We start from the raw sequence: 878,130 nt of genomic DNA on the forward strand, positions 1-878,130 counted from the left end.
GCTGCTCTTGACCCGGCCGGTGGCCTCGTCGTAACGGTCGGTCGTCTGCACGAACTTGGCCCCGGTCAGCTCCGTCGACCGGGTCAGAGTGCTCAGCTCGTACAGGTTGGTATAGCCCGACTGGATGGCGTAGTAGCTGACGTCGCCGTAGTTGGTTGCCAACTGGTCGGCCATCGCGTATGTCTGGTCGTACTTGTAGGTCAACACCTCCTGGTCGAGTCCACCGACCGCCGGAAGAGTGACCGTATTGGGCGAACCGTCGGCCAGGTAGCTGGCCTTTGCGGTGAAACTGCAGGTGGTAGCGGCGGCACCACAGAAGCTCGCCTGCGAGGGCGGCAGGGTCAGTTTGGTCTGCGTCGGCCGGTACAGGGCGTCCACGGTGACCGTCTCGGTGCGGTACTCGTCCGTGCCGATCCAGCGGGAAGACGACTTGGTCAGACCCTTGAGCGGCAGGTCGTAGGTGTTCTCGATGCGCTTCTGGCCCGTCAGACTGGTCTCGCGGACGGTCTCCGGGCGACCCAGACGGTCGTAGGTGTAGTACAGGTCAGGGGTGGTCGGCCGAGAATCGCTGGTCTGCTCCACCTCACCCCGGCTGTTGTAGGTGAGAGTCGTGGTCCCGGCGTCCGGGTCCGTCGACGAGGTCATTCGACCCTGGATGTCGTAGGTGTACGACCAGGAGTTGCCCGAGGCGTCCTGCACCGATGCCAACTGGCCCACCGGGTGGTAGGTGTACTTGGTCTCGTCGTACGTGCCGGTCGCAGTTCGGCCGTGGTACTGCCACAGCTTCTCCATCCGGCCGTGCGGGTCGGTCCACGCGGTCGTCGCCGACTCACCGGCCGAGGGCACGACGGTCGTGTGATCGCCGTGGAAGGTGGTCGACGTTCGCGCCTTCTCCACCTGCACGCTCGACTCGGACGCCAACAGCAGCGAGTGCGCGGGACGGCCCGCACCGTCGAACAGCGTCCTGGTCTGGCTCGGGACGTCCCGGTCCAGCCCGGAGTAGAGCGTCGTACCCGGTGCCGCGCTGTTGTGATAGGCGGCATTGGCCTTGTAGATCCGGCCCGCCGCGTCGTAGAAGGTGTCGGTCAGGATGCGACCGCCACCATAACCGGCCTCCTGCGTCTGCCGGGGACGGCCGAGCGCGTCCATCAGCTCGTACGAGGTGTTGTACCCGCCTCTGGCGTTCACCGACCGGGACGTGACCGACGAGGGTGCCGACTTGGACAGGTCGTAGCTGAAGCTGGAGGACGGGTCCAACGGGAAGGTCGCCCTGTCCCGTCCCGGGATCCACACCGCCGTGGTCCGCCCCATGGCGTCGTAGGCCACCTCGGTGACCCGGCTGTTGGCGTCGGTGCTCTTGATCGTCAGCCCGGTGGCCGGGTCGATCTCGGCGGTGTCGGTCCAGAGCAACGGGTTGGTCGAGACAACCTTGGTGACCGGGCCGCCGGTAGCCGGCGTGTATGCCGTCGTCGACTTCTCACCGGCGATGTCCGTGGACTCGATGACCCGGCCGAAGGCGTCGTACTTGGCAGTGGAGACCTGCTGGTAACCACGGACGCCGCCGGTGAAGCTCTTGATCGTCTCAATCGCGGTTATCAGACCGTCGGTCGGGGCGCTGCCGTAGCCGAGTGAGTCGAAGCTGAACCTCGTGTCGGCGGTGATCTGGTTCTCCGCGGTCGGGGCAGTGGCACACGGCCCCGCCCAGCCGTGCGTCCGCTTGACCGGGGTCAACAACCAGTCGGCGGTGTTGCGGGCGTACTCGGTCTGCACGCACCCCTCGTCGCCGGTCGTGGCGTCGTCGCCGCCATCCTGCACGCTCGTCGGCATGCCGTAGCCGTCGAAGGTCGTGGTGGTGGTGGACCGGCGAGTTCCGGTGTCGGTCTTGGTACGGCTCTTGACAACCGCGACCCGTGCGTAGCGGGCCTCCGCGACCGGCGTTCCGGCGCGGGTCGCGGTCGGCGGGTCAGAGCGCCACATCTCGTTGACCGAGGCGGCGAGGACCGTCGAGCCGAGCCAGGTGATCTGCTCCCGTGGCGTGCCCGAATAGTGGTCGTAGTCGTTGGCCTTACCACCCTCCAGGCCTTCGACCTGGGTGGTACGAGTGCCGCCGGCGGCGAGCTTGTCGCCGTACATGCCGCGGAAGTAGAGCGTCTCGGACTTGACCCGCTCGGCACCCTCGCCAATGTAGGTGATCACCGTGGGATAGCCCCGCCACTGGGACCAGGTCTTCCGGTCGTCCGGGCTGAGCCCGTCATCGTCGTCGTAGTGCCACAGCGGCTGGCTCTTGGTGTCGTACTCGTAGGCGGTCCGCAGCGGGCGGGCGCCACCGGTGTGGTCGATCTGCTGGACCTCGGTCACCACGTACTTGTGGAAGTAGTCGGTGAGCGGGTCCACCTTGCCCTGCGGGATCCACCTGACCGGGTAGCAGCGCAGGCCGTTGTTGTCGAGGGCGGTTGGCATCGTGCCGCCCTTGGCGCACTGCGGCGGGCTGTAGGTCACGTAGATCTCGCCGCCGGTCTCCAACCTGATGGAGTTGACACGCCACCAGTTCATGGCGAGCGCCCAGTCACTACCGGTGGCGTCGACCCGGTTCTGCATCTGCTTACCGCTGAAGGTGACCTCCGGAGCCGTCACCGTCGTTCCGTTGAGACCCCGGTGCGTGATCCCGTCCAACCAGAGGCCGGCACGGGTGCCGTCGCCCGGGTCGGGGAAGCTCTGTCGCAACGTCCACGAGTCAACGGGCTGGTACGACGAGGTGGCGGCCTTCCACGCCTTGGTGGTGACCACCGTCGTCCGCTTCGCCGACCAGAAGGTGGGAGCCCCGAACAGGCAGGGGTTTGTCGTCGCCGTGCACTCCTGGTCCCAGGGAGTATCGGGCCAGGTGGTGGCGTCCTTCGTAGTGCAGTTGGACAGACACCGATCGACGTTTGTGAACTCCACTCGACCCGGGGCGTTCTGGACGTACGGGCTGGTCGAGGAGTACTCGGTGCCGTCCCGGCTGTCGGTGCCGTAGTCGATTCTCGTGAGGTATCCCGCCCGGTCGTACGACACGGGTGACGTTCGGTTCTGGTTCTTGGCGTAGTAGTTGGTCTCCTTGGTCCACCAGAGAGACATCGTGTTGCCGTGGACGTCCTGGACGTAGTCCAGATTCCACCGCCACGCCTGCTTCTTGCCGCCGCAGTCGGACGACGCGAAGCTCGCGGCGTGGCACGGTTCGTTGGGGTTGTTGCCAAACACCGGCACGGTCAGGGTGGAGTTGGTGACCGGACGGTCGGTGCTCCAACCGGGCAGTTGGTGCCGTCCGAACCAGTACTGCGTCCCGTCGACGCTGGTGACCTTCCAGTACTCGTTGTCGTCGTCGCCATTGCCGTAGGCGGGCGACTTCAACAACTCGATCTTCGAGCCGTCCTCCTTGCGAGGGTGCCACCTCCCGTCGCTGTCCTTGAGCAGTTCCATGGACGAGCCGCCCAGGGAGAGAACCGCGTTCTCCGGACCCCAGCAGAGATCGCTCGTCTCGGTGGTGTTGTTGGCGTTTCCGCCCATGTCGTCGAGGCAGGTCTTGTACCGACGCTCGACGAAGCCCGGCTGGTAGTCGAAGCCTTCGCCGATGGCGCCGGGCTGGTTGTTCGTCGCCGCCTGCCGACCGTCCACCGACTGCGACGAGTAGGAGAGGCCGAGGCTCGGAGAGGGACCTCCCGGACCAGGGGGCACGCTCATCGGATAGGACCACTGGAAGCTGCCGGTGGAGCCACTGTGCTCCCAGGACGAGGCGGGAGCGAGACTGGAGGCGGAGTAGTTGCCCGCACCACCCTGACTGCCCGCGACCAGGGCGACCATGGTGCCGGCCATGGCCGTGGCGGACCCCAGACCCAGTCGCTTCGCGTCCGTCGTCGACATCGCCGGCCTGAATGCCGCCGCCGCCACCGAGGCTGATGCCGTCTGGGTTCGCACATCGTTGCGCGACTCCAACGGCGACAGCTCACAACCCTTCGTGCCGGGCGTGGTCAGGGCACACTCCGGCACCTGCACGAGGCGCAGGCGCGACGACCAGTCCGCGCCGTACGCCGAGGCGAACCCGGAGTAGTCCACGCCCACCTCGACCGGACCGGCCGACGTCTCCCCGTCCGTACGCCCGACGCGCAGCAGCAGACCGCCGCGCACACCGGCCGCCTCCGCCTCTGCCCTCGGCAGCACCTCGACGCGTACCTTGCCCGGTGGGGTCGCCCCGGCCCGGGCGGAAGCCGCTGTGGTCACCGGCCGTACCGTCACCGGCAGCGCGCCGGCGCGGACGGCTGCGGCGTCCCCGGTGGTGCGGGCACCCGTGGCGGCGGGCAGGCTCACCTCGGCGGCACCGGCGGCCGGCCACGCCGGCGCCGGGCGCCGGACCTTGGCCGCCTCCTCCTCCGGCTCGGGGCCGGGCTTCGTGGCCTTGACGGGCTGCACGGGTACGGATTCGTAGCGCTGCGCCTCGAGCCGCTTGGCCTCCGCGACCTGCTGTGCCTGTGCGGGCACCTGCCCGATGAGCGTGCTGGCGAGCACCGCGAGCAGGCCGGCAGAGATGATCTTCCGGCCCTTCGCATCCGCGGCGCCGAATGTCGGTCTGGGCCGCCAGGGGCGGCGTGATCGACTGGATCTGACCGTGTTCATCGTTTCCTTTCCAGGGGGTGACAACACGCCGCCAGGGGGTTGTGCGGCGTGGTGGACGAGGGGGTGGGTCGGGATGGCGGCGACGCCACGGCACCCCGACCCACCGGCTGCGGTTACGCCTCCGCGAACAACGCCGCGATGTCGGCGTCGGAGAGGGCGCCCTGCCAGGCACGGACCCGGTCGATGTCGCCCGGGAAGTGGTCCGCGAGCACCACGTACTTCCCGCGGCCGACGGTGAAGGCGCCCTCGGCGCTCCACGGCGCCGGGACACTGACGGCGCCGGACAGTTGGCCGTTGACGTAGAGGCTGAGTTTCTGGGCCGTGACGTCCTGCACGGCGGTGAGATGGGCCCAACTGTTCGCGACGCAGTCGCTGCCGTAGACCGTTCGGGAGGAGCTCGACGTCGAGTCGGCCGTCCGGTTCATCAGTGACCACTTGGGACGGCCGGTCGGGTCGTTTCGACACGTCAGGAAGAAGCCGGAGATCTGGCCGCCATCCTGGGCGAACACCGTGCGCGGGCCGGCCCCACCATTCCAGCGCGCCCACCCGGACACCGTGTACGACTGGTCGGTGCGCAGGACCGGAGCGTCGGTAGCCGCGTGGCCAGAAAGTCCATCCACGGCCAGACCGCTGGAGAAGTTGTAGCCGGCGTTGGCCGACCAGTCGGCAGCGGGAGCGTCGGTCAGCGTGAGTGGGCGCTGGTAGCCGGAGCCGTCCGCCTCCTGTCGTGGCGCGTCGTAGTCGAAGTCCTCCATCTCCCACTGGCCCACCAGCACGGGCTCGACCAGAGGTCGAAGATCGATTTCCGGGTCCACGACGCGGTCCCAGATCCGGACCTCGCTGACCAGGCCGTTGAACCAGCCGGTGAGGATGCCGGCGCGGGCGACGCCGATCAACAACGGACCACCGGAGGACCACACCGGCGCGGTGGATCCCGTGCCCTTGCGGACCCCGTTCACGTAGAGGGACAGCTGGTTGGCCGAGCCGGCGTCGTACACGCCGGTCAGGTGCACCCAGACTCCGACCTGAACGGGTTCGGCCGTGCAGGCGGGGGCTGCCGTCGCGCCCGCGTTCGAGAGGTCCGCCACGTAGGTGACGAAGCACCAGCGTTCCTTCGCCGGGAAATACTGCAGCTCAAAGGGGCTCTTCTTGGTGCCCGGCTGCGACACGACGACTCCGCCGACCGCGTCGGCGCGAACCCAGGCAGAGATCGAGAAACTGCGCGCGGTGTCGACCACCGCACTGGAGGTGCCTGCGTAGTCCGAGGCGCCGCGGAACTTGACCGCCCAGTCCTTGCCCCGGTTCTTGTGCGTACCGCGCAGGCGGGAGTCGGACCAGGAGGGGTTGGGGGTCAGGGTGGCGGACTGCCCGCCGTCGATCCGGTTCGTCAGGGTGGTGCCGGTGCCCTCGTCGATCGCCCAGTGTGCCCTCGGTGCCGAGGGGCTGTCGACGAGGAAGACGTAGTCGTACGCCTCGGTGGTGTTGCCGGCCTGGTCGCGGCTCTTGACGCTCAGCACGTTCTCGCCGATCGAGTTCGGGGTGACCCAGACCGTGGCCGTGCCACCCAGCGTCGCTGCCCGCACCACCTGCTCCGCGCCGCCATCGACCCGGTAGAGGTAGTCGTAGACGTCGGCGGCGCCGTTGGCGGAGAAGGTGAACCGTCCGGAGTAGCCGACCGAGCCGCGCACGTCCTGGTTCGTGCCCAGCGGCGGCGACTCCAGGTAGAGAGCGTCTTCCGGCGTCACCTTCGGCTTCGACGTGGGCGCGGCGTAGTCGACGTAGAACTCGCACCAGGGCGACAGGCCCGAGATGCCATCGAGGCCGTCCTTGGTCTGCACCTGCCACCGGTACACGTCGCCGCTTGCGGTCTTGGTGGTCAGCTGCACCTCGGCCCTGGCCCCCGGTGCGACCCCGGCATCGGTCTTGGGAAAGCCGGTCGCCGTGGTCCAGGTGCCGTTCACCTGCTTCTGCAGGGTGAACACGCCGGACAGGCTGCCGCCGTTACTGCCGTCGGGATCGCTCAGGGTCGCCTTCAACCACGGGTAGTCCGACCGCACCATCGGGCGGGTCGCGCCGCTCACGCACGCCTGTGCCCCGGCGGTGTAGTCGGCGTGGGTGGACAACTGGGCCGCCGTCGGGGTGTTCGGGTTGCTGTTGTACTCGACCGACAGCTTGGTCATCGCCGGGTCGAACTTCTTCCACCAGGTCGACTCGGATTCCGACGTACCGTCGGCCTGTCGGGCGGCCAGGGCGAGGGTGTATTTGGCATTCCCGCGGTTGCTGGAAACGTCGTCCTTCAGCTTGGCGAACTCCATCGGCAGGTCCGGCTGCGGGTCGTTCGAGCAGTTCGGCGCGGCCGGCGGCTTGTGCGCGTGCCCGGACCGCTCCTCCAACCAGGTGATGAGCTTCGGGCTGCCGTCCCACGTCTGCTTGCCGGAGCTGCCCAGCTCGGCGGTCCGGTAGAGGTTCACCGGCGTGGAGGCACACGACCAGGAGTGGGTCATCTCGGTCAGGAACTTGGCCGAGCGGATCGTCTTGCCCGACAGCGCCGAGAGGTTGAACCGGAAGAACGAGCGGAAGTTCCCGGAACCGTCCGGGTTCCTACCCACCCGGGCCACCCCGTCGTCGCGGGTCGCGTCCGTCGAGCCGGCGTATCCCCACAGCGCCTTGTTGACCGTCGTCCACGGGTCGATGGCCACCGGATACGCGGTCTTCGGGCCACGGAGCAGCGTGAGATCCGGACGGATGACGAGGTCACCGTCCCGCACGTCGGTCGCCAACTCGGCCTTGCGCGCCCGGTCCGGCACCATCCGCAGCGCGTCGCGCTTCTCCTGGGCCGCGAAGGCCGACAATGCCTTGCTGCTCTTCGCCTGGGCCGTCGTCGTGAGGCCGGACGAGTCCCACATCAACGCGTTCCCGGCGGAGAGGACTTCCCGTCCCGCGCCGTTGACGACCTGGAAGCCGCCGCCGGCGCGCGCTCTGCTGGACAGACCGGGGGTGTCGAGGCGGAACCGCAGAGTCTCCAACGCGGGGTTCGTCGCCGCGCTTGCCGACTTCACCACGAGCACCCAGCTGAACCCGTCGCGCAGCGCACGCATCCGCAGGTCGACGTCAGGTAACACCGACTCGTAGATCGCCGTGTCGCCCTCAAGACGGGGGGCGGGCAAAGTGCTGGGCCAGGAGAGGGACACCTCCCCACCCTCGACCGGAAGGCGCACGACCGCGGCGGTGCCGCCAGCGGAGAACGACACGTCCGCCACCGTCGCCACCGGCGCGACAGACCCGTCCGCCCCCGTCACCAGCGACGTGTCGATGGTCCGCCAGCCACCTCCGTCCCGCCGGTTCACCCACTGCGGAACGGGGTACGACTCCATGACCAGGGACCCCTTCGGGGATGCCAGGACACGGGAGTTCTCCGACTTCAGCGTCGTGACCTCGACGGCGCGACCGGATCGTTTCGCGGCGGCGAGAGCCTCGGCTTCGGACAGTGCGGCGGTCGTCGGGCGAGCATCAGGCCCGGGTTCCGCCGGTTCGGCTCGCACCCGATGCGGAGCGGAGGCGACGCCAGCCACGGCGATCGCCGCCGCCAGGAGTGCGTACCCCCATTTTCGCGAACGGGTGCGGATATGCGCACGAGAGAAGGTCACTGCGGACTCCTGTTCTGCGGTTCAGGGGGATGACGAGGGGCCTGTTCCGGGGCCGGCGGGCAGGCCGCCGGCCCCGGAGCGGTTTCATTCAGGGAGCGCTACACCTCATTGGCGAGGGAGAGGATCTCCGCAGAGGAGAGGGCGCCCTGCCACACCCTGACCCGGCTGATGGCGCCCTTCACGTAGTCCCCGGAGTCGGACGAGCCGATGCGAAGCGACCCGGTGGTGGCGAAGGGCGGCGGGATGGTCTTCTTCTCACCGACGAGAGCACCGTCGACGTAGAGCCTGAGCGTCCTGGTGCCCGACTCGTAGGTCGCGGCGAGGTGGACCCCCTGGTTGAGGACCGGCGTGCCGCTCCACTTGACCGTGGTGTAGGCAACGTTCGGCTCGGATTGGTCCCGGTCCGGCACCACGATGGCCCAACCTGGCGTGGACCCGGCCTGGCGTTGCAGGTAGAAGGCACAGCGCAGCGTCCCGCACTGGGAGACCACCGTGTGGAAGCCGGTGAACGCCGACGGCTTCACCCACGCCGAGACGGTCCACGATCCCTCGGTGCGCAGCACCTGACCCTGCGTCTTCGCGGTGCCGCTGATCCCGTCCAGGCAGAGTGCGTAGGCGCCGTTCGGGCCGGCGTTCTCACAGACGGTCGCGCTCGGGGCAGCGGTGAGGCCGACCGGCCGGTTGTAGCCCGAGGAGTCGCCCTGCTGCTGGATCGTGGCCAGGTCCGGGTCATCCAGGAGCCACTCGCCGGTGAGTTTGGGCGTGACGATCTCCTCGAGGTCCCTCTCGTCGACGACCCGGTCCCACAGCCGGACGTCGTCGATGTCGCCGTCGAAGTAGTTGCCCTCGACGGCGTTGTAGCGCACCCGACCGATCTGCATGATGCCGGTGGACTTCCAGAGGGCACTCAACGGCTGGGTGCCGACCTTCTCACCGTTGACGAAGATCCGGATCTCCTTCGCGCCTGCGTCGTACACCCCGGCGATGTGCTGCCAGGTGCCGATCGGCGCCCATTCCTTCGAGACGACCGAGGTACGGGTGTGGGTGGGGCTGTCGCCGGAGAAGGTGTGGAAGTACCAACTGCCGCCCTTGTCCCGCTGCAACTGCCAGGCGCCGTTGTTGGTGCCGCTCACGGCCACCACCGAACCGAAGGTGCTCGTGCTGGTGATGCGCGCCCACGCCGCCACGCTGAAGCTGCGCGACGAATCGATCGGAGGTGCCGTTGAGGTCGCCGCCCAGCCCTTGTTGGTACCGAAACCCAACGCGCGATCGGGTGTCGTGTTCTTCCGGGTGCCGTACGTCCAACTTCCCGTCCAGCCCACATTGCTGGTGAGGGTGAGGTTGGGGCCACCTGCCGGGGTGGTGGCGGCCGTGGTGCCCGCCCCCTCGTCCATCTTCCAGATGGCCTTCGGCGCCGAGTAGTTGTCGACCAGGAACGTGTAGTCGTAGGGGGCCGACGAGTTGCCGGCCTGGTCCCGACTGCGCACGCTGAGCACGTTCTCGCCCATTACCTTCGGCGTCACCCACACCTCGGCCTGGCCGCCCAGCGTGGCCGCCCTCACCGTCATCTGCTGTCCGCCCTGGAGCTGGTAGACGTAGTCGTAGACGTCGGCGACACCGTTCGCGGAGAGGGTGAACTTGCCGGACAGGCCGATCGACCCGTGGAAGTCCTGGTTGGTGCCGAAGGGGGGCGACTCGAGGTAGGGGACGTCACCGGCCACCGTCACCTTGGGCTTCTGTGCCGGGGCCGAATAGTCGATGTAGAACTCGCACCACGGTGAGCCCAGGGACGCGCCCCCGAGGGTGTCCTTGGTCTGCACCTGCCACCGGTAGACCTCACCGTCGGCGGTCTTGGTGGTCAGCTGCACCTCCGCCCTCGCCCCCGTGGCCACGCCGGAATCCGTCTTCGGCCAACCGGACACGCCGGTCCAGGCCCCACTGACCAGCTTCTGGAGGGTGAAGGCCCCACTCAGCGACCCGCCGTTGCTGCCATCGGGATCGGTGAGGATCGCCTTCAGCCACGGATAGTCCGAGCGCACCATGGGCCGCGAGGTTCCCGTGACGCAGGCCTGCGCGGGGGCGGTGAAGTCGGCGTGCGTCGACAACTGGGCCGCGGTGGGCGTGTTCGGGTTGGTGTTGTACTCGACCGACAGCTTGGTGACACCCGGGTCGAACTTCTTCCACCAGTTGCTCGTCGACTCCGAGGAACCGTCCGACTGCCGGGTGGACAGGGCCAGCGTGTAGTTGCTCTCGCCGCGCGCGGCGGACACGTCCGTGCCCAGCTTGCTGCCCGAGAACTCCATGGGCAGGTCCGGCTGCGGATCGTTGGAGCAGCCCGCCCCGCCCGACGGCTTGTGCGCGTGCCCGGACCGCTCCTCCAGCCACAGCGCCAGGTTGGGACCGTCCCAGCTCTGCTTGCCGGCGCTGGTCAGGTCGGCCGACCGCCAGAGGTTGACCGGCGTGTTCGCGCAGTCCCAGGAGTGGGTCATCTCGGTCAGGAACTTCGCCGACCGGACGGTCTTCCCCGCGAGGGAGGAGAGGTTGAAGGCGAAGAAGGATCGGAAGGTTCCACTGCCTGCTGGATCGGCTCCGACCCGAGCGACGCCGTCGTCCCGGGTCGCGTTCTCCGAACCGGTGTAACCCCAGCGCAGCTTGTTGATCGTCGACCACGGGTCGATCACGACGGGGAACACGGCGTTCTTGTTGCGCAGCAGCGACAGATCCGGCCGGATCACAAGATCGCTGCCCTGGATCCTCGCCGGCAGCTCCGCCTTGCGCGCCAGATCCGGTGCCGACCGTACGACGTCCCGGTTCGCCTGAAGCGCCGACGCCGTGCCGCCCGCCTTCGCCGCCGCTTTCGATGAGGTGACACCGGAGGAGTCCCACATCAGGGCGCTACCGGCGGAGAGCCGGAGCTGGCCCGAGCCGTCCACGACCTCGAAGCCCCCGCCGGCGCGCTCCCGCTTGGTCAGCCCCGGCGTGTCGAGGCGGAACCGCAACGCTTCCAGGGCCGGGTTCGCCGCCGCCTGCGGTGACCTCACCACCAGCACCCAGGTGAATCCGTCGACCAGCGCCCGTAGCCGGAGGTCCACCTCCGGCAGCACCGACTCGTAGATCGCGGTGTCGCCCTCGATCCGGGGTGCCGGCAGCGCGCCCGGCCACGTCAGCGAGACCTCGCCGGGGCCGACCGGCAGGCGAACCGCGGGAGCCGCACCGCCCGCCGAGAACCGCACGTCGGCCAACGTCGCCACCGGGGCGACCGTCCCGTCCGCGTTCTGCCGCAGGTGGGTGTCGATGTCCCGCCACCCACCGCCATCGGGCTTCTTCGTCCAGCGCGGAGTGGCGTACGACTCCAGGATCAGCGTTCCCTGGGGCGTCGCCACCACACGGGAACTCTCCGACCTCGACCGGGACGCTTCGACGGCTCGACCCGACCGCGCGGCAGCCGCGATCGCGTCAGGCTCGGAGAGGCCGGTGATCGCACTGTCGGCCCCCGGCGGGGTGGGTTCCTGCGCGCCGGCCGGCGGAGGCAGGAGGGAGACGGTGGACATGGCCAAAGCGGTGGCCACCACCGTGATCCCCAGCCGGCGCCAAGGGGCGACAGCGGCTGTGTGCGGTTCTTGCACTCGAATTCTCCTGAGTAAAAGTGATGAGGGCTCGCCGCAGGGTTCACCCACGGAGAAATTGCGTGGAGGCACGAAGAAAAGGCCGCCTTCGACGGCGGCTGGACTGCCGACGACGCCGGTCGGCGCGTCGAAACAGTCAGACGATTACGTGGCTGAGGCGGCGCGGGCGCATCTTTTCGACACGAGCCGACCACAGCATTTCAGAATTGAGGCGTTCCGAATGACAACGCGGCCGACCAAAGCCGGGCGCACCACCGCCGAGAAACTCAGTGGAATGGCAGCTTGCCGGTCCGCCCATTAGCTGACGACGAAGCCCGACGGCTCACATCCCGCCCGACCTGATCATCACCAGTGCGCCTAAGTCGCTGGTAGATGGCTATCTGCACAGCGTTACCCAGCACGTCCTCCCCCGTCCTCCAAGTGGGATGAAGGTAAGGACCGCTGACGGGCTGTGTCAAACGCACCACCCAGCGCTACTTTGGGTAATCCCTGAAAGGGGCCTGAACAGGGCGCTTTCCGCCCGCCGGCACCCACCGTTACCACCAACAAGACCGGCCGGGGGCGATGGAAGCGTCGCGAGCCCGTCACTTTCCGCGATTCTCGGATCTTGTTGCGGATAATGGCCGAGCGCACCAATTCGTTACCCGGAAGCAACTCGACGCATTATTGAAGGCTTTGACACCGCTACGCACGCAACAATTAATCCGCCGCTCCGCCAGCAACCAAGCATCGGGCACACCTGCCTCTCAGTCGAACCCGGGCCACCACGACGGCGTCGGCGCACCTGCCCAGACCGCCCGATCAACGCCCCGGCCGACGGCTCCGGTTCACCTACCGATCAAGGAATACGCGTTGGCCCAGGATCGCGGACAAGGTGACGGCGCAGACCGGGCCGGCGAGTGGGAGCGCCTAGGCTCATCAGCATGGCGAGGTACTACGACGTGCACCCGGAGAACCCCCAGCCCCGAATCATCGGCCAGGTCGCCGACCTGATCCGAGGTGGTGGGCTGGTCGCCTACCCGACGGACTCCTGCTACGCGCTCGGCGTCCAGCTGGGCAACGCGGACGGGCTGGACCGGATCCGCCAGATCCGCCACCTCGACGACCGGCACCACTTCACGCTGGTCTGCCGGGACTTCGCGCAGCTCGGTCAGTTCGTGCAGATCAGCAACTCGGTCTTCCGTCTGGTGAAGGCGTCCACCCCGGGCAGCTACACCTTCATCCTGCCGGCCACCAAGGAGGTGCCGCGCCGGATGTTGCACCCGAAGAAGCGCACCGTCGGTGTCCGCGTACCCCGGCACACCGTCACCCAGGCGCTGCTGGCCGAGCTGGCCGAACCACTGGTGTCGAGCACCCTGGTCCTGCCCGGCGACGACGAGCCGATGACCCAGGGGTGGGAGATCAAGGAACGGCTCGACCACCAGCTCGACGCGGTCCTCGACGCCGGCGACTGCGGCAAGGAGCCGACGACCGTGATCGATCTGTCCGGCCCCGAGCCGGAGATCCTGCGTCGGGGTGCCGGGGACGTGTCCCGCTTCGAGTAACGCGCCGGTCCGGGTCGGGTGCCGGACCGTACCGGGCCACGCCGGTGTCACCGGTCGTACGCTCGGGGATCGGCACCGGCGAGCATTGGACACCCGGCATGCCCGACGCGGACGACATCGACGCCCTGGCCCGGTCCGCCGCGCACGGCGACCCGGCGGCGCTGGACGCCCTGCTGGTGGCGGTGCGCCCCGAGGTGCTGCGGCTGTGCGCCCGGTTCCTGCCCAACCGGGAGGACGCCGAGGAGGCCTGCCAGGACACGCTGCTGGCGCTGGCCAACGGCATCGCCCGGTTCGAGGGGCGCTCCTCGTTCCGCACCTGGCTGCACCGGCTGACCGCCAACCGGTCCCGCTCGACCTACCGCACGCTGCGCCGCCGCTGGCGGCTGGAGGCCGGCGGCGTACCGCTGCCCGACCGGGCCGACCCGCGGCGGACCAGCGTGGTCGCGGGCACCCGCCTCGACCTGCTGGACGCCTTCGACTCGGTCCATCCCGACCTCGCCGAGGTGGTGGCCCTGCGCGACGTCCTCGGGCTGAGCTACCCCGAGATCGCCGCCCTGCTCGACGTGCCGGTGGGCACCGTGAAGTCCCGGTTGCACCTGGCCCGCCGACAGGTCCGGCAACGGCTCGGCGCCGAGTGAACGCGGCATCGTTCCGCCGGCTCGTCGTCGTCCTCGCGGCCACCGCGGGGGTCGCCGCCTGCGGCGCCGACGCCGTCTCGCCCCTGCCCGTCCAACCGCCCGGCCCGAGCCGTTCTTCGACGCCGACACCCGCCACCCCCGCCACGACCACCATGCCCGCCACGACCCCCACGACCCCCGCGACCGCCGGGTCGCCGACGCGACCGCCGCCGACCAGCGCGCGCCCGGTCCCGGCACCGCCCGAACCCACCCGGACCAGGGGTACGCCCCGCACGACTCCCCCGCCGGCCGACGCGACGCCGGCCTGCCAGGGCGCGGTCCGCTACGACCTGCCGCTCGCCGAGACCGAGATCGAGTTGCTGCGATCGCTCTGCTTCGCCACCGGTGCGGTGCTGCGGATCCAGGGCATCGGGCCGGGGCTCGTCACCGTGGACCGTCCAGAGTTGGTCTCGCAGCAGTACGAGGCGGGCGTGGTGGACATCCGCTTCGTCCGCCCCGGCACCGTCGCTGTGACGATCCCCAAGGACGGCCGGGAGCACACCATCACCGTGGTGGTCCGCTAGCGCGCCTACCCCAGGCGTACGCCAGCGAGCAGGGTGTCCACGAAGTCGGGTCCGCTGCCCGCGGGCGGGCTTATCTGCACGTACACCAAGGCGGGCCGGCCCGGGTGCGTGGCGGCCGACTCGATGATCTGCGGCCGACCTCGGTCGCAGCGGTACGCCACCACCGTCCACTCGACACCCGCCGGCCGGATGAGCCGGGACGGCGCGGGCGCGCAGTCACCGTGGGTGCGCTCGGCCAGGAACCCGGCCGGCGTGGCGCGTGCCGCCGTGGTGGCGGAGAGGCCCACGAACGCGCCGGGCAGACGAGGGTCGGCGGCCCACCGGCGGGGTTGGGGTGACATCACCAGCGCCGGTTCGGGTTGGCCGTCGGCACCGTACTGACCGGCCCAGGTCGCCCCGGTGGCGGACCAGCCGGGTGGCAACACCACGGTCAGCGGCCCGGTCGTGTACGTGCCGCCGACCGGCCGCGCCGACCCGACTCCACCCGGCTCGGCACCCACCGCACCCACCAGGACTGCCACGACAGCGGCCCCGGCCACCCGCAGCAGCCAGTACCGACGGCGCACGGGACCGGTCGCCACAGCCAGCCCCACCTGGTCGCTCACGCGGGTCAGCGCGGTGTGCAGGGCCGCGGCGTCGGGATAGCGGTCGGCAGGGTGGTGGGCGGTGGCCTGGGCGAGCACCGCCGCGACCGCTGGCGGCACGTCTGCCCGCAGTCGGATCTCCGGGGCGTACCCGGGCGGGTCGGCGCCCAGCAGCCGGATGCCGAGCCGGCCGAGCCCGTACACGTCGGCGCGGGTGTCGATCACCGCGCCCGGGTTGTCCTGCTCGGGGGCCATGTAACCCGGGGTACCGGCTCGGGCGGTCAGCCCGGAGGCGGCGGCGAGCGCCTTGGCCAGGCCGAGGTCGGCGATCAGCACCTTCTCGGTGTCGGGGTCGTCCGGACCGGCGGAGTGGAACAGGATGTTGCCCGGGGTGAGATCACGGTGCACGACGCCGTGCCGGTGCAGCACGGCAACCCCCGCGCAGATCTCGCCGAGCAGCCGCAACGCCGTGGGCGTGGGGATCTCACCGGCGGCCAGGCGGTCCCGCAGGCTCCCCCCGTCCGCCCAGGCCAGGACCGCGTACGGCCGGCCGTCGGGCAACTCACCGACGGCGTGCACCCGGATCAGCCGCTCGTGCTCCAGCCGGCGCAGCAGCCGGGCCTCGTCGCGGAAGCGTTCCCGGACCCGCAGGTCGTGGCTCCAGTTCTCGGCCAGCACCTTGATCGCCACGTGCGCGTCGAGCGCCCGGTCGTAGCCCAGCCAGACGGTCGCGAACGATCCGACGCCGAGCAGTCGCTCGATGGCGTAGGGCCCGATCCGCAGTGGAGCCGTCACCGCGTCACCCCCGGCCGGCGTTTCCTTGGAGAGTAGACCGGGTCGGTCGCAAACCCGACGAACCGTTGGCCCCGGCGCGGTGACTAACAGGGCAGGAGACCCATCACCGAAGGAGCCACCATGAACCGTCCCACGATCCTCCTCACCACCGCCGCGCTGGCGTTCGGCACGCTCGTCCCGGTGGCCGTCGCCGGCCCGGCGGCGGCAGCGCCCCGGACCGGCGGCACCGCATCCGCCTCGGCGCGCGGCCCGCTCGCCGCCGCTGTCGAGCACAGCCACCCGCAGGTGCTCAGCGTCGCCGGCGCCGGTGTGTACCGGATCGGCGCCAGCCTGAGCACGCTGACCGCGAACGGGCACATCGGCTGGACCGCTCCTGCCTGCGGCGGGGTGGTGCACGCGGGATCGACCGGTTCCTGGGCCGGCGTGTTCGTGCTGGCCTTCCGCGACGGGCGACTGGTGGAGGTCGGTACGGCCACCGCACCGCCGCAGTCCCCCGCCGGCGCCACGGTCGGTATGTCGTTCGACGAGTTGGAGGCGATCTACGGCCGGCGGGGTTCGTTGATCCGCAACGACGCGGGGGACGCCGAGGCGTACCTCGTGCGGCTCGGCTCGCGGGTGGAGCTGTTCACCGGGCACCCGATCCGGCCGGGCGTGGGCTACTTCCAGGTCGGTCCGGCCAGCTTCGTCGAGCGGAACTTCCGGGCGGGTCCGGCCTGCTGAACAGCGTCAACCGTCGGGGCGCCCGGTTTCTGCCGGGCGCCCCGCGTGCTGCCCGGCACACCAGTCTGCGAGCGACACGATGATGTCCCGGTAGACAACACTGTGTGGCACACAGTATGGTGTGACACATGGTTAGCGAGGACGTTCTACGGACGCACCTACAGGAGTTGCGTCGAGGCACCGTCGTGGTGGCCAGCCTGGTCGCGCTGCGCCGACCGGACTACGGCTACGCACTGCTGCAACGGCTCACCGACCACGGCTTCCCGGTGGACGCCAACACGCTCTACCCGCTGCTGCGCCGCCTGGAGGACCAGGGGCTGCTGACCAGCGAGTGGAACACCGAGGAGAGCCGACCGCGCAAGTTCTACCGAACCAGCGACGAGGGCGAGTCGATGCTGAACCGGCTGCTCGACGACCTCGCCGCCGTGCAGGCCTCCATCACCGGGCTGATCCAAGGAGTGGACCGATGAACACCCTGACCAACCGCTACCTCGCCGCCACCCTGCGCTCGGTGCCCGCCCCGCGTCGTGACGAGATCGCCACCGAGCTGCGGGCCTCCATCGACGACATGATCGAGGGCCGGACCGACGGTGGCGCGGACCCGGTCACCGCCGAGCGGGCGGTGCTCACCGAGCTGGGCAACCCGGACGTGCTGGCCGCCCGGTACGCCGACCGTCGGCTCCAGCTGATCGGCCCGACCTACTACCTGCTCTGGCTGCGGCTGTTGAAGCTGCTGCTCAGCTTCATCCCGGCGCTCGTCGGCACGATCGTCACCGTGGTCGACGCGGCCGAGGGAAAGGGTTTCGGGGCCATCGGGCCGGGCATCGTCGTGGCCATGCAGGTGGCCGTGCAGATCGCCTTCTGGCTCACCCTGACCTTCGCCATCATCGAGCGCACCCAGACGGCCGTTGACCTGCCGGAGTGGACTGTCGACCAGCTGCCCGACGTCCCGGCGCACCGTGACGTGTCCCTCGCCGACACCATCGCGTCGGCGGTCTTTCTGGTGGCCACGATCGGTTACCTGCCGTTGCAGCACTACCACTCCTGGGTCCGCGACACCGACGGCGACAACATCCCGGTCCTCGACCCGGCGCTGTGGTCCTTCTGGCTGCCGGCACTGATCGTCGTCCTGCTCGGCAGCCTGGTGTTCGAGATCGTCAAGTACCGGATCGGGCATTGGACCTGGGCGCTGTTCGGGACCAAGGCGCTTGTCAACCTCGCGTTCTCGGTGCCGGTGGTATCGCTGGCGCTGTCCGACCGGCTGCTCAACCCCGCCCTCGGCGAGCGGCTGAGCTGGCTGGCGGACGCGGACAACCGCAACACCATCGGGGTCGCCATCGCGGTGGGCACGGCGGCGATCCTGGTCTGGGACCTGATCGACACCGCTCTGAAGACGCGCCGTCAGACGGCGTGAGTGAGAGCCCATCTCCGGCGGCCCGGCGCGTACCTCGCGTCGGGCCGCCGCCCGTGGCCCGGGTCCGACGGCACCGGTCCGCCCACTGGACGGGCGTGGCGGGCGACGTGGCATCGTTCCCGGATGACCGTGGCACCGCGAGACGAATGGCGCCGACCGGGTCCGACCACCCAGCAGCGCCGCAAGGACCTGTGGCTCGGCCTGGGGATGACCGTGCTGGCGCTGGTCAGCCTCACCCTGGCCCACAGCACCGGGGCGTTCCTGCTGGGCTCGCCGCCGTCCGGGGCGGAGCAACTGTTCTGGACCGTCGCGGTGACGGTGCCGCTGATCTGGCGGCGGCGCTGGCCGGTGACGACCCTGCTGATCGTCTCGGTGGGGTTCATCGCCGCGCAGGCCCGATCGGCCCCGGAGACCCAGTTCTCCTCCTGGGCGTTGTTCTGCGCCCTCTACACCGTCGGCGCCTGGGGGCAGGACCGTCGCCTCGCCCGGCGGCTGCGCATCGGCGTGATCACCACGATGTTCGCCTGGCTGGGGATCTACTACGCGATCACGATCGACCAGATTCCACCCGGGGCCTTCGACGACGCGGCCGGGCCGGTGCCACCCGTGCTCGCCGCGATGGTCACCGGTGTCCTGCTCAACGTGCTGGTCTTCGGCTTCGCGTACTTCTTCGGTGAGACCGCCTGGGTGGCCGCTCGTCGCGAACACGAGCTGCGGACCCAGGCCGAGGACCTGCGCCGGTCGCAGACCGAGTCCCGGGAACGGGCGGTGCTCGGCGAACGGGTCCGGATCGCCCGGGAACTGCACGACGTGGTCGCCCACCACGTGTCGGTGATGGGAGTGCAGGCGTCCGCCTGCCGCCGGGTGTTCGACCGTGACCCCGCCAAGGCCCGCACCGCGCTCACCGCCATCGAGCAGAGCGCCCGCACCGCGGTCGACGAGCTACGCCGGATGCTGGGGGTGCTGCGGACCACCGGCACGGCCGACGCCGCGCCGCCGGCCGGCGGCGACGTCGACCGGATCGGTGAGCTGGTCGAGCGGGCTCGGGCCGCGGGCCTGACGGCAACCCTCGGGGTGTACGGCGACCCGGTCGCGCTGCCCGAATCGGTCTCGCAGGCGCTGTATCGGGTGACGCAGGAGGCGGTGACCAACACCCTGAAGCACGCCGGTGCGGACCTGCTGGACGTGCGGGTCCGCTACCTGGCCCGGGAGGTGGAGGTCGACGTGACCGACAACGGGCGAGCCGGCGGCCGGGTCGACGCCGTCGGGCTGGGCCTGATCGGGATGCGCGAACGGGTCACCGCGCACGACGGCGACCTGGAGGCCGGACCGCGTGCCGGCGGCGGATGGCGGGTACGCGCCCGCTTCCCGCTGGCGGCGACCGACCCACCGGTCGGCGCGCAGCGGGAGCCGCACGACGAACACCAGCCGGCCGTCGACACGGAGGTGACGGCATGAGTGCCGCGCCAGCCCACGAGAGGTCGGGACCGGATCGGACCATCCGGGTGCTGCTCGCCGACGACCAGCACCTCGTCCGCACCGGCTTCCGGGTCATCCTGGAGGTGGAGGACGACATCGAGGTGGTCGGCGAGGCCGCCGACGGCGAACGGGCCGTCGCCATGACCCGGGCCACCCGCCCCGACGTCGTACTCATGGACGTGGAGATGCCCGGGATGGACGGCCTGGAGGCCACCCGGCAGATCACCGCCGACGGACCCGGTGGGCCGGCCGTGCTGATCCTCACGACCTTCGACCGCGACGACTACCTGTTCGCCGCGCTGCGTGCCGGGGCCAGCGGTTTCCTGTTGAAGAACGGCACACCGGAGGAGCTGATCGAGGCGATCCAGGTGCTGGCCAGGGGCGACGGCCTGCTCGCCCCGGAGATCACCCGCCGGGTGATCTCCACGTTCGCCCGTCCCGGAGACCCGGCGGGCACCGCCCACCGGGGGCCGGAGGCGGACGCCGCGCTGGCCGGGCTGACCCCACGGGAACGGGAGGTGCTGGTGCTGCTCGCCGCCGGATCGAGCAACGCGGAGATCGCCGCTGCCATCCACCTGGGCGAGGCGACCGTGAAGACCCACGTCAGTCGGGTGCTGGCCAAACTCGGCCTGCGCGACCGGGTGCAGGCGGTGGTGTTCGCGTACGAGAACGGGGTGGTCCGGCCCGGCGGGTGACCGCCATCCGCCGCGCGACGGACCGCCCGCTCACCCACCGGGCGGACGGCGGGGCGGGGTGTTCGATCTAGCGTGGACTGGTGACCAGAACGCTTCGCCTCGACGGCGTCGACCGTAGCTTCGGCGACCGGCAGGTGCTCAAGAACGTGTCCTTCGAGGTGGCCGCCGGCCGGATGACCGGCTTCGTGGGCGCCAACGGCGCCGGCAAGACCACCACCATGCGCATCATCCTGGGTGTGCTCGCCCCCGACGCCGGTGAGGTGAGCTGGGGCGGCAGCACGTTGACCCCGCGGGACCGGCGGCGCTTCGGCTACATGCCGGAGGAGCGGGGCCTCTACCCCAAGATGACCACCCGGGAGCAGGTGACGTACCTGGGCCGGCTGCACGGCCTGGACGCGCCCGCCGCCCGGCGGGCCACCGACGCGCTGCTGGACCGGGTCGGCCTCGGTGAACGCGGTGACGACCTGCTGGAGACGCTGTCGCTGGGCAACCAGCAACGCGCGCAGATCGCGGCCGCCCTGGTGCACGACCCCGAGGTGCTGGTGCTCGACGAGCCGTTCTCCGGCCTCGACCCCCTCGCCGTCGACACCGTCGTCACCGTGCTGCGGGAACGGGCCTCGGCCGGCGTGCCGGTGCTGTTCTCCAGCCACCAGCTCGACGTCGTGGAACGCCTCTGCGACGACCTGGTGATCATCGGGGACGGGACGATCCGGGCCGCCGGCAGCCGACAGCAGCTGCGCGAGTCCTACACCGTGCCCCGCTACGAGTTGGTGGTGGCGACCGACGCCGGTTGGGTACGCGACCAACCCGGGGTGACCCTGGTCGAGCTGGACGGCCCGCGGGTGGTCTTCGACCTGCCGGCCGACGCCGACGAACAGCCCGTGTTGCAGGCGGCCCTCGCGCGCGGCCCGGTGCGCGCCTTCCGCCCGGTCAGCCCCTCGCTCACCGAGATCTTCCGAGAGGTCACCCAGTGAACATCACCCAGGCCACCCGGCTGGTCGCCGAACGGGAGATCCGCGTCAAGCTGCGCGACCGTACCTTCCTGTTCGGCACGCTCTTCTTCCTGCTGATCGCCGCGGCGGGCACCATCCTGCCGCCGCTGCTCTCCGGCGGTCCGGACACGGTGGCCGTCACCCAGAAGGCGGCCGGGCCGCTGCGGGACGCCGGACTCGACGTCCGGGTGGTGGCCGACGACCGGGCCGCCGAGCAGGCCGTCCGCGACGGTGACGTGGACGCGGCGGTGGTCGCCGGTCCGAAGGTTCTCGCGATGGACGAGTCCCCCACCGACGTGGTCCAGGCGCTGAGCAGCTCGCCGCCGGTGCAGTTGCTCGACCCGGACGCGGTCGACCCGGTGGTGGCGTTCCTGGTGCCGTTCGTCTTCGCGTTCGTCTTCTTCATCACCTCGCAGACCTTCGGCCTGCAGATCGCGCAGAGCGTCACCGAGGAGAAGCAGACCCGCATCGTGGAGATCCTCGTCGCGGCGGTGCCGGTACGGGCGTTGCTGGCCGGCAAGGTGGTGGCCGGCGGCATCCTGGCGTTCGCACAGATCGCGCTCATCGCCGTGGTGGCGGTGATCGGCATGCAGATCGGCGACAGCGGCGACCTGCTCAGCCTGCTCGCCCCGGCGATCGGCTGGTTCGTGCCGTTCTTCCTGTTCGGTTTCGTGCTGCTCGCCGCGATGTGGGCGGCAGCCGGAGCGCTCGCCAACCGGCAGGAGGACCTCGCCGCCGTGTCGACACCCGTGCAGCTCGCCGTCATGCTGCCGTTCTTCGCGGTGATCTTCCTGAACGACAACGCGACAGCGATGCGGGTGCTGTCGTACCTGCCGTTCTCGTCGCCCACGGCCATGCCGTTGCGGCTGTTCACCGGCGACGCGGCCGGTTGGGAGCCGTTCGTCTCGCTTGTCGTCCTGCTGCTCGCCACCGGCGCGTTCCTGCTCGCCGGCGCCCGGGTGTACGAGGGATCGCTGCTGCGCACCAACGGCCGCACCTCCCTGCGGACCGCGTGGCGGGAGCGGGAGACGATCGGCTGAGTCTTGGGTTCGCCCAGCGGGCGTCGGTGTCCTCAAGGGACACCGGCGCCCGCTGTGTGCGGCAGCGTTCCGACCGTTGTTCGCAGGCCGTGAACAGGGCGAACGCTCCTACGGTGAGCCGATCCTCACGGCAACGACCTCGTCGTCGCCGGTCCCGGACCGGAAAGGCTCTCGATGAACCCACCGATCGACCCGCGGCACCACAACCACGGACGGCAACTCCGTCGCCTGCTCAGCATGCTGCTCGCAGTCGTCCTCGCCAGCACCCTCGCGGCCCTCGTCCGGCCCGCGCCGGCCGCCGCCGCCCCGGGCGACCTCATCCTCAACGGCACGTTCGACAACGGCAGCACCCAGCCCTGGTGGACCCGCCTCGCCTCGACCAGCACGACGGTCAACGCCGGGCAGCTGCGCATCCGCACCAGCGCGACAGTCGACGACCCCACCTACGAGGACCTGGTCGGCCACTTCGAGTTCGGGGTGACGGCCGCGCAGCCGTACCGGCTGCAGTTTGACGCCTCCGCCGACGTCAGCCGCCCGCTGCGCGTCTCGGTCTCCCGGGCGAACACGCCCTTCACCTCCGCGGTCGACCAGAACGTCACGCTGACGTCCACGATGCGCCGGTTCACCTTCGACTTCGCCTCGCCGTTCGGTGACCCCAGAGCGGTGCTCCTGTTCCACTTCGGCGGGCATGCCGCCTCGACGGTCCGGTTGGACAACATCTCGCTCACACCGTTGGCCGTCGACCCGAACACCGACCCTGTCCTGTACTGGAACGGCATCCTGCTGGACACCTTCAAGGGTCTGCCTTTACCGCCCACCGCCCTGTCCCGACAGGCGGCCATCCTGCACGCGGCGATGCACGACGCCGCCGTCTCGGTCACCGGGGTCGGCAATCCCTACCGGGTACGGGTGCCGGTCAGCTACCCGGGCACCATGGACAACGTCGTGGCACCGTCCCTGCACGCGGCCATCGACCAGGCGGCGCACGACGTGCTGACCGCTCTGTACGACCGCTCCTTCTCCTCGGCCATGGATCGGGCCGTTGCCCGCCGGCCGTCCGGCGTGAATGGCGCAGAGGTCACGCGAGGCAACACGGTCGGCGCCGCAGCCGCCGCCGCGAACCTTCAGGCCCGCACCAACGACGGCTCCGACAACGAGGATCCGTACCAGGTGGAGGGGGTGCCGGGGTCGTGGCGACCCACCGACGGCGAGGACGCGATCAGCCCGAAGTGGGGCCTGGTCACCCCGTTCGCGCTGACCTCCGGCGACCAGTTCCGGCCGGACCTACCCGCCGACGCCGTCGACTACGAGGACCTGCTCGGCAAGCAGGAGTACGTCGACCAGGTCGAGGAGGTCCGCGCATACGGCGCCAAGGGACAGTCTCTGCGCACCTCCGACCAGACGCAGATCGCGTTCTTCTGGGCCAACGACCTCGCGGCCACCTACCGGCCACCGGGCCAACTCTTCGAGCACACCCAGATCGTTGCCAAGCAGCGGAAACTCGGCATCCTGGCCAACGCTCGGCTCTTCGGGCTGGTCGCCCTGGCACTCGCCGACGCCGCCATCGCCGCCTGGGACGCCAAGTACCTGACCGAGATCGACCTGTGGCGGCCGGAGAGCGCGATCGGCGGCGGATGGCAGCCGCTGTCGCAGGACACGAACGGCGTCTCGTTCTCGCCGGCCTTCCCGGCCTACGTCTCCGGGCACGCCACCTTCGCCGGGGCCTGGGCGGCGGTGATGCGCAGGTTCTTCGGCACCGACGCGATCGCCTTCGACGCCACCACCGACGATCCGCACGCAGAGGGCGTCGTCCGGCGTATGAGCGGCTTCGGTCATGCCGCCGAGGAGAACGCGCTAAGCCGGATCTACCTGGGCGTGCACTACCGATTCGACGCCGAAGCCGGGATCGCCACCGGCGACGCCGTCGGGGCGTACGTCTACGCCAACCGCCTGCGGCCGTGAGCCGTCAGTCGGTGTGAACGGGGGGACGCTCCCCGTCCGGTCCACGGGCCGAACGGGGAGCGTCACCCACCCGCCGTAGGTGCTTGCCGATCCGGTCCTCCGGCCAGGTCGCCGGCACGATCGGCTCGCCCGACAATGCGTCCAGCACCCGCCCATCCACTGTCCCACTCACCGGCAGGCCACCCAGCGCCTGGAAGGCGATCACCCGGCTGGTGGTGTCCGAGCCGAACCAGCCGTCCGCCGGCACCTCCAGCCCGCCGCACCGGGTAGCAGCGCACCGGAGATCCCGACCGTCAGCACGCCGAGCACCGCGAGCGTCGCCAGACGGAGCCAGCGACGGGACGGCCAGGGCGCCCCGGGTCGCGGCGTTGCCGGTCCGACGCTGGGGCCGACGCCCACCTGGGCGGTCGCGGACGGGGCGACGTCGGTCGGTGCCGCGTGGCTCTCTGACCGATCCCGCTCGCTGAGGCGCGCCTCGAGGCCCCTCCGCATCTCCACCCATCGGTCGACCTCGGCCGCCGTCATGCCGCAGGCCACCAGCAGCGACAGGACGATACGCTCCCGAGGCAGCGTTGTCCGCCCCAGCATCGAGGCGAGGGTGCTCGGCGGCAGCCAGTGTCCCGCCGCCGAGGCGCGTCGGGCGATCTCCCGATAGGTCAGGCCGGAGCGCCGTCGCACGTCCCTGAGCAACGCCACGTACTCGCTCGCCGTGGCCACCTGTGGCACCGGATCCCGGGCAGCGTCATCCATCAAGTCCCCCCGTGTTGTCGATTCGTCCGGCTCGGACCGGTGCGGGTCCGAGCCCACCGGCCATCCGCGACCAGCGGCACGGCCATCGAGAAAAGACGCTAGATAAGCCCTTCCACGAGAACAATGCCCTGCTCGAGGGGCTGCGATGTCCAGGCAGCTCAGGGCGGCTTGTCCGGGTCTTGTCCGACCATCTCGGACAGTCGCTCGACGTTGACTTGCCACCGACCCGCCGATATCAGGAGAATTGGACGATGACCACGGGGGAACTTCGACCGGACGAGGCGGCCGACCCGACCGAGTTCATCGAGATGCTGCGTCAGCTCAAGGACCGGTCGCGACTCACGTACCGGCAACTGGAGCAGCGCGCCTCGGCGGCGGGTGACGTGCTGGCTCGCAGCACCGCGGCGGACATCCTGCGCCGCTCCACATTGCCGCGACCGGAGGTGGTGGCCGCGTTCGTTCGCGCCTGCGGTGCCGAGGATCAGGTCGAGACATGGCTACGGGCGCGGCACCGTCTCGCGGTGGGTGCGTACACACCGACCGGGCCGGACCAGCAGCCGACCGACGACGACACCACCTCGGACCCGTCGCCGTCGACCAGCAGCACTGCCGAGGGCCGGCCGAGCGGCAGCACCGCACCCGTGGTGGAGCGCGAAACCCCGGACCGGGCGCGCTGGTTCGCCCGGCGTACGCCGCTGACGCTCGTCGTCGTCGGGGCCCTGCTGGCGGTGCTCGGTCTGGGCTTCTGGATCCAGCGCCCCGACGACGACCAGGACACCGGCCAGCGCGGCGCACCGGCCAGTTCGACATCCGACGGTCCCTCGGCCACCCCGGACGTCGACACCAGTCCGACGATCGGGCCGAACGCACGCCTGAGCCAGATCCGCCCAGCCCGCAGCCCGCAGCTCTGCCTCAGCGAGGGGCACGACCGCACCGGCCGCTATCGGAGCGAGGTGATGGTGCAGCGTCCCTGCGCGGACGCCACCCCACCCGACACCTACCTGGAGCCGGCGGCCGGCGGGCTGTACTTCATCAAGTGGGACCACCCGGAGCACGGGACGGGCTGCCTGAGCGTCATCGACGGCAACCCCGGCCAGAACCTGCTCGAACCAACGCAGAGGTGCAGCACGACCGACCCGTTCCAACTGTTCCGCTTCGAGCCGACCGCGGCCGCGCCGGCCTCGTACCGCATCCGGCTGACCAGTTCGGACCTGTGCGTCGGGCTCCGCGACGACGACACCGAGGTGTCGGCCGAGGCGCTCGTCGAGCGGTGCACCAACGGCGCGGACCAGATGTTCCTGGTCGACGGCCTGCCGGGAGGCTGACGACTCCGGTGGATCGACGGCCGCTCAGCGGGCTGGCGGCACCCGATCCCAGCCGGCGGGCAGCGGCGACGCCGACCAGGCCGGGTCGGGCTGCCACGCCGCCCACGCCGGATCCCACCAGCGCTGCCCCGCGTCGAGCAGCGCCGCGATCCGGTCACCCTCGGCCTGGATGGCATCCCCCATGCCCGGATAGCGGCCCTCGACGAGACGCTGGGCGAAGATCTCCACGTCCTTCCAGACGTAGGAGTCGGCGTCCGCGCCCCACCACAGGTCCAACTCGTGGTCCAGCGTGTCCACCCCGATCGGCGTACGCCGGACCGGGTCCTGGAGGTTGAAGTACCAACCGGCGAAGTCGCGCCCGGGGCCGGTCCAGAAGACGTCGACGGAGTGCGCCTCACCGGGGCGTTGCAGCATCAGCTTGCCGTGCCCCGACCAGGAGCGGTGCCCGGCGGTCTCCCACGGGTGACGCCCACACGGGAAGACGCCAGCGGTGGGGAAGCCGAACTCGGCGCCCGGCGGAAGGTAGAGGGCGAGCAGGTCGGGCGAATCCTCGACGACGATCGTCGGGCAGCCGAACCACACCTCGCCGCGCAGGATCTCACGCCGCACGACCACGTCGCCCGGCGCGAACCGGTCCAGCACCAACTCCGCCAGCACGTCCTCGCTCACCGACGGATCGTACCGAGTCGCGGGGCGCCGGGCGGCGCGGACGCTCCGCCCGGGTTGACGGCGGAGCAGGTCGGGCCGCTGACTCCCGCCGGGCGACGGGTGGCCCGGCGGGAATCAGCGCGACCGTACGTGGGTCAGGCGTCGACCGCGGCCATCACGTCGTCGCTGACGTCGAAGTTCGCGTAGACGTTCTGCACGTCGTCGCAGTCTTCCAGGACGTCGATCAGCTTGAAGATCTTGCGGGCGCCGTCCTCGTCCAGCGGCACGTTCATGCTGGGGACGAGAGAGGACTCGGCCGACTCGTACTCGATGCCGGCGTCCTGCAACGCGGTGCGCACTCCGACGAGGTCGGTCGGCTCGGAGACCACCTCGTACGCCTCACCGAGGTCGTTGACCTCCTCGGCGCCGGCGTCGAGGACGGCCATCATCACGTCCTCCTCGGACGTGGCCTCCTTCGGCACGATCACCACGCCCTTGCGGGAGAACATGTACGACACCGAGCCGGCGTCGGCGAGCGAGCCGCCGTTGCGGGTCAGCGCGGTACGCACCTCGGTCGCCGCCCGGTTGCGGTTGTCGGTGAGGCACTCGATCAGCAGGGCGACGCCGTTGGGCCCGTAGCCCTCATACATGATCGTCTGCCAGTCGGCGCCGCCTGCCTCCAGGCCGGAGCCCCGCTTGACCGCGCGGTCGATGTTGTCGTTCGGCACCGAACTCTTCTTCGCCTTCTGGATGGCGTCGAAGAGCGTCGGGTTGCCGGTGGGGTCGCCGCCGCCGATCCGTGCGGCCACCTCGACGTTCTTGATCAGCTTGGCGAACATCTTGCCGCGCTTGGCGTCGATGACGGCCTTCTTGTGCTTGGTCGTCGCCCACTTTGAGTGGCCGGACATCTTCTACCTCCGTTGCTAGCCGCCGGCTGCATCGACCGCACCGCTCACGCCCCGCTCCCGCCGGCGCACGCGGAGGTGCCGGTCAGCTCTGGTGGAAGCCGTGGCGGGCAGATGGCCCTGCCGAATCTCCGCAATCCTACCGACGTCCCCCGGGTCGCTGTCATGCACCGCGCGCGGCGACGTCCCCACGCCCGCCCGAATCGGGCAGACGTGGGGAAAACGGAGTCACATCCCGAATCCGTACGACCCCGTCACCGTGCACTCGACCATCGACCGTTCGTCGCACCGATCATCCAGCCCGGCCCGGTAGCGCCGGAACGACTCCATTGCGGGCAGCGGGCCGGGCAGGTCCGGACCCAGCACGACCTCGACGAAACTCCGGCCACCGTCGAGCCGCAACGTCAGGTAGCGCAGCCCGGCGGGGTTGGTCCGGGCCAACTCCTCGTGGACGGCCCCGAGCAGCCGCAGATGTTCGGCCAGGTGCTCGGGACGCACCCGGTACCGGATCAGCATGGTCTCCATCTCAGCCCACCAGCTCCGCGGCACCGGCCGCCACCCGTGCCGGGTCGACCGAACGCCGCGCTCGGGACCAGGTCACGACCTCGGCGAGCATGGTGGACAACTCCGCCTCCCGGCCGTCACCCGGCGCGAACCGGCCGGCGGTCGGGTCACCCGGGTCGGCCCCGGTGGAGTCGAAGTCGGTGAAGATCGACAGGGCCACTCCGGTCGGCACCACCACCGTCCGTACCTCGGTCAGAATCGCCCGCAGGTGGTCGGCTGCCCGGTTACCGCCCTGCACGCCGTAGCTCAGCACCCCGGCCACCTTGTCGGTCCACTCCGCGTACAGGTAGTCGATGCCGTTCTTGAGCGCGGCCGGGATCGAGCGGTTGTAGTCCGGGGTGACGAAGACGAAGGCGTCGCAGGCGTCCACCACCGCCGCCCACCGCCGGGTGTGCGGGTGCCGGTAGTCGCCGAACAGTGCCGGCACCGGCTCGTCGAGCAGTGGCAACTCCTGCTCCGCGAGGTCGACGAGCGTGCAGACGGCGTCCCCGGCGCGGACCGCCTCGTGCCGCTCGGTGACCTCCATGGCCCACCGGGCGATCGCCGCGCCGCGCCGGCCGGGACGGGTGCTGCCCACGATCAGACCGATCCGCAGCGGTCCTGGGCTCTGTGCGTTTGTCATGACCACGATCCTGTGCGCGACGGGACGGGCCGGGGAGACCGCCGCGAGGATGGCCCTGCCAGGGACACCCATCGGCCAGCGCCGGCTGCCAGACTGGGTCGGTGATGGACGGAGAGCTGGGCGCGTTCCTGCGCAGTCGCCGCGAGGCGCGGCAACCGGCCGAGGTCGGTCTCGCCGAGGGGCCGCGCCGACGCACCCCGGGGCTGCGCCGGGCCGAGCTGGCGACGTTGGCGCAGGTCAGCGTGGAGTACCTGACCCGGCTGGAGCAGGGCCGCGACACCCGGCCGTCGCCGGAGATCCTCGCCGCGCTCGCCGACGCGCTGCGCCTGGACAGCGCCGACCGGGAACACCTGCGGCAGCTCGCCTCGGCCCAGCACGCCCGGCACCTCTGCTCGGGCGACCGGCCGGCGGTGTCCCGCACCGTACGGCCAACGGTCCGCGCCATGCTCGACGCGCTACGCGACACCCCGGCGTACGTGCTCAACCGACTCGGCGACGTGCTGGCCTGGAACGAACCGTTCGACCGGCTGGCCCGCCCGCTCGGCCTGCTGGACGGATCGCAACCGAACCTGGTGTGGTTCGTGCTGACCGACGAGCGGGCCCGCGAGCACTACCCGCAGTGGTCGGCGGTGGCCGACCAGCAGGTCGCGCAGCTGCACCTGCTGCGCCGCGGCGACCCGGCCAGCGACGCGTTCGCCGAGCGGCTGGCCCGGACCGTGGGAGCGCCGTTCACCGACCGCTGGCGGCGGCGACCGGTGACCGCCGCACGGGCCGGCCTGCTGACGGTGCGCCACCCGGACGCGGGGCTGCTCCGCCTCGACGTCGAGACGCTGGAGCTGGCCGAGGCCGACCCGCAGCGACTGGTGGTGCAGTTGCCCGCCGACGCCGCCACGGCGACCGCGCTCGACGAGTTGGCGGGCCGCCGCCCGGGGCACCTGCGCGCGGTCGCCGGCTGAGCGACGGGTCACGCCGAAGCGGTGCGGACCAGATCCACGAAGTACGCGTGCACGCGTAGGTCACCGGTCAGCTCCGGGTGGAACGAGGTGGCCAGCAGGTTGCCCTGGCGGACCGCCACGATCCGGTCGGCCGCCGGCCCACCGGTCACCGACCCGATCACCTGCACCCCGGCGCCGACCCGCTCGACCCACGGCGCCCGGATGAAGACCGCGTGGAACGGCTCACCCGCCACCCCGGTGATGGTCACCGGCGCCTCGAACGAGTCGACCTGCCGGCCGAACGCGTTGCGCCGCACGGTCATGTCGATACCGGCGAAGCCCCGCTGGTCGGGTCGACCGTCGAGCACCTCGGTCGCCAACATGATCATGCCCGCGCAGGAGCCGTAGACCGGCATGCCGTCGGCGACGCGCTTGTCGATCGGCTCGCGCATCTCGAAGATGTCGGCGAGTTTGCTGATGGTGGTGGACTCACCGCCGGGGACGACCAGGCCGTCCACCGCGTCCAGTTCCGTCGGACGGCGGACCGGGCGGGCGTCCGCGCCCGCCGCGGCCAACGCCGCCAGGTGCTCCCGGACATCGCCCTGGAGCGCGAGCACACCGATGGTGGGTGCGCCCATGCCTACCAACCCCGCTCGGCCAGGCGGTGCGGCTGCGGGATCTCGTCGACGTTGATGCCGACCATGGCCTCGCCCAGACCACGGGAGACCTTCGCCAGCACGTCCGGGTCGTCGTGGAAGGTGGTGGCCTTGACGATCGCGGCGGCCCGCTGAGCCGGGTTGCCCGTCTTGAAGATGCCGGAACCGACGAACACGCCCTCCGCGCCGAGCTGCATCATCATCGCCGCGTCGGCCGGGGTGGCGATCCCGCCGGCGGTGAACAGCACCACCGGCAGCTTGCCGCTCTCGGCGACCTCCTTGACCAGCTCGTACGGGGCCTGCAACTCCTTGGCCGCGACGTACAGCTCGTCGGCCGGCAGCGACGACAGCCGGGCGATCTCCTGACGGATCTTCCGCATGTGGGTGGTGGCGTTGGAGACGTCGCCGGTGCCCGCCTCACCCTTGGAGCGGATCATGGCCGCCCCCTCGGTGATCCGCCGCAGCGCCTCGCCCAGGTTGGTCGCGCCACAGACGAAGGGCACCGTGAACGCCCACTTGTCGATGTGGTTGGCGTAGTCGGCCGGGGTCAGCACCTCGGACTCGTCGACGTAGTCCACCCCGAGCGACTGGAGGATCCGCGCCTCCACGAAGTGGCCGATGCGGGCCTTGGCCATCACCGGGATGGAGACCGCCCCGATGATCCCGTCGATCATGTCGGGGTCGCTCATCCGGGACACCCCGCCCTGCGCGCGGATGTCGGCGGGCACCCGCTCCAGGGCCATCACCGCGACCGCGCCCGCGTCCTCAGCGATCTTGGCCTGCTCGGCGTTGACCACATCCATGATCACGCCGCCCTTGAGCATCTCGGCCATGCCACGCTTCACGCGGGCCGTTCCGACGACGGGGGCGGTACCGGCGTTCGACGCGGTGTTCTCGGGCACGGGTCATCGCTCCTTGGACGGGCTCCGGCGGGGGCAGGAAAAATGCTACGCGCGGGTCAACGCCGTACCGACAGCCAATCAGACCCCCGGTGGCCTGCCCTGTGGCCCTGGTCACCGGCTCCCCGGCGACCGCCCGGGTCAGCTCGCGGGAACGTCCGCCGGGACGGTGAGGGTCGGATCGTCGATGTCGAAGTAACGCGGCCACTCCCGGCCCCGTCCCATCCGCAACAACCGCACCAACGGGCGACTCCGCGCCGAGCGGGCGTCCCGGACCAGGTCCGTGTGCACCTGCCGGGACAGCGCGAGCCGGCGACTGGCGGCGATGACCGACCCACAGTCCGGATCACCCGGATCCAACTGGACACCCCGCAACTGCCGGGTCAGGTCGTTCTCCGCCGCCTCCCGCTCGTCCGGGCTGGCGTCCAGGGCGATCCGGGCCGCCGCGTACAACTCGACACCGAAGCGCCGCTCGGCCAACACGGCGGCCGCCGCGGCCCGGCGCAGCAGGTGGGCGTCGAGTGCCCGCGCCGCCAGTTCCGCACGGCCCTGCAACCGCTGCACCCGACCGGCGGTCCAGACGAGGTACGCCACGACCAGCCCCAGGACCACGATCGCGGCCACCACCCACCACATGTGCGGCATCGTAGTGCTGCTCCGTTTCGCCTCCGATTGGGCGCGGCCACACCGGTCACCCCGGTCGTCGTCCGCACCATCCGTCCCACCGGCTCAGCCCAGCCCCACCCATTCCTGGTCGATGACCCGCCCGTCGGTTGCCTCGATCGCCGCTGCGTATACCTCCACAACGCGGCGAGCAACCACCGGCCAGTCGAAATTCGCCACGACCTGATCGCCGCACGCGCTCAACGCGGCCCGCGCGGCCTGGTCGTCCAGCAACTCGGTCACCGCGTCACGCAACCCCACCGGGTCGCCCGTGGGAAAGAGCCGACCGGCCCGCCCGCCGTCGAGCACCCGCCGGAACGCGTCCAGGTCGCTGGCCACCACCGTGGTACCCGCGGCCAACGCCTCGGTGAGGATCATGCCGAACGACTCGCCGCCGGTGTTCGGTGCCACGTAGAGGTGCACACTGCGCAACATCCGCGCCTTGTCCGGTTCGGTGACCAGCCCCAGGAACGTGACCCGCTCGTGCAGGTCGGCCGGGAACTGGTCGTACAGGTCGTCGGGGTCGCCCGGGCCGGCGACCAGCAACCGCAGCCCCGGCCGGGTCGCGGCCAACGCCACGAACGCGTCGCGCAGCACCGGGAAGCCCTTGCGCGCCTCGGTGAACCGGCCCAGGAAGCCCAGGGTGCCGCCGGTGCCCGGGGCGCACTCCCCCGGCCAGCCCGGCAACGGCTCGACGTCGGCGAACTTCGCCACGGCCACCCCGTTGGGGATCTCCACCGCCCCGCCGTCCATGTGCTCGACCTGCACCTTGCGGGCCAACGCACTGACCGCGATCCGGGCGGTGATCCGCTCCAACACGATCTGCAACACACCCTGCGCGGCGGCCAGCACCCGGGACCGGGTCATCGCGGTGTGGAAGGTCGCCACCACCGGGCCGCGCGCGGAGAGCACGGCCAGCAGCGACAGGCTCAGCGTGAGCGGCTCGTGCACGTGCAGCACGTCGAAGTCGCCGTTGATGATCCAACGCCGGACCCGGGCGGTGGAGACCGGGCCGAACGCGATCCGGGCCACCGAACCGTTGTACGGCAGCGGCACGGCACGACCGGCGGACACCACGTACTCCGGCAGCGGCGAATCCTCGTCGGCCGGGGCGAGCACGCTGACCTCGTGGCCGAGCGCGATCAACGCCTCGGCCAGGTCCATCACGTGGTTCTGCACCCCGCCGGGGACGTCGAAGGAGTACGGGCACACGATGCCGATCCGCATGCGTCAGCGCCCCCCGCCCACGACCGCGGCACACCGTCCCACCGTGCCCACCACCTCCTCAGGCCGGACCGGCGGCCGAGGAGGGCAGCGCCGTGCCGTCCCCCGACCCCCGCTGGTCCAGCCACATCCGCTGCAACATGTGCCAGTCTTCCGGATGCCGGGCGATACCCGCCGCCAGACCGTCGGCGATCAGCTGGGTCAGCGACCGGACCCGCTGGTCCAGGGGCCCCGCCTCGGGCCCCGGCACCGGCAGCGGGCCGGCGAGCGACGCGCACGCCGCATCCGATTCGTACCACATCGAGGCCACGTACAGCGGCGCTCCGGTGTGCAACGCGAGCAGCGCCGGCCCGGCCGGCATCCGGGTCCTACCGCCGAAGAAGTCCACCTCCACCCCCCGGGCGGAGAGGTCCCGGTCGGCGAGCAACGGCACCACGGCACCGGCACGCACCCGGTCCAGCAGCACGTCGAACGCCGGACGCGACCCCCCGTGGGTGGGCAGGATCTCCATGCCCACGCTTCCCCGGAAGGCCACGAAACGCTTGTACACGCCCTCCGGCTTGAGCCGTTCCATCACCGTGGTGATCGGCCAGCCGGTGGCCGCCACCCAGGCGCCCGCGGCGTCGTAGTTGCCGGCGTGGGGAAGGGCCACCACGGCGCCCCGGCCCGCGGCCACGTCGGCGGCGAGCAGCTCGGCGCCGTCGAGTCGGAAGCCGGACAGGATCTGCGCCCGACTCAACGCGGGCAGCCGGAACGCCTCCATCCAGTACCTGGCGTACGAGCGGAGCCCTCGCTTCACGAGATCGTCCAGCTCGGCCTCGGGCAGCTCCGGGCCGACCACCCGGCGCAGGTTCGCGCGCAGTCGGGCCGTACCCCCTCCGCCGCGGCGGTGGGCGCGGTCCGCGCCCGCCTGGAACGCCGCCGCCACCAGCGGCCGGGGTAGCGCGCGGACCACCCGCCAGCCGGCGACGTAGCCCAGCTCGGTGAGGTTCACGCGGCCCGGCCGCCGGTCGCCCGGCGCGGGGCCGTGGACGCGCCGCTCACGCCTGGCCGTCCGGCTGGAGCTGCTGGGCCTGGCGGTAGACGTGCGCCATCCGCTGCCCCACCGTGAAGATCGACACGGCGGCGAGCAGCCAGAGCGCGATCTCCAGCGCCGGCTTCACGTCCAGGCCGGTGAGGATGCCGCCGACCCCGACGATCAGCAGCCGCTCGGTGCGCTCGGCGATGCCCACGTTGCAGGTCATGCCGAGCCCCTCGGCGCGTGCCTTGACGTAGGAGACCAGGCTGCCGGCGGCCAGGCAGACCAACGCGGCGGCCACCCCGGAGTAGTTGCCCTGGGTGGCCAGCCAGTACGCGACGGCACCGAAGACGGCGCTGTCGGCGACCCGGTCCATGCTTGAGTCGAGGAACGCGCCGAACCTGGTGGAGCCGCCGCTCATCCGGGCCATCGTCCCGTCGAGCAGGTCGGTGAGCGCGAACAGGGTGACGATCAACGCGCCCGCGACCAGATGGCCGCGGGCACCGAGGCCGAGCGCGCCGACGAGCACACCAACGGTGCCCGCGACGGTGACGGCATTGGGGGTGACGCCCGCGCGCAGCAGGGCACGGGCAATCGGCTCGACGACGCGGGTCATCCCCGCGCGGGCCGACACTTGGAAGATCTTCGCCATGGCGGTCCCCACGATAACGGTCCGCCCAGGTCCGCCGATACGGCCGCCCCTCCGACCCGCCCGGGAGAGGCTTGTGCCTACCCGGCAACGGGTGTGAGATCGAGGCGGAGGGTGAGCCAGCTCACCCGCCCACCCGTCCCGTTCCCGCTGTGCACGAGACCACCGGAGGATACTGCCGCGCACTCGCCCCGGGCCGCTTACCGTCGCGCGGCGGTCGCCACCCACCACCGGCTGAGGGAGGTGCGCCCCATGGCGCAGAAGCATGAGAAGGGTTCCACCGGCGGCGCGCCGGTGGTGACCGAGCCCGCGCGGGTTCGCAACGTGGTGCTCGTCGGGCATTCCGGCGCGGGCAAGACGACGCTTGTCGAGGCCCTGCTCGCGGCCACCGGCACGATCGGCCGGGCCGGCGCCGTGGTCGACGGCACGACGGTCGGCGACCACGACCCCGCCGCGGTCCGCCAACAGCGGTCGGTCAGCCTGTCCTGCGCGCCGCTGCTGCACAACGGCATCAAGGTCAACCTGCTGGACACCCCCGGGTACGCCGACTTCGTGGGCGAACTGCGCGCCGGGCTGCGGGCCGCCGACGCCGCCCTCTTCGTCGTCTCCGCGGCGGGCGGCATGGACGCGGCCACCGTCGCGCTGTGGGAGGAGTGCGCGGCGGTCGACCTGCCCCGCGCGGTCGCGGTCTCCCGACTGGACCAGCCCCGCGCCGACGTCGACGAGACGGTGGCGCTCTGCCAGCGCCTCTTCGGCGACAACGTGATGCCCCTCTACCTGCCGATGCTCGGCGACGACGGCGTGTCCACCGAGGGTCTGCTCGGCCTGATCACCCGCCGGGTATTCGACTACTCCGCCGGACTGCCCGCCGACGTCCGCGACCCAGACCCGGAGCACCAGCGGGCCATCGACGAGTCCCGCGACGAGCTGATCGAGGGGATCATCGCCGAGAGCGAGGACGAGACCCTCATGGACCGCTACCTCGACGGCGAGGAGATCAGCACCGAGGTGCTCATCGACGACCTGGAGAAGGCCGTCGCGCGGGGGCACTTCTACCCGGTGGTACCGGTCTGCGCCGAGACCGGGGTGGGGCTGGACGTGCTGCTGGAGGTGCTCACCGCCGCGTTCCCGTCGCCGTTGGAGCACGAGTTGCCGGCGGTGACCGGCGTCGACGGCTCGCCGCGTCCGCCGCTGACCTGCGACCCGGCCGGGCCGCTCGTCGCGGAGGTCGTCAAGACCACCATCGACCGCCACGTCGGCCGGGTCTCGCTGGTCCGGGTCTTCTCCGGCACGCTGCGCCCCGACCAGACCATGCACGTGTCCGGTCACGGCATGGCCGAACGCGGGCACCCCGACCACGACGCCGACGAGCGGGTCGGGCACATCTTCACCCCGCTGGGCGCCACCCTGCGGGAGGTGCCGCTCTGCGTGGCCGGCGACATCTGCGCGATCACCAAGTCGGGCAGCGCCGAGACCGGCGACACCATCTCCGCCCGGGACGAACCGCTGCTGATCGCCCCCTGGGAGATGCCGGAGCCGCTGCTGCCGGTGGCGGTCGTCGCCCACCGCCGCGCCGACGAGGACGCCCTGGCCCGCAACCTCGCCCGCCTGGTCGCCGGCGACCCCACGCTGCGGCTGGAGCGCAACCCGGAGACCCACCAGCTGGTGCTCTGGTGCATGGGCGAGGCCCACGCCGACGTGGTGCTCGACCGGCTGCGCGCCGGCGGTGTCGAGCTGGACACCGAGCCGGTCACGGTGTCGCTGCGCGAGACGCTCACCGTGCCCGCGACGGGGCACGGCCGGCACGTCAAGCAGTCCGGTGGGCACGGCCAGTACGCGGTCTGCGACATCGAGGTCGAGCCCCTGCCCCCGGGCAGCGGCGTCGAGTTCGTCGACCGGGTCGTCGGCGGCGCGGTGCCGCACAACTACATCCCGTCGGTGGAGAAGGGCGTCCGCGCCCAACTGGAGCGCGGCCTGGTCGCCGGCCACCCGGTGGTGGACCTGCGGGTGACCCTGGTCGACGGCAAGGCGCACAGCGTCGACTCCTCCGACGCGGCCTTCCAGACCGCCGGCGCGCTGGCACTGCGGGACGCCGCCGACCGTGGTCAGCCCGCGCTACTGGAGCCGATCGACGAGGTCACCATCCGGGTGCCGGACGGCTCGGTGGGCGCGGTGCTGGGCGACCTGTCCAGCCGGCGCGGTCGGGTGCTCGGCACCGAACCGGACCCGGACACCGAGGGCCGCACCCTCGTGCGCGCCGAGGTGCCGGCCACCGAGTTGCTGCGCTACGCCGTCGAGTTGCGCTCCCTGACGGCTGGCACCGGCACCTTCCGCCGTCAGTACGTCCGCCACGACCCCATGCCCGCCCACCTGGCCGACCAGATCCGCAAGGAACACACCCCCTGACCCTCGCCCCGCCTCAGGGGTGGACGGTGGGGTGCGCGGGAGGGGGCCGGTGGGGGCGGTCGGCGTCCAGCAGGGCGGCGGTGCGCAGGGCCGCCAACTGGCGCTCCACCTCGACGAACTGGTCCGCCGGCAACGGACCCCGGTGCAGCGCGGCGGCGTTCTCCTCGACCTGGGCGACCGTACGGCAGCCGGGGATCGGGATGGTGCGGCCGCTGCGCGCCCAGATCCAGCCCAGCGCCCCCTGGGCGAGGGTGCGCCCATCGGCGGTGAGCGCCGCGCGGACCGCCCCGACCCGGCGCAGCCACTCCGGTGCGGGCCGGCCACCGCGGAACCACTCCAACCACCCGGGGGTCAACCCGCGTACGTCGTCGCGGGGCAGCACCGACCCGGCCGAGTACTTGCCGGTGAGCAGGCCCATCCCCAGCGGTCCCCGGTTGACGCTGGCCAGGTCGTACTTGTCGCAGACCGCGAGCAACTCGGGGGCGTCCCGCAGCACCGACAGGGTGTGCTGCACGGCGGTGGCACCGGCGGCGCCGTGACCGAAGGCGGTGGCCCGGTCGACCCGGTCGGTGCTCCACCCGTACGCCCGGATCAGGCCCTCGGCGACCAGGTCCTCGCAGGTGCCGACCAGCGCCTGCGCCCGCGGCACCGACAGGTCGGCCAGGTGCAACTGGTAGAGGTCGATCCGGTCGGTGCCCAACCGCCGCAGCGAGTCCGTCACGGCCCGGCGCAGGTACGTCGGCGACGCGTCCTCCCCGGTGGCCTGCCGGCTCGCCTCGTCGAAGGTGTAACCCCACTTGGTGGCGATCACCGCCTCGTCCCGGCGGCCCGCGAGCGCGCGGCCGAGGACCCGCTCGCCGTGCCCGGCGCCGTACGTGTCGGCGGTGTCGAAGAGGGTGATGCCCTCCTCGAGCGCCCGGCGGACCGCCCGCACGGACTCGTCGTCGTCGACCGCGCCCCAGCCCAGCGGTTGCGTGCCCTCCGCCCAGGGGCCGCCGATCGCCCAGCACCCCATGCCGAGGGCGCTGACCTCGATGCCGCTGCGTCCCAACGTCCGCGTCGTGACTGCCATCGGCCGATCGTGCCACCTTCACCTGGTCGGGACGAGCAGATCCGCGGGCGGATACGCGGGCCCACGGAGACGGTCCGGGTGCGGCATGATCGGCGCGGCGACTGACCGCGCCCGGGGCGGACGGCCGCGTGCCCGGCCGTCGCGCGGCCGGCGGTCAGGACGGCCAGGCGCGGGCGAGGAGGTCGCGGGTGTCGCCGAGCAGTTGCGGCAGGACCTTGGTACGGCCGATCACCGGCATGAAGTTGGCGTCGCCGCCCCAGCGCGGCACCACGTGCTGGTGCAGGTGCGCGGCGATGCCGGCGCCGGCCACCCCGCCCTGGTTCATGCCCAGGTTGAAGCCGTGCGCGTTGCTCACCTTGCGGATCACCCGCATGGCGGTCTGGGTGTACGACGCCAGCTCGGTGGTCTCCGGCAGGTCCAGGTCGGTGTAGTCGGCGACGTGCCGGTAGGGGCAGACCAGCAGGTGCCCTGGATTGTACGGATAGAGGTTGAGCACCACGAACACGTGCTCACCACGGGCCACCACCAGGCTGTCCTCCGGCGGCAGCTTGGGTGCCCGGCAGAAGGGGCAGCCGGTGGGCTTCTCGTAGCCCTCGGCCGGGCGGTCCTCGCCGGAGATGTAGGTCATCCGGTGCGGCGTCCAGAGCCGATCCAGACCGTCCGCCATGCCGTCGATGTCCGTGTGCCGTTCCGCCCCTGTCACGAGCCGATCCTACGGAGCCGTCCCGTCGGACCGCGACACCCGTCGCCGGGAAACCCGGGTGCTGCACATTCTTGACGGATCAATGCCAAGCCCTGAAGATTCCATACATCCAGATCCGTGCATGTATCGATGGAGGGTCACCCATGATCCGACGGCTCGGCCGGCTCCTCGCGGCACTCGCCCTGACCGCCGCCACCACAGTGGCCGGCATCACCCTCACCGCCGGCGCCGCACAGGCGGACGGCTGTTACACCTGGGGTCGCACCCTGTCCCAGGGGGCGTCCGGCGACGACGTCCGGCAACTCCAGATCCGGGTCGCCGGCTACCCCGGCTACGGTGCGGTGCTCACCATCGACGGCGCGTTCGGCCCCGCCACCCGGTCGGCGGTGATCCGCTTCCAGCAGGCGTACGGGCTGCCCGCGGACGGCATCGCCGGCCCACAGACGTTCAACCGGCTCTACGCCCTCCAGGACGACGACTGCACACCCGCCAACTTCAGCTATCCCGAGCTGAACAGGTGCAACAGCGACTGGTCCGGCGGTGCGGTCGCGGCGAGCACCGCGCGAGCCAACGCGCTCGTCTCGATGTGGAAGCTCCAAGCCCTGCGGCACGCCCTCGGCGGCGTGGCCATCTCGATCAGCAGCAGCTTCCGCAGCTACGCCTGCAACAGCGCGGTCGGCGGGGCGTCCAACAGCCGGCACCTGTACGGAGACGCGGTGGACCTCGTCGGGTCACCGTCGCTCTGCCGACTGGCCCAGCAGGCCCGCTACCACGGCTTCGGGCAGATCCTCGGCCCCGGCTACCCGGACCACAACGACCACACCCACGTAGCGGCCGTCGGCGGCTGGTCCGCACCGACCTGCGGTATCTGACACCCACGCCGCGTCCGGGCGCTACGTCCCGGGGAAGATCGCGCTCGAACGTGGATGTAGTGGCCTCCCTCGGCGAGGAGGCCACTACATCCCGGATCGAGCGCGATCATGCGGGACGCGGGCGGGCCGCGAGCGGGACGCGGGCCGCGGCGGTTCCGTTACTCGGCGGCGGCGGCGGACGGGCCGATGTTCGTCCGCGAGCTGACCACGTCCAGGATGTGGGTCACCGCCTCGGCGACCGGCACCCCGTTGCGCTGGGAGCCGTCGCGGTAGCGGAAGGAGACCGTGCCGGCGGCCACGTCGTCGTCGCCGGCGATCACCATGAACGGGATCTTCTGCTGCTGCGCCGTACGGATCTTCTTCTGCATCCGGTCGTCGCCCGCGTCCACCTGCGCCCGGATGCCCTCGGCGCGCAGCGCCGCGACGAAGCCGTGCAGGTAGTCGGTGTGGTCCTCGCGGATCGGGATGCCGACCACCTGCACCGGGGCCAGCCAGGCCGGGAACGCGCCCGCGTAGTGCTCGGTGAGCACCCCGAAGAACCGCTCGATCGACCCGAACAGCGCCCGGTGGATCATCACGGGCCGCTGGCGGGTGCCGTCGGCGGCCTGGTACTCCAACCCGAACCGCTCCGGCTGGTTGAAGTCGACCTGGATGGTCGACATCTGCCACGTCCGGCCGATCGCGTCGCGGGCCTGCACGGAGATCTTCGGCCCGTAGAACGCCGCGCCGCCCGGGTCGGGCACCAGGTCCAGGCCGGAGGTCGCGGCGGCGGTCCGCAGCGCCTCGGTCGCCTCCGCCCAGTCCTCCTCGGCCCCGATGAACTTGGGCGAGTCGTCGCGGGTCGACAGCTCCAGGTAGAAGTCGTCCAGGCCGTAGTCGCGCAGCAGGTCCAGCACGAAGCTGAGCAGCGCGGACAGCTCCCCGGCCATCTGCTCGCGGGTGCAGTAGATGTGCGAGTCGTCCTGGGTCAGACCGCGGACCCGGGTGAGGCCGTGCACGACGCCGGACTTCTCGTACCGGTAGACCGTGCCGAACTCGAACATCCGCAGCGGCAACTCCCGGTACGACCGCCCGCGCGACCTGAAGATCAGGTTGTGCATCGGGCAGTTCATCGCCTTGAGGTAGTAGTCCGCGCCCTCCAGCTGCATGGGCGGGAACATGGTGTCCGCGTAGTACGGCAGGTGACCGGACGTCTGGAACAGCTGCGCCTTGGTGATGTGTGGGGTGTTGACGAACTCGTACCCCGCCGCCTCGTGCCGCTGGCGCGAGTAGTGCTCCATCTCGCGGCGGATGATGCCGCCCTTGGGGTGGAAGACCGCCAGGCCGGAGCCGATCTCGTCGGGGAAGCTGAACAGGTCGAGGTCCGCGCCGAGCTTGCGGTGGTCGCGCCGGGCGGCCTCCTCCAACAGCTTCAGGTACGCCTTGAGCTCGTCGCGGGTCGGCCACGCCGTGCCGTACACCCGCTGTAGTTGGGGGTTCTTCTCCGACCCCCGCCAGTACGCGGCGGCCGAGCGCATCAGCTTGAACGCGCCGATCAGGCGGGTGGTCGGCAGGTGCGGGCCCCGGCACAGGTCCGACCAGCAGACCTTGTCCTCCTTGGCGTCGAGGTTGTCGTAGATGGTCAGCTCGCCGCCGCCCACCTCCATCACCTCGTCGGTGTCCAGGCCCTCGCCCTTGACCTCGATCAGCTCCAGCTTGAACGGCTCGTCGGCCAGCTCGGAGCGCGCCTCGTCCAGGCTGCCGAAGCGGCGGCGACGGAACCGCTGCCCGGACTTGATGATCTCCTGCATGCGCTTCTCGAGCTTGCTGAGGTCATCGGGCTGGAACGGCTTGTCGACGTCGAAGTCGTAGTAGAAGCCGTTCTCGATGGGCGGGCCGATGCCCAGCTTGGCCTCGGGGAAGATGTCCTGCACGGCCTGGGCGAGCACGTGCGCGGTGGAGTGGCGCAGCACGTTCAGCCCGTCGGGCGAGTCCAGGCTGACCGGCTCGACGACGGTCTCCTCGGCCGGCGCCCAGTCCAGGTCGCGGAGCTGACCCTGCGGGTCGCGGACCACGACGATCGCCTTGGGGCCGTTCGCGGGCAGTCCGGCCGCGGCCACCGCGTCGGCCGCCGTGGTCCCGGCGGCGACGACGACGGGGTCGGCCACGGCGGGGGTACGGGGTGCGGACACGGTGACTCCTCCAAGTGGTACGAAACGGTGCCGATCCTCGGCTCCTGCCGATGCTATCGGTCGGCCCGCCCCCGACCGGGAACGGCACCTTCCTTACCGCCGGCGTTGAACCTTTCGCGCCCCGGAGCCGAACTAGAAGGTGTGGCCGGAAACCGGTGCCGGTCGCGTCGACAGGGATGGGGACACGAGATGGCGAGCACGCACGGTGGTGGACGTCGGCGGCGGATCGCGGCGGTGACCGCGGTGACCGCCGCCGGGCTGCTGCTCTGGCCCGGCGCGGCACGCGCGGTGGACGTGACGACCACTCCGAGCGAGGCCCGACAGGGCGACGCCGTACGCCTGGAGTTCACCGTCCCCGAGGAGCGGGCCGGCACGAAGACCAACCAGATCGAGGTCCGGTTGCCGGCCGACGCGCCGATCGCCGAGGTCTACCCCATGTCGGTGAACGGTTGGGCGCCCCGGATCAGCTCCCGCACCCTGGACAAGCCGGTGGCCGGCATCCACTCCTCCGGAGTGAGCACGGTGACCACGGCGGTGACCTGGGTCCGGGTGGGCGAGAGCGAGCCCGGCCCGGCCCGGCTGGCGCTGTCCATGGGGCCGATGCCGCAGGCGGAGCGGCTCACCTTCGAGGTCGTCCAGACGTACGCCGACGGCACGGTGGTCCGGTGGGCGGACGCCGCCGGCCCGCACCGGGCGCCGGCGCTCACCCTGCTGCCGGCGGCGCCCGGCGCGGCGGGTCCGGCCGCACACGGCGGGCACGGCGGTCCGGCGGCGGGCGGTCCGGCTGCCGCGGACAACGGTGCCGACGCCGCGCCGCCGGCCCGGTCGGGCGGTGCCGACGAGGGCAGCGCCGACGGGATGTTGGCCGCCGGTCTGCTGGCCGGGCTGGGTGGCGGCGCGGCGATCGGTTGGCTGGTCAGCCGGTGGCGCCGACGCGACCCGGACGAGGCCGCGGCGCTCGCCGAGGTGACCGGCGACCCGGACGAGGCCGCGACCCTGGCCGAGATCACCGGCCGCACGAACGAGACCGCCGCACCCGCCGAGATCACCGACCGCGCGGACAACATCGCCGCGCCCACCGAGGTCACCGGCCGCGCGAACGACATCGCCGCGCCCACCGACCCCCAGCCCGGCGATCTCCAGCCCGCTGGTCCCCAGCCCGCCGATCCCCAGGCCGCTGTGCCCGCAGCGGCGCGGTGATCCACTCCGGTTACCGAAAACCGCGGCATCCAGGCCGCACGGACAGCCCGATTTAGCGGTGATCCACTCGGCTTTCCGGAAACCGTGCCATCCACGCCGCGCGGAAGCACCGAGTTGCAGGAAGCCGAGTTGATCGTGGCCAGGGCAGCCCGCGCCGACGCAGGCCAGCCCGCAGGGCGGCAGGCCAACCCGCAGGCGCAGGCCGCCCACCAGGCGCAGGCCGCCCACCAGGCGCGGAGCGACCCCCTTTGTCAGGGAAGCCAGGTAGGTAGCGGCTCGCGGGCGGCCAGCCACGACTCGGGCACCCCGCCCGGGGTGCCGACACCCGTGTACGCGGCCACGATCGCTCCGACGATGGCGGCCGTGGTGTCCATGTCACCGCCGGCCCGGACACACGTCCGGATCGCCGTCGGGTAGTCGTCGAGGTGGGTCGCGGCGACCCAGAGGGTGAATCCGACGGTGTCCTGCGCCGTCACCCGGGAGCCGTTGCCGAGTTCCGCCACCACCCGTTCCGCCGGTCGGCCGAGCAGCCCAGCCGCCCGGCTCACGCTCCGGTGCACCTCGGTGCCCGGGTCCAGCGCGGCGGCGATCCCGGCGAGCAGGCGGTCCGGTGCCGGCCGGTGCCCGTCGAGGCGGCCCCGGGCGGCCAGCGCGGCGGCCACGGCCACCGCGACGGCGCCGGCGATGCCTTCGGGGTGCGCGTGGGTCACCTCGGCCGAGGCGCGGGCCTGCGCCGCGGCACGAGCGGTGGAGTCGGCGAAGTACGCGCCCAGCGGACCGACGCGCATCGCCGCGCCGTTGCCGCAGGAGCCCTGGCCGTCGAAGGCGGACGCGGCGGCCAGTGGCCAGGGGGTGCCGGTGCGGATCAGCTCCAGGATCGCCATCGCGCCAGCCCCGTAGCCCCGGCGTGGAGCACACCGCTCGGCGAAGGACAGGGCCAGTCGGTCGCGGTCGACGCCACCGGAGTGGTCCAGCTCGGCGAGGACCGAGCAGGCCATCTCGGTGTCGTCGGTCCACTCCCAGGGGGCCGGCGGCAGCGCGTCCGCGGTGATGTCCGAGGGCGCCGCCCCCGGCGCGAAGTACTGCGCGCCGAGCGCGTCGCCGGTCGAGAGACCGGCGAGGCTGTCCCGGGCGAGCGCCAGACGGGCATCGACGAACAGGGTGAACGACATCGTCGTACCAGCTTGCCCGCTCGCCGGGCACGCCGCAATGCGATCAACTTGCCAGGCCAAGTACGGTCTTGTCGTGGCCTCCGTGCTCCTGGTCGAAGACGATCACGTCGTACGCGGCGCGATGCTGCGGTCCCTCACCGACCGGGGGCACGCCGTGCACGCCGTGGGCACGGCGTTGGACGCTCTGCGTCGGGTCGCCGCGGAGACACCCGACCTGGTGGTGCTCGACCTCGGCCTGCCCGATCTGGACGGCTCGGACGCGCTGCGGATGCTGCGCGGCATCACCGACGTCCCGATCATCATCGCGACCGCCCGCGACGACGAGCAGTCGGTGGTCAAACTGCTGCGTGCCGGTGCCGACGACTACATGGTCAAGCCGTTCACCGGGGCGCACCTGGACGCGCGGATCACCACCGTGCTGCGGCGGGCCGGACGGGCCAGCCGGACGGTGCAGCCCGCGGTGCACAGCGTCGGCGGGCTGCGGGTGGACGTGGGCGAGCGCAGCGCCCAACTCGACGGGGAGCCGCTGGCGCTGACCCGCAAGGAATTCGACCTGTTGGCGTATCTCGCCGCACGACCTGGGCGGGTAGTGTCCCGCCGGGAACTCTTGGAGGAGGTATGGCGGCAGCCATCGGTCGGCGAGGATCAGACCATCGACGTTCACCTGTACTGGCTCCGCAGAAAGATGGGCGAGTCCGCGGCGAAGCCGCGCTACCTGCGCACCGTGCGGGGGGTCGGATTCCGGCTGGTGGCACCGGACTGAGGACGGCGCTGGCCCTGCTCACGGCCAGCATGTGCAGTCTCGTCGCGCTCGCGTTCCTGATCCCGCTCGGGCTCAGCCTGCGGGAGCAGAGCCGGGACGAGGCGATCGCCGACGCGGCCCGACGCAGCGCGTTGGTCACCGGCGCGCTGGCGGTGAGCACCGACCCGGCGGTCGTCGAGCGGGCCGTGGTGGCGAGCGCCGAGGGCGCGCCGACCCGGCCCGTGGTGCACGGTCTGGGTCTGGACGAGTCGGCCGGTCGAGCCACCGGCGGCGACCTGGACCGGGCCCGGGCCGACCGACGGTCGCGGGTCGTCGACGTGGACGGGGGCGTGATCCGGCTCGACCCGGTCGTTCTCGGTGACCGCACGGCCGTGGTCGAGGTGTTCCTTCCGGAGTCGACGCTGGGCGAGGGTGCCGGTGGCACCTGGCTGCTGCTGTTCGCGGTCGGCGCGGCGATGGCCGGCGCGGCGGTGCTGGTGGTCGACCGGGTCGCCGCCCGCGCGGTGGACTCGACCCGAGGTCTGGTCCGGGCCGCGCTGTCCATCGGCGACGGCGACCTGGGGGTGCGCGTCGAGCCGACCGGTCCGCGCGAGCTGGCCGAGGCCGGGTACGCCTTCAACCGGATGGCCGACCGGCTGGACGCGGCCCGCACCGACGAGCGGGAGCTGGTGGCTGATCTGTCGCATCGTCTGCGTACCCCGTTGACCGTGCTGCGCCTGGACGCGGAGGCGTTGGAGTCCGACGACACGAGCGTGGGGTCGTTCAGCCCGGCGGAGCTGGACCGGCTGCGCGGCATCCGGCGGATCCGGCAGGCGATCGTCACCCTGGAGGGTGAGATCGACGTGCTGATCAAGACGACCCGCAAGTCGGTGGCGCACGAGGCCGGGCCGGCGATGTGTGACGTCAGCGAGGTGGTCCGGGACCGGATGGTGTTCTGGGCGGCCCTCGCTGGCGACCAGAACCGACCACACCGGGTGAACGGCGCGCAACTGCGCATCCCCGCGCCGGTGCCCCGGGCCGAGTTGGCCGCCGCGCTGGACGCGGTGATCGGCAACGTCTTCCGGTACACCCCGCAGGGCACGGCGTTCGAGGTGGCCGTGTCGCGGCGCGACGGTTACGTGGCGATCCGGATCGACGACGCCGGCCCCGGCATCGCCAACCCGGACCGGGCGCTGCGACGGGGCACCAGTGACCAGGGCTCGACCGGGCTCGGCCTGGACATCGCCAAGCGGGTGGCGTTGCAGGCCAACGGGTCGGTGAGCATCGACCGGGCCCGGCTGGGCGGGGCCAGCGTGGTGATGCTCCTCGCCGATCCGGAGGCGACGCCGCGGCAGGTCAGCCGCTTCGGTCTGGTCGGACGGATGGCCCGCGACGCCCGGGACACCAAGGGTGCGGGACGGCGCTGGCCGCGTCAGCGTCCCACCGACGACTGACCGGGTTGTGGGCCGTCGCAAGTCTTCCTTAGATCGCGGTTAACGACCGGGCTGGACCGGCCACCAGCTGACAGGATCAGTACACGAACCCACCAGTTTCACCGGTCGTAGCGCGCCTCCGTGCACCCACGACCGGTGAAGCCGCGCGCGCGGCGGGAGTCTCAGGTCCCCCCACACCCACGCTCCCGCCGCGCGCCCCGCTCCTCCCGACCCGCCCCCTCGCTCAGCCGGCGGCGAGGTACGCGTCGATCTCGGCCGTGATCCGCTGCTTGCCGTCGGGGTCGAGGAAGGACGCGGTCACCGCGTTGCGGGCCAGTCCGGCCAGCCCCTCGGGGCCGACCCCGAGCAGGCGGGCCGCCACCGCGTACTCGTCGTTCAGGGTGGTGCCGAACATCGGCGGGTCGTCGGAGTTGATGGTGACCAGCAGCCCCGCCTCGACCAGCTTTGGCAGGGGGTGCTCGTCGAGGGTGGCCACCGCGCGGGTCCGGACGTTCGACGTCGGACAGATCTCCATGCCGATCTGCCGCTCGGCCAGGTACGCGAGCAGCTCCGGGTCCTGCGCGGCGGAGATGCCGTGCCCGATCCGCTCGGCGCCCAGCTCGTGCAGCGCGTCCCAGACGGTCTGCGGGCCGGTGGTCTCCCCCGCGTGCGGCACCGAACGCAGCCCGGCGGCGCGGGCCTGGTCGAAGTAGGGCCGGAACTGCGGCCGGGGTACCCCGATCTCCGGGCCACCCAGACCGAAGCTGACCAGCCCGTCCGGGCGCTCCTGAAGGGCGATGCGCAGCGTCTCCTCGGCCGCGGGCAGGCCCGCCTCGCCCGGGATGTCGAAGCACCAGCGCAGCTCGATGCCGAAGTCGGCCGTCGCGCGCTTGCGGGCGTCCTCGATCGCCTCGCAGAACGCCGGCGCGGGGATGCCCCGCCGCACGTGCGAGTACGGGGTGATCGTCAGCTCCGCGTAGCGGACCTGTTGGCGGGCCAGCTCCCGGGCCACCTCGTGGGTGAGGATCCAGACGTCCTCCGGGTCCCGGATGAGGTCCACGACGCTCAGGTAGACCTCGATGAAGTGCGCGAAGTCGCGGAACTTGAAGTAGTCGGCGAGCGCCTCCGGGTCGGCCGGCACGGGGGTGCGTCCCTCGTGGCGGGCGGCCAGCTCGGCGACGATCCGGGGCGAGGCGGAGCCGACGTGGTGCACGTGCAGCTCCACCTTGGGCAGGCCGGCGATGAAGGCGGACGGGTCGGTCACGGACTCTCCTCTGCACGGTCGCCGGTGCGGGCGACGACGAAGACGCGGCGGAACGGGAAGTACACCTGACCCTGCCGGACCGGGTAGGCGGCGGCGAGGCGTACCCCCAGCTCGGCCCGGAAGGCCGACCAGCCGGCGGCGTCCAGCGCGGCCCGGACCGGACGCAGCGCGGTGCCTTCCATCCAGGCCAGCACCGGGTGGTCGGCGGCGGGCCGGGCGGGCAGCAGGTGCACGTAGGTAGTCTCCCAGGCGTCCACCGCGCACCCGGCGGCGGTCAGCAGTGCCGCGTAGTCGGCCGGGTCGTCGACCGGGTCGGCGCGCAGCAGCGGGGCGATCTCGGCCCGCCAGGCCGGCCCGTCGGCGACCTGGCGCAACGCCCGGTGGGAGGCGGCGGTGAAGTTGCCGGGGACCTGCATGGCGAGCCACGCGCCGGCGGGCAGCTCGGTGGCCCAGCGACGCAGCAGCTCCTGGTGGCCGGGCACCCACTGGAGCGCCGCGTTGCTGACCACCACGTCCTCGTCACCGGTGGGCCGCCAGTCGCGCAGGTCGGCGACGGCGAAGTCGACGGGGGCGCCGAGGGCGGCGGCTCGGTCGATCATCTCGGGCGAGGAGTCCAGGCCGCGTACCCGGCTCGCCGGCCAGCGTTCGGCGAGGGTGGCGGTGAGCTGGCCGGGGCCGCAGCCGAGGTCGACGATCGTCCGGGGCCGGTCGGCCGGGATCCGCGCGACCAGGTCGTGGAACGGCCGGGATCGCTCGTCGCCGTAGCGCAGGTAGGTCGTCGGGTCCCACATCACTGCCTCCCAAACCGTACGTCCGTCTTGTTAGCGTACGGCTCCCGTGGCAGGCCGGCAACCCGATCACTAGGCTCGGGGTATGGAACAGCGCAGCTTCAACCGGCTCGGCCGGACCGTCGGAGCGGTCGGCCTGGGCGCCTGGCAACTCGGCGCAGACTGGGGCACCGTCAGCGAGGCCGACGCGATGGCGGTGCTCGCCGCCGCCGTGGACGACGGGGTCACCTTCCTCGACACCGCCGACGTGTACGGCGACGGCCGCAGCGAGCAGCTGATCGGCCGCTTCCTGCGCACCCGACCCGACGCCGGGCTGACCGTCGCCACCAAGATGGGCCGTCGCGTCGAGCAGCGGCCGGAGGCGTACACCCTGGACAACTTCCGGCAGTGGACCGACCGGTCCCGAGCCAACCTGGGCGTGGACACCCTGGACCTGGTCCAGCTGCACTGCCCACCCACCGCCGTCTTCTCCTCCGACGAGGTCTTCGACGGCCTGGACACCCTCGTCGCCGAGAAGGCCATCGCCGGGTACGGCGTCAGCGTCGAGACCTGCGACCAGGCCCTCACCGCGATCGCCCGGCCAGGGGTGGCGAGCGTGCAGATCATCCTCAACGCGGTCCGCCACAAGCCCCTGGAGCGTGTCCTCCCGGCGGCCGCCGCGGCCGGCGTGGGCATCATCGCCCGGGTGCCGCTGGCCAGCGGCCTGCTCTCCGGCCGCTACGACGAGCACACCGAGTTCCCCGCCGACGACCACCGCAACTACAACCGGCACGGCGCGGCCTTCGACGTCGGGGAGACGTTCTCCGGGGTCGACTACGAGCGGGGCCTGGCCGCCGTACGCCGGCTGGCGCCGCTCGTCGACGCGGACCGCACGATGGCGCAGTTCGCCCTGCGCTGGGTGCTGGACCAGCCGGGCGTCACCGTCGTCATCCCCGGCGCCCGCGACGCGGAGCAGGCCCGGCGCAACGCCCAGACGGCGGCCCTGTCGCCGCTCACCGACGGCCAACTGGCCGCCGTCCGCGAGATCTACGACGAGCTGATCCGCCCGCAGGTGCACGACCGCTGGTGACTGGCACGCCCGGGCTCGCGCCGCGCAGTCCGAGCGGCGATGCTGGAGGACGACGCGCCGCTCCGGGCGGCGGAGAGGGGATGCGATGAGGGGTTGGCTTCCGCTCACCCTCGGCCTGTTGGCCGTGGTGATCGGTGCGGTGTGGACGGTGCAGGGCCTCGGCTACGTCAGCGGCAGCGTCATGACCGACGAGAAGATCTGGGCGGTGATCGGTCCGCTGGTGACGTTGGCCGGGCTGGTGGTGCTCTGGCTCGGCCTGCGCTCACGCCGCCGGAACTGACCCACCGGTCCACACTGGCGTCCGACCGCAGCAAGGACGAAGCCCCGTATCCCGGACGGGATACGGGGCTTCGCAAACGACCCGGACCGGATCGTCCCCCTGGCCGGCCGGAGCCGACCAGCTCACTCAGATGGGACGGACCTGCTCGGCCTGCGGGCCCTTCTGACCCTGTGCAATCTCGAACTCCACCCGCTGGTTCTCCTCCAGCGAGCGGTAGCCGCTGGTCTGGATGGCCGAGAAGTGGACGAACACGTCAGCACCCCCACCATCGACGGTGATGAAGCCGAAGCCCTTGTCAGCGTTGAACCACTTCACGGTTCCCTGAGCCATGTGTATCTCCTTCTAAAAACTGGTGGCCGTGCACGCCGTCCGGCCATTTGGCCGTTTTCGAGCAGCGGCGTCTGAGGCGGCCCCACGAAGGAGACTTCTCTCAACCCACGCCATCTCGCAACAGCGTGGACCAGCAAATCACGGAGGCAAAAAGTCTGTCACGACCTCTCCGACGAATTTCTCCGACATGTGACCTGACGGATGCCTCAGTTGCGCTGGGCGGCGTCCGAAGCCATGCGAAAGCCCCCTTCCCATCGATGCGGGAAGAGGGCTGACGTCACCGGGTGGTCAGTCCGGCCAGCTGCCGGTCATCCGGCGGACGCCGACCGCACCGCCCCGGTCCACAGCGGCCCGGACGACCGCGAAGATGGCCCCCTGCAACGCCGCGGCTGCGAGGATCTCGCCCCAGCCGCGATCCTCGTCGGTGGCGTTGGGCGCCTCACCATCGCCCGCGGTGACCTTCCAGACCTGCCGGAAGATCGCCCCGGCCACCGTGCCCGCGGCGATACCCAACAGCACGCCGACCGGCCGGTACGCGACCCTGCCGATTTTCTTGCTCACCGACGCCTCCCCCGCACGATCATCAACACCACCACGGTGGCCACCGCACCCGCGGCGACGACCGCCCACGGCATCGGGTTGCGGCGTACCAACTCGCCCTTGTCGTACGCCTGCGCGCGCACCAACCCGCCCTTCTCGTAGGCCTGTGCCCGCGCCATCCCGGCGCCCCGCACGGCCTGCCCGCGAACCCGGGCGACGGTCTGCGCCGCCTGCTCGCGCATCCGCTCCTTCGCCTGCTCGGCGGACTCCTTCAGGCGGGCCTTGACGTCGGCCTTGGCGGCCAACGCCTCCATCGTCTCGCCCAACTCGACCCGGGTACGACGGATCTCCTCGCGGAGGGCCTCCGTGTCCCCGGTCCCGTTGCCCGTCATTGCCGCCCCCTGTCCTTCACCGCGGCGGTGACGGTGTCCACGTCGGCCCGGAGGCTGCGGACCGTGGCCGCCGGCATCGGCGGAACGGCCCGACTGACCTGCTTCTTGCCCACCAGGGCGAGAATGCCGGCCACCAGGAAGCAGGCCACCGCCACGATCAGCGCGGCGGCCCAGGCGGGCAGCACCAGGTCGAGCAGCAGGATCGCCGTGGCGACAAGCGCGCCCAGGCCGAAGAACGCCAGCGCGCCACCGCCGCCGAACAGGCCGATCCCGATGCCCGCGTGTTTGCCCTTCTGGGTCAACTCCGCCCGGGCCAGCGTCAGTTCGTCCCGTACCAGACGGGAGATCTGCTCGGTGGCCCGCTGCACCAACTCGGCGGTGGAGGGCTCGCTCCCGTTGTGGGATGTGCGGGCGTTCGCCACGTCAGCCATGCTGTCCTCCTTTCCCTATCACCGCGCTGTATGCCCGGAGTTGCCGCCCGTCAATCCTAAAACGCGACGAGCGGCCCACCGTTCCCGTTGTCCGGACGCCGCGCCGAAGAGTCGGCTCAACCGATCACGCCAGAGACGTCCGGCAGCACATCCCCCGCCCAAGCCCGACCAAACCTCGCGGTCAGGTGCGGGCTTCCTCGGGACCCACGAAGGCCTCGCTGCGGGCGTCGCCGTCGTCGCTGCCGCCGAAGACGCGGGCGTCGTCAGGCGCCTCGGTGTCGGCCGGGCGGCGTGCCGGTCGCCTCGGCTGCACCCACTGCCAGGGCAGGTTGCTGGTGGCGTCGCCCAGCTCGGTGCGTACCCGGGGCATGGCCGTCGGGCGGTTGTCCCGGATCCAGCCGACCAGGTGCTCCCGGACGAGGCAGCGCAGGTCCCACAGACTGCCCGCGTCGGCGGCGCTGACCAGAGCCCGCATCCGGACCATCCCGCCGGTGGCGTCGGTGACCTGCAGGACGCAGACCCGCCCGTCCCACAGGTCGGTGCCCTCGACCAGCCGGCGCAGTTCCTCGCGCATGGTCTGCACCGGCACCGCCCAGTCGACGTCGAACTCGGCGGTGCCGAGCACCGCCGCCTCGGTACGGGTCCAGTTCTGGAAGGGCTTGCTGGTGAAGTACGAGGTGGGCAGGATCAACCGGCGGTCGTCCCAGATCTGCACCACGACGTAGCTGAGGGTCAACTCCTCGATCCGACCCCACTCCCCCTCGACGACGACCACGTCGTCGAGCCGGACGGCGTCGCTGAAGGCGAGTTGGAGGCCGGCGAAGACGTTGCCGAGCAGGCTCTGCGCGGCGAGCGCGGCCACCACACCCACCACCCCGGCGGAGGTCAGCACACCGGCGCCGATGCCCCGCACGGCGGGGAAGGTCATCAGCATCACGCCGACGGTCAGGATGACGATCACCGCGATGGTCAGCCGGCGCAGCATCACCACCTGGGTCCGGACCCGCCGGGCGTGCCGATTGTCCGGTACGTCGACCCGGAACCGGGCCAGCGCGGTGTCCTCCACGACGACCAGCAAGGAGGCGACGAGCCACGCCGTGGTGGCGATGACGCCGAGGATGAGCAGGTGCAGCAGCAGCCGCCGCCAGCTCTCGCCGACCGCGTACCCGGTGCTGAAGCGGACGGCGAACTGCACGGCGACGACCACGCCGGCGACCTGGAACGGGCGGTGCGAGTGATCGGTCAACTCGGTCAACAGCAGTGACCGGCGGCCGAACCGCCGGGTGAGTCGGTGGACGATCTCCACCAGGAACAGGGCGACCGCCGCCGCGACGAGCGCGGCGACGGCCGTTTCGAGATAGTTCTGCACGGCTTGGATGCTTCCCTTCGACCAGGCGTCGGGCACTCCGGGCAAAAGCCCAAGAGTGCCCGACAACCCGGATATCGACCAGCTCAGACCTTGCGGTACCGGGACTGGAGGAAGCAGAAGACGCCGAAGGCGGCGATGCCCAAGGCGACGAGGGTCAGCAGGAACACGCCGTACGACTGCTCGCGCAGCAGGTGCAGGGCGGCGTCCAGACCACGGGCCTTCTCCGGGTCGTAGTTGACCGCCGCCACGATGATCAGCAGACCGGCGATGCCGTACGCGACGCCCTTGGCGATGTAGCCGGCCATGCCCAGCCGACGGGCCAGCGTACGGGTCTTGGCGCTCATCTCGCCGGTCTTCAGGTGCTTCTCGAACCGCTTGACCGCCCCGTAGATCACCAGTCCGACACCGATCGCGGCGAGCACCAGCCCGGCCAGGCCGACCAGCCAACGGCCGCCGCTGGAGGTCATCAACTTGCCGGTCAACGCCTCCTGCTGGTCGGCGCTGTTCGACCCGACATCCTTGAAGACCTTGAAGGCGGTCCAGGCGAAGTAGAGGTAGACGATCGTCCGGCCGGCCGAGGCGAGTCGCTCGGTGACCCGCTCCTTGCCACGCTCGGCGCGGTGCCCGACCGCCGCCTCCAGCGCCTGCCAGATCGCCATGGCGAGCAGGCCGACCGCGACGGCGATCACCAGGAACTTGCCCAGGGGCTGTTCGGAGAGGGTGCGCAGCGCGCCGGACTGGTCGCCGTCGTCGGACGACGTGCCGAACGCGATCTGCAACGCCAGCCAGGCGAAGAGGAGGTGGACGATGCCGTAGCCGACGAAGCCGGCCCGGGCGAGGACTTCCAGCCACCGGCTGTCCGCCGTACGGGAGGCGGTGGCTTCGGCGCTACGGGTGAGTGACATGGCGTCACAATCTCCGATTTCGAAGATTCCCAAACGTCGGCCACCGCCACCCGCCAGGTCAGCTACCCGGGTTGCGCGACACGCGAATCTTGACCTGCTGGTCGGTCACGCTGTCCAGGGTGACCGCGAAGCCACCGGCCTCGGCGGCCTGCTGGCCGGTGGTGAGGGTGAGCTGCTCACCGGCGACCTCGACGGTCACCTGGTCACCCTCGGCGCCGACCAGCTTGGCCTCGATGCCGAAGATGGTGGCGCTCGCGTCGACGCCCCGCTCGAAGGTGACCGTGCAGGCGTCCAGTCCGCAGTCGGTGGAGGCGCCCTGGGAGCTGCACCCGGCGAGCACGGCGAGGCCGAGCGCCAGACCGGCGAAGAGACCGGCGACGCGACGGACGGGGGGAATGGGCATGGTGGCGGGTCGGTTCGTCACCTCGCCAAGAGTACGAGACATCCGCGACGCCCCGCCCCCTGGTGATCCACCCGCCGGCCGAGGGGGGCAGCGGGAGCACCGGCTAGGGTCCGGGACATGCCGTTCGACATCGCCCGTACCCGGGCCGCGTACCCCGCCCTGACCGAGGGCTTCGTCCACTTCGACGGTGCCGGGGGCACCCAGACCGCGATCGGTGTGATCGACGCGGTCACCGACGCCATGCGGACGGCGGTCGGCAACCGCACTGCCGCCAACGTAGCGGGTCGCCGGTCGTTGGAGCTGGTGGCCGAGGCCCGCTCGGCGGTGGCCGACCTGCTCGGCGCCGACCCGGCCGGGGTGGTGCTCGGCCCGAGTGCCACCGCGCTGACGTACACGCTGGCCCGCACGCTCGGCGCGACCTGGCGCCCCGGTGACGAGGTGGTGGTCTCCCGGCTCGACCACGACGCGAACGTCCGGCCGTGGGTGCAGGCGGCCGAGGCGGCCGGCGCGACCGTGCGCTGGGCCGAGGTCGACCGGCACACCGGCGAGCTGCCCGCCGCCCAGTACACCGACCTGGTCGGCGAGCGGACCCGGCTGGTCGCGGTGACCGCCGGCAGCAACGCCATCGGCACCGTGCCGGACGTGCCGGCGATCGCCAAGATCGCGCACGCGGTCGGCGCGCTGGTCTGCGTCGACGGGGTGCACTCGGTTCCGCACGGGCCGACCGACCTGGCCTCGCTCGGCGCCGACGTGCTGGTCACCAGCGCGTACAAGTGGTCCGGTCCGCACCTGGCGGCGATGGTGGCCGACCCGGCCCGGTGGGCGGCGCTGCGCCCGGCGAAGCTGGTGCCGTCCTCCGACGCGGTGCCGGACCGGTTCGAGTACGGCACCCCCAGCTTCCCGCTGCTGGCCGGCGTGACCGCCGCGGTGGACCACCTGGCGGGGCTGGACCCGGACGCGGTCGGCGACCGGCGGGCGCGGCTGCGCGCCGGGCTGGCCGCCGCCCAGGCGCACGAGGAGGCGCTGCTGGACCGGCTGCTCGCCGGGCTGGCGCAACGCCCGGCGATCACCGTCTACGGCTCGCCGGCCCGGCGCTGCCCGACGGTGTCGTTCCGCGTCGCCGGGGTGTCACCGGCGGCCACCCAGGAGGCGCTGGGCGCCGCCGGGTTCTGCCTCTCCGTCGGCGACTACTACGCCTACGAGTACTTCCAGCTGATGGGCCTGCGCGACAGCGGCGGCGCGGTGCGGGCCAGCATCTACCACTACAACACCGCCGACGAGGTGGACCTGTTGCTCGGCGAACTGGACGCGGTGGCCGCCGGCGCGGGGAGAATGGCCGGATGAGCACCCTGGTCGAGGACAACCCGGCGAAGCACCGCTTCGAGATCCTGGTCGACGACGCGCTGGCCGGCTTCACCGCGTACCTGATGCGCGGGGAGGTCCTGGTCTTCACGCACACCGAGGTGGACCGGGGCTTCCAGGGCAGGGGCGTGGGCGGCGCGTTGATCCGGGGCACCCTGGACCAGGTCCGCGCCCGAGGCGGCACGGTGGTGCCGCAGTGCCCGTTCATGGCCGCGTTCATCGACAAGCACCCCGAGTACGCCGACCTGGTCGCCGACCTGCCGTAGGCGGGCCGGTCGGCTCAGCGGGCTCCGGTCAACACCTCGGCGGCGGCCCGGCCACTGGCCCGGGTGGCGCCGTGGGTGGCCAGGTGCACCGCCCCGGTGACCACCTCGGGCACGCCCAGCTCGACCACGACCGCGTCCGGCCGGGCGGCGAGGGCGCGTTGCACGGCGGATCGCATCCACTCGTGCCGGTGCAGATCACGGACCACCAGGACCAGCGGGCGGGTCCCCGCCCCGGCAGCCGGGTCGGCCGGCACGTCGGGTTCGGCGTAGCGGACCGTGCTCGTGCCGGGCAGCAGCTCGCCCAGCGGTGCGCCGATGCCCCACGGGGTCTCCGCGCCGATGGCGATGTTGCGCATCGGCTCGAACTCGACGACGTGCGCCGCGCGGGTCAACGGCAGCGCGTCCGGCGCGGTCCCGGTGGCGGTGATCCGGACGGCCCGACGGGCGGCGACGAGCCCGACGTCGGCGGCGTCGCGTGCTCCGGCCAGGCCGGTGGTGCGGGCGGCCATCGTCCAGGCGGCGAGTTGGCCGACGCGCTTGGCCGCCTCGGCCAGGCGTTCCTCGGGCAGCTCACCGGAGACGACCGCGGCCACGATGGCGTCGCGCAGTTCGCGGGCCGCCTGCTCGTCGGACCGTTCGCCGCCGACGCAGATCGCGTCGGCCCCGGCGGCGAGGGCGCGGACCGTCGCCCCGGCGAAGCCATACCGGTCGGCGACCGCGCGCATCTCCACCGCGTCGGTCACCACCACCCCGGAGAAGCCCATCTCGTCGCGGAGCAGCCCGCCCAGGATGCGCTGACTCAGGGTGGCCGGCAGCCGCGGGTCGAGCGCGGGCACCAGCAGATGGCCGGTCATCACCGCCTGCACCCCGGCCGCGACGGCGGCCCGGAACGGGACCAACTCGCAGGTGTCCAGCCGCTCCCGGTCGGCGGTGATCCGGGGCAGGTCGTGGTGGGAGTCGACGCGGGTGTCGCCGTGCCCGGGGAAGTGCTTCGCGCAGGCCGCCACCCCGCCGGCCTGGAGCCCGCGAACCCAGGCGGCGGTGTGCCGCGCGACCAACGCCGGGTCGGCGCCGAACGAGCGGACGCCGATCACCGGGTTCGCCGGGTTGGAGTTGACGTCGGCGTCCGGGGCGTAGTTGAGGGTGACCCCCGCCGCGGCCAGCTCGACGCCGAGGTCCCGGGCGACCGCCTCGGTCAACTCGGGGTCGTCGACCACTCCGAGGGCGAAGTTGCCGGGCCGGGAGCTGCCCTGGACCGACTCCAGCCGGGTGACGTCGCCGGCCTCCTCGTCGATCGCCACGATGACGTCCGGACGCTCGGCGCGCAGCGTCGCGGTGAGCGTCGCCACCTGCTCGGGGTCGACGACGTTGCGGGCGAAGAGCACCACCGAGCCGAGGCCCTCGCCGAGCCAGCGGCACACCCAGGGTGGCGGGGTGATGCCCACGAACCCGGGCTGGAGGACGGCGGCGGCGAGGGCCGGGAGGTGCCCGGTGGGAGTGGTCACGCCACCCCCTCCTGGCGCTCGGCGTCGATCACCGGCGTCGGTACGCCCCCGTCGGCCCACTGGTTGCGCTCGCTCATGCGGCCCCCGTACCCCATCTCTCGCGCGCCCTCGGCGCACCGCCACCGGCAGGCGGTCCTGCCATGGTCACACTGAGCGATTCAATAGTCAATAAACCTTACAGTTGCCCGGCGGCCCGCTCCCGGGGAGAGTGCGGGGATGGACCCCGCCCTGCTGGCCGACGCGACGAGCCCGGCCGACATCCCCGGCGTACGCCTGCTCGGCCTGGTGGTCGGCGCCCTGCTGCTGCTCGCCGCGATCCGGGCGATGTTCGGCCGGCGCTGAGCGCCCCGCACCGCGCGCCCGGCCCGGCGCGTCGGGTGTGGCCGACCACGACCGGGGTACGGCTTCCCCATCAGCAGGTACGCGCCGAAGGGGAGAGCCATGAAGATCGGATATTTTCTGTCCAGTGAGGAGTTCACGCCGGCCGAGCTGCTGGAGCAGGCGCGCGGTGCCGAACGCGCCGGCTTCGAGGCGCTGTGGATCTCCGACCACTACCACCCCTGGGTGGACGCGCAGGGCCAGAGCCCGTTCGTCTGGTCGATGATCGGCGCGCTCAGCCAGGTCTGTTCCCTGCCGGTGACCACCGCCGTGACCTGCCCGACGGTACGGATCCACCCGGCCGTGATCGCCCAGGCGGCGGCGACCAGCGCGGTGCTGCACGGCGGGCGTTTCGTGCTCGGCGTCGGCACCGGCGAGGCCCTCAACGAGCACATCTTCGGCGACGCCTGGCCGCAGGCCGACGTCCGGCTGGAGATGCTGGAGGAGGCCGTCGAGGTGCTGCGCAAGCTGTGGGACGGCGGCTTCGTCAACCACCGCGGCACGCACTACACCGTGGAGAACGCCCGGATCTACACGCTGCCCGACACCCCACCGTCGATCTACGTCTCCGGCTTCGGACCGAAGGCCATCGACCTGGCCGCCCGGATCGGCGACGGCTACGTGAGCACCATGCCCGACGGCGACATGGTCCGGCGCTTCCGCGAGAACGGCGGCGGCGACAAGCCGTGCCAGGCCGGGTTCAAGGCGGCGTACGCCGACAGCGAGGACGAGGGCGTCCGCATCGCGTACGAGCGCTGGCCCAACGCCGGGGTGCCGGGCGAGTTGTCCCAGGTGCTGCCCTCGCCGCGACACTTCGAGCAGGCCGCCGAGCTGGTCAAGCCGGAGATGGTCAAGGAGGCGTTCGTCTGCGGCAACAGCGTCGACGCGCACCTGGAGATGATCGACAAGTACGCCAAGGCCGGCTTCGACGAGATCTACGTCGCCAACACCGGCCCGCACTACCAGGGCCTTTTCGACCTCTACCAGCGCGAGGTGCTGCCCCGGCTGCGCTGAGCCCGGGATCAGACGAGCCCATGATCGTCCGGGATGCGTTTCGGCGGTCATGGGCTCGGGTACCTCCGGCCCTCGATGAAACTGTCCACGCACTCGATGACGTTGCGCCGCGCGGCCCGCAGCCTTTTCGGCTGGAAGGCGCTGCGGCCCAACCAACTGGCCGCCATGCGCGCGGTCATGAAGCGACGCGACGCCCTGGTGGTGTTGCCCACCGGCGCCGGCAAGTCGGCCATCTACCAGATCCCGGCCAGCCTGATCCCCGGCCCCACCGTGGTGATCTCCCCGCTGCTGGCCCTCCAGCAGGACCAGATCGCCTCGCTCAACGAGCGGCAACGTCCGGAGCTGCGGGCGGTGCGGATCAGCTCGAACGAGTCGCCCAGCCAACAGGCCCAGGCGATCACCGAGGTCCGCGAGGGCCGGGCGGAGTTCCTGTTCATCACGCCGGAGCAGCTGAGCAACCCGGACCGGATGGCGGAGGTCGCCGCGCTGAAACCGGCGCTGGTGGCGATCGACGAGGCGCACTGCATCTCGGCCTGGGGGCACGACTTCCGGCCCGACTACCTGGCGCTCGGGCACCTGATCGACGGCATCGGCCGGCCGCCGGTGGTCGCGCTGACCGCCACCGCGTCCCCGCCGGTACGCGACGACATCATCGCCCGGCTGCGGCTGCGCGACCCGGAGGTGGTGGTCTCCGGGCTGGACCGGCCCAACCTGTTCATCGAGGTGGCACACTGCCCCGCCGAGGACTACCGGTGGCGGCGCCTGATGACGCTGCTGCGCGACGAGGGGCGGCCGGGAATCATCTACGTGCCGACCCGCCGCGCCGCCGAGGAACTGGCCACCCGGTTGACCGACGCCGACTTCCCGGCGCAGTTCTACCACGGTGGGATGCCGGCCGGCGCGCGCGCCGAGCTGCACGAGGCGTTCCTCGCCGACCAGGTCCCCATCATGGTGGCGACCTCGGCGTTCGGCATGGGCATCGACAAGCCGAACATCGCCTGGGTGGTGCACATGGCACTGCCCGACTCGCCGGACAGCTACTTCCAGGAGATCGGCCGGGCCGGCCGCGACGGGCAGCCGGCCCGGGTGCTGCTGCTCTGGCGGGCCGAGGACGTCGGCCTGCAACGCTTCTTCAGTGGCGGCCTGCCGGACGCGGACGAGCTGCGGGACCTGGCCGCACTGCTGCGCAAGAAGCCGGCCACCAAGACCGAGCTGCGCGAGACCACCGGCCTCGGGCCGCGCAAGCTGGGCCAGTACCTCTCCCTGCTGGAGCAGATCGGCGCGGCCGAGCCGCGGGCCCGGCAGCGCATCGGCGCCCCGCGCTACTCCCCCGCCGCGACCGAGGCCGCCGCGGCGGCGGTGGCCGAGGCGGAGCGCCAGCAGACGGTGACCCGGTCCCGCACCGACATGATGCGGGCCTTCGCCGAGACCAACGCGTGTCGGATGCAGACCCTGCTCGCCTACTTCGGTGAGCAGATGACCGAGGTCTGCGGGCACTGCGACAACTGCCACGCCGGCACCAGCGTCGCCGACCAGGGCGCGGTCGGGCCGTTCCCGGTGCACAGCCACGTGCGTCACCCGGAGTGGGGAAGCGGCATGGTGCTCTCCTACGAGGAGGACAAGATGACTGTTCTCTTCGACGAGGTCGGTTACAAGACGTTGTCGGTGCGCGTGGTGTCCGAACAGGGCCTGCTGACCCTGGACTAGCCTGACCCGGGCGCCGCCGCGCGCCCGGTGGATCCACCAGACAGAGCACCGATTGATCAAGTAGAGCAGGGCGGAAGGGGCGTGGCCGTGATCGAGCAGCCGGCGTACACCGGGTTCGGTTTCTCCGACGGCGAGTGGGGGCTGCTGGTCGGCCTTCCCCAGTCGGTGCTGACCGCGGCGAGCGCCGCCGAGTCCGACGGCACCCGCCGGACCATGGCGGAGAACGCGGCCGGACTGGAGACCATCGCCGCCGGCCGGGAGTCGGCCAGCCCGCTGGTCGCCGCCGTGGCCGGCGAGATCGTCACCCGGGTCGGTGACCCGGACACCGGTGAGGAATTGCCGGCCATCGCGCCCGCCGACCCGGGGGCGTACATCGACGACGTGCTGGTGCGGGCCGGCCAGGCCGCCGCTCTGCTGGCCGGCCGCGTCGACGAGGGTGAGGCCGGCGCGTACAAGCACTGGCTCGTGAAGATCGCCGAGCAGGTGGTGGGTGCCGCGTCCAGCGGTGGGCTGCTGGGCATCGGCGGCGAGTCGGTCAGCGACTCCGAGCGGCGTTTCCGCGACCGGCTCGCGCACGTGCTCACCGACTGACCGACGACAACGAGACATCGGCGGGACCGGCCGGCTCGGCGGCGAGCGCCGTGGGGTCGGCCGGTCGGACGCCGCGCAGCGTGGTCAGCGCGGCCGCCGCGCCCAGCAGCATCGCCACCATCGCGGCGATCGCGGCCAGGTGCATCCCGTCGGTGAACGCGACTCCGGCGGCGTGCCGCACCGCGTCGGCCAGGTCCGCCGGCAGTCCCTGGGCGACCGCGAGCGCACCGGCCAGGGTCTCCTCGGCCGCGACGCCGGCCTCGGCGGGCAGTCCGGCCGGCAGGCCGCCGACGATCTCGCGGTGGTAGACCGCCGCTCCCACGCTGCCGAGGATCGCCATGCCCAGCGCGCCGCCCAGTTCGCTGCTGGACTCGGTGAGCGCCGACGCGACACCCGCCTGCTCGGGCGGTGCCGCGCCGAGGACCACCTCGGTGACGAGTGACATGACCATCACCAGGCCGCCCGCGTAGATGCTCGCGCCGACCAGCAGCACCCACAGCGCCGAGTCCGGTGTGACCCGGGTCAGCACCACGAAGCCGAGCACGGCGATCGCGAACCCCGCGCCGATCAGGTAGGCGCGCTCGACGCGCTGGGCGAGCGCGGCGGCGGCCGGCGCGACCCCACCCACGGCGAGGGACGGCACCAGGCTCCACAGTGCCGCCCGCAGCGGGCTCAGGCCGAGCACCAGTTGGAGGTGCTGGGTGGTGAAGATGGCGAAGCCGACGATGGCGAACATCGCCAGCAGGTTGACCGCGAGCGATCCGGCGAAGCCGCGACGGCGGAACAACGCGAGATCGACCATCGGGTACGCCCGGGTCCGCTGCCGGTGCAGGAACAGCGCGCCCACCAGCAGGCCGCCGACGATGGCGAGCACCCGAACCGGGCTGACGCCTTCGCGGGCCATCTCCTTGATGCCGTAGATCACCGGCAGCAGGGCACCGAGCGACAGGGCCGCGCTGACCAGGTCGAACCGCCCGGTCGCGGGGTTGCGGAACTCGGGCACCAACGGCGGGGCGAGCAGGAGCAGCAGCAGCATCGCCGGGATGTTGATCAGGAAGATCGAGCCCCACCAGAAGTGCTCCAGCAGGATGCCGCTGAGCACCGGGCCGATCGCGATGCCGCCGGTGAGGGTGGCGGTCCAGATGCCGATGGCGGTGCCGCGCTGCTTGGCGTCGGGGAACATGTTGCGCACCAGGGCGAGCGTCGAGGGCATCAGGGTGGCCCCACCGACGCCGAGCACGGCGCGCGCGGCGATCAGCGTCGCGGTGCTGTCGGCGTACGCGGCCAGCAGCGACGCCGCTCCGAACGCGGTGGCCCCGATGAGCAGGAGCCGGCGTCGGCCGATCCGGTCACCGAGGGCGCCCATGGTGATGAGCAGCCCGGCCAGCACGAAGCCGTAGATGTCGAAGATCCAGAGCTGCTGGGTGGCGGTCGGACGCAACTCCGCGCTGATGAACGGGACGGCGAAGTAGAGCACCGACACGTCCATCGAGACCAGCAGCAGCGGCAACATCAACACCGTGAGCCCGATCCACTCGCGTCGGCCCGCCCGTGGTGCAGGTGTGGTCGTCGTCGTCGTCATGATCAATTTCCTCTCTGCGTATGACGTACGCTGTTATGCGTAGACCATACGCAGAACTAGGATGGCCGGGCAAGGAGGAAAATGTGGCGGCGACGACAGACGACAACGAGCCGGTGCTCCCACCGGCTATCGAGAACGCGTGGGGGCTGCGGGACCGCCCACCCAAGGGCCCGCGGCCGGGCATGAGCGTGCCCGCCATCGTGGACGCCGCCGTCCGGGTGGCCGACGCCGACGGGCTGGCCGCCGTCTCGATGAGCCGGGTGGCCAAGGAACTGGGCGCCGCCACCATGGCCCTCTACCGCTACGTCGGCTCGAAGGACGAGCTGCTGATGCTCATGGTGGACGTCGGGTACGGCCCGTCGCCCGGCCCACCCCCACCGGGCACCGACTGGCGCGCCGGGCTGACCCGCTGGGCCTGGGCCGAACACGACGCCCTGCGGCAACGGTCCTGGCTGCTGCACGTGCCCATCACCGGCCCGCCGATCACCCCCCAGCAGCTCGGCTGGATGGAGGACGGGCTGCGCTGCCTGGACGGCTCCACGCTCGCCGAGAGCGAGAAGATGTCGGTGCTCCTGTTGCTCACCGGGTACGTCCGCAACGAGGCCACCCTCACCTCGCAGGTCGCCGAGGGCAGCCGGGCCACAGGCGTCGAACCGAGCGAGATGATGCCGGCGTACGGCCGACTGGTGGCCCGGCTCATCGACCCGGCCCGCTTCCCGGCCCTGCACCGCGTGCTGGCCGCCGGCGTGCTCAACCAGGACGACGATCCCGACGACGAGTTCACCTTCGGCCTGGACCGGATCCTCGACGGCGTCGAGGCGCTGATCCAGCGTCGAGCGGGCTGAGGGATTGCGATGCTACCGAGAGACACCATCGACACCACCGTCCTGCCACCGGGCGAACGGTTCGGCATGTGGCTGGACCTGGTGGCGCGCACCTCGGCACCGCTGCGCATCCGGTCCGCGCACAGCGGCGACTTCGCCGCTCGCGCCGACTTCACCGCGCTCGGCCCGATCGAGCTGGTGCAGTACGAGTACCCGTCCCTGGACGCCACCCGGACCCGGAAGCTGGTCCAGCGGTCCGACCCGGAGCTGTACATCCTCGCCCTCACCACCGGGGGCGTCGGCGCGTCCAGCCAGGACGGGCGCCGCAGCGAGATCCTGGCCGGCGAGTTCACCTTCTACGACGGGTCGCGGCCGCACGACGTCTGTCACCACGCCACCGAGCCGGAGCAGGACCAGGCCACTTCGATCATCACGCTGATCCCGCACGCCGCGCTGCCGCTGCCACCGCAGCGGATGGCCGCCCTCTACGGCGGCCGGATGTCCGGCAGTGAGGGCATCGGGGCGCTGCTGGCGCAGTTCCTGCTCCAGGTGACCGGGCACCCCGAGCAGTACCACGCGGCCGACGCCAGCCGGCTCGGCGCGGTGGGGCTCGACCTGGCCACCACGATGCTCGGCCGGCACCTCGTCACCGAGGACGCCGTGCCCACCGAGGTCCGCCGTCGGGCGCTGCTCACCCAGGTGCAGTCGTACATCCACCGCCACCTCGGCGACGCGACGCTCGGCCCACAGGTCGTCGCCGACGCCCACCACATCTCGGTGCGGTCCCTGCACCGGTTGTTCGAGGCCGAGGACGCCACGGTGGCGTCGTACATCCGGGATCTGCGGCTGGCCCGCTGTCGGCGCGACCTGACCGACCCGGCCCTGCGCGGCCTGCCCGTGCAGGCCGTCGCGGCGCGGTGGGGGTTTCCCGACAAGGCCCACTTCAGCCGGGCGTTCCGCGCCGCGTACGGCACCACCCCGCAGGAACACCGCGACGGTGGCTCGGATTTGGCGCGGATTCTCAACCGCCAGGCATCCATGGTCAACTCGCTGCCGGCAGACTGACACCAGGGCGGCCGGCCATCGCCAGGTGGGCCGCCAACGGGGGCCGTGGCGAGGCGCCCGCCGCGCGAGCGGCGGGCGGCCGCCCGGTGGCACCCGGTGATGCCGAGGCTCCGGCCCCGTCGTGCGCATCCCCCAGAATCGCCGACGGGGCCGGTCAGGCTTTCTCCAGCAACTCCAGGACCACCCGCTCGGCCTCCGCACGGGGTGCCCGCGGGTCCACCGACGCCACCACCCCGTCGTGGTACAGGTCGACCACCCGCGGGTCCACATACGACGCGCGAGCCACCGTCGCGGTGTTGCCCAGCAGCTCGGCCACCTCCCGCATCACGGCGACCACCGCCCTGCGCCGGGCCGTCACCGAGCGGGCCGGGCCGGCGGTGGCCAACTCGGTGGCGGCGAGCACGGTGGCGTGCCAGGTGCGGAAGTCCTTGGCGGTCATCTCCCCGCCGCTGGCGTCCCGCAGGTAGCCGTTGACCTCGTCGCTGCGCACGTCGCGCCACTCCCGGCCGTCCCAGTAGCCGAACAACCGATCCGCCCGTCGCCGGCGGCGGCGCAGATTGGCCAACACCTGACACAGCTCCGGGTCCTCGATCCGGCGTACCTGCTCGATGCCACCCTTCGCGGGAAACACCAGGACCACGCAGCCGCGCCGGGTCCGGGCGTGCTCGGGGCGCAGCGTGGACACCCCGTACGTCGGGTCGTCGCCGGCCGCGTACTGGTCGCTGCCGACCCGGAACATGCCCATGTCCAACAGTCGGGCGACAGTGGCCAGCACCCGGTCCCGGCCCAGCCCACGGCCGTCCAGGTCACGGCCCACCCGCTCCCGCAACACCGGCAGGCGCCGGGCCACCTCCAGCATCCGGTCGAACTTCGCCTCGTCCTGCTGCTCCCGCCACTGCGGGTGGTAGACGTACTGCTTGCGCCCGGCCGCGTCGATCCCGATCGCCTGGATGTGGCCGTTCGCGTGCGGCGCGATCCAGACGCTCTGCCAGGCCGGGGGGATGACCAGCTCCCGCAGCCGGGCCAGCACCTCCGGATCCCGGACCGGATCACCGGTCGGGTCCACGAAGAGCCAGCCCCGACCGCGCCGACGCCGCCCGTACCCCGGTCGCCCCGGGTCGCTACGCCGCAACCGCACCGGAGACCCGCACCACCTTCGCCACCTCAGCCACGGCGGCCAGCACCTCGTCGAGGCGCAGGGCCGCCATCGTCGGGTGGCTTCCTACCCCGTCCCACCTCGGCCAATCTCTCGCGCCGGCCCAGAGCACCCGGTGCCGGGGTCGGTCCACCGGCGGCCCCCAGTGCGCCGGCGGCACCGGCCCGAAGAGGACGACCGACGGGGTGCCGAACCCGGTGGCCAGGTGGGCCACCCCGGTGTCCCCGCTGACCACCACCCGGGCGTTGGCCACCAACGCGGCGAGCGCGCCGAGGTCGGTCCGCCCGGCCAGCACGGCGTCGGACGACAGGCCGGCCGCGTCGGCCACCTGTGCGACCAGCGCCCGCTCGTCGGCCGAGCCGGTGAGCAGGACCCGGTGCCCCTGGTCGGTGAGCGCCCGGGCCAGCGCGGCGAACCGCTCGGCGGGCCACCGTTTGGCGGGGACCTTGCTGCCGGGATGCAGCACCGTGACACCGGTGGGCAACCCGGTCGCCCCGGGCCGACGCAGACCGAGGTCGGTGCCGTCGGCCGGAATGTCGTACCAGGACAGCAGCCGGCACCACCTGTCCACCTCGTGCTCGTCGACGGACCACGGCGGGCCGTCGCCGCAGCCGGCCTCGGCGTTGGCGAAGGCCAGCAGCCGATCCGGCCGGGTGGCCGCCAGCAACCGGTGCGACCCCGGACCCCGGCCGTGCAGGTTCACCGCGACCGACACCGCCGCGCCGGTCCGCAGGGGCCGCCCCAGCCCGGTGGTGTCCACCAGCCGGTCGACGCCGCCGACCAGGTCGACGAGCGGGGACAGCCAGGCGGGCGCGGCGAGCGCCAACTCCGGACCGGGGTACGCGGCCCGCAGCGCCCGCAGCGCGGGCACCGCGGTGAGCAGGTCGCCGACGCCCAGCGCGCGCAGCACGAGGATCACGGGTACGAGGTCTCCTGCTCGGCGCAGACCACGAGCTCCCGCACGGCGCAGCCGGGCGGCTGGTTGAGCGCGAACATGATCGCCGCGGCCGTGTCGGCGGGGTCGTTGAGGATCGCGTCCGGCCCCGGCTTGTACTGCGGGTCGCGCTCGTCGAAGAACGACGTGCGCATCCCGCCCGGAATGAGCAGCGTGACGCCGACCTGACCGGCCAGCTCGGCGGCGAGGGCGCGGGTGAACCCCACCACTCCGAACTTCGCCGCGCAGTACGCGGTGGCGTCGCTGACCGCCTTGACGCCCAGCGTGGAGGCGACCGTGACGATGCGGCCCCGCGACGTCAGCAGGAACGGCAGGGCGGCCCGGATCACCGCCGCGGTGGCGAGCAGGTCCACGGCGATGATCCGGTCCCAGGTCTCCCCCGGCACGTCGGCGAGCCGACCGGGCACGTCCGTGCCGGCGGCCGTGACCACCGCGTCCAGGCCGCCGGCCTGCTCGGCGAGGTGTTGGGTGGCCACCTCGGCAGCCCGGGTGTCGGCCAGGTCGCACTCCGTCCAGGACACCCCGTCGGCCGGCGGTTGCCGGTCCAGCACGATGGGCCGGCCACCGGAGGCGGCCACCGCGGCGACCACCGCCGCGCCGAGCCCGCTCGCGCCGCCGGTGACCAGGACTGTCGGTCCGGCGCCGGGCCGCGTGGCGGTCATCGGGTGCGCTCCCCGCCGGAGCGAACGATCAGGTCGGTGGTGGAGCGGCCGTCGAGGTAGGGCACCACCACCGTGTTCCCACCCCATCGGCGCAAAACCTCCGCCTCCGGCAGGGTGGCGGCGGCGTCGCCGCCGCCGGTGGCGTAGTCGCCACCCTTGACCCAGATGTCCGGTCGGACCCAGGACAGCGCCGCGTCCGGGGTCGGCTCGTCGAAGATGAGGACCGCGTCGACGCAGCTCAGCGCGGCCAGCAGCCGACTGCGGTCACCCTCGGACATCACCGGCCGGTCCGGTCCCTTCAACCCGGCCACGCTGTCGTCCGAGTTCACGCACACGATCAGGCAGTCACCGAGTTGCCGGGCCGCCTGCAGGGTGGCCACGTGCCCGGCGTGCAGCAGGTCGAAGCAACCGCCGGTGGCCACCACCGTGCCGCCCGCGGCGCGTACCTCACCGAGCAGCGTGGCGACCGCCGCGACGCCCACCCGGTCGCCGCCCGGACCGGCGACGCTCGTCGGCGTGGGACGCACCGGCGGTGGCAGGGCCGCCGCCACTCCCCCACCGGCCACGTACGCGGACGCCTCCGCGACCGCCGCCTGCACCGCCTCGGAGACCAGCGCGCCCTGGGCCAACGCGAGGCTGGCGGCGGCCGCGAACCGGTCGCCCGCCCCGCACGTGTCCCCCTCGGCGCTGCCCGGGGTCGGCACCACCAACGGTGTCGACCCGGCATGGCAGAGCAGCGCGCCGTCCCCACCCAGCGTCACCGCGACCGCACCGGCCCGCCAGCGTCGCCGCAGGCCCTGCGCGCCCCGCGACGCGGTGGCCAGCCGGGAGGCGCCGGGCAGCGCGGGGACCAGCTCGCGCACCTCCGACTCGTTCGGGGTGGCCAGATGGACGCCGGGGACAGCCGCCGGACCGCGCGGGTGCGGGTCCCACACCACCGGCGCGCGGGTGGCGGACAACGCGGCACGCAGCGCCGGCTGCCGGGCCACCCCCCGGCCGTAGTCGCTGACCAGCACCGCCGACGCTCCGGCGATCACCCGAAGCACCTCGTCGGAGGGCTGCCCCGGCTCCCCGGACGCCCCGCCCCGGTCGTGGCGCAGCAGCACCCGACCCCGAGCCCGCAGCCGGATCTTCTCCGGCGTCGCACCGGACAGGGCCAGCGGGTACACCTGCACGCCGGCGGCGGCGAGCAGCGCGCTCAGTCGGGCGCCGCCGGCGTCGTCGGCGAGCGCGGTCACCAGCACCACCTCGGCACCCTGCGCGGCGGCGAACACCGCCGCCAGACCGGCGCCACCGGGTCGGTCGCTGGCGGCGGTCTCGTCCAGGACCGGCACCGGGGAGTCCGGGCAGAGCCGGTTCACCACCCCCTCCACGTCCCGGTCGAGCAGGGTGTCGCCGAGCACCACCACCGGTCCCCTCACGCCTACCTCCCCATCCCTCACGCGTCGACCTGCTGTCCGGATTCACCGTCGAGCACCACTTCGACCCCGGCCCGCACCGGCGCCGGCACGTCGTGGCCGAGCGCCGGGTCGGTGGTCGCGGCCAACTCCTGTTCGAGGTACTCGCAGAGCAGATGACTGGTCACGAGGTGCAACTCCTGCACGACCTGGGTGTCCGGCGACGCGACGGCCAGCACCTCGTCGCACGCGTCGGCGAGGGGATTCGGGGTGGCGCCGGTGAGGGCCCACGTGGTCAGGCCGGCGTCGCGGGCGGCCTGGGCGGCGCTGACCAGATTGGGGCTGCTGCCGCTGGTGCTGAGCAGCAGCAGGACGTCGCCGCGGCGGCCGTGCGCGCGCACCTGACGGGCGTACACGTCGGTGTAGCCGTAGTCGTTGGCGATGGCGGTGAGCGCGCTCGTCTCGGCGTGCAGCGCGATCGCCGACAGCGGCTGGCGGTCGTCGTGCAGCTTGCCGACCAGCTCGGCCGTGAGGTGCTGGGCCTCGGCGGCGCTGCCACCGTTACCGGCCACCAGCAGGCGTCCCCCGGCGGCCAGCCGGTGGGCCAGGTCCGCGCCCCAGCGGGCCAGCTGCGACTCACAGCGCCGGTACGGCACCAGCGCCGCGGCGAGGTTCGTCAGGTGGGTGTCGAGCAGGCTGCCGGCCGGCATCAGGCCACCACCCGGGCCGGTCGACGGACGGCGGAAACCTCGCTGTAGACCTCGACCAGCCGCTCGGCGGTGACCGCCCACGAGTACCGCGTGCGGGCCCGCTCGCGGGCCGCCGTGGCGTACGCGAAGCGCCTGATCCGGTCGTCGAGCAGGCCCTGGATCGCGCCGGCCAGCGCCTGCGGGTCCCGGGCCGGCACGAGGTCGCCCGTCGTCCCGTCGACCACGGTGTCCCGGATGCCGCCGACGGCGGTGCCGACGACCGGCACCCCACAGGCCATCGCCTCCAGCGGGGTCAACCCGAACGGCTCGTACCAGGGTGCGGCGACCAGCAGGTCCGCCGAGCGGTACCAGCGGCCCATCTCCTCGCGGGGTACCGCGCCGACCAGGTGCACCCGGTCGGCCACCCCGCAGGTCTCGGCCAGGGCCCGCAGCCGCCGGGCGTACGGGTCGGTCTCCAGCAGCCCCTCGGGCGGGCCGCCGACCACCACGCACTCGGCGTCACCGACCAGGGCCATCGCGCGGATCACGGTCTGGAAGCCCTTGCGTTCGACGAGCCGGCCCACGGTGAGGATCCGGGCCCGTCCCGGCTCCCGGTCGGCGGCCGGCCCGAGCGGGGCGAACGTGGCGAGGTTGACTCCCGAGGGCACCACTGTCATCCGGGAGCGGGGCACGCCCATCCGGACCAGTTCGCCGACCTCGTCGCGGCACTGCGCGACGATCCGGTCCACCGAGCTGCCCAACTCGCGCTCGTAGGAGACCCGTCGGGCCGGGCTGGTGTCCTGCACGCCCTGGTAGCGGCGCTTCACGGTGCCCAGCGCGTGGTACGTCTGCACCACCGGCACCCCGGTCTGCCGGCCTGCGGTCAGCGCCGCCAGACCACTCATCCAGAAGTGCGCGTGGATCACCTCGGGCACCCAGTCCCCGCCCCGCCAGCGTTCGATCAGCCAACTACTGAAGTCGCGCATGTGCGGCAGCAACGCGTCCTTGGCCACCGGCTCGGCCGGGCCGGCCGGCACGTGCACCACGTCGTACCCGTCCGGGCTGCGTACGGTCACCGGCAGGTCGGGCGCGTCCCGGCGGGTGTAGACCCGCACCTCGTGCCCGGCGGCGGCGAGCGCGGCGGACAGCTCCGCGACGTGCGTGTTCTGGCCGCCGGCGTCCTCCCCTCCGAGGACGGCGAGCGGGCTGGCGTGCTCCGAGATCATCGCGATCCGCATACTTCCTCCTCCAGCAGCCGGTCCCAGTCAGCGAGGAAACGGTCGAGGCCGTACCTGTCCCGCGCGGCGGCACGCGCCGCCGCGCCGGCCTGGCGCGCGGTCGCCGGTTCGGCGATGAACCGGCGGGCGGCGTCGAGCAGGACGTCGGTCCGGGTGGCGAGGGCGCCCGCCTCCGGGGGCACCGCCGTCACCGCCTCGGTGGTGGCGAGCGCGACGACCGGCATGCCGATCGCCATCGCCTCGATGAGGCTGAGCCCGAGCGAGGTCCACCGGCACAGGTGCAGGTACGCGCGCCGCCGGGCCAGCTCGGCGTGCATCCGGTCCTGGGGCACGTCGTCGTGGCTGACGAGCCGGTCGGCGGGCAGCCCGAGGTGGTCGGCCAGACCGGCGACGCCCATCCCGAACACGTCCAGCGGCGCGATCTCGGCGAACCGGGGCAGCAGGTCGGTGCCGGTGACCCGACCCCGCCGAACCGGCTCGTTGATCACCACGGCGAGCCGGTCGAGTTCGCCGGTGTAGGAGACGGCGGGTGCGACGATGCCGTGGTCGACCACCGTGGTGCGGGTGGCCCCGGTGTCCCAGAAGATCTGGTTGAACCCGGTGACGTGGGCGATGAGCAGGTCGTCGCGGTCGGCCATCGGGTGCCGGGTGTTCGGCACGTCGCCCTTCGGTGTGTTGTGTTCGACGTAGACGGCCGGGATGTCGCGACCCGGGCGGCGACGCAGCCACGCCTCGGCCCGGTCGATCTCCTCGGGACGTTGCAGGATGACCAGGTCGACGTCGGCGCCCGGCAGGTCCTCCGGGAAGACCTCGACCGCGCTGTCCGGCCAGGGGTAGGTGCGGGCCCGGCCGAGGCCGTAGGGGCCGCGGTCGGGTGTGGTGGGGATCAGGTAGCGGTGGCTGCCGTGCACGAACGACGTGGTCCAGGATCCGTGCACGTGCCAGAGCAGGATGTTCATCGCGGGCCACCACCACCGCTGACGGTGAGCGTGCGCAGCGCGTCGACCACCTCGTCCGGGTCGATGCCGCTCAGGCAGGGGTGCCCGGGGACCGGGCAGTTGGTCGCGCGGGTGTCCCGACAGGGTGCGGCGGCGTCACCGAGCCGGACGGTGGGCACCCGGTAGGGCCCCCACTGGCCGAACGGGACGGTCGGCGCGAAGAGGCTCACCACGGGCACGCCGGCCGCGGCGGCCAGGTGTGCGGGACCCGTGTTGCCGACCACGACCGCGCTGGCGTCCGCCATGATCCCCGCCAGTCCGGCCAGGTCGGTTCGACCACCCAGGTCGGTGCCGCCGGCCGCCGCCACCCGGGCGGTGACCGCGCGCTCGTCCGGGCCGCCGGTGACCAGCACCCGGTGCCCGGCGGCGGTGAGCGCCCCGGCGATCCGGGTCGCCACCTCCGGCGGGCAGGCCCGGGTCGACGCGGCCGACCCGGGGTGCAGCACCACGTACCCCGGGTCGCCGAGAGCGGCCGGGCGCGGCGGCACGGCGTCGCGGCGCAGCCGGAGCACGGGCTCGTCGTTGTCGGGCAACCGGTGGCCGGCGGCGGCGGCGAGGGAGAGGGCACGTTCGGGTTCGGGAACGCCCACCGGCACCCGGTGCCGGACGTCCAGCAGCGAACCCGGGTAGTCGTCGCTGATCGCCGCGATCCGGCCGACCCCCGCCATCCGCAGCAGCAACGCCAGCGGCAGCGCCGACTGGTGGAACGAGGTGAACACCACGGCCTGGTCCGCACCGACCGCGCCGAGGCGCGCGGTCAGGCTCCGCACCGCCTCCGGGTCGACCGGCCCCGGCATCGGGTCGATCCACGGCAGCGGGTGCTCGATGATCTCGTCGACGCCGGGCAGCAGATCGGCGGCGGCCCGGCCGCGTGGCCCACACAGCAGCACCACCCGCTGCGCTCCGGCCGCGACGGCGCGGATCGCCGGCCCGGTGACCAGCACGTCCCCCGCCGAATCCGAGCGGACCACCAACGCCGTCCGCACCTGGTCGCCCGACGAGGCCGCGGGACGCACCGCCTGTTGGCGGCGCAGGATCTCGTCCACCGCCGCCGGGAGATCGGTGGCCACCCAGCCGGCCGCGGCGATCTCCTCCGGTCGCGTCACCGGGGTGGGTACCAGCACTCCCGCCGCCCCCGCGGCCAACGCGGCGGCGACGTCCCGGCCGATGTCGCCCACCAGCACGCACCGCGACGCGGTCGTGCCCAGCTCCCGGGCGGCGGCGTACACCAGGCCGGGCGCCGGCTTGCGACAGTCACAGCCGTCGGCGTCGTCGTGCGGACACACCAGCCACGCGTCGAACCGGCCCAGCAGCTCCTCGACCCGGGCGTGCACGGCCCGCATCTGCTCCGCGCTGAAATATCCCCGGGCCAGGCCCGACTGGTTCGTCACGACCGCCAGGCGCAGCCCGGCCGCCCGCAACCGGTCCAGCGCCGCCCGCGCCCCCGGCACCGGCCGCACCTTCTCCGGGTCGCCGTTGTACGGCACGTCCTCGATCAGGGTGCCGTCGCGGTCCAGCAACACCGCGTCGTAGAGGACGGGTCGAGCGCTCCCGCCGGGAGTGCGCCCGGACCCGGCGGAACCGGCGCGGTCAGCAGCGGCGTAAACCGGGGCTGACCTGCGCTGATACGGATCCTCCTGGTCCTGTCGCACAGGCGGCGGGTTCCCTGCGCCCGAAGGAGTAAACGTCGTCGGTCAGGGGGTGGGCAGCGCCGCCAGCGGTGTCCCAGGTCGGCCTTACCCGCCGTCCGGGAGAAGCTAACCCGCCGGTCGTTAGCCCTCGCCCCACCGGGGGTATGGGAGCCCAGTGGCGATTGTGGAGAAAGTGATCGAAGCTCCCCCGCAGCAGGTGTTCGACGTGCTCGCCGACGGGTGGACGTACAGCGACTGGGTGGTGGGCACGGCACACGTGCGGGCCGTGGACGACGCCTGGCCCCGGGTGGGCAGCCAGCTGCACCACCGGGCCGGGCCGTGGCCGTTCTCCTTGCAGGACGCGTCGACGGTGCTGGTCTGCGAGCCCCCGCACCGGCTCGTGCTGAAGGCGGGCCTCTGGCCGGCCGGCGAGGCGATAGTCGCCTTCACGCTGCAACCCGTCGACGGGGGCGCCACCCGGGTCCGCCTCGGGGAGGACTTCGCCGCCGGACCGCTGCACTGGGTCCGCAACAAGGTCAACGACCTGGTGCTGCACCTGCGCAACCGGGAGACGCTGGACCGGCTCGCCGACATCGCCACCCGACAGAAGGGGCCGCGATGACACCGACGGTGGTGGTGACCGGAGCAAGCGCCGGCGTCGGTCGGGCCGTGGCCCACGCGTACGCGGCCCGGGGCGCCCGACTGGCGCTGCTGGCGCGGGGAGAGGCGGGCCTGGCCGCCGCCGAACGGGAGTGCCGACAGCGCGGCGCCACCGACGTCCGCGCCTACCGGGTGGACGTGGCCGACGCGGGCGCGGTGCAGCAGGCCGCTGACGACGTGGTGCACCGCTGGGGCGGCATCGACGTGTGGATCAACAACGCCATGGTGTCGGTGTTCGCGCCGGCCTGGGAGATCCCGGCGCGGGAGTTCCGCCGGGTCACCGAGGTGAACTACCTGGGCACGGTGCACGGCACCCTGGCGGCGCTGCGGCACATGCGGGCGCACGCGCGGGGCACGATCGTGCAGGTGGGCTCCGCGTTGGCCTACCGGGGGATCCCGTTGCAGTCGGCGTACTGCGCGAGCAAGCACGCCATCCAGGGATTCAACGACTCGCTGCGCGCCGAACTGCTGCACGACTGCCCGGGGGTGAAGCTGACGATGGTGCAGCTACCCGCCGTCAACACCCCGCAGTTCTCCTGGGTACGCACCCGGCTGCCGCGGCATCCGCAGCCGGTGCCGCCGATCTTCACCCCGGAGCTGGCCGCCAGGGCGATCGTGTGGGCCGCCGACCGTGGCACCCGGGAGCTGAACGTGGGCGGCCCGACGTGGCAGGCCCGGCTGGCCGACATCCTCTTTCCCGGTCTGCTCGACCGGAAGCTGGCCCGCGACGGCTACGACAGCCAGCAGACCGGCGACGAGATCGATCCACACACCTGGCGGGACAATCTGGACCACCCCGGCGACGAGGAGACGGATCGGGGCACGGCGGGCGTGTTCCGCGAGCGGGCCCGCAACCGGTCGGCGGCGCTGTGGGTCGGCACCCACAAACCGGTGGTGTCCGGTGTCGCGCTCGCCGCGGTGGCGCTCGGCCTCACCGCCGTGACCCGTCGCCGACGGTGACCGCCCCGCGGCGGCATCGACGCCGTCGCAGGCGCTGACTCGCTCGTCGCGGCCACCGGCACGCACCAGCCACGACCAGCGGGATCGATGCCCGCACCCGCCGTGGCACCGCCGTCCGCAACGCCCGGAAGGGGTGCCTCTTCAACCCGAATGTGACAACTGGATACCCTTTCCGGGAGCCCCTCTCCGCAAACCGAGGATGTCCACATGATCGAGCCTGTGCAGCTGCCGTCGCCGTGGCGGGACGCACGCCTGACCGTTGTCGTGCCCACCTACAACGAGGCGGGCAACCTGCCCACGCTTGTGGAGCGGGTCCTCGCCCTGCCGCTGCCCGGCCTGCGCATCCTCGTCGCCGACGACAACTCCCCCGACGGCACCGGCGACGTGGCCGACAAGCTGGCCATCGAGCATCCGGACCGGGTGGAGGTCGTGCACCGGGCCGGCAAGGAGGGCCTCGGCCGGGCGTACGTCGACGGGATGACCCGGGCGGTCGAGGGCGGCGCCGAGTACGTGGCGCAGATGGACGCGGACCTGTCGCACCCGCCGGAGGCGCTGCCGGGGATGCTGGGCGCGCTGCTGTCCACCCAGGCGAGCGTGGTGATCGGTTCCCGCTACGTGCCCGGTGGGGAGCTGGACGAGAACTGGCCGCTCTACCGTCGGGCCCTCAGCGGCTGGGCGAACCTCTACGTGCACACCCTGTTGCGGGTGCGCATCCGGGACCTGACCGCCGGTTTCAAGATCTGGCGCGCGGACGCGTTGCGTGACATCGATCTGGGCCGGGTGCAGTCCAACGGCTACAGCTTCCAGGTGGAGATGCACTACCTCGCCACCAAGTTGGGCCACACCATCCTGGAGGTGCCGATCCGCTTCGAGGAGCGGCGCGACGGCATCTCCAAGATGACCACGGCGACCAAGGTGGAGAGCGCCCTGATGCCCTTCCGCCTCCGCAACAAACACCGCAACATCACCCGCTAACCCCCAACCCCCACCCCACCCCACCCCACCCACCCCACCTCGGTTGATCAAGAGGTTTGCGTCACCGACGCCCTCGGATCTGACGCAAACCTCTTGATCAACGGGGCGGACGGCGGAGTGGGGGTGGGGGCAGGGGGTGGGGGGCAGGGGGTGGTGTTAGTTGGGGTAGATGGCGCGGTGGGCTGCGGCGATGGCGGCGGCGTAGGCGCGGCCGGTGAGGGCGCGGTCTCGGGCCAGCGCCGCGCGGGCCGCGTTCGCGCCCGGTGCCCCGTGGACACCGCCGCCGGGGTGCGCCGACGCGCTGGCCAGGAAGAGCCGGTCCACCGGGGTGTCCGCCCGGCCCAGGCCGGGGATCGGGCGTAGGAACAGCTGCTGGTACGCGGCGGCGGTGCCCCCGCCGAGCGCACCTCCGACCAGGCTCGGGTTGTCCCGTTCCAGGTCGGCCGGCCCGGCCACGTGCCGGCCGACGACGAGCTGCCGGAAACCCGGCGCCGCCGCTTCCAGTACGTCCTCCATGCGCTGCACGTGCCCGGCGACGTCCTCGGCCCGCCAGTCCCGCCGGAACGGCAGGTGCGTGTACGCCCAGAGCGACTCGGTGCCCGGCGGGGAGTGGCTGGGTTCGGCCACCGACATCTGCCCGACCAGCAGGAACGGGTCACGGGGCAGCTCGCCACGGGCCAACTCCCCCGCGTAGTGGGTCAACCCGTCGAGGTCCGCGCCGAGGTGCACGGTGCCGGCGCCGGCCAGCTCCCGGTTGGTCCAGGGCACCGGCGCGGAGAGAGCCCAGTCCACCTTCAGCGTCGACCCGTCCCACCGGAAGTGCGCCAGGTCCTCCACCAGCCGCGACGGCAGGGCCGCCGCGCCGACCAGGTCGAGGAACAACGCGGGGGCGGGCACGTCGGCGAGCACGGCCCGGCGGGCGCGCCACAGCGTGCCGCCCTCGGTGCGTACCCCCATCGCCCGGCCGCGGGCGGTGAGCACCCGGTCGACGCGGGCGCCGTAGAGGATCGTCCCCCCGCGCTCCTGGAACCGGGCCACCAGCGCGTTGGTGATCTGCTGCGCGCCGCCCTCGGGCACCGGCCAGCCGATCTGTTGGCCGAGCATGGCCAGCAGCCAGCCGTACACCCCGGAGCCGGCCTCCTCCGGCGCGAGGTCGGTGTGCAGGGCGCAGCCGGCCAGCAGGGCCGGCCCCCCGGCGCCGTCGAAGAGTTCGTCGCCGAGCTTGCGGACCGGCACCACCAGGCGTCGCGCCAGTCGCAGCGCACCGGCGACGCGCAGCTGACGCAGCAGGCCCAGCCCGCCGCGTACCGGTGGGAACGGCGTGGTGATCGCCGTCAGCATCGGCTCGGCCACCTCGCACCAGTCGGTGTAGGCGTTGAGCCAGCGCTTGCCGTCGCCGGGGGCGAACTGCTCAAGGGAGGCGGCCGTGACGTCCGGGTCCCGGTTGATCACCGCGGCCCGACCGTCCGGCAGCAGGTGCGCCAGTACGTCCGGCGCATGCCGCCAGGACAGGCCGTGCCGACCCAGGTCGAGGCCGCGCAGCACCGGTGAGGCGTACCCCAGGGGGTAGAAGGAGCTGTAGAGGTCGCTCAGGTAGCCGGGCGCGGTCACCTCGGCGGAGCGGATCGCGCCGCCGGGCACCGCTGTCGCCTCCAGGACCACCACCTCCCAGCCGGCGTCCGCCAGCAGGTTGGCCGCCACCAGACCGTTGTGACCGGCCCCGACGACGACGGCGTCCACGCTCTGCGCGGCGGTGGTTGTCATCCGATCCGCCTACCCGGCGCGCAACCGGGCGAAACGCGTTTGCCCGGCCGGGGCCGGGGCATGCAGCGCCGCATGTACACGGTTGCGCAGTTGGTGGGTGGGGTGTGGGGCGCGGGCGGCGACGGCGGTGAACTGGTGGTGCGCGACCCGGCGGACGACTCGCCGGTCAGCACGGTGCCGGTGGCCACCGCCGACGAGGTCGGCAAGGCGACGCAGGCGGCCCGCAACGCGGCCGCCCAGTGGGCGGCGACCGCGCCGGCCGAGCGGGCCGCCGCGCTGCACCGGGCCGCGGACGCCGTGGCGGAGGTCGTCGAGGAGCTGTCGGCGGCGGTCACCGCCGAGATGGGCAAGCCGTTGGCGGACGCCCGCGGCGGCGTCGAGGCGGGTATCGGCACCCTGCGACAGTACGCAGAGCTGGCTCCGCTGCGCGGCGGGCGGACGCTGAACGGCGCACCGGACGCGCTGGACTTCATGACCCCGCAGCCGCGCGGTGTGGTGGCCGTGCTGACGCCCTGGAACGACCCGGTGGCGGTCTCCTGCGGGCTGTTGGGTGCCGCCCTGGTGACCGGCAACGTGGTGCTCTACAAACCGAGCGAGCGGGCTCCCGCGACGGGTTGGCTGCTGGCCCGGGCCCTGGACGAGGCGTTGCCGGCCGGCGTGTTGTCGCTGCTCACCGGCGGCCCCGAGGTCGGTGCGGCGCTGGCCGCCCAGGAGGTCGACGTGGTGGCGCACGTGGGATCCACGGCGACCGGGCGGGCGATCGCCGCCGCCGCGGCCCGCACCGGCGCGAAGGTGGTGCTGGAGAACGGGGGCAGTGATCCGTTGATCGTGGACGCGGGCGTGGACCCGGAGTGGGCGGCGGAGCAGGCCGCGCTGGGCGCGTTCGCCAACGCGGGGCAGCTCTGTGTGGCGGTGGAGCGGATCTACGTACACCGCGAGGTGGCCGAGGACTTCGTGGCCGCGCTGGTGCGGCGTGCCACCGCCCTGCGGGTCGGGCCGGGCATGGACCCGGAGACCGAGCTGGGTCCACTCGTCGACCGGCGGCACCGGGATCAGGTCCACGGGCAGGTCGCGGCGGCGGTGGCGGCCGGCGCCCGGGTGCGGGTGGGCGGCGAGGTGCCCGGCGGGCCGGGGGCGTTCTATCCGGCCACCGTCGTCACCGACTGCCGGCACGACATGCCGCTGGTACGGGAGGAGACGTTCGGGCCGGTCGCCCCGGTCGTGGTCGTCGACTCGTTCGACGAGGCGCTGCGCTGTGCCGCGGACTCCCCGTACGGGCTGGCCGCCACGGTCCTGACCACGTCGATGAGTCACGCGCAGCGGGCCTGGCGGGAGCTGCCGGTGGGCACCGTGAAGGTCAACGCGGTGTTCGGGGGCGCGCCGGGAGGGGCCGCGCACCCACGACGGGGCAGTGGGCAGGGCTTCGGCTACGGTCCGGAGCTGCTGGACGAGTTCACCGCCACCAAGGCGGTGCACATCGGGGCGCCCGGCGGCGGGCACTGGTGAACGGTACGGGCGGACGCAGGGGTGGCGCGTCCGCCCGTACCGTGTCGGTGTTGTCGGCCGCGGTGGTGGTCAGTCCCCGCGAGCCTTGCGGGTGGCTCGGTCGTTGGCCTTCTCGATCGCCGTGACCAGGTCCGATTTGGTCATGCTGGACCGGCCGGGCACGTCGAGTTTGCGGGCCACCGCCATGAGGTGGTCCTTGCTGGCGTTGGCGTCGACTCCACCGGCGGTGGGGGCTCGCCGTTCCGGCCCGCCGCCGGCGGCCTGCTGGTCGCTGGGGCCCTTGCGGCCCTTCGGCTCCCAGTGGTCGCCCACCTTCTCGAACTGGTGCTTCACCGCGGCGAAGGCGGTGCGGTGCGACCGCTCCCCCTCGCCGTAGGTCTCCACCGCCGAGTCGTGCGTCTTCTCCCAGGTGCGCTGCGCCTTCTCCGGGGAGCGTCGCAGCGTGCTGGGCAGGTCCTCGCGCCCGGGCATCTCGTCCTCCTCCGTGCCGACAGGGTCACCCTGACCGTTCCCCGCCGACGCGGCGGCAAACCATACGTGCGGCGAGCGCGACGCCGCCGAGTTTCTCGATTTCCCGATCCGGGTATCGGTGGCCAGGCCCGACCGGACGACCGGTCATACCGGTGGCCGGGGCGCAGGGAGCGGGCATGACGACCACGGAGCCCGGTACGACGCGCGACGACACGCGCGGCACGCATGTTCCCCGCCGGATGCGGCAGTTGAGCTGGCGGACCTGGCGTGGGGTGCTGGTCCGCAGTGTGCAGAACTTCGTCAACGACAACTGCTCCGACTGGGCCGCCGCGCTCACCTACTACGGGGTCCTGGCGCTCTTTCCGTCCGCCATCGTGGTGGTCGCCCTGGTCGGGCTGGTCTCCGACGGCGAGCGGACCCTGGACACGGTTGTCGACCTCGCCAACCAGGTGGGCGCCGGGTCGGTGCTGACCAACGACGACGGCGGCGTGGTCGGCGTGCTCCGGTCGGTGGTGGTCCAGGAACACAACGCCAAGGTGCTGCTGAGCTTCGGTCTGCTCGGCGCGCTGTGGTCCGCGTCGGGATTCATCGGCGCGTTCACCCGGGCCTCCAACTCCATCTACGGGGTGACCGAGGGCCGGCCGGTGTGGAAGTTGCGGCCGATACAGATCGGCCTGGCCGCGGTGACGCTCGTGCTGCTCGCGGTGGTCGCCCTCGCGCTGATCGTCAGCGGCCCGGTCACCGACGCGGTGGGTGATCTGATCAACGCCGGTGGCCTGGCCCGAACGGTGTGGAGCGTGGCGAAGTGGCCGGTGCTCGCCATGGTCATGATGGTGCTGCTGTCGCTGCTGTTCTGGATCGCGCCGAACGTGCGCCAACCCCGCTTCCGCTGGCTCACCCCCGGCGGCGCGGTGGCCCTGGTCTCCTGGACGGCGGTCTCCTTCGGCTTCGGCTTCTACGTGGCGACCTTCGCCTCGTACAAGACGACCTACGGCAGCCTGGGCGCGGCCATCGCGTTCCTGGTCTGGCTCTACCTGTCCAACTCGGCGCTGATGCTGGGGGTGCAGATCAACGCCGAGGTGCAGCGCGGGCGGCAGTTGCAGGCCGGCGACCCCGACCCGGACGAGCCGGTGCTGCCGCCCCGCAAGCCCGCCGACGACTGAGCGCCGGTTGTCGCCCGGATGTCGGGCCTGCGGGCCGGTTCGTGGCCCGGTGCCGGTTTACCGGGCGGGGTGCCGGGTAGCGCAGAAGGCATGGAGCGTGGCAACAGCAAGCACGGACCGAGAATCGACGAACAGATGAGTCAGGAGGTCAGCGGCCTCGTACAGGGGCCGGGGACCGGCGGCTCTCGGGTCGACGAGTCGCGGGTGCCGGAGCCGGCTGGCGAGGACCAGCCGGAGACGACCACCGCCCCGGCCGGAGACCTGCGCACCGGCACCCCGCAGGGGATGAGTTCCACGGACGTCGAGCAGCGCAGCCGGCTGGGCCGGTTCATCTCGATGAGCGCGCTGCCGGGCGACCGCCTGGTGCTCATCGCCAGTGCCCGGGAGAACGAGGCGCCGGACGACATCGTGGCGGCGTTGGAGCGACTGCCCGAGGGCACCCTCTACCAGACGGTCTCCGAGGTGTGGGCCGCTCTCGGCAACAAGAACGAGACAACTCGCTGGTGACGGGTCGTCCCCCGACCCGATGACCACCGGCGGCTGAAGGAGGTTCTCAGATGAGTGGCGTGACCGAACATGTGGACGTCTCCGTGCCCGTACGCACCGCGTACGACCAGTGGACGCAGTTCGAGGAGTTCCCCCAGTTCATGGAGGGCGTGTCGGAGGTCCGGCAGCTCTCCGACACGATGACCCACTGGACCGTGGACATCGCCGGGGTGAAGCGCGAGTTCGACGCCGAGATCACCGAACAGCTTCCCGACGAGCGGGTCGCCTGGCGCTCGACCGACGGCACCCAGCAGGCCGGCGTGGTGACCTTCCACCGGCTCGACGCGGACAAGACGCGGGTCACCCTCCAGCTCGAGTTCGAGCCGCACGGCGTGGTCGAGCAGGCCGGCGACAAGCTCGGCATCGTCGACCGGCGTGCCAAGGGCGACCTGGAGCGGTTCAAGACCTACATCGAGCGGCGCGGTCAGGAGACCGGCGCGTGGCGCGGTTCGGTGGACCGTCCGCAGCCGTGATCCCCGCACGACACCCGATGGCCGCCGGAATCCCGGCGGCCATCGCCGTGTCCGAGCCTTGTCGCCCGTTTGCGATCATCGCGCCCGGGTACCGCTGAAGACATGACCGACGACAACATCAGGGTGTGGCGGGACGAGGAACGGCTTCCGCTGGAGGAGCTGGAGAAGGCGGTGTCGGGCTCCAGCCTCGACGGGCAGGCCGACGACGTGACCGGCAACGACGCCGGCGAGGAAGCCGCGTTCGGGCACGGGCCGGCCGCCGCGGACCGGGACGGGCAGGCCCAGGGCAACAGCCGCGAGGCGACCGACCCGGAGCGCCCCTACCGTCCCTCCACCACCGGCCGGACCGGTCCGGACGTCTGACCCTCCCCGCCGGGTTGAGCCGGCACGGCCCTGCCGGTCGCGCCACGGGCGCCCCACTCGTAGAGCGCGATCAACGCCAGCGCGAGCACCACCAGGGCCGAGCCCAGCACCTGCACCGACGTGTTGCCGATCACCACACCCAGGCCGGCTGGGGCGAGCGCCGCGCCGATGCCGGAGGCACCGATCTGTAGGCCGATGGCCCGGTCGGCGTGGGCCGCGCCGACCCGGTCGGCGGTGGTGAGGGTGAGCAGGGGAAACACCGGCGCGGCGGCGAACCCCACCACGACCAGGCCGAGCACCGCCAGCGCGCCCGGCCCGGGGGCGGCGATCAACCCCGCGCCCACGGCCATTCCGACGAGACTGACGCGCAACACCAGCGCCGCCCCCAGGCGCTCGGCCACCACGCCCTGCACGACCCGGCCGACGAAGAGGCTCCCCCAGTACGCGGAGACGCAGCCGCCGGCCACCGCCGCGCTCAGGCCCCGACCCTCGGTCAGCAGCAGGAACGCCCACAGGCCGGCGGACACCTCGATGGCGACGTACAGCGCGAAGGCGAGCGTGCCGGACCACACCGCCGGCAGCCGCAGGGTCGCCCGGATCGGCACCCGGACGGCCGCGGCGGGCTCGGCTCCCGGGGCGGCGCCCTCGGTGGCGGCCGGGCTGCCGCGTCGCCAGGCCCGCACGGTGAACGCGAACGCGACGGCGAGGGCGAACTGGGCGGCGGCCACGATGCCGTACCCCCACCGCCAGGACAGCCCGGCGCTCAGTGCCCCCGTCATGATCAGCGGACCGATCGCCACGCCCAGGCCGAAGAAGGCGTGCAACCAGTTCATGTGGCGCGGCCCGAAGGCCCCGGCGGCGTACGCGTTGAGCCCGGAGTCGACCGCGCCGGACCCGAGCCCGACCAGCAGCGCACAGCCCACCAGCACGGCCAGCACCGGGCTCAGGACGTAGCCGCCCAGGGCCAGGCTGGCCAGCAGGGTGCTGGCGGCGAGCAGCGCGCCCACGCCGACCCGGGCCAGCGTGAACCCGGCCAGCACGCTGGAGGTCAGGTAGCCGACGGTGCCCGCGGTGAGCACCAGACCGACGGCCTCGGTCGGTACGTGGAAGTCGTCCCGGATCGAGGGCCAGGCGACACCGAGCAGGCCGTCGGGCAGGCCGAGGCTGACGAACGCGAGGTAGGCCAGCAGGAGCAGGGCGGCGCGGGGGCGGGCGGGCGCGGTGGACACGGGACACCATCCTGCCGCAGGGGCACTTTAGTGCCGTCGGCGCCCGATCGCCCGCCGCGCAAAGAAGTCGTGTCCGGACGGTCGAGAAAACGGACAGCTCATCCAGAATCGGCCGATCGGAGGACGGCAAACGGACTGACTCGCGTAAGAATTTCGGAATGCATCAAGGCTCCGGAATCCTCTCGTCGCGTCAGCGCCGGCTCGCCTGGCTCGGCTTCCTGCTCGCCGCCCTGCAGGCACCCGTGTCCGCCCGGCTGGTCGCCGACGACTCGTGGCTGTTCAGCCTCTGCGTCGCGCTGATGGTGGCGACCGTGATCATCGCCGACGACGCGGCGCGGCGGCGCCCGGCCGACGCGACAACCGACTGACCCACGCTGCCCGGCCGGTCCGTCCGGCCGCTGTCCCGCTGCCTGCCTTCCTGTCCTGCAACGCCCGTGGTTCTCCCGTTGGCCCGTCTGGGCGGATCGACCCCCGCGGTCAGCACCGAACGGCCAGTGGCGCAGCCGACATCCGCCGAGTGACCGACGGCGACACCGTCACCCGTCGGTTAGCCTCGGTCACCATGCGTGTGCCGTTCAACCGGGTCGCCACCCGTACCGCCGTCGACTCGGCGCGGTCCACCCTGGCCGCCCTCACCGTGTCCCTCGGCACCGTCGGGCTCGCAGCCGCCGCCGCGCGACCGGGGCTGCTGGCCCTCGTCGACCAGCACGCGGCTGCCGTGCGGGACAGCCTCGACGGTGACCGCCAGCCGCTGACCGCCGCGGCCCTCGCCGGCTACGCCGAGGGCGTCCGCGCCGCCGCGCTGGAGCACGGGTGGGTCCCGCCGGACGGGCCGGTGGACTGGAGCAACCCGGAGTGGCTGCTCACCCGGCTGCTCGCGGTCTGCGCGCTGGCCCGCCCGCTCGACGGCGCCTGACGGGACGCGGGGAGGGCACCCCGCGCATCGCTGCGCGGAGCACCCTCCCCAACCTGCCGTGCCGTTCCGCCTCGCTACGAGCGGTACTGCGGAGCTTCCTCGTCCACCCGAGGCATCGCCTGGGTACGGTCGCCCCCGCGGTCGGCCATCTGCCGCTCCACGTCGCTGCGCCCGGCCGCATTGGCCTGACGCTGCTGTTGCACCGCCCGAGCTTCCCGGGCGGCCCGGTCCAGCCAGCCGTCCCAGCGGTTCTGCATCGGCTTCACGAGACCGCCACCGACACCGACGATCAGGATGCCGGCCACCGTGGCGAGCACCGCGATCAGCACCGGGGTCGTCACCGTGGTGGCGATACCCACCTGGTTCAGTGCGGCGATCACGCCGAGCGCGATGACGAAGATCGCCGCGAGGTCGGCCAGGACCTTGCCGTACGACAGACCGCCCAGCGCCCCGGTGACCAGATCCCGGACGGCGTTGGCGATCGCAGCCGCCACCACCACGATGACGATCGCGACGAACGCCCGCGGCAGCCAGGACACCACGCCACTGATCAGGTCACTGATCGCGTTGGGCCCCCAGACTCCGAACGCGAACTGCAGCGTGAACAGCAGTACGGCGTAGTACGCCAGTCTGGCCAGAATGTCGGAGGCGTCGTACTTCGTTCTCTCCAGGGCCCGTTTGATACCGCCACGTTCGACGGCTTGGTCGAAGTGCACCCGTTCCAGCACCGTATCCACGATCTTGAGGACGGCTCTGGCGATGAGCCAGCCGACCACCAGGATGACGATGAAGGCCACTGCCTTCGGGATGAAGAGCAGCACCGACCTCCAGGTGTCGGCGATGGCATCGCCGATGTCGGCCTGCCGAACCGCGAGGGTTTTCAGCATGATGTCCCTCCTGTCGCATGGACTGCGCCGGGCGCTTACCCGGCTACCGGTCCGGCAGTCCGCGCAACGCGCCGCGTTTTTCCCGGCCGTCCGACGAGCAGGGGTCCTGAACTGCCCAGATGGGCAGCGCGGCGGTCGCGGCGACGCCCCGCCGCCATGATCGGATGCCTTTTCCGACGAGCCGACTAGGCTGCGAACATGCCAGGAACGGTCGGGCGAGTCCCCACGCCAGCAACTCCGGTCCCGGGTACGTCCACCGGCGCCGGTACGTCCGCTGCCGTGCTCGCCCACGACTGGGCCGGCACTCCGCTGGGTCCACCCGAGGGCTGGGACGTCGCGGTGCGGGCGGTGATCGAGCTGATCCTCGCCTCGCCGATGCCGATGGCCCTGGCATACGGAGACGACCTCGTCCTGCTCTACAACGCCGGCTACGCCGAACTGCTGGGCACCAAACACCCGAGCGCCCTCGGCCGCCCGGCCGCCGAGGTGTTCGCCGAGATCTGGGCGCTGCCCGGCGTCGGTCAGGTGTTCGAGCGCACCTACCGGCAGGGCGAGCCGTTCCTGGAGAAGGAGTCCACACTGCCGCTGGTGCGGGGGCACTCCGCGACGGTGGAGCAGGCGGTCTTCACCCGGGGCTACTCGCCGGTGCGGGACAGCACCGGGAAGATCGTCGGCACGTTGACGGTCGCGGCCGAGACCACCCACGTCACCGAGCAGTTGCAGAGCCTCAGCGAGGTGGCCGCGGCGCTCGCCGGCACGCTCACCCTCGACGACGTGGCCCGGGTGGCGCTGCGGTACGCGATCACCACGTTCGACCCGGACCAGGCCTCGTTCGCGGTCGACGAGGGCGGCGGCGGTTGGCGCATGGTGCGCCGGGTCCGCGGCGAGTTGCTGGACGAGGCCGACGAGCGGCTTCCTCCGCTCTGGCGGCGCGCTCCGGCGGACTGGTCGGCCCCGGTGGTGCAGGCGGCCCGCTCCGCCGGCCCGTTCTTCGTCCGCGACGGGCAGCCGCTGCGGGAGATCGCGGTGGACCGCCACGATCAGAAGATCCGCTCGATGGCGGCCCTGCCCCTGGGTACCTCGGTGGTGCGCGGCGGGCTCGCGGTCGGCTACCAGGTGCCGCACACCTGGTCGCCCGCCGAGCGGGCGCTGCTGGCCGCCTCGGTCGAGCTGATCGGCCAGGCCGCGGAGCGGGCCCGCCGCTTCGAGACCCAGCACGGCACGGCCCAGTTGTTGCAACGCAGCATGTTGCCGGAGCACCTGCCGGACCTGCCCCGGTTGCGGGTGGCGGCCCGCTACGACCCGGGGGTGGACGGCAACGCCGCCGGCGGTGACTTCTACGACGCGTTCCTCCTGCCCGGCGGCGCGCTCGGCGTGGTGCTGGGCGACGTCGCGGGCCACGACGTGCAGGCCGCCGCGCGAATGGGACAGGTCCGGGCAGCGCTGCGCGCGCTCGCCCTGGCCGATCCGGCGCCCGACGCGGTGCTGGCCGGACTGGACCGGCTGGTCACCAGCCTGGGCGCGGAGGCCAGCACCCACGAACTGTTCGTCACCGTGGCGTTCGGGGTCATCGACGCGGAGCGGCGGGAGCTGACCCTGGCCAGCGCCGGGCACCCCGCGCCGCTGATCCGCCGCAGCGACCCGACGGGCCGCAGCTACGCCGAGTACGTCGACGTGCCGGCCGGCCCGCCGCTGGGTCTGGGCAGCCGACCCGGCACCACGATTGTCCCGTTCCGTCCCGGTGACACCCTGCTGCTGTTCAGCGACGGGGTGGTGGAGCGTCGTCGGCAGAGCCTCACCGCCGGGTTGGCCGGCCTCAGCGACGCCGTCGCCAAGGCCGGCAGTGGCGACCCCCGTGCCCTCTGCGCCGTGGCCACGGCGGCGGTGCCCGGCGGCACCGAGGACGACGTGGCCGTGCTCGCGGTCGAGCACGCGCTCAAGCCGAGCCGCTCGGCGAGCATGGAGGTACCCGCGGAGCCGACCGCCCCCAGCCGCGTGCGGCACTGGATGACCGGTCAGCTCACCGAATGGCAGGTGGCCGAGTCGGTGATCGGGGCGGCGGTGCTGTGCACCAGCGAACTGACCACAAACGCGTTGCTGCACGCCGGCACCGCCGCCCGGGTGGAGATCGACCTCAGCCCCGAGCGTCTCCTGGTCTCGGTCGCCGACTCCGGCACCCGGGGCACCGTGACCCGGACCCGCACCGACACGTTGAGCAGCCGTGGGCGTGGCCTGGGCCTGATCGAGGAGCTCAGCGACGCCTGGGGCACCGACCCGTCGGTCCGCGGCTCCACGGTCTGGTTCGAGATTCTGACGCCGCCGACCGCGCATCCCTGAGCCGCCCGACGGGTAGGAGGGCGCCATGCGTAGCGAACAGCCGGCCGGAGTTCTCTTCGACGTCGACGGGACCCTGGTGGACACCACGTACCTGCACACCGTGAGTTGGTGGGAGGCGTTGCGTCAGACCGACCAGCCGGTGCCGATGGCGGTGGTGCACCGCTCGATCGGGATGGGTTCGGACAAGCTCCTCGACCACCTGCTCGGCCCCGAACGGGACCGGGACGCCGACGCGAAGCTGACTGACGCGCACGACACCCTGTACGCCGAGTACTGGGATCGCCTCACCCCGCTGCCCCGGGCCGCGGACCTGCTGCGCGCCTGCGCCGAGCGCGGCCTGCGGGTGGTGCTCGCCACCTCCGCCTCCGAGTCCGAGGTGGGCGCACTGCGCCGGGCGCTGGCCGCCGACGACGTGATCGACACGGTCACCTCCTCGGCGGACGCCCAGCAGAGCAAGCCGGCCCCGGACATCCTGGTCGCCGCGCTGGAGCAGTCCGGGTTGGCCGCCGAGCGGGTGGTCTTCGTCGGCGACTCGGTGTGGGACGTCGTCGCGGCCGGCAAGCTCAACATTCCGTGCGTCGGGGTGACCTGCGGCGGCACCAGCCGCGGCGAACTCGCCGGCGCCGGCGCGGTGGCGGTGTACGACGACCCGGCCGCGCTGCTCGACGAATTGGCGGACTCGCCACTGACCCGACCGCGCTGAGGATCACTCGGGTTCACCGGCACGTACGCGCATAGCCGGTGCCGTTGCGGGGCAAGGTCTGTCACCACCTGCCCGCGCCCCGCGGGTGCGGCCGAAAGGTGGTGCCGTGGAGCCGGTAGACGTGGCGTTCGCGCTTGTGGGCCTGGGCGCTCTGCTCGCGGGCATCCTGCCCCGGGTCCTGGAGCAGCGTCCGCTGTCCATGCCGATCGCCTTCCTCGCCCTCGGCATGCTGGTGTTCCTGCTGCCGGTCGGGCTGCCGACACCGGACCCGCTGGCCCACCCGGAGCTGACCACCCATCTCACCGAGATCGGCGTGATCGTTGCGCTGATGGGCGCCGGGCTCAAGATCGACCGACCGTTGAGTTGGCAGCGGTGGTCGTCCACCTGGCGGCTGCTGGCCATCGCCATGCCCCTGTGCATCGCGGCGGTGACCCTGCTCGGCTGGTGGTGGGCGGGCCTGGTGCCGGCCGCCGCCCTGTTGTTGGGCGCCGCGCTGGCCCCGACCGATCCGGTGCTCGCCGCCGACGTGCAGGTCGGCGAGCCGACGGACGTGGAGGACTCCGAGGACGAAGTCCGCTTCGCGTTGACCTCGGAAGCCGGCCTCAACGACGGGCTGGCGTTCCCGTTCGTCTACGCCGCCATCGCCATCGCCTCGACCAGCCTCGCCCCGGGCGACTGGATGGCCGAGTGGTTCACCGTCGACGTGCTCTGGAAGGTGGGCGTCGGGGTCGGCGGTGGGCTGCTGATCGGCTGGTTGCTCGGCAAGCTGTTCTTCCGCGCGCCCAGTGAGCTGCGGCTGGCCCGGCACGCCGAGGGCTTCCTGGCGCTGGCCGCCACGTTCCTGGCGTACGGGCTGGTCGAGGTCGTCGGCGGGTACGGCTTCCTGGCGGTGTTCGTGGCCGCGCGGGCCATCCGGGCCGCCGAGCGGACCCACCAGTTCCACTCGGTGCTGCACGACTTCGCCGAGCAGGTCGAACGGCTGCTCACCCTGGTGCTGTTGCTGCTGCTCGGCGGCGCGATCGTGGGTGGTCTGCTGGCGCCGCTGACCTGGCCGGCGGCCGCCGTCGGGTTGGCGCTGGTGTTCCTGATCCGGCCGCTGTTCGGCTGGTTGTCGCTGCGGGGCGCGCCGGGGCGACCGGCCGAGCACTGGGTGATCTCGTTGTTCGGCATCCGCGGTGTCGGCTCGTTCTACTACCTCGCGTACGCCACCACGAAGGCGGACTTCCCGCAGGCCGAGCTGCTGTGGGCGACCGTCGGGCTGGTGGTGCTCGTGTCCGTGGTGGTGCACGGCATCACGGCGACCCCGGTCATGCAGCTGCTCGACCGGGAGGGCGAACGCACCTCCGACCCGGCCGAGCGGGACGCCGACGCCCGGCCGGTCGCCGCAGCCGGCCACTCCTGAACGAACAGGTCAGGCCAGGCGGGCGGCGATGGCGCGGCCCAGGTCCCGACCGGAGCGCCAGGCACTCTGCACCCGAGGTTTGCCGAACGCGTCGCCGGCCAGGCCGATCCCGTCGGCATCCAGGTGGTAGGTGGCACCGGTGGCACCGCTTGAAGGCTTCGCGTACGTCCAGCGGTGCACCCGCACGTCGACGGCCTGTTCGGGCAACCCCAACAGGTCCCGGACGGCCTGCTCGACGGCCGGGGCGGCACCGGTGGGCTGGGCCAGGTGCCCGGCGGCGAATTCCGGCACCGTGTGCGCGACGAGCACCGGAGCGCCGTCACCGCGCCGGTCGCCGTCGTCGCAGACGAGATTGACGACGGGATGGCCGTTGACGAACGCGCCGCGGAAGTCCGGCCACCGCCGGGTCGGGAAGCGCAGCACCACGGCCAGGGACGGTGACCAGCGTTGTGCCTGCACGGCGCGGGTGGCGTCGGTCAGCGCCGGGTCGAGCAGCAGGGCGGCCTGCGGACCGGGCATGGCCAGCGCGACCGCGGCGCACGGTTCGCCGTCCACGGCCGGGCCGGGCTCCACGCCGAGCACCAGCCGATCCACGGTCACCGGCACCTCGCTGGCCAGGTGTTCGACAAGCGAACGCAGCCCACGCGGGGCGGCGAAGCGCATCGGGCCGGGCACGTCGTGGCGCCCGTTCTCGTCGTACGCCTGGAAGGTGTCGGTCCACTCCCGGACCAGACCGGCGGCGCGCCACTGCTCGGTGACGGCGACGAAGTCCGGGTCGGTGGCGGTGAAGTACGCCGCCCCGATGTCCGCGGGTCGTCCCTCGAAGCGCTTGCTGGCCATGCGGCCACCGCAGACGTGCCCTCGCTCCCGGACCCGCACCGGCACCCCGGCCCGTGTCAACTCCACCGCACAGGCCACCCCGGCGATGCCCGCCCCGACCACCACCACACCCGACCGGTCCACGCTCATTCGATGATCGTAGGTGGCGGTGTTCGGGCATGAACCACCGATGACCTGGGTACTGGCACAACTGTTCGAAAGAAAGGGTGATGAGTGATGACGGACCGCCGCACCGAGCAGGCCGACCAGAACGCCGCGATCAAGGACCCGGACGAGTGGGTCACCGGTGACGAGCCGCCGACCGCCGCCCAGGAGTCCTACCTGGGCACGCTGGCTCGGGAGGCCCACGCGGATCTCCCGGACGACCTGACCAAGGCCGAGGCCTCCAAGCGCATCGACGAGCTCCAGGCCAAGACCGGCCGAGGCCAGTAACCCCGGGTTGCGGGGGCGGTCAGGGACGGGGCAGGGCGTGCAGGCGCACCTCGGTCAGGCTGCCCCCGTGTACCTCGGCGGTGAGGTAGGTGGCGTGGGGTTGGGAACGCCGGTCGGTGGGCGAGCCGGGGTTGAGCAGGCGCAGACCACCGGGCGCCTCGGTGTCCCAGGGGATGTGCGAGTGCCCGAAGACCAGCACGTCGACATCGGGAAACCGGGCCGCACACCGCTTCTCCCGACCGGTGCGTGGCCCGGTCTCGTGCACCACGGCGACGCACAGGCCGTCGAGGTCGACCCGGGCCACCTCCGGCAGCCGGGCGCGCAGCACCGGCCCGTCGTTGTTGCCGTACACCCCGACCAGCCGGCGCGACCGCGCGGTCATCGCGTCGAGCAGCGCCGCGTCCACCCAGTCACCGGCGTGCACCACCACGTCCGCGGCCTCGATCGCCGCCCAGAGCGGGTCGGGCAGGTCCCGGGCCCGCTTCGGTACGTGGGTGTCCGCCGTGAGCACCAACCGCATCCGGCCATTCTCCCGCGTGCCCCGACGACCCGCCCGGCTAACGACCCGTCGGGGTGAAGTACGCCGGGGGCATCCCGCACTCGCGCAACGTCGGGTTCCGCTCGACGTCGGTGAGCACTCCGGCGGCATTGATCAGGCCGATGTGCGAGAACGCCTGCGGGAAGTTGCCCAACTGCTCCCCGGTCTGTTGATTGATCTGCTCGGCGAACAGGCCCAGGTCGTTGACCCGACCAGCCAGATCGCGAAACAACTCGTGCGCCCGGTCCCGCTCGCCGGCCAACGCCAGGCAACTCACCAGCCAGAACGAACAGATGACGAAGCCCGCCGGGTCACCGTCCCAGCGCCGCAGCAGGCCGTCGTGCGACAGCCCCCGTTCCACCGCGCGGACCGTCGCGCGCATCCGCGGGTCGTCGGCCCGCAGGAAACCCACCAGCGGCATCACCAGCACGGACGCGTCCAGCTCGTCGGAGTCGAAGATCCCGGTGTACGACTGGAGCCGGTCGCTCCACCCCCGCGTGAGGATCGCCGCGCGCACCTCGTCCCGGGCCGCCGTCCAGCGGGCCAGGTCCTGCGGCTCGCCGAGCTGGTCGCCGAAGCGGACCGCCCGGTCCAGGGCGACCCAGCACTCCACCTTCGAGGACACGTGGTGGTGTTGGACGCCTCGCTCCTCCCACATCCCCGCGTCGGGCTGTCTCCAGTCCTGCTCGGCCTGGTCGGCGAGCACCCGGAGCAGGTGGTAGACCTCCGGGTCGAACGGCTCCAACTGGTCCCGCATCAGCCAGGCGGCGTCCATGGCCGCGCCGTAGATGTCGTTCTGCCGCTGCCGCCACGCGTCGTTACCGGTCACCACCGGCGGGCTGTGGCGGTATCCGCCGAGTTGGTCGAGCCGGTGTTCGGTGAGGTCCCGCTCCCCCAGCACCCCGTACATGATGGGTACCGGCTGGTCGTCGATCCGGCCCATGGCCCGCCCCAACCAGGCGAACTGTCGCCGCACCTCGTCGAAGCACGCCGACCGCCACAGTGCCCGCAGGGTGTGGCTGAAGTCGCGCACCCAGACGTAGCGGTAGTCGTAGTTGCGGTCTCCGCCGAGCTCCTCCGGCAGCGAGGTGGTCACCGAGGCCACCACGGCGCCACTGGGCCGGTACGTCATGCCCTGTATAACCAGCCCGCTGCGCCGCACCTCCTCGGCGTAGAGGCCCTCGTAGTGGTGCTCGTCGGCCCAGGACTGCCAACCGGCGACGGTGTCGGCGATCGTCTGGTCGGCGTCCGGCACCTCCGGCAGGGGGGCGTCGTAGGTCGGGGCGTACCCGAGGGTGAAGTTGTGGGTCGCGCCGGCGCGGACGGTGAACGTCGCCGTGGCATCGCCGTCCTCGCCGCACGTCAACCGCACGCTGCTGCGGAAGGTGAGCCGCGCGGCCCCGGCGATGGCTTCGAGCATGTCCGCGCGCTCGACCAGGTACGCGATGGTGCGCCCGTACTCGAAGCGCGGCCGGTAGTGCACCCGCATCGGCACCGCGCCGGTGAGCCCCTGCACGCTGCGGACCAGCACCTGCGGGGAGCGCATCCCGATGTCGTGACCACGGCTGCCGGGCTCGAAGGCGAGCGCGTCGGTGAGCGCGACGTCCCCCTGCGCGGTGCGGAAGACGGTCCGCAGCACGAGGGTGTTGTCGAGGTAGCAACGTTCGACTGTGAAATCGGCCTCCGGCCGGATCGACCAGTGTCCAGCGCCCTCGTCGAGCAGCCGGCCGAACACCGACGGGGCGTCGAACCGCCCCGGGCACCACCAGTTAACCGAGCCCAGGGAGTCCACCAGCGCCGCGCTGCGTCCGTCGGCGAGAAACCCGTAGTCGCTGATCTGTCCGTTCTCCACCCGCCTGGCTACCCGGGCCGCCCGCCCCCATTCCTCCGAGCCGGGGACGGCACTCCGCGTGCTGGCCGGCGTTACCGCTCGGCACGGGCGGGAACCCGGAGGGCTGACGAGGGAGGATGCTCATGACGTCAGCTTCGGGGCCGACCGCCGCGTGGCGGCCCGGCACACAGGATGACGACCTGCTTCCAACCGGGCCGGCCGGCCGCCTGTCGACACCGGGTGGTGACGGCCACGGGCCGGAGACCGGCGCGCCGACCGTGACGATCGGCTCGTACCCGGACTATCCGGCTGCACAGCGGGTCGTCGACTATCTGGCCGACAATCGCTTTCCGGTGGAGCACACCGCCATCGTCGGCACCAACCTCACCCTGGTGGAGACGGTGCTCGGGCGGATGACCACCGGTCGAGCCGCACTGCTCGGCGCCGGCACCGGCGCCTGGTTCGGACTCTTCATCGGCCTGCTGTTCGGCATCTTCACCGTCGGCAACTGGCTGGCGGTGATCCTGGTCGGGCTGGTCATCGGCGCGATCTGGGGTGCCGTGTTCGGTGCGGTCGCGCACGCGATGACGGGCGGGCAGCGGGACTTCACCTCGGCCAGCTCGCTACGCGCCGGCCAGTACGCGGTGACCGTCGACGCGCAGCTCGCCGACCAGGCCCGACAGCTGATGGGTCGGATGCAGATGCCCGGCGGGGCCGCCAACCGCTGAGCGACGATCGACCGGCCGCCCGTCCCGGCACCATCCGGGGCGGGCGGCCGTTCAGTCGTGGTACGCCAGCTCGCCGGCGCGGATCTCGACCTCGACCCGGTTCTCCGGCGGCGCCAGGGGGCACGCCCAGCGGTCGTCGTACGCGCAGCTGGGGTTGTAGAGGTAGTTGGCGTCCAGTCGGACCCGGTCGCCGGGCAGCAGCTCGACGCCTCGACCGAAGGTGCCCTTCACCGTGTCGGTGAGGTAGCGGCCTCCCCCGTAGGTCTCCCGCCCGCAGGTGCCGTCGCGCAGCGGCACGAACAGCCCGCCGCCGTACGCCTCGATCCACCACAGGGTCAGCGGCCCCCACGGCGTCTCGGCCACCGCCACCCGCCGGTACGCGACCACTCCGTCCGGGCCTCCGGTGTCGATCCGCAGCTCGCCGCTGGCCGACCGTAGGGGTGCCTCGACCACGGCCTCCGGGTTGGGCGGGAAGTAGCGCACCCCGGCGAAGCCCGGCCGTTCCGCCGCGGGGATCGGGCTCTGCGAGTGGGTGGCGAACAGGTCGTCGCGGCCGGCCCGGAACCCGGTCAGGTCGGCGTCGGACAGGTACAGCCGGGCCACCCGCTCCCGCCAGTCGGCCAGTTCCAGTTGATCCACGTGTCCGAGCCTAGGCCGTCGCGGTGGGGCAGCTCAGCGCGACGGCCAGTTGCTCAGAACCGCGTCGAGGGCGTCCAGGGTGCGCGACCACGAGTCGTCCGTCGCCCGCGGGGTGTGCCGGAAGCCGCCGGTGCGCTCCAGGCTGACGAACCCGTGGAACGTGCTGTGCATCATCCGGACGGCGTCGGTCTGGTCGGGCTCGACGAGCCGGTAGCCACGCAGGATCGCCCGGGTCATCTCGGCGTGTCGGACGCCCGCGCTCGCCGCGGCGGTCTCCGGGTCCAGGTCGATCTGCATGGCGGCGTACCGGCCCGGGTGCTGTGTCGCGTAGTCCCGGTAGGCGTTGGCGAAGGCCACCAGCGCGTCCTTGCCGGCGCGGCCGGCGAGCGCGGCGCCCACCCGGTCGGCCAGTTCCGCCAGCGCCAGCAGGGCGATGCGGACCCGCAGGTCCTGTGCGTTCCTGAGGTGGAAGTACAGGCTCGCGTCCTTCACCCCGAAACGGCGGGCGAGCGCGGCGACTGTCACGTTGTCCACGCCCACCTCGTCGGCCAGCTCGGCCCCGGCCAGCGTCAGCCGTTCGACGGTCACCCCGGCACGTGGCATGCAGCACTCTCCCAACCTAGCCATAATATTCGCTTGCCTACGAGAGCTAGGCTACTACCTATGTTGGTCCTGACCGAATCCGCCATCCGCGCGTCCTTCGTCAACTGCAGCCGGGGCGAGGCGAAGCGGCTCACCGTACCCAACGATCTTGCGATGCGTCCCTGGGACGACCTCGACTTCCTCGGCTGGCGGGACCCCTCCGCTCCGCAGCGGGCCTACCTGGTCGCCGAGACCGACGGCAAGCTGGCCGGGGTGGTGCTGCGGGCCGCGAAGCACCAGATGGGGCGCGTGCGGCACAGCATGTGCTCGTTCTGCCTGACCACGCACCTCGGCGGCGGCGTCTCGCTGATGACCGCCCCCAAGGCTGGTCCAAGCGGACGGCAGGGTGACTCCGTGGGCACGTACCTGTGCTCGGACCTGGCCTGTTCGCTGTATCTGCGCGGGAAGAAGCACGCCGGGCCTCCCGCGCCCGAGCCACTGCCCCTGCCGGAGCGGATCGAGCGCGTCCAGACCGCCCTCGCGACCTTCCTCCGCAAGGTCACCGAGTGACGGCTCGGCGCGACCGGGCCGAAACGTGTGCGGACCCCGACTACCTGTCGGTCGACAGACGGGCGTGCAGGTGCTCGTCGTAGCGGCGGCCGTCACCGTAGCGGTACGACTCGCGCAGCGTGCCCTCGGCGGGGTAGCCGGCGCGCTCGGCGACCCGGCAGGACGCCGGGTTGGCCACCGCGTGACACAGCTCCAACCGGTGCAACCGCAGGTCGCTGAACGCCCAGTCGGTGAGCCGGACGACGGCCCGCACCGCCACCTGCCGCCCGCGCGCCGCCGGCGCCGTCCAGTAACCGATGGACGCGTCGCCGTGGTGGATGCTGTGCAGCGACACCGAGCCCAGCAGCTTCCCGTCGGCCGCCGAGGCCACCGCCAGAGAGACGTGGTCACCGGCGGACCAGTCGGCCCGGCGGCGGACCCAGAGCAGCGCGGCCTGATCGTCGATCGGGCCGCCACCCTGCGGGTTCCACTGGGCGATGGCCGGATCGAGCAGGGCTTCGCGCACCGCCGGCGCGTCCTCGTCTCGCCAGGGGCGCAGCAGCAGGTCGGCGGTGGTGAGCTCCAGGTGTTCCACGAGGCCGGAGTCTGGCACATCGCGCCGCCGTCGCACCGCTGATTTTGCATCCACTTCCTTCAAGTTTGCAGAAACCGGCGGCTCGGCGGCCCGAACGTGACCCAGGCAACGCTCAACAGCAGTAGTTAAATTTTGAACAAGTGCTATCGTCGTGGTCATGACTGAGAGCCTGGGCCGCACCCGAGAGGCCGCCTGGCGCACCTACATCGAGGCCAGCCAGCGTCTCTACACCCAGTTGGAAGAGGATCTGCGCGCCGACAGCGAGCTGACCTTCGCCGACTACCACGTGCTGGTCCTGCTCTCCGAGGCACCGGGGCAACGGCTGCGGATGGGCGAGTTGGCCAACCGGCTGATCTTCTCGCCCAGCCGACTGACGTACCAGATCTCCTCCATGCAGCGCCGCGGCCTGGTCAGCAAGGAACCCTGCCCGGACGACCGACGCGGCAGCGAGGCGGTGCTCACCGCCGCCGGGCTGCTCGCCCTGTCCGAAGCCGCACCGCACCACCTGGCGTCGGTTCGCGCCCACCTCATGGACGACCTCGACGACGCCGAGGTCGCCTGCCTCACCCGGGTCTTCGACCGGCTCGGCCGCCGCCTGCGCGCGGCCCGGACCGCCTCGTCCACCCACGCCACCCGTTAAGGAGCCTCCGATGCCCGCGATCACCGTCGACAACGTCGTTGTCCTGCCGCGCCTGCCCCACCTCGGCGAGAGCACCGCATTCCGCAAGGTCCGCACGGTGACCACCGCGCCCAGCGGCTTCGAGGGTGAGGGCTTCCCGGTCCGTCGCGCCTTCGCCGGGGTGTCGACCACCGACCTGGACCCGTTCATCCACCTCGACCAGATGGGCGAGGTGGACTACGCGCCGGGCGAGCCCAAGGGCACCCCGTGGCACCCGCACCGCGGCTTCGAGACCGTCACGTACATCATCGACGGCATCTTCGACCACCAGGACTCCAACGGCGGTGGCGGCACCATCACCGACGGCGACACGCAGTGGATGACGGCGGGCAGCGGCCTGCTGCACATCGAGGCGCCGCCGGAGCACCTGGTGATGAGCGGTGGGCTCTTCCACGGCACCCAGCTCTGGGTCAACCTGCCCCGCTCGGCCAAGATGAACCCGCCCCGCTACCAGGACATCCGGGGCCGGCAGTCGGCGCTGCTCACCACGCCCGACGGCGGCGCGCTGATCCGCGTCATCGCCGGTGAGATCGCCGGGCACCGCGGCCCGGGGTCGACCTTCACGCCGATCACCATCACCCACGTCACGGTGCAGCCCGGGGCGCAGGTCGACCTGCCCTGGCAGCCCGACTTCAACGCCCTGGTGTACGTGCTCGGCGGTCGCGGCACGGTCGGCACCGAGCGGCGGCCGGTCCGCACCGGTCAGCTCGCGGTGCACGGCCCGGGCGACGCGCTGCGCTTCGGCGCGGACACCGCGCAGGACAGCAACACCCCGGCGCTGGATCTCTACATCATGGGTGGCAAGCCGATCCGGGAGCCGGTGGCGCAGTACGGCCCGTTCGTGATGAACACCCGCGACGAACTGCTCCAGGCGTTCGACGACTTCAAGGCCGGTCGACTCGGCGTAATCCCCACCGAGCGGCTGCCGCACACCGGCGGCCAGGGCGCCCGGCCCTGACCCTTCGTCGGCACTGAGGTCGGCGCCGGCGCCCCCGGTTCACCACGGGCGCGCCGGCGCCGCCTCAGGAGACCGCAAAAATCCCAGCCACACCAAGAATCACCATCACCAACACCGCTACCAGCGCACCCCGTTCGCTCTCCACCGCCGGCTCGCGGTACTCGGTCACGGGGTTCGTTGTGTCGCGGGGCATGGTGTGGCCTCCTCGGCTGTTGTCGCGTGGCTGCGATGGCGTTGGCCAGGTCACCGGTCTGCCGGGCTGGCGTGCGGACCCGCGTCGGGGGTCCTACCGTGAGGACGTTGCCGACCTCCAGGGGGGCTGGACGTTGCCGTCGCAGGACTGGTTCCTCACCGCGCAGGAACGCGCCAACCCGGTGTCTGGGTTACCCGTCTGGACCAGGGGAAACCTCGCTGAGCCGCTGATTCACGGTGCCGCCTACTTCGACCGGCTGGTCGACGAGGTGGAGGCACTGGGGCCTGGCGACCACCTGTTCTTCACCGACTGGCGCGGTGACCCGGACGAGCGGCTGCGTCCCGACGGCCCGACCGTGGCCCAACTCTTCGCCCAGGCCGCCCAGCGCGGCGTGGTGGTCAAGGGACTGATCTGGCGCTCGCACCTCGACGTGCTCGCCTACAGCGAGGCGGAAAATCGCGACCTCAGCGAGACGATCTCCGCGGCCGGTGGCGAGGTGCTGCTCGACCAGCGGGTCCGCCGTGGCGGCTCGCACCACCAGAAGCTCGTGGTGCTGCGGCACCTGGACGCACCCGAACGGGACGTCGCGTTCGCCGGCGGGATCGACCTGTGCCACAGCCGGCGCGACGACGCCGCTCACCACGGTGATCCGCAGCCGGTCCAGATGTCCCCCCGGTACGGCCCCAACCCGCCCTGGCACGACGTCCAGCTCGCGGTGCGGGGCCCGGTGGTCGGTGCGCTGGACACGCTGTTCCGGGAACGCTGGACCGACCCGATGCCGCTGGACTCGGAAAACCCGATGGCCTACCTGCGGGACCGGTTGCGCGGCGCGGACCTGCGGCCGGATCCGCTGCCCGAGCAACCCGCCGACCCGCCCGAATGTGGTCCCCACCAGATCCAGGTGCTGCGCACCTACCCCGCCGTCCGCCCGCGTTACTCGTTCGCGCCCGACGGCGAGCGGACCGTGGCCCGGGGTTACACCAAGGCGGTACGTCGCGCCCGCCGACTCATCTACCTGGAGGACCAGTACCTGTGGTCGGCCGAGGTGGCGGACCTGTTCGCGCACGCACTGCGGGACAACCCGGAGCTGCACCTGATCGCCGTGGTGCCCCGACACCCGGACGTGGACGGCAGGTTCGCGCTGCCACCGAACATGGTCGGCCGCGAGCAGGCGCTGTCGCTGTGCGAACGGGCCGCACCGGACCGGGTGCACGTGTTCGACGTGGAGAACCACGCCGGCGATCCGGTCTACGTGCACGCCAAGGTGTGCGTGGTGGACGACGTCTGGGCCAGCGTCGGCAGCGACAACTTCAACCGCCGGTCCTGGACGCACGACAGCGAGTTGTCCTGCGCGGTGCTCGACGACACCCGCGACGAGCGGGCGCCCACCGACCCGGCGGGCCAGGGCGACGGCGCGCGGGCCTTCGCCCGGGACCTGCGACTACGGCTCTGGCGTGAGCACCTCGACCGGGATCCGGACGGCGCGGACGACGCCGACCTGCTCGACCCGGCGGACGCCGTCGCGGCTGTCACGGCCGCCGCCGACGCGCTGCAACGCTGGTACGACGACGGCCAGGTGGGTGAGCGACCGCCCGGCCGGCTGCGCCCGCACCGCCCCGAGCGGCTGCCGTGGTACACCCGTGCCTGGGCACTGCCGGTGTACCGGCTGGTCTACGACCCGGACGGCAGGCCGCTGCGGGCGAGGCTGGCCGGCACCTGGTGAGTCGACCGGAGCGGCTCCGCCGCGGCGGCGACCGGATGCACGCTCAACCCACCGGGGTAGGCGAATGAGGAGCGCGGCGAGTAGTAGCCGAAGCCGATGGTCAGCGGGTTGGCCGGGCGGAGCGCGTACATCGGATGCCCCGGCTGGAGGAACTCCACCGACTCGATCTCGAACGGGGCCACCGGTTCGGCGACGAAGGGGTAGACCGAGCTGAGGAGCTGGCCGTCGCGGCGGGTGAAGTAGCGGTGGTGACCGCTGCTGATCGCGTGGCCGGTCTCCCCCACCCGGCACCGTGCCCGGATCAACGTCGTCCCGTCGATGTCCGTCTCGGAGAGCAGGGCCTCGCCGCGCACCTCGATCCGGGTCCGGCCGGTCAACACCGGGGCGCCGCGGGCGGCCGCGTACTCACGGACCACGGTGCTGGAGGCCACGTAGGTGGTCCACCAGCCGCCCGGGTTGAGCCCACCGGGCGCGTCGACGCCGAGGAGCGAGACGCCGAGATAGGTGAGCGAGTACGCGCCGAAGCCGGAGGTCTGCGTCTCGTCCTCGACGATGTACTGGTTGAGGAACACCTGGTGGTCGGGGCGCGGGCACAGGCCCGGTGGGACCAGTGCGGCGACGGCGTCCGGGTCGGCCGGGATCCAGCTGAAGTAGAGCGTGCGACTGTTCACGACGAGCTGGGGAGCGGCTGGATCGAGCACGGTGCCTCCGAACCGGGTGTGTACACGCGACGCTACGGCCGGTCCCACCGGCGGGACAACGACGGATAGTCGACACTTCTGTTCACCTGTCGGATTCCATGTTGACCACTCGGCCGATGGGTAAGGGTGCTCACAGCTCTCCCCATTTGCGCCCTATTTGCACTTTTTGCTCCACGACACGCCTTAAGTGCATCAGCCTTTCGGCTAGATTTCGGGGAGACGATCAGGCTAAGGTGAGTCCCGAACGGCCCATTGAAAGCTAAACCAAAGCGTCACACCTTTTTGTCCGCGGACGAGGTGCAGGGAGGACCACCCATGACCGCGCCAACGATCACCGAGCAGCCGAGCACCACGGCGAAGGCCAGCACCAAGCTTGACCCCCGCGCGCTCACCGACAGCGCCGCCGACCTGCTCAACGCCATGGCGGCCCTGCCCGCCAACCACCCGTCGCGCGCCGCACTGCGGGACCGCGCCATCGAGGCCTGGCTGCCGCTGGCCAACCACCTGGCCCACCGCTACAGCGGCCGCGGCGAGCCGACCGACGACCTGGCCCAGACCGCCGCGGTCGGCCTGATCAAGGCCATCGACAAGTTCGACCCGTCCCGCGGTGTCGACTTCGCCGGGTACGCGATCCCCACCATCATCGGCGAGCTCAAGCGGCACTTCCGGGACCGCACCTGGGACATCCGGGTGCCCCGCCGGCTCCAGGAGCTGCGGCTGGCCATCTCCGACGCCAACAGCTCGCTGCTGCAGACCCTCGGCCGCTCGCCGACGGTCGCCGACATCGCCGCCCACCTCAAGCTCACCGAGGAAGAGGTCCTGGAGGGCCTGGAGGGCGCCCGCGCCTACAACGCGGTGTCGCTGTCCACCCCGACCGGTGACGGCGAGCGCGCCACCGAGCTGGGTGACATGCTCGGCGGCGAGGACAACGAGTTCGAGCTGGCGGAGCTGCGGGTCGCTCTCGGCCCGGCGCTGGCCACCCTCGACGAGCGCGAGCAGAAGATCCTCACGCTGCGCTTCTACGGCAACCTGACCCAGTCGCAGATCGCCGACCAGATCGGTGTCTCGCAGATGCACGTCTCCCGGCTGTTGACCCGCGCGCTGACCAAGCTGCGCGGCCAGCTCGACGGCACGTACTGAGGTAGCGACGACGGTGGGCCGGGTCGACAGACCCGGCCCACCGTCGTACCCGGAGGCACCCGCGCCGGTGCGAGACTGGGCCGTGCTCTCCGACGTAACCCTGGACCTGCCGGTACGCCCGGTGCTGCCGGCGCTTGTCGCGGCACTCGACGCGGCCGGGGCCGGCGTCCTGGTCGCTCCGCCGGGCACCGGCAAGACCACCCTCGCGCCACTGGCCGTGGCCGACCGGGTGAGCGGTCGGGTGGTGATCGCGCAACCCCGTCGGGTGGCCGCGCGCGCCGCCGCCCGACGGATGGCCGAGTTGCTCGGTGAACGGGTCGGCGACCGCGTCGGCTACGCGGTGCGCGGCGAGCGTCGGGTCAGCTCCGCGACGCGGGTGGAGGTGGTCACCACCGGCCTGCTGGTCCGCCGGCTGCACCACGACCCGGAGCTGTCCGGCACGGGCGCGGTGCTGCTCGACGAGTGCCACGAGCGGCAACTCGACGCCGACCTGGCGCTGGCCTTCACGGTGGAGGCGCGGGCCGCGCTGCGGCCGGATCTGTGGCTGCTGGCGATGTCCGCCACCCCGGACACCGACCGCTTCGCCGCGCTGCTCGGCGGGTCCGCCCCGGCCCCGGTGGTACGGGCCGACTCGGCACTGCACCCGGTTGAGCGGATCTGGGCCCCGCCGGCGCGCCCGATCGTCACCTCCGGTGCCGGGCCGGTGGATCGGGCACTGCTCGACCACGTGGCCGCGACCGTCCGGCGGGCGCTGCGCGAACGCGCCGGTGACGTGCTGGTCTTCCTGCCCGGCGCCGGCGAGATCGCGGCGGTCAGCGGGCGGCTGGCCGACCTGCGGGACACCGTCGCCCTGTTGCCGCTGCACGGCCGGCAGCGGGGCGCCGAGCAGGACGCGGCCCTGCGTCCCGCCGACCGACGCCGGGTCGTGCTGGCCACCGCGCTGGCCGAGACCAGCCTGACCGTGCCGGGCGTACGGGTGGTGGTGGACGCCGGGCTGTCCCGTGTGCCCCGCATCGACCTGGCCCGTGGGCTGGGCGCGCTGGTCACCGTGCCGGTCTCCCGAGCCGCCGCCACCCAGCGGGCCGGTCGGGCCGGTCGGGAGGCCCCCGGGTACGTCTACCGCTGCTGGTCCGCGGCGACCCACGAACGGTTGCCCGCCCGCGCCGAGCCGGAGATCGCCACCGCCGACCTGACCGGCTTCGCACTGGAGCTGGCCGCCTGGGGCCGGCCGGACGGCGTCGGGCTCGCGCTGCCCGACGCGCCACCGGCTGCCGCGCTGACGGTGGCCCGGGACACCCTGCTCACCCTGGGCGCGGTCGACGTCGACGGTCGGATCACCGCGCGGGGGCGGGCGATCGCCGCCGCCGGCGCGCACCCACGGCTGGCCAGGGCGCTGCTCGACGGCGCCGGTCGGGTCGGCGCGGACCGGGCGGCCGAGGTGGTCGCCCTGCTCGCCGAGGAGGGCGCGGCCGGCCCCGGCGACGACCTGGTCGCCGGTTGGCGTCGGCTGCGCGCCGGCGTCGACGCGGGGGCGACCGCCCGCTGGCGCACCGAGGTACGCCGGTTGCGGGCCGCGTTACCCACCGGCTCCCCGACCGACGGCCGCGCCGCCCCCGGCTCGGGTGGGCTGAGCGACGATCTCGCCGCCGGGCTCCTCGTCGGTCTGGCGTACCCGGAGCGGTTGGCCCGGGTGCGGCGGCCGGGCGGATCGTCGTACCTGATGACCGGCGGGACCGCCGCGGAGCTGACGGCCGGGTCGGGGCTGGCCGGGTCCGACTGGCTGGCGGTGGCCGTCGCGGACCGCAACCCCGGCGCGCCGTCGGCCCGGATCCGCCGGGCCTCGCCGGTGGACGAGGCGACGGCCCGGGAGGCGGCCGGCCCGCTGCTCCGGACGAGTCGCGAGGTGGGCTGGTCCGACGGTGACGTGGTGGCCCGGGAGGTGACCCGACTGGGCGCGATCGAGCTGCTCCAGCGGCGGCTGGACCGGCCGGAGCGGGCGGAGGTGGCGGCGGCCGTGTTGACCGGTCTTCGCCAGGAGGGGCTGGGGCTGCTGACCTGGACACCGGCGGCGCGGGCGCTGCGGGAGCGCCTCGGGTTCCTCCGGCACCACCTGGGCGACCCGTGGCCGGAGGTCAGCGACGAGGCGTTGCTCGACGCCGCCGCGACCTGGCTGGGTCCCGAGCTGGCCGGGGCTCGCCGTCGGGCCGACCTGGCCCGGGTGGACGTGCCGTCGGCACTGCGCCGGTTACTGCCCTGGGCGCAGGCCGCCCGCCTGGACGAGCTGGCCCCGGAGCGGATCGAGGTGCCGAGCGGGTCCCGGGTACGGGTGGACTACACCGATCCGGCCGCGCCGGTGCTCGCCGTGAAGCTCCAGGAGACGTTCGGCTGGTCGGCGGCCCCCCGCATCGGTGCCGGGCGGACACCGGTGCTGCTGCACCTGCTCTCCCCCGCCGGCCGGCCGGTGGCGGTCACCGCCGACCTGGACTCGTTCTGGCGTACCGGCTACCCGCAGGTGCGCGCCGAGTTGCGCGGGCGCTATCCCCGGCATCCGTGGCCGGAGGATCCTCGGACGGCGACCCCCACCCGGCGCGCCGCGCCACGCCGACGCTGAGCGCCGGCGCTACTCCTCCAGGACGTCGGCCACCACGACACTCACGTTGTCCGGTGCGCCGGCGTGCAGTGCCAGATCGATCAGCTTGCCCGTGCAGGCGGTCCGATCGGGATAGTCCCTGAGCACCTCGGTGAGGGTGTCCGGGCGGACGACGTTGGAGAGGCCGTCGCTGCACAGCAGCCAGCGGTCGCCGACCCGGGGCACCATGGTCGAGTACGACGGGTTGACCTCCTCACCCTGGAGCGCCTGGGTGACGACGGCGCGGCGCGGATGGCTGCTGGCCTGGTCCGCGGTGATCACGCCCTGGTCCACCAGCATCTGGACGAACGTGTCGTCCCGGGTGACCTGCTTGAGCACGCCCTCGCGGAACAGGTAGGCCCGGGAGTCGCCGACGTGCGCGAGGGCCAGGCAACTGCCGGTCCGGGCGAACAGCAGGGCGGTGAGTGTGGTGCCCATGCCCTGGCGCTCGGGATCCTCGGCGACCGCCTGCCGGATCCGGGAGGTGGCCAGCGCGATGCCACCTTCGAGCGCGGCCACCAGGGCGTCCTCGGGGGTTTCCAGGTCCAGCGGAGCCAGCGCGTCGATGGTGAGGGCGCTGGCCAGGTCGCCGGCGGCCATCCCGCCCATGCCGTCGGCGACGGCGACGAGCCAGTTCCCGGCGTGCAGGGCGTCCTGGTTTCCGCTGCGGATCAGCCCACGGTCGCTCGTTCCCACGGAACGCAGCTTCAGGGTCATGGGAGGCAGCCTGCCAGGCGAAGGGCGCAGTTGTCTCTAGGAGATCAGGACGACGGCGCGTGGCGCGGCCAATCTCACGTCCACACGCCGGTGTCCCGGGCCGAGCCGGGCGCGGCGGTCGCCCTCGTCGCGCGCCAGAACCCATCCAGTCAGATCAATTGACACGCGGTGCCGCCGCTGGAAACATCGAGCCGTTACCTGGGAGCGCTCCCAGGTTTTCGGTCACCACCACCGTCCCCCACCCGTCCGGAAGGACTCCCCGTGACGAGATCCCGACGCCGCCTCCTGTTGGCCGCGGCGACCACCCTGGCCCTCACCGGCGCGGGCGCCGGCGCGGCCCACGCCGCGCCACCGCCGGATGCCCCCGAGCAGATCGACAACGGCGACTTCAGCGAGGGGGTGAGCCCCTGGTTCTCGTTCGGCACCGGCGCACTCGCGGTCACCGACGGGCAGCTCTGCACCACCGTGGCGGGCGGGCTGGCCAACCCCTGGGACGCCGGCATCGGCCAGGACGGGGTGCCGCTGATCGCGGGCGCCGAATACACCCTCGGCTTCGCCGTCTCCGCCACCCCCGGCGCCGCCGTCAAGGCCGTGCTGCAACTGGGCAGTGCCCCGTACACGACGTACGCGGCCGTCGACGCCACCGCGACCGGCACCCTCCAGCGGGTCGAGCAGACCTTCACCGTCCCGGACGACAATTCCAACGCCCAACTGATCTTCCAGGTCGGCGGCTCCGCCCAGACGCAGACCATCTGCCTCGACGACGTCTCGCTGCGCGGCGGCGAACCGCCCGAGCCGTACGTTCCGGACACCGGGCCGCGGGTGCGCGTCAACCAGGTCGGCTACCTGCCCGGCGGGCCGAAGAACGCCACAGTCGTCACCGAGTCCACCAGCGCGCTGCCGTGGCAGCTGCGCAGCGCTGCCGGTGCCGTCGTGGCCAGTGGCACCACCACCGCACGCGGTGTCGACGCCGCCTCCGGCCAGAACGTGCAGACCGTCGACTTCTCCAGCTACCGCACCCCCGGCAGCGGACTGACCCTCACCGTCGACGGCGAGACCAGTCACCCGTTCGACATCTCCGGCGCCGTCTACGACCAACTGCGCTCCGACTCGCTGCAGTTCTTCTACGCCCAGCGCAGCGGCATCGCGATCGACGGCGACCTGATCGGCGACGAGTACGCCCGCCCCGCCGGACACCTCGACGTGGCACCCAACAAGGGCGACACCAACGTGCCCTGCCAGCCGGGCGTCTGCGACTACTCGCTGGACGTGCGCGGCGGCTGGTACGACGCCGGCGACCACGGCAAGTACGTGGTCAACGGCGGCATCGCCACCTACCAACTGTTGAACACCTTCGAGCGCACCAAGACCGCGGCGACCGCCGACGGCGGCGCCGAACTCGCCGACAGCACGCTGCGGGTGCCGGAACGCGACAACGGTGTGCCGGACATCCTCGACGAGGCCCGCTGGGAGCTGGAGTTCCTGCTGCGCATGCAGGTACCAGCCGGCAAGCCACTGGCCGGGATGGTCCACCACAAGATCCACGACCAGAACTGGACCGGGCTGCCGCTCGCGCCGCAGGACGACCCACAACCGCGTGAGCTGCACCCGCCGTCGACCGCGGCCACCCTCAACCTGGCCGCCACCGCCGCCCAGTGCGCGCGACTGTTCGCCCCCTACGACGCGGCGTTCGCGACCCGCTGCGGCACCGCCGCGACCACGGCCTACGCCGCGGCCAAGGCCCACCCCGCGGTGTACGCCAGCCCGACCGACGGCACCGGTGGCGGCGCGTACGACGACAGCAACGTCACCGACGAGTTCTACTGGGCGGCGTCCGAGCTGTACCTCAGCACCGGCGCGGCGACCTACCTGACCGACCTGACCGCGTCGCCGCACCACACCGGAGACGTGTTCGAGGCGCGGGGCTTCGGCTGGCAGAGCGTGGCCGCGCTGGGCCGCCTCGACCTGGCCACCGTGCCGAACGGGCTGCCCGCCGCCGACCTCACCCGGGTCCGCGCCTCGGTCACCACCGCGGCCGACGCGTACCTCGCGGAGCTGCGCCGGCAGGCGTACGGGCTGCCGATGCCCGGTGACGCCAACAGCTACTTCTGGGGCGGCAACAGCAACGTCATCAACAACGCCGTCGTGCTGGCCACCGCGTTCGACCTGACCCGGAACCCCGCCTACCGCGACGGGGCCGTGCAGGCGATGGACTACATCTTCGGCCGCAACGCCCTGAACATCTCCTACGTCACCGGGTGGGGCGAGCACGCCGCGCAGAACCAGCACAGTCGGATCTTCGGCCACCAGCTCGACCCGAACCTGCCCCGACCGCCGGCCGGCTCCATCGCCGGTGGACCGAACGCCGCCCTGCAGGATCCGTTCGTGGCACAGCTGCTCGCCGGCTGCAAGCCGATGTTCTGCTACGTCGACGACATCAACTCGTACTCGACGAACGAGGTGGCGATCAACTGGAACTCGGCGCTGACCTGGATCGCCTCGTTCCTGGCCGACCAGGGTGACGCCGGCGCGGTGCCGGCCAGCACCTGCTCGGTGAGCTACAGCAACTACGGCACCTGGCAGGGCGGCACCGGGTTCACCGCACAGCTGACCATCCGCAACACCGGTGCCACGGCCGTCAACGGCTGGAACGTGCGCTTCGCGTTCACCGGCGGCCAGCGGGTACGCGAGGCGTGGTTGGCGAAGGTCACCCAGTCGGGTGCGACGGTGACCGCGAAGAACGAGTCACACAACGCCAAGATCAATCCCGGCGGCACCGTGACGTTCGGCTTCAACGCGACGACCTCCGGCGGCGCCAACCCGAACCCGGGCCTGGTCACCGTCAACGGGAATCCCTGCTCGCTGTCCTGAGCACGCACGCCTGGTGGCCGCCCTCCCCCCGGGCGGCCACCAGCTCCGCTGGACCCGGGTACCTACCATCGCGAGCATGGATGGACGAGTGTGGATCCCGGTCGGGGTGGCCGCCCTGCTGCTCGCCGTACTCCTGGTGGCCGCGCTGCTGGTCGGGGCGCGACGCCGTCGTCGCGCCCCGACCGGAGCCGACGAGACGATGCGTCGGGCGCGCCAGGCGATCGCGGCGAGCGGGCACCGTCAGCGCCGCCAACGCCGGGGCACCATGCGCGGCAAGGGCTACGGCGGCAACGACAGCCAGGCCTACAACAGTGGTCACGCCAGCGACTCCGGCGGCGGGCCCTGACCGCCCGCCTCGATCGTCGACGTGGCGGGCGGCGACCCGGACCCCGGCCGGAGTTCGGGCCGTCTCAGCGTGCGCCCGGGCCCGCGTCTCACGCCCGGTGCCTACCTGCCTTCGGAGGTGGAGCCGTGCCCATGGACGACGGACCCGTGACGCCAGCGCTCCTGATCTGGACCGCACAACGGGTGATCAACCAGCATCGCAAGCCGCCGAGCCGCTGCGCGCAGTGCCAGGACGACGGGTGCGAGATGTTGACGTGGGCGCGCAACGCGCTCAAGGTCGGCAGGCACGAATAGCCTCCCCACGCGCGGGTCGCCGAAGTTGTCGTACACCTGTTCTATTCTCGGTGGGTGTTCGAGGAGTTGGCGCAGGCGGAGGCGGCGGTCGCCGCCTGCGCCGACGCGCCGGCCTGGGCTCTCACCGAGCCCGACCTCGTCGCGGCTCTCGACGCCGCGCACCGGCTTGAGAGCCGTCTGGCGGCCGTGCGACTGACCCTGGTGCGTGAGCTGGACGGCCGGGGCACGGCGGTGGCGCAGGACGCGTCCTCGACGGCGGTCTGGCTGCGCGACCGGCTACGGCTCACGGTCCCCGCCGCCCGCCGACTTGTCGACCTCGCCGGCGCGCTGGACACCGGCCCACCGGGGGTGCGCGCAGCTCTGGCCAGTGGGGCCATCAGTGTGGAGCAGGCCCGGGTCATCGGCGCGACGGTCGGCGACGTGCACGCCGCCGCCGGCGCCGAGGCCGCCGACAAGGCGGTCGATGTGCTGGTCGAGTGGGCCGGGCAGTTCGAGCCGACCCTGCTGCGCAAACTCGGCACCCGGATCCTCGACCACGTCGCCCCGGAGGTTGCCGACACCGCCGCCGAGGCCGCGCTACGGGCATCGGAGTCGCGGGCCGCCCGCGACCGGCACGTCATCGTCAGCGAGCAGCCCGACGGCCGGCTCCGCCTCACCGGCATCCTCAACACCGAAGCCGCAGCCGCGTTCCGCGCCGCCATCGACCCACTGACCACGCCCAGCGGCCCCGACGACACCCGCACCCCGGGCCAGCGCCGCCACGACGCCCTCACCGACGTGTGCCGGCTCGCCCTGCGCACCGGCGAGCTACCCGAGAACGGCGGCGACCCCGTCCAGGTCGTCGTCACCACCAGCTACGACGGGTTGACCCAGCAGTTGGGCACCGGCGCTCTCGACACCGGCCAGCAGATCAGCGCCGAGACGGTGCGCGAGCTCGCCTGCGACGCCGCCATCCTGCCCGCCGTCCTCAACAGCACCGGTCAGGTCCTCGACGTCGGCCGGCAACGCCGCCTCATCACCGGCCCGCTCCGCCGCGCCCTGGTGCTGCGCGACCGAGGCTGCGCCTTCCCCGGCTGCGACCGCCCGCCCCGCTGGTGCGACGGCCACCACATCCGACACTGGGCCGACGGCGGCCCGACCAGCCTCGACAACGCCGTCCTGCTCTGCGGCCACCACCACCGACATCTCCACCACAGCGAGTGGGTCGTGCGGCTCGGCGGCGACGGGCATCCCGAATTCGTGCCACCCGCCTGGCTCGACCCCGAACAGATCCCCCGCCGAAACCACTACCACCGGCGGACGTGATCGCCCGCGCCGATCCGAATCGGGCGAACGCAGTGCGGCCGACGAACACGCCAGGCCCAGAGGCCGGCTGAGAGCGATGGGCACGACGCGTCGCAAGATACCGGGCACCCCCGATAGGTCCATGAATGCCCCCGACGTACGGGGTGAGACCGAGGATGCCTGGCGTCAGCGGTTCGACCTACACGGACCAAGGTGTTCTCCCAGCGGGTAACAGTGACCTGGCTGGTTCAGAACGGCGGGGTGGGGTCGAACGTGGATGGCTTGCGACGCAGGAACGGTAACCAACGCTTCAAGCCCCTGTACTTGGCCGGATGGAAGATTACACGCTCGGGTGGATCTCCCAACGTCCGCGTCCAGCGAAGACCTGCGACATCAGTGAACTCGACCGTGACCAAGGCTTCTCGCGGATCATACGAGCCGTAGTCGAGAGCCAACGGTGGATCACACTGCACGACCCCCGAGGCTTGCCCCTCGATTACCTCGCCCCACCTTTCTTCCGTCCACCCATCGATCGAGACGACGGCATCGAAGATCGGCGCTTGGCTGTGGTTCTTGACCCGCCAGTGCACCCCGACCATCGTGCCGACGGGATAGCCAGTTTCCTTATCGGTGCCGGCCATCTCTAGGCCAGCGATCTGAGCGACGACCAACCGCGCCTGCGCTGCCTCGCTGTCGCGCTGCTCATCACGACGTACACGGATCTCGTGGCGGAATAGCAGGCCGGTGAAAATCACGGCTGCGGTCGACATCACCAGACCGGCGAGGCTCCCCCACGCCTGCATCCAGTCGGTGATCTTCGGAGCCTCAGCAGCAAGCACCCGGCCAGGGTAGGGCCATCTGTCCACTCTGGCCTTCGTCCGCCATCCTGACGAGGTGACCACTCCCCTGCAGCCTGCCACCTCGACCCGGTCCCTCGCCCGAGACGTCTTGGTCAACGTCCTGGCCAACCTCATAGCTGCCGCGATCGTCTACGTCTTGGCAGTTCTTGGCGGCTACCTGAAGTCGAACCCGCTTATCCTTGGGCTGGCATTCGCAGTCCTGGCGCTTGCGGGCATACCCGCCGTGTTGTACATGACCCTCTGGTCCGACCGACGCCACACGAGAATTGGCGACTATTTGACCTTTGCAGTCATTGCATGCCTGGTGGCCGCAATCGCCATGTGGAAGATTGGCACAATGCCTTAGCAATGGTTCACACGCTCGACAGGCGCTGACATGGCAGTCCCGCCAGATGAAGACGACGTCTCAGACCAGATGGGAAGGTATTAGGAATGGTCAGGACTCCTCTTACGTGGGCTGGACAACGGTCCAACTGGCCACGGAGGACAGCCATGGCCGAATCGACCAAGCCCGCTGCCACCACCGCCAAGGCGACCGAGGACCGATGATCACCCGATGGCCCACACAGACACGCTCAACGACTGACCCGTGCGGGGATAGAGGCCGATATGACTTAGGCCGTTACGCGCGAACTGGACCGCCTCGGTTGCACACCCGCCGGGGCGGTTCGCCGTTGGATGACAATCCCGGCCCTCATGACGTACAGCTCGCGCCTGGCCGTAGCCAGCCACTTCGCGTCGAGTACGTACCCGATTATCCACATCCAGCCGTTGTACGGGTCGACCTCGCCGACCAGCACCAGCCGGACCCGTAGCGCTCGGTCGCCGGTGAACTGCGGCGAGCAGGCAGCGCCGATCAGCACGACGTCTCCGGCCTTCACGCTAGCCACCGGAGGAACCTGCGGCACACGGCGTCGGCGGGAGCCCAGGACATGCCCTGCGTTGCTGCCACCAGGTGCGGCCCCAGGTAGATCCGGAGGACTACCGACGACGGGGCGTACTCCCCGAACAGCTCCCCGCGGCGCGTGGCACAGGGCCAGGGCCGGTCGCATCCCTCGCACAGCCACAGCGGGAGGACCGGCCCGTGCGCGGTCATCGGTTCTCACCCGGCCAGTGGCCCCGGTTGATCGGGACCTTGTGTCTCGTCCGGCAGGGCAGCTCGTTCCCGCACTTGCAGACGTTCCGCCACTTGACCCACGACCACACCGGCTGATGCCTGCGAGCCAGGGTCATGGCTACTGCCGCCAAGTATTCGCCGTAGGGCACGTGTCGGGTCATGCGTCCACGGTCGTCGCCCCGGTCGGATTAGTCAACTGGCAATATCCGAAAGGAAAGGGCGAGTCGCTTTACGTTCGGGCTATGGACCGAGGGCCAGGGCAGCTCATGGGGCCGTACGAAATCGCCGAGCGCCTGGGCGTCTCGCGGCAGCGGTTCCAGCAGCTCGCCCGGTACCCCACCTTCCCGAAGCCGTACCAGGAGCTACGGGGAACGAAGGTCTGGCTGGCCGAGGACGTCGAGGCGTGGATCAAGAAGTACCGCCAACCGCGCCCAACCGAGGACGACACCCCGGACTGACCGGGCAGGACGTAGCCCGCCCGGCCACCCGTCACACGGCTACCCACGCCATCAGCGGACCAGCCGCGGCGACGGGTTCGATGCTGGACAGTCCCACGTGCCACATGACACCTCGGGAGCGCTGGGGCAACGGATGCGCCCGTAGGCGGGCTGTGACGGGCGCCGCAGCGCTCGGGGCATCGACACCCACGCGTCGGATCTAGGGTCGGACGTGTGGGCATCCGGGCGGGGATTCGGGGCCGCTGGCGGTCGCTGTCGCCGCTGCCGCCGCCGGGCCGGCTGCGTACCCTGTCGCTGGCCACGCTCGCCAACACCGTCGGGACCGGGCTGTGGGTGACCGGCTCGGCGCTCTAACGGTGATCTACACCCTGGGCGACCTGTGGCATGCCGGGGCCGGGGCGGCGCTGGCCTACGACCTCGCCGCCCCGGACGCCGTTGGGGCCTACCAGGGGGTCGACACCCTGCTCGCCGGGCTGGCCCGCGCGGCGGGGCCGGCGGTGCTGACCTGGCTGATCCTCGGCGGTGGTCCGCTCGGCTGGCTGGCCCTGGCCGGGCTCCTCGCCGGCACCGGCCTGGCCGTGCCACCGCTGACCCGGTGGGCCCTGACCAACCGCAGCGGTCAGCCGATCTCCTCGTCGACGTAGCACCAGCGCCAGGTCTCGCCCGGCTGCACCGACCGGATCACCGGGTGGGCGGAGGACTCGAAGTGCTTCGTCGCGTGCTGGTACGGCGACGAGTCGCAGCAGCCGACGTGCCCGCAGCTCAGGCAGGCCCGCAGGTGCACCCAGTCGGCGTTGCCGATGGCGACGCAGTCCGGGCACTCCTCGGTGGTGCGTGGCTCCACCGCGTCCGCCTCGGCCAGATGCTGGCAGCTCACTTCTCGACCTCCCGCAGCAACGACTCTTCCAGGTCCAGGTCACGATAGGCCCGCACCAGCACCTCCTCGGGGATCCGGCCGGAGTCCCGGGCAGCCCGGAAGACATCCCGCTCGGCGTCGATCATCTTCTGTCGTAGCCGACCGTACGCCTGCGACGGCGTTTCCCGCTCGGCGCCTCCGAGCCGCTCCCAGGCCAGGTTGTTGCGATCTTCCAGCGCGCGGCGCAACCGGTCGACCACCGCGTCGGGGGCGCTGTCGGCCAGCTCGTCGAGGCGATCCTGGGCGGCACGGCTGGCCTGTTGCTGCACCCCGGCAGCCGACAACGCGTCCTGCACCGGGTCGTCCTGGGGCAGCTTCAACCGGCGGGCGACCAGCGGCAGGGTGGCGCCCTGGCCGACCAGGGTGACCACGATCACCGCGAAGGCCAACCAGATGAACAGTGCCCGGGGGTACGGCTCGTCGCCGGCCAGGGTCAGCGGCAGGGCCAACGCGGCGGCCAGCGTCACCACGCCCCGCATGCCGGCCCAGCCGATGACGATCGGGAACCGGGGTGACGGGGCCGGGTCCCGGCGGCGGACCCGGGGGACCAGCCGGGCCAGGTAGGTGGCCGGGAAGAGCCAGACGAAGCGGGTCAGGACGACCGTGGCGAGCACCGCGACGGTGATCAGCGCGAGCGACCCGGCCGGTTCGTCGAGGTCGCGAAGCACCTCCCGCAGTTGCAGGCCGACCAGGAGGAAGACGAGCCCTTCCAGCAGGAACTGGACCAGCCGCCAGAACGCGGCGGTCTGCAACCGGGAGGCCGCCGAGAGCAGTTGGGACAGCTTGTGGCCGAGCGCCAGCCCGGTGACCACCACGGCGACCACGCCGGAGGAGTGCACCGCCTCGGCGGCGAACACCACCGCGAACGGAATGATCAACGAGAGGGCGTTGTCCAGCAGGGGGTCGGTGATCCGCCGGTGCAGGTAGCCGAAGACCACCGCGCCGAGTGCGCCGATCAGGATGCCGCCGCCGGTTGCCCGCAGCACCTCGATGGTGACGTCGGCGGTGCCGACCGCCGAGCCGGCGGTGGCCATGGTGGCGACCCGCAGCAGCACCAGCGCGGTGGCGTCGTTGACCAGGCTCTCCCCCTCCAGGATGGTGACCACCCGGCGGGGCAGCCCGACCCGGCGCGCGACCGCGGTGGCGGCCACCGCGTCCGGCGGGGCGACCACCGCGCCGAGCGCCAGGCAGATCGCGAACGGCACCTGCGGCAGCAGCAGGTGCAGCACGAACCCGACCACGAACGCGGTGAACAACACCAGGCCGACCGCGAGTAACAGGATCGGCCGGATGTTGTTCTTGAACGCCGGCACCGAGGTCTCCAGCGCCGCGACGTACAGCAGCGGCGGCAGGATGCCGACGAGCACCAGCTCCGGGTCGAGTTCGACGTGCGGGACGCCGGGCACGAAGGAGAGCGCCAGGCCGAGCACGACCAGCACGATCGGCGCGAGCAGGCCGAGTCGGCGGGCCAGCGCGGCGCCGAAGGTGGCGATCGCCAGGAAGACGACGACCGGAAACAGGCTTTCCATGGGGTACGAGCCTAGGGGTCCGCGGATCCGTCCCTCGATCAGCCGGTCGGCCGCAACTTCGGCAGCACCTCCGCGCCGAACGCATCGATGAAGCCGCGCTGCTCCTGCCCGACGTGGTGCAGGGCGATCTGGTCGAAGCCGAGCTGCGCGTACTCCTCCAGCCAGCCGACGTGCCGGCCCAGGTCGGCCGAGATGTTCACCATCTCGGCGACCCGTTGCTTCGGCACGTCGGCGGAGACCACGTCGAAGTGCTCGACGGTCTCCAGGTCCCAGCAGACCGGCGGGGCGAAGACGTTGCTGCGCCACTGGTCGTACGCGAGCGCCTCGGCCTGCTCCTGCTCCGGCGCCCAGGAGACGTGCACCTGCAGGTGCAGCGGGCCGCGCCCGCCGGCGCCCCGGTACGCGTCGATCATCTCGCGCAGGTGTGCCACCGGGGCGTTCACGGTGATCAGACCGTCCGCCCACTCGGCGCACCAGCGGGCGGTGGCCACACTGACGGCGGCGCCGACGAGCGCGGGCGGCTCCTCGGGGCGGGTCCACAGCCGCGCCCGGTCCACCCGGACCAGGCCGTCGTGGCTGACCTCCTCGCCGGCCAGCAGCGCCCGGATCACGTCCACGCACTCCCGCAGGCGCGCGGCGCGGACGTCCTTGCGCGGCCACGGGTCGCCGGTGATGTGCTCGTTGCTGGCCTCACCGGTGCCCAGGGCGGCCCAGAACCGGCCCGGGTACATCGCGCCGAGGGTGCCGATCGCCTGCGCGATGATCGCCGGGTGGTACCGCTGGCCGGGCGCGTTCACGACCCCGAACGGCAGGCCGGTGGCCTGCAACGCCGAGCCGAGCCAGGACCAGGCGAAGCCGGACTCGCCCTGCCGGGCGCTCCACGGGGAGAAGTGGTCGGAGCACATGGCGGCGTCGAAGCCGGCTCGCTCGGCGTGTTTCACCGCCTCCAACAGGGCGCGCGGACCGATCTGCTCATGCGAGGCGTGGAATCCGAACAGCGTCATGGGCGCACTTCCTACCCATGACGGCACCGGCTGATGCCTGCAAGCTACTCGGCGTGCGCGCCGGCTCCAGCCGAGGCGGCACCCTCGCCCACCCAGACCGTCTTGGTGTTGCAGAACTCCCGCATGCCCAGCGCCGACAGCTCGCGCCCGTAGCCGGAGTTCTTCACACCGCCGAACGGCAACTCCGGATAGGAGGTGGTCATGCCGTTGATGAAGACGTTGCCGGCGTCCAGGTCGGTGGCGAAACGTTCCTGCTCGGCCGGGTCCCGGGTCCAGGCGTTCGAGCCGAGCCCGAAGTTGGTGCCGTTGGCGACCTCGATCGCCTCCTCGTACGACGACACCCGGAACAGGCCGGCGACCGGGCCGAAGACCTCCTCGGACCACATCCGCATCGTCGGGGTGAGGTCGGTGACCACGGTCGGCGGGTAGAACCAACCCTCGCCGGTCGGCAGTTCGCCACCGCAGAGCACGGTCGCCCCGTTGTCCACGGCGTCGCGGACCTGGGCGTGCACCTCGTCGCGGCCACGCTCGCTGGCCAGCGGCCCCACGTCGGTGTCCGGGTCCATCGGGTCGCCGACCCGCAGCGCGGCCATGTTCGCGGCGAACTTCTCGGCGAACGCGTCGAAGACGTCGGTGTGCACGATGAACCGCTTCGCGGCGATGCAGGACTGGCCGTTGTTCTGACAGCGGGCGGTGGTGGCCACCTCGGCGGCCCGGTCCACGTCGGCGGAGGGCATCACCACGAACGGGTCACTGCCGCCGAGTTCCAGGACTGTCTTCTTCAGCTCCCGTCCGGCGATCTGGGCGATGGAGCGGCCGGCCGGCTCACTGCCGGTGAGCGTGGCGGCGCGCACCCGAGGGTCGGCCAGGATCGTCTCGACCGCGTCCGAGCCGACCAGCACGGTGGTGAACGCTCCCTCGGGGAAGCCGGCCCGGCGAAACACGTCCTCCAGCAGCAGTGCGGTCTGGGGCACGTTCGAGGCGTGCTTGAGCAGGCCGGTGTTGCCGGCCATCAGCGCCGGCGCGGCGAAGCGCATCACCTGCCAGAGCGGGAAGTTCCACGGCATCACCGCGAGCACCACACCGATCGGCTGGTAGCGGATGAACGCCCGGGTCGCCTTCACGGCGTCGGCGTCGGCCGGCTCGTCGGCGAGGAACCCCGGGGCCTTGTCGGCGTAGAAGCGGGCGGCCGTGGCGCACTTGGTCACCTCGGCCTGCGCCGAGGCGTACGTCTTGCCCATCTCCGTGGTCATGATCCGGGCGATCTCGTCGCGCTCGGCGTCGAGCAGGTCGGCGGCGACGGTCATCCACCGGGCACGCTGGTCGACGGTCGTCGTCCGGAGCTGCTGGTACGCGAGGTCGGTGCGCTCGATGGCACCGTCGAGCTGCTCGGTGGACATCGCCTCGTAGGTCTTGAGCACCTGGCCGGTGGCGGGGTTGGTGGTGGCGATATCGGGCATCTCGTCCTCCTGTCACTCGAACAACGAGTGTCGTACGCCCGGCTCCTCGCGGTGCCGGGCGGCGCGGCGGCGCTGGATCACGACCAGGTCGACCACGGCGACCACGGCGAAGATCGCGCAGAGTACGCCGAGCCAGGCGATGCCGGCCCAGAACGCCAGCACCGCGAAGAGCACCATGATCACCAGCCCGAAGCCGGCGAGGGTGAGCCGGAGGTTCAGCGCGCTGTACGCGTGCCCGACCGTGCCACGGGCACGCCGGGGCTGCGATCTCGTCATGCCCAGGGACCTACCCCCGATCGCCAGCGTTAACCGGCCTCGGACACCTCGGTCAGTCGCGCCAGGCGCCGCGCGAGGCCGCCTCGGCCGCGTACGCCGAGAAGTCGCGCGAGTCGCGACCGGTCAGCCGGCGCACGGTGTCGGTGGGCTCGGCGTGGCCGAGGTCGCGCAGGGCCGCGAAGGCCACGATCTGTTGCTCGATCTCCTCGGCGGGGACGCCCAGCGGACCCAGCGCGGCCCGGTAGTCGTCGGCCGTGCCGAGGTGGCGCACCGGTCGGGCCGCCGCTCGGCTGATGATCTCGGTCGCCTCCGCGAAGGTGATCGCCCGAGGCCCGGTGACCTCGTAGACCGCGCCAGCGTGCCCGGGCTCGGTGAGAGCGGTCACCGCGACGGCGGCGATGTCGTCGGCGTCGACGAACGCCTGGCGTGCCCCGCCGACCGGCACGGCGACCTCGCCGGCCAGCACCGCGTCCCGGAACACGCCCTCGTCGAAGTTCTGGTCGAACCAGTCCGCCCGCAGGATCGTCCAGTCGGCGTCGGCCTCGCGGACCGTCCGTTCGGCGGCCAGCAGGCGCTCGTCGCCCATCGCCTCGATCGCCCGGCTGGAGAGCAGCACCACGTGCCGCACCCCCTGCTCGACCGCCAACCGGACGAGGGCCGGCTCGACCGGCTGGCCGTCCGGTGCCATCAGGTAGACCCCGGACGCGCCGGCCAGTGCGGGCGCCCACGTCGACTCGACCGACCAGTCGAAGCGCACCGGGCCGCCGCGGGAGGCGGCGCGGACCCGGACGCCCAACGCCCGCAGCCGGTCGGCCACCCGTCGCCCGGTGGTGCCCGTCGCGCCGAGCACGAGGATCGCGCTGTCGTCCATGTGCCCGAGTAGACCATCGACCACCGACAGGTTCCGACCGATCGGCTCCCCAGGCGGACGGCACCGGTGTGCTCGATTACATCCGTTCGCGTCGCGGCCCCCACTGCCCCCACGATGGGCGCATGTCAATGACCCTCGCCGTGCCGGTGACCGTCGCCATCGCCCGCCGTGTCGACCCGGCCCGGTCCAGCGAGATGGTGGCCTGGATGCGGGCCGGCACCGCGCTGGCCGAGGCGTTCCCCGGTTTCCTCGGCGCCGGCTGGGTGCAGAGCGGTCCCGGTTCGCCGGAGTGGCACATGCTCTACCGCTTCGCCGACGCCGAGACGCTGCGCCGGTGGGAGGAGTCGCCGCAGCGGCACTGGTGGCTCAGCTCGGCTCAGGGGATCGTCGAGCACACCCGGGTCGAGCGGCGTACCGGCATCGAGGGCTGGTTCGACCCGCCGCTGGAGCACTCGGTGGAGCCGGTGGCGCCGGTCGGGCCGGCGTCGCCGCCGAGGTGGAAGCAGGCGGTGACGATCTGGTTGGCGTTCTTCCCGCTGAGCCTGAGCGCCACCCTGCTGACCAGTCACTTCCTCGCCGCCGTGCCGTTGGCGGCGCGGGTGCTGCTGATGACGCTCTGCCTGACCCCGCTGATGACCTATCTGGTGCTGCCCCGGATCACCCGGGCGCTGCACGGGTGGCTGCACGGCCAGCCGGCACCCCGGCTGGATTAAAGCACCTCGCCGCCCGGCCATCGACACTCTGCCGCATACCCGACAGCAACTTCCCGATGAACCACCTCCTACGCATAGAGTTACCGCGCTGTCGCTCTGCGCTGCGGAACGGGGGACGTCATGCCTCGACGGTGGGTCGCCGCGCTGGCCTGTCTCGTCGCGCTCGTCGCGTTGGCCTGCGAGGGCGGCACGTCCACGACACCCCGCCCCACGAAGAGCGCACCGCCGTCGAGCGGGCCGGGCGGCATCGCCTCCCTCGGTGACTCGATCAGCACCGGCTTCGCCTCCTGCCTGGTGCTCACCTCCTGCGAACGCAACTCCTGGTCCACGGGCGACGGGCTGCGGGTGGAGAGCCACTACCGGCGGCTGCTCGACCAGAATTCGGCGATCCGCGACCGGACGTACAACCACGCCCGGGCCGGGGCTCGCGCGGACGCGCTCGAAGGTCAGGCCCGGGCGGCGGTACGCGACCGTCCCGACTACGTCACGGTGCTCATCGGCGCCAACGACATCTGCCGGGGCGGGGTGGACGCGATGACACCGGTGGCGCGGTTTCGGGCCGACGTGGACCGGGGGATGCAGGTGCTGCGGACCGGCCGGCCCAAGGCCCGGGTGCTGGTGGTGAGCATCCCCGACCTGTACCGGCTCTGGGAGGTCGGGCACGAGGATCCGCGGGCGGTCCGCGCGTGGCGGCGGGGCGTCTGCCCGGCCCTACTGGCCGAGGCCACCTCGACGGCGCCCGCCGACCAGGAGCGCCGGGTGGCCGTCCGGGATCGGATCGACGCGTACAACGCCGAGCTGGTCGCGGCCTGCCGGGCGTACGGCTCACGCTGCCGCCACGACGGCGGCGCGGCGCACAAGGTCCGGTTCACCCTGGACCTGCTCAACCCGCTGGACTGGTTCCACCCCAACGCCAGCGGCCAGGACCGGCTCGCCGAGGTGACGTGGCGACCCTCCGGGATGGCCGGTTGACCCTCCCGGAGGGGCGGTCAGGGTTGGCGGGGTCCCGGCAGCGCGCTGCCCCGGGGGCGGTAGAGCGCCCGGGAACGCTGCGCGAGGTCCTTCGTGGCCGACGAGTTGGCCCAGGTGCCGAGCACGATGGCCGCGCCCGGGACGATCTTGGCGACGATCCGCTTGGCGGCTCGGACTCCGGCCATCTGGGCCAGCCGGACGCCGAGTTGCAGCATCACCCGACCGAGTGGACGCTGGCCGCCCAGGCCGAAGAGCGCGTCGGCGCGTTCCCGACCGGCGGCCACGCCGAGCGCCAGTCGGGCGCTCTCGGCGACCTTGTGCACGCGCTGCAGCACCAGCAGGTCGGTGGCCCGGTCGCTGTGCAGCGGATCGACGTCGTACGCGGCGGCGATGTGCAACACCATCCGCGCCTGGGTCCAGGCCAGGACACCCACGTCGATCACGGCGCCGGGTAGTCCGGCCACGCCGGAGACCGCGCCGGACAGCCGGGCCAGGTTGACGAACTTGCGGGCCGCCTGATCGGCCAGGGCGTCGGACGACACCCCGGGCTGCTCGGCACGGGCCCGGTCGGCCCACTGCTCGGCTTCCGGCCCGAGCCGGCGCACCGCCTCCAGGGCGAGGTGCTCCGGGGCGTACTGGGGGTCGTCGCGCATCCGGTCCCAGAGACGGGCCGGCGGACCCTCGGGGGCGTCCGCCGGCCCGGCGGGCAGATCGACGGACGGCTGGGGAGTAGGGGCGGGCTGGCCGCCGGCGGGCGGAGTGTCGGTCACCGGGTCTCCCCTGGAATGGGAATGGCGGACAGGGCGGCCGATGGAGCGGTCAGCGGCGGCGGTTGGAGAACCGGGCGGCCAGACCCTTGAGCTTCTGCTGGTTGGCGGGCTTGGCCATCTCCTGACGACCCCGCTGAACCAACTGCTGCCCCTTCGGCGATCTCAAGAACGTGGTGATCCGCTGCATCAGTGACATGGCGTCCTCCTGTCGATGGTCCCTCAGTCATGTGTACCCCGAACCCGCAACACATGTACCCGGGATGCGACAGCCTCAACCCTGACCGTCCACAGTGGCCGGAAGACTACCGTCCCGCCGGCGCGATGGCGTCGACGACCCGGTTGGCCCGCCATTCGTGCTGCTGGTAGAACTCGGGGTACGCGGAGACCTGCACCGCCTGGGCCGCGTCGGTGAGTCGCATCCGCTCCCAGCCGGGCACCTGCTCCAGCGCGGAGAGGAACTGCCGGGTGGCGAACTCGGGGTCCATCAGCCGGCCGACCGGACCCCAGCCGCTGCTGGAACGCTGCTGGAACAAGCCGACCGAGTCGTGGTCCCAGCCGACGCCCTGGTGCGGGTAGTCCTGCGACTCGGGCAGCACACCGCTCGCCACGTTGTAGAGGTTGCTCTCCTGCATGGCGGTGGCGACCGCGATCACCAGACCCCGGCGGGGCACCCCCATCTTGCGGCCGGCGCGCACGATCGCCTCGGCGTTCTCCATCTGGTCCTCGTCCAGCCCGGCCACGGGCGCCGGCTTGGTCGGGCGGGCCGGAGCGGCCTTGCGGGCGGGTGCCGCGGTGTCCGGGTCGCCGGGGGTCGCCGAGGCGGACGGCGCCGGGACAGCGGCGCGGTCGAGACCACGCGAGGCGACGCCCTGCTCGGCCCGCTGGGCCAGCTCCGCGCTGGCGGGCCGGCCGGAGCGGGTCGCCGCGCCGGGCTTCTCGTCGCAGACCTGGGCCACGACGGTCAGGCCGAGGCAGCAGACCACGCCGGTGGCCAGGGCCAGCTGGGTCCGGCGTCGACCGGTCAGGCCCCGGGCGTACGCCCGGAGTCGACTCGCGGCGGTTGTCCGTTCGGCTGAGGTGCCATCCTCCGTATCGGCAGTAGGGCTGCTCGGGGCGTACGGGTCGTCGAGGGTGCCGTCGTCACGCATCAACCGAGGCTAGGCACGGCGGTAGTCCGATCACGCACGGTGATCACGTGGTGATCGCCACAGATCGGGGCCGCACTGGTGGACGTCGCGGGCGGGTCGACCCGCCCGGGGAACGTACCTCGCGTACCGGATGAACCCGGCGGCGCACGCAGGCCGGCACGGCCGGTGTCAGGCCCGGACATCGGGCCTGCGGTCCTAACATGATCGACAAACTGGGCCGATGGGTCGAACCACCCATCGGCCGATCGGCTGACCACCGCCGCCTGGCGGCGTAATCAGGCGAATAGTCCGGTCACGCCCATCCCCCGGGCGACGAATCGCCCGGCGCAGGAATGCGCCAGGATGGCGGGTACGTTGCCCGAACGGGTGCCCTCCGTCGCGTCGGCGCCCCGCAGGCACATTTCAGGGAGGTCCGCACCGGTGCTCGACCCACACGAGCTCTACCAGCTCACCGACGATTTGCCCGATCTCGGGCAACCGGTCCTGATCCAGGCCCTCACCGGGTTCGTGGACGCCGGCAACGCCAGCCGGCTGGCGCGCGAGCAACTGCTCACCTCGCTGGAGGGTCGACCGATCGCCACGTTCGACGTCGACCAACTCTTCGACTACCGGTCGCGACGACCGGTGATGACCTTCGTCGAGGACCACTGGGAGAGCGTCGACGCGCCCAAGCTGGAGCTGCACCTGCTGCAGGACGACGACGAAACCCCGTTCCTGCTGCTCACCGGCCCCGAGCCGGACCTGCAGTGGGAGCGGTTCGTGGCCGCCGTGGCCGGGCTGGCCACCCGCCTGGGCGTCCGGCTCACCGTGGGGCTCAACTCGATCCCGATGGCGGTGCCGCACACCCGTCCGACCGGCGTGACGGCGCACGCCACCCGCCCCGAGCTGATCGCCGGATACGAGCCCTGGCTGCAACGCGTCCAGGTGCCCGGCAGCGTCGGCCACCTGCTGGAGTTCCGCCTCGGCGAGCAGGGCCGCGACGCGTTGGGCTTCGCCGCCCACGTGCCGCACTACGTGGCGCAGACCGAGTACCCGGCCGCCGCCGAGGTGCTGCTCACCTCCGTGTCCCGCAGCACCGGGCTGCTGCTGCCCGGCGACGGGCTCCGCTCGGCCGCCGAGGTGGTCCGGGTGGAGATCGACCGCCAGGTCGCCCAGACCGAGGACGCCGCCGCCCTGGTCCAGGCCCTGGAGGAGCAGTACGACGCGTTCGCTCGTGGTCGGGGCGAGAAGAGCCTGCTCGCCCCGGACGCCGGGCCGCTGCCCACGGCCGACGAACTCGGCGCGGAACTGGAGCGGTTCCTCGCCGAACAGACCCGTCCCGGCGACACCCCGGGCAGCTGACCCGGCGTACCCGGGACGGATGCGGCAGGCTAAGGGCATGCGCCTGGCGACCTGGAACGTCAACTCGGTGAAGGCCCGCCTCCCCCGGCTGCTGGAGTGGCTGGCCGACACCGGGCCGGACGTCGTCTGCCTGCAGGAGACCAAGTGCCCGGACGGCGCCTTCCCGGTGACCGAGGTGGGCGCGTTGGGCTACACCGTGGCCAGCCACAGCGACGGCCGGTGGAACGGCGTCGCCATCCTGTCGCGGGTCGGGCTGGACGACGTCCGGGTCGGGTTCGCCGGCGAGCCCGGCTTTCCCGACCCGGAGGCCCGCGCCATCTCCGCCACCTGCGACGGAGTGCGGGTCTGGTCGGTGTACGTGCCCAACGGCCGGACACCGGACGACCCGCACTACGCGTACAAGCTGGCCTGGTTCGCGGCTCTGCGCGACGCGGTGGAGGCCGAGCTGTCCGGCGGGCTCCCACTCGCCGTCTGCGGTGACTTCAACGTCGCCCCGACCGACGCCGACGTCTGGGACCCGGCGGTCTTCACCCACTCCACCCACGTCACCCCGGCCGAGCGCGCGGCCCTCGCGGCACTGCGCGACCTGGGCCTCGTCGACGTGGTGCCGACCCCGATGAAGGGGCCGCACCCCTTCACCTACTGGGACTACCGGGCCGGGATGTTCCACCAGAACAAGGGCATGAGAATCGACCTGGTGTACGCGTCCGCGCCCTTCGCCCGCGCGGTCGGTTCGGCCTACGTGGACCGGGAGGCCCGCAAGGGCAAAGGCCCCTCCGACCACGCCCCGATCGTGGTCGACGCGGAGCTGGTGCCCGCGGTGGAGGGGTTCTGAGTGGCTAGGGTGGGCAGATGGCAGTCGTGAAGATCAACGCAATCGACGTACCGCCCGGCGCCGGCGCGGAGTTGGAGAAGCGGTTCGCCGCCCGGGCCGGCACGGTGGAGAACTCCCCCGGCTTCCTCGGCTTCGAGCTGCTCCGCCCGGTGGCCGGCGAGACCCGCTACTTCGTCTACACGAAGTGGGAGAGCGAGGAGGCGTACCAGGCGTGGGCCGCCGGTCCCTCGCGCGCCGCCCACGCCGCCGCGCCCGGCGAGAAGCCCCGACCACCGGTCGCCAGCGGGGCCAGCCTGCTGGAGTTCGAGGTGGCGCTGCACGTCCCGCAGCCCTAGCCACCCCTCGCGGTGCTGCCAGCCCGCACCACAGCCGAATCGCACCGGGCCGGACGTCTCCGTTGATAGCGTCGAGACGGCCCGAGCGGTAGCCGGCCATCAGTCGCCCTGCCTGCCGTTGCACGCCGTTCGCTCAGGGCACATCCCACGGTGCGGGGGTCCTGGCGCACCTCATGTGGCATCAGGTCGCGCCGCGTCTTGCCGAGCACTTCACGGTCGTCGCCACCGACCTGCGGGGTTGGGGCGACAGCGGCACACCGTCGAGCACGCCCGACCACGAGCCGTACGGCATGCGCGCCATCGCCCGCGACCAGGTCGAGGTGATGCGGAGTCTGGGGTACGAGCGGTTCCACCTCGTCGGCCACGATCGCGGCGCCCGCTGCGCGTACCGTCTCGCGCTGGACGCGCCGGACGCCGTCACCCGGCTGGCCGTCCTGGACGTCGTGCCGGTCGGGGACGTCTACAACCGCGCCGACCGGGCGTTCAGCCTCTCCTACTGGGTCTGGTCCTTCCTGGCCGCGCCGGCGCCGGTGCCCGAGCGGTTCATCGACGCGGCGCCCGCCGTGCTCGTCGACTTCATGCTCGACACCTGGCCCGAGGTGAAGGACGCCTTCCCGGCCGAGGTGCGGGCGGCGTACGTCAGGCAGTTCAGCGATCCCGCCCGGGTCCACGCGATCTGCGAGGAGTTCCGGGCGGCCGCGACGCTGGACTACCAGCAGGACGAGGCGGACCGCGGCAACCGGAAGATCGGCTGCCCGATGCTGTTCCTCTGGAGTCAACGTGGTCAGGTCGCGAAGCTCTACGACGACCCGCTCGCCATCTGGCGCGAGTGGGCCGACGACGTACGCGGCGAGCCGGTCGGAGTGGGGCACTTCATTCCGGAGGAGGCCCCCGACGAGACCACCCGCCAACTCCTCGCCTTCCTCAGCTGACGCAGGGCCGGGCTCGGGTCAGGGCTTGCGGGAGGACTGGAGGGTGGCGAAGGCGATCACGTTGTCGGCGTAGCCGGTGCGACCGCCGATGAACTGGCCGCCGCAGGTGATCAGCCGCAGCCCGGCGGGCCCGTCGTCACCGTAGATGCGGTCGGCGGGCAGCCGGTCCTTCGGGAAGTGCTCGACGGTGTCGACCTTGAAGACCACGGTCGACCGGTCCGCCCGGGCCACCTCGACGAGGTCGCCGGGCTTGAGCTTGCCCAGGTCGTAGAAGACCGACGGCCCGCTCTTGGTATCCACGTGGCCGACGATCACCGCCGGACCGGGTTCACCGGGCGTGGGACCGCGGTCGTACCAGCCGGTCTCGTTGTGCCGCTCCAGCGGCGGTACGGCGATCGAGCCGTCCCGCGCCTGCCCGACGGGTGCCACGGGCGCGGACACCTTGATCGCCGGGACGCTGAGGCGGACCGGGCGGCTGGCCGACAGTCCGGCCGACTCGCTGCGTGCCGGCCGGTCGCCACCGGCCGGGGCCAGGTCGAACGGGCCGACCGAGCGGCCCAGCCCCGCCCCGGTGGCGAAGACCCCGACCAGGACCAGCACCACGGCCAGCGGCACCGACCAGGGGCTGCGTCCGGGCGGACGACTGCGCCGCGGCGTCACCGCGGTCGCCGGACGGGCAGCCACCGACGGGCGACCCGAGGCCGGCGGGCGCTCGTCGTCCGGCCAGCGGGAGCCGGTCGGCGGTGGCGTGGGGCGGAAGATCTCCACGGCGGTCAGTGGAGTCCGATGCCACGGGCGGCACGTGGTCGGCGCAGCGCCACCACGGCGAGGATCAGGCCGGTGACCGTCAACGCCGCGCCGACGGGCAGCAGCAGTTTGCCGGTCACGCCACCGGCACCGCCACCGAAGCCGGTGGCGGGACCGCGACTCGGGTGGGCCGGGACCTTCTTCACCACCTGGAGCATGGTCGAGGCGGTCTCGCCGTCGCGGCACTCCAGCTTGACCCGGTAGTTGCCGGGGCGGGTGCGCTCCCGCACCATCGGCGCGGCGGTGAGCACCCCACCCTGCGGCTGGACGCCGACCGCGCCGAAGGCGTCGGAGACGACGGTGGCGCCCACCGAGTTGTCCTGGCAACTGGCCCGGATCCCCACCAGGTAGCCGGGCTGCACCGTGCTGGGGCTCACCTCGACGAAGATGTCGATCGGCGGGTTGGGCTGCGGCTGACCAGCCGACGGGCCAGGCTGCGGCGCGGCGAACACCGGCGCGGCGAACACCGGCGCGGCGAACACCGGCGCGGCGGCCACCGGGACGGCGGCGTACGAAGGGGCTGCACTCAGCAGGGGGCCGGCGAGAACGGTCAACACCGACAGGGTCACGCCGCCGCGGGTCACTGCCACGATGCCCCCTCTCGACGCCGCGCGGCCGAGTCGGGCAGCGGAGCACCCGACCTGCCGTACCAGTTGGATCCTCTCATTTCCGGTCGCACATCACATCCGATTCGCTGGCGAGGTCGCGTACGCTCGATTGGCTGTGACCGCCACCGACCATGACCCCGCCGTCCCGCCCGTGAGCCGGACGATTCGAACGTTCCACCCCCGCCGGGGTCGGATGAGCGACCGGCAGACCGACGCGCTGAGCCGGCTCTGGCCCGCGTACGGCCTGGATGTGCCGGACGGACCGGTCGCGCCCGTCGACCTGGCCGACCTGTTCGGTCGTCGGGCGCCGGTGGTGCTGGAGATCGGTTCGGGCATGGGTGACAGCACCGCCGTGATGGCTGCCGCCGACCCGGATCGAGATTATCTGGCGGTCGAGGTGCACACGCCGGGAATCGCCAACCTGCTCGACCTGGTGGAGCGCGGCGGCCTGCGCAACGTGCGGGTGGCGCGGGGCGACGCGTTGTCCCTGGTCAGCGGCCTGCCCGAGGGTGTGTTGGACGCGGTGCACGTCTTCTTCCCGGACCCGTGGCCGAAGTCCCGGCACCACAAGCGGCGGATCATCCAGCCGGCGCACGTGGCGCTGCTGAGGTCCCGGCTGCGCTCCGGCGGCACGCTGCACTGCGCGACCGACTGGGCCGAGTACGCCGAGGCGATGCGGGAGACCCTCGACGCGGACCCGGAGCTGGTGGACACGTACGGCGGCTTCGCGCCGCGTCCGGCGCACCGGCCGGTGACGAAGTTCGAGCGGCGGGCGATCACGGCCGGCCGACCGGTGGCCGACCTGCTCTACCGCCGACGGTGACGCGCTGGCCCGTCCCGCCGACCCGCACCCGCCGGCCCGGACGGGGGTCCGGTGGACGCCGGGTTGGCGTAGCGGGGCATGATCCAGGCACCATGGACGGGATATGACGCTCACCGCCGCGCTGCCGACAAGCGCCGACCCCGACACCCTGTTCGACGCGTTCGCCGGCTGGGCGAAGGAGCGCGGCCTCGACCTCTACCCCCATCAGGAGGAGGCGGTCATCGAGATCGTCTCCGGCGCCAACCTGATCATGAACACGCCCACCGGCTCGGGTAAGAGCCTGGTGGCCATCGCCGCGCACTTCGCGGCCCTCGCCGACAGCCGGACGACCTTCTACACCGCGCCGATCAAGGCCCTCGTGTCGGAGAAGTTCTTCGCGCTCTGCGAGGTCTTCGGCGCCGAGAACGTCGGCATGCTCACCGGCGACGCCAGCGTCAACGCCGACGCCCCGATCATCTGCTGCACGGCGGAGATCCTGGCCAACCTGGCGCTGCGCGAGGGCACGAAGGCCGACGTCGGCCAGGTGATCATGGACGAGTTCCACTTCTACGCCGAGCCCGACCGGGGCTGGGCGTGGCAGGTGCCGATCATCGAGCTGCCGCAGGCCCAGTTCATCCTGATGTCCGCCACCCTGGGGGACACCACCCGGTTCGTCGACGACCTGACCCGGCGTACCGGGCGGGCGACCGCCGTCGTGCGCACGGCGGAGCGCCCGGTCCCGCTGATCTTCTCGTACGCCATGACGCCGCTGCACGAGACACTCGAGGAACTGCTGGAGACCAAGCAGGCCCCGGTGTACGTGGTGCACTTCACCCAGGCCGCCGCGCTGGAACGCGCCCAGGCGCTGATGAGCGTCAACGTCTGCTCCCGGGCCGAGAAGGACATGATCGCCGAGGCGATCGGTGCCTTCCGGTTCACCTCCGGTTTCGGCAAGACGCTCTCCCGGCTGGTCCGGCACGGCATCGGCGTACACCACGCCGGCATGCTGCCCAAGTACCGCCGCCTGGTGGAGACCCTCGCCCAGGCCGGCCTGCTCAAGGTCATCTGCGGCACCGACACCCTCGGCGTCGGCATCAACGTGCCGATCCGGACGGTGCTGTTCACCGGCCTGTCCAAGTACGACGGGGTCCGCACCCGGCTGCTCAAGAACCGGGAGTTCCACCAGATCGCCGGGCGGGCCGGTCGCGCCGGTTACGACACCATCGGCCGGGTCGTGGTGCAGGCCCCCGAGCACGTCATCGACAACGAGAAGGCCCTCGCCAAGGCCGGCGACGACCCGAAGAAGCGGCGCAAGGTGGTCCGCAAGAAGCCGCCGGAGGGCTCGATCGGTTGGGGCCAGCCCACCTTCGACCGACTCGTCGACGCCGAGCCGGAGCCGCTGACCTCCAGCTTCCAGGTCAGCCACTCGATGCTGCTCAACGTCATCGGCCGACCCGGGGACGCGTTCACCGCGATGCGGCACCTGCTCACCGACAACCACGAGGAGCCCCACGCCCAGCGCCGGCACATCCGCCGGGCGATCGCCATCTACCGGGCGTTGCGCGCCGGTGGGGTCGTGGAGGAGCTGCCCGAGCCGGACGAGACCGGCCGGCGGATCCGGCTCACCGTCGACCTCCAGCTCGACTTCGCGCTCAACCAGCCGCTCTCGCCCCTCGCGCTGGCCACCATCGAGCTGCTCGACGCCGAGTCCCCGTCGTACGCGCTCGACGTGCTGAGCGTGATCGAGTCGATCCTCGACGACCCCCGGCAGATCCTGTCCGCGCAGCAGTTCAAGGCGCGCGGCGAGGCGGTCGCCGCGATGAAGGCCGAGGGCATCGAGTACGAGGCCCGCCTGGAACTGCTCGACGACGTGACCCACCCGAAGCCCCTGGCGGAGCTGCTGGAGGCCGCGTACGAGATGTACCGGCAGGGCCACCCGTGGGTCGCCGACCACCAGCTCTCCCCCAAGGCCGTCGTCCGCGACATGTTCGAGCGCGCGATGACCTTCACCGAGTACGTGCAGTTCTACGGACTGACCCGCTCGGAGGGCCTGGTCCTGCGCTACCTGGCCGACGCGTACAAGACGCTGCGCCAGACCGTGCCCGAGGACGCCAAGACCGAGGAGCTGATCGACCTCATCGAGTGGTTGGGTGAGCTGGTCCGCCAGGTCGACTCCAGCCTGATCGACGAGTGGGAACGGCTGCGCAACCCGTCGGACGTGGCCGAGGTGGCCCAGGCGCACGCCTCCCTGACCGACCGGCCGCCCGCGGTGACCCGCAACGCGCGGGCGTTCCGGGTGCTGGTGCGCAACGCGCTGTTCCGCCGCGTGGAGCTGGCCGCGCTGCGCCGCTGGGACCTGCTCGCCGAGTTGGACGGCGGCGACGGCTGGGACTACGACGCGTGGGCCGACGCGCTCGCGCCCTACTTCGAGGAGTACGACTCGATCGGCGTCGGTCCCGACGCGCGTGGGCCGGCGCTGCTCATGATCGAGCAGGGGCGGGAGCGGTGGACCGTCCGGCAGAGCTTCGACGACCCCAACGGCGACCACGACTGGGGCATCAGCGCCGAGATCGACCTGGTGGCCTCCGACGAGGTCGGCGCCGCGGTCGTCCGGATCACCGACGTCGGCCAGCTCTAGCGACCATCTCGACCCGGGCCGTTCCCAGCAGGAGCTGCCCGTTCAGCGGGCGTCGGCGAAATGGACGCTGCGGGCGGTCGGTTCCCAGGCCAGGAACTCGGCGCGGGCTTGCTCCAGGCTGGCCGAGATCGCGTCTGCCGCATCGTTGCCGAGGACCAGCCGCAGCGGGGTCGCGTCAGCGTCGAGTGCGGCGAGGATGGCGGTGGCGGCCTTGGCGGGGTCGCCGGGCTGCCGGCCGTCGGCCGCGTCCAGGTTCGCCGCGACCGCCCCCACGCTGTCGGCGTACGCGTCGATCGCAGGAGCGCGCAGCATGGCCCCGGCGGCGTTGAGGTTCGTCCGGAAGGCTCCCGGCTCGACGATCAGTACCTTGATCCCGAACGGAGCCACCTCGGCCGCCAGTGCCTCGGAGAGTCCCTCCAGGGCGAACTTGGTCGCCGAGTAGGCGGCGACTCCGGCGAAGGACATCCGCCCGCCCATGCTGCTGAGCTGCACGATGGAACCCGAACCCCGCCGGCGCATGTGCGGCAGCACCTCCCGGGTCAGGGCCGCAGGACCGAAGAAGTGCAGGTCCATCAGGTCCCGTAGCTGCCGGTCGGTGGTCGCCTCGACCGCGCCGACCAGAGCGCGGCCGGCGTTGTTGACCAGGACGTCGATCCGGCCGTACCGGAGGATGACCTGGGTGACCACCGCGGTGATCCGGGCTGCGTCCGTAACGTCGAGTTCGAGCAGGCATACCCGGTCGGGGTGGGCCGCGGCCAGGTCCTGGAGCGTCGGCGGGCGGCGGGCGGTTGCCACGACGGTGTCACCGGCGCTCAGTGCCGCCTCGGCGATCGTCCGGCCGAAGCCCGAGGAGGTCCCGGTGATCAGCCAGACCCGGCCGGTCGGCGGGCGGGGGGACGGGGTTTCGGTGGACATCTCGGCCTCCAGTGGCGCGATGAGCTGAAAACAGTGTGGCCAGCGGCTACCTGGCGCGTCCAAGACAGAAGATCGTTCAGGCCATAAGGCCGATTTATGATTCCGGGATGGAGCTGCGCCAACTGCGCTACCTGGTGGCGATCGACGAGGCCGGGAATCTGGGCCGGGCCGCCCAGGGGCTCTACGTCAGCCAGCCCGCTCTCTCCTACGCTCTGCGCAAACTGGAGGCGGAGATCGGCGTGCGGCTCTTCGACCGGCACGCAGGGGGCGTGACGCCGACCGCCGCCGGGCGCGACGTGATCACCGAGGCGCGCCGTACGCTCCGGCAGGTCGACCGGATCACGGCCGTGGCGCAGCGGCACCGGCGCGGCCAGACCGGGGTGCTGCGGGTGGGCTTCGAGGCGAGCGGCGCGGGCGAGCTGACGACGCGTTCCCGGGCGGAGTTCGCCCGCCGGTATCCGGGCGTACGGGTGGAGCCAAGGCGATTCGACTGGGGCGAGGAGGCCGGCGCGCTGCGCGATGGCCGGGTCGACGTCGCCTTCGTCTGGCTCCCGAACGACCTCACCGGTATGCGTGTCGAGGTGGTGCAGACCGAGCATCGGCTGCTTGCCGTGGCCCGGGAACACCCACTCGCCGGTCGGGACAGCGTCTCGATCCTGGACACCAACGACGAGCCGTTGGTGTGGACCGAGCGGGCGCCGCGCGAGTGGGTGGACTGGTGGGCGGTGAACCCGCGGCCGGACGGGTCGAGCCCTCGCTGGGGCCCGACCAGCAACAACGTCGAGGAGATGTTGGAGCAGGTGGCGGAGGGGACGGCCATCTGCTTCGTGCCGGAGAGCATGGCGAGCTACTACGCCCGTCCCGACCTCGCCTGGGTGCCGCTGATCGACGTCGAACCGCTCCGGATCGCCCTCGCCTGGCCCGACCGCACCGACACCCGACTCGTTGGCGGTTTTGCCCATGTGGTCCGGGAACTCGCCGCCGAGAGAGCCTAGCCGGACCGTTGCGGTGTGCGGCCGACCATCTCCACCAGGGGGGTCGCCGGCACGCCGGACGGCCCCCTTTGTCGCGTTTTCCGCACCCCCGTTTTCACTGGGCGATGTCAGACCCGTCGATTAGAATGTATGTACTAATCGAGTTCCTGACCTGCAGGATTACGACTAGGGAGGACGCCCGTGACCGCTCCCGCCTCCACGCCCCTCACCCCGTACGCCACGCTGCTCGGTTTCACCCGCTACGTCGACCGCACCGGCCCCACCAAGGCGACCTTCGTGGGCGGGCTGCGCAAGCAGCGCGCCAGTCGATCCGGCTTCAACCCGCACGGCCAGTTCGTCAAGGCCCTCAAGGCCGACATCGCCTTCCACACCGGCGGCACGCACCTGAGCGGGGTGGTCGATCTGGTCAAGCCACGCTGGCGCCCGCTCTACCAGGCGCTCGTCCCCGGGGCCACGACCTGGTTGCACTCCCTCGGCGAGCCGGCCGCCGTCGACCTCGCCCAGACCCGCGACGCCCTGGCCATGCTGGGCGACCTGCCCGTCAAGATCAACCCCCACTTCGGCGTACGCCACAGCGACGGTCGCGCCGAAGCGGTCCGCCTGCACTTCGACGAGACCCCACCGAGCGAGGAATCGGTGCTCGCCACCCTGCACCTGATGGCCCGCCACATGGACGCGGTGCTCCCGCACGCCGAGCCGGTCCTGGTCGACGTCCGCCGTGGCCAGGCCCACCGCATGCCCGGCGACGCCAAGCCCGACCAGATCGAACGCTGGCTGTCCGGCGAAGCCGCCGCCTTCCGCGCCATCTGGTCCACCGCCGCCTAACCCGACACCCCTCCACCCACCCATCCCCACGCCAACCCACCCCCACGGGTAACTCGGCAAGATCACGCTCGATGCAGGATGTAGTGGCCTCGCCTACCCGGGAGGCCACTACCTCCCTGTTCGAGCACGATCATGCGTACGGCCGCCGACGCACGATCCATGGTTATCCACAGGGGCAGCGTGGCGGGCGGCTGATCGGCCAGCCTGGAGCGCATGCCGAAAGCTCCGCGACGCCCGCCGCAGTTGCGTGGTCGGGTCTTCCGCGGCTCGATCGCCGTCTCGCGCGGCCTGCTGAGCCGAAACGACTTACGCAGTTCCGCCTGGAGACCACTGTTCCGAGACATCTACGCCGATGCCGGGGTCCGGGTCACGCACGGCATCAGGTGCGCCGCCGTCGATCGTTGGCTGATTCCGCCAGGAGCGGCCATCGCGGGCCGCTCCGCTGCGGCCCTGTACGGCTGCCCGGCACCCGCCGCGAGCGAGCCGGTGGACGTGCTGATTCCCCGGGCGACCCGGGTCGGGCCGACCGCCGGGCTCCGGATCCACCGCGGGGAGTTCGACCCCGGCGACGCGGTGGACAGGGCCGGACTCAGGGTGACAAGTCCGGAGCGCACCTGCTGGGATCTCGCCCGATGGCTCGACGTGGTCGAGGCGGTGGTACTCCTCGACGGCATGCTGGCCAGGCGGCTCACCGATGTGCCCGCCCTCCGCGAATACGCCCTGAACCGGGCCGGTCGACGCGGCTGGCGGTCCCTGCTGCGTGCCGTCGATCTGGCGGACGCCGGCGCGGAGTCACCCCAGGAGTCGCGGACCCGCGTACGGCTGGTGCTCGCCGGCCTGCCCCGCCCTCAGACGCAGTGGGTCGTCGCCGAGCAGGGTCGGTTCGTGGCCCGACTCGACCTGGCCTGGCCCGAGTTCAAGGTGGCGGTGGAATATGACGGGCTCTGGCACGACGATCCCGAGCAGTTTCAGCGGGACCGCCGACGGCTGAACCGACTGCTCGGCAACGAGTGGATCGTGCTGCACGTCACCGCCAAACGCCTCCGGGACGACTTCGACGGATTCCTCGCCGAGGTCAGGGCCGCCCTACGAGCGCGATCCCGCGCCATCCGGTCGCGATGATCGTGCTCGAACATGGATGTAGTGGCTTCCCTGCGCAGGGAAGCCACTACATCCTGGATCGAGCGCGATCATGCGCGGGGCGGGGCGGGGCGGTGCGGGGCTCCGGGGGGCTTGTCAGGCGGCGGGGAGGTACTTGGCCAGATCGTCGAGGATCTTGTTGGCGGCGCCGACGCCGATGCCGGTCATCCAGACCTCGTCGGAGACGGAGTACGCCTTGCCGGCCTTGACGGCGCTGAGGCCCTTCCAGAGGGTCCCGCCCGCGACCTTGGCCTGCTCGGCGGCGGCCTTGTCGCCGTACGCGGTCACGAAGATGACGTCACCGTCGACCTCGTTGACCCGCTCGGGGCTGACCAGGTCGAAGCGCTTGTCCTCCTTGTTGGCGAGCAACTGCCGCTCGGGGCGCCCGAGCCCGGTGTCGCCCAGGACGATGCCGGAGAAGGAGTCCGGGCCGTACACCCGGATGTTGCCGGGCAGGAACCGCACGATCGACACCCTGCGGGCGGCGGCGTCGCCGAGGGTGGCGCCGAAGTCCTTGGCCCGCTTCTCGTACGCGCCGAGCAGGTCCTTGGCCTGCTGCTCACGCCCGAGCGCCCGGCCGTCGAGGAGGAAGTTGTCCTTCCAGGTGATGCCCACCTTGTCGGTGAACACGGTCGGCGCGATGGCGGACAGTTCGTCGTAGAACTTCTCCTGGCGGAACTTGCTGCCGAGGATGAGGTCGGGCTTGAGCGCGTTGATCGCCTCCAGGTCGGGCTCGGCGAGCACCCCGACCGTCTTGATGCTGGCGAGCTTGTCCGCGCCGAAGTAGGTCGGCCAGCTCTTGGCCTCACCGGCCGTGGCGGCGCCGACGGGCGTGACGCCCAGCGAGAGCGCTGTGTCGATCTTGTCAGTGTCGAGCACGACGACACGCTTGGGCTCGGCCGGGACCTTTGTGGTGCCCATGGCGTGGGTGATCTCCCGGGTGTCCCCGGTGGTGGAGCCGGCGACCGGGTCGCTCTCACCGCAGGCGGTGAGACCGACGCCGAGGGCGACGGTCGCGGCGAGAGCGGCGACGAGACGACGCATCAGAGTCCTTTCGAGGGGTACGAGCCGACGAGCGGGATGGCCGCGTCGCCGGTGGGGCGGGGGTCAGGCGGAGTTGCCGCCGCTGTACGCGGGTACCACCAGCGGCGCGCCGGTGACCGGGCAGGGCACGACCACGCAGGCCAGCCCGAAGACGTCGCGGACCAGGTCGGCGGTGAGGATCTCCCGGGGCGGTCCGGCGGCCACCACGGCACCGTCGCGCATCGCGACCAGGTGGTCGGCGTAGCGGGCGGCCTGGTTCAGGTCGTGCAACACGGCGACCACGGTGCGGCCCCGCTCGACGCGTAGCCGGTGCAGGAGGTCCAGCACCTCCACCTGGTGGGCCAGGTCGAGGAAGGTGGTCGGCTCGTCCAGCAGCAGGGCGTCGGTGTCCTGGGCGAGCGTCATGGCGATCCACACCCGCTGCCGCTGCCCGCCGGAGAGGCTGTCCACCGGCCGGTGGGCCAGGTCGGTCACGTCGGCCAGGGTCATCGCCCGGTCGACGGCCGCGCCGTCCTCCGGCGACCACTGCCGCCACCACCGCTGGTAGGGCTGCCGGCCGCGCCCGACCAGGTCAGCCACGGTGACGCCCTCGGGCACCAGCGGGCTCTGCGGCAGGACGCCGAGGCGGCGGGCCACCTCCCGGGTGGGCAGCTCGCGGATCGCGGTGCCGTCCAGCAGGACCGTGCCCCGGCGCGGGCTGAGCAGCCGGGCCATGGTGCGCAACAGGGTGGACTTGCCGCACGCGTTCGGGCCGACGATCACGGTGAACGCGTCGGTGGGCAGATCCAGGTCGAGCCCGTCGAGCACGGTCCGCTCGTCGTAGCCGGCGACCAGGTCGCGGGTGGAGAGCATCACACGACTCCTTGAGGCGTCACGACGACCGCCGCCGTCCGCGCAGCAGCAGGAAGATCAGGTACGGGCCGCCGATCGCGGCGGTCAGCACACCGGCGGGCAGTTGGGTGGGTGCGAGCAGGCGTCGGCCGGCCAGGTCGGCCAGCACCAGCAGCAGCGCGCCGAGCAGCGCGGCGCAGACCAGCGGTGGCCGTTCGGCGCGGACCAGTCGACGGGCCACCTGGGGCGCGACCAGCGCGACGAAGTCGACGGCGCCGACCTGGGCGGTGACCATCGCGGCGACGAGGACGCCGGCGCCGGCCAGGCCGATCCGGCGGGCCACCGGGCGCAGCCCGACGCCGCGGGCGGTGTCGTCGTCCAGGGCGGTGCTGTTCAGCGCCCAACCGGCCCAGGCCAGCACCGGCAGCAGCACCAGCAGGGTGCCGGCGATCCAGGCGGCCTCGGTCCAGCCCTTGCCGGCCAGGGTGCCGATCAGCCAGATCTGCGCGCGCAGCCCGTCGATCGGGTCGGCGGTGAGCATGACCACCTCGGTCAGTGCCCGGAAGGCGAACGCCACCGCCACGCCGGCGAGGACGAACCGCTGCGCGGCCAGCCCGTGCCGGGCGCCCAGGGCGAACAGCAGCACCGCCGCGAGCAGCCCGCCCACCAGCGCGGTGGGTGCCACCAGCACCGCCGCCATGCCGCTGGTCAGGGCCACCGTCGCGGCAAGACCGGCGCCCTGGGTGATGCCGATGACGTCCGGGCTGGCGAGCGGGTTGCGGGCCACGCTCTGGATCAGGGTGCCGGCGATGCCGAAGGCCGCGCCGGCCGTCGCCGCCAGCACGACCCGCGGCAACCGAAGATCAAAGACCACGAGGTCGTACGGGGTGCCGGCGCCGGAGAGGGCGCGCAACACGTCGGCCGGGGCGACGTACGGGGTGCCCAGGGAGAGGCTGAGCACGACGGCCAGCAGCAGCAGCACGGTCAGCACGGCGGCGCCCAGCACCGCGCGACGGCGGATGACCAGGCTGACCGGGCCGAGCCGCAGCAGCGACCGTCCGGCCAGCCGGGCGTCGCCGTTGGTGGGTGACAGGCCGGCCGGGGCGGACGAACCCGCGGAGCGCTGGGTGGTGGTCACGCGGTCACCACCCGGGCGCGGCGGACCAGGACGGCCAGCAGCGGCGCGCCGATCAGCGCGGTGACGATCCCGGCCGGTATCTCGCCGGGTGGGGCGACGAGCCGGCCGACGACGTCGGCGCCGAGCAGCAGCGCCGGGCCGAGCAGGGCGGAGACGGCGAGGGTCCAGCGGTGGTCCGCGCCGACCAGGGCGCGGGCCAGGTGTGGCACGGCCAACCCGACGAAGGCGACCGGTCCGGCTGCCGCCACCGCCGCGCCGGTCAGCAGCACGGCGGCGAGACCACCGCCGAGGCGGACCAGGCCGATGCGGTGGCCGAGGCCGCGGGCCACGTCGTCGCCGAGGGCCAGCGCGTCCAGACCTCGGGCCACCAGGGCGGCAAGCACCAGCCCGGCGAGGACGAAGGGCAGCACCTGCGCGGCGACCGAGAGGTCGCGGCCGGCCAGCCCGCCGACCACCCAGAACCGGTACTCCTCGAAGGTGCGGGCGTCGATGCTGAGCAGCGCGTACACCCCGGAGGCCAGGCTGGCGTCGAGGGCCGCGCCGACGAGCGCGAGGGTGACCGGGCTGGCGCCCTCGCGGGCGCGGGTGGCGATGGCGAAGACCAGCAGGCCGGCGATCAGCGCCCCGGCGATGCCGAACCAGACGTACCCGGCGAGCGTGCTGACGCCGAAGACGGAGATGGCGAGCACCACACCGAACGACGCGCCCGCGCTGATGCCGAGGATGCGCGGCTCGGCCAGCGGGTTGCGGGTGAGCGCCTGGAACAACACGCCGGCCACGGCGAGGGCGAGACCGACGGTGAGGCCGAGCGCGGTACGCGGCATCCGCAACTCGCGCACGATGGTGCTGGCCTCGCCGCCGTCCGGTGCGACGAGAGCGTGCCAGACCTGGTCGACGCCGAGGTCCCGACTGCCGAGCGCGAAGCTGGCCAGCACGGCGAGCAGCAGCACCAGCGCGGAGCCGACGGTGACGGCCACCCGGCGGCCGGTGCGGGTGCCGGACCGGCCGCGGACCTGGGTCGGCCGGCTGGCGAGCGCGGTCACGAATCTCCCTGCACGATCGGGCTTAGGTTCGCCTAACCTTAGCCGACCTGCGGAAAGTGACCTAACCGGCGTCGGTCGATGCCGTCGAGGGCTCCTCCGGTACGCCCGGCGCGCCACCGTCGCCGGTCTCCGCGCCGCCGCGCGGCAGTACGGTCAGCGGCCGCATCATCTCGTTGTCCTCGTGCTCCAAGAGGTGGCAGTGCCAGGCATAGCGGCCCGGCAGGTCGAAGTGCGCCTTGATCCGGGTCACCTCCCACGGGTACGCGAGCACCGTGTCCATCCGCCCCCGGTGTCCCGGGCCGGGCCGCGCCCGGCCGGACTGCCCCTGGCCCAGCAACTCGAACTGGACCTGGTGCAGGTGGACCGGGTGCACGTGGCGGGTGAAGTTGCGCACCTCCCACACCTCGGTCGTGCCGAGGGTGGGCTGTTCGGTCACCGGGTCGCTCCAGCGCAGCGGCAGACCACGGCCACGCTCGTCGAGGACGCCGAGGAGCATGGTCATCGAGCCGTCGGACGTCCGCTCGTTGAGCGACAGCCGGCGGACCCGTTGGGCCGTTCCGAGCCGCGGTTGCCCCGGCAGCCGCAGCTGCTCCGGCGGCACGCTCGGGTCCACCTCGGCCGTATCGGTGACCACGAAGCGCAGCACCTGCCCGGTGGTCCGCGGGTCGGCCGGCGCGAAGTCCACACCCGGCCGGCCGCCGCCGTACATCCCGTCGGGTCCCTCGTTGACGAGGTACAGCTCGGTGCCGGCCGGCACGTCGGTGAAGTCGACGATCGCGTCGACCCGCTGGGCGGGGCCGAGCGCCACGCGCTCGTGCGGCACCGGCTCGGGCAGGAAGCCGCCGTCGCTGCCGATCTGCCAGACCGGGAGCACTGGACGGGCCGGCCGCGCGGTGGCGTTGGCGGTCACGCTGAGCAGCAGGAAGCGGCTGTTGCAGGCGTTCAGCAACCGGAATCGGTAACGCCGGCGCCGCACCGTGAGCGTGGGCCAGGTACGACCGTTGACCACCATGGTGGAGGCGGAGAACCCGGGCACCCAGGTCGGCGGCCCGTCGCCGCCGCCGGAGTATCGCCGCGGGTAGCGCAGCTCGCCGTCGGCGGTGAAACTGCGGTCCTGGATCATCAGCGGGATGTCGTGGTGTGCGGTGTGCGGCGCGTCGGCGCGGGCCGGCGCCGGGCCGGGCAGCACCCCGTCCGGCAGGTCGTCCCCACCGCCGCCGAGCAGGTAGAACCCGGCCGGCCCGGCGTAGACGTTCGCCCGGGTGAGCCCAAGCGTGTGGTCGTGGTACCAGAGGGTGCAGGGCCGCTGGTCGTTGGCGTACTCGAAGGTGGCCGAACCCGGCGCCCAGCGCAGGCCGGAGCGTTCGGCGAAGCGGGACCGGAACTCGCGGTACGCGCCGCCGGCCACGGCGAAGTCGGGCGGTAGGTCGCGGGCCACCGGCAGGTACCACGCCTCGGAGTGCCCGTCGCTCTCCTGCGTGCTGTGCCCACCGTGCAGGTGCACCACCTGCGGCACCGGCCCGCGGTATCCCTGCGGGCTGCCGTCCGAGTGCCCGTGTCGGTCGCGGCCCTCGACGCCACCGGCCGGGTTGGCCCAGTGCAGGGTGGGGTCCACCGGCAGCAGGTGCGGCAGGTAGTCGCCCCGGCCGTCGACGAGCTGGTTGACCCAGGTCACCCGCACCGGGCGGCCGACCCGCGCCACGATGCTCGGGGCGGGGTAGCCGAAGCTGTCGGGATGGGCGGTGGAGCCGTAACCCCACACGGTGGTGCGCGGCCACGACGGCGGCAGGATCTGCTGGCGGAACTGTCGCACCGCGATCTCGTACGTGTCGCGCTCCGGGTCGGTCGCCACCGCTGGCATGGCCGGCGGGATCCGCAGCGGTGTGACGTACTTCGGGATGTCACGGGCGTCCAGCGTCGCCAGCGCGGTGGCCGCCCGGCCGGACGTCGTCCAACCCGCCGGACCCAGCAGCGCGGCGCTGCCGGCGGCACCAGCCGCGAACAGCCGTCGTCTGGTGACCATGGCGCACCTCCACGTGTTCGCGACCCGGACAGAAGAAGAATGGGTTTCGCGGAGTGCCACCGGATGGGCAGAAGGCGGATCAGACCCATAAGAGGGACAAACCGCACCAGTCGCGTCCTAGGGTGTGGGCATGCGATTCGACCAGCACACGGTCGTCCTGCTCCTCCGACCGGCGGACCCGCCGGAGTTGCCGCAGGACGCGATCGACCGGTTGCAGGACGCGCATCTGGCCCACCAGGCGGGGCTGGTCGAGCAGGGGTTGGTGCTCGCGACCGGGCCGTTCCTGCACCCCGACGATGACCTGCTGCGGGGTTTCGTCGTGCTCTCCATCGCCCCGGACGAGGCGCGTGACCTCTACGCCAACGATCCGGCGGTGCGGGCCGGACGCCTGGTCGCGCAGGTGGCGAGCTGGCTGGTGCCGGAGGGCAACGTGCGGTTCGAGGGCGTGCCGATCCCCCGGTCGATGCTGGAGGCGGCGGCGGGCGACTGACTCAGCCGGCCAACGAACCGATCTCGACCACCCGCAGCGCGTCCAGCTCTCCGGTGATCACGCGCAGCGCCGGAAAGTAGTCGGCCAGCACCTGCCGGCAGTCGCCGCACGGCTCGCTGACGGCGCGGCCCCGGTCGGCGACCGTGACGATTGTCTCCAACTCGGTGACTCCCTGCGTGGCGGCCGTGCCGATCACCACGAGTTCGGCGCAGGACCCACCGGTGGCGTGTTGGACGTTCACGCCGGTGAAGACCCTCCCGTCGGCGGTCCGGGCGGCCGACGCGACGGTGTGGTGCTGGCTGCGGCAGCGCAGCTTGGCGACCGCGGTGGCGGCCTGCACCAACGCGCGGTCGGTGTCCCGCAGCTCCATCTCGGCCCCCAGCGCTCGACGTCGAGCGCCCACTCTAGGTGCCACCCCCGGACGTCGACGGACCGGCCGCGCGGTAACCCAGGGGCGGTACGCCGTCGGGCTGCCTATCCTTGGGCACGACATGCAGAATCCAATCGCCTCCGTCGCGACCGACCCGGTTCGCGAGCTGCACCGCCGCCTGCTCCCTCTGATGTTCCGCGACCAGCGCCGGCTCCAGCGGCGGCTGGACGGTGCCCGCAAGCTGCGCGACCCGCAGCGCCGGGAGGCGGCGCTCGCCGAGATCACCGCCGACCTGGTCCGGGCCGAACAGCGGCTCGCCACCCGCCAGGCCGCGGTGCCGGTGATCACGTACCCGGCGGGGTTGCCGGTCAGTGAGCGCAAGGACGACATCGCCGCCGCCATCCGCGACCACCAGGTGGTGATCGTCGCGGGTGAGACCGGCTCCGGCAAGACCACCCAGTTGCCCAAGATCTGCCTGGAGTTGGGGCGCGGGGTGCACGGCCTGATCGGGCACACCCAGCCCCGGCGGTTGGCGGCCCGGACGGTGGCCGACCGGATCGCCGAGGAACTGGGCACCGAGCTGGGTGACGTGGTCGGCTACAAGGTGCGCTTCAGCGACCAGGTCAGCGAGCGCAGCCTGGTCAAGCTGATGACCGACGGCATCCTGCTGGCCGAGTTGCAGACCGACCGGATGCTGCGCCAGTACGACACATTGATCATCGACGAGGCGCACGAGCGCAGCCTCAACATCGACTTCATCCTCGGGTACCTGCGGGAGCTGCTGCCCCGCCGACCCGACCTCAAGGTGATCATCACCTCGGCGACCATCGAGACCGACCGGTTCGCCCGGCACTTCGCCGGGCCACCGACGGCCGACGAACCGGAGGGCGTGCCCGCACCGGTGGTCGAGGTCTCCGGGCGCACCTACCCGGTGGAGGTGCGCTACCGGCCGCTGCTCGAACTGGCCGAGGGCGAGGAGGACGGCGACGGCGACGAGGAGAACGTCCGCGACCAGATCCAGGCCATCGGCGACGCCGTCGAGGAACTGGCCGGCGAGGGTCCCGGCGACATCCTGGTCTTCCTCAGCGGCGAACGCGAGATCCGGGACACCGCGGACGCGCTCGCCAAACTGGTGCAGACCAAGCGCTCCCTGCTCGGCACCGAGATCCTGCCGCTGTACGCGCGGCTCTCCAGCGCCGAGCAGCACCGCGTCTTCGCCGCGCACACCTCGCGTCGGGTGGTGCTCGCCACGAACGTCGCGGAGACCTCGCTGACCGTGCCCGGCATCAAGTACGTGGTGGACCCGGGCACCGCCCGGATCTCCCGCTACTCCAGCCGGCTCAAGGTGCAGCGGCTGCCGATCGAGCCGGTGTCCCAGGCGTCGGCCAACCAGCGCAAGGGTCGCTGTGGGCGTACCTCGGACGGCATCTGCATCCGCCTCTACGACGAGCAGGACTTCCTCTCCCGGCCCGAGTTCACCGACCCGGAGATCCTGCGCACCAACCTGGCGTCGGTCATCCTCCAGATGACCGCGATCGGGCTCGGCGACCTGGCCGCGTTCCCGTTCATCGACCCGCCGGACAAGCGCAACATCACCGACGGCGTCAACCTGCTGCACGAGCTGGGCGCGTTGGACCCGACCGAGGCCGACCCGGCGAAGCGGCTCACCGCGCTGGGCCGTCGCCTGGCCCAGTTGCCCGTCGACCCGCGGCTGGCCCGGATGGTGGTCGAGGGCGAACGCAACGGCTGCGCCACCGAGGTGCTGGTGATCGCCGCCGCGCTCTCCATCCAGGACCCGCGCGAGCGGCCGGCGGAGAAGCAGGCCCAGGCCGACCAGGCGCACGCCCGGTTCGCCGACAAGGAGTCGGACTTCGTCGCCTACCTCAACCTGTGGCGTTACCTGCGGGAGCAGCAGCGGGAGCTGTCCTCCAGCGCGTTCCGCCGGATGTGCAAGGCGGAATACCTCAACTACCTGCGGATCCGCGAGTGGCAGGACATCGTCGGCCAGTTGCGTCAGGTGTTGCGTACCCCGCCGCAGGAGGGTGATCGGCGCGGCGGGCGACCGGCGCGCGACACCGCCGACGGCGCGGACGCCGGCCGGGGGGAGAGCCGGCGCGGCGGCGCGGACCTGCCGGAGGAGATCGACACCCCGAAGGTGCACCAGTCGCTGCTTCCCGGCCTGCTGTCCCACGTCGGGCTCAAGGACGCCCAGAAACACGAGTACCTGGGGGCGCGGGGCGCGAAGTTCGGGATCTTCCCCGGATCGGCGCTGTTCAAGAAGCCGCCACGGTGGGTGATGGCCGCCGAGCTGGTGGAGACCTCCCGGCTGTGGGGCCGCATCGCCGGCCGGGTCGAGCCGGAGTGGGTCGAGCCGCTGGCGCAGCACCTGGTCAAGCGCAGCTACAGCGAGCCGCACTGGGAGAAGAAGCAGGCCGCGGTGATGGCCTACGAGAAGGTCACCCTGTACGGAGTCCCGCTCGTCACCTCCCGCAAGGTCAACTTCGGTCGGATCGACCCGGTGCTGAGCCGCGAGCTGTTCATCAGGCACGCCCTCGTCGAGGGCGACTGGCAGACCCACCACCAGTTCTGGGCGGACAACAAGCGGCTGCTCGCCGAGATCGAGGAGTTGGAGAGCCGGGCGAGACGCCGGGACATCCTGGTCGACGACGAGACCATCTTCGGCTTCTACGACCAGCGGATCCCCGCCGACGTGTCCTCCGGCCGGCACTTCGACAGCTGGTGGAAGAAGACCCGCCGGGAGCAGCCCGACCTGCTCACCTTCACCCGCGACGTGCTGGTCAACGACGGCCGGCCGGGGGTGGACGAGGACGACTACCCGGACGAGTGGCAGGCCGACGGGGTGCGCCTGCCGCTGACGTACCGGTTCGAGCCGGGCACGCCGGACGACGGCGTCACCGTGGACATCCCGCTTCCCCTGCTCAACCAGGTGCCGGCGGAGAGCTTCGACTGGCAGGTGCCGGGGCTGCGCGAGGAGACGGTGATCGCGCTGATCCGATCGCTGCCCAAGGCGATCCGCCGCAACTTCGTTCCGGTGCCGGACTACGCCCGCGCCGCCCTGGCGGCGATCACCCCCGGCGAGACGTCGCTGCTGGACGCGCTCACCCGTGAGCTGCGCCGGATGACCGGGGTCACCGTGCCCCGCGACGCCTGGGAGCCGGACAGGCTCCCCGCCCACCTCCGGGTGACCTTCCGGGTGCTCGGCGACGACGACAAACCGGTCGCCGAGGGCAAGGACCTGCCGGCCCTGCAACGTCAACTCCGCCAGGAGGTACGCCAGGTGGTGGCGGCCGCCGCGCCGGAGATCGCCCGTACCGGGCTGCGGGAGTGGAGCCTGGGCGCCCTGCCGAGGACCATCGAGCAGGTGCGCGCCGGATACGCGGTGACCGCGTACCCGGCGCTCGTCGACGAGGGCGCCACGGTCGGGGTGAAGGTGTTCGACTCCCCCGCCGAGGCGGAGGCGGCCCACTGGGCCGGCACCCGCCGGCTGCTGCGGCTCACCGTGCCCTCCCCGGCCCGGTTCCTACAGGGTCGGCTCAGCAACGAGGCGAAGCTGGCGCTCAGTCGCAACCCGCACGGCGGCGTGCAGGAGCTGATCGAGGACGCGGCCGGCGCGGCGATCGACCGGCTGATCGGCGACGCCGGCGGACCGGCCTGGGACGCCGAGGGGTTCGCGGCGCTGCGCGAGAAGGTCCGGGCCGACCTGGTCGACACCGTGGTCGAGGTGATGGACCGGGCCCGCCGGGTGCTCGCCGCCGCGTACGCCGTGGAACAGCGGCTCGGCGCGACCCGCAACCTCGCCGTGGTGGCCGCGCTCGCCGACATCCGCAAGCAGCTCGCCGGTCTGGTGCACGCCGGGTTCATCACCGAGGCCGGATACGCCCGGCTGCCCGACCTGTTGCGCTACCTCACCGCCATCGAGCGTCGACTGGACCGCCTCGGCGGCAACCCGCAGCGCGACCGCCAGCAGCAGGACCGCGTCGCGGTGGTGCAGAAGGAGTACGACGACCTGCTCGCCGCGCTGCCGCCGGCCCGCCGACAGGCGACCGCCGTGCGGCAGATCCGCTGGATGATCGAGGAGTTGCGGGTGAACGTCTTCGCCCAGGCGCTGGGTACCCCGTACCCCGTCTCGGAACAGCGGATCTACCGCGCGATGGACGACGCCGAGGGCCGCTGACACCGGCGGCCGCTGCGGTCAGCGCGCCTGGATGGAGAGCCCGCGGGCGCCCGCGGCGGTCCGCACGGTGCTGGTCAGCGCCGTGCCACGCGGGGGTGCGGCGGCGGCCGACCACCAGGCCCGGTTCTCCCGGTACCAGTGGAAGACCTCGCTCAGCCCATCCTCGAACCGGATCTGCGGCTCGAAGCCGAGCTCGTCGGTGATCTTGCGGTAGTCCAGCGAGTAGCGCTGGTCCTGCACCTTGCGGTCGGGTACGTGCCGGACCCGTTCCCAGCCGGCGCCGGCCAGCCGCAGGATCCGCTCGGCGAGGGCACGGTTGGTGAGTTCGAGGTCGCCACCGATGTTGTAGACCTCGCCGGCCCGGCCCTTGGCCAGCACCAGCGCGATGGCCCGGCAGTGGTCGTCCACGTGCAGCCACTCGCGCACCGCGCTGCCGTCGCCGTGCAGGGTGATGTCCTGACCGGTGAGCAGGCTGGTGACGAATCGCGGGATGACCTTCTCCACGTGCTGGTACGGGCCGTAGTTGTTGGCGCAGCGGGTGATCGACACGTCCACGTCGTAGGTGCGCCAGTAGGACCGGACCACGCAGTCGCTCGCGGCCTTCGACGCCGCGTACGGGGAGTTGGGCTCCAGCACGCAGGTCTCGTTCCAGGAACCGGCGCTGATCGAGCCGTACACCTCGTCGGTGGAGACGTGCACGACCCGGCCGACGCCTCCGCGTGCGCACGCGGCAAGCAGGTGGTGCGAACCCATCACGTTGGTCTCGAAGAACGGCGCCGGGTCGTCGATGGATCGGTCGACGTGGGATTCGGCGGCGAAGTGCACCACGGCGTCATGCCCCGGCACCACGTCGGCGAGCAACTGGCGGTCGCAGATGTCCCCGCGGACGAACGTCAGGCGGGGGTGCGCGGCCGGCAGGTTGGCCCGGTCACTGGCGTAGGTCAGCTTGTCGAGGACGGTCACGTCGCAGTGCTCGAACCCGGTGTAGCGCCCGCCGAGCAGACTCCGCGCGAAGTGCGATCCGATGAAGCCAGCACCGCCGGTAACCAGGATCCTCATGGATGGCCTCCCTGCCGGCGAGAAAGGCCGTCGGCGCGCTGAGACGAATGGGGCTTTTGCCCGCAAGGAACCACCTTAGGGGACCAGTGTCGGCACCATCGCTGATATCTACGCCTTAAGCATTATTTAACCCATCGGGTCGATTACCGGACCCGATCAGAGCGGATCCACGCCCGGCGGGAGGTCGTCACCGTCGATCGCCGACTGGATGTAGTCGAGCAGGATCCGCCGGAGCTCCCGGCCGGCGTGGGTCGGCACGACGTCGCGACGCCGGGCGACCGCGATCGTCCGCCGCACCCCGGGCGGGGCCAGCGGAGTGGCCCGCACGGCCGGGCGACGCGCCAGCACGATGCCCGGCACCAACGCGATGCCGAGTCCCGCCTCGACGAAGCTCAGCACCGCGTCCATCTCCCCGCCGTCCACCGCGAAGGTCGGTTCGAAGCCCGCGTCGCGGCACGCCTGGATGGTGGCGTCGCGCAGGTCGTACCCCTCCCGGAACATCACCATCGGCTGGTCGCGCAGGTCGGTGATGTGCAGGTCGCCGGTCACCGAGGCGGTCGGCACCTCCCCCACCGAGGCCACCACCAGGCTCTCCCGCAGGATCGGGTCGACGCGCAGGCCCGGGTCGGCGCCCTGGGCCGGCATGATGATCAGCGCCAGGTCGAGGTCGCCGCGCAGCAGGTCGCGGACGAGGTCCTGGGAGCCACTCTCCTCGACGCGCAGGTCGATGGTGGGGTGGGCGTCGCGGAACCGGCGCAGCACCGGCGGGGCGAGTGAGGTGGCCAGACTCGGGGTGGCCCCGAGCCGGACGCGGCCGCGGCGCAGCCCGACCAGCTCCTGCACCTCCCGGGTGGCGGTCTCCACGTCGGCGAGGATCCGGGTGGCCAGTGGCAGCAGCACCTCGCCCGCCGCGGTGAGGGCGATGTTGCCCCTTACCCGCTCGAACAACGGTGCCCCGAGGTCGGCCTCCAGAGCGTGAATTTGCTTACTGAGAGAAGGCTGAGTGATGCCCACGAGATCGGCGGCTTGGGTGAAATGTCGTACTTCGGCCACCGCGACGAAGTACCGGAGCTGATGGAGCTGCATCTACATAGCCTACGGCTATCAACACTGCGAGTTTGATGCATTGGACGACTGATCGAAGTGCTCCTAGCGTCGGTCCTGTGGTAATCACGAAAACTCGGTCGCCCATCCGCTCGAACGTCGGCCTCAAGGCCGTCATGGCGGTGACGGGCATCCTGCTGGCGCTGTTCCTCATCGCGCACATGTTCGGAAACCTGAAGGTGTTCACGGGGGAGACCTCGTTCGACCACTACGCGCACTGGCTGCGCGACATCGGCAAGCCGTTGCTGCCCGGCGTCTGGTTCCTGTGGATCCTGCGCACCGTGCTGGTGGTGGCGGTCGTCGCCCACATCGTGGCCGCCACCGTGCTGGCCCGGCGCGCCCGCGCGGCCCGCCCGGTCAGGTACGCCCACCGCAAGAAGGTCAACGGCAGCTACGCCGCCCGCACCATGCGCTGGGGTGGCGTGATCATCCTGCTCTTCGTGATCTACCACCTGCTGGACCTGACCACCGGCACGCTGAACCCGGTCGGCGACGCCAGCAAGCCGTACGGCAACGTCGTCGCCGACTTCGCGCCCGAGCGCTGGTACGTCACGCTCTTCTACACCCTCGCCATCCTCGCGGTCGGCTTCCACCTGCGCCACGGCGCGTTCAGCGCGTTCCGCAGCCTCGGCCAGCAGACACCGCGCGGCGAGCGCCGGGCGCGTACCGCCGCGCTGGTCTTCGCCGTGCTGCTCTGCGCCGGATACCTGGTGGTCCCGTTCGCCGTACTCACCGGATTGGTGTCCTGACATGGAACTCTTCACCGAGGGCGACCCGATCGCCGACACCAGGGCTCCCGCCGGCCCGGTCGAGAAGCGTTGGGAGACCCGGCGCTTCGAGGCCAAGCTGGTCAACCCCGCCAACCGCCGCAAGATGACCGTGATCGTGGTCGGCACCGGCCTGGCCGGCGGCTCCGCCGCCGCGACCCTGGCCGAGCAGGGCTACCACGTCAAGTCCTACTGCTACCAGGACAGCCCGCGCCGGGCGCACTCCATCGCGGCACAGGGCGGCATCAACGCGGCGAAGAACTACCGCAACGACGGCGACTCCGTGCACCGGCTGTTCTACGACACCGTCAAGGGCGGCGACTTCCGCTCCCGCGAGTCGAACGTGCACCGGCTCGCCGAGGTGTCGGTCAACATCATCGACCAGTGCGTCGCCCAGGGGGTGCCGTTCGCCCGCGAGTACGGCGGTCTGCTCGACACCCGCTCCTTCGGTGGCGCCCAGGTGCAGCGCACCTTCTACGCCCGGGGCCAGACGGGCCAGCAGCTCCTGCTCGGCGCGTACCAGGCCCTGGAGCGGCAGATCGGCCTCGGCAACGTCGAGATGAACGCCCGGCACGAGATGCTGGAACTGGTCCTCGTCGACGGCAAGGCCCGCGGCATCGTGGTCCGGGACCTGGTCACCGGCGAGATCAGCACCGAGATGGCCGACGCCGTGGTGCTCGCCTCCGGCGGGTACGGCAACGTCTTCTACCTCTCCACCAACGCCAAGGGCTGCAACGTCACCGCCACCTGGCGCGCGCACCGCAAGGGCGCGTACTTCGCCAACCCCTGCTACACGCAGATCCACCCGACCTGCATCCCGGTCTCCGGCGACCACCAGTCGAAGCTGACCCTGATGAGCGAGTCGCTGCGCAACGACGGCCGGGTCTGGGTGCCGAAGACCAAGGGTGACGACCGCAGCCCGAAGGACATCCCGGAGGACGAGCGGGACTACTACCTGGAGCGGATCTACCCCTCCTTCGGCAACCTGGTCCCCCGCGACATCGCCTCCCGCGCCGCCAAGAACGTCTGCGACGAGGGCCGGGGTGTCGGCCCGACGAAGCTCGGCGTCTACCTCGACTTCGCCGACGCCATCGGCCGGCTGGGCCGCAAGGCCATCGAGGCCAAGTACGGCAACCTCTTCGAGATGTACGAGCGGATCACCGGCGAGGACCCGTACGAGGTGCCGATGCGCATCTACCCCGCCGTGCACTACACGATGGGCGGCCTGTGGGTCGACTACGACCTCCAGTCGAACATCCCCGGCCTGTTCGTGATCGGCGAGGCGAACTTCTCCGACCACGGCGCGAACCGACTCGGCGCCTCGGCGCTGATGCAGGGCCTCGCCGACGGCTACTTCGTGCTGCCCACCACGATCGCCAACTACCTGGCGTCGGGCGGCCTGGAGAAGGTCGACGCCAGCCACCCGGCGGCCGTCGAGGCGCGTACCGAGGTCGAGAACCGCGTCCAGCGGCTGCTCGCGGTCGACGGCGACCGGACCGTGGACTCGTTCCACCGGGAGCTGGGCCAGATCATGTGGGAACACTGCGGCATGGAGCGCAGCGAGGCCGGTCTGCGCAAGGCGATCGACGAGATCCGTGCCCTGCGCGAGCAGTTCTGGCAGCGCGTCAAGGTGTCCGGCACCGGCGAGGAACTCAACCAGTCGCTGGAGAAGGCCGGCCGCGTCGCCGACTTCTTCGAACTGGCCGAGCTGATGTGCATCGACGCCCTGCACCGCGAGGAGTCCTGCGGCGGCCACTTCCGGGCCGAGCACCAGACCCCCGACGGTGAGGCGCAGCGCGACGACGACCGGTTCGCGTACGTGGCGGCCTGGGAGTTCACCGCCACCGGTGAGCCCTCCGTGCTGCACAAGGAAGACCTGAAGTTCGAATACGTCCACCCCACGCAGCGGAGCTACAAGTGAACCTGACCCTGCGCATCTGGCGCCAGAAGGGCCCTGAGGACAAGGGTCGGATGGTGACCTACCCGGTCGACGACGTGTCCCCGGACATGTCGTTCCTGGAGATGCTCGACGTGCTCAACGATCGGCTCATCCTCGCCGGCGAGGACCCGGTCGCCTTCGACCACGACTGCCGCGAGGGCATCTGCGGCATGTGCGGCCTGATGATCAACGGTGACGCGCACGGGCCGCAGCGCGGCACGACCGCCTGCCAGCTGCACATGCGACAGTTCACCGACGGCGAGACGATCGACATCGAGCCGTGGCGGGCCAGCGCCTTCCCGGTGATCAAGGACCTGGTGGTCAACCGGGGCGCCTTCGACAAGATCATCGCCGCCGGCGGTTACATCACCGCCCCGACCGGCAGCGCGCCCGAGGCGCACTCCACCCCGGTCGCCAAGGCCAACGCGGACGCCGCCTTCGAGTCGGCGGCCTGCATCGGCTGCGGCGCGTGCGTGGCGGCCTGCCCGAACGGCTCCGGCATGCTCTTCACCGCCGCCAAGCTCACCCAGCTCTCGCTGCTGCCGCAGGGCCAGCCGGAGCGCTACACCCGGGTCATCGGCATGGTCGACGCGCACGACGAGGCCGGCTTCGGCGGCTGCACCAACGCCGGCGAGTGCACCCCGGCCTGCCCGAAGGGCATCCCGCTGAACACCATCGGCCGCCTCAACCGCGACTACCTCGCGGCCACCGCCAAGGGCGCCGGCAACACCCCCGGTTCCTGACCGTCCGCCGCACCGACCGCCGTATCCCGCTCTCCCAGGGGGTACGGCGGTTTGGCGTTTGTCCTCCCGGCGGCATCGCCCCCGAACTGCTTGATCCACTCGGACTTCTTGAAGTCGGGCTGTCATCGCACCTCGGATACCGCGACTTCAAGGAACACGAGTCGATCAACCCGAGATCGGCCCGCGGCAGCTCCTCGAGAGCACGATCAATGGAGCAAGACGGGCATATCGACGCGTGATGGTCGGCAAACCGACCGGCGTACCCGAGCCCGACGGACAGCGGCCACCCACGGGGCTGGGGGCGACCGTTCCCGGCGGAGGGATCAAGCCTGACCGCCCGGAGCCGGGGACGGTCGCCCCCAGCCCCCCTACCGCAACCACCGACCGAGACGCCGCCCTCCAGCCCTCGACCGCAACCACCGAGACACAGCCCGAGTCGACAACAACCCGGACGTCGGAGGCGCGCTGGTTCAAGTGCCCGAGCCCGGGTAGCAGTCTTCGGAGACGGTAGTGAGAAGGGATGAGGGACATGAAGGCACTGACCTGGCAGGGCAAGCGGGACGTACGGGTCGAGGAGGTGCCGGACCCTCGGATCGAGGAGCCCACCGACGCGATCGTCAAGATCACTTCGACCGCGATCTGCGGCTCCGACCTGCACCTGTACGAGGTTCTCGGGCCGTACCTGAAGCCCGGTGACGTCCTGGGCCACGAACCGATGGGTATCGTCCAGGAGGTCGGGTCCGAGGTGACCGGGCTGAAGCCGGGCGACCGGGTGGTGGTGCCGTTCAACATCTCCTGCGGGAGTTGCTGGATGTGCCAACGCCAGCTCTACGCCCAGTGCGAGACCACCCAGGTGACCAGCGAGGGCAAGGGCGCCTCGCTGTTCGGTTACACCTCGCTCTACGGTTCGGTGCCCGGTGGGCAGGCCGAGTACCTGCGCGTCCCGCAGGCCCACTTCGGCCCGATCGTCGTCCCGCCGACCGGCGCCGACGAGCGCTACCTCTACCTGTCCGACATCCTGCCCACCGCGTGGCAGGCGGTGAAGTACGCGGACACCCCGCCCGGTGGCACCCTGGCCGTCTTCGGGTTGGGTCCGGTCGGGCAGTTCTGCGCCCGGATCGGCCGCCACCTCGGCGCCGGCCGGGTGATCGGGCTGGACCTGGTGCCCGAGCGGCTGGAGCTGGCCCGTCGGCACGGCATCGAGGTGCTCGACGTCCGTGAACTGTCCGACGTGCCGGGCGCGCTCATCGACCTGGTCGACGGACGCGGCCCGGACGCGGTGATCGACGCCGTCGGCATGGAGGCACACGGCTCGCCGGGCGGCAAGCTGGCCCACGCCGCCGTCGGGCTGCTGCCGGACAAGCTGGCCCAGGTGATGACCGACAAGGCCGCCATGGACCGGCTGTCCGTCCTGCACGCCGCGCTCAAGGCGGTCCGCCGCGGCGGCACCGTGTCGATCTCCGGGGTCTACGGCGGTGAGGTGGATCCGATGCCGCTGATGGAGATGTTCGACCGGGGCATCCAACTGCGGATGGGGCAGTGCCACGTGCGCCGGTGGACCGACGAAATCCTGCCGCTGCTCGCCGGTGACGACGACCCGCTGGGCGTGGAGGACCTGCGTACCCACCGGGTGCCGCTGGCCCGCGCGCCGCAGGCGTACGAGATGTTCCAGAAGAAGGAGGACGGCTGCATCAAGGTCGTGCTCGAACCGTGAGTCGGGTGGTGGTGGTCGTCGGCGCGAGCAGCGGGATCGGCCGGGCGACAGCCCGGGCGTTCGCCGAGCGCGGCGACCGCCTCGTCCTCGCCGCCCGGGCCACCACCACCCTGGCCGAGGTACGCGCGGAGTGCGCCGACGTCGACGTGCTGACCGTGCCGACCGACGTCACCGAGCCGGGCGCGTTGGAGGCGCTCGCGGACGCGGCCATCGATCGGTTCGGCCGGATCGACGTCTGGGTGCACACGGCGGCCGTGATGGCGTACGGGCGCTTCGACGAGTTGCCCGAGCAGGTCTTCGACCAGGTGGTACGGACCGACCTGCTCGGCGCCGCCGGCTCGGTACGGGTGGCGGTGCGGCACTTCCGGGCCGCCGGGGCCGGCGTGGTCATCCTCACCGGTTCGGTGCTCGGGCACATCACCGCGCCGTACATGAGCGCGTACGTGGCGAGCAAGTGGGGTTTGCAGGGTCTGGTCCGCACGGTGCAGCAGGAACTACGCGACAGTCCGGAGATCCAGCTGTGTCTGATCAACCCGGGCAGTGTGGACACACCCGTCTACCAGCAGGCGGCCAACTATCTGGGCCGGGTCGGCCGGCCCCCACCGCCGGTCACCAGCCCGCAACGGGTGGCCCGCGCCATCGTGGACTGTGGGGACCGGCCGCGCCGCGAGGTCTCGGTGGGCCGGCTCAACGTGGTGCTGCGAGCCGGGTTCACCGTGCTGCCGGGCGTCTACGACGTCCTGGTGGGGCCGCTGATGCGGCTGGCCGGCCTGAGTGGACGGCCGGTGGCCGCGACCGACGGTAGCGTCTTCGTCGCGAACCCGGCCGGCGAGTCGGTGCGCGGTGGTCACCTGCCCGACCTGCGGCAACTCGTGTCCGGGCCGGTGAGCGCGGTCGGTGCCGCGCTGCGCCGACGCCTCGGCTGATCTGTTCGGGACTGTTCGGGACAGTTTGGAGTCGTTGTGCGTCGATCAACTCGCCTAGGGTGGTGGGCCAGCAAGCGCTCTGGCGCTCCACTATGGGGGAGACGATCGACCATGCGACTCAATCGCAGAACGGCACTCGGCTTGGGAACGATGGCTACCGCCGGGACGGTGTTGGGCGCCGCGTCGCCCGCGAGCGCCGCGACTCCGGCGAGCACCAACGAGGCCACACCGACCACGCCCGCCCGGGCCGCCCGGCGGATCGCCTCCGTGTTCACCAGGCACAGCACCGAGGTCGGTGGCAACTGGCAGGCGTACATCAGCGTCGCCGACCCGGCCGGCGCGCCGGTGGTCGCGGTGACGGCCGACGCCGACCGGCGGATCGAGGCGTACAGCGTCAACAAGATCGCGGTTGCCACCGCGGTGCTCGACAAGGTCGACCGGGGGCTGCTCACCCTGGACCAGCAGGTCGAGGTGACCGCGGCGATCGTCGTGCCCGGCGGTGACGGCATCTTCAGCCTGGACGGCGCGTACCCCAGCAAGGTGACCATCGGGCACGTGCTGGCCAACCTGCTGACCGTCTCGGACGACACCGCGGTGCGACTGTGCGGGCTGGTCGCCCCGGCCGCCGAGATCAATTCCATCCTGGTCGCCAAGGGCTTCCCGAACACCCAGGTCGAGCCGGTGGCCAACCCGAACCGGTTCTTCCTCGGCACCAGCACCCCCCGGGAGACGCACGACCTGCTGCGCGCCCTGGTCGGCGGCACGCTGCTCTCCCCCGCCTCGACGACGTACCTGCTGGGCATCCTGCGTTCCCCGGTGGCGTTCACCGACGGCATCCGGCGCACGATGTCCTCCGACGAGCGGGCGCGGATCGCCACGAAGGCCGGCTGGTACGGCGACGCCCGGCACGAGGCCGGCGTGATCTTCGACGGCTCCGGCGCGGCGGTGCTCACCTACGCGCTCTTCGCCGACGGGCAGGCCGACCCGGACAACTTCGGCGCCACCCACCCGGCGGTGCAGGCCCGCGCCGCCATGGGTCCCAAGTTCCTGGCCGCGGTGGACCGGATCGCGGGCGTCGGCAAGACGTTCCGGATCACCGCCCGCCGTCCCAGCAACGGCGGCTAGGGTACCCACCGCACCGTTCCGGGTCGGTCGCCGCTGCCGGCGGCCGGCCCGGCGTGGCGACCGCCGAGGCACGCTCCGGCGCGGGTGACTACCGTGTAGGGCGGACACGGCGGAGGGACGGCAATGGCACGAGTGCGGAGCACGGACGTCGAACGGTCGCTCGGTCGGCGGATGCGGGGGGCGGCGGGACTGGCCGCGCTGGCCGGCCTGGCCTGGGTCGCCCGGGATGTGCCGGCGGCCCTCGGTGGCCGGCTCAGCGGAGCCCGGGCCGAACGGGCGGCCCGCTCGCCCCAGTTCCGCGAGGGCACCTTCCACAACCGGGCCGGCACCCGCACGATGGTCACCGAGCCGGGGCGCAACCTGCTCCGCGAGCTGATCTTCGGCAAGCAGAAGCGGCGACCCACCGCGCCGGTGCCGCTGCTGCGCCCCACCGGAGGGCCGGAGGCCGCCGACACCGCCGACGAGCTCAACATCGTCTGGTACGGCCACGCCTCGACGCTCATCGAGATCGAGGGCCGGCGGGTGCTGCTCGACCCCATCTGGAGCGACCGCTGCTCACCGTCGGGCCTGGTCGGTCCGCGCCGGCTGCACGAGCCGCCGGTGGGCATCGACGAGTTGCCCCCGCTGGACGCCATCCTCATCTCGCACGACCACTACGACCACCTCGACATGGCCACCGTGCGAGCGCTGCTCGCCGGGCAGTCCGCGCCGTTCTTGGTGCCGCTCGGCGTGGGCGCGCACCTGGACCGCTGGGGCGTACCCGCCGAGCGGATCATCGAACTGGACTGGTCCGAGTCGCACCACGTCGCCGGGCTGGAGATCACCGCCACCGCCGCCCAGCACTTCTCCGGTCGAGGCTTGCGCCGCGACGGCACGCTCTGGAGCTCCTGGGTGGTGGCCGGGGCGCGCCGCACGGTCTTCTACACCGGCGACTCCGGCTACTTCGAGGGGTACGCGGAGATCGGTGCCGAGCACGGCCCGTTCGACGTGACGCTGATGCAGATCGGCGCGTACGACAGCGCCTGGCCGACGATCCACATGTTCCCCGAGGAGGCCGTCGCCGCCCACCTCGACCTGCGCGGTGGCCTGCTCGTGCCGGTGCACTGGGCGACGTTCAACCTGGCCCTGCACGACTGGTCCGAGCCGGTCGACCGGTTGTGGGCCGAGGCGAAGGCCCGCGACGTGCGGCTCGCCGTGCCCCGCCCGGGTGAGCGGGTCGTGGTCGACGAGCCGCCCGCCGTCGACGGGTGGTGGCAGGCCGTCGCCTGAGCCTGGGTCAGGCTCGACTGGGGCAGGCCGTGGGCTTGGCTCAGAGCACGAACGCGTCGGTCCAGAGCGCACCCGAGCGGCCGGAGAGCGCGTCCAGCATGGCCACCGCCTGACCGTCGGTGAGCTGCGCGACGAAATCCACGATGGCTCGGCCCCGGGCCCGTCCGATCCGGTCCGGGGTACGCGGGTGCAGCTCCGCCTCGGCCAACTCGACCAGGTCGTGCAGCCGGCGGGGCAACCGGGACTCCTCCTCCGGGTCGAGCAGCCACTCCCAGAGCGCCTCGACCAGGGTGCCCAGCAGCCGGGCCTGGCCGCGCTGGTGCAGGGCGAGATCCGGGCGGGCCAGCACGAACCGGTGGTGGACGAACTTGAGCACCTGCACCTCGTGCCACTGCGCGCAGCCCAGCAGCACGTACCCGGAGCGCACCGACGGCTGGTCGGTCACCGTGATCGCCTCGACGAAGCGGGTGGACCAGCGGGCGGAGAACCGCGCCACGTACTGCTCGGCCTCGATCGAGCCGTCGAACGGCATCGCCAGCAGCCCGTCGACCAGCTCCTCGCGGACGTGCTCGACGGCGGCGGCGAAGGCGTCGTCGTCGGCGATCCAGGCGTCCTTGCGGTGCAACTGCCGACGGAGCCGCTCGATCGCCGCACCGGGTCGTCGCGCCGCGGTGGCCAGCGCCGAGTCGGTGATCGCCCGGAGCTGCCCGCTCTCGCGCTGCCAGGCCATCAGCTCCGCGGAGACCGACCCCTGCTGGAGCACGCCGACCCGGTAGAAGTCCTCCACGTCGTGGATGGCGTACGCGATGTCGTCGGCGGTGTCCATCACCGACGCCTCCACGGTCTGCTGCCAGTCCGGGATGCGCCCGGCGAACGGCTCCCGCGCCTGCCGCAGGTCGTCCAGCTCGGTGCGGTACGCGCCGAACTTCGACGAGCCGCTCTCCGGGTCGTCCGGCGGCGGGGTGGCGCCACGCGGCGGCGGGTCCATCGTGCGGGGGTGCGGGTCGGGGTGGTCCAGGCGCGTCCACGGGTACTTCAACATCGCGGCGCGGACCGCCGCGGTCAGGTCCAAGCCGGTGGTGGCGGCGCCGCGGATCTCGGTGCTGGTGACGATCCGGTACGACTGGGCGTTGCCCTCGAACCCGTCGGTGAGGCCGAGGCGCTGACGGGCCAGCCGGTCCAGCACCCGCTCCCCCAGGTGCCCGAACGGCGGGTGGCCGAGGTCGTGGGCGAGCGCGGCGGCCTCCACCACGTCGGGTGAGCAGCCACCAAGCTTGTCCAGCAGGTCACGCGTGTGCTCGTCGGCCGTCAGCCGCTCGGCGATCGACCGGCCCACCTGGGCGACCTTCAGGCTGTGGGTGAGCCGGTTGTGCACCAGCAGCCCGGAACCGACCGGGCTGATGACCTGGGTGACGCCGCCGAGGCGGGCGAAGAACGGCGAGCCCACGATCCGGTCCCGGTCGGCGCGGAACGGGTCGGCGGCGAGATCGCCGAGGGCGCGGGCGCTGCCGCCGAAGAGCCGACGGGCGCGCGGCTCCGCAGGTGTTTCCATGATCGCAACGCTAGCGCAGGCCCGAGGGGGCCGTCCGGGGGTCGCCCGGCCGGGCGCGGTGGTTCGGTCCTCCGCCCCGGCCGGGCGCGGCGACAGCGCCCCGGCCGGCCCGGCAGAATGCAGGCGTACCCACTCCCGAAGGCGGATCGAGATCGTGACCCAGTCTGTTCATCAGCGGATCGCCGACGAGCTCGGCGTGGCCGAGCGTCAGGTGCGGGCGGCCGTGGAGCTGCTCGACGGCGGCGCCACCGTGCCGTTCATCGCCCGTTACCGCAAGGAGGCCACCGGCCTGCTCGACGACACCCAGCTGCGCACCCTGGAGGAGCGGCTGCGCTATCTGCGCGAGCTGGACGAGCGGCGGACGGCGGTGCTGGAGTCGATCCGCGGCCAGGGCAAGCTGGACGAGGCGCTGGAAGCGCAGATCATGGCGGCCGACTCGAAGTCCCGGCTGGAGGACATCTACCTGCCGTACAAGCCGAAGCGACGCACCCGGGCGCAGATCGCCCGCGAGGCCGGGCTCGCGCCGCTGGCCGAGACGCTGCTGGCCGACCCCACCCAGGACCCACGGGCCACCGCCGCCGGGTTCGTCGATGCGGAGAAGGGCGTCGCCGACGCCGCCGCCGCGCTGGAGGGCGCCCGCGCCATCCTGATCGAGACGTTCGCGGAGGACGCCGACCTGATCGGCACGCTGCGCGAGCAGATGTGGTCGCGGGGCCGTCTGGTGTCCCGGGTACGCGAGGGCCAGGAGGCCGCCGGCGCCAAGTTCGCCGACTACTTCGACTTCTCCGAGCCGTACCCGAAGCTGCCCTCGCACCGGATCCTGGCGATGTTCCGGGGTGAGAAGGAGGGCGTGCTCGACCTGACCATGGAGTCGGAGGAGGCGGGCGAGGCGGACGCCGTACCCACCGGCCCGACCCGGTACGAGGCGGCGATCGCCGGCCGGTTCGGAGTCTCCGACGCGGGCCGCCCGGCCGACCGCTGGCTGGCCGACACGGTCCGCTGGGCGTGGCGTACCCGGATCCTCATCCACCTGGGCGCGGACCTGCGGATGCGGCTGTGGCAGGCGGCCGAGGAGGAGGCGGTCCGCGTCTTCGCCACCAATCTCCGCGACCTGCTGCTGGCCGCCCCCGCCGGCACCCGTCCGACGATGGGCCTGGACCCCGGCCTGCGCACCGGGGTGAAGGTGGCCGTGGTGGACGCCACCGGCAAGGTGCTCGCCACCGACACCATCTACCCGCACGAGCCGCGCCGGCAGTGGGACGCCTCGGTCGAGACCCTCGCCCGGCTGGCCGGGGCGCACGGGGTGGAGCTGATCGCGATCGGTAACGGCACCGCCTCCCGGGAGACCGACAAGCTGGCCGGCGACCTGATCGCGCGGCACCCGCAGCTCAACCTGACCAAGGTGATGGTCTCCGAGGCCGGCGCGTCGGTCTACTCCGCCTCCGCGTACGCCTCGCAGGAGCTGCCGGGGATGGACGTGTCACTGCGCGGCGCGGTGTCCATCGCCCGCCGCCTCCAGGACCCGCTCGCCGAGCTGGTCAAGATCGACCCGCGGTCGATCGGCGTCGGCCAGTACCAGCACGACCTGTCCGAGGTGAAGCTGTCCCGGTCGCTGGACGCGGTCGTCGAGGACTGCGTCAACGCGGTCGGGGTGGACGTCAACACCGCCTCCGCGCCGCTGCTGACCCGGGTCTCCGGGATCGGCGCCGGCCTGGCCGAGAACATCGTGCTGCACCGGGACGCCAACGGGCCGTTCCGTACGCGTACCGACCTGAAGAAGGTGGCGCGGCTCGGGCCGAAGGCGTTCGAGCAGTGCGCCGGCTTCCTGCGCATCCCGGACGGCACCGACCCGCTGGACTCCTCCAGCGTGCACCCCGAGGCGTACCCGGTGGTGCGCCGCATCCTCTCCACCACCGGGCAGGACCTGCGCTCGGTGATCGGTAAGAGCGGCATCCTGCGCGGGCTGCGGGCCACCGACTTCGTCGACGACCGGTTCGGCCTGCCCACCGTCACCGACATCCTCGCCGAGCTGGAGAAGCCGGGCCGGGATCCCCGGCCGGAGTTCCGCACCGCCACCTTCGTCGAGGGCGTGGAGAAGATCAGCGACCTGACCTCGGGCATGGTGCTGGAGGGCGTGGTCACCAACGTGGCCGCGTTCGGTGCGTTCGTCGACGTCGGCGTGCACCAGGACGGCCTGGTGCACGTGTCGGCGATGTCCCGGACGTTCGTGAAGGACCCCCGCGAGGTGGTCAAGTCCGGCGACGTGGTCAAGGTCCGGGTGCTCGACGTGGACGTACCCCGTAAGCGGATCTCGCTGACCCTGCGCCTGGAGGACGAGCCGGCCGCCGCCGGTGGCGGTGGTCGGACGAGTCAGGAGGGGCGCGGTGGCCCCGCGCAGGGCGGACGCGGCGGGCAGGATGGTCGCGGCGGCGCCGCTGGCGGCCAGGGCGGGTCCGGTGGTGGCGGCAGGTCCGGCGGGTCCGGTGGGCGCGGCGGGCAAGGCGGGTCCGGCGGACAAGGCGGGTCCGGCGGACAAGGCGGGTCCGGCGGACAAGGCGGTCGCGGCGGCCAGGGCGCACGGGGCGGGCAGCAGCGGCAGGGCGCACCGGCGCCGGCCAACGACGCGATGGCGGAGGCTCTGCGCCGCGCCGGGTTGGCCTGATCCCGGGGCCGGCGCGAGGAAGCGACCGGGACGCCCGGCGGGGCGGCGACCTTCGGCGCCTCCCGGGCCGGACGCGCGCTGACCGACTCGGCGGGCGGACAGCGAGTGTCCAAGATCTGGAGTTGTCGGAGATTCCTGTCGAGCACGCCCCAGATCTGGGGCGTGCTCGAGAGGGCGCATCCAAAGGTTGGGGTCTGAGCGCGGCCATCCGCGACCGGTCCAGCCATCGGCGGGCGGCAGGCGCGCACGGGCGGCGAGAAATCGGGTCGCGTGTCTGCGGGGCTTGGGCGATGATCTCGCGGTGCGGATGCATGCCGACCAGGTGGATGTGAGCGTGGACGTCGTTGCCGCGCTGGTGGCCGAACAGTTTCCGCGCTGGCGGGAGCTGCCGGTGCGCCCCCTCCGTTCGGCCGGCACGGTGAACGCGCTGTTCCGGCTCGGGCCGGAGATCGTGCTGCGGTTTCCGCTGCGGCCCTTCGCCGATCCCGACCTGCGCGCCGAACTTCGGCGGGAGCAGGAACACGCCGTGCTGCTCGCGGCGCACCTGCCGGTCGCGGTGCCCGAACCGCTCGCCCTCGGTGCGCCCGGCGAGGGGTACCCCGGGTCGTGGACGGCGTACCGGTTCATTCCCGGGGAGACGGCGCAGCCCGATCGGATCGAGGATCCGGAGCTCTTCGCCCGTGACCTGGCCGCTGTCGTGGTCGCCCTGCGCGGCATCGACGCCGGAGGGCGGTCGTGGCCGGGGTACGGCCGGGGCGGGCCACTGGCGGGCGAGGACGTCGACGTGCGGGCCGCCCTCGCGGTCAGCGGTGAACTCATCGACACCGCCGCGCTCGCCGAGGTGTGGGACAGGTGCCGGGACGCACGCCGGGACGATCCGGCCGACGTGTGGATCCACGCCGACCTGATGCCGGGCAACCTGCTGGTCCGCGACGGGCGACTGGCCGCGGTCATCGACCTGGAGGCAGTCAAGCTCGGTGACCCGGCGGTGGATCTGATGCCGGCGTGGAACCTGTTGGACCCCGGCTCGCGGGAGACGTACCGGCGGGCGTTGGGCGTGGACGACGCCACCTGGGAGCGGGGGCGCGGCTGGGCCCTGGCGCAGGCGATCGTCGCGCTGCCGTACTACGTCGAGACCAACCCGGTGATGGCCGGCATCGCCCGGCACACGCTGCTGGCCGTACTCGACTGAGTCGGGTCGCGTACCGTCGGCTCGTGGGTGAGGACGACGACCGCGAGTGGCGGGAGCGGCAGCGGCAGGCGGTGCGGGCACACGCCGACGCGGACGCCCGCCGACGGGCCGCCGAGCAGGCGGAAGCGGCGGAGTTGGTGGCCTGGTTCGTGGCCGAGGCGACCCGTCGAGGGCTGCCCACCACCCGACTGGTCGCCCGGGGCTACGACGGGCGCGGGCGCTACCGGACCAGGCTGACCGGTTGGTACGTCGACCGGGCCGGCACCCGGGCGGTGGACGTGGCCGGCCGGTTCCACCTGTTGACGGTGCCCGGCGGCGTGCGCGCCCGGCTGTTCGGGGTCGACCCGCAGCCCAGCCCGGCGCCGTTGGTGGTCGGCGCGGGAGGCCGCGACGGCGAGTCGATCCCGTTGCGGACGTTGCTCACCCGGCTGCTGGACGACGGGACCGGCGGGCCAGGTTCCACCACCAGGCCTGCTGCACCACGAGGGTGAGCAGTCCGGCCAGGACGATCGCACAGATGTTGATCACCAGTTGGAGGGCCGAGCCGCCCGCCTCGTCCCACACCCCGTAGGCGGCGGCGACCGCCACGTTCGCCGCGGCTGGCACGGTGGTCACCGAGATCAGCACCCCGACCAGGCTGCCGGACTTCTTCGACGTCAACGACAGCATGCCGGCCACACCGGCGAGCAGACCGACCACCCAGGACAACGCGTCCGGACGCCAGATGAAGTCGGTGAGGGGTCGCTTGGCGAGCAGCATCTCCTCGCTGACCAGGCCGGCGGCGGTCAGCGCCCAGGTGCTCAGCACGGTCGCCACCATGGCCGCCAGGAAGCCCACCGAGAGCGCCTGCACCGAGCGGCCGATCACCCCGAACCTACGGCGTAGCAGCGCCACGCAGAGCGCGGCGAGAGGGCCGAACTCCGGGCCGACCACCATCGCCCCGACGATGAGGATCGGCTGGTCCAGCAGCACACCGATGCCAGCGATCATGGTCGCCACCACGATCAGAACGAGGTAGGTGCCGGACAGCTCGGTCTGCTCGCCGGTCTTCGCGGCGATCTCGTCCCAGACCACCGCGTCGGCGCCGCTGCCGGGGGCCCGGCGGGCGGCCCGGTCGGCCGCTCTCGACAGGGTCAGCTCGACGTCGTCGGCCGCGATGCCGCCGCTGGTGTCCACACCGATCCGCTGCAAGCCCTGCAACACCTGGTCGGCACTCTCCCGCACCACGTCACAGAGGATGAGGTCGCCTTTCGGCTGCCGGGCCGCACCGGGCAGCACGGCCAGGTGCGTCACCCCCGCCTGGGCGGTGAGCAGATCGACGACCTCGGTCGACCGATCCGCCGGGGCAATCACCCTCAGGTGCAGCACTCGTTCTCCCTGGTGTGGACGTATCGCCAGCGCGGCCGGCAGCACTCTACCGGCCACGTCCGGTGACCAGCCGAACGCGAGGACCGATCGGGTGGATTCGTCGCACAAACGGCGGAAAGCCCCGCTCAGTCCCATAACGCCTGATACAACAATCGTGGTCTTCCCTATCGACCGATCGGAGGCGCCATCCGTGGAGCTGATCCACCACCGTCCGCCCGTGGCGCGCAGCGGCGGTCCCGGCGTTGCCGACCCGGTCTTCCTGTCCCCGCCCGACGTGGGCGAGTTGGAGGAGTCCTACCTGCTGCGGGCCATCCGGGCCGGGCGCTTCGACCCGGACGGGCCGGAACTGGGCGCGTTCGAACGGGAGCTCGCCGCGCGGGTCGGCGTCGGCTACGCGCTGGGGCTCTCCTCCGGCACGGCCGCCCTGCACCTGGCACTGCTCGCCGTCGGCGCGGGACCGGAGACGGTGGTGGTCGTGCCCACGCTCACCTTCGCCGCCACCGCCAACGCGGTCACCTACACCGGCGCCGAACCGGTCTTCGTGGACTGTGACGCCGCCACCGGCAATCTCGACGTCGACCTGCTCGCCGACCTGCTCGGTCGTCTCGTCGACGCGGGCCGACGGGTCGCCGCCGTACTGACCGTGGACATCAACGGCCGGTGCGCCGACTACGACAGGTTGTTGCCGCTCTGCGCGGCCGTCGGTGTCCCGGTGGTGGAGGACGCGGCGCAGGCGCTCGGCTCGACCTACCGGGGGCGGTGTGCCGGCACGTTCGGCCGGGTCGGGATCTACTCGTTCAGCCACAACAAGGTGATGACCACCACGGGCGGCGGGATGCTGGTCTCCGACGACCCCGCGCTTGTCGCCCGAGCCCGACACCTGGCCACCCAGGCCCGCGAGCCGGTGTCGCACTACGAGCACCGCGACGTGGGCTACAACTACCGGCTCAGCACGTTGCTGGCCGCGCTCGGCCGCGCCCAGCTCACCCGACTGGACGCCATGGTCGCCCGACGGCGGGCGCTGCGCGACAGGTACGCCCGGCTCTTCAGCGGCGTGCCCGGCACTCGGATCCTCGGCGCCGGTGACCCCGGCTCGAACTGTTGGTTGACCTCCGTGGTCGTCGAACCGGAGCGCACCGGCTGGCAGCCCGGCCAACTCGCCGAGCACCTGGCCGGCCACGGCGTGGAGTGCCGCCCGATGTGGAAACCGATGCACCGCCAACCGGTGTACGCCGACCGGCAGGTCGCCCAGACCGGTGCCGCCGACCGCCTGTTCGCCACCAGCCTGTCCCTGCCCAGCGGCTCCGCCCTCGCCGACGACCAGGTCGAGCGCGTGCTCGCCGCCACCACCGAGTTTCTGGACGGACACCGATGAACCGGCCCTACGACACCGTCAAACGGATGCTGGACGTGGTTCTGGCCGCCACCGGCCTGCTGCTCGCGACGCCGGTGCTCGCCGCGGTGGCGCTAGCCGTGCTGGTCACCATGGGTCGGCCCGTGCTGTTCCGGCAGGCCCGCCCGGGTCGGCACGGTCGACTGTTCCGCCTGGTCAAGTTCCGTTCGATGACCGTTGGCGGCGAGGACCAGGCACCCGCCAACGACGCCGTCCGACTCACCAGCTTCGGCCGCTGGCTGCGGACGACAAGTCTCGACGAGTTGCCCCAACTGTGGAACGTGCTGCGCGGCGAGATGAGCCTGGTCGGGCCGCGTCCCCTGCTGCCGGCGTACCTGAGCCGCTACAGCCCGGAGCAGCTCCGCCGGCACGAGGTGCGCCCCGGCATCACCGGTCTCCAGCAGGCGTACGGGCGCAACGCGCTGAGCTGGGACGAGCGTTTCGCTCTCGACGTGCAGTACGTGCGGCACCGCTCGCTCGTGCTGGACGTGCGGATCCTGCTGCGCACGGTACGAACAGTCCTGCTCCGGGAGGGGATCACCGCGGCCGGCGCGGCCACCGCCCACGAGTTCCTCGGCCCGGCCGAGCTGGCCACTGCCGGCGGTCGCGGACCGGCAGAGGGCCGCCGGTGAGCCTGGACATCGTCATCGTCGGCTGCGGCGGGCACGGCCGCGAGGTGCTCGGCATCGTCCGGGCCGTCAACGCCGCCGCCCGTGGTGGCCCGGTGTGGCGGGTGCGGGGCTTCGTCGACGACCAGCCCAGCGAGGTCAACCTGAAACGGGTGCAGCGGCTGGAGGTGCCCTACCTCGGTGGCAGTGCCCGCCTGGGCGAGCAGCCCGCCGGCACCCACCTGGCGCTGGGCATCGGGGATCCGGCCGCGCGACGGTCGGTGGATCAGCGGCTGACCGCGTACCGGCTGCCGGCGGCGGTGCTGGTGCACCCGGACGCCACCGTCGGCCCGGACACCGTGTACGGCGAAGGCCTGATCGTGTTTCCGGGCGCGCGGGTCACCACGAACGTCACGCTGGGCCGGCACGTGCACCTCAACCAGAACAGCGCGGTGGCGCACGACTGCGCGCTGGGCGACCACGTGTCGGTCAACCCGTTGGGGGCGGTCTCCGGCGACTGCCACCTGGGCGACGGGGTGCTGATCGGGGCCGGTGCCGTGGTGTTGCAGAGGCTGCGGGTCGGCGCGGGCGCCACGGTCGGCGCCGGGGCCTGCGTGGTCCGCGACGTACCCGCCGGCGCGGTGGTCAAGGGAGTCCCGGCCCGGTGAGCGTCGGTCCCCGCGCGAGCCGGCCGCTCGGCGTCCGCCAGCTCCGGATCGCGGTGCTGGTCAAGACCAGTACCGGCGGGATGTGGCTGCTGCCGCAGGTCGAGGAGTTGCGGCACCGGGGGCACGAGGTGACAGTCGTGCTGCCGCGCGGAGCCGGCCGACTCACCGACGAGTTGGAGCGCCGCGGGGTCGACGTGCTCAGCTCCCCGTACGACTTCACCATGGGCCGGTACGCGCCCATCGGGCTGTTGCTGCTGCGCGCGCTGCTGCGCCGGTTGCGCCCGGACGTGGTGCAGTACCACCTGATCGCCTCGGCGTACGCGGTGCGACTGGCCACGCTGGGCCTGCCGCTCCGCCGGGTGCACATGGTGGCCAACCCGGCGTACCTGGAATCCCGGTTGGTCCGCTCGGCGGAGTGGTTGCTGTGGCGGCTGGACGACGTGCTGATCTGCGGCTGCCGCTACGCCTCCGCCCGCTACGGCGAGTTGGGGTGTCCGCCGCAGCGTCGCCCGGTCGCCGTGTACGGGGTGGACACCGACGCGTTCAGCCCGGACGCCACCGGCCCGGACCAGCGGGCGAAGCTCCGCGCCGAGCTGGGCATCGACCAGGGCGTGTTCCTGGTGGTGATGGTCGCGCACGTCTACCCGCCGAGGTGGTTCATCCACTCGGGTCGGGGGGTCAAGGGGCACGACGTGCTGCTGGACGCCTGGCGGACGTTTCGTCGCCGGCACCCGGACGCGCACCTGCTGCTGGTCGGTGGCGGCTGGACGGCTGCCGGTGAGGACTACCGGCGGCAGCTCGAGGATCGCTTCGGCGTCGCCGGTGACCCCGGGATCACCTGGGTGGAGTCGGTCCCGGACGTGCGGCCCTGTTACGCCGCCGCGGATGTCAGCGTGTCCCCGTCCCTCGGCGACGGCCCCGGCGCGGCGGTACAGGCTGGCGCGATGGGTGTGCCGAGCATCGTCAGCGCGGCCGGTGGTCTGCCCGAGGCGGTGACCGAGCGGTCCGGTTGGGTCGTCCCGCCGGGTGATCCGACGGCTCTGGTGGCGGCGCTGGACTCGGCGTACCAGGGGTGGGTCGCGGGCCGGCTCAGCCTGTGCGGCCGGTTGGCCCGCCGCCACGTCCTGACGTCCTTCGACGACCTGCGGGCGGCGGCCGAGGTGGCGGACATCGTCGAGGACGTGGCGGGCCGGCGGCGTTGAGCACGCCGCGGGGCGGCCGGTGGCCGGTCCCGCCGGACCACCGACCGCCCGTGGTGGCGGCTCAGTGCCGGATGCCGGCCCAGTCGTGGTGCCGGCGCACGGTGGAGAGGATGAAGTCGACCACCCGCCGCGAGGTGTCCGGCACCTGGTAGTCGGCCGGGCAGGGCACGCCGTCCGCCGCGACCTGCGCCACCGTGACCTCGACCGCCTCGACCACCCCCTGCGGGTCGAGACCGGTCATGATGATCCCGCCCGCGTCGAGCGCCTCGGGGCGTTCGATGGACTCCCGCAGGGTCACCGCGGGGAAGCCGAGGATGGCGGCCTCCTCACTTATCGTCCCGCTGTCGGACAGGGTGCAGAACGCCTTCGTCTGCAGGTGCACGTAGTCGAGCAGACCGAACGGGTCGTGGAAGGCGATGCCGTCCAGCGCGGTGGCGTCCGGGGCGAGGGCCTCCAACCGCTTGCGGGTGCGCGGGTGGGTGGAGACCAGCACCGGGTAGCCCCAGCGGTCGCGGACCGCGACCAGGCAGTCCAGCAGCCGCCGCAGCCGGTCGGGCCGGTCCACGTTCTCCTCCCGGTGGGCGCTGACCAGGAAGTACCGGCCGTCGTCCAGCTCCAGTTGCCGGAGGATGGTCGAGCTGGCGATCGGTGCCCGGTAGTGCTCCAGCACCTCCCGCATCGGTGAGCCGGTGTGCAGGATCCGGCGCGGGTGCAGGCCCTCGGCGAGCAGGTTACGCCTGGCGTGTTCGGTGTAGACCAGGTTGAAGTCGGCGACGTGGTCGACGAGTCGCCGGTTCGTCTCCTCCGGCACGTTGAGGTCGAAGCAGCGGTTGCCGGCCTCCATGTGGTAGACCGGCACTCGCATCCGCCGGGCCATCAGCGCCGCGATGCAGCTGTTGGTGTCGCCGAGCACGAGCAGCGCGTCCGGTCGCAGCTCGGCGATCGCCGCCTCCATGCCGACCAGGACGCCGCCGAGCACCCGGCCCAACGAGGTGGTGTCGACGCGCAGGAACCGGTCCGGTTCGCGGAGTCGCAGCTCCTTGAAGAACACGTCGGAGAGGGTGGTGTCCCAGTTCTGCCCGGTGTGCACGAGCACGTGGTCGACGGTGTCGTCCAACCGGCTGAGCACCCGGGACAGTCGGATGATCTCGGGACGGGTGCCGACGACGGTCATCACCCTGGTCATGTGGTCTCCCTCCGCCTGTCACTCACCGGGCGCCCACCGGCACCAGGTGTTCGTCGCCGACCGGCTCCGGCCACGTGTCGGGCCGTTCCGGGTCGAACAGCTCGTTGGTCCAGAAGAGGGTGAGCAGCTCGTCCGGGCCGGTGTTGGTGATGTTGTGCGCCCACATGGTCGGCATGTCGACGACCACGGGCTGGTCGCCGCTGACCGGAAACCGGACGACGTCGGTGTCGCCGACGCGGCGCAGGCTGATCTCGGCGGTGCCGCGCAACACCACGAACCGCTCCACCTTGGCCAGGTGGAAGTGCTCACCCCGGGTGATCCCGGGCCGGGTGGTCGAGCAGAAGGTCTGCCCCGCTCCGCCGTGCGCCTTGACCGTCTCGACGAGGGCACCCCGGGCGTCGGCCCGGGTGGGCAGGGCCAACGGGTAGTGCGCCGGGAAGCAGTGCGACCGGTAGGTGTTGAACAGCCGCACGTCGTGCCGGTCGCGCAGCGGCGGGATCTCGCCGGTGCGGTAGACGCCGGCGTACGAGGTGAGCTGGTCGGCGAGGTCGCGGACGCCGATCCGCAGGGCCGGCAGCGCCGGGTCCCAGGAGCCGGCCGCCGCGACGCCGGCCAGTCGGGCGGCGGCGTCGGTGACGTGCACCAGGTCCAGCTGTCGGTCGGCGTGCACCTCCGGCCGGCCGCCCTCGGCGAGGACCCGGCAGAAGGTGGCGACGGCCGAGTTGTACCAGGGTCGGCCGTGCTCGCCGTACAGGTTGGGCAGCAGCACGTCGTCCAGGGGTACGCCGGTCTCGGCGAGGATGCCGGCGGCGGTGGCCTTGGCGTCGCCGTAGGGGGTGCCGTTGCCGGCCTGCACGGAGTTGGCGAAGACCACCCCGATGGGCGGGTCCGGGCAGGCGCGCAGGCCGTTGGCGAGCTGGGCGGCGAGCTGGACGTTGCCGGCCGCCACGTCGGCGGGCTCCCCCCGGTTGACCCCGGCCAGGTGCAGCACCCGGTCCACCCCGGCGATCTTGCGGGCGACCACCGCCGGGTCGGCCAGATCGGTACGGGTCAGCACGGTCGGCTCGGGCCAGCCGAGCGCGCGCAGCAGGACCCGCACGTGCCAGCCGAGGAAACCGCCGGCGCCGGTGACGGCGAGGCTCAGCACGCCAGCACCGGATCCCGCAGCGCCAGCTCCGCGCGGATCTCCGGCAGCGACTTGAGCAGCCGCACCACATCGGGTACGCCGAGCCGGGTGGCGTTCGCCGAGTTGAAGTCCGCGCCGGGCCGCTCGCCCAGCTCGCCCTCGGAGACGTACAGCGCGTAGTTGAGGTCGCGCGCGTCCAGCGGCACCCGGTAGAAGTCCCCGAAGTCGTCGGCCTGGGCCAACTCCTCCCGGCTCGCGAGGGTCTCGTGCGACTTCTCGCTGTGCCGTACGCCGATGATGTCCAGCTTGAACGGCACGTCGAACAACTGGCAGACGGCCTCGGCGAGGTCGCTGATCGTGCAGGCGGCGGCCTTGCGGATGAACACGTCGCCGGGGCGGGCGTGGTGGAAGGCGTGCTCGACCAGGTCGACGGAGTCGGCGAGCGACATCAGGAAGCGGGTCATGGCCGGGTCGGTGACGGTGGGCGCGCGGCCGGCCTTGATCTGCTCGATGAAGAGCGGGATGACCGAGCCACGCGAGTACATCACGTTGCCGTACCGGACGCAGGACACGGTGGTGGCGCTGTTCGGGTTGTTGCGGGCGTACGCCTGGGCGACCTTCTCCATCAGCGCCTTGCTCATGCCCATGGCGTTGACCGGGTAGACGGCCTTGTCGGTGCTGAGCACGACGACCGAGCTGACGCCGTTGTGCGCGGCGGCCTCGACCACGTTGCCGCTGCCGAGGATGTTGGTGCGCACCGCCTCCAGGGGGAAGAACTCGCAGGACGGCACCTGCTTGAGCGCCGCCGCGTGGAAGACGAAGTCGACGCCCCGCGTGGCCCGCAGCACCGTGTCGATGTCCCGGACGTCGCCGACGTGGTAGCGCATCCGCTCGTCGCCGATGGAACGCCGCATGGCGTCCTGCTTGGCCTCGTCCCGGCTGAGGATCCGCACCTCGGCGACGTCGCGGTCGAGCAGTCGCCGCGCCATGGTCTGTCCAAAGGATCCGGTCCCACCGGTGATCAGCACCCGGCGGCCCGCGGTCATCACGCTCATTGACTCTCCCGTTCGTCACCCGACGGGCGGTTCTCACCCGTCGACCCGGCGCGCACAGCCGCTGCGCGCTGTGGCACGGGCGCCGGTCTCCGGTGGTCAGGCGGAAGCCCCGCCGGATGCGGCACCCGGGTCAACGAGGGGCCTCAGCAGCAGATACGTGTATGGGCGGCAAACGGGCCAAACGAGCTATAGGGCACTCAGAAAACATGTCGGTGTATGCAGTGATTTGGCCACTTCGCACCGTCGCACCTGGTAGAAACGGTTCCGTGCCTCGCCGAGCCTGTCCAGACGGGCGCGGGGCGCACACGCTGGCCGACGCGCCGCCGCGACACCACCCGACCCACGCCCCGCGACACCACCACACCGCCGGTGCCCAACTGGTGCCCGCCCCGTTGGCCCCACCCGGACGGCGACCCGCGGCACAGCCCGGCCCCTCGCCGGCCGCGCCCACCGGCAGCCTGCCCGCCGTGCTGGTCCTGTGTGTCGCCGCCTACCTGGTGGCCCGGCCACCGTGGTGGTCGTTCAACTACGTGGCGATCCTCGCCGTGTTGGCCGTCGTGCTGAGCGGCCGGCTGCCCCGGCTGCGGTCGGTCGACACCGTCGCGCTGCTCACCGCCGGCTGGGCCGCCGCCAGCCTGCTCTGGACCAGCCACCCCGACATCACCGGACCCGCCGCCTACCGGTACGTCTCGGTCAGCCTGCTCTTCGTGGCCTGCCGACACGTCGTCCGGGGCCGCCGGGACCTGCTGCTGGTCGGTTGGACCTTCCTGCTCGGCTGCGCGGTGGTCGCCGTCGAGGTGGCGACCGGCGCCCGGTCCCAGGGGCAGGTGGTCCTCTTCGCCGAGCGCTACGGCATCGACGGTCGGGAGGTGAACGGCACGGCGTACACCCTGGCCGCCGGCGTGGTGCTGGCCCTGGTGCTCGCCGCGGCCGGCGCGCACCGGCCGGTCCTGCGTCTCGCGCCGCTGGCCCTGGCCGTGCTGCTCGGGTACGGCGTGCTGCTCACCGGCTCGCGTGGCGCGGCCATCGGCATCGTGGCCGGTCTCGTCGGCGCGCTGGCCACCCGCGTGGCGCCTCGACTGACCGGGGTCACCGTCGCCGGGCTCGCCGCCACGCTCATCGTCCTAGTGCCGTTCGGGCTGACGCCGAGGGCGGAGCTGCTCTGGCTCGACGGCCTGTACGGACGACCCACCGGCGACATCTCCGGACGCCTCTGGATCTGGCCCTACGCGTTGTCGACCTGGTCGGAGTCACCGCTGAACGGATCCGGCGCGGGAGTCTTTCTCAGCACCAACCCGTACGAGATCGGGCCACACAACCTGCTCCTCACCGTCGGCAACGACCTGGGGCTGGTCGGCGTGCTGCTCTACTTCGGCGCGATGACCGCGGCGCTCGTCGTCGCGGCCCGCACCGGCCGAGCCGGACTGCTGCTGGCCTGCGCGTTCACCGGCGTCATGCTGCCGATCTGGCTGACCGGCCAGTGGGAGACGTCCCTCGCCTTCTGGCTGGTGCTGGCGCTGGTCACCGTACTGCCGGGGATCTGGGGTCCGCCGGCGGCGCCCCGGCACTCCCGCGCCCGCCGCCACCGCCCGGCCCCGGCCGCGCTCGTCGGCAGCGGCGACGGCCGGACGGTCCAGGCTGGCCTCCACCGCTGACGGGCCGGTCGGCGCGTCAGTCGGCGTCCGCCAGCGCCCCGGCCCGCCCGGATCGGGGCACCGGTGGCCGGTCGACCGGACAGGTCGCCGCCTCCCGCAGCACCTCGGCGAAGCGGGCCGCCACCTGGTCGGTGCGGTGGTGCCGCACCGCGTACGCCAGCGCCCGCCCGCCGAGCCGGGCCCGTAACCCGGCGTCGGCGCAGAGCGGGGTGAGCGCCCCCACGAGTGCCGCCGGGTCGTCGGTTCCGACCACCGCGCCGGCGTCGGCCGCCGCCAGGTGCGCCATCGAGGCCAGTTCGGCCGGGCCGAATCCGACGACGGGACGGCCGGATGCCAGGTACTGCGGGATCTTGGTGGACAGCGAGTAGCGGGTGTAGCGACGGTGCTCGGCGGCGAACGACTCGACGTGCACCAACACGTCGGAGCGGCGCAGCACAGCGGCGACCTCGTCGCTGGCCAACGATCGGCCCAGGCGCACCGCGGACAGCCCGGTGAACGCGCCGGCGTACCGCGCGAGGTCGGTCGCCGGGGCGTGCACGGTCAGCCGGGCCGGTGTCCCCTGGTCCGCCAGGCGAACGACGGCCTCGCCGACGCGGCGCAGTGACCGCCACCGGTCCAGGTGCAACCCGCCCACGTAGACCAACTCGACAGGCGCCCCGACCGGGCGGTCCGGCGCGGGCCGGTCCGGGTCGGCGAAGTCCGCGGCGTCCACGCAGTTGCCGAAGGCGGCGAAGGGCAACCCGTAACGGCGTTCGAACTCCCGCGCCATCGCCACGCTGATCCCCATTCCGTACGAGGCGTGCCGCAGGACGTCCCGGAAGCCGGCACGGACCGCGAGCCGGGGCAGCCCCAGCACCTGACCGCCGGTGTAGAGCGTGGTGGGCCAGTCGTCCATGAAGTGCGGCACCAGGGGCACCCGGCACTCCTGCGCGGCGGCGACGGCGAGGCGCATCATCCGGATGCTGCCCAGCGTGGTGTAGATGACGTCCGGCCGCTGCTCCCGCAGCCACCGACGGACGTCGTCGGGAACACGGACCGGGCTGAGGTCGACGAAGGCACGGAGTTGGGTGCGCAGCCGGGCACGCACCGGGCCGGGCCCGGGATCGCGCGCCACGCCGGTCGGGCCGGCGGCGCCTGGCGCACCGGTCGCGCCGAGCAGCACGGACCGGACCGGTCGGCGGACGCGTTCCCACTGCCGGAACAGGTGGTACTCCACCGGAGCGTTGCGCGGCGCGAACCGGGCGAACGTGCCGACGGCGTCCGGACCCGGGGCGCGGTCCTCGGCGTAGAGCTGGGCGAGGCGGTCCCCCGGCCAGCCGGTGAACAGGTTCGACAGGGTGATGCCGGTGCCGGTGGAGCGATCGAACACGGCCGCGCTCACCACCAACACGCGGGGATAGTCGTCAGCGCGCATGGTCGGACACCAATCTCCGCTCGATGGTCGGGCCACGGTGCAGCCGCAGCGTCCGGCGATATCCGTACAGCGCCGCCGGCACGACGGTCAGCGCGTAGCCGACCGCGCCGACCCAGGGCACGGCGGCGACGGCGATGCGGTCGGCGGCGTACCACTTGCCGAGCACCGACAACACCAGGAACGCCGCCCAGCCGCACAACTGCGGGACGAGGACGCCGCCGGCGTTCTGCACCATGAACCGGGGCGAGAGCGCCGACTGGAGCAGCCACCAGACGCCCAGCCCGGCCAGCAGCCACCGGTCACCGCCCATCGGCACCGGCAGCCAGGCCGCGAACAGCCACTCACCGAAGGCGACGAGCACGGCGGCCGGCAGACCGGCGGCGAGCACGGACAACACGGTCATCCGTCGGGTGGTGCGGCGGACCCAGTCCACCTGGCCCTGGGCCAACGCCTCGCCGTTGGCCGGCCACAGTGGCACGTTGACCAGGACGACGAGCTGGCCGAGTTGGGACAGCAGCTTCGCGGGCACCACGTACCCGGCGACGGCGGACAGGCCGAGCGCGTGCGCGATGATCAGCGTGTCGGCGTTGGTGGCGAACGAGATGACCACGGTCAGCACGAAGAACAGCCCACTGAGCCGGGTCAGCTCCAGGGCGGCGTGCGCCTGCACGGCCCTCGGCGTGGGTCGGATCCGCGGCTCCTGCCGGCCGAAGAACCAGAGCGTGTTGAGCAGGTTGACCAGCAGCGGCGCGGCCACCGACAGGGCGACCACCAGGAGCGGCGACCAGCCGGCCCAGACCACGCCGAGCACCGCGCCGAGCGCGGCCAGACTGCCCGCGGTCTGCCACACGTTGCTCCGACCGACCTGCTGGTAGGCGTACTGGACGCGGGCGATCAGGCTGAGTGGGATGTTGAGCGCGAACGCGGTGAGACAGATCAACGAGATCATCCGGGTCTGCTCCGGGCTGACCTGACCTGTCACGTTGAACAGCGCCGACCAGGGCACGGCACCGGCGAAGACCCAGAGCAGGCCGGTGAGGGCGAGCGCGAGCCCCGACAGGGTCAGGTACGCGCTGGAGATGTAGCGACGGGCCTGCGCGGTGTCGCCGTGGGCGTAGCAGGGGGCGAGCTTCGTCATCAGCCCGCTGCCCAGCCCCAGGTCGGCGAAGGCGGCCATGCCGGCCAGCGCGGCCACCGCCATCCACAGGCCGTACAGGTCGTTGCCGAAGTAGGGCAGCGTCACCGGCACCAGGACGATCGGCACGATGAGCCCCGCCGCCCGGCTGAGCAGCGCCGTCGCCACCCCGGAGACGAGCCGGCGACCACGGTCGGGAAGTCGACGGTGCGTTCCCGGTCGGCGGGCGCGCCGGGTCCGCTCGACGACCCCGGACGACATCGACGGCCCTACTGACTCGCGAGCACGTGACCCGCCATCCAGGACACCGTGCGCTCCAGGCCGGTGCGCAGCGGCACCGGCCGCACCCCGGGGAACAGCTCTCCCAGGCGGGTGCAGTCGGCCTGCGAGTCCCGTACGTCGCCCGGGCGCGGCGCCTCGTGCACGACCGGCAGCGGCCGGCCCATGATGTCCTCCAGCTCGGCGATCAGGTCGAGCAGGGAGACCCGCGCGCCGAAGGCCAGGTTCACCACGTCGGTGGTGGACACCCGACGGACGACGGCGTCGACGATCACCGAGGTGACACTGCCGACGAACGTGAAGTCGCGGGCCTGCCGACCGTCGCCGTGCACGCGCAGCGGCTCGCCGGCGAGCGCGGCGGTGACGAAGCGGGGCAGTACCGCGGCGTACGCGTGGTGCGCCGCCTGCCGGGGACCGTAGACGTTGAAGAAGCGGAACGGCAGCACACCCAGGTCGTAGCAGGCGGCGTAGGCGACCGCGTACGCCTCGGCGGCCAACTTGGAGACCGCGTACGGGGACACCGGGATCGGGCGCAGCTCCTCCTGGCGGGGCAGCACCGGGTTGGCGCCGTAGACCGACGACGAGGACGCGAGGATCACCTGTGGGACGTGGTGCCGGCGAGCCGCCTCCAGCACCAGCAACGTCCCGGTGGCATTGGCGTGGTGGCTGGGCAGCGGCCGGTCGATCGAGCGCGGCACGGAGCCGAGAGCGGCCAGGTGCACCACGGTGGCCGCCCCGGCGAACGCCTCGTCCAGCAGGTCCGGGTCGAGCACGGAGCCCCGGTGCAGCCGGACGGGCTGGTCGTGCAGGTTGTCCAGCAGGCCGGTGGAGAGGTCGTCGACCACCACGACGTCGGTCACCTGGGGTGCCTCGTCGAGCGCCCGTACCAGGTTGGCGCCGATGAACCCGGCGCCGCCGGTCACGACTACCTTCAACGCGTCTCCCCGTTCGGCTCGGCCCCGGGCGGCGGGCGCTGGGGGTGCCCGCTCGGTGGGGCCGTGGCAGCGCCGCTGGGGCCACTAGTGTGACAACGAGCGCTGTTGCCGCAAGTCACGCGAAGCGGACACCGACCCGCGTGTCCTTCATTCCCTTCCGTCAGTTGTCTGCCCAGGTGGACGAGTTGACGTCGACGGGAGTGCCGGGCACATGCGAATCGGACTGATCAGTCAGTGGTACCCGCCGGAGAGCGCCTTCGTGCCGGGTCAACTGGCCACGGAGTTGGCCCGACGCGGTCACGAGGTGCGGGTGCTGACCACCTTCCCGAGCCTGCCGCTCGGGCGGACCTACCCGGGTTGGCGGCAACGCTGGAACCACCGGGCCACCGATCGCGGGGTGACCGTCCGACGGGTGCCCGCGTACCCGAGTCACGACCGATCCGGTCTGCGCCGGGCGGCGAGCTATCTCTCCTTCGCCGCCACCAGCACCCTGGCGGCCCCGCGCCACCTGCACGGCGTCGACGCGCTCTACGTCTACCATCCGCCACCCACCGCGTACGCCGCCGCCGGTCTGCTGCGGTTGTTGCGTGGCGTCCCGGCGGTGCTGCACGTGCAGGACCTGTGGCCGGAGTCGGTGACCGCGTCCGGGATGGCCCCGCCGGGGCTGGCCGGGCAGGCCATGGACCGGGTCCTGACCGGCATGATGCGCCGCATCTACCGCGCCTGCGCCGGCATCGCGGTGATCGCGCCCGCCATGGCGGAACAGGTGGTCGAGCGGGGTGTCGACCCCGGCGCGGTGCGCACCGTCTTCAACTGGACCGACGAGGCGCTGTTCCGGCCGGTGGCCGGCACCGATTCGGCCCGGGCGACGATCGGGCACCGGGGGCGGGTGACGGTGATGTTCGCCGGCAACCTGGGTGTGTTGCAGGGCGTCGACGTTGCCATCCGCGCGGCCGCGGCGGCGCCGGACGCGGTGGACCTGGTCTTCGTCGGCACCGGGCTGGGTGCGGAACAGGCCCGGCGACTCGCCGACGAGTTGGACGCGGACAACGTGCGGTTCGTCGGTCGCCGTCCGGCCGCCGAGATGGCCGAGCTGTACGCCGCCGCCGACTACCAGTTGGTCATGCTGCGCGACCTGCCCTGGTTGCGCGGGACGGTGCCCTCGAAGTTGCAGGCCGCGCTGGCCTGCGGCGCCCCGGTGCTGATGTCGGCCGACGGCGACGCCGCCGCGCTGGTCAGCGCGGGCGGGGCGGGTCTGGTCTGCCCGCCGGACGACTGGCGGGCGTTGGCCGACCAGTTCGCCGCCGCCGCCCGGGTGCCGGCCGAGCAGCGGATCGCGATGGGCCGGCGGGGTCGCCAGCTCTACCTGGACCGGATGTCGTTGCGGGTCGGCGTCGACCAGATCGAGGACCTGCTCAGCAAGGCGGCGGCGCGCGGCCGGGGCTGAGTGGCGCGCCCGTCGGGCGGCCCGGCCAGCCCGGCGAGGAAGTCGCGCACGCGGCGACCCTGTGCGACCGGGTTACGCGTCTCCCGCACGAAACGGGCCCCGCCGGCGCCCAGCGCCCGGGCCTCGTCCGCCGGCAGCGCCAACACCCGTGCGACGGCTGTCCGCAGCCCGTCGGCGGTGTCCGGCTCGGCGAAGGACAGCCACGGCGCGTACTCCCCGGGAATGCCGGGCAGTCGGGTGCTCACCACCGGCACCCCGGCGGCGAGATACTCGATGATCTTCGACGGGAAGGACCAGCGGACGAAGTCCTGGTCCACCGGACGCGGGTTCACCAGCACGGCCGCCCGGGCCAGCCGCGGCAGCAACTCCGGCCGGGGCAGCAACTCCGGAGGCACGATGCGCCGATCCACGGCGGCCTGGTCGCGCAGCCAACCCGCCAGTTCGCCCCGGCCGTACACGCACAGCCGCAGGTCGTCCCCGGGCAGACCGCGGAACGCCTCGACCAGCCGGTCGACGCCGTAGGCACGGCTCAGGCCCCCCGCGTACACGATGTCCCTGGTCGCACCGGGCGGCAGCACCGCCCGGGCGCCCTCGCGCAGCTCAAGCGGATCGGCCGAACAGATGCCCTCGAGCACCAGCCGGGGCCGGCCGGGCGCGAAGTCCTCGGCGAGCGCGGCGGTCAGCGCGATCACCCCCGAGCAGCGGGCGAGGGCGGCCCGGACCAGCGCGACGTCGAGCCCGCGCAGCAACCGGACCAGCCGACCGTCGCCGGGCAGCGCGACACCCGGCGGGTCGGTGAGCACCGGCACCACGTGGACGCCGCGGCGGCGCAGCACACCGAACCAGAGGAACGGCGAGTGCACGCCGTGCACCAGCAGGACGTCGGCGTCCCGCTCGCGCAGCGCCCGACCGCCGGTACGCCAGGCGGCCACGAACCGGGTGAGGTGCTTGAGGCCGAGCAGGTTGACGAACGCCAGCAGCTGCCCGTCCACGTCGTCCTGCCGGAACCGGCCCGCCCGGAAGCGGACCTGCCCGTTGCCCGGCCAGGTGGACACCGGCGCGGCGGAGAGCAGGTGCACCGGGCAGTCGGCGGCCCGCAGGCTCCGCACCACGCTCCAGGCGAAGGTGTGCGTCTGGGTGGGCAGGTGGGTGTCCCGGGCGATGATCTCGGCGAGCAGGTCGTCCGGCACGGTGAAGCCCAGCAGGGTGACCCGGGGGCCGCGTCGCTGCGTCACCGTCCCTCCCCGAGGATCTGCTGATAGACCCGATCGAGGCGACCGAGCATGACGTCGAGGCCGTAGTCCTCGGCCACCACCTTGCGACCCAACTCCCCCACGTGGCGTCGTTCGGCGGCGTCGTCCAGCAGCGGGATCAGTGCCGCGGCCAGGGCATCCGGGTCACCGGCCGGCACCAGCCGGCCGCCGCCGGAGCGCAGCACCTCGACGTTGCCGCCCACCGCCGAGGCGACCACCGGCAGTCCGTACGCCATCGCTTCGAGCAGCGCGTTGGAGAGGTTCTCGTGCAGGGTCGGGAAGACGAAGAGGTCCGCCGCGGCGAGCAGGTCCGGTACGTCGAGACGATTGCCGAGCAGGCGCACCTCGACCTGGCCGGCGTCGGCCAGCGCCGCCGCGATGCCGTCGCGGTCCGGCCCGTCGCCGGCGACCAGCAGCACCCGGCGGGTGGCCGACGGCGGCAGCCGGCGTACCGCGTCGGCGAGGACGCCGTACCCCTTCTCCCAGGTCAGCCGGGACACCGCGATCATCGCGACGTCGTCGGGGCGCAGGCCCAGCTCGGCGCGGACCCGGTCCCGGGCGGCGTGTGGACGGGTCGGCAGCGGCACCCCGTTGGGGATCACCCCGACGAACTTCGCGCCCAGGCCGGACAGGAAGTCCCGGCCGGCGGCGTACGCGCAGACGGTGCCGACGTGGCTGGCCAGCCGCAGCGTCAGGGGCTCAGCCCCGTGCACGAGCAGTCGTCGCCGCCAGGGACGACCCGGCTGACGCAGGTCCCGTACGGTGCCGTGGACGGTGACCAGGACCCGTGGGCAGCCGGCGAGGCGGGCGGCGAGCACGCCGTGGAACCCCTCGTTCTGCAGACCCCGCACGTGCACCAGATCCGGGCGGACCCGTCGCAGCAGGCGCACCCACTCCCGCAGCAGCGGCAGGTTCAGGCTGCCGTTGCCGGCGTGCTGGTGCATCCGGACGAACTCGTACCGGTCGGCCAGGGGCGAGGCGAGCACCCGTTGCACGGCGGTCAGCGGGCCGTTGGCCCCGGGGGCGCCAGCCGAGTGCTGCACCACCACCGGTCGGCTCACGACGGCACTCCGGCCGACGCGAGCCGGCGCCGGACGTCGCGCACGGCTGCACGCTGCATGTCTCCTCATTTCGACGGCCCGCCTAGACTAAGCAGTCATAATGGCACAAATCACTTGGATCTCCTGAGGGGGTGGAGCGTGGGCGAGCCCACCACCAGCACGGACCTGATCCCCGCCCTGCGGCCCACCGCTACGCCCGCGGTGCTGGCGCTGGCCGCGTACCGGTTTCCGCACGGCGACGCGATGTCCAACCGGCTCCTGCAACTCGTCCGGTCCGCCACCCCGCCGGGGGGCGTGGCCCTGGTGGTCAACGACTGGCCCGACGACGGGTCGCGCCCACCCTCCCCCGTGGACCTGCCACCCGACGTCCGCCTGATCACGCTGCCCCGCCGCCGCCGGGGCGGTGGGGCGCTCGGCCGCTGGTCGCACCGGCGACTCCGCCCGCTGCGGGTGCTGGCCGCGCTGCGCCGCGCGGGCGTCCGTCCGGGCGACCTGGCCGGCGTGCACCTGCCGCTCGGGCTGTGGGACCTGGCGACCTGGGCGGTGCTGCGGGTGGCGGTGCGGTGCCCGGTGACGGTGGACGTGCTGGAGCAGCACGACCGGGCCCAGTTCCCCCGCGGCTGGCGGACGCCGTACTTCCTCCGGCACCGCTGGGCGTCCTTCTGGGCCGGACGACTCGCCGACCAGGTCATCGTCATCTCCGAGCTGCTGGAGCGGCACTTCGTACGCCAGGGCCGGCCGACCCTTGTGGTGCCGCCCCAGGTGGACCGCGCCGACTACGCCGACCCCGCACCACCCGCACTCGACGACGGGCTCCGACTGCTCTACGCCGGGTCGGCAGGTGCGAAGGACCAGTTGGCCGTGGTCCTGGAGGGCATCCGTCTCCTCCCGCCCGCCGACCGGGCCCGGGTGCACCTGGTGATCGCCGGGATCAGCCGGGAGCGGGCCGGCCAGCTCTCCGACCTGGACGAGGCCGGGCTGGCCGCCCTCGACGACCAGGTGAGTTTCCTGGGTCGGGTCTCCCGCGACCGGGTGCTCGCCGAGCTGCGCCGGGCGCACTTCTCCGTGCTGGTCCGCCCGCCGCTCGGATACGCGCAGGCGGGCTTCCCCTCCAAGGTGCCGGAGAGCCTCGCCGCCGGGTGCCCGGTGCTGCTCAACCTGACGAGTGATCTCCGGCGGTACCTCGTGGACGGCCGCGAGGGCATCGTCCTCGACGGCGCGGCGGCGGAGGACGTCCGGCGCGGGATCGAGCGCGCGCTTCGGCTCGACGACCCGGCCTGGCGGGCGATGAGTCGCGCCGCCCGCGAGCGGTCCCACTGCTTCGACTATCGCGCCTGGAGGCCGGTGGTCAGCGACTTCGTCACGGGCGTCGGACGCGGCTCGGGCACCGGCAGCTCGGCGAGACCGGCCAACTCGGCGGCGGTCAGCCGCCGCGCGGCCGGGTAGAGCTGCCGCTCGTGGTCCCGAATGGTCTCCACCGGCCACCGCAGGCGGATCACCCGGGCCGGGTTGCCGGCGGCCACCGCGTACGGCGGCACCGACCGGGTGACCACCGCACCGGCTCCGATCACCGCGCCCCGGCCGATCGTCACCCCGTGCAGGATCACCGCCCGGGTGCCCACCCACACGTCGTCGCCGATGGTCACACCCCGGTCGTGGGTGTCGTCGCCGGCCTCCTTGTCGACCGCGATCATCGGTACGCCGACCTGGTCGATGCGGTGGTTGCCACCCCGGATCGTCACCTCGGGGCCGAACATCACGTTGTCACCGATGCGGATCCGACTCCGGGCCGCCATCAGGATCGGTCGGTGCCCGAGATCAACGTTGTGGCCGACCTCGATCGACCCGCAGGTGTACACACCGTCCGGGTCGAACGTGAAGTTGTCTCCCCGGGCGGCGAAGCGGTCGGCGAGGGCAAGGCCCCGGATCGCCCGTCGGACCCGTGCCCCCGAGCGCAGGAGACGGTCGAGCGTCCCGATCACCGGGCCGAACAGCTTTCCAGGTTGATCGAGGCGGACGCGCATCAGACTCCCGTCCCGACGCCGGCCCGCTCGGGCACCACGCGCATGTCGCCTCCCGCATCTCCGCCGGTCGTCCAGGTCGATCCAGGGGCCGATGGTAGCCTCGCCAAATTCCATAATAGGTGCATATCCCTCGAAGTCTCCGTCCGCGCAGAGAGTCCGAGATGACCAGAATCCTGATCCTGAGCGACTACCGCGGCACGTTCTACTCCACCGCCCGTACCCAACACGGGCTGTGCACGATGGACCTCGGCCGGATCACCGGGCAACTCACCCGCGCCGGTTTCGAACCGGAGGTCATCGGCTTCGCCGACCTGGACCTGAGCGACGATCTGCGCGGGGTCCCGGTGCTCTACACCTCCTCGGAGGATCGCGGGCTGCACTACAAGAGCTGGATCGAGGACCTGGTGCTGGCGTTGGAGACCGCCGGCGCCCGGGTCACTCCGGCCTACCGCTACCTGCGCGCGCACCACAACAAGGTGATGATGGAGGCGCTGCGCGCCCAACTCTTCCCGCGCGACGCCCAACGGCTGGGCACCCGCACCTTCGGCACGTACGAGGAACTCGCCGACGCGGCGCTGGACGGGCCGTGGCCGAAGGTGCTCAAGTCCGCCTACGGCGCCGGTTCCCAGTTCGTGGCCCGCGCGGCCAACCGACCGGAACTGCTGCGCACGGCCCGTGCCTTCAGCCGCACCCACGACCACGCGGAGACCGTCCGCGAGCATGGCCGGCGACTGCTTCGCCGAGACCACCACCCGCGCTCGACGCACCGACAGAAGTTCCTGGTGCAGGCGTTGATTCCGGGGCTGAGCGGTGACTTCAAGGTGCTCCGGATGGGTACGCGCTACTACACCCTCTACCGGCGTAACCGCCCCGGTGACTTCCGGGCCAGTGGCAGCGGCGACTTCGACTTCGAGGACCTGGCGGGCGTCGACCGTGCCGCGCTGCTCACCTACGCGGAGCAGGTCGCCGACATCCTCGGCACCCCGCTCACGTCGCTGGACATCGGCCACGACGGCGACCGCTTCCACCTGATCGAGTTTCAGTGCCTGCACTTCGGCACCGTCACCGCGGAGAGGTCGAGCGGCTACCACGTCCGGGCGGGCCAGGCGTGGCAGCACGTCGAAGAGGAGTGCGACATCGAGGCGGTGTTCTGCGAGGCGATCGTCGGCCACCTTCGACGCCCGGCGCCCGCACTGCCGGCGCAGCCGGCGCGATCGGCCACCTCGCGGCCCTCGCCGTACTGACGTCGAGCGCGTCCCGTTGGCGACCTGAGCACCGGCACGATCCCCCCGCCGAAGGGGCCGCCCCTCCCCCAACCGACCGGCCAGTTTTCCCCTCGCCCGACCGGCCGTTGCGACGCTCACCGTTCGTGCGGTGGATCACCGGACCGCAGAAGGCTGCCGAGCCGGCCGTGTCCGTCTGCGAGTTTCGGGGTTGATCGGGGGAATGCTGGCCGACTGTCGCCTATCGGCGCGGTCATCCGGTTTCTACCCGGTCAGGACGTGTACCGAGCGTTACGCCGACGCTACTGGAGGTGGGATCGTGCCGATGCCTGGTGGTCTCGTGATCGACGGTGCCCGATGAGTGGCACCGTGTACCTGTCGCCCCCCGACATCGGGCCGCTCGAGGAGTCGTACCTGATCGCCGCACTGCGCTCGGGCTGGGTCGCCCCGGTCGGCCCGGACCTCCAGGCGTTCGAGCAGGACGTCGCCGCGCGGGTCGGCGCCGTCGGAGCCGTGGCCGTCAACTCCGGGACGGCGGCTCTGCACCTCGCCCTGCTCGGTGTCGGTGTCGGCCCCGGCGACGTGGTCATCGTGCCCACGCTCACCTTCGTCGCCACCGCCAACGCGGCCCGCTACATCGGGGCGCGGCCGGTCTTCGTCGACTGCGACCCCCGGACCGGCAACGTGGACGTCGCCCTCGTCGACGAGGCGCTGCGACGGCTGCGGTCGCGCGGCGAGCGGGTCGGCGCGGTCGTTCCCGTCGACATGTTCGGCAGCTGCGCCGACTACCGGGCCCTGGTCCCGGTCTGCGCGGACGCCGACGTCCCAGTGGTGGAGGACGCCGCGGAGGCCCTGGGCGCCCGCCACCGCGGGCAGGCCGCCGGCTCCTTCGGGCGTGTCGGCGTGCTCTCCTTCAACGGCAACAAGATCATGACCACCTCCGGCGGCGGGATGCTGGTGTCCGACGACGCCGCGCTGCTCACCCGTGCCCGCCACCTCGCCAGCCAGGCGCGCGAACCGACGCGGCACTACGAGCACCGCGAGACGGGGTACAACTACCGGCTCAGCAACCTGCTCGCGGCGCTCGGTCGAGCCCAGTTGCTTCGGCTGGACGCGATGATCGCCCGCCGCCGGCACCTGCGCGACCACTACGCCAAACTCTTCGCCCCGGTGCCGGGCGTCGGGCTGCTCGGGGCGGAGGACGGCGAGTCCAACTGTTGGCTCACCGTCATCACCGTCGATCCGGAGCGGTGCGGCTGGCGGGCCGACGACCTGGCGGTCCACCTGGCCGAGCGGGACATCGAGACCCGGCCGGTGTGGAAGCCCATGCACCTGCAACCCATGCACGACGGCGCGGAGAGCCTGCTCACCGGCGCGGCGGAGCGGCTGTTCACCGATGGGCTCACGCTGCCCAGCGGAAGCGCCCTGACCGAGCCGCAGATCGCCCGGGTGTCCGTCGCGATCGAGGAGTTCCTGAGCCTCCGGACGGGAGCCCGCCCGGTGTGACGACCGGACGACGCGGGAGCGATGCCGGTGCGTTATTCACCCGAAATCACTCATAAACACGAGACTGCCTGTAACAAGAACAAAGGGCGTTTAGTCCCTTCCGCCGTACGCGGCGGTTGCGGTCGGAGACGGGTCAGGGAGCCAGCACATGTCGCAGGAGACCGAGCACACGGAGCACGCGGACCGCTCGACACGGCGGGCCCGGGCTCGCCGCCGCACCGCGGGCTTCCTCGCCACCGACACCACCGCCTGGGTCAGCGGCTTCGCCGCAGCCGTGTGGACCCGGTTCGAGTTCGACCTCCCGGCGGGCCAACTGGGCCGGGCCGCGGCGATCGGCCTGCTCGCGGCAGTCGCACACGTCGCCGTGGCGGCGGTACGCCGGCTCTACTCCGGACGACACCCGCTGGGCAGCCTGCAGGAGGTCCAGGGTGTCGCCGGCACCGCCATCCTGACGGCGGCCATCGTGCTGCTCGCCCTGCTGTCGTCAGGTGAGCGGCCGGTGCCGGCGAGCACCCCGTTGGTCGGCGGCGCACTCGCCCTGCTCCTGATGCTCGGTGCCCGGTTCGCGTACCGGCACCGGCGCGATCTCTCCATGCGTCCCGACGTCCGGTCGTCGACACCGGTGCTGCTGTTCGGGATGGGCAACGCCGGCCAGGAGCTGCTGCGGGCGATGCTCGGCGACCCGCGCGGCCGGTACCTGCCGGTGGGCGCCCTCGACGACGATCCCGACAAGCGCGACCTGCGCATCCGGCGGGTGCGGGTGCTCGGCGGGCGGCGCGACATCGATGCCGTGATCCGCCGTACCGGCGCGAAGGCGGTCATCTTCTCGGTGGCCAACGCCGACGCGGCGCTGATCCGCCAGATCCGCGAGGCCACGCTCACCGCCGGGGCGGTGTTCAAGGTGCTGCCCCCCGTGCGGGATCTCGTCGACCACCGGATCACCGTCACCGACGTCCGGGACGTGCAGATCGGCGACCTGCTCGGCCGCCACCAGGTGATCGGTGACCTGCCGCTGAAGACGAACAGCCTGACCGGGCGGCGGGTCCTGGTCACCGGTGCCGGCGGTTCGATCGGCTCGGAGCTCTGCCGCCAGGTGATGAAGGCCGATCCGGGTGAGCTGATGATGCTGGACCGGGACGAGTCGGCCCTGCACGGCCTGCAGATGTCGCTCTCCGGCCGCGCCATGCTGGACAGCCCGGAGCTGATCCTCGCCGACCTGCGCGACGACGAGGGCCTCCGCCGGATCATCCGGGAACGCCGTCCGGAGGTCATCCTGCACGCGGCGGCGCTCAAGCACCTGACCCTGTTGCAGCGGTACCCCGGCGAGGCGGTCAAGACGAACGTCTGGGGCACCCTGTCGGTGCTGGACGCCTGCCAGGACGTCGCCAAATTCGTCAACATCTCCACCGACAAGGCGGCCGACCCGATCAGTGTGCTCGGGTACTCGAAGCGGATCACCGAGCGACTGACCGCGCACGCCGCGTCCCGGTTCCCGGGGACCTTCCTCAGCGTCCGGTTCGGCAACGTGCTCAGCAGTCGCGGCTCGGTGGTGACGGCCTTCCAGCGACAGATCGAGGACGCCAGGCCGCTGACCGTCACCCACCCGGACGTCACCCGCTACCTGATGACCGTCCAGGAGGCGGTCCACCTGGTCCTCCAGGCCGCCGAGATCGGGCGGGACGGGGAGGCGCTGGTGCTGGACATGGGTGAGCCCGTCCGCATCGCCGACCTGGCCCGGCAGATGGCCGAGCAGGCGTCCAGCAGGGTGCCGATCGTCTACACCGGCCTTCGTCCCGGCGAGAAGCTGCACGAGGACCTGTTCGGCACCGGCGAGGTGGACACCCGACCGTTCCACCCGCTGGTGTCCCACGTCGCCGTGCCGGCGCTCGACCCGATGGAGGTGAGCGGGCTCGACCCGTACGACGACGCGGTGAAGCTCACCGAGCACCTGGCGATGCTCTGCGCCCAGCCGATCGACCCGACGGTGGGCGGTCCGGTGGGCGTACCCCTGCAGTCCCGGTGACCGGCGCGGCGGACGGTGACCAGTGCCGCACCCAAACCCCCGCACCGGCAGTTATGACCGTAGGGAACCCCAGCGCGAGGCCGCGACGCGGCAGCCGCGTCCCTCCGGCGTTCGCCGCGAAGCGATAGGACCGACAGATGCGGACCCGGGACGGCAGGTCTCAGCGGTACGAGCCGCTGCACGCCGCATCGCCCAGGTCGCGGCGGGCCGTCCAGACGTTGGAGCCACCCGCTACGGTCGACGCCGCTCCCCCCGGCCCGAGCCGCGCTCGTCGACTGCTGTCCTGGATCGCCACCGCGGCGCTGAGCCGGGCGGTCAGCGCTCTCGTACCACTCGTCCTCCTCCCCGTGACCCTGTCCTACCTGGGCACCGACCTGTACGGGCTCTGGGCCGCGGTGCTCGCCGTCACCGGGATGGTCGCCTTCGCGGACCTGGGTGTCGGCCTCGGGCTCATGACGAGGCTCGCGCCCTGTCGGGTGGACGGCGACTCGGACACGGCCCGGCGGTACGTCTCCAGCGCCTACGCGGCGGTGTGCGGGGTGGCGCTCCCGACGTGTGGCCTGCTCTTTCTGCTCGGTGGATTCGTCCCGTGGCCGCTGCTGTTCAACGCGACCGGGACGGCGGCGCGGGACGCCCACCTCGTCGCCCTGGTGTGCCTGACCGCGTTCCTGCTCAACATTCCGCTGTCGCTTGTCGCCCGCGTCCAGTACGCGTATCAGCAGGTGGCGGCCAGCAATGTCTGGCAGGCGACGGCGAGCGCGCTCTCGTTACCCCTCGCGCTCGGCGCGGTGTACGCGAAACTGCCCCCGATAGCGGTGATCGCCAGCATCGCCATCGGCCCGTTGCTCGTCAACATCGCCAACACGGTCTGGACGTTCGGCTGGCGGCTGCCGCACCTGGCGCCCCGCCTGAGATTCGTCGACGGTCGGGGAGTCCGGGAGCTGTTCGGCCTGGGCGGCATGTTCTTCCTGGTCACCCTGATCATGGTCCTGGCGGACAACGCCGACCCATTGATCATCGCGCACCTGCTGGGCCTCGCCAGCGTCACCGCGTACGCGGTGCCGGCCAGATTGTTCAACCAGCTCGGCGCGCTCGTGACACTTGTCAACCAACCACTGTGGCCGATGCACGGTGAGGCCCTGGCGCGCGGCGACCTCGACTGGATTCGCCGCACCGTGCGCCGGATGACGATCGTCTCGACGCTCATCGCCCTCCTGCCGTCGACCATCCTGGTGCTGTTCGGCGAGCAGATTCTCGCCGCCTGGCTTCCCATTTCGATCGGGAACCGCTCACTGCTGCTGGGCCTCGCCTGCTGGTGGATCGTGCTGGCGGCGATCTCACCACGGTTCATGGTGCAGAACGCGGCCGGAGTCGTCCGCCCCCAGTTGTGCGGCTATCTGCTGTACCTACCGCTGTCCATTGTCGGAAAACTGCTCGGAGTGCACTGGTGGGGAGTGGCCGCGGCACCGTACGCCGCCGTTGTCATCTACACCGTGACCGTTGTCCCGGCGGCCATCTTCGGCTACCGGCGGGCGCTGAGAATTCGGACCACATGAGAGAGGTGGAGGCACCAATGGTGTTCGACGAGGAATTCCCACGGGTACTGGTGGTGAGCCACACGCCCTTCAGCCGCGTCAGCGGCACCGCCCTGACCCTGTCGAACCTCTTCTCCGGCTGGCCCAAGGACCGCCTCGCCCAGGTGCACACCGGGAACATCACGCCGACCACGGACGTGTGCGAGAACTTCTTCCACTTTCCGCCGCGCGACCACTACCTGCCGATCCAGTACTACGCCATGCGGATGTCGGGCTGGAACGGTCGCACGCCGCTGCAACAGAGCCGGCCGATCGCCGCCGTACACGCCGCGGCGGAGAACCGGCCCGCCCTGGCCAAGATCTACGCGCAACTGCGGGCGACCGCCGATCTCAGCCCGATCCGCGTTCCCCCGGCGCTGATCGAGTGGATGCGGGGCTTCCGGCCGGATGTCGTCTACTCGATGCTCGGCAGTGTGCGGCTGACGAGGATCACGGCGCTCGCGGCGCGTACCTGCGGCGTCCCGGTCGTGCCGCACTTCACCGACGACTGGCCGGCGACCCTGTACGACAACGGTGAACTCTTCGGCCGGGCCGACCGGTCCGTCCAGGAGACGGTCGCACGACTCATCAGCCGGGCACCGCTCGGCATGGTCATCAGTGCGCCGATGGCCCAGGAGTACGCCCGGCGGTACGGCGTCCCGTTCAGCCCGTTCGCGAACTGCGTCGACGAGACCTTCTTCGCCCCACCCCGGGGCGCGGCGGAGCAGCGGGCGACGACGGAGCTGGTCTACGTCGGCGCCCTGCACCTCAACCGCTGGGAGTCGCTGCGCGACATCGGCGCCGCACTGGACGACCTGGCCGCGGCTGGTCTGCCCGTCCGGCTGACCATCCACGCTCCGGAGCAGGACCTCACCCGCCACGCGCCACACTTCGCGTCGCTGGCGCGGGTACGGCTGGGGCCGTCGCTGACCAGCGACGAGGTGCCCGCCGCGCTGCACGGCGCGGACGTGCTCGTCCACATCGAGTCCTTCGACGAGGAGATCCGCCGCTACACCCGTTACTCGGTCTCGACGAAGATCCCCCAGTACCTCGCCTCGGGCCGGCCGATCCTCGGCTACGGGCCGGCCGAGGTGGCCTCGATGCACCACATCCAGGAGGCCGATGCGGGCGTCATCGTCGGCACCGACGACACGGCGGCGCTCGTCCGCGGCCTGACCGACCTCTGCCGGGACGCGGCCCTGCGGGAACGGCTGGCCCGCAACGGGACCGCGTTCGCACGGCAGGAGCACGCCAAGGAGAACGTGGCCGCGCGGTTCGCCGCCACGTTGGGCTCGGCGGCACGAACCGGATCCACCACCGCCGGGGTCGCCGGCCGGCAACTGACCTAGATGGGTGCTGCGATGAGACGTACCGGATGGGTTGCCTGTGTGGGTCCGTTCCTCTTCCCGTGGGGGGAGGCGGGGTCCCGGCGGGTCTACGGCCTGGTGGCGTCGCTGGCCGCCGCCGGCTACGACGTGGTGGTCGCCGGCGGCGGACCGGAGCCGCTCACCAGCACGGCGCTGCCGGGCGTCGACGGACCGGGCTCGATCTCCCACCTCGGTCTCGCGGAGCGGCCGTCGCCGGAGGCGGGGCCGCTCGGCAGTTCGGTGCAGACGCTCGTGCGCTGGGGTCAGCGGACGGTCCGGTGGCTCGACGCCCAGCCGACCAAGCCGTCCCACGTGCTGGTGCACGGCGGTCAGGCGCAGTACATGTTCCATCTCCAGCGCTGGTGTCGCCGGCACCGGGTGCCGCTGATCGTCGACGTCGTCGACTGGTTCAACGGCCGCCACGTGCGCGGTGGCTACCTCGGCCCGCTGCACGTCAGCATGAAGCTGGCCCTGCGCCACTACTACCCGCGGTGCGACGGCATCATCGCGATCAGCTCCTACCTGGAAGACCACTACCGGCGCAGCGGCAGACCCGTCCTGCGGGTGCCACCCACTCTCGACGTCAAGGGCCTGACGTTGGAGGCACGGCAGACCGCGGGCGACGCACCTCCGCTCACGCTCGCCTACGCGGGAAACCCGCACGGGAACAAGAAGGATCTCCTGGGCACCGTCATCGAGGCGGTGGGCAACGTCCAACGCGACGGCGCGAGTGTCGAGCTGCGCGTCTACGGCCCGACGCTGGACGAGGTGCGCCGCCTCTTCGACGGTCGGCCGCTGCCGGACGGGGTGCGGTGCCTGGGGCGGCTACCGCAGGCCGAGGTGTCCAACGCCCTACAGGAAGCGGATTTCACGGTGCTCGTCCGCAGGCCGGAGCGGGCGGCGGACGCGGGCTTCTCGACGAAGTTCTGCGAGAGCCTCGCCAGCGGCACACCGGTGATCGCCAACCTCACCAGCGACATGGGCAGATACCTGCGCCCCCACCGGGAGGGCCTGGTCTGCCGGGACCACTCGGTCGCCGAGGTCACCGGGGCGTTCCGTGCGGCGGCGGGGTTGAGCTCCGCGCAGCGCAGCATGATGCGCCAGGCCGCGCGCGGCCAGGCGCTCGAATCGTTCGACTACCGGGCGTACGCGGAACCGCTCGGCAGGTTCTTCCGGCAGTGGGGCTGACGGCGCACCCGCGCCGCCCAGCCCGGGCGGGCGTGGCGCCTACCTGTTGGCAGCCCGTGCGGTGAAGGTCGGACCCGGGGCGGGCGCCCGATGTTCGCCGAAGATCGACCGCAGCACGTGCAGGGCCAGGAGCGTGGCCATCCCGACAATGGATTCCGGCGCCATCCCGAGCTGGTTGTTCGCCGGCACGTAGAAGACGAGAATGCAGAGCTGCGCGAAGATCAGCGACGGGACCACCCGGCGGGACGACACCGCCGCACGCCACGAGCCGGCGAAGAGCCACCCGACCAACCCCATGAACAGCGCCGCACCGGGGAAGGTGAGGTCCGAGGCGAGCCACGGATAGATGGTGGCCCAGTACATGCGCGCCGGCCACCCCATCTCGTTCTCCGTCCGGTCGGGGAAGCTCGGATGGTCGGTGAGGTCCACGTCGAGAGTCTGCTCGGCGAAGATCGCCGCGGACGGCGCGCTGCCGAGACCACGGGACCACTCGAAGGGCACCTGCAGGTTGTAGGACAACCCGAGGTAGCCGTGCGTCGGGTAACCGATCATCGCGGCGATGCCCTCGGCCATCGGTTTACCCAGGACACGTTCCACCGACGGGTTCACGCGCACCACGTCGCCCGTGGTGCCGAACTCGGCCGCCCGCGTCGCGTGATTGTGGATCATGTAGGTGGCCAGGAGCACGAACGCCGCGACGACGAGCAGGAGCGCCCGACGCCGGCGCGAGTAGGTCCGCGGCCGGTGCCGGACCGACGCCCACGCGATCAACATTCCGGCCGCGAGCATGATGACGACGTCGCCGAGGCCCTTCATCGTGCCGATGAAGAGGTAGAACGCGATGTGCGTGGTCGTCGCGCCCACGCCGGCGAGTCGCAGCCAGCCGGGCAGACTGCGCCAGTGCACGACCAGCAGCGGTACGAGGGCAACGCTGAGCACGCCGAGCGGGAAGAGCGCGGTCATCCACGGGCTCGTGCTGCCGAACCCCTGCTGATAGACGTCGAACTTGTTGACGTATCCGGCGGCGGGTGCCTGGATGTTCGCCCACACGCTGCTGGGGCCGGTGGCGCCGAACTGGGTCAGCCGCGTCAGGCTCACGACGACGTAGTAGACCGCGCTGGCCAGGACCAGTTGACGCACCAGCCGGACGCGGCCGATGGAGTGTGTCGCGGCGGCCAGCGAGGGCGGACGGCGGGCCATCTGCGCCACGTACCCACCGGCGAACAGCGCCGTCGCCAGGAGCACGAAGGCGGAGAGCTGGTAGGGGTTGGTGACATCGCGGGCCAGTCGCGTCGACCAGAACACGGCGAACGTGCCGAGCATCCACGACAGCGCCAGCACCAGCGGCAGCCAGGTGACCGTGTGACCGGCCGGTGCCGCGCGGAGCGCCGCCCCGGTCGGGGGTACCCGGTGCTCAGGTCGCGGCGCGGCCAGGAGTTGCAGGTCGCCGACCGGCGAGCGGTGTCGGCCACGACTGATTCCGTCGACGGTGGTCACCGAGGACCACTCCCGGCCGGGCGGCCAGCCCCGGACGGTCGCGGGTCGACCCGGCCAGGATTCCGCGGTTGCACTCGCCGACCCTCCACACTGTTGAGCACCCGACGCCCGTACGCGGCCCGTCGTCGTGCCAGGCCAGGTTTCGGCGGCGCGGACGGTCGCTCCGCGGCGTCGTGGTCCAAATCGCTGGCTCTCAGAAGTCACTGAACGAGCCAACGATCGGGTGGTCACCGGGTGATGGCCCCCGGCCAGTCCAGAACTGTCGCCCCGGCCGGACGTCCGGCGGCGCGGACCCGCACCGGACCCGGCAGGCCTGTCGCTCGCCGCCCGGGGTCGCCCGCCCGGCGACGGCCGGCGACCTGGACCGGCAGCATCGACAGCAGGGCGAGTACCAGCCACGGCCCCCGCTCGAACTCCCACACTCCGGTCAGCCAGAGCGGAAATCCCCCCACCAGGAACAGCCCGGCGACCCGGAGCCCGACCGGGCACTGCGCCGCCCGCCGGGCGAGCACCACCCCGAACAGGGCCGCGACGCCCAGCAGGCCCAGCAGACCCAGGTCCACGGCGACGGCGAGCACGGCGTTGTGCGGGCGGATGCCCAACGGATTCCAGAGCTCGAAGGTGCCCGCGCCGCCGCCCACCCAGAGGGCCTCCCACCAGTAGGAGGACGCGTACCGCCACAACTCGACACGGCTCAGCACGTCGCCGGTCGCCGCCGAGCCGATGAGATCGTCGGCCCACGTCAACGCGCTCTGCCCCAGACCGAGCGGCACCGTCACCAGCAGCGTCGGCACCACGGCGACCGCGGCCACCCAGGTCACCCGGGAGTTGAGTTCGCTGAGCAGTGCGTACACCACCACGAGCAGCAGGGCGACCAGGGCACCCTTGGTCCGGTTCAGGAAGATCCCGGACGCCAGCACCGGCAACGCGGTGATCAGACCGATGGTGAAGAGCCGCCGTTGACCGCGGATCTTCAACAGGCCCAGCGCCAGGACGAACGCGGTGACGCTGGAGTAGGCCGTGAAGTTGATGTTCGTGCCCTCGATGCCGAAGCGCACCGCCATGTCCATCGCGCTGGCCTGTCCCCCGGCTCCGCGCGCCTCGATGATCAGGTGCCACGCGGCGATGGCGCATCCGACGATGTAGGAACCCCCGACCGCGAGCAGGTGCGTCGGCGTCGTGGCGACGTGGCGGACCGCGACGAACAGCAGAGCGGCCGAGGTGTACGCGAGGGCCACGCTCCGCGTCTGCGCGACGTCGCTGGACCAGACGACGGTGAGCTGCGCCCAGGCCGCTACCGCGACCGCCAGCGCGTCGGGCAGTCGGGGGCGCGGAAGGCGGCAACTGAGCAGGATCGCCGCGGCGGAGGCTTGCAGGACGGTCAGCCAGGCGTTCGCCGACGACGCCTGGAAGGCCGCGACACACAGCAGCGCGACGGCGAGAGTCGTCATCCTCGTCCGCCGGCCACCCCGTCCGGCCACGGCCACGGCCCGACCTCCGGGGCGTGATCCGGCACCGGCCGGAGGCGGCACCGGCGTACGGGGGCCGAGCGGCGCCCGGGTTTGCGCTGTCACGACCACTCCTTCTCGTCCCTGCGGCGGCATCCGCGGACGTCGTCACCGGCGGTGTCGTCACTGATGCGGCACCGGCGGCGTTGGACAGACGACAGTCCGACGACCCGCCCCGACCGGCGCGCCCCACCACGACCCGGGCACCACCGAAGAGCGTCCTAAATGCCCGATTTGATCTGCGCTTGCAGCTTCCTACACCCACGGTCCCGGTCGGGACGAAACGACGGAATCGCCATTGCCCAAGGGGACGTCGAAGGTGAAACCCGATCTCCGCGCGATCGCCGTGGACATGCGCGCGCTGGGCCTGTCGGCACCGCTGCGCGCGGCGTACGAGGCATCCAAGCGCACCGGATTCCACGCGGTCCTGTTCCGCGGCGAGGCGCACCGGCACCACCCGGCCGCGTCGGTGCCGCTGACCGGCGTGCGGCCGATCGGCGACGGCGCACGGCAGCGCTGCCTGGACGACGCCGGCCAGGTGCTGAACGACGGGCTCCGGGTCTTCGGCGCCCGCGTGGCGACGGGTGTGTCGGCACCGTGGAGCACCGACCCGCTGACCGGACGGCAGTGGCCGGCGGACGACCCGTGGTGGCGCATCGACATCCGCTCCGAGGCTCGCCTGTCCGACGTGAAGCACACCTGGGAGGCGGCACGCCACCGTGACCTGGTGATCCTGGCCCGCGCGGCCCGCCTCGACCCGACCGGCCCGTGGCAGGGCGGCCTCGACGAACTGCTGCGAGCCTGGTGTACGCAGTCCCCGCCGGAGCGGGGCGTCAACTGGTACTCCAGCCTCGAACTCGCCCTGCGCGCCATCGCCTGGAACCAGATCCTCGCGCTCGTCGGCGATCGACTACCCGGCGACGTCGGGACCGCCATGGAACGGCTGCTGCTGTCCAGCGCCCGACACCTGATGGTCGAGCTGCCCTACACGTTGAGCAGCATGCGCAACAACCACCTGCTCGGTGACGCGCTCGGGCTCATGCTGCTCGCCCGGATGTTCCCCGCGGCGCGGCGCGCCCGCTGGTGGGCGCGTACCGGCGAGAAGATGTTCGCCGCCCAGCAACGCCGACACTTCGGCGCCGACGGCCGGATGATCGAGGACTCGCTGTCGTACCACCGGTTCGTCCTCGAAATGCTCATCGTGCGGGTGCTGCTCGGCGGCGCGCCGCCCAGCGTCCGCCGGGATCTGCACGCCGCCAGCCTGCACCTCGCCCGGCTCGGCGTGTTCGACGGAGACGTCCCGCAGTACGGCGACTGGGACGAGGGACGGGTGCTCGCGTCCTCCGGCGACCCGCTCGACGTGGCCGGCTCCGCCGCGCTCGGGCTCGCGCTGTGCGGCGAACGGCTGCCGGCGCGGTGGTACGCCGAATTCGACGAACTGGCGTGGTACGCGCCCCCGCACGGCCCGGAGTCCACCGCGGAGGAGTTCGGCGCGACGACGCGCCAGCGGTCGACCGCGACGACCTCCGGAGGCATCGCGCGTGTCGACCGGGGGCCGTGGCGCGTGTGGTTCAAGGTGGACGGCGGCCCCTCGCACGGCCACGCCGACCTGACCTCGGTCTGGATCACACACGACGGCAGGTGGCTGATCGCCGACCCGGGCACGGGCACCTACAACGGCCCGCTTGAGATCCGCAACGGGTTGCGTACCTCCGCCGCCCACCCGGTACGCCGGCCGGACGGGCAGGACCAGCTCGTCCCACACCGGGCGTTCCGCTGGCTCACCACCGGCCATGGCCACCTCGGCACACCGCTCGTCCTGGCGGACCGCACGATCCTCTTCGGCTGGCACGACGCGTACGCGCGCGGCGAGCACCCGGTGCGCGTCGGCCGGGCGGTCGTGGTGGCCGAGCAGTACGTGGCGATCGTCGAGTTCGCCGACCCGCCGGCGACCGCCCGGTCCTGGTCGCTCACCGTCCCGCTGCACCCCGACGTCGTGGTGGACGACGACACGCTCATCCTCGACGGGACCAAGCTCGACCTCTTCGGACTCGACGGGCACCAGGCGGTACGCGGCCGGTCGACGCCCTTCGCGGGCTGGCACAGCCGAACGTACGGACGCTGGGAGCCGGCGACGTGGCTCACGGCCCAGAGTCGGGCCGACACCGCGCTGTGGGGGCTCGGCGCGGTACCCGGGCCGCCACCCGAACCGGACGCGCTCGACGGCTTCCGCTACCAGGCGGCCTGGAGCGACGCGGGCGCCTCCCTCACCGTCACCCACCTCGGATCAGGGGATGTCCACCACGTGCGAGCACCACGATGAACCCCCGCAGAGTCCTCGTCCTCAACCACTTCGCCGTGCCCCCGGGCCATCCCGGCGGCACCCGGCACGTCGAGTTGTTCAGCCGGCTGCCCGGCTGGACGCACGTGATCATCGCGAGCCGCCGCAACATGATCACCGGCCGGCCGCAGCGCGCGGAGCCGGGCTTTCACCTGGTCGCCGTGACGCCGTACCGGGGCAACGGTCTGGGCCGGGTGGTCAACTGGGCCAGCTACGCGGTGACGGCCACGGTGGCCAGCCTGCGCCAACCCCGACCCGACGTGGTCTACGCCTCGTCGCCGCACCTCCTGGCCGGCCTCTCCGGCTGCGTCGTGGCGACACTCCGGCGCACGCCGTTCGTCCTGGAGGTCCGGGACCTGTGGCCGCGGGTGCTCGTCGAGATGGGCACGCTGTCGGAGACGTCGGTGGCGTACCGGGCGTTGGAGCGCCTCGAACGGTTCCTGTACCGGCGCGCCGACCGCGTGGTGATCATGGCGCCCGGTGTCCGGGCGGCGATCGAGGGCAAGGGCGTGGCGCCCGAGAAGATCGCCTTCATCCCCAACGCGGCGGACCCCGAGGACTTCGTACCCAGCCGACCCCGCGCCGAACTGCGGGAGCGATACCGGTTCACCCGCCGGACCGCCGTCTACGCCGGTGCACACGGCCCGGCCAACGGACTCGACCTGCTGCTGGCCGCCGCCGAGGCGGTGCCCGAGATCGACGTCGTACTGGTGGGCGCGGGAGTGGAGAAGGCACGCCTTCAAGCGAAGGCCCGCGCCATCCCCAACGTCCGCTTCCTCGACCCGGTGCCGAAGTCGGAGATCCCCGACCTCCTGCACGCCGCGGACGTCGGCGTGCACGTCCTCGCCGACGTCGAGCTGTTCCGGGCCGGAGTCAGCCCCAACAAGGTGTTCGACTACATGGCCGCCGGGCTGCCGATCGTCACCAACAGCCCGGGGACCGTCGGCGACCTCGTGCTGGGCGCGGACTCCGGACACGTGACCCCGCCGGGCCACCTCGCCCACGGCCTCGCTCAGATCACCCAGGCGAGCCCGGACGAACTGGCCAAGATGGGCGCCGCCGGCCGGAGTTGGATCCGGGCGAACCAGTCGCGTACCGCGATGGCCCACGCCCTCGGCCGGCTGCTCGCGCTGCTCGTCGACGGCGACGCGCCGCGCTGACCCGGGCCGCCCCGCGCTGACCCAGGCCGCCCCGCGCTGACCCGTCGCGCCCGGTGCGCCCGGCCGCCGGGCGCGGGGGTGTCACGAGGTCGAGCCGGCCCGCACGCTCTCCAGGTCGACCTGGGTGGGCAGCCGCGACGGGTGTTCCTGGATGCCGGCCAGGGCGGCGATCGCGGACAGCGCGGCCCTCGTCGTGCCGAAGGAGGCGTCGAGGTCCCGGTCGTCGGGCACGTTCCCGGCGATCACCGCTCGGGTGCGGGCGAGCAACTCCTGGTGTCCCTTGCCGCCAGGAACCCGCTTCACCTCCCGGCCGTCGATCTCCAGACGCCGGAAGTCGTCGATCACCACCGTGTGCCCGCGACCGAGGACCTCCAGGCGCTCCTTGGGCGTCCGCCGGTGCCCCCGGGTGGAGTACGTGATCGTCGCCGTGGACCCGTCCGGGTATCCGAGCAGGACACTCACGTCCTCCTCCAGACCCGGCTCGCCGCGCCCGCTGCCGTACGCGTGCACGACCCGCGGCTGCTCGCCCACCAGCCACGACGCGAGGTCCATGAAGTGGCACACCTCGCCCCGGATGCGGCCACCCTGGCGTCGGTCGTGATACCAGTGGGCGGCGGGCAGTTGCCCGGCGTTGACCCGGTAGGCGACGGTGATCGGCCCGGACCCGGACGCCAGGGCCGACTTGGCGTGCACGACCATCGGCGCGTGTCGACGGTTGAACCCGACGAACAGGTGGCCGGAGTTGCGGTCGTAGGCGGCCCGGACCTCGTCGAGTTCGTCCTGGGTCAGCGCGAGCGGCTTCTCCACGAAGACGTGCTTGCCGGCGTCGAGCGCCTGCGCCACCAGGCGGGCGTGCGAGTCGTGGCGACTGAGGATGAACACCACGTCGACGTCGTCGCGCACCAGCAGGTCCTCGACTGTCGGTGCGACCACGGCGATGCCGTTGCGCTCGGCCGCGTGCCGCGCGGACAGGCCCCGGGCCGACGTGATGGCGACCAGGTCGTCTCCCCAGCCCGCCGCCTTGAGCGCGGGCAGGAACGTCGCCTTGGCGTAGGCGCCGGCCCCGATCAGGCCGCCCCGTGGCGACGTCGAGGTGCGGCGCGGCCGGAGGGTGATCGTCTGCCGGAACGGCTGTGCGGGAGCCGAGTAGCTGAGCTGCACCGCGAGGGAGCGCGGGTCGGAGGCCAGCACGTCGTAGGCCGCCGTCGCGCGCTCCACCTCGTACACGTGCGTCACCAGGTCGTCGACCGCGACCCGACCGCTGGCCACCAGGTCGAGGTACGCCTCGATGTTGCGCCGTGCCGTCCAGCGCACGTGGCCGATCGGATAGTCGATGCCCCACTCCTCGTAGGCCCGGTCGTGGCGGCCGGGACCGTAGCTGCGCGCGAACCGGAGATCCAGCTCACGCTCGTAGAAAGGTCGACGGTCGAGGTCCAGACCGACGTCACCGACCACGACCAGTCGGGCGCGGTCGCGGGCGATCTCGGTGCTGCGCGCCACCGGCTCCGACGAGGGTGTCGCCGCCGTGATCAGGACCGCGTCGACGCCCCGGCCACGGGTCAGTTCCATGATCTGCTCGGTGGTCGCCGCACCGGCCTCGACCAGGCCGACGGCCCCGCACTCGCCGGCCAACTGAGCGGTCCAGTCGCGCAGGTCGATGCCGATGACGTGCAGGCCCGAGGCGAGCGCCAGTCGTACCGTCAGCTGCCCCACCAGGCCGAGACCGACGACCGCGACCGAGCCACCCAGACCCACCTCGGCCTGCCGCAGGCCCTGCATGGCGATCGCCGCCACCGCGCCGAAGGCGGCCGCCTGGTCGGACACCGACTCCGGTACGGGTACCGCGAGCAGACCCGGCACCGCCTGGTACTCGGCGTGCCCCACCGACGCGGTGGCGACCCGCATTCCGGGTCGGATGCCGTCGGTGGCGGCGCCGGCCGTGACGACGACACCCGCGGCGCTGTAGCCGAGCGGCATGTCCTCGTCGAGCCGGCTGCGCACCGCGGCGAGCGTCGAGCGGACTCCCCCGGTGCGGGCCCGGTTGACGACCTGGCGGACCAGATCCGGCCGGGCCCGCGCCTTGCGCAGCAGGCTCGCCGACGCCAGCTCGCGCACGGCGCGCTCGGTTCCCGCCGAGAGCAGGGACCTGCGCGTGGCGACGAGCACCTCGGTGGCACCAGGCTCCGGTTGGGGAACGTCGACGATGCGCAATTCTCCGCCGGACACCGATTGGACGATCTGCTTCACGCGGCTCTGCCTGCCTTCGGAATTGAGAACATCATTCACGGCAGGTCACCGGTCCGGGCGACGCACACCGCAATGCATCCGTCATTCGGCATTCTATGACGATTAGATGCCTTAAACTGGATAACTTGTACTATTGGCGCGCCGCCGTTGATTCGCACCGAATTTCCGAGGAGAGCCATGCCAGCCGACGCCGTTCTGCACGTCGCGGGTGCACGTCCCAACTTCCCCAAGGCAGCACCGGTGATCCGCGCGCTGGAGCGGCACGGCGTGACGCAGCGCCTCGTCCACACCGGACAGCACTACGACGAGCGGATGTCCGAGGTGTTCTTCCGGCAGCTGGGCCTGCCCGAGCCGGACATCAACCTGGGAGTCGGTTCGGGAAGCCACGCGAGCCAGACCGCGAGCGTCATGACCGGCCTGGAAGAACTGATGATCGCCGACCGCCCGGCCCTCACCGTCGTCTACGGCGACGTCAACTCCGCACTCGCCGCCGCCCTCGTCGCGTCGAAGCTGGGCATCCCGGTCGCGCACGTCGAGGCAGGGCTACGCAGCTTCGATCGGTCCATGCCCGAAGAGATCAACCGGATCGTCGTCGACCACGTGTCCGACCTGTTGTTCGCCACCAGCCCCGACGCCGTGTCGCACCTCGGGACCGAGGGCGTCCCGGCGGAGAAGATCCATCTGGTCGGCAACCCGATGATCGACACCCTGCTGGCCAATCTCGACCGCTTCGACGTCGCCGGCATCCGGGCGACGCTCGCGCTGCCCGACCGCTACGTGGTGGCCACGCTGCACCGACCGGGCAATGTCGACGATGCGACAGACGTCGTCGACCTGGTCAAGGCGTTGCACGCGGTCGCCGACCAACTCCCGGTCATCCTGCCGCTGCACCCGCGCGGCCGGCGACACCTCGAAAGCGCGGGCCTGCTCTCGCATCGCGCGCTGCGGGTCGTCGCCCCGCTGGGTTACCTCGAGTTCGTCAGCCTGGTGCGCGGCGCCGCCGTCGTCGTCACCGACTCCGGCGGGGTGCAGGAGGAGACGACGATGCTCGGCGTGCCCTGCCTGACGCTGCGGCCCAACACCGAACGCCCGATCACGATCACGCACGGCACGAACCGCCTCGTCACCCGGTCGACGCTCGCCGAGACCGTGGCGAGCACGGTGGCCGCGCCTCGACCCGCCAGCTGGCCCACCCCGCCGATGTGGGACGGCGCGGCGGGTGACCGCATCGCGGACATCATCTCGGCGACACTCCGGTAGCCAGTCCACCACACGATCACAGGCGGCACCCACACCAACACGGGCAGCCACCTCGCGCCCATTGAACTATTGACATCGTTCACGCCGCACCGAAGGCTCGCGCCTACAGGTCCTTCACCCAAGGAGGCGCGAATGAGACCGAGACGACTGGCGATCGCCGGCGTGCTCACCCTGCTCGGCGCACTGGCGTTGACCCCGCCGGCCAGCGCGAAGCCACCGTCCGACCCGGTCGCACGCGACGGCTTGGAGGTGTACGTCGGCACGGTCGACGCGAAACAGCGGGACCAACTGCGCGCGGCGGGGGTCGACCTCGGCCACGACGCGAAGACCGACGCGGCCGGACAGACCACAGTCGAGACGGTGCTCAGCCGCCGGCAGGCCAAGAGGCTCACCGACCAGGGCGTCCCCCTGTCGGTGAAGAAGGTTCGCGGCAAGGACGCCTCGCAGGCGCTGCGGGAGCAGGCCGCGGCCGGCTGGACGGCGTTCCGTCCCTACGGAGAGCCGGGCGGCCTCCGGGACGAGCTGAACGCCACCGCGGCCCGTCATCCCAAGCTGGCCAAGGTGGAGACGATCGGCCGCACCCAGCAGGGCCAGCCGATCCTCGCCGTCAAGGTCACCAAGAACGCGCGAACCGTCGAGGACGGTAAGCGACCGGCGGTGCTCTACGCCGGTGCGCAGCACGCCCGCGAGTGGATCACGCCGGAGATGAACCGCCGGCTGATGCACCACGTGCTGGACAGCTACGGCACCGACCGGGAGATCACCCGCCTGTTGGACACCACCGAGCTGTGGTTCCTGCCGGTCGCCAACCCGGACGGCTACGACCACACCTTCACCCCCGGCAACCGGCTGTGGCGCAAGAACCTGCGGGACAACAACGGCGACGGGCAGATCACCTCGGGTGACGGCGTCGACCTCAACCGCAACTTCAGCTACAAGTGGGGGTACGACAACGAGGGCTCGTCACCGGAGCCGAACAGCGAGACCTACCGGGGTCCGAGCCCCAACTCGGAGCCGGAGACCAAGGCCCTGGACCGGCTCTTCAAGCGGGTCGGGTTCGAGTTCTTCGTCAACTACCACTCGGCGGCCCAGTTGCTGCTCTACGGCGTCGGCTGGCAGGTGAGCACCCCCACCCCGGACGACGTGATCTACGAGGCGATGGCCGGTGACGACGCGCACCCGGCGGTGCCCGGCTACGACCCGGACATCTCCGCCGAGCTGTACACCACCAACGGTGACACCGACAGCCACGCCACCGTCAAGTACGGCACGTTGGGCTTCACGCCGGAGATGTCCACCTGCGAGGCCGCCTCGGCGGTCGACCCGGACGACCAGTGGCGCCCGGAGGACTGCGCGAGCGAGTTCATCTTCCCCGACGACGAGGCCCTCATCGCCGGTGAGGTGCAGAAGAACCTGCCGTTCGCGCTGGCCGTGGCCCGATCCGCGGCGGACCCGGACGACCCGGTGTCGGTGGTCGGCCGCAGCACCCCGGACTTCGTGGTGGACGCGTTCGACACCTCGTACGGGCGCACCCAGCAGGTCGCCTCGATCACCCGCCGGGCGCTGAAGAACGTCCGGATGCACTACACGGTCAACGGCGGGCGACCGAAGACGGTCGCGGTCCGCGAGTGGCGCGGCGGCGAGCGGTACGGCGACACGCACGACGACTACTACGCCGAGCTGCGCGGCACGGTCACCGGCGCGAAGCCGGGTGACCGGGTGGAGGTCTGGTTCACCGGCAACAAACCCCGGGCCGGGGTGGTCGCCAGTCAACACTTCACCTACCAGGTGCACCGCGACATCGGCGGCGACGTGCTGGTCCTCGCGATGGAGGACGTCACCGGCCTCAGCCCGACGCAGACCGGCACCACCGCGAAGTACGCCGACGAGGTCGCGGCGTCGCTGAGCGCCGCCGGGCGCAGCAGCGACGTGTACGACTTCGACGCGATGGAGCGCGCGGCACCCCACCCGCTGGGCGTGCTGTCGCACTACAAGACGGTGGTCTGGGAGACCGGCGACGACATCATCGTGCGCTCCCCCGACCAGGTGCCCGGCACCACGGCCAAGGCGGCGCTGACCACCGAACTGGCCGTGCGGGACTACCTCAACGAGGGCGGCAAGCTCCTGATCAGCGGCCAGTACGCGCTGTACGCCCAGGGCGCCAACGGGTCGTACGTCTACCACCCGGACGCGCCGCCCGAGTGCACCGACGCCGAGTCCGCCGCCTGCCTGCCGTTGTTGAACGACTTCCAGCAGTACTGGCTGGGCGCGTACACCTACGTCAGCGACGGCGGCACCTCCCCGGAGGGGGGACCGTATCCGGTCGCCGGCACCGACGGCGCGTTCGCCGGCTTCAGCGGGCAGCTCAACGCACCCGGGTCGGCGCAGAACCAGGAGCACGGCGCGTCGTTCCTGACCACGTCGGGCTTCCTGCCGCCGGACGAGTTCCCCCAGTTCGCCAGCTCCGCGCCGGTGGGCTGGACCCGGCCGGGCGGCGCGCCGTTCGATCCGCGTACCGGTGAGTGGTATCTGCACAGCGGGCAGAGCGACGAGTCGTACAAGCGGCTCACCCGCACGGTGGACCTGACCGGGGCGAGCAGTGCGGAGTTGCGCTTCTTCACCTCGTACGACATCGAGCAGGACTGGGACTTCCTCTTCGTCGAGGCGCACGAGGTGGGCACCGACAACTGGACGACCCTGCCGGACGTCAACGGCAAGACCAGCACGTCCACCGGGGAGAGCTGTGCCAGCGACTGGGTCGGGCTGCACCCGTTCCTCGCCCACTACCAGGGTGCGGACTGCTCGCCCACCGGGAGCACCGGCAGCTGGAACGCGGCGTCCGGCGCCTCCGGCGGCTGGAAGGAGTTCGTGACGGACCTGTCCGGTTACGCCGGCAAGCAGGTCGAGGTGTCGATCACGTACGCCTCGGACTGGGCCACCCAGGGGCTGGGCGTCTTCGTGGACGACGCCCGGGTGCTCGTCGACGGGGCGACCGTGGCGGAGACCTCGTTCGAGTCGGCCGACCTGGACGGCTGGACGGTCGCCGGTCCGCCGGCCGGATCCGGTGGCAACGCCACCGACTGGTCGCGCAGCCAGCGGGCGTTCGAGGAGGGCTCCGTGGTGGCCACCGCCGACACGGTCTACCTGGGCTTCGGGTTGGAGGGGCTGCCCCCGGCGGCCCGCGACGACCTGGTCGCCCGCTCGCTGAGGCACCTCAGCGGTCAACCCCGACCCTGACGGCGGCGAGGTGCGCCGACGGTCCCCGGACCGTCGGCGCACCTTCGCGGTACGCCGGGTGCGGCCACCGCGAATGTGGTGAGCTGTACGGGTGTCGGGGCTGGGACTTGTGCTGCACCCCACCCGGGATGTCACCGAGGTGGTCGGGATCATCGAACGGTGGGCGACGCGCCACCACAAGACGCTGATGGTGCGCGAGGAGGACCAGCACCGCGTACCGTCCTGCGTCGAACCGGTGCCGGCCGAGGAGGTCGCCACCCGCTCCAACGCGTTGATCAGCATCGGCGGCGACGGCACCATGCTGGGTGCGCTACGTTCCGCCATCCGTGACCCGAAGCCGGTGCTCGGCGTACACCTGGGTCATCTGGGGTTTCTCGTGGAGATCGAGCCGCCGGAGCTGCCCGACGCGCTGAGCCGGCTGCTGTCGAAGGACTTCACCGTCGAGTCGCACGCCTGCCTCGCCTGCGACGTCTGCGGTGACGACGTCGTGGCGTTCAACGACATCGCGTTGGTCCGCCAGCCCGGCTCCGGCTTCGTCAGCGTCACCCTCGGCATCGACGGCCAGCAGTACGGCTACTACCGCAGCGACGCCGTGGTGGTGAGCACCCCGATCGGCTCGACGGCGTACAGCTACGCGGCCGGTGGCCCACTGATCTCCCCCGCCGCGGACTCGGTGGTGATCACGCCGTCGGCGCCGATGGCCGGTATCTCCCGGTCGGTGGTGCTCTCGCCGGACGAGAAGATCCGGTTGGAACTCCGGCCCGACTCGTCGCCGGTCGTGGTGGAGATGGACGGGCTGGTGTTCCGCGACGCCGCGACGGAGGGGGCCGTGGACATCACGTACCGCCGCAACGCCGGCCTGGTGGTCCGCTTCGACCCGCTGCGCTACCAGGAACGCAACCAGCTGAAGATGACCCTGCTCGACCTGCCGTTCCTGCCGGAGCAGCTCCGCGAACTGCTCCCCGAAGAACTACGACGAAGAGCCCAACAAGAAATCCCCCCACCCTGCTAACCCCCCTGCCCTGCCACCCCCCACCCCACCCTCAGCCCCGTTGATCAAGAGGTTTGCGTCACCCGCGCGGCGTGTCCTGACGCAAACTTCTTGATCAACTTGGGCAAGGCGGACCCGGAGGGGGCAGGGGTTAGGGGGTTAGGGGGTTAGGGGGTTAGGGCCTGGTCTACCAGGTTTTTGGCTTCTTCTTGGATCTGCTTGAGGTGGTCGGGGCCCTGGAAGGACTCGGCGTAGATCTTGTAGACGTCCTCGGTGCCGGACGGGCGCGCGGCGAACCAGCCGGACTTCGTGCTGACCTTGAGGCCGCCGATCGGGGCGTTGTTGCCGGGGGCGGTCGTCAACGTCGCGGTGATCGGCTCACCGGCGAGCTCGGTCGCGGTGACCTGGTCCGGGGAGAGCTTTCCGAGCACGGCCTTCTGCTCCCGGGTGGCCGGGGCGTCGATCCGGGCGTACGAGGGCGCGCCGAACCGCTCGGCCAACTCCGCCCAGTGCTCGCTCGGGCTGCGCCCGGTGGTGGCCAGGATCTCGGCGGCGAGCAGGCAGAGCAGGAGGCCGTCCTTGTCGGTGGTCCAGGTGGAGCCGTCGCGGCGCAGGAACGACGCCCCGGCGCTCTCCTCACCGCCGAAGCCGACCGCTCCGTCGAGCAGCCCGGGCACGAACCACTTGAAGCCGACCGGTACCTCCAGCAGCGGCCGACCCAGGTCCGCGGCGACCCGGTCGATCATCGACGAGGAGACGAGCGTCTTGCCCACCGCGGCGTTCGGACCCCATTCGGTACGGGTCCGGAACAGGTGATCGATCGCCACCGCCAGGTAGTGGTTGGGGTTCATCAGGCCCGCGTCCGGGGTGACGATGCCGTGCCGGTCGGCGTCGGCGTCGTTGCCGGTGGAGATCTGATAGTCGGCGCGGGCGGCGATCAGCGACGCCATGGCGTTGGGCGAGGAGCAGTCCATCCGGATCTTGCCGTCGCCGTCCAGGGTCATGAACCGCCAGGTCGGGTCGACCGTCGGGTTGACCACGGTCAGGTCCAGCCGGTGCCGCTCGGCGATCTCACCCCAGTACGCCACGCTCGCCCCGCCCAGCGGGTCCGCGCCGATCCGGATCCCGGCGTCGCGGATGGCGTCGATGTCGATCGCCGAGGGCAGGTCGTCGACGTAGTGGGCGAGGAAGTCGTACTCCCCGGTGGTGTCGGCGGCCCGCGCCCGCGCGTGGGTGATCCGGCGGACCTCCTTGAGCCCGGCGGCCAGGATCGCGTTGGCGCGGTCCTGGATCCACCGGGTCACGTCGGTGTCGGCCGGCCCGCCGTTCGTGGGGTTGTACTTGAAACCGCCGTCGTCCGGCGGGTTGTGCGACGGGGTGATGACGATCCCGTCGGCGAGCCCACTGGTGCGTCCCCGGTTGTGGGTGAGGATCGCGTGCGACAGCGCCGGGGTGGGGGTGTAACCGTCGCGGCTGTCGACGAGCACGGTGACGTCGTTGGCGGCGAGCACCTCCAGGGCGTCCACGGCGGCCGGCGCGGACAGCGCGTGGGTGTCCCGGGCGAGGAAGAGCGGCCCGTCCAGCCCCTGCTCCCGTCGGTAGTCGCAGAGCGCCTGGGTGACGGCCAGGATGTGGTCGGAGTTGAACGCGTTGCGCAGGCTGGAGCCGCGGTGGCCGGAGGTGCCGAAGGAGACCTGCTGGGCCGGGTCCGTGGGGTCCGGATGCTCGGCGTAGTAGGCGGTCACCAGGCGCGGCACGTCGACCAGGTCGGCGGGCTCGGCGGGCTGGCCGGCACGGGGGTGGGTCACTGCGGAATCCTCCTCGGGGAGTGCCTGTCGCTCACGGCTCGACCTTCTGGCCCTTGCCGATCACCACGATGCCATTGTCGGAGACGGTGTAGCGCTGCCGGTCCTTCTCCAGGTCGACGCCGATCTCGACGCCCTCCGGGACGAACACGTTCTTGTCCAGGATGGCCCGCCGGACCACCGCGTGCCGGCCGATCTCCACACCCTCCATCAGCACCGAGCCCTCGACGTGCGCCCAGGAGTGCACCCGCACCTTCGGCGAGACGATCGAGTTCTCCACCAGCGAACCGGAGATCACCACACCGGGCGAGACCATCGAGCCGACCGCCCGGCCGACGCGCTCACCCCACTGGTGGACGAACTTCGCCGGCGGCCACGGCGGCTGCTCGGTGTAGATCGGCCAGTCGAAGTTGTAGAGGTTGAAGACGGGGTGCACGTTGATCAGATCCATGTGCGCGTCGTAGAACGAGTCGAGCGTCCCCACGTCCCGCCAGTAGCCGCGGTCCCGGTCGTTGCTGCCCGGCACCTCGTTGTCGCGGAAGTCGTAGACGTTCGCCTCGCCCCGCTCGACGAGCATCGGGATGATGCTGCCGCCCATGTCGTGCTTGCTCGACTTGTCGGCCGCGTCGCGCTCGACCGCCTCGCAGAGCGCACGGGTGGTGAAGACGTAGTTGCCCATCGAGGCGTAGATCTCGTCCGGCGCGTCCGGCAGACCGACCGCGTCGGTGGGCTTCTCGCGGAACGCCCGGATCTTCCGGCCGTCCTCGCCGACCTCGATGACGCCGAACTGGTCGGCCATCGACAGCGGCTGGCGGATGCCGGCGACGGTGACCGCGGCACCGGAGGCGATGTGGTCCTCCACCATCTGCCGCGGGTCCATCCGGTAGATGTGGTCGGCGCCGAAGACGATCACGTAGTCGGGCTGCTCGTCGTTGATGAGGTTGAAGCTCTGGTAGATGGCGTCGGCCGAGCCGGCGAACCACCACGGGCCACGACGCTGCTGCGCGGGCACCGGGGTGACGTAGTTGCCGAGCAGCGTGGACATCCGCCAGGTCTTGGTGATGTGCCGGTCGAGGGAATGGGACTTGTACTGGGTCAGCACGACAATCTTGAGATAGCCGGCGTTTGCCAGGTTGGAGAGGACGAAGTCGACCATGCGGTACATCCCGCCGAACGGGACGGCCGGCTTGGCCCGGTCCGTGGTGAGTGGCATCAGGCGCTTGCCCTCACCACCCGCCAGGACGATCGCGAGCACCTTGGCAGCCATGCCACGACGCTATCCACCCGCGTCGGACTTCACCACTCGTACGGGGACTCTTCTGCATTAGGGTGCGGGGTCATGACGGAACCCACCCCGCTGCGCGTCGATCTGCTCACCCGCGAGTACCCGCCGGAGGTCTACGGCGGCGCCGGGGTGCACGTCGAGTACCTGGCCCGGGAGTTGCGCCGCCGCGCCGACGTCCGGGTGCACTGCTTCGGTCTGCCGCGCACCGAGCCGGGCGTCACCGCGTACCCCGAACCGCCCGGCCTGACCGGCGCGAACGCCGCGCTGCGCACGATGGGCGTGGACCTGGAGATGGCCGCCGGCACGGCCGGCGCCGACGTGGTGCACAGCCACACCTGGTACGCGAACCTGGCCGGCCACACCGCGAAACTGCTCCACGGGGTGCCGCACGTGGTGACCGCGCACAGCCTGGAGCCGCTGCGGCCGTGGAAGGCCGAACAGCTCGGAGGCGGTTACGCGCTCTCCTCCTGGATCGAGCGCACCGCGATGGAGGCCGCCGACGCGGTGATCGCCGTCAGTGGCGGGATGCGCAACGACGTGCTCACCGCCTACCCGCAGATCGACCCGGACCGGGTCCGGGTGGTCTACAACGGCATCGACACCATTCAGTACGCGCCGGATCAGGCGACCGACGTGCTCGACCGGCTCGGCATCGACCCGTCCCGACCCAGCGTCGTCTACGTGGGAAGGATCACTCGACAGAAGGGGCTGCCCTACCTGTTGCGGGCCGCGCGGGAGCTGCCGGCGGACACCCAGCTCGTGCTGCTCGCCGGCGCACCGGACACCGCCGAGATCGCCGCCGAGGTGGCGGGCCTGGTCGCCGAGCTGCGGGCCAACCGCTCCGGCGTGGTCTGGGTCGCCGAGATGCTGCCCAAGCCCGAGGTGATCCAGGTGCTCACCCACGCCACCGTCTTCGTCTGCCCGTCGATCTATGAGCCGATGGGCATCGTCAACCTGGAGGCGATGGCCTGCGAGACGGCCGTGGTGGCGACCGCGACCGGCGGCATCCCCGAGGTGGTGGCCGACGGCGAGACGGGCCTGCTGGTGCCGATCGAGCAGGTCAGCGACGGGTCGGGGACCCCGTTGGAACCGGGGACGTTCGTCGCCGACCTGGCGGCGGCGATCAACACGCTGCTCGCCGATCCGGCGCGTACCGGGCGGTTCGGCCTGGCCGGTCGCCAGCGCGCGGTGGACCACTTCTCCTGGGACGCCATCGCGGGTCAGACCCTCGACGTGTACCGCTCCGTCGGCGCGGGCTGACGGGGCGAGCCTCGGCGCGGGCTGCGGGTGGCGGGCTGACGGTCATCACCGCCTCAGACCGCCGTACCCGGAGGGGACTTGAGCAACGACGTCACCTCGGCGGAATGGCCACCACGCCCGGTGCGGAGCGCGCTGGCCGCGATGCGGATGAGGTCGATGTTGACCCCGGCGGCACCGCTGGGGTCGTGCACCGTCAGCTTCACGTCGAGGCTCACCGCTGTCTCGCCCCAACCCTGCGCCTCGATGTTGAGGTGAGCCACCTTCTGCGAGCGCAGGTGCGGCAGGTAGCCGAGCGGAGCCACCTCGACCCTGCCGGCGGCGGGTCGCTCGGCAGCGGGTTGCTCGGCGGCGGGTCGACCGGCGGGGTGGCCTTCCGTCAGGGCGTTGAGCTTGGACTGCTTCTTCGTGTTGGGGTTGGCGACCAGGTTGCGGAAGTCCTCGGTGCCGCCCAGGTTGACCTGGTACGAGCTGACCAGCGTGAGGCCCCGCTCCTCGAGCAGCCGCAGCAGCGCTTTGTGCAGCACCGAGGTGCCGAACTGGCTGGCCAGGTCATCGCCGAATAGCGGCAGTCCGGCCGCCGTGAACCTGTCCAGCAGGTGCGGGACGCGGGCGACCGGGTCGGAGGTGGTGTTGATGAAGGCGACGCCGGCGGTGTGCGCCGCCTCGGCGTACGCCCGCGCGGTCTCCGGCCGGCCACTCGGCGCCGAGTAGAGCAGCACCTCCGCACCGGCCAACGCCGCCGCGACCCGCGGCACCCCGGTCGCGTCGACGAGGCCCTTCGTGACGGGCACACCTGCTCGGGGCAGGTCGCAGTTCAGCCGGGGGAAGTTGTTGGGCGGCACGAAGATCGCCTCGGTCAGATCCCGACCGATCTTCTCCGCGGAGGTGGCGAAGGCCGCCACGACGTCGATGTCGCCCACCCCGAGCCCGTCGATCGTCGGCCGGCGGATGCCGACCAGGCTGCCGCTCTGGCGGTAGAGAGCAAGCCCCTGCACCAACGCCGACGTGTTGTTGCCGACACCAACGACCGCGACCCTCACCCGTTCGATCATGGCGGGAGGTTACGTCACCTCCGCGCATTCCGGTGGTCCTGATGATCGGCCTGCGGCGGGACGATCAACGACACCGGAAAGTGTCGTACAGGCGTTCTAATCTCCACCTGTGATCGATGCGTTGGAGCAGGCCGAGGCCGCAGTGGCGGCCTGCTTCGACACGCCCGTCTGGGCCGCCGGCGAGCGCGATCTCGTGGTGGCGCTGGACGCGGTGCACCGCGTCGAGCAACGGCTGGCCGCGGTCAAGCTGGCCCTCGTGCGGGAGTTGGACGGCCGCGGCACCGCGACGACCCAGGGCGCGTCCTCGACGGCGGTGTGGCTGCGGGACCGGCTGCGCCTCGGGGTCGGCGCCGCCCGCCGTCTGGTCGAGCTGGCCGCGACGCTTGACACCGCCCCGCCCGGGGTGCGGGACGCGTTGGCCGGCGGTTCGGTCGACGTGGAGCAGGTCCGGGTCATCGCCGCGACGGTCGAGACCGTCCACGCCGCCGCCGGCACGGAGGCTGCCGACAAGGCCGTCGGTGTCCTCGTCGAGTGGGCGGCGCAGTTCGACGCCGCCCTGCTGCGCAAGCTCGGCACCCGGATCCTCGACCACGTCGCCCCGGAAGTCGCCGACGCCGCCGCCGAGGCTGCCCTGCGGGCCCAGGAGTCGCGGGCCATGCGGGACCGGCACGTCACGATCAGCGAGCAGACCGACGGCCGAATCCGCCTCACCGGCGTCCTCGACACCGAAGCCGCCGCCGCGCTGCGCGCCGCCATCGACCCCCTCACCACACCCACCTGCCCCGACGACGCCCGCACCCCAGGCCAACGCCGCCACGACGCCCTCGCCGACATCTGCCGACTCGCCCTACGCACCGGCGACATCCCCCAAAACGGCGGTGACCTCGCTCAGGTCGTCGTCACCACCACCTATGACGAGTTGACCCGACAGCTGACCAACGGCGCTCTCGACACCGGCCTACACCTCACACCCGAGGCCGTGCGCCGGCTCGCCTGCGACGCGGCAATCCTGCCCGCCGTCCTCGGCGGCACCGGCCAACCACTCGACGTCGGCCGACAACGCCGACTCATCACCGGCTCACTACGACGCGCCCTGGTGCTGCGAGACCGGGGCTGCGCCTTCCCCGGCTGCGACCGACCACCCCGCTGGTGCGACGCCCACCACATCCACCACTGGGCCGACGGCGGCACCACCAACCTCGACAATGCCGTCCTACTCTGCGGCCACCACCACCGCCACGTGCACCACAGCGACTGGGCCGTCCGGCTCGGCGACAACGGGCACCCCGAGTTCATCCCACCCGCCTGGCTCGACCCCGAACAACTCCCCCGCCGCAACCACTACCACCGACGCAACTAGCCAGACAGCCGGCCGAGTGTCAGCCAGAACGATCGGCGCACAGGCGGTCCCGGCAGAAGTCCCGGAAGGATCGTGGCGTACGACCTGTCACGTCTGCGACGGTCGACGTCGTCCGGTCCTCCGCGCCTGCCGCGATCGCCGTGTCCAGGCTCGCGAGGAAGCGGGCGAAGTCCGGCGGTATGCCGTTGGCGCTGTGGCGTTCGGCCAGTTCCGCCGCGTCGATCGCACGGTGCCGGACCGGCCGGCCGCCGGCCTCGGTGAGGATGGCGGCGACAGCGTCGTAGCTCAGCGCCTCTGGGCCGGTGATGATGTGGTCGGTGTTGTGCGCCGTCGGGTCCGTGAGAGCGCGCACCGCCACCTCGGCGATGTCGGCAGGGTCGACGAAGCCGACCCGGGCGGTGCCGGTGGCGCTGACGATCTCGCCATGGTCGCGGGCGCTCACGGCGTACGGCTGCTCACCCACGAAGTTCTCCATGAACCAGGACGGTCGCAGCACCGCCCACTCCCCGAACAGCTCACCGAGGCGTGCGTGCACCAGGCCCAGCCCGTGCTCGGCGGGCGGGACGGCCGAGGAGCTGAGCAGGACCACCCGGCGGACACCGGCGTCGCGTGCCCGCTCGAGGAAGGGCAGCATGATCGGCGCCGGGTCGACCTCGCCGACCGGGGGGATGGCGTAGATCGCGCGCACGCCACCCAGCACGTCTGAGTGGGTGGTCGGGTCGCGCCAGTCGAAGCGGACCCCTCCGGCGGTGGGGCGTCGGCTGGCGATCCGGGTGGGGTGACCGCGCTCGGCAAGCGTGGCGGCGACGATGCGGCCGGTGGTCCCGGTGCCACCGATGACCAGGATCATGAGCGCACCAGGCCGCCACCGAGCAGCTCCTGTGCGGCGATCGGATCCCAGTAGTCGCGATAGTGCACGAGCCGCCCGTGACGGATGGTCAGGACGGCGATGTAGCGCACCTCGTACGGCCGACCCGTCGCGACGACGAAGCCGGAGGCGACGAACTCGACGACGATGACCTCGGGGTCCCTGGTCTCGTGCACGGTTCGATCGCGGATCTCGCGGACGTCGAGCAGCGCGGGGTAGTTGATCAGGTAATCGTGCAGCTCGGCGCGCCCGGCTACCCGACGCGGCTGGCCGGGCGGCGCGAACGGGAGCTCCAGCACCGCATCCTCGGCAAACAGCGCGATGAACCTGGCCATGTCCTTGGCGAGCAGCAGCTCCATGCCGCGATGGAACACGGCGGTGGGGTGGTCCGACATGATCGTCCTTTCGTCGTCCGGTACGGTCGCGCTAAGATGCGGACCGCCGGTCCGCTTAAACTATACGGACCGCTAGTCCGTTTGGCGAGAGGGGTGTCCGGTGCGGGCCGATGCGCTACGCAACAGGGAGTCGGTGCTGGCCGCCGCCGGGCGTCTCTTCGACACCGCAGCCGACCCCGACCAGGTGTCCATGGACGACATCGCCACCGCAGCCGGGGTCGGCAAGGGCACCCTGTTCCGGCGCTTCGGCGACCGCATCGGGCTCATCCGCGCCCTCTACGAGCAACGGGGACTGCGGTTGCAGGCTGCGCTCGCGGTGTCACCCCACCGGCCGGCGGCGGAGCAGGCCGTCGAACTGCTGCGGGCCATGCTGCGCTTCAAGCTCGACAACCGGGTGCTCACGCTGGCGCTCGAGAGCGCCGGGAGCGGCAGCCCGTACCGCAATGAGGCGTACGACCACTGGCACGCCCTGCTGGCCGGCCTCGTCGCGGAGGCACGCGGCCCGCAGGCGGCGGACTATCTGGCCCATGCCCTGCTCGCTGCCGTCCGCAGCGACCTGGTCGAGCACCTGCGCGACTGGCCCGAAGCGCGGTGGCACGCCGGCCTGGACGCACTTGTCGACTCCGTGTTCGGACACGACGGCCAGTCCGAGCTCCCCGCAGGTCCACCGCGCTGAGCTGGTTCTCAGTGGGCCAGCCGACGTACCCCACGCTGGACCTTGTCCACCCAACTCGTCGACTTGCCCAGCCGGTCGGCGAACTGCTGCTGCGTCATGTTGCGCCGCACCCACTCGGGTTTCCGGAGACCGCTCGAACCAGGATCTAGTGGCATCGCCGACGCGCCGAGACCACTACAACCAGGATTCTGTGCGAGCTTGCAGCCTGCGGATCGTCGCGACGGGGCAGGGCAGGCGAGGTGCTTGGCCGCGCGCAAGCGGGCGACCGCCGGACGACGGGAGCGGCGGTCAGCGGCCCGGTGTGGTCAGTCGTCCGGCGTGGTCAGCGTCAGGCCCCTGTCACGTGTCTCACACGACACGCGACACAAGCCCGACACGGTGCGTCTCCTGCGTCTCGGGTATTGGCTCGACGCCTGGATGGTCGGCTGCCAGGATGCTGAGCCATGGCGGACGACGGGTCGAGCAGCCCACCGCAGCTCGCGGCGTGGGCGGATGTCGACCCGGCGCGATACCCGTTCGACCCGGTCGAGATGTCGGTGGCGGTCCGGGCGTTGGTCCCTCCGCCGCCTCCCCCGCCGGCCTTCCGCGACGGCGGGTGGGTCGGGGGAGCAGAGGCCTTCGCCTGGGTCGATTCCGTCAGCACTCTGCTGTCCGACCGGTACGGCCCGTGGGCCTATCGCTGGCACTGGGGGCCCCGGGAGAGGGAGCATGTGGGCTTCGTGACCGACCGCATCCCGGCCCCGGCGGACGCGCCGACGTTCGTCGCCGACGCGCTGCTGGCCTGGCGGCGCTGGTTGGAGAGCCTGGCTGAGCGGTTCGACCACCTTCTGCCGTCGCTCGATCCGGGGCGGGCCGGCGACGCGGCGGAGGTCGTCGCCTGGGAGGTCGCCGGCGAGCAGTTGATGACCTTCGTCGCCGCCCCCGTCGTCGACAACGACGGCTGGCAGGGGTACTCCCAACTCACCCTGCAGTGGTTCCTCACCGCCACAGGCATACCGCCGGAACAGGCGCGGGTGGTGGTCGGCGGAGCCCTCAAAGGGTTCGGCTGGTGGGCGCCGCTGACCGCGGTGGAGATCGGCGAGATCGGCGGCAGGGTCGCCCGAGACGTGCTCGGCCTCACCGGGAGCGTGCCGCCCGGCCGAGTCGACGACTGGCCCGACACCTGGCCACACGGTTGGCCGACCTGGCGGGCGACGAACACCAGCGCGGGCGCCGGGCCGCCGCCCGACCGTGGGCGCTACAGGTGATCTGCCCCTCACCGACGCCACGAAGACGCGCACAACGTCGGAGGGTGACGCCGCGCGGCAGCACGTACCCCCGAACGTGCACGGATCTTGACGCGCAACCCCGGGGTAGGGCGGACCGGCGGGCTTGGCCGCGCGCGAACGGATCTCGCGCAGTAGGTTGGCGGGGTGACTGGACGGTTCCCGATCGAAGACGTCTCCCCTGTCGTCTCGTGCGGGCGGTACCCGGCCAAGGCGGTGGTCGACGAACCGGTCCCGGTGTCGGCCCGCGCCTACCGGGAGGGGCACGACGCGCTCGGCTGCAACGTGGTCTGGATGGGTCCGGATGGCGTCACCAGGCCGTTCACCCGGATGCGCCCCGGCGAGCCCGGCCAGGACCGGTGGCACGCCACCATCCGGCCGGACGCCGTCGGCTCCTGGGCCTTCGCCGTCGAGGCGTTCCAGGACCCGTACCTGACCTGGCAGAACGCGGTGACGAAGAAGATCGCCGCCGGGCAGGGGTCGGAGGACCTGGCCAACGACCTGGCCGAGGGCGCGCGGGTGCTCGCCGCCGCCCGGGACCTGGTCCCGACCGCCGAGCGGCCCCGGATCGCCGACGCGCTCACCGCGCTCGTCGAGACCGACCTGCCGCTGCCGCAGCGGGTCGGCCCGGCCCTGGCGCTGGCCGACCTGCTCTGGGAGCACCCGGTGCGGGAGCTGGTCACCTCCGGTGACACGTACTCGATCTGGGTGGACCGCAAGCGGGCGCTCTACTCGGCCTGGTACGAGTTCTTCCCCCGCTCGGAGGGGGCGACGCAGGACCGGTCCGGCACCTTCGCGACCGCCACCGAGCGGCTGCCGGGCGTCGCCGCGATGGGCTTCGACGTGCTCTACCTGCCGCCGATCCACCCGATCGGCCGGGTCAACCGCAAGGGCCGCAACAACGCGCTCACCGCCGGGCCGACCGACGTGGGCTCGCCGTGGGCGATCGGCGCCGCCGAGGGCGGCCACGACACGATCCACCCCGACCTGGGTACGCCTGCGGACTTCCGCGCCTTCGTCGAGGCGGCGGCGGCGCAGGGCCTGGAGGTGGCGATGGACCTGGCGTTGCAGTGCGCGCCGGACCACCCGTGGGTCACCGAGCACCCGGAGTGGTTCACCACCCGGGCCGACGGCAGCATCGCGTACGCGGAGAACCCGCCGAAGAAGTACCAGGACATCTACCCGGTCAACTTCGACAACGACCCGGAGGGCATCCGGGCCGAGGTGCTGCGGGTCGTGCTGCACTGGGTGGGCGAGGGCATCCGGATCTTCCGGGTGGACAACCCGCACACCAAGCCGTTCGACTTCTGGCGCTGGCTGATCGCCGAGGTGAAGAAGGTCGACCCGGACGTGCTGTTCCTGGCTGAGGCGTTCACCCGGCCGGCCATCATGCACGGCCTGGGCAAGATCGGCTTCACGCAGTCGTACACCTATTTCACCTGGCGCACGACGGCCGCGCAGATGCGGGAGTACTGCGAGGAGCTGGTCGCGTCGGCCGACCACATGCGGCCGAACTTCTGGCCGAACACCCCGGACATCCTGCACGAGTCGTTGCAGCACGGCGGCCCGCCGATGTTCAAGATCCGGGCGGTGCTGGCCGCGCTGCTCTCCCCCTCCTGGGGCATGTACGCCGGTTTCGAGCTGTTCGAGCACGTGGCCCGGCCGGGCGCGGAGGAATACCTGGACAACGAGAAGTACGAGCTGCGCCCCCGCGACTGGGCGGGCGCCGAGGCGCAGGGCCGATCGCTGGCGCCGTTCCTGGCCACCCTCAACCGGGTACGCCGCGACAACCCGGCCCTGCACCAGCTCCGCAACCTGCGCTTCCACGAGATCGACAACCCGTCGCTGCTCTGCTGGTCCAAGCACGACCCGGACACCGGCAACACCGTCATCGTGATCTGCTCGTTCGACTCACGTGTGGTGCAGTGGGGTAACACGACCCTGGACATGCCGGAGCTGGGGTTCGACTGGCACGAGCGGTTCACCGTGTACGACGAGCTGACCGGCACCAGCTACGACTGGGGGCAGCGCAACGCGGTGCGGCTCGACCCGTACCTGCAACCGGCGCACGTGCTGACGGTCCGCCGCCCGGCCGCGCCCTCCGCGCCGGAGCCCGCCGGCGTAGAACCGGCGGACCTCACCGTCACCGACGTCCCCACCGAACTCTCCGGCGGTACCGCGCCGACCGCCCCCGCCCCGAAGGACGACCGATGGACCAGCTGATCACCGGCGCGACGCACGACCCGCACGCGCTGCTCGGCGCGCACCCCGCCGAGGGCTCGACGACGATCCGCACGATGCGCCGGGGCGCCGGTGACGTGGTGCTGCTCGTCGGCGACGAACGGCACCCCATGAAGCGGGTGCACGACGCGGGTGTCTTCGAGACCCAGGTCGACGGCACCGTGCTCGACTACCGGGTGGAGGTCGACGGCACCGCGCACGACGACCCGTACCGCTATCCACCGACGCTCGGTGAGCTGGACCTGCACCTGATCCGGGAGGGCCGGCACGAGCGGCTGTGGGACGCGCTGGGCGCGCGGGTATTCGACGAGGGCGTCGCCTTCAGCGTGTGGGCGCCCAACGCCCGCGGCGTGCGGGTGGTCGGCGACTTCACCGGCTGGTCCCCGGACGACGGCTGGCCGATGCGTTCGCTCGGCTCCAGCGGCGTGTGGGAGCTGTTCGTCCCCAACGCCCGCGTCGGGGCGCGCTACAAGTACCGGGTGCTGGGCGCCGACGGGCAGTGGCGGGACAAGGCCGACCCCCTGGCCGCGTACGCGGAGGTGCCGCCGGCGACCGCCTCGGTGGTGCACCACTCGACGTACCGGTGGAACGACGCGGACTGGCTGGCCCGACGGGCCGAGCGGCAGCCGCACCAGGAGCCGATGAGCGTCTACGAGGTGCACCTCGGTTCGTGGCGACCCGGGTTGGGCTACCGCGAGCTGGCCGACCAGCTCACCGCGTACGTCACCGAGATGGGCTTCACGCACGTGGAGTTCCTGCCGGTGATGGAGCACCCGTTCGGCGGTTCCTGGGGCTACCAGGTGACCGGCTACTACGCGCCGACCTCCCGCTTCGGTGATCCGGACGACTTCCGGCACCTGGTCGACCGGCTGCACGCCGCCGGCATCGGCGTGCTCCTCGACTGGGTGCCCGCGCACTTCCCCAAGGACGAGTGGGCCCTCGCGCGCTTCGACGGCACCCCGCTCTACGAGCACCCGGACCCGCGCCGGGGCGAGCACCCGGACTGGGGCACGTACGTCTTCGACTTCGGCCGCAACGAGGTCCGCAACTTCCTGGTCGCCAATGCGCTCTACTGGTGCGACCAGTTCCACGTCGACGGGCTGCGGGTGGACGCGGTCGCCTCGATGCTCTACCTGGACTACTCCCGGGAGCACGGGCAGTGGACCCCGAACCAGTACGGCGGCCGGGAGAACCTGGAGGCCATCGCGCTCATGCAGGAGGTGACCGCGACCGTCTACAAGCACCACGCCGGGGTCGTGATGATCGCCGAGGAGTCCACCGCCTGGCCGGGTGTCACCAGCTCCACCACGGAGGGCGGGCTGGGCTTCGGGTTCAAGTGGAACATGGGCTGGATGCACGACACCCTGCTCTACACCTCGAAGGACCCGATCTACCGCCAGCACCACCACCACCAGCTCACCTTCTCCCTGGCGTACGCGTGGAGCGAGAACTACGTGCTGCCGATCAGCCACGACGAGGTGGTGCACGGCAAGGGCTCGCTGGCCGGCAAGATGCCCGGCGACACCTGGCAGCGGCTGGCCAACGTGCGGGCGCTGCTGGCGTACATGTGGGCGCACCCCGGCAAGCAACTGCTGTTCATGGGTTCCGAGTTGGCCGACGACCGGGAGTGGAGCGAGGAGCGCGGCCTGGACTGGTACCTGCTGCACGACCCGGCCCGCGCCGGCGTGCAGCGTCTCGTCGCCGACCTCAACCGGGTCTACCGGGACACCCCGGCGCTCTGGGCGCAGGACACCGAACCGGCCGGGTTCCGCTGGATCGCCGGCGACGACGTCGCCAACAACACCGTGTCGTTCGTCCGGATCGCCCCGGACGGCTCGACCCTGGTGTGCGTGGCGAACTTCTCCGCCCAGCCGCTGCACGACTACCGGATCGGCCTGCCGGCCGGTGGTACGTGGACCGAGGTGCTCAACACCGACGCCCACCACTACGGCGGCTCCGGGGTGGGCAACCTGGGCGCGGTGCGCGCCGAGGACGTGCCGTGGCACGGGATGGTCGCCTCGGCTGCCCTCCAGGTGCCACCGCTGGGTGCCGTCTGGCTGCGCCAGGGCTGAGAAAGTTACCTCAAACGCCATCGGGCGCCGCTTCACGACTTTCAAGGTGTTGTGGAACCCGAATCCGACTGGTTGGTGCGATTCAGACACCCAGACGATCACCGACGAAGCTGGAACTGGGCGGCAATAAGCCGGTTAGCAGCGCTGGCGAAGTTCCACGTGTCTCGCCACACTCGACCTTAAGGGGGCGACAACCGACCACCGGAAAATTGGGGCACTACGACGCCGTCGCACCCAGCCGTTCCTGCCCGTATTCCAGCGTGGGCATCCTGGTTTGCGCCCCGTCTCGCCCAGGAGTCGCACCGCCAATCGCGCCCGCTGGGTTCTGCCTCGTAGATCTTGGTGTTCGGGGACGGCGCGTAGCCAGTCAAGGGTTTCGACCAGGTCGAGAGCGGCCTGGAAGTGGGTAGCTAGTTTGTCGAGGCCGCTCCAGTGTTTGCGTCGGTTGAAGCCGCGCCCATACCGTTCGGGCAGGTCACGCCATGATGAACCGATCCGTCTGACCCAGCAGATCGCGTTGATGACCTGTCGATGATCGCGCCACTGGTCACCTCGGACCGGTTGCGTCCGCAGCGGTGGCGCCAGCACAACCCACTCGTGGTTCGTCAGATCTCCTCGTGCCACACGGGCCTAACGAGCGAGATCCATGATCTGCGAGACGGAACCTAGCGGAGTCACGTCAGCGCGAGCACACGCTTCGGTCGGGACGTCCCATCCTCCCGAAGCCGCGCGATCTAAACCACAACAAACTCCCAGGCCTGAAACTTCCACGCCTGAGAGTCGAAGCATGACAAGCGGTCCCCCTAGCGCTAAGGTTTTGGGTCCGGCATACTTCGAAGGAGCCGCCAGGCTGCCGCTATTCACATGGTTGCAGAGCAGGGGAATCCATGGCATATCGGGTCGCTGTCATCCAGAATGAGAGCGAGCTGATGCGTTATTCGTATGCCGATGCCAGACACCTGCTTTCCAAGGCTGATTACGAGTGGCTGTACTTCACTTCTGAAAATATTGAAGCATTAACGTCAATGCTGGACCAGTGTGATGCACTCATAATCACCACCAACTCTTGCAACAATCCCCGCATTCTGGCTTGGCTGGAGCGCAGTCAGGCCAAAATATCTTCCTTCCTGCGCGATCGGAATCGCGGTCTACTGATCATGTTCCAGATGGCCCTGGCAGATATGCGCGGTTCCGCGCGGCCCTATCCGTTCCTCTCTTCCAACTACAAATTGAGAGGCAACTACAGATTCGCCTCGGGTGAACAAGCCGCAGATGGGACCTTCGCGGTCTCCAACGGAAGCAGTAGGCACCCACTACTTCGTTTCCCGAACAGGATCGATGTCGACATACTCGAGGGACGGAGCAGAACCAACAACAATGCACCGGGACTCTACTGGGGTTACTACAATGAGTTCGCGGAGAATACATACGACGTTGTCATAGAAGATCCTAGCTTCGACACTCGCCGGCCATTGCTTTTAGCTACGCGAGACGCGGTGGGCCCCCGCATTGTAGCCTCGTCCTTGGTATTTGACTGGCAGCGTCAGGACGATCTATGGGAGAACGCTGTTCGATTTGTGGTCGAGGGCCTAAATGAGGTAGCAATAGTCCGGCGACGAGGAACCTCCTCCTTCAATATGGACCTCTTAGAGCATGCCCTTAGAGAGAGGAGAGTCCCCTTCTCGGTTTACTCAGCCAGTGTTTTGTCGGACTGGAAGGACGAGGATCAACTCTTCCCTTCTGTCGTGTTTGATCCCTCCTGGAGCCGATCAGAAGTAGCGAATGCCTTAAAGTCGAACTTTGAGCAAGATGGCCAGACGTCGACGCACAATTTTTATTTCTTCGATGCAATAACGCCAGCGATACAGGCTACATCAGTTATCCCCCGGACGTCCGAATATAGATCGATTGTTGAGTCGGCGATATCGTGGTTAATCTCCTTGTGGGATGGCCAGCAATGGGAAAAGTCCTTCTGGAGTTCGTACGACGTCATCGACCTACTCTCGACGGTTAAGCTGACCGTCGAGCCCTACAAGGCCGGCCTAATCTCAGATATCAAATCCCGGCTCCAACCGAACGGTAGCTATGACGACGTCTTCGGAGCCACGTGTGCCGTACTGCAAATGTTCTCGTGGCTAGATTACCGCCATGACGACTTCGACAAGGCCCTCGCTTGGGTTTGCGGAACAATTGCCTCCCAAAATCTCTATAATGCGGCAACAGCGGTGGAAGTACTCAAGCGCGTATCGCCGCATTCACTCGATGACGGCACAACCCGCCGAATCGTCGATCAGATCGTGCAGGCGGTCCCCCACTGGGAAGAAGGCCTAGAGACCCTACGCTATATGAAGACTCTCCTGGCCGTCGGTAACCATGAAATTGCTAAAGGCCAAATTGCCAGGCTACTGCCGGCAGCCAGCGGTAAACAAGAGTGGTTAACTGTATTCGGTGCGGCTGAAACGGTCAGCATACTCCTCCAGATATACACCACTGACCAAGGCCGAGGAGACGATATTGAACGCCTCCTTTTCAAGGGTATCGAGTATTTGCTAGATCAGTACGACCGTGATTCGGGGACATGGAGAAACAATGTTGTCGCGACAGCCAAAGCAGCCAAGGCGGTAGCAGAGTTTGATTCCAAGGCATCGCCAGCGATCGTCGATGCCATTCGCTCGATCACCTCACACCGAGGGCAGACAGCTGCGACGCGTGCGACTGATTCTCTTCTGGCTCGCAATAGAACCTTGACCGAGGACTTGGTTGAGATGAGAACCGCCCGCGTCTCCAACCAAGCGAAGCTTGGCAAGCTACAACAGACGACAAGAAAGCTCCAAAATTGGAGCATAGCAACGATAGTGGCCATATACGCCATGGTGATACTGGTCGGCCTTCTCTCGTTAAGCGTCTTTTCCGTGCTCGACAACGCCCTTAAATGGGCTGCCGACTGGCAAGAAGCTTCCGTTCCCTTGGCTCTTTGCCTTCTGCTTCTCCCGCTACTCATGGTCACCGTAGCGCTAACGCAGTTCGGCCGAGATCCGACATGGCTTAGATTTGCGCGCAAACATTTGAGATTCCTCAACTCCGTTGTTGGCCCTGACAATCGCCAAGGAGACCGCAGCGATGCTTAGGTATGCGAGTGAGGTGTTGTCGGCGTCCTGGAAATTCTCAGGACGTTCTCGTGGTGCATTTTGGGCAGCAACTACGCAACGTTGCGGCGCATCGTTTCGAGTTGATCGAGGTGTTCGTATAAGAAACTCGCACAAAATATGCGTGGGAAATCACTGCTGGCTTAAAGAGTCAGTGATCCTCGATGGTCGAACTAACAGAGATACCGGCATACGCATAGGTGACGATGTAATAATTCGCGCCGGATCATATATCGATGCATACGGCGATTGCGGTTACGTGCACATCGGAGATCGCGTTGGCGTTGGTCAGTACGTATACATCGGTGGAAATGGGGGTGTCACCCTCGAAGACGACGTGATGATATCAGGCCACAGTTACCTGGTATCGGCAACTAGGTACACGGACCCCAACAACGCCTACCCTTACAGCAAGCAGGGTGAGGCGAGGCTCGGCATAGTGGTTAGGCGCAATGCTTGGATTGCAGCAAACTGCACCATTCTAGATGGTGTCGAGATCGGGGAGGGCGCCGTCGTCGGCGCCGGTTCCGTTGTAACTAGAGACGTTCCACCCGCAGTCGTAGTGGCTGGAAATCCAGCCAGAAAGATACGACTAGTTAAAGACGAGCGCACCCGTTTGGGTTACAAGTTGAACGAACTAAAGGAGAACCCTGGCAATGAAGGCTGAGCTAGTGCTCCGCAATGCGCGAATCCAATCGCGTGGTGGACTTATCGATCCGGGATTCCTGGCTGTATCTGAAGGAAGACTGGTGGCTATTGGGCGCGACGAAGATGCGCTTAGTATTGAGGCAGACACTGAGGTTGATTGCGGTGGACGCACCCTAACACCTGGCTTGATAGACGTCCAAGTCAATGGCGGCGGGGGGTACATGTTCTCAATGGCCGATGAGCGTAGTCAATACGAAGAAATCGCCCGAGCGCATGCAAGGCTTGGTGTGACTACGATCTGCCCGACTATTGTGACCGGCCCACCGGAACAAATGTTGCGGGCTGTCGAGTTGGCGGCCTCGCTTTGCGCAGAGGACCCGTCCGATCGAGCACGGTGCGCTGGAATCCACGTTGAAGGGCCGTTTCTTGACTACGAGAAGCGTGGCGGCCACACGCCGCGATACCTGCGTGCGCCATCCTTGGAGTTCGCTGAAGAGCTCTTGGACCGAGGCGATGGCTGGATTAAGATCGTGACACTCGCGCCGGAGCTTCCGGGCGCAATGCAGCTCGTCGACTTTTTTGCCGCTAGAGGGGTATTCGTCTCAGCAGGCCACACTGGCGCCGATGCTCGAGTAATGCATGAAGCTGCTGGCCGGGGCATGAGTGGGGTAACCCATATCTTCAACGGCATGGAGGGGCTTCACAATCGGGTCCCCGGAGTCGCCGGAGTCGCCCTAAGCAACGATAGTTTGACGGTAGGCCTCATTGCAGATCTACTTCACGTGAGCCCTGAAGTTTGCACGATGGTCCTGCGTGCAAAGCCAAAAGAGAAATTGTATCTCACGACGGATGCGGTTAGTCCGATGGGCTCCACTCAAGGCTCATTCGACCTCTATGGGGTCACTGTGACTGTGCGAGACGGCGGCTGCTACACAGACGGAGGCGTGCTGGCGGGAACCGCTACTCCTCTAGCCAGAATGGTCGGGAATGTAAAGGACAAGCTCGGGTTCGGCGAGAGAGAGGCTCTTCAACTGGCGACGACTACTCCCGCGACGGTCGTCGGCCGCAACGCCGACCTGGGTGTTTTGTGCGTAGGAGCGATAGCCGATATTGCTATATTTGACCGCGATTTCAATCCGTGGAAAGTTTTCGTCGGAGGAAAGAATATAGAAATAGGCAACTAGCCTTGCTCGGCGGAGAGGGACTGAGTGGTGCCAGAGCATTTTTTGACGACAGAGCGTACCGGTACCTTGGGGAAAGTGCCTGGATCACCGATATCGAGTTGGTCGACGACCTGGTCGAGCCCCTGCAAGGCATGAAAAAAGTACTCGACGTATGTTCGGGTCCATCGGTTTTGGCTGATGCCGCGAGACATCGGGACGCCCGCACCGTAGCCCTAGACTTGAGCTTACGCATGCTGATGCAGGGACCGGCAGACATTGCCCGAGTGTGCGGCGACGCTCAGTCACTTCCATTTCAGGAGAAGTGCTTCGACACAGCACTTTGCCGTCAAGGGCTTCATTATGCCCAGAATCCCCGCGGTGTTGTTGAAGAAATGATTAGAGTCACTAAAGGCGAGGTGCGCTTTTCCAACGTTGTGATGCTGCAGGCGGAAGATCTGCCCTTCTGGGAGTCATACGCCTACTTGGTGACTCCTGCGCGCCGGCAATACTTCCTTCAAGGTGATTTGGCAAGGCTGGCCACGCACCTGGGTTGCGACGTCGTGAGACATCGCATATTCGAGTACAGCACTTCTGTCGCTCCATCGGTTCAACATCTTGATCCAGACGCCCAACAGGCTGTTAGGGACTTGTTCCTTAAACAGCCTGACCACATTACGTCGTCGTATCAGATTCGCCCCTTCGCGACTGACGTCAGCTACGTCGTGCGGTGGGAATCAGTGCACGCTAGGGTTCCCGACTGGCCTCGCGCGCTGGACAGCCGTGATTGGGAGCGTCGTTGATCTCGCGCCACGCTGTCGAGGGACCTGACCAGACAACCATCGGGAACATTGGTTGTTCGCTCACAGCAGTGGCGCGTCGTTTCGCTACCGATCAAGCGCCCATCAGGACGGCCAGCTTATGACGGTGTTGCAAGGTTCGTCCGCCGGAAACCGGGGTGCCTATTTTCGGACGTTAGCAGTGGCAGATTTATGGTCAGACCAGGTTGGCGTCGCGCAGCAGTTGCCACAGGCCGGCGCCGTCCGGCGCGGACAGCCACTTCTGCCCCACCGGCCCCGACGACGGGCGACCCGCCGGGGCGGGCAGGGTGCCGGCCAGCACGGACTGCGTCGGGGAGAGCCGGCGGATCGCCACCCCGGCGACGTTCTCCGGGTGGGCGGCGGCGAACTCCCGGTAGATCTCCTGGTCATGCTGGCCGTCGTCGCCGACCAGCAGCCAGCGCACGTCGGGGAACTCCCGGGCCAGCCGGGCCAGGGTGACCCGCTTGTGTTCCATTCCGCTGCGGAACCAGCGGTCGGCGGTCGGCCCCCAGTCGGTGAGCAGCAGCGGCCCGGCCGGGTAGAGGTGCCGGGACAGGAAGCGGGTCAGGGTGGGTGCCACGTTCCACGCGCCGGTGGAGAGGTAGAAGACCGGCGCGCCGGGGTGCGCGGTGACCAGCCGCTCGTAGAGCACGGCCATGCCGGGCACGGCGTTGCGGGCGTGCTCGTCGAGCACGAACGTGTTCCACGCGGCGAGCAGCGGTCGGGGCAGCGCGGTCACCATCACCGTGTCGTCGATGTCGGAGATGATGCCGAACTTGACCTCCGGGTCGAGGATGCGCACCGGCGCGTCGACCGGCTCGGCGTCCGGAACGCTGAGCCGGACCGTGCCCCAGCCGGGTGGCAGGTCGGCCTCGACGAGTGTGTCGACGAAGCCGCTGCGGTCGGCCTGCGTCTCGTGCCGTACCCCACCGGCCTCGATGGTCACCGTGACGTGCTTGTTGGGCAGGGTGGTGAAGCTGCGCCAGCCCCGGACCTTGTCGAGCCGACCCCGCTGCCGGGTGTCCGGTCGGCCCAGCAGCACCCGACACATCACCCGCACCCAGCCCGGGGCGCCGTAACCGGTGTAGGCGACGATGTTGACCCGCCAGCCGGTTCGCCGCAGCCGGCGCTGGACGAGCTGGTGCACGGCGTCCTCGATCCGCGCAGCCCGGTGCAGGTTCGGAACGGCCAGTTGACCGGCGGGAGTGGGTGGCACGCGCCAACCCTGCCACACGTTGACAGCCACGGCCACGCGAGCCGACCCCGGCCGTGCCGCTGCGGCCCGGCCACCGCGGAGCCGGCCCAGACAACCCCGGCTGCGCCGATCCACCTCGGCGGCCCGTCCGGTCGTGAAACACTCCGGTCGGGACGACGACGGGGGCGTTGGTCGTGTCGCATCCAGAGCAGCACCGTGGGCGATGGCGCCCGCGACTCGACCGGCCGGCGCTCGTCGCGCTGCTGTTCGGGCTGGCCGGGGTCGTCTACCGGCTGGTCCTGACGCTGTACACGGTGCCGGTGTCGAACAGCGACGAGGCCACCTTCGGCCTCGCCGCGCTGCACATCGGGCAGGGCCGGGAACGCCCGGTCTTCCTGTACGGCCAGCACTACATGGGGATGTTGGAGTCGTACCTGGCCGCGCCGCTGGTGGCGGTGGCCGGGCCGAGCTGGCCGGTGTTGCGGCTGCCGATGCTCGCGCTGTACGCGCTGTTCCTCTACCTGATCCACCGGCTGACCCGCCGGCTCTGCGCGCCCTGGTTCGCCACCTTCGTGGTGGGCCTGCTCGCGCTCGGTGGTGAGCGGGTGGTCCGCGACCAGCTCACCGTCGTCGGGGGACGGCCGGAGGTGAAGCCGGCGGTGCTGCTGATGCTGCTGATCACGGTGGGGCTGGCGACCGGCACCGTACGCCGTCGGCGGCTCGCCGTCGCGCTGTTCGGCCTGCTCGTCGGGCTCGCCGCCTGGTCGGACTGGCTGATCCTGCCGTACCTGGCGGTGGCCGGGCTGGCGCTGGTGTGGGCGCTGCGGCGCGAGCTTCTCGGCTGGTCCGGCCTGCTGCTGGTGGCGGGCGTCGTGGTCGGGATCGCGCCGATGGTCTGGGACAACCTGCGCGCCGGGCCGGGTGAGGACTCGTGGACCGTGTTCCGGGAGGTCAGCACCAAGGCGGGGCCGTCGCCGCCGTGGTCGGAGCGGCTCCGGGGCGGCCTGCTGGAGGGAGTGCCGCTGGCGCACGGGCTCTGCCCGGTGGACGGCTGCGGACGCTGGCAACAGTGGTTCGGGGTGGTGTATCCGCTGCTGCTGCTGGTCGGCGCGGTGCTCGCGGTGCTCGCGTACCGCCGGGCCGCCGCGAGCCCGCGCGGGGAGCGGGTCGGGCCGGTCGTACAACTCGCGCTGGTCGCCGGTGCCGCGTTGACCCTGTTGTCGTACGTCCGCAGTCCGCTCGCCGCGACCAGCCCACTGGACAACGCCCGCTACCTGTCGGTGCTGCAACTGTCGCTGCCGGCGGTGCTCTGGCCGCTCTGGGTGGCGGCGCTGACCGCCTGGCGGGGCACCAGCAGCGTGCTGGGGCGGTTCACCGGAGCGCTGTCCGCCGCCGCGCTCGTCGCTCTGACCGCCACCACGCTCGTGGTCACCGTGCTCTTCGCGGCCACCGGCACCGCCGCCTCGCGGACCGAGGAACGCCAGGCCCGGGAGTTGGCCGCCGCGCTGCGCGCCGACGGACCCCACGAGGTGTACGGGGACTACTGGACCTGCAACCGACTGATCTTCAACACGGACGAGACGGTGGTCTGCGCGGTGCTCGACGGTGACCTGTCCCCCGGGCAGAACCGCTACCGGCCGTACTGGCGGCAGGTCGGGCGGGCTCCACGGCCCGGCTACGTGGTGGAGGCCGGTTCCCCGATGGATCGGCGGCTGCGCCGGCTGCTCGCCGACCGGGCCGACGCCACACCGGTGCGCGAGGTGGGCGGCTATCGCGTGTACCACCCCGAGACCCCGGTGCGGCCCTGGCGCTGAGGGCGGGTCGTACGCTGGCCGGGCCGCCGTCCCGCCCGTCGAGGAGACCCGATGCTCATCCTGCTGCCGCCCTCGGAGGGCAAGGCCGACGCCGGCACCGGGCGGCGCTGGGCCCCGGACCGGCTCTCGCTGCCCGAGCTGAACCCGGCCCGGGAGCGGGTGGTGGACGCGCTGGTGGCGCTGAGCGCTGGGCCGGACGAGGCGACGGCGCGGGCGGCGCTCGGCCTCAGCGAGGGCCAGCGGGACGAGCTGCGCCGCAACGCCCGGCTGCGGGAGGCGGCCACCGCGCCGGCGGAACGGCTCTACACCGGGGTGCTCTACGAGGCGCTGGAGCTGACCTCGTTGCCGGTCGCGGCGCAGCGGGCGGCCCGTCGGTCGATCCTGATCAGCTCCGGGCTGTGGGGCGCGGTCCGGCTGGCGGACCGGATCCCCCCGTACCGCTGCCCGATCGGCGCCCGCCTGCCGGGCGTCGGGGCGTTGTCGGCGTACTGGCGTGGGGAGCTGACGCAGGCGTTGGACGCCGCCGCCGGCCGCGGTCCGGTGCTGGACCTGCGCTCCGGCGCGTACGCGGCCACCTGGACGCCGCGGGGAGGGCTGGCCGAACGGACCGTCAGCGTGCGGGTGCTGCACGAGCGGGAGGTCGACGGCGTGCCGGTCCGCTCTGTGGTCAGCCACTTCAACAAGGCGACCAAGGGCCGGCTGGTCCGTGATCTCCTCGTCGCCGGCGCCAGACCGCGCTCGGCGGCGGAGCTGCTCGGCACGCTGCGGGAGTTGAAGTACACGGTCGAGGAGCAGGCCGCCGCGCCGGGCCGGGTGCGTCAGGTGGACCTGGTGGTCACCGACCTGTAGCGGTGCGAACAGTCGCAAGATTTGCTCAAGGCTGGGCCGGAAGAGTTCCGTAACGACGAAGCAGGGGCCACGGTAGGGGCACCCAGACTCCGACGAGGGAGCCTTCGTTGACCCGCGAAACCGCCCTGCTCGACCGGCCGCGCTCGTCGGCGCCGCCGCCCCCGCTGGACTGGCTGACGCTCGGCGACGCGTTCGAGGCCGCCTGCCTGCTGCGCTGCACGCCGCCGCCGACCACCGCCCGGCCGAACCCGGCGCACGCGCCGGGGGTGGAGTTCAACCGGGAGGACGCCGCGCAGCGGATGCGGCAGTTGCTCGCCCGCCTGGATATTCCGGTCACGCACGAGGTCGCCGTCGGGGGCCTGCGCCGCCGCTACGAACTGCACCGGCTCTGGGTGCCCCAGGAGCAGCAGGGCACGTACGCCCGGCTGTTGGAGGCGGGCTGGTGGCAGGGGCGGCGCGCGCTGCTGGGCGGCCCACCCCCCGGCACCTCGCCGGCCCGCCGGCAGTTGGTGACCCGACTCGCGGCGGCGGCCTGGCGGTCGGCGCTGCTGGCCGCCGGCCGACACGTTCGCCGACACATCCTCGGCGTTCGGCTCACCGACCGGGAGTTGGCTGCCGTGCTGATTCGCAGCGCCGCCGTGCTCGACGTCCCGGCCCGGCTTCGAGCGGGCACCGGCTGTTTTCTGGTCAGCGTGGCCGACGGTCCGGACCGGGCGCGGATCCTGAGCAACGCGGCGCTGGAGCCGGCCCGCCCGACCTGCTGACCGGCGCTCGGTCCACACCCACTCGGCACACCTGTCGGCAGGGAGGTTGCGCGCACCGGTCCGACGGCGCACAGTGCACCGCGTGAGACGTACCTCATCCCGCCGGCCCCGGCGTCATGCCGCGGGACTGGCGGCCCTGTTGACGGTGCTGCTGACCGCGACCACGAGCACCGCCGGTTGCCAGGACGCCCCCACCGAGCAGGTGCTGATCCGGATCGCCACCGGCAGCCCCACCGCCGTCTACTACGCGTTCGGGCAGTCGCTCGCGGCCATCCTCAACCGGGAACTGCCCGACGTCGACGCCCGCGTGGTGGTCACCGCCGCCTCCGCGGAGAACGTCCAACTGGTCCGGTCCGGGAGCGCGGAGCTGGGCTTCACCCAGGCCGACGTGCTGCCGGCGAACGCCGAGGAAAGCAGCTCGGTCAAGGCGATCGCCCGGGTGTACGACGACCAACTCCACCTGGTCACCACGAGTGGAGGGCCGGTGCGCACACTCGACGACCTGCGAGGCCGGCGGGTCTCCGTCGGCGCACCCCGATCGGGCACCGAGATCACCACGACGAGGCTGCTGGAGGTGGCCGACCTCGGTGGCGACGCGGTACGCCGTACGCGGCTCGGCCTGGACGACTCGGTGGAGGCGCTGCGCTCGGGGCAGATCGACGCGTTCTTCTTCTCCGGTGGGCTGCCGGTGTGGGGCATCGAGAACCTGGCCCGGCAGCGTGCCACCCGGATCGTGGACCTCAGCGACTGGACCGAGCGGCTGCGCTCACGCTACGGCCAGGTGTACGTCTCCCGGGACATCCCCCGCTCGGTGTACGGGGTGGACGCGGTGACCACGGTGGCCGACCCGAACTATCTGATCGTCAGCGCCAGCCTGCCGGAGCCGTTGGTCCGGGAGGTGACCCGCCTGCTGATGGACGGGCGGGCCGAGTTGGCCGCCGCGCATCCCGCGGCGGGGCGGATGAGCCCTCGCTCGGCGATCGCCACCGCGCCGCTGACGTTGCACCCCGGCGCCGCCGCCTGGTACCGGGAGGACAAACCCTGACGGCGGGTGCTACCGCGTCAGGGTGGGCCGGCGGTCGGTGGCCGGCTCGTCGTCCGCCGGCTCGCCGTCCACCGGCTCGGTCGCCGGGTCCTGGTCCGGGGCGGGAAACCACAGGGCCGCGACCAGCCCGCGCGTCTCCCCCGGGCGCATGGTGAGCCGTCCGTCAGACGCGTCCACCAGCACGGCGGCGATGGTCAGGCCGAGCCCCGCGCCCTCCACGTTCTGCGCGTCCGGCGCCCGCCAGAACCGCTCGGTCGCCTGGCCGAGCTGACTGCCCGTCATGCCCGGGCCGGAGTCGCGCACCTCCAGGGCCACCCCGTCGTCGCGGCGGGCCACGGTCACCGTCACCGCCCCGCCCGCCCCGCTGAACTTCACCGCGTTGTCGATGAGCGCGTCCAGCGCCTGGTCGACGGCGGTCGGCACGGTCTGCGCGTACGCCGGGGCGTCGGTGCTGGTCAGCCGCAACGTGACCGAACGGTGCCGGGCCAGCGGCGCCCACGCGGACACCCGGGACGCGGCCACCGCGGCGGCGTCCACGGTGACCCTCTCGTTCTCCTCCCGTTCGGCGCGGGCGAGGGTCAGCAGCGCGTCGAGCACCAACGCCAGCCGATCGGTCTCCTCCAGGGCCAGCTGGTGCTCCGCGCGGCCCTCCGGGTCGGTGAGACTGGGACCCAGTTCCTCCACCCGCAGCCGCAGCGCGGTGAGCGGGTTGCGCAGCTGGTGGCTGGCGTGCGCGACGAAGGCGCGCTGCCGGTCCATCACGTCGGAGACCACGTCCGCCATGTGGTTGAAGCTGGCCGCGAGGCGACGCAGCTCCGGCGGACCCAGGCGGTGCTGCACCCGGGCGCCCCGGTCGCCCTCGGCGATCTCGTGGGTGACCGCGTCCAGCTCGGTGACCGGGCGCAGCACCCAACCCGCCAGCCCGAACGCGGTGAGCACGCAGGCCAGCACGGCGAGCAGGCCGGCCAGGGCGAGCAGTGACCACCACACGGCGACCTCCCGGCGGATCGGGTCGGCCGGGGTCACGATCACCACCGCGCCGAGCACCTCACCACCGTCGTTGATCGGCACCGCCACCACCACCGGGCCGGTCCTCCACGGCCAGACCGACTCCGGGGCGCTCGTCTGCTGCCCGGCCAGCGCCATGTCCAGCGTCGCCGCGGTCCCCGGGCCGGGTTGGTACCGGGGCGACGCGAACAGGGTGCTCCGGTCCCGGTCGACGATCGCGGCGCCGATCCCGTACAGGTCGTCGTAGCTGGTCAGCTCCGACTCGATCGGACCCGGTCCACCGTCGCGCAGCGCGGGCCCGGCCAGCGAGGCGAACCGGGTCGCGTCGGCGAGCCGGTCGGCCCGGACCTGTTCGGTTTCGCGGCTGGCCATGGTGGCCGCCAGCGGCGTCTCCAACGCGATGAGGACGAGCACCATCAGCAGCAGATAGCTGATCACCAGTCGACGACGCACGTCAGCCCCTCACGCGTCGCGCAGCCGGTAGCCGACGCCACGGACGGTCTCCACCAGGCGGGCGTCGCCGAGTTTGCCGCGCAGGGACCCGACGTGCACCTCGACGGTGTGCCGGTCGGCCCAGGTGGTGCCCCAGGCGTCCAGTAGGATGCGGTCGCGGGGCACCGCCACCCCCGGTTGGCGGGCCAACGAGAGCAGCACGTCGAACTCCTTGCGGGTCAACGTGACGGCGCGGCCGTCCACGGCCACCGTCCGAGCGGCCACGTCGATGCGCACCGAACCGGCCTGGATGACGTGCCGCTCCGGTGTGGCGTTCGCGGCCCGGCGCAGCACCGCCTCGATCCGGGCCTGCAACTCCACCATCGAGAACGGCTTGACGACGTAGTCGTCGGCGCCGAGACGCAGGCCCAGCACCCGGTCGCGTTCCTCACCGCGGGCGGTCACCGCGATGATGCCGAGCTGGCTGCTCCGCCGGCGCAGCTCCCGGCACAGGTCGGTGCCGTCGCCGTCGGGCAGGGTCAGATCGAGCAGCACCAGGTCACACGGGGCGGCGGAGAGCGCGGCCGCGACGGTGGCGGCGTGCTCGACCTCGTAGCCCCGGCGGGTCAGGGCGGAGGAGAGCGCGGCGGCCACCCGGCGGTCGTCCTCCACCAGCAGGATCCGCACCCGTGCCCCCGTTCGTCGCAGCGCTGTTCTGCGAATGGTGGCAGAAGCGCACGCCCGGCGGGAAGCCGCGTGTCGGGTCGGACCTACAAGCCGAAGACGTCGTCGGCGGTGGCGTCCCGGACGCCGTCGGTGAAGCCGCGGAAACCCGGGTCCTCGTGGCTGGCCGGCACGCTGGTGACGGTGACCCCGCTGGCCTGGGTGACCGCGTCGACCAGAGGCGGGTAGTCGATCTCGGCGTCGTTGAAGGCGTCGTCGTCCGCCTCGGCCAGGTTGATCACGTGCTGTACGTCATCGGACGGAGTGTCCGGATCTTCGGCCCACTCGCCGCCAGCCCGGTAGCACTCGTCGTACAGCGCGCGCTGACTGTCGGTCCAGTCGTCGTCGTAGCTCTGCATCGCCCATCCCTCCGCGGCCCGTGACCTGAGCATGCCCGGCCCGGGGCGACGGGCGCGGCGGTACCGGCGAAAACCGGGCGAGCGGGCCGCCGGCGTCCCCGTAGGCTGCGGTGGTGATCTACAAACTGTTGTCGACCACGGAATGGGACGACGCCCTCGCCGCCGGCGCCTTCGCCGGCTCCGCCGTGGACCGGCAGGACGGCTTCATCCACCTCTCCGGCGGTGACCAGGTGGTGGAGACGGCGCGGCGGCACTTCGCCGGGGCGACCGGGTTGACCCTGCTCAGCGTCGAGGAGGAGCGACTGGGTGACGCGCTGCGGTGGGAACCGTCGCGCGGCGGGCAACTCTTTCCACACGTGTACGGCCCGCTGCCGGTTGCGGCGGTCGTCGCGGCGCAGGCGTTGCCGGCGGACACTCCGGCCGCCGACGCGGTGGCCGCCCTGCTGGGCTGAGCCGGTCGCGCCCGGCCCGAGCGATGTCGGGCCGGGCGCGCAACGCACAACGGAGGGCTCAGCGGCTGAGCCGCACAACAGTGCTCAGCGGCAGAGCCGGGAGATCTCCTCCTGGAACCGGTCCATCGGGTTCGCCTCGGCCGGACCGAGCAGGTAGGTCTTCAGCTCCCGACGGGCCTCGGTCATCGGGTCGTCGCCGGCCCGGGTCAGTGCCACGATCTTCTCCAGCTCACCGCAGTCCTTGGAGAGCAGGTACGCGGCCCGAGCCGTCGGGTACTCCCGGCGGAAGTCGTCTTCCGACAGGCCGGACGGGTTGGCCACCACGTACGGCCGCTGGCTCTGCACGAAGTCGGAGACCACACTGGACACGTCGCTGATCAGCAGGTCGGTCTGATTGAAGCAGTCGAACAGCGCCGGTGTGCGGCCGGTGACCACCAGGTGCGCGGTGCCGTCCAGGGAGGACGCGTTCGGGTCGCCGCCGGCGGCGCGGATGGCCGCCACGACCCGGTCGTGCACCGCCCTGGCCGCCCGGGACCGCGACCCGGTGAGCGGGTGCGGCTTGTAGATCAGGCGCAGCCGGGGCGTCGTGGCGAGCAGTCCCTTGACGATCCGCTCGCCCATCAGCACCAGCGAGGTGTGGTACGGGTCGTCGTCGAGCCAGCCCTCCCAGGTGGGGGCGTAGAGCACGGTGAACGGCCGGTCCACCGACTCGGCACCGAAGGTGTGCACACCGGCGAGCTGCGGGCGGCCGATCTCGACGATGTCCGAGTCGAGGACACCCACACCGGCTCGGGCGTAACGCTCCCGGCCGGCCAGGCCGGCGACCCAGACCTCGTCGTACACCTTGCTGTACGGGTTGACGCTCGCCTGCTTGTCGCTGTCGCCGTGCCCCACGAAGACGTGCTTGGTGCTCGGCTCACGCAGCATGTGGATGTTCGCGCCGACGTTCGCGGCGTAGAGCGCCGCACGGATGTTGCGCAGATCGAGGTTCATGAAGTCGACACCGGTCGGTACGCAGATCACCGGCAGCCGGGTGTCGGCCAACTCGAGGAACGCGTCCCGGCTGCGCAGCAGCACCACCGCGCGCTGCTGGAGCGCCTCGGTCGGGGCGAGCCACATGTTGGCCTGGTAGACGTCCTTGGCCGGCCCGGCGAAGTAGAGCGCCACCTCGGGCCGGTAGTTGTCCAGCCACCGCTGCACGGCGGGCAGCAGCGGGCCCTCCCCCGTGCTCCGGCCCCGACCCCGCAGCCAGGTCAGCGCGGTGATGGCGCCCACCACACCGGTCGCCACGACCGCCACCGCGGCGGCGGCGAAGAACGGCGTCAGGTCGTGTCGCACCGCCGCGGCCACGGCGGCCGGGACCAGAAGCAGGTTGAGCAGCGGCATCCGGTCACCGGCCACCGTCGCCACCCAGCCCGGCAGTTGGGGAGCGGAGCGCAGCTCACCCAACTCGATGTTGCGCACCATGGCGGAGAGTGGGTTACGACGCTCGATCATGACGGAGAGCGCCCCGGCGAAGACCGACACGACCCACACCAAGGCCGGCAGCGCCAGCAGCAGGGTCAGCTCACCGCTGCTGAGCCGCACCTCGGCGGCGACGAGCAGCACGGCCGCGAGGTCCCGGGTCAGCTGCCGGTACGACCAGTGCAGACCCACCTTCTCCAGCAACAGCTGCGACGTCGGCGACCAGCGGGCGGCGGCGAACTCGCCGATCACGGCGGCCAGTCCGGCGACGGCGAACAGGCCCACCCAGCCGAAGACACCCGCGACGAGCATGACCAGGTAGGCCAGCACCAGCAGCGCGGCGCTGGCGGCCACTCCGATGCGACCTGAGAACGTGCCGAACAACGAGTTCGCTCCCTACGATTTCCGTATCGGGTTGGGCTGGGTCTGCGCGGACCAGGAGCCGAGACCGAAGCCCCTGGTGGACGCTCGTCCCGTCACGGCAGCCCTCGGCGGACGAACGTGCCTGCGACCCTAACGCGAGACCGCCTGATGGTATCGAGCGGGTATCCGTACGGAAAACCGACCAAACCGACCGCCAACCCGACCCGCCTCAGGATCCGCCGGTGGGCGAGCCGGGGCGATAGCAGACCATCGCGCCCGGCGCCTTGCGCGACGCGAAGGGCGTCAGCCCCAGGGCGGGAGTCGCCGCCGCGCTGGCGGTGTTGCCCTTCCACAGGCACACCATGCCCACGCCGACCCTGGCCATAGCCTCGGCGACCGCGGGAACGGAGACGGGCTCCGTGCCGTCGGCGAACCTCGCCAGCAGCAGCCTGTCCTGCGCGAACGGCGTCTCGGGTCCGTAGTCGGTGAGATACAGGTCGCGGGGCAGCACCACGCGGACCTCCGAGGTGACCTGCGGAAGCGACCGCATCACCGACGACGGTGCGAGGACCAGGCCGGCGGGGCGGTCCAGCCTCTCGATCCAGAAGGAGGCGGCCTTGCGGTTCTCCGGCATCCGCCAGGTCGGCGTCGTCTGGATCACCTGCCCCTCCCACATCGGCTTTCCCTGGGTGAAGAAGAGGAACACCAGGACGACGGGAAGGGCGAAGGCGAGGACCCGGCTCGTCCGGGCCAGCCCGGGCAGGCGGATGACCGCGAGGACGCCGACGAGCGCCGGCACGGGCAGGATCCACGGCACCCGCCAGAGCACGGCCGTCAGTCCGCTGAGATCACCGCCGAACTTCAACACGCCGGGGACCATCAGCACCGTGGTCGCCAGCGCGGCGCCGGCGGCCAGTTGCTGCGGCACACCGCGACGGAGCAGGAGGGGCGACCACCAGACGGCGAGCCCACCGATCACGCCGAGGACGCCGAGCCACAGCGTCAGCTCGTAGATGGTCCGCAGCGGCAACAGCGGGGAGTACGTCGCGGCGGCCTCCTCCACCCCACCGCGCAGGACCTGGACGAGCACGCCGGACAGCAGGGGGTAGACCGAGAGGACCGCGAAGCACACGATGGCCTCGCGTGTGCGCCGCGTGGCGAGCAGCACCGCGCCGGCCGCCGCGGCGAGCAGCGGCAGCAGGAAGACCGCGGTGGTGGTGTAGCCGACAGCAGCGACGGAGAGCAGGGTGAGCAGGAGCAGTGCCCGCCGCGAGCGGTGCTCCAGGTAGTCGGTGAGGTACACCCAGGCGAGTGGGATCAGCGCGTGGACGAACACGCTCTTGCCCTGGGTCAGCCGGGGTAGGTGGTAGGTGTTCAGGGCGTCGGCGTAGTAGGCCACGAGCAGGATGTAGGCCGCCGCGACGCCGAACGCGACGAGCGGGCGTCGCGGGGCCCAGCGCAGCACGAGCCGCCACAGCGCGAAGACCGCGAAGACGGCCAGCACCGGCAGGAGCAGGTACCACATCACCGACGCCGTGTGCACGTGCAGGGCGCGGGCGAGCGCCCCGATGAACACCTCGAAGGAGGGCAGCGGCGGGTTCGCCGAACCGCCCGGCAGCACGCCCTCGGTGAACAGGAAGTCCTTGAACGGGATGTTGTCCCGGTCGGCGACCCAGACCGACTTGCCGACGTAGAAGACATCGTCGAGCGACACCCGGTCGATCAACGTGGCGAAGTAGGCGGCGGCCAGGGACACGACGATGACCACGTACCCCTGCACGGGGGTGGTCCGCTGGCCGGCCGGCGCGGCGACCGCGTCGGTCGCCCCGCCGCGGCGGGGCAGGGTCAGCCAGGCGGAGACGACCGAGACCAGGCCGAGCCCGGCGGCCAACCACCAACTCACCGCGCCACGACCGAGGGCGGCGAACAACGCCGCGCCGAGTGCGGCACCGACCGGCAGCGCGTACCGACGCAGCAGCGCCGCGCGGTCGGCGGGCACCTCGGTCGGGGCGGGGGCGGCCTCGTCGTCGGCCTGCCGCGCCACCGGGTCGTGACGGCGCAGCCGCCAGGCCGCGTACGCCGCGACCGGCTGCAGGACGACCCAGATGAGGAAGACGACGGACGGGCGCAGGTCGAGGCCGAGGTTGAGGTGGTAGAGCAGCGTCCAGATGGCGAAACTCACCACCGCCGCGTCGGTGCACACCACGGGTGCGGCCGCCACCGCGGCGTTGAACCGCCCGATCAGACCGCGGCCCCGTCCGGGTCGGGCACCCGCGCTCGGGGTGTCCTTCTGGCTGCCTGCCGCTGAGGCCACAACAGCGTCTTCGACTTGCGTCACGGGGCGTCCTTGTCGTCCGGCGGCGGGTTGGGGGCGAGAAGCGGATGTCTGACCGGTGACCGGCCGGGGGTCAGGGGGCAGCGTAGCGGAATCGGACAGCGGGACCGCCGCTGCGGGAGGCGGAGTGTCGGAGGCTGGTCAACCCGATATCGGGGCTGTTCGGGGACGGGGTAGGGCGCTGTCGGCGCCGAGCCCGGCGGCCACGGATTCGACCAGGTTGTCGAGGTAGCTGTCGGTGAGCGGGAGACGGGCGATGGCCAGCCGCCAGTAGAGCGGGCCCACGATGAGGTCGACCGCCGCGTCCGGGTCGGTGTCGGTGGGCAGTTCGCCGCGCTGCACGGCGCGGGCGACCAGGCGACCGCCGATCTCCTGCTGACGGGCGTGCAGCACCTGCCGCAGGGTCGCGTCGATGCTGGGGTTGCGCGCCGCCTCGGCCAGCAGGTCCGGGATGATCTGCGACGCCAGCGGGTGGCGCAGCGCGTGTGCCACCGCCTGGAACAGCAGGGCGAGGTCGCCGCGCAGGGTGCCGGTGTCCAGGGCCGGCAGCTTGCCGTGGGCCGCCGCGGCGACGATCTCCAGCACCAGGTCGAGCTTGGAGTTCCACCGCCGGTAGATCGCGGTCTTGCTGACACCGGCACGACGCGCCACCGCCTCGATGGAGAGCCGGCCGTAGCCGACCGCGGCGAGCTCCTGCGTCAGCGCACGCCGGATGGCCGTGGTGATCTCGCCACGGAGCACTGCCGCACCGGCCGGGGCGCGCCTCTTCTCGGTGGTCACCAGGGACTCTTATCGCAGGTCACGGTGCCCAGGGTAGCGCAACGACGATACGGTTGCGTCCCGACGTGTTTCGGACTACTGTCCTCGCAGCGACGAGGCGGCGCCCCGCGCACATCTCCCACTAGGATTCCATCGTCGTGAGCCACCCGTCTGCACGAAAGATCGGAGCGCCATTTCCATGGCCACCACCGCGCTGGTCGACCCCGACACGGGCCTGACCCAGGCGCAGCTGGCCGCTCGGCACGGGCTACGGGTCGCCGGTGAGCGACCGACCCTCGTCGAGTACAGCCGCCAATTGTGGGCCTACCGGCACTTCATCGCCGCGTACGCCAACGCCAAGCTGGTCGCCTCTTACAGCAACGCCAAGCTGGGCCAGCTCTGGCAGGTGCTCACCCCGCTGACCAACGCGGCGGTCTACTACCTGATCTTCGGGGTGGTGCTGAGTCAGAACGAGATTCCGAACTACATCGCCTACCTGACCACCGGGTTGTTCATCTTCAACTTCACCCAGAGCGCGGTCCTGGCCGGCACCCAGTCGATCAGCAGCAACCTGGGGCTGATCCGGGCGCTGCACTTCCCCCGGGCCAGCCTGCCGCTGTCCACGACGATGACCCAGTTCCAGCAACTGCTGGCGTCGATGGTGGTGCTGATCGGCATCGTGCTGGTCACCGGGGAACCGATCACGCTGGAGTGGCTGCTGCTGGTGCCGGCCCTGCTCCTACAGGCGGTGTTCAACGCCGGCGTCGTCCTCGTGGCGGCGCGGTTGGGCAGCAAGTCGAGCGACCTGAAGCAGGTCATGCCGTTCATCATGCGCACCTGGATGTACGGCTCCGGCGTCCTCTACAGCGTCAGTCTCTTCGAGCAGCTGCCGAGCTGGGCGACGACGCTCGTGCAGTACAACCCGCTGCTCGTCTACATCGAGCTCGCGCGCTACACGCTGCTGGAGGAAGCACCGCTGCTCAACGAGTCGCTGGCCCAGCTCTGGCTGGTCGGCGGCGGGTGGGCACTGCTCGCCGGCTTGGGCGGTTTCATCTACTTCTGGCGCGGCGAACAGGAGTACGGCCGTGGTTGAGCACTTCGAGGCCCCCACCGAGGCGACCGCGACGATGACGTCGACGCAGGAGCGCATCCCGACCGTGGTGGTCGACGACGCGCACATCATCTACCGGGTGCACCAGGGCGCCGGCGGTGGCACCACCCCGGTGGCCGCGCTGCGCCGGCTGGTCAAGCGCACCAACGCCCCGAACATCCGGGAGGTGCACGCGGTCAAGGGTGTCTCCTTCACCGCGTACCGGGGTGAGGCGATCGGGCTGATCGGCAGCAACGGCTCCGGCAAGTCCACCATCCTGCGGGCCATCGCCGGCCTGCTGCCGGTCAACCGGGGCGCGATCCACACCCAGGGACAACCGTCGCTGCTGGGGGTGAACGCCGCCCTGCTCAACGACCTCTCCGGCGAGCGCAACGTCACCCTCGGTTGCCTGGCTATGGGCATGCACCCGGACGACGTGGCCCAGCAGGCCGCCGGCATCATCGAGTTCTCCGGGATCAACGACCGGGGCGACTTCGCCAGCCTGCCGATGCGGACGTACTCCTCGGGGATGGCGGCCCGGCTGCGGTTCTCCATCGCCGCCGCGAAGAAGCATGATGTGCTGCTCATCGACGAGGCGCTCGCCACCGGTGACAAGGGCTTCCGCAAGCGCAGCGAGCAGCGGGTACGGGAGCTGCGGGAGGGCGCGGGCACGGTGTTCCTCGTCAGCCACCAACTCTCCTCGGTCCGCGACACCTGCGAACGAACGATCTGGCTGGAATCGGGCGTCCTGCGGATGGACGGACCCACCGACGAGGTCATCCGGGCCTACGAGGCGTACGCGAACAGCAAGTAGAGCGCCGGCGAACACCCGGCATCGACACGGCGCCATGGACCGCGTCGCCCGCGTTGGGGCGGCGCGGTCCGCGCGTTAAGGTTCATTCCGTCGCCGCTCGGGCGGAACCTTCCGTTAACGCATCCCTGAGAGTGAGGATCCGGCAATGACGCAGGACCAGACCACTGGCCCGGACGCCGCAGCGGAGACCCCGACGCCGTGGCGGCCCTCGCGGACGGTGGCCGTGGTTCTGGCCGGCGGCACCGGGACCCGGTTGGGCCTCGGCATCCCCAAGCAGCTACTCAAGATCGCCGGCAAGCCGATCATCGAGCACACCCTGGCGGTCTTCGAGGCGGCACCGGAGATCGACGAGATCATCGTGCTGATGGCGACCGGCCACGTCGACGACGCCCGGCAGATCGTCGAGAAGGCCGGCCTGCGCAAGGTCACCAAGGTGATCGAGGGCGGTGACACCCGCAACGCCACCACCCGCATCGCGCTGGACGCGGTCGGCCCGGAGGACTGCAACATCCTCTTCCACGACGCGGTACGCCCACTGCTCAGCGGGCGGATCGTGCGCGAGTGCGTCAACGCGCTCTGGACGTACGACGCCGTGGACGTGGCCATCCCGTCCGCCGACACGATCATCCAGGTGGACGACAACGACTGCATCACCGACATCCCGGTACGCTCCCGGCTGCGCCGCGGGCAGACCCCGCAGGCGTTCCGCTCCCCCACCATCCGGGAGGCGTACCGGATCGCCGAGAACGACAAGGACTTCGCCGCCACCGACGACTGCGGCGTGGTGCTGCGCTACCTGCCCGGCACCCCGATCAAGGTGATCGACGGCTCGGACGAGAACATCAAGGTCACCCACCCGGTCGACGTGCACCTGGCGGACAAGCTCTTCCAGCTCGCCGCGGCGCAGGCGCCCCGGCTGACCGACCACCGCAGCTACTCGGAGGAGCTGACCGGCCGCACCATCGTCGTGTTCGGCGGCAGCTACGGCATCGGTCACGAACTGGCCGAGCTGGCCCGACGCTACGGCGCACAGGTCTTCCCGTTCAGCCGTTCCAGCACCGGCACCCACGTGGAGCGGGCCGCCGACGTCGAGGCCGCGCTGACGACCGCCTTCGAGGCCACCGGCCGGATCGACCACGTGGTGGTCACCGCCGGGGTGCTGGAGAAGGGCGCCCTCGCCGAGATGGACGAGGAGACGATGGACCGGGTACTCCAGGTCAACTTCGTCGGCCCGGTGACCATCGCCCGGCAGGCGCTGCCCTACCTCCAGCAGACCAAGGGCCAACTGCTGCTCTACACGTCCAGCTCCTACACCCGGGGGCGAGCCCGCTACGCGCTGTACTCGGCCACCAAGGCGGCCCTGGTCAACCTCACCCAGGCGCTCGCCGACGAGTGGGCCGACGTCGGCGTCCGCGTCAACTGCATCAACCCGGAGCGCACCGCCACGCCGATGCGCACGCGGGCCTTCGGCGAGGAGCCGGAGCACACCCTGCTCGCCGCCGAGGCCGTCGCCCAGTCGTCACTCGACGTGCTGATCTCCGACCTGACCGGCCAGGTCATCGACGTACGCCGAGCGCCCGGCGACGGTCCCACGCCGAGCGTGCCGGCCCAGACCGGTCAGGTCGACGCGCCGGTCGGCGCGGCGTCGACGAACTGACCCCGGCCGGCGGCGGAACCACGAACGGAGCGACATGCGCGGCGACCTGGTCCGAAAGCTGGCCGCCCGGTGCCTGAGCACCGGACTGGCCGTGCTGGCCTTTGCCGTGCTGGCGCTCACCGGCGCCACCGGCTGGGGGCTGGCGCTGGCCGTCGCCGCGCTGGCCGCCTCGGCCGCCGAGCAGCGGATCCGGCCCAACGCCGACCTCGTCGCGGAGACGACGCTGATCGCGGCCGCGATCCTGGTCGGTTACTCCCGGCGGTTGGACGACGGGCTCCACCTCACGCTCGTCGCCACCGCCCTGGTGCTGCTGGGACTGGTGCTGCTGGTGGGGCCCCTGCGTACCGCCGGCAACCTGGAGATCCGCACGGCCAACCTGCCGGTCCGGGCCTGGACGCCACTGATCGCCGACCGGCTCGGCACCGCCCTGCTCGGGCTGCTCGCCGTCCTGGCGCTCGCCGCCGCGCTCACCCTGCCGGCCGGCGTGGCGTTGGCCGCCAGCCTGCTGGTCGCCGCGGGCACCGGAGTGGTCGCCCTGGACCTGGCCCGGCGGCGGTTCCGGCCGGGAGCCGGCGGCGGGCCGGCGGCCCGGGCACTGCGCCGGCACCAACCGGAGTTCCTGCTCTACTTCTCCGCGCCGCCCGGCTCGGAATACCAGGTCACCATGTGGCTGCCGTACCTGGAGCGAATCGGCCGGCCGTTCCTGGTCGTGCTGCGCGAGCCGGAGTTCCTGGCCCCGATCGCCGCGGCCACCGACGCGCCGGTGGTCTACTGCCCCACCCTGCGGGCCATGGACGAGGCGCTGGTGCCGAGCCTGCGGGCGGCGTTCTACGTCAACCACGGCGCGAAGAACAGCCACTGCATCCGCTTCACCCAGCTCACCCACGTCCAGTTGCACCACGGCGACAGCGACAAGGCGCCGAGCGCCAACCCGGTGTCCGGGATCTTCGACCGGATCTTCGTGGCCGGCCCGGCGGCGATCGACAGGTACGCCCGCGCCGGGGTGCGGATCCCGGCGGACAAGTTCGTGGTGGTGGGCCGCCCGCAGGTGGAGTCGATCGAGGTACGCCCCGAGCCGGCCCGGGGGTTGACGACGCCGACCGTGCTCTACACCCCGACCTGGACCGGGCACCACGCCGACGCCGACTACTGCTCGCTGCCGGTCGCCGAGGGGCTGCTGCGGCGGCTGCTGGAGCGCGGCGCGACGGTGATCCTGCGGTCCCACCCGTACACGGCGCAGAACCCGGCCTCGGCACGGCAGTTGGGCCGGCTGACCGAGATGCTCGTCGCCGATCGTGCCCGCAGCGGACGCCAGCACGTCGTCGGTGCGACGGCCCGCGAGCTGAGCCTGACCGAGTGCGTGAACCGGTCCGACGCGCTGATCTCCGACGTGTCCGGGGTGATCTCGGACTACCTCTACTCCAGCAAGCCGTACGCGGTCACCGACATGGGCGACGAGGGCGACCGGTTCACCGAGCGGTTCCCGCTGGCCGCGTCGGGTTACGTGCTGCGCCGCGATCTGTCCAACGTGGACGAGGTGTTGACCGCGCTGCTGGACACCGACCCGCTGGCCGCGGAGCGCTGGGCCACCCGCCGGCGTTACCTGGGTGACTTCCCCGCCACGTCGTACGCCGAGGCGTTCCTGACCGCCGCGCGCCGGGAGCTGACGGCGTCGGAGGACCCCGCGGCCGAACGCTCGCCGCAGCTCTCCCCCCTCGCCTGACCCGGGCTGACGGCCCAAACCCTCAGCGGTACGCGTCGAGCAGCGCCAGCACGGCCGCCGGGTTCTCCACGTGCGCGTTGTGCCCGAGACCGGGCAGCGTGGCGACCGGCACGCCGTACTCCTTGAGCTGCGCGTCGGTGACCATCGGGTCGTGCTCGCCGCGCGCCAGCAGCACCGGTACGTCGGTCGCCGTCAGCAGTCCGGTCAGGTCGGGCTCGCCGACGGCGAAGGCGTTCGGATCCATGGCGAGCCGCCACCGGCCGTCGACCTGACGGAGGCCGGCGTCCACCACCGGGTGGTCCGGCGGGAGCAGGCCGGCCAGCCCGGAGACGCGCAGGTAGCGGCGGGCCGCCTCGGTACGGCTGGCGAACCAGCTCACCGGGCGGGCGGCCAGTTCGGCGGCCCGTTCCAGTTCGGCGGGCGACCAGAGCGCCTTGATCCCCAAGCCGACCACCGCGTCCACCGGCATACCGGCGTCGCGCGCGGCCAACGCGAGGCCCACCACGCCACCCAGCGAGTGCCCGAGCACGACGAGCCGGTCGTCGGGGGCGAGGGCCGGCGCGATCCGCTCGGCGAAGCCGGCGAAGGAGTACGACGGCAGCGGCGACGCCCAGCCGTGGCCCGCGAGGTCCGGTGCCAGCCACCGGCCGGGCCAGTGTTGCTCCAGGTACGGCGCCCAGGGCAACCACACGTCACCGGTGGCCCCCAGGCCGTGCAACAGCAGCAGGACCGGCCGTCGACCGGCGTGACCACCCGATTCATCCACCACGGCCGCAGTCTCCCACGGTTCACGGCCAGGGACGAGAGTCGTCGACGGGGGCGTACCGCCGTGGAGGACGCGACGGGCGCCGGCCCCTCGTGAGGGACGGCGCCCGTGGCGGTCAGCGTGCCGGGTCAGGCGGAGTAGCCCCGGCTGGCGATCCAGTTGGCCAGGTCGATGGTGGTGACCCAGTACGACGGGTCGGCCGGGTTCGCCGAGTCGGCGATGCGTACCGTGCGGCCGTTGTCCTTGTAACCCACGACGGCGATGTAGTGGCCGCCGCCGTAGGAGTGCCAGGAGCCGTCGGTGTCGGTGGCGTCCCCGACGACGTTGGCGACCACGCCGCGGCCGTCGGTGATGGCCTTGACGACGTCGGCCTGGAGGCGGTCCATCTGCGCCGGGCTGGGCGCGCCGACGAACATCCGGGTCCGGTACGGGGAGCCCTTCACCTCGGCGTTGAGCACCCGGGTGGTGTCCTCGGCCGAGTTGGTGCCCATCTCGGTGGTGCCCAGTTCGGCGCCGAGTTCCTCCTGGGTCCGGTCGATCCCGGTGGCGCTGAGCGCGTTGCGGGTGGCCGCCGGGCCGCAGTTGTAGTACGTGTTCTGCGCCTCGTACTCGTAGTCGAGCACCTTTGTCGCGGGCGGCTTCGGCCGCTCCGGCTTCCGGGTCAGGTCCGGGTTGCTGCTGGCCTTGGCGGCGGGCGCCGCGGCGCTGGTGGCCGGGGCGGCGCTGCTCGGCGCGGCGCTCGCCGACGGAGACGCGTCCCGCACCTCGCCCCGGGAGGCGGCGACGTCGGTGCGCATCTCGGCGACAGTGGTCGCGGTGCGCTGGCCGGCCGGCGCGTCGTCGGCGGTGGCGAGCAGGGTGCCGGTGGTGGCGGCGAGCACGAGGGCCGCGGCGGAGGCGGCGACGATCTGGTACGGGCGCTCGGTCGCGAGGCGGCGGAGCTGACGCTGCATGGTGTGCTTCACGGGGTCCTCCACGGTCGGGGGGAGAGCGGCACACCGGGGCCGGACCGGTATCCGGGCAGGCGCCATCGCGCGGACGGTGGTCCGCGGGTGGTGAACCGCTCAGGGGAACGCCCGGCGTGGCCGGGCGGTGAGGCGATGACCCGGGGGGTCAGCTCACCGTCACTGGACGGATGAGCGGGGGCACCGCTGTGCCGTGGAGGCGAGGGAACAGCCGAGGGGTGGAGAGGTGCTGCACGAGGATGGAACTCCTTCCGACACCGCCTACCGGGTTAGCTGACGGATTCGGGCGGGAAGATCGCCCTACCGCGGGCCGTGGCTCGCGGATTCACCCCGGACGTACTGATGGGTCCCCGGTTCGTTCATGACGATTGAGCGGGTCGGCGCGGCGTCGCCTGTTGCGATCGGTTACCGCACCGGACGGGACGACACTACTGGCCCGTTCACACCATGCCAAGCCAGGTTCACCTGCGTAAACCCGAATCGGCGCGACAATTTCTGCGCGTTCTGCCGCTGATGTGACTCGATGGGACAAGCGGTTACGGTGACGCCTGTGGGCGACAACCGGACAGGTCGCCGAAACTGCGGTCAGAATCCCGGGAACAATCGCGCCGAACGTGCCGGACGCCCGATTCCACATTCCGTGACCGGGCTCACACAACAGATCGGGCTCAACCCGCGCGGGCCGGGCGCCAGCGTGCCACCACGGCGGGACGGGCCGCCCCGCGCACCAGCCGGCGGGCGGGTGCCCGACTCGGCCGCAGCCGGGCCGTTGCCGCGCACGCCTCCTCGGCAAGGGTGCGCGCCGACTCGGCGGCCAGTTCCGCAGCCCGCCAGGCGGCCCGCTCCGCGCTGGCGGCGGCCTGGTGGTCGGCCCGTCTCGCGTCCCGGATCGACCGGCTGAGCAGCGCTTCCTGCTCGACCGGGTGCCGCCGGGGATCCCAGCCGTGCCGGTGCCCGAACACGTCGCTGAGCTGCGCCATGCTCAGGTCGCCCCGCCAGTACGCCGCCGTGGCCGCGCGGTGCAGGTAGCGCTCCCGGGCGGCGTACTCGGCGGGGGTGCGGGGCGTGGCCGGGCTGGGCAGCGCCCCGGACCCCGCGAAGCGGCGCGCGGCGGTGTCCGCCTCGTCGTAGCGCGCCCAGGCGCGTTCGGCCTGCTCCTGACTGGCCAGCCAGGCATCGCGTCGCCGCTGGGCCGTCCGGGCCGCGCCGGCCGCCGCGACGGCCACCTCCTCGGCGTACCGGCGCCGGTCGACGATCGCGGCCGCCGCCACCTCACGCGCGGTCGGCACGGCCGGGGACGGGTCGGCGGTGGGCCGGTCCTCTTCGGGCCGGGCGACAAGCACGGCGAGCACGCCGAGCGCCAGCAGGAACAGGGCCGACCAGATGGCAGCGGCCTGCGGTACCTCGGTTACGAACTGGTAGAAGACGGTGGTCTCCATGGTCGGCACCTCGCTGAGGAAGCAGAGCGATGGGGAGCCCCGTCGGCCACCTGGCCACGGTGAGCGCGACCGGAAGCCACGTCCCCACGCTACCGTCGTGCCGACCCGGGCGCATCGACCGCGGGCGTGTCGACGCGCGCCGCGCCGAGCCCCCTGACCAGGGTGGACGGTGTCAGCGGGTGTCCGCGTACGTTGATCGACTGTCGGTCTGGTCGGGTCCGCCGGTGTCGGGGGCGACGTCGCCGGTGGCCCGGGTTCCGGCCGTGCGTTGTCCGGGGACGGACGCCGATCGGGCCGGGCGGCGCGGCGCGAGCCGGCGCATCATCGGGGTTTCGACGTAGCGATGCAGCAGCGCGGCGAGGAGCAGGGTCACCAGCAGGAAGCCGAGCACCACGGCCGGCCCGCGCCACCCCTCGAAGCCGATCCCCCAGTCGCCGGTGAAGCGCAGCACGCTCGTCATCACCAGCACGTGGACCAGGTAGAAGGCGAAGGAGACCTCACCGAGCCAGACCAGCGGCCGCGACCGCCACGGCGACCGCCGGTCCCGCACGTCCGCGTCCGCGGCGGCGGTGATCACCAACAGGTACGCGACCGCGAGCAGCGTGGTCCACAGCTCCGCGGGAATCCACTGCGCGGCCGCTGCCCAGACGCCCACGAAGATGACGCTGGCCCAGGTCAGCCCGGGGCCACGCCAGAGACCCCGGCGCATCAGCTCGGCCGCCACCGCGCCCAACCAGAACTCCAGCGACCGGACCGGCGGGAAGATCTGGGTGAACCACCACCGGCTCACCTCCGGCACCAGGTGTTGGGCCGGCCAGAGCGCGAGGATCAGCAGTGGCATCGCGACGACCAGCGCCCAGAGCAGCTTCGGCCGGGCCCGGCGCAGCAGCGGCAGCACCAACGGTAGGCAGAGATAGAAGAAGAACTCGCAGGACAGCGACCAGCTCACCGTGTTGATGCTGTAGAACCAGCCCGGCCGGGGGTCCCAGGCCTGCAACAGCAGCAGGTTCTCCAGCGCGGCGGCCGGCAGGACCGGGTCGGCGAACCACCAGGCGACAAGCACCGTCGCCATGAACAGCACCAGGTGGTTGGGGTAGATCTTGGCAACCCGTCGCCGCCAGAAGGTGCGCCGGGAGTCGCCGGGGCGGGCCGACCAGACCAGCACGAACCCGCTGAGGATGAAGAAGAACTGCACCCCGGACAGGCCGAGGCTGAACACCTTGTCGACAACGGCCTTGACGTCCGGCTCGGCGATGATCCGCATGGTGCCCGCGTGGAACCCGAAGACCAGCAGCGCGGCGATCCAGCGCAGCCCGGTCAGCGAGGGCAGCCGGGACGGTGCGGGGGCGGGCCGGGCGGTCGACGCCGCGGCGGCGCTCGTCATCGGCGGATACCGAGGCTTGGCAGGGTCACCAGCACGTTCGTATCCTCCTCGGCGCGGCGTGGACGGCACGACGGCGACGCCCGCGACGGCCCGGCGGGGCCGCACCGGGGCACCCTACCGGGTCACTCCCGGGTGAACCGGACGAGTCCCGCCCGTCGCGGGCCTGGTCCCGCCGGCCGGCGTTAACCTTCTGCTGGGCGGGAGTTCAGCGACTCCACCATCCGCGGTCACGCGCGGTTCCGGGGCCGGCCATCCGGGTCGTCGAAGGTGGCGGGCGTGGTCAATGAGCCGACGCACGCACCGCTGCTGAGCATCGTCGTGCCCGTGTACGGCGTCGAGGCGTACCTGTACCAGTGCCTCGAGTCGATCCGGGCCGACATCCCGGCCGGGGAGTCGGACGCGGTCGAGTTGATCGCCGTCGACGACGCCTCCCCGGACGGCTGCGGCGACATGCTCCGCTCGTACGCCGCCGGCCACGACCGCGTCCGCGTCGTGCACCTGAGCAGCAACGTGGGTCTGGGTCTGGCCCGCAACGCCGGGCTCGACGTGGCCACCGGCCGGTACGTCTGGTTCATCGACAGCGACGACTGGGTGCCGACGGGCACGATCGCGGCCGTGCTGGACCGGCTGCGCCAGCACCAGCCCGACGTGCTGATGCTCGACCACCTGCGGGTGCACGAGGACGGCCGGCGGGAGATCGACGCGAGCAGTCACCTGCTGCACGGGATCGCCGGCGTGACCCGCCTGGACGACCAGCCGCAACTGCTGCGGGTGCAGCACACCGCCTGGAACAAGGTGGTCCGCCGGGACTTCCTGGACCGGTTGGAGCTGCGGTTCTTCCCCGGCTGGTACGAGGACATCCCGTTCAGCCATCCGCTGCTGATCGGCGCGGAGAAGATCTCCGTGCTGAACCGGGTCTGCTACCTGTACCGGCAGGGCCGACAGGGCGCGATCACCTCCACCCGCAGTGGTCGGCACTTCGACGCCTTCGCCCAGTACGAGCGCCTGCTGGACTGGGTCGCCCGCAGGCACCCGGACGAGCGGTTGCAGGCCGAACTGTTCCAGCTGATGATCAGCCACTACCTGGTGGTGGTGGGCAACGACGACCGGTTGCACCCGCACCTGCGGCGGGACTTCTTCCACCGGGCCGCCGAGCACTACCGCCGGTACCTGCCCACCGGCGGCTATCCGCTGCCCGCCGGGGCGACCGGGCTCAAGCACCGCCTCGTCGGTCGCGGTGACTGGCTGGCGTACTCGGCGCTGCGCCAGGCGCACCGGATCGCCGGTCGCCTGCGCCGCGGCGGCCCGGCCGGTGGGGCCGGCTCCGGAGCCGGTCCGGTCACTGCCGACGAGGACCCGGGTCGAGGGGCGGACGTCGCGACGACGCGGGGCGGCGGGATCGCGACGGAGCGGCGGGACGCGCTGGCCGGGGGTCGACTGCCGTGACCGCGACCAGCGCACAGCACGCGGGTTTTCCAGGTCGTTCACCCGCCGGGTGGACGACGACAGCAGCACCACCGCACGCGGGTGCGGGCATACCTGAGCAGAGGTCGGAATGACGGCGACAATCAAGATCGGACCACACCTGGTCGGTGCCGGGGAGCGACCGTTCGTGGTGGCCGAGATGTCCGGCAACCACAACGGTGACCTGAACCGGGCGTTGTCCATCGTCGACGCGGTGGCCGAGAGCGGGGCGCACGCGCTGAAGCTCCAGACGTACCGGCCGGACACGATCACCATCGACGTCGACACTCCGGCGTTCCGGATCTCCGGCGGGCACGAGTTGTGGGGCGGGGAGAACCTGTACCGCCTCTACGAGCGGGCGCACACCCCGTACGAGTGGCACGCCCCGATCTTCGAGCGGGCGCGGGAGCACGGGCTGACCGTCTTCTCGTCCCCGTTCGACGCGACCGCCGTGCGACTGCTGGAGTCGCTGGACGCGCCGGCGTACAAGATCGCTTCTTCGGAGCTGGTCGACCTGCCGCTGATCCGGCTCGTGGCCAGCACCGGCAAGCCGATGGTGATCTCCACGGGGATGGCGACGGTCGCCGAGATCGACGCCGCGGTGCGCACCGCCCGTGCCGGCGGCGCGGCGGGCATCGTCCTGTTGGCCTGTACCGCGTCCTACCCGGCGCCACCGGCCGACAGCAACCTGCGCCGACTGCCGGTGCTCGCCGGCGCGTTCGACGTGCCGGTCGGGCTCTCCGACCACACGCCCGGCATCGGGGTGGCGGTCGCCTCGGTGGCGCTCGGCGCCTGCTTCATCGAGAAGCACGTCACGCTGGACCGGGCCGACGGCGGCGTGGACTCGGACTTCTCGCTGAACCCGGCGGAGCTGACGGCGCTCGTCGCCGAGTCCGGCCGGGCGTACGAGGCGCTGGGTGGCACCGCGATCGGCCCGACCCCGGCGGAGCGGGAGGGGCTACGGTTCCGCCGCTCCCTGTTCGTGGTCGAGGACGTCCGCGCCGGTGACCAGGTGTCCGCGCAGAACGTGCGGTCGATCCGACCGGCCGGCGGCCTACCTCCCGTGGAGATCGACCGGGTGCTGGGCCGCACCTTCACCGCCGACGTCTCCCGGGGCACTCCCCTGAGCTGGGACCTGATCTGACCGTCGTCCGAGGCCGGGTCGCCGAGTGGGTGCGGCCCGGCCCGGTGCACGCCCCTAGGCGCCGGCAGCAGCGCCCCGACCGTCGGGCACGAAGCCGACGGTGACCACCAGGTCGGCCAGCCAGAGGGTCCGCCAGACCGCGGACCCGTCGGCCGGCGTACTCAGTCCGTGGCGACGCCACCACGCCGCCACCGGCACGTTGGTCAGCTTGCAGCAGCACTCGGCGCGGGTCCACCGCGCCCAGAAGTCCTCCACACCGAACCGGCGGGCCAGCGCCGGGGGCACCGGGGCGTCGGCCCGTTCCGCGTCGATGGCCACCCGCCACCCCGGCGTCCGCGGGCCGTACCAGCCGACGCAGCGTCCGTCGTCCAGGTGACTGCGGGTCACCGCGTCGGTCAGGGCGGCGGGAGCACCGATACGCAGGTGTCGTTCGGCGACGGCCAGCAGCCCCGGCACCGGACGGGGCCGGAGCAGCCGGTCCAGGTCAGATGGCGGCGGCACCGTCCACCACGATGACCTGGCCGTTGATGTTGGTGTGCTCCCGCAGCAGCATCCGCACCACGGGCGTGACCTCCGCCGGCTCGGTCAGGTGACCGGTCGGCGTGCGGCGCACGATCTGGTCGAGCTGGGTCGGGCCGAGCACCGCGGACATCTCCGAGGCGAAGAAGCCGGGGGCGACCGAGTTGACGAGCATCCGGCCGCCCAACTCCCGGGCGAGCGAGCGGGTGGCGGCGTCCATGCCGCCCTTGGTGGCGGAGTACGCGACCAGACCCGGGAAACCGCGCTGCCCGCAGATCGAGGTGATGTTGACGATCCGCCCGCGCATGCCCTTGCCGAGCATCCGGCGGACCACCAGCCGGGTCAACTGCAACGGGGCGGTCAGGTTGGTCTCGATGATCCGGGCGATGTCGTCGGTGGCGGTGTGCACGTGCAGCGAGTCCTGCCCGACGGCGGCGTTGTTGACGATGCCGTCGATCGGGCCGAGGCGTTGCTCCACCTCGCGGACGAAGCTCTGCGCGGCCCGCAGGTCGGTGACGTCCACCGAGCCGACGTGCACCCGGTCGGGGTGCTCGGCGGCGAGTTTCGCCAACTCGGGCGTGACGGTACGGGCGAACGCCGCCACCCGTACGCCCGCGTCGAGCAGGTCGGTGACGATGGCCAGGCCCAGCCCACGGGAGCCGCCGGAGACGAGGACGACGGTGCTGGGCGGGACGAGTGGGGTGACGGCGGGATCAGACATCGCTCTTCAGGGTCTCCTTGACGGGAATCTCGGTGAGCACGCGGATCCGGCGGGGCACCGCGTACTCGGGAAGCTGGTCCGCGCACCAGCGGACCAGCGCGGCCTCGTCGGGCACACCGGTGCCGACCGAAGGCGGGCTGGCGGGGTGGGTGGGGTTGAGGACCACCTCGGCGACCACCATCCGGCCGAGCACCGGGGCGCGGCGTCCGGTCACCCGGGCCCAGGCCACCGCCGGATGTCCGGCGAGCACACCGCGGACCACCCCGGCGGAGACCTTGCTGCCGCCGACGTTGATCTCGTCGGAGTCGAGGCGGCCGGTGATCAGCACCCGGTCGTCGAGGATCTGCACCCGGTCCCCGGTGCGGATCGGGCCGGACAGCCCGGCCCCGTGGTGCGGGGAGGTCACCACCAGCTCGTCGTCCACAACGGACAGCGTCGGCCGGCCCGGGGTCTCTCGGTCCAGCCAGTCGACCGGGAAGCCGGCCCGCCCGTCGTGCACCACGATGGATGCCCCCACCTCGGACGAGGCGTAGATCCAGGAGATCCGGGCGGCGGGGAACACCTCCCGGAGCTGGTCCAGGATCGCCTGGTCCACCGGCTCCCCGCCGAGGGTGAGCTGCCGCAGCGGCACCCGGGCCAGGGCGGCGGCGTCGCGGTGGAGGGTGCGACGCCAGAAGGTCGGGGTGCCGGAGGCGGCGTCCACCCCGTGCGCGGCCGCGACGGCGGGCCAGTCGTCCAGCTCGTCGGGCTCGACCACCACGAGGTGCTGGCCGGGCTGGGTCAGTGACAGGGTGACCACCTGCCACCAGGCGTACGTGCCGGGCGCGTACGGGCAGAGCCAGGTCCGGTCGGGCTGCTCGGCCCGCACGGTGGTCAGTGTGTCCAGGGTGTGCCCGACCCGTTTGGGACGCCCCGTCGAGCCCGACGTCAGCAGCCACAGCCGGCCGGGCTCGGCGGCTCGGGGCCGGGCCGGCACGCTCCGCTGCACGCCGCCGTCGTCGAGGACGCCGACGGTGAACCCGGCCTCCAGCAACTCCGTCCGCATCGTCGAGTCGACTCGACTCGGCGTGCTGAGCAGCAGCTCAGTGCCGTGCACGGCGTGCTGCCGAGCGGCGGCGAGCGCGTGCACGCCACGGTGGGCGAGCACCGCTGCCGGATCGGGCAGCGTCGGCGTCGGTAGTGCCCGCCAGGTCAGCGCGGCGCCACCGACGACGATCCGGTTGTCGACGCCCGCCGGCTCCCGGGGCGCGGGTGCGCGGTCGCGCGCCGTCGCGACTGTCACTGGTGTTGAAGCTCGACGAGGAAGTCGAGGACGTCTCCGACGGTGGCGATGCGGCGCAGGCCGGGGGCGTCGAAGTTGAGCTCCTCCCCCGTCTCGTCCTCGACCCGCAGGGCCAACTCGGAGAAGTCGAGCGACCGGAAACCGATCTCCCGCAACTGCGCCGCGTCGTCCGCGGGCAGCTCCTTGTCCTGGTTCTTCAGCACCTGAGCCATGAGGTCGCGGATCTGCGCGCGACTCAATTCGTTCATGCGGCGCAGTCTACAACCCATCGAATGCATATCTGCTTTCCCGGTGCGCCCGGGTAAGGTGCTCCGACCGGACGTGAACAGCTAAGAAAGCGAGACGCACGTGCTGCGCGAAGCGACGGCGGACGACGTTCACCTGATGTTGTCCTGGCGTAATCAGGAAACCAACCGACAGGTCAGCAAGACCAGCCACGAGATCACCGCCGACGAGCACGCCCGGTGGTGGTCGGCGGTCCGCGACGACAGGTCCCGGCGCGTGCTGGTGTACGTCCGCGACGACCGGCCCTGCGGCGTGGTCACCTTCTTCGACCTGCGGTTCGACCGCCCTCGCACCGGGGCGTGGGGCTTCTATCTGGACGCCGACGGGCTGGCCGGCCGGGACGAGACGCTGCCCGCCTGGCTGGGGGTCATGCGGGAGGCCGTCGAGTACGCGTTCGACGGGTTGCACCTGGACCGGCTCGACGGCGAGGTGCTCGGTCACAATACCGTCGTACGACAGATGAACCGGCGTTTCCGATTCGTCGAGGGCACCCCGAGACAGGAGCTGTCCGACGGGCGGGAAATCACCGTCATCCCGATTTCCCTGGCTCGGGCCGACCGCCGCCAACGCTGATTGTCGGACCCATTCGGATAATGGCCCCGAATCATTAACCGATGGTGTTCCCGGTGGACATCCGCCGTTCACGAATAGCGGCGCCCGGCCGGGTCAGCCCCGCCGCCAGGCCGCCCAGTGCTGCACCGGGTTGCCGCCGAGCCGGACGAAGCCGTACGCGGTGCCGTCCCAGTCGTCCGGCTGACCGGGCGCCCAGCGGGCGAACACCACCTGCGCCGCCGCCGGCGGCTGCTCGCCGAACCACCGGACGTCGGTCCAGGTCACCTGGTGGCTCAGGTTGAACCGCAGGACGTAGTGCACGCCGGTCGAGGCCCAGACCCGCTCGCCGGGGCGTACGCCGACGTCGGCCACCCGGGGCGTCGGCGCGGTGCTCGCGACGGCCGGCCGCACGATGCGGTGCTCGATGACCTGCATGGTGACCAGGTTGACCACGACGAGCACGCCGAACATCGGCAACCGCAGTCGGGGCACCAGCGCGGCGGCGACGAGCAGCAGGCAACCGCCGATCCCGACAAGTGACCCGAGCACCGGGCGCATCTCCCGCCAGCCCCCGGTCAACGCCACCAGGTCCGGCGCGCTGAAACCGCCGTAGCGCAACCGGTGGCCCTGGCTGGCCACGTACGCGAGGCGGGCGGCGATCAGCGCTCCACCGCCGACCAGCAGGGCCACCGCGACGGCCGCCCGGCGCAGCACCACCCGGCGGCCGGCGGTGAGCAGCACCCCGAGGCCGACCAGCAGCCAGAACGGCGCCAGCATCTGCACGTAGCGGCCGTAGATCGCGTCCAGGGGCTTGCCGGTGATGCCGGCCAGGATCACCGACGCGCCGCCGGCCACCCCGACGGTCACCACGAGCGCCACGCCCATCGTCCAGCGGGCCGCGTCGCCGTGCCGTGGACGCCACAGTTCGCGCACGGCCGCGGCCCAGGCCACTCCGGCCATCCCGAACGTGATCACCACGAGGTACCAGAGTTGGGTGGTGACGCCCGCGCCGACGCGGACCACGCCCCGCACGGAGGCGACCGCCTCGACCGTGCCGCCGCCGGGGGTGCTGCCCAGCAGGTAGACCCTGTCGCCGAGGTGGTGGATGACGGCGGCGTTGAGCAGCGCCAGGGCGAGCACCGGCAGCAGCGCCGCGAGCACCGCGGGCGGGCCGATCCGGCGGCGGACCAGCAGCAGCAGGACCAATCCGGCGTGCACCGCCACGATCACCAGGCCACGCGAGTGCAGCAGGTGGAACCCGCCGACCAGCAGGCCGACGGTGGCGGCGGCGAGCGGGCCGGGCCGGGAGATCCAGCGGTGCACGGCGAGCAGCCAGGCGACGACCAGCGGGGCCATCACTGTGTCGATCATGGCGATGCCCGCGTAGAAGGCGGTGGCCGGCAGGGTCGCCGCCGCGACCGCGCCGAGCAGCGCGTACGACCGGCGCAGCCCGAGCAGGCGGCGACCGAGCAGGTACGCCAGCGGCAACAGCGTCGAGTTCGCCATCGCGTTGACCAGCTGGACGATCCGGTAGCTGTCGCCGAAGTCCCGGTCCCCGAGGAACGCCGGTGAGATCAACATCGGGTAGCCGACCCGGCGCAGCAGGTCGTTCTCACTGCTGAACCCGCCCGGCCCGCCGACCAGCGCGCGGGCGGTGTTCAGGTAGCTGTCCTCGTCGGTGTGCGCGATCGGCAGCACGATGTGCCGGGACAGCCACATCCGCCAGGCGACGCTGAGCACCCAACCGACGACGAGCAGCACCGGCACCAGCCAGCGCCGCGCCGGTGCGGCGTCGGACGTCGTCGCCACCACCTCCGGCCGTTCGATCACGTCGCTACCGGATGCCATCAACGCCTCCAGATCTGCCGGTCGGACCGGTCCCCGCGTGGACCGGCAGGGGCTGTCGGTCCGCGCCGGTGACGCGTGGGGTGACCCGCTCGCACCGAGCCGATGCGGATGTCGGGTGAACGCGGAACCGGCCGCGAAGCGGGGCTGGCGGGTCACTCGCGCGGGTCACTGTAACGGCCCAATGTGGCCAGGTCAGGCCGGTTACGGGCCGGACGGAAGTGTTTGCCTACGCGGTGCTCGGCATTCACAGGAGCAGGGGGTGCGGTTAACCCGCGAGCGTCGGGGAGTTAACCCGCCATGGCTAGCGTCTCACCCCGGTCGGCCGGCCGAAGGCCGCCCGTTCATCCACGATCACGGGAGCACCAAATTGAGTGAGTTGAATGGATCGTCCATTCTGATCACCGGGGGAACGGGTTCCTTCGGCAGGACCTTCCTCCGGCACATCCTCACCGAGGCCGACCCCGCGCGCGTGGTCGTGTTCTCCCGCGACGAGCTCAAGCAGTACGAGCTGCGCCAGCAACTCGGCGACGACCCACGGCTGCGCTGGTTCATCGGCGACATCCGGGACCGCCACCGCCTCACCCGGGCCATGCACGGGGTGGACCACGTGGTGCACGCCGCCGCGCTCAAGCAGGTGGACACCGCGGAGTACAACCCCTCCGAGTACATCGCCACGAACATCACCGGCTCCCAGCACGTCGTCGACGCCGCGATCGAGGCCGGCGTCAAGAAGGTCATCGCGCTCTCCACCGACAAGGCGTCCAGCCCGATCAACCTGTACGGCGCGACGAAGCTGGTCGGCGACAAGCTGTTCGTCTCGGCCAACCACTACGCCGCCCAGCACCCCACCCGGTTCTCCGTGGTGCGCTACGGCAACGTGGTGGGCAGCCGCGGCTCGGTCGTCCCGCTGTTCCGCCGGCTGGCCGCCGAGGGCAAGAGCCTGCCGATCACCGACAAGCGGATGACCCGCTTCTGGATCACGCTCGACCAGGCCGTGCAGTTCGTCATGGACTCGTTCGACCAGATGCAGGGTGGCGAGTTGTTCGTGCCCCGCATCCCGAGCATGCGCATCCTCGACCTGGTCGAGGCCGTGGCCCCGGACGCCACCACCCACGAGATCGGCATCCGGCCGGGCGAGAAGCTGCACGAGGAGATGATCGCGCCCGACGACAGCCGCCGCACGCTGCGTGCCGACGGCCGGTTCATCGTCCAGCCGACCATCGCCACCTGGGGCTACCAGCCGCCGGTCGACTGCGACCCGGTGCCGGACGGCTTCGCCTACCAGTCGGACACCAACGACGAGTGGCTCACCGTCGAGCAACTGCGCGACATGCTCGGCCTCACCGCATGACGGGGATGCTCCCGTACGGCCGGCATTCGATCACCGAGGACGACATCGCCGCCGTCGCCGACGTGCTGCGCGGCGACTGGCTCACCACCGGCCCGCAGGTCGACGCCTTCGAGGCCGACCTCGCCACCTGGACCGGCGGGGTCGGCGTCGCCGCCGTCGCCAACGGCACCGCCGCGCTGCACGTGGCGTACGCGGCGGCCGGCGTGGGACCGGGCGACGAGGTGGTCGTCCCACCGATGACCTTCGTGGCGACCGCCAGCAGCGCGGTCGCCCTCGGCGCGAAGATCGTGTTCGCCGACGTCGACGACGAGACGTTCTGCCTCGACCCGGCCGCGGCCGCCGCCGCCGTCACCGCGCGGACGAAGGTCGTCGCCGCGGTCGACTACGCCGGCCACCCCGCCGACTACGACGCGCTGCGCACGTCGGTCGACGGCAGCGACGCGCTGCTGCTCGCCGACGCGGCGCACTCGATCGGCGGGACGTACCACGGTCGACCGGTGGGCTCGCTCGCCGACCTGACCACGTTCTCGTTCTTCCCCACCAAGAACCTCACCACCGCCGAGGGTGGCGCCGTCGCCGCGCTGGACCCGCGGATCCTCACGCGGGCCCGCCGCTTCCGTGGCGTCGGGATGGTCCGCGAACGCGACGAGTTCCGCTTCGCCGACGAGGGCGGCTGGCATCAGGAGGTGCACGAGTTCGGGCTGAACTACCGCCTGCCCGACGTGCTCTGCGCCCTGGGCCGCAGTCAACTGCGCCGGCTCGCCGAGTTCACGGCGCGGCGGGCCGCCCTGGCCGCCCGCTACGACGAGGCACTGGCCGACCTCGACGGCGTACTCCGGCCGAACCGCAGGTCGTGGGCCGACCCGGCCTGGCACCTCTACCCGATCCGGGTGCTCGACGGGCGTCGCCGCGAGGTGTACGACCGGATGCGCGCCGCCGGCATCGGCGTCCAGGTCAACTACATCCCGGTGCACTGGCACCCGGCCTTCGCCGACCTCGGCTACCGGCGCGGATCCTGCCCGGTGGCCGAGTCGTTCTACTCCCAGCAACTGTCCCTGCCGCTCTACCCGGGACTCAGCGACACCGACCAGGATCGCGTCATCGACGCGCTGACCACGGCCCTGCGGTACGGCTCGGTGCGTTCCGCCGCCTGATGGGAACCTGATGCACCACGCCAACCACTTCTACGGCCACGCGCACGTACTGGCCCGCTACGCCGGTCTCGGCGACCGGCACCCACCGCGGATCAACGGGTACGTGCAGCACGGCTGGAACATCGGTGACGGCCTGGCCCCCGGTCACCCGTACGCCGAGCGCTCCCCCAGCCTGCTCTGGTCGGAGCAGACCCGCCGGCGGGCCTGGTCGGTGGGGCGGCGCAACGTGGTGGTCATCGGCGCTCCGTTCGCCTACCTGCTGGCCCTGCGACCCGAGCAACCGGCGGTCGAGGAGCGGGAGGGCACCATCTGGTACCCGTTCCACGGGTGGGAGGGCCAGCACGTCAAGGGCGACCACCGGAAGTTGATCGCGCTCATCCAGGACACCGAGCCCGGCCCGGTCACCGTCTGCCTCTACTGGCACGAGTACCGGATGCGCAGCGTCCGCCGGCTCTACGAGCGCGCCGGCTTCCGGGTGATCTGCCACGGCTACCGGGGACACTGGTGGAAGGACACCGACCCGGAGTTCCTCGACAAGCAGTTGACCGAGCTGCGTCGACACCGGCGGGTAGCATCCAACCGGCTGACCAGCGCGATCTTCTACGGCATCGCTGCCGGCTGCGAATCGGCGGTCTACGGCGACCCGATGATCCTGTCCAACGAGGACCCGACCTTCGGCGGGACGGCCCGCATCCGACGGCAGTGGCCGCAGTTACACGGCACCGAGGTCGACCTGCCCACCGCGGTCGAGATCGCCCGCGCCGAGTTGGGGACCGACCACCGCTGCACGCCGGCAGAGCTGCGCGAGCTGCTCGGTTGGGCGAACCTCCAGGAGGAAGAGGACCACCGTGACGACTGAGACGGCACCCGCCGGCCGGATCACCCTGCCCGGCGGCGAGATGCTGGCCTGGTCCGACCTGCCGCAGCAGCGCCTGGCCGACGGTGGACCCCTCGCCGCGCTGGCCGCCCGGCTCGTGCCGCCCGGCGCCCGGGTGCTGGTGGCCGGCCCGCACGACCCGGCCCTGCTCGACCAACTCGGCCACGCCGAGGTGACATGCCTGCTGCGCAGCCACCCGGACGCGGTCGCGCTCGCCCAGCGCGCCGCCCACCTGGTGGTGGGCGGCCCGGCCGGGTTGCCCGACGACGAGACGTACGACGTGGTGATCGCCGCCGCCGGACTGGACCCGGTCGAGTCGGTGGAGGGCACCCGCCTCGGTTGGGACGGCGTGCTGGCGCGACTGGTCGCCGCCCTGCGGCCGGGCGGTGCGCTGCTGCTGCGCGTGGACAACCCGCTCGGCCTGCACCGACTCGTCGCCACCACCCCCTGGTACGCCGGCCGGGAGGACTCGGCGTGGACCATCGGCGGGGTCCTCGACCGGACCCACCCGGCCAACCGGGAGCAGCTGCGCGAGCGGCTCACCGCGGCGGGGCTGCGGGCGGGCGCCTGCTGGGCCGCGTACCCCGACGCCGGCACCCCGACGGCGCTGCTCGACGCCGACCACCTCGACTCCGACGCGGGCTCCGGCCTCTTCGACGCGGTGCTGCACGGCGCGTGCGCCGGCGGTTTCACCGGCGACACCGTGCTCCAGGACCCGGCCCGGCTGGCGGTGGACGCGCTGTACGCCGGCCGCGCCGCCGACCTCGCGCCCGGTTGGCTGGTGCTCGCCCACCGGCCCGACGACCCGGCGGATCCGGGCACGCCGCCCGTCGACGGGGATCTGCCGGTGGCGCTGGTGCAGACCGGGCGGCCCGGGATCGGCGTGCTGGAGGTGCGGCACGGTCCGTCGGGATGGCGGTGGGGACGCCTCGCGACCACCGGCACGGACCTGCCGGCCGCCGCGCCGTTCGCCAGCCGCGAGGCCGCGTACCGGGACGCGGACGCGCTGTCCGGGCCGGTGCCGGCCGGCCGGCTGCTGCGTACCCTGCTGCTCGACGCGGCCCTGCGCCGCGACCTGGCCGCCCTGCGCACGCTGCTGCACGGGTACGCGGGCTGGCTCGCCGACCAGGCCGACACCGACGGCCGGATCGCCGGCGCGGCGGCGCTGGCCGGCACCGACAACGTGGTCGTCGACGGCGAGCGGTACGCGGTGCTCGACCCGAGCTGGCGGGCCACCGATCCGCTGCCCGCCGACGTGGTGCTGGCCCGCGGGCTGTGGCGTTTCGCGGCGGGCCTGCTCACCGGCGGGTACGCCCACCCGTGGTCGTCCACCCTCGACGTCGCCGGCCTGACCGTGGTGCTCGGTGGCCTCGCCGGCCACGACCTGGACCGCGCGACCGTCGCCGAGGCGGTGGAGGCCGAGGCCGCCATCGCCGCGGCGCTGCACGGATTGGACACCGACGGCAGGGCCCACCTCGCCACCGAGCTGCACGCCGTCACGCCGACCGACCCGCCGGTCGGTGCGGCGCGCAGCTACCAACAGCTGCACGAGGCATGGCTGCGCCAACGCGAGGAACTCGCCCGGCTGGCGGCACTGACCGCGTGGACCGAGGAGCTGCTCACCTCCCGGGAACGGGCACTGCGGCGGGCCGAGACGACGATCGGCCTGCTCAGCGGATCGCTCAGCTACCGGGTGGGCCGGCTCGCCATCACCCCGGCCCGGCTGGCCAAGCGGGGCGCCCGCGCCGCCAAACGCCGGGCCACCGCGGTGCTCGCCCCCAAACAGGAGGAGCAGCAGTGACCGCCGTACCGGTGCCCGGAGTCGCCCCGGACGACGCCGGACCACGGATCGTCGGCATCGTGCAGGCGCGCATGGGTTCGTCCCGGCTGCCCGGCAAGGTGCTCCGCCCGCTCGCCGGGCGTTCCGTGCTGGGCCGGGTGGTGCGCGCCGCCCGCGACAGCGGCGTCCTGGCCGACCTGGTGGTCGCCACCAGCACGGACGCGGTCGACGACGCGGTGGTGGCCGAGTGCGCGCGGCTGGGCGTGGCGTGTCACCGCGGGCCGGTCGACGACGTGCTGGGCCGGTTCGTGGGTGCGCTCGCGGCGCACCCGGGCGACGCGGTCCTGCGGTTCACCGCCGACTGCCCGCTGCTCGACCCGGAGATCATCACCCTGGTCGCGTCGGTGTACCGGGCGGTCCCAGGGCTCGACTACGCGAGCACGTCGATCGCCCGCACCCTGCCCCGCGGGCTCGACGTCGAGATCATCCGGGCGGAGACGCTGCGCACCCTGGACCGGCTCGCCACCGATCACCACCGGGTGCACGTGACCTCGTACGCGTACACCTATCCGGAGCTGTTCCGGGTGCTCGGGGTGACGCTCACCCCGGACCGGTCGGCGCTGCGGCTGACCCTCGACACCGAGCGGGACTGGGCACTGGTCAGCGCGGTCGTCGACCACTTCGGCGACGTCAGCGTGCCACTGGCCACGCTCACCGACTGGCTGCACGGGCAACCCCACCTGCGCGCGCTCAACGCCGACGTCCGACAGAAGCAACTGGAGGAGTGCTGAGCACGCCGCGGGTCGGGTTGCGCTGCGACGCCAGCCCACGGCGGGGCGTCGGCCACCTCGTCCGCTGCCTGGCCCTCGCCGAGGAGTTCCTCGCCCGGGGCGTCCACGTCGCCGTGTTCGGCACCGTCGAACGGCTCCCCTGGGCCACCGCGGAACTGGCCGCCCGGGGCATCCCCCTGCACCCGGGTCCGGACTCGCCGGCCGAGTTGGTCGAGGCGGCCCGCCGACACCAGCTGGACGTGCTGGTCCTCGACTCCTACGAGCTGGACCCGGCCGGCGCGGGCGCGCTGCGTGCCGCCGGCGTCTTCACCCTCGCCGTGATCGACGGGGACAGCCGGGGCCAGGTCGCCGACCTCTACCTCGACCAGAACTTCGGCGCGGAGCTGCCGGGGCTGCCGGGCCGGCTGCTCGCCGGCAGCGGGTACGCCCTGCTGCGCGACTCCGTGATCACCGCCCGGCCGTCGGCGCCTCCGCCCGTCACGACGGTCAGCCGACCCCGGGTGCTGGCCTTCTTCGGCGGCACCGACGCGGTCGGCGCGGCACCGGTGCTGACCCGGGTGCTCGTCGCCACCGGCCATCCGATGGACCTCACGGTCATCGTCGGCCGACCCGAGATCGAGGCCGAGGTCGAGGACGTCGCCCCCGGCCGGGGACAGGTCATCCGGCCGGTGCCACCCACCGGCGCGCTGCCGGCACTGATCACCGAAGCCGACCTGGTGGTCAGCGCCGCCGGCACGTCCACCTGGGAACTCTGCTGCCTGGGCGCGCCCGCCGCGCTCGTGTGCGTGGTCGACAACCAACGTGAGTCGTACACCCGGGTGGTGCGGCACGGCCTGGCCGCCGGCCTCGGCGAACTGCCGGAGCTGACCGCCGCCGGCGTCGCCGGACGGGCCGCCCGCGCGGCGGCGGCACGGACCCTGCACGGGCTGCTCAGCTCACCGCAGCGCCGCGCGACGCTCGCCGCGCAGGCCTGGTCGACCGTCGACGGGCAGGGCCGGGCGCGGGTCGTGGACGCGGTGCTCGACGCCGTACGCGCCGCCGCCGTTCCGGGCTGAGCCCAGCCGACCAGCGCGGCCCGCACCTAGCACGGGTGTACGAAAGTGCTGCTAGGGTGGCTGGATGACGCAGGCCGCCTACCAGCCGTCGATGCTCGACCTCGCCGACGCCGGGCCGACCCTGGGGTCCCTGCCCGGTCTGATCCGCCGGCACCAGCTCAGCCGCAGCGCCTGGGTCGACCACCTTCCCGGGTGGGTGCACGGCTCCGACGCGGTCCTCGACACCCTGCTCACCGAGGTCCCCTGGCGGGCCGAGCGGCGCACCATGTACGACAGCGAGGTCGACGTGCCCCGCCTGCTCTGCTGGTACGACGGCGACCGGCACCTGCCCCACCCGGTGCTCACCGAGGCACGGGCCGCGCTGACCCGGCACTACGCCCCCGAGCTGGGCGAGCCCTTCGTCACCGCGGGCATGTGCCTCTACCGGTCCGGCCGGGACAGCGTCGCCTGGCACGGCGACACCATCGGCCGTTCCGCACACACCGACACCATCGTCGCGATCATCTCCTTCGGCGCGCCCCGACCCCTGCTCCTGCGCCCTCGCGGCGGCGGCGACAGCCTCCGCTTCCCGGTGGGCCACGGCGACCTGATCGTGATGGGTGGTTCCTGCCAACGCACCTGGGAGCACGCCATCCCGAAGACCACCCGCCCGGTCGGCCCCCGGGTGAGCGTCCAGTTCCGCCCGGTCGGCGTGGCCTGATTCCCACCCGGGTCCGCCCCGGCCTGCTCTACAGCAGGCCGGCGAGTTTGTAGAGGACCAGCGATCCGGCGACGGCGACGTTCAGGCTCTGGCCGTGCCCGACCATGGGAATCTCCACGGCCGCGTCCAGGTGGTCGAGGGCCTCGGGCGGGATGCCCGTCGACTCGCGCCCGAGCAGCACCACGGTGCGGCCCCGAGCGGCGGGCAGGTCACCGAGCCGAACGGCCTCGTCGGCCAACTCCACCCCGAGGATCCGGGTGCCGGCGGCCCGTTCGGCGGCCAGCCATCGCAGCGGACTGCCGACCCGGTGGACGCAGCCCGGCCGGCGCAGGGTGTTGCCACGGGCCAGGGCCTCGTCCACCCACCGGAAGGGCGGCACGGCCAGGCAGGCACCGACCGCGTCGCAGGTACGCAGCAGGGTGCCCAGGTTCGCGCCGTGCAGCGGCCAGAGCGGGGCGGCGATCAGATGACCCCAGCAGCGATGCTGGCGGGGTCGGCGGGCGGCACGCAGCTCGCGCCTGGGCCGGACCCGGATGGCGGCGCTCACGCCGCGTCGGCGACTCCGCCGGACAAGATAAAGATCATGTGAGAGGTGCTTGGCGGCGCACCCGGGCCATCACCGAGAACAGGAGCCCTCACCATACCCCGCGCACGCGCCCTCTCCGCATGATCGTGCTCCATCCAGGATCGAGTGGTATCGCCGCGTCGGTGATGCCACTACTTCCCGGATCGAGCACGATCTTCCCCCACCTGCGCGGCTCTTGGGGAAGGGCGCGCGGGCGGGTCGGGCGCGCGGCGTGGCAACCCGATCAATCGCGTTCGATGAGGTGGCCGACCACCGTTGGGCCGAGCATCACGGCGAAGCCGGAACCGTCGCGGCGGGGATCCGCCGCCGGCAGTTCCACCGGATCACCGGTGCCGGTCGCGCCGACCGGGCGCGGACCCACCCAGGCGACGACCACGTCCGTCTCACCCTTGAGGAAGCGGTGTGCGCGCACGCCGCCGGTCGACCGGCCCTTCGCCGGGTACGCCTTGAACGGCGTGACCTTGACCGTCGCCCCGGTGGAGGTGACCACCATCGGCTCACCATGCCCCGGGTCGTCGGTGCGGACCGCGCCGAAGAACGCCACCCGCGCCCCGGCCGGCACGTTGATGCCGGCCATCCCGCCGCCCTTGAGGCCCTGCGGACGGACCAGCCCGGCGGGGAAACGCAGCAGCGACGCCTCCGACGTGACGAAGGTGAGCGATTCGGTGCCGTCGGCCAACCACGTCGCACCGACCACCTCGTCGCCGTCCCGCAGACCGATCACCTCGAACTCGTCGGAGCGCACCGGCCACTCCGGCGCGCAGATCTTCACCACGCCCTGCCGGGTGCCCAACGCCAACCCCGGTGAGCCCTCCGCCTGCCCACCCAACGGGGCCAGGCCGACGACGGTCTCCCCCGCCGCCAACGGGACCAACTCGGCCGCGGACATGCCACCGCGCAGCGACACCGTGCCGGCCTGCTCGGGCAGCACCGGCAGCGGCAGCACGTCGACCTTGAAGGCCCGACCCGCGCTGGTCAGCAACAACACCCGACCACGGGCCGTCGAGTGCACGATGGCGCGTACCGTGTCGTGCTTGACCCGGCCGTTGCGCCGACGCCCCTCGGCGCTCTCCTCCGACTCGGCCGCGGTACGGGCGACCAGCCCGGTCGCGGAAAGGATCACCTGGCACGGGTCGTCGGCGACCTCCAACGGGCCGGCCGGCGCGGACGCCGCCAGGACCTCCTTCAGGTCGCCGTCGACGAGCGTCGTCCGACGTTCGGTACCGAACTGCTTGACCACCGAGGCCAACTCGTCGGAGACCAGCTTTCGCAGCACCCGCTCGTCGTCGAGGATCTTGCTCAACTCGGCGATCTCGCCGCGCAGCCGCTCCTGCTCGGTCTCCAGCTCGATCCGGTCGAACTTGGTCAGCCGACGCAACGGGGTGTCCAGGATGTAGGTGGCCTGGATGTCGGACAGACCGAACCGGCTCATCAGCCCGTCCTTCGCGGCCTGCGCGTCGTCGCTGCCCCGGATGAGCCGGACCACCTCGTCGATGTCCAGCAGGGCGATCAGCAGACCGTCGACCAGGTGCAGCCGCTCCTGACGCTTGCGCCGCCGGTACGAGGTGCGTCGGGTGACCACCTCGTACCGGTGCGCCAGGAAGACCTCCAGCAGCGCCTTGAGCCCCAGCGTGCGCGGCTGCCCGTCGACCAGGACCAGGTTGTTGACGCCGAACGACTGCTCCAGCGGGGTCAGCCGGTAGAGGTCGGCGAGCAACGCCTGCGGGTTGACCCCGACCTTGCACTCGACGACGAGTCGGGTGCCGCTCTCCCGGTCGGTGAGGTCCTTGACGTCGGCGATGCCGGTCAGCCGCTTGGTCTTGGTGACCTCGTTGGTGATCGCCGCGATGACCTTCTCCGCGCCGACGCCGTAGGGCAGCTCGACCACGGTGATCGCCTGGCGGCCACGGCTGCCCTCGATCGGGCCGATCTCCACCTTGCCGCGCATCCGCACCACACCGCGCCCGGTCTCGTACGCCCGGCGCACCTCGTCCAGGCCGAGCAGCACCCCGCCGCTGGGCAGGTCGGGGCCGGGGACGAACTCCATGAGCTTGTCCAGGGTGGCGTCCGGGTGGTTGATCAGCCAGCGGGCCGCGGAGACGACCTCGGCGAGGTTGTGCGGGATCATGTTGGTGGCCATCCCGACCGCGATCCCGGACGCGCCGTTGACCAGCAGGTTGGGGAAGGCGGCCGGCAGCACGGTCGGCTGGGTCAGCGACCCGTCGTAGTTGGGCTCGACGTCGACGGTGTCCTCGCCCAGCTCACCGACCAGCAGCATGGCCTCGCGGGACATTCGCGCTTCCGTGTAACGCGAGGCAGCCGGGCCATCGTCTGGGGAGCCAAAGTTTCCATGCCCGTCGATGAGAGGCACGTTGAGCGAGAAGTCCTGCGCGAGGCGGACCATGGCGTCATAGATCGCCGTGTCGCCGTGTGGATGGTACTTTCCCATCGCATCCCCGACAATTCGGGCAGACTTCACGTGCGCGCGGTCCGGGCGGTAGCCCTGCTCGTACATCGACCAGAGGATGCGCCGGTGCACGGGCTTGAGGCCGTCGCGCGCGTCGGGCAGGGCGCGGGAGTGGATGACCGAGAACGCGTACTCCAGGTAGGAGTCGGACACCTCGGTGACCAGCGGGTTGTCGAAGACCCGCGCGCCGGCCTGGTCGAACGAGGAGAGGTCGACCTTGTTTTCCTTACGGCGTGCCATGACTCAGCTCTCCACTGGAACTGCAACGGAACGGGCGCTCATGCGTCGATCGCATCCCGGTCGACCCGGTCGGCGGAGTCGATGAGCCAGTTGCGGCGCGGCTCGACCTTCTCGCCCATCAGGAGTTCGAGGATGCGTTCGGCGGCGTCGACGTCGTCGAGGGTGATCCGGCGTACGGCCCGGGTGGCCGGGTTCATCGTGGTGTCCCACAACTCGTCGGCGTCCATCTCACCGAGACCCTTGAACCGTGGGATGGGCGTGACGATCTGCTTGCCGGCCTTCTCCAGCTTGCGGACCGTCGTCTCCATCTCGGCCTGGGTGTAGGTGTAGACCGTCTGCGGGCTGCGCCCCCTGGTGGTGATCTTGTGCAGGGGCGGCATCGCGGCGTAGAGCCGACCGGCCTCGATCAGTGGCCGCATGTACCGGGCGAAGAGAGTGATCAGCAGCGTCCGGATGTGCGCGCCGTCCACGTCGGCGTCGGCCATGATCAGCACCCGCCCATAGCGCAGCGCGGAGAGGTCGAAGGTGCGCCCCGAGCCGGCGCCGAGGACCTGCACGATGGACGCACACTCGGCATTGTCCAGAACCTGCTGGAGGTTGGCCTTCTGCACGTTGAGGATCTTGCCTCGGATCGGCAGCAGCGCCTGGTATTCCGAGGAGCGAGCCATGCGACTCGTTCCCAAGGCGCTGTCTCCCTCGACGATGAACAGCTCGCTCCGTTCCACACCGGTGGCCCGGCAGTCGACGAGCTTCGGCGGCATCGACGCGCCCTCCAGGGCGGTCTTGCGCCGGGCGGCGTCCTTCTGCTGCTTCTGGGTGAGCCGTACCCGGGCCGCGTCGACGATCTTCTGCAGGACGGTGCGGGCCTCGGCCTTGGTGCGCCGGTCCTCCAGCCAAGCCTTCACGTGCGCGTCGACCAGGCTCTGGAGCACCTTGGTGATCCCCGGGGTGGAGAGCTCGTCCTTGGTCTGCGAGGTGAACTGCGGCTCGGGGATGCGCACGTGCACCACGGCGGTCATCCCCTCCAGGACGTCGTCCAGCAGGGGCGGCTCCTCCTTGGCCTTGAGCAGGCCGCGGGTGTTGCGGACGGCGTCGGCGAGGGCGCGGACGAGAGCCCGCTCGAAGCCCTTGCGGTGGGTGCCGCCGTGCGCGTTGCGGATGGTGTTGGTGAAGCACTCGACGGTGCGGTCGTAGCCGGTGCCCCACCGGAACGCCACCTCGACCTCGGCGCGCCGCTGCACGTTGGACTGCATCACGCCGTTGGCGTCGGCGGCGTTCTCCCGGTAGGTGCCCTCGCCGTTGACCAGCAGGGTGCCGGAGACGGGCCGGTCGCCGGCCGGGGCGAGGAACTCCACCATGTCGCTGAGCCCGTTGGGGTAGTGGAACCGCTCCTCGGCGGGCGCCTCGCCGGTCAGGTCGCGCAGCAGGTAGGTCACACCGGGGACCAGGAACGCGGTGTTCCGCAGCTTGGTGCGGACCGCGTCCACGTCGAGTGCGGCGCCGGTCTCGAAGTAGCGGGCGTCGTGCCACCAGCGGATCGAGGTGCCGGTGCGTTGGCCGCGCTTCATCGCGCCGATGACCTGGAGGCCGGGACCGGCGGTGAAGGGCGCGTCCGGCCCGGCGCCGTCGAAGATGCCCGGTACGCCGTGCCGGAACGACATCGTGTGGATCTTGCCGGCTCGACGGACGGTCACGTCGAACCGTCGGGACAGCGCGTTGACCGCCGAGGCGCCGACGCCGTGCAGGCCGCCGGAGGTCTTGTAGCCGGAGCCGCCGAACTTGCCGCCGGCGTGCAGCCGGGTGAGCACCAGCTCGACGCCGGAGATGCCGGATTTGGCGTGCACGTCGGTGGGGATGCCCCGCCCGTCGTCGTCGACCTGCACCGAGCCGTCGGCGTGCAGGATCACCTCGACGGCGCTGGCGTGACCGGCGACACCCTCGTCGGTGGAGTTGTCGAGGATCTCGTTGACGAGGTGACCCACGCCACGGCTGTCGGTGGAGCCGATGTACATGCCGGGCCGCTTGCGGACAGCGTCCAGCCCCTCAAGGTGGGTGAGGTCATCGGCCCCGTACAGGGTGTCAGGCTCTGCGGTCAACTGGTCGTACTCCCCGGTCTCGGCTGTGTGCTGCCGGTCACCGGCGACATCAGCCGGCGTGGCGCGCCGCAGCGAGCCTAGCCCGAGGCTAGGACAACTCCCGGAGGACCTACGCGACCCGCCGCGCGGCAGCCGCCGGACGTGAGCCACGGAACAGTCAACCAGTGCGCACGGGACCACGCACAGACACCCCTTTTCAGCCGGCGGGGCCGCGTGTCTTTCATCGAACGATTCTGTTACGGGCCATTGACGCCCGTTGCACAGGGGTGATCTGATCGCGCTCTCAGAGAATCTTTCATCTTTCGATGGATGGGGGCCCCATGCCCAGGTTCCGCCGTACCGCGCTCGCCGCGGGACTAACGATCGCCATGGCCGCGCTGTCGACAGCCGTCGCGCTGCCCGGACCCGCGTCCGCCGCGCTGCCCACCGCCGCGGTGGCACTCGGGGACAGCTTCATCAGCGGTGAGGGCGCCGGGGCGTACACCCCGGTGGTCGACGTCAACGGCGTCGCCCAGGGCTTCCCCGGCTGGACGGCCGCGAACAACAACGCGTACTTCTGCCACCGTTCCGCGAACGCCTCGCTCAACCAGGCCAACCTGCCGGGCATCCAGAACCGGTTCAACCTGGCCTGCTCCGGCGGTCAGCCGCACGACATCGCCAACGCCTCGCAGGCGCGGACCAACGGCCGTACCGTGGCCGCGCAGCTCGACCAGCTCCGCGCCGTCGCGCAGACCCAGGACATCGACCTGGTGCTGATCGGCCTGGGTTCCAACAACAGCTCGTTCACCTTCGGCAGCGTCGCGGAGAAGTGCGCCAACCGGTTCATCGCCGACGCGTGGACCGGCTGGTGGGAGTTCTGGGCGTACCTCAACGGCCCGGTCGAGCAGAAGCCGTGCAGCGACGCCGACCTGGCCACCGCCGCCCAGATCAGCGCCGCGACCGCGGAGACCACCGCCGCCGTCCGCCAGGTGCTGACCACGTTGGACCAGATCGACGCGGACGGACAGCACCGGGTGGTGTTCCAGGACTACACGAACCCGCTGCCGCTGGACCTGAACCCGGCGTACCACGAGGAGGACGGCCGGGACGACACCCGGGACAAGTTCCGTGACCTCGGTGCCGAGCGCTACGCGGGCGGCTGCCCGATCCACCGCGCCAGCCTGGCGCCGGGCCACCGGTTCTCCCAGGGCCTGGGCGCCATCGTGCAGTCCACCCGGGACACCCTGGCCGCCGAGTTCCCCGCCGACGACCTGGTGTACCTGAACGTGCAGCAGGCCTTCAACGGCGCCCGGCTCTGCGAGCAGACGGGCAGCCCGACGGGCACGCTGGCCACGCCGATCCGGCTCCAGGACGGCGCGACCGGCACCTTCGTCACCAGCCTCGCCGGCAAGGACAAGATCGCCATTCAGCGCATCGCCAACACCTGCGTCAGCTACTTCCAGACCTGCCAGGAGTCGTGGCACCCGAACGCCACCGGGCACCAGGTCCTCGGCCAGTGCCTGAGCGGCGCGGCCTCCACCAGCGCCCGGTCGGTGGCTTGCGTCCGGGCCGGCAACGGGACGATCTCCGTCTCCTGATCGCCGCGTCAACTCGGAGGCCCCGCCGGTCGGCGGGGCCTCCGTCGCGCCCGACCACTCTGCGGCTACCCGCCAGTAACGTCAGGCCGTAAGCTGGGCCGATGAACGGGGAGCCGGAGTACGCACAGGAGTTCGTCGAGGTCGCCGGTGGTCGGCTGGGTGTGCAGATCTATCCGGAGCCAACCGGTGTGACCGATGCGCCGGTGGCCGTGATCTGGCCCGCGATGGGGGTCCGCGCCCGTTACTACCGGCCCTTCGCCGCCGAGCTGCGCGCCGCCGGACTGGCCGTGGTCGTCGCCGACCTGCGCGGAAACGGGGCGAGCACCCCGACGCCGAGCCGGGCCGACCGCTACGGTTACGCCGACCTGGCCGACGACGTCGGCGCCGTGCTGTCCGCGCTCAAGCCACGACTGGACGGGCGTACCCGGCTGCTGGTCGGGCACTCGCTCGGCGGGCAGGCCGCGCTGCTGCACCTCGCCCTGCACGGCGGCGACGACGTGGACGCGTTGGCGCTGATCGCGGTCGGCATCCCGTACTGGCGAAGCTACCCGGGTCTGCGCGGCCTGGGCGTGCTGCCGTACACCCAGGGGATCGCCGCCACCACGGCCCTGCTCGGGGTCTGGCCGGGTTGGGGCTTCGGCGGCCGGCAGGCACGCGGCGTGATCCGCGACTGGGCCCAGACCGCGCGGACCGGCCGTTTCCCCCGACTGAACGGTACGGACACCGAGGCGGCGGTACGCGCGGTGCGCACACCGGTGTTGGCGGTCAGTGTGGACGACGACCAGTTCACCCCGCACGAGACGATGGACGCGCTCTGCGCGAAGCTCGCCGCCGCCCCACTCACCCGCGAGCGCTACACCTCGGCGCAGGCCGGCGCCGCTCTGGACCACTTCACCTGGGTCCGCGCGAGCACCCCGCTGGCGCGGCGGATCGCCGGTTTCGTCGGCGACCTGCCGTCCCGCTGAGCCGCACCGGACCGCCCGGACGGATCACTCGTCCTGGTCCAGCGGCACCAGCTCACCGTCGCGCTCCACCTGGATCTCCGCGTGGTCCTTGCGGGGCGCGACCTCCGCGGTGTTCCGGTGTGGGTCGTTGTCCGGGTGCATGAGCACCGCGTCGGTTTTCGGGGTCTTCTCCCGACTTTCGTCCGGCTGCGACATCCCGTTCCCCTCTCCGTCAGCGTCGCTCGGGATCTACCCGCCACCGCGCGGACGACTCCTGCCGGCGGCCGTGGACCCCGTCGAAACCCGAACGTCCCGGTCGTACCGGCGCGGCGCGGATCAGCCCCCGGACGACGGGGTTAGCCGCCCGGGCGGCGGGTAAGCCGCAGCGCCCAACACGGCGGAAGGGGATCACATGTCCGAACGGCATACCGCACTGCGCTCGATGCACGATCTGGGTCTCGCGGCCTGGTTCGGCGGCTCCCTCATGGGTGCCTTCGGCGTCAACGGCGCAGCCGGGAAGATCAGCGACTCGACGCAGCGACTCTCGGTCGCGTCGGCGGGATGGTCCAGATGGACCCCGGTCAACGCGGCCGCCATCGGCGCGCACCTGGCCGGTGCGGTCGGCGAACTGGTGACCGAGAGCCCACGCGTGGCGGCCCAGTCCGGGGTGGGCCGGACCAGCGCCATCAAGACGGCGTTGACGATCGGCGCGCTCGCCGTGACCGGCTACAGCCGGTTGATCGGCATGCGCCTGGAGAAGGCCGGTGCGTCACCGGTCAGCGGGACCACCGAGCCGAACCACCAGACTCCGGCGAGCGTGGCCTCCTCGCAGCGGCAGATGAAGTTGCTCCAGTGGGCCATCCCGGCGCTGACCGGGGCCCTGGTGGTGGTCACCGCGTACATGGGTGAGCAGCAGAAGCCCGGCCAGGTCTTCAAGGGGATTCTCGGCCGGGGCGGCACCATGAAGGGCGCCTCGAAAGGCATGATCAAGATGGCCGGCATGAGCAACGGCAAGCGACCGATGGCGATGGCCGGACGCTGAACGCCGGGCCGGCCGGCGTCCCGCCGCCCTCTCGACGGCGGGGCGCAGGCCGGCCCTGCGCGCTCAGCGTTGCGACAAGGTCGGGTGACGACACCGCGCGGCCGGAGATCAGCACACCGTCCGCCGACCGCGGCGGACCGAGGAGCGGGGTGGCCATGACGGCGCACAAGGGACGCAGCGGCGACAACGACCGGCAGGAGCCGGAGGCGACTCAGCCGTGGGGTGGCGGCGACGGCTTCGACGCCGACGCGCCCTGGGGCACCGATGCGGACTCGCCGATGGACGAGGGCAGCGAGGAGACCGCGGTGCCCGAGGGACGACGCGGGGAGCGGCGGGCGGGCGCGTCGGCGGGCCGGACCGATCCGGCGGGACGGCACGGCTTCGGTTCGGTGGAGCCGACCCGCACGACGATGGCCGGACCCGGTGCCCCACCGGACCCGGCGCCCAGTGGCCGGACCTTCCCGGACGACGCCGACATCGGCGAGTCGACGCAGGACGCGCTGCGCAGCCGGGGCCGACGCTCCTGACACCAACGTGGACGGTCAGCCGGTCGACCCGGCCGGGACACTCCGATCGGCGATCATCGTCTCGGTGAGCAGTTGCGCCAGCCGGGTGGCGTCGCGCTGGGCCTGACCGGCGCAGCAGTTGTTGAACAGCACGTGCAGGTCGTCAGCCGGGCGGGCGAGGTCAGCCAGCAGCCCGGCCCAGTGCCGAAGCTCGTCGTCGCCGTAGGCGTACCGGAACTTGTCCTGCTTGTCGCCGTCACCCCAGGCCGGGCTGTGGCCGTGAAAGCGGACGATCGCCGGCTCGGCGGTCCTGGTCAGGATCGGCGGCACCGACGACGGGTGCCCCTGTGGCATGTCGACGCAGACCAGGGACAGATCGTGCGCGCGCAGCAGGTCCAGCGTCTCGACCGCCGCCGGACCGTCGAACCAGGAGGCGTGCCGCAGTTCCACGCCGACCCGCCACGGCCGGCAGCGCTGCGCCAGCTCGACGATCCGGCGTTCGGCCGCGGCACCGCGGGCCAGCCATGGTGGGAACTGCAACAGCACCGCGCCCAGCTTGCCGGCCGCCGCGATCGGCGCGAGCGCCGCGCGGAACCGGGTCCACAGTTCGTCGTACGCGCGCTCGGGCAGGTCACGACGGCGGATCCGACTCGGGCCGCCGGCCGGACGCAGGTCCCGGGGAAGCGCGGCGACCGGCGTCGGATGGCCGGTGAAGAGACTGAACGCCTTGACGTCGAAGGTGAAGTCGTCAGGTGTGGCGTCGACCCAGCCCGACGTGGTCTCCGGAACCGGGACCGCGTAGTACGACGTGTCCACCTCGACCAACGGGAACCGGCCGGCGTAGAAACCGAGTCGACGGGCCGGCGTGTTGGCCGAGCGTGGATACCACCCGGAGCGCAGCAGCGACTGGTCGGCCCAGGACGACGTGCCCACCTTGATCACACCCATGTCATTCAGTGGACCGCCACCGACGCGAATCGGCAACCGCTGGCGACTCACATGTCGCACCTGGTGTGCGACGCCGGAAGTGTCGGTGCCTCGCCCTAGGGTGACAGCTGGTGAACATCGACGAAGGGTGGCGGCATGACCAGCACGGAGCAGCTCACCGGTGAGCGGGCCGATCTCCTGCAGACGCTCCGCCGGCACCGGGGTTTCCTCCTGCACACGGTGGGCGGGCTCACCGACGAGCAGGCCGCCGCCCGTCCCACGGCCAGCGAGCTGAGCCTCGGCGGCCTGATCAAGCACGTCGCCGGCGTCGAGCACCGGTGGATGCTCTTCGCCGTGGGCGGAGCGGAGGCGATGCAGCGCGAGGAGATCGACTGGGTCGGTCAGTTCCGGATGACGCCGGGCGAGACCCTGGCCGGTCTGGTCGCGCGGTTCCAGGAGGTGGCCGACCAGACCGACGCGCTGGTCGCCACCCTCGACCTGGACTCGGCGCATCCGCTGCCGCAGGCGCCCTGGTTCGAGCCGGGGGCAAGGTGGACGGTCCGCCGGGTGCTGCTGCACCTGATCGCCGAGACAGCCCAGCACGCCGGGCACGCCGATATTCTGCGGGAGTCGATCGACGGCGCGAAGACGATGGGCTGAGGTCCTACCGACCGGCCCCGGTGGACGCGTCGGCCTCGAGCAGGCCGCGCACGTAGGCGGCCTGGCCCGCGTGTTGCAGGTCGTCGTCGACGATGCTGACCAGCCGGACGCCGAGGGTGACCGGCGGGTCCCACGACTCGTCGACCACCCGGTCCAGGTCCGCCGGGCGCAGGCCGGCCAGGAACGATCCGGTCCGCGACGCCACCGCCTCGTAGTAGTCGACGAGCGCCTGCGCGCTCTCCGGCCGCACCGTCTCGACCTGGACGGCCGAGTGACCGTAGCCGGTGTTGTCCGGGTCGGCGGTGAGCCCGAACCGGCCCGCCCAGTCGCCGCTCACCCAGACCTGGTCGGCGTCGAGCAGGTCGGCGACGTGGTGATCCTGCACCCGGGTGAGGTGCCAGACGAGCCAGCCGATCGAGTTGGCGCCCGGGCCGGGCGCCCAGCGCAGGTGCTCGGGGCTGAGGCCGTCGACGGCCGCGCGCACGAGGTCGGGCAGTCGGTCGTACGCCTCGGTCAGCAGGTCACTCACGTCCACTGGCACGCCCTTCGGGTCGGTGTCCCCCTCAGGTACCGCTGGCGCGTGCGATCAAACCTCGGCCACTACTGTGATCGGGTGGTCGCCGCGTTGGAGTTGTATCTGGACCCGGACGCCACCCGGCGGATCCGGGCGCTCTGGGACGCCCTGGAGGCTGAGGGCGTGCAGAGCATGCGTTCCCTGTTGGAGCGACGCCACCGGCCGCACGTCTCGCTCGCGGTGGCGCCCCGCTTCAACCCCGAGCAGGTCGCCGAGGCGCTGCGCGGGACTGTCGTCGCGGCCCCGCTGCGACTGGACTTCCAGCACGCCGGGCAGTTCGTCGGCCGGGTGCTCTGGCTCGGCCCGGCCCCCACCGCGGAGTTGCTGACCCACCAGCGGATGGTGTCCGATCGGCTCATCGCCGCCGGCATCCCGCTGGCCGAGCACTACCGGCCGGGCCGCTGGGTGCCGCACTGCACACTCTCCATGCGGGTGCCGAACGTGCTGATGGCCGCGGCGGTGCGCCGCTGTCTTGAGGTGTTGCCGCTGGCCGCGACGGTGGTCGGCGCGGCGCTCACCGACCACGCCCGGGGCATCGCCCACCCGTTGCCCTGACCACCGACGGCCCACGTGGACGCGTGTGTTCACCTGTCGCGCCACTGCCGCGCGGAGACCGCCGCCACCACCGCGGCGGCGAGCGTGACCGACGCTCCGGCGACCAACAGCAGGCGCGGACCCAGCGGGGCGAGCACCCCGGCCAACCCGGTGCCGAGCGAGGCGGCGGCAACCTTGATCGCCGCCGTCGACACGAACACCTGCGCCCGCACGGCGTCCGGCGCGTACGCCGATCGAGCCGCCAGGGTGGCCGCGAAGAGCGGCGCGGTCGCTGCCCCGGCCAGGGCGAACGCGACGACCGCCAACGGAAAGCTGGGCACGGCCGCGCAGAGCGCGATCCCCACCGCGCCGAGGGCCGCCCAGCGGACGGTGAGTCGCTCCGGCGCACCGGTCAGCGGGAACGCCGTGACCAGAAGCGCGGCGGCGAGGTTTCCACCGCCGTAGACCGCCGCCAGCAGCGCGCCGGAGACCGTCTGCCGGCCGAGGTCCGCTGCCAGCGCGACGGCAAGCACCGAGATCGCCCCACCGGTCAGCGCGGCGACCGTGGTGACCCCGGTGACCCGGCGCAGCGGCCCGGGGCCGAGCACGGCCCGCAGCGCGCCCCGCGCCGGTGGCCCGACCCGCGCTGGCGAGTCCCGAGCGGGCACCCGCGGCGGCAGTGTGCCCACCAGGGCCGCCGCGAGCAGGGTGGCGGCGCCCAACCCGACCAGGGACATCCGGGGTCCGACCAGCGCGGCGAGGGTCGCCACCACGGCCGGGCCGGCGCTGGCGCCGATCCCGTACGTCACCGCGTCCCAGCCCTGACCCCGACGTTGCGCCCGCTCGTCCGGAGCGAGCAGCGCGGCGAGCCGGCTGCTCAGTCCCCCGGTCAGCAGCGGCCCGCAAGCCCCGGCCGCGATCAGCAGGGCCACGGGCACGCCGACGGGCACCCGACCGAGCAGCAGCCCGGCCGCCGCGACCGCCGCGGCGTACGTGACGAAGCCGACGGCCAGCCGGCCCCGGCCGTCCTCGGCCCGGTCCAGCCACCGGGCCAGCAGCGGCCCGAGCAGGTGCGGTGCCGTCAGGCAGGTGGCCAACAACCCGCCGAGCAGCGCCGGACGGGTCGCCCCCACCGCCGGCAGGGTGGCCAGCAGCACCACTCCCACCGCCCCGCCGGCGTCCGCGCCTCGGGCGAGCGTCGCGGCGACGAGGTAGCGGGGCAACGCTCGGCGAGCGGGGACGACGGACGAGACCATCTCCGCAGCTCGGCTCACCCGGTCTCCCTACCCAGTCGACCACTCTCGACAACGCTGATGCGTTATGTCCGGTTTGGCAGGCCGCAGTCGGAAACCCGAAAACAAGCGGTGCGAATACGGCCGGGCGTGGGAAAGTTCGAGGTGGCTGTCGTACCGGTGTGACCCGCCAGCGCGTGGATCGCCCGACCGGTGGCGCGCTGACGCCGCGCCACCGACGACGGCGTCGACGAGGAGAGGCGGGGCCCATGCAGGCTCAGCGCAGACCAGCACGTGCGGAGCGGAGCCAGGCCCGGGACGACCGGACCGGCGGCGGCATGACCGGGGCGGCGACGCCGCTGACGATCTGGGCCGCGGCCGTCCTTCTCGGCCGGATCGCCGCCGGTGACGACGACGTCGAGGACGAACGGCACATCCTGCGCGGCATCGAGTGATCCGGGGCGGGTGGCTCACAGCCAGCCGCGCCGCTTGAAGATCACGTAGAGGGTGCCGCAGACCAGCAGCATCAGCAGCAACGCGAACAGATAGCCGAAACGCCAGTTCAACTCCGGCATGTGGACGAAGTTCATCCCGTACACGGTGCCGATGAGTGTGGGCGCGAACAGGATCGCCGCCCAGGACGAGACCTTCTTCAGTTCCTCGTTCTGCGCGTAGCTCGCCGCGGTCAGGCTGCGCATCTCCTCGTTCTGCTGCTGCGAGACGAGGGTGGCGTTGACGGTGAGGATGTTCTGCAACAGGTGCCGGAAACCGTCCACCCGCTCCACCACCTGGGTCAGGTGGTCGGTCACGTCCCGCAGGTAGCGGCGCAGCTCCTCGTCCGTGCCGGCACTGCTGGCGCCGTCGGCAAGTGCGTCGAGTACGGCGAGCAGGGGCCGGGCGGCCCGCTGGAACTGGATGACCTCGCGGCTCAGGCCGTAGATGCGCCGGCTGGCGTTCGGGTCGCCGCCGAACACCTGGGTCTCGATCTCGTCGATGTCGTTCTCCAGCCCGGCCACCACCGGCGCGTACCCGTCGACGACCTGGTCGAGGATCGCGTACAGGACCGCCTCCGGTCCCCGGGCGAGAATCGGCGCGTCGGTCTCCATCCGCCGCCGCACCGCGGCCAGGTCCGGGACCTCACCGTGCCGGACGGTGACCACGAAGCCCGGCCCGATGAACAGGTGCAGCTCGGAGAACTCGACCTCCTCGCGCAGGTCGTCGTAGCGGGCGGCGCGCAGCACCACGAACAGGGTGTGCCCGTACCGTTCCAGCTTGGGGCGCTGGTGGGCGTTGATCGCGTCCTCGACCGCCAGGTCGTGCAGCCGGAACTCCCGGGCCAGCGAGGTGATCTGCTCGATGTCGGGCCGGTACAACCCGATCCAGGCCATCGCGGCGTCCTGCTCCTGCAGGCAGCGGTACGTCTCGGCGAGCCCGGACGGTGAGGCGAAGCGGTGCCCTCGGACGTAGACCGCGCTGTCCACCAGACCGCCGGTGGGCGGGTCGGGCGACACCGTCGACGGCGGCACGCCATCCGTGCTCTCGTGCTCGTCAAGTTGGCGACCGAAGCCACCACCGGGGCGGAATCGACGGCCACCGACCATGCCTGTCCCCTCCCCCGGCGCCGTCCGGCCCGGTGCGCTCCCGCCGATCCGGGAGGGCTGCATCCCCCGTGCCCACGACCCGAAACCAGCCCGCCGACGGGTGGGTTCCGGGCACCCGGGGACGGGCGCGGCCCGACGGGCGGATACTCACGGTGACCATGGGCGGATGACGGGGGACGCGCCGATGGAGGTGGACAGACGCGGCGGTCGGCTGCGGGGGTGGTTGCTCGACGCGGGCTCGGACCACGCCGTGCGGCACCCGGGGCCGCACGGACGCCCGCCGGAGCACCGGCAGCATCCGTGGTGGAAGGTGATGTGCCTGACCGGCGTCGACTACTTCTCCACCCTGGGCTACCAGCCGGGCATCGCGGCGCTGGCCGCCGGGGCGCTGTCGCCGGTGGCGACCCTGGTGCTGGTGCTGGTGACGCTCCTGGGCGCCCTGCCGGTCTACCGGCGGGTGGCCGTGGAGAGCCCGCACGGTGAGGGTTCCATCGCGATGTTGGTACGCCTGCTGAGCTACTGGCCGGGCAAGTTGCTGGTGCTGGTGCTGCTCGGTTTCGCGGCCACCGACTTCATCATCACCATCACCCTGTCGGCCGCCGACGCGACCGCGCACATCGACGAGAACCCGTTCTGGCCGGACGGGTTCAAGGGGCACGAGGTACTTGTCACGCTGCTGCTGGTGGCCCTGTTGGGCGCGGTGTTCCTCAAGGGATTCACCGAGGCCATCGGCATCGCCGTCGTGCTGGTGGCGGCCTACCTGGCGCTGAACGCGGTGGTGGTGGTCGACGCGCTGTGGCGGGTGGTGACGCACCCGAGCGCCGTCGGGGACTGGACGACCATGCTGACCACCGGGCACGGCGATCCCTGGCTGGTGGTCGGGTTGTCGCTGCTGGTCTTTCCGAAACTGGCGTTGGGCCTGTCCGGCTTCGAGACCGGGGTGGCCGTGATGCCGAGCGTACGGGGCGACCCACAGGACTCCGAGGATCGACCGTTGGGCCGGATCCGCGGCGCGCGCCGGCTGCTCACCACCGCCGCGGTGATCATGAGTGTCTTCCTGATCACCAGCAGCGTGACGACCACCATCCTGATCCCGGCGGAGGACTTCCGGCCGGGCGGGCCGGCGAACGGCCGGGCGCTGGCCTACCTGGCGCACCAGCACCTCGGGGAGGTGTTCGGCACCGTCTACGACCTGTCCACCATCGGGATCCTGTGGTTCGCGGGGGCGTCCGCGATGGCCGGACTGCTCAACCTCGTCCCCCGTTACCTGCCCCGCTACGGCATGGCACCGGCCTGGGCGCGGGCCGTCCGGCCGCTCGTGCTGGTCTTCACCACGGTGGCCTTCCTGATCACGGTCGTCTTCGATGCCAGCGTGGACGCGCAGGGCGGCGCGTACGCAACAGGTGTGCTGGTGTTGATCACGTCCGCGGCGACGGCGGTGACGCTCGCGGCGGCCCGGCGGCGTCAGCGCGGTCGCACCGTCGCGTTCGGCGTCATCGCGGTGGTCTTCGTCTACACCACCCTGGCGAACGTGGTGGAACGCCCCGACGGCGTCAAGATCGCGGCCTGTTTCATCGGCGGGATCATCGTGGTCTCGGTGCTGTCCCGGGTGTCTCGGGCCTACGAGCTGCGGGTGGACCGGATCGAGCTGGATCCGGTCGCCACCCGGATGATCGACGAACGCGCCGGACGGCGAATCCGGCTCGTCGCCCACGAGCCCGACCGGCACGACGAGGCCGAGTACCGCGCGAAGTTGGCACAGACGATGGCGGACAACGACTTCCCCGACGACAGCGACGTGATCTTCGTCGAGGTGCACGTCACCGACCCGTCGGACTTCCAGACCGAGTTGCTGGTACGCGGCGGCCTGGCCGACGACAGCTTCGCGGTGCTCAGTCTGACCAGCTCCTCGGTGCCCAACGCGCTCGCCGTCCTGCTGCTGGAGATCCGCGACCGCACGGGGCGGCGACCGCACATCTACTTCGAGTGGAGCGAGGGCGGCCCGGCCCGCAACTTCCTGCGCTACCTGGCGTTCGGGCAGGGCGCGATCGCCTCGGTCACCCGGGAGATCCTGCGCCGCCAGGAACCCGACCCGTGTCGCCGGCCGCACGTGCACGCCGGCTGACCTGCGGGCCGAGCATCCTCCGCGCACGGTGAGCGTGGTCATAACGACTGGACGATCCACCCGTGCGTGCTGCTAGCCTCGCTGCAGGTCATGAGTGCCAGCGCGAAGCCCCGGCTCGCTGGCCGGCAACCCTCCTCCGCGGTGGGGTGCCCCGGGTGAAGACCAGGCACCGGCACGACGTCGGTGCAAGCGTGGCCTGGCACCCAGGTCAGCACAGACCCGGGAGACCCATGCGCATCCTCAGCACCGCCCCACCGACCGATGTCGCGCAACTCCGCGCCGGTCAGCCCACGCCGGCACTGACCCGGCGGCGGCACGTGGACATGATGCGAATGTGCAGCGCCGCGTGTCGACGCGGCCCTCGGCACTAACTAGCACACCTCTCTTTTTCCGAGCCTTTCCAGCGGTACGCCCATCGGGCGCACCGTCGGCGGCACACGTCCGTGCCCGCCGAGACATGACCCCTTTCGGAGACACCCGTGCGAATCCTTCCTGCCCTGACCCGTGCCGCAGCCCTGGGCGCGGCCACGATCCTGGCCGCCACCGCTCTCACCGCCTGCGGCGACGACACCTCGTCCGACGCCACCGCCAACCCGTACGGCCTGGCGCAGCCGGGCGTGCTGCGGGCCGGCACGCTGACCGACGCCCCGCCGAACGTGTACCTCAAGGACGGCAGGTTCACCGGCTTCGACAACGACCTGCTGACCGCCGTGGCCGGCAGGCTCGGCCTCACTGTCGAGTTCGTCGGCACCGACTTCTCCGCGCTGCTGTCCCAGGTCAACAACCACAAGTTCGACGTGGGCAGCTCCTCGATCACCATCACCGAGGCGCGCAAGAAGACCGTCGACTTCGGCAACGGCTACGACTTCGGCTACTTCGGCCTGGACGTGCCGGCCGGCTCGCCGATCACCGGCTTCGACCAGCTCGCCGGCAAGCGGGTCGTGGTGGTGCAGGGCACTGTGCAGGACGACTACGCCACCGGTCAGCAGCTCGACCCGGTCCGGGTGCCGGACTACAACGGCGCGATCAACCAGCTCAAGGCCGGCACCGCCGACGCGTGGATCGCTCCGGCCGAAATCGGCGAGAAGTCGGCCGCCGACAGCACCGGCAAGATCACCGTGGCGGCCAAGCAGCTCAGCCCGGCGCCGACCGCGTACGCCGTGGCCAAGGGCAGCGACAAGCTGCGCGAGGCGCTGAACAAGGGCCTCGACGAGGTCATCGCGGACGGCACCTGGAGCCGGTTGCAGGCGCAGTACTACCCCGGTCGGCCGATCCCGGCGGACTTCACGCCGGGCAGCGGCACCGTGTCGGCACCGACCGCGTCGGGCACGTCGTCGAAGCCGTCGGCGTCCGCGTCGGCCGTGCCGTCGGCGTCCGCGTCGGCCGTGCCGTCGGCGTCCGCGTCGGCCGCGTCCTGACCCGGTGACGAGCGAGCAGGGCGGTAGGAGAGGCGACCGATGGATCCGTTGAGCACGCTGTGGGAGACCTTCTTCGACATCGACGCGATGCGCGAGGCGCTGCCCGAGATGCTGACCGTCGGGTTGCCCAACACACTGATCCTGGCGGTCTCCGCCGCCCTGCTCGGCTCGGTGCTGGGCCTGCTGTTGGCCGTCGCCGGCATCTCGCGCAGCCGTTGGCTGCGCTGGCCGGCGCGGGTCTACACCGACGTGTTCCGAGGACTTCCGGCCGCGGCGACGATCCTGCTGATCGGCGTCGGGCTGGCGCCGCTGGGCATGCAGGTCTGGGGACCGGACCCCTACCCGTTGGGCATCCTGGCGCTGTCGCTGATCGCGGCCGCGTACATCGGGGAGATCTTCCGGTCCGGCATCCAGTCGGTGGAGGCCGCCCAACTGGAGGGCGCCCGCGCCCTCGGCTTCTCCTGGACCGACGCGATGCGGCTGGTGATCATCCCGCAGGGCATCCGGCGGGTGTTGCCGGCCTGGGTGAATCAGCTCATCGCCCTGATCAAGGACTCCAGCCTGGTCTACTTCCTCGGCCTGGTGGCCAGTCAACGGGAGCTGTTCCGGATCGGGCAGGACTACGCCGCCACCACCGGAAACGAGTCGGCGCTGCTGCTGGCCGGGCTCTGTTACCTGGTGTTGACCGTCCCACTGACGCACGTCGTCAACTGGATCGACCGGCGGCTGCGCAACGGCCGGCCGGCGACCGCACCGACAGACGAGGACGACGACGACACCGCTTCGGCGTACGCCGCGACGGAAGGACACCGGTGATGACCACCGACACGACCACCTCGGTCAGCCTCGACGTACGCGACGTGCACCTTGCCTTCGGACCGAACCGGGTGCTGCGCGGCGTCGACCTCACGGTGCCGCGCGGCGCGACGGCCTGCGTGATCGGCCCGTCCGGGTCGGGCAAGTCGACGCTGCTGCGCACCATCAACCGACTGATCGAGCCGGACCACGGCGACGTGCTGCTGGACGGGCGCAGCGTGCTGGGCGACGACCCGGACGCGCTGCGGCAGCGGGTGGGCATGGTCTTCCAGCAGTTCAACCTCTTCCCGCACATGAGCGTGCTGCGCAACGTCACCCTCGCGCTGCGCCGGCTCCGCAAGCTCGGCGAGGACGAGGCGGAAACCGTCGCGCGGAACCAGTTGGACCTGGTGGGATTGGCCGGCAAGGCCGACGCACGACCGGCGCAGCTCTCCGGCGGTCAGCAGCAACGCGTGGCGATCGCCCGGGCGCTGGCCCTGCGGCCGGAGGTGATGCTCTTCGACGAGGCCACCTCGGCGCTCGACCCGGAGTTGGTCAAGGGTGTCCTCGGGGTGATGGCCGACCTGTCCGCCGCGGGCATGACCATGGTGGTGGTCACCCATGAGATGGGCTTCGCCCGGCAGGTCGCCGACACCGTCGCCTTCATGGACCGGGGCGTGGTGTTGGAGGCCGGCCCGCCCGAGGCGATCTTCGAACGGGCCGAGCATCCTCGGCTGCGCCGGTTCCTCGCGCAGGTGCTCTGACGAGGCGGCCGATCAGTCGTTGGGCCCGCGCCCCAGCAACCGGATCTCCTCGTTGTCCAGCGCGGCCTGGAGTTCCTGCAAGACCAGGTCGTCGATCTCCCGGTTGTCGCGCAGTCGGGTGACCTCCCGCCGCTTGTGCGCGAGGACCCCGAGGCGCAGGCGATGTTCCAGGCGACGTTCCTCGGCGCTGTTCCCTCCGGTCTCGTTGACGTCCGCCAGGTGCCGCTGGTACTCGGCCTGCAACCGGCGTACCGACTCCTCGCGGGCACCGACCTCGGCGGCGACCTGCGGTAGGGCGGCCAGACCCGCCTCGGTGGCCCGCCGCCGGGCATGCCGGGTCTCGTCGACGCGTTCCGGGTCACCGACCAGCCCCGCCCAGCGCACCACGAGCGGCAGGGTGGTGCCCTGAACCAGCATGATCAGCACGATCACCAACGCGGTGACGAAGATGATCAGGTCTCGTTCGACCACCGGCCGACCGGAGACCGTCATCGTCGGGACGGCCAGGGCGGCGGCGAGCGACACCGCCCCCCGGAAACCGGACCAGCCGGCGACGGTCCCCACCCGCCAACTGGGCGGACCTGAGTCCTCGTCCATCATCCGGCGACGCCGCAGCCGCGCCGACTGCGCGGTGAGGTAGATGAAGACCAGCCGGGTGGCCACGACGACCACCGTGACCACCAGCACGATCACCAGCGCCCGCTCGGGCGAGGTGCTGGTGATGCCCCGCACCGCCCGGGGTATCTGCGTGCCGAGCAGGACGAACAGCCCGCCGTTGATCAGGAACGTGGTCAGGTCCCAGAACGCGTACGCGAGCACCCGGGACCGGGCGCGGATCACCCGTGGGCCGGCGTAGGCCAGCACCAGCCCGGCGACCACCACCGCCAGTACGCCGCTGGCGTGTACCGAGTCGGCGAGCAGGAAGGCCCCGAACGGTGTCAGCACACTCAGCGCGCCCTCGCGCAGCGGATCGTCGAGCCGCTTGCGGATCAGCACCACGGCCGCCCCCACCAGCAGACCGGCGAGGACACCGCCGACGCTGGCGCCGACGAACTCCTCGCTGATGCCCAGCACACCCGGCTTGGCGCTCTGACTGAGCAGACCCACCGCCACCGCGAAGACCACAAGTGCCGTGCCGTCGTTGATCAGGCTCTCCGCGTGCAGGGTGGTGAGGAGCTTGCGGGGCAACCGTTTGGCCAGGCCGGTGACCGCGGCGGCGTCGGTCGGCGCGAGGACCGCGCCGAGCACCCAGGCGGCGGCCGGGTTCACGCCGAACGCCTGCGCGGTGAACGACACCGTCACCATGGTGAGCACCACGAGCACCACCGCGAGCAGCCCGATCACCGGCAGGTTGGCACGGATCTCCCGCAGGCTGATGGTGAGGCTCTCCCGGTACAGGATCGCCGGCAGGAAGATCAGCAGCACCAGGTCCGGTTCCAGGGTCACCTCGGACAGCGGCGGCGTGAGCCCGAGCAGCACCCCGAACGCGATGAGCAGAACCGGCGGCGCGACCCGGTACCGACCACCGAGGGTGGTGCCGATCAGGACGGTGCCGCCCAGCACCACGATCAGGACGAGCACCTCCACGCGTACCCCCTCGATCGTTGGCGCGACGGTGGACGCGCCGGTGCTTCAATCTGACCGCACTCGCCGGCTGGTTCCAGCGGAAACCGGCAAGTCGCCGGGTAGCCCGGGGATGTCGGTGCCGTCTGCAAGGCTGCTCACGATGAATGCGATCAAGCGGAGAGGGGGCGCGAGATGAGCGCGAAGGCTGACGGAACGTTTGAACTCACCTCATTCGAGCCGGAGGTGCTCGACGAAGGCCCGGGGGCCGCGCTTGGCCAGGTGCGGATCACCAAGACCTTCCAGGGTGGCCTGGCCGGCAGCAGTACGGTGACCATGCTGTCGGTGGCCGACATCGAGGGCAGCCCCGCTGCTTATGTCGCAGTGGAGCGATTCACCGGCGAACTCGACGGCCGCAAAGGCTCGTTCGTCCTCCAACACAGCGCACCCGGCAGCCACGGTGAGCACCTCGCGATCCGCGTCGTCCCGGGAACGGGCTCCGGTGACCTCACCGGGATCGTGGGAACCTTCGAGATCATCCAGTCCGACGACGGCGGCCACTCCTATGTCCTGGAGTACACCCTGGCCTTCGACACCAGTCAGTCTCCGTCGAGATAGGGCGCTACGGCCTCTCGGGTGTCGGCGCTGCTCACCACCGGAACGATCTCGAATGTGACGCCCGCGCCGCCGCGCGCTCAGGTCGGGTCGTCGGCGCGGGCGCGCGCGGTGAGCGCGCGGGCGGTACGGCGGTGCCCGGCGGCCTCCTCGTCGCGACCCAGAGCGCTGGCCATCTCGGCGAGGTGCCCCGCCACCGGGCCGGCGGTGACCATCCCGCTGCCGGCGGCCAGTTCGGCGGCGGCCGGCCGGAGCACGGTGGCGACGCGCTCCATGGTGGGCCGGTCGCCGATGGCGAGCGCCGCCCGAGCGGTGAGGCACAGCCGCACCTCCCGCAGCAGGTCGTGCGGCCCGTCCGGGAGTGCCCGCAGCGCCGCTCCGGTAGCGACCCGGTCGCCGGCGGCGGCGAGCAGCAGTGGTCGGACCCAGGGCTCGTGTGGCCCCCAGTCCAGTTGCGCCCAGCCCTCGTCCGGCCCGGGGATCGGGCGCTGACGTCCGGGAACGAGCCGGGCCTCGCTGACCGCGTCGGCCAGTCGCAGGCCGAGCAGGGCGAGCGGCAGCAGCCCTCGGGCCAGTCCCGGCATGGCGTCGGCGGGCAGGCGTTCGGCGGCGGCCCGGTACGCGGTCACCGCGGCGTCCTGGTCACCGCTCACCGCCAGGCGCAGCGCGGCGTACCAGCCGGTGAAGACCCCGACCAGCGGCAACTCGTACCGCTGCGCGAGTCGGTCGGCGGCGCGGGCGTGCGCGTCCGCGCCGGCCCGGTCGGCCCGCGCGCAGCAGGCCTGGACCAGGACGAGATGACCCAGCACCTCGAAGGTCACCAACTGACGGGGAGCGGCCAGGTCGACCAGCTCCGCGCCGATCCGGGCCCGCTCGTCGGCCAGCCCGACCCGGTGGAAGGCGTGCATGAAACGCGCGTTGAGCGCGAACGCCAGCAGCCCCGGATCCCCGACGGTCCGGGCGATCCGCTCGGCCTCGACCGCGGCCCGGCGGCCCCGGTCGCCGGTGCTCCCCCGCAGCTCCAGCGCGAGCGTGCTCAGCAGCCGGCTGCGCTGCGCCGAGCCGGTCGGGCCGAGGCCGGTCAGGGCGTGCTCGGCGGCGCGAACGATCCGCTCGGAGAGCGCCTCGTCGTCGTTGCGGGTCCAGACGGCGGGTACGTCGAATCCGGCGAGCACCTCGGCGGTCAGCCGCGGGTCACCCACCGCCTCGGCGTCGGTGATCGCCGCGGCACGGTACCGCCGCGCCTCGGCCAACCGACCCGTCACCGCCAGCCCGCGCCCGAGACCGAGCACCGCGCTGAGTCGCTCGCGCCGCTCGTCCCGCCCGGCCCGGTCGTACGCGTCGAGCACCTGCGCCCAGAGCCGGGCCGCCTCGTGCGGGTTGCCGTCGCGTTCGGCCTGTTCGGCAGCGGTTCGGGCGTAGCCGGCGGCGCGGTGGGCGGCTTCCCGCCCTCCGGCGTGCAGCAGGTGGTGGGCGAGCGCGGCGGGGTCGACGGGCTGCTGCCGTCGCATCGCCTCGGCCACGGCGGCGTGCCAGGCCGCGCGACGCGACGCGGACAGGTCGGCGTAGAGCGTGTCGCGGACCAGGATGTGGGTGAACCGTAGTCGTCCGTCGGGCTCCTGCTCGCTCAGGAACCCGGCCTGCAACCCCCGGTCCACGGCGTCCAGAAGCGCCGCCGGGTCGCCCGCCAGCTCGCCGAGCACCACCGGATCGAGGTCCCGGCCGAGGACCGCCGCCTGCCGCAGCACGGTACGGGTCGGCGCGGGCAGCTGGGCGAGGCGGTGCCGGATCACGTCGCGTACCCCCGGTGGTACCGCCGCCAGCGCAGCCTGACCCGAACTCGCGGACAACTGGGCCAGCTCCCGGACGAAGAACGGGTTGCCGCCGCTGCGATGGTGGATCAGCCGGACGGTGGGCGGGTCCAGCTCCGGCCCTGCGACGGCACGGGCCAACTCGCCGGTCGCCTCCACGGACAGTCCGCCGAGGTATTCCCGCACCGGTTCGAGTCCGGCCGCGCGGGCCAGCGCGGCGGTCAGCTCCGGGTTGATCTCGGTGGCCCGGTAGGTGCCGAGGACCAGCATCGGGCCGGTGGCCGGCTGCGGGCCGGCGAGCAGGCCGGTGAGCAGATCCAACGTGTCCCCGTCGGCGCGGTGCAGATCATCCAGGACCAGCAGCAGGGGTCCGCGGCCGGCGACGGCGGAGACCAGCGCCGCCACCGCGCGGTGCCGACGGAAGCGGGCCACGGCGGGATCACCCGGGCCATCGGCCACCACCGGCTCGGCCAGCCCGCCACCCACCGATCCGGCCGGCCCGGTGAGCGCGTCGGTGATCTGGGTCCACGGCCAGGCGGCCGGTGCGCCGTCGTACTCGGGGCTGCGACCCCAGGCCGTGCTCCAGCCTTCGGCGGCGAGCTGCCGGCCCAGCTCCTCGGCCAGGGCGGACTTGCCGGCGCCCGGGTCCCCACTGAGCAGGGCGAGCGTCGGCCGTCCGGCCTGGGTGGCGGCCTCGGCGGCGTGCCGCAGCCGCGCCAACTCCGCGTCCCGCCCGACGAACGGTCGCGATTCGGGCCCGCCACCTGGAACGCGTCCGGCCGCGCCGGCCACCACGGGGGTGGGGGTGAGGTGTGCCGCCTGGGCCAGGATGTCGGCCTCCAGCCTGCGCAGCTCGGGCCCCGGGTCCACCCCGAGCGCGGACACCACGGCGTCGCGGGCGTCGCGCAGCGCGGCCAGCGCCTCGCCCTGCCGCCCGGCCCGGTAGCGCGCCAACGCGAGCAGCCGCCAGGCGTCCTCCCGCAACGGATGGCCGGCGAGGTGGGCGGGCAGGTCGGCGGCGGCCTCGTCCGGCCGACCCAGCGCGAGCAACGCCTCGGCCCGCCGTTCGACGGCGAGCATCCGCAGCTCGTCCAGCCGGTTGATCTCCGCGACGGCCCAGAGTGCGCCCGCACAGTCCGCGTACGCGGGTCCGCGCCAGAGCCCGAGCGCCGTGTCCAGCGCGGCCAGGGCCGGTGCGGGCAGTCCGGCTGTGAGCAGTCGTCCCGCCTCGCCGACGGCCGCCTCGAAGCGTTCGGCGTCCACCGCGTCCGGGGCGGCCCGCAGCGCGTACCCCGGGGGTTCGGTGACCAGGAGGCGGGGCGGCTGCCGGGGCGGCCGGTCGGGCTCCAGCGCCCGGCGCAGGTCGGCGACGAAGGTCCGGATCGCGCCCACCGCGCCGTCGGACGGAACCTCCCACAGGTCGTCGACGAGGCGGTCGACCGGCACCACCCGGCCGTGGGCGATCACCAACCGGGCCAGCACCAGGCGCTGCCGGTGCCCCCGCAGCGGGACCGGGCCGTCCTCGGTGGCGGCGGTCACCGGCCCGAGTACGCCGAACGTCACCTCCATCGGCGACGTCGGTTGCCTGGTCATGACACCAATCTAGGCGGCCGTGCAGGCGGGCACTGATGCGGCGCTGACCGGCTGCTGATCACCACCGGGCAGGCTCGACACCGTACGACGGCGACGGGTCACCGCCCGCGCCGACCCTGCTCACCAGGAAGGTTCCCCGTGGAGCCGAGGATCAACGGATTCGACTACCAGCGCGTCACCGTCGCCGACGGCGTGACGCTCGCCGCCGCCGTGGGCGGCTCCGGGCCACCGATCGTGCTGTTGCACGGCTTTCCGCAGACCCACCTCATGTGGCGGCACGTCGCGGCCGACCTGGCCGCCGACCACACGGTCATCTGCCCCGACCTGCGCGGCTACGGCGACAGCGACAAGCCGGTGGACGCCGACGGCACGGCGTACGCCAAGCGGACCATGGCCGCCGACGTGGTGGCGCTGGCCGGCGCGCTCGGTCACGAGCGCTTCGCCCTGGCCGGGCACGACCGGGGCGCCCTTGTCGCGTTCCGCGCCGGCCTCGACCACCCGGCGGCGATCAGCCACCTCGCCCTGCTCGACGTGCTGCCCACCCTGGACATGTGGGACGTGCTGCACGGCGTCAACGCGGCGGTCGCCTTCCACCTGTACCTGATGGCGCAGCCGCCCGGACTGCCGGAGGAGCTGATCGGCGCCAGCCCGGACGCCTTCTTCGGCCACTTCCTGGACGTCTGGACCCGCGACCCGGGTGCCCTGCCGGCCGAGGTACGCGCCACCTACCTGCGCGCGTCCCGCGACGCGGTCACCTCGATCGTGGCCGACTACCGGGCGTCCGCCGGGATCGACGTCACCCACGACACCGCCGACCGGGCGGCGGGCAACCAACTGCGGATGCCGGTGACCGTGCTCCAGCAGGACTGGGGCGCGGCGCTCGGCTACGACGCGGCCGGAGTGTGGCGGGCCTGGGCGCCCGACCTCGACCACCAGACGGTCACCTGCGGGCACTTCATGGCGGAGGAGGCCCCCGCGGTGGTGGTCGGGGCGCTGCGCGACCTGCTGCGCCGGTGACCGGTCGCCTCTGACCTGCGGAAATGCGACTAAGCGCGGGTGGACGCGAACCGCCCGGCGGTGATAAACAGGCAGATATCGGCAGCCAACGGCGGCGCGTCGTCCATCGACCGTCTTCCTGCACCGCCGCCTCGGGCTTCGCCGCACGGACCGCCACGCGGCCGCGACCCACCCCACGGCTCAAGCCCCGGTGGCGGGCTGGTGAGCACGGTCATCGACCAAGGAGTCGCCGTGGGGCATCTGCGTAACCGCGCCAAGCACCAACCGTTCGAGGTGGCCGCGCTGATCACGACGCCCGTCTGTGGGGTCCTACTGCTCGCGCTCGACGTCCGACCACCGTCGGTACAGCTGTCCATGCCGGAACCCATCCAGCTCGGCTGGGAGGTCGCCCTCATCGCCGTCGGTGTGGGCGGGCTGCTGGGCATCCTGTGGCCCGGTCGGCTCTCCACCGGTCTCGGCATCGAGTTCGCGTCCGTGCTGATGCTCGGCACCATCACCGGCATGTACGCGGTGGCGCTGGTGGCGGTGGCGGGCCAGCAGGGCATCGTCGCCGCGTCGTTGATCAGCGCGGTACCGCTGGGGTCCTTCTGGCGGATCGCCCAGATCGCCGTCGACCTCCGCTGCCTGGCCTACGGGCACCAGTGCGCGACCCACCGACGGGTCGTGGGAGGTGTCACGTGATCTCGGTATCGACACCCGAGGCGCCGCACTGGGTGCAGGTGTTACTCAGTCTGCTCGGCGTCCTCGGCGGCACGACCGGCCTGGCCGCCATCGCCACGGTCGTGTCGCAGCGGGGCAAGTTCAAGGCCGACGCCGCCGACACGCTCACCGAGGCCGCCCTGACGCTCGTGCAGCCCCTCCAGATGCGGATCACCGAGTTGGAGAGCGAGGCGGTGAGCGCCCGGTCGGAACTGGGGCTGCTGCGCGAGCAGGTCAACCAGTTGCAGTTCGTCGTCCGGGTGCTGACCCGCACGCTCGACAGGTGGCGTACCGCCGTGCACGCCCCCGACGCCACCCTGCGCAAGATCCGCACGGTGGTCGCGGAGTCCGAGCGACTGTCCGAGGACCGGTGAGGGCTCATTCGCCGTCCGGGACGCGCAACCGGCCGGCGAGTTCCCGCAGGGCCGCCCGGAACTCGGGCGCGGACTCGTCCGGGTGGTGCCCGCGCAGGGGTGGCGGTCGACGCTTCCCCGGCGGAGGCAGCAGGTCCCGCGGATCGCGCAGCCTCCGGTCGACCCGCCCGGCCGGGTCGGCGGCGTCCGGCGGCGGATCGCCGGGCCGGTGCGCGGCGAAGATCCAGCCGCCGACCGGGTCCGTGTCGCGCCAGAGGTTGAGCCACCGCCAGCCGATCCGCTCCCCCACCTCACGCAGCACGGTCTCGTTCAGGTACGCCGGGAAGAGCCGGGCGTAGAGGCGGTCCAGCGGGGAGCCGTAGGTGAGCAGCGCGACCCGTCGGCGGGTACGCGGAGGCAGCCGCAGCACCGCGAGGGCCAGCAACGCCGAGCCGTGGCTGTGCCCGCACAGCAGCACCCCGGCGTGCCGGTCGGCCAGGTAGGTGATCCGGTCGGCCAGCTCCGGCACCGCGCGGTCGGCGTAGCTGGGAGGCGCGAAAGGGTGGGCGGCCCGGGGCCAGAAGGTGCCCAGGTCCCACAGGATCCCGACGTGCCGGCGGAACCATGGCGTCCGGTAGGCGAACACACCGCCCGACAGCAGGACGAGGCCCACCGCGGTGACGAGGTAGGTGCCCCCCGTGAGCGCCATTCCGACGAACCAGGTCGGCAGCCCGAGGACCTGCCACGCCACCTCGCCCGGTTCCCGCCCGAACTGCCCGAGCAGACTCGTGGCCAGCCCGATCACCGCGAGCGCCGCGTACACGGTGGCCAGCCGACCCAGCCACTCGGTGAACCGCGCCCGGGCCACGGCCCTGCTGACCTCCCGCAGCCGCCCGGTCGCCTCCGGCGGCGAGGTGGGAAAGTCGCGGGCGGTGATGTCCTCCGCCGCACGGCGCCGGCGGCCCCGGGACAGCAGGGTCACCGCGCCGCACGCCAGCACCGCCGCGGCCACGTGCAGGAACACCGCCAGGATCGTCCACCGGTACGGCAGTGCCGGCCCACCGTCACTGCGAAAGCCGCCGAGCAGGCCCCCCGTCTGGTAGACGAGGCCGGCGGAGAGCGCACCGGTCAGGCCGACCGCGATGGCCGCGATGACCGTCGCGCCCAGTCCGCGCGGCAGGGCGGAGCGGTCCCGGGCGCGACCGAGAGGCCACAGCACCAGCCCGCAGAGCAGCACCAGCAGCACCATCTGGCCGAGTAGCGCCGCGCCCGTGATCGCGCCGTAGCCGGGGAGCGCGGTCGACGACGGCCAGCCCCGCTCGTCGCTCGCGACAGCGACGAGGGTGGCCACGGTCAGCGCGGCCGCCACCACGCCCACCGCGCGGGCGGCCCAGGTGGACATCCGCGCCGTCGTCGCGCGGTCGATCAGCCCTGGCACGGCGAGCAGACCGACGCTGGCCAGCAGGACCGCCGCGCTGAGCGTCAGCAGCAGCGTCGTCGCGGGCGTCGCGCCGCCGCCGCGACGGGCCGTGAGCAACAGGAGATCGAGGACGGCGAGCGCGGCGGCGACGTGGATCGCCCGCAGCCGCCCCACCAGCGGCTCCACCGCCCACAGGGGGTTGCCGGACGGGCGGGACCGGCGGGTCCCGAGCAGCCGCAGGAGCGCGACCGCGGCGATCGGCAGCAGCGCCAGCACGGCCAGCCGCTGCCCGACGTGTCGGTCGTCGAAGCCGGCCGGCGTGTCGAAGGGCGCCCGGCAGTGGGCCGCGCCGAGACACCGCCAGGCCAGCAGGTCGAGGGCGACCCCGGCGATGGACACCACGTACACCACGGTGAGGTTCAGCGCGAGCAGCCGGCACAGGACGGTGACCCCGGCGGCGGCGCGGCCGGCGGGCCGCATCCACACCGCCAGGTTGCTGAGCATGAACGGCAGCAGGAAGACCATGGAGAGCGTCCGAGCCACGGTGCCCGAGGGCAGGTCACCCCAGCGGTACGCCTCCAGCGTCAGCCCGTCCGGGTCGGTGCCGTCGGGTCCGGCGCGGCGGTGGAAGCCCCCGCTGTCGTCGCCCGCGACCTGCCGCACCCGCGTCTCGTGCAGCACGACCGAGGGTCGGGCCCCCGACACGCCGTGCACCCGCAACTCCACCAGGTCGTCGCGTCGGGGCTGGTCGCCGTGCCGGGCTGGCCTCTGCGGCATCGGGCGGCTACCCGGCCGCGACCAGCTCGGCCGCCACGTCCCAGAGCCGCTGCGCGTTGGCCGGATCGACCGCGTACGCCGCCACCCCGGTGTAGTCGGCGGGCCGCTCGGTGACGACCGGCGCCTCGGCGCAGTCCTCGAAGTAGCGACCGCCGACGCCGTCGAGCAGCGGGGACGCGGCGAGCAGCGCCGAGGTCGCGGCGCCCTGCTGCGGGGTCTTGTGCATCTCCTTCGGCGACTTGAGCCCGCCGGTGTGCTTCTGCAGTCCGGTGGCGATCGCACCCGGGTTGAGCGCGTTGGCGTAGATGCCCTCGCCGGACCAGCGGCGGGTCGCCTCGACGGCGAGCAGGGCCTCGGCGCTCTTGGACTGCCCGTAGGCCAGCAGCGGGTCGTACGGCCGGAACGCGAAGTGCAGATCGTCGAAGATCACCGGGGAGAAGAGGTTGCCACTGGAGCTGACCGACACGACCCGGGCGCCACCGGCGGCGGCGAGCGCGTCGTGCAGGCCGACGGTCAACGCGTAGTGCCCCATGAAGTTGGTGGCGAACTGCATCTCCCAGCCCTCGGCGGTGCGCTCCAACTCGGGCAGCGCCATGATCCCGGCGTTGTTGACCAGGATGTGCAGCGGCTGGTCCCAACCGGCAACGAACCGGCGTACCGAATCCTGGTTGGCCAGGTCCAGCTCGCGGACGGTGACCCGCTCCGCGCCGAGACCGGCCGCGATGTCGGCCGCGGCCTGCTCGCCGGCGCTGACCCGACGTACCGCGAGCACCACCTCGGCACCGGCGGCGGCCAGCGAGCGGGCGGTCTCGACGCCGATGCCGGCGGCGCCTCCGGTGATGACGGCCCGTTTGCCGCTCAGGTCGACTCCGGCGAGGACCTCGTCGGCCGTCGAGGCGAAGCCGAACGGTGTCGTGATTCGCTCGCTCATCTGTCCCATCTCTCGTTGACGCCTACGCCACAAACTGTCACCCCGGCGGCCGGCGCTAGCCGGGTTCCTGGTTTTCCTGGTAGTGGCAGGACCAGGATGGGCGGCCGTCGGCCGCTCCTACGATGGGTTGGTGCGCACGGCCGGTCCGCTCGGCGAGTACCTGCGTGCCCGGCGCGAGCTGATCAGACCGGGCGACGTCGGGCTGCCCGCGCACGGCCGTCGGCGGGTGCCCGGCCTGCGGCGCGAGGAGTTGGCGCTGTTGGCCGGGATCAGCGCCGACTACTACCTGCGGCTGGAGCAGGGGCGGGACCGGCACCCGTCGACGCAGGTGCTCGACGCGCTGGCCCGGGCCCTACGGCTGGACGCGGCGGCCACGACGCACCTGCGCCGGCTGGGTGAGCAGGCGTCGACCCGCCGCCCGGCGCGACGGCCGGAACGCGTACCGGTGGGAATCCGACAGTTGGTCGGTTCGTGGACGCAGACCCCCGCCCTGGTGCACGGCCGGCACCTGGACGTCCTCTTCGCCAACCCGGTGGCGACCGCGCTGGCGCCGATCTACGCGGTCGGCGTGAACCTGCTGCGCGCGGTCTTCCTGGACCCGGTCGTGCCGTCGCTCTACCCCGCCTCGGAGGCGGTCGCGGCCAACGCGGTGGCCGGCCTGCGCGCGCAGGTCGGCGCCGAGGTCGACGACCCCCGGCTCACCGACCTGGTCGAGGAGCTGTCCGCCGGCAGTGAACGGTTCCGGCGGCTGTGGGCCCGGCACGACGTGGCCGCCCGCGCCAGTGGCGGGGTCCGGGTGTTCCGTCATCCCCGGGTGGGTGAGCTGGAGCTGCGCTACGAGAAGCTCACGATCGCCGGCACGACCCAGTCGCTCGTCGTCTACCACGCCGAGCCGGGCAGCCCGTCGGCGCGCGCGCTCGCCCGGCTGGCCCGGCACGCGGCCGGCGGGACGCCCCGCCCGGCCGGGTCAACGCCCTAGCCGGCGATGGCCCGTTCGGCGACCACCACCGAGATCCCGTCGAGGACGCGTTGCAGGCCGAACTCGAAGGCGTACTCCGGGCCGTAGGCGGCACCGTGCTGCTGGCCGGCCGCGGTGCCGACCCGGGAGGCGGTCGGGTACGCCCCGGCCGTCAGGAACGTCTCCAGCCAGGGCGCGTGCGACTGCCACCACTGGCCGTCGGACATGCCGGTCTCCCGCTCCAGGTCGACCACCTCGGAGGCGGCGCGGGCGGCACTCTTCACGTGCCCGAGCACGAGCGTGAGCACCGCGTCCATCTCGACGTCGGTGAGCCCGATGTCGGCGACGGTGTTCAGCTCGCGGTCGTACTTGGCGATCAGGTGGGGGCCGAGCACGGGCCGGGTCGTCTCGGCCCGCAGCATCCACGGATGCCGCTGGTAGAGCGCGAGATTGTCGCGGGCGACCCGCTCCAGCCGGGCCCGCCAGTCCCCCTCGGCGGCGGGGCGTGGCATCTCGCCGTACGCGGTGTCGATCATGACGGCGACGAGTTCGGCCTTGCCCGGCACGTAGGTGTAGACCGACATGGTGCCGACGCCCAACGCCTCGCCGACCCGGCGCATGGTCAGCGCGTCGAGGCCCTCGGTGTCGGCGATGTCGATCGCGGCCCGGACGATCCGGTCGACGCTGAGCCCCGGGCCGGCGCTGCGGCTCGTCGGCTCCCGGGTGCGCCAGAGGATGGCCAGGCTGCGGGCCGGGTCCGCGGTCGCCTTGCGTTCACTCGCCATGGTCCGGCCATCCTAACAACGCCGACGTACGCCGTACGTCGGCCGCCGGCCCGACCTCTGGCCGAGATCACAGCTCTTCGCGGTCGTCGGACAACGTCGGGCCGGCGGCGGCGGGCACGAGGTGCCGCACCTCCGGTTCGCCGTCGGTCAACTCCCGGGCCCGTTCCTCGGCCGCGCGATCCTCGCCGGTCAACCGACCGCCGTGCTGACGCAGGTGTTCGTCCCAGGACGGCACCAGGTACACCTCGACGAACCGGTCCGTCGTCTCGGCCGGCCGGAACAGTCCCCACCGCATCGCGCCGGTCCGCTGCCGCGCCCCGCGCACCTGGTCCATCGCCGCGAGGAACGACCCGGCCCGCTCCGGCCGGACGGTGTACTCCACCGTCACCAGCACCGGCCCCACCCCCGGGTCCGGTTCCTGCGCCAGGTGCAGTTGCGGCCAGTAGGCCGCCGGCTCACGGTTGACCGACCGCAGGTCCGGCAACGGCCAGAGCCGGCTGGACGCGGTGCCGACGAGCATCAGCGCCGCCGCCGCGAGATAGGCGAGGACCAGCCCGGCCATGTCGGCCACCAGTCCCCAGATCAGCGCGCCGACCGCCTGCCCACCGGCGAAACACACCTGGTAGACGGCCAGGCCGCGGGCCCGTACCCAGCTGGGCAGGAAGAGCTGCATCTCGGCGTTGACGTTGGCCAGCACCGTCACCCAGGCCATCCCGGCGGGCAGCAGGGCGAGGAGCACCAGGGGTACCACCCGCACGGTGCCGAGCACTGTCAACGCCACGGTGAACAGCACGCCGGCGATCAGCAGGAGCTGGTTGGCCGACAGCCGGGTGCGGATCACCGCCAGCAGCACACCGCCGGTGATCGCGCCCACGCCGAGAGCCGCCAGCAGCAGCCCGTACCCGCCGGAACCCAACCCCAGCCGCCGGGCGGCCACCAGCGGCAGCAACGCCCACAGCGCGCTGGCCGGGACCACGAAGACCAGCGCACGACGCAGGAGCCGGCGCACGGTCGGCGAGTGGCGTACGTACCGACTGCCGGCGCGCAGGGCGGCCGTGAACCGCTCGGGCACCTCGACCGCGCGGGCGTTGCGGGGCCGCCAGCGCCACAGCGCGTACGCGAAGATCCCGAAGGCGACCGCGTTGATGCCGAAGACCGGGGCGACGCCGGTACGGGCGATCAGCACGCCGGCCACCGCGGGCCCGACGGCCCTCGCCACGTTCACGCTTATCGAACCGAGCGCGGACGCCGACCGGAGCTGGTCCTGCGGCACCAGCTCCGGGATCACCGCCGCCCAGGCCGGCAGGGTCAACGCCTGCCCGACCCCGAACGCGAAGGTGAGGGTGAGCAGCAACGCCGGCGGCATCCGGTCGGTCAGGGTGAGCAGCGTCAACGTCACCGCCACCGCGACCAGGAACAGCTGCACGGCGATCAGCAGGTGCCGGCGGTCGAAGTTGTCGGCCAGCACCCCGGCGGGCAACGCCAGCAGCAGCACCGGCAGCAGGCTGGCGGTCTGGACCAGCGCAACGAGAGTGGACGCGTTGGAGTGGTGGATCAGCAGCCACTGGGCGCCGACCGTCTGCATCCAGGTGCCGATGTTGGCGGCGAGCAGGGCCAACCACAGGTTGCGGTAGACCGCGGTCCGCAGCGGTGCCCAGGCCGACGCCGGACGTTCGTCGGGTCCGGCTCCGGCCGTCACCACCGCCCGTCCGCGCGCAGCACGCGCTCACCGGACACGTAGAGATCGTCGGGTGCGAGCAGCAGCAACCGGACGACCTCGGTGGCGACCTGTTCCGGCAAGGCGTACACCTCGTCCAGGAACTCGGCACCCACCCGTTCCTGCAACCGCGTCGGCATCGGCCCGGGGTGCAACTGCATCACCTTCACCCGGTTGCTGTGCTGCGCCTCGGCCAGCGAGTCGACGAGGCTGTTCCCGTAGCTCTTGGTGGCCCGGTAGACGGGGATGCCGGGCCGGGGGGCCGCCAGCGCCAGTGCGCCGATGTACACGACATTCCCGTGGCCCTGCCGGTGCAGGTGCCCCACCACCTCCCGCAGCAGGTACGTGAGGCCCAGGACGTTGATCTCCACGGCTCGGCGGATGTGCTCCACCGACAGGTCCCCCAGCTCGCCGCCCGCCCACATCGAGGCGCAGGCCGCCACCCCGTCGATCGTGCCGTAGCGCTCGACCACCTCGGCGAACCCGTCGCGGACCTGCTCGTAGGAGGAGATGTCACAGACCGCGCCGTCGCACCCCAGCTCGTCGGTCGCGGCGGCGACCTCGGCCGGCACGTTGCCGAACACCACCACCTGATGCTCGTCGACGAGCAGCCGAGCCACCGCGAGGCCGAGGCCGCTGGTACCGCCGACAACCACGAAGGTCCTGGCACCCATGTCTCTCCAGCCGCCGACCGAAACAGGTCACGTACGCCGCGTTCTTCCCGTTTCCGGAGGCCGCACACGCGATGGGTCGGTAGTGCTGGACCTACCTCGGAAAGTCGATCTGGACGGCTGGGGCGCCCCGTCGTCCGCGATTAGCGTTTGCGGCATGACCACGGAACCCCCCACTCGGCTGGCCGAGGCGCTGCGTCGCCGCGACTGGCTGATCTCCGTCTGGCCCTGGCGGGCACTCGCCTACGCGATCAGCACCCTGCCGATCGCGGGCATCCTCGCCACCGGACTGCTCATCATCGGCGCACCGCTGCTGGCCGCCGCCAACGGGTTGCTGCTGCACGGCCGGCCGCCCGGCGTCGCGCTCCTGCTGTTCCTGGCCGTCGGCAGCCTCAGCCTGCTGGCGGTGGCGCCGATCGTGAGCTTCCCGGTGGCCGTCATCGAGCGGTGGCGGCTCCGGCTCGTGGACGACCGCCCGCTGCCCGCACCGCCGTGGCCGGGTCTGGTCGCCCGCTACCGCAGCGCCGGGGCCTGGCGCGAGGTGGCGTACCTGTTCTGTCTGGGCGGGTTCGTGCCTGTCGTGTACTGGGTGTTCCTGCTGCTGGTGCTACTCGACCTCGGGATGATCACCAGCCCCTGGCTGGCCGGCGACGCCGAGCCGGTCGTCATCTGGCAGCCGATCGAGACCACCGGGGAAGCCATCCCGTACGCGATCGTGGCGGTGCTGCTGCTGCCGGTCCTCTGCTACGCGGCCGGCCTGATCGCCGTCGCCCAGGCAGAGGTGACCCGCTGGGCACTGGCCTGGCCGGTCGACGCGACGGCGCTGCGCGAGGTCGCCCGGTCACGCACCCGACTGGTCGGCGCGTACGAGGCCGAGCGGCGACGGATCGAACGGGACCTGCACGACGGCGCGCAACCACGACTGACCAGCCTCAGCCTTCAGCTGGGCCTGGCCCGGTTGGACGTACCCGAGGACTCCCCGGCCGCCCGGCCCCTCGCCGTGGCACACGACCAGGCTCAGGGCCTGATGGTGATGTTGCGACAGTTGGTGCACGGCATCCGTCCGCAGAGCCTCACCGACCTCGGTCTGGCCGGCGCCGCGAGCGAGCTGGCCGACGTCGCCACCATCCCGGTCACCGTGCACGCCGACGTCGAGGGCGAGTTGCCGGAGATCGTCGAGACCACCGCCTACTTCGTGGTGTCCGAGGCGCTGGGCAACGTCGCCCGACACGCCCGGGCGACCCACGCCGAGGTGCGCCTCAGCCAGGCCGGCGGGGACCTCGTCGTCGAGGTGAGCGACGACGGCCGTGGCGGCGCCGACCCCACCCGGGGCACCGGCCTGACCGGTCTCGCCGACCGGGTCGCCGCCGTGGACGGCCGGCTGCTGCTGTCCAGCCCGCCTGGCGGGCCTACCCTGGTCCGGGTGGAGCTACCGTGTCGTCGATGACCCGAGTGGTCCTCGCGGAGGACGAGGTGCTGCTGCGCGAGGGCCTGGTCGCGCTCCTGACCCGCTTCGAGTTCACGGTGTGCGCCGCCGTCGGCTCCGCGCCCGACCTGCTGGACGCGGCCCGGGAGCACACACCGGACCTGGTGCTCACCGACATCCGGATGCCGCCGGGCCGCCACGACGACGGGCTGCGGGCAGCCGTCGCGTTACGCGCCGAGCGACCCCACCTGCCGGTGGTGGTGCTCAGCCAGTACGTGCAGACCGGGTACGCGGCGGCGCTGCTGGACAGTGGCGACGGTCAGCGGGTCGGCTACCTGCTCAAGGACCGGGTGGCCGAGGTCACCGAGTTCGTCGACACGCTGCGCCGGGTCGCGGCCGGCGGCACCGCCATCGACCCGGACGTGGTGCGCCAGCTACTGCACCGACCGCGTGATCCGCTCGCCGCGCTCTCCGCCCGGGAACGCGAGGTGCTGGCGCTGCTGGCCGAGGGCCGGTCGAACGCCTCGATCGCCGGCCGACTGCACGTCAGCGAAGCGGCGGTCGGCAAGCACGTCGGCAACATCCTGCTGAAGCTCGACCTGCCACCGAGCGACGACACCAACCGGCGAGTGCTCGCGGTGCTCACCTACCTGCGCAGCGACCCGGTGGGCTGACCAGCGCCGGACCGAGGGTGGGGCGTAGATTCGGCGAGCGGTACCGCCGCCGGCGAGGGGCGCGGGCCGGCGAGACGGGGGTACGGCATGACGGAGGCGCTGCGGGTCGGTCTGCTGGGGTACGGGCTGGCGGGTCGGGTGTTCCACGCACCGCTGATCGCCGCGACCCCCGGGCTGCGGCTGGACGCCATCGTGACCCGCGATCCGCAGCGGCGCGAGCAGGCCCGGCAGCACTTCCCGGACGCCCGCCTGGTCGACGACGCCGACGAGCTGTGGCGTACGCCGGACGCCCTGGACCTGGTCGTGGTGGCGACGCCGAACCGGCTGCACGTGCCGATGGCCCGCGCGGCGCTGGCCGCCGGGCTGCCGGTCGTCGTGGACAAGCCCCTCTCCCCGACCGCCGCGGAGGGCCGCGCGCTGATCGGCGAGGCGACCGAGCGCGGGGTGCCGCTGACGGTCTTCCAGAACCGGCGCTGGGATGGCGACTTCCGGACCGCTCGCCGGCTGGTGGAGCAGGGCGAGTTGGGGCGGGTGCTGCGCTTCGAGTCCCGGTTCGAGCGGTTCCGTCCGACGATCAAGCCGGGCTGGCGGGAGCTTGCCGGTCCCGAGGAGGCCGGCGGCGCCCTCTTCGACCTCGGCGCCCACCTCGTCGACCAGGCGGTGCAGCTGTTCGGCCGGGTCGACCGCGTCTACGCGGAGGTGGACCGCCGCCGCGCGGGTGCGGCCGTGGACGACGACGCCTTCGTGGCGTTGACCCATGCCAACGGGGTGCGCTCGCACCTGTGGATGGGCGCGGTGACCGCGCAGCTCGGGCCGCGGCTGCGGGTGCTGGGCGACCGGGCCGGCTACACGTCGTACGGCCTGGACGTGCAGGAGGCGGCGCTGCACGGGGGCGGCCGACCGGACCAGGCGGGTTGGGGCGAGGTTCCGCCGGAGCGGTACGGCCTGCTCGGCGTCGACGGTGACCTGCGGCCGGTGCCGACCGAGCCCGGCGCGTACCAGAGCTTCTACGCCCAGGTGGCGACGGCCCTGCGCGACGGCACGCCGATGCCGGTGGACCCTCGGGACTCGGTCGCCACTGTCGAGTTGATCGAGCTGGCGCACCGGTCGGCCGCCGAGGGCGCGGTACTGCCGGTCCCGACCACCTGACCGGGCCGACCGCCTGCGACTCGTCCCGCCACGTCGATGATCGACTCGGCTTCCGTGATGTCGGGGTGTCAGACCGCCCCGGATACCCCGATGTCACCGAAGCCGAGTGGATCTACAGGTCGGCGTCCGGCTCGGAAAGTGCCTCGTCTGGCTCGGAGAGGAACTCCTCCGGCTCGGGAGGGGCGTCGTCCTGCTCGGAGGGGGCCTCGTCCGGCGCCCGGGCGTCGTCGTCGGTCAGCGCGTCGTCCGACGAGGTGCCGAGGTTGCCGAGCCGACGCTCGGCCTCCCGGACCTCCTCGTCGAGGCCGGGGTTCTCCTCGTCGGGGCTCTGCGACATTGGCGACCTCCATCGGGCACGACCGGCAGGTCTCCGTGTACCCGGCCTGAGGGCGGGAACACGGGCCACCTGGGGCGTCCCTTGATCAGCTACGGCGCCCCTTGATCAGGTGCACCGACGTCCTCGGCGACCCACAGGCCACGGCCCTGAAGACCCACCACCAGGCCACGTGTCTGAAGAACGATGATCGCCCTCTGCACCGTGGTCACGCTGACGTCGTAGAGGCCCGCGAGTTCGTTGTAGGTGGGCAGACGCTCGCCTGCCGCGTACTCCCCGCTCTTGATCCGGGCGGCGAGGTCCTCGGCCACCTCGCGGTATCCGCCGGTAGGTATGGGCATGTGAAGGTTCCTTCGTTCGGCACCCTCCATCCGACCACGCCGACCATTGCTCTTCAAGACCATCATTGCCTTAGGTACTAAAGGTCTCTAACATCGGTGGATGTGGTCGGTTCCTTCGTTCGGCAAGCGGCGGATCGTGCCACCCTTGCTCAGTGCGGCGGAGACGTCGCCTGGGCGGGGCCTGATCGTGTCTACGAAGGGGATCGACGATGTCGATCGATGAGCCCGTATCCACGGCGACCGAGTTGTTCACCGCGGAACGGGTACTGGATTCGCACTGGACGCGGGCTCTCGACCGGCCGTGGCGAGCGGGCGGCTGCTTCGAGTGCAGAGGTCGCTACGACTGCCCACAGCTTGACTGGGCGCTGGCGCTGATGGCACACGTCGCTTCGGTGATGCTCCAGAAGCGGTGAGGTGCACGTCGCCGGCTGGCCGAAGAGCCGAGCGCCGGGCCGGCCGGGGAGCGCACCGGGCGGGGAACCCAGGAGCGTTGCCGGCCCGGCCCGGTGCCGGATCAGCGCTGCTTCAGCTCGCGCCAGGATGGGTGGGTGCCGCGCCACGCATCGGCGAGGATGGCCGCCGAGGCCCGGCTTGGGCACTGCTGCACCCGCTCACGACCCGACGCCCCACCGATCTGGGCGCGGACCTCCCAACCCTGCCCGTCAGTACGGATATACACGTCCCGGCGTCCGCGCGGGGTCGTGTCTCCGTTCCACCAATGCTCCTCGACCTTCATTCGCCGACCGTATAGCAAATTTTGCGCCGAGGGTACGGCGCAGGTGGGCTTATACCAGGGCGATAGCCGTAATTCCGGCGCATTTCGGCCTATGCGTTGACGGAGAGGACCCGCAACGGCAGGTCCTCCCCGTCCTGAGCGACCAATCAGGGCGCGCTCACATGTCGCTGAGTACGCCGGCCAGGGTGTTGGCCAACGCGTCCTGGCCTGCTGGGCTGGGATGCGGCGAACCACCCTCGGCGGTGATCTGGATGTCACCGGGCGTGAACGGCGGCGGGAACGCCACCCGCACGGCCGGATCGAACGGGACGCCGAGCTGGACCGCCCAGTTGAGATCGTTGATCACGGTTCGCACGGTGCCCACCCACAGCGGGTCGATGAGCGGTTGCAGCGTCGACACCGGGGCCGCCGGGACGTAGGACTGCAACCCGGTCGGCAGCAACGACTTGAGCTTCGCCCAAGAATACTGGCCGATGTCGACGTTGGCCGGGGTGATGTCGTAATACAGCATCCAGACGACCTTGTCCGCGCCGGCGGCCAGCAACGAGTTGACGATGAAGGTGGCGTCGGCGGTGATGCCGGCGTACTGGGCCGGGCCGTTGTAACGCGGCACCCCGATGTTGATGTAGTAGTCCTCGCCGGCCGGCAGGTCGATCCAGAAGTTGCAGCCACCACCGTTGGTGACGATGCCCTGCTTGCCGCCGACCGCCGCCCACTCGAAGCGGAACAGTCCGGTGGGGTTCAGGCTCTCCCCGGCGAACTCCAGCGCGCGACACATGGCCAGCCGGATCAACACGGTGTTCCAGTTGGTGTTGTTCACGCCGCCGGTGGTGGCGTGGTAGGCGTGGTGCCCGTCCGCCTTGGCCTTCGCGATCCGCGCGGTGGCGAGGCCGAGCGGGCTGGCCACCCGACCCCAGGCGTTTCCGCAGGCGTCGGGGCCGGCGCGGCCGGCGATGATGTCCCCGGTGCCGTACCCGGTGCGCGCGTAGTTGTCGTAGTCGACGACGCTGGTGTCCAGATCGAAGTACCGCCGGCCGTAGCTGTAGACGCCGTTGTTGCCGGGCATGCCACGGCCGTCGAACGAGGTCATCGGGCAGCCCGGACCCACCCCGAAACCGAACTGGTGGTGCGCGGAACTGATCGAGTCCCCGGTCAGGGTCAGCACCGTGTCGTCCGTGACCGTCTGCACCTCGCGGCAGCGGATCCGGTCCTTGTTGGCGTCCACCAGGGTGGGATTGCCGGCCACGTTGGGGCAGCCGGTCGGCGGCGGGGGTGGCGGCGATGGCGGCCCGCCGGTGGGCCCGGTGGGCGGGTCGGTCGGGTTGGGCGGGTCGGTCGGCTCCGGCGAGCCGCTGCCGCTGGGCGACGCGGACCCGGACGGCGACGCGCTACCGGACGGCGAGGAACTGCCCGACGGGGACGCACTGCCCGACGGCGAAGAGCTGCCCGACGGCGACGCGCTGCCGGATGGCGAGGAACTCCCCGACGGGGACGCGCTGCCCGACGGGGAGGAACTGCCGGACGGCGACGCGCTGCCCGACGGCGAAGAGCTGCCCGACGGCGACGCGCTGCCCGACGGGGAGGAACTGCCGGACGGCGACGCACTGCCCGAGGGGGACGCGCTGCCGGACGGCGACGCGCTGCCGGAGGGGCAGGGCGTTCCGGTGGGCGAGGCTGTCGAGCTGGGTGACGCCGTCGAGCTGGGTGAGCCCGTCGTGGTGGGTGCGGTCGCGGTGGCGGCGGGGGCACGCTTCGCGACCGGCTCCGCCGTGACGGGCGGCCGGGTCGCCCGGGTCGGCGCGGTCGAGGCCGACGGCGTTCCGGTCGGGTCCGGGCAGTCGGCAGCGGCGGCCGCCTTCTGGGTACGGATCTGCGCGAGCCGCGCCTCGACCTCCACCGGAAGTTTCCCGCCCGGCTTGACGCACGGGTCGAGCAACCAGGTCGTCCCCTCCAACTCGCGGGTGCACGGCGGCTCGTCGTACGACGCCCGTTCCGCGCTGGCGGCGGGGGCGGCCGGTGCGCCGCCGGCGGCCGGGGCGACAAGTGCGGTGACCATGGCCACCGACAACGCCACCCCGGCGGCGAAGAGAGCATTGTGGACGCGGGGCGACCTTGTGGGTCGCGGTCCTGGCGGTCCACCCAGGTGCAGTTGGCTCATGCCGTCCTCCAGGGACTGAGGTGCGCCGGTAGTTGTTACCGCACGGTAGGCAGGCGTGCGGTAACCCGGTAGATCAGTCGCCCTTACCTACTGTGGAGGCCGGATCGCACCCGGTGACCTGTCCGGCGCCCCCGGTCGGTCGTGGCCGAGCACCACGGCCAACTCCCGGCGGTTGCGCACACCCAGTTTCGTGAAGACGCGGGCCAGGTTGTTGTTGACGGTGTTGACCGACAGTCCCAACCGGTCGGCGATGCCGCGACTCGGCAGCGTCACCGCGAGCAGGGCCACGTCCCGCTCCCGACGGGTCAGCGTCGCCTCCTCGGTGCCCGCGGCGGTCGCGGTGAGCAGGGGCGTCCGAACCCCTCGGCAGTCCCGGGCCAGCGTCGCGGCCCGCTGCGTCACCGCCACCCGGGGTCGGCCGCGCCGCGCGTACGCCCGGGCGGCGGCACCGAGCACCTCGGCGGCGAGCAGGGTGTGCCCACGGGCGACGAGGTCACCCGCGGCGGTCTCCAGTGCCGGCCCGTCATCGCGTACCAGACCGTCGGCCGCGCCGGCGAGCGTCGACGCCAGCCCGCCGAGCCGGTCGGCGAGAGCGCCCAACCTCTCCCGTACCGACTCGGGCGCGCCCAGCCGCGCGCACTCGTAGAGCGCCACCGCCTCGATCGTCGGCTGCTCGCTGCCCCGCGCCAGGTCGGCGGCGGTACGGGCGGTACGGATCGCGGCGGTGAGATCACCCTCGGCCACCTGCACCCAGGCGCGGTCCAGCTCCACCCACGGGTGGAAGATCCGGTTCGCGGCGCGCTCCCGCGCGTCCGCGGCGGCCAGCCAGCGGCGGGCGCCGGACGGGTCACCGGCCAGCGCGCGGACTCCCGCCAGCGCCGCCCAGTACGTGCGCACCAGGTGGTACTGGTCGTTCTCCTCGACGAGCGCGATGGCCTCCCGCAGGTTCGCCTCGGCGGCGTCGAGCCGTCCCTGGGTCTTGGCGACGATCCCCCGGAATCCGGCCCACACGGCGACCATGCCCCGCGCGTCGCTGGCCACCGCCGCGGAGTAGCCGTGATCGGCCAGGTCGGCGGCGCCGGCCAGCTCGCCGGCAGCGTACCGGGCGTAGCAGAGCCCCAGCCCGACCTGCGCCTCGTTCCACGGCATCCGCTCGGGTTCGGCGGCGAGCACCGCCCGGCCCCGTTCCGCCAGCTCGGCGGCGAGCCCGAGCCGGCCGAGCATCCCGGCCGCCGACGCCGCGCCCATGGTCGCCCAACTGGCCGCCCGTACGCCGGTGTCGGGCCGGGCCAACACGGCCTGGCCGACGGACAGCGCGGCCTCGCACCGGCCGTCGTAGAACAGCACCCACGACCGGGTGGCCTCGGTCAGGTCGTGGCCGGGTGAGCCCGCCGGCACCATCCGCAGCGTCTCGTGCGCCTCGTCGATCCGGTCCAGGCCCCAGTAGAGCAGGCCGGCACGGGTGATCGCCCAGATGGCGAGGCGCTTGCTGCCCGGCGGTGGGGCCGGCGGGAGCATGTCCAGCGCCTCCTGGCTGCGCGCCTGGTACTGCAACACCCGGGCCAGCAGCCACTGCGCCTCCCAGCCCGGCGCGGCGTCGTACGCGGTGCGGGCCAACCGCTCGGCCAGGTCGATGTCGAACCTGTCGATCGCCTGTCGGGCGGCGGCCAGCGCGATGCCCGGATGCCGGACGCTGCCGGACCGGAGCTGCCACACCCCGGCGACCAGCGCGTCGTCCCGCCGGCGCAGCGGCATGCTCGCCAGCACGTCGGCGAGTTGCCCGAACACGGTGCGGGACCGGCTGGCCGGCATGCTGGCGCGCAGCGCCTCCCCGTAGAGGGGGTGGGCCATGCGCAGGGCGGTACGGGCGCCGGAGCGTTCCGCGACCACCATGCCGCTGCGTTCGGCGGCCTCGATCGCGACCGGGTCGGTGAACCGTTCCAGCAGCGCCAGGGAGAGCGGTTCGCCGCAGGCGACCACCTCCAGCACCTGCCGGGCGGCCGGTTCCAGGGCGCGCAGTCGGGCACTGACCAGCTCGGCCAACCGGGGGCTGCCCGACGCAGTGCCGCGCCACCGCCAGACCCCCCGCGACTCGCGGAGCCCGCCGGTGTCCATGGCGTCGGCCAGCAACTCCCGCAGCAGCAGCGGGTTGCCGTCGGCGAGCCGGGTCAGCCGGCGGCGGCTGATCGCGTCGAGCGGACCGGGCGCGGCCTCGTCGAGCAGATGCTCCACGGCGGTGGCCGGCAGCGGGCGTACGTCGAGTCGCCGGCCGGAACCGGCCCACAGCGAGGTGAGCGCGTCGGAGAGCGGAAGGCCCGCCCGGACGGTCGCCACCGCCACGGCCAGGCCGTGCACGGCGAGCTGGTGCAGCAGCCCGGCCGAGGGTTCGTCGAGCAGGTGGGCGTCGTCGATGCCGATCACGATCGGGCGGCCACCGCCGCGCCGGGCGAAGTCGCGTTCGACGGTGACGACAAGCCCCACCGGATCGGCACGCGGTCGGGTCTGCGCGGGGATCAGGTGCGAGACCGCGCCGAACGGAATCGACCGGGCCGCCCCGGTGGCGGAGACCCAGTGACACTCCACGCCGTCCTGAGCCGCGCGGGCGAGCGCCTCCCGCAGCAGCCGCGTCTTCCCCACCCCGGCGTCACCGACCAGCACCAGCCCCGGCATCCGCGACGACACGACGTCCTCGATGATTTTCAGCTCGTCGTCGCGGCCGACGAGCGTCCATTCGCCACGTCCCGGCATGACGACCCTCACCTCGCCCTCGGGCAGCCCTACCGCTCACCCTAGGGGGAGTTCCGGCACTCCCGCTCGACAGCGGTCGATGCGACGCCGGACGCGCCGGGCGTGGGGCTCAGCCCTGGGTGGTCAGCAGGTAGTCGTCGGCTTCGGGGCTCCACCGCAGGTCGACCGCGCCGCTGGTGGCCGCCGCCTTGCAGAACTGCAGGAAGCTGCGGTAGCCGAGCTTCTTCTCACTGAAGTCGGGCCGGGCCCGCCGCAGCTGGTTCTTCAAGCCGGACAGCGCCACCGGGTTACCGCTGCTGCCCAGCTCCGCCACCACGCCACGCAGCAGGCCGAACGCCACCTCGCGGTCGCCGTGCTCGGGCAGCGAGACCTCGGGGTCACCCTTCGCGGGACCCTCCGCCAGCTCGATCACCGTGTGCTCGGCGAGGTGCCGCAGCAGTTCCCCGAAGGTGCGGAAACCGTAGTCGGACTCGCTGAACGTCGGGTCCTTGCGCAGCAGGGTGCGCTTGAGCCGGGACGCGGTGACCGCACCGTTGGCACTGCCCTGCAACCCGGCCACCGTCTGGGCGACGAGCACGGCGAGCGCGTCGACGTCGCGTCCGGGCTCCTCACCGGCGGGCCGGCGGCCCACCTCCGGCTCCGGCTCGCGCTCCAACTCCGGCTCGGGCGGGCGCTGCTCCGTGCCGGCCGGCCGGGTCGGGCGACCGCGCCGGCTGCGGGTCGGCGGGATGTCCACACCCTCCAGCCGGTCGTAGTAGAGGAACTCGTCGCAGGCCGGCGGGAGCAGCGCCGACGTCGACCCCTCGACCCCGACGCCGATGACCCGCTTGTTCAACTCGCGAAGCTTGTGCACGAGCGGGGTGAAGTCGCTGTCGCCACTGCAGATCACGAACGTGGAGATGTAGTCGCGCTCGAACGCCAACTCGATCGCGTCGACAGCCATTTTGATGTCCGCGGCGTTCTTCCGGGACGCGCCCATCCGCTGCGGAATCTCGATCAGCTCGACGTGGGACCGGGTGAGCATCCGGCGGTCCTCGTCGAAGTAGGACCAGTCGGCGTACGCGCGGCGGACCACCACCCGACCCCGTTCGGCGAGCGCGTCGGCGATCGGCCGGAAGTCGAACTCCGCGCCGCCACGGTGATCACGCGCCCCCAACGCGAGGTTCTCGTAGTCGAGGAACAGGGCGATCCGATCTTCTTGATCCACGCGGCCCAGCGTACGCCGGCCGTGGGCGGTCGCGGCGCAGGCGAGGCGCGACACCTCAACTCACCGATCGTCCATTTCTTGCGGTCTAATGGTCGTCTATTTTCGTACTTCGATTGTCGTCTTGCAGTGGGATGGTCGGTGCTGCATCATGACGATCAATGTCGGGCGTCGGGGGAAGCGCCGGGCGGACCTCCACCACCACCACCCACCCAGGAGGGTCACCGATGATTCACAGCCTCATGTCGGCCCGGGGACGACCCGGCCGACCTGCCGGCACCGCCGTGGCGCTCGCGGCCGGCCTCGCCGTGCTCGTCGCCGTGCCCACCGTGGCCGTCGCCGGCCCATCCGCGCCCGCCGGCGCGCGGCCGGTGGTCACCCGCGCCGCCCTCGACCCGGCACTCGTCGCCGGGCGCGGCGCCGACGTCGACTTCGTCGAACAGGAGGCGGAGAACGCGCGCACCAACGGCGAGATCATCGGCCCCGACCGGTCGGCCTACACGCTGCCCGCCGAGGCCTCCGGCCGCCGGGCGGTCCGGCTCACCCCCGGGGAGTACGTGGAGTTCGTCCTACCCAGCGCGGCGAACGCGATAAGCGTGCGGTACAGCATCCCGGACGCGCCGCAAGGCGGTGGGATCACCGCTCCGCTGCGCGTCGCGGTCAACGGCAAGCACGCGCGCACCATGACGCTGACCTCGCAGTACTCGTGGCTCTACAACCAGTACCCGTTCACCAACGACCCCCAGGCCGGGCTGCTGCACCCGGACTGGTGGATCACCGAGTGCCAGTGCGTGCCGGCGGCCACCACCCCGGCCCCGGTCATCGACAAGCCGTTCCGGCCCACCCACTTCTACGACGAGCAACGCCTGCTGCTCGGGCGCACCTACCGGGCCGGCGACCGGATCCGCCTGACCGCGCCGACCGGCAGCGCCGCCGCCTGGACCGTCGTCGACCTGCTCGACTCCGAGTTGGTCGCGCCGCCGCGCGTCCGGCTGCTCGCGGCGAACGTGCTCGCCTTCGGCGCCGACCCCACCGGACGACGGGACTCCGCCGACGCCATCGACCGCGCCATCGCCTTCGCCCGGCGCGCCCACCTCAAGGTGTACCTCCCGCCGGGCACCTACCAGGTCAACCGGCACATCATCGTCGACGACGTGACCATCGAGGGCGCCGGCAACTGGCACACCATCATCAAGGGCCGCGAGGTCGCCCTGCCGACCCCCGCACCGGACGGCTCGGTGCACACCGGCGTCGGGTTCTACGGCCGTGACGCCGCCGACGGCGGCAGCCGCAACGTCCACCTCTCCGGCTTCACCATCGAGGGGGACGTCCGGGAGCGCATCGACACCGACCAGGTCAACGCGATCGGTGGGGCGATGAGCGACTCCACGATCGACGGGCTCTACCTGCGCCACACCAAGGCCGGCCTGTGGTTCGACGGGCCGATGCGCAACGTCCGCGTCACCAACAACATCGTCGTCGACCAGATCGCCGACGCGCTCAACTTCCACACCGGCGTGACCGACTCCCTCGTGGCGCACAACTTCGTCCGCAACACCGGCGACGACGGTCTGGCGATGTGGTCGGAGAAGACGGCGAACGCGCGCAACACGTTCGACCACAACACCGTGCAGTCACCGACCCTGGCCAACGGCATCGCCATCTACGGCGGTACGGACACCACCGTCTCGCACAACCTCGTCGCCGACCCGGTCCGCGAGGGCAGCGGCATCCACGTCGGCGCCCGCTTCGGCGCGGAGCCCTTCACCGGGCACCTGCGGATCACCGACAACACCACCGCCCGCGCCGGCACGTACGACCTGAACTGGAACATCGGGCTGGGCGCCATCTGGTTCTTCGCCCTGGACCGCAGCATCGACGCGGCCATCGAGGTGACCGGCGACGCGTACCTCGACAGCACCTACAACGCGATCATGCTGGTGAGCGACTGGCCGGTGAAGGACCTCTACTCGATCTCCAACGTACGGTTCCGGGACATCCGGGTCGACGGCACCGGCACCTCGGTGGTCAGCGCCCGCGCGGCGGGGTCCGCCTCGTTCGCCAACGTGGACGCCCGCCACGTGGGCGCGGTGGCTGTCAACAACTGCGGTTCGTTCCACTTCACCCCGGCCGGTTCGGAGTTCACACTGACCGACCTCGGCGGCAACGACGGCGGGTGGCTCGCGCCGTGGCTGCTGCCCAACACGATCACCTGCGACGACCGGCCGCCCGTGTCGCCGCCCCCGCCTCCGGCGCAGTGGTGAACGCGGTGGGCGGCCGGACTCGTCGGGCCGCCCACCGCACGCTCAGCGCGTCCGGACGTACGCCAGTGGCACGCTCGTCGGTTGCCCGCTCCAACTGCCGAGCAGGGCCGCCCCGGCGGCCTCGGCGGCACCGGGGCGGCGGACGACGACCAACTCGACGGTGTCGGTGACGACGAGCGTGCTGTCCTCGTCGACCACCCGGCGCACGGGACCGACCGGTGCCGCGTCGGCGTCCACGGCGCCGCTGGCGGTGATCGTCACACTTGGCTCGCGCACCTCACGCCGACCGTCCACCTCGAAGTACTGCTCTGCCTGGCCGGCGCCGGTGCGGATCGCGTGGGCGAGCGCGGCGGCGTACACGTGGTCCACGCAGCCGTCGTACACCCAGCGCCGGCCGAGCACCGAGTGGTCGGTGGTGCCGACCAGCCAGGCGTCCGCACCGTCCAGGGGACCGGCCCGGTAGGTGAGCGGGACGTGATGGACCGGCCCGTCGGGGGTGCTGACCAGGATGGTCTCGATGCCGACCTCGCCGGCCGGATCGTCGAAGCGGTAGGCGCCTCGGCTCACCAGCTCGACGCCGGCGGACCCGGCGTACCAGGGTCGGTCGGGAAGCCAGGTCGCCAGCAGGTCGAGCTTCGTGGGGTTCAGGGTCGCCTTGTGCAGCAGTGCCATGCCGGCAGCCTAGTCAGAGGCCCGCGCAGGGTTGCCCCCCGATCGTGCAGCTCTCCGGTTGCCGGGCCTTCGGCCGGCTGTCGCGGACGTCGAAGCTGATCGTCTGCGAGCCTCCGGCCACCACCGCGGCGCCGGTGAAGGTGATCGACCTCCCGTCCTGTCGCCAGTTCGCGCCGTCGACGTCGTCGACGGTGGTGCCCTCGCCGAGAGTGACCACCACGGCCCAGTCCGCCACCGGTACGCCGCTCGGGTTCTCGACCACGACCGCACCGGTGTAGCCGAACAGGCGGCTGGAGTCGGTCTCGTAGCGGGCCACCATGGGCACCGGCGACGCCGGCGGCGGGGGTGGCACAGCGGACGCGGCCGGACTCGGGGGCGTGGCCGTCGCCGTCGGGGTCGGACTCGGGCGGGTGGTCGCGGACGCGGTGCTCCGCGAGGGGCGTACCGACGGGGTCGCCTTACGGGCGGCGGCGGTCGTGCCGGCCGTACCGGACGGCGACGGCGCGCCTGCCGATGCCGGCGCGGCGGTGGGTGTCGACTCGGGCGGCAACGTTATCCAGGCCGCCGTCCCCGCCAGCAGCGCGGCCCCGCCGATCAGGGCGACGAGGGTCCGACGCCGACGGCGGGTGCGCCCGGACGTGCGGAGCGCGATCAGCGGCAGCTCGGTGGTCATCGCACCGTCGCCGCGGCGCAGGTCGACCTGCTGGAACGCGAGCCAGTCGAGGATGGCCGGGAGTCGTACGGTGAGCGCCTGCCGCACCTGCTGCTCACGTGGGTCGTGCTGCTCGGCGGACCACGCGCCGTGCGTCGTGACCTCCCGCACCTCCAGCCGGCAGCCCTGGCTGGTGGCCGTGACCACGCAGGTCAGCTCACTGAGCCGGCCGGCCTCGTCGCAGGCCAGCACGAGGAGTGCCGCTTCCCGCCGCTCGGTCACCTCGACCTCGACGTCGGCCTCGAAGCCGGGCAACTCGGCCGTGCGCAGCAGCAGCCGGTCCGCCACGCCCTCGACGGTGTCGGCCTCGGCGAACCACCGTCCGAGCAGCTTCCGGTCGGTCAGTGCGAGCCAGACCCGGTCGGGCGGGTGGGACAGGTCGACCTGCGCACCGATCTCGATCACGGCGGAACTCTACGGGTTTCCCGACCGGCCCGTCCCGCCCCACCCGAGGCCGCCGGTCAGCCCCAGCGTGCCGACCGCTCGACCACCGCCGCCAGCGCGGCTCGGGCACCGGCGCTCACCTCGGTGACCACGTCGGCTGCCGGCAGCTCCCGGGCGAGGGGGTGCGCCTGCCCCGCCCACAGGTTCGCCACCGACGCGTCGCCGTCGCGCCGGGCGGCGGCCAGCAGCGGACGCGTCAGGTGCAGCACCTGGGGATAACCGGTCGGCGCCGACGCGTCGTGCTGGCGCAGGAAGTCGTTGGCCACCCCCCGAGCTCGCTTACCGGTGTACGACCGGGTCAGCGCGGTCGGCGCGGCCCCGGCCACCGCTGCCCGGTGCATCGCCGAACTGCCCGCCTCCGGGCAGCGCAGGAAGGCCGTGCCGAGCTGCGCGGCGGCGGCACCGGCGGCCAGCGCGGCGGCCAGCGCGGGACCGTCGACGATGCCGCCCGCGGCCACCAGGGGCAGGTCGCAGCGGGCGGCGACCAGCCGGAGCAGGGGCAACAGCGCGTAGTCGTCGTCGTCCGGCAGGCCACCCCGATGCCCACCGGCCTCGGTGCCCTGCACCACCACCGCGTCCACACCCAGGTCGGCGGCGACCGTCGCCGCGTCCGGGCGGGTGACGGTGGCCCACACCTCGGTGCCCCGCTCGCGCAGGGCGCGCACCGTCGCCCGGTCCGGCAGCCCGAACACGAAGGACACGACCGGGACCGGGTCCGCGAGCAGCGCGGCCACCTTCTCCGGGTACGCGTCGTCGCCGCCGACCGGCTCGCCCAGGCTCACCCCGCGCTCGGCGGCCTGCGGGGCGAGCCGTTCCGCGTACGCCCGGACGGCGGCGTCGTCCACGCCACCGGGGTCGGGCAGGAAGACGTTGACGCCGAACGGCCGGTCGGTGCGCGCGCGGACCTGCGCGACGTCGGTGGCCAACCGCTCGGTGTCGATCATCCCGGCGGCCAGGAAGCCCAGTCCACCGGCGGCGGAGACGGCTGCCACGAGCGCCGGCGTGGACGGGCCACCGGCCATCGGAGCCGCGATGATCGGGTGACGCAACGTGGACAGCACGGACATCCCACCATCCTGCCGCACCGCCGACGTTCGCTCACCGGCGCGCCGTGTGCCGCCAGCGCAGCACGCCGGCCAGGCCGAGCAGCGCCACGAGTGTTCCGGCCCCGGCCGCCAGCACCCAGGTCCGGCGGCTCAGGCCGGTGGTGTCCTCGGCGATGGGACGAACGAGGGTGGGCAACTCCGACGCGGCTGGCCCCGTCGGACGCGCGGTGGTTGCCGGTCCGTCCGTGGTCGGGTAGCGCAGGATCGTCGGGCGGGTGCCCGGTGGCTGGTCGGCGGATTCGGAGACGGTGAGCAACGACCTGCCGTCGCGGCTGTAGGTGACCGACTCACCCTGGGGCTCGTCCGGCAACGGGGTGACCCGCGCGGTGCCCGCGGTCAGCGCGCGGACCACCTCGCCATCGGGCACGTCGTACTCGAAGGCGTCGGCGTAGCTGCGCAGCACCACCCGACGCCCGTCCGGTGCGCTCGCCGCCCCGGTGATCACACCCCGTCCGAGGAACGAGAACGGGTTGCTGGTGCTCGTCGTCGGCAGGGTCACCTGGCCGACCGAGGCCAGCGGCGTCGTCGCCCCCGGCCGCAGTGCGGCGGTCGGGGCGTACAGGAAGACGGTGCCACTGCCGCCCTTCGTGATGATCAGCGGCCGACCGGACGCGTCCAGCAGCAACGCCTCCGCGTCGTGCGGGCGGTCCGGGTAGGTCATCCGGTGCAGCACCGGCTCGTCCGCTCCGGGAGCGAGTCGCCAGATGGCGATCGTCGACCGGGAGTGGTCGTTGTCGCCGATGTCGGCGACCCAGACGGTGCCGTCGCGACCGATGGCCAGGTCCTCGGTGTCGCGGGGCCGGGACGGGAAGGCCACCGCCCGGACCACCGCGCATCGCTCGTCGAGGAAGAAGATCCGGCGGCGGGCCTCGTCGTCGGCACCGTCGTTGATCATGACGTACCCGTCGTCGGTGGCGACCATCCCGGAGATCTCGCGGAGCCGGTCGTCACGCACCTGGCACACCGGCGTCCCGGCCGCCACCGCACCCGCCGCCACTGCCGGTGTCAGCGCGATGGTCGACGCCCCCGCGCCGGCGAGCAGCGCCGCCAGCGCCGCACCCGCACGGGCTCGCCGCCCCCAGGTCAACCGCCCGCGTACCCGCATCGCCCACCCTCCTCGTCACGGCCGCGCCCCGGGCCACCTGCCCATCCTGGCCGATCCGGGCCACCGGCGGGGTCAGCGCGCGGACGTGGCCGGGCCTGTCGTCGAGGAAAGGCCACCCCGGCCGGTCACTCGTTGCCAGCGGCTCGGATCGAAGCGGCAGGTCTGAGTTCCGCGATGCCGGGTAGGCAGTGGCCCGGCGGCACGTCGACACCCGCCGGGTGGGAGGCTCCGATGAGCACGTACCGGGACGACCAGGGCGACACGTTTCCTCCCCCGGAGGCGGACGCCCAGGAGCAGCGACAGGACGCCGTCGACTACGGGCCGCCGGACCGGGTGTCGGGTGACGTCGACCCGGAGGCGTCCGAGGCCGACCTGGCCGAGCAGGGCGCCCTTCCGGCCGGCACGCTCGAAGAGGTGACGTCACTGCCGGCCGACGCCAACCCGGCGGACGCCCTGGAACAGCGCCAGGAGATCCCCACCCGCGACGAGGGCCGGCGCACCTGACCGCGCGCACCACCGGCCCGGCCGCCCGAAGCCGGGGGCAGGGTCGCCAACGCGTCTGATGCCTGTGAGTCATCAAGATGACTCACAGGCATCACGCTCGGGCGGACGTCCGCATCTGGACGGCTGGCCAGCGAGCCGGCCAGCCGGCTTAACCGGCCACGCCGGCTCAGCCGGCGGTTACCTGCCAGAGCAGGAACGCGTTGAGCGCGACCACCAGTACGGCCACCAGCGACGCGGCCGCGGTGGTGAGCGGATGGTTGACCAGGTTGCCCATCAGGTCGCGCCGCCGGGTGAAGGCGACCACCGGGATCAGCGCGAACGGGATGCCGAAACTGAGGATGACCTGGGACAGGACCAGGGCTCGGGTGGGGTCGAGGCCGATGGCGAGCACGGCCAGGGCCGGCACCAGGGTGACCAGCCGGCGCAGCAGCAGTGGGACCCGCCGCCGCAGGAAGCCCTGCATGATCACCTCGCCGGCGTAGGTGCCGACGCTCGTGGAGGCCAGCCCGGACACCAGCAGGGCGACGGCGAACCCGAACGCCGCGGCGGTGCCGATGCTCTGGCCGAGCCCGGCGTGCACACCCTCCAGGCTGTCCGCGCCACCCGGGCCGCCGCCGCGGAAGCTGGCCGCCGCGATCAGCAGCATGGCGAGGTTCACCGCGCCGGCCGCGCTCAGGGCGAGCAGTACGTCGGTGCGCTGGCCCCGGAACAGGACCCGACGCTCGGTGTCGTCGGTGGCCGGGATGCGGTCGCGGGTCAGCGCGGAGTGCACGTAGATGACGTGCGGCATGACGGTGGCGCCCAGGATGCCGGCGGCCAGCAGCACACTGTCGGTGCCCTGGAGCCGGGGCACCAGACCGGCCACGGCGGAGCCGGGGTCGGAGCCGGAGGCGAGCAGGTTGGCGGTGAAGGCCAGGACGATCACACCGAGCAGTACGGCGATGGCGATCTCGAAGGCGCGGAACCCGCGCGAGCGCAGGGCGAGCACGGCGAACGCCGCCGTGCCGATGATGAGCCCGCCGGGCAGCAGCGGGATGCCGAAGAGCAGGTAGAGGGCGACCGCGCCACCGATCACCTCGGCCAGGTCGGTGGCCATGGCGACCAACTCGGCCTGCACCCACATCAGCCGGTTCAGCGGCCGGGGCAGCCGCTCCCGGCACAGCTCGGGCAGGCTGCGCCCGGTGGCCAGACCCAACTTGGCGGTGAGGGTCTGCACCAGCATCGCCATCAGGTTGGCCACCACCACGACCCAGACCAGCAGGTAGCCGTAGCGGGCGCCGGCGGCGGAGTTGGTGGCGAAGTTGCCGGGGTCGACGTAGGCGACGGCGGCGACGAACGCCGGGCCGAGCAGGATCAGCCGGCCGCGTACCCGCCCCCGGGCGCGAGCCACCTGTAGTGGAGTCGCTGTCGACGTCGCCACGTCGTTGGTGACCATCGAACACCTCTCCGTCGACACGACTTTCGTGCCGGTCCCTTCCCGTTTGGTTGGCCCGTTGGTGCCAACCTCTGGCCCGCCGGTGCCACCGAGACCGACGCGCCGGATGCATCGCGACGCGCCGCGCGCTTGACAGCGGCGGGGGTCCCCGACGAAGCTGTCTATTAGTCCTACTGTCGTAGGACAACAGGAAGGATCATCCCGAGTGATCGAGTTCGTGTTGGACAGCCGGTCGAAGGTGAACACCTACATGCAGCTCGTGCAGCAGGTGAAGCAGGCGCTGCGCGTCGGTCTGCTGACGCCGGGCGACCAGTTGCCGAAGGTCCGGGACGTCGCGCAGTCACTGGCGATCAACCCGAACACGGTGCTGAAGGCGTACCGGGAGTTGGAGATCGAGGGTCTGGTCGGCGGCCGACCCGGGGTGGGCACGTTCGTCCAGCGCACCCTGGCCGGCGCGTCCCTGCCCAACCAGGCCGAGCTCCGCGAGGACCTGGTCGCCTGGTTGCACCGCGCGCAGACCGCGGGCCTCTCGGCCGAGGACGTCATCGCCCTGGTGGAGACCACGCTGCGCGCCACCCTCGCCGACGACGCCCCGCAGAAGGAGCCCGCCTGAGCGTGCCCGGCAAGCGAACCACCAGGCACCGAAGCAACGGCTGCTCCCCCACCGCGGGCGCAGCCGGATCGAGAGGACAGAGGATGGACATGGTCTTGGAGGCCGACCGGCTGGGCAAGCGGTACGGCAGCACCTGGGCGTTGCGGGACTGCTCGCTGCACCTGCCGGCCGGCCGGATCGCCGCGCTGGTCGGGCCGAACGGCGCGGGCAAGAGCACCCTGCTGCACCTGGCCGTCGGGTTGCTCAAGCCCGACGCGGGCGCGGTCCGGGTCTTCGGCAGATCCCCCTACGGCGACACGGAGGGGCTGGCCGACATCGGGTTCGTCGCCCAGGACACCCCGCTCTACCGGGACTTCACCGCGGCCGAGCTGGTCATCGCCGGCGGCAAGCTGAACAAGCGGTGGGACGCCACGTTGGCCCGTCAGCGGTTGGCCCAGCTCGGCATCCCCCCGGACCGACCGGTCGGCAAACTCTCCGGCGGCCAACGGGCCCAGGTGGCGCTCGCCCTCGCGTTGGCCAAGCAGCCCCGGCTGCTGCTGCTCGACGAACCGGTGGCCAGCCTCGACCCCCTGGCCCGACGGGAGTTCCTCCAGTCGCTGATGGGCAGCGTCGCGGAATCCGGCACCACGGTCCTGCTCTCCTCGCACCTGCTGGCCGACCTGGAGCGGGTCTGCGACTACCTGATCGTGCTGAACTCCGCCCAGGTGCAGCTCACCGGCGCGGTCGACGACCTGGTCGCCGAGCACCGCCAACTGGTCGGCCCCCGGCACGACGACGGCGTCATCGGGGGCGTCGCCGCCGTGGTCCGGGCCAGCCACACCGATCGGCAGTCCACGCTGCTGGTCCGCACCGACGGCCCGGTCACCGACCCGGCCTGGACGGTCCGCGAGGTCAGCCTGGAGGACGTCGTGCTGGCCTACCTGGCCGACGGCACCACGCAGACCCGGCACAGCGAGTGGGGAGTGGCAGCATGATCTGGTTGACCTGGCGGCAACACCGCAAGCAGGCGCTCTACACCCTGCTGGGGCTCGTGGCGCTCGCCGCCCTGCTGGTGCCCATCGGCCTGGCCATGCGGAACACCTTCGCCGACCTCGGGCTGACGGACTGCGCCAGCCAACTCGCCCGCGCCGACGTGGCCCAGACGACCCGGGAGACCTGCGATGCGGGCTTCCGGCGCTTCGGCAACCAGTACGGCAGTCTCAGTCTGGTGGCCGTACTGCTGATCACCCTGCCGGCCCTTGTCGGCCTCTTCTGGGGCGCCCCACTGGTCGCCCGCGAGGTGGAGCACGGCACGCACCGGTTCGTCTGGACCCAGGGCGTCGGCCGGACCCGCTGGGCGCTGGTGAAGTTCGGGCTGGTGAGCGGGGCCGTCCTGGTCCTCGCGACGATCTACGGGCTGGGCATGTCCTGGTGGGTCGATCCGCTCACCCAGGCCGCGCACGAGGGCCGGTTCGGCATGATCGTCTTCGATCTGCAGGGCATCGTCCCGATCGGGTACACCCTGTTCGCCGTGGCGCTCGGCGTCTTCGCCGGCACCGTCTGGAAGCGGATGCTGCCCGCCATGGGCATCACCCTCGCCGGTTTCATCGGCGTCCGGACGGCGGTGGAGCTGCTGGCCCGACGGCACTACCAGCCGGCCCACACCCAGACCTTCCCGATCGAGGGGGAAGGGCCACCGGAGATCAGCCGGGGCGACTGGGTCCTCGCCCAGGGCGTCCGGAACCCCGACGGCACGATGATCTCGGAGGGCGGCCGGATCCAGTGTCCGCCGGGCGGTAAGGGGCCGGAGGGTCGGGTCTGCGGTGCGGAACTGGGACTCGAGCCGGGCGCGTACAACTGGCAGCTGTACCAGCCGGCGGACCGGTTCTGGCTGTTCCAGGGAATCGAGACCGGCATCTTCGTCGCCCTGGCCCTGCTCCTGCTCTACCTCGCCATCCGCCGGGTGCGCCGGATCGCGTAGTCGACGAGCGGGTGATCGCCGGGCCACGGGGGCTCGGCGATCACCCGTCCGGGCCGGTGGGTCGACCACCGGCGGCCCGTCCGTCGGGCGGGTCAGCCGGCCAGTCGGCGGTAGCGGGCGACCGAGAGCGGCAGGAAGACCGCGACCAGGACGACCGGCCAGAGCACCGCCAGCAACGGGTAGTGCTGCGCCGCCCAGGAGTCACCACCCCAGCCGGGGTTGCCGAACAACTCCCGGGTGGCCCCGACGGTCGCCGACAGCGGGTTCCAGGCCGCCACCGCACCGAGCCACGCAGGCATGGTGGACGGTGCGACGAACGCGTTGGAGAGGAAGCCGAGCGGAAACTCCAGGGTCTGCACGGCCACCACGGCCGTCTGCCCGCGGGTGACCAGCCCGAGGAAGATGCCGACCCAGATCAGGGCGAAGCGCAGCAGCAGGATCAGCCCCACCGCCGCGAGGGTGGCACCGGCCCCGCCGTACGCCCGCCAGCCGATCGCGAGACCGGTCAGCAGCAGGATCCCGAGGGTGACCACGGCGAACAGCATGTCGGCCACGGCCCGGGCCGCCAGCGGGGCCAGCGGTGCGACGGGCATCGACCGGAGGCGGTCGGTCACCCCGCGCTCCAGGTCCTCGGCGACAGCGATCGTGGTGAGGCTGATGCCGAACACCATCGTCATCACGTACATGCCGGGCATCAGGAACTCCCGGTAGCTGCCACCGCCGGGCACCTGCAACGCGCCACCGAACAGGTACGCGAACATCAGCACGATCAGGATGTTGAAGCCGAGCGAGGCGATCAGCGGGCCGGGGTCGCGTCGCCACCGGGCCAGGCCGCGCCAGATCAACGTGGCGCTGTCGGCCAGGAGGGCGGGCCGGCCGGGCGTCAGGTCCACCCCCGGGACCGGCGTGCTCACCGCGCTCATGCGGCCACCTCCTCGGTGGCCCGGGTGCGGTGCCCGGTGAGGTGCAGGAACACGTCGTCCAGGGTGGGCCGGCGCAGTGCGACGTCCGCCACCGGTACGTGCTCGGCGTCCAACGCCCGCAACACGTCGACGAGCGCGCCCGCCCGGTGACCGACCTGGACGCTCACCATTCGCCGGTCCACGTCGACGGTCGGTTCGTCGCCGGCCACCCGGCGTACCTGGGCGACGGCGGCGGCGAGGTCGGCCGGGGCCGCGACGACCACCTCGATCCGGTCGCCACCGAGGCGGGTCTTGAGGTCGTCCGGAGTGCCCTCGGCGATCACCCGGCCGGCCTCGACCACCGAGATCCGGTCGGCGAGTTGGTCGGCCTCGTCCAGGTGCTGGGTGGTGAGCAACACGGTGGTGCCGGTACGCACCAACTCCCGGACCGACTCCCACACCTCGTTGCGGCCCCGCGGGTCCAGCCCGGTGGTGGGTTCGTCGAGGAAGAGGACCGCGGGGGCCAGGATCATGCCGGCCGCCAGGTCGAGCCGGCGCCGCATGCCCCCCGAGTACGTGCGGACCGGCTGCTCGGCCGCATCGGCGAGACCGAAGCGCTCCAGCAGCTCGACCGCTCGCTGCCGGGCACGGCGGCGGCCCAGGTGGAACAGCCGGCCGAAGAGCACCAGATTCTGTCGGCCGCTCAGGGCCTCGTCGAGCGCGGGATGCTGCCCCACCAGCCCGATCCGGTAGCGCACCTCGTCGGGCTGGCGGGTCACGTCGAACCCGGCGACCTCGGCACGCCCCCCGTCCAGCCGGAGCAGGGTGGACAGGATCCGTACCGAGGTGGTCTTGCCGGCCCCGTTCGGGCCGAGCAGACCACACACCGTCCCCGGCCGCACCCGCAGGTCGAAGCCGTCCAGCGCGTAGCGGTCCCGATACCGCTTACGCAGCCCGTCCGCCACTATCGCGTCACCTCTTGTCGGCACAGCGCTCCCCTTCCGCAGGCGTTCAACCGCGCTACCGTACAACATACGGTAGGGATTACGGGAACGATGCTTCGACTAGGTTCGGCAGATGACGATCTCGATCTCCGTGGACGGTCGGCGGTTCCGGGCCGTGGCAGACGTGGTGGCCGGTGAGGTGGGCACGCAGACCGTCTTCACGTACCACGAGCGGGCCGGCGAGGTGTGGGCCGAGTACGCCGGCGGGTCCATCCGGCGCGGCCACCTCGTCGGCACCCGGGAGGGCGACCGACTGGACTTCCGGTACGTCCTGCTCAACGCCGACGGTCAGACGTCCTCGGGGCACTGCGTCTCGGAGGTGTCGGTGCTGCCCGACGGCCGGGTGCGGCTGCACGAGACCTGGTCCTGGGAGTCCCGGCCGGGCAGCGGCAGCAGCGTGGTGGAAGAGGTGCCGAGTCCCTGACGGTTCGTCGACGGGGGCGGTCGCGGCTACGCGGGCTCGGTGGTCCCGACCTGGCCCGCGACGCCGACGTTCAGCGGATCGGCCAGGAGTTTGTCGAAGGCCAGCTCGGCCGCCCCGATCAGGACGGCGTCGCGGCCGAGTGCCGCCGCCCGCAGGCGCAGGTGCTCGCGGGAGGCCGGCAGCGGCATCGTGTCCAACCGCTCGCGGACGACGTCCGCTCCGGCGGTGAAGATGTCGCGAAGCGACCCGCCGAACACCACGGCGTCGGGGTTGACCACGTTGACCAGGTTCGCCACGCCGAAGCCGAGCCACCCGGCGACCTGCTCGACGGCGGCCCGGGCGGTTCGGTCGCCGTCGGCCGCCGCGCGCAGCACCTCGGCCACCGCCGCGCGGTCGCTCGGATCCCGGCCCGCGTGCCGCAACAGGGCGGCCTCGGAGATCTCGGTCTCCCAACAGCCACGTGAGCCGCAGCCGCAGGGCAGGCCGTTCGGGTTGACGACCATGTGGCCGACCTTGCCGCTGTGCCCGCGGTGCCCGATCACCAGCCGGCCACCGACGATGATGCCGGCGCTGATGCCCAGGTCGCCGTGCAGGTAGATGACGTCGTCGATGCCCACCGCCACGCCCCGGACGTGCTCGGCCAGCCCGGCGATGTCGGCCAGGTCACCGGCCACGAAACCGGGGCCGCCGCTGAACTCCGCCTCCAGCGCGACGCCGAGCGTCTCGTCGATGCTGGCGATCCGGATCCGGCCGTCCTGACCACGGGTGGTGTCGGTGACCGCGGCGGCGCCGCCGACCAGCAGCGCGTCGGTGACCACGGACCGTTCCATGTCCCGGACCAGGTCGGCGAGGGGCCGGACGGCGTCGATCGCCGACAGGCCGCTGGGTCGCGGGATCTCCCGCCGATCGAGGATCTGCCCACCGAGGCCGACTCGTGCGGCGCGGAGCCGGTCCGCGTCGATGCTCAACGCGTGGGCGTAGACCCGGTCGGAGCGGGGACTGACCACGAGTGAGGGCCGGCCGGCGCGGCGGGCGGTGGTCGGCGCCTCCTCGGTGACCAGGCCGCCGGCGACCAGGTCGGCCGCGAGCGCGCCGATGGTGCTCCGGTTGAGGCCGAGCCGGCTCGTCAGTTCGGCCCGGGACGTCGGCCCGTGCACGTGGACGTAGCGCAGCACGGCGCCGAGATTCTGCCGCCGGATCTCCTCCTGGCTGGCGCCGGGGACCGACGGCAGCGGAGGTTCGGTCTGGCGTCCGACGCCGGCAGGCCTGGACCGGACGGGTGTTGCCACGGTCAGACCTCCTTCCGGGTCGGTGCCGGGTGGCGCGGGGCAGTCCGGACGACGATGGGTCCCGGAAGAGGAGATCCGGGACCCATCGGCCTTGCTGCCTACCGTGCGGTGATTACTTGGTGAGCGGCGCGAGCTTCGGGTCGTTGGCGTACGCCTCGGCCGCGTTCGCCTTGGTGACGGCGACCGGCGGGAGCAGGTACGTGTCGACGACCTTGCTGCCGTTGTTGTAGGACTTGGTGTCGTTCACCTGCGGGGCGTTACCGGCCTGGAGAGCCTTGACCATGTTGATGGTCTCCTTCACCAGGTTGCGGGTGTCCTTGTTGATCGTCATGTACTGCTCGCCCTTGACGATCGACTTGACCGACTCGACCTCGGAGTCCTGGCCGGTGACGATCGGGGTCGGCTTACCAGCGCCCTTGACCGAGGTCAGGATGGCGCGGGCCAGCGTGTCGTTCGGGGAGAGGACGCCGTCCAGCTCCTTGCTGCCGTACGTCGAGGTCAGCAGCTGGTCCATGCGGGCCTGCGCACCCTCGGCCTTCCAGCCCTGGATGGCGGTCTGCTTGACGTCCTTCTGACCCGAGGCGACGACCACGTTGCCCTTGTCGATCTCCGGCTTCAGCACGCTCATCGCGCCGTCGAAGAAGACACCGGCGTTGTTGTCGTCCGGCGAGCCGGAGAACAGCTCGATGTTGTACGGGCCGTTCGGCTTCTTGGCCTTCATGCCGTCCAGCAGGGCCTGGCCCTGGAGCTGGCCGACCTTGAAGTTGTCGAACGCGACGTAGTAGTCGAGGTCCGGGGTGTTCTTGATCAGCCGGTCGTAGGCGATGACCTTCACACCGGCGGCGTGCGCCGCCGCGACCTGGGTCGACAGCTGCGCGGCGTCGGTCGCGCCGATGACGATGACCTTGGCGCCCTTGGTCACCATGGAGGTGATCTGCGCCTGCTGGTCGGCGACGGTGGTCGACGCGCCGGCGTACTGCACGTTGCCCTCGAAGCCGGCCTCCTTGAGGCCGTTGCTGAACAGGTCACCGGCGAGGACCCAGTTCTCGGAGGTCTTGGCCGGCAGGGCCACGCCGATCAGCGAGTTGGCCGGGAAACCCTTGGCGGCGTCGCCCTTGGAACCGGAGTCGCCGTCACGGCCGGAGCCGCAACCGGCGAGGGCCAGCATCGCGGCGGCGCTGATGGCGACCACCGACGTGCCGAAGAATTTACGCATGGTGAGGACTTGCCTTTCTGGATGTGTAACGGGGTGGTGAGGGGTCGGTGACCGTCAGCTGGACACCGCTGCCTTGGCGGGCTCGCGCTCCGCGTCCGGCGGTGAGGCGGGTGGAGCGGAGTCCTCGCGGCGGAACGGCCGCATCAGGCTCCCGATGATGGAGAAGCGCCCCTGGCTCTTGTTGTAGACGTCGATCGCGACGGCCAGCAGCAGGACCAGGCCCTTGATGATCTGGACCTTGTCGGTGCCCACGCCCTGCAGCTGGAGGCCGTTGTTGAGCACGGCCATCACGAGACCACCGACGATCGACCCACTGATGGTGCCGATACCGCCGGCGACAGCCGCGCCACCGATGAAGACCGCGGCGATCGCGTCCAGCTCCCAGCCGTTGCCGTCCTGCGGTCCGGAGGCCGCCGAACGGGCCACGAAGATCATGCCGGCCAGCGCGGCCAGGACGGACATGTTCATCATGACGAAGAAGTTGACCCGCTTGAGCTTCACGCCGGACAGCTCGGCCGCCCGGGAGTTGCCGCCCACCGCGTAGATGTGCCGGCCACCGGCCGTGTTGCGGGTGTAGAAGGAGTACGCGATGACCAGCAGCAGCAGGATGATGCCGGAGATCGGGAAGCTGGTGCCGACCCGACCGCTGGCGAAGCGCAGCGAGGCGAAGGCGATCACGCCGACCATGACGGCCATTCGCAGGACCGAGATCCACATGGGTGCCGGGTCGGCGTCCATGGCCCGCCGGGTCTTACGGGCCTGAAGCTCGCGCCACACCACGGCCACCGCGGCGGCCAGGCCGAGCAGCAGCGTCGCGTTGTTGTAGCCGGTGTCCGGCCCGAACTCGGGCAGGAAGCCGGAGCCGATGTCCCGGAAGCCCTCCGGCACCGGAATGCTCTGCGCGTTGCCGATGAACTGGTTGCCGCCGCGGAAGAGCAGCATGCCGGCCAGGGTGACGATGAACGCCGGCACCCCGACGTACGCCACCCAGAAGCCCTGCCAGGCGCCGATCACCGCGCCGATGGCGAGACCGAACACGATGGCGGCGGGCCACGGCAGGTCCCACTCGGTCATCGACTTGGCGACCAGGATGCCGGTGAAGGCCGCGACCGAGCCGACCGACAGGTCGATGTGCCCGGCGACGATCACCATGAGCATGCCGATGGCCAGAATCAGGATGTACGAGTTCTGCTGGAACAGCGCGATCAGGTTGTCCGAGCGCAGCGTCAGCCCGTTGGTCCAGATCTGGAAGATCAGGACGATCGCCACCAGGGTGAAGATCATCCCGAACTGGCGCGCGTTGGAGGTCGTACCTCCAAACAGATTCTTCTGAAGGTCCTTGATACGGCTCATCGGGAGGCCAACTTCTTCGTCGAGGTCATCTGCTTCATGAGGTTTTCCGGGGTGGCGTCCGCCCGAGCGATCTCGCCCGTGATGGCGCCTTCGAACACGGTGTAGATGCGGTCGCAGAGCCCGATCAGCTCAGGCAACTCCGAGGAGATGACGACGACGCCCTTCCCCTGGTCGGCGAGCCGCTGGATGATGCCGTAGATCTCGTACTTGGCGCCGACGTCGATGCCGCGCGTCGGCTCGTCGAGGATCAGCAGGTCCGGGTCGGTGAACATCCACTTCGCCAGCACGACCTTCTGCTGGTTGCCGCCGGAGAGCTTCGAGACGCCCTCGTCGACCGTCGGGGCCTTGGTCCGCAACTCCTTGCGGTACGCCTCGGCCGCCTGGTACTCCTCGACCTCGTTCAGGACGCCGTGGTGCCGGATCTTGGACAGCTTGGCGGCCACCGTCGACGTCTTGATGTCGTCGAGCAGGTTGAGGCCGATCGCCTTGCGGTCCTCGCTGACGTACGCGAGGCCGTTGTCGATCGCGTCCGCGACCGACTTCAGGACGATCTCCTTGCCGTCCTTGATGATGGTGCCCGACTCGTACACCCCGTAGGAGCGGCCGAAGACACTCATCGCGAGTTCCGTGCGGCCCGCGCCCATGAGACCGGCGAAGCCGACGATCTCGCCGCGGCGCACCACGAAGCTCTCGTTCTTGCAGACCTGCCGGTCGGCGGAGATCGGGTGCCGGACGTTCCAGTTGCGGACCTCGAAGAAGACGTCACCGATCTTCGGGGTGTGGTCCGGGAACCGGCTGCCCAGCTCACGGCCGACCATCCCCCGCACGATCCGGTCCTCGTCGACCCCGTCCGCCTTGACGTCGAGGGTCTCCACGGTCCGGCCGTCGCGCAGGATGGTGATCTGGTCGGCGATCGCCTCGATCTCGTTCAGCTTGTGCGAGATCATGATCGAGGTGATGCCGCGGGAGCGGAAGCCGCGCAGCAGGTCCAGCAGGTGCCGGGAATCCGCCTCGTTCAGCGCGGCCGTCGGCTCGTCCAGGATGAGCAGCTTCACGTCCTTGGCGAACGCCTTGGCGATCTCCACGAGTTGCTGCTTGCCGACACCGATGTCCTTGATCAGGGTGTCCGGGTCCTCCTGGAGACCGACCCGGGCCATCAGGTCCAGCGCCATCCGGTTCGCGGCCTTCCAGTCGATCGCGCCCCGCTTGCGCGGCTCGTTGCCGAGGAAGATGTTCTCGGCGATCGACATGCCTGGAATGAGCGCGAGCTCCTGGTGGATGATCACGATTCCGGCGCTCTCGCTGGCCCGGATGTCGGAGAACTTGGTCTCCGACCCCTGGTAGACGATCTGGCCGTCATAGCTGCCGTACGGGTAGACCCCGCTGAGGACCTTCATCAGCGTGGACTTGCCCGCACCGTTCTCGCCGCAGATGGCATGGATCTCACCGGCGCGAACCACCAGGTTGACGTCGGAGAGGGCCTTGACTCCGGGGAACTCCTTGGTGATGGAGCGCATCTCAAGGAGGGTCGGCACGTTGCTCATCGCTCGTACCACCTCGCCAACGTCATCGGTTGCCTCCGGAAGGTTGAACCTTCACTTGGTTTTGTTGTTGTCGGCAACGTATTGCGGCCGAAGGGCCATCCGCAAGGCGAGGGACTGTTGAAAATGTAACAATCCGGCAATATCGACGACGCACAGTTTTCGCCTGTCACAGCCGCCTCCGCAGCCCCTCCCGGCACCTTGGCCCGTCGGTGGCAACGTTGTCAAATGGAGACAACGCCGCGCCCGGCTCCCCTGTTCCTCGACAGGCCCGCGACCAGCCACGATCCGCGGCAGGCCGGAAAGGGGGTGCCACGCCGCGCGCTCGGCACCATCGAATGATCATGATGAAACCGCGACACCGACGCCGCGCCCGGAACGGCCCGGCGACCGCCGGGCAGGGGTGTGACCCGCGCCTCAATCGCCGGGACGGATCGACGATGATCGTCGCCTCAGGGCCGCCACCAGGAGACGGATCCGTGGCTTAACGTCCCTTAAGGGCGGATCGGGGGCCATCCGACCGGGCTCACGCCCCGGTGCCGACCGGTCAACTCGGGCGCAGCACCGCCTTGATCACCCCGTCGTCGCGGCGGTCGAAGCGGCGGTACAACTCCGGCGCGTCGGCCAGGGTGCCGTGGTGGGTCACGACGACGCTGGGCCGGGCGCGACCGGCGACGACCAGGTCGCGCAGCAGGACGGTGTAGCGGCGGTCGTGGGTGCGGCCGAACCGGACGGCGACGCCCTTGGCGAACAGCGTCCCCCACGGTGCGACAAGATCCTCGTGGGCGTCCGCGCCGGGTCCGGGGCGCAGGTCCTTCTCCGGATAGACGCCCGCGACCGCGATCGCCCCGGCGGGGTTGACCAGCCGGGCGGCGTCCGCGATGACCTGGTCCGGGCGTTCCCGGTCGGGGCGCTCCCGGTCGCGGGCCTGGAACCCGACCGCGTCGATCACCTTGTCGACTCCGCCCAGCTTCTCCTCCCCGAGCGGCAGCCCCACCCGCGCCCGGTCGGCGCGGATCTGCTCGACCGGATCCCCCCGGCGGAAGTCGACGGGCACGGCACCGATCTCCCCGGCCTTGTCCAGCCGAGCGTCGACACCGTCGACGCAGTAGACGACCCGGGCGCCCCGCAGCAGCGCCGCGTAGGCGCCGAGCAGGCCGATGGTTCCGGCCCCGAAGACGGCCACCGTGTCACCGGGCTCGACCCCGGCGAGGGTGGCGGCGGCGTGCCACCCCGTGACGAACGCGTCGGCCAGCAGCACGAAGTCGTCCTCGTACCCGTCCCCCGGCTCACCGGGCACGGGTACGCAGTTGGCGTCGGCCCACGGCACGCGCAGCAGGTCGGCCTGGGCACCGCGATAGGGGCCCATCCCGGCGTAGCCGTACGCCGCGCCCGGCCCCTCCGCCCGCGCCCGCAGACAGGCAGCCGAGAGCCCTCGGGCGCACATCACACACGTCCCGCAGAACAGGTGCGTGGGGATCACCACCCGGGTGCCCGGCCGGACCGTCTGCACCGCCCGGCCCACCTCCCGCACCACGCCCAGTGGCTCGTGGCCGAGCACCAGCCCGGGGGTGGCACCGGTCCGTCCGTCGTACATGTGCAGGTCGGTGCCGCACAGCGCGGTGGAGGTGATGCGCACGAGCGCGTCGGTCTCCGCCTCCAGCGTCGCGTCGGGCACCTCCCGCACCGCGACGGTCCGGACGTCGGTGTAGACGACGGCTCGCATCCCGGGTCTCCTGTTCGGTGACGAAAGAGCCGGTCTTCCCCCGACCGGGCCGTTCATGCCCGGGGGCGTTGGAGCGCGGTGCTATCTTAGGGCTCCTAAGTTACTTCCTAGCGAGACAAAGGTTCGGGATGCCACGGCAGGGACTCACCAGCGCGCGCGTGTCGGCCGCCGCGGCCGAACTGGCGGACGCGGTCGGCCTGTCCCGGTTGACCGTCGCGGCCGTGGCCCGGCACTTCGGCGTCTCGGACGCCGCGCTGTACGTGCACGTCCGCAGTCGCGACGCGTTGATCGAGCAGGTCGCCGTCCGGGCGGCGGCCGCGCTCGCCGACGAGCTCGCGATGGCCGTGGCCGGACGATCGGGCCACCGGGCTCTCGTCGGGTTCGCCGACGCCTGGCGCGCGTTCGCCGTGGCGCGCCCGGGGCAGTACGCCGCGACGCAGCTCCCGCTTCCGCCCGAGGTCGGCACGAGTTCGGCCGGGCATCTGCGCCTGATCGAGCTGAGCTACGCGATGCTGCGCGGCTACGGGCTCGACGAGCCGGCGCTGACCGACGCGATGCGGTTCGTCCGCAGCACCCTGCACGGCTTCGCGAGTCTCGAAGTCGTCGACGGATTCGGGCATCCGCGCGCCGTGGACGCGTCGTGGCACTCGATCCTCGACGCGGTCCACACCACCTTGAGCACCTGGCCAACCCACAGACGGGAGCAGCAGTGAACAGTCGTGACCAGTCGACCGAGTCGGCCGACGGCACCCGCCTGGTGGTGCGACGCCTGGGCGTCGGAGACCCCGTCATCCTGGTGCACGGCTCGGGTGGCGGGCTGCACTCCTGGGCCACGGTGGCTGAGCACCTCGCCCACGACCACGAGGTGTGGCTGCCGGCGCGGCGCGGCTACGGCCCCAGTGACGTCCCGGCCGGCACCAAATCCTTCCGGGACGAGACCGCCGACCTGCACGCCGTCATCGAGGCGGCCCGCCAATCCTCGAGTCGACCGGTCCATCTCGTCGGCGCGTCCTACGGAGCGACGGTGGCGCTGCACACCGCCCTGGCCGATCCGCGCCACGTCCGCTCCCTGGCCATCTTCGAACCACCGCTCTTCGCGGCCGGGGCGGAGATCGTGCCGCTGCTCGACCGGTACCGTGCCGCCTTCGAGCGCGACGACGCCGCCGCGATGGCAGCGGTTCTGAACGACGTGACGCGGGTCCCGGCCGAGATCGTCGCCGCGATCGCCGCCGGCGCGGCCGATCGGGTGCCCGACCCGGTCGAGGCGCGCCGCTCGGCGATCGGCTGGCTGCACGATCTCGAGGCCCTCGCGCAGGACAGCACCGACATCGCGCGGTGGTCCGCGATCGCCGTGCCGACTCTCCTGTTGGCAGGCGCGGACACCTGGGAGCCGATGCCCACCACGATGAACGCTCTCGCCAGGACGATTCCGGCAGCCCGCCACGTCGTCTGGCCGGGCCAGTCGCACTTCGTGACCATGACGGCACCCACCCTGGTCGCCGACGCCCTGCGGCAGTTCTTCGCCGGTGACTCCGCGAAACGGTGACCGCCGTCAGCCCATCGAACGCACCCGGTCGGGCTCGATGGTGAGGATGATCCGGACCTGGTCCCGGCCACCGAACCACGGGTACGGCCCACCGAGGTAGCGCTGCGCCAACGTGTCGATGTGCTCGGCGGCGCCCTCGGTGCTGGCCCCCACCACCCGCCCCCGAACCTCGTGGTAGCGGCCCGGCTTCTGCGGGTCGGAGATCGCCACCGCCACCCGTGGGTCCCGCCGGACGTTCCGCGTCTTCTGGTGGGATTCCACCGTGTTGATCAATATGTACGTGCCGTCGGTGTCCACCCAGGTCTGGGTGAGCTGTGGCGAGCCGTCGGGCATCAGCGTCGTGACGAAGCAGGTGCTCGGCTCGCGCAGCAGCGTGAGCAGGTCATCGGGCAGATCCACGAGACAGTCCCCTTCCGCGTGACCAACCGTGTGGTGATCACCGGCCAACGGTCGCACAAAACTGCGTTGTCACTCAGTAGCATCGGCAGGGGACGATGTTCGTGCGGACCACTCCCCCGACCGGATCGGGCACCCGACATGACGACCGAGCAGACCACCTCTCCGTCACGTACCGGCGTCGGCATCGCCGCCAGTGCCCTGGGCCAGAGCGTCCGGGGCGGTCGCCAGATCCTGGCCGACGTCTCGCTGGCCATCGCACCTGGCGAACTGGTCGCGATCATCGGCGCCAGCGGGGCCGGCAAGACCAGTCTGCTGGAGCTGCTGGCCGGGGTACGGCGACCGACGGCGGGCGCCGTGACCTACGACGGCACCGCCCCGGCGGGAGCGATCGGTTTCGTCCCGCAGGACGACATCATCCACCGCGAGCTACCCCTGGCCCGCACCCTGCGCTACGCCGCCCGGCTGCGTCTGGCGCCCGGCACCGGGCCGGCCGAGGCCACCCACCGAGTCGCGGAGGTGCTCGCCGAGTTGCGCCTCACCGACCGGGCCGACACCCCGGTGGGCCTGCTCAGCGGTGGCGAGCGCAAACGCGCCAGCATCGCCGTCGAGCTGCTCACCCGGCCCGGCGTGTTCTTCCTGGACGAACCCACCTCGGGGTTGGACCCGGCGATCGCCGTGGAGTTGCTCCGAGTGCTGCGTACGCTCGCCGACTCCGGGACCACTGTGGTGCTCACCACCCACCAGATCACCGACGTGGACCGCTGCGACCGGGTTGTCGTGCTGACCCGTCAGGGCCGTCTGGCGTTCACCGGCACGCCCGCCGCCGCCCGGGAGTTCTTCGACCTGCCGTCCCTCGTCGAGGTGCACCTGCGGCTCGACGAGGCGGCACATCCGGCCGAGTGGCCCGACCGCTTCGCCGCGCGGCGTGACGCCAGCCCGGCGGCCGGTGCGATCGGCGACGGTGACAGCGCCCTGCCAACGCCCCGGCGGGTCGGCCGGCTGCGCCAGTGGGCCGTCCTCACCGCGCGCAACGTGGAGATCGTCGTCCGCAGTCGACTGACCCTGGCGATCCTGCTCGGCTCACCGGTGCTGGTGCTCGGCATGTTCGCGCTGCTGTTCCGTCCGGGGGCGTTCGAGCCCACCCGACCGAGCCCGACCGTGACCGTGATGATCCTGTTCTGGATCGCGTTCGGCGGCTTCTTCTTCGGGCTGACCTACGGGCTACTGCAGATCTGCACCGAGCTGCCGATCCTGCGCCGGGAGCGACTGGCGGGTGTCCGGCTGCTGCCGTACCTGCTGGGTAAGGTCGCGGTGCTGCTGCCGCTGCTGGCCCTGGTGGACCTGGCGCTGCTCGGGGTGTTGCGCGGGATCGACCGGCTGCCGCCGGTCGTCGGCACCGACTTCGCGGCCCTGTACGCGACCCTGTTGCTCTCCTCGGCGGCGGCGCTCACCCTCGGCCTGCTGTGCTCGGCGGCGGTCTCCGACGCGGCCCAGGCGACGCTGCTGCTGCCGATGCTCTGCTTTCCGCAGGTGCTCTTCGTCGGTGCCATCCTGCCGGTGCCGGCCATGGCGGTCGGCGGTCAGTGGCTCAGTGTCGCGATGTCGAACCGCTGGGCGTTCGAGGGTCTGGGGCACACCGCCGGGGTGGAACGGCTCTGGCGCGACGGCGGCTCCCCGCTCGGCCCGCCGCTGCTGGCCACGTACGGTGACAGCTTCTCCCGGCCGGTCTGGGTGAACTGGCTGGTGCTCGGCGGCTTCACGGTGCTCTTCCTCGTCGCCGCCTGGGCGGTGCTGGCCCGACGGGACTCCCGTCATGCGTCCTGAACTGATCCCGCACGCCTCCCCCGCGGCGCTGCCGGGATACGCCGCCACCGGCCGGATCGACGAGCTGCGCGCCACCGAGTACCGCCACCTGGACACCGCCGGGCAGGTGTACCTCGACTACGCCGGTGCCGGGGTCGTGGCGCGAGCCCAGGTACGCGAGCATCACGACCGGCTGCTGGCCGGCCTGTACGGCAACCCGCACTCGGAGAACCCCGGCAGCGCGGCGGCCGGTTCCCTGGTGGAGTCGGCACGACGCGCGGTTCTCGATTTCTTCCACGCGGACCCGTCCGAGTACGCGGTGGTCTTCACACCGAACGCCAGCGGCGCCTGCCGACTGGTCGGTGAGGCGTACGACTTCGGCCGCACCGCTCCGCTCGTGCTGACCTGGGACAACCACAACTCGGTGAACGGCATCCGCGAGTACGCCCGCGCGGCCGGCGCGGCCGTACGTTACGTACCGCTGAGTGGGCCGGAGCTGCGGGTCGCGGAGTCGGACCTGGCCACGGTGCTGCACGCCGGCCGTGGCGCGCGGCGGGGTCGGGGCCTGTTCGCCTACCCGGCGCAGAGCAACTTCTCCGGCGTGCGGCACCCGCTGGACTGGGTGGAGGTGGCCCACCAGCACGGCTACGACGTGCTGCTCGACGCTGCCGCCTTCGCGCCGACGAATCGGCTGGATCTCCGCGTCGTCCGGCCGGAGTTCGTGTGTCTGAGCTGGTACAAGCTCTTCGGCTACCCGACCGGGATCGGCGCGCTGCTGGCCCGCCGCGACGCGCTGGCCCGACTGCGCCGGCCGTGGTTCGCCGGTGGCACGATCCGCGCGGTCAGCGTGCAGGGTGACTGGCACCGGTCGATGGACGACGAGTCGGCGTTCGAGGACGGCACGCTCAACTTCCTGAGCATCCCGGACGTGGAGTTCGGACTGCGGTGGCTGGACACGATCGGCGTGGACCTCGTGCACGCCCGGGTCGGTCTGCTCACCGAGTGGCTGCTGGCGCGGCTGACCACGCTGCGGCACGCCAGCGGTCAACCCCTGGTGCAGGTGTACGGGCCGACGACGGGCGCGGGCCGTGGCGGCACGGTGACGTTCAACCTGCGCGACCCGGACGGTGCCCTGGTCGACGAGCGGTTGGTCGCGCGGGAGTCGGCGGAGGCCGGCTTCGCCCTGCGAACCGGCTGCTTCTGCAACCCGGGCGCGGGCGAGGGCGCGTTCGGCATCAGCCGGGACTCGGTGCGGCGGCGGCTGTTGGCGCAGGTCGACACGATCGACCAGTACCTTGCCGCGCTGCGCCTGCCGACGGGCGGCGCCGTCCGTGTCTCGTTCGGGCTGGCGTCCACCGCGACCGACGCGGAACGGTTCGTCGCCTTCGTCCAGTCGACCTACCTGGACCGTGGTGCCGGCGTCGAGGCGTCGCTGCCACCGCGGTTGCGGTGTTGACGCGGACGAGGCGGCGCGGCTAGCTGACCTGGACCACCGGTGCCGGGCGGTGCCTGATCTCCTCCATGAACGGGAACTGGGCGGTGAGTTCGGCGATGGTCAGCCCGGCCTGCCAGGCCGCGGCCACCTTGGCGACCTGCAACAGGTCCATCACGTCGCCGCGCGCCAGCACCTCGCCGGACACCCGCAGATCGATCATGAAGTAGCGGGCCTGCGATCCCAGCTTCACGCAGACCTCGCCCTGCCCGGAGTGCAACTCCGCGCAGGTGAAACGGCCCCGCCCCTGCTCGGGGGCGGTGACCTGGCCGAGTTCGAGCCCGTGGCGGGCAGCGGTGTCGATGAGCGCGGGGGCCAGACCACCTCGCTCGACCAGATCCGGGTAGAGGCGCACACCCAGCGCCGTCGACGCGTCGCTCATGACTGACTCCCACTTCCTTGTGACAGAGACCAGCAGCGCGCGGGTTACGAGAAGGTTTCCCGCACGCCTCGCCATCCTGTCCCGGGTGGACACCCCACGGCAATAGGAAGGGTCGATTCGACCGCTATCGAGTAACCCCCGCCCGACGACGACGGCGACGGCGCGAAGGGCGTTGCGGGCGTATTGGAAACACTCTTGACAGAAAGACTTGATATCGACATGCTTCTCTACGGAGAGCGCTCTCCGCCCTTCGCCGCGCAGCCTCCACCACTCCCCGCCGAGGAGCCTCCCGTGTTCACAGCCCGCACCCGGTCTCGTCCCCTCGTACTCCTGGCGGTCGCCCTCGTCGCGACCGCCGCGGCGCTCGTCCCGGCCCATCCCGACCGAGCCGAGGCCGCCATCGGCTCGATCAGCTGGCAGGACGAGTTCAACTCCCCGGCCGGCACGCCCGTCGACCAGAACAAGTGGCGCTTCGACATCGGCGGCAGTGGTTGGGGCAACAACGAGCGGCAGTACTACACCAGCAGCACCAGCAACGCCGTCCACGACGGCCAGGGCAACCTGGTCATCACGGCCCGCCGGGACAATCCCGCCAACTACCAGTGCCACTACGGGCGCTGCGAGTACACGTCGGCGCGGCTGCTGTCGGCGGCCACCTTCACCCAGACGTACGGCCGGTTCGAGGCCCGGATCAAGATTCCACGCGGCCAGGGCATCTGGCCGGCGTTCTGGATGCTCGGCACAGGCGGTGGATGGCCCGACGCCGGCGAGATCGACATCATGGAGAACATCGGCCGGGAGCCCAACACCGTGTACGGCACCGTGCACGGGCCCGGCTACTCCGGCGGCGGCGGCATCACCGGCAGCCGCAATATCGGGGCGCCGCTCGCCGACGGCTTCCACACCTACCGGGTGGACTGGGAGCCGAACGTGATCACCTGGTACCTGGACGGGGTCCAGTACCACCGGGTCGACCCCGCGCGGCTCGGCGGCAACCGCTGGGTGTTCGATCACCCCTTCTTCATGATTCTCAACGTGGCGGTGGGCGGCAACTGGCCCGGCTACCCGGACGGCTCCACGCAGTTCCCGCAGCAGATGCTCGTCGACTACGTCCGGGTGTCCAGCTACACCTCCGGCGGCGGCGAGCCGACTCCCGGCACCAGCCGGATCCGGGGCGCGCAGAGCGGGCGGTGCATCGACATCCCCAGCGCCAACCCGGTCGAGGGCGCCAAGCTCCAGATCTGGGACTGCAACACCACCGCGGCCCAGTCCTGGACCTTCGCCTCCGACGGGACGGTCCGCGCGATGGGCAAGTGCATGGACCCCGCCTGGGCCGGCACGGCGAACGGCACCGAGGTCAACCTGGTCAGTTGCAACGGCAACACCGCGCAGCGCTTCACCCTCAACGGCGCCGGCGACCTGGTCAACGTCAACGCCAACAGGTGTGTGGACGTGCGGGAGGCCAATCCCAACAACGGCGGCAAGCTGCACCTGTGGGACTGCATCGGGGCCGCCAACCAGAAGTGGTCCCGCGTCTGAGGACACCGACACGAGCGGGTGGGCCGTCCGACAGCACCTCCGGATGGCCCACCACCGTCCGGTGCTCGGGTTTACCTCGATAGGACAAAGGACCGCGTGACGCCCCGCTATGTTCGGATACGTCCAGAATCCGGCATTTCGGGAGTCAGCTCATGTCGCACCATCTCGACACCCCCCTCGCCGCGCAGGGCGGCCAGCTCTACATCGACGATCTGTACGTCTTCAACGGCGACCGCGCCACGGTGTTCGTCATGGATGTCAACAGCTCGGTGACGAAGGCGGACATCAAGCGCGGCTTCCACGCCGAGGCGCGGTACGAGATCAAGATCCACTTCAACGGCGCGGAGATGGAGGGGCTGACCTACCGGTTCGCCTTCGGCGAGCCCGACGGCAACGGCAGGCAGACCTTCCAGTTGTACGAGCTCGCCGGCGCGGATGCCCGCGACGACGCCGCGATGGGCACTCCCATCGCCGAGGGACACACCGGCGAGGTGTCGACCGGCGGCAACGTCCGGATCTGGGCCGGGCGGATCACCGACCCGTTCTACGTCGACCTCGACGAACTCGCCACCATCAACGGCGCGATCAAGAACGGCGCCCGGGTGGACCGGTCGGCCTGGCGGATGGACCAGGCCAAGAACAGCTTCGCCGGTACGACAGTCGAGTCGATCGTCCTCGAGGTCTCCCACGACGAGCCGCTGTTGCGCGACGGCACCGACATCGGCGTCTGGTGCCGCACGATGCTGGCCACCGACGCCGGCGGGTGGCGACAGATCAACCGCGCCGGCCACCCGATGATGTGGCCCCTGTTCTGGCCGCACGACACCGACTTCTCCGACCCCGCCAACGTCCGGCACCCCAGCAAGGACCTCTCCGAGAACGGCGAGGAGATCGCGAGCGCCGTCGCCGGCGTCGTCAAGGCGAACGGCACCGCCCCCGACCCGCAGGCGTACGGGTGGAGCGTCGCCCGGCAGCTCTACCCCGACCTACTCTCGTACCGGGTCGGCACGGCGGCCAACTATGGCTTCGCGGTCCGCAACGGGCGCGGCATGGCCGACAACGCACCGGAGGTGATGTTCTCCCTGGTGCTCAACACGGGCACCACGTCCGGCCTCACCCCGGAGGTCACCAAGGCCGCCCGCGCCGCCAGCTTCCCGTACGTGGTGCCGGCCTGACCTTCATCTCGCTCGGGCCCATGGTCCCTCGATGGGCGAATGCATCCTATTTATCCGGTATTAGGCTCCTTGCGCACATAGTCTTCTCGGTGCATCCCATGGGGGATTTCAGGATGAAGGAGACTTGATGCGCAGGAAAGTTCTCGCCGCCGGCCTGGCCGGTATCGCCGCAGCCGCCGCCCTCGCGGGGCCAGCCGCCGCGGACACGACCGGCGACACGATCGTGACCCTCACCGTCAACGCCGCCGGCGGCCTCTCGATCACGGTGCCCGCGACGGCGAACATCGGAAACGGCGTGGAGGGCACGACCGTCTCCGGCCAGCTGGGTCCGGTCACCGTGCTGGACCAGCGCGGTTCGCTCACGCCGAACTGGACCGCCACCGTCGTCTCCACGGACTTCGTCACCGGCGGCGGCAGCTCCGGAGAGACGATCCCGTCCATCAACGTCCTGTACTGGTCGGGTAACGCGACCGGAACGGCCGGCACCGGCACCTTCACGCCGGGGCAGCCGACCGCGGCCCAGGCGGTAATCATCAATGTCCCCCGGACGGCGTTCAGCAAGACGGGTGGTACCGGCAACAACTTCGCGAGCTGGAACCCCACGCTGCAGGTGAACATTCCGGACGGAACCGTCGAGGGTGTCTACACCGGGACGGTGACACATTCGGTGGTCTGAGCCGCTCGGCCGGCTGGTGCTGCTGGCCTCGGTCGCTCTCGTAGCGGTCGGGGCGTCGGCGGCACCAGCCGTTGCCGCGCGGGAGCAGCGATACGAGCCGGGGGACGATCCGGCCGCGATCAGCCTCCAACTGCTGGACATCCCCGCCAAACGGGCCGAGGACCCGCGCGCCCGGGTCTACATCATCGACCACCTCAAGCCGGGCGCGACGATCAGCCGGCGGGTCGAGGTGCGCAACGATTCCCCGGTGTCACAGAAGATCGAGCTCTACGCCGGGGCAGCGTCGGTCGAGGAGAACGCCTTCACCATTCCCGATGACCGCACGGGCAACGAGCTCAGCGGCTGGATCACGTTGAAGACGCACGCTGTCGACCTCGCCCCAGGCGAGCGGCAGCCGGTCGCGGTCGACATCGCCGTCCCGAAGAGCGCGTCCAAGGGCGAGCGGTACGCCGCCATCTGGGCGCAGGTGACCAGCGCGACGAAGCCGAACGGCAACGTCGTGCAGGTGCACCGGGTGGGTGTCCGTGTCTACCTCGACATCGGTCCGGGCGGTGAGCCGCCGACGGACTTTCGCATCGACGAGCTGGGCGCAGAGCGCGGGACAGGCGGGTTGCCCGTGGTCACCGCGCTCGTCACCAACACCGGCGAGCGGGCGCTGGACATGACCGGACGCCTGACGTTGAGCAAGGGAGCGGTCCAGGCCGGGCCGTTCAAGGTCACCAACGGCGTGACGATCCTGCCGGGCCAGAACGGCATGGTCCGCATCGAGGTCAACCAGTCCCTGCCAGCGGGCGTCTGGGACGCACAGGTGCTCCTCGCCAGCGGGCTGGTGGAACGGAAGGCGGAGGGACGGATCACCCTGCCCGTCGCGGCACCGATGGCGGTCGCGAAGTCCCCGAGAGCGGTCTGGCTCGCCTACGCGGTCGGCATCGTGGCACTGCTGGTGCTGGTCGCGCTGGTCGGCTGGTATCTCGCCCGTCGACAACGGGCACGAAGCACGCCTGTTCGCCGGTTGGGCTGACGCGGACTGACCTCGTCGGCGCAGCCGAGGAGGTCAGTCCGCGAAGGGGCGGTCAGCCCTCGATGTCGCGGGGGTCGCGGCTGCGGGGGTAGGTGTTCTTCTCCCCGATCGTGCCGTCCTGCTTCTTCACCACGTGTTCGACGCCACGGTCGGCAGCCATCTCCCGGCCCTGGGCCTGCGCGTCAGCCTTCACGTCATGCGTGCTGCTGGCCCGCTCGTTGCCCTCCGCCTTGTTCTTCCACTGCCCGTCCTCGTGGTACGTGTCGACGTCACCCTTGACCATGGCCGGCTCCTCTCCGCGTCTGAACTGTCCCCCCAGTCAGTGCCCCGAGCCGGGCCGGGCAAACCGCGGTCCTCAGGAGACGGCCGGGCAGTTGTTGCTCACCCGCCGGAGGATCTGTTCACGTTCGTCGGTGGTGATGCCCGACGCCGTGCCGTCGAAGTACGTCTCGACCTTGTCCCAGCCGCGCCGCTGCTCGTAGTGCAGGTGCGGCGCGCCGGAGTTGCCGGTGCTGCCGAGCCGCCCGAGCTGGTCACCCTGGGCGACCTTCTGACCGACAGCGACCAGGGGCGGTTCGAGCATGTGCAGGTACTGCGTCTCCCACTTGCCGCCGTGGTCGATCTTCACCCAGTAGCCGCCACCGCGCCCCCGTGGGCCGTCCGGGTTCTCCGGGGTGCGGTCGCCCAACGACCCGTTGATGCCCGCCACCGTGACCGTGCCGGCGGCGGAGGCGAGCACCGGCCGCCCCCACGCCTCGCCCTCGATCGGAAAGAAGTCCACGTCGTAGTCGTCGTGACCGGGGTAGGTGCTGAGCTGCCACGTCTCGCCACAGGAGACCGGCATCTGGAAGAGCGGGCGCGGGCCGGCCGGTCGCAGCATCGGCACCGCGACCACCGCGATGCCCAGGACGGCCGCCACCGCGACGAGCGCGAGGAGGATGCGAAGGGCGCGACTGCGAGGACGGCGGTGGGAAGGGGCTCTGGGCGGGCGGCCGGTCGTCATCGAGCCGAGCATGGCAGATCCCGGCAACACCTCGGCCCCCGGTCTCCCCGCCGCGTCGGACGCCACGGTCGGCTGCTGGTAGCCCGGCTCGGGGACTCGTCACCGTAACGTCACCGGCAAACATCGATTCGCCCCGCCGGCACGGCGACGGCCGTCCGAGTCGCCTAGGTCCTCGGCAGAGGCGCCGGCTCCAGCGGTAATACCATTCGCGGGTCTGCACTATGTCCACTTTGGCAGTGCGCAGGGATCACGGCCGATAGGCTCGGTACAAGGAGACGCAGCGGATTAGCACGTGATGACGGGAACAACAATGCGCAGGCCCTTTGAACTGACCGTGGCAATCGGAGCGGCATGCCTGGTGGCTTGTCCCACGCCCGCCCGGGCCGACAGCACCGGCGACGTCACGGCCACCGTCGTCGTCGCCGGCGGCGAACTCTCCATCATCGTGCCGGCGAGCACAGATCTCGGGCAGGGGTCGCCCGACGAGGGCATCTCCGGTCAGCTCGGCACGGTCACCGTCGTCGACGATCGCGCACAGCTCGCGGCGACCTGGGTGGCGACCGTGACAGCGACTGACTTCACCACCGGTGGCGGGACGCCGGAAGAGACGATCCCGGCCAGCACGATCGACTACTGGTCCGGACCAGCTACGCAGGACGTCGGCACCGGCGTCCTCGTACCGGGTCAGCCCACCGCGGCCGAGGCGGTGCCACTCGCCACGGAACCCAGGGCGTTCAGCAGGACCACCGGTGACGGACTGAACAGGGCCAGCTGGAACCCGACCTTGATCTTTGAGCTGTCACCGTCCACGGTGGTAGGCGTCTACACCGGAACGGTGACCCACTCGGTCGGCTGATCGGCGCCGTACGACAAGCGCCGGCTCGGCAACCGCCTCTCGGCGGCCGACGCGGCTCGAGGCTCGCTCAATCCAGACTGACCGCGCCGGCCATTCGGTCGGTGCTCTCGGTCGGTCGGGACGCCGAGTGGGCGGGCACGGGCGCAACCCGGCGTCGGCGGTGGCGAAGCAGGACGATCGCGCCCAGGCCGACGATGAGCAGCGCCACCACCGCACCTGCGGACCAGAGCCAGGACATGCCGGAGCGCTCGGCGGCCGGGGCGACGGCGCCGGCCGGGAGCAGATCGGAGTGGGTCGCGCAGACGAGTGGCTTCTTGCCGTCCTTGGCGGTGGCACACGCGACCGTGGCGAGTCGCAGAAGATCCTTTGGCGTCTCACCGACCCGGGCCACAGTGGTGAAGGTGGACTCCTGACCCACAGTGAGGTCGGTGTCCCAGGTGACCGCGCCGTCCCGAGACTTGCCTCCGCGGTCGGCGGAGACGAGGGTCAACCCGGTCGGCAGGCTCTGCGAGACCTTGATGTCCGCCACTTTGGTGGTGCCGAGATTGCGGACGGTGAGCCGGTATGTCAGCTCGTCGCCGGCGGCGACCTCGGTCCGGCCGTCGTCCACCGTGATGCTGAGCAGCGGGCCGGGCGGCGAGGCCGACGCGGACGGCTTCGGCGTCGGGGCCGCCGCCTGCGCCGGGGCGACCGCTGGCCCGGCCAGCACCCAGGCGGCCAGTGCGGTCGCCAGGACAGGGATCCTTCGCATGATGCTCCTCAGGCTGTTACTCGGTAATCGCCACGTACTCCAACGTCGTGGAGTACTCGTCGGCTACGACCGCGGGAATGCTGACCTCGTAGTCGTTGCCGATCGCGTCCCCGCCCGGCGCCGACGGCCCGGGCTGGCGGTGCACCACCACCGGCGTCACGTCGGAGAGTTCGCGGAAGACGCTGGTACCGCTCTCCCGTACCCTCAGGTTCTCGATCGGGATCGTGTACGGATTCTCGGGATTCGCCCCGACCAGTTCGGGCGCCAGCCCGCGCACTGTCACGGCGTATCCGGTGGGGCTGTTGGTGGTGACGGTCATCGTGACCGCCTCGGGCCGACCGACCACCTGCTGAGGCCGGCCGGTCAGGGCGAACCCGGCCGGCAGGCCAGACAACGTGATCGACTGCGCGGCCACGACGACCGTTGCGGTGCATGCTGCGCCGCCCTCACCCGCCGGGCAGGTATTACCGAGGGTGGTGGAGGCCACGGTGTTGACCAGGGTCCCGTCGCCGGAGACCGGCTGGTTGACGGTGACGCTGTAGGTGATCGCGGCGGTGGCGCCAACCGGCAGGTCACCGGTCCAGGTGAGCACCGGGGCGGTGTAGGACAGCACGCCCGTGGTGGTCACGGCGTCACCGACGTAGACGGCGTCGTCGAGGACGTCGACGAGCGAGTCGGTGACGGTGGCGCCACTGTAGGGCGTCTGCCCACTGTTGGTGATCAGCACCGAGTACCGCACAGTCCCGCCGGCGACGACCGTGCCGGTGTCGGCGGTCTTGGTGATGCTCAGTTCGGGGATCCGGACCGCGACCGTGGTGGTGCAGGCCGACGATCCCGGGCAGTCGGCGCCCACGGTGCTGGAGCTGACGGTGTTCACCAGAGTCCGGTCCCCGCTGTCCGGGAAGTTGACCGTGACCGAGTAGGTGATCACCGCGACCGCCGCGACCGGGAGATCACCGGTCCACGTCAGCACCGGCGTGGCGTACGAGACCACACCGGAACTGGCGGTGGCGTCCGCGTTGTAGACGGCGTCGTCGAGCACACCGGCGAGCGAGTCCGCGACTGTCGCACCGGTGTACGGCGACTGCCCGGTGTTGGTGACCGTGATCGTGTACGTGACCGTGCCGCCGGCGGTGACCGTGGCGGTGTCCGCGGCCTTGGTGATGCCCAGCCCCGGGATCAGGATGGCGACCTGGGTGCTGCACCTCGGGTCGGTGCTGCCGACCGCGCAGTTGTTGGCCTGCGCCCCGGAGGTGACCGTGTTGACGAGGGTGCGCCCGGCGACCTGGCTGTCGCTGACCGTCAGGGTGTAGGTGATCGTCACGGCGGTGCCGACGGGCAGGTCACCGCGCCAGGTCAGCACCGGCGCCGTGTAGGAGACCACCCCGGAACTGGCGGTGGCGTCGGCGTTGTAGACCGCGTCACCGAGCAGGCCGGCGAGCGAGTCGGTGATCGTCGTGTCGACGTACCCCGTCTCCCCGGTGTTCGTGGCGGTGATGGTGTACGTGACGGTGCCACCCGGCGTGATGGTGGGGTTGTCGGCGGTCTTGTCGATGGCGAGGCCGGGCAGCAGCACGGCGACACTGACTGTGCAGGCGGGACCGGGCGCCGCGGGCGGGCAGTTGCTACCGGGCGCGTTGCTGGTGACGGTGTTGGCCATGACCCGGTTGCCGGTGTCCGGGTTGTTGACCGTGACCGTGCCGGTGATGACGACTTCCCCGCCGATCGGGATGTCGCCGGTCCAGGTGACGACCGTGCCGACCACGGTCAACGTGCCGGAGCTGGCGACCTGGTCCCCATTGGGCCGGGAGTCGTCAAAGCGGTTCGCGAGGTTGGTCGTCCCCTGGATGCCGACGTACGGGGTGGGCCCGGTGTTGGTCAGGGTGACAGTGAACCGGACGACGCTGCCGGGCGTGGTGGTGGCCACGTCGGCGACGTTGGTGATGGTGAGCGCCGGGATGAGCACGGTGACGGTGACGGTGCAGCCCGGGTCGGTTCCCCCGGCCGGGCAGTTGCTGCCCGGCGTGGTGGAGGTGACGGCGTTGGTCATGCTCCGGTCACCGTCGGAGGGGTTGTGCACCGCTACCGAGTAGGTGATCACGGCGCTGCCGCCGACCGCGAGGTCACCGGTCCAGGTCAGGGTCGGCGCGGCGTACGACACCACGCCGCCGGTGGCGACCGCGTCGTTGTTGAAGGTCGCGTCGTCGAGCACGGCGGCGAGGCTGTCGCTCAGGGTGGCCCCGGTGTAGTCGGTCTGGCCGCTGTTGGTGACGGTGATGGTGTAGCCCACCGTGCCGCCCGGGGTGGTGGTGCCGACGTTGGCGTGCTTGCTGATGCTCAGGGCCGGCAGCAGCACCTGGACGGTCGCCGTGCAGGCCGGATCCGAGCCTCCGGGCGGGCAGTTGTTGCCCGCGGCGGTGGAGCTGACCGTGTTGACCAGGACGCGGCCGCCGGTCTGCGGATCGTCGGCGGTGATGGTGTAGGTGATCGTGACCGATCCGTCGATCGCGAGGTCACCGGTCCAGCTGAGGGTCGACGCGGCGTAGGTGACGACACCCGAGCTGGCGACGGCGTCGCCGTTGTAGGTGGCGTCGTTGAGCAGGATGGCCAGGTCGTCGGTGACGGTGGCACCGGTGTACGGGGTCTCGCCGGTGTTGGTGACGGTGATCGTGTAGCCGACGATGCCACCGGGGACGGTGCTGGCCCGGTCCGCGGTCTTCGAAACGGTCAGCGCCGGGATGAGGATCGTGGTCGTCGCCGTACACAACGGGTCGGTGCCGCCGGGCGGGCAGTTGTTACCGGGTACGGCGGAGCTGACGACCGAGGTCATGATCTGGTTGCCCAGGTCCGGGTTGTTCACCGTGAAGGAGCCGGTGACGGTGAGCACCGCACCGACCGCCAGGTCACCGGTCCACCGGATCGATGCCGTACCCGGCACCAGGACCAGAGTGCCGGTCGAGGCCGCCGCGTCGCCGGTATAGGTGGCGTCGTCGACCGAGCCGGCGAAGTCGGCCACGATCTCGATCGCGGTCAACGGGGTGGTCCCGGTGTTGGTCGCCGTGGTGGTGAATCGGACCGTGCCGCCGGGCACCGCGCTCGACGGGGCCACGCTGTTGACGATGCTGAGCACCGAAACCGTCACGGTGGCCGTACACGCCGGGTTGGTGCTGTCGACGACGCAGCTACTACCGGCCGCCGCGGAGCTGACCCGGCTGGTCAGGAGACGATCGCCGCCGTCCGGACTGGCTACCGACACGGAGTAGGTGACCGTGGCCGTCGCCCCCGGGGCGAGGGTGCCGGACCACTGTAGGTTCGGGCTGGTGAAGGTGACCGTGCCGGTGCTCGCGACGGCGTCGCCGTTGTAGGTCGCGTCGTCCAGCAGCCCGGCCAACGAGTTGGTCACCGTGACGCCCGTCTGCGCGGTCTGCCCGGTGTTGACGATGGCGATGGTGTAGCCCACCTGCGCGCCGGGCGCCGTGCTGGCCGTGCCGGCGGTGATGGTGATGCCCAGACCCGGGGTGAGTACAGGCACCAGCACCGAGCAGTCCGGGTTGGAGCTGGCCGGCGGGCAGGTGCTGCCAGCCTCGGTCGAGGAGACGGCGTTCACCATCGTCTTGTCGCCCGGGTCGGGGCTGAACACCGTCATGGTGTACGTGATGACGGCGCTCTGCCCCGCCGCGAGGCCTCCGGTCCAGGTGAGCGTCGGCGCCGCGTACGACAGAACGCCCGCGGTGGCGGTGGCGTCGTTGCCGAAGCTCGCGTCGTCCAGCGCGCCGGTGAGGTCGTCGGTGACCACCGCGCCCACGTACGGTGCGGTGCCGGTGTTGTTGACGGTGATGGTGTAGCCGACCGTGCTGCCGGGTGTGGTGACGGGTGTGTTGGCGACCTTGACGATGCTCAGCGCCGGCACCAGCACGTCGACCCGGACGGTGCAGCGCGGATCGGTGCCGTCGACCGGGCAATTGTTGCCCTGGATCGCCGAGGTGGCCGTACTTGTGATGATCTTGTCGCCCGGGTCCGGATTGCGGACGCGGAAGGTGCTGGCGATGGTCACCACACCGCCCACCGGCAGGTCGCCGGTCCACGCGAGACCGTCCGGGCCGACCACGAGGCCGCCGGAGGTGACCGTGTCGCCGATCGGCACGGCGTCGTCGAGCAGGTTGGCGCCGCCCAGGTTGACGACCGCGCCGAAGTAGGCGGTGCCGCCGTCGTTGGTGATGGTGGTGGTGAGGACGACCGTTCCGCCCGGCAGCACGGTGGCCATGTCGGCGGTGTTCAGGATGGTCACCTGCGACACGGTGACCCGCGTGGTGCACCTCGGGTCGACGCTGCCGGCGGCACAGTTACCGCCGTCGGAGTCGGAGACCAGGGTGTTGACCATCAGGTTGTCACCGGTGACCGGCTGCACCGTCACGCTGTAGGTGATGGTCACCGACCCGGCCGCCGGCACGTCACCGGTCCAGGAGAGCACCGGGGCGGTGTAGGCGATGGTGCCGACCCCGCCGGCCGAGGCGTCGTTGTTGTAGACGGCGTTGCCGAGCACGTCGGCCAGCGAGTCGTCGAAGGCCGCGCCGAGGTACGGGGTGAGCCCGGAGTTGGAAACCACCACCGTGTACGTGACCACCGACCCGACGGTGGCCGAGGCCACGCTCGCGGTCTTGGCGAACGTCAGTTGAGACTGGTCGACGATCGCGACGGTGACCGTGCACTGGGGGTCGGCGCCGCCCACCGGGCAGTTGGCACCAGCCGCAGCGGAGGTGACGACGTTGGTGAGCACGTCGTCACCGGTGGCAGGATTGTCGACGGTCGCGCTGTAGGTGATCGTCACGGTGGCGCCGACGGCCAGGTCGCCGGTCCAGGTGAGCACCGGCTCGGCGTAGGAGACCGTGCCGGCCGTGGCGCTGGCGTCCGCGTTGTAGGCGGCGTCGTCAAGGATCCCGGTCAGGTCGTCGGCGACGCTCGCGGCGCTGTAGTCGACCTGACCCGAGTTGGTGATGGTCAACGTGTAGGGCACCGCAGTGCCCGGCAGCGCGGTCGTGGCAGTCGTCGACTTGGCGATGGTCAGCGCCGGGGTGAGGACGAGCACGGTCGAGCTGCACCCGGGCGCCTGGGCGGTCGCGGTACAGGAACTGCCGACGGCGGTGGACTGCAGGGTGTTGACCATGATCTTGTTGCCCGGGTCGGGCGAGCGCACCACCACCGAGTAGGTGATCGTGACGACCGCGCCGACCGCCAGGTCACCGCTCCAGGTGAGGGTGGTGCCGGCGAAGGTCAGGGTTCCGGCGCTGGTCACCGCATCGCCGTTGTACGTCGCGTCGGTCAGGACCGACGCCAGCGAGTTGGCCACACTGATCGCGCTGTACGGCGAGGTCCCCGAGTTGGTGATCGTCACGGTGTAACCGACGGTCTGCCCCGGTACGGCGGTCGTCGTGTCCGCGACGACGTCCAGTGCGAGGCCCGGCACCAGCACGGCCACGCTGAAGACGCAGCGCGGATCCGTACTCGCGGGTGGACAGTTGTTGCCAGCGGCCGAGGAGAACGCGCGGCCGCTGATCTGTCGGTCGCCGGTGTCCGGGTCGAGCACGGTCGCGGTGCCGGTCAGCGTGATGGTCTGCCCCACCGCGATGTCACCGGTCCAGACCGCACCGCCACCGCCTGCGGTCAACGTCCCCGAGGAGGCGGTCTGGTCACCGGTGGGCAGCACGTCGTCGATGAAGCCGCCGAAGTCGAGATTCACCCTGGTGTTCAGGTAGGGGACCTGGCCGGTGTTCGTGAAGGTCGCGCCGACCCGGATCACCCCACCCGGCGTGACGGTGGCCGGTTCGGCGTCCAACGCGATCACCAGCCGGGCCACCGGCACGGTGACTGTGCAGCGGGCGTCGCTGCCGCCCACGGTCGGGCAGTTGCTGCCCGCCGCTGTCGAGCTGACCCGGTTGCTGAGGATCAGGTCACCGGCGACCGGATCGTGCACCGTCACCGAGTAGGTGATCGTCACTGACCCGCCGACGGCCAGGGGCCCGGTCCAGATCAGGTTGGGGCTGACGAAGCCGACCGTGCCGGCGGAGGCCACCGCGTTGTTGTTGTAGGCCGCGTCGTCCAGCACGCCGGCCAGCGCGTCGGTGACGGTCAGCGTCGGGTACGCCGTCTGCCCGGTGTTGCTGATGGTGACGGTGTAGCCGACAGTCGCGCCCGGCGTGGTGGTCGGCACGCCGGAGGTCTTGGTGATGGTCAGTGCCGGCACCAGCACCTGCACGGTGGCGGTGCACCGCGCGTCGCTGCTGCCCGTCGCGCAGTTGCTGCCCGGGGTGGTGGAGACCACCGTGTTGACCATCGACTTGTCGCCCGGGTCCGGGTCGAGGATCGTCATCGAGTACGTGATGGTCGCGGCGGCGCCGATGCCCAGTGCGCCCACCCAGCTCAGGTTGGGCGAGGCGTAGCTGACCGTGCCGGACGAGGCGGTCGCGTCACCGTTGTAGGTGGCGTCGTTGAGCGGGTTGGCCAGCGAGTCGGTGAACGCTGCCGCCGCGTACGTCGTCTCGCCGGTGTTCGTCACGGTGATGGTGTAGGTGACCACGCCACCGGGGACGGTGGTGGCGCTGTTGGCGGTCTTGACGATGGTCAGCCCGGGCCGCAACACCGTGACAGTGGCCGTGCAGGCCGCGGCGGGCGTGCCGGCCGGGCAGTTGTTGCCGGCCGCCGTCGAGCTGAGGGTCGAGGTCAGCACCCGGTTTCCGGCGTCGGGGTTCTGCACGGTCACGGAGAAGCGAACGGTGGCAGTCGCTCCCACCGCGAGCGCGCCGGTCCAGGTCAGCACCGCCCCGGACACGTCGACGGTCCCGCTGTCGGCCGTGGCGTCCGAGTTGTAGACGGCATCGTCGAGCACGCCGGCCAGCGGGTTCGTGACACTTGTCGTCGCCGGGTACGCCGTCTCCCCGGTGTTGGCGATGGTGATGGTGTAGCCGACGGTGTCGCCGGGGATGGCGGTGGCCGCGCTCGGGGTGTTGGTAAGGGTCAGCCCGGGCAGCAGCACGGCGACCGTCGCCGAGCAGCGGGTGTCGACGCTGCCGGTGGCGCAGTTGGCGCCCGGTGTCGGGGAGACCAACCGGTTGGTCATCGACCGGTCACCGGTGGCGGGATTGCCGACGGTCACCGAGTACGTGATCGTGGCGGATGCGCCGACGGCGAGGTCACCGCTCCAGGAGATGGTCGGGCTGGTGTAGGTGACGGTCCCCGAGGTGGTGGCGGCGTCACCGTTGTAGGCGGCATCGTCGAGCACCCCGGCCAGCGAGTCGGTGAAGCTCGCCCCCAGGTAGGCGGACTGGCCGGTGTTGGTCACCACGATCTCGTAGGCCACCACCGCGCCGGGCGTCGCGCTCGGCACGCTCGCCGTCTTGAGCAGCGTCAACCCGGGGATGAGGATGGTGACCGACGCCGTGCACCGCGGGTCGATGCTGCCGGGGGCGCAGTTGTTGCCGACCGCCGAGGACGAGACCACGCTGGTCAGCACCGGGTCGCCGGTGGTCGCCGGGCTGACCGTCACGCTGAACGTCACGGTCACCGTCGCGCCGACCGCTAGGTCACCGGTCCAGGTCAGGATCGGGCTGGTGTACGACAGCGCCCCGGCGGTGGTGGTCGCGTCGTTGTTGTACGTGGCCCGGCCGAGCACCCCGGCCAGTGAGGTGGCGACACTGATCCCCGTGTACGCGGTCTGCCCACTGTTGGTGATGGTGACCGTGTAGCCGACGGTGGAGTTGGGTGTCGTGTTCGCGGTGCTCGCGGTGTTGGTCAGGACCAGGCCGGGCACCAGCACGGTGACGGTCGCGGTGCAACGGGAGTCGTTGGCGGCGGCCGGGCAGTTGCTGCCGAGGCTGCCGGAACTGACCGTGTTGGTCATGACCTTGTCGCCGGGGTCCGGAGCGCGAACGGTCATCGTGTAGGTGATGGTGGCGCTGGCGCCGACGGCCAGGGCGCCGGTCCAGGTCAGGTTCGGCGAGCTGAAGGAGACCGCACCGGTCGTCGCCGCCGCGTCGTTGTTGTAGACCGCGTCGTCGAGTGCCGCGCCCATCGCGTCGGTGAGGCTGGCGGCCGGGTAGGCGGCCTGCCCGGTGTTGGTGACCGCGATGGTGTAACTGACCACGTCGCCGGGCGTCGCGGTGGTCCTGTTCGCCGTCTTGACGATGGTGAGCGCGGAGACCGGAACGTTGACCGTGCACCGGGCGTCGAGACTGCCGGTGCTGCAGTTGGTGCCGAGCGTGGGCGAGGTGACCGTGTTGGTCAACATCAGGTTGCCGGTCGGCGGGCTGGCCACGGTGACCGAGTAGCTGATGGTCACGGCCGCGCCCGCGGCCAGGTTGCCGGTCCAGCTCAGGGTTGGGCTGACGAACGACACGGTGCCCGAGGTGGCGGTCGCGTCGGCGTTGTAGACCGCGTCGTCGAGCACCCCGCCGAGCGGGTCGGTGATGGTGACGCCGCTGAGCGCGACCGCGGCGGTGTTGGTCACGCTGATCGTGTAGTTCACCGTCCCGCCGGCCGCCACGGTGTTCACGTTCGAGGTCTTCGTCACGACCAGCGGCCCGGTGGTGATCACCAGGGTGACCGGTGCGGTCGCCTGCTGACCGGCGGCGTCGACGACCCGCACCGTGAAGCTGGAACTACCCTCGGTGGTGGGGGTACCGGAGAGCAGACCGGTGCTGGGGTTCAGGCTCAGACCCGGCGGCAGCGTGCCCGCGCTGACCGACCACACGAACGGCGCGGTTCCGCCGTTCACCGTGAGCTGGGTGCTGTACGGGACGCCGACCTGGCCGGGCGGTGGCGGCGGGAACGTCAGCGTCGGTGAGGCGGTGATGCCGAGGGCGACCGTCCTGGTGGCGGCCTGGCCGAAGGAGTCGACCACCCGGACGGTGAACGAGAAGTTGCCGCCGAGGGTGGGGGTGCCGGAGAGCAGACCGGTACTCGGGTTCAGGGTCACCCCGGGCGGCAGGCTGCCCGCGCTCACCGACCAGACGAACGGGCCGGTGCCCCCGTTCACCGTGAGCTGGGTGCTGTAGGCGATGCCGACCTGCCCCTGCGGCGGCGGCGGGAAGGTCAGCGTGGGCAGCGGCGCGATGACGATGCTCAGCGCCTGGGTGGCTGCCTGGCTGCTGGCGTCGAGCACCCGGACGGTGAAGTCGAAGGTCCCGGCGGTGGTGGGGGTGCCGGAGAGCAGACCGGTGCTCGCGTTGATGGTCACCCCGGGCGGCAGGCTGCCCGCACTGATCGACCAGGCGAACGGTGCCGTACCGCCGTTAACGGTGAGCTGGTTGCTGTAGGGGACGCTGACCTCGCCGGCGGGCGGCGCGGGGTTGGTGAGGCTGGGCGACTGGTTCGGGATGACCGGCGCGGACTGCGCCGACGGTGGTCCAGCGCCGCCCGCGTTGCGGGCCGTCACCGTGAAGGTGTAGGCGGTGCCCGGCGTCAACCCGGTCACCGTCTGGGTGGTTGCCGCGCTGGCGAAGGTCTGCGGGGTCTGCGCCACCCCGCCGATGTACGGGGTGATGACGTAGGAGGTGATCGGGCTGCCGCCGGTGCTGGGTGCGGTCCAGGTCAGCCGGGCCGACGAGTCGCCAGCGCTGGCTGCCGTGATGGTGGGTGCCCCGGGCACCGCGTAAGGCACCACCGCGTTGGACGCCGGACTCGTCGCGCTGGTGCCGATCGAGTTGATCGCCGCGACGGTGAACGTGTAGGTCGCTCCGAGGGTCAGCCCGGAGATGACCCGGCTGGTGGTGGACGTGTCGTAGGTGATCGGGGTCTGCGCCACCCCGTTGCGGATCGGGGTGACGACGTAGCTGGTGATCGGGCTGCCGTTGCTCGCCGGTGCCGTCCAGTTCACCGTGGCGCTGGCCAGGCCGGCGGTCGCGGTGGGCGCGGCCGGGGTGGCCGGTACGTCGGTGTAGACGTAGCTGGCGGCGGCGGCGACGCCCCGGGTGACCACTGTGACGTTCACCGTGGCGGCGCTGCTGCGCGCGGGCATGGACGAGATGCTCAGCGTCCCGTCACCGTTGACCGTGAAGCAACCCGCCGCCGGGCCGGACGGGCAGGGCAGGAGGACGACCGGCGTACCGGCCTGCTGCTGCGCCGTGGTGCCGATTTCGATGGCGGTCGCCCCGGCGATGTTCGTCCCGCCGACCGTCACCGCGACGCCACCGGCAATCGTGCTCGTCGCGGGTGAGACGGTGATTCCGCTCGGTGTCGTCGGCGGCGTACCCACGACCGTGGTGGTGGAGATTCCGGGATTGCCGTCGATGGACGAGGCGGTGACCGTCGACTGGGTTTGGATGATCGACGGTGTGACGGCGGACCCGGTGACGATGCCGACCACCGAGATCGGTGGCAGCGAGGTCCCGTTGGCGAAGGGTCCGTTGCTGTTGGTGCAGGTGACGGTCTGCCCCGTTGGCGCCGCGCAGACCCAACCGCTTCCGAACGCGCCGACCGGCACGACACCCGTCGGCGTGGTCGCGGTCATCGAGACCGGGGCGGTTTCGTTGGCGCCGACGGCGACCGAGGGAACCACCGTGTAGTTGACCGGATCACCGGGTTGGGGGTTCGGGCCGGTGTAGCTCGTCTGCGTGACGTTCAGGTCGGGCACCGGGTTGAAGGTCACCACCTTGGTGTTGTCGACCTCGTGGTTGTCCACCACCGAGCCGGTGGACGCCACCCAGCCGAAGGCGAGCTGACGCGGGATGCCGTTGCTGTTCAGCCAGCTCGGTGAGGGGTAGAGGCCGGCGGCGACCGCGGGCAGCGCCCCCTCCAGCACCCGCGAGACGCTCGCGCCGACCGGCCGGAAGACCACCATGTAACGTCCGGCCGCCACCACCAGACCGGAGTCGGTGGTGAACGAGGAGGTGGTCGGGTTGATGACCACCTCGACCGGTACGACCGAGCCGGCGCGGTTGTTGGCCCGCAGTGGGACCACTGGCGACGATCCGTTGGTGGCGGTGCTGTTCAGGCCGCAGTAGCCGACCGTGCCCCGGCCGGGCCCCCGGACGAGCACCTGACCCGGAATCCTGGACGCGGTGACGAAGGCTGGGTCGGTACAGCCGCTCCCCTGGTAGGTGGTGGTGCTGTAGTTGCCGAAGACGTCGAACCCGATGCCCAGGTAGCCGTTGGCCAGACCAGGCAGTGTCCGCGTACCCGTGTAACCCAGCCCTCCCCCGGACTGGCCGATGGTGGCCGGCGCGGCCGGGTTGGCGGGGTCGACCGCCGCGAGGACGAGGGTCATCCCGTCCGCACCGCCGGTGTTGCCGTACTGGTAGAGGTTGAAGGTCATGTCCAGCCCGGACGCGGTGGGCACGCTGGTCGCCCCGAAGAGCCCACCGGTCCGGTTGAGGGTGGCGTCGGTGAGTCGCAGCTTGCCGCTGCCGGGCGCGTCGGTCTGCGTCGCACAACTGTGCAGGGCTCCGGTGCTGACGTTGCCGGAGGCGCTCAGGCAGGCGAAGTTCGGGGTGGTGGACGCTGCGGGTAGGGCCGGCAGGACGATCGGACCGAGTCCGTCCGGGGTGTTGTTGTGGAAGGGCTGGTTGAACAGGACGGTGCCGGCTGCCTCGGCGACGACCGGGTTGAGCACGGCGACCAGAGTGGCCAGCAGGGTGCCCACCACGCCAACTGCGGTTCGGCGTCGGACCTCACGGCGACCGAACAGTCGCGAGGACCGGGTGCGGGTGTTCAACGGGCCACGTCCGTGCTGTCGACGATTGCGACAGTCAACGAGGGGCGCACGCCGTTCGTCGCGGCACCGCTCCGACCCCGTCTCGCCGTAAAGCCATTCACCATCGTCACGGACATGCGTCAACCCCCCATAAGACGCACTAAGGCTATGTCAGCCGATGAGCCGCTTTCGGGCGTAATCGGGAAATATAGGACGAATCGGCACACGGACCGGACCTGAGCGTGATTTCGTGAATCGTGAAAGACGCTCGGCGGATGGCGATCGGCCCGCCGGCCAGACCAATCGGGACGGACCGAGGGATAGCACGTGGCCTACCGGGTCAGGTCGTCAAGAACCGACGCCGGCAGCGCCGGATGCGCTGCGTCACCCGCCACCGTGGACGGCGCCGGTGTCGCCGCAGCGGTACCGCCCCGGCGACGCCGGAGCATCCAGCCGAGCAGGAGCAGGATGACGAGGCCCCCCACCGTCGGACCGATGAGGTGCAGCGGAAGGATGACGACCGTCGCCTGCGCGCTCCCCGCCCGGCCGTCCGGGTTCGGCACCGCGACTGTCACCCGACAGACGCAGATGAAGGGTGGATCGTCCCACCGGGCGCTGACCTGTCGGCTGCCGTCGCGCAGCAGGGTGAAGTCGGGGAACGTCACGTCCTCCCCTGCCACCCGGGCCCGTAACCGGTCGGCCGCGACGAAATTGCGGCGAAGGGTGCCGACGTTGCGTACCGTCGCGGTGAGCGCCAGCGGACCACGCAGCGCGAAACCGGGCGCATCGACGTCGCTTACCTGCACCGACTCGATCGCGTCGCCCGGCACCGTGACATAGATCGGCGCGCCGACACTGCGGCGGATGCTCGTCCCGGCTGCATTGGCCGGCGGTGGTGCCGAGAAGATCACCGCTACCTGGTGCTCGCCGGGTTCGGCGTTCGCCGGTAACGCGATCCGGATGTCCACCGGTTCGGTCGCACCGGGGGCGAGCCGAAGGCGCTTCGGGTTCACCGTGACCCAGTCGATCGCCGTGTGTGCCACGTCCGAGCGGAACGTCAACACCCCCGCAGGATCCACCGCGAAGCTCGCCGTTCGCATCGAGACGTCGATCGCCGACTGACCACGGTTGGTCACGGTGAACTGTCGCGGCTGCCCGATCTCGTGGGCTGGTACGACCATCCGGCTGGGGCTGACGGTCAACGAGAAGTCCGACTGGTCCGGCGAAACGGTGTTGGCCGGCACGATCGGCGTCAATGCCAGCAGTACCGGCAGCACGGCACCCGAAATGTGAGGCAAAATCGACACCTTTTCAGGGTGAATTGGGGTAGAAAATGGGGGTCTTATCCTAACCAGACCGTGCCGTCGCCGAGCCGCGAATGGACTGTTCGCAACTGGGCGAACGCGCTACTCAGAGCGAGTCTCGTGGCTGAGCGCCAGGCGCCCGCTGGCCAGCGCGGTCAGCAGCTCGATCGCGTGAGGCTCGTAGAGCCCCAGCCGCACGGTTTCCGGATCGGGTGTCTCGCGTACGGCGGTGGCCAGCGCTGTTGCATTGCAGTCGCATCGCAAAAGAGGTATGGTCGTTTCAATGCAGTCGCATTGCAACGAGGGTGGGTCGCCATGCACGTGATCGCGTTGTCCGAGGTGACCGCCGCCATGACCGCAGTGGTCGGCGGCAAGGCAGCCGGGCTGGGCGAGCTGATCCGGCACGGCGAGCAGGTCCCCGACGGTTTCTGCGTCACCACCGAGGCGCACGGACTCGGGGTCGTCCCGACGGCCGAGGTCGTCGCCGCGTACCAGCGGCTCGGCGCCGGCCCGGTGGCGGTGCGCTCCAGCGCCACCGCCGAGGACCTGCCGGACGCGAGCTTCGCCGGGCAGCAGGACACCGTCCTCAACGTCACCGGCACCGCCGAGCTGATCGCCGCCATCGAGAGGTGCTGGGCTTCGCTGCACAGCGACCGCGCGACCGCCTACCGCGAGGCCCACGGCATCGATCATCGAACGGTGCTGATGGCCGTCGTCGTGCAGCGCATGGTCACCCCCACGGTGGCGGGGGTGCTGTTCACCGCGAACCCGCTGACCGGGCGCCGCGACGAGATGGCCGTCGACGCCGCCGCCGGCCTCGGCACGACAGTGGTGGACGGCGCCACCGCCGTCGACCACTACCTCCTCGACGACGTCACGCGCGACGAGGCCGGCTGCCTGACGGCGGCCCAACTGGCCCGCCTCCGCGCCACCGGCGAACGGTTGCAGGCGCACTTCGGCTGCCCGCAGGATGTCGAGTGGGCCATCGACGCGGACGACGTGCTGTGGCTCCTCCAGTCCCGGCCGATCACCAGCCTGTTCCCCGCCCCGCCGCCGAGCGGGAAGCCCCTCCCCCGCGTCTACCTGGAGTTCGGGCACGTCCAGGGCATGCGGCAACCGGTCACCCCGATGGGCATGTCGACCCTGCGGGCGCAGATCGCCGCGATGCTCGCCGCGCTCGGGGTGCGGGTCGAGATCGTCGACATCGGCGGCCGCCTCTACGGCGATTTGACCGACCTCGCGCGGGACCGATCGTCCCGTAAGCGACTGGTGCGGCTCCTGGCTGTCGACTTCGGGCCGCGCGCCCAGGCGGTGATGCAGCACGTGCTCGCGGATCCCCGGTTCGCCCCGACCAAGGGCGGCGCCACGCGCGGCCGGGCACCGGGGGCCGCGTCGCTGCGGACGGCCGGCCGCGCGGTGGTGGGGATCCTGCGGGCGCTGGCCCGTCCCGAGGCCGCGCGGACCCGGATGTTCGAGGCGATCGAGCAGTTGAGAGTTCGCTCGGCCGCCCCCGCCGACCTGCGTACCGCCGCCGACCGGCTGCGCTTCGTCCAGGCCACTGAGGCCGACGCCGACGACACCGCCGACGCGATCATGTGGCCGATCGTCGCCGGAATGCTCGCCACCGCGTTGCCGACCGCCCTGCTCAAGGGTGTCGCCGGCCCGGACGAGATCCACGCCGTGCTGGGCGGGATGCCGCACAACATCACCATCGAGATGGACCTGGCCCTCTGGCGACTCGCCCAGGGCGCGGGTGACCACCGTCAGCTCCTGCTCGACACCCCGCCGGCCGAGTTGGCCGAACGCCACCGGCACGGGACGCTGCCCGACATCGGCATGACCGCCTTCCTGGACGCCTACGGTCACCGGGGCGTCGCCGAGGTCGACCTCGGGGTGCCGCGCTGGGCGGAGGATCCCACCCCGGTCTTCGCCGCGCTCGCCAACTACCTGCGGGTCACCGATCCCCGGCAGGGTCCCGACCAGCGCTTCCAGCGAGCCAGCGCGGCAGCGGAGGCGGCGCTGCGGGAGCTGGTCGGGCGAGCCCGCCGTCGGCGGCCGGTGCGGGGCAGCATCGCCGGGTTCCTGCTGCGCCGGGCGCGGTCACTCGCCGGCCTGCGCGAGGCCGGCAAGTTCGCCGGGCTGTACCCGCTGCGCGAGACGCGCCGCCAACTGCTGCTCGTCGGCGCCGACCTGCACGACTCCGGGCTGCTGGACCAACCCGACGACATCATGTTCCTGACCCTCGACGAGGCGCACGCGGCCGTACACCAGGGTGTCGACCCGCGCGCGACGGTCACCTCCCGACGGGCCACGCACCGCCGGGAGCTGCGCCGCCGGAACGTGCCGGTGGCGCTGCTGTCCGACGGCACCGACGTCGAGACCATCCTGCCGGCGGTGCCCGCCGTCGACGGGACGCTGATCGGTGTGGGCGCGTCGGCGGGCCGGGTGACCGGCCCCGCCCGGGTCGTGCACGACCCGGCCACCGCCCATGTCGAACCCGGCGACGTCCTGGTGGCCGCGACCACGGACCCGGGCTGGACCCCGCTGTTCCTCACCGCGGCGGCGCTGGTCACCGAGACCGGCGCGATCATGGCGCACGGCCCGACGGTGGCCCGCGAGTACGGCATTCCCGCCGTCATCTGCGTTCCGGACGCCACCCGGACGATCACGACCGGACAACTCGTCACCGTGGACGGTGGCGCCGGAACCGTCACCGTCCACAGACCGCCGGCTCCCAACCGAGAAGGACGACCATGACCGACACGTTGGCACCGACCAGGACGCGGGTGGGTCCACTGCTGCGCCGGGCCGCCGAGGCCGAGGCCGCGATGTGGCGCAGCCTGTACGTCTGGGCCCGCCGCCGTCCCCTGCCGCTGGGACCGGGCGACGAACCGTTCGGCTACCGGGGCGTGGTCACGCCGATCCTGGGCATCTTCATCGGCCTGTCGGTCGTGGAGATCCCCATCTTCGATGTGGTCGTCACCCACGTGGTGCCGTGGCGGCCGGCCCGCTGGATCGTGCTCGGCCTCGGCATCTGGGGCCTGCTCTGGATGATCGGCCTCCTCGCCAGCATGACGATCCACCCGCACGTGGTGGGCGACCGGGGCCTGCGCGTACGCCTCAGCTCGGGCATCGACATCTGGATCCCGTGGACCGACGTCGAGGCCCTGCGCAAGCGTTACCGCTCGCTGCCGTCGAGCAGATCGGTGCAGGTCGAGCAGGAGGGTGACCGCCGGGTGGTGTCCATCTCGGTCGGCAGCCAGACCAGTGTCGACGTCCTGCTGCGCCGACCGCTGACCTTCGACCTGGCGCAGACCGGGACCCTGCCGATGAACGAGCTGCGCCTGTACGCCGACGACCCGGACGGCCTCCTGCGCAGCGCGCGGGGCGCCCCCGCGAGCGCCCCCGCCAGCCGGTGACCGCGCCGCTGGCGGGCTGTCCGGGCCACCCACTGTGAAACGATCGAGGCCATGCCCAAGAAGGTCGATCACCAGGAGCGACGCACCCTCATCGCGGACGCGCTGATGCGGGTCGCCGCCGATCAGGGCCTGGAGGCCGTCAGCCTCCGCCACGTGGCCGCCGAGGCGGGGGTGTCCGCCGGGATGGTCCAGCACTACTTCCGGACCAAGGACGAGATGATGGCGTTCGCGTTGAGCGTGGTGCGGGAACGCAACCAGATCAGGGTCACCGAGGCGCTGGCGCGACTGGGTGTGGACCCGCCGCCCCGGCTGCTGCTGCGCACGATGATCGCCGCCCTGTTGCCCCTGGACGAGGGGACCCGCGACGACGGGCGGGTGGCGCTCGCGTTCCTCGCCTACACGGCGGTACGTCCGGCCGCCGCGCCCAGCCTCCGGGAGGGCACCCGGCAGCTCACCGGATTCATCGCCGGCGTTCTGCCCGACCGGCACGGCGACGCCGCCGCGGCCGCGGCCGGACTGCTGGCGCTCATGGAAGGGCTCGGCGTCTACCTGCTGGGCGGGCAGTACACCGCCGAGCAGGCACTGGACGCGCTGGACGCCCACCTCGACCTGCTCTTCGCCTGATCCGGCGGAGCTGACCGTTGGCCCCCGGACGAGGGGTGACACCGGCCAGGATGAGCGGATGAGCCGCATCCGCCGGTCCCGGCCGGTGCTGGTCGAGGAGGCACACCGGGCCACCACCTTCGAGATCTTCTTCGACCTGGTCCTGGTCTTCGCGCTGACGCGGCTCATCGGTTTCATGGCGGAGTCGCTGGGACCGCTCACCCTCTACCAGGGGATGCTGCTCCTGCTCTGGTTCTGGTACGCGTGGAGCTGCTACGCCTGGCTGGGCAATCAGGTCCGCGCGGACAACGGCCCCGTGCTGGCCGGAATGCTCGCGGCGATGGCCGCCATCTTCGTGGCCGCCCTGGTGATCCCGGGAGCCTGGCAGCGCCACGACGGCGCGTTGAGCCCGCCGCTCACCCTGGCCATCGCCTACATCGCGGTCCGCGGGGTGCACCTCACCCTGATGACCTACGCCTCGTCCGGCAACCCGCAGTACCGCCGGCAGACCCTGCGCTTCGCCGTGTCCACCACACTCGCCTGGGTCCCGCTCCTGGTGGGCGCCGTCCTCGGCGGGACCGCGCAGACCGTGCTGTGGACCGTGGCGTTCCTCGTCGACTACGGCGGTGGCCGGATCGCCACCGCCGCCAGCTTCGGGGAGGTCCGCAGCGGGGCGCACTTCGCCGAACGCCACGGTCTGGTGCTGATCATCGTGCTCGGTGAGTCCCTGCTGTCGGCCGGGGCCGGTGTGGGCCGGGCCACGATCGCCTGGCCGGTGCTGGTGGCCGCGGTGTTCGGCTTCGCCGCGACCGTGTGCCTGTGGTGGCTCTACTTCGTGGGCGTCGCCCCGGCGGCCGCGAAGGTGCTGACCTCGGCCTCGCCGCGTACCCGCCGCCGTCAGCAACTGGCGTCGGACGCGTACACGCTGGCGCACCTGCCGCTGGTCGCCGGGGTCGTCTACTTCGCCCTGGGCATCCACCTGATCCTCGCGAACCTGACGGATCAGCCCCGACACCCCGCCGGTGAGCCGATGGGATGGCCGGCGACGACGGTGCTCTACGGCGGTGCCGCGCTCTACCTCGTCGGTCGTCTGCTGTTCCTCCGGCTGACCGTCGGCGGCTCGCTGGGCCAGCTCGCCGCGATCGGCGTCGTCCTCCTGTTGCTGCCGGCGGCACGGATCCTGCCCGCGCTGGCCGCCCTCGGCCTGCTGGCGGCCCTCCTCACCGCCCTGGTCCGGTACGAGCGGCCACCCCGGGCCGGCTGACCCCTCCCCGACCGGGAGGTGTCAGACGACCCGGGTCGACGGGGTCAGCTCGCCCTGGTGCCCCGCGCCTTCAGGCGGCGCAGCTCGTCGGCGGACAGCAGCCAGGTCGAGTTCGTCGCGCCCAACCCGAGGAGCACCTGGTCGAAGGCGTTTCCGTCGTTGTCGTCGGTGTAGCACAGGCTCACCTCGCCCCAGGGCGACGAGGCGATGGCCAGGTGCTCCTGCCGACCCGTCGTGGTCTGGCTCAGCGCCTGGGCCGCCAGCCGGCCGGTGGAGGTGCCGTCCGGGTTGAGACCACGCGCCCAGACGTCCGGATTGGCGCCCGACACCGTCCAGCCCACCACCACGTTGTCCTGGTCGTCGATGCCGACCCCGGGTGCGACGGCCCCGGCCCCGGTGGAGACCTGGACCTCGTCGTGCCGGGCGGTGCCGGCGGCGGTGAACGAGCGCGCCCAGACGCCTCGGGTACCGCTGTGGTCGGATTCCCACCCGACGGTGAAGTCTCCGACGACGTTCGCCGCGACCGAGGGGCGCTGCTGCTGCCCGCCGCTCTGCGTGTTGGCGGTCCGCCGCGACAGCACCACCGCGCCGTTGGACCGGGCCAGGCGGGTCAACCCGATGTTGTACGACCCGTTCGCGTCGGCGTCCTCGTCCCAGACCACCAGCGCCTCACCGGTGGCGGACACCGCCACGTCGGGGCGGTGGTGCGTGCCCGTGGTCTGCGAGGCGGTCACCTCGTACCCCTTGGTGGTGGCCGCGGTGTAGCCGGCGGCCTTGACGGTGGCCGGAGCGGTCCCCTGGATGTCCTCCCAGACGACGGTGAACCCGACCGCGCCGGTGGTCGGCGCGCCGTCCGGGTCGACGGCCACCTTCGGCCAGATCTGCTGCCCGGCGTCGCTGGCGTTGGCCTGCCCCGAGCCGAGCACGGTGCCGGTGGGCGACACCACCCGGTACTGGATGTTGTAGACGCCGTTGCCGTCGCCGTCGGTGGCCCAGACCACCACGGCGTTGCCCCGGTCGTCGAGCCCCACGTCGGGGCTGATGTGCCGCCAGGCGGCCCCGCTGGTGCCCCCGCCGGAGAGCTTGAGCTCGTACGCGGGTGTGCCGTCGCGAAACAGTCGCAGGTAGATCTCGCTGTGGGTGTCGTCCTCGGGCGCGGTGCTGTCCCGGTCGTCCTCCCACACCACGGCGACGTGGCCGTTGCGGTTCGTGGCGATGCCGGGCAGGTCCTGGTCACCGGTGGCCACGCTGTTCGCGGGGGTCCAGGTGATCGCCTCGGCGGTGACCGCGATCGGGGCCGGTGCCAGGTTTCCGACCAGCAGGGAGGCGGCGAGCAGTGTCGTGAGTGCGGTCATGGTGGGTCTCCTTCTACCCGGCCTGCAGGCCGGGCTGGCCGTCGAGGATGACGAACGAGCGGGCGGTGGCCGCCGCGGCGCCGTGCTCGGTCACCGTGTTCACCGTGCGGAAGTCCGCGCGCACCTGGCTGCGACCGATCGTGGTCCGCACGTAGCCGCGCCGGTCCGAGTAGAACTTCAGGTGCGGGTTGGCCGCCGCGTTCGGGACCGTGGTGCTGCCACTGCCGTTGCCGGTCGAGGTGATCGAGGTGCAGACCAGTTCGGTGCCGATGGTGGCCGAGGCGGGGTTGGCGTAGTCGGCCTTGAGGTCGTTGGCCCACGACCGGTGCACGTCCCCGGTGAGCACCAGCGGGTTGCGTACCCCGCGCTGCTGCCAGCCGTTCTGGATCCGGCTGCGGGAGGCCCGGTAGCCATCCCAGGCGTCCATGCTCGCCGCCCCGCTCGCGTCGAGCTGTTGGGCGAAGAAGACCTGTTGGCCGAGGATGTCCCAGGTGCCGTAGCGCTGGGCAAGTCCGTCGAGCAGCCACGCCTCCTGGGTCGCGCCGGTCAGGGACCGGGAGGCCAGGTCCGCGTCCGCGCAGACCTTCCAACCGTCCCCGCACGCCTGGTCGTCGCGGAACTGCCGGGTGTCGAGCATGTGGAAGGTGGCGAGCTGACCCCACCGGATGCGCCGGTACAGCGGGATGCTGTTGCCGCTGGCGGCGGACGCCGGCCGCAGCGGCATGTTCTCGTAGTAGGCCCGGTACGCGGCGGTCCGCCGGGCGGTCCACTGGGCGGCGGTCAGCGTCGGGCTGCTGTCGTTGCGCACCATGTTGGCGTAGTTGTTCTCCACCTCGTGGTCGTCCGGCACCACCAGCCAGGGTGCCGCCGCGTGTGCCGCCTGCAGGTCCGGGTCGGACTTGTAGAGCGCGTACCGGCGGCGGTAGTCGGCAAGTGACACGATCTCGGCGCCGACGTGCTGCCGGACCGTGGAGCTGCCGACGCCGCCCTCGTAGATGTAGTCGCCGAGGTGCAGGATCAGCCCCGGGTTGTCCTCGGCCATCCGCCGGTACGCGGTGTAGTAGCCGGCCTCGTAGTGGGCGCAGGAGGCGAAGGCCATCACCAGGTCGCGGCCGAAGGCGCTGGGCGCCGGGGCGGTCCGCGTCCGTCCGACCGGCGAGATCTGGCCCTGTGCCCGGAACCGGTAGTAGTAGTCCGAGTCGGCGGCGAGCCCGCCCGCGATGGCGTGCACGGAGTGCGCGTCGGCGTAGCGGGCGACCACCGACCCGGAGGCGACGAGCGAGGTGAACCGGTCGGTGGTGGACACCTGCCACTCGACTGGCACGTCGGCGTTGGCCATGCCGCCCTGCCCGTCGGCGTTGAGTGGGGACGGTGCCAGCCGGGTCCAGAGGACCACGCTGTCGGGCGCCGGGTCACCGGACGCCACGCCGAGTTTGAAGGGGTACGGCACCGCGGCGCGGGCGCCCTGGCGGGGGGTCACCGCGACTCCGGCGGTCACCAGTCCACCGAGGACGAAGATGCGACGGCTCAACCTTGTCATGGTCAACAGCCTTGAGAACGTCGATGAACGGCGATGGGTGCGGCGCGGAATCCCGCATGACGGGAGGCTGTCCGCACCAAGGCGGTCAGGTGTCCGGGCCGCCCGGCAGCCGGACCGTCAGCTCAGCGGTGCCGGGGACTCCGCGCCCGGGATGGTCAGCTTCGGCGTACCGGACCCGTCGGCCGGGACACTCCAGACGTCGGGCTGGCCGTCGCTCTGGCGTCTCGTGTAGGCGAGTGTCCGGCCGTCCAGCCAGGCGGCCTGGTCGTCGACGCTGCTGGTCTCGGCAGTCGCGGTGACCCGCATGCTCGCCAGGTCGAGGACCGACAGCCGCCAGCCCTTCGCCGGGTCGGCGTCGACGGCCTCCTTGAAGGCGATCCGGGTGCCGTCGGGGGACAGCGACGGGCACTCGACGTTCTCCTTCACCGTCTCGACCGTCCGGGCCGCGACGTCACCGCGGACGAGGTAGCGCTTGCCTGCCGTGGACATGGTCGCGTAGAAGCGGTTGTCGTCGGCGGTGAAGGTGACGCCCCAGTAGTTGACGTCCGGGCTGCGGTAGCTCCGGCCGTCCCGCGTGACGGCGAACTCTTCGAGCGAGGTCACCGTGGCGCCGGTGGTGGTGTCGAGGATCCCGGTACGGGTGGAGAAGCCGCTGGCGGTGTAGGAGTCCCCGCCGACGAACGTCGTCCAGGAGACCATCCGGCCGGAGGCCGAGACCCGGGCCCGGTTCGGCAGGCCCGGCACGCCGACCGTCCGCGTCTGCCGCAGCGCCGCGTCGAGCACGACGACCTGGTACGACCAGGCGGTCTCCGGTTTCAGGCAGACACCGGTGCCGGCCGCGGCGTACACCCGCAGGCATTCCAGGCCGGAGACCGTGCGCGGCCCGGTGGGGTCGGCCGTGGCGACGGTGGACAGGTGCCGGTCGGTGATGGCCAGCAGGCGCGGGCCGGGCGTCAGGGTGACCGCCTGGTCGCCGGAGGCAGGGGGCGGTGTCGGGGCGGGTTCCGCGGCCATGGCCACGTAACCGGCCGCCACGCTGCCCAGCAGCACGGCCGAGGCGACCACCACGCCGATCTTCGCTCGGGTCGACATCGCGGTCATTGGGGCACCTTCCGGGTGGTCAGTCGGGATGGGTCGGTCAGCAGGAGCAGCGTGCCGACCAGCACGCAGGCGACGGCCACGGCCGCCGCGCGGATCGCCGCCTCCGGCCCCCACGCCTGCCAGGCGAGACCGAACAGGACGGAGGAGACGAGGTACGCGAGGGCCTGCCCGGTCTGCACCAGCGCGATGCCGGTGGTGCGCAGCCGTGCCGGCAGCACCGGTCCGGCGAGCGCGATGAGCACCCCGTCGGTCGCGGCGTAGAACGCGCCGTACAGCCCCAGGGTCAGCACGATCAGCGGCCATCCGTCGACCGGACCGGCCAGCAGCAGGTACGTGGCACCGAGGGCGGTGTAGCCGCCGAGCACCACCGGGAGCCGGCCGATCCGATCGGCGAGTACGCCCAGCGGGGCGGCGAGCAGCAGGTAGGCCAGGCTGGTTCCCACCGCGAGCAGCGGGAACCAGCGCAGACCGAGGTCCTCGCGGCGTTGCAGCAGCAGGTAGACGAAACCGTCGCCGATGGTGGCCAGCCCGAGCATCGCCGCGGCCAGCACGAGCCGGCGAGCCGGTCCCCCGCCCAGCAGGCCGAACGCCTCCCGCACGGAGACCGCCGGCTCGTCCGGGCCGGCCGTCGCCTGCTCGGCGGGGCGTTCCCGGACGAAGAGCACGAGCACGACGACGGCCAGCGCGGCGACGCAGAAGCTGGTGACGAAGACCGCGTCGTACGACTGCCCGACGACCAGCAGCACCGCGAACGCGGCGAGCGGCCCGAGGAACGCCCCCACGCTGTCCATCGCCCGGTGCACCCCGAACGCCCGGCCCAGCGCCTCGGGCGGCGTGGACAGCGTGATGAGCGCGTCGCGCGGGGCGTTGCGCACGCCCTTGCCGAGCCGGTCGACGGCGATGACCGCGCCGATCGCGGGTATCGACCGGCCGGCGAGCAGCAGGCCGAGCTTCGCGACCGCCGAGAGGGTGTAGCCGATGCCGGCGATCAGCTTGCGCCGCCGGAACCGGTCGGCGGCGAACCCACCGACGACCCGCAGGAGCGCGGTGGCGCCGGTGTGGACGCCGTCGAGCACGCCGAAGGCCACCGGGCTGAGCTGGAGGCCCAGCACCAGATAGAGCGGCAGGACGGCGGCCACCATCTCGGCGGAGATGTCGGTGATCAGGCTGACCGTGCCGAGTGCGACCACGTTGCCGCTGACCAGGGCGAGTCGTCGACGCCGTGGCCCGGATCCGGGCGGGTCGGCGACCGGCCGGGAAACGGTCGACAGGTACACGAGCATCTCCTCGGGTCGACGACTGACGGTCAGCCATCGTGGCGACCGGGTCCGAAGGGTCGCAAGGGACCGTGGGCGTCAAGCAGACATGCGACGGGTGAACAAGCGACAAACATCGAGGAGTTTCGTTGTTCGAGCGTACTGTTCATCTGGCGGCAGCGCGCCGGTTCATCGGCCTTCCTACATTCCTTGCGCTCTCCACCCGCAGAGAAGGGATCCTGGATGGACATTCGAATCACCCGCCCACCGCTGACGCTGGGAACGGTCGCGGTGCTCGTCGTCGCCAGCGCCGCCGTCGTCCTCACCGGCTCGGTCGCGGCGTCGGCGGCGAGCGTGACGTTCACGCCGGTCGCCGACACCTACGTTCAGAGCGACACGGCCGCCACCAACTACGGCACGTCCACGCAGGTCGTGGTCGACAACTCGCCGGTGCGGCGCTCGTTCCTGCGCTTCACGGTGAGCGGGGTCAGCGGCACGGTGACCAGCGCCAAGCTACGACTGCGCACCATCAGCGGCAACAGCGGCAGCGATGCCGGCGGCACGTTCCGCCGGATGTCCAACACGACGTGGTCGGAGACCGGCACCACCTGGAACAACCAGCCGACGATCGACGGGGCCACGCTCGGCACCATCGGCGCGGTCAGCGGCAACACCTGGTACGAGGTCGACGTCACGGCCGCCGTCACCGGCATCGGGACGTACAGCTTCGGTGCGACCTCCGCCAGCGGCGACGGCGCCTACTACGACACGCGCGAGAGCGGCGCGGACGCCCCGCAGTTGGTGGTCGCGACCGGCACCACCACACCGCCGTCCGGGGATCCGGTGTTCGTCGGTGCCGGCGACATCGCCGACTCCGGCTCCGGCGACAGCGCCACCGCCACGCTGCTCGACAACATCCCGGGCACGGTCTTCACCACCGGCGACAACGTCTACGACAGCGGCACCGCGTCGCAGTTCAGCAGCTACTACGAGCCCACCTGGGGTCGGCACAAGTCCCGCACCCGCCCGTCCCCGGGCAACCACGACTACAACACGTCGGGCGCGACCGGCTACTACAACTACTTCGGTACGTCGGCCGGCCCGAGCGGGCGCGGCTACTACTCGTTCGACCTCGGCAACTGGCACGTCGTGTCGTTGAACTCGAACATCAGCATGTCCGCCGGCTCGACCCAGGAGCAGTGGCTGCGGGCCGACCTGGCCGCCAGCAGCAAGCCGTGCACGATCGCGTACTGGCACCACCCGCTGTTCACGTCCAGCTCCAACCACGCGCCGTCGACGTCCACGCGTCCGCTGTACCAGGCGCTCTACGACTACAACGCCGACGTCGTGGTGTGGGGACACAACCACGTGTACGAGCGCTTCGCGCCGATGAACCCGTCCGGCGGCGCCGACACCAGCCGGGGCATGCGCAGCTTCGTCGCCGGCATGGGCGGTGCGAGCCACTACGGCTTCGGCACCATCCAGCCCAACAGCGAGGCACGCAACAGCTCGGCCTGGGGAGTCCTGAAGTTCACCCTGCACTCCAACAGCTACGACTGGCAGTTCGTACCGGTGGCCGGCCAGACCTACACCGACAGCGGCACCGCCAACTGCCACTGACCGCGTGACTCCGCCGATCTTGCACTTCCTGTCCCGACTTTCTGCTGCATAAGCCGCAGATCGCCGACACAAAGTGCAAGATCGCGGAGTTGGTCGGTACGACCGTGGCCCCTGACCGCAGAGCAGTCAGGGGCCACGTTCGGTTCCGGCGTCAGCGGGCCGTGCCGGCCCGGCGCTTGTTGTAGACGTCGAAGGCGACCGCGACGAGCAGGACGAGGCCCTTCACCACCGACTGGGTCGACTGGTCGATGCCCATCAGCTGCATGCCGTTGCTCATCACCGCCATGATCAGACCGCCGACCATCGCGCCCACCACGGTGCCCACCCCGCCCGTGACCGCCGCACCGCCGATGAAGGCCGCGGCGATCGCGTCCAGCTCGAACATGTTGCCGGCGGCGGGCTGAGCGCCGTTCGACCGCGACGAGTAGATGACGCCGGCCACCGCCGCCAGGAAGCCCATGTTGACGAACATCCAGAAGTTGACGGTACGGACCTTCACCCCGGACAGCGCCGCCGCCGACAGGTTGCCGCCGATCGCGTAGACCTGGCGACCGAAGACGGTGCGCCGGGTGAGCAGGCCGTAGACCAGGACGAGCACCGCCAGGATGATCAGCACGATCGGCAGGCCGCGGGCGTGCGCCAACTGCCAGGCGAAGTACATGATGACCGCGCCGACCAGCACGACCCGGGCGACGAACAAGGGGAACGACTCGACGGGCTGCTGGTAGCGGATGCGCGCCACGCGGGTGCGGAAACCACTCACCGCGTACCCGGCCACGGCGACCGCGCCGATCAGCAGCGTGAAGGCGTCGAAGCCCTGCCCGCCGAGCAGACCGTTCAGGAAGCCCGCCGCGACCTTCTGGTATTCGGCCGGGAACGGCGACAGCGAGATGTTGTCGAGCACCCGGAGGGTGAGACCCCGGAACAGCAGCATCCCGGCCAGGGTCACGATGAAGGCCGGAATGCCGGCGTACGCCACCCAGAAGCCATGCCACGCGCCAACCGCGACGCCGACGGCGATCGCCGCCACGACACCTACCCACCACGGATAGCCCTGCTGGATCACCAGTACGGCGGAGACCGCTCCGGTCAGCGCGACGACCGATCCGACCGACAGGTCGATGTGCCCGCCGATGATCAGGATGACCATCCCGATCGCGAGGACCAGGATGTACGAGTACTGCAGGACGATGTTGGTGATGTTGCCGGGGCTCAGCAGCACCCCGTCGGTCAGGATCGCGAAGAACGCGACGATGACGACCAGGGCGACGTAGATCCCGCTCTGCCGCAGGTTGTTCAACACCAGCGCCCGCAGGTCGTTCGTCCCGCTGTGCAGTGCGGCGGCGGGTGTGCCGTCCGGAGTCGCCGGACTCTCCGTCGGAGGGGTCTTGATGGTGGTCACGCCACGAGCTCCTTGTCCTTGGTCATCAGCTCCATGAGGCTCTCCTGGGTCGCCTCGGCCACCGGCATCTCACCGGTGATCCGGCCGGCGGAGAGGGTGTAGATGCGGTCGCACATCCCGAGCAACTCCGGCAGTTCCGAGGAGATGACGATCACCGCCTTGCCCGCGGCCACCAGCCGGTTGATGATCGTGTAGATCTCGTACTTCGCGCCGACGTCGATCCCCCGGGTGGGTTCGTCCAGGATCAGCACATCCGGGTCGGTGAACAGCCACTTCGACAGGACGACCTTCTGCTGGTTGCCGCCGGAGAGCTTCCCGACCACCGCCATGACGCTCGTCGTCCGGATGTTCATCTCCCGCCGGCTGTCCTCGGCAACCTTGATCTCCTCGTTGCCGTTCACCCAGCCCAGGCGGGACAGTCGGTCCAACGCGGCGGCGGAGACGTTGCGGCGGACGTCGTCGATGAGGTTGAGCCCGTACCGCTTGCGGTCCTCGGTGACGTAGGCGATGCCGTTGTCGATCGCCTCGGCGACGGTGCGTGCCTGCACCTCCCGACCGCGCACGAAGAGTCGGCCCCGGATGTCGCGCCCGTACGACCTACCGAACACGCTCATCGCCAGCTCGGTGCGCCCCGCGCCCATCAGGCCCGCGATGCCGACGACCTCGCCGGCGCGGACGGACAGGGCGACGTCCTCGACGACCATCCGGTCCTGCACCGGGTGCCGCACGGTCCAGTCCTCGATCCGGAGGACCTCCTCGCCGGGGGACGACTCGCGGTCGGGGTAGAAGCTGTCCAGGTCGCGCCCGACCATGCCCCGGATGATCCGCTGCTGGGTCACCTCGTCGGAGCGCATGTCGAGGGTCTCCACCGCGCGCCCGTCCCGGATGACGGTGGTCGAGTCGGCGATGGCGGTGATCTCGTTGAGCTTGTGCGAGATCATGATGCAGGTGATGCCCTGGTCGCGGAGCGCCCGCAGCAGGTCGAGCAGGTGAGCCGAGTCGATGTCGTTGAGCGCGGCCGTCGGCTCGTCCAGGATGAGCAGACGCACCTTCTTCGACAGCGCCTTGGCGATCTCCACCAACTGCTGCTTGCCGACGCCGAGCTGGATGACCGGGGTGACCGGGTTCTCGTGCAGCCCGACGGACGCCAGCAACTTGGCGGCGTCGGCGTTGGCCAGGTTCCAGTCGATGAGCCCGAGGCGGTTGCGCCGTTCGCTGCCGAGGAAGATGTTCTCCGCGATCGACAGGTACGGCACCAGGGCGAGCTCCTGGTGGATGATGACGATGCCGTTGGCCTCGCTGTCGCGGATGCCACGGAACTGCATCGGCTTGCCGTCGAAGAGGATCTCGCCGTCGTACGAGCCGGACGGGTAGACGCCGGACAGCACCTTCATCAGGGTGGACTTGCCGGCGCCGTTCTCACCGCAGATGGCGTGGATCTCCCCACGGCGCACTGCGAGGGTGACGTCCTCCAGCGCGGTCACGCCGGGGAAGGTCTTGGTGATGCGACGCATCTCGAGGATGGTGTCGTCCATGGTCACTGTCCTCCGTCAGGTCTGGACACGGTACGCCCAGACGTCGGGCCCGGCGGCGACCGCCGGGCCCGACGATAGGCTTACTTCTTGGCCTGACCGGCGGCGACCTCTTCCGCCGTCCAGTAGCCGGAGTCGATCAGCGCGGTCTTGATGTCGTCCTTGTAGACCGTGACGATCGGGAGCAGGTACGACGGGACGACCTTGACACCGTTGTTGTACGTCTTGGTGTCGTTGGCCTCCGGCTCCTTCTTCTGCAGGAACGCCTCGGCGGCGTTCACGGCCTGGTCGGCCAGCAGACGGGTGTCCTTGAAGACCGTGGAGCTCTGCACGCCGTCGTTGATCAGCTTGATCGAGGCGATCTCGGCGTCCTGGCCGGTCACCACCGGGAGCTTCTTCGCGCCGGTGCCGTAGCCGGCGTTCTGCAGGGCGGTGATGATGCCCCGGGAGATGCCGTCGTACGGCGACAGCACACCGTCGACCTTCGAGCCGTCGTTGTAGCTGGAGGTCAGCAGGTTCTCCATGCGCTTCTGCGCGGTCTCCTGCTGCCACCGCAGGGTGGCGACCTGCTCGGGGGTGGTCTGCTTGGACTTGACGACGAGCGTGCCGTCGTCGACGAACGGCTTGAGCGTGTCCATCGCGCCGCTGAAGAAGAACTGCGTGTTGTTGTCGTCCAGCGAGCCCGCGAAGAGCTCGACGTTCAGCGGCCCCTTGGCGGTGCCCTTCGAGCCGTCCTTGTTCAGCAGGCCGAGCCCGACGAGCAGCGCGGTGCCCTGGGCGACGCCGACCTTGTAGTTGTCGAAGCTGACGTAGAAGTCGACGTCCTTGCTACCGCGGATCAGCCGGTCGTAGGAGATGACCGGGATCTTCGCGGACGCGGCGGCCTGCAGCTGGCTGCTGAGCGCGGTGCCGTCGATCGCCGCGATGATCAGGACGTCAGCGCCCTGGGTGATCATCTGGTCGACCTGCTGCGACTGGGTGGGGATGTCGTCGCCGGCGTACTGGAGGTCGACCTTGTAGCCCTTGCCCTCAAGCTTGGACTTCACCGCGTTGCCGTCGGCGATCCACCGCTCCGAGGTCTGGGTCGGCATCGACACACCGATGGTCAGGTCGCCAGGCTTCGCGCTGCTCTTGTCGTCACCGCTGCCGGCACCCCCGCCACTGCACGCTGCCATACTCAGCGTCAGCATCGCGCCGCCGAGAGCAACCAGGAATCTCCTGCCCACGGGCTTCTCCTCTCTGGACTCCCCCGTCGAGTGCCGGGGCCAAAACTGTCACCTTTCGGGGTAGTGTTAGCGCTCACATCCGGCACGTCAACACTTGATCCGAAATACCGGTGTCACGGTCTCGTAACGGAGGCGTCTCCACGGACGGGACCAGCGCTCGGAGGTGCCCGGACCTGGGAGCACAGCGGTGACCGGCGCCGGAGCGAACAGCCGTCGGGCGGGACCGTCGACCGCGCCGAACCACCCGGCCCGGACCGCCGCCGCGCACGACCGCCGCGCCAGAACGGCCGCGGCGTGGCAGAACCGCCGGCCCGGCCGGCCGGCGGACGCGACGGTGCCCGCGGACGACGGGGGTCGTCCGCGGGCACCGGGGGTGGAACCGGATCAGGTGGGCTGCCGCGACCTGGTCGGTCGACGGGCCCGGTCGGCTATCGCTGCGTCCACCGCTGGTTGGCCGCCGCGGTGCAGTTCCAGAGGATCACCGTGGTGCCGTTGGCCGTGCCGTTGCCGTTGACGTCGAGGCAGAGCCCGGACTGGGCGCCGCTGATCGTGCCGTTGGCGTTGATGGTCCACCGCTGGTTGGCCCCACCGTTGCAGTCCCAGATCTGCACCTTGGAACCGGCCGCGGCGTTCGTGGGCGCGTCCAGGCACTTGCCGAGCGCCTGGAGGGTCTGACCGTTGACGGTCCAGCGCTGGTTGGCGGCACCGTTGCAGTCCCAGATCACCGGCTGGGTGCCGTTGGTGGTGTTGCTGTTCGGAACGTCCAGGCAGCGGCCGGAGGCGGCGCTGGCGAGCGCGCTCGACGTGCCCGGCGGCGGGGTGGTCGGCGGCGTGGTCGTCGGAGGAGTCGTCCCCCCACCGCTGACCCGGTAGACCACCGTGCCGTGCGCCGGAACGCTGGCGCTGATGGTGCCGCTGCTGGAGGTGGTGGCACCGGACCACGCCTCAACCAGCGTGAACGAGCTCCCGGACTTGCCGACGGCGGCGGCCGTGGTCGAGATCGTCGTCGTCGAGCCACCCTGGTTGAACAGGGCGACGGCGACGTCACCGTTGGCGAGCCGCTTGGCCAGCACCCGGCGGGTGCCGTCGAACGACACCTGCGTCCCCTGCAACCCGAGCGAGTCCTGGTTGATCGCGATCAGGTTGGCGTTCTTGAGGATGGTCTGCGTCGCGGAGTTCATGTTCCGGACGTCGTTGCCGGCGATCAGCGGAGACGCCATGATCGCCCACATGGCGAAGTGGCTGCGCATCTCCGTGTCGTTCATGCCGCCGCGACCGACCTCCATCATGTCCGGGTCGTTGAACCCGCCCGGCCTCGCGTAGGACGCCAACGGAACGGTCACGTTGATGATGTTCTGGATGCCCATCGGGTAGCCGTTGGTCTGGCCGGTGTCCCAGGCGTTGGTGATGTCCTCGGTGGTGCGCCACATGTTGGCCACGTCGCCCCAGTTGCGCTGCGGGCCGGTCTTGGCGTGGATGCTGTTCGAGTTGATGCTGTAGACGATCGGTCGGCCGGTGGCGGCCAGCGCGTCACGCATCTTGGCGAAGGTCGCCACCTGGTCGTTGATGCTGCCCTCCGGCGAGCACCAGTCGTACTTGAGGAAGTCGACGCCCCAGGCGGCGAACTGGCGTGCGTCCTGCACCTCGTGGCCCCGGCTGCCGGTTGCTCCGGGGTAGGCGCCGAAGTACTGGGCGCAGGTCTTGTCGACGGGCACCTGGTAGATGCCGAACTTCAGGTCCCGGGCGTGCAGGTAGTCGCCGAGCGCCTTCATCCCGCTGGGGAACCGGGTGGGGTCGCCCTGGATGTTGCCGGAGCTGTCCCGGTTGGGGTTGAACCAGCAGTCGTCGACCACGACGTAGTTGTAGCCCAGGTCCCGCATGCCGCTGCTGACGATCGCGTCCGCCGTCTGCCGGATCAGCGCCTCGTTGATGTTGCAGCCGAACGAGTTCCACGAATTCCAGCCCATGGGGGGAGTACGCGCCACCCCGTTGTCCAGTGCCTGCGCCGCCGGGGCGCGGAGGCCGACCAGAGCACCGGCGACAAGCACTCCGGCCGCCAGTACGCTCCCCCAGCGTCGACCTCGGGTGATGCGGTTCATCGAGCCTCCTTGTCGGTGGCGCCCGCCCGTGACTACGATCTGACTGGTGGGGCGATAGCTGGACGCCAAATCTTGTTAGCGTTAACAGAGACGTCCATCATGTTACGGCCACATTTCACGAGGTTCAATACTTCGTCGGTAGTTGCATTGCCCTCGGTCGATGAAAAAAATCAGCTCCCGATTGAGCGGCGTCTTACCGACGGTGACGAGCCAGCAGCACGGCGAGGTGCGCGAACGCCGGTCACTCCGCCCAACAGCCTTCGGCTGGGACCGACGTCAACTCCGCGGTGGGGCGACGCTCTCGCGGGCGACCAGGGCCGGGGCGATGGTCTGCCGCATTGCCCCGCCGGTGCCCGTCTCGATCTGGGCCAGCAGCATCTGCAGGCTCGCCCGCGCCACCGCGTCGAAGTCGGGGCGGACAGTGGTCAACGGCGGAATGAAGTACGCCGCCTCCGGCACGTCGTCGAAGCCGACCACGCTGATGTCGTGCGGTACCCGTCTGCCGAACTCGTGCAACGCCCGCAGCACGCCCAGCGCGAGATGGTCGTTCGAGGTGAAGACCGCCGTGACCTCCGGCATCCTCGCCAGCATCTGCCCGCACCGGTAACCCGATGCGGCGGACCAGTCCCCCGGCATCAGCGGCGGCGGGTCCACCCCGGCCGCCAGCAGCGCCTCCCGCCAACCGTCGATCCGGCCGACACTGTCGAACCAGTCGAACGGCCCGGAGACGTGCCAGACGGTGCGGTGCCCCGCGTCGAGCAGATGCTGGGTCGCCGCCCGGGCGCCCGCCACCTGGTCGACCGTCACCAACGGGACCGGCCGGCTCGGGTCGCCGTCGACCGTGACCAGCGGGACATCCTGCGGCAGGTGTTCCAACGCCTCACCCGCCGACTCCACCGGCGCGATGACCACGATGCCGGCGACCCGGTGCGACAGGTGTCGTTCGACGGCGGCCGAGATGGAGCGGTGGTCCAGGTTTCGCACGCTGCCGACACTCACCGCGAAACCCTCTTCGGCGGCGGTCTGCTCCAACGCGGCCAACATCGAGGCCGGACCGTAGAGCGTCGTGTTCTGTGCGACCACCCCGATGACCTGGGATCGGCCGGTCACCAGGGCACGAGCGGCGCCGTTGGGGCGATAGCCGAGTTCGGCGATCGCCGCCCGCACCCGAAGCCGGGTCTGCTCACGAACGTTGGGGTGCCCGTTGAGCACCCGCGACACCGTCTGATGGGAGACACCGGCCAGACGAGCGACATCTGTCATCGCGGGACCGTGGACGGCCATTTCACTCTCCCCGCTACGTCTCCGGCCCGCGGCCCGTCGACGTCGACTGGAGCGGCCCGGCCCGATCCCCCTCGCTCAGCCACCACGCCGGTGCTGAATCCCAGGTGACCAGCGCTGAATCGCCGTCAGTCTACGCCAGCATCCGCTTCGAATACGGGACGGCTGTGCCCGGATGTGCTACGCATCGAAAGCCGCGCAAGGCTTTTCCCACGCGCCGTACGCGGGCATCCGGCTCGCGGTTACGGGCTGCGGTGGCTCGCCAGCCTGCTCCACGCTCCTGGAGAGAGCGTGGAGCAGGGCCGACTGGAACATGACCTGGTGGCGCCGACTCCATGTGCCGGCTGGGCCGGCGCTCGTCGACGCCACCGGTCAAACCGATCGCTGTGTGACCGGCGTCACGGCGTCGTCAGGTCGAATCGACGGACCGTGACCGCGCCGCCGAGCGCCGACGTCGCGTGGTTGAAGATGGCGAACCGGTAGCCCATGAAGAACTGCCAGTTGTTCGCCAACGTCAGGGTGTTGCCGAACGAGGTGAAGTTGACCCCGTCCGTGCTGTACGAGAAGCGGGCCTGCCGGCCGGACCCGGGTCTGATGTCGGCGTTGGCCCGCAACCAGATCCGGCCACCGGAGACCGCGGTGCTCGCCACCTCACTGCCGGTGCTCGTGGTGTTCCAACTGCCGTCCATCGTGAGCCCGTTCTGCATCACCAGACGGGTGGATCCGTTGTCCCGCCGGACCCCGATCCAGGCCGACGAGTTGCGCAGCACCGCCAGGCCGGTGCGATCTCCGTCGCGCATCGTGGAGTAGTCCAACTCGATGGTGGCGGTCGAGGTGGGTCCCTGGATCCGGTGGGTCAGCGTGTTGCGCGCCTTGTACAGGTCGCCGGTGACGGTGGCGGTCTGCAGGTTCAGCCCGTTGTTCACCGACCACTTGCTGTTGTCGGGGTTGTGGTTCCACTCCCACTGCGGACCGAGGGTGGTGCCGGCGAACGTGTCGGTGCCGGTGAGCGGCTTGACCGCTCGCGGCGGCGCCGGCAGGTTCGGCTTCGGGTACGTGGTGCCCCACGTGCCGTTGACCGTCTGCAGCACCGGCCAGCCGTCGCCGGTCCACGTGATCGGGGCCAAGGCCGGCATCCGACCACCGGGGTACGCGTCGACGAAGGACATGTAGTACCAGTCGCCGTTCTGGGTCTGCACCAGTCCGCCCTGGTGCGGCACGCCGCCACCGGAGATCGGGCCGGGCAGGTTGAGCAGCACCTGCCGCTGCTCGTACGGGCCGAACGGGCCGTTCGTCGACTTCAGCACGTACTGGCCGTTGGCCGGGCGGGTGAGCCAGATGTAGTAAGCGCCGTTGCGCTTGTAGAAGCGGGCGCCCTCCAGCGTCCCGATGCTCGACGGCGTCTGGTACACCTGCTGGGCGCGGACCTGCGACTTCCCGTCCGCGGACAGCTGGGCGACGCTGATGGTGCCGTTGCCGTACGCGACGTACGGGGTGTCGTTGTCGTCGAACAGCAGGCCGGCGTCGTAGTAGCAGTTGGGGATGGTGGTGTGCTTGCTCCACGTGCTGTCGACGGCGGACGCGGTGTAGATGTGGGTCTGCGCGAAGTCGATGCACCCGGCCCAGTAGTACGTCTTGTTGCTCGGCCGGTAGTTCAGCGTCGACGCCCAGATCCCGTCGACGTACGCGTTACTGCCGCCGCTCATGTCGTACTTCGAGCCGAAGTCGAGCTTGGGCACCGAGTGTCCGGCGAACTCCCAGTTGACCAGGTCGTACGAGCGCAGCACCGGCGCGCCCGGCGAGTAGTGCATGGTGGACGCCGACATGTAGTAGGCGTTGTCCACCCGGATGATGTCGACGTCGGCGAAGTCCTGCCAGACCACCGGGTTCGTGTACGTCCCGTTCGACGGGGGCGGCGTGGTGGTGGGCGGTGGCGTCGTGGGGTTGGTCCCGCCGTCGACGCGAACGAGCTGCCACTGCTGGTTGGTGCCGTTCCAGTCGGCGTACTGCACGATGTTGCCGCCGTCGGCGGTCGAGGCGCCCTGCACCTCCATCGCCTTGTTGCTGTTGCGGTTGATCAACCGGACGTACCCGCCGTCCGAGTCGGCCAGCCGGAACTGCTGGTTGGTGCCGTTGTTGTCAGACCACTGCACGATCGGCCCGCCGTCGGCGGTCGAGCGGCCGGAGACGTCCAGCACCTTGCCCGACAACCTCGACTTGAGCCGGTAGTAGCCGCTTCCGGAGTCGACGAACTGCCACTGCTGCTGGTTGCCGTTGTTGCGCGTCCACTGGGTGATCCGCGCGCCGTCGTTCGTGGCCATGTTGTACACGTCCACTGCCTTGCCACTGTTGCGGTTCACCAACACGTACCACGCGCTGGTGTCGACCGTGGCCGCTGACGCGGGCGACGAGGCGACGGCCGCAGCCGCGCCACCGACCACCAGCACCATCGCGGCGACGGCGAGTCTCGTAAGCCACCCACGCCGTGGTGCACCCCGGGGAACCCGACCGATGGAAAGCATGATCCTCCTCTGCTGACGCGAACCGTGCGGTCTGGGTCGGCGTCCGCGGCACCGGGCGGGGCACCGAGCTGACCACGCCCGGCCATGTGATCGCTAACACCGGTTGCCCGACCGTCACGGTGACGAGGTGCCGAAACCGCGGGGTAGGACGCGCGCGCGGCCGGACCAGCCAACGACATCGACCATCTTGGCTATAGACTGTGAGCGATAACATGCTGTTAGTCAAGGCGTAACACAATCGCCTCGTGGCCCTGCTGACGCAGACGCGAACGGGTGGCCCACCGCCGGCCCGCAGGCCGAGATGGACCACCCGTCATGGACGCGGCCGGGCCGCGCCGGTCAGAAGCCGCGGGCCAACCGGTAGTAGGCCTGGTTCCAGCGAATCTCGTCGGCGAAGCGGCGGGGCTCGGTGTCCGCGTCGATGACGACGAGTTCGGTACGGCTCATCTCGGCCAGGTCGTGCAACTCCTCCACGCCCACCGCCTGCGACAGCACCGTGTGGTGCGGTGCCCCGGCGGTGATCCACGACTCGGCCGAAACGGGCAGGTCCGGCCGCGGACGCCAGACGGCACGGGCCACCGGCAGTCGACGCAACGGCTGCGGCGGCGTCACCACGTCGATCTCGTTGGCCACCAACCGGAACCGCTCGCCCATGTCGGCGAGCCCGAGCACCACCGCCGGGCCGGGGGCGGCGTCGAACACCAGCCGGACCGGGTCCTCCCGACCGCCGATGCTCAGGGGGTGGATCTCCACGTTGGGTACGTCGGAGGCGATGGTCGGGCAGACCTCCAGCATGTGGGCGCCGAGCACCAACTCCTCGCCCGGGGTGAGGTCGTAGGTGTAGTCCTCCATGAACGACGTGCCGCCGTCCACGCCCACCGACATCGCCTTGAGCGTGTGCACCAGGACGGACGTCTTCCAGTCGCCCTCGCCACCGAAGCCGTAGCCGTCGGCCATCAGCCGCTGCACGGCGATGCCCGGCAGCTGACGCAGGCCCCCGAGGTCCTCGAAGTTCGTGGTGAAGGCCCGGAACCCGCCCGTGTCCAGGAACGTGCGCATGCCCAACTCCAGGCGGGCCGCGTACCGCAACGAGTCGTGCCGGTCACCGCCGGGCAGCAGGTCGCCGCCGATGCGGTAGGTGTCCTGGTACTCCTTGACCAGGTCGTCCACCTGCGCGTCGGTGACCTCACCGACCACCTCGACCAGGTCGTTGACGCCGTAGGTGTTGACCGAGACCCCGAACCGCAGCTCCGCCTCGACCTTGTCGCCCTCGGTCACCGCGACGTCGCGCATGTTGTCACCGAAGCGGGCCAGGCGCAGCGACCGCATCGCCGACCAGCCGAGCGCGGCACGTGCCCACGCCCCGACCCGAGCGGTGACCCGCGGGTCGCTGACGTGCCCGGCCACCGTCTTGCGGGCCACACCGAGACGGGTCTGGATGTACCCGAACTCCCGGTCGCCGTGGGCGGCCTGGTTCAGGTTCATGAAGTCCATGTCGATGTCGTTCCAGGGCAGCAGCACGTTGGCCTGGGTGTGCAGGTGCAGCAGCGGCGTCTGCAGCGCGTCCAGACCGGAGATCCACATCTTCGCCGGCGAGAAGGTGTGCATCCAGGCGATGACCCCGACGGCACCCTGGGCGGCGGCCTCCCGGCAGACCTGCAGGATCTCACCACTGTTGGTCAGGACGGGCTTCCAGACCACCCGGGCGGGAATCTGCGGCGAGTCGTCGAGCGCGGCCGCGATCTGGCGGGACTGCTCGGCGACCTGCCGGAGCGTCTCCTCGCCGTACATGCCTTGGCTGCCGGTGAGGAACCAGATCTCGGGCTGGGTTTGTGGTGCCATGGGGTTGCCTTCCGCGAGAGGAACTGTCACTTGTAACGGATTCCGATGAGGCGCTGGAGGAGGATGAACGCGAAGAGCAGACCGCCGATCACGATCTTGGTCCACCAGGAGTTGAGGCTCCCATCGAAGGTGATGAGGGTCTGGATCACGCCCAGGACCAGCACGCCCAGCACCGTTCCGAAGACGTAACCCGCGCCCCCGGTGAGCACCGTGCCGCCGATGACGACGGCGGCGATGACGTCCAGCTCCATGCCGACGGCGATCAGTGGCGCACCGGAGAGGGTGTAGAAGGACAACAGGATCCCACCGATCGCGGAGCACAGGCCGCTGATCGTGTAGACGGCGATCCGGGTCCGCCCCACCGGCAGACCCATCAGCAGGGCCGACTGCGGGTTGCCGCCGATGGCGTACACGTTGCGGCCCAGCCGGGTGTAGGCCAGCACGTACGCGGCGACGGCGACCACGACGAAGGCGATCAGCACGCTGATCGACACGAAGTTGCCCTGCGGGTTACCGATCCGCTCCTGGGACATCGAGGTCCAGAACCCGTCGGTGATCGGGATGGACGAGCCGGAGATGAACGTGCACATGCCCCGGGCGAAGAACATCCCGGCGAGCGTGACGATGAACGGCTGGATCTCGAAGAAGTGGATGGCGCAACCCATCAGCAGACCGAGCGTCGGGCCGATGAGCAGGGCGATGACGAGTACCAGTGCCGCCGGCATGCCGTCCTGCAGCAGCGCGGCCGACACCATCGCCGTCATGGCGACGACCGACCCGACCGACAGGTCGATGCCACCGGTGAGGATCACGAAGGTCATACCCACCGCGACGACGAGCAGGAAGCCGTTGTCGATGAAGACGTTGAAGATGACCTGCACGTTGGAGAACGCCGTGTACTGCGACACCCCGATGGCGTACATCACCAGCAGCAGGGCGAGCGTCGCGAGGACTGGTATCTGCTTCCTCGGCAGCCGGAACCGGGTACGACCGGCGGTAAGCGTTCCAGTGGTCATGCCGGCACCTGCTCCTTCGGCTTGTCGGCGATGGGGGCGGACGGCGGAACGCTGCGCCTGCGGCGGGCGAACCGGGCCCGGAAGGCCGGCGCCTGGATGAGGCAGACGGCGATGACGACGACCGCCTTGAACAGCAGCGAGGTCTGCGGCGAGATGTTCATGGCGTACACCGAGGTGGTCAGGGTCTGGATGATCAGCGCGCCGAGGATGGTGCCGCTCAGGAAGTAGCGGCCGCCGGCGAGGGACGTGCCACCGATGACGACCGCGAGGATGGCGTCCAACTCCACCCAGAGACCGACGGCGTTGCCGTCGGCGCTGGAGACGTTGGCCGTCATCATGAAGCCGGCGACCGCCGCGCAGACGGCGCTGACGACGTACGCGAGGAAGATGACCCGGCCGGAGCGGATACCGGCGAGTCGGCTCGCCTCCGCGTTGCCGCCCACCGACTCGATGATCATGCCGAGTGCGGTGCGGCGGGTGAACGCGGCGACGAGCACCGCCGCGGCAAGGGCGATGAAGATGGCCAGCGGAAGGGTCAGCAGGTGACCCAGCCCGATCGTCCGGAACGGCCCGGAGTTGATGGTGATGATCTGCCCCTGGGTGATCAGCTGGGCGAGACCCCGGCCGGCCACCATCAGGATCAGGGTGGCGATGATCGGTTGGATCCCGATCACGGCCACCAGCACCCCGTTCCAGACGCCCAGCACGAGCGCGACCCCCAACGCCATCGCGAGGGCGGTCAGCACCACGGTGAGACTGTTCTGGTCGGGCTGCTTGCTGATGTACATGCAGGCCATCGCGCCGCTGATCGCGCAGACCGAGCCGACCGACAGGTCGATGCCGCCGGTCGAGATGACCAGGGTCATGCCCAGCGCGACGAGGATCAACGGCGCGCTCAACCGCAGGATGTCGATCGGCGAGCCGTAGAGGTGCCCGTCCTTGAGTTCGATGGACAGGAACCCGGGCCGGTAGATCGTGTTCGCGGCGAGCATGGCGACCAGCACGGCCGCAGGCCAGAACAGCCGGTGACCGGTGATCGTCCGGTAGCGGCTCACGGTGTCGCTCATCGGTCTGCCTCCTCGCGGTGGGACCCACTCGCGATGGTCTGCATGATGCGGTCGGCGTTGAGGCTGTCGTCGTTGGCGAGCTGCGCGACCATCTGGCGGTCCCGCATGACGGCCACCTTGTGGCTGAGGCGCAGCACCTCCTCCAACTCGGCAGAGATGAACAGCACCGCCATGCCACCGTCGGACAGCTGCGTCACCAGCTTCTGGATCTCGGTCTTCGCGCCGATGTCGATGCCCCGGGTCGGCTCGTCGAGGATCAACAGCCGCGGCTCGGTGATCAGCCACCGGGCCAGGAGCACCTTCTGCTGGTTGCCACCGGAGAGGTTGCGGACCGGAACCTCCGGGTCCGCGGGCCGGATGTTGAGTGCCTTGATGTACTTGTCGACCAGCTCGTCCTGGCGACGACGCGGGATGGGACGCAGCCAGCCACGGGCCGCCTGCATGGCGAGGATGATGTTCTCCCGGACCGACAGGTCGGCGACGATGCCCTCGGCGCGGCGGTTCTCCGAACAGAAGCCGACGCCGTGGTCGATGGCCTGCGCGGGGGTCCGCAGGCTACTCGACGTGCCGTCCACCACGACCTGACCGCCGTCGGTCCGGTCCGCGCCGAACAACAACCGCGCGACCTCGGTACGCCCCGAGCCCAGCAGGCCGGCCAGGCCCACCACCTCGCCGGCGTGGATGGTGAGGCTGAACGGCTCGACCGCCCCCGCCCGGCCGAAGTCCGACACCGCCACCAGCGGGGTGCCCTTCTCCACCGCGGCGAGGTCCCGTCGGGAGTGCTCCTCAATGCCCTCGAGGACGTCGAGTTCCTTGCCGATCATCTTCTCCACCAGGGAGAGCTGGGGCAGCTCGGTGGTCAGGTACTCGCCGACGAGCCCACCGTTGCGCAGCACGGTGATGCGGTCCGCGATGTCGTAGACCTGGTCGAGGAAGTGGGTCACGAACAGGATCGCGATGCCCTCGTCGCGCAGTTGCCGCATGATGCGGAACAGCTGCGCCACCTCGCCGGCGTCGAGGCTGGACGTCGGCTCGTCCAGGATCAGCACCCGGGCCTTGATGTCGATGGCGCGGGCGATGGCGACCATCTGCTGGATCGCCAGCGAGTACGAGCCGAGCGGCGCGCTGACGTCGAGGTCGAGGTCGAGGCGGGTGAGCAGGGCTCGGGCGCGGCGGCGAACCTCGCCCCAGCGGACGGCGCCGAGGAGCCGGGGCTCACGGCCGATGAAGATGTTCTCCGCCACCGACAGGTTGGTGCAGAGGTTGACCTCCTGGAACACGGTGCTGACGCCGTGGGCGGTCGCCTGCATCGGCCCGCTGAAGGACACCGCCTCGCCGTCCAGGGTGATCGCGCCCTCGTCGGTGTCGTAGACGCCGGTCAGCACCTTGATGAGGGTCGACTTGCCGGCGCCGTTCTCGCCCATCAGGGCGTGCACCTCGCCGGGAAAGAGCCGGAAGTTTACGTCGTGGAGTGCGCGCACCCCGGGAAAGGACTTGCTTATCCCGGTCATCGTCAGGACCGGACGGCTATCCGTCATCCCATCAGACCTCTTCTGGGGGTTGTCGACGCGGAAGGGCCGCTGCGCTCCCACCGCGCACGCCCGGCCGCCCCTGCGGGGGGCTCGGGCGGGCGTGGCACGGGTCATCGCGGGTCATGCCCGGTCCGTTCGGGTTTATGGGGGGACGAGGCGGGGCCGCCACGCGAGCGCGGCGGCCCCCCGACGTCGATCAGTACTTGCGGGTGGGCAGAGCCTCCTTGGCCTGCGCCTGGGTGAAGGTGGTCTCCTGGGTCTCGATCCGAGCCGGAACCTCTTCGCCCGCGTGGACCTTCTTGGCCAGGTCCATCAGCTGCGGGCCGAGCAGCGGGCTGCACTCCGCGATGAAGTTGAACTTCCCGTCGGCGAGGGCCTGCATACCATCCTTGACGGCGTCGACCGTGATGATGGTGATGTCCTTGCCCGGCACCTTGCCGGCGGCGGTGATCGCCTCGAGCGCACCCAGGCCCATGTCGTCGTTGTGCGCGAACAGCACGTCGATCTGCTTGTTGGCCTTGAGGAACTGCTCCATGACCTGCTTGCCACCGGCGCGGGTGAAGTCACCCGGCTGGGAGGCGATGATCTTCAGGTTCGGGTTGGCGGCGATCGCCTCGCCGAAGCCCTTCTTACGGTCGTTCGCCGGCGCCGCACCGGTGTTGCCCTGCAGCTCGACGATGTTCACCGGGCCGGTGGCGGTCTTCTTCTGCTCGACCAGCCACTCACCGGCGAGCTTGCCCTCCTTGACGAAGTCCGAGCCGAGGAACGACTTGTACAGCGACTTGTCGGCCGAGTCCACCGAGCGGTCGGTCAGGATGACCGGGATGTTGGCGTCCTTGGCCTCCTTGAGCACGGTGTCCCAACCGGACTCCACCACCGGCGAGAAGGCGATCACGTCGACCTTCTGCTGGATGTAGTTGCGGATCGCCTTGATCTGGTTTTCCTGCTTCTGCTGCGCGTCGTCGAACTTCAGCTCGATGCCCGCCGAGGCGGCGGACTCCTTGATCGAGGTGGTGTTCGCGGTACGCCAGCCGCTCTCCGCGCCGACCTGCGAGAAGCCCATCGTGATCTTGCCGTCGTCCTTGGTGTCGCCGCCGCCGCCGGTGTCGCTGTTGCCGCAGGCCGCCATGCTGCCGACGAGCAGCACACTGGCGAGGACCGTGGCAGCGCGCCACGGAGCGGAGTGCATTCGCATCTTGCGCATCGAATCTCCTTGGCTCGGTGTGGTGGGGAACCGCGCCAACCGCCGATGTGCAAGGAGCGGCGTACGCGGGTGTTGCGTGCTGCTACTTCGGGGTGGTGCAGACCGGCGGGTCGGGTGTGGCCGCAGAGGGTCAGGAACCCGCCGGTGGGACTGGTTGGCGACCGGAGACGTTCCGCCCGCCGGCCGCTGTCACGCGACGACCTCCAGCGCGGCCTCCTGGGTGGCCGTGGCGGTCTCGGCGGCCGCGTTGCGGATCGCCCGCAGGCGGAGCATGACGTCGTTGCCGCCGCGACCGAAGTGGTCGTGCAGCGCCCGGTACTCGGCGTACAGGGCGTCGTAGGCGCGCGCCCGGTCCGGGTCCGGTCGGTAGACCGCCTCGTGCACCCGGCCCATCGCCTGCGACGCCTCGTGGATCGACGGGAACTCACCGGCGGCGACGGCGGCATGGATCGCCGACCCGAGGGCCGGCCCCTGCGCGGACGCGATGATGTTCAACGGTCGCCGGGTCACGTCGGCGTAGATCTGCATCAGCAGCGCGTTGTTGGTGAGACCACCGGCGATCACCAGGTCGTTCACGGCCACACCGGCATCGACGAACGCCTCGATGATCATCCGCGTGCCGAAGGCCGTGGACTCCAGCAACGCCCGGTAGATGTCCTGCGGCCGGGTGGCCAGGGTCATTCCGACGATCATCCCGCTGAGGTCGTGGTTGACCAGCAGCGAGCGGTTGCCGTTCCACCAGTCCAGCGCGACGAGCCCGTGCGCACCGACCGGTTGGCTCGCGGCCAGCTCGGTGAGCTGTTCGTGCGAGTCGATGCCGGCCGGGGCGGCGTGCTTGACGAACCAGCCGAAGATGTCGCCGACACCGCTCTGCCCGGCCTCGTAACCCCACGCGCCGGGGCTGATGCCGCCGTCCACCACACCGCACATGCCGGCCACCTCGGCGACCTGCGCGCCGTTGACGACGTGGCAGGTCGAGGTGCCCATGATGGCGACGAGACGGCCGGGCTCCACGGCCTGCGCGGACGCCGCGGTGACGTGCGCGTCGACGTTGCCGACGGCCACCGCGATCCCCTCCGGCAGGCCGGTCCACGCGGCGGCCTGGGCGGTGAGCGCGCCGGCCCGGGCGCCGAGCGGCAGCAACGGACCGTCGAGCTTGGTCACGAAGTCGCCGAAGTCGGGGTTGAGCGCGGTCAGGAAGCCCTCGGACGGGTAGTGACCGTCCTGGAGGATGCCCTTGTAGCCCGCGGTGCAGACGTTGCGGGTCTCGGTGCCGCAGAGCTGCCAGACGATCCAGTCGGCCGCCTCGACGAAGCGCTCGGCCCGGTCGTAGACCTCGGGGTCCTCCTCGAGGATCTGCAGGCCCTTGGCGTACTGCCACTCGGCGGAGATCTTGCCGCCGTAGCGGCCGATCCACGGCTCGGCCCGCTCGTGGGCCAGCGCGTTGATCCGGTCGGCGTGCGGCTGCGCGGCGTGGTGCTTCCACAGCTTGACCCAGGCGTGCGGCCGGTCGCGCAACTCGGGCGTCTCGCACAGTGGGGTGCCGTCGGCAAGCGTCGGCAGCACCGTGCAGGCGGTGAAGTCGATGCCGATGCCGACCACCGCGGCGGGATCCACCCCCGCGGCGGACACCGCTGCCGGGACGGCGTTGCGCAGCACGTCGCGGTAGTCGTCCGGGTTCTGCAGAGCCCAGTCCGGAGGCAGCGCTCGGCCTCCTGGAAGCGCCGTGCTGATCACGCCGTCGCCGTACTCGTGCACCGCGGTCCCCAACTCGGCACCATCACCGACACGGACCACCAGAGCTCGCCCGGACAGGGTGCCGAAGTCGACACCGACGACGTAGCGGTCGTCAGCTCCGTCCACACGGTTCATGTTCACCTCCACCGTTAACGGGGATAGTGTTAACGCTCACATCCAGCCTCGTCAAGACATCTAGGCGCAACAGCTCCGTAACGGAACGCGGAAGCCGAGCCGACTCGGGCGCGTCGCTGGCGGACCGCCACAAAGCACGCGAATCCGGTGTCGGCCCCCGATCCGGCACCGAGAACGCGGCCTGCCGCACGGATCGGCCACCGACCGAACGCTCCTCGGCGGGCCGGGCGACAGGTACCGCACCACCCTCACCACGGGACGCCCGCCGAGCACCGGCGCCTGATGATGTTGGCGATAACATCACCGGGTCGCCGCGCTCCCATGGTCGGACCTCTGGCATGGCTGCCGGCATCGCGATGGCTCGCAAGCGAGCGCTCCCCCGGCGACTACGGGCTCACCTCGTGGCCTCGGGACGGGCGGGTGTTATCGATAACATTCGACGTTTGAGTCCTACCCGGAGCGGTCCGCGAGCCCGCCGGACGGACGGGTGGCGGGCCGGGCTGATCCACTCGCGTTCCTTGAAATCGGGGGGTCCCAGCGCGGGAGACCGGCCGACTCCAAGAAATCCGAGTCGATCAAGCCCTCGCGACGGACCGCCGTCGGGCCGCGCCGCGCGACATGGACAGCCGGCGACTCGGCCCCGTGGGCCGAGTCGCCGGCTGTCCGTCGCGATGGCGGGACGTCGGGCGGGGGTGCCGGGATCAGGTGGCCCGACTGCGGTTGTACAGCGACTTGGCCCAGAAGAAGCAGCCCACGGTGATGACGACGCACCAGACGACCGCGACGATCCCGTTGGCGCCGATCCCGGTGCCGAGCAGCAGACCGCGAAGGGTCTCCATGACGGGCGTGAAGGGCTGGTAGTCGGCGAACCACCGCACCGGGGTCGGCATGGAGTCGGTGGGGACGAAGCCGCTGCCGAGGAACGGCAGGAGGATCAGCGGCATGGGCAGGTTGCTGGCCGTCTCGACACTCTCGCTCACCAGACCGAGGGCCACCGACAGCCAGGTGAGCGCAAAGGTGATCATGGCGAGGACGCCGATCGCCGCGAGCCATTCGACCGGGTTGGCCGTGGGCCGGAACCCGACGAGCAGCGCCACGCCGATGACGGCTGCGAGGCTGAGCAGGGTCTGCACCAGGCTGCCCAGTACGTGGCCGGTGAGCACCGACGGTCGGAAGATCGCCATCGTCCGGAACCGGGCGATGATGCCCTCGGTCATGTCCATCGCGACCGAGATGGCGGTGCCCTGCGCCGCGCTGACCACCGTGATGAGCAGGATGCCGGGGGTGACGTAGTTGGCGTACTGGGAGCGACCGCCGGACGGGCCGAGGCCGGCGCCGAGCGTGCCGCCGAACACGTAGACGAAGAGCAACAGGATGATGATCGGAATGCCGATGAGCAGCATGGTCATCGACGGGTACCGCCGCATGTGCAGGAGGTTGCGTCGCAGCATGGTGCTCGAGTCGCGCACGGCGAGGGAGACGGTGCTCATCGCGCTGGAGCCCTTTCCTGGTCGGGTCGGCCGGCGCGGGAGTCCGGCTGGCCGGTGAGGGTGAGGAAGACGTCGTCGAGGTCGGGGGTGTGCACGGAGAGCCCGGCCACGCTGATCGAGGCACGGTCGAGGTGGTCGAGAAGCGAACGCAGCGACCCGACCCCTCCGTCGCTCGGCACCTGGAGGGTGAGTGCCGCGTCGTCCCGCCTGCCGGCGGCGAACGTACGGGCCGCCGATTCGAGCCCGTCCTGGTCGGCGAACTGCAGCACCACGTGGCCACCCGGGATGAGCCGCTTGAGTTCACGTGGGGTGCCCTCGGCGATCAGCCGGCCGTGGTCGAGGAACGCGACGCGATCGGCGAGCTGGTCGGCCTCCTCCAGGTACTGGGTGGTGAGCAGGATGGTGACGCCCTCGGCGACGAGCGCGCGGATGATCTGCCACATGGCCCGACGGCTGCGCGGGTCGAGACCGGTGGTCGGCTCGTCGAGGAAGATCACGCGGGGCGCGCCGACCAGGGTCATCGCGAGGTCGAGCCTCCGCCGCATGCCTCCCGAGTACGTCGACACCGGCTTGCCGGCCGCCTCGGTCAGGTCGAACTGGTCGAGCAGCTCGGTGATCCGTCGCCGGCCGACACTCTTGTCCAGGTGACACAGGTCGGCCATCAGGAGAAGGTTCTCCCGGCCGGTGAGCAGGTTGTCGACGGCGGAGAACTGGCCGGTGACGCCGATCAGTTCGCGTACCGCGTCGGGGTCTCGGGCCAGGTCGTGGCCGAAGACGCGGGCGTGCCCGCCGTCGGCGTTGATCAGGGTGGAGAGAATCTGCACAGTGGTGGTCTTGCCGGCGCCGTTGGGGCCGAGCAGCGCGAAGATCGTTCCCTCGCTGATCATCAGGTCGATGCCGTCCAGCACGACCTTGTCACCGTAGGACTTCCGCAGGTCGGTGGCGACGATCGCGGGCTTCGTGGAGCTGGTCATGGTCTCCTCCTTCGTGGTCGCGGTGGGCGGGTCAGGCGCGGCGGATCATGATGTCGCCGTAGGAGGTGTTCGCCCGGACCTCGACCGTCTCGTCGGTCTGCGCCGGGCCGTCGGTCGTCTCCAGGGCGTTGTGGACGCGGCCGTGCTTGGAGCTGACGTCGAGCCAGGCGGCGGTCCCACGCCGGATGCCGACCTCGATGGCGCCGTAGGAGGTGTTCAGCTCGATCGCCCCTCGGACGACCTCGCCCAACCGGACGTTGCCGTAGGCGGTGCGGGCCGTCACCGAGGCCAGCGGCGCGTCGAGGGTGATGTCGCCGTACGCGGTGTTGACCCGGACGTCGCCGCCGCTGCGGCCGATCCAGCAGTCACCGGAGGAGTTCTTGATCTCGGCGGAGCCGTCGACCGCCCCGATGCGGACCTTGCCGGAGGAGACCTTCACCCGGGCCGAGCCCGTGACCCGCTCCACCGCGACCTCGCCGTGGCTGCTGTCGATGTCCAACGGCCCGGTCTCGTCGAGCCGGATCCCGCTCCCCGTCTTGATCCGGCACTCGCCCAGCCGACCCTCGCAGCGGAACGCCGCCCAGGACGACTCGCCGTGCACTCGCGACCCGGCCGGCAGCTCGATCAGGACGTCGACCGACGGCCCGGAACCGAAGCCGTAGCGGCGCCAACTCTTCGACACCCTGATCAGCAGTTGTCCTGCGGCGTACTGGACGGTGGTCTGTTCCGCGGTGCTCACGTCGGCCTTGCTCGACGGGTCGCGGGGCCGCACCGTCACCACGGTGTCGGTGCGGTCGGTCGCTTTGATCCAGACATCTCCCACGGGCAGCTCGACCCGGACGGCGATGGGTTCTGGCGTTTCGAAAACAGGCATGGTGGTCTCCCGAAAGGTGGTCGGCGACTGTCGCCGCTGGTCAGCGGCGGGAAAACAAGGGGGTACGGAGAGTCAGCGGGCCCAGCCGGTGAGGTGCTGGCCGGAGCGTGGCTCCACCCGGCGGGGCGGGCGACGCTCCGTCTCGCCGGCGCTGACGGCACCGGCGACGGCGCGTACCAGCCAGGCGTTGACCGAGAGCCCGGCCCGCCCGGCGGCCTCCTCGACGCTTGCCTTGAGGTGGTCGGGGAGTCGGAGGTTGATCCGCGAGGTGCCACCGTCCTCCCCCTCCGGCGCGGGGGCTGGCGTGGCGAGCGGCGGCGGGCCGCTGGCCTCACTCACCTCGTCGACGAGCGGGCTGGCCGGCGTCACCACGAAGTCCGGCTCGCGCCCGCGCAACCGGACGTGCACCGAACCCGGCGCGAGATCGCGGGTGATCTCGTCGGCGGCGTCGGACAGGGCCTCGAGCAACGTGAGACGGGTCGCCGCCTCCAACTGGGCGAAGAGCCGCTCGGCCAGCATCCGGGCCTCGGGGTCGACCCCCTCGGCAGCAATGGCGAACTCGTCTCGCAGGTTCTCGACGTATGACCTCAGCTCCATGGCACCATCATGGCACCACTTTGGCTCAGAACGCAACAGGCGTGGCTCACAATGGTGCCGACCGATCAGGCCCGCCGCGGCACGCCGGGTGCTTCCAGCTCGCCGAACATGCCCCGGACCAGGTGATTCGCCTCTGCCTGAGTCAGCCCGGAGGCCACCAGCAGGTCGCTGACGGTCGTCCGGACCTGTGCCACCACCACCGCCCCGGAGAAGCCGACCCCCTCCCGATAGGCCGCACCGGCCGTCCGGACCGCCCGCAGCGCCTGCTCACGTGCCCGGTTCGGCTCGACCGCGGCGGCGAACTGCCGCTTGAGCAACCGGACGGCCTCGGCGAGATCGGCCACCGCCCCCGGCAGCGCGTCCGGGACCGGTTCACCGTCCTCGATCAGCGTCACCGACCGGCGGATGAGGGTCCCGCTGTTGCGCATCGCCCGGTCGATCGGCTCTGCCGCCTGCGCGTACCGGCTCACCGGACCGTGCCGTTCGCGCCAGTGCACCGGCGACAGGACGCTGGCCTCCCGGGCGCCCTGGGTCGCCTCGACGAACGCCTGCACCTGGCCCTTGTTCTGCCGCAGTTCGCTGCGGGCGGTGCGGGCCCGATCAGCGTCCCGCTCGGCCAGCGCGCCGGCGGTCGCGTCGAGTTGGGTGGCGAGGAGGTCCAACGCCGGCCGCGCGGCCCGGTTGAGCACCCGCAGCGGGTTCAGCGGCAGCAGCACGGTGGTGATCAGCAGCGCCAGCCCGCCCCCGACGAGCGCGTCCACGAACCGAGGGATCTCCAGATCACGGATGGACGGACTGAGCGTGGCGATCAGCACCGCCGTCGCTCCGGCCTGGACCACCACCGCCGCACTGCCCACGAGGAACAGCGCGACCACGATCGCGAGCACGACGATCAGGACGAGTTGCCACCACCCGGTGCCGATCAGCACGAGCAGCAGATCGCCGATCAGCACCCCCACGGTGACACCGATGATCAGTTCGACGGTACGGCGGAGCCGTTGGCCGACGGACGCGGCGAGAGTCGAGACCGCGGAGATCGGTGCGAAGATCGGCTGCGACACGTGCAGCAGCTCGTGCGCCACGAACCACGCCAGCGCCGCGGCCAGACCGGCCTGCACCGCGAGCCCGCCGAAGGCCCGTACCCGACGCATCCGGTCGCGCAGCGTGGCCACCACGCGGTCCCAGAGCCGGACCACGATCGGAGCGCGGCCGTCCGCTCCGTGCCGACCGGCAGCGACCATGGCGGCACCTACCCCGCCAGCACCCGATCAATCCCCCGCGCCGGTGCGTCGACCTCCCCGCCCGAGCGTGTGCGCGGCGCCGACCACGACGAAGGGCAGCCACGGCGTCCGTCGCGGCGTGGGCGGGCCGCGATTGAGGCCGTCCGGTTCGGGTAGACCGCGGTCTGCCGCCGTCCGGGTGGCGGCCCCGGCACGGCGGGCTGGCAGGGCTGGCCTCGGGTGGATCGTGTGCCCGAGGGCTGCCGAGACGCCTCGGGGGGCATTCGGATGGACCAGCGCGGTTGAGCGAGCCAGACACCACCGGCGGCATCGTCGAGCTGCGGGTGCACGGCGTCTCCGGCGCGAACGCCGAAGAGGTGCTGGACCTGCGGCAGGTCTCGCAGGTGGCGGGTGACCGCAACGGAGGCTTCTACCGGCCGCGTCCCCGGTACTCGGACGCCACCGGCGCGCACGGGCTGACGCTGGAGTCGTACCGCTGGGGTGATCTGCCCGCCGGGACCGTGGTCCGCGCCCTGGGGTTGGTCTTCCTGCTGCCGTTCATGCTGGTCAACGTGGCGATCTGGATGCGTCCCGCGAACTCCGGTTCCGAGGCGACGGTCAGGTCGCTGTGCCGGTTGCTGGCGCTCACGCTCACCGTGCTCTACGTGCTCGGCATCGCCGGCGTCGCCCTGGATCTCGTGGGTTGGAAGTGTCTGAACTCGGCGAACTGCCTCGCCGGACGCAGCTGGCTGTCCTGGTTGAGCGGCCGGCCGGTCGGGGTGCGACTGGCGGTACTCGCGCTGGTCCCGGCCACCGCGATCGGCCTGATCTGGCGGATCAGCAACCGGCCGGGGCGGACGTTCGAGGCGTTTCGCGCACCCGAGCAGGTCTCCGGGCATCGGCTCGGCGCGGTCGGTCAGTGGGACGCCGAGCCGCTGGTCGGGCGGCTGCGCTCGATCCACGTCGCCGCCGCGTTCGCGACGCTGGACCTCACCCTGCTCCTGGCCCGGGTCGCCAGCGGCGCCACCGCCATCGGCGTCGCGTTGACGGTGGCCACCGTGGTGGTCCTGGCCGCCTGCGTGGGATCGCTCTGCACTCCCCCGCTGATCGACCGGGCCGCGACGGATCGGCGCCTCGACGGGATCACCCACGCGCTACGGTCCAGCGCCATCGTCCTGACCGTCCTCGTGGTGGCCTACGTGCTGGCCAGTCCGCAGCCGTGGGACGGACGTCGCGAGCTGCCCGGCTACGACATGACCCTGGCCGGGCTGTTCGTCGCACAGACCACCCTGCTGGCCGCACTGGCCGTGGTGCTGCTCCGGCGCCGGGACCGGCAGCGAGGTGCGACGCCGCTGTTCGGGTTGGGTGGGCTCGCGATCGCGGCCGCCGGGATCAGCGTGGCGGTGGCGTACTCCGCCGAGGTGGTCTACCGGGCGGCGGACTTCCTCGACCGGGACACGCCAACCGGTGCGGGCATCGCCGCCGGTCCACCCCGCGCGTACACGTGGGTGATCTTCGGCTTCCTGCGCGCGATCGTGGTCACGCTTGTCGTCGCCGGTCTGGTCATCGTGATCTCCCGCCGGGGCCGGCGTCGCGACGCCGCGGCGATCGTCGCCCACGACTACCCGGACCCGCCGCCGGAGGCCAGCACCCGACTGCGGCAGGTCCGCGACGCGATAGCCCGGGCCCGGTTCACCGAGAAGCTGGTGCCGCTGGCGGTGCTCTTCGGCTGCCTCGCCGGCCTCGCCACGGCCAACACCACCATCGGCCTGCTGGGACAGTTCCCGAGCGACGTGGTCGAGAGAAACATCGGGTTGCCGGCGGACGTGGTCACCTTCGCCATCGCGTTCGGCAGTTGGCTGATCGCCGCGATCATCCTCGGCATGATCGTCGGCAGCGTCTTCGCCTACCGGACCATCCCGTTCCGGCGGCACGTGGGCGTGCTCTGGGACCTCGGCACGTTCTGGCCCCGAGCCGCCCACCCCTTCGCACCGCCCTGCTACGCCGAACGCGCCGTGCCGGAGCTGACCCGCCGGATCACGTACCTCGTCGAGAGCGGCCATGCCGTGCTGCTCACCGGGCACAGCCACGGCTCGGTGCTGCTCGCCGCGACGGTGCTCCAACTGCCGCCGGAGGTCGGCAGCCGGGTCGCCCTGCTCACCCACGGGTCACCGCTGCGTCGCCTCTACGCGCGGCTCTTTCCCGCCTACATCGACGATGCGGCACTGCACGACATCGGCCACCGGGTCGGTTGGCGGTGGGTGAACCTGTGGCGCGACACCGACCCGATCGGCGGCTGGGTCTTCTCCCCCCACCGGTCACCCCGGGCGGCTGCGGGAAGCGACCCGGCCGACACCGTCGATCGTCGACAACGCGATCCCCGGGACGTGGTGACGCCGGCCAGCGACAGCGTTCCCCCTCCGATCCACGGCCACTGGCCGGACGAGGCGGACGAGTCGTTCACCGCGGCGGTGCGGGAGTTGGTGCGGCGTCTGGGTGGGCGGGCGGACCCACCCGTCGCGGCCGGGTAGCGGCCGGCTCACCCGGCCCGGGTACGCCAGTCGTCGAGGCTCGTGGTGGCGATGCGGGCGCCGTCGGCGGGGACCAGCGAGCGTTCGCCAAGCGTGGCACCGAAGTACCGGGCACCCGGGTCGGCCACCACCGACCGGGGATCCTGCTGGGACGCGAGGATGGATCGGCCCAGTTCGTCGAGGCGGAACTGCTCCGGGCCAGCGATCTCGACCACCGCGTTTGTCGGCGCACCGACCACGACGTCGGCGACCGCGGCCGCGACGTCGTCCGCCGCCATCGGTTGGATGAGGACCGGCGCGAGGTGCACGGTGTCGCCGTCCGTGGCGGCGTCGATGATCCCCTGGAGAAATTCGAAGAACTGCGTGGCGTGCACCACGGAGTACGGGATCCCGGCCGCGACGATGAGCTTTTCCTGGGCGACCTTCGCCCGCATGTACCCGCTGTCCGGGATCCGGTCGCACCCCACGATCGAGAGCGCCGCGTAGTGGCCCACCCCGGCCGCCGCCGCGGCGGCGAGGAGATTGCGGGTGGACGTCTCGAAGAACTCCAGAACGGCGGCGGCCTCGAACGACGGCGAATTCGACACGTCGACCACGACATCGGCACCGGCGAGCGCCTCGGCCACTCCCTCGCCGGTCAGTGTGTTGACGCCGGTCTTTGGTGACGCCGGCACCGCTTCGTGCCCCTGGGCGCCGAGATTGTCCACGAGCTTGGAGCCGATGAGGCCGCTGCCACCGATGACGACGATCTTCATGGTCGAACACGTCCTGTCTGCGGTGGGTCTGCAACCGCTGCCCACCAGTAAGACGGAAACCGTGCACCGATGCAGGACAATCGCCCAAGAACAGTGCGACGAGAATCAGCCGGTCCCCTGGAGGTCTGACGTGGCCGTGGTGTCCCATCCGGTGTTCGCCCGGGTGTACGAGAGGCTCAGCGTCGCCATGGACCGCGCCGGCACGGCGGAGTTCCGACGGGACCTGGTTGCTGGCCTGTCCGGCCGGGTGATCGAGATCGGCGCGGGCAACGGCAGGATGTTCGCCCACTATCCACCCGCGGTGACCGAGGTCGTCGCCGTCGAGCCGGAACGTCGACTGCGCGCCGCCGCCGAGCGGGCGGCACCGAGCGCACCGGTGCCGGTCACCGTCGTCGACGGTCTGGCGGACGCCCTGCCCGCGGGTGACGGCGAGTTCGACGCGGCCGTCGTCGCGCTCGTGTTGTGCACCGTGCCGGATCAGGCGAGCGCGCTCGCGGAGGTCAGCCGGGTGCTGCGCCCCGGCGGCCAGCTGCGCTTCTTCGAACACGTCGCCGCCGAGCAGAGCAGCCGCCTGCACCGGACCCAACGCCTGCTCGACGCGACACTGTGGCCGAAGTTGTTCGCCGGCTGCCACACCAACCGCGACACCGTCGCCGCCATCGGTGCCGAAGGGTTCGTGATCGAGGAGCTGCGTCGGTTCCGCTTCCCGGCCACCAGCAACGGCCCGTCCTCACCCTGCGTGCACGGCCGGGCGATCCGGCCCGCGCCGACACACCAGCACTGAGGACGACCGTTGGCCTGGGAAGAGTTTCGCCTGTCGATCGACGAGCGGCCACTTCTCGCGAAGGTGGCGGCGCGGGAGTAGGCGTCGGGCAATCACAGGGCGTAATAGGGAAAACATGAATATGAATGGCTATTGCGCTCCGGTTCGTACGCAATATCCCGTTTTGTGGGTATACGCGCCGATGACGTGATGTGGTGGTCACCGCACTTTGTCCACGTCATCACGGCAGTTTCGCGCAGGGCGCGGCCCACCAGGCGCCCCCTGCGAAGTAGTACCCACGGAGGGTGTTCTGTGACAGCGAAACCCAGTCATCATCGTCTTCGCCGACGTCTCCTACCGGCGCTCGCGGCGGCTGCGGCGGCCGCCGTCGCAGCCGGCCTCCTGCTGGTCAACACGACACCAGCCGTTGCCGCAGACGCACCGGTGAACATGGGGACAGCCGGCAACTTCTCCGTCCTCGCCGGCGCCGAGCCGACCAACACCGGCCCCAGCTTCCTCGCCCAGAGCCTCGGACGATACCCGGGGAACACCGCAATGGGCTTCGGGACGGCAACCATCGGCGGCGAGATCCACCTCGGCGACGCGGTCGCTCTCCAGGCCCAGAGCGACCTGACGATCGCCTTCAACGACGCCGCCGGCCGGACGCCGTTCACCGTCATCCCGTCGGAGTTGGGCGGCAACACCCTCAACCCGGGCGTCTACCGAATCGGAGCCGCACAACTGACCGGGACGCTGACGCTCAACGCCCAGGCCGACCCTTCGGCCGTGTTCATCTTCCAGATCGACTCCTCGCTGACGACGGCGTCGGACAGCACCGTCGTACTGACCAACGGCGCCTCGGCCTGCAACGTGTTCTGGAAGGTCGGCAGCTCGGCGACGATCGGCACGGGAACCACAATGGTCGGCAACGTCATGGCGCTCGCCTCGGTCACGATGGCCACGGAGGCGACCCTGCAGGGCCGCGCGCTGGCGCGAACCGCCGCCGTGACTCTCGACGACAACGACATCACCGCGCCGCTGTGCGCCGGCCCCACCGGCCCACCCGGACCGACAGGTCCACCCGGGCCCACCGGTCCTCCCGGCCCGTCCGGCCCGCCCGGCAGCCCCGGAGCACCCGGCAGCCCAGGCGCGCCCGGTAGCCCAGGCGCGCCCGGTAGCCCAGGCGCGCCCGGTAGCCCAGGCGCGCCCGGTAGCCCAGGCGCGCCCGGTAGCCCAGGCGCACCGGGCAGCCCCGGCGCACCCGGCAGCCCCGGCGCACCCGGCAGCCCCGGCGCACCCGGCAGCCCAGGCGCACCCGGCAGCCCAGGCGCACCCGGCAGCCCCGGCGCACGCGGAGAACCCGGCGCACCCGGCGCACCTGGCAGCCCTGGGGCGCCCGGTAGCCCCGGCGCACCCGGAGCACCCGGAGCACCCGGAGCACCCGGTAGTCCCGGAGCACCCGGTAGCCCAGGCGCACCCGGTAGCCCAGGCGCACCCGGTAGCCCTGGGGCACCCGGCAGTCCCGGAGCACCCGGCAGCCCCGGGGACGGCAGGAGACCCATCCTGCCGGTGACCGGCAGTGGCGCGGTCCCGGCCATGACGGGCATCGGAAGTGCGCTTGTCGTGCTGGGCGCGTTCGCGTTCTTCCTCGCCCGGCGTCGTACCCGGGAGTCCTGATCGAGGGCCCGGCCGGTGACCTGCCGGCCGGGCGCCCTCGGAACTGACCATGCGCGACACCGGCGGCCCACTCCCCAGCGGGGAGTGAGCCGCCGGTTGGTGTGCCGGTCATCGGGGCCGGGCTCCGCAGGGACGGTCACCTGTGCGCTGCGGAGACCGAACTGCCCGGTCATCGCGGTGTGCCGCTCGTCGAGGGCGGCCCGGTACGCGGCGTCGTTGGTGATGGCGGTCGCTGCACTCGGACCACCCTCGATGTAGGTCGGGGCGTAACTCGCGGGTATGCCAGGCGGTGTTCGGCGCGGCGGCGTGGCTCTGAATCCTGACCGGCGTCACCGGTTCGGTAGGCCCGCCAACCAGTCATCCAGGCCCGCCGGACTCGTGAACAGCACCACCGGCGGCCCGGCCGGGTCGGCCTGCCAGGCCCGCATTCGCCGCCGTTCCCGGCCGAACGCGGAGGCGTGCCAGACCAGGATCGAGTCCGGGGACAACACACTGCCCAGCGATTCCCGGTTTCCGTTGCAGATCACCTCGCCCGTGCCCAGGCGACGCAGGGTGCGACGCAGCATCCACCAGAACGAGCGCCACCACGGGTAGTCCAGGGCCACCACCAGGTCGGCACGGGCCAGCGGCACGTCCCGCCATCCGTGGTACGCGCCGTCGAGGATCCAGGTGTCCCGACGGCAGATCTCCTCGATGCGCCCGCGCTGCTGCGCGACCGGCACCTCGACCCACCCCGGCAGCCACAACAGGTCGTCCACCGGATACCACGGCAACCCGAGGCGCTCGGCCAGGCGCTCGGCGAGAGTGGACTTGCCCGAGCCATGCACCCCGTAGACCAGGATGCGACGCGGTGCGGTCATCGCGGCAGCGTACGCCGCGACCGAAAATCGTTTGCCGTACGGGACGGGCTGCCCGAGAGTGACGTCCATGACGTACTGACGGAACCACCCCGCGCATTCGCCCCCGGTGACACCTCCCGGAGGGCCGTGCTGTCGTCCGTTCCCGCGTCTGCGTACGAAGTGAGTCTCCTTGTTGCAGCACCACTCCCCTCGGGAGTCCCTGCCCCCGTCCACCCCGGCCACCGTCACGGTGTTCGCCTCGCCCGCGAGCTGGATCGAGTCCGCCGCGCTCGACCAGTGCCAGCAGGTTGCCGCCCTCGACGGCATGATCCACGTCGCGGCGATGCCGGATCTGCACCCCGGCAAGGGCGCACCCATCGGTGCGGCCATGGCGTCGAGGGTGCTCTACCCGTTCCTGGTTGGCTCCGACATCGGCTGCGGCATCGCCGTGTTCCCCATCAAGCTCAAGCGTGCCGTGCCGGAGCGCCTCGCCGCCCGGTTCCCCGACCTCGACCGCGCGTTGGACCCGGATCAGGACGCCGACGACCCGGCCTGGGCGGTCGTCCAGGGTGACGTTCCGGCCGGTCACCTGGACGGTCTCGGGACGGTTGGCCGTGGCAACCACTTCGTGGAGTTGGCGCGCGTCGACACCGTCCTCGACGCGAACCACGCGAGTCGGCTCGGGCTCGACGCCGGTGATCTCGTGCTGATCGTGCACAGTGGTTCCCGTGGTCTCGGTGAACGGATTCTGCGGGCGCACACCGAGGTGCACGGCGCCGGGGCCGCTCCCGATCCCGCCGCCTACCTGACGAGGCACGACGACGCCGTGCGCTGGGGATCGCTCAACCGGCGGGTGCTGGCGGCCCGGGTCGCGTACGCGTTGGGGGCCGAACCCACCCCGCCGATCGTCGATCAGTGCCACAACCTGGTCGAGGTCTCCGACGGGGTCTACCTGCACCGCAAGGGCGCGGCGCCGGGCGACGGCCGCGACGTCCTCGTGGCCGGCACCCGGGGCACAGCCTCCTATCTGGTGGCCGCCCACGCCGGGCCGGAGGCCAACTATTCGGTGGCGCACGGCGCCGGTCGCAAGATGTCGCGCGCCGACGCCCTGCGACGGGGCCGGGCCAAGCACACGGTCGAGGAACTACGTCGCACGCCCGTGGGCTCGCTCGTGGTGTGCGGCGACCGCCAGCTGCTGTTCGAGGAGGCGCCCACGGCGTACAAGCGCATCGAGCAGGTGATCGCCGATCTCGCCGAGCACCGGTTGGCCACCCCGGTGGTCAGCACGACTCCCCTGGTCACCTACAAGACGCCCGATCTCGGGTCCGCCTCCCGCACTCAGCGGCGGGGTCACCGCGACGGACGGGGCCGGTCGTGAGCGTGCTCCTGCTGCTGTCCGCCGGCCGTGGCCCGAGTGAGTGCGCCTGGGCGCTGGCCCAGCTCCTGCATCGGCTGACCGGAGCTGGCACCCGCCGAGGTCTGACGATCGAACAGGTTCAGGTGACAGCCGGCGATCGGACCGGCACCTACCGCTCGGCGCTCATCCGGATCACCGGCGCGGACGCCGAGGCGTTCGCGGCCTCGTGGACCGGGACGCTGTGCTGGCAGGCCCCGAGTCCGTACCGGGCGAGCACGGGCCGCAAGAACTGGTACGTCACCGCGCAGCCGCCCTCACCCGACGCGGCGCCGACGCCGTTCGCCGAGGCGGACGTCGACATCGTCGGTTGCCGTACCGGCGGTCCGGGTGGTCAGCACCGCAACAAGGCCAGCACGGCGGTCCGCGCGACGCACCGCCCGTCGGGCCTGGTCGTCGTGGTGGACGAGGAACGGCAGTTCAGCCTCAACCGCCGGATCGCCCTGCGACTGCTGCGGCAACGCGTCGAGCAGGACGACGAGGCGGCCCGCAGTGCCGTCACCACCGCCCGGTGGCGGGTGCACGACACCCTGGTGCGCGGCGACCCGGTGCGGGTGGAACGTCCGGAGCCCCAGCGATCGGGCCGCCGAGGGTAGCGGCCCGGTCAGACGTCCCGGACCGCGTCGGCGAACGCCTGGGGCGCCTCCTGGGGCAGGTTGTGCCCCACGCCGCCGCCCACGGTCCGGTGTTCGTACTGCCCGGCGAACTGCTTGCCGTAGACGGCGGGTTCCAGGTGCGGCGCGCCGTTGGCATCCCCCTCCAGCGAGATGCTGGGCACCATGATCTTCGGTTTCGCGGCCAGTCGCTTCTCCACCTCGTCGTACTGCGACTCGCCGGGGGCGAGGGCCAGCCGCCACCGGTAGTTGTGGATCACGATGTCCACGTGGTCGGGGTTGTCGAACGCGGCCGCGCTGCGGTCGAATGTCGCGTCGTCGAACGACCACTTCGGGGACGCGGTGTGCCAGATCAGCCTGGCGAAGTCGCGCCGGTTCCGGTCGTAACCGTCCCGGCCGCGTTCGGTGGCGAAGTAGTACTGGTACCACCAGGCCAGTTCCGCCTTCGGGGGCAGCGGCACCTTTCCCGATGCCTGGCCGTCGATCAGGTAGCCGCTCACCGAGACCAGCCCCCGGCAGCGCTCGGGCCACAGCGCGGCCACGACGTCTGCCGTACGCGCACCCCAGTCGAACCCGGCCAGCTTCGCGCTGTCGATCTTCAGGGCGTCCATGAGGGCGATGAGGTCGAGCCCCATGGCTGCCGGTTCGCCGTTGCGCATGGTGTCGTCGGAGAGGAACCGGGTCGTGCCGTAGCCCCGCAGGTACGGCACGACGACCCGGTAGCCGGCGTCGGTGAGCAGCGGCACGACGTCGGCGAAGCTGTGGATGTCGTACGGCCAGCCGTGCAGCAGGATCACCGCCGGACCGTCGGACGGCCCAGCGTCGACGTACCCGATGGTCAGGACCCCGGCGTCGACCTGTCGCACGTCACCGAACGATGCCCCCATGCCGGACCTCTCCTCGCGTTCTCACCCTCGGACGTGCTGACCACGCCTCAATCTAGGGACCCGCCGGGTGGTCGATCAGGGTTTGCCGGTGATCGACCCCGGCCCGATCCGGGCTGGCTAGGATGCACACAGCGTCGCCCTGCGCGACTCCGGGTGGGGACACGACCGTAGGGTGATGGCATGGCTGAGCGACCTCTGACCTTGATGGCGGTGCACGCCCACCCCGACGACGAGGCGACGAGCACCGGTGGCGTCCTTGCCCGCTACGCTGCGGAGGGGATCACGACGGTCCTGGTGACCTGCACCGACGGGCGGTGCGGTGACGGCCCGGGTGGGGTCAAGCCGGGTGACCCGAAGCACGACCCCGCCGCTGTCGTGGCGATGCGCCAGGCCGAGTTGGAAGCCAGCTGCGCGGTGTTGAAGGTCAGCCACCTGGAAACCCTCGGTTACGCCGACTCCGGGATGATGGGCTGGCCGACGAACGACCAGCCCGGCGCGTTCTGGACGACGCCGGTGGCAGAGGCGGCGGACCGACTCGCCGAGCTGATCCGGCAGTACCAGCCGGACGTGATCGTCACGTACGACGAGAACGGCTTCTACGGCCACCCGGACCACATCCAGGCGCACCGGATCACCATGGCCGCCGTGGAGCAGACGGACACCCCGGCGAAGGTGTACTGGACCACGGTGCCGCGCACCGCGTTCGAGCAGTTCGGCCAGATCATGCAGGAGCTCGGCGTCGAGTGGGACGCACCGGACCCGGAGGCGGAGGCGGAGCCGATGCCGCAGCTCGGCCTGCCCGACGACGAGATCAGCACCTGGGTGGACACGAGCAGCTTCGGGGCGCAGAAGTTCGACGCCCTGGCCACCCACGCCAGCCAGACCGAGAACATCTTCTTCCTGCAACTGGGCCGGGAGCGGTTCACGGAGCTGATGGGGGTGGAGACCTTCGTTCGGGTGCGCGACCGCACCGACGCGCCGATCCCCGAGGACGACCTCTTCGCCGGCCTGCGCTGACCCGCCCAGGTCAACTCTCGTAGCGACGCCCGAGATCGTCGGCCACCCGGTCGGCGATCTCGGCAGCGTGGCCGCGACTTGCCGCCGGTCCCCGGAAGTTTCGCGAGCATCTCCGGCGAGCCCCCGCAGGTCATATGACGAATTTCCGGAAGTTTTCAGCGTTGACGCCCGGACATTGACGGCCTTAACGTTTCGAGCAGGTTTCCGGTCACCGGCCGGCACCACCGGCCCTCCGGCCCCGAGCCAGGGCGCTCGACCACCAACCCCGCTCCCATCCGCCAACACCGGACCCGCACCTTGTTGATCGACAGTTGTCGATCAAGGTCTGGAAAGGAAGGCACATGAAGCTGAGACAGTGGACCACCGTCGGCGTGGTTGCCGTCCTCACCGTTGCGGCGCTGAACACGGTGCCCGCCACCGCCGGTCGGCCGTACGACCCCACGGCGCAGAGCCTCGGCGCCCTCGGCCTGCGCCACGGCCTCCAGGTCGGCACCGCGGTCAACATGGATGCCCTCAACGACGCCGGTGACCCGCAGTACCGCGCGCTGGCCTCCTCGGAGTTCACCTCCGTCACCGCCGAGAACGTGATGAAGTGGGAGGTCCTGGAGCCCACCCGCGGCACCTACGACTGGGCCGCGGCCGACCAGCTCATCGATTTCGCCAAGCGCAACCGGCAGAGCGTCCGCGGCCACGTGCTCGTCTGGCACAACCAACTACCCGCCTGGCTGACCAGCGGTGTCGCCGACGGCTCCATCAACAAGCAGGAGCTGCGTGAGCTGCTGCGCAAGCACATCACCACGGTCGCCAACCGGTACAAGGGCAAGATCTGGCAGTGGGACGTGGTCAACGAGGCGGTCAGCGACCCCTGGGACACCCCGTCGACCCTGCACTACAAGGGCTTCTGGGCGGAGAACCTCGGGCCCGGCTACATCGCCGACGCGTTCCGCTGGGCGCGGGCGGCCGATCCCAAGGCCCTGCTGTTCTACAACGACTACAACATCGAGGCGTTCGGCTCCGGCAACCCGGCGGACGACAAGACCCAGTTCGTCTACGAGATGACCAGGGGCCTACGCGCACAGGGCGTGCCGATCGACGGCGTCGGATCCCAGGGTCACCTCGGCACCCAGTACGGCAACTTCGACACCCTCCAGGTGACCGCCGCGCTGAAGAAGTTCAGTGGGCTCGGCGTCGCCACCGCGTTCACCGAGGTCGACGTCCGCAGCCAGATGACGGCGGGTGTCCAGGCCGGCAACGCGGAGGAGATCAACCCCCGGTTGCAGGCCTCGGCGGCGAACTTCAGCGTGCTGATGAAGGCGTGCCTCGCCGTCCGGAGCTGCCTGTCGTACACGGTGTGGGGTTTCAGTGACAGGCACTCCTGGGTGCCGGACTGGTTCGACGACCCGCCGGAGGGCCTGGCCACGATCTACGACGAGAACTACCAGCCCAAGCGGGCGTACCAGGAGCTGAAGTCGGACCTGATCCTCGCGGGACCGCCGTACGTCCAGCCGCGCAGCACACCCCGGCCACGCCGCTGACCCTCGGGTCGCGGCTCACTCGACGGCAGGTCCGTCGGCGTAGGGCCGTGTGGGGCACGGCGGAGCCCCACACGGCCGATACGTCACCACGGTCGTCGACGTTCGACTCACGTTCAGCCGCCTCGAGTGGCCGTACGGACGCCATTGGAGTATTGATGCCGGTTCTACCTGCTTATTGATGGTGTTGGTGTAACCATAGTGGGCGTGGGAACTGCGAAAACTGCCATGCCTGCGATCTCGCCGCTCACCGGCGATCCAATCAAGCGGGCCGATGCCGAACGACTCGCGGGGGTGCTGAAGGCCTTCGCCGATCCGGCGCGACTGCGTCTGCTCAGCCTGATCCAGTCCGCGCCCGAAGGTGAGGCGTCCGTCAGTGACCTCACCGGGGCGCTCAACCTGTCCCAGCCGACCGTGAGTCATCACCTGCGGATCCTCACCGAGGCCGGCCTACTCGAACGCGACAAGCGGGGGGTGTGGGCCTACTACCGCCTGGTGCCCGCCGCGATCGCACAGATCGCCGACCTGTTGACGCCGCCCCGGAAGCGGGCCACGAAGAAGACCCGCTGACCCCTCACATCCGCTCCGGGGTTCGGACGCCGAGCAGGTGCAGCCCCTGCCGCAGCGTCCGGGCCGTCAGCTCGGCCAGCAGCAGCCGGCTCTCCCGCAGCTCGTCCGGGGCCCGCAGCACCGGGCAGCGCTCGTAGAACGCGTTGAACGCGGTGGCAAGCCGGTGCAGGTAACCGGCGAGGTGGTGGAACTCGAGGCTTCGCTCCACCTCGCCGACCACCGCGGCGAAGCCGAGCAGCTCGATCGCGAGCGCCCGCTCCGCCGGCGACGTGAGCGCGATCGGCGCGTCCGGCCGGGCCGTCGTCCCGGCGCGCCGGAACATCGACCGGATCCGGGCGTACACGTACTGGAGGTACGGCGCGGTGTTGCCCTCCAGGGCGAGCATCCGCTCCCAGTCCAGGACGTAGTCCTTGGTTCGATCGGTGGACAGGTCGGCGTACTTCACCGCGCCGATCCCCACCGCGCGACCGATCTCGGCTGCGGCTTCGGCATCCAGCTCCGGGTTCCTGCGCCGGGCCAGGTCCGTGGCCCGGGTGACCGCCTCCTCCAGCAGCCCGACCAGCTTCACCGACTCACCAGCCCGGCTGCGCAGCATCCGCCCGTCGCCGCCGAGGATCGACCCGAAGCCCAGATGCTCGGCCCGCGCCGGCGGGCACAGCCACCCGGCCGCCCGGGCGACCGCGAACACCATCGCGAAGTGCTGCCGCTGCGGCAGCCCGACGACGTACAGCAAGCGGGTTGCGCCCAGTTCGCCGACACGCTGCCGTAGCGCGGCCAGATCGGTCGCCGGATAGCCGTACCCCCCGTCGCTCTTGCGCACGATGAGCGGAGTCGGCTCGCCGTCCCGGCCACTGAAGCCGGGCGGGAAGACGCAGTCGGCCCCGCCGCTGGGCACCAGCACGCCCAACCGGTCCAGGTCGTCGACGACCCCCGCCAGCAGATCGTTGTAGGCGCTCTCGCCCCGAAAGTCGTCCTCGGACAACGTCACGTCGAGCAGGTCGTAGACGGTCAGGAAGTACCGCTCGGACTGCGCCACCAGCAGCCGCCACCACCGCAGCGTCTGCTCGTCGCCGCCCTGCAAGGCGACCACCCGCAGCCGCGAGCGTTCCCGGAACGTCTCGTCGGAGTCGAACTTCGCCCGCGCCTCCCGATAGAAGCCGTCCAGGTCGCCCATCGACAACTCGTGCGCCGCCCCGGCCTCGCCGAGGTCGACCAGGTGCTCGATCAGCATGCCGAACGGTGTCCCCCAGTCACCCAGGTGGTTGACCCGCACCACCCGGTGCCCCAGCCAGTCCAGCAGCCGTACCGCCGCGTCGCCGATGACTGTGGAGCGGAGATGCCCGACGTGCATCTCCTTCGCCACGTTCGGCGCCGAGTAGTCGACCACCACGGTCTGCGGGGCCGCCGTCACCGGCACGCCGAGCCGGGCGTCGCCGGCCAGCCCGGAGACCAGGTCGGCAAGGGCCGCGTCGGCGACGGTGAGGTTGAGAAACCCCGGCCCGGAGACCTCCGCCGACACGCAGACGTCGTCGAGGACCGCGTCTGCCAGCACCTCGGCCGCGATGTCGCGCGGCGGACGGCCGAGCCGCCGACCCAAAGCCAGCGCCGCGTCGGATTGGAAATCCGCTCGCGGGGAGCGCCGCACGAGCGGGTCGACCGGTCCGCCGGCCACCGCCGCGAACGCCGGTGCCAGCCGGTCGGCCAACAACCTTTCAAGATCCATGAGTACGCCGATCTCACTCGGACCCGCGCTGCCAGGCGGGCCTCAGACGACAGGAGATGCGGGCGGATCGAGGACGACCAGCGCACGACCGGCGGCTCGATCCGCCGGTCGCAGAAAACAGGTCAGCGCGGGCGGGCGACGGATCGCCGGCGTCGCCGAGCACCGACCTGGACGTCACACGACGCTCCGGTGCACTTGGCGATCACGCTGGTCATGCGGGCAGCTTAGCGGGCCGGCGAATGTGTCGACATCCCGATTACCACCGCTGGGGCGAGCGTCCGGCGCGGCGAACAGTCGTTTGGGACGGTACGCCACCGGGAACTGCTCCGACATCGACGAAAGGTGATCATGAGCCGACACACACCGCTACCGCCGGCCCGTACGCGACGCGTGCTTGCGCTGATCCCGCTGCTGGGCACCATCGCACTTGCCACGGCCTGCACCACCACCGAAGACCCGCCCGCCTCGACCCCGTCGGGTGCGGCGCCGACCTCCGCTGCGGCGGCCGTGGATCCGACGGGCCAGCCCTCGTCGAGCGCCAGCGGCCCGACGACCATCCCGACGTCGGCGTTCGTCGAGCTGCCGACCGAGCTGCGGAAGTCTCCACGCCGGACGGTGCCCGTCGAGGAGGCTCTGCCGAAGCTCTGCGGAAACGAGTTCGGCACCGGAGGCCGTCAGGTGACGGCGAGCGCCGCGATGACAGTCACCTACAAGAAGGCCGACGACAATGCCGGCAACACGCCCCAGGGGATGATCCACCAGACCATCTTCACGTTCGACGGCACCGGCGCCACGGACTACATGGGGCGTCTGCGCACCGCCTTGGAGGCGTGTCCCTCCTTCCAGCACGACGGGAGCCGAGCGACCGCCAAGAGTGAGGCTCTGCCCGGCGTCGGTGACGAAGCGCTGCTGCTGAACCTGACCTGGCCCGCGACCAGCCTCAACGGAGAACACACCGGCGGCACCGAGTCCAGCCAGATCGCGGTGGCCCGCGTCGACACGGTGGTGACGGTGTTCAACGACCAGGGGTGGGAGGGTTCCAGCGGCAATCCCACCATTCTGGACCGGGTCGTCCGCGACGCTGTCCGGACCATCGACACCTGGCAGCGGTAGCCCCACCATGGGCTCCGCACCCGCCGATCCGCTCGACCTGCACGGCGTGCGACGGGCCTACGACATCGTCGCCGAGGACTACGCCACCTTTCTGCCGGACACCCGCGCCGAGTCCCCACTCGACCTCGCCATGGTCGACGCGTTCGCCGCGGCGGTGACGTCGGGCGGTGACACCCGGGTCCTCGACGCCGGCTGCGGTCCGGGCCGGATGAGCAGGTACCTCACCAACCGTGGGTGCCTGGTGTACGGGGTCGACCTGTCGCCGGGCATGATCGTCCGGGCACGCCGGGACCACCCTGGCCTGATGGTCACCGTGGGCTCGTTGACCGCTCTCCCCTACCCGGACGGCCGGTTCGCCGGTGTCCTGCTCTGGTACTCCACCATCCACACGCCCCCTGCCGGGCAGGCACGCGTCTTCGCGGAAGCGGCCCGGGTGCTCCGACCCTCGGGTCACCTGCTCGTCGGCTTCCAGGCCGGTGAAGGTACGCGTGACCTGTCCGGGCCCTACCGCCGCCGCTTCGGTCACGAGATCCGTCTGGAGCGACACCGTTACACGGTGGACCAGGTCGCCGCCGAGATCGAGGCTGCCGGCCTGCGGGAGGAGTGCCGCCTGGTGCGGCGGGCGCGCGGCACCGAGCGGGATGATCAGGCGTTCCTGCTGGCCACGACGGGTCGCGTCAGCGGTTGAAGGCCAGGTACAGGCCGAGGCCGAAGTTGACCATCAGGATGATCGCGCCGATGACGGCGAACCCGCGTTGCCAGGCCGTCCACCGGACCGTCCGCTGGGACTCGACGATGCCCGCCTCCTCCACCCGGACCTCCGCGATCCTGTCCCGCTCCTTGGTGTCCCGGAGAGCCGCGGTCGCGCCAGCACTGAACAGGGCGGCGTTGGAACGAAGCTCCTCGGTGAGACTCTGCAACGCCTGGGTCATCGAGTCGATCGAGCCGTTGATGTGCCGCAGGTGCTCGTCGTGCCCCTGTAGACGCTGTTCGATCCGGCCCGCGTCGACACCACGGTTGTAGGCGGCCTCCTTCTCCTCGCTGGCCTCCGGGCTCGTCACCACGGTGTCATCGCCGGCGGTGACACGGCATCGAGCCCGTCCACGGCCCGTGACAAGGACCGGGGTCGCTGCGGGGACGTGCTAGGTGCGATACGCAAGGCAAGACCTCCTCCTGCCGCCGCACCGTCCGGCCAAGCGACGCACCAGTCGTACCACCCGCGGGGCCGGAAGGCCACTGCCGGGATCCGACAGATCCGCAGGTCAGAGCCATCTTTGCCGCTCTCCGCACGCGGGTTACGGGTGCCGTTCGTCGATCGGGCACCTGTCCGGTTGCCGACAGAGCGGTGGTGGCGGTGGTACGTCGGAGACCCCGGGAGACGACTGCGGCGGTATGCCGCCGCGGACGCGTACCTCCCGGGTTGTGGGTCTTTTGGCAACTCCGGCCTGACGACCGGTGCACGCTGCGCTACCTACGCTGCCACCGGTAGCTGTCACACCGTCGAAGGGAACCCCTGATGTCCGTCCGTCATCTGCTCGTCGCCGCCGTGGCCGCCCCGCCCGCCGGGACCGAGCTGGTCGTCCACGCCTCGGCCCAGCCGGCCGCGGCCACCGCTCTCGCCATGAGCTCCGGGCGAGCCGGTGCGAGCGTCGGCGTCCTGCTGGGGTTGGTCGGTGTCGTCGTCGGCGGGCTGGCCCTGGCCCGCCCCGCCCGCCGCGTCGGCTCCAGCTCGGCGCGACTCGGAGCCGTCCTGGCCCTGACCTTGGGACTGGCCGGCATGGTGCTCGGCGGGGTGGTGGTCGCCACCTCCGACAGCGGCATCGGTACGGGTAACGGGCGCGGCGGCGCGTTCGTGGCCCTGGCGATCGGACTGGTCGGCGTCGTCCTCGGTGGACTGGCCCTGGCCCGGAGCGCCCGGCTGGCCGCCTGATCACGGTCAGGAGCGGGTGAGCCAACCGGGAACGGTCAGGCCGGACTCGTAGGCGAGGATCACCAGTTGGGCGCGGTCCCGGACCTGCGTCTTGGTCATGATCCGGCTGACATGGGTCTTGGCGGTGGCCGGGCTCAGCACCAACCGCGCGGCGATCTCGTCGTTCGACAGGCCCGCGGCGACAAGTACGAGCACCTCGCGCTCGCGGGTGGTGAGCACACTCAGTCGCGGCCCGGGGTCCGGATGCGTGGCCCGTGCACTGAACTCGGCGATCAACCGACGGGTGATCGACGGCGCGATCAGCGCGTCGCCACGGGCGACCACCCGCACCCCGTGGATCAGCTCCGCCGGCTCGGTGTCCTTGACCAGGAAGCCGCTCGCGCCGGCCCGGAGCGCCCCGTAGACGTAGTCGTCCAGGTCGAACGTGGTCAGGATGATCACCCGGGCCGCGCAGGTCGCGATGATCTGTCGGGTCGCGGCGAGGCCGTCCAGTACGGGCATCCGGATGTCCATGAGGACGACCTTCGGACGAAGCTGCGCGGTGAGGCGCACCGCCTCGGCGCCATCGGCGGCCTCGCCGACCACCTCGATGCCATCCTCACCGTCCAGGATGGAGCGGAAGCCGGCGCGGACCAGGGTCTGGTCGTCGGCGAGCAGCAGTCGGATCACGCCGACTCCCCCGCCGTCGTCGAGCCGGGCCGCAGCGGCAGGCGGGCGCGGACCCGGAAGCCACCGTCCGGGCGCGTACCCGTGGTCAGTGAGCCGCCGAGCGCGCTCACTCGCTCGCGCATGCCGATGATCCCGCTGCCCGGCGCGCCGGGTGTGGTGGTGCCGTCGTCCTCCACCTCCACCAGCACGTCGTCGCGGTCGGCCCGTACCCGGACCACCGCGGCGGTGGCGTCCGCGTGCCGGGCCACGTTGGTGAGTGCCTCCTGGACGATCCGGTACACCGCCAGGTCGACCTCCGGGGGCAACGACCTGGTCTCGGCGAGTTCGGTGCTGATCGTCAGTTCGGGCCGTCCGGCCGTCCGGACCAGATCGTAGAGGCGACCGAGGCCGGCGCTGGGCACGGTCGGCGCCTCGCCCTCGCGCCGCAGCACGCCGAGCGTCGTCCGCAGCTCCCGCAACGTCTCCTTGCTCGTCTGTTTGATCGCGGTGAGCGCCTGCTCGGAGCGGACCGGGTCCGGCCGGTGCAACGCCGCACTGGCCTGCACATTGATCAGCGAGAGGTGGTGGCCGAGGACATCGTGCACCTCGCGGGCGATGCGCAGCCGCTCCTCGGTGGCCCGCCGCCGGGCCTCCTCCTCCATCCGCTGTTCGACGACGATCGCGTGGGCCTGCGCCTCGGCGAGGTAGGCGCGGCGGTTGCGGGTCACGCCGACGATGACCGCGACGAGCCAACCGGCGTGCAGCAGCGTTGCCCCGTTCATGGTGTCCGGGGATCGGTTGTCGCTGTCCGCGGCGGCGAAGGCGATCACCGAGGCGAGACCGAGACCGATGGCGATCCAGAGATGTCCCTCGTCGACAACCGTGTAGAGCGCCACGACGAAGACCAACATGATCGGGCCGGGCTTGTGCAGCAACGCCCCGTACGCGCCGACGGCGACCAACGCCACCACACCCACCGGCACCGGATGGCGGCGGCGGACGGACAGCCCGGCGGAGGAGGCGAGCACCACCAGCAGCGCCGTCCACTCGGCGGTGGTGTCGATGCCGCGCGACTGCACCACCAGACCGACGAGGGCGACCAGACCGACGGCGAGCACCAGGGCGACGTTCGCCGTCCGGTCACGCCATCGCGCCCCTGACATACGCCGAAGCCTAGCCCTCCGTTCGCCTACGGACGATCGCCCGAACCGGCGGGCACCCGGGCTCAGTCTCCCCAGTCGAGCTGGGGCTCGGGCACGCCGACCGACCTGCCGTACGCCTTGGCGTGAGCCTCGCCGGCCGGATCGCCCAGCGGATACCGGAATGCCTTGCCGGCAAAGACGACGAACCTTTCCGCGTCGGTCCGGAAATCGGCGTACCAGCCGCCCGTCGGTGACAGGCAGTCGGCGAGCGCGGCGGCGAGCCGCTCCACCTCCGCGTCCGGCGCGGTGAACTCGATCAACGTCCAGGTGGCGGGCTGCGCGGCGGTGGCGCTGGCGGTGTCGACCCGCCAGATCTTCTCCACCCGCAACGGTACGGTCAGCTCCGCGCCGGTTCGCAGGCTCTCACTGATCAGCAGGCCCCTGAGCATGCGTACTCCTCTCCGCGGTGCTCGATTCCCTCAATCCTCGTGCTGTTCGTCGAGGCGCGCTCGCAGCGCTGCCGCGATCTCGCCCGCCGCGAGGATCTGCTCGGGCGTGAGGGCGTCGACGAAGAGCTCTCGGATGGCGCGCAGGTGGGGAAATGTCGCGGTGCTGAACGCCTCGGCTCCGGCCGCGGTGAGCAGCACCTCCGCCCCCCGGGGGACGGTCGGGCACTCCTGGCGGCGGATGAGGCCACGCCGCTCCATCCGCCCCAGGTGGTGGGAGAGCCGGCTGCGCTCCCAGCCGATGTGCGCCGCGAGCGCGGACGAGCGCATCGCCTGGTCCGGCGCCTCGCTGAGAGCGAGCAGGACGGCGTAGTCCCCGGTGGAGAGGGAGGAGTCGCCCTGGAGGCGGGACTCCAGCCGGCCACTCAGCGCCGCCGTCGTCTCGATGAAGTTCCGCCAGATCCGCAGCTCCTCGGCCGTCGGCAGTTGGCGCCCTCCCCGCCGGGCAGGTGTGGTCTCCGTCATCTCATTCTCCCGGGAATTGACGTGTCAATCGCCAAGTTAGCATCATTGACACGTCAACCGGTAGGTCCGCTCCCGCGGGTCGCCGGCGGAAGCACCGAGGAGGACACCATGACAGCTACCGGATTCGAACTGGGGCTCAACTCGTTCGGGGAGGTGGCCACCGACGGCGACCGGGTGCTGAGCGACGCCGAGACCGTACGACTCCTCGTGGACGAGGCACGACTCGCCGAGTCGGTCGGACTCGACGTGTTCAGCCTCGGTGAGCACTACCGGGAGGGCCACAACGACTCGGCGACACCCGTGTTGCTCGCGGCGGCCGCGACGGCGACCGAGCGGATCCGCCTCGGCACCTCGGTGACCGTGCTCAGCACGAACGACCCGGTCCGCCTCTACCACGAGTTCTCCACCCTCGACGCCGTGTCGAACGGCCGCGCCCAGTTGGTCCTCGGACGCGCGTCGGCGACCGAGTCGTTCCCGCTGTTCGGCTACGACCTGGCCGACTACGAGCGGTTGTTCGAGGAGAAGCTCGACCTCTTCCTGCGGCTCCGGCGCGACGAGACGGTCACCTGGTCCGGAACCGTGCGAAGCTCCCTGACCGAACAGCGCCTGCACCCACGGATGCGGCCCGGTGGGATCCCGACGTGGATCGGCGTCGGGGGCAGCCCGAACTCGGTGGTCCGCGCCGCCCGGCACGGTCTCCCGCTCATGATGGCGATCATCGGTGGACGACCCCAACGGTTCGCCGGCCACGTCGACCTCTACACCAAAGCGCTCGACCAGTTCGGGCATACCCCGCAGCCAATCGGGCAGCACTCACTCGGCCTTGTCGCAGACACCGACGAGGAGGCGGTGGAGACGTGGTGGCGATACTGGCAGCCGGTCGCGGCGGCGCTCGCCGCGGAACGCGGCTTCTACAAACCGGACCGCGCACGCTACGAGGCCGAAATCGACCACGGAGCGCTCTTCGTCGGGTCACCCGAGACGGTGGCGCAGAAGATCGCCACGGTCGCCCGCGACCTGCGACTGAACCGCTTCGACCTGAAGTACGACATCATGCACCTGCCCCGCGAGGCACGCGCGCGCACCATCCAACTGCTGGGCAGTGAGGTCGCGCCGCGGGTCCGGGAGCTGCTGGCGAAGGAGCCCACCCATGTCTGACCTCTTGTTCGGCCTCGACACGTTCGGCGACGTACCGGAGGACGACTCCGGCAAGCTCGTCTCCCACGCCGCGGCGATCCGTCAGGTGGTCGACGAGGCGGTGCTCGCCGACCAGCTCGGCGTCGACGTCATCGCGCTGGGCGAGCACCACCGGCCGGAGTACTCGGTGTCGACGCCGGAGACGGTGCTGGCGGGCATCGCCACCCGTACGTCCCGGATCCGGTTGGCCTCCGGGGTGACCGTGCTGAGCTCGGACGACCCGGTCCGGGTGTTCCAGCGGTTCGCCACGGTGGACGCGCTGTCGCACGGCCGGGCCGAGGTCATCCTCGGTCGCGGCTCGTTCACCGAGTCGTTCCCCCTGTTCGGCTACGACCTGCGCGACTACGACACGCTGTTCGAGGAGAAGATCGAGCTGTTCGTCAAGTTGTTGGACGAGAAGCCGGTCACCTGGAGCGGCACCCTGCGTGCCCCGTTGGAGAACGCCGACGTCTTTCCCAAGACCGAGTCGGGACACCTGAGCACCTGGGTCGGCGTGGGTGGCTCACCGCAGTCGGTCGTCCGCACCGCCCAGTACGGGCTCCCACTCATGCTCGCCATCATCGGCGGCGCCCCCGAGCGTTTCGCGCCGTACCTGGACCTCTACCGCAGGGCGGCCGAGCAACTCGGTACGACCGCACACCCGGTCGGCATGCACTCGCCCGGCTTCATCGCCGACACCGACGAGGAGGCGAAGGAAATCTACTGGCCGCACTACCGGATCATGCGAGACCGGATCGGCAAACTGCGGGGCTGGCCACCGATCCGCCGCCAGGAGTTCGACTCCGAGGTGGAGAACGGCTCGCTCTACATCGGCTCACCCGAGACGGTGGCCCGCCGGATGGCGCGCGCGATCCGCAGCCTCGGAGTCGGCCGGTTCGACCTCATCTACTCCGCTGGAGCGCAACCGGTGAGCGCCCGGATGCGCGCCGTGGAACTGTACGGCTCCCGGGTGATCCCCATGGTCCGCGAGCTGCTGGCCTGATCACCACATGAACCGAGAGGACGACATGTTCGACAACGACCGGCCCCAGACCCTTGGTGTGCTCGGGGCCGGCAAGGTGGGCACGGTGCTCGCCCGGCTCGCCGTCGCCGCCGGCTACCGCGTGCTGGTCGCCGGCTCCGGCGATCCGGCGAAGATCGCCCTCACCGTCGAGGTGCTCGCTCCGGGGGCGGCGGCCACCACGGCGGCCGACGCGGTGGCCGCCGCCGACATCGTGATCCTGGCCCTGCCGCTGGGTAGGTACCGCAGTGTTCCCGCCGAGGCGCTGCGCGGAAAGCTCGTCGTCGACGCGATGAACTACTGGTGGGAGATCGACGGCATCCGGGACGACCTCACCGACGCGCGTACCTCGTCGAGCGAGATCGTCCGGGCCTACCTGTCCGGGTCCCGGGTGGTGAAGGCGTTCAACCACATGGGCTACCACGATCTCGAGGACGGGGCGCGGGCGACCGGATCGCCGGACCGGAAGGCCATCGCGATCGCCGGCGACGACGCCAGTGACCTCGCCGCGGTCGCGACCCTGGTGGACGCGCTGGGCTTCGATCCGGTGGTCGCCGGCGCCCTGGCCGAGGGCGTACGACTCGAACCAGGCAGCGAGCTGTTCGGCGCCAACGTGAGCGCCGACGAGGTTCGTACCATGCTCGACCGCTTTCCGGAGTCCGAGCGTGGACGGACCATTGCCGCTGCCCGCGCCTCGGCCTGACCGATCAGGAATCGAGAAGCCCGGCCGGTGTCACCCGGTCTAGCCTTTTCCCAGGTCACCGGCAGCACGCCGAACCCGGAACGAGGAGAGGGAGCCCCCGCATGTCCGCGAAGACCACCACGACCAGGTCCGACGGTTTCAGCGCCGAGGAGCGGGCCGCGATGCAGGAGCGCGCCGCCGAGTTGCGCGCCGAGGGCAAGAAGGGCGCCAAGAAGGCCGACGGGCTGCAGGCGCTCCTCGACCGGATCGCGCAGATGGAGCCGGACGATCGTGCGCTCGCCGAGCGCGTCCACGTGGCGGTGACCGCTGCCGCGCCCGAGTTGTCGCCGAAGACCTGGTACGGGATGCCCGCGTACGCGGACGCCGCCGGAAAGATCGTCGTCTTCTTCCAGGACTCCGGCAAGTTCAACTACCGGTACTCGACCCTGGGGTTCCAGGACGCGGCCAACCTCGACGACGGCGACCTGTGGCCGGTGGCGTACGCGCTGCAGAAGTGGAGCCCCGCGGTGGAGAAGAGGGTCGGCGAGCTGGTGCGGGCGGCGGTGTCCTGACCGTCGCCCACCTATGGTTCGGGTATGTCGATCACCGATCACGCGCTGGCGATCGCGGCGGCGGAAGCCGGAGCCGCGGTCGTCCGCGCGCAGTACGGATCATCGCTGGCCCGACTCATGAAGACCGCGGACGACTTCGCCACCACGGCGGACGTCGAGGCCGAGAAGGCCATCCTCGACGTCCTGCGCGCCGGACGTCCGCATGACGGCGTGCTGGCGGAGGAGAGCGGGCGCACCGGCACCGGCGAGAACGGGCGCACGTGGTTGGTCGACCCGTTGTGCGGAACGCTGAACTATGCCGTGCGGACCATGCTGACCTCGGTCAACGTCGCGCTGCGGGCAGGGGCACGGGTCCGTGTGGCCGCCTCGGCGGACCCGTTCACCAACGAGGTGTTCTGGACCGACGGCATCGCCGCGTATACCCGCCGTGGTGGCGTCGACGAGCCACTCACCCCGTCGGCGGAGTCCCGCCTTGTCGACGTCAATCTCGACCCGCCGTTTCCCAACCGGCACGTCTTCCTCGCCGCTCGGATGCTCGGCGACGAGGGGTTCATCGAACAGTTCCGCCCCCGCGTCGTCTCCACCACGCTGGCCGTTGCCTGGGTGGCTGCCGGTCGCCGCGCGGGCTACGTGACGGATGGTGAGCACCTGTGCGACAGCGTCCACTTCGCGGCCGGAATCGCCCTCGGTCAGGCGGCGGGTTGTGTGGTCACCGGGATCGACGGCAGGCCGGTTCACCCCGCCGGAAAGGGTCTCGTCGTCGCCGCCGACGAGCGGACGCACGCTGCCCTCCTGGCTCTCATCAGAAACCAGCGGTGACCATCGGCCCGGCGGCCACCGCGCGTGCTGCTCGGGAAGACCGAGGAGATCTCGAAAATCTTCTGGGAGACCAAGCAGCGCTGACCAACCGCCGAGGTACGCGGCGCAGGCTCCCTCATGGACACGTCGCCGGCCGCCTGGCGCTCGCGGGCGGGCGGTCCGGTGGCGGGTTACCGGCGGGCGTCGCCCGCGTCGGGCGCACCGTCGGCGGGACCGCCTCCGACGAGCACCGACTCCTGACCCTCCTGCCGACCCTCCTGGCGGGCGCGGGCGAGCAGCCCCGCCAGCCGACGTCGGCGGTGACGGACCGCCGCCCGCAGGCCGACGAGCAGTGCGGCGAGGAGGCCCAGCAGCGCGAGCTGCGCCCACGGGACGACCCAGGTGGTGACGGTGGCCGAGACCGGTCGGAGGTCGGCACCGGCGGCCTGCCCGTCGCCGAGCAGGGTCGGTGACGTGGTGACTGTCGTGCGGAGACGTCCCAGTGCCCAGACGCCGTCGGCGCGGGTCGCCATCTCCCGGCTGCCGCCCGGAAGCAGCTCCTCGACCGCGCCTGTGGCGTCGTGGCTGGTCCGGCCGAAGAGGTCGGACACCGCCACCCGGCTCGTTCCGCTGACCCAGACGTTGCCGTCGTTGCCGACGGTGTAGCGGACCCGAAGCGTGCCACCGGCGAAGGGATTCCACGACGGCGTGTACCTCGCGGTGAGGCCCTGAACGGGCAGGGTCGCCTGGACGGTCCCGTTGACCCGGACCATGACCCGGAAACCCACTCGGCTCTCGACGTTGACCGTGCCACCGGTGCTGGTGACGGTCGCCGCGATGCCGGCCGGATGATCCCCCGGCGCGGCACCCTTGGGCACCGTGATCGTGAACGGCACCACCCTCGTCTCGCCAGGGCCGACGGTGACCTTCTCCTGCACGTCGATCCAGGTGCCACCGTCGACCGAGGGGCGGTCCGACGAGAGCATGTTGAAGCGACCCTTGTCGGTGAGGTAGCCGTCGGCGGCCTTCAGCGAGAAGGCGACCGCGTTCTTGCTGAAGTTGCGGACCGCCAGATGCTCGGTCACGACCTGCCCCGGGTCGAGGCTGGCATTGATCCACCGGCGTTGGTCGGGGCCGCTCGGGGTGGCCGGCTGGACCGTCCAGGTCAGCGCCTTCGGGTCTGGCTCCGCCGCCGCCACGGCCGGCGCGGCCGTCACCGCGAGGGTCACGACGGCGAGAACGGTGAGCACCCGGCGCAGCGGGGGAACGGTCATGACGATGAGCCCTTCGGCAGGGGGTGTGGCGGGGGCCCGGTGCGGACCCCCGCCACAGCACTACTCGAACAGGGAGAGCGTGAGCGTCGAGCTGTAGGCGCCGGCGGCGACCTCCGCCGGGGTACGCAGGTACAGGTCGGCGTTGACGGAGTACGAGTCGTTGGCCACGGCCTCGGAGTCGAAGGCCGAGACCAGCAGTTCCTGGTCGACGAGGCCGACGTTGTTGCCCGGCTGAGTCGCCTCGTCCAGCGCGGTCACCACCTCCTCGCCCTCGGTGACCAGGCCGGTCTCCCCGCCGTCGAGCAGCCGGGGCTTCCAGCCGAGGTGGTCGGCGGTGATCGGCGCCTGGCCGGAGTTGCCCGCGAAGTCGGTCGCGCTGCCGAGCACCGCCCAGCTGGCACCGTCGGGAACCTCGTCGGCGACGCGGGTGTCGGTGACCGTCACCGTCGGCAGCGTACCGACGAACTGGCGCACCAGCAGGGTCGAGCCGTCCTCGGACAGCGCGACGGCGTCACCGGCGACGGACAGGGCGAGGACACCCGGCTCCCTGATCTCGTCGATGTCGACAGTGACCCGCACGCTGGCGTCGTCGTCCGGCTCGGCCAGCGCGGGCGACGGCAGCACCGCTGCCCCGACCAGCACCGCGCCGACGGCACCGGCCGCGAGCAACTGCCGCCGTTTGTCTGTGTTCATGTGGTCTCCGTTCTCAGCCATCAAGGGTTATCCGCCGCAGGTGCCGGCGGGATGTTGCACGGTGCGGACCGTCGTCACGTCCTGTCCACCCACCGTCCCGGTCACCCGGACCGTCGCCGAACCCGCGGGCACCGAGACGGCACGCGTGCTGAACGACTGGTACGCGTTCGCACCCGGCGCGACGGCCGCGAACGAGCGCTCGCCGTACGGGGTCTCGAGAGCGATCGCCACTGGCGCGTCATGGTCGTTGCGGGCCTGCACGGCCACGTGGACCTTGCCGCCCACGCACCGCGCCGACGCGGTGGCCGTGACGGGCAGTTCGAGGGTGGCCGCCTGGAAGGCCCAGGTGTCGATCTCGAAGAGGTCGGCGCCCGCCGGGCCGGTGTAGGTGAAGTAGACGTCGTGCACGCCGCTGACGCCGGCAAGCTGGGCGGTCACCTCGGCCCACTGGCCGACCGGCGTGTCGACCGCGACCGTGCCGACAACGGGACCGGTCGCGGTGTCCAGGCGGACCTGGATCTGCCCGCCGGCGGCGAGCGCCCGCACCTTCGCCGTCACGCTCTGCGCGCCGTTGTCGCCGAAGTCCACCGACGACAGCGCGGTCCAGTCGCCGTTGTCGATGTCGCGGACCACCAGGTTCGGTGCCGCGCCGCCGAACTGGGCGGAGCTGCCGTCGACCTTTGTGGTCGCGACACCCTTGCTCCAGCCGAAGGTCTCGGCCTCGAAGACGCGGTACGGGTCGAAGTCGCGGACCTGGTTCACCCCGGCGTAGGTGCCGACGACCTGCTGGATCGTGCCGTCCGGGTTGAAGGCCAACTCCTGGATGTGCGGGCTGCGGTACCCCTGGGTCGTGTTGCCGTTGATGCGCTTGTTCAACGTCGGCGCGTGGTAGGTGAAGTAGTGCTTGCCCTCGAACTCGAACACCGACTGGTGGTTGTTGCCGCCGGTGCCGCTGCCGAAGAACTGCGACTGGTTCGGGAAGAGCACACCGGCGTAGGTCTCCTTCGGCCACGACATCGGGTTGTCGGAGATCATGTAGCCGATCTGGCCGCCACCGGGGTAGCCGGGCAGCGGCTGCTGGCTACCACCGAAGTCGTTCCCGCCGAAGTGCGACGAGTACGAGAAGTAGTACTTGCCGTCGCGCTTGAAGACGTGACCCGCCTCGAACGCGACCGGGGCGTCGACCACGGCGGCCGTTCCCTGGGTCGCGACCATCGTGTCGTCGAGTTCGATCGCCCGGATGTTCTTCGGGTTGTTGAAGCGCTCGGCCGGCGGCATGCTCGTCGACGCGGGGCCACCACCGAAGTAGAGGTACGGCTGGCCGTCGTCGTCCACGAACGGGGCCGGGTCGAACTTCCACGCGACGTTCTCGGCACCGGGGGTGCGACCGTCGATCAGCGTGCTCGTGCGCTCGCTGGTCCACGGGCCGAGTGGCGAGGCACCCGTGATCACGTTGCTGGAGCCACCGCCGTTGGCGTAGTAGAGGAAGAACTTCTCCACGCCGTTCACCACCTTCTTGGTGATGCCCGGAGCCCACGAGTTGGCGGTGAACGGGGCCACCCCGTTCGGGCCGGCGACCTGGATCTCACCGTGGTCGGTCCAGTTCACCAGGTCCGCCGAGGAGATCACCGTGATCTGGTTGATGTCGCCGTAGTTGATCCCCGGCGAGACGCCCGTGGTCGGGTTCGGGGCGTAGCCCTGGGTGTCGTTCGTCATGTACATGTACACCCGGCCGTCGTGCACGAGGCCGAAGCCGTCGGCGCCGAACTTGTGCCCGATCAACGGGTTGTGCTCCCCGGGCAGCTTCCCGACGACCTCGATCGTCTTCGATGCCGGCGCGGGCGGCGCGGCGCCGACCACCGACACGTCGTCGAGCGTGAAGTCCATGAGGTGCAGGTCCGGGTCGGTGGCCGGGGTGGCCGTCCAGGGGGTCTCGAAGAACAGCCGCGCCGTCGACACGGTCTGCGTCGCCGGGATCGTGAACGTCCCGTTGAACTGCGCCCACTGACCCTTCGTCGCGGTCACGCTGACGAGGTTGGTGTAGGTGCCACCGCCGTAGTGCATGGTGGCGAAGAACTGCTTGGTGGCCGGTCCGCTCGCGTTCTCGTACTTGATGCGGGCCGTCAGGGTGTAGGCCTGGCCGGCCTGCACCTTGCCGCTGAGGTCCTGCATCGGCCCGGATCCGGTCGTCGCCCGGCCGGTCACGAGCGCGGCGTTCGCACCGGCGTAGGCATCCGCGGTGGCCGACAACTGCGCGCCGTCGCTGGCGTTTCCGTTGTTGACGAACCAGTTGGTCAGGCCGTCCTCGAACCCGCCGTTGACGATGAGATTCGTGTCGGCGGCCTGGACCGGCGCCGCCCCGGTGGCGAACCCTGCGGCCAGCATCAGGCCGACCGTCGCGATCGCGGCGACCCGTCCTCGGGTCGCGCGTCGCATTCGTTGTTCCACGAGACATCCTCCTTCATCTCTGACGTGCGGTCATCGGTGTGCGGGGGATCGGTGGTGGTAGGTGGTCCGGACATCAGGGGTCGACCGCCGCCACCGGCTCGACCTCGGCCGGCGGCGCGGGACAGGTCGCTGTTCCGCGCCACACGGCCGGTCGCCGGTGGGTGCTGGTCGGTGAGCCTGAGGCTCGTGGTGGGGTTATTCGCCGCAGGCGGTGGCGGGGTGCTGAGCGGAGTGCACGGTGGTGACGTCCCGGCCGGCGACCGCCCCGGTGGCCCGGACCGTCACCGAACCGGCCGGCACCGCCGCCGCGCGCGTGGGGAACGACTGGTAGACGTTGGCCCCCGGCGCCACGGCCGCGAACGACCGGTTCCCGTACGGGGTCTCCAGGGTGATCCCGACCGGTGCGTCCGAGTCGTTGCGCGCCCGCACCGCCACGTACGCCCTGCCAGCCAGACACCGCACCTCGGCGCTGGCCGTGACCGGCAGTGCCGCGAGCACGCCGAGCCGGGCCAGTTGGTAGCTGAGCGCGCGCTCCGGGGCGTCGATCTGGTTCTGGGTGCCGAGCTGTCCGGCCCGCACCGACGTCGCCGCCGCGAGTGCGGACTGCGTCGCGGCCCAGGCGTCGGGCGGGTAGTGACGCGCGTCGAGCGTGTGCGCGTGGGCGATCGCCGCGTCGAGGGCGACGGTGTCCAGCGGTCGGGCCTGCGCGGTCAGCGTGTCGCTGAGCAGGTAGTTGTCGAAGTCGACGTGCCCGCCGGTCTCCTGCGTCGCGTAGGTGAACAGCCCGACCCGGTGACCCATGAAGTGGGCGAGGCTGCCGTCCAGCGTCTGCGGGCCGACCCGGTTGCCGAGCCGGGTCCACGTCGACCCGTCCAGGCTGTAGTAGAACGTCGTCCACAACTGGCCGACCGGCGAGGCGAAGTCGAGGTCCGCCTTCACGTGCACCTCGGTCGCGTCTCCCAACGCCACGGTGGTGCCCGCCACGAAGTTCTCCAACGTCGCCTGGTCCAGGTCGACAGCGAACGGCTGGGACCGGTTGACGACGCCGAGGGTGTTCACGCCATCGACGCGCTTGACCGCCACGTACGAGAATCCGCGGTTGTAGGCGGCCAGGCCGGCGACGTCACCGTTCTTCAGCGCGGAGATGTCCATCCGCGTCTGCACCGACTGCCGTGGCCCGAACGTACGTTGCGAGAGGGTGTTGCGGGCTTCCTCGAACCACGCCAACTCGGCCCGGTTGGACAGCTTCGTGTAGACGTACTGGCCGGTGACCACCTTGCCGGCGGTCAACCGCAGCCAGCCGTCGCGGTCGGTGAGCGACCAGTACCTGTTGTCCGGTGCGTGGTTCCACTCCCACGCCAGGTCCAGTCGTGAGCCGTTGGGGGCGATCTCCGCCGGGTCGAGCGGCGCGGGGACCGTCCACTGCTCGTCCTGGTACGCCCTGTGCGGCGCGTCGTTGGCGAAGTCGTCCGAGGCGACGATGCTCTTCTGCCGCTCGAAGACCTCCTCGGCCGGGCTGAGCCGGATCGGCTTGTCGAACAGGCCGTTGACCGGCACGACCCCGTTGGTGCCGAAGGTCGGCCATCCGTCCTGCCAGGTGGCGGGGATGAGCGCCGGGATCCGCCCGATCGGGAACGTGTCGCGGAAGAACATGCCGTGCCAGTCGGTCCGGCCGTCGGCGCGGCTGATCGGCACCAGGCTGCCCTGTGCGAAGCCGTTGGAGTTGAGCACGCCACGCGCCTCGTAGGTGTTGACTCCGCCGGCCGAGGTGTAGCGCCCGAGCAGGTCCTTCGACCGGAACATCACGACCTGGCGTCCCTGCCCGGACGGCCAGGTGATGATGACGGCGTAGTACCAGCCGTCGATGTGGTAGACCTGCGCGCCCTCGAACAGTCCGCCGATGAACGGCTGCCCGGCGTAGTTGTTCGCGGTGAAGATGTTCGGGTAGTCCTGCGCGATGGCCGTCAGGTCGGCGTTGAGGCGTACCGCGCTGGTGCCGCCGGAGCCGTAGAAGATGTACGGCGTGCCGTCGACGTCGAAGAAGAGCGACGGGTCGTGCAGACCACGGCCGAGGGCGGTGCGCTGCCACGCGCCGTTCTCGATGTCGTCGGTGCGGTAGAGGTACGCCCCGTTGAGGTTGTTGGTGTTGAAGACGGCGTAGAACATGCCGTCGCGGTAGCGCAGCGACGACGCCCACTGGCCCTGACCGTACGAGTTCTGGCCGTTGCGCAGGGAGAACGAGTCGCCGATGCTCGCCCGGTCGAAGACGTAGTTGACGATCTCCCAGTTGACCAGGTCGTACGACTTCATGATCGGCGCGCCCGGGCTCAGGTGCATCGTGGTGCTGATCATGTAGTAGAGGTCGCGGCCCTCGTCGTTCTCGGCGGCGGGCACCCGCTCGACGCTGATGTCCGGCACGTCGGCGTTGAGCAGCGGCACCGAGTAGGTGCCGGCGCCGGTGTCGGTCGAGGTGTACGACGAGCGGGGCGACCACGGGTCGGCGGCCTGCGCGGCGGCGGGTGTGACCACCACCAGGCCCGCTGCGACGAGGACGGCGATGGATGCGAGCGTGCGCAGCCGGCCGGGCGGACGGGTGTGGACTGTGGAGTCGGGTCGGGTCAACGCGTCGGCGAGGCGGTCGAGCACGGCGCTCGGGCTGACCGGCAGCAAGCTGCGGATGAGGCTGGAAGCTCGCAGGCGGATCGACACGGCCAAGGTGGACTCCAGACGCGAGAGCGGCGTGAAGCCCATCGTGTTATCGCTAACAATGCCTGTCAAGAGCATCAATGAAACCTGCCCGAAGTATCCCCGTAACACCGCGCACCAGACGGACGGGCTGTTGCGGTGGTGAGCCGCCGGGCCACCGCAAGCGGAACCGGGCTGGGGCGAGAGCGCCCCAGCCCGGACCCGGTGCCATCCGACGTTACGTCAGCTGCGTACCGTCCACCGCTGGTTGGTGCCACCGCTGCAGGCCCAGAGGATCAACTTCGTGCCGTTCGCCGTCGCGGCGCCGTTCGCGTCGAGGCAGAGACCCGACTGCACGCCCGTGATGGTGCCGTTGGAGTTGATGTTCCACTGCTGGTTGACACCACCGTTGCAGTCCCAGATCACCACCTTCGTGCCGTTGACGGTGCCCTGGCCGGAGGCGTCCAGGCACTTGGTGCCGTAGATCATGAGCTGCCGGCTCGCGGTGTGGGTCCACCGCTGGTTGGCGGCGTTGCTGATGCAGTCCCAGATCTGGGCCTGCGTGCCGTTGGTCGTGCTGGAGTTGCCGATCTCGGCGCAACGACCCGACTGAGCGCCCACGAGCTGCACGTTCTGCGGGTTGGTGCTGCCGCCGCTCTGCACGCCGGCGTTGTTGATCACCGTCTGCGCGCCGGACGGCCAGTTGCCGTTGCTGACCGTGACGTTGTTGTTGACGACGTTGCCGCGGTCACCGTTCGTCACGTTCGTGCCGCTGCTGGTCGACCAGTTGTTGGTGACCGTGAAGTTGCCCATGTTCTCGGCGTAGTAGTAGTTGGCGGTTGCCCAGGTGCCGGTGGAGGAGAACACGTTGTTCCGGGCGGTGTAGTAGCGCGAGCCCTCGTCGAAGTAGAGCCCGAACCATCCGTTGGTCCGCAGGCAGTAGTTCTCGGCGATCAACCCGCCCGGGTTCGCCGACAGCGAGTAGATGCACCCGCCGTCGGTCATCTGCTGCATGACGTCGTGCACGTAGTTGCCGATGACCTGGTTGTTGGCCGCGGTGGTCGCCGTGGAGTAGCGCGGCTGGTAGTTGTACAGGCCACGGTTGGCGTAGTGCTGGCTGCCGCCGGCGTCGTTGGCGCCCCAGCCGTAGCCGATCGACATGCCGGTGTACGGCATGTTGTAGACCTCGTTGTGCGAGACCAGCGAGGTGTTCACGTAGGTCGTCAGGATCGAGACCACGCCCCGGTACTCCAGGCCGAGATCGTGCACCTTGTTGTTGCTGATCGTGACGTTGCGGTTGACCATCCGCTGGTCACTGGGGTGGTGGGCGTCGGCCCGCACGCCGCCGACCACGACGCCGCCGGCGGAGTTGCGGGCGATCTCGGAGCGGGTGACGGTGATGTTGTTGACGCCCAGGCCGACACCGCTGGCGTGGGCGTTGGCGTCGTTACCGATACCGATCGCCGTCTGCCCCAGGTTGACGAACTGGGAGTCGCTGAAGCTGATGGTGTTGGCGGCGGAGACCTGCACCGCGGCCGGCATCTGCGCCCAGCTCGGGCGGGTGGCCTCGAACAGCGAGCAGCCCTCCTGGCAGGAGGTCAGCGCGTCGGACGGACGGGCCCAGGTGCCGACGATGTGCGCACCGGTCTGCTGGTCGGCGAAGCCGTTGTTGCTGCTCGGGCCGAGCCAGCTGGTGCCGGTGAACGTGATCCCGCTGAACGAGATGTGGTGCGCCGGCGCGTCGTAGGTGCCGCCGACGTTCACCAGGGACTGCAGCTGCGGCAGCTCCACGCTGACCGAGCTCATGTTCTGTCCGGCGAGCGGGATGTAGTTGAGCTGGCCGCTGCTGGGGTTGAGGTACCACTCCCCCGCCGAGTCCAGGAACTCGTACGCGTTGGCCAGGTAGAACGGGCCGGCGCGGTGCGGACGGGACAGCGTGTCGAAGCCGAAGGTGTTGTTGTTCCAGGCCGGCTGCTGCATCGTCAGGAAGTTGCCGCTGATGCTCTGCACCGGCGAGTACCGGTCGGTGAACGACCCGACGCTCTCCACCTCGACGCGGCTCTGGTTGCCGAGGTTGTTCAGGTAGTTGAGCGCGCTGTTGGTGAACCGCATCCCGGACGTGGTGAAGGTGAAGTCGGCGCGGTTCACGGCGGTACGCGCCCGGGTGGCGACGGCCCCGTTGACGTAGAGCTGACGGGAGTCGAGCCCGGCGGGAACGTTGGCCCGCCAGATGTTCTTCCCGGCGTCGACGAGCGACCAGCCGGTCACCGCCCGGGCACCGGTGATCGACGGACGGGCGCCGGCGGCGGCGCGCCAGATCACCTGGTAGCCGTTGTTGCCGGAGTCGGCCGCGGTCAGCCGCATCGGCGCCGACAGCCGGTACGCGCCGTCGGCCAGCTCGACCACGATGTCACCGGACATCGTGGTGTTGGCGGCCCGCACGGCGGTCTGCGCGGCGGACAGTGAACACGGTTGGCTGGCCGAGCAACTGGTGCCGGAGCCGCTGGGCGACGCGTAGAGGGTGGTGGTGGCCGCGAGCGCGGGGGACGCCGAGGCGGTCACCGCGACCAGCGCGGTCAACGCTGACGCGGCGGCGCCGGCCAACAGTCGCCGCAGCGGGGGACTGGACGAGACAGACACGGGACGGTGCTCCTGACTCTAGAGGGGGGTGGCGGGCAGAGCCCGGGGGCCGGGGCCTCGGTGGGTGGGGGCGGTCACCCGAGGATCTCCCGGAGATAGCGCAGGCCGTCCGTGGCGAGACGGTCCTGCGAGGGGGCCAACGGACGCCAGATCGCCGCGGCGACCGCGATGGCCTCGTTCTCACCGGTGAACGACTCGATGCAGATCGCACCCTGGTAACCGGTGTCCCGCAGGACGGTGAAGAAGCGGGGCCAGTCGAAGTGGTCCGCACCGGGTGCGCCCCGATTGGAGCCGCTGACCTGCACGTGCTTGATGTGCGGGCCGGCGACCGCCAGAGCCGCGTAGGGGTCGGCCTCCTCGATGTTCATGTGATACGTATCGATCATGATGCCGACGTTCGACGGGAGCCCGTCGATCAACTCGACCGTCTGCTCGATCGTGTTGACGACGCTCGTCTCGTAGCGGTTCAACGCCTCGACACCGATGGTCACGCCCAACTCGCCGGCCTGCTCGGCAACCGGCGCCAGGGCCCGCCGGAAATCCGCGTAGCAGGCCGCGCGAGCCGCCGGCGACATCCGCCAGGTGCGGCCGACCGAGGCGTACACCGGGCCGCCGACGCATCCAGCGCCGACGGCCGCGGCGCTCGCCACGCAGCCCTTGAGGTACGCCACCGTCGACTCGACCACCGCTGGCGCGGCGTCGACCAGCTCCCGCCCCGGCGAGAGGGCCGCGCAGACGCCGGCGGCGACGAGGCCGTGCGCCGCCAACAGATCCCGGGTACGGACCGGGTCCCAGTCGCCGGGCTGCTCGATCGGCAGCTCGACCGCGTCGAAGCCGAACGAGGCGATCCGTGGGATCAGCTCGGCCAGGGCCTCGTCGTCGACAGGCGAGGCCCACACCCAGGGGTTGACGCCGATGGCGTACATCAGGTCCTACTTCCAGCGCTGCGGGTAGCCGGGCAGGTCGGTGCAGCCGCACATCGCGTAGTGCAGCGGCGGCATGTTCGCGTCGAGGTACTTGTCCAGGTTGTCCTGGGTGACGGTCGGCTGCGGCAGCTTCCACGGGTTGGAGACCTGCTCGCCGTCGAGGATCCGCAGCGCCGCGATGATCGGCGTACGCCACTGGTAGGTCGGGTAGGTCGGTGCGATCGCGGTGAGCTGCTTGTCCTTCCAGATCTTCAGGAAGTCGAGCTGGTCCTCACCGTTCATCGGCGGAACGGGCTTGCCCGCGTCCTGGAACGCCTCGACCGCCGCGACCGCCACGGCACCGGCGTCCATCCAGACGCCGTCGATCGTGCCGTACCGCTGGATGTAGTCGTCGACGATCTTCTTGGTCTTGGCCGGGTCGCCGTCGGTGAACTCGACACCCACGACGTCGACCTTCGCCTTGTCGAACGCCACCTTCGCCGCCGACCAGCGGGTCTCCAGGACGTCCACACCCGGCAGGATCCGCAGAGCGAGAACCTTACCTCCGGGCTTCATCTTCTGACTGACGAACTCGGCGCCGACGTGGCCGAACCCGTAGCCGCCGATGGGGTTGATGAACGTCACCGGGCACTTCGTGTTGACACCACGGTCGAAGACGACGACCGGCAGCCCCGCCTGGCAGGCGGCCTCGACGGCCGGGGTCAGCGTGGCGGTGGTGTTCGGCGAGACGATCAGCGCGTCACAGCCCTTGCCGAGCAGGTCGTTGATGTCCGCGATCTGCTTCTGGTCCTTGCCTTCGGCGTCGACGTGCACGAACTCCTTGATGCGGCTCTTCTGCGCCTCGACCTCGGCCTGCATGGTCTTGAACCCGACCTGCCGCCACGGGTTGTTGAGTGCCGCGTTCGAGAAGCAGATCTTGTGCGGGCCGCTCTTCTTGAACTTGGCGGTGTCCACCAGCTTCGGGTTGAGCACCTGCTCCCACGGCTTGTCGGCCGGGCCCGTCGCGGTCGCGCTGAGCAGTGCGAGCTCGGCGTCGTAGTCGGCCTGCACGAAGAACTTCGACTGCTCCCCGGTGCCCGATCCGGCGGCGGTGGAGGCACCGCCCGAGGGGCTCGCGGAGGGCTCGTCGGTGGCACAGGCGGTGAGGGACAGCAGGGTGACAGCGGCCAAGGCCGCCATGGAACGTCGCACTATGGATTCCCCTTTATCTCGACGAAGAACGCGTTGCCGAGACCGCCACGGCGAGCAGGATGATCCCGCCCTGGACGGTCGACCTGAGGGCGCCGGAGACGCCGTAGAAATTCATGAGGGCGAACAGCAGCTCAAGGGTCAGCGCACCGAGCATCGCGCCGACGACCGAACCGCGCCCCCCGCCCAGCGCGACGCCACCGAGGACGACAGCGGTGATCGCACCGAACTCCAGGCCGGCGCCGGCCTGGAACGACACGCCGCTGTAGCCGCCCAGCAGGATCGCCGCGGCCGCCGCCGCGAGCCCGCTGAGGATGAAGGCGATCGTGCGGGTACGCCAGACGCGTACACCGCTCAGCTCGGCGGTGCGCGGGTTGTCGCCGACGGCAACGAGCGTCCGGCCGAAGTCGGACCGCATCAGCAGCACGGCCACCACCGCCAGCGCCACCAGGACCAGCAACGCGAACGGCACGCGACCGAGCACCGGCACGTCCTCGAAGGCCCGCCGGCCGAACCGCCGGAACTCCTCGGAGAGGCCACCCTTCGGGGCACCGTCGGACCAGAGGTAGACCGCGCCGACCAGGATCAGGAACATGCCGAGGGTGGTGATGAACGACGGCACCCGCAGCCGTGTCGTGATCAGGCCGTTGACCAGCCCGACAAGCGCACCGAAGGCGAGCAGCAGCAGCACCACGGGCCAGGTACGCGCCGGGTCGCTGTCGATGAGCCGGGCGGCCACGACCACCTGCGCGGTGACCAGGGAGCCGACCGAGAGGTCGAATTCGCCGGAGACGATCACGAAGTACTGGCCGGCGGCGAGCAGGATGATCGGCGCCGAACGCCCGAGGAACGACATCAGCGACGGAGGGGAGAGGAAGTCGGGCTGTCGAATGCCGACGAGCACCACCAACACCGCGAGAATCGCGAGGATCGGCAGGATGCCACCGGGACGGACCCGCGGAAGACGCAGCGGCAGCGTACGGCGCTGAACGGTCTGCATGACTAGACAGCCGCCTTTCGCATGGCCCGGCGGGCGTAGACGGCCACCGCGGCGATGATGATCGCGCCCCGGATCACCTGCTTGAAGAAGGCGTCGACCTCCAACTGGTTGAAGATCGCGTCGATGCTGGCGAGCAGCAGCACACCCCCGACCGTGCCGATGACGCCACCGCGCCCACCGGCGAGGGCGGTGCCGCCGATCACCACCGCGGCAATCGACTCCAGGTCGTAGAGGCCCTCGGTGCCCACGCGGGGCGCGCCCGAGCCGAGCCGACTGGCGAGGTAGATACCGGCGAGCCCGGCACACATCGAGCACAGCACGTGGGCGGTGACGAGGACCCGGTCGTTGCGGACGCCGGAGAGCCGAGCCACCTCCGGGTCCCCGCCGACGGCGACCAGGTGATGGCCGAAGCGGGTCTTCGAGAGCGCGAACCAGGCCGCCGCGGTCACCGCGACCAGCAGCAGGAACGACACCGGCACCGGGCCGATGCGCTGGTAGCCGAGCGCCTGCACGAGCGACGGCGCGGTGGTGCCGGCCGGCCCGTCGTAGCCGTTGTCGAGGTAGCCCTTGAGCAGCAGCCCGACGCCGAGGGTCGCGATGAACGCGTTGACCCGGAGTTTGGTGACGAGGAGCCCGTTGAACAGCCCGATGCCGGCGCTGACGACGAGCACCAGGCCGATCGCCGGCAGCACCGCGCCGTCGCTGCCGTTCATCGTCTCGGCGGCGACGAGGGTGCTGAGGCTGATCACGTACGCCACCGACAGGTCGAGCGACCCACCCAGGATGACAAGTGTCTGGCCGACGGCGACGAGCCCGAGGCCGGCCGCCACGTGCAGCAGACTCACCGTCGTGCTCTGGTTGAAGAGCTGGCCACCGTCGACGAGGACGACAAGCCAGCCGATCGCGAGGGTGAGGGTCAGGGCCACGAAGACGCCCGGTACGGGGCGCCGGGCCGGCAGGAGCGACAGGGCGCTCATGCGGCGGCCGCCGGGACGGCGCCGACCGCCAGGGTGACGACCTCTTCCTCGCTCGCGCCGGCGGGCAACTCGCCCGCGACACGGCCGTCCCGCATGACGATGATGCGGTCACTCATACCCAGCAGCTCCGGCAGGTCAGACGAGATCATCAGCACGGCCGCCCCGTCGCGGGCGAGGCGGCGGACGAGGTCGTGGATGGCCGACTTCGCGCCCACGTCGATGCCGCGGGTCGGCTCGTCGAAGAGCAGGATCCGCGGGTTGAGCGCGAGCCAGCGGGCCAGCACGACCTTCTGCTGGTTGCCGCCGGACAGGAACCGGATCTCCTGGTCGTCGCCCGCACCACGGACCTCCACGGCGTTGAGCAGCTCGCGCACCCGAACGGTCCGGGCCGCACGGCCGGACCGGGCCGCGAAGACGGCCCGACTGGCGAGCAGCGCGTTGTCGAGCACCGACTGTCGGGGGACGATCCCCTCGCCCTTGCGGTCCTCGGTGACGTAGGCGATGCCGGCCCGCATCGCGGTGCGGGGCGAGCGCAGTCGGACCGGCCGGTCGTCGAGCGTGACGTCGCCGGTCGTGAACGGCGACACCCCGAAGATCGCACGGGCCAGCGCGGACCGCCCGGAGCCCTGGAGGCCGCCGATGCCGAGCACCTCGCCGGCGCGCAACTGGAGGTTGATGTCACTCAGCTTCCGGTTGCCCACGTCGCGAAGGTTGAGCCGCACCGGACCCCGGTCCTCGGGTGCGGCCCGGTCCGGGTAGTAGCTGGACAGTTCCCGGCCGACCATGTGCCGCACCAACTCGTCGCCGGTGGTGCTCGCGGTGTCCACGGTGGTCACACGGCGGCCGTCCTTCAGGACCGTGATCCGACTGGACAGGTCGAAGACCTCGGCGAGCCGGTGCGAGACGTACAGCAGGCCGATGCCCCGCTCCTGGAGTCGGCGCACCAACCCGTAGAGCAGCTCGACCTCGTGGTCGGCGAGCGCCGCGGTCGGCTCGTCCATGATGAGCAGCCGCGCGTCCAGGGCGAGCGCCTTGGCGATCTCGACGACCTGTTGCTGGGCGACGCCGAGCTGCCCCACCCGGGCGTCGGCGGGCAACGTGGTCTCCCCGATCGAGGCGAGCAGGCGCGTGGTGCGGTCGAGCATCTCCCGACGGTCGACCAGCCCGCGCCGGACCGGCTCGTGGCCCAGGTAGACGTTCTCCGCCACGGTGCGCTCCGGCAGCAGGTTGAACTCCTGGTGGATGATGCCGACGCCGGCGCGCTGGGCGTCGCGCGGGCCACGGAACGTGCGCGACTCACCGGCGAACTCGACGGTGCCCTCGTCCGGGGCGTACCCGCCCGAGACGATCTTCATGAGGGTCGACTTGCCGGCGCCGTTCTCACCGACGACGGCGTGGACCTCGCCGGGCGTGACATCGAGGTCGACACCGTCGAGAACGCGTACCCCGAGGAAGGACTTGCCGATGCCCCGCAGGGTGAGCAGCGGCGACGGCGGTGGATCTGACATCCCGAAAGCCCTCACAGATAGTAGTCATCAACAAGGTGCACAGGCCAGCGTCCGACCCGCTCGCGGCCGGACTCGGAACTTTCGCAGCTAGCTGCGAAGACTTCCGTTTTTATGTTGCGAACATTCTCTTGACATCGACGAAACATCACACGTATGAAGAACATAGATGTTTGGATGCAGGTCCGCAATCCTCGACCGGGGCTGATTGCCAGGGCCATCACTCGGCCGGCAGCGACGCCGTGCGCGAGTGATTCGGACATGGCCGTCGTCATCAGGGCAAGACGTCGGACGTCACCCCATTCATTGACAGCCGTTAATCTCTAGCTCATCCTGACCTTGTGGACCACGGGACACGAACCACAGCCGCCATCACCCTCTGTGATGTCCCGCGGGTCTGACTGCCGTTTCGGCGAACGGCACGAGGACAGACCAGCGCACTCGTGTCCACCATGCGACCAGGCACAACCTGACGCAGGGTGAGCCCGTGGACGCACTCGGAGTTGTCCGTCCAACCTAGGAGACGCCATGCGTCGCAATACGATGATCATCTCGGTGATCGCGGGCCTGTTACTGGCTCTCGGACTCGCCCCACCGGCGTCGGCTGCCCCAGCCTTCCGCGCCCTGGTGTTCAGCAAGACCACCGGCTACCGGCACGACTCGATCCCCGCCGCGATCGCTATGGTCCAGCAGCAGGCCACAGCGAACAACTTCGAGGTGGTGGCGACCGAGGACTCGAGCGTCTTCACCGCTGCCAACCTGGCGACCTTCGACGTCATCGTGATGCTCCAGACCTCCGGCATGGTCTGGACCTCGACCGCCCAGCGCCAGGCGGTGGAGGGCTACCTCGCCAGCGGCAAGGGCATCGTGGCCGTCCACAATGCCACCGACATGGGCATCGACACCGAATACCCGTGGTGGGACAACACCATCAACGGCGGCGCCCACATGCCGGAGCACTCCCCCGGCGTGCTGCCCGGCACCGCCATCGTCGCCGACAAGCAGCACCCGTCGACGGCCGGTCTGCCGGATCGGTGGAACCGCAGCGAGGAGTGGTACAACTTCGACTCCAACCCGCGCGGCAAGGTGCACGTGCTGGTGACCGCCGACGAGCGCACGTACAACCCCGGCGCCCGGGCGATGGGCCCGGACCACCCGATTTCCTGGTGTCGCAACACCGGCGGCGGACGGGTGTGGGCCACCGCGATGGGCCACGCGATCGCCTCCTACAGCGAGACGAACTTCCGCAACCACGTCCTCGGCGGAATCCAGTGGGCCGCCGGCAACCTTCCCGGCGACTGCGGCGGCACCGTCTGGAGCAACTTCGAGAAGCGCACCCTGGACGACAACACCGTCGACCCGATGGCGATGGCGGTGGCCCCGGACGGGCGGGTGTTCTACGCCCAGCGCGGCGGGCAGCTGAAGATCTTCAAGCCCTCCACCAACAGCACGGTGACCGCCGGGACGCTGAGCGTCTACACCGGCGGCGAGGACGGCCTCACCGGCATGGCGCTGGACCCCAACTTCGCCACCAACGGGTACGTGTACCTCTACCACTCGCCGGCGAGCAGCTCGACCGACATCAACCGCGTCTCCCGCTTCACGATGAGCGGTGACACGCTGAACACGTCCAGTGGCGTGACGATCATCGACATCCCGGCGTACCGGGACCGGACCTTCCCGGAGCCCGGCCACACCGGCGGGTACATCGAGTTCGGTCCGGACGGCAACCTCTACATCGGCACCGGCGACGACACGCCGCCGAACCTCGACCCCAACTGGCAGGGCTACGCCCCGCTGGACTGGCGCTCGGGCAAGTCCAACCTGGACGCCGCCCGGACCGCGGGCAACACCAACGACCTGCGCGGCAAGCTGCTGCGCATCCGTCCCGGAGCCAGCGGCAGCTACACCATCCCGAGCGGCAATCTCTACCCCCAGGGCACGGCGCAGACCAAGCCGGAAATCTACGCCATGGGCTTCCGCAACCCGTTCCGCTTCTCGATCGACCCCGCCAACGGCTGGGTCTACCTGGCGGACTACGGACCGGACCGCAACCCGCCGACCACCAACCGTGGTCCCGAGGGCCTGGTCGAGCTCAACGTGATCAAGACGCCCGGCAACTACGGCTGGCCGTTCTGCCACGGCAACAACCAGCCCTACGCGCCGTACAACCCGGACACCGGCGTCGTCGGCTCGAAGTTCAACTGCTCGGCACCTGTCAACAACTCGCCGAACAACACCGGCCTGACCAGCCTGAAGCCAGTCGTCATGCCGAACATCTGGTACGGCTACCCCGCCTCGACGACCTTCCCGGAGCTGGGCTCCGGCGGCTCCGCCCCGATGGGCGGCCCGGTCTACCGCTACGACGCGTCGAACCCGTCCCAGACGAAGTTCCCGTCCTACTACGACGGCGTGCACTTCTTCTACGAGTGGTCGCGCAACTACATCAAGGAGGTGCACTTCGACTCCTCCTCGGCGGTGACCCGCACCAACTCGTTCCTGCCCGGCGGTAACTTCAACAAGCCGATGGACATGGAGTTCGGCAAGGACGGCTCGCTCTACCTGCTGGAGTGGGGCACCAACTTCGGTGGCGGCAACAGCGACTCCGGGCTCTACCGGATCGACTACATCCAGGGCGGCCGGTCACCGATCGCCAAGGCCACCGGCACACCCACCAGCGGCTCCTCGCCGCTGACCGTCCAGTTCAGCAGCGCGGGCACGTCCGACCCGGACGGCAACACGCTGAGCTACCTGTGGACGTTCGGCGACGGCACCACCTCGACGGCGGCCAACCCGTCGAAGACGTACACCTCCAACGGCAACTACACGGCCCAGTTGAAGGTCACCGACAGCACCGGTAAGACCGGCTTCGCCAACGTCCCGATCACCGTCGGCAACAGCGCCCCGGTGGTCACCATCACCACACCGGGCAACGGAGGCATGCTGACCTTCGGTGACAAGGTGTCGTACCAGATCACGGTGACCGATCCGGACGGCGGCACCGTCGACTGTTCGAAGGTCATCCTCAACCCGGCGCTGGGTCACGACGACCACGCGCACGAGACCACCGAATACCCGGGCTGCTCGGGCACCATCTCCACCGACCTGCTCGGTGGGCATCCCGATGGCGCCAACCTGTTCTACGTGCTGAACGCGCGGTACACCGACAACGGTGGTTCGGGGGGCGGGTCCCCGCTCACCGGCACCGCGCAGGCGATCCTGCAACCGAAGCACAAGCAGTCCGAGTACTTCAGCAGCCAGTCCGGCATCCGGGTCATCGACCAGGCCGCCGCGGAGAGCACCAAGCGCATCGGTGACATCTCCACCAACGACTGGATCGCGTTCAGCCCGATGAACCTGTCCGGCATCTCGACGGTCAGCTACCGGGTGTCGTCGCCATCCGGTGGCGGTTCGATCGAGCTGCGCGCCGGCTCGCCGACCGGCACCCTGCTGGCCACCACCACGGTGCCCAATACGGGCGGCTGGGACAACTACCAGTCCACGACTCCGGTGAGCGTCGCCGCCTCCAGCGGGACACAGACGCTCTACATGGTGTTCAAGGGCAGCAGCAACTCGTTCGATCTGGACTCGCACACCTTCGGCGGGAACGGCGTCGGGACACCCGGCACCGGCACCGGCGGTGGCCTGGCGGGCAAGACCTACACGGTCACGGCGCAGCACAGCAACAAGCTGATGGACGTCAGCGGTGTCTCCACCGCCGACGGCGCCCAGATCACCCAGTGGGCCAACACCGGTGCCAACAACCAGAGGTGGCAGGCCGTCGACGCCGGTAACGGCGCGCTCTACCTCAAGGCGGTGCACAGCGGCAAGTGCGTCGAGGTGGTCGGCAGTTCGACCGCGGCGGGTGCCTTCCTCCAGCAGGCCACCTGCAACAACGGCAACCAGCAGAAGTTCACCGCCACCGCGACGGGCACCTCCGGCGTGTACACGGTGAAGAGTGTGCTGAGCGGCCTCTGCGTCGACGTCAACGGCGCGGCCACCACCGACGGCGCCCGACTGTTGCAGTGGACCTGCCACAGCGCGGCCAACCAGCAGTGGCGGTTCACCGCGGTGTGACCTGTCGCGGTAACAGATGACGTCCCGGTCGGGACCGGTGTCCGGAAATCGGAGCCGGTCCCGGCCGGGACGTTTTTGTCAGTTCGGTTGGTCCGCCGTGCCCGGACCGGGCGCCACGGCGAGCAACCCAGCCGCCGTCAGGGCGCCCCACAGATCCTCCGGTACGGCGACGTCGGACCGTCGTACCGTCTCGGTCACCTGTGCCTCGGTGCGGACGCCGACCACCGTCGACACCACGGCCGGGTGCCTGCGGACGAAGGCGAGTGCCGCCTGCGGCAGGGTCACCCCGTACGTCTCGCAGACCGCCGCGATCCGCCGCGCCCGCTCGATCACCTCGGGTGGGGCCTGCTGGTAGTTGTAGACGGCGTCGGCCGGCGGCTGGTCCCGCGACAGCAACCCCGAGTTGTAGACGCCCGCGATGACCACGCCCACCCCCCGGTTCTCCGCGATCGGCAACAGTTCGTCGGCCGCACCCTGTTCGAGCAGGGTGTACCGCCCGGCGCACATCATCACGTCGACGTCGGTCTCCCGGATGAACCGCGCCAGCATCGCCGACTGGTTCATCCCGGCGCCGATGGCACCCACGACGCCCTGGTCACGCAGGTCGAGCAGGGCCGGCACGGCCTCGTGCGCGGCCTGCTCCCAGTGCTCGTCGGGGTCGTGCAGGTAGACGATGTCGATCCGGTCCAGCCCGCTGCGCTCGAGGCTGGCCTCGATCGAGCGAAGAACACCGTCGCGGCTGAAGTCCCACACCCGGCGGTGGCTGGCGGGAACGTCGAAACCCTCGGAGTCCCGCTGGTGCGCGTTCTCGGGTGACGGGACCAGCAGTCGTCCGACCTTCGTCGACACGACGTACTCGTCGCGCGGCCGCTGACGCAACGCGGCGCCGAGGCGGCGTTCGGACAGCCCGAGTCCGTAGTGCGGCGCGGTGTCGTAGTACCGGACGCCCGCCGCCCACGCCGCGTCGACCGCCGCGGCGAACTCCTCGTCCGTCGTCGCCCGATACAGGTTGCCGCCCTGGGCCGCGCCGAACCCCAGCTCGGTGAGGCGCACCTGCGGGCGACGCGGCAGCGCTCGCGTCCTCATGACGCCGCCAGCCCGGGTACCCGGCGAACGGGCTCGCCGCCGACGCTCACCAGGGGCACCGGCCCGCCCGTCATCGGCCCATCCAGCCGCCGTCGACGGGTAGCACGACCCCGTTGACGTAGTCCGACGCCGAGGACGCCAGGAACACCGTGGCACCGCCGAGATCGTCGGCGCGACCCCACCGGGCCGCCGGAATCCGGGCGAGGATCGCCTGGTTGCGGTCGGGGTCGTCGCGCAGCGCCTGGGTGTTGTCGGTGGCGATGTAGCCGGGGGCGATGGCGTTGACGTTCACCCCGTGGGCCGCCCACTCGTTGGCCAGCGCCTTGGTGAGCCCGGCGATGCCCGACTTCGACGCGGCGTAGCCGGGGACGGTGATGCCGCCCTGGAAACTCAACAGCGAGGCGGTGAAGATGATCTTCCCGCGGCCACGCTCCACCATCGTCCGGCCGATCTCCCGGCTCAGGACGAACTGGCTGCTGAGGTTCACCTCGATGACGTGGTCCCACATCTCGTCCGGGTGCTCGGCGGCCGGGGTGCGGGCGATCGTGCCGCCGTTGTTCACCAGGATGTCGATCGGCCCGAGAGCGGTGAGATCCCGGGCCAACTGGTGTACGGCCGTCCGGTCGCCGAGGTCGGCACGCAGCGCGGTGAACTGGCGGCCGGCGGCGCGCACCCGGCGCTCGACCTCACTGCCATCCGATTCGAGCTGGGCCGAGACGCCCACGATGTCGGCACCGGCCAGCGCCAAGGCCTCGGCCATGGCGAGGCCGATGCCGCGCCGGGCGCCGGTGACCACGGCGACGCGTCCGGACAGGTCGAACAGGGCCGTCACTGGTTTCCCTCCCGCAGATCGAGCAGCACCTTCATCACGCCGCCACCCTCCAGGGCCGTGAAGGCGGCGCTGGCCGCCTCGACCGGTTCCACCCGGGAGATGAGCTGTCGCGCCGGGATCTCGCCCGAGGCGACCAACCGGATCGCCTCCACCATGTCGTCGCGCTGGTACAACCGCGCGCCGAGCAGTTCCAGCTCACGCCAGAAGAACCGGTGCAGGTTGACCTCGCGGGGCCGGGGGTGGATCGCCACCATCACCAGCCGACCGCGGGTGGTGAGGACGTCGACCGCGGTGGTGACGCCGCCGGCGGAGCCGGACACCTCGAAGGCGATGTCGGCGCCCGCGCCGTTGGTGCGCTCGTTGACAAGTGCCACGACGTCTGTCGCGCCCGGGTCGACGGCCTCGATTCCGATCCCGGCCGCCACCTCGCGACGGAACGAGTCCGGCTCGACGAGGAGCACCCGCGCGCCGCGACCCTGCGCGACGACGGCGATGAGCGCCCCCACCGGCCCACCGCCGACCACGACCACCTGGTCGTCGGCCGTCACGTTGCCCCGGCGGACGTCGTGCACGGCGACCGCGACCGGCTCGACGAGCGCCGCGTGGTCCAGCGGCAGATCCTCCGGGAGCGGCAGGACCAGCTCCGCCGGCACGGTCCAGTAGGACTGCATGGCACCCGGCGAGTCGATGCCGAGGAAGTTCATGGCGTGACACACGTGGGAGTGCCCGCGCTGGCAGGCAGCGCACGTTCCACACGGCCGGGTCGGCAGCACGGTGACGGGCTGCCCGATGCTCCAGCCGGTGGTGTCCGGCCCGACGGCCGCGATCCGGCCGGACATCTCGTGCCCGATGATCGCGGAGTCACCGACCCGAGCGTCCATGTCGCCGTGGTAGATGTGCAGATCGGTGCCGCAGATCCCGGTGTACGCCACCTCGATCCGCACCTGGCCGGGACCCGGCGGGACCGGGTCGCGATCCTCGATTCCGAGGTCTCGCGCCCCCCGGTAGACGACTGCCTTCATCGATCCTCCGTCTCGACGGCCGGCACGTCGTTCGTGCCGACCGGACATGGCCGTGGGTGCACCGCGATGGCGGTGCACCCACGCGTTCCCTGTTTCTGGCGGTCAGCTCAGTGCCGCCCGGTGGGCGACACCTCGTTGCGGTAGTTCAGCGGCACGACGGGCACCTGGCGGGCGGGGACGACCCCGTCGATTCCGCCCAACAGCCGCCGACCGGCGCGTTCCGGCCGGACGTTGGGGCTCTCGGCCGTCTGCGCCTGCGGGCGGTGGTTGGCCGTCCGGATCCGCTCCTCGTCGATGCGGACACCCAGCCCGGGTGCGTCGCCGAGAATGAAGGCGCCGTCCTCGACGTGCAGGTCGACGGAGACGCCGACCGGCGGGTGCAGGTCCTGCAACTCACTCGTCAGGTGGTTCGGCACCGAGGTCGCGGCGTGCAGCAGACCGATCGGGCTGTTGCCGATCGGGCTGACCGGCAGGTCGTAGGCGTGCGCCAGGGCGGACGCCCGCAGGAAGTGGGTGACCCCCCAGACGGCGGCCATCTGGACGACGTCGACCGCGCCGGCGGCGAGCAGCGGGCGGTACTGTTCGAGCCCGGTGAGATTCTCCCCGGTGGCGACCGACGCGCAGACTCCTCGGCTGACGGCGGCGAGGCCCTCCGCGTCCCAGCGTCGGACGGGCTCCTCGATCCAGATGAGGTCGAGGGAGCGTTCGAGTTCGCAGACGTGCCGGACGGCCTGCTTGCGCGTCCAGGCCTCGTTGACGTCGAGCATGAGACCCGGTCGCCGGCCGTGCCCCGCCTCGGTCAGGACCTCCTTGACCAGGGTGAGGCGGTGCCGGTCGCGCTCGATGTCGAGACCGCCCTTGAGCTTCGCGGCACGCAGGCCGTGACTGGCGTAGACCTCGTACTCCGCGACGAGTTCGTCGTCGGTGAGCCCGATGTCCAGTCCGGACGCGTAGGCGTTGACCCGCCGGTCACGTCCGCCCAGCAGCCGCCACAGCGGCTCGCCGGCGGCCTGCGCCTTGATGTCCCAGAGCGCGGTGTCCAGTGCGCCGATGGTGCCGAACACCGGGCCGGCGTGGCCCGCCTTGAAGGTGTGCCGCAACATGCGGTCGTACAGGGTCGTCACGGCACGGGGGTCTTCGCCCTCGATGGCTGCGAAGATCCGCTCGATCTCGACGTGGGGCCCGAGGCCGACTCCCGAGACGCCCTCGTCGGTGTCGACGATGACGATCGAGACCGGAACCACCCCGTCGGGGAACACCCCGTTGGCATCGCCGACGGGCCGCCCCCATTCCTGGACCGTGGTGAGCGTCCGATATCCCGTGATCCGCATGTCAACCCTTCGTGGAACCGGCGGCTACACCGTCGGCAATTTGGCGCTGGAGGAACAGGTAAACCAACAGGACGGGAATGGCGGCGATCAGCACCCCGGAGGCGAAGGTGGGAATGTTGTCGGAGTACTGCCCCCGCAGGGAGGTCACCCCGATCATGAGCGTCCGGTGATCGGCCGAGGGCATCATCACCAGCGCCATGAGGACGTCGTTCCAGCAGAACAGGGCGTTGAGGATGCCGACCGACAGCAGTGCCGGCCTTCCCAGCGGCAACATGATCCGGCGGTACACGCCGTACACGGTGTTGCCGTCGATCCGGGCCGCGTCGACGATCTCCGGTGGGATGCCCCGGTAGTAGCTCGTCATCAGGAACACGGTGAAGGGCAGGAACTGGGCCACGTAGACGAGGATCAGACCGGGGTACGTGTCGATCAGCCCCGCGTCGGCCATGATCCGGGACAGCGGCACCATGATCACCTGGAACGGGATGAAGAGCCCCGCGAGGCAACCCAGGAACAACGCCGACGAGCCACGGAACCGCAGTTGGCTCAGCGCGAAGCCGGCCATCGACCCAAGCAGCAGCAGCAGGAGCACCGACACCGTCACCACGAGCAGCGAGTTGACGAAGTAGCGGCCCATGCCGACGCTGTTCCACGCCGTGCTGATGTTCTCCCAGCGCAGGGCGTCGGTCAGGGAGAACCGGTCGAGGATGTAGTCACGGCGGGTCTTCATCGCGACGTTGGCGGTGAAGAGCAGTGGGTAGATCGTCGCCAGCGCGAGCAGTGACATGGGGATGGCGATCAGCCACCATCCCAGGCGGGCCCGAGACATCAATCCTCCTTTCCGGATCGTTCGAGCAGCTTGATCTGCAACAGCCCCACCACGAGCATGATCATGAAGAGGATCGTCGACGCGGCCGACGCGAGAGCGGGACGGTTCATCTGGCCCTGCTGCTTCCAGATGTAGAACTCCGGCAGGTACGTCGACCCCTCCGGCCCCCCGCTGGTCATGATGTAGAGCAGCCCGAACATCGAGGTCAGCATCCCGATCATCGTGGTCACGAAGACGAACTGGATGGTGCGCGAGAGGGCCGGAACGATCACGTGCCAGACCACCTGGCGCAGCGACGCCCCATCGACGCGGGCGGCGTCCAGCAGCGCGGGGTCCAGCGTGGCGAAGCCGGAGAGGAACACCACCAGGGCCATCCCGAAGGTGGCCCAGATGTGCACGCCCACCACCATGAACATCGCCAGGTCCGGGTCACCGAGCCAGTCCACCGGAGTGATGCCGAACGACCCGAGGATGGCGTTGAGAGGGCCGTCGAAGGCGAGCAGCAGGTTGAAGATCGCGCCGACGATGACCGGCGAGAGCACCGCGGGGAAGAAGTACACGCTGCGGTAGAAGCGGTGGCCGGGCACCCGCAGGTAGATGAACGTCGCGAGCAGGCCGGGGATGGCCACCGCCACCGGGAGCAACAGCACCAGCAGCCCGACGTTGCTCAGCGCGGTCCGGAACAGCGGGTCGTGGAACAGCTCGCGGTAGTTGCCGAATCCGACAGCCGTCCCGTTTTGCGCACCGTCGCCGGTGAAGGAGAAGTTGACGCCGAGGAGCAGCGGATAGAGCCGCAGCACCACGATGATCAGGATGGCCGGAGCGACGAGGACGTAGGGGGCGAAGCGTTCGGCCCGCAGACCGCCGCGGGTGCGACGAGACTGCGCACCATGCCGATGGGCGGCGGGGGTGGGCCCCGCCCCGCCGGCCCGTCCGGCCTGAGCCAGACGGACCGACGGTTGCGTGTTTCCAATTGACACGAGGTCAGCCCGCCTGGTCGGAAGCGGCCAACTGCTTCACCACCTCGTCGACGGTGATCGAACCGCTGAGCAGTTGCTGGGAGAGGCGGCCCATCAGGTCGAGCGTCTTCGAGGAGAGCGCGACGTGCAGCGCGGGCTTGCCACTCTTCAGCTCGCCGACGATCGTGGAGACCGCGGGCCCGCCCGCGGACACGTCGATGGTGGTGTCGGCGGCGATCGCGCCGGCGTCGGCGTAGAAGGCCTTCAACGCGTCGGCCGAGCTCAGGGAGCGCACCAGGTCGGCGGCCACCTTCGGGTCCTTCGTCCACTTGGCGACCGCGTAGCCGATGCCACCGTCGTACGGGAGGCTCGGGGTGGTGCCAGCGGTGACGACCGGGGCCTTCATGACGCCGAGCTTCTCCGGGGTGAGGAACTCGTTGAAGTCCTGCCAGTGCCCCACGTCCGACATCAGACCCATGACGTGCGCGGCCTTACCGGACTGGAAGAGCGCGAACGAGTCGTTGAACATGGCGGTCGAGTTGGCCCCGTCGCTGTTCATCTTCTTGTCGCCGGACTCCTTCCAGGTCTGGAAGATCCGCTTGACGTTGGGGGAGTTCCAGTCGCGCTTGCCGGCGATCCAGGCGTCGTACTCCGCGGCGGTGAGGGTGGTCGAGCCCAGGCTGGAGAGCCAGAACTGGATGCCGACGCCCTCCTTGTTGCCGAGGGCGAAGCACTTGGAGCCGGCCTTGGAGATGGCGGCGCAGTCGGCGACGAACTTGTCCCAGGTGGCGGCCGGGGTCGCCGGGTCGAGGCCGGCCTTGCGGTAGACCTCCTTGTTGTAGTAGATCGGGTAGCCCTGGAGGGTCACCGGGGCGGCGTAGACCTTGCCGTCCTTGCTGAACGCCTCCCAACCGGCCAACCGCTGCTTGTCCTCGGCCACGTAGTCGGTGATCGGCACCAGCGCGTCAACGCGGTCGCGGATCTGGCCACCACCGTTGAACAGCATGACGTCCGGGCCCTTGCCGGACTGGATCGCCGCACCGAGCAGCGTGTAGTACTGGTCGAAGGGCTGCGCTACGAACTCGACCTCGACCTTTGCGTGCTTCTTCTTGAAGTCGGCCTTAGCCTTGTCCAGATAGGATTTGGCGAACGGCTCGCCGGACTTCCAGTCCCACACGACGAGCTTGCTGTCCGACCCGCTTGACGAACTCGAATCGCTAGCACTTCCACAACCGGCCAGGGCCAGGCCCACAACGAGGACGGCCGACCATATTGCGCGCTGTCTCATCAGTTGTCACCTCAGAAAGTGGGGTGGCCGGCGGACGCGCCGCCGTGCCAATGTTGCCCGGAACGTAACTCGTATGACGTGTGACGTCAATACTCAGCCGTACACTGAGCCAGACGTCGTGCCACGGCGAGCCTTTCGGAGGGGACATGACGCCATCGCAGGAGACGGCCCTGAACAGCCCGGTGACACCGGCATGGGTGCGTCGACCGACCAACCTGGCCCGAGCGGTCACCGCCGAACTGGTGGAGCGCATCGTACGCGGCGTACACCCGTCCGGGACGTCCCTACCGCCCGAGCCGATCCTCTGCGAGACCTTCTCGGTGAGCCGGACCGTCGTCCGGGAGGCGGTCAAGATCCTGCAGGAGAAGGGGCTGGTGCAGGTGCGTCAGGGCGCCGGCACCATGGTCACCCCCGCGGCGCAGTGGGACATGCTCGACGAACTCGTCCTCGGGGCCACCATCGCCCAGGACGACAGCCTCGCCATCCTCGACGATCTCGTCGTCACCCGGCGCGTGCTGGAATCCGACATGGCGAACGTCGCCGCCCGGCTCGCCGACGCGCAGACCATCGACCGGCTGAGCGCCATGGTCGACCGGATGGACCAGCTCGTCGACGACCACGTCACCTACCACGAGCATGACCGGGCCTTCCACGACGCGATCATGCAGACGTCCGGGAACCGCATCGCTCGCGGCGTCGTGCGGGCACTGGAGAGTCAGGTCATCAACACCGCCCGTTACATGGGCCGGACCGAGCGCTCCCTGTGCGTGGCGTCCAACCGGGGCCACCGGCGCATCTACGAGCGCATCGCGGCGCACGACTCCGAGGGTGCCGCCGCGGCGATGTTCACCCACATCACCGAGGCCTGGCTGGTCCGCCGCAGCGGTTCCGGCAAGCCGGTTCGTCTGCAACGCTGACCGGCCGAACGACGAAGCGGCGCCCACCCCCGGGCTACGGGGGCAGGCGCCGCCAGCGGCCGACCAGGTCGGCAACGCGGGTCAGGAGAACTGGGCGAAGAACCTCCAGATCTCACCCTTGGTCCAGGTCGTGATGCCGCTCTCGGCATAGGTGCCGTCGACCGGACCGGGCATGTGACCGTTGTCGTACGCGGCCCACTGCACCGGGTAACCGGAACGGCAGCCCGAGTACGTGGTGGTGACGTGCGTGCGGCTGCCGGCCGCCGGCTCACGCGGGCTCTGCGCGGTGCAGCCGTTGTTCCGGACGAACGTGTCGCGCAACGCCCGGCCACCGGAGATGCCCAGGACGTTGTCCGAGATGCCGTGCAGCCCGAAGTAGGCGATGGGCTGCGTACCGCCACTGCAACCGCTGATCTGCCCACCGGAGATGACCGCGACGGCGCGGAAGACGTTGGCCCGCGCGCAGGCGACGGCGTAGCTCATGCCGCCACCCCAGCTGAAGCCGAGGGCGAACCGCTGCCTCGGGTTGACGCAGAGGCTGCTCTCGATCCGGCTGATCATGTCATCGACGAAGACGATGTCCTCACCACCGGCGTTGCCCCAGCCGTTGCCGAACCCCTGGGGCGCGACCAGGATCGCGCTGTTGTTCGACTGCTCCTGCTGCCCGTAGTAGGACCACGGGGTCCCGCTGGTGCCGCCGGAGGCGATCTCCTGCATCGTGCCGCCGCGCCAGTGGAACGCGAAGATCAGCCGGTAGGGGTTGCTGTTGTTGTAGTTGGCGGGTACCCGCAGGATGAAGGTGCGGGTCTTGCCATTGCTCTGGATCGTGTGCGTGCCGCTGGCCAGCGTCGGTGCCTTGCCGCACCCGCTGCCACCCGACGGCGGGTTGCTGCCGTCGACGCGGACGAGTTGCCACTGCTGGTTGGTGCCGTTCCAGTCGGCGTACTGCACGATGTTGGCGCCGTCGGCGGTGGATGCGCCCTGCACCTCAACGGCCTTGTTGCTGTTGCGGTTGATCAGCCGGACGTAGCCGCCGTCCGAGTCGGCCAGCCGGAACTGCTGGTTCGTCCCGTTGAGGTCGGACCACTGCACGATCGCCCCGCCGTCGGCGGTGGAGAAGCCACTGACATCGAGCACCTTGCCGGAGTGCCGGGACTTCAGCCGGTAGAAGCCGCCGCCGGAGTCCACGAACTGCCACTGCTGGTTCGCGCCGCTGTTCCGCGTCCACTGGCTGATCCGGGCGCCGTCGGTGGTGGCCGAGGAGACCAGATCCAGCGCCTTGCCGCTGTTGCGGTTCACCAGGGCGTACCAGGCGTTGGTGTCCACTGTCGCCGCCGCCGCGGGTGCCGCGTTGACCGCGACGAGTGTGCCGGCCGCCATGATCGCGGCCGCCGCGGCGGCCAACCCTGACCGCCAACGACGTCTCGGTGGAGAGGCGGAACGAACCTCACCGATGGACTTCATGGTCCACTCCTTCGATCGGGGTCACCCACGAGCAGAACGCCCGCGCGTGGACTGGGGGTGTGCCAGCGTCTGGTGGTGGCGTCGGCACGTCGGGGGTGCGCAGGCGGGATGCGGCCGCCGGAACAGGTGCCCGGTCAGGCCAGCGATCGACCTTGCCGCCGCGCCGCCCGCGGGTGGAAAATTAGCGCTAACGACGTCATACGTCAAACGACCGACGTCTATCGGAACCGCTGTCCGAGACGGCCACCACGGCCGCCAGCAGGGGCTCGGGTAGCTGGCGGAAACCCACAGCCTCGGCGGCCCGGGACGACCTGACGCCTGTCCTGTTATCGCTCACAGTCGATGGACGAGGTTCGCTGACGGTCGTAGCGGCCCGCCCCGATGAATGGGGCGGGCCGCTACGGTGTCCCGCTAGTTCATGACTGTCGTCATCCGATGCGGACGAGTTGCCACTGCTGGTTGTTGCCGCCCCAGTCGGCGTACTGCACGATGTTGCCCCCGTCGGCGGTGGACGAGCCCTGCACCTCGACGGCCTTGTTGCTGTTGCGGTTGATCAGCCGCACATAGCCGCCGCTCGACTCGGCGAGCCGGAACTGCTGGTTGGTGCCGTTGTTGTCGGACCACTGCACGATCGCACCGCCGTCGGCGGTCGAGCGGCCGCTGACGTCGAGGACCTTGCCCGAGAGCCGGGACTTCACCCGGTAGAAGCCACCGCCGGAGTCGGTGAACTGCCACTGCTGGTTGGTGCCGTTGTTCCGTGACCACTGGCTGATCCGGGCACCGTCGTTGGTGGCCGAGGCGTACAGGTCGAGCGCCTTACCGCTGTTGCGGTTGAGCAACACGTACCAGGCGCTGGTGTCCACCCCGGTGCCCGGCGGGGGCGTGGTGGGCGTGGTCGAGCCGGAGTTGAGGGTGTCCAGGACGGAGTTGTACGCCGCCTTCTTGTTGCCCGACCGGTCGAAGAGCAGGGCGTTGTCGTCGCCGCGCCAGGAGTCGCTGTCGCGCACACCCCACGTGGTGATGCCCGTGCAGCGCGCAACGGCCAGGCAGGCCCGAGTGACCCCGGCGTAGATGTTGGCCTGGTTGCCGCCGGTCATCACGTCCAGCTCGGTGATCTGCACGTCCACACCGAGATCGGCGAAACGCTGCAGATTGGCCTGGTAGTCACTGGACAACGACGTGCCCAGGTGCGACTGGAACCCCACACAGTCGATCGGCACACCACGGGACTTGAAGTCCCGCACCATGTTGTAGATACCCGTCGACTTCGCGTTGATCCCGTCGGTGTTGTAGTCGTTGTAACACAACTTCGCACCCGGATCCGCGGCCCGCGCCGCCCGGAACGCCGCCTCGATCCAGTCGTTGCCCGTGCGCTGCAGGTTCGAGTCACGCCGCGCACCGCTGTTACCGTCGGCGAACGCCTCGTTCACCACGTCCCACGAATGGATCTTGCCCTTGAAGTGGGTCGCGACCTGCGTGACGTGGTTCATCATCGCGCTGCGCAACGGACTGCCGGACATGTTCTGCGCCCAACCCGGCTGCTGCTGATACCACAACAGCGCATGGCCCCGCACACTCTGACTATTGGCCTGCGCGTGCGCGACCAGCCGGTCACCACCGGTGTAGTTGAACCGACCCTGCTGCGGCTCGGTCGCGTCCCACTTCATGTCGTTCTCGGCCACGACACTGTTGAACTCGCGGTTCAGAATCGTCACGTACTGATTGTCGGAAAGCTTTTGCCCCGCGACGGCCGCACCGAAGTAACGGCCCTTCTCGGCCGCCGCCGCCTTCAGGGTCGTGCCGGCGCCGCTGGCCGTGGGGGCGAGCACCGCCGTCATGCCCGCGGTGAGTGCGACGGCGAGGGACGCCGCCGCCAGCAGAGTTCTCTTGGGTTTCATGTCGTTCCTTCTCAGTGGTGGTCGCAATGGTGGTGGTGACGTGCCACTTTCTTGCCAGAGTCGGTCCGGGAGGGCTGGTCCTGATCACGACGCGCACGGAGCGGGTTGGCGGCGGCGCGGTCGGTGTCGACGGCGTCGGTGAGCGCACTGACACCTGTCGTCCGGCGGGCTGACAGCGCTGCCGAGGGCGCTTGATCGACGTCCGCATGCCCTGAGGGACGTCGTGATCGTGAGGTGCGACAGCGGCTCGCCCGGTGAACCATCGCTGGCGTCCTCAATATCGAGGGTGAGCGATAACATGCCGTTCGTCAAGACGTAACATACGCCCGGATCGATACCGTGGGGGCTGACCTCCGCCGATGCCTGCCTCGTCAGCGCCGCCCGGTGCGCAGCCCTGGCCAGGGGCTGATGCGCGTCGCGACCCCCTCGCCGACGCGAGTATCCCGGTGAAACTGTTATCGCTCACAGCACAACGGAGCATGACCCACCGTCAGCAGACGGCTGCGCCGTGCGCCGGACCCGCCGGGTCCTCGTCGGGGCGTACTCCGGCGAGGATGTCGGCGGTGGTGTGGGCCTCGATGCCGGGCGGCTCGTGGTCGGTGAACCGCGAGACGACAGCCCGGACGTGCCGCTCGGCAGGTGCCGCCAGGCCGTCGTAGACGGCCTCGAACAACTCCCGCGCCGGCCTCCGCAGCCAGTTCTTCGGCAGGAGTTCCAGGGGCAGCTGCGGATCGAGGACGGGGAAGCGCCGGAAGGTGTCCATCACCTCGGTCCGGGCCCGCACCGCGGCCGCTCCGTCGATCTCCCCCGCCGCCACCCGCGGCAACACCGCCGTCCAGTGCGCAAGGAACGCCTGGTAGCTCCGGCCGATCTCGGTGATGTCCCAGGCCTCGATCGGGGCGCGGTGGATGGCGGACTCGATCGCGGTCTGCCGTCCGCGGAACACCGTGACGGCACCAAGGGTGAGCTGGTCGAGCTGGGTACGAGCGGCAGGGGTCAGCTCGTCCGGCGAGATCCACAGTCCGTCGTACAACGGCGCGTATCCGAGCCACCGCAGTTGGGCACGAAGGGCCCGGCGCTGGGCACTCCGGTCCTGCGGCAGCGAGAACGCGACGATCGTCCAGCACCCGTCCCAGGGCACGGTCGAGCTGGTCGAGGCGAGGATCCAGTGGCCGCCGGCGGAGAGGTTGACAGCGGCCGCGCGGCTGAGTCGGTAGGAGCTGCGCCGCCCACGTCGGCTGCCCTCCAGGACGCCGCGACGGGCCAGTCGGCTGATCGCGGTACGCGCGCCGGCCGCGCTCACCCCCGTCTCCGCGAGCAGCGCGACGATGGCGGCGGACGGGATCGCGGCACGAGTCCGCAGGGTGTAATCAGCCAGCAGGGTCACCGCCACGCCCTGCGGCGAGTTGCCGACCTGCCGCCGGGGCAGCCGGAGCGGTTGGTCTCCGTCGTCGGGATAGATCTCGTCGATGTCGAACGGGCTTGCCACAGGCGCTCCGTGCTCTTCAGGGACGGTGTGACGACTGTAGACGGAATACCGCCGAACGAGCGTCGCGGTCGACAGGCGATAGAAGAGCCTCGATTGACACTTGTTGGTCCGAGGAGAACACTAATCGCCACGCGATGTGGTCCGGAGTCGGGCAGGGCGAGCCACCGGTAGCGGGCATCGCGCGATCACCGCGGGCCTCGGGCATCCCCGCGAGGCAGATCGTGCGGCCATCCACAGCCTGCACAGGCAATCGAAGGAGTCGTCCGTTGAGAATCAGAAGGAAACTGCTGCTCACCCTGGCCGTGCCGCTGCTGGCGGCCGGCCTGGCGGTCCCCGCGATCCCACCCGCGTACGCGGCGTCGCTGACCGAGGTGACCAGCTTCGGTGACAACCCGGGTCGGATGCGGATGCACGTCTACGTGCCGGACAACCGCCCGGCCCGGCCGGCGACCATCGTGGCGATGCACGGCTGCGGTGGGTCCGGCCCCGGCTTCTACTCCGGCAGCGAGTTCGCCGGCCTGGCCGACCGCTACGGATTTATCGTGATCTACCCGTCCGCGACCCAGCAGGCCGGATTCGGCAACTGCTTCGACGTCTGGTCGGACGCGGCCAAGCGGCGCGGCGGCGGCAGTGACCCGGTGTCCATCGTCTCGATGGTCCGGCACGTGCAACAGCAGTACGCCGCCGATCCGGACCGCGTCTACGCCACCGGCAGTTCCTCCGGCGGCATGATGACCAACCACATGCTGGCCCTCTATCCCGACGTGTTCAAGGCCGGCGCCGCGTTCATGGGGGTGCCGTTCAACTGCTTCGCCAACGCGGCCGACTTCCCACCCACCAGCAGCCAGTGCACCGGCGGAAACATGAACCGGACGCCGCAGCAGTGGGGTGACGCGGTCCGCCAGGCGTACCCCGGGTATTCCGGACCCCGCCCGCGCATCCAGTTGTGGCACGGCACCAACGACACCCTCGTGCCGTACTCGCTCTTGCAGGAGTCGATCGAGCAGTGGACGAACGTGTTCGGGCTGAGCCAGACACCCACCTCGACCGACACTCCGCAGCCGAACTGGAACCGGCGCAGGTACGCCGACAGCAGCGGCACGGTTCAGGTCGAGGCGTACAGCATCCAGGGCGCCGGGCACAGTCTGCCCGCCAGCGGCATGGCCGCGTCCGCCATCGGGTTCTTCGGCCTGACCAGCCCGCCCAACCCGACGACGCCACCGCCCAACCCGACCACCCCACCGCCGAACCCGACCACCCCGCCGCCGAACCCGACCACCCCGCCGCCGGACTCCGGCGGCTGCCGGGTGACCGTCACGGTCAACGCCTGGAACAGCGGGCTGACCGAGAACATCACCGTCACCAACACCGGCACCGGTGCCGTCAACGGCTGGTCCCTGGTGTTCACCCTGCCCGGCGGGCAGAGCATCACCTCGGGCTGGAACGCCTCCTACTCCCCGAACTCGGGGCAGGTGACGGCCAGGAATGTCGCCTACAACGCCGGCATACCCGCCAACGGATCGGTGACCGTCGGCTTCCAGGCCACGCACACCGGTAACACCGCCAAGCCGAGCGCGTTCACGCTCAACGGCGCGAGCTGCTCGGTGGCCTGACACCGAACGGCACTCCGGGGACGGCGCGCACCCGTACCTCCTCGGAGCCTCGCCGGCCGTGACCGCCGGCCTGAGCCGGCGGGCGTCGACGAGGGTGTGCGCCGGTCACCACCGCGGTGGTGACCGGCGCACGTGTCGTTCAGACGCCGCTGCCGGGGTCAGCGGTAGCCGGCGCTCACGATGCTCGCCTGCACCGCGGCCTCGGTCGCGTCGGACGGGTAGCCGGCGACCATGGCCCCCTCGTAGAAGGTGCCGGCGCTCAGGTTCGCGCCGCCGTCGGGCTTGCAGCAGTCACCGCCACTGCCCAGGATGATCGCACCCTGCTTCTTCATCGGGCTGTAGCCGGGCGGGAGCGAGCCGTCGTACAGCGTGTAGAGGCTGCCGGACGTGGCGTCGCTGCCCTTGATGGCGAAGCGGGAGGTGCCGTTGTTCTTGAGGGTCGCGGTCACGAACTTGCTGGTGAAGGCGCGCTGGTTCGGGTTCCAGCTCTGGCTGCCACCGGGGAAGAGACCCCACTCGAGGTCCGCCTGCACCCAGGGTCCGCTGCCGGAGCAGCCACCGAACCAGCACTGCTTGCTGAAGTTGATGGCGTCCATCGCACCGGCGGCGTCGGCCTTGCGGGTCGTCTCGCTGTTGCCGTAGTCGAAGCAGCAGCCGTTGTTGACGTGGGTGCCGCTGGTGACCATGTACATGCCCTCGGGGGCGGCGCCGGTCGGCACCCCGGTGAGGTGCCCGTCGCGCCAGTAGCTGTTGCCGGGGTTGATGTAGAGCGAGTACGCCTTGGCGCCACCCACGGTCAGCGACTCCGACGTCGCGATCGCCGGCCTGCTCTGCGGCGATCCCGGAACCACGCTCGACCCCTGGTACCAGAGGTCGTTGCCGCGCCCGGACTGGTCGAAGACCACGGTGATCACGCAGGTGGTGCCGGTGCAGAAGGAATCCTGCGTCGCCGCGTTGGCGGTGCCACCCGCGCCGGTCAGCCCGACGTTGCGGGTCGTGTTGTCCGACGAGCGCCGGACCTGGTAGAGGTTGCCGGAGTACGCCGCGTAGAGCGCCCGCGTCGTGCTGTGCGCCGCGACGCACGCAGTGCCGCCCGAGGCGTAGATGTCGCAGGGGCGCGCACCGCTCGGCGGCGGACTGGTCGGCGGTGCCGAGGTCGGCGGCACCGAGGTCGGCGGCGTGTTCGGCGAGGCCCACTGCTGGTTGGCGCCACCGTTGCAGGCCCAGAGGATGACCTTGGTGCCGTTCGCGGTGGCGGCGGCGTTGGCGTCGAGGCAGAGCCCGGACTGCACGCCGGTGATGGTGCCGTTGCTGTTGACGTTCCACTGCTGGTTGTTCTGGCCGTTGCAGTCCCAGATGATCGCCTGGGTCCCGTTGGTGGTGCCCCGGCCGGAGGCGTCCAGGCACTTGTTGCCGTACACCTGGAGCTGCTTGCTCGACGTCCAGGTCCAGGTCTGGCCGGCGGCGCCGTTGCAGTCCCAGAGTTGCGTCTGGGTGCCGTTGGTGGTGCTGGAGTTGGGCACCTCGAGGCAGCGACCGGACGGCGTGCCGACGATCCGGGTGCTCTGCCCCGGCTGGATGGTGGCCGCCACGGCGGCCTCGGCGGCGAAGGGCGAGCCGGTGGGGGTGGTGCCGACGCCGATGCCCACGACGACGAGCACCCCGGCCAGGACACCGGCCAGGAGGGTCAGACGTCGGACGCGTTGACGTCTCGGGATGAGGTCGCGGGCTGTGTCTGGCCCGCTGCGGGACGGGATTCGCACGAGGTGGCTCCTCGGAGTCGGGGAAGTGCGGGGTAATCGTCGACGCGCCACGGGCGGGTGGTGGCATGGCGAATCGCAGCGAATCGTATGACCTTTATTTTATTCATGTCAATGAATGTAGTTGCCGGGTGGCGCGCTGGCCGCTGGGCGGGGCAGCCAGCGCGTCACCTCCCCCGGGACGACTACCGCCCCAGGATCCGCCATGTCTGGTTCAGGGTGCCGCCCTGGTTGACCGCCTTGCAGGTCCACTGGTGGACGAGTGCGCCGGCCGCCGTGGAGACGCCACTGACATCGACACACTTGCCGCTGTGTCGGGCGACGAGTTGGTAGTCGTGCGAGTCGTTGCCCGAGTAGGTCACCTTGCGAAGAGTGAACTGCTGGTTGGAGCTGTTCAGGCAGGTCCACTGGTGCACGGCAGCGCCGTCGGCGGTGGACACGCCACTGACGTCGAGGCACTTGCCGCTCTGCTGGTTGACCACGGTGTACGTGTTGGCCACGCCCGCGACCGGACGGAAGTTCCAGAGCTGCTGGTCGCCGCCGTCGCAGTAGTTCTGCTGTTGGACGTTGCCGTCGGCGGTGCTCAGGCCGACGTTGTTGAGGCACTGCTGGGAGTGCTGGGCCACCGCCACCGACTGGAAGCCACCGTCCGACGGGGGCAGCAGGGTGATCGTGTAGGTGTCGGTCTGGTTGGTGTACGGCACGGACACGGTGGCGTTGTTGTTGGACACGTTGACCACGCTGTTCGAGACCGTGATCGGCCCCGGCACGGCGCCGCCGCCGTTGTGCGGGATGCGTTGGGTGAGGACCCGGACCTGGTTGTTCGCCACGATGCCGCTGGTGGTGTCCAGGCGTTGCAGGTTGACGGTCAGGTTCCCGGTGGTACGACCACCGCCGATGAGGACCTTCGCCGTGCCGGTCGCCTTCGTGGCGAACGCGTCGTACGACTGGCTGGGGGTGACCGCGGCGATCTGTCCGGTCTGGGAGGCGTAGTAGCGGTAGTTCCACCACTCACCCTTGGGCTGGTGCTGCCCGGCCGAGTTGCGGATCAACAGGTTGCCGAGGTCGTTGTGCAGGCTGCCTCCGCTGGCCCAGTTCGCGCGCAGGCCGTCGGCCCGGGCGCGTTCCAGCCGCGCGATGTACCAGGCGCCGTCGGCCGGGTTCTGCTCGTCGGGCGCGCCGTACTCGTTGATCTGGTAGGGCCGTGGGTGGGGGATGCCACGGGGGTCGAGGGTGGCGTTGGCGGCGGCGACGTTGGCGACCGGGTCGCCCGGCAGCGAGTGCCAGCTGATGATGTCCGGCACCGTGTTGGTCGAGCGGACGAAGTCCAGGTACTGGTTCCAGAAGGCGTGGTTGGTCGACGGGACGCAGGCACAGCTCGGCCCGACGATGAGCTGGTTGGGGAACTCCACCCGGAGGCGCTGGTAGGTGCGGCGCCACAGTTCGAGGTACTGGGAGATCGGGCGGTTCCAGAAGATGGTGATGTTGGGTTCGTTCCAGATGTCCCACTGCACGTTCAGCCCGGACGCCCGGACGTCGGTGATCAGCCGGGTCAGGAAGTTGTCGTAGTCGGTCCAGTTGCCGTTGTCGCCGGGGAAGCGCGAGATTCCGGCGCCGTCGGCACCCCACAGGTCGTGCGGCAGGATGATGAACTTCCCGCCGAGGGCGGTGGTCCGACGTGCCTGGGCGAGGGTGGAGTTCCACCGGCGGTCGTAGGTGCCGCCGACCCAGCCGCTGCCCGGCAGCTGCGCGCCACCGGCACGCATGGACTGGAACTTGACGTCTCGGTAGAAGTGGTCGGCCGGACCGCTGGCGTTCTCGGTCATGCCGTAGATCCAGCCGGACGCGCGGTAGGTCGGCGTGCCGTTGTCCGTGGCGAAGTTGACGCTTATCGACTCGTCGGCGGCCTGGGCCGGGGACGCGGCGACGGTTACGGCGGCGGTGGCGGCGAGCAGGCCGACCACGAGTCGGGCGACGAGCGCGTGCGCTCGTCCTGACCTGCCGGGGGACGGGGTTTTCACGGGCGGCTCCTTGGTGGGGCGCGGGGGACGCTCTCCGGAGGGCTGCGCTTGCGAATCGATTCGCTGGGATCGTAGGACCAGGAACTGAACGATGTCAATGAAGTGACGGCGCGGTGAAGGTGGCGTTTCACAGCGCAACCTTCAGAACGCCCGATCATCTCTTGACCAGCCGGCAACGACGGACCTATCTTCGTGCGAACCGATTTGTCGAATCGGTTCGCCTCATGGTCGGACGTCGTCCGACCCGCGACGGTCAACCCGCACACCCCACCCTGACGATCGACTGAAGTGAGGCAACACATGACAGGACTCAGTCGTCGACGGCGCCTGGCCGCCGTCGCCGTGATAGCGCTCGCCGCGGTGACCGGCAGCGCCTGCTCATCGTCGTCCGGCGACGGACCCGGCGACGGCGGCGCCTACCTCGTCTGGGACCCGTATCCGCAGTTCGCCGCCGACTCCGAGTGGGTCGCACTGCTCAAGAAGTGCGGCACCTCGGCGGGGGCGGCGAGCGTCGAGCGGACCGGCTACGACACCACCGACCTGACCAACAAGGCTCTGCTCGCCGCCCAGCAGGGCAACTCACCGGACGTGCTGATCGTGGACAACCCGGTCATCTCGACACTGGCCGAGGCCGGCGCGCTCACCACCACCGACGACAACAAGCTCGACGTCTCGGCCATGGCGCCGAACCTGCTCGGCGCCGGCCAGAGCGGGGGCAAGACGTACGGGGTGCCGATCGGGGCGAACACGCTCGCCCTCTACTACAACAAGGACCTGCTGAAGGCCGCTGGCGTCGATCCGGCCTCGATCAAGGACTGGGCGTCGCTGACCACGGCACTGAACGCGGTCAAGGCCAAGGGGAAGAAGGGCATCACCTTCTCCGCGATCGGCACCGAGGAGGGCAGCTTCCAGTTCCTGCCCTGGTTCTGGGGTTCGGGAGCCCAGCTGACCAGCCTGGACTCGCCGCAGGCCGTGTCCGCGTTGACGCTCTGGACCGACTGGCTCAAGCAGGGCCTCGCGCCGAACTCGGTCATCAACAACACCCAGACCACGAGCTGGCAGGAGTTCGCCACCGGCGACTTCGCGTTCGCCGAGAACGGCACCTGGCAGTTGGCCAACGCGGAGAAGCTCGGCTTCTCCTACGGCACCATCGCGATCCCGGCCAGCGCGGGCGGCCCGGCGCCGGCGCCCACCGGCGGTGAGTTCGTCTCCATCCCGGTGCAGAAGAAGACCGACAGGTACGAGACGTCGCAGAAGATCGTCGCCTGCCTCACCAACGCCGACAACCTGCTCACCACCGACACCACGCTGTCCTACGTGGCACCCGTCGCCGCCGTGCAGGATCGGCAGGCCGCCGACCCCAAGCTCAAGGTCTGGGTGGAGGCGGTCCGGGCAGCCAAGGGCCGCACCGGTGACAACCTCGGCACGAAGTACCCGAAGATCTCGGAATCCCTGTGGACCGCGGTGCAGTCGGCGCTCAGCGGTGGGAAGTCACCGAAGGACGCACTGACCGCCGCTCAGGCCGCGACCAGGTAACCGCGCCGAACCGACACCATGCTCCCCTCGACACACAGCTCCACTGCCGTACCGGATCCGGGTGAGGCGGCGAAGTCCGCCCCACCCGGTCCTCCGCCGTCCCGCGCCCGCCGGCCCAACCGTTGGCTGGCGTGGGGCTTCCTGGCCCCGGCGACCCTCTACCTGGTGGCCTTCTACGCCTACCCCCTCTACCGCAATCTCGAGTTGAGCCTGCGCGAGTACACCGTCCGGTCGTTCGTGCAGGGTGGCGCGCCCTTCGCCGGCCTCGACAACTACCGGACGGTCCTGACCGATCCGGCCTTCGGGTCCACGCTGACGCACACCCTGGTCTTCACTGGTGCCTCACTGGTCTTCCAGTTCACGATCGGCATGGCCCTGGCGCTCTTCTTCCACCAGCACTTCCCCCTGTCGCGCACGTTGCGGGCGTTGATCCTCGTACCGTGGTTGCTGCCGCTGATCGTCTCGGCCTCGACCTGGTCGTGGCTTCTCAACAGCGATTCCGGGTTGGTCAACGCGGCGCTCGGCGTCGTCGGCATCGACCAGGTCAACTGGCTCACCTCGCCGGGCTGGTCGCTCGCCTCGGTGATCATCGCGAACATCTGGATCGGCATCCCGTTCAACCTGGTGGTGTTGTACAGCGGGCTACAGGCGATCCCGGTCGAGATGTACGAGGCGTCCGCGCTGGACGGCGCGTCGAGCTGGCAACGGTTCTGGGGGATCACCTTTCCGCTGCTGCGCCCCGTCTCCGCGATCACGCTGCTGCTGGGGCTGATCTACACGCTGAAGGTCTTCGACATCATCTGGATCATGACGAAGGGTGGCCCGACCAACTCCTCCGCCACGCTCGCGACCTGGTCCTACCGACTCGGCTTCGGCAACCTGCTGCCCGAGTTCGGTCCGGGTGCCGCCGTCGGCAACCTGCTCATCGTGATGGCCCTGATCGCCGGGCTCGTCTACATCCGGATCCAGCGGAGGCAGAACCTGCCATGACCACCTCCACACCTCGGGTCTGGTGGAAGACCGTCGTCGGTCTGGTGCTGACCGGGCTGATGCTCTTCCCCGTCTACTGGATGATCAATGTGTCGTTCACCCGGGACCAGGACATGCGGGCCGATCCCCCGCACCTGTTCCCGACCAACGGCACGCTGGACGGCTACCGGGCCGTGCTCGACCAGCAGTTGCCGTACCTCGGCACCAGCTTCCTGGTCGGTCTCGGCACGGTGGCGCTGACCGTGGCGCTGGCCGCCCCCGCCGGGTACGCGCTGGCGAAACTGCGGCCACCCGGCGGCACGGCACTGAGTTTCGTCCTGCTGATCGCGCAGATGATCCCGGGCATCATCATGGCGATGGGCTTCTACGCCATCTATCTCAGTCTCGGCGTCCTGAACACGCTGCCCGGCCTGATCCTGGCCGACTCGACGCTCGCGGTGCCGTTCGCTGTGCTGATCTTCACGGCCTTCATGTCCGGCATACCCGACGAGCTGCTCCAGGCCGCCGTGGTCGACGGCGCTGGCCGGCTGCGAACCTTCTGGTCGATCGTGCTCCCGGTCAGCCGCAACTCGATCGTCACGGTGTCCCTGTTCGCGTTCCTCTGGTCGTGGTCGGACTTCATCTTCGCCTCGACACTCGCCGGCGGCGGCGACCACCAGCCGATCACCCTCGGCATCTACCACTACATCGGCAACAACAACCAGCAGTGGAACGCCATCATGGCCACCGCTGTTGTCGCCTCCATCCCCGCCGCGGTGCTGCTGATCCTGGCCCAGCGCTACGTCTCGATGGGCGTGACCGCCGGCGCCGTCAAGGACTGACCACCCGCACCACAGAAAGGCACCCGCCACCCATGACCGTCGCCCCGTCCGGTCCGGAGTTCCCCGTCCAGGACATCCCGTTCAGCTACCGAGGAGCCTGGTTCAACATCTCCCCGGTGGTCGCCGAGAAGACGTACGCCGACGATCTGCACCTGGTCTCCCACCAGACCGGGCTGCACCCCGTACTGCGGCTCTCCCCCGCGGCGGCCGACGCCACGATCGTCGCCACACCCGCGCTGCTGACCTGGCGGAACGGCGCCGACCGGATCGAGGCTGTCTACGACGGCCCGGACACCCTGCGGATCCGGGGCCGACGGCTCGGCCTGCGGGTGGCCGCGGCCACGCCCACCCTCACCCCGTTCAGCGGCACCTACCTCTACCACGACCCGCTCGACGGCTCCCACGTGTTCACCTCGTACGAGACCGGTCGCCGCTACCGGATCACCGTGCTCTCCGGTGCTCTCCGGCGCACCGACGGCGTCGAGGCGCTCGGCACCGCGGACCGGTACGTCGACCTCCCCGGTGACCAGCCATGGGAGATCGCGATCGAGGAGTACGCCACCGCCCGCCGCCCGTACGCCGGGTCCGTCCCCTTCGACCAGCTGTGCCGCGACCGGGCCGCCGAGTTCAGCGCGTTCGTCGACGCGGTCGCACCGTGGCGGGGTGCGGAAACGCCGGCCGCCGAGCTGGCCGCCTACGTCCTGTGGTCGGCCACCGTCGCCCCGGCGGGCTTCGTCACCCGGCCCGCGGTCCTGATGTCCAAGCACTGGATGGACAAGGTGTGGAGCTGGGACCACTGCTTCAACGCGATCGCCCTGGCCGCCGGCGAGCCCGAGCTGGCCTGGCACCAGTTCCAGCTGCCCTTCGACCACCAGGACGAGGCCGGCGCCCTACCCGACTCGGTCACGCACTCCGAGGTCCTGCACAACTACGTCAAGCCTCCCATCCACGGCTGGGCCCTGCGGCACCTGCGTCGACGCCTTCCCCAGCCACCGGACCGCGCGGCGTTGGCGCAGACGTACGACCGGTTGGCCCGCTGGACCCGGTTCTGGCTCGACGCCCGCCGGGCCCCCGGCCAGGAGCTGCCCCACTACCAGCACGGCAACGACAGCGGCTGGGACAACGCGACCACCTTCGACGGCAACCGAGTCCTCCAGACGGCCGACCTCGCCGCGTTCCTGGTGTCCCAGCTTCGCTGCCTCGCCGACCTCGCCACCGAGCTGGGTGAGCCCGCCGAACAGTGGTCCCGGGAGGCCGACCGGATCCACGGCGCCATGCTGCGGGACCTGTGGGACGGCGAACGCTTCACCGCCCGCAACCCGCACACCGGCGATCGGCGGGCGAGCCGAAGCCTGCTCGACCTGATGCCCGTCTCGCTCGGCGCCGACCTGCCCGCTCCGGTCGCCGCCACGCTGGCCCGGGGCGTCGAAACCCACCTGACCACCCACGGGCTGGCCACCGAGCCGGTCGACTCGGCGCACTATCTCGCCGACGGCTACTGGCGTGGCCCGATCTGGGCACCCTCCACCGTCCTGGTCGAGGACGGCCTGCGGCGGGCCGGGCAGACCAGGATCGCCGACGAGATCGGTCGACGGTTCCTGGCGCTGTGTGAGAAGTCCGGATTCGCGGAGAACTTCGACGCCGAGACCGGGGCCGGGCTCCGGGACCGGGCGTACACCTGGACCGCCAGCAGCTATCTCATTCTGGCCGCCGGTCAGGAGGAACGGCGGATCACGAAGGAGTAGCAGCCCGCACCGGACCGGTGCTGGAGCGCAACGAGATGGGCGGGCTGTACAGCCGGTGACGTGGCACGGCGCCGGGGGCGGCGATGCTCTCCAACAGCAGCGACACGGCCTCGGCGCCCATCTCGACCATCGGCACGTCCGCGGCCGTCAACGGCGGACGGAAGTCCTCCGCCCAGTGCTGGGCGGCGACACCGGTGACGGAGAAGTCGCGGGGCACGGACAGGCCGGCGCCGGTCAGCGCCCGCTGCATTCCGGGCAGCGCGGCCTCGTTGATGGTGGCGATGGCCGTGACGTCGGGATGGGTCACGAGCAGCTGTTCCACGCACGCCTCGCCGGAGGCGGTGTCGTCGCCGCAGCAGACCTCCACACCGGTCAGGCCCCGCTCCACCGCCGCCGCCCGGAAGCCGGCCAGCGCCCGATGGCTGGGGCCGTAACCCGCGGCCACCAGCTCGGCGGAGCGGTTCACCAGCGCCACGTGCCGGTGCCCCAGGTCGGCCAGGTGGTGCACGCAGCGGGCGATCAGCCCGGAGTAGTCGATGTCGATCCAACTCATGTCCTGCGGCTCGGCTATCCGCCCGATCGTGACGAACGGCAGACCGGCCCTGGTCAGGCGGGTCACGCGGTCGTCGGCGAGGCGGATCTCCATCAGGACCACGCCGTCCACCCGACGCCCGGTGACGATCCGCTCGAAGGACCGGTCGTGGTCACCACCGGACGGGGACAGCAGCACATCGAGGTCGTGGCGAGCGGCCGCCTCCACGACGCTGGCGACGAAACCCAACTGCATGTCGGTCAGCCGCTGACTCGCCGGGGGGATCACCAGGCCGAGGGTGCGGGTGCGTCCCTCCTTCAGCGCGCGGGCACTGGCGTTGGGTCGGTAGTCCAGCTCGTCGATGACCGCCTGGATCCGCTGCCGGGTCGTCTCCGACACGGTCCGCTTACCGCTCAGCACGTAGGACACGGTGCTGCGGGACACCCCCGCCCGACGGGCGATCTCCCCGATGTTCATACCGCGCCCTCGAATCGATTATTGCCCCGACACGGGGACGCACCGTTGTTCGCTGCTGAGCATATCCGTCCTGGATCGCAGGCCCGCGTCAGGAAGTCCGCAGCAGCAAGGGCTGCGGCAGCTGGCGCAATACATGGACGCGCATTAATGTAAAAAGGTGTGACGTGTGATGTCGCTTATCACCGCACCCACCACACCGCCGAGAGGATCCGATGAATGTGAAGAGACGCTTGCGTCGCCTGATGGCCGCCGCGGGGACCGTGCTGGTTCTCGCCCTCGGCGCCAGCATCTACGTGGTCTCGGACGCGCCGGGAGTCGCCCGCGCCGCCGGCACCGGACCGTGCGACATCTACGCCTCGGGTGGCACCCCGTGCGTGGCCGCGCACAGCACCACCCGCGCGCTGTACGGCGCGTACAACGGCCCGCTCTACCAGGTCCGGCGCTCCTCGGACAACACCACCCGCGACATCGGTGTGCTGAGCGAGGGTGGCTACGTCAACGCCGCCACGCAGGACTCGTTCTGCGCCAACACCAACTGCGTCATCACCATCCTCTACGACCAGTCCGGCCGCAACAACCGCCTGACCCAGGCGCCTCCCGGCTACTTCGTCGGGCCCGCTCCCGGCGGATGGGACAACCTCGCCGACGCGAAGGCGGCACCGATCACCGTCGGCGGTCAGAAGGCGTACGGGGTCTACATCGCCCCCGGCACCGGCTACCGCAACAACAACACCAACGGCGTCGCCACCGGCGACCAGCCCGAGGGCATCTACGCCGTCGTGGACGGCACGCACTACAACCAGTGGTGCTGCTTCGACTACGGCAACGCGCAGACGAACAACCTGGCCGACGAGCGCGCCATCATGGAGACCGTCTACTTCGGGGCCAACAAGCAGTGGGGCTACGGCGCCGGCGCCGGACCCTGGATCATGGCCGACCTGGAGTGGGGGCTGTTCTCCGGGGTGAACGCGGGGTACAACAACATCGCGCCCATCAACCACCGGTTCGTCACGGCCATGGTCAAGGGCGAGCCGAACCACTGGGCGATCCGGGGCGGCAGCGCGCAGTCGGGCGGCCTGACCACCTACTTCGACGGGCGTCGCCCCAACGGCTACCACCCGATGAAGAAGGAGGGGGCCATCCTGCTCGGCATTGGCGGCGACAACAGCATCACCGGGCGTGGCACCTTCTTCGAGGGTGTGTTGACCTACGGCTACCCGACGGCCGCGACCGAGGACGCCGTGCAGGCCAACATCGCCGCCGCCGGCTACGCACCGGCCGGTGGCGGTAACCCGCAACAGGGCGTCCAGATCGTCGGCGGCCAGTCCGGCCGCTGCGTCGACGTGCCGAACGGCACCACCACCAACGGCACCCAGGTGCAACTCTGGGACTGCGTCGGCAACACCGCGCAGCGCTGGACCTCCACCGCCGGCAAACAACTCCAGGTGTACGGCAACAAGTGCCTCGACGCCAGCGGCCGGGGCACCACCAACGGCACCCAGGTGATCATCTGGGACTGCAACGGCGGCACCAACCAACAGTGGAACATCAACTCCAACGGCACCATCACCGGCGTCCAGTCCGGGCTCTGCCTCGACGCCAACGGCGCCGGCACCGCGAACGGCACCAAGCTCCTCCTCTGGGCCTGCAACGGACAACAGAACCAGCAGTGGTCCACCCGTAGCTGACCCCTCGCCACCACCCGATCGGTCGGGCCGTCTCCGCGCAATCCGCGGGGGCGGCACCGCCCGGCAGCCGACGGCCCGCCGCATCGCGGTCGAAGGTCCACGGCCCGACCCGCTGCCCCGGTACGTTGGGCAGTCATGGCCACCACCGCCGACATCCGCTCCGAACTCGCCAGCCTCGCCGACCCGCACCGAGCGGAGGCGTCGCGCCGGTTCCTCCAGATGACCCCGGGCGGGTACGGCGAGGGTGACCGCACGATCGGCGTCTCCGTGCCGCAACAGCGTGAGGTGGCCTCCCGCTACTGGCGCGACCTTCCCCTGTCCGAGACGGCGGACCTGCTGGCCAGCGGCGTGCACGAGGAGAGGCTGACGTCGTTGTTCATCCTGGTGCGCAAGTTCGCCAAGGGCGACGACCAGGAGCGGGGCCGGATCTTCGACCTCGTCCTGACCAACACCGACCGCATCAACAACTGGGACCTGGTGGACTCGTCCGCGCCGTACATCGTCGGGCCCTGGCTGCTCGACAGGGACCGGAGCGTCCTGGACCGGCTGGCCGCGTCGGGCCTGGTGTGGGACCGCCGGATCGCGATCATGGCAACGTTCGCCTTCATCAAGGCCGGCGACTTCCAGTGGACCTTCCGGATCGGTGATCAGCTCCTGCACGACCCGCACGACCTCGTGCAGAAGGCGGTGGGTTGGATGCTGCGCGAGGTGGGCAACCGTGACCGGGCGGCGGAGGAACAGTTCCTCACCGGGCGCTACCGGGGCATGCCACGGGTCATGCTGCGGTACGCGATCGAGAAGTTCGAGCCGCCGCGACGTCGGATGTACCTGACCGGTGCGGCCTAGCAAAGCCAGCGCAACGACGCGTCAGCGGTGCGTCGGACCGAGAATGTCGTCCCGGCTGTCGATCCGGAGCCCCGCTGGCTCGTCGTCAGAGTAGGGGCCACCACCGATGGGGCCAGCACACGATGGGACACGAGACATGGCCAAGTACATGATCCTGATCTACGGTGACGCGCAGCAGTGGGACGCGATGACCGACGAGCAGTGGAAGGCGCACGACGCCGCCCACATAGCGTTCGTGGCCGAGGCCGGCGCGCGGGTCCTCGGCGGGCACCAGCTGGAACCGGCGCCCACCGCCACCTCGCTGCGCGCGGACGCGGTCGGCCAGCTCGACACGACCGACGGTCCGTTCCTGGAGACCAAGGAGGCCCTCGGCGGCTACTACCTGCTGGAGGCGGCCGACCTGGACGAGGTGCTGTCGCTGGCGGCGCTGCTACCCGAGGTGCGCGCGGCACACAGCGGTGTGGAGATCCGTCCGGTGGTCGACCACGGATGAACGACACGGTCGTCGCGGCGGTCGCGCAGGCGCACCGCCGCGACTGGGCCCAGGTGTTCAGCACCACCGCCCAACTGACCCGCGACCTCGATCTCGCCGAGGAGTGCACCCAGGACGCGTTCGCCCAGGCCCTGGAGACCTGGGCCGAGAGTGGCATTCCCGACCGGCCGGGCGCGTGGCTCACCACCATCGCTCGCAACCGTGCCCGGGACGTCCTGCGCCGCGAGTCGGTGTTCCGTCGCAAGATGCCACTGCTCGTCGCGGACGAGACGACGCCGGGCCCCGAGGATGGTCTGGTCGACGACCGACTGCGCCTCATCTTCACCTGCGTCCACCCCGCGCTGTCCCGGCAGGCGCAGGTCGCGCTGACCCTGCGCCTGGTGTGCGGGCTGTCCACCCCCGAGGTGGCCCGCGCGTTCCTGGTGCCGCCGACCACCATGGCCGCCCGGATCACCCGGGCGAAGAGGAAGATCGCCACGGCCCGCATCCCGTACCGGGTGCCGGGCCCGGACCAACTCGGCGAGCGGGTCAGCGCCGTCCTCGAGGTCGTCCATCTCATCTTCACCACCGGCCACACCGCACCGGTGGGCGCACACCTGGTGCGCCAGGACCTGGTGGACTGCGCGATCGGTCTGGCTCGCATGCTGCACCTGCTCATGCCGACCGACGCCGAGATCAGCGCCCTGCTGGCACTGCTGCTGCTCACCGCGGCACGCCAGGACACCCGCGTGTCCGTCGACGGGCGGCTGGTGCTGTTGTCCGAGCAGGACCGCACACGCTGGAACTGGCAGCTCATCGACGAGGGAAGGTCGTTGTTGACCGACGCGCTGCGCCGAAGGCCACCGACCCGGTACGCCCTGGAGGCCGCGATAGCTGCCGTGCACGCCGACGCGCCAACCTGGCCCGACACCGACTGGAACCAGATCGTCGGGCTCTACGACACCCTGCTCCGGCTGTGGCCCTCGCCCGTCGTCGGCCTCAATCGCGCCGTCGCGATCGGGCTGCGCGACGGCCCCGAGGCCGGACTCGACGCGCTCACGCCGATGCTCGCCGATCCGGCCCTGTCCACCTACGGATATCTGAGCGCCTCGCGCGCCGACTTCCTGCGTCAGCTGCGGCGGTGGCCCCAAGCCGTGACGGCCTACGAAGAGGCGCTGACCCTTACCGACAACGACGTGGAGCGCGCCTTCCTCACCGAACGGCTGACGGACGTCAGGCGGCATCTGCCCGGGTCAGCGCCTCCGGCGCCGTAGCCGGCCTCAGGCATCCTGGTTCCTCGGCACCGTCGCGCCCCGGTTGGCCATGGCGGCTGTCGCCGCCGCCCCCAGCAGCAGGGCCGGAAGGACGAACCAGAGACCGATGCCGAGGCCCAGCAGGAGCGCCCACACCAGCATGACCAGCGCCCCGACCGTCGTGGTCGTGGCGACAGCACGGTGGGCCAGGTCCGCGATGAGGGGACAGACGGCCGCAACCACAGGTACGCCCAGCAGATAGCCGGCGGCAGCGCCGCTGTCGTCGATGGTGAACGGCGCCAGCGCAATGACGATCCAGGCCGTGGCGGCGAGGGCGAGGAGTCTCAGTAGCAGACCGACGGCACCGGATGCCGGAGCCCGCCCCCGTAGGCGCACGAACGCAGCGGCAGCAATGAAGAGCGCGACAACGCCGCCGGCGATGGTAGCCACGTTCACTTCGCTTCCTCCGTCCTCAGGACGTCAGCGAGCCTCGCCTCGTACACGTGGACCGGCCACTTCTTCCGCAACGGGTCGGCGAGCTGGCGCAGGTGTTCGTCCTGCACGGTACGCGGTCAGCACCGATTTCACACTGCCGGCGGCCGCAATCACATCGATGAGATGCTATCTTTTGGCGCGGGAGTGCAGGGCACGCTCCCGATCACCCTGAGTCGATCGACAACGGCACGCCGAGGGCGACGCCCTCCGGCCGCCCTTGCCAGTCGGTGACCAGTCCGGGCCGCTCCGCCAATGCAGGCGACCGCGCGGTTGCCGGCCAATCTCGGTCCGGCTGCATGCCCCAGCTTCCAAGGAGCCGCATTCCGGCACCGGGGAGCGCCACCGCCATCCGTCACCATCGCACCGCCCCGTCCGCCCGACGAGCCGCCCTCCGGCCCGGTGTTCGCCGGACGCGGTCGGCGGTCTCCGAGGCCGGTACCCCCACCACCACCGCACGACCAGTGGCAAGGAGTCACGCAATGACACGACATCGACAACTCTTCTCGCTCATCGCGGGCGCGGCGGTCCTGATCGCGGCGACCGCCGGCGGCGTGTTGAACGGCGGCCTGGGTGGAGCGGCGGTGGCCGCGACGAACGGCACGCTCGCGGCCACCGCCGGCTGCGGCAAGGCCCCCACGCTCGCCAACGGGACACGCACCATTCAGAGCAGCGGACAGAGCCGCACCTACATCCTGCGGATCCCGGACGGTTACGACCGGAACAACCCGTACCGGCTGGTGTTCGGCTTCCACTGGCTGAACGGCTCGGCCAGCAACGTCGCCTCAGCCGGCTACTACGGGCTCGCGCCGCTGTCGAACAACACCACGATCTTCGTCGCACCCCAGGGCATCAACGCCGGGTGGGCCAACACCAACGGCCGCGACCTGACCCTCTTCGACGACATCTCCCGGCAGATCGAGAACGACCTCTGCGTCGACACGACCCAGCGTTTCGCCCTGGGCTGGAGCTACGGCGGGGCGATGAGCTACGCCGTGGCCTGCACCCGACCCACCGTCATCCGCGCGGTCGCCGTCCTCTCCGGCGCCAATCTCAGTGGGTGTAGCGGTGGCACCCAGGCCGTTCCCTACTTCGGGATCCACGGCATCTACGACAGCGTGCTGAACATCTCCCAGGGCCGGTCTTTGCGGGACACCTTCGTGCGGAACAACGGCTGCACCGCGCAGAGCCCGCGCGAACCAGCTCGGGGCAGTCTCACCCACATCACCACCACCTACGCGGGCTGCCGAGCGGGGTATCCCGTGCAGTGGGCCGCGTTCGACGGGGACCACACCCCCAGCCCGGTCGACGGATCGTCCAGCCCGAACGACAGCAGGACCTGGACGTCGGGCGAGATCTGGAGATTCTTCAGTCAGTTCCAGTCCACCACCCCGCCCACGACCGCACCGCCGACCACGCCCCCACCGACCACGCCTCCGCCGACCACGCCCCCGCCGACGACCCCGCCCCCGACCGGGCAGCCGGGCGACTGTGCCGCCACCTACCGCCTGATCAACAGCTGGCCGGGCGGCTTCCAGGGTGAGGTCACCGTCGCCAACACCGCCGCCGCCACGGTCAACGGCTGGACCGTCGGCCTGACCCTGGCCAGCGGCCAGGCCATCAGCAGCCTCTGGGGCGGCACCAACACGGGCACCACCGGCACCGTCACCGTCCGCAACGCCGCCTACAACGGCACGTTGGCCCCGAACGCGTCGACCACCTTCGGGTTCACCGCCACCGGCAACGGCGCCGCCCCGCCCGGGACCATCACCTGCACCAGCCCCTGAGCGCAGGGCGACACCGGAGGCCCGGAGCCACTGGCTCCGGGCCTCCGGCCGCCGGCGACAGACCCACCTCGGCGACCATCGACGTGCCGGCAGCAACGGCTGACCGCCAGGTTGGCGCCCGCCGGACAGGTCTGCCGTGGACTCGGCGACCGGGGCGGTCACGGTCGTCTCCGCGGCGTGCACCGGAGCCGCGTACCTGGTCCCGGTGTTCCGCGTCTACGCCGGTGACGCGCTGGTCAGCGCGGCGACCCGGTCCGCGCCGCGGCCCGGAGGATGCCGTCGAGGCCCTCCTCGAACAGCAGGTCGTCGTTCCATCGGGTGTCGTCGAGGTGACCGGAGGCGTCGAGGGTCGGGTACTCGTCGGCCCTCGCGGCGATGTGGTCCCGGGCCGCGGCCCGGGCCTGCGGGTCCCCGGTCTGGTGCCACGTCGCTTCGGTGAGCGCGGCGCCGATCACGTAGTTGGCCAGCATCCGCGTGGCCACCGCGAGCTGAAGGTCGCGACAGCCGCCGCGCATCAGCGCCGCCTGCAGGAATTCGGTGCGGGCGAGGACGTTGGGCCCGAGCATCGGACGTCCGACCAGATTCGGTGCCCAGGAATGGCGCAGCATGGCGGAGCGCCATGCTCGGACGAGGAGGCGGGCGTCCTCCAGCCAGTTGTCGCTCACGTCCGGGATGGGCACGTCACCGAAGATCCGGTCAACGGCCAGGTCCAGGACGTCATCCTTCGTCTTCACGTGCCAGTACAGGGCGGTCGCCGTCACGTCGAGCTGCTGGGCGAGGCAGCGCATGGTCAGACCCTCGACGCCACGCTCGTCCAGCAGGGTCACCGCCGCGTCCACGATGCGCCCGAGGGTCAGGGGTGCCTTCCGTCGCGTACGGGACGGCTCCGCGCGTAGCCATACCGGCGCGGACGTGCGGCTGTCTCGTCGCCCGGCCGGGAGGGTCGGCGGTACGCCCGGCTCTGCGCTGGTCATGGCACCACTCTAGTCCCTTGGGAAAGCAACTTAACGTCGGTAAGCTAACTGAACACAGAACAGCGGCCGCCACGTCGGCAAGGAGGTTGGCGAATGCCTCTACTGCGGGTCCACCTGGACAGCGACCGGATCACCGCCCGTCGCGTTCTCCAGTTGCACCGGGACGGCAGGACGCACCACGAGTCGCGGGAAGCAGCCCGGGAGGAGGCGTGGCGCCAGGGTCGCACCCCGGCCGGTGACCCGATTTTCGTCGGCATCACCAACGGGCGCCGCCACGTGCAACTGCTCTACGACGTGGAGGTCTACTCCGACACGGCCGGTTGAGCGGCGGCCCCCCGCGCGGAGGGAGCTCACTCCCCTGCGCCGGGGAGGAGGGCTCGTCCCTCGCCGCCGATCATCAACTCATGGCTGCCGACGTGTGGCGGCTGATTGCCGAGACGGACGGTCCGCGTCTCGACCCTCGCCCGGCGAGCAGGCACAACACCGTCCATAGAGGAGCGACATGTCCGACCGTACCGTTGGCCCGCAGCGACCCGCAGCCGCCGACCGGGTGAGACCGTGGGCGTTGGCGTGCGGCCTCTTCCTCGTCGGCGAGGTGGCGCTGCGCCTGTACTGGATCGCCGGCGGCCGGTGGGCGTACACCGCCTGCGACCGGACCGATCTGGTCGATCCGGCCGGGGGATGCGGTGCCGACCGCGTCCAGACGCTGCCGTTCGGGGCGGGCTGGGGAGCGCTGGCGGTCGGCGTCGTCCTCGCGCTGGTGGTCGTGGGCGCGGTCCGCTTTCCCGGCCGCGCCGCGACCACGGCCGGCTGGCTCGCGGCGGCACTGCTATTGGTCACCTCGTTCCCACTGCACCTGCTCTTCGAGGTCCCGGCGGCGTTGACGGGGCGCCCCTCGGACTGGCGTGACCTCGGCGCCCGGCTCGCGCTGCTGGCCGGTGGCATCGTGTTCGCCGGGCTGGCGAACGCGTCCGGTCCCCGCCGGGGACCGGTGACTCCCGACTACCGGCCGGTGCCCCGTTGGACGCGCCGCTGGGCGTACGTGGCGGTCGCGCTGCCGGTGGTCGGCTGGGCCGTGCCACACGGGCTCTGGGTGCTCGGGGTTCCGTTCGGCATCTCCGCACGGAAACTGAACGACATCCACAACGACCTCTCGACGTCGACGGGAGTGGCGATCACCGTCGTCCCACCGCTCGCCGGCCTGCTCGTTCTCGGGCTGGTGCAGCGGTGGGGGCAGCAGTTTCCGCGCTGGGTGCCGGGGTTGGGTGGTCGACCGGTTCCCCGACTGCTGGCGCTGATCCCGGCCGGGACCGTGGCGCTCACGCTCGTCACCTACGGCGTGCTGAGCAGCGCGGTGTTCGTCAGCCGACTCTTCTCCGGCGAAATGCCGTGGTCGGAGGTGTGGGACGGTTGGGCGGTGACCGCCACGCTGCTGGTGTTCCTCGGCTGGGGAGTGGCGCTCGGCGTCACGACCGCCGGCTACGCCCTCAGCACCCGGTCGCGTCCGGAGCCGTTGGCAGACGCCGGCACCGCCTCGGGAGCCCTCGGCCGAGCATGACAGGCACCGGGCGGGATGCGACCATCGGTCAATGGACGACGAGCGGCCGCACGTTCTGGAGCCCGACGGGACCCCGCCGGCGACCCACAATCCTCCACCACCGGTGCTGAGCGAAGGGGCCTTCGTCTCGCGGTTCCGGGCGGTCACGGCGGCGTCCAACGGCCACAGCGGCCACCTGCCGGGCGGCATGGTCGACTGTTGGCGGGCGTGGGTGGACGCCTGCCTGGCCGGATACGACGACTCGCTCGAGGAGTACACCGCCGACCTGGGACTCCGGGCGGTGCTGGAGGCGGTGCTCAACCACCCGGAGCTGCAGGAGTATCCCGAGATGGGCTGGGTCCGGGAGCAGGTGGCCGAGTCCGACCGGCGCTTCCGGGCGATGCTGCGGGACGACCCGATCCCCCAGCTCGCCGGCTGGCCGTGGTGGGAGAGCCACCCGCCCCGGTACGCCGGCCCGGAACTGGCTGCGGACTTCCAGGCCAGCTACGGCGTCCACGTGGACGTGCGCGAGACCTGACCCTTCCGTCGCCCTGGCCGGCGGTGTCAGCGGTGCTCCAGGCCCCGCAGGATCAGCAGGCGGGTGGATCCCATGCCGACGTGGTCGACCTCGCCGGAGATGTCAGCGACCGCACGAACGATGGGCTCGACGTCCACCCCGCGTCCGCGCGCCTGTGCACACAGCTCCCAGATCCCGACGAGTTCGTCGCGGGGGTCCTCCGACTGGTCCCGAGCCGAGATGTGGACCAGCCGTCGGCGAAACTCGGCGGCGGCGGATGGCCACCGACCCGTGAGGCCGACCCCCCAGCTGAAGGCCCCGTGTGCCCGGAAGATCTGGCGGACCTCGCCCCTGACCCCCTCGTCACCGGACTCGTAGGCGTCCAGCAGAGCCGTCAGGGCCGCGGACGCCTCAGCCACCACCCCGGCCTCCTCCACCGGCGGCAGCCGGGCGGACAGCTTCGCCGGCCAGTCCGGATCGGTCAGGTCGACCGGACGCTGAGCGATGTCCCGAAGCAGGATGTCGATGACGGCGACGTCTTCCCGAATCGCGGCGAGATTCATGCCGGCAATTGTCCTCCCGACGGCACGGCCCGGCGCCCCGCTCTCGCGTGGGTGTACTCGAACGTCACCAGCCCATACATTGACACTTATCGTTATCGCAGTGATAGTAACTGCATACAGCTCCCATCGGATCGACCGCGGGGACCGTGGTCGGGTGGCCGACGCGCCCACCTCGATCTGACCCGCGGCCGGCGCTGACCACCGTGGTCGACGGCAGGCACAGCCGCCACGCCGCCACACCGGGAGCGCGATCGACGCATCCGCTGGAGGGGTCAATGAGGAAGAGATCGAAGATCTGCGTGGGACTGGCGGCCGCCGTCGTCCCGATCACCTCCGTGATCATGGCGCTCGGCGCGACACCGGCTGATGCCGCGGTCGGCGGTTCCGGTCCCTATCCCGCCGACTACGAGACCTCGGCCACCCTGGCCAACCACACCATCTTCCGGCCGCAGACACTTCCGTCCGAACGCCTTCCGATCGTCGTCTGGGGCAACGGCGGCTGCTCAGCCAACGGTCTCTCCCAGGGCAACTTCCTCCGCGAGATCGCCTCCCACGGCTTCCTCGCCATCGCCAACGGGGCGCCGAACGGATCCGGCTCGACCACCTCCCAGCAGCTCACCCAGTCCATCGACTGGGCCATCGCGGAGAACTCCCGGCAGGGCAGCAAGTACTACAACAGGATCGACACGACGAAGGTCGCCGTCGCCGGCTTCTCCTGCGGAGGCCTGGAGGCCTACGCCGTCTCCAACGACCCGCGCGTCACCACGACCGGCATCTTCAGCAGCGGTCTGTTGAACGATGCCGACGACTACCAACTCCGGAGACTGACCAAGCCGATCGCCTACTTCGTCGGCGGGCCCAGCGACATCGCGTATCCGAACGCCATCGACGACTGGGGCAAGCTGCCCGCCGGCCTGCCCGCCTTCATGGGCAACCTGAACGTCGGGCACGGCGGCACGTACGACCAGCCCAACGGCGGCGAGTTCGGCCGGGTGGCGGTGCTCTACCTCAAGTGGCGGCTGAAGGGCGACACCACCGCCGGCGCCACCTTCGTTGGCCCCGACTGCGGTCTGTGCCGCAGCCAGTGGAGCGTCCAGCAGAAGAACCTGACCCTCGACGGCGGCACGCCGCCCACCACACCGCCCCCGACAACGCCACCGCCCACCACGCCACCACCGACGACTCCACCACCCGGCGGCACGCCCACGTGCACAGCGGTCTATGCCGTTCAGGACCAGTGGAACGGTGGATTCGTCGCCAACGTCACCGTCACCGCGGGCACCACCGCTCTCACCGCCTGGCGAGTCTCCCTCACCCTGCCGAGCGGGGCTTCGATCACCTCGGTGTGGAACGGCGTCGCCAGCGGCAGCAGCGGCACGATCACCGTCGCGAACCAGAGCTACAACGGGCGAGTGGCCGCGGGTCAGACCACCAGTTTCGGCTTCCAGGGCACCGGAAACGGCACGGGCACCTCGGCCACCTGCACCGGCAGCTGAAGCCCCACCGGATCGACCGGGCCGCCTGGCGGGCCGCTGCCACAGCGGCCCGCCGAGGGCCTCCCTGGCCGTGGTCTGGTCCGGCGCCTCCCGAGGCATCCGACGGCCAGGTGACCCGAACGTCACAGTGCAGCGCTAGCGCAATTCCGCGATCCTGGCCCGGGTCTGGGCCGGCGCCTCGGGGTGCCCGCGCTCGACGTCGGCCCGGACGTCAGCCACGGTCCTGCCGGCCAACTCCCGCCGCCAGGCCAGCTCGGCACCCCGCATGGCCTGGGCGAACGCGCAGGACTGCCGATAGTCGACACCCGCATGCTCCCCCGGCCCCTTGCGCAGGATCTGGTCGCACTGGAACAGCTCCTCCGGGCCCTCGATCGCGGCGACGATGTCCAGCAGGGAGACCGCCTCGGGTGCGCGGGCCAGCTGGAAGCCCCCGCGCGGCCCCGAGGTCGACGCCAGGATTCCGGCCCGGACCAGGGCCTGAAGCAACTTGTTCAGGTACGCCGGCGGCAGCTCGTAGAACGCCGCGAGGGCGCCCGTTGGCACCGGCGTGTCCAGCCAGCTCAGGTTGAGACACGTGTGGAGGGCCCGCTCGACACCCTGACTCATCCGCATAATCCTGGACTCTACCTGTCCAGAATTTGGGAGGAATGTCATTCTCCCTCGCCAGGAATAATTCTGGACATCTAATGTCTAGGAATCAACGATGATCGAGGGAGTCGACAATGACACTGGTACGCGCGGCCCAGGCCGAGGTCCTCGACAGTGACCCAGCCAGCGTGATCACCCTGCTGCTCGACCCGGAGCACACCGACGGCGCCCTGACCAGCAACCGCACGCTGCTCAAGCACGGCACCGCTGGCGCGCCACCACACCTGCACACCCACTCCGGCGAGCTGTTCTTCGTGCTCGACGGCGCCCTGGAGATGCTCGTCGGCGATCAACTGCACACCCTGCACACTGGAGACACGCTCTTCGTACCGCCGAACACCCCGCATGCCTTCGCCCCCGCCGACGGGCGGGACGCCGACTTTCTCGTGGTGATCACCCCCGGCAAGCCCCGGTTCGACTACTACCGACTCCTCGACAGGGTGCACCGGGGCGAAGCCACCTGGCAGGACGTCGGCGAGACCCAGGATCACTACGACAACCACTACGTGGAAAGCCCGTTGTGGGCAGGCCGACGCGGCTGACCACGAGGCGTGAACCGGAGGCGGCGGTTCAATGACACCTGTTCGGCGGTGGACGTTCGCACGGCACGACGGGACAAGAGCCAGCATGGCGTGGCCAACGATCTGACCACGCCATGCTGGTTCACCCGAACCGAGGGTCAGCAGCCGATCCGGCTGGACCCGACCGCGACGTCGTCGTACCAGAGGGTGTCGGCCCCGCCGCCGTAGCTCTCCCAACCCAGCTTGAGGTCGGTGAGCTGCGGCCGCCAGGTGCGGTTGTACCACTGGCCGTCGATGTCGTGCGTTGGTACGCCGTCCGCGGTGAGGCCGGCGATCGCGGTGCCGTCCAGCCAGGTACGGAGCTGACCGGCCGAGCCGTCCACCATGAACTCCAGGCACGCCCACCGGTTGGTGGGTAGCGCAACGCTCTGCGCCACCCCCGCCGGGCTCTGCTCGGGCAGGGTCGCGTCGTCGGAGGCGCGGTTCCACTGCAGGGCACCGTTCTGGCCGCCGATCCGCAGGTCCTTGTTGCCGTCGGCGGCGTCGGTCATCGCCATCATCGTGGTGTGTTCGGTGGGCTGAGCGGTGGTGTGCCGTACCCAGATTCGGCCGTACCGGACACTGCCCAGGCTGCCGAGATTCTTGGTGGATCTGATGAAGACGTGGTTGCAGTAGCCAGCCGCGCCGCTGATCCGGACCGCCCGGTTGCCGCTGTGGGTGGTGGCCGTGTCGATGGCGGCCGTGCCGGCGCCGGAACAGTCCGGGTTCACCACGGTCCAGTCGCCGGACGGCGTCGAGCCGGTCTGGTTCTCGAAGCCGTCGCAGAGCAGCGCCCCGGCACACCCGGTCGGCGGCGGGGTGGTGGGCGGCGGCGTCGTGGGCGGCGCACTGGTGGGCGGCGGCGTCGTGGGCGGCGCACTGGTGGGCGGCGGCGTGGTCGGCGGCGCACTGGTGGGCGGCGGCGTCGTCGGCACCGTCGTGGTGGGCACGCCGGTCGGAGTCGGGCCGGTGCCGTTGCACGGCACGCCGTTCAGGCTGAACCCGGTCGGCGCGCCGCCGCTGGAGCCGTACGTGCCCTGCACGCCGAACTCGGTGGTCCCGGCGGCCGGGATGCTGCCGTTGTACGACATGTTGCGGGCGGTCACCGTCGCGCCGGACTGGCTGACCGTGGCGTTCCAGCCGTTCGTGATGCGTTCGTCCCCGGCGTACGTCCAGGTGACGGTCCAACTGGAGACGGCGGTGTCGCCGGGGAACACCTTCACGTTGGCGGTGAATCCGCCGGGCCACTGGTTGGGCGTGTAGTCGACCCGGCAGCCCTGGGCGGCTGCGGCCGGGCTGGTGAGCAGGGCCGTTCCGGTCGCGGTCACGGCCGCCAGTGCGGCGACGACCGCCAGGGTCGGACCGGGGCGGGCGCGGAGAATCGTCATGAGTGGTCCTTCTGCCATCGAGCTGGTGGGTGGCGGCGTGGCGACGCGCGTCCTGGACGGAGGCGGCACGCCAGTGCGCCCTGGGTGCGGCGCGGCGACGCGCCACAACGGCTGGTCGGTGCGTACGACCGCGGTGCCCGGCTCGGGATGGACCTGTCAGTCGCCGACGGCCCGGTCACCCGGACCTCGGCGGCGCCCACCGTCAATCTATTGACGTCAGGCGATGTAATCAAGCCGGCGTCACGACGGGGAACGACCGACCGACCGGAGCACGGCGATGCGAGGACCCGAGACCGGCTCTACCGGTGCGCTCCGCCTGTCCCGTGCGCGCGGCGAGCCGTACTGAACCGCCGTTGGTAGGCGGCGGGACTGATCGACAGCTTCCTGGCGAAGACCCGTCGCATGCTCTCGTAGCTGGGGAACCCGGCAAGGGTCGCGGCCTGCGTCGCGGTGTGGCCCTGGTCGAGCAGCGCCCGGGCCAGGTCGAATCGGATGTTCTCCACGTAGCGAGCCGGCGTCGCGGACAGTTCGTCGTGGAAGAGCCGGGTGAGCTGCCGGGTGCTCACGTTGAGGTGTCTCGCGAGTTGACCGAGCGAGTGGTCGCCGCGGGGGTCGGCCGTCACCACGTCGATGATTCGCCGCAGGGCTGGCGAGCGGGGCGGCGGCCCCTGCAACGGGGCGGAGAACTGGGACTGACCGCCGGCCCGCTGCATGTACACCACCAGGGCGCGGGCGACCTCACGCGTCAGGTCGGGTCCGTGGTCCTCTTCGACGAGAGCGAGCGCCAGATCGATGCCGGCCGTCACTCCCGCCGAGGTGTACGTGGTGCCGTCGCGTACGTAGATCGCGTCGGGCTCGACCCGGCAGGTCGGACACCGGGCGGCGAGCTCGTGCGCGACCTGCCAGTGCGTGGTCGCGCGCTTGCCGTCGAGGACGCCGGCGGCGGCGAGAACGAACGCTCCGGTGCAGATCGACGCGACCCGGCCAGCCGCGGCCGCCGGTATCCGGACGACGTCGGCCAGGTCGGCGGGGACGGGGGTCCGCGGATAGTGATCGGAGCCGGCCACCAGCAGGGTGTCGAAGGCCGGCCCCGGGGAGACGGCGCCGTCGACCGCCATCCGGATCCCGAGACTTGACGTGACGTCCGCGCCGGTCGGCGACAGCAGCACGATCCGGTAGTCGGCCCCGAACCGGTTCGCCTCCTTGAACACCTCCGCCGGGCCGGCGACGTCCAGCAATGTCACTCCGTCGTAGACGAGGATCGCGACGGAATGGGAGCCTCCGTTGTTCACCACCGCGGTCTGCTCGGCCCGGACGCGTGGGATGGGCGGCCAGGCCCGGACGGTCGCGACCGCCACTGGGCCGGCGAATCGGAGGAATGGACACCATTCATTGGTAGCACGCCGCTGTGTGACCGGCCGCACCTCTGCGATCTCAGCCTGTCCGGAAATGAGGGATTCGTGGCCGGAGGAAGGCGGCGGCGTACGAAGATTGGGAGGCAGCATGGTGTCGCAAGCAGCTACCGACACTTTCCCGAAAGGTCAGGGGCCATGCCAGAGGTCATCGCGGGGTTGGCGATTCCGGACACCACAGCCGTCGCGGAGGCGACGAGGCACATCCAGAAAACGACCACGCCTCTCCTCTACCACCACTCCCGCAGGGTCTACCTTTTCGGCCTTGTTCACGCGCACCGGCTTGGCGCGGAACCGGACCCGGAATTGCTCTATCTGGCGGCGATGTTCCACGATTCCGGCCTACTGACCCCCTTTTCCGACGTCGAGCAGCGCTTCGAGATCGATGGCGCCGACCACGCCCGCAAGTTCCTCCTGGACCGGGGTTTCTCGACGGGCGCCGCCGAGACCGTCTGGACGGCGATCGCGCTGCACACCACTCCGGGTGTTCCGGACCGGATGGGTCCGGAGATCGCGACCACCTACCTCGGTGTCCTGACCGACGTCCTCGGCCTCGGCCTGGACGGGCTGGACCGCGATCAGCTGGACGAAATCCTCGCCGCCCATCCGCGGGGTGACTTCAAGGACGAGTTTCTACGAGCCCACGTCGACGGGCTGAAGAACCGGCCCGACACCACGAACGGCACCGTGAACTCGGACATCCTCGAACACTTCGTTCCCGGCTTTCAGCGGGTGACGACGGTCGAGCGCATCGTCGGATCGCCCTGGCCGAGCTGACCCGCGGACCGCCACGGCCACGGCCACGGCCACCGACGAACTCTCCTGGAAAGGATCCGAGCATGCGAGCGATCACCGTACGCGACCGTAGCGCGGGTGTCAGCGGGCTCACCCTCACCGACATGCCCTACCCGCACGCCGCGGAGAACGACGTCATCGTGCGTGTGCACGCCGCCGGCTTCACGCCCGGGGAGCTCGACTGGCCCGCAACATGGACCGATCGCGCCGGCCGCGACCGAACCCCCACCATCCCGGGGCACGAGCTGTCCGGGGTCGTGGTCGACCTCGGCTACGGAACCACCGGCCTCACCGTGGGCCAGCGGGTGTTCGGACTGACCGACTGGGCCCGCGACGGATCCCTGGCCGAATACACCGCGGTGGAGGCGCGCAACCTTGCCCCGCTCCCGGCCGGGATCGACCACACCGTGGCCGCCGCGCTGCCCATCTCCGGACTGACCGCGTGGCAGGCACTCTTCGACCACGCTCATCTCACGACCGGCCAGACTGTCCTCATCCACGGCGCCGCGGGTGGCGTCGGCTCGATCGCCGTCCAACTCGCCCGGGAGGTAGGCGCCCACGTCATCGGGACCGGCCGAGCCGACGACCGGGCCGTCGCGCTCGCCCTCGGCGCGCAGACCTTCGTGGATCTGACCGCCGACGAGTTGCGGCACGTCGGCGAGGTGGACGTGGTGCTCGACGTCATCGGCGGCGACATCCTCGAACGATCGACCGAACTGGTACGCCCCGGCGGCACCCTCGTCACGATCGCCGCGCCGCCCACCGTTCAGCCGAGGAACGGGCGAGCCATCTTCTTCGTCGTCGAACCCGATCGCGTCCGGTTGACCGACCTCGCTCAGCGCCTCCGGGACGGGCGGATCAAACCCCTCGTCGGCGCGGTGCGCCCGCTTCCCGAAACGGCCGCCGCGTTCGCTCCCACCCACCGCACACCCGGCAAGACGATCATCCAGCTGGTGGACGGGCAAGAGGCGTCGCGGTCGTGACCCGTCCGCGACTGAGCCGGGCCGCACGCCGCTGAGGACATCGGGGACGCGGGATCGGTCATGCCACAACGGACCGCACAGATACCCGGAAGGTGATTCGCCGCCACCTAGGCTGTGGTGAACACACCGACCCCTGAGGAGTGCGCCCTGATGCCCTCGACGACGATCCTGCTGGACCGCCTGCTCGCGGCCGGGATGGAGGTCGTCACGGTGGAGCCGGTGACCGGTGGGGTGGCGGCGGTCGCGGGCATAGCCACCCGCCGGGACGCGCCGCCGGTGTTCGTCAAGGCCTTCGCCGACACACCCGCCGACGGGGTCTTCCGGACGGAGGCCGAAGGGCTGGCCGCGCTGCGCGACCTCGGCGGCGTACCGACACCGGAGGTGCTCCGGGCGGACCGTGGACTGCTCGTGTTGTCGGTGTTGCACCCGAGGCCGCGCAGCGAGGTCTTCTGGGAGCGGCTCGCGCACCTGCTCGCCGACATGCACCTGACGACGACCCATCCCCGTTTCGGGTGGCACCACGACAACTGGCTGGGCCGCCGCCGCCAGGTCAACACGTGGCAGGACGACGGCCACACGTTCTTCGCGGAGCACCGGCTGCTCCGGTGGCTCGGGGAGCCCCGGGTGGAGGCGGCTCTCGACGCCGAAGACCGAGCGGCCCTGGAACGGCTCTGTCACCGACTGCCCGACTTTTTGCCGGACCGACCCGCGTGCCTGACGCACGGCGACCTGTGGACCCAGAACATCCTGGCCACCGCGGACGGGCGGCCCGCGCTGATCGACCCGGCGGTGTCCTACCTGTGGGCCGAGGTCGACCTCGCTCACGTGTGGTCCACCTCTCCCCCGCCCGAGGCGCGACGGTTCTTCGAGGTCTACGCGGACCGGACCGCGCTCGACGACGGCTGGCGGGACCGGATGCCGATCGTCCAGCTACGACAACACCTCGCCGTACTGGCGCAGTTCGACGACGACTGGGGCGCGGCCGACCAGATCCGGGCCGTGCTCGCCCCGTTCCGGACGCGATCCTGACCTGAGGCATCCATGCCGTTGGTGTCCGTCGGGAGCGCACCGGCCCGATGGCCAGCCGGACTCAGTCGCGGACAACGGACCTGAGATCGACGGGAATCGCCGTTCGAGCGGACGGGCGGCGGGACAGGAGGTACCCGGTCAGTGCGGCGGCCAGGCCGGCGAGCCCGGCCGCCGCGAACCCGCCCGCCGGCACGGAGAGGTCGATCGCCGCGCCGACGAGCGGGGAGCCGAGGGCGAAACCGGCGCTCTGCGCCGACGATTGCAGACCCGTCACCTCGCCCCGCACACCGGGTGGCGCGAGTCGGCTCACCGCGTCGGCCACCGTGGAGAGGGTCGGCGCGGTGAGGAGCCCGCTGGCGACGACGGCCACGCACAGCCAGCGCCAGTCATGGGCGAGCCCGACGGGAATCGTCACGAGCCCGAGCAGGCCGAGCAGCAGCCACGTGGGCAGCGGCCAGGTCAGCGTGCCGTAGATCAGTCCGCCGACGACGGACGAGACGCCGAACACCACGACGACCACCGCGGCCCAGGGCACCTGACCGACTTCCCGCAGCGTGGCGACGATGGCGAGGTCGACGCCGCTGAGCAGCGTCGTGGCGCCGAACGCCATCGTCAGCGCGGCGATCATCGGGGCGCGCAGCCACTGCCGACGCGAGGGTCGCACCCCGGCTGCGGCGTCCGCCTCGCTCTCGGCGTGCATCGGTGGGTCGAGCAGGGCGATGCCGACGCCGCCGGCCAGGATCGCGGCACCGACCCCCCACGCCACCACGTCGGGGGACGTCGTGGCCGCGCCCAGGATCACCACCGCCGGCCCCACGATGTACGACAGCTCGCCCTGCACCGATTCCAGCGCGAACGCGGGTCGGCGCTGCTCCGGCGTCGTCATCGCGGCTATCGCCTGCCTGCTCACCGCCTGCGCCGGCACCATCAGCAGGCCCGCGACCAGACTGGCCACCAGCAGGAACTCGTACGGCAGGACCGGCACGCCCAGCCAGAACACGACCTGCGCGGTAACCGTCACCAGCAGGATGAGGCGCAGGCCCCGCGAGTCGACAACGCGGCCGAGCAGCGGCCCGCCGAGCGCCACTCCGGCGGTCAACGCCGCGGCCACGCCACCCGCCGCCGCGTAGCTCAGCTCCAGGTCCAGGACGACAAAGAGCGTCAGTGCCATCACATCAGCAGTTATCGCGGTGCGGGCGAGCAGCGAGACACCCAGCAGCGGTGCCATTCCTGGCACGGCGAGCACCTGCCGGTAGCCGGTCACCCGATCGACGCTAATTCGCTCCAGACGTCATCAGAAGACGTCAGTTTGTTGCGGCCGGCATAATGAATCCTTATGGCCAGGGTTCTTGAGACGGCTCTGCTGCGGTCGTTCGTCGCCGCCGTGCGGGAGGGCAGCATCAGCCGTGCCGCGACCGCGATCGGGCACACCCAGCCCGGTCTCAGCCAGCAGTTGCGCAGGCTCGAGGGCGTCGTCGGCCGTCCGCTGCTGCACCGGTCGTCGACTGGCGTCTCACCGACCCGGGCGGGGGAGGAACTCCTGCCCTACGCCGAACGCATCCTCGCACTCTCCGCACAGGCCCTCGCCGAAACCGGACGTACGCTCACCGGTCACTGCGGCGTCGGGTTACTCGAGGACCTCGCCGCGTCCCAGCTCCCGCAGGCACTCGCCGACCTCGCCCGGCTGCACCCCGGCGCGACGCTGGAGGTGCTCAGCTGTTCCAACTCCGCCATGCGGGAGGCCTACGACGCCGGCCGGGTCCACCTCGTCCTCGACGCGTTGCCGGACATCCCCGGGCCGCCGCGCTGGACGGTGCGATCCCCGCTGGTCTGGGCGACCGGGCAGGGTGTGGACGTGGCCGCCGATCCGCTGCCGGTGGTGTTGTTCTCCAACCCCTGCTCCTGGCGTACGTCCGTGCTCGACACGCTGGAGCGCGCCGATCGGCGCTGGCGGGTCGCGTTCGAGAGCAACAGCCTGGTCGGAGTGCTCGCCGCGGTGCGGGCCGGGCTCGGCGTCGCGGCGCTCATGCCGGCGAACCTCGAACCGGTCATGATCTGCCGGGACAGCGATACCCTGCCCGTCCTGCCGGACGTCGAGTTCGGCCTCGCACGGCACCCACGGACCGAGGGTGATCCGCTGATCGACGCCGTGGAGACCGCGCTCCGTCGCATCGTCTGAGCACCCGCCCGCGTCGTCGGGCCGGCGGGTCACCCACCCCCTGAGCTGACGACCGCCATCATGATCAACATGCGCCGCCGCCGCTGACTCAGCAGCGCGAAACAGGCGGTGAGCACCACCAGTTCCGCCTCGGCCCACTCGCCGGTGACGTCGACGCGGATCGGCCCACCCGATCGGCGAGAAAGACGCACCGCGACGCGGTGCCCGTCGCGTACCAGCTCACCGCCGCCACGACCGGGCGACCAGCGCGCCACCCCGCCGGGCCCCGGCACGTGTGACCGACTCGGGTCGAGCCGCACCGCCACGCCGTGCTCGCCCCGGGCGATGAACCCGATGCGTCGGGGGCCGGTCGGTTCGACCGTCCAGAGGCCGGTGCCGGTGCGGATCTCACCGCACCGCCAGGTCCAGCCGGTACGCAGCGAGGCGCGCGGCCCGGAGTCGAGGACGAAGGCCCCATCCTGCTTGCGTACGGTCAGCGCGGTCATCGGTCCAGCCCCTTCGGGCGCGGCCGGGACAGGCCGAGGATGACAACGACGCCGACGCTCAGGTGCAGCAGCGCGAGGGTCGCCATCGCTCCCCCGCCGACGCCACTCGGCGGCCCGACCACGAGCGACAACAACAGGACCGCGACCGCGACCGAGGTCCACCAGACCCGGGGTCGGGTGGTCCGGCGTTCCAGTACCGCGAGCAGCGCCCAACCGGCCAGCGCCGCGACCGCGGCGGCCACGACGACCGCGGCCACGGTGATCTGCCGGGTCGAACTGCCAGATCTGACCGTCAGGTCGACGCCCGCCACCGAGTGCAGGAGCGCGAACTCGGCCGCCGCCACCAGGATCGCGCCGGCCACCACCGTGGCTCGTCGCGGAAACACATTGTTCGTCATGCTCCGAGTGTGTGGAGCGGGGTCGGTTGGAAACGTCGGTCCGGACGCCGCGGCGGGTACGTCCGCTGGCGCTTGGGCGTACTACTAAAGGAGGTGGTCCGCCCCGTCGCGAGCCCAGTAGCCTGCGCGAATGGATGCGGCGACGTGCGAGGTAGCGCAGCCGAGGACGTGGCGTTTCGTCCCGGTGGGTGTGACGACCGCGGCGATCGGCGTCCTCGTCGCGACCATGCTGTGGTCCGCCGTCCGTTCCAGCTCCGCCGCCCTGGTCGGCATCGACGTCGCGCTGGCGGTGGCCGCGCTGACCCTCGTCCCGGTGGTCGTCCGCCGCCCGGAGATCGGTGGCGTGCTGGCCGGCCTGCTTGTCGCGCTCTCTCCGGTGGCCACGCCGGTGGCCAGCTTCGCGGTGCTGTTCACGGCCCGCAACCGGCCGTTTCGGCAGGCAGCGGCGACAGCGGCGGTCGGCGTGGCGGGCGAGGCGGCGCAGGCGCTCTGGCGGCCGGTGCCCAGCCTGCCGTACGGCTGGCGGCTGCTGCTGATGGCGATCGCCTACGCGGCCCTGCTCGGCTGGGGCACCTGGGCGCAGGCCCGGCACGCCCTGCTGGCAGCGCTGCGGGATCGGGCCCGGCGGGCCGAGCAGGAGCAGGAACGACGGGTCGTCGAGGCGCGGGCGGCCGAGCGCAACCGGATCGCGCGGGAGATGCACGACGTGCTGGCCCACCGGCTGTCACTGCTGGCGGCGGCCGCCGGCGCGATGGAGTACCGGCCGGACGCCGCGCCCGAGCGGCTCAGCGCCGCCGCCGGGGTGATCCGGGCCAGCGCGCATCACGCCCTCGACGAGCTGCGCGAGGTCATCACGCTGCTGCGCAGCGACGACGCCGAGTCGCCGACCGACGCGCCACCCGGGCAGACCCTCGCCGACCTGCCGCGCCTGATCGACGAGGCTCGGGCCGCCGGGCAACAGATCGACGTCGACGACCCGCTCGGCCCGCCGGTCGAGATTCCCGCGGCGGTGGGCCGCACCGCGTACCGGATCGCCCAGGAGGCACTGACCAACGCCCGCAAGCACGCAGCCGGCCAACCGGTCCGGCTGGTGCTCGGCGGCGCGCCCGGCTCCGGTCTGCGCATCGCGGTGAGCAACCCGACCACGCCCGGCAGCGGTGCCACCGGCAGCGTCGGCACGGGCCTGATCGGACTCGCCGAACGGGCCGCGCTCACCGGTGGTCGCGTCGCACACCACGTCGACGCCGCGGGGCGGTTCCACCTCACCGCGTGGCTGCCATGGCCGACGTGACGGGTCCGATCCGGGTCGTCATCGTCGACGACGATCCCCTCGTCCGGGGAATGCTCACACTGATGCTCGACGGCGCCGACGGAATCGTCGTCGTGGGCGAGGCCGCCGACGGCGCCACGGCGATCACCGCCGTGGACAGGCATAAGCCCGACGTGGTGCTGATGGACATCAGGATGCCCGGCGTCAACGGCATCACCGCCACCGAGCGCCTGCGTCGCCGCCACCGGCCGCCCGAGATCATCGTGCTCACCACGTTCGACACCGACGAGCACGTGGTGCGCGCCCTCCGCGCCGGGGCCAGCGGCTTCCTGCTCAAGGACACCCCGCCGGAGCAGATCAGCCAGGCGGTCCGCGCGGTCGCCGCCGGCAACCCGATGCTGTCTCCGGGCGTGACGCGCCGCCTCATGCAGCGGGTCGCGTCCGGCGCCGCGTCCCAGGAGCGGGCGCGCGAGCGGTTGGCCCTGCTCACGCCCCGGGAACGGGACGTCGTGCTGGCCATCGCGCAGGGGCGCGCCAACGCCGAGATCGCCAGCGAACTACTGATGAGCGTGACGACGGTGAAGGCCCACGTCTCGCACATCCTGACCAAGCTGGATCTCGACAACCGTACCCAGATCGCCCTGCTCGCCCACGACGGCGGGCTCCTCTGACCGGTCCGCCGCGCTCGGACCCGGGGTGCGACCGGGGAATGGCGGGGCCATCCGCACCCCAACGGATCGGGGATACTTCCGCCGTGCACAACGACCTCGACCAGATCGAAGCGGCATTCGTCGGCACGCCACTTGCCGGTCTGCCGATCGGGCACGGCCCGTCGGGCAGCGTCCTCGTCGCCGACGTCGACCCCGAGCGCCTGCGGGATGCCTGGCAGGCAGCCGACGCACTGGTGCCGGTCATCGGACGGCTGCCGGTTCTGGTCACCGACGACGTCGACGACGAGATGACAATTCGGCAGGAGCCCGAGCGGGGTCCGTCGGTGTCGGAGCTGCGCGCGTTCGTCGAGGCCGCGCGGTCCTCCGAGCCCTGGCTGGCCTACCGCCACCACAGCGAGGACCACGTGGCCGACGAGGGCGAGGTGGAGTACCACGCGCGGGGCGCGGCCGGTGTCGACCTGATGGCCCTGGTGTCGGATGTGGTGCTGCCGACTCCGGTCCCCGAGCTGGAGCGGACGCTGTACGAGCGACTGCTCACCGACACCGACCTGCACGCCCAGGTGCTGGACAGCGTGCGGTTGGTGACGCAGTTCGACTACTGGTACACCCCGGACAGCGTTCTGCTCATGTTGCTGCCCACCACCGACGTCCGCGCTTGCGCGTACTGGCTGGACTTCTTCGGTGCGCTGACCCTGGAGGACCAACAGGAGCTCGCCGAGGTGCTGACGCAGTGGCGGCACCGGTGGGATGCCCGTCTGGTCGCGTCGTGGGGCACCATGCTCCAGTTCCAGGTGGGTCGTCGCCCGACGCCGGGCGACGACGCGTGGGTCGCCGCCGGTCAGCTCCAAGCGCTCGCCCCGAACCTCGAGCTGAGCCGGTGGGAGGTCGCCGTTGCCCTGTCGGCCGGCGACGCGTGGTTCGTGCACAATCGCCCCTGACCTGGACGTGCATCCGAACGGCGCCTCGTTCTTCCTGAAACCGGGGTGTCCGGGCTCGACGGACACCCCGGTTTCACCAAAGCCGTGCCGATGCCGAGGTCCTGGATCAGGAGTCGACGGGGACGCTGGTCGTAGTGCCGTCGGCGCCGGTGACACGGACGTCGGTGGCGCTGGCGGGTAGGAGTGCCGCGTTACGGCCGGCGTCCTGCCACTGACCGTCGCCGACCCGGTAACTCAGCGCCGACCCCTCGGCGGCGACGAAGGTGCCCTGGTCGTCGGGCAGTCCCAGCCGGACCGGCAGGGGTGCCCGCCAGTCCACGGTCGCGCTGGCCACCGCCTCGAAGGGCAGGTTTCTGCCGGCGAGCAGGGCGATGACACGGGAGGGGTCGTCGTCGTACTGGATGGTTTCCACGAGGAGCCGCCGACCGTCGGGGGTCGCCCCGTAGACCGACAGACGGGGTGATCCGTTGTACGTGTGCACGCCCACCGGGTCGAGGTAGTCGGCGATGGCCTCGGCGGGCGCGCTCACCTCTTCGGCAGCCGGATCGACTCCCCACACCTGCTCGGTGCCGGGCAACGTGTGGCGGAGAAGCGGTGCCGCCGGCCGGTCCTTCCCATCGGGAAAGAGGATCAGCGACGTGTTGCCGATGTGGAGCGCGTTCATCCGGCTCACTGGCGTCCTGGCGAGCGCGACGGTGAGCTTCGTGCGCTGTGGGGGCACCGACAGCGCTGCCGCACCGTCGCGGAACGCCACCGGCGTGAACGTCCGCTCGACCTTGCCACCGGGCAGATAGCGCAGTTCCGCGGAGAACTCCACCGCCTGTCCGAAGTCGAGGACGAGGAGCACGTCGCGTTGGGATCCGAGCAGTGTGGCCTGTTCGAGGCCATCTGTTCCCGAACCGTCAAGCCGCGTCAGGGTGCCGATGCGTGGGCCGTCGGCGGTGGGTTCGACGAACCCCACCGACCTGTCGTTCGTGGTGTCCCCGGCGACGTAGGCGGCCGGGCCAGCGGGTGTGTTACCGGCCCAGACAACGTGCGGCTCGCCGCGCGTCCCCTCTCCGATCTGCTTGAGATGACGCTCCCACGCCTCGCGGACCTGCCGCAGGTATCCGTCGTCGGCGGCCAGGTCACCGCGTGTGGGCTCGTCGAACAGCGGCGCGACGACCGGCGCCTCACCTCCTTCACCGGTCAGCCGGAGCCCACCGGCCACGGGGATGGCCACCACGGCCGCGCAGACGGCCGCCAACACGGCCCGGCGGCGCACCACCCGGCGCCGCCCGCCCCGGCGCACCGCACCGAGCAGACCCGCCGGGGCGACCAGGTCGTCCGTCGCGCGTTGCAAGATCTCGCGCACGTCAGTGTCGTTCCTCGTCATCGCGAACCCCCGCTTTCCGTGATGGGCATGGCGAGACTCGACTCCGCCAGCACCTCCCGCAGCCGCGCCAACCCTCGGGAGGCGTGACTCTTCACCGCGCCCTCGGAGCAGGCCATCGCCGCCGCGACGTCGGCGACCGGCAGATCCTCCAGGTAACGGAGCACGACCACGGCCCGCTGCCGGGCCGGCAACGTCCGCAGCGCCCCGACGACCAGCTCGCGAACCGCGACGGCGTCGGCATGGTCTCCGGCAACCCCGTCGTGGTCACCGAGCGCCCGTTCCGGACGTCGGGCACGCCAACGCCATCGATTGATCGACCGATTGACCAGCGCACGTCGGGCGTACGCCTCCGGGCTGCTCTGCACCCGACGCCAGCGGACGTACACCTGCTCCAGCACCTCCTGAAGCAGGTCCTCCGCCGCGTGCCGATCCCCGGTCAACAGGAAGGCGACCCGTAACAGCACCACCGACCGGGCGCGCACGAAGTCATCGAACTCCGCCCCACGCGAATCACTCATCCGACCTCCCGGGCCTCGTCAACCAGCAAGACACCGCGTCGGCCCACGAGGTTTACCGGTCCGGCGAATCCATCTCCTCGGCCCACCGCCGCCCGATCCGGTCGGGGGCACCCACTCATACCAGGAGTGTCAGCCACGGACCACGAGCAGACCGGTCGCGGGGTTTCGCCGGCTGTCGCTGGCGGGTAGCGGATGGTTCATGAACCGCAATCTCGTCAAGGCCCTCCAGGTTGCCTGGGAGCTGCCCGAGTTCCGCAGCGGGCTGCGCCACCTCATCGATCTCGACGAGGTGGCGCTGCTGCTGGCCACGCTGTCCGTCGCGGACCACGATCGTGAGGTCGAGCGCAGCCTGTTGAACCTGCTGCGGTCCGCCCTGGACACGACCGAGATTCGGGGAGCCGTGCTGCTGCTACTGGAGCAGGACGAGGTACGTCGGCCGCTCGTCGCGGCGGCGGTGGAGCCGCTTGCGGACCGGCCGGGTCAGGCTGCCGCCATCGCCTCGGCGGCGGAGGATCCCGTGGTGCGGCGTGAGATGCGCGCGGTGCTGGACAGCGCCAAGGTACGCGAGCTGATCTGGCAGGCGATCGACAACCAGGTCGGCGACAACCGGTTCGGCCTGATCCGGCAGGTGGCGGTGCTGTTCGTACGGCATCCGAGCGTCCGGCGGCTGGTGTGGGCCATGCGCCGGCACGGGGTGTTGCGCGAACTACGCCGTAACCCCTGAGCTGCGTCGGTCCACCCAGCGGACGGCGGACGACCGTGAGCTGACGGCCTCTCATTCCGGCCGGCCGAAGTGGTGCGTGAGCGAGGCGCGCAGCGTGTCGGCGTCTCCGGCGGACCAGGCGACGAAGCAGTCGGGGCGCACGAGCAACGCCGTCGCGGTCGTGCCCTCCAGCGCGCCGGTGACCACGTCGACGCGGTCTCGCCACGGTGCGGCGACCTCGGCGTAGGCACCCGTGGAGTCCAGCAGCAGCGGCCGGGCGGCGCGGGTCAGCTCGGCGAGGCGCACCGGGCCGTGGTGACCGTGCACGACCACGTCGGGTGCCGAGCGACCGGCCAACGGGTCGGCGGGGTCGGCGGGGTAGCGAACGTCCGCGCCGGACATCAACGCCGCGATGTGCCCGGTCACCTCCGGCTTGCGCAGCAGTTCGGCGAAGAGTTCCCGCAGGCCGGTGATCTCGTCGCCGGGACCGATGAGCGCCGACTGTGCCTGGGTGGACATGACGACCCGTTCGGCGACCGGGCGACGCTCGCTCTCGTACGTGTCGAGCAGGCCCTGCGGCGCCCAGCCGCGGACCGTGGCGGCAAGCTTCCAACCCAGGTTGACGGCGTCCTGCAGGCCCAGGTTGAGGCCGGGACCGCCGATCGCGGGGTGCACGTGCGCGGCGTCGCCGACCAGCAGCACCCGGCCGGCGCGGTAGCGACCGGCGATGCGGGTGTTCTGACCGGTCAGCCGCCGCAGCAGGCCGGGGCCGTCCGGCGCGCCGACCGGGACGTCGGCGCCGAGCACCCGGGCGACGCTGGCGCGTAGCTCCACCAGGCTCATCGGGGTCTCGTCGGTCGGCTGCGTGTCGAGCCACTCCGTCGTGCTCAGGATCGCCGGACGGCCGGGGAACGGCGCCCACACGATCAGACCGCGTGCGGTGCGGGTGTGCAGGAACGGCGGGACGACGCCGAAGCCGGGGACGCTCAGACCGCCGGTCTCGGGATCGAGGGATGACGCGGGGATGGTCACGGTCGCGGTGCGGGAGACCGACCGGTCGTTCGTGACGCCGGGAAAGTCGATGCCGGCGAGGCGGCGCACCGCGCTGCGGCCACCGTCGGCGCCGACGAGGAAGCGGGCGCTGAGCTGCGTACCGTCGGCAAGGCTTACCTCGACCGCGTCGGTGCGTTGGCGGAGGTCGACGACCTCGTGGCCGCGGCGCAGGTCGACGCCGAGCTCGGCGGCCCGGGCGGTGAGGGCGGCCTCGAGCTGGGCCTGCGGTGCGCCGAGCACGTAGTGCGGGTTCTCCGCGAGCATCGTGAGATCCAGCGGAAACGCGCCGAAGGTGAAGGCTGGTTGCGGGCTCGGCGGGGTGCTCCCGCCGCTGAGCCGCGCGTAGAGGCCGCGGCGGTCGAGCAGGCGGACGACCTGGCCGACGAGACCGTTGGCGCGGGGCTCGCCGGTGGGCGTGGCCTGACGTTCGAGGACGACGGGGTGGACGCCGGCGAGGGCCAGTTCGCCGGCGAGCATGAGACCGTTGGGACCGGCTCCGACGATGAGGACATCGATCACTGTGGTGATCCTTTCGGGGCATGCGTCATCGCCACGGCAGGCGCGGCACGCGGCCGGCCCGCCGCGGGGTGACGCGGCTGAGGACGTGGGTGAGGCGGTACGTGAGCGGAGGCCGGGCCTCAGCGGGGCGGCGCCGGGAGGCCGGCGGCGAGCTGGGTGAAGGCGTCGGTGATGAGGCGCTCGATTGGGGTGGGCGGGTCGGCGCTGTCGAGATAGTGCTGCATGGCGACGGCGACGGCGGCACTGGTGGCAGCCGCGACGAGCCTCGGATACATGTCGGTGGCGAGGTCGGTGCCGGTGCGCTCGGCGACCGCGGCGGCCAGCTCGGCCTCGGCGACCGCGACGGCCCGCAGCCGCTCGCCCTGGAGTGCGGGCTCGGCGAGCATGGTACGGACGCCGGCCACCCACTGGGCGTGCGCGGGGGATGGCATCGCCTCGACCTCGGGGCCGCGGGTGAACTGCTCCAGCGCGGCCTGAGTGAGCGCCGCCCAGAGCGGCTCGTCGGCCGGGCGTTCGCGCAGCGCGGCGGCGGTGCGCAGACTGCGGTCGAGATGGCGGGAGGCGATCGCCTCGGCCTTGCTGGAAAAGTAGTTGTTGAAGGTACGCGGGGACACCCCGGCCGCCTCGGCGATGTCCTCGACGCGGACGTTGTCGTAGCCGCGCTCGGCGGTGAGGTGGATCGCGGCCCAGCCGAGCGCCGCCCGCGTCTCGGCCTTCTTGCGCTCCCGCAGCCCCGTCATGCCACCACGGTAGCACTTCTTGCGCGGCACGCAAATATGCGTACCACGCAAAATTGTTCCGACCGCCTCAGCGGTCCGCCTCCGGCTGACCGGAGTCGCGGATCGCCTCCACGCATCTGGCCAGCAGGTCACGGAGTTGGAGGCGCTCGGCGGGGCTCAGCGCGTCGGCGATCCGCCGTTCGATGCGCACCGCTTCGCGATCGCACCGCTGCAGCGTGGTGTGACCCTTATCGGTGAGGCTGGTCTCCAGAACGTGCCGGTGCCAGGGGTGCGCCGAGCGTCGCACCAGCCCTCGATCCTCCAGCGCCTTGAGGACGCCGGTCATGGCCTGGGGCGTCACCAGGCAGGCTCGCGCCAGCGCGGCTCCGGACATACCGGGGTTGTCGGCGAGGGCGAACAGTGCCGCGTACTGAGCGACAGTCAGCTCGGCCGGACGCAGCGCCGCGGCCTTGGCCGCCATCAGCGCCTGTTCGGCGCGCTTGATGTCGAAGCCAAGGCGCTCGTCGGCAGGCATTTCCACCAGCAGATGGTAGCGGGATTGAACAGTTGTCAAGAGGATTGCTATCGTCAAGGTCTTGATAGGCATCAAGATGCGGAGGCATTGTGCGAGACAGGGTCGTACTGATCACCGGCGCCACCAGCGGCGTCGGCTACCACCTCGGCCGTGACCTCGCCGTGCGAGGAGCCACGCTGCTGCTGCACGGCCGGGACCAGACCCGGCTCGACGCCGTCGCCCGCGAGCTGCGCGCGTTGACGCCGGACGTGCGTACATACCTGGCGGACCTGGCCGACCTCGACCAGGTCCGCGCTCTGGCAGCACGCGTACGCGAACGCGAACATCGGCTTGACGTACTGGTCAACAACGCGGCCGTCGGCGCGACCGACCCGACCCGACGCGACGTGAGCCGACAGGGCCACGAGCTGCTTCTGGCCGTGAACCATCTCGCGCCCTACCTGCTCACCACCGAACTGTTGCCGCTCCTGACCGCGTCCGCCCCGGCCCGTGTCGTGAACGTGGCGTCGATGGGTCAGGCCCGCGTCGACCTCGACGACCTCGGCTTCGAGAACGGCACCTACGACGCGGTCGTCGCGTACTGCCGGGCGAAGCTCGCGATGATCATGTCCACCTTCGACCTGGCGGCCGAGGTCCCGGCCGACGTCGTGACAGTCAATGCCGTGCACCCCGCCCACCTCATGGACACCCGAATGGTGCACGCGAGCGGCTTCACCCCGATCACCACCGTCGACGCCGGGGTGCTGCCGACACTGCGGCTTGTCGCGGACCCAGCTCTGGACGGAGTGTCCGGCCGCTACTTCGATCGCTTCGACGACGCGCCGGCCCACCAACAGGCCTACGACCTGGCCGCTCGGCAGCGCCTCGCCGCCGCGACCCAGGCGCTCGTGGCCGCGCGCTAGTAGGTGAAGGTCCAGAGGAAGTAGAAACCGGGTGCGTTGGGGCCGTACTGCCGGTACTCGCAGTAGTACCAGCTCCACAGACCGGTCCGGACGCCCTCGCTGCCATAGCTGTTGCAGAACTGGCCGTCGGAGTAGACATTGCGCAGCGTGCCGCCCTGCGGGTCCGCCGCAGCCGGAGTGGCGCCGGTCCCGACCAGCCCACCCAGTGTGAGCGTCACCGCCACCACCAGGGTCGCCCATCTGCGTCCGCGCATGAAGTCTCCTCCCACCACCGTCCGCGGCGCACCGACGCTCCCCGTCGAGCCAGGGCCGGGACATCGAAGTTTGTGAAAGTAAGGCTTACATGGACGTGCGCGATCCGATTCCCGACAACGGGCGACGCTACCGCGATGATCCGCCAGCGTGATCTCCATCGAACGGCCATCCGCCCTGGCCACGCCGCGTCAGCCCGAGACGCTCACCGCGCCGCCAGCAGTACGGTGGGCCGCGACCAGCGCGGGTACGATCCGAGCCACCGTCGCGACAGGAGCGGGGAAGGACCGGCTGATGAGCACCGATGAAACGCTCGCCCGCATCAACGAGGGCGTGCAGTTGCATCACCAGCACGGCCAGCGTGAAGCCGCTCGTGACCTGTTCGCAGAGATCTGGGACGACATCGGCGGCGAGGGAGGCGATCCCCTGCATGTCTGCGTCCTCGCGCACTCGATGGCCGACGTGCAGGACGACGCCCGCCAGGAGTTGGTCTGGGACCAGCGAGCGCTCGCGGCGGCCGATCTGCTCACCGAGGCGCGAGTCGCGCAGGCCGGCGTGCCGATGTCCGTGGCGGCCCTGTACCCGTCGTTGCATCTCAACCTGGCGGACTGCTATCGCAAGCTCGGCGACCTCGGCCGTGCCCGCGACCACCTCCAGCGTGCCGAGGCGGGGATCGACGCGCTTGGCGATGACGAGTACGGGGAGCTGATCAGGAGCGGCCGGGATCGGCTGGCGCACCAGCTGGCGACCACTGAGTAGGCGTATCGCCGGCAGACCCCGGGTGGAAGCTGCTCCCCCGGTGGCCGAGGCGCGAGCAGGCGGGAGGGGTCAGGCTCGGTCGATGAGATCGAGGCCCGTCAGGTCGGCCGAGAGCGCCCAGAGCCGGGCCGCCGTACTGCTGTCGTCGGGGCTGCCGTCGGTGACCTGGCAGTCCGCGCAGTAGTCGCCGCCGTACGCGTCGAGGTGGGGTGAGGTGGCGGCCCAGACCTGGGTCGCCGCGCCCTGCTCGACGGTCTTGAACAGGCCCGGCGCGGGAGTGCCGTCCGCGTCGATCCAGCCGGCGGCGACCATCTCCTCGACCGTGAGGTGTCGTTGCAGCGGCGTCTGGATGTAGCCCGGGTTGACGGAGAAGGCGCGGACCCGGTGCGGTCTGCCGAGCAGGCCGAGGTGGCGGGCGAACAGGATGTTCGCGAGCTTGGACTGCGTGTAGGCCTCCCATTTGTCGTAGCCGCGCTCGAACTGCACGTCGTCCCACCGAATCCGCCACGACGGGTCGCGGCCGGAAGCGACCGAGACGACACGGGCAGCACCGGAGGCGGCGAGCGCCGGCCACAGCAGATTCACCAGCGCGTAGTGACCGAGGTGGTTGATCGCGAACTGCGCCTCCCAGCCGGGCCCCACCCGCGTCTCCGGGCACGCCATGACCCCTGCTCCCGCGACCAGGATGTCGAGGGCCGGATGCCTGCGGAGAAACCGTTCGGCGAACGCCCGGACGGAGGCGAGGTCGGCGAGATCGACCTGGTCGACCTCGACCCCGGCTGCGCCGGCGAGCGCCTGCCGGGCCGCGTCCGGCCGACGGGCGGGGACGACGACGCGAGCCCCGGCCTGGGTGAGCGCGCGGGTGGTGGCGAGACCGAGGCCGGAGTAGCCGCCCGTGACGACGGCGGTCCTGCCGGTGAGGTCGACGCCGGCGAGGACGTCTCCGGTCGTGCTGTGGGCGCCGAACCTGGTGTGGGTCATCTCGCTGGTCATGCCGGCGACGCTAGGCGCTAGACCGTGGTCTAGGTCAACGGGCTACGGGCTACCGACTACGGTCGGGGCTGTGTCGGACAGGGACCTGAGCATCGGACAGGTGGCGCAGCGCACCGGGTTGAGCGTGCACACCCTTCGGCTCTACGAGCGTAAGGGTCTGCTGGCCAGCGAGGTGCGGCGGGACGGATCCGGCAGACGTGTCTACAGCACCTGGGATGTGCAGTGGTTGGCGAACTGCGTGAAGTTCCGCGCCTCCGGGATGCCGCTCGCGACGATCGGCCGCCTGGCCCAGCTCGTCCGCGAGGGCAGCGGCAACGAGGCCGAACGACTCGAACTGCTCCGCGATCACCAGCGGCACATCGCCGAGCAGCTCGCGCAGCTGAGCGACTGCCTCGATCTCGTCAACGGCAAAGTGGCCAGCTATGAGGAACACCTCGCCGCCGGCGCGACCGGAGATCCCTGGCAGTAGCAACCTCGGCCCGCAGCGCACGCGCAACGGTGCGGAACCGCGCCTTGGTCGACGTCCACATCCGCAGCTGTCCGGGCAGAATCTCGGGATGAGTAACCGCGAAGAGGTGTTGCAGGGGAACGTCACCAGCGGGGTCGTGCGAGTCGGCGACACCGTTCGACGACCCGTCGGACCCTGGACGGAGATGGTCGACCTGCTGCTCGACCACCTGCACGCCGTCGGGTTCACGGCGTGCCCTCGCCCGCTGGGCCGGGACGAGCAGGGCAGGCAGGTGCTGGAATACGTCCCGGGCGAGATGGGTGCCGAGTCCGGCACCTACCCCGCCACGGAACTGCGCTCGATCGGGCGGCTGCTGGCGCACCTGCACGAGGCGCTGGCCAGCTTCGTACCGCCGGCCGGCGGGAGCTGGAACCAGGTCATCCCGCCGGACCGGGAAGAGATGATCTGCCACAACGATGTAGCACCATGGAACCTGGTCAGGTCGGATCGGGGCTGGGTGCTGATCGACTGGGACGGGGCCGCGCCAGGCTCGCGACTGTGGGACCTCGCGTACGCGGCCCAGAGCATGGCCGGCCTCCGCGCGGACCGGCCGGTGCCGCAGTCCGCGGCACGGCTGCGCGCGTTCGTCGACGGCTACGGCCTCGATGACGCATCCCGTCCGGCGCTGGCCGTCCTGTTGGGCCGCCGCGCCAGAGCCATGTACGACCTGCTGCGCGAGGGCGCCCGCCACCAGCGTCAGCCGTGGGCCAGGATCTGGACCGAGGACGGTCCCTACTGGCTGGCAACTGCCGACTACCTCGACGCGCACCGCGACGCCTGGCTCGCCGGGCTGGAGTGAGCAGAGCGGGGTCGGCGGTACCCAGGCGCCGCACCGATGCCGGACGATGTGCGGTGGTTCGGCACCGGGACCGCCGCGAGCCGCGAGGATCCACACGCACGATGAGAGGATTTCAGACGTGGCAGCCGATGCACCGCGCACTCCACAGCAGCGCAAGCGGGACACCCTCGCCCGCCTCGACCGCGACCTGGACGCGTGGGTCGCCTCAGCCGACCGGGACGGCAACGCCCACCTGGTGCCGCTCTCCTTCCTCTGGGACGGCGTGACCCTCACCCTGGCCACAACCGAGTCCAGTCCGACCGCGCGCAATCTGCGTGCCTCGGGACGAGTGCGGATGTCGGTAGGCACGACCCGCGACGTGGTGCTCATCGACGGCACCGTCGAGACGTTCTCGCGCGTGACCGTACCGGTCGATCTGGCCAACGCCTTCGCCGCGAAGCTCTGGGACGCTCGGGTCGGCGCAACCCCCTACGCGTACTTGCGAGTGACGCCTCGCCGGATTCAGGCGTGGCGGGAGGAGAACGAACTTGCCGGTCGGGACCTGATGCGTGCCGGTCAGTGGCTCGTCTGAGCGTCGGACCCGGCGGTTATCGGAGATGACGTCGCATCCAGGCCAGTGTGGCGTCGGCGATCGCACGCCAGCCGGTGTCGATCGGCATCGAGTGCCCGCGGTCGGGGAACTCCTGGTAGTCGGTGACCGCCGAGGAGGCGCGATACCGCTCGACCGTGGCCCTGACGACGGCCGCGGGCGCACTGTGGTCCCTACCGCCGGCCACCATGAGCAGTGGTCCCCGGGCCGGGTTGGCAGCGTCGATCGCGGCCGGTGAACGTCGGGAGAGGTTCGCGGACACCAGCTCGAACACCGGCCTGCCGGGTGACGGGATGACCCACTGCCGGTACAACCGGTCGGATTCGAGTGCGGTGAGCGCGTTGCCGTGGCTGTAGCGGAACTGCCGATCGGTCAGCGATACCGCCCCCCGCCGGTTGGCCGGGTTGCGCAGCAGGGGCCAGCCCACCGGAATGCTCGACGGCGCGCGGTTCGCCACACCTCTGATGGGTGGAGGTTGCAGCGCCACCGCCGCCGCCGCGAGGTCCTGATCGAGGAGGCGCTGCGCCACCAGGCCGCCGGTCGAGTGGCCGACGACGACCGGCCGTTCGCCGAGCGTGCCGATGATCTGCGCGTAGTGCGCGACGATGTCGTCGATGCCGACACCAGCGACCCGGTCCGGCTCGTGCCGCGCTTCTGCGACCGTGCTCGGTTCACCCGGCCAGCCTGGATTCAGGGGGTCATGTCCCGCCGTCCGGAACAGCTCGACCCAGCTGGCCCAGGACGTGGCGTGCAGGAACATGCCATGGACGAACACCACGGGCGTACCTGTCGCTGCCATCTCTCCCCCTCCCGAGGGCACCCACCCTACGAACCGGCGTGGCGGGATGTCGTCCCTCGGCCGAGGGACGACATCCCGCAGACGGGTGACGGCAGGCACGCCGCGCGGTCCGCGACAGACCCGGATGTACGCGTCGGGTCGGGCCCGTCGAGGTGAGCCGTACGATCCTGGGCATGCCTGACGCCGCGGCGCGGTTCGCTCAACTCGCCAACGAGTACGAGCCCCGGAAGCGGGCAGCGACCGCACTCGTGGAGGTCTGGGACTGGTACACCTGGCCGGGCCTCGATCTGCGCCCGCTGCGCTTCGAGCGGGCCCTGCTCAGGCCCGGGCGTCGGCTGGAGGCCCGCCCCTCGGGGGATGTGGACGTCCTGCGACTCGGGTTCGATGCTCAGGGCCGGGTGTCCGTGGTCGAGGAGTACAGCGGTTTCCTGCACGGCCGCCTGCACCAGGAGACGTTCTTCCGGCACGGCGACGAGGTTGTCGAGGTGGCGCACTTCGACACGGACGGGCCGATCTACCTGCACGAGTACCGCTTCGACGACGGGTTGATGCGCTCGGCGGACATGGTCGCGCGCCGGGGCTCGGGCCGGGAGTCGTACGCGTACACCGACGGGCGGATCAGTCGCGTCGAGGTCGAGCACCACGGCCGCCCGCCTGCCGTACTCCTTGCCGAGCATGACGACGACGGCCTGCTCCGGCTCGTCGAGGCCACGGGCAGGCAGTCGCGGGAGCTCTACGTCCGACCACCGGCGGGCTTCGATCTCGACACGGCGTGCCACGCCCTGGAAGACATGTTGGTGGCACTGATTCCGGCCGCGGCGGCACGGCTGCCCGTCGACGATCCCATCGCCTGCCTCGCCCTCGGCTACGCCGGGCCGGCGCAGCTGTCGCTCGGAATCAGCGCCGCCACCGCGGCGGAACGGGCCGACCTGCGCACGGTGGACGCCCGCGCAGCCTGGTCGCCGGAGGACTTCGAGGCCAGCACCGACATCGACCTCGACGACACCGGACCGGCGCGGCTGATCCGGCAGGAACTCACCCTCCTCGACGCCGACGACCCGGACGTCTCGGCCGGATCCGAGATCCTCCGACGACTGTGCTGCTCGGCCGCGGCTCGGCTGAACCTGCGCGACTGGTCGGCGACGCTGCCAGTCACCGACGATTTCGTCGTGTACGCCGTCGACCTCGAACTGGTCGACCTGGACCGGAACCTGACCAGCTGCCTGCCACCGGACCGACTCGCCCTGCTCCGCGAGCGGGGCCTGTGGTAGCGGCTCACCCCGCCCGTCGGACTTCTTACCGAACCGTGACGTGCCCGGCGACCGTTGACCGTTGACCGCGCGTCGGCCCGTACCGACTGGGGACAGCACATCACCGGAGCCGTTTACGGCTTTGAGGAGATTCCGATGAACCGCAGGAAGAACGGGACCGCACTGGTCCAGACCCGGCCGGTCCGGATCGCGCTGGCCGTGATGGTGCTGGCGGCCACCGGTGCGCTCACCGCCACCTTCGTCTCCAGTGGCGGCAAGGGCACCGCGGACGCCGCCACCAGCCTCGACCAGTTCGTGCCGATCGAGAACGTGCCACCGAACGTGCGGAACCCGAGGCCGGCCGCCGGCGCGTCGACCGGCCGGTTCACCGTCGACTGCGGCACGAACAGGAACGGCAAGTTCAGCCCGGACAATCCGGTGGCCCAGCCCGGCATCCGCAACGGCGCCGAACACGTCCACGACTTCGTCGGCAACCTGGCCATCACCGCGAACTCCTCGGACGCCGATCTGGACGCCGCCGGCACCACCTGCCGCAACGGCGACAAGTCGTCCTACTTCTGGCCCGTGGTACGCATCGACAAGACCGTCCGCAGCGGCAGACAGGTCCAGCAGGCCCTCGCCCAGACCCAGCCCATGGTCGTCTGTCCCTCGGCCGGCAGGAGATTGCGGGCCGTCCCCAGCTCGGCCCGCAACACCGTCGACCGTCTGCTGGCCGAGCTGGATCGCCAGCAGGCCGCCGCGAACCAGCGGATGACCGCCAGCCGGGGCCGGATCGACGCCGCGTTCAACCGGGAGGTCATCGACGCGCTGCGGGCCCGCCGGGCCGTACTGCTCAAGGAGATCAGCACCACGATCACCGCCGGCGGTGGCAATCAGCCCGGCCTGGTCTCGCTTGTCGACTGTGACGTCAGCTACGACGACATGCACGCCCGCATGCCCGACAGCGCCCACCGGGCGAGCGCCAACGCCGCCCAGGCCGCGAATCCGCGGATTCAGTGCCCGGCCGTACGGGACCGGCTGCCTGGCGTACCCAATCGGGCTCTCGCCGAGGTGAACCGCAACCTCGACGAGCTCGACCGGCAGCTCTCCGAGGCCAACGAGCGCCTCGTCGGCAGCCGCGGCCAGGGCGGCCCGGCCTTCGTCGACAACGCCATCCTCGGGCCGCTGCGCGCCAAGCGGGCCGCGGCGCTCGACCGGATCGCCATCGCGATCGGGCGGCAGGCCGCCCGCCCGGCGGGTCTCGACGCACTCGCCGCCTGCAGGCTGGACCAGGCCCCCGCCACCCCGGCGGCACCGAGCAGCGCGCCCAGCGCACCCGCGGCGCTGCCCGATCCGCAGGGGCCCAACTTCGAACTACCCGGCAACACCGGCGGCATCGTCCGCCCGGCGCAGGTGTTGATCGAGTACCGCGGCAACCCGGTCAGCAAGGTGGTGCCGATGCCGAAGTTCCTCCGGGCTCTCACCGGCGACGCCAAGCCCACCAGCCGCGGTCCGGCCAACGCCCGTGCCACCTGGACCTGTTCCGGCTTCACCGACCGGCTCTCCGACAAGTACCCGATCTGCCCCACGGGCAGCCAGGTGCAGCGCGTCCATGACTTCCCCGGCTGCTGGGACGGTAGGAACATCGACAGCGACAACCACCGCAACCACGTCGCGTTCGCCGACAAGGCCACCGGCGCGTGCCCGCAGGGCTTCCAGGCGATCCCACAACTGCGGGTCACCGTGGCCTACGACATCGCCCGCAGCGTGCAGGTCAAAGGCCAGTACGCCCTCGACTCCTTCCCCGAGGAGAACCACAACCCGTTCTCCGACCACAACGACTTCGTCAACGTCAACTCCGTCCAGGCCATGCAGCGCATCGCCACTTGCATCAACAAGGGCAAGAACTGCTCCTGATGCCCCCGGGAAGTCTCCGCCCGCGCACTCGCACCATCCGGGGTACGGCTGGCACGGATGCTGAGCTTCCCGCTGCGCGGGCAGACCAGTCGGGGCGGAAAACAACCATCCCGATCGCTACACTCGCCGCAACGCCGGCACCGCCCGTGGACCTCGACCTGCGCCAATCCCCGACGAATGGAGACGCCTGTGACCCTCGACAAGGCGGCACCCCCCGGCATCGACCCCAACATTCCCAGCGTGGCCCGGGTCTATGACTTCTTCCTGGGCGGCAAGGACAATTTCGAGGTCGACCGCAAGGTCGCCGAGCACGCCCTGCGGATAACGCCGGACGGGCCGGCAGCCGGCCAGGCGAACCGTGCCTTCCTGCGTCGGGTGATTCGCTTCCTGGTCGCCGAGGCGGGCATCGACCAGTTCCTCGACATCGGATCGGGACTGCCCACCCAGGGCAACGTGCACGAGGTCGCCACCGAGCAGAACCCGAAGGCTCAGGTGGTGTATGTGGACAATGATCCCATCGTCCTGACCCATGGCCGGGCACTGCTCGCCGCGGAGGGCACCGCGACGGTGATCCAGGCGGACGCTCGCGCACCGCAGGAGATCCTCAACCATCCGGACGTACGTCGGGCCCTCGATTTTGACCGGCCGATCGGGCTGCTGCTGTTCGCGATCCTGCACCACCTCGGCGACGACGAGGATCCGCGAGCGGTGGCGGCGGCATTGATCGACGCGCTGCCCTCCGGCAGCTACGTGGCGATCTCGCACTTCCGCGACCCGGGCGACCGAGACCCCGAGGGCTCCCGCAAGGCCCGCGAGGTCGAGCGGGTCTTCAACGAGTCGCTGGGCACCGGCCGCTGGCGTACCGACGAGGAGATCCTCTCGTTCGCCGACGGACTCACGGTCCTGGAACCAGGACTGGTGCCGCTGGCCGAGTGGCGTCCAGATCCGGGTGCCCCCGCTCCCCAGCAGACCGACACCTATCACACGTTTGTCGGGCTCCTGGCCCGCAAGCCGTAGGCACCGATCCGGGGAGGTCCGTCGGCGGGAGCGCGCTCCGCCGGCGGACACACCGCCCTGCTTCCTGTCCACGACTCGTCCGCTGCTTGGAAACGCGACAGCCGACCAGCGCGAAGCCGGCCAGATAGTTCGTCAGCGCGCGCGAATGCCCCAACTCGTGGTGTGCGGCAACCGTCTCCCGACGTTAACTACGCCCACGCGGGCCTCGAGCTCCGGAGCCCCGACGGTAAGACGTTCCACTTCGCCGGGGAGGACAATCCCGACGAGGCCGTCGATGAGATCGCCGATCTGATTATCGACCTGCGACAGTTGATGATCGAAGACGACAGCGAGCCGTGGTACGGGTTCTCCATGACCGCACAGCGTGACGGCACCTTCACGGCCGACTTCTCGTACGAGCCTCCAACCGACTGATCAGCGCGGTTGTCGAAGGTATTGTCACCGGCATGTCGCTACCTGATCTGGTGCCGATTGCCCACGAACCGGGTTACCGCACCGACAGGGTGGGGCGGTACGCCGAGGGTCAGTTCTACGCGGGGATACACGGCGCCCATCGCGACGACGACCACGCGTCGGATCCGGACCGGGAACGGATCCGCTGGTACGCCTACCTGCACCTGTTCGACGCCGAGGGCCGCCACCGCCGGTCCGACATCTCGCTCGTGGCCACCGCTCCGTACCTTCGAGGCGAGCTTGGCGACCAGGCCGAGGCCCACGTGGAGGGCCTGCTCGATCAGCTACCGGATCGACAGTACGGCGACATCGCCATCCAGCTGTTTCGTGTGGTCCAGGACGGCGTCACGTTCGGTCTGATCGACGAGTCTGACGCTGAGCGAGGCGACAGGGCCGAGTTGTACCCGGACCGCCTCGGGTTCACCGAACCGTGGGACGGGCTCTACAGCACCTGATCGCAGCCGCTCCACACAGGACCGGTCGAGCGGCCGACGGCACGATCGATGCGGCCGGAGGGGATATCGGCTGACGGGACCGGCTGTCGTGGCCCATGCTGTGGGCGTGATCGTCATCCAGCGGGTACGGGTGCGATGGAGCGCGGCCGGGCGCGGCGCCCCACAGGCCAACGCCCGTCGGGGACTCGACCGCCCGGTGATACTTCCTGCGCCGCTGCCAGCAGGCGATGTGGTGGTCCACGACGTCCTGGCCGATGAGGCCGCCAGCTACTCGCTTCGCGGCGACGTACTGAGCGGTGGCGTGAGCATCGCCCGCGACCTGGCCCTGTGGCTCGCCTTCGAGGGCTCGGCGGTCACCGTCGAGCGTCTGCCCGGCAGCGCGGCGTTTCCCCGGACGGGAGTGTCGACCCGCCTGTTCACCCTCGCCCCGGGGCAGGTTGGCCGGTACCGGGCCAATTTCCGGCTCATCGGGTGCGAGTGCGACCCGAGCTGGTACTACGAGGACTGGATAGTCCACGTCAGCAACGGCAGTGCCACAGGCGACCGGTTTCTGCGCGGCGATCCGGACTGCGTCGTCGACAACCGTGTCCACCTCTATGGTGGCCTCGCCCCGCGAGCCAAACGCTAGCGAGATGGTCATGAGCGCGCAGGACGTGGTGGGCGTGCTCGAGTCGGCCCCGGGAGCAATGCGAGCCCTACCCGTCGACCGTGGACGCGATATCGCACTGACCCGAGACGGCGACGTGCGGCTGGAGATCTGAACACCCTCGTCGGTACTGGCTTCGGTGGGTACGACATGAGTCAGGCCTGCTCGTCCTGCGGGATGCGTACGGTGAAGGTGGTGCCCTCACCCGGCACCGAGCTCACCTCGGCCGTCCCACCGTGCGCCTCGGCGATCGCCGCGACGATGGCAAGGCCGATGCCAGAGCCCTCCCGCTGCCGGCCGCGCGAGGTCGCGCTGCGGTAGAAGCGTTCGAAGACCCGTCGGCTGTCCTCCTCGGTCAGGCCCGGGCCGTCGTCGGCCACCTCGATCACCGCGGTGCGGTTCGAGGTGGAGAGCCGGATCTCGGCGGCGGTCCCCGGCGGAGTGTGCCGGCGTACGTTGGACAACAGGTTGGCCAGCAACTGCCGCAAGCGCAACTCGTCGCCGGAGACCACGAGCGAGCCCGGCGCCTGCACGCTCAGCGAGCGGCCGGGCGCGATGGCCCGGGCGTCCGCCGCTGCCTCGGTGACCAGATGGGTCAGATCCACCTGCTCCCGGTCCAGCGGGCGGCCCTCGTCCAGCTTCACCAGGACCAACAGTTCGTTGACCAGCTGGCCCATCCGCGTCGCCTCGGACTCGATGCGTCGCATCGCGACCTCGAGGTCTGCCGGCCGGGCACCGGCACCGTGCCGGAACAGCTCGGCATACCCGCGGATGGTCGCCACCGGGGTGTTGAGCTCGTGCGAGGCGTCGGCGACGAACCGGCGCAGCCGCTCCTCCGAGGTCTGCCTCTCCTTGAAGGCGGTCTGGATCTGCACCAGCATCGCGTTGAGCGCCGCGCTGAGCCGCCCGATCTCGGTGTTCGGCCGGCCCGGGCGCACCCGACGGTCCAGGTGCCCGGCGCCGATGTCTGCGGCCACCTCGGCGATCCGTTCCAGCGGGCGGGTGCCCAGGCCGATCAGCCACCAGGCGATCAGCACCATGGTGGCCAGGATGACCGCCGTGGCGGCCGCCTGGGTACGGATGAGCTGGCGGTTCGCCACGTCGTAGTCGGTGAGCGGCAGACCGACCTGCAGGATCGCCCGCCTGTCGGGCAGCCAGCCGGACCGCACCCGCCACTGGTTCGGCTGCTGATCTGTCAGCGTGACGGTCGCGTACACCGCGCCGTCCGGTGTGCTCGTGCTGGGATCCTTCGGCTGCAGCCGGATCGCGGGCGCCTGCCCGCCCGGATTCTGCAGGTCCAGCATCGGGGTCCCGTCCGGGGACAGGATCCGCAGAAGCACGAACGGCTGACCGCCCGCGCTGGCCAGTCGGTCGCTGCCGGTGCCGGACGGGCTCAGCCCGGTGCCGTTGTTCATCTGCGTCACGACCGCCGCGCTCAGCTGATCGAGCTGGGTGTCGGTGCGGGTGACCAGGAAATACCGCAGCGCGGCCAAGGTGGCCAGTGCGGCCACGCTCATTCCGGCCGCCAGGAGCACCGCGACCAGGACGATGAGCCGGCCCCGCAGGCTCATCCCGCTCACTCGGCCGGCAGTCGCAGCGTGTAGCCGACCCGGGGAATGGTCTGGATCAGCGGCGGATCGAACTGGTCGATCTTGCGGCGTAGGTAGCTGATGTACGTCGAGACCACGCCGTGGTTGCCGCCGAAGTCGTACTCCCACACCTGGTCGACTATCTGCTGCTTGGACATCACTCGGCCGGCGTTCTGCACCAGATAGCGCAGCAGGTTGAACTCGGTGGGGCTCAGGTCGATCACCACGTTCTGCCGGCGCACCACGTGCGCCTCCTGGTCGATCACCAGGTCGGCGTAGCGCAACCCGCCGGTTTCCTCCCGCGGTGGCGCGGGCGCGGCCAGTTGCGACCGGCGCAGGATCGCCCGTGCCCGGGCGACCAGTTCGTCCAGGCTGAACGGCTTGGTGAGGTAGTCGTCACCGCCGACGCTCAGCCCCTCGACCTTGTCGGCGACCGCCCGCCGCGCGGTCAGGAAGATCACCGGAGCGAGGACGCCCTTCTCCCGTAGCCGCCGGCACAGGTCGATGCCGGAGCCGTCGGGAAGCAGCACGTCCAGGATGATCAGATCGGGCCGCTCCCGCGCCACGGTGGCCTCCGCCTCTGCGCAGTCCCCGGCCGTGGTCGAGGCGAAACCCGCGTAACGCAGCGCGGAAGCGACCAGGTCCGCCAGGAAGAGTTCGTCATCGACGACCAGGACCCGTGGTGGGGTGTCACTGGTCGCGGAGCCGTCGGCCGTCCGATCCGGCGTCACCACAACTCGTCTCCCTGAGCGGTTCAATGCTCGCAGCGCTGGCCCGACCCATTCTGCCCGTGCCGTGCGTCTCCGGGACCCTGCGCCGTTGTGAGTTCGCCGGGAAAACCGTGTGAAAAAAATGAGGATGACGTACGGCTGTCCCCGGTTCCGCGCATCCTCGTCCGCACCCGCCGTCCGGGCCGCCCCAAACTCGCGCAGAACCTGAAAGGCCAGCACACGGCCGCTTCAACTCCGCGTGATCGGCTGAATCACGCACCGGCAGACGACGTGGTGGCCGGCCGAGGGGTTGGAAAGGACGAGACTGATGTACGCGAAATTGGCACGAGGCGTGGTCCGTAACCCATGGCGGACGATCACTGCCTGGCTGGTCGTCGCGACAATCGTCGGGTTCTTCGGACCGGGTCTGTCCGCCAGCGGTGATCAGGCCGACTTCCTGCCATCCCACTACGAGTCCGTCCAGGCCGGCAAGGTGCAGGAGACGGCCTTCGCGGAGAGCGGGGGCGGCAGCGCCGCGACGTTCGTGGTGCGGCGCCACGACGGCGCCGCGCTGACCAGCGCCGATCAGCAGCTCGTCGAGCAGGTCGCCGGACAGCTTCGGGACAAGGCGATCCCGCACGTGACCGAGGTGCAGGCCAGCGAGGCGACGGTGTCGGAGAACGGCCTCGTCCAACTCCTCCAGGTCACCGTCGACGGCCCACAGAGCGATCCCGGCACCGAGGAGGCCGGGCGGGCGCTGCGGGCCGCCGCCGGGCCGTTGTTCGAGGACACCGACCTGAAGGCGGGCATGACCGGTGACGTCGGCATCGTGATCGACGCGCAGGACGCCTTCGCCTCGGCCGAGCAGGTCATCGCCCTTGCCACGGTCGTCCTGATCATCGTGCTACAGCTGCTGATCTTCCGGAGCCCGGTTGCCGCCCTGCTTCCCATGGTGACCATCGGTGTCCTGGTCTTCGTCTCGGTGAAGCTGATCGGCATCGCCCAGCGGATCTTCGACCTGACCGCGGAGCAGTCGGTCACGGTCTGGGTGACCGTCGTACTGTTCGGCGTCGGCACCGACTACATCCTCTTCCTGCTCTTCCGATACCGCGAACAGTTGCGCACCGGCGAGCACCCGCGTACGGCGCTGATCCACGCGACCGCCCGGGTGGCCAAGGTGATCACCTCAGCCGGCGCGGCGATCGTGATCGCGTTCAGCAGCCTGGCGTTCTCCTCGTTCGGCTCGTTCAAGGCGCAGGGTCCGGCTCTGGCCATCGCGGTCGCCGCCACGGTGGCCACCGCGCTCACCCTGATCCCGGCAATCGTCTCGCTGCTCGGACCGAAGGTATTTTGGCCTTCCAAGAGCTGGCAGCGGCAGCCGCGGGCGCGGGCGTCGGCCAAACTCAGCGACCTGATCGTGCACCGTGCCGGCGTGCTGGCCGCCGCCGCGGTCGTCGTCCTCGCACTGCTCTCCCTGGGCACGCTGCGCTTCCAGGCCAGCTACGACTACAACGCCGGTCTCCCGCAGGACACCGAGTCGGCGATCGCCCTGCGGGACCTGCAGCGCGGCTTCCCGGTCGGCGCCCTCAACCCGACCTCCGTGCTGCTGGTCAGCGACACCGGGCAGCCGCTGGACGAGGCAGGCGTGAACAGCTTCCGGTCGCGGCTGTCCGGCCTCGACGGGGTCGGCCAGGCCGGCCCCGCGGGCTACAGCTCGGACCGCACCGTCGCCACGATCAGCATGCTGCTCGACCACGACTCCGGCAGCCCCGAGGCGGTGGACACGGTCGCGGACACGCTGCGGCCGACCGCGCACCATGCGGCCCCGGCCGGCACCCACGCCCTGGTGGGCGGCCCGACCGCGACCTTCGCCGACATCCGCAGCGCGGTCAACCAGGACTACTCGCTGGTCTTCCCGCTCGCCGCCGGGCTCACCGCGCTCGTTCTGCTCGCCCTGCTGCGCAGCATCGTCGCCGCGACACTGCTGATGGTCCTGGTCGGGCTCAGCTATCTGGCCACGCTCGGCGCGTCGGTGTTCGTGATGCAGGACGGGCTGGGCAAGGCCGGGATCATCTTCAACGTCCCCATCTTCATGTACCTGTTCGTGGTCGCCATCGGCACCGACTACAACATTCTGATGGTGGACCGGCTGCGCGAGGAGACGCGCGAGGGCCGCGACCCCGGCGAGGCCGCACGCCTGGCCATCCGGCACACCGGCCCGACGGCGGTGGCCGCGGCCGTCATCCTGGCCGGCACGTTCTCCTCGCTCATGCTCGCCGGTGTCGCCCTGCTCGCCGAGATGGGCTTCGCGGTCGCCGCCGGCATCCTGATCTCCGCACTGCTGGTGTCGTCGCTGCTGGTGCCGACGCTTACGGTGCTGATGGGCCGCGGGTTCTGGTGGCCCGCCCGGCTCACCCCGGCCGGGCGTACGCAGCCGATGGCCGGCTCCGACCCGGACGGCCCGGCCCCGCCGGCCGCCGACCGGCCGGCAGTGAAGACCGCCGTGGACTCCGGGGAAACCTGGGACCACCGATGATCGAGCTTTCGCACCTGACGGCCGAGCTCGATCAGATGGTAAGGCCGAGTTACTACCGGGCTCTGGTGACGGGAGGATCTGTCCACGCGGACTTCACCGACCACCTCGTCGACGGATTCTTCGGCCGCCGGCCCTCGATGCCACCCACCTGACGCCAGCGACAGCTCTCTGTCCACAGCGGATGGCATTCGAGGCCGTGACCGGGATCGAACCGGCGTGTGCGGTTTTGCAGACCGCCCCCTCACCACTCGGGCACACGACCAGGCAGAAGCACCCGCGGAGGGAATCGAACCCCCGACACCCAGCTCCGGAAGCTGGTGCTCTGTCCCCTGAGCTACACGGGCAAGCGTGGGAGTGGAGAGATTCGAACTCCCTGAGCGCGAACGCACCGGGGTTACAGCCCGGCCCACCTCATCATCGGTGGCGCACTCCCTTGGGGTGACTGGCGGGGCTCGAACCCGCGAACCTCCCGGGCCACAACCGGGCGCTCTACCACTGAGCTACAGCCACAACTGCGGCCCGAAGGCCAGTGCCCGCACCTGGGATCGAACCAGGGGCCTCCCGGGTGTGAACCGGGCGCTCGTTCCGCTGAGCTACACGGGCTTGGCTCCCCTGCCTGGACTCGAACCAAGATCAGCCGGTTAACAGCCGGCCGCTCTACCTTTGAGCTACAGGGGAATGGGCAGCGCGGACGGGACTCGAACCCGCACGTGTCCCGGGTGAAAGCCGGGCGACTCTTCCAATTCGTCCACCGCGCCAGGTGGTGTGCGTGCCCCGAGCTGGGATCGAACCAGCGGCCCCCGGTTTGTCGAACCGGTGCTCTCCCACTGAGCTACCAGGGCGCGAGTTGGGGGCTGGTCGCGGAGTGTGTGCCGCGCTTACGCCTGGCACTCTCTGTGCCAGGGCCAACCCGAACGGACAGGACCGTTGGGAGCGGGACCGGGATTCGAACCCGGGAACCTCTGGGTTATGAGCCCAGATTATGATGAAGGACATGGAGACTGACACCTGCCGAACATGCGGTGAGACCAAACCGCTCGATATGTTCATGAAGGACGGGAGCAGGCCAACTGGCCGGCGGCACAAATGTAAAGCTTGTGCCGCAAAGTATTACCAATCTTGGCAAAGCCGAAACCCGGAGCGGGCGGCCCAGTTGCGTCGCGAGGCAGTCCGTCGCTACTCCCAACGGGTCGGCTGGCGAAAGCGTCGCTACGGGCTTAACGATGACGACTTCGAAGCCCACCTCATGGCGCAGGGCGACGCCTGTGCCATCTGCCAGAGGCCATTTGAACAAATCTGCACCGATCACATTAAGGGGACCAAGTTCGTTCGTGGCTTGCTCTGCCACGACTGCAACCGGGCGATCGGACTTCTTCGTGACAACCCGGAGGTCATCGAACGGGCAGCCGTTTACGTGCGTGAGCGAGTGCCCGGGTGGCAACTGCCGGAGGTTGGTGGCGGGGGCGGGATTTGAACCACGCGATCTCCGGCTTATGAGGCCGGCGAGGACGACCGAACTCCTCTACCCCGCAAGTGGGCCGCCGGGGACTCGAACCCCGAACCTACTGATTAAAAGTCAGCAGCTCTACGCCATTGAGCTAGCGGCCCGTGTGGTGCCCCGCACTGGATTCGAACCAGCGACACGCAGTTTAGGAAACTGCTGCTCTTTCCCCTGAGCTAGCGGGGCGAAGTGGTACGCCGTGCAGGGATCGAACCTGCGACATTCCGATTAAGAGTCGGAAGCTCTACCAACTGAGCTAACGGCGCATGGCGGAAGGTTGACGAGTCGAACGCGAGGGCTTGCACCCCCCTCCGGTTTTCAAGACCGGCTGGCCCCCACGGGCCGGAACCCTCCATGAGTCGGGTACGAGGGAATTGAACCCCCGGCCTCCGCGTCCCGAACGCGGCGCTCTCCCAAGCTGAGCTAGTACCCGTTGAGTCGGGACGGCCGGATTCGAACCGACGGCCTCCGGCCCCCAGCCGGATGCGCTACCAAACTGCGCCACGTCCCGAAAGAGCCCCCGACTGGAATCGAACCAGCGACTCCGACGTCCGTAGCGTCGCGCTCTATCCACTGAGCTACGGCGGCATGTTGTGCGTGCCGCGAGGGAAGCCGGCCGGTACGCCGGGTTCTGTCCCACCCCGGCGGCCCGGTGGTGGGGGCGACCACCCATCTCGGCCTACCGTCGCCGGCAGGCTCTAGCGGCCAACCCGCACGCATCAGGCGGGCCGCCCGCGTGCTTTCGCCGGGTTCCCGTTAGGAACCACCCTGCCCTGCGGAGCCCGGACGTTCCTCGGCGAGCTGGTGGCTCGACGCGGTCGCCTGGCTGGCATTCTCGCTGCGTGCCGACGGCTGGATTTGAACCAGCGGCCCCCGACTTATCAGGTCGGTGCTCTTACCGGGCTGAGCTACGACGGCTTGGCGAAGGGTGAGGGATTCGAACTCCCGGCGGTGTGACCCGCTCCGCGTTAGCAACGCGGCGCCATCGACCAGACTCGGCCAACCCTTCATGTGCGCTGACGACGGGACTTGAACCCGCGGCCTTCCGGCTGACAACCGGATGCTCTCGCCACTGAGCTACGCCAGCATGGTCCCGGCCGATGGCCGGGAGAGTGGAGTCGGACGGAATCGAACCGACGGCCTTCGCGGTGCGAATGCGACGCTCTACCAACTGAGCTACGACCCCAAGACCCGGGCGGATTCGAACCGCACCTCCCCGTTGTCGCGGGGCGGTGGCACCCATCCACCTTCCGGGCAGTCCCGGTCACCGCGCCGCGTCCGCACGGTGTTGCCGGGTTCCGCGTTCGCCCTCGACACCGCCCCGCCGGGCCGTGCTTGGCTGGGCCGCGGCGGGCCTGTCGTGCGCTCGGGGAGAGTCGAACTCCCATGCCTTTCGGCACACGGGTCTGAGCCGTGCGTGTCTACCAAGTTCCACCACGAGCGCGTGATGTGCGTGCCGACGCCCGGTGTCGAACCGGGGGCCTGCCGGTTATGAGCCGGCCGCTCTACCACCTGAGCTACGTCGGCGAGAGGAGAGCCAGCGGCGGGAGTCGAACCCGCTTCCTCACCCTTACGAGGGGTGCGCTCTGCCTGGTGAGCTTCGCTGGCGTGGAGCCGGCGACCGGAATCGAACCGGCCCGCTCGCGCTTACAAGGCGCGTGCTCTACCAACTGAGCTACGCCGGCTTGGTGCCCTCGACAGGATTCGAACCTGCCCTGTACGGCCCCTCAGACCGTCGCCTCTACCGCTGGGCTACGAGGGCGGGCTCTACACGTGGAACGCACCGTACTTTCGATCAAGTGTCAGCGACCTTGCGCCGCCGGTGGTGCCTGGAGCGGCTGACCCGGATCGAACGGGCGACCTCGACGTTGGCAACGTCGCGCTCTACCAGCTGAGCTACAACCGCGTGAAGCCGCCGGCCGGAGTCGAACCGGCGACCTGCTCCCTACCATGGAGCTGCTCTACCGACTGAGCTACGACGGCGTGGTGTGCTGCGTACCCCGAGCGGGATTCGAACCCGCACTGTGCGCGTTTTGAATGCGCTGCCTCCTACCGGTTGGGCTACCGGGGCAGGCCTCCGCAGAGCTGCGGCATCGACCCTTTGATCATCCGTCGAGCGGCAGTCGAAGTTCGGATCTGCGACCCCCACGACGACCGTCCGCTGGTCGATTGCGAGCTCCGGGAGCAGGAATCGAACCTGCGTCTGTACCGGGATCCAAAGTCCCGTCGCCCCTGCCAGCAGAGCATCCCGGAACGGTTGAGCGGCCGGCGGGCACCGACCCCGCTTCTTCGGTTTGGAAGACCGACGTGTCCGCCGAGTTCACCACGACCGCCTGGCATTTCCTTGCGTAGGCCGTACGGGGCTCGAACCCGTAACCTCCTGGCTGAGAACCAGGTGAGCTGCCACCTTGCTCCAACGGCCCATCGAGCTACTCCCGTGCGCCACCGGTTACGTCCGGAGGGCACGGATGCGTGGAGTAGAAGGGATTCGAACCCTCGACCTCCGGTCTGCCGAACCGGCGCTCTCCCAGCTGAGCTACAACCCCATGTGTCCGGGACCGGGGTGTCGAACCCCGTGTCTCTCGCTCCCAAAGCGAGCGGGTCAGCCGTCTCCCTCGTCCCGGAGGTAGTGCCCCCGGCCGGCCCAGACAGGCGCCGGCCGGGGTCTTGCTCATGCCATCCACTGTGGAGTTGAGAATCTGCGACGCCGCCGGCCGCAGCCGTGACGAAAAGCAGGGGCGGCAGGACTCGAACCTGCAACCTTCGGTTTTGGAGACCGGCGCTCTACCAGTTGAGCTACGCCCCTGTGACGTTGTTCCGGTAACGAAAAAGCCGCCCTATCCCGGTCGGGGTGGGCGGCTTCGCAGCTTGCGCTGGCGCTATTCGCGCCGCCACCCCGGCTTCCAATTTTGCTCACTCGCGCACAGATCGTGGGCTCGCCCGATCGAGGGCAGCACGACACCGCCGCGCGGCGTGAACCGCGTGGTTTCGGTGGAGGCGTACTGCATCACGGGGAACTCCTTGGTGTGGTCGGGACTGCCTTGCTCATTCAAGGTAGGCGCTGTGCCGATCGAATGGCAACGGATATTCCGAGCCGTCTTCGTGTGACTGGCCGCTGGCGATCAAGGCGGGTGACCCGCTGAACCCGATCACTCGGCAAGGTCGACGTGATCAGCACCGTTGTCGAAGACCACATCGCAGGTCGTGTGCGGCAGGTGCTTCGCCCGATAGGCAAGCTCCGAACGTTCCCACACATCCCACAGAGCAGAGTCATAGATCCCCCGCCGCAGGTCCCGCTGTTTGGCCCTCTCCCGGGCCGCCTCCATCGGCGCGTCGACCCAGATCCGAAGGTCGTAGTAGCGCCACAGCTCACCGAGGTACGCGGACACGCCCTCCACGATCAGGTACCGCACCGCCGGGACCCGTACCTGCCTACCCGGGCCGCCCTCTAGCCCCGTCAGCGTCCGATACTCCGTGAGCTCTCCGCGCCACGCCGGCTCCAACACACGACGGACGAACTCCGCGCGATCGAAGTCGCTCTTGTCCTCGTCGCTGATTACGCCCTCGACGAGGAACTCATCCAGGTGCACCAGATGGGTACGGCCCAGCGCGTGGGCGAGCCGTCGAGCGAACACCGTCTTGCCGGCTCCCCCGAACCCCTCCACCCCCACCAGCGTCGGCCGGCCCACCGACGCAATACCGCTGGCCAGGGCCACGATCGCCGTCAGGTCCAGCCGCGCCGCGGCGCCCGCACCGCGCTCCGCCCGATCCGAAGCGGGCACCTCAGCCGTCACCACGACCACACCCCTTCGGACGACAGTGGCCTACCCGCGAGAGACAAACCACATCGAATCATCCCAAGGCTTGAAGGCGGGCGCGCCACGCTCAGCGGGCACGGGCAAGCCGTCCGGTACGGATCAACGCGGAGAGACTGTTGGTCGGACCCGGTCGACTGCCGTCAACCGGCTCCGACCGACCAGGCCGGCGTCCAGGCCCGGAGCCGGTGGCTCCGGGCCTGGTCAGCGTGCTGGGGCGCGCTGGGCCGGTACGTGTCGCCGGTCAGGGGCTGGTGCAGGAGAGGCCGCCGGGCGCCGTGTTGCTGCCGCCGTTGACCAGGAAACCGAAGGTGGTCGAGGCGTTCGCGCCGAGAGACCTGTTGTATTCGGCGTTACGGACGCTGACCGCCCCACTGGTGCCGGTGTTGATGCCGCTCCAGACGTTGGCGATGGTCTGCCCGCTGGCCAGCGTAAGCCGTACGGTCCAGCCGTTGAGGGTGGTGGAGCCGTTGTTGGCCACGGTGACCTCGCCCTGGAAGCCACCGTTCCAGCTGTTGACCATGCGGTACGTCGCGGTGCAGGCACCGGGCGGCGGCGTGGTCGGTGGCGCGGTCGTCGGCGGCGCAGTCGTCGGCGGAGCGGTCGTCGGCGGCGCAGTCGTCGGCGGAGCCGTGGTCGGCGGAGCGGTCGTCGGTGGGGTCCCCGGCACGGTGGTGGAGGCGGCGTTGAGAGCGTTGAGGACGGCGGTGTACGCCGCCTTGGGGTTGCTGTTGCGGTCGAAGAGCAGCGGGTTCTCGTTGCCGCGCCAGGAGTCGCTGTCCCGAATGCCCCACGTCGTGATGCCGACGCAGCGGGGGACGTTCATGCAGGCCTGGGTCAGGCCCTGGTACTGACTGGTCGAGGCGTTGGTGACGTCGGCCTCGGTCAACGCCACGTCGACCCCGAGGGCGGCGAAGCTGGACAGCGTCTGCTGGAAGTTGCCCGGCAGCGAACTGCCACCGGTGAAGTGGGTCTGGAGGCCCACGCAGTCCACCGGGACGCCCCGGGACTTGAAGTCCCTGATCATGTTGTAGACGCCCTGCGTCTTGGCGTACGTCCAGTTCTCGATGTTGTAGTCGTTGTAGCACAGCTTCACGCTCGGGTCGGCGGCGCGCGCGGTCCGGAACGCCACCTCGATCCAGTCGTTCCCGGTGGACTGCAGGTTCGACGACCGCCGGCTGCCGTTCTCGGCGAAGGCCTCGTTCACCACGTCCCAGGCGTAGAACTTGCCCTTGTAGTGGGCCATGACGCCGTTGATGTGGTCGATCATCGCGGTCCGCAGGGCGCTGCCGCTGAGACTTCCCCAGAACCTCGGCTGCTGAGCGTGCCAGGCCAGGGTGTGACCACGGAATCGCATGCCCTGCTGGGTCGCCCAGTTGTAGATCGCGTCACCGCGGCGGAAGTCGAACTGACCCGGGTTGGGCTGGGTCGCGTCGGGCTTCATCTCGTTGACGGCCGTCATCATGTCGAACTCGCGGTTCGCGATGGTCAGGAAGCCGGAGTCGGTGAGACGGTCCGCCCCCATGGCGGCGCCGAAGTACCGGCCGCTGCGCTCGGCGGCAGCTTGCAGGGTGGTCCCGGGCGGTCCGCTGAGGTCGGCGCGGGCGAAGGTCGCCAGGGCCATCGAGGACACGGTGATCGCGATGGCGCAGGCTCCGCCCAGAAGCAGCCTGGCGGCACCCCTGGTACGGCGTTTCGGTTGAGCGGGTACGTCGTTCATCGGTGCCTTCTCCTCGGAGTTCTGACTGGTCCGTTACCGATGCGAGGCGCGGAATCGACGATCGCCGAGGGTCGACGAACGGAGCACCGCACTCGCCGCGGGGACCAGCACGCAGCAGGTGACGCCGAGCCGGCGTCAACCCGGCCGCGCCCGAAACGGATGCCACCGCCGGCTGCCCGGTCCGTCCGGTGGATGGCGAGACTCCGCGCCGTACGCCCGTGCGGAGTGACTGCCCTGCCCCGATGTTATATCGAATTGATTCGATTCGCCTGCCGCCGGCCCGGCGCGATGGCGAGGCTGAGCCGCGACGGCTGGGCTCGATCTCGGGTCACTCCTCCGGGGCGATCAGCCGGTCGTCGGTGGCGTCGCGGACCGTGATCGCCTCGACCGGGCACGAGTTGGCCGCGTCGAGGATGACCTCGGCCGGGGTGGCGACGTCGGCCAGCGGCGCGGACCGGCCGTCGACCAGGCGGAAGTGCTCGGGCGCGGTGCCGGCGCAGATGCTCGTGCCGATACAGCGGTGCGAGTCCACCCCGATCCGCCATGCGGCACTCACCAGGCCACCGGCATGCCGAGCAGGCCCCGCACCAGCATGCCCCGCTTCCACTCCAGCTCGGCTTCCGGGACGGCGAGACGCAATCCGGGCAGGCGAGTCACGAGGGTGGCGACGACGACCTGCAACTCCATGCGGGCCAACTGCGCGCCGACACAGTGGTGTACGCCGTGCCCGAAGCCCAGGTGCGGGTGCTGCTCGCGGTCGAGATCCAGCCGGTCCGGGTCGGCAAAGACGGTACCGTCCCGATTCGCCGACGACAGTGAGCCGAGGACCGGCTCACCCGCCCGGACCAGCACCCCGCCGACCTCGACGTCCTCTTTGGCGTACCGGGCGAAGGAGGCGCCGACGCCGAGCGGTACGTACCGCAGCAGTTCCTCCACCGCGGCCGGCACCAGCGACGGATCGGTCCGCAGCCGAGCGAGCTGGTCCGGATTGTGCAGCAGGACGTAGACGAAGTTGGGGATCTGGGTCACCGTGGTCTCGTGGCCGGCCGCGAGCAGCCCTCCGGCCAGCTCCACCAGCTCGGTCTCGCTGAGCCGATCCTGATTCTCGTCGCGGGCCTGCACCAACGCGCCGAGCAGGTCGTCGATCCCCGGCTCGCGGCGGCGCTCGGCGACCAGAGCGCCCATGTAGCCCCAGAGATTGTTCAGGTACTCCTGGATCGTTTCCACGGGCAGGGACGTGGTCGAGACGATCGCCTCGGACCACATGTGGAAGCGGTCGCGGTCGGCGTACGGGACCCCGAGCAGCTCGCAGATCACCTGGATCGGCAGCGGTGTGGCGACGTGCTCCACCAGGTCGGCTGGAGGACCGAGCCGCACCATGTCGTCGACGAGTGCGTCGGCGATCTCCTGGGTCCGGGGGCGCAGCGCCTCTACCCGACGCGCGGTGAACGCCTTCGCGACCAGCCGGCGCAGCCGGGTGTGATCGGGCGGGTCCATGGTCAGCATGCCGCTGGACTGCTGGCGCGACGTGAGCCTGGGCTCGTCACGCTGAACGGCCGGGGCGCGGCCGAACCGCACGTCGCCGAGGACCGTACGGACGTCCTCGTACCGGGTGGCGAGCCACGCCTCCTCCCCGTAGGGAAGCTGCACCCGGGTCATCGGCTCGTTCTCGCGCAACTCGCCATAGGTCGGATCGACGACGAGGCGGTCGGGCACACTGAACGGGTACGGCCGCGCGGGCGGAACGGCTCGGCTTCCGATGGTCTGCGCACTGTCCGTCATCCGGATGTCCTTCGTCGAGACGGCGTGATCCTCAGGTCGGCACCACGTTCGAGGCGGCGCCGGATTGCGAGCGTCCAGGGCCTTGCGAACAGCACGCATCAACGCTCAGTGACTCATCGATATCGGATCGTAGCGGCAGATGTCGATGATCGCCATGGAGGTCGGTCCGCGCCCACCCCGAACGCTCGTCCGTGACTGGATGCGACAGCTGGCCTCGCCGGTCGCCCCGGGCAGCGGTGGAAGGTACGCACAGCCAGGCCGCAGCAACAGCGACCTCCATCGATGTTGCAATCATGGACTCAGATGTGCTGGAATGGCTCATATCGCCGCAGCACGGGGGCAACCGTGCTGAGAACGGCCAGCACGGGAGCACCGCAGGGCCAGCGATGCGTCACTGTGACAGACGCTCGCACGCCCCACCGCCGGGCCATCGCCCTGAGGACGAGCATCGTGCCGGGCAGACGTTTCTCGCCCGCCGCATGCATCCCCGGCCACCGTCCACGACGGCCGACGCGCTCGACGCCTGACGCGCCCGGGTGCAGCCACCGCTCGCACCCCACGTCCAAGAGGGCGGCGGCTTCCACCTCCGCGGAGATGGCCGCTGGCACGACGTGGCGGCCGGGGGCCGACCACGCCGGACTGCCGAGCAGGGTACGTGGACACGGCAAAGATCCGACGATCCGGGACAGCTCGCTCCACATCCACCCATACATAGATCAGCATTGATATTTGAGTGGATAGATGCAACAGTGGCCTTGGGAGCGTTCCCACACTGATGTTTCGTACCGAGGAACGGAGGATGAACAGTGCGTTTACACAAGCCCGATCAATCCGGCGGACGACCCCGGTCAACCGTCCGTCGATCCCTCCAGGCGCTCGTCCTGATGTTCGCGATGGTGATCGGTACGCTGCCCTGGACCGGCGCTGCTCAGGCACACGGGACCGTCATCAATCCGGCGACTCGCGCGTACCAGTGCTGGAAGGCCTGGGGCAGCCAGCACATGAACCCGGCCATGCAGCAGCAGGACCCGATGTGCTGGCAGGCGTTCCAGGCCAACCCGGACACCATGTGGAACTGGATGAGCCAGCTGCGCGACGGTCTCGGCGGCCAGTACCAGGCCAAAACCCCGGATGGGCAACTGTGCAGCAACGGCCTCTCCAGGAACAACGCCGTGAACCAGCCCGGGGCGTGGAAGACGACCCCCGTCAGCCGCAACCTCACGGTCCAGATGTACGACCAGGCCAGCCACGGTGCTGACTACTTCCAGGTCTACGTCACCAAGCAGGGGTTCAACCCGGCCACCCAACGGCTCGGGTGGGGCAACCTCGACCTGATCACGACGACCGGGCGATACGCGCCAGCGCAGAACATCTCGTTCAACGTGTCGCTCCCCGCACGCAGCGGGAACCAGATCCTGTTCGTGCTCTGGAGGGCGTCACACCTGGACCAGACCTACATGTGGTGCAGCGACATCACCATCTCCTGATCGGCAGGTCCGACCGGCACGGCACCACTCCGGCCCAGGGTGCGTAGGCGCCCTGGGCCGGCCCGCTCCCAGACACACCCTCCGCCCACCTGCTCGAGGAGCTGAACATGCAGCGACGGCGTTATCGCCCGGCCACCATGCTGGCAGGGCTGCTCATCCTGACCCTGTCCGCGCTTCTGTTGCCACCGCCGGTGGCAAGCACCGCGGCAGCCGGCACAGTCCACACCCGTGCCGCGCCACTAGCCGAGCTGACCGTGGTGTCCGAACGGGTGGCGTTCGGGCTGCAGCGCCCGATCGCCATTACCGGACTGCCGGACGGTCGGATGCTGATCGCGGAGAAGAGCGGCACCGTCCGCGCGTACCACCCCGACACCGGCCTGGCCGCGGAGCCGGTGCTCGACCTGACCGCCCGGATCGACACGTCGGACAACGAGCGGGGCCTGCTCGGCATCACGCCCGCGCCGAACTTCGCGCGGACCGGGATCCTCTACGTGGCCTACACGAGCCTGCCGGCCGGCGCGCTGACCCTGGCGCGAGTGCCCATCGGTGCTCCCGACCGGCTGCAGGTGCTGCTCACCCAGGAGCACGCCGAGTTCGGCAACCACAACGGCGGACAGGTGGCCTTCGGCCGCGACGGCTACCTCTACTGGTCCCTCGGCGACGGCGGCAACGCGAACGACCCGTTCAAGAGCGGCCAGAACCTCGGCACCCTGCTCGGCAAGATTCTCCGGATCGACGTCAACCGTTCCTGCGGGGGCAAGCGCTACTGCGTACCCTCCGACAACCCGTTCGTCCGCACGCCGGGCGCGCGACCGGAGATCTGGGTCTACGGGCTGCGTAACGCGTGGAAGTTCTCCATCGACCCGGTCGACAACTCGCTGTGGATCGGTGACGTCGGCCAGGGTCTGATCGAGGAGATCAACCACGTCCGCCCGTGGCAGCGTGGAGCGAACCTCGGTTGGTCGTGCCGAGAGGGCACGCCGGTCTTCGACGAGACGCAGTGCCGGCCGGGCGTACGGCTCACCGACCCGGTCGTCGAGTACGACCACTACATGACGGAGAACTGCTCCATCATCGGCGGCCTGGTGTACCGGGGTTCCGTCACCCCGGAGGCGCGCGGGACCTACATCGCGAGCGACTACTGCTCGACCCGCGCGTTCGCCGTGCGTCCCAAGTCCACGGGTGGCTACGAGTCCGCCGAGATCGGCACCTTCCCCACCCAGCCGACGGCGTTCGGCGCCGATGTGCACGGCGAGCTGTACGTGCTCAGTGACCTCCCGGGATGGCTGAGCCGGGTACGGTTCGAGCGGGTCCCGCTCAACAGGTAAGCCGTCTCTACGCAGAGGCCCGTCACCAGCAACTCCAGTGACGGGCCTCTGCGTACGAGCCTCGGTGGGCTTGCGACGAACCCCCAGCCCACGAGCGCCACGCTCTATCCCGCGTCCAACTCGTACGGCAACGGCCTGAGCCCCTCCTCGCCCTGCCACCAGCGCGAGTCCTTGCCGTAGTAGATGGTACGAGCCCACTCGTCGGGTGATTCGTGGAAGATCAGGTCCTTGTCGCCGATGTGGTCGATGTGTCCCCAAGCCTGATTCACCCGACCCACCGCCTCGTCCCGAGTGATCGGAAATCGCACCAGCATCTCGTGCAGTACCTGCTCGACGAAATCCCGTGCCTTGTCGGACATCCGCAGTTGCAGCTCCACGGCGCACTCCCTCGTTCCCCGCACCGGACGTCTATCCATCATCCCCGATGAGCAGTGGCCACCCGGCGATGACAAGTACGGCCCTGGACTTTGCTGGCGTGGCAGCGGGTGAGCGCGTCGTGCGAAGGTCTGCCGATGGTTATACCCCTTGCGTACGGCGGCCGGCGGTTCCAGGTCATGGCCTACCACGACGCCATACGGCATGACGGCCCGGCGCTTGAGCTGGCGGAACTGGTGGACGACGAGCTGGGTCCGGCTCTCGTGACTGTCACGTTCGCCGGCGAGAACGCCGGTGGTGCCGAGGTCTTCCTGACCGACGCTGGCCTGCCACTACCGATACTGAGGGCATTCGTGGAGGAGGCCGTGCGGGAAGAACGTCGTACCTCTGGGGTGGATCTGCCCCACTTCCGACCATGAACGCCCACCGCTCGTCGGCCCCGCCCCTACCCGTGGCCCGGGACCGCCGGCGATGCCGCACCAAGGCTGGGAACGAGGCCGGCCATCAGGTCGGCGACGGTCAGCGCGGTCCAGGGCGTGCCGGCCCGGCCCTCGATCAGCAGAGCCGCCGATCCCCCGGCGACGTCGGCGCCGACTGTCGATTCCAGTCGAACGGTGTCCACCATGGACGCGAGCACCCTCGACCCGACGAATGAGGTGAGCACGCCGAGATCGCCCGGCTCGGCCGCCGCCGCCCGAATCGCCGCCACGGTCGCCGCCGGAGCGCCGGTCGGCACCTCCGTGGCGGTGCCATCGGCGTGGGTGACGAGGATCCGGTCGCTGCGGGCCGCCGCGTGCCACGCGACGAGGTCGAGCACGCTGGCCCGGGTACCCGCCTCGAAGTGCTCCCACAGGTCCGCGGCGACCCGACCGAGCCGTGGACCGTACTGGCCGACACTGTGCCCGTAGCCCCGGGTCGACAGGCTCGCGTCGACCCACATCACCTGGCCCGTGCGCACGTTGAGGACCAGCGGCGCCAGGGACCGGGCATCTCCACGCAGCCCGAACCGCTGCATGACCCGGGCGGCGTCGAACGCGGCACCCTGTTCCTGCGGCAGGGAGAACCCCGCGAAGGCCGCCGTCAGCGCCTCGAAGGGGACGTCGTTGTAGCTCAACACGACCGGTACGGCCCACACGACCCCGGCCGCCCGGAGCGCGGCCTGGTTCAGGTCGAGGAACTCCGTCGCGCCCAGCGGGGCCGGGGCGGAGGTGAGGTCACCGGAATGGACGGCGGCCGTCGCGTTGAACCGCAGCCGGGTGTAGTCGCAGTGCCCTACCGGTGTCCAGGCCTCGTCGTAGAAGGCACACGACAGGTCGAGGTCGACCCGGGAGGACCCGGCGTCGACCCAGTGCAGGAACAGCCGCACCACCTCGTGACCGTCGAGTGCGCGGACACTGCCGCGGGACCAGCCGGCCAGTTGCTCCGAGCCGGCGCGCTCGCGCATGGGAGCGGGAACGTGCGCCAGCTCAGCGTCGAGAACGGCGACGTCGAACCGGTCGTGCCGGCCGGCCCGCTCGGCGAGTTCCCCATCGACGGTCACCCGGACGCGCGTAACCGCGTCGGCGGGCAGCCTCCGGCGCCGCTCCGGAGCCGTCCAGGTGCGTACGACGTCGCCCTTGGGAAAGAACGTCCGCCGTGGGGTGCCTGGCTCGGGGCCGCGCGCCGGCACCGGTGACACGACCGCGCCGCGGGCCGGCCCGCCCATGCCCAGCGCGCGGCGCAGCGCGGCACCGACGGCGCCCATCCCGGTCGCGCTGCCGGCCGCGGCCACGTCGGCGACCGAGGCGTCGGCGGCCACGGCGGCCCGCGCCTCTGCCGTCTCGACGGCGATGGTCGTGTCCCGGCCGTGGAGGGCAGCGGCCGCGCTGGCGAGGACCATCGGTGCGACCATCGGCGCGACCCGCGCGGCGGCGTCGAGCACGGACTGCTCGGCCGCCGGGTCGTCGGCGAGGCGCAGCAGGTGATCGATACGCCGCCACAGGTCGCCCGGACGGTCGGCGAGGAGGGCGGCGGCCGCGACGGCGTCATCGCCGGCGACGGCCTGCTCGACAAGTGCAGCGAAGGTTCGCACCCGCACCGAGACGGTGCCGTCGGCGTGACTCGACAGGATCAACCGCTCCGGCCGGCGGGCGCTGACCGCCGCCAGGGTCCGACCCAGGGAGCTGACGGCCGGGACGCGGGTGGCACGCAGCGTGGCGAACACGACCGCGGCCCGCGGATACGCGCTGGCCCACTCGAACGGGTGCAGCCGCTCGGCGAGCCGCTTCCACACGACCGGGTGGCGCGCCAGGTCCTCGGCGGCGGTGGCCGGGTCGAGCGAGTCAAGGAAAGCCAGTACGGCGCGGCGCAGCGGCCGGGGCAGGGCCCGGACCCTTGGGACCTCCACCGTCACGCGCGGCTCGTCGACCGCCCGATAGGCCTCCAACGGCCCACCTGTCTCGCGCGGGCGCGGCAGGACCAGTCCGGGGTCGCCGCCCGAGTAGGCCCACAGCGTGCGCGCCACGTCGGTGGCCGTGCGCCACCGGGCGGTGGCGTCCGCGAGCACCTGCCCGGCGGTGTCGGTGAGCGCCGTGGCGTGCAGCGCCCAGGCGATGACCCCGGCCAGGGTCTCCCGCGCCGGCACGACGTCCGGCAGCCAGTCGAGCCGCCCTGGTGCGGTGGCGGCGACGAGCGTCCGCAGATCAGCCAGGTCCGCCGCGCCGAGCGCTGCCGGGCGGGCCACCAGACTGTCCCGCAGGCGCACGGCGGTGACCTCGGGGGTCACATCGAGGGTGAGCCGCCGCAGGCACACCGGTGCGGCGGTGGTCGCGTACCCCGATCGGGACGCCGGCCCGGTCCGCGGGGTGGGGATCAGCGGCAGGTAGGTGTTGTCGGCGGTGAGCCGCCGGCCGCAGATCGGGCATGCGGTGTAAACCTCGGGTGCGAAGCAGCTGGCGCATACGAGATGGCCGCACGGGTCGAGCGGCTGCACGCTGCCGACCGTCCCGCACAGGATGCACGGCGCCGCGGCCGTCTGTAGCAGGTGGACGATGAGCCGCTCGACGTAGAGCGCCTCCGGGGCGGTCGGCGTGTCGGGAAACCGGCGGAAGAGCGGTACGTGGTCACGGTCGGCGCCGACGACCTCGTCGGCCACCGCCGACAGCCAGTCCGCCCAGCGCATGCGCGTCAGCGGGTCAAGCGACGCGAACCGCTCTCGCAGCGCCGCGTCGAGCAGCCAACCCCGGGCCGCGAGGTCGGCTTCGAGGGCAGTGACCCACGCCGGGCCGTCGGCGGGGGTCTGCGAACCCGCCGTCGGGAGTGGAACCGCCCCGATTCGGCGAAGCACCACCGTGGCACCCGCGTCCATCGGCCCTCCTTCCCCGTCGATCCGGGGGCACCGGCCGTTACCGGGCCCGGAGAAAGATGAGAGCCGGGTCGGAGAGTCGGCACGCTAGTTCCAGGACAAGGGTCAGAAGGAAGCGCACCTGGGAGCCGACCCGGCTCGTGGATCGTACGGTGGGGGCCGTTCCGTCCGCACACCGTTATCCGGCCCAACCGGCCCTCCCCCTGCTCCCCGGAGACTGGGACCGGAGCTGACGGCCGCCGGCCATCGGTGCGTTGCCAGGCGCAGCGTAGATTCGACACGTGGCGGATGGGTGGGGACTAACCGTGACCACGGACATAGCGCGACAGGTCAGGCAGTGGCGGGCTGAGGGCTACACATGGCGCGCCATCGCTGCCGTCGCCGACGACACCTGGGGCACCGACTCCGGTGGCAATCAGCTGTTCGGCGAGGACCTGTGTCTGGAGAGCGCGCGGTTGCTCGGTGAGAATCCGAACGCCGATCCCTGGAACTGACCCGGGATTGACGACCGCCCCCGGCGATGCCGTTCCACCGCCGCGAACGCCTGGCATGATCCGCCTGAACGCGCCTGCTATCGGACGCCCCCGGACGAAACCCGAGCTAGCCCGGAGTAGCAACGTGTGGCGCGCGGATCGCGGGTAGCGGAGGCACCACGCGGATCGGCGCCCAAAGATACTGTGGATCGACGGTCGGCGGTCTTGGCGCCGTCCCGTGCCGCCGATGCGGCTGCCGTCACCGAGGAGACGCCGTGACCAGCGAAACAACCCGATCGCCGCTCGTCCTGTCGGTCTCGTGGGGTCGGATGGACGTCGAGGACCTTGGAGTTGGCAAGGACTTCAAGCTCTACCCCGGCGGTGGCCGCCCGTGGGACTGGTCCGAAACCGGTACCCGTCACAACCCCGGCGTCCAACCGGACGACGTCGAGGAACTTCTCTCTCATGGCGCCGAGGCCGTCGTTCTGTCGCGTGGCATGCAACTGCAACTGCAGGTCGACGCACGTACGCTCAGGCTGCTCGAGGAGCGCGGGGTGGCCGTTCACGTGGCCCAGACGACCGAGGCAGTCCAGATCTACAACGCCCTCGCCACCAGTGGCACCGCCGTCGCAGGGCTGTTCCACTCGACCTGCTAGTGCGGTGACCACGTACGTCTACCGGCATGGTGGTCCCGCGGTGAGTTTGTCGCCACTGCTGCCGGGCAGGCCGGTTTACCATCGCGGCATGAAGATCGTCGTGGATGACCTGTCCGGGCCTAAGATCCAGGCGCTTTTGCAGGAGCACCTCGATGAAATGCGAGCGGTCAGCTCGCCCGAGAGTAAGCATGCCCTTGACCTCGACGGGCTGCGCCAGCCCGCAGTGACCTTCTGGTCGGTCTACGACGGTGACGAACTCGTGGGCTGTGGAGCTCTCAAGAAGCTGGACAACACGAGCGCCGAACTCAAGTCGATGCGGACCGCCCGGACCGCGAAGCGGCGGGGAGTGGCCTCCGCGCTTCTCCAACACGTCTTGGCAGAGGCCCGCCGTCGCGGCTTCACCCGGCTATACCTGGAGACCGGCGCGGATGACCATTTTGCGCCGGCGCGGGCGCTCTACGCGAAGTACGGATTCACCCGATGCGAGCCGTTCGCCGACTACCCAGAGGACCCGAACAGCGTGCATATGACCAAAATCTTGTAGTCGAGGCTGTCACAGGGCCCGATATTCAGGCGGCTTCCTGCGGGGGCGGCCCCAGCGTTGCTGGCGTTCACTGCGGAGGCGGGCACGTTCGCGGCGTTGCGCGGCCAAGACGTCCGGGTGGCGGGCGTTGGCGTAGCGCCAGCGTAGGTATTTGTGCAGCTCGCGGGCCAGGACCATGTGATTGGGGTGGTTCGAGTTGGCCATCGTGAACATGCGTAGCGGCCCGAACGGGGCCTCGATGGGGTTGGCCCAGGACGCACTGGTCGGGGTGAGACACGGCTCGACGTTGGTGCGGGCGGCCGGGTGGCCGGGGTCGTCGCCGAGGCTGTAGCAGCCGTGGAAGTACCGGATGCCGTGCGTGCGGTGATACGTCGCCGCCAGCCGGTCCGGATGCGACTGCGGAGCCCAGCCGCGGCCGTGGTGCGGTCGGATCGACAGTGGCCCGAACTGGTCGAAGGCGAAACAACGCGTGGATCACGTCGCGCACGGTGTCCTCGTGCCCGGCGATCAGCCGGGCGATCGCCGGGACAGGTGTCCCGGACGCCGACGCCATGATGATCAACGCCCGCCGAACCCGTACTGAATCGTGCTTGCCCCGGCGGACGAGTTGTTGCAGCTTACGGCCTTCTTCGTGCGTCAACCGCCGTGCCCGTACCGGCTCGGACAACTGGACGACTGCACCGCCGAGCAGATTGCCGCGTTTGCCGCGTCCGCGACCTACTTCGAACTCGACGACGTCGCCGATCTGATCGGCCGCCTCGATCCGGATGACGCGCTCAACCACGAATACTGGGATCTCAGCAGTTCGTTCGGCGAGGACGCCTCGCTGATCCGCGACGCGCTTCGATGCAAACTCGTCGAGGCCCCCGAGGACTGGGGCTAGCGACTGCCGCGCCTTGTCAGCGAGACATATGGATGCGTTGGTCGCCAACCGGCCGGGCGTGCACCTGGTCGGGTACTTCGGCGTCACTTCTCCATAGCGCGATCGACTACTGCGCCCAGTAGTGGGTTGCTGGTGGCTTGTTAAGGGCGGCGGGTGACGGGCCGGTATTCGCGGTCAGCACTCGTCGGTTGTCTCGTCACCCGCCGCCTCGACGAATGTGCGGAGCAGTCGCCCCAGTTCGCGCCGCTGCTCGGAGGTCAGGGCGCCGAAGATCTCGTCGCTGATCTCTGCCTGCAGGATGCTGAGGTTCTCGGCTCGGCTGGCGCCGAGTCCGGTGAGGACCAGCTTGAAGGCGCGCCGGTCGGTCGGGTCGACCACCCGCGAAACTAGACCGTCGTTGGCCAGGCTGTCGGTGATCGGCGTGAGAGCCCGGGCTGTCACACCAAGCCGCTTGGCCAGGTCCCCCATCCGGCTGTCCGGCTCAGCGGCCAGCGCCAGCAGCAGGCGCACACTCGCCGCGGACAGCCCGGATTCAGCGAAGCGGGCCTGCCCCAGCCTCGAGAAGGTTCGCCAGGACCGGCCAAGCAGTTCGCCGAGACGAACCGCGTCGCTGTCTCCAGTCTGCGGACGGCTTGACACTCGACACCTCCATCGAAATACTCCACGTAGTAATAGTGAACCAGGTAAGTTTCACCTAGTTCATCAATAGCATACCGGCTCACCGTCGACACGAAGGAGTGCCATGTCAACCGAGCCAACGCCGAACCGGCCCGCACCTGTGATTCTGGTCATCGGCGCGACGGGTAACCAAGGCGGCGCGGTCGTCGACGCGCTGCTGCGCACCCGCGCCTGGACCGTTCGCGCCCTCACCCGCGACCCCGCCGGCCGCGCGGCCCGCGCCCTGGCCAAACGGGGGGTCACCATCGCAGCCGGCGACATGGACGACGCGGAATCTCTGAAGGGGGCAATCGCCGGAACGTACGGTGTGTTCAGCGTGCAGAACAGCCGCACCGCCGGCCGTTCCGGTGAAGTCCGCCAGGGCAGGAACGTCATCGACGCCGCAGAGGCAGCCGGCAGCCGGCATCTCGTCTACACCTCCGTGGGCGGCGCCGAACGTGTGCGCGGCATCCCCCACTTCGACACCAAATGGGAAATCGAACAACACCTCCGCACGACCGGCCTCAGCTGGACGATTCTGCGGCCCACCACGTTCACCAGCGTCTTCACCCTGCGCGGGGCCAGCGTCGGCCTGAGCATGATGGCCGCCGCCCTCGGCCCGACCAAAACCCTCCAGACGATCGCGGTACCCGACATCGGTGTCTTCGCCCGACTCGCCTTCGAACGACCCGAGCAGTTCGCCGGACAAGCCCTCGAACTCGCCGGCGACGAACTCACCATCGCGCAGATCGCCCAGACCCTGCGCGGCGCAGGACGCCGCATCCGCTACACCCGCCTGCCGAAGCCCCTACTGAAGCTGGCAGGCCCCGAGGCGAAAATGCTGTTCTGGTTCGGTGAAACCGGCTATGCGGCCAACATCCCCGCACTCCGCCGGATCCATCCCGGACTCCTGACACTCGACCAATGGCTCACCCAACCGCGGGACTGACCGGCATCCGCCGATCCGACCACCCGGCCTCGTGATTGGCGCCGACAGGCCCCAGTTCAACAGCCGGCACCACGCCAGTGCTGGCTCCGAAGCCGCATCGGTCGATCGGGCAGCACGCTCACGAACGCTGCGCCTTGTCAGCGACAGATGAGCATCGCGTGGTGTCTCAGCGGGGTCCCCGACGTGCCGCGGCAATCTCGGCGTGGTGGTCGACTGCCCAGTCGGCCAGCGCGGAGAGCGGCTCTAGAAGGCTGACGCCGAGCGGCGTCAGCCGGTACTCGACGCTCGGCGGCAACGTCGGAAACACTTCCCGCTCGACCAGACCGTCGCTCTCCAGCGTGCGTAACGTCCGGGTGAGCATGCGCGGACTGATGCCCTCCACGGCCCGATGCAACTCGTTGAACCGGTACGGATGCCGGCCGAGCAGGGTGACCAGCAACAGCGTCCACTTGTCACTCACCCGCCGCAGCACGTCGGTGACCGGACAGTGCTCGTACTCGCCGACCGGAACGGGTGTCGGCAGCTGATGGTCGTGTAGCGAGGCACTCACACCGGTGTTACTTGTGGACATAAAAATGCCTTCTTTCGCCTCCGCCGACCGGCTGCCCAGAATGAGCACGTCAATGAGCAACGATAATGGGGAACGACATGGGCGTCGTGGTAGTCAGTGGCGGCACGAACGGGATGGGACGCGCGTTGGCCCTGGGGCGGGCCGAACGCGGCGACCGGGTCCTGGTACTCGGCCGCAGCCGCGAACGCGGCGAGGCCCTAGCCGGCGGCTCGATCGCCTTCCTTCCCGTCGACCTGTCCAGCATGGCCGAGACGCGGCAGGTCATCGAGCACATCCTTACCGAGAACCAGGTCGTGGACGCGCTGGCGCTGTTCGCCAATGCTGTGACGCCGCGACGCATCATGACCGTCGAGGGCTTGGAGCACACATTCGCGCTCTACTACCTCAGTCGATATCTGCTCAGCTTCGGCCTGCGTCCGGCCCTGGACCGGGCTACCGCGCCGGTGATCGTGAACGTCGCTGGTGTCGGGGTCACCAAAGGGAAGGTGCACTGGGCCGACCCGCAGCTGAAGTCGGGCTACTCGGCCATCGCCGCACAGCTGCAGGCCGGTCGAGCCAACGACCTGCTCGGCGTGGGCTTCGGCCAGCGGTCCGGCAGCCGCGCCCGATACGTGCTCTACCATCCCGGATTCACCAAGAGCGGCGATCGAAGCGCACTCCCGCTGATGGTCCGAGGACTGCTGGCGGTTGCGGCGGTGGCGGCCCGACCTGTCGCAGACGCGGTGGCGCCGATTCACCAGTTCCTGGATGCGCCGCCGGCCGCGCCGGTGACCGCCATCGACCGGGGGAAGCGACTTCCGCCCAGTTTCCCGACCCTCGACCCCCGCGACGCCGAGCGGCTGATGGACCTCACGGAAAAGCTTCTGAGCTGAGGCCCGCCGGTCCCGGAACGACCGACGCGGCCGCCTGCGGCTGGTCGGCAGTGCCGGGACCGGCACCTCGGAGGTCAGGGCCGGAGCCACCAGGGGCTGGTGTAGGCCACCGCGAAGTCGTTACACGGGTGACCGGCTGGGCCGGGGGTGCCGTTGGGTAGGGACGGATCGGAGATCCGGAGCACCACCCAGTCGCCGTCGGCGACGTCGAGCGGCACGGTGAAGTCGGTGACCTGACCGTTGACGGTGTCGATGACGTCGACGACGGTCGGCGCCGAGGTGCCGGGACGCAGGACCTGGATCCGCAGGGGCTTGCCGTCCCAGGCCGAGCCGCGGTCCAGGTCCAGCAGGAACCGGACGTCACCGGAGGTCACGTTCAACACCCCACCCATGCGTACGCCATTGGCCGTGGCGTCCACCCGCAGCCCCGAGACGCGGGTGGCGAAGGAACGGCGAGCGGCCATCGCCTCGAACACCGCGGCGCGGGTGTTCTCGGCGACCCACAGACCGCTACGGCCCTTGCCCTCGTGGAAGCCCCAACTGGTGCCGTGCTCGTCGGTGACGCCGGTCAGAGCCGGCCGCCAACCGGCGTTCAGGCAAGCCACCAGGGGCGACGTTACGCCCGACGACCAGCCCTCGAAGAGGAAGTCGTCGGTCCGGTTGAACATCTCCAGCCCCACGAGCTGATCACGGGCCGAGGCGTTGAAGGAGAAGTTGTTGAACCGGCCCGCCTCCCGACCGGGGTGATTGAAGCTCGCCAGACCCCCGGGTCGGCCGGTGAGCCAGTTGTACAGGCTGCCGGGGCTGCCGGCCCGCAACAGGTCGGCGAAGTCGGAGGTGTTCCAGACGTTGATGTGCCCCTGCAGCGGATGCGACCACTCGAACCCGCGGATCGCGGTGAACTGACCTGGGTCATTGGCCGCGTTGGCCAGGTCACCGGTGGTCCGCCACTCCGACGAGCTGAGACCTTCAATGGCGAAGAGCGTCGCGTGATCGGTCAGCGCGGCCACGTCCAGACCGGCCTCGCGCATCGAGGCGAACGCGGCCTCGGCGCTGCCGTCACCATCCGACATGACCGTGTGGTTGTGCATGTCCGCGTGGACCAGCGTCGTGCCCTGGGTGATCGAGGATGACCGTCCGGCGCCGACCGCCGCGGTCGGGGCGCCGGCCATCGTCGTGTTGGCCGCCCGCGCCGCGGTCGGCAGCGCGGCCAGCATCAGCGTCCCGCCGGCTCCGGCCAGAAGCGCCCGTCGGCCGAAGCCTGCGGGGACCTCAACCTGGCCGTACGGGAGAGTGTCGTCGGGTCCATGGTCGTGGTGGCAGTGGTGCGGGTGATGTCCAGTCATGGCTATATAGATGGTGATGGAGCTGACCGAGACGTCGCGCCGAGTCGTCGGTCAGGCGAACACTGCGGTACGCCTCGTGCCGCATCGGCCGCACCACGGAGGGGAGCCTGGCCCCGGTCGGTGGCCGACAACCTGTCCTCGTGTTTCCGGGCCTACATCGCGTGCTGCTGGCCCGCGGAGCTACCTTCGACCGAACGGCGTGGATCAGGCGAGCGGGCTGACAGCGATCGATCGGTGGCGGCCGCCCAGCGTCCGCCCGAGAGCGTCGGACCATCGATCCGCACCCCCGACCGAGGCCCAGACGCGTGCTCTTTGGCGTCTAGGCTCCGGGCGTTCGATTCGACCGTCTGGTCGCGTATTCCAGCACGTCGGTGGACGTTCGACGCGTCCCGCGAGGGTCTGTATGACCTGCACGACCTGGACGGGATCAACCTCGGCACACGAATCACCTCCCAGCGCCGAAGCCGGCGGGCGGCACCGTGAGCGCGGCCGTGTGGACGACGCAACGCAAGCGAACGTGAGGGCAGCCGGGCTGGCCCACTCACACGCGGTACGGTCGGCCTACGGGGAGCGTTCACTCACCATCGCGCGGTGCCGGCGCAAGCAGCCGCAAGGGCGCGACATCGGCCAGTGGTTCAGCATCGGGGCTGGGTATCGTGCGCGGCAACAGCGCCGCGAGACCGGCGCGTGTGGCCAGCACGATCAGCCGGTCGGTGCGGACCAGTGGCCGACGTTCCGGCAACGACCAGATGGTCTGTCCCGTCCGACCGGTCCGCACCGCGATCACCCTCACTGCGCCCGGCTGGTTGACGTCGTGGCAGTACCGTCCCTCGAGCTCGGACCCGGCGCCCACGGGGAACTCGGCCACCAGCAATACCCGGCGGCCGACCGAGATGGTGTCGATGACCTGCTGGCCCATCATGGCGGCTGCGAACGCCGGCGCTGCCAAGGATGAAACGCTACGCGATTCGTTAATGCCTAGTATGCGCTGCGTGCGTTCCGCGAAGCCGTCGTCGAACAGCCGTAACACCACCCGCAATGGGGGCCTGGTCGCTGCCGACCGTGCTCGGTCCGCCTCATGCGAGGACCGCCCGGACAGGGCGGTCTCCAGGTTGGTCACATCGTCGTCGGTCAACGCCACCAGCGCCCGGCAGGTGTGTACGGACGCGGCTCGCAGTGTCTCGGGCCGGGTCGCGTCGCCGACAATCACCGGCAGACCCAGCTCACGGGCGACACCGATTCCTCGTGCCGACTCGGTGCGGTCGACGGCGACCACGGAGATGCCGACGGAATGCAGTTCTTCCAGGACCCTGGTGCCGATGTTGCCGAGTCCCACCAACACGACATGGTTGTCGATCGGTTCGATCATGCCGCCGGCGGCGACCGCCAGCCGGGCGCGCACCAGTGAGTCCACCACCAGGGCCGTGACGGTGGGAAGTAGCGCCACCCCGGTGGCCACCAGCACCACCGCTGTCACCTTTTCGGTGAGCGGTGCGGCGGAGTCGACCTCGGCGGCTCCCATCGCGGTCAGCAGCGTCAGGTAGGCGGCCTCCGCGAGGTTCACGCCGCGGGTGTACGCCAGCAGGACGCTGGCCGCGGCGAGTATCGCGGCCGTGCCGACCAACGCCAGTCGCAGATTGCGGCTGAACACCAGGCCGAGGGCCCGAAGCAGGCGCGGTCGTCGACGCGGCGGGTCCGATCGGGGCTGTCCGTATGCGCGGACGAGCACCAGGTCTGCCGAATCCTGGTCTACTGGAAGGACGACCGGCTCCGTGCCGGTCGTGTCGGCCAAGCCGCAAACCACATCCGCACCGGCCGGGTCAACGGCGCTGCGCATCACGCTACGCAGCAGCTCACCGTCGCGCAGCCGCACGTACGTCGGCGTCGCGTCCCCGAGCGTGGCGGCAACGAACGCCGGTGCGGCGATCTCGGATCCGGAGAGTACGGCGCAGTCCCCGAGCATCGTGGCCACGCCCTCGCCGAGCACCGGGTTGAACAGTCTGACCACGAGCCGAGCATCGGGAGCCAGGTCCCTGGTGATCATGGCGGCATCCACATTTGTCACGTCGTCGAGGCCGACAAACGCCACGGCCGCAGCGTCCCGGACCCCAGCCTGATCGAGCACCTCCCCGGTCAGGCGACGGGCCATGATGATCTCCGGCTGTCCCTCGGCCACGCTGAATTCCGAAGCGAGGTCAGCAAGGTCGGGTAGGTGGTGGTCGCTCGCCGACGGCAGGACCACGGTGACCGCGACACCGTAGCGGTCTGCCAGTTCAGTGACCAGACGGCGGGCCACCGCACCGTCCCCACAGACAACAAACCGCTGCCGAGCTGGCTCCGCGGTGGAGCTCTGCCTGGTGTCTTCGGACACCATCGAATGGTAAACGACGAGGCCCAGGGTGGCGTCGACCACGAGGGTGGATTCGGCGTGGAGGTGGTCGCCGATCCAGCGCATCTGTACGGCCGCGGACGCCGCGCAATGCGCGCAGAGCCTTCTCAGCGTGGTCGACGATGCCTGGTTCGACAGCGTCCGGCCGGCGGCGTCGGGGCGGCCCACGTCGAACAGCACGCCATAACGGGGGTAGATGCGCCGATCGTGAAGGTTCTATGGCGGTGAGGCGGACAGCAGCAACACGCAGAACGGGGATTGATCGTCGTTGGCCGCCGGGCAGCGGAAGTCGCACCGGACCGCCGACCGCTAGTGAACTGCCGGCCAGTACCTTGGTGCGCCCGCACTGGCTCCCGCAGCCGCATCGGTCGATCGGGAAGCACGTCCACGAACGCGCCTCGTCAGCGGTGTCGGGGATGTGCCGACATTGTCGGTGCGCGGCGCTGCGGGCGTGTCGGCTGCCTGGAGTTCTAGGGTGCCCGCATGCCCTCCGACGCCCAGGAATTCACCGCTGGCCTTCCGCGTAAGCGAATGGCGGCCGGACTGTTGATCACCGATTCGCAGGATCGGGTTCTGCTGGTCGAGCCGGCGTACAAAACGGATTGGGAGATTCCCGGAGGCAGTGTTGAGGCCGGCGAGTCGCCGTGGCAGGCGGCGGTCCGGGAGTGCCGCGAAGAGCTCGGCGTGCGCCTGACGCCGGGTCGGCTGCTCGTCGTGGACTGGGTGCCGGCCCGTGCTGGCCGTACCGACGGTGTGATGCTCGTCTTCGACGGCGGTGTCCTGGACGCGGTTCAGGCGCAGCGGATCGTCGTGCCGCCCGCCGAGTTGAAGGGTTGGGCGTGGTCTGCCCCGCCGCAGACGCGCCAGCGGTTGCAGCCGTTGCTGGCCCGGCGCGTCAGCGAATGCCTCCAGGCGCGTGCCGACGGGTCGACCCGCTACCTCGAAGACGGCGTGCCGGTCTCCTGATCTCGACCTGCCGTATCCCAGAACGGGTCGACGCCCGTCGCGGTCGGCCGGCTGCTCACCTGACATTCGCTCGTGGGAGGAGATGCCCTCGTGGGACCTGAAGGCAGAACGACCGGGGCGTTGACGGCGGAGGACGCTCGCCGGCAGCTGGTCGACCAGCTGCGCAGTCAGGGTTGGATCACCCGACCGGAGGTGGCGGCGGCGTTCACCGCAGTACCGCGGCACCTGTTCGCCCCGGCCGGCACCAGCATCGAGACCGCGTACGCGAATGATGTTGTCGTCACCCGACGCGGCTCGGACGGGAAGGCGACCAGTTCGATCTCCGCGCCGTGGTTGCAGGCGTACATGGTGGAAACCGCCGGGTTGAGGCCTGGAGCCCGGGTCCTGGAAATCGGCTCAGGAGGGTACAACGCCGCGCTGATCGCCGAGGTCGTCGGCCCGACCGGAACGGTCGTCAGCGTCGACATCGACGTGCAGGTCGTCACCCACGCGCGAGAGGCGCTGGCACAGGCCGGCTACCCGCAGGTCGAGGTGGTCCACGCCGATGGCGTCCACGGCCATCCCGCCGACGGGTTGTGGGACGCGGTGCTCGTCACGGTCGAGGCCAGTGACCTCCCACCCGCGTGGACCGACCAGCTCGCACCAGCCGGCAGACTGGTGGTGCCCTTGCGGATGCGCGGCAACACCCGCTGCCTCACCCTGCAGTCCGCAGGTGACCACCTGGCCGCGACAGCATCCGTGCAGTGCGGCTTCGTCGCGATGCAAGGCCACGGACGGGGCCCGGCCCGCCGGGTGCCGCTGCGCGGCGACGACGCCGTTCTCACCCTGGACGACGACACCACCACCACCAACACCGAGGCCCTCCGCGCTGCCCTTGACGGCCCACGGGTCGAGGTGTCCTCGCCGGTGACCCTGGACATGAGCATGAGCACCTGCCTCGAGAGCCTGCACCTCTGGCTGGCCAGTCAACCCCGCCCGTACGGCGTGCTCAGAGTCGACCGGGACCGCACCGCCGGCCTGCTGGATCCACAGGACTGCTTCTTCTGCCCCACCCTGCTGACCGGTGACAGCCTTGCCTACCTGACCATGCGCGGCCACGACACGACGACGTGGCAGCTCGGCGGGCACGGCTTCGGTCCGCACGCCACCAGACTGACTGACGATTTGATGGCACTGACAGTGGCCTGGGACCGGCAGGTCCGCGCCGGCGCCGGCCCGGACATCACCGTGCACCCGGCCGGCACGCGACTGCCCGACACTGGACGGTTGCGGCTGCTCGTGCCCCGCCGCCACACGCTGACCGCGATCACCTGGCCGGAGACAGACCGATGAGCAACACCGAGTTGCCGATCTTGATCTGCCTCCGCGGGAACTCCGGCTCCGGTAAGAGCACCATCGCCCGTGAGTTGCGGTATCGGCACGGCCGCGGCTGCGCCCTCGTCGGCCAAGATCATATTAGGCGGATCCTGCTCAGGGAACGTGACAAGCCAGGTGGTCTCGCACCCACGCTCATGGCGCAGAACGTCCGCTTCTGTCTCGACCACGGCTACCACGTGATCCTGGAAGGAATCATGCACACCGCCCGGTACCGGAGCATGCTCACCGAGCTGCGCGACGCGCACCGCGGGCGAACGCTCTTCGTCTACCTCGACGTGTCGCTGCCTGAGACCCTACGGCGCCACGAAACGCGTCCCATGGCGGCGGAGGTGTCGCCGGAAAACCTGCGCAGCTGGTACACCCCACGCGACGTCCTCGGCTGGCCCGACGAACTCGTCCTCCCCGAGACCACCACCCTGGAGCAGGCGATCGAGCGCATCGCCACCACCGCCGGCCTGCCGTTGACCGGCCGCGACGACGACCTGATCCCGGCAGTCCCATGACCGCGCCGACAAGGCCGTCGTCGCCACCGGCCATCGACGACCCGTACTGGGCAGGCCGGCGCCAGCACGAGCTACGCGTGTACGGACTGTTCACTGATCAGCCGCCCCCATGCGCGTACCCAGGCATCACCGAGCAGCATGAGCACGAGAATCCCGACGAGCACCTGGACGGCGAACCGGTTGATGGCCAGGCTCCAGACGATCTCCGCCCGCCGCCTGGACCGCACTTCCGTTTAGCGGCCGCACCTGGTGGCTTACACCACAGCACTCTTGATCCGGACAACATGGACGGTTCACGCTGTGGCGCTCTCAATCTTCGCCGGCGATCAGCCGGAGCGGGCCAACCCTGGTTCGCCACGCCTTGCGCCGAGCCCGTCTCGGACCTTCGACCGGCCGATTCAGGTACCACCGCGACGCCAGGGCGCCGCAGACCGCCTGGCTGTAGGGCAGCCACGAGGCTGCTGTTGTCGGAGCCCTCATGAGACTGCCGGAGCTTGCACCGGAACGGTGATGGTCGAACGATCGGGGCATCGGACTGCCCGGTAGCCGCCGGCAGGACTACCCACCCAGAGCCGCTGCTCCCAACGTAAGCCGCACATACCGCAAAGCCCGTTACCGACTATCTCGGCAACGGGCTTCTGAACTGCAAAAACTGAGAGTGGGCGATGCTGGTATCGAACCAGCGACCTCTTCGGTGTGAACGAAGCGCTCTCCCACTGAGCTAATCGCCCTCAGCGCCACTGACTCTACCCGATCGTGGAACGAGACCGGAAATCCGGGGTCAGTGCGTCGCGAGGTACTGCATCACCTTGGCAACCAGGTCGATGCCGAGGCTGAACTTGAGCGACAGCCAGACCACGGTGGCCACGAAGACCAGGCCGACGGACCCGAGGACGATTCGCACCAGCAGTGACTGTCGAGTCACCCACTGTGTCCAGCCGTAGACGTGTCGGCGGGTGAAGCCGAGCAGCCGGCGCGCCCAGTGGTATTCCACGGCCCAGATGCCCAATCCGGCGATCACCAGCAGCCAGCCGGGGCCGGGTAGGGGGATGAGAGCGATGCCGATGGTCACCACGATCGCTCCCGCGATCGCAATGAAGATCTTGAGGGCGATCCGGCCGGTGGGGTTGGCCCGGATGAGGTCGAGTGTCAGCGCGATCCGTTCCCGCCAGCGGGGGCGGCGCGGCGGTTCCCCGACGACGAGGACGCCGCCGGGACGATCGGCGCCGGACGTTGGCCGATCGGCGCGTTCGGGCTGCTCCATCGGTGTTCCGTACCCCTGCTTTTCGGCTGCTCGGACCGCGACCTTCGGCGGGCTGGGCGCCGCGGGCCGATCCACTGAGGATTTCTTCGCCACCATTTCACCCCCCAGTGTCGCTCAGGCCCGTCACTGCAACGGCCGACTGGACGTTACCGGAGTAAGTCGACGACTGAACCACCCGATGCCGGGCGGGATCACGCACTGGGCAGAACCGGAAATCCTACATGAATGCTCACATTCACGCGGTCTTTCCGTCCCCCTTCCCACCACTGGGTGAAGTCAGCGTATGGCGGAGCGTAGCCAGGAGTAGCACCTGAGTATGGGAAAAGCGGGACACGCGCGTTCCGCAGCGGTGCCGGGGGGAGAACGTCCATGAGTGTCATCCGACCGACGACCGTAGAGGTCGAGACGTCGCTAAGGCTCGTCGCACCTGACGCCACCGCCTTGCCGGTGCGTGCCAGTCTGCGTTACGACCCTGCTGACCCGTATGCGGTCCATGTCCTGTTCCATGCCGAATCGGCAGGGGGCGAGGCGGTGAGTTGGTCGTTCGCTCGCGAACTTCTGGTCACCGGCCTGGACGAGCCGGCCGGCATCGGTGATGTTCGGGTCTGGCCCTGGGCCACACCGCGCGGCGACTTCGTCGCGCTGGCCCTCTCGTCACCGGACGGCAACGCCCTCTTCGAGGTGCCGCGCAGCGTTCTGGTGCGTTTCCTTCGACGGACGTACGTCGTCGTCCCGCGCGGCCGCGAAGCCGAGCACCTGGACGTCGACACCGCGGTGAACCGGCTGCTCGCCGGTCGCTGAGCACCGCCTGAACGGGCAACACCGGCCATACCGGGGCCGCGCGGATCTGCCGAGTCCGCGCGGCCCCGGCACACCCGGGGGTACGCGGGCAGCCCGACCCGGGGTGGCCGGTGCTCAGCCGTGGGTGGTGATGCCGCCGTCGACGGGGATGACCGCACCGGTGAGGTAGGCGCCCGCCCGCGACGACAGGTAGATGGCTGTGCCGGCCATGTCCTCGGGGCGTCCGATGCGGCCCAGCGGCACCTGCTGCTCGATGGCGGCCCGGCTGGCGGGGTCCTCCAGCGCGAAGGCCATCATCTTGCTCTCGAACGGGCCAGGCGCGATCGCGTTGACGGTGATCTGCTCGGCGGCGAGTTGGTGGGCCAGGCTGCGGGTGAGCATGTGCACGGCCGCCTTGGTGGCCGAGTACGCGTACACCTCCATCCACGGCACCCGGATGCCGTCGATCGACCCGATGTTGATCACGCGGGCCGGGTCGTCGGCGCTGGCGGCGGCGCGTAGCGCCGGCAGCAGCGCGGTGGTGAGCCGGAAGACGGCCTTGACGTTGACGGCCCAGAGCTTGTCGAACGCGGCCTCCGGGTAGGTTTCCAGCGGTGCGCCCCAGGTCGCGCCAGCGTTGTTGACGAGCACGTCGAGACGGCCGAAGCGCTCACGTACGGCGGCGGCCAGCGCCTCGGCACCGGCGTCGTCGCCGAGATCGGCGGGGATGGCGTCGCACCGGCCCTCGGCGGAGAGTTCCTTGGCGACCGCCTCGCAGACGTCGGCCTTCCGGGACGAGATGATCACGTGTGCGCCGGCCCGCACGAAGCCCTGGGCGATCATCAGACCGATCCCCCGCGACCCGCCGGTGACCAGGACCGTCTTACCTTCGACCGAGAACAGCTGCGTCATGCCCATCCCATCGCGAGTCGGCGGGTCCGCCGACCGGTCTGGCGGCCGGCGGAGCGCCGGGCGGACCGCGGACCGGACGGCACTACCGCCGGGTAACGTAGCCCGGCCGCCGGGACGGCGACAAGCCCCGCGGGCGGCGCCGATTCTCCGACCCACGTCGATTGGGATGCGGTGACCTGCGGTTCGGACTACCGTCGCAGGCGATGGTCTTCACCGGTCCCTCCCCCGCGCCACCGATCGGTTCGGCTCCACCCGTACCCGACGAGATCGCCACGTTCGCGCTGGCCGCCCTTGCCGGTGACCCGGGCTGGCGTCGGCCGGTGATCGTCGAGCAGGAGTTGCTGATCCTCACCACGCGTGGGCACGGCGACGCGGAACTCGACTTCCACCTCCTGCCGTGCCGGCCCGGCACACTGCTGCGGGTCCGCGCCGGCCAGGCGCTGCGCTGCGCCGGCCCGCAGTTCGACGCCACGGTGGTCTCCTGGGACCCCGAGGCGCTGCGCGGCTTCGACGTCGACCCGGACGCGCCGGTCACCTGGCGGCAGCTGGCCGGCGAGGACGAGGACGCGGTGATCACCGAGGTGAGCCAGTTGGCGGTGGACTGCCAGCGGCACCCCGACGACCGCACCGCCCGCGCGCTGCTCCGCCACCAACTGGCCGTGCTGCTGCTGCGACTCACCCTGGCCGGTGCCGACCGCCCGACCCCCCGGCCCGAGGATGAGACGTTCCACCGGTTCCGCCAGGAGGTGGAGCACCGCTACCCGCACACCCGACGGGTGGAGGACTATGCCGCCGATCTCCGCTGCTCGGTGCGTACCCTGACCCGGGCGTGCCTGGCCGTCACCGGCCGCAGCGCCAAGCAGGTCATCGACGAGCGGGTCGCCTTGCAGGCCGGGCGGCTGCTCGCCGCGACCGACCAGCCGATCGCCCAGATCGGCCGGCAGCTCGGCTTCTCCGAGCCGACGAACTTCGGCCGCTTCTTCACCCGGGAGGTCGGGGTCAGCCCCGGCGCGTTCCGGGCCGCCCGCGACCACCGGGCGACCGGCCGGGTGGTCCGGCCTCGACCGCCCGTCGAGCCGACGGGCGCCAACGTTGGTGGCAGATTCCGCGCCGGCGCGCTCGGCGAAGCGGCCAACGGCGGCCACGCCGGGCCGTCCGGGTCGCCCACCGGACCGGCCCGCGGCACCGGCCGGGCATGATGACAGGGTGCAGATCTCCGCGCGCGGCGACTACGCGGTACGGGCGGCACTGAGCCTCGCCACCGCGTACCCCTCGCTGCTGTCCACCCAGGCCATCGCCGGGGAGCAGGACATGCCCCGCAAGTTCCTGGAGGCGGTCCTGGCGGATCTGCGCCGGGCCGGCATCGTCCGCGCCCAGCGCGGTGCCGAGGGCGGCTACACACTGGCCCGTCCGCCGCGCGAGGTGACCGTCGGCGCGGTGCTGCGGGCGGTGGACGGCCCGCTGGCCGGGGTGCGCGGCCTGCGCCCCGAGGAGACCCGGTACGAGGGCGCGGCGGAGAACCTGCCCGGCCTGTGGGTGGCGGTGCGGGCGGCAGTCCGGCGCGTGGTCGACGAGGTGAGCCTCGCCGAGATCGTCAGTGGTCGACTGCCCGCCCACGTGCGCAAGCTCACCGCACTGCCCGACGCGTGGGAGCCACGCTGATCCACCCGCGCCTGGGAGCCACGCTGATCCACTGGCGTGTCAGAGCGTCTGGACCACGTCCTCGGTGGTCAGCCGGGGCAGCCGATCCTGCCAGGAGCCCGGGCCGGGACGGCCCACGTTCATGACCAGCAGCGCCTCGTGCCGCCCGTCGGGGAAGAACTCGCGGGTCACGCCCGCCGCGTCGAACCCGGCCATCGGACCGGCGGCGAGCCCCGCCGCGCGTACGCCCACCAGCAGGTAGCCGATCTGCAGGGTCGCACTGAACCGGGCCTGCTCGACCCGCGTCGCCCGATCGGCGAGCCAGTCGCGGGCCTGTGGGCGGTGCGGGTACAGCTCGGGCAGCCGCTCGTGGAAGTCCACGTCGGCGGCGAGCACCGCCACCAGCGGAGCGCTGGCGGTCTTCGCCCGGTTGCTCGACGACAGGTGGGGCAGCAGTCGCGCCCGGGCCGCCGCGCTGCGCAGTACCAGCACCCGCAGCGGTTGACCGTTGTACGCGGTCGGCCCGTACCGGATCAGGTCGTGGATCGCCGCGACCTGGGCGTCGGTGACCGGCTCGTCGGTGAACGTGTTGGCGGTGCGGGCCGCCCGGAACAGCAGGTCCTGGGCGGCCCGGTCCAACGCGAGCAGGTCCGGTGCGGTCGCTGCCGTCACCGGGGTACCGGCGCGGTGTAGCCGCCGCGGTGGTGCACCAGTGGCGTGCCGTCGCCGCCATCGCCGAGCGCCAGGGGCTCGGCGATGACGAGCGTGTGGTCGCCGGCGGGCACCCGGTGCACCACCCGGCAGAACAGTCGGGCCAGCACGCCGGTCAGCAGCGGCACCCCGAATGGTCCAGGCGTCCAGTCCGGGTACGCGGCGAACCGGTCGATGCCACTGGTGGCGAAGATCGTCGCGGCGTCCCGCTGCCCCGCGGTCAGCAGGTGTACCGCGACGTGCTCGGCGCGGGCCAGCACCGGCCAGCTCGACGACGCCGTCCCGAGGCAGAACGAGACGAGCGGAGGGTCCAGCGACACCGACGTGAACGAGGTGGCGGTGAAACCGGCCCGGATCGCCGCGCCGATCCCACCCCGGCGGGCGGGGTCGGTGGCGCGGGCGACAGCGGTGACCACTGTGACACTGGTGGCCTGTCGACGCAGCAGGGCACGGAACAGGTCCGAACTCACCGGTCGCAGCTCGGCCGCGTCCACCTGTGGACGCTCCACCGTGGTCATGCCGACACCTGGGCCGGCGCCGGGTTCGCGAGGGTCTGTTGGGGAGCGCCGGAGCAGCGGAGCGCGGCGGCGATCGGGGCGTCGGCGAAACGAGGTGGGGACATGCGCAGTCTCCTGATCTGTCCACGGTGGGAGGCGGGGACGCTCGGAGGGGGTGGGGAGGCACGCTGCTCCGCGTTGAGCGGGCCGGCGGTGTGAGTGTGACGCTGGAGCCGAGCCGGGTGGACCGGTCAGCTCAACAGAGCGCGCTCGCGTGCCGGACCAGGTCGACGTGCACACGAGCGGTGAGGTGAAGCTCATCCCGCTGCGACATGACCTCATGTTGCCGGGACGGGATCGGCCGGTCAACGGTCTTCCAGAAGGTGAGAATTGCACCGTAGCCGATGCAACAAAGCGCCCCTAGCAGTGCCTACCGTGGCAGAACACCTATCTGTTGAATAGAGATTGGCGGTGCGCGACCGGCACTGTCCAGGACGGACGGCGAGAGGGTTTCAAAAGTTGTCGGTTCGGGCATGTTCGATCTCGACACGGCAGGGAACGGTGACGAGGGGAGACCTCCGATGGGCCTCATGTTTCGCAAGCGCAAGAAGTACGGTCCGATCATCCTGAACTTCACCGAGAACGGCTTCTCCTCGTGGAGCATCAAGATCGGGCGCTGGTCCTGGAACTCCAAGGCCCGTGCGCACCGGGTCGACCTGCCGGGTCCGCTGTCCTGGAAGCAGGACAAGTCCCGGTCGTAGCCTCCCGGGAGTCGAGCGGGGTGCCGGTGATTCACCGGCACCCCGCTCGGCGTCTGCGGGCTCTCAACTCCCGGCCCGGGGGGGGGACGGGCCTGGTCAGCTGGGCGTTATCAGCTCGTCACCGGCGAGCTTGCCGGCCTCGCGGTCGCGTCGCACGTCGCCCGCGTCGAGCAGGTCGGCCAGCGCCCGGATGGCGTCGGCGGCACGGTAGACGGTCGCGGTGAGGGTGTGCCGACGCAGCTCGGTGACCGACCGTGGTCCGCCCCGCCGCAGCTCCGCCAGCAGCTCGCGGGCCAGCGGTTCGAGGTCGGGATCGCCGGCCACGTCGACCGTCGCGCCGGCCGGGTCGCGGTAGCGCACGCCGAGGTCCGCGCCGACCGCCCAGAGCGCGTCGCGGACCGCCTCCAGACTCCGGTCCGAGCGACTGCCGAACGCGATCACGCCGGCGGCCTCGCCATCCGGCAGCACCGGCGCCAACTCGGCGACCAGGGGAAAGCCGACCGCGAGGAGCGCGTGACGGGCACTGCCGCCCGCGTGCAGCAGCACCTCCCCGGTACGGCCGTTCGCGGCGGCGGTGAGCAGGTCCCGGCTCACCTCGCCGGGCACGTCCACGAAGGAGAACAGCGGCGAGCCGGCCGCGCCGGCCGCCTTCAGGGCGACCGGCAGCCGGTCCGGGGCGCCGGGCAGCAGGTGCACGGTGACCTCGGCGGGCAGCTCCGCCTCGACCGGGCCGAGGCGGGCCGGCAGGTCGGGTGCGCCGTCGGCCAGCACCAGCACCGTCACCTGCCGCCCGCGCAGCTGGTCGGCGTGCGCGGCGACCAGCTGCAGCGCGGCCACCGCGCCGCCCGCGTCGGTGCCGGCGAGCGCCACGGTGGCCCGCCGGGAGCGGTGCAGGGCGGTGGGCAGCCAGGTGGTCAGCTGGCGGACCAGCAGCGCGCGGAGGAAATCGGTGGTCCGGTCGGTCGACATCGGTCCGTTCTACCGTACGGCCTGGTCAGGCCGGCACGGAGATCCCCACCCCGCCCCGGGTCTGCCCGCCGTAGCGCTGCCGCTCGGCGTCCAGGTCGAGCCGACCGATCTGCTTGCGGGCGGTCAGCGCGGCGTCGTCGAGCAGGTTGGCGGGGACCAGCCAGACGATCTCGAACTCCAGGCCGTCCGGGTCCTGCCCGTAGAGGCTCTTGGTCGTGCCGTGGTCGGAGGTGCCGACCAGCGCACCCGCGGCGGCGAGCCGCTCGGCGGTGACGGCCAACTCGTCGAGGGTGTCCACCTCCCAGGCGAGGTGGTAGAGGCCGACGGTGGCCCGGCCGGCGGTCGACCGTCCGGCTCCGGCACCGATCTCGAACAGGCCGAGGTCGTGGTCGTTCGTGGAGTCGGGGGCCTGGAGGAAGGTGGCGCCCCGGAAGCCGTCCGGGGTCATCGCCACCGCACGGAAGCCCAGCACGTCCCGGTAGAACGCGACGCTGCGGGCGAGGTCACTGACGTAGAGGACCGCGTGGTTGAGCCGGTGGATACCCATGCCCCCAGGCTAGCGCGGTTTGGTTGAACGTTCAACCAACTGAGCTATGATGGCCGTCATGACCCGCTGGCTGGACCCCGACGAACAGCGCACGTGGCGCGCGTACCTCGCCGCGTCCCGGATGCTGATGGACACCCTCGACCGCGAGCTGCAGCGCGAGGCGGGCATGCCGCACGCGTACTACGAGATCCTGGTCCGGCTTTCTGAGGCCCCCGGCCGCCAACTACGGATGAGCGACCTGGCCGAGGCCGCGGGGTCGTCGCGCAGCCGGCTCTCGCACGCGGTGGCCCGGCTGGAGGCGGCCGGATGGGTGCGTCGCGAGGACTGCCCCACCGACCGGCGTGGGCAGGTCGCGCTGCTCACCGACGTGGGTTTCGCCACCCTCGCGGCCGCCGCGCCCGGCCACGTCGAGGGGGTACGCCGACACCTGTTCGACGCGTTGAGCCCCGCCCAGGTCGACCAGTTGCGCCGAATCAGCGAAACCCTGGCCGACCACCTGAGGAGATCCTGACCAATCGACACCGGCGCGGGTCTTGTACTTACCGTCGTCGAATGAGCACGATGGGGCGTGTCTTCCGGCTTCGGCGAACTGACTGACCAGGCGCACCACCTCGTGTCGGCCGGCGATCTGGCCGGCGCGCAGCAACTGCTCGCCGACGCGCTCACCGACGCCGACCCCCGCCCGGCCAACGCCACCGGAGAGTTGGCCGAGGCGGCCAGCCTCCAGGCGCGAGTCTTGGTCGCCCTCGGTGAGCCGCACTCGGCCCGAGGATGGGCCGCCTTCGCGTACGCGGCCACCACCCGGCTGCACGGCCGTTCCGACCCGCGCACGGTGGCCGCCGCGGCGACCCTGGCCGCGGTGTTGCACCGGGTCGGCAGCCACTCCCGGGCCGCGCGGCTCTACCAGGAAGTGATCATCGAGCTGACCGCGCAGGACGGCCCCGAGTCGCTGCGGGTGCTCGCTGCACACGCCGACCTGGCCACCGTCGAGTACGCCCGGGGCCAGTGCACGCTCGCCCGGGACCGGCTCCAGGACGCCTGGGAGCTGCACCGGGAGATCTACGGCGACGGGCACCCCAGCGGCATCAAGATGCTGGCGCGGCTCGGGGCGATGCAGCGCGACTGCGGGCAGTTCACCGAGGCGCACGACAACCTGGCGCTGGCCCGCGAGCTGTGCCGGCAGCACCTGCCCGCCGACGATCCGCTGGCCGCACAGGTGGCGGCCCTGGCTCGGGCGGCGGCCAATCCCGACCACGCCTGCGCCGACAACCCACCCACCGCCCGGGACACGCCTGTGGTGCCGGCCGCCCGCGTCCCACCGCACGACGACGACCCGATCGAGCCCGACCACCAGCCACCGGCCCCCCACCAGGGCGGGTCGACGGCCGGCGGCACGGTTCCGAATCCGCGAACACCCGCCGACGAGCCGGTCGGGTCGACGGGCACCAGGTGGCCACCCGAGACGGCGGACGAACCCTCGTCCCACCACGCCGACCCACCGGTGCCCCCGTCGGTGATCGGGCTGGCCGGCGGCGCCGAGGAGCAGCCCGGGGTGTACCGGCTGCACCGCCCCGCCACGCCGTCCGACCCGTACACGCCGTCCGACCCGTACACGCCGTCCGACCCGTACATGCCGCCCGACCCGAACGCTGCGGCCGACCCGTACACGCCGGCTGACCCGTACGCGCCGGTTGAGCCCTACACGCCGTCGCGTCTGCTGCCGGTCCCCGTACACCGGGCACCGGCGGCACAGCGCAACCGGCTGGTGCCCGTGCTGGTGGCCGGCGTGGTCGTGGTGCTGCTCGGCGCGGCCGCGGTGATCGCCGGGGTGGCCGGGGTCGACGGCGACGACGAGCCGACTCCGCCGCCGGCGAGCGGCTCCCCCACCGCCAGCGCGCCCGCCGCCCCCGCGCCCAGCTCGGGCAGTGCCGCGCCCACGCCGGCTGACGCCGGGGCGCCGCCCGGCAGTCCGCCCGGCGCGGTGAGCCTGCGCGACACCCGGGACAGCATCGCGCTGAACTGGACCTACCCGGCCGGCAGCGAGGGTCCAGTGGTCATCGCGGGTGGCCGTACCGGTCAGGACCGCAACGTCTTCGCGACCCTGCCCGCGGGCACCACCAGCTACGTCATCTACGCGCTCAACCGCACCAACGACTACTGCTTCACCGTCGCCGTGGTCTGGTCCACCGACACCGTCGCCAACTCCGAGCAGGTCTGCACCCGCCGCCGCTGACCTGACAGGCTGACGGACCGTGACCGCTGGCCTGGCGATTCAGATGTGACAGCGCGTCACAAAGGCCACGCCGACGGCATGCCGAAGTGGGTGAGCGGGGGCACCAGCGCCATCACGGTGCGTCAACCATGTGCCCCGGAGACGCCTCGGCCGGTGCAGCCGGCAGCAGCAGGCACACCCGGAGCCCGTGCTGCTCCGGGGCGTCGGTGAGGGTGATGCTGCCGCCGGCGCGTCGTACCAACTCCCGGACGATGGCCAGCCCCAGGCCGGCGCCGCCGTCGTCGCGGGCGCGGCCGTCGTCCAGGCGGGTGAACCGGTCGAACACCCGCTCCCGATCGGCCGCCGGGATCCCCGGGCCGTCGTCGGTCACCGTCACCAGGTGGTACGCCCCGACGCCAGCCCCGATCCGCTGCCGCGCCGCCGACGCCGCCTCGGCGGCGAGCACCACCTCGCCGGACGCGTGCCGTACCGCGTTGTCGACCAGGTTGGCCAGCACGCGCCGTAACTCGTCGGCGTTGCCGATCGTCCACAGCGGCCCCGGCGGCATGGCCACCCGCACCGGCGACGCCGGGTAGCGGGCGGCGACCTCGGTCAGCAGCCCGCCCAACTCCACCGCGCCGGTCCCCCGGGCCGGTGGAGCCTCGTCCAGGCGGGCCAGCAGCAGGAGGTCGTCGACCAGCCGGCTCAGCCGGTCGGTGTCGGCCAGCAGGTTGGCGGTCACCGCCGTCCAGTCCGTGCGGTCCGCGAGGCGCTGCGCCACCTCCAACTCGGTCCGGATGTTTGTCAACGGGCTGCGCAGCTCGTGCGCGGCATCGGAGACGAACGCCCGTTGACGTGCTCGGCCGGACTCCAGCCGGTCCAGCATGCCGTTGAGGGTGACCGCCAGCCGGTGGATCTCGTCGGCCGACGCGGGCACCGGCAACCGACCGGTACCGGCCCGCCCGGTGATCTCCTCGGCGCCCCGACGTAACGCCTCGACCGGCCGCAGCGTCGCGCCCACCACCCGCCACGCCACGCCGGCCAGCACGGCCACCAGTAGCGGGAAGGCCACCAGGAGGATGACCCGGACCACGTGGGTGCTCTGCCGCACGTCGGCCATCGAGCGGGCGACCAGGACGGTGAGCGGGTCGTCCGCCGTGCCGGCCGGCACGGTCACCACCCGCACCGGGCCGGCGAGCCCGACCCGCTCCGCCGGCACGTCCAACTGCTGCCGACGGTCCCGGTGCAGCCGCTCCGGGCGGACCATCGGGACGAGCCGGTCGGCGTCGATCGAGGCGGCCCTGATCCGTCCCTGCCCGTCAACGACCTGGACGCGAACCTGCCCACCGGCCACCGGCAACGGGTCGGGCAGCACGTCCTCGGCGGCGAGCAGGGCGACCGCGTCGGCGGTCCGGAATGCCTCGGTGTCGACGTTTCGCTGGAGCACGAAGCGCAGCGCGCCGAGCAGCACCACCCCACCCAGGGCCAGCCCGATGGTGAGGCCGAACACTCCGATCGCCAGGAGCCGCCCCCGCAGCCCCAGCACCGGCAGCCAGCCGCCCCCTGCGCGACGGGCCGGCGCTGGCCCGCCCGTGGTCACGTCGCCAGCCGGTAACCGACGCCCCGGACCGTCTCCAACCGGTCCCGGCCGAGCTTGCGGCGCAGGTAGCCGACGTACACCTCGACGATGTTCGGCGCGGTCTCCAGGCTCGCGTTCCAGACGTGGTCCAGCAGTTCGATCTTGGAGATCACCTGACCCGGCCGGCGCATCAGGTAGTTCAGCAGCGCGAACTCCCGTGCGGTGAGCGTCACCTCGGCGTCGGCCCGGGTCACCCGTCGGCGGGCCGGGTCCAGTCGCAGGTCACCGACCGCCAGCACCGCCGGGCGTTCCGGCGCGCCCCGACGCAGCAGCGCCCGCAGCCGGGCCAGCAACACCACGTACGAGAAGGGCTTGGTCAGGTAGTCGTCCGCGCCGCAGTCGAGGCCATCGGCCTGGTCGTACTCGCCGTCCTTGGCGGAGAGCATCAGCACCGGCAACCAGTGCTGCTCGGCTCGCAGGGTGCGGACCAGCTCGTAGCCGGAGAGGCCGGGCAGCATCACGTCCAGGATCATCGCGTCGTACCCGCCGTGCCGGGCCGCGTCCAGGCCGGCCGGGCCGGTCCGCGCCACGTCCACCGCGAACCCCTCGGCCCGCAGGCCGCGTTGTAGGGCATCCGCCAACCGGGCCTCGTCCTCCACCACCAGCAACCGCACGGTTCAAGGGTGCCACCCGGGTCAACAGGTGCCGACTCGGCGTCCTCAGCACGTTCTCAGGCCCGAGGGAGGAGGATGGCAGCAGGAGGTGCCACCATGTCCGTCCTGAGAAGCCGTCCCGTCCTTCGTTGGCTGGTTCCGGCCACCGCAGCCGTCGCCGTCATCGGCGGTGGAGCTGCGATCGGCACGTTCGCCGCCGAGGCTGAGCCGAGCCTGCCGCCGCGTACCGCCGCCCAACTCCTGGTCGACCTGCAGACCTCCCGGCTGGAGGGGGTCTCCGGGACCGTCGTGCAGCGCGCCGACCTCGGCCTGCCGTCACTCGTCGGGCTGATTCCCGGCAACGACCTGACCAGCATGTTGACCGGCACGCACACCCTGCGGGTCTGGTACTCCGGCCCGGAGCGGCAGCGGGTCGCGCTGCTGGACACCCTCGGCGAGCAGGACGTGATCCGCAACGGCCGGGACGTGTGGACCTGGGAGAGCCGGACCAACACCGCCCGGCACCGCACGCTTGGCGACGCCGAGACCGGACGGGCGGCGCCCGAGGCGCGCCCGAGCCTGCCGGCCACTCCGCAGCAGGCCGCCGACCTGGCGTTGGCCGCGATCGACCCGAGCACCCAGGTGAGCGTCGGCCGCTCGGCGACCGTCGCCGGTCAGGACGCGTACGAGCTGGTGCTCCAGCCGCGCGACGAGGGCTCCCTGGTGCACCAGCTGCGGATCGCCATCGACGCCAAGCAGCACGTGCCGCTGCGCTTCGAGGTGCTCGCGAAGGGCAGCGACCAGCCGGCGTTCGAGATGGCCTTCACCCAGATCGACTACCGCCGGCCCGCAGCGGACCAGTTCACCTTCAACCCACCGCCCGGCGTGACCGTCACCGAGGAGAAGGCCGAGCGGCCGGGCGCGGGCAGGCCGGACCACGTCGAGCCGGCGGGCGATCCACAGGTGCGCGCGGTGGGCACCGGCTGGACGACCGTGCTGGTCGCCCGCCTCGACGAGGCGATGGGCGGTAAGCCGGCCGTGGGCGGTAAGCCGGCCGACGCGAAGCCGGCCGTGCCACCGGCCGACGCCGCACCCGACATGGACCTGTCGAAGCTGCTCGGCGGGCTCGCGGCGGTCAAGGGCGACTGGGGTAGCGGTCGTCTACTCACCAGCAAGCTGTTCAGTGTGCTGCTCACCGACGACGGCCGGGTCCTCGCCGGCGCGGTCACTCCCGAGCGGCTCTACGAGGCTGCTCGCGGCTGATCCTCCGATGTCCGCGCCGGGTCGACCCTCGTGGTTGGCCCGGCGTCATCGTGTCCGGTCCTCGCGCGCAGGCGGGCGCTCGATCAGCGGCCGGACGCGCCGGGTGCTGAGTCAGCCGGCGCCGAGGGCGCTGAGACAGGCGTCGGCGAGGACCGCGTGGCCGGGCAGGTACGGGTGCACGCGGTCGTCGGCCCAGCGCGTCGACGGGCTGACCGCGAGCACCCGGTCGAACGCCGCCTGGTTGGGCACGTGCACCGCGTCGAACTCGGCGGCCAGCCTCGCCACCACCGCCGCGTACCGGTCGGTGTCGGCGCGTTGCGGGACACCACGGTCGGCCTCGATGAGGAACGGGTCACCGAGGATCAGCCGGCAGCCGGTCGCGGTGACCGCTCGCCCCAGCAGGTCGCGCAGGGTGCGCTCGTACTCCTCGATCCCCACGGCCTCCTCCGGCCGGTCGCCGTAGTGCCGCCAAATGTCGTTGATGCCGATCAGCACCGCGAGCCAGTCGGGGCGCTCGGCGATGGCGTCGTCGTCCCAGCGGGCGGCCAGGTCCCGTACCGTGTCGCCGCCCACACCCCGGTTGACCCAGGTCAGCTCCAGCTCCGGGTGCCGGGCGTCGACGAACGCGCGGACAAGGCTGACGTAACCGGAGCCGTAGGGCGCGGCGACGTCGCGCCGACCACAATCGGTGATGCTGTCGCCGATGAAGACGACGCGTTGCCCGGCCCGCAGGATCATCGGACGCCACCTCGCGATCACCGGCGCCGACCCGCCGGGCTTGGTGAGAACCGGCGGAACGCGCTATCTTCAACAGTTCGAGGACACAAAAAAGAACGGCTAAAAGCCGTTCCTGCAAAGGATTCTAATCTTTAGGGAGACGGCTTGTCAAGGCACTCCGGCGGTTCCGGCGAATTGCCGCTCGACGACGAGATCGGTCGCGAGCAGGAGTACGTCTCGATGCTCTACGACCGGCTGGACGGGCTACGTGAGCAGGCCGCCCACCGGCTCACGGCCGAACTGCGCAACACCGGCGGGACCCTCCAGGACCGCTCGCAGCGCGACAGCTCGGTAGCGATGTACGCCGATCAGGTCGAGCAGTTCTCCGCCGTGGAGAACGGGCTCTGCTTTGGCCGTCTCGACGGTGACGACGACTCCCGCCACTACATCGGCCGGATCGGCATCTTCGACACCACAGGTGACTACGATCCGCTGCTGATGGACTGGCGGGCCCCCGCCGCCCGCGCCTTCTACCTCGCCACCGCCGCCAACCCCCAGGGCGTACGCCGCCGCCGGCACCTGCGGACCCGGCAGCGCAAGGTGACCGGGCTCAACGACGAGGTGCTCGACATCGACAGCGCCTCCCCCGGCGGCCACGAGGAGCTGACCGGCGAGGCGTCCCTGCTCGCGGCGCTCAACGCGGGCCGGACCGGCCGGATGCGCGACATCGTCGAGACCATCCAGGCCGAACAGGACGAGATCATCCGGGCGGAGTTGCCGGGCGTCATGGTGGTGCAGGGCGGCCCCGGCACCGGCAAGACCGCCGTCGCGCTGCACCGGGCGGCGTACCTGCTCTACACCCACCGCCGGGAACTCTCCAGCCGCGGCGTGCTGCTGGTCGGCCCGAACGCGACCTTCCTGCGCTACATCTCCCAGGTGCTGCCGACGCTGGCCGAGACGGGCGTGCTGCTGCGTACCCAGGGTGATCTTTTCCCCGGAGTGAGCGCGCAACGGACCGAACCGGCCGAGACCGCGGCGCTCAAGGGCCGGGGCGTGTTGGCGGAGGTTTTGGCGCTGGCGGTACGGGACCGGCAGTGGGTGCCGGACGAGCCGCTGGAGATCGAGGTCGAGCGGGAGGCGCTGCGCCTCGACCCGGAAACGGTGCGCACCGCCCGGGACCGGGTCCGGCGCGTCGACCGGCCGCACAACCTGGCCCGCACGCTGTTCGCGACGGAGATCGTGCACGCGCTCGCCGACCAGGTGGCGGAACGGATCGGCGCCGACCCGCTGGGCGGGGACAACCTGCTCGACGAGGCCGACCGGGCCGAGATCCGCCGCGAGCTGCGCGAGGAGTCGGAGGTCCAGGCCGCCCTCGACCGGCTGTGGCCGGTGCTCACCCCGCAACGCCTGCTCGCCGACCTGTACGCCGATCCGGACCGGATCGCCGCCGCCGCGCCGATGCTCACCGACGACGAGCGGGCGCTGCTGCACCGCGAGCCGGGTGGCTGGACGCCGGCCGACGTACCGCTGCTGGACGAGGCCGCCGAGCTGCTCGGCGAGGACGAGCGGGCCGCTGCCGCCCGGCGGGACCGGATCCGGATGATGGAACGGGAGTACGCCGAGGGCGTGCTGGAGATCGCCCGGGGTTCCCGCTCGATCGACGTCGAGGACGAGGCCGAGGGCGGTGAGATCCTCGGCGTGACCGACCTGATCGACGCGGACCGGCTGCTGGAGCGGCAGGAGGAGGCCGACCGGTTGACCACCGCGCAGCGGGCCGCCGCCGACCGGACCTGGGCGTTCGGTCACGTGATCGTGGACGAGGCGCAGGAGCTGTCCCCGATGGCCTGGCGGCTGCTGATGCGCCGCTGCCCGAGCCGGTCGATGACGATCGTCGGGGACGTGGCACAGACCGGCGCGCTCAGCGGCACGCCGTCCTGGGCGGACGCCCTCGCCCCGTACGTGGCGCAGCGGTGGCGGCTGACCGAGTTGACGGTCAGCTACCGCACCCCGGCCGAGATCATGGCGGTCGCCGCCGATGTCCTGGCGGAGATCGACCCGACGCTGCGTCCGCCGCGCTCGGTGCGGGAGGGCGGCGTACCCCCGTGGGACCGGACGGTGCCCGCCGAGCGGTTGGCGGCGGAACTCGTCGCGGAGGCCACCCGGGAGGCGACCGCGCTGACCGAGGGTCGGCTCGGGGTGCTCGTGCCGGCCGGCCGGGTGGGCGAGCTGGGCTCCGCGGTGACCGCCGCGCTGCCGGAGGCCGCCGTCGGCGAGCATCCGGAGTTGGAGAGCCGGGTGGTGGTGCTGACCGTCGCGCAGGCCAAGGGGTTGGAGTTCGACTCGGTGCTGGTCGTCGACCCGGACCGGATGGTGGCCGAGTCCCCCCGCGGCCGCAGCGACCTGTACGTGGCCCTGACCCGAGCCACCCAACGCCTGGGCGTCCTCCGCCCCACCCAGTGAGTCGATCATGAGGTTGACGTGGACGGTGATCTCTCACCGCCACGTCAACCTCATGATCACGCCGCCAAGGGGGGCGGTCAGTCGGTGGTGGAGTGGTCTCGGACCGACTTGGCTGGTTCTGGCGCGGACGTGGACTGGTCGCTGGTGTTGCCGCTCAGCGGCGTGCTCAGGCCGCCGGTGGTGGCGTCGCCGGTCGTCGTCGGGGCGACCTTGCCCCGGTGTCGCTCCGGCTGGCGGGCCACCCGTCGCACGCTCGCCGGACCGGCGGTGCCACCGGTGGTGGTCACCGCGCCCTGCCCGCCGACCGGTCCGCCGTCGCGCAGCACCTGCGGGTCGATCCGTTCCTTCGCCGGATCGAACGGGTCGTCGCGCTGGATCTGACTCTGCACATCGGTACGGGGAAGCGTCACCTCGTCGACCGCACCCTTGCCGTACACGCCTCCGGCGATCCGATCCTCGGCCTGGCGGGCGGCGTCCTGCCGCATGTCGTCCTCACGCACGATCATCACCTCGCAGAAGCTGTGGAACTGACTGCGTGCCCGACCTCCGGCCGACCAAACCCGGGGTGACCGGGAGGTCGTCCACGGTGGTTCACCGCCGCGCCGCCCGCTGGCCGCCTGCCCGCCGCCCGAGATGTCCATGCTGTCCGGCGACCGGCGGGAGATGCCCACCGGCAGAGGGGATGACAGCGTGCGCACAGTACGCCGTACCGCCGTCGCGGCCCTGGTGGCCGCGACGGTGACGACCGGGCTCGCGGTGCCCGCCCAGGCGAAGCCGCGACCGGACCGGACATTCGACGTGCAGGCCCACCGCGGCGGCCTCGGGTTGCGGGTGGAGAACACCCTCGCGTCCTTCGGCAACGCCCTCCAACTGGGGGTGACCACCCTCGAACTGGACGTGCAGATCACCGAGGACGGCCAGGCCGTCGTCACCCACGACCGGAAGGTCAGTGGCGCCAAGTGCGTCGACACCGCCCCGGTGACGCCCGGTGACCCGGAGTTCCCGTACGTCGGGAAGTACGTCAACACGCTCAGCCTGGCCCAGGTGCGCTCGCTCGACTGCGGCTCGAAGACGCTGCCGGACAAGCCCGGTCAGCTCGCCGTCCCGGGCGCCCGGATGCCGATGCTGCGTGAGGTCTTCGCCCTGGTCAACCGCTACCGGGCGAAGGACGTGACGCTCAACGTCGAGACCAAGGTGGAGGCCGGGGCACCGACCGAGACCGCGCCCCGCGACCAGTTCGTCCGGGTCAGCGCGGCGGAGATCCGTGCCGCCGGGCTGCTCAAGCAGGTCACCATCCAGAGCTTCGACTGGGGCGCGCTGATGCGCATGCGCCAGGTCGAACCGAAGCTGCCGCTCGTCGCCCTGACCAACTACGACTTCCTGCAGACCGGACAGCCGGGCGCCTCGCCGTGGCTGGGCGGGCTGGACATCGACGACTTCGGCGGCGACCCGATCAGGGCGATCCGCAGCTTCGGCGCCAGCGCCTTCTCACCGGTGCACGGCATGCCGCAGAACGGCACGGTCACCGACCCGGGCTACCAGCCGTACGTCACCAAGGAGATGGTCGCCGAGGCGCACCGCTACGGGATCAAGGTGATCCCGTGGACCGTCGACGACGTGCCGACCATGGCCAAGCTGATCGACGACGGCGTGGACGGCATGATCACCGACTACCCGGACCGGCTGCGGGGCCTGCTGGCGCAGCGCGGTTACCGGCTGCCGAAGGCGTACACCGCGCCGTTCGACATCCAGGCGCACCGGGGCGGCCGGGCCACCCGGCCGGAGAACACCCTGCCGGCCTTCTCCAACGCGCTGTCCAACCGGGCCATCTCCACGCTGGAGTTGGACACCGGCGTGACCGCCGACGGCAAACTCGTGGTGCTGCACGACCGCACCGTCAACGGGTCACACTGCGTCGACACCAAGCCGGTGCGCCGCGGTGACCCGACGTTCCCGTACGTGGGCAAGCCGGTGCACGAGCTGACCCTGGCGCAGCTCAAGACCGTGGACTGCGGCACGAAGACGCTGCCCGAGCTGCCCGCGCAGGTGCCCGCGCCGGGTGCCCGGATCCCGACCCTGGACGAGGTCTTCGCCCTGGTGAAGGCCAGTGGCCGCAGCGACATCGGGATGAACATCGAGACGAAGATCAGCCCGGTGGTGAACGACACCGAGCCGTACCGCAGCTTCACCCGCAAGCTGGTCGACGCCATCCAGCGCGCCGGCTTCACCAACCGGGCCACCATCCAGTCGTTCGACTGGCGCACCATCACGTACGCGCGGCAGCTCGACCGGCGGATCGGCACGGTCGCGCTGGTCTGGCAGTACGGCCCGGCCGAGTGCGCGACCCTCGCCGACGAGTGCTCGTTGCAGGCGGCGTACGGCAACCCGTCGGTGAAGAGCCCGTGGACCGGTGGGCTGGACTGGTGGAAGTACCAGGACCTCGGCAAGCTGACCCGGGCCGCCGGTGCCGGCACGGTGTCGGCCAACTGGCAGGTGCACGACCCGAAGCAGGGCACCGTCGCCTCGGACGACTGGTACCTGCGGGAGAACCCGGCATACTTCCACGGACCGGACGTACGCACGCTTCAGGTGCGCGACGGACTGAAGGTGATCCCGTACACCGTCGATGACGCGACGGTGATGCAGCGGGTCATCGACCTCGGCGTCGACGGCATGATCACCGACAACCCGGACCTTCTGGTGAGCGTGGCCAGGCGCAACGGCCTGCGCTGACCCGGTCGTCCACCCGATCGCCGGCCGGATTTTCCGGCCGGCGATCGGTGTTACCTGCTCCCGGGCCTCGGGTAGTCGGGGGTTGTCCCCGCCACGAATGCGAACCGTGCCGTGGCCGAAACGCGGTAGCGGGGCGAGGGAATGCAGGTACGACTCATCGCATCCTGAGGAGGACCAGATGAGCACGCAGGCTGCTTCCACCCGGCCGATGAACCGGCCCATGAACGACCCGCAGAATCCCGCGTCGATGCGGGACATGCAGACCCAGCAGATGCCGGTCATGCATGACGGGCGTCGCAACGACATGCAGGCACCCGGTACGGAGACCAAGCAGGCGTTCAAGACCACCGAGTTCTGGATCTACCTGATCGCGGTGGCCGCCGTACTGGGCGCGTCGCAGGTCGTCGGTCAGAACTCCGCTGGGGTGGACATCTTCCGGGCCGACAACGCCTGGTTCCTGATCACCCTGCTGACGCTTGGCTACCTCGGTAGCCGTGGCCTCTCGAAGGCCGGCAGCAACTGGCGCAGCGGCGAGGAGCGCAAGGCCCGGCACTGACCGGTTCACAGCGCGGTGGCCTCCGGGAGATCCTCCCGGAGGCCACCGTCGTGTTCGGATCGGCTACTCGTCGCCGCCGAAGTCGCCGCCGAAGTCGCCCTCGAACGCGTCCTCGATCATCTCGCCGGCGACCATGCCGCCGGCGACGCCGAGCGCCGCGCCGGCCACCATGCCGCCCATGCCGTGCCCGCGGCTGTGACCGTGACCGCGGCCCGAGCCGTACTGGGACCGCAGGCTGCCGTAGCGGGACGTGGTCTCGCGCAACCACCCGTCGACGACCTGCGCCCAGTCCACCCGGTCGACGTCGGTGTGCGACACCTGGAATCGGCCGAACGCGTCGTGCCCGGCGCTGAGGAAGCCGCCGCGCTTGTCGCACTCCAGGATGACCTCGACGCCGCGCTGGCTGGTCACGAAGGTCAGCTCGACCTCGTTGATCGTGCTCGCGTACTGCGGCGCGGCGAAGAACTCGATCTCCTGGTAGAACGGCAGCGTCTGCTGCACGCCCCGGATGTGGCCGCGCTCCAGGTCGGCGTGCTTGAACCGGAAGCCGAGCCGCTGGAACGCCTCGAGGATCCGCTCGTGCACCGGCAGCGGGTGCACCGCCACCTGGTCCAGGTCGCTCTTGTCGACCGCGCGGGCGATCGCCAACTCGGTACGCAGACCCATCGTCATGCCGTGCAGGCGCTGGCCGTACACGTCGGTGATCGGGGTCTCCCACGGCACGGGGAGCTGGAACGGGATCGAGAGCTGCTGCTTCGGGGCGAGCAGGAACGCGCCGCTGACCGCCATCCGGTGAAACTCGAGGGTGCCGGAGTATTCGGCGTCGTGCCCCTCGACCTCCACCCGGGTCACCAGACCGACCACCACCTGCTCGATGGCCGCCTCAGCGTCGCCGCCGACGAGGTTGACCTGCCCGTCGAGGGTCAGGCCGGGCCGGGTGTTGGGGTTGGTCAGCACAGTGTCCACACTGGGACCGCCCACACCGAACGCGCTCAACATCTTCTTGAAGACCATCGGAACTCCTGTGCGACGCCGACCGCTCCTGGTTGGAGTCGGACGTTGACTCGACCGGCACCCTATCCAGCACCCCTGTGAGGTGGCTGTGAAGCGCCCGCCAGGGTGCCGCCGCTTGATCGACTCGCTTTCCTGAAAGTCGCGGCATCACCACGACCGGGACACCCCGACTTCCGTGAAGCCGAGTCGATCAGCGTTCAGGCGGCGAAATCGCCGTCCTTGACCCCGTTGACGAAGGCCATCCAACCGCCGGCCGGGTAGACCAGGGTCGCCGCCGCGCGATCCTTGCTGTCGCGCACCGCCACCCGGCCGGAACCATCCAGGACCGGCCCCGCCTCGACACAGCTACCACCGTTGCTGTTGCTGCGGGTGCTCACATGCCAGGCCACTACGGGCAAGGCTTCACTCATGCAGTCCCTCCTTGATCTCCGCGATCAGCTCGGCCGCCTCGCGCCGATCCAATGCGACAGCACGAAGCCGATCGTACGCAAGCGCGTAACGTTTCGACGTTGGAGATTCCATGAAACGACGCCCGCCCAGCGTCTCGGCATAGGCGACCTCCGGGTAAGGCTTGGGCATCCCGAAGAGTACGAACGAGCCATCGAGACCGGCATGCAGCCCGACCCTTGCCGGCAGCACGCGGACATCAATGTTCGGCTGCCCGATCAGGTCACCCAGGTGGTTCAGTTGGCCGCGCATCACGGCAGAACCACCGACGGGTCGGCGCAGTACGCTCTCATCGATGATCGCCGCCACGCGGACCGACGGGTCCCGCGCGAGCACACGTTGGCGGTCGATCCTGAGTTGTAGCCACTTGCCGACCGAGAAATCTGTCGCACTCTCCCCCTCAGCATTGCGGATCACCGCCTCCGCGTATGCCGGCGTTTGCATGAGGCCCGGCATGAGGAAGGCATCCCACGAGTAGATGCGCTCGGCCCTGCTTTCCAGCCAGGGAAAATCGATGAATGAGGCGTCAACCAACTCGTCATAGTCCGCGTCCCACCGATCCGTTCGCCAGGCGTCCTCGGCGAGCTGGATGAAGCGGTTCCGCTCGCGCCCGTCGTGCTCGCCGTAGAGGTCCAGCAGCGACACGACAACGCCACGTCGGAACGGCCACTCGGCGCGCTCCCAGCGGGCGATGGAGGAAAAATCCCGCTCCAGGAACTCGGCGGCCTGCTTCAGGGTGATGCCGCGTTGCTCCCGTAGCTGCCGCATCTGTTGGCCGAGCCACTGAGCGCGCAATGTCTGAACGAACGATTCACGCCTGACGGGCATGGTGCCCCTCTCCTCGCGGACCCTCAAGACGAATTTTGTTGGTGTCGTTGCACCAATACCGAGACCACTGGAAACGTGGCCTTCGGGTGAGGGTGATCGCCGGCCCCCGGGGAAGCCCGGTGCAAACACGGCAACCGCGGCTGCGCCAACAGCCGAGAAGGTGACGAGAGACGGCCTCGCGAGTGGCAGTCGCATACCGGGTCTCGTCGGGTCTCAACTAGAGCGTCGGGAGGTGCGACTCCCGGCTCCGAACCGACTTGACGACATACCTACCACTTCAAGGGGCGCCGTCGCGACCCTGACTCACCCATTTACCGACGACGAGAGGTGACCGATGACCAGAGGCACGCTGTACGACGGCAGCCGGCTGCATCCGCGGCACGTCCGCGACCGTCAGTTCGCCACGGTCGGCTTCGGCCGGCGTGGGCTCAACCCCGCCGAGGTGCGGCGGTTCCTGCATCGGGTCGCGCTCGACCTGACCGCGCTGCACCACGACCTGGCGCAGCTCTGTGCGGAGAACGCCCGGATGAAGCGGGCGCTGCGTGCCCGGCAGAGTGCCTGGTCCGAGAGGCGCCGGCCGTGATCCCGCCGTACCAGCCGCCCGGCGGGATCTTCGTGCCGCTGCCTCGGGCGGCCGTGCTGGCGTTCACCGAGTCGACGGAACCGCCACCCCGACACGTGATCCACCTGCCGGTGACGGTCCCCGATCTGGCCGGGGCGCTGGATCTGGCCCGTACGCTCGCCCGGTCGCTGACCTCGACGCCACAGGTCGACGTCGCCGGCATCGCGGTCTCGGCGGAGGACGCGCAGCACGTACGACACTGGGTCTTCTGCGACCGGATCATGCCCGATCGCCGCCGCTGCGCGCGGCAGGCCGACCACGACGAAGCCTGCTCGCCCGTAGACGATCCTTAGATCGACTCGGGCTTTTGGATACTGCGGTGTCCAGGTGGCCGGGACGCCCCGGTTTTCAGGAAGCCGAGTCGATCAAGGTTCGGCACAGGCGACGTCTGACCCTAACCGACCTCTACGATGACCAGCTCGCCCACCTGTTCGCCGATCGTGGTGCGTGCCTCCGTCGGCAAGCCCACGTCGGTGATCAGCACGTCGGCGGCCTCCAGGGGAGCGATCGTGGCGATGCCGATGGTCTCCCACTTGGTGTGGTCGGCGAGCACCACGAGCCGGCGGGCGGCACCGATCAGGCACCTGTTGACGCCGGCCTCCAGCAGGTTGGGCGTGGTGAATCCGGTGCGCGGGCTGAGCCCGTGTACGCCGAGGAAGAGCAGGTCGACGTTGAGCGCGCTGATCGCCGCCTCGGCCACCGGCCCGGTCAACGCGTCCGACGGGGTGCGGATGCCGCCGGTCAAGACGACCGTCTGGTCGGCGCGCGGGTCCTGGTAGAGCGCGTCGGCCACCGGGATCGAGTTGGTGACGACGGTCAGCCCTCGCACGTCGGAGAGCAGGGTGGCCAGCGCGGCGGTGGTGGTGCCGGCGGAGAGCGCGATCGCCATCCCCGGCTCCACCATCGTCGCCGCCCGCTCGGCGATGGCACGCTTCTCCGCCTGCTGGCGGATCGACTTCGCGGCGAAGCCGGGCTCCTCGGCCGAACCCGGCCCGGCGAGTGTCGCGCCGCCGTGCACCTTGTCCACCAGGCCGCGCTCGGCCAACGCCTCCAGGTCACGGCGGATCGTCATGTCGGACACGCCGAACCGGCTGACCAGGTGGCTCACCCGTACGCCGCCACGTTGGCGGATCAGATCGAGGATGGCGGTCTGCCGCTGCTGGGCGAGCATGGGGAGAGCTCCTTCGCGCCGTGAACTGTCGTCAGAGTCAGGTCCGATCCTCACGGACGACCGCCACCGCACCGGCCGGCAGCGTCAGCTCACCGGAGCACCGTTCGCCGGTCAACAGCTCGGTGCCGGTCGCCGGGAGCCGGACCTCCGTCTCGGTGTGGTTGAGGACGAACAACCACGTGCGTTCGCCGTCGCGCCGACGTACCACCTCCACGCCGGGCGGCGCCGGCGCCGCCGGGCGCACGCCGGCCTCGTCGACGAGCCGGGCGACCAGCCGGTCGGTGGCCGCGTCGTCCAACCGGGTGCCGACATACCAGGCGGCGCCGTCGCCGACCCGGTGGCGGGTCAGCGCCGGCACACCCGGCAGGGGGCCATCGGTGTACGAGGCGAGCACCTCCGCGCCGTTCGGGTGCAGCCACTCGGTCCACACGTCGGCGGTGCTGCCGTCGTCGAGGCGGACCTGCTCGCCCTCGCGCAGCGGGAAGAACTCCTCGGTCCGTACGCCGAGCAGCTCCCGGAACGCGCCGGGGTAGCCGCCGAGGCGGATGTGGTCGTTCTCGTCGACGATGCCGCTGAAGTAGGTCACCGCCGCCGTGCCGCCGCCCTCGACAAAGCGGTGCAGTGCCGCGACGTCGGCGTCCCGGACCAGGTAGAGGGTCGGCACCAGCACCAGCCGGTAGCCGCTGAGGTCAGCCGACGGGTGGATGATGTCGGCGGTCACGCCGGCCCGCCAGAGGGACCGGTAGAGGGCGGTCAGTCGGTCGTCGTAGGTGACGTCGGCGCTGGGGTGGGAATCCAGCTCGACACCCCACCAGGCCTCCCAGTCGAACAGGATGGCCACGTCGGCGTCCACCCGGCTGCCGCGTACCTCGGCGAGGGCCTTGAGGTCGGCGCCGAGTTGGCAGACCTCGCGGAACACCTTGGTGTCGGGGCCGGCGTGCGGCACCAGCGCGGAGTGGAACTTCTCGGCGCCAACCCGGGAGGCGCGCCACTGGAAGAACAGCACGCCGTCGGCGCCGCGGGCGACGTGCGCCAGGCTGTTGCGGCGTAGCTGACCGGGCTGCTTGGCGACGTTGCGCGGCTGCCATTGGACGGCGCTCGTGGAGTGCTCCATCAGCAGCCACGGGTCACCGCCGGCGACACCCCGGGTGTGGTCGGCGGCGAGCGACAGACCGAGGTGCGCCTGCGGGTCGGCGGCGGTCAGGTAGTGGTCGTTGGACACCAGGTCCACATCGTCGGCCCAGGACTGGTAGTCCATGTGCTTGACGCCCATGCCGATCATGAAGTTGGTGGTGATCGGCTGGCGGACCAGAGTCTTGAGCACCTCGCGTTCGGCGCGCAGTTGGGCGCGCAGCTCGTCGGAGGAGAAGCGCAGGAAGTCGAGCTGCTGCGTGGGGTTGGCGAAGGCCGTCACCGTGCGCGGCGGGTTGATCTCGGCCCAGTCGCCGTAGCGCTGACTCCAGAACGCGGTGCCCCAGGCGTCGTTGAGCCGCGCCAGGTCGCCGTAGCGCTCCCGCAGCCAGCCACGGAACGCCTCGGCACTGACGTCGCAGTAGCAATTCGCGTTGTGGCAGCCCAGCTCGTTGGAGACGTGCCACATCACCACGGCGGGGTGCTCGGCGTACCGACCGGCGACCGCCCGCACCAACTCCAGCGATCGTTCGCGGAAGATGGGCGAGCTGGGGCAGTACGCCTGCCGGCCGCCCGGCCAGAGGATCGTGCCGTCGTCGCGGCGGGGCAACGTCTCCGGGTGAGCCCTGGCCAGCCACGGTGGCGGGCTGGCGGTGGCGGTGGCCAGGTCCACCTGGATCCCGCCACTGTGCAGGAGGTCCAGCACCCGGTCCAGCCAACCGAACTCGTATCGGCCCGGAGTGGGCTCCAGCAGTGCCCAGGAGAAGATGCCGACGGAGACCAGGTTGACCCCGGCTCGGCGCATCAACTCGACGTCCTCGGACCAGGTCTGCTCGGGCCACTGCTCAGGGTTGTAGTCGCCGCCGAAAGAGATGCCGTTCCCGTGCCATTGCCGCATGAGAGCTGAGGGTGCACCCCGCACGACGCGGAAGTCAACAGGTTCCAACATCGATTCATTTTCCACCGTTGACCGCGTTACGGCCTTATCACACTGGGTTATCGAAGGTGAACTGCCCTCTTGACAGCGCTCGACTGAGGGGTAACTTGAGGCCCCACTGGTCGTTCGTGTTGACCAATGTGGATTCTCGGTGGATCCCGATGGGTGATCACGGCCGCCTGACCTTGGGAGCCTCAAAGGGATGAGCATCCTGCACCTGCGCCGCGCGCGGACCAGCCTGGTGCTCGACGCGCGCGGCCCGGGACTGCCCCGGATCGTGCACTGGGGCGGCGACGTCGGCGACCTCGACGACGACGGCCTGAACCAGCTCGCCGAGGCGACGGTGCCGCCGGTGGTGCCGAGCAGCTTCGACGAGCCGCCCGTGCTGTCGCTGCTGCCGGAGGCGAGCGCGGGGTGGAGTGGCCGGCCGGGGCTGGCCGGGCACCGCGACGGACGAGACTGGTCCACCTCCTTCCGCCTCGACGGGTGGGACGTGCGGGACATCGGCACCGACCCGGGCCACCCGGCCGGTGGCGGCGAGGCGGTGGGCGTACTCCCGGCCGACGGCGGGCCCGGCGGACCCGGGGCGGCGCTGCTGACCGTGCGGGCGTCGGACCCGGCCGCCGGGCTGACCCTGACCAGCGAGATCACCCTGGACCCGCACGGCCTGCTGACCGTTCGCCATCGGCTGCGCAACGACGGCGACACGGCGTACGAGCTGCGGGAGCTGACGCCGGTGCTGCCGGTGCCGGCGGTCGCCACCGAGTTGCTCGACCTGACCGGCCGGTGGTGCCGGGAACGGTCGCCGCAGCGGCACCCGTGGCCGCACGGCGCCTGGGTCCGCGAGGGTCGGCACGGCCGGACCGGGCACGACGCCACGCTGCTGCTGGTGGCCGGCACCGCCGGGTTCGGCTTCGGCCACGGCGAGGTGTGGGCGGTGCACACCGCGTGGAGCGGCGACCACGTCACCGTCGCCGAACGCCGGCCCACCGGCGAGTCGACCCTCGGCGGCGGTGAGCTGCTGGCCCCCGGCGAGATCCGGCTCGGCCCTGGCGAGTCGTACGACACTCCCCTGCTCTACGCGGTCTGGTCCGACGTCGGGCTGGACGGGCTCAGCGACGTACTCCATTCGCACCTGCGGGCCCGGCCCGGACACCCACGCTCCCCCCGGCCGGTGACCCTCAACGTCTGGGAGGCGGTCTACTTCGACCACGACCTGGACCGGCTGCGGGCGCTCGCCGACCGGGCCGCGCAGATCGGCGTGGAGCGGTTCGTGCTCGACGACGGTTGGTTCCGCGGCCGGCGCGACGACACCGCCGGTCTCGGTGACTGGTACGTCGACGAGCGCGTCTGGCCCGACGGCCTGCAACCGTTGATCGACCACGTGACCGGCCGGGGCCTTCAGTTCGGTCTGTGGGTCGAGCCGGAGATGGTCAACCCGGACTCCGACCTGTTCCGGGCGCACCCGGACTGGCTGCTGGCGGTGCCGGGTCGGCTGCCACCGGCGTGGCGCAACCAGCAGGTGCTCGACCTGGGCCGCCCGGAGACCTACGCCTACCTGCTGGAACGCCTCGACACGCTGCTCGCCGACCATCCCGCCATCAGCTACCTCAAGTGGGACCAGAACCGGGACCTCACCGAGGCCGGGCACCACGGCCGTCCCGGCGTGCACGGGCAGACCCTGGCGGTCTACCGGCTGCTCGACGAGGTGCGCCGCCGGCATCCCGGCGTGGAGATCGAGAGCTGCTCGTCCGGCGGGGCACGGGTGGACCTGGCCATCCTGGCCCGCACCGACCGGGTCTGGGCCAGCGACTGCAACGACGCCCTGGAACGGCTCAGCATCCAGCGCTGGACCGGGCTGCTGCTACCACCGGAGCTGATCGGCACGCACATCGGCCCGCATCGCTCGCACACCACCAACCGCGTGCACGACCTGGGCTTCCGGGCGGCGACCGCGCTCTTCGGCCACCACGGCATCGAGTGGGACATCGCCTCGATCAGCGCCGCCGAGCAGACCGAACTGGCCGCCTGGGTGGCGCTGCACAAGCGGCTGCGGCCGCTGCTGCACGCCGGCCGGGTGGTCCGGGTCGACCACCCGGACCCGGCCGTCTGGGCACACGGCGTGGTCGATCACGACAACACCAAGGCGGTGTACGCGGTGGCGCGCCTGAGCACCTCGGTGACGCAGACCCCGGGCGCGGTCCGACTGCCCGGCCTGGACCCCGGGCGGCGTTACCGGGTGCGACAGGTGGCGGGCGTACCGGCCCCGGCGACGATCGAGCGGTCCGCGCCGGCCTGGCTGGCGAGCGGTGTCACCCTCAGCGGGGCGGCGCTGGCCCGGGTGGGGGTGCAACTGCCCGCCCTGCACCCGGAACAGAGCCTGGTGCTGGAGGTCGACGCCGTCGCCTGAAAAGATTCTGGGAAATCTTCGGTCGGGGTGTCGAGAAGGGCTTTGCCTGTTTCTACCTCAGGGTGAGAGCACCGACGACGACGGTGCCCAGGCGTGAGGAGCCACCAATGAAGTACATGCTGCTGATGCAGTTCAGCGCCGCGGGGACCGACTTCCCGAGCATCGACACCTGGACGCAGGACGAGGTCCGGGCGCACATCGCGTTCATGGGCGAGGTCAACGACAAGCTCACCGCCGCCGGGGAGTGGGTCGACGCGCAGGGCCTCGGCGGCCCGCAACAGGCCCGGATCGTGCGCGCCGGCGACGGCGGAGCGCCGGTGGTCACCGAGGGGCCGTTCGCCGAGACGAAGGAGTTCCTCGCCGGCTACTGGATCGTCGACTGCGACAGCCCGGAGCGGGCGGTGGAACTGGCCGCGTACATCTCCACCGCACCCGGCCCCGGCGGCCAGCCGCTGAACATGCCGATCGAGGTGCACCCGGTGATGTCCGCCCCACCTCAGGAGCTGTGACGGCTGATCACCGATGCCCGCACCGAGGACCTGCTGCGCGAGTTGGCGCCGCAGGTCCTCGGCGTGCTCGCCCGCCGTTTCGGTGACTTCGCCACCGCCGAGGACGCGGTGCAGGAGGCGTTGCTGGCCGCCGCCACCCAGTGGCCCACCGAGGGGTTGCCGGCGAACCCGCGCGGCTGGCTGATCCAGGTCGGTTACCGCCGGATGATCGAGCTGGTCCGTGGTGAGCAGGCCCGACGCCGCCGGGAGGACCTGGTCGCCCGCCGCGACCCGGACGACCGGCAGTACGCACCGGCCGCGGACGAGGAGTTGACCGCCGAGCGCGACGACACCCTGGTCCTGCTGATGCTCTGCTGCCATCCGGCACTCGCCCCGACGTCGGCCGTGGCGCTGACCCTGCGCGCCGTCGGCGGCCTGAGCACCGCCGAGATCGCCCGCGCGTTCCTGGTGCCCGAGGCGACGATGGCGCAACGGATCAGCCGGGCCAAGCAGCGCATCCGCGCGTCCGGGCTGCCGTTCCGAATGCCGGACGAGGCGGAGCGCGCCGACCGGCTCACCAGCGTCCGGCAGGTGCTCTACCTGGTCTTCACCGAGGGACACACCAGCACTGCCGGCCCCGACCTACGGCGGATCGACCTCGCGGCCGAGGCGATCCGGCTGACCCGAGCACTGCACACGCTGCTGCCCGACGACAGCGAATCGACCGGGCTGCTGGCATTGATGCTGCTCACCGAGGCACGCGGTCCGGCGCGGACCGGACCCTCCGGTGAGCTGATCTCACTGGCCGACCAGGACCGCAGCCGCTGGGACGCGGCGGCGATCGCCGAGGGCGTAGCCCTGGTCACCCATGCGCTGCCGCGTGGGCCGGTCGGCCCGTACCAGGTGCAGGCCGCGATCGCCGCCCTGCACGACGAGGCGCCGAGCACGTCGCAGACCGACTGGCCGCAGATCCTGGCGCTCTACGAGGTGTTGGAACGGCTCGTCGGCAGCCCGGTGGTGGCGCTCAACCGGGCCGTGGCGACCGCCATGGTGCACGGACCGGCGGCCGGACTGGCCGCTCTCGACGCGCTGGCCGACGACCCCCGACTGGCCGGGCACCACCGGCTGCCCGCCGCCCGCGCCCACCTGCACGAGATGGCCGGCGACCGGGAGCGGGCGATGGCGGGCTACCGCGCCGCCGCCGCACGCACGAGCAGCCTGCCCGAACAGCGCTATCTGCAGATGCGGGCAGCCCGACTGGCAGCCGAGCCCGTCGACCTCCCGTGACGACTCGGTCCAACTGCCAATCTTGGACACTTTCCGTCAGCGCGGCGGGCTCAACTGGTGGTTGCAACACCCTTCCGTGATCATCGACGACCAGGGGGACACGTGGCGTACGTGCTGTTGGGGATCGCCATCCTCGCCGAGGTGCTGGCGACCAGCCTGATCAAGAGCACCGCCGGGTTCAGCCGCCTCTGGCCGACGGTGGCGTGCCTCGGCGGGTACGCGCTGGCGTTCCTCCTGCTGGCCCAGGCCGTCAAGGAGATACCTGTCGGTGTCGCGTACGCCCTCTGGTCGGGTCTGGGCACCGCGGCCATCGTGGCGATCGGAGCGGTGTTCCTGGGTGAGTCGGTCGGGCTGGCCAAGCTCACCGGCATCGCGCTGATCATCGCCGGCGTGATCATCGTGAACCTGACCGGGGAACACTGACCGCAGCCGAACGCGATGGCCGGCCCCCGGTGCGGGACCGGCCACCTGGCGTCGGTCAGCCTGCCGTGCAGCTCACCTCCGGCGTGGGGTTGCTGCCGGTCCAACTGCCGAGGAAGCCGAAGCTGGCGCTGGCACCGGCGGCCAGCCGGCCGTTGTAGTCCGTGTTGCGCGCGGTCACCGTGGTTCCGCTGCTGGTCACCGTCGCGTTCCAGGACTGGGTGACGCTCTGGCCGTTGGCGAGAGTCCACCGGGTGGTCCAGCCGGTGACCCCGGCGGCACCGGCGGTCACCCGCACCTCGGCCTGGAAGCCACCCTGCCACTGGTTGGTCACCGTGTACGTTGCCGTGCAACCACCGACCGGCGGCGGCGTGGTGGGTGGTGGCGTCGTGGGCGGTGGCGTCGTGGGCGGGGGCGTCGTGGGCGGGGGCGTCGTGGGCGGGGGCGTCGTGGGCGGGGGCGTCGTCGTCGGCGGGGTGCCGCCGAAGACGCTTGCCTCCCGGGCGGTCTGCCGGATGCCGTTGGCGCCGTTGAAGAGCCGCTGGCCCCAGGTGGTCAGGCTGGCCGCGTTGAAGTTGGTGGCGAGGTCGAGATATTCCACCCCGCCGCCGTTGCCACTCCACGACCAGCCCAACCAGCCGATCCCGTTGGCCTGGCTGTACGCGAGGATGGTGTCCTCGTCCGGGTCCCCGTCGGAGTGGTTGAAACCGAACTCACCGACCACGATCGGCAGGCCGGCGGCACGGAACCGACCCAGATAGTCGCTGATCTCCGCGGCGGTGTCGAAGACCCCGTACATGTGGACGGAGAAGACGGTGTTGCGGGCCGGGTCGGCGGCGAACACCGACGCGGCGTTGTCCCGCATCGTGAAGGACCAGTCCTGACCCCAGTTCGGCGCGTCCACCATGATCGTGTGGGTCAACCCGCCGGCCCGCAGGCGCTTGATCGCGTTGGCGTTGTCGGTGGCCCAGGAGCCGTAGTTCTGGTTGCCGTACGGCTCGTTGCCGATGTTGACGATGACGTATCTTTCCTGGCCGACGAGGACGTCGGCGAGGCTGAGCCAGTAGTCGACGGCCCGGTCCAGGGTGATGGCCCCGCTCTGCTCGCCGTACCCGGTGGTGTCGTGCACCTCGAGCACGCAGATCAGCCGGTTGGCCCTGCACGTCGAGATGACGGTGGCGACGTCGGCGTTGGTGTTGCGGGTCCACCGGTCCCCGCTGGACAGCACCACCCGCACGGTGTTCGCGCCGAGCGCCTTGACGTCGGCGAAGGAGTTGGTCTGCTGCGGGTACCAGGTGTGTGCGTGGTTGACACCCCGCATGACGAATTCGGTGCCGTTGGCGTCGTACAGCCTGCCGTTCGCGACGGAAAAACCGGCCGCGGCGTGTGCCGGCTGGCCGAACGCCAGCACGGCGACGAGCAACGCGAGCAGGGCCGCGCCGGCGGCGGTGAGTCGAGTCTTCATGGTCTTCCTCAGGGAGGACCCCCGGTGCCCGACAGGGGTGGGACGTGACAGGGGGAAGGGCGACTGCAGCCCGGCAGCCGCGCCCGACGCCCGGCGCGCACGCATCAGCGTATGGCGATGGATTGGCCCTCGCAACCGGTTCAGTTGAGCGGCCCGCTCCCCGGACAGCCGCAACGGCCCACGCGAGCGCGGGCCGTCGCGGGGCGGTCATCCCCACCACAGGATGTGCGCCACCTCCGGTTCTTAACCGGTTAAGACCGACGGTAGGCAGGTCACCCGTCATCCGTCAAGCACTGCCCATCCCGAACCGGACGGGAGGGTTGACGGCGGCCGAGCGGGGTATCCCGGGAACGATCAGCCAGTGAGAGGGGATACCAGGATGGTCAGCGTCGGCTACACCCTGATGGGCGAACAGGCCGGTCCCAAGCAGTTGGTCGACCACGCGGTCCGGGCCGAGGCGGCCGGCTTCGACCAGTTGGTGATGTCCGACCACTACTACCCCTGGCTGGACTCCCAGGGCCACTCCCCGTACGCCTGGTCGGTGCTCGGCGCGGTCGCCCACGCCACCTCCCGCGCCCAGCTGATGTCGTTCGTGACCTGCCCGATCCGCCGCTACCACCCGGCCGTGGTCGCGCAGAAGGCCAGCACGATCGGGGCGCTCTCGGACGGCCGGTTCACCCTCGGCCTGGGCGCCGGGGAGAACCTGAACGAGCACGTGGTCGGTGGCTGGCCGCACGTGCAGCAGCGGCACGAGATGTTCGAGGAGGCGTTGCAGATCATCCGGCCGCTGCTCAACGGAGAGACGTTGACCTTCTCCGGCAACCACTTCGACGTGCCCGACGCCTACGTCTGGGACCGCCCGGAACGGCCGGTGCCGATGGCCGTGGCCGCGTCCGGCCGGCAGTCCGCGACGTTGGCCGCGGAGTACGGCAACGGCATCATCTCCACCGAACCCGACCGGCACATCATCGAGATGTACGACGACGCCGGCGGCGCCGGCCAGCCCCGGTACGGGCAGGTGGCCATCTGCTACGGCCCCGACGAGGCCGAGTGCCGCAAGATCGTGCACGACCAGTTCCGCTGGTTCGGGATGGGTTGGAAGGTCAACGCCGACCTGCCCGGCCCGGAGTCCTTCGCCGCCGCCACCCAGTTCGTCCGGGAGGAGGACGTCGCCGAGGGCGTCCCCTGCGGGCCGGACATCGACGCGCACGTCGAGGCGTTCCGCAAGTTCGTCGACGCCGGCTTCACCCACGTGGCGATCATCCAGGTCGGCGGAGAGACCCAGCCGATGTTCCTGGACTGGGCGCAGGAGCAGCTCCTGCCCCGGCTGCGGGAGTTGTGACGTCGATGCGCGGCGGTCACTTCGGTCCGACCGATCTGCGGCTCGCCATGGCCGCGCCCCGGTCGGCCGCCGGGTTGACGAGTGAGTGGCGGCTCGTCGACGGGCTGCGCACCCACACCCGGCGCAGTACGACCCCGGGGACCGGGACGCCGCCCGTGGTGCTGGTGCACGGCCTGGCCGTCTCCCACCGTTACCTCACCCCGCTGGCCGTCGCGCTCGCCACCACCCACCCGGTGTACGTGCCGGACCTGCCCGGCTTCGGGCTTACCGAACACCCCGACGGCGCGTACGACGTCCACCGGCACGCCGCGCACCTGGCCGCCTGGCTGGCCGCGTACCGGCTGCCGCCGGTGTGCCTGCTGGGGCACTCGTTCGGCGCCGAGGTGGCCGCCTCGGTCGCCGCGAACCACCCGGACGCGGTACGCGCGCTGGTGCTGGCCGGACCGACGAGTGACCCGTCCGCCCGGTCCCACGGTGGCCTGTTCGGCAGGTGGCTGGTGGACTGCCTGCGCGAGGCGCCGTTGCAGGCGCCGATCCTGGTCCGCGACGTCTGGAACGCCCGGCCCCGGCGGGTCCTCGCGACCGTGTCGCACTCCGTGCGCAACCCGATCGAGCGGGACCTCGTCCGCGTCACCGCGCCCACCCTCGTCGTGACCGGAGCCCGCGACCCGGTCGTACCGGCGCCCTGGCGCGACGAGGCGACCCGGCTCGTGCCGGACGCGAACCTGCTGGTGGTCCCCGGCGTCGCGCACAACGTGGTCACGACCGCCCCGACGCAGGTCGCGGACGCGGTCCGCCGCCTGCTCGCCCCGCAACCCGCACTCTCGGACAGGTGAACCCCATGCGCTTCGGCAACACGGAGATCCGCCCGCTCGGCGGCGGCCTCGGCTGCCTCCTGATGATCCTCTTCTCGATCGTCGCCTCGGTGGTGCTCACCGTGCTGCTCAACCTGGTGCTGTGAGGACGACGGCGAGCACGCCCTGACCGGCGCGCACCTCGGGCGGGTCAGCGCGAGAAAGGCCGCGGCCCGGTCAGCGGCGTAGGCCCAGGGCGCCGAGCACCTCACGGGAGGCCAGCCGCGCCGGGTCGAGCACCGACCGGCGGGTCCACCGGGCGGCGGGCGCGACGGTGGCCCGCCAGGCCGCCCGGATGCCGTGCGCCACCGGCACGACCGTCACCGACCAGGCCCACCGGGCTCCCCGCAGCAGTGGGTGCACGGCGTGCCGCCACACCCAGCGCAGCCCGTGCCCGAGCGGGCGCAGCAACAGGCGGTAGAACTGCCGCAGCACCCACCCGGCCGCCCGCCACGCACCGACCACCACGGCGACGAGCAACCGGCCGAACCCCACGACGACCCACCAGATCCCCCGGCCCAACCCGGTGAGCGCGGCGCTCACCGCCCCGCCGAGTGCGCGGACGCCACGCCACACCAGCCGTCCGGCGGGGGTCAGCGCCACGCCCAGCCAGCGCAGCGGCCGTCGGACCAGGTACTCGGCCAGCCACACCAGCACGCGCCCCAGCGCGACGAGAGGCGGACGCAGCCCCCGACGGGCAAGCCAGAGCAGCGGTGCCCAGAGCAGCGTGCGGGCCACCCACGTGAGGCCCCGCCCCAGCCAGACCAGCGGGAGCCAGACGAGGACCCGGGCCGCCCAGCGCGCCGGAACCCAGAGCAGGTTACGGGCGCCCCAGACCAGCGGCAGCCACAGGAGTCGGTGCAGCGCCCAGGACAGCGGAGACAACAACCAGCGTCCCAGGAACCGCCCGACGGGGGTCAGCAGACTCCGGTACGCCAGCCGGCCGGCAGCCGCGACCAGCTCCCAGAGCAGGCGTACCGGAAGCACCACGACCAACGCCACACCCCGCGCGACGGCCGCGACGAGCGGGAGCGCGACGGCGGCCGGTTCGGCCGGGTCCACAGCGGACGGTGCCGGCCGCGCCGCCGTTGGTGCGGTGGGGCGCCCACCCGGCGGGTCGGGCAGCGGCGGGCGGGCCGGCAGGGGGTCGGTCACGGTGGGCACGGTAACCGGCCCGCGCCACGGCCTCAGCCGTCGGTTGCGGCCGGATCGAGGTCGAGTGTGGTGAGCAGCGGATAGTGGTCCGAGGCGGTGTCCGCCGTCCCGCCCCGGACGACCCGGCACTCCCGCGTCCGCCGCGCCACCTCGCGGGTGCCGAGCAGGTAGTCCAGTCGCATCCCGGCGAACTCGGCCCCACCGAAGCGGGTGGGGACGGTCCGGCCCTCGGCCTCGGCCGCCCCGGCGTTGACCGACGGCCAGAGGTCGACCAGGTCGGCGGCGAGCAACCGGCCGATCGCGCGGGTGTCCACGTCGCCGCCGCGGCGGCGCAGGTGCCGCCGCCGGTAGAGGGTCGGCATCCCGGCCAGCCGCTCGGTGTGGTCCACGCTCGGGTCGAGCGCGTTGAGGTCACCGGTGACGAGCGTCAACGGACCCGGGGCACGTCGCACGGCCCGGACCAGCCAGTCGGCCTCCATCCGCCGCCGTCCACCCGAGTACGGGTAGAGGTGGGCACCGAGCACGGTGAGCGGGCCGGCGGTGGTCGCCACCACGACACGGGCGGCGGCGTGGTGGAACGGCCGGCGCACTGCCCCCGCGTCGATGACCCGGTACGGGGGCCGGACCAGCACCGCCACCGGCTGTCCGAGACAGGACCGGGCCAGGTACGGCGTCATCCCCACCCGACCCGCCACGCTGGCCATCAGCCCGTCGCGGTCGAAGCCGCGCAGCTCCTGCAGGGCCAGCACGTCCGGCGCCTGCTCGTCGATGACCTGGAGCACCTGATCCAGCCGGTCGCCGCCGCGGTCCCGACCGCCGGTGCGGATGTTCCAGGTCATCAACCGCAGCACGGTGACGGTCAGTCGGCTCTGCCGGCGCGCGCCAGCTCGTCGTCGAGGGTGCTCACGTCCTCCGACTCGATGGTCGGTTGGTTGCCTTCCTTCAGGTCGGCGTTCGGGCGGACGACGAGGTAGAGCAGCCCGATCCAGAGCGCGGAGAGCAGGATCGCGCCCATGAAGTCGGTCGGGTGGTGCATTCCCCGGTACATCCGGGAGGTGGCGACCCCGATCGGCATGATCACGGCCAGCGCCACGAAGATCCAACGCCACCACCTGTCGGTACGCGGGAACACGATGACCGTGATGGCCAGCCAGACGCAGATGGTGGCCGCGATGTGCCCCGACGGGAACGACGAGGTGGGCATCTGCCCGTCGAGGTTCTCCACCGCCGGGCGCGGTCGGTCGACGGCGCGGGCCGAGGCGAGGAACAGGGTCAGCTCACCGACCATGGCCAGCGCCAGGAAGAGCACCGGACGCCAGCGCCGCCAGACCGCCAGGATCAGCGGGCAGAAGACCAGCGAGATGATCAGGATCGCGTGGGTGTCGCCGAACTTGCTCCACCACCAACTCACGTCGGTCAACACGTCGGTGTGCCGCTCGGCGAACCACCGCGGCACGTCCGTGTCGAGGGTGTCGAAGAGGGTGCCCTTGGCGTGGTAGCTGACGTACGTGCCGAAGCTGTAGAGCGCCCCGAACACGAGCACCCAGCCCACCAGCAGCTCGGCCACCGCCGAGCGGGGGTGCGCCAGCACGTGCTCCTCCGCCGGGGCGGGGGCGATGTCGTGCCCGGCCTCGGGCTCCAGGCCCTCGCTCAGCGGCGGTACCGACCGCCCGCGCTCACGCCGCCACAGCCGGAAGGCGTACGCGGTGACGCCGAGCCAGGCCGCACCGAGCAGCCAGCCGGCCAGCACGTCGGAGACGTAGTGCACGCCCAACGCGATCCGGGTCAGGCCGATCACCGCCACCAGCAGGCTGAAGCCGACGATCGCGGGCTTGCGCCAGCGCGGCGCCATGGCCGGCAGGAACACCAGCAGCAGAGCCCCGTACGCGACGATCGAGCCCAGCGCGTGCCCGCTCGGGAAGCTGTTTCCCGGTGCGCTGGCGATCGGCACGTCCACCACGGGGCGGAGCCGTCCGACAAGCGTCTTCAGCGACGGGTCGAGGATCAGGCCACCGATGCCGGTGACGATCAGGTAGACGGCCAGCCGTGGCTGTTTGCGAATGAGGAGCCCGACCACGGCGACGCTGACCAACCAGATGTAGATCGGTCGGCCACCCAGGTCGGTCACCGCCTGCAGGACGGTGACCAGGGCGTGGTGCGGGGCGACGAGCCCGTTGAACCACTCGGCGACGGCGTGGTCGCCGTCCTGCAACGGGCTCCACCGTACCCGGACGAGTAGCAACAGCAGCCCGAAGGCCACCCCGGCGCCGGTGATGGCCGCCAGACCCGCGATGCTCCGCTCGGCGAAGTGACCGATCGGACGTCGCGCCATCTCCTTGACCGCGGTCACCCCGCACCTCCTTGTTCGGCTCTGGCGGGGCCGCTTTACCCGATCCGCGTTCGTCGTACACGCCGCGTTGCTAGAGCGCCGTCATGTCCCCGGTGTCGACCAGTTCGGCACGGTCGGTGTCGGGCTCCCAGAGGTCGGGTTGGGCCGGCTCTCGCGCACCGATGCGCAGCGCCTCCAACTGGGCGGCGAAGGACAGCCCGCCGAAGAGCGCCATCCCGGTCAGGTTGGCCCAGAGCAGCAGCGCCATCATGCCGGTCAACGCGCCGTAGGTCTGCCCGAAGCCGTCACTGAACCGCACGTACGCGGCGAGCAGCAGGCTGGCCAACCACCACAGGACCGTGGCGATGCCGGCACCGAAGAACAGCCAGGACAGGCCCGGCTGGTTGCGTCGTGGCGCGTGCCGGAACAGCACGGCGACGGCGAGGACGGTCAGGCCGAGGCTCAGGGGGAAGCGGACCACGTCCCAGATGCCGTTGGCGACCGCACCCCACTCGTAGTGCTTGCGCACCGAGTCACCCATCGCGCCGCCACCGACCAGGATCAGGAAACCGGCGAGCGCGGGCAGGCCGGCGGTGACGGCAAGTATCGCGGCGCGGAGGTACTTCCGCAGTGCGGGGCGGTCCCGCTCGACGCCGTAGATCCGGTTGGCTCCGCGTTCGATCTGGGCCATCGTGGTGGTCAGCGCGAACAGACCGGTGAGCAGACCGAGGGTGAGTGCGAGCTCTCCTGCGTCCTCGACGCGTTCGCCCTCACCCAGCAGCTCGGCGACCATCTGGGCGCTCTGGCCCGGGGTCAGCGCCAGCACGGTGTCGGCCACCACCTGACCGCCCTCCTCGACGCCCAGCTCGCTGATCAGGCCGGTGAGGGCGATCAGGAACGGCACCACGGCGAGGCAGAGTTGCAGCGCGAAGGCCCGCGAGTGGCTGAACCCGTCGCCGTAGCGGAACCGGATGAAGGCGTCCCGCAGAAGGTGCCAGCCGCCCTGCCGGCTCAGCGTGTGCCAGGCGTCGTCGGCGGACAGCTCCTCGTCGGCCATCAGCCGGGTCTCCGGCACGATCCGGGTGCTACTCACGGCGCGCATCCTCGATCAGCTGCTCGCCCCGCTCCCCGGCGCCCTGCGCGTCGACGGCCAGGTCGGGGGCGTCCTCGGGTTGGGGGACGCAGAGCCAGAGCGCCTCGGGCCGAACTTCCGCCTGAAGCCGCCGGCCCGGGGAGATGAGGTCGCCGTCCAGTTCCCTGGGCTGGGCCCGGTTGCTGCTGACCACCACGCGTTTGCCCCGGAACACCTCCATCCGCGGCACCTGGCCGCTGCGGCGGACCACCGCCCAGCCGAGCGCCAGCCAGTGCCGCAGGCTGCGCGGGGTGAGCACGGCGACGTCGAGCCAGCCGTCGTCCGGCTCGGCCTCGGTGAGCAGGGTCACCCCGCCCTGGAGGCGGCCGACGTTGGCGATCAGGACCGAGCGGGCCCGGCGGCGCACCGGCGGGCGGTCGTCGATGCGGATCTGCACCCGCATCGGCCGGTCCCGCAGGTGGCGGGCGGCGCCCATGACGTACGCCGGCCAGCCGATGCGGGCCTTGGTGGTCTCGTTGGTGGCCTCGAGCATCTGGGCGTCGAAGCCCATGCCGGCCATCACGGTGAAGTACTTGTCCTCGACGGCGCCGACGTCGAGCAGTCGGCGGCCCCGCTCGACGGCGACCTGCAGCCCGGCGGCCAGGTCGGTGGAGAGACCGAGGTTGGCGGCGAGCAGGTTGCCGGTGCCCTGTGGCAGCACGGCGAGGGCCACGTCGGTGCCGACGAGCGCGCTGACGCAGGACATCACGGTGCCGTCGCCACCGCAGGCGAAGACCAGGTCGACGCCGGCCTTGACGGCCTGCTCGGCCTGACCGCGGCCGGGGTCGTCGACGGTGGTTTCGTACCACTGCGGCTCGGGCCAGCCCGCCGCGCTGAGCGCGTCGTTCACGGTACGGCGCAGCTCGTCGAGATCGTCGACCTTCACCGGGTTGACCACCACGGCGGAGCGCAACCCGCCGTCGCCCCCCGAGGGCCGCCTGTCCTGTCCAGCATCCACGGGCGCCAGTGTGCAGCACCGGGGCACCTTCAGCGACCCAGCGGGGGGCTCGCGTCGAAAGTGCCACAGACACGTTTCAACGCGAGCACGCCCGTCAGGCCGCCGCCCGTAGCGCGCTCTCCACCCGGCGGCGCAGATCGTCGAGGTCGATGCCGGACTCGGTGAGCACCAACGCGCCCAACCCGTGCCCCTCCCGGAGCACCCCGAGCAGGATGTGCTCGGTGCCGATGTGTTTGTGGCGCAGGCGCAGCGCCTCGCGCAGGGACAGTTCCAGCGCTTTCTTGGACCGGGGCGAGAACGGCCCGCCGAGGTAGCGCTTGCGCCCCCACCGGCGGCGCGGCGCCGGCACGGCCTCGCGCAGCGCGTCCGGGCCGAAGGACTGCTCGATGCGGGCCACGATCGCGGCCAGGTCGATGCCGATCTCCCGCAGGGCCGCCGCGTCCGCGTCGCCGAGGCCGGCGCCCCCGCCGACGGTGTGTCGGCGGACGCGCTCGCGCAGGTCGTCGGCGCGTACGCCCGCGTCGGCCAGCACCCGGCTGGCCAGACCGGCATCGTCGGCGAGCAGGGCGAGCAACAGGTGCTCGGTGCCGACCGGCCGTTGGCCCTCGGCCCGCGCCTCCTCCAGCGCCCGATGCACCACGCCGCGCGCCCGGTCGGTGAACCGTTCGAACATCACGCCTCCCAGGATGAGTTGACCGCCGGTCGCCCGGCGTGCTTCTTGTGCACCGCCTGCCGGCTGACCTCGAGCGCGTCGGCGATCTCCTGCCAGGACCAGCCCTGTCGACGGGCGTTGTCCACCTGGACCACCTCGAGCCGCTCGAGCAGCCGGCGCAGCGCGCGGACAGCGCGCAGCCCGACCCGGGGGTCGGTGCTGCCGGCTGCCGCCGCGAGTTCTGTCGCCTGACTCATGCCGTCAACATACGTTGACAGCACGACTCGTGTCAACCCCAGTTGACGCACCCCTGGTCAGTAATAGTCGTTGATCGGCTCGCGGGCCTGGACCGGGCGCGCTGGTGCCGGCGAACCACTCGACCCCCGACGGTTCGGCCGGATGAGGAACGGGACGCACGCCGCTCCGATGAGACCCATCGCGATTGCGATGTTGGCCATCCACAGCATGGATTCATCGGCGCTGGAGAAGCCGACGAGTATCCCGATGTTGACGCCCCAGTGCAGGACGGTGGACACGAGGACGCGTGCCCACCACGGCCGTCCGGTCGTGACGGCCGCCGCTGCGACGGACAGCCCGATGGCCGATACGACGAAGACGGAGTAGACCGCGAGCCCGGCGCCTGCCATGGGGAAATGGCCGAGCCCGAACAACAGGCCAGTGATGGCGGCGGCCGACAGCGTCGCCATGCGTGTTTCGAGGATGGGTTGCACGAAGCCCCGCCAGCCGACTTCCTCGCCGGCCGCGCCGAGGAACTGCGCGAGCAGGATCAGTGCGAGGGGCGCGGGAAGCGTCGAGGTGTGCGGCGACTGCCAGCGGTGCGGTTCGGCGATCGCCAGAAGCCAGAGAACCAGGGTGACCATCAGCGCCAGCCCGGCGGCGGCACAGAGTGGGGCGAGGACGCCCCGCCTGGTCGTACGCGGGTAGGGCAGGCGGCCTCGCCAGACGGCGTACGCGACGAGGGCGCCGACGGTGGTGGAGAACTGGGCGAGCACCAGGATGGTCGGATCGAGCCCGGCTGCCCCCTGCGCCAGCGCGAATACCGGCGAGGCGGCGGCCGACACCGCGAGGAACGTGACGACAACCGTCGTCACGCGGGCCCCACCCGCTCCGGCCGGAGGAGAAGTCTTCGTCATGTGCCCAGCCTCGGACAGGCGGCGGCTGCGGGCACTGGAGCTGGACCTCCGACTGGGGTGCAGCTTCCCCTACCAAGCAGGCTCAGCGTTCGTTGAGATACGCGAGTACCGCCAGGACCCGCCGGTTGTCGTCGAGACTCGGGTGCAGACCGAGCTTCGCGAACACGTTCGAGATGTGTTTGGTCGTCGCGCTCTCGCTGATGTGCATCTCGTCGCCGATCGCCGTGTTCGAGCGGCCCTGCGCCATGAGGTCGAGGACCTGCCGCTCGCGTTCCGTGAGTGTGCCGACGGGCCCGCCTCGTTCGACCCGGTTGATGAGCGCACCGATGACCGTGGGATCGAGTACGGTGCCGCCGGCGGCGACCTGGTCGAGGGCGTCCATGAACTGGCGAGGATGGGACACCCGGTCCTTCAACAGGTAGCCGATCGCACCGGCTTGGTCGGCGAGGAGTTCACGCACGTACAACTGCTCGACGTACTGCGAGAACAGCAGGACCGGCAGCGCCGGTTGGACCCGTCGCGCCGCCAGCACGGCGCGCAGCCCCTCGTCGGTGTGCGACGGGGGCAGGCGGATGTCGACGATCGCGACGTCGGCGCGCCAGTCGCCGAGCACCCGACTCAGCTCGGGTCCGGTACCCACCTGCTCGACCACCTCGTGACCGACGGCCTCGAGCAGGCTGACCAGGCCCACACGCAGCATTGTCTGGTCTTCTGCGACGACTACGCGCACGGCACCTCCAGGGCGATCTCCGTCGGGCCGCCCACCGGGCTCCGGACGGTGAGAGTGCCGTCGAAGGCGGCCAGCCGTCGGCGTGTGCCGTCGAGCCCGCCGCCGGGGACGACCACCGCGCCCCCCTTGCCGTCATCCCGCACCTCGATGCGGAGGCGGTCCTCGCCGATGTCCGCCGTCACCGCGAGGTGAGCCGCGCCGGAGTGCTTCGCGGCGTTGGTCAGCAGTTCGCGGGTGGCGAAGTACGCCGCGGCCTCGAGCGACGAGTCCAGCCGTACGGGTAGCCGTATCCGCGTGGTCACCGGCAGTGCCGACTCGATGGCCATCGCCTCGATCGCCGCGCCCAGGCCGCGATCGGCGAGGACGGGCGGGTGGATCCCGCGCATGAGGTCGCGCAGCTCACCGAGGGCGTTCGAGGAGTCGTCGCGCGCTTGCCCGATGAGGGCGAGCGCGGCGTTGGTGTCGCTGGCCATGAGGGTCTCGGCGAAGCCCAGCTTCATGCCGATCGCCACGAGTTGGGCCTGAGCACCGTCGTGCACGTCCCGTTCGAGGCGGCGAAGCTGCGCGGCCGCGTCGTCGCGGACCTCTTCGCGGCTGGCCGAGAGGACGGAGACCCGCGCTTGCAGATCGACCAGGTGGCTGCCGATCAGCACGGACGACCAGCGGGCCTGCACCCGTAACCACCAGGATCCGCTGAGCAGGCCGATGACGACCAGGGCGCAGCCGAGGACGGCGGCGTACGGCACCGTGCTGGCCGTCGTGACGGGGATGAACACGTACCATTCGGTTGGTTCCAGCCGGAGGCCGAGGTAGAGAATCGGCATGGCCACGCACCCGTACAGACCCCAGCCGACGAGCCCGAGTGGTGCGATCAGCACGAGCACAGTGCTGGTGAACGGGTCGACAACCGCCCACCGCGTCAGACGCCAGAAGGCGCGGTCGTTGACGAGTCGCCAGCATTGACGCGCCTGGGCGACGAATCCGGATGCGGCGGGGTCCGGCAGGCTCGGCACCGCGACGTCGATGCCGGCGAAACGCTGATCCGTCCGGCGCAGCCGCTCGGCCTGACGATGCAGGACGCGTACGCAGCCGGGAAAGATCAGCACACCGACACCCAGCGGGATGAGGCAGAGGGCCGTGGCGGCGACGAGCGTCATCGCCAGCACCGCGATCAGTTGGCCGGCGAGGACCAGTGACCCACGCAGCGCCGTCCACCGACCGATGGGCCGGCCCTCCACTCCGTCCGACATCGCCTCACCCCCATGATCAACCTGCACCTCAAACCATGTCTGACTCACCCGGTACGCGGCATCCACTGAGTGGCCATGCCGACATGCACTTTTCCCCACCGCCGCCAGGCGGACGCCGTTGCCTTTCGGATCTTCTGACGTCAATCCGGCTGCCGGAGGGAATTCTGAACGAAGTCGCGCGTCCAGATCCGCAGCGCCCGCGGCATGCTGCCCGTCAGGATTCGAAGACGGTCTCAACAAGGTCGGTGATGGGAACTTTCGGGTCGATGTCGCCCCACGGCGTGACTGCTACGGTGAGTTGGCGCCCGCTGCCTTCGGCAGTCCACGACTCGGCGTAGTAACCAAAGATCTCGCCGCGGTGGCCCCACAGCCTGACACCTCCGAGGGTGGACCTGGTCATCAGGCCCAGTCCGTATTGGTAGTCGCGCCTCGTGGCATGGGCGGTCTTCATTTGCTCCTGTTCGGCCGCGCCCAGCAGCCGCCCATTGACCAAGGCGCGGAAGAAGATATTCAGGTCCGCCGCTGTGGAGGTCATCTCGCCGGACGCGCCGGCCACGGAGGGATTGAACACGGTGATGTCGACCGGCTGGTCAACGCCGTCGTGTTCTACGGCGAGGTAGCCATGCGGGTGCACGCCGGCAAGAAAGGGATTGGTGCCCGGAACCTGGGTGTGCCGCAGCCCGAGCGGGCGAAGGATTCGGCGGCGCACCTCGGCTGCGTAGTGGGCGCCGGTGACCCGTTCGACAACCATGCCGAGCAGAACGAAGTTGGTATTCGAGTACTCCCACGAGCTACCGGGCTGGAACTGCAGTGGCAGGTCGTCGACGAAGGTGACGAGTTCTCGTGGTGTCCACGTCCGGTTACGCATCCGGACGATGTCCGCCTCCGACCGGTAGACAGCGCGGAACGACGCGGCGTTCGTGTAGTTGAATACGCCACTGGTGTGCTGCAAGAGGTGACGCAATGTGATGTGTGAGCCGTCGGGAAGGATGCCTGGCAGCCACCGCTGCAGAGTGTCGTCCAGCGTGAGGCGCCCCTCGCCGGCGAGTTGCAGGACGACAGTGGCGATGAAGCACTTGGTGATGCTGCCTGCCCGGAACCGCCCCTCGGCCGGTACAGGTCGACGTGTGCCCAGCCGCGAGACGCCGCTGGCGCCTTTCCAGACGTCTGCGCCGTTCTTTACCTCGGCGAGTACGCCGACCGCCGCAGCTGCGGCGATGTCGTCCAGCGCCGCCTGCATCTTGCCGATGCGCAGTGTCCGGCCCGCTGTCGCGCTGCGTGCCGGCGCTGCGGCAGCGGCGCGGGCCGGCGCGGCGGCAGCGGCGCGGGCCGGCGCGGCGAGCACGTCGGTGGCGTCAGTGGCCGCAGCGAACCCCCCGGCCGCGACGATGTGCAACAGACTCCGGCGAGTGACCATTCACGCCTCCTGTATCGCGGGTTACGCCTGCCCGGACGCATCTCTGGTTACGCGGATCGGCATCTTCCGCGGCTGGGTACCGCTGCCGATCGCGCGGTTCGTGTCGCCCGGGGCCGGCCGTGCCTTGCCTGTTGTACTACGACCATAGGACAGTAAGGCAGACATTCAGGGGTGTCAACGAGATGCAGGCGGGGAACGACAAGGATCTGCTGCGATCCGAGCGCGCATGGGCCACGCGGTACGTCGCAATCCCACGTCATAGTTGCGCAGGGCGACTGGCGGGCCGGCTCTCGCGCATTGCCCGACGCGGCGAAGGCTCATGAACGTGCCGAACTCGGACACATTCAGGGCAAGATCGTCCTATCCGTCGTGCAGGAGTAGGACCCGCTTCCACTGAGAACGCACACGCCGCCGCAAGCACCCGACTACCCTCGGTCAGGGACAGCGTGGTCGTGCCGGGCGCGCCGCCGGGAGGTGATACCGATGGCCGCAGCCACCGACGCGGCGGTGCTGGTCGCCCTCGGCTCGGATCTCGACCTCCCGGTCGTCGAGCAGGCCGCGCAGGAAGCCGCCGGGCACGGCCGTGCCCTGCACCTGCTGCACACCTTCGACTGGCACGCGGCCTTCGCCGCGGACAGCGTCGCCGCGCCCCGCGACCGGGCCGAGGAGCTGCTCACCCGGGCCGCGCAACTCGCCCACCAGACCGAACCCGGACTGACCGTGGGCAGCGAGATCGTCGAGAGCGCCCTGCTGGCCACCCTCATCCGCCGGTCGGAGACGGCCTTCCTGCTGGCGGTCGGCGACAGCGGGATGGCCGGCAGCGGCCAGTGCGTCCCGGCCGAGACGCCCGCCGTGCAGTTGGCCGCACGGGCCGGTTGCCCGCTGCTGGTGGTCCGCCGCGAACCGCCACCGCCGGGCCCGGTGCTGGTCGGGGTGGACGGCTCGCCCAGCTCGCACCTCGCGCTTCAGTGGGCGGTGGAGTGCGCGTCCCGCCGGGACGCCCGGCTGCTCGCGCTGCGGGTGGCCGAGCAGGACGAGGACACCGACGCGGTCGCCGAGCAGCTCACCGAGGCGCTGGCCCGGCATGCCGGCCGCAACGCTTCGGTGCCCACCGAGTGCCGTGTCGTCCGCGGCGATCCCGGTCAGGTGCTGATCGACACCTCCCGCACATCCCAACTGGCGCTGGTCGCCGCCCGCGGCGACGAACCGGGACGAGCGATGTTGGGCGCGGTCGCCCAGTCCCTGCTCTACCACTCCCCCGCACCGGTGGTCGTCGTCCGTGGTCTCACCGAGACGCCGCTGGCCGCGCCGGACGCCCGGCCGACCCGGAACCAACGGCCCTGACCCGGGGCGTGCGCGGCGGCGAAGCCGACGCCCCCACTCCTACCCGCGAGAGGCAGCCTGATGGACACCGCTCTCGACGTGCGAAGCGCCCTCACCGACGACGAACTGCGCCGGCTGGACGCCTACTGGCGCGCCGCGAACTACCTCACCGTCGGGCAGATCTACCTGCTGGGCAACCCGCTGCTGCGGGAGCCGCTGACCCCCGACGACATCAAGCCACGCCTGCTCGGGCACTGGGGTACCAGCCCCGGGCTCAACCTCGTCTACGCCCATCTCAACCGGGTGATCGTGGCGCGTGACCTCGACGCCATGCTGGTCACCGGCCCCGGGCACGGTGGCCCGGCCATCGTGGCCAACACCTGGCTGGAGGGCACCTGGTCCGAGCGCTACCACGATGTGGCGCGCGACGAGGTCGGGATGGCCAAGCTGTTCCGCCAGTTCTCCTTCCCCGGCGGCATCCCCAGCCACGTCGCGGCGGACGTGCCGGGCTCCATCCACGAGGGCGGCGAGCTGGGGTACGCGCTCAGCCACGCCTACGGCGCGGCGTTCGACCACCCGGACCTGGTGGTGGCCTGCGTGATCGGCGACGGCGAGGCGGAGACCGGGCCACTGGCCGGCAGTTGGCTCTCCGACGTGTTCCTCAACCCCGCGCGCGACGGCGCGGTGCTGCCCATCCTGCACCTCAACGGCTACAAGATCGCCAACCCGACCGTGTTGGCCCGGATCCCCGAGGCCGATCTGCTCGACCTGATGCGCGGGTCGGGCTACCAGCCGTACGTGGTGGCCGGCGACGACCCGGCCGTGGTGCACCGCACGCTCGCCGCGACGATGGACCGGGTGCTGGACGAGATCGCCGAGATCCAGCGGCGGGCCCGTTCCGGCGGCGTCGTCGAGCGTCCCCGCTGGCCGATGATCATCCTGCGGACGCCGAAGGGTTGGACCGGCCCGCAGGAGGTGGACGGCGTGCAGGTGGAGGGCACGTACCGCGCCCACCAGGTGCCGCTGTCGGGGGTCCGCGACAACCCGGCCCACCTGGCCGAGTTGGAGCGGTGGCTGCGCGGCTACCGCCCCGAGGAGCTGTTCGACGCCACCGGCGCGCCGGTGGAGGAGCTGCGGACACTGCCGCCGCGCGGAGACCGGCGGATGAGCGCCAACCCGGTCACCAACGGTGGCGTGGTGCTGCGCGACCTGGCCCTGCCCGACTTCCGCGACTACGGCGTGGACGTCGAAGAACCGGGCCAGCCGATGGCCGGTGCGACAGGGGTGCTCGGTCCGTGGATCCGCGACGTCATCAGCGCCAACCCGGAGACGTTCCGACTGTTCGGTCCGGACGAGGTCGCCTCCAACCGGCTGGGCGCGGCGTTCGAGGTGACCGGCCGGGCGTGGGTCGCCGCCACCGTTCCCGGCGACGACCACCTCTCCCCCGACGGCCGGGTCATGGAGGTGCTCTCCGAGCACCTGTGCCAGGGCTGGCTGGAGGGTTACCTCCTGACCGGCCGCCATGGCGTCTTCACCAGCTACGAGGCGTTCATCCACATCGTCGACTCGATGCTCAACCAGCACGCCAAGTGGCTGAAGGTGACCCGGGCCATCCCCTGGCGGCAGCCGATCGCCTCGCTGAACTACCTGCTGTCCAGCCACGTCTGGCGTCAGGACCACAACGGCTTCTCCCACCAGGACCCCGGCTTCATCGACCACGTGGTCAACAAGAAGGCCGAGGTGGTCCGGATCTACCTGCCGCCGGACGCCAACACCCTGCTCGCCACGATGGACCACTGCCTGCGCAGCCGGCACTACATAAACGTGGTGGTGGCCGGCAAGCAGCCGGCGCCGAACTGGCTGACCATGACCGAGGCGATCCAGCACACCCGACGCGGCCTGGGGATCTGGGAGTGGGCCAGCAACGACGGAGGCATCGAACCGGACGTGGTGCTGGCCTGCTGCGGGGACGTGCCCACCCTGGAGACGTTGGCCGCCGTCGAGCTGCTCCGCCAGCACCTCCCGGACCTACGGGTGAGACTGGTGAACGTGGTCGACCTGATGCGACTCCAGACGGACACCGAGCATCCGCACGGCCTGACCGACAACGAGTTCGACACCATCTTCACCCAGGACCGGCCGATCATCTTCGCGTACCACGGTTATCCCTGGTTGATCCACCGGCTGACCTACCGCCGCAACAACCACGAGAACCTGCACGTACGCGGCTACAAGGAGGAGGGCACCACCACCACCCCGTTCGACATGGTGATGCTCAACGACCTGGACCGCTTCCACCTGGTCATCGACGTCATCGACCGGGTACCCGGGCTGGCCGCCCGCGCCGCGCACCTGCGCCAGCGGATGGTCGACGCCCGGCAGGCCGCCCGCGACTACACCCGCCGCTACGGCGAGGACGACCCCGAGGTCGCCGAGTGGCGCTGGGTCCGCGAAACCGACCCGACGAACCCCTGAGGAGAACGACGTGCGCGACGCGGAGATCCTGGTCGGCTACGACGGCTCCACCGACGCCACGGTGGCGCTGCGGTGGGCGCTGGAGGAGGCTCGGCACACCGGCCAACCGGTGCGGCTGGCGTACGTCTTCGAGTGGCTGACCGTGGCCGGCTGGGTCGGCCCGGGTGTGACGCCCGGGGTCTGGCCGGACGAGACCGCCCGCCGCCAGGTCGAGGACCTGGTCGGCAAGGCCGCGGCGGACGCCACCGCCACCCACCCCGGGCTGACGATCACCGGCGACGTGTACGACGGACCACCGGCCCTGGTGTTGCAGGAACGCTCGGCCGAGGCCGGCATGCTGGTGCTCGGCAGCCGAGGCCACGGCGGATTCGGTGGCCTGCTGGCCGGGTCCACGGCCGTGTCGGTGGCCGCCCACGCCCACTGCCCGGTGGTGGTGGTTCGCGACGGGACGGGCGGTCAACCGGACGGCCCGGTGGCGGTCGGGGTGGACGGTTCGGGGCCGTCGCTGGTGGCGCTCGGTTTCGCCGCGGAACGGGCGGCCCGCCGGCAGATGCCGTTGCGCGTACTGCACGCCTGGACCCCGGGCCCCACAGCGGCGGCCGGGGTGCCCGACGAGCGGGCTGCGGTGGAGCAGGCGCTGGAGCCGTGGCGGCGAACCTTCCCGCAGCTCAGCGTGACCGTCGACCTGATCTCGGGCAGCCCGGCGGCGATGCTGATCGAGGCGAGCCGGTCCGCGCAGTCGGTGGTGGTCGGCAGCCGGGGTAGGGGTGGGCTGGCCGGGATGCTGCTCGGCTCGGTCAGCCAGCAGGTCATCCAGCACGCCAACTGTCCGGTCGCGGTGGTCCGGGAACGCTGACCGCCCGCCGTCAGGTGAGCAGCCGATCCAGTGGTCGTGGGATGGCGCCCGGGTCGAGGGCGTGGACGAGCGCACGAGCGTAGCGCGCCTTGCGGCCGCTCATCGTGCCCATGAAGCGGCGCAGTTGCCGCTCGATCGTCCGTCCGCGCTGCGCGGGCTGGTTCTGGAAGACCCGGAACTTCGCCAGATCCCGCTCGGCGTCGATGACCCGCTCGACACCGTCGCTGCCGAGCGCGCGGATCAGCTCGTCCTCCAGGTCGGTCACGCAGACCTGGAAGCCGAGCGCCTCCAGGTCCGAGCGGGTCAGGTCGCCACCGAAGCCGGCCTGTTCCAGCCCTCGCCGGAAGAAGCCCTCCTCGGCCTCGTCGCAGAGCCCTCGTACGGTCGGTGTCAGCCCCTGCGCGCCGAAGAGCCGCAGGTAGCGGGCGACACTCATCGCGCCGCCGATCGGCAGGACGCACACGCCCTCGCCGGCCAGGTCGCGGCCCCGCCGCTCGGCCAGCGCCTCCACCGCGCACTGGTCGCTGAAGCCCTCGACGAGCACGACCGTGCTCAGGTCGCCGGCCTGGGCACGGGCCACCGTGGCGGCTGCCGCGGCGCCCGCGCCGCCGGCCACCCAGACCTGCACGGCACCTCGGAAGCGGTCCGGTTCTCGCACAGGTCGGAGTCTCGCAACCTGCGAAGAAGACCGCTATCGGTTTGTGTACGGGAACGGCTCGCCACCGGGGTTGCGATGACGAGAAGTTTTCTGTGGTGGGCGATACTGGCGTGCCGCAGCCTCTCGAGGCCATCCGAGGCTGGCTCGACGTCGGCACGACCCGGACGGAGAAGGGTATGTCCAGCACCCCGCTGTCCCTGCCGCAGCCATCCGCGCGGGCACCCGAGTTCGGCCACGACGCGCTCATCGTCTGCGAGAACCTGGTGCGGATCTACCAGACCGGTTCGATCGAGGTGCAGGCGCTCCAGGGACTGGACCTGGCCGTGGAGAGCGGTGAGCTGATCGCCGTCGTCGGCGCCTCCGGGTCGGGCAAGTCGACGCTGCTCTCCATCCTGGCCGGCATCGACGCCCCCACCGCCGGGCGGGTCCGCGTCGACAGGTGGAACCTGCTGGCGATGTCCCGGGCGGACCGGGTGGACTACCGGCGGCGCACCGTCGGGTTCGTCCGGCAGCAGACGGCGAGCAACCTGATCCCGTACCTGACCGCACGGGAGATGGTGGACCTGCCGATGACGGCGGCCCGAACCCCGAAGCAGGAGCGCCGGGAGCGCGCGGCCGAGCTGCTGGACAGCCTCGGTGTCGCCGACTGCGCCGATCGGCGACCCGGGCAACTCTCCGGTGGGCAGCAGATGCGGGTCGCGATCGCGGTGGCGTTGGCCAACCAGCCGCGGGTGCTGCTCGCCGACGAGCCGACCGGCGAACTGGACGCCGCCACGTCCGCGGAGGTCTTCGGCGTGCTGCGGGACGTCAACCGCCGGTACGGCGTGACCGTCGTCGTGGTGACCCACGATCCGGAGGTCAGCGGCCAGGTCGAACGTACCGTCGCGATCCGGGACGGGCGCACCAGCAGCGAGGTGCTGCGCCGCACCACCACCGACGCGGAGGGTGACACGCAGATGATCGCCGAGGAGTACGCCGTGATGGACCGGGCCGGGCGGGTCCAGGTGCCCCGCGAGTTCCGCCAGGCGCTGGAGCTGACCCGACGGGTCCGGCTGGCCCTGGAACCCGACCACATCACGATCCGCCCCGACTCGGGAAGCGGCGAGTGAGCGGCGAGCCGCTGCTTCGCGTGCGCGGCGTACACCGGCGCTTCCGCACCGGGCCGAGCGTCGTACACGCCCTGCGCGACGTGTCGTTCGACGTGGCCGCCGGTTCGATGGTGGCGCTCGTCGGCCGGTCCGGTTCGGGCAAGACCACCCTGCTCAACGTCATCGGCGGCCTGGACCGCCCGGACGCCGGCACCGTGCACGTCGGCGACACCGACGTCACCGCGCTCGACGAGGACGGGCTGTCCCGGCTGCGGCGCGAGAAGGTGTCGTACGTCTTCCAGAACTTCGGGTTGATCCCGGTGCTGTCGGCCGCGGAGAACGTCGCGGCCCCACTGCGGATGGCCCGCGTCGACCCCAGCGAGCGTGAGCGGCGGGTCGAGTTGCTGCTGGAGCTGATCGGTCTGGCCGACCACGCCCGGCAGCGGCCGGCCGAGCTGTCCGGCGGCCAGCAGCAGCGGGTGGCGATCGCCCGCGCGCTGGCCGCCTCGCCCCAGTTGGTGCTCGCCGACGAGCCCACCGGGCAACTGGACGCCGAGACCGGCCTGTCGGTGATGGCCCTGCTGCGCGGGATCGTGGAATCCGAAGGCGTCACCGTGGTGGTGTCGACGCACGACGCGGTGATGATGGCCCTGGCCGACCGGGTGATCCACATCCAGGACGGACACCTCGACGAACAGGACGCCGGGTGACGCGATGATGAGGCTGGTCAGCCGGCGCGCCCGCGCGCAGTGGCCGTTGCTGGCAGCCCTCCTCGGGGTCGTCACGATCGGCGCGACCCTGCTGGGCACCTGCACCCTGCTGGTCACCCGCACCGCCGAGCGGGCGCTGGAGGTCGCCATGGCCCGCGCCGTCCCCGCCGCCGTCGACGTGACCGTCTACACCGGCACCGTCGAGGGCCCGCACACGTCGTCGGTCGCCGCCGACACCCGTACCGTGGTGGCCTCCACACTCGGGCCGTACCCGGTGACGACGACCGCGCGGGCGTCGACAGTGCTGCGGGCGCTGCCACCCACGCTCGCCGAGGGCACCAGCGTCGGAGCCCAGGCGTACCTGTCGGGGCTCGACGACCTGCCGGCCCGAGCCGAGCTGGTCACCGGCCGCTGGCCGAAGGACCCTGGCGACACGGTGCTGCTGGAGTCCACCGCCCGGCTGCTCGGCCTCGCCCCCGGCCGCCGGGTGCGCCTCGGCGCCGAACTGGCCCACGCGCCCGTCCCGGCCATCGACGTGCTCGTCGTCGGCGTGGTACGCCCGCTGCCGGAGCGCGGCTGGGACCGCGATCCGCTGTCCACCGAGGGCTACCGCACCGGCTACCGGGACGGCCGCTTCCTGCAACCGGTCAACGCCTACGGCCCGTTCCTCGTCGACCTCGACGACCTGCTCACCACCGGTGCCACCATCGACCGGATGGAGCTCACCGCCCATCCGGACCTGTCCCACCCCAACCGCCACGACCTGGAAACCGTGGCCGGGGCCGTCCGTGCTGCCGACAGCCGGCTGGCGGGCACCCTCGGCGACCGCGTCGAGCTCGCCCGTGTCTCCTCCGAACTGCCGCTGACCCTGCGGGCCGCCGACGACCAACGGCACGTCACCGCCGCCGTCGTGCTCGCCATCGCCGTCCTCGGCGGTGTCCTGGCCGCGGCGGCACTCGTCCTCGCCGGCCGGCTGACCACGGGCATCCGCGCCGAGGAGACCGCCCTACGGTCCGCCCTGGGTACCAGTCGTCGCCAGCTCGCCGCCACCGCGACACTCGAGGCCGGGCTCGTCGCCGCCGTCGCCGCCGCGCTCGCGATACCGGCCTCGTCGGCCCTGCACGCCGGCCTGACCCACCTGCCGCCGCTGGACGGCGCCGGCCTGACCGTCCGGCCGGCCATCGCCGGTGCCCAGGTCCTCGCGGTCACCGGCGGCGCGCTGGTGCTCGCCGCCGTCCTCACCATCCTGGCGATCCGGCCCGTCCCGGCGGCCGGCGACCAGCGCACCCGCCGCGAACTGCTGGCCCGATCCGGCGCCGACGTGATGCTCGCGGTGTTCGCCGCCGCCGGATGGTGGCAGCTGTACGCGCAGCCCACCGCCGCCAGCCCACGCGTCGACGCGGTCCGGGTGCTCGCACCCGCGCTGCTGCTCACCGCAGGCGCCGCCCTGGCCCTCCGGGTGGTCCTGCCCGCGCTTCGCGCCGCCGACCGGCTGGCGTACCGCGCCCGTGGGCTGGCCCTTCCGCTGGCCGTCGCGGAGGCCGCCCGCCGGCCACAGGCGGTCGCCGCCGGGCTGCTCGTCGGGCTGGCCTGCGCGGCCGGCACCTTCGGCCTCGCCTTCGACACGACGTGGCACCAGTCGCAGCGCGACCAGGCGGCGCTCTCCGTCGGCACCGACCTGGCACTCACCCTCAGCACGGCGCCGGCGGCCGGCGACGGCGCGGCCGTCAGCGCGGCCACCACGGGGGTGGTGAGTCCGGCCCTCAACCGTGGTGTCACCGTCGGTCAGTGGCTCGGCAGCGCCGGCATCCCGCCGCACCTGGTCGCCGTCGACACCACCCGCGCCGACGCGCTGCTGCGCGGACGGCTGGACAGCGACCGCGAATGGGCGGACGTGGGCACCACGCTGGCACCACGCACCCGGGTCGCCGGCCTCCCCGTCCCGACCGGCGCCCCGCTCGTCCTGAGCGGGACCGCCGCCGGCGACACTCCACTCACCGTGACGCCCCGGCTGCTGCTACAGGACGCCACCGGCCTCCGCACGTCCTGCGGCGGTCCCGCCCTACCCCTCGACGGCCAGGAGCTTCGGCTGCCCAACTGCGCGACGACTGACGGGCTGCGCCTCGTCGCGGTCGCCCTGCCGATCACCACCGACGCGGTCGGGGGACCCGTCGCCATAGCCGTCACGCTCACCATCCCGCCCGCCGGATCGGTGGAGAGGCCCACCGACGGATCGGACTGGACCGCCACGTCCGCGCCGCCGATCCCCGGCAAGCTGACCGACCCGGCCGTCACGCTGTCCGCCACGCCGACGGGAACCGCGCTGCGGATGGCCGCGATCGTCAAACTCGACGGCGGCGCCGAGGACGCCGCCCGGACCCTCGTCGCCACCGCCTTCCCCGACCCCGGCCCGGTGCCCGTCGCCGTCTCCGCCGCCTTCGCCAGCGAGGTCGACGCCGACAGCGGCAGTCAGCTCAGCATCACGGTCGGCAGCACGCCCGTCCCGATCGTCATCACGGGGGTGGTGCCGACCGTACCGTCGGCCCCCGGCGCCGTCGCCGTCCTGGCCGACCTGGACACGCTGTCCCGCGCACGCGCCGTCCGAGGCGACCTGACGTTCCCGGTCGACGCCTGGTGGGTCGGCCACCCGGCCGGTCCCGACGCCGCCGAGCGGGCCGGCGCCCTGCACCTGGGCACCGTCGCGACCCGCGGGGCGGAGACCGCCCGCCTCACCGGCGGCCCGCTGCGCGTCGGGCTGCCGGCCGCGCTCCAGCTCACCGTCCCGGCCGCGGCCCTGCTGCTGCTCGCCGGCGTCGTCCTGCACGTGACCTGTGACCTCCAGCTCCGCGCCGTCGAGGTGGCGCGGCTGCGCGGCCTGGGGATGTCCCGGCGCGGCATCCGGGCCGTCCTACTCGGCCAGCACGCAGGCGTCCTGCTGCCCCTGCTCGCGGCCGGTGCGGGCCTCGGCGCGCTCGCCACCCGCTTCGTCGCTCCCCTGCTCGTGCGCTCCGACACCGGTGCCGCGCCCGTCCCGGCCGCCCAACCACAGTGGCCGTGGCCAGCCGAGGCCGCACTGCTCGCCGTCCTGCTGGCCGGATGCCTGCTGGCGGTCGCCGTCGTGGTCACCGTCCAGGTCCGCCGGGCCGACGCCGCGCACCTGCGGGTGGCGCCGTGAAGCGGTGGCTGACCCGCCGGTTGCCCGCGCCGCACTGGCCCAGCATCCGCGGCCGTGGCCGTGCCGACGCCGGACCACTGCTGCTCACCGCCGCCGTCATCGCGGCCGTCACGCTGCTCGCCGGGGCCGTGCCGACGCTGCTCCGCGCCGCCGCCGACGACGCCATCCAGGACGCGGTACGCCGCTCCGGCCAGGACTCGAACGTCCTCGTCCTCGCCCACTGGGAACCCGACGACGGGTCGGCCGGCGGACGGGTCCGGGTGCCCCGCCTCGCCGACGACGTCGACGGCTTCCGCACGCGGGCGACGTACGCGCTCGGACCCGAACTGGACGCCGCGCTGCTCCCGCCCGTCGTCGTCGTCAACGGCCCGGTCCTCAGCATCACCGACGGCAGCGCGCCGCGTACCTTCCAGTTCACCTACCTGGACGGCGAGTCGGGCGCCCCGGACGTCACCTGGATCGCCGGCACCGCGCCCGGCGCCGCCGTCACCGATGAGTACGTCGAGATCCCCTACGACGCCCCACCCTGGCCGGTGCAGGTCGGCCTCTCCGACGCCGACGCCGCCGCACTCGGCCTCGGCCCCGGCGATCGCATCCCGGTCAGCGACAACAAGGGCCGTGACCGGGACGTCCGGATCAGCGGTATCTACCGGCCCGCGGACAGCGCCGACCCCCTCTGGCGACTCGCCCCGGCGCTCCTGCGCCCCGTGCCCGGCGCCGACGGCGTGGGGACCACCCGGATCGGTGGCCTGCTGTCCCGTGCGTCGTTGCCGGACGCCCGGCTCGCCGTGGACGAGGACCAACTGCGGCGCACCGTCCACTTCGCCCCCGACCCCGCCGCGCTCACCTGGGACGCCACCGCGGCCCTCGCCCGGCAGGTGGTCAAGCTCAAGGCGACCTCCGGCTCGTCGGGCGACCGCGACAGGTCCCTGAAGTGGGAATCGCGGCTCGACACCACCCTGCGCGACGCCAGTGCCCGCAACAGCGTCGCCGCCGCACAGGCCGCCGTCCTGCTCGCCGGGGTACTGACCGCCACGGTGCTGGTGCTGCTGCTCGCCGCCGACCTGCTGGTCCGCCGCCGTACCCCGGCGCTGAGCGCCGCCCGTCAGCGTGGGGCGGCACTACCCGACCTCGGTACGGAACTGGTCGTCGAGTCCACAGTGGTATCCCTGTCGGCCGCCGCCGTCGGGCTCGCGCTCGCCCGCGCGGCCGCTCCGGGCGTCTCCTGGACCTGGGCCGTTCCCCTGGTCCTGGCCGGCGCCGTCGCCGGGCCGGCGTTCGGCATCCTCGCCGCCGCCCGCGCCAGCCGCGACCGGCGCCAACCCGCCAACCGGGCCGCCCGGCGCTGGATCCAGGCCACCGGTCAGCTGCGCCGCGCCGCCGTGGAGGCCGCGGTCCTGATCGCCGCGGTCGCCGCCTTCGTGGCCCTGCACCAGCGCGGACTGCTGCCCGCCGGCCCCGACGGCGACACCGGTGGGCTGACCGGAGACCTGGTCCTGCCGATCAGCGCCCTGACTCTGGGCGCGCTCGTCGGCGCACTCGTCCTGCTCCGGCTGCTGCCCCTCGGGGCGCGGTTCGCGCTCCGACAGGCCCTGCGCTCGCGCCGCCCGCTGGCCGTGTTCGGTGCCGCCCAGGCGGCCACGACGGCCGGGCGCGCACTGCCGCTGCTGGTTGTGGTCAGCACCACGGCGCTCGCGTCGTTCGCGCTCATCCTCGGCCCCACCGTCACCCGGGGTCTGAGCGACGGCGCGTGGAGCACCGTCGGCGCCGACGCCCGGCTCAACGTCGACACCGACGCCGCGACCGCCACACCCGCACTCGCCGAACGCATCGCCGCCGCACCCGGGGTGGAGCAGGTCGTCGTCGCGCAGGTGACCGCCTCGGCGCCCGTCTTCACCGAATCGACACTGCTCACCCCACTCCTGGTCGTCGTGGACGCCAACGCGTTCCAGCGCCTGCTGGCCACCACCCCGCTGCCCGACGCGCCGGCGCTGGCCCGGCTCACGGCACCCGGCCCCGGGGACGTCCCGGCGCTGGTCCGATCGAGCGACGGCGGGCTGCGGACCGGCATGCGGCTGAAGCTCCCCCGGGACGACGCCCCGGCGATCCCCCTTGCCGCGGTCGGTACCGCTCCCTCCGTCGGCGGCACCAACGACGTCGTCATCGTGGACGCCACTGCCCTCGCCGCCGCCGGGCTGCCAACCGCTCCGAACACCGTCTGGGTGACCGGACCCGGCGCGGAGCGGGCCGTGTCGAACACCGGCGTCGCCTCCGAGGCCGTGCTGCGCGCGGACGTCCTGCGGGCGCAGCGGGTGGCTCCGCTGACCGCCGGGCTGCTACGGCTGGCGTGGACGGCCGCCGCGGTGCTGGTGGCGCTGGGGTTGCTTGGCCTCACGCTCGCCGCCGCAGCCGGCGCGTCGGCGCGGTGGCAGACCCTGACCCGGCTGCGGACCCTCGGCCTGCGACCGCGCGACGTCCGCTGGGTGGCCGCCGGAGAGTTGCTGCCGCCGGTCGTCGTCGCCGCGGTGTGCGGTCCGCTCCTCGGGGCCCTGCTCGCACGTCTGACGCTCGGCCCACTCGACCTGCGGCTGCTCACCGGCCAAACCGCCGACCCGGTGCCGGTCCTGCCGTGGTGGCTGCTGGGCCTGGTGGGCGTGACGCTGATCGCGACGGCCGCCACGGTCGTACCTGTCGAGTCGGCGCTGCGGCGACGCGACCGGCTGAGCGAGGTCCTCCGGGCCGGCGAGTAACCAAGCGGTGGCCGGACCGGGCGGTGGCCGGCGGCCAGGTGGCGCTCGGCCGAATCGCCTCGGACGCCGTCGAGCCGGGCAGGAACGGCGACCCCCGCGGTCCGGGTTGACGGACCACCTGATCTGCCGGTGTGGATGGTGGGCGATACTGGGTTTGAACCAGTGACCTCTTCCGTGTCAAGGAAGCGCGCTCCCACTGCGCCAATCGCCCGTGGTGACCGCCGGAACCGGCGGTCAGCCCCCGTCGGGGCGAATCACGAGCGGACGACGGGATTCGAACCCGCGACCCTCACCTTGGCAAGGTGATGCGCTACCAGCTGCGCTACGTCCGCACGTCCCCGACAACCGCCGGCGACAGGTGAACTCTACCCGATGCCAAGATCGCTTGGCACGGCACCCTGGACGGTGACGGTTGCGCTGGTCCGCGCCGGGGTACTGAGGGGCTCGACAGCACACCACATCCCCCTAAGGAGGCTGTCATGGGTATCGGCACCAGCATCTTTCTGATCGCGCTCGGCGCGATCCTCACCTTCGCGCTCGACGCCAGCGTCGGCGGCATCAACCTCGACGTGGTCGGCTGGATCCTGATGGGCGCCGGTGTCCTCGGCCTGATCATGACCGCGCTGATCCTGGGTCGCCGCCGTCAGGTGGTCACCACCACCGAGCAGCCGGTGGAGTACGCGCGGGTCGAGGAGCGTCGGGACATCGCCCCGCCCATGTGACCCGACCACACGTCGCCGCCGGCGCAGCCAGCGACCGCGCGATGCCGGACGTGCCGGCGGCCTCGAGGTGAGCAGCCGGCGTGCCGCCGGTCACACCCGTTGAATCAAGCCATTTCCGCAGGTGAAGCGCCGCGGAGGCCGCGTTAACATCCGGATCGTGGAGTCTCTCGACACGGTGCTGGCCGCGCACCGGGCGTACCTGCTCGGCTGGAACATCGGCGCGGCCGGAGGGCCTGACCTCCCGACGTACCGCAGCGAGGTGCCGCACGCGACCCTCAACGGCGTGCTGCGCGTGGCCGGACGTACACCGCAGGACGCGCTCGTCGAGGCCCGGCAGCGCCTGCACGGCGTACCCCGGGTCTGGTGGGTCGGCCCGGACAGCGACGCCGGAACCGCCGACGGTCTGCTCTCCCTCGGCGCGGCCGAGATGGCCCGCCTGCCGATCATGACCGTGGCGATCGACGCGGCAGCCGAGGTCGCGACACCCGCCGGCCTGCGCATCACCGAGACCACCGACCTGGACACGTTCGTCCCGGCGTACGCCCGGGTGTCCGGGATACCGGCGGGTGGGGTGGCCGCGACGATCGAGCGGGAGAAGGCGTTCACCGGCGACGGCACGGTGCTCCGACTGGCCGGTCGCCTGGACGACGGCCAGGTGGTCGGAACGGCCGTCGCCTGGCTCAGCCACGGACTGGTCACGCTCTACTTCGTGGGTACGCAGCCCGAGCACCGCCGCCGGGGCATCGGCGCCGCCCTGACCCGGGCAGCGCTCGACCTGGCCAGCGAGCGAGGCGCCCGCGCCGCCGCCCTCACCTCGTCGCCGATCGGCGAGCCGGTCTACCGCCGCCTCGGCTTCCGGCCGGTGGGCGAGTTCCGCATCCTCACCTTCTAGGAACCCAGCACGCCCGGCCGGGCCAGTCCGGGCTAGGGCGACGGCTCCGCCGCCATCGGGTTCTTCCGGGGCAGGGCGGCGGCGGTGTAGGCCGGGTGGGTTCGGTGCAGCGCCCGGAACGGCAGGTAGCAGAGCATGATCAGCCGGCTGGTCAGCCAGGCCCGCCAGTAACTGGCGCTACCTGCCCGCCCCGAGTGGCTGGCGTAGGAGGCGTCGATCATCCGCAGGTACGCCCAGAAGTCGGCCGGGTCGTTCCGGAAACGGCGCGCCGAGGTGCCGGCCCGGAGCCCGGGGGCGAAGACCACCCGGTGGCCGGCCCGCCGCAGGTGGATGCCGAGGTCGAGGTCCTCGTGGTAGCGGAGGTCGTCGCAGAGGTCGGGCCGGATGGCGTGCCAGGCCCGAGCCCGGACCGCCATGTTCGCGCCGAACAGCCAGTCGAGCCGCTGCCGGCTCGGCAGTGTCCACGCCCGGCGCAGCGTCCGGTCCACCGCGTTGAGGGCCGCCGGAAAGCGGATGTCGTAGTAGGTCACCGGACCCGTCACCGCCGCGACGGTGTCGTCCGCGAAGACTCGGCGGACCGCCTCCACCCAGTACGGCGGCAGCCTGGTGTCCGCGTCGATCCGCCCGATGACGTCGCCGGTGGCCGCCGTCAGGCCACGGTTGCGGGCGGCCAGTACGCCCAGCCGCGGTTCGGTGAGCAGCACGACCCGATCGGTGTAGTCGGCCAGCCGGGCCCGGGTCGCGTCCGTGGAGGCGTTGTCCACCACGATGATCTCGTCTGCCGGCGTCGTCTGCCGGAGAACCGCATCGAGGCACGGCCCGATGGTCTCCTCCTCGTTGTGCACCGGCACAACGATCGAGACCCTCGGTGCGCGGGCCGCACCCGCTTCGGCGCTGTCGGATGGTCCAGCCGCCCCGGTCATGGTCCGCCCCCGCCATTGCGAATCGATGGATCGTCGCGCTGGAAGCGTGCCATGCGAAGCCGCACCGGCGCTGTCCCGGAGGCTGAACAGCAGCGGCTCGTCACCGGATTCCGGTGACGAGCCGCTGATCTGCTGGTGGGCGATACTGGGTTTGAACCAGTGACCTCTTCCGTGTCAAGGAAGCGCGCTCCCACTGCGCCAATCGCCCGTGCTTGTTGCCGAGGTGGGGACGGGATTTGAACCCGCGTACACGGCTTTGCAGGCCGTTGCCTCGCCTCTCGGCCACCCCACCGAGGTTGCCCCCGTCATGCGTGGCGGCAGCTCCGAGCGGACGACGGGATTCGAACCCGCGACCCTCACCTTGGCAAGGTGATGCGCTACCAGCTGCGCTACGTCCGCACGCCCCCGGACGTTCCCGGGTGACGGATGAGAACTTTAGCCGAGCCAGTGAGAGACTGCCAACTCGGGGTCATCTCGGCGCGTCCCATCCCTGCCGGGTGGGGATCGGGACCACCACGGGCAGGCTTCCTAGGGGGCTGGCCTGGTGCCGGTGACCGCCACCGACCGTCACGCTCGGGCACGCGCGGACGATGATGGCCATCGTTGCGCCGCACGTCGCCCACCAGGCACTTCGTGCATCATCCACGCGCGGCGGACCTCGGTGAACGCTCGCACAGGAACGACTGACCGCACCCCGAGGAAGTGTCCGGCTTCCGACTGTCGCATCGCGGATCCGGCCGTAGCGGTAACTGTTCGTGTTCAATCGGATGGGCTACGGTAACGGTCGTGACGAGACGTGCGGCCGAGATCCGCCTGGATGCCCTGCTGCGCACCGCCTGTGACGTGATCGTGGAGCGCGGTCTGGCCAACACCCGGACGGCCGACGTGGCACAGGCCGCCGGCGTGAGTCAGGCACTTGTGTTCTACCACTTCGCCACCAAGGATCGCTTGCTCGCGCAGGCCTTCGCGTACGCGGTCGAGCAGGATCTGGCCCGACTGGACACGGTGACCCGCTCCTCGGCTCCCCCGCTGACCAAGCTCCGCCGGATCCTCAAGCTCTACACGCCGGCCGGCCGGGCAACCTCCTGGTCCATGTGGATCGACGGCTGGTCCGAGTCGCTGCGTACCCCGGAGTTGGAGAAGGTGTCCCGCCGGCTCGACCTGCGCTGGCGACAGGACCTGGCTGCGGTGATCTCCGCCGGGGTGGCCGACGGCACCTTCCAGTGCGCCGACCCGGACGGGGCCGCCTGGCGGATCAGCGCGGTGATGGACGGCCTCGCCGTCCAACTCGCCGTACACGACCGGGTGATCTCCCGTCGGCAGTTCGGCGAGTGGGTCCGGCTGGTCACCGCCCGGGAGCTCGGCCTGGACCTCAGCGACCTGGACTGAGCCGGACAGCCGGCGCAATCGCCCCCACCAGGCCCGGCAAAACGGCTCGGCCCGCCCCGCCGACCGGAACAATCGGCAGCATGGATCTGCTGGAGGCGTACCGCCGGAGCCTGGCCGAATTCGTCGACCGGGTGGACCAGGTCGGGCCCGGCCAGTGGTCCGACCCGACACCCTGCTCCGACTGGGACGTACGCACGCTTGTCAACCACGTGGTGAGTGAGGACCGGTGGAGCGTCCCGCTGCTCGCCGGCCGGACCATCGACGAGGTCGGCGACCGACTCGACGGCGACCAACTCGGCGACGACCCGATCGCGGTGGCGCGGGAGGCAGCCGCGCAGGCCGAGATCGCCGCCACCCATCCGGGCACGCTCGACCGCGCCGTGCACCTGTCCGGTGGTGAGACCCCGGCCGCGGAATACCTTCAGCAACTCCTCGCCGAGCATCTCGTCCACGGCTGGGATGTGGCGGTGGCGATCGGCGCGCAGCCGCGGCTCGACCCGGATGCGGTGCACGTGGCCGCCCGGTGGTTCGCCGGCCAGATCGACGACTACCGCCGCGACAACCTGGTCCAGACCGGGGTGCGGGTCCCCGACGACGCCGACGAGCAGGACCACCTGCTGGCCGCCTTCGGCCGCAACCCCGACTGGGCGCCGGGCGACTGACCGCCCCGAAAAGCCGACCGCCCGCCGAGCGTTGAAGCGTTGAGCGCCTGAGCGCGCGCGGCGCGTGACGCCGCGGGCGGCCCGCCAGAGGGTGCCAGCCGCCTGACGCGTTCTACCAGAGGCCGGCTTTCGTGAAGTCGAGCTATTTCGATCAGTTGGCCCGTCGGACCCCCCGGGACCTTGCCGCGATCTCGATCGACTGATATCCACAGATGCGCATGCGTCACCGCGCATCGACGGTCGGCGGCCGCCGGCCCTTCCGCTCCCACGAGGAGGTCCCGTGCCATTACCCGAATGGTCACCCCCGATGAGCCGGCGTCGACGCCGGCTCATCGCCGTCCTGGCGACGACGGCCACGGTCGCCGCGCTGCTCCCCACCGGCGTGAGCACCGCGGCCCCCACCGGCGGCGCGGCGTCCGCCGAGCGCCGGTCCGGACCGTTCAGCGAGGGGCACGAGCCCGCCGACGCCGACAACCGCACCGGTACGGCGGCACCCGACGCCCGCCAACGCGGCCTGGCCCGCGCCGCCGACCCCGACGTCCGGTGGAACCGACTCGGCACCCCGCAGGCCCTCGGCCCCGGCCGCGCACCGCTCGCCACCGGCCTGCCCGCCGACCCGGAAGCCGCCGCCCGCGCCTACCTGGGGGCCAACCGCGACCTGTTCGGCCTGGACCCCGCAGCGGTGGCCAGCATGGAACGGGTGCTGGTCCGGCCGATCGGCACCGGCGCCGTGGTCACCCTCCGGCAACGCTTCGGCGACCTGCCCGCCGGGCCGGACGGTCTCGTCACCCTCGCGGTCGCCAAGGGCACGGTGCTCTCGGTCAGCTCCTCGCTGGCCCGCCACACCGGTACGCCCGCGCCGGCCACCCGCACCGCCGAGCAGGCGTACGCCGCCGCGCTCGCCGACGCCGGGCTGACCGCCGCCGCGGTGGCCAGCCACACCATCCGGTCGGTGGCCGTACCCACGCCGCTGGACGGGCCACGGGCCGCCTACGAGGTGACCATGATCGGCGCGGACGCCGACGACCCGGTCGCGTTCACCAGCTACGTGGACGGTGGCACCGGGCAGGTCCTGGTCCGGGAGGACCTCGTCGACTTCGACTCCGACAACCCGAGCTGGGCGGTCTTCCCGGCCACCCCGCCCCGCGACCTCGGCCCCGGGCAGGACCCCCGGGTGCGCTGGTGCGGCGACCCAGCGCCCGGCTGCCAGGCCGCCTTCCGCGACCCGGCCACCGGCCAACCGTGGGACATCGACGCGGCCACCGGCACACCCACCTTCACCTCGCGCGGCAACTCGGCCAACACGGTGCTCTCCTGGGGTGCGGGCACCCCGATCGTCCCGGCCACCACCAGCCCGGAGCGCCGCTACGAGTACCCGTTCACCGACCAGTGGCACCAGGCGAAGTGCAACCCGGAGGTGTTCACCTCCGCCCAGCGCAACGACGCCGACGCGTCGATCGCCAACCTCTTCGCCATGCACAACCGGATGCACGACTGGTCGTACCAGTTGGGCTTCACCGAGTCGGCGTGGAACCTCCAGGCGGTCAACCTCACCCCGGCCGGGCTGGGCGGTGACGCCGAGCAGGGCCGCGCCCAGCAGGGCGCGCTGACCGGCAACCGGAACAACGCCAACCAGGGCACCGGGCGCGACGGGCAGCCGCCGACCACGAACATGTACCTGTGGCAGCCGCAGGCCGGTGGCCCGTACCCGCCGTGTGTGGACGGCGACTACGACATGACGGTGATCGGCCACGAGTACACCCACGCGATCACCAACCGGATGATCGCCGGCCCGGACAGCGGGATCGGCGGCCACCAGGGCGGCGCGATGGGAGAGTCGTGGGGCGACCTGCTCGCCGCCGAGTACCTCTTCCAGAACGGACTGCGCGCACCCGGGGAGACGCCCTTCGTCACCGGCGGCTACGTCACCGGCAACCTGGTCAGCGGCATCCGCAACTACGACCTCAGCCGAAGCCCGCTCAACTACTCCGACATCGGCTACAACACCGCCGGTCCCGCCGTGCACGCCGACGGGGAGATCTGGGGCGCCACCAACTTCCGGGTCCGCGCCGCGCTGGTCAAGCGGTACGGCCTCGGCACCGGCCAGCGGCAGCTCGACTGCGCACAGGGGAAGGTCGCCGCCGACAAGTGCCCCGGCAACCGGCGCTGGTCGCAGTTGGTCTTCGACTCGTTCCTGCTCCAGGCCGCCAGCCAGGTCAGCATGCTCGACATGCGCGACAACATGCTCACCGCCGACCTGCTTCGCTTCGGCGGCGCCAACCAGGACCTGATCTGGGCCGAGTTCGCCCGCTCCGGAATGGGCCGGGACGCCGCCACCAACGGCGCCGGCGACACCGACCCGACGCCGAGCTTCGCCTCACCGGGCGGCGGCAACGCGACGCTCACCCTGCGCCCGCGCGGGGACAGCGCCGACGCGCCGATCCGGGTGTACGTCGGGGCGTACGAGGCACGGGCCACGCCGATCGCCGACACCGACCCGGCGACGCCGATCCCGGACACCGTGGAGATGGTGGCCGGCACGTACGACCTGCTCGCCGTGGCCCCCGGCTTCGGGCACCAGCGGCTCAGCGTGGTCGCCAAGGCCGACCAGGACGGGTTCGTGGACCTGCGGATGAGCCGCAACCTGGCGTCCACCGCGTCCGGGGCGACGATCACCGGCGACGGGGTCAACCTGGACCGGATCGCCGACGACACCGAGGCGACGAACTGGGCCTCCCTGGACGGGGTGGCCGGCCGGCAGCTCACCGTGGCGTTGCCCGGCGGCGCCCCGCAGACGGTCAAGCGGGTGAACGTCAGCGCGATGCTGCGCCCGGCGATCACCGGCGACGCCGACACCGGCAGTCAGAACGCGCTCAGCGCGCTGCGCTCGTTCGCGGTGTCCGCCTGCAACGCGACGACCACCGACTGCGCGGATCCGGCGCGCTGGCAGCGGATCTACACCAGCGCGGGCGACGCGTTCCCCGGCGGGGCGTACCGGTCGTACAGCCGGGACATCAACCTCCGCACGTTCACGGTGCCCAGCACGCTCGCCACCCACCTGCGACTGGAGGTGCTGGCGAGCCAGTGCACCGGCGGCCCCCGGTACGCGGGCGAGCAGGACGACGACCCGGTCACGACGACGGACTGCGCGACCGCCAGCCCGGCCCGGACGCAGGTCCGGATCGCCGAGTTCCAGGCGTTCTCGGGGTGACACCGTGGGGGTCGGCGGACCACCCGCCGGCCCCCACGTCCCTCGATCAGCGGCGGGCCGGCCGCCAGCGGTCGGCGGGGACCGGCCGTTCCCAGCGCCGGTCCACCGGCGGCTCCTCGGCCTCGTCGGCCGGGGCCCGGGTCAGGTGCCGCAGCCGCAGCAGCAGACCCATCCCGAGGAAGAGCAGCAACCCGCCGAGCAGGAACGCCGCGTGGACCACGCCGAACCCGCCGGACTGCGAGGCTGGGCGGCCGGCCGGTGGGGCCGCGTCGGCCGGATAGTCGCCCGCCGGTTCCACCACGGACGTGTCGTCCTCCTCGGCCGGCGCGCTCGCCGGCTCGCTGGGCCGCGCCGGGGTGGCGCTCGGCGTCGGCGTACCGGTCGGGGTGGCGCCCGCGCCCCGCACCGAGCGGGTGGCCGTCTGCCGGGCCAGCAGGCGCGCGTTGGCGTCGTACGCCTCGGCGGCGAGGGTGACCCGCCCCTGGGTGACGTCCTCGGCGAAGGCCACCCGGTAGCGTGCCGTGACCGTGCGGCCCGGGCAGAGCGTGCCCGGGTCGAGCTGCCGGTCGGTCAGCCGGGCCACGTCACCCTCAGTCCGGACCTCCAGCGGGAAATCGCCGGTCTCCTCCACCCGGTCCATCTTCACCTGGTCGAGTCGGATGCCCTGCACGCTGAGCACCATCGACCAGCGCACCTTCACGCATCCGCCGCGCCGGTCCGTCTGGGACACCACCGCGGAGATCGTCCGCACCTGATCCCCGGCGGTGAACCGGGCCGGCAGGCCGCTCAGCTCGGTGGCGAAGGCCGCCTGGGCCGGCGCGGCCAGGGTCAGCACCGCCCCCGTCACGCCGGCAACCAACGCCCCGACCCGCAGCGCGTACCGCCACACGATCACCACCACCTCGCCTCTTCTCGTCACTCCCGGGAAACGCTAGGAGGAAACGGGCGGGCCGGACAGAGGGGTGTCTTCGCAGCGGACGCCAAGGACGAGTGGTGATTTCACCGAGGGTGGTGAACCCCTCACCCGTACCGGTCCACCTCCCCGCGCCGCCCGGCATCGCCGGTGCGCGAGAATCGCCTGGTGTCCGAGCTCTCCAGCACGTTCGTCCGGCTGCACGCCCGGCTGGCCCCGGTCCCCTTCGTCCCCGAGGTGCGACTGCACCAGGCCGACGAGCCGATCGGGCTGTGGGAGCTGACCGAGGGCGAGTTCTCCACCGACCGGCCGCCGCCGTTCTGGGCGTTCGCCTGGGCCGGCGGGCAGGCCCTCGCCCGCTACGTGACCGACCACCCGGAGCTGGTCGCCGGCCGCCGGGTGCTCGACCTCGCCTCCGGCTCCGGCCTGGTGGCCATCGCCGCCGCCCGCGCCGGGGCGGCGGCGGTGCGAGCCGTCGAGGTGGACGAGTTGGCGGTGGCGGCCGTCGCGCTCAACGCCGAGGCCAACGGGGTACGCGTCGACGCCGAGTTCGGCGACATCCTCGACTCCGACGCCGGGGACGCCGAGGTGGTGCTCGCCGGTGACGTCTTCTACAGCGACGCGATGGCCCGGCGGGTGTTGCGCTTCCTGCTGCGCGCCGCGCGTGCCGGCGCACCGGCGCTGGTCGGTGACCCCGGCCGGGCGTTCCTGCCCCGCGACCGCTTCGACGAGTTGGCCGCCTACGACGTGCCGGTGCCGGAGGCGCTGGAGAGCGTACGGGTGAAGCGCACCACCGTCTGGCAGTTGCGCGCCGGGCTGCCGGGGGCCGCCCGCTAGCGTGTCGACGTGCTGTTCTCCAGCTGGGGGTCCGCGGTCCAGGCACCCTGGCCGGACGTCGCCGAGGTGAGCGACCACGTCGGCGTACGCCACCTGGTCGTCACCCGACACGCGCTGGTCCGTCAGGTGCTCGCCGACCCGGTCACCTACCGGCCGGACAACGCGCTGGACGCGGTGACCCCGATGCCGGTGACCGCGTTGCGGGTGCTCGCCGGGCACCGGTTCCGGCTGCCCCCGACGCTTGCCAACAACTCGGGTGCCAGCCATCCGGAGATCCGGGCGATCGTCGCGGCGGCGTTGCACCCCGAGCGGGTCGCCGCGCAGCGGCCCTGGCTCACCGCGCTGGTCCGGGACCGGGTCGCCCGGCTCGGCACCCGGCTCGACACCGGCGCGCCTGTCGACCTGTACGCCGACCTCGCCGCCGACCTGCCGCTGCTGACGCTGGCCCGACTGGTCGAGCTGCCGGACGCGCCCGTCGGCGCGGTCAAGGAGTTCGCCCGCGCCGCGCTGGAGTTGTTCTGGGCGCCGCTGGACACCGACCGGCAGTTGGCACTCGCCGCCGAGGTGGGCCGGTTCCACCGCGTACTGCGGGACTTCGCGGCCACCGGCGGCGGGTTGGCCGGCGAGCTGCGCGCGGCCGGGCACCCGCCGGACGTGGTGGTCGGCGCGCTCTTCTTCCTGCTGGTCGCCGGGCAGGAGACCACCTCGCAGTTCCTCACCCTGCTGCTGCACCGGCTGGCCGGCGAGCCCGCGGTGCGGGCCGGCCTACGCACCGGCGACGTCGCGGTGGCCGACGTGGTGGAGGAGGGGCTGCGGCTGGAGCCGCCGATCGTCACCTGGCGGCGGGTGGCGGCGACGGACAGCACACTCGGCGGTACGGCGGTCCCGGCGGGCAGCAGCCTCGTGCTCTGGCTGGCTCGCGCCGGCCGCGACCCGGCGGTGGTCGAGACGCCCGACGAGTTCCGGCCGGGCCAGCGTGGGTCCCGTCGCCACCTGTCGTTCGGTGCGGGCGCCCACCGCTGCGTCGGTGACGTGCTGGCCCGGATGGAGGCGGCCGTGGTGGTTGCCGAGGCAGCACCGCTGCTGGACGGGGTGGCGGTGGTCCGTCCGCCCTGGTGCCCGGACAATCTCACCTTCCGGATGCCGGACGCCTTCGTCATCCGCCGCTCGGCGGGGGCACCGGCCTGATGAGATCCTGATCTCGCTTCGGTAGGTTTCCGGGCGTGTCAGCGACCCCCGCACGTCGGATCCTCGCCGTCGTACCAGTTCTGGCCCTGCTGGCGCTGAGCGCCTGCACAGCCGGCGGCACGATCCACGCACGGCAGATCACCACGGGCCAGCCGGCCCGGTCCGCCTCGCCTGCCCCGCCGTCGACCTCGCCGTCCCCGACCGTGAAGCCCACACCGGGGAGTCTGGACTGGTACGTGTCCCAGGTGCCGACCTTCCCCGAGGCCCCGCCACCGCAACCGGTGCCGCTGCCCGCGACCGGCGCGGCCCAGTTCTGGCACCGACTGCCGACCGACCAGAAGGTCGCCTTCATCACCATCGACGACGGTGGGCTGGCCCGCCCGCCCGCGGTGCCCGACTTCATCGAGCGGGCGCACATCCCGGTCACGATGTTCCTCAACTCGCCGGCGGCGCGGGAGCACACCGACTACTTCCGGCGGATCGTGGCGGCGGGCGGGGTCGTCGAGAACCACACCATCACGCACACCTCGCTGTCCGGCCGGTCGTACGACTACCAGAAGCGGGAGATCTGCGGGGCGGCGGACACGCTGGAGACGCTCTTCGGCACACGCGCGACCCTGTTCCGCCCGCCCTTCGGCAACCACGACGCCACCACGTTGCGGGCCGCGCACGACTGCGGCGCGAAGGCGGTCTTCCACTGGACCGAGACCGTGCACGAGGGGAAGGTGCGCTACCAGACCCCGGAGAAGGTGGTGCGGCCCGGCGACGTGCTGCTGATGCACTTCCGGCCGGCGCTGATGGACGACCTGCTCGCGGCGCTCAAGGCGATCCACCGGGCTGGGCTCACGCCGGCGCTGCTGGAGGACTACGTGCTGACCGAGGCGCCGACGACCTGACGAAAGTCAGGGTCGGGTGCTGCCGTTCGGGCGCGGCGCGGCAGCGGGCCGCACGCCTAGCGTCAGCGCATGATCACATTACGTGGGTTGACGAAACGGTTCGGGGCGACCGTCGCGGTCGACTCGTTGACCGTCGACGTCGCGCCCGGCCGGGTCACCGGCTTTCTCGGCCCCAACGGCGCCGGCAAGTCCACCACCATGCGGATGATCCTCGGGCTGGACCGTCCCACCGCCGGACAGGCCCTGGTCGGTGGACGCGCGTACCGGGAGCTGCGCCGACCGCTGCACGAGGTGGGCGCGCTGCTCGACGCCCGCGCCATCCACCCGGCCCGCTCCGGCCGGGCACACCTGCTCGCCATGGCCCGCAGCAACGGCATCCCCGCCCGCCGGGTCGACGAGGTGCTGGACACCGTCGGGCTGGACGCGCGGGCCGCCGGCAAACCGGGTCGGACCCTCTCCCTCGGCATGGGCCAACGGCTCGGCATCGCCGGCGCGCTGCTCGGTGACCCGCCGGTGCTGATGTTCGACGAACCGGTGAACGGCCTCGACCCGGACGGGGTGCGCTGGGTACGACACCTGACGCGCTCGTTGGCCGACCAGGGTCGGACCGTCTTCGTCTCCAGCCACCTGATGAGCGAGATGCAGCTCACCGCCGACCAACTCGTGGTGATCGGGCGGGGCCGGCTGCTCGCCGACGCGCCGATCGGCGAGGTAATCGCCGGCAGCACGGTCGCCGTCCGGGTGCGCAGCCCGCACCCGGACGGGCTGGCCGCCCTGGCCACGCGCCTCACGGCCGCCGGGGCGAGCGTGGTGGCGGCCGACCGCACCGAGCTGACCGTCACCGGCACCACCGCGGACCGGGTCGGTGACCTGGCGCACGAACTGGGGGTACGACTGCACGAGCTGACCGCGCAGGCCGCGACCCTGGAGCAGGCGTTCATGGAACTGACCGCCGACAGCGTCGAGTACGCCGGCGGCCCGACCGAGGGTGGGCAACGATGAGCGCACAGACCGACACGGGCACCCGCCCCGCCAGCACGCCGACCACCGGTGCGCCGGCCACCCTCCGGGGGGCGGTGGCCGCCGAGTGGACCAAGCTCTCCTCGGTCCGCAGCACCTGGTGGACGGCGCTGGCCGGGCTGCTGGTGATGGCCGCGAGCGCCGGCCAACTCGCCATCTACGCCGCGAACGCCAACACCAACGACGACCCGACCGACGACCGGGGGATCGTCACCGTCGGCAGCGTGCTGATCGACTCGGTCGAGCTGACCCAGTACGTGGTACTGGCGCTGGGCCTGCTCGCGATCACCGCCGAGTTCACCAGCGGCACCATCCGGACCACGCTCCAGTGCACCCCGTCGCGCGGCCGGGTGCTGCTGGCCAAGGCCGTGGTCACCGGGGCGGTCACCTTCGCGCTCGGGTTGCTGCTCGGCGGCGTCGGCACCCTGGTGGCCCGGCCGGTGCTCGGCGAGTGGGGCAGCGCCCCGGCCGCCGAGACGATCGGCGACATCGTGGCGGTGGCGGTCTACCTGGCGCTGATCAGCGTGCTCGCGCTGGGCCTCGGCGCCGCACTGCGCAGCGCGGTGCTCACGATCGTCGTGCTCCTCGCCACCCTGATGATCGTGCCGCTGTCGCTTCAGGAGCCGGACATCGAGGTGTTGAACCGGATCGCCGACGTGTTCCCCGGCGTGGCCGGCGGGCACTTCCTGGCCGGCGACACCGAGCCGTACCCGAGCCTGGTCGGGCTGCTCCTGCTCGCCGGCTGGGCCGGTGCCGCACTGCTGCTGGGCCGGGTCGCGCTGCGCCGCCGCGACGCCTGACGACCTGAGCGGGGGCTTCCCGGCCCCCGCTCAGCCGTCGACCAGCCCCGCCTCGTACGCGAGGATCGCCGCCTGCACCCGGTTACGCACGTCCAGCCGGGTGAAGATGCTGGTCAGATAACTCTTCACGGTGCCCTCCACCAGGTGCAGCCGGCGGGCGATCTCGGCGTTGGACAGCCCCGCCCCGACCAGGGCCAGCACCTCCCGTTCCCGCTCGGTCAACCCGGCCGTACGGTCCCGCGCGGCGGGCCGGCGGGCCAACCGGCCGGCACCCAGCTCGATCACCCGGCGGGCCACCCGCGGCGACAGGTACGCGCCGCCCTCGGCGACGGCGTGCACACCCGCGATCAGCTCCCGCGGGTCACCGGCCTTGAGCAGGAAACCGTTGGCGCCGTGCCCGAGCGCGCGGGCCACATGGTCGTCCTCACCGAATGTGGTCAACATGATCGTCGCGGTCTCCGGCACGAGCCGGCGGATCTCGGCGGCGGCGGCCAACCCGTCCAGCCGCGGCATCCGGATGTCCAGCAGCGCGACCCGAGGTCGGTGCGCGCGGACCAGCTCCACCGCGGCGCGCCCGTCACCGGCCTCGGCGACCACCTCGATAGCGGGGTCGGTGGCGAGGATGGCCCGGACACCGGCCCGGATCATCGCCTCGTCGTCGGCCAGCACCACCCGCACCGGCGCTGCCCCGGCCCTGTCGGCGTCCACTACGCGATCCACTCCTTGCTGGCCAACCGGCCGTCGGTGAAGCAGAGCCGCCACGTCGGCTCGGCGAGGGGAAAGTTGCCGTCGGTGTAGTACTCGCAGCCGGCCCGGTCGACGCCGACGGGGTTCTCCACCTGCCGTCGGGGCAGACCCTCCAGCTCCGAGCGGGCCGTGCCGACGCGCATCTGGTCGAAGGTGGCCCGGTCCAGCACCGTCCCGGCGGTCGCCACCGGGTAGTAGACGAGCGAGAGCACCAGGGCGAAACCGGCAGGTGCCAGGAGCGCCACCAGCAGACTGCGCCGGACGCGCCGGCGGGCGTCGTGCAGCCGCCGCTCCGCGTCCACCGGCCGCTCCACCGGGCCGGGCCAGCCGCCGGACGGTCCAGCAAGATCGCTCTCGATCGCCTCCACCGGTGGCGCGGTCGCCGGCAACGCCGCCACCACGGCGAACCCTCCGTCGGCGCGGGGACCGGCGTCGAGCGTCCCGCCGGCGAGGCGGACCCGCTCGGCGAGGGCGAGCAACCCGGAGCCCTGCGACGGCGGGGCGGGCAGCGGGTCACCCGACGGAGCACCGTTGACCACGCTCACCTCGACCCGTTCACCGTCGCGGATGAGACGAACGTCGACCGGGGCGCCCGGCGCGTACCGGGCGGCGTTGGTCAGCGCCTCACGGACCACCCGGTGGGCCGCGTGGCCGGTCATCGCCGGCAGCTCCGCGACCGCCGAGGCGGCCTCCAGCCGTACCGCCAGGCCGGCCTCCCGGGCATTGTCCACCAGGTCGGCGACGGTCTCCCCACTCGGACGCACCGACTCGCCACCCTCCTCGCGGAGCACGCCGATGATCTCGTGCAGTCGCTCGGTGGCGGCGGAGACGCTGGCCCGCAACTCCCCCGCCGCGGCCCGATGCCGCCCGTCGAGGTCGGCGGCGACCTCCAGGGCGGCGGCACGCAACGCGATCAGGCTGAGGTCGTGCCCCAACGAGTCGTGCATCTCCCCGGCGATCCGGGCCCGTTCCCGAAGCCGGATGCGCTCGGCGGCACCGCGCTCCTCGCGGATCAGCGCCTCCACGTGACGATGACCGGCAGCGGCCAACTCCTGCTGCTGACGCCGGTACCGGCCCACCAACCAGGGGAACACCGCGGCGAAGAGCAACACCGAGGCCAGCAGGAACCAGGTGGCCTCGCCGGTGCCGAGCAGACCCAGGTTGAGCGCCGTACCGCCGGCCGCGATCAACACGAAGACCCCGGCCACCGGGCGCGCGGAGACGCTGCGCCGCCCGGTGAGATAGCTGAAGACCGGAACGGCGAAGACGAAATTGCCATCGACGACCGACCCGAGCACCACCAGCACCAGGGCGACCAACGGTCGGCGTCGACTCTCCACCACCGCCGCGCCGAGCAGCAGCAACTTGCCGACCAGCAGCGGCAGCGCGTACCGCGGGTAGGGCGGGCTCACCCCGGCGTAGCCGACCGGGGCCGCGACCACCGCCCAGAGCAACGCGTCCACCAGCAGGCGACGCCGCCGATCCAGCGGACCTGGCAGCGAGAAGTCGAGGATCCGCACGGCGGCCAGGCTACCCACGCCCGACCTGCGCGGACACCGACGAAAGTCAGGTCCTCAGCCGCTCTCCTCGGCCCAGACCCGCCAGTCGTCGAGCACACCGTGCAGGGCCGGCGTGAGCCAACCCGGCGCGGAACGCCGGAACACCCCCGGGTCCATCGCCCCGGCGCCGTCGGGCAACGCGCCGAGCAGATTCGGCACCAGGTCGGTGAGGTTCGTCCAGTGCACCAACTCCGGCCGGCTCGGCCAGGCCCCGATCACCACACCGGCCGGCACCGCCCGCCGATCGAGCGCCTCCAGGGTCAACGCGGTGTGGTTGAGCGTGCCCAACCCGGCGCGCGCCACCACCACGGCCGGCGCGCCGAGCGACACCGCCAGATCGGCCATCGTCCACAGCTCCCCCGACGGACGCAACCCCATCGGCACCAGCAACCCACCCGCACCCTCGATCAACACCAGGTCGTGTTTGTCCGCCTCCGCACGGACGGCGTCCACCGCCTCGTACAACTCCAACGGCGGCAGGTCCGCCACCCGGGCGGCCGCCAACGGGGCGAGCGGATCCGGATAACTGGCCAGGGTGCGGCCGGTCAGCGGGGCGGCCAGCCGGTTCACCACGTCCACGTCGCCTGGTTCACCGCCCGCCGTACCCGTCTGGCCCGGTTTGACCACCGCCACCCGCAGCCCGGCGGCCTGCGCCGCGGCCGCGATCGCCGCGGTCGCCACCGTCTTGCCGACCTCGGTGTCGGTCCCGGTCACCAGAACCGGCCCCTCCCACCCACTCACGGGGCTACCTCTGCTCGCGACTGCGGGGCTCGCAACCCCGGCTCACTCCTCGCGCTCACGGGGCCACCTCTGCTCGCGACTGCGGGGCTCGCAACCCCGGCTCACTCCTCGCGCTCACGGGGCTACCTCTGCTCGCGACTGCGGGGCTCGCAACCCCGGCTCACTCCTCGCGCTCACGGGGCACAGTCCACGATGACCTCCAGGGCACGCTCGAAATCCACCCGGGGCACCCCGGCGCTGACCGTGAGGCGCAGGCGGGAACGGCTGTCCGGGGTGGACGGGGGCCGGAAACAGCCCACCGCGACACCCCGAGCCCGGCAGTCGGCGGCCCAGGCGGTCGCCGCCTCCGGCCCGGGGGCGGTCACCGAGATCACCGCCGCGTCCGGCGCGGAGACGGACAGCCCGGCGGCACCCAGTCGACCGACCGCCAGCCGCACCCGGTCGGACAGCTCCGCGCGCAGCTCGTCGCCGACCCGGGCCAGTCGCAGCGCGGCATGCACCCCGGCGGCGACCGCCGGTGGCAGTGCCGTGTCGAAGATGAACGTGCGCCCGGTCTCGACCAGATGCCGGACGAACTCGGCCGGGCCGGCGACCACACCGCCGGCGCCACCGAGCGCCTTGGACAGGGTGGCGGTCACCAGCACGTCCGGTTCGCCGGCCAGCCCCGCGGCGGCCACCGCGCCGGCGCCGGCCGGACCGGTCACGCCGAGCGCGTGCGCGTCGTCGACAAGCAGAAGCGCACCGTGGCGGCGGGCCACCGCGTGCAGCCGGGCCAGCGGCGCGAGGTCACCGTCGACCGAGAAGACCGACTCGGTCACCACCACCGCCGGGCGGCCCGGAACGGCCGCGAGCGCGGCAGCCACGGCGTCCACGTCGGCGTGCGGGGTGACCACCGTCTCCGCGCCGGAGATCCGGCAGCCGTCGATCAGGGACGCGTGGTTGTGGGCGTCGGAGACGAGCAGCGTCCGAGGTTGGACGAGCGCCCGTAGCGCACCGAGGTTGGCCAGGTAGCCGGAGGAGAAGACCAGGGCGCGACCGGTGCCCAACCACTGCGCCAGGTCGTCCTCCAGCGCCTGGTGGGCGTCGGTGGACCCACGGACCAGGCGGGACCCGGTGGCCCCCAGCCCGTACGCCGACAGCGCCGCCATGGCCGCCGCGGTGACCTCCGGGTGCGTGGCCAGGCCGAGGTAGTCGTTGCCGGCCAGATCGGTCACGCCGTCGCCAGCGGGTCGCGGGTGCAGCCGCCGGGTCAGCCCCGCCTTCGCCCGCAACTGCGCACGGCGGTCGAGCGCCGCCAGCCAGTCCGCCACCGTCACCCCTTCGCCGCCGTCCGCGCCGGTCAGCCCGACACCCGCCGGGCGAAATTACCACCCGCCCCCGTCAGCCCGACGGATCCACTCGGTGCGGGCGGCCGGCGGGCGGCCCGGCCATTCCGGCTGATCGGGGGGCGTGGACCAGGCCTAGTAGGCTACGAGCCATGCCAGAGATCCTCGACCAGGCCCGGACCCAGGTGCTGGGTGACGGCGTCGGCCTCGACCAGGCCGGCATCCTCGCCGTGCTGAACCTGCCCGACGAGCACCTGCCCGCCGCCCTGCAACTCGCCCACGAGGTGCGGATGCGGTGGTGCGGCCCGGAGGTCGAGGTCGAGGGCATCGTCTCGCTGAAGACCGGCGGCTGCCCGGAGGACTGCCACTTCTGCTCCCAGTCCGGCCTGTTCACCTCTCCGGTGCGCTCGGTCTACCTGGACATCCCGTCCCTTGTCGAGGCGGCGAAGCAGACGGCGAAGACCGGGGCGACCGAGTTCTGCATCGTGGCCGCGGTGCGTGGCCCGGACGCCCGGCTCATGAAGCAGATGCGCGAGGGCGTCGCCGCCATCCGGGAGGCTGTCGACATCCAGGTCGCCGCTTCGCTGGGCATGCTCACCCAGGAGCAGGTCGACGAGCTGGTCGACATGGGCGTACACCGCTACAACCACAACCTGGAGACCAGCCGGTCGTACTTCCCCAACGTGGTCACCACGCACTCCTGGGAGGAGCGCTGGGAGACGCTGCGGATGGTGCGCGACTCCGGCATGGAGGTGTGCTGTGGTGGCATCCTCGGCCTCGGCGAGACCGTCGAGCAGCGGGCCGAGTTCGCCGCGCAACTCGCCGAGCTGGCCCCGCACGAGGTGCCCCTCAACTTCCTCAACCCCCGGCCGGGCACGCCGCTCGGCGACCGTCCGGTGGTGGAGGGCAAGGACGCGCTGCGGGCCATCGCCGCGTTCCGGCTGGCCATGCCCCGCACCATCCTCCGGTACGCGGGTGGTCGCGAGATCACCCTCGGTGACCTGGGCACGCGGGACGGCCTGCTCGGCGGCATCAACGCCGTGATCGTCGGCAACTACCTGACCACGCTGGGTCGCCCGGCGACCGCCGACCTGGACCTGCTGGACGAGCTGAAGATGCCGGTCAAGGCACTCTCCGCCACGCTGTGACGACGATGACGACGACCGAGGTGTGGTGCGACAGGTGCGGTGAGTCGGCGACGACCGCCGCCCATCCGGGTTGCGCCTCGGCCCGCCAGTTGGAGCCGCCCCGGTTCTGCCACCGGTGCCGCCGCCGGATGAAGGTGCAGGTGCTGCCGGTCGGCTGGTCGGCGGTCTGCGTCGAGCACGGCGAGACCCTAGGCTGAGCCGGTGCTGCGTGGACGGGCGGTGACCCTGCGACCGGCGACGGTCGAGGACGTGCCGGCCCTCGCGGCGATCCGGGCCACGCCGGAGGTGCGCCGCTGGTGGCGTGGCGACGACGACCTCGCCGCGGCGGTCCGCGACGACCTCGCCGACGACGACCTGGCCCTGTACGCCATCGAGCACGACGGCCGGGTGATCGGCGCGATCCAGTGGCACGCCGAACCGGACCCGGACTACCGGCACGCCAGCATGGACATCTTCCTCGACCCGGCGGTGCGCGGCGCAGGGCTCGGCGTCGACGCGATCCGCACCCTGGCCCGGCACCTGATCGACGAGTACGGCCACCACCGCTTCACCATCGACCCGGCCGCGGCGAACAGCGCCGCGATCCGCGCGTACGCGAAGGTCGGTTTCCGCCCGGTCGGCGTGCTGCGCCGCTACGAGCGCGGCGACGACGGGCGCTGGCACGACGGCCTGCTGATGGACCTGCTCGCCGACGATCTCGTGGAGTGACTCAGCCGTCCCAGCACAGGTGCCCGTTCGGGAGGCGCCGGGCACCCTCGGCGGGTTGGTGGGTGCTGAGCCGCCCGTCCGGCGTGAGGTGCGCCACCGGTGTTGCCCGACCGAGGGTCGCGACGTCGGCGATCAGTCGGCGGTGACAGCGCCACCAGAGGCTCTCGCTGCACATCACGGCAGTGCTCCGTTGGGCAGCGTCGGCCAGGACGCCGGTCAGCGCCGCGTCGAACGCCGGCGTGCGGGTGTACGCGGCGTACGCCCGGAACGCGGCGACCTTCCACCAGGTGTCCGGCTCCGGCTCGCCGGCCGGGACGTGCCGGCGTCCACCCAGGTTCGGCTCCCAGCGGTAGTCGATCCCGTACTCGGGCAGCCACCGTTCGAGTTCCTCGCGGTGGACGTCCGGGTTGGTGCGGCTGGCCGGGTATCGCCGCACGTCCACCAGCAGGGCCACCCCGGCGCCGGTCAGCAGCTCGCCCAGCCGCACCCGGTCGGCTGTGCCGTGCCCGACGGTCAGCAACTCCCCCACGCGGCTGACTTGCCCGGAATCCCGGCCGGTTATCCCCGGCCCGAGCGAGATCTTGGACAGTTACCGTCTCGGCGTGACGACAACTGTCCAAGATCTCGTCGGAACTCAGCTCAGGCGATGGCGCAGGTGACGTTGTTGACGGTGAAGGCCGTCGGCTTCGGGTTGGTGCCGGTGTGGGCGCCGTTGAAGCCGAAGTTGACCGACGCGCCCGGCGCGATCGTCCCGTTGTAGGACAGGCCCGTGGCGGTGACGGCGGCCCCGGTCTGGCTGACCGTCGCCGACCAGCCCTGGCTGACGGTCTGCCCGCCGGGGAAGCTGAACCGCAACGTCCAGCCGTTGATCGCGCTGGTGCCGGTGTTGGTGATCGTCACGCTGGCGGTGAAGCCGGGGCTCCAGTCGGTGACGGCGTACCCCACCGTGCAGGCCCCGCCGACCGGCGGGGCCGCGGTGGTCACCGCGACCGGCGCGGACGCCGCGGAGGTGTTGCCCGCCGCGTCCACGGCCACCACGTAGAACTGGTACGCCGTCGACGCGGTCAGCCCGGACACCGCCACGGTGGTGCCGGTCGGCGAGCCGACAAGCGCGTCGGTGGCGCCGGCCTCGCGGTAGACCCGGTAACCGGTGACGCCGACGTTGTCGGTCGACGGGGTCCAGGCCAGGGTGAGCCCGGTGGCGGTGACCGCCGACGCGACCGGGGTGCCGGGCGTGCTCGGCACCGTCGTGTCGGCCGAGCCGGTCGGCGGTGTGGTCACGGTGAGCACCGGTGAGGCCGCCGACCTGTTGCCCGCGCCGTCGCGGGCGATGACCGCGAACTCGTACGTGTGCTCCGGCAGCAGCGTCGAGATGGTGAGCGTGGTGCCGGTGACGGGCCGGTTCAGCACCGTGTCGCCACCAACCTGGATCTCGCGGACGTCGTAGCCGGCCAGGCCGCTGCCGCCACTGTCGGTGGAGGCTGGCCAGGTCAGGGTGACCGAGCGGGGCGCGAGGCCGGACGCGACGGGCTTACCCGGCGTGGTCGGGGCGGTGGTGTCCGGCACGACCGGCCCCGGCTCCTCGCCCCAGACGCGGGTCGCGCCGGAGTAGAGCGGCACCTTCCGGTTGGGGCCGGCGGTGGCCTGGTACGACGGGTCGTTTGTCGGGTCCCAGGTGCCGCCCTCCGGCACCCCGATCTTGAACTGGACCTCCATCCGGTGCGCCGACTGGCCGGCCGGGGCGATGGTGTAGCCGGTGCAGTCGACCTCCACGTACCAGATGTCGCCGCTGAACTGCTTGGCCGTGGTCGGGGACGGGCAGCCCTGGGTGTAGCCGGCGGTGACCTGCACCGGGCCGGTGCCGTCGGGCCGGAAGTAGTACCGGAACTTCCCGTCGCTCAGCGCACGCGCCGGGAACGCCGACTTGTTGTAGACCATCACCTTGAGCCCGGTGGCCCGCGGCTCGGCCTGCGCCACGGTGGTCTCCACCGTCAACTCGTCGATGTCCGGCGTCTCGGCGACCGGGAAGTTGGCCAGCGGAGTGCCGCCGTACTCGGAGGTCAGCCGGACCAGCGCGGACGTGAAGCCGGCGTTGTAGTCGGTGGCCACCTCGTTCATCACGTAGTCCGACCGGCTGTCGCTGTACGCGTCGTTGGCTGAGGACGGGCCACCGACGAGCGCGCCGTAGAGGGTGTGCCGGGTCTCCACGGGCACGGTCTGGCTGTCCCACCAGGAGCCGTGCGCGGTGCGGTGGTGCGGGTTCTTCGGCGAGTTGGCGCCGAACCCGATGACGTAGCTGGAGTTGCGCGGGTTGTCGCCGAGCGCGTAGTTGATCTGCCGGACGGCGAAGTCGTGGTAGCGCGCCTTGCGCGTGGTGTCGGTGGTCTTGTCGCTGTAGACGAGCGCGGCGAAGGAGGTGTTCGCGGCGTAGCGCAGCGCCCCCCAGGAGTCGAGCACCGCCATCCCGCCGGGGGAATACGGAACCCGTTGCCCGTTCACCCCGACGGTCCAGTAGTCGAGCCACCGGTTGGCGTCGTCGACGTACTTCTGCTTGCCGGTCAGGTTGGCCAACAGAACGTACGCGCCGAACTGCTTGTTGTCCCAGGCGATCGTCCACTTGTAGGAGCGGGTGGTGGACTGGTTTTCGGTGTTGAGCTTGTCGTACTCGCTCTCGGCCCTGGCCAGGTAACTCGCCTCGCCGGTGGCACGGTGCAGCCAGATGGCGGCCCAGACCAGCTCGTCCTGCCAGCCGCTCCACGAGCGGTAGAAGCTGGTCGCGTCCGTGATGCACTCGTGGTAGGACTTCCGCACCGTGTCGGCGAAGGTGTAGAGCTGCCGGGCGTGGCCCAGCAGCTTGTCCGCGTAGGCCGCGTCGGTGGGCCGGAACACCATCGAGGACGCGGCCATCGCGGCCGCCGTCTCCCCCGCCAGGTCCGCGCCGCCACAACTCGCATCGATCTTGTACGCGGGACGCGCCATCTGCATCACCTCGGCCGGACCCCACCACTTGTGGTCGTCGTCGCCCTTGCCGACCTGGCCGTAGAGGACGTTCGCCGACGGGTGCGCCTTGATGAAGTAGTCGTTGACGAAGCGCAGGTTGTTGAGCAGGTGCGGCAGTTGGCCGGAGGAGGTGTAGCCGCTGCGGTACTCGACCGCGCCCCAGGCGAGCATGGTGGCGCTGAACGCCATCGGGAACCCGAACTTCACGTGGTCGCCGGCGTCGTACCAGCCACCGGTGAGATCCAGCCCCGCGCCGGCGCCGTCGGTGAGGGCGCTGTCGCCGCGCCAGGAGACCCGGTTCCAGTCGGGCAGCTTGCCGGACTGCTGCGCCTCGTAGAAGAGCAACGACTTCTGCAGCGCCTCGGCGTAGTTGTAGGTCGCGGCCGGCGCGGCGGCGGCGGGACCGGACGGCGGTGCGGTCACCGCGAGGGACGCGCCGGTGAGCAGCGCGACGCCGACGGCCAGCAAGCGCCGGGGCCAAGGCTGGTCGGCGACCGGTGACCGACCGGGGTGGCCGCTGGACGGCCGGGTCAGGTGGCGCATGCGGGCTCCTGTCGGAGGTGCCGCCGGCGGTCGCACCGACGCGGGACGGCGTACGGGCGGCACGGCCACCGGCGACAGCGAGGTGGCGGTGTGACCACGGAAGCCGTGGAAGCGCTCCCATGGATAACCGACAATGTAATGCGCCCGTCACCGATTGGGAAGCCCGCACTGCACCGCCAGCGCCACCGCGCGCGCGGGTGTTACGACGACACGCGCACGGCAGCAGGAAACACCGACCCGGCAGGCACTTCCCGACCGAGACGTCGCCCAGCTCAGACCGGTCGAGTGATGCCGTCGGCAGGCCCCCGAGATGGGATCATGAGCGGCCCCCTCGACCAATACCGGAGGAATACTCATGCCACTGCGTCGGCGCCTGACGCGCGCGGCTGTCTCCACCGCCGCCGCCACGGCCGTTCTCGCCATCGCCTCCCCGGTCTGGGCGTCGAGCGTCGTTCCCCTCAACCCCGCGCACGCCGGCGCGACGGCGGGGACGTTCCAGCAGGAGTGCCAGGACCCCAAGTTCGGCACGCGACCCACCAATCAGGACGGCTGGCACTTCGTGCTGCCCACCAAGCGGGCCGGTGACTTCCAGAGCCTGACTCTGACCTTCAAGGACCCAGCCGGCGTCTCGGTGACGGTGACCGTGCCGAACCCCGCGGATCCCTACACCGATTTCCTGTCCGCCAACGGCGGCGGCGACAAGCAGGTGAAGCACGCCTATCTCTTCACCCCGGCGGGATGGACGTTGACCAGCGGCAGCGCGCTCGTCAGCGGCGAGGGCGAGAGGTTCAACCTCAGCCACACGTGCGCCGGCGCCGGCACCACCGCGTCGCCGACCCCGACGCCGACCACCCAGTCCCCGACGCCGACGCCCACCACCGGCTCGCCCACGCCGACCGCCCCCGCCACGTCGACGCCGACGGGCTCGGTCCCGCCGTCGACTTCGGTCCCGCCGTCGGAGTCGGTCCCGCCGTCAGAGTCGGCGGCCGTCGGCGGTCCAGCGTCGACCCCGGGAGGCGCGGGCGGCGGCGACAACGGGGGCAGTCTCCCGCTCACCGGCGTGGCCGTCACCAGCCTCGCACTCGGTGGGATCGCCCTGATCGGCGGTGGCGCCCTGCTGATGATGCGTCGCCGTCGCGACCGAATCACCTTCACCAGCTGACCGACGAACGCCCGCGACCGGCCCCGGACCTCGCTCCGGCGGCCGGTCGCGCAAGGGCCCTCGTCGGCGCGTACCGTCGCGAGATGGCATTGATCGCGCAGCTGTCTGTGGGCGTGTCCGACGCCGAGCGGGCAGGAACGTTCTGGGCCGCGGCCCTCGGCTACCGTCGCCGCGAGCCCCGCTTCACCGGCGACGAGTGGATCGTGCTGGATCCGCCGCCAGGGGTGTCGGGCCTGGCCCTCGCGATGGACCTCAGCGAAAGTCCCGTGCCGGAGTTCCCCCGACTCCACCTCGATCTGGACGCCGGCGACCGACCCCTCGACGAGGAACTCGACCGGCTGCTCGCCCTCGGTGCCCGGATCGTCGACTGGCGGCACTATCCCGCCGAGCCGCACCCGACCGAACCGCCGTACGTGGTGCTGGCCGACCCGGAGGGCAACCGGTTCTGCGTCTCGGGCCGCCGCGAACCGCCCCGGCGGTGACCGGGACCCTCGCTACGCCCCAGGCGTCAGCACCGTGCCCGTCCTCTCCGCCGCAGCGCGGACGGCGAGCGGAACGGTGAGGGTGAGCAGCGCGCCGTCGCGCTCCACCGAGCTGGGCCGGTCCAGCCGGCGCAGCGTCCGCAGCATCGGGGTGTTCTCCGCCTGGACGTGCAGCACCAACGCCGCGTACCCGGCCGCGTCGGCGTGCCGGACCACGCGGCGCAGCAACGCCGAGCCGAGCCCCCGCCGCTGCCAGTCGTCGCGCACCAGCAGCGCCACCTCGGCCTCGTCGCCCTCGCCGAGCAGGTTGGCCATGGCGACCACCGACCCCGCCGCACCGTCGGGACCGGTGGTCGTGGCGACAAGCGTCAACCCGCGCCCCGGCTCCAGCAGCCGGCGCAGTCGGGCCGGCTGCGGCAGCAGCCCCCCGCCCAGGTAACGCCGCTGCCGACTACGTGGTGAGCACGTCTCGTGCAGCTCGACGAGGCCGGACAGGTCGTGCGCGCAGCCCGGCCGGACGGCCACCTCGGCCCCGTCGGGCAGCACCAGGGTGACCTGTTCCGCGGCCCGACGCGCCACGGTGGCGGCCAACTCGACCAGGGCCTGCGCCCGGGCGTACTCCGCCGGGGTGAAGGCGGGCGCGGCCCGGCGCAGCGCGAACGAGCCGCCCGCCGGGTCGGCCAGCGTCATGGTGGCGCCGGCGATCCCCCGGTCGATGCCTGTCGACGCGGGTCGCCAGGTGACCGAGTCGGCGCCGAGCAGGGTCTGCAACGCCTCGCCCGTGGCGTCCGGGTCGCGCACCAGCCGGTTGGCCAGCCCGAGCACCCGGGTGGGCTGGTCGGCCAGGCCGCGCGCCTCGCTGCGCGCCACCCAGCAGTCCCGGCCCCGACCGCGCTCGACGGCGGCGATCAGCTGGGCCTCGTCGAGCGCGTCCGGCGCGTCGACCAGGAAGTCGTCCACCGCGCCCTGCTCGGTGGGTTGCACCTGCACGGTGAGGATGTTGACCCCACGCAGCGCGAGGCTGGCCGTGAGCACCGACAGGTAGCCCGGTCGGTCGTCCACCGTCGCTCGGATCCGCCACAACGTCATGGTTGGCTCCCTTCCTCACCGCTGAGCCTCGTCGCCGGCTGTTGCCGCCCGATTGCCCGGTGGTGTCGTGCCCGGGAACTCCCCGGCCGGTCAGGGGCCGGCGACCACCGGCGGCGCGCCGACCAGGTCCAGCCGGTCGCCGAGGATCACCGCGCTGGCCCGGACCAGTTGGGTGAGCCGGTCGACCTCGGTGCTGTGGAAGTTGGCGGCGCAGAGGGTGTCGCTGTACTCCCGGGCCACCACCAGCACCAGGCCCGCCCGGCCGAACGGCGCGATCGCGTGGTGGGTGCCGTCGGGCGTGGTCATCGACCGACCGCGCAGCGGCGTCACCTCCGGCAACCGCAGAGGCACCGGGGTACGCCAGCTCGCGTGCCCCACCGTCGCCCCGCCGCCCCCGGTCCGGGAGGCCCAGTCGACAGGCACCACGGCGGCGACGGCCCAGTCCGCCGCCAGCAGCCCGGGAACCGCGTCGACGAGGGTGGCCAGCCCGTCGGCCGGGTTAGCCGCGACCTGGGCCAACAACTCCGCGTCCTGGCCGGTGGTGGTGGGCGCGCCGATCGCCCGCCACACACCGTCCACCCGCACACCAGGAATCGCCGCGAGACCAGCCAGCAGCCGCTCCACCCGGGCGGCACCCGGCCAGACGACGGTGAAGTCGTCCACCGCGCGTCCGCCGAGTCGTTCGAGGACCACCACCTGGACGATGTCCGCGCCGGAGACGCCCAGCGTGCGGGCGACCTGGCCGAGCGTGCCCGGACGGTCCGGCAGGGTGACCCGAACTCGCAGCAACATGTCTGTCCCTCCGCTCGGCGGGCCGGCGACAAGCGTCCGGCAGGCTGCGTCACAGCCTGCCGGTTGACCATTTCGTCCCTGTTGCAGAGGCATGTCCCGAGGGGAAATTCTGACCTTGACAACGTGAGCGAGCTGCCATCAACTAGTCGGATGAGTGATCCGGCCGTCAGTGCGCCGCGACCGGGCACCGTTCCCGCCTCCCCCGCCGGGCTGTCCCTGGACCGGCTCGCCGGCTACCTCGCCGCACACCGACCCGAGCTGGCGGTCGGGCCGCTGCGGGCCGACCTGATCGCGGGGGGCAAGTCCAACCTCACCTACCTGCTGCGCGTCGGCGACCGGGAGGTCGTGCTGCGCCGCCCTCCGCTGGGGCACGTGCTGGCGACCGCGCACGACATGGCCCGCGAGTTCCGGGTCATCTCGGCGCTGGCGCCGACCGAGGTGCCGGTCCCGGGCGCGCTGCTGCTCTGCACCGACCCCGAGGTGATCGGCGCGCCCTTCTACCTGATGGAGCGGATGCCCGGCGAGGTGTTCCGCACCCGCGCGCAGACCGACCCGCTCGGCGACGACCGACGCCGGGATCTCGCCATGGCGATGATGGACACGCTCGCCGCGCTGCACAGCGTCGAGCCGGCCACGGTCGGGCTGGGCGACTTCGGCCGCCCGGAGGGCTACCTGGCCCGGCAGGTCCGCCGCTGGGGCGGGCAACTCGACCGCTCGCGCAGCCGGGAACTGCCCGGCATCGACGAGCTGCGTGACCTGCTCGCGGCGACCGCCCCGGAGGGCGCGAACGCCGGCCGGATCGTGCACGGCGACTACCGGCTGGACAACCTCCTCGCCTCGGCCGACCCGGTGGCCGTGCACGCCGTCCTCGACTGGGAGATGGCCACCCTCGGTGACCCGCTCGCCGACCTGGGGCTGCTCCTGACGTACTGGGACGTGCTCGGTGGCAGCGACACGGCCGAGGGCAACCCGGTCGCCGACGGGCTCGGCCCGCGCGCCGGCTTCCCGACCGGCGGCGAGCTGATCGACAGGTACGCCGGGCGCAGCGACGTGGACGTCGGGCCGCTGCACTGGCACGTGGCGCTCGGCTGTTTCAAGCTTGCGGTGATCTGCGAGGGCATCCACTACCGCCACACGCTCGGGCAGACGCTCGGCGAGGGCTTCGACCGGATCGGCGAGATGGTGGCACCGCTGGTCGCGCACGGACTGACCGCTGCCAGGGAGCGGTGATGGACTTCTCATACGACAGCCGGACCGAGGAGCTGCGCGACGAGCTGACCCGGTTCCTGACCGAGCACGTCTACCCGGCCGAGGCGGTGCACGCCGAGCAGGTGGCCGCCGGTGACCCGTGGTCGCGTACCCCGGTCCTGGCCGAGCTGAAGGCGGAGGCCCGTAAGCGCGGCCTGTGGAACCTGTTCCTGCCCGACCCGCGCTACGGCGCCGGCCTGACCAACCTCCAGTACGCGCCGCTCGCCGAGTTGACCGGCCGCAGCCCGCACCTGGCGCCGGAGGCGGTGAACTGCGCGGCACCGGACACCGGCAACATGGAGCTGCTGGCCGAGTTCGGCTCGGAGGCGCAGCAGAAACGGTGGCTGATGCCGCTGCTGGAGGGCGAGATCCGCTCCGCGTTCTGCATGACCGAACCGGACGTCGCCTCCTCCGACGCCACAAACATCGCCACCTCGATCACCCGGGACGGCGACGAGTACGTCATCAACGGCCGCAAGTGGTGGTCGTCCGGCGCGATGGACCCGCGCTGCGAGATCTTCATCGTGATGGGCAAGACCGATCCCGACGCCGATCGGCACCGCCAGCAGAGCATGGTGCTGGTCCCCCGGGACACCCCCGGGGTGCACGTGCGCCGGGGCATGACCGTCTTCGGCTACACCGACGGATCCCACGGCGGGCACGCCGAGATCGACTTCACCGACGTCCGGGTGCCGGCGGACAATCTGATCGGCGCCGAGGGCACCGGCTTCGCCATCGCCCAGGCCCGGCTCGGCCCGGGCCGGATCCACCACTGCATGCGATTGATCGGAATGGCTGAGCGGGCGTTGGAGCTGCTCTGCAAGCGGGCGCTCGAGCGGGTCGCGTTCGGCCGGCCCCTCGCCGAGCAGGGCGTCGTCCGGGAGTGGATCGCCGAGTCGCGGGTGCGTATCGAGCAGGCCCGGCTGCTGGTGCTGAAGACGGCCTGGCTGATGGACACCGTCGGCAACAAGGGCGCGCACACCGAGATCCAGGCCATCAAGATCGGCACCCCGGCGATGGCGGAGTGGGTGATCGACAAGGCCATCCAGGGGTACGGCGGCGCCGGCGTCAGCCAGGACACTCCGCTGGCCGCCCTCTGGGCGCAGACCCGCACCCTACGCCTGGCCGACGGCCCCGACGAGGTCCACCGCAACTCCCTGGCCAAGCGCGAACTCCGCCGCTGGACCCCGTAGCCCCCACCTGACCACCCACGCCACGCCACATCGCGCCCGCGCCGCGCTGCCGGGGTCGCCCCACCGGCAAGACCGCGCACGGGCAAGACCGCGCACGGGCAAGACCGCGCCCCACGGGCACGACCACGCCCGCGACCGCGCCCCACGGGCAAGATCGCGCCCACACGGGCAAGATCACGCCCCACGGGCAAGATCGCGCTACATCCGGGATGTAGTGGCCTCCGCCTCCAGGATCACCACTACAACCAGGATCGAGCACGATCTTGGGCATTGCGGCGGGTGATCATGAGGTTGACCGGGCGGTTCGGGTGATTTGTGCCCGCCAACCTCATGATCAACGCGCAGGGCAGCGCGGAGGGCGCACGCAGGGCAGCGCGGAGGGCGCGCGGAGGGCAGCGCGGAGGGCGCGCGGAGCGCAGGGCCGAGGGCAGCGCGGAGCGCAGGGCGGAGGGCGCGCGGAGGTGGGTGGGTCAGGCGCTGGCGCGGTGGATCAGGTGGGTGTCCAGGAGGAGGTGCGTGGCCGGGAGGTCCTCGCCGCGGATCCGGGCCACCAGCAGGCGGGCCATCTGTCGGCCCATCTCCTCCACCGGTTGGAAGACCGTGGTCAGCGGCGGGTCCGCCCGGAGGGCGATCGTCGCGTCGTCGAAGCCGATCACCGCGACGTCCTCCGGCACCCGCCGGCCGGCCTCCCGCAGCGTACGCAGCGCGCCGAACGCCATCAGGTCGGACGCGACGAAGACCGCGTCCAGGTCCGGGCAGACGTCCAACAGCCGGCGCATGGCGGACGCGCCGCTGCCCTCGCTGAAGTCGCCGTACGCGATCAGGTCGGGGTTGACGCCGGCCCCGGTGGCCTTCACGGCCTCGGTGTAGCCGGCCAGGCGGGCCAGGCCCACGCCCATGTCCTGGGTGCCGGCGATGGTGGCGATGCGACGACGCCCCTGCCTCGCCAGGTACTCGACCGCCTGCCGGGCCCCGCCAACGTTGTCCACGTCGACGAACCAGGCCGGCTGGGCGCCCGGTTGCAGCATCCGGGCGGGCCGGCCACCGAGCACCGCGGGCAGGCCGCGCTCCTCCAGCAGCGTCGGCAGGGGGTCGGAGTCGTGCAACGACAGCAGCAGTACGCCGTCGACGTGCTGGTTGGTCAGGTGGTGCTCGACCCGCTCCCGCTCCACCGGCGACTGCGCCATGGCCAGCCAGAGCTGCATCGGCGTCTCCAGCAGGCCGGAGCTGATCCCCCGGACGATCGCGGCGAAGAACGGCTCGGTGAAGACCCGCTCACCGGACTCGGACACCACGAGCGCGACGGAGTCGGTCCGCTGGGTGACGAGCGCGCGGGCGGCTCGGTTCGGCACGTACCCCAGCTCGGCGATGGCCTGTTGGACCGCGGCCCGGGCCTCCGGACTGACCTGCGGCGAGCCGTTGACGACGCGGGAGACCGTGCCGCGACCGACACCGGCGCGTGCCGCGACCGCATCGAGGGTCGGACGCCCGAGTGACCGGGTGCGCTGCGTTGTCATCGTCTGCTCCTCCGACGGCGGGCGGACCCGGCGCCACCTGCGAGAGGTGGACGCCAGGGCCGTCCTGATGGCTGGCCCGAGCCTATTGTGCGGCCAGACCGTTGCGCCGGATCACCGAGGCGTACCACTTGGCGCTGGACTTGGGGGTGCGGACCTGGCTGTCGTAGTCGACGTGGATCATGCCGAACCGCTTCGTGTAACCCCAGGCCCATTCGAAATTATCCATCAACGACCAGGCGAAGTATCCCCGCAGGGGAACTCCGTCGTCGATCGCCTCGTGCGCGGCGCGCAGGTGGGCGTCGAAGAAGGCCAACCTGTCGACGTCGTCGACCTGCCCGTCGACCACCGAGTCGACGAACGCGGAACCGTTCTCGGTGACGTACAGCGGCAGGTCGGTGTAGCCGTGCACCCGACGCAGCGTCTCGGCCAGGCCCGGGGCGTCGATCTCCCAGCCCATGTCGGTGACCGGTACGCCACGGGTGACGAACCGGACGTCCTCGCTGCCCGGCCAGCACGACGGGGCCGGGTCGATCGCGGCGCCCTCGGCCGCCGCGGCGACCACGTGCCGGCTGTAGTAGTTGACCCCGACCAGGTCCAGCGGCGTGGCGATGGTCGCCAGGTCGCCGTCGTGCACGTGGCCGAAGTCGGTCACCGTGCGCAGGTCGGCCACCAGGTCCTCCGGGTACGACCCCCGCAGCAGCGGGTCGAGGAAGAACCGGTTGGCCAACCCGTCGATCCGGCGGGCGGCGTCCACGTCCGCCGGGGCGTCGGTGGCCGGGTCGACCGGGTAGAGGTTGACCGTCACGCCCACCTCGGCGGTCGGCCGGGCGGCCCGCAGCGCCTGCACGGACAGGCCGTGTCCGAGCATCAGGTGGTGCCCGGCGCGCACCGCGTCCGCACCGTCGGTGCGGCCGGGGGCGTGCACACCGGCGCCGTAGCCGAGGAACGCCGAGCACCACGGCTCGTTCAGCGTGGTCCAGTAGCGCACCCGGTCGCCGAGCGCGTCGGCCACCAGTGTCGTGTAGTCGGCGAAGCGGGCCGCGGTGTCCCGAGCCGGCCAGCCGCCGGCGTCCTCCAGCGGCTGCGGCAGGTCCCAGTGGTAGAGGGTCAGCCACGGCTCGATGCCGTTGGCCAGCAGCTCGTCGACCAGCCGGCGGTAGAAGTCCAACCCCTGCGGGTTGGCCGCGCCGACGCCGCCGGGCTGCACCCGGGACCAGGAGACCGAGAAACGGTACGACTTGAGGCCCAGCTCGGCCATCAGGGCGACGTCGTCGCCGAGCCGGTGGTAGTGGTCGCACGCGACGTCGCCGGTGTGCCCGAGGAGGACCCGACCGTCGGTGTGGCTGAAGGTGTCCCAGATCGACGGGGTACGGCCGTCCTCGGCCGCCGCCCCCTCGATCTGGTATGCCGCGGTCGCGGCCCCCCACAGGAAACCGGGTGGGAAGGTCAGCCCGGGGCGCTCGTCGAGGACGTCGACGGCGTTGGGGCTGGCGGGGTTGCTCACGACTTGACGGCACCTTCCATGATCCCGCCGATGATCTGGCGGCCGAACACGAGAAAGACGATTACCAGGGGGATGGTGCCGATCGCCGTGGCGGCGAACACCTGGGAGTAGTCGGTGTAGTAGGCGTACGACAGGAAGGAGAGCGAGACCTGGAGGGTCGGGTTCTCCGGGGTGAGGATGGCGTACGGCCAGATGAACGAGTTCCAGGTCTCCATGAAGGTCAGCAGACCGAGGACGCCGGCGGCGGGGCGCAGTGCGGGCAGCACGATGCTCCAGTAGATCCGGAACGTGCTCGCCCCGTCGACCCGACCGGCCTCGATGAGCTCGTCGGAGATCGCCTGGCTGGCGTACTGCCGCATCATGAACACGCCGAAGCCGGTGACCAGGAACGGCACGGTGACCGCGTAGAGGGTGTCGTACCACCCCAGGTCCTGCATCATGCTCCAGAGCGGGATGAGCCCCATCTGGGTCGGGATCATCATGGTGACGATGATCGTCAGCAGGAGGGCGTTGCTGCCCCGGAAACGCAGCTTGGCGAAGGCGAACCCGGCCAGCGAACCGGTGAGCACCACCGACACGGTGACCACCGAGGAGACGATGACCGAGTTCATCATGCCGGTGAAGAAGTTGGCGGCGTCGTTGTCGAGCACCCGCTGGAAGTTGTCACCGAACGCTCCGGCGGGGGTGATCGGTGGTGGCACGTCGTTGATCTGGTCGAGGCTGCGAGTGGCGATCACCAGCATGTAGTAGAACGGGTAGATCGACAGCAGCGCCGCCAGGACGAGCGCCACGTAGGTCAGCGGACTTGTGCGCCACAGGCGCTGGGAGGCCGAGGTCATCGATCTCTCCTCACTTCGCCGAGCGGCGGACGAGTAGGAAGTTGAACAGCGACACCACGACGATGATCATGAAGATCGCCCAGGCGACCGCGGCTCCGTAACCGGCGGTGCTCAGGTTCTCGATGCCCATCTCGTACATGTACATGGCCAGCGTCTGGAACTCCCGCTGGTCGCCGCCGAGGATGTTGCCGTTGGCGAAGAGCAGCGGCTCGGTGAAGAGCTGCATGCCGCCGATCGTGGAGAGGATGACCACGAAGATGAAGGTGGGCTTGAGCATCGGCAGGGTGATCTGCCAGAACTGCCGCCACGGGCTCGCGCCGTCGATCGCCGCGGCCTCGTAGAGGTCCTTCGGGATCGCCTGCATGCCGGCGAGCAGGATCAGGGTGTTGTAACCGGTCCACCGCCAGTTGACCATCGTGGAGATGGCGAACCAGGAACTCCACCGCTGCCCGTCCCAGTCGACCGCGTCGACACCGACGAGGCTGAGCAGCCAGTTGAACAGACCGAACTCCTTCTGGAACAGCATCCCGAAGACGATCGCGACCGCGGCCACCGACACCACGTTCGGCACGAAGATGGCCATCCGGAAGAAGGTCTTGGCGCGCAGGAAGGTCCGGTTGAGCAGGTTCGCCAGGAAGAGGGCGAGCAACAACTGCGGGATGGTCGACAGGGCGAAGATGCCCAACGTGTTGACCAGCGCGTTCCAGAAGTACTCGTCGGACACGAGCCGGGTGTAGTTGTCGAAGCCGATGAACGAGTGGTCGCCGATCATGTCCCAGTCGTGCAGGGACATCCAGACGGTACGCAGCATCGGGTACAACCCGAACACGCCGAAGATCAGGAAGAACGGGGCGATGTAGAGGTAGGGCGAGTACTTGACATCGAGACGGTTGAGTAACCTTGCCCGGCTACGTCGGGAAGAGACGTCGCGAGAAGGCGGTGCTGCTGGCGACGGCGGTGCCGTCGTGGCCGACAGGCTCATGCGAATTTCCTTTTCCGGCGAGGCCCGGGGGCCCTCGCGCAGGGCGCTACGCGGAGGGGACCGGCCGGTGGCGTCCGGGAAGCCCCGAACGCCACCGGCAGGGGATCACTCAGAAAGCGCCCTGAGTCTTGGCGTCCTTCGTGAACTGCTCCCAGGCCTTCGCCTTGTCGGCCCGCCCGTTCTCGAACGCCCGCAGGGCCGGCTCGAACGCGTTCTCCTTCACCGCCTGGTGCTTCGGACCCAGGTAGGTCGGCTGGATCTTGGCGACGCTCTCCCCGAAGATCTTGCCGGTCGGCGCGTTGCTGAAGTACTCGTTGGTGTAGCTGAGGAACGCCTCGTTCTTCAGCGCCTCCAGGTTGGTCGGCAGCGGGCCCTTGAGCTTGAAGGCGTCCACCTGGCTCTTCGCGTTGGTCAGGTACTCGGCGAGCTTCGCCGCCTCCTTCGGGTACTTGCTCTGCTCCGGAACCGCGAGCCACGAGCCGCCCCAGTTGCCGCCGCCGCCCGGAACGGCCGCGACATCCCACTTGCCCTTGTTGGCCGCACCGGAGTTGTCCGACACGATGCCGAGCATCCAGGACGGGCAGAAGGTGACCGCGAAGGTGCCCTGCTTGAAGCCACCCGACCACTCCGGCGACCAGGTCTGCGCCTTGGCGGAGATGTCCGCCATCGAGGTGGCGGTGTCCCAGGCGTTCTTCACCGCGGGGCTGGTGTCCGCGATGATGTTGTTTTCCTTGTCGTAGAACAGGTCACCGTTGCCCTGGAACATCACACCGTTGGAGACGGCGGTGATCGAGTCGACGAACGCCTTGCCACCGCTGCCCTGCTTGTACTTCAGGCCGGCGTCGTGGAAGCCCTTCCAGTCCGGCCAGAGCGCCGACACCTGGTCGCGCTCGGAGGGCAGACCGGCGGCCTGGAACAGGTCCTTGCGGTAGCAGACGGCGAGGCTGCCGACGTCGGTCGGGAGGCCGATCAGCCGACCGTCCTGCGCCTTGCCCAGCTCCCACTTCCAGGGCAGGAACTCCTTGGAGTGGTCGGCGATCAAGGGGTTGAGGTCGGCCCAGTTCTTCGGGTTGGTCTTGAACTCGTTGAGGATGCCCTCTTCCAGGGCGGTGACGTCCGCCGCGCCCTTGCCGGTGGCCAGGTAGCGGACCAGCTTCGGCCGGTACTCGCTGAGCTGCGCGGTCTTGCGCAGCTCGACCTTGATGCCGGTGTCCTTCTCGTACTGCTTGACGAGCTCGTCGTAGCCGAACTCGCTGAAGGTGTCGACGACCAGCTTGGCCGGCTTCTCGCCGGCCGCCGGCTTGTCGTCGTCGTTGCCGCAGGCTGCGAGACCGCTGACCGCGGTGATCGCGGCCAGGGCAGCGGCCGCCAGGCGGGTACGCCGCGTGGTGACACTCATTCGCTGACCCCTCTTTCCGGTGGTGAGGCTGATGTGTGTGGTGGGGGGTGCTCATCGCGCCACGCCAGGGTGTGTGAGTGACCCGTGCCACCTCCGGGAGCGCTCCCATGAGATTGCCGACAGGTAACGGGGGTGTCAATAGGACGTTGGGAGCGTTCCCAGATCGTTACCGCTCCCGGGCTCGGAACTCCGCCCAGCCTGCGGGGATTTTCAGCAGAAGCGGCGCAGCAGGGTGGTGGCCCGGTCCGGGTCGAACCGGGCCGGGTCGAAGGTGGACCCCGCCCAGTCGCGCAGCGTCGCGTGCCGCGGATCGATCGGCCCGATCGGGTCGTCCTCGTCGGCCAACGCGACCAGAAGGGCCTGGTAGCCCGACGGCCCGCCGACACCCTCCGGCGGACAGGCCCGCTCGCCGTCCAGGCAGACCGGGTACCGCTCGTCCGGGTCCGCGGTCAGCGCGTCCTCCACGACCAGGTCGTGCTCCCACCAGTCGCCGAAGTCGTAGGTGTAGGAGAACCGGCTGCCCTTGCCGAGCACCGAGTCCAACCGCGCGTCCAGCTCGTCGTGCAGCGCCAACTCCCCGTCCGGGTCGGGTTCGCCGTACTGCATCGCGTCGATCTCGAACGAGTGCAGGCGGCAGTCACGCCAACCCATCGCGTGCTGCACCACCCGGTGCAACCGGTCCAGCGTGTAGCCGGCCGGCACGAGCACCCGTCGCCACACCGGCGGGCGGACACCGGCGAGGGACATCTTCAGCTGGAAGATCTGACGCGGCATGCTGTCCTGTCCTCCCGCGGCTTAGGCTGCGAGCATGATCTGCCGAGCGTGCCGGGCCCGGCGACACGACGACTGCCCGGGCCGGAACTGGTGCGACTGCCAGCACCGTACCGCCGAACCGACCCCTCCCGTCACCGGTCCGGCCGGCGAATGAGCGTCGGAATTCCGATCCGACGGCTCTGGCCCGAGCCGTCGACGCAGCCCCTCGACGACGCCGCGCTGACCACGCTCTACGGCCGCGCGGACGAGCCGAGACTGCGGGTCAACTTCGTCACCAGCCTGGACGGCGCGGTCACCGTGGACGACTACTCCGCCGGGCTCTCCGGGCAGCCGGACAAACGGGTGTTCGGGCTGCTGCGGATGCTCTGCGACGCGCTGGTGGTGGCCGCCGGCACGCTGCGCCACGAGGGGTACCGCGCGGTCCGCCTCGACGAGCGCCGCCGCGCCTGGCGACGCGAGCACGGGCTGGCCGAGTACCCCACGCTCGTGGTCGTCTCCGGCTCGCTGGACCTGGATCCGACGCAGGCCGCCTTCGCCGACGCCCCGACCCGGCCGATCGTGCTCACCCACGCCGACGTCGAGCCGCCGCCCGGCCTGACCGACGTCGCCGACCTGCTGCGCAGCGGCACCGAGCGGGTCGACCTGGCCGCCGGTCTCGCCGAACTGCACCGACGCGGGCTGACCCAACTGCTCTGCGAGGGCGGCCCGCACCTGTTCGGCGCGCTCACCGATGCCGATCTGGTGGACGAGCTGTGCCTCACCGTCGCGCCGCTGCTGGCGGGTCCCGGACCGGGCCGGATCAGCGCGGGAGAACCCGCGCCGCCGCGCCAGCTCACCCTGCGGCACGTGCTGGCCGCCGAGGACGGCGTCCTCCTGCTGCGCCACGCCCGCCCGTAGGACTCGCTCGACGAAGGGCGACGACTTCCACGCCACCCGCCCGGCGGGCAGGCGGCTCAGTCGTTCAGGACCGCGCCGGGAGCCCACGGGATCCGGTAGCGCTGGCCGTCCGCAGTGCTCGCCCAGACCTGCACCTCGTCGTACGGCTCGATGGCGACCACCTCCGTCACCGCGCCGCGCGGGGCCGGGCCGAGCGAGTGCGGCACGCCGTCGGCCACGACCTCGACGGTACGTCCCTGCGGTGCCTGGACCAGCACGTAGAGCCGGCCACCGGAGCGCCGGGCCACGGCCACGCCCAGCCCGCTGCCGGTGGACCGGACGGCTGCACAGACCGCGTCACCGTTGATGCACGCGAGATCGTACGAGAGGTAGTCGTGCAACAGTCGCGCACCGCCCCCATCCGGGGCGATCCACACCTCGGCCGCTTTCCCCCCGATGGCCCGCTCCTCGGCGCGTGGCTCCCGGGTGACAAGTACAAGCGTCTCCGTTCCGGCCCGACCGACAGCGACAACCTGCGCCTCTGTCACCGCTCGACCGTCGGCACCGAGGATCCCGGTCGGGACGTCGGCAGCCGCGCCGGGCTCGGCGCCCCCGACGTCGCTGCCGCCATGGCGGCCGCCATTGCGGCCGAGCGAGTCCACCTGCGGGAGCAGCAGTGCCCCCGCAGCGGCCACCACCGCCACCGTGCCGACCGCCAGCAGACGTCGGCGTCGACGCGTCCGGCTTCCGGCAACGACCCGTCCGACGAGACCGGGCGGCAGTTCGACAGTCGCGACAGCGTGGTCGAGCAGGTCAGCCACCTCGTGATCACGCATGGTTGTCCTCCGCAAGGTCGAGGTCGAGTGGGGTGACACCGGCAGCTTCCAGTCGGGCTCGCAAGCGGTGCAGGCCACGGGAAGCCTGGCTCTTCACCGAGCCCTTGGAACAGTCCAATTCGGCGGCTACCTCCGCCTCGGAGAGACCCAGCCAGTACCGCAACACCACCACGGCCCGCATCCGCGGCGGAAGCTCCCGCAGCGCCGCCAGAAGCACCTCCCGGTCATCGACCCGAGCCATTTCGTCCTGCTGCGCCGCCGCATCCGGCAGGTGCGCGACCCGACGTCGGTTCCACGGTGAGCGCCATCGGCTGACCAGCCGGTTGGTCATGGCACGGCGCAGATAGGCTTCCGGCTGCCGCTGCCGGACCGCCCGCCAGCGGGGGTAGGCCTGCTCCAACACCTCCTGCAGCAGATCCTCGGCATCGGCCCGCTGCCCGGTGATCAGAACGGCGAATCGGAGCAGTCGAGGGCCACTCGTCGCGACGAAAGTGCCGAAGTCGTCATTCATGCGTGCTCCATACCTAGGTAACGCGACCGCCGTCCGGGAAGTTGAGTCCCGGCGGTCAGCGATTGCCCGCAGAACTCCCGGGTCGTGGGTCAGTTGCTCGGAGCGGCAACTGACCCACGACGACGGCTACCGGAACTGCAGCGGACCGAAGAGCGTCGAACCGGGAAGCAGGATCCGCGAAGGGCTCCGGTATCGGCGCGCGACACCCTCCGCGCGCCGATACAACACGAGCCCACCACCTGGATCGATTCACCGCTCGGGCAATCTGCTCTCGATCGGACAGGACGCGCCGACTCAACCGGTGTAGCGCACGGGCGTCGGCGCGCTGGGTGCCGCGCGTGGCACGCCGACCTGACGTGTCTCCACCGCACGCGTTCGAGCGGGCACCCAGCGTCAGGAGCCGGACGGCGCAGGGTGTCGTCCGACGCGTCGCGTGGCGACCTGTCGTACTCCTCGGGCAGGATGCACCTCATGGTTCCCGACCGTGCTGACCGACCGACCCGAGTCGCCCGATGACCGACGCCGACCTCGACAGCCCTGGCGAGGCGGTCGGGCGGGTGCTGGGCACCGCCGACGCCACCCCGTTGCAATTCTGGACGGCCGTGGCGCCCGGCAGTTATCTCCAGCTCGACGACGTGGTGGTCACCCGGCGGGAGCTGCCGGACCGGGAGCCGGTGACGATCGCCGGGGTGGTCACCCAGGTCCGCGCGCGTCACGAGGGCGCCCAGTTCGACTCCGACGTGTTCGCCATCGCGGACGGCACGCTCCCCGCTCAGGTGCAGGAGGCGGCCGAGGTCACCACGACGCGCGTCGATCCAGAGTTGTACGTGCCGCCGACCCCGGGCGCGGTGGTGTTCCGGGCCGAGGGCGACGCCCGGGCGCGCGCGCTGCACTTCGACCGGATGGAGCGGCGCATCCCGATGGGGATGGGCCGGGACGGGGTCCCGGTCTATCTCAACGCCGACTTCCTCGACGGCAGCCGGGGCGCGCACGTCTCGATCTCCGGCATCTCCGGGGTGGCCACCAAGACCAGCTTCGCGACCTTCCTGCTCTACTCGGTCTTCCGCTCCGGCGTGCTGGGCGGCGACGCGGTCAACGCCAAGGCGCTGATCTTCAACGTCAAGGGCGAGGACCTGCTCTTCCTGGACCACCCCAACACCCGCCTCGACGATCCCACCCGCGCGGCGTACGCGAAGCTCGGGCTGAGCGCCGGCGCCTTCCCCGACGTGCGGGTGTACGCCCCGCCCCGGGTCGGCGACGCGGCGGGCACACCGGATGTGAGCAGCCGGCTCACCGGGGTGGACTCGTTCTACTGGACGTTGAGCGAGTTCTGCGCCGACCGCCTGCTGCCGTACGTCTTCGCCGACGCCGACGACGAGCGCCAGCAGTACACGATGGTGGTCCACTCGGTGACCGCACACCTCGCCCGCTACGCCCAGCCGGCCGACGGTGGGGTGAGCATCGACGGGGTGCGGCTCGGCTCCTACGGCGACCTGGTCGACCACATCGTCGATCAGCTCAACGACGACGAGACCCGCTCCGACTGGGCGGGCAGCGCGGTCGGTCTGGGCACCGTCAACGCGTTCGCCCGGCGGTTGATCGGCAGCAAGAAGGACCTGGCCCGGCTGATCCGCGGCGACCTGGCCACCCGTCGCCCGCACTCGATCAACACCAGCGAGTCGGCGCAGGTGACGGTGGTCGACCTGCACAACCTTCCGGACCGCGCGCAGCGGTTCGTGGTCGGTGTGACGCTGAAGAGCGAGTTCGAGCGCAAGGAGAAGTCCGGCACCGCCAAGCCGCTGCTCTTCGTCGTCCTCGACGAGCTCAACAAGTACGCCCCCCGGGAGGGCTCCTCGCCGATCAAGGAGGTCCTGCTCGACATCGCCGAGCGGGGCCGCTCGCTCGGGGTGATCCTGATCGGCGCGCAGCAGACGGCGAGTGAGGTGGAGCGGCGCATCGTCACCAACTCGGCGATCCGGGTCGTCGGCCGCCTCGACCCGGCCGAGGCCTCCCGCCCGGAGTACGGTTTCCTGCCGCCCGCGCAGCGGCAGCGGGCGTTGCTGGCCAAGCCGGGCACGATGTTCGTCAACCAGCCGGACATTCCGGTGCCGCTGTGCCTGGAGTTCCCGTTCCCGGCCTGGGCGACCCGGGTCTCCGAGGCGGGCCGGGCGCCATCGGAGACGCTGCGCTCGATCACCCAGTCCGCCGACCCGTTCGCCGTGGTGGGCTCCGGTGGCGGCAGCTCCGACGACGACATCCCGTTCTAGGCAGGGGCCTGCACAGCAATGAAGATCCTGCACACCTCCGACTGGCACGTGGGAAAGGTGCTCAAGGGGCAGTCCCGGGCCGACGAGCACAAGGCCGTGCTGGCCGGCGTGATCGACATCGCCCGTGCCGAGCAGCCGGATCTGGTGATCGTCGCCGGTGACCTCTACGACACCGCCGCGCCCAGCTCCGAGGCGACCCGGCTGGTCACCCGGGCGTTGACCGCGTTGCGGCGGACCGGCGCGGACGTGGTCGCGATCGGTGGCAACCACGACAACGGGCCGGCGCTGGACGCGCTGCGTCCGTGGGCCGATGCCGCCGGCATCACGTTGCGCGGTGGGGTGCGGGAAGATCCCGACGAGCACGTGATCGACGGCACGACGGCCGGCGGTGAGCGGTGGCGGCTGGCCGCGCTGCCGTTCCTGTCCCAGCGGTACGCGGTGCGCGCCCTGGAGATGTACGAGCTGACCGCCGCGGAGACCAACCAGACGTACGCCGACCACCTGGGCCGGGTGCTGGGGCGGCTCACCGAGAGTTTCACCGAACCGGACCGGGTGCATCTGGTCACCGCGCACCTCACGGTGACCGGCGCGGCCACCGGTGGCGGCGAACGCGACGCGCACACCGTGCTGGGCTATGCCGTCCCGGCCACCGTCTTCCCGTCCACCGCGCACTACGTGGCGCTGGGTCACCTGCACCGGGCGCAGCGGGTCATCGGCCCCTGCCCGGTGCGCTACAGCGGCAGCCCGCTCGCTGTCGACTTCGGTGAGCAGGAAAATGTCCCCTCGGTGACGATCGTCGAGGTGACGGCCAGCACCGCCGCCCGGGTGCGGGAGGTGCCGGTGACGGCGGCGAGCGCGCTGCGCACGGTGCGGGGCACCCTGGCCCAGCTCGCCGAGATCGAGGCACCGGACGCCTGGCTGCGGGTGTACGTACGCGAACAGCCCCGCGCCGGCCTGCGCGAGGAGGTGCAGGAGCTGCTCCCCCGGGCCCTGGAGATCCGGATCGACCCGGAGCTGTTGACCGCCCCGGGCAGCGGCGCGCGCATCGCCCAGCGTTCGGGGCGTTCGCCGCGGGAGTTGTTCGCCGACTACCTGGACAGCCGGGGCCACGCCGACGAGGGTGTCCGGGAGCTCTTCGACGAGCTTTTCGAGGAGGTCGAGCACTGATGCGTCCGATGCGGTTGGACATGGCCGGGTTCACGGTCTTCCGGGACGAGACCACAGTCGACTTCACCGACGCCGACTTCTTCGCGTTGATCGGCCCGACCGGTTCGGGCAAGTCGACGGTGCTGGACGCGATCTGCTTCGCCCTCTACGGCATGGTGCCCCGCTGGGGTGGCGCCCGGGGGTTGGCGAACGCGCTCGCGCCGTCGGCGACCGAGGCGCGGGTGCGGTTGGTCTTCGAGTCCGGCGGGGCCCGGTACGTGGCGACCCGGGTGGTCCGCCGGGACGGCCGGGGCAACGTGAAGACCGCGAACGCCGGTTTGCAGCTGATGCCGGCCGGTTTCGACGTGACCAAACTGGACACCGGGTTGAGCCCGGACGATCTCGGTGAGGTGGTGGCCGGCACCCCCGCCGAGATGGAGCAGGCGGTGCTGGAGGCGGTCGGGCTGCCGTACGAGCAGTTCACCAGCTGTGTGGTGCTGCCGCAGGGGCAGTTCGCGGACTTCCTGCACGCCAAGCCGGCGACCCGGCAGCAGATCCTGGTCAACCTGCTCGGCCTCGGGGTCTACGAGGACGTGCAGAAGAAGGCGACGGCCCGCGCCGGGCAGGCGGAGGCGCGACTGGAGGCGGTCGACCAGGTGCTCGCCGGGCTGACCGGCGTGGACGACGAGGCGTTGGCCGAGGCCGACGCTCGGGTCGACCGGATGGCCGAGCTGGCCGGCAAGGTAGCCGAGGCGGTGCCGGAGCTGGCGACGGCCCGGCTCACCGCCCGGGAGGCGGCGGCGGCGCTGACCGCCCTCGACGACGAGCTGACCGTCCTGACCGGCGTGCGCGCGCCGCGCGGGGTGGCCGAGGTGGCCCGCGCGGTCACCGCGGCGCGGGCCGACGCGGAGGCGGCGTCGACCGGGGTGTCGTTGGCCGAGGAGCGGGAGGAGAAGCTGCGCGGCGAGCTGGCCGGTGCCGGCGACGAGAGCGCGGTGCGGCTGCTGCTGCGGGCGTACGACGATCGGGACCGGCTGTCCGGCGAGGCCGACACGGTCCGCGCGGCGGTGGGCGCGGCGACCGACGAGCACGCCACGGCGGTGGCGGCCCTGGCCGCCGCCCGCGTGGTCGCCGAGCGAGCCGACGCCGAGTTGGAGGCGGCCTTCCGGGCACACGAGGAGGCGAAGGCCACCGACCTGGCGGTCAGCCTGCGGGTGCACCTGCACGCCGGCGCGGCCTGCCCGGTCTGCGAGCAGCCGGTGGAGCGGGTGCCGGCGGTGCCTGCCGATTCGGCGGTGGCGTCGGCGACGGCGGCGGGCAAGGCGGCGCGGGCCGCGACCAAGGCCGCGCAGGCGACCGTGCAGGAGCGGGACGCGGCGGCACGGGACCTGGAGCGGCTGCTGGTGCAGGCGCGGGCCCGGCAGGAGCAGGTGGACGCCCGACTGGCCGAGGTGGACGGGCAACTCGCCGGGGCGGCGGAGCCGGCGGTGTTGCGCCGGGAGTTGGCCGAGCACGCCCGGTTGCGGCGTGCGCTGGAGGAGGCGGCGACCGCGGTGCGGGCCGGCCGCGAGGCCGCGCGCCAGGCCCGGGCCGGGGTGGAGGCCGCCGAGGAGCGGCTGCGGGCGGCGTGGCGAGCCTTCGACACGTCCCGCGACGGGTTGGCGCGGTTCGGCCCGCCGGTGACCGATCGGGACGACGTGGCCGTCGCGTGGGCGGCGCTCACCGGTTGGGCGGCGACCGAGGCGGACCGCCGCCGCGCCGACCGGGCGAGCCGGGCCGTCGCGGTCGCCGAGGCGGAGTCGGTGGCCGACGCGGTGCAGCGGCGCATCACCGGCATCTTCGCCGACGCCGACGTGCCGGTCGGTGACGACCCGGTGCACGCGGCGACAGTGGCGGTCGAGCGGGCCGACGCCGAACGGCGGCGGCTGCACGAGCGTCGCGAGCAGGCCGGCACGTTGCGCGAGCAGCGGGCGGGGCACGAGCGGGAGGCGCAGGTGGCGCGCGCGCTCGCCGGGCACCTGCGGGCCAACAACTTCGAGCGGTGGTTGCTCGCCGAGGCGTTGGACCTGCTTGTCGACGGCGCGTCGGGGATCCTGCGGGAGCTGTCCTCCGGCCAGTACGAGCTGGTGCACGACAAGGGCGAGTTCGTGGTGGTCGACCACCATGACGCAGGGCTGCGCCGGGGGGTACGGACCCTCTCCGGCGGTGAGACGTTCCAGGCGTCGCTGGCGTTGGCGCTGGCGCTCTCCGAGCAGCTGGCCGGGATGTCGACAACGGCGGCGAGCCTGGAGTCGATAGTCCTGGACGAGGGCTTCGGCACGCTCGACGCCGCGACCCTGGACACGGTCGCCGCCACGTTGGAGAACCTGGCGGCCCGGGGCGACCGGATGGTCGGCGTGGTCACCCACGTGCCGGCGCTGGCCGAACGCATCCCGGTCCGCTTCGAGGTGCGCAAGGATGCGCGTTCCGCGCGCGTGGAGCGGACGGGCCGGTGAGCGCGAGGAGCGACCCCGCGTTCTTCGTGGATTCGTGGGATCCGGCGTACGGGGCGTCGTTCGAGGCGTCGACCGCCGGGCCGGCCGCGCCGAGCAGCGCGCAGGTCGACGCGGACGTGGAGCTGCCCGCGGTGGACTGGCGGGCGATCGGGGTACGCCCTGCGGTGCGGGCGCCCGACGTGGTGCTGCTCGTCGACGGGGTGCGCCGGATCGACGCGAGCATCTGGACGGCGGAGGCCGACGGCCTGTCGTTTCCCGGTCTGGCCGCCTCGTACGCGGCCGGGGTGGTCCGGTGCGACCTGGGTCGGGGTGCCGCGCAGTTGGCCGGTACCCGGGTGGGTCGGGGCCTGTTCACCGCGAGCCCGTCGGCGCAGGATGTCGTGGCCGGCTCGATCCGTTACCCGGTGCACCGGGTGGGTGGCACGGGTGAGCTGGCGAAGTTGCCGGCCGCCGTGCAGGGTCCGTTGACCGCGCTGGAGGTGGCGGTGTCCGACGCCGCCCGGGTCGACGGCGATCTGCTGGTGGTGGACGGCCCGTTGCGGAGTCGCCGGCAGTTGCCGCGCACGCTGGGTTACATCAAGACCCAGCACAGCCAGTACCTGGATGCCCGGCTGACCGCGGTGGTGACCGGTCTGGCGTCGGGTGAGCGTTCCCCGGTGTTCCGGCTGGGCACCGCCTGGGGTGGTTGGTCGTGGTATCTGCGGCTGCCGGTGGCGATCGGAGCCCCGTGGGCGGGCATCGTCCGGGTGGAGTGTTCGGCCGACCTGCCCGTCGAGGCGGCGATCGAGTTGGCCGACCTGTCGCTTGTCACCCTGCCCCGCTTCGCCTCCACGCCGTACAAGGACCCGCGGGCTCCACAGAACCTGATCCCGATCGCCGGACTGGAACGCCGGCTGCGTGCCCTGCTCGGCGATTCCCGGTTGCTGCACCGCGCGTTGACCGCCGCGGCCCGCGCGGCCCGTTGACGGCGGATACTTGTCGGGATGGGACGTAAACGGGCGGCTGACCGGGTGGTCGAGCCGGTCGACACGGGGCAGGCCGAGTTGGTGCCGGACCTGGACCGGCCCGGCTCGTGGACGCTGCTGCTGGACGGCGCGCCGCAGTCGCACGTCGACCTGACCGACCCGACGCACCTGGAATTCGAGTACGTGCGGCGGCTGGCGGCCGCGGTGGATCTGGTCGCACCGGCGGGTGCGCCGCTGCGGGTGCTGCATCTGGGCGGCGGTGCCCTGACCCTGCCCCGCTACGTGTCGGTCACCCGGCCCGGCTCCACCCAGCGGGTGGCCGAGGTGGACGGCGCGCTTGTGGAGTTGGTCCGCAGGGTGCTGCCGTGGCCGTCCGACGCCCGGCTGCGGGTCCGCGTGGAGGATGCGCGGGCCGTGTTGACCGCCACCCGGGACGCCAGTTACGACGTGGTGGTCGCCGACGTGTTCGCCGGTGCCCGTACCCCGGCTCATCTCACCTCGGTGGAGTACGCGGCCGAGGTGGCCCGGGTGCTCCGCCCGGCGGGCTGGTATCTGGCGAACCTGGCCGACGGCCCGCCGTTGCGGCACGCGCGGGGGCAGGTCGCCACGGTCCGCTCGGTGTTGCCGCAGGCCTGTCTGGTCGGGGACGCGGCGGTGTTGCGGGGCCGCCGGTACGGAAATCTGGTGCTGGTCGCCGGGCGGTCCACGCCCCCGGTGCCGGAGCTGACCCGGCGCGCCGCCGGCGACTGGTTCCCGGGCCGGGTGGTGGCCGGCGACGAGTTGGACCGCTTCGCCGGCGGGGCGCCTGTGGTCCGCGACGCCGACGCGACCGGCTCGGATCCGCCGCCACCGGGCCTGTTCTCCGTCCGCCGCTGACCGTCGGCTCAACGACGGCGGGGAAAAATTTCCGCCGTTCGTTGATCCGCTCGGGGCGCTGCTGCGTACCACCGGGCGGCCCGCTTCGTGGGCCGGCGATGGTTACGGACACCCCGGAGGTCTGCATGCACGCGGTGGCGGCCGGTTGGCATGGCGACGTGGTCGGCGCGGACTGGATGTCGGCGCGGTCCTCGTCACGGCCGACGTCGTCTGCCCGGGGGGTCGACGCGCACGCGCCGTCTCGCCAGAATGGTCCGGTGACGCCGCGACCGGCGCCCGGACGCCATCAGGCGACGACGACCGAGGCCAGCCATTCCGACCAGTTGATCCGTCAGCTCTACGCCGAGCACGCCGGCCCGTTGCTGATGTTCGTGATGCGTCTCACCGGGGGGGACCGGCAGCGTGCGGAGGACATCGTCCAGGAGACGCTGCTGCGGGCCTGGCGCAACGCGCACCGCCTGGGCACGCAGGGGCAGGGGTCACTGCGGCCGTGGCTGGTCACGGTGGCCCGGCGGATCGCCATCGACGAGCACCGCAGCCAGGAGGCTCGGCCGCCGGAGACGTACGACCGGGATCTCACCGCGTTCGCCGAGGCGGACAGCACCGACCGGGTGCTGCGGACCATGACTGTCGCGGACGCGCTGCGTACGCTCAGTCAGTCGCACCGGGAGATCCTGATCTCGACGTACTTCCGGGGGCGGACGGTGCCGGAGGCCGCCGAGGAGTTGGGGCTACCGCTCGGCACCGCCAAGTCGAGGGTCTACTACGCGCTGCGCGCGCTGCGCACGGCTCTGCAGGAGCGGGGGGTGACAGAATGAGCCGGCCGGACCACATGGACGTCGCGGCGTACGCGCTCGGTGTGCTCGACGAGCAGGACACGGAGCGGTTCGAGGAGCATCTCGCGACCTGCTGGGCGTGCGCGGCCGAGTTGGAGACGATGGTGCCGGTGGTCGGGCTGCTCTCCGACATCGACGGCGAGACGATGATGGCGCTGGAGCAGACGGCGACCGACCCGGCGTTGCTGAACCGGACGCTGGGCGCGGTCCGGGCCGACCGGCGGCGTACCAGGTTTCGTCAGATGCTCGCGACGGCCGCCGCGGTGGTGGTCTTCGGCGGTCTGAGCGGGTACGGCTTCGTCAACGTGACCGACAGCGGATCGACTCCGGTCGCCGGTCCGACGCCGAGCGCACCGATCGACCCGCAGACCAGCGGGCCGACGGCCCCGCCGAGCGGCCCGGGTATCGGCGGCACCGAGGAAGAAGGCGACCAGGTCGAGGCCACCGACCCGACGACAGGTGTGCAGACCACCATGTTCCTGGTGAAGCGGGAGTACGGGACGCGGATCAACTTCGTCCTGCGGAAGCTGCCCGGCCCCCGCACCTGCCGGTTGGTGGTGGTGCGGAAGAACGCCAGCACCGAGGTCGTTTCGAGCTGGTCCGTGCCGGATGGCGGATACGGCACCAACACCCGACCACAGGGTCTGGAGTTGAGTGCGTCGACGTCGGCTTCGGTGGATGACATCAAGCAACTTCAGGTGCAGTCGGTGGACGCCAATGGTGTGGCGAGTCCGCTGGTCACGCTCCCGATGTAGTCTCGCGTACGGATCGGCGCCGGCCATGGCGACAATGGCCGGCGCCGATCTGTCGTTGTCGGAGAAGTCCCGCATCAGGGGCGTACGCATTAGCGCTGGAATTGGTTCAATCGGCCCGAGTGAAATTGACCACTGTTGTTACTTCAACCTTGACAGCCCGCCTCCCGTACCTATGGGTGAACTGCCAAGAATGAGGAGGGCACGTGGCAAAGATGAAGCGGACCGTCATCGTCGCGAGCGCGATGGTCGCACTAACGGCCTGCGCTCCCGCAGGTTACGACGGGGCGAACTCGAGCGCGGCCGAGCCGGTCGCCGTCGCCGCGGCCGAGCCCAGCGCGTCGGTTGAAGCCGAGGCGTCGGCGTCCGCGGAGGCGCCGGCAGCCGACGCGCCGCCCGCGAACGTCAACCTGACCGAGAAACTGGTCGGCAAGAGCGTCGCCCGAATGGGCAAGGTGGTCACCGACCAGGACGGCTGGATCCTGTACCGCTTCGACAAGGACACCGCCGACCCGCCCTCGTCGAACTGCGTCGACAAGTGCGCCGAGGTGTGGCCGCCGGCGCTGACCGACGGCAACCCGCAGCTCAGTGGCGTGTCCGACGACAAGGTCAGCAGCGTGACCCGCCAGGACGGCACCCGTCAGCTCACCATCGCCGGCTGGCCGGTCTACCGCTACATCGGCGACAAGAAGCCCGGCCAGTGGAAGGGCCAGGCGGTGGGTGGCACCTGGTTCGTGGTCCAGCCGGACGGCAAGAAGAACCTCAGCTGCCTGCCCACCTCCACGCCGAAGCCGGTCGCGCCGCCCGCCGACAGCGGGACCAGCGACGCCGGAGGCTCGGGCTACTCGTACTGATCAGGGACACCACGGGCACGACGGTGGCCGGTCGCAGCCGGGGAGGGCGCGACCGGCCACCGTCGTACCCGTGGGGGCCGGCGGTGGCCGTGACCACGCCACGACCTGGCAAAGTAGTGGGGTGACCGACACCGAACCCGCCGCGACCAGGGTGCTGCGCCCGCCGGTCGGCTACCGGCTGGCGGCGTCGGTCCGCGCGCTGACCTTCACGCCGTACGACCCGTGCGCACGGTTCGTCGGCGGCACCTTCTGGTGGGCCACCCGCACCCCGGACGGGCCAGCCACCCTGGCGCTGCGGCCGTCCGCCGGTGAGCTGCTCGCCGAGGGTTACGGGCCGGGCGCCGAGCACGTGGTGGCGCGGGCCGACGCGATCGCCGGGCTGCACGACGACCTGACCGGCTTCGCCGAGCTGGCCGGGGCGCACCCCCTGGTGGCCCGGCTGGCCCGGGAGCACCGGGGGCTGCGGATGCCCCGCACCGGGCAGGTCTTCCCCCGGCTGCTGCGCGTCGTCTTCGAGCAGAAGGTCACCGTCAAGGAGGCGTACCGGGCGTACGCGGCGACGGTGCGGCACTTCCGGGAGCCGGCGCCCGGCCCGTCGCCGTCGCTGCTGCTGCCGCCCGAGGCTGCCGCGGTGGCCGCCACCCCGTACTGGGTGTTCCACCCGTTCGGCGTCGAACAACGCCGGGCCGACACGCTGCGCCGCGCCGCCGCGCTCGCCGACCGGCTGGAGCGCAGCGCCGACGCGGCCGACGCCACCCGTCGACTGACCGCCATCGGAGGCATCGGGCCGTGGACGGCAGCCGAGGTGGTGCGGGTCGCGTACGGGGATCCGGACGCGGTGAGCGTCGGCGACTACCACGTCCCGAACACGGTGGCCTGGGCGCTCGCTGGCGAGCCGAGAGGCGACGACGCCCGGATGTTGGCCCTGTTGGAGCCGTTCCGGGGGCACCGGGGCCGGGTCTGCCTGCTGCTGGGGGCCGCCGGCATCGGAGCGCCGAAGTACGGTCCGCGCGCCCCGATCCGCTCGTTCGCCCGGTACTGAACGGTCACCGCCCGGCGCAGAGCCGACGCAGGGTCCGACCGAGCCACCACGCGTACGTGTGCTGCACGGCCCGGACCGCCGGGCCTCCGGCACGGGTGAACCAGCGGCTCGGGCGGCTGAACGCGCGTACCTCGAACCAGACCGCGCCGTCGTGGTCGCGGCCGACCTCGAACGCCTCCTCGCCCCGCTCCGGGTGCCCGGCCAGGGTGCCGTAGGCGAAGCCCGCGAGTGCCGGCGACTCCTCGCTCCAGATCACCCGACACGGCCCCCAGATGCGGGCGGGACCGACGCCGAGGCCGGAGCTGACCAGCGCACCCTCGCTGGCGCGCGGGGCGTCGGTGCGGATCCGGACCCCGGCGGCGCGGTGCAACCGCCAGGTCAGCACCGCCTCGGCCGCCGTCTCGAAGCAGCCGACCGGCAACGGATACCGGTGACGCAGGTGGTGGTACCCGCCAGGCAGCGGCCCGTGCCGGGTCGCCCCCACCTCCGGGTACGTCAGGTCGTCCACTGCTCGCACCGGCGCTTGAGACCGTCGGCCTCCAGGCGCAGGTAGCGCCGGAGCAGGCCGCCGTACAGCCGGCCGATCAGGCCGGCCAGCGGCCCGGACTGGTCGATGGCCAACTCGACCCGGGTACGCCCGTCGGGCAGCGGCAGCAGCCGGTGCTCCCCACGGGTCCGCACCCCGGGAGTGTCGGACACCCAGGTGAACTCCCGTCCCTCGGTCAGCTCGGTGACCCGCCACACCGCCGGCCGCAGCTTCGGCTGGGTCAACCGGGCGGTCGCGCCGACGGCGAGCGGTTCCGGTTCCCCCCGCTCGACCCGGGTCACCGAGGCCGTCCACTCCGGCCAGCGTTCCACGTCGACAAGCACCGCCCAGACCTGCTCGGCGTCGGCGACGATCTCCGCCGTGGCTTCGAACCGCATCACGTCCCCTCCCTGGGCGGTGCCGTCGCGCACCGCCCACGGGTGCGGACATGGCCGCCGGGTGGATCGTGACACCCGCGCGCAACCCCGGCGGGATCAGGCGGCCTCGCGGAGGTCGGCCAGGCTCAGCGGGGTACGCCGCCGCAGCAGTTCCTCCAGCTCGGGCACCGAACCGACCTCGCCGAGCACGTTCCGGCCGCCACCGAACCGCTGCGGATAGCGGCGGGTCAGGCGGTAGCGGTAGCGGCCCCGGATCAGCTCGACGCTCACCCGCCACCGCCCGCAGCAGTCGCAGACCCACTCGGACACCTCGCGAAAGTAGCGCTGACCTGCGGATATTCGATTCGCCCGGTCGGGACGAGCGGCGCGTGGGCGGACACGCCACCCCGGCGCCCACGGTGATCTGCCTCACGACTGTCGGTGCCGTCTGATTGACTGGTCGCCGTGGACCTGCCGATCAATCCTCCGGTCGAGCCGATGCTGGCCAAGAGTGTCGCCAAGCTTCCCACCGCCGCCGGGCTGACCTACGAGCCCAAGTGGGACGGGTTCCGGTGCATCGTGTTCCGCGACGGTGACGAGGTCGAGCTGGCCAGCCGGGGCGGCAAGTCGATGACCCGCTATTTCCCCGAGGTGGTCGACCAGGCCCGCCGGCAGTTGCCCGAGCGGTGCGCGGTCGACGGCGAGTTGATCGTCATCCGGCGCGACGGGCCGAGCGGCCAGCCCCGGCTGGATTTCGAGTTGCTGGCCCAGCGCATCCACCCGGCCGCGTCCCGGGTGAAGCTGCTCGCCGAGACCACACCTGCCGATTTCGTCGCGTTCGACCTGCTGGCCATCGGCGACGAGGCGCTGCTCGACCAGCCCTACCCGCTCCGCCGCAAGCGGTTGGTCGAGGCGCTGGCCGGCGTGCGCCCGCCGGTGCACGTCACCCAGGTCACCACCGATCCCGACACCGCCCGCCGTTGGTTCGACGTGTTCGAGGGCGCCGGGCTGGACGGGTTGATCGTCAAGCCGGCCGACCTGCCGTACGAGCCGGGCAAGCGGCTGATGTCCAAGGTCAAGCACACCCGCACCGCGGACGCGGTGGTGGCCGGCTTCCGCTGGCACAAGTCCGGCCCGGTGGTGGGCTCGCTGCTGCTCGGCCTCTACGACGACGCCGGGGTCCTGCACCACGTGGGGGTGAGCGCCTCGTTCACCATGGCCCGTCGCGCCGAGTTGCTCGACGAGCTGGCCCCCTACCGGGACATCGGCGGCGAGCATCCGTGGGTGCACGGCGACCACGAGCGCGGCCAACGCATCCCGGGTGGGGTGAGCCGGTGGACCGGCACCAAGAACCTGGAGTGGGAGCCGGTCCGCCCGGAGCTGGTGGTCGAGGTGGGCTACGACGCCATGGAGGGCGAACGGTTCCGGCACACCGCCCGATTCGTCCGCTGGCGCCCGGACCGCGACCCCCGGTCGTGCCGTTACGACCAGCTCGACCGGCCGATCCGCTTCGACGTGGACCAGGTGCTGCGCGGTGACCCGGCGGCCACCGTGGACCGTGCCGCCGATGGCTCGGCGTAGCCTGGCCGTCGACCCGACCCCGGAGGAGCACGTGATCCGCACCGCCCATCAGCGTCGGCTGGCGACCAGTCGCCGGGTCCGTCGCACACTGGCCGCCTTCGTCGTCACAGCGCTGCTCACCGCCGGTTGCACGCTGCCGGCGTTCGCGCCACGCACCGAGGTGGAGGGCGCGGCCGCGCCGACCGGCAGCGCGCCCACCTGGCGGCCCTGCCCGGACGTGCCCAACGACCTGGTCGGGCGCGGCGCACCCAACATGCGCTACGAGTGTGCCCGGATCGCGGTGCCCCGGGACTGGGGCACCGGCAGCGGGGCGAGCACCGGCCCGGGCGCCGGGGAGACCTTCGAGATCGCCCTGCTGCGGGCCCGATCCACCAAGCAGCGCGACCGGATCGGCTCGCTCGTGCTCAACCCGGGCGGCCCGGGCGGCTCCGGCGTCGACACCGCCGTCTACCTGTCGTTCGGCCCTCAGTTCGGCGGGCTGCCCGCCTCGATCACCGAGCGCTTCGACATCGTGGGCTTCGACCCGCGCGGGGTCTCCCGGTCCAGCCCGGTGAAGTGCATCTCCGACGCCGACCTGGACGCCAGCTTCGGCTTCGAGCCGGACCCGGCGAGCCAGTCGGAGTTCGACGGCTTCGTCGGCCTGAACCAGCGGATCGGGCGCGGCTGCGGCGACCGGTACGGCGACCAGTTGCCGCTGTACGGCACCGAGCAGGCTGCCCGTGACATGGACGCGGTGCGCGCCGCCGTGGGTGACGACAAGCTCACCTACCTGGGCTACTCCTACGGCACCCTGCTGGGCGCCACCTACGCCCAGCTCTACCCGCAGCGGGTGCGGGCGCTGGTGCTCGACGGGGCCGTCGACCCGCAGCAGCGGCTGGTGGAGGGTTCGGAGAGCCAGGCCCGCGGCTTCGAGCGGGCCTTCACCAACTTCACCCGCTGGTGCGCGGCGAACGCCGGCCGGTGCCCGATCGCCCCGGACGCGCGGGCCGCCGTCACCACGGCCATCGACAAGGCCAAGGCTTCCCCGGTACGCGGCGCCGGCGGTCGGGAAGCCACCGCCGGCTGGGTGTTCTACGCGGTCATCTCGTCGCTCTACACCGAGTCCGGCTGGCAGGAGTTGGCCCAGGCGATCGACAAGCTGGCCGAGGGCGATCCGAAGGACGTGTTCCGGCTCGCCGACGCGTACGCCGGCCGGGGCGACGACGGGCGTTACTCGAACCTGTTCGACGCCAACCTGGCCATCAACTGCGCCGACGAGACGGAGAAGCCGAGCCGGGAGCAGATCCGGCAGTTGCAGTCCGAGTGGCGGGGGAAATATCCGCTGTTCGGGCCGGCGCTGGCGGTCGGCATGCTGAGCTGCGTCGAGTGGCCGGGCGGGCGTGACCCGTACCCGACCGGGAAGGCGAACGGCGCACCGCCGATCGTGGTGGTCGGCACCACCGGCGACCCGGCGACGCCCTACGAGCAGACCCCGCGGCTCGCCTCGATGCTGGGCGTCGGGCGGGTGCTGACCTGGGAGGGCGAGGGGCACACCGCGTACCCGCAGACGTCCTGCATCACCGACGCGGTCGACGCCTACCTGCTCGACCTGACGGTGCCACCGGAAGGGAAGCGCTGCCCGGCCCGGTGACCGGTTGGATTGGCGGCAGCGGGGGCACCTCGATGCCCTGCCGGCTGGCCAGTTCTTCCAGCAGCGCCCGCATCCGGCGTACGTCGGCCTTGAGCTGCTCCTGCTCCTCGTGCTCGAAGGCGTTGTCGTCGACGATGAGCCGGCTCGCGAAGTGCGCGGTGATCAGCGGAATGACCAGCAGCACCATTGTCGAGATGAGCAGCGCGGCCAGCGTCCGGCCCGCCCAGGTGGTCGGCGAGATGTCGCCGTACCCGACGGTGGAGGCGGTCACCACCGCCCACCAGACGGCGTCGGCCGGGCTGCGCTGCTCGACCTCGCCGTAGATGATCCCGGCCACCACGATCATCAGTAGGTACGAGGTGATCAACGTGCGGGGCGAGTTGGCGAACCACACCAAAGCCCGGTAGATCCACCGGAACGGCAGCAGCAGAAGCTCCATGCCGCCCCATGCTGCCCGTTGCCCGCAAGCAGCGCCGGCCCATTCGCCGGTTTCGTTGTGCCAGGCTCATCGGCATGACCGACGTGATCTTCCGGGAGGCGGTCCGGGCTGACCTGCCCGCCGTCATCGCCCTGCTCGCCGACGACGTTCTGGGCAAGGCCCGCGACTTCACCGAGGTCGACGAGGCCTACGAGAGGGCGTTCGCGGCAATCGACGCGGACCCGCGCAACCAGCTGATCGTGGCGGAGCAGGCCGGCGACCTGGTCGGCTGCCTGCAGATCACCTACATCCCGGGCCTGGGCCGGCACGGCAGTGAGCGATCGCTCATCGAGTCGGTCCGGGTCCGCTCGGACCGGCGCGGCCAGGGGCTGGGCCGGGACCTGATGACCTGGGCGGTCGACCAGGCCCGGCAGCGTGGCTGCGCGCTGGTGCAGCTCACCACCGACAAGACCCGCGCGGACGCGCACCGCTTCTACCTGGGCCTCGGCTTCGTGGCCAGTCACGAGGGCATGAAGCTCGCGCTCTGACCCGCCGTCACGCCCGCCCGGCGGGGCAACAGGGCTCGCCCGACCGGATTACGTTCGCTGTCATGAGCAGGACGCCGATTGCCAAGAGCGCCGCACCGTCGCGCCCGCCCTGGCGACTGATCGGCTCAGCTCTCTTGGTGGTCGGCGGCCTGCTGGTCGTCGTCGCGTTCTGGTTGCCCGCCTGGCGCAGCGTCTACCCGGGGCGGACCGATGTCACACCGGGCACCGAGGTGATCGGCTGGGCGCTGCCCTTCGCGGTGGTCGGCGCCGTGTTCGCGGTGCTGTCACTTGCCAACCCCGGTCCGTCCCGTTGGGTGTGGCGGCAGGCCAGCCTGGGCATGCTCGTCTCCAACGTGCTCGCCTGCGGCAGCCTCACCGGAGTGTTCTGGTATTTCGAGGCCAACGACCCCTACGTCGAGGACGATCTGCTCGGCACCGGCCCGGGCATCGGCACTCTGCTGGCCCTGCTGGGCTGTCTGCTGATCCCGCTCGCCGGCGCCCTCCCCAACGGCCGCAAGGACGCCGGCCGGGCCAACCCGACGACGGAGAAAGCGCTACGACCGCCGGGTCGCTGACCGAGTTCGCAGCCCACGGCCCACGGCCCAGAGCCACAGCCCAGGGCCACGGCGCAGAGCCACAGCCCAGGGCCACGGCGCAGAGCCACAGCCGAGGGCGCAGCGGTCAGCCGTCGACCAGGCGGCCGTCGCGCAACATGAGCACCCGGTCGGCGAGGTCGATCAGGGCCGGGTCGTGCGTGGCCACCAGCGCCGTCATGCCGCGCGCGTGCACCACCGCGCGCAGCAGGTCCATGATGGACCGGCCCGTCTCCGAGTCGAGCTGACCGGTGGGCTCGTCGGCGATGAGCAGATCCGGCTCGTTGGCCAGGGCTCGGGCTACCGCGACCCGCTGTTGCTGCCCACCGGAGAGCTCGTACGGGCGCTGGGCCGCGTGTCCGCCCAGGCCGACCATCTCCAGCAGCACGGCGACCCGCTGCTCGCGCTCGGCGGCCGGCACCTGCGCCAGCCGCAACGGCACGCCCACGTTCTCGGCGGCGGAGAGGATCGGCACCAGCCCGAACGTCTGGAACACGAACCCGACGGTGCCCCGGCGCAGCCGCAAGAGTTCCGCCTCGCCGGCCGCGGTCACCTCGTGCCCGGCCACCACCACCTGACCGCTGTCCGGGCGGTCGAGACCGCCGATCAGGTTCAGCAGCGTGGTCTTGCCGGCCCCGGACCGGCCCCGGATGGCGACCAGCTCGCCCCGGTTGGCGCTGAACGAGACGTCCCGCACCGCGTGCACGGCGTGCTCGCCCCGACCGAAGGTGCGGCTCACACCGCTGACCCGGACCACCTCGACCGGTTGTCCGGCGGTTCCGCCGTCGAACCCGGCCGCACCGGTGACCACCATGTCCCGTTGACTCATGCCCGTGCTCCCCGCTCGTCCGCGGCCCGGTCGCCGGGCCGTACCTGCACGTGGTCCGGCTCCAGGTCGAGCCGGACCCGCTCCTTCAGCGCGAGCGCGTCGACGAATGCGGCAGGCAGCTGCATCCGGCCGTTGCGGTCCAGCACCGCGTACTCCTCGCTGACCAGCTCGGTGTTGCCGTCCGCGTCGGTCCGGGCGGTTCGGCGTACCTCCGAGGCGGTCCGGCCGTCGCGGATCGCGACGGTCCGGCGGACCTGCGTGGCCACGGCGTGGTCGTGGGTCACGACCACGATTGTCACGCCCAGCTCGGCGTTGATGGTGCGCAGCGCCGCGAAGACCTCGGCGCCGGTCGCCTCGTCCAACTCGCCGGTCGGCTCGTCGGCGAAGAGCACCTCCGGGTCGTTGGCCACCGCCACCGCCACCGCGACCCGCTGCTGTTCGCCGCCGCTGAGCTGCCCCGGCCGGCGGTCCGCGCAGTAACCCACGCCGACCATGTCGAGCAGCTCCCGGGCCCGTTCCCGGCGGGCCCGGCCGCCGCGTTTGCCGGCCAACTGCATCGGCAGCTCGACGTTCTCCACAGCGGTGAGGTACGGCAGCAGGTTGCGGCCGGTCTGCTGCCAGACGAAGCCGACCAGTTCCCGCCGGTAGCTCAGCCGACGCTTGGTGGACAGCGTGAGCAGGTCGTAGTCGGCCACCCGGGCGATGCCGGCGGTGGGCGTGTCCAGGCCGGAGAGGATGTTGAGCAGGGTCGACTTGCCCGAGCCGGACGCGCCGACGATCGCCACCAGCTCCCCCCGGTCGATGACCAGGTCGAGTCCCTGCAGGGCGACCACCTCCACCCCCTCGGTCTTGAAGATGCGCACCAGGCCGTCGCAGACGATGTGTCCGCGCAGTCGGTCCTGCCCGCCGGCCCGCTCGGCGGCGCGTTGCGCTGCCCGCTGTTGCAGGGAGGCCAGGTCGGGCACCAGTGAAGTCTGGGCGGTAGCGGTCATCTCAGCTCTCCTCTCCGAGCCGAAGCACCTCACCGAGGCGCAACCGGCGGTTGTTCAGGGCCTCGACGGCGACCGCGAAGCCGAGGGCGACCACCCCGAGCGCGAGCACCGCCGCCACCAGGCCGGGCTCGAAGGCCACCCGGACCGGCATGCCACTGGTGAACGCGGACAGGCCGAGCACCGGGTTGAGCAGCAGGGGCAGCACCGCACCGACGAGCGCGCCGGTCAGCACCGACACCCCGACCAGCGGGGCCAGCTCGACCAGCAGCAGCCCGCGCCACTGCCGGCGGGACAGGCCGAGGGTACGCAGCCGGGACAGCACCTGGCCGCGGGCCCGCGCGCCGGCCAGCACGATGAACGCGATGGCCAGCAGCCCGAGCACCGAGCCACCGACGGCACCGGCGACGAACCCGAAGGCCAGTACGCCGTTCGCGCCGCCCGCGCCGAGATCCCGGCGGACGTCGGCCCGGGTGTCGACGACGACCCCGAGTGGGCGTTGCCCCCCGGTGACGGCCCCCTGCTGCTGGTACCGCAACTGTCCCTCGTCACCGGCGCGGCGCAGCGCCTCGACGTCCAGCCGATCGCCGGCGACCAGCAGGCTGGTGGCCACGGGCGAGGTGGGGCGCGCCGGGAGCGCCTGCCAGGGCAGGATGACGAACCGGTCGGTGTTCGCCGACAGCAGGGGGAAACTGTCCTCGCTGCCGGCCACCCGGAACTCGTACCGCTGGTTCTGCACCGAGATGAAGGCGGAGCGGTCCAGTCCGGCCTTGGTCAGGTCGGCGGCGACCGCCGGCGAGACGATCGCCGGCACCGGCCCCGATTCGGGCCGGGCGGTGCGCAACGCCGCCGGTAGCGGCAGATCCACGGCCGACTGCTTGGCCACCTCGGCCAACCGTGAGCCGTCGATCAGCAGCACGGCGGTGTCCTCGAGCCGCGGGTCGGTGCCGAGTTCGTCGGCTGCCAGCCGCTCGTCGGACGCGAACAGCACTCCGGTGGCGGCCCGGACCCCCGGCAGGCGACCCAGCTCGTCGATCGTGTCGGGAGCGAAGCGTTCACCTCGGATCACCGCGTCGGCGGGCACGATCCGTTCGGCGGCCCGGTCCCGGCTCGCGTCGACGCCCGCGGCGACGACCGCGCAGAACGCCGCGGTGCCGATCGCGAGCACCACGACAACCAGCGGGGCGGCGACGGACGACCGGCCGGCCCGCGCCGTGCCGAGGAAGGCGACGCTGCCCCTTCTCCGCGCGGCAAGCCGGCTGACCAGCAACAACGGCCAGGGGTACGCCCGCAGCGCGAGTACCGCCGCGGCGATCGCGAGCAGCACCGGCACCGACACCAGCAGCGGGTCCACCTCACCGAGGGTGAGGCCGCGCCGACGCAGCAGCACCGCGGCGAGCACGGCGAGCAGCAGCACGGAAACCTCGACGGTGAGCCGGCGGGTCGACGGGCGCATCCGGACCAGGTCTCGGCGCGACGCCCCGCCGGTCGGCACGGCCAGCGTGGCCAGCGGCAGGGCCAGGGTGACCAGCACGGTCGCGGCGATCGCGTACGGGGTGCTCGGGTCCGGGGCGCCCGGGAACAGGGTGCCCAGCCACCAGCCGAGCGCGGCGGCGACCGGCACCACCAGCAGTGACTCGGCGAGGCTGCGTCGGGCGCCGGCCGTGCTCCCACCGCCACGCGCCCGGATCAGCACGAACTCCGCCCGACGCCGCCGGGTGGCGAGGGTCGCCGCGAGGACGATCAGCCCGGCCAGCGTGGCCAGTACGCCGGCCGCGATCACCGCCAGCAGGGTCCGGGCGGCGTTGACCTGGGCGGCGAACGCGCGCAACGGGATGTCGATGCCCTGGGCCAGCGAGAGGTCGGCAGGCCTACGCAGCTGCGTCTCCTGGAGGCCGTCGATCAGCTGGTCCAGCTGCCGCGTATCGATCTTGTCGGCGCCCAGCCGGTACCGCCAGTTCGACCGGATCGGCCACCCCTCCGCGGCCCGCTTGTCGAGGGTCGACTGGGCGACGACCCCGGAGGCGATGAACGGCTGAGCGTCCCCTTCCGGTGGGATGATCTGGAGCATCGATGGCAGCCCGTCCCAGATGCCGCTCGTACGGTCGACGGGGCGGTACAGCCCGACCACGGTCAGCGGGACGGCGTCGTGGAGACGCTTCTGCTCATCGACCCGGCCGATGCGCAGTTGGCTTCCGGTGCGCAGGTTGAGTTTGCCGGCCACGTCGGCGTCGAGCGCCACCTCGATCGGCCGGTCGGGAAGGTACGTCTCGCTCGGCCACGCCCCCTCGACGAGGGTGCTGGCGTCCTGGACGCCGGGCATGCCCCGCAGACCCAGGTCGACGAGCAGGTTGCGGGCCTTGAGGTCCGGGCCGACCACGCGGGCCGGTTGCGCGTCCACGTTGTACCACCGCTCGGACACCGCCGAGCGCACCTGCGGCGGCAGGCCCGCGGCCAGCGCGTCGAACCGCTCGCGGCCGTAGGCCATCGCCGGCTTCAGGGCGGGGGCGGTCACCACGGCGGTGCTGTACGAGAGGTCCCGCCGGGCCGGCAGCTCACTGTTCAACTGCGCCCGGAGCCCCTCTTCGGCGAGCTGGTTGACCAGCCGGGGCACGCCGCTGATCAGCAGCGTGACCACCAGGGTCAGCACCGCCAGCAGGAGGAACTGCCCGCCGTACACCCGGACCCGCCGGGCCACCGCGCCGACGCTCATCGTTCTCCCCCGATTCGCAGCTGTACCGCCGCCACCCGCTGCCGGATGCCGGAGGCGATGAACGCGCTGAAGGCGAGCGCCGCCAGCAGCAGACCGACCGCGGTCAGACCGATCGGCACCCAGGGCAGCGCGAACGTCGCCGGGGGGATCGGCCGACCGGCGGCCGGGGTGAGGATGACGAGCGGGGCCATGGTGGCTCCGACCACGGCGCCGAGCAGCAGACCGACCCCCACGCCGATGCCGGCGAGGAACGCCTGTTCGGCTAGCAGCGCCCGAGCCAGCAGTCGGGGCGTGGCGCCGAGGGTGTGCAGGACCGCGAACTCACTGAGTCGGCGTCGGGCGGTCGCCCAGACGTCCACCATCAGGCCGACGATGGCGAGCAGCACCGCGCCGAGCGCCGCGGCGAGCATCCCGGTCCGCGAACCCTGCCAGTACGGGTCGTCGGCCGCGGCCGTGATCACCGCTTCCCGGTTGAGGACGGTGACTCCCGGCAGTTCCTCGGCCGCTCCGGCGGCGGCCATCGCGTCGGTGGCGCCGATCCACCACTCCGGTGTCGGGCGGATCGTCCCGCCGGATCCGACAAGCGCGTCGACCGCCGCCGGCAGGTCGAGCAGTACGCCCTCGCCGGTGGTCGTCGGCACGGCTTCCAGTTCACCGACCAGGTGGACCCGCAGCGTCACCCCGGAGAGCGCCAGCTCGACGGTGTCGCCGAGGTGAAGGCTCAGCGCCTCGCGTACCCGGGGGGTCATCAGCACCGGGACGCCGGCGACCGGCGCGCTCGCCGCTCCCGGCACGACGACGAACTGGCCCTCCGGCCGGTCCGGCCGTCCCTCCTCGGCGATCAGCCGGATGGGACGGTTGGCGACGAACCCGGCACCGCTCGACTCCACCGGCGCGCGCGGCCCACCGGGCCAGGTCACCGTCCAGTCACCGGTCAGCTCCGCCGGCCGGGTCGTACCGCCACCATCGACGAACGCCAACCCCTGCACCTGGAACGGGTACGACATGCCGGCCGCGTACCCGGCGTCGGCCTCGAAGCCGGCCAGCCGCAGCCGCGCCTCGCCCACGTCCGGAAGCGTGACCGTGAACCGCGTGGCCTCCCCGGTGCTCGGTGCCTCGACCGCCGGCAGCCGGAAGGCGAGGCCGTCGGTGGTGGTGAACAGCAGCGTCACCGCGATCCGGTGCGGCTCGATGGGTTCGTCGACAGGCTCGGTGGGTTGTTCGAGAGGCGTACGGACAGTGCCGGTGACCGCCCGGGTGCCCTCCGGCAGCTCGACTCCCCCGCTGGCACCGCGCGCCTGGATCATGCGCCGGTACTGCTCCGACACCGGATCATCGCTGAGACGGTCGGGGAGTCGGACGACCCCGGGGGCGCTGGCCGGGTCGATACCGACGACGGTCACCGGCAGGTCCGCCCGGCCGACCCGGATGTCGTCCCGCCACGCCGGCAACACCCGGTGGACGCCCGGCAGCGCGGCGAGTTCACCGGCCCGGGTGAGGGGGGCGGCCCCGGCTCGTTCGGTGACCCGCAGGTCGGCGCCGACCGTGTGCCCGGCCTGCTCGACCTGGGACCGCTCCCCCGTGCTGATCAGGGACCAGGCCAGGGTGCTGCCACCGACGGCGAGGGCGAGCAGCAGCACCGGGCCGGCGTGCGGACGGCGACCGGCCTGCCACATGCCGAACATGGTGGCCGTCCAGGGCCGCCGGTCGACGAACCGCTCGGCGAACCGGGTGACTGGCGGCAGCACCCGCAGCGCCAGCACGGCACCCGCCAGCACCCCGAGTGTCGGGGCGGCGATCAGCAGCGGGTCGAGACCGAGCCGGCCGCCCGAGCCGGCCAGCGGCGAGGCGTACCGGCGCAGCTGCACCCAGGCGAGCACGGCGAGCGCCACGAGCACCAGGTCGACGCTGGCCCGCTGGACGCTCGCCGCCCGGTTCGGGCGGGAGCGGGCGGCCATGTCGGCCACGTACGTGCCGGCGCCGCGCAGCGTCGGGGCGACCATGACCACCAGGCAGCCGGCGGCCGTGGCGGCGGCGGCCGCCCAGACCAGGACGGTGCTGCCGCCGGCGCTGGACAGTTGCTCGGCACCGCCGGGTCGGACGAATCGCAGCGCCACACCGGCGATCACCGGCGCGAGCAGGACCGCGGGGGCGACCACCAGGGTCGCCTCGCGGGCGGCCAGGCCGGCCAACTGTCGGCGGGCGGCGCCGCGAGCACGCAGCAGTGCGGTCTGCGCGCGACGGTCCTCGTGCAGGAGCGCGGCGACGAGCACCAGCGCGTACCCGCCGAGCACCAGGATGAGCAGCAGCGGGGTGGCCAGCGCGGAACGGCCGACCAGGTCGGCGCGGCCCATCCGGTCCAGCAGCTGGGGCATCTCGGTCACCGCCTGGCCGGAGCTGCCCAGTTGGGCGGCTTCGGGCACCGCCGCGGACGCCTCGGTGAGGGCCTTCCGCACGGCGGGCAGGTCGGCCGCGTCGACGCCGGCGAGATCCGGTTCGACGAGCCAGGACGCCGACACCGAGCCGGGGAAGATGGCCGCGAAGTCAGCCGGATCGAGGACGAACGGCCCGTACGACGTGCCGGAGCCCGCACTGCCCGTCCCCACCCCGGGGGCCAACAGCCAGTACGCGTCCGCCGGGTCGCGGGGCCGCCAGGTGCCGGCGAGCACCAGCTCGCTGCGCCGTTCGGTGGCCCGGTCGCGGACCGGGATGCGTTGACCGACGCTGAGGCCCAGCGCACCCGCGGCCCGCTCCGGGAGGCTCACCTGGGTCGGGTTCGCCCCTGGGCGTGGCCAGGTTCCGCTGGTCAGCTCCGCGTGCGCGGCGAGGTCGTCGAGGGTGGCCAGGTTGGCGAAGACGGGCTCGTCGCCGGTACGGGGCACGGATCCGAGCGAGCCGGTCAGCTCCCGTCCGGTGCCGAACCGGGCGACCGAGACGCCGACCGGGACGCCGGCCAGCCCGTCGGCGAGCTCGGCGCGGACCGCCCCGTCGCGGGTGGCGAACTCGGCCGCGTCGCGCCCGCCCGACCCGGTGACCAGGAGGCCGCGTTCCTCGGCCGGCGAGGCGGCCACCAGCGCCCGCTGCCCGGCGTCCACCGCCCGACGGTTGTAGTCGGACAGCCCGGTGACCAACGCGACGGCGACCAGGGCCGCGATCACCGCGGCGACCAGCAACCCTCGCGCCTCTCGGGCACGCCTCCACACCAGCTTCATCCGACGCCTCCCCTGGCCCTGACGGGCCGACGACCATCAAGACAGGCCACCCACCGGGAAAGGTTCGCGCCCGTTACATGATCGTTACTACGAGAGGGGTCGGTGCGGGCCGGCCCGCGCTTCGGGAGGGCTGCCGGCCCGCGCCCAGACGGCTGGCTAGCTGCCGCCGCGGAGGTTGCGGATGCCGAACGCCACCGCTCCGAGGACGAGCACGACGCCCAGGAGCTGGAGGCCGGGCGAGTCGTCGGCCTCCCCGTGCACGATGCCGGCGACGCCGAGGGCGACCGCGAGAACGACGCCGACGCTCAGGACGTACCTCACGGGGTGTCCTCCTCGACCCACTCGAGCAGGTCTCCGGGCTGGCAGCCGAGGACCCGGCACATCGCTTCCAGCGTGCTGAAGCGGACGGCCTTGGCACGGCCGTTCTTGAGCACCGCCACGTTGGCGGGCGTGAGCCCGACACGCTCGGCGAACTCACCGACGCTCATCTTGCGTTTGGCCAACTCGACGTCGATGCGCACGACGATGGGCATCAGATCACCGCCTCCATGTCGGTCCGCAGCGTGGTCGCCTGCCGCAGCAGCGCACGCATCACCACCATGAGAAGCCCGAGCACGGTGACACCCATCGTCAGGAGGAACAGCAGGATCGGACCACCCGGATCGTCCGCGTTGAAGCCGACGTAGAGGAAGACCCCCACGAGCACCACCCACGCGGCGCCGACGGCCCACACGATCAGGTCGACCCACCGCAGGGACGCCTCGGTGAAGATGCGGTCGTTCTTGACCAGGCTGAGCAGCTTCCACGTCGACACGATGACCACCTGGACGCACAGCACCCAGAACACCGTGATGGCGGTCAACGGCCACCGGAGGTAGGCCTGCTCCGGCGACTCCTGGGCCATGTGCGCGAACTGTCCGGGCAGCGAGAACGTCTGGAACCCGATCAGGACCACGAACAGCACCCCGAGAAAAACCCTGAGAGCGGCTACCGCTCGATGCTCTGTCACCATGCATCGAGTTTCGCTCGTTACCTATCGAAAGTCAATCGATCTCCGAAGCGTCATCTCCCGCCTGGGCAGCCACTGGGCTCGCTTTCTGCGGGTGGATCGTCTCGTGGCGGGCCAGCATGGCGACGAACTCGGCGATCTTCCGCTCGCGGGTCTGCGCCCGCTTGACGGCGTTGAGGCGGTGGATGAGCGCGAACCGGTTGGTCTTGGTGAGGACGTCGAACATGGCCTGCGCGGCGGGGTCGGCGGCGATGGCGGCGAGGAGATCGGCCGGCACCTCGGCCTCCGACGGCGGGGCGTAGGCAGCCGACCAGCGCCCGTCCGCCTTCGCGGCCTCCACCGCGGCGCGACCCGAGGGCAGCATCAGCCCCTCCGCCTCCAGTCGGGCCACGTGGGAGACGTTGCGTTGCGACCAGGCACTACGGGCCCGGCGCGGGGTGAACCGGATCCAGGAGCTCTCCTGATCCCGTTTCCGGGCCTGCCCGTCGATCCAGCCGAAGCACAGGGCCTCGTCGACCGCCTGCTGCCAGGTCAGCGTCGTGACCGTGCCGCCCTTCTTGGTCAGGGCGAGCCAGACACCGGGCGATGTGGCGTGGTTGGCCGACAACCACGCGCGCAGGGCCGCGTTGTCCGCGACGATCAACTCATCCAGCTCTGGGCTCACCATGGCGGCAGGCTAACCGCCACGGCCGACACCGACGCCCCGGTGGACACCAGGACCGACGCCGGGGCGGACGCATGGCCGACGCCCGGGCCGACGTCACGGCCACCGCCGTCCGGTCAGGCTCTACCATCGTCGCCATGGCAACACGGCTTGTGCAGATCAACATGAAGGCTCGGGACGACGCCGCACTCGGCGGTTTCTGGGCGCAGGCGCTCGGCTGGGGAATCTCCAGCGAGGGACCCGGCGTGACAAACCTCGAACCCGAGGGCTTCGTCTACCCCGATCCCGTCGCCGTCTGCGTCGACCTCGTCGTCTCGACGGAACCCAAGACGGTGAAGAACCGCGTACACGTCGACCTCGCCACCTCCTCCGCGGCCCAGCAGGCGCAACTGGTCACGCGCCTGCGGGATCTCGGCGCGACACCAGTCGACATCGGTCAGGGCGATGTGCCCTGGACGGTCCTGGCCGACCCGGAGGGCAACGAGTTCTGCGTGCTGGACCCCCGACCGCTCTACCGGGACACCGGCCCGATCGCCGCCGTGGTGGTCGACTGCGCGGATCCACGGGCCATGGCCAGCTTCTGGGACACGGCCACGGACTGGACCTCGCACGAGGTGACCGACCAGAGCGCGGTGCTGCGCTCCGCCAAGGGCGTTGGCCCATATCTGCGGTTCGTCCGCACCCCCGACGTGAAGACCGGGTGGAACCGCGTCCATCTCGACGTCCGCCCCTATCCAGGCGACGACCTGGCGGCGGAGGCGGCCAGGCTGCAGGCCCTCGGCGCCACCGCCGTCGACCTGAGCCCGAGCGAGATCCATTGGAAGGTCCTCACCGACCCCGAGGGCAACGAGTTCTGCGTCCTCACTCCAGGCTGACCTGAACCTGCGCTGACCCGAACCCGCGCTGACCCGAACCCGCGCTGAGCCGAACCCGCGTCATCCACGCGGCACGTCCACCGGGACACCTGGACGCCATGACGCCCCGGCGGCGGCGGGCATCCCCCGAGCCGCCTCGCACCTCGGTCGCCGGTTCGGGGCCGCTTGGGATCGGTCACGTCCGCCGGTGGTAGTGGTTGCGACGCGGGATCTGGTCGGCGTCGAGCCAGGCCGGCGGGACGAACTCCGGGTTGCCGTCGCCCCCCAGCCGAACCGCCCACTCGCCCTGGTGCAGGTGCCGATGGTGGTGGCCGCAGAGCAGCACCGCGTTGTCGAGACTGGTCGGGCCGCCGTCGACCCAGTGTCGAATGTGGTGGGCGGCGCACCAGCGGGGCGGCCGGTCGCAGCCGGGAAAGGCGCAGCCTCCGTCGCGCAGCACCAGCGCACGCCGCAGCGGACCACTGATGAGGCGGCGTTGCCGGCCGACGTCGAGGACCTGACCGGCACCGCCCAGCACGGCCGGCAGGACGGCGGCGTCGCAGGCGAGCCGACGCACCGTCTCCGGGGTGAGCCGCGGGCCGACGTCGAGCGCGCCGGCGCGCAACCGCCGCGTCAGCTCGTCGAAGCCAGTGGTGACGACGAGCTGGGCCGGGTCGCCGCCCTGCTCCGGTAGCTCACCGGTGCGCAGAGCCAGCCGGCACACGTCGGCGAGGGCGTCGTGCCGACGCTGGCCGGCGGTGCGCGTGTCGTCGGCTGCACTGGGTGCGCTGAGCGGGTCGATGGCGGCGCGCACGAGCGCGGCGGTCTCCGCGTCGAGGATGCCGCTGAGCCGTAGCTGCCCGCCGGTCTGCTCGGAGACGGTGAGGTGCCGGTCGCGGGCGGCGCGAGCGGCCTCGGCCTCCAGGGCCGCCGCGGCTGCGGCGTCGGCGATCTCGGGGGCGACGTGGTCGAGGATGCGGCTGCCGAGCCTGTGCAACAGGGTGGGGTCGAATTGGCCGGCCCAGTCGACCAGCACGCCGACGGCCTTGTCGGCGACCTCCGGCCCGGCGGCCGTCTGCACGGTGGCGACGGTGTCAGCGATGACCCGGGCCTGCTCCACGCTGACCGCGCCGCTCGTCAAGGCATCCCGCACGGCGCTCGGGGCCGCGTCGACGCGGGCCGCGAGGTCGACCAGCCGGCGCGCGGCGGGAACTGTCAGCCGCAGTCGCTCGCGCAACCAGACCGCCGTGCTGGAAGCGCCCTGCGTCAGTGCGGTGCCGCGACCGTCCAACTCACGCACCAACGCCAGCTTGACGGCGGCAAGACGTTGCTCGACGCGGTGCGCGGCGTCGAGAGCATCGATCAGCTCCTGCTCGGCGAGAGCCCAGGCGGCCGCGTCGGTGCAGGCCGCCACCGCACCCTCCGCCCGCACCAACTCATCGATCACACCCAAACCCTAGAACAGGTGTACGACAACTTCGCTCGCGATGACATTCGTCTGGCATGGGAGAGGTTCGTTGGATGGACCCGGTGACCGACGTCCAGCGAGGACGCCACCGCGCCTCGCTCAGGCGCTTTCGTCGGGTGTGCGCTTGGCGCGGCTGGGCTGCACCCGCTTGGGTTCGCCGGGCATCTTCGGGTGGTCCGGCGGGTACGGCAGGTCGCCCTGGCCGGCGGCGGCGTCCCGCTCGGCCCACTCCAACAGTGGCGTGATGTCCCACGGGGCGTCGTCGATGTCGGCGTGCGGGTCGCCCCGCTCGGCGAGCCGGGCCGGCACGGTACGCAGGTCGAAGTCGTCCGGGTCGACGTCGGGCAGCTCGTCCCAGCTGACCGGGGTCGAGACGGTGGCCCGTGGGTTGGCCCGCAGCGAGTACGCGCAGGCGATCGTCCGGTCCCGGGCCGTCTGGTTGAAGTCGACGAAGACCCGGTTGCCGCGCTCCTCCTTCCACCAGGAGGTGGTGACCAGGTCGGGGTGGCGGCGTTCCACCTCCCGGGCGAGCGCGATGGTGGCCCGACGCACCTCGGTGAACGTCCAGCGGGGCTGGATGCGCAGGTAGACGTGCACACCCCGGCCACCGGAGGTCTTCGGCCAGCCGGCCACGCCCAGCTCGTCGAGGACCGCGCGGACCCCTGCGGCGGCCCGCGCCGCGTCGGCGAAGTCGGTGCCGGGCTGCGGATCGAGGTCGATGCGCAGCTCGTCGGGTCGGTCGACGTCGGCGGCGCGCACCGGCCAGGGGTGGAAGACGATGGTGCCCATCTGTGCCGCCCAGGCCACGTGCGCCAGATCGGCCGGGCACAGCTCCGCCGCACTGCGACCGCTGGGGAAGGTGATCTGGGCGGTGCTCAGCCAGGGCGGCACCCCTCGGGTGGGCACGCGTTTCTGGAAGAACGCCTCACCCTCGATGCCCTCGGGGAAGCGTTGCAGCGTGGTGGGCCTCTCCCGCAGGGCACGCATGATCCCGTCGCCCACCGCGAGGTAGTAGTGGAAGACGTCCGCCTTGGTGAAGCCCCGCTGGGGGAAGATCACCCGGTCCGGACTGCTCAGTCGTACGGTGTGCCCGGCCACCTCGACCTCGGTGACCGCTGCCTTGGTGCCCGCCATCTCGCGACCTTATGCCACACCCCCGACGTTCGACGTACCGTTGAGGGGTGAGTCTTGACGACAACGAGCTGCCCCGCACCGACGACGAGTGGCGGGTCCGGTTGACCCCCGAGGAGTTCCACGTCCTGCGGGAGGCCGGCACCGAACGCCCGTGGGTCGGCGAGTACGTGGACACGAAGACCCAGGGGGTCTACCACTGCCGCGCCTGCGGGTTGGAACTCTTCTCCAGCGACACGAAGTTCGATTCGCACTGCGGCTGGCCGAGTTTCGACGACGCCATCCCGGGCCGGGTGAAGGAGATCGAGGACCGCAGCCTCGGCATGGCGCGCACCGAGATCCGCTGCGCCCGCTGCGACAGTCACCTCGGGCACGTCTTCCACGGCGAGGGCTTCACCCCGAAGGACACCCGGCACTGCGTCAACTCGATCTCGGTCCGGTTGGAACCCCGCTGACCTGAGCTGTGCGGGCGCGGTCGACGCGCGTTCACGGCGTACCCCGGAGCAGCTCGACCTCGGCGGTCCGGGACTGCTCGATCCGCCGGGCCAGGTCGCGGACCTGCTCGTTTCGGCCGACGCCGACCTGGGCTCGGGCCAGGTCGGCCGCCGCACGCTGGTGGTCGGCGAGCACCTCGCGCAGCGCGCGGTCGACGTCCGGGTCGGGCGCGGTCCGCAGCCGGTCGAGCGCGCCGTCGTCGCCGTGCCCGTCGTGCTGGTGCGCGCCCGCGCCGGCACCCGGCCCGGCCGTGGGCAACCAGCCGCGCATCGCGGACAGCTCGTCGGCCTCGGTCGCCTCGATGGCGGCGGCCAGGGTGCGCAGCGCGTCGTCGCGCACCCGGTCGCGGGCCAGCGCGACGATCTGCAGGGTGCGTTCGCTGTGCCCGACCATCGTGGTCAGGAAGACCACGTCGATCCCGCTCATCGTGTCCCCGTCGGCCGCGGACCCCGCCCCCGCGGATCCGGCCGACGCCGTCGCGGCGGGGGCCGGTTGCGGCACGACCGGCGGGCTCGACGTGGGCGACCCACCGCAGGCGCCGGCGAGCAGCACCGCGGCGACAAGGGAGACCAGACGGGTACGACGGGACATGCCGGGTCCTCCGTTTCACGCGGGGACGGTGACACGGGTGCGGCCGATGGCCGCACCCGTGGGGGTCAGACCTGTTGCCAGAGCGCCGGTACGTTCGGCGGCTCCCAGCCCGGGATCGCCGTGTGTGCCTGCCGGCAGCGGTACGTCGCTCCGCCGTAGGTGACCTGGTCACCGACCTGGTACGCCCGGCCCGTCGCCCAACTGCCGCCCGGGGCGGGCGTCGCGCTCGGCGTGGCGGTCGGGGTGGGCCGTGGGGTGGGCGAGGTGGTGGGGGTCGGGTTCGACCCGCCGCCGCCGATCTGCACGTCGATGCAGGAGTAGAAGGCGTTCGCGGTGTCGGAGATGTTCCACACCGCGAGGATCTTCTGGCGTCCGGAGAAGCCACCCAGGTTGACGGTGTGCGAGACCGTCGCGCCCGGCTGCTGCCCGTTGCCGTTGACCACGCCGACGCGGGTGTTGCCGATCCAGTACTCCCAGTTGCTGGTGGCGTGGCGGGCGGTGTTCACCCAGGTGAAGGTCAGCGAACTGCCGACCGAGGCGGCCGGCCAGCCCCGACTGTCGTCGTTGAGGACGGCGAACTGGGCGATGCCGGCGTTGCAACTGCGCAGACCCTTGGGTCCCTCGACGCTCTGCGGCTCGTACCTGATCTGCCCGCAGTCGGGCACCCGGCCCTGCGCGCAGAGCGCCTGCCGGCTGGGCGGGGCGGAGACGTAGCCGTGCGCCTGCGCGGGAACGGCGACGGTGAGGGTCGCGGCGACGGCACCGGCCGCCACCAGCGGGATGGTGATTCTTCGACGCATCGGGGCGGCTCCTTTTCCAGGGTCCGGTAGGTGCCCACCAACGTAAGTTAAACATTGTTAACAGTAAAGACTCCCATCGATAAATCCATTGATGGTGACGACTTTGGGGTCAGAGGCGGAGCAGGCTGCCCCGGTCGTCGACCTGGTCGGCCGACTCGTCGTCCAACCAGATGCCGTCGGCGGCGAGGTAGCGGAAGACGTACTCCCCGGGCGGGAGCTTCACGGTGACCGTCCGCATGCCGTCGCGGCGGATCACCAACTCGTGTCGACCCGGCTCCCAGTCGTTGAAGGAGCCGACGACGCTCACCGGGCCGGGCGGGGAGTCCCGGGGCAGGCAGAAGGTCACCCGGGTCTGGGTGCCGAAGAGCTTGTTGCGCTTGATCACTGTGACCCTCCGGGGGTTGCGGCGGTTCACCTGGCACAACGGACAACACGCCGGAGCCGACACGCCGCACCGGCCGCCGGAGAGCGGCGTTTCCGTCCGCGCGCGTCCCAGCGTGCGGCATTCTGGGCGAAAAGTCGGAATGAGGGGGTTGGTCATGGCCACGTGCGAGGTCTGCGGCAACGACTACTGGATGGCGTTCGAGGTGCACACCGTCAGCGGCGACGTGCACACCTTCGACTCGTTCGAGTGCGCGATCCACCGGATGGCACCGATCTGCGAGCACTGCCAGGTCAAGATCGTCGGACATGGGGTGGAGGTCAACGGCCGCTTCTTCTGCTGCGGACACTGCGCCCGCGCGGTCGAGGGCGCCGAGGGCGCCGAGATCCGCGACGCCGTCGGCGCGCGCCCGGCCTGACCGCCCGCCCCGCCTGACCGCTCGCCCGCCCCGCCCGAGCGACCCCGCCGTCGCGCCGGCCGCGCCGCAACGCCGCGCCCGATCCCACCATCCTGCGGTACGGTCGTCGCCATGCGGCCACTGCTCGGCGTTCTGCCCCCGCCGCGCTCCTGAACGGAGCGCCGCGCCCTCCCCGACCCGGTGACCGACCCGGCTCGGCCCCCTGCCGTACGCGCTCCGTCGACGTCGTCCCCGTCAACGGCTCACCCTTCGGAGCGCCTTCGTGTCCCTCTCCCGTACCGTGCCGCCGGCCGCCCCGGCCACGACCCCGAGTCCGACCCGCACCGGCCTGATCCAGATCACCGTCACCGGCGTGCTGTGGGGCACCACCGGCGTGGCGGTGCAACTCCTGCGCGACAGCACCGGGCTCAGCCCGGTGAGCATCGGTTTCCACCGCCTCGCGATCGCCGCGCTCGTGCTGCTGGCGTGCACCGCCGGCCGACTCGGCACGCTGCGGTCGGCCCTGCGCGCGACACCCGTACCGCTGCTGCTCACCGGCCTCGGCCTCGGCCTCTACCAGGCGCTCTACTTCGTCGCGGTGGCGTGGGCGGGCGTCAGCGTCGCCACAGTCGTCAGCCTGGGCCTGGCCCCGGTGCTCGCCGCGGCCTGGGAGTCAGTGCGCGCCCGCCGGCTCCCCGGCCCGCTGCCCCTCGCCACGCTGGTCGCGGCAGTGGTCGGCCTCGCCCTGATCACCGGGGCGACGGCGGACCCCACCGCCGCCGCGCCCGCGCCGCTGCTCGGCCTGCTCGCGGCGGCCGGCTCCGGCCTCGGGTACGCGGTGACCACCCTGATCAGCCGCCAGGCGTCCCAGCGCGTCGCGCCGATGACGCTGACCACCATCTCCACGGTGATCGGAGCACTGACCCTGGCCCCGTTCGCCGTGGTCGCCGGGGTCGGCGTGCCGGTCCGCCCCGACACCATGGCCCTGCTGCTGCACCTCGGCGTGATCACCACGGCGGTGGCGTACGCGCTGTTCTACGCCGGGCTGCGGACCACCCCGGGCAGCGTCGCCGCCGTGCTGACCCTGCTCGAACCGCTCACCGCGGCGGCGCTGGCGGTGGCGCTGCTGCACGAGCCCCTTCCGCTGCCGGTCGTCGGAGGCGGTGTGCTGCTGCTCACCGCCGTGGCCGTCACCTACCTGACGCCTCGACGAGACACCCCCTGAGGCGGCCTACCATCGTCGGATGCCCTCGCAGACCACGGAGATCCGGACGGCGTCCTTCGCCGACCTGAACGCCCGCACCTTCCATGACCTGCTCAAGCTGCGCGTCGACGTCTTCGTGGTGGAACAGCGCTGCCCCTACCCGGAGTTGGACGGGCGCGACGTCGAGCCGGGCACCCGGCACGTCTGGCTGACCGACGGCGGCGCGCCGCTGGCGTACCTGCGGGTCCTGGCCGACCCGGACGGCACCGCCCGGATCGGTCGGGTGGTGGTCGCCCCGCAGGCGCGCGGCGGCGGGCACGCCGGCCGGCTGATGAGCGCGGCGCTGGACGTGGTGGGCAACCGGCCCTGCGTGCTGGACGCCCAGTCGCACCTGGTCGCGTTCTACACCCGGCACGGCTTCGCGGTCAGCGGCCCGGAGTACGTCGAGGACGGCATCCCGCACACCCCGATGCGACGCGACGTCATTGACGGCTGACGATCGAGCTGGCATGGTTCCGGATAGAGCCGTCGCGGGAGCCAGCGATTAGGCGCGGGAGTGGGCAACTCCCGCCGATCCGGGTGTCGTCGTCCGACCTTCTCCCCCGGGGGCTCCATGTCCACTCTCACCCGATCACGACGCGTGCTCTGGTTGTTAGCCATCGCGGCGACCAGCACGCTCCTGTTGACGACCGCTCTGAACACCATGCGGGCCGAGCCCGCCGCCGCGCACGGGACGGTCGTCGACCCGGCCTCGCGTAGCTACAGCTGTTGGCAACGGTGGGGCGCCGAGTTCCAGAACCCCCGGATGGCCACCGAAGACCCGATGTGCTGGCAGGCCTGGCAGGCCGACCCGCAGGCCATGTGGAACTGGAACGGCCTGTTCCGCGAGGGTGTGGGCGGCAACCACCAGGCCGCCGTCCCCAACGGCCAGTTGTGCAGCGGCGGGCGCACCCAGAACGGTCGCTACAACGCGCTGGACACCATCGGCGCGTGGAAGACCACCGCGGTGTCGAACAACTTCCGGCTCCGCTTCTTCGACGGGGCCAGTCACGGCGCCGACTACATCCGGGTGTACGTGACCAAGCAGGGCTTCGACGCGCTCACCGAGCCGCTCGGCTGGGACGACCTGGAGTTGGCCGGTCAGATCGGCAACACTCCGGCCTCGCAGTGGAACCCGGACACCGGCGGTGTCTCCATCCAGATCCCGGTGAACGCGGCCGGGCGCACCGGACGGCACATCGTCTACACCGTCTGGCAGGCCAGCCACTTCGACCAGTCGTACTACCTGTGCAGCGACGTCACCTTCGGGGGCACGACTCCGCCGCCGACCACGCCGCCGCCGACGACCCCGCCGCCCACCACGCCTCCGCCCACCACGCCGCCGCCCACCACCCCGCCGCCGAGCACCCCGCCGCCGGCTGGGGCCTGCACGGCGACGTACCAGGTCACCGGCCAGTGGTCCGGTGGCTTCCAGGCCGAGGTGAAGGTGAGCGCGGGCGGATCACCCACCAAAGGTTGGTCGGTGAGCTGGAACTACAACAACGGCCAGCAGGTCACCTCGTCGTGGAACGCGACGGTCAGCACCAACGGCTCGCTGGTCACCGCACGCAACGCCAACCACAACGGCACCCTCGCCGCCGGCGCGAGCACCACGTTCGGTTTCCTCGGCTCGTGGAACGGCAGCAACCCGGTTCCGCTGGTCTCCTGCACGTCGACCAGTTGACCTCCGTCCGGTGCCGCACCCGGGCGGGGGTGCGGCACCGGCCGGCGGTAACCGGGGTCAGACCAGGCAGTTGACGATCTCGGCGACCGAGCGGCGGCGACCGGTGTAGAACGGGACCTCTTCGCGGACGTGCCGGCGGGCGCCGGACGCGCGCAGGTCCCGCATCAGGTCCACGATCCGGTGCAGCTCGTCGGCCTCGAAGGCGAGCATCCACTCGTAGTCACCCAACGCGAACGAGGCCACCGTGTTGGCGCGGACGTCCGGGTAGCCGCGCGCCATCTTGCCGTGCTCGGCCAGCATCTCGCGCCGCTCGGCGTCGGGCAGCAGGTACCACTCGTAGGAGCGGACGAACGGGTACACGCAGATGTAGGGGCGGGCCTCCTCGCCGGCCAGGAACGCCGGGATGTGGCTCTTGTTGAACTCGGCCGGCCGGTGCAGCGCCATCTGCGACCAGACCGGGGTCAGCGACCGCCCCAGCGTGGTGCGACGGAACCGCAGGTACGCGTCCTGGAGCGCGTCGGGGGACGCGGAGTGCCACCAGATCATCACGTCCGCGTCGGCGCGCAGACCGGCGACGTCGTACACGCCGCGGACCACCACGTCCTTGCCGGCCAACTCGTCGAAGAGGGCCACGACCTCGCCGGTGACGTTGTCCCGCAGCGACGGCAGCGGGGCGCTGGCCCGGAACACCGACCACATGGTGTAGCGGATGCTGTCGTTGAGCTCCCGCAGGCGGGCCGCGTTGGTCTGCTCGGTCATGTCGCCGATCCTCCCAGTGCTGTGATGATCTCGTCGGCCGCCGTCTCGCCGGAGCGGACGCAGACCGGAATGCCGACGCCGTCGTAACCAGCGCCGGCGAGGACCAGGGTGGGGTACGCGGCGCGCAACGCCGCGCGTGCCGCGGCGACCCGGTCGGCGTGCCCCGGCGCGTACTGCGGCAGCGCACCGCCCCACCGCTGCACGTGCCCGTCGACCGGGGCGGGCAACGGGGTGCCGAGCACCGCCGAGAGCTCTCGGTGCACGGTGGTCGCCAGGTCCGCGTCGGGGCGCTGAAGGTGCGCCTCCTCGCCGTAGCGGCCCACCGACGCCCGCACCAACGCCAGGCCGTCCGGCCGGCGCAGGTGCCCCCACTTGGTGGTGAAGAAGGTCGCCGCCTTGATCAGCAGCCCTTCGGTGCTGGGCACCAGGAAACCGGACAGCTCGGGCAGCTGCGGTTGCGGCAGCGCCAGCGTGACCAACGCGACGCTCGCGTAGTCCAACTCGCCGACACCCTTCGCGGCCACCGGGGCCGGACCCGCGAGCAGCCGGGCCGCCGGTCGCGCCGGCACCGCCAGCACCACGGCGTCCACGTCGACGAGCGCGGGATCGCGCGTCGGGCCGACGGTGAGCCGCCAACCCGTGCCGGTCGGGGTCACCTCGCGGACGGCGGCGTCCCGCCGTACCGTCGCGCCGCTGGCCGACACCGCCGCCTCGACCAGGGTGCTGAGCCCACCCACCAGGGTGCCGAAGATCGGAGCGCCGGGGGCGCGCGGCGCGGCGGCCTGCGCGGCCCGGACCGCACCGGTCAGGGTGTGCTCCACCCGGGCCGTGCGGGCCAGCGCCGGCATCGTCGTGACCAGGGAGAGATCGTCGGCGCGGCCCGCGTACACGCCGCCCAGCATCGGGTCGACCAGCCGCTCGACCACCTCGTCGCCGAAGCGGGACCGGACCAGCGCGCCCACCGAGACGTCCGCGTCCGGCCCGACCAGCGGCCGCCCGTCGTCGGTGTCAGCGTCCGCCGCCGGGCGGGCGACCGAGGTCACCCGGTCCAGATCCCCGGGTACGCCCACCAGGGTGCCGCCCGGGATGGGGCGCAGCCCACCGTCGACGACCAGCGCGGCCTGCCCCACCGTGGGGTGCACGATCCGATCGGCCAACCCGAGCCGCCGGATCAGGGTCACCGCGGCGGACTCCGCCCCGGTCGGGTCACGCATCAGGAACGACTCGGCCCCGAACTCCACCGGCTGGCCGGCCAACTCCCCGGTCCGCAGCTTGCCGCCCAGCGCGCCGGACTGCTCGTACACCGTGATCTCGGTGCCGGCCGGTGCGTGGTCGCGCAGGCGGACCGCGGCCGCCAGGCCGGCGATCCCGCCGCCGACCACCGCCACCCGCCAGGGCTGCCGCATGCCCGCTCAGCCCTGGTCGGCCCGGCGGCTGGACAGCTCGTGCACCAGCGCGACCACCCGGGTCAACACCTCCGGGTCGGTCTCCGGCAGCACACCGTGGCCAAGGTTGAACACGTGCCCGGGGGCCGCCCGGCCCTGCTCCAGGATGCGACGCACCTCGGCCTCCACCACCGGCCACGGTGCGAACAGCACGCACGGGTCCAGGTTGCCCTGCACCGCCCGGTCCGGGCCGATCCGCTGAGTGGCCACGTCCAGCGGGGTACGCCAGTCGACGCCGACCACGTCCGCGCCGGCCTCGCCCATCGCGCCGAGCAGCTCGGCGGTGCCCACCCCGAAGTGGATCCGCGGCACCCCGGAGTCGACCAGCCCGCTCAGCACGGCGGTGGAGTGCGGCAGCACGTAGCGGCGGTAGTCGGCCTCGGACAGCGCGCCCGCCCAGGAGTCGAACAACTGCACGGCGGACACACCCGCCTCGATCTGCACCCGCAGGAAGGCGAGCGTCACCTCGGACAGCCGGCCGCACAGCGCGTGCCACAGCTCCGGGTTGCCGTACATCAGGGCCTTGGTCTTCGCGTGGGTCCGCGACGGCCCACCCTCGACCAGGTAGCTGGCCAGGGTGAACGGCGCGCCGGCGAAACCGATGAGCGGGGTGTCGCCCAGCTCGACCACCAACTGCCGGACGGCCTCGTCCACGTACGGGACGTCGTCGCGGGTGATGGGGCGGATCCGCTCGACGTCGGCGAGGGTGCGGACCGGCTCGGCGACCACCGGACCGGTGCCCGGCACGATGTCCAGATCGACACCGGCCGCCGCGACCGGCACCACGATGTCGCTGAACAGGATCGCCGCGTCCACTCCGTGCCGGCGCACCGGCTGGAGCGTGATCTCGGTGACCAACTCCGGGCGACGGCAGGACTCCAGCATCGGCACGGTCGCCCGGATCTCCCGGTATTCCGGCAGCGAGCGGCCGGCCTGGCGCATGAACCAGACCGGGGTGTGCGGGCCGGGCCGTCGCCGGCAGGCCCTGACGAAGGGCGAGTCGGCTGGTCCGCCGGGGCGGGGTTCTCCGTCTCGGGCGACAGTGCCCGTGGTGTCCGTGGTCATCGCCGCAATCGTGCCACGCCCACCACCCCCGTCCCACCTGGGGTGAAAGGAAGAGTGACTTCCGTGGGCCTCCGGCGGCGCACGGGTGTCGGCGCGCCGTCGGAGCCGGGGGCCGACGGCGGCATAGGCTGCCGACATGGCCCCCCCGATCGCGCTCCCGGAGACGTTCGCCCGCGCGGTCGCCGGGCTGCGATCGGCGACCCCCCGGCCGGAGATCACGCTGGAGGAGGTCGGGGCCCCCCAGCGGTTGGCCCCGTACACGTTCGCGCTCTCCGCGACCGTCCTGCGCGACGGCGACGAGGTGGCGACCGGCCGGTTGATCCTGCTGCACGATCCGGTCGGCCACGAGGCGTGGCAGGGCACCCTGCGGTTGGTCACCTACGTGACCGCCGAGTTGGAGGTCGACCTGGCCGCCGACCCGCTGCTGCCCGGGGTCGGCTGGACGTGGCTGACCGACGCGTTGGACGCCCAGGACGCCGGCCACCGGGCGATCGGCGGCACGGTGACGCAGACCATGTCGACCCGGTTCGGTGACCTCGCCGGCCCGCCGACCGTGGGCGACATCGAGATCCGCGCCTCCTGGACGCCTGTCGACGACGAGCTGACGCCGCACCTGCTCGGCTGGTGTGCGTTGCTCGCCTCCACGGCCGGTCTGCCACCACCGGGGGTCACCGCCCTGGCCGATCGCCGGTCGGCCGGCGCGGCCTGACCCAACCGGTCCATCCCCTCCCGCGCCCGTCCCGCCCCGCGCCCCGCCCCCTTCCGCGTCGATCATGGAGTTGGGGTGGGCGAAATACTGCCGTGCGCGGCATTTGTGAGGCACCACAGGTCCATGATCGACGGGGTGCGGGCAGTTGGCCGGGACACCTCGCGGACACCTGATCGACACACGCCGGACCGGCTGCACCCGCCGGTTCACCGCGCGCACTAGGGTTGGCAGGTGACCGACGAACCACCCCAGCGCCGTCGGCCCGCCGAAGAACTCCCGGGAAACGCACCCCAGCACCCGCCGTCGGCCCAGCCGCAGCCGGCGGACGACAGGGTCGACCCGACCGACGGTGGGCCCGTTCCGCTGATCGCCCCGCGTGACGGCACCCCCGATCCGGTGGCCGCCCCGGCCGAGCTCGCCGAGGTCGTGGCCCGCTTCGCGGCGGGCAGCGGCCCCGTCGCCCTGGACGCCGAGCGCGCCTCCGGCTACCGCTACAGCCAGCGCGCGTATCTGGTGCAACTGCGCCGGGCCGGCGCGGGTACGGCGCTGATCGACCCGCTGCCCCTGCCGGACCTCAGTGCGCTGGACGCGGCGATCGGGGATGCCGAGTGGGTGCTCCACGCGGCCAGCCAGGATCTGCCCTGCCTGGCCGAGGTGGGGCTGCGCCCGCGCCGACTGTTCGACACCGAGCTGGCAGCTCGGCTGGCCGGGTTCGAGCGCGTCGGGCTGGCCGCGCTGACCGAGCAGCTGCTCGGGTTCACCCTGGAGAAGCACCACTCGGCCGCCGACTGGTCGAGCCGACCGCTGCCCGAGTCGTGGCTGACGTACGCGGCTCTCGACGTGGAACTGCTCACCGACCTGCGCGACGCGCTCGACGCCGAGCTGACCCGACAGGGCAAGTCGGCCTGGGCCGCGGAGGAGTTCGCCGCGCTGGTCCGCACCGGGGCGCGCCCGCCGCGGGTCCGGGCGGAGCCCTGGCGGCGTACCTCCGGCATCCACCGGCTGCGCGGGGCGCGGGCGCAGGCTCGCGTCCGCTCGATGTGGTACGCCCGGGACCAGATCGCTTCCCGGCGGGACGCCGCGCCCGGTCGGGTGTTGCCCGACTCGGCGATCATCGCCGCCGCCGAGTTGGACCCGAAGGACGAGAAGACCCTGCTGACCCTGCCCGGTTTCGGCGGTCGGTCGGTCCGTCGGTTGGCCCGCACCTGGCTCGCCGCTCTCGACGACGCCCGGCAGTTGCCGGACGACTCGTTGCCGGTCTCCCCGACCGTGGAGGGTCCACCCCCGCCGCACCGCTGGGCCGAACGGGATCCGGTGGCGGCTGGTCGGCTCGCCCGTTGCCGGGAGGTGGTGATCCGCGTCGCCGGTGAGCACAACCTGCCGCCGGAGAACCTGATCACCCCGGATTCGGTGCGCCGGCTGGCCTGGACGCCGCCGGAGGACCTCACCGAGGAGACGGTCGCGGAGACCCTGCGCGGCCTCAACGCCCGCGAATGGCAGATCGGCCTCCTGAACCCCGACCTAACCGAAGCCCTAAACCCCACCCCCTAACCCCCGCCCCAATCCCACCCACCCATCACCCGCCCCCTGCGGTTGATCATGGAGTTGTTGCCACCGCGACCGGCGTGTCGTGACAACAACTCCGTGATCGACCGGGGAGTGGGGCGGGTGGGGGCCGGAGTGGGGTGGGTGGGGCCGGGTGTGGGGTGGGCCACAGGGGGACGTGGTACCACGGTGGTTACTGGCGAGTAGCATTCGGGGGAACGTGCCCGTGTCGGCGACCCTTGTCCGGTCCGGCGTGCCGCATGGCCGAAGGCCGAATCATGGTCGAATAGGAGGCTCAAGTGCCCCGTGAAGTTCGGGATGTCGTCTTTGTCGACGGTGTCCGTACCCCGTTCGGCAAGGCGGGTGGCATGTACGCCAACACCCGCGCCGACGACCTGGTGATCCGCTGCATCCGTGAACTGCTGCGCCGCAATCCGCAGCTGCCCCCGGAGCGGGTCGAGGAGGTCGCCATCGCGGCCACCACCCAGATCGGCGACCAGGGCCTCACCATCGGCCGTACCGCCGCCCTGCTGGCCGGTCTGCCCAAGACCGTTCCCGGCTTCGCCATCGACCGGATGTGCGCCGGCGCCATGACCGCGGTGACCACCGTGGCCAGCGGCATCGCCATGGGCGCGTACGACGTCGCCATCGCCGGCGGCGTCGAGCACATGGGACACCACCCGATGGGCGAGGGCGTCGACCCCAACCCGCGCATCATCGCGGAGAAGCTGGTCGACCCGTCCGCGCTGGTCATGGGCGCCACCGCGGAGAACCTGCACGACCTGGTCCCGCACATCACCAAGGCACGCACCGACGCGTTCGCGCTCGCCTCGCAGCAGAAGACCGCGAAGGCGTACGCCAACGGCAAGCTCCAGGACGACCTGGTGCCGATGTCCATCCGCGACGAGGAGGGTGGCTGGGGCCTGGCGACGGTGGACGAGGCCCCGCGGGACACGTCGCTGGAGAAGCTCGCCACCCTGAAGACCCCGTTCCGCCCGCACGGCAAGGTCACCGCGGGCAACGCGGCCGGCCTGAACGACGGCGCCACCGCGAGCCTGCTCGCCGACGAGGCCACCGCCCGCGAGCTGGGCCTGCCGGTCGCCATGCGGCTGGTGTCGTTCGGTTTCGTCGGCGTGGAGCCGGAGGTGATGGGCGTCGGCCCGATCCCGTCGACGGAGAAGGCGCTGCGTCTCGCCGGGCTCAGCATCGACGACATCGGCCTGTTCGAGCTGAACGAGGCGTTCGCCGTGCAGGTGCTCGCCTTCCTCGACCACTTCGGCATCGCCGACGACGACGCGCGGGTCAACCCGTGGGGCGGCGCGATCGCCATCGGCCACCCCCTCGCCTCGTCGGGCGTACGGCTGATGACGCAGCTGGCCCGCCAGTTCGCCGAGCACCCCGAGGTCCGGTACGGCCTCACCGCGATGTGCATCGGCATCGGCATGGGCGGCACGGTCATCTGGGAGAACCCGCACTGGGAGGGTGGCAACAAGTGAAGACACCGAACGAGGTCGTCACCCGGGCGCTGCTGCGGCAGGTGAACGTACCGGGGCTGGACCGGCCCGCCGCCCTGATCACGTTGGACAACGGGCTCGACCACACCAAGCCGAACACGTTCGGTCCGGGTGGGTTGGCCAGCCTGGACGAGGCGATCACCGCCGCGCTCGCCGCCGACCCGGCGTTCATCGCGGTCACCGGCAAGCCGTACATCTTCTGTGTGGGCGCGGACATCGTCGGCCTGCCGCAACTCGCCGACCGCGCGCAGGCGCTGGAGATCGGCCGGCTCGGTCACCGGGTCTTCGCCCGACTCAAGGACAGCACGGTCCCCACCTTCGCGTTCGTCAACGGGGCGGCGATGGGCGGCGGGCTGGAGTTGGCGCTGCACTGCCACTACCGGACGCTGTCCGGCGGCGCGGCGGCCCTCGCGCTGCCCGAGGTCTCCCTCGGTCTGGTGCCCGGCTGGGGCGGCACCCAACTGCTGCCGAACCTGATCGGCATCCCCGCCGCGACCCAGGTGATCATCCAGAACCCGCTGATGCAGAACAAGATGCTCAAGCCGAAGCAGGCCGCCGAGCTGGGCATCGCGGACATCCTGCTGGAGCCGGCGGACTTCCTGGAGCGTTCCCTGGAGTGGGCCGCCGGCGTGGTCCGGGGTCAGGTCACCGTGACCCGGCCCGAGGTCGACAAGGACATGTGGGCGGGCGTGCTCTACTTCGCCCGCGAGACGCTGAACCAGCGGCTGCACGGCGCGGTCCCGGCCGCGTACAAGGCCCTCGACCTGCTGGAGACGGCGAAGGACGGCGACTTCGCCGCCGGCACCGCCGCCGAGGACGAGGCCCTCGCGGACCTGGTTTTCTCCGAGGAGTTGCGCAGCGGCCTGTACGCCTTCGACCTGGTGCAGCGGCGGGCCAAGCGGCCGGCCGGGGCACCGGACAAGGGACTGGCCCGCACGATCACCAAGGTCGGCATCGTCGGCGCCGGCCTGATGGCCAGCCAGTTGGCGCTGCTGTTCGCCCGCCGCCTCCAGGTGCCGGTCGTCATGAGCGACCTGGACCAGTCCCGGGTGGACAAGGGCGTCGGCTACGTGCACAGCCAGATCGAGAAGGCCGTCGTCAAGGGCCGGATGGACAAGGGCACCGCCGCCAAGCTGTACGGGCTGGTCAGCGGCACTGTCGACAAGAGCGCCTTCGCCGACGCCGACTTCGTCATCGAGGCGGTCTTCGAGGACCTGGGCGTCAAGAAGCAGGTCTGGGCCGAGCTGGAGAAGATCGTCTCCCCGGAGGCGGTGCTCGCCACCAACACCAGCTCGCTGTCGATCACCGAGATGGCCGCCGACCTGGAGCACCCGGAGCGGGTGGTCGGCTTCCACTTCTTCAACCCGGTGGCGGTGCTGCCGCTGCTGGAGATCGTCCGGGGTGAGCGCACCGACGACACCACCCTGGCCACCGCGTTCGCGGTCGGCAAGCAGCTCAAGAAGTCGAGCGTGCTGGTCAAGGACGCTCCGGCGTTCGTGGTGAACCGGCTGCTCACCCGCTTCCTGGGCACCGTCTTCGCCGCCGTCGACGCCGGCACCCCGCTGGACGTGGCGAACAGCGCACTGGACCCGCTGGGCCTGCCGATGCGCCCGCTCGCCCTGCTCCAGCTCGTCGGACCGGCCGTCGCGTACCACGTGGGCGGCACCCTGCACGCGGCGTACCCGGACCGGTTCGGGGTCAGCGAGAACCTCAGGCGGATCGCCGACTCCGGTCAGCCGATCGTGGTCGACGACCAGGTCAACGACGAGGTGGCCAAGCTGCTCGTCGTCGGTGACCAGCCGCTGACCGCCGAGCAGGTACGCCAGAACGCGCTCGACGCGCTCGCGCAGGAGATCCGGCTGATGCTGGACGAGGGCGTGGTCGCCGAGGCGCAGGACATCGACCTGTGCATGATCCTGGGCGCCGGGTGGCCGTTCCACCTGGGTGGCGTCACGCCGTACCTGGATCGGACCGGCACCTCCGAGCGGGTCACCGGTCAGCGGTTCCTGCCGCACGGGGCGGCGAGCCTGCCCGCCTGACGAGTCCACCGCGTCACCGTCGCGGTGGTCGGACCGTCCCTCGTGGACGGCCGACCACCGCGACCGTTTGTGATCAGCCGGTTGCCCGAGGGGGGCCGACGCGGGGGCATCGCCGGTTGCCGCACCGGGTTAGGATCACGCGCTTCGCACCCCCTGACTTGGAGCCAACTGATGTCTCAGCCGCCGGCCAACCCGTACGGCCCGCCGCACGATCCCGCCAACCAGCCCCAGCAGCCGGGGCAGCCGCAGTACCCGGGCCAGGCGCAGCAGCCCGGTGGGTGGCCGCAGCAGCCGGGCCAGCCCGGTGGGTGGCCGCAGCAGCCGAGCCAGCCGGGGCAGCCCGGTGGGTGGCCCCAGCAGCCGGGCCAGCAGCAGTACCCGGGTCAGCCGCAGCAGCCCGGTGGGTGGCCGCCTCCGCAGCAGCAGGGGTTCCCACCCGCGCAGCCGGGTCAGCCGTACCTGCCCGGCGGCCCGCCCCCGGCGAAGAAGTCGAACGTCGGCAAGATCGTGCTCATCGTGCTGGCGGTGGTGCTGGTGCTCTGCCTGGGCGGGGCGGCGATCACCTGGTTCGCGATCCGGAAGGACGTCGGCGACGTCGTCGACGCCACCAAGACCCGGGTGGTCGCGCCGGCGACCCTCGCCGGCCGGCCGAAGCTCACCGACCCGCAGCTCCAGGCGGCCGCCGACGATCTGGTCACCAAGATGAAGGCCGAGGTGCAGAACGAGACCAGCACGGTCGGTGCGTTCTACGGCGACCCGACCAAGCAGGACATCGTCATGATCGCCGCGGTGTCCGGTCTGATGACGGACCCGAAGAAGGAACTGGACGACGCCGTCAACGGGCTCACCACCGAACTGACCGTGACCAACATGGCCGCGGTCGAGGCCGGCCCGCTCGGCGGCGACGCGAAGTGCGGCGATGGCAAGGCCGCCGGGAACATCCCGTTGGGCGTCTGCGTCTGGGCCGACCGGGGCAGCGTGGGCATGGTGGTGGTCTACTTCAAGACCGCCAAGCAGGTGGAGGCCGAGTTCGTCACCATCCGGGGCCAGATCGAGCAGCGCTCCTGAGCCGTGCGACGACCGGGGCCTCGCCCACCTCAGGGTGGCCGAGGCCCCGTGCCGTACTCCGGCTCAGACCACCGGGAAGTACGTGTTCAGCTTGTTCCGCAGGTGGGCCGCGTAGATGAAGCCGAGCACCGGGTTGCCGCGGTAGGCGCTGGCCGTGCCACTGCCGACCTCCACCGCCACCGGTCGGGCCACCGCGGCGAACTTCACCTGCTGGCCCCCCTGCGCCCACGCCGAGGCCGCCGGATCGACCTGGACACCGACCAGGGCGGGAAACACCGCCACGCCGGTCTGAAGGCCACGCAGCTGCCCCTTGCGGGCCAACACGTAGTCCATCGCCGTGGCGGTGAACCTCTGCAGGGCGTCCGCCGTGACAAGCGTCGCCGGTGCGGCGACCGTGAACAGGTGCAGCTTGGTCGCCATCCACCGCATCCGGAAGTCGCCCCGGTGACCGATCAGCACCGGTACGCCGCCCCAGTTCTCGGTCCACACCTCGCAGCGGTCAGACCGAAGCCGCTCCCCGGCCGCGGTGAGGTACGGCCGCACCGGCTCGGTCGTCTTCGTGTCCATCCGGCCACACATCCCTCATCCGACTGCCGTGGCCGTTCATCCAACACCACGGCGGAGTGGTTCCGCGGCCCCGGCCACCGCAGGGTGGCCGAGGCCCCGAACCGTACGCCGGCGATCAGGCCGGTTCGTTGTCTCCCGCCGCGGCCCGCGCCGCCGCTGCCGCCGCCCGCTCGTCAGCGTTGCCGAGTACGCAGAACTCGTTGCCCTCCGGGTCGGCGAGCACCACCCAACCCCCGCCGGTCGGGCCGACGTGATCGGCGACGAGCGTCGCGCCGATGCCGAGCAGCCGCTCGACCTCCTCGGCCCGGGTGCGGTCGGCGGGTTGCAGGTCCAGGTGCAGGCGGTTCTTCACCGTCTTGCCCTCGGGCACGGCGAGAAAGAGCACCTCCGGGCCGCCCGGCGGCAGGAGCATCGCCTCCGGGTCGCCGGGGAAGTCGTCGGGATGCCGGGGGCAGTCGAAGACCTGCGCCCAGAAGCCGGCCAGGGCGTACGTGTCGTGACAGTCGATGCTGATGTTGTGAATCGTCGAACTCACAGCTGGTCCTCCTCAGTGGTGGTGGCGACACGTTCCCCGGCGCTGCGGACCACGCAGAACTCGTTCCCCTCCGGGTCGGCGAGCACCGCCCAGCCCGTACCGTCGGCGCGCCGTCGGTCGGTGACCAGGGTGGCCCCGAGGCCGAGCACCCGCTCGACCTCCTCGTCCCTGGTCCGGTCGACCGGTTCCAGGCAGATGTGCAGCCGGTTCTTGGTCACCTTGTCCTCCGGCACCTCTTGGAAGAACAGGTTCGGCGTGGTCTCGCCCGGCGGCAGCAGAGCCGCCTCCGGGTCACCCGGGAAGTCCTCCGAGTGCCGGGCGTACCCGAGCACGGCGGCCCAGAAGCCCGCCAGGGCGTACGTGTCGTGACAGTCAAAACTGATGTTGCGGATCCGTGGATACACGGGTGTTCCCTCCGTGTGGGATGGGACGCTCCGCTTCCGGGAGTCAGCCGGCGCAGACCCGGGGCGCGGAGTCATGATTGGTGGACATCGACGCACCCCCCTTCGCTTCTCGAGCTGACGGCGTGATCTTGCCACCGGTCGAACGCCGCGCGCAACCCCGGTCAGCCGGTCGTGACCGCCGCGCCGTTCACCGCCGGGGCGTCCGCCGACGGCAGGCTGACCGTCACCTCCAGGCCACCGCCGGGCTGGGCGATGACGCGTACCGTGCCGCCGTGCGCCGTGCAGACCGCCCGGACGATGGACAGCCCCAGGCCGGAGCCACGGGCGCCGGTGCGTTCCCGGCCACCGCGCCGGAACGGCTCGAACAGCCCCGGCACGTCGGCCTGGTCCACCTCGAACCCGGTGTTGCCCACGACCAGCCAGGACCGCTCGCCGTCGGTGCCGGTGCGCACCCAGAGCCGACCGTGCAGGTGGTTGTAGCGAACCGCGTTCTCGATGAGGTTGCCGGCCAACCGGTCCAGCAGCCCCGGGTCACCGACGACCGGCGCGGGCTTCAACGACGTCTGCACCCGCAGGCCGATCCGCTCCACCTCGCGGCGCATCGCCGACAACGCGTTCGCGGTGCCCGCCGAGAGGTCACACTCGGTGCGCCGGCCCAGTTGCCGCCCGGCCTGGGCCTCGCTGCGGGCCAACACCAGCAGCGCGTCCACCAGGCCGTTGGCCCGCTCGGACGCGTCCCGGACGACCGTCGCCATCCGGCGGTACTCCGCGGCATCCGCGTCGTCGTCGCTGAGCGTCACGTCGATCTCGGTACGCATCACGGCCAGCGGAGTACGCAGTTCGTGCGAGGCGTTCGCCACGAAGCGCTTCTGCGCCTCGAACGCCGACGCGATCCGGTCCAGCATGGCGTCGAACGTCTTCGCCAACTCGGCCACCTCGTCGTCGGCGCCCGAGTAGCCGATCCGCTGGTCCAGGGTGGCCTCGCCGAGGCGCTGCGCGGTCGCGGTGACCTGGTGCAGTGGGCGCAGCGCCCGGCCCGCCACCGCGTACGCGCCGGCCACCCCGACCACGCTGATCGCCAACAGCGCGACCAGGCCCTTGGCCAGCAGTTCCCCGGACGCGGCGTCGACCAGGCGCCGCTGCCACTCGGCGGCGTCCATCCGCCCGCCGTCGGAGAGCAGGACCGTCGTGCCGGGCAACAGCTCGTCGGTGGGGCGCAGCGCGTCCCGGACCAACAGCCAGGCCAGCAGCACCAGGATCGCCCCCGCGCCGACCAGCAGCACCCCGTTGAGCAGGGTCAGCCGCAACCGCAGGGTGGGCCGGACCCGGCGGCTCACGCGCCCACCTCGGCCGTGCGGTAACCCGCGCCCACCACGGTCTCGATCAGCGGCGGGTCACCGAGCTTCTTGCGCAGCGTCATCACGGTGACGCGGACGATCGTGGTGAACGGGTCGGTGTTCGCGTCCCAGACCCGTTCCAGCAGTTCCTCACTGGAAACCACCGCGCCGCGGGCCTTGAGCAGCTCGCTGAGCACCCCGAACTCCTTGTTGGTCAGGTCGACCGGCACCCCGGCGCGGGTGGCCACCCGGCGGGCCGGGTCGAGCACCAGGTCGGCCAGTTCGAGCACCGGCGGCGCGGCCGGGGTGGCCCGCCGGCCCAGCGCCTGCACCCGGGCGACCAACTCGTCGAAGGCGAACGGTTTGGACAGGTAGTCGTCCGCGCCGAGCTGCAATCCCTCCACCCGGTCGGCCACCGTGCCGCTCGCGGTCAGCATCAGCACCCGGGTCAGCGCACCGGAGGCGGCCAGATCCGCGCAGATCTGGTCACCGTGCACGCCGGGCAGGTCGCGGTCCAGCACCACCACGTCGTACCGGGTGACGAACGCCGCCTCGTGGCCGGCGTCGCCGTCGTACGCGACGTCGACCGCCATCCCCCGTTTGCGCAACCCGCGCGCGATCGCGTCGGCGAGGTTGCGCTCGTCCTCCACCACCAGTACCCGCATCCCGGCCTCCTCGCTGCTGACCACCGACAACCTAGTGCCAGCCGGCAACCATCCTCCCGCGCCGCCCGCCCGGGCCAGCCGGTGATCAGTCGCGCAACCGCCAGATCTGGTACGGGCCGCCCGTGCCAGCGCAGAGCAGGTGGCCCACGATCGCCTGGCACCGCCCGGTGGCGTCCGGCAGCAGGTCCGCGACGCGCGACTTGGCGGCGGAAACGTCCAACTCCCCGACCAGCACCCCGCCGTCGGGATGCGGGCGGACGCCGAGCAGCCGACCACTGCTGTCGAGCTGGTACAGCTCCCACCGACCCAGGTTGGCCACCTCCTGGCCGGTCCGCACGTCGACGACGAAGACGTCCCCCAGCGGATCGCTGCTGCGCGTGCTGGCCACCAGCTGACCGCCGGACGGCCAGGCCCACGCCCAGCGGTCGCTGCGCCAGCGCACCTCGCCGGTCGCGGGGTCGACCCCCCACAGCCCACTGGAGCGGGTGCCCAGACACAGGACGGCGCCACAGCCCTGCACGAAATCGATCTCGCCGATCGTCGTGCTCCAGCGCCGGTCCAGCCGGTCCAGCCCGTACGCCGTGAGCGCGCCCGGTTGCCCGCCGGCGGTCAGCAGCAGGTCGTTCTCCACCTGCACGTACCCGAGTGGCCCGCCGTCGGGTGGCCGCAGGTCGGCGCGAGCACGCACCGCCCCGGTCAGCGCGTCGCGTACCTCGACCGGTCCGCGCACGTCGCTGAGCACCAGCCGGTCCGCCTTCTCCCCGACGGGCTGCGCGGTGACGCCGGCGGTGGGGGTGCTCAGCTGCCAGCGCACCGTGCCACAGCAGGGGTCGACCACGCGCAGGCTGAGCGGCTGGTCCTCGCCGACGGACTGCAGCAGCACGTTGCCGTCAGCCAGCTCGAAGGAGCCGCCCGGCTGTTGCCAGCGGTACGCCCCGGTCGCGCGGTCCAGCGCCACGGTGAGGGTGTCCCGCGCGTCCGCGCCGATCTCGTACCCGGTGAGCAGCAGCAGACCGTCCTTCGGCTGGATTCCCCAGAAGCGGGCCTTCCCGGGCAGCGGGGTGTCCCAGACCGGCTCGCCGTCGGACAGCCGGAAGGCGGCCAGCCGCCACTGCGGCGCCTGGACGGTGACCGGGTTGATCACCAGGACCAGGTCACCGTCGATCTGCACGTCGGCGCCCGCCTCGGCGGGCACCGTCACCACGGTCCGTCCCGGCGGCGGCGGCCCGGCGGCAGCGAGGGTGGCCAGCGCCAGCAGCAGGGCCAGCGCGCAGCGCAGCGGCCGGCCTTTGGCGCGGGGTGGGCGGGGCGACGGCGCCGGCTCCAGCTCCGGTCCGTGCCGCAGCTCGCCGAGGTCGATCACCGAGCCGCTCACCGGGACACCCGGAACAGCCGGTACGACCCGTCCACCAGCTGGCAGAGCAGGAGGCCGGCGGTGGCCTGGCAGTTGCCGGCGACGTCCGGAAACACGTCCAGTACGTGCGCCTCTCCGGCGCGGACGTCCAACTCCGCGACGACCATCCCGCCGTCCGGGTGCGGACGCGTGCCGATCAGCGGGCCGTCGAGGTTGACCATGGCCAGCTCCCACCGGCCCAGTTCGGCCACCTTCTCGCCGGTCGTCGGATCGAGTATGACGAGCGGCTGTGGAGGGTCGGCGACGGGCGCGGACACCAGCCGTCCGTCGTACGGCAGGACCCACCCCCAGCGGTCGCTGTGCCACCGCACCTGGCCGGTCGCGGGATCGACCCCCGACAGCTCGGCGCGATGTCGCTGCGAACACAGGACGGGACCGCAGTCCTCGATGACGTCGATCCGATCGGTGCCGATGGTACTCCAGCGCCGCTCCAGCCGGTCCAGCCCGTACGCGGTGATCGTGGTCGGCGTCCCTTGGCTGGCCAGCAGGAGGTCGTTCACCACCTGCACGTACTCGTACGAGCCGCCCTCGGGTGGGCGCAGGTCGGCACGGGCCAGCTCCGCGCCGGTGATCGCGTCATGCACCTCGGTGTGTCCCGTCCTCCAGTGGAGCACTATCCGGTCCAATCCGCGGGTGTCCTGCCGGAGGCCGACGTACTCGGCGGCGTCGGTCAGCTGCCAGCGCACGGTGCCGCAGCACCTGTCGACCGCGCGCAGGGTGACCGGCTGGTCGTCCGCGCCGGACAGCAGCAACACGTCGCCGTCGGCCAGCAGGGTGGGGTGGCCCGGCTGCTGCCAGCGGTACGCCCCGGTCTCCCGGTCGAACGCCAGGGACTGGACGCCCTGCTCGGGCGACAGCACCTCGTAGACCGTGACCAGCAGGGTCCCGCCCGCCGACGTGATCGCCCAACTCCGGCCCTGCACCGGTACTGCGGCCTGCCAGAGCAACACGCCGTCGGGCAGCCGGAAGGCGCTCATCCGCCGCCGCGTCGGCTGCTCCGGGTCCGGGTCGAGCACCACGAACAGGTCGGCGGTTAGCAGCGTCTCGGCGGCGAGTTGCGCGGGCAACGTCACCGAGGCCGGGCGGGGTGGCGGCACGGCGGCGGAGACGAGCGTGGCCAGCACGAGCAGCAGGACCAGCGCGGAGCGCAACAGTCGACCGTTCGCGCGGGGCGGGCGGGGCAGCGGATCCGGCTCCGGGCCGGCCCGGAGCTCACCGAGGTCGATCACCGGGTCGGTCACTGCCCCAACCGCCACAGCGCGGTCGAGCCGTCGAGACGCTGGCAGAGCAGGATCGGTAGCGACGCCTGGCAACTGCCCGCGATGTCCGGCAGCACGTCGAGGATTCGCGCCTGGCCGGCCGGCAGGTCCAGGGCGGCGACGACCAGCCGGCCGTCGTCGCCGTGCCGCAGCCCGACCAGCGGATCGTCCAGCCGGAGCACCTGCATCAGGTCCCACTCACCCAGCTCGGTGCGCGTTCGTCCGGTCGCCGCGTCGCGCACCGCGTACTGCCGCCCGAAGCCGGCCATCAGCAGATGGCCGCCGCGTACGTCGGCCAGCAACTCCCTGCCCGGGTCCGACCAGCGCACCACGCCGGTGGCCGGATCGAGGACCCGGAGGCTGCCGTCCTGCCCCGACACGCAGAGCAGGTCGGCACAACCGACCACGAAGGACACCGGAGACACCTGCGCCGTCCACCGCTGCTCCAACCCGGCCAACTCGTAGGCCACCACCATCGGGACGTCCCCGGGGGTGAGAAGCAGCAGCAGATCGTCGACGACCTGGACCCGCTGGAACACCGATCGGTCGCCGGGCAACGTGTCCACGCTGCGCAGCAGGCGGCCGCTGTCGGCGTCGTGCACCTGAACCTCGCCGGTGGGCTGCACCAGCACGAACCTGTCGACCCGACCGTCGATCACGTGGTAGCCGGGGCCGGAGGGCGACAGCAGGGGCACCGACCAGAGAACCCGACCGGTGTCGGGGTCGATCCCGCTCATCCCGTCCACCCCGTTCTGGCGGACCTCGGTCAGCAGCAGCCCGCCGCCGGCGATCGGTACGGGGGAACCACGACGCTGCCACCGCTGCTGGCCCGTCTCGGCGTCGAAGGCGGTGGTCTCGATCACCCCGTCCTCGGCATCGACCCCAGTGAGCAGCACCAGCCCTCGCTCGATTCGGACGCCGAGGTAGTCGTCGCCGCGGGGCACCGGTGCCCGCCACCGCACACCGGCGCCGTTCGGTGCCGGCCGGGTGTACGCGGTCAGGTGCCGGTCCTGTTCGGCGGTCGGGGGGTCGATGACGATGACACCGTCCGCGATGAGGAAGACGATGTCCGCCCGCGACGTCGGCACCACGGTCATCGTCCGTTCCGGCTGCGGTGTCGCGCCGGCCGGCAGCAGCAGGGCGAGCAGCAGCACGGCGGCGCCGCGCAACGGGCGGCCGGCGGCGCGGGGCCGGCGGACCGACGGACCGGTGGTCGACTCGTCCCCGATCTCACCCAGCTCGATGATCGACAACGACCATCCTCCCCGTGCTGGCCGGCGAGTGACGTCCGGCAAACCGACCGTGAGTGCACCGGCCCGGCAAAAGCGACGGACCCGCGCCTGTACGATGGCGCGTCGTGGCTGTGCCGGTGGTAGACCCTTCGCTGAATCCCGTTACCGACGCCGACCCGGCCGAGGTCGAGCCGACACGGCGGTCTCGTCGCCGCCCGGCCCGAGCCGACCTGTTGGCCCTCGGAGCCTATGTGCTGCTGGGCGTCTTCGTCTGCCTCAACTACTGGGGTGACGTCACCGGCCGGGTCTCCTCGCACCTGCCCACCGACCACAGCTGGTTCGAGTGGTTGTTCGCGCATGGCGCGTACTCGGTGCGGCACCTGGAGAACCCGCTGTTCACGGCCCGGCAGAACGCCCCGGACGGCGTGAACATGATGGCCAACACCTCACTGCTCGGGGTGACCCTGCCGCTGGCCCCGCTGACCCTGCTGCTCGGCCCCCAGGTGATGTACGCGCTCTATCTGGGTGCGGCGCTGGCGGCCACCGCCGGCACCGGGTACTGGATGCTCTCCCGCCACCTGGTGCGCTCCCGGGCGGCGGCCTTCGTCGGCGGCGCGTTCCTCGGCTTCGCGCCGGGAATCATCCACCACGCCAACGGTCAGCCCAACTTCGTGTCCAACTTCCTGTTGCCGCTGATCGTGGTGCGGGTGCTGCGCCTCGGCGAGCCGGGCCGGTGGCGGCGCAACGGGCTGGTGCTCGGCGCACTGGTGACGTACCAGATCTTCATCAACGAGGAGATGCTGCTGCTCACCGCGCTGGCCTGCCTGGTCGTCGTGCTGGCGTACGTCGTGCAGCGGCCGCGCGCCGCCTGGGCGGCCGCCGGCACGTTCGCGGCCGGGCTCGGGGTTGCCGGCGGGCTGGCCCTGGTGCTCGCGGCGTACCCGATCTGGTTCCAGTTCAACGGCCCGCAGTCCTACCGGGGCCTGCAGGGTGGCGTCTTCCACAACTGGGGCGAGGACCTGATGGCCTTCGTCACCTTCGCAAGGGACACCTGGGCCGGTGACCCGGCGGTGGAGCAGACGATCGGGCTGACCGAGCAGAACACCTGGTTCGGCTGGCCGTTGGTGCTGCTCTCGCTGGTGTCCCTGGTGCTGCTCGTGCGTCGGTCGCTGGCCACCCGGATCGTCGCGGTGCTGATCGTGGTGTTCACCGTGGCCGCGATCGGGCCGATGGTGCGCTTCGACGGTGTGGAGACCACCGTGCGTGGCCCGTGGTCGTACGTGCCGGACGACCTGCCACTTGTCGAGATGATGATGCCGACCCGGCTGACGCTCGTGGTCGCCGCCGCGGTGGGCGTACTGCTCGCGTTGACCTGGGACGCCGCGCACCGCCAGGGGCGCGCGGTGGCCGACCCCGCGCGGGTGCCGGCCCAGCGCGTCGACGAGCCGACCCCGGCGACGTCCGACGACCCGGCCGCTCCCGCGCCGGTAGCGGCACGCCGTCGGTGGCTGCGCCCGGTGGGGTACGCGGCGGTCACCCTCGCCGTGCTGCCGCTGCTGCCCCGGCCGCTGCCCGCCCAGCAGATCGACCCGCCACCGCACTTCATCACCGCGGGCGGCTGGCGACCGTACGTGCCGACGGGCCGGACCCTGGTGCCGGTGCCGATCCCGAGCAACGTACACGGCCTGCCGACGCTGCGCTGGAGCGCCCTGACCGGGCAGGAGTTCCCCGTCCCGGGCGGCTACTTCATCGGCCCGAACGAGCTGGGTGAGGGGGTCTTCGGCGCGCCGAACCGGCCCACCAGCACCCTCATCTACTCCACCATGGACAAGGACGCGGTGCCGGCGCTCACCGACGAGAACCGTCGCCAGGCCGTCGAGGACCTGCGGTTCTGGCGGGCGTCGGTGGTGGTGCTCGGGGCGCATCCGCGCGAGGCGGTGCTGCGCGACCTGGTCACCGGCCTGATCGGGCCGCCGCAGCGGGTCGACGACGTCTGGGTCTGGGACGTCCGCGCCCTGGTGGGTTGATCAGTCGACCTGGTCCCGACGTCGTTCCGGTGGTCCTCAGACCGAGCGGTCGGTGAGCGCTCGCACGTCCCAGACCCAGACGTCCAACTCCTGGCGACCCGGACCAACCAGCTCCTCGACCGTCCGCCGCAGCGGCTCGGCGTTCTGCTGTCGCAACGGCAGCACCAGGATCGCCGCCCGCCAGTGCCGCAGCTCGTCGGCGAATCGACGACGCTGCCGGTCGTCGAGCTTCGGCGTACGGCCGGTCGTCGCCACCTCCTCCAGCATCTGGCCCACCCCGCTGGGTCGGCCGCCGAACCGGCCGGCGTCACCGGTGTTGCCGTTGCGGGGGGCGAGGAAGTAACCGCCGGGGATCTTGAAGTCGAGGTTGGTGGCCGCCGCCCAGCGCATGCCGTGTGTGTTGCCCATGCTGGGCACCGGGATCGGCACCAGCGTCTGGTCGGGCCCGACGTACGCCCGCCAACGGTCGGCGGTGATGAAGTCCGGCACCGGTGGCCGGGAGACCATCCGCAGCGGCATCGGGGCGATCGGCAGCAGGGCGAACGCCAGGCCCGCCGCGGTGAGCGTCCGCACGGTACGCCGGTCGGCGGGACGCAACGCCCAGGCCCGTTCGACGGCGAGCGCGAGCAGCAGACCGACCACCACGCTGGTGATCAGACCGAACCGGGTCGGCACCACCGCGTCCAGCAGCGGCAGCTGGACCAGCAACTGCCACGGCCCGGTGACCAGCTCCCGATCCCACCAGGAGACCCGCTCCCCGAGCGAGAGGACGGCGAAGAGCACGCCCGTCGCCGCGAGCGCCCGGACGATCAGTTCCCGGCGCAGCCAGACCACGATGCCGATGGCGATCAGCGACAGGCTCCAGCCGAAGAAGGCGTTCTCCTCGGAGTAGTTCGGCGCGAGGTTGATGTTGGCGCGCTGGTTGCCGCCGAGGGTGGGCGAGCCCTGGGCGAAGAAGGCGGCGATGTCGTTGCCGTAGTCCTTCACCGCGTCGCTGAGCCCGTGGTAGGCCATCGGCCCGGCGAACTGCACGTACAGGGGGTACGCCAGCAGCGCCCCGGCCAGCAGTGCGCAGGTCACCACACCGGCGCCCAGGGGCCGCCAGGCGGCCCGCCAGCGGGCTGGCTCCTGCACGAGGACCGCCAGCAGGAAGATGCCGCACGCCAGCGCCGTGAAGAGCAGGATCTCCTCGTTGATGAACGCCTGCACCGCGACCAGCAGGGCGAGCAGCGCGCCGTCCCGGACCGGCCGGGTCGAGCGGGTGAGCACCAGCACCCGCCAGATGATGAACGGCAGCAGGAACTGGCTGATGATGTTCGGGTGCCAACTGGCGTGCGAGAGCATCGCGGGTGAGAAGCCGCAGAACCAGCCGCCGGCCGCCGCCGCGAGCGGGGTGCGCACCAGGTGGCGGGAGAGCATGAGGTACCAGGCCATGGCGGTGCCGGCGAGGCCGAGCGTCACCAGCACCACGAAGGAGACCGCCGGCCCGAACAACAGCGTCACCGGGACCATCGGGATGCCCAGCGCCAGCACGGCCGTGTTGGCCATCAGGTTGACGCCGTCGGGGTAGTTGAACTGCTCGGTGTAGAACGGGTACTCGCCGTGCAGCACCACGCGTACCGAGTGGGCGAGGAAGAACTGCACCTGGGCCGGGTCACCGGTGTAGAGCGAGGCCACCCGACCGGACGGGTCGAGCCAGATCCGGCTGGTCACCCAGAGCGCGGCGAGCAGGAACAGCCCGCCCACCGCCAGGTGCTGCCGGCGCCGCGTCCACCCACGCCACCACGCCCGCGACGGTACGGCCGCCGCGCTCTCCACGGACTCGTCCGGCGCGTCGGTCTCCGCCGGCGCCGGCACGACGGTCTCCGCCGGCGGCGCGGCCGCCTCAGCCGGAGCCGGCGCGGCGGTCTCGGCGGGGGTGGTGCGGGTGGGGGCGGTCGCGCGCGCCTCGGCCGGCGCGGCGGAGGCGCTGGTCAACGCGGCGGGGCCGGCGAACTGGCCGACCGGAGTGCGATAGCTCACCATCTCGCCGGAGCCGGCTGCCGACTCCGGGTGCGGCGCGGGCAGGGCGCGGGACTCGGCAGGCGTCACAGTCGGCGGAGTCTACCGGAGTAACCAAAACGCACTAAAGCCCCGGTGGCGTCCACTGTAGGTGGTCCGGCGGCGACCACCTGAGGTCCGGCACCGGACATCTCGTACTATGGCGCTTTCCGACAGCGACGGCGAGGCGATCGGGGGCGGGCCAGGTGACTCCAGGCCGTCGGTACGGCAGGACGCTCGCCGTCCTGCTGAGTGCGCTGTTGGCCAGCACGGCATGCGGTCCGGTCGCGGATCGCAAGCCACAGGACCTGCGGGTCGGGTACGACAGCCTGGATGGCACGCTGGCGGTGTGGCCGCCGCGCGGCGATCTCTCGGGCGACGGCACGGCGACGGCAGCGGTCACCGACGCCGTTCGTGACTGGCGGTCGCCGGCCGATGACCGCGCGCACCTACCCACGTCCGGCATCCTGTTCTCCGGCCGGGTCGATGGTGCCCCGACGGCGATCGTGGCCGCCGACGTGCCCGGCGAGAGCGCCTCCTGGCTGCTGCAACTCACCCGCGACGGCGATCGGTACGCGGTGACCCGTGCCACCGAGTACACCGACCCGGGTTATCTCGTCTACTCCGACGTACTGCCGGTGCAGACCGCCGGCGGCCGGCGCTACCTGATCTCCGCCCGGGTGCAGACCCTGGTCGGACCACAGGATCGGACGCTCACCGTCGCGGACGGCCTCAGCGCACCTGTCGACGTGCCGGCCTGCACGGCTGTCGCGGTGACCGCGACCCTCCGAACCACCGAGTCGTTGCCGCGCGGGCGGGCCGCCGACCGGCTGCTGGATCTGGGCACCGGCACCGTCGATCCGCGCTATCCCCTGGTCCGGGACGAGTCCGGCACGGGACGGCGGGCGCTGACCGGGCTGGACACCTGTGTGCTGGCCGGCGACCGGGGTCCGTTCGGCAGCATTCCGCGCCGGATCGGCGACCGGGACGCCCCGCGCTCGGTGCCGACGTCCTGGCCGATGGCGAAACTCACGGTCCGCTCGCTGGGCGAGGTCGCCCTCGGAGGTGGCGCGGCGGCGGAGTTGCAGCAGCTCAACTGGGATACCGACGCCGGCGCGATGACCGCCGTGATCTACCGACCGGCCGACGGCGGCGCACCCGTCGTCTCACCCGCGGACCGGGCCACCCCGCTGCAGGCGTACCAACTGCCCGTACCCGGTCAGCCGCTGGTGGTGCTCAGTTGGCGGGCCACCCGGGACAGCTCCCTGTCCGTCCCGCCGGGCACTCCGCTGCTGGTCGAGCGCCCCGGCCTGGCGGTCATCCCCAGCCCGTCCCGCTCCCAGACCTACAGCCTCGCCAACTCCGACAAGACCCACTACCGCTCGGTAAAACCCCGCTGACCCACCACCCCCCGTCCCCGCCGCCCACCCTGGCCCCCGCCCCCACCGCGGCGATCTTGCACTTTCTGCCCCGACAAATAGTCGCAAAGCGCGCCTTACGGCGACCGAAAGTGCAAGATCGGCGCGGCACGGGGCCGGGCAGCGCGGCACAGGGTGCGACGACGCGGCGGGCGGTCCCGGAGGGCCGCCCGCCGCTGGTGTCGCGAGGTGGTCAGTTCTGCGCGGCCGCGTCGCTGGGGGTGAGGCGGTCCGGGGTGGCGTCCAGGCCGGAGATCCAGCCGGTGACGTTGCGGGCCACGTCCTGGGCGGTCAGGCCCAGGTCGGCGAGGATCTGCGCGCGGGTGCCGTGCGGGTGCCAGTCGGCCGGTACGCCCAGGTCCTTGAGCGGCACCCGGACGTCGGCGTCGCGCATCGCCTGGCCGAGCGCGTCGCCCACCCCGCCGACCCGGACGCCGTCCTCGACGCTCACCACCAGCCGGTGACGGGCGGCCAGGTCGACCAGTTCCGCCGGGACCGGACGCACCCAGCGGGGGTCGACGACGGTGACCCCGTAACCCTGCTCGGCGACCCGGGCGGCGACCTCCATGCCCAACTGGCCGAAGGAGCCGACGGCGACGAGCAGCACGTCGGTACGGGCGGACTCGGCCAGCACGTCGACAGTGCCGACCCGACGCAGCGCCGGCAGGTCCGCGGCGACCGCGCCGGTCGGGAAACGCACCACGGTCGGGCCGTCGTCGACGGCGAGCGCCTCACGCAGCTCCTCGCGGAGCGTGGCGGCGTCCCGGGGAGCGGCGATCCGCAGGCCGGGCACCACCCCGAAGACGGACATGTCCCAGATGCCGTAGTGGCTGGGGCCGTCCGGGCCGGTGATGCCCGCCCGGTCCAGCACGAAGGTCACCGGCAGCTTGTGCATCGCCACGTCCAGCAGAACCTGGTCGAAGGCGCGGTTGAGGAAGGTGGCGTAGACCGCGACCACCGGGTGGAGGCCGCCGAGGGCCAGCCCGGCCGCCGAGGTGGCGGCGTGCTGCTCGGCGATGCCCACGTCGTACACCCGCTCGGGGTACTTGCGGGCCAGCTTGGCGATGCCGGTCGGCTCGGCCATGGCGGCGGTGATGCCCACCACGTCCGGGCGCTCGTCGGCGATGGCCAGCAGCTCGTCGGCGAAGACGTGCGTCCACTTCACCGACGGCGCGGCCAGCAGCGCGCCGGTCTCGACGTCGAAGGCGCTGCCGGGGCCGTGCAGGCAGTCGGCCTCGTCCTCCTCGGCCGGGCGGTAGCCGTAGCCCTTGCGGGTGACCGCGTGCACGATCACCGGGCCGCCGAAGTTCTTGGCCGCGCGCAGCGCCGCCTCGACCGCCGCCACGTCGTGCCCGTCCACCGGACCCACGTACTTGATGCCGAGGTCCTCGAACATGGCCTGCGGGGCGACCGCGTCCTTGATGCCCTTCTTGACCGCGTGCAGCACCTCGTACATCGGCTTGCCGACCAGCGGCGTGGAGCCGAGGGCGTCCTTGACCGTGTCGAGGACCTTCTCGTAGCCGGGGTTGAGCCGCAGCGAGGAGAGGTGGTCGGCCAGCCCGCCGATGGTCGGCGAGTAGGAACGGCCGTTGTCGTTGACCACGATCACGAGGGAGTTGCCGGCGGTGGCGATGTTGTTCAGCGCCTCCCAGCACATGCCGCCGGTCAGCGCGCCGTCGCCGACCACGGCCACGACGCTGCGGGCCTCGCCCCGCAGGGCGTACGCCTTGGCCAGGCCGTCGGCGTAGGACAGCGCGGTGGAGGCGTGCGAGTTCTCGATGAGGTCGTGCTCGCTCTCCGCCTGGCTGGGGTAGCCGGAGAGGCCACCGCGCTGGCGGAGCTTGTCGAAGCCGGCCTGGCGGCCGGTGAGGATCTTGTGCACGTACGACTGGTGACCGGTGTCGAACAGGAGCCGGTCGCGGGGGGAGTCGAAGACGCGGTGCATGGCCAGCGTCAGCTCGACCACACCGAGGTTGGGCCCGACGTGCCCGCCGGTGCGGGAGACCTTGGCGATCAGGAAGTCACGGATCTCGGCGGCGAGGACGTCCAGTTCCTCACCGGACATCCGCTTGACGTCCTGCGGACCGCGGACCGTCCCCAGCAACCGGCCGTGGTTGGCCGTGTCCTCTTCAACACTCATGACCGGAGAGTCTATCGGCCGCCCGGCACTCCGCAGCCTGGGCCGAGTGGCCCGAGCCGCGCGGGTGGGCTGAGCGCCTGGTCAGAGCCGGATCCGCAGCCGCCGCCGGAGGACCGGAGTACGAGGATCGCCGGTCAGCGCTCGACCGGAGGCAGCAGCAGTCCGACGCACTCGACGTGCTGCGTCATCGGGAAGAGGTCGAAGCCCCGCAGCGCCGCCAGCCGCCAACCCAGTTCGGTGAAGGTGCGCACGTCCCGGGCGAAGGCCGCCGGGTCACAGGCCACGTACGCGACCGCCCGTGGGCCGGCGGCGACGACGTCCCGCACCACCTGGGCGCCCGCGCCGGAGCGCGGCGGGTCGAGCACCACCACGTCGACCGGGCCGGTGATCCGTCGACGGGTGAGCGCGGTCTCCACCCGGGCCGCCACCACCTCGACCTGGGGCAGGTCGGCCAGGTTGGCGCGGGCCGCGTCCACCCCGTCCCGGCTCGACTCGACAAGGGTGATCCGGGCAGCGCCGACCCGGCCGGCGAGGGCGGCGGCGAACAGCCCCGCGCCGCCGTAGAGGTCCCACGCGGTCTCGCCCGGCCGCGGGTCCAGCAGCTCCAGCACCGCCGTGCAGAGGGTGTCCGCCGCGGCCGGGTGCACCTGCCAGAACCCGGACGCGGGCAGCGCCCAGTCCCGGCCGGCGGCCACCTCGCGGACCTCGGTCGGGCCACTGACCGGGGTGGGCACCCCGTCGCGGACCGCGGTGACTGTCACGTCCCCGCCGGTGCTGGCGACGGTCTCCACCGCCTCGGCGGCCGTCCAGCGTTCGGCGAGCACCGGCAGCCGCTGGATGGCCGGGTGGGCGATCCGGCACCTGTCGATCGGCACCACCTCGTGCGAACGGTGTTTGAGCAGGCCGGCCCGGTCCGCGGCGTCCACGGCGTAGCGGACCCGGGAACGCCAGCCCAGCAGCCCGCCGGGCAGCGCCTCGACCCGGACGCCGAGTTGGTCCAGCTCGGCGTCGGTCAGCCCACCCAGGCGGGTCAACTGTTCGCGCACCACCGCGGTCTTCCAGGCCAGTTGCGCCTCCGGGGCGACGTGTTGCAGGTCGCAGCCGCCGCACGCACCCGGCTTCGCGTACGGGCAGGGCGGCTCGACCCGGTCCGGTGAGGCTTCCAGCACGCTCACCGCGTCGGCCCGGACGAACCCCCGGTGCACCTCGGTGACCTCCGCGATGACCCTTTCGCCGGGCAGCGCGTGCCGGACGAAGACCACCTGCCCGTCCACCCGGGCCACGCAGTGCCCGCCGGGGGCGACGGCGTCGACCGTCAGCTCGACCCGTTCCGCCTCGGCCAGGCCACGCTCAAGCACCGACGGCACCGACGGCACCGACGGCGGGTTGGCCGGGGTGGCGGGCTGGCGTACGCCGGGCTCAGTCACGGCCGGTCCCGACCGGGCCGCCGTCGATCGGGCGAGTCTCGGGCGCCGGGGCGGAGGCGACCGGCAGGCCCTCCGGCGGTACGGTGCCGCGCGGCCCGCGCGGCCCCCGCGCCGGGGTACGGGACAGCGTCGCGTCCAGCCGGTCCAGGTTCTTGCTCGCCGTCGAGGCGAGCTGCCACGGCACGCTGACCACCATCACCCCCGGTTCGAAGAGCAGCCGACCCTTGAGGCGCAGGGCGCTCTGGTTGTGCAACAGGTTCTCCCACCAGCGACCCACCACGTACTCCGGAATGAAGACGGTGACCACGTCCCGGGGCGACTTGCGGCGGGTGTTGGCGACGAAGTCCAGGATCGGCCGGGTGATCTCCCGGTACGGCGAGTCGATCACCGTGAGCGGAATGGCCATCTCCCGCCGCTCCCAGTCGGCCTGCAGGTCGCGGGTGTCCTTGTCGTCCACGTTGACGGTCACCGCGGTCAGCGTGTCCGGTCGGGTGGCCCGAGCGTAGGCGATGGCCCGCAGCGTCGGCTGGTGCAGTTTGCTGACCAGCACGATCGCGTGGTTACGGGCGGGCAGCACGGCCCGGCCCTCGTCCGGCGGGGTCAGCTCGGCCGCCACCCGGTCGTAGTGCCGGCGGATGGCCAGCATCAGCAGGTAGATCACCGCCATGGCGGCGATCGCGATCCAGGCGCCGAGCAGGAACTTGGTGATCAGCACGATCACCAGCACCGTGCCGGTCAGGCCCATGCCGAACGTGTTGATGGCCCGGGACCGGATCATCCGGCGCCGCGCCTCCGCGTCCCGCTCGGTGCGCAGGCGCCGGTTCCAGTGCCGGATCATGCCCGCCTGGGAGACCGTGAACGAGACGAAGACCCCGACGATGTAGAGCTGGATGAGCCGGGTCACCTCGGCCTGGAAGCCGACGATCAGCACGATCGCGAACAGGGCCAGGAAGGTGATGCCGTTGGAGAAGGCCAGCCGGTCGCCCCGGGTGTGGAACTGGCGGGGCAGGTAGCGGTCCTGGGCGAGGATCGAGCCGAGCACCGGGAAACCGTTGAACGCGGTGTTCGCCGCCAGGAAGAGGATGAGCGCGGTCATCCCGGCCACCACGTAGAGCAGGATCGAGCCGGAGCCGAAGACCGTCTCGCCGAGCTGGGTGGTGACCGTCTTCTGCACGTAGCCGTCCGGGCCGGCGACGATCTGGAGCGCCGGGTCCTCGACGAACTGCAGGTGCGTCAGTCGGGCCAGCCAGATGATCCCGACCAGCATGCTCACCGAGATCGCACCCAGCAGCAGCAGCGTGGTGGCGGCGTTGCGGCTCTTCGGGGCCTTGAACGCCGGCACGCCGTTGGAGATCGCCTCGACGCCGGTGAGCGCGGCGGCGCCCGAGCTGAACGTCCGCAGCAGCAGGAAGACGAGCGCGAAACCGGTCACACTGTGCTCGGCCTGGATGACCAGGTCGGCACTGGGCGCCCGGAGGTCGTCGCCCAGCACGAAGACCCGGAAGAGCCCGGTGAGCAGCATCCCGCCCATCACGATGACGAAGCCGTAGGTGGGGATGGCGAACGCGGTGCCGGACTCCCGCAGGCCGCGCAGGTTGACAGCGGTCAGCAGGACCACCGCGATCACCGCGATCAGGACCTTGTGGGTGGCCACGAACGGCACCACCGAGCCGAGGTTGGCCACCCCGGACGAGACCGACACCGCCACCGTGAGCACGTAGTCCACGAGCAGCGCGCTGGCCACCCCGACTCCGAACTTCGGACCCAGGTTGACCGTGGCCACCTCGTAGTCGCCGCCACCGGAGGGGTAGGCGTACACGTTCTGCCGGTAGCTCGCCACCACGGTGAGCATCACCACGACCACCGCGAGGGCGATCCACGGGGAGAAGAAGTACGCCGAGGTGCCGGCGATGGAGAGGGTCAGCAGGATCTCGTCGGGCGCGTACGCGACGCTGGACAGGGCGTCGGAGGCGAACACGGGTAGCGCGATGCGCTTCGGCAGGAGGGTGTGCTGAAGTCGGTCGGACCGGAACGGTCGACCGAGCAGAAGCCGCTTCAGCAGCGAGGTGGGACTGGCCACGAACGCCAAGAGTACGACCACCACCGTGGGAGCGCGGGGGTGGGCGAGCGTGGCCGCCGGGCACGACGGGGTACGGTCGGTCCCCGCTCCGCACCGGGACGTGGCAGGCTCGCACTCGTCAGGCCACCAGCAGACGGAGTGGTACGCACCTTGGGAGGGACAGCGTGCACGTCGTGATCATGGGATGTGGCCGGGTCGGGTCGACCCTCGCCCACAGCCTGGAATCCCGAGGGCACTCGGTGGCGGTGATCGACCAGGACGCCGACGCCTTCCGCCGACTCGGCCCCGACTTCGCCGGAATCACGGTGACCGGGGCCGGTTTCGACGGTGAGGTGCTGCGCCAGGCCGGCATCGAGCGCGCGGACGCCTTCGCGGCGGTGTCGAGCGGCGACAACTCCAACATCATCTCGGCTCGGCTGGCCCGCGAGACGTTCGGCGTGTCCCGGGTCGCCGCCCGCATCTACGACCAGCGCCGGGCGCAGGTCTACGAGCGGCTGGGCATCCCCACCGTGGCGACCGTGCGGTGGACGGCCGACCGGATGCTGCGGCATCTGGTGCCGGAGGGCAACGTGGAGATCTTCCGCGACCCCACAAGCACCGTGTCGATCGTCGAGGTGCCGGTGCACAAGGACTGGATCGGTCGGTCGGTACGCACCCTGGAGGACGCCTCCGGCGCGCGGGTGGCCTATCTGATCCGCTTCGGCATCGGCACGCTGGCCACCGGCTCTACCGTCGTGCAGGAGGGTGACCAGGTGTTCATGCTGGTCAGCGATGACATCGTGGCGACGGTCACGTCGGTGGCGGCGGCGCCGCCGGAAGGGGGGCACTGAGCCATGCGGGTCGCCATCGCGGGCGCGGGCAACGTGGGCCGTTCGATCGCCCAGGAGCTGATCGACAACGGCCACCAGGTGATGCTGATCGAACGCCAACCCAAGATGCTGCGCCCGGACCGGGTGCCGGAGGCCGAGTGGGTGCTCGCCGACGCGTGCGAGGTGGCCAGCCTGGAGGAGGCCAACATCGCCGGGTGCGACGTGGTGGTCGCGGCGACCGGTGACGACAAGACCAACCTGGTGCTGTCGCTGCTGGCCAAGACCGAGTTCGCGGTGCCTCGCGTGGTCGCCCGGGTCAACCGGGCCGAGAACGAGTGGCTGTTCACCGAGCAGTGGGGCGTGGACGTCGCGGTGAGTAAGCCGCGGGTGATGGCCGCGCTGGTCGAGGAGGCCGTCACCGTCGGCGACCTGGTCCGGCTGATGACCTTCCGGCAGGGCGAGGCGAACCTGGTCGAGATCACCCTGCCACCGACCGCGCCCTACGTCGGTCAGCCGATCCACGCCGTGCCGCTGCCCCGCGACTCCGCGCTGGTGGCGATCCTGCGCGGCAAGCGGGTCCTGGTGCCCAGCCCGGACGACCCGATCGAGGCCGGCGACGAGCTGGTCTTCGTCTGCACCGCCGAGGTGGAGGACCAGGTCCGCGCGGTGATCCTCGGACCGGACAGCGTCGAACGGACTCGCGGCTCGCGCTGAGCGGACGAGCGGGCGACCCGGGTAGCCAGGCGCTCGCTCAGGCGCCGGGCAGCGGGGTCGGCTGCGGCTCCCGGGTGACCCGGCGCACCGTCCAGACCGTGATCAGCAATAACAGCGCGTACGGCGGGTAGCCCAGCGCCAGCCGGGCCACGCCCAGGGCGGTGTCCTGGTGGGCCAGGTAGAGCCCGGCCTGCACGCCCACCTTGGCCAGCCACACCACGCCCCAGAGCACGGTCAGCTGGGTGAAGGTCCGCACCAGTTTCGGATCGTCGCGCCATTCCGAGCGGCCCTTGGCGACCAGCACCGACCAGATCCAGCCCACCAGCGGCTGCCGGATGACCGCCGAGACCAGCAGGGCGATGCCGTACCCGATGCCGTAGAGGATGCCGGGGAGATAGAAGTCGCGCTCGTCGCCGGTGCGCCAGGCGATGGCGGCGCCGATACCGACGCCGAACAGGCCGTTGACGGCGTGCCGGATCGGCCGTCGCTGGGCCAGCCGCAACCCGGCGATCAGTAGCGCGATCGCGACCGAGGCGATCACCGCCGGTCGCAGCTCACCGATGATGTTGGCGACCACGAAGACGACCACCGGGATGCTGGACTCCACCAACCCCCGCCAGCCGCCGAGCTGGTCGGCCATCTGCTCGGCGATCGTCGGCAGTGGCTCCTCTTCCGGCGGGCCGGTCTCCGGCTGTGCCGCCCGGTGCTGTCCCGTCGTCATCGCCGGCCTTCCGTCCGCAGCGCCGTCACTTCGGCGAGTCCAGCTCGTAATAGGGGTTGTAGATGACCTTGCGGTCGTCGCGCACCGCCACCCGGCCCCGGGCGGTCAGGTGCCGGCCCGGCTCGATCCCGGCGATGTGCCGTCGACCCAACCAGACCAGGGTGACCACGTCGGTGCCGTCGTACAGGTCGGCTTCCAGGGTGGGCAGGTTGGTGCGCGGCGTGTAGACCACCGTGCGCAGCCGACCAGCGACCGAGACCAGCTGGCCCCGCGAGCACTGCTGGGCGGGGATCCCGCCGCACTGGGCGCTCTCCCGACGCAGCTCCTGCGCGTCGATCTCGGCCTCGCTGGCGGTGAACCGTTGCAGGATGCGCCGCAGCGACACCCGGCCCTCGTCGGTCGTCATGACCTCCGCGTCACCCTCTCCACGCTCGCCGTCCCCGGCCGGCCCCGGCGGCGCCGGAACCGTGCCGCCAGCGTACGCCGACGGGGCTGGTTCCGGCGGGCCGGTGGACGCGGGTCAGACCTGGCGCGGCTCGGCGGCGGCGTCGCCCGCCTCGGCGTCGGTCTGGTCGGAGATCTCCCGGGGTAGCCGCAGCGGCAGTGGCTCGCGGACCGGCTTGGCCTCCTGGCCGCGGTCGACCACCAGGCCGTCCAGGCACTCGACGAGCGGCCCGGCCGCGGCCGGGTCGATGGCCACCGGCCCCTGGAACACGCCGCGGACCATCCAGCGCGGCCCGTCGACGCCGACGAACCGCAGATTCGTCGGGCCGTCCGGGGTGGGCACCTGGGCGTGCAGCTCCGGGCCGTACTCGCCGTCGACCTCCTGCGCGCTCGCCCCGTCGCGGAGCAGCGACTGGCGGATCTCCTCGCGCACCTCGTCCCAGATCCCCTCGGACCGGGGGGCGGCGAAGACACCCAGCTGGAGCGCGTTGTCGCCATGCACCAGCACGACCTGCTGGATCACGCCCTGCGGGTCGGCCTGCACCCGCACCTCGACCTCGGCGATCGCCGGGATGTGCAGGCTGCCCAGGTCGAGCCGCTGCACGTCGGCGTAGCTCTCGGAGATGTCGTACGGGCCGCGCTCCAGCGTCGGCGCCGCATCGCCCTGGTCCGGGACCTCGACGGCCTGATCGTCACGGGTGTGCCGTTCGGCATCGGCCCGCTTTCGGGAGAAGATCACTGCGCTCGCCCTCCGCTGTTCACACTCACCCTGCCACCTCTTCCGTCTGCCCGCGGCCCGGCTCGTCTGGCCGCGGCTCGACCCGGTCCTGGCCCGCCGGAGACGGCACCAGCCCGGCGTGACCACCGGTGGACCCGTGCCCGCCGGTCCCGCGCCGGGACGCGGGCAGCTCGACCACCGGCTCGAACCTCGCCCGCGCGACCTGTTGGACCACGAGCTGCGCGATGCGGTCGCCACGGGAGATCTTCGCCGGCAGATCCCGATCATGGTTGATCAGGTTGACCAGGATCTCACCCCGGTAGCCGGCGTCGACCGTACCGGGCGCGTTGAGCACCGTCACGCCGAGCCTGGCCGCCAGACCGGACCGGGGATGAACCAGACCCACGTACCCCTCCGGCAGCGCGATGGCGACGCCGGTGGGCACCAGGGCACGGCCGCCGGGCGGCAGCTCCACGTCCGCGGCCGCCACGAGGTCGGCCCCGGCGTCGCCGGGATGGGCGTACGTGGGCAACGGCAGCTCGGAGTCGAGCAGCTGCACGGGCACGGGTACGACGTCGGTCACGGGTCCCCTCTTCCGTCCGGTTCGCGGGCTGACCCTGCCATCCTGCCGGTTCGTCGAGCCGCCGTGCGCCGTACCCTCGCAGGAGTGAGCATGTCGCCCTCTCCGTCCGCCGACCAGCCGCCGGTCGACGCCCGCACGGCGTACGACGAACGGCTGGATCTGCCCTGGTGGCTGTGGCTGGCCGGGCTGGTGGCAGCCGCCTTGTTGGCCGTCGAGATCTGGATGGGCGCCGACGGCGTCCGGGCCTGGCTGCCGTTCGCCGTGCTGCTGCCGCTCACCGCCGCCGGGTTGTGGTGGCTGGGCCGGATCCGGGTGCGGGTCGCCGACTCGGAGCTGCGGGTGGACGACGCCCGCCTGCCGGTGCGTTTCGTGGCCGACGTGGTCCCGCTGGACGCCGCCGGTCGCCGTGAGGTGCTGGGCGTCGGCGCGGACCCGCTCGCCTTCGTCGTACAGCGACCGTGGATCGGCGGGGCCGTGCAGGTGGTGCTCGACGACCCGGCCGACCCGACCCCGTTCTGGGTGGTGAGCACGCGGCACCCGGTCGAGCTGGCCGAGGCGGTGCTGGCCGCGCGGGACGCGCTCGCGGTGATCGGTCCGACAGCGGAGGAGCCCGGCTGATCCGGCGCCACGGGCCGCTCAGGTGCCGGTCGGCGGACCCGGCAGGGCCTGCGGTGGCGCGGGCCGGGCGATGCCCCGCCGGCGCAGGTCCACCTGAAGCTGCTCGGCCATCTGCTGGGTGGCCCGCCGGTTGAGGAAGCTGGCCACCGCGGCGCCGGTCAGGAACGGCCCGAGTGTGGTGAGGTTGCGACCGAAGCGCCGCAGCAGCATGTCCCGCAGCTCCTTGCGGGCGGCGGTGCCGAGCACCGCACCCACTCCCACGCCGGGGACCATCGGGTTGACCCCGCGCTGGGTGGCCCAGGAGTGCACCAGGGCGACCGCCCGCTGACTGCCGGCGTCCGGCAGCGCCACACCGTGGATCTCGTGTAGCTCGCCGACCAGCTTCAGCTCCACCGCGACCACGGCCACCGTCTCGGCGGCGAGCAGCACCGGAGCGGAGAGCAGGGTCGGTGCGACAGTCCACTCGACGGCGGCGACTCCCCCACCGGCCGCGCCGATCGCGGCGGTGGTCCGCGACGCGTTGCGGATGAGCCGGTCGGCCAGGGCGGCGTCGTCCAGGCCGGGAAAGTGCTGGCGCAGGGTGTCCAGGTTTCGCACCGGTATGTGCGGGGCGACGTCCGCGACCGCGTCGACCATCCAGCGCATCGCGGCACGTGGCTTGAACAGGTCGGAGACGCCCCGGGCACGGGCCTGCCCGACCATCCGGGTCAGTAGTTGACGGCGACGGGCCGGCTCGATGTCGTCCGCGGTCAACGCCGCGACGGTCGCGCCGAGGTCGTCCGAGCCGCCGTCGGTGGCGCCGAGGTTGCCAGTGCCGCCGTCGGTGGCGCTGGGGTGGTCAGTGCCGCCGTCGGTGCTGCCGCCTCGATCGCTCATCGGACCTCCCGGTGCTGTGGCTACCCGCTACGAGTCAAGCAGGTACCCACCTCGGCCGCATGCCTACACCGGCAGCGGCGGCCCCGTTCCGGAGGCCGCCGCTGGTGTCGTGGTTGTCAGACGCACTCGCGGCAGATCAGCTCGCCGTTACGCTCGACCGCCAGCTGGCTACGGTGGTGGACCAGGAAGCAGCGGGCGCACCGGAACTCGTCCTGCTGCATCGGAAGCACCTTGACCGTGAGCTCCTCGTCGGCCAGATCGGCACCGGGCAGCTCGAAGCTCTCGGCCACCTCGGCCTCGTCGACGTCCACCGCGCCCGACTGTGAGTCGACGCGCCGTGCTTTGAGCTCTTCCAGGCTGTCCTCGCCGAGGTCGACCTCGTCGCGACGCGGGGCGTCGTAGTCGGTGGCCATCGGTTTCACTCTCCCATATCGATGTTGTCGCTTCCGGTTGTAACGCCGGACGACGCTGTTTCGGTTCCGCTGGCCGGCCACCACTTGTGTCGGGCACCCGACCCGAGGACCGAACGGGTCGAGCTCGCTGGGGCGACTCCCCTGCGAGCGCGGAACCTTACCCCCCCTTGGGCGAGGCATGTATACCGCCCTTGCGGCTGAGATGTACGCCCCTGCGCGCCAAGTTGTTCCCAATGTGATTCAGGCGACACGAAGATAGGGGTATTAGTACCCGGTCTGCGGTCGGCGCGCCGGCATGTCGGGCTGTTTCCACGCGACGGCCGGACAACCGTTAACCTCAGCGGCGTATTCGACGGCCGGCGGCCCGAGCGATCGCTCCTGGCCGTCACCACCCACTGGAGTCCGGGGAGGCTCTGATGAGTTTTGCGCGCGTGCGGGCACTCGTCGTCGTCGGCCTGCTGGCGATCATCGCCCTGGTCTTCGTCGTCGTGGCCGTGGTCCGCGACAGCCAGGGCGACGCGGGCACCGCGGCGGGATGCCCGGATGGCTGGCCGCTGGCGGATCTGACCCTGCGCGAGCGCAAGGACGTCAAGATCAACGTGTTCAACGCCACCGACCGGCCCGGCCTCGCCCACACCGTCAGCGACGAGTTCCGCAACCGCCAGTTCCAGGTCACCAAGACCGGGGACGAGAAGAAGCAGGTCGACAACGTCGCGGTGCTGCGGTACGGCCCGAACGGCGTCGGTTCCGCGCACCTGCTCGAGGCGTACTTCCTCAACGAGGCCAAGCGGGACTACCAGGAGAAGCGCACCGACGACACCGTGGACGTGGTGCTGGGCAACAACTTCCAGCAGCTCGCCACCACGACCGAGGTCAACCAGTCCCTCGGCGACTCGGGGCCACCGAAGGCGCCCGCGGGCTCCTGCCCGTCCCCGGCCGCCAAGTGACGGCGTAGCCACGCCGCGCGCCGTCGGATCGACAGGTCACGGTCCGCCGGCGGCGTCCAGCTCGGCGAGCCGGTCGTGCAGCGACGGGAAGAGCGCCGGCGGGGCCGCGACCACCAGGTCCGGCCCCGGCGGCCGACCGGCCAGGCCGGCGACCCGCACACCCGCCTCGGCGGCCACCAGCCCACCCGCGGCCAGGTCCCAGGCCGCGAGGCCCTTCTCGAAGTACGCGTCGAGCCGGCCCTCCGCGACCAGGCAGAGGTCCAGCGCGGCGGCGCCCAGCCGGCGGATGTCCCGGACGTGCGCGATCAACCCGGCCACCACCTGGGCCTGGTGCGCACGACGACGGGCGTCGTAGCCGAACCCGGTACCGACCAGCGCCTGACCCAGGTCCACCTCGGCGGAGCAGCGCAGCCGGACGCCGTCCCGCCAGGCGCCGCCCCCGGCCGTGGCCGTCCACTCCTCGCCGGTGCTCACGTTGCGCACCACGCCGGCGACCACCACCCCGTGCACCTCGGCGGCCAGCGACACCGCGCTGTACGGCAGCCCGTAGAGGTAGTTCACGGTGCCGTCGATCGGGTCGACGATCCACCGCACCCCGCCCGGCGCGACCGGCCCGGTGTCCCCGCTGCCGTACTCCTCGCCGAGTACCGCGTCGTCCGGCCGCGCCCGCTTCAGCGCGTCGAGCACCTGCCGTTCGACCGCCCGATCGGCGGCGGTGACCACGTCGGTGACCGTACTCTTGGTCGCGGCCACGGAAACTCCCTCGGCGCGCATCCGGTACGCGGTGGCCGCCGCGTCCCGCGCCACGTCGAGCGCGATCGCCAAAAGATCCCGAGGTGACGGTGCCGAACTGTGCATCCCAACGCCCCCTTCCCGCACGACCGGGGTGTTCCGGGCCACGCGCGGGTATCATCCTTACAAAGTCCAGATCAGCGTCGAATCAGCGGTCCCACCGTCGTTACGCAGTGCGGCGCAGGATGATCGCCGCAGACGGCGTTACAATTCACCCCTGCCCACGCGCCACGGACCGCCGACCACCGGCCGGCCCGGGACGCGAGGGTCCCTCAACCACATCGCCCGGCCCGGTTGCCCCATGCTGTGCCGGACGACCCGGCCGTGCCCGCTCTTCGCCTCCGGAAGGTCATTCGTGACAGAACCCCGCCAGACCGGCGCCGACGTTCGCTCGCTCACCGACACCCTGATCGCCCACGCGCAGAGCGCCGGTGGTCAGCTGACGTCGGCCCAGCTCGCGCGCACCGTCGAGTCCGCCGAGGTGACTCCGGCCCAGGCCAAGAAGATCCTGCGGGCGCTCTCCGAGGCGGGAGTGACCGTAGTGGTGGACGGCTCGGCGAGCACCCGCCGCCGGGTCGCCGCGGCCCGGTCGACCACGCCGGCGTCCCGGGCCACCACCGCCAAGACCACCAAGAAGGCCGCCGCGCCGGCCCCGAAGCAGGCGCCAGCCGGCGACGACGCGCCGGCGACGCCGGCCCCACGCAAGGCGACCGCGAGCAAGGCCACCGGCGCCTCCGCCGCGGCGGCTCCGGCGAAGGCGACCAAGTCGACCCGAGCCACCAAGGCGACGGTGGCCGCGGCCGCCGGTGCCAAACCGACGAAGGCCGCCGGCAAGGCAAAGGGCGAGGGCGCCGACGGCGAGATCGACCCGGAGGAACTGGCCGCCGCGATCGAGGACGTGGTGGTCGAGGAGCCGGCCGAGCTGGCCCAGGCCGCCGAGACCGACGCCGCCGCCTCGGCGACCGACAACGACTTCGAGTGGGACGACGAGGAGTCCGAGGCGCTCAAGCAGGCCCGGCGGGACGCCGAGCTGACCGCCTCGGCCGACTCGGTCCGCGCGTACCTGAAGCAGATCGGCAAGGTTCCGCTGCTCAACGCCGAGCAGGAGGTGGAGCTGGCCAAGCGGATCGAGGCCGGGCTCTACGCCGCCGAGCGGCTGCGCGCCGCCGACGAGGGCGAAGAGAAGCTCGTCCGGGACATGGTCCGTGACCTGGGCTGGATCTCCCGTGACGGCGAGCGCGCCAAGAACCACCTCCTGGAGGCGAACCTCCGACTGGTGGTGTCGCTGGCCAAGAGGTACACGGGTCGCGGCATGGCCTTCCTCGACCTGATCCAGGAGGGCAACCTCGGCCTGATCCGCGCGGTGGAGAAGTTCGACTACACCAAGGGCTACAAGTTCTCCACGTACGCCACCTGGTGGATCCGGCAGGCGATCACCCGCGCGATGGCCGACCAGGCCCGCACCATCCGCATCCCGGTGCACATGGTCGAGGTCATCAACAAGCTCGGCCGCATACAGCGCGAGCTGCTCCAGGATCTGGGTCGCGAGCCCACTCCGGAGGAGCTGGCCAAGGAGATGGACATCACACCCGAGAAGGTGCTGGAGATCCAGCAGTACGCTCGGGAGCCCATCTCCCTGGACCAGACCATCGGTGACGAGGGCGACAGCCAGCTCGGTGACTTCATCGAGGATTCCGAGGCCGTGGTCGCGGTCGACGCGGTCTCGTTCTCGCTCCTGCAGGACCAGCTCCAGCAGGTGCTGCAGACGCTCTCCGAGCGTGAGGCGGGTGTGGTACGCCTCCGCTTCGGCCTGACCGACGGCCAGCCCCGGACGCTTGACGAGATCGGCCAGGTCTACGGGGTGACCCGGGAGCGGATCCGGCAGATCGAGTCCAAGACGATGTCCAAGCTGCGTCACCCGTCCCGGTCGCAGGTCCTCCGGGATTACCTGGACTGAGCCGGTTTCGTCAACCGAACGTGTCGTTTTGACCACCTGGTGTGCAACACGAGATGGTGATCGTCCGGATGCACGAATGTGATCGTTGACGTGGCACCCTGGGTGCACGGCACACTGTCCCTGCCAGGTGTGACCTCGGTCCCCCGCGGGCACACAGGGAAGGCAGTGCCTAGCAAGGGTGTTGCACCATAGGTGAGCAACGACCGAAGAGATTGTTCATCGGTGACGACCAGAGGAGGAAGGCGATGACCCCGACCCTCACGCCGCCGCCCGTGACGGCGGCTCCCCCAGCCGCCGATGAACGGTGCGACCGCTGCAATGCTGCCGGGAAGCTCCGGATCACCCTCACGGGTGGGAGCGAGTTGGTGTTCTGCGGGCACCATGCGAACAAGTACGCGGAGGATCTCGTGAAGATCACCGAGCGGTTCGCGACGGAGCCCGATTTCAGCTGGCGTGGCGCCGATCTGATGGCGAACTAAATCCGCTAACCGACATAGCCGACCGGAGGTCCCCCGAGGGGACCTCCGGTCGGCTTTTTCTGTCCGAACCGCCACGCCCGCCCCACGCCGAACGCGCCCCCGCAACCCGCAACCCGCGCCCCGTGCGCCGCACCCCGTGCCCCGTGCCCCGTGCCCCGCACCCCGCGTGCCGCACCCCGTGCGCTGCACCCCGTGCGCTGCACCCCGTGCGCTGCACCCCGCGTCCCGCACCCCGCGTCGTCCCGCACCCCGCGTCCCGCACCCCGCGTGCCGCACCCCGCGGTGCCGCACCCTGCGCCGCACCCCCGTGCGCCCACCCCGAGCGCCGCACCCCGTGCGCCCACCCCGGGCGCCGCACCCCGTACGCCGCGCCCCGGCAACTTCTCCGATGTTGCTGTCTCCGACGCCACCGAGACAGCAACATCCCTGATCCTGCAGTGATCTTGACGACGACCACCGCCCTCGGGACACCGGGAGCGAGATCCAAGCGCCACCGGCCGACCAAGGTCACGCTCGAACCAGGATGTAGTGGCCTCACCAACCCACCGACACCACTACATCGTGGATCTAGCGCGATCTTGAGGATCGGGGCGCGCCCGCGGAGGGCATGTGCGGCCGTCCGGGCAGGCAAGCCTCGACACCACCCCAGACCCCCGTGATCCACTCGGTTTCACGGAAGTCGCGCTTTCCCCCCGGCTCGAACACCGCGTTTTCAAGGAAGCCGAGTGGATCACGCCGCCACGCCGCCACGCCGCCACTCCGCCACGCCGCCACTCCGCCAGGCCGCCACGCCGCCACGCCGCCACGCCGCCAGGGCGCCAGGCCGCCAGGCCGCCAGGCCGCCACGTCGCCAGGCCGCCACGTCGCCAGGCCGCCACGTCGCCAGGGCGCCACCCGGCTGGTGTGGTGGGGCCGGGCGGGTGGATCTGTACGGGGGGGCCGTTCCTCGGCGGGTCTAGAGGGTCTGGACGGTGGCGATGCGTTCCTCCAGCTGCTCGATGGTGGCCTGCGCGCTCGGCGGCCCGCCGCACAGCCGACGCAACTCGGCATGGATCTTGCCGTGCGGCTGGCCGGTGCGGTGGTGTCGGGCGGCCACCAGAGCGTTCAGTTGGCGCCGGAGCGCCACGCGACGCTGGGCGGCACTCAGAGGTGCCGGTGGTGCCACGGTGGGCGCAGCGGCCGGCTGAGAGGCCGCGTCGGCGGTACGGCGGCGTTGGGCGGCAAGTTGGGCGGCCTGCCGCTTGGTCAGCAGCAGGGACACCTGGTCGGCGGTGAGCAGGCCGGGCAGGCCGAGGTATTCCTCCTCCTCGGGGGTGCCGGCCTGTGCCGCGGTGCCGAACGACGCCCCGTCGAAGATCACCTGGTCCAGCTCGGCGGTGGCCGACAGCGCGGCGAACCGCTTCTCCAGCTCGCCGCTGGCCTGGTCGTCGCGCTGCGCGCGTTCCAGCAGGTCGTCGTCGAAACCGTCGGATTCCTTGGGTTTGCCGAGCACGTGGTCCCGCTCGGTCTCCATCTCGCTGGCCAGGCCGAGCAGGTGCGGCACGCTGGGCAGGAACACCGACGCGGTCTCCCCGGGGCGGCGGGCCCGGACGAACCGGCCGATCGCCTGGGCGAAGTAGAGCGGCGTGCTGGCGCTGGTGGCGTAGACCCCGACCGCGAGTCGGGGGATGTCCACCCCCTCGGACACCATCCGCACCGCGACCAGCCAGCGCTGGTCGGACGCCGCGAACGTCGCGATCCGGGCGGATGCGCCCTGGTCGTCGGAGAGCACCACGGCGGCCTTCTCGCCGGTCACCTGCTCGATCAACTTGGCGTACGAGCGGGCGGTCTGCTGGTCGGTGGCGATGATCAGACCACCGGCGTCGGCCATCCCCGCGTTACGGAGCACGGTGAGTCGGGCGTCGGCGGCCCGCAGCACCTGCGGCATCCAGTCCCCGGCCGGGTCCAGGGCGGTACGCCAGGCCTGCGCCACCAGATCCTGCGTCATGGGCTCACCGAGGCGGGCGGCCAACTCCTCCCCCGCGTTGGTCCGCCACCGGGTCTCCCCGGAGTACGCCAGGAAGAGCACCGGCCGGACCACGCCGTCGCGCAGCGCGTCGGAGTAGCCGTACACGGAGTCGGCGCGGGAGCGCATGAGCCCGTCCCCGCCCCGCTCGTAGCTGACGAACGGGATCGGGTTGTCGTCGGAGCGGAACGGCGTCCCGGTCAGCATCAGCCGGCGTACGGCGGGTTCGAAGGCGTTCTTCACGCCGTCGCCCCAGGACCGGGAGTCCCCCGCGTGGTGGATCTCGTCGAGGATGACCAGGGTGCGCCGGGTCATGGTGCGCCGGCGGTGCACCTGCGGGGCCATTCCGACCTGGGCGTAGGTGACCACCGCGCCGTGGAAGTCGGCCGCGGAGTGCAGGTCGGCGTTGCGGAAGGCGGCGTCGAGTTGGATGCCCACCCGGGCCGCGGCGTCGGACCACTGGTTCTTCAGGTGCTCGGTCGGGGCGACCACGGTGACCGCCTCGATGGTGCCGTCGGCGAGCAGTTCGGCCGCGATCCGCAGGGCGAAGGTGGTCTTGCCGGCACCTGGCGTGGCGACCGCGGTGAAGTCGTCGGTACGCCGACGCAGGTATTCCACCAGGGCCTTACGCTGCCAGGAGCGTAGTGCCGGGAACGTCTCGAGCACCGGCGTCCGGGCTGCCACGCGAAGCTCCTCTCCGACCGCACGAACGCGGATCCGGGGCGAGGGCCACGAGTCCCGCCGCCCATGAAAACGCCTCCGCGCAGTAGCTGCCGCGAAGGCCGACTCAGCATAACCAGCACGGGCCCCACGGCCCAGGCGACGCCACGCTGGTCACAATCCCGCACTCACCCGAACAGCGGCCGGGCCGTTCACCACTCCCGGTCGGTACGCGGATCCGCCCCACCGGTGCGCGGTGGGCGCAGCGTCGCCACCGGGGCGGACCAGCGTCGGCGCAGTGCGATCAGGCGCAGCCCGAAGACCAGGACGGCGGCCGCGGTGAGCGACGCGGGCGCGGTCTGCCCGGTGACGTACAGCAGCACCACCGTGACCGACCCGGCCAGCGCGGCCAGCGCGTAGATCTCCCGGCGCAGCACGACCGGGATCTCGGCGGTGAGCAGGTCGCGGGCGAGCCCGCCGCCGATCGCGGTGAGCATGCCGATGAGGCAGGCGCCGACGGCCGGCACCCGGGCGTCGAGCGCCTTGAGCGTGCCGGTGACGGTGAACAGCGCGAGGCCCGCCGCGTCCAGCACCAGCACGGTGGTGCGCAGTCGGGCCAGTTGTGGGTGCAACCAGAAGGTGGCCAGCGCGGTGATCGCGGCGGTGGCCACGTACCGCCAGTCGGCGAAGGCCAGCGGCGGCGCCTCGTCGATGACCAGGTCCCGGAAGATCCCACCGCCGAGGGCGGCCACGAACCCGACGAACGCGACGCCGAAGAGGTCCAGCCGTTTGGCCACCGCCGCCGACGCCCCGGACGCGGCGAACACCGCGACGCCGGTCAGGTCGGCGAGGAGCAGGGCGGTGGAGGTGGTCACCGCCGCAGGCTACGTCGCCGGCCGGAGCGCCGGCCGAGGTTCACTCGCGGTACGAGTCGTAGATCTCCTTGCACTTCGGGCAGACCGGCGAACCCGGCTTGGCGGCCTTGGTGACCGGGAAGGTCTCGCCGCAGAGCGCGACGACGAAGGTGCCCATGACGGCACTCTCGGCGATCTTCTCCTTGCGGACGTAGTGGAACATCTCGGGACCGGTGTCGGCGTCCTTCAGCTCGGGACGCTCGAGAACCTCTGTGCTCACGTCTGCACCTCCAACCGACAAGTTTGGCAGGTCATCACGGCCGGGTCCACCTGAGGCCGGCGGGAGCCCGACCCCGTACGGTGCCCGGGTGACTGACTTTCACCTCAGCTACGGCACCGAGGTCGCCGACGCCCTGCGCGACGGCCGGCCCGTCGTCGCACTGGAGAGCACCATCGTCTCGCACGGGCTGCCCCGCCCGGAGAACCTACGGGTGGCCAGGGAAATCGAGCGGGCGGTCCGGGACGCCGGGGCCGTTCCCGCGACGATCGGCATGATCGGCGGCAAGCTGGTGGTCGGCCTGGACGACGCACAGCTGACCCGACTGGCGACGGTCGATGGAGTGACGAAACTCTCCGTCCGCGACCTCGCGGTGGCGGCGGCGAGCGGCGTGGACGGCGCCACCACGGTTGCCGCGACAAGCGCCGTGGCCGCCGCGGCCGGCATCGGGGTGTTCGCCACCGGCGGGTTGGGTGGGGTGCACCGGGAGGCCGCGCACACCTTCGACGAGTCGGCCGACCTGGTCACCCTGGCCCAGACCCCGATCGTGGTGGTCTGCGCCGGCGTCAAGTCGATCCTCGACGTGGGCGCGACGCTGGAGCGCCTGGAGACCCTCGGGGTCGCCGTGCTCGGTTACCGCACCCGCCGGTTCCCCGGCTTCTACCGCACCGACGCCGGCTTCGACCTGGACTGGTCGGTGGACTCCCCCGAGCAGGTCGCCGACGTACTCGCCGCCCGGGACGCGCACGCGTTGCACACCGGCGGGCTGCTCGTCGCCAACCCGTTGCCGGTCGACGAACAGCTCGACCCGGAGCTGCACGACCGGACGCTCGCCGACGGTCTGGCCCTGCTGGAGCGGGACGGGATCACCGGAAAGGCCGTCACCCCGTACCTGCTGGCGCACTTCCACTCGGCCACCGAGGGCGCGAGCCTCACCGTGAACGTCCGGATCATTCTGCGCAACGCCGATCTGGCCGCGCGGATCGCGGTCGCCGCGGCGGCCCGCGACACCGCCGCCGCGGTATGACCCGACCGGCCCGGGTGATCGTCGTCGGGGACGTGATCACCGATGTGGTCGCGGTGCTGAACGGGCCGCTCGCGGCCGGCTCGGACACCGGAGCCGAGATCAGTATCGGCGGCGGGGGCCAGGCGGCCAACACCGCCGCCTGGGTCGCCGCTCAGCGGGTGGACGTCACGCTCGTCGCCGCCGTCGGGAACGACGACGCCGGGCGGGACCGGGTCGCCGAGTTGGAACGGGCGGGTGTCGACTGCGCGATCGAGCGGGTCGAGGACGTGCCGACCGGCACGGTGATCGTGTTGGCGACCGACGACGAGCGCACCATGGTCAACCAGCGGGGTGCGAACCTGCGGCTGAGCGCCGCGCACGTCGAGCGGGCCCTCGCGGCGGTGCCCGACGCCGGGCATCTGCACCTGTCCGCGTACACCCTCCTGGACGCCGGGTCGCGCGACGCCGGGCTGCGGGCGTTGGCCGCCGCCCGCGAGCGCGGGCTCACCACGAGCGTCGACGCGGCCTCCGCGGCGCCGCTGCGGCGGGTGGGCGCGGCGGCGTTCCTGAGTTGGGTACGCGACGTCGACCTGCTGCTGGTCAACGCGGACGAGGCCACGGTGCTGGCCGGCGGCCTGGACCCGGCGGCGCAGGGGCGGGCACTGTCGGCGACGGCCTGGCGGGTGGTGGTGAAGCGCGGCGCGGCCGGCGCGGTCTGGGTCGACCGCAGCGCGGCGGTCTGGGTGGCGCCCGCCCGGCGGGTGGCGGTACGGGACGTCACGGGGGCGGGCGACGCCTTCGCGGCCGGCCTGCTCACCGCCTGGCTCGCCGGCGCCGCCCCGACCGCGGCGCTGACCCGCGCCACCGACCTGGGCGCGCTGGCCGTCTCGACGGTCGGCGCACGGCCACAGCCGTAGAGGCTGGCGCACTGCACTGCCCGCAGCAGTAGCGGTCGCGGCGCACGGCCGCAGCCGTGAGTGTCGAACCCTGGCCCGTTCGCGGGTCAGGGTTCGACGTCGATGACCTTGTGGTGGCGCTCCTCCGCAGTGAGGCTCATCGGCGGGGTGTCGTCCGTGTGCCGGCGGTGGAACCGGTTGGCCAGCCGGTGTTCCTCCTTGGGCGGCCGGTCGTTGGCCAGCAGCACGGCCAGCCACGGGATGAGCACCATGCCGAGGACGCACAACGGCAGCCAGAGCCAGAGCAGTGGGGCGTTCGCACCGACCAGGACCGCGCCGACGATGATGCAGGCCACCCGGATGCCCATCATCAGGACATAGCGGCGCTGACGGCTGGTGAGCTGGTCACCCTGGCTGCGCGAGGCGTCGGTGATCAGAATCGGCTGGTAGGCCTGACGCTTCACCTGGGACCTCCTCGAGGGGATTACGCCTCATCCTGTCACCGCGAGGCCGTGATCAGCGAAATTCGACTCATCCCCATGCGTGTTACGCCCGTGGTACGCTCCGCGACGTGGGCAGCAGGTTCAGCTTCACCGACGAGGCGTTGGCCAACCTGAGGGTCTACGACGTCACGCCCGGGGAAGTCTGGGAGGCGCTGCACAGCGCCCGACGGGTCATTCGTCACCTGGGCGACGACGTCATGGTGGTCTACGCCGCCGCCCGTCGGGGCCGCCGACTGGCGGTGCTGCTCGCCGAGGCCGATGGCACCGACAACGACTGGGACATCCTCTCCGCCCGCGAGTTGAGCGACGTCGAGTCCAAGCGCTACGACGAGGCCGTGCGGAGATCTCGCCGATGAGGAGGCCGTGACGATGCACCGAAACGACGCGACCAAGCAGTTCCACAGCGGCGACGACCGGATCGCCGAGCTGATCGACGAGGGCCCGGGGGTCGACCTCCCCGCCCCCGACACCGACGTGCCGATGGTGAGCCGGTCGGTCCGGCTGCCGCTGGAGACCTACGAGCGGGTGCGGGCCGCCGCCGACGCCCGCGGCATCGGGGTCACCACGCTGATGCGCCAGTGGATCGAGGCCGGCCTCGCCGACCTGGACGACTCCGCGACCGTCTCGCTGGCCGACGTCCGGCGGGCGCTGGCCTCCCTGGCACACCCCACCGCCGCCTGAGCGTCAGCCCCGCGCAGCCTTCGCCGCCGCCTTCATCTGCTGCTTGAACTCCCGCACCCGGCTCAGCGAGTCGACGTCGGTGACGTCGGCCACCGACCGGTACGCACCGGGGTCGCCGTAGTCTCCGGCCGCCTTCCGCCAGTCCTGCGGGGTCACCCCGAAGCGCTTGCCGAGCAGGGCAACGAAGATCTGCGCCTTCTGCCTGCCGAAGCCGGGCAGCGCGGAGACCCGCCGCAGCAGCTCCGGCCCGTCGGCGACCTCGGCCCACAGCAGGGCCGCGTCACCGTCGTAGCGCTCCACCAGCACCTGGCAGACCTCCTGCACCCGGGCCGCCATCGCCTTCGGGAACCGGTGCAGCGCCGGCGGCTGGGCGAAGATCGCGACCAGGGCCTCCGCGTCGTACCCGGCCAGCTCCGCCGCGTCCAGGTCGTGGCCGAGCCGCTGCCTCAGCACGTACGGCGAGGAGAATGCCTTCTCCATCGGAATCTGTTGGTCCAGGACCATGCCGAGGAGCAGGGCCAGCGGGCTGCGCTCCAGCAGACGGTTGGCCTCCGGGTCGATGGGCAGCACGAGCGTCATGCCGACCATCCTGCCCGGCCCACCCGGCCGGGCGGACACCGACGCTCCGACCGTGCACGACAGATGGGCGCACGACAGATGGCGTCCGTCTGCCACGCTCGACGACATGCTTCGGACCGCCCCGCCCGGATCCCCGTACCACCGGCTCGGCCGCACCGACCGGCACCGCTGGTGGCAACCCGTCGTCGGCACCCTCGCGCTGGTCGCCGCGGCGCTGGTGATCGTCTGCCTGCTCTTCGGCGTCGCCGCCGTCGTGGCCGAACTCACCGACCGCCCGTACGGCGCCGACGGGCTGCCGACCTTCGGCCCGATTCCGGACACCGCGCTGCTGATCGCCTCGCTGGCACTGCTGCTCCCACTGCTGCTCGGCGCCGCCTGGCTCGTGCAGCGCCGACCCGCCGGCACGCTCTCCTCGGTGCTCGGCCGGCTGCGGTGGGGCTGGCTCGGCCGCTGCCTGCTGATCGCCACACCGCTGATCATCGTCATGCTGGTCGGCGCGGGACTCCTGCTCGATCTGACCGGCGAGAGCGCGATACCCGCCCCGGACACGTGGGTGGGTTGGCCGGAATTCGCCGCCGGGCTGCTGATGATCCTCCTGCTGGTGCCGTTCCAGGCCGCCGCGGAGGAGTACGCCTTCCGCGGCTGGCTGTTGCAGGCCGTCGGCGCGTACCTGCGCACGCCCTGGCCCGGGATCGCCCTCCAGGCGGTGCTCTTCGCCGCCGCGCACGGCTGGGGCAGCGGCTGGGGTTTCCTGGACCTGGCCTTCATGGGCGTGTTGTTCGGCTGGCTGACGGTGCGAACCGGCGGGCTCGAGGCCGCGATCGCGCTGCACGTGGTGAACAATCTGTTCGCCTTCACCCTGGCGGCGGCGTTCGGCGGGCTCAGCGCCGACGAGACGATGGCCGACGCCCCGTGGCAGGTCATCGTCGTCGACGTGTTGGCCCTGTCGGCGTACGCCCTGGTCGTCGACCGGTTGGCCGCGCGTCGGGGGGTGGCGACAGTCGTACCGCCGGCCCTGGTCGTGGCGGTGCCCGGCGAGCCCTCGGCCCCGGCCGGTGCGGAGCCGAGGCTGCCGGGCGTCGGGGTCGAATCTCGCGGGTGATGCTGGCTTCCTCCGCGACGGCAGGCAGGATGTCGGGGTGGACGAACACGACATGCTGCTCTCCCCCGCCGGTGTCGACGCGCTGCGGGCCGCGCTGACCGGAACCGGGTTCACCAGCCAGGGCATCGCCGAGCGGCTGGGCGCCCAGGCGACAGCCGCGGTCGCCCGTAACGACTACCGGGCCGCGCTGCGCGCCACCGAGGACGGCGACCCGCTGGGCACCCTGATCCGGGTGTTCATCTGCGACCGGACCGAGCCGGAGGCCGCGGTGGCCGCCGCGCTGGCACCGTTGGGCCTGGACGAGGCGTTGGCCGGCGGGCTGGTCGAACGGTACGGCGACGGTCTGCGCGCCGGTGTCGACCTGGAGCCGTACGGCGAGGCCTGGTGGGTGCTCGCCGACCTGCCGACCAGCGCCCGGCCGGGCCGCCCGTTGCACGCCGAGCACGTCCTCGGCGTCGGCGGGGCGACCCACACCCTGATCGGCGCGACCATGCGCCGGCAGGTCGACACCGCACTGGACCTGGGCACCGGCTCCGGCGTCCAGGCCCTGCACCTGGCCACCCACGCCCGGTCGGTGACCGCCACCGACCTCTCCGAGCGGGCGCTGCGCTTCGCCGCGACCACCGCCGCCCTCAACGGCCAGGACTGGGAGCTGCTCCGCGGCGACCTGGTCGCCCCGGTGGCCGGTCGGCGGTTCGACCTGGTGGTGAGCAACCCGCCGTTCGTGGTCGGCCCGGGCACCACCACGCACGTGTACCGCGACTCCGGCCGGGTCGGTGACGCGATCGGCGCCGAGCTGGCCGCCGCCGCCCCGGGCCTGCTCACCGAGGGCGGCACCATGCAGTACCTGGCGAACTGGGTGCACGTCGCCGGCGAGGAGTGGGACGAGCGGGTGGCCGGCTGGTTCGCGGGGACGGGCCTGGACGCCTGGGTGATCCAGCGCGAGGTGGCCGACCCGATGGCGTACGTCGACCTGTGGCTCACCGACGTCGGCGAGACCGCCGACCCGCAGCGGATGGCCGCCTGGCTGGACTGGTTCGACGCGCACAAGGTGGAGGGCATCGGCTTCGGCATCGTGTCGCTGCGCCGGGGCGGACACGCCGACCCGGTGGTCCGGGTGGAGGACCTGCGTCAGCGGGTGCAGCCACCGTTTGGCGACCAGGTCGCCGCCTGGTTCGACCGCCAGGACTTTCTCCGGGTACGCGACACCGAGGCGTTGCTCGCCGAGCGCTACCGGGCCGCCGAGGGCCTCCAACTGCGACAGGAGGCCACCATGGGTGATGAGGGCTGGGCGGTGGACCGGCAGGTCCTGGCGATGCCGCACGGCCTGCGCTGGACCGAGGAGATCGACCCGCTGGTGCTGGCGCTGGTCGGTGGGGCCGACGGGCGGCTGCCGCTGCGGGACCAGCTCGCCCTGCTCGCCGCCGCGCACGACGTCGAACCCGACGAGATGGCCGAGGCCGCCGGCCCGATCGTGGCGCACCTGGTGGAGCGCGGGTTCATCGAGCCGGTGACCGCCTGATGCGTGCGGTGGTGCAGACCGTCGGGCGGGCCAGCGTGACCGTGGACGGCGAGGTGGTCGGCGCGATCGAGAACGGACTGCTGGTGCTGCTCGGAGTGACCCACACCGACACCGCGGAGACCGCTCAGACGATGGCCCGCAAGGTGCACGAGTTGCGCATCCTGGACGACGAACGGTCCGCCGCCGACACCGGCGCGCCGATCCTGGTGGTCAGCCAGTTCACCCTCTACGGCGACGCGCGCAAGGGCCGCCGTCCCACCTGGACGGCAGCCGCCCCCGCCGAGGTGGCCGAACCACTGGTGAACGCGGTGGTCGACGCCCTGCGCCAGCGAGGCGCAAAGGTGGAAACCGGCCGCTTCCGCACCCACATGCTCGTGGAAAGCACAAACATCGGCCCCCGAACCCTCCTCCTAGACCTCTGACCAGCAGCGGTGATCAAGAGGTTCGCGTCAGGATCCGGGCTCGAAATGACGCAAACCTCTTGATCACCACGGTGGGTTAGGAGAAGAGGCCTCGGCGGGACAGGGACTGGCGGAGCCAGTTGTCGAGTTCGGTGGTCCAGTCGGTGCGGTCGACGGTGGCGTGGTCGACGGTGAACCGGCCGAAGGCGTCTCGTCCCTCGGTGAAGACCCCACCGCGCTTGTCGACCTCCAGCACGACCTGCATCTGCTGGGCGTCGGCGATGAAGGTGACCTCCAACTGGTTGATCGAGCGGGCGTACTGCGGCGCCGGGCCGAACTCGATCTCCTGATAGAACGGCAACGTCTGTCGTACGCCGTAGATGTGTCCACGCTCCACATCGGCACGCGCGAACCGGAAACCCAGCCGCAGCAGCGCGTCCAGTAGTCGCTCCTGAGCGGGCAGCGGGTGCACCGACACCGCGTCCAGGTCGCCCTTGTCGACCGCGCGGGCAACCTCCAACTCGGTACGCAGCCCCATCGTCATTCCGTGCAGGTGTTGCCCGTACAGCTCGGTGACCGGTGTCTCCCACGGCACGCCGAACCGGAACGGGATGTCGTGGCGCTGCCCCGGCTCCAGCCGGAACGCGCCGGTGACCTGCTGACGGTGGAACTCCTGCGTGGTGTCGTAGTCGTTGTCGCCGCTCTCGACCTCGACCCGGGTGACCAGGCCGAGGGCGACGTGGTCGATGTCGACCTGGTGGTCACCGCCGACCACCTGGATCCGGCCCTCCAACTGCCCGCCCGGGCGGCAGTTCGGGTTGGCCAGCACCGTCTCCACCGACGGGCCGCCGACCCCCATCGCCTTCATGAGCCGCTTGAAGACCACGCCGTCCTCCAACTGTGTCCGTGCCGACCGAGGTGCCGACCGTCCGCAACGTAGCTGGGCCGGGCAACCACGGACCGGGTCGACACTCCACACAACGATCTGACGCAATTCCTGTCGGGTGCACGATCGCCTCACTCCCGTTTTACGCCCTGCCCGCCAAGCTGTGTCTCACACCGGCACCACTGGGCCGGAGACACGGCATAGACGTGGAAAACGGGGAGAGACAGAGATGGTCCTGCAGATGACGGAACACCGAACCCGCCCGGCCACCACGACCGACACCGACGGGACCTCCGAGGTCCTCACCGACCTGGACGCCACCGACGAGCGTGGCATCTCGACCGACCTGGTCCGGGCGTATCTCAACGGGATCGGCCGGACCAAGCTGCTGACCGCCGCGCAGGAGGTCGACCTGGCCCGGCGGATCGAGGCCGGCCTGTTCGCGGACGAGAAGCTGGCCACCTGCACCCCGGTCTCCGAGGAGCTGCGGGCCGACCTGCAACTCGTCGTCGCGGAGGGCCGGGCGGCCAAGGACCATCTGTTGGAGGCGAACCTGCGGCTGGTGGTCAGCATCGCCAAGCGCTACACCGGCCGCGGGATGGCGTTTCTCGACCTGATCCAGGAGGGCAACCTCGGCCTGATCCGGGCGGTGGAGAAGTTCGACTACGCCAAGGGCTACAAGTTCTCCACGTACGCCACCTGGTGGATCCGGCAGGCGATCACCCGCGCGATGGCCGACCAGGCCCGCACCATCCGCATCCCGGTGCACATGGTCGAGCAGGTCAACCGGATGGTCCGCGCCCGCCGCGAGCTGGCCGTGACACTGGGCCGCGAGCCCACGGTCGCCGAGGTGGCCCGCGCCCTGGAGGTGCCCGAGATCCAGGTCATCGAGCTGATCTCCTACGACCGGGAGCCGGTCAGCCTGGACCAGGCCGTCGGCGACGACGGGGAGAGCGCGCTCGGCGACTTCGTGGCCTCGGTGGACCCGCGCACCGAGCCGGGCGACGCCGCCGCCCAGGGCGAGCTGCGCAACGAGGTCAGCATCGTGCTGGCCACCCTGTCCCAGCGGGAGCAGGCGGTCATCCGGTTGCGGTTCGGCCTGGACGATGGCCGGCAGCGCACGCTCGACGAGGTCGGCCGGGAGTTCGGCCTGTCCCGGGAGCGGATCCGGCAGATCGAGAAGGTGACGCTGCTGAAGCTGCGTGCCCCGGAGCGGGCGCAGCGCCTGGAGGCGTACGCCTGCTGACACCACCGGTTCCCACGGAAGGCCCTGGCGGTTCGCCGGGGCCTTCCGTGCTGCGGTGGTGCTTGACGAAGGCGCCCGTCCGCGATACAAACCAACTGGTTATAAAACCAGGAGGTTATAAGTGCCGAGCACGGAGCTGTTGGACGCGACCTTCGCGGCGCTGGCCGACCCGACCCGCCGGGCCATCCTCGCCCGGCTCGCGGCCGGGGAGGCGACCGTGACGGAGCTGGCAGCACCCTTCGAGATGAGCCAGCCGGCCATCTCCAAGCACCTCCGGGTGCTGGAACGCGCTGGCCTCGTCAGCCGGGGGCGGGACGCCCAGCGCCGACCGTGCCGTCTGGAGGCCCGGCCACTGCGCGAGGCGACGGCCTGGCTCGCCGACTACCGCGACTACTGGGCGCAGAGCTACCAACGCCTCGACGCTCTGCTCGACGAACTCCAGTCCGTCGACCGCACCGACACCGCGCGTCGGCCCGCCGGACCGGACGGAACGGGCGAGTGACAAACGTCGACAATCCGCTCGTCGTGCACACCCCGGGCGACCGGGAGATCGTGCTGAGTCGGCTGTTCGAGGCGCCGGCGCGGCTGGTGTTCGCCGCCTTCACCCGACCCGAGCTGCTGGTCCGGTGGTACGGCGCACACGGCTGGAAGCTGGCGGAGTGCGACGTCGACCTGCGGGTCGGCGGGCGGTGGCGGTTCGTGTCGCAGGGCCCGGAGGGCACCCGGATGGTCCAGGCTGGGGTCTATCGACAGGTCGAGCCGCCGCACCGACTGGTCAGCACCGAGCTCTTCGACGACCAGTCCTACCCGGGCGAGACGCTTGTCAGCCACGAGTTCACCGAGGTGGCCGGACGAACGACAGTCACCACCACGCTGCTCTACGCCACCGCGCAGGGGCGGGACACCGTGCTGCGCTACCCGATGGCGCGGGGGGTCGGGCAGAGCTTCAGGCGGCTCGCCGACCTGTTGCGTTCCACAACGACGACACGAGGGGTGCAACCATGAACTGGACGCTGGAAGTGGTGATCGTGCCGGTCTCCGATCTGGACCGGGCGAAGAAGTTCTACGCCGACCAGCTCGGCTTCACCGTTGACCACGACACCGTGATCAATGACGACGCGCGGATCGTGCAGCTGACCCCACCCGGCTCGGGTTGCTCGATCGTGATCGGCAAGGGGGTCGTCCCGGACATGCCGCCGGGCTCGCTCCGGGGCCTGCAACTGGTGGTGCCCGACCTGAAGCGGGCCCACGCCGAGCTGGTCGAGCGGGGTGTGGAGGTCAGCGAGATCCAGGTGGTGGGACAGAACCCGCGACCGGTGCCGGACCCACTGGACAACGTCGGTTTCGTCTTCTTCGCCGACCCGGACGGCAACACCTGGGGCGTCCAACAGATCTCCAGCCGGCCCTGACCAGGCACCGTCAGAGGCGGCGGGGGCCGGTGTCCGGGCGGGCGGCCACGCCGCCCACCCGGACCTGGGCGTGCAGGACCGCGATGCCGTCCGGGCGGGCGAGCACCGGATTGAGGGTCAGCGACCGCACGCGGGGCTGCTCGTCGGCGAGCTGCCCCACCCGCAGCAACAGGTCGGCCAGGGCCGCCCGGTCGACCGGCGCGGCACCCCGGTGCCCACGCAGCAGCGGCGCGGCCCGGGGCTCGTCGACCAGCTCGGCCGCGTCGGTGTCGGTCAACGGCACCGCCCGCCAGGCCCGGTCGCCCAGCAACTCGGTGGCGACCCCACCGAGACCGAAACCGACCACCGGCCCGAACGCCGGGTCCTCCACCAACTCCACCACGCACGCCACCCCGGGCGGCACCATCGGCTGGACCAGTACGTCCGCGCCGAAGGCCGCGGCCAGCTCGGTGTACGCCCGCCGGAGAGCCATCTCGTCGGGCAGGTCGAGCCGGACCGCGCCGAGGTCGAGCCGGTGCCGCAGGCCGGGGGCAGCCGCCTTGAGCGCCACCGGATAGCCCAGCAGCGCCGCCGCGTCGACCGCCGCGTCGGCCGAGTCGACGGGCACCGACGCCACCACGTCGATCCCGTACGCGGACAGCAGCGCACCGGGGTCGGTGGCGTCGGTGCGGAACGCGGCCTGCGCGGCGACCCGGTCGACGCCGGGCAACTCGGGGACGACCCCGGGCGGGCGGCAGAGCCACTCGGCGTACCGGTGCACCCGGGCGAGGGCGCGCACCGCCTCCTCCACTCCCCCGTACGCGGGCACCCCCGGCGGCAGCCGCCCGACCAGGAACGTCGCCACGGTCGGCTTGCCCAGCGCGAGGGCCGCCGGTAGGGCGGCGGTCACGTCGGCGTCCACCTCGGTCCGCTGGCCGGGCAGCGGCGGCGCGAAGACCACCACCAGGGCGTCCACCTGGTCGTCGCTGGCCGTCTCGGCGAGAGCGGCGGCGAACTCGGCGGCACCGGCGCCCGGCCCGACGTCGCGGGGATAACCGTCGGCCACCGTGAGGCCGTGCCCGGCGCAGGCGGTGGCGGCCAGGCCGGTCAGGGCCGAGGAGTTGCCCACCACACCGACCCGGCCGCCGACCGGCAACGGCTGGTTGGCCAGCAGCACGCCCACGTCCAGCAGCTCCGGCACGGTGTCCACCCGGATCACCCCGGACTGGGCGAAGAGCGCGGCCACCGCCACCTCGTCCGGCCCGGCGGTGTCACCTATCCCCACCGGGCGGGCCGGCGAGGCGAGCGCGACGACCGGTTTGGCACGGCCGATCCGCCGGGCCAGCCGGGCGAACTTCCGCGGGTTTCCGAAGGTCTCCAGGTACAGCATGATCACGTCGGTGCCGGGATCGTCCTGCCAGTACTGCAGCAGGTCGTTGCCGGAGACGTCGGCCCGGTTGCCGGCCGACACGAAGCTGGACAGCCCGAGGCCACGCCGGTCCGCCTCGGCGAGCAGCGCCACCCCGAACGCGCCGGACTGACTGAAGATGCCCACCCGGCCCGGCGGCGGCAGTACCGGGGCGAGGGTGGCGTTGAGGCGTACCGTCGGGTCGGTGTTGGCCACGCCGAGACAGTTCGGGCCGACGACCCGCATGCCGGCGACGTGCGCCGCGCGGACCAGCGCCCGCTGCGTGGCCGCGCCCTCGGCCCCGGCCTCGGCGAAGCCGGCCGAGATGACCACCAGCGCGTGCACCCCCGCGGCGGCGGCGTCGGCGACCACCGCGGTCGCCGCCTCCGGCGGGACCGCCACCACCGCCAGGTCCACAGGCGTGCCGGCGTCGACCGCCGACGGGTACGCAGGCAGGCCCGCCACGGTGGACGCGCTCGGATGCACCGGCACCACCGCGCCGGTGAACCCGCCGTCGCGCAGGTGCCCGAGCACCGCCGCGCCGACACCCTGGCCGGTGGCGCTGGCACCGTAGACGACGATGCCCCGGGGGGTGAGCAGCCGGGCGATCGAGCGGGCCTCGGTGCGGTGCTCCCGGCCACGCTGCACCTCCAGCGTGGCTTCGGTGGGCGCGATCGGGAAGCTCAGGTGCACCACACCGTCGGCGTACTCGCGCTGGACCTGGTAACCGAAGTCGGCGAAGACCCGCAACATCGTCCCGTTGGTCGGCAGCACCTCGGCGACGAAACTCATGATGTCGTTGCGGCGGGCCGTCTCGGCCAGGTGCTCCATCAGCACCGAACCGATGCCCCGGCCCTGGTAGGCGTCCTCCACGACGAAGGCCACCTCGGCGTCCGGCGCCTGCGGGCCGAGCCGCTCGTACCGGCCGACCGCGACGATCCGGTCGGCGGCCAGCACCACGAACGCCTCCCGGTCGTGGTGGTCGACGGTGACGAACCGGATCAGGTCCCGTTCCGGGATGCGGGGGTACGGCGAGAAGTACCGAAGGTAGCGGGTGCGCTCGGAGAACCGGCTGTGCATCGCCACGATGCCCGGCGCGTCAGCCGGGTCGATCGGACGCAACTGGACGGTGCTGCCGTCGCTGAGCAGCACGTCCACCGGCTGGTCCACGGTCGTCACCGAAACAGCCCGGCTCAGTCCCGCGGATCGTGTGGATCGAGCCCGAGCAGCGGGAAGACGGCCTTGCGGGTCGCCGCGATCGCCCGGTCCACCGCGTTCGGCTCGCCGGTCGGCTGCCACGGCTCGTACGACGGGTCGGCGTCGTCGGTCATCCGCAGCGGCACCTCCCGGCCCAGACGACGGGAGGCGACCAGGTCCCGCCAGCCCGGCGGCGTGAGCGTGGCCGGGTCGATCGGGTCACCGGTGGCCACGGCCAGCAGGTGACTCCAGGCCCGGGGCACGACCTCGACCAGCGCGTACCCACCGCCGCCGGTGGCCACCCACCGGCCGTCGCACAACTCGTCGGCGAGTGCCCGCATCGCCAGGTAGGTGGCCCGCTGCCCGTCCACGGTCAGGTTGAGGTCGGCGAGCGGATCCAACAGGTGCCCGTCGGCGCCGCACTGGGTGACCAGCACCTGCGGCCGGAACGCGCGCAGCACCGACGGCACGACCGCGTGGAACGCCCGCTGCCAACCGGTGTCGTCGACACCCGGCGGCAACGGCATGTTGACAGCGGTGCCCTGCGCGCCCGGCCCGCCCGTCTCGTCCGGGAAACCCGTGCCCGGGAAGAGCGCCAGCGGGGTCTCGTGCAGGCTGATCGTGAGCACCCGCGGGTCGTCCCAGAAGATCTGCTGCACGCCGTCGCCGTGGTGCACGTCGACGTCCACGTACGCGACCCGCTCTGCGCCCAGGTCGAGCAGGCGGGCGATGGCCACCGCCGGGTCGTTGTAGACGCAGAAGCCGGACGCGCGGGCGGGCATCGCGTGGTGCAGGCCTCCGGCCACGTTCACCGCCCGCCGGGCGTCACCGCGCCAGACCGCCTCGGCGGCCGCCACCGTCGCACCGGTGATCAGCGCGCTGGCCTCGTGCATCCCCTCGAAGATCGGGTTGTCGGACGTGCCCAGCCCGTACCCGGCGAAGAGCGGGTCGCGGGGAGCGGCCCGCACCGCGGCCAGGTAGGCCGGGTGGTGCACGCGGGTGAGCAGGGCGTCGTCGGCCGGCTCCGGCTTGACAATCCGCACCCCGGGCCGATCCAGGATGCCCAGCTCCCGGGCCAGCGCGACGGTCAGCTCCACCCGTACCGGGTCGAGCGGATGGTCACCCATGTCGTAGGCGAGCAGCGACTCGTCCCACACCACCACCGTGTCGTCGGACATGAGCCCATCGTCGCACGAGGACCGTCGCCGACCCACCGCACGCGCTGGTCAGCGCGCAGATGTCGGCCCGGGGGCGACCGGGCGCGTGGGATCGGCCACCCAGTTGCTCCACGATCCAACGTAGAGCGCCGCGTCGGTGCGGCCGGCCAGGTGCAGCGCGAGCACCGCCTGCGCGGCGGTAACCCCGGAGCCGCAGTACGCCCCGACGGCCCGCGCCCCGGTCACTCCGGCGGCGGCGAACCGCTCACGCAGGGCGTCGGCGGCCGGGAAGCGCCCGTCCGGACCGACGTACTCCCCGGCGGGCAGGTTCGCGGCACCCGGCACGTGCCCGGCGACCGGGTCGATCGGCTCGACCTCACCCCGGTAGCGGGGCGCCGCCCGCACGTCGAGCAGCACCGCGTCGTCCGCGGCGGCCAGCTCGGCGGCCTGTCCGGCGTCGAGGACCGGGAGATCACCGGGGCGTACCACGACGTCACCGGGAGTCGGGGCGGGCGCGTCGGTGGAGACGGGCCGGCCGGCGGCGACCCAGGCTGGATAGCCACCGTGCAGCAGGCGCACCGGGCGGTGTCCCGCCCAGCGCAGCGTCCACCAGGCCCGCGCGGCGGCCAGGCCGTCGCCGCCGTCGTACACCACCACGGGGTGACCGGCGCGGACGCCGACGGCCCGCAGCGCGGCCTGCAACGCGGCCGGGTCGGGCAGTGGGTGCCGGCCGCCGACTCCGGGCGGCCCGCAGAGCGCGGTGTCCAGGTCGACGAAGACCGCGCCGGGCAGGTGGCCGGCGAGGTAGTCGTCGTGGCCCGGTGGGCCGACGAGCCGCCAGCGAACGTCGAGCAGGGTGGGCGGGTCATCCTGGTCAAGCTCGGCGGCGAGCCGGTCGACCTCGACCAGCGGCTCCTGGGTACCGGACATGGCGACCATCCAACACCATTCGCGTCGACGGCACGCGGCTCGGCGGCGGTCGCTGGTGCTTCTCCGAGGTAGCATCGTGCACCGGAGGGCCGCTGACGTTATGAAGTCTCACGACCTGGTCGACACGACCGAAATGTACCTGCGCACCATCCTCGAACTGGAAGAGGAAGGGGTGCCGCCGCTGCGTGCCCGGATCGCCGAACGGCTGCAACAGAGCGGCCCCACCGTGAGCCAGACCGTCGCCCGAATGGAGCGCGACGGCCTGCTCACCGTCGAGGGCGACCGGCACCTGACACTCACCGTGCAGGGCCGGGGCAGCGCCGTGTCGGTGATGCGCAAGCACCGCCTCGCCGAGTTGTTGCTGGTCAACGTCATCGGGATGCCCTACGAGGAGGCCCACGAAGAGGCCTGCCGCTGGGAGCACGTGATGAGCGACGCGGTGGAGAAGCGGGTGTACGACCTGCTCAACCGGCCGACCCGCTCCCCGTACGGCAACCCGATCCCGGGCCTACAGGAGCTGGGCTCGCCGGCCGAGGAGGCCACCGAGGCCGCCGAGGGCGAGCGCAACCTGGCCTTCCCCGGCCTCTCCGGGCCGGTCGTGGTGCGCCGGATCTGCGAGAGCGTGCAGAAGGACGCCGACGTGCTGCGTCAACTGCACGCCGCCGGTGTCGACCCGGGCGCCACGGTCACCGTGGCGCAGGAACGCGACGGCGTGTCGATCGACAGGTCGGGCGACCGGGTGCGACTCCCCCGCGAGGTCGCCTCCCGGGTGTTCGTCGCCGCCGGTTGACCAACCGGTCACCCGGGCGTCACAGCGCCCGGGTGTCCACCTTCTTGGCCAGCGCGGCCAGGTCAGCGGTCACCTTCTCCGCCGCCGTGCGTTCGCTGCCCCGCGCACCGGTCCAGCTCAACGTGGCCAGCCGCCCGTCGGTGGCCAGCCAGCCCACCTCGGCGACCGGCCCGTGCCCGCTCGCCGCGGCGGTGGTCCGCCGGTACGCCTGCTGACCCAACCCGGTGATCTTCGCCGCCTTGTCCGGCACCACGTCCGCGGCGAAGGTGGCCTTGTCGATCGTGGTCTCGGACACACTGAGCGTCAGCTCCGGCAACGCCGCGCCTCCGGCCCGCACCACACAGGTGTGCGTGTCGCCCTGCTCACTGGCCGCCGCCACGTCGAAGCGCACCTTCAGCAGTTCCTCGATCACCGCGAAGTCCAACAGCCGGCACGCGCCGCCGGAGGACGCCGCCGCCACGTCCACGGCGATCGGCACCGGCGGCGGCAGCACCGCGATCGGCTCGGCCTCGGCGGCGCAGCCGCTCACCAGCAGCCCCGCCAGCCCTCCGACCACGATCCGCCCGCGCACGCTCCACCCTCTCGCCGACCGACGGCGGAAGGCGCCCGCCGGATGTCCGTCGGACACCGTACGGGGTGTAAGTGTCGCGGGGAAGTCCTCGTCTACGCCTGTTCCGAGAGTGGATCGTCCACGTACGGACAGTGCCGGCAGCCGCGCCCGCAGCAGGTGCCGCGCCGGGCCAGGAAGCCGGCGCTGAGCACGAACAGCCCGCTCGTCGGGTCGAGGTAGCCGGCCTCCCCGGCGCTCAGCGCGGCGGCGTGCGTGGCGAGGATCCGGGCCCGGTCGGGGTGCGCGGGCGACAGCCGGGACGGGTGCGGCTCGGTGAACGGCCGATCCGCCAGGGGTCGTCGCTCCTCGGTCACCAGCAGCAGCCCTTCCCGTTCACGAGCAGCAGTCTAGGGCCGCGACTCAACAGTGCCGGGCCACTACCCCGGTCACCCGCTGGGACTGCGTGGCGCGCTCTGGGTGTGCGTGCTGGGCACCTGGGCGGCGTGCCTGTTCGGGGTCTGCTCCCCGCTGCGACGAATGCGGGACACGCCGCCGGTTTCGTCGTAGGGTCCGACGATGCTCGGGGGACCGAAGGCTGTGACGAGCACCGAGGAGACGCGATGCGGAAGATCGTTGTGCACATGAGCGTGTCGTTGGACGGGTTCTTCGAGGGTCCGGGTGGCGACATCGGGTGGCACCAGGTCGACGACGAGCTGCACCAGCACTTCAACGACGTGATCGCGCCGATGGGTGGGTTCCTCAACGGCCGGGTCAGCTACGAGCTGATGGCCGACTTCTGGCCGACCGCCGACCAGGACCCGACCAGCAGCGCCCCGATGCGCGAGTTCGCCGGCATCTGGCGGGACATGCCGAAGATCGTCTACTCCCGCACGCTGGACCACGTCGACGGGAACGCCACTCTGGTCCGGGAGGTGGACCCGGAGCAGGTACGACGGCTCAAGGCCGAGGCCGGCGGCGACCTGGGGCTCGGCGGGGCCGGCCTGGCCGCGACCTTCGCCCGGCACGACCTGATCGACGAGTACCGGATCTACGTCCACCCGGTGCTGGTCGGTCGGGGTCGCCGGCTCTTCCCGGACGCCGACGCCCCGACCAGCCTGCGGCTGGCGGAGAGCCGCGTCTTCGGCAACGGCGTGGTCCTGCTCCGCCACGAGCGGGCTCGCTGACGTCTGTCGCTTGAGTCTCCAGCGGGGGGAGACGTGAGGGTGGGGGCATGAGCGGTGCGGAGCAGTACACGATTGGCGAGCTGGCCCGACGTACCGGCCTGAGCGTCAAGACCATCCGGTACTACGCCGACAGCGGCATCGTGCCACCGACGGACCGGAGCCCGACCGGCTACCGCCTCTTCGACGCCGCGGCGGTTGCCCGGCTGGACCTGGTCCGGACGCTGCGCGACCTGGGCGTGGACCTGGCCACCATCCGGCGGGTGGTGGACCGCGAGGTGGCCCTGCCCGAGGTGGCCGCCGCGCACGCCGAGGCGTTGGCCGTGCAGATCCGGGTGCTGCGGCTACGTCAGGCGGTGCTCACCGTCGCGGCGAGGCGCGGATCGGGCCCGGCCGAGGTGGACGAGCTGCACCGGTTGGCCCGGCTCACCGCCCGCGAACGGGGGCACCTGGTCGCCGACTTCCTGGCCGGCGTCTTCGCCGGCCTCGGCGACCAGCCCGCGTACCCGGGTGTGCTCGTCTCGATGACACCGGAACTTCCCGACGACCCCAGCACCGAGCAGGTCGAGGCGTGGTTGGAGCTGGCCGAGGTGTGTCGGGATCCGGAGTTCCGGGCCCGGATGCGGCGACTGGCGCAGCAACACGCCGCCGACCACGACGTCCCGGGGCTGCCCCGCCCGGACGCCGTCGCGGTGGTCCGGGACGCGGTGGCCCCCGCCCTCGCGGCCGGCCTCGACCCGACCAGCCCGGACGCGGATCCGGTGGTCGCGGCAGCCGTCAGCCGGTACGCGAGCCTGCACGGTCACTCCGACGACGCCGACCTGCGTCAGCGGTTGCTCGACCGGCTGGTGCCGGCCAACGATCCCCGCCGGGACCGCTACCTCGACCTGGTGGCGGTGCTCAACGGCTGGTCGACAGGCGAGGCGACCGCGCCGGCGGTGGACTGGTTCATCCGGGCCCTGCACGCCCGGATACCCGAACCGGTTCGCTGAGCCGGCCGGCCTCGGCCTGGCTGGCTGGGCGGCTGGGAGGCTTCAGCCGAACCAGGTCATCGTCTGGCCGTGACCCCGGGCCCAGGCCAGCGGCTGCCCGTCGAGCGCGAGGACGTTGTGTAGCGCGTCGCTCGGCGGGTCGGGCAACCCGTCGTACGGCAGCACCTCCGGTGCCTCGTTCGCGATCCAGTGCCCCGGCAGCTCGCGGACCAGCCGGACGAACGCGTCCCGGCGCGGCGGCGGCACCTGGTAGAGCACCGACGTGTGGAAGACCACGAGCGTCGCGTCGGCCGGCGCGCGGGCGGCCAGCGCCGGGAGGTCGTCCACCAGATCACCGCGGACCAGCAACGGGGGGTCGGTGACGGCGACCGCCGCCGCGGCACGCAGCCGGGACCGCCGGTGCGCGTGCTCCGGCCAGATCAGGGCGTCCAACCAGGACACGTCGCCGGGGTCGGTCACGTCGAGCGGGTTGAGGTCCAGACCTGCCCGCCACACCACCCGGGGTACGCGGGCCGGCGGCACCAGCCCGCTGGCCGCGCACTCCAGGACCGGCTCGCCGGAGCCGACCTGGTGTTCGCCGTAGCGGTACGCGTACCGGTCGGGGTAGAGGCAGAGCCCGGCGGACGCGCCGACCTCCAGCAGGGCGAGGGGCTGCGGCAGCGCGGCGAGCACCGGCAGCAGGACCGCGCACCTGCCGCTCTCGTTGGTCTGGGTGGCCCGGGTGCGCAGTTCGGTCTCGACGGCGGGCCAGTGCGTCACCGCGTACTCGTGGAACGCGACCGGGTCGTCGACCGGCCCGCCGAGCCAGCGCACGACGCCGAACAGCAGATTCGGCTGTCGTTTGCCCGGCGGGAGCCTGTCGAGCAGGGCGAGCAGGGCGTCGTCGCGGGCGACGGCCTGCGCCAGACGCTCGTACGTGGGCGACACCCCACGCGCCTCTCGGCTGCCGAACTCGGCGTACGCCTCAGCGGTCGTCATGCCCTCATCGTCGCAGCCCATTCCTCGGAAGTTCAGCCCCCATTCCGGTGTGCTGACTCACCGCCCTCGTAGAGTGCTGCGGCGGCCGGCCCGTTGAGCAGCAGCTCAGCGGGGGTGCGGGCAGGGGCAACGGGGAGGAGTGTGTCGTGCGGGGCAACGGTGTCCGGGTACTGATCGTCGGTGGAGGTGTCGCCGGGCTGGCGACGGTGGCCGCGTTGCGGGACTGGGGGGCGACGATCGACGTGGTCGAGCGGGCACCCTGGCCGACCGACTCCGGCACCGGCATCTACCTCACCGGCAACGCGACCCGCATGCTCGCCGTACTCGGTCTGCGGGAGCCGGTCGCCGACGTCGCCGTGGAGATCACTCGGCAGCGCAGCGCCAACCAGCGCGGGGGCCGCCTCTTCGACATCGACGTGACCGCGCTGTGGCAGGGCGTCGGGGCGTGCGTGTCGCTGCCCCGGGCGCACCTGCACCGGGCGATGCTCGCCGGCGTCGGGGACACCCCGATCCGCTGGGGCCGCCACCCGGTCGTGCTGGTCGAGGAGGGCGACCGGGTCGCCGTCGAGTTCGACGACCACAGCATCGAACGGTACGACCTGGTGCTCGGCGCGGACGGGGTGAACTCGACGGTCCGGCGGCTCACCTTCGACGCTCCGGCGGCCCGCGACCTCGGCCAGTACGCGTACCGGTGGATCGCCCCGCGGATCGACGCCGAGCCGGTCTGGTCGGTGCAGTTGGGGCGTGGTCGGCAGTTCCTGACGATCCCGATCAGCGCCGAACAGACGTACTGCTACTACAACGACGGCCCGGTCGCCGACCGACCCGGCTGGCGCGACGAGGTGGCCGCGACGTTCACCGAGCCGGTCGCCACCATGCTCAAGGCCCTCGACCACGACGACAGCACCCTGCACGCCGGGCCGAACCAGGAGGTCGTGCTCGGCGCCTGGTCCCGGGGGCCGGTGCTGCTGATCGGCGACGCCGCCCACGCCACCTCGCCGAACATGGCCCAGGGCGCGGCGATGGCCCTGGAGGACGCCGTCGTGCTCGCCGCGTCGCTGGCCGCCGCCGGGTCCATCGCCGAAGCCCTGCGCGGGTACGAGGCGCGGCGACGCCCGCGTACCGACTGGGTGCTCAGCCAGACCCACCGCCGCGACAAGGCCACCGGGCTTCCGCCCGCGCTCCGCGACCTGGTGATGCGCCGCCTGGGTGAGCAGATGTTCCGCTCGAACTACGGACCGCTGTTCGCCCAGCCCTGAACCGCTGCCGCCGGGTGCTGCTCAGGGCAGCTGGCCCGGCCGGTCGACGATGGCGGTGCGGAGGAGCGCGACGGCCGCGTGCACCGACTCCTTGCCGTCGCGTATCACCGATCCTCGGCGGCCGAGGTAGACGTGGGTGTCCCGGTCGAAGAGGAGGTCGTCGTTACCACCGATCACGCCGGGCATCCGAATCGCCACCCCGTGCCGACCGGCGGCGTCCACCACGTCGCCCGAGATGACGACCGCCCCCGGCTCCCGCGCCAACAACTCGAACAGCGCCGCCAGCGCTCGGGGCGGCACGTAGCCGTTGAGCATCGACCGCGCGGTGGTGTACGGCATGCTCTCGTCCCCGTAGACGGCCTCCTCGTCGGCTCCTTCGGGGAGATGCAGGTCGACCGGGTGTTCGCGGAGGTATCGAAGCAACTCGTCCGGGTCGGTGGGCAGGTCGCCGTGGTACGCGGGCGCCTGGAAGGCGTCGAGTTCCTTCTCGGGATCACCGGGATCATTGAGGCGGAGCTCCGTCAGCGTGCTCCACCCGTTCGGATCGGTCTCCGGTCGATAGCGTCCCTGCGAGTACGCGACTCCGCCGGCCGACTGCCACAGCTGGTTCCGGATGGTCCGGTACGGGCCGCTGGCCGGCATGTCCCTGACCCTCGCGAGGGATTCCGTGAAGACGTACTGATCGGGTCGGGCGGTCAGCTCGGGCTGCTGCCGGGCGGCGTCGGCCGCCATCCGGAAGATCTCCGACGCGGTTGCCGTGGGCGGCGGCTTGTCGCCCACCCCCATGGCCTGGACCGCCAGCGCACCGGCGGTCAGGACGACGGCCAGCCCGAACGCTCCGGCCAGGCGCCAACCGCGCGGGAACCGGGTACGGAAGCCGGCGGCACGGGTCGCCGAAGCCACCTCGGCCCGCCGGGCGACGTGGGCGCTCAGATCTCTGAGGAGCTGTTCCTCGAAACCCTCGGTCGACTGTTCGATCTTGTTCATGGCGTCAGCTCCGTCTGCTCAGGCGAGGGTGGTGGCCGGGCGGGCGAGCACGGCCTGGACGACGCGACGGGCACGGTGCAGGCGGACCCGGGCAGCGACCGGGGACATCCCGACCACGGTCGCCGCCTCCGCGACACTGAGGCCGTCCACGGCGACGAGTTCGACAAGCGTTCGGGTGCCCTCGGGCAGCTCGCTCAGCGCCCGACAGGTGTGGCGGGCCGCCGACTCGGCGTCGATCCGCTCCTCGATGCGGGCGATGTCATCGGGGCCGAGGTCCCGTCGTCCGGCCAGTCGGCCGGTCACCCGCAGCCGTTGGGCCGCCCGACGCCGTTCGTCGCCGATGACGTTGCGGGCCACCCCGTACAGCCAACCGACCTGGCTCCCCCGGTCCGGCCGGTAGCCGTCCGCGGACTCGATCACCGCCAGGAACACGTCGGCGGTCAGGTCGGCGGCGAGGTGCGGGTCGTCGACCCGCCGCGCCACGAACCGGCCCACCGCCTCCAGGTGCCGCCGGTAGAAGACCTCGAAGGCCACCGGATCGGCCCCGATGCCGGAGATGTCACCTCCCGCTTCGCTGGGCTCACGCACAGGCTGTCCCCTCTCGTCACTCACACCTCTTCTTCGTAAGCCGGACCGCTGGTGTTACCAAACCCCCCGCCCGAGGCGGCACGGGCCGGTCAGCTGGGCAGTCGCCCCGTTGATGCGGCATGATCGAAGCACCGGCGACTGGCGGCACGGGGATGGTGAAACCATCGGGGAGCCTCTCGCGGGCGTCGACCGCCTGGGCGCCTGCGTGGAGAATCCGTCATGACCACGACCAGTGGATCCGCGCAGCACCACACCCCGTCTGGCACGGCTCGGCTCCTGCCGGGCGCACCCGTCGCCGAAGCCGTCCTGGCCGAGACCGCCGCCGCTGCCGCAGCACTCCGCAGCCGCGGGATCACACCGAGCCTCGCCACCATCCTCGTCGGCGACGACGACGCCAGCGCCGGCTACATCGCCATCAAGCAGCGCCAGGCCGCCGCGCTCGGGTTCGCCTCCCCGCACGTGCATCTGCCCGCCACCGCCACCCAGGCCGAACTGCACCAGGCCATTGCCCGCTTCAACAGCGATCCCGCCGTGCACGGACTGCTCGTGCAGTACCCCGTGCCGGGGCATCTGGACTACGACGCGGCGCTGCTGACGATCGACCCGGACAAGGACGTCGACGGCATGCACCCGCTGAACATGGGGCGTCTCGCCGTCGGCCTGCCCGGCCCGCTGCCGTGCACCCCCGCCGGCATCGAAGCCCTCCTGGCGTACCACGAGATCCCCGTCGCCGGTCGTGAGGTCGTCATCCTCGGTCGCGGCGCCACCCTTGGCCGCCCCCTGGCGATGCTGCTCGCCCAGAAGCGTCCGACCGCCAACGCCGCCGTCACCGTCGTCCACACCGGCGTGCCCGACTGGGACCGCTACACCCGCCGCGCCGACATCCTCGTCGCCGCCGCGGGCGTACCCCGGATCGTTCGGCCCGAGCACGTCAAGCCCGGCGCCGTCGTCATCGGCGCCGGCGTCCGCTACGAAGGACGGCGCCTCCTACCGGACGTGGACGAAGCGTGCGCCGAGGTCGCCGGCGCCATCACGCCCCGGGTGGGCGGCGTCGGTCCGACCACCGTCGCGATGCTGTTCCGCAACGCGGTACGCGCGGCCGAGCGCGCGAGCGAGTAGCCCGGCAGGTGCGTCGGGGGAATTGCGGACAACCGCACCGCCACGGGCGCGAGTTTGCTATCCAGCGGCGCTCAGCAAGCAATACGGGAATGAGCTTGGATTCGGCCCGAGCCAGGCAACGTGTTGTTGATCACGAGCACACCGCCGCCGATCGGGCTTGTGGCTCGGCTCATAGTCATCCGCGCCTTGCTACCCAAAAGTAGCGGCATATATTTCCGCTGTCCTCGGTCGAGATGGGGCGCTCCGGTGATGCACGACGGCGTGGTCGACGACGAACTCCAGATCCGATCATTTGAATACATGCGGGCAGGAACATCATCTTGAACAGCATTCCGTCGCTTCTTCTCGTGCACGGTGCCTGGCACGGGCCCTGGGTCTGGCAGTCGCTCATCGAGCAGTTTCCGGATATCGACATCCACACCGTCGCGCTACCCAGTAGCGGCAACGACCCCGCTGCCCTCGGTGACCTCTACGACGACGCTGCCGTGGTCAAAGCCGCCGTCGCCGCCATCGACGGACCGGTCGTGGTCGTCGCCCACTCCTACGGTGGCGCACCAGTCACGGAGGCGCTCGCTGCCGCGGACAACGTACGCCGAATCGTTTATCTCGCCGCTTTCCAGCCGGATGTCGGCGATTCGCTCTTCTCCACCGCCGGCGGCGTTGCTCCGCCGTGGTGGGAGGTTCACGAGCGGACGGACCTGAAGGGCAGGGGTCACATCGAACCGTCGCAGCCCCGAGAGGTCTTCTACAGCGACGTCGATCCGGAAATCGCGGAACAGGCCGTTGCACGACTCGGGCTTCAGTCCTGGGCCTCGACGCAGCAGCCGCTGACCGAGGCCGCGTGGCGCACCATTCCCAGCACCTACCTCATTTGTGCGGCCGACAACGCTCTTCCGCCCTTCGCGCAGGAGCTCATGGCCAAGCGGGCCGAGCGGGTGTTGCGCATGAACTCCTCGCACTCGCCGTTCCTTTCTCAGCCCGCCGAGCTGGCCGCGCTGATCCGGGCGGAACTTTCCGCCTGAGGCAGACGGCGCGGGTAGCGGCCGTCGACCGGCCGGACATGCGACCGGGCGACGGACCGCCACCCCGTAGGCAGGGGCGGCCGCTATGCTGCGCGGTGGCACAAACGTTGCGAGGTGCCCCGCGCGAGTGGGGAGAATCGGGAAGCCGGTGTGAGTCCGGCACGGGCCCGCCGCGGTGACCGGGGAGCTGCCACCCACGCGTACCAGACGCAGCCACTGGCCCTGAGGGGCTGGGAAGGCGGGTGACCAGCGGAGATCCGGGAGTCCGAAGACCGGCCTCGCGTCATCGCCCCGTCAGGGGCGCGAGCGCAGCGGGAGCCTGCCTTGAACAACGGACTCTACGAGACCATCCACCGCCGTCGGGACGTACGTGCCCAGTTCACCGGGGCGCCGATCCCCGCGGAGACGTTGGATCGGATCCTCACAGCGGCGCACGCCGCGCCGAGCGTCGGTCTCTCCCAGCCCTGGGACTTCATCCTGGTCCGCGATCCTGAGCTGCGGCAGGAGTTCCACCGACACGTGGAGCGGGAGCGGGACACCTTCGCGGCCACTCTCGACGGTCCGGCGGCGGAACGCTTCGCCCGGATAAAGATCGACGGTGTACGAGAGTCGACGTTGTCGGTCGTGGTCACGTACGACCCGGAGCGGGGTGGGCCGGCCGTACTCGGCCGTCACGCGATCGCCGACGCCGGCCTCTACTCGGTCTGTCTGGCGATCCAGAACCTGTGGCTGGCCGCAACCGCCGAGCAGCTCGGGGTCGGCTGGGTCTCGTTCTACCGGGAGCCGTTCCTGCGCGACCTGCTCGGCATCCCGGCCACCGTCCGCCCGGTGGCGTGGCTCTGCCTCGGCCCGGTCACCCATCTGGAGGAGACGCCGGACCTGGAGCGGCACGGCTGGCGTCAGCGACGTCCGCTGTCGTCGGTGATCCACCAGGATCGCTGGTCCGAGTGACCCGCACACAAACGAGCCCCGGGCGCGCGAACGCCCGGGGCTCGTCGCTGACGTGTCAGCTACAGCCGCTGGTGGAGCCGCAGCCCTCGCAGACGTAGCAGCTACCGGCGGGGCGCATCTTCGTACCGCAGGTGAAGCAGAGCGGCGCGTCGGCGGCCTTGCCGATCACGGCCTCCAGCAGTTCGGTGCTGGAACCCACGCTCGGAGCCGGCTTGGCGGCGGCCACGTCGGCCATCTCCTGGGCCGGCTGGGCGACGGCCTCCGACTTGGCCGGGGCCTCCACCGGAGCCGAGGACGCCATCGCGGTGAGCTCCGCGCCGGTGACGGCGGCGGCCTCCGCGTCGGCCTCGGCCCGCAACTGGGCGGCCCGCTCCGAGGCGGTGAAGATGCCCAGCTCGGCGCGGCGCTCGTAGGGCAGGAAGTCCAGCGCCAGGCGACGGAAGATGTAGTCCATCACCGAGGCGGCCATCCGCACGTCCGGGTCGTCGGTCATGCCGGCCGGCTCGAAGCGCATGTTGGTGAACTTGCTGACGAACGTCTCCAGCGGCACGCCGTACTGCAGGCCGATGCTGATGGCCACCGAGAAGGCGTCCATCACGCCGGCCAGGGTCGAGCCCTGCTTGGACATCTTCAGGAAGACCTCGCCGAGGCCGTCGTCCGGGTAGGACGACGCGGTGAGGTAGCCCTCGGCGCCACCGACGGAGAAGCTGACCGTCTCGGACGGGCGCTTCTTCGGCAGGCGCTTACGCACCGGCCGGTACTCGATGACCTTCTCCACGGCGGCCGGCGCGGCCTCGACGGCGGCCGGCTCGGTGGCCTTGTTGGACTTGGCCACCGAGAGCGGCTGACCGACCTTGCAGTTGTCCCGGTAGATCGCCAGCGCCTTGAGGCCGAGCTTCCAGCCCTCGAAGTAGATCTTCTCGACGTCCTCGACGGTGGCCGCCTCCGGCATGTTGACCGTCTTGGAGATGGCGCCGGAGACGAACGGCTGGATGGCCGCCATCATCCGCACGTGACCCATCGGGGCGATCGTCCGCTCGCCCATGGCGCAGTCGAAGACCGGGTAGTGCTCCGGCTTGAGGCCCGGGGCGTCCACCACGTGGCCGTGGTCGGCGATGTGCTCGACGATCGCCTCGACCTGCTCCTCGGGGTAACCGAGGCTGCGCAGGGCGCGCGGCACCGTCTGGTTGACGATCTGCATCGAGCCGCCGCCGACCAGCTTCTTGAACTTGACAAGCGCCAGGTCCGGCTCCACGCCGGTCGTGTCGCAGTCCATCATGAAGCCGATCGTGCCCGTCGGGGCGAGGACGCTGGCCTGGGCGTTGCGCCAGCCGAACTTGTCGCCGATCTTGTTGCCCTGGGTCCACTGTTTGGTCGCCTCGCGGACGATCGCGGTGGCCACCGGGCTGGTCGGCTTGATCTCGTCGTTGGCGGCGGCGTGCTTGCGCATGACCCGCTTGTGCGGCTCGGCGTTGCGGGCGTAGCCGTCGTACGGGCCGACGACGCCGGCCAGCTCGGCGGAGCGGCGGTACGCGGTGCCGGTCATCAGGGACGTGATCGACGCGGCGACCGAGCGGCCCTGCTCCGAGTCGTACGGCAGGCCGGTGGCCATCAGCAGGGCGCCGAGGTTGGCGTAGCCGATGCCGAGCTGCCGGTAGGCGCGGGAGGTCTCACCGATCTTCTCGGTCGGGAAGTCCGCGAAGCAGATCGAGATGTCCATCGCGGTGATGACGAACTCGACGGACTTGACGAACTTCTCCACCTCGAAGCCACCGTCGGCGCGGAGGAACTTCATCAGGTTGAGCGAGGCCAGGTTGCACGAGGAGTTGTCCAGGTGCAGGTATTCCGAGCACGGGTTCGACGCGGTGATCCGCCCGGTCTCCGGGCAGGTGTGCCAGTCGTTGATCGTGTCGTCGTACTGCAGGCCCGGGTCGGCGCACTCCCAGGCGGCCTGGGAGATGGTGCGGAACAGCTTCTTGGCGTCGACGGTGTCGATCACCGAGCCGTCCAGCCGGCCACGCAGGTCGAAGCCCTTCTCGTTCTCGACCGCCGACATGAACTCGTCGGAGACCCGGACCGAGTTGTTGGCGTTCTGGTACTGCACGCTGACGATGTCGGAGCCGCCGAGGTCCATGTCGAACCCGGCGTCGCGCAGGGCGCGGATCTTGTGCTCCTCGCGCGCCTTCGTGACCACGAACTCCTCGATGTCCGGGTGGTCCACGTCGATGATGACCATCTTGGCCGCGCGGCGGGTCGCACCGCCGGACTTGATGGTGCCGGCGGAGGCGTCCGCGCCGCGCATGAAGCTGACCGGGCCGGAGGCGGTGCCGCCGGAGGAGAGCAGCTCACGCGACGAGCGGATCCGCGACAGGTTGACCCCGGAGCCGGAGCCGCCCTTGAAGATCAGCCCCTCCTCCTTGTACCAGTCGAGGATCGAGTCCATCGAGTCGTCGACGGCCAGGATGAAGCAGGCGCTGACCTGCTGCGGCGACGGCGTGCCGACGTTGAACCAGACCGGCGAGTTGAAGCTGAACACCTGGTGCAGCAGCATCCAGGTCAGCTCGTGGTCGAAGATCTCGGCGTCCGCCGGGCTGGCGAAGTAGCCGTACTCCTCACCGGCGGTGCGGTAGGTGGTGACCACCCGGTCGATCAGCTGCTTGAGCGACCACTCCCGCTCCGGGGTCCCCACCGCGCCCCGGAAGTACTTGGTGGTCACGATGTTCGCCGCGTTGACGCTCCACGACTGCGGGAACTCGACCCCCCGCTGCTCGAAGTTGATCGAGCCGTCCCGCCAGTTCGTCATCACGACGTCGCGGCGCTCCCACGCCACGTCGTCGTACGGGTGGACCCCCTCGGTCGTCCACACCCGTTCGATCTTCAGCCCCGCGCCTGCCTTGCTCCGTGAACGGCTAGTTGTCACGCCGTCGCCCCCCTCGTCTGCGCGGTCACCCACCGCGCGTCCTGATCTCTCGAAAAACAGTGAAGTCAGTTGGTACGGCCGGCGGCCTCGACCGCGTCGGCCCGGCCCTGCTCCCGGGCTCGCGCCACGGCCCGCAACGTGTCGATCTCGCGCTCGAAGTCGGCGAGCGAGTCGAACGAGCGGTAGACGCTGGCGAACCGCAGGTAGGCGATCTCGTCCAGGTCGCGCAGCGGACCCAGGATCGCCAGGCCCACCTCGTGACTGGGGATCTCGGCGGCCCCCTTGGCCCGGACGGTCTCCTCCACCCGCTGCGCGAGCAGCGCGAGGGAGTCGTCGTCCACCGGCCGGCCCTGGCACGCCTTGCGCACCCCGCCGATGATCTTCGTCCGGCTGAACGGCTCGGTCACCCCGCTGCGCTTGACGACCGCGAGGACCGCCTCCTCGACCGTGGTGAACCGCTTGCCGCACTCCGGGCAGGACCGCCGCCGTCGAATGAGCTGGCCGTCGTCGGCCTCCCGCGAGTCGACCACCCGGGAGTCAGCGTGCCGGCAGTACGGACACCGCATCGCCCACCTCCTTGAAAATGATCAACTGCGACCTGTGCGGAGCACCCCCCGGGCACGGCTCACCGCGACGGTGCCGTCCTCGGACGACGCCCGCCGTGATCGACGTTACGGGAGTGCGGTCGGTAGTCGGACCCAACCTGTGGGCAACTTACGCCCGTGTCACTACTACATCTAGGGGTCGACCGTATGTCGCCGGGGAAGCCGGGTCAAGTTCGCCGGCGTGTCCGGCGCGTCACGGACCATCTGGTCATCCACGACCGCCAGCACGTCCGAAAACCCCAACGTCGAGACCTCTCCCGGGTTACCGACCGGGCGGCCGGATCGGTCCGGAAAACGGCCGAGGATCGAACACCAGTGCTACTCGACGTACCATTTATCAGAACATCCGTACGACGGGAGCGGTTTTTCACCCCGACACGCCGGTGAGAGGTCGTACAGATGTTTGAAAATGACCGATCTCACCTATACGGTCATGAACAACGTGGCACCACCGCACGCACCACGAGCCGACGAGGCACCCAGCGCCGACCAGGGAGGACGGACGTGACCGAGGACCGGGCCAGCCGGCCGAAGAGCCCGCAGCAGATCACCGAGGCGGGCCCCCCGGCCACCCGACGCCGCACCGCCGCGCGCAGCCGGACGGGTCAGCCCGCCGTACGCCCGGTCACCCCGGTCGTCAGCGCCTTCCCCGACCCGGCGACCGTCGACCTGACCGCCCGCCAGCGTCGCATCCTGGAGTTCATCCGCAACTGGGTGGAGCGGCACGGCTACCCGCCCAGCGTCCGGGAGATCGGCGAGGCGGTCGGCCTGGTGTCGCCGTCGAGCGTCGCCTACCAGCTCAAGGAGCTGGAAAAGAAGGGCTTCCTGCGCCGCGACCCCAACCGGCCGCGTGCCGTGGACGTTCGCGCCCCCAGCGAGGCCATCGACGACGAGCTGTCCCGGGCACAGCGACCGACCCCGGCGTACGTGCCGATGCTCGGTCGGATCGCCGCCGGTGGGCCGATCCTCGCCGAGCAGGCCGTGGAGGACATCTTCCCGCTGCCTCGCGAGCTCGTGGGTGAGGGCGAGGTCTTCATGCTCCAGGTCAAGGGCGACTCGATGCTCGACGCGGCGATCTGCGACGGCGACTGGGTGGTCGTCCGGCAGCAGCCGACCGCCGACTCGGGCGAGATCGTGGCCGCCATGCTGGACGGCGAGGCGACGGTCAAGACCTACCGGCGGCGCGACGGGCATGTCTGGCTGATGCCACAGAACCCGGCCTTCGACCCGATCCCCGGAGACGACGCGACCATCATGGGCCGGGTCGTGGCGGTGTTGCGCCGCATCTGACCGATCGGCGGGTGAGTGCTCACGGGCGCTCACCCGCGTCGGTTGCCCGGTGCTGGCCCGTCAGTTGTCGGGGGCTGGTCCGTCAGTTGTTGAGGGCTGGCCCGTCAGTAGCGGTCGCCGCGGGGGCCGCGACCGCCCCCGGGATACTGCCCGTACGGATCGATGGGCTCGTCGTCGTCACGGCGACGGCCTGGCCGCTGGCCCCGAGGGTCGGATTCCGGCCCCCCGCGCCGGGGCGGTTCCGCGCGACCCGTGCCGGTGTGGCCACCGTCACCGCCGTACACACCGCTGACGGGACGACCACCCCCGCCCGGAGGGACACCACCGGCACCCTGCGGACGGCCACCGCCACCCACCGGAGGACGACCGCCCCCTTGGGGGCGACCACCACCCGCCGGAGGACGAGCAGCGCCACCCGCCGGAGGACGAGCGCCGCCGTACACACCAGCGGCACCGCCGTCCGGTCGTGCCGCACCGTAGCCACCGTCGGCCGCGGTCGGTCGACCACCGCCGTACACGGCACCACCCGCCGGAGGCGGGCCACCGCGACCCGCAGGGCCACCGCGGCCCGTACCACCTGCCGGTGGCGGGCCACCGCGACCGGCGCCGCCGCCGTAGGCGCTCGCCGGCGCGCCGCCACCGTAGACGCCGCCCGTACGGTCACCCACCGCTGGCGCACCATCGACGGCCGGGCCCGGACGTGGGTTGAGCGGCTCGCCGTCCCGGGCCGACGTCTTCGCCACGTCGGCGGCCGGCAGCCGTCGGCGGGCCCGGACGATGCCGACGATGCCGGCAGCGACCAGCAGCAGGCCGATCACCCCGACCGCGCCGACCAGATAGGTGATGTCGTCGAAGTCCAGCCCGGCGGCCCAGGATGCCGAGGTCGCCTTCTTGATGTCCCCCGCCCCCGCCGCGACTGGCACCGCGGTCGACGTGGACGGTGAATAGCTGAGGATGTCGAGGGGCTCGTCCTCGCCGAACCGGAACGCGTCCGAGACGGTCAGGAACGACTTGCCGTCCGTGGAGTAGCTGATGGCCTCGCCGAACGGGTCCGCCAGCGCCGTCACCCGGGGCTTGCCGGTGGTGAGCGCGCCGACGATGTCACCGCCGCTCACGTCGTACTCGAAAGCGTCCGCGTAGGTGCGCAGGACCACCCGGGAGCCGTCCGGCGAGCGGGCCGCGCCGGTGATGGCGATCCGGCCGAACGTGTTGAGCGGGTTCTCCGTCTGGGTCTTCGGCAGCGTGATCTCGCCGACCTGGCGCATCGGCACCGAATCGGCCTCGCCGTTGCGCAACGCCGCCGTCGGCGCGTAGATCTCGGCCTTGCCGCTGGTGACCTTCGTGATGACGAGCGGTTTTCCGTCGTCACCGATGAGCAGTGCCTCGGCGTCGTGCGGCTTGCCCTCCGGGTAGGAGATCCGGTGCGGCGTCGGCTGCCTCGCGCCGGTGACCGGCATCGACCAGAGCGCGACGCGCGTGCGGCGCTCCTTCGCGTCGGCGTTGTCACCGGTGTCGGCGATCCAGAGGGTCGCGCCGTCCTTGGAGAGGGCGAGATCCTCGGTGTCGACCGGGCCCTGCCCCGGGTACCGGACCGGCTCCTTCGAGACCTTGCACTTGGTGTCGAGGAAGAAGATCCGCTCGCGCGCCGTGAGATCGGTGCTGTCGTTGATGACGACGTAGCCACTCTTGGTCGCGACCAGACCGGACAGCTCCCGCAGCCGCTCGTCGACGATCGTGCACCGCTTCTGGCCGGCGGTGACGGCGGGCGGCTCGGACGACCCGGGGCCGGGAGCCGCCGCGGCGACTCCGGCGAGCGCCACGGTTGCCCCGAACAGGCCGAGGGCAACCGTGACCGAGGAAACAACGCGGCGCATTCGGCCAGTGTCGCATGCCACGCGTTTCCGACGGATGACACCGTGGCCGCTCAGGAGCGGCTGCCCGCCGCCTGTCCCTGTCGCTCGACGTCGAACGGTGCCAGTTCCGCGGCGAGGTCCGCGGCGACGCGGACATGCAGCAGGGTGCCCTCCGGCAGGTGCGCCGTGCTGAGCACCTCGCCCGTGCGGTGCACCCGGGCAACCAGGTCACCGCGGTCGTACGGCAGCACGGCCCGGACCTCCACGGCCGGTCGCGGCAGTCGGTCCTCGATCGCCGCGCGCAGCTCGTCCATGCCCCGCCCGGAGTGCGCGGAGACGAAGATCGCGTCCGGCCAGAGCCGCTTGAGCCGCAGCAGCGAGTCCTCGTCGGCCGCGTCGGTCTTGTTGACCACCAGCAACTCGGGAAGCCGCTCCGCGCTCACCTCGGCGAGCACCGTGTGGACCGCCCGGACCTGCTCCTCGGGATCCGGGTGGGTGCCGTCCACGACGTGCACCACCAGATCCGCCTCCGCGACCTCCTCCAGCGTCGAACGGAACGCCTCGACGATCTGGTGCGGCAGGTGCCTGACGAAACCGACGGTGTCGGTCAGGGTGTAGATCCGGCCGTCCGCGGCGGTCGCCTTCCGGGTGGTCGGGTCCAGTGTCGCGAACAGCGCGTCCTCGACAAGCACGCCCGCGTCGGTCAACCGGTTGAGCAGGCTGGACTTGCCGGCGTTGGTGTAGCCGGCGATGGCCACGGCGGGAACGGAGTTGCGGTTGCGTCGGGCGCGCTTCGTGACGCGTACCGTGCGCATGCTCTTGATCTCGCGGCGCAGCCGGGAGATGCGGTGCCGAATCCGCCTCCGGTCGGTCTCCAGCTTGGTCTCACCGGGACCACGCACACCCACGCCGCCGCCGGCGCCGCCGCCGCGGCCGGAACCACCGGTCTGCCGGGAGAGCGTCTCACCCCAACCGCGCAGCCGGGGCAGCAGGTATTCGAGCTGGGCCAGCTCGACCTGGGCCTTACCTTCCTTGCTCTTCGCGTGCTGGGCGAAGATGTCGAGGATCAGCGCGGTCCGGTCGACGACCTTGACCTTGGTGCGCTGCTCCAGGTTGCGCAGCTGCGACGGGGACAACTCACCGTCACAGATGACCGTGTCGGCACCGCTGGACAGCACCACCGCGCTGAGGTCGTCGACCTTGCCGCGACCGATGTAGGTGGCCGGGTCGGGGCGACTGCGACGCTGGATGAGCCCTTCGAGCACCTGCGAACCGGCGGTCTCGGCCAGCAGGGCGAGCTCGGTGAGCGAGTTTTCCGCGTCCGCCGCCGTGCCCTCGGTCCAGACGCCCACCAGGACGACCCGCTCCAGCCGCAGCTGGCGGTATTCCACCTCGGTGACGTCGGTGAGCTCGGTTGACAGGCCCGGGACGCGTCGGAGGGACTGCCTCTCCGACAGATCCATTTCGCCGGTGGTGACGTCGTCGAGCTCGTCCTCGACGGGGACAAAGCTCTCCTGGTCTCGCAAGCGGTTCTCCTGTCCGTTTTGATAAGTGGAACGTAATCCTGACATGACACAACGCCGAACGCACCTGCTATATGCCCATGCTCCGAGTCTCGAAAAGCGGGGGCGAATGCTGGTCGGCTGCGTCAACCCGGTAGAAATGCGGGCGGCGGCCGACTGGCCGCACAGCCGTGACGGAGGGATCCCGTGGCCATCACCCGACTGCCGAGCGCCGGATTTTCGATCACCATCCGGATCGCCGTGACCGCTGACGCGTCCTCGATCGGGCGGCTCACCACCTCCGTCGGCGAGGCCGGCGCGATCGTCACGGCGTTGGACGTGGTGGACTCCGACCCGACGAACGTGATCGTCGACCTGACCTGCGACACCGCCGACGCCGGCCACGCCGACCAGGTGGTCGACGCGCTGACCGCGCTGGACGGCGTGGACGTGCGGAAGGTGTCGGACCGGACGTTCCTCCTGCACCTCGGCGGCAAGATCGAGGTGACGTCGAAGGTCGCGCTGCGCAACCGCGACGAGCTGTCCCGGGCGTACACCCCAGGGGTGGCCCGGGTCTGCATGGCGATCGCGGAGAACCCGGCGGACGCCCGGCGACTGACCATCAAGCGCAACACCGTCGCGGTGGTCAGCGACGGCTCGGCGGTGCTCGGCCTGGGCAACCTGGGTCCGGCCGCCTCGCTGCCGGTGATGGAGGGCAAGGCGGCGTTGTTCAAGCGCTTCGGCGGGGTGGACGCCTGGCCGGTGGTGCTGGACACCCAGGACACCGACGAGATCGTGCAGATCGTGAAGGCGATCGCGCCGGCGTACGGTGGGATCAACCTGGAGGACATCGCCGCGCCGCGCTGCTTCGAGATCGAGGCCCGGCTGCGCGAGGCGCTGGACATCCCGGTGTTCCACGACGACCAGCACGGCACCGCGATCTGCGTGCTGGCCGCGCTGACCAACGCGCTGCGGGTGGTCGGCAAGCAGCTGGAGGATGTCCGGGTGGTCGTCTCCGGGGCCGGCGCGGCCGGCACCGCGATCATGAAGTTGCTGCTGCGCCAGGGCGTCGGCGACATCATCGCGTACGACCGCCAGGGCGCCCTGCACCGCGGGCTGACCGGGCTCAACTCGGCGTGGCAGTGGCTGGCGGACAACACCAACAAGGAGAACTACTCGGGCGACCTGCCGGGCGCGATCCGGGGCGCCGACGTGTTCATCGGGGTGAGCGCGCCGAACCTGCTCACCGGGGACGACATCGCCCAGATGGCCAAGGACTCGATCGTCTTCGCGCTCGCCAACCCGGACCCGGAGGTCGACCCGCGGGAGGCGCGCAAGCACGCCGCCGTGGTCGCCACCGGCCGCTCGGACCAGCCGAACCAGATCAACAACGTGCTCGCCTTCCCCGGAGTGTTCCGCGGGATGCTCGACGCGCACGCCGAGGAGTTCACCGAGGAGATGGCGATCGCGGCCGCCCGGGCCATCGCCGACGTGGTGGGCGAAGACAAGATCAACCCGACGGTGATCGTGCCGAGCGTCTTCGACTCCCGGGTCGCCCCGGCGGTCGCCGCCGCCGTTCGCGCCGCCGCGCACAACCCCAGCCCGCTGCCGGCAGCCGACCCCGGCCCCGCCGACCTCCCCGAGATCGCGGCCAACGCCAGCGCGACGCCCTGAACGAGTTCGCCCTGGTGATCAAGAGGTTTGCGTCAGGATCCGCGTTGTTCCTGACGCAAACCTCTTGATCAACCCGGGTGGCGGGTCAGGGGCGGAGCGTGGTCAGGTCTACGTCGCCTCTTGCCACCAGGACGGCGGGACCGGACAGCCAGCAGGAGGTCTCGGTGACGGTGACCGTCACCCGACCGCCGGGCACGTCCACGGCGATCACTCCGGTGTCCCGGCCGAGGTCACGCAGGGCCACCGCGCCCACCGCGCAGGCACCCGTGCCGCAGGACAGGGTCTCGGCGCTGCCGCGCTCGTACACGCGCATCAGGGTGTGCCCGTCGGCGTCGTCGACCGGATCGCCCGCCACGATGAACTCGACGTTCACCCCGTTCGGAAAGAACGCCGGGTCGAACCCGGGCGCGGTGGTCAGGTCCAGCGCGGACAGCTCCACCCCGGCCGGCAGCACACAGACCAGGTGCGGGTTGCCGATGTCCACGGCGGTGCCGGCCAGGGTCAGCCCGCCCAGGGTGGCGGTCGAACTGTCGTACACCCGGGGTCGGCGCATCTCGACGGACACGGCGTCGCCCTCGACCAGCGCGCGCACGACGCCGGCCCGGGTGGCCACCGGCAGGGCCGCGCCGGCGGGCGTCGCCAACCCGGTGTCGAGCAGGTAGCGCACGAAGACCCGGGCACCGTTGCCGCACATCTCGGCGAACGAGCCGTCGGCGTTCCAGTAGTCCATGAACCACTCGGCCTCGCCGGCCAGCCCCGCGCCGTCCGGATGCTTGGCCGCCCGGACCACCCGCAGCACGCCGTCCGCGCCGATGCCCCGCCGCCGGTCGCAGAGCGCCGCGACCAGCTCCGGGGTCAGGTCGAGCTGACCGTCCGGGTCGGGAAGAAGGACGAAGTCGTTGCCGGTGCCGTGGCCCTTGGTGAACTCCACGCCCCCATTATCGCGTCTCGGCCGGCACCAGACGCAGCGCGGCCCCGATCAGGTCCGGCGCGGTCGAGTCCAGCCAGTGGATCCGCTGGTCGCGCCGGAACCAGGACCGCTGCCGGCGGACGAAACGCCGGGTGGCGCGGACCGTCTCCTCGTGCGCCTGCGCCTCGGTCAGCTCACCGGCGAACAGGCGCAGCACCTGCTGGTAGCCCAGCGCCCGGCTCGCCGTCCGCCCCTCGGGCAGCCCGCGCGCGACCAGCTCCCGGGTCTCCGGCACCAGGCCGTCGGCCCACATCCGGTCGACCCGCAGCGCGATCCGCTCGTCCAGCACGCCCGTGTCCAGGTCCACGCCGAGCTGTACGGACGGGTAGTACGGCGTGGGCTGGGGCAGCGACGCGGTGAACGGCGCGCCGGTGAGCTCGATCACCTCCAGCGCCCGCACGATGCGCCGGCCGTTGCCGGGCAGGATGCCCTCGGCGGCGACCGGGTCGGCGGCGCGCAGCCGCGCGTACAGCGGGGCCGGGCCGACCTCGGCCAACTCCCGTTCCAGCCGGTCCCGCAGCGCGGCGTCGGTCCCGGGGAACTCGAAACGCTCCAGCACCGCCCGCACGTACAGCCCGGACCCACCGACCAGCAGCGGCACCCGCCCCCGGGACAGGATGTCGTCCACCGCCGCGCGGGCCAGCCGCTGGTACTCCGCGACACTCGCCGGCTCGGTGACCTCCCAGATGTCCAACAGGTGGTGCGGCACGCCGTCCCGCTCGGCTGCGGTCAGCTTGGCGGTGCCGATGTCCATGCCCCGGTAGAGCTGCATCGAGTCGGCGTTGACCACCTCACCGTCCAGCGCGTGCGCCAACGCGATGCTCAGCGCCGACTTGCCCGCCGCGGTCGGGCCGACCACCGCGACGACAGTGCCCCCCGCGTCGCCTCTCACGTCCGCGTCGCCTGTCACATCCGCTCCCAGGACGCCACGAAGTAGGCCACCCCGTAGGGGGCGGAGTCGTGCAGCAGCTCACCACGCCACCCTCCGCCGGCCGCCCGGGCCGCGCCGGCCAGCACCTGCCAGGGCGCCCGGCCGGCGGCCTTCAGCTCCGCCGACACCACCGGGTCGAGGCCGAGCAGGGCGTCCAGGTCCGCCTCGGCCAGAGCCGTGGCAACCCCCTTGTCGTACGCGCTGGCGCGCGGGTCGTCGTACCCGGGGGCCTTCTCGCCCCGGCAGGCCGACCCGTCACCGAGCACCAGCAACGCCACCCGGTTCCCCGTGGCGCCGACCTCGTCCGCGAGCGCGGCCAGCTCGGCCGGGCCGGCGTCGGCGGCCACCTGCACGGCGGTCACCGACATCCGGGCATCGTGCGCCCGCGCGTCGTGCGCTCGCGCGTCGTGCGCCCGCGCGTCGTGCGCCCGCGCGTCGTGCGCTCGCGCGTCGTGCCGGGACAGCAACCACGCGCCGATGGTCAGGCTCAACGGCAGCACCGCGCCCCGGTCCGGCTGACCGGGGACCAGCGGCACGTCCAGGTCGACACCCCACGGCTGGAGGGAACCGGTGGCCGGGGAGTCGATCAGGCCGGTGACCGGGCCGGTGCCGAGCAGCACCACGGTGTCCGGGTCGACGGCCAGCAACCGGCGTACGGCCACGTCGCAGGACGCCCGCAGGCCGTCCAACTCCGGGGCCGCGGAGCCGGCCACCTCGGGCACGAGCAGGGGCGGATGTGGGCAGACGGCAGCGGCGACCAGTGGCACCCTTTCACCGTAGCGGGAATCGTCGGTGCGTCTCCGCGCCGATCCGGTCATTCGGCCCCTAGGACACCGTATGGTCACGGTCGGCGATAGGCGCTCGACGCGGACCGGGTGAGACCTGTGACAATGCCGGAAGCAACTTGGCTGCGCCGTGGCGGCGACGGGGGTTCGTTCCCTCGACGCCGGGAGAACGAGGATGGGCACATGAGCGACTGGACTGCCTTCGGACGGGTGGACGCGGACGGCACCGTTTACGTCAAGACCACCGAGGGTGAGCGGGTGGTCGGATCCTGGCAGGCGGGTGCGCCGGAGGAGGGCCTGGCACACTTCGCGCGCCGCTTCGCCGATCTGGTCACCGAGGTGGACCTGACCGAGGCTCGGCTCAAGTCGGGTGCGGCGGATGCCGGACACTCGGTGAGCACGATCCGGCGGATCCGTGCCACGCTGCCCGAGGCCAACGTGGTCGGCGACATCGACGCACTGGCCGCTCGCCTCGACAAGCTGGCCACCCTCGCCGAGGAGAAGGCCGGCGAGGCGCGCGCTGCCCGGGAAGCCGCTCGCGGCGAGGCCCTGGCACGCAAGACCGCCCTTGTGGAGGAGGCCGAGAAGCTGGCCGCCGAGTCCACCGGTTGGAAGACCGCCGGGGACCGGCTCAAGGAGATCCTCGACGAGTGGAAGACCATTCGTGGGGTCGACAAGAAGGCCGACGGCGAGCTGTGGAAGCGTTTCGCCGCCGCCCGGGACGGTTTCACCCGTCGCCGGGGCGCCCACTTCGCGTCCCTGGACTCCCAGCGCAAGCAGGCGCAGACGGTCAAGGAGGAGCTGGTCGCCGAGGCGGAGAAGCTCTCGGAATCCACCGACTGGGCCGCGACCGCCAACCAGCTCAAGGAGCTGATGACCCAGTGGAAGGCCGCGCCGCGCGCTTCCAAGGAGGCCGAGCAGAAGCTCTGGGAACGGTTCCGGGGCGCGCAGGATGCCTTCTTCAGCCGGCGCAGTGAGGTCTTCTCCGCCCGGGACAACGAGCAGCGCGGCAACCTGGAGCGCAAGCAGGCCCTGCTCGCCGAGGCCGAGGCGTTGGACATCGACGCCGACCCGAAGGGCGCCCAGGCCAAGCTGCGGGAGATCCAGGCACAGTGGCACGAGGCCGGCCGGGTGCCCCGCGAGGCGGCCACCGGACTGGAGCGCCGACTGCGCGTCATCGACGACAAGGTCCGCGACGTGATGGACTCGGCGTGGCGCCGCACCACCAAGGAGGACAACCCGCTGCTCGCGCAGATGCGGGCGCAGGTGGCCGAGGCCGAGGAGCGGCTGGCCCGGGCCCAGAGCGCCGGCGACGCGCGCCGGATCAAGGACGCCGAGCAGGCGCTCGCCGCCAAGCGGCAGTTCCTCCAACTCGCCGAGCAGGCCGGCTGAGCTGACGACGTCCGGAGCCCCCGGTCCCGCTCGGGACCGGGGGCTCCCGCGTCTCCACCCGCACGCCTCACCCGCCCTGGTGCACGCGCCCGCGACCCTCATCCTCGCCCTTCGCGCCGCACGCGCCCGGCGCCCGGCGCCCGGCGCCCGGCGCCCGGCGCCCGGCGCCCGGCGCCCCGGCGCCCCGGCAAGATCACACTCGATCCTGGATGTAGTGGCCACGAAGCGCCGGGATGCAACTACATCCGTGTTCAAGCGCGATCATGCAGGGGCGCGCGGCGCAAGGGGCAGCGGGCGGAGACGCGCGGTGTGGGATACGGCGCACGGGACGGACGGGCAGGGTGTGGGGGCGCAGAGGACCGGCGGGCCGCGGGCAGGTGCGGTCGGCGCGGGGCGCAGGGCAACGCACGCCGGACGCAGGGCGACGGCGCGCCGGGCGCGGGGCGGCGCGCAGGCGCAGGTTGACGCATCGAGGCTGGCTGATCAGAATGAGCGACGGAGCCAGGTAGGGCCACCGGCACGAGGGCGACGAGGGCGGGACATCCGCCGTCGAGGGTCGCCGGTGAGCTGCCGCGAGTGACCACGTCCGCGTGACATGGGCCGTCGCGCACTGTCCGCGTACCCGAAAAGGGGCCGTGACGTGCGGACGGCCGCCCGCCGACGTCGTCATCGGACGGCGTCGGACCTCCGAAGTGGAGCTCGAATGTTCCGTCCCAAGGCTCTCGGCGGCGCGCTGACCGCGCTCGCCACCGTCGCGGCTGGCGTGTTCCTCGCCACCGCCGTCAGCACCAGCCCGGCCGTCGCCGCTGGCACCGGCTCCGGTTACCTGCACACCAACGGCAATCAGATCGTGGACAGCACCGGTGCCACGGTCCGGTTGACCGGCATCAACTGGTTCGGCATGGAGACCGACAACAAGACCTTCCACGGGCTGTGGTCGAACAACCCGTGGCGGGGGCAGCTCGACACGATGGCCCGGCTGGGTTACAACACGTTGCGGGTGCCGTACTCGAACGACGCGCTGAAGCCGGGCGCGACCGCCAGTGGGATCAACGACTTCGTCAACCCGGACCTGATCGGGCTGTCGCCGTTGCAGATCCTGGACAAGGTGATCGACTACGCCGGCAGCAAGGGAATGCGGATCATCCTGGACCGGCACCGGCCGACGTCGGCCGGGCAGTCGCCGTTGTGGTACACGTCGACGGTCTCCGAGGCGACCTGGATCAACGACTGGAAGATGCTCGCCCAGCGGTACGCGGGTAACCCGACGGTGATCGGCGCGGACCTGCACAACGAGCCGCACGCCGAGGGCACCAACCCGGCGGCCACCGGCGCGTGCTGGGGCTGTGGCGACACCACCCGGGACTGGCGGCTCGCCGCCGAGCGGGCCGGCAACGCGATCCTTGGTGTCCAGCCCAACTGGCTGATCTTCGTGGAGGGGGTGAGCTGCCCGAGCGGTGGCCTCTCCAACGTCTGGGACGGCGACACCAGCAACGACGAGGACTGCGGTTGGTGGGGTGGCAACCTGTCGAAGGCGGGTCAGTTCCCGGTACGGCTGAGCGTGGCCAACCGGCTGGTCTACTCGCCGCACGAGTACGCCACCTCGGTGTACCGGCAGACCTGGTTCGACGCCCCGGACTACCCGGCGAACATGCCGGCGATCTGGGACAAGTACTGGGGTTACCTCTACAAGCAGAACATCGCTCCGATCATGATGGGTGAGTTCGGTAGCACTCTGGTCGACCCGAAGGACAAGGTGTGGCTGGAGAAGTTGATGGCGTACACCGGGACCGGGGTGACCGGGATGTCCTTCACCTACTGGTCGTGGAACCCCAACTCCGGTGACACGGGCGGCATCGCGCTTGACGACTGGACGAACGTCAACACCACCAAGCAGGCGATCCTCCAGCCGTACCTGATCGCACCGTCGGGTGGCGGACCCACCGGCGGACCGACGGGCGGACCTACCGGCGGGCCGACCGGCGGGCCGACCACCCCGCCGCCGGGTGCCTGCACGGCCACCTACCGGCAGGTCAACGCCTGGCAGGGCGGCTTCCAGGGTGAGTTGACCGTGAAGAACACCGGTTCGGCCGCGGTGAATCCGTGGTCGGTCACCTGGACCTGGCCGGCCGGGGTGACGTTGGGCAGTGGCTGGAACGCCACCGTCTCCCAGTCCGGCACGACTGTCACTGCCGCTGCGCCCAGTCACGCGCCGTCCCTGGCTGCGGGTGGGTCGGTCACCGTGGGCTTCACCGCCAACGGCACCGCCAGCGCCCCGGGTGCCGTGAAGCTCAACGGCGCCAGCTGCTGAACCGCTGGGACGGCCGATGCGGTGCGCATCGGCCGTCCCCGCCATTTACATTCACATGCTTCTATGCTTTCATCGGGAAAGCGTTTGCCTTCGCAGAGGTGGCCGCGAGCGCGGGAGCCGCTTTCCTTCACGTCATCGCACTGGCGGGCCACTGGTCCGGGCACGATTCGCCGCCCACGGGCATGGGTGTCGCGACGGTCCCGTCCGCCTCCTCGAAAGGAAGCAGCATGCGCACACCACAGCGTCGAATGACGCTGCTCGCCGCCACCGCCGCCGCCACCGCCAGCCTCGTCACCGCCGGGCTGCTGACGTCCGTGTCCGCGCAGGCGGCCGCCGGCTGCCGGGTCGCCTACACGGTCGCCAGCCAGTGGCCGGGCGGGTTCACCGGCAACGTCACGGTCACCAACCTCGGCGACCCGGTCTCCGGTTGGACGCTGCGCTGGTCGTACGGGGCCGGGCAGCAGGTCAGCCAGGCGTGGGGTGCCACCGTCTCGCAGACCGGGGGCCAGGTGTCCACCGCCAACGTGGACTACAACGGCAACCTGGCGACCAACGGCAGCGCCTCGTTCGGCTTCAATGCGAGTTGGAACAACGCCAGCAACCCGGACCCGACCAGCTTCACCCTGAACAACGTCGCCTGCACCGGCGGCACCACCACCCCGACCACGCCGACCAACCCGGGCACACCGACGACCCCGCCGATCCCGAGCGATCCGCCGCCCAGCGTCCCGCCACCGACCGGTCTCGTCGGTTGGGCCACCCAGAACGGCGGCACCACCGGCGGCGGCGGCGCACCGGCCACCACCGTCACCAACGCGTCGGCGCTGACCAGCGCGCTGAACGCGACGGGCGCCGCGGTGATCCGGGTGTCCGGCACGATCTCCTGCTCGGGAATGCTGCGGGTCCGGTCCAACAAGACCATCCTCGGCAACTCCGGCGCCACCATCGCCGGCTGCGGGCTCAACGTCAGCGGTGACCGCAACGTCATCATCCGCAACCTGACCTTCCGGGACTGGAACGACGACGCGATCAACGTGCAGGAGTCGGCCACCAACGTGTGGGTCGACCACAACACCTTCAGCAACGGGTACGACGGCGCGGTCGACATCAAGCGCGGATCGGACTTCGTCACCGTGTCGTGGAACCGGGTCTTCAACCACGACAAGGCCATGCTGCTCGGCCACAGCGACGACAACGGCGCCCAGGACACCGGCCACCTGCGGGTGAGCTACCACCACAACTGGTTCGACGGGAGCAGGCAGCGCAACCCCCGGGTGCGCTTCGGCAACCCGGTGCACGTGTTCAACAACTACTACCGGGCCAACGGCGGCTACGGCGTGGCCTCCACGGAGAACGCCGGCGTGCTCGTCGAGGGCAACTACTTCGAGAACGTCAACGACACGTACCACCTGGGCGAGGCCGACTCCGGGCCGGGCCGACTGGTCGCCCGGAACAACCACTTCGTCAACTCGCCCGCCGGGCAGACCGGCGGCAGCGTGGCCAGCATCCCGTACTCGTACCAACTCGACACCGCGAGCAGCGTCAAGTCCGTCGTGACGGCGGGCGCCGGCGCCGGCCGGATCACCGTCTGACCGAGGAAGGGCCCCTCGACGAGGGGCCCTTCCGTGCGCTCAGTGCGTGGCGCAGCCGGCGGTGGGTGCGGGCGCGACCGGCGGCGCGCCGATCGTCGGCAGACCGAGCAACACCCCGGGGGTACGCGGGGAGCGGCCCGCCTCGGCCGCGTCGCCGGCCCGGGTCCGTCGGTGCGCCACCGGCGGTCCGTCGGCGTTGAGGTGGTGCGGAGCGGCGTACGTGATGGTGGTGTGCACGATGTCGCCCGGCCGGATCTGCCCAGCGAGGGACTCCCCACCCGCGGTCTCGGTCGCGAAGTGCACCAGCCGGCCGTCGCGGGCCCGACCGGACATCCGGCCGGTCCGCTCGTCCTTGCGGCCCTCGCCGACGGCGACCAGCACCTCGACGGTCTCCCCGACGAGCCGCTTGTTCTCCGCCCAGGTGATCTCCTCGACGCAGGCGACGAGCCGCTCGTAGCGCTCCTGCACGACCTGCTTGGGTAGCTGATCGTCCATGGTCGCGGCGGGGGTGCCGGGGCGCTTCGAGTACTGGAAGGTGAAGGCCGAGGAGAACCGGGCCTCGCGGACCACGTCCAGGGTGCGCTGGAAGTCGGCCTCGGTCTCGCCGGGGAAGCCGACGATGATGTCGGTGGTGATCGCCGCGTCCGGCATCGCCGCCCGGACCTTCTCGATGATCCCCAGGTAGCGCTCGGAGCGGTAGGACCGGCGCATCGCCTTCAGCACGTCGTCGGAGCCGGACTGCAACGGCATGTGCAGCGAGTGGCAGACGTTCGGCGTCTCGGCCATCGCGGCGATCACGTCGTCGGTGAAGTCCTTCGGGTGCGGGCTGGTGAACCGGACCCGCTCCAACCCGTCGATGTCGCCGCAGGCCCGCAACAGCTTGCCGAAGGCGTACCGGTCGCCGAACTCCACCCCGTAGGAGTTGACGTTCTGCCCGAGCAGGGTCACCTCCAGCACGCCCTCGTCGACCAGGGCGCGCACCTCGGAGAGGATGTCGCCGGGACGGCGGTCCTTCTCCTTGCCGCGCAGCGCGGGCACGATGCAGAACGTGCAGGTGTTGTTGCAGCCCACCGAGATCGACACCCAGCCGGCGTAGGTGGACTCGCGGCGGGTGGGCAGCGTGGAGGGGAAGACGTCGAGGGACTCCAGGATCTCCACCTCGGCGGCGGCGTTGTGCCGGGCCCGCTCCAGCAGCACCGGCAGCGCACCGATGTTGTGGGTGCCGAAGACCACGTCCACCCAGGGCGCCTTGCGGACGATCTCGCCCCGGTCCTTCTGGGCCAGGCAACCACCGACCGCGATCTGCATCCCCGGGTGCTTGTCCTTCACCGGGCGCAGCCGACCGAGGTTGCCGTAGAGCCGGTTGTCCGCGTTCTCCCGGACGGCGCAGGTGTTGAACACGACGATGTCCGGGTTGTCGTCGGAGGGCACCGCACGTACGTAGCCAGCCTGTTCGAGCAGGCCGGAGATGCGCTCAGAATCGTGGACGTTCATCTGGCAGCCGTACGTCACGACGTTGTAGGTCCTAGCCACCCTCTTGGTGCCCCTTCCCCTCGGGCTACCAGGGTAGCGGCCCAGTTGGCAGCCCCCACCCACCGGCATTGACCCGACGGTCCACGGTGAGGGTTCCCGGCGGGGAGCACGCTGCCGCCCGGGCCTCGGCACGGTCACAGCGGGGAGCCGGAACGGTGCCCCCGATCACAACAGGTGCAGGTCGATCACCCGGACGACGAACCGCCGGTCACGCAGGGTCCGCACCGTGGGGTGCTCCGCGCCGATGACCTCGGCCAGCCGGTCCGCCACCGCGCCGACGTCCTCGGCAGGGGCCTCGCCACCGGCGCGCGTCGACACCAGGGCGAGGTCACCGAGGCACCGCAGCGTGTCGGGGTGATCCGCCCCGATCACCGCGGCCAGGCGACCGGCGGTCTCCCGCAGTCGCTCCCGCGCCGAGTCCCACGCCCCCTCCTCGGCGAGACACACCGCGTGGTTCACCTCCGCGGCGAGGGTGTGCGGGTGGTCGGGGCCGAGTATCTTGCGGAACTCACCGGACGCCCGGGCCGCCGACGTACGGGCTTCCGACCTGCGGCCGAGCGCGCGCTCGGCGGCAGCGATGTTACTCAGCGTGGCCAGGGTGTACGGGTGTTCCGGGCCGAGCCGGAGACCCTCCTCATACGCCTGGCTGACCGCGAGCATCTCGGTCAGTGCCCGAGTCGCATCGCCGACGGCCAGCAGGTTCGCCGCCCGGCTCGCCCGGCACGCCAGCGTGTCCGGGTTGTCCGGACCGAAGCGTTCGCCGAGTTCGCGGTAGGCCGTGTCGAACATCGGCGCGGCCTCGCTGCCCCGACCGGAGCTGCGCAGGGACACCGCCAGGTTGACCTGAGCGACGAGGCTCTGGCCGTCGTCCGGCCCGAGCACCTCGCAGTACGTGTCGTAGACCGCGCGCAGCAGGGTGGCCGAGCGCTCGTACTCGCCGGCCTCCCGCAGGTCGCTGCCGAGCCGCACGGCGGAGACGAGCGTGTCGGGATGGGTGGGGCCGAGCACCAGCCGCCGCCGCTGGTGCACCTCGTCGTCCCACCGCCGGGCCGACCGGTAGTCGCCGACCAGCCGGTACGAGACGGCGAGGTTGTTGGCCGCGCTCAACGTCCCCGGGTGGTCCTCGCCGAACACCTGGAGCCATGAGGCGTAGGTGGACCGGTCCCGTTCCAGGGCCTCGGCGTAGCGGCCGAGCGCTCGTAGGTCAGCGCCGAGGCCGCCGGCGGTCATCAGGCTGTGCGGGTGCAGCGGGCCCAGCAGCCGGTGTTGCTCGGCCAGCACCGCCTCGTCCAGGTCCCGGGCCTCGTCGAAGCGGCCCAGGCTGCGCAGGATGTTCGCCCGGTTGAACCGCAGGTGCAGCAACTGTCGACCCAGCGCCGACGTCTCGACCTCGTCGTGCGTGTCGCCGAGCCGGGCGCTCCAGGTGTCGTCCATCTCCTGGCTGAAGACGTCGGCCTGGTCCAGACCGCCGCGCTGCCACAGATAACGGACCCGGTCGATCAGGAGCTGACACACCGGCTCGTCGGGGCAGGTCAGCGCCTCGGAGACCTCCAGGTGCGGCCAGAGCATCCGCAGCCGGGCCCAGGTGGTCGGGTCGTCCACGTCGCCGCGTGGCCGGGACGCGGCCAGCACCAGGTGCACCTGGTGTCGGGCGCCGTCGATCTCGTCGTCGGTCATCCGGTCGCGGACCACCGCCTGCAACAGCCGGTGCACCTGCACCCGACCGCCCTGGACGTCGAGTTTGAGCAGCGCCAGGCGGTTGATCTGCTGGACCAGGGCACCACGTACGAGCCGCTCCGACACCGACGGGTCGAACGGCACGAGGGCCGCCGCCATCTCGTCGCTGTAGACGAGTTCGAGGGCGATCTCCGGAGCCAGCACCGAGCAGAGCTGCAACAGCCGGTACGCGGCCGGCGCCTGGTCGAGCAGCCGGTTCAGCGACAAATCCCAGGTCGCCTCCACCGAGAGGGCGCTCGGGCCGTGCCGCTCGATCTGCCGTAGGTAGTCGGCGACCGACGTGCCGGTGTCGGCGAGCCAGGCGCCCGCCGCGGCCACCGCGATCGGCAGGTCGCCGAGCGCCTCGGCCACCCGGTCGGCCTCCTCGGCGCCGATCGTGGGCACCCGCTGGGCGAGGTGCGCGACGGCCTCGGTGCGGTCGAAGACGTCCACCTGGATCGGGTTCGCCCGGTCACCCCAGGCACGGTTGCGGGAGGTCAGCAGGACGTGCCCGGGACCCTGCGGCAGGAAGGGCTCGATCTGGTCGAGCTCTTCGGCGTTGTCGAGTACGACGAGCCACCGCTCGTACGGCTCACCACGGCCGAGCACCTGGAGCACCGACCGGACCGTGTCGGGCAGGGTGGGACCGACGAGGATGCCGAGGCGACCGGCGAGGTCGGCCAGGGCGGTGTCGACGAACTGCGGCGGGTCCGCCACGATCCACCAGACCACGTCGTACGCGGACTTGAACCGGTGCACGTATTCCAAAGCCACCTGCGTCTTACCGACGCCGCCCATGCCCTGGAGGGCGACCGGCAGCACCACCGCGACGCCCCCACCCTGCAACTGCGTGCGCAGTCGCGCCAGGTCGCCCTCGCGGCCGGTGAACCGGGCGTTCCGGTTGGGGGCGTTGAAGATCAACGGCTCGGTGCCGGGATAACGGGTGGCCCCGCCAGCCGGCCCGTCCGCCGACGACGGCACCGGCCGACCGACCAGCCGCAACACCCGCTCCACAGCGGTCGCGGCGCTCACGTTGACCAGGGTGGTGGAGCTCCCGGCCGAAAACTCGGCCAACGGGCGCAGGTCGGCGACGTACACGGCCAGGGCCATGAAGTCGGAACTCGGGCCCCGGTCGGGCAGGCCGCCGGACGGCGTCGCCACGTAGGCCGGCGAGACCACGGTCAGCGTGCGCGGGGCCGGCGTGCCGGTGGAGCCGACGGCGGCCGTCGGCTCCACCACCCGCAGCCCGGACGATCTGAGCACCTGCTCCAGCCACTCGGCCCAGATGGCGTCCTCCGGCGCGTACCGGAGCACGATCTGGTCGTCGATCGCCTCGGCGCGTCGGCGGAAACGGGCCTTGCCCCGCTCCCGCACCGACTCGTCCATAACGGGCAGCGCCGTTACCGCACCGGCGGTGAGGATCCCGGTCAATGTCTCGAACGCGGCCAGCAGCGAGGTCGGGGAGCCGGGCGGGTCGCAGAATGTCGCCAGCTTCTCCTCGTACGCGTAGTACGGCCGGTACGGCACCTCGACTGCCGCCCAGTACCGCTGGCGCTGCGCCTCGGTCATCTCCGCCGGCAGACCAGCGAACCGGCGCATGGCCAACAGACGACCAGCCTCGCTCTGCTCCTTCACGGCGTGGTCGACCCGCATCGGCACCGGCAGGACCCGGATGTCCCGCTGCCGGTACCGTTCCCGGACCGAGTGCGCGACCCGAGCTGCCCCGTCGATGCCCTGGTCGCTGAGGGTGAAACAGTCGACCAGGGTGTCCGGCAGGTGCAGGGTGCAGATGTCGGCGACGTCGCTCGACCCGGTCCGGCTGTCGATCAGGGTGAAGTCGTACTGCCGCTTCATGTCCGCCCGCAGCGCCTCGAAGAACTGCGCCCCGCCCAGCCGGTTGTAGAAGTTGTCCCAGTTCAACCCACTCACCGAGACGGCGTAGTCGCTGTTCTGCCGGCCGGCGGAGAGGAAGTCGAGAGCACCGCCGTCGGGGAAGTTCCAGCGCAGCGAGAACGCGTGCCGGCCGACCCGGGCGTACTGCTCCATCCAGCGGTCCGGCCGGTCGTCGAGCCGGGTGGTCTCCCACTCGTAGTCGCGGATCATGTCGATCACGCCGCTGGCGCCCTGGATCGCCCCGGTGTCGAGGAACGGGTGGAAGAAGCGGTGCAGGCCGGGTGACTCGAGATCCCAGTCCGCGACCAGCACCCGCTTACCGTTGGCAGCGAGGATCCACGCGATGTTGGCCAGCGCCGTCGTCCGTCCCGTTCCACCCTTGAACGAGTAGAAGGTGATGACCTGACCTTCGCGATCAGCGCTCATGCCTGTCCTCTCTGGACCGGGCGTCATGCCCGATCAGAACGGTTGCGGGTCGATGATCCGGGCGACCAGCCGCCCCTCCCGCAGCGCGCGCACGCTTGGATGATCGGCCGCGACCACCTCGCCCAGCTTGACGACCGGGTTGGTGATCGCCGCCGACGGCCGGTCGCCGTCGCTCTCCCGCAGGACGAGATCCAGGTTCGCCCGGCAACGCAGGGCGTCCGGATGGCTCACTCCGGACTTGCCATCCCAACGGTCCGCGGTCGCGCGGAGGCAATCGATCGCGGCATCCCGGCTGCCCTCCTCGGCGAGACAGATGCCGAAGTTCTCCTCCGCCGCGAGGGTGTGCGGGTGGTCCGGCCCGAGCACCTCGCGCAGCGCGCTGGCGGCCCGTTCGGCCGTGGCGCGGGCCTGGGTGGCCCGCCCCACGGCTCGCTGCGCGACGGCAAGGTTGCTGAGCGCACCGAGGGTGTGCGGGTGGCGGGCACCCAGCCGCCGCTCGTAGATCATCGCCACCTGCTCGGCCTCGGCCACGGCGCGGTCGTTCTTGCCGAGTGCCAGCAGATTGGCCACCAGAGCCGCCCGGCAGATCAGGGTTTCGGGATTGTCCCGCCCGAACTTTGCCTCGAGCACCGGGTACGCCGAGTCGAGCAGTCCGGCTGCTTGCGTCTCCTGACCCGCACAACGCTGCGACACCGCGAGGCTGACCTGGGCGTTCAAGGTGTCCCCCGCCTCGCTGCCCATCTCCTTCAGGCCGGTGAGTTGATCACGGAGGCCGACCAGCATCGCCGCCGATTTGCCGTATTCGCCGGCCTCTCGCAGGTCGCGTGCCAGTTGCGCGATCGAGTGCAGCGTGTACGGGTGTTCCGGGCCGTGCACGAGCCGGCGGTGATGGAGAACGGCATCGTCCCCGTTGCGCGCCGACTCGAAATCGCCGACGAGGCGATAGGAGTGCGCGAGGTTGTTGCCCGCGATGAGCGTCCGCGGATGCTGTTCGCCGAACTCCTCACTCCAGAGGTCGTAGGTCTTCTTGTCGTGCTCGAGCGCCTCGGCGTAGCGGCCGACCGCCCGCAGATCGGCGCCCAGGCTCCCGGCCGTCATCAGGGTGTGCGGATGCCGGTTGTCCAGGAGCTCCCGCTGCTCTCCAAGGACCTGCTCGTCGAGGGCGAGGGCCTCGTCGTAGCGGGCCAGTGCCCGCAGCACGTTCCCACGGTTGAAGCGCAGGTGCAGCAACTGCCGGAGCAGCGTGGCGACCTCGTGGGTGCCCTGGAGGCGGTCCAGCCCCGCCGACCAGACTTCGTCGGCCTCCGCGGCGAACGCGTTCGCCTGATCGAGGTCACCCCGACGCCACAGATACCGCACCCGGTCGATAATCAACTCGCGGGCCGACTCATCCTGGCTGCTGACCACGCCGGAGGGCTCGAAGTGCGGCCAGAGCATCCGGAACGTGTCCCAGGTCTGTGGATCGTCGGTGTCGCCCTTGGGGCGGGCTTCAGCCAGCACCTGGTGCACCTGGTGCCGGGCGTCGGCGAGTTCCTGCACGGTCATCGTTTCCCGGACCGCCGCCTGGAGCAGCCGGTGCACCAGCACCCGCTTCTCCGATGTGTGGATCGTGACCAGCGCCGACCGGTTCATCTGCTGGACCAACCGCCCCCGCACCTCGCGCTGGGAAACCTCGGGGTCGAACGGCTTCAGCGCCGCAGCCATCTCGTCGTTCTCCAGCAGCAGGTCCGTGTGGATCTCCGGGGCCAGCACCGAGCAGAGCTGCAACAAGCGGAACGCCGCCGGGAACTGCGTACGCAACCGTGCCAGCGACAGGTTCCAGGTGGCCTCCACGGAGAGGGCGGTGGGCCCGTGCCACTCGATCTGCTCCAGGTACGCGTCGACCGAGGTACCGGTGTCCGCCAGGTACGCGCCGGCGGCGGCCACCGCGACCGCCAGGTCCCCCAACGCGTCGGCGATCCGCCCGGCCTCCTCTTCGGTGAGGGAGGGCACCCGGCGTCGCAGGTGGGCGACGCTCTTCGCGCGGGCAAAGACGTCGACCTGGACCAGGGTGGCCAACTCCGCCCAGGTCGGGCTGCGGGAGGTGAGCAACACGTGGCCACCGCCGGTCGGCAGAAAGCCCTCGACCGGGTCGACCTCCTCGGCGTTGTCGATCACCAGCAGCCACCGCCAGCGCTCACCCCGCCCGAGCGCCTCCCGCACCGCCCGGACGTCGTCAGCCCGGTCCGGGTGGCCACCGACACCGAGCCGGGCGGCGAAGGCCGCCAGGGACTTCTCCACGTCGGCGCCGGCCGACTCTGTCGCGCCGATGGTGATCCACCAGACCACGTCGTAGGCCGACTTGAACCGGTGTACGTACTCCAGGGCGAGTTCGGTCTTGCCGACACCGTCCATCCCCTGAAGGGCGACCGGCTTGGCGGGGGTCAGGTGTCGACGCAGGTAGGCCAGCTCACCTTCGCGGCCGGTGAAGCGCGCGTTGCGGTCTGGGGCCTCGAAGACGGCAGGCTCGGCGGCCGGGAAGCGCAGGCCGGCGTCGGCCGGATCGTCGGCACGCAGCGGCGGCGGTCGGTCCACCAGCCGAAACAGCCGCTCCGCGGCCTCCTCGGCGCTGACGTTGAACAGACTGGTGGACGAGGCCACCGGGAACTCCGCGAGGGGCCGAAGATCACTCACGTAGACCGCGAGCGGAGTGGTGCCAGCGGCCGGGTCGCGCGGGGGCAGTGCCGCAGGGGGCAGCGCCACGTAGGCCGAGGAGAGAATGGTCAGCGTACGGGCCGGTGGCTTGGCGCGGGGCTCGGCCGGTCGGGTGCCGTCGACGACCTCGACACCGGTGGAGCTGAGCACTTTCTCGATCCATTCCGCCCAGACCGCGTCCTCCGGGGCGTAGCGGAGCAGGAGGTCGTCGGGGAGCGCGGAGCGGCGCCGGAAGCGGGCCTTCTGCCGCTCGCGCACCGACTCGTCCATCGGCGGCATCGCGCTCACCTCGCCGTCGGTCAGCTCCGCGGTGAGCCTCTCGAACGCGGCCAGCAGTGAGGTGGGCGAGCCGGGATCGTCGCCGAAGGTCGCCAGCGTCTCCTCGTACGCGTAGAAGGGTCGGTACGGCACCTCCACCGCCGCCCAGTAGCGCCGGCGCTCCTCCTCCGTCATACCGGTGGGGAGCCCGGTGAATCGGCGCATCGCGAGCGCCCGTCCGGCGTCGGCCTTCTCCTTCTCCGCCTGGTCGACCCGCATCGGCGCCGGCAGGATCCGGATGTCGCGCTCTCGGTGGTGCTCGGCGGTGCGGGCGACCCGAGCCCCGCCGTCGATGCCCTGGTCGCTGAGGGTGAAGCAGTCCACCAGGATGTCCGGCAGGTGCAGCGTGCAGATGTCGGCGACGTCGCTGAGCCCGGTCCTGCTGTCGATCAGGGTGTAGTCGTACTCGCGTTTCATGTCCGCGCGCAGCGCCTTGAAGAACCGGTCGCCATTCAGCCGGTTATAGAAGGTGTCCCAGTCCAGGCCGCTCAACGAGGTGGCGTAGTAGCTGTCCTGCCGGCCGGCGGAGAGGAAGTCCAACCCGCCACCGCCCGGGAACTCCCAGCGCAGCGAGAACGCGTGCAGGCTGACCCGGGCGCACCGCTCGACCCAGCCCTCCGGCCGTGCCGCCTCGAGGATGGTCTCCGACTCGTAGTTCCGGATCAGGTCGATGACCCCGCCGGTCCCGCCGATCGTCGCCTCCTCCAGGAAAGGGTGGAAGAAGCGGTGCAGGCCGGGCGATTCGAGATCCCAGTCGGTGACCAGCACCCGCTTGCCGTTGGCTGCCAGGATCCACGCGACGTTGGCCAGCGCCATCGTCCGGCCCGTTCCACCCTTGAACGAGTAGAAGGTGACTATCTTTCCGTCGCGCTCACTCCTCATCGGGCACCTCCGGGGCTTTGAACGATGACGGGACCGGGGTGCGCAGGCTGGGTGGCCGGGTGCCCGGCCCCGATGCCGGGAACACCGCGCCGTGCTTCAGGTAGAGCCGCCGGGCCTCGGTCACCAGGGTCGGCATCAATCCGGCGAACTCGTCCATGCGGCCGACCCACCGGGCTCGTGTCATTCCCGCGTCCTGGAGCACGCCGAGCGCAAGCCGGGCCAGATCGGCGCTGCGCTGCGCGTCGCGCGGGTCGTCGGCGTCGGTCACCACGAGCGGGACCGCCCACTGCGGAAGCGCCCGCGCGGCGGCCCGCAGGGTGGACACGCCGCCGGGCAGCTCGGTGATCCACGGGTCGATCAGGACGACACCCGGACGGATCTCGAGCAGGTCCTCGGCGTCGGCGAAGTCGGTGGTGCGCACCGGCAGACCGAGTCGCTCGGCGGTGCTCGCGGCGTACTCGGCCAACGGGAGTTCCTGTAATGCGCCGAACGGGCGCCAGAGCGAACTGCGCTCGGCGTACGAGGACGGCTCCCGTCCCTGCGGCGGCCGATCCCGGGTGGGCGCCAGCACCGCCACCACGAACGCCGGGTCTGCCGAGGTCTGCCGCGACACCTCATCCAGGGCCGGCGCTCGGGACGGGCGCAGCCAGAACCGCTGGGTGGGCTCCACGATCCGCCGGGCCAGCCGCCCGAGCAGGACCCGATACTGGTCCTGGTAGGCGTTGAGCATGCAGAGCGCTCGCATGCCGTTCTCGGCGTACTCGGGGACGTCCCGTCCCAGGGCCAGTGCCGCATCGAGCTCGGGATGGGCTTCCCAACTGGGGATCGGGATCCAGAGCACCGGTGCCACGTGTTCGGCCGCCACGACGGGAGGCACCGACCCCGCGCCCGCGGCCGTGAGCAGTCTGGCCAGGAAGGATTTCTGCTCGCCCAGCGCCCACGGCCTGTTGAAGTAGCCCGGCGAGTAGAGCGGCACGAACACCTGGGCCGCGCCGAGGGCACCCGCCAGGGCCGCCTTCACGTCGGCGCCCGGGGGGATGTGCTGGTCGATGAAGCCGATCTCCACGCCCGGCCGTGGGGACGCCAGCCGACCCACCTCGTTCGACAGGTCGGCGAAGAACCGGCGGACCCAGACGTCGGTTTCGGTGCGGGCGCTCCGCACGGGTGCGGAATGCGCATAGCTGAGGAAGAAGTACGTCTCTCGCGTCGGTGCCGCCCCCGCGGCGGTGAGCGGCGTCATACGGCTGCCTCCTCGGTGAAGACCGTGCGCAACTCGTCGACACCCTTCGGCACCAGCGGATGGACGCGGTAGGCCCGGTGGATCGCCACCACCCGCTGGGCCAGACGCCACACCACCGCGCGGTACGCCTGTTCCATCTGCATGGTCAGCAACCCGTAGACCCCCTCCTGCTCGTACTGGCGCGCGACGGAGTTGTCGTCCCGTATCGCGGTTGGCGAGAACCGTTGGATGGCACGGAGGCTCGGGGGCAGTGCCGCCTCGGCAGTGGGCGACCAGTTGACGGGCACGATCGCCGTCTCATGCGCGGAGGCACCTGGACTCAGCGGCTCGATACGGCGTCGCGCGAAGGCGTGCCACTCCATCGCACACCATGTGCTGGTGATGAAAGAGCTGGACACCAAGGGGATGAAAACCTGGCAGGTGCCGGCCGCGTTCAGCAGTTCGGGGGTCCACCGCTCACCGCCGGAGAGCGTGCTGTCCATGAACCCGGGATCCACCCCGGTCGGCAGCCCGACCAGCTCGCTGACGTGCGTGGAGAGGTCGTCGAAGAACCGGAAGACGTACTCCTGGGGGTTGTTTCCGGCCCGCCGGACCGTCGGACGGGAATAGCTCACGAAGAACAGCGGGGTTCGCGAATTGACGACCGCCACCGCTTCGCTCACCGTCGTTCCTCCGCCGGCCGGAAAGCGACCGGATTCTTAACGTAAGGCGTCCGTCAATGGTTCGGGCTGATCCGGTTGCTGACGAACCACTCTACGGCGAAGTCCACTGTGGCGGGTATCGGTAGCAGTCGGCTGATCGCCCGACCAACCGTGGCACGACGCACGAAGGGCTGATCGTCCAGGCACGAGCCGAGATCGTCGAAGTCGCTGTCGTCCAACTCCGGCGCGACGAAGTCGCAGCGCAGCCGCCCTCCGTCGACCTGACGGTAACAGCGATAGGCCTTTGTCGTCACGCTGGGCAGTCGGTACTCGGCCAGGTGCAGAGCGGTGCACGCCTCGTAGCCGACCCCGAGGAGCAGCACGTGGCCCCGGCTGTCGTACATCCGACCAATCGGCGACCGCTGCCCAAGGTGGCAGTCCAGGGCATGATCGGCCGTCAGCGACTCGGCCCGGCGTCCGACGGCGGCGAACGAGGTCTGCGGGTGGTCACTGCGCACGGCTCCCGGCAGAAGGCGTACGTACTCGGCCAATGCGCCGACACCCTGCGCGGGAGTGCGCCCGCGGTCCCAGCCCGGCAGGGTCGCCTCGTACCGGAGCCGCTCGTCGGCGCTCATCCCCCGGGTCGCCTCGTGCCAGGTACGTGAGGTCGTCGAGTTGCCCGCGTTGTGGGTCGGCACGACGAGCGTGCCCCGCGGACCGAGCACCGCGCTGAGCGCCTCGACCAGGGTCTCCGCCCCCTTGGCCAGCGGGCCCACCCGCCGCAGTGACGAGTGCACCAGGACGTCTTGCCCGGCGGCGAGACCTGCGGCGCGCAACTCGGCGGCGACGGTGCCGACGTCGAACGGGGGCGTTTGCGGGTCAGCCACGAACCAGCCCCGCCAGCGCACGTCCCAGCCCCGCGACGAAACGGTCCCCGGCTGCGGTCAACGAACGGCTCGCCGCCAACTCGTCGAGCGCCTCACCCGTCCAGCGGTGGAATCGGTCGGCGTGGGTCGCGGCCGTCCGATCAGCGGGTCGGTCGGCGACCGCGCGGGCATGCCATACCTCGGCAATCGCCAGGTGGGCGTACGCGCCCTGGAGCACCCCTTCGGCTGGCCGCGGATCGGGACGCCAGGGAACCGACAGCCGGACCGGCGATCCCGGTTCGACCAGGTCGTACAGGTCCAGCACCGCACCGAGTTTGGAGTGCTGCCACTCGTGCACGAGCAGCACGGCGAGGGTCTCCGGGTCGGCGACCGGCCCCACCGCCACGGCGCCGAAGGCGGCGCGCGCGGTGGCACTGCGCAGTGCGCCCGTAGGCGAGGTGTCCAGTGGAACGACAGCGCGCATTCCCACCCTCATCGCCGTCGCGTGGCGGGGGACATCCCGTTCGGCAAGCCGCCACGCCTCGGTGACCGTTTCCACCAGATCGGCGGCCGGCCGCTCCGCCAGGCGTTCCCGTACCGACTGCCCGTAGCAGTCCCGTGCCGGGTCCAGGTCCTCGATGATCACCTCGTGGCCGGGCAACCCGCTCCGTCGGGTCGGCCGCCATCCCGAGGGCCAGCCGGCCGGCTCGTCCAACCTGACGTCGTACGGTTCGGATCCGGCGAGTAACCGGAAGCCGCCAGGACGGACGGTGAGCACCACGGTGTCGATCCCCGTCGACGGCATCCGGAATGCGCCCAGCGTGGGCAGGAAGACCTCGCCACCAGCGACGGGGACCTGGACCTCGGCGGAAATTCCGGCGCGAACGGCGGCGGCCGCGGCGAGCGCGGCGACCGGGTCGGGTTCGGGGGATCGCGACCCGGGTTGCCGGGGACCCGACAGCAGACTGGTCAGGCGCGGGCGTAGAAATGGATGTCGGAGCACGGTACGGAGCGTTGCCGGCGCGGTCGTGTCCAGGTCGACGAGGAGGTCCCATCCGGGGCCGGGCGCCGTCGCATCCCGGCTGGCCGCCAGGAGCGCGCGGACGATGGCCAACTCGGCGTCGACCAGGAACGCGATCGATTCCGGGCCACCACCTCCGCCGGCGAGATCGTCCAGGATCCGCTCCACATCGAGCGGCACCGGTTCGGCGTCCGGCCGGTCCGGCGACCGCCGAGGAGGGGGAATCTCCCCGGGCGGTCGCGGCGCCGCCGCACGGTCGACTGTCGGGGCCGACCCGGGCGGGTGCCGGTCGATGATTGAGATCAACTTTCGGAGGTCGGCGCAGTAGACCGACGGGTTGTCGAACCCGGCGCCGGTCCGGTAGCGGTGCGCGTAGAGCCCGCCGCCGCAGCGCGCGACCACTGGGCAGGACTGGCAGATCGAGGAGAGCCCGGCCAGCCCGGTCTGCCGGGTGGCCACCCCGGGATGCCGCGCCGCCTCGTCCACCGTGTGGTCGAAGACCGTTCGGCCGGTTCCCGCGGCGCCGTCGTACGCCACCTTCAGCGAGTCCGTCTGCTCCCAGGTGCCGTCGGTCTCGACCACCAGCAGGTCGGCCGGCCCGAGGCCGACAGCCTCCGTGCCCGCGGGCGTCCCGCCGGGGCACAACGCGTCGAACAGGCGGATCGACACCGGCCGGCCGTCGTTCACCCACCGCCGGTAGATCCGGCCCAGCCAGTCGGCGTAGGGGGTCGGGGAGCCGCCCGGTCGAACCGGTGGATGATCCCAGGTGTGGTGGGGCAGCAGCAGGTCGATCCGGGGTGGCTCCTCGGCGAGCAGCGCCGCGTAGACCGCCTCCGGGTCGTTGGCCACGTCCACCGTGCAGAGGATCCCGGCGTAGCTGGCGCGGTACTCGGGGCGCCGGAGCAGGGCCAGGGCCTGTCGGACCGGATCGTGGCTGCTGGCGCCGTTGGCGAAGCGGCGGTGCCGGTCGTTGGCAACGCGGTCGCCGTCCAGGGAGACCCCCACCTTGACGTCGTACTCGACGAAGAGGTCGCAGAACGCGGGATCGAGCCGGACGCCGTTGGTCTGCAACCGCAGATCGAGCGGGGCGACCGGGTCGATCACCGTTCGCAGCCCGTTGAGGATCTGCCGCATCCGGGCCGGACCGAGCAGCAACGGTTCGCCGCCGTGCAACACGACGTGGACCACCGGCAGATCGCGTGCCGTGGCATGCTCGGCTATCCGGGCTGCGGCGGCGTCCAGCGTCGCCGCGGCCATCTCGCGCGGCCGGCCCCGCCAGGTCTGGTCGACGTGCTCGTAGACGTAGCAGTGATCGCAGCTGAGATCACAGCGGCTATGCACCTTCAGGACGTACTGGCTGATCGCAGCGCTGGGCGGAGCCGGCGCGGATCGCCCAGCCATCATGGGTCAGATGGCCGAGTTGAAGGCGGCGATGGGCACGACCGTCTCCGCCGGACCGGTCGCCGGAGGGAGGACGCGGCGCAGGAGCACGTCGACCGTCTCGGGGTGCTCGGCCGTAACCTGATCGAGCCGAGTCCTCAGGATCGACGCGATCGGGTCGAAACTGCGACCGGCGGGCGATGCGGGCTTCTGGTCCACAGTGAGTCTCCGGGTCCCGCGGACGCGCCACGGGAGGTGTGATGGACGGCCCGAGGGCCCTGACGCGCCACCAGAATAGGCAACAGCCCCAACGATGCCATCGTTGGTCAAGTAGCGCACCAACCGAGGAGGAAGTCACATGTGCCGGAGCATCAAGACGCTGCGTGAGCCGTTCACCCCGCAGGTGACCGACGCGGATGTCGAGGCGGCGGCGTTGCAGTACGTCCGGAAGATCTCTGGCTTCCGGGCGCCCGCCGCACACAACGCCGCCGCGTTCGACGCCGCGGTGGCCGCCGTGACCGCGGCGACGCGCGACCTGCTCGACCAACTGGTGGTGCGGGGCGCCGGATCGGGCACCCCGGACCGGCAGGCCACCGCCACCACCTGATCGCCGCACCACCTGACCCCGGGGGCGGACCGACCTGCTGTTGCGGCACCCGGGCCGCCCCTCTGGCGGGTCCGGCCGCGGCGATTCGCGCCCGAACCCTTGGCCGAAGGTCAGGCCGCGGCGAGCGCCGGGACGACCGTGTCCGGCGCCCAGCGTGAACGGTGGCACTGCGACCAGCCCCGACAGCCCGGGTCGCCCACCGTGCAGAGCCGGTGCCTGCTGAGCACCTCACCGTCCTCGGTGTCCCGTACGTCGAAGTGCACCGGACGGACCGTGCCGTCCGGGGCGACGAGCAGGTGCCGGCCCGCGTCGAGCGTGTCGTCGCGCAACAGGCAGTTGCGGCCCAACAGTCGAGCGAGCGCGGCGATGCTGGCGTGCTCGGAGAGCCGCTCGGGCACCCCGTAGCAATCCACCACCGTCGCGAACTCGCCCGGCGCCTCCCAGACGTCGCACACCACCGCGTACGCAGGCAGTCGGGCTGGGTCGGCCACCGCCAGCGGCATCACCACCCGACCAAGCGCCTCGGCCAGCGCCGGGTAGACCTCCACGGGTCGAGCCCCGTCGATTCTCCAGTTCCACAGCTCGGTCATTCCGCCTCCTCGCTGCGTTCGTCCCACCGGCCTCCGGATCGGGCCTTACTCACGATGGTGGGGGGCATTTGACCCCAGGCGGGGGCAAGTTACCGGTCTGTGACCATTCCGGGCCAAATTTCCCTGAGCCGCATTGCTCGGAGTAGCGGGAAGGTGACAGTTTATCGGCTATGGTGCACCGGCCGCACCACCGCGACCGCGTGTCCGGCGAACCGAACTCGCGTGTCCGGCGAGCGTGACCACCGCGCATCCGGCGTCGACCAGCGGAAACGGTCAGCGCAGGACGACGAGGTGCTCGCCGCGCGGCAGCAACTCACCCACCACGGGAGCACCCGGAACCTCACCGGCGACCAGCAGGCCGCCGGAGGTCTGCGCGTCGGCCAGCAGCAACCGCTCGTCCTCCCCCACGGTGCCGAAATCGGTCCACGGCGTGACCCACTCCAGGTTGCGCCGGCTGCCGCCGCTGACGTACCCGTCGCGCAGCGCCTCCCGGGCACCCGCCAGGTACGGCACGCTGGCCGCGTCGATGGCCACCGTGAGCTGGCTGGCCCGGGCCAGCTTCGAGGCGTGCCCGAGCAGCCCGAACCCGGTCACGTCGGTGCCACAGCGGATGCCGGCGGCGACCGCCGCACGGGCGGCGTCCCGGTTGAGCGCGCTCATCGAGGCCACCGCCTCCGGAAAGGTCTCACCGGTGGCCTTGTGTCGGGTGTTGAGCACACCCACCCCGAGCGGCTTCGTCAACGACAACGGGATTCCGGCCACTCCGGCGTCGAGAGTGATCAACTCCTCCGGACGGACCGTGCCGGTGACCGCGAGCCCGTACTTCGGGCCGTCGTCGTCCACGCTGTGGCCGCCGGCCAGGTGACAGCCGGCCTCCCGCGCCACGTCCTGGCCGCCGCGCAGGACCTCGCCGGCCAACTCCATCGGCAGCACGTCGCGGGGCCAGCAGAGCAGGTTGAGCGCGACCAACGGGGTGCCGCCCATCGCGTACACGTCGGAGAGCGCGTTGGCGGCGGCGATCCGACCCCAGTCGTACGCGTCGTCGACCACCGGGGTGAAGAAGTCGGCGGTGGTGACCAGCCCGGTCCGCTCGTCCAGGCGGACCACCGCCGCGTCGTCACCGTGGTCCAGCCCGACCAGCAGCTCCGCGGTTCCGGTGGCCGGCCCGAGACCGGACACCATGATCTCCAACTCACCCGGCGGGATCTTGCAGGCGCAGCCGCCACCACGGGCGTAACGGGTCAGGCGTACCGGTTCGGTCATCCCCCCATGATCTCGACAACGCGCCACGATCGCCACCGTTGTCACCCGCGCAGTGACCAGAATCGGACGCTCGCCGACGATCGTTACCGGTGTTATCGCTCCGTGACCCGCCGAGTTGCATACCGCCACATCAGGCCGCCTACAGTGGCCGCACCGGGGGTCAACCGACCCCGATCCGGGAGACGACAGGGGACGGTGGACGACGTGACGACGGGCGAACCGCTCATCGTGCTGGACGCGGTCAACAAGTGGTTCGGGCCGCTGCACGTGCTGGACGACGTCTCATTGTCGGTGGGTCGGGGTGAGGTGGTCGTGGTGATCGGCCCGTCCGGCTCCGGCAAGTCGACGCTGTGCCGCGCCATCAACCGACTGGAACCGATCAGCTCCGGCAGCATCACCTTCGACGGTCAGCCGCTGCCGGCGGAGGGCAAGCCCCTCGCCAAGCTGCGCAGCGAGGTGGGCATGGTCTTCCAGTCCTTCAACCTCTTCGCGCACAAGACCATCCTGGAGAACGTCACCCTCGGCCCGATCAAGGTCCGCAAGGAGAAGCCGGCCGCCGCCCGCGAGCGCGGCCTGGCCCTGCTCGACCGGGTCGGCATCGGCAACCAGGCGGACAAGTTCCCGGCTCAGCTCTCCGGCGGCCAGCAGCAGCGCGTGGCCATCGCCCGAGCGCTGGCCATGCAGCCGAAGGCGATGCTCTTCGACGAGCCGACGAGCGCCCTCGACCCGGAGATGGTCGGCGAGGTGCTCGACGTGATGACCTCGCTGGCCCGCGACGGCATGACGATGGTCGTGGTCACCCACGAGATGGGCTTCGCCCGGCACGCGGCCAACCGGGTCATCTTCATGGCCGACGGCAAGCTCGTCGAGGACGCCTCCCCGGCGGAGTTCTTCGAGAACCCGCGCAGCGAGCGGGCGAAGGACTTCCTCTCCAAGATCCTCACGCACTAGGCGTCCGTAGTGGAGCGCGCCGCACCTCGGTGGGCTCCGTCGAAGAAGGAGAAGAGTATGCGTATCAAGCGCATTGCGGCAGTCGCCGCGGTCGCGGCTCTGGCCGTCACCATGACCGCCTGTGGCGGGGACGAAGGCGGCAGCACCGGCAGCTCGGGCGCCAAGGGCATCGTCGGCAAGGCGGAGAAGCAGAAGAAGCTCGTCATCGGCGTCAAGGCCGACCAGCCCGGCCTGGGTCTGCAGACCGGCAGCCAGTACGAGGGCTTCGACATCGAAATTGGCAAGATCATTGCCAAGGGCCTCGGAGTCGAGGCGAACAACATCGAGTGGAAGACGACGGTCTCCAACAACCGGGAGCCCTTCATCCAGCAGGGCACCGTCGACCTGGTGGTGGCCACGTACACCATCAACGACGAGCGCAAGCAGAAGGTCAACTTCGCTGGCCCATACTTCATCGCCGGCCAGGACCTGCTCGTCAAGGCCGACTCGACGATCACCGGCCCCGAGGGCCTGGAGGGCAAGAAGGTCTGCTCGGCCTCGGGCTCCACGCCCGCCAAGCGGATCCAGTCGGACTACCCGAAGGCGAAGCTCCAGCAGTTCGACGCGTACTCCAAGTGCCTGCCGCTGCTGGAGAACGGCCAGGTCGACGCCGTCACCACGGATGACATCATCCTCGCCGGCTACGCCGCCCAGTCGCAGTACGCCGGCAAGTTCAAGGTGGTCGGCAAGACCTTCTCCAACGAGCCCTACGGCATCGGCCTGAAGAAGGACGACAAGGACGGCTGCGAGAAGGTCAACGAGATCCTCAAGACCGCCGCCTCGGACGGCACCTACAAGGCCGCCTGGGACTCCAGCCTGGGCAAGAGCGGCAAGGCCGCACCCGAGCTGGACACCACCAAGCTGACCAACTGCGGCAGCGTCTGACCGGTCCCGGGGGCCGGCACCCGATCACGGGTGTCGGCCCCCGGTCCGTGACGACGCCGACGACCTGCCCCCGGGAGCCGACGCATGCACGTATTCGCTGATCCGACGAACTTCGACGCGTACCTGTCGGGTTTTCTCTGGATCCTCAAGCTGACCGGCGCGTCGGCGTTGTTCGCGCTGGCGCTCGGCCTGGTGCTCGCCGCCATGCGGGTCTCGCCGGTCCCCGTGCTGCGCGGCTTCGGGGCGGCCTGGGTCAACATCTTCCGCAACACACCGCTGACCCTGGTGGTCTTCTTCTGCTACTTCGGGCTGTACTCCAACCTCGGCCTGAGCCTCTCCGACGACCTGGACCTGAACAACTTCTGGCTCGGGGTCGTCGGCCTGTCGGTCTACACGGCCTCCTTCGTCTGTGAGGCGCTGCGCTCCGGCGTCAACACGGTGCCCACCGGTCAGGCCGAGGCGGCCCGCGCGATCGGTCTCACCTTCATGCAGACCCTGCGGATCGTGGTGCTGCCCCAGGCCACGCGCTCCGTGATCGCGCCGCTGGGCAGCATCCTGATCGCGCTCTGCAAGAACGCCACGATCGTCGGCACGATCGGGTTGATGGAGTCCTCAAACGTGATGAAGCAGTTGATCAACGACAACGGCGACGCGGTCATCATGATCTTCCTGGTCTTCGCCGGCACCTTCGCCGCGTTCCTGATCCCCACCGGCTACGCCTTCGGCTGGCTGGCCAATCGACTGGCGGTGAAGCGCTGATGAGCACCGACTCCGTCCTCTACGACCACCCGGGGCCTCGGGCACGCATCCGCAACGCGGCACTGACCGTCGTCTTCGGGGTCGCCCTGGCCGGGCTGCTCTGGTGGATCTACGCCAAGTTCGACGAGGCGGGCCAGTGGGACGGGCAGCTCTGGAAGCCCTTCACCGAGGCCACGACGTGGACCCAGTTCATCGGGCCCGGCCTGCTCGCCACGCTCAAGGCGGCCGCGACCGGCATGGTGCTCTCGCTGGCGTTCGGCATCATCTTCGCGGTCGGCCGGCTCTCCGAGCGTCGCTGGATCAGCATTCCGTCCGGCGCGGTGGTCGAGTTCTTCCGCGCCGTACCGCTGCTCCTCATGATCTTCTTCATCTTCTACGGCGTGCCGTTCGTGATCGACGGGGCGGTGACCGCCTTCTGGGCCGTCGTGATCGGGCTGACGCTGTACAACGGTTCGGTCCTCGCGGAGGCGTTCCGGGCTGGGATCCGCTCGCTGCCCGGCGGGCAGTCCGAGGCCGCGTACGCGATCGGCATGCGCAAGAGCCAGGTCATGCAGCTGATCCTCGTGCCGCAGGCCGCCCGGGCGATGCTGCCGGTCATCGTCAGCCAACTCGTGGTGCTGCTCAAGGACACCGCGCTGGGCTACATCGTCTCCTACCCGGAGCTGCTCCAGCGCGGCGTCAACGACCTCGCCGCGAACAAGGGCAACATCGTCGCCGCGGCCATCGTGGTGGCCGCGATCTACATCGTGATCAACTCACTGCTCACCGCGCTCGCCAACTGGCTGGACCGGCGCAGCCGTCGGCGTGGCTTCCGCGCCCAGCGACGGACCGCCACCGACGCCACGCCGGTCGGCGTCCACACGGTCAGCGAACCGCAGGGCTGACCGGCGGCGTGCTTCCCGCCGGGCCGCCCGGCGCTTTTCTTGATATCGGGGTGTCCCCTCCTTGGGGACACCCCGATATTGCTGAACTCGTGGTGAGCGGGCCGGTCAGCGGGCGATCTCGGTGACCCGGGACTCGCGGACCACGGTGACCCGGATCTGACCCGGGTAGGTCAGCTCCTCCTCGATCTGCTTGGCCACGTCACGGGCCAGCACGGCCGCGCCGATGTCGTCCACGTCGTCCGGCTTGACCATCACCCGGATCTCCCGGCCGGCCTGCATGGCGAAGACCTTGTCCACGCCGAGCTTGCCGGCCGCGATCTCCTCGATCCGCTCCAGCCGCTTGACGTACGCCTCCAGGCTCTCCCGGCGCGCGCCCGGCCGACCACCGGAACAGGCGTCGGACGCCTGGGTCAGTACGGCCTCGATGGTCTGCGGCGGCACCTCGTTGTGGTGCGCCTCGATGGCGTGCACCACGTCCTCGTGCTCGCCGTACTTGCGGGCCAGGTCCGCGCCGATGATGGCGTGGCTGCCCTCCACCTCGTGGGTGAGCGCCTTGCCGATGTCGTGCAGGAATGCCGACCGCTTGATGATGGGCACGTCCAGCCGCAGCTCGGCGGCCATGATGCCGGCGATGTGCGCGGTCTCCACCAGGTGCTTGAGCACGTTCTGCCCGTACGAGGTGCGGTAGCGGAGGCGACCGAGCAGGGCCACCAGCTCCGGGTGGATCTCGGTGATGCCGACCTCGACCAGAGCGTCCTCGGCGGCGCGGAGGCAGAGCTGCTCCACCTCCTGCCGGGCCAGGTCGTAGACCTCCTCGATCCGGTGCGGGTGGATCCGCCCGTCCAGGACGAGCTTCTCCAGGGTCAACCGACCCACCTCGCGGCGGACCGGGTCGAAGCAGGAGAGCAGCACCGCCTCGGGGGTGTCGTCGATGATCAGGTTGACGCCGGTCACCGACTCGAAGGCGCGGATGTTGCGCCCCTCGCGGCCGATGATCCGCCCCTTCATCTCGTCACCGGGCAGGTGCAGGACGCTGACCACGCTCTCCGCGGTCTGCTCGCTGGCGACCCGCTGGATCGCGTCCACCACGATGTGGCGGGCCCGCTGGTCCGCGGTGTTGCGCGCATCGGACTCGATGTCGCGCACCAGCAGCGCCGCCTCCCGCTTGGCCTGGGTCTCGATCGCCTCGACCAGCTCCAGTCGTGCCGCGTCGGCGCTGAGCCCAGCGACCCGCTCCAACTCCCGGCGGCGCAGTTCCTCGGACTCGGCGAGCTCGGCCTCCCGTCGGGCCAACGCGGACTCCCGGGTCGCGAGGGCCGCGCGCGCCTCGGTGAGCTGCCGCTCCCGCTCGGCGAACCGCTCCACCTCCTCGGTGTGCATCCGCTCCCGCTCGTCCATCCGCGCCGCCCGACGCTCCACCTCCGCGGCCTGCTCGCGGGTGGTGGCGGCGAGCACCGCGACCTCCCGCTCACCGCTGCGCCGGGCCGTCGTCCGTAGCTGCTCGGCGTCCGCCTCGGCCTGCTTGTGGGCGCGCTCCAGGACGGTGTCCGCCTCGGCGCGGGCGTCGTCGAGCACCCGGCGCGCCTCGGCGCGAGCTGCCTTCGCCTCGGCCTTCGCCGCCGCCGCCTCGGCACGAGCCGCCGCGGCTGCGGACTTCGCCACGTCGATCGTGCTGTTCGCCTCGTCGGCTGCGGTCCGCAGGGCAGCGAGAGACTGCTCCTGACGGTCCTTCTCGGCGATGAAGGCGGGATCCTCCGGAGCCGGCGCGGCGCCCATCCGCCGCAGCGTCCGGATGCCGACGAGGACAGCCCCGATCACCACCACGGCGAGGACGAGGACGGCCGCGAGGAGCACGACGTCGAACGCGTTCATGCCGGGACCCCGTCGGGTCTACCGATGAACCTGTGCCGCCGCCCCGCCATGGCCGCCTCCCCTAAGGTCGAGACCGCAGCGACCGTGCCGGGGGCACACTCCTGCGGCTGTGGACGCCCGACCGGAGCGGCTGGCCGTGGGTAGCTCTCTCCGCCGGCGGTGCCCGCGGGCAACGTCGGCGACCGGGTGCAGTTGTCGCGGCGTTCCGGACCGGCCTGTCCGGAGTTGCCGCCAAAGGCCGCGGAGTCGGCCAAAGTGATGCTGTCTTGTTACGCGATCTATGTTGTGCGCTTAGCCTGCAATGGTCGGGCAATGTGAGCCTGTATGGCGAGGCTAGGTCGCCGGGGGTGCTCTGGTCAAGGACTCATGATCAAACCCCCCGAACGGAGAGAAGTTGCATCGTCACCCAAAGGTGATGCCGTGTCGGACACGACGGGACAAACACGGCGAGGCGTCCGCCCCGATCCGGATGTCGTGCCTGTTCAGCGACGGCAGCGCCCCTCGGGGAGCCGACTGTGTGACGCCAACGACCCCACGTCCGCGCCCGACCCGCCGCCGGGCTCGCCCCGACCAAGATCACACTTGCCGTCCCAAGATCGTGCCTCGCCGGCCAAGATCGTGCTAGATCGTGGAGGTAGTGGCCTCACCGCGCGAGGACCCCACTACATCCCGGATCGAGCACGATCTTGGCCGGCGGCCCGGCGGCACGGCGGACGCTGGCCGCCCAGCGCCTCGGCGCGACTCTCACCCGATCGAACGGTTGTCGCGGTCCAACTCGCCCTCGGCGTCGGCGAGCGCATCGGCGTCGATCTGCTCGGCGAACTCGGCCGCCTCGGCGCTCTGCGCGGCCAGCGCGTCCTTCACCGCCCGGATCGCCACGCCGGGCGGATAGCCCTTGCGGGCCAGCATGCCCACCAGCCGGCGGAAGACCACGTCGGGCTCACCTCGGGCCGTGCGTAGCTTGCGCTCCACCAGGCCACGGGCGGTGTCCGCCTCGGTCTCCTCGTCCAGCTCATCCAGCGCCTCGGTGGCCACCTCGCCGTCCACGCCCTTGCGGCGCAGCTCGTTGGCGAGCGCCCGGCGAGCGAGGCCGCGCCCGGAGTGCCGGCTGGACACCCAGGCGCGGGCGAACGCGGCGTCGTCGATGATGCCGACCTCGTCGTACCTGTCGAGCACCTCGGCCGAGACCTCCTCGGAGATGCCTCGCTTGGCCAGCGCACCGGCCAGCTCGGCCCGGGTGCGGGGCCGGACCGCGAGCTGCCGCAAGCAGATCTCGCGGGCCACCTCCGACTCGTCCCGAGGGGGAGACTCGACCGCGTCGGTCTCCGTGGAGCGCCCACGGCGGCCCTGGCGGGGGCGCGGTGGATCGGTGGCGTCGCCCGTACGGGGTGGGCTGGCATCCCAGCCCCGCCCCGTACGGGCGCGTCGTCCTGCCATGGGTCAGCGACCGTCAGAAGTCGACAGGCGGCAGCTCGGGGCCACCGGCGGCGTCACCCGCACCGACACCGACGCCGAGCTTCTCCAGGATCTTCTTCTCGATCTCGGCGGCCACGTCCGGGTTTTCCTTCAGGAACTCCCGGGCCTTCTCCTTGCCCTGGCCGAGCTGGTCACCGTCGTACGTGTACCACGCTCCGGACTTGCGGATGATCGCCTGCTCCACGCCGACGTCGATCAGCGAGCCCTCACGCGAGATGCCCTTGCCGTACATGATGTCGAACTCGGCCTGCTTGAACGGCGCGGCGACCTTGTTCTTCACGACCTTGACGCGGGTGCGGTTGCCGACCACGTCGGTGCCGTCCTTGAGGCTCTCGATGCGTCGCACGTCGAGCCGGACCGAGGCGTAGAACTTCAGCGCCCGACCACCGGTGGTGGTCTCCGGGCTGCCGAACATGACGCCGATCTTTTCCCGCAGCTGGTTGATGAAGATCGCCGTGGTGCCGGTGTTGCTGAGCACACCGGTGATCTTCCGTAGTGCCTGGCTCATCAGCCGGGCCTGGAGGCCCACGTGGCTGTCGCCCATCTCGCCCTCGATCTCGGCGCGCGGCACGAGGGCCGCCACCGAGTCGATCACGATGATGTCCAGGGCGCCGGAGCGGATCAGCATGTCCGCGATCTCCAACGCCTGCTCACCGGTGTCCGGCTGCGAGACCAGCATCGCGTCGGTGTCGACGCCGAGGGCCTTCGCGTACTCCGGGTCGAGCGCGTGCTCGGCGTCGATGAAGGCGGCGATGCCGCCGTTGCGCTGGGCGTTGGCCACCGCGTGCAGTGCCACCGTGGTCTTACCGCTGGACTCGGGACCGTAGATCTCGACCACCCGGCCGCGCGGCAGACCGCCGATGCCCAGCGCCACGTCGAGCGCGATGGAGCCGGTCGGGATGATCGCGGTCTGGACGACCGGCCGGTCACCCAGCCGCATCACCGAGCCCTTGCCGAATTGCTTGTCAATCTGAGCGAGAGCAAGGTCGAGTGCCTTCTCCCGGTCAGGCCCTGCTGCCATGGTTGCCACCCCTGCCTTCGCCGGCGTCTTTGCTGAGCTTCGCGTCACGCGGACACGCTAGGCGCTAGGTCCGACAGAAAACCAGCCGACGGGCCGCGAGCTGTGGACGAGCACCCCGCTGTGGACAATAGCCGAACAGGTGTACGACTGGACAAGCGACACGCGGAAGCGACGAAAAGGCTGCTCAGCGTAGTCGGGCGGGCACTCGGTCGGGGTACGCGGCGCACACCGCCCGCCACACCACGTGCGTCTGCTCCCCCGACGACAGAGCCTGCTCGATGGTCCGTCCGCCGAGCTGCGACAGCACCTGGTCGCGGGCGATGCTGGCCGCGTAGCCGGGCCCGAACGCCTCGTCAAGGCGCGTCCAGAAGTCGGTCAGCCGCACAGTGATCAGCCCTCCTCGTCCGGTGCCCCGGTCGGCACCGGGCGCAACGCTAGCGCCACCAGGGGCACCGCCGCGACCGCCGCGAGCAGGGTGAGCACCGGATAACCGGCGAGCTGCATGACAAACCCGCTCACCACGGCGGCCGCGGCCCCGGCCAACCCCATGATCAGGTCGCAGAACCCCTGGACGCTCGGCCGCACGTCGGCCGGCACCGACTCGGACAGCAGGGTCGAACCAGCCACCATCGTGCCCGACCAGCCCAGCCCGAGCAGGGCCAGACCCACCGACAGCCGGGGTGTGTGGTGCCCGGCGGTGCCGGCGACCGCGCAGGCGGCCAGCAACAACCCGACCCCACCCAGGATCACCGCCCGCCGACCGAGCCGGTCGGTGAGCCAGCCGACCACCGGGGAGAACGCGTACATGCCGGCGATGTGCAGGCTCAACACGATGCCGACCAGCCGCAGCACGTCGGCGTCGGCGTGCGACTCGCCGAGCCGGACCGGCGTCATCGCCATCACCGCCACCATCACCAGGTGACCGACCGCCACCGCGGCGATGCCGAGCCGGGCGGCCGGCCGCCCGCGTACCACCGACCAGGCCGTCCGCATCCCGGCGGTGCGCGGCGCGCGTACCTTGACCGGCGCGACGGCCGGCGGCGTCTCGGCCGCCGCGGTGGCCGCCGGCGCGTCGGTGGCCGGCGGCGGGCCGGCGAAGGGCGCGTCGGCCGCCGCGAGCCGCCGCGCGGTGAGCAGCGGGTCGGGCCGGAGCAACCCGAGGAGTACGACGGCGGCCAGCACGAACGCGGCCGCGCTGAACGCGAACGGGCCGGCCAGCGCGGGCAGCCCCCAACCGGAGGTGACCCGGTCGGCCAGCGCGGCGAAGTTCGGCGCGGCCACCGCGCCGATGGTGGTGGCCCAGACGATCAGGGAGAGCTGCCGCCCGCGGCGGGCCGGCTCGGCGAGATCCACCGCCGTGTAGCGGGCCTGGAGGTTCGCGGCGGTTCCCCCGCCGAAGAGCAGCATGCCGAGGAAGAGCAGCGGCACCCAGCGGGTGGCCGCGGCCAGCACCACCAGTACGCCACCGACGGCGCCGATCGCGTACGCCAGCACCAGGCCGGGCCGGCGACCGTGCCGCGCCATGATCCGGGTGACCGGGACGGCGAGCAGCGCCGCGCCCACCACCCCGGCGCTCTGCGCCACACCGGCCATCGCGGTGCCGGCGATCCGCGCGGCGAGCAGCGCGCCCACGGCGATGCCGATGGTCACGCCGATCCCACCGATGATCTGGGTGGTGAAGAGCAGCCGCAGGGTACGCCGCTGGATCGACGCGACGTCGGGTCGGGCGGCGGTACGCGGCGCGGTCAGGTCGGTCGCCATCGGCGCTCCTCGGGACGGGTGACCCATCCTCGCGCACCCACCCCGACCAGCGGCAGTGGGTTTCGCCCACAGCCGACAGCCGCCCGCCGCCCGCCGCCCGCCGCCCGCCGCAAGATCCTCGCCACTTCGGGGAAACTGCTGTCTCAGCGCGCCGGGACGCAGCACCTTCCCCGAAGTTACGCGGGCCGGGGTTTGGTCAGCCTGCCATCACCCGCTGGTGCAGCGCGGAGACCGCCGAGCGGGCCGCCACGAACGCCCCGTGCTGCCAGGCCACCTCGTGGCTCAGCCAGTCCCCGGCGAAGTAGACCCGCCCGGCCGGCTGAAGCAGCAGGTTGTATCCGGGTGTGCCGTACCGGGGCGAGGTCCACGCGCCCTCGATGTAGGGGGTCCGGTCCCAGGCGTGCGAGTACGAGGTGACCAACTCACTGCGGTACTTCTCGCCGTGGATCTTCACACCCTGGCTGACGGCACGCTCTCTGCGCTGCTCCGGCGCGAGTGCGCTGTACGCCCTGGCGTTCGCCCCGGTGTTGTAGTAGCCGACGACCAGGCCGCGCCTGCCGTGGAAGCCGTACGACGGGTACCAGATGTGCGACAGGTCCAGGTCGGTCTCGGTGATGCCGCCGTAGATCCGCTGGTCGGTCTCCCACCAGCGGCTGCGGTACTCCAGGCCGATCTTGCCGGAGGCGGTGACCGGGAAGTCGGCCAGCGCCGCGGTCACCGCCGTGCCGAGATTGTTCGGTACCCGGGCCATCAGGTGCGGCGGCAGCGCCGCCACGCAGTAGTCGGCGGTGATCTGCGACTGCCGGCCACCCTGCCGGTAGGTCACCTCCACCCGGCTGCCCCGGTCGGTCACCCCGGTCACCTCGGCGTTGAGCCGTACCCGCTTCGGCCCCACGGCCCTGGCCAGGGCGCGCGGGATCTGGTCCATCCCGCCGACCGGCTGGAACATCAGCATGGCCTGGTCGTAGCCGAGTTCGAACGAGAAGTACCGGCCCACGTTGCTGGCGAAGACGTCGGAGAGCGGCGGCGGCGTGCCGAGCGAGGTGCCCACGTCGTTGCCCGCGCCCGGATACCCGGAGAAGCCGCGCCGGCTGGTCCCGGTGTACGCCCAGTCGCTGGCCCGCCCGCCGATCGCGCCGAAGCTCTGCAGGAACGACAGCAGCCGGTCGCGATCGTCGGTGGTCAGCCGGCCGTCCAGCGCACCCTGGTCGGTGGCCTTCGCGAGCAGTTCCGAGACGTAGCCGTACACGTCCGCCTTGGCGGTGCGGTACCGGACCGGCTCGGTCATCCCGGCGGACTCGTTGTAGATCCAGGCGTCGGCGTTCTGGTTGGTGAAGACCTCGATGGGTACGCCGAGTTCCCGGCAGTAGTCCATGGTGAGCATCCACTGCGCGATCCGACCCGGCCCGGCGTTGAAGTAGACCCCGTCGGAGAAACCGGCCCGCTGGGTGCGTCCGTCGAGGTCGGTCTCGACGTCGCCACCCCGGATGGTCAGGTTCCGCCCACCGACGCGGTGTCGTGCCTCCAGGATCGTGCAGTCGTAGCCGGCCTTGCCCAACTCGTACGCGGTGGTGAGCCCCGCGACGCCGCCGCCGAGAACGACCACGCTGGCGCCCGACCGCCCGGTCAGGGTGAAGTCGGATCGCTCCGGCGCTCGGAACGCGGGGACCTGGACTCCGGCCGCGCTGGGAGCGAGGCCCATGGCACCCATCGTGGCGAGCATCGCACCGGCACCGCCGCTGACTCCGACCGCCCGCAGGAACCCACGCCGGCTGACCATCGACTGTGTCTGATCGCTCATAACGGCCTCCCCTACAAGATCGACTCCCGTGAGTCTGTAGAGGACCTGTTACGCGGATCGCGCATTGTCGTTTCTGGCGGGTATCGCCTCCGCGTTTAGCCGCAGTGGCATTTTCCGACGGAGATTCCCCACCCGGCAGGGCGTCGCCGACCTCCCGGGTGCGGCGGGTGAGACCACTGACGGGCGGACGAGCCTGCCGGTCCCTACCCGGCGAGGGCACGGGTGACGACGGCAAGGTCGGTGACCAGCCCTTCGTACGCCTTGTCCTGATCGTCGGCGCGCAGCACCGCGGACGGGTGGATGGTGGCCAGCAGCCGTGCCGTGGGCGCGTCGGCCCGCTTCCCGGAGTTGTCCACCGGCACCCGCCGGAAGTCCTCCGGGTGCTGTGCCGACTCGGGCCAGGGCAGCAACTCGCCGCGCTGCCGGGTGACCCGGAAGGACGGGCCGAGCAGCGCCTTGGCGGCGGTGGCGCCGAGCACCACCACGATCTCCGGACGCAGCCGGGCGAACTCGGCGACCAGCCAGGGCCGGCAGGCGGTGACGTGCACCTGGTCCGGCGTCTGGTGGATCCGCCGCCTGCCGCGCAACTCGAACCGGAAGTGCTTCACGGAGTTGGTGAGATAGAGCTGACCCGGCTCCAGCCCGGCGTCGTCGACGGCACGTCGCAGAAGCCGTCCGGCGGGGCCGACGAACGGCAGCCCCTTCTGGTCCTCCAGATCACCGGGCTGTTCCCCGACGAGCACCACCCGGGCGCTCTCGTCGCCCCGGCCGAACACCGTCTGCGAGGCGTCGCGGTACAACTCGCAACCCCGGCAACCACCGGCCGCGGTGCGCAGGTCATCGATGGTGTCAGCGTCGGGCGGGATGAACCGCTGGGCGCCCGGAGCGCTCCCGGTCTGCTCGGCCATGCCGACTGTTATATACCCGTCAGGTGCCCCGCGCCCGGTACGTCCACGGCGCGGTGCCGCGACGCGACGCGGTGCCGCACGCTCCCGGCGGCGACGCGACGCTCCCGGCCACGCCAGGTCGTCGGCGACGCGACGCCGGCCCGCGTCAGTACCCGTTGCCGCCGCCATCCCCACCGGAAGCGATCGCGATCAGCACGATGATGATAATGATGATCGCCACTGCGACAGCGATCCAGACTCCCTTACGCGCCCCACCTGAAGCCATGACCCCACCTCCGGCGCCCGCATACCCGCCTCGTCCGCCCCGAATCCCCGCGATCTTGCACTTTCTGCCCGGACTAATGCCGCATCGATCGACATATCGGCGACAGAAAGTGCAAGATCGCGGGGGTGGGAGGGGCGCGCGGGGCGGGCTAGGTTTGGAAGCCTCGGGGTGGGGTGGGATTCTGGGCTTGCGCCAGGGCGGCCGCCAGTGGAGCCAGATCCTCGGTGGTCAGAGGGCTGACGCAGATGCGGACAGCGGGTGGCGCGGCGATCCGGTAGAGGGCGCCGGGGGCCACCGCCCAGCCGACGTCGCGCAGGGCGGTGACCACGCTTGTCTCGTCCGCCACGGGGAGCCAGACGTTGATGCCGCTGCGACCGTGCGCGGTCAGGCCGTGCGCGGCCAGTGCGGCCAGCAGCCCCGTACGCCGCTGCTCGTAGCTCCGCGCCGCCCGCCGCACCTGCTCGGTGACCGCCGGGTCCTGCCAGAGGGCGAGGACCAGCCGCTGCAACACCGTGGAGACCCAGCCGGCGCCGACCCGGGTGCGGCCGGTCACCCGGGCCACCGTGGTCTCGTCGCCGACCAGCACCGCGAGCCGCAGGTCCGGGCCGAAGGGCTTGCTCACCGAGCGCACGAAGGCCCAGCTCGACGTCGCCCCAGCCAGCGGGTGCAGGGGTACGCGGGCCAGCTCCGCGGCGTGGTCGTCCTCGATCAACAGTAGGTCCCGCCGACCGGCGAGCAGCGCTCGCAGGGCCTCGGCGCGGGCGGCGGAGACGGCCGCGCCGGTCGGGTTCTGCGCCCGGCTGGTGACCACCAGCGCCCGCGCTCCGGCGGCCAGCGCGGAGGCCACCCCGGCCACCAGGGGTCCCTCGTCGTCAAGCGGTACGCCGATCGGGCGCAGGCCCAACGCGGCGACCAGGTCGAGCAGGTTGGCCCAGCCCGGATCCTCCACCGCCACCGCGTCACCGGGGCGCAGGTGTGCGCCGAGCAGCCGTTCGATGCCGTCCAGCGCGCCGCCGGTGAGGGTGAGCTCCCCGGCCGGTACGCCGTCGGCGCTCAGCCGGGCGCGGGCCGCCTCGGCAAGCTCCGGCAACACCCCGGCGTCTGAGTAGCCGACCGACGGGCCGTTGTCGGCGGCGAGGGCCGCCAGGTGCGGGCCGAGTGGCGGGAGCAGTCGAGGGTCGGGCTCGCCCCGGGACAGGTCGCGGGCGCCGGGCAACGGCGGGGGGCGCAGCGCGGAGCGGCGGGCGGCCACCGGCGGGCGCGGACGTACCCGGGTGCCGTGCCGTCCGGCGGTGGCGAGCAGGCCGCGCTGGCGCAGGTCCTGGTAGGCGCGGGCCACGGTGGCGGGGCTGACCCCCAACTCGGCGGCGAGAGCCCGTACGGGCGGCAGCGCGGCCCCCGGCGGCAGGGCACCCGTACGGATGCCCGACTCGATGCTGGCCGAAATCTCGGCGGCCGTCGTTCCACTGAGCTGATAGCGTGCTGACACAAACAAGAGATTGTACTAGAACAAAGGGACGCGCGCATGTATCCACCTACCGCCCGGACCACACCCCACCGCTCCCGCGACAAGATGACCTACGACCGGGCCGCCGCCCACGCGGTGCTCGACGAGGCGTACCACTGTGCGTTCGGCTTCACCGTCGACGGCCAGCCACGGGTGCTGCCCACCCTGCACGTCCGCATCGGCGACACGCTCTACCTGCACGGCTCCACCGGCAGCCGCCCGCTGCTCGCCGCCCGCGATGACGGGCTGGAGGTCTGCGTCACGGTGACCCTGCTGGACGGTCTGGTCTACGCCCGCTCCCAGTTCCACCACAGCGCCAACTACCGCTCGGTGGTCGCGCTCGGCACCGCCCGACTGGTCACCGACGAGCGGGAGAAGAGCGCCGTGCTCACCGCGCTCGTCGAGAAGGTCGGCTCGGGGCGCAGCACGGACACCCGCCCACCCAGTCGGCGTGAGCTGGCCGAGACCGCCGTGCTGGCGCTGCCGCTGCACGAGGTGTCGGTCCGCACCCGCTCCGGTGGGGTCCGCGAGGACGAGGCCGACCTGGACCTGCCGCACTGGGCCGGCGTGCTGCCGCTGCGGCTGACCGCCGGGCAACCCGAGCCGGACGCCGGGGTCACCGCACCGCTGCCGGCGTTCCTCCGCACGGTCCGCACGCCCTGGCACGACCCGGTGGCGCTGCACGGCGAGCACGTCCGGCTGGAGCCGTTGGAGTTGGCGCACGCCGACGAGTTGCACACCGCCACGGCGGACCCGGAGGTGTGGCGGCACCTCAGCGTCGCACTGCCCACCACGCCCGCCGCGACGGCCGAGGTGATCCGCACCGCCCTGGCCGCCCAGCACCGTGGCGAGCGGGTGGCCTGGGTGCAGCGGTGCGCGAGCACCGGGGCGGTGGTCGGCACCACGTCCTACTACGAGATCGACCCGCAGCGGCGATCGGTGGCGATCGGGCACACCTTCCTCGGCCGGCCCTCGTGGCGTACCGGGATCAACACCGAGGCGAAGTTGCTGCTGCTCAGCCGGGCCTTCGACGACCTGGGCGCGGTCCGGGTGGCCTGGCACACCGACATCCGCAACGTGCGCTCCCAGGAGGCCATCGAACGGCTCGGCGCGACCCGGGAAGGGGTGCTGCGGATGCACCGGCAACGCCCGGACGGCTCCTGGCGGGACACCGTGCAGTACGCGATGACCGTCGACGAGTGGCCGACGGCACAGGCACGGCTGCGCGAAAGACTTCTGCGGACGGCACCGGTGGCGTGATGATGGCGGGCGTGCTGGGGATCACCGACATCTGGACGTACGTGCTGGGCACCGTGGCCATCATCCTGCTGCCCGGGCCGAACTCGCTCTTCGTGCTCTCCACCGCGGCCAAGCGGGGCGTCGCGGTGGGCTACCGGGCCGCCGGCGGTGTGTTCGTCGGCGACGGGGTGCTGATGTTCCTCTCCGCCGCCGGGGTGGCGTCGCTGCTCAAGGCGTACCCCCCGCTGTTCCTGGTGGTCAAGTACGCCGGCGCCGCGTACCTCGGTTATGTCGGGGTGACCATGCTGCTCGGCGCCGTGCGACGCTGGCGCGACCGCAACGACCCGAGCACGCCGCGGCTCATCGACGCCGCGGAGCCGGCGGCGATGCGCAGCCCGTTCCGCAAGGCGCTGGTGATCAGTCTGCTGAACCCGAAGGCGATCCTGTTCTTCATCTCGTTCTTCATCCAGTTCGTCGACCCCGGCTACGCCTGGCCGGCGCTGTCGTTCCTGCTGCTCGGGCTGATCGCCCAGGTGACCAGCGCGCTCTACCTCACTGCGTTGATCTTCGCGGGCACCTTCCTGGCCGCCCAGTTCCGCCAACGCCGCCGCCTGGCCGCCGGCGGAACCACCGCCGTGGCAGCCCTCTTCCTGGCCTTCAGCCTCAAGCTGGCCACCGCCAGCGCCGGCTAATCCCCGCGGCAGGTCAACGCTCGTGCGAGCGTCGGTCCTTCTCCGCGCGTCGACGCTCCTGCGCGCGTCGATCATGGAGTTGTGGTGTCTCGCAAAAGGTGCAATAGCGGATATTAATCCCACCACACCTCCATGATCGACGCGGGCGGACTGATCCCTCGCGCCCTACACCCGCGATCTTGCACTTCGGTCGCTGAAATGAGCGCTTCGGGCAGAAAGTGCAAGATCGCCGAGTGGCGGCCGGGTCGGGCCGGGCGGGATTGGCTTTGCGCTGGTCAGGTGCCGTCGCCGCCGGAGCCGCCGCCTCCTACGCCTCCGCTGCCCGCCGTGCCGCCAAGGCCGTAGCCGGGCCGGATGGGCTCGTCGGGGTGGCGGCTGGTGTGGGCCGATCCCGCGATCTGCGCGGACCAGTCGGCGTGCGCGGCCGCGGCGGCGTGCCTGTTGATCGCCTGGCGGATCCAACCGTCGACGGTGGCGACCCAGTCCCGGCGGTCGGCGTCCTCGTGCCAGATCCGGAACCGGCTGATGCTCTGATGCGTGATTCCGGCCAGCGCCAGCTTGCGGTCCATCCAGAGGATCGCCTCCATGCCCGCCGAGTTGGTCACGAAGATGATCTCCAGCTCGGTGATCGGGCCCGCGTAGAGGGGCCCCACCCAGTATCCCCAGCGCTGGTGCAACGGCAGGGTGTGCTCCACACCCGGCAACCCGCCCTCCTGCAAGCCGGCCTGGCGGATCATGAAACCCAGCGTGTCCAGCGCAGCCAGCACGTGCTGCTGGGTGGGGAGCGGGTGCACGAAGACGGGCACCATCGCACCCTGGTCCAGGTCGGGGTCGAGCGACACCTCGGTCCGTAGGCCCATCCGCAGGCTCAGCAGCGGCACCCCGCCGAAGATGGTCACCGGTGTCTCCCACGGCAGCGGCAACGCGAAGTCGACCGCCCGCCGCCGGCCGGCCGGTACGACGAACCGGCCGGCGATCGGCAGTTGGTGGAACTGCATGAGGCGTCGGGCTCCAGCCGGATCATCCGGCTCGACGGTGCTGACGAGGCCGAGCCGGATGTGGCGCACCAGCACGTCGTCCGGTCCGGCGGCGAGGGTCACCCGCCCCGGCAGGCGCAGGCCCGGCCGGGTGCTCGGGTTGGGGAGCGCGGTCTGCACGGACAGCCCGGTCCCGCCGGACTCCGGAGACACTCCCGTCAGCCGCACCGCGCGCCCCCTCTCGGGACGGGGCCCCGCCGGCCCCACACCGGCGCGCCTACCCAGTCGAGGTGACCTCAAGCCCGGCCGCGTCGAACCGCGACCCGCCCACGCCGGGCAGCGACCCGGCCGCGTCGCTCGGACGCGGCCGGGTCGACGGCTCAGCGCAACCGCCGTCCGCGCGGCACCGTGTCGGTCTCGTCGTCGAACTCACCGATGACCTCCTCCAGGAGGTCCTCCAGCGCCACGAACCCGATCGGTCGGGCCGGGCCACCGCCGTTGCGCACCAACGCGAGCTGCGACTGCCGGCCCCGCATCGCCGCCACCGCCTCGGTGACCGAGGAGGTGGCGGGCAGGGTGAACGCGGGCGTCATCAGCGACCCGGCGGTGGCGACGCGGCCGGTGGTGACCACCCGTACCGCCTCCCGGACGTGCACCAGACCGCAGACGTCGCCCGCCTCGTCGAGCACCGCCAGTCGGGACCGGCCGCTGTCCCGGCTGACCTGTTCGATCCGCTCGGCCGGGTCGTCCCGACGGACGGTGACCATGGTGGCGAACGGTTCCATCACCTGCGCCACGGACGTGCCCTGCAACTCCAGCATGCTGGTCAGCAACTGGTGCTGCTCCGCGCCGAGCAGCCCGTGCTCACGGGACTGCTCCAACAGGATCCGCAGCTCGTCCGGGCCGTGCACCTGGGCGAGCTGATCCTGCTGGTTCACCCCGACCAGCCGCAGGATCGCGTTGGCCAGGGCGTTGAGGGCGGAGAGCACCGGCCGGGACACCCGGGCGAAGGCACGGAACGGCAACGCCAACAACGTCGCCGAACGCTCCGCGTCGGTGATCGCCCACGACTTGGGCGCCATCTCCCCCACCACCAGGTGCAGGAAGGTGACCACCCCGAGGGCGAAGACCAGGGCCACGAGGTGGCTGGCCGCGTCCGGCAGGCCCACCGCGTGCAGCAGCGGGCTGAGCAGGTGCTCGATCGCCGGCTCGGCCAGCGCGCCGAGACCCAGGGTGCACAACGTGATGCCGAGCTGCGCGCCGGCCAGCATCAGCGACAGCTCGCGGACACCGTCCAGCGCGGCACGTGCCGCCCGACCGCCGTTCGCCGCCGCCTGCTCCAGGCGGTAGCGCTTGCTGGCCACCAGGGCGAACTCGGCGGCCACGAAGAACCCGTTCAGCGCCAGCAGGATCACCGAACTGAACAGCGCGATCCCGGGGCTCATCGGTGCTGTCCTTCGTTCGCGACTGCGGGGCTCGCAAGCTCACTCCTCGCGCTCACGCGCTCACCCCCGGTTTGGTCAGCTGCAACCGCACCGAGTCGGCCACGTGCCGGTCCACGGCCAGCACCTCGACCAGCGCCCGGGGCTCGGCCTCGTTGTCCTCGCCGTCCGCGCCCTCGGGCAACAGGCTGATCTCCAGCCGGTCACCGACCTCCGGCACGCGGCCCAGCTCCCGCATCACCAGTCCGGACAGGGTGTCGTACTCCGGGGCCTCGGGCAGGGCGATGCCGGTGCTGTCGGCGACCTCGTCGATCCGCCAGCGCGCCGGCACCACCCAGGACCCGTCGTCCTGCCGGGCCGGTGCCCGATCCGGCGGGTCGTCCTCGTCCCGGATCGGGCCGACCAGCTCCTCGGCGATGTCCTCCAGCGTGATCACCCCGGCGAAGCCGCCGTACTCGTCGACCACGCAGGCCATCTGCCGATGCCCGGACCGCAGCCGGTCGAGCACCGTGGGCAGGGGCAACGTCTCCGGTACGAGCAGCGGAGGCACGGCCACCGCGCTCACCGGGGTGGTGGCCCGCTCCCCCGGGGGTACGCCGAGCACGTCGGCGATGCCGACGACACCGAGCAGGTCGTCGACGCCCTCCGAGCCGCGTACGGGGAAGCGGGAGTGGCCGGTGTCCAGCAGCTCGACCACGCGGCTGACCGGCTCGTGTGCCCGTACGGTGTGCACGTCGACCCGGGGCACCATGGCCTCCCCGGCGGTCAGCTCGCGGAAGTCCAGACCTCGGTCGAGCAGCGTGGACATCTCGGCGTCGAGGGAGCCCTCCTCGCGGGACTCGGCGATGATCTGTTCCAGGTCCGCCGGGGTGGCGCCGCTGGGCAGCTCCTCGATCGGCTCGATGCCGATCCGCCGCAGCAGGCGTACCGAGGCCCGGTCGAAGAGCCGGATCAGCGGCCCGGCGACGGCCAGGTAGATCAGGGTGGATCGGCTCAGCGCCCGGGCCAGTTGCACGGCCCGGGCGATGGCCAGGTTCTTCGGGGCCAGCTCACCGAGCACCATCTGTACGACGGTGGCGATGACCAGGGCCAGCGCCACTGACAGCGGGAGACGGACCGCCTCGCTGACGCCGGCCACGCCGAGCAGGTCGGCGAGGCCACCACCCAGGTACGGCTCGGCGACGTAGCCGACCAGCAGGGCGGTGACGGTGATGCCGAGTTGCGCGCCGGAGAGCATGAAGGAGAGCCGGCTGGTGACGGTCAGCGCCCGGGCGGCGGCCTGATCGCCGTCATCGGCGAGCTGGCGCAGCTTGCCCCGGTCCACGGCGACATAGCCGAACTCCTGCGCCACGAAGTATCCGGTGGCGGCAGTGAGAAGAATGATCAGAAGGAGACCAACGACGATCAACACGGGTCGCTCAGGGCTCCCGGGGTCGTCGGTACGGGGATATGCCGGGCACGACCCGGCTGGCTACTGCTGCCCTCCTGGGCAGAAGAGTCGATCATGCCGCTATTTTATCGGCGCTGGCTGGGACCGCGCTGGGGGTGGGCCGAAGGAGCGGCAACGTCCGGTTCGACAGCCGTCACGCCGGCCCCGCCGACCCGCTGCCTGGGCCGCGTTCGGCCAGCTCGTCGGCGTCGAGCAGGCTCCGGTCCAGCCGCCCCGACCGGTACGCGGCCCGCCCGATCATCTGGGCCGCGACCGGCGCGGTCGCCAACTGGAAGACCGCCACCAGCGCGACCATGCCCAGGTCCGCCGGAGACCGCAGGCGCAACGCGATGCCCACCAGCAGCAGGAGCACCCCGAGCACCTGCGGCTTCGTGGCCGCGTGCATCCGGCTCAGCGCGTCCGGGAAACGCAGCACCCCGATCGCGGCGGCCAGGCCGAGCAGGGCACCGGCCACCAGACAAGCGCCGCCGAGCCAGTCCGCGATCGTCGCGATCACTGCTGCTCCCGGACGGCGAAGCGGACAAGTGACACCGAGCCCACGAAGCCGAGCAGGGAGAGCACCACGAGCACGGGCAGCGTGGTGGCATGCCGGTTGACCGCCGCCTCGGCGCCCACCGCGCCGACCATGGTGGCGAGCAGCATGTCCGCGGCGATCACCCGGTCCACCAGCGACGGGCCACGGTACAGGCGGGCCAGCGCGAGCAGCGCGGTCACCGACAGCAGCGGGGTGAGGACGACGGCCAGGAACGTGGTCACGGACTGGTTCCCCTCTCGGATCGGTCGGTCTCGACGCGGCGCAGTTCGGCGGCGGAGCCCACCGCGCGGACGATGCGCCGTTCGACGGTGCGGGTGCGCTCGCGGGCCACGTCGAGGTCCGCCGGTCCGTGGGTGTCGAGCACGTGCAGGTAGAGCGTCCCGGAGTCCCGGTCCACCTCGAGGATCAGCGTGCCCGGCACCAACGAGACCGCCTCGGCGGTGAGCGCCAGATTGAGGTCGGTGGTGACCCGCAGCCGGACCGCGACGATCGCCCCGCGCGGCCGGTAGCCGGGCTGCACGGCGATCCGGGCGACGTGCAGGCTCGCGCTGACCAGCTCGACGACGAACCGGCCGGCGAACACCAGCAGCGCCCCGGGTCGCAGCCGGCCGCCGAAGCTGACCGCCGGCAGCGGGTAGAAGACCAGCACCGCGCCGCCCACCAGCAGGCCGCCGAGCACGTTGGCCCAGTTGACGTCCCCCCAGAGCAGGTTCCAGACCACCACCAGCCACCCGAGGGCCGCCACCTGGTCGCGCCAACGCCCGAGCCGGCCGCGTCCCACCACGGGGGGCGCGGTGGCGTCGGGAGCCGGCTCAGGGGGGCCGGTCACGGCACGCCGCCCGGCAGCACGGCATCCACGTACGGCGTACGCAGCCGCAGGTCGGCGGCCGCGTCCGTGGTGACGTCGAACAGCGGTCCGGCCAGCACGGTCAGCGCCAACCCGAGGGCGACCAGGGCGACGGTGGCCCCGACCATCAGCTTCGGCAACCGGACGGCCGGCTCGCTGGTGGCCAGTCGGGGCGAGCGCCAGAAGGCGATGTTCCACACCCGGGACGCCACGTAGAGAGTGAGCAGGCTGGTCAGCGTGCCCGCCGCGACCAGCACCCAGGGCAGCGGACCGCCGGCCGCCACCCCGGCCTGGAGCAGGCCGAGCTTGCCGAGGAAACCGGAGAACGGAGGTACCCCGGCGAGGTTCATGGCCGGGACGAAGAACAGCACCCCGAGCAGCGGCGCCACCCGGGCCAGCCCGCCGATGCGGCGGAGGTCGGTGCTGCCGGCGCGCTCCTCGACCAGCCCGGCGACGAGGAACAACGTGGTCTGGATGGTGATGTGGTGCACCACGTAGAAGATCGCGCCGGAGAGCCCGGCGGCGGTGCTCAACGCCACCCCGAAGATCATGTAGCCGATGTGGCTGACCAGGGTGAACGAGAACAGCCGCTTCAGATCGGACTGGGCCACCGCGCCGAGGATGCCGATCACCATGGTCAGCCCGGCGACGACCATCAGGAGCACGTCGGCGTGCCCACCGGGGAACAGCAACGTCTCGGTGCGGATGATCGCGTAGACGCCCACCTTGGTGAGCAGACCCGCGAAGACGGCGGTGACCGGGGCCGGCGCGGTGGGATAGCTGTCCGGCAGCCACGCCGACAACGGGAAGACCGCCGCCTTGATCGCAAAGGCCAGGAGCAACATCAGCTCCAGGGCCAGTCGGACACCGTCGGGCAGGTCGTCGAGGCGCTGGGCGAGTTGGGCCAGGTTGAGCGTGCCGGTGGCCGCGTACACCAGACCCACACCGGTCAGGAAGATCATCGAGGAGAGGATGCTGACCACCACGTACGTCGACCCGGTCCGGATCCGGGTCTCGCTGCCCCCCAGGGTGATCAGCACGAAACTCGCGGCCAACAGGATCTCGAAGCCGACGAAGAGGTTGAACAGGTCGCCGGCCAGGAACGCGTTGGTGACGCCCGCGGTGAGCACCAGGTACGTCGGGTGGAAGATCTCCACGGGGCTGGACTCGCTGCTCTCGCTGCGACCCTGGCCGATCGAGTACAGCAGCACGCAGAGGGTCACCGCCGACGAGACCACCACCATCAGCGCGGCGAGTTGGTCGGCGACCAGCACGATGCCGACCGGCGCAGGCCACCCACCGACCGCCACCACCACCGGCCCGTGCCGGTACGCCTGCACGAGCAGCAACAGCGCCACGACGAGCGTGCCACCCAGACAGGACACGCTTATCGAGCGCTGGAGTCGGGGCTTACCGGCCAGCAGCAGCGTCAGCGCCGCGCCGAGCAGCGGCACCACCACCGGCAGCGGCACCAGCGCGCTCATCACGACTCGTGCCCGCGGCGGAGCCGGCGGCGGGCGGGTTCGGGATCGACCTGCTCCGGGTCGCCGTTCGGGCCCTCCCCGCCGTGGTCGACAGCGCCGACCTCGTTCCGCACCGCCCGACGGATGATCTGCCGGTCCTCCAGGTCGTCGGGCACCTCGTCGTCGCCGGTCAGATACCAACTGCGGTACGCCACCGCGAGCAGGAACGCGCTGAACCCGAAGGTGATCACGATGGCGGTCAACACCATCGCCTGCGGCAGCGGATCACTCATCCGCTCCTTCGCACCGGTGCCGACGATCGGCGCCCCACCCGGACGCCCACCCAGCAGGATCAACAGATTCACCCCGTTGCCGAGCAGGATCACCCCGAGCAGAATCCGGGTCAGGGTGCGCTCCAGCAGCAGGATCACCCCGCAACCGACGAGCACCGCGACAGCCAGCACCAACACCAGCGTCGGTCCCGCTTCGCTCGCCGTCATGGTTTCGCCCTTGTTCGCGACTGCGGGGCGCGCAACCCCGGCGCACTCCTCGCGCTCATGCCCGCTCACCCTTGTCGACGGCCAGGCCGCCGGTGGCCGTTCCGGTGGCCTCGATGTGTCGGTCCACCTCGGCGCCGAGGCTGCGCAGGACGTCCAGCACCAGCCCGATCACGACCAGGTACACGCCGATGTCGAAGAAGAGCGACGTGACCAGATGGGCGTCACCGATCAACGGCAGCGACCCGTCGACCTTGGCGCTCTCCAGCACCGATCCGCCGACCAGCAGCGCCACCACACCGCTGCCCACCGACATCGCCAGTCCGGCGCCGAGGATCGCACCGGCGCCGATCGGGGCGGCCTCGGTCAACTCGTACCGACCCCCGGCCAGATAGCGGACCACCAGGGCGAGACCCGCCACCAGACCGCCGGCGAAGCCACCGCCCGGCGCGTTGTGCCCGGAGAAGAGCAGGAACAGGGAGAACAGCACCACGGTGTGGAAGATCAGCCGGATGACCACCTCCAACACGATCGAGCGGCGCTCCTCGTAGAGGGTGGGACCGCCGCGCAGCCACACCGGGCGGCCGGGCTCGTCGGTCCGCTGGTCCGAGTCCGGCCGGCGCGGTCGCGGCCCGGTCCGGGACCGCTCGAAGATCAGGCTGGCCACCCCGGTCGCGGCCACCACCAGCACCGCCAGCTCGCCCATGGTGTCCCAGGCCCGGATGTCGACGAGTGTCACGTTCACCACGTTGCGGCCGTACCCCTCGGCCACCGCCAGATCCGGGAAGGCGGCGGAGATGTCCGGGGCCCGGCGGGCCGCGGCGGCGGTGAGGGCCAGCCCGGCGGCCACCACACCCACCGCCACCCCGATCGCCCGACGGACCCAGCGGGTACGCCGCAGCGGGCGGGCCGAGAACCGCTGCGGCAGGCGACGCAGCACCAGCACGAAGACCGCGATCGTCGCGGTCTCCACCAGGAACTGGGTGAGCGCCAGGTCGGGTGCGCCGTGCAGGACGAAGAGCATCGCGGTGCCGTAGCCGGTCATGCCCACCAGCAGCATGGCGGTCAGGCGACGGCGGGCGCCGACCGCCAGCACCGCGGCGACCGCGATCACCACCACGACCACCGGTTGGAGCAGGTTGTCCCAGAGCGGGATCCGGGCCCGCCACGGGCCGGCGGAGAGCATCGCCGCACCGGGCACCAGCACCAACGTGACCAGGATGATGCCGAGATACTGCGGCAGCGAGCCGCGCTGGGTCGCGCCGGTGACCTCGATGGCCAACCGGTCGAACCGGCCCACGACCCACTCGTACCCCTGGTTGCCGCCCACCGGCGAACGCAGCCGGGCCAGCACCGGGGCGACCGGCGCCCGCACGGCGAAGAGCAGGCCACCGCCGGCGAGAGCCAGCACGGACAGGCCGAGAGCCGGGGTCGGCCCGGACCAGAGCGCCAGGTGCGCGTCGACCCCACCGAGCAGATCGGCGTACGGGCGCAGCACGTCGTCCAGCACGCTCGCGGCCGGGCCGGCGAGCAGCCCGACCCCGGCGAGCACCGCTGGCGGGAGCAGCAGCGACGCGGCGATCGGGCCGGGCCGGGCCGGTGCCACCCCCGGGCGGTCGGCGAACGCGCCCCAGAGGAAGCGGGCGCTGTACGCGACCGTGAGCACCGTCCCGGCGACCAGGCCGGTGAGGAGCACGGGTTGGTCGGTGAACGCCCCGAACACCGCCTCCTTCGCGACGAAGCCGACGAACGGCGGCACACCGGCCATCGACGCCGCGGCCAGCACCGCGACCACGAACAGCGGCCGGGACCAGCGCCGCAGCCCGGACAGCTCCCGCAGGTCACGGGTGCCGGCGCCGTGATCGATGATGCCGACGACCAGGAACAACGCCGCCTTGAACAGCGCGTGCGCCAGCAGCATCGCCGTGCCGGCCAGGGCGGCGTCCGGGGTGCCCGAGCCGGTCACCGCGACCAGCAGACCGAGTTGGCTGACCGTCCCGTACGCCAGCAACAGCTTCAGGTCGGTCTGCCGCAGCGCGGCCCAGCCGCCGAGCAGCATGGTGGCCACGCCGGCGATCTGCACCACCGGCCGCCACGGCCCGACCGTGGCGAGCACCGGCGCGAGCAGCCCGACCAGGTAGACGCCGGCCTTGACCATGGCGGCGGCGTGCAGGTACGCGCTGACCGGAGTGGGCGCCGCCATCGCGACCGGTAGCCAGGAGCTGAACGGCAGCACCGCCGACTTGGACAGCGCGCCGGCCAGGATCAGCAACACGGCGACCACCAGGTACCCGCCGCCGGGTGGTGGCTGGGCGGCGATCTCCGACCACCGGTAGGTGCCGGCGTGCACGCCCAGCATGATGAACCCGACGAGCATGGCGAGCCCGCCCAGCGTGGTGACTGTCAACGCCTGCGCCGCCGCCCACCGGCTGGACCGCCGCTCGGTGCTGTGCCCGATCAGCAGGTACGAGAAGATCGTGGTGAGTTCCCAGCCGACGTAGAGCAGCAGCAGGTCGTCGGCGAAGACCAGGACGAGCATCGCGCCGGCGAAGGCGACCAGGACCCCGACGTACCGTGCCAGGCCGCTCGATCCGGCGTTGAAGTAGCGGGCGCTGTAGACCAGCACCAGCGCGCCGACGCCCCCGATCAGCAGCGTCATCAGCCAGGAGAGCGTGCTGAGCCGGAACGCGATGTCGAGGCCCAACTGCGGGATCCACCGGTACGTCTCGACCACCGCCCCGCCGTCGCCGACGGCCGGGGTGCGGGCCAGCGCCCAGCAGAAGGCGGCAGCCGGTACCAGCGCCAGCGGGTAGCACGCGCGGGATCCCCACCGCCGGACGAGCAGGGGCGCGACGAGGGCCGCCACGAGGTGGAGGACGAGCAGTACCAGCACCTGCGCTCCCGATCCAGGTGGCCGGCGCTCGTGCAGCGGCGGCCCCTAGCAGCGATCAGACGCCAGTTTGTCGCTCACCGGGCGGTTTTGCCGGAATCCCCCCGCAGATCGCGGGTTCCCTCCACCCCGCCGATCATGGAGTTGTGCTGCCGGTTTTGCCCCACGACACGAGTTTTGTCACCCACCACAACTGCATGATCGACCCGGGGTGGGGGTGGGGTGGGGTGGGTTAGTGGAGGAGGGTTTGGGGGTGGGGGTGGGGGTGGGGGGCTTCGGGGGTGGGGTGGTCTTGGCGCAGCTCGGTCAGCAGGTCGGTGCGGCCGAGTTGGCGTGCCACCCGGTCGACCACCCGTTCCGCGGCGGCCAGTGACCGCACCGAGAGCAACCGACCACGGCTCTCCCGGCGGAGCACGAAGTAGTGGACGGCGGCGCGGACCTGGCCACGATCGGCGGCGCTGGCCTGGGCGGTGCACAGGACCAGCTCCCGGAGGCAGCGGGCGAGGCGTTCGGCGAGCTCGAACTCGGGGCCGTGCAGGCCGCCACGGAGGGCTGCGAGGTGGCTGTCGACCTTGCGAATCAGCACGTCGGTGCCCGGTTCGACGGTGTGCTGCTCGCCGGCCATCAAATCCCCTCACCCCGGTTCGCGTTGGCAGTGAAGTTACTTTATGTTGCTCCTTAGAAGCAAGCAGTTAAGTGAGACTTAACGCATTAAGCGCACGTTCCATGCTTTTTTGCTTTGTCCGGCGCATTCCACCGGCGGTCGGTCGTCGTTGTCGTACCGGCGGGGCAGGATGGACCGGTGACCGGGGCAGACGCAGACGCCGGCGCGGTGCTCGCCGACTTCGGCCCGGCCACCCGTGCCTGGTTCGAGGCCGCCTTCGCCGCCCCCACCGCCGCGCAGACCGGCGCCTGGCGGTCGGTCGCCGCCGGCCGCAGCGCCCTCGTGGTCGCACCCACCGGCTCCGGCAAGACGCTCGCGGCCTTCCTCTGGTCACTGGACCGGCTCGCCCGCGAGCCCGCACCGGCCGAGGCCCGACAACGGTGCCGGGTGCTCTACGTCAGTCCGCTCAAGGCCCTCGCCGTCGACGTGGAACGCAACCTGCGCGCCCCACTGGCCGGCATCCGGCAGGCAGCCACCCGGTTGGGCGTCGCACCACCGGACATCACCGTCGGCATGCGCACCGGCGACACCCCGGCCGACGAGCGACGTGCCTTCGCCCGCACCCCACCGGACATCCTCATCACCACGCCCGAGTCGCTGTTCCTGCTGCTCACGTCCGCGGCTCGCGACTCGCTGCGCGGCGTCCAGACGGTGATCGTCGACGAGGTGCACGCGGTGGCCGGCAGCAAACGAGGCGCCCACCTCGCCCTCTCCCTCGAACGCCTCGACGAACTGCTGCCCGCCCCGGCGCAGCGCATCGGCCTCTCGGCCACCGTCCGGCCGATCGACGCCTGCGCGCAGTTCCTCGGCGGCGCCCGCCCGGTCGACGTCGTGCAGCCGGCCACACCGAAGACCATCGAGGTCAGCGTCCAGGTCCCGGTGGAGGACATGACCCGCCTGGACGAGCAGGAGCAGCCACCGGAGGACGACCTGGGCGGCCCCGGGCCACGCCGCGCCTCGATCTGGCCGGCCGTGGAGGAGCGGGTCTTCACCCTCATCGGGCAGCACCGCTCCACGATCGTCTTCACCAACTCCCGCCGCAGTGCCGAGCGCCTCTGTGCCCGCCTCAACGAACTTGCCGCCGAAGCGGTGGCCGCATCCGCGCCCGGCGACGGCGCGATCGTCGTACCCGAGGGGTTGTCGGCGGGCGACGGCCCGGCGGGCGACGGCGGCCCGGTGCCCGGCGCGGAACGGTGGGGTGGCCCCGCCGGCCCGTTGCGCAACCGGCCGCCGGCCGAGGTGATGGCCCAGTCCGGTGCGGCGACCGGCGCGGCGCCGGTGATCGCCCGCGCCCACCACGGCAGCGTCTCCCGGGAGGAGCGCAAGCACATCGAGGAGGCGCTCAAGTCCGGCCAGCTCCCGGCGGTGGTGGCCACCTCCAGCCTGGAGCTGGGCATCGACATGGGCGCGGTCGACCTGGTGGTGCAGATCGAGGCTCCACCGAGCGTGGCCGCCGGGCTGCAACGGGTCGGCCGGGCCGGGCACCAGGTGGGAGCGGTCTCCCGGGGCGTGGTCTTCCCCAAGCACCGGGGCGACCTGCTCTCCTGCGCGGTGGTCGCCGAACGGATGACCGCCGGCGCGATCGAGGAGCTGCACTACCCCCGCAACCCGCTGGACGTGCTGGCCCAGCAGATCGTCGCGATGGTGGCACTGGAGCCGTGGCCGCTCGGCGACCTGGCCGTGCTGGTCCGCCGGGCCGCGCCCTTCGCCGAGCTGCCCGACTCCGCGCTGCACGCCGTGCTCGACATGCTCTCCGGCCGCTACCCGTCCACCGCGTTCGCCGAGCTACGCCCCCGACTGGTCTGGGACCGGGCCACCGACCTGCTCACCGGCCGTCCCGGCGCGCAGCGACTGGCGGTGACCAGCGGCGGCACCATCCCGGACCGCGGGCTGTTCGGGGTCTTCCTGGCCGGCGCCGAACGGGCCGCCCGGGTCGGCGAGCTGGACGAGGAGATGGTCTACGAGTCCCGGGTCGGCGATGTCTTCCTGCTCGGCTCGTCCTCCTGGCGCATCGAGGAGATCACCCCCGACCGGGTGCTGGTCTCGCCCGCTCCGGGGCAGGCCGCGCGGATGCCGTTCTGGAAGGGCGACCAGCTCGGCCGCCCGGTGGAGCTGGGTCGGGCCATCGGCGCCCGGGTGCGCACCCTGCTGCGCCAGACCGACGAGGCGGCGCTGGCCGCGTTGCGGGACGGCGGGCTGGACGACTGGGCCGCCGGCAACCTGATGGCCTACCTGCGCGAGCAGCGGGAGGCCACTCGCTCGCTGCCCGACGACCGTACGGTCGTGGTCGAGCGGTTCCGCGACGAGTTGGGCGACTGGCGGCTGGCCGTGCACAGCGTCCTCGGCGCCCGGGTCAACGGGCCGTGGGCCCTCGCGGTGGGCCGCCGGCTGGCCGAGCGGTACGGGGTGGACGCCCAGGTGATGCCCTCCGACGACGGCATCGTGGTGCGACTTCCGGACACCGCCGACGAGCCGCCCGGCGCCGACGTGGTGGTCTTCGAGCCGGACGAGATCACCCAGCTCGTGGAGGAGTCCGTCGGCACCTCCGCGCTCTTCGCCGCCCGTTTCCGCGAGTGCGCCGCCCGGTCGCTGCTGCTGCCCCGCCGCGACCCGCGTCGCCGCCAACCGCTGTGGCAGCAGCGGCAGCGCGCCGCGCAACTGCTCGACGTCGCCCGCGAGTACGCGGACTTCCCGGTCACCCTGGAAGCTGCCCGGGAGTGCCTCCAGGACGTCTTCGACCAGCCGGCGCTGGCCGGGCTGATGCGCGACCTGGCCACCCGCAAGGTGCGGCTGGTCGAGGTCGAGACCAGCGCGCCGTCGCCGTTCGCCCGGTCGCTGCTCTTCGGCTACGTCGGCGCGTTCCTCTACGAGGGCGACGCCCCCCTCGCCGAGCGCCGCGCCGCCGCGCTCGCCCTGGACTCCACCCTGCTCGGCGAGCTGCTCGGCCGGGTCGACCTGCGCGAGTTGCTCGACCCCGCCGTGCTCACCGAGACCGACCGGCAGCTGCGGTGGCTGACCGAGCAGCGCCGCCCCCGTGACGCCGAGGACGTGGTCGAGTTGCTGCGGGTGCTCGGTGACCTGAGCGACGCCGAGCTGACCGAGCGGGGCGTGCCGGAGACCTGGCTGACCGAGTTGGAGGCCACCCGCCGGGTGCTGCGGGTCCGGATCGCCGGCGAGCAGCGCTGGGTGGGTGTCGAGGACGCCGCTCGGCTGCGCGACGCCCTCGGCGTGGCGTTGCCGGTCGGGGTGGCCGAGGCGTACCTCGCCCCGGTGGCCGATCCGCTCGGTGACCTGGTGGCCCGGTACGCCCGCACCCACGGGCCGTTCGCCGCGGCCAGTTGCGCGGCACGCTTCGGGCTGGGTGTGTTCGTCGTCGAGCAGACGCTACGTCGGCTCGGTGCCACCGGGCGGGTGGTCTCCGGGGAGTTCACCCCGGATTCGGCGGGTGCCCAGTGGTGCGACGCCGAGGTGCTGCGGATGCTGCGCCGCCGCTCGCTCGCGGCGCTGCGCCGGGAGATCGAGCCGGTGCCGCCCCGGGCGCTCGCCACGTTCCTGCCCCGCTGGCAGCAGGTCGGCTCGTCCGCCCGCGGGGTGGAGGCGCTCGCCGCGACGGTGGAGCAGTTGCAGGGCGCGGCGGTGCCGGCATCCGCACTGGAACGGTTGGTGCTGCCCGCCCGGGTCGCCGACTACTCCCCCGCCCAGCTCGACGAGCTGTGCGCCAGCGGGGAGGTGCTCTGGGCCGGGTCGGGCGCGATCTCCGGGGGCGACGGCTGGGTCACCCTGGCGTACGCGGATGCCGCACCGTTGCTGCTCCCGCCACCCGACGAGGCGCTGACGCGTACGCCGCTGCACGACGCGGTGCTCGACGCGCTCGGCGACGGGCAGGCGCTCTTCTTCCGCCCGCTGGCCGACCGCGTCGGTTCGACCGACGACGCCGCCCTGACCACCGTGATCTGGGATCTGGTCTGGGCCGGGCACCTCACCAACGACACCCTCGCCCCGCTGCGCGCGGTGCTCGGCGCGGGCGGCGCGCACCGCTCCAAGCCGTCCGCGCCGCGTACCCGCTACCGGCGGCCCGGCCGGGTGGCGCTGCCCACCCGGGGTGGCCCGCCGACGGTCGCCGGTCGCTGGTCCCGCCTCCCGGAGCGGGACGTCGACCCGACCCGGCGCGCCGCCGCCCTCGCCGACGTCCTGTTGGAACGGCACGGGGTGGTCACCCGCGGCGCGGTGATGGCCGAGCAGGTGGTCGGGGGGTTCTCGGCGGTCTACCCGGTGCTGTCGGCCCTGGAGGAGCGCGGCGCGGCCCGCCGTGGTTACTTCGTCGAAGGGCTGGGTGCGGCGCAGTTCGCGGTACCCGGTGCGGTGGACCGGCTGCGCGCACTGGCCGAGCCGATGGACGGCACCCGGGGGCGGGGCGCACCGGCGACCGTCCTCGCCGCCACCGACCCGGCCAACCCGTACGGCGGGGCGCTGCCCTGGCCGGAACGCGTGGTCGACTCCGGCGACGGGGCTGCCCCGGCGACCGGGCACCGGGCCGGCCGCAAGGCCGGCGCGCTGGTGGTGCAGGTCGGCGGTGACCTGGTGCTGTACGTGGAGCGCGGCGGTCGGACGCTGCTGTCCTTCAGCGACGACACCGAAACGCTCGCGGTGGCCGGCAAGGCGCTCGCCGACGCCGTGCACTCCGGGGCGTTGGGCGCGCTGTCGGTGGAGCGGGCCGACGGCGAGGCGGTGCACTCCTCGCCGCTGCGCGACGCGCTCACCGCCGCCGGCTTCCGGGCCACTCCTCGCGGCCTGCGCCTGCGCGGCTGACCCGCCCCGGGTCGTCGAGCCCCGGCCCGGTGCTCAGCGCAGGCCGTTGAGCACCTTCTCGTAGCGCGGGCGCTCGCCCACCGGCGTCTTCGCCTCGAGGTAGTTGAGCACCACCGCGCCACGCCGGTACGACTGGCCGCCCCAGGTCTCCGCGATGTCGCCGGCGCTGGTCTCGTCCGGGAAGACGTACACGGTGACGGTGTCGGTGGCGATCAGCTCGGAACAACCCAGGCCGAGCCCGTCCGGTCCACAGTCGACCGAGCGGTCCAACGGGCGCGGCACCGGCAGGCCGGCGGCCCGGAACGCTTCGACGATCTGCTTCGCTCCGGGCGCTCCGTCCGGGCGTTTGGGCAGCACCACCGGCGGTGGACTGGCCGGCCGGCGCTGCGTCGGCCCCTGCGGGGCAACGGAGGGTGGGGTCGGCGGGGGTGGCGCGCCGCCGGTGCGGGACGGGGCCAACGAGGACGTCGGCGCGCTCGACGGAACGGCTGCCGTCGAACCCAGGTCGGACGAGCCGGGCGACGCGGGCGAGGCGGGCGAGGCGGTGGGGGGCGCGCTCGACGGGTCGGCGTCGTCGCCGCCGCAGCCGGCGGTGAGGGCGACGGCCACCAGCAGCACCGCGACGGCAGGCAGGCTCCGATGTGTCACCAGGGCAGTCTCCCCCGGCACCACCACAGCGCGGGAGTGGCCGGTCGGCCACCGCGCTGTCCCATATCCGCCACCCACGTCGGCCACCCGTCGGCCGGTACGCTCCGGGGCCGACGAGCGGACGCGACGACGGGCGGAGGCGGAACATGGAAGGGTTCGAGGTGCGAACGGCGCGACCTGCCGAGCGGGCCGCCATCGACGCGCTGCACGAGCGCGAGTGGGGTGGCCCGTACGTGGTCGCCCACGACACCCGGCACGACGTGCGTACCCTGCCGACGCTTGTGGCTGTCGACGGCGCGGCGGTGCTCGGCGCGCTGACCTACCGCGTCGACGAGGACGCCCTGGAGGTGGTCACCCTCGTCGCGGCCGTGCCCGGCCGGGGCGTCGGCACGGCCCTGCTGTCGGCGGCGACGTCGATCGCGGCCGAGACCGGGCTGGCCCGGGTGTGGCTGATCACCTCGAACGACAACCTGCGGGCATTGCGGTTCTACCAGCGGCGCGGCATGCGGCTGGTCCACGTCGACCGGGGAGCGGTGGACCGCGCCCGTCAGCTCAAGCCGGAGATCCCGCTGGTGGGCGAGGACGGCATACCCCTGCACGACGAGCTGGTCCTGGAACGGCGTACCGCCGCCGGGGGTTAGCCTGCGGGCATGTCCGCAACGCCCTGGATCTCGCTGACCACCGACTACGGCCTCACCGACGGCTTCGTGGCCGCCTGCCACGGGGTGATCGCCCGGCTCGCGCCGGCCGTCCGGGTCATCGACGTGACCCACCTGGTGCCACCGGCGGACGTACGACGGGGCGCCGCGGTCCTGGCGCAGACGGTGCCGCACCTGCCCGTGGGTGTGCACGTGGCGGTGGTCGACCCGGGGGTGGGTACCGCCCGACGGGGCGTCGCGTTGGCCACCCCGGGTGGGCTGCTGGTCGGTCCGGACAACGGGCTGCTGCCGGACGCCGCCGCCGCTCTCGGCGGGGTGACCGCCGCGGTGCGGCTGATCGAGCCGAGTTGGCTGGCCGATCGGGTGTCCGGCACGTTCCACGGGCGCGACGTCTTCGCGCCCGTGGCGGCCCGGCTGGCGCTCGGCGCGCCCCTGGCCGAGGCGGGGCCGCCGGTCGACCCGGCGGGCCTGGTCCGGCTGCCGACGCCGACGCTGACCTCCGACGACGAGGGCTTCACCGCCGAGGTGCGAACAGTGGACCATTTCGGAAATGTCCAGTTGGTCGCTCCGGCGCACCTGCTCGACGGACTTCCGGCCACCCTGCGGGTCGGGCCGCCCGGCGCGGAGCCGGCCCGACCGGCCGTCCGGGGACGGACGTTCGGGGATGCCCCGGCGAATGGCCTGGTGGTGTACGTCGACTCGGCCGAACTGGTCGCGGTCGCGGTGAACCGTGGGCGGGCGGTGGACCTCCTCCGGGTTGCCCCGGGTGACGTCCTGCGGGTTTCCCGCTGATATTCGACTGTGGAATGCTGCCCCGGTGGGTGAACAAGTGGTTCCCGTGGGCTGTCCCTGCTGTGCATCCCGGACCGGTGGGGGGACCTGCCCGGTCTGCTTCTGGACCGACGACGGCCAGACCGACGCCGACGCCGACGCGGTCCGCGGCGGCCCCAACGGTGACCTGAGCCTCTCGCACGCTCGACTCAACTACGCCGTCTACGGTGCCAGCCACCCGCGCTACCAGGACATGGTGCGCCCGGCCCGCCCCGACGAGCGCCCCTGATCGACGCCCGTCGGGCAAGCACGGGTCAGCAGACCGGCACAGCACCTCCGTAGACGACCGAGATGTAGGCGTGGCTGACGTACTGGCCGGTGGCCAGCCGGTTCCACCGGGTGGTGGTGCGGTAGGGCCCCGCCACCGACTGTCCGGTCACGTAGCACTCGATCGGCACGGTGGCGAACCGGGCGGCGAGGCCACGCGCCGGAGACGAGGTGGTGGCCCCGCTGCGGATGTTGAGCGGCCCGTCACCGACCACGCCGCGCGGCCCACCACCGGTCCACAGGTAGGCGACGTCCACCCAGGCGTTGGTGGTCAACTGGAGGCCGTCCCAGAAGGTGCCGTCGGCCAGGTCGATGGCGGCAGGGTTGAGCACGGTCCGACCGAACTGGTCCCGACCGCCGTTGTAGCCGGACTGGTAGGCCGCCTGCGCCTCGGGCCGACCCTGCCCCAGGTCCTTCCAGTTCTCCCGCACCGCCGACGGGTTCCAGTAGTCGTCGCGGGTGTTCCACGGCCCGACGTCCCAGACCGGGGCGTACTCGCAGCGGGAGCCGCTGGTGGTGCAGACCCGGACGGTGTAGTCGCCGGAGTTGAGCGGGGCCAGGCTGCGCCGCGACGGTAGCGCCACGAAGTGGTCCCGGGGCTGCACGGTGCGACCGTTGGCGGTCTGCTCGCCGACCAGGCCGATCCGGGTGGCGAACACCCGGTAGGTGATGCCCGGCGTGGTCGCGGAGACGGCGGCGGTCGTGTCGGCGGTGAGCTGGACGCCGCGTACCGTCGCGGTGGCGCCACCGGCGGTGGCGGTGAGCACGACCCTGCTCTGCACCCGGCTCACCGGGCTGTCGAAGACGGCGCCGGCGGTGGCGGTCCGCCACTCGGTCCAGCCACTGGCCCGCCAACCTCGGACCTGGGCCTCGACGGTGGCGCCCGCCGGTGTCTGGGCACTGACCTGGGCGCGGACCCGGGTGGCCGGCCGCTTGAGGGTCCGGGGAGCGCTCAGCAGCATCCCCTCGGCGACAGCGCTGCGCGGGCTGCGTCCGGCGGGCCGGGCTTCGCGCAGGCGCAGCCCGGCGGCGGTGCGCCGGACGTTGACGTCGTCCCGGTCGACGACGGACAGGTCGGCGTTCCACAGTTCGCCGCCAGGTGCGGCGGCGGTGAAGGTGAGCGGGCTTCCGGCGGCGGGAACCTGGCTGGTGGCGGGTAGGAGGGTGGCGGTGAGGGCGAGGGTGAGGGGGACGACGAGGGCGAGGGACCGAGTACGACAATGCAGCCTGGACATAGGCATTCTCCTCAGAACTCCTTGACCCTCGCATGTCGGGAGATCATGAGGAACCTGTGTACAAATAGCGACACATGCGAATTCTGCTCAAATGAGGGAGGATGACAGGGTGCCCGAAGGCGACACCGTCTGGAACACCGCGCGTGTGCTGCATCGCGCGCTCGCCGGCGCGCGGATCACCGACAGTGACTTCCGGGTTCCCCAGCTCGCCACCACCGATCTCACCGGTTGGACCGTCCGCGAGTCGGCCAGCCGGGGCAAGCACCTGCTGCTGCGCCTCAGCGCCCCGAACGAGGCGCACTGGACCCTGCACTCGCACCTGCGGATGGACGGCGCCTGGCGGGCGTACGCCCCGGGGGAACGCTGGACCGGCCGGCCCGCCCACCTGATCCGGGTGGTGCTGCGCAGCCCCGGCGCCGTCGCGGTCGGCTATCACCTGCACGAGCTGACCCTCGTGCCGACCGCCGAGGAGGACCACCTGGTCGGCCACCTCGGCCCCGACCTGCTCGGCCCGGACTGGGACCCGGCCGAGGCGGTCCGCCGACTCGGCGGCCACCCGGAGCAGACGGTCGGCGAGGCGCTGCTGGACCAGCGCAACCTGGCCGGGGTAGGCAATCTCTACAAGTGCGAGGTGCTGTTCCTGCGCGGTGTGTCCCCGTGGACACCGGTCGGCGCGGTGCCCGACCTGCCCGGCCTGGTGGCCCTCTCGCAGCGGCTGCTCGCCGCCAACCGTGGCCGGTGGACGCAGAGCAGCACCGGCTCCCTGCGCCGGGGCGAGACCACCTACGTGTACGGTCGCCGCGCCCAGCCGTGCCGCCGCTGCGGCACCGCGATCCGCAAGGAGGAGCTGGGCGAGAGGGTCACCTACTGGTGCCCGGTCTGCCAGCCCGCACACCCGGGCGCCCCGGAATCCGACTGACCAGGGCCGTCCCTCGACCAAGGCCATCCCAGATACGGACGATTGGGTAATTCCTATCCGGCCGTCTGAGTCGCATGCTGCGGTTGAGTGCTCACCGATCGTCAACAGAGCGCGAGGCAGCCACGCCGGGGTGGCGACCCTCGCGCCCCGACCCGGGGAGAGTCATGGCGTTGTTCCGCAGGCTCCGCTCCACCTTCTTCGTCCGGGCCACCCGCGACACCGACGGCTCCGTCGACGGCGCGACGGCGTCCGTGCCGGCCGCGCGTACCGCCGAGCAGACCGCCCCCGCGCCGAGCCTGGACCCGACCGTGGTGCCCCGCTGCTTCGGTCCGGTGCCGAACTTCGCCCACAGCCCTCGCCCGAGGCGCGACACCGGCGGGCAGGTGGTGCCCGGGACCGGGCTGCGCAAGTTCGTCGACCCGCTGCCCGTACCGGGCCGGCACACCGGCACCGACCTCGGCGGTCAACTGCCGGTGGCGACGCCGGACACGATCAGCTATCCGGGCTGCGACTACTACGAGATCGTCGTGCAGGAGTACGCGCAACGGCTGCACCGGGACCTGCCAGCCACCCGGCTGCGCGGCTACCGGCAGCTCAACCTGGGCACCGACCCGGCGGGCCACAACACGGTGGCACCTCCGGAGCGGCCCTGGCACCTCGGCCCGATGGTCCTCGCCCGGCGGGGCCGCCCGGTCCGGGTGAAGTTCATCAACCACCTTCCGACCGGCCGGGCCGGTGAGCTGTTCCTGCCGGTCGACGACACCATCGAGGGGGCCGGGATCGGCCCGCTGGACGGACCCGCCCCGTTCCCGCAGAACCGCGCGGTGCTGCACCTGGCCGGCGCGCAGACCGGCTGGAACAGCGCCGGCAATCCGGGGCAGTGGATCACTCCGGCCGGGGAGATCACCCCGTACCCGAACGGGGTGGGCGTGACCCACGTGCCGGACATGCCACCGCCGGGTGCCGGGGCCACCACCCTCTACTACCCGAACGAACAGAGCGGCCGGCTGCTGTGGTGGCACGACAACACCCTCGGCCTGGCCCGGCTCACCGTCTACGGCGGACAACTCGCGCTCTACCTGCTCACCGACCCGGCCGAGGAGCAACTCGTCGCCGACGCCGTGCTGCCGGCCGACCAACTGCCGCTGGTGATCGAGGACAAGACGTTCGTGCCGGACGACGCCCAACTCGCCGCCGAGGACCCGACCTGGGACCGGGAACGCTGGGGCGCCCGGGGCAGCCTCTGGCACCCGCACATCTACCAGCCACGGCAGAACCCGTACCGCTCCGGCGGACGCAACCCCACCGGCCGGTGGGACTACGGCCCCTGGTCGCGTGATCCCGCCCCGGACCACGCCCGCGCCGACGGCTGCGTCGCCAACCCGCACCACGACCCGGTCGACGCACCTGACGAACCGCCGTTGCGCCCCGGCGTGCCGCACCTGTCCGCGGTGCCCGAGGCGTACGGCGACACCCCGCTCGTCAACGGCGCCGCCTACCCGTACCTGGAGGTGGCGCCGCGCGCGTACCGGTTCCGGATCCTCAACGCCTGCCTGGACCGCAGCCTCAACCTCCAGCTCTACCGGGCCTGCTCCGACGCGCCGATGTGGACGGCCGACGGTGCGCTCGCCGACGCCGAAGCCGGGGAGGTGCCGATGGTGCCCGCGGTGCGGGCGGCGGACCGACCGACGGGTTGGCCGACCGACGGGCGCGACGGCGGTGTGCCGGATCCGCGCGCCGCCGGGCCGGAGTTCATCCAGATCGGCAACGAGGCCGGGCTGCTGCCCGCCCCGGTGGTGCTGCCGAACCGGCCGGTCGGCTACCGCTACGACCGGCTCGACCCGACCGTGCTGAACGTCGACGGGCACACCCTGCTGCTCGCGCCGGGTGAGCGGGCCGACGTGCTCGTCGACTTCTCCACCGTGCCGCCGGGCAGCACGCTGATCCTGTACAACGACGCCCCGGCGCCGCTGCCCGGCTTCGACCCACGCTACGACCAGCACACCGACGCACCGGACCGCACGGCCGAGGGTGGGCCGCCCGGCACCGAACCGGGGTACGGCCCGAACACGCGCACCCTGCTCCAGTTCCGCGTCGCGGGGGCTCCGGCGCCGCCGTACGACCTGGACCGGCTGCGCGAACGGCTACCCGTGGCGTACGCGGCCAGTCAACGCCCGCCGATCGTGCCGCAGCCGGCGTACGACCCGGCGTTCGGCACCCAGACCGCGTCGACGACGACGGTGCCGGTGCACGCCACCTCGGTGACGATCACACCGACGGCCGGCGCGGACCCGGTGACGCTGCCCATCGCGGTCAAGGCCGTACAGCAGGTCTTCGAGCCCGACCACGGCCGGGTGGTCGGCCGACTCGGCGTCGGACACCCGCACGCCGGGCCGCTCAACCCGACGACCCTGCCCCTCGGGCCGACCGACCCGGTCACCGAGGTGCTCTTCGCCACCGACCCCGCCGTGCCGCTGGGCACCACCAACGACGGCACCCAGATCTGGCGGATCAGCGGCAACGTCCGGCAGACCGAACCGCTGCACGTCGGCGGCTGCGACGTGCAGGTGGTCAACCGGGTCGGTTGGGACGGCACGCTGCGGCTCCCCCACGGCACCGAGTTGGGCTGGAAGCAGATCGTCCGGGTCAACCCCCGGGAGGACGTGGTGGTGGCGCTGCGCCCGGTCGCCCCGACGTTGCCGTTCAAGCTGGGCGACAGCGTCCGGCTGCTCGACCCGTGCCGCCCGGCCGGCGCACGGACCGGGTCGACCCCGGTCAGCCCGGCGGACGGGCGACCCGCCACCGTGGTCAACCACCTGGTCAACCTGGGCTGGGAATACCGCTGGCACAGCCAACTCGCCGGCCACCGCGACGGTGGGATGACGCGGCCACTTGTGCTCCGGGTGACGCCGAAGGCACCGACCGGGCTGACCGCCACGCCGGTGCCCGGCTCGGCCACCGCGCTACCCGCGATCGCGCTCGCCTGGACCAGCAACGGCGGCCGGCCACCGGCCACCAGTCACCTGCTGCACCGGGCCACCGACGCGACCTTCGACGGCGAGATCACCACGATCACCGTCGCGGCGGCCGCCACCCGGTACACGGACGCGTCCGTCACTCCCGGGGTGACCTACCACTACCGGATCCGGGCGGAGAACGCGGTCAGCTACTCGTCCTGGTCCAACGGGGTGCCGGCCTCGGTGCACCTGGCCGCGCCGAGTGGCCTGGTCGCGGCACTGCCGCCCGCCGCGCCGCTACGGGTGGCCCTGCGCTGGGTGAACCGCTCGTTCGCCACCGGCATCGACGTGCAGCGGGCCACCAACCCGACATTCACCAGCGGGCCGGGCACCACGGCGATCGGTGCCGGCGACAATCACCTGGATGTCGCGATCGCACCGGACACGACGTACTACTACCGGGTGCGGACCACCTATCTGGGTGCCGCCTCGGCCTGGTCGACGATCGCCGCGGTGACCTCCCCGCCCGCGCCGGGCACCCCGAACGGGGTGAGCGCCACGGCGAGCGCACCCGGACCGGACACCGCGACGGTGGTCCTGGCCTGGGCGGCGAGCACCCCCGCCGGCCCGGGGTCCGGGTTCATCGTGCAGCGGGCGCTGGACCCGACGTTCGACCGGGAGGTGGCCACCTTCACGGTGACCGGTCGCGGCTTCAGCAACACGGGACTGGCCCGGGGCCTCACCTACCACTACCGGATCCGGTCGTTCAACGTCGTGGGCAGCTCGCCGTACACCGTCCCGGTCCGGGTAACGACGCCGCCGTGACCGGCCGGTGGGCGCGGTACGGGTCGCTCAGCGGGTCGGCGCGCGCGACGGAGTGCCGACGGTGCGCAGCTCGGCCAGCGCCCCGGCCACCCCGTGCAGCAGGTCGGTCGCCTCGGTGAGCCGGTCGGCGGCCGGGTGGGTGGGCTCCGGTCGGGCGTCCTCGGCCAGGTAACCGGCAGCGGCGACCACCAGCCGTTCGTAGGCCGCGACCCCACCCTCCAACTGGGCGGTCAGCATGGCGTGTGCCTCGGCCAGCGGCGGACGGGCGTCGGCCGGCGCCAGCCGCAGCGCACGTTCGACGCTGGCCACGCGTGCGGCCAGGTCGCGCAGCGAACGGTCGGCGGCGGCGGCCTCCAGCACCGCCGGCTCGGCCAGCCCGGTGAGCCGGGGGGCCATGCCGGCCAGGGTGAGCGCCGCACGGTCCAGTCGGGCCCACTGCTCGCCCGCGCTGGTGCCGCGCAGGGCGATCCGGGAGCGGACCCGGCGGACCTCGGCAAGCACCCCCGGGCCGACCGGCAGCCGCTCGACGGCGGCGATGAGGCGGGCCCGCGACCGGGCCGCCGCCTCCGCGGGGTCGAGCGCGGGCGGTGCGGGCTGGGCGGCGAGGGCGCGCACGTCGATCCAGCGCCAGGCGGCGAGCGCCACCGCACTGCCCGCGGCGCCGGCCCAGGCCGCGTCGGGCAGACCAAGGCCGGCGTACGGGGTGAGCACCGCGGCCGCACCCCCGAGCCCACCGGCCAGGACGCTCCACCGTCGGGCGGACCGGCGGAGCCGACCCAGTCTGCGGAAGTACCGTGTGCGCTCGTCTGCCACCCTGACCCCCTCGGTCCGGTCGTTCAGCCGGCGGCGGTCGGGTCGCCGGTGCCCCGTTCGCGGGCCATGCTGGCACGCAACTCGTCGAGTCGGGCAGCGGCCGTCGGGTCGGTGGCCGGGCCAGCCTTCTCGGCCGGCCGTTGCGCCGCGCCGCCGAGTTGCTCCCCCGCCATGCTGGACCGGATCTGCTCCAGCCGGGCCGAACCGGCCGAGTCGATAGTCGCCTTCTGGATCTCCAGCATCCGGCCCTCGACGGAGTTGCCGGCCAGCTCGGCGCGGCCCATCGCGTTGGCGTACCGCCGCTCGATGCGGTCGCGCACCTCGTCCAGGGACGGGGTGTTGGTGGGCGCGGTCAGCGACGACATCGACTCCAGCGAGCGGGCCACCGACTCCTGCATCTTGGCCTGCTCCAGTTGGCTGAGCAGCTTGGTGCGCTCGGCGAGCTTCTGCTGGAGGATCATCGAGTTGTTCTCGACCGCACGGCGGGCCTGGGCGGCGGCACCCAGCGCCTGGTCGTGCAGGGTCTTGAGGTCTTCGGTGGCCTGTTCGGCGGAGACCAGCTGGGTGGCCAGGGTCTGCGCCGACTGCTCGAACCGCGTGGCCTCGGCCTCGTCACCCTTGGCCCGGGCCTGGTCGGACAGCACCAGGGCCTGCCGGGCGTTGCCCTGCAACCGCTCGACCTCGGACATCTGCCGGGACAGCTTCATCTCCAGCTGACGCTGGTTGCCGATCACCGCGGCAGCCTGCTGCACCAGCGCCTGGTGCTGCCGCTGGGCATCCTCGATGGCCTGCTGGATCTGCACCTTCGGATCGGCATGCTCGTCGATCTTTGAACCGAAGAGCGCCATCAGGTAGTTCCAACCCTTGACGAACGGGTTCGCCATCTCCGCCGTATCCCCTCAGTAGCGTCGCTCCACCACGGCCGGCCGGGCCGGATGGACCGACTGGCCGCCACCGGCCGATCTCCATCGTTCCAGCCGGATGCCAGTGAGGCATCCGTACCGGTCGGTCGACCGCACCGGCAGCTCCTGTGGGCCACCCTACGCGGCCGGAGCCAGCCCTCCCACGGTCAACCGAGCGACCGGCTCAGGCGGCGCAGACCACGTCCCGGTCGCGCTCGGTCGGGCGGACGCGCGCGCTGCGCAGCGTGGCCTTGAGCGGCGAGTCCTGGCGGACGGAGACGGAGACCTTGCCATCCGAGGTGACCTGCCGGACGCTCCGGCTGGTGCTCTTGGACACAGCCCCGGCGTCGGCCGGCTCGTCCTGCATCGAGACGAGCACCTCGGGCATCTGCTCGGCGAGCGCCACGGTGTCGCTCACCTCGCGGAGAAGCTCGGACAGACGGGCACCGAGGGCGTCACAGATCGCGGCGAGCAGTTCGCTGGACGGCTCCTTGTGCCCCCGCTCAATCTCGGAGAGGTAGCCGAGGCTGACGTTGGCGGCGGTGGAGACCTCACGCAGCGTGCGCTGCTGCCCCTGCCGGCGCGCCCGCAGTGCGTCACCGATCACCCGGCGTAGCAGGATCATCGCACCTCCCCCTGAGGGATACCTCGCGCCCGGCGCTGGGCGGCCGGCCGCGGCGGACCGCGCCGACCCCGAACGTCGGAGCCTTCCCGCAACCGTACCCGTTGCGAGCCCCGCCGACATCCCGCCCCGCCCGCCGGTTCGTCGAGACGGCCTCACGTCGGGTGGCACCGACCGTCGCCACCTGCCCCGGATGCTCCCCGGTCAACTCGCGGGCAGCGGGGCATCCGCGGTGTCGGCGGCGTGGATCTGCTCGGCGAGCAGCCGCAGCGCCTCGACCACCGCCGCGGAGCGGACGTGGTCCCGCCCGCCGTCCAGGTCGAGCTGTCGGACCTCGGCGCCGTTCGGTCCGGCGACCGCGACGTAGACCAGGCCGACGGGCTTGCCGTCCTGCGGTTCGGGGCCGGCGACGCCGGTGGTGGCCACTCCCCAGTCCGCGCCGCAGCGCTCGCGGCCGCCCGCGGCGAGCGCCGCCGCCACGTCCGGGTCCACCGGCCCCCGCTCGGACAGCAGGTCGGTGGGGACGCCGGCCAGGGTGCCCTTCAACTCGGTGGCGTAGACCACAAGGCCACCCCGGTAGATCCCGCTGACTCCGGCGATCTCCACGATCGAGGCGGCCAGCAGCCCACCGGTGAGTGATTCGACGGTGGCCAGGGTCTCGTGCCGCTGGGCCAGTCGGTGCACGACTCCGGCTGCCGCACTGCCCACCTCGGCGTCGTCCGCCGCACCGTCCGCCGGCCGTTCACGACCCGTGTCCCGCCGCATCAACCCGCCCTCCCCGCCACACCCACACCCTTCCCCGCCCACCGACCCCCAACCCTGCCGGCCCGATCGCGTCGATCATGAGGTTAGCGTCGCGACACGCCGCCCCGGACGCCGACAACCTCATGATCACCGGGATAACTCGCCGGGGGTGGGGGTCAGCGGGGGCGGCGGAGGCGGAGGGCTTGGGCTATGTAGTCGAAGCCGGTCGCCACCGTGACCAGGACGGCGGCGGCCATGATCCACGGACCGACGGCGGCGAGGGCGGCGGGCATCGGCCAGAGGTACCAGGCGATGGCCAGGATCTGCAGCGCGGTCTTGACCTTGCCGCCTCGGCTGGCCGCGATCACGCCGTGCCGGATCACCCAGAACCGCAGCCCCGTGATGCCCAACTCGCGGACGAGGATCAGCGTGGTCACCCACCAGGGCAACCTGTCGTACCAGGACAGCAACACCAGGGCGGCACCCGTGAGCGCCTTGTCCGCGATCGGGTCGGCCACCTTGCCGACCGACGTGACAAGACCGAACCGGCGGGCGATCCAGCCATCCACGAGATCCGTCGCCGACGCCACCGCGAAGATCAGACAGGCTGCCATCCGCCAGCCGGAGTGGGTCATCCCGGACATGACCACCGAGGCGGCGAAGACCGGCACCAGCGCGAGTCGCAGGGCGGTCAGCGCGTTGGCCGCGTTGACGACGGGCACCACGGCGACCACCCGGGCCGGCGTCGACTCCGCCGCCCCCGTCACCGCCGCGCTCCGTGGCGTTTCCGGCACCGCACCACTGGGCTCCCCCGCTCCGCCTGGGCCCACCGTCACCGTGCCGCGCCGGGCGCCGCCGAGATCATCTCATCCGGCACCGCCAGCAGGTCCACCCCTTCGGTGCCGGTCACCGTCGCGCGTACCAGGTCACCCGGTCGCAGCGCGGCGAGGTCGACCCCGCCCTCGACCGGGGCGACCAGGGTGGTGGAACCGTCCACCTCCGGCGCCTGATGCGCCGCCCGACCCTCCACCACACCGTCCGAGATCGAGTCGACGAGCACCTCGACGGTCGAGCCGAGCCGGTCCTCGGCCCGCTGTGAGCACAACTCGTCGGCGAGCGCGCTCAGCCGGTCGTAGCGCCGCTTGATCGTCGCGGCGGAGACCTTGCCGGGCAGGCCGGCGGCCTCGGTGCCGTCCTCGTCGCTGTAGTCGAACATCCCGATCGCGTCCAGCCGGGCCTCGGTCAGGAACCGGACCAGCTCGTCGACATCGGCGCGGGTCTCGCCGGGGAAACCGACGATGAAGTTGCTCCGGGCGCCCGCGTCCGGGGCCAACGCCCGGGCACCCGCGAGCAGCTCCAGGAAACGGTCGGTGGAACCGAAACGCCGCATCCGGCGCAGCACCGGCTCACTCGAGTGCTGGAACGACAGGTCGAAGTACGCGGCCACGCCCGGGGTGTTGGCGATCGCCTCGACCAGCCCGGGACGGGTCTCCGCCGGCTGGAGGTAGCTCGCCCGCACCCGGACGATGCCGGTCACCGCGGCGAGCTGCGGCAGCAGCTTCTCCAGCGCGCGGGGGTCACCGAGGTCCTTGCCGTACGACGTGGAGTTCTCGCTGACCAGCACCAGCTCCCGTACGCCGGTCTTGGCCAACCACTCCGCCTCGGCGAGCAACTCGTCGGGCGTACGCGAGACGAACGCCCCCCGGAAGGCGGGAATGGCACAGAACGCGCAGCGCCGGTCGCAGCCACTGGCCAGCTTCAGCGAGGCCACCGGGCCGGTGTCCAGTCGACGGCGCAGGATCTGCCGCAGGTGCGCGGGGGTGTGCTCGTCGGTGTCGACGGCCGTGCGGCTCACGGTGCCGTGACCGGGCAGCGACACGGCACTGTCGCGCCGCTTCACCGGGGTCAGCGGCAGCAGCTCACGCCGGTCCCGGGGGGTGTGCGCGGTGATCTGCTCACCGGCGACGACCGCGTTCAGCCGGGCGGCGATGTCCGGGTAGTCGTCGAAGCTCAGCACCGCCTGCGCCTCGGGCAGGCTGTCGGCCAGCTCCCGGCCGTACCGCTCGGCCATGCAGCCCGCCGCGACCACCTTGGCGCCGGTCCCGGCGGCGGCGAGCAGGGTCTGGATGGAATCCTGCTTGGCCTTCTCCACGAAGCCGCAGGTGTTGACGACGACCACGTCGGCGCCCTCGCCGTCGGTGGTCACCTGCCAGCCGTCGGCGTGCAGCCGTGCGGCCAGCTCCTCCGAGTCGACCTCGTTACGGGCGCAGCCCAGGGTGAGCAGGGCTACGCGACGGCCCTCGGCGTTGTCAGAGGGGGCAGGAGAGGTGGCAGACACCATCCGAGGGTACCGGGCCGTCCGGGGAAGCCCTCGCACACGGGGCTGCGGCGACGGCCGGACGCACGGCTCGGCACCGAATCGGTCACCCGGTCCCACGCCGGCGCTCAGCGCGCCACGGCGCCGATGCGGGTCAACGCATCGAGCAGAAAGACCTCGGTGCCGGCCAGGCCGGTGGAGCAGAAGACCGAGATCTGGTCCGCGGTGGTCCGGCCGGGGACCGCGCCGGCCAGGATGCCGCCCAGGTCGCGCAACCGCCCGGCGTACGGGGGCGTGGCCGCGAGCATCGGCGGCTGGTAGTCCGCCGCCTGGGCTGGCGAGTCGGTGACCAGCAGGTCGGCGACGTCCAGCAGGTCGGTGCCGAACTCGCTGCGGTCCCGCTGCTTGAAGCCGACCGCGTTGACGTGCGTGCCGGGGCTGAGGTCGGCGGCACGCAACACCGGGGTCGGGCTGGTCGTCGCGAGCACCACGATGTCCCGCCCGGCGACGGCCGAGCCCGGGTCGGCCACCGTTCGGGCGGGCACGCCCAGCTCGGCGCGGACCCGCGCGGCGAGGGCGTCCCGCCGGGCCGCGGAGCGGCTGTGCACCACCACCTCGCGCAGCGGGCGGACCGCGGCGGCGGCCCAGACCTGGGTCCACGCCTGCCGGCCGGAGCCGATCACGCCGAGGGTGGCCGCGTCCGGACGGGCCAGGGCGTCGACCGCCAGGGCACCCAACCCTCCGGTACGACGGGACCCCAGCTCCTCGCCCACCGCCACCGCCCGGATCGCCCCGGTGCCCGCGTCGTGCAGCACCACCAGCTGCTCGCCCTGCGGGTGGCCGAAGGTGTCGTAGGAGCGAAAGCCGTACCACTCGCCGACCAGGTGCCCCGCGGTGAGCACCAGCCGCCCACCGCCCAGCGGGGCGGCGGCCCGGGGCGGGGCCACGAGGCGTCCCTCGTACGCGGCCAGAAGGGCGGCCCGCATGGCGTCGACCGTGGTGGCGGCGTCCAGTGCGGCGGCGACCTCGGAGTCGGCATAGATCAGCGTCATGGTGGACATCCTGCAAGTTAGAGTCAAGTGCAGGTCAAGACTGGGTGGCGGGAGTCACTGCGTCATCGGTGCCCAACCCCATCCATCCGCCCCGGCCGCCGACCGGTGCTAGCGTCGGCTTCGGTGGCCCGCGGCCACCCCGGACGAGTGGTGGGCGTACCCGGTCAGGCCAAGACGCCCCGCGACGTGCAGACCCGACTCGTCCCGGCCCCCGGCGGCCCGGGCACTCTCGCGTGAGGTGAACGATGGCCTGGCTGGTGTTGGTGATCTCCGGACTGCTGGAGACGGCCTGGGCGGTCGCCCTGGACCGCAGCGCCGGCTTCAGCCGGCTGGTCCCGTCCGTGGTGTTCGCGGTGACGCTGGTCCTGAGCATGGCCGGCCTGGCGTACGCGCTGCGCGAGATCCCGGTCGGTACCGGTTACGCGGTCTGGGTCGGCATCGGCGCGGTCGGCACCGCGCTGGTCGGGATGCTGGCGCTCGGCGAGTCGGCGAGCCTGCCCCGGATCCTGTGCCTGCTGCTGGTGGTCGCCGGCGTGATCGGCCTGAAGATCTTCCACTGAGCAGTCACCTCGGCAGGCGTGACCACCGCCCACAGTGGGTAGTGATCGTGCCGTCACGACAGGCTCTCACCCGGAGGAAGACATGGCCGACCTGCCCAGCAACGCACGCCCCCGCGCCAACGCTGCCCGGATCCTCACCATCGTGGGCTTCGTCTTCGCGGTTCTCGCCCTGCTGCTTCCCCCGATCGTCTTCGGCGTGCTCGGCATCGTCGCGGGCATCGTCGGCGCGGTGCTCGGTGACAAGCCACTGGGCTGGTACGCCGCGGCGGCCAGCCTCGTCGGCGCGATCATCGGCACCGCCATCGCCGCCGCGTTGCTCAACTGAAAACTCCCCCGAGTCACGGGCCCGCCGGCTGCCGGCGGGCCCGTCGTGTTTGCGGGGTCGGTCGTCCTCGTCGGTCAGTCCACGTCGCCGCGCAGGCCGACCAGGACGTCCTCCAGCTCGTCCGGCTTGACCAGCACGTCGCGCGCCTTCGACCCCTCCGACGGCCCGACCACTCCCCGGGTCTCCATCAGGTCCATCAGGCGACCCGCCTTGGCGAAACCGACACGAAGCTTGCGTTGCAGCATCGAGGTCGAGCCGAACTGCGAGGTCACCACCAGCTCCACCGCCTGCACCAGCAGGTCGAGATCGTCGCCGATGTCCTCGTCGATCTTCTTCTTGTTCTCCTGCGCGGGGGCCAGCACGTCCTTGCGGAACTCCGGCTCGCGCTGGTCCTTGCAGAACTTCACGACGTCGGCGATCTCCCGCTCGGTGACCCAGGCGCCCTGGATGCGGACCGGCTTGGAGGCGCCCATCGGCAGGAAGAGGCCGTCACCGCGGCCGAGCAGCTTCTCCGCGCCCGGCTGGTCGAGGATGACCCGGGAGTCCGCGAGCGAGGAGGTGGCGAACGCCAGCCGGGACGGCACGTTCGCCTTGATCAGACCGGTCACCACGTCGACCGAGGGCCGTTGGGTGGCCAGGACCAGGTGGATGCCGGCCGCGCGCGCCAGCTGGGTGATCCGGACGACGGAGTCCTCCACGTCGCGCGGCGCGACCATCATCAGGTCGGCCAACTCGTCCACGATCACCAACAGGTACGGGTACGGGCGCATCTCCCGTTCGCTGCCCGGCGGGGCCTTGATCTCGCCGTTGCGGACCTTGCGGTTGAAGTCGTCGATGTGGCGGACACCGTTGGCGGCGAGGTCGTCGTAGCGCATGTCCATCTCGCGGACCACCCAGTCCAGCGAGTCGGCCGCCTTCTTGGCATTTGTCACGATCGGGGTGACCAGGTGCGGGATGCCCTCGTAGCCGGTCATCTCGACCCGCTTCGGGTCGATCAGCAGCAGCCGCACCTCGTCCGGAGTGGCCCGGGTGAGGACGGACACCAGCAGGGTGTTGAGGCAGCTCGACTTTCCGGCACCGGTGGCCCCGGCGATCAGAATGTGCGGCATCTTCGCGAGGTTGGCCACCACGTAGCCACCCTCGATGTCCTTGCCGAGCGCCACCACCATCGGATGGTGGTCGCTCGTCGCCGCCCGTGAGCGCAGCACGTCACCGAGGGCGACGTTCTCCGGGTCGGTGTTCGGGATCTCCACGCCGACCGCGCTCTTGCCCGGGATCGGGCTGAGGATCCGGACGTCCGGCGACTTCACCGCGTACGCGATGTTGCGGGAGAGCTGGGTGATCCGCTCGACCTTGACGCCGTGCCCCAGCTCCACCTCGTAGCGGGTGACGGTCGGGCCGCGGGTGAAGCCGGTGACCGCCGCGTCCACGTCGAACTGGTCGAACACCCCGGTCAGCGCGGCGATCACCTCGTCGTTGGCCTTGCTGCGGGTCTTCGCGGCGGCGCCGGCGCTGAGCATGTTGGCCGGCGGCAGCCTGTAGTCCCCGGCCAGCCCGGTCAACGCGAGCTGCTCGGCCCGCGTCGGCGCGGGCGAGTGCTCCGGTGGCTCGACCGGCGGCCGGCGGCTCGCCGGCACCTTCGCCGGAGACTTGCGCGGCAGCACCACGGTCTCCTGGAGGTCCACACCGTCCAGGTCCTCGAAGTCGTCCGGGTCCACCGGTGGAGGCGTCCGCTTCGCCGGCCGCTTCCGCGCCCGCTGGGCGGCCGGCTCGTCGGCTTCCTCGGCGGCCTCCGGCGCGGCGACCAGCCCGCCGGCCAGCAGGCCCAGCCGCTCCGGAATCTTGTTGATCGGTGTCGCCGTCACCACGAGCAGACCGAAGAGCAGCAGCAGGATCAGCAGCGGCACCGCCACCCAGGCGGTGACCGCGCGCTCCAGCAGCCCGCCGATGCCCGCGCCGACCAACCCGCCCGCGAAGTCCCGTTGTAGTGGGTTGGCCGGGGCCTGACCGATGTGCAGCAGCGCGGCGGTCGAGACGAGCAGCGAGGTCCAGCCGATCAACCCGCGGCCCCGGTGTTCCGGATCGGCCGGCTGGCGCATCAACCGCCAGGCCCCGATCATCAACAGCACCGGTACGACCACCGAGATCGCGCCCAGGAACAACCGGATCGTGTCGGCCAGTCGGGCACCCACCGGACCTGCTCCGGAGAGCCAGAGCGCCACGGCGGTGAGCAGGGCGAACCCGAACAGCAGCAGCCCGGCGCCGTCGCGGCGGTGCTCCGGGTCGAGGTCGCGGGCGGAGGCGGCCTGTCGACCGGCGGCCCGCACCGCCCAGCCCATCCCGTGCGCCACGCCCATCCACAGTGCGCCCACCGCGCGGCCCACGTAGACAGCCGCGCCGGGCCGGGCCGGCACCGTACGACGCCGGACCGGCGCGCGGGTCTTCTTCGCTGGTTGGCGGGCACGACTGTTGGTGCCACCGCGCGGCGACGCGCCGCGCCGCCGGCTCGCCTGAGAGGTACGGCCCGCCATAGAGTCACGGTAACGGTGGGGCCGGGCAGATCCCCGCTTTTCCGGGTCGTGTCCGCGCGTCGAAACACGAACCCCGCCGCCGGTCGTGATATCCGCCTCAGAAGGGATGCCCCATGGCGTCGCCGGAATTCGAGGGCGATCCGGACGATCCGCTGGCCGGGCACCCGGGCGCGCTACGCCCGCTGAGCGGCGAACTGGTCGCCGCGGTGCTCGCCGCCCGTGGCCGGTCCGTCGGCCTGACCGAGGGCGGCGAGTTGGTGGGTCGCTTCGACGACAACATGATCTGGTTCCTGCGCCTCGGCGGGGACGGCGAGCTGCTCCAGGTCCGCACGATGGTCACCCCCACCTTCGGAATCGAGCAGGTGCCCGCCCTGTACGCCTTCTGCAACTCGTGGAACCACGACCGGCTGTGGCCCAAGGCGTTCGTGCACGTCGACGACGACGGTCGGGCCCGGGTCTACGGCGAGGTGGTCACCGACCTGGAACGCGGGGTGACCCCGCACCAACTCGACCAACTGCTCGACTGTGGCATCTCCACCGGCTGCCAGCTCGCCGTGGCGGTCCGTCGACTGCCCGGCGCGGTGCCGTCGTGACCGGCCGGGACGAGTTCACCGGCAGTCGCACCGACCGGGCGGACGGGTCCGGCGATCCGGACCTCACCCGACGGCCGCCCGTGCAGCGTGACCCGGTACTGGTGAGCGCGCTCGCCGACGCGCGGGACCTGCCCGACGGACCGGCCCGGCTGCTGGCCCTCGAACGGCTCGCCGAGCGGGCCGACTCGTCCGGGGACCTCCGGTCCGCCCTGGACGCCCGGTTCGCGCTGATCGAGGCGTACCTGTTGCACGGCGAGCGGTGGCGGCTGGTCGAGCCGGTACGCAGGTGCCGGGCCGCCGCCGACTACCGGCCCGAGCTGCTCAGCGAGGACGAGGCTCCCCTGCTGCTGCGCCTGCAGCGATACGCCGTGGAGGCGCTGCTCGGCACCCCTCGGGTGGGGCTGGACCAGACCCGGTCCCTCCTGGACGACCTGGCCCACCGGATCGGGGCGGACGGACCCGAGGCGCCGACCATCGCGGAGCTGCGCTGCCGGATCGCCGACCACCTCGGCGACGAGCCCACCGCCCGCCACTGGTACCAGCGGTGGGCGGGCACGGTCGGCACCCCGTCCGGTGGCTGCCCCGGTTGCGCCCCGGCCCGCCGCGCTGAGCTGCTCGCCGGCTGGGGGGAGTGGCGCGCCGCGCTGGACGAGCTGCGGGAGCCCACCGGCGACGCGGAGAGTTGCACCGACCAGCCCGAGCGGGCGCTGGTGGCCGGCCTGCTACCCGAACTGCGCGTCGGCGAGGCCGAGCGGGCCGCGGCGGCGCACGTGCGGGCGTACCGGCGGCACCGGCGCGAGCGCGCGGCCTTTCCCCACCTCGCCGCACACCTGCGGTTCTGCGCTCTCGGCGGGCACCTGGACCGTGGGCTGAGCATTCTGGCCGAGCAACTGCCCCGGTTGGACCGGCCCACCGACGATCTCGCGGCGATGGAGTTCGCCGCTGCCGGTGCGCTGGTCTGCGCGGTGGCCGTCGAGGCCGGGCTCGGTCTGCGCACGGTGCCCCGTCCGGCTTACGGCGGGCGACCGGCCACCGACCTGGACGTGGCCACTGTCGGCGCGTTGCTGCTCGCGATGGTCAACGAGCTGGCCGGCAGCTTCGACGCCCGCAACGGCACCGGCCACCACTCCGGACGGATGGCCGCCTGGCTCGCCGAGCGTCCGCTGGCGGCCGCGGTGCCCCTGCCCGCCGACGACGAGCCCGCCGACGACGGATCGGGCGACGACGGATCCGCCGACGAGGGATCCGGCGACGTCGGAGCCGACGACGCTTCGCCCGGCGGCGCAGAGCGTGACTCCGACGACGAGCGGGAGCTGGTGACGCTCACCGTCGATCTGATCACGGCCGCCCTGGACCGCCGCGGGGACCGCTACGTCGTGGAGGAGGGCGAGCGGGTGGTGGGACTGTGGGATGGGGTGGTGATCCAGTTCCGCCGGGCCGGCGAGCGCGGCGAGGTGCTGCACGCCCGGGCCATGGCCACCCGCCGGCTGCCGGCGACCCGCCGCTCCGAGGCGTACGCCTTCTGTAACGCCTGGAACCACGACCGGCTGCTGCCAAAGGCGTACGCGCACGACCTCGGCGGTGAGTTGGTGCTGGCCGGTGACGTGGCCACCGACCTGACCCACGGGGTGGCTCCGGCGCAGCTCACGGTGCTGGTGGACGCCGCCATCACCACCGGCGTCGCCTACGCCGAGGCGGTCGCCGCGCTGCCCTGACCCCCGGGCGCGGCGACGCCGGCCCACCCCGAACGGAGTGGACCGGCGTCAGCGGACAGGCTCAGACCTCGACGACGGTGGGCACGATCATCGGGCGACGACGGTACTTGTCGTTGACCCACCGACCCACGGTCCGGCGGACGATCTGCTGGAGCTGGTGCGGGTCGGTGATGCCGTCCGCCGCGGCCCGGTTGAGCGCCTCGGTGACCAGCGGGACCACCGGGTTGAACGCCTCCGGGTCCTCGGAGAAGCCCTTCGCGGACAACGTCGGGCCGGCGACCACCTTGCCGGTGACCGAGTCCACGACGACAGTGGTGGCGATGAAGCCGCCGTCGCCGAGGATCCGCCGCTCGGTGAGCAGCGACTCGCTGACGTCACCGACGGCGAGGCCGTCCACGTAGACGTACCGGCTCTTCACGTGCCCGACCAGGCTGGCGCGGCCCTCGACCAGGTCGACCACGTCGCCGTCCTCGCAGATCACCACCCGGTCGGCGGCGACCCCGGACTCGATGCCGAGCCGGGCGTGGGCGCGCAGGTGCCGCCACTCCCCGTGCACGGGCATCAGGTTGCTGGGCCGGACCACGTTGAGCAGGTAGAGCAGCTCTCCGGCGGGGGCGTGCCCGGAGACGTGCACCTTCGCGACGTCCTTGTGCACGACCACCGCGCCGGCCCGGGCCAACCGGTTGATCACCCGGTAGACGGAGGTCTCGTTGCCGGGCACCAGCGAGGAGGCCAGCACGACGGTGTCACCGGGGGCGATGGTGATGTGCCGGTGGTCGCCGCTTGCCATCCGGCCCAGCGCGCTCATCGGCTCACCCTGCGAACCGGTGGACATCAGCACGATCTGGTCCGGCGGCAGAGTGGTCGCCTCGTCGATGCTGATGACCAGCCCGGCCGGGATGTTGAGCAGGCCCAGGTCCCGGGCGATGCCCATGTTGCGGACCATGGACCGGCCGATCAGCGCGACCTTGCGGCCGTGCTCCGCGGCGGAGTCGAAGACCTGCTGCACGCGGTGCACGTGCGAGGCGAACGAGGCCACGATGATGCGGCCCTTGGCCTTCGCGAAGATCGAGTCGAGCACCGGCCCGATTTCCCGCTCCGGGGTGACGAAGCCGGGGATCTCCGCGTTGGTGGAGTCGGACAGCAGCAGGTCGACGCCCTCGGCGCCGAGCCGGGCGAAGCCGGCCAGGTCGGTGATCCGACCGTCCAGCGGGAGCTGGTCCATCTTGAAGTCGCCGGTGTGCAGCACCAGGCCGGCGGGGGTGCGGATGGCCACCGCGAGGGCGTCCGGGATCGAGTGGTTGACCGCGAAGAACTCACACTCGAACGGGCCGAGCCGCTCCCGGCCACCCTCCCGCACGGTCAGCGTGTACGGCTGGATCCGCCGCTCGGCCAACTTGGCCTCGACCAGCGCGAGGGTGAACTGTGAGCCGACCAGCGGGATGTCGGGTTTGTGGGCGAGCAGGTACGGCACCGCGCCGATGTGGTCCTCGTGGCCGTGGGTCAGCACGATGGCCTGGACGTCGGCGAGCCGGTCCAGGATCGGGCCGAAGTCGGGCAGGATCAGATCCACGCCCGGTTGCTCGACGTCGGGGAAGAGCACCCCGCAGTCGACGATCAGCAACTTGCCGTCGTACTCGAAGACGGTCATGTTCCGACCGATGGCGCCGAGCCCGCCGAGCGGGATGATCCGCAGGCCGCCTTCCGGCAGCGGCGGGGGTAGTTCCGCCTCGATGTGCGCCTCGGTCACGCGTCCACCTCATTCTGCGACGCCGTCACTCGGCGCCCATCGTGTCGTTCGTTCATTCGGGCAGCTCCAGGCCCGCTGCGGCGAAGTCCGCGCGCAGCTGGGCGATCTCGTCGGTGGTGGCGTCCACGAGCGGGGGGCGCACCGGGCCGGCCGGCAGGCCCAGCGATGTCAGGCCCGCCTTCACCAGGATGGCTCCCTGGGTGCGGAAGATGCCGGTGAACAGCGGCAGCAGCCGCCGGTGCAGGGCAAGTGCGGCCGGCAGGTCCCCCGCGTCGTACGCCTCGATCATCTGTGCGGTCAGCGCCCCGGTGAAGTGCGTCGAGGTGCCGACCACACCCACGCTGCCGATGGCCAGCGCCGGCAGGGTGAGGGCGTCCTCGCCGCAGTAGAAGGCGAGGGCGGTCCGGCTGGTCACCCAGCCGGTGGCGATCAGGTCGCTCTTGGCGTCCTTGACCGCGACGATCCGGCCATGCTCGGCGAGCCGGACCAGCGTCTCGGTGTCGATCGGCACGCCGGAGCGGTGCGGGATGTCGTACAGCATCACCGGGAGGCCGCTGGCGTCGGCGACGGCGGTGAAGTGTCGCAGCAACCCGCTCTGCGGCGGCTTGTTGTAGTACGGGGTGACCACCAGCAGGCCGTGTGCACCCGCCTTCTCGGCGGCGGCGGCCAGCTCGATGGTGTGCCGGGTGTCGTTGGTGCCGACCCCGGCAACCACCTTGGCACGGTCACCGACGGCCTCCACCACGGCCCGGATCAGGCGTTCCTTCTCCGCGTCGGTGGTGGTCGGCGACTCGCCGGTGGTGCCGTTGACCACCAGCGCGTCGTTGCCCTGCTCGTCGACCAGGTGGCTCGCCAACCGGGCGGCGCCGTCCAGGTCGAGCGAGCCGTCAGGGGTGAACGGGCTCACCATGGCGGTGAGCACCCGGCCGAAGGGGCGGGACGCCGGTCGGGCGGCGGCGTCGAGGTGGTCGTGCGTCATACCCTCCAACCTAGCGGACGACCAGCCGGGCGCCGCCGGGGAAGGGCTCAGGACGCCTCGTGCGGGCTGGCCGCCACCTCGGTGCCGTCCGGCAGCGTGGAGATCACGAAGTCGGCGAACACGTTCGGGGCGACCCCCTGCAGCTGGCGCAGGCACTCCACGGCCAGCTCACGGATCTCCACGTCGGCGTGCTCGGTGGCCCGCATCGCGATGAAGTGCCGCCACGCCCGGTAGTTGCCGGAGACCACGATCCGGGTCTCGGTGGCGTTGGGCAGCACCGCCCGGGCGGCCTGCCGGGCCTGCTTGCGGCGCAGCGTCGGGTTCGGCTCGTCGGAGAAGCGCTGCTCCAGGCCCTCCAACAACTCGGTGTACGCCTGAACGCTCGCCTCGGCGGCCGCCACGAACTTCTTGTGCAGCTCCGGGTCGTCGGCGATGACCGCCGGCTCGACCATGGCCGCGTCCCGTTCCGGGACGTAGCGCTGGGACAGCTGGGAGTACGAGAAGTGCCGGTGCCGGATCAGCTCGTGGGTGAAGGAGCGGGACACCCCGGTGAAGTAGAAGGTGACCGATCCGTGTTCCAGCACCGACAGGTGCCCGACGTCGAGAATGTGCGCCAGGTAGCCGGCGTTGGTGGCGGTCGCCGGGTTCGGCTTCTTCCACGACTGGTAGCAGGCCCGGCCGGCGAACTCGGCGAGCGCCTGACCACCCTCCGCATCGGTCGACCACGGCACGTCGTCCGGGGCCGCGAACTGGGTCCACGCGATCAACTTGACCTGGGGCTGCACCATCTCCGGCATTCCTGGGACTGTAGTGGCGCGGCGCCTCCGGCCCCAACTCAGGCGCGCCCCGTGCAATGTCGATCACTCAGGCAGCGAGTCCTCCGCCCGCAAGATCGCGCCACATCTCGGATGTAGTGGCATCCGTCGCGCCCGACCCCACTACATCCAGGATCGAGCACGATCATGGGTGGCGTAGGTGCGTCGGAGCGCAACGGGCAGCGGCGCGGTCAGACGTACAGCGAGGTGAACGGCGCCCAGGGCAGGTTGCGCAGCACCGAGAACGCGAGCCACACGCCCATGAACCCCACGATGACCTTCGAGCTGATCCGCAACTCCGGCAGTCGCCAACCGAACGCCTGGTTGGCCGCCCAGGCGACGAAGAGGTACGCGAGGAACGGCAGCGCGAAGACGAACAGGAAGTGGTGCCGGGCGGCGGCTGGCAGGTCGGCGTGCAGCACGTACCAGAGTGCGCGGGTGCCACCGCAGCCTGGGCAGTCCAGCCCGGTGGTCAGCTTGAGCAGACAGGTGGGCGCGGCGTCCGGAGGGGCGTCGGCCGGATTGCTGAGCAGCGCGTAACCCATGCCGGCGGCGACGCAGCCGACCGCGGCCAGCGGCACCGCCCAGCGCGGTGACCGCTCGTAGAGACGCAGCACGAACCTGGTGAGCCGGTCCGGCTCGGGCGCCGGGTAGCCACCCGGCGGGGTCGTCGGCCAACCACCCGGACCGACACCACCCGGACCGACACCAGCCGGGTCAGCCGGCACGGTGTGCACCGCCCCGGGGGCGGGCTGCGGCTGGTCGACCGGACCGGGAGCGCTCGTCACGCGCTCACGGTACACCGGACACGCCGGCCAACGCGGCGGTGAGCGGACCGGCCAGGTCGCCGCCCAGCGGTGGTGCCACCGCGTCCAGGCCGAGCCAGCCGGCGAGCCGGTGCAACTCGGCGGCGAGCGCCACCGCGGTCTCCGCCGGGTCGGCGTCGGGCTCGATCCAGGCGGCCGGCACCAGCAGCACCCCGGCCTTGCGGTCGGCCTTCAGGTCGACCCGGGCGGTGAACCGGTCGCCCTGCAGGAACGGCAACACGTAGTAGCCGTAGATCCGCTGTGGCGCCGGGACGTAGATCTCGATCCGGTAGGTGAACCCGAACAGCCGCTCGGTGCGGGCACGTTCCCAGATCAGCGGGTCGAAGGGGCTGACCAGCGTGTTTCCCCGAATCCACCGGGGCAGCCGCGCGGACGCGTGCAGCCAGGCCGGCTGTCGCCAGCCGGCCACGGTGACCGGCAGCAGCTCACCGGCCTCGGCCAGCTCGGCGACGGCCTGCCGGGCACCGGCCAGCGGCAACCGGAAGTAGTCGCGCAGCTCCGGCTCGGCGGCCACCCCGAGCGACCGCGCGGCAAGGGCCACAAGCGTGCGGTACGCCTCGGCGTCGGTCGGGGTGGGCGCGGCCAGCACCGCCGGGGGCAGCACCCGCTCGGGTAGGTCGTAGCGGCGGGCGAAGGAGGTGCTGCGCTCCGCGGCGGCCACCTCACCGGCCCAGAAGAGGAACTCCAGGGCCCGTTTGACCGCCGACCAGTTCCACCCCCAGTTGCCGGTCTCCCGTGGTGCGTCGTGCTCGATCTCGGCAGCGGTCAGCGGGCCGCGGGCGGCCACCTCGTCGCGAACCCAGGCGACCAGCTCCGGCTGCTCCTGGGCGATCCGCCGCATGCCGCCCCAGGATTCGCTGTGTGCTCGGGCCATCCGCCAGCGCAGCATCGGGTGCAGCTCGACCGGGACCAACGACGCCTCGTGACCCCAGTATTCGAACAACTCGCGGGGACGGCGGTAGGCGGCCTGGTCGAGCATCGTGGTCGGGTAGGGCCCGAGCCGGCTGTAGAGCGGCAGGTAGTGCGCGCGTTGCAGCACGTTCACCGAGTCCATCTGGATCAGGTTGACCCGATCCAGCACCCGACGCAGGTGCCGGCGGGTGGGCACGCCGGCTGGCGCCGGGTCGGCGAAGCCCTGAGCGGCGAGCGCCACCCGTCGAGCCTGGGCGAGCGAGAGTGATTCCGGTGCGGCCATCGTCGGCGACCTTAATTCATCGGTACGACGCCGGTGCGGGAAGCTGGACGCGACGACCAACGGGGCATAGAACGGTGCAATGCTGACCATCCGTCGGGAGGAGCCGGACGACGCCGAGGCGGTCGCCCGGGTGCACGTGCACGGCTGGCAGGCGGGCTACGCCGGCTTCATGCCGGACGAGGTGCTGGCCCGGCTGAACGTGGCCGCCTGGGCGCAGCGTCGCCGCGACATCGGCACCGCCGACCCGGACCACCCGTTCACCACCCTGCTCGGCGAGGTGGACGGGCTGGTCGTGGGCTTCACGACCTTCGGGCCGTACCGCCGCGACCAGGACCGCGACGACCTGGACCCGACGGTCGGCGAGGTGCTGGCGATCTACGTGGAGCCGGCGTGCTGGGGTGACGGGACCGCCACCGCGCTGCTGGCCGCCGCCCGGACCGGGCTGCACGAGCGGGGCTGGACCGACTATCGGCTGTGGGTGCTGGCGGACAACCGGCGGGCCCGCCGATTCTGCGAGCGGGCCGGGTTGTCACCGGACGGTGAGCAGTCGACCTACCAGGTGCCGCTTGCCGGTGGGAGCCCGCCGGTGGGGCTGGTCGAGCTGCGGTACGCCGGACGCCTCGACGGCTGAGCCGCCCGAGGTCAGCCAACCGCGGATCGGGAGGAAGGCCAGCAGCGCGAGGCTGATCCACACGTAGGCGTTGCTGCCCAGGAAACCGTCGACACCGGTGAAGTCCTTCTCCCAGAACCAGACGGTCCGGCTGATCAACAGCACGTACGCGATGGTCGCGGCGACCAGCAGGACCCACCGCCGACGGCCGACCGGCGCGGCCATGGCGTTGTCGACGAGCAGGATCAGCGCGGGCAGCAGCCAGACCAGGTGGTGCACCCAGGTGACCGGGCTGACCAGGCACATCACCGCGCCGGTCAACGCCAGGCCGGTGAGCTCGTCACCAGCCCGGACGGCGGCCCGGGACCGCCAGGCCCAGAGTGCCAGGGTGCCGAGCACCAGCAGCAGCCACAGCAGGGTGCTCGGGTGCTCCGGGTCGAGTCGGGCGACCACCCCGCGCAGCGACTGGTTGGAGACGAAGGCGAGCTCCCCCACCCGTCCGGTGTTCCACAGCGCCTCGGTCCAGAACTCCCGGGACGCGTCCGGGAAGAGCGCACCGGCCAGCAGCGACACCCCGGCGGCGGTCCCGCAGGCGGTGAGCGCCGCCCGCCACCGCCCGGTCACCAGCAGGTAGACGATGAACACGCCCGGGGTCAGTTTGATCGCGGTGGCGAGCCCGATGCCCACCCCGGCCCACCGGTTGCCGGCCGGCAGCAGCCGCAGCAGATCCACCGCCACCAGGAAGAGCAGCAGCGTGTTGACCTGGCCGAAGTTGATCGTCTCCCGCATCGGCTCGAACGCGGCGGCCAGGCAGAGCGCCACCGCGAGGGCGAACCACCGGGTCCAGCCGGCCCGGCGGGCGATCGGGTCGACCAGCCACCAGATGAGCACCGTGGTGGTGACCACGCTGGCGAGCACGCTCACCACGATCGCGGCCGTCCACGGCAGGTACGCCATCGGCAGCATGACCAGCGCGGCGAACGGCGGATAGGTGAAGCCGTACTGGGTGCTCGGCTTGAGGTAGTCGTAGATCTCCCCGCCGTCGTGCACCCACCAGGTCAACGCGCCGTAGTAGACCTTCAGGTCGAAGAAGCCGTGCCGCACCGCCGCGACGGCGAGGAACGCGGTGACCGCCGCGGCGAGCACCACCACCCCGACGACCTGCGCGGTCGTCCTCCTGGCACCCTGCGCCACCGTCGTCTCCCTCGTCCTGCGTAGGCTTCCGTCCCATGGCTCTCGGGTACGTCCGCCCGGCGCGTCCTGAGGACGCCGGCGAGATCGCACGCATCCAACTCGCGACCTGGCGGGTCGCGTACCGTCGGATCCTGCCTCGGCACGTGCTCGACAACCTGGACGAGGCGTTCCTCGCCCGGCGGTGGAGCGCCGCGGTGCTGGAGCCGCCCTCGGGCGCGCACCGGGTGCTGGTCGCCGTCGAACAGGCCGAGCAATCGTATCTGGTGGGGTTCGCCGCCTCCGGTCCGGCCGACGCGGAGGCGCTGGCCCCGGGCGAGCCGGCGGACGCGCTCGGCCCGGACGTGGCCGCCGTGACCGATCTGCTGGTGGAGCCGCGGTGGGGCCGGCGCGGGCACGGCAGCCGGTTGCTCGCCGCCGCCGTCGACCTGTGGCGGGAGGACGGTCTGAGCCGGGCGGTGGCCTGGGCGTTCGAGGGTGACGAGGCGACCCGGAAGTTCCTCACCAGCACCGGGTGGGAGCTCGACGGCGCGGCCCGCGCCCTGGACGTCGACGACATGCTGGTCCCCCAGGTACGCCTGCACGTGGGCGTACCGACGGAGAAGGTGTCGACGGACGACGAGCCTGCGGGCTGACCCTCGGTCCCGGACGCCGGCCCGCTCCGGCGCGTCCGGCCAGCGGTGCTGGGTCGATGTCGGACCGGTCGCCTACCGTCAGGCCCATGAGCTCAGCCACCGCGCCGCTGTCGGCGCCGACCGCCGAGGAGCACCTGGAGGACTTGCGGGTCGAGTTGACCGGTTACTGCTACCGGATGCTCGGCTCACTGTTCGACGCCGAGGACGCTGTGCAGGAGACTCTGCTGCGGGCCTGGCGCGGGTGGGACGGCTTCGACGGCCGGTCCAGCACGCGCACCTGGGCCTACCGGATCGCCACCAATGTCTGCCTCGATCTGCTGCGGGGTCGGCGGCGGCGGGCCCTGCCGACGGACTTCGGCGATCCGTCGTCGCCGTTGGCGGCAAGCCTCGGTGACGCCGAGACGGGTTGGTTGGGGCCGGCGCCGGATGCCGCGGTGCTGCCCACGGCGGATCCGGCCGAGCTGGTGGTGCTTCGGGACTCGGTCCGGTTGGCGTTCGTCGCCGCACTACAGCACCTGCCTGCCCGGCAGCGCGCGGCGCTGATCCTGCGGGACGTGCTGGGCTGGCACGCCGACGAGGTCGCCAGGCTGCTCGACACCAGCGTGCCGGCCGTCAACAGTGCGCTGCAGCGTGCCCGGGCCACGCTCGCCGACCGGGACGGCGGGGCGACAGGTCCGGAGTTGGACGAGGAGCACCGCGACCTGTTGGACCGCTACGTGCGGGTGTTCGAGCGGTACGACATCGACGCCCTGGTGGGTCTGCTGCGCGAGGACGTGGTGCACAGCATGCCTCCGTACCGGATGTGGTTGTCCGGTGCGGCCGACATCGGCCGGTGGATGACCTCCGGGCCGGGGTCCGGCTGCCGGGGCTCGCGGCTCCTTCGGGTGTCGGCCAACGGCGGCCCGGCGCTGGCGCAGTACCGTCCCGACCGGGCGGGGGGCCACCGACCGTTCTCCATCCAGCTCATCGACGTCGCCGACGGTCAGATCATCCGGCTCACCCACTTCCTGGAGCCGGCGCTCTTCGCCCGCTTCGGCCTGCCCGACCGAATCGCCTGACCGCGCACCGATGAGTTCGGGGGCGGACGGTCGTCCACCCTCCGACACCAGCCGTGACCAGGAGGGCAAGAGACGATGCGGACAGCACACCAAGCAGCCGGGCGTCGGGAGTGGATCGGGCTGGCGGTGCTCGCCCTGCCGACCCTGCTGCTGGCACTCGACCTGAGCGTGCTCTACCTGGCCCTGCCCAGCCTCAGCGCGGACCTCGGCGCCGACAGCACCCAGCAGTTGTGGATCACCGATGCCTACGGCTTCCTGATAGCCGGTTTCCTGGTCACGATGGGCACCCTGGGCGACCGGGTGGGCCGTCGACGCCTGTTGCTGATCGGGGCCGGGGCGTTCGCCGTGGTCTCGGTGGTGGCCGCGTACGCGCCGAACCCGCCGCTGCTGATCGCCGCGCGGGCACTGCTCGGCGTCGCCGGGGCCACGCTGATGCCCTCCACGCTGGCCCTGATCAGCAACATGTTCCAGGTCCCGGCTCAGCGCGCGGTCGCGGTCGGGGTCTGGATGAGCTGCTTCATGGGCGGGATGGCGGTCGGCCCGGTGATCGGCGGGGTGCTCCTGGAGAATTTCTGGTGGGGCTCGGCGTTCCTGCTGGGCGTGCCCGTGATGGTGGTGTTGCTGGTGACCGCGCCGCTGCTGCTTCCGGAGTTCCGCGACCCACACCCCGGTCGACTCGACCTGGTCAGCGTCGGGTTGTCGCTCGCCACCATCCTGCCGGTGGTCTACGGCGTCAAGGAGTTGGCCCGGCACGGTTGGCGCCCGCTGGCCGTGCTGGCGATCGGGACCGGCCTGCTGATCGGGGTGGCCTTCGTCCGGCGGCAGCGCCGGCTGCCTCATCCGCTGCTGGACGTGGCCCTCTTCGCCAACCGCACGTTCACCGCCGCCCTGCTGCTGTTCCTGCTCAACGGCGTGTTGATGGGCGGGACCTTCCTGCTCGTCAGCCAATGGCTGCAACTGGTCGAGGGGCTGACGCCGCTGCGCGCCGGGCTGCTGCTGGTGCCGCAGGCGGTGGCGATGATCGGTGCGACCACCCTGGCGCCGTTGCTGGCCCGCCGGTTCCGGCCGGGGCACGTCATGGCCGTTGGGCAACTGGTCACGGCGGCGGGCTTCCTGCTCCTCACCGGGGTGGAGGGCGACCACGCCCTCCTCGTCGTCCTGGTCGCCTTCGTCGTCGCCTCGGTCGGGATCGCACTGCCGTCGGCCCTGGTCACCGACCTGATCGTGGGGTCGGCCCCGCCTCAGCGAGCCGGCTCGGCAGCGTCGATGTCCGAGACCAGCGGCGAGTTGGGCATCGCGCTGGGTGTGGCGGTACTGGGCAGCGTGGGGGCCGCCGTCTACCGTGCCGAGCTGGGTCCGGCGCTGCCCGCGGGGCTGTCCGCCGAGGCGGCGGCCCGGGCCCGCGACGGGCTGGCCGGGGCGGTGACGGTGGCCGGTGAGGTGCCGAGCGGGGTCGGTGCCGCACTTGTCGACGCCGCTCGGGCGGCCTACACGAGTGGGCTGGTCGTGACGGCCACCGCCGGTGCCGTCCTGCTGCTCGGGCTCGCCGTGGTCGCCGCGTTGGCGTTCCGGTCGGTGCCGCCCTACGCGTCGGTCGATGCCGAGCCAGCCCAGCCTGAGGAGACCGCACCGGTCACGGGTCAGCGCTGATACCGCGAGTCGCCGCCCGCTCCGGAGGTGGTGGAACGGACCGGTCAGTCGAGCAGCGCGTCCAGGGCGACGGTGAGGCCGGGGCGGTTGCGCACCGCGCGGACGGCCAGCAGCACGCCCGGCATGAACGACACCCGGTCGTACGAGTCGTGCCGGATGGTGAGCGTCTCGCCGGTGGTGCCGAAGAGCACCTCCTGGTGGGCGACGAGTCCGCTGGCGCGCACCGCGTGCACGCGTACCCCGTCGATGTCGGCGCCGCGCGCACCCGGCACCTCGTCCTTGGTGGCGTCCGGGACCGGGCCGAGGCCGGCGTCGGCGCGGGCCTGGGCGATCTTTCGGGCGGTGTGCGTGGCGGTGCCGCTGGGCGCGTCCAGCTTGCCCGGGTGGTGCTGCTCGATGATCTCGACGGACTCGAAGTGCCGGGCGGCCCGCGCGGCGAACTGCATCATCAGCACCGCGCCGATGCCGAAGTTCGGGGCGATCACCACACCCACCTCGGGCTTGTCGGCCAGCCAGCCGCGCACCTGCTCCAGCCGCTGCTCGGTGAAGCCGGTCGTGCCGACCACCGCGCTGATGCCCTGCTCGACGCACCACCGGAGGTTGTCCATGACGACGTCCGGGGTGGTGAAGTCGACGACCACGTCAGCGCCGGAGGCGGCGGAGAGGTCGTCACCCTGGTCGATGGCGGCGACCAGATCGAGGTCGGCGGCGGCGTCGACCGCCTTGCAGACCTCGATGCCCATCCGGCCGCGCGCACCCAGCACGCCGACCCGCAGCGGCTCGGCCGGGGTCTTTCCCTGCTCGTCAGTCACGGGGCACAACCTATCCCAATCGGGACGTGCCCTTCGGGCCGGACCCGACCCGGACCACTGACCGGGCAGCCCTCAGACGGTGAAGTCGCCCGCGCCGAACGGGCCGACCACGGCCAGCGACATGGGCCGGCTGAGCAGCTCGGCGGCGAGGACGTTCACGTCCTGCACGGTGACCTCGTCGACCCGGCGGAGCAGCTCGTCCACCGGCATCAGGTCGCCGTAGAGCAGCTCACCCTTGGCCAGTCTGCTCATCCGGGAACCGGTGTCCTCCAGGCCGAGCACGAACGAGCCCTTGCTCATCCCCTTGCCGCGGGCCACCTCCGCCTCGGTCAAGCCGTCGGCGGCCACCCGGGCCAGCTCGGCGCGGGTCAGGGCCAGCACCTCGTCCACCTTGCCCGGTGCGCAGCCGGCGTAGACGGCGAACAGGCCGGTGTCGGCGTACTGGCTGGCGTAGGAGTAGACCGAGTACGCCAGGCCGCGCTGCTCGCGGATCTCCTGGAACAGGCGGCTGGACATGCCACCGCCGAGCACGTTGTTGAGCACCCCGAGGGCGAAGCGCCGATCATCGAGGCGGTCGATGCCGGGGCAGCCGAGGATGACGTGCGCCTGCTCGGTCTCCTTCGGCTCCACCAGGGTGGTCGCCGGCTTGGTGCGTACCGCCGGGGTGGCCGCGCGGTGCGGCGCCGGGGTGGCCGGGTCGCTGTCCAGTGGGGTGCCCCGCACGGCCTGGCGGACCATCTTCACGACCGTGGCGTGGTCCAGGTTGCCGGCGGCGGCGATGACGATCTGCGGCGCGGTGTAGCGGCCCCGGTAGAAACTCTGGATCTGCTTGCGGGTCATCGGCGTGACCGTCTCGGCGGTGCCGGAGATCAGCCGACCCAGCGGGTGCTCCCCGTAGACGGCCTGGACGAAGAGGTCGTGCACCTCGTCACCGGGCTCGTCGTCGTGCATGGCGATCTCTTCCAGGATCACGCCACGCTCGGTCTCGACGTCGGCCGGCTCCAACAGCGAGTCGGCGACCGCGTCGCACATCACGTCGATCGCGAGCGGCAGATCCTCGTCCAGCACCCGCGCGTAGTAGCAGGTGTATTCCTTCGTGGTGAACGCGTTCGTCTCACCACCCACCGCCTCGATCTGCGAGGAGATCTCCAGCGCGGTGCGCTTGTGGGTGCCCTTGAAGAGCAGGTGCTCGAGGAAGTGCGCGGCACCGGCCTGCGGGCCGGTCTCGTCGCGGGAGCCGACCGCCACCCAGACGCCGAACGAGACGCTGCGCATCGTCGGGATCGCCTCGGTGAGGACGCGCAGGCCGCTGGGCAGCACGGTACGTCGTACCGTGCCGCCCAGCGGGTCGTCGCTGAGCGTCCGGGTCACCGCGCGGGCGGTGCCGCCGGAGCGGCCCGCCCCGGTGTCCCGGGACGCAGCCACCCCCCGTCGATCCGGTGGAAACGGCGCACTGAAGGCCCGACTCACGACTTGCTCCCGGTTCGACGAGGGGTGGGTGATGCGAGGTACGACGATCAGCTGTGCCGGGTCCGGCGGCGCGGACGCTCGCCGCCCTCGCCACCCTCGCCGCCGCCGCCACCGTTGCCGCCTTCGCCGCCACGCTCGGGGCCACGGCCGCCTCGGTCGCCGCCACGCTCACGGTCGCCACGGTCACGCGGAGCCCGGTCGCCCCGGTCCCGACCAGCCGGCCGGTCGCCAGCGGCGGCCTCACCGGCGGCCGGAGCCTCGGTGCCCTCCGGGCGGACCTTGTCGAGGTAGATCTTGCCGCGGGCGTCGATGTCCGCGATCTCGACCTCGACCCGGTCACCGACGTTGAGGAAGTCCTCGACGCGCTCGACCCGCTTGCCGTCGCCCACCTTGGAGATGTGCAGCAGGCCGTCACGGCCCGGCAGCAGCGAGATGAACGCCCCGAACGCGGCGGTCTTGACCACCGTGCCGAGGAACCGCTCGCCCTGCTTCGGCAGCGTCGGGTTGGCGATGCCGTTGATCCGGTCGACGGCCGCCTGGGCCGACGGGCCGTTGGTGGCGCCGACGTAGATCGTGCCGTCGTCCTCGATGGAGATCTCGGCGCCGGTCTCGTCCTGGATCGCGTTGATGGTCTGCCCCTTCGGGCCGATCACCATGCCGATCTTGTCGACCGGGATCTTGACGGTGGTGACCCGCGGCGCGTAGTCCGACATCTCGGCCGGAGCCTCGATCGCGGCCTTCATGACACCGAGGATGACCTGCCGGGCCTCGTTCGCCTGCTGCAACGCGGCAGCCAGCACGTCCGACGGGATGCCGTTGAGCTTGGTGTCGAGCTGGAGCGCGGTGACGAACTCCGGGGTGCCGGCAACCTTGAAGTCCATGTCACCGAACGCGTCCTCGGCACCGAGGATGTCGGTGAGCGTCACGTACTGGGTCTTGCCGTCCACCTCGTCGGAGATGAGCCCCATCGCGATGCCGGCGACCGGCGCCTTCAGCGGGACACCCGCGGAGAGCAGGCCCAGCGTCGACGCGCAGACCGAACCCATCGAGGTGGAGCCGTTGGAGCCGAGCGCCTCCGACACCTGCCGGATGGCGTACGGGAACTCCTCGCGCGACGGCAGCACCGGGATCAGCGCACGCTCGGCGAGCGCGCCGTGCCCGATCTCGCGACGCTTCGGCGAGCCGACCCGGCCGGTCTCACCGGTCGAGTACGGCGGGAAGTTGTAGTTGTGCATGTAGCGCTTGCGGTTCTCGGGGGACAGCGTGTCCACCATCTGCTCCATGCGGAGCATGTTCAGCGTGGTGACGCCCAGGATCTGGGTCTCGCCCCGCTCGAACAGCGCCGAACCGTGCACCCGGGGCAGCACGCCGACCTCGGCGGTCAGCGCCCGGATGTCACGCGGGCCACGGCCGTCCATGCGGACCTGCTCGCGCAGCACGCGGTTGCGGACCTCGGACTTGGTGAGCGACCGGAAGGCGGCGCTGAGCTCCTTCTCCCGACCCTCGAACCGAGCGCCCAGCTCCTCGGCGACACGGGCCTTGACCCGGTCCAGGGCCTCCTCGCGGTCGGCCTTGCCGGCGATGGTGATCGCCTCGGCGACCTCGCCGCGGGCCAGCTCGGAGACGGCGTCGTACACGTCGTCCTGGTAGTCCAGGAAGACCGGGAACTCGGTGACCGGCTTGGCGGCGACCTCGGCCAGCTCGCTCTGCGCGCGGCACAGCTCACGGATCGCCGGCTTGGCGGCCTCCAGACCGCTGGCCACGACCTCCTCGGTCGGGGCGGTGGCGCCGGCCGAGATCAGGGCGACGGCGTTCGGGGTGGCCTCCGCCTCGACCATCATGATCGCGACGTCACCGTCCTCGAGCGTGCGGCCGGCCACGACCATGTCGAAGGTGGCGCGAGCCAGCTCCTCCAGGGTCGGGAAGGCAACCCACTGGCCGTCGATGTGGGCGACGCGGGTCGCACCGATCGGGCCGGAGAACGGCAGGCCGGAGAGCTTGGTCGACATCGAGGCGGCGTTGATCGCCACGACGTCGTACGGGTGCTGCGGGTCGAGCGCGAGGATGGTCTCGACGACCTGGACCTCGTTGCGCAGGCCCTTCACGAAGGACGGGCGCAGCGGCCGGTCGATCAGGCGGCAGGTGAGGATCGCGTCCTCGCTGGGCCGGCCCTCACGGCGGAAGAACGAGCCGGGAATGCGGCCCGCGGCGTACATCCGCTCCTCGACGTCGACGGTCAGCGGGAAGAAGTCGAACTGCTCCTTCGGGTGCTTACCGGCGGTGGTGGCGGAGAGAACGACCGTCTCGCCCAACTGGGCGATGACGGAACCGGCGGCCTGGCGAGCCAGCCGGCCGGTGGAGAAGGTGATCTCGCGGGTGCCGAAGGACCCGTTGTCGATCACAGCGGTGCGGGATTCGGTGCCGAGTTTGGTCTCGGTCATGTGCTGTCGTGCTCCTTCGCGTCGTGGGCCCACGACATCGGGGAGCTGCTCAGCCGGCCGGTCTTCGATCGAAGCGCCCGGGGGCCGGCTCGATGCCGGGGTTCCCGGGGGCCACTACCGGAGACCGGTACGCTGACCGGCTCCCTCTCGGGTGGTCGCGCGGCCCGTGTTTCTTCAGGTGGGACGCCGTACGGGGGAGCGGCCGGTCGGCCACTCCCCCGTCACGTCACCGGCGCAGGCCGAGCCGCTCGATGAGCGACCGGTAGCGGGCAATGTCCTTCTTCTGGACGTAGTTGAGCAGCCGACGGCGACGGCCGACCAGCAGCAGCAGCCCACGGCGGCTGTGGTGGTCGTGCTTGTGCACCTTCAGGTGCTCGGTGAGCTCGGCGATCCGCTTGGTGAGGACCGCGACCTGAACCTCCGGCGAACCGGTGTCGCCCTCGGCGGTCGCGTACTCCGCGCGGATGCTGGCCTTGGCTTCCTGGTCGAGCGCCATGTTCTCCCTGTTTCGATGGGTTGATCAAGTAGGTGTCCGTCGTCCCGATGGACCGGGAACGGACCGGTACCTCGCACCCGCGGCGTCGAGCAGGCACGCGAGGCCCCACGCCGGTCACCCGACGTCTCGGCAAGACTACCAGCACTCGCCGGTAACACCCGGCGAAGGGCCTTGGCGGCGTCACCCCACGACGCTCAGGCCAGCGCGCGCCGGGTGCGTTCGACGTCCTGATTCATCTGGGCGATCAACGGTTCGATCGAGTCGTACCGGATCTGACCGCGCAGGTGCGCCACGAAGTCCAGGGCGAGCCGCTCGCCGTACAGGTCGCCGGTGAAGTCCAGCGCGTACGCCTCGACCCGCCGCTCCCGCCCGGAGAACGTCGGGTTGGTGCCCACCGACACCGCCGCCAGCAACGGCTCGTGCTGCCCGCGACGGATCAGCCGGGCCGCGTACACCCCGTCGGCCGGGACCGCCGCGTACCGGTGGCAGAGCAGGTTGGCGGTGGGAAAGCCCAGTTCCCGCCCCCGCTGGTCACCGCGGACCACCACACCTTCCAACCGGTGGGGGCGGCCGAGCGCGGCGGCGGCCGCGCCGACGTCGCCCGCGTCGACGCAGGAACGGATGTACGTGGAGGAGAAGACGGTGCCGTCCTCGACGACCAGCGGGCTGCCCTCCACCCCGAAGCCGAAGGTCTGCCCGAGCCGCTCCAGCAGCGCCACGTCGCCGGCCGCCCGGTGCCCGAACCGGAAGTTGCTGCCGACCACCACCAGCGCGCCGTGCAGGTGCTCGACCAGGACGTCGTGCACGAACTGTTCGGCCGGCAGCCGGGAGAACTCCGGTGTGAACGGCACCACACAGAGCACGTCCACGCCGAGCTGCTCGATCAGTTCCGCCTTGCGGGCCGGCTCGGTGAGCACCGCCGGATGCGACCCGGGGCGGACCACCTCGGCCGGGTGCGGGTCGAAGGTGACCACCACCGACTGCACGCCCAACTCCCGGGCGCGGGCCACCGTGTGCCCGATGGTCGCCTGGTGCCCCTTGTGCACGCCGTCGAAGACGCCGATGGTGACGACCGAGCGCCCCCACCCACCGGGCGCCGCGTCGTACCCCCGCCACCGCTGCATGCCGTTCCCTCCTGCTGTCCCGCCGTCCGGCGGGTCGACACCGCCGACCCCGGGCCGGCGGACCTGCTCCCCGCCGTCAGGCCGGGGCGAGCACGATCTCCGCGCGGGCCCGCCCGTCCCGCTCGCTGACGATAGCGATCAGGCCGCCGGCCGGCCCGAAGACGGCGTACGGCCCGGTGAGGCCGGCCGGGTCCAGCGGCCCACCGTGGGCGAGCACCCGGGCCTCGTCGGGAGTGGCCTCCCGGCGTGGGAAGAAGCGGTCGGCCGCCGCGTCCAACGGCAGGTTCACCACATCCGGGGCGCGCTGCTCCAACTGGTCGAGGGTCGCCGCCTCGGCGAGGGCGAAGCCACCCACGGCGGTGCGGCGCAGGGCCGTGAGGTGGCCTCCGACGCCGAGTGCCAGGCCCGCGTCCCGGGCGATGGCCCGGATGTACGTGCCGGAGGAGCAGGTCACGTCCACGTCCACGTCCACCACGTCCGGCTCGGTGCGGCGGATCGCCAGCACCTCCAGCCGGGAGATGGTGACCCGCCGGGCCGGCAGTTCGACGCTCTCCCCGTCGCGGACCCGCTTGTACGCCCGCTGCCCGTCGATCTTGATGGCGCTGACCGCGCTCGGCACCTGGTCGACCTCGCCGCTCAGCCCGGCCAGCGCGGACCTGATCGCCTCGTCGCTGACCTGGTCGGCGGGCATGGTGGCGGTCACGTCGCCCTCGGCGTCGTCGGTGACGGTGGACTGCCCGAGCCGGATGGTGCCGGTGTAGCTCTTGCCCGCGCCGATCACGTACGTCAGCAGCCGGGTGGCCCGGCCGACGCCGATCACCAGCACACCTGTCGCCATCGGGTCGAGGGTGCCGCCGTGCCCCACCCGTCGGGTCTTCGCCAGTCGGCGGATGCGTGCCACCACGTCGTGCGACGTCATGCCGCCGGGCTTGTCGACCACGATCAGACCATCGGTGCTCACGTCGGCCAAGCCTGCCAGATGGGCACGTGGGTCAGCGGACGGCCCCGGGCACCGCCCAGTTGCCGTTGCGCAGGCGCAGCAGCAGGGCGACCAGCCGGATCGCCACGAACAGGGTGAGCCCGGCCCAGATGCCGCCCAGCCCGAGGTCGAGCACGTAGGCCAGCCAGATGGCCGGCAGGAAGCCGCCGAGCGCCGCCACGATGGTGAGGTTGCGCAGGTAACGCACGTCGCCCGCGCCGATCAGCACGCCGTCGAGGGCGAACACCACCCCGGCCAGGGGCAGCATGGCGACGAACCACGGCCAGGCCACCATGGCCTGGTCGCGTACCCCCTCGTCGGAGCTGAACCACGACGGTACGACGCCCGCGCCGGCGGCCACGACAAGCGCGAAGGCGACGCCGCAGACGCCGCCGAGCAGCCCGATCCGGCGGGCGAGCGCCCGGGCGCCCGCGTCGTCGCCGGCGCCGAGCGCGGCACCGACCAGGGACTGGGCGGCGATCGCGAGGGCGTCGAGCACCAGCGCGGTGAAGAACCAGAGTTGCAGGGCGATCTGGTGGGCGCCGACGGCGGCGGCGCCGAAGCGGGCGGCGACAGCGGTCGCGGAGAGGAAGCTGGCCTGGAACGCCAGGCCACGGATCAGCAGGTCGCGGCTGAGCACCAACTGCTGGCGGATCACCCGGGGCTGGGGCCGCAGCGACACCCGCTCGGCGACCAGCGCCGCGGCGAACAGCGCCCCGCAGAGCGTCTGCGCGACGACGTTGGCCACCGCCGAGCCGATCAGGCCCAGGCCGCCGGGGTAGACCAGCAGCGGGCAGAGCAGCGCGGACAGCAGGTTGGGACCGAGCACGAAGAACAACGGGCGGCGAGTGTCCTGCACGCCGCGCAGCCAGCCGTTGCCGGCGGCGGCGAGCAGCAGGCCGGGGGCGCCGAGGGCCGCGATCCGCAACCAGTGCGCGGCGGCGTCGGCCACGTCGCCAGTTCCACCGGCGAGGGTACGCGCGAGCGCACCTCCGCCGACCTGCATGCCGATCGCGATCAGCAGACCGACACCGAACGCCAGCCAGGACGACTGGACTCCCTCGGCCACCGCGGCGGCCCGGTCACCCGCGCCGAAGCGGCGGGCCGCGCGCCCGGTGGTGCCGTACGCGACAACGGTGCCGACCCACGCGGTGAGCGTCATCACCGTGCCACCGACGGCGAGCGCGGCGAGCGGCACCCGGCCGAGGTGCCCGACCACCGCCGTGTCGACGAGCACGTAGAGCGGCTCGGCGGCGAGCACCACGAGGGCCGGCAGGGCGAGGCTGGCGATCCGCCGCGGCGAGGCGGTTCGGTGGGTGGCGGCGATCTGGCTCATCGCCGCCGATCCTGGCACGAGCGCGGTAAGGATCGCAATCCCGCCGCGGGCTTACTCCCTCGGTGGGCCGCACCCGGATTCGTCGACGCCGAGCGTCACCGCCGGACGGGTTGGCTCACTGCCGGGTGTCCATCGAGGTCTGCAGCGCGCGGCGGGCCTGCTCGCGGGCGTCGTCGGTGGTCTCGGGCTTGGGCTTGTTCGGCATGGTGGTGGTCCTTCCAGGGAGCGAGCCACCGACACGCGGCGGCCCTCGCGGGCGATCGTGCTGCGCGCCCCACGGCGGTCCGGGATTACCGGAGCAGCCGACTGGGCAGCGTGAGCCCGGGTCGATCCGACCCTGGAGGGAGGCAGCACGAGGTGTGGCGCCACCACCCATGACCTGCACCGCTACGCGGCGCCCGGCCTTCACCCAAGTTATCGTTCAGGTCCATATGCTGCTCCCGGTTCCCGCCATGTGGACAAGCGGCGACCCGGCTCAGCGGGCCAGGAAGTGCCAGCCCAGCCACCACCAGAACCCGAACAGACCGATCCGGCCCACCGGCACCGAGCCGACCTCGTAGCGCATCACGTACGCGCAGACCTCGCCCAGGGTGGGGATCCGGGAACCCTCCCGCCGGGCCATCCACTCGACCACCGCGAAGAGCACCAACGCGGTGAGGAAACCGCCGATGGCGAACGCCCGCATCATCGACGCACCAGCCCCCAGAAGGCGGCCAGCCAGGCGAACCACACCGCCGACCGGGTCAGATGATCCTCCAGGAGAGGATCGGCCAGCCGGGAGAAGGTGGGAAAGTCGTCACCGGCGGCCAGCACGAACGTCACGCCCTCGAAGACCCCGAAGACCACCACCGGCACCGCCCACCAGACCGCTCCCGAGCCCAGCCGGCGCGGCGCCGGTCGGCGGGGCACCCGATTGCTCAGACCGAGCCAGATCAGCACCCCGCCGGTGCCAATGGTGAACAGATTCGCCTCGGTGGAGAACGACGCGAACCGACCACCGACGAGCGACAGGCAGACGAGGACGGGAACGGAGACGGCGGGCCGGTCCCAGGCACGGGGGGCCTCCACGGTGAGGTCGTGCGGCTGCTCCATCCCGCAATTCTTCCCGGTCTCACCGAGCGCGGGAAGACCGACACTCCCCGGAGTTGACCCTGATCCTTCCGGACCGGGCTATCGATGACGACGAACGTCGCCGTCAGGCGTCGGGGTGGAGCAACGCCGCGTCCAGTTGGCCGCGGATCGACTCGACCACCTGCTCGACGGTGCCCCGACCGGTGAACCCCGCCGCGAACCGGTGGCCACCACCGCCCAGCGCCACCGCGACCCGGCTGACGTCCACCGCGCCCTTGCTGCGCATCGACACCGCCCACTCGCCGGGCGTGGTCTGCTTGACCACACAGCTCACATCCGCCTCGGCCGTGCAGCGCACCGAGTCGATCAGCGCCTCCAGGACGTACGGCCGCTGGTCGTGCCGGGCCAGATCCTCGAGCGTGGCGAAGGTCCAGACGAACCCCCGGCCGCCGGCGGCGGCCAACTCCAGCCGCGCCCGGCCGAGCACCTCGCCGAAGAGACGCACCGCACCGAAGGGCCGGGTGTCGAAGACCCGGCGGGAGATGTCTCCGGGCGAGATGCCGGTGGCCAGCAACCGGGCAGCCATCTGGTGCACCGCCGGAGTGGTCGCCGCGAACCGGAACGAGCCGGTGTCCGTGGTCAGCGCCACGTAGAGGCACTCCGCGATGGCCGGATCCACCACGACCCCGAGCCGGGCCAGCAGTTGCTCCGCCACCACCGACGTCGCCGCGGCGCCCGGGTCCACGAGGTTGACGGTGCCGAAGCCGGAGTTCGAGGCGTGGTGATCGAGCACCAGCGCCGCCCCCGCCGACGACAACCGCCCGGCCAGCTCACCGAGGCGCGACTCGCTCGCCGCGTCGAAGCAGATCACCAGGTCCGGCGCCGGGTCGGCGGTGTCCGCCGGGACCAACAGGTCCAACCCGGGCAACCCCCGGAACGGGTCGGGCACCTCCGGCGGCCCGGGGAAGGTCGCCTGCACCTCGCGGAGGCCGAACTGCCGCAGGCCCAGCCCGAAGCCGAGCATGCTGCCCAGCGCGTCACCGTCCGGGTTGATGTGGCAGATCAGCAGCACCCGGCCACCCGGCGGGACAGCCCGCACCAGCGCCTCGGCCGCAGCCCAGTCCATCTCGGCCGGGCCGACCCCGGCCGCCCCGGCGAGCGGGACGCTGGCGGTGCTGGTCACCGCGTTTCCCCACCCCGCGCGGCGTCCGGCACGTCGGTGGCCGCATCGGCCTCGTCCGCGTCGTCGCCCTCATCGGTCTCGTCGTCGACCCGGTACGGCTGCGCCTCACCCGCGTACTTCGCCTGGGCGGCCAGCCGCTGCACCTCGGCGTCGGCGTTACGGGCGGCGGCGAGCAGGTCGTCGATGTGCTTGACCTGGTCCTGCACGTCGTCGAGGACGAACGTGAGGGTCGGCGAGTGACGCAGCCCGAGGGCCTTGCCGACCGTGCTGCGCAGCAACCCCTTGGCGCTCTCCAGCGCCGCGGCGGTGTCCGCCTGGGCCACCGCGTCACCGAGCACGGTGTAGAAGACCGTCGCGTCACGCAGGTCCGCGGTGATCCGGGCGTCGGTGATGGTGATCATCCCGAGCCGCGGGTCCTTGATCTGGCTCCGCACCACCGACGCGACCAGCTCACGCACCCGTTCCGCGTGCCGGCGTACCTTGGCCGGATCAGACATCTCGCCACCTCCACGGCGTCCTGCTCCCGGTCGACCCGGCGACCCGGGGGGTCGCCGGCCGACCGGCCAACATCTCGAACACTACCTTCGCGACCGCACCGGTCGCCCGGCACAGCCGGCTCCGGGGTCAGTCGTCGTCCACGCCGTACAGCCGGCGCCGAACGGACAGCACCTCGACCTCGGGGCGACCGGCCACCAGGCGCTCACAGGAGTCGAGCACCTCGCGGACGTGCGCCGTCTCGGCGGCCACCACGGCCACCGCGAGCTGCGCTCGACCATGCAGGTCGAGCGCACCCACCTCGGCGGCCGACACCTCGAAGCGGCGCAACGCCGCCACGATCGGCCGTACATATGATCTCTTGGCTTTGAGCGACCGGGAGTCGCCCGGCAGCAGCAGGTCGAAGACCGCGGTTCCGGTGAACATCGCCCCGGACGATACCGCCAACCCACCCCGCATGATCAAGGGGTTTACGCCGTTCGGCGTAAACCCCTTGATCAGCGTGTCACTGCCGGATCAGGCGCGAACCTTCTCCCGCATCTCGAAGGTCTCGATGACGTCGCCGACCTGGACGTTGTTGTAACCACCCAGGGTCAGACCGCACTCGAAGCCCTCGCGAACCTCGGTGGCGTCGTCCTTGAACCGCTTGAGCGAGGTGATCGTGAGGTTGTCCGCCACGACCGTCCCGTCCCGAAGCAGGCGAGCCTTCGCGTTGCGTCGGATGACGCCCGACCGGACGATGCAACCGGAGATGTTGCCGATCTTGGACGAGCGGAAGACGTCGCGGATCTCCGCGCTGCCCAGCTCGGCCTCCTCGTACTCCGGCTTGAGCAGGCCCTTGAGCGCTGCCTCGATCTCCTCGATGGCCTGGTAGATGACGGTGTAGTACCGGATCTCCACGCCCTCGCGGTCGGCCATCTCACGGACCTTGTTCGAGGCCCGCACGTTGAAGCCGATGATCGTGACCGGCTCGGACGAGGCACTCGCGAGCATGACGTTGCTCTCGGTGATCGCGCCGACGCCCCGGTCGAGGACCTTGAGCTGGACCTCCTCGGGAATGTCGAGGTTGAACAGCGCGTCCTCCAGGGCCTCCACCGAACCGGAGACATCACCCTTGAGGATGAGGTTGAGCGACGTCTTCTCGCCCTCCTTGAGCTGCTCCATGAGCGTCTCAAGAGTGGCCCGACCACGGGAGTTGGCGAATGCCGCCGCCCGCCGCCGTGCCTGCCGCTGCTCGGCGATCTGCCGCACCGTGCGGTCGTCCGCCGCGGCGAGGAACGTGTCACCCGCACCGGGCGGTGCGGTCAGACCCAGAACCATGACCGGACGCGCCGGCCCAGCCTCGGAGAGCTGGTTGCCGTTCTCGTCGAGCATGGCCCGGACCCGGCCGTGGGCCCCACCGGCGACGATCGAGTCGCCGGCCCGCAGGGTGCCCTTCTGCACGAGCACCGTCGCCACCGCACCGCGGCCCTTGTCCAGGTGCGCCTCGATGGCCACACCCTGCGCCGGCCCGTCGATCGGAGCGGTCAGCTCCAGCGACGCGTCGGCGGTCAGCAGGACAGCCTCGAGCAACTCCTCGATGCCGATGCCCGGCTTGGCGGCCACGTTGACGAACATGGTCTCGCCGCCGTACTCCTCGGCGACCAGGCCGTACTCGGTCAGCTGCTGGCGGACCTTGTCCGGGTTGGCCTCCGGCTTGTCGACCTTGTTGACCGCGACCACGATCGGCACGTCGGCCGCCTTGGCGTGGTTCAACGCCTCGATGGTCTGCGGCATCACGCCGTCGTCGGCCGCGACGACCAGGATCACGATGTCCGTCACCTGGGCACCACGAGCACGCATGGCGGTGAACGCCTCGTGACCCGGGGTGTCGATGAAGGTCACCGCGCGGTCCACACCATCGTGCGGAACGTGCACCTGGTACGCACCGATGTGCTGGGTGATGCCACCCGCCTCACCGGCCACGACGTTCGCCTTACGGATGGCGTCGAGCAGCTTGGTCTTACCGTGGTCGACGTGACCCATGACGGTCACCACCGGCGCACGGCTGACCAGACGCTCCTCGGCCACCTCCGCGTCGAGGTCGATGTTGAACTGCGCGAGCAGCTCGCGGTCCTCGTCCTCCGGGCTGACGATCTGGATGTCGAAGCCCAGGTGCTCACCCAGCAGCTGCAGGGTGTCGTCAGAGCAGGACTGGGTCGCGGTGACCATCTCGCCCAGGTTGAACATCTCCTGGACCAGCGAACCCGGGTTGGCGTTGATCTTGTCGGCGAAGTCCGACAGCGAGGCGCCACGGGAGAGCCGCACGATCTGACCCTGACCCCGGGGAGCACCCGAGCTCATGGTCGGAGCCGACAGGTTGTCGAACTCCTGTCTGCGCTGCTTCTTGGACTTGCGACCGCGCGTCGGCCGGCCACCCGGACGCCCGAAGGCACCCGCGGCGCCGCCGCCACGGCCACGACCACCCGCACCCGGACGACCGCCGCCACCGGAGGGAGCACCCGGACGGAAACCGCCACCGGGAGCACCGCCACCGCCGCCGGGACCGCCACGGTAGCCACCGCCACCGCCGGCACCCGCGCCGCCACCAGGGCCACCGCGGTAACCGCCACCGCCGCCGGCGCCACCGCCGGGACCGCCACGGAAGCCACCGCCGCCACCACCACCGGGACGACCGGCGCCACCGCCACCGGGGCGACCAGCGCCACCAGGACCGGGACGACCGGCAGCCGGACGCTGGCTCGGCATGGAAGCCGGGCTGGGCCGCGGAGGCATGGAGTTCGGGCTCGGCCGCGGCGGCATGCCCGCCGGGCTGTTGGGCCGGGGACCACCCGCACCGGCGGCCGGGGGCCGCTGCTGCTGGCCACCCTGGATGCCGAACGGGTTGTTACCGGCGCCGCGCGCCGGTGGGCGACCACCGGGACGCGCACCCGGACCCGGAGCCGGCGTGCTCGGACGAGCAGCCGGCGAACCCGGACGGGGCGGCATCGCGGCGGGACCCGGCCGAGGACCGGGACGGTTGCCGCCGTCGGCCGGAGGCTCCCGGCGGACGGGGTTGTCCCGCTGCTGCTGGCGGGCGGCCTGTGCGGCCTTGACCGCGGCCTCCTGCTCAGCCTTCAGCGCGGCGGCACGCGCCTCGGCGGCCGCCACCTCGATGTCGTGGGCACTCGCCGGCTTGGCGACCGGAGCCGCGGGCTGCGGCGCACCAGGCACCGGACCCTTCGGCTTCGGGCCGGGTGCCGGCGCGGCCGGCCGCCGAGGCGGCATCGGCTTGGCCGAGACCCGCGGCGCGCCCGGGGTCGGGGACAGCGTCGGGGTCGGGTTGGAAGCCGGCGTCGACGCGGGCGCCGACGGGGCGGCGGCCGGTGCCGGAGCACCGGTGGACGCGACGAATGCGTTGCGCAGCCGTCGGGCGACGGGCGCCTCGACGGTGCTGGACGCGGACTTCACGAACTCGCCCATTTCCTTCAGCTTGGCGAGAACGGTCTTACTCTCGACCCCGAGCTCTTTTGCAAGCTCGTGTACGCGGGCCTTGCCTGCCACTGCACTCCTCACTCCGAGGTCGTGCGGGCAGCACCCGCAGCGACCTCACTCGTGCACTTGAAGCCTGGTCATTTCAGGGACTTCATCGTGTGCTCATGTCGGTCGTCCTACCCTGCTAGCGACCCTCGCCCGGTCGGGCTGACCGGACGTAGTGGTTGGCGCATCGACGTGCTCCGCCAGCACACCGTGGTCAAGGACCTCGGTGATGCGCAGCGCACGCCCGAAGGCGCGGCGACGCACCGCCAGCGCGAAGCAGGCCGGATCCGGGTGCATGTTCGCTCCCCGACCCGGCAGCCTGCGGCGTGGATCAGGTCGGAGACTGAGACCAGCCTCGTCCCGAACCGCGATGATCCGCAGCAATTCGCTGGCCGGCGCACGTTGCCGGCAACCCACACAGGTGCGTTCCGGCGTTGCGCGTCGTACCACTGGAAGAAGTCTACCCCTAGCTGCCCGAGATCGCTCCGCCCGGCTCCCGCACGTGATCAGCTGCCGCACGCGCGGCGGGAGCGGTCTGCTCCGCATCGGACCGAATGTCGATCCGCCAACCGGTCAATCGGGCCGCGAGTCGGGCATTCTGCCCCTCCCGGCCGATCGCGAGGGAGAGCTGGAAGTCGGGGACCGTCACCCGGGCGGCCCGACCGGCCAGGTCGACCACCTCGACCCGAAGCGCCTTGGCGGGCGACAACGCGTTACCGACGAAGGTGGCCGGGTCATCCGACCAGTCGATGATGTCGATCTTTTCGCCGTGCAGTTCGCTCATCACGGCGCGTACCCGCTGGCCCATCGGGCCGATGCAGGCGCCCTTGGCGTTCACCCCGGGGGTGGTGGAGCGGACGGCGATCTTCGTACGGTGACCTGCCTCACGCGCGATCGCCCCGATCTCCACCGTGCCGTCGGCGATCTCCGGCACCTCCAGCGCGAACAGCTTCTTGACAAGCGCCGGGTGCGACCGGGACAGGGTGATCTGCGGCCCGCGCATGCCCTTGGCGACGTGCACCACGACGCAGCGGACCCGCTCACCGTGGGCGTACCGCTCGCCGGGGACCTGCTCGGACTGCGGCAGCACGCCCTCCAGTTTGCCGAGGTCGACGCTGACGATGCCCTTCTCGGTACGCGTCTCGTGGGCCTGCACCACGCCGGTGACCAGGTCGCCCTCGCGGCCCACGTACTCGCCGAAGTGCACCTCGTCGGTGGCCTCCCGCAGGCGCTGGAGAATCACCTGCTTGGCGGTCATGGCGGCGATCCGGCCGAAGTCGTGCGGGGTGTCGTCCCACTCCCGCACCAGGCTGCCGTCGGCGTCCATCTCCTGCGCGTACACCAGGGCGGCGCCCGACCTACGGTCGATCTCCACCCGGGCGTGCGGCTCGGCGCCATCGGTGTGCCGGTAGGCGGTCAGCAACGCGGTCTCGATCGCCGCGAGAATCGTGTCGAACGGGATCTCCCGCTCGCGCTCGAGTGCGCGCAGCGCCGCGAGGTCGATGTTCACCTCTCCTCGTCCTCCACATCATCTTCGTCGTCGATGTCGTCTGAATCGTCAATGTCGTCGGAGTCGTCCGCGTCGTCGAACTCCTCGTCCACCTCGCCGAGTTCGGCGAGCCGGGTGAACTCGACCTGCACGCGGCCGGGGCCGAGCTGGGCGTACGCCCAGGACGTTCGGCCCTCCCCGGTCTCCAGCTGCACGCCCTCGTCGTCGGCCGCGACCACCCGGCCGGTCAGCTGACGGTCTCCGGTCGGCTGCTCGCCGCGCTGGCCGGGCAACGCGGCCGCGCCCCGGGCGGTGACCTTGACCAGCCGGCCCACGTTGCGCCGCCAGTGGCGGGGCAGGGTGAGTGGCCGGTCGACGCCCGGCGAGCTGACCTCGAGCTGGTATTCCCCGGCGACGATGTCGCCACCGGTCTCCTCGGCGGCGTCCAGCGCGGCCGAGACCGCGCGGGAGACGACCGCGACCGCGTCCAGGTCGATCCCGCCGTCGGCGTCGACCATCACCCGCACCACGTGCCGGCGACCGGCCCGGGAGATCGACAGGTCCTCCAGGTCGTAGCCGGCGTCGTTGACCACGGGCTCGATCACGGCCCGCAACCGTGTGCGTCGCGCCGCGAGATCACCACCACGGGGACCCACGGCATCGCGGGGTCGCCCCGTCGACCTGGTGGCACGGCCACGCTGCGTCATCTCCGCACCCTCTCCCTGGTCGACGGTGATCGGTCGTCCCGACATGCCGGCGCACCACCGGAGCGGACGCGCCGGTGGCTGCGCAGAGCGTAACGCGCCTGCCCGGCGGCGGGCCGGGCGGCGCACCGACGTCGGTGGTCCCCGGACCGGTGGGGATGGTGTTGACTTGCCGGGTGGGGACCGGCAGAACGACACAGCGCGACCAGGCATCCAGACATTCCCGGCGAAAGCTCCTGCGTGCCGGGGCACTGCTGGCGCTCGGCGGTGCCGCGGTGCCGCTGACCGGCTGTGATCTTTTCGACCGTGACGACGAGCCGGCGCCACCACCGGACCCGCTGCGGCCGATGGTGGACGAGGCACTCGGGCTCGCCGCGGCGTACCAGAACCACGTGGCCGCGCATCCCGACCTGGCCGACCGGCTCGGCCCGATCGCCGAGGCGCACACCGCGCACGCCACCGAGCTGGCCCGGGTGATCGGCGTCGCCCTGCCCACCGCGGTCGCCGCTCCGGCGGTCGACCTGGTGAACACGCTCGCCCCGCTGCGCGCCCTGGAGAAGGCCGCCCAGCAGTCCGCCACCGCCGCCTGCGCCGCGGCCAGCGCGGAACGAGCCGCACTGCTCGGGTCGATCGCCGCCGCCCGCGCCACCCACCAGGAGGCACTGAAGTGAGGCAGCCGTCCACCGGGGAGGCGCTCGCCGCCGCCCTGTCCGCCGAGTACGCGGCCATCTACGCCTACGGGCGGATCGGGGTCCGACTCACCGGGGCGGCACGGGAGGCCGCTCACCAGGCCGAGGCCGCGCACCGCAGCCGACGCGACATGCTCGTGGTGCAACTGAGCGCGGCCGGTGGCGTCGTGCCGCCGGACCGCGCCGGCTACGCGTTGCCGTTCCCGGTCACCGACCGGGCCAGCGCCCTGCGGCTCGCCGCCGAGGTGGAGGAGCGCACGGCCGCGCACTGGCGAGCGGCTCTGGCGTCCACCACCGGCGCCGACCGGGACCAGGCGCTGGCCGCCCTCGTCGAGTACGCGGTACGGGCCACCCGGTGGCGCAAGACGGCCGGGACGACCCCGCTGACTGTCCCGTTTCCCGGTCGGCCCACCTGAACCGTTGCCCTCCGGTTGCGGAGCGCATACCAGGTATGCATACTCCGTTGCCATGTCCATCCGTCACGGGTTGCTCGCCCTGCTCGAACGCGGCCAGATGTACGGCTACCAGCTGCGCGCCGCGTTCGAGGAGTCGACCGGCTCGACCTGGCCGCTGAACATCGGGCAGGTCTACACCACCCTGTCCCGGCTGGAACGCGATGGTCTGGTCCGCCCGCTGCCGGAGAGCGAGGCCGGGCAGCGCCCGTACGAGATCACCGACGCCGGCCGGGCGGATCTGGCGCTCTGGTTCGCCACCCCGGTCAGCCGCAACGATCGGCCCCGCGACGAGTTGGCGATCAAGCTGGCGCTGGCGCTGACCACCCCCGGGGTGGATGTCCGCTCGGTGGTACAGGCCCAGCGGAGCGCGACGATGCGGGCGTTGCAGGAGCTGACCCGGTTGAAGTACGTCAGCAACCGGCCGGAGGACCTGCCCTGGCGCCTCGTGCTGGACTCGATGGTGTTCCAGGCCGAGGCCGAGGTCCGTTGGCTGGACCACTGCGAGACAAGTCTGGTGCGGCACCAGCCCAGCGGCGCGGCACCTCCCCCACCCCGGCCGGGTGACGCCGACGCGCGGGACGCGTCCCGGTGGGCCGGCGAGGAGGCGCGACGGTGAGCGGGTCGGACGACGCGGTGCTGGAGCTACGCGCCGTCCACCGCACCCACGGCGCCGGACCGGCTGCGGTGCACGCGCTGCGGGGGGTCAGCCTGGTCGTCCGGCCCGGCGAGCTGGTCGCCGTGATGGGTCCGTCCGGCTCCGGCAAGTCGACGTTGCTGGCCCTCGCCGGCGGGCTGGACCGCCCGACCGGCGGGGAGGTCCGGGTGGAGGGGCAACCGCTCGGGGCGCTGGACCGGCGCGGGCTGGCCCAGCTGCGCCGCCGCCGGATCGGCTACATCTTCCAGCAGCTCAACCTGCTGGGCAGCCTGAGCGCGCTGGAGAACGTGGCGCTGCCCCTGGAACTCGACGGCGCCGGCGGACGCCAGGCCCGGGCGCTGGCCATGGCCGCGCTCACCGAGGTGGGCCTGCCCGCACTGGGTGACCGCTTCCCCGACCAGCTCTCCGGCGGGCAGCAGCAGCGGGTGGCCATCGCCCGCGCGCTGGTGGGCGACCGCCGGCTGGTGCTCGCCGACGAGCCCACCGGTGCCCTGGACTCGCAGACCGGCGAGGCGGTGCTGCACCTCCTGCGCCGCCGGATCGACGCGGGGGCCGCCGGAGTGCTCGTCACCCACGAGTCCCGACACGCCGGCTGGGCCGATCGGGTGGTGTTCCTCCGCGACGGCGTACTCGTCGACACGACCGCGCCGCTGGGCAGCGTCGAACAGCTGCTGTCCGGTAGCGAGCGGTGACGGTCCGCCGGACCAGGTGGGCACCTGCCCGACCCGACACCGCCGCGTCGGGACCGGGCGCGCCACCGGTCCGGGTCGGTCGTCGTCGCCTCGCCGAGCTGACCGGCTCGTGGCGGGCGGCGTTGCGGATCGCTCGGCGGGAGTCCCGGCGGGCGCGGCGCCGGACCGCCCTGGTGCTCGCGATGATCGCCCTCCCGGTGGCGGTGCTGGCCTTCCTGGCCGCCAGCTACGACATGGCCGAGTTGACTCCCCGGGAACAGGTGGATCGCCGGCTCGGCGTGGCCGACGCGGAGCTGCGCTGGATCTCGGACACCCCGGTGCAACAGGACGAGTGGGGGGACAGCTGGTCCACCTGGGACAGCGAGCGGCCACCCGTGGCCCGAGCCACCTCCGCCCAGGTGAGCGCATTGCTCGGGCCGGGCAGTCGGGTCACCGAGGTGCGCACCGGCATTCCGCTGACCCTGCGGGGCCGACACCACGACGAGGACGTGCAGGGGCGGGTGCTGGACCTCGGCGACCCGTTGGCCCGGGGGCTGGTGCGCTTCCGCGCGGGCCGGGCGCCCGAGCAGCCCGGTGAGGTCGCGGTCAGCCCGGCGGCGCTGCGCCGTCTGGACCTGCGCCTTGGCCGCGCCGTGGCCCTTGCCGACGGGAGCAGGGCGTACACCGTGGTGGGGGTGGTCGAGTTCCCCGACGATCTCGGTCCGGTGGTGGCGCTGCATCCCGGTGCGGTGCCGCGGACCGATCCCGGACCGGAGAGCAGTTGGCTGGCGGACGTGCCCGGCACCATCGATGCCGCGCTGGTGTCCCGACTCAACGACCGGGGTGTGCTGGTCGCCATGCGTCCTCCGACCGACTCGGCCGACGAACGGAAGCGGACCTGGTTCGGCCCCGTCGACCGGGGCGACACCACCGACCTGGGCACCAGCGTGCTGATCGCGGGCCTCGGGCTGCTGGAGGTGGTGCTGCTGGTCGGGCCGGCCTTCGCGGTCGGCGTCCGCCGCCGCCGGCGGGATCTGGCGCTCGTCGCGGTGGCCGGCGGGGATGCCGCCCAGCTCCGTCGGGTCGTGCTGGCCGACGGCGTGGTGCTGGGTGTGCTGGGCGCCGCAACCGGTCTGCTGGTCGGCGTCGGCGCGGCGTTCGCCGGTCGTCCGCTGATGGAGCAGTACGTCTTCGACGCCCGCTTCGGTGGGTACCGCTGCTGGCCGGTCGCGCTGCTGCTGCTCGGTGGGGTCGCGGTGCTGGCCGGGGTGCTCGCCGCGCTGGCGCCGGCCTGGACCGCCGCGCGGCAGGACGTCAGCGCCGGCCTCGCCGGGCGACGCACTCCCCCGGTGTCCCGGATCCGCTGGTTGGCCTTCGGGCTGTCGCTGGTGGCCGTCGGGGCCGGGTTGGCGGCGTTCGGGGCGGCCCGTACCTCCACGGTGGTGATCCTCACCGGCCTGATCCTCGGCGAGTTGGGCCTGGTGTGCTGCACGCCCACGCTGATCGGCGCGCTCGCCCGGCTCGGCCGGGTGCTGCCGTTGGCACCGCGTATCGCGTTGCGCGACGCCAGCCGCAACCGCGCCTCCGCCGCGCCCGCCATCTGCGCCGTGATGGCAGCGGTCGCCAGCAGTGTGGCGCTCGGCGGGTTCCTGGCCAGCAGCGACGCCCGCACCTCGCACGCCTACCGGCCGATGCTGCCGACCGGCCACGTGCTCGTCTACGCGGGCGAGTCGGTCCGGCAGCCCTCGCCGACCCAGCTCGCCGACATGGCCCGGGACCAGCTGGGTGCCGACCGGATCGCCCCGGTCAACGCGGTGAGTTGCGCACCCGCGGCGGCGGGTTACTGCGATGTCGCGCCGGTGCTTCCGCCCGCGCAGATCTGCCCCTGGCAGCCCGGGGACAACCTCTCCGCCGCGGACCGTCGGCAGGCGCGGGCCGACCGGCGTTGTCGGATCGGCCCGCTGAGCTACGACGGCGGCTACGTGCAGGCGGGCGTGGACGACGGGACCGCACTGCCGTTGCTCACCGGTGCGGACCCGGCGACGACAGCCGCCGCCACCGCCGTGCTGCGCGCCGGGGGTGTGGTGGTGACCGACCCGCGTTACCTGCACGACGGCCTGGTGACCGTCCGCGTGAACCAGGTGGATTCCGGGACGGACCGGCCGGGCGCCGCCGCCGACTTCCCCGGGTACGCGCTGAGCGGGGCGGTCGGCCAGTCCCGGCTGCTGCTCTCCGCGTCCGCGGCCCGGCAGCTCGGCCTGACCTGGTCACCGGCCGGATGGGTGCTCGGCGCCTCCGTTCCGCCGGACCGGCAGCAGCGGGAACGGTTCGCCGGCGCGCTGCGGCCCTTCGGCACGTTCTCGATGTCCGTGGAGTACGGCCGCGATCCGCAGGACATCTCCCCGCTGCTGCTGCTGCTCGCGGCGGCGGCCGGCGTCATCACGATGGGTGCGGCCGGGATCGCCACCGCGCTCGCCGCCGCCGAGGGACGCGCCGAGCTGACCACCCTCGCGGCCGTCGGCGCGGCACCGGCGCTACGCCGGATGCTGGCGATCTGCCAGGCGGGGGTGATCGCCGGTCTGGGCTCGGTGCTCGGCATCGTGGCCGGGCTGGGCACCGCCGCGATCGTGCTGTTCTCGGCGAACCGGCAGTACGCCAACGACTGGCCGGTACCCGATTCGTACCCGTTCGTGGTGCCGTGGCCCGCGCTCGGGGTGCTGGTCCTGGTGCCGATCGTGGCGATGCTCGGGGCGGGCCTGTTCACACGCGCCCGGCTGCCGATCGAACGCCGGTTGGACTGATGCCCGGTGGCGTGACCGCGCGGTTGGCGGGCCGGGCGCGTACGGGGGGGTGCCGGCGGGGGCCGGCAGCCGGCACACTGATCCGCGTGTCAGTGCTCGGAACCCTCACCCGTCGAGTCGGTCACCATCGCTGGTTCGGCGCCGCCGCACGTCTGCTGGTCCCCGCCGACCGGGTGGTCGGTCGACTCACCCGGGGGCGGGTGGTCGCGCTCGGCCTGATCCCGTCCCTGGTGATCACCACGACCGGCCGCCGCTCGGGCAAGCCCCGCAGCAACCCGCTGCTCTACGTGCCCGACGGCGACGCCTACGTGGTGATCGGCTCCAACTGGGGGCAGACCCACCACCCCGGCTGGGCGATGAACCTGCTCGCCGATCCCGCCGCCGAGGTGCGGTTGAAGGGCCGGTTGATCCCGGTGCGGGCCGAGCGGGCGTCCGGCGCCGAACGGGACCGGCTGTGGCAGCTGTTGGTCACCGAGTGGCCCGCGTACCACACGTACGTGCGGCGGGCCGGCGGCCGGGAGATCCACATCTTCCGGCTCGTGCCGGCCGGGCGCGGCGCGCCGGCCGGTCCTCCGTCGGCTGGCTAGGCTGACGCGCAGTCGCGAACAGAGGCGGGTCCCGTGAGCGCGAGCACTGAGCCGGGGTGGCGAGCCCCGCGGTCGCGCAGCGTGGCGGTCGGATGAGCGCGGGCGATGAGCGGGCCGAGGTCGGTCGGGGCCTCGACGACAGTCGGTGGGCGGTCGCGGAACGGGTCGGCGAGGCGGTCCGCCGGCGTTTCCCGGCCGACGTGCTCGCGGTCGCGGTGCACGGGCCGCTGGCGCACGGTGACGACGACGGCGGCGGGGACCGCGAGGCGGGCCTGCTGGTGGTCACGTACCGGCCCCGGGCCGGCCCCCGGCCGGCGACCCGGCGGGTGGACGGGGTCCTGGTGGATCTGACCGTGGCCGCCGCCGAGGACTACCTGGCCCAGGCCCGGGTGATCTCCCCGCTCTGGCCGCTGACCGCCGACCGGTATGTCACCACCCAGCCGCTACACGATCCGACCGGCTGGTTGCGGAAGCTGCGCGACGAGCATCTCGGCCGGCTGGCGCGCGCCCGGCCGGCGGAGTTCAGCACCGCGGCCCGGCAGGCCTGGTATCGGGGCAGCGCGGCGCACGCCCGGGCCGCCCGGCTCGCCGAGTGGTACGAGACCGACCAGGCCCTGCTGATGCTCGGTGAGGCCCGGCTGGCGTCGGCCACGGTGACGGGCCTGCTGAGCCGCACCTACTACCGGGATCCCGGTGACGCCGTACGGCGGACCGGGCTGGCCGGCGCGGACATGACCGAGGTGGGTGTGGTGCTCGGTCGACAGGCCGAGGACCTGGCCGCCCGTGGTCGGGCGGTCGACGGCACGATCGACGACCTGCTCAGCGGTTGAGCGGTGTCACAGCCCGGCCGGTACGCCGATCAGCGTGCCGACCAGGTAGGTGGCGGCGGCGGCCGCGGCGCCCAGCAGCAGTTGGCGCAGCCCGCTGGTCCACCATGGGCGTTGGGTGAAGCGGGCCACCACCGCCCCGGCGGCGAAGAGCCCGAGCCCGCCCACGCCGAGTGCCAACCACAGCTCGGTGGCGCCGAACAGGTAGCTCAGTAGCGGCACCAGCGCGCCCACCGAGAAGAACAGGAACGACGAGATCGCCGCCGCCCACGGGCTGGGCTGGTCGTCGGGGTCGACGCCCAACTCCTCGCGGACGTGCACCCGCAGGGCCTCCTCCGGGTCACGCCGCACCGCCTCGGCGACCTGGGTCGCCAGGTCCCGGGGAAGACCCCGGGCCACCCAGGCGTCGGCCAACTCCCGGGCCTCGGCCTCGGGGTGCCGTTCCAACTCGCGCCGCTCCTTGGCCACCTCGGCGGCGACCTGCTCGTTGGCGGAGCGGACGCTCGTGTATTCGCCGAGCCCCATCGAGATGGCACCGGCGACCAGGCCGGCGGAGCCGGTGAGCACGATGCTGCGGGGTGACACCCCGCCGCCGCCGACACCGGCGATCAGGGCGATGTTGGTGACCAGACCGTCCATCGCACCGAAGACGGCCGGGCGCAGCCACCCGCCGGAGACGTCCGCGTGGTGCGCCTCACGCAGCGCCGCTGGGGTGTCGGTCACGGCAGGGTCAGGATCTCGTGGCCGTCGTCGGTCACCACGATGGTGTGCTCGAACTGGGCCGTCCACTTGCGGTCCTTGGTCACCACGGTCCACCCGTCGTCCCACATGTCGTACTGGTAGGTGCCCAGGGTGATCATCGGCTCGATGGTGAACGTCATGCCCGGCTCCATGATGTCGGTGGGCCGCGGGCTGTCGTAGTGCGGCACGTAGAGCCCGCTGTGGAACGCCTCGCCGATGCCGTGGCCGGTGAAGTCGCGGACCACGCCGTAGCCGAACCGCTTCGCGTACGACTCGATGACCCGGCCCACCACGTTGATCTGGCGGCCCGGGACGACCGCGCGGATGCCGCGCATCATCGCCTCGTGGGTGCGCTCGACCAGCAGCCGGGCCTCCTCGCTGACCGCGCCGACGCAGAAGGTGGCGTCGGTGTCCCCGTGCACCCCGCCGATGTACGCGGTCACGTCGACGTTGATGATGTCGCCGTCCTGCAACACGGTGGAGTCCGGGATGCCGTGGCAGATGACCTCGTTGAGGCTGGTGCAGCACGACTTCGGGAAGCCCTTGTAGCCGAGCGTCGACGGGTACGCGCCGTGGTCGCAGAGGAACTCGTGCACCACCCGGTCGATCTCGTCGGTGGTCACGCCGGGCTTGCAGTGCTCGCCGGCGAGCTGGGTAGCCTGGGCGGCCAGCCGGCTGGCGACCCGCATCTTCTCGATGGTCTCCGGCGTCTGCACGTGCGAGCCGCGCCACTGGACGGGGCGCTCCTTGCCCACGTACTCCGGTCGGGCGATCTGGGACGGCACCGGACGCGTCGGGGAGAGCGTGCCTGGTGTCAGCGGCGGACGGACGGTCATGCCGCCAGCCTATCGCCGGGGCCGCTGGTGACCCGCGCCACGGGCGCTCCGAGGGGGTTGTTGCCCCACCAGTTCGGCTGTGCCATGGTGTCAGCGTGGATCAAGGGGGAGCACCACCCGTCTTCTCCGCCAGTGCGGAGATCGACGGTGACCACCTCCAGGTGGTGGTGGCCGGTGAGGTCGACATGGCCACGGCCGACACCATGCTCCAGGCCGCGTTGCGCGAGCCCGCCGAGCGGATCACCCTCGACCTGAGCGCCGTCACCTTCTTCGACTCGGCCGCCATCCACGCCCTGGTCCGGCTCGCCCAGCAGTTCTCGGGCGCGCTCACCGTCCTGCCTTCGCGGCAGGTCCGCCGGGTGCTGGAGATCTCCGGTCTGGGCGAGCAGAGCTGGCTCCGGCCCACCTGAGACGACGACCCGGCCGCCGCCGGGCGCACGCTCAGCTCCGCAGCTCCCGGCGCAGGGTCACCTCGGTGCCCTCGTCGGTACGCCGCACCGACAGCTCACCCAGCGCCCTGATCAGCGCCAGGCCACGCCCCCGGAACCCGGAGCCGGTCGACTCACGCCACTGCCCGCTGTCGCGCACGGTGGCTGTCACCGTCCGACCCTCGATGGCCACCTCCACGCTGATCACCGCCTCGGCGGGGTGCACCGGATGCTCGATGGCGTTGGCCGCGGCTTCGGAGACCGCCACGGTCAGGTCGAACACGTCCGTCTCGTCGACCGCGTGCGCGACGAGGAAGTCCTCCAGGCGCTTGCGCAGCACGCTGAGCCGGGTCGGGTCCGCCGGCAGCCGCAGCGCGAAACGGTTCAGCTCGGCCGCTTCGAGGGCGAGGACCGCCACGTCGTCGCGGCGCGGACGCCCGTCGACCCGCTCGACGACCGCGTCGATCAGATCCACCACGTGCTCGCTGGGGGTCGCCGCGTCGACGCAGAGCTGGGCCAGCGCGGCATCGATGCCGAGCTGACGGTCCTCGATCAACCCGTCGGTGTAGAGCACCAGTCGGTCGCCGGGCGTCAACTCGCCCTCGACCGCCTCGTACGTCGCACCGGGGATCGCGCCGACCGGTGGGCCGAGCGCACGGTCGTGCAGGAACGTCACCTCACCCGCTCTGACCAGCAGCGGGGACGGGTGGCCGGCGCTCGCGTACCGCAGCCGGCCGGTGCGCGGGGTGAACAGCAGACAGACCACCGTCGCGAAGGAGCGGGCCTCGGTGGAGCCGACCAGCCGGTTGAGCCGGGTCAAGGACTCAGCCGGGTCGTAACCCTCCAGCAGGTACGCCCGCAGCGCGTTGCGCAGTTGCCCCATCGCCGCGGCGGCCTGGACGCCCTTGCCGACCACGTCGCCGATGACCAGCACCAGATCGTCGTCCTCGACGTTTATGGCGTCGTACCAGTCACCGCCGACCTCGACGTCGGCGGTGCCGGGCAGGTACCGACTGGCCACCACCGCTCCGGGTAGCTGCGGCAGCGACCGGGGCAGCAGGCTGTGCTGCAGGGTGGTCGCGATGCGGTGTTCGGCTTCGTAGAGTTGCGCGTTCTCCAGGCGGACCCCGACCAGCCGGGCCAGTTGGGTCAACGCGGCCTCGTCGACCTGCGCGCCGTCGCCGGCCGGACGCCAGACCCGCAGTTCGCCGAGCGGCTCGCCGGCGGTGCCGGTCAGCTCGGCCACGAAGGACGGGTCGGCGGCGGTGGCGCCCCCGGTGTCCGCCTCGGACCGGGCGCCGCTGGTGGTGACCACCACCCGCGCGGCCTCGACGAGGCTCAGCGCGTGCCGGGCGGCGACCTGGAGCACGTCGGCGGTGGACCGGGCGGTGTTCACGGCCACCGCCGCGTCGGCCAGCGCCCGGAGCCGGCGGATGATCTGACCGCGGAGTTGCCCCAGCTCGACGTTGGCCCGGACCCGTGCGATCAGCTCCTGGCCGGAGAACGGCTTGGTGAGGTAGTCGTCGGCGCCGGCGGAGAGGCCGGCGACGGCCTCCGCGGAGCCGGCGCGGGCAGAGAGCAGCACAATCGGCACATGCCGGGTACGCGGGTCCGCCCGCAACGCGCTCACCAGCCCGAATCCGTCCAATCGGGGCATCATCACGTCGCTGAGGACCAGGTCGAAGCCGCCCTCGCGGGCCAGTGGCAGGGCGACCAGCCCATCGCTCGCGGTGACCACCTCCCAGGTCGGGGAGAGCAGTCTGGTGACGTGCTCGCGCAGGTCCACGTTGTCGTCGACGACCAGGATCCGGCCGGCCGGAGCGCCGTCCGTCGGCCGACCGTCGAGGCCGGGTACCGGCGCGACGCCGGTCCACAGCGCGGTTTCCGCCACGTAGAGCCGGGCCTGCTCGGGCTCACCCGGGGGCAGCGGGTCGAAGGCCGCGACCCGGTCCGCGGGCAGGTGCGTCGAACCGAACGGAACGGTCACCGTGAAGGTGCTGCCCTCGTCGACCTGACTGGTCAGACCGACCGTGCCGCCGTGCATCTCGACCAACTCCCGGACCAGCGCCAGGCCGATCCCGGTGCCCTCGTGGGTGCGGGCGCGCACCCCCGGCACCCGGTGGAACCGCTCGAAGACGTGCGGCAGCTCGTCCGGCAGGATGCCGATGCCGGTGTCGGTCACCTCCAGGCAGGCCACGCCATCCACGGCCCGGACCCGCACCCGGATCTCGCCGTCGAAGGTGAACTTGATCGCGTTCGACACCAGGTTGAGGACGATCTTCTCCCACATGTCCCGGTCGACGACGACCGGCGCCGGCAGCGGTGGGCAGTCCACCACCAGCCGCAAGCCGGCCCGTTCGGTGGCCGAGCGGAAGGTGCTGGCCAGTCGGGCCGTGTAGCTGGCGAGGTCGGTGGGCTGGTAGCGGGCGGCGAGCCGACCGGACTCCAGCCGGGAGAAGTCCAGCACGGTGTTCACCAGTTTGAGCAGGCGCAGCGCGTTGCGGTGCATCATGGTGAGCCGGTCGGTCTCGGCCGCGGACCGGGCCGGGTCGGCCAACATGTCCTCCAGCGGGCCGAGCACCAGGGTCAGCGGGGTGCGGAACTCGTGGCTGACGTTGGCGAAGAAGTTGGTCTTCGCCAGATCGAGCGCCGCCAGCTCGGCGGCACGGGCCCGCTCCTGCTCGTACGCCCGCTGGGTGCCGACCGCCCGGGAGATCTGGGCGGCGACCAGCTCCAGGAAATTGCGGTAGTCGTTGCTGAGCGGAAGCTGGCGGGCCACGCCGACGACCAGCGCGCCGACCGTCTGGTTCGTCGCCGTGAGAGGCAGCACGAGGGCCTGGTCGGCGGCGTCGACCGGCGGCGGATCGAGCAGATCGGCCACGTCGACGGTCGCGGGCGCGGCGTCGGCGGTGACCCGGGCCAGCAGCTCGGCGGTGTCGCCGAGCGTGGCCGGGGCGGTGCCGGTGGACCCGGCCAGGGCGAGCTGACCGCTCTCGTCGGCCAGGTAGATCAGGGCGAAGGGCACGTCCGCCCGGTGCCGGCCGAGCACCCCGGCGGCGCTCCGCCCGAGTTCGGCCGCGCTGCCCGTGTCGGTCACCTCGGCACCCAGTTCGGCAAGTGCCCGTAGCCGGCGCTCGCCGAGGACCCGTCCGGTGGTCTCGTTGACGACGCAGTAGACGCCGGTGACCGAGCCGTCCTCACCACGGATCGGGTCGTACGAGACGTTGAAGTAGGTCTGCTCGACGAAGCCGTGCCGGTCCAGCAGGAACGGGTGGTCGTCACCCCGGTAGGAGCGCCCGGTGCTCCGCACGCCTTCGAGCAGCGGGCCGAGCACCGCCCAGGTCTCCGCCCAGTGCTGGCGGGCCGGTTGGCAGAGCACGTCCGGATGTTTGCTGCCGATGGTCGGTCGGTAGGCGTCGTTGTAGAAGGCAAGTTGCTCGTCGCCCCAGAACATGACGATCTGCGCGCTGGAGGCGAGCATCATGCCCACCGCGTTGGAGAGCGCCAACGGCCAGCGGCCGGGCTCGCCGAGCGGTCCGGTGGACCAGTCGAAGCGGCTCAGCCGCTCCCCCATCTCGCCACCGGCCGCGAACGCCGCCGCCAGCATCGGAGGAGCCTTCGGGCCGGGCGCGACGGACTGCCCGATGTCCGCACCCCCCTGGGCCGAGCTCATACAGCCTCCCGCTCCGGCCGGCACCCCGCGACCGTTGATCTTCACCCGCCGTGCTTCGACTTGTACCCCAGCGGACCAGCAACGTAACGCAAGACGACGGTTGGGCGCTGTTGACGTCCGCCCGAGCCGTCGGGCACCGGACCGTACGCCGGGCGCGCCGGCGTCGAAAGGGCCGTCGTCAGCGGCCCGGCGAGTCAGAAGACCGGCAACCCGTCGATGCTCGCCGCGTTCCTGGTGGCCCGGTAGACCGCCAGGTCGTCGGCGGTACGACGGGAGTGTGAGGTGATTAACAGGTCGCGCTCGGCGCGGAAGTCCATCAATGGCACCGCGTAGCCGCAGGAGTCGCTGACCCGTTCCACCTCGACGGTGATCACGGCCCGGACGCCGTGCACGTCCGGCGGCTCGGGAAATTCGGCGAGCCGGTCGGCGAAGCCGTCCTCGCTCACCGAGACGCTGCGGCCCCGTCCCTGCAACCGGACGATCTTCGGCGGCCCGTCGAAGGCGCAGAACATCAGCGTGATTCGGCCGTTGTCCCGCAGGTGGGCGATGGTCTCCGCCCCGCTGCCGTGATAGTCGAGATAGGCCACCCGGTGCGGGCCGAGGATCACGAACGTGCCCCGCATGCCCTTCGGGGAGACGTTGACATGCCCCTCGGCGCCGGACGGCGCGGTGGCCACGAAGAAGACCGGCTGGTCCGCGATGAAGTCACGTAGTCGACCGTCGATCTCCGGATAGACCTTGCCCATGCGGCGATCCTCCCATCGCCGCGACCACCCGTCGGGGCGACCTAGCTCACACCGCTGCCCATCCGCTCGGCGGCGGCCCGGACCAACGCCGTGATCGGCCGCGGCTCCTCCTCGTTCTCCGGATGCCACTGCACGCCGAGCAGGAACGGCAGCGCCGGGTCCTCGACGGCCTCGATCACGCCGTCCTCCGCCCACCCGGTGACCGCGAGTCGACCGGGATCGGCGACCGACTGGTGGTGGTACGAGTTGACCCGGTCCACCCCGGCCAGCACCCTCGCGGCCAGACTCCCCGGCGCGAACCGTGCCGGGTGGGTCCCGTAGACGCCGGGCGCCGGACGGTGCCCGTCGTGACCGACCACGTCGGGCACGTGCTGGTGCAGGGTGCCGCCGTAGGCGACGGCAAGCACCTGCATCCCCCGGCACACGCCCAGCACCGGCAGTTCGGCGGCGAGCGCGGCGGCCAACAACACCAGCTCACCGGCGTCCCGGTCCGGCCGATCCTCGGTCCGCGGGTGGTGCCGCTGGCCGTAGCGCCCCGGACCCACGTCCGCGCCACCGGCCAGCAGCAGCCCGTCGAGGACGGCCACCACGTCCGCGTCCACGTCGTCCGGCGGCAGGACCACCGCACGGCCACCCGCGGCCGTCACCGCCCGCGCGTACGCCTCCGGCACCAGCACGGCCCGCACGCCCCGCCAGACCGCCCAGTCGGCGGGCTCGACGTACGCGCTGATCCCGATCAACGGCCTTCGCCGCCCCGACTCCGTTCGCGACTGCGGGGCTCGCAGGACCGGCTCACTCCTCGCGCTCACAGGGGGGTGACGTACGCGCCCGTGATGCCGCCGTCGACCACGAACTGCGCGGCGGTCATGAACGAGGCGTCGTCGCTGGCCAGGAACGCCACCGCCGCGGCGATCTCCTCGGGTTGCCCGAAGCGCCCCATCGGTACGTGCACGAGCCGGCGGGCGGCCCGCTCCGGGTCGGCGGCGAACAGCTCCAGCAGCAACGGGGTGGCCACCGGCCCGGGACAGAGCGCGTTGACCCGGATGCCCTCGCGGGCGAACTGCACACCCAGCTCCCGGGTCATCGCCAGCACTCCGCCCTTGCTCGCGGTGTACGCGATCTGCGACGTCGCCGCGCCCATCAGCGCCACGAACGACGCCGTGTTGATGATCGAACCCTTGCCCTGGCGGCGCATGTGCGGGATCGCGTACTTGCAGCAGAGGTAGACGCTTGTGGTGTTGACCCGCAGCACCCGCTCCCACGCGTCGAGCCCGGTGTCCAGGATGGAGTCGTCGTCCGGGGGTGAGATGCCGGCGTTGTTGAACGCGATGTCCACCCGGCCGTGCCGGTCGGCCACCCCGTCGAACAGGTCGCGTACCGCCGACTCGTCGGCCACGTCGGTGGCCACGAACTCGCCGCCGCACTCCTCGGCGGCCCTCGTGCCGGCCGCCGCGTCGATGTCCACGCAGACCACCCGGGCACCCTCGGCGGCGAACCGCCGCACGGTGGCCAACCCGATGCCGCTGCCCGCTCCGGTGACCACGGCCACCCGGTCCTGCAACCGACCCTGCACAGGCGTCACTCCTCTGTCGCGATGAACACGTTCTTGACGTCGGTGAAGGAGTGCAGCGCGTCCGGGCCCAGCTCACGGCCGAGCCCGGAACGCTTCATCCCGCCGAACGGAGTCCAGTAGCGCACCGAGGAGTGCGAGTTGACGCTGAGGTTGCCCGCCTCGACGGCACGGGCCATCCGCAGCGCGCGTCCGACGTCCCGGGTCCAGATCGAGCCGGAGAGGCCGTACTCGGTGTCGTTGGCGAGCCGGACCGCGTCGGCCTCGTCGTCGAACGGCAGCACCGAGACCACCGGGCCGAAGATCTCCTCCCGCCAGTGCCGGTCGGCCGGGGAGTCGGCCAGCAGCACCGTGGGCGCGTGCCAGAAGCCGGGGCCGTCGGGGCAGGAGCCGGTGAAGGCGACCCGCGCGTCGGGCAGGTAGCCGGCGACCCGGTCCCGTTGGGCCGCCGAGATCAGCGGCCCCATCTCGGCGGTGTCCCGGGACGGGTCCTCCACCCGGAAGGCGCGTACCGCCGGTTCGAGCAGTTCTAGGAACCTGTCGTACACCGGGCGCTGGACCAGGATCCGCGACCGTGCGCAGCAGTCCTGGCCGGCGTTGTCGAAGACCGCGCCCGGCGCGGTCGCGGCGGCGCGTGCCAGGTCGGCGTCGGCGAACACGATGTTCGCGCTCTTGCCGCCCAGTTCCAGGGTGAGTCGTTTCACCTGGGCCGCGCAGCCGGCCATGATCCGGGTGCCGACCTCGGTGGAGCCGGTGAAGCAGATCTTGCGGACCGCCGGGTGGCTGACGAACCGCTCCCCGACCACCGAGCCCGCACCCGGGACGACGATGAACACGTCGTCGGGCAGGCCCGCCTCGCGGGCCAGCTCGGCCAGGCGCAGCGCGGTGAGCGGGGTCAACTCGGCGGGCTTGAGCACCACGGTGTTGCCGGCGGCGAGGGCCGGGACGAAACCCCAGGCGGCGATGGGCATCGGGAAGTTCCACGGCACGATCACGCCGACCACGCCGAGTGGCTCGTGGAAGGTGACGTCCAACCCGCCCGGCACCGGGATCTGTCGACCGGTCAGCCGCTCGGGCGCCCCGGCGTAGTAGTCCAGGACGTCGCGGACGTTGCCGGCCTCCCACCGGGCGTTGCCGATGGTGTGACCGGAGTTGCGCACCTCTAGCTGGGCAAGCTCGTCGAGATGCGCGTCGACGACGGCGGCGAACCGCCGCAGCAGCCGAGCCCGATCCCCCGGCCCCACGAGACGCCAGGTCGCAAAGGCCGACGCGGCCCGAGAGATCGCCGCGTCCACGTCCTCGATCGAGGTCCCCGCAACCTCCCGAAGAGCAGCCCCGGAAGCCGGATCCACCAGTACCGTCACACGCCCCACCCCTCGATATCCCAGTCGATCATGGAGTTGTGGTGCCCCACATAAGCCGCCTCACGCGACTTTCCGCCCACCACAAGTCCATGATCGACCCGGTGAGGTGTGGGGTGGCGGGTTAGAGGCGTTCGAAGCCACGCTTCAGCTCCCAGTCCGTCACCGCGGCGTCGAAGGCCGCCAGCTCGACTCGCGCCTGGTTGGCGTAGTGGGCCACCACCTCGTCGCCGAACGCCTCCCGGGCCACGGTCGACGCCTCCCAGAGGGTCAGAGCGTCGCGCAACGTGCCGGGGACGCGCTCGGCCTCCGGGTCGTCGTACGCGTTGCCGGTGCACTCTGCGGCCAGCTCCAGCTCCCCGTCGATGCCGTGCAGCGCGCCGGCGACCAGCCCGGCGATCGCCAGGTACGGGTTGACGTCGGCGCCGGGCACCCGGTTCTCCACCCGCATGCCCTGCCCGTGCCCGACCACCCGCAGCGCGCACGTGCGGTTGTCCACCCCCCAGCGCAGCGCCGTCGGGGCGAACGATCCGGGTTGGTAGCGCTTGTAGGAGTTGATGTTGGGGGCGAAGAGCAGGCTGAACTCCCGCATGGTGGCGAGCAGCCCGGCGAGCACCCGCTGCCCGGTCGGCGACAGGTGCGCCGGCCCGTCGCCGAGCATCGCCGAGTCACCGCTGGCGTCGCGCAACGAGAAGTGGATGTGGCAGGAGTTGCCCTCCCGCTCGTTCGGCTTGGCCATGAAGGTGATCGCCATCCCCTCCTGGGCGGCGATCTCCTTGGCGCCGTTCTTGTAGATCACGTGGTGGTCGGCGCAGGCCACCGCCTCGTCGTAGCGGAAGGCGATCTCGTGCTGGCCGAGGTTGCACTCGCCCTTGGCGCTCTCCGGGGTGAGCCCGGCAGCGGCCATCTCGGTGCGGATCCGGCGCAGCAGCGGCTCCACCCGGGCGGTACCGAGCAGCGAGTAGTCGACGTTGTACTGGTTGGCCGGGGTCAGGTCGCGGTAGCCGCGCTGCCAGGCGTCCTCGTACGAGTCGCGGAACAGCACGAACTCCAGCTCGGTGCCGGCGTACGCGGTCAGCCCGCGCTCGGCCAGCCGGTCCAGTTGCCGGCGCAGGATCTGTCGCGGTGAGGCGACCACGTCGCCGGAGCCGTCGAGCCAGGTCAGGTCGGCCAGCAGCAACGCGGAGCCCGGCTGCCAGGGCGTCCGGCGCAACGTGGCGAAGTCCGGCACCATGGCGAAGTCGCCGTAGCCGCGTTCCCAGCTCGACATCGCGTACCCGTCGACGGTGTTCATGTCGACGTCCACGGCGAGCAGGTAGTTGCAGCCCTCGCTGCCGTTGGCCACCACCTGGTCGAGGAAGAACGGCGCGTGGAACCGCTTGCCCTGCAGGCGGCCCTGCATGTCGACGAGGGCCAGCACCACGGTGTCGATCTCGCCGGCGTCGACGGCGACCCGCAACTCTTCCAGCGTCAACGGCGTTCTGCTCATGAGCGGGCCTCCATCACCAAGGTCTACTGGCAAACCGGATCACCGTCAATGCCCACGGCATGGTCGGCGGCAAACCACGCGGGAGTTGTCATGCGTCTTCGAGCGGTCCTGGCGGTCGTCACTCTCGCCATCGGGCTCGGCACGGCGGTGAGCGCCGAGGCGGGCGTTCGTCCACGGGACGGGTCGGTCACCGCCGCGGGTGCCGGCGGGCTCGATCTCAGCCAACCGGAGGTCGTCGCGACCGGGCTCGAAGCGCCCTGGGGGCTCGACTTCCTGCCTGACGGCAGCGCCCTGGTGGCGCAGCGCGACCAGGGCAGCGTGTTGCGGATACGACCGGGCCAGCCGCCCGTGCGGGTCGCCCAGATCCCCGGCGTGGTCGCCGGCGGTGAGGGGGGCCTGCTCGGCCTGGCGGTCTCCCCCCGGTACCGCCTGGACCGGTGGGTCTATGTCTGCTTCACCACCGCCACGGACATCCGGATCACGCGGTTCCGGTTCGGCGCGCCGCAGACCCAGCAGGTGATCCTCAGCGGTCCCGCGCGGGCGTCCGTCCACAACGGTGGCCGGATCGCCTTCGGCCCGGACGGGTTGCTCTATGCCGGCATCGGTGACGCGGGCGTCCCCGCCAATGCGCAGAACCTGGCCAGCCGCAACGGCAAGATCCTGCGGATCCGGCCGAACGGGGGCATCCCGGCGGGCAACCCGTTCCCCGGCTCTCCGGTGTTCAGCTACGGCCACCGCAACGTGCAGGGTCTGGCCTGGGACGCGCGGGGCCGATTGTTCGCCACCGAGTTCGGTCAGAACGCCTGGGACGAGGTGAATCGGATCGTCGCGGGCGGCAACTACGGCTGGCCGGTCGTGGAGGGCCCGAGCAGCGATCCCCGGTTCCGTGCCCCGGTGGTCGTCTGGCCCCCGGCGCAGGCGTCGCCGAGTGGCGCCGCCTTCGCGGGCGGCACCCTGTTCGTCGCCGCGCTGCGGGGAGCCCGGCTGTGGGCCGTCCCGATCGGCCCCGCCGGGACGGTCGGCACACCGTCCGCCGAACTGGTGGGCGCCTACGGCCGGCTCCGTACCGTCGAGGTGGCCCCGGACGGCTCCCTCTGGGTGGCCACCAGCAACCGCGACGGCAATGGCACCCCGGGGCCGCAGGACGACCGCATTCTCCGGTTCACGACCGGCGAGCGGCAGCCACCGCCCGCCGGTCGTGTCGGAGTCCGTCTCGCGGACACCGCGCAGCCCTGACCCCCCGACAGGACACGGTCATTCGGAGCCGTCGACCGCCGCCGGCTCGGACGTGGGCGCCGGCTCCTCGACGGTACGGACCGGGCCGGCGAACCACTTCCGGGCCGAGGCGTACCACCAGATGGCGACCACCAGCAGCACCCCGCCGACGGCGAGTGGCGCGTAGTTCACCGCCGACCAGGTGAACCCGTCGTTGCCGGGCACCCCGGTGGGCACGATCGGCAGCACGAAGTAGACGGCGATGATCGCGATCTCGATCACCGCGATCCAGCCGAGCAGCTTGTACCTGCGGCCCAGCGTCCACGGGCCGGGCACGAACCGGTCGCCCATCCGCAGCCGCAGCGCGATCGGGATGAGGAAGGACAGGTACAGCCCGAGCACCGCCACGGAGACCACCGCGTAGAAGGCGATCGGGATACCGGCCGAGCTCTCGTAGAGCGCCGGCAGGGTCAGCACCAGGCCGGCCAGGGTGGCGCCGATGATCGCGTTGACCGGGGTGCCGTTGCGGTCGACAGTCGACCAGAGCCGCCATCCCGGCACCGCCCGGTCCCGGCTGAACGCGTACGCCATCCGGCTCATCGACGTCACGCAGCTCATGCCGCAGAAGAACTGCCCGATGGTCGAGATGATGATGACGATCTTGAAGAAGACCGGGGTCAGCGCCGACTCGAAGATGGCGCCGGAGAACCCGCCTGCCGCGTTGACCGCCTCGACGTCGGTGGCCGCGAAGAGGAACGCCAGCAGCAGGATCCACCCACCGACCGCCGAATAGAAGATCGACTGCCAGAGACCGCGGGCCGCGGCCTGCGACGCGCCCCGGGTCTCCTCGGAGACGTGCGCGCAGGCGTCGAAGCCGGTGATCGTGTACTGGGTCAGCAGGAAGCCCAGCGGCAGCACGTAGAACCAGAACGTCAGCCCACCGACGTCCCCGTCACCGAAGCCGGAGTTGTTGAAGCGCTCGGTGAACACGAACTGGAAGCTCTGGTGGTTGTCCGGGACGAAGACCAGGATGGCCACCACGACGGCCGCGCCGGCCACGTGCCACCAGACCGAGACGTTCTGGAGTACGTCGATGATCCGGTGCCCGAAGATGTTGATCAGCCCGTGCAGCACCAGGATGATCACGAAGAGGATGAACGCCTGCCGCAGCGTCCCGGCCCAGCCGTCGAAGAGCGCCGACAGGGTGAGGTTGAGGAACGTCGCGCAGCCGTAGTCCACCGAGGCGGTGACCGCCACCAGACCGATGAGGTTCAGCCAGCCGGTGAACCAGCCGTGCACCGGGCGCCCCATGGTGGCCGCCCACCAGTAGATCCCGCCCGCGGTCGGGTACGCCGACACCAGTTCCGCCATGCAGAAGCCGATGATGAGGATGAACAGCGAGATCAGCGGCCAACCCCAGGAGATGGCGACCGGCCCACCGTTGTTCCACGCCTGCCCGAAGGTGGTGAAGCAGCCGGCCAGGATCGAGATGATCGAGAACGAGATGGCGAAGTTGGAGAAGCCACTCCACTTGCGGCGCAGCTCCTGTTTGTAGCCGAGTTCGGCGAGCCGTCGGGCGTCGTCGTCCATCGGTTGCTCGGCGGTCGGCACGGGCGTCGTGGCCACTGCACACCTCCCTGAGGTGGTTCCGCGTGCGAGTGCGCAAAGTGTCGTCCCGGCTGATCAAGGCGGTCAATACGTCCGGGGTGGCAATCTCACCGGCGGAGGGCTAATTGCGTTGCCGTCCGGCCGCTCCGACCCGCATCCTTAACCCTGTGACCAGGCCCGATCTCCGGGCCACTCCCCGGGCACTCGGACCGCCCGGACCGCGGCGCGGGGCACACCTCTCTCTCACGTACGGCTCATCGCCGTACCCGACAAGTGCCCCGCGCCCACTCCAACGCCGCCGCACCGCGGGCGCGTCACGCCGGAATGGTCAGGTCAGGAGGAGGCCGGTCACCCAGAGCGCCGCGACGGTCAGACCGGCCAGGAACTCCACGAGCATCGACAGGCCGACCGCCTTGATGGCCTGCACGGTGGACGGCCAGGCGAGCCGGTTGCTGCCCAGCCGCAGCCGCTCCGCCGCCCACACCCCGGCGACGAAGCCGAGCACCAGCCCGACGACCGGCACCACGAAGAACCCGATGACGCCGAGCACCCCGCCGGCGAGCAGCGTGGACATCGGCACGCCGGTGTTCTTCAGGTTCCGGCCCGGCCACGCGTACTTGATCACGGTGCCGCCCGCCGCGACGACCGTGGCGGCGGCGAACACCGCCCACCCGCCCATCCCGGCGCCGCCGAAGATCGCCCAGACCAGTACGCCACCCCAGCACAGCGGCAACGCCGGCAGACCGGGCACCACCACGCCGGCCAGCCCGGCCAGGATGGCCAACCCGGCCACCACGGTCACCGCCGTCTGTGAATCTGTCAGGTCCACGCTGTCACCTTCCATCGCCGCCATCCGAGCTGATTCCCGCTCACGCCGCCCCGCCCCGCAGCCGCGCGGTGATGGCGTCGGCCGGGACCGGGGCGCCGAAGTACCGGCCCTGCCCGGTGTCGCAGCGCAGCGCCCGCAGCCGTTCGGCCTGTACCCCGGTCTCGACCGCCTCGGCGGTGACCCACAGCTCCAGTGCGTGCGCCAACCGGACCAACGCGTCGACGATTCGTTCGTCGCGGTGGTCGGCCGCGACGTCGGTCCCGTCGGCGCGGATCCCCTCCACGAACGGGCCGGCGAGCTTCAGCGAGTGGATCGGCAACCGCCGCAGGTACGCGAGGTTCGAGTAACCGGTGCCGAAGTCGTCCACGGCCAGCCGGACGCCGAGCGCGGCGAGCCGATACAGGCTGCGCAGGGGCTCACCGGCGCTGCCCATCACGGCGCTCTCGGTCAACTCCAACTGGAGCAGGTCGGCGGGCAGGCCGGTGCTGTGCAGCACGTCGGCAACAGTGTCCACGATCGCCGGGTCGTCGGCCTGCCGTGCGGCCAGGTTGACGCTGACCACCAGCCGGGCGTCGGGGAACTCCCGCCGCCACCGCTCGGCGTCGTGACAGGCCCGCCGCAGCACCCACTCGCCGAGTCGGACGATGAGGCCGGTCTCCTCGGCCAGGCCGATGAACCGGTCCGGGCCGATCAGGCCCAACTCCGGGTGCTCCCACCGGACCAACGCCTCCACCGCGAGCATGGTGCCCTCCAGCAGCGACACGATCGGCTGGTAGTGCAGCACGAACTCGCCCCGGTCCAGCGCGGCGGGCAGTCCGGCGACGAGTGCCGACCGCGCGATGTCCCGGGCACTGCGCTCCGGGTCGTAGACCGCCCAGCGGCCCCGGCCCGCCCCCTTGGCCCAGTAGAGGGTGGTGTCCGCCGCCTTCATCAGCTCGGACGCGGTGGTCTCCGCCGCCAGGCACTGCACGATGCCCACGCTGGCCGACACGGCCAGCTGGTGGTCACCGACGTGCACCGGGGCCGCGACGGCGGCCAACGCGGACTCCGCGACGGCCACCGCGTCGTCGATGTCGTCCCCGCCGTCGACCAGGATCACGAACTCGTCGCCACCCATCCGGGCGACGAGGTGGCCATGGTCGGACACGCACGCGGCCAGCCTGCGGGCGATCATCACCAGCAGCCGGTCGCCGAGGTCGTGGCCGAGGCTGTCGTTGATCGCCTTGAAGCCGTCCAGGTCGAGGAAGCACACCCCGACCCGCCGCCCGGCGCCCGCGGCGTCGAGGACCCGGCCCAGCGTCTCGAAGAACAACGTCCGGTTGGGCAGTCCGGTCAGCGGGTCGTGCAGCGCCTGGAAGCGCAGCCGCTGCTGGAGTTCGTACCGCTGGGTGATGTCCTCGACCATCGCGACGGTGAACCGGGGACGCCCGTCGCCGTGCCGGATCAGCGAGACGGCCAGATCCGTCCAGACCACGCTGCCGTCCTTGCGGTGATAGCGCTTCTCCACCCGGGCGGCGTCGTGCTTGCCGTCGACCAGTTCCTCGTAAAGCTCCCACATCCCGGCGGCGTCGTCGGGGTGGAACAGCGCCGCCACGTTGCTGCCGCGCAACTCCCCGATCGAGTAGCCGAGCATGTCGGCGAACGCCTGGTTGACATCGATGATCTGGCCGTCCACGCCGGCGATGCCGATGCCGATCGCGGCGCCGCTGAAGACCGCCCGGAAACGGGCCTCGCTGTCGCGCAGTGCCTGCTCGACCCGGTCACGTGCCTGCCAGGCGGAGCGGGCGATCTGCTCCTGCTGGCTGAAGGTACGGTCACGCAGCGCGCGTGCGAACCCGGCCGCCAGCCCGCCCTGCAGCGCGGCGATCCGCTCGGTCAGGTCCGCCGGCCGGTCTTCGGTGGGAAGCAGCCGGCCCGGGAAGTCCGTACCGAGGGCGCGCAGCGTCCAGTCCAGGGCCTGCGGTGCGGTGAGGTGCGCCTCGACAAGCGCCCGACCGACCTCCTCCGCCGGTTCGGCACTGAACGGTTCCGCCCGCACCGCCCGCGCCAGCCGGATCGTGTGCGCCAGCAGCAGCCGCTCGGTCTCGGCCACGCTGAGTGGCACGAAACCGAGACGGCGGATCGCGCGGGCCCAGTCGGCGGCGTACCCCTGGGCGTCGGCCCGGCCGACGGGGTCCGGGACGGCGGTCATGTCGATCAGCCGGCGGGCTGGTCGTACCGGGCGACGCCACCGAAGGCGCCGAACCGCTCCGGGTGCTCGTCCACGTCGGACGGTGAGTCCGGGCGCCAGAGCGGCATGTGCACCACACCCGGCTCCAGGACGGTCCAGTCGCCGAAGAAGCCGGTGACCTGCGCGCGGGAGCGCAGGGTGATCTCGGTGGCGGTACGGGCGGAGAGTCGCTGGGCGTCCAGCATCTCCTGTGGCTGGTCCTCGAAGGTGGAGTGCGAGACGACCAGGAAGCTGCCCGGCGCGGCGGCGGCGCGCAGGGCGGCCAGGATCTCCTCGGGCCGGTCGCCGTCCGGGATGAAGTGCACCACCCCGGCCAGCAGGATGCCCATCGGCCGGTTGAAGTCGATCAGCCCGAGCTGCCGGGTCTCGGCGAGAATCCGCTCCGGCTCGCGCAGGTCGGCGTGGATGACACCGGTCAGCTCGTTGCCGGCGAGCAGTTCCCGGCTGTGCGCGACGGCCACCGGGTCGATGTCGACGTACACCACGCGGGCCTTCGGGTTGACCCCCTGGGCCACCTCGTGCACGTTGCCCACGGTGGGAATTCCAGAGCCGATGTCGAGGAACTGGTCGATGCCGGCGTCGAGCAGCACCCGGACGGCCCGGCGCAGGAACTCCCGGCCGGCCCGCATGGTGGCGGCGAGATTCGGGGTCATGCTGGCGATCTGCTCGGCCAGTTGCCTGTCGATCTCGAAGTTGTGCGCCCCACCCAGGAAGTAGTCGTACACCCGGGCCGCGCTCGGCCTGGTCAGATCGATCTCGGTCGGCAGTCCGTCCGGCATCAGTGTGCTCCCCAACTCATCGCCGCGGCGCGGGACGGCACCGGCGTCGACGGGCGTGCGCGAGCACCGGCCGACCCGCGGGTCGTGTGGTGTGCACCACTCTAGGCGGCTGACTCCAGCATCAGCGAGATGCCTTGACCGACGCCGATGCACATGGTGGCCAGAGCCCGGCGGCCACCGCGGCGGCGCAGCTCCAGGGCGGCCGTCAGCGCCAGCCGCGCGCCGCTGGCACCGAGCGGGTGTCCCAGCGCGATGGCCCCACCGTTCGGGTTGACGTGGTCGGCGTCCACGGGCAGACCCAACTCCCGCAGCACCGCCACGGACTGCGCGGCGAACGCCTCGTTCAGCTCCACCACGTCCACCGCGCCCAGCTCGACGCCGACGCGGTCGAGCAACTTGCGGGTGGCCGGCACCGGGCCGATCCCCATGATCCGGGGCGGCACGCCGGCCGCCGCCGCACCGACGATCCGGGCCAGCGGGGTGAGGCCGTACCGGGAAACCGCCGCCTCGCTGGCCACCAGCAGCGCGACCGCGCCGTCGTTGACGCCCGAGGAGTTGCCCGCGGTGACCGTGCCGCCGTCGCGGAACGGGGTGGGCAGCGCCGCCAACTTCTCCAGCGTGGTCTCTCGGGGGTGCTCGTCGACCTCGACCAGCCGGGTTTCGCGCCGACCGGCCGGCACGGACACCGCGACGATCTCCTCGGCGAACCGGCCGTCGGCCTGCGCCCTGGCCGCGCGCTGCTGCGAGCGGTACGCGAAGGCGTCCTGCTCGGCCCGGCTGACGCCGTACTCGGCGGCCACGTTCTCCGCCGTCTCCGGCATCGAGTCGATCCCCCACCCGTCGCGCATCAACGGGTTGACCAGCCGCCAGCCCAGCGTGGTGTCGTACACCTCGGCCGAGCGGGAGTACGCCGACGTCGCCTTCGGCAGGACGAACGGCGCCCGGCTCATGCTCTCCACCCCACCGGCGATCATCAACTCGGCCTCGCCGGCGATGATGGCCCGGGCGGCGGTGGCGAGGGCGTCCAGGCCCGAACCGCAGAGCCGGTTGACGGTGCTGCCCGGCACCTCCTCGGGCAGGCCGGCGAGCAGCGCCGCCATCCGGGCCACGTTGCGGTTGTCCTCGCCGGCCTGGTTGGCGCAGCCGAGCACGACGTCGTCCACCCGCGCCCAGTCCACCGACGGGTGCCGGACGACCAGTTCACGGATCACGTGCGCGGCCAGGTCGTCGGGGCGGACGGCGGCCAGCGCGCCCGCGTACCGGCCGATCGGGGTGCGGACACCGGCCACCAGGTATGCCACGGTCATCGCGAGTCCTTCGGGGTGCAGACGGCGGGGGTGGGGCACGCCCACCGGGTCGCGGGGGCTGCCGGCCGCCAGGATATCCGCGCGGGCAACGGATAGGTTGACGGCATGGCCCGGGCCCAGTTCAGCGCAGAGACCAGCGGCGGCGGCGCGTTCGTCCGCCAACCCAACCGGTTCACCGGTCGGGTCACCGCCGACTCGACCTCCCCGCCCGGCGGCGGCCCGGACGAGCAGGACCGCTGGCCCCTGGAGGCCGGCCGCTACCGGCTGATCTGGTGCCGGGCCTGCCCGTGGGCGCACCGGGCGAGGATCGTGCGTGGCCTGCTCGGGCTGGACGAGGCGATCTCGCTGGGCACCGTCGACCCGATCCGCGACGAGCGGGGCTGGGCGTTCGCCCTCGACCCGGACGGCTTCGACCCGGTCCTCGGCGTGAGCTTCCTCTCCGAGGCGTACCTGGCCACCGACCCGGACTACACCGGCCGGGTGACCGTGCCGGCGCTCGTCGACACCCGGACCGGCCGGGTGGTCACCAACGACTACCCGCAGCTGACCCTCGACTTCTCCACCGAGTGGCGGTCACTGCACGCGCCCGACGCACCGGACCTGTACCCGGTCGCGCTGCGCCCCGAGATGGACGCGCTGATGGCCGAGATCCACACCGACGTCAACAACGGCGTCTACCGGTGCGGGTTCGCCACCTCCCAGGAGGCGTACGACGAGGCGTTCCGGACACTCTTCGCCCGGCTGGACGCGCTCTCCGAGCGGCTGGCCGGGCAGCGGTACCTGATGGGCGACGCGATCACCGAGGCGGACGTGCGGCTGTTCACGACGCTTGTCCGCTTCGACGCCGCGTACCACGGGCACTTCAAGTGCAACCGGCAGAAGCTGACCGAGATGCCGGTCCTGTGGGCGTACGCCCGGGACCTGTTCCAGACCCCCGGCTTCGGCGAGACGGTCGACTTCGACCACATCAAGCGGCACTACTACGGCACCCACCGGGAGATCAACCCCAGTGGCATCGTGCCGCTCGGGCCGGACGAGTCGGGCTGGCACACGCCACACGGGCGTGGCTGAGCCGGGTCGTTCCGACACCACGTCCGCGCCGAGGGTCGGCGCGGACGTCGCCCGTCGGGCCGCCGGTTCCGCCGCGGCGGGTTGCGCGCTGGCCGGTGCGGTGGCGGTGACGGTCGCCGTGGTCGCCGGTCCCGGTCCAGGGCTCACCGGGTACGTCAGCGAGGCCGGCATCGCCGGCAGTGGACACGCGGCGACGTACCGGATCGGGGTCCTCGCCCTGGCCGCCGCGTTGCTGTTGCTCGGTGCCGCGCTGCCTCCCGGGGTGTGGGCGGCGGCGCCGGCGCTGCTCGCCACCGGTGCCGTGTTGACGGCGGTGTCCGGGGCGGTGACCTGCTCCGCCGGCTGTCCGTTGCCGCCGTTCGAGCGAGCCACGACCGCTGATCTGGTGCACGGCGGCGCGAGCATCGCGGCCACCGCGTCGGTGGTCTTCGCGATGCTCGCGCTCGCCGTGTCCGGGTCGGCTGGCCCGGCGGTGCGTCGACTGGCCGGCGCGACCGCCGCGCTGGCCCTGCCGCTCTGCGCGACGGTCGGGCTGACCATGCTCGTCGTCGGCCGGGGCGCGGTGGTGGGTGTGCTGGAGCGGCTGGTCCTGTTGCTGCTGGCCGCCTGGGGTCTCGCCACCGCCACCGTACTGGCCCTGAACCACCGACAGGCGAGCTCCTTGTAAGGATCCTCACGTCGACCGCTCCTTGCGATACCCGGGCAGCGGCGTAGTCTCGCCTAGCGATGACCAATGTCTGGGGCCTCACTGTCCGCCTGTATGTCGATCTCCGACTACAGGCCAGTGGCATCTGTCCGGGCTAGCTGCGTTTCCACGCCTGCCCCGATCAGACCGGACAATTGGATAGATTCCTCATGCCCTTCAGCCTGCGCAAGATTCCCTTCTCCGTGCAGATCCTGCTCGGCCTCGTGCTCGGCGTCGCGCTGGGCTTCCTGGCCCGCGCCAACGACCTGAGCTGGCTGACCAGCACCCTGCACACCGTCGGTGGCCTCTTCATCCAGCTGCTCAAGCTGGCCGTACCGCCGCTGGTCTTCACGGCCATCGTGGTCAGCGTGGTCAGCCTTCGCGGCGTGGCCAACGCCGCGCGGCTCGCGCTCAAGACCCTGATGTGGTTCGGCATCACCGCGCTGATCGCGGTGAGCATCGGCATCGGCATCGGCCTGCTCACCAACCCGGGTAAGGGCGTGTCCCTCGACGTGGGTGGCGCGACCCCGCCGAAGAACACCGGCTCGTGGACCGACTTCCTCACCGGCATCGTGCCCACCAACCCGGTCGGCGCGTTCGTCGAGGGCAACGTCCTGCAGATCGTCTTCCTCGCCCTGGTCGTGGGTGCGGCGGCCCTGCTGGTCGGCGACGCCGCCGAACCGTTCGTCGCGCTGAACCGCTCCCTGCTGGAGATCGTCCAGAAGGCGCTCTGGTGGGTCATCCGCCTCGCCCCGATCGGCACCCTCGGCCTGATCGGCAACGCCGTCGCCTCGTACGGCTGGGACCTGCTGGCCCCCCTCGCGAAGTTCACCACCGCCGTCTACGTCGGCTGCGCCATCGTGCTGTTCGTGGTCTACCCGCTGGTGCTGATCCTCGCCGGCCGCCTCAACCCGCTGCGCTTCTTCGCCGGCGCCTGGCCGGCGATCGAGCTGGCCTTCGTGTCCCGCTCCTCCGTCGGCACCATGCCGGTGACGCAGCGCTCCGTCGAGCGGCTCGGCGTGCCCCGCGAGTACGCCTCGTTCGCGGTGCCCTTCGGCGCCACCACGAAGATGGACGGTTGTGCCGCCATCTACCCCGCACTCGCCGCGATCTTCGTGGCCCAGGTCTTCGGTGTGCACCTCGGCGTCACCGACTACCTGCTGATCGCCTTCGTCTCGGTGGTCGGCTCGGCGGCCACCGCCGGCCTGACCGGCGCGATCGTGATGCTCACCCTGACCCTCAGCACGCTGGGCCTGCCGCTGGCGGGCGCCGGCCTGCTGCTGGCCATCGACCCGATCCTGGACATGATCCGCACCGCCACCAACGTGGCCGGGCAGGCCCTGGTGCCGACCGTGGTCGCCGCCCGCGAGGGCACCCTCGACCGGGCCGCGTACGAGTCCGCCGGTCGTCGCGACCTGATCGAGCCGGAGCCGGTCGCGGAGACCCGTCCCGAGCTGACTCCAGTTCCCGCCTGACCAGAGCACACCGACGACGACAGGCCCTCCCCCGGGGGGCCTGTCGCCGTCTCGGAGAGGATGGCCCCATGAGTTCCCTGTTCACCCCCCTGGCCCTGCGTGCCGTCACCCTGCCCAACCGGGTCGCCATGGCGCCGATGTGCCAGTACTCCGCCGGCCCGGACGGCCTGCCGACCGACTGGCACCTGATCCACCTGGGCAGCCGCGCGGTCGGCGGCGCCGGGCTGGTGCTGACCGAGGCGACCGCCGTGCTCCCCGAGGGCCGGATCAGCCCGCAGGACACCGGGCTGTGGTCCGGCGCGCACGTCGACGCGTGGCGACCGGTGACCGCGTTCGTCGCCGCCCACGGCGCGGTGCCGGCCGTGCAGCTCGCGCACGCCGGCTTCAAGGCCTCCACCTACCGGCCGTGGGCGCCGGAACGCGGCGGGGTGCCGGACGCCGAGGGCGGCTGGACGCCCACCGCGCCCGGCTCGGAGCCGTTCACCGCCGGCTACCGGACGCCGACCGCCCTCGACGAGGCCGGCATCACCGGTGTGGTCGAGGCGTTCGCGACGGCCGCCGAACGCGCGCTGGCCGCCGGCTTCGCGGCCGTGGAGATCCACGCCGCGCACGGTTACCTGCTCAACGAGTTCCTCTCGCCGCTGACCAACCACCGCACCGACGGCTACGGCGGCGACCGGGCCGCCCGGATGCGACTCACCCTGGAGGTGGCCCGCGCGGTACGCGCCGCGGTCGGCGAGGACGTGCCGGTGCTGACCCGCATCTCCGCCACCGACTGGGTCGAGGGCGGTTGGACGATCGAGGACAGCGTGGTGCTCGCCGGTGAACTGGCCGGCGTCGGCGTCGACCTGGTCGACGCCTCCTCCGGTGGCGTCAGCACGGACCAGCGCATCCCGCTCGGCCCCGGCTACCAGGTGCCGCTGGCCGCCCAGATCCGCCGCGAGGCCGGCGTTCCCACCGGCGCGGTGGGCCTGATCGTCGAGCCCGAGCACGCCGAGCAGATCATCGCGGGCGGCGAGGCCGACCTGGTGCTGCTCGGCCGGGGCTCCCCCGTCGACGACCTGGTCGCCAAGGTCTGCGACGTGTACCGGGGACGCATACAACCGATGGTCGACTTCGACGAGCGCGACCTCATGAC

Annotated in this window: 780 protein-coding genes, 39 tRNA genes, 4 pseudogenes and 4 riboswitches (1 of these 827 cut by a window edge); of the genes and pseudogenes, 369 read left to right on the forward strand and 454 right to left on the reverse strand. The window is 71.6% G+C overall.

Annotated elements, in window-relative coordinates:
- The 3 genes from AB0C01_RS00795 to AB0C01_RS00805 form a co-directional block, all read right to left on the reverse strand.
- Positions 1–4,647: the 5' portion of an RHS repeat-associated core domain-containing protein gene (locus tag AB0C01_RS00795; RefSeq protein WP_357569879.1), read on the reverse strand. Its footprint begins 2,376 nt before the window's first position; the window shows 4,647 of its 7,023 coding nt (coding positions 1–4,647); its start codon is at positions 4,645–4,647; its stop codon lies beyond the left edge, outside the window.
- Between the two features lie 113 nt (positions 4,648–4,760).
- Positions 4,761–8,021 (reverse strand): LamG-like jellyroll fold domain-containing protein, encoded by a 3,261-nt coding sequence (locus tag AB0C01_RS00800; protein WP_357569880.1) that lies wholly within the window; start codon positions 8,019–8,021, stop codon positions 4,761–4,763.
- 371 nt (positions 8,022–8,392) lie between these two features.
- Positions 8,393–11,680 (reverse strand): LamG domain-containing protein, encoded by a 3,288-nt coding sequence (locus AB0C01_RS00805; protein WP_357569881.1) that lies wholly within the window; start codon positions 11,678–11,680, stop codon positions 8,393–8,395.
- A 1,163-nt stretch (positions 11,681–12,843) separates the two neighbouring features.
- Here AB0C01_RS00805 and AB0C01_RS00810 point away from each other — a divergent pair.
- From AB0C01_RS00810 to AB0C01_RS00820, 3 genes are all read left to right on the forward strand, one after another.
- A complete protein-coding gene (locus tag AB0C01_RS00810; protein ID WP_357245328.1) occupies positions 12,844–13,464 on the forward strand; it encodes an L-threonylcarbamoyladenylate synthase in 621 nt (206 codons plus the stop codon).
- Between the two features lie 98 nt (positions 13,465–13,562).
- Positions 13,563–14,102: an RNA polymerase sigma factor gene (locus AB0C01_RS00815; protein WP_357245330.1), complete on the forward strand. Its 540-nt coding sequence runs from the start codon at positions 13,563–13,565 to the stop codon at positions 14,100–14,102.
- Positions 14,099–14,665, forward strand: a complete 567-nt coding sequence (locus AB0C01_RS00820; RefSeq protein WP_357569882.1) for a hypothetical protein — start codon at positions 14,099–14,101, stop codon at positions 14,663–14,665. The genes AB0C01_RS00815 and AB0C01_RS00820 overlap by 4 nt, the downstream gene beginning before the upstream one ends.
- A 5-nt stretch (positions 14,666–14,670) precedes the next feature.
- Here the strand turns inward: AB0C01_RS00820 and AB0C01_RS00825 are convergent, their stop codons facing one another.
- On the reverse strand, positions 14,671–16,044 hold the full coding sequence (locus tag AB0C01_RS00825) for a serine/threonine-protein kinase (protein WP_357569883.1): 1,374 nt from the start codon (positions 16,042–16,044) through the stop codon (positions 14,671–14,673).
- Positions 16,045–16,164: 120 nt separating this feature from the next.
- On the opposite strand from AB0C01_RS00825, the gene AB0C01_RS00830 reads away from it, so the two are divergent.
- The 8 genes from AB0C01_RS00830 (at position 16,165) to AB0C01_RS00865 (ending at position 24,346) form a co-directional block, all read left to right on the forward strand.
- On the forward strand, positions 16,165–16,764 hold the full coding sequence (locus tag AB0C01_RS00830) for a hypothetical protein (protein ID WP_357569884.1): 600 nt from the start codon (positions 16,165–16,167) through the stop codon (positions 16,762–16,764).
- Positions 16,765–16,892: 128 nt separating this feature from the next.
- Entirely contained in the window at positions 16,893–17,234 is a 342-nt protein-coding gene (locus tag AB0C01_RS00835; protein ID WP_357245339.1) for a PadR family transcriptional regulator, read from the forward strand.
- The gene (locus tag AB0C01_RS00840; protein ID WP_357569885.1) at positions 17,231–18,178 is read left to right on the forward strand and encodes a permease prefix domain 1-containing protein; all 948 of its coding nucleotides are present in this window, start codon (positions 17,231–17,233) and stop codon (positions 18,176–18,178) included. Before AB0C01_RS00835 ends, AB0C01_RS00840 begins: the two co-directional genes overlap by 4 nt.
- Positions 18,179–18,301: 123 nt before the next feature.
- Positions 18,302–19,636, forward strand: a complete 1,335-nt coding sequence (locus AB0C01_RS00845) for a sensor histidine kinase (RefSeq protein WP_357245343.1) — start codon at positions 18,302–18,304, stop codon at positions 19,634–19,636.
- A complete protein-coding gene (locus AB0C01_RS00850; RefSeq protein WP_357245345.1) occupies positions 19,633–20,352 on the forward strand; it encodes a response regulator transcription factor in 720 nt (239 codons plus the stop codon). The genes AB0C01_RS00845 and AB0C01_RS00850 overlap by 4 nt, the downstream gene beginning before the upstream one ends.
- An 80-nt stretch (positions 20,353–20,432) precedes the next feature.
- A complete protein-coding gene (locus tag AB0C01_RS00855; protein ID WP_357569886.1) occupies positions 20,433–21,326 on the forward strand; it encodes an ATP-binding cassette domain-containing protein in 894 nt (297 codons plus the stop codon).
- On the forward strand, positions 21,323–22,384 hold the full coding sequence (locus AB0C01_RS00860; RefSeq protein WP_357569887.1) for an ABC transporter permease: 1,062 nt from the start codon (positions 21,323–21,325) through the stop codon (positions 22,382–22,384). Before AB0C01_RS00855 ends, AB0C01_RS00860 begins: the two co-directional genes overlap by 4 nt.
- 174 nt (positions 22,385–22,558) lie before the next feature.
- Entirely contained in the window at positions 22,559–24,346 is a 1,788-nt protein-coding gene (locus AB0C01_RS00865; protein ID WP_357245351.1) for a carbohydrate binding domain-containing protein, read from the forward strand.
- Positions 24,347–24,350: 4 nt separating this feature from the next.
- Here AB0C01_RS00865 and AB0C01_RS00870 read toward each other — a convergent pair whose 3' ends face one another.
- Positions 24,351–24,551, reverse strand: coding sequence for a hypothetical protein (locus AB0C01_RS00870; RefSeq protein ID WP_357245353.1), 201 nt, complete (start codon positions 24,549–24,551; stop codon positions 24,351–24,353).
- Complete coding sequence (locus tag AB0C01_RS00875; protein WP_357569888.1) at positions 24,548–25,096, reverse strand: helix-turn-helix transcriptional regulator; 549 nt, start codon at positions 25,094–25,096, stop codon at positions 24,548–24,550. Before AB0C01_RS00875 ends, AB0C01_RS00870 begins: the two co-directional genes overlap by 4 nt.
- A 251-nt stretch (positions 25,097–25,347) precedes the next feature.
- Between AB0C01_RS00875 and AB0C01_RS00880 the strand changes: the two genes are divergently transcribed.
- Positions 25,348–26,421, forward strand: a complete 1,074-nt coding sequence (locus AB0C01_RS00880) for a helix-turn-helix domain-containing protein (RefSeq protein WP_357569889.1) — start codon at positions 25,348–25,350, stop codon at positions 26,419–26,421.
- A gap of 24 nt (positions 26,422–26,445) precedes the next feature.
- Here the strand turns inward: AB0C01_RS00880 and AB0C01_RS00885 are convergent, their stop codons facing one another.
- The 4 genes from AB0C01_RS00885 to AB0C01_RS00900 form a co-directional block, all read right to left on the reverse strand.
- The gene (locus AB0C01_RS00885) at positions 26,446–27,090 is read right to left on the reverse strand and encodes a DUF402 domain-containing protein (protein WP_357245358.1); all 645 of its coding nucleotides are present in this window, start codon (positions 27,088–27,090) and stop codon (positions 26,446–26,448) included.
- A gap of 134 nt (positions 27,091–27,224) precedes the next feature.
- Complete coding sequence (locus tag AB0C01_RS00890) at positions 27,225–27,977, reverse strand: YebC/PmpR family DNA-binding transcriptional regulator (RefSeq protein WP_357245360.1); 753 nt, start codon at positions 27,975–27,977, stop codon at positions 27,225–27,227.
- 225 nt (positions 27,978–28,202) lie between these two features.
- A complete protein-coding gene (locus AB0C01_RS00895; protein WP_357245362.1) occupies positions 28,203–28,499 on the reverse strand; it encodes a hypothetical protein in 297 nt (98 codons plus the stop codon).
- 1 nt (position 28,500) lies between these two features.
- The gene (locus tag AB0C01_RS00900; RefSeq protein WP_357569890.1) at positions 28,501–29,160 is read right to left on the reverse strand and encodes an NADPH-dependent FMN reductase; all 660 of its coding nucleotides are present in this window, start codon (positions 29,158–29,160) and stop codon (positions 28,501–28,503) included.
- A gap of 104 nt (positions 29,161–29,264) precedes the next feature.
- On the opposite strand from AB0C01_RS00900, the gene AB0C01_RS00905 reads away from it, so the two are divergent.
- On the forward strand, positions 29,265–30,116 hold the full coding sequence (locus tag AB0C01_RS00905) for a helix-turn-helix transcriptional regulator (RefSeq protein ID WP_357570242.1): 852 nt from the start codon (positions 29,265–29,267) through the stop codon (positions 30,114–30,116).
- Between the two features lie 8 nt (positions 30,117–30,124).
- On the opposite strand, the gene pdxT is transcribed toward AB0C01_RS00905, so the two are convergent.
- The 6 genes from pdxT to pgsA (AB0C01_RS00935) all read right to left on the reverse strand — a co-directional run bounded on the left by pdxT (position 30,125) and on the right by pgsA (AB0C01_RS00935) (position 35,207).
- Complete coding sequence (pdxT, locus tag AB0C01_RS00910; RefSeq protein WP_357569891.1) at positions 30,125–30,733, reverse strand: pyridoxal 5'-phosphate synthase glutaminase subunit PdxT; 609 nt, start codon at positions 30,731–30,733, stop codon at positions 30,125–30,127.
- Positions 30,734–30,735: 2 nt separating this feature from the next.
- Positions 30,736–31,653 (reverse strand): pyridoxal 5'-phosphate synthase lyase subunit PdxS, encoded by a 918-nt coding sequence (gene pdxS, locus AB0C01_RS00915; RefSeq protein ID WP_357569892.1) that lies wholly within the window; start codon positions 31,651–31,653, stop codon positions 30,736–30,738.
- Between the two features lie 138 nt (positions 31,654–31,791).
- Positions 31,792–32,295, reverse strand: a complete 504-nt coding sequence (locus AB0C01_RS00920) for a hypothetical protein (RefSeq protein WP_357245370.1) — start codon at positions 32,293–32,295, stop codon at positions 31,792–31,794.
- 84 nt (positions 32,296–32,379) lie between these two features.
- Complete coding sequence (locus tag AB0C01_RS00925; RefSeq protein WP_357245372.1) at positions 32,380–33,540, reverse strand: glycosyltransferase family 4 protein; 1,161 nt, start codon at positions 33,538–33,540, stop codon at positions 32,380–32,382.
- A gap of 58 nt (positions 33,541–33,598) precedes the next feature.
- Complete coding sequence (locus tag AB0C01_RS00930) at positions 33,599–34,531, reverse strand: phosphatidylinositol mannoside acyltransferase (RefSeq protein WP_357245374.1); 933 nt, start codon at positions 34,529–34,531, stop codon at positions 33,599–33,601.
- 46 nt (positions 34,532–34,577) lie between these two features.
- Positions 34,578–35,207, reverse strand: coding sequence for a phosphatidylinositol phosphate synthase (pgsA, locus tag AB0C01_RS00935; protein WP_357245376.1), 630 nt, complete (start codon positions 35,205–35,207; stop codon positions 34,578–34,580).
- A gap of 249 nt (positions 35,208–35,456) precedes the next feature.
- On the opposite strand from pgsA (AB0C01_RS00935), the gene AB0C01_RS00940 reads away from it, so the two are divergent.
- Complete coding sequence (locus AB0C01_RS00940) at positions 35,457–37,610, forward strand: elongation factor G-like protein EF-G2 (RefSeq protein ID WP_357569893.1); 2,154 nt, start codon at positions 35,457–35,459, stop codon at positions 37,608–37,610.
- A gap of 13 nt (positions 37,611–37,623) precedes the next feature.
- Here AB0C01_RS00940 and AB0C01_RS00945 read toward each other — a convergent pair whose 3' ends face one another.
- Positions 37,624–38,682 (reverse strand): aldo/keto reductase, encoded by a 1,059-nt coding sequence (locus AB0C01_RS00945; RefSeq protein ID WP_357245380.1) that lies wholly within the window; start codon positions 38,680–38,682, stop codon positions 37,624–37,626.
- Between the two features lie 154 nt (positions 38,683–38,836).
- Positions 38,837–39,349: an HIT domain-containing protein gene (locus AB0C01_RS00950; RefSeq protein WP_357570243.1), complete on the reverse strand. Its 513-nt coding sequence runs from the start codon at positions 39,347–39,349 to the stop codon at positions 38,837–38,839.
- Between the two features lie 179 nt (positions 39,350–39,528).
- On the opposite strand from AB0C01_RS00950, the gene AB0C01_RS00955 reads away from it, so the two are divergent.
- Complete coding sequence (locus AB0C01_RS00955; RefSeq protein WP_357245382.1) at positions 39,529–40,257, forward strand: D-Ala-D-Ala carboxypeptidase family metallohydrolase; 729 nt, start codon at positions 39,529–39,531, stop codon at positions 40,255–40,257.
- A 158-nt stretch (positions 40,258–40,415) separates the two neighbouring features.
- Here the strand turns inward: AB0C01_RS00955 and thrS are convergent, their stop codons facing one another.
- The gene (thrS, locus tag AB0C01_RS00960; protein WP_357245384.1) at positions 40,416–42,428 is read right to left on the reverse strand and encodes a threonine--tRNA ligase; all 2,013 of its coding nucleotides are present in this window, start codon (positions 42,426–42,428) and stop codon (positions 40,416–40,418) included.
- Positions 42,429–42,617: 189 nt separating this feature from the next.
- On the opposite strand from thrS, the gene AB0C01_RS00965 reads away from it, so the two are divergent.
- Complete coding sequence (locus AB0C01_RS00965) at positions 42,618–43,628, forward strand: DUF1775 domain-containing protein (protein WP_357569894.1); 1,011 nt, start codon at positions 42,618–42,620, stop codon at positions 43,626–43,628.
- A gap of 251 nt (positions 43,629–43,879) precedes the next feature.
- Here the strand turns inward: AB0C01_RS00965 and AB0C01_RS00970 are convergent, their stop codons facing one another.
- Complete coding sequence (locus AB0C01_RS00970) at positions 43,880–44,800, reverse strand: ADP-ribosylglycohydrolase family protein (protein ID WP_357245388.1); 921 nt, start codon at positions 44,798–44,800, stop codon at positions 43,880–43,882.
- 73 nt (positions 44,801–44,873) lie between these two features.
- On the opposite strand from AB0C01_RS00970, the gene AB0C01_RS00975 reads away from it, so the two are divergent.
- Positions 44,874–45,563 carry a response regulator transcription factor gene (locus AB0C01_RS00975; protein ID WP_030489108.1) on the forward strand — a complete coding sequence of 230 codons (690 nt, stop codon included), beginning with the start codon at positions 44,874–44,876 and terminating at the stop codon, positions 45,561–45,563.
- A gap of 29 nt (positions 45,564–45,592) precedes the next feature.
- Positions 45,593–46,996 (forward strand): HAMP domain-containing sensor histidine kinase, encoded by a 1,404-nt coding sequence (locus tag AB0C01_RS00980; protein WP_357245390.1) that lies wholly within the window; start codon positions 45,593–45,595, stop codon positions 46,994–46,996.
- A gap of 223 nt (positions 46,997–47,219) precedes the next feature.
- Here the strand turns inward: AB0C01_RS00980 and AB0C01_RS00985 are convergent, their stop codons facing one another.
- Positions 47,220–48,239: an adenosine deaminase gene (locus AB0C01_RS00985; RefSeq protein ID WP_357569895.1), complete on the reverse strand. Its 1,020-nt coding sequence runs from the start codon at positions 48,237–48,239 to the stop codon at positions 47,220–47,222.
- A complete protein-coding gene (locus AB0C01_RS00990; RefSeq protein WP_357569896.1) occupies positions 48,236–49,030 on the reverse strand; it encodes a trans-aconitate 2-methyltransferase in 795 nt (264 codons plus the stop codon). The genes AB0C01_RS00985 and AB0C01_RS00990 overlap by 4 nt, the downstream gene beginning before the upstream one ends.
- An 82-nt stretch (positions 49,031–49,112) precedes the next feature.
- Here AB0C01_RS00990 and AB0C01_RS00995 point away from each other — a divergent pair, with 82 nt between their 5' ends.
- A complete protein-coding gene (locus AB0C01_RS00995; protein ID WP_357245396.1) occupies positions 49,113–50,096 on the forward strand; it encodes an aldo/keto reductase in 984 nt (327 codons plus the stop codon).
- A gap of 85 nt (positions 50,097–50,181) precedes the next feature.
- Positions 50,182–50,376 carry a hypothetical protein gene (locus AB0C01_RS01000; RefSeq protein WP_357569897.1) on the forward strand — a complete coding sequence of 65 codons (195 nt, stop codon included), beginning with the start codon at positions 50,182–50,184 and terminating at the stop codon, positions 50,374–50,376.
- Positions 50,377–50,502: 126 nt separating this feature from the next.
- Here the strand turns inward: AB0C01_RS01000 and AB0C01_RS01005 are convergent, their stop codons facing one another.
- The 7 genes from AB0C01_RS01005 to AB0C01_RS01035 all read right to left on the reverse strand — a co-directional run bounded on the left by AB0C01_RS01005 (position 50,503) and on the right by AB0C01_RS01035 (position 54,746).
- On the reverse strand, positions 50,503–50,706 hold the full coding sequence (locus AB0C01_RS01005; RefSeq protein ID WP_030338233.1) for a cold-shock protein: 204 nt from the start codon (positions 50,704–50,706) through the stop codon (positions 50,503–50,505).
- 288 nt (positions 50,707–50,994) lie between these two features.
- A complete protein-coding gene (locus tag AB0C01_RS01010; RefSeq protein ID WP_357202603.1) occupies positions 50,995–51,267 on the reverse strand; it encodes a DUF4235 domain-containing protein in 273 nt (90 codons plus the stop codon).
- Positions 51,264–51,638: a DUF3618 domain-containing protein gene (locus AB0C01_RS01015; RefSeq protein ID WP_357245400.1), complete on the reverse strand. Its 375-nt coding sequence runs from the start codon at positions 51,636–51,638 to the stop codon at positions 51,264–51,266. Before AB0C01_RS01015 ends, AB0C01_RS01010 begins: the two co-directional genes overlap by 4 nt.
- Positions 51,635–52,069, reverse strand: a complete 435-nt coding sequence (locus tag AB0C01_RS01020; protein ID WP_357245402.1) for a phage holin family protein — start codon at positions 52,067–52,069, stop codon at positions 51,635–51,637. The genes AB0C01_RS01015 and AB0C01_RS01020 overlap by 4 nt, the downstream gene beginning before the upstream one ends.
- A gap of 181 nt (positions 52,070–52,250) precedes the next feature.
- Positions 52,251–53,438, reverse strand: a complete 1,188-nt coding sequence (locus AB0C01_RS01025) for a mechanosensitive ion channel domain-containing protein (RefSeq protein WP_357245404.1) — start codon at positions 53,436–53,438, stop codon at positions 52,251–52,253.
- Between the two features lie 83 nt (positions 53,439–53,521).
- Positions 53,522–54,343 carry a DUF1206 domain-containing protein gene (locus tag AB0C01_RS01030; protein ID WP_357245406.1) on the reverse strand — a complete coding sequence of 274 codons (822 nt, stop codon included), beginning with the start codon at positions 54,341–54,343 and terminating at the stop codon, positions 53,522–53,524.
- A gap of 58 nt (positions 54,344–54,401) precedes the next feature.
- Positions 54,402–54,746 carry a hypothetical protein gene (locus AB0C01_RS01035; RefSeq protein WP_357246159.1) on the reverse strand — a complete coding sequence of 115 codons (345 nt, stop codon included), beginning with the start codon at positions 54,744–54,746 and terminating at the stop codon, positions 54,402–54,404.
- Between the two features lie 117 nt (positions 54,747–54,863).
- Between AB0C01_RS01035 and AB0C01_RS01040 the strand changes: the two genes are divergently transcribed.
- Together AB0C01_RS01040 and AB0C01_RS01045 are read left to right on the forward strand one after the other, a co-directional pair.
- On the forward strand, positions 54,864–56,090 hold the full coding sequence (locus AB0C01_RS01040; protein ID WP_357245408.1) for a cysteine desulfurase-like protein: 1,227 nt from the start codon (positions 54,864–54,866) through the stop codon (positions 56,088–56,090).
- Positions 56,087–56,374, forward strand: a complete 288-nt coding sequence (locus tag AB0C01_RS01045; RefSeq protein ID WP_357245410.1) for a GNAT family N-acetyltransferase — start codon at positions 56,087–56,089, stop codon at positions 56,372–56,374. The genes AB0C01_RS01040 and AB0C01_RS01045 overlap by 4 nt, the downstream gene beginning before the upstream one ends.
- A gap of 14 nt (positions 56,375–56,388) precedes the next feature.
- Here the strand turns inward: AB0C01_RS01045 and AB0C01_RS01050 are convergent, their stop codons facing one another.
- A complete protein-coding gene (locus AB0C01_RS01050) occupies positions 56,389–57,879 on the reverse strand; it encodes a glycoside hydrolase family 3 N-terminal domain-containing protein (protein WP_357569898.1) in 1,491 nt (496 codons plus the stop codon).
- A gap of 216 nt (positions 57,880–58,095) precedes the next feature.
- Here AB0C01_RS01050 and AB0C01_RS01055 point away from each other — a divergent pair, with 216 nt between their 5' ends.
- The 4 genes from AB0C01_RS01055 (at position 58,096) to AB0C01_RS01070 (ending at position 61,569) form a co-directional block, all read left to right on the forward strand.
- Positions 58,096–58,221 (forward strand): hypothetical protein, encoded by a 126-nt coding sequence (locus AB0C01_RS01055; RefSeq protein WP_255421242.1) that lies wholly within the window; start codon positions 58,096–58,098, stop codon positions 58,219–58,221.
- Between the two features lie 99 nt (positions 58,222–58,320).
- Complete coding sequence (locus AB0C01_RS01060; protein WP_357245415.1) at positions 58,321–59,271, forward strand: TIGR03557 family F420-dependent LLM class oxidoreductase; 951 nt, start codon at positions 58,321–58,323, stop codon at positions 59,269–59,271.
- A gap of 75 nt (positions 59,272–59,346) precedes the next feature.
- A complete protein-coding gene (locus AB0C01_RS01065; RefSeq protein ID WP_357245417.1) occupies positions 59,347–60,978 on the forward strand; it encodes a RecQ family ATP-dependent DNA helicase in 1,632 nt (543 codons plus the stop codon).
- An 87-nt stretch (positions 60,979–61,065) separates the two neighbouring features.
- Complete coding sequence (locus AB0C01_RS01070) at positions 61,066–61,569, forward strand: hypothetical protein (protein WP_357245419.1); 504 nt, start codon at positions 61,066–61,068, stop codon at positions 61,567–61,569.
- Here the strand turns inward: AB0C01_RS01070 and AB0C01_RS01075 are convergent.
- Entirely contained in the window at positions 61,559–63,151 is a 1,593-nt protein-coding gene (locus AB0C01_RS01075; protein WP_357569899.1) for an MFS transporter, read from the reverse strand. The two genes, AB0C01_RS01070 and AB0C01_RS01075, sit on opposite strands and share 11 nt — an antisense overlap.
- 83 nt (positions 63,152–63,234) lie before the next feature.
- Here AB0C01_RS01075 and AB0C01_RS01080 point away from each other — a divergent pair, with 83 nt between their 5' ends.
- On the forward strand, positions 63,235–63,996 hold the full coding sequence (locus AB0C01_RS01080) for a TetR/AcrR family transcriptional regulator (protein ID WP_357245423.1): 762 nt from the start codon (positions 63,235–63,237) through the stop codon (positions 63,994–63,996).
- Between the two features lie 9 nt (positions 63,997–64,005).
- Positions 64,006–65,040, forward strand: coding sequence for a helix-turn-helix domain-containing protein (locus AB0C01_RS01085; protein ID WP_357569900.1), 1,035 nt, complete (start codon positions 64,006–64,008; stop codon positions 65,038–65,040).
- A 154-nt stretch (positions 65,041–65,194) separates the two neighbouring features.
- Here the strand turns inward: AB0C01_RS01085 and AB0C01_RS01090 are convergent, their stop codons facing one another.
- The 8 genes from AB0C01_RS01090 to AB0C01_RS01125 are packed head-to-tail and all read right to left on the reverse strand — an operon-like array spanning position 65,195 to position 73,658.
- Positions 65,195–66,178, reverse strand: coding sequence for a DNA topoisomerase IB (locus AB0C01_RS01090; protein ID WP_357569901.1), 984 nt, complete (start codon positions 66,176–66,178; stop codon positions 65,195–65,197).
- Positions 66,162–67,115: a glycosyltransferase family 9 protein gene (locus tag AB0C01_RS01095; protein ID WP_357569902.1), complete on the reverse strand. Its 954-nt coding sequence runs from the start codon at positions 67,113–67,115 to the stop codon at positions 66,162–66,164. Before AB0C01_RS01095 ends, AB0C01_RS01090 begins: the two co-directional genes overlap by 17 nt.
- Positions 67,112–67,813 (reverse strand): SDR family oxidoreductase, encoded by a 702-nt coding sequence (locus AB0C01_RS01100; protein WP_357245430.1) that lies wholly within the window; start codon positions 67,811–67,813, stop codon positions 67,112–67,114. Before AB0C01_RS01100 ends, AB0C01_RS01095 begins: the two co-directional genes overlap by 4 nt.
- On the reverse strand, positions 67,810–69,234 hold the full coding sequence (locus AB0C01_RS01105) for a PfkB family carbohydrate kinase (RefSeq protein WP_357245432.1): 1,425 nt from the start codon (positions 69,232–69,234) through the stop codon (positions 67,810–67,812). The genes AB0C01_RS01100 and AB0C01_RS01105 overlap by 4 nt, the downstream gene beginning before the upstream one ends.
- Before the next feature lie 17 nt (positions 69,235–69,251).
- The gene (locus AB0C01_RS01110; protein WP_357246162.1) at positions 69,252–69,923 is read right to left on the reverse strand and encodes an SIS domain-containing protein; all 672 of its coding nucleotides are present in this window, start codon (positions 69,921–69,923) and stop codon (positions 69,252–69,254) included.
- The gene (locus AB0C01_RS01115; RefSeq protein WP_357245434.1) at positions 69,920–71,137 is read right to left on the reverse strand and encodes a glycosyltransferase; all 1,218 of its coding nucleotides are present in this window, start codon (positions 71,135–71,137) and stop codon (positions 69,920–69,922) included. The genes AB0C01_RS01110 and AB0C01_RS01115 overlap by 4 nt, the downstream gene beginning before the upstream one ends.
- Complete coding sequence (locus AB0C01_RS01120; protein ID WP_357569903.1) at positions 71,122–72,096, reverse strand: glycosyltransferase; 975 nt, start codon at positions 72,094–72,096, stop codon at positions 71,122–71,124. The genes AB0C01_RS01115 and AB0C01_RS01120 overlap by 16 nt, the downstream gene beginning before the upstream one ends.
- Positions 72,093–73,658, reverse strand: a complete 1,566-nt coding sequence (locus tag AB0C01_RS01125) for an HAD-IIIA family hydrolase (protein WP_357569904.1) — start codon at positions 73,656–73,658, stop codon at positions 72,093–72,095. The genes AB0C01_RS01120 and AB0C01_RS01125 overlap by 4 nt, the downstream gene beginning before the upstream one ends.
- Positions 73,659–73,959: 301 nt before the next feature.
- Between AB0C01_RS01125 and AB0C01_RS01130 the strand changes: the two genes are divergently transcribed.
- From AB0C01_RS01130 to AB0C01_RS01140, 3 genes are all read left to right on the forward strand, one after another.
- Positions 73,960–74,388, forward strand: a complete 429-nt coding sequence (locus AB0C01_RS01130; RefSeq protein WP_357245440.1) for an SRPBCC family protein — start codon at positions 73,960–73,962, stop codon at positions 74,386–74,388.
- Positions 74,385–75,386, forward strand: a complete 1,002-nt coding sequence (locus AB0C01_RS01135) for an SDR family oxidoreductase (RefSeq protein WP_357245442.1) — start codon at positions 74,385–74,387, stop codon at positions 75,384–75,386. Before AB0C01_RS01130 ends, AB0C01_RS01135 begins: the two co-directional genes overlap by 4 nt.
- 207 nt (positions 75,387–75,593) lie before the next feature.
- Positions 75,594–76,361 (forward strand): polyprenol monophosphomannose synthase, encoded by a 768-nt coding sequence (locus AB0C01_RS01140; RefSeq protein ID WP_357245445.1) that lies wholly within the window; start codon positions 75,594–75,596, stop codon positions 76,359–76,361.
- 156 nt (positions 76,362–76,517) lie between these two features.
- On the opposite strand, the gene AB0C01_RS01145 is transcribed toward AB0C01_RS01140, so the two are convergent.
- Positions 76,518–78,125 carry an NAD(P)/FAD-dependent oxidoreductase gene (locus AB0C01_RS01145; RefSeq protein ID WP_357569905.1) on the reverse strand — a complete coding sequence of 536 codons (1,608 nt, stop codon included), beginning with the start codon at positions 78,123–78,125 and terminating at the stop codon, positions 76,518–76,520.
- A 72-nt stretch (positions 78,126–78,197) separates the two neighbouring features.
- Between AB0C01_RS01145 and AB0C01_RS01150 the strand changes: the two genes are divergently transcribed.
- Entirely contained in the window at positions 78,198–79,631 is a 1,434-nt protein-coding gene (locus AB0C01_RS01150) for an aldehyde dehydrogenase family protein (RefSeq protein ID WP_357245451.1), read from the forward strand.
- A gap of 69 nt (positions 79,632–79,700) precedes the next feature.
- Here AB0C01_RS01150 and AB0C01_RS01155 read toward each other — a convergent pair whose 3' ends face one another.
- A complete protein-coding gene (locus tag AB0C01_RS01155) occupies positions 79,701–80,102 on the reverse strand; it encodes a ChaB family protein (protein WP_357375174.1) in 402 nt (133 codons plus the stop codon).
- 176 nt (positions 80,103–80,278) lie between these two features.
- On the opposite strand from AB0C01_RS01155, the gene AB0C01_RS01160 reads away from it, so the two are divergent.
- The 4 genes from AB0C01_RS01160 to AB0C01_RS01175 all read left to right on the forward strand — a co-directional run bounded on the left by AB0C01_RS01160 (position 80,279) and on the right by AB0C01_RS01175 (position 82,647).
- Complete coding sequence (locus AB0C01_RS01160) at positions 80,279–81,265, forward strand: YihY/virulence factor BrkB family protein (protein WP_357245457.1); 987 nt, start codon at positions 80,279–80,281, stop codon at positions 81,263–81,265.
- A gap of 90 nt (positions 81,266–81,355) precedes the next feature.
- Positions 81,356–81,772 (forward strand): DUF2795 domain-containing protein, encoded by a 417-nt coding sequence (locus tag AB0C01_RS01165; RefSeq protein WP_110564927.1) that lies wholly within the window; start codon positions 81,356–81,358, stop codon positions 81,770–81,772.
- Positions 81,773–81,822: 50 nt separating this feature from the next.
- A complete protein-coding gene (locus tag AB0C01_RS01170; RefSeq protein WP_357245460.1) occupies positions 81,823–82,284 on the forward strand; it encodes an SRPBCC family protein in 462 nt (153 codons plus the stop codon).
- A gap of 102 nt (positions 82,285–82,386) precedes the next feature.
- Positions 82,387–82,647 carry a hypothetical protein gene (locus AB0C01_RS01175; RefSeq protein WP_357245463.1) on the forward strand — a complete coding sequence of 87 codons (261 nt, stop codon included), beginning with the start codon at positions 82,387–82,389 and terminating at the stop codon, positions 82,645–82,647.
- Here AB0C01_RS01175 and AB0C01_RS01180 read toward each other — a convergent pair.
- Positions 82,605–83,876: an MFS transporter gene (locus tag AB0C01_RS01180; protein WP_357569906.1), complete on the reverse strand. Its 1,272-nt coding sequence runs from the start codon at positions 83,874–83,876 to the stop codon at positions 82,605–82,607. The genes AB0C01_RS01175 and AB0C01_RS01180 overlap by 43 nt on opposite strands.
- Before the next feature lie 158 nt (positions 83,877–84,034).
- Here AB0C01_RS01180 and AB0C01_RS01185 point away from each other — a divergent pair, with 158 nt between their 5' ends.
- The gene (locus AB0C01_RS01185; RefSeq protein WP_357245468.1) at positions 84,035–84,244 is read left to right on the forward strand and encodes a hypothetical protein; all 210 of its coding nucleotides are present in this window, start codon (positions 84,035–84,037) and stop codon (positions 84,242–84,244) included.
- A gap of 194 nt (positions 84,245–84,438) precedes the next feature.
- Positions 84,439–84,792 carry a DUF6401 family natural product biosynthesis protein gene (locus AB0C01_RS01190; protein WP_357245471.1) on the forward strand — a complete coding sequence of 118 codons (354 nt, stop codon included), beginning with the start codon at positions 84,439–84,441 and terminating at the stop codon, positions 84,790–84,792.
- 74 nt (positions 84,793–84,866) lie between these two features.
- On the opposite strand, the gene AB0C01_RS01195 is transcribed toward AB0C01_RS01190, so the two are convergent.
- On the reverse strand, positions 84,867–85,679 hold the full coding sequence (locus AB0C01_RS01195; RefSeq protein ID WP_357245474.1) for a hypothetical protein: 813 nt from the start codon (positions 85,677–85,679) through the stop codon (positions 84,867–84,869).
- 198 nt (positions 85,680–85,877) lie between these two features.
- Here AB0C01_RS01195 and AB0C01_RS01200 point away from each other — a divergent pair, with 198 nt between their 5' ends.
- The 3 genes from AB0C01_RS01200 (at position 85,878) to AB0C01_RS01210 (ending at position 90,121) form a co-directional block, all read left to right on the forward strand.
- Positions 85,878–88,016, forward strand: coding sequence for a SpoIIE family protein phosphatase (locus AB0C01_RS01200; RefSeq protein WP_357569907.1), 2,139 nt, complete (start codon positions 85,878–85,880; stop codon positions 88,014–88,016).
- A 25-nt stretch (positions 88,017–88,041) separates the two neighbouring features.
- Positions 88,042–88,719: an HAD family hydrolase gene (locus AB0C01_RS01205; RefSeq protein ID WP_357245478.1), complete on the forward strand. Its 678-nt coding sequence runs from the start codon at positions 88,042–88,044 to the stop codon at positions 88,717–88,719.
- Positions 88,720–88,825: 106 nt separating this feature from the next.
- Positions 88,826–90,121, forward strand: coding sequence for a cation:proton antiporter (locus AB0C01_RS01210; protein WP_357245481.1), 1,296 nt, complete (start codon positions 88,826–88,828; stop codon positions 90,119–90,121).
- Between the two features lie 9 nt (positions 90,122–90,130).
- Here AB0C01_RS01210 and AB0C01_RS01215 read toward each other — a convergent pair whose 3' ends face one another.
- Positions 90,131–91,069: an FAD-dependent oxidoreductase gene (locus tag AB0C01_RS01215; protein ID WP_357246165.1), complete on the reverse strand. Its 939-nt coding sequence runs from the start codon at positions 91,067–91,069 to the stop codon at positions 90,131–90,133.
- Positions 91,070–91,177: 108 nt separating this feature from the next.
- On the opposite strand from AB0C01_RS01215, the gene AB0C01_RS01220 reads away from it, so the two are divergent.
- The gene (locus AB0C01_RS01220; protein ID WP_357245484.1) at positions 91,178–91,393 is read left to right on the forward strand and encodes a DUF3072 domain-containing protein; all 216 of its coding nucleotides are present in this window, start codon (positions 91,178–91,180) and stop codon (positions 91,391–91,393) included.
- Positions 91,394–91,412: 19 nt separating this feature from the next.
- Here AB0C01_RS01220 and AB0C01_RS01225 read toward each other — a convergent pair whose 3' ends face one another.
- Entirely contained in the window at positions 91,413–91,913 is a 501-nt protein-coding gene (locus AB0C01_RS01225; protein WP_357569908.1) for a YfcE family phosphodiesterase, read from the reverse strand.
- Between the two features lie 37 nt (positions 91,914–91,950).
- Positions 91,951–93,783: a glycoside hydrolase family 15 protein gene (locus AB0C01_RS01230; protein WP_357245490.1), complete on the reverse strand. Its 1,833-nt coding sequence runs from the start codon at positions 93,781–93,783 to the stop codon at positions 91,951–91,953.
- Positions 93,784–93,905: 122 nt separating this feature from the next.
- Between AB0C01_RS01230 and AB0C01_RS01235 the strand changes: the two genes are divergently transcribed.
- Positions 93,906–94,490 (forward strand): general stress protein, encoded by a 585-nt coding sequence (locus AB0C01_RS01235; RefSeq protein ID WP_357245493.1) that lies wholly within the window; start codon positions 93,906–93,908, stop codon positions 94,488–94,490.
- A 51-nt stretch (positions 94,491–94,541) separates the two neighbouring features.
- On the opposite strand, the gene AB0C01_RS01240 is transcribed toward AB0C01_RS01235, so the two are convergent.
- Positions 94,542–95,129 carry a DUF1684 domain-containing protein gene (locus AB0C01_RS01240; RefSeq protein ID WP_357569909.1) on the reverse strand — a complete coding sequence of 196 codons (588 nt, stop codon included), beginning with the start codon at positions 95,127–95,129 and terminating at the stop codon, positions 94,542–94,544.
- 33 nt (positions 95,130–95,162) lie between these two features.
- Positions 95,163–95,732, reverse strand: a complete 570-nt coding sequence (locus AB0C01_RS01245; protein ID WP_357245499.1) for a TetR/AcrR family transcriptional regulator — start codon at positions 95,730–95,732, stop codon at positions 95,163–95,165.
- Positions 95,733–95,792: 60 nt separating this feature from the next.
- Here AB0C01_RS01245 and AB0C01_RS01250 point away from each other — a divergent pair, with 60 nt between their 5' ends.
- On the forward strand, positions 95,793–96,281 hold the full coding sequence (locus tag AB0C01_RS01250; protein ID WP_357245501.1) for an FBP domain-containing protein: 489 nt from the start codon (positions 95,793–95,795) through the stop codon (positions 96,279–96,281).
- A 40-nt stretch (positions 96,282–96,321) separates the two neighbouring features.
- Here the strand turns inward: AB0C01_RS01250 and AB0C01_RS01255 are convergent, their stop codons facing one another.
- Complete coding sequence (locus AB0C01_RS01255) at positions 96,322–96,855, reverse strand: GNAT family N-acetyltransferase (protein WP_357245504.1); 534 nt, start codon at positions 96,853–96,855, stop codon at positions 96,322–96,324.
- A gap of 157 nt (positions 96,856–97,012) precedes the next feature.
- On the opposite strand from AB0C01_RS01255, the gene AB0C01_RS01260 reads away from it, so the two are divergent.
- From AB0C01_RS01260 to AB0C01_RS01270, 3 genes are all read left to right on the forward strand, one after another.
- Positions 97,013–97,495 carry a MarR family transcriptional regulator gene (locus AB0C01_RS01260; RefSeq protein ID WP_357245507.1) on the forward strand — a complete coding sequence of 161 codons (483 nt, stop codon included), beginning with the start codon at positions 97,013–97,015 and terminating at the stop codon, positions 97,493–97,495.
- Between the two features lie 10 nt (positions 97,496–97,505).
- Positions 97,506–98,492 carry a pirin family protein gene (locus AB0C01_RS01265; protein ID WP_357245510.1) on the forward strand — a complete coding sequence of 329 codons (987 nt, stop codon included), beginning with the start codon at positions 97,506–97,508 and terminating at the stop codon, positions 98,490–98,492.
- A gap of 326 nt (positions 98,493–98,818) precedes the next feature.
- Positions 98,819–100,408 (forward strand): phospholipase D-like domain-containing protein, encoded by a 1,590-nt coding sequence (locus AB0C01_RS01270; protein WP_357245512.1) that lies wholly within the window; start codon positions 98,819–98,821, stop codon positions 100,406–100,408.
- Here the strand turns inward: AB0C01_RS01270 and AB0C01_RS01275 are convergent.
- Entirely contained in the window at positions 100,357–101,109 is a 753-nt protein-coding gene (locus AB0C01_RS01275; protein ID WP_357569910.1) for a hypothetical protein, read from the reverse strand. The genes AB0C01_RS01270 and AB0C01_RS01275 overlap by 52 nt on opposite strands.
- A gap of 315 nt (positions 101,110–101,424) precedes the next feature.
- Here AB0C01_RS01275 and AB0C01_RS01280 point away from each other — a divergent pair, with 315 nt between their 5' ends.
- Positions 101,425–102,249: a SigB/SigF/SigG family RNA polymerase sigma factor gene (locus tag AB0C01_RS01280; RefSeq protein ID WP_357245517.1), complete on the forward strand. Its 825-nt coding sequence runs from the start codon at positions 101,425–101,427 to the stop codon at positions 102,247–102,249.
- 82 nt (positions 102,250–102,331) lie between these two features.
- Positions 102,332–104,860 carry an ATP-dependent helicase HrpB gene (hrpB, locus tag AB0C01_RS01285; protein WP_357245520.1) on the forward strand — a complete coding sequence of 843 codons (2,529 nt, stop codon included), beginning with the start codon at positions 102,332–102,334 and terminating at the stop codon, positions 104,858–104,860.
- A 9-nt stretch (positions 104,861–104,869) separates the two neighbouring features.
- Here the strand turns inward: hrpB and AB0C01_RS01290 are convergent, their stop codons facing one another.
- Positions 104,870–105,595 carry a protein phosphatase 2C domain-containing protein gene (locus AB0C01_RS01290; protein WP_357245523.1) on the reverse strand — a complete coding sequence of 242 codons (726 nt, stop codon included), beginning with the start codon at positions 105,593–105,595 and terminating at the stop codon, positions 104,870–104,872.
- A gap of 261 nt (positions 105,596–105,856) precedes the next feature.
- On the opposite strand from AB0C01_RS01290, the gene AB0C01_RS01295 reads away from it, so the two are divergent.
- From AB0C01_RS01295 to AB0C01_RS01310, 4 genes are all read left to right on the forward strand, one after another.
- Positions 105,857–108,466 carry a glycoside hydrolase family 9 protein gene (locus AB0C01_RS01295; RefSeq protein WP_357569911.1) on the forward strand — a complete coding sequence of 870 codons (2,610 nt, stop codon included), beginning with the start codon at positions 105,857–105,859 and terminating at the stop codon, positions 108,464–108,466.
- A 76-nt stretch (positions 108,467–108,542) separates the two neighbouring features.
- Positions 108,543–108,812: a hypothetical protein gene (locus AB0C01_RS01300; protein WP_357569912.1), complete on the forward strand. Its 270-nt coding sequence runs from the start codon at positions 108,543–108,545 to the stop codon at positions 108,810–108,812.
- 125 nt (positions 108,813–108,937) lie between these two features.
- The gene (locus AB0C01_RS01305) at positions 108,938–109,105 is read left to right on the forward strand and encodes a hypothetical protein (RefSeq protein WP_357569913.1); all 168 of its coding nucleotides are present in this window, start codon (positions 108,938–108,940) and stop codon (positions 109,103–109,105) included.
- Positions 109,106–109,159: 54 nt separating this feature from the next.
- Positions 109,160–110,410, forward strand: coding sequence for a DUF222 domain-containing protein (locus AB0C01_RS01310; RefSeq protein ID WP_357569914.1), 1,251 nt, complete (start codon positions 109,160–109,162; stop codon positions 110,408–110,410).
- A gap of 227 nt (positions 110,411–110,637) precedes the next feature.
- Here AB0C01_RS01310 and AB0C01_RS01315 read toward each other — a convergent pair whose 3' ends face one another.
- Complete coding sequence (locus AB0C01_RS01315) at positions 110,638–111,228, reverse strand: hypothetical protein (RefSeq protein ID WP_357245539.1); 591 nt, start codon at positions 111,226–111,228, stop codon at positions 110,638–110,640.
- Between the two features lie 55 nt (positions 111,229–111,283).
- On the opposite strand from AB0C01_RS01315, the gene AB0C01_RS01320 reads away from it, so the two are divergent.
- Positions 111,284–111,595: a hypothetical protein gene (locus tag AB0C01_RS01320; RefSeq protein ID WP_357245542.1), complete on the forward strand. Its 312-nt coding sequence runs from the start codon at positions 111,284–111,286 to the stop codon at positions 111,593–111,595.
- Between the two features lie 268 nt (positions 111,596–111,863).
- On the opposite strand, the gene AB0C01_RS01325 is transcribed toward AB0C01_RS01320, so the two are convergent.
- Positions 111,864–112,139 carry a hypothetical protein gene (locus tag AB0C01_RS01325; RefSeq protein ID WP_357245544.1) on the reverse strand — a complete coding sequence of 92 codons (276 nt, stop codon included), beginning with the start codon at positions 112,137–112,139 and terminating at the stop codon, positions 111,864–111,866.
- A 469-nt stretch (positions 112,140–112,608) separates the two neighbouring features.
- On the opposite strand from AB0C01_RS01325, the gene AB0C01_RS01330 reads away from it, so the two are divergent.
- The 3 genes from AB0C01_RS01330 to AB0C01_RS01340 all read left to right on the forward strand — a co-directional run bounded on the left by AB0C01_RS01330 (position 112,609) and on the right by AB0C01_RS01340 (position 113,468).
- Entirely contained in the window at positions 112,609–112,824 is a 216-nt protein-coding gene (locus tag AB0C01_RS01330) for a hypothetical protein (protein WP_334509531.1), read from the forward strand.
- A 213-nt stretch (positions 112,825–113,037) separates the two neighbouring features.
- Positions 113,038–113,178, forward strand: a complete 141-nt coding sequence (locus AB0C01_RS01335; RefSeq protein WP_357245548.1) for a hypothetical protein — start codon at positions 113,038–113,040, stop codon at positions 113,176–113,178.
- 2 nt (positions 113,179–113,180) lie between these two features.
- Positions 113,181–113,468: a hypothetical protein gene (locus tag AB0C01_RS01340; RefSeq protein ID WP_357245550.1), complete on the forward strand. Its 288-nt coding sequence runs from the start codon at positions 113,181–113,183 to the stop codon at positions 113,466–113,468.
- On the opposite strand, the gene AB0C01_RS01345 is transcribed toward AB0C01_RS01340, so the two are convergent.
- The 6 genes from AB0C01_RS01345 to AB0C01_RS01370 are packed head-to-tail and all read right to left on the reverse strand — an operon-like array spanning position 113,444 to position 118,880.
- Complete coding sequence (locus AB0C01_RS01345) at positions 113,444–113,701, reverse strand: UBP-type zinc finger domain-containing protein (protein ID WP_357245553.1); 258 nt, start codon at positions 113,699–113,701, stop codon at positions 113,444–113,446. The genes AB0C01_RS01340 and AB0C01_RS01345 overlap by 25 nt on opposite strands.
- Positions 113,698–115,269: a Na+/H+ antiporter gene (locus AB0C01_RS01350; RefSeq protein ID WP_357569915.1), complete on the reverse strand. Its 1,572-nt coding sequence runs from the start codon at positions 115,267–115,269 to the stop codon at positions 113,698–113,700. Before AB0C01_RS01350 ends, AB0C01_RS01345 begins: the two co-directional genes overlap by 4 nt.
- Before the next feature lie 38 nt (positions 115,270–115,307).
- The gene (locus tag AB0C01_RS01355; RefSeq protein ID WP_357569916.1) at positions 115,308–116,273 is read right to left on the reverse strand and encodes a TIGR03885 family FMN-dependent LLM class oxidoreductase; all 966 of its coding nucleotides are present in this window, start codon (positions 116,271–116,273) and stop codon (positions 115,308–115,310) included.
- Between the two features lie 44 nt (positions 116,274–116,317).
- Positions 116,318–117,733, reverse strand: coding sequence for an NADP-dependent succinic semialdehyde dehydrogenase (locus tag AB0C01_RS01360; RefSeq protein WP_357569917.1), 1,416 nt, complete (start codon positions 117,731–117,733; stop codon positions 116,318–116,320).
- 12 nt (positions 117,734–117,745) lie between these two features.
- A complete protein-coding gene (locus AB0C01_RS01365) occupies positions 117,746–118,009 on the reverse strand; it encodes a DUF6343 family protein (RefSeq protein ID WP_357245564.1) in 264 nt (87 codons plus the stop codon).
- A gap of 52 nt (positions 118,010–118,061) precedes the next feature.
- Complete coding sequence (locus AB0C01_RS01370) at positions 118,062–118,880, reverse strand: NAD(P)H-binding protein (RefSeq protein WP_357569918.1); 819 nt, start codon at positions 118,878–118,880, stop codon at positions 118,062–118,064.
- Positions 118,881–119,002: 122 nt separating this feature from the next.
- Here AB0C01_RS01370 and AB0C01_RS01375 point away from each other — a divergent pair, with 122 nt between their 5' ends.
- The gene (locus AB0C01_RS01375) at positions 119,003–119,593 is read left to right on the forward strand and encodes an antibiotic biosynthesis monooxygenase (protein ID WP_357245571.1); all 591 of its coding nucleotides are present in this window, start codon (positions 119,003–119,005) and stop codon (positions 119,591–119,593) included.
- A gap of 120 nt (positions 119,594–119,713) precedes the next feature.
- Positions 119,714–120,565 carry a GDSL-type esterase/lipase family protein gene (locus tag AB0C01_RS01380; RefSeq protein ID WP_357569919.1) on the forward strand — a complete coding sequence of 284 codons (852 nt, stop codon included), beginning with the start codon at positions 119,714–119,716 and terminating at the stop codon, positions 120,563–120,565.
- Positions 120,566–120,582: 17 nt separating this feature from the next.
- Here the strand turns inward: AB0C01_RS01380 and AB0C01_RS01385 are convergent, their stop codons facing one another.
- The 3 genes from AB0C01_RS01385 to AB0C01_RS01395 form a co-directional block, all read right to left on the reverse strand.
- The gene (locus AB0C01_RS01385; protein ID WP_357245577.1) at positions 120,583–121,335 is read right to left on the reverse strand and encodes an EcsC family protein; all 753 of its coding nucleotides are present in this window, start codon (positions 121,333–121,335) and stop codon (positions 120,583–120,585) included.
- Between the two features lie 49 nt (positions 121,336–121,384).
- Entirely contained in the window at positions 121,385–121,531 is a 147-nt protein-coding gene (locus AB0C01_RS01390; protein WP_357245580.1) for a hypothetical protein, read from the reverse strand.
- A 106-nt stretch (positions 121,532–121,637) separates the two neighbouring features.
- A complete protein-coding gene (locus AB0C01_RS01395; RefSeq protein ID WP_357245582.1) occupies positions 121,638–122,483 on the reverse strand; it encodes a peptidase M23 in 846 nt (281 codons plus the stop codon).
- Between the two features lie 420 nt (positions 122,484–122,903).
- Here AB0C01_RS01395 and AB0C01_RS01400 point away from each other — a divergent pair, with 420 nt between their 5' ends.
- From AB0C01_RS01400 to AB0C01_RS01415, 4 genes are all read left to right on the forward strand, one after another.
- The gene (locus tag AB0C01_RS01400; protein ID WP_357245585.1) at positions 122,904–123,824 is read left to right on the forward strand and encodes a PAC2 family protein; all 921 of its coding nucleotides are present in this window, start codon (positions 122,904–122,906) and stop codon (positions 123,822–123,824) included.
- A 37-nt stretch (positions 123,825–123,861) separates the two neighbouring features.
- A complete protein-coding gene (locus tag AB0C01_RS01405) occupies positions 123,862–124,659 on the forward strand; it encodes an exodeoxyribonuclease III (RefSeq protein ID WP_357569920.1) in 798 nt (265 codons plus the stop codon).
- 17 nt (positions 124,660–124,676) lie between these two features.
- Complete coding sequence (locus tag AB0C01_RS01410) at positions 124,677–124,994, forward strand: antibiotic biosynthesis monooxygenase (protein ID WP_357245592.1); 318 nt, start codon at positions 124,677–124,679, stop codon at positions 124,992–124,994.
- 98 nt (positions 124,995–125,092) lie between these two features.
- Entirely contained in the window at positions 125,093–125,926 is an 834-nt protein-coding gene (locus AB0C01_RS01415; protein WP_357570244.1) for an alpha/beta hydrolase, read from the forward strand.
- 18 nt (positions 125,927–125,944) lie between these two features.
- Here the strand turns inward: AB0C01_RS01415 and AB0C01_RS01420 are convergent, their stop codons facing one another.
- Together AB0C01_RS01420 and AB0C01_RS01425 are read right to left on the reverse strand one after the other, a co-directional pair.
- Positions 125,945–126,586 carry a class F sortase gene (locus AB0C01_RS01420; protein WP_357570245.1) on the reverse strand — a complete coding sequence of 214 codons (642 nt, stop codon included), beginning with the start codon at positions 126,584–126,586 and terminating at the stop codon, positions 125,945–125,947.
- Positions 126,587–126,699: 113 nt separating this feature from the next.
- Positions 126,700–127,326 (reverse strand): hypothetical protein, encoded by a 627-nt coding sequence (locus AB0C01_RS01425; RefSeq protein WP_357570246.1) that lies wholly within the window; start codon positions 127,324–127,326, stop codon positions 126,700–126,702.
- Positions 127,327–127,534: 208 nt separating this feature from the next.
- Here AB0C01_RS01425 and trmB point away from each other — a divergent pair, with 208 nt between their 5' ends.
- Positions 127,535–128,164 (forward strand): tRNA (guanosine(46)-N7)-methyltransferase TrmB, encoded by a 630-nt coding sequence (trmB, locus tag AB0C01_RS01430; RefSeq protein ID WP_357569921.1) that lies wholly within the window; start codon positions 127,535–127,537, stop codon positions 128,162–128,164.
- A 103-nt stretch (positions 128,165–128,267) separates the two neighbouring features.
- Complete coding sequence (locus AB0C01_RS01435) at positions 128,268–130,781, forward strand: DUF3516 domain-containing protein (RefSeq protein ID WP_357245602.1); 2,514 nt, start codon at positions 128,268–128,270, stop codon at positions 130,779–130,781.
- Positions 130,782–130,823: 42 nt separating this feature from the next.
- On the opposite strand, the gene AB0C01_RS01440 is transcribed toward AB0C01_RS01435, so the two are convergent.
- On the reverse strand, positions 130,824–131,696 hold the full coding sequence (locus tag AB0C01_RS01440; protein ID WP_357569922.1) for an oxidoreductase: 873 nt from the start codon (positions 131,694–131,696) through the stop codon (positions 130,824–130,826).
- A gap of 107 nt (positions 131,697–131,803) precedes the next feature.
- On the opposite strand from AB0C01_RS01440, the gene AB0C01_RS01445 reads away from it, so the two are divergent.
- The 3 genes from AB0C01_RS01445 to AB0C01_RS01455 all read left to right on the forward strand — a co-directional run bounded on the left by AB0C01_RS01445 (position 131,804) and on the right by AB0C01_RS01455 (position 134,638).
- A complete protein-coding gene (locus tag AB0C01_RS01445) occupies positions 131,804–132,691 on the forward strand; it encodes a LysR family transcriptional regulator (protein WP_357245608.1) in 888 nt (295 codons plus the stop codon).
- 180 nt (positions 132,692–132,871) lie between these two features.
- Entirely contained in the window at positions 132,872–133,516 is a 645-nt protein-coding gene (locus AB0C01_RS01450; protein ID WP_357245611.1) for a hypothetical protein, read from the forward strand.
- A 213-nt stretch (positions 133,517–133,729) separates the two neighbouring features.
- The gene (locus AB0C01_RS01455; protein WP_357245614.1) at positions 133,730–134,638 is read left to right on the forward strand and encodes a hypothetical protein; all 909 of its coding nucleotides are present in this window, start codon (positions 133,730–133,732) and stop codon (positions 134,636–134,638) included.
- 114 nt (positions 134,639–134,752) lie between these two features.
- On the opposite strand, the gene AB0C01_RS01460 is transcribed toward AB0C01_RS01455, so the two are convergent.
- From AB0C01_RS01460 to AB0C01_RS01480, 5 genes are all read right to left on the reverse strand, one after another.
- Positions 134,753–135,700, reverse strand: a complete 948-nt coding sequence (locus AB0C01_RS01460) for an iron-siderophore ABC transporter substrate-binding protein (RefSeq protein WP_357569923.1) — start codon at positions 135,698–135,700, stop codon at positions 134,753–134,755.
- 63 nt (positions 135,701–135,763) lie between these two features.
- A complete protein-coding gene (locus tag AB0C01_RS01465) occupies positions 135,764–136,552 on the reverse strand; it encodes an ABC transporter ATP-binding protein (RefSeq protein ID WP_357569924.1) in 789 nt (262 codons plus the stop codon).
- A gap of 19 nt (positions 136,553–136,571) precedes the next feature.
- A complete protein-coding gene (locus tag AB0C01_RS01470) occupies positions 136,572–137,669 on the reverse strand; it encodes an iron ABC transporter permease (RefSeq protein WP_357569925.1) in 1,098 nt (365 codons plus the stop codon).
- Positions 137,666–138,712, reverse strand: coding sequence for an iron ABC transporter permease (locus AB0C01_RS01475; RefSeq protein ID WP_357245625.1), 1,047 nt, complete (start codon positions 138,710–138,712; stop codon positions 137,666–137,668). The genes AB0C01_RS01470 and AB0C01_RS01475 overlap by 4 nt, the downstream gene beginning before the upstream one ends.
- Positions 138,713–138,773: 61 nt before the next feature.
- On the reverse strand, positions 138,774–140,735 hold the full coding sequence (locus AB0C01_RS01480; RefSeq protein WP_357569926.1) for a multicopper oxidase domain-containing protein: 1,962 nt from the start codon (positions 140,733–140,735) through the stop codon (positions 138,774–138,776).
- 130 nt (positions 140,736–140,865) lie between these two features.
- Here AB0C01_RS01480 and AB0C01_RS01485 point away from each other — a divergent pair, with 130 nt between their 5' ends.
- On the forward strand, positions 140,866–141,225 hold the full coding sequence (locus AB0C01_RS01485) for a YciI family protein (RefSeq protein WP_357569927.1): 360 nt from the start codon (positions 140,866–140,868) through the stop codon (positions 141,223–141,225).
- A 1-nt stretch (position 141,226) separates the two neighbouring features.
- Here AB0C01_RS01485 and AB0C01_RS01490 read toward each other — a convergent pair whose 3' ends face one another.
- Entirely contained in the window at positions 141,227–141,628 is a 402-nt protein-coding gene (locus AB0C01_RS01490; protein ID WP_357569928.1) for a cytidine deaminase, read from the reverse strand.
- 88 nt (positions 141,629–141,716) lie between these two features.
- Between AB0C01_RS01490 and hrpA the strand changes: the two genes are divergently transcribed.
- Positions 141,717–145,790 (forward strand): ATP-dependent RNA helicase HrpA, encoded by a 4,074-nt coding sequence (gene hrpA, locus AB0C01_RS01495; protein ID WP_357569929.1) that lies wholly within the window; start codon positions 141,717–141,719, stop codon positions 145,788–145,790.
- Between the two features lie 18 nt (positions 145,791–145,808).
- Here the strand turns inward: hrpA and rfbB are convergent, their stop codons facing one another.
- Both rfbB and AB0C01_RS01505 read right to left on the reverse strand, forming a co-directional pair.
- Entirely contained in the window at positions 145,809–146,849 is a 1,041-nt protein-coding gene (gene rfbB / locus AB0C01_RS01500) for a dTDP-glucose 4,6-dehydratase (RefSeq protein ID WP_357569930.1), read from the reverse strand.
- Between the two features lie 156 nt (positions 146,850–147,005).
- Positions 147,006–147,935: a LysR family transcriptional regulator gene (locus AB0C01_RS01505; protein WP_357245640.1), complete on the reverse strand. Its 930-nt coding sequence runs from the start codon at positions 147,933–147,935 to the stop codon at positions 147,006–147,008.
- Positions 147,936–147,970: 35 nt separating this feature from the next.
- Between AB0C01_RS01505 and AB0C01_RS01510 the strand changes: the two genes are divergently transcribed.
- From AB0C01_RS01510 to AB0C01_RS01540, 7 genes are all read left to right on the forward strand, one after another.
- Positions 147,971–148,702, forward strand: a complete 732-nt coding sequence (locus AB0C01_RS01510) for a succinate dehydrogenase cytochrome b subunit (RefSeq protein ID WP_357569931.1) — start codon at positions 147,971–147,973, stop codon at positions 148,700–148,702.
- Position 148,703: 1 nt separating this feature from the next.
- Positions 148,704–150,641, forward strand: coding sequence for a fumarate reductase/succinate dehydrogenase flavoprotein subunit (locus tag AB0C01_RS01515; RefSeq protein ID WP_357569932.1), 1,938 nt, complete (start codon positions 148,704–148,706; stop codon positions 150,639–150,641).
- Positions 150,638–151,402 (forward strand): succinate dehydrogenase/fumarate reductase iron-sulfur subunit, encoded by a 765-nt coding sequence (locus AB0C01_RS01520; RefSeq protein ID WP_357569933.1) that lies wholly within the window; start codon positions 150,638–150,640, stop codon positions 151,400–151,402. The genes AB0C01_RS01515 and AB0C01_RS01520 overlap by 4 nt, the downstream gene beginning before the upstream one ends.
- A 529-nt stretch (positions 151,403–151,931) precedes the next feature.
- A complete protein-coding gene (locus AB0C01_RS01525) occupies positions 151,932–153,116 on the forward strand; it encodes a zinc-dependent alcohol dehydrogenase (protein ID WP_357245651.1) in 1,185 nt (394 codons plus the stop codon).
- Positions 153,113–154,042, forward strand: a complete 930-nt coding sequence (locus AB0C01_RS01530) for an SDR family NAD(P)-dependent oxidoreductase (RefSeq protein ID WP_357245654.1) — start codon at positions 153,113–153,115, stop codon at positions 154,040–154,042. Before AB0C01_RS01525 ends, AB0C01_RS01530 begins: the two co-directional genes overlap by 4 nt.
- Before the next feature lie 150 nt (positions 154,043–154,192).
- Positions 154,193–155,167 carry a serine hydrolase gene (locus tag AB0C01_RS01535; protein WP_357245657.1) on the forward strand — a complete coding sequence of 325 codons (975 nt, stop codon included), beginning with the start codon at positions 154,193–154,195 and terminating at the stop codon, positions 155,165–155,167.
- A 123-nt stretch (positions 155,168–155,290) separates the two neighbouring features.
- Entirely contained in the window at positions 155,291–156,436 is a 1,146-nt protein-coding gene (locus AB0C01_RS01540) for an MBL fold metallo-hydrolase (protein WP_357245660.1), read from the forward strand.
- Positions 156,437–156,476: 40 nt separating this feature from the next.
- Here the strand turns inward: AB0C01_RS01540 and dgt are convergent, their stop codons facing one another.
- A complete protein-coding gene (gene dgt, locus AB0C01_RS01545) occupies positions 156,477–157,988 on the reverse strand; it encodes a dGTP triphosphohydrolase (RefSeq protein ID WP_357245662.1) in 1,512 nt (503 codons plus the stop codon).
- Positions 157,989–158,142: 154 nt separating this feature from the next.
- Between dgt and AB0C01_RS01550 the strand changes: the two genes are divergently transcribed.
- The 3 genes from AB0C01_RS01550 to AB0C01_RS01560 all read left to right on the forward strand — a co-directional run bounded on the left by AB0C01_RS01550 (position 158,143) and on the right by AB0C01_RS01560 (position 162,333).
- A complete protein-coding gene (locus tag AB0C01_RS01550) occupies positions 158,143–160,650 on the forward strand; it encodes a Tex family protein (RefSeq protein ID WP_357569934.1) in 2,508 nt (835 codons plus the stop codon).
- A 307-nt stretch (positions 160,651–160,957) separates the two neighbouring features.
- On the forward strand, positions 160,958–161,842 hold the full coding sequence (locus tag AB0C01_RS01555) for an aminoglycoside phosphotransferase family protein (protein WP_357246173.1): 885 nt from the start codon (positions 160,958–160,960) through the stop codon (positions 161,840–161,842).
- 23 nt (positions 161,843–161,865) lie between these two features.
- Entirely contained in the window at positions 161,866–162,333 is a 468-nt protein-coding gene (locus AB0C01_RS01560; protein ID WP_357245668.1) for a hypothetical protein, read from the forward strand.
- Here the strand turns inward: AB0C01_RS01560 and AB0C01_RS01565 are convergent.
- Positions 162,263–163,210: a DUF389 domain-containing protein gene (locus tag AB0C01_RS01565; RefSeq protein ID WP_357245670.1), complete on the reverse strand. Its 948-nt coding sequence runs from the start codon at positions 163,208–163,210 to the stop codon at positions 162,263–162,265. The genes AB0C01_RS01560 and AB0C01_RS01565 overlap by 71 nt on opposite strands.
- Before the next feature lie 217 nt (positions 163,211–163,427).
- Here AB0C01_RS01565 and AB0C01_RS01570 point away from each other — a divergent pair, with 217 nt between their 5' ends.
- Genes AB0C01_RS01570 through AB0C01_RS01585 form a run of 4 tightly spaced genes read left to right on the forward strand, consistent with a single transcriptional unit; the run spans position 163,428 to position 167,081 of the window.
- Positions 163,428–164,585, forward strand: coding sequence for a DegT/DnrJ/EryC1/StrS family aminotransferase (locus tag AB0C01_RS01570; protein ID WP_357569935.1), 1,158 nt, complete (start codon positions 163,428–163,430; stop codon positions 164,583–164,585).
- Positions 164,586–164,611: 26 nt separating this feature from the next.
- Positions 164,612–165,235 (forward strand): sugar transferase, encoded by a 624-nt coding sequence (locus AB0C01_RS01575; RefSeq protein ID WP_357245677.1) that lies wholly within the window; start codon positions 164,612–164,614, stop codon positions 165,233–165,235.
- Positions 165,232–165,879, forward strand: coding sequence for a NeuD/PglB/VioB family sugar acetyltransferase (locus AB0C01_RS01580; protein ID WP_357245679.1), 648 nt, complete (start codon positions 165,232–165,234; stop codon positions 165,877–165,879). The genes AB0C01_RS01575 and AB0C01_RS01580 overlap by 4 nt, the downstream gene beginning before the upstream one ends.
- A complete protein-coding gene (locus tag AB0C01_RS01585; protein WP_357245682.1) occupies positions 165,876–167,081 on the forward strand; it encodes a glycosyltransferase family 4 protein in 1,206 nt (401 codons plus the stop codon). Before AB0C01_RS01580 ends, AB0C01_RS01585 begins: the two co-directional genes overlap by 4 nt.
- A 61-nt stretch (positions 167,082–167,142) precedes the next feature.
- Here the strand turns inward: AB0C01_RS01585 and wecB (AB0C01_RS01590) are convergent, their stop codons facing one another.
- From wecB (AB0C01_RS01590) to AB0C01_RS01600, 3 genes are read right to left on the reverse strand one after another with little or no spacing between them, the layout of a single operon-like run.
- A complete protein-coding gene (gene wecB / locus AB0C01_RS01590; RefSeq protein WP_357569936.1) occupies positions 167,143–168,267 on the reverse strand; it encodes a UDP-N-acetylglucosamine 2-epimerase (non-hydrolyzing) in 1,125 nt (374 codons plus the stop codon).
- 22 nt (positions 168,268–168,289) lie between these two features.
- On the reverse strand, positions 168,290–169,414 hold the full coding sequence (locus AB0C01_RS01595; protein WP_357245688.1) for an NAD-dependent epimerase/dehydratase family protein: 1,125 nt from the start codon (positions 169,412–169,414) through the stop codon (positions 168,290–168,292).
- Entirely contained in the window at positions 169,408–170,448 is a 1,041-nt protein-coding gene (locus AB0C01_RS01600; protein WP_357245691.1) for a polysaccharide biosynthesis protein, read from the reverse strand. The genes AB0C01_RS01595 and AB0C01_RS01600 overlap by 7 nt, the downstream gene beginning before the upstream one ends.
- 266 nt (positions 170,449–170,714) lie before the next feature.
- Here AB0C01_RS01600 and AB0C01_RS01605 point away from each other — a divergent pair, with 266 nt between their 5' ends.
- Positions 170,715–172,103, forward strand: a complete 1,389-nt coding sequence (locus AB0C01_RS01605) for an O-antigen ligase family protein (RefSeq protein ID WP_357569937.1) — start codon at positions 170,715–170,717, stop codon at positions 172,101–172,103.
- Between the two features lie 16 nt (positions 172,104–172,119).
- Here AB0C01_RS01605 and AB0C01_RS01610 read toward each other — a convergent pair whose 3' ends face one another.
- Genes AB0C01_RS01610 through AB0C01_RS01620 form a run of 3 tightly spaced genes read right to left on the reverse strand, consistent with a single transcriptional unit; the run spans position 172,120 to position 175,866 of the window.
- Positions 172,120–173,517: a glycosyltransferase gene (locus AB0C01_RS01610; RefSeq protein ID WP_357245697.1), complete on the reverse strand. Its 1,398-nt coding sequence runs from the start codon at positions 173,515–173,517 to the stop codon at positions 172,120–172,122.
- Entirely contained in the window at positions 173,507–174,913 is a 1,407-nt protein-coding gene (locus tag AB0C01_RS01615; protein WP_357245700.1) for a lipopolysaccharide biosynthesis protein, read from the reverse strand. The genes AB0C01_RS01610 and AB0C01_RS01615 overlap by 11 nt, the downstream gene beginning before the upstream one ends.
- Before the next feature lie 8 nt (positions 174,914–174,921).
- Positions 174,922–175,866, reverse strand: coding sequence for an NAD-dependent epimerase/dehydratase family protein (locus tag AB0C01_RS01620; RefSeq protein WP_357245702.1), 945 nt, complete (start codon positions 175,864–175,866; stop codon positions 174,922–174,924).
- Between the two features lie 211 nt (positions 175,867–176,077).
- Here AB0C01_RS01620 and AB0C01_RS01625 point away from each other — a divergent pair, with 211 nt between their 5' ends.
- Complete coding sequence (locus tag AB0C01_RS01625; protein WP_357569938.1) at positions 176,078–177,313, forward strand: glycosyltransferase family 4 protein; 1,236 nt, start codon at positions 176,078–176,080, stop codon at positions 177,311–177,313.
- On the opposite strand, the gene AB0C01_RS01630 is transcribed toward AB0C01_RS01625, so the two are convergent.
- Together AB0C01_RS01630 and AB0C01_RS01635 are read right to left on the reverse strand one after the other, a co-directional pair.
- Positions 177,229–178,548 carry a glycosyltransferase gene (locus AB0C01_RS01630; protein WP_357569939.1) on the reverse strand — a complete coding sequence of 440 codons (1,320 nt, stop codon included), beginning with the start codon at positions 178,546–178,548 and terminating at the stop codon, positions 177,229–177,231. The two genes, AB0C01_RS01625 and AB0C01_RS01630, sit on opposite strands and share 85 nt — an antisense overlap.
- Positions 178,545–179,627, reverse strand: coding sequence for a glycosyltransferase (locus AB0C01_RS01635; protein WP_357569940.1), 1,083 nt, complete (start codon positions 179,625–179,627; stop codon positions 178,545–178,547). Before AB0C01_RS01635 ends, AB0C01_RS01630 begins: the two co-directional genes overlap by 4 nt.
- Positions 179,628–179,870: 243 nt before the next feature.
- On the opposite strand from AB0C01_RS01635, the pseudogene AB0C01_RS01640 reads away from it, so the two are divergent.
- Positions 179,871–180,932, forward strand: a pseudogene (locus AB0C01_RS01640) (glycosyltransferase); the annotation flags it as partial.
- A 20-nt stretch (positions 180,933–180,952) separates the two neighbouring features.
- Here AB0C01_RS01640 and AB0C01_RS01645 read toward each other — a convergent pair.
- Positions 180,953–181,651, reverse strand: a complete 699-nt coding sequence (locus AB0C01_RS01645) for an acyltransferase (protein ID WP_357569941.1) — start codon at positions 181,649–181,651, stop codon at positions 180,953–180,955.
- A gap of 161 nt (positions 181,652–181,812) precedes the next feature.
- Here AB0C01_RS01645 and AB0C01_RS01650 point away from each other — a divergent pair, with 161 nt between their 5' ends.
- From AB0C01_RS01650 to AB0C01_RS01675, 6 genes are all read left to right on the forward strand, one after another.
- On the forward strand, positions 181,813–182,895 hold the full coding sequence (locus AB0C01_RS01650) for a hypothetical protein (protein WP_357569942.1): 1,083 nt from the start codon (positions 181,813–181,815) through the stop codon (positions 182,893–182,895).
- 336 nt (positions 182,896–183,231) lie between these two features.
- Complete coding sequence (locus tag AB0C01_RS01655) at positions 183,232–184,380, forward strand: aminotransferase class I/II-fold pyridoxal phosphate-dependent enzyme (protein WP_357569943.1); 1,149 nt, start codon at positions 183,232–183,234, stop codon at positions 184,378–184,380.
- A gap of 148 nt (positions 184,381–184,528) precedes the next feature.
- Positions 184,529–186,403: a polysaccharide biosynthesis protein gene (locus AB0C01_RS01660; protein ID WP_357245721.1), complete on the forward strand. Its 1,875-nt coding sequence runs from the start codon at positions 184,529–184,531 to the stop codon at positions 186,401–186,403.
- 137 nt (positions 186,404–186,540) lie between these two features.
- Positions 186,541–187,959, forward strand: coding sequence for an oligosaccharide flippase family protein (locus AB0C01_RS01665; protein ID WP_357569944.1), 1,419 nt, complete (start codon positions 186,541–186,543; stop codon positions 187,957–187,959).
- Positions 187,956–189,326: a glycosyl transferase family 1 gene (locus tag AB0C01_RS01670; RefSeq protein WP_357569945.1), complete on the forward strand. Its 1,371-nt coding sequence runs from the start codon at positions 187,956–187,958 to the stop codon at positions 189,324–189,326. The genes AB0C01_RS01665 and AB0C01_RS01670 overlap by 4 nt, the downstream gene beginning before the upstream one ends.
- 12 nt (positions 189,327–189,338) lie before the next feature.
- Positions 189,339–190,532 (forward strand): glycosyltransferase, encoded by a 1,194-nt coding sequence (locus tag AB0C01_RS01675; protein ID WP_357569946.1) that lies wholly within the window; start codon positions 189,339–189,341, stop codon positions 190,530–190,532.
- Positions 190,533–190,571: 39 nt separating this feature from the next.
- Here the strand turns inward: AB0C01_RS01675 and AB0C01_RS01680 are convergent, their stop codons facing one another.
- Both AB0C01_RS01680 and AB0C01_RS01685 read right to left on the reverse strand, forming a co-directional pair.
- A complete protein-coding gene (locus AB0C01_RS01680; protein WP_357245733.1) occupies positions 190,572–192,029 on the reverse strand; it encodes a hypothetical protein in 1,458 nt (485 codons plus the stop codon).
- Positions 192,030–192,256: 227 nt separating this feature from the next.
- Entirely contained in the window at positions 192,257–193,603 is a 1,347-nt protein-coding gene (locus AB0C01_RS01685; RefSeq protein WP_357245736.1) for an O-antigen ligase family protein, read from the reverse strand.
- Positions 193,604–193,856: 253 nt separating this feature from the next.
- Here AB0C01_RS01685 and AB0C01_RS01690 point away from each other — a divergent pair, with 253 nt between their 5' ends.
- Positions 193,857–195,860: a heparinase II/III family protein gene (locus AB0C01_RS01690; protein WP_357569947.1), complete on the forward strand. Its 2,004-nt coding sequence runs from the start codon at positions 193,857–193,859 to the stop codon at positions 195,858–195,860.
- Positions 195,857–197,038 (forward strand): glycosyltransferase family 4 protein, encoded by a 1,182-nt coding sequence (locus AB0C01_RS01695; protein ID WP_357569948.1) that lies wholly within the window; start codon positions 195,857–195,859, stop codon positions 197,036–197,038. Before AB0C01_RS01690 ends, AB0C01_RS01695 begins: the two co-directional genes overlap by 4 nt.
- An 81-nt stretch (positions 197,039–197,119) precedes the next feature.
- On the opposite strand, the gene AB0C01_RS01700 is transcribed toward AB0C01_RS01695, so the two are convergent.
- Positions 197,120–199,285, reverse strand: a complete 2,166-nt coding sequence (locus AB0C01_RS01700) for a bi-domain-containing oxidoreductase (RefSeq protein WP_357569949.1) — start codon at positions 199,283–199,285, stop codon at positions 197,120–197,122.
- Between the two features lie 177 nt (positions 199,286–199,462).
- Here AB0C01_RS01700 and wecB (AB0C01_RS01705) point away from each other — a divergent pair, with 177 nt between their 5' ends.
- The 3 genes from wecB (AB0C01_RS01705) to AB0C01_RS01715 all read left to right on the forward strand — a co-directional run bounded on the left by wecB (AB0C01_RS01705) (position 199,463) and on the right by AB0C01_RS01715 (position 204,794).
- The gene (gene wecB / locus AB0C01_RS01705) at positions 199,463–200,545 is read left to right on the forward strand and encodes a UDP-N-acetylglucosamine 2-epimerase (non-hydrolyzing) (protein WP_357245747.1); all 1,083 of its coding nucleotides are present in this window, start codon (positions 199,463–199,465) and stop codon (positions 200,543–200,545) included.
- A 132-nt stretch (positions 200,546–200,677) separates the two neighbouring features.
- Entirely contained in the window at positions 200,678–203,782 is a 3,105-nt protein-coding gene (locus tag AB0C01_RS01710) for a M14 family zinc carboxypeptidase (RefSeq protein ID WP_357569950.1), read from the forward strand.
- Positions 203,783–203,873: 91 nt separating this feature from the next.
- Entirely contained in the window at positions 203,874–204,794 is a 921-nt protein-coding gene (locus AB0C01_RS01715) for an NAD(+)/NADH kinase (protein ID WP_357245753.1), read from the forward strand.
- A gap of 146 nt (positions 204,795–204,940) precedes the next feature.
- Here AB0C01_RS01715 and pgm read toward each other — a convergent pair whose 3' ends face one another.
- Positions 204,941–206,581: a phosphoglucomutase (alpha-D-glucose-1,6-bisphosphate-dependent) gene (gene pgm, locus AB0C01_RS01720; RefSeq protein ID WP_357245756.1), complete on the reverse strand. Its 1,641-nt coding sequence runs from the start codon at positions 206,579–206,581 to the stop codon at positions 204,941–204,943.
- 31 nt (positions 206,582–206,612) lie between these two features.
- Positions 206,613–207,845, reverse strand: coding sequence for a glucose-1-phosphate adenylyltransferase (glgC, locus tag AB0C01_RS01725; protein WP_357245759.1), 1,233 nt, complete (start codon positions 207,843–207,845; stop codon positions 206,613–206,615).
- A 72-nt stretch (positions 207,846–207,917) separates the two neighbouring features.
- Between glgC and glgA the strand changes: the two genes are divergently transcribed.
- Positions 207,918–209,123: a glycogen synthase gene (gene glgA, locus AB0C01_RS01730; protein ID WP_357569951.1), complete on the forward strand. Its 1,206-nt coding sequence runs from the start codon at positions 207,918–207,920 to the stop codon at positions 209,121–209,123.
- Between the two features lie 53 nt (positions 209,124–209,176).
- On the opposite strand, the gene AB0C01_RS01735 is transcribed toward glgA, so the two are convergent.
- On the reverse strand, positions 209,177–210,175 hold the full coding sequence (locus AB0C01_RS01735) for an inositol-3-phosphate synthase (RefSeq protein WP_357569952.1): 999 nt from the start codon (positions 210,173–210,175) through the stop codon (positions 209,177–209,179).
- A 109-nt stretch (positions 210,176–210,284) separates the two neighbouring features.
- On the opposite strand from AB0C01_RS01735, the gene AB0C01_RS01740 reads away from it, so the two are divergent.
- On the forward strand, positions 210,285–211,535 hold the full coding sequence (locus tag AB0C01_RS01740; RefSeq protein WP_357569953.1) for a DUF222 domain-containing protein: 1,251 nt from the start codon (positions 210,285–210,287) through the stop codon (positions 211,533–211,535).
- A gap of 19 nt (positions 211,536–211,554) precedes the next feature.
- Here the strand turns inward: AB0C01_RS01740 and AB0C01_RS01745 are convergent, their stop codons facing one another.
- The gene (locus AB0C01_RS01745; protein ID WP_357569954.1) at positions 211,555–212,385 is read right to left on the reverse strand and encodes an NAD-dependent epimerase/dehydratase family protein; all 831 of its coding nucleotides are present in this window, start codon (positions 212,383–212,385) and stop codon (positions 211,555–211,557) included.
- Entirely contained in the window at positions 212,382–212,762 is a 381-nt protein-coding gene (locus tag AB0C01_RS01750) for a nuclear transport factor 2 family protein (RefSeq protein ID WP_357569955.1), read from the reverse strand. Before AB0C01_RS01750 ends, AB0C01_RS01745 begins: the two co-directional genes overlap by 4 nt.
- Positions 212,763–212,898: 136 nt before the next feature.
- Between AB0C01_RS01750 and AB0C01_RS01755 the strand changes: the two genes are divergently transcribed.
- Positions 212,899–213,474, forward strand: a complete 576-nt coding sequence (locus tag AB0C01_RS01755) for a TetR/AcrR family transcriptional regulator (RefSeq protein ID WP_357569956.1) — start codon at positions 212,899–212,901, stop codon at positions 213,472–213,474.
- Between the two features lie 17 nt (positions 213,475–213,491).
- Here AB0C01_RS01755 and AB0C01_RS01760 read toward each other — a convergent pair.
- Positions 213,492–213,629, reverse strand: a pseudogene (locus AB0C01_RS01760) (helix-turn-helix domain-containing protein); the annotation flags it as partial.
- Between the two features lie 288 nt (positions 213,630–213,917).
- On the opposite strand from AB0C01_RS01760, the gene AB0C01_RS01765 reads away from it, so the two are divergent.
- The 3 genes from AB0C01_RS01765 (at position 213,918) to glgB (ending at position 219,052) form a co-directional block, all read left to right on the forward strand.
- On the forward strand, positions 213,918–214,721 hold the full coding sequence (locus AB0C01_RS01765; RefSeq protein WP_357569957.1) for a hypothetical protein: 804 nt from the start codon (positions 213,918–213,920) through the stop codon (positions 214,719–214,721).
- 165 nt (positions 214,722–214,886) lie between these two features.
- Positions 214,887–216,962 (forward strand): maltotransferase domain-containing protein, encoded by a 2,076-nt coding sequence (locus AB0C01_RS01770; protein WP_357569958.1) that lies wholly within the window; start codon positions 214,887–214,889, stop codon positions 216,960–216,962.
- Positions 216,950–219,052, forward strand: coding sequence for a 1,4-alpha-glucan branching protein GlgB (gene glgB / locus AB0C01_RS01775; RefSeq protein WP_357245784.1), 2,103 nt, complete (start codon positions 216,950–216,952; stop codon positions 219,050–219,052). The genes AB0C01_RS01770 and glgB overlap by 13 nt, the downstream gene beginning before the upstream one ends.
- A gap of 135 nt (positions 219,053–219,187) precedes the next feature.
- Here the strand turns inward: glgB and AB0C01_RS01780 are convergent, their stop codons facing one another.
- Complete coding sequence (locus AB0C01_RS01780) at positions 219,188–219,676, reverse strand: transposase (RefSeq protein WP_357569959.1); 489 nt, start codon at positions 219,674–219,676, stop codon at positions 219,188–219,190.
- Between the two features lie 263 nt (positions 219,677–219,939).
- Between AB0C01_RS01780 and AB0C01_RS01785 the strand changes: the two genes are divergently transcribed.
- From AB0C01_RS01785 to AB0C01_RS01800, 4 genes are all read left to right on the forward strand, one after another.
- Complete coding sequence (locus tag AB0C01_RS01785) at positions 219,940–222,180, forward strand: hypothetical protein (RefSeq protein WP_357569960.1); 2,241 nt, start codon at positions 219,940–219,942, stop codon at positions 222,178–222,180.
- 142 nt (positions 222,181–222,322) lie between these two features.
- A complete protein-coding gene (locus AB0C01_RS01790; RefSeq protein ID WP_357569961.1) occupies positions 222,323–222,865 on the forward strand; it encodes an acyltransferase in 543 nt (180 codons plus the stop codon).
- A complete protein-coding gene (gene nagA, locus AB0C01_RS01795) occupies positions 222,855–224,030 on the forward strand; it encodes an N-acetylglucosamine-6-phosphate deacetylase (RefSeq protein ID WP_357569962.1) in 1,176 nt (391 codons plus the stop codon). Before AB0C01_RS01790 ends, nagA begins: the two co-directional genes overlap by 11 nt.
- 2 nt (positions 224,031–224,032) lie before the next feature.
- Complete coding sequence (locus tag AB0C01_RS01800) at positions 224,033–224,809, forward strand: methyltransferase domain-containing protein (RefSeq protein WP_357569963.1); 777 nt, start codon at positions 224,033–224,035, stop codon at positions 224,807–224,809.
- 193 nt (positions 224,810–225,002) lie between these two features.
- On the opposite strand, the gene AB0C01_RS01805 is transcribed toward AB0C01_RS01800, so the two are convergent.
- A complete protein-coding gene (locus tag AB0C01_RS01805) occupies positions 225,003–226,043 on the reverse strand; it encodes a phosphatase domain-containing protein (RefSeq protein ID WP_357065533.1) in 1,041 nt (346 codons plus the stop codon).
- Between the two features lie 173 nt (positions 226,044–226,216).
- Between AB0C01_RS01805 and AB0C01_RS01810 the strand changes: the two genes are divergently transcribed.
- From AB0C01_RS01810 to AB0C01_RS01825, 4 genes are all read left to right on the forward strand, one after another.
- Complete coding sequence (locus AB0C01_RS01810) at positions 226,217–227,836, forward strand: hypothetical protein (RefSeq protein ID WP_357569964.1); 1,620 nt, start codon at positions 226,217–226,219, stop codon at positions 227,834–227,836.
- Between the two features lie 51 nt (positions 227,837–227,887).
- The gene (yaaA, locus tag AB0C01_RS01815; protein WP_357245802.1) at positions 227,888–228,685 is read left to right on the forward strand and encodes a peroxide stress protein YaaA; all 798 of its coding nucleotides are present in this window, start codon (positions 227,888–227,890) and stop codon (positions 228,683–228,685) included.
- 107 nt (positions 228,686–228,792) lie between these two features.
- Positions 228,793–229,449: a hypothetical protein gene (locus AB0C01_RS01820; RefSeq protein WP_357569965.1), complete on the forward strand. Its 657-nt coding sequence runs from the start codon at positions 228,793–228,795 to the stop codon at positions 229,447–229,449.
- Between the two features lie 127 nt (positions 229,450–229,576).
- Positions 229,577–230,494: a TAXI family TRAP transporter solute-binding subunit gene (locus tag AB0C01_RS01825; protein ID WP_357570247.1), complete on the forward strand. Its 918-nt coding sequence runs from the start codon at positions 229,577–229,579 to the stop codon at positions 230,492–230,494.
- 9 nt (positions 230,495–230,503) lie between these two features.
- Here the strand turns inward: AB0C01_RS01825 and AB0C01_RS01830 are convergent, their stop codons facing one another.
- The 3 genes from AB0C01_RS01830 to AB0C01_RS01840 all read right to left on the reverse strand — a co-directional run bounded on the left by AB0C01_RS01830 (position 230,504) and on the right by AB0C01_RS01840 (position 233,016).
- A complete protein-coding gene (locus AB0C01_RS01830) occupies positions 230,504–231,955 on the reverse strand; it encodes a sensor histidine kinase (protein ID WP_357569966.1) in 1,452 nt (483 codons plus the stop codon).
- Positions 231,956–231,964: 9 nt separating this feature from the next.
- Positions 231,965–232,621 (reverse strand): response regulator transcription factor, encoded by a 657-nt coding sequence (locus AB0C01_RS01835; RefSeq protein WP_357245811.1) that lies wholly within the window; start codon positions 232,619–232,621, stop codon positions 231,965–231,967.
- Between the two features lie 83 nt (positions 232,622–232,704).
- Positions 232,705–233,016, reverse strand: a complete 312-nt coding sequence (locus tag AB0C01_RS01840) for a hypothetical protein (RefSeq protein WP_355031047.1) — start codon at positions 233,014–233,016, stop codon at positions 232,705–232,707.
- A 113-nt stretch (positions 233,017–233,129) separates the two neighbouring features.
- On the opposite strand from AB0C01_RS01840, the gene AB0C01_RS01845 reads away from it, so the two are divergent.
- Positions 233,130–233,468: a DUF952 domain-containing protein gene (locus AB0C01_RS01845; protein ID WP_357245814.1), complete on the forward strand. Its 339-nt coding sequence runs from the start codon at positions 233,130–233,132 to the stop codon at positions 233,466–233,468.
- Positions 233,469–233,552: 84 nt separating this feature from the next.
- Here the strand turns inward: AB0C01_RS01845 and AB0C01_RS01850 are convergent, their stop codons facing one another.
- The 3 genes from AB0C01_RS01850 to AB0C01_RS01860 all read right to left on the reverse strand — a co-directional run bounded on the left by AB0C01_RS01850 (position 233,553) and on the right by AB0C01_RS01860 (position 238,410).
- On the reverse strand, positions 233,553–235,244 hold the full coding sequence (locus tag AB0C01_RS01850; protein WP_357246179.1) for a CDP-glycerol glycerophosphotransferase family protein: 1,692 nt from the start codon (positions 235,242–235,244) through the stop codon (positions 233,553–233,555).
- Positions 235,245–235,524: 280 nt separating this feature from the next.
- Positions 235,525–237,633, reverse strand: coding sequence for a DUF6077 domain-containing protein (locus tag AB0C01_RS01855; RefSeq protein WP_357245817.1), 2,109 nt, complete (start codon positions 237,631–237,633; stop codon positions 235,525–235,527).
- Between the two features lie 138 nt (positions 237,634–237,771).
- A complete protein-coding gene (locus tag AB0C01_RS01860) occupies positions 237,772–238,410 on the reverse strand; it encodes a TetR/AcrR family transcriptional regulator (protein ID WP_357245820.1) in 639 nt (212 codons plus the stop codon).
- Positions 238,411–238,588: 178 nt separating this feature from the next.
- On the opposite strand from AB0C01_RS01860, the gene AB0C01_RS01865 reads away from it, so the two are divergent.
- From AB0C01_RS01865 to AB0C01_RS01880, 4 genes are all read left to right on the forward strand, one after another.
- Entirely contained in the window at positions 238,589–239,482 is an 894-nt protein-coding gene (locus AB0C01_RS01865; protein ID WP_357245823.1) for an ABC transporter permease, read from the forward strand.
- Between the two features lie 34 nt (positions 239,483–239,516).
- Entirely contained in the window at positions 239,517–240,293 is a 777-nt protein-coding gene (locus AB0C01_RS01870; protein WP_357246181.1) for an ABC transporter ATP-binding protein, read from the forward strand.
- A 145-nt stretch (positions 240,294–240,438) separates the two neighbouring features.
- Positions 240,439–241,950, forward strand: a complete 1,512-nt coding sequence (locus AB0C01_RS01875) for a bifunctional cytidylyltransferase/SDR family oxidoreductase (RefSeq protein WP_357245826.1) — start codon at positions 240,439–240,441, stop codon at positions 241,948–241,950.
- A 34-nt stretch (positions 241,951–241,984) separates the two neighbouring features.
- Positions 241,985–243,673 carry a CDP-glycerol glycerophosphotransferase family protein gene (locus AB0C01_RS01880; protein ID WP_357245829.1) on the forward strand — a complete coding sequence of 563 codons (1,689 nt, stop codon included), beginning with the start codon at positions 241,985–241,987 and terminating at the stop codon, positions 243,671–243,673.
- Positions 243,674–243,695: 22 nt separating this feature from the next.
- On the opposite strand, the gene AB0C01_RS01885 is transcribed toward AB0C01_RS01880, so the two are convergent.
- From AB0C01_RS01885 to AB0C01_RS01900, 4 genes are all read right to left on the reverse strand, one after another.
- Positions 243,696–244,442: an alpha/beta fold hydrolase gene (locus AB0C01_RS01885; protein WP_357245831.1), complete on the reverse strand. Its 747-nt coding sequence runs from the start codon at positions 244,440–244,442 to the stop codon at positions 243,696–243,698.
- A gap of 125 nt (positions 244,443–244,567) precedes the next feature.
- Entirely contained in the window at positions 244,568–245,416 is an 849-nt protein-coding gene (locus tag AB0C01_RS01890; RefSeq protein ID WP_357245834.1) for a C39 family peptidase, read from the reverse strand.
- Positions 245,417–245,647: 231 nt separating this feature from the next.
- A riboswitch (cyclic di-AMP (ydaO/yuaA leader) is annotated at positions 245,648–245,789 on the reverse strand.
- A gap of 283 nt (positions 245,790–246,072) precedes the next feature.
- Positions 246,073–246,843, reverse strand: coding sequence for a hypothetical protein (locus AB0C01_RS01895; RefSeq protein ID WP_357245836.1), 771 nt, complete (start codon positions 246,841–246,843; stop codon positions 246,073–246,075).
- A gap of 172 nt (positions 246,844–247,015) precedes the next feature.
- A complete protein-coding gene (locus AB0C01_RS01900) occupies positions 247,016–248,227 on the reverse strand; it encodes an acyltransferase (RefSeq protein WP_357245839.1) in 1,212 nt (403 codons plus the stop codon).
- Between the two features lie 276 nt (positions 248,228–248,503).
- On the opposite strand from AB0C01_RS01900, the gene AB0C01_RS01905 reads away from it, so the two are divergent.
- Positions 248,504–249,673, forward strand: a complete 1,170-nt coding sequence (locus AB0C01_RS01905) for a glycosyltransferase (protein WP_357569967.1) — start codon at positions 248,504–248,506, stop codon at positions 249,671–249,673.
- Positions 249,674–249,782: 109 nt separating this feature from the next.
- Positions 249,783–250,835: a pseudaminic acid synthase gene (gene pseI, locus AB0C01_RS01910; RefSeq protein WP_357569968.1), complete on the forward strand. Its 1,053-nt coding sequence runs from the start codon at positions 249,783–249,785 to the stop codon at positions 250,833–250,835.
- Positions 250,836–250,889: 54 nt separating this feature from the next.
- On the opposite strand, the gene AB0C01_RS01915 is transcribed toward pseI, so the two are convergent.
- From AB0C01_RS01915 to AB0C01_RS01930, 4 genes are read right to left on the reverse strand one after another with little or no spacing between them, the layout of a single operon-like run.
- On the reverse strand, positions 250,890–251,336 hold the full coding sequence (locus AB0C01_RS01915; protein ID WP_357569969.1) for a hypothetical protein: 447 nt from the start codon (positions 251,334–251,336) through the stop codon (positions 250,890–250,892).
- On the reverse strand, positions 251,320–252,075 hold the full coding sequence (locus AB0C01_RS01920) for an SDR family NAD(P)-dependent oxidoreductase (protein WP_357569970.1): 756 nt from the start codon (positions 252,073–252,075) through the stop codon (positions 251,320–251,322). Before AB0C01_RS01920 ends, AB0C01_RS01915 begins: the two co-directional genes overlap by 17 nt.
- A complete protein-coding gene (locus AB0C01_RS01925) occupies positions 252,068–253,357 on the reverse strand; it encodes an AMP-binding protein (protein ID WP_357569971.1) in 1,290 nt (429 codons plus the stop codon). Before AB0C01_RS01925 ends, AB0C01_RS01920 begins: the two co-directional genes overlap by 8 nt.
- Entirely contained in the window at positions 253,354–253,605 is a 252-nt protein-coding gene (locus AB0C01_RS01930) for an acyl carrier protein (RefSeq protein WP_091401397.1), read from the reverse strand. Before AB0C01_RS01930 ends, AB0C01_RS01925 begins: the two co-directional genes overlap by 4 nt.
- 100 nt (positions 253,606–253,705) lie before the next feature.
- Between AB0C01_RS01930 and AB0C01_RS01935 the strand changes: the two genes are divergently transcribed.
- Positions 253,706–254,215 carry a GNAT family N-acetyltransferase gene (locus AB0C01_RS01935; RefSeq protein WP_357245856.1) on the forward strand — a complete coding sequence of 170 codons (510 nt, stop codon included), beginning with the start codon at positions 253,706–253,708 and terminating at the stop codon, positions 254,213–254,215.
- Positions 254,216–254,308: 93 nt separating this feature from the next.
- Here the strand turns inward: AB0C01_RS01935 and AB0C01_RS01940 are convergent, their stop codons facing one another.
- Positions 254,309–256,042: a hypothetical protein gene (locus tag AB0C01_RS01940; protein WP_357245860.1), complete on the reverse strand. Its 1,734-nt coding sequence runs from the start codon at positions 256,040–256,042 to the stop codon at positions 254,309–254,311.
- Between the two features lie 367 nt (positions 256,043–256,409).
- Here AB0C01_RS01940 and pseB point away from each other — a divergent pair, with 367 nt between their 5' ends.
- The 7 genes from pseB (at position 256,410) to AB0C01_RS01975 (ending at position 263,750) form a co-directional block, all read left to right on the forward strand.
- The gene (gene pseB, locus AB0C01_RS01945) at positions 256,410–257,393 is read left to right on the forward strand and encodes a UDP-N-acetylglucosamine 4,6-dehydratase (inverting) (protein ID WP_357245863.1); all 984 of its coding nucleotides are present in this window, start codon (positions 256,410–256,412) and stop codon (positions 257,391–257,393) included.
- Positions 257,390–258,547: an aminotransferase class I/II-fold pyridoxal phosphate-dependent enzyme gene (locus tag AB0C01_RS01950; RefSeq protein ID WP_357569972.1), complete on the forward strand. Its 1,158-nt coding sequence runs from the start codon at positions 257,390–257,392 to the stop codon at positions 258,545–258,547. Before pseB ends, AB0C01_RS01950 begins: the two co-directional genes overlap by 4 nt.
- Positions 258,548–258,557: 10 nt before the next feature.
- Positions 258,558–259,406, forward strand: coding sequence for a hypothetical protein (locus tag AB0C01_RS01955; protein WP_357569973.1), 849 nt, complete (start codon positions 258,558–258,560; stop codon positions 259,404–259,406).
- On the forward strand, positions 259,396–261,225 hold the full coding sequence (locus AB0C01_RS01960) for a class I SAM-dependent methyltransferase (RefSeq protein WP_357569974.1): 1,830 nt from the start codon (positions 259,396–259,398) through the stop codon (positions 261,223–261,225). Before AB0C01_RS01955 ends, AB0C01_RS01960 begins: the two co-directional genes overlap by 11 nt.
- Entirely contained in the window at positions 261,222–261,995 is a 774-nt protein-coding gene (locus AB0C01_RS01965; RefSeq protein WP_357569975.1) for a glycosyltransferase family protein, read from the forward strand. The genes AB0C01_RS01960 and AB0C01_RS01965 overlap by 4 nt, the downstream gene beginning before the upstream one ends.
- Entirely contained in the window at positions 261,992–263,050 is a 1,059-nt protein-coding gene (locus AB0C01_RS01970) for a spore coat protein (protein WP_357570248.1), read from the forward strand. The genes AB0C01_RS01965 and AB0C01_RS01970 overlap by 4 nt, the downstream gene beginning before the upstream one ends.
- 64 nt (positions 263,051–263,114) lie before the next feature.
- Positions 263,115–263,750 carry an alpha-ketoglutarate-dependent dioxygenase AlkB gene (locus AB0C01_RS01975; RefSeq protein WP_357569976.1) on the forward strand — a complete coding sequence of 212 codons (636 nt, stop codon included), beginning with the start codon at positions 263,115–263,117 and terminating at the stop codon, positions 263,748–263,750.
- 28 nt (positions 263,751–263,778) lie between these two features.
- Here the strand turns inward: AB0C01_RS01975 and AB0C01_RS01980 are convergent, their stop codons facing one another.
- The 3 genes from AB0C01_RS01980 to AB0C01_RS01990 all read right to left on the reverse strand — a co-directional run bounded on the left by AB0C01_RS01980 (position 263,779) and on the right by AB0C01_RS01990 (position 269,139).
- Positions 263,779–264,297, reverse strand: coding sequence for a TrmH family RNA methyltransferase (locus tag AB0C01_RS01980; RefSeq protein WP_357569977.1), 519 nt, complete (start codon positions 264,295–264,297; stop codon positions 263,779–263,781).
- 262 nt (positions 264,298–264,559) lie between these two features.
- A complete protein-coding gene (locus AB0C01_RS01985) occupies positions 264,560–267,043 on the reverse strand; it encodes a DNA topoisomerase IV subunit A (RefSeq protein ID WP_357569978.1) in 2,484 nt (827 codons plus the stop codon).
- Positions 267,044–267,081: 38 nt separating this feature from the next.
- On the reverse strand, positions 267,082–269,139 hold the full coding sequence (locus tag AB0C01_RS01990; protein ID WP_357569979.1) for a DNA topoisomerase IV subunit B: 2,058 nt from the start codon (positions 269,137–269,139) through the stop codon (positions 267,082–267,084).
- 320 nt (positions 269,140–269,459) lie between these two features.
- Here AB0C01_RS01990 and AB0C01_RS01995 point away from each other — a divergent pair, with 320 nt between their 5' ends.
- Together AB0C01_RS01995 and AB0C01_RS02000 are read left to right on the forward strand one after the other, a co-directional pair.
- Positions 269,460–270,716 carry a hypothetical protein gene (locus tag AB0C01_RS01995; protein ID WP_357569980.1) on the forward strand — a complete coding sequence of 419 codons (1,257 nt, stop codon included), beginning with the start codon at positions 269,460–269,462 and terminating at the stop codon, positions 270,714–270,716.
- 101 nt (positions 270,717–270,817) lie between these two features.
- Positions 270,818–271,681 carry an alpha/beta fold hydrolase gene (locus AB0C01_RS02000; RefSeq protein ID WP_357569981.1) on the forward strand — a complete coding sequence of 288 codons (864 nt, stop codon included), beginning with the start codon at positions 270,818–270,820 and terminating at the stop codon, positions 271,679–271,681.
- A 24-nt stretch (positions 271,682–271,705) separates the two neighbouring features.
- Here the strand turns inward: AB0C01_RS02000 and AB0C01_RS02005 are convergent, their stop codons facing one another.
- Complete coding sequence (locus AB0C01_RS02005; protein WP_157563104.1) at positions 271,706–271,876, reverse strand: hypothetical protein; 171 nt, start codon at positions 271,874–271,876, stop codon at positions 271,706–271,708.
- A gap of 196 nt (positions 271,877–272,072) precedes the next feature.
- Between AB0C01_RS02005 and AB0C01_RS02010 the strand changes: the two genes are divergently transcribed.
- Both AB0C01_RS02010 and AB0C01_RS02015 read left to right on the forward strand, forming a co-directional pair.
- Positions 272,073–272,702 carry a hypothetical protein gene (locus AB0C01_RS02010; protein ID WP_357245897.1) on the forward strand — a complete coding sequence of 210 codons (630 nt, stop codon included), beginning with the start codon at positions 272,073–272,075 and terminating at the stop codon, positions 272,700–272,702.
- A 155-nt stretch (positions 272,703–272,857) separates the two neighbouring features.
- Positions 272,858–273,229, forward strand: a complete 372-nt coding sequence (locus AB0C01_RS02015; RefSeq protein ID WP_357245899.1) for a hypothetical protein — start codon at positions 272,858–272,860, stop codon at positions 273,227–273,229.
- 15 nt (positions 273,230–273,244) lie between these two features.
- Here AB0C01_RS02015 and AB0C01_RS02020 read toward each other — a convergent pair whose 3' ends face one another.
- Positions 273,245–274,156, reverse strand: a complete 912-nt coding sequence (locus tag AB0C01_RS02020) for a DUF72 domain-containing protein (protein ID WP_357245901.1) — start codon at positions 274,154–274,156, stop codon at positions 273,245–273,247.
- A gap of 135 nt (positions 274,157–274,291) precedes the next feature.
- Between AB0C01_RS02020 and AB0C01_RS02025 the strand changes: the two genes are divergently transcribed.
- Positions 274,292–274,795, forward strand: coding sequence for a DinB family protein (locus AB0C01_RS02025; RefSeq protein ID WP_357245903.1), 504 nt, complete (start codon positions 274,292–274,294; stop codon positions 274,793–274,795).
- A gap of 4 nt (positions 274,796–274,799) precedes the next feature.
- Here the strand turns inward: AB0C01_RS02025 and AB0C01_RS02030 are convergent, their stop codons facing one another.
- Positions 274,800–275,330 carry a DUF664 domain-containing protein gene (locus AB0C01_RS02030; RefSeq protein WP_357245906.1) on the reverse strand — a complete coding sequence of 177 codons (531 nt, stop codon included), beginning with the start codon at positions 275,328–275,330 and terminating at the stop codon, positions 274,800–274,802.
- A gap of 78 nt (positions 275,331–275,408) precedes the next feature.
- Here AB0C01_RS02030 and AB0C01_RS02035 point away from each other — a divergent pair, with 78 nt between their 5' ends.
- On the forward strand, positions 275,409–275,924 hold the full coding sequence (locus AB0C01_RS02035) for a 2'-5' RNA ligase family protein (RefSeq protein WP_357246187.1): 516 nt from the start codon (positions 275,409–275,411) through the stop codon (positions 275,922–275,924).
- A 29-nt stretch (positions 275,925–275,953) separates the two neighbouring features.
- Here the strand turns inward: AB0C01_RS02035 and AB0C01_RS02040 are convergent, their stop codons facing one another.
- Positions 275,954–277,177, reverse strand: a complete 1,224-nt coding sequence (locus tag AB0C01_RS02040) for an MFS transporter (RefSeq protein ID WP_357569982.1) — start codon at positions 277,175–277,177, stop codon at positions 275,954–275,956.
- 227 nt (positions 277,178–277,404) lie between these two features.
- On the opposite strand from AB0C01_RS02040, the gene AB0C01_RS02045 reads away from it, so the two are divergent.
- Positions 277,405–277,590: a hypothetical protein gene (locus AB0C01_RS02045; RefSeq protein ID WP_357245912.1), complete on the forward strand. Its 186-nt coding sequence runs from the start codon at positions 277,405–277,407 to the stop codon at positions 277,588–277,590.
- A gap of 15 nt (positions 277,591–277,605) precedes the next feature.
- Here AB0C01_RS02045 and corA read toward each other — a convergent pair whose 3' ends face one another.
- Positions 277,606–278,736, reverse strand: a complete 1,131-nt coding sequence (gene corA, locus AB0C01_RS02050; protein WP_357569983.1) for a magnesium/cobalt transporter CorA — start codon at positions 278,734–278,736, stop codon at positions 277,606–277,608.
- Positions 278,737–278,902: 166 nt separating this feature from the next.
- Here corA and AB0C01_RS02055 point away from each other — a divergent pair, with 166 nt between their 5' ends.
- From AB0C01_RS02055 to AB0C01_RS02070, 4 genes are all read left to right on the forward strand, one after another.
- Entirely contained in the window at positions 278,903–280,861 is a 1,959-nt protein-coding gene (locus tag AB0C01_RS02055) for an amino acid transporter (protein WP_357245917.1), read from the forward strand.
- 86 nt (positions 280,862–280,947) lie between these two features.
- Positions 280,948–281,059: riboswitch (SAM riboswitch) on the forward strand.
- Positions 281,060–281,340: 281 nt separating this feature from the next.
- Positions 281,341–282,279: an ABC transporter substrate-binding protein gene (locus AB0C01_RS02060; RefSeq protein WP_357569984.1), complete on the forward strand. Its 939-nt coding sequence runs from the start codon at positions 281,341–281,343 to the stop codon at positions 282,277–282,279.
- 39 nt (positions 282,280–282,318) lie between these two features.
- Positions 282,319–283,095, forward strand: a complete 777-nt coding sequence (locus tag AB0C01_RS02065; RefSeq protein ID WP_357569985.1) for an amino acid ABC transporter permease — start codon at positions 282,319–282,321, stop codon at positions 283,093–283,095.
- Positions 283,095–283,838 (forward strand): amino acid ABC transporter ATP-binding protein, encoded by a 744-nt coding sequence (locus tag AB0C01_RS02070; protein ID WP_357245926.1) that lies wholly within the window; start codon positions 283,095–283,097, stop codon positions 283,836–283,838. Before AB0C01_RS02065 ends, AB0C01_RS02070 begins: the two co-directional genes overlap by 1 nt.
- 12 nt (positions 283,839–283,850) lie before the next feature.
- Here AB0C01_RS02070 and AB0C01_RS02075 read toward each other — a convergent pair whose 3' ends face one another.
- Positions 283,851–285,425: a Na+/H+ antiporter gene (locus AB0C01_RS02075; RefSeq protein WP_357569986.1), complete on the reverse strand. Its 1,575-nt coding sequence runs from the start codon at positions 285,423–285,425 to the stop codon at positions 283,851–283,853.
- 171 nt (positions 285,426–285,596) lie between these two features.
- Between AB0C01_RS02075 and AB0C01_RS02080 the strand changes: the two genes are divergently transcribed.
- On the forward strand, positions 285,597–286,019 hold the full coding sequence (locus tag AB0C01_RS02080; protein ID WP_357569987.1) for a DUF3224 domain-containing protein: 423 nt from the start codon (positions 285,597–285,599) through the stop codon (positions 286,017–286,019).
- A gap of 77 nt (positions 286,020–286,096) precedes the next feature.
- Here AB0C01_RS02080 and AB0C01_RS02085 read toward each other — a convergent pair whose 3' ends face one another.
- Complete coding sequence (locus AB0C01_RS02085; RefSeq protein WP_357569988.1) at positions 286,097–289,420, reverse strand: BTAD domain-containing putative transcriptional regulator; 3,324 nt, start codon at positions 289,418–289,420, stop codon at positions 286,097–286,099.
- A gap of 138 nt (positions 289,421–289,558) precedes the next feature.
- On the opposite strand from AB0C01_RS02085, the gene AB0C01_RS02090 reads away from it, so the two are divergent.
- The 3 genes from AB0C01_RS02090 (at position 289,559) to AB0C01_RS02100 (ending at position 291,510) form a co-directional block, all read left to right on the forward strand.
- The gene (locus AB0C01_RS02090) at positions 289,559–290,437 is read left to right on the forward strand and encodes an alpha/beta hydrolase (RefSeq protein WP_357245938.1); all 879 of its coding nucleotides are present in this window, start codon (positions 289,559–289,561) and stop codon (positions 290,435–290,437) included.
- Between the two features lie 231 nt (positions 290,438–290,668).
- Positions 290,669–291,118 carry a hypothetical protein gene (locus AB0C01_RS02095; protein WP_357569989.1) on the forward strand — a complete coding sequence of 150 codons (450 nt, stop codon included), beginning with the start codon at positions 290,669–290,671 and terminating at the stop codon, positions 291,116–291,118.
- Complete coding sequence (locus tag AB0C01_RS02100; RefSeq protein WP_357569990.1) at positions 291,115–291,510, forward strand: hypothetical protein; 396 nt, start codon at positions 291,115–291,117, stop codon at positions 291,508–291,510. The genes AB0C01_RS02095 and AB0C01_RS02100 overlap by 4 nt, the downstream gene beginning before the upstream one ends.
- A gap of 4 nt (positions 291,511–291,514) precedes the next feature.
- Here the strand turns inward: AB0C01_RS02100 and AB0C01_RS02105 are convergent, their stop codons facing one another.
- A complete protein-coding gene (locus tag AB0C01_RS02105; RefSeq protein ID WP_357245948.1) occupies positions 291,515–293,686 on the reverse strand; it encodes a hypothetical protein in 2,172 nt (723 codons plus the stop codon).
- A 7-nt stretch (positions 293,687–293,693) separates the two neighbouring features.
- Positions 293,694–294,617, reverse strand: coding sequence for an SDR family NAD(P)-dependent oxidoreductase (locus AB0C01_RS02110; protein WP_357245951.1), 924 nt, complete (start codon positions 294,615–294,617; stop codon positions 293,694–293,696).
- Between the two features lie 130 nt (positions 294,618–294,747).
- Between AB0C01_RS02110 and AB0C01_RS02115 the strand changes: the two genes are divergently transcribed.
- The gene (locus tag AB0C01_RS02115; RefSeq protein WP_357569991.1) at positions 294,748–295,596 is read left to right on the forward strand and encodes a helix-turn-helix domain-containing protein; all 849 of its coding nucleotides are present in this window, start codon (positions 294,748–294,750) and stop codon (positions 295,594–295,596) included.
- Here the strand turns inward: AB0C01_RS02115 and AB0C01_RS02120 are convergent.
- From AB0C01_RS02120 to AB0C01_RS02130, 3 genes are all read right to left on the reverse strand, one after another.
- Positions 295,593–296,360 carry a TetR/AcrR family transcriptional regulator gene (locus tag AB0C01_RS02120; protein WP_357245957.1) on the reverse strand — a complete coding sequence of 256 codons (768 nt, stop codon included), beginning with the start codon at positions 296,358–296,360 and terminating at the stop codon, positions 295,593–295,595. The genes AB0C01_RS02115 and AB0C01_RS02120 overlap by 4 nt on opposite strands.
- A 67-nt stretch (positions 296,361–296,427) precedes the next feature.
- Positions 296,428–298,062, reverse strand: coding sequence for an MFS transporter (locus tag AB0C01_RS02125; RefSeq protein ID WP_357245960.1), 1,635 nt, complete (start codon positions 298,060–298,062; stop codon positions 296,428–296,430).
- Positions 298,056–298,751 carry an SDR family oxidoreductase gene (locus tag AB0C01_RS02130; protein WP_357245963.1) on the reverse strand — a complete coding sequence of 232 codons (696 nt, stop codon included), beginning with the start codon at positions 298,749–298,751 and terminating at the stop codon, positions 298,056–298,058. The genes AB0C01_RS02125 and AB0C01_RS02130 overlap by 7 nt, the downstream gene beginning before the upstream one ends.
- 154 nt (positions 298,752–298,905) lie before the next feature.
- Here AB0C01_RS02130 and AB0C01_RS02135 point away from each other — a divergent pair, with 154 nt between their 5' ends.
- From AB0C01_RS02135 to AB0C01_RS02145, 3 genes are all read left to right on the forward strand, one after another.
- On the forward strand, positions 298,906–300,195 hold the full coding sequence (locus AB0C01_RS02135) for a histidine kinase (protein WP_357569992.1): 1,290 nt from the start codon (positions 298,906–298,908) through the stop codon (positions 300,193–300,195).
- The gene (locus AB0C01_RS02140; RefSeq protein ID WP_357569993.1) at positions 300,183–300,848 is read left to right on the forward strand and encodes a response regulator transcription factor; all 666 of its coding nucleotides are present in this window, start codon (positions 300,183–300,185) and stop codon (positions 300,846–300,848) included. Before AB0C01_RS02135 ends, AB0C01_RS02140 begins: the two co-directional genes overlap by 13 nt.
- An 87-nt stretch (positions 300,849–300,935) precedes the next feature.
- Positions 300,936–301,997, forward strand: a complete 1,062-nt coding sequence (locus AB0C01_RS02145; RefSeq protein WP_357569994.1) for a Gfo/Idh/MocA family oxidoreductase — start codon at positions 300,936–300,938, stop codon at positions 301,995–301,997.
- 112 nt (positions 301,998–302,109) lie between these two features.
- Here the strand turns inward: AB0C01_RS02145 and AB0C01_RS02150 are convergent, their stop codons facing one another.
- Positions 302,110–302,334 (reverse strand): hypothetical protein, encoded by a 225-nt coding sequence (locus AB0C01_RS02150; protein ID WP_357569995.1) that lies wholly within the window; start codon positions 302,332–302,334, stop codon positions 302,110–302,112.
- Positions 302,335–302,423: 89 nt separating this feature from the next.
- Positions 302,424–302,672 (reverse strand): winged helix-turn-helix domain-containing protein, encoded by a 249-nt coding sequence (locus AB0C01_RS02155; RefSeq protein WP_357245979.1) that lies wholly within the window; start codon positions 302,670–302,672, stop codon positions 302,424–302,426.
- A 209-nt stretch (positions 302,673–302,881) separates the two neighbouring features.
- On the opposite strand from AB0C01_RS02155, the gene AB0C01_RS02160 reads away from it, so the two are divergent.
- Positions 302,882–303,085 carry a hypothetical protein gene (locus AB0C01_RS02160; RefSeq protein ID WP_357245982.1) on the forward strand — a complete coding sequence of 68 codons (204 nt, stop codon included), beginning with the start codon at positions 302,882–302,884 and terminating at the stop codon, positions 303,083–303,085.
- Positions 303,086–303,186: 101 nt separating this feature from the next.
- Here the strand turns inward: AB0C01_RS02160 and AB0C01_RS02165 are convergent, their stop codons facing one another.
- A complete protein-coding gene (locus AB0C01_RS02165; RefSeq protein ID WP_030335934.1) occupies positions 303,187–303,408 on the reverse strand; it encodes a hypothetical protein in 222 nt (73 codons plus the stop codon).
- A 157-nt stretch (positions 303,409–303,565) separates the two neighbouring features.
- Positions 303,566–304,654, reverse strand: a complete 1,089-nt coding sequence (locus AB0C01_RS02170) for a hypothetical protein (protein ID WP_357245985.1) — start codon at positions 304,652–304,654, stop codon at positions 303,566–303,568.
- A 58-nt stretch (positions 304,655–304,712) separates the two neighbouring features.
- Between AB0C01_RS02170 and AB0C01_RS02175 the strand changes: the two genes are divergently transcribed.
- Positions 304,713–305,585: a hypothetical protein gene (locus AB0C01_RS02175; protein WP_357569996.1), complete on the forward strand. Its 873-nt coding sequence runs from the start codon at positions 304,713–304,715 to the stop codon at positions 305,583–305,585.
- A gap of 68 nt (positions 305,586–305,653) precedes the next feature.
- Here AB0C01_RS02175 and AB0C01_RS02180 read toward each other — a convergent pair whose 3' ends face one another.
- Entirely contained in the window at positions 305,654–308,314 is a 2,661-nt protein-coding gene (locus tag AB0C01_RS02180; protein WP_357245991.1) for an AAA family ATPase, read from the reverse strand.
- A 109-nt stretch (positions 308,315–308,423) separates the two neighbouring features.
- Positions 308,424–309,521: a PIN domain-containing protein gene (locus AB0C01_RS02185; protein WP_357245994.1), complete on the reverse strand. Its 1,098-nt coding sequence runs from the start codon at positions 309,519–309,521 to the stop codon at positions 308,424–308,426.
- A 224-nt stretch (positions 309,522–309,745) separates the two neighbouring features.
- Between AB0C01_RS02185 and AB0C01_RS02190 the strand changes: the two genes are divergently transcribed.
- The gene (locus tag AB0C01_RS02190) at positions 309,746–311,782 is read left to right on the forward strand and encodes a glycosyl hydrolase family 28-related protein (protein WP_357569997.1); all 2,037 of its coding nucleotides are present in this window, start codon (positions 309,746–309,748) and stop codon (positions 311,780–311,782) included.
- Positions 311,783–311,824: 42 nt separating this feature from the next.
- On the opposite strand, the gene AB0C01_RS02195 is transcribed toward AB0C01_RS02190, so the two are convergent.
- From AB0C01_RS02195 to AB0C01_RS02210, 4 genes are read right to left on the reverse strand one after another with little or no spacing between them, the layout of a single operon-like run.
- Positions 311,825–312,454: a hypothetical protein gene (locus AB0C01_RS02195; protein ID WP_357245999.1), complete on the reverse strand. Its 630-nt coding sequence runs from the start codon at positions 312,452–312,454 to the stop codon at positions 311,825–311,827.
- Positions 312,455–312,467: 13 nt separating this feature from the next.
- Positions 312,468–313,571, reverse strand: coding sequence for a cellulose binding domain-containing protein (locus tag AB0C01_RS02200; protein ID WP_357246002.1), 1,104 nt, complete (start codon positions 313,569–313,571; stop codon positions 312,468–312,470).
- Between the two features lie 56 nt (positions 313,572–313,627).
- Entirely contained in the window at positions 313,628–314,677 is a 1,050-nt protein-coding gene (locus AB0C01_RS02205; RefSeq protein ID WP_357246005.1) for a nitronate monooxygenase, read from the reverse strand.
- Positions 314,678–314,708: 31 nt separating this feature from the next.
- Entirely contained in the window at positions 314,709–315,821 is a 1,113-nt protein-coding gene (locus AB0C01_RS02210) for a hypothetical protein (RefSeq protein ID WP_357246008.1), read from the reverse strand.
- A gap of 231 nt (positions 315,822–316,052) precedes the next feature.
- On the opposite strand from AB0C01_RS02210, the gene AB0C01_RS02215 reads away from it, so the two are divergent.
- A complete protein-coding gene (locus AB0C01_RS02215) occupies positions 316,053–316,325 on the forward strand; it encodes a hypothetical protein (RefSeq protein WP_357246010.1) in 273 nt (90 codons plus the stop codon).
- Positions 316,326–316,491: 166 nt separating this feature from the next.
- Here AB0C01_RS02215 and AB0C01_RS02220 read toward each other — a convergent pair whose 3' ends face one another.
- Positions 316,492–317,760, reverse strand: a complete 1,269-nt coding sequence (locus tag AB0C01_RS02220; protein WP_357569998.1) for an Nramp family divalent metal transporter — start codon at positions 317,758–317,760, stop codon at positions 316,492–316,494.
- 205 nt (positions 317,761–317,965) lie between these two features.
- Between AB0C01_RS02220 and AB0C01_RS02225 the strand changes: the two genes are divergently transcribed.
- From AB0C01_RS02225 to AB0C01_RS02235, 3 genes are all read left to right on the forward strand, one after another.
- Entirely contained in the window at positions 317,966–318,373 is a 408-nt protein-coding gene (locus tag AB0C01_RS02225) for a GntR family transcriptional regulator (RefSeq protein WP_357246013.1), read from the forward strand.
- Positions 318,374–318,456: 83 nt separating this feature from the next.
- Positions 318,457–319,347: an ABC transporter ATP-binding protein gene (locus AB0C01_RS02230; RefSeq protein ID WP_357246016.1), complete on the forward strand. Its 891-nt coding sequence runs from the start codon at positions 318,457–318,459 to the stop codon at positions 319,345–319,347.
- The gene (locus tag AB0C01_RS02235) at positions 319,344–320,333 is read left to right on the forward strand and encodes a transporter (protein ID WP_357569999.1); all 990 of its coding nucleotides are present in this window, start codon (positions 319,344–319,346) and stop codon (positions 320,331–320,333) included. Before AB0C01_RS02230 ends, AB0C01_RS02235 begins: the two co-directional genes overlap by 4 nt.
- A gap of 92 nt (positions 320,334–320,425) precedes the next feature.
- Here the strand turns inward: AB0C01_RS02235 and AB0C01_RS02240 are convergent, their stop codons facing one another.
- Entirely contained in the window at positions 320,426–321,256 is an 831-nt protein-coding gene (locus tag AB0C01_RS02240; protein ID WP_357246022.1) for an ABC transporter permease, read from the reverse strand.
- A complete protein-coding gene (locus tag AB0C01_RS02245; RefSeq protein WP_357246025.1) occupies positions 321,253–322,224 on the reverse strand; it encodes an ATP-binding cassette domain-containing protein in 972 nt (323 codons plus the stop codon). Before AB0C01_RS02245 ends, AB0C01_RS02240 begins: the two co-directional genes overlap by 4 nt.
- Positions 322,225–322,312: 88 nt before the next feature.
- Between AB0C01_RS02245 and AB0C01_RS02250 the strand changes: the two genes are divergently transcribed.
- Complete coding sequence (locus AB0C01_RS02250; protein ID WP_357570000.1) at positions 322,313–322,663, forward strand: hypothetical protein; 351 nt, start codon at positions 322,313–322,315, stop codon at positions 322,661–322,663.
- A gap of 26 nt (positions 322,664–322,689) precedes the next feature.
- Here AB0C01_RS02250 and AB0C01_RS02255 read toward each other — a convergent pair whose 3' ends face one another.
- From AB0C01_RS02255 to AB0C01_RS02275, 5 genes are all read right to left on the reverse strand, one after another.
- A complete protein-coding gene (locus AB0C01_RS02255) occupies positions 322,690–323,895 on the reverse strand; it encodes an ROK family transcriptional regulator (protein WP_357570249.1) in 1,206 nt (401 codons plus the stop codon).
- A gap of 169 nt (positions 323,896–324,064) precedes the next feature.
- A complete protein-coding gene (locus tag AB0C01_RS02260; RefSeq protein ID WP_357246031.1) occupies positions 324,065–325,168 on the reverse strand; it encodes a sugar-binding protein in 1,104 nt (367 codons plus the stop codon).
- Between the two features lie 54 nt (positions 325,169–325,222).
- Positions 325,223–326,521, reverse strand: a complete 1,299-nt coding sequence (gene mmsB / locus AB0C01_RS02265; RefSeq protein WP_357246034.1) for a multiple monosaccharide ABC transporter permease — start codon at positions 326,519–326,521, stop codon at positions 325,223–325,225.
- Positions 326,518–328,065: a multiple monosaccharide ABC transporter ATP-binding protein gene (gene mmsA, locus AB0C01_RS02270; protein WP_357246037.1), complete on the reverse strand. Its 1,548-nt coding sequence runs from the start codon at positions 328,063–328,065 to the stop codon at positions 326,518–326,520. Before mmsA (AB0C01_RS02270) ends, mmsB (AB0C01_RS02265) begins: the two co-directional genes overlap by 4 nt.
- Before the next feature lie 544 nt (positions 328,066–328,609).
- The gene (locus AB0C01_RS02275) at positions 328,610–329,788 is read right to left on the reverse strand and encodes an alcohol dehydrogenase catalytic domain-containing protein (protein WP_357246041.1); all 1,179 of its coding nucleotides are present in this window, start codon (positions 329,786–329,788) and stop codon (positions 328,610–328,612) included.
- A gap of 128 nt (positions 329,789–329,916) precedes the next feature.
- Here AB0C01_RS02275 and AB0C01_RS02280 point away from each other — a divergent pair, with 128 nt between their 5' ends.
- Together AB0C01_RS02280 and AB0C01_RS02285 are read left to right on the forward strand one after the other, a co-directional pair.
- Positions 329,917–330,501 carry a WHG domain-containing protein gene (locus AB0C01_RS02280; RefSeq protein WP_357570001.1) on the forward strand — a complete coding sequence of 195 codons (585 nt, stop codon included), beginning with the start codon at positions 329,917–329,919 and terminating at the stop codon, positions 330,499–330,501.
- Positions 330,498–331,334 (forward strand): alpha/beta fold hydrolase, encoded by an 837-nt coding sequence (locus AB0C01_RS02285; protein ID WP_357246046.1) that lies wholly within the window; start codon positions 330,498–330,500, stop codon positions 331,332–331,334. The genes AB0C01_RS02280 and AB0C01_RS02285 overlap by 4 nt, the downstream gene beginning before the upstream one ends.
- 6 nt (positions 331,335–331,340) lie before the next feature.
- Here the strand turns inward: AB0C01_RS02285 and AB0C01_RS02290 are convergent, their stop codons facing one another.
- A complete protein-coding gene (locus AB0C01_RS02290) occupies positions 331,341–331,733 on the reverse strand; it encodes a PPOX class F420-dependent oxidoreductase (protein WP_357570002.1) in 393 nt (130 codons plus the stop codon).
- 138 nt (positions 331,734–331,871) lie between these two features.
- Here AB0C01_RS02290 and AB0C01_RS02295 point away from each other — a divergent pair, with 138 nt between their 5' ends.
- Both AB0C01_RS02295 and AB0C01_RS02300 read left to right on the forward strand, forming a co-directional pair.
- The gene (locus AB0C01_RS02295) at positions 331,872–333,557 is read left to right on the forward strand and encodes an ATP-binding cassette domain-containing protein (RefSeq protein ID WP_357570003.1); all 1,686 of its coding nucleotides are present in this window, start codon (positions 331,872–331,874) and stop codon (positions 333,555–333,557) included.
- Positions 333,547–334,992: an aminotransferase class V-fold PLP-dependent enzyme gene (locus tag AB0C01_RS02300; RefSeq protein WP_357570004.1), complete on the forward strand. Its 1,446-nt coding sequence runs from the start codon at positions 333,547–333,549 to the stop codon at positions 334,990–334,992. Before AB0C01_RS02295 ends, AB0C01_RS02300 begins: the two co-directional genes overlap by 11 nt.
- Positions 334,993–335,011: 19 nt before the next feature.
- On the opposite strand, the gene AB0C01_RS02305 is transcribed toward AB0C01_RS02300, so the two are convergent.
- The gene (locus AB0C01_RS02305) at positions 335,012–335,410 is read right to left on the reverse strand and encodes a hypothetical protein (RefSeq protein ID WP_357246057.1); all 399 of its coding nucleotides are present in this window, start codon (positions 335,408–335,410) and stop codon (positions 335,012–335,014) included.
- A 291-nt stretch (positions 335,411–335,701) separates the two neighbouring features.
- On the opposite strand from AB0C01_RS02305, the gene AB0C01_RS02310 reads away from it, so the two are divergent.
- The 4 genes from AB0C01_RS02310 to AB0C01_RS02325 all read left to right on the forward strand — a co-directional run bounded on the left by AB0C01_RS02310 (position 335,702) and on the right by AB0C01_RS02325 (position 339,821).
- Positions 335,702–336,949, forward strand: a complete 1,248-nt coding sequence (locus AB0C01_RS02310) for a family 16 glycosylhydrolase (protein ID WP_357570005.1) — start codon at positions 335,702–335,704, stop codon at positions 336,947–336,949.
- Between the two features lie 152 nt (positions 336,950–337,101).
- Positions 337,102–338,124 (forward strand): DUF4331 family protein, encoded by a 1,023-nt coding sequence (locus AB0C01_RS02315; protein ID WP_357246063.1) that lies wholly within the window; start codon positions 337,102–337,104, stop codon positions 338,122–338,124.
- A gap of 127 nt (positions 338,125–338,251) precedes the next feature.
- Positions 338,252–338,800 (forward strand): hypothetical protein, encoded by a 549-nt coding sequence (locus AB0C01_RS02320; RefSeq protein WP_357246065.1) that lies wholly within the window; start codon positions 338,252–338,254, stop codon positions 338,798–338,800.
- Positions 338,801–338,816: 16 nt separating this feature from the next.
- On the forward strand, positions 338,817–339,821 hold the full coding sequence (locus AB0C01_RS02325; protein WP_357570006.1) for a hypothetical protein: 1,005 nt from the start codon (positions 338,817–338,819) through the stop codon (positions 339,819–339,821).
- Between the two features lie 52 nt (positions 339,822–339,873).
- On the opposite strand, the gene AB0C01_RS02330 is transcribed toward AB0C01_RS02325, so the two are convergent.
- Together AB0C01_RS02330 and AB0C01_RS02335 are read right to left on the reverse strand one after the other, a co-directional pair.
- Positions 339,874–340,104 carry a DUF2188 domain-containing protein gene (locus tag AB0C01_RS02330; protein ID WP_184183641.1) on the reverse strand — a complete coding sequence of 77 codons (231 nt, stop codon included), beginning with the start codon at positions 340,102–340,104 and terminating at the stop codon, positions 339,874–339,876.
- A 72-nt stretch (positions 340,105–340,176) separates the two neighbouring features.
- Positions 340,177–340,824 carry a M23 family metallopeptidase gene (locus AB0C01_RS02335; protein WP_357246071.1) on the reverse strand — a complete coding sequence of 216 codons (648 nt, stop codon included), beginning with the start codon at positions 340,822–340,824 and terminating at the stop codon, positions 340,177–340,179.
- A 358-nt stretch (positions 340,825–341,182) separates the two neighbouring features.
- Here AB0C01_RS02335 and AB0C01_RS02340 point away from each other — a divergent pair, with 358 nt between their 5' ends.
- A complete protein-coding gene (locus tag AB0C01_RS02340; protein ID WP_357246074.1) occupies positions 341,183–341,680 on the forward strand; it encodes a hypothetical protein in 498 nt (165 codons plus the stop codon).
- A 67-nt stretch (positions 341,681–341,747) separates the two neighbouring features.
- On the opposite strand, the gene AB0C01_RS02345 is transcribed toward AB0C01_RS02340, so the two are convergent.
- The 3 genes from AB0C01_RS02345 to AB0C01_RS02355 form a co-directional block, all read right to left on the reverse strand.
- Positions 341,748–342,431 carry a hypothetical protein gene (locus AB0C01_RS02345; RefSeq protein ID WP_357246077.1) on the reverse strand — a complete coding sequence of 228 codons (684 nt, stop codon included), beginning with the start codon at positions 342,429–342,431 and terminating at the stop codon, positions 341,748–341,750.
- Positions 342,432–342,447: 16 nt separating this feature from the next.
- On the reverse strand, positions 342,448–354,066 hold the full coding sequence (locus AB0C01_RS02350) for a putative Ig domain-containing protein (protein ID WP_357570007.1): 11,619 nt from the start codon (positions 354,064–354,066) through the stop codon (positions 342,448–342,450).
- Between the two features lie 380 nt (positions 354,067–354,446).
- Complete coding sequence (locus tag AB0C01_RS02355; RefSeq protein WP_357570008.1) at positions 354,447–355,421, reverse strand: hypothetical protein; 975 nt, start codon at positions 355,419–355,421, stop codon at positions 354,447–354,449.
- Positions 355,422–355,733: 312 nt separating this feature from the next.
- Here AB0C01_RS02355 and AB0C01_RS02360 point away from each other — a divergent pair, with 312 nt between their 5' ends.
- The 4 genes from AB0C01_RS02360 to AB0C01_RS02375 are packed head-to-tail and all read left to right on the forward strand — an operon-like array spanning position 355,734 to position 360,704.
- A complete protein-coding gene (locus tag AB0C01_RS02360; protein ID WP_357570009.1) occupies positions 355,734–358,175 on the forward strand; it encodes a PEP/pyruvate-binding domain-containing protein in 2,442 nt (813 codons plus the stop codon).
- A complete protein-coding gene (locus tag AB0C01_RS02365) occupies positions 358,172–358,837 on the forward strand; it encodes a hypothetical protein (protein WP_357246089.1) in 666 nt (221 codons plus the stop codon). The genes AB0C01_RS02360 and AB0C01_RS02365 overlap by 4 nt, the downstream gene beginning before the upstream one ends.
- Before the next feature lie 51 nt (positions 358,838–358,888).
- Positions 358,889–359,461, forward strand: a complete 573-nt coding sequence (locus tag AB0C01_RS02370; RefSeq protein ID WP_357570010.1) for a TetR family transcriptional regulator C-terminal domain-containing protein — start codon at positions 358,889–358,891, stop codon at positions 359,459–359,461.
- Between the two features lie 58 nt (positions 359,462–359,519).
- Positions 359,520–360,704 carry a low temperature requirement protein A gene (locus tag AB0C01_RS02375; RefSeq protein ID WP_357246094.1) on the forward strand — a complete coding sequence of 395 codons (1,185 nt, stop codon included), beginning with the start codon at positions 359,520–359,522 and terminating at the stop codon, positions 360,702–360,704.
- Between the two features lie 44 nt (positions 360,705–360,748).
- On the opposite strand, the gene AB0C01_RS02380 is transcribed toward AB0C01_RS02375, so the two are convergent.
- From AB0C01_RS02380 to AB0C01_RS02395, 4 genes are all read right to left on the reverse strand, one after another.
- Positions 360,749–362,059, reverse strand: a complete 1,311-nt coding sequence (locus AB0C01_RS02380) for a hypothetical protein (protein ID WP_357570011.1) — start codon at positions 362,057–362,059, stop codon at positions 360,749–360,751.
- A gap of 13 nt (positions 362,060–362,072) precedes the next feature.
- On the reverse strand, positions 362,073–363,599 hold the full coding sequence (locus AB0C01_RS02385; protein ID WP_357570012.1) for an alkaline phosphatase D family protein: 1,527 nt from the start codon (positions 363,597–363,599) through the stop codon (positions 362,073–362,075).
- 117 nt (positions 363,600–363,716) lie between these two features.
- Positions 363,717–364,700 carry a hypothetical protein gene (locus AB0C01_RS02390; protein WP_357570013.1) on the reverse strand — a complete coding sequence of 328 codons (984 nt, stop codon included), beginning with the start codon at positions 364,698–364,700 and terminating at the stop codon, positions 363,717–363,719.
- On the reverse strand, positions 364,697–365,977 hold the full coding sequence (locus AB0C01_RS02395; RefSeq protein WP_357570014.1) for an MFS transporter: 1,281 nt from the start codon (positions 365,975–365,977) through the stop codon (positions 364,697–364,699). Before AB0C01_RS02395 ends, AB0C01_RS02390 begins: the two co-directional genes overlap by 4 nt.
- A gap of 222 nt (positions 365,978–366,199) precedes the next feature.
- Here AB0C01_RS02395 and AB0C01_RS02400 point away from each other — a divergent pair, with 222 nt between their 5' ends.
- Positions 366,200–367,576: a DNRLRE domain-containing protein gene (locus tag AB0C01_RS02400; RefSeq protein WP_357570015.1), complete on the forward strand. Its 1,377-nt coding sequence runs from the start codon at positions 366,200–366,202 to the stop codon at positions 367,574–367,576.
- A 151-nt stretch (positions 367,577–367,727) separates the two neighbouring features.
- On the opposite strand, the gene mmsB (AB0C01_RS02405) is transcribed toward AB0C01_RS02400, so the two are convergent.
- The 17 genes from mmsB (AB0C01_RS02405) to AB0C01_RS02485 all read right to left on the reverse strand — a co-directional run bounded on the left by mmsB (AB0C01_RS02405) (position 367,728) and on the right by AB0C01_RS02485 (position 391,347).
- The gene (mmsB, locus tag AB0C01_RS02405) at positions 367,728–368,978 is read right to left on the reverse strand and encodes a multiple monosaccharide ABC transporter permease (protein ID WP_357246110.1); all 1,251 of its coding nucleotides are present in this window, start codon (positions 368,976–368,978) and stop codon (positions 367,728–367,730) included.
- Positions 368,975–370,513 carry a multiple monosaccharide ABC transporter ATP-binding protein gene (mmsA, locus tag AB0C01_RS02410; RefSeq protein ID WP_357246113.1) on the reverse strand — a complete coding sequence of 513 codons (1,539 nt, stop codon included), beginning with the start codon at positions 370,511–370,513 and terminating at the stop codon, positions 368,975–368,977. Before mmsA (AB0C01_RS02410) ends, mmsB (AB0C01_RS02405) begins: the two co-directional genes overlap by 4 nt.
- 80 nt (positions 370,514–370,593) lie before the next feature.
- Positions 370,594–371,736, reverse strand: a complete 1,143-nt coding sequence (gene chvE / locus AB0C01_RS02415) for a multiple monosaccharide ABC transporter substrate-binding protein (protein WP_357246116.1) — start codon at positions 371,734–371,736, stop codon at positions 370,594–370,596.
- Between the two features lie 428 nt (positions 371,737–372,164).
- Positions 372,165–373,835, reverse strand: a complete 1,671-nt coding sequence (locus tag AB0C01_RS02420; protein ID WP_357570016.1) for an alpha-galactosidase — start codon at positions 373,833–373,835, stop codon at positions 372,165–372,167.
- 276 nt (positions 373,836–374,111) lie between these two features.
- Positions 374,112–375,098: a LacI family DNA-binding transcriptional regulator gene (locus AB0C01_RS02425; RefSeq protein ID WP_357246122.1), complete on the reverse strand. Its 987-nt coding sequence runs from the start codon at positions 375,096–375,098 to the stop codon at positions 374,112–374,114.
- A 416-nt stretch (positions 375,099–375,514) separates the two neighbouring features.
- On the reverse strand, positions 375,515–377,638 hold the full coding sequence (locus AB0C01_RS02430; RefSeq protein ID WP_357570017.1) for an RICIN domain-containing protein: 2,124 nt from the start codon (positions 377,636–377,638) through the stop codon (positions 375,515–375,517).
- 339 nt (positions 377,639–377,977) lie between these two features.
- A complete protein-coding gene (gene araA, locus AB0C01_RS02435) occupies positions 377,978–379,480 on the reverse strand; it encodes an L-arabinose isomerase (RefSeq protein WP_357246128.1) in 1,503 nt (500 codons plus the stop codon).
- Between the two features lie 26 nt (positions 379,481–379,506).
- Positions 379,507–380,496: a galactofuranose ABC transporter, permease protein YjfF gene (yjfF, locus tag AB0C01_RS02440; RefSeq protein ID WP_357246131.1), complete on the reverse strand. Its 990-nt coding sequence runs from the start codon at positions 380,494–380,496 to the stop codon at positions 379,507–379,509.
- Positions 380,493–381,563: an ABC transporter permease gene (locus AB0C01_RS02445; RefSeq protein WP_357246134.1), complete on the reverse strand. Its 1,071-nt coding sequence runs from the start codon at positions 381,561–381,563 to the stop codon at positions 380,493–380,495. Before AB0C01_RS02445 ends, yjfF begins: the two co-directional genes overlap by 4 nt.
- Positions 381,560–383,101, reverse strand: a complete 1,542-nt coding sequence (locus tag AB0C01_RS02450; RefSeq protein ID WP_357246136.1) for a sugar ABC transporter ATP-binding protein — start codon at positions 383,099–383,101, stop codon at positions 381,560–381,562. Before AB0C01_RS02450 ends, AB0C01_RS02445 begins: the two co-directional genes overlap by 4 nt.
- 190 nt (positions 383,102–383,291) lie before the next feature.
- Positions 383,292–384,299 (reverse strand): ABC transporter substrate-binding protein, encoded by a 1,008-nt coding sequence (locus AB0C01_RS02455; RefSeq protein WP_357246139.1) that lies wholly within the window; start codon positions 384,297–384,299, stop codon positions 383,292–383,294.
- Between the two features lie 189 nt (positions 384,300–384,488).
- Entirely contained in the window at positions 384,489–386,171 is a 1,683-nt protein-coding gene (araB, locus tag AB0C01_RS02460; RefSeq protein ID WP_357570018.1) for a ribulokinase, read from the reverse strand.
- A gap of 701 nt (positions 386,172–386,872) precedes the next feature.
- Positions 386,873–387,661, reverse strand: coding sequence for an ABC transporter permease (locus AB0C01_RS02465; protein ID WP_357570019.1), 789 nt, complete (start codon positions 387,659–387,661; stop codon positions 386,873–386,875).
- Positions 387,658–388,635 (reverse strand): ATP-binding cassette domain-containing protein, encoded by a 978-nt coding sequence (locus AB0C01_RS02470; RefSeq protein WP_357570020.1) that lies wholly within the window; start codon positions 388,633–388,635, stop codon positions 387,658–387,660. The genes AB0C01_RS02465 and AB0C01_RS02470 overlap by 4 nt, the downstream gene beginning before the upstream one ends.
- Before the next feature lie 31 nt (positions 388,636–388,666).
- A complete protein-coding gene (locus AB0C01_RS02475; RefSeq protein WP_357570021.1) occupies positions 388,667–389,509 on the reverse strand; it encodes a DUF4097 family beta strand repeat-containing protein in 843 nt (280 codons plus the stop codon).
- A 72-nt stretch (positions 389,510–389,581) separates the two neighbouring features.
- The gene (locus AB0C01_RS02480) at positions 389,582–390,106 is read right to left on the reverse strand and encodes a hypothetical protein (protein WP_357254285.1); all 525 of its coding nucleotides are present in this window, start codon (positions 390,104–390,106) and stop codon (positions 389,582–389,584) included.
- A gap of 65 nt (positions 390,107–390,171) precedes the next feature.
- Positions 390,172–391,347, reverse strand: a complete 1,176-nt coding sequence (locus AB0C01_RS02485; RefSeq protein WP_357570022.1) for an FUSC family protein — start codon at positions 391,345–391,347, stop codon at positions 390,172–390,174.
- Positions 391,348–391,628: 281 nt separating this feature from the next.
- Here AB0C01_RS02485 and AB0C01_RS02490 point away from each other — a divergent pair, with 281 nt between their 5' ends.
- Positions 391,629–393,857: a hypothetical protein gene (locus AB0C01_RS02490; RefSeq protein WP_357570023.1), complete on the forward strand. Its 2,229-nt coding sequence runs from the start codon at positions 391,629–391,631 to the stop codon at positions 393,855–393,857.
- An 8-nt stretch (positions 393,858–393,865) separates the two neighbouring features.
- Here AB0C01_RS02490 and AB0C01_RS02495 read toward each other — a convergent pair whose 3' ends face one another.
- Positions 393,866–394,612, reverse strand: a complete 747-nt coding sequence (locus AB0C01_RS02495) for an SDR family oxidoreductase (RefSeq protein WP_357570024.1) — start codon at positions 394,610–394,612, stop codon at positions 393,866–393,868.
- A gap of 130 nt (positions 394,613–394,742) precedes the next feature.
- On the opposite strand from AB0C01_RS02495, the gene AB0C01_RS02500 reads away from it, so the two are divergent.
- Positions 394,743–395,396: a class I SAM-dependent methyltransferase gene (locus tag AB0C01_RS02500; protein WP_357254291.1), complete on the forward strand. Its 654-nt coding sequence runs from the start codon at positions 394,743–394,745 to the stop codon at positions 395,394–395,396.
- 429 nt (positions 395,397–395,825) lie between these two features.
- Positions 395,826–396,347, forward strand: a pseudogene (locus tag AB0C01_RS02505) (ice-binding family protein); the annotation flags it as partial.
- A 55-nt stretch (positions 396,348–396,402) separates the two neighbouring features.
- Here AB0C01_RS02505 and AB0C01_RS02510 read toward each other — a convergent pair.
- The gene (locus AB0C01_RS02510; RefSeq protein ID WP_357570260.1) at positions 396,403–396,888 is read right to left on the reverse strand and encodes a hypothetical protein; all 486 of its coding nucleotides are present in this window, start codon (positions 396,886–396,888) and stop codon (positions 396,403–396,405) included.
- Positions 396,889–396,944: 56 nt separating this feature from the next.
- On the opposite strand from AB0C01_RS02510, the gene AB0C01_RS02515 reads away from it, so the two are divergent.
- Positions 396,945–397,052 carry an LPXTG cell wall anchor domain-containing protein gene (locus AB0C01_RS02515; protein WP_357254538.1) on the forward strand — a complete coding sequence of 36 codons (108 nt, stop codon included), beginning with the start codon at positions 396,945–396,947 and terminating at the stop codon, positions 397,050–397,052.
- A 329-nt stretch (positions 397,053–397,381) separates the two neighbouring features.
- Here AB0C01_RS02515 and AB0C01_RS02520 read toward each other — a convergent pair whose 3' ends face one another.
- Positions 397,382–397,912 (reverse strand): AAA family ATPase, encoded by a 531-nt coding sequence (locus tag AB0C01_RS02520; protein WP_357570025.1) that lies wholly within the window; start codon positions 397,910–397,912, stop codon positions 397,382–397,384.
- Positions 397,913–398,081: 169 nt separating this feature from the next.
- On the opposite strand from AB0C01_RS02520, the gene AB0C01_RS02525 reads away from it, so the two are divergent.
- Both AB0C01_RS02525 and prfH read left to right on the forward strand, forming a co-directional pair.
- Complete coding sequence (locus tag AB0C01_RS02525) at positions 398,082–399,269, forward strand: RNA ligase RtcB family protein (RefSeq protein ID WP_357254295.1); 1,188 nt, start codon at positions 398,082–398,084, stop codon at positions 399,267–399,269.
- Positions 399,266–399,901: a peptide chain release factor H gene (gene prfH, locus AB0C01_RS02530; RefSeq protein WP_357254297.1), complete on the forward strand. Its 636-nt coding sequence runs from the start codon at positions 399,266–399,268 to the stop codon at positions 399,899–399,901. Before AB0C01_RS02525 ends, prfH begins: the two co-directional genes overlap by 4 nt.
- A gap of 8 nt (positions 399,902–399,909) precedes the next feature.
- On the opposite strand, the gene AB0C01_RS02535 is transcribed toward prfH, so the two are convergent.
- Positions 399,910–400,806, reverse strand: a complete 897-nt coding sequence (locus AB0C01_RS02535; protein WP_357254299.1) for an alpha/beta hydrolase — start codon at positions 400,804–400,806, stop codon at positions 399,910–399,912.
- A 180-nt stretch (positions 400,807–400,986) separates the two neighbouring features.
- Here AB0C01_RS02535 and AB0C01_RS02540 point away from each other — a divergent pair, with 180 nt between their 5' ends.
- The 3 genes from AB0C01_RS02540 to AB0C01_RS02550 all read left to right on the forward strand — a co-directional run bounded on the left by AB0C01_RS02540 (position 400,987) and on the right by AB0C01_RS02550 (position 403,925).
- A complete protein-coding gene (locus AB0C01_RS02540; RefSeq protein ID WP_357254301.1) occupies positions 400,987–401,823 on the forward strand; it encodes a PIG-L family deacetylase in 837 nt (278 codons plus the stop codon).
- A 341-nt stretch (positions 401,824–402,164) separates the two neighbouring features.
- Positions 402,165–403,358, forward strand: a complete 1,194-nt coding sequence (locus AB0C01_RS02545; RefSeq protein ID WP_357570026.1) for an endo-1,4-beta-xylanase — start codon at positions 402,165–402,167, stop codon at positions 403,356–403,358.
- 225 nt (positions 403,359–403,583) lie between these two features.
- Positions 403,584–403,925, forward strand: coding sequence for a metalloregulator ArsR/SmtB family transcription factor (locus AB0C01_RS02550; RefSeq protein WP_208641223.1), 342 nt, complete (start codon positions 403,584–403,586; stop codon positions 403,923–403,925).
- A 4-nt stretch (positions 403,926–403,929) separates the two neighbouring features.
- Here the strand turns inward: AB0C01_RS02550 and argS are convergent, their stop codons facing one another.
- Complete coding sequence (argS, locus tag AB0C01_RS02555; protein WP_357570027.1) at positions 403,930–405,648, reverse strand: arginine--tRNA ligase; 1,719 nt, start codon at positions 405,646–405,648, stop codon at positions 403,930–403,932.
- A 348-nt stretch (positions 405,649–405,996) separates the two neighbouring features.
- Here argS and AB0C01_RS02560 point away from each other — a divergent pair, with 348 nt between their 5' ends.
- Together AB0C01_RS02560 and AB0C01_RS02565 are read left to right on the forward strand one after the other, a co-directional pair.
- Positions 405,997–406,761 (forward strand): hypothetical protein, encoded by a 765-nt coding sequence (locus tag AB0C01_RS02560; RefSeq protein ID WP_357570028.1) that lies wholly within the window; start codon positions 405,997–405,999, stop codon positions 406,759–406,761.
- A 7-nt stretch (positions 406,762–406,768) separates the two neighbouring features.
- On the forward strand, positions 406,769–407,449 hold the full coding sequence (locus AB0C01_RS02565; protein ID WP_357570029.1) for a class I SAM-dependent methyltransferase: 681 nt from the start codon (positions 406,769–406,771) through the stop codon (positions 407,447–407,449).
- Here the strand turns inward: AB0C01_RS02565 and AB0C01_RS02570 are convergent.
- The gene (locus AB0C01_RS02570; protein ID WP_357254310.1) at positions 407,439–407,822 is read right to left on the reverse strand and encodes a hypothetical protein; all 384 of its coding nucleotides are present in this window, start codon (positions 407,820–407,822) and stop codon (positions 407,439–407,441) included. The two genes, AB0C01_RS02565 and AB0C01_RS02570, sit on opposite strands and share 11 nt — an antisense overlap.
- A 455-nt stretch (positions 407,823–408,277) precedes the next feature.
- On the opposite strand from AB0C01_RS02570, the gene AB0C01_RS02575 reads away from it, so the two are divergent.
- On the forward strand, positions 408,278–408,691 hold the full coding sequence (locus tag AB0C01_RS02575; protein ID WP_357254312.1) for a DUF6223 family protein: 414 nt from the start codon (positions 408,278–408,280) through the stop codon (positions 408,689–408,691).
- Between the two features lie 6 nt (positions 408,692–408,697).
- Here AB0C01_RS02575 and AB0C01_RS02580 read toward each other — a convergent pair whose 3' ends face one another.
- From AB0C01_RS02580 to AB0C01_RS02595, 4 genes are all read right to left on the reverse strand, one after another.
- On the reverse strand, positions 408,698–409,360 hold the full coding sequence (locus tag AB0C01_RS02580; RefSeq protein ID WP_357570030.1) for a response regulator transcription factor: 663 nt from the start codon (positions 409,358–409,360) through the stop codon (positions 408,698–408,700).
- A complete protein-coding gene (locus AB0C01_RS02585) occupies positions 409,357–410,502 on the reverse strand; it encodes a sensor histidine kinase (RefSeq protein ID WP_357570031.1) in 1,146 nt (381 codons plus the stop codon). The genes AB0C01_RS02580 and AB0C01_RS02585 overlap by 4 nt, the downstream gene beginning before the upstream one ends.
- A 62-nt stretch (positions 410,503–410,564) precedes the next feature.
- Positions 410,565–410,930 carry a hypothetical protein gene (locus AB0C01_RS02590; RefSeq protein ID WP_357254318.1) on the reverse strand — a complete coding sequence of 122 codons (366 nt, stop codon included), beginning with the start codon at positions 410,928–410,930 and terminating at the stop codon, positions 410,565–410,567.
- Between the two features lie 30 nt (positions 410,931–410,960).
- A complete protein-coding gene (locus AB0C01_RS02595) occupies positions 410,961–411,452 on the reverse strand; it encodes a MarR family transcriptional regulator (protein ID WP_357570032.1) in 492 nt (163 codons plus the stop codon).
- Positions 411,453–411,560: 108 nt separating this feature from the next.
- Between AB0C01_RS02595 and AB0C01_RS02600 the strand changes: the two genes are divergently transcribed.
- From AB0C01_RS02600 to AB0C01_RS02620, 5 genes are all read left to right on the forward strand, one after another.
- Positions 411,561–412,610, forward strand: coding sequence for an LLM class flavin-dependent oxidoreductase (locus tag AB0C01_RS02600; RefSeq protein WP_357570033.1), 1,050 nt, complete (start codon positions 411,561–411,563; stop codon positions 412,608–412,610).
- Complete coding sequence (locus tag AB0C01_RS02605) at positions 412,603–413,631, forward strand: LLM class flavin-dependent oxidoreductase (protein ID WP_357254324.1); 1,029 nt, start codon at positions 412,603–412,605, stop codon at positions 413,629–413,631. The genes AB0C01_RS02600 and AB0C01_RS02605 overlap by 8 nt, the downstream gene beginning before the upstream one ends.
- A 7-nt stretch (positions 413,632–413,638) precedes the next feature.
- Positions 413,639–414,352 (forward strand): NAD(P)-binding domain-containing protein, encoded by a 714-nt coding sequence (locus tag AB0C01_RS02610; protein WP_357254326.1) that lies wholly within the window; start codon positions 413,639–413,641, stop codon positions 414,350–414,352.
- Between the two features lie 101 nt (positions 414,353–414,453).
- Positions 414,454–414,903 (forward strand): hypothetical protein, encoded by a 450-nt coding sequence (locus tag AB0C01_RS02615; protein ID WP_357570034.1) that lies wholly within the window; start codon positions 414,454–414,456, stop codon positions 414,901–414,903.
- Between the two features lie 24 nt (positions 414,904–414,927).
- Positions 414,928–415,722 carry an inositol monophosphatase family protein gene (locus AB0C01_RS02620; RefSeq protein WP_357570035.1) on the forward strand — a complete coding sequence of 265 codons (795 nt, stop codon included), beginning with the start codon at positions 414,928–414,930 and terminating at the stop codon, positions 415,720–415,722.
- Between the two features lie 170 nt (positions 415,723–415,892).
- On the opposite strand, the gene AB0C01_RS02625 is transcribed toward AB0C01_RS02620, so the two are convergent.
- From AB0C01_RS02625 to AB0C01_RS02670, 10 genes are all read right to left on the reverse strand, one after another.
- Positions 415,893–416,975, reverse strand: a complete 1,083-nt coding sequence (locus AB0C01_RS02625; RefSeq protein WP_357570036.1) for a hypothetical protein — start codon at positions 416,973–416,975, stop codon at positions 415,893–415,895.
- 60 nt (positions 416,976–417,035) lie between these two features.
- The gene (locus AB0C01_RS02630; protein ID WP_357570037.1) at positions 417,036–417,668 is read right to left on the reverse strand and encodes a hypothetical protein; all 633 of its coding nucleotides are present in this window, start codon (positions 417,666–417,668) and stop codon (positions 417,036–417,038) included.
- Positions 417,669–417,695: 27 nt separating this feature from the next.
- Positions 417,696–420,116, reverse strand: a complete 2,421-nt coding sequence (locus tag AB0C01_RS02635) for a family 43 glycosylhydrolase (RefSeq protein WP_357570038.1) — start codon at positions 420,114–420,116, stop codon at positions 417,696–417,698.
- Between the two features lie 195 nt (positions 420,117–420,311).
- On the reverse strand, positions 420,312–422,867 hold the full coding sequence (locus AB0C01_RS02640; RefSeq protein WP_357570039.1) for a family 43 glycosylhydrolase: 2,556 nt from the start codon (positions 422,865–422,867) through the stop codon (positions 420,312–420,314).
- Positions 422,868–423,044: 177 nt separating this feature from the next.
- Entirely contained in the window at positions 423,045–425,441 is a 2,397-nt protein-coding gene (locus tag AB0C01_RS02645) for an RICIN domain-containing protein (RefSeq protein ID WP_357254340.1), read from the reverse strand.
- A 74-nt stretch (positions 425,442–425,515) separates the two neighbouring features.
- Positions 425,516–426,367: a sugar phosphate isomerase/epimerase family protein gene (locus AB0C01_RS02650; protein WP_357254342.1), complete on the reverse strand. Its 852-nt coding sequence runs from the start codon at positions 426,365–426,367 to the stop codon at positions 425,516–425,518.
- 6 nt (positions 426,368–426,373) lie between these two features.
- Positions 426,374–427,558, reverse strand: coding sequence for a substrate-binding domain-containing protein (locus AB0C01_RS02655; RefSeq protein ID WP_357254343.1), 1,185 nt, complete (start codon positions 427,556–427,558; stop codon positions 426,374–426,376).
- A gap of 13 nt (positions 427,559–427,571) precedes the next feature.
- Entirely contained in the window at positions 427,572–428,555 is a 984-nt protein-coding gene (locus tag AB0C01_RS02660; protein ID WP_357254345.1) for an ABC transporter permease, read from the reverse strand.
- A 2-nt stretch (positions 428,556–428,557) separates the two neighbouring features.
- Entirely contained in the window at positions 428,558–429,532 is a 975-nt protein-coding gene (locus AB0C01_RS02665) for an ABC transporter permease (protein WP_357254347.1), read from the reverse strand.
- Positions 429,529–431,040, reverse strand: coding sequence for a sugar ABC transporter ATP-binding protein (locus AB0C01_RS02670; protein ID WP_357254349.1), 1,512 nt, complete (start codon positions 431,038–431,040; stop codon positions 429,529–429,531). The genes AB0C01_RS02665 and AB0C01_RS02670 overlap by 4 nt, the downstream gene beginning before the upstream one ends.
- A 525-nt stretch (positions 431,041–431,565) precedes the next feature.
- Between AB0C01_RS02670 and AB0C01_RS02675 the strand changes: the two genes are divergently transcribed.
- Entirely contained in the window at positions 431,566–435,114 is a 3,549-nt protein-coding gene (locus AB0C01_RS02675; protein ID WP_357570040.1) for a ThuA domain-containing protein, read from the forward strand.
- A 78-nt stretch (positions 435,115–435,192) separates the two neighbouring features.
- Here the strand turns inward: AB0C01_RS02675 and AB0C01_RS02680 are convergent, their stop codons facing one another.
- The 7 genes from AB0C01_RS02680 to AB0C01_RS02710 all read right to left on the reverse strand — a co-directional run bounded on the left by AB0C01_RS02680 (position 435,193) and on the right by AB0C01_RS02710 (position 442,350).
- A complete protein-coding gene (locus AB0C01_RS02680; RefSeq protein ID WP_357570041.1) occupies positions 435,193–436,200 on the reverse strand; it encodes an aldo/keto reductase in 1,008 nt (335 codons plus the stop codon).
- Positions 436,201–436,270: 70 nt separating this feature from the next.
- Positions 436,271–437,032 carry an SDR family NAD(P)-dependent oxidoreductase gene (locus AB0C01_RS02685; RefSeq protein WP_357254354.1) on the reverse strand — a complete coding sequence of 254 codons (762 nt, stop codon included), beginning with the start codon at positions 437,030–437,032 and terminating at the stop codon, positions 436,271–436,273.
- Complete coding sequence (locus tag AB0C01_RS02690; RefSeq protein ID WP_357570042.1) at positions 437,029–438,054, reverse strand: alcohol dehydrogenase catalytic domain-containing protein; 1,026 nt, start codon at positions 438,052–438,054, stop codon at positions 437,029–437,031. Before AB0C01_RS02690 ends, AB0C01_RS02685 begins: the two co-directional genes overlap by 4 nt.
- A 107-nt stretch (positions 438,055–438,161) precedes the next feature.
- Complete coding sequence (locus AB0C01_RS02695) at positions 438,162–439,385, reverse strand: mandelate racemase/muconate lactonizing enzyme family protein (RefSeq protein ID WP_357254358.1); 1,224 nt, start codon at positions 439,383–439,385, stop codon at positions 438,162–438,164.
- A gap of 1 nt (position 439,386) precedes the next feature.
- A complete protein-coding gene (locus tag AB0C01_RS02700) occupies positions 439,387–440,214 on the reverse strand; it encodes a carbohydrate ABC transporter permease (RefSeq protein WP_357254359.1) in 828 nt (275 codons plus the stop codon).
- The gene (locus AB0C01_RS02705; protein ID WP_357254361.1) at positions 440,214–441,194 is read right to left on the reverse strand and encodes a sugar ABC transporter permease; all 981 of its coding nucleotides are present in this window, start codon (positions 441,192–441,194) and stop codon (positions 440,214–440,216) included. The genes AB0C01_RS02700 and AB0C01_RS02705 overlap by 1 nt, the downstream gene beginning before the upstream one ends.
- 4 nt (positions 441,195–441,198) lie before the next feature.
- Positions 441,199–442,350 (reverse strand): extracellular solute-binding protein, encoded by a 1,152-nt coding sequence (locus AB0C01_RS02710; protein ID WP_357254363.1) that lies wholly within the window; start codon positions 442,348–442,350, stop codon positions 441,199–441,201.
- A gap of 257 nt (positions 442,351–442,607) precedes the next feature.
- Here AB0C01_RS02710 and AB0C01_RS02715 point away from each other — a divergent pair, with 257 nt between their 5' ends.
- The gene (locus AB0C01_RS02715) at positions 442,608–443,378 is read left to right on the forward strand and encodes a FadR/GntR family transcriptional regulator (protein ID WP_357254365.1); all 771 of its coding nucleotides are present in this window, start codon (positions 442,608–442,610) and stop codon (positions 443,376–443,378) included.
- An 81-nt stretch (positions 443,379–443,459) separates the two neighbouring features.
- Here AB0C01_RS02715 and AB0C01_RS02720 read toward each other — a convergent pair whose 3' ends face one another.
- The 3 genes from AB0C01_RS02720 to AB0C01_RS02730 all read right to left on the reverse strand — a co-directional run bounded on the left by AB0C01_RS02720 (position 443,460) and on the right by AB0C01_RS02730 (position 448,229).
- Positions 443,460–444,842, reverse strand: a complete 1,383-nt coding sequence (locus AB0C01_RS02720) for an RICIN domain-containing protein (RefSeq protein WP_357254367.1) — start codon at positions 444,840–444,842, stop codon at positions 443,460–443,462.
- Between the two features lie 428 nt (positions 444,843–445,270).
- Positions 445,271–446,740, reverse strand: a complete 1,470-nt coding sequence (locus AB0C01_RS02725; protein ID WP_357570043.1) for an endo-1,4-beta-xylanase — start codon at positions 446,738–446,740, stop codon at positions 445,271–445,273.
- Positions 446,741–447,230: 490 nt separating this feature from the next.
- Complete coding sequence (locus tag AB0C01_RS02730) at positions 447,231–448,229, reverse strand: PaaX family transcriptional regulator C-terminal domain-containing protein (protein ID WP_357254371.1); 999 nt, start codon at positions 448,227–448,229, stop codon at positions 447,231–447,233.
- A 266-nt stretch (positions 448,230–448,495) separates the two neighbouring features.
- On the opposite strand from AB0C01_RS02730, the gene AB0C01_RS02735 reads away from it, so the two are divergent.
- Positions 448,496–449,842, forward strand: a complete 1,347-nt coding sequence (locus tag AB0C01_RS02735) for a PHB depolymerase family esterase (protein WP_357570044.1) — start codon at positions 448,496–448,498, stop codon at positions 449,840–449,842.
- A 158-nt stretch (positions 449,843–450,000) separates the two neighbouring features.
- Here AB0C01_RS02735 and AB0C01_RS02740 read toward each other — a convergent pair whose 3' ends face one another.
- Together AB0C01_RS02740 and AB0C01_RS02745 are read right to left on the reverse strand one after the other, a co-directional pair.
- Positions 450,001–451,605 carry an arabinofuranosidase catalytic domain-containing protein gene (locus tag AB0C01_RS02740; protein ID WP_357570045.1) on the reverse strand — a complete coding sequence of 535 codons (1,605 nt, stop codon included), beginning with the start codon at positions 451,603–451,605 and terminating at the stop codon, positions 450,001–450,003.
- Positions 451,606–451,787: 182 nt separating this feature from the next.
- Positions 451,788–453,623: an RICIN domain-containing protein gene (locus tag AB0C01_RS02745; RefSeq protein WP_357570046.1), complete on the reverse strand. Its 1,836-nt coding sequence runs from the start codon at positions 453,621–453,623 to the stop codon at positions 451,788–451,790.
- Between the two features lie 300 nt (positions 453,624–453,923).
- Between AB0C01_RS02745 and AB0C01_RS02750 the strand changes: the two genes are divergently transcribed.
- Genes AB0C01_RS02750 through AB0C01_RS02765 form a run of 4 tightly spaced genes read left to right on the forward strand, consistent with a single transcriptional unit; the run spans position 453,924 to position 458,715 of the window.
- Entirely contained in the window at positions 453,924–455,159 is a 1,236-nt protein-coding gene (locus tag AB0C01_RS02750; protein WP_357254379.1) for an extracellular solute-binding protein, read from the forward strand.
- A gap of 18 nt (positions 455,160–455,177) precedes the next feature.
- Positions 455,178–456,149 carry a sugar ABC transporter permease gene (locus tag AB0C01_RS02755; RefSeq protein WP_357254381.1) on the forward strand — a complete coding sequence of 324 codons (972 nt, stop codon included), beginning with the start codon at positions 455,178–455,180 and terminating at the stop codon, positions 456,147–456,149.
- Positions 456,146–456,970, forward strand: coding sequence for a carbohydrate ABC transporter permease (locus AB0C01_RS02760; protein ID WP_357254383.1), 825 nt, complete (start codon positions 456,146–456,148; stop codon positions 456,968–456,970). The genes AB0C01_RS02755 and AB0C01_RS02760 overlap by 4 nt, the downstream gene beginning before the upstream one ends.
- Positions 456,971–457,002: 32 nt before the next feature.
- Positions 457,003–458,715: a trehalase family glycosidase gene (locus AB0C01_RS02765; RefSeq protein ID WP_357254385.1), complete on the forward strand. Its 1,713-nt coding sequence runs from the start codon at positions 457,003–457,005 to the stop codon at positions 458,713–458,715.
- On the opposite strand, the gene AB0C01_RS02770 is transcribed toward AB0C01_RS02765, so the two are convergent.
- Positions 458,702–459,724 carry a LacI family DNA-binding transcriptional regulator gene (locus tag AB0C01_RS02770; protein ID WP_357254387.1) on the reverse strand — a complete coding sequence of 341 codons (1,023 nt, stop codon included), beginning with the start codon at positions 459,722–459,724 and terminating at the stop codon, positions 458,702–458,704. The two genes, AB0C01_RS02765 and AB0C01_RS02770, sit on opposite strands and share 14 nt — an antisense overlap.
- 212 nt (positions 459,725–459,936) lie before the next feature.
- Between AB0C01_RS02770 and AB0C01_RS02775 the strand changes: the two genes are divergently transcribed.
- The 4 genes from AB0C01_RS02775 (at position 459,937) to AB0C01_RS02790 (ending at position 464,004) form a co-directional block, all read left to right on the forward strand.
- On the forward strand, positions 459,937–461,412 hold the full coding sequence (locus AB0C01_RS02775) for an arabinofuranosidase catalytic domain-containing protein (protein WP_357570047.1): 1,476 nt from the start codon (positions 459,937–459,939) through the stop codon (positions 461,410–461,412).
- Between the two features lie 135 nt (positions 461,413–461,547).
- On the forward strand, positions 461,548–462,258 hold the full coding sequence (locus tag AB0C01_RS02780; RefSeq protein WP_357254391.1) for a DNA alkylation repair protein: 711 nt from the start codon (positions 461,548–461,550) through the stop codon (positions 462,256–462,258).
- A gap of 136 nt (positions 462,259–462,394) precedes the next feature.
- A complete protein-coding gene (locus AB0C01_RS02785) occupies positions 462,395–462,751 on the forward strand; it encodes a YciI family protein (RefSeq protein WP_357570048.1) in 357 nt (118 codons plus the stop codon).
- Positions 462,748–464,004 (forward strand): sigma-70 family RNA polymerase sigma factor, encoded by a 1,257-nt coding sequence (locus tag AB0C01_RS02790; RefSeq protein ID WP_357570049.1) that lies wholly within the window; start codon positions 462,748–462,750, stop codon positions 464,002–464,004. Before AB0C01_RS02785 ends, AB0C01_RS02790 begins: the two co-directional genes overlap by 4 nt.
- 6 nt (positions 464,005–464,010) lie before the next feature.
- Here the strand turns inward: AB0C01_RS02790 and AB0C01_RS02795 are convergent, their stop codons facing one another.
- On the reverse strand, positions 464,011–464,439 hold the full coding sequence (locus AB0C01_RS02795) for a hypothetical protein (RefSeq protein WP_357570050.1): 429 nt from the start codon (positions 464,437–464,439) through the stop codon (positions 464,011–464,013).
- A 518-nt stretch (positions 464,440–464,957) separates the two neighbouring features.
- Between AB0C01_RS02795 and AB0C01_RS02800 the strand changes: the two genes are divergently transcribed.
- On the forward strand, positions 464,958–466,262 hold the full coding sequence (locus AB0C01_RS02800) for a cellulose binding domain-containing protein (protein WP_357570051.1): 1,305 nt from the start codon (positions 464,958–464,960) through the stop codon (positions 466,260–466,262).
- A gap of 236 nt (positions 466,263–466,498) precedes the next feature.
- Here AB0C01_RS02800 and AB0C01_RS02805 read toward each other — a convergent pair whose 3' ends face one another.
- Entirely contained in the window at positions 466,499–467,236 is a 738-nt protein-coding gene (locus AB0C01_RS02805) for a TetR/AcrR family transcriptional regulator C-terminal domain-containing protein (protein WP_357570052.1), read from the reverse strand.
- Between the two features lie 93 nt (positions 467,237–467,329).
- Here AB0C01_RS02805 and AB0C01_RS02810 point away from each other — a divergent pair, with 93 nt between their 5' ends.
- The 3 genes from AB0C01_RS02810 (at position 467,330) to AB0C01_RS02820 (ending at position 469,311) form a co-directional block, all read left to right on the forward strand.
- On the forward strand, positions 467,330–467,560 hold the full coding sequence (locus AB0C01_RS02810) for a hypothetical protein (RefSeq protein ID WP_357254402.1): 231 nt from the start codon (positions 467,330–467,332) through the stop codon (positions 467,558–467,560).
- A 178-nt stretch (positions 467,561–467,738) separates the two neighbouring features.
- Positions 467,739–468,794, forward strand: coding sequence for a hypothetical protein (locus AB0C01_RS02815; protein WP_357570053.1), 1,056 nt, complete (start codon positions 467,739–467,741; stop codon positions 468,792–468,794).
- 31 nt (positions 468,795–468,825) lie between these two features.
- A complete protein-coding gene (locus AB0C01_RS02820) occupies positions 468,826–469,311 on the forward strand; it encodes a hypothetical protein (RefSeq protein ID WP_357570054.1) in 486 nt (161 codons plus the stop codon).
- 26 nt (positions 469,312–469,337) lie between these two features.
- Here AB0C01_RS02820 and AB0C01_RS02825 read toward each other — a convergent pair whose 3' ends face one another.
- Positions 469,338–469,853, reverse strand: a complete 516-nt coding sequence (locus tag AB0C01_RS02825; RefSeq protein ID WP_357570055.1) for a hypothetical protein — start codon at positions 469,851–469,853, stop codon at positions 469,338–469,340.
- Positions 469,854–470,128: 275 nt separating this feature from the next.
- Here AB0C01_RS02825 and AB0C01_RS02830 point away from each other — a divergent pair, with 275 nt between their 5' ends.
- The gene (locus tag AB0C01_RS02830; RefSeq protein ID WP_357570056.1) at positions 470,129–471,349 is read left to right on the forward strand and encodes a cellulose binding domain-containing protein; all 1,221 of its coding nucleotides are present in this window, start codon (positions 470,129–470,131) and stop codon (positions 471,347–471,349) included.
- A 135-nt stretch (positions 471,350–471,484) separates the two neighbouring features.
- Here the strand turns inward: AB0C01_RS02830 and AB0C01_RS02835 are convergent, their stop codons facing one another.
- On the reverse strand, positions 471,485–471,955 hold the full coding sequence (locus AB0C01_RS02835) for an Rrf2 family transcriptional regulator (protein WP_357254411.1): 471 nt from the start codon (positions 471,953–471,955) through the stop codon (positions 471,485–471,487).
- Positions 471,956–472,071: 116 nt separating this feature from the next.
- On the opposite strand from AB0C01_RS02835, the gene AB0C01_RS02840 reads away from it, so the two are divergent.
- Positions 472,072–472,539, forward strand: a complete 468-nt coding sequence (locus AB0C01_RS02840; RefSeq protein WP_357254413.1) for a cupin domain-containing protein — start codon at positions 472,072–472,074, stop codon at positions 472,537–472,539.
- A 137-nt stretch (positions 472,540–472,676) separates the two neighbouring features.
- On the opposite strand, the gene AB0C01_RS02845 is transcribed toward AB0C01_RS02840, so the two are convergent.
- Complete coding sequence (locus AB0C01_RS02845) at positions 472,677–473,945, reverse strand: cellulose-binding domain-containing protein (RefSeq protein WP_357570057.1); 1,269 nt, start codon at positions 473,943–473,945, stop codon at positions 472,677–472,679.
- Between the two features lie 299 nt (positions 473,946–474,244).
- Positions 474,245–475,240: a GlxA family transcriptional regulator gene (locus AB0C01_RS02850; RefSeq protein ID WP_357254417.1), complete on the reverse strand. Its 996-nt coding sequence runs from the start codon at positions 475,238–475,240 to the stop codon at positions 474,245–474,247.
- 276 nt (positions 475,241–475,516) lie between these two features.
- Here AB0C01_RS02850 and AB0C01_RS02855 point away from each other — a divergent pair, with 276 nt between their 5' ends.
- The 3 genes from AB0C01_RS02855 to AB0C01_RS02865 all read left to right on the forward strand — a co-directional run bounded on the left by AB0C01_RS02855 (position 475,517) and on the right by AB0C01_RS02865 (position 478,164).
- A complete protein-coding gene (locus AB0C01_RS02855; protein ID WP_357570058.1) occupies positions 475,517–476,134 on the forward strand; it encodes an HD domain-containing protein in 618 nt (205 codons plus the stop codon).
- 62 nt (positions 476,135–476,196) lie between these two features.
- Positions 476,197–477,135, forward strand: a complete 939-nt coding sequence (locus AB0C01_RS02860) for an NADP-dependent oxidoreductase (protein ID WP_357570059.1) — start codon at positions 476,197–476,199, stop codon at positions 477,133–477,135.
- A gap of 150 nt (positions 477,136–477,285) precedes the next feature.
- Positions 477,286–478,164, forward strand: coding sequence for a fructosamine kinase family protein (locus AB0C01_RS02865; protein ID WP_357570060.1), 879 nt, complete (start codon positions 477,286–477,288; stop codon positions 478,162–478,164).
- A 61-nt stretch (positions 478,165–478,225) separates the two neighbouring features.
- Here AB0C01_RS02865 and AB0C01_RS02870 read toward each other — a convergent pair whose 3' ends face one another.
- A complete protein-coding gene (locus tag AB0C01_RS02870) occupies positions 478,226–479,428 on the reverse strand; it encodes an MFS transporter (RefSeq protein ID WP_357570061.1) in 1,203 nt (400 codons plus the stop codon).
- Positions 479,429–479,500: 72 nt separating this feature from the next.
- On the opposite strand from AB0C01_RS02870, the gene AB0C01_RS02875 reads away from it, so the two are divergent.
- Positions 479,501–480,343 carry a LysR family transcriptional regulator gene (locus AB0C01_RS02875; RefSeq protein WP_357254426.1) on the forward strand — a complete coding sequence of 281 codons (843 nt, stop codon included), beginning with the start codon at positions 479,501–479,503 and terminating at the stop codon, positions 480,341–480,343.
- Positions 480,344–480,372: 29 nt separating this feature from the next.
- Here the strand turns inward: AB0C01_RS02875 and AB0C01_RS02880 are convergent, their stop codons facing one another.
- Entirely contained in the window at positions 480,373–480,828 is a 456-nt protein-coding gene (locus AB0C01_RS02880; RefSeq protein ID WP_357570062.1) for a hypothetical protein, read from the reverse strand.
- Positions 480,825–481,226, reverse strand: coding sequence for a DUF6069 family protein (locus tag AB0C01_RS02885; RefSeq protein WP_357570063.1), 402 nt, complete (start codon positions 481,224–481,226; stop codon positions 480,825–480,827). The genes AB0C01_RS02880 and AB0C01_RS02885 overlap by 4 nt, the downstream gene beginning before the upstream one ends.
- 130 nt (positions 481,227–481,356) lie before the next feature.
- Here AB0C01_RS02885 and AB0C01_RS02890 point away from each other — a divergent pair, with 130 nt between their 5' ends.
- The 3 genes from AB0C01_RS02890 to AB0C01_RS02900 all read left to right on the forward strand — a co-directional run bounded on the left by AB0C01_RS02890 (position 481,357) and on the right by AB0C01_RS02900 (position 484,105).
- Positions 481,357–482,517: a histidine kinase gene (locus AB0C01_RS02890; protein WP_357570064.1), complete on the forward strand. Its 1,161-nt coding sequence runs from the start codon at positions 481,357–481,359 to the stop codon at positions 482,515–482,517.
- The gene (locus AB0C01_RS02895; protein ID WP_357254434.1) at positions 482,505–483,167 is read left to right on the forward strand and encodes a response regulator transcription factor; all 663 of its coding nucleotides are present in this window, start codon (positions 482,505–482,507) and stop codon (positions 483,165–483,167) included. Before AB0C01_RS02890 ends, AB0C01_RS02895 begins: the two co-directional genes overlap by 13 nt.
- A gap of 83 nt (positions 483,168–483,250) precedes the next feature.
- Positions 483,251–484,105, forward strand: a complete 855-nt coding sequence (locus tag AB0C01_RS02900) for a DUF4253 domain-containing protein (protein WP_357570065.1) — start codon at positions 483,251–483,253, stop codon at positions 484,103–484,105.
- Between the two features lie 106 nt (positions 484,106–484,211).
- Here the strand turns inward: AB0C01_RS02900 and AB0C01_RS02905 are convergent, their stop codons facing one another.
- Both AB0C01_RS02905 and AB0C01_RS02910 read right to left on the reverse strand, forming a co-directional pair.
- The gene (locus AB0C01_RS02905) at positions 484,212–485,459 is read right to left on the reverse strand and encodes a hypothetical protein (protein ID WP_357570066.1); all 1,248 of its coding nucleotides are present in this window, start codon (positions 485,457–485,459) and stop codon (positions 484,212–484,214) included.
- 17 nt (positions 485,460–485,476) lie between these two features.
- On the reverse strand, positions 485,477–485,998 hold the full coding sequence (locus AB0C01_RS02910) for a SigE family RNA polymerase sigma factor (RefSeq protein ID WP_357254440.1): 522 nt from the start codon (positions 485,996–485,998) through the stop codon (positions 485,477–485,479).
- Positions 485,999–486,197: 199 nt separating this feature from the next.
- Between AB0C01_RS02910 and AB0C01_RS02915 the strand changes: the two genes are divergently transcribed.
- Positions 486,198–486,722 (forward strand): hypothetical protein, encoded by a 525-nt coding sequence (locus AB0C01_RS02915; protein WP_357570067.1) that lies wholly within the window; start codon positions 486,198–486,200, stop codon positions 486,720–486,722.
- 51 nt (positions 486,723–486,773) lie between these two features.
- On the opposite strand, the gene AB0C01_RS02920 is transcribed toward AB0C01_RS02915, so the two are convergent.
- The 3 genes from AB0C01_RS02920 to AB0C01_RS02930 form a co-directional block, all read right to left on the reverse strand.
- Positions 486,774–488,273 carry an FAD-dependent monooxygenase gene (locus AB0C01_RS02920; protein ID WP_357570068.1) on the reverse strand — a complete coding sequence of 500 codons (1,500 nt, stop codon included), beginning with the start codon at positions 488,271–488,273 and terminating at the stop codon, positions 486,774–486,776.
- A 119-nt stretch (positions 488,274–488,392) separates the two neighbouring features.
- Positions 488,393–489,013 carry a TetR family transcriptional regulator gene (locus AB0C01_RS02925; protein ID WP_357254446.1) on the reverse strand — a complete coding sequence of 207 codons (621 nt, stop codon included), beginning with the start codon at positions 489,011–489,013 and terminating at the stop codon, positions 488,393–488,395.
- Positions 489,014–489,080: 67 nt separating this feature from the next.
- A complete protein-coding gene (locus AB0C01_RS02930) occupies positions 489,081–489,527 on the reverse strand; it encodes a MarR family transcriptional regulator (protein ID WP_357570250.1) in 447 nt (148 codons plus the stop codon).
- An 89-nt stretch (positions 489,528–489,616) separates the two neighbouring features.
- Here AB0C01_RS02930 and AB0C01_RS02935 point away from each other — a divergent pair, with 89 nt between their 5' ends.
- Positions 489,617–490,429 (forward strand): SDR family NAD(P)-dependent oxidoreductase, encoded by an 813-nt coding sequence (locus AB0C01_RS02935; protein ID WP_357254448.1) that lies wholly within the window; start codon positions 489,617–489,619, stop codon positions 490,427–490,429.
- Here the strand turns inward: AB0C01_RS02935 and AB0C01_RS02940 are convergent.
- A complete protein-coding gene (locus AB0C01_RS02940; protein ID WP_357570069.1) occupies positions 490,426–490,683 on the reverse strand; it encodes a hypothetical protein in 258 nt (85 codons plus the stop codon). The genes AB0C01_RS02935 and AB0C01_RS02940 overlap by 4 nt on opposite strands.
- A gap of 292 nt (positions 490,684–490,975) precedes the next feature.
- On the opposite strand from AB0C01_RS02940, the gene AB0C01_RS02945 reads away from it, so the two are divergent.
- A complete protein-coding gene (locus tag AB0C01_RS02945; RefSeq protein WP_357254451.1) occupies positions 490,976–491,440 on the forward strand; it encodes a hypothetical protein in 465 nt (154 codons plus the stop codon).
- 69 nt (positions 491,441–491,509) lie between these two features.
- On the opposite strand, the gene AB0C01_RS02950 is transcribed toward AB0C01_RS02945, so the two are convergent.
- On the reverse strand, positions 491,510–492,433 hold the full coding sequence (locus tag AB0C01_RS02950) for an oxidoreductase (RefSeq protein ID WP_357254453.1): 924 nt from the start codon (positions 492,431–492,433) through the stop codon (positions 491,510–491,512).
- Between the two features lie 70 nt (positions 492,434–492,503).
- Between AB0C01_RS02950 and AB0C01_RS02955 the strand changes: the two genes are divergently transcribed.
- The 3 genes from AB0C01_RS02955 to AB0C01_RS02965 all read left to right on the forward strand — a co-directional run bounded on the left by AB0C01_RS02955 (position 492,504) and on the right by AB0C01_RS02965 (position 494,311).
- Entirely contained in the window at positions 492,504–492,902 is a 399-nt protein-coding gene (locus AB0C01_RS02955) for a MerR family transcriptional regulator (protein ID WP_357570070.1), read from the forward strand.
- Between the two features lie 88 nt (positions 492,903–492,990).
- Positions 492,991–493,740 (forward strand): phosphotransferase, encoded by a 750-nt coding sequence (locus AB0C01_RS02960; protein WP_357570071.1) that lies wholly within the window; start codon positions 492,991–492,993, stop codon positions 493,738–493,740.
- Between the two features lie 118 nt (positions 493,741–493,858).
- A complete protein-coding gene (locus tag AB0C01_RS02965) occupies positions 493,859–494,311 on the forward strand; it encodes a pyridoxamine 5'-phosphate oxidase family protein (protein ID WP_357254458.1) in 453 nt (150 codons plus the stop codon).
- Between the two features lie 16 nt (positions 494,312–494,327).
- Here the strand turns inward: AB0C01_RS02965 and AB0C01_RS02970 are convergent, their stop codons facing one another.
- Complete coding sequence (locus AB0C01_RS02970) at positions 494,328–495,128, reverse strand: alpha/beta hydrolase (RefSeq protein WP_357570072.1); 801 nt, start codon at positions 495,126–495,128, stop codon at positions 494,328–494,330.
- A gap of 173 nt (positions 495,129–495,301) precedes the next feature.
- Between AB0C01_RS02970 and AB0C01_RS02975 the strand changes: the two genes are divergently transcribed.
- The 7 genes from AB0C01_RS02975 (at position 495,302) to AB0C01_RS03005 (ending at position 500,981) form a co-directional block, all read left to right on the forward strand.
- Entirely contained in the window at positions 495,302–496,399 is a 1,098-nt protein-coding gene (locus AB0C01_RS02975) for a hypothetical protein (protein ID WP_357570073.1), read from the forward strand.
- A gap of 135 nt (positions 496,400–496,534) precedes the next feature.
- Positions 496,535–498,295 (forward strand): DUF1996 domain-containing protein, encoded by a 1,761-nt coding sequence (locus AB0C01_RS02980; protein ID WP_357570074.1) that lies wholly within the window; start codon positions 496,535–496,537, stop codon positions 498,293–498,295.
- Positions 498,296–498,484: 189 nt separating this feature from the next.
- Positions 498,485–499,312: an SAM-dependent methyltransferase gene (locus AB0C01_RS02985; RefSeq protein WP_357254466.1), complete on the forward strand. Its 828-nt coding sequence runs from the start codon at positions 498,485–498,487 to the stop codon at positions 499,310–499,312.
- 162 nt (positions 499,313–499,474) lie between these two features.
- Positions 499,475–499,726, forward strand: coding sequence for an immunity protein YezG family protein (locus AB0C01_RS02990; RefSeq protein WP_357570075.1), 252 nt, complete (start codon positions 499,475–499,477; stop codon positions 499,724–499,726).
- Positions 499,727–499,758: 32 nt separating this feature from the next.
- Positions 499,759–500,220, forward strand: coding sequence for a hypothetical protein (locus tag AB0C01_RS02995; RefSeq protein ID WP_357570076.1), 462 nt, complete (start codon positions 499,759–499,761; stop codon positions 500,218–500,220).
- 106 nt (positions 500,221–500,326) lie between these two features.
- The gene (locus AB0C01_RS03000) at positions 500,327–500,848 is read left to right on the forward strand and encodes a hypothetical protein (protein ID WP_357570077.1); all 522 of its coding nucleotides are present in this window, start codon (positions 500,327–500,329) and stop codon (positions 500,846–500,848) included.
- A gap of 10 nt (positions 500,849–500,858) precedes the next feature.
- Positions 500,859–500,981, forward strand: a complete 123-nt coding sequence (locus tag AB0C01_RS03005; RefSeq protein ID WP_357570078.1) for a hypothetical protein — start codon at positions 500,859–500,861, stop codon at positions 500,979–500,981.
- A 40-nt stretch (positions 500,982–501,021) separates the two neighbouring features.
- On the opposite strand, the gene AB0C01_RS03010 is transcribed toward AB0C01_RS03005, so the two are convergent.
- Both AB0C01_RS03010 and AB0C01_RS03015 read right to left on the reverse strand, forming a co-directional pair.
- A complete protein-coding gene (locus AB0C01_RS03010; protein ID WP_357570079.1) occupies positions 501,022–502,437 on the reverse strand; it encodes a HAMP domain-containing sensor histidine kinase in 1,416 nt (471 codons plus the stop codon).
- A gap of 5 nt (positions 502,438–502,442) precedes the next feature.
- Positions 502,443–503,189 carry a response regulator transcription factor gene (locus tag AB0C01_RS03015; RefSeq protein WP_357254476.1) on the reverse strand — a complete coding sequence of 249 codons (747 nt, stop codon included), beginning with the start codon at positions 503,187–503,189 and terminating at the stop codon, positions 502,443–502,445.
- A 304-nt stretch (positions 503,190–503,493) separates the two neighbouring features.
- Between AB0C01_RS03015 and AB0C01_RS03020 the strand changes: the two genes are divergently transcribed.
- A complete protein-coding gene (locus AB0C01_RS03020; protein WP_357570080.1) occupies positions 503,494–505,701 on the forward strand; it encodes an MMPL family transporter in 2,208 nt (735 codons plus the stop codon).
- 191 nt (positions 505,702–505,892) lie between these two features.
- Here AB0C01_RS03020 and AB0C01_RS03025 read toward each other — a convergent pair.
- The 8 genes from AB0C01_RS03025 to AB0C01_RS03060 form a co-directional block, all read right to left on the reverse strand.
- A tRNA-Cys gene (locus tag AB0C01_RS03025) sits at positions 505,893–505,963 on the reverse strand.
- Between the two features lie 9 nt (positions 505,964–505,972).
- Positions 505,973–506,045, reverse strand: a tRNA-Arg gene (locus AB0C01_RS03030).
- Positions 506,046–506,050: 5 nt separating this feature from the next.
- Positions 506,051–506,134: transfer RNA gene (locus AB0C01_RS03035), tRNA-Tyr, on the reverse strand.
- Between the two features lies 1 nt (position 506,135).
- Positions 506,136–506,211: transfer RNA gene (locus AB0C01_RS03040), tRNA-His, on the reverse strand.
- A 20-nt stretch (positions 506,212–506,231) separates the two neighbouring features.
- A tRNA-Val gene (locus AB0C01_RS03045) sits at positions 506,232–506,304 on the reverse strand.
- A gap of 1 nt (position 506,305) precedes the next feature.
- Positions 506,306–506,379, reverse strand: a tRNA-Asn gene (locus AB0C01_RS03050).
- Positions 506,380–506,384: 5 nt separating this feature from the next.
- Positions 506,385–506,459: transfer RNA gene (locus tag AB0C01_RS03055), tRNA-Glu, on the reverse strand.
- A 12-nt stretch (positions 506,460–506,471) separates the two neighbouring features.
- Positions 506,472–506,543 (reverse strand) — tRNA-Val (locus AB0C01_RS03060).
- Positions 506,544–506,695: 152 nt separating this feature from the next.
- Here AB0C01_RS03060 and AB0C01_RS03065 point away from each other — a divergent pair.
- Positions 506,696–507,175: an endonuclease domain-containing protein gene (locus AB0C01_RS03065; RefSeq protein ID WP_357254479.1), complete on the forward strand. Its 480-nt coding sequence runs from the start codon at positions 506,696–506,698 to the stop codon at positions 507,173–507,175.
- Here the strand turns inward: AB0C01_RS03065 and AB0C01_RS03070 are convergent.
- The 29 genes from AB0C01_RS03070 to AB0C01_RS03210 form a co-directional block, all read right to left on the reverse strand.
- Positions 507,154–507,233 (reverse strand) — tRNA-Met (locus AB0C01_RS03070). The two genes, AB0C01_RS03065 and AB0C01_RS03070, sit on opposite strands and share 22 nt — an antisense overlap.
- A 2-nt stretch (positions 507,234–507,235) precedes the next feature.
- Positions 507,236–507,309: transfer RNA gene (locus AB0C01_RS03075), tRNA-Lys, on the reverse strand.
- Positions 507,310–507,312: 3 nt separating this feature from the next.
- Positions 507,313–507,388 (reverse strand) — tRNA-Arg (locus AB0C01_RS03080).
- Between the two features lie 4 nt (positions 507,389–507,392).
- Positions 507,393–507,468: transfer RNA gene (locus AB0C01_RS03085), tRNA-Lys, on the reverse strand.
- Between the two features lies 1 nt (position 507,469).
- Positions 507,470–507,556: transfer RNA gene (locus AB0C01_RS03090), tRNA-OTHER, on the reverse strand.
- A gap of 5 nt (positions 507,557–507,561) precedes the next feature.
- Positions 507,562–507,635 (reverse strand) — tRNA-Pro (locus AB0C01_RS03095).
- Between the two features lie 5 nt (positions 507,636–507,640).
- Positions 507,641–507,713 (reverse strand) — tRNA-Pro (locus tag AB0C01_RS03100).
- 4 nt (positions 507,714–507,717) lie between these two features.
- Positions 507,718–507,790: transfer RNA gene (locus tag AB0C01_RS03105), tRNA-Arg, on the reverse strand.
- Between the two features lie 255 nt (positions 507,791–508,045).
- Positions 508,046–508,120: transfer RNA gene (locus AB0C01_RS03110), tRNA-Ile, on the reverse strand.
- Position 508,121: 1 nt separating this feature from the next.
- Positions 508,122–508,211, reverse strand: a tRNA-Ser gene (locus AB0C01_RS03115).
- 5 nt (positions 508,212–508,216) lie between these two features.
- Positions 508,217–508,289 (reverse strand) — tRNA-Asp (locus AB0C01_RS03120).
- 26 nt (positions 508,290–508,315) lie between these two features.
- Positions 508,316–508,388: transfer RNA gene (locus tag AB0C01_RS03125), tRNA-Ala, on the reverse strand.
- Positions 508,389–508,563: 175 nt separating this feature from the next.
- Positions 508,564–508,646 (reverse strand) — tRNA-Leu (locus AB0C01_RS03130).
- Between the two features lie 10 nt (positions 508,647–508,656).
- Positions 508,657–508,729 (reverse strand) — tRNA-Met (locus tag AB0C01_RS03135).
- 8 nt (positions 508,730–508,737) lie between these two features.
- A tRNA-Thr gene (locus tag AB0C01_RS03140) sits at positions 508,738–508,810 on the reverse strand.
- A 1-nt stretch (position 508,811) separates the two neighbouring features.
- Positions 508,812–508,887, reverse strand: a tRNA-Thr gene (locus tag AB0C01_RS03145).
- A 1-nt stretch (position 508,888) separates the two neighbouring features.
- Positions 508,889–508,964, reverse strand: a tRNA-Leu gene (locus tag AB0C01_RS03150).
- 68 nt (positions 508,965–509,032) lie between these two features.
- A tRNA-Gly gene (locus tag AB0C01_RS03155) sits at positions 509,033–509,108 on the reverse strand.
- 4 nt (positions 509,109–509,112) lie between these two features.
- Positions 509,113–509,185, reverse strand: a tRNA-Thr gene (locus tag AB0C01_RS03160).
- A gap of 13 nt (positions 509,186–509,198) precedes the next feature.
- Positions 509,199–509,273 (reverse strand) — tRNA-Leu (locus AB0C01_RS03165).
- Positions 509,274–509,378: 105 nt separating this feature from the next.
- A tRNA-Gln gene (locus AB0C01_RS03170) sits at positions 509,379–509,455 on the reverse strand.
- Positions 509,456–509,462: 7 nt separating this feature from the next.
- A tRNA-Gly gene (locus AB0C01_RS03175) sits at positions 509,463–509,535 on the reverse strand.
- A 16-nt stretch (positions 509,536–509,551) separates the two neighbouring features.
- A tRNA-Glu gene (locus AB0C01_RS03180) sits at positions 509,552–509,625 on the reverse strand.
- 50 nt (positions 509,626–509,675) lie between these two features.
- Positions 509,676–509,748 (reverse strand) — tRNA-Ala (locus AB0C01_RS03185).
- Positions 509,749–509,935: 187 nt separating this feature from the next.
- Positions 509,936–510,008: transfer RNA gene (locus AB0C01_RS03190), tRNA-Trp, on the reverse strand.
- 343 nt (positions 510,009–510,351) lie between these two features.
- On the reverse strand, positions 510,352–510,999 hold the full coding sequence (locus AB0C01_RS03195; RefSeq protein ID WP_357570081.1) for a hypothetical protein: 648 nt from the start codon (positions 510,997–510,999) through the stop codon (positions 510,352–510,354).
- Positions 511,000–511,261: 262 nt separating this feature from the next.
- The gene (locus AB0C01_RS03200) at positions 511,262–512,737 is read right to left on the reverse strand and encodes an endo-1,4-beta-xylanase (protein WP_357570082.1); all 1,476 of its coding nucleotides are present in this window, start codon (positions 512,735–512,737) and stop codon (positions 511,262–511,264) included.
- 328 nt (positions 512,738–513,065) lie between these two features.
- On the reverse strand, positions 513,066–513,293 hold the full coding sequence (locus AB0C01_RS03205) for a ferredoxin (RefSeq protein WP_357254485.1): 228 nt from the start codon (positions 513,291–513,293) through the stop codon (positions 513,066–513,068).
- Positions 513,290–514,519, reverse strand: coding sequence for a cytochrome P450 (locus AB0C01_RS03210; protein ID WP_357570083.1), 1,230 nt, complete (start codon positions 514,517–514,519; stop codon positions 513,290–513,292). The genes AB0C01_RS03205 and AB0C01_RS03210 overlap by 4 nt, the downstream gene beginning before the upstream one ends.
- An 893-nt stretch (positions 514,520–515,412) precedes the next feature.
- Between AB0C01_RS03210 and AB0C01_RS03215 the strand changes: the two genes are divergently transcribed.
- Positions 515,413–516,006, forward strand: coding sequence for a lytic polysaccharide monooxygenase (locus AB0C01_RS03215; protein ID WP_357376961.1), 594 nt, complete (start codon positions 515,413–515,415; stop codon positions 516,004–516,006).
- A gap of 107 nt (positions 516,007–516,113) precedes the next feature.
- Positions 516,114–517,334, forward strand: a complete 1,221-nt coding sequence (locus tag AB0C01_RS03220; RefSeq protein ID WP_357570084.1) for a PQQ-dependent sugar dehydrogenase — start codon at positions 516,114–516,116, stop codon at positions 517,332–517,334.
- Between the two features lie 104 nt (positions 517,335–517,438).
- Here AB0C01_RS03220 and AB0C01_RS03225 read toward each other — a convergent pair whose 3' ends face one another.
- Positions 517,439–517,711, reverse strand: a complete 273-nt coding sequence (locus AB0C01_RS03225; protein WP_357570085.1) for a hypothetical protein — start codon at positions 517,709–517,711, stop codon at positions 517,439–517,441.
- A 135-nt stretch (positions 517,712–517,846) separates the two neighbouring features.
- Here AB0C01_RS03225 and AB0C01_RS03230 point away from each other — a divergent pair, with 135 nt between their 5' ends.
- On the forward strand, positions 517,847–518,128 hold the full coding sequence (locus AB0C01_RS03230; RefSeq protein WP_357570086.1) for a hypothetical protein: 282 nt from the start codon (positions 517,847–517,849) through the stop codon (positions 518,126–518,128).
- Between the two features lie 26 nt (positions 518,129–518,154).
- On the opposite strand, the gene AB0C01_RS03235 is transcribed toward AB0C01_RS03230, so the two are convergent.
- Positions 518,155–521,055 (reverse strand): MXAN_6230/SCO0854 family RING domain-containing protein, encoded by a 2,901-nt coding sequence (locus tag AB0C01_RS03235; RefSeq protein ID WP_357570087.1) that lies wholly within the window; start codon positions 521,053–521,055, stop codon positions 518,155–518,157.
- Between the two features lie 302 nt (positions 521,056–521,357).
- Between AB0C01_RS03235 and AB0C01_RS03240 the strand changes: the two genes are divergently transcribed.
- The 3 genes from AB0C01_RS03240 (at position 521,358) to AB0C01_RS03250 (ending at position 522,725) form a co-directional block, all read left to right on the forward strand.
- Positions 521,358–521,546 (forward strand): hypothetical protein, encoded by a 189-nt coding sequence (locus AB0C01_RS03240; protein ID WP_357254500.1) that lies wholly within the window; start codon positions 521,358–521,360, stop codon positions 521,544–521,546.
- A 254-nt stretch (positions 521,547–521,800) separates the two neighbouring features.
- Positions 521,801–522,181 carry an Mth938-like domain-containing protein gene (locus AB0C01_RS03245; protein WP_357570088.1) on the forward strand — a complete coding sequence of 127 codons (381 nt, stop codon included), beginning with the start codon at positions 521,801–521,803 and terminating at the stop codon, positions 522,179–522,181.
- An 88-nt stretch (positions 522,182–522,269) separates the two neighbouring features.
- Complete coding sequence (locus AB0C01_RS03250) at positions 522,270–522,725, forward strand: GNAT family N-acetyltransferase (protein WP_357254505.1); 456 nt, start codon at positions 522,270–522,272, stop codon at positions 522,723–522,725.
- 9 nt (positions 522,726–522,734) lie between these two features.
- Here AB0C01_RS03250 and AB0C01_RS03255 read toward each other — a convergent pair.
- Positions 522,735–523,392: pseudogene (locus tag AB0C01_RS03255) on the reverse strand (hypothetical protein).
- Between AB0C01_RS03255 and AB0C01_RS03260 the strand changes: the two are divergent.
- Positions 523,312–523,608, forward strand: a complete 297-nt coding sequence (locus AB0C01_RS03260; protein WP_357570261.1) for a hypothetical protein — start codon at positions 523,312–523,314, stop codon at positions 523,606–523,608. The pseudogene AB0C01_RS03255 and the gene AB0C01_RS03260 sit on opposite strands and share 81 nt — an antisense overlap.
- A 174-nt stretch (positions 523,609–523,782) precedes the next feature.
- On the opposite strand, the gene AB0C01_RS03265 is transcribed toward AB0C01_RS03260, so the two are convergent.
- Positions 523,783–524,247, reverse strand: coding sequence for a MarR family winged helix-turn-helix transcriptional regulator (locus AB0C01_RS03265; protein ID WP_357254507.1), 465 nt, complete (start codon positions 524,245–524,247; stop codon positions 523,783–523,785).
- Positions 524,248–524,350: 103 nt separating this feature from the next.
- Between AB0C01_RS03265 and AB0C01_RS03270 the strand changes: the two genes are divergently transcribed.
- Entirely contained in the window at positions 524,351–525,214 is an 864-nt protein-coding gene (locus tag AB0C01_RS03270) for an NmrA/HSCARG family protein (protein ID WP_357570089.1), read from the forward strand.
- A gap of 166 nt (positions 525,215–525,380) precedes the next feature.
- Here the strand turns inward: AB0C01_RS03270 and AB0C01_RS03275 are convergent, their stop codons facing one another.
- Positions 525,381–525,785, reverse strand: a complete 405-nt coding sequence (locus tag AB0C01_RS03275) for a helix-turn-helix domain-containing protein (protein WP_357254512.1) — start codon at positions 525,783–525,785, stop codon at positions 525,381–525,383.
- A gap of 77 nt (positions 525,786–525,862) precedes the next feature.
- Here AB0C01_RS03275 and AB0C01_RS03280 point away from each other — a divergent pair, with 77 nt between their 5' ends.
- Positions 525,863–526,657 carry an SDR family NAD(P)-dependent oxidoreductase gene (locus tag AB0C01_RS03280; protein WP_357570090.1) on the forward strand — a complete coding sequence of 265 codons (795 nt, stop codon included), beginning with the start codon at positions 525,863–525,865 and terminating at the stop codon, positions 526,655–526,657.
- Between the two features lie 74 nt (positions 526,658–526,731).
- On the opposite strand, the gene AB0C01_RS03285 is transcribed toward AB0C01_RS03280, so the two are convergent.
- Positions 526,732–528,003, reverse strand: coding sequence for a CehA/McbA family metallohydrolase (locus tag AB0C01_RS03285; RefSeq protein WP_357254515.1), 1,272 nt, complete (start codon positions 528,001–528,003; stop codon positions 526,732–526,734).
- A 574-nt stretch (positions 528,004–528,577) separates the two neighbouring features.
- Positions 528,578–530,572, reverse strand: coding sequence for an NAD-binding protein (locus tag AB0C01_RS03290; protein WP_357570091.1), 1,995 nt, complete (start codon positions 530,570–530,572; stop codon positions 528,578–528,580).
- A gap of 303 nt (positions 530,573–530,875) precedes the next feature.
- Here AB0C01_RS03290 and AB0C01_RS03295 point away from each other — a divergent pair, with 303 nt between their 5' ends.
- From AB0C01_RS03295 to AB0C01_RS03305, 3 genes are all read left to right on the forward strand, one after another.
- The gene (locus AB0C01_RS03295; protein ID WP_357254520.1) at positions 530,876–531,358 is read left to right on the forward strand and encodes an NUDIX hydrolase; all 483 of its coding nucleotides are present in this window, start codon (positions 530,876–530,878) and stop codon (positions 531,356–531,358) included.
- A gap of 90 nt (positions 531,359–531,448) precedes the next feature.
- A complete protein-coding gene (gene fxlM, locus AB0C01_RS03300; RefSeq protein WP_357570092.1) occupies positions 531,449–532,690 on the forward strand; it encodes a methyltransferase, FxLD system in 1,242 nt (413 codons plus the stop codon).
- Positions 532,687–533,238, forward strand: coding sequence for a kinase (locus AB0C01_RS03305; RefSeq protein WP_357254524.1), 552 nt, complete (start codon positions 532,687–532,689; stop codon positions 533,236–533,238). The genes fxlM and AB0C01_RS03305 overlap by 4 nt, the downstream gene beginning before the upstream one ends.
- Before the next feature lie 71 nt (positions 533,239–533,309).
- Here the strand turns inward: AB0C01_RS03305 and AB0C01_RS03310 are convergent, their stop codons facing one another.
- The 3 genes from AB0C01_RS03310 to AB0C01_RS03320 all read right to left on the reverse strand — a co-directional run bounded on the left by AB0C01_RS03310 (position 533,310) and on the right by AB0C01_RS03320 (position 534,502).
- Positions 533,310–533,465 (reverse strand): hypothetical protein, encoded by a 156-nt coding sequence (locus AB0C01_RS03310; RefSeq protein WP_357254526.1) that lies wholly within the window; start codon positions 533,463–533,465, stop codon positions 533,310–533,312.
- A 432-nt stretch (positions 533,466–533,897) separates the two neighbouring features.
- Positions 533,898–533,969: transfer RNA gene (locus AB0C01_RS03315), tRNA-Val, on the reverse strand.
- A gap of 50 nt (positions 533,970–534,019) precedes the next feature.
- Positions 534,020–534,502, reverse strand: a complete 483-nt coding sequence (locus AB0C01_RS03320) for a TIGR02611 family protein (protein WP_357248003.1) — start codon at positions 534,500–534,502, stop codon at positions 534,020–534,022.
- Positions 534,503–534,871: 369 nt separating this feature from the next.
- Between AB0C01_RS03320 and AB0C01_RS03325 the strand changes: the two genes are divergently transcribed.
- On the forward strand, positions 534,872–535,303 hold the full coding sequence (locus tag AB0C01_RS03325) for an SsgA family sporulation/cell division regulator (RefSeq protein ID WP_007457244.1): 432 nt from the start codon (positions 534,872–534,874) through the stop codon (positions 535,301–535,303).
- 114 nt (positions 535,304–535,417) lie between these two features.
- On the opposite strand, the gene AB0C01_RS03330 is transcribed toward AB0C01_RS03325, so the two are convergent.
- Positions 535,418–536,194 (reverse strand): glucose 1-dehydrogenase, encoded by a 777-nt coding sequence (locus tag AB0C01_RS03330; protein WP_357248001.1) that lies wholly within the window; start codon positions 536,192–536,194, stop codon positions 535,418–535,420.
- Positions 536,195–536,397: 203 nt separating this feature from the next.
- On the opposite strand from AB0C01_RS03330, the gene AB0C01_RS03335 reads away from it, so the two are divergent.
- Positions 536,398–537,393: an AraC family transcriptional regulator gene (locus AB0C01_RS03335; RefSeq protein ID WP_357570093.1), complete on the forward strand. Its 996-nt coding sequence runs from the start codon at positions 536,398–536,400 to the stop codon at positions 537,391–537,393.
- A 7-nt stretch (positions 537,394–537,400) separates the two neighbouring features.
- On the forward strand, positions 537,401–537,856 hold the full coding sequence (locus tag AB0C01_RS03340) for an Rrf2 family transcriptional regulator (RefSeq protein WP_355032917.1): 456 nt from the start codon (positions 537,401–537,403) through the stop codon (positions 537,854–537,856).
- A 39-nt stretch (positions 537,857–537,895) separates the two neighbouring features.
- Here the strand turns inward: AB0C01_RS03340 and AB0C01_RS03345 are convergent, their stop codons facing one another.
- From AB0C01_RS03345 to AB0C01_RS03355, 3 genes are all read right to left on the reverse strand, one after another.
- Positions 537,896–538,507: a malonic semialdehyde reductase gene (locus AB0C01_RS03345; protein ID WP_357570094.1), complete on the reverse strand. Its 612-nt coding sequence runs from the start codon at positions 538,505–538,507 to the stop codon at positions 537,896–537,898.
- Complete coding sequence (locus AB0C01_RS03350) at positions 538,504–539,064, reverse strand: flavin reductase family protein (protein ID WP_357247992.1); 561 nt, start codon at positions 539,062–539,064, stop codon at positions 538,504–538,506. The genes AB0C01_RS03345 and AB0C01_RS03350 overlap by 4 nt, the downstream gene beginning before the upstream one ends.
- A 235-nt stretch (positions 539,065–539,299) precedes the next feature.
- Positions 539,300–539,377 (reverse strand): putative leader peptide, encoded by a 78-nt coding sequence (locus tag AB0C01_RS03355; protein ID WP_350938629.1) that lies wholly within the window; start codon positions 539,375–539,377, stop codon positions 539,300–539,302.
- Positions 539,378–539,624: 247 nt separating this feature from the next.
- On the opposite strand from AB0C01_RS03355, the gene AB0C01_RS03360 reads away from it, so the two are divergent.
- The gene (locus AB0C01_RS03360; protein WP_030333600.1) at positions 539,625–539,804 is read left to right on the forward strand and encodes a DUF4236 domain-containing protein; all 180 of its coding nucleotides are present in this window, start codon (positions 539,625–539,627) and stop codon (positions 539,802–539,804) included.
- Between the two features lie 96 nt (positions 539,805–539,900).
- Here the strand turns inward: AB0C01_RS03360 and AB0C01_RS03365 are convergent, their stop codons facing one another.
- Together AB0C01_RS03365 and AB0C01_RS03370 are read right to left on the reverse strand one after the other, a co-directional pair.
- On the reverse strand, positions 539,901–540,773 hold the full coding sequence (locus tag AB0C01_RS03365; RefSeq protein ID WP_357570095.1) for a hypothetical protein: 873 nt from the start codon (positions 540,771–540,773) through the stop codon (positions 539,901–539,903).
- A gap of 25 nt (positions 540,774–540,798) precedes the next feature.
- Positions 540,799–541,320 carry a VOC family protein gene (locus tag AB0C01_RS03370; protein WP_357247987.1) on the reverse strand — a complete coding sequence of 174 codons (522 nt, stop codon included), beginning with the start codon at positions 541,318–541,320 and terminating at the stop codon, positions 540,799–540,801.
- Between the two features lie 49 nt (positions 541,321–541,369).
- On the opposite strand from AB0C01_RS03370, the gene AB0C01_RS03375 reads away from it, so the two are divergent.
- Positions 541,370–541,831 (forward strand): MarR family transcriptional regulator, encoded by a 462-nt coding sequence (locus AB0C01_RS03375; protein ID WP_357248077.1) that lies wholly within the window; start codon positions 541,370–541,372, stop codon positions 541,829–541,831.
- 57 nt (positions 541,832–541,888) lie between these two features.
- Positions 541,889–543,553, forward strand: a complete 1,665-nt coding sequence (locus tag AB0C01_RS03380) for a tetratricopeptide repeat protein (RefSeq protein ID WP_357570096.1) — start codon at positions 541,889–541,891, stop codon at positions 543,551–543,553.
- A 112-nt stretch (positions 543,554–543,665) separates the two neighbouring features.
- Here the strand turns inward: AB0C01_RS03380 and AB0C01_RS03385 are convergent, their stop codons facing one another.
- A complete protein-coding gene (locus tag AB0C01_RS03385) occupies positions 543,666–545,054 on the reverse strand; it encodes an ATP-binding protein (protein WP_357570251.1) in 1,389 nt (462 codons plus the stop codon).
- 74 nt (positions 545,055–545,128) lie between these two features.
- The gene (locus AB0C01_RS03390) at positions 545,129–545,785 is read right to left on the reverse strand and encodes a response regulator transcription factor (RefSeq protein WP_357247983.1); all 657 of its coding nucleotides are present in this window, start codon (positions 545,783–545,785) and stop codon (positions 545,129–545,131) included.
- Between the two features lie 96 nt (positions 545,786–545,881).
- Here AB0C01_RS03390 and AB0C01_RS03395 point away from each other — a divergent pair, with 96 nt between their 5' ends.
- Positions 545,882–547,027 carry a sigma-E factor regulatory protein RseB domain-containing protein gene (locus tag AB0C01_RS03395; protein ID WP_357570097.1) on the forward strand — a complete coding sequence of 382 codons (1,146 nt, stop codon included), beginning with the start codon at positions 545,882–545,884 and terminating at the stop codon, positions 547,025–547,027.
- Between the two features lie 111 nt (positions 547,028–547,138).
- Here the strand turns inward: AB0C01_RS03395 and AB0C01_RS03400 are convergent, their stop codons facing one another.
- Entirely contained in the window at positions 547,139–547,765 is a 627-nt protein-coding gene (locus AB0C01_RS03400; RefSeq protein WP_357247977.1) for an SGNH/GDSL hydrolase family protein, read from the reverse strand.
- Between the two features lie 144 nt (positions 547,766–547,909).
- Here AB0C01_RS03400 and AB0C01_RS03405 point away from each other — a divergent pair, with 144 nt between their 5' ends.
- Positions 547,910–550,204, forward strand: a complete 2,295-nt coding sequence (locus tag AB0C01_RS03405; protein ID WP_357570098.1) for an ATP-binding domain-containing protein — start codon at positions 547,910–547,912, stop codon at positions 550,202–550,204.
- Between the two features lie 77 nt (positions 550,205–550,281).
- On the opposite strand, the gene AB0C01_RS03410 is transcribed toward AB0C01_RS03405, so the two are convergent.
- Positions 550,282–550,704 (reverse strand): hypothetical protein, encoded by a 423-nt coding sequence (locus tag AB0C01_RS03410; RefSeq protein ID WP_357570099.1) that lies wholly within the window; start codon positions 550,702–550,704, stop codon positions 550,282–550,284.
- A 190-nt stretch (positions 550,705–550,894) separates the two neighbouring features.
- Here AB0C01_RS03410 and AB0C01_RS03415 point away from each other — a divergent pair, with 190 nt between their 5' ends.
- Together AB0C01_RS03415 and AB0C01_RS03420 are read left to right on the forward strand one after the other, a co-directional pair.
- Entirely contained in the window at positions 550,895–552,937 is a 2,043-nt protein-coding gene (locus tag AB0C01_RS03415) for a glycerophosphodiester phosphodiesterase family protein (protein ID WP_357570100.1), read from the forward strand.
- A 178-nt stretch (positions 552,938–553,115) separates the two neighbouring features.
- Positions 553,116–553,493: a hypothetical protein gene (locus AB0C01_RS03420; protein ID WP_357247966.1), complete on the forward strand. Its 378-nt coding sequence runs from the start codon at positions 553,116–553,118 to the stop codon at positions 553,491–553,493.
- A gap of 63 nt (positions 553,494–553,556) precedes the next feature.
- Here the strand turns inward: AB0C01_RS03420 and AB0C01_RS03425 are convergent, their stop codons facing one another.
- The 3 genes from AB0C01_RS03425 to AB0C01_RS03435 form a co-directional block, all read right to left on the reverse strand.
- Complete coding sequence (locus tag AB0C01_RS03425) at positions 553,557–554,507, reverse strand: sporulation protein (protein WP_357570101.1); 951 nt, start codon at positions 554,505–554,507, stop codon at positions 553,557–553,559.
- Between the two features lie 197 nt (positions 554,508–554,704).
- Positions 554,705–554,917 (reverse strand): DUF397 domain-containing protein, encoded by a 213-nt coding sequence (locus tag AB0C01_RS03430; protein WP_357570102.1) that lies wholly within the window; start codon positions 554,915–554,917, stop codon positions 554,705–554,707.
- Positions 554,910–555,782 (reverse strand): helix-turn-helix transcriptional regulator, encoded by an 873-nt coding sequence (locus AB0C01_RS03435; protein ID WP_357570103.1) that lies wholly within the window; start codon positions 555,780–555,782, stop codon positions 554,910–554,912. Before AB0C01_RS03435 ends, AB0C01_RS03430 begins: the two co-directional genes overlap by 8 nt.
- 334 nt (positions 555,783–556,116) lie before the next feature.
- Between AB0C01_RS03435 and AB0C01_RS03440 the strand changes: the two genes are divergently transcribed.
- Positions 556,117–556,365 carry a DivIVA domain-containing protein gene (locus tag AB0C01_RS03440; RefSeq protein ID WP_357570104.1) on the forward strand — a complete coding sequence of 83 codons (249 nt, stop codon included), beginning with the start codon at positions 556,117–556,119 and terminating at the stop codon, positions 556,363–556,365.
- A 95-nt stretch (positions 556,366–556,460) separates the two neighbouring features.
- A complete protein-coding gene (locus tag AB0C01_RS03445; RefSeq protein ID WP_357570252.1) occupies positions 556,461–556,697 on the forward strand; it encodes a hypothetical protein in 237 nt (78 codons plus the stop codon).
- A gap of 101 nt (positions 556,698–556,798) precedes the next feature.
- On the opposite strand, the gene AB0C01_RS03450 is transcribed toward AB0C01_RS03445, so the two are convergent.
- Both AB0C01_RS03450 and AB0C01_RS03455 read right to left on the reverse strand, forming a co-directional pair.
- Complete coding sequence (locus AB0C01_RS03450) at positions 556,799–557,575, reverse strand: DeoR/GlpR family DNA-binding transcription regulator (protein ID WP_357570105.1); 777 nt, start codon at positions 557,573–557,575, stop codon at positions 556,799–556,801.
- A 37-nt stretch (positions 557,576–557,612) separates the two neighbouring features.
- The gene (locus AB0C01_RS03455; RefSeq protein ID WP_357570106.1) at positions 557,613–559,604 is read right to left on the reverse strand and encodes a beta-galactosidase; all 1,992 of its coding nucleotides are present in this window, start codon (positions 559,602–559,604) and stop codon (positions 557,613–557,615) included.
- Between the two features lie 241 nt (positions 559,605–559,845).
- Between AB0C01_RS03455 and AB0C01_RS03460 the strand changes: the two genes are divergently transcribed.
- From AB0C01_RS03460 to AB0C01_RS03475, 4 genes are all read left to right on the forward strand, one after another.
- Positions 559,846–562,053 (forward strand): alpha-galactosidase, encoded by a 2,208-nt coding sequence (locus AB0C01_RS03460; RefSeq protein WP_357570107.1) that lies wholly within the window; start codon positions 559,846–559,848, stop codon positions 562,051–562,053.
- 107 nt (positions 562,054–562,160) lie between these two features.
- Positions 562,161–562,562: a YciI family protein gene (locus tag AB0C01_RS03465; RefSeq protein ID WP_357570108.1), complete on the forward strand. Its 402-nt coding sequence runs from the start codon at positions 562,161–562,163 to the stop codon at positions 562,560–562,562.
- Between the two features lie 6 nt (positions 562,563–562,568).
- Complete coding sequence (locus tag AB0C01_RS03470; protein WP_357248068.1) at positions 562,569–563,828, forward strand: sigma-70 family RNA polymerase sigma factor; 1,260 nt, start codon at positions 562,569–562,571, stop codon at positions 563,826–563,828.
- Between the two features lie 102 nt (positions 563,829–563,930).
- Entirely contained in the window at positions 563,931–564,251 is a 321-nt protein-coding gene (locus AB0C01_RS03475; protein ID WP_357247939.1) for a multidrug efflux SMR transporter, read from the forward strand.
- Positions 564,252–564,306: 55 nt separating this feature from the next.
- Here AB0C01_RS03475 and AB0C01_RS03480 read toward each other — a convergent pair whose 3' ends face one another.
- Entirely contained in the window at positions 564,307–565,713 is a 1,407-nt protein-coding gene (locus AB0C01_RS03480) for a cellulase family glycosylhydrolase (RefSeq protein ID WP_357570109.1), read from the reverse strand.
- A gap of 379 nt (positions 565,714–566,092) precedes the next feature.
- Between AB0C01_RS03480 and AB0C01_RS03485 the strand changes: the two genes are divergently transcribed.
- From AB0C01_RS03485 to AB0C01_RS03495, 3 genes are read left to right on the forward strand one after another with little or no spacing between them, the layout of a single operon-like run.
- Entirely contained in the window at positions 566,093–567,055 is a 963-nt protein-coding gene (locus AB0C01_RS03485; RefSeq protein ID WP_357247935.1) for a TIGR03557 family F420-dependent LLM class oxidoreductase, read from the forward strand.
- Positions 567,056–567,060: 5 nt separating this feature from the next.
- Entirely contained in the window at positions 567,061–567,891 is an 831-nt protein-coding gene (locus tag AB0C01_RS03490) for an alpha/beta hydrolase (RefSeq protein WP_357570110.1), read from the forward strand.
- A complete protein-coding gene (locus AB0C01_RS03495; protein ID WP_357248085.1) occupies positions 567,888–568,016 on the forward strand; it encodes a hypothetical protein in 129 nt (42 codons plus the stop codon). Before AB0C01_RS03490 ends, AB0C01_RS03495 begins: the two co-directional genes overlap by 4 nt.
- Positions 568,017–568,086: 70 nt before the next feature.
- Here the strand turns inward: AB0C01_RS03495 and AB0C01_RS03500 are convergent, their stop codons facing one another.
- The 11 genes from AB0C01_RS03500 to AB0C01_RS03550 all read right to left on the reverse strand — a co-directional run bounded on the left by AB0C01_RS03500 (position 568,087) and on the right by AB0C01_RS03550 (position 578,686).
- Positions 568,087–569,064, reverse strand: a complete 978-nt coding sequence (locus AB0C01_RS03500) for a hypothetical protein (protein ID WP_357570111.1) — start codon at positions 569,062–569,064, stop codon at positions 568,087–568,089.
- 32 nt (positions 569,065–569,096) lie between these two features.
- Complete coding sequence (locus AB0C01_RS03505) at positions 569,097–569,915, reverse strand: endonuclease/exonuclease/phosphatase family protein (RefSeq protein ID WP_357570112.1); 819 nt, start codon at positions 569,913–569,915, stop codon at positions 569,097–569,099.
- An 8-nt stretch (positions 569,916–569,923) separates the two neighbouring features.
- Positions 569,924–571,414, reverse strand: a complete 1,491-nt coding sequence (locus AB0C01_RS03510; RefSeq protein ID WP_357570113.1) for a phosphatase PAP2 family protein — start codon at positions 571,412–571,414, stop codon at positions 569,924–569,926.
- A 70-nt stretch (positions 571,415–571,484) separates the two neighbouring features.
- The gene (locus AB0C01_RS03515) at positions 571,485–572,486 is read right to left on the reverse strand and encodes a YihY/virulence factor BrkB family protein (protein ID WP_357247920.1); all 1,002 of its coding nucleotides are present in this window, start codon (positions 572,484–572,486) and stop codon (positions 571,485–571,487) included.
- Complete coding sequence (locus AB0C01_RS03520; RefSeq protein ID WP_357570114.1) at positions 572,479–573,483, reverse strand: diacylglycerol kinase family protein; 1,005 nt, start codon at positions 573,481–573,483, stop codon at positions 572,479–572,481. The genes AB0C01_RS03515 and AB0C01_RS03520 overlap by 8 nt, the downstream gene beginning before the upstream one ends.
- A 94-nt stretch (positions 573,484–573,577) precedes the next feature.
- The gene (locus AB0C01_RS03525) at positions 573,578–574,156 is read right to left on the reverse strand and encodes a Clp protease N-terminal domain-containing protein (RefSeq protein ID WP_357570115.1); all 579 of its coding nucleotides are present in this window, start codon (positions 574,154–574,156) and stop codon (positions 573,578–573,580) included.
- Complete coding sequence (locus tag AB0C01_RS03530; RefSeq protein WP_007457155.1) at positions 574,156–574,392, reverse strand: HTH domain-containing protein; 237 nt, start codon at positions 574,390–574,392, stop codon at positions 574,156–574,158. Before AB0C01_RS03530 ends, AB0C01_RS03525 begins: the two co-directional genes overlap by 1 nt.
- A 57-nt stretch (positions 574,393–574,449) precedes the next feature.
- Entirely contained in the window at positions 574,450–575,217 is a 768-nt protein-coding gene (locus AB0C01_RS03535) for a type II CAAX endopeptidase family protein (protein WP_357570116.1), read from the reverse strand.
- A gap of 154 nt (positions 575,218–575,371) precedes the next feature.
- The gene (locus AB0C01_RS03540; RefSeq protein WP_357247908.1) at positions 575,372–576,019 is read right to left on the reverse strand and encodes a response regulator transcription factor; all 648 of its coding nucleotides are present in this window, start codon (positions 576,017–576,019) and stop codon (positions 575,372–575,374) included.
- Entirely contained in the window at positions 576,010–577,269 is a 1,260-nt protein-coding gene (locus AB0C01_RS03545) for a histidine kinase (protein ID WP_357247905.1), read from the reverse strand. Before AB0C01_RS03545 ends, AB0C01_RS03540 begins: the two co-directional genes overlap by 10 nt.
- 214 nt (positions 577,270–577,483) lie before the next feature.
- Positions 577,484–578,686 carry a serine hydrolase domain-containing protein gene (locus tag AB0C01_RS03550; protein ID WP_357570117.1) on the reverse strand — a complete coding sequence of 401 codons (1,203 nt, stop codon included), beginning with the start codon at positions 578,684–578,686 and terminating at the stop codon, positions 577,484–577,486.
- 483 nt (positions 578,687–579,169) lie between these two features.
- Between AB0C01_RS03550 and AB0C01_RS03555 the strand changes: the two genes are divergently transcribed.
- From AB0C01_RS03555 to AB0C01_RS03565, 3 genes are read left to right on the forward strand one after another with little or no spacing between them, the layout of a single operon-like run.
- Positions 579,170–580,030: a universal stress protein gene (locus AB0C01_RS03555; protein WP_357247899.1), complete on the forward strand. Its 861-nt coding sequence runs from the start codon at positions 579,170–579,172 to the stop codon at positions 580,028–580,030.
- 60 nt (positions 580,031–580,090) lie between these two features.
- Positions 580,091–582,484: a phosphoketolase family protein gene (locus AB0C01_RS03560; RefSeq protein WP_357247896.1), complete on the forward strand. Its 2,394-nt coding sequence runs from the start codon at positions 580,091–580,093 to the stop codon at positions 582,482–582,484.
- Between the two features lie 10 nt (positions 582,485–582,494).
- Positions 582,495–583,340, forward strand: coding sequence for a universal stress protein (locus AB0C01_RS03565; RefSeq protein WP_357570118.1), 846 nt, complete (start codon positions 582,495–582,497; stop codon positions 583,338–583,340).
- 10 nt (positions 583,341–583,350) lie between these two features.
- Here the strand turns inward: AB0C01_RS03565 and AB0C01_RS03570 are convergent, their stop codons facing one another.
- Positions 583,351–583,998 (reverse strand): TOPRIM nucleotidyl transferase/hydrolase domain-containing protein, encoded by a 648-nt coding sequence (locus tag AB0C01_RS03570; protein ID WP_357570119.1) that lies wholly within the window; start codon positions 583,996–583,998, stop codon positions 583,351–583,353.
- A gap of 176 nt (positions 583,999–584,174) precedes the next feature.
- On the opposite strand from AB0C01_RS03570, the gene AB0C01_RS03575 reads away from it, so the two are divergent.
- The 4 genes from AB0C01_RS03575 to AB0C01_RS03590 are packed head-to-tail and all read left to right on the forward strand — an operon-like array spanning position 584,175 to position 591,721.
- A complete protein-coding gene (locus AB0C01_RS03575; RefSeq protein ID WP_357247887.1) occupies positions 584,175–585,107 on the forward strand; it encodes an ABC transporter ATP-binding protein in 933 nt (310 codons plus the stop codon).
- Complete coding sequence (locus AB0C01_RS03580; RefSeq protein WP_357247884.1) at positions 585,104–585,796, forward strand: ABC transporter ATP-binding protein; 693 nt, start codon at positions 585,104–585,106, stop codon at positions 585,794–585,796. Before AB0C01_RS03575 ends, AB0C01_RS03580 begins: the two co-directional genes overlap by 4 nt.
- Before the next feature lie 4 nt (positions 585,797–585,800).
- Positions 585,801–588,971, forward strand: coding sequence for an FtsX-like permease family protein (locus AB0C01_RS03585; RefSeq protein WP_357570120.1), 3,171 nt, complete (start codon positions 585,801–585,803; stop codon positions 588,969–588,971).
- Positions 588,968–591,721, forward strand: a complete 2,754-nt coding sequence (locus tag AB0C01_RS03590) for an ABC transporter permease (RefSeq protein ID WP_357570121.1) — start codon at positions 588,968–588,970, stop codon at positions 591,719–591,721. Before AB0C01_RS03585 ends, AB0C01_RS03590 begins: the two co-directional genes overlap by 4 nt.
- Positions 591,722–591,857: 136 nt before the next feature.
- Here AB0C01_RS03590 and AB0C01_RS03595 read toward each other — a convergent pair.
- Positions 591,858–591,932: transfer RNA gene (locus tag AB0C01_RS03595), tRNA-Val, on the reverse strand.
- A 48-nt stretch (positions 591,933–591,980) separates the two neighbouring features.
- Positions 591,981–592,053: transfer RNA gene (locus tag AB0C01_RS03600), tRNA-Gly, on the reverse strand.
- A gap of 147 nt (positions 592,054–592,200) precedes the next feature.
- On the opposite strand from AB0C01_RS03600, the gene AB0C01_RS03605 reads away from it, so the two are divergent.
- Positions 592,201–592,443 carry a DUF6458 family protein gene (locus AB0C01_RS03605; protein WP_357247876.1) on the forward strand — a complete coding sequence of 81 codons (243 nt, stop codon included), beginning with the start codon at positions 592,201–592,203 and terminating at the stop codon, positions 592,441–592,443.
- Between the two features lie 157 nt (positions 592,444–592,600).
- Positions 592,601–593,335, forward strand: coding sequence for a GNAT family N-acetyltransferase (locus AB0C01_RS03610; protein ID WP_357570122.1), 735 nt, complete (start codon positions 592,601–592,603; stop codon positions 593,333–593,335).
- A gap of 32 nt (positions 593,336–593,367) precedes the next feature.
- On the opposite strand, the gene AB0C01_RS03615 is transcribed toward AB0C01_RS03610, so the two are convergent.
- The 4 genes from AB0C01_RS03615 to AB0C01_RS03630 form a co-directional block, all read right to left on the reverse strand.
- Positions 593,368–594,258, reverse strand: coding sequence for a glycosyltransferase family A protein (locus tag AB0C01_RS03615; RefSeq protein WP_357570123.1), 891 nt, complete (start codon positions 594,256–594,258; stop codon positions 593,368–593,370).
- A 133-nt stretch (positions 594,259–594,391) separates the two neighbouring features.
- Positions 594,392–594,466, reverse strand: a tRNA-Val gene (locus AB0C01_RS03620).
- A gap of 13 nt (positions 594,467–594,479) precedes the next feature.
- Positions 594,480–594,550 (reverse strand) — tRNA-Cys (locus AB0C01_RS03625).
- Between the two features lie 34 nt (positions 594,551–594,584).
- A tRNA-Gly gene (locus tag AB0C01_RS03630) sits at positions 594,585–594,657 on the reverse strand.
- A gap of 387 nt (positions 594,658–595,044) precedes the next feature.
- Between AB0C01_RS03630 and AB0C01_RS03635 the strand changes: the two genes are divergently transcribed.
- The 3 genes from AB0C01_RS03635 (at position 595,045) to AB0C01_RS03645 (ending at position 599,520) form a co-directional block, all read left to right on the forward strand.
- The gene (locus AB0C01_RS03635) at positions 595,045–595,647 is read left to right on the forward strand and encodes a TetR/AcrR family transcriptional regulator (RefSeq protein ID WP_357247867.1); all 603 of its coding nucleotides are present in this window, start codon (positions 595,045–595,047) and stop codon (positions 595,645–595,647) included.
- A gap of 80 nt (positions 595,648–595,727) precedes the next feature.
- Positions 595,728–596,309 carry a TIGR03086 family metal-binding protein gene (locus AB0C01_RS03640; RefSeq protein WP_357247865.1) on the forward strand — a complete coding sequence of 194 codons (582 nt, stop codon included), beginning with the start codon at positions 595,728–595,730 and terminating at the stop codon, positions 596,307–596,309.
- 280 nt (positions 596,310–596,589) lie between these two features.
- A complete protein-coding gene (locus AB0C01_RS03645; RefSeq protein ID WP_357570124.1) occupies positions 596,590–599,520 on the forward strand; it encodes a M36 family metallopeptidase in 2,931 nt (976 codons plus the stop codon).
- A gap of 46 nt (positions 599,521–599,566) precedes the next feature.
- On the opposite strand, the gene AB0C01_RS03650 is transcribed toward AB0C01_RS03645, so the two are convergent.
- Positions 599,567–600,439 (reverse strand): hypothetical protein, encoded by an 873-nt coding sequence (locus AB0C01_RS03650; RefSeq protein WP_357570125.1) that lies wholly within the window; start codon positions 600,437–600,439, stop codon positions 599,567–599,569.
- Positions 600,440–600,601: 162 nt separating this feature from the next.
- Between AB0C01_RS03650 and AB0C01_RS03655 the strand changes: the two genes are divergently transcribed.
- The 5 genes from AB0C01_RS03655 to AB0C01_RS03675 all read left to right on the forward strand — a co-directional run bounded on the left by AB0C01_RS03655 (position 600,602) and on the right by AB0C01_RS03675 (position 605,174).
- Complete coding sequence (locus AB0C01_RS03655; protein WP_355029349.1) at positions 600,602–601,270, forward strand: 50S ribosomal protein L11 methyltransferase; 669 nt, start codon at positions 600,602–600,604, stop codon at positions 601,268–601,270.
- Between the two features lie 66 nt (positions 601,271–601,336).
- A complete protein-coding gene (locus AB0C01_RS03660; protein WP_357570253.1) occupies positions 601,337–602,458 on the forward strand; it encodes a cytochrome P450 in 1,122 nt (373 codons plus the stop codon).
- Between the two features lie 35 nt (positions 602,459–602,493).
- The gene (locus tag AB0C01_RS03665) at positions 602,494–603,354 is read left to right on the forward strand and encodes a polysaccharide deacetylase family protein (protein ID WP_357570126.1); all 861 of its coding nucleotides are present in this window, start codon (positions 602,494–602,496) and stop codon (positions 603,352–603,354) included.
- Positions 603,355–603,423: 69 nt separating this feature from the next.
- Positions 603,424–604,356 (forward strand): ATP-binding cassette domain-containing protein, encoded by a 933-nt coding sequence (locus AB0C01_RS03670; RefSeq protein WP_357570127.1) that lies wholly within the window; start codon positions 603,424–603,426, stop codon positions 604,354–604,356.
- Positions 604,353–605,174: an ABC transporter permease subunit gene (locus tag AB0C01_RS03675; protein ID WP_357570128.1), complete on the forward strand. Its 822-nt coding sequence runs from the start codon at positions 604,353–604,355 to the stop codon at positions 605,172–605,174. The genes AB0C01_RS03670 and AB0C01_RS03675 overlap by 4 nt, the downstream gene beginning before the upstream one ends.
- A gap of 30 nt (positions 605,175–605,204) precedes the next feature.
- Here AB0C01_RS03675 and AB0C01_RS03680 read toward each other — a convergent pair whose 3' ends face one another.
- The 4 genes from AB0C01_RS03680 to AB0C01_RS03695 form a co-directional block, all read right to left on the reverse strand.
- Positions 605,205–605,882, reverse strand: coding sequence for a response regulator transcription factor (locus AB0C01_RS03680; protein WP_357570129.1), 678 nt, complete (start codon positions 605,880–605,882; stop codon positions 605,205–605,207).
- Positions 605,882–607,441 carry a histidine kinase gene (locus tag AB0C01_RS03685; protein WP_357570130.1) on the reverse strand — a complete coding sequence of 520 codons (1,560 nt, stop codon included), beginning with the start codon at positions 607,439–607,441 and terminating at the stop codon, positions 605,882–605,884. The genes AB0C01_RS03680 and AB0C01_RS03685 overlap by 1 nt, the downstream gene beginning before the upstream one ends.
- A gap of 54 nt (positions 607,442–607,495) precedes the next feature.
- Positions 607,496–608,221 (reverse strand): dethiobiotin synthase, encoded by a 726-nt coding sequence (gene bioD, locus AB0C01_RS03690; RefSeq protein WP_357247838.1) that lies wholly within the window; start codon positions 608,219–608,221, stop codon positions 607,496–607,498.
- 173 nt (positions 608,222–608,394) lie between these two features.
- Positions 608,395–609,531, reverse strand: coding sequence for an 8-amino-7-oxononanoate synthase (locus AB0C01_RS03695; RefSeq protein ID WP_357570131.1), 1,137 nt, complete (start codon positions 609,529–609,531; stop codon positions 608,395–608,397).
- Between the two features lie 167 nt (positions 609,532–609,698).
- Between AB0C01_RS03695 and bioB the strand changes: the two genes are divergently transcribed.
- From bioB to AB0C01_RS03710, 3 genes are read left to right on the forward strand one after another with little or no spacing between them, the layout of a single operon-like run.
- Complete coding sequence (gene bioB, locus AB0C01_RS03700) at positions 609,699–610,694, forward strand: biotin synthase BioB (RefSeq protein WP_357247832.1); 996 nt, start codon at positions 609,699–609,701, stop codon at positions 610,692–610,694.
- 5 nt (positions 610,695–610,699) lie between these two features.
- Positions 610,700–610,891, forward strand: coding sequence for a hypothetical protein (locus AB0C01_RS03705; RefSeq protein WP_357247829.1), 192 nt, complete (start codon positions 610,700–610,702; stop codon positions 610,889–610,891).
- A 4-nt stretch (positions 610,892–610,895) separates the two neighbouring features.
- Positions 610,896–611,402, forward strand: coding sequence for a GNAT family protein (locus AB0C01_RS03710; RefSeq protein ID WP_357570132.1), 507 nt, complete (start codon positions 610,896–610,898; stop codon positions 611,400–611,402).
- A 1-nt stretch (position 611,403) separates the two neighbouring features.
- On the opposite strand, the gene AB0C01_RS03715 is transcribed toward AB0C01_RS03710, so the two are convergent.
- A complete protein-coding gene (locus AB0C01_RS03715; RefSeq protein WP_357247823.1) occupies positions 611,404–611,931 on the reverse strand; it encodes a DUF488 domain-containing protein in 528 nt (175 codons plus the stop codon).
- Positions 611,932–612,041: 110 nt separating this feature from the next.
- Complete coding sequence (locus AB0C01_RS03720) at positions 612,042–614,945, reverse strand: glycoside hydrolase family 9 protein (protein WP_357570133.1); 2,904 nt, start codon at positions 614,943–614,945, stop codon at positions 612,042–612,044.
- 355 nt (positions 614,946–615,300) lie between these two features.
- Here AB0C01_RS03720 and AB0C01_RS03725 point away from each other — a divergent pair, with 355 nt between their 5' ends.
- Together AB0C01_RS03725 and AB0C01_RS03730 are read left to right on the forward strand one after the other, a co-directional pair.
- Positions 615,301–616,107 (forward strand): LPXTG cell wall anchor domain-containing protein, encoded by an 807-nt coding sequence (locus AB0C01_RS03725; RefSeq protein ID WP_357570134.1) that lies wholly within the window; start codon positions 615,301–615,303, stop codon positions 616,105–616,107.
- A gap of 83 nt (positions 616,108–616,190) precedes the next feature.
- Complete coding sequence (locus tag AB0C01_RS03730; protein ID WP_357570135.1) at positions 616,191–616,589, forward strand: VOC family protein; 399 nt, start codon at positions 616,191–616,193, stop codon at positions 616,587–616,589.
- Positions 616,590–616,601: 12 nt separating this feature from the next.
- On the opposite strand, the gene AB0C01_RS03735 is transcribed toward AB0C01_RS03730, so the two are convergent.
- Both AB0C01_RS03735 and AB0C01_RS03740 read right to left on the reverse strand, forming a co-directional pair.
- The gene (locus AB0C01_RS03735; protein WP_357570136.1) at positions 616,602–617,678 is read right to left on the reverse strand and encodes a GNAT family N-acetyltransferase; all 1,077 of its coding nucleotides are present in this window, start codon (positions 617,676–617,678) and stop codon (positions 616,602–616,604) included.
- A gap of 90 nt (positions 617,679–617,768) precedes the next feature.
- The gene (locus AB0C01_RS03740; RefSeq protein ID WP_357247813.1) at positions 617,769–618,470 is read right to left on the reverse strand and encodes an amino acid-binding protein; all 702 of its coding nucleotides are present in this window, start codon (positions 618,468–618,470) and stop codon (positions 617,769–617,771) included.
- A 150-nt stretch (positions 618,471–618,620) separates the two neighbouring features.
- Between AB0C01_RS03740 and AB0C01_RS03745 the strand changes: the two genes are divergently transcribed.
- A complete protein-coding gene (locus AB0C01_RS03745; RefSeq protein WP_357247810.1) occupies positions 618,621–619,700 on the forward strand; it encodes a phosphotransferase family protein in 1,080 nt (359 codons plus the stop codon).
- Positions 619,700–620,911 carry an acyl-CoA dehydrogenase family protein gene (locus tag AB0C01_RS03750; protein WP_357247807.1) on the forward strand — a complete coding sequence of 404 codons (1,212 nt, stop codon included), beginning with the start codon at positions 619,700–619,702 and terminating at the stop codon, positions 620,909–620,911. Before AB0C01_RS03745 ends, AB0C01_RS03750 begins: the two co-directional genes overlap by 1 nt.
- Positions 620,912–621,381: 470 nt before the next feature.
- On the opposite strand, the gene AB0C01_RS03755 is transcribed toward AB0C01_RS03750, so the two are convergent.
- The 6 genes from AB0C01_RS03755 to AB0C01_RS03780 all read right to left on the reverse strand — a co-directional run bounded on the left by AB0C01_RS03755 (position 621,382) and on the right by AB0C01_RS03780 (position 627,926).
- Positions 621,382–622,428: a LacI family DNA-binding transcriptional regulator gene (locus AB0C01_RS03755; protein WP_357247804.1), complete on the reverse strand. Its 1,047-nt coding sequence runs from the start codon at positions 622,426–622,428 to the stop codon at positions 621,382–621,384.
- 82 nt (positions 622,429–622,510) lie between these two features.
- A complete protein-coding gene (locus tag AB0C01_RS03760; protein WP_357247801.1) occupies positions 622,511–623,932 on the reverse strand; it encodes a GH1 family beta-glucosidase in 1,422 nt (473 codons plus the stop codon).
- Positions 623,929–624,771 (reverse strand): carbohydrate ABC transporter permease, encoded by an 843-nt coding sequence (locus tag AB0C01_RS03765; protein WP_357247798.1) that lies wholly within the window; start codon positions 624,769–624,771, stop codon positions 623,929–623,931. The genes AB0C01_RS03760 and AB0C01_RS03765 overlap by 4 nt, the downstream gene beginning before the upstream one ends.
- Positions 624,772–624,781: 10 nt before the next feature.
- On the reverse strand, positions 624,782–625,753 hold the full coding sequence (locus AB0C01_RS03770) for a sugar ABC transporter permease (protein ID WP_357247795.1): 972 nt from the start codon (positions 625,751–625,753) through the stop codon (positions 624,782–624,784).
- A gap of 109 nt (positions 625,754–625,862) precedes the next feature.
- Positions 625,863–627,152: an extracellular solute-binding protein gene (locus AB0C01_RS03775; RefSeq protein WP_357247792.1), complete on the reverse strand. Its 1,290-nt coding sequence runs from the start codon at positions 627,150–627,152 to the stop codon at positions 625,863–625,865.
- Between the two features lie 210 nt (positions 627,153–627,362).
- Complete coding sequence (locus tag AB0C01_RS03780) at positions 627,363–627,926, reverse strand: plasmid pRiA4b ORF-3 family protein (protein WP_357247789.1); 564 nt, start codon at positions 627,924–627,926, stop codon at positions 627,363–627,365.
- Positions 627,927–628,076: 150 nt separating this feature from the next.
- Here AB0C01_RS03780 and AB0C01_RS03785 point away from each other — a divergent pair, with 150 nt between their 5' ends.
- Complete coding sequence (locus AB0C01_RS03785; RefSeq protein WP_357570137.1) at positions 628,077–628,823, forward strand: pyrimidine reductase family protein; 747 nt, start codon at positions 628,077–628,079, stop codon at positions 628,821–628,823.
- Between the two features lie 56 nt (positions 628,824–628,879).
- Here the strand turns inward: AB0C01_RS03785 and AB0C01_RS03790 are convergent, their stop codons facing one another.
- Positions 628,880–629,638, reverse strand: a complete 759-nt coding sequence (locus AB0C01_RS03790) for a hypothetical protein (protein ID WP_357570138.1) — start codon at positions 629,636–629,638, stop codon at positions 628,880–628,882.
- The gene (locus tag AB0C01_RS03795; RefSeq protein WP_357570139.1) at positions 629,631–630,149 is read right to left on the reverse strand and encodes a SigE family RNA polymerase sigma factor; all 519 of its coding nucleotides are present in this window, start codon (positions 630,147–630,149) and stop codon (positions 629,631–629,633) included. The genes AB0C01_RS03790 and AB0C01_RS03795 overlap by 8 nt, the downstream gene beginning before the upstream one ends.
- A gap of 512 nt (positions 630,150–630,661) precedes the next feature.
- Between AB0C01_RS03795 and AB0C01_RS03800 the strand changes: the two genes are divergently transcribed.
- From AB0C01_RS03800 to AB0C01_RS03840, 9 genes are all read left to right on the forward strand, one after another.
- Positions 630,662–632,416, forward strand: coding sequence for an ATP-binding protein (locus tag AB0C01_RS03800; RefSeq protein ID WP_357570140.1), 1,755 nt, complete (start codon positions 630,662–630,664; stop codon positions 632,414–632,416).
- A gap of 18 nt (positions 632,417–632,434) precedes the next feature.
- Positions 632,435–633,583 carry an exonuclease SbcCD subunit D gene (locus AB0C01_RS03805; RefSeq protein ID WP_357570141.1) on the forward strand — a complete coding sequence of 383 codons (1,149 nt, stop codon included), beginning with the start codon at positions 632,435–632,437 and terminating at the stop codon, positions 633,581–633,583.
- Positions 633,583–636,057: an SMC family ATPase gene (locus AB0C01_RS03810; protein WP_357570142.1), complete on the forward strand. Its 2,475-nt coding sequence runs from the start codon at positions 633,583–633,585 to the stop codon at positions 636,055–636,057. Before AB0C01_RS03805 ends, AB0C01_RS03810 begins: the two co-directional genes overlap by 1 nt.
- A complete protein-coding gene (locus AB0C01_RS03815) occupies positions 636,054–637,022 on the forward strand; it encodes a hypothetical protein (RefSeq protein WP_357570143.1) in 969 nt (322 codons plus the stop codon). The genes AB0C01_RS03810 and AB0C01_RS03815 overlap by 4 nt, the downstream gene beginning before the upstream one ends.
- Positions 637,023–637,040: 18 nt before the next feature.
- Positions 637,041–637,898, forward strand: coding sequence for a fused MFS/spermidine synthase (locus AB0C01_RS03820; RefSeq protein WP_357570144.1), 858 nt, complete (start codon positions 637,041–637,043; stop codon positions 637,896–637,898).
- 125 nt (positions 637,899–638,023) lie between these two features.
- Positions 638,024–638,716 (forward strand): sigma-70 family RNA polymerase sigma factor, encoded by a 693-nt coding sequence (locus tag AB0C01_RS03825; RefSeq protein WP_357248063.1) that lies wholly within the window; start codon positions 638,024–638,026, stop codon positions 638,714–638,716.
- The gene (locus tag AB0C01_RS03830; protein ID WP_357570145.1) at positions 638,713–639,489 is read left to right on the forward strand and encodes a zf-HC2 domain-containing protein; all 777 of its coding nucleotides are present in this window, start codon (positions 638,713–638,715) and stop codon (positions 639,487–639,489) included. Before AB0C01_RS03825 ends, AB0C01_RS03830 begins: the two co-directional genes overlap by 4 nt.
- A gap of 203 nt (positions 639,490–639,692) precedes the next feature.
- Entirely contained in the window at positions 639,693–640,340 is a 648-nt protein-coding gene (locus AB0C01_RS03835) for a hypothetical protein (RefSeq protein WP_357570146.1), read from the forward strand.
- Between the two features lie 121 nt (positions 640,341–640,461).
- Entirely contained in the window at positions 640,462–641,382 is a 921-nt protein-coding gene (locus AB0C01_RS03840; protein WP_357570147.1) for a DNA-3-methyladenine glycosylase 2 family protein, read from the forward strand.
- A 4-nt stretch (positions 641,383–641,386) separates the two neighbouring features.
- Here the strand turns inward: AB0C01_RS03840 and AB0C01_RS03845 are convergent, their stop codons facing one another.
- The 3 genes from AB0C01_RS03845 to AB0C01_RS03855 all read right to left on the reverse strand — a co-directional run bounded on the left by AB0C01_RS03845 (position 641,387) and on the right by AB0C01_RS03855 (position 642,615).
- Complete coding sequence (locus AB0C01_RS03845; RefSeq protein WP_357570148.1) at positions 641,387–641,890, reverse strand: DUF1990 domain-containing protein; 504 nt, start codon at positions 641,888–641,890, stop codon at positions 641,387–641,389.
- Positions 641,878–642,306, reverse strand: coding sequence for an SRPBCC family protein (locus AB0C01_RS03850; protein WP_357570254.1), 429 nt, complete (start codon positions 642,304–642,306; stop codon positions 641,878–641,880). Before AB0C01_RS03850 ends, AB0C01_RS03845 begins: the two co-directional genes overlap by 13 nt.
- 96 nt (positions 642,307–642,402) lie before the next feature.
- Complete coding sequence (locus tag AB0C01_RS03855; protein WP_110563419.1) at positions 642,403–642,615, reverse strand: hypothetical protein; 213 nt, start codon at positions 642,613–642,615, stop codon at positions 642,403–642,405.
- Positions 642,616–642,750: 135 nt separating this feature from the next.
- Here AB0C01_RS03855 and AB0C01_RS03860 point away from each other — a divergent pair, with 135 nt between their 5' ends.
- Both AB0C01_RS03860 and AB0C01_RS03865 read left to right on the forward strand, forming a co-directional pair.
- Positions 642,751–643,866: an ATP-dependent DNA ligase gene (locus AB0C01_RS03860; protein WP_357570149.1), complete on the forward strand. Its 1,116-nt coding sequence runs from the start codon at positions 642,751–642,753 to the stop codon at positions 643,864–643,866.
- Positions 643,853–645,496 (forward strand): alpha/beta hydrolase, encoded by a 1,644-nt coding sequence (locus AB0C01_RS03865; RefSeq protein ID WP_357570150.1) that lies wholly within the window; start codon positions 643,853–643,855, stop codon positions 645,494–645,496. Before AB0C01_RS03860 ends, AB0C01_RS03865 begins: the two co-directional genes overlap by 14 nt.
- Here AB0C01_RS03865 and AB0C01_RS03870 read toward each other — a convergent pair.
- Complete coding sequence (locus AB0C01_RS03870; protein ID WP_357570151.1) at positions 645,423–645,935, reverse strand: potassium channel family protein; 513 nt, start codon at positions 645,933–645,935, stop codon at positions 645,423–645,425. The genes AB0C01_RS03865 and AB0C01_RS03870 overlap by 74 nt on opposite strands.
- A gap of 74 nt (positions 645,936–646,009) precedes the next feature.
- On the opposite strand from AB0C01_RS03870, the gene AB0C01_RS03875 reads away from it, so the two are divergent.
- Positions 646,010–646,462: a GNAT family N-acetyltransferase gene (locus tag AB0C01_RS03875; protein WP_357570152.1), complete on the forward strand. Its 453-nt coding sequence runs from the start codon at positions 646,010–646,012 to the stop codon at positions 646,460–646,462.
- Positions 646,463–646,524: 62 nt separating this feature from the next.
- Complete coding sequence (locus tag AB0C01_RS03880) at positions 646,525–647,037, forward strand: hypothetical protein (protein ID WP_357247742.1); 513 nt, start codon at positions 646,525–646,527, stop codon at positions 647,035–647,037.
- A gap of 106 nt (positions 647,038–647,143) precedes the next feature.
- On the opposite strand, the gene AB0C01_RS03885 is transcribed toward AB0C01_RS03880, so the two are convergent.
- The 8 genes from AB0C01_RS03885 to AB0C01_RS03920 form a co-directional block, all read right to left on the reverse strand.
- A complete protein-coding gene (locus AB0C01_RS03885; RefSeq protein ID WP_357248060.1) occupies positions 647,144–647,869 on the reverse strand; it encodes an ABC transporter ATP-binding protein in 726 nt (241 codons plus the stop codon).
- An 11-nt stretch (positions 647,870–647,880) separates the two neighbouring features.
- Positions 647,881–648,876 carry an ABC transporter ATP-binding protein gene (locus tag AB0C01_RS03890; RefSeq protein ID WP_357247739.1) on the reverse strand — a complete coding sequence of 332 codons (996 nt, stop codon included), beginning with the start codon at positions 648,874–648,876 and terminating at the stop codon, positions 647,881–647,883.
- Between the two features lies 1 nt (position 648,877).
- Positions 648,878–651,586, reverse strand: a complete 2,709-nt coding sequence (locus AB0C01_RS03895) for an FtsX-like permease family protein (protein ID WP_357570153.1) — start codon at positions 651,584–651,586, stop codon at positions 648,878–648,880.
- Complete coding sequence (locus AB0C01_RS03900) at positions 651,583–654,798, reverse strand: ABC transporter permease (RefSeq protein ID WP_357570154.1); 3,216 nt, start codon at positions 654,796–654,798, stop codon at positions 651,583–651,585. Before AB0C01_RS03900 ends, AB0C01_RS03895 begins: the two co-directional genes overlap by 4 nt.
- Before the next feature lie 156 nt (positions 654,799–654,954).
- Positions 654,955–655,119, reverse strand: a complete 165-nt coding sequence (locus tag AB0C01_RS03905) for a hypothetical protein (RefSeq protein ID WP_357570155.1) — start codon at positions 655,117–655,119, stop codon at positions 654,955–654,957.
- Positions 655,116–655,331, reverse strand: a complete 216-nt coding sequence (locus AB0C01_RS03910) for a helix-turn-helix transcriptional regulator (protein ID WP_357247729.1) — start codon at positions 655,329–655,331, stop codon at positions 655,116–655,118. Before AB0C01_RS03910 ends, AB0C01_RS03905 begins: the two co-directional genes overlap by 4 nt.
- Positions 655,331–655,810, reverse strand: coding sequence for a DUF2975 domain-containing protein (locus tag AB0C01_RS03915; RefSeq protein ID WP_357570156.1), 480 nt, complete (start codon positions 655,808–655,810; stop codon positions 655,331–655,333). Before AB0C01_RS03915 ends, AB0C01_RS03910 begins: the two co-directional genes overlap by 1 nt.
- Positions 655,811–655,841: 31 nt before the next feature.
- Complete coding sequence (locus AB0C01_RS03920) at positions 655,842–656,474, reverse strand: YdeI/OmpD-associated family protein (protein WP_357570157.1); 633 nt, start codon at positions 656,472–656,474, stop codon at positions 655,842–655,844.
- 134 nt (positions 656,475–656,608) lie between these two features.
- Here AB0C01_RS03920 and AB0C01_RS03925 point away from each other — a divergent pair, with 134 nt between their 5' ends.
- Positions 656,609–657,346: a VOC family protein gene (locus AB0C01_RS03925; RefSeq protein ID WP_357247720.1), complete on the forward strand. Its 738-nt coding sequence runs from the start codon at positions 656,609–656,611 to the stop codon at positions 657,344–657,346.
- 175 nt (positions 657,347–657,521) lie between these two features.
- On the opposite strand, the gene AB0C01_RS03930 is transcribed toward AB0C01_RS03925, so the two are convergent.
- Positions 657,522–658,772, reverse strand: a complete 1,251-nt coding sequence (locus tag AB0C01_RS03930) for a DUF222 domain-containing protein (protein ID WP_357247717.1) — start codon at positions 658,770–658,772, stop codon at positions 657,522–657,524.
- Between the two features lie 120 nt (positions 658,773–658,892).
- Complete coding sequence (ligD, locus tag AB0C01_RS03935) at positions 658,893–659,927, reverse strand: non-homologous end-joining DNA ligase (protein ID WP_357570158.1); 1,035 nt, start codon at positions 659,925–659,927, stop codon at positions 658,893–658,895.
- 47 nt (positions 659,928–659,974) lie between these two features.
- Here ligD and msrB point away from each other — a divergent pair, with 47 nt between their 5' ends.
- A complete protein-coding gene (gene msrB / locus AB0C01_RS03940; protein ID WP_357247712.1) occupies positions 659,975–660,379 on the forward strand; it encodes a peptide-methionine (R)-S-oxide reductase MsrB in 405 nt (134 codons plus the stop codon).
- A gap of 31 nt (positions 660,380–660,410) precedes the next feature.
- Here msrB and AB0C01_RS03945 read toward each other — a convergent pair whose 3' ends face one another.
- The 3 genes from AB0C01_RS03945 to AB0C01_RS03955 all read right to left on the reverse strand — a co-directional run bounded on the left by AB0C01_RS03945 (position 660,411) and on the right by AB0C01_RS03955 (position 662,195).
- The gene (locus tag AB0C01_RS03945) at positions 660,411–661,010 is read right to left on the reverse strand and encodes a DUF305 domain-containing protein (RefSeq protein WP_357570159.1); all 600 of its coding nucleotides are present in this window, start codon (positions 661,008–661,010) and stop codon (positions 660,411–660,413) included.
- A gap of 65 nt (positions 661,011–661,075) precedes the next feature.
- The gene (locus AB0C01_RS03950) at positions 661,076–661,810 is read right to left on the reverse strand and encodes a lytic polysaccharide monooxygenase (RefSeq protein ID WP_357570160.1); all 735 of its coding nucleotides are present in this window, start codon (positions 661,808–661,810) and stop codon (positions 661,076–661,078) included.
- Between the two features lie 109 nt (positions 661,811–661,919).
- Positions 661,920–662,195: a glycoside hydrolase gene (locus AB0C01_RS03955; RefSeq protein WP_357570161.1), complete on the reverse strand. Its 276-nt coding sequence runs from the start codon at positions 662,193–662,195 to the stop codon at positions 661,920–661,922.
- A 154-nt stretch (positions 662,196–662,349) separates the two neighbouring features.
- Here AB0C01_RS03955 and AB0C01_RS03960 point away from each other — a divergent pair, with 154 nt between their 5' ends.
- From AB0C01_RS03960 to AB0C01_RS03975, 4 genes are all read left to right on the forward strand, one after another.
- Positions 662,350–662,610, forward strand: coding sequence for a Prokaryotic metallothionein (locus AB0C01_RS03960; protein ID WP_355051720.1), 261 nt, complete (start codon positions 662,350–662,352; stop codon positions 662,608–662,610).
- A 262-nt stretch (positions 662,611–662,872) separates the two neighbouring features.
- Positions 662,873–663,814, forward strand: coding sequence for a DMT family transporter (locus AB0C01_RS03965; protein WP_357570162.1), 942 nt, complete (start codon positions 662,873–662,875; stop codon positions 663,812–663,814).
- A 19-nt stretch (positions 663,815–663,833) separates the two neighbouring features.
- A complete protein-coding gene (locus tag AB0C01_RS03970) occupies positions 663,834–664,289 on the forward strand; it encodes a GNAT family N-acetyltransferase (protein WP_357570163.1) in 456 nt (151 codons plus the stop codon).
- Positions 664,290–664,406: 117 nt separating this feature from the next.
- Positions 664,407–665,516, forward strand: a complete 1,110-nt coding sequence (locus AB0C01_RS03975) for a lytic polysaccharide monooxygenase (protein ID WP_357570164.1) — start codon at positions 664,407–664,409, stop codon at positions 665,514–665,516.
- 57 nt (positions 665,517–665,573) lie between these two features.
- On the opposite strand, the gene hemQ is transcribed toward AB0C01_RS03975, so the two are convergent.
- Genes hemQ through hemE form a run of 3 tightly spaced genes read right to left on the reverse strand, consistent with a single transcriptional unit; the run spans position 665,574 to position 668,785 of the window.
- On the reverse strand, positions 665,574–666,275 hold the full coding sequence (gene hemQ, locus AB0C01_RS03980; protein ID WP_357247692.1) for a hydrogen peroxide-dependent heme synthase: 702 nt from the start codon (positions 666,273–666,275) through the stop codon (positions 665,574–665,576).
- Positions 666,272–667,681, reverse strand: a complete 1,410-nt coding sequence (hemG, locus tag AB0C01_RS03985) for a protoporphyrinogen oxidase (protein WP_357570165.1) — start codon at positions 667,679–667,681, stop codon at positions 666,272–666,274. The genes hemQ and hemG overlap by 4 nt, the downstream gene beginning before the upstream one ends.
- A gap of 6 nt (positions 667,682–667,687) precedes the next feature.
- Positions 667,688–668,785 (reverse strand): uroporphyrinogen decarboxylase, encoded by a 1,098-nt coding sequence (gene hemE / locus AB0C01_RS03990; protein ID WP_357378628.1) that lies wholly within the window; start codon positions 668,783–668,785, stop codon positions 667,688–667,690.
- Between the two features lie 136 nt (positions 668,786–668,921).
- Here hemE and AB0C01_RS03995 point away from each other — a divergent pair, with 136 nt between their 5' ends.
- The 5 genes from AB0C01_RS03995 (at position 668,922) to AB0C01_RS04015 (ending at position 675,660) form a co-directional block, all read left to right on the forward strand.
- Positions 668,922–669,494, forward strand: coding sequence for a DUF3000 domain-containing protein (locus AB0C01_RS03995; RefSeq protein WP_357247684.1), 573 nt, complete (start codon positions 668,922–668,924; stop codon positions 669,492–669,494).
- A 231-nt stretch (positions 669,495–669,725) separates the two neighbouring features.
- Positions 669,726–671,045: a ribonuclease D gene (locus AB0C01_RS04000; RefSeq protein WP_357247681.1), complete on the forward strand. Its 1,320-nt coding sequence runs from the start codon at positions 669,726–669,728 to the stop codon at positions 671,043–671,045.
- Positions 671,046–671,338: 293 nt separating this feature from the next.
- A complete protein-coding gene (locus AB0C01_RS04005) occupies positions 671,339–672,535 on the forward strand; it encodes a thiolase family protein (RefSeq protein ID WP_357247678.1) in 1,197 nt (398 codons plus the stop codon).
- On the forward strand, positions 672,532–674,592 hold the full coding sequence (locus AB0C01_RS04010; RefSeq protein WP_357247675.1) for a 3-hydroxyacyl-CoA dehydrogenase NAD-binding domain-containing protein: 2,061 nt from the start codon (positions 672,532–672,534) through the stop codon (positions 674,590–674,592). The genes AB0C01_RS04005 and AB0C01_RS04010 overlap by 4 nt, the downstream gene beginning before the upstream one ends.
- Positions 674,593–674,763: 171 nt before the next feature.
- Entirely contained in the window at positions 674,764–675,660 is an 897-nt protein-coding gene (locus AB0C01_RS04015; protein WP_357247672.1) for a hypothetical protein, read from the forward strand.
- Between the two features lie 63 nt (positions 675,661–675,723).
- Here AB0C01_RS04015 and AB0C01_RS04020 read toward each other — a convergent pair whose 3' ends face one another.
- From AB0C01_RS04020 to AB0C01_RS04055, 8 genes are all read right to left on the reverse strand, one after another.
- Positions 675,724–676,227 (reverse strand): levansucrase, encoded by a 504-nt coding sequence (locus AB0C01_RS04020; protein WP_357247669.1) that lies wholly within the window; start codon positions 676,225–676,227, stop codon positions 675,724–675,726.
- 115 nt (positions 676,228–676,342) lie between these two features.
- The gene (locus AB0C01_RS04025; RefSeq protein WP_357247667.1) at positions 676,343–676,762 is read right to left on the reverse strand and encodes a VOC family protein; all 420 of its coding nucleotides are present in this window, start codon (positions 676,760–676,762) and stop codon (positions 676,343–676,345) included.
- Positions 676,759–677,166, reverse strand: coding sequence for a VOC family protein (locus tag AB0C01_RS04030; protein ID WP_357570166.1), 408 nt, complete (start codon positions 677,164–677,166; stop codon positions 676,759–676,761). Before AB0C01_RS04030 ends, AB0C01_RS04025 begins: the two co-directional genes overlap by 4 nt.
- Before the next feature lie 161 nt (positions 677,167–677,327).
- On the reverse strand, positions 677,328–678,503 hold the full coding sequence (locus AB0C01_RS04035) for a HAMP domain-containing sensor histidine kinase (RefSeq protein ID WP_357570167.1): 1,176 nt from the start codon (positions 678,501–678,503) through the stop codon (positions 677,328–677,330).
- Positions 678,500–679,168 carry a response regulator transcription factor gene (locus AB0C01_RS04040; protein ID WP_357247659.1) on the reverse strand — a complete coding sequence of 223 codons (669 nt, stop codon included), beginning with the start codon at positions 679,166–679,168 and terminating at the stop codon, positions 678,500–678,502. The genes AB0C01_RS04035 and AB0C01_RS04040 overlap by 4 nt, the downstream gene beginning before the upstream one ends.
- 85 nt (positions 679,169–679,253) lie before the next feature.
- Positions 679,254–680,543: a PQQ-binding-like beta-propeller repeat protein gene (locus tag AB0C01_RS04045; protein ID WP_357570168.1), complete on the reverse strand. Its 1,290-nt coding sequence runs from the start codon at positions 680,541–680,543 to the stop codon at positions 679,254–679,256.
- Positions 680,540–681,823: a PQQ-binding-like beta-propeller repeat protein gene (locus AB0C01_RS04050; RefSeq protein ID WP_357570169.1), complete on the reverse strand. Its 1,284-nt coding sequence runs from the start codon at positions 681,821–681,823 to the stop codon at positions 680,540–680,542. The genes AB0C01_RS04045 and AB0C01_RS04050 overlap by 4 nt, the downstream gene beginning before the upstream one ends.
- Complete coding sequence (locus AB0C01_RS04055) at positions 681,820–683,094, reverse strand: PQQ-binding-like beta-propeller repeat protein (RefSeq protein WP_357570170.1); 1,275 nt, start codon at positions 683,092–683,094, stop codon at positions 681,820–681,822. Before AB0C01_RS04055 ends, AB0C01_RS04050 begins: the two co-directional genes overlap by 4 nt.
- A 110-nt stretch (positions 683,095–683,204) precedes the next feature.
- Between AB0C01_RS04055 and AB0C01_RS04060 the strand changes: the two genes are divergently transcribed.
- The gene (locus tag AB0C01_RS04060) at positions 683,205–685,100 is read left to right on the forward strand and encodes a hypothetical protein (protein ID WP_357570255.1); all 1,896 of its coding nucleotides are present in this window, start codon (positions 683,205–683,207) and stop codon (positions 685,098–685,100) included.
- Between the two features lie 36 nt (positions 685,101–685,136).
- Here AB0C01_RS04060 and AB0C01_RS04065 read toward each other — a convergent pair whose 3' ends face one another.
- Positions 685,137–687,191: a hypothetical protein gene (locus AB0C01_RS04065; protein ID WP_357570171.1), complete on the reverse strand. Its 2,055-nt coding sequence runs from the start codon at positions 687,189–687,191 to the stop codon at positions 685,137–685,139.
- Positions 687,192–687,346: 155 nt separating this feature from the next.
- On the opposite strand from AB0C01_RS04065, the gene AB0C01_RS04070 reads away from it, so the two are divergent.
- Complete coding sequence (locus tag AB0C01_RS04070) at positions 687,347–688,540, forward strand: hypothetical protein (RefSeq protein WP_357570172.1); 1,194 nt, start codon at positions 687,347–687,349, stop codon at positions 688,538–688,540.
- Positions 688,541–688,751: 211 nt separating this feature from the next.
- On the opposite strand, the gene dxs is transcribed toward AB0C01_RS04070, so the two are convergent.
- The 3 genes from dxs to AB0C01_RS04085 all read right to left on the reverse strand — a co-directional run bounded on the left by dxs (position 688,752) and on the right by AB0C01_RS04085 (position 694,205).
- Positions 688,752–690,698 (reverse strand): 1-deoxy-D-xylulose-5-phosphate synthase, encoded by a 1,947-nt coding sequence (gene dxs / locus AB0C01_RS04075; protein WP_357247642.1) that lies wholly within the window; start codon positions 690,696–690,698, stop codon positions 688,752–688,754.
- 134 nt (positions 690,699–690,832) lie between these two features.
- Positions 690,833–692,056 (reverse strand): TRAM domain-containing protein, encoded by a 1,224-nt coding sequence (locus AB0C01_RS04080; protein ID WP_357570256.1) that lies wholly within the window; start codon positions 692,054–692,056, stop codon positions 690,833–690,835.
- A gap of 61 nt (positions 692,057–692,117) precedes the next feature.
- Positions 692,118–694,205, reverse strand: coding sequence for an APC family permease (locus tag AB0C01_RS04085; protein WP_357247639.1), 2,088 nt, complete (start codon positions 694,203–694,205; stop codon positions 692,118–692,120).
- A 164-nt stretch (positions 694,206–694,369) separates the two neighbouring features.
- On the opposite strand from AB0C01_RS04085, the gene AB0C01_RS04090 reads away from it, so the two are divergent.
- Positions 694,370–695,035 carry a TrkA family potassium uptake protein gene (locus AB0C01_RS04090; protein WP_357247637.1) on the forward strand — a complete coding sequence of 222 codons (666 nt, stop codon included), beginning with the start codon at positions 694,370–694,372 and terminating at the stop codon, positions 695,033–695,035.
- A gap of 3 nt (positions 695,036–695,038) precedes the next feature.
- On the forward strand, positions 695,039–695,728 hold the full coding sequence (locus tag AB0C01_RS04095) for a TrkA family potassium uptake protein (RefSeq protein WP_357247634.1): 690 nt from the start codon (positions 695,039–695,041) through the stop codon (positions 695,726–695,728).
- A gap of 37 nt (positions 695,729–695,765) precedes the next feature.
- Here AB0C01_RS04095 and AB0C01_RS04100 read toward each other — a convergent pair whose 3' ends face one another.
- From AB0C01_RS04100 to dut, 4 genes are all read right to left on the reverse strand, one after another.
- On the reverse strand, positions 695,766–696,449 hold the full coding sequence (locus AB0C01_RS04100) for a DUF3159 domain-containing protein (protein ID WP_357378668.1): 684 nt from the start codon (positions 696,447–696,449) through the stop codon (positions 695,766–695,768).
- Between the two features lie 25 nt (positions 696,450–696,474).
- On the reverse strand, positions 696,475–696,855 hold the full coding sequence (locus AB0C01_RS04105) for an OB-fold nucleic acid binding domain-containing protein (protein WP_357070298.1): 381 nt from the start codon (positions 696,853–696,855) through the stop codon (positions 696,475–696,477).
- A 114-nt stretch (positions 696,856–696,969) separates the two neighbouring features.
- Entirely contained in the window at positions 696,970–697,632 is a 663-nt protein-coding gene (locus AB0C01_RS04110) for a DUF3710 domain-containing protein (protein WP_357570173.1), read from the reverse strand.
- A 25-nt stretch (positions 697,633–697,657) separates the two neighbouring features.
- A complete protein-coding gene (gene dut, locus AB0C01_RS04115) occupies positions 697,658–698,194 on the reverse strand; it encodes a dUTP diphosphatase (RefSeq protein ID WP_357570174.1) in 537 nt (178 codons plus the stop codon).
- A 90-nt stretch (positions 698,195–698,284) separates the two neighbouring features.
- Between dut and AB0C01_RS04120 the strand changes: the two genes are divergently transcribed.
- Positions 698,285–698,812, forward strand: a complete 528-nt coding sequence (locus AB0C01_RS04120; RefSeq protein WP_357570175.1) for a DUF3093 domain-containing protein — start codon at positions 698,285–698,287, stop codon at positions 698,810–698,812.
- A gap of 18 nt (positions 698,813–698,830) precedes the next feature.
- Here the strand turns inward: AB0C01_RS04120 and AB0C01_RS04125 are convergent, their stop codons facing one another.
- On the reverse strand, positions 698,831–699,688 hold the full coding sequence (locus AB0C01_RS04125; protein ID WP_357570176.1) for a hypothetical protein: 858 nt from the start codon (positions 699,686–699,688) through the stop codon (positions 698,831–698,833).
- 116 nt (positions 699,689–699,804) lie between these two features.
- Positions 699,805–700,101 carry a DUF4193 domain-containing protein gene (locus tag AB0C01_RS04130; protein WP_007075406.1) on the reverse strand — a complete coding sequence of 99 codons (297 nt, stop codon included), beginning with the start codon at positions 700,099–700,101 and terminating at the stop codon, positions 699,805–699,807.
- 431 nt (positions 700,102–700,532) lie between these two features.
- Between AB0C01_RS04130 and AB0C01_RS04135 the strand changes: the two genes are divergently transcribed.
- Positions 700,533–701,048, forward strand: a complete 516-nt coding sequence (locus AB0C01_RS04135) for a LytR C-terminal domain-containing protein (RefSeq protein ID WP_357248051.1) — start codon at positions 700,533–700,535, stop codon at positions 701,046–701,048.
- Between the two features lie 36 nt (positions 701,049–701,084).
- Here the strand turns inward: AB0C01_RS04135 and AB0C01_RS04140 are convergent, their stop codons facing one another.
- On the reverse strand, positions 701,085–701,906 hold the full coding sequence (locus AB0C01_RS04140) for an inositol monophosphatase family protein (protein WP_357570177.1): 822 nt from the start codon (positions 701,904–701,906) through the stop codon (positions 701,085–701,087).
- Positions 701,907–702,195: 289 nt separating this feature from the next.
- Between AB0C01_RS04140 and AB0C01_RS04145 the strand changes: the two genes are divergently transcribed.
- Positions 702,196–703,797 (forward strand): RNA polymerase sigma factor, encoded by a 1,602-nt coding sequence (locus AB0C01_RS04145; protein WP_357247613.1) that lies wholly within the window; start codon positions 702,196–702,198, stop codon positions 703,795–703,797.
- Between the two features lie 245 nt (positions 703,798–704,042).
- Positions 704,043–704,276, forward strand: coding sequence for a hypothetical protein (locus tag AB0C01_RS04150; protein WP_030489368.1), 234 nt, complete (start codon positions 704,043–704,045; stop codon positions 704,274–704,276).
- A 955-nt stretch (positions 704,277–705,231) separates the two neighbouring features.
- On the opposite strand, the gene AB0C01_RS04155 is transcribed toward AB0C01_RS04150, so the two are convergent.
- From AB0C01_RS04155 to AB0C01_RS04165, 3 genes are all read right to left on the reverse strand, one after another.
- On the reverse strand, positions 705,232–706,965 hold the full coding sequence (locus tag AB0C01_RS04155; RefSeq protein WP_357247610.1) for a DEAD/DEAH box helicase: 1,734 nt from the start codon (positions 706,963–706,965) through the stop codon (positions 705,232–705,234).
- 188 nt (positions 706,966–707,153) lie between these two features.
- A complete protein-coding gene (locus AB0C01_RS04160) occupies positions 707,154–707,816 on the reverse strand; it encodes a trimeric intracellular cation channel family protein (RefSeq protein WP_357570178.1) in 663 nt (220 codons plus the stop codon).
- A 40-nt stretch (positions 707,817–707,856) separates the two neighbouring features.
- A complete protein-coding gene (locus AB0C01_RS04165) occupies positions 707,857–708,075 on the reverse strand; it encodes a DUF3039 domain-containing protein (RefSeq protein ID WP_007456912.1) in 219 nt (72 codons plus the stop codon).
- Between the two features lie 88 nt (positions 708,076–708,163).
- On the opposite strand from AB0C01_RS04165, the gene AB0C01_RS04170 reads away from it, so the two are divergent.
- The gene (locus AB0C01_RS04170) at positions 708,164–709,099 is read left to right on the forward strand and encodes a pseudouridine-5'-phosphate glycosidase (protein WP_357570179.1); all 936 of its coding nucleotides are present in this window, start codon (positions 708,164–708,166) and stop codon (positions 709,097–709,099) included.
- Complete coding sequence (locus AB0C01_RS04175) at positions 709,096–709,995, forward strand: PfkB family carbohydrate kinase (protein WP_357247601.1); 900 nt, start codon at positions 709,096–709,098, stop codon at positions 709,993–709,995. The genes AB0C01_RS04170 and AB0C01_RS04175 overlap by 4 nt, the downstream gene beginning before the upstream one ends.
- 86 nt (positions 709,996–710,081) lie before the next feature.
- Here the strand turns inward: AB0C01_RS04175 and AB0C01_RS04180 are convergent, their stop codons facing one another.
- On the reverse strand, positions 710,082–710,438 hold the full coding sequence (locus AB0C01_RS04180; RefSeq protein ID WP_357247598.1) for a DUF3099 domain-containing protein: 357 nt from the start codon (positions 710,436–710,438) through the stop codon (positions 710,082–710,084).
- A 107-nt stretch (positions 710,439–710,545) separates the two neighbouring features.
- Here AB0C01_RS04180 and AB0C01_RS04185 point away from each other — a divergent pair, with 107 nt between their 5' ends.
- Both AB0C01_RS04185 and AB0C01_RS04190 read left to right on the forward strand, forming a co-directional pair.
- Positions 710,546–710,833, forward strand: coding sequence for a hypothetical protein (locus AB0C01_RS04185; RefSeq protein WP_074318059.1), 288 nt, complete (start codon positions 710,546–710,548; stop codon positions 710,831–710,833).
- 13 nt (positions 710,834–710,846) lie between these two features.
- Positions 710,847–711,158 (forward strand): hypothetical protein, encoded by a 312-nt coding sequence (locus AB0C01_RS04190; protein WP_088951534.1) that lies wholly within the window; start codon positions 710,847–710,849, stop codon positions 711,156–711,158.
- Between the two features lie 3 nt (positions 711,159–711,161).
- Here the strand turns inward: AB0C01_RS04190 and AB0C01_RS04195 are convergent, their stop codons facing one another.
- Positions 711,162–711,746 (reverse strand): HhH-GPD-type base excision DNA repair protein, encoded by a 585-nt coding sequence (locus tag AB0C01_RS04195; protein WP_357247594.1) that lies wholly within the window; start codon positions 711,744–711,746, stop codon positions 711,162–711,164.
- On the opposite strand from AB0C01_RS04195, the gene AB0C01_RS04200 reads away from it, so the two are divergent.
- The 3 genes from AB0C01_RS04200 to dtd are packed head-to-tail and all read left to right on the forward strand — an operon-like array spanning position 711,718 to position 714,783.
- The gene (locus AB0C01_RS04200; RefSeq protein WP_357570180.1) at positions 711,718–712,839 is read left to right on the forward strand and encodes a CPBP family intramembrane glutamic endopeptidase; all 1,122 of its coding nucleotides are present in this window, start codon (positions 711,718–711,720) and stop codon (positions 712,837–712,839) included. The genes AB0C01_RS04195 and AB0C01_RS04200 overlap by 29 nt on opposite strands.
- A 37-nt stretch (positions 712,840–712,876) precedes the next feature.
- Complete coding sequence (locus AB0C01_RS04205) at positions 712,877–714,361, forward strand: methyltransferase (RefSeq protein ID WP_357570181.1); 1,485 nt, start codon at positions 712,877–712,879, stop codon at positions 714,359–714,361.
- Positions 714,361–714,783 carry a D-aminoacyl-tRNA deacylase gene (dtd, locus tag AB0C01_RS04210; RefSeq protein ID WP_357247586.1) on the forward strand — a complete coding sequence of 141 codons (423 nt, stop codon included), beginning with the start codon at positions 714,361–714,363 and terminating at the stop codon, positions 714,781–714,783. The genes AB0C01_RS04205 and dtd overlap by 1 nt, the downstream gene beginning before the upstream one ends.
- Before the next feature lie 76 nt (positions 714,784–714,859).
- On the opposite strand, the gene AB0C01_RS04215 is transcribed toward dtd, so the two are convergent.
- Positions 714,860–715,648, reverse strand: a complete 789-nt coding sequence (locus AB0C01_RS04215) for a sporulation protein (protein WP_357570182.1) — start codon at positions 715,646–715,648, stop codon at positions 714,860–714,862.
- 241 nt (positions 715,649–715,889) lie between these two features.
- Here AB0C01_RS04215 and sigB point away from each other — a divergent pair, with 241 nt between their 5' ends.
- The 4 genes from sigB to AB0C01_RS04235 all read left to right on the forward strand — a co-directional run bounded on the left by sigB (position 715,890) and on the right by AB0C01_RS04235 (position 718,303).
- Positions 715,890–716,894, forward strand: coding sequence for an RNA polymerase sigma factor SigB (gene sigB, locus AB0C01_RS04220; RefSeq protein ID WP_357247580.1), 1,005 nt, complete (start codon positions 715,890–715,892; stop codon positions 716,892–716,894).
- A gap of 121 nt (positions 716,895–717,015) precedes the next feature.
- Positions 717,016–717,396 carry a metalloregulator ArsR/SmtB family transcription factor gene (locus AB0C01_RS04225; protein WP_357247577.1) on the forward strand — a complete coding sequence of 127 codons (381 nt, stop codon included), beginning with the start codon at positions 717,016–717,018 and terminating at the stop codon, positions 717,394–717,396.
- A complete protein-coding gene (locus AB0C01_RS04230) occupies positions 717,393–717,899 on the forward strand; it encodes an SRPBCC family protein (protein ID WP_357570183.1) in 507 nt (168 codons plus the stop codon). Before AB0C01_RS04225 ends, AB0C01_RS04230 begins: the two co-directional genes overlap by 4 nt.
- A complete protein-coding gene (locus tag AB0C01_RS04235; RefSeq protein ID WP_357247570.1) occupies positions 717,896–718,303 on the forward strand; it encodes a VOC family protein in 408 nt (135 codons plus the stop codon). The genes AB0C01_RS04230 and AB0C01_RS04235 overlap by 4 nt, the downstream gene beginning before the upstream one ends.
- A gap of 10 nt (positions 718,304–718,313) precedes the next feature.
- Here AB0C01_RS04235 and AB0C01_RS04240 read toward each other — a convergent pair whose 3' ends face one another.
- The 3 genes from AB0C01_RS04240 to AB0C01_RS04250 are packed head-to-tail and all read right to left on the reverse strand — an operon-like array spanning position 718,314 to position 722,974.
- Positions 718,314–720,869: a GNAT family N-acetyltransferase gene (locus AB0C01_RS04240; RefSeq protein ID WP_357570184.1), complete on the reverse strand. Its 2,556-nt coding sequence runs from the start codon at positions 720,867–720,869 to the stop codon at positions 718,314–718,316.
- Positions 720,870–720,883: 14 nt separating this feature from the next.
- Complete coding sequence (locus tag AB0C01_RS04245) at positions 720,884–722,065, reverse strand: acetoin utilization protein AcuC (protein ID WP_357570185.1); 1,182 nt, start codon at positions 722,063–722,065, stop codon at positions 720,884–720,886.
- A gap of 48 nt (positions 722,066–722,113) precedes the next feature.
- A complete protein-coding gene (locus tag AB0C01_RS04250) occupies positions 722,114–722,974 on the reverse strand; it encodes a sulfurtransferase (protein WP_357570186.1) in 861 nt (286 codons plus the stop codon).
- A gap of 100 nt (positions 722,975–723,074) precedes the next feature.
- Between AB0C01_RS04250 and AB0C01_RS04255 the strand changes: the two genes are divergently transcribed.
- Positions 723,075–723,764, forward strand: a complete 690-nt coding sequence (locus tag AB0C01_RS04255) for a metal-dependent transcriptional regulator (RefSeq protein ID WP_357570187.1) — start codon at positions 723,075–723,077, stop codon at positions 723,762–723,764.
- Positions 723,765–723,783: 19 nt separating this feature from the next.
- Here the strand turns inward: AB0C01_RS04255 and AB0C01_RS04260 are convergent, their stop codons facing one another.
- Both AB0C01_RS04260 and AB0C01_RS04265 read right to left on the reverse strand, forming a co-directional pair.
- Entirely contained in the window at positions 723,784–724,335 is a 552-nt protein-coding gene (locus tag AB0C01_RS04260; protein WP_357247556.1) for a hypothetical protein, read from the reverse strand.
- A 92-nt stretch (positions 724,336–724,427) separates the two neighbouring features.
- On the reverse strand, positions 724,428–724,688 hold the full coding sequence (locus AB0C01_RS04265; RefSeq protein ID WP_357570188.1) for a DUF5522 domain-containing protein: 261 nt from the start codon (positions 724,686–724,688) through the stop codon (positions 724,428–724,430).
- Positions 724,689–724,934: 246 nt separating this feature from the next.
- On the opposite strand from AB0C01_RS04265, the gene AB0C01_RS04270 reads away from it, so the two are divergent.
- A complete protein-coding gene (locus AB0C01_RS04270) occupies positions 724,935–725,498 on the forward strand; it encodes a dihydrofolate reductase family protein (RefSeq protein WP_357570189.1) in 564 nt (187 codons plus the stop codon).
- Between the two features lie 47 nt (positions 725,499–725,545).
- Positions 725,546–726,487, forward strand: a complete 942-nt coding sequence (locus AB0C01_RS04275) for a MerR family transcriptional regulator (protein WP_357570190.1) — start codon at positions 725,546–725,548, stop codon at positions 726,485–726,487.
- Between the two features lie 42 nt (positions 726,488–726,529).
- Here AB0C01_RS04275 and AB0C01_RS04280 read toward each other — a convergent pair whose 3' ends face one another.
- Positions 726,530–727,465, reverse strand: coding sequence for a DUF2332 domain-containing protein (locus AB0C01_RS04280; RefSeq protein WP_357570191.1), 936 nt, complete (start codon positions 727,463–727,465; stop codon positions 726,530–726,532).
- Between the two features lie 146 nt (positions 727,466–727,611).
- Between AB0C01_RS04280 and AB0C01_RS04285 the strand changes: the two genes are divergently transcribed.
- Positions 727,612–728,724, forward strand: a complete 1,113-nt coding sequence (locus AB0C01_RS04285) for an FAD-dependent monooxygenase (protein WP_357570192.1) — start codon at positions 727,612–727,614, stop codon at positions 728,722–728,724.
- Between the two features lie 21 nt (positions 728,725–728,745).
- On the opposite strand, the gene AB0C01_RS04290 is transcribed toward AB0C01_RS04285, so the two are convergent.
- Together AB0C01_RS04290 and AB0C01_RS04295 are read right to left on the reverse strand one after the other, a co-directional pair.
- The gene (locus AB0C01_RS04290) at positions 728,746–729,711 is read right to left on the reverse strand and encodes a CU044_5270 family protein (protein ID WP_357247540.1); all 966 of its coding nucleotides are present in this window, start codon (positions 729,709–729,711) and stop codon (positions 728,746–728,748) included.
- 18 nt (positions 729,712–729,729) lie between these two features.
- Positions 729,730–730,299, reverse strand: a complete 570-nt coding sequence (locus AB0C01_RS04295) for a sigma-70 family RNA polymerase sigma factor (protein ID WP_357570193.1) — start codon at positions 730,297–730,299, stop codon at positions 729,730–729,732.
- A gap of 219 nt (positions 730,300–730,518) precedes the next feature.
- On the opposite strand from AB0C01_RS04295, the gene AB0C01_RS04300 reads away from it, so the two are divergent.
- The 3 genes from AB0C01_RS04300 to bluB all read left to right on the forward strand — a co-directional run bounded on the left by AB0C01_RS04300 (position 730,519) and on the right by bluB (position 733,391).
- Complete coding sequence (locus tag AB0C01_RS04300; RefSeq protein ID WP_357247535.1) at positions 730,519–731,418, forward strand: bifunctional 5,10-methylenetetrahydrofolate dehydrogenase/5,10-methenyltetrahydrofolate cyclohydrolase; 900 nt, start codon at positions 730,519–730,521, stop codon at positions 731,416–731,418.
- Positions 731,419–731,738: 320 nt separating this feature from the next.
- The gene (locus tag AB0C01_RS04305; protein ID WP_357247532.1) at positions 731,739–732,440 is read left to right on the forward strand and encodes an alpha/beta hydrolase; all 702 of its coding nucleotides are present in this window, start codon (positions 731,739–731,741) and stop codon (positions 732,438–732,440) included.
- 95 nt (positions 732,441–732,535) lie between these two features.
- Positions 732,536–732,736, forward strand: a riboswitch (cobalamin riboswitch).
- Positions 732,737–732,764: 28 nt separating this feature from the next.
- Positions 732,765–733,391 (forward strand): 5,6-dimethylbenzimidazole synthase, encoded by a 627-nt coding sequence (gene bluB / locus AB0C01_RS04310; RefSeq protein ID WP_357570194.1) that lies wholly within the window; start codon positions 732,765–732,767, stop codon positions 733,389–733,391.
- Positions 733,392–733,446: 55 nt separating this feature from the next.
- Here bluB and AB0C01_RS04315 read toward each other — a convergent pair whose 3' ends face one another.
- Together AB0C01_RS04315 and nrdR are read right to left on the reverse strand one after the other, a co-directional pair.
- Positions 733,447–736,344 carry a vitamin B12-dependent ribonucleotide reductase gene (locus AB0C01_RS04315; RefSeq protein WP_357247526.1) on the reverse strand — a complete coding sequence of 966 codons (2,898 nt, stop codon included), beginning with the start codon at positions 736,342–736,344 and terminating at the stop codon, positions 733,447–733,449.
- Between the two features lie 32 nt (positions 736,345–736,376).
- A complete protein-coding gene (gene nrdR / locus AB0C01_RS04320; RefSeq protein ID WP_357247523.1) occupies positions 736,377–736,877 on the reverse strand; it encodes a transcriptional regulator NrdR in 501 nt (166 codons plus the stop codon).
- 543 nt (positions 736,878–737,420) lie between these two features.
- On the opposite strand from nrdR, the gene lexA reads away from it, so the two are divergent.
- Positions 737,421–738,206 (forward strand): transcriptional repressor LexA, encoded by a 786-nt coding sequence (gene lexA, locus AB0C01_RS04325; protein WP_357247520.1) that lies wholly within the window; start codon positions 737,421–737,423, stop codon positions 738,204–738,206.
- Between the two features lie 104 nt (positions 738,207–738,310).
- On the opposite strand, the gene AB0C01_RS04330 is transcribed toward lexA, so the two are convergent.
- Together AB0C01_RS04330 and hflX are read right to left on the reverse strand one after the other, a co-directional pair.
- Positions 738,311–740,080, reverse strand: a complete 1,770-nt coding sequence (locus tag AB0C01_RS04330; RefSeq protein WP_357570195.1) for a hypothetical protein — start codon at positions 740,078–740,080, stop codon at positions 738,311–738,313.
- Positions 740,081–740,130: 50 nt separating this feature from the next.
- Positions 740,131–741,585, reverse strand: coding sequence for a GTPase HflX (gene hflX, locus AB0C01_RS04335; protein WP_357247514.1), 1,455 nt, complete (start codon positions 741,583–741,585; stop codon positions 740,131–740,133).
- Positions 741,586–741,768: 183 nt separating this feature from the next.
- Between hflX and AB0C01_RS04340 the strand changes: the two genes are divergently transcribed.
- Complete coding sequence (locus AB0C01_RS04340) at positions 741,769–743,235, forward strand: NAD-dependent malic enzyme (RefSeq protein ID WP_357070375.1); 1,467 nt, start codon at positions 741,769–741,771, stop codon at positions 743,233–743,235.
- Positions 743,236–743,320: 85 nt separating this feature from the next.
- Here the strand turns inward: AB0C01_RS04340 and dapF are convergent, their stop codons facing one another.
- The 3 genes from dapF to AB0C01_RS04355 are packed head-to-tail and all read right to left on the reverse strand — an operon-like array spanning position 743,321 to position 745,954.
- Positions 743,321–744,166, reverse strand: a complete 846-nt coding sequence (gene dapF / locus AB0C01_RS04345) for a diaminopimelate epimerase (protein WP_357247511.1) — start codon at positions 744,164–744,166, stop codon at positions 743,321–743,323.
- A 7-nt stretch (positions 744,167–744,173) separates the two neighbouring features.
- A complete protein-coding gene (miaA, locus tag AB0C01_RS04350) occupies positions 744,174–745,097 on the reverse strand; it encodes a tRNA (adenosine(37)-N6)-dimethylallyltransferase MiaA (RefSeq protein ID WP_357247508.1) in 924 nt (307 codons plus the stop codon).
- 14 nt (positions 745,098–745,111) lie between these two features.
- Positions 745,112–745,954 (reverse strand): class III extradiol dioxygenase subunit B-like domain-containing protein, encoded by an 843-nt coding sequence (locus tag AB0C01_RS04355; protein ID WP_357570196.1) that lies wholly within the window; start codon positions 745,952–745,954, stop codon positions 745,112–745,114.
- A 150-nt stretch (positions 745,955–746,104) separates the two neighbouring features.
- On the opposite strand from AB0C01_RS04355, the gene AB0C01_RS04360 reads away from it, so the two are divergent.
- The 3 genes from AB0C01_RS04360 to AB0C01_RS04370 all read left to right on the forward strand — a co-directional run bounded on the left by AB0C01_RS04360 (position 746,105) and on the right by AB0C01_RS04370 (position 751,216).
- Positions 746,105–747,313, forward strand: a complete 1,209-nt coding sequence (locus AB0C01_RS04360) for a DUF349 domain-containing protein (protein ID WP_357247502.1) — start codon at positions 746,105–746,107, stop codon at positions 747,311–747,313.
- Between the two features lie 703 nt (positions 747,314–748,016).
- Positions 748,017–749,624, forward strand: coding sequence for a cellulase family glycosylhydrolase (locus AB0C01_RS04365; RefSeq protein WP_357570197.1), 1,608 nt, complete (start codon positions 748,017–748,019; stop codon positions 749,622–749,624).
- Between the two features lie 227 nt (positions 749,625–749,851).
- Positions 749,852–751,216: a cellulose binding domain-containing protein gene (locus tag AB0C01_RS04370; protein WP_357247496.1), complete on the forward strand. Its 1,365-nt coding sequence runs from the start codon at positions 749,852–749,854 to the stop codon at positions 751,214–751,216.
- Positions 751,217–751,255: 39 nt separating this feature from the next.
- On the opposite strand, the gene miaB is transcribed toward AB0C01_RS04370, so the two are convergent.
- From miaB to AB0C01_RS04410, 8 genes are all read right to left on the reverse strand, one after another.
- Positions 751,256–752,749, reverse strand: a complete 1,494-nt coding sequence (gene miaB, locus AB0C01_RS04375) for a tRNA (N6-isopentenyl adenosine(37)-C2)-methylthiotransferase MiaB (protein ID WP_357570198.1) — start codon at positions 752,747–752,749, stop codon at positions 751,256–751,258.
- A gap of 165 nt (positions 752,750–752,914) precedes the next feature.
- Complete coding sequence (gene fxsT, locus AB0C01_RS04380; protein WP_357570199.1) at positions 752,915–756,784, reverse strand: FxSxx-COOH system tetratricopeptide repeat protein; 3,870 nt, start codon at positions 756,782–756,784, stop codon at positions 752,915–752,917.
- 33 nt (positions 756,785–756,817) lie between these two features.
- Entirely contained in the window at positions 756,818–760,678 is a 3,861-nt protein-coding gene (gene fxsT, locus AB0C01_RS04385) for an FxSxx-COOH system tetratricopeptide repeat protein (RefSeq protein ID WP_357570200.1), read from the reverse strand.
- A complete protein-coding gene (locus tag AB0C01_RS04390; RefSeq protein ID WP_357570201.1) occupies positions 760,668–761,918 on the reverse strand; it encodes a TIR-like protein FxsC in 1,251 nt (416 codons plus the stop codon). Before AB0C01_RS04390 ends, fxsT (AB0C01_RS04385) begins: the two co-directional genes overlap by 11 nt.
- Positions 761,915–762,580, reverse strand: a complete 666-nt coding sequence (locus AB0C01_RS04395) for a TIR-like protein FxsC (RefSeq protein WP_357247482.1) — start codon at positions 762,578–762,580, stop codon at positions 761,915–761,917. The genes AB0C01_RS04390 and AB0C01_RS04395 overlap by 4 nt, the downstream gene beginning before the upstream one ends.
- 53 nt (positions 762,581–762,633) lie before the next feature.
- Positions 762,634–763,446 carry an AAC(3) family N-acetyltransferase gene (locus AB0C01_RS04400; protein ID WP_357247479.1) on the reverse strand — a complete coding sequence of 271 codons (813 nt, stop codon included), beginning with the start codon at positions 763,444–763,446 and terminating at the stop codon, positions 762,634–762,636.
- Positions 763,439–765,850, reverse strand: a complete 2,412-nt coding sequence (locus tag AB0C01_RS04405) for an FxsB family cyclophane-forming radical SAM/SPASM peptide maturase (RefSeq protein ID WP_357570202.1) — start codon at positions 765,848–765,850, stop codon at positions 763,439–763,441. Before AB0C01_RS04405 ends, AB0C01_RS04400 begins: the two co-directional genes overlap by 8 nt.
- 3 nt (positions 765,851–765,853) lie before the next feature.
- Positions 765,854–766,045, reverse strand: a complete 192-nt coding sequence (locus AB0C01_RS04410; protein WP_357247473.1) for a hypothetical protein — start codon at positions 766,043–766,045, stop codon at positions 765,854–765,856.
- Positions 766,046–766,184: 139 nt separating this feature from the next.
- Between AB0C01_RS04410 and AB0C01_RS04415 the strand changes: the two genes are divergently transcribed.
- Positions 766,185–766,433 carry a DUF2277 family protein gene (locus AB0C01_RS04415; RefSeq protein WP_357570203.1) on the forward strand — a complete coding sequence of 83 codons (249 nt, stop codon included), beginning with the start codon at positions 766,185–766,187 and terminating at the stop codon, positions 766,431–766,433.
- A 110-nt stretch (positions 766,434–766,543) separates the two neighbouring features.
- Here AB0C01_RS04415 and AB0C01_RS04420 read toward each other — a convergent pair whose 3' ends face one another.
- Complete coding sequence (locus tag AB0C01_RS04420) at positions 766,544–767,023, reverse strand: hypothetical protein (protein WP_357247467.1); 480 nt, start codon at positions 767,021–767,023, stop codon at positions 766,544–766,546.
- 273 nt (positions 767,024–767,296) lie between these two features.
- Complete coding sequence (gene selD, locus AB0C01_RS04425; protein WP_357570204.1) at positions 767,297–768,286, reverse strand: selenide, water dikinase SelD; 990 nt, start codon at positions 768,284–768,286, stop codon at positions 767,297–767,299.
- Positions 768,287–768,481: 195 nt separating this feature from the next.
- Between selD and AB0C01_RS04430 the strand changes: the two genes are divergently transcribed.
- From AB0C01_RS04430 to AB0C01_RS04445, 4 genes are all read left to right on the forward strand, one after another.
- Positions 768,482–769,237, forward strand: a complete 756-nt coding sequence (locus tag AB0C01_RS04430) for an amino acid ABC transporter ATP-binding protein (protein ID WP_357247462.1) — start codon at positions 768,482–768,484, stop codon at positions 769,235–769,237.
- Between the two features lie 57 nt (positions 769,238–769,294).
- Positions 769,295–770,161 (forward strand): glutamate ABC transporter substrate-binding protein, encoded by an 867-nt coding sequence (locus tag AB0C01_RS04435; RefSeq protein ID WP_357247459.1) that lies wholly within the window; start codon positions 769,295–769,297, stop codon positions 770,159–770,161.
- 84 nt (positions 770,162–770,245) lie between these two features.
- The gene (locus AB0C01_RS04440; protein WP_357247456.1) at positions 770,246–770,920 is read left to right on the forward strand and encodes an amino acid ABC transporter permease; all 675 of its coding nucleotides are present in this window, start codon (positions 770,246–770,248) and stop codon (positions 770,918–770,920) included.
- Complete coding sequence (locus AB0C01_RS04445) at positions 770,920–771,804, forward strand: amino acid ABC transporter permease (RefSeq protein WP_357570205.1); 885 nt, start codon at positions 770,920–770,922, stop codon at positions 771,802–771,804. The genes AB0C01_RS04440 and AB0C01_RS04445 overlap by 1 nt, the downstream gene beginning before the upstream one ends.
- A gap of 105 nt (positions 771,805–771,909) precedes the next feature.
- Here AB0C01_RS04445 and rny read toward each other — a convergent pair whose 3' ends face one another.
- The 8 genes from rny to AB0C01_RS04485 all read right to left on the reverse strand — a co-directional run bounded on the left by rny (position 771,910) and on the right by AB0C01_RS04485 (position 782,397).
- Positions 771,910–773,676 (reverse strand): ribonuclease Y, encoded by a 1,767-nt coding sequence (gene rny / locus AB0C01_RS04450; protein ID WP_357570206.1) that lies wholly within the window; start codon positions 773,674–773,676, stop codon positions 771,910–771,912.
- A gap of 744 nt (positions 773,677–774,420) precedes the next feature.
- On the reverse strand, positions 774,421–775,113 hold the full coding sequence (locus AB0C01_RS04455) for a regulatory protein RecX (protein WP_357570207.1): 693 nt from the start codon (positions 775,111–775,113) through the stop codon (positions 774,421–774,423).
- Positions 775,114–775,126: 13 nt separating this feature from the next.
- Positions 775,127–776,173, reverse strand: a complete 1,047-nt coding sequence (gene recA, locus AB0C01_RS04460; RefSeq protein WP_007456801.1) for a recombinase RecA — start codon at positions 776,171–776,173, stop codon at positions 775,127–775,129.
- Positions 776,174–776,357: 184 nt separating this feature from the next.
- Complete coding sequence (locus AB0C01_RS04465; protein ID WP_357247444.1) at positions 776,358–776,558, reverse strand: DUF3046 domain-containing protein; 201 nt, start codon at positions 776,556–776,558, stop codon at positions 776,358–776,360.
- 5 nt (positions 776,559–776,563) lie between these two features.
- Positions 776,564–777,934 (reverse strand): MFS transporter, encoded by a 1,371-nt coding sequence (locus tag AB0C01_RS04470; protein WP_357570208.1) that lies wholly within the window; start codon positions 777,932–777,934, stop codon positions 776,564–776,566.
- Positions 777,935–778,130: 196 nt separating this feature from the next.
- Complete coding sequence (locus tag AB0C01_RS04475; RefSeq protein ID WP_357570209.1) at positions 778,131–779,735, reverse strand: FAD-dependent oxidoreductase; 1,605 nt, start codon at positions 779,733–779,735, stop codon at positions 778,131–778,133.
- A 203-nt stretch (positions 779,736–779,938) separates the two neighbouring features.
- Positions 779,939–780,643: a UdgX family uracil-DNA binding protein gene (locus AB0C01_RS04480; protein WP_357247434.1), complete on the reverse strand. Its 705-nt coding sequence runs from the start codon at positions 780,641–780,643 to the stop codon at positions 779,939–779,941.
- Between the two features lie 413 nt (positions 780,644–781,056).
- Positions 781,057–782,397, reverse strand: coding sequence for an aminotransferase class I/II-fold pyridoxal phosphate-dependent enzyme (locus AB0C01_RS04485; protein ID WP_357570210.1), 1,341 nt, complete (start codon positions 782,395–782,397; stop codon positions 781,057–781,059).
- Positions 782,398–782,433: 36 nt separating this feature from the next.
- Here AB0C01_RS04485 and AB0C01_RS04490 point away from each other — a divergent pair, with 36 nt between their 5' ends.
- Positions 782,434–783,675, forward strand: a complete 1,242-nt coding sequence (locus AB0C01_RS04490) for a bifunctional pyridoxamine 5'-phosphate oxidase family protein/GNAT family N-acetyltransferase (RefSeq protein WP_357570211.1) — start codon at positions 782,434–782,436, stop codon at positions 783,673–783,675.
- Complete coding sequence (gene leuE, locus AB0C01_RS04495; protein WP_357247424.1) at positions 783,675–784,346, forward strand: leucine efflux protein LeuE; 672 nt, start codon at positions 783,675–783,677, stop codon at positions 784,344–784,346. Before AB0C01_RS04490 ends, leuE begins: the two co-directional genes overlap by 1 nt.
- Before the next feature lie 275 nt (positions 784,347–784,621).
- Here leuE and AB0C01_RS04500 read toward each other — a convergent pair whose 3' ends face one another.
- The 10 genes from AB0C01_RS04500 to AB0C01_RS04545 all read right to left on the reverse strand — a co-directional run bounded on the left by AB0C01_RS04500 (position 784,622) and on the right by AB0C01_RS04545 (position 795,072).
- Entirely contained in the window at positions 784,622–785,551 is a 930-nt protein-coding gene (locus tag AB0C01_RS04500) for a sporulation protein (RefSeq protein ID WP_357570212.1), read from the reverse strand.
- Positions 785,552–785,703: 152 nt separating this feature from the next.
- Entirely contained in the window at positions 785,704–786,768 is a 1,065-nt protein-coding gene (locus AB0C01_RS04505) for a hemolysin family protein (RefSeq protein ID WP_357570213.1), read from the reverse strand.
- A gap of 52 nt (positions 786,769–786,820) precedes the next feature.
- Positions 786,821–788,176, reverse strand: a complete 1,356-nt coding sequence (locus AB0C01_RS04510) for a hemolysin family protein (RefSeq protein WP_357570214.1) — start codon at positions 788,174–788,176, stop codon at positions 786,821–786,823.
- Positions 788,177–788,348: 172 nt separating this feature from the next.
- Positions 788,349–788,708 (reverse strand): monovalent cation/H(+) antiporter subunit G, encoded by a 360-nt coding sequence (gene mnhG / locus AB0C01_RS04515; protein ID WP_357248048.1) that lies wholly within the window; start codon positions 788,706–788,708, stop codon positions 788,349–788,351.
- On the reverse strand, positions 788,708–788,971 hold the full coding sequence (locus AB0C01_RS04520; protein ID WP_357247414.1) for a monovalent cation/H+ antiporter complex subunit F: 264 nt from the start codon (positions 788,969–788,971) through the stop codon (positions 788,708–788,710). Before AB0C01_RS04520 ends, mnhG begins: the two co-directional genes overlap by 1 nt.
- On the reverse strand, positions 788,968–789,579 hold the full coding sequence (locus tag AB0C01_RS04525; RefSeq protein ID WP_357570215.1) for a Na+/H+ antiporter subunit E: 612 nt from the start codon (positions 789,577–789,579) through the stop codon (positions 788,968–788,970). Before AB0C01_RS04525 ends, AB0C01_RS04520 begins: the two co-directional genes overlap by 4 nt.
- Positions 789,576–791,081, reverse strand: a complete 1,506-nt coding sequence (locus AB0C01_RS04530) for a Na+/H+ antiporter subunit D (protein ID WP_357247409.1) — start codon at positions 791,079–791,081, stop codon at positions 789,576–789,578. Before AB0C01_RS04530 ends, AB0C01_RS04525 begins: the two co-directional genes overlap by 4 nt.
- Complete coding sequence (locus AB0C01_RS04535; RefSeq protein WP_357247406.1) at positions 791,081–791,560, reverse strand: Na(+)/H(+) antiporter subunit C; 480 nt, start codon at positions 791,558–791,560, stop codon at positions 791,081–791,083. Before AB0C01_RS04535 ends, AB0C01_RS04530 begins: the two co-directional genes overlap by 1 nt.
- 55 nt (positions 791,561–791,615) lie before the next feature.
- Complete coding sequence (locus AB0C01_RS04540) at positions 791,616–794,450, reverse strand: Na+/H+ antiporter subunit A (RefSeq protein ID WP_357247403.1); 2,835 nt, start codon at positions 794,448–794,450, stop codon at positions 791,616–791,618.
- Between the two features lie 229 nt (positions 794,451–794,679).
- Positions 794,680–795,072, reverse strand: a complete 393-nt coding sequence (locus AB0C01_RS04545) for a hypothetical protein (RefSeq protein ID WP_357247400.1) — start codon at positions 795,070–795,072, stop codon at positions 794,680–794,682.
- Positions 795,073–795,249: 177 nt separating this feature from the next.
- On the opposite strand from AB0C01_RS04545, the gene AB0C01_RS04550 reads away from it, so the two are divergent.
- Positions 795,250–799,920, forward strand: coding sequence for a DEAD/DEAH box helicase (locus AB0C01_RS04550; RefSeq protein WP_357247397.1), 4,671 nt, complete (start codon positions 795,250–795,252; stop codon positions 799,918–799,920).
- 33 nt (positions 799,921–799,953) lie between these two features.
- Here AB0C01_RS04550 and AB0C01_RS04555 read toward each other — a convergent pair whose 3' ends face one another.
- Positions 799,954–800,568: a hypothetical protein gene (locus AB0C01_RS04555; protein ID WP_357247394.1), complete on the reverse strand. Its 615-nt coding sequence runs from the start codon at positions 800,566–800,568 to the stop codon at positions 799,954–799,956.
- Positions 800,569–800,714: 146 nt separating this feature from the next.
- On the opposite strand from AB0C01_RS04555, the gene AB0C01_RS04560 reads away from it, so the two are divergent.
- From AB0C01_RS04560 to AB0C01_RS04570, 3 genes are read left to right on the forward strand one after another with little or no spacing between them, the layout of a single operon-like run.
- A complete protein-coding gene (locus AB0C01_RS04560; RefSeq protein WP_357247391.1) occupies positions 800,715–801,209 on the forward strand; it encodes a GNAT family N-acetyltransferase in 495 nt (164 codons plus the stop codon).
- A 9-nt stretch (positions 801,210–801,218) separates the two neighbouring features.
- Positions 801,219–802,019, forward strand: coding sequence for an SAM-dependent chlorinase/fluorinase (locus tag AB0C01_RS04565; RefSeq protein ID WP_357570216.1), 801 nt, complete (start codon positions 801,219–801,221; stop codon positions 802,017–802,019).
- A 25-nt stretch (positions 802,020–802,044) separates the two neighbouring features.
- Positions 802,045–802,287 carry a CPCC family cysteine-rich protein gene (locus AB0C01_RS04570; protein WP_110566168.1) on the forward strand — a complete coding sequence of 81 codons (243 nt, stop codon included), beginning with the start codon at positions 802,045–802,047 and terminating at the stop codon, positions 802,285–802,287.
- Positions 802,288–802,312: 25 nt separating this feature from the next.
- On the opposite strand, the gene AB0C01_RS04575 is transcribed toward AB0C01_RS04570, so the two are convergent.
- Entirely contained in the window at positions 802,313–803,560 is a 1,248-nt protein-coding gene (locus tag AB0C01_RS04575) for a hypothetical protein (protein ID WP_357247385.1), read from the reverse strand.
- 109 nt (positions 803,561–803,669) lie between these two features.
- Between AB0C01_RS04575 and AB0C01_RS04580 the strand changes: the two genes are divergently transcribed.
- On the forward strand, positions 803,670–804,479 hold the full coding sequence (locus AB0C01_RS04580; protein WP_357570217.1) for a DNA-formamidopyrimidine glycosylase family protein: 810 nt from the start codon (positions 803,670–803,672) through the stop codon (positions 804,477–804,479).
- A gap of 164 nt (positions 804,480–804,643) precedes the next feature.
- On the forward strand, positions 804,644–808,261 hold the full coding sequence (locus tag AB0C01_RS04585) for a hypothetical protein (protein ID WP_357570218.1): 3,618 nt from the start codon (positions 804,644–804,646) through the stop codon (positions 808,259–808,261).
- Positions 808,262–808,288: 27 nt separating this feature from the next.
- On the opposite strand, the gene AB0C01_RS04590 is transcribed toward AB0C01_RS04585, so the two are convergent.
- The 7 genes from AB0C01_RS04590 to AB0C01_RS04620 all read right to left on the reverse strand — a co-directional run bounded on the left by AB0C01_RS04590 (position 808,289) and on the right by AB0C01_RS04620 (position 814,711).
- A complete protein-coding gene (locus tag AB0C01_RS04590) occupies positions 808,289–809,074 on the reverse strand; it encodes a hypothetical protein (protein WP_357247376.1) in 786 nt (261 codons plus the stop codon).
- 23 nt (positions 809,075–809,097) lie between these two features.
- On the reverse strand, positions 809,098–809,958 hold the full coding sequence (locus AB0C01_RS04595) for a PspA/IM30 family protein (RefSeq protein WP_357247373.1): 861 nt from the start codon (positions 809,956–809,958) through the stop codon (positions 809,098–809,100).
- 202 nt (positions 809,959–810,160) lie between these two features.
- Positions 810,161–810,601, reverse strand: coding sequence for a helix-turn-helix transcriptional regulator (locus AB0C01_RS04600; protein WP_357570219.1), 441 nt, complete (start codon positions 810,599–810,601; stop codon positions 810,161–810,163).
- Positions 810,602–810,802: 201 nt separating this feature from the next.
- Positions 810,803–811,363, reverse strand: a complete 561-nt coding sequence (locus tag AB0C01_RS04605; protein ID WP_357247367.1) for a CinA family protein — start codon at positions 811,361–811,363, stop codon at positions 810,803–810,805.
- 155 nt (positions 811,364–811,518) lie between these two features.
- Entirely contained in the window at positions 811,519–812,109 is a 591-nt protein-coding gene (gene pgsA, locus AB0C01_RS04610) for a CDP-diacylglycerol--glycerol-3-phosphate 3-phosphatidyltransferase (RefSeq protein WP_357247364.1), read from the reverse strand.
- A gap of 65 nt (positions 812,110–812,174) precedes the next feature.
- On the reverse strand, positions 812,175–813,683 hold the full coding sequence (gene rimO, locus AB0C01_RS04615) for a 30S ribosomal protein S12 methylthiotransferase RimO (RefSeq protein WP_357570220.1): 1,509 nt from the start codon (positions 813,681–813,683) through the stop codon (positions 812,175–812,177).
- Between the two features lie 104 nt (positions 813,684–813,787).
- The gene (locus tag AB0C01_RS04620) at positions 813,788–814,711 is read right to left on the reverse strand and encodes an ornithine cyclodeaminase family protein (protein WP_357247357.1); all 924 of its coding nucleotides are present in this window, start codon (positions 814,709–814,711) and stop codon (positions 813,788–813,790) included.
- Positions 814,712–814,830: 119 nt separating this feature from the next.
- Positions 814,831–814,895, forward strand: a riboswitch (guanidine-III (ykkC-III) riboswitch).
- Positions 814,896–814,956: 61 nt separating this feature from the next.
- Between AB0C01_RS04620 and AB0C01_RS04625 the strand changes: the two genes are divergently transcribed.
- Positions 814,957–815,271 carry an SMR family transporter gene (locus tag AB0C01_RS04625; RefSeq protein ID WP_357247354.1) on the forward strand — a complete coding sequence of 105 codons (315 nt, stop codon included), beginning with the start codon at positions 814,957–814,959 and terminating at the stop codon, positions 815,269–815,271.
- Positions 815,272–815,353: 82 nt separating this feature from the next.
- On the forward strand, positions 815,354–815,596 hold the full coding sequence (locus AB0C01_RS04630) for a hypothetical protein (protein ID WP_357247351.1): 243 nt from the start codon (positions 815,354–815,356) through the stop codon (positions 815,594–815,596).
- Positions 815,597–815,670: 74 nt separating this feature from the next.
- On the opposite strand, the gene AB0C01_RS04635 is transcribed toward AB0C01_RS04630, so the two are convergent.
- Positions 815,671–818,127: a DNA translocase FtsK gene (locus AB0C01_RS04635; RefSeq protein WP_357570221.1), complete on the reverse strand. Its 2,457-nt coding sequence runs from the start codon at positions 818,125–818,127 to the stop codon at positions 815,671–815,673.
- A gap of 113 nt (positions 818,128–818,240) precedes the next feature.
- Here AB0C01_RS04635 and AB0C01_RS04640 point away from each other — a divergent pair, with 113 nt between their 5' ends.
- Entirely contained in the window at positions 818,241–818,720 is a 480-nt protein-coding gene (locus AB0C01_RS04640; RefSeq protein ID WP_357247345.1) for a YbjN domain-containing protein, read from the forward strand.
- A gap of 80 nt (positions 818,721–818,800) precedes the next feature.
- The gene (locus tag AB0C01_RS04645) at positions 818,801–820,435 is read left to right on the forward strand and encodes a YbjN domain-containing protein (protein ID WP_357570257.1); all 1,635 of its coding nucleotides are present in this window, start codon (positions 818,801–818,803) and stop codon (positions 820,433–820,435) included.
- Between the two features lie 61 nt (positions 820,436–820,496).
- Here the strand turns inward: AB0C01_RS04645 and AB0C01_RS04650 are convergent, their stop codons facing one another.
- The 5 genes from AB0C01_RS04650 to AB0C01_RS04670 all read right to left on the reverse strand — a co-directional run bounded on the left by AB0C01_RS04650 (position 820,497) and on the right by AB0C01_RS04670 (position 826,001).
- Positions 820,497–822,185, reverse strand: coding sequence for a ribonuclease J (locus tag AB0C01_RS04650; RefSeq protein WP_357247342.1), 1,689 nt, complete (start codon positions 822,183–822,185; stop codon positions 820,497–820,499).
- 52 nt (positions 822,186–822,237) lie between these two features.
- Positions 822,238–823,164: a 4-hydroxy-tetrahydrodipicolinate synthase gene (dapA, locus tag AB0C01_RS04655; protein ID WP_357247340.1), complete on the reverse strand. Its 927-nt coding sequence runs from the start codon at positions 823,162–823,164 to the stop codon at positions 822,238–822,240.
- Positions 823,165–823,211: 47 nt separating this feature from the next.
- Positions 823,212–823,952 carry an FAD-dependent thymidylate synthase gene (thyX, locus tag AB0C01_RS04660; protein WP_355031682.1) on the reverse strand — a complete coding sequence of 247 codons (741 nt, stop codon included), beginning with the start codon at positions 823,950–823,952 and terminating at the stop codon, positions 823,212–823,214.
- A gap of 218 nt (positions 823,953–824,170) precedes the next feature.
- A complete protein-coding gene (locus AB0C01_RS04665; RefSeq protein WP_357570222.1) occupies positions 824,171–824,767 on the reverse strand; it encodes a DUF2752 domain-containing protein in 597 nt (198 codons plus the stop codon).
- Between the two features lie 4 nt (positions 824,768–824,771).
- Entirely contained in the window at positions 824,772–826,001 is a 1,230-nt protein-coding gene (locus tag AB0C01_RS04670) for a crosslink repair DNA glycosylase YcaQ family protein (protein WP_357570223.1), read from the reverse strand.
- A 79-nt stretch (positions 826,002–826,080) separates the two neighbouring features.
- Here AB0C01_RS04670 and AB0C01_RS04675 point away from each other — a divergent pair, with 79 nt between their 5' ends.
- Entirely contained in the window at positions 826,081–826,632 is a 552-nt protein-coding gene (locus AB0C01_RS04675; RefSeq protein WP_357247334.1) for a GNAT family N-acetyltransferase, read from the forward strand.
- On the opposite strand, the gene AB0C01_RS04680 is transcribed toward AB0C01_RS04675, so the two are convergent.
- Positions 826,531–827,805, reverse strand: coding sequence for a glycosyltransferase family 87 protein (locus tag AB0C01_RS04680; RefSeq protein ID WP_357570224.1), 1,275 nt, complete (start codon positions 827,803–827,805; stop codon positions 826,531–826,533). The genes AB0C01_RS04675 and AB0C01_RS04680 overlap by 102 nt on opposite strands.
- Before the next feature lie 35 nt (positions 827,806–827,840).
- Here AB0C01_RS04680 and AB0C01_RS04685 point away from each other — a divergent pair, with 35 nt between their 5' ends.
- The 3 genes from AB0C01_RS04685 (at position 827,841) to AB0C01_RS04695 (ending at position 831,145) form a co-directional block, all read left to right on the forward strand.
- Positions 827,841–828,437, forward strand: coding sequence for a GNAT family N-acetyltransferase (locus AB0C01_RS04685; protein WP_357247328.1), 597 nt, complete (start codon positions 827,841–827,843; stop codon positions 828,435–828,437).
- Between the two features lie 86 nt (positions 828,438–828,523).
- Complete coding sequence (locus AB0C01_RS04690; protein WP_357570225.1) at positions 828,524–829,495, forward strand: sigma-70 family RNA polymerase sigma factor; 972 nt, start codon at positions 828,524–828,526, stop codon at positions 829,493–829,495.
- Positions 829,496–829,570: 75 nt separating this feature from the next.
- The gene (locus AB0C01_RS04695) at positions 829,571–831,145 is read left to right on the forward strand and encodes an MFS transporter (RefSeq protein WP_357570226.1); all 1,575 of its coding nucleotides are present in this window, start codon (positions 829,571–829,573) and stop codon (positions 831,143–831,145) included.
- A gap of 44 nt (positions 831,146–831,189) precedes the next feature.
- Here the strand turns inward: AB0C01_RS04695 and dapB are convergent, their stop codons facing one another.
- From dapB to rimP, 16 genes are all read right to left on the reverse strand, one after another.
- Positions 831,190–831,957, reverse strand: coding sequence for a 4-hydroxy-tetrahydrodipicolinate reductase (dapB, locus tag AB0C01_RS04700; protein WP_357247320.1), 768 nt, complete (start codon positions 831,955–831,957; stop codon positions 831,190–831,192).
- Between the two features lie 72 nt (positions 831,958–832,029).
- The gene (locus AB0C01_RS04705) at positions 832,030–833,427 is read right to left on the reverse strand and encodes a pitrilysin family protein (RefSeq protein ID WP_357247317.1); all 1,398 of its coding nucleotides are present in this window, start codon (positions 833,425–833,427) and stop codon (positions 832,030–832,032) included.
- Positions 833,428–833,474: 47 nt separating this feature from the next.
- Entirely contained in the window at positions 833,475–835,868 is a 2,394-nt protein-coding gene (locus AB0C01_RS04710; protein WP_357247315.1) for a polyribonucleotide nucleotidyltransferase, read from the reverse strand.
- 226 nt (positions 835,869–836,094) lie between these two features.
- On the reverse strand, positions 836,095–836,364 hold the full coding sequence (rpsO, locus tag AB0C01_RS04715) for a 30S ribosomal protein S15 (protein WP_030337594.1): 270 nt from the start codon (positions 836,362–836,364) through the stop codon (positions 836,095–836,097).
- Between the two features lie 194 nt (positions 836,365–836,558).
- The gene (locus AB0C01_RS04720) at positions 836,559–837,488 is read right to left on the reverse strand and encodes a bifunctional riboflavin kinase/FAD synthetase (RefSeq protein ID WP_357247312.1); all 930 of its coding nucleotides are present in this window, start codon (positions 837,486–837,488) and stop codon (positions 836,559–836,561) included.
- Positions 837,489–837,564: 76 nt separating this feature from the next.
- Positions 837,565–838,449, reverse strand: a complete 885-nt coding sequence (truB, locus tag AB0C01_RS04725) for a tRNA pseudouridine(55) synthase TruB (protein ID WP_357570227.1) — start codon at positions 838,447–838,449, stop codon at positions 837,565–837,567.
- 31 nt (positions 838,450–838,480) lie between these two features.
- On the reverse strand, positions 838,481–839,803 hold the full coding sequence (locus AB0C01_RS04730; protein ID WP_357247305.1) for an MATE family efflux transporter: 1,323 nt from the start codon (positions 839,801–839,803) through the stop codon (positions 838,481–838,483).
- A 475-nt stretch (positions 839,804–840,278) separates the two neighbouring features.
- On the reverse strand, positions 840,279–840,488 hold the full coding sequence (locus AB0C01_RS04735; RefSeq protein ID WP_357248036.1) for a DUF6186 family protein: 210 nt from the start codon (positions 840,486–840,488) through the stop codon (positions 840,279–840,281).
- Complete coding sequence (locus AB0C01_RS04740; RefSeq protein WP_357247302.1) at positions 840,488–840,895, reverse strand: hypothetical protein; 408 nt, start codon at positions 840,893–840,895, stop codon at positions 840,488–840,490. Before AB0C01_RS04740 ends, AB0C01_RS04735 begins: the two co-directional genes overlap by 1 nt.
- Before the next feature lie 103 nt (positions 840,896–840,998).
- Entirely contained in the window at positions 840,999–842,000 is a 1,002-nt protein-coding gene (locus tag AB0C01_RS04745; RefSeq protein ID WP_357248033.1) for a bifunctional oligoribonuclease/PAP phosphatase NrnA, read from the reverse strand.
- 53 nt (positions 842,001–842,053) lie between these two features.
- A complete protein-coding gene (gene rbfA / locus AB0C01_RS04750) occupies positions 842,054–842,554 on the reverse strand; it encodes a 30S ribosome-binding factor RbfA (protein ID WP_357247299.1) in 501 nt (166 codons plus the stop codon).
- A 127-nt stretch (positions 842,555–842,681) separates the two neighbouring features.
- Positions 842,682–842,978 (reverse strand): DUF503 domain-containing protein, encoded by a 297-nt coding sequence (locus AB0C01_RS04755; RefSeq protein WP_357570228.1) that lies wholly within the window; start codon positions 842,976–842,978, stop codon positions 842,682–842,684.
- A gap of 90 nt (positions 842,979–843,068) precedes the next feature.
- The gene (infB, locus tag AB0C01_RS04760; protein WP_357247297.1) at positions 843,069–846,095 is read right to left on the reverse strand and encodes a translation initiation factor IF-2; all 3,027 of its coding nucleotides are present in this window, start codon (positions 846,093–846,095) and stop codon (positions 843,069–843,071) included.
- Between the two features lie 93 nt (positions 846,096–846,188).
- The gene (locus AB0C01_RS04765; RefSeq protein WP_357247294.1) at positions 846,189–846,521 is read right to left on the reverse strand and encodes a YlxR family protein; all 333 of its coding nucleotides are present in this window, start codon (positions 846,519–846,521) and stop codon (positions 846,189–846,191) included.
- A gap of 16 nt (positions 846,522–846,537) precedes the next feature.
- The gene (gene nusA, locus AB0C01_RS04770; protein ID WP_357247291.1) at positions 846,538–847,581 is read right to left on the reverse strand and encodes a transcription termination factor NusA; all 1,044 of its coding nucleotides are present in this window, start codon (positions 847,579–847,581) and stop codon (positions 846,538–846,540) included.
- Positions 847,578–848,267, reverse strand: coding sequence for a ribosome maturation factor RimP (gene rimP / locus AB0C01_RS04775; RefSeq protein ID WP_357248030.1), 690 nt, complete (start codon positions 848,265–848,267; stop codon positions 847,578–847,580). Before rimP ends, nusA begins: the two co-directional genes overlap by 4 nt.
- 155 nt (positions 848,268–848,422) lie before the next feature.
- Between rimP and AB0C01_RS04780 the strand changes: the two genes are divergently transcribed.
- The 7 genes from AB0C01_RS04780 (at position 848,423) to AB0C01_RS04810 (ending at position 854,952) form a co-directional block, all read left to right on the forward strand.
- Entirely contained in the window at positions 848,423–848,935 is a 513-nt protein-coding gene (locus AB0C01_RS04780; protein WP_357248027.1) for a hypothetical protein, read from the forward strand.
- A complete protein-coding gene (locus AB0C01_RS04785; RefSeq protein WP_357247288.1) occupies positions 848,932–849,369 on the forward strand; it encodes a ferritin-like domain-containing protein in 438 nt (145 codons plus the stop codon). The genes AB0C01_RS04780 and AB0C01_RS04785 overlap by 4 nt, the downstream gene beginning before the upstream one ends.
- Before the next feature lie 52 nt (positions 849,370–849,421).
- A complete protein-coding gene (locus tag AB0C01_RS04790; RefSeq protein ID WP_357247285.1) occupies positions 849,422–850,024 on the forward strand; it encodes a PadR family transcriptional regulator in 603 nt (200 codons plus the stop codon).
- Entirely contained in the window at positions 850,021–850,755 is a 735-nt protein-coding gene (locus AB0C01_RS04795; RefSeq protein WP_357247282.1) for an ABC transporter ATP-binding protein, read from the forward strand. Before AB0C01_RS04790 ends, AB0C01_RS04795 begins: the two co-directional genes overlap by 4 nt.
- A complete protein-coding gene (locus AB0C01_RS04800; protein ID WP_357247279.1) occupies positions 850,752–853,535 on the forward strand; it encodes an ABC transporter permease in 2,784 nt (927 codons plus the stop codon). The genes AB0C01_RS04795 and AB0C01_RS04800 overlap by 4 nt, the downstream gene beginning before the upstream one ends.
- 86 nt (positions 853,536–853,621) lie before the next feature.
- The gene (locus AB0C01_RS04805) at positions 853,622–854,122 is read left to right on the forward strand and encodes a nitroreductase/quinone reductase family protein (protein WP_357247277.1); all 501 of its coding nucleotides are present in this window, start codon (positions 853,622–853,624) and stop codon (positions 854,120–854,122) included.
- A 92-nt stretch (positions 854,123–854,214) separates the two neighbouring features.
- The gene (locus AB0C01_RS04810) at positions 854,215–854,952 is read left to right on the forward strand and encodes a nucleotidyltransferase domain-containing protein (RefSeq protein WP_357570229.1); all 738 of its coding nucleotides are present in this window, start codon (positions 854,215–854,217) and stop codon (positions 854,950–854,952) included.
- Positions 854,953–854,958: 6 nt separating this feature from the next.
- Here the strand turns inward: AB0C01_RS04810 and AB0C01_RS04815 are convergent, their stop codons facing one another.
- Both AB0C01_RS04815 and map read right to left on the reverse strand, forming a co-directional pair.
- A complete protein-coding gene (locus tag AB0C01_RS04815) occupies positions 854,959–855,672 on the reverse strand; it encodes a VIT1/CCC1 transporter family protein (RefSeq protein ID WP_357247272.1) in 714 nt (237 codons plus the stop codon).
- A complete protein-coding gene (gene map, locus AB0C01_RS04820; protein WP_357247269.1) occupies positions 855,669–856,526 on the reverse strand; it encodes a type I methionyl aminopeptidase in 858 nt (285 codons plus the stop codon). The genes AB0C01_RS04815 and map overlap by 4 nt, the downstream gene beginning before the upstream one ends.
- Positions 856,527–856,621: 95 nt before the next feature.
- Here map and AB0C01_RS04825 point away from each other — a divergent pair, with 95 nt between their 5' ends.
- Positions 856,622–856,936 carry an STAS domain-containing protein gene (locus AB0C01_RS04825; protein WP_357570230.1) on the forward strand — a complete coding sequence of 105 codons (315 nt, stop codon included), beginning with the start codon at positions 856,622–856,624 and terminating at the stop codon, positions 856,934–856,936.
- 31 nt (positions 856,937–856,967) lie between these two features.
- Here AB0C01_RS04825 and AB0C01_RS04830 read toward each other — a convergent pair whose 3' ends face one another.
- The 6 genes from AB0C01_RS04830 to AB0C01_RS04855 all read right to left on the reverse strand — a co-directional run bounded on the left by AB0C01_RS04830 (position 856,968) and on the right by AB0C01_RS04855 (position 865,793).
- Positions 856,968–860,627, reverse strand: a complete 3,660-nt coding sequence (locus tag AB0C01_RS04830) for a SpoIIE family protein phosphatase (RefSeq protein WP_357570231.1) — start codon at positions 860,625–860,627, stop codon at positions 856,968–856,970.
- 194 nt (positions 860,628–860,821) lie between these two features.
- Positions 860,822–861,373: a pyridoxamine 5'-phosphate oxidase family protein gene (locus AB0C01_RS04835; RefSeq protein ID WP_357247260.1), complete on the reverse strand. Its 552-nt coding sequence runs from the start codon at positions 861,371–861,373 to the stop codon at positions 860,822–860,824.
- A gap of 41 nt (positions 861,374–861,414) precedes the next feature.
- Positions 861,415–862,113, reverse strand: a complete 699-nt coding sequence (locus AB0C01_RS04840) for a gamma-glutamyl-gamma-aminobutyrate hydrolase family protein (RefSeq protein ID WP_357570232.1) — start codon at positions 862,111–862,113, stop codon at positions 861,415–861,417.
- 65 nt (positions 862,114–862,178) lie between these two features.
- A complete protein-coding gene (locus tag AB0C01_RS04845; RefSeq protein WP_210784710.1) occupies positions 862,179–862,946 on the reverse strand; it encodes a 3-oxoacyl-ACP reductase in 768 nt (255 codons plus the stop codon).
- A gap of 5 nt (positions 862,947–862,951) precedes the next feature.
- Entirely contained in the window at positions 862,952–864,307 is a 1,356-nt protein-coding gene (locus AB0C01_RS04850) for an aldehyde dehydrogenase family protein (RefSeq protein ID WP_357570233.1), read from the reverse strand.
- A 121-nt stretch (positions 864,308–864,428) separates the two neighbouring features.
- On the reverse strand, positions 864,429–865,793 hold the full coding sequence (locus tag AB0C01_RS04855; RefSeq protein WP_357247250.1) for a glutamine synthetase family protein: 1,365 nt from the start codon (positions 865,791–865,793) through the stop codon (positions 864,429–864,431).
- A 90-nt stretch (positions 865,794–865,883) separates the two neighbouring features.
- Between AB0C01_RS04855 and AB0C01_RS04860 the strand changes: the two genes are divergently transcribed.
- A complete protein-coding gene (locus tag AB0C01_RS04860; RefSeq protein ID WP_357570234.1) occupies positions 865,884–867,029 on the forward strand; it encodes a PQQ-dependent sugar dehydrogenase in 1,146 nt (381 codons plus the stop codon).
- An 18-nt stretch (positions 867,030–867,047) separates the two neighbouring features.
- On the opposite strand, the gene AB0C01_RS04865 is transcribed toward AB0C01_RS04860, so the two are convergent.
- From AB0C01_RS04865 to pcaF, 5 genes are all read right to left on the reverse strand, one after another.
- On the reverse strand, positions 867,048–868,634 hold the full coding sequence (locus AB0C01_RS04865) for an amino acid permease (RefSeq protein ID WP_357570235.1): 1,587 nt from the start codon (positions 868,632–868,634) through the stop codon (positions 867,048–867,050).
- A 310-nt stretch (positions 868,635–868,944) separates the two neighbouring features.
- Entirely contained in the window at positions 868,945–869,445 is a 501-nt protein-coding gene (locus tag AB0C01_RS04870; RefSeq protein ID WP_357247241.1) for a DUF456 domain-containing protein, read from the reverse strand.
- A gap of 40 nt (positions 869,446–869,485) precedes the next feature.
- On the reverse strand, positions 869,486–871,636 hold the full coding sequence (locus AB0C01_RS04875) for an EAL domain-containing protein (protein ID WP_357570236.1): 2,151 nt from the start codon (positions 871,634–871,636) through the stop codon (positions 869,486–869,488).
- 5 nt (positions 871,637–871,641) lie between these two features.
- Positions 871,642–872,454, reverse strand: a complete 813-nt coding sequence (locus AB0C01_RS04880; protein ID WP_357247235.1) for an SAM-dependent methyltransferase — start codon at positions 872,452–872,454, stop codon at positions 871,642–871,644.
- 101 nt (positions 872,455–872,555) lie between these two features.
- Positions 872,556–873,761: a 3-oxoadipyl-CoA thiolase gene (pcaF, locus tag AB0C01_RS04885; protein ID WP_357247232.1), complete on the reverse strand. Its 1,206-nt coding sequence runs from the start codon at positions 873,759–873,761 to the stop codon at positions 872,556–872,558.
- A gap of 105 nt (positions 873,762–873,866) precedes the next feature.
- Here pcaF and AB0C01_RS04890 point away from each other — a divergent pair, with 105 nt between their 5' ends.
- The 4 genes from AB0C01_RS04890 to AB0C01_RS04905 form a co-directional block, all read left to right on the forward strand.
- Entirely contained in the window at positions 873,867–874,832 is a 966-nt protein-coding gene (locus AB0C01_RS04890; protein WP_357247229.1) for a glutathione S-transferase C-terminal domain-containing protein, read from the forward strand.
- Complete coding sequence (locus AB0C01_RS04895; RefSeq protein WP_357247227.1) at positions 874,825–875,499, forward strand: DUF998 domain-containing protein; 675 nt, start codon at positions 874,825–874,827, stop codon at positions 875,497–875,499. The genes AB0C01_RS04890 and AB0C01_RS04895 overlap by 8 nt, the downstream gene beginning before the upstream one ends.
- Positions 875,500–875,699: 200 nt before the next feature.
- Positions 875,700–876,992 (forward strand): dicarboxylate/amino acid:cation symporter, encoded by a 1,293-nt coding sequence (locus AB0C01_RS04900; protein WP_357570258.1) that lies wholly within the window; start codon positions 875,700–875,702, stop codon positions 876,990–876,992.
- Positions 876,993–877,060: 68 nt separating this feature from the next.
- A partial coding sequence (locus tag AB0C01_RS04905; protein WP_357570237.1) for an NADH:flavin oxidoreductase/NADH oxidase occupies positions 877,061–878,130 on the forward strand: 1,070 nt, incomplete at its 3' end.

Origin of the sequence: Micromonospora sp. NPDC048905, from assembly GCF_040649655.1 — a bacterium.
Taxonomy (GTDB): Bacteria; Actinomycetota; Actinomycetes; order Mycobacteriales; family Micromonosporaceae; genus Micromonospora.

What these genes read in the sequence shown, in the direction of transcription:
- AB0C01_RS03900 (WP_357570154.1), bottom strand. Translation starts at nt 654,798, where the DNA reads ATGAAGCTGGTGTGGAGGCGTGCCCGAGAGGCGCGAGGGTTGCTGGTC.
- AB0C01_RS04625 (WP_357247354.1), top strand. Translation starts at nt 814,957, where the DNA reads ATGGCCTGGCTGGTGTTGGTGATCTCCGGACTGCTGGAGACGGCCTGG.
- AB0C01_RS02785 (WP_357570048.1), top strand. Translation starts at nt 462,395, where the DNA reads ATGGCCAAGTACATGATCCTGATCTACGGTGACGCGCAGCAGTGGGAC.
- AB0C01_RS04600 (WP_357570219.1), bottom strand. Translation starts at nt 810,601, where the DNA reads ATGATCCTGCTACGCCGGGTGATCGGTGACGCACTGCGGGCGCGCCGG.
- AB0C01_RS00810 (WP_357245328.1), top strand. Translation starts at nt 12,844, where the DNA reads ATGGCGAGGTACTACGACGTGCACCCGGAGAACCCCCAGCCCCGAATC.
- AB0C01_RS02700 (WP_357254359.1), bottom strand. Translation starts at nt 440,214, where the DNA reads ATGTCTCGGGCCCGCCTGGGATGGTGGCTGATCGCCATCCCCATGTCA.
- AB0C01_RS02600 (WP_357570033.1), top strand. Translation starts at nt 411,561, where the DNA reads ATGACAGCTACCGGATTCGAACTGGGGCTCAACTCGTTCGGGGAGGTG.
- AB0C01_RS01525 (WP_357245651.1), top strand. Translation starts at nt 151,932, where the DNA reads ATGAAGGCACTGACCTGGCAGGGCAAGCGGGACGTACGGGTCGAGGAG.
- AB0C01_RS04690 (WP_357570225.1), top strand. Translation starts at nt 828,524, where the DNA reads ATGAGCTCAGCCACCGCGCCGCTGTCGGCGCCGACCGCCGAGGAGCAC.
- AB0C01_RS02750 (WP_357254379.1), top strand. Translation starts at nt 453,924, where the DNA reads ATGACAGGACTCAGTCGTCGACGGCGCCTGGCCGCCGTCGCCGTGATA.
- AB0C01_RS04595 (WP_357247373.1), bottom strand. Translation starts at nt 809,958, where the DNA reads ATGGCGAACCCGTTCGTCAAGGGTTGGAACTACCTGATGGCGCTCTTC.
- AB0C01_RS02680 (WP_357570041.1), bottom strand. Translation starts at nt 436,200, where the DNA reads ATGAGGACGCGAGCGCTGCCGCGTCGCCCGCAGGTGCGCCTCACCGAG.
- mmsB (WP_357246034.1), bottom strand. Translation starts at nt 326,521, where the DNA reads ATGAGCCGTATCAAGGACCTTCAGAAGAATCTGTTTGGAGGTACGACC.
- AB0C01_RS03605 (WP_357247876.1), top strand. Translation starts at nt 592,201, where the DNA reads ATGGGTATCGGCACCAGCATCTTTCTGATCGCGCTCGGCGCGATCCTC.
- AB0C01_RS01670 (WP_357569945.1), top strand. Translation starts at nt 187,956, where the DNA reads ATGAGAGAGGTGGAGGCACCAATGGTGTTCGACGAGGAATTCCCACGG.
- AB0C01_RS04475 (WP_357570209.1), bottom strand. Translation starts at nt 779,735, where the DNA reads ATGAGCGATCAGACACAGTCGATGGTCAGCCGGCGTGGGTTCCTGCGG.
- AB0C01_RS02230 (WP_357246016.1), top strand. Translation starts at nt 318,457, where the DNA reads ATGGACATGGTCTTGGAGGCCGACCGGCTGGGCAAGCGGTACGGCAGC.
- AB0C01_RS02300 (WP_357570004.1), top strand. Translation starts at nt 333,547, where the DNA reads ATGCGTCCTGAACTGATCCCGCACGCCTCCCCCGCGGCGCTGCCGGGA.
- rfbB (WP_357569930.1), bottom strand. Translation starts at nt 146,849, where the DNA reads ATGAGGATCCTGGTTACCGGCGGTGCTGGCTTCATCGGATCGCACTTC.
- AB0C01_RS04890 (WP_357247229.1), top strand. Translation starts at nt 873,867, where the DNA reads ATGGCCCGGGCCCAGTTCAGCGCAGAGACCAGCGGCGGCGGCGCGTTC.
- AB0C01_RS04370 (WP_357247496.1), top strand. Translation starts at nt 749,852, where the DNA reads ATGCGCACACCACAGCGTCGAATGACGCTGCTCGCCGCCACCGCCGCC.
- AB0C01_RS02070 (WP_357245926.1), top strand. Translation starts at nt 283,095, where the DNA reads ATGACCACCGACACGACCACCTCGGTCAGCCTCGACGTACGCGACGTG.
- AB0C01_RS02010 (WP_357245897.1), top strand. Translation starts at nt 272,073, where the DNA reads ATGTCCGAACGGCATACCGCACTGCGCTCGATGCACGATCTGGGTCTC.
- AB0C01_RS02305 (WP_357246057.1), bottom strand. Translation starts at nt 335,410, where the DNA reads ATGAGCGACGCGTCGACGGCGCTGGGTGTGCGCCTCTACCCGGATCTG.
- AB0C01_RS02660 (WP_357254345.1), bottom strand. Translation starts at nt 428,555, where the DNA reads ATGCAGACCGTTCAGCGCCGTACGCTGCCGCTGCGTCTTCCGCGGGTC.
- AB0C01_RS02770 (WP_357254387.1), bottom strand. Translation starts at nt 459,724, where the DNA reads ATGAACATCGGGGAGATCGCCCGTCGGGCGGGGGTGTCCCGCAGCACC.
- AB0C01_RS02665 (WP_357254347.1), bottom strand. Translation starts at nt 429,532, where the DNA reads ATGAGCGCCCTGTCGCTCCTGCCGGCCCGGCGCCCCGTACCGGGCGTC.
- AB0C01_RS01615 (WP_357245700.1), bottom strand. Translation starts at nt 174,913, where the DNA reads ATGTCGTCCGGGGTCGTCGAGCGGACCCGGCGCGCCCGCCGACCGGGA.
- AB0C01_RS01380 (WP_357569919.1), top strand. Translation starts at nt 119,714, where the DNA reads ATGCCTCGACGGTGGGTCGCCGCGCTGGCCTGTCTCGTCGCGCTCGTC.
- AB0C01_RS02425 (WP_357246122.1), bottom strand. Translation starts at nt 375,098, where the DNA reads ATGACAGATGTCGCTCGTCTGGCCGGTGTCTCCCATCAGACGGTGTCG.
- AB0C01_RS03780 (WP_357247789.1), bottom strand. Translation starts at nt 627,926, where the DNA reads ATGCCGCGTCAGATCTTCCAGCTGAAGATGTCCCTCGCCGGTGTCCGC.
- AB0C01_RS01100 (WP_357245430.1), bottom strand. Translation starts at nt 67,813, where the DNA reads ATGACCGCCACGCGGCCCGGCGCCGGACCGACAGTCCTGGTCACCGGC.
- AB0C01_RS03395 (WP_357570097.1), top strand. Translation starts at nt 545,882, where the DNA reads ATGTCCGTCCTGAGAAGCCGTCCCGTCCTTCGTTGGCTGGTTCCGGCC.
- thyX (WP_355031682.1), bottom strand. Translation starts at nt 823,952, where the DNA reads ATGGTGCAGCCCCAGGTCAAGTTGATCGCGTGGACCCAGTTCGCGGCC.
- AB0C01_RS01900 (WP_357245839.1), bottom strand. Translation starts at nt 248,227, where the DNA reads ATGACGAGCGCCGCCGCGGCGTCGACCGCCCGGCCCGCCCCCGCACCG.
- AB0C01_RS04740 (WP_357247302.1), bottom strand. Translation starts at nt 840,895, where the DNA reads ATGGAGCAGCCGCACGACCTCACCGTGGAGGCCCCCCGTGCCTGGGAC.
- AB0C01_RS04250 (WP_357570186.1), bottom strand. Translation starts at nt 722,974, where the DNA reads ATGTCCGGTACCCAGGAGCCGCTGGTCGAGGTCGACCGGCTCGCCGCC.
- AB0C01_RS03675 (WP_357570128.1), top strand. Translation starts at nt 604,353, where the DNA reads ATGAGCGCACAGACCGACACGGGCACCCGCCCCGCCAGCACGCCGACC.
- AB0C01_RS01165 (WP_110564927.1), top strand. Translation starts at nt 81,356, where the DNA reads ATGGAGCGTGGCAACAGCAAGCACGGACCGAGAATCGACGAACAGATG.
- AB0C01_RS02970 (WP_357570072.1), bottom strand. Translation starts at nt 495,128, where the DNA reads ATGGCAGCGACAGGTACGCCCGTGGTGTTCGTCCATGGCATGTTCCTG.
- AB0C01_RS01000 (WP_357569897.1), top strand. Translation starts at nt 50,182, where the DNA reads ATGAGGGGTTGGCTTCCGCTCACCCTCGGCCTGTTGGCCGTGGTGATC.
- AB0C01_RS01045 (WP_357245410.1), top strand. Translation starts at nt 56,087, where the DNA reads ATGAGCACCCTGGTCGAGGACAACCCGGCGAAGCACCGCTTCGAGATC.
- AB0C01_RS01445 (WP_357245608.1), top strand. Translation starts at nt 131,804, where the DNA reads ATGGAGCTGCGCCAACTGCGCTACCTGGTGGCGATCGACGAGGCCGGG.
- AB0C01_RS01455 (WP_357245614.1), top strand. Translation starts at nt 133,730, where the DNA reads ATGCCGAAAGCTCCGCGACGCCCGCCGCAGTTGCGTGGTCGGGTCTTC.
- AB0C01_RS02610 (WP_357254326.1), top strand. Translation starts at nt 413,639, where the DNA reads ATGAACCGAGAGGACGACATGTTCGACAACGACCGGCCCCAGACCCTT.
- AB0C01_RS04105 (WP_357070298.1), bottom strand. Translation starts at nt 696,855, where the DNA reads ATGACGACCGACGAGGGCCGGGTGTCGCTGCGGCGCATCCTGCAACGG.
- AB0C01_RS01030 (WP_357245406.1), bottom strand. Translation starts at nt 54,343, where the DNA reads ATGTCACTCACCCGTAGCGCCGAAGCCACCGCCTCCCGTACGGCGGAC.
- AB0C01_RS01005 (WP_030338233.1), bottom strand. Translation starts at nt 50,706, where the DNA reads ATGGCTCAGGGAACCGTGAAGTGGTTCAACGCTGACAAGGGCTTCGGC.
- AB0C01_RS03450 (WP_357570105.1), bottom strand. Translation starts at nt 557,575, where the DNA reads ATGCTCGCCCAGCAGCGGCAGACCGCCATCCTCGATCTGATCCGCCAA.
- AB0C01_RS01390 (WP_357245580.1), bottom strand. Translation starts at nt 121,531, where the DNA reads ATGTCACTGATGCAGCGGATCACCACGTTCTTGAGATCGCCGAAGGGG.
- AB0C01_RS01575 (WP_357245677.1), top strand. Translation starts at nt 164,612, where the DNA reads ATGCTGGACGTGGTTCTGGCCGCCACCGGCCTGCTGCTCGCGACGCCG.
- AB0C01_RS01225 (WP_357569908.1), bottom strand. Translation starts at nt 91,913, where the DNA reads ATGCGGTTGGTGCTCACGGCGGACACCCACGTACCGAAGCGGGCCCGG.
- AB0C01_RS02585 (WP_357570031.1), bottom strand. Translation starts at nt 410,502, where the DNA reads ATGTCAGGGGCGCGATGGCGTGACCGGACGGCGAACGTCGCCCTGGTG.
- wecB (WP_357245747.1), top strand. Translation starts at nt 199,463, where the DNA reads ATGCCAGCCGACGCCGTTCTGCACGTCGCGGGTGCACGTCCCAACTTC.
- AB0C01_RS02945 (WP_357254451.1), top strand. Translation starts at nt 490,976, where the DNA reads ATGAGCACCGATGAAACGCTCGCCCGCATCAACGAGGGCGTGCAGTTG.
- AB0C01_RS03875 (WP_357570152.1), top strand. Translation starts at nt 646,010, where the DNA reads ATGACCGACGTGATCTTCCGGGAGGCGGTCCGGGCTGACCTGCCCGCC.
- AB0C01_RS02775 (WP_357570047.1), top strand. Translation starts at nt 459,937, where the DNA reads ATGAATGTGAAGAGACGCTTGCGTCGCCTGATGGCCGCCGCGGGGACC.
- AB0C01_RS03790 (WP_357570138.1), bottom strand. Translation starts at nt 629,638, where the DNA reads ATGCGTGATCACGAGGTGGCTGACCTGCTCGACCACGCTGTCGCGACT.
- AB0C01_RS03810 (WP_357570142.1), top strand. Translation starts at nt 633,583, where the DNA reads ATGCGTCCGATGCGGTTGGACATGGCCGGGTTCACGGTCTTCCGGGAC.
- AB0C01_RS03865 (WP_357570150.1), top strand. Translation starts at nt 643,853, where the DNA reads ATGGCTCGGCGTAGCCTGGCCGTCGACCCGACCCCGGAGGAGCACGTG.
- AB0C01_RS02765 (WP_357254385.1), top strand. Translation starts at nt 457,003, where the DNA reads ATGACCGTCGCCCCGTCCGGTCCGGAGTTCCCCGTCCAGGACATCCCG.
- AB0C01_RS02930 (WP_357570250.1), bottom strand. Translation starts at nt 489,527, where the DNA reads ATGCCTGCCGACGAGCGCCTTGGCTTCGACATCAAGCGCGCCGAACAG.
- AB0C01_RS00995 (WP_357245396.1), top strand. Translation starts at nt 49,113, where the DNA reads ATGGAACAGCGCAGCTTCAACCGGCTCGGCCGGACCGTCGGAGCGGTC.
- AB0C01_RS03010 (WP_357570079.1), bottom strand. Translation starts at nt 502,437, where the DNA reads ATGAGCCTGCGGGGCCGGCTCATCGTCCTGGTCGCGGTGCTCCTGGCG.
- AB0C01_RS04630 (WP_357247351.1), top strand. Translation starts at nt 815,354, where the DNA reads ATGGCCGACCTGCCCAGCAACGCACGCCCCCGCGCCAACGCTGCCCGG.
- AB0C01_RS00880 (WP_357569889.1), top strand. Translation starts at nt 25,348, where the DNA reads ATGACCACGGGGGAACTTCGACCGGACGAGGCGGCCGACCCGACCGAG.
- AB0C01_RS03435 (WP_357570103.1), bottom strand. Translation starts at nt 555,782, where the DNA reads ATGCCCGTCAGGCGTGAATCGTTCGTTCAGACATTGCGCGCTCAGTGG.
- AB0C01_RS01065 (WP_357245417.1), top strand. Translation starts at nt 59,347, where the DNA reads ATGAAACTGTCCACGCACTCGATGACGTTGCGCCGCGCGGCCCGCAGC.
- AB0C01_RS02940 (WP_357570069.1), bottom strand. Translation starts at nt 490,683, where the DNA reads ATGCGCGGACGCAGATGGGCGACCCTGGTGGTGGCGGTGACGCTCACA.
- AB0C01_RS00925 (WP_357245372.1), bottom strand. Translation starts at nt 33,540, where the DNA reads ATGCGGATCGGCATCGTGTGCCCGTACTCCTTCGACGTCCCCGGCGGG.
- AB0C01_RS02550 (WP_208641223.1), top strand. Translation starts at nt 403,584, where the DNA reads ATGCCTGCGATCTCGCCGCTCACCGGCGATCCAATCAAGCGGGCCGAT.
- AB0C01_RS03920 (WP_357570157.1), bottom strand. Translation starts at nt 656,474, where the DNA reads ATGGTGAGCCCAGAGCTGGATGAGTTGATCGTCGCGGACAACGCGGCC.
- AB0C01_RS01055 (WP_255421242.1), top strand. Translation starts at nt 58,096, where the DNA reads ATGGACCCCGCCCTGCTGGCCGACGCGACGAGCCCGGCCGACATCCCC.
- AB0C01_RS04095 (WP_357247634.1), top strand. Translation starts at nt 695,039, where the DNA reads ATGCGGGTCGCCATCGCGGGCGCGGGCAACGTGGGCCGTTCGATCGCC.
- AB0C01_RS02520 (WP_357570025.1), bottom strand. Translation starts at nt 397,912, where the DNA reads ATGACCGCACCGCGTCGCATCCTGGTCTACGGGGTGCATGGCTCGGGC.
- AB0C01_RS02755 (WP_357254381.1), top strand. Translation starts at nt 455,178, where the DNA reads ATGCTCCCCTCGACACACAGCTCCACTGCCGTACCGGATCCGGGTGAG.
- argS (WP_357570027.1), bottom strand. Translation starts at nt 405,648, where the DNA reads ATGGATCTTGAAAGGTTGTTGGCCGACCGGCTGGCACCGGCGTTCGCG.
- AB0C01_RS03750 (WP_357247807.1), top strand. Translation starts at nt 619,700, where the DNA reads ATGGACTTCTCATACGACAGCCGGACCGAGGAGCTGCGCGACGAGCTG.
- AB0C01_RS02420 (WP_357570016.1), bottom strand. Translation starts at nt 373,835, where the DNA reads ATGAACCGCATCACCCGAGGTCGACGCTGGGGGAGCGTACTGGCGGCC.
- AB0C01_RS02805 (WP_357570052.1), bottom strand. Translation starts at nt 467,236, where the DNA reads ATGACCAGCGCAGAGCCGGGCGTACCGCCGACCCTCCCGGCCGGGCGA.
- AB0C01_RS02925 (WP_357254446.1), bottom strand. Translation starts at nt 489,013, where the DNA reads ATGACGGGGCTGCGGGAGCGCAAGAAGGCCGAGACGCGGGCGGCGCTC.
- AB0C01_RS03800 (WP_357570140.1), top strand. Translation starts at nt 630,662, where the DNA reads ATGACCGACGCCGACCTCGACAGCCCTGGCGAGGCGGTCGGGCGGGTG.
- AB0C01_RS01870 (WP_357246181.1), top strand. Translation starts at nt 239,517, where the DNA reads ATGACGTCGACGCAGGAGCGCATCCCGACCGTGGTGGTCGACGACGCG.
- AB0C01_RS01250 (WP_357245501.1), top strand. Translation starts at nt 95,793, where the DNA reads ATGTTGGTCCTGACCGAATCCGCCATCCGCGCGTCCTTCGTCAACTGC.
- AB0C01_RS02675 (WP_357570040.1), top strand. Translation starts at nt 431,566, where the DNA reads ATGCGTCGCAATACGATGATCATCTCGGTGATCGCGGGCCTGTTACTG.
- AB0C01_RS01785 (WP_357569960.1), top strand. Translation starts at nt 219,940, where the DNA reads ATGGCATATCGGGTCGCTGTCATCCAGAATGAGAGCGAGCTGATGCGT.
- fxsT (WP_357570199.1), bottom strand. Translation starts at nt 756,784, where the DNA reads ATGAGCGCTGATCGCGAAGGTCAGGTCATCACCTTCTACTCGTTCAAG.
- AB0C01_RS01485 (WP_357569927.1), top strand. Translation starts at nt 140,866, where the DNA reads ATGCGATTCGACCAGCACACGGTCGTCCTGCTCCTCCGACCGGCGGAC.
- AB0C01_RS04710 (WP_357247315.1), bottom strand. Translation starts at nt 835,868, where the DNA reads ATGACCGAGACCAAACTCGGCACCGAATCCCGCACCGCTGTGATCGAC.
- AB0C01_RS04530 (WP_357247409.1), bottom strand. Translation starts at nt 791,081, where the DNA reads ATGAGCGCGCTGGTGCCGCTGCCGGTGGTGGTGCCGCTGCTCGGCGCG.
- AB0C01_RS03525 (WP_357570115.1), bottom strand. Translation starts at nt 574,156, where the DNA reads ATGTTCGAACGGTTCACCGACCGGGCGCGCGGCGTGGTGCATCGGGCG.
- AB0C01_RS01695 (WP_357569948.1), top strand. Translation starts at nt 195,857, where the DNA reads ATGAACCCCCGCAGAGTCCTCGTCCTCAACCACTTCGCCGTGCCCCCG.
- AB0C01_RS03735 (WP_357570136.1), bottom strand. Translation starts at nt 617,678, where the DNA reads ATGACGTTGTGGCGGATCCGAGCGACGGTGGACGACCGACCGGGCTAC.
- pgsA (WP_357245376.1), bottom strand. Translation starts at nt 35,207, where the DNA reads ATGGCGAAGATCTTCCAAGTGTCGGCCCGCGCGGGGATGACCCGCGTC.
- AB0C01_RS04200 (WP_357570180.1), top strand. Translation starts at nt 711,718, where the DNA reads ATGGGCAGCACGAGCGTCATGCCGACCATCCTGCCCGGCCCACCCGGC.
- wecB (WP_357569936.1), bottom strand. Translation starts at nt 168,267, where the DNA reads ATGACCAGGGTGATGACCGTCGTCGGCACCCGTCCCGAGATCATCCGA.
- AB0C01_RS02800 (WP_357570051.1), top strand. Translation starts at nt 464,958, where the DNA reads ATGACACGACATCGACAACTCTTCTCGCTCATCGCGGGCGCGGCGGTC.
- AB0C01_RS02120 (WP_357245957.1), bottom strand. Translation starts at nt 296,360, where the DNA reads ATGGCGAGTGAACGCAAGGCGACCGCGGACCCGGCCCGCAGCCTGGCC.
- AB0C01_RS01660 (WP_357245721.1), top strand. Translation starts at nt 184,529, where the DNA reads ATGTCGCAGGAGACCGAGCACACGGAGCACGCGGACCGCTCGACACGG.
- AB0C01_RS01020 (WP_357245402.1), bottom strand. Translation starts at nt 52,069, where the DNA reads ATGGCTGACGTGGCGAACGCCCGCACATCCCACAACGGGAGCGAGCCC.
- AB0C01_RS02335 (WP_357246071.1), bottom strand. Translation starts at nt 340,824, where the DNA reads ATGACGACCGGCCGCCCGCCCAGAGCCCCTTCCCACCGCCGTCCTCGC.
- AB0C01_RS01625 (WP_357569938.1), top strand. Translation starts at nt 176,078, where the DNA reads ATGCGAATCGGACTGATCAGTCAGTGGTACCCGCCGGAGAGCGCCTTC.
- AB0C01_RS01060 (WP_357245415.1), top strand. Translation starts at nt 58,321, where the DNA reads ATGAAGATCGGATATTTTCTGTCCAGTGAGGAGTTCACGCCGGCCGAG.
- AB0C01_RS04355 (WP_357570196.1), bottom strand. Translation starts at nt 745,954, where the DNA reads ATGACCGGATCGGCGCGGAGACGCACCGACGATTCCCGCTACGGTGAA.
- AB0C01_RS03400 (WP_357247977.1), bottom strand. Translation starts at nt 547,765, where the DNA reads ATGATCCTGCGGGCCGGGCAACGCGTCGTCTTCATCGGCGACAGCATC.
- AB0C01_RS04535 (WP_357247406.1), bottom strand. Translation starts at nt 791,560, where the DNA reads ATGACGGCGAGCGAAGCGGGACCGACGCTGGTGTTGGTGCTGGCTGTC.
- AB0C01_RS02080 (WP_357569987.1), top strand. Translation starts at nt 285,597, where the DNA reads ATGAGCGCGAAGGCTGACGGAACGTTTGAACTCACCTCATTCGAGCCG.
- AB0C01_RS03975 (WP_357570164.1), top strand. Translation starts at nt 664,407, where the DNA reads ATGTCCACTCTCACCCGATCACGACGCGTGCTCTGGTTGTTAGCCATC.
- AB0C01_RS03365 (WP_357570095.1), bottom strand. Translation starts at nt 540,773, where the DNA reads ATGTCGACCGACCGGACCACCGATTTCCTCCGCGCGCTGCTGGTCCGC.
- AB0C01_RS01035 (WP_357246159.1), bottom strand. Translation starts at nt 54,746, where the DNA reads ATGCCCATTCCCCCCGTCCGTCGCGTCGCCGGTCTCTTCGCCGGTCTG.
- AB0C01_RS02430 (WP_357570017.1), bottom strand. Translation starts at nt 377,638, where the DNA reads ATGCTTTCCATCGGTCGGGTTCCCCGGGGTGCACCACGGCGTGGGTGG.
- AB0C01_RS02865 (WP_357570060.1), top strand. Translation starts at nt 477,286, where the DNA reads ATGCCCTCGACGACGATCCTGCTGGACCGCCTGCTCGCGGCCGGGATG.
- AB0C01_RS04150 (WP_030489368.1), top strand. Translation starts at nt 704,043, where the DNA reads ATGACCCCGACCCTCACGCCGCCGCCCGTGACGGCGGCTCCCCCAGCC.
- AB0C01_RS02845 (WP_357570057.1), bottom strand. Translation starts at nt 473,945, where the DNA reads ATGACGATTCTCCGCGCCCGCCCCGGTCCGACCCTGGCGGTCGTCGCC.
- AB0C01_RS02950 (WP_357254453.1), bottom strand. Translation starts at nt 492,433, where the DNA reads ATGACCAGCGAGATGACCCACACCAGGTTCGGCGCCCACAGCACGACC.
- AB0C01_RS04330 (WP_357570195.1), bottom strand. Translation starts at nt 740,080, where the DNA reads ATGCGCCGCGTTGTTTCCTCGGTCACGGTTGCCCTCGGCCTGTTCGGG.
- AB0C01_RS01155 (WP_357375174.1), bottom strand. Translation starts at nt 80,102, where the DNA reads ATGCCCGGGCGCGAGGACCTGCCCAGCACGCTGCGACGCTCCCCGGAG.
- AB0C01_RS02020 (WP_357245901.1), bottom strand. Translation starts at nt 274,156, where the DNA reads ATGGGTGTGATCAAGGTGGGCACGTCGTCCTGGGCCGACCAGTCGCTG.
- AB0C01_RS02360 (WP_357570009.1), top strand. Translation starts at nt 355,734, where the DNA reads ATGCACGTGATCGCGTTGTCCGAGGTGACCGCCGCCATGACCGCAGTG.
- AB0C01_RS01365 (WP_357245564.1), bottom strand. Translation starts at nt 118,009, where the DNA reads ATGACGAGATCGCAGCCCCGGCGTGCCCGTGGCACGGTCGGGCACGCG.
- AB0C01_RS01200 (WP_357569907.1), top strand. Translation starts at nt 85,878, where the DNA reads ATGCCAGGAACGGTCGGGCGAGTCCCCACGCCAGCAACTCCGGTCCCG.
- AB0C01_RS01600 (WP_357245691.1), bottom strand. Translation starts at nt 170,448, where the DNA reads ATGAGCGTGATGACCGCGGGCCGCCGGGTGCTGATCACCGGTGGGACC.
- AB0C01_RS00850 (WP_357245345.1), top strand. Translation starts at nt 19,633, where the DNA reads ATGAGTGCCGCGCCAGCCCACGAGAGGTCGGGACCGGATCGGACCATC.
- AB0C01_RS03295 (WP_357254520.1), top strand. Translation starts at nt 530,876, where the DNA reads ATGCCCTCCGACGCCCAGGAATTCACCGCTGGCCTTCCGCGTAAGCGA.
- AB0C01_RS01115 (WP_357245434.1), bottom strand. Translation starts at nt 71,137, where the DNA reads ATGCGGATCGCGATGATCTCGGAGCACGCCAGCCCGCTCGCCGTCCTC.
- AB0C01_RS01170 (WP_357245460.1), top strand. Translation starts at nt 81,823, where the DNA reads ATGAGTGGCGTGACCGAACATGTGGACGTCTCCGTGCCCGTACGCACC.
- AB0C01_RS02210 (WP_357246008.1), bottom strand. Translation starts at nt 315,821, where the DNA reads ATGCGGGTACGCGGGCGGTTGACCTGGGGGCGGCGAGCCCGTGCGGGT.
- AB0C01_RS01195 (WP_357245474.1), bottom strand. Translation starts at nt 85,679, where the DNA reads ATGCTGAAAACCCTCGCGGTTCGGCAGGCCGACATCGGCGATGCCATC.
- AB0C01_RS01610 (WP_357245697.1), bottom strand. Translation starts at nt 173,517, where the DNA reads ATGCGCGCTGACGACTATCCCCGCGTGTTGGTGGTGAGCGCGGCCGTG.
- AB0C01_RS04605 (WP_357247367.1), bottom strand. Translation starts at nt 811,363, where the DNA reads ATGCGGCGGGACACGGGTCGTGAACGGCCGGCGGACGGTGCGGCGGAC.
- AB0C01_RS02455 (WP_357246139.1), bottom strand. Translation starts at nt 384,299, where the DNA reads ATGCGCAAGATGCGAATGCACTCCGCTCCGTGGCGCGCTGCCACGGTC.
- AB0C01_RS02195 (WP_357245999.1), bottom strand. Translation starts at nt 312,454, where the DNA reads ATGGCACTGCTGCACAAGGCGACCCTGAACCCCACGAAGCTCGACCTG.
- AB0C01_RS02110 (WP_357245951.1), bottom strand. Translation starts at nt 294,617, where the DNA reads ATGAGCGAGCGAATCACGACACCGTTCGGCTTCGCCTCGACGGCCGAC.
- AB0C01_RS00950 (WP_357570243.1), bottom strand. Translation starts at nt 39,349, where the DNA reads ATGGCGGACGGTCTGGATCGGCTCTGGACGCCGCACCGGATGACCTAC.
- AB0C01_RS04140 (WP_357570177.1), bottom strand. Translation starts at nt 701,906, where the DNA reads ATGCACAGTTCGGCACCGTCACCTCGGGATCTTTTGGCGATCGCGCTC.
- AB0C01_RS01360 (WP_357569917.1), bottom strand. Translation starts at nt 117,733, where the DNA reads ATGCCCGATATCGCCACCACCAACCCCGCCACCGGCCAGGTGCTCAAG.
- AB0C01_RS02165 (WP_030335934.1), bottom strand. Translation starts at nt 303,408, where the DNA reads ATGAAGGTCGAGGAGCATTGGTGGAACGGAGACACGACCCCGCGCGGA.
- AB0C01_RS01865 (WP_357245823.1), top strand. Translation starts at nt 238,589, where the DNA reads ATGGCCACCACCGCGCTGGTCGACCCCGACACGGGCCTGACCCAGGCG.
- AB0C01_RS04575 (WP_357247385.1), bottom strand. Translation starts at nt 803,560, where the DNA reads ATGTCCAGGCTGCATTGTCGTACTCGGTCCCTCGCCCTCGTCGTCCCC.
- AB0C01_RS03285 (WP_357254515.1), bottom strand. Translation starts at nt 528,003, where the DNA reads ATGACTGGACATCACCCGCACCACTGCCACCACGACCATGGACCCGAC.
- AB0C01_RS03720 (WP_357570133.1), bottom strand. Translation starts at nt 614,945, where the DNA reads ATGCGCCACCTGACCCGGCCGTCCAGCGGCCACCCCGGTCGGTCACCG.
- AB0C01_RS04640 (WP_357247345.1), top strand. Translation starts at nt 818,241, where the DNA reads ATGGCGTCGCCGGAATTCGAGGGCGATCCGGACGATCCGCTGGCCGGG.
- AB0C01_RS00970 (WP_357245388.1), bottom strand. Translation starts at nt 44,800, where the DNA reads ATGTCGTTCACCCTGTTCGTCGATGCCCGTCTGGCGCTCGCCCGGGAC.
- AB0C01_RS03785 (WP_357570137.1), top strand. Translation starts at nt 628,077, where the DNA reads ATGAGCGTCGGAATTCCGATCCGACGGCTCTGGCCCGAGCCGTCGACG.
- AB0C01_RS00955 (WP_357245382.1), top strand. Translation starts at nt 39,529, where the DNA reads ATGATCCGACGGCTCGGCCGGCTCCTCGCGGCACTCGCCCTGACCGCC.
- AB0C01_RS03970 (WP_357570163.1), top strand. Translation starts at nt 663,834, where the DNA reads ATGCCCTCGCAGACCACGGAGATCCGGACGGCGTCCTTCGCCGACCTG.
- AB0C01_RS04390 (WP_357570201.1), bottom strand. Translation starts at nt 761,918, where the DNA reads ATGACGCCGCTCACCGCCGCGGGGGCGGCACCGACGCGAGAGACGTAC.
- AB0C01_RS01075 (WP_357569899.1), bottom strand. Translation starts at nt 63,151, where the DNA reads ATGACGACGACGACGACCACACCTGCACCACGGGCGGGCCGACGCGAG.
- AB0C01_RS02760 (WP_357254383.1), top strand. Translation starts at nt 456,146, where the DNA reads ATGACCACCTCCACACCTCGGGTCTGGTGGAAGACCGTCGTCGGTCTG.
- AB0C01_RS02085 (WP_357569988.1), bottom strand. Translation starts at nt 289,420, where the DNA reads ATGACCAGGCAACCGACGTCGCCGATGGAGGTGACGTTCGGCGTACTC.
- AB0C01_RS02450 (WP_357246136.1), bottom strand. Translation starts at nt 383,101, where the DNA reads ATGACGGATAGCCGTCCGGTCCTGACGATGACCGGGATAAGCAAGTCC.
- AB0C01_RS02910 (WP_357254440.1), bottom strand. Translation starts at nt 485,998, where the DNA reads ATGAGTGATTCGCGTGGGGCGGAGTTCGATGACTTCGTGCGCGCCCGG.
- AB0C01_RS03755 (WP_357247804.1), bottom strand. Translation starts at nt 622,428, where the DNA reads ATGACAACGCAGCGCACCCGGTCACTCGGGCGTCCGACCCTCGATGCG.
- AB0C01_RS02960 (WP_357570071.1), top strand. Translation starts at nt 492,991, where the DNA reads ATGAGTAACCGCGAAGAGGTGTTGCAGGGGAACGTCACCAGCGGGGTC.
- AB0C01_RS02205 (WP_357246005.1), bottom strand. Translation starts at nt 314,677, where the DNA reads ATGTCCGTGCTGTCCACGTTGCGTCACCCGATCATCGCGGCTCCGATG.
- AB0C01_RS01145 (WP_357569905.1), bottom strand. Translation starts at nt 78,125, where the DNA reads ATGACAACCACCGCCGCGCAGAGCGTGGACGCCGTCGTCGTCGGGGCC.
- AB0C01_RS02540 (WP_357254301.1), top strand. Translation starts at nt 400,987, where the DNA reads ATGGCTGAGCGACCTCTGACCTTGATGGCGGTGCACGCCCACCCCGAC.
- AB0C01_RS01245 (WP_357245499.1), bottom strand. Translation starts at nt 95,732, where the DNA reads ATGCCACGTGCCGGGGTGACCGTCGAACGGCTGACGCTGGCCGGGGCC.
- AB0C01_RS03275 (WP_357254512.1), bottom strand. Translation starts at nt 525,785, where the DNA reads ATGTCCACAAGTAACACCGGTGTGAGTGCCTCGCTACACGACCATCAG.
- AB0C01_RS04300 (WP_357247535.1), top strand. Translation starts at nt 730,519, where the DNA reads ATGACCACGACCAGTGGATCCGCGCAGCACCACACCCCGTCTGGCACG.
- rpsO (WP_030337594.1), bottom strand. Translation starts at nt 836,364, where the DNA reads ATGGCGCTCGACCAGGAAGCCAAGGCCAGCATCCGCGCGGAGTACGCG.
- sigB (WP_357247580.1), top strand. Translation starts at nt 715,890, where the DNA reads ATGACGGAACACCGAACCCGCCCGGCCACCACGACCGACACCGACGGG.
- AB0C01_RS04505 (WP_357570213.1), bottom strand. Translation starts at nt 786,768, where the DNA reads ATGAGCCCCGGGATCGCGCTGTTCAGTTCGGTGATCCTGCTGGCGCTG.
- AB0C01_RS03890 (WP_357247739.1), bottom strand. Translation starts at nt 648,876, where the DNA reads ATGACCGCTACCGCCCAGACTTCACTGGTGCCCGACCTGGCCTCCCTG.
- AB0C01_RS00980 (WP_357245390.1), top strand. Translation starts at nt 45,593, where the DNA reads ATGTGCAGTCTCGTCGCGCTCGCGTTCCTGATCCCGCTCGGGCTCAGC.
- AB0C01_RS03795 (WP_357570139.1), bottom strand. Translation starts at nt 630,149, where the DNA reads ATGAATGACGACTTCGGCACTTTCGTCGCGACGAGTGGCCCTCGACTG.
- dtd (WP_357247586.1), top strand. Translation starts at nt 714,361, where the DNA reads ATGCGTGCGGTGGTGCAGACCGTCGGGCGGGCCAGCGTGACCGTGGAC.
- AB0C01_RS03960 (WP_355051720.1), top strand. Translation starts at nt 662,350, where the DNA reads ATGGCCACGTGCGAGGTCTGCGGCAACGACTACTGGATGGCGTTCGAG.
- AB0C01_RS01480 (WP_357569926.1), bottom strand. Translation starts at nt 140,735, where the DNA reads ATGGTCACCAGACGACGGCTGTTCGCGGCTGGTGCCGCCGGCAGCGCC.
- AB0C01_RS03480 (WP_357570109.1), bottom strand. Translation starts at nt 565,713, where the DNA reads ATGAAGACTCGACTCACCGCCGCCGGCGCGGCCCTGCTCGCGTTGCTC.
- AB0C01_RS04620 (WP_357247357.1), bottom strand. Translation starts at nt 814,711, where the DNA reads ATGACGCTGATCTATGCCGACTCCGAGGTCGCCGCCGCACTGGACGCC.
- AB0C01_RS02650 (WP_357254342.1), bottom strand. Translation starts at nt 426,367, where the DNA reads ATGTACGCCATCGGCGTCAACCCCTGGGTGTGGGCCTCGCCTGTCGAC.
- AB0C01_RS02575 (WP_357254312.1), top strand. Translation starts at nt 408,278, where the DNA reads ATGTCCGTCCGTCATCTGCTCGTCGCCGCCGTGGCCGCCCCGCCCGCC.
- AB0C01_RS01675 (WP_357569946.1), top strand. Translation starts at nt 189,339, where the DNA reads ATGAGACGTACCGGATGGGTTGCCTGTGTGGGTCCGTTCCTCTTCCCG.
- AB0C01_RS04490 (WP_357570211.1), top strand. Translation starts at nt 782,434, where the DNA reads ATGTATCCACCTACCGCCCGGACCACACCCCACCGCTCCCGCGACAAG.
- hrpA (WP_357569929.1), top strand. Translation starts at nt 141,717, where the DNA reads ATGCAGAATCCAATCGCCTCCGTCGCGACCGACCCGGTTCGCGAGCTG.
- AB0C01_RS02835 (WP_357254411.1), bottom strand. Translation starts at nt 471,955, where the DNA reads ATGAGTCAGGGTGTCGAGCGGGCCCTCCACACGTGTCTCAACCTGAGC.
- AB0C01_RS04360 (WP_357247502.1), top strand. Translation starts at nt 746,105, where the DNA reads ATGAGCGACTGGACTGCCTTCGGACGGGTGGACGCGGACGGCACCGTT.
- AB0C01_RS03210 (WP_357570083.1), bottom strand. Translation starts at nt 514,519, where the DNA reads ATGACGGACAGTGCGCAGACCATCGGAAGCCGAGCCGTTCCGCCCGCG.
- AB0C01_RS04365 (WP_357570197.1), top strand. Translation starts at nt 748,017, where the DNA reads ATGTTCCGTCCCAAGGCTCTCGGCGGCGCGCTGACCGCGCTCGCCACC.
- AB0C01_RS04585 (WP_357570218.1), top strand. Translation starts at nt 804,644, where the DNA reads ATGGCGTTGTTCCGCAGGCTCCGCTCCACCTTCTTCGTCCGGGCCACC.
- AB0C01_RS02365 (WP_357246089.1), top strand. Translation starts at nt 358,172, where the DNA reads ATGACCGACACGTTGGCACCGACCAGGACGCGGGTGGGTCCACTGCTG.
- nrdR (WP_357247523.1), bottom strand. Translation starts at nt 736,877, where the DNA reads ATGCGGTGTCCGTACTGCCGGCACGCTGACTCCCGGGTGGTCGACTCG.
- AB0C01_RS01185 (WP_357245468.1), top strand. Translation starts at nt 84,035, where the DNA reads ATGCATCAAGGCTCCGGAATCCTCTCGTCGCGTCAGCGCCGGCTCGCC.
- AB0C01_RS04780 (WP_357248027.1), top strand. Translation starts at nt 848,423, where the DNA reads ATGGTGTTGACTTGCCGGGTGGGGACCGGCAGAACGACACAGCGCGAC.
- AB0C01_RS03005 (WP_357570078.1), top strand. Translation starts at nt 500,859, where the DNA reads ATGAGCGCGCAGGACGTGGTGGGCGTGCTCGAGTCGGCCCCGGGAGCA.
- AB0C01_RS00830 (WP_357569884.1), top strand. Translation starts at nt 16,165, where the DNA reads ATGAACCGTCCCACGATCCTCCTCACCACCGCCGCGCTGGCGTTCGGC.
- AB0C01_RS01395 (WP_357245582.1), bottom strand. Translation starts at nt 122,483, where the DNA reads ATGCGTGACGACGGCACCCTCGACGACCCGTACGCCCCGAGCAGCCCT.
- AB0C01_RS02630 (WP_357570037.1), bottom strand. Translation starts at nt 417,668, where the DNA reads ATGAACACAGACAAACGGCGGCAGTTGCTCGCGGCCGGTGCCGTCGGC.
- AB0C01_RS03950 (WP_357570160.1), bottom strand. Translation starts at nt 661,810, where the DNA reads ATGCGTCGAAGAATCACCATCCCGCTGGTGGCGGCCGGTGCCGTCGCC.
- AB0C01_RS02670 (WP_357254349.1), bottom strand. Translation starts at nt 431,040, where the DNA reads ATGTCAGATCCACCGCCGTCGCCGCTGCTCACCCTGCGGGGCATCGGC.
- mmsA (WP_357246113.1), bottom strand. Translation starts at nt 370,513, where the DNA reads ATGGACGACACCATCCTCGAGATGCGTCGCATCACCAAGACCTTCCCC.
- AB0C01_RS01850 (WP_357246179.1), bottom strand. Translation starts at nt 235,244, where the DNA reads ATGCTCGTCGCGGGTGTCTTCGGCTGGGTGGGCCTGTTCGCCGTCGCC.
- AB0C01_RS03670 (WP_357570127.1), top strand. Translation starts at nt 603,424, where the DNA reads ATGATCACATTACGTGGGTTGACGAAACGGTTCGGGGCGACCGTCGCG.
- AB0C01_RS02720 (WP_357254367.1), bottom strand. Translation starts at nt 444,842, where the DNA reads ATGAAGTCCATCGGTGAGGTTCGTTCCGCCTCTCCACCGAGACGTCGT.
- dapA (WP_357247340.1), bottom strand. Translation starts at nt 823,164, where the DNA reads ATGACGCACGACCACCTCGACGCCGCCGCCCGACCGGCGTCCCGCCCC.
- rimO (WP_357570220.1), bottom strand. Translation starts at nt 813,683, where the DNA reads ATGGTGTCTGCCACCTCTCCTGCCCCCTCTGACAACGCCGAGGGCCGT.
- dgt (WP_357245662.1), bottom strand. Translation starts at nt 157,988, where the DNA reads ATGGAAACACCTGCGGAGCCGCGCGCCCGTCGGCTCTTCGGCGGCAGC.
- AB0C01_RS03440 (WP_357570104.1), top strand. Translation starts at nt 556,117, where the DNA reads ATGACCAGAGGCACGCTGTACGACGGCAGCCGGCTGCATCCGCGGCAC.
- AB0C01_RS02400 (WP_357570015.1), top strand. Translation starts at nt 366,200, where the DNA reads ATGGACATTCGAATCACCCGCCCACCGCTGACGCTGGGAACGGTCGCG.
- AB0C01_RS03805 (WP_357570141.1), top strand. Translation starts at nt 632,435, where the DNA reads ATGAAGATCCTGCACACCTCCGACTGGCACGTGGGAAAGGTGCTCAAG.
- AB0C01_RS01465 (WP_357569924.1), bottom strand. Translation starts at nt 136,552, where the DNA reads ATGCTCTCCACCCGCGACCTGGTCGCCGGCTACGACGAGCGGACCGTG.
- AB0C01_RS01750 (WP_357569955.1), bottom strand. Translation starts at nt 212,762, where the DNA reads ATGGAGCTGCTGCTCGCCAAGGACATGGCCAGGTTCATCGCGCTGTTT.
- AB0C01_RS03730 (WP_357570135.1), top strand. Translation starts at nt 616,191, where the DNA reads ATGGCATTGATCGCGCAGCTGTCTGTGGGCGTGTCCGACGCCGAGCGG.
- AB0C01_RS00845 (WP_357245343.1), top strand. Translation starts at nt 18,302, where the DNA reads ATGACCGTGGCACCGCGAGACGAATGGCGCCGACCGGGTCCGACCACC.
- AB0C01_RS01940 (WP_357245860.1), bottom strand. Translation starts at nt 256,042, where the DNA reads ATGGCATCCGGTAGCGACGTGATCGAACGGCCGGAGGTGGTGGCGACG.
- AB0C01_RS02180 (WP_357245991.1), bottom strand. Translation starts at nt 308,314, where the DNA reads ATGCCGGGACGTGGCGAATGGACGCTCGTCGGCCGCGACGACGAGCTG.
- AB0C01_RS02480 (WP_357254285.1), bottom strand. Translation starts at nt 390,106, where the DNA reads ATGGAGCTGAGGTCATACGTCGAGAACCTGCGAGACGAGTTCGCCATT.
- AB0C01_RS02715 (WP_357254365.1), top strand. Translation starts at nt 442,608, where the DNA reads ATGACGCCATCGCAGGAGACGGCCCTGAACAGCCCGGTGACACCGGCA.
- AB0C01_RS02155 (WP_357245979.1), bottom strand. Translation starts at nt 302,672, where the DNA reads ATGCCCATACCTACCGGCGGATACCGCGAGGTGGCCGAGGACCTCGCC.
- AB0C01_RS04860 (WP_357570234.1), top strand. Translation starts at nt 865,884, where the DNA reads ATGCGTCTTCGAGCGGTCCTGGCGGTCGTCACTCTCGCCATCGGGCTC.
- AB0C01_RS02250 (WP_357570000.1), top strand. Translation starts at nt 322,313, where the DNA reads ATGACGATCTCGATCTCCGTGGACGGTCGGCGGTTCCGGGCCGTGGCA.
- AB0C01_RS04100 (WP_357378668.1), bottom strand. Translation starts at nt 696,449, where the DNA reads ATGACGACGGGACAGCACCGGGCGGCACAGCCGGAGACCGGCCCGCCG.
- AB0C01_RS03895 (WP_357570153.1), bottom strand. Translation starts at nt 651,586, where the DNA reads ATGAGCGTCGGCGCGGTGGCCCGGCGGGTCCGGGTGTACGGCGGGCAG.
- AB0C01_RS02640 (WP_357570039.1), bottom strand. Translation starts at nt 422,867, where the DNA reads ATGGGCTTCACGCCGCTCTCGCGTCTGGAGTCCACCTTGGCCGTGTCG.
- AB0C01_RS01665 (WP_357569944.1), top strand. Translation starts at nt 186,541, where the DNA reads ATGCGGACCCGGGACGGCAGGTCTCAGCGGTACGAGCCGCTGCACGCC.
- AB0C01_RS01370 (WP_357569918.1), bottom strand. Translation starts at nt 118,880, where the DNA reads ATGGACGACAGCGCGATCCTCGTGCTCGGCGCGACGGGCACCACCGGG.
- AB0C01_RS03585 (WP_357570120.1), top strand. Translation starts at nt 585,801, where the DNA reads ATGATGAGGCTGGTCAGCCGGCGCGCCCGCGCGCAGTGGCCGTTGCTG.
- AB0C01_RS04875 (WP_357570236.1), bottom strand. Translation starts at nt 871,636, where the DNA reads ATGACCGCCGTCCCGGACCCCGTCGGCCGGGCCGACGCCCAGGGGTAC.
- mmsA (WP_357246037.1), bottom strand. Translation starts at nt 328,065, where the DNA reads ATGAGCAACGTGCCGACCCTCCTTGAGATGCGCTCCATCACCAAGGAG.
- AB0C01_RS03910 (WP_357247729.1), bottom strand. Translation starts at nt 655,331, where the DNA reads ATGCCCATCGTCGTGCGCATCGACGTCGAGTTGGCCAAACGCAAGATG.
- glgC (WP_357245759.1), bottom strand. Translation starts at nt 207,845, where the DNA reads ATGGCTGCCAAGGTGCTCGCGATCGTCCTGGCGGGTGGTGAGGGCAAG.
- AB0C01_RS04455 (WP_357570207.1), bottom strand. Translation starts at nt 775,113, where the DNA reads ATGGCAGGACGACGCGCCCGTACGGGGCGGGGCTGGGATGCCAGCCCA.
- AB0C01_RS01160 (WP_357245457.1), top strand. Translation starts at nt 80,279, where the DNA reads ATGACGACCACGGAGCCCGGTACGACGCGCGACGACACGCGCGGCACG.
- AB0C01_RS00875 (WP_357569888.1), bottom strand. Translation starts at nt 25,096, where the DNA reads ATGGATGACGCTGCCCGGGATCCGGTGCCACAGGTGGCCACGGCGAGC.
- AB0C01_RS03420 (WP_357247966.1), top strand. Translation starts at nt 553,116, where the DNA reads ATGAGCACGCAGGCTGCTTCCACCCGGCCGATGAACCGGCCCATGAAC.
- AB0C01_RS04130 (WP_007075406.1), bottom strand. Translation starts at nt 700,101, where the DNA reads ATGGCCACCGACTACGACGCCCCGCGTCGCGACGAGGTCGACCTCGGC.
- AB0C01_RS01765 (WP_357569957.1), top strand. Translation starts at nt 213,918, where the DNA reads ATGGCGGACGACGGGTCGAGCAGCCCACCGCAGCTCGCGGCGTGGGCG.
- AB0C01_RS04635 (WP_357570221.1), bottom strand. Translation starts at nt 818,127, where the DNA reads ATGGCGGGCCGTACCTCTCAGGCGAGCCGGCGGCGCGGCGCGTCGCCG.
- AB0C01_RS01135 (WP_357245442.1), top strand. Translation starts at nt 74,385, where the DNA reads ATGACACCGACGGTGGTGGTGACCGGAGCAAGCGCCGGCGTCGGTCGG.
- AB0C01_RS04255 (WP_357570187.1), top strand. Translation starts at nt 723,075, where the DNA reads ATGAAGTCTCACGACCTGGTCGACACGACCGAAATGTACCTGCGCACC.
- AB0C01_RS02975 (WP_357570073.1), top strand. Translation starts at nt 495,302, where the DNA reads ATGCCTGACGCCGCGGCGCGGTTCGCTCAACTCGCCAACGAGTACGAG.
- AB0C01_RS02885 (WP_357570063.1), bottom strand. Translation starts at nt 481,226, where the DNA reads ATGACGAACAATGTGTTTCCGCGACGAGCCACGGTGGTGGCCGGCGCG.
- recA (WP_007456801.1), bottom strand. Translation starts at nt 776,173, where the DNA reads ATGGCAGCAGGGCCTGACCGGGAGAAGGCACTCGACCTTGCTCTCGCT.
- AB0C01_RS03375 (WP_357248077.1), top strand. Translation starts at nt 541,370, where the DNA reads ATGGCCGTCATGACCCGCTGGCTGGACCCCGACGAACAGCGCACGTGG.
- AB0C01_RS01655 (WP_357569943.1), top strand. Translation starts at nt 183,232, where the DNA reads ATGAGTGGCACCGTGTACCTGTCGCCCCCCGACATCGGGCCGCTCGAG.
- AB0C01_RS04835 (WP_357247260.1), bottom strand. Translation starts at nt 861,373, where the DNA reads ATGGGCAAGGTCTATCCGGAGATCGACGGTCGACTACGTGACTTCATC.
- AB0C01_RS01175 (WP_357245463.1), top strand. Translation starts at nt 82,387, where the DNA reads ATGACCGACGACAACATCAGGGTGTGGCGGGACGAGGAACGGCTTCCG.
- AB0C01_RS02980 (WP_357570074.1), top strand. Translation starts at nt 496,535, where the DNA reads ATGAACCGCAGGAAGAACGGGACCGCACTGGTCCAGACCCGGCCGGTC.
- AB0C01_RS04125 (WP_357570176.1), bottom strand. Translation starts at nt 699,688, where the DNA reads ATGAGCGATCGAGGCGGCAGCACCGACGGCGGCACTGACCACCCCAGC.
- AB0C01_RS01710 (WP_357569950.1), top strand. Translation starts at nt 200,678, where the DNA reads ATGAGACCGAGACGACTGGCGATCGCCGGCGTGCTCACCCTGCTCGGC.
- AB0C01_RS01190 (WP_357245471.1), top strand. Translation starts at nt 84,439, where the DNA reads ATGCGTGTGCCGTTCAACCGGGTCGCCACCCGTACCGCCGTCGACTCG.
- pseI (WP_357569968.1), top strand. Translation starts at nt 249,783, where the DNA reads ATGACGGCGACAATCAAGATCGGACCACACCTGGTCGGTGCCGGGGAG.
- AB0C01_RS04685 (WP_357247328.1), top strand. Translation starts at nt 827,841, where the DNA reads ATGGCTCTCGGGTACGTCCGCCCGGCGCGTCCTGAGGACGCCGGCGAG.
- AB0C01_RS00800 (WP_357569880.1), bottom strand. Translation starts at nt 8,021, where the DNA reads ATGGAGTCGTACCCCGTTCCGCAGTGGGTGAACCGGCGGGACGGAGGT.
- AB0C01_RS04120 (WP_357570175.1), top strand. Translation starts at nt 698,285, where the DNA reads ATGTCGCCCTCTCCGTCCGCCGACCAGCCGCCGGTCGACGCCCGCACG.
- AB0C01_RS01930 (WP_091401397.1), bottom strand. Translation starts at nt 253,605, where the DNA reads ATGAACGAATTGAGTCGCGCGCAGATCCGCGACCTCATGGCTCAGGTG.
- corA (WP_357569983.1), bottom strand. Translation starts at nt 278,736, where the DNA reads ATGGTCGGTGGCCGTCGATTCCGCCCCGGTGGTGGCTTCGGTCGCCAA.
- AB0C01_RS01840 (WP_355031047.1), bottom strand. Translation starts at nt 233,016, where the DNA reads ATGCAGAGCTACGACGACGACTGGACCGACAGTCAGCGCGCGCTGTAC.
- AB0C01_RS02220 (WP_357569998.1), bottom strand. Translation starts at nt 317,760, where the DNA reads ATGGTCACCAACGACGTGGCGACGTCGACAGCGACTCCACTACAGGTG.
- AB0C01_RS01150 (WP_357245451.1), top strand. Translation starts at nt 78,198, where the DNA reads ATGTACACGGTTGCGCAGTTGGTGGGTGGGGTGTGGGGCGCGGGCGGC.
- AB0C01_RS02725 (WP_357570043.1), bottom strand. Translation starts at nt 446,740, where the DNA reads ATGAAACCCAAGAGAACTCTGCTGGCGGCGGCGTCCCTCGCCGTCGCA.
- AB0C01_RS01440 (WP_357569922.1), bottom strand. Translation starts at nt 131,696, where the DNA reads ATGTCCACCGAAACCCCGTCCCCCCGCCCGCCGACCGGCCGGGTCTGG.
- AB0C01_RS04830 (WP_357570231.1), bottom strand. Translation starts at nt 860,627, where the DNA reads ATGAGCTCGGCCCAGGGGGGTGCGGACATCGGGCAGTCCGTCGCGCCC.
- AB0C01_RS02815 (WP_357570053.1), top strand. Translation starts at nt 467,739, where the DNA reads ATGTCCGACCGTACCGTTGGCCCGCAGCGACCCGCAGCCGCCGACCGG.
- AB0C01_RS03355 (WP_350938629.1), bottom strand. Translation starts at nt 539,377, where the DNA reads ATGTCGCAGCGGGATGAGCTTCACCTCACCGCTCGTGTGCACGTCGAC.
- AB0C01_RS02620 (WP_357570035.1), top strand. Translation starts at nt 414,928, where the DNA reads ATGTCGATCACCGATCACGCGCTGGCGATCGCGGCGGCGGAAGCCGGA.
- rny (WP_357570206.1), bottom strand. Translation starts at nt 773,676, where the DNA reads ATGAACGCGTTCGACGTCGTGCTCCTCGCGGCCGTCCTCGTCCTCGCC.
- AB0C01_RS04275 (WP_357570190.1), top strand. Translation starts at nt 725,546, where the DNA reads ATGAGCGGTGCGGAGCAGTACACGATTGGCGAGCTGGCCCGACGTACC.
- AB0C01_RS02000 (WP_357569981.1), top strand. Translation starts at nt 270,818, where the DNA reads ATGAACGGGGAGCCGGAGTACGCACAGGAGTTCGTCGAGGTCGCCGGT.
- AB0C01_RS01505 (WP_357245640.1), bottom strand. Translation starts at nt 147,935, where the DNA reads ATGCAGCTCCATCAGCTCCGGTACTTCGTCGCGGTGGCCGAAGTACGA.
- AB0C01_RS01300 (WP_357569912.1), top strand. Translation starts at nt 108,543, where the DNA reads ATGGATGGACGAGTGTGGATCCCGGTCGGGGTGGCCGCCCTGCTGCTC.
- AB0C01_RS04855 (WP_357247250.1), bottom strand. Translation starts at nt 865,793, where the DNA reads ATGAGCAGAACGCCGTTGACGCTGGAAGAGTTGCGGGTCGCCGTCGAC.
- AB0C01_RS02390 (WP_357570013.1), bottom strand. Translation starts at nt 364,700, where the DNA reads ATGACCGCGATGTCGACCCGAGCGAAGATCGGCGTGGTGGTCGCCTCG.
- AB0C01_RS02065 (WP_357569985.1), top strand. Translation starts at nt 282,319, where the DNA reads ATGGATCCGTTGAGCACGCTGTGGGAGACCTTCTTCGACATCGACGCG.
- AB0C01_RS03430 (WP_357570102.1), bottom strand. Translation starts at nt 554,917, where the DNA reads ATGAGTGAAGCCTTGCCCGTAGTGGCCTGGCATGTGAGCACCCGCAGC.
- AB0C01_RS03330 (WP_357248001.1), bottom strand. Translation starts at nt 536,194, where the DNA reads ATGACGCAGCTGTTCTCGGTCGAAGGTAAGACGGTCCTGGTCACCGGC.
- AB0C01_RS02330 (WP_184183641.1), bottom strand. Translation starts at nt 340,104, where the DNA reads ATGGTCAAGGGTGACGTCGACACGTACCACGAGGACGGGCAGTGGAAG.
- AB0C01_RS02895 (WP_357254434.1), top strand. Translation starts at nt 482,505, where the DNA reads ATGGCCGACGTGACGGGTCCGATCCGGGTCGTCATCGTCGACGACGAT.
- AB0C01_RS03820 (WP_357570144.1), top strand. Translation starts at nt 637,041, where the DNA reads ATGGGACGTAAACGGGCGGCTGACCGGGTGGTCGAGCCGGTCGACACG.
- AB0C01_RS01085 (WP_357569900.1), top strand. Translation starts at nt 64,006, where the DNA reads ATGCTACCGAGAGACACCATCGACACCACCGTCCTGCCACCGGGCGAA.
- AB0C01_RS02130 (WP_357245963.1), bottom strand. Translation starts at nt 298,751, where the DNA reads ATGGGTGCCAGGACCTTCGTGGTTGTCGGCGGTACCAGCGGCCTCGGC.
- AB0C01_RS04420 (WP_357247467.1), bottom strand. Translation starts at nt 767,023, where the DNA reads ATGACCGAGCTGTGGAACTGGAGAATCGACGGGGCTCGACCCGTGGAG.
- AB0C01_RS02475 (WP_357570021.1), bottom strand. Translation starts at nt 389,509, where the DNA reads ATGCCTGTTTTCGAAACGCCAGAACCCATCGCCGTCCGGGTCGAGCTG.
- AB0C01_RS01650 (WP_357569942.1), top strand. Translation starts at nt 181,813, where the DNA reads ATGACCAGAATCCTGATCCTGAGCGACTACCGCGGCACGTTCTACTCC.
- AB0C01_RS04290 (WP_357247540.1), bottom strand. Translation starts at nt 729,711, where the DNA reads ATGAACAAGATCGAACAGTCGACCGAGGGTTTCGAGGAACAGCTCCTC.
- AB0C01_RS01280 (WP_357245517.1), top strand. Translation starts at nt 101,425, where the DNA reads ATGACCGCGCCAACGATCACCGAGCAGCCGAGCACCACGGCGAAGGCC.
- AB0C01_RS02375 (WP_357246094.1), top strand. Translation starts at nt 359,520, where the DNA reads ATGAGCCGCATCCGCCGGTCCCGGCCGGTGCTGGTCGAGGAGGCACAC.
- AB0C01_RS02780 (WP_357254391.1), top strand. Translation starts at nt 461,548, where the DNA reads ATGGCCACCACCGCCGACATCCGCTCCGAACTCGCCAGCCTCGCCGAC.
- AB0C01_RS01920 (WP_357569970.1), bottom strand. Translation starts at nt 252,075, where the DNA reads ATGTCTGATCCCGCCGTCACCCCACTCGTCCCGCCCAGCACCGTCGTC.
- AB0C01_RS02880 (WP_357570062.1), bottom strand. Translation starts at nt 480,828, where the DNA reads ATGACCGCGCTGACCGTACGCAAGCAGGATGGGGCCTTCGTCCTCGAC.
- fxsT (WP_357570200.1), bottom strand. Translation starts at nt 760,678, where the DNA reads ATGAGGAGTGAGCGCGACGGAAAGATAGTCACCTTCTACTCGTTCAAG.
- AB0C01_RS00990 (WP_357569896.1), bottom strand. Translation starts at nt 49,030, where the DNA reads ATGTGGGACCCGACGACCTACCTGCGCTACGGCGACGAGCGATCCCGG.
- AB0C01_RS03880 (WP_357247742.1), top strand. Translation starts at nt 646,525, where the DNA reads ATGAGCAGGACGCCGATTGCCAAGAGCGCCGCACCGTCGCGCCCGCCC.
- AB0C01_RS02875 (WP_357254426.1), top strand. Translation starts at nt 479,501, where the DNA reads ATGGCCAGGGTTCTTGAGACGGCTCTGCTGCGGTCGTTCGTCGCCGCC.
- AB0C01_RS04440 (WP_357247456.1), top strand. Translation starts at nt 770,246, where the DNA reads ATGCACGTATTCGCTGATCCGACGAACTTCGACGCGTACCTGTCGGGT.
- leuE (WP_357247424.1), top strand. Translation starts at nt 783,675, where the DNA reads ATGATGGCGGGCGTGCTGGGGATCACCGACATCTGGACGTACGTGCTG.
- AB0C01_RS02495 (WP_357570024.1), bottom strand. Translation starts at nt 394,612, where the DNA reads ATGAAGATCGTCGTCATCGGTGGCAGCGGCCTCATCGGCTCCAAGCTC.
- AB0C01_RS02015 (WP_357245899.1), top strand. Translation starts at nt 272,858, where the DNA reads ATGACGGCGCACAAGGGACGCAGCGGCGACAACGACCGGCAGGAGCCG.
- AB0C01_RS04720 (WP_357247312.1), bottom strand. Translation starts at nt 837,488, where the DNA reads ATGCAGCGGTGGCGGGGGTACGACGCGGCGCCCGGTGGGTGGGGGCGC.
- AB0C01_RS03830 (WP_357570145.1), top strand. Translation starts at nt 638,713, where the DNA reads ATGAGCCGGCCGGACCACATGGACGTCGCGGCGTACGCGCTCGGTGTG.
- AB0C01_RS04565 (WP_357570216.1), top strand. Translation starts at nt 801,219, where the DNA reads ATGTCCGCAACGCCCTGGATCTCGCTGACCACCGACTACGGCCTCACC.
- AB0C01_RS01235 (WP_357245493.1), top strand. Translation starts at nt 93,906, where the DNA reads ATGACGTCAGCTTCGGGGCCGACCGCCGCGTGGCGGCCCGGCACACAG.
- rbfA (WP_357247299.1), bottom strand. Translation starts at nt 842,554, where the DNA reads ATGTCTGATCCGGCCAAGGTACGCCGGCACGCGGAACGGGTGCGTGAG.
- AB0C01_RS03915 (WP_357570156.1), bottom strand. Translation starts at nt 655,810, where the DNA reads ATGGTGACAGAGCATCGAGCGGTAGCCGCTCTCAGGGTTTTTCTCGGG.
- yjfF (WP_357246131.1), bottom strand. Translation starts at nt 380,496, where the DNA reads ATGACCACTGGAACGCTTACCGCCGGTCGTACCCGGTTCCGGCTGCCG.
- AB0C01_RS03460 (WP_357570107.1), top strand. Translation starts at nt 559,846, where the DNA reads ATGAGCATCCTGCACCTGCGCCGCGCGCGGACCAGCCTGGTGCTCGAC.
- AB0C01_RS01260 (WP_357245507.1), top strand. Translation starts at nt 97,013, where the DNA reads ATGACTGAGAGCCTGGGCCGCACCCGAGAGGCCGCCTGGCGCACCTAC.
- AB0C01_RS01540 (WP_357245660.1), top strand. Translation starts at nt 155,291, where the DNA reads ATGGCACGAGTGCGGAGCACGGACGTCGAACGGTCGCTCGGTCGGCGG.
- yaaA (WP_357245802.1), top strand. Translation starts at nt 227,888, where the DNA reads ATGCTCATCCTGCTGCCGCCCTCGGAGGGCAAGGCCGACGCCGGCACC.
- AB0C01_RS03825 (WP_357248063.1), top strand. Translation starts at nt 638,024, where the DNA reads ATGCACGCGGTGGCGGCCGGTTGGCATGGCGACGTGGTCGGCGCGGAC.
- AB0C01_RS03770 (WP_357247795.1), bottom strand. Translation starts at nt 625,753, where the DNA reads ATGAGCCTGTCGGCCACGACGGCACCGCCGTCGCCAGCAGCACCGCCT.
- glgA (WP_357569951.1), top strand. Translation starts at nt 207,918, where the DNA reads ATGACGGAACCCACCCCGCTGCGCGTCGATCTGCTCACCCGCGAGTAC.
- AB0C01_RS03200 (WP_357570082.1), bottom strand. Translation starts at nt 512,737, where the DNA reads ATGAACGACGTACCCGCTCAACCGAAACGCCGTACCAGGGGTGCCGCC.
- AB0C01_RS03320 (WP_357248003.1), bottom strand. Translation starts at nt 534,502, where the DNA reads ATGGAGCAGCCCGAACGCGCCGATCGGCCAACGTCCGGCGCCGATCGT.
- trmB (WP_357569921.1), top strand. Translation starts at nt 127,535, where the DNA reads ATGAGCGACCGGCAGACCGACGCGCTGAGCCGGCTCTGGCCCGCGTAC.
- AB0C01_RS00890 (WP_357245360.1), bottom strand. Translation starts at nt 27,977, where the DNA reads ATGTCCGGCCACTCAAAGTGGGCGACGACCAAGCACAAGAAGGCCGTC.
- AB0C01_RS04730 (WP_357247305.1), bottom strand. Translation starts at nt 839,803, where the DNA reads ATGAGCCAGATCGCCGCCACCCACCGAACCGCCTCGCCGCGGCGGATC.
- araA (WP_357246128.1), bottom strand. Translation starts at nt 379,480, where the DNA reads ATGGCACCACAAACCCAGCCCGAGATCTGGTTCCTCACCGGCAGCCAA.
- rimP (WP_357248030.1), bottom strand. Translation starts at nt 848,267, where the DNA reads ATGACGCAGCGTGGCCGTGCCACCAGGTCGACGGGGCGACCCCGCGAT.
- AB0C01_RS02995 (WP_357570076.1), top strand. Translation starts at nt 499,759, where the DNA reads ATGTCGCTACCTGATCTGGTGCCGATTGCCCACGAACCGGGTTACCGC.
- AB0C01_RS02825 (WP_357570055.1), bottom strand. Translation starts at nt 469,853, where the DNA reads ATGAATCTCGCCGCGATTCGGGAAGACGTCGCCGTCATCGACATCCTG.
- AB0C01_RS01460 (WP_357569923.1), bottom strand. Translation starts at nt 135,700, where the DNA reads ATGCGTCGTCTCGTCGCCGCTCTCGCCGCGACCGTCGCCCTCGGCGTC.
- AB0C01_RS02280 (WP_357570001.1), top strand. Translation starts at nt 329,917, where the DNA reads ATGCCACGGCAGGGACTCACCAGCGCGCGCGTGTCGGCCGCCGCGGCC.
- AB0C01_RS04175 (WP_357247601.1), top strand. Translation starts at nt 709,096, where the DNA reads ATGACCCGACCGGCCCGGGTGATCGTCGTCGGGGACGTGATCACCGAT.
- AB0C01_RS03250 (WP_357254505.1), top strand. Translation starts at nt 522,270, where the DNA reads ATGAAGATCGTCGTGGATGACCTGTCCGGGCCTAAGATCCAGGCGCTT.
- AB0C01_RS02465 (WP_357570019.1), bottom strand. Translation starts at nt 387,661, where the DNA reads ATGAGCACCGTCTCCCTCGCCGTGCGCGACTCGAGCACCATGCTGCGA.
- AB0C01_RS01880 (WP_357245829.1), top strand. Translation starts at nt 241,985, where the DNA reads ATGCGCGGCGACCTGGTCCGAAAGCTGGCCGCCCGGTGCCTGAGCACC.
- AB0C01_RS02215 (WP_357246010.1), top strand. Translation starts at nt 316,053, where the DNA reads ATGAGCACGTACCGGGACGACCAGGGCGACACGTTTCCTCCCCCGGAG.
- AB0C01_RS00920 (WP_357245370.1), bottom strand. Translation starts at nt 32,295, where the DNA reads ATGCCGCACATGTGGTGGGTGGTGGCCGCGATCGTGGTCCTGGGGCTG.
- AB0C01_RS04020 (WP_357247669.1), bottom strand. Translation starts at nt 676,227, where the DNA reads ATGGACACGAAGACGACCGAGCCGGTGCGGCCGTACCTCACCGCGGCC.
- AB0C01_RS01040 (WP_357245408.1), top strand. Translation starts at nt 54,864, where the DNA reads ATGCCGTTCGACATCGCCCGTACCCGGGCCGCGTACCCCGCCCTGACC.
- AB0C01_RS03455 (WP_357570106.1), bottom strand. Translation starts at nt 559,604, where the DNA reads ATGCGGCAATGGCACGGGAACGGCATCTCTTTCGGCGGCGACTACAAC.
- AB0C01_RS03870 (WP_357570151.1), bottom strand. Translation starts at nt 645,935, where the DNA reads ATGGAGCTTCTGCTGCTGCCGTTCCGGTGGATCTACCGGGCTTTGGTG.
- AB0C01_RS01555 (WP_357246173.1), top strand. Translation starts at nt 160,958, where the DNA reads ATGCATGCCGACCAGGTGGATGTGAGCGTGGACGTCGTTGCCGCGCTG.
- AB0C01_RS01735 (WP_357569952.1), bottom strand. Translation starts at nt 210,175, where the DNA reads ATGATCGAACGGGTGAGGGTCGCGGTCGTTGGTGTCGGCAACAACACG.
- AB0C01_RS00965 (WP_357569894.1), top strand. Translation starts at nt 42,618, where the DNA reads ATGGCGAGCACGCACGGTGGTGGACGTCGGCGGCGGATCGCGGCGGTG.
- AB0C01_RS04560 (WP_357247391.1), top strand. Translation starts at nt 800,715, where the DNA reads ATGGAAGGGTTCGAGGTGCGAACGGCGCGACCTGCCGAGCGGGCCGCC.
- AB0C01_RS03230 (WP_357570086.1), top strand. Translation starts at nt 517,847, where the DNA reads ATGGTTATACCCCTTGCGTACGGCGGCCGGCGGTTCCAGGTCATGGCC.
- AB0C01_RS02625 (WP_357570036.1), bottom strand. Translation starts at nt 416,975, where the DNA reads ATGACCGTTCCCCCGCTGCGCCGGGTGCTCACCGTTCTCGCCGTCGTG.
- AB0C01_RS02790 (WP_357570049.1), top strand. Translation starts at nt 462,748, where the DNA reads ATGAACGACACGGTCGTCGCGGCGGTCGCGCAGGCGCACCGCCGCGAC.
- nagA (WP_357569962.1), top strand. Translation starts at nt 222,855, where the DNA reads ATGAAGGCTGAGCTAGTGCTCCGCAATGCGCGAATCCAATCGCGTGGT.
- AB0C01_RS04670 (WP_357570223.1), bottom strand. Translation starts at nt 826,001, where the DNA reads ATGGCCGCACCGGAATCACTCTCGCTCGCCCAGGCTCGACGGGTGGCG.
- AB0C01_RS03270 (WP_357570089.1), top strand. Translation starts at nt 524,351, where the DNA reads ATGTCAACCGAGCCAACGCCGAACCGGCCCGCACCTGTGATTCTGGTC.
- AB0C01_RS00840 (WP_357569885.1), top strand. Translation starts at nt 17,231, where the DNA reads ATGAACACCCTGACCAACCGCTACCTCGCCGCCACCCTGCGCTCGGTG.
- AB0C01_RS03945 (WP_357570159.1), bottom strand. Translation starts at nt 661,010, where the DNA reads ATGTCCCGTCGTACCCGTCTGGTCTCCCTTGTCGCCGCGGTGCTGCTC.
- AB0C01_RS02445 (WP_357246134.1), bottom strand. Translation starts at nt 381,563, where the DNA reads ATGAGCGACACCGTGAGCCGCTACCGGACGATCACCGGTCACCGGCTG.
- AB0C01_RS03705 (WP_357247829.1), top strand. Translation starts at nt 610,700, where the DNA reads ATGACGACGACCGAGGTGTGGTGCGACAGGTGCGGTGAGTCGGCGACG.
- AB0C01_RS01515 (WP_357569932.1), top strand. Translation starts at nt 148,704, where the DNA reads ATGGAACTCTTCACCGAGGGCGACCCGATCGCCGACACCAGGGCTCCC.
- AB0C01_RS00905 (WP_357570242.1), top strand. Translation starts at nt 29,265, where the DNA reads ATGGACGGAGAGCTGGGCGCGTTCCTGCGCAGTCGCCGCGAGGCGCGG.
- AB0C01_RS03220 (WP_357570084.1), top strand. Translation starts at nt 516,114, where the DNA reads ATGCAGCGACGGCGTTATCGCCCGGCCACCATGCTGGCAGGGCTGCTC.
- AB0C01_RS03280 (WP_357570090.1), top strand. Translation starts at nt 525,863, where the DNA reads ATGGGCGTCGTGGTAGTCAGTGGCGGCACGAACGGGATGGGACGCGCG.
- map (WP_357247269.1), bottom strand. Translation starts at nt 856,526, where the DNA reads ATGACCGTCCGTCCGCCGCTGACACCAGGCACGCTCTCCCCGACGCGT.
- AB0C01_RS01645 (WP_357569941.1), bottom strand. Translation starts at nt 181,651, where the DNA reads ATGCGCGTCCGCCTCGATCAACCTGGAAAGCTGTTCGGCCCGGTGATC.
- AB0C01_RS02860 (WP_357570059.1), top strand. Translation starts at nt 476,197, where the DNA reads ATGCGAGCGATCACCGTACGCGACCGTAGCGCGGGTGTCAGCGGGCTC.
- AB0C01_RS03560 (WP_357247896.1), top strand. Translation starts at nt 580,091, where the DNA reads ATGGACACCGCTCTCGACGTGCGAAGCGCCCTCACCGACGACGAACTG.
- AB0C01_RS02315 (WP_357246063.1), top strand. Translation starts at nt 337,102, where the DNA reads ATGTCGCACCATCTCGACACCCCCCTCGCCGCGCAGGGCGGCCAGCTC.
- hemE (WP_357378628.1), bottom strand. Translation starts at nt 668,785, where the DNA reads ATGACCACGGACACCACGGGCACTGTCGCCCGAGACGGAGAACCCCGC.
- AB0C01_RS01350 (WP_357569915.1), bottom strand. Translation starts at nt 115,269, where the DNA reads ATGGAAAGCCTGTTTCCGGTCGTCGTCTTCCTGGCGATCGCCACCTTC.
- AB0C01_RS04880 (WP_357247235.1), bottom strand. Translation starts at nt 872,454, where the DNA reads ATGCCGGACGGACTGCCGACCGAGATCGATCTGACCAGGCCGAGCGCG.
- AB0C01_RS01220 (WP_357245484.1), top strand. Translation starts at nt 91,178, where the DNA reads ATGACGGACCGCCGCACCGAGCAGGCCGACCAGAACGCCGCGATCAAG.
- pdxT (WP_357569891.1), bottom strand. Translation starts at nt 30,733, where the DNA reads ATGGGCGCACCCACCATCGGTGTGCTCGCGCTCCAGGGCGATGTCCGG.
- AB0C01_RS03745 (WP_357247810.1), top strand. Translation starts at nt 618,621, where the DNA reads ATGAGTGATCCGGCCGTCAGTGCGCCGCGACCGGGCACCGTTCCCGCC.
- AB0C01_RS02295 (WP_357570003.1), top strand. Translation starts at nt 331,872, where the DNA reads ATGACGACCGAGCAGACCACCTCTCCGTCACGTACCGGCGTCGGCATC.
- AB0C01_RS02345 (WP_357246077.1), bottom strand. Translation starts at nt 342,431, where the DNA reads ATGCGAAGGATCCCTGTCCTGGCGACCGCACTGGCCGCCTGGGTGCTG.
- AB0C01_RS02915 (WP_357570067.1), top strand. Translation starts at nt 486,198, where the DNA reads ATGAACCGCAATCTCGTCAAGGCCCTCCAGGTTGCCTGGGAGCTGCCC.
- AB0C01_RS02135 (WP_357569992.1), top strand. Translation starts at nt 298,906, where the DNA reads ATGACCACGGAACCCCCCACTCGGCTGGCCGAGGCGCTGCGTCGCCGC.
- AB0C01_RS01410 (WP_357245592.1), top strand. Translation starts at nt 124,677, where the DNA reads ATGGCAGTCGTGAAGATCAACGCAATCGACGTACCGCCCGGCGCCGGC.
- AB0C01_RS02605 (WP_357254324.1), top strand. Translation starts at nt 412,603, where the DNA reads ATGTCTGACCTCTTGTTCGGCCTCGACACGTTCGGCGACGTACCGGAG.
- AB0C01_RS02545 (WP_357570026.1), top strand. Translation starts at nt 402,165, where the DNA reads ATGAAGCTGAGACAGTGGACCACCGTCGGCGTGGTTGCCGTCCTCACC.
- AB0C01_RS02595 (WP_357570032.1), bottom strand. Translation starts at nt 411,452, where the DNA reads ATGACGGAGACCACACCTGCCCGGCGGGGAGGGCGCCAACTGCCGACG.
- AB0C01_RS02470 (WP_357570020.1), bottom strand. Translation starts at nt 388,635, where the DNA reads ATGACCAGCTCCACGAAGCCCGCGATCGTCGCCACCGACCTGCGGAAG.
- AB0C01_RS03425 (WP_357570101.1), bottom strand. Translation starts at nt 554,507, where the DNA reads ATGGTCTTCAAGAAGATGTTGAGCGCGTTCGGTGTGGGCGGTCCCAGT.
- AB0C01_RS03725 (WP_357570134.1), top strand. Translation starts at nt 615,301, where the DNA reads ATGCCACTGCGTCGGCGCCTGACGCGCGCGGCTGTCTCCACCGCCGCC.
- AB0C01_RS00835 (WP_357245339.1), top strand. Translation starts at nt 16,893, where the DNA reads ATGGTTAGCGAGGACGTTCTACGGACGCACCTACAGGAGTTGCGTCGA.
- AB0C01_RS04190 (WP_088951534.1), top strand. Translation starts at nt 710,847, where the DNA reads ATGCACCGAAACGACGCGACCAAGCAGTTCCACAGCGGCGACGACCGG.
- AB0C01_RS02615 (WP_357570034.1), top strand. Translation starts at nt 414,454, where the DNA reads ATGTCCGCGAAGACCACCACGACCAGGTCCGACGGTTTCAGCGCCGAG.
- AB0C01_RS02190 (WP_357569997.1), top strand. Translation starts at nt 309,746, where the DNA reads ATGATTCACAGCCTCATGTCGGCCCGGGGACGACCCGGCCGACCTGCC.
- AB0C01_RS01985 (WP_357569978.1), bottom strand. Translation starts at nt 267,043, where the DNA reads ATGGCACGCCGTAAGGAAAACAAGGTCGACCTCTCCTCGTTCGACCAG.
- AB0C01_RS04745 (WP_357248033.1), bottom strand. Translation starts at nt 842,000, where the DNA reads ATGGACTGGGCTGCGGCCGAGGCGCTGGTGCGGGCTGTCCCGCCGGGT.
- AB0C01_RS01510 (WP_357569931.1), top strand. Translation starts at nt 147,971, where the DNA reads ATGCATTGGACGACTGATCGAAGTGCTCCTAGCGTCGGTCCTGTGGTA.
- AB0C01_RS04545 (WP_357247400.1), bottom strand. Translation starts at nt 795,072, where the DNA reads ATGGCCGGCGAGCAGCACACCGTCGAACCGGGCACCGACGTGCTGATT.
- AB0C01_RS01535 (WP_357245657.1), top strand. Translation starts at nt 154,193, where the DNA reads ATGGCTACCGCCGGGACGGTGTTGGGCGCCGCGTCGCCCGCGAGCGCC.
- hemQ (WP_357247692.1), bottom strand. Translation starts at nt 666,275, where the DNA reads ATGACCGAGCAGACCAACGCGGCCCGCCTGCGGGAGCTCAACGACAGC.
- AB0C01_RS01435 (WP_357245602.1), top strand. Translation starts at nt 128,268, where the DNA reads ATGACGCTCACCGCCGCGCTGCCGACAAGCGCCGACCCCGACACCCTG.
- AB0C01_RS03640 (WP_357247865.1), top strand. Translation starts at nt 595,728, where the DNA reads ATGGATCTGCTGGAGGCGTACCGCCGGAGCCTGGCCGAATTCGTCGAC.
- AB0C01_RS04755 (WP_357570228.1), bottom strand. Translation starts at nt 842,978, where the DNA reads ATGTTCACCGGAACCGCGGTCTTCGACCTGCTGCTGCCGGGCGACTCC.
- AB0C01_RS04435 (WP_357247459.1), top strand. Translation starts at nt 769,295, where the DNA reads ATGCGTATCAAGCGCATTGCGGCAGTCGCCGCGGTCGCGGCTCTGGCC.
- AB0C01_RS02810 (WP_357254402.1), top strand. Translation starts at nt 467,330, where the DNA reads ATGCCTCTACTGCGGGTCCACCTGGACAGCGACCGGATCACCGCCCGT.
- AB0C01_RS04445 (WP_357570205.1), top strand. Translation starts at nt 770,920, where the DNA reads ATGAGCACCGACTCCGTCCTCTACGACCACCCGGGGCCTCGGGCACGC.
- AB0C01_RS03215 (WP_357376961.1), top strand. Translation starts at nt 515,413, where the DNA reads ATGGTGATCGGTACGCTGCCCTGGACCGGCGCTGCTCAGGCACACGGG.
- AB0C01_RS02145 (WP_357569994.1), top strand. Translation starts at nt 300,936, where the DNA reads ATGACGGAGGCGCTGCGGGTCGGTCTGCTGGGGTACGGGCTGGCGGGT.
- AB0C01_RS02560 (WP_357570028.1), top strand. Translation starts at nt 405,997, where the DNA reads ATGAGCCGACACACACCGCTACCGCCGGCCCGTACGCGACGCGTGCTT.
- AB0C01_RS04480 (WP_357247434.1), bottom strand. Translation starts at nt 780,643, where the DNA reads ATGGCCGAGCAGACCGGGAGCGCTCCGGGCGCCCAGCGGTTCATCCCG.
- AB0C01_RS03850 (WP_357570254.1), bottom strand. Translation starts at nt 642,306, where the DNA reads ATGCGGTTCGAAGCCACGGCGGAGATCGTCGCCGACGCCGAGCAGGTC.
- AB0C01_RS03020 (WP_357570080.1), top strand. Translation starts at nt 503,494, where the DNA reads ATGTACGCGAAATTGGCACGAGGCGTGGTCCGTAACCCATGGCGGACG.
- AB0C01_RS04040 (WP_357247659.1), bottom strand. Translation starts at nt 679,168, where the DNA reads ATGCGGGTACTGGTGGTGGAGGACGAGCGCAACCTCGCCGACGCGATC.
- AB0C01_RS03740 (WP_357247813.1), bottom strand. Translation starts at nt 618,470, where the DNA reads ATGTTGCTGCGAGTTCGGGTCACCCTGCCGGACCGTCCGGGCACGCTC.
- AB0C01_RS02485 (WP_357570022.1), bottom strand. Translation starts at nt 391,347, where the DNA reads ATGGTCGCTGCCGGTCGGCACGGAGCGGACGGCCGCGCTCCGATCGTG.
- AB0C01_RS01375 (WP_357245571.1), top strand. Translation starts at nt 119,003, where the DNA reads ATGTCAATGACCCTCGCCGTGCCGGTGACCGTCGCCATCGCCCGCCGT.
- AB0C01_RS04015 (WP_357247672.1), top strand. Translation starts at nt 674,764, where the DNA reads ATGTCTCAGCCGCCGGCCAACCCGTACGGCCCGCCGCACGATCCCGCC.
- AB0C01_RS04235 (WP_357247570.1), top strand. Translation starts at nt 717,896, where the DNA reads ATGAACTGGACGCTGGAAGTGGTGATCGTGCCGGTCTCCGATCTGGAC.
- araB (WP_357570018.1), bottom strand. Translation starts at nt 386,171, where the DNA reads ATGAACCGTGTGGACGGAGCTGACGACCGCTACGTCGTCGGTGTCGAC.
- AB0C01_RS01975 (WP_357569976.1), top strand. Translation starts at nt 263,115, where the DNA reads ATGACGCAGGCCGCCTACCAGCCGTCGATGCTCGACCTCGCCGACGCC.
- AB0C01_RS02275 (WP_357246041.1), bottom strand. Translation starts at nt 329,788, where the DNA reads ATGCGAGCCGTCGTCTACACCGACGTCCGGACCGTCGCGGTGCGGGAG.
- AB0C01_RS00815 (WP_357245330.1), top strand. Translation starts at nt 13,563, where the DNA reads ATGCCCGACGCGGACGACATCGACGCCCTGGCCCGGTCCGCCGCGCAC.
- AB0C01_RS04280 (WP_357570191.1), bottom strand. Translation starts at nt 727,465, where the DNA reads ATGACGACCGCTGAGGCGTACGCCGAGTTCGGCAGCCGAGAGGCGCGT.
- AB0C01_RS01140 (WP_357245445.1), top strand. Translation starts at nt 75,594, where the DNA reads ATGATCGAGCCTGTGCAGCTGCCGTCGCCGTGGCGGGACGCACGCCTG.
- selD (WP_357570204.1), bottom strand. Translation starts at nt 768,286, where the DNA reads ATGACCGAACCGGTACGCCTGACCCGTTACGCCCGTGGTGGCGGCTGC.
- AB0C01_RS02045 (WP_357245912.1), top strand. Translation starts at nt 277,405, where the DNA reads ATGCAGGCTCAGCGCAGACCAGCACGTGCGGAGCGGAGCCAGGCCCGG.
- AB0C01_RS04695 (WP_357570226.1), top strand. Translation starts at nt 829,571, where the DNA reads ATGCGGACAGCACACCAAGCAGCCGGGCGTCGGGAGTGGATCGGGCTG.
- AB0C01_RS02890 (WP_357570064.1), top strand. Translation starts at nt 481,357, where the DNA reads ATGGATGCGGCGACGTGCGAGGTAGCGCAGCCGAGGACGTGGCGTTTC.
- AB0C01_RS00900 (WP_357569890.1), bottom strand. Translation starts at nt 29,160, where the DNA reads ATGACAAACGCACAGAGCCCAGGACCGCTGCGGATCGGTCTGATCGTG.
- AB0C01_RS02830 (WP_357570056.1), top strand. Translation starts at nt 470,129, where the DNA reads ATGAGGAAGAGATCGAAGATCTGCGTGGGACTGGCGGCCGCCGTCGTC.
- AB0C01_RS03335 (WP_357570093.1), top strand. Translation starts at nt 536,398, where the DNA reads ATGGTCTTCACCGGTCCCTCCCCCGCGCCACCGATCGGTTCGGCTCCA.
- AB0C01_RS00865 (WP_357245351.1), top strand. Translation starts at nt 22,559, where the DNA reads ATGAACCCACCGATCGACCCGCGGCACCACAACCACGGACGGCAACTC.
- AB0C01_RS02025 (WP_357245903.1), top strand. Translation starts at nt 274,292, where the DNA reads ATGACCAGCACGGAGCAGCTCACCGGTGAGCGGGCCGATCTCCTGCAG.
- AB0C01_RS01995 (WP_357569980.1), top strand. Translation starts at nt 269,460, where the DNA reads ATGCCCAGGTTCCGCCGTACCGCGCTCGCCGCGGGACTAACGATCGCC.
- AB0C01_RS02320 (WP_357246065.1), top strand. Translation starts at nt 338,252, where the DNA reads ATGCGCAGGAAAGTTCTCGCCGCCGGCCTGGCCGGTATCGCCGCAGCC.
- AB0C01_RS04415 (WP_357570203.1), top strand. Translation starts at nt 766,185, where the DNA reads ATGTGCCGGAGCATCAAGACGCTGCGTGAGCCGTTCACCCCGCAGGTG.
- AB0C01_RS03350 (WP_357247992.1), bottom strand. Translation starts at nt 539,064, where the DNA reads ATGACCACGGTGGAGCGTCCACAGGTGGACGCGGCCGAGCTGCGACCG.
- AB0C01_RS03885 (WP_357248060.1), bottom strand. Translation starts at nt 647,869, where the DNA reads ATGGTGGTCACCGGTGCGGCCGGGTTCGACGGCGGAACCGCCGGACAA.
- AB0C01_RS01405 (WP_357569920.1), top strand. Translation starts at nt 123,862, where the DNA reads ATGCGCCTGGCGACCTGGAACGTCAACTCGGTGAAGGCCCGCCTCCCC.
- AB0C01_RS03615 (WP_357570123.1), bottom strand. Translation starts at nt 594,258, where the DNA reads ATGACCGGGGCGGCTGGACCATCCGACAGCGCCGAAGCGGGTGCGGCC.
- AB0C01_RS01120 (WP_357569903.1), bottom strand. Translation starts at nt 72,096, where the DNA reads ATGAACATCCTGCTCTGGCACGTGCACGGATCCTGGACCACGTCGTTC.
- AB0C01_RS03550 (WP_357570117.1), bottom strand. Translation starts at nt 578,686, where the DNA reads ATGGTCACTCGCCGGAGTCTGTTGCACATCGTCGCGGCCGGGGGGTTC.
- AB0C01_RS04790 (WP_357247285.1), top strand. Translation starts at nt 849,422, where the DNA reads ATGTCCATCCGTCACGGGTTGCTCGCCCTGCTCGAACGCGGCCAGATG.
- AB0C01_RS02370 (WP_357570010.1), top strand. Translation starts at nt 358,889, where the DNA reads ATGCCCAAGAAGGTCGATCACCAGGAGCGACGCACCCTCATCGCGGAC.
- AB0C01_RS01355 (WP_357569916.1), bottom strand. Translation starts at nt 116,273, where the DNA reads ATGACGCTGTTCGGATTCCACGCCTCGCATGAGCAGATCGGTCCGCGC.
- AB0C01_RS03065 (WP_357254479.1), top strand. Translation starts at nt 506,696, where the DNA reads ATGGAGACTGACACCTGCCGAACATGCGGTGAGACCAAACCGCTCGAT.
- AB0C01_RS03530 (WP_007457155.1), bottom strand. Translation starts at nt 574,392, where the DNA reads ATGAGTCAGGCGACAGAACTCGCGGCGGCAGCCGGCAGCACCGACCCC.
- AB0C01_RS02385 (WP_357570012.1), bottom strand. Translation starts at nt 363,599, where the DNA reads ATGACAAGGTTGAGCCGTCGCATCTTCGTCCTCGGTGGACTGGTGACC.
- AB0C01_RS04810 (WP_357570229.1), top strand. Translation starts at nt 854,215, where the DNA reads ATGAGCGCGGGCGATGAGCGGGCCGAGGTCGGTCGGGGCCTCGACGAC.
- AB0C01_RS02820 (WP_357570054.1), top strand. Translation starts at nt 468,826, where the DNA reads ATGGACGACGAGCGGCCGCACGTTCTGGAGCCCGACGGGACCCCGCCG.
- AB0C01_RS03555 (WP_357247899.1), top strand. Translation starts at nt 579,170, where the DNA reads ATGGCCGCAGCCACCGACGCGGCGGTGCTGGTCGCCCTCGGCTCGGAT.
- AB0C01_RS03485 (WP_357247935.1), top strand. Translation starts at nt 566,093, where the DNA reads ATGGTCAGCGTCGGCTACACCCTGATGGGCGAACAGGCCGGTCCCAAG.
- AB0C01_RS01895 (WP_357245836.1), bottom strand. Translation starts at nt 246,843, where the DNA reads ATGGAGACCACCGTCTTCTACCAGTTCGTAACCGAGGTACCGCAGGCC.
- AB0C01_RS00940 (WP_357569893.1), top strand. Translation starts at nt 35,457, where the DNA reads ATGGCGCAGAAGCATGAGAAGGGTTCCACCGGCGGCGCGCCGGTGGTG.
- AB0C01_RS01745 (WP_357569954.1), bottom strand. Translation starts at nt 212,385, where the DNA reads ATGATCCTGGTCATCGGTGGCACCGGGACCACCGGCCGCATCGTCGCC.
- AB0C01_RS04245 (WP_357570185.1), bottom strand. Translation starts at nt 722,065, where the DNA reads ATGTCCGACGACACGGTGGTGGTGTGGGACGAGTCGCTGCTCGCCTAC.
- AB0C01_RS03235 (WP_357570087.1), bottom strand. Translation starts at nt 521,055, where the DNA reads ATGGACGCGGGTGCCACGGTGGTGCTTCGCCGAATCGGGGCGGTTCCA.
- AB0C01_RS03370 (WP_357247987.1), bottom strand. Translation starts at nt 541,320, where the DNA reads ATGGGTATCCACCGGCTCAACCACGCGGTCCTCTACGTCAGTGACCTC.
- AB0C01_RS03575 (WP_357247887.1), top strand. Translation starts at nt 584,175, where the DNA reads ATGTCCAGCACCCCGCTGTCCCTGCCGCAGCCATCCGCGCGGGCACCC.
- AB0C01_RS03545 (WP_357247905.1), bottom strand. Translation starts at nt 577,269, where the DNA reads ATGTCGGACGGAGTGGAGGGCCGGCCCATCGGTCGGTGGACGGCGCTG.
- AB0C01_RS04270 (WP_357570189.1), top strand. Translation starts at nt 724,935, where the DNA reads ATGCGGAAGATCGTTGTGCACATGAGCGTGTCGTTGGACGGGTTCTTC.
- AB0C01_RS03490 (WP_357570110.1), top strand. Translation starts at nt 567,061, where the DNA reads ATGCGCGGCGGTCACTTCGGTCCGACCGATCTGCGGCTCGCCATGGCC.
- glgB (WP_357245784.1), top strand. Translation starts at nt 216,950, where the DNA reads ATGGACCAGCTGATCACCGGCGCGACGCACGACCCGCACGCGCTGCTC.
- AB0C01_RS01955 (WP_357569973.1), top strand. Translation starts at nt 258,558, where the DNA reads ATGCACCACGCCAACCACTTCTACGGCCACGCGCACGTACTGGCCCGC.
- hemG (WP_357570165.1), bottom strand. Translation starts at nt 667,681, where the DNA reads ATGCGGCAGCCCTGGCGGGTGGCGGTGGTCGGCGGCGGGATCGCCGGC.
- AB0C01_RS03325 (WP_007457244.1), top strand. Translation starts at nt 534,872, where the DNA reads ATGAGTGTCATCCGACCGACGACCGTAGAGGTCGAGACGTCGCTAAGG.
- AB0C01_RS02590 (WP_357254318.1), bottom strand. Translation starts at nt 410,930, where the DNA reads ATGCTCAGGGGCCTGCTGATCAGTGAGAGCCTGCGAACCGGCGCGGAG.
- AB0C01_RS04405 (WP_357570202.1), bottom strand. Translation starts at nt 765,850, where the DNA reads ATGATGGCTGGGCGATCCGCGCCGGCTCCGCCCAGCGCTGCGATCAGC.
- AB0C01_RS01290 (WP_357245523.1), bottom strand. Translation starts at nt 105,595, where the DNA reads ATGACCCTGAAGCTGCGTTCCGTGGGAACGAGCGACCGTGGGCTGATC.
- AB0C01_RS02105 (WP_357245948.1), bottom strand. Translation starts at nt 293,686, where the DNA reads ATGCCGCAGAGGCCAGCCCGGCACGGCGACCAGCCCCGACGCGACGAC.
- pcaF (WP_357247232.1), bottom strand. Translation starts at nt 873,761, where the DNA reads ATGACCGTGGCATACCTGGTGGCCGGTGTCCGCACCCCGATCGGCCGG.
- AB0C01_RS03305 (WP_357254524.1), top strand. Translation starts at nt 532,687, where the DNA reads ATGAGCAACACCGAGTTGCCGATCTTGATCTGCCTCCGCGGGAACTCC.
- AB0C01_RS03765 (WP_357247798.1), bottom strand. Translation starts at nt 624,771, where the DNA reads ATGACCTCGGCCTCCCAGCGCCTGTGGCGCACAAGTCCGCTGACCTAC.
- AB0C01_RS02380 (WP_357570011.1), bottom strand. Translation starts at nt 362,059, where the DNA reads ATGACCGCACTCACGACACTGCTCGCCGCCTCCCTGCTGGTCGGAAAC.
- AB0C01_RS01330 (WP_334509531.1), top strand. Translation starts at nt 112,609, where the DNA reads ATGGACCGAGGGCCAGGGCAGCTCATGGGGCCGTACGAAATCGCCGAG.
- AB0C01_RS03925 (WP_357247720.1), top strand. Translation starts at nt 656,609, where the DNA reads ATGGCAACACGGCTTGTGCAGATCAACATGAAGGCTCGGGACGACGCC.
- AB0C01_RS01950 (WP_357569972.1), top strand. Translation starts at nt 257,390, where the DNA reads ATGACGGGGATGCTCCCGTACGGCCGGCATTCGATCACCGAGGACGAC.
- AB0C01_RS02160 (WP_357245982.1), top strand. Translation starts at nt 302,882, where the DNA reads ATGTCGATCGATGAGCCCGTATCCACGGCGACCGAGTTGTTCACCGCG.
- AB0C01_RS02565 (WP_357570029.1), top strand. Translation starts at nt 406,769, where the DNA reads ATGGGCTCCGCACCCGCCGATCCGCTCGACCTGCACGGCGTGCGACGG.
- AB0C01_RS01015 (WP_357245400.1), bottom strand. Translation starts at nt 51,638, where the DNA reads ATGACGGGCAACGGGACCGGGGACACGGAGGCCCTCCGCGAGGAGATC.
- AB0C01_RS02235 (WP_357569999.1), top strand. Translation starts at nt 319,344, where the DNA reads ATGATCTGGTTGACCTGGCGGCAACACCGCAAGCAGGCGCTCTACACC.
- AB0C01_RS04735 (WP_357248036.1), bottom strand. Translation starts at nt 840,488, where the DNA reads ATGCGGGCGTTCGCCATCGGCGGTTTCCTCACCGCGTTGGTGCTCTTC.
- AB0C01_RS04675 (WP_357247334.1), top strand. Translation starts at nt 826,081, where the DNA reads ATGCTGACCATCCGTCGGGAGGAGCCGGACGACGCCGAGGCGGTCGCC.
- AB0C01_RS02240 (WP_357246022.1), bottom strand. Translation starts at nt 321,256, where the DNA reads ATGAGCGCGGTGAGCACGCCGGTCCCGGGGGTGGACCTGACGCCCGGC.
- AB0C01_RS02695 (WP_357254358.1), bottom strand. Translation starts at nt 439,385, where the DNA reads ATGCGGATCACGGGATATCGGACGCTCACCACGGTCCAGGAATGGGGG.
- AB0C01_RS01265 (WP_357245510.1), top strand. Translation starts at nt 97,506, where the DNA reads ATGCCCGCGATCACCGTCGACAACGTCGTTGTCCTGCCGCGCCTGCCC.
- ligD (WP_357570158.1), bottom strand. Translation starts at nt 659,927, where the DNA reads ATGGCGGGCACCAAGGCAGCGGTCACCGAGGTCGAGGTGGCCGGGCAC.
- AB0C01_RS03775 (WP_357247792.1), bottom strand. Translation starts at nt 627,152, where the DNA reads ATGAGTGTCACCACGCGGCGTACCCGCCTGGCGGCCGCTGCCCTGGCC.
- AB0C01_RS00895 (WP_357245362.1), bottom strand. Translation starts at nt 28,499, where the DNA reads ATGGAGACCATGCTGATCCGGTACCGGGTGCGTCCCGAGCACCTGGCC.
- AB0C01_RS02840 (WP_357254413.1), top strand. Translation starts at nt 472,072, where the DNA reads ATGACACTGGTACGCGCGGCCCAGGCCGAGGTCCTCGACAGTGACCCA.
- AB0C01_RS02150 (WP_357569995.1), bottom strand. Translation starts at nt 302,334, where the DNA reads ATGTCGCAGAGCCCCGACGAGGAGAACCCCGGCCTCGACGAGGAGGTC.
- AB0C01_RS02005 (WP_157563104.1), bottom strand. Translation starts at nt 271,876, where the DNA reads ATGTCGCAGCCGGACGAAAGTCGGGAGAAGACCCCGAAAACCGACGCG.
- AB0C01_RS00945 (WP_357245380.1), bottom strand. Translation starts at nt 38,682, where the DNA reads ATGGCAGTCACGACGCGGACGTTGGGACGCAGCGGCATCGAGGTCAGC.
- dxs (WP_357247642.1), bottom strand. Translation starts at nt 690,698, where the DNA reads ATGAGTGTTGAAGAGGACACGGCCAACCACGGCCGGTTGCTGGGGACG.
- AB0C01_RS02535 (WP_357254299.1), bottom strand. Translation starts at nt 400,806, where the DNA reads ATGGGGGCATCGTTCGGTGACGTGCGACAGGTCGACGCCGGGGTCCTG.
- AB0C01_RS01875 (WP_357245826.1), top strand. Translation starts at nt 240,439, where the DNA reads ATGACGCAGGACCAGACCACTGGCCCGGACGCCGCAGCGGAGACCCCG.
- AB0C01_RS04195 (WP_357247594.1), bottom strand. Translation starts at nt 711,746, where the DNA reads ATGGTCGGCATGACGCTCGTGCTGCCCATCGACCCGGAGGCCAACCGT.
- AB0C01_RS03995 (WP_357247684.1), top strand. Translation starts at nt 668,922, where the DNA reads ATGGCCCCCCCGATCGCGCTCCCGGAGACGTTCGCCCGCGCGGTCGCC.
- AB0C01_RS01205 (WP_357245478.1), top strand. Translation starts at nt 88,042, where the DNA reads ATGCGTAGCGAACAGCCGGCCGGAGTTCTCTTCGACGTCGACGGGACC.
- AB0C01_RS03465 (WP_357570108.1), top strand. Translation starts at nt 562,161, where the DNA reads ATGAAGTACATGCTGCTGATGCAGTTCAGCGCCGCGGGGACCGACTTC.
- AB0C01_RS02260 (WP_357246031.1), bottom strand. Translation starts at nt 325,168, where the DNA reads ATGCGTAAATTCTTCGGCACGTCGGTGGTCGCCATCAGCGCCGCCGCG.
- AB0C01_RS02690 (WP_357570042.1), bottom strand. Translation starts at nt 438,054, where the DNA reads ATGAAGGCAGTCGTCTACCGGGGGGCGCGAGACCTCGGAATCGAGGAT.
- AB0C01_RS02055 (WP_357245917.1), top strand. Translation starts at nt 278,903, where the DNA reads ATGACGGGGGACGCGCCGATGGAGGTGGACAGACGCGGCGGTCGGCTG.
- bioB (WP_357247832.1), top strand. Translation starts at nt 609,699, where the DNA reads ATGCCAGAGATCCTCGACCAGGCCCGGACCCAGGTGCTGGGTGACGGC.
- AB0C01_RS04470 (WP_357570208.1), bottom strand. Translation starts at nt 777,934, where the DNA reads ATGGCGACCGACCTGACCGCGCCGCGTACCGCCGCCCGACCCGACGTC.
- AB0C01_RS03360 (WP_030333600.1), top strand. Translation starts at nt 539,625, where the DNA reads ATGGGCCTCATGTTTCGCAAGCGCAAGAAGTACGGTCCGATCATCCTG.